723 protein-coding genes, 2 rRNA genes, 16 pseudogenes, 3 riboswitches and 4 other annotated features (2 of these 748 only partly in view) are annotated in these 764744 nt (G+C 33.5%); of the genes and pseudogenes, 583 read left to right on the top strand and 158 right to left on the bottom strand.

Annotated elements, in window-relative coordinates; all coding sequences use genetic code 11:
* From VQL36_RS06535 to VQL36_RS06575, 9 genes are all read left to right on the top strand, one after another.
* Window positions 1-11, top strand: partial view of a glycoside hydrolase family 6 protein gene (locus tag VQL36_RS06535; protein ID WP_349248529.1) — the end only. The gene continues 3988 nt to the left of window position 1, outside the view; the window shows 11 of its 3999 coding nt (coding positions 3989-3999); the start codon falls outside the window, past its left edge; its stop codon occupies window positions 9-11.
* 74 nt (window positions 12-85) lie between these two features.
* On the top strand, window positions 86-7816 hold the full coding sequence (locus VQL36_RS06540) for a glycoside hydrolase family 9 protein (RefSeq protein WP_349248530.1): 7731 nt from the start codon (window positions 86-88) through the stop codon (window positions 7814-7816).
* A 317-nt stretch (window positions 7817-8133) separates the two neighbouring features.
* A complete protein-coding gene (locus VQL36_RS06545; RefSeq protein WP_349248531.1) occupies window positions 8134-8958 on the top strand; it encodes an alpha/beta hydrolase in 825 nt (274 codons plus the stop codon).
* 94 nt (window positions 8959-9052) lie between these two features.
* The gene (locus VQL36_RS06550; RefSeq protein WP_349248532.1) at window positions 9053-9298 is read left to right on the top strand and encodes a DUF2164 domain-containing protein; all 246 of its coding nucleotides are present in this window, start codon (window positions 9053-9055) and stop codon (window positions 9296-9298) included.
* 69 nt (window positions 9299-9367) lie between these two features.
* Window positions 9368-9994, top strand: a complete 627-nt coding sequence (gene yqeK, locus VQL36_RS06555; protein ID WP_349248533.1) for a bis(5'-nucleosyl)-tetraphosphatase (symmetrical) YqeK — start codon at window positions 9368-9370, stop codon at window positions 9992-9994.
* Between the two features lie 269 nt (window positions 9995-10263).
* On the top strand, window positions 10264-10596 hold the full coding sequence (locus VQL36_RS06560; protein WP_349248534.1) for a helix-turn-helix transcriptional regulator: 333 nt from the start codon (window positions 10264-10266) through the stop codon (window positions 10594-10596).
* Between the two features lie 147 nt (window positions 10597-10743).
* Entirely contained in the window at window positions 10744-11382 is a 639-nt protein-coding gene (locus tag VQL36_RS06565; RefSeq protein ID WP_349248535.1) for a pyridoxamine 5'-phosphate oxidase family protein, read from the top strand.
* A gap of 88 nt (window positions 11383-11470) precedes the next feature.
* Entirely contained in the window at window positions 11471-12037 is a 567-nt protein-coding gene (locus VQL36_RS06570; RefSeq protein ID WP_349248536.1) for a GNAT family N-acetyltransferase, read from the top strand.
* 4 nt (window positions 12038-12041) lie between these two features.
* Window positions 12042-12797, top strand: a complete 756-nt coding sequence (locus VQL36_RS06575) for a class I SAM-dependent methyltransferase (protein ID WP_349248537.1) — start codon at window positions 12042-12044, stop codon at window positions 12795-12797.
* Between the two features lie 90 nt (window positions 12798-12887).
* On the opposite strand, the gene VQL36_RS06580 is transcribed toward VQL36_RS06575, so the two are convergent.
* Complete coding sequence (locus VQL36_RS06580) at window positions 12888-14768, bottom strand: bifunctional metallophosphatase/5'-nucleotidase (RefSeq protein WP_413789485.1); 1881 nt, start codon at window positions 14766-14768, stop codon at window positions 12888-12890.
* A gap of 423 nt (window positions 14769-15191) precedes the next feature.
* On the opposite strand from VQL36_RS06580, the gene VQL36_RS06585 reads away from it, so the two are divergent.
* The 3 genes from VQL36_RS06585 (at window position 15192) to VQL36_RS06595 (ending at window position 16939) form a co-directional block, all read left to right on the top strand.
* Window positions 15192-15632 (top strand): MarR family transcriptional regulator, encoded by a 441-nt coding sequence (locus VQL36_RS06585; RefSeq protein ID WP_349248539.1) that lies wholly within the window; start codon window positions 15192-15194, stop codon window positions 15630-15632.
* Window positions 15633-15804: 172 nt separating this feature from the next.
* On the top strand, window positions 15805-16245 hold the full coding sequence (locus VQL36_RS06590) for a DoxX family protein (RefSeq protein ID WP_349248540.1): 441 nt from the start codon (window positions 15805-15807) through the stop codon (window positions 16243-16245).
* A complete protein-coding gene (locus VQL36_RS06595) occupies window positions 16238-16939 on the top strand; it encodes a pirin family protein (RefSeq protein ID WP_349248541.1) in 702 nt (233 codons plus the stop codon). Before VQL36_RS06590 ends, VQL36_RS06595 begins: the two co-directional genes overlap by 8 nt.
* 76 nt (window positions 16940-17015) lie before the next feature.
* Here VQL36_RS06595 and VQL36_RS06600 read toward each other — a convergent pair whose 3' ends face one another.
* The 3 genes from VQL36_RS06600 to VQL36_RS06610 all read right to left on the bottom strand — a co-directional run bounded on the left by VQL36_RS06600 (window position 17016) and on the right by VQL36_RS06610 (window position 20428).
* Window positions 17016-18992, bottom strand: a complete 1977-nt coding sequence (locus tag VQL36_RS06600) for a dihydroorotate dehydrogenase (protein ID WP_349248542.1) — start codon at window positions 18990-18992, stop codon at window positions 17016-17018.
* Window positions 18993-19091: 99 nt separating this feature from the next.
* Entirely contained in the window at window positions 19092-20006 is a 915-nt protein-coding gene (locus VQL36_RS06605; protein ID WP_349248543.1) for a TIGR01777 family oxidoreductase, read from the bottom strand.
* A gap of 20 nt (window positions 20007-20026) precedes the next feature.
* Complete coding sequence (locus tag VQL36_RS06610; protein WP_349248544.1) at window positions 20027-20428, bottom strand: thiol-disulfide oxidoreductase DCC family protein; 402 nt, start codon at window positions 20426-20428, stop codon at window positions 20027-20029.
* Window positions 20429-20660: 232 nt separating this feature from the next.
* On the opposite strand from VQL36_RS06610, the gene VQL36_RS06615 reads away from it, so the two are divergent.
* Window positions 20661-21128 (top strand): GNAT family N-acetyltransferase, encoded by a 468-nt coding sequence (locus VQL36_RS06615; RefSeq protein WP_349248545.1) that lies wholly within the window; start codon window positions 20661-20663, stop codon window positions 21126-21128.
* A 225-nt stretch (window positions 21129-21353) separates the two neighbouring features.
* On the opposite strand, the gene VQL36_RS06620 is transcribed toward VQL36_RS06615, so the two are convergent.
* The 3 genes from VQL36_RS06620 to VQL36_RS06630 all read right to left on the bottom strand — a co-directional run bounded on the left by VQL36_RS06620 (window position 21354) and on the right by VQL36_RS06630 (window position 24671).
* Entirely contained in the window at window positions 21354-21974 is a 621-nt protein-coding gene (locus VQL36_RS06620) for a response regulator transcription factor (protein ID WP_349248546.1), read from the bottom strand.
* A 21-nt stretch (window positions 21975-21995) separates the two neighbouring features.
* On the bottom strand, window positions 21996-23351 hold the full coding sequence (locus tag VQL36_RS06625) for an ATP-binding protein (protein ID WP_349248547.1): 1356 nt from the start codon (window positions 23349-23351) through the stop codon (window positions 21996-21998).
* A gap of 93 nt (window positions 23352-23444) precedes the next feature.
* Window positions 23445-24671 carry an MFS transporter gene (locus VQL36_RS06630; RefSeq protein ID WP_349248548.1) on the bottom strand — a complete coding sequence of 409 codons (1227 nt, stop codon included), beginning with the start codon at window positions 24669-24671 and terminating at the stop codon, window positions 23445-23447.
* A gap of 453 nt (window positions 24672-25124) precedes the next feature.
* Here VQL36_RS06630 and VQL36_RS06635 point away from each other — a divergent pair, with 453 nt between their 5' ends.
* The 4 genes from VQL36_RS06635 to arsC all read left to right on the top strand — a co-directional run bounded on the left by VQL36_RS06635 (window position 25125) and on the right by arsC (window position 28543).
* Window positions 25125-25775, top strand: a complete 651-nt coding sequence (locus VQL36_RS06635; protein WP_349248549.1) for a hypothetical protein — start codon at window positions 25125-25127, stop codon at window positions 25773-25775.
* Window positions 25776-25871: 96 nt separating this feature from the next.
* Window positions 25872-26092 (top strand) — a binding site (T-box leader).
* 53 nt (window positions 26093-26145) lie between these two features.
* A complete protein-coding gene (locus VQL36_RS06640; RefSeq protein WP_349248550.1) occupies window positions 26146-26283 on the top strand; it encodes a hypothetical protein in 138 nt (45 codons plus the stop codon).
* 61 nt (window positions 26284-26344) lie between these two features.
* Window positions 26345-28054: an arginine--tRNA ligase gene (argS, locus tag VQL36_RS06645; RefSeq protein WP_349248551.1), complete on the top strand. Its 1710-nt coding sequence runs from the start codon at window positions 26345-26347 to the stop codon at window positions 28052-28054.
* A gap of 63 nt (window positions 28055-28117) precedes the next feature.
* On the top strand, window positions 28118-28543 hold the full coding sequence (gene arsC / locus VQL36_RS06650) for an arsenate reductase (thioredoxin) (RefSeq protein ID WP_349248552.1): 426 nt from the start codon (window positions 28118-28120) through the stop codon (window positions 28541-28543).
* A gap of 108 nt (window positions 28544-28651) precedes the next feature.
* Here the strand turns inward: arsC and map are convergent, their stop codons facing one another.
* The gene (map, locus tag VQL36_RS06655; RefSeq protein WP_349248553.1) at window positions 28652-29398 is read right to left on the bottom strand and encodes a type I methionyl aminopeptidase; all 747 of its coding nucleotides are present in this window, start codon (window positions 29396-29398) and stop codon (window positions 28652-28654) included.
* Window positions 29399-29597: 199 nt separating this feature from the next.
* Between map and VQL36_RS06660 the strand changes: the two genes are divergently transcribed.
* From VQL36_RS06660 to trxA, 3 genes are all read left to right on the top strand, one after another.
* Window positions 29598-29834 (top strand): glutaredoxin family protein, encoded by a 237-nt coding sequence (locus VQL36_RS06660; protein ID WP_349248554.1) that lies wholly within the window; start codon window positions 29598-29600, stop codon window positions 29832-29834.
* On the top strand, window positions 29827-30513 hold the full coding sequence (locus VQL36_RS06665) for a Crp/Fnr family transcriptional regulator (protein ID WP_349248555.1): 687 nt from the start codon (window positions 29827-29829) through the stop codon (window positions 30511-30513). Before VQL36_RS06660 ends, VQL36_RS06665 begins: the two co-directional genes overlap by 8 nt.
* Window positions 30514-30620: 107 nt before the next feature.
* Window positions 30621-30938 (top strand): thioredoxin, encoded by a 318-nt coding sequence (gene trxA, locus VQL36_RS06670; protein WP_349248556.1) that lies wholly within the window; start codon window positions 30621-30623, stop codon window positions 30936-30938.
* A 90-nt stretch (window positions 30939-31028) separates the two neighbouring features.
* On the opposite strand, the gene VQL36_RS06675 is transcribed toward trxA, so the two are convergent.
* On the bottom strand, window positions 31029-31721 hold the full coding sequence (locus tag VQL36_RS06675) for a winged helix-turn-helix domain-containing protein (RefSeq protein ID WP_349251139.1): 693 nt from the start codon (window positions 31719-31721) through the stop codon (window positions 31029-31031).
* Between the two features lie 65 nt (window positions 31722-31786).
* Between VQL36_RS06675 and VQL36_RS06680 the strand changes: the two genes are divergently transcribed.
* Together VQL36_RS06680 and VQL36_RS06685 are read left to right on the top strand one after the other, a co-directional pair.
* Window positions 31787-32260, top strand: a complete 474-nt coding sequence (locus tag VQL36_RS06680; protein ID WP_349248557.1) for a DinB family protein — start codon at window positions 31787-31789, stop codon at window positions 32258-32260.
* Between the two features lie 243 nt (window positions 32261-32503).
* Window positions 32504-32791, top strand: coding sequence for a hypothetical protein (locus tag VQL36_RS06685; protein ID WP_349248558.1), 288 nt, complete (start codon window positions 32504-32506; stop codon window positions 32789-32791).
* A gap of 122 nt (window positions 32792-32913) precedes the next feature.
* Here VQL36_RS06685 and VQL36_RS06690 read toward each other — a convergent pair whose 3' ends face one another.
* Complete coding sequence (locus tag VQL36_RS06690) at window positions 32914-33957, bottom strand: YheC/YheD family protein (protein WP_349248559.1); 1044 nt, start codon at window positions 33955-33957, stop codon at window positions 32914-32916.
* Window positions 33958-34235: 278 nt separating this feature from the next.
* Entirely contained in the window at window positions 34236-34580 is a 345-nt protein-coding gene (locus tag VQL36_RS06695) for a hypothetical protein (protein ID WP_349248560.1), read from the bottom strand.
* A gap of 90 nt (window positions 34581-34670) precedes the next feature.
* Between VQL36_RS06695 and VQL36_RS06700 the strand changes: the two genes are divergently transcribed.
* Window positions 34671-35585, top strand: coding sequence for a TIGR01777 family oxidoreductase (locus VQL36_RS06700; protein ID WP_349248561.1), 915 nt, complete (start codon window positions 34671-34673; stop codon window positions 35583-35585).
* 1 nt (window position 35586) lies between these two features.
* On the opposite strand, the gene VQL36_RS06705 is transcribed toward VQL36_RS06700, so the two are convergent.
* The 3 genes from VQL36_RS06705 to VQL36_RS06715 all read right to left on the bottom strand — a co-directional run bounded on the left by VQL36_RS06705 (window position 35587) and on the right by VQL36_RS06715 (window position 37296).
* On the bottom strand, window positions 35587-35994 hold the full coding sequence (locus VQL36_RS06705; RefSeq protein ID WP_349248562.1) for a type II toxin-antitoxin system death-on-curing family toxin: 408 nt from the start codon (window positions 35992-35994) through the stop codon (window positions 35587-35589).
* A 1-nt stretch (window position 35995) separates the two neighbouring features.
* Window positions 35996-36241, bottom strand: coding sequence for an AbrB family transcriptional regulator (locus tag VQL36_RS06710; RefSeq protein WP_349248563.1), 246 nt, complete (start codon window positions 36239-36241; stop codon window positions 35996-35998).
* A 104-nt stretch (window positions 36242-36345) separates the two neighbouring features.
* Entirely contained in the window at window positions 36346-37296 is a 951-nt protein-coding gene (locus VQL36_RS06715; RefSeq protein ID WP_349248564.1) for a YafY family protein, read from the bottom strand.
* Window positions 37297-37461: 165 nt separating this feature from the next.
* Here VQL36_RS06715 and VQL36_RS06720 point away from each other — a divergent pair, with 165 nt between their 5' ends.
* On the top strand, window positions 37462-37953 hold the full coding sequence (locus VQL36_RS06720; protein WP_349248565.1) for a GyrI-like domain-containing protein: 492 nt from the start codon (window positions 37462-37464) through the stop codon (window positions 37951-37953).
* Window positions 37954-38191: 238 nt separating this feature from the next.
* Here the strand turns inward: VQL36_RS06720 and VQL36_RS21140 are convergent, their stop codons facing one another.
* From VQL36_RS21140 to VQL36_RS06735, 4 genes and pseudogenes are all read right to left on the bottom strand, one after another.
* On the bottom strand, window positions 38192-38284 hold the full coding sequence (locus VQL36_RS21140) for a cyclic-phosphate processing receiver domain-containing protein (RefSeq protein WP_413789486.1): 93 nt from the start codon (window positions 38282-38284) through the stop codon (window positions 38192-38194).
* A gap of 224 nt (window positions 38285-38508) precedes the next feature.
* Entirely contained in the window at window positions 38509-39708 is a 1200-nt protein-coding gene (locus VQL36_RS06725) for an ABC transporter permease (protein WP_349248566.1), read from the bottom strand.
* Window positions 39709-39735: 27 nt separating this feature from the next.
* Window positions 39736-40452 carry an ABC transporter ATP-binding protein gene (locus VQL36_RS06730; protein WP_349248567.1) on the bottom strand — a complete coding sequence of 239 codons (717 nt, stop codon included), beginning with the start codon at window positions 40450-40452 and terminating at the stop codon, window positions 39736-39738.
* Between the two features lie 264 nt (window positions 40453-40716).
* Window positions 40717-40980: pseudogene (locus VQL36_RS06735) on the bottom strand (transposase); the annotation flags it as partial.
* A gap of 90 nt (window positions 40981-41070) precedes the next feature.
* Here VQL36_RS06735 and VQL36_RS06740 point away from each other — a divergent pair.
* The 9 genes from VQL36_RS06740 (at window position 41071) to VQL36_RS06780 (ending at window position 46338) form a co-directional block, all read left to right on the top strand.
* Entirely contained in the window at window positions 41071-41523 is a 453-nt protein-coding gene (locus tag VQL36_RS06740) for a hypothetical protein (RefSeq protein ID WP_349248568.1), read from the top strand.
* Between the two features lie 413 nt (window positions 41524-41936).
* Window positions 41937-42926, top strand: a complete 990-nt coding sequence (locus VQL36_RS06745) for a peptidylprolyl isomerase (RefSeq protein WP_349248569.1) — start codon at window positions 41937-41939, stop codon at window positions 42924-42926.
* Window positions 42927-43156: 230 nt separating this feature from the next.
* Complete coding sequence (locus VQL36_RS06750) at window positions 43157-43444, top strand: Dabb family protein (protein ID WP_349248570.1); 288 nt, start codon at window positions 43157-43159, stop codon at window positions 43442-43444.
* Window positions 43445-43480: 36 nt separating this feature from the next.
* Window positions 43481-43630, top strand: coding sequence for a hypothetical protein (locus tag VQL36_RS06755; RefSeq protein WP_349248571.1), 150 nt, complete (start codon window positions 43481-43483; stop codon window positions 43628-43630).
* An 18-nt stretch (window positions 43631-43648) separates the two neighbouring features.
* The gene (locus VQL36_RS06760) at window positions 43649-44080 is read left to right on the top strand and encodes a DUF86 domain-containing protein (protein ID WP_349248572.1); all 432 of its coding nucleotides are present in this window, start codon (window positions 43649-43651) and stop codon (window positions 44078-44080) included.
* Between the two features lie 97 nt (window positions 44081-44177).
* Window positions 44178-44807, top strand: a complete 630-nt coding sequence (locus tag VQL36_RS06765; protein WP_349248573.1) for a metalloregulator ArsR/SmtB family transcription factor — start codon at window positions 44178-44180, stop codon at window positions 44805-44807.
* A 166-nt stretch (window positions 44808-44973) separates the two neighbouring features.
* Complete coding sequence (locus tag VQL36_RS06770; RefSeq protein ID WP_349248574.1) at window positions 44974-45396, top strand: hypothetical protein; 423 nt, start codon at window positions 44974-44976, stop codon at window positions 45394-45396.
* Window positions 45397-45449: 53 nt separating this feature from the next.
* A complete protein-coding gene (locus VQL36_RS06775; RefSeq protein WP_349248575.1) occupies window positions 45450-45785 on the top strand; it encodes a hypothetical protein in 336 nt (111 codons plus the stop codon).
* Window positions 45786-45888: 103 nt separating this feature from the next.
* Window positions 45889-46338 (top strand): Hsp20/alpha crystallin family protein, encoded by a 450-nt coding sequence (locus VQL36_RS06780; RefSeq protein WP_349248576.1) that lies wholly within the window; start codon window positions 45889-45891, stop codon window positions 46336-46338.
* Window positions 46339-46469: 131 nt separating this feature from the next.
* Here VQL36_RS06780 and VQL36_RS06785 read toward each other — a convergent pair whose 3' ends face one another.
* The 3 genes from VQL36_RS06785 to VQL36_RS06795 form a co-directional block, all read right to left on the bottom strand.
* Window positions 46470-46580 (bottom strand): sporulation protein YjcZ, encoded by a 111-nt coding sequence (locus VQL36_RS06785; protein ID WP_349248577.1) that lies wholly within the window; start codon window positions 46578-46580, stop codon window positions 46470-46472.
* 376 nt (window positions 46581-46956) lie between these two features.
* Window positions 46957-47067, bottom strand: coding sequence for a sporulation protein YjcZ (locus VQL36_RS06790; RefSeq protein ID WP_349248578.1), 111 nt, complete (start codon window positions 47065-47067; stop codon window positions 46957-46959).
* Between the two features lie 167 nt (window positions 47068-47234).
* On the bottom strand, window positions 47235-47354 hold the full coding sequence (locus tag VQL36_RS06795; RefSeq protein WP_349248579.1) for a sporulation protein YjcZ: 120 nt from the start codon (window positions 47352-47354) through the stop codon (window positions 47235-47237).
* Window positions 47355-47530: 176 nt separating this feature from the next.
* On the opposite strand from VQL36_RS06795, the gene VQL36_RS06800 reads away from it, so the two are divergent.
* From VQL36_RS06800 to VQL36_RS06840, 9 genes are all read left to right on the top strand, one after another.
* A complete protein-coding gene (locus VQL36_RS06800; RefSeq protein WP_349248580.1) occupies window positions 47531-47947 on the top strand; it encodes a Fur family transcriptional regulator in 417 nt (138 codons plus the stop codon).
* Between the two features lie 21 nt (window positions 47948-47968).
* Window positions 47969-48193 carry a membrane protein insertion efficiency factor YidD gene (gene yidD / locus VQL36_RS06805; protein WP_349248581.1) on the top strand — a complete coding sequence of 75 codons (225 nt, stop codon included), beginning with the start codon at window positions 47969-47971 and terminating at the stop codon, window positions 48191-48193.
* 49 nt (window positions 48194-48242) lie between these two features.
* Window positions 48243-48491 (top strand) — a binding site (T-box leader).
* Window positions 48492-48805: 314 nt separating this feature from the next.
* A complete protein-coding gene (gene metG, locus VQL36_RS06810; protein ID WP_349248582.1) occupies window positions 48806-50782 on the top strand; it encodes a methionine--tRNA ligase in 1977 nt (658 codons plus the stop codon).
* A 182-nt stretch (window positions 50783-50964) separates the two neighbouring features.
* Entirely contained in the window at window positions 50965-52122 is a 1158-nt protein-coding gene (locus tag VQL36_RS06815; RefSeq protein WP_349248583.1) for an MFS transporter, read from the top strand.
* Between the two features lie 95 nt (window positions 52123-52217).
* Window positions 52218-53159, top strand: a complete 942-nt coding sequence (locus VQL36_RS06820; RefSeq protein ID WP_349248584.1) for a metal ABC transporter substrate-binding protein — start codon at window positions 52218-52220, stop codon at window positions 53157-53159.
* Between the two features lie 33 nt (window positions 53160-53192).
* Entirely contained in the window at window positions 53193-53903 is a 711-nt protein-coding gene (locus VQL36_RS06825) for a cytochrome c biogenesis CcdA family protein (RefSeq protein ID WP_349251140.1), read from the top strand.
* A 167-nt stretch (window positions 53904-54070) separates the two neighbouring features.
* Window positions 54071-54499, top strand: coding sequence for a transcriptional regulator MntR (gene mntR, locus VQL36_RS06830; RefSeq protein ID WP_160643605.1), 429 nt, complete (start codon window positions 54071-54073; stop codon window positions 54497-54499).
* Window positions 54500-54750: 251 nt separating this feature from the next.
* On the top strand, window positions 54751-54933 hold the full coding sequence (locus VQL36_RS06835) for a hypothetical protein (protein ID WP_349248585.1): 183 nt from the start codon (window positions 54751-54753) through the stop codon (window positions 54931-54933).
* Window positions 54934-55104: 171 nt separating this feature from the next.
* The gene (locus tag VQL36_RS06840; RefSeq protein WP_349248586.1) at window positions 55105-56046 is read left to right on the top strand and encodes a patatin-like phospholipase family protein; all 942 of its coding nucleotides are present in this window, start codon (window positions 55105-55107) and stop codon (window positions 56044-56046) included.
* 183 nt (window positions 56047-56229) lie between these two features.
* Here the strand turns inward: VQL36_RS06840 and VQL36_RS06845 are convergent, their stop codons facing one another.
* Both VQL36_RS06845 and VQL36_RS06850 read right to left on the bottom strand, forming a co-directional pair.
* Complete coding sequence (locus tag VQL36_RS06845; RefSeq protein WP_349248587.1) at window positions 56230-56523, bottom strand: hypothetical protein; 294 nt, start codon at window positions 56521-56523, stop codon at window positions 56230-56232.
* Window positions 56524-56550: 27 nt separating this feature from the next.
* A complete protein-coding gene (locus VQL36_RS06850) occupies window positions 56551-57537 on the bottom strand; it encodes a DUF1385 domain-containing protein (protein ID WP_349248588.1) in 987 nt (328 codons plus the stop codon).
* Window positions 57538-57761: 224 nt separating this feature from the next.
* Between VQL36_RS06850 and VQL36_RS06855 the strand changes: the two genes are divergently transcribed.
* The 5 genes from VQL36_RS06855 to VQL36_RS06875 all read left to right on the top strand — a co-directional run bounded on the left by VQL36_RS06855 (window position 57762) and on the right by VQL36_RS06875 (window position 61830).
* A complete protein-coding gene (locus VQL36_RS06855; RefSeq protein WP_349248589.1) occupies window positions 57762-58259 on the top strand; it encodes a YqhR family membrane protein in 498 nt (165 codons plus the stop codon).
* A gap of 144 nt (window positions 58260-58403) precedes the next feature.
* A complete protein-coding gene (gene aroQ, locus VQL36_RS06860; RefSeq protein WP_349248590.1) occupies window positions 58404-58847 on the top strand; it encodes a type II 3-dehydroquinate dehydratase in 444 nt (147 codons plus the stop codon).
* A 7-nt stretch (window positions 58848-58854) separates the two neighbouring features.
* Window positions 58855-59931 carry a Xaa-Pro peptidase family protein gene (locus VQL36_RS06865; RefSeq protein WP_349248591.1) on the top strand — a complete coding sequence of 359 codons (1077 nt, stop codon included), beginning with the start codon at window positions 58855-58857 and terminating at the stop codon, window positions 59929-59931.
* Between the two features lie 44 nt (window positions 59932-59975).
* Window positions 59976-60533, top strand: a complete 558-nt coding sequence (gene efp, locus VQL36_RS06870) for an elongation factor P (protein ID WP_349248592.1) — start codon at window positions 59976-59978, stop codon at window positions 60531-60533.
* 43 nt (window positions 60534-60576) lie between these two features.
* Window positions 60577-61830 (top strand): aspartate kinase, encoded by a 1254-nt coding sequence (locus VQL36_RS06875; protein ID WP_349248593.1) that lies wholly within the window; start codon window positions 60577-60579, stop codon window positions 61828-61830.
* Window positions 61831-61917: 87 nt separating this feature from the next.
* On the opposite strand, the gene VQL36_RS06880 is transcribed toward VQL36_RS06875, so the two are convergent.
* From VQL36_RS06880 to VQL36_RS06890, 3 genes are all read right to left on the bottom strand, one after another.
* Window positions 61918-62382 carry a DUF441 domain-containing protein gene (locus VQL36_RS06880; protein ID WP_349251141.1) on the bottom strand — a complete coding sequence of 155 codons (465 nt, stop codon included), beginning with the start codon at window positions 62380-62382 and terminating at the stop codon, window positions 61918-61920.
* A gap of 105 nt (window positions 62383-62487) precedes the next feature.
* Window positions 62488-63198, bottom strand: coding sequence for a 2-phosphosulfolactate phosphatase (gene comB, locus VQL36_RS06885; RefSeq protein WP_349248594.1), 711 nt, complete (start codon window positions 63196-63198; stop codon window positions 62488-62490).
* Between the two features lie 47 nt (window positions 63199-63245).
* On the bottom strand, window positions 63246-64046 hold the full coding sequence (locus VQL36_RS06890; RefSeq protein ID WP_349248595.1) for a phosphosulfolactate synthase: 801 nt from the start codon (window positions 64044-64046) through the stop codon (window positions 63246-63248).
* Between the two features lie 214 nt (window positions 64047-64260).
* Here VQL36_RS06890 and VQL36_RS06895 point away from each other — a divergent pair, with 214 nt between their 5' ends.
* The 10 genes from VQL36_RS06895 (at window position 64261) to VQL36_RS06940 (ending at window position 72258) form a co-directional block, all read left to right on the top strand.
* The gene (locus tag VQL36_RS06895; protein ID WP_349248596.1) at window positions 64261-64542 is read left to right on the top strand and encodes a YqhV family protein; all 282 of its coding nucleotides are present in this window, start codon (window positions 64261-64263) and stop codon (window positions 64540-64542) included.
* Window positions 64543-64615: 73 nt separating this feature from the next.
* Window positions 64616-65602 (top strand): stage III sporulation protein AA, encoded by a 987-nt coding sequence (gene spoIIIAA, locus VQL36_RS06900; protein WP_349248597.1) that lies wholly within the window; start codon window positions 64616-64618, stop codon window positions 65600-65602.
* Window position 65603: 1 nt separating this feature from the next.
* The gene (gene spoIIIAB / locus VQL36_RS06905) at window positions 65604-66122 is read left to right on the top strand and encodes a stage III sporulation protein SpoIIIAB (RefSeq protein WP_349248598.1); all 519 of its coding nucleotides are present in this window, start codon (window positions 65604-65606) and stop codon (window positions 66120-66122) included.
* A gap of 12 nt (window positions 66123-66134) precedes the next feature.
* Window positions 66135-66338, top strand: coding sequence for a stage III sporulation protein AC (gene spoIIIAC / locus VQL36_RS06910; protein ID WP_160643633.1), 204 nt, complete (start codon window positions 66135-66137; stop codon window positions 66336-66338).
* Between the two features lie 9 nt (window positions 66339-66347).
* Window positions 66348-66737: a stage III sporulation protein AD gene (spoIIIAD, locus tag VQL36_RS06915; protein WP_349248599.1), complete on the top strand. Its 390-nt coding sequence runs from the start codon at window positions 66348-66350 to the stop codon at window positions 66735-66737.
* 16 nt (window positions 66738-66753) lie between these two features.
* Window positions 66754-67929, top strand: a complete 1176-nt coding sequence (gene spoIIIAE, locus VQL36_RS06920; RefSeq protein ID WP_349248600.1) for a stage III sporulation protein AE — start codon at window positions 66754-66756, stop codon at window positions 67927-67929.
* A gap of 18 nt (window positions 67930-67947) precedes the next feature.
* On the top strand, window positions 67948-68643 hold the full coding sequence (gene spoIIIAF, locus VQL36_RS06925; protein ID WP_349248601.1) for a stage III sporulation protein AF: 696 nt from the start codon (window positions 67948-67950) through the stop codon (window positions 68641-68643).
* A 17-nt stretch (window positions 68644-68660) separates the two neighbouring features.
* Window positions 68661-69296 (top strand): stage III sporulation protein AG, encoded by a 636-nt coding sequence (spoIIIAG, locus tag VQL36_RS06930; protein ID WP_349248602.1) that lies wholly within the window; start codon window positions 68661-68663, stop codon window positions 69294-69296.
* Between the two features lie 238 nt (window positions 69297-69534).
* Window positions 69535-70173: a SpoIIIAH-like family protein gene (locus VQL36_RS06935; protein WP_349248603.1), complete on the top strand. Its 639-nt coding sequence runs from the start codon at window positions 69535-69537 to the stop codon at window positions 70171-70173.
* 192 nt (window positions 70174-70365) lie between these two features.
* Entirely contained in the window at window positions 70366-72258 is a 1893-nt protein-coding gene (locus tag VQL36_RS06940; RefSeq protein WP_349248604.1) for a M14 family zinc carboxypeptidase, read from the top strand.
* Between the two features lie 50 nt (window positions 72259-72308).
* Here the strand turns inward: VQL36_RS06940 and VQL36_RS06945 are convergent, their stop codons facing one another.
* Window positions 72309-73643 carry an NAD(P)-binding domain-containing protein gene (locus tag VQL36_RS06945; RefSeq protein ID WP_349248605.1) on the bottom strand — a complete coding sequence of 445 codons (1335 nt, stop codon included), beginning with the start codon at window positions 73641-73643 and terminating at the stop codon, window positions 72309-72311.
* A 341-nt stretch (window positions 73644-73984) separates the two neighbouring features.
* Here VQL36_RS06945 and VQL36_RS06950 point away from each other — a divergent pair, with 341 nt between their 5' ends.
* The 11 genes from VQL36_RS06950 to VQL36_RS07000 all read left to right on the top strand — a co-directional run bounded on the left by VQL36_RS06950 (window position 73985) and on the right by VQL36_RS07000 (window position 86607).
* A complete protein-coding gene (locus VQL36_RS06950) occupies window positions 73985-75358 on the top strand; it encodes an ABC transporter substrate-binding protein (protein WP_349248606.1) in 1374 nt (457 codons plus the stop codon).
* A 160-nt stretch (window positions 75359-75518) separates the two neighbouring features.
* The gene (locus VQL36_RS06955) at window positions 75519-76397 is read left to right on the top strand and encodes a sugar ABC transporter permease (protein ID WP_349248607.1); all 879 of its coding nucleotides are present in this window, start codon (window positions 75519-75521) and stop codon (window positions 76395-76397) included.
* Window positions 76397-77215, top strand: coding sequence for a carbohydrate ABC transporter permease (locus tag VQL36_RS06960; protein ID WP_349248608.1), 819 nt, complete (start codon window positions 76397-76399; stop codon window positions 77213-77215). Before VQL36_RS06955 ends, VQL36_RS06960 begins: the two co-directional genes overlap by 1 nt.
* A gap of 1 nt (window position 77216) precedes the next feature.
* Window positions 77217-79004: a sensor histidine kinase gene (locus tag VQL36_RS06965; RefSeq protein ID WP_349248609.1), complete on the top strand. Its 1788-nt coding sequence runs from the start codon at window positions 77217-77219 to the stop codon at window positions 79002-79004.
* The gene (locus tag VQL36_RS06970; protein ID WP_349248610.1) at window positions 79001-80596 is read left to right on the top strand and encodes a response regulator; all 1596 of its coding nucleotides are present in this window, start codon (window positions 79001-79003) and stop codon (window positions 80594-80596) included. Before VQL36_RS06965 ends, VQL36_RS06970 begins: the two co-directional genes overlap by 4 nt.
* 55 nt (window positions 80597-80651) lie before the next feature.
* On the top strand, window positions 80652-82217 hold the full coding sequence (locus VQL36_RS06975) for a glycoside hydrolase family 3 protein (RefSeq protein WP_349248611.1): 1566 nt from the start codon (window positions 80652-80654) through the stop codon (window positions 82215-82217).
* Between the two features lie 562 nt (window positions 82218-82779).
* On the top strand, window positions 82780-83607 hold the full coding sequence (locus VQL36_RS06980; protein WP_349248612.1) for an electron transfer flavoprotein subunit beta/FixA family protein: 828 nt from the start codon (window positions 82780-82782) through the stop codon (window positions 83605-83607).
* Window positions 83607-84638 carry an electron transfer flavoprotein subunit alpha/FixB family protein gene (locus tag VQL36_RS06985; RefSeq protein WP_349248613.1) on the top strand — a complete coding sequence of 344 codons (1032 nt, stop codon included), beginning with the start codon at window positions 83607-83609 and terminating at the stop codon, window positions 84636-84638. The genes VQL36_RS06980 and VQL36_RS06985 overlap by 1 nt, the downstream gene beginning before the upstream one ends.
* On the top strand, window positions 84631-85926 hold the full coding sequence (locus tag VQL36_RS06990) for an FAD-dependent oxidoreductase (RefSeq protein ID WP_349248614.1): 1296 nt from the start codon (window positions 84631-84633) through the stop codon (window positions 85924-85926). The genes VQL36_RS06985 and VQL36_RS06990 overlap by 8 nt, the downstream gene beginning before the upstream one ends.
* A 2-nt stretch (window positions 85927-85928) precedes the next feature.
* The gene (locus VQL36_RS06995) at window positions 85929-86225 is read left to right on the top strand and encodes a ferredoxin family protein (RefSeq protein ID WP_413789488.1); all 297 of its coding nucleotides are present in this window, start codon (window positions 85929-85931) and stop codon (window positions 86223-86225) included.
* A gap of 181 nt (window positions 86226-86406) precedes the next feature.
* Window positions 86407-86607, top strand: coding sequence for a hypothetical protein (locus tag VQL36_RS07000; RefSeq protein WP_349248615.1), 201 nt, complete (start codon window positions 86407-86409; stop codon window positions 86605-86607).
* Window positions 86608-86750: 143 nt separating this feature from the next.
* Here VQL36_RS07000 and VQL36_RS07005 read toward each other — a convergent pair whose 3' ends face one another.
* Together VQL36_RS07005 and VQL36_RS07010 are read right to left on the bottom strand one after the other, a co-directional pair.
* Complete coding sequence (locus tag VQL36_RS07005; RefSeq protein WP_349248616.1) at window positions 86751-86990, bottom strand: hypothetical protein; 240 nt, start codon at window positions 86988-86990, stop codon at window positions 86751-86753.
* Between the two features lie 254 nt (window positions 86991-87244).
* A complete protein-coding gene (locus VQL36_RS07010) occupies window positions 87245-88957 on the bottom strand; it encodes a M3 family oligoendopeptidase (protein WP_349248617.1) in 1713 nt (570 codons plus the stop codon).
* Window positions 88958-89126: 169 nt separating this feature from the next.
* On the opposite strand from VQL36_RS07010, the gene VQL36_RS07015 reads away from it, so the two are divergent.
* The gene (locus tag VQL36_RS07015) at window positions 89127-89993 is read left to right on the top strand and encodes a DNA/RNA non-specific endonuclease (RefSeq protein WP_349248618.1); all 867 of its coding nucleotides are present in this window, start codon (window positions 89127-89129) and stop codon (window positions 89991-89993) included.
* Window positions 89994-90041: 48 nt separating this feature from the next.
* Window positions 90042-90635 (top strand): GNAT family protein, encoded by a 594-nt coding sequence (locus VQL36_RS07020; RefSeq protein ID WP_349248619.1) that lies wholly within the window; start codon window positions 90042-90044, stop codon window positions 90633-90635.
* A gap of 687 nt (window positions 90636-91322) precedes the next feature.
* Here the strand turns inward: VQL36_RS07020 and VQL36_RS07025 are convergent.
* Window positions 91323-92462 (bottom strand): annotated as a pseudogene (locus VQL36_RS07025) (S8 family peptidase); the annotation flags it as partial.
* A 404-nt stretch (window positions 92463-92866) separates the two neighbouring features.
* Here VQL36_RS07025 and VQL36_RS07030 point away from each other — a divergent pair.
* The 15 genes from VQL36_RS07030 (at window position 92867) to VQL36_RS07100 (ending at window position 124491) form a co-directional block, all read left to right on the top strand.
* Window positions 92867-94045, top strand: a complete 1179-nt coding sequence (locus tag VQL36_RS07030; RefSeq protein WP_349248621.1) for an acetyl-CoA C-acetyltransferase — start codon at window positions 92867-92869, stop codon at window positions 94043-94045.
* A gap of 16 nt (window positions 94046-94061) precedes the next feature.
* Complete coding sequence (locus VQL36_RS07035) at window positions 94062-94913, top strand: 3-hydroxybutyryl-CoA dehydrogenase (protein WP_349248622.1); 852 nt, start codon at window positions 94062-94064, stop codon at window positions 94911-94913.
* 76 nt (window positions 94914-94989) lie between these two features.
* Window positions 94990-96123: an acyl-CoA dehydrogenase gene (locus VQL36_RS07040; protein ID WP_349248623.1), complete on the top strand. Its 1134-nt coding sequence runs from the start codon at window positions 94990-94992 to the stop codon at window positions 96121-96123.
* A gap of 38 nt (window positions 96124-96161) precedes the next feature.
* Window positions 96162-97301, top strand: coding sequence for an acyl-CoA dehydrogenase (locus tag VQL36_RS07045; RefSeq protein WP_349248624.1), 1140 nt, complete (start codon window positions 96162-96164; stop codon window positions 97299-97301).
* A 48-nt stretch (window positions 97302-97349) separates the two neighbouring features.
* Entirely contained in the window at window positions 97350-100628 is a 3279-nt protein-coding gene (gene icmF, locus VQL36_RS07050) for a fused isobutyryl-CoA mutase/GTPase IcmF (RefSeq protein WP_349248625.1), read from the top strand.
* 314 nt (window positions 100629-100942) lie between these two features.
* Entirely contained in the window at window positions 100943-105427 is a 4485-nt protein-coding gene (locus VQL36_RS07055; RefSeq protein ID WP_349248626.1) for an amino acid adenylation domain-containing protein, read from the top strand.
* A gap of 46 nt (window positions 105428-105473) precedes the next feature.
* Window positions 105474-106727: a macrolide family glycosyltransferase gene (locus VQL36_RS07060; protein WP_349248627.1), complete on the top strand. Its 1254-nt coding sequence runs from the start codon at window positions 105474-105476 to the stop codon at window positions 106725-106727.
* Window positions 106714-109800, top strand: coding sequence for a cyclic peptide export ABC transporter (locus tag VQL36_RS07065; RefSeq protein ID WP_349248628.1), 3087 nt, complete (start codon window positions 106714-106716; stop codon window positions 109798-109800). Before VQL36_RS07060 ends, VQL36_RS07065 begins: the two co-directional genes overlap by 14 nt.
* A 44-nt stretch (window positions 109801-109844) precedes the next feature.
* Window positions 109845-113612, top strand: coding sequence for an amino acid adenylation domain-containing protein (locus tag VQL36_RS07070; RefSeq protein WP_349248629.1), 3768 nt, complete (start codon window positions 109845-109847; stop codon window positions 113610-113612).
* Window positions 113609-114919: an ACP S-malonyltransferase gene (gene fabD / locus VQL36_RS07075; protein ID WP_349248630.1), complete on the top strand. Its 1311-nt coding sequence runs from the start codon at window positions 113609-113611 to the stop codon at window positions 114917-114919. The genes VQL36_RS07070 and fabD overlap by 4 nt, the downstream gene beginning before the upstream one ends.
* Entirely contained in the window at window positions 114900-118643 is a 3744-nt protein-coding gene (locus VQL36_RS07080) for a type I polyketide synthase (protein ID WP_349248631.1), read from the top strand. The genes fabD and VQL36_RS07080 overlap by 20 nt, the downstream gene beginning before the upstream one ends.
* On the top strand, window positions 118615-121953 hold the full coding sequence (locus VQL36_RS07085) for a beta-ketoacyl synthase N-terminal-like domain-containing protein (RefSeq protein ID WP_349248632.1): 3339 nt from the start codon (window positions 118615-118617) through the stop codon (window positions 121951-121953). Before VQL36_RS07080 ends, VQL36_RS07085 begins: the two co-directional genes overlap by 29 nt.
* A gap of 12 nt (window positions 121954-121965) precedes the next feature.
* Window positions 121966-122235 (top strand): acyl carrier protein, encoded by a 270-nt coding sequence (locus VQL36_RS07090; RefSeq protein WP_349248633.1) that lies wholly within the window; start codon window positions 121966-121968, stop codon window positions 122233-122235.
* A gap of 35 nt (window positions 122236-122270) precedes the next feature.
* A complete protein-coding gene (locus VQL36_RS07095; protein ID WP_349248634.1) occupies window positions 122271-123413 on the top strand; it encodes a radical SAM/SPASM domain-containing protein in 1143 nt (380 codons plus the stop codon).
* A 31-nt stretch (window positions 123414-123444) separates the two neighbouring features.
* Window positions 123445-124491: a hypothetical protein gene (locus VQL36_RS07100; protein ID WP_349248635.1), complete on the top strand. Its 1047-nt coding sequence runs from the start codon at window positions 123445-123447 to the stop codon at window positions 124489-124491.
* A gap of 145 nt (window positions 124492-124636) precedes the next feature.
* Here VQL36_RS07100 and VQL36_RS07105 read toward each other — a convergent pair whose 3' ends face one another.
* Both VQL36_RS07105 and VQL36_RS07110 read right to left on the bottom strand, forming a co-directional pair.
* Window positions 124637-125389, bottom strand: coding sequence for an NUDIX hydrolase (locus VQL36_RS07105; protein ID WP_349248636.1), 753 nt, complete (start codon window positions 125387-125389; stop codon window positions 124637-124639).
* A gap of 28 nt (window positions 125390-125417) precedes the next feature.
* Complete coding sequence (locus VQL36_RS07110) at window positions 125418-125582, bottom strand: hypothetical protein (protein ID WP_349248637.1); 165 nt, start codon at window positions 125580-125582, stop codon at window positions 125418-125420.
* Between the two features lie 565 nt (window positions 125583-126147).
* On the opposite strand from VQL36_RS07110, the gene VQL36_RS07115 reads away from it, so the two are divergent.
* Complete coding sequence (locus tag VQL36_RS07115; RefSeq protein WP_349248638.1) at window positions 126148-129693, top strand: collagenase; 3546 nt, start codon at window positions 126148-126150, stop codon at window positions 129691-129693.
* Window positions 129694-131155: 1462 nt separating this feature from the next.
* Window positions 131156-131251: pseudogene (locus VQL36_RS21145) on the top strand (IS3 family transposase); the annotation flags it as partial.
* Here VQL36_RS21145 and VQL36_RS07120 read toward each other — a convergent pair.
* The 4 genes from VQL36_RS07120 to VQL36_RS07135 form a co-directional block, all read right to left on the bottom strand.
* Window positions 131240-131899: a peptidoglycan recognition family protein gene (locus tag VQL36_RS07120; RefSeq protein WP_349248639.1), complete on the bottom strand. Its 660-nt coding sequence runs from the start codon at window positions 131897-131899 to the stop codon at window positions 131240-131242. The pseudogene VQL36_RS21145 and the gene VQL36_RS07120 sit on opposite strands and share 12 nt — an antisense overlap.
* 23 nt (window positions 131900-131922) lie before the next feature.
* Window positions 131923-132234 carry a hypothetical protein gene (locus VQL36_RS07125; RefSeq protein ID WP_349248640.1) on the bottom strand — a complete coding sequence of 104 codons (312 nt, stop codon included), beginning with the start codon at window positions 132232-132234 and terminating at the stop codon, window positions 131923-131925.
* 213 nt (window positions 132235-132447) lie between these two features.
* A complete protein-coding gene (locus VQL36_RS07130) occupies window positions 132448-132714 on the bottom strand; it encodes a hypothetical protein (RefSeq protein WP_349248641.1) in 267 nt (88 codons plus the stop codon).
* A gap of 306 nt (window positions 132715-133020) precedes the next feature.
* A complete protein-coding gene (locus tag VQL36_RS07135) occupies window positions 133021-133170 on the bottom strand; it encodes a hypothetical protein (RefSeq protein ID WP_349248642.1) in 150 nt (49 codons plus the stop codon).
* A gap of 1058 nt (window positions 133171-134228) precedes the next feature.
* On the opposite strand from VQL36_RS07135, the gene VQL36_RS07140 reads away from it, so the two are divergent.
* The 9 genes and pseudogenes from VQL36_RS07140 to VQL36_RS07180 all read left to right on the top strand — a co-directional run bounded on the left by VQL36_RS07140 (window position 134229) and on the right by VQL36_RS07180 (window position 142176).
* On the top strand, window positions 134229-135611 hold the full coding sequence (locus VQL36_RS07140; protein ID WP_349251142.1) for a Vps62-related protein: 1383 nt from the start codon (window positions 134229-134231) through the stop codon (window positions 135609-135611).
* A gap of 226 nt (window positions 135612-135837) precedes the next feature.
* Window positions 135838-136190: pseudogene (locus VQL36_RS07145) on the top strand (recombinase family protein); the annotation flags it as partial.
* Window positions 136191-136309: 119 nt separating this feature from the next.
* Entirely contained in the window at window positions 136310-136474 is a 165-nt protein-coding gene (locus VQL36_RS07150; protein ID WP_349248643.1) for a hypothetical protein, read from the top strand.
* A gap of 236 nt (window positions 136475-136710) precedes the next feature.
* Window positions 136711-137046 carry a hypothetical protein gene (locus VQL36_RS07155; protein WP_349248644.1) on the top strand — a complete coding sequence of 112 codons (336 nt, stop codon included), beginning with the start codon at window positions 136711-136713 and terminating at the stop codon, window positions 137044-137046.
* A gap of 60 nt (window positions 137047-137106) precedes the next feature.
* Window positions 137107-137477, top strand: a pseudogene (locus VQL36_RS21150) (Tn3 family transposase); the annotation flags it as partial.
* A 1079-nt stretch (window positions 137478-138556) separates the two neighbouring features.
* Window positions 138557-138733 (top strand): hypothetical protein, encoded by a 177-nt coding sequence (locus VQL36_RS07165; protein WP_349248646.1) that lies wholly within the window; start codon window positions 138557-138559, stop codon window positions 138731-138733.
* Window positions 138734-138818: 85 nt separating this feature from the next.
* Entirely contained in the window at window positions 138819-140762 is a 1944-nt protein-coding gene (locus VQL36_RS07170; RefSeq protein WP_349248647.1) for an HBL/NHE enterotoxin family protein, read from the top strand.
* A 264-nt stretch (window positions 140763-141026) separates the two neighbouring features.
* Window positions 141027-141551, top strand: coding sequence for a hypothetical protein (locus VQL36_RS07175; RefSeq protein WP_349248648.1), 525 nt, complete (start codon window positions 141027-141029; stop codon window positions 141549-141551).
* Between the two features lie 109 nt (window positions 141552-141660).
* The gene (locus VQL36_RS07180; RefSeq protein WP_349248649.1) at window positions 141661-142176 is read left to right on the top strand and encodes a hypothetical protein; all 516 of its coding nucleotides are present in this window, start codon (window positions 141661-141663) and stop codon (window positions 142174-142176) included.
* A 286-nt stretch (window positions 142177-142462) separates the two neighbouring features.
* On the opposite strand, the gene VQL36_RS07185 is transcribed toward VQL36_RS07180, so the two are convergent.
* The 3 genes and pseudogenes from VQL36_RS07185 to VQL36_RS07195 all read right to left on the bottom strand — a co-directional run bounded on the left by VQL36_RS07185 (window position 142463) and on the right by VQL36_RS07195 (window position 144952).
* Complete coding sequence (locus tag VQL36_RS07185; protein ID WP_349248650.1) at window positions 142463-144154, bottom strand: M4 family metallopeptidase; 1692 nt, start codon at window positions 144152-144154, stop codon at window positions 142463-142465.
* Between the two features lie 436 nt (window positions 144155-144590).
* Window positions 144591-144794: pseudogene (locus VQL36_RS07190) on the bottom strand (group II intron reverse transcriptase/maturase); the annotation flags it as partial.
* A 26-nt stretch (window positions 144795-144820) separates the two neighbouring features.
* Complete coding sequence (locus VQL36_RS07195; protein ID WP_349248651.1) at window positions 144821-144952, bottom strand: hypothetical protein; 132 nt, start codon at window positions 144950-144952, stop codon at window positions 144821-144823.
* 223 nt (window positions 144953-145175) lie between these two features.
* Here VQL36_RS07195 and VQL36_RS07200 point away from each other — a divergent pair, with 223 nt between their 5' ends.
* From VQL36_RS07200 to VQL36_RS07210, 3 genes and pseudogenes are all read left to right on the top strand, one after another.
* Window positions 145176-145652 carry a staygreen family protein gene (locus VQL36_RS07200; RefSeq protein ID WP_349248652.1) on the top strand — a complete coding sequence of 159 codons (477 nt, stop codon included), beginning with the start codon at window positions 145176-145178 and terminating at the stop codon, window positions 145650-145652.
* 213 nt (window positions 145653-145865) lie between these two features.
* Window positions 145866-146497, top strand: a pseudogene (locus VQL36_RS07205) (LysE family translocator).
* Between the two features lie 449 nt (window positions 146498-146946).
* On the top strand, window positions 146947-147408 hold the full coding sequence (locus VQL36_RS07210) for a GNAT family N-acetyltransferase (protein WP_349248653.1): 462 nt from the start codon (window positions 146947-146949) through the stop codon (window positions 147406-147408).
* Window positions 147409-147783: 375 nt separating this feature from the next.
* Here VQL36_RS07210 and VQL36_RS07215 read toward each other — a convergent pair whose 3' ends face one another.
* Together VQL36_RS07215 and VQL36_RS07220 are read right to left on the bottom strand one after the other, a co-directional pair.
* On the bottom strand, window positions 147784-148653 hold the full coding sequence (locus tag VQL36_RS07215) for an SDR family oxidoreductase (protein WP_349248654.1): 870 nt from the start codon (window positions 148651-148653) through the stop codon (window positions 147784-147786).
* Window positions 148654-148746: 93 nt separating this feature from the next.
* Window positions 148747-149196, bottom strand: coding sequence for a DinB family protein (locus VQL36_RS07220; RefSeq protein WP_349248655.1), 450 nt, complete (start codon window positions 149194-149196; stop codon window positions 148747-148749).
* Between the two features lie 429 nt (window positions 149197-149625).
* Between VQL36_RS07220 and VQL36_RS07225 the strand changes: the two genes are divergently transcribed.
* Window positions 149626-150783, top strand: coding sequence for an IS4 family transposase (locus VQL36_RS07225; protein WP_349248656.1), 1158 nt, complete (start codon window positions 149626-149628; stop codon window positions 150781-150783).
* Window positions 150784-151339: 556 nt separating this feature from the next.
* On the opposite strand, the gene VQL36_RS07230 is transcribed toward VQL36_RS07225, so the two are convergent.
* The gene (locus tag VQL36_RS07230) at window positions 151340-151924 is read right to left on the bottom strand and encodes an NAD(P)H-dependent oxidoreductase (protein ID WP_349248657.1); all 585 of its coding nucleotides are present in this window, start codon (window positions 151922-151924) and stop codon (window positions 151340-151342) included.
* 205 nt (window positions 151925-152129) lie between these two features.
* Between VQL36_RS07230 and VQL36_RS07235 the strand changes: the two genes are divergently transcribed.
* From VQL36_RS07235 to VQL36_RS07355, 25 genes are all read left to right on the top strand, one after another.
* Window positions 152130-152459, top strand: a complete 330-nt coding sequence (locus VQL36_RS07235) for a helix-turn-helix domain-containing protein (protein WP_349248658.1) — start codon at window positions 152130-152132, stop codon at window positions 152457-152459.
* A 105-nt stretch (window positions 152460-152564) separates the two neighbouring features.
* On the top strand, window positions 152565-153071 hold the full coding sequence (gene accB, locus VQL36_RS07240) for an acetyl-CoA carboxylase biotin carboxyl carrier protein (RefSeq protein WP_349248659.1): 507 nt from the start codon (window positions 152565-152567) through the stop codon (window positions 153069-153071).
* Window positions 153072-153122: 51 nt separating this feature from the next.
* Window positions 153123-154466 (top strand): acetyl-CoA carboxylase biotin carboxylase subunit, encoded by a 1344-nt coding sequence (gene accC, locus VQL36_RS07245; RefSeq protein WP_349248660.1) that lies wholly within the window; start codon window positions 153123-153125, stop codon window positions 154464-154466.
* A gap of 132 nt (window positions 154467-154598) precedes the next feature.
* Entirely contained in the window at window positions 154599-155015 is a 417-nt protein-coding gene (locus VQL36_RS07250) for an Asp23/Gls24 family envelope stress response protein (protein WP_349248661.1), read from the top strand.
* A 117-nt stretch (window positions 155016-155132) separates the two neighbouring features.
* On the top strand, window positions 155133-155666 hold the full coding sequence (gene amaP, locus VQL36_RS07255; protein ID WP_349248662.1) for an alkaline shock response membrane anchor protein AmaP: 534 nt from the start codon (window positions 155133-155135) through the stop codon (window positions 155664-155666).
* A 15-nt stretch (window positions 155667-155681) separates the two neighbouring features.
* Window positions 155682-155909, top strand: coding sequence for a DUF2273 domain-containing protein (locus VQL36_RS07260; protein WP_349248663.1), 228 nt, complete (start codon window positions 155682-155684; stop codon window positions 155907-155909).
* A gap of 151 nt (window positions 155910-156060) precedes the next feature.
* Window positions 156061-156516 (top strand): transcription antitermination factor NusB, encoded by a 456-nt coding sequence (gene nusB, locus VQL36_RS07265; protein WP_349248664.1) that lies wholly within the window; start codon window positions 156061-156063, stop codon window positions 156514-156516.
* Between the two features lie 42 nt (window positions 156517-156558).
* Window positions 156559-157407: a bifunctional methylenetetrahydrofolate dehydrogenase/methenyltetrahydrofolate cyclohydrolase FolD gene (gene folD, locus VQL36_RS07270; protein WP_349248665.1), complete on the top strand. Its 849-nt coding sequence runs from the start codon at window positions 156559-156561 to the stop codon at window positions 157405-157407.
* Between the two features lie 33 nt (window positions 157408-157440).
* The gene (gene xseA / locus VQL36_RS07275; RefSeq protein WP_349248666.1) at window positions 157441-158790 is read left to right on the top strand and encodes an exodeoxyribonuclease VII large subunit; all 1350 of its coding nucleotides are present in this window, start codon (window positions 157441-157443) and stop codon (window positions 158788-158790) included.
* Window positions 158790-159044, top strand: a complete 255-nt coding sequence (gene xseB, locus VQL36_RS07280) for an exodeoxyribonuclease VII small subunit (RefSeq protein WP_349248667.1) — start codon at window positions 158790-158792, stop codon at window positions 159042-159044. Before xseA ends, xseB begins: the two co-directional genes overlap by 1 nt.
* The gene (locus VQL36_RS07285; protein WP_349248668.1) at window positions 159041-159943 is read left to right on the top strand and encodes a polyprenyl synthetase family protein; all 903 of its coding nucleotides are present in this window, start codon (window positions 159041-159043) and stop codon (window positions 159941-159943) included. The genes xseB and VQL36_RS07285 overlap by 4 nt, the downstream gene beginning before the upstream one ends.
* A gap of 884 nt (window positions 159944-160827) precedes the next feature.
* Window positions 160828-161454 (top strand): hypothetical protein, encoded by a 627-nt coding sequence (locus tag VQL36_RS07290; RefSeq protein ID WP_349248669.1) that lies wholly within the window; start codon window positions 160828-160830, stop codon window positions 161452-161454.
* Window positions 161435-163333 carry a 1-deoxy-D-xylulose-5-phosphate synthase gene (gene dxs / locus VQL36_RS07295; RefSeq protein ID WP_349248670.1) on the top strand — a complete coding sequence of 633 codons (1899 nt, stop codon included), beginning with the start codon at window positions 161435-161437 and terminating at the stop codon, window positions 163331-163333. The genes VQL36_RS07290 and dxs overlap by 20 nt, the downstream gene beginning before the upstream one ends.
* 41 nt (window positions 163334-163374) lie before the next feature.
* Window positions 163375-164208, top strand: a complete 834-nt coding sequence (locus VQL36_RS07300; RefSeq protein ID WP_349248671.1) for a TlyA family RNA methyltransferase — start codon at window positions 163375-163377, stop codon at window positions 164206-164208.
* Between the two features lie 146 nt (window positions 164209-164354).
* The gene (locus tag VQL36_RS07305; RefSeq protein WP_349248672.1) at window positions 164355-164801 is read left to right on the top strand and encodes a hypothetical protein; all 447 of its coding nucleotides are present in this window, start codon (window positions 164355-164357) and stop codon (window positions 164799-164801) included.
* 51 nt (window positions 164802-164852) lie between these two features.
* Window positions 164853-165302, top strand: a complete 450-nt coding sequence (ahrC, locus tag VQL36_RS07310) for a transcriptional regulator AhrC/ArgR (protein ID WP_349248673.1) — start codon at window positions 164853-164855, stop codon at window positions 165300-165302.
* A gap of 229 nt (window positions 165303-165531) precedes the next feature.
* Window positions 165532-167241 carry a DNA repair protein RecN gene (recN, locus tag VQL36_RS07315; RefSeq protein WP_349248674.1) on the top strand — a complete coding sequence of 570 codons (1710 nt, stop codon included), beginning with the start codon at window positions 165532-165534 and terminating at the stop codon, window positions 167239-167241.
* A gap of 83 nt (window positions 167242-167324) precedes the next feature.
* Complete coding sequence (spoIVB, locus tag VQL36_RS07320; RefSeq protein ID WP_349248675.1) at window positions 167325-168647, top strand: SpoIVB peptidase; 1323 nt, start codon at window positions 167325-167327, stop codon at window positions 168645-168647.
* A 189-nt stretch (window positions 168648-168836) separates the two neighbouring features.
* Complete coding sequence (spo0A, locus tag VQL36_RS07325) at window positions 168837-169643, top strand: sporulation transcription factor Spo0A (RefSeq protein ID WP_349248676.1); 807 nt, start codon at window positions 168837-168839, stop codon at window positions 169641-169643.
* 220 nt (window positions 169644-169863) lie between these two features.
* Window positions 169864-170550, top strand: a complete 687-nt coding sequence (locus VQL36_RS07330; RefSeq protein WP_349248677.1) for a CsxC family protein — start codon at window positions 169864-169866, stop codon at window positions 170548-170550.
* Between the two features lie 188 nt (window positions 170551-170738).
* Window positions 170739-171116, top strand: coding sequence for a hypothetical protein (locus tag VQL36_RS07335; protein ID WP_349248678.1), 378 nt, complete (start codon window positions 170739-170741; stop codon window positions 171114-171116).
* 151 nt (window positions 171117-171267) lie between these two features.
* The gene (gene steA / locus VQL36_RS07340; RefSeq protein ID WP_349248679.1) at window positions 171268-172425 is read left to right on the top strand and encodes a putative cytokinetic ring protein SteA; all 1158 of its coding nucleotides are present in this window, start codon (window positions 171268-171270) and stop codon (window positions 172423-172425) included.
* A gap of 13 nt (window positions 172426-172438) precedes the next feature.
* Window positions 172439-173008: a copper transporter gene (locus tag VQL36_RS07345; protein WP_349248680.1), complete on the top strand. Its 570-nt coding sequence runs from the start codon at window positions 172439-172441 to the stop codon at window positions 173006-173008.
* Window positions 172968-173663, top strand: a complete 696-nt coding sequence (locus tag VQL36_RS07350) for a glycosyltransferase family 2 protein (RefSeq protein ID WP_349248681.1) — start codon at window positions 172968-172970, stop codon at window positions 173661-173663. The genes VQL36_RS07345 and VQL36_RS07350 overlap by 41 nt, the downstream gene beginning before the upstream one ends.
* A 26-nt stretch (window positions 173664-173689) precedes the next feature.
* The gene (locus VQL36_RS07355; RefSeq protein WP_349248682.1) at window positions 173690-174487 is read left to right on the top strand and encodes a hypothetical protein; all 798 of its coding nucleotides are present in this window, start codon (window positions 173690-173692) and stop codon (window positions 174485-174487) included.
* Between the two features lie 21 nt (window positions 174488-174508).
* Here VQL36_RS07355 and VQL36_RS07360 read toward each other — a convergent pair whose 3' ends face one another.
* Complete coding sequence (locus VQL36_RS07360; protein ID WP_349248683.1) at window positions 174509-174781, bottom strand: DUF2627 domain-containing protein; 273 nt, start codon at window positions 174779-174781, stop codon at window positions 174509-174511.
* A 198-nt stretch (window positions 174782-174979) separates the two neighbouring features.
* Between VQL36_RS07360 and lpdA the strand changes: the two genes are divergently transcribed.
* The 4 genes from lpdA (at window position 174980) to VQL36_RS07380 (ending at window position 179819) form a co-directional block, all read left to right on the top strand.
* Window positions 174980-176407 (top strand): dihydrolipoyl dehydrogenase, encoded by a 1428-nt coding sequence (gene lpdA / locus VQL36_RS07365; RefSeq protein WP_349248684.1) that lies wholly within the window; start codon window positions 174980-174982, stop codon window positions 176405-176407.
* Between the two features lie 86 nt (window positions 176408-176493).
* The gene (locus VQL36_RS07370; protein WP_349248685.1) at window positions 176494-177519 is read left to right on the top strand and encodes a thiamine pyrophosphate-dependent dehydrogenase E1 component subunit alpha; all 1026 of its coding nucleotides are present in this window, start codon (window positions 176494-176496) and stop codon (window positions 177517-177519) included.
* Window positions 177516-178499 (top strand): alpha-ketoacid dehydrogenase subunit beta, encoded by a 984-nt coding sequence (locus VQL36_RS07375; RefSeq protein WP_349248686.1) that lies wholly within the window; start codon window positions 177516-177518, stop codon window positions 178497-178499. The genes VQL36_RS07370 and VQL36_RS07375 overlap by 4 nt, the downstream gene beginning before the upstream one ends.
* Before the next feature lie 21 nt (window positions 178500-178520).
* Window positions 178521-179819, top strand: coding sequence for a dihydrolipoamide acetyltransferase family protein (locus VQL36_RS07380; protein ID WP_349248687.1), 1299 nt, complete (start codon window positions 178521-178523; stop codon window positions 179817-179819).
* Between the two features lie 100 nt (window positions 179820-179919).
* Here VQL36_RS07380 and prli42 read toward each other — a convergent pair whose 3' ends face one another.
* Window positions 179920-180021, bottom strand: a complete 102-nt coding sequence (prli42, locus tag VQL36_RS07385) for a stressosome-associated protein Prli42 (protein WP_349248688.1) — start codon at window positions 180019-180021, stop codon at window positions 179920-179922.
* A 111-nt stretch (window positions 180022-180132) separates the two neighbouring features.
* Here prli42 and VQL36_RS07390 point away from each other — a divergent pair, with 111 nt between their 5' ends.
* Both VQL36_RS07390 and VQL36_RS07395 read left to right on the top strand, forming a co-directional pair.
* The gene (locus VQL36_RS07390; protein ID WP_349248689.1) at window positions 180133-181263 is read left to right on the top strand and encodes a M20/M25/M40 family metallo-hydrolase; all 1131 of its coding nucleotides are present in this window, start codon (window positions 180133-180135) and stop codon (window positions 181261-181263) included.
* A 211-nt stretch (window positions 181264-181474) separates the two neighbouring features.
* Window positions 181475-181975 carry a DUF2569 domain-containing protein gene (locus VQL36_RS07395; protein ID WP_349248690.1) on the top strand — a complete coding sequence of 167 codons (501 nt, stop codon included), beginning with the start codon at window positions 181475-181477 and terminating at the stop codon, window positions 181973-181975.
* Between the two features lie 93 nt (window positions 181976-182068).
* On the opposite strand, the gene VQL36_RS07400 is transcribed toward VQL36_RS07395, so the two are convergent.
* Window positions 182069-182647, bottom strand: coding sequence for an XRE family transcriptional regulator (locus VQL36_RS07400; protein ID WP_349248691.1), 579 nt, complete (start codon window positions 182645-182647; stop codon window positions 182069-182071).
* 175 nt (window positions 182648-182822) lie between these two features.
* On the opposite strand from VQL36_RS07400, the gene VQL36_RS07405 reads away from it, so the two are divergent.
* Window positions 182823-183512 carry an AzlC family ABC transporter permease gene (locus tag VQL36_RS07405; RefSeq protein ID WP_349248692.1) on the top strand — a complete coding sequence of 230 codons (690 nt, stop codon included), beginning with the start codon at window positions 182823-182825 and terminating at the stop codon, window positions 183510-183512.
* Window positions 183505-183813, top strand: coding sequence for an AzlD domain-containing protein (locus tag VQL36_RS07410; RefSeq protein WP_349248693.1), 309 nt, complete (start codon window positions 183505-183507; stop codon window positions 183811-183813). Before VQL36_RS07405 ends, VQL36_RS07410 begins: the two co-directional genes overlap by 8 nt.
* Window positions 183814-183901: 88 nt before the next feature.
* On the opposite strand, the gene VQL36_RS07415 is transcribed toward VQL36_RS07410, so the two are convergent.
* Window positions 183902-185224: a hypothetical protein gene (locus tag VQL36_RS07415; RefSeq protein WP_349248694.1), complete on the bottom strand. Its 1323-nt coding sequence runs from the start codon at window positions 185222-185224 to the stop codon at window positions 183902-183904.
* A 255-nt stretch (window positions 185225-185479) separates the two neighbouring features.
* Here VQL36_RS07415 and VQL36_RS07420 point away from each other — a divergent pair, with 255 nt between their 5' ends.
* The gene (locus VQL36_RS07420) at window positions 185480-186643 is read left to right on the top strand and encodes a DUF3866 family protein (RefSeq protein ID WP_349248695.1); all 1164 of its coding nucleotides are present in this window, start codon (window positions 185480-185482) and stop codon (window positions 186641-186643) included.
* On the opposite strand, the gene mciZ is transcribed toward VQL36_RS07420, so the two are convergent.
* Window positions 186543-186770 carry a Z-ring formation inhibitor MciZ gene (gene mciZ, locus VQL36_RS07425; RefSeq protein ID WP_349248696.1) on the bottom strand — a complete coding sequence of 76 codons (228 nt, stop codon included), beginning with the start codon at window positions 186768-186770 and terminating at the stop codon, window positions 186543-186545. The two genes, VQL36_RS07420 and mciZ, sit on opposite strands and share 101 nt — an antisense overlap.
* A gap of 120 nt (window positions 186771-186890) precedes the next feature.
* On the opposite strand from mciZ, the gene VQL36_RS07430 reads away from it, so the two are divergent.
* The 6 genes from VQL36_RS07430 to VQL36_RS07455 all read left to right on the top strand — a co-directional run bounded on the left by VQL36_RS07430 (window position 186891) and on the right by VQL36_RS07455 (window position 192151).
* Complete coding sequence (locus VQL36_RS07430) at window positions 186891-187466, top strand: NUDIX hydrolase (RefSeq protein ID WP_349248697.1); 576 nt, start codon at window positions 186891-186893, stop codon at window positions 187464-187466.
* Between the two features lies 1 nt (window position 187467).
* The gene (locus VQL36_RS07435; protein WP_349248698.1) at window positions 187468-188631 is read left to right on the top strand and encodes an endonuclease Q family protein; all 1164 of its coding nucleotides are present in this window, start codon (window positions 187468-187470) and stop codon (window positions 188629-188631) included.
* 124 nt (window positions 188632-188755) lie between these two features.
* Window positions 188756-189379 carry a stage II sporulation protein M gene (gene spoIIM / locus VQL36_RS07440; protein ID WP_349248699.1) on the top strand — a complete coding sequence of 208 codons (624 nt, stop codon included), beginning with the start codon at window positions 188756-188758 and terminating at the stop codon, window positions 189377-189379.
* Window positions 189380-189491: 112 nt separating this feature from the next.
* Complete coding sequence (locus VQL36_RS07445) at window positions 189492-189935, top strand: Fur family transcriptional regulator (protein ID WP_160643780.1); 444 nt, start codon at window positions 189492-189494, stop codon at window positions 189933-189935.
* A 156-nt stretch (window positions 189936-190091) separates the two neighbouring features.
* Window positions 190092-191207 carry an alanine dehydrogenase gene (ald, locus tag VQL36_RS07450; RefSeq protein ID WP_349248700.1) on the top strand — a complete coding sequence of 372 codons (1116 nt, stop codon included), beginning with the start codon at window positions 190092-190094 and terminating at the stop codon, window positions 191205-191207.
* A gap of 167 nt (window positions 191208-191374) precedes the next feature.
* Window positions 191375-192151 carry a methyl-accepting chemotaxis protein gene (locus VQL36_RS07455; RefSeq protein ID WP_349248701.1) on the top strand — a complete coding sequence of 259 codons (777 nt, stop codon included), beginning with the start codon at window positions 191375-191377 and terminating at the stop codon, window positions 192149-192151.
* A 51-nt stretch (window positions 192152-192202) separates the two neighbouring features.
* On the opposite strand, the gene VQL36_RS07460 is transcribed toward VQL36_RS07455, so the two are convergent.
* Window positions 192203-192442: a hypothetical protein gene (locus VQL36_RS07460; protein WP_349248702.1), complete on the bottom strand. Its 240-nt coding sequence runs from the start codon at window positions 192440-192442 to the stop codon at window positions 192203-192205.
* 179 nt (window positions 192443-192621) lie between these two features.
* On the opposite strand from VQL36_RS07460, the pseudogene VQL36_RS07465 reads away from it, so the two are divergent.
* The 14 genes and pseudogenes from VQL36_RS07465 (at window position 192622) to VQL36_RS07530 (ending at window position 209190) form a co-directional block, all read left to right on the top strand.
* Window positions 192622-193616, top strand: a pseudogene (locus tag VQL36_RS07465) (LacI family DNA-binding transcriptional regulator).
* A 93-nt stretch (window positions 193617-193709) separates the two neighbouring features.
* Window positions 193710-194906: an enolase C-terminal domain-like protein gene (locus tag VQL36_RS07470; protein ID WP_349248703.1), complete on the top strand. Its 1197-nt coding sequence runs from the start codon at window positions 193710-193712 to the stop codon at window positions 194904-194906.
* Between the two features lie 391 nt (window positions 194907-195297).
* Window positions 195298-196002 carry a response regulator transcription factor gene (locus VQL36_RS07475; RefSeq protein WP_349248704.1) on the top strand — a complete coding sequence of 235 codons (705 nt, stop codon included), beginning with the start codon at window positions 195298-195300 and terminating at the stop codon, window positions 196000-196002.
* Window positions 195999-197033, top strand: a complete 1035-nt coding sequence (locus VQL36_RS07480) for a sensor histidine kinase (RefSeq protein ID WP_349248705.1) — start codon at window positions 195999-196001, stop codon at window positions 197031-197033. The genes VQL36_RS07475 and VQL36_RS07480 overlap by 4 nt, the downstream gene beginning before the upstream one ends.
* A 333-nt stretch (window positions 197034-197366) precedes the next feature.
* Window positions 197367-198107, top strand: coding sequence for a DM13 domain-containing protein (locus VQL36_RS07485; protein WP_349248706.1), 741 nt, complete (start codon window positions 197367-197369; stop codon window positions 198105-198107).
* 17 nt (window positions 198108-198124) lie between these two features.
* A complete protein-coding gene (locus VQL36_RS07490; RefSeq protein WP_349248707.1) occupies window positions 198125-199417 on the top strand; it encodes a molybdopterin-dependent oxidoreductase in 1293 nt (430 codons plus the stop codon).
* Between the two features lie 215 nt (window positions 199418-199632).
* Window positions 199633-200934: a DUF418 domain-containing protein gene (locus tag VQL36_RS07495; protein ID WP_349248708.1), complete on the top strand. Its 1302-nt coding sequence runs from the start codon at window positions 199633-199635 to the stop codon at window positions 200932-200934.
* A gap of 42 nt (window positions 200935-200976) precedes the next feature.
* Window positions 200977-202155: a phosphopentomutase gene (deoB, locus tag VQL36_RS07500; RefSeq protein WP_349248709.1), complete on the top strand. Its 1179-nt coding sequence runs from the start codon at window positions 200977-200979 to the stop codon at window positions 202153-202155.
* Window positions 202156-202191: 36 nt separating this feature from the next.
* Entirely contained in the window at window positions 202192-203028 is an 837-nt protein-coding gene (locus tag VQL36_RS07505; protein ID WP_349248710.1) for a purine-nucleoside phosphorylase, read from the top strand.
* Window positions 203029-203215: 187 nt separating this feature from the next.
* Window positions 203216-205231, top strand: coding sequence for a DUF5050 domain-containing protein (locus VQL36_RS07510; protein WP_349248711.1), 2016 nt, complete (start codon window positions 203216-203218; stop codon window positions 205229-205231).
* Window positions 205232-205249: 18 nt separating this feature from the next.
* On the top strand, window positions 205250-206551 hold the full coding sequence (locus VQL36_RS07515) for a pyrimidine-nucleoside phosphorylase (RefSeq protein ID WP_349248712.1): 1302 nt from the start codon (window positions 205250-205252) through the stop codon (window positions 206549-206551).
* A 297-nt stretch (window positions 206552-206848) separates the two neighbouring features.
* A complete protein-coding gene (locus tag VQL36_RS07520; protein ID WP_349248713.1) occupies window positions 206849-207754 on the top strand; it encodes an ABC transporter ATP-binding protein in 906 nt (301 codons plus the stop codon).
* Window positions 207751-208551 (top strand): ABC transporter permease subunit, encoded by an 801-nt coding sequence (locus VQL36_RS07525; RefSeq protein ID WP_349248714.1) that lies wholly within the window; start codon window positions 207751-207753, stop codon window positions 208549-208551. The genes VQL36_RS07520 and VQL36_RS07525 overlap by 4 nt, the downstream gene beginning before the upstream one ends.
* A gap of 60 nt (window positions 208552-208611) precedes the next feature.
* Window positions 208612-209190, top strand: a complete 579-nt coding sequence (locus VQL36_RS07530) for a TetR/AcrR family transcriptional regulator (protein WP_349248715.1) — start codon at window positions 208612-208614, stop codon at window positions 209188-209190.
* Between the two features lie 92 nt (window positions 209191-209282).
* Here the strand turns inward: VQL36_RS07530 and VQL36_RS07535 are convergent, their stop codons facing one another.
* The gene (locus tag VQL36_RS07535) at window positions 209283-209834 is read right to left on the bottom strand and encodes a pyridoxamine 5'-phosphate oxidase family protein (RefSeq protein ID WP_349248716.1); all 552 of its coding nucleotides are present in this window, start codon (window positions 209832-209834) and stop codon (window positions 209283-209285) included.
* 238 nt (window positions 209835-210072) lie between these two features.
* Here VQL36_RS07535 and VQL36_RS07540 point away from each other — a divergent pair, with 238 nt between their 5' ends.
* The 9 genes from VQL36_RS07540 to VQL36_RS07580 all read left to right on the top strand — a co-directional run bounded on the left by VQL36_RS07540 (window position 210073) and on the right by VQL36_RS07580 (window position 217556).
* Complete coding sequence (locus VQL36_RS07540) at window positions 210073-211311, top strand: D-alanyl-D-alanine carboxypeptidase family protein (protein ID WP_349248717.1); 1239 nt, start codon at window positions 210073-210075, stop codon at window positions 211309-211311.
* Between the two features lie 110 nt (window positions 211312-211421).
* A complete protein-coding gene (gene spoIIAA / locus VQL36_RS07545; RefSeq protein ID WP_349248718.1) occupies window positions 211422-211775 on the top strand; it encodes an anti-sigma F factor antagonist in 354 nt (117 codons plus the stop codon).
* Window positions 211772-212218: an anti-sigma F factor gene (spoIIAB, locus tag VQL36_RS07550; RefSeq protein WP_349248719.1), complete on the top strand. Its 447-nt coding sequence runs from the start codon at window positions 211772-211774 to the stop codon at window positions 212216-212218. Before spoIIAA ends, spoIIAB begins: the two co-directional genes overlap by 4 nt.
* A gap of 10 nt (window positions 212219-212228) precedes the next feature.
* Window positions 212229-212984, top strand: a complete 756-nt coding sequence (sigF, locus tag VQL36_RS07555; RefSeq protein WP_349248720.1) for an RNA polymerase sporulation sigma factor SigF — start codon at window positions 212229-212231, stop codon at window positions 212982-212984.
* A 70-nt stretch (window positions 212985-213054) separates the two neighbouring features.
* Window positions 213055-213693 carry a stage V sporulation protein AA gene (locus VQL36_RS07560; RefSeq protein WP_349248721.1) on the top strand — a complete coding sequence of 213 codons (639 nt, stop codon included), beginning with the start codon at window positions 213055-213057 and terminating at the stop codon, window positions 213691-213693.
* On the top strand, window positions 213677-214102 hold the full coding sequence (locus VQL36_RS07565) for a stage V sporulation protein AB (protein ID WP_413789564.1): 426 nt from the start codon (window positions 213677-213679) through the stop codon (window positions 214100-214102). The genes VQL36_RS07560 and VQL36_RS07565 overlap by 17 nt, the downstream gene beginning before the upstream one ends.
* 24 nt (window positions 214103-214126) lie before the next feature.
* Window positions 214127-215602 carry a spore germination protein gene (locus tag VQL36_RS07570; RefSeq protein WP_349248723.1) on the top strand — a complete coding sequence of 492 codons (1476 nt, stop codon included), beginning with the start codon at window positions 214127-214129 and terminating at the stop codon, window positions 215600-215602.
* Between the two features lie 151 nt (window positions 215603-215753).
* Window positions 215754-217088, top strand: a complete 1335-nt coding sequence (gene lysA / locus VQL36_RS07575) for a diaminopimelate decarboxylase (RefSeq protein WP_349248724.1) — start codon at window positions 215754-215756, stop codon at window positions 217086-217088.
* Between the two features lie 36 nt (window positions 217089-217124).
* On the top strand, window positions 217125-217556 hold the full coding sequence (locus VQL36_RS07580) for a peptidylprolyl isomerase (protein ID WP_349248725.1): 432 nt from the start codon (window positions 217125-217127) through the stop codon (window positions 217554-217556).
* Between the two features lie 90 nt (window positions 217557-217646).
* Here VQL36_RS07580 and VQL36_RS07585 read toward each other — a convergent pair whose 3' ends face one another.
* The 3 genes from VQL36_RS07585 to VQL36_RS07595 all read right to left on the bottom strand — a co-directional run bounded on the left by VQL36_RS07585 (window position 217647) and on the right by VQL36_RS07595 (window position 220333).
* On the bottom strand, window positions 217647-218285 hold the full coding sequence (locus VQL36_RS07585; protein ID WP_349248726.1) for a DUF975 family protein: 639 nt from the start codon (window positions 218283-218285) through the stop codon (window positions 217647-217649).
* Between the two features lie 104 nt (window positions 218286-218389).
* The gene (locus tag VQL36_RS07590) at window positions 218390-218950 is read right to left on the bottom strand and encodes a bifunctional transcriptional activator/DNA repair enzyme AdaA (protein WP_349248727.1); all 561 of its coding nucleotides are present in this window, start codon (window positions 218948-218950) and stop codon (window positions 218390-218392) included.
* A gap of 141 nt (window positions 218951-219091) precedes the next feature.
* The gene (locus VQL36_RS07595; protein ID WP_349248728.1) at window positions 219092-220333 is read right to left on the bottom strand and encodes an MFS transporter; all 1242 of its coding nucleotides are present in this window, start codon (window positions 220331-220333) and stop codon (window positions 219092-219094) included.
* Window positions 220334-220760: 427 nt separating this feature from the next.
* Here VQL36_RS07595 and VQL36_RS07600 point away from each other — a divergent pair, with 427 nt between their 5' ends.
* The 10 genes from VQL36_RS07600 (at window position 220761) to ytfJ (ending at window position 231107) form a co-directional block, all read left to right on the top strand.
* Window positions 220761-223097, top strand: a complete 2337-nt coding sequence (locus VQL36_RS07600) for an immune inhibitor A domain-containing protein (RefSeq protein ID WP_349248729.1) — start codon at window positions 220761-220763, stop codon at window positions 223095-223097.
* A gap of 167 nt (window positions 223098-223264) precedes the next feature.
* Entirely contained in the window at window positions 223265-224056 is a 792-nt protein-coding gene (locus tag VQL36_RS07605; RefSeq protein WP_349248730.1) for an SRPBCC domain-containing protein, read from the top strand.
* A 449-nt stretch (window positions 224057-224505) separates the two neighbouring features.
* Window positions 224506-224669, top strand: a riboswitch (FMN riboswitch).
* Between the two features lie 272 nt (window positions 224670-224941).
* The gene (ribD, locus tag VQL36_RS07610; protein ID WP_349248731.1) at window positions 224942-226048 is read left to right on the top strand and encodes a bifunctional diaminohydroxyphosphoribosylaminopyrimidine deaminase/5-amino-6-(5-phosphoribosylamino)uracil reductase RibD; all 1107 of its coding nucleotides are present in this window, start codon (window positions 224942-224944) and stop codon (window positions 226046-226048) included.
* A 4-nt stretch (window positions 226049-226052) separates the two neighbouring features.
* Complete coding sequence (ribE, locus tag VQL36_RS07615; RefSeq protein ID WP_349248732.1) at window positions 226053-226712, top strand: riboflavin synthase; 660 nt, start codon at window positions 226053-226055, stop codon at window positions 226710-226712.
* Window positions 226713-226797: 85 nt separating this feature from the next.
* Window positions 226798-228006 carry a bifunctional 3,4-dihydroxy-2-butanone-4-phosphate synthase/GTP cyclohydrolase II gene (locus VQL36_RS07620; protein WP_349248733.1) on the top strand — a complete coding sequence of 403 codons (1209 nt, stop codon included), beginning with the start codon at window positions 226798-226800 and terminating at the stop codon, window positions 228004-228006.
* A gap of 37 nt (window positions 228007-228043) precedes the next feature.
* Window positions 228044-228514, top strand: coding sequence for a 6,7-dimethyl-8-ribityllumazine synthase (gene ribE / locus VQL36_RS07625; protein ID WP_349248734.1), 471 nt, complete (start codon window positions 228044-228046; stop codon window positions 228512-228514).
* A gap of 8 nt (window positions 228515-228522) precedes the next feature.
* On the top strand, window positions 228523-229296 hold the full coding sequence (locus VQL36_RS07630) for a segregation/condensation protein A (protein ID WP_349248735.1): 774 nt from the start codon (window positions 228523-228525) through the stop codon (window positions 229294-229296).
* A complete protein-coding gene (gene scpB, locus VQL36_RS07635) occupies window positions 229265-229864 on the top strand; it encodes an SMC-Scp complex subunit ScpB (protein ID WP_349248736.1) in 600 nt (199 codons plus the stop codon). The genes VQL36_RS07630 and scpB overlap by 32 nt, the downstream gene beginning before the upstream one ends.
* A gap of 149 nt (window positions 229865-230013) precedes the next feature.
* Window positions 230014-230688, top strand: coding sequence for a DUF2953 domain-containing protein (locus tag VQL36_RS07640; RefSeq protein ID WP_349248737.1), 675 nt, complete (start codon window positions 230014-230016; stop codon window positions 230686-230688).
* Complete coding sequence (gene ytfJ, locus VQL36_RS07645; protein ID WP_349248738.1) at window positions 230661-231107, top strand: GerW family sporulation protein; 447 nt, start codon at window positions 230661-230663, stop codon at window positions 231105-231107. The genes VQL36_RS07640 and ytfJ overlap by 28 nt, the downstream gene beginning before the upstream one ends.
* A 140-nt stretch (window positions 231108-231247) precedes the next feature.
* Here the strand turns inward: ytfJ and VQL36_RS07650 are convergent, their stop codons facing one another.
* A complete protein-coding gene (locus tag VQL36_RS07650; RefSeq protein WP_349248739.1) occupies window positions 231248-233755 on the bottom strand; it encodes a hypothetical protein in 2508 nt (835 codons plus the stop codon).
* A gap of 119 nt (window positions 233756-233874) precedes the next feature.
* On the opposite strand from VQL36_RS07650, the gene VQL36_RS07655 reads away from it, so the two are divergent.
* The 11 genes from VQL36_RS07655 (at window position 233875) to VQL36_RS07705 (ending at window position 245038) form a co-directional block, all read left to right on the top strand.
* The gene (locus VQL36_RS07655; protein WP_349248740.1) at window positions 233875-235020 is read left to right on the top strand and encodes a D-alanyl-D-alanine carboxypeptidase family protein; all 1146 of its coding nucleotides are present in this window, start codon (window positions 233875-233877) and stop codon (window positions 235018-235020) included.
* Entirely contained in the window at window positions 235014-235601 is a 588-nt protein-coding gene (locus VQL36_RS07660; RefSeq protein ID WP_349248741.1) for a nucleoside recognition domain-containing protein, read from the top strand. Before VQL36_RS07655 ends, VQL36_RS07660 begins: the two co-directional genes overlap by 7 nt.
* A gap of 41 nt (window positions 235602-235642) precedes the next feature.
* Window positions 235643-236176 (top strand): spore maturation protein, encoded by a 534-nt coding sequence (locus VQL36_RS07665; RefSeq protein WP_349248742.1) that lies wholly within the window; start codon window positions 235643-235645, stop codon window positions 236174-236176.
* Window positions 236177-236303: 127 nt separating this feature from the next.
* Window positions 236304-236642 carry a hypothetical protein gene (locus VQL36_RS07670; RefSeq protein WP_349248743.1) on the top strand — a complete coding sequence of 113 codons (339 nt, stop codon included), beginning with the start codon at window positions 236304-236306 and terminating at the stop codon, window positions 236640-236642.
* Window positions 236643-236660: 18 nt separating this feature from the next.
* The gene (locus VQL36_RS07675) at window positions 236661-237407 is read left to right on the top strand and encodes a pseudouridine synthase (RefSeq protein WP_349248744.1); all 747 of its coding nucleotides are present in this window, start codon (window positions 236661-236663) and stop codon (window positions 237405-237407) included.
* Window positions 237408-237509: 102 nt separating this feature from the next.
* A complete protein-coding gene (locus tag VQL36_RS07680; protein WP_349248745.1) occupies window positions 237510-238037 on the top strand; it encodes a redoxin domain-containing protein in 528 nt (175 codons plus the stop codon).
* Between the two features lie 4 nt (window positions 238038-238041).
* On the top strand, window positions 238042-239715 hold the full coding sequence (locus VQL36_RS07685; RefSeq protein WP_349248746.1) for a cytochrome c biogenesis protein ResB: 1674 nt from the start codon (window positions 238042-238044) through the stop codon (window positions 239713-239715).
* On the top strand, window positions 239712-240974 hold the full coding sequence (gene ccsA / locus VQL36_RS07690; protein ID WP_349248747.1) for a cytochrome c biogenesis protein CcsA: 1263 nt from the start codon (window positions 239712-239714) through the stop codon (window positions 240972-240974). Before VQL36_RS07685 ends, ccsA begins: the two co-directional genes overlap by 4 nt.
* A gap of 145 nt (window positions 240975-241119) precedes the next feature.
* A complete protein-coding gene (locus VQL36_RS07695) occupies window positions 241120-241833 on the top strand; it encodes a response regulator transcription factor (protein ID WP_349248748.1) in 714 nt (237 codons plus the stop codon).
* A 1-nt stretch (window position 241834) separates the two neighbouring features.
* Window positions 241835-243262: an ATP-binding protein gene (locus VQL36_RS07700; RefSeq protein WP_349248749.1), complete on the top strand. Its 1428-nt coding sequence runs from the start codon at window positions 241835-241837 to the stop codon at window positions 243260-243262.
* Between the two features lie 165 nt (window positions 243263-243427).
* Window positions 243428-245038, top strand: coding sequence for a gamma-glutamyltransferase family protein (locus tag VQL36_RS07705; protein ID WP_349248750.1), 1611 nt, complete (start codon window positions 243428-243430; stop codon window positions 245036-245038).
* Window positions 245039-245121: 83 nt separating this feature from the next.
* Here VQL36_RS07705 and VQL36_RS07710 read toward each other — a convergent pair whose 3' ends face one another.
* Both VQL36_RS07710 and VQL36_RS07715 read right to left on the bottom strand, forming a co-directional pair.
* The gene (locus VQL36_RS07710; RefSeq protein WP_349248751.1) at window positions 245122-245715 is read right to left on the bottom strand and encodes a type II CAAX endopeptidase family protein; all 594 of its coding nucleotides are present in this window, start codon (window positions 245713-245715) and stop codon (window positions 245122-245124) included.
* A 48-nt stretch (window positions 245716-245763) separates the two neighbouring features.
* Complete coding sequence (locus VQL36_RS07715; protein WP_349248752.1) at window positions 245764-246084, bottom strand: rhodanese-like domain-containing protein; 321 nt, start codon at window positions 246082-246084, stop codon at window positions 245764-245766.
* Window positions 246085-246322: 238 nt separating this feature from the next.
* Window positions 246323-246553 (top strand) — a binding site (T-box leader).
* A gap of 145 nt (window positions 246554-246698) precedes the next feature.
* On the opposite strand from VQL36_RS07715, the gene serA reads away from it, so the two are divergent.
* The gene (gene serA, locus VQL36_RS07720) at window positions 246699-248285 is read left to right on the top strand and encodes a phosphoglycerate dehydrogenase (protein ID WP_349248753.1); all 1587 of its coding nucleotides are present in this window, start codon (window positions 246699-246701) and stop codon (window positions 248283-248285) included.
* 93 nt (window positions 248286-248378) lie between these two features.
* On the opposite strand, the gene VQL36_RS07725 is transcribed toward serA, so the two are convergent.
* Entirely contained in the window at window positions 248379-248720 is a 342-nt protein-coding gene (locus tag VQL36_RS07725; RefSeq protein ID WP_349248754.1) for a hypothetical protein, read from the bottom strand.
* 205 nt (window positions 248721-248925) lie between these two features.
* Window positions 248926-249795 carry a polysaccharide deacetylase family protein gene (locus VQL36_RS07730; protein ID WP_349248755.1) on the bottom strand — a complete coding sequence of 290 codons (870 nt, stop codon included), beginning with the start codon at window positions 249793-249795 and terminating at the stop codon, window positions 248926-248928.
* Window positions 249796-249968: 173 nt separating this feature from the next.
* On the opposite strand from VQL36_RS07730, the gene VQL36_RS07735 reads away from it, so the two are divergent.
* From VQL36_RS07735 to VQL36_RS08010, 56 genes are all read left to right on the top strand, one after another.
* Window positions 249969-250295, top strand: coding sequence for a hypothetical protein (locus VQL36_RS07735; protein WP_349248756.1), 327 nt, complete (start codon window positions 249969-249971; stop codon window positions 250293-250295).
* A gap of 372 nt (window positions 250296-250667) precedes the next feature.
* Window positions 250668-251267 carry a genetic competence negative regulator gene (locus VQL36_RS07740; RefSeq protein ID WP_349248757.1) on the top strand — a complete coding sequence of 200 codons (600 nt, stop codon included), beginning with the start codon at window positions 250668-250670 and terminating at the stop codon, window positions 251265-251267.
* A gap of 147 nt (window positions 251268-251414) precedes the next feature.
* Complete coding sequence (locus VQL36_RS07745) at window positions 251415-252659, top strand: Glu/Leu/Phe/Val dehydrogenase (RefSeq protein ID WP_349248758.1); 1245 nt, start codon at window positions 251415-251417, stop codon at window positions 252657-252659.
* Window positions 252659-253345, top strand: a complete 687-nt coding sequence (prsW, locus tag VQL36_RS07750) for a glutamic-type intramembrane protease PrsW (RefSeq protein ID WP_349248759.1) — start codon at window positions 252659-252661, stop codon at window positions 253343-253345. The genes VQL36_RS07745 and prsW overlap by 1 nt, the downstream gene beginning before the upstream one ends.
* Window positions 253346-253396: 51 nt before the next feature.
* Window positions 253397-253555, top strand: a complete 159-nt coding sequence (locus tag VQL36_RS07755) for a hypothetical protein (protein ID WP_349248760.1) — start codon at window positions 253397-253399, stop codon at window positions 253553-253555.
* A gap of 64 nt (window positions 253556-253619) precedes the next feature.
* Window positions 253620-254945, top strand: coding sequence for a germination protein YpeB (gene ypeB / locus VQL36_RS07760; RefSeq protein WP_349248761.1), 1326 nt, complete (start codon window positions 253620-253622; stop codon window positions 254943-254945).
* A 224-nt stretch (window positions 254946-255169) separates the two neighbouring features.
* Window positions 255170-255823: a flagellar brake protein gene (locus tag VQL36_RS07765; protein WP_349248762.1), complete on the top strand. Its 654-nt coding sequence runs from the start codon at window positions 255170-255172 to the stop codon at window positions 255821-255823.
* A 71-nt stretch (window positions 255824-255894) separates the two neighbouring features.
* Entirely contained in the window at window positions 255895-256131 is a 237-nt protein-coding gene (locus tag VQL36_RS07770; RefSeq protein WP_349248763.1) for a hypothetical protein, read from the top strand.
* A gap of 124 nt (window positions 256132-256255) precedes the next feature.
* Window positions 256256-256972: a (d)CMP kinase gene (gene cmk / locus VQL36_RS07775; RefSeq protein WP_349248764.1), complete on the top strand. Its 717-nt coding sequence runs from the start codon at window positions 256256-256258 to the stop codon at window positions 256970-256972.
* Window positions 256953-257534 carry a lysophospholipid acyltransferase family protein gene (locus VQL36_RS07780; protein WP_349248765.1) on the top strand — a complete coding sequence of 194 codons (582 nt, stop codon included), beginning with the start codon at window positions 256953-256955 and terminating at the stop codon, window positions 257532-257534. The genes cmk and VQL36_RS07780 overlap by 20 nt, the downstream gene beginning before the upstream one ends.
* 178 nt (window positions 257535-257712) lie before the next feature.
* Window positions 257713-258933 (top strand): 30S ribosomal protein S1, encoded by a 1221-nt coding sequence (gene rpsA / locus VQL36_RS07785; RefSeq protein ID WP_349248766.1) that lies wholly within the window; start codon window positions 257713-257715, stop codon window positions 258931-258933.
* A gap of 432 nt (window positions 258934-259365) precedes the next feature.
* Entirely contained in the window at window positions 259366-259644 is a 279-nt protein-coding gene (locus VQL36_RS07790; RefSeq protein WP_349248767.1) for a hypothetical protein, read from the top strand.
* A 97-nt stretch (window positions 259645-259741) separates the two neighbouring features.
* Entirely contained in the window at window positions 259742-261061 is a 1320-nt protein-coding gene (gene der / locus VQL36_RS07795; RefSeq protein ID WP_349248768.1) for a ribosome biogenesis GTPase Der, read from the top strand.
* Between the two features lie 15 nt (window positions 261062-261076).
* On the top strand, window positions 261077-261670 hold the full coding sequence (plsY, locus tag VQL36_RS07800) for a glycerol-3-phosphate 1-O-acyltransferase PlsY (protein WP_349248769.1): 594 nt from the start codon (window positions 261077-261079) through the stop codon (window positions 261668-261670).
* A gap of 153 nt (window positions 261671-261823) precedes the next feature.
* A complete protein-coding gene (locus VQL36_RS07805; protein ID WP_349248770.1) occupies window positions 261824-262867 on the top strand; it encodes an NAD(P)H-dependent glycerol-3-phosphate dehydrogenase in 1044 nt (347 codons plus the stop codon).
* Between the two features lie 60 nt (window positions 262868-262927).
* Window positions 262928-263224 carry a stage VI sporulation protein F gene (locus VQL36_RS07810; RefSeq protein WP_349248771.1) on the top strand — a complete coding sequence of 99 codons (297 nt, stop codon included), beginning with the start codon at window positions 262928-262930 and terminating at the stop codon, window positions 263222-263224.
* 115 nt (window positions 263225-263339) lie between these two features.
* The gene (locus VQL36_RS07815; protein ID WP_349248772.1) at window positions 263340-263519 is read left to right on the top strand and encodes a DUF2768 family protein; all 180 of its coding nucleotides are present in this window, start codon (window positions 263340-263342) and stop codon (window positions 263517-263519) included.
* Between the two features lie 17 nt (window positions 263520-263536).
* A complete protein-coding gene (locus VQL36_RS07820) occupies window positions 263537-263914 on the top strand; it encodes a 2Fe-2S iron-sulfur cluster-binding protein (RefSeq protein ID WP_349248773.1) in 378 nt (125 codons plus the stop codon).
* 42 nt (window positions 263915-263956) lie between these two features.
* Window positions 263957-264553, top strand: coding sequence for a nucleotidyltransferase domain-containing protein (locus VQL36_RS07825; RefSeq protein ID WP_349248774.1), 597 nt, complete (start codon window positions 263957-263959; stop codon window positions 264551-264553).
* A gap of 2 nt (window positions 264554-264555) precedes the next feature.
* Window positions 264556-264894 carry a 2Fe-2S iron-sulfur cluster-binding protein gene (locus VQL36_RS07830; protein WP_349248775.1) on the top strand — a complete coding sequence of 113 codons (339 nt, stop codon included), beginning with the start codon at window positions 264556-264558 and terminating at the stop codon, window positions 264892-264894.
* 51 nt (window positions 264895-264945) lie between these two features.
* Window positions 264946-265668 (top strand): hypothetical protein, encoded by a 723-nt coding sequence (locus VQL36_RS07835; RefSeq protein WP_349248776.1) that lies wholly within the window; start codon window positions 264946-264948, stop codon window positions 265666-265668.
* Window positions 265669-265878: 210 nt separating this feature from the next.
* Complete coding sequence (spoIVA, locus tag VQL36_RS07840; RefSeq protein ID WP_349248777.1) at window positions 265879-267357, top strand: stage IV sporulation protein A; 1479 nt, start codon at window positions 265879-265881, stop codon at window positions 267355-267357.
* A 272-nt stretch (window positions 267358-267629) separates the two neighbouring features.
* Window positions 267630-267902 (top strand): HU family DNA-binding protein, encoded by a 273-nt coding sequence (locus VQL36_RS07845; RefSeq protein WP_160647270.1) that lies wholly within the window; start codon window positions 267630-267632, stop codon window positions 267900-267902.
* Between the two features lie 189 nt (window positions 267903-268091).
* Window positions 268092-268310 (top strand): trp RNA-binding attenuation protein MtrB, encoded by a 219-nt coding sequence (mtrB, locus tag VQL36_RS07850; protein ID WP_349248778.1) that lies wholly within the window; start codon window positions 268092-268094, stop codon window positions 268308-268310.
* A gap of 86 nt (window positions 268311-268396) precedes the next feature.
* Window positions 268397-268927: a hypothetical protein gene (locus VQL36_RS07855; RefSeq protein ID WP_349248779.1), complete on the top strand. Its 531-nt coding sequence runs from the start codon at window positions 268397-268399 to the stop codon at window positions 268925-268927.
* 110 nt (window positions 268928-269037) lie between these two features.
* Complete coding sequence (locus tag VQL36_RS07860; protein ID WP_349248780.1) at window positions 269038-269901, top strand: heptaprenyl diphosphate synthase component 1; 864 nt, start codon at window positions 269038-269040, stop codon at window positions 269899-269901.
* Between the two features lie 18 nt (window positions 269902-269919).
* Window positions 269920-270636: a demethylmenaquinone methyltransferase gene (locus tag VQL36_RS07865; protein WP_349248781.1), complete on the top strand. Its 717-nt coding sequence runs from the start codon at window positions 269920-269922 to the stop codon at window positions 270634-270636.
* Window positions 270636-271505 (top strand): UbiA-like polyprenyltransferase, encoded by an 870-nt coding sequence (locus VQL36_RS07870; RefSeq protein ID WP_349248782.1) that lies wholly within the window; start codon window positions 270636-270638, stop codon window positions 271503-271505. The genes VQL36_RS07865 and VQL36_RS07870 overlap by 1 nt, the downstream gene beginning before the upstream one ends.
* The gene (locus tag VQL36_RS07875) at window positions 271505-272155 is read left to right on the top strand and encodes a flavin prenyltransferase UbiX (protein WP_349248783.1); all 651 of its coding nucleotides are present in this window, start codon (window positions 271505-271507) and stop codon (window positions 272153-272155) included. The genes VQL36_RS07870 and VQL36_RS07875 overlap by 1 nt, the downstream gene beginning before the upstream one ends.
* Entirely contained in the window at window positions 272115-272972 is an 858-nt protein-coding gene (locus VQL36_RS07880; protein ID WP_349248784.1) for a menaquinone biosynthesis protein, read from the top strand. Before VQL36_RS07875 ends, VQL36_RS07880 begins: the two co-directional genes overlap by 41 nt.
* A gap of 25 nt (window positions 272973-272997) precedes the next feature.
* Complete coding sequence (gene hepT / locus VQL36_RS07885) at window positions 272998-273972, top strand: heptaprenyl diphosphate synthase component II (RefSeq protein WP_349248785.1); 975 nt, start codon at window positions 272998-273000, stop codon at window positions 273970-273972.
* A 73-nt stretch (window positions 273973-274045) separates the two neighbouring features.
* The gene (ndk, locus tag VQL36_RS07890) at window positions 274046-274489 is read left to right on the top strand and encodes a nucleoside-diphosphate kinase (RefSeq protein WP_349248786.1); all 444 of its coding nucleotides are present in this window, start codon (window positions 274046-274048) and stop codon (window positions 274487-274489) included.
* Window positions 274490-274496: 7 nt separating this feature from the next.
* Window positions 274497-275282 (top strand): protein-glutamate O-methyltransferase CheR, encoded by a 786-nt coding sequence (locus VQL36_RS07895; protein ID WP_349248787.1) that lies wholly within the window; start codon window positions 274497-274499, stop codon window positions 275280-275282.
* Between the two features lie 247 nt (window positions 275283-275529).
* On the top strand, window positions 275530-275682 hold the full coding sequence (locus tag VQL36_RS07900) for a hypothetical protein (protein WP_349248788.1): 153 nt from the start codon (window positions 275530-275532) through the stop codon (window positions 275680-275682).
* A gap of 180 nt (window positions 275683-275862) precedes the next feature.
* A complete protein-coding gene (gene aroC, locus VQL36_RS07905; protein WP_349248789.1) occupies window positions 275863-277026 on the top strand; it encodes a chorismate synthase in 1164 nt (387 codons plus the stop codon).
* Between the two features lies 1 nt (window position 277027).
* The gene (gene aroB, locus VQL36_RS07910; protein WP_349248790.1) at window positions 277028-278122 is read left to right on the top strand and encodes a 3-dehydroquinate synthase; all 1095 of its coding nucleotides are present in this window, start codon (window positions 277028-277030) and stop codon (window positions 278120-278122) included.
* A 6-nt stretch (window positions 278123-278128) separates the two neighbouring features.
* On the top strand, window positions 278129-278497 hold the full coding sequence (aroH, locus tag VQL36_RS07915) for a chorismate mutase (protein WP_349248791.1): 369 nt from the start codon (window positions 278129-278131) through the stop codon (window positions 278495-278497).
* A gap of 340 nt (window positions 278498-278837) precedes the next feature.
* The gene (gene trpE / locus VQL36_RS07920) at window positions 278838-280367 is read left to right on the top strand and encodes an anthranilate synthase component I (RefSeq protein ID WP_349248792.1); all 1530 of its coding nucleotides are present in this window, start codon (window positions 278838-278840) and stop codon (window positions 280365-280367) included.
* Window positions 280368-280416: 49 nt separating this feature from the next.
* Window positions 280417-281454: an anthranilate phosphoribosyltransferase gene (trpD, locus tag VQL36_RS07925; RefSeq protein WP_349248793.1), complete on the top strand. Its 1038-nt coding sequence runs from the start codon at window positions 280417-280419 to the stop codon at window positions 281452-281454.
* Window positions 281444-282232, top strand: a complete 789-nt coding sequence (gene trpC / locus VQL36_RS07930) for an indole-3-glycerol phosphate synthase TrpC (protein WP_349248794.1) — start codon at window positions 281444-281446, stop codon at window positions 282230-282232. The genes trpD and trpC overlap by 11 nt, the downstream gene beginning before the upstream one ends.
* Window positions 282229-282936, top strand: coding sequence for a phosphoribosylanthranilate isomerase (locus tag VQL36_RS07935; protein WP_349248795.1), 708 nt, complete (start codon window positions 282229-282231; stop codon window positions 282934-282936). Before trpC ends, VQL36_RS07935 begins: the two co-directional genes overlap by 4 nt.
* Window positions 282929-284134 (top strand): tryptophan synthase subunit beta, encoded by a 1206-nt coding sequence (gene trpB / locus VQL36_RS07940; RefSeq protein ID WP_349248796.1) that lies wholly within the window; start codon window positions 282929-282931, stop codon window positions 284132-284134. Before VQL36_RS07935 ends, trpB begins: the two co-directional genes overlap by 8 nt.
* A complete protein-coding gene (gene trpA, locus VQL36_RS07945; RefSeq protein ID WP_349248797.1) occupies window positions 284121-284927 on the top strand; it encodes a tryptophan synthase subunit alpha in 807 nt (268 codons plus the stop codon). Before trpB ends, trpA begins: the two co-directional genes overlap by 14 nt.
* Window positions 284928-285047: 120 nt before the next feature.
* Window positions 285048-286139: a histidinol-phosphate transaminase gene (gene hisC / locus VQL36_RS07950; RefSeq protein WP_349248798.1), complete on the top strand. Its 1092-nt coding sequence runs from the start codon at window positions 285048-285050 to the stop codon at window positions 286137-286139.
* A 36-nt stretch (window positions 286140-286175) separates the two neighbouring features.
* The gene (locus tag VQL36_RS07955) at window positions 286176-287267 is read left to right on the top strand and encodes a prephenate dehydrogenase (RefSeq protein ID WP_349248799.1); all 1092 of its coding nucleotides are present in this window, start codon (window positions 286176-286178) and stop codon (window positions 287265-287267) included.
* Between the two features lie 597 nt (window positions 287268-287864).
* A complete protein-coding gene (locus VQL36_RS07960; RefSeq protein WP_349248800.1) occupies window positions 287865-288455 on the top strand; it encodes an RNA polymerase sigma factor in 591 nt (196 codons plus the stop codon).
* A 1-nt stretch (window position 288456) separates the two neighbouring features.
* Complete coding sequence (locus tag VQL36_RS07965; protein WP_349248801.1) at window positions 288457-289017, top strand: hypothetical protein; 561 nt, start codon at window positions 288457-288459, stop codon at window positions 289015-289017.
* 94 nt (window positions 289018-289111) lie between these two features.
* Complete coding sequence (locus tag VQL36_RS07970; protein ID WP_349248802.1) at window positions 289112-289690, top strand: histidine phosphatase family protein; 579 nt, start codon at window positions 289112-289114, stop codon at window positions 289688-289690.
* 282 nt (window positions 289691-289972) lie between these two features.
* Window positions 289973-291094 (top strand): hypothetical protein, encoded by a 1122-nt coding sequence (locus tag VQL36_RS07975; protein ID WP_349248803.1) that lies wholly within the window; start codon window positions 289973-289975, stop codon window positions 291092-291094.
* 121 nt (window positions 291095-291215) lie between these two features.
* Complete coding sequence (locus VQL36_RS07980) at window positions 291216-291407, top strand: IDEAL domain-containing protein (protein WP_160647296.1); 192 nt, start codon at window positions 291216-291218, stop codon at window positions 291405-291407.
* Between the two features lie 130 nt (window positions 291408-291537).
* A complete protein-coding gene (locus VQL36_RS07985) occupies window positions 291538-291975 on the top strand; it encodes a DUF2487 family protein (protein WP_349248804.1) in 438 nt (145 codons plus the stop codon).
* A gap of 252 nt (window positions 291976-292227) precedes the next feature.
* Entirely contained in the window at window positions 292228-292770 is a 543-nt protein-coding gene (locus VQL36_RS07990; protein WP_413789494.1) for a ubiquinol-cytochrome c reductase iron-sulfur subunit, read from the top strand.
* 16 nt (window positions 292771-292786) lie between these two features.
* Window positions 292787-293458, top strand: a complete 672-nt coding sequence (gene qcrB, locus VQL36_RS07995; protein WP_349248805.1) for a menaquinol-cytochrome c reductase cytochrome b subunit — start codon at window positions 292787-292789, stop codon at window positions 293456-293458.
* Window positions 293459-293521: 63 nt separating this feature from the next.
* Window positions 293522-294418, top strand: a complete 897-nt coding sequence (locus VQL36_RS08000) for a c-type cytochrome (RefSeq protein ID WP_349248806.1) — start codon at window positions 293522-293524, stop codon at window positions 294416-294418.
* A gap of 114 nt (window positions 294419-294532) precedes the next feature.
* Window positions 294533-295171 (top strand): DUF1405 domain-containing protein, encoded by a 639-nt coding sequence (locus VQL36_RS08005; RefSeq protein ID WP_349248807.1) that lies wholly within the window; start codon window positions 294533-294535, stop codon window positions 295169-295171.
* A 93-nt stretch (window positions 295172-295264) separates the two neighbouring features.
* Entirely contained in the window at window positions 295265-296122 is an 858-nt protein-coding gene (locus VQL36_RS08010) for a sporulation protein YpjB (protein WP_349248808.1), read from the top strand.
* A gap of 56 nt (window positions 296123-296178) precedes the next feature.
* Here the strand turns inward: VQL36_RS08010 and VQL36_RS08015 are convergent, their stop codons facing one another.
* On the bottom strand, window positions 296179-297051 hold the full coding sequence (locus tag VQL36_RS08015; RefSeq protein ID WP_349248809.1) for a YitT family protein: 873 nt from the start codon (window positions 297049-297051) through the stop codon (window positions 296179-296181).
* A 295-nt stretch (window positions 297052-297346) separates the two neighbouring features.
* Between VQL36_RS08015 and VQL36_RS08020 the strand changes: the two genes are divergently transcribed.
* From VQL36_RS08020 to VQL36_RS08160, 29 genes are all read left to right on the top strand, one after another.
* Window positions 297347-297673, top strand: a complete 327-nt coding sequence (locus VQL36_RS08020) for a nucleotide pyrophosphohydrolase (protein WP_349248810.1) — start codon at window positions 297347-297349, stop codon at window positions 297671-297673.
* A gap of 120 nt (window positions 297674-297793) precedes the next feature.
* Window positions 297794-298315, top strand: coding sequence for a tetratricopeptide repeat protein (locus tag VQL36_RS08025; RefSeq protein WP_349248811.1), 522 nt, complete (start codon window positions 297794-297796; stop codon window positions 298313-298315).
* A gap of 21 nt (window positions 298316-298336) precedes the next feature.
* Window positions 298337-299140 carry a 4-hydroxy-tetrahydrodipicolinate reductase gene (gene dapB / locus VQL36_RS08030; protein WP_349248812.1) on the top strand — a complete coding sequence of 268 codons (804 nt, stop codon included), beginning with the start codon at window positions 298337-298339 and terminating at the stop codon, window positions 299138-299140.
* 33 nt (window positions 299141-299173) lie between these two features.
* Window positions 299174-299593, top strand: a complete 420-nt coding sequence (mgsA, locus tag VQL36_RS08035; RefSeq protein ID WP_349248813.1) for a methylglyoxal synthase — start codon at window positions 299174-299176, stop codon at window positions 299591-299593.
* A complete protein-coding gene (bshB1, locus tag VQL36_RS08040) occupies window positions 299590-300288 on the top strand; it encodes a bacillithiol biosynthesis deacetylase BshB1 (protein ID WP_349248814.1) in 699 nt (232 codons plus the stop codon). Before mgsA ends, bshB1 begins: the two co-directional genes overlap by 4 nt.
* Window positions 300289-300377: 89 nt before the next feature.
* Window positions 300378-301529 carry an N-acetyl-alpha-D-glucosaminyl L-malate synthase BshA gene (bshA, locus tag VQL36_RS08045; protein ID WP_349248815.1) on the top strand — a complete coding sequence of 384 codons (1152 nt, stop codon included), beginning with the start codon at window positions 300378-300380 and terminating at the stop codon, window positions 301527-301529.
* A gap of 49 nt (window positions 301530-301578) precedes the next feature.
* A complete protein-coding gene (locus VQL36_RS08050) occupies window positions 301579-302865 on the top strand; it encodes a CCA tRNA nucleotidyltransferase (protein WP_349248816.1) in 1287 nt (428 codons plus the stop codon).
* Window positions 302852-303841, top strand: coding sequence for a biotin--[acetyl-CoA-carboxylase] ligase (locus VQL36_RS08055; RefSeq protein WP_349248817.1), 990 nt, complete (start codon window positions 302852-302854; stop codon window positions 303839-303841). Before VQL36_RS08050 ends, VQL36_RS08055 begins: the two co-directional genes overlap by 14 nt.
* A gap of 358 nt (window positions 303842-304199) precedes the next feature.
* Window positions 304200-305045, top strand: a complete 846-nt coding sequence (gene panB / locus VQL36_RS08060) for a 3-methyl-2-oxobutanoate hydroxymethyltransferase (RefSeq protein ID WP_349248818.1) — start codon at window positions 304200-304202, stop codon at window positions 305043-305045.
* Window positions 305046-305080: 35 nt separating this feature from the next.
* Window positions 305081-305992 carry a pantoate--beta-alanine ligase gene (panC, locus tag VQL36_RS08065; RefSeq protein WP_349248819.1) on the top strand — a complete coding sequence of 304 codons (912 nt, stop codon included), beginning with the start codon at window positions 305081-305083 and terminating at the stop codon, window positions 305990-305992.
* A complete protein-coding gene (gene panD / locus VQL36_RS08070) occupies window positions 305985-306368 on the top strand; it encodes an aspartate 1-decarboxylase (RefSeq protein ID WP_349248820.1) in 384 nt (127 codons plus the stop codon). Before panC ends, panD begins: the two co-directional genes overlap by 8 nt.
* Before the next feature lie 80 nt (window positions 306369-306448).
* On the top strand, window positions 306449-307102 hold the full coding sequence (locus VQL36_RS08075; RefSeq protein ID WP_349248821.1) for a hypothetical protein: 654 nt from the start codon (window positions 306449-306451) through the stop codon (window positions 307100-307102).
* A 318-nt stretch (window positions 307103-307420) separates the two neighbouring features.
* Complete coding sequence (gene dinG, locus VQL36_RS08080) at window positions 307421-310270, top strand: ATP-dependent DNA helicase DinG (protein WP_349248822.1); 2850 nt, start codon at window positions 307421-307423, stop codon at window positions 310268-310270.
* Window positions 310271-310296: 26 nt separating this feature from the next.
* Window positions 310297-310911, top strand: coding sequence for a redox-sensing transcriptional repressor Rex (locus VQL36_RS08085; protein WP_349248823.1), 615 nt, complete (start codon window positions 310297-310299; stop codon window positions 310909-310911).
* Window positions 310912-310969: 58 nt separating this feature from the next.
* Window positions 310970-311893 carry a type II CAAX endopeptidase family protein gene (locus VQL36_RS08090; RefSeq protein WP_349248824.1) on the top strand — a complete coding sequence of 308 codons (924 nt, stop codon included), beginning with the start codon at window positions 310970-310972 and terminating at the stop codon, window positions 311891-311893.
* A 90-nt stretch (window positions 311894-311983) separates the two neighbouring features.
* Window positions 311984-313276 (top strand): amidohydrolase, encoded by a 1293-nt coding sequence (locus tag VQL36_RS08095; protein ID WP_349248825.1) that lies wholly within the window; start codon window positions 311984-311986, stop codon window positions 313274-313276.
* Between the two features lie 78 nt (window positions 313277-313354).
* On the top strand, window positions 313355-313804 hold the full coding sequence (locus VQL36_RS08100) for a DUF5590 domain-containing protein (protein ID WP_349248826.1): 450 nt from the start codon (window positions 313355-313357) through the stop codon (window positions 313802-313804).
* Between the two features lie 128 nt (window positions 313805-313932).
* Window positions 313933-314457, top strand: a complete 525-nt coding sequence (locus tag VQL36_RS08105; protein ID WP_349248827.1) for a hypothetical protein — start codon at window positions 313933-313935, stop codon at window positions 314455-314457.
* A gap of 2 nt (window positions 314458-314459) precedes the next feature.
* Window positions 314460-315941, top strand: coding sequence for an AAA family ATPase (locus VQL36_RS08110; RefSeq protein WP_349251144.1), 1482 nt, complete (start codon window positions 314460-314462; stop codon window positions 315939-315941).
* Window positions 315942-316119: 178 nt separating this feature from the next.
* Window positions 316120-316419 (top strand): hypothetical protein, encoded by a 300-nt coding sequence (locus tag VQL36_RS08115; protein WP_349248828.1) that lies wholly within the window; start codon window positions 316120-316122, stop codon window positions 316417-316419.
* Window positions 316420-316612: 193 nt separating this feature from the next.
* Entirely contained in the window at window positions 316613-318871 is a 2259-nt protein-coding gene (locus tag VQL36_RS08120) for a YcdB/YcdC domain-containing protein (RefSeq protein WP_349248829.1), read from the top strand.
* A gap of 896 nt (window positions 318872-319767) precedes the next feature.
* The gene (locus VQL36_RS08125) at window positions 319768-320202 is read left to right on the top strand and encodes a hypothetical protein (protein ID WP_349248830.1); all 435 of its coding nucleotides are present in this window, start codon (window positions 319768-319770) and stop codon (window positions 320200-320202) included.
* Between the two features lie 205 nt (window positions 320203-320407).
* Window positions 320408-321526, top strand: a complete 1119-nt coding sequence (locus tag VQL36_RS08130) for a carbohydrate kinase (protein WP_349248831.1) — start codon at window positions 320408-320410, stop codon at window positions 321524-321526.
* Window positions 321516-322439 carry a pseudouridine-5'-phosphate glycosidase gene (locus VQL36_RS08135; RefSeq protein ID WP_349248832.1) on the top strand — a complete coding sequence of 308 codons (924 nt, stop codon included), beginning with the start codon at window positions 321516-321518 and terminating at the stop codon, window positions 322437-322439. Before VQL36_RS08130 ends, VQL36_RS08135 begins: the two co-directional genes overlap by 11 nt.
* A gap of 237 nt (window positions 322440-322676) precedes the next feature.
* Complete coding sequence (locus tag VQL36_RS08140) at window positions 322677-323546, top strand: 3-hydroxyacyl-CoA dehydrogenase family protein (RefSeq protein ID WP_349248833.1); 870 nt, start codon at window positions 322677-322679, stop codon at window positions 323544-323546.
* Window positions 323543-324739 (top strand): acetate kinase, encoded by a 1197-nt coding sequence (locus VQL36_RS08145; RefSeq protein WP_349248834.1) that lies wholly within the window; start codon window positions 323543-323545, stop codon window positions 324737-324739. The genes VQL36_RS08140 and VQL36_RS08145 overlap by 4 nt, the downstream gene beginning before the upstream one ends.
* 47 nt (window positions 324740-324786) lie before the next feature.
* On the top strand, window positions 324787-326082 hold the full coding sequence (gene asnS / locus VQL36_RS08150; protein ID WP_349248835.1) for an asparagine--tRNA ligase: 1296 nt from the start codon (window positions 324787-324789) through the stop codon (window positions 326080-326082).
* A gap of 72 nt (window positions 326083-326154) precedes the next feature.
* Window positions 326155-326835, top strand: coding sequence for a DnaD domain-containing protein (locus tag VQL36_RS08155; RefSeq protein ID WP_349248836.1), 681 nt, complete (start codon window positions 326155-326157; stop codon window positions 326833-326835).
* A gap of 152 nt (window positions 326836-326987) precedes the next feature.
* Entirely contained in the window at window positions 326988-327572 is a 585-nt protein-coding gene (locus VQL36_RS08160; RefSeq protein ID WP_349248837.1) for a hypothetical protein, read from the top strand.
* 94 nt (window positions 327573-327666) lie between these two features.
* Here the strand turns inward: VQL36_RS08160 and VQL36_RS08165 are convergent, their stop codons facing one another.
* Window positions 327667-328056 carry a hypothetical protein gene (locus VQL36_RS08165; RefSeq protein WP_349248838.1) on the bottom strand — a complete coding sequence of 130 codons (390 nt, stop codon included), beginning with the start codon at window positions 328054-328056 and terminating at the stop codon, window positions 327667-327669.
* A 211-nt stretch (window positions 328057-328267) separates the two neighbouring features.
* Entirely contained in the window at window positions 328268-328681 is a 414-nt protein-coding gene (locus VQL36_RS08170) for a hypothetical protein (protein WP_349248839.1), read from the bottom strand.
* Window positions 328682-329280: 599 nt separating this feature from the next.
* On the opposite strand from VQL36_RS08170, the gene VQL36_RS08175 reads away from it, so the two are divergent.
* The 17 genes from VQL36_RS08175 (at window position 329281) to VQL36_RS08255 (ending at window position 345046) form a co-directional block, all read left to right on the top strand.
* The gene (locus VQL36_RS08175; protein WP_349248840.1) at window positions 329281-330474 is read left to right on the top strand and encodes an IS110 family transposase; all 1194 of its coding nucleotides are present in this window, start codon (window positions 329281-329283) and stop codon (window positions 330472-330474) included.
* 1421 nt (window positions 330475-331895) lie between these two features.
* Window positions 331896-332276: a hypothetical protein gene (locus VQL36_RS08180; RefSeq protein ID WP_349248841.1), complete on the top strand. Its 381-nt coding sequence runs from the start codon at window positions 331896-331898 to the stop codon at window positions 332274-332276.
* A gap of 214 nt (window positions 332277-332490) precedes the next feature.
* Window positions 332491-332724: a hypothetical protein gene (locus VQL36_RS08185; protein WP_349248842.1), complete on the top strand. Its 234-nt coding sequence runs from the start codon at window positions 332491-332493 to the stop codon at window positions 332722-332724.
* Window positions 332725-332934: 210 nt separating this feature from the next.
* Window positions 332935-333285 carry a short-chain dehydrogenase gene (locus tag VQL36_RS08190; RefSeq protein WP_413789565.1) on the top strand — a complete coding sequence of 117 codons (351 nt, stop codon included), beginning with the start codon at window positions 332935-332937 and terminating at the stop codon, window positions 333283-333285.
* A 516-nt stretch (window positions 333286-333801) separates the two neighbouring features.
* Window positions 333802-334422 (top strand): IS607 family transposase, encoded by a 621-nt coding sequence (locus VQL36_RS08195; RefSeq protein ID WP_349248843.1) that lies wholly within the window; start codon window positions 333802-333804, stop codon window positions 334420-334422.
* On the top strand, window positions 334400-335530 hold the full coding sequence (locus VQL36_RS08200; RefSeq protein ID WP_349247502.1) for an RNA-guided endonuclease TnpB family protein: 1131 nt from the start codon (window positions 334400-334402) through the stop codon (window positions 335528-335530). Before VQL36_RS08195 ends, VQL36_RS08200 begins: the two co-directional genes overlap by 23 nt.
* 192 nt (window positions 335531-335722) lie before the next feature.
* The gene (locus VQL36_RS08205) at window positions 335723-336085 is read left to right on the top strand and encodes a VOC family protein (protein ID WP_349248844.1); all 363 of its coding nucleotides are present in this window, start codon (window positions 335723-335725) and stop codon (window positions 336083-336085) included.
* Between the two features lie 464 nt (window positions 336086-336549).
* Window positions 336550-336984 (top strand): NUDIX domain-containing protein, encoded by a 435-nt coding sequence (locus VQL36_RS08210; RefSeq protein ID WP_349248845.1) that lies wholly within the window; start codon window positions 336550-336552, stop codon window positions 336982-336984.
* 23 nt (window positions 336985-337007) lie between these two features.
* Window positions 337008-337931, top strand: a complete 924-nt coding sequence (locus VQL36_RS08215) for a 5'-nucleotidase (RefSeq protein ID WP_349248846.1) — start codon at window positions 337008-337010, stop codon at window positions 337929-337931.
* A 465-nt stretch (window positions 337932-338396) separates the two neighbouring features.
* Window positions 338397-339464: an undecaprenyldiphospho-muramoylpentapeptide beta-N-acetylglucosaminyltransferase gene (locus VQL36_RS08220; RefSeq protein WP_349248847.1), complete on the top strand. Its 1068-nt coding sequence runs from the start codon at window positions 338397-338399 to the stop codon at window positions 339462-339464.
* Window positions 339451-340254, top strand: a complete 804-nt coding sequence (locus VQL36_RS08225) for a DUF3891 family protein (protein WP_349248848.1) — start codon at window positions 339451-339453, stop codon at window positions 340252-340254. Before VQL36_RS08220 ends, VQL36_RS08225 begins: the two co-directional genes overlap by 14 nt.
* 28 nt (window positions 340255-340282) lie before the next feature.
* A complete protein-coding gene (locus tag VQL36_RS08230) occupies window positions 340283-340960 on the top strand; it encodes a hypothetical protein (RefSeq protein ID WP_349248849.1) in 678 nt (225 codons plus the stop codon).
* A complete protein-coding gene (locus VQL36_RS08235) occupies window positions 340953-341414 on the top strand; it encodes an NUDIX hydrolase (protein ID WP_349248850.1) in 462 nt (153 codons plus the stop codon). The genes VQL36_RS08230 and VQL36_RS08235 overlap by 8 nt, the downstream gene beginning before the upstream one ends.
* A gap of 55 nt (window positions 341415-341469) precedes the next feature.
* Window positions 341470-341814 carry a hypothetical protein gene (locus VQL36_RS08240; protein ID WP_349248851.1) on the top strand — a complete coding sequence of 115 codons (345 nt, stop codon included), beginning with the start codon at window positions 341470-341472 and terminating at the stop codon, window positions 341812-341814.
* 61 nt (window positions 341815-341875) lie between these two features.
* Complete coding sequence (locus VQL36_RS08245; RefSeq protein WP_349248852.1) at window positions 341876-342166, top strand: hypothetical protein; 291 nt, start codon at window positions 341876-341878, stop codon at window positions 342164-342166.
* A gap of 260 nt (window positions 342167-342426) precedes the next feature.
* The gene (locus VQL36_RS08250) at window positions 342427-343488 is read left to right on the top strand and encodes a DUF6687 family protein (protein WP_349248853.1); all 1062 of its coding nucleotides are present in this window, start codon (window positions 342427-342429) and stop codon (window positions 343486-343488) included.
* A 223-nt stretch (window positions 343489-343711) separates the two neighbouring features.
* Entirely contained in the window at window positions 343712-345046 is a 1335-nt protein-coding gene (locus tag VQL36_RS08255) for a glycoside hydrolase family 30 protein (protein ID WP_349248854.1), read from the top strand.
* A gap of 115 nt (window positions 345047-345161) precedes the next feature.
* Here the strand turns inward: VQL36_RS08255 and proC are convergent, their stop codons facing one another.
* From proC to proB, 3 genes are all read right to left on the bottom strand, one after another.
* Window positions 345162-346010, bottom strand: a complete 849-nt coding sequence (gene proC, locus VQL36_RS08260; protein WP_349248855.1) for a pyrroline-5-carboxylate reductase — start codon at window positions 346008-346010, stop codon at window positions 345162-345164.
* Window positions 346011-346025: 15 nt separating this feature from the next.
* Window positions 346026-347273, bottom strand: a complete 1248-nt coding sequence (locus tag VQL36_RS08265; protein ID WP_349248856.1) for a glutamate-5-semialdehyde dehydrogenase — start codon at window positions 347271-347273, stop codon at window positions 346026-346028.
* Window positions 347274-347340: 67 nt separating this feature from the next.
* Complete coding sequence (gene proB, locus VQL36_RS08270; protein ID WP_349248857.1) at window positions 347341-348450, bottom strand: glutamate 5-kinase; 1110 nt, start codon at window positions 348448-348450, stop codon at window positions 347341-347343.
* Between the two features lie 185 nt (window positions 348451-348635).
* Window positions 348636-348852, bottom strand: a binding site (T-box leader).
* A gap of 140 nt (window positions 348853-348992) precedes the next feature.
* On the opposite strand from proB, the gene VQL36_RS08275 reads away from it, so the two are divergent.
* From VQL36_RS08275 to VQL36_RS08285, 3 genes are all read left to right on the top strand, one after another.
* Window positions 348993-349619, top strand: a complete 627-nt coding sequence (locus VQL36_RS08275; protein ID WP_349248858.1) for a LysE family translocator — start codon at window positions 348993-348995, stop codon at window positions 349617-349619.
* 216 nt (window positions 349620-349835) lie between these two features.
* Window positions 349836-350666: a YitT family protein gene (locus tag VQL36_RS08280; RefSeq protein WP_413789567.1), complete on the top strand. Its 831-nt coding sequence runs from the start codon at window positions 349836-349838 to the stop codon at window positions 350664-350666.
* Between the two features lie 34 nt (window positions 350667-350700).
* The gene (locus tag VQL36_RS08285) at window positions 350701-351492 is read left to right on the top strand and encodes a carbon-nitrogen family hydrolase (protein WP_349248860.1); all 792 of its coding nucleotides are present in this window, start codon (window positions 350701-350703) and stop codon (window positions 351490-351492) included.
* On the opposite strand, the gene VQL36_RS08290 is transcribed toward VQL36_RS08285, so the two are convergent.
* Complete coding sequence (locus VQL36_RS08290; protein WP_349248861.1) at window positions 351489-352385, bottom strand: LysR family transcriptional regulator; 897 nt, start codon at window positions 352383-352385, stop codon at window positions 351489-351491. The genes VQL36_RS08285 and VQL36_RS08290 overlap by 4 nt on opposite strands.
* Window positions 352386-352622: 237 nt before the next feature.
* Here VQL36_RS08290 and leuC point away from each other — a divergent pair, with 237 nt between their 5' ends.
* The 7 genes from leuC to VQL36_RS08325 all read left to right on the top strand — a co-directional run bounded on the left by leuC (window position 352623) and on the right by VQL36_RS08325 (window position 363735).
* The gene (leuC, locus tag VQL36_RS08295) at window positions 352623-354032 is read left to right on the top strand and encodes a 3-isopropylmalate dehydratase large subunit (RefSeq protein WP_349248862.1); all 1410 of its coding nucleotides are present in this window, start codon (window positions 352623-352625) and stop codon (window positions 354030-354032) included.
* Between the two features lie 58 nt (window positions 354033-354090).
* Window positions 354091-354678 (top strand): 3-isopropylmalate dehydratase small subunit, encoded by a 588-nt coding sequence (gene leuD, locus VQL36_RS08300; protein ID WP_349248863.1) that lies wholly within the window; start codon window positions 354091-354093, stop codon window positions 354676-354678.
* A gap of 777 nt (window positions 354679-355455) precedes the next feature.
* On the top strand, window positions 355456-356613 hold the full coding sequence (locus tag VQL36_RS08305; protein WP_349248656.1) for an IS4 family transposase: 1158 nt from the start codon (window positions 355456-355458) through the stop codon (window positions 356611-356613).
* A gap of 660 nt (window positions 356614-357273) precedes the next feature.
* The gene (locus VQL36_RS08310) at window positions 357274-358794 is read left to right on the top strand and encodes an N-acetylmuramoyl-L-alanine amidase family protein (protein WP_349248864.1); all 1521 of its coding nucleotides are present in this window, start codon (window positions 357274-357276) and stop codon (window positions 358792-358794) included.
* 144 nt (window positions 358795-358938) lie between these two features.
* Entirely contained in the window at window positions 358939-359586 is a 648-nt protein-coding gene (gene nth, locus VQL36_RS08315; RefSeq protein WP_349248865.1) for an endonuclease III, read from the top strand.
* 37 nt (window positions 359587-359623) lie between these two features.
* The gene (locus VQL36_RS08320) at window positions 359624-359893 is read left to right on the top strand and encodes an NAD/NADP transhydrogenase alpha subunit (RefSeq protein WP_349248866.1); all 270 of its coding nucleotides are present in this window, start codon (window positions 359624-359626) and stop codon (window positions 359891-359893) included.
* A gap of 179 nt (window positions 359894-360072) precedes the next feature.
* Entirely contained in the window at window positions 360073-363735 is a 3663-nt protein-coding gene (locus tag VQL36_RS08325) for a dynamin family protein (RefSeq protein ID WP_349248867.1), read from the top strand.
* 118 nt (window positions 363736-363853) lie between these two features.
* On the opposite strand, the gene VQL36_RS08330 is transcribed toward VQL36_RS08325, so the two are convergent.
* Window positions 363854-364837 (bottom strand): right-handed parallel beta-helix repeat-containing protein, encoded by a 984-nt coding sequence (locus tag VQL36_RS08330; protein ID WP_349248868.1) that lies wholly within the window; start codon window positions 364835-364837, stop codon window positions 363854-363856.
* Between the two features lie 412 nt (window positions 364838-365249).
* Between VQL36_RS08330 and VQL36_RS08335 the strand changes: the two genes are divergently transcribed.
* The 5 genes from VQL36_RS08335 to gyrA all read left to right on the top strand — a co-directional run bounded on the left by VQL36_RS08335 (window position 365250) and on the right by gyrA (window position 372544).
* The gene (locus tag VQL36_RS08335) at window positions 365250-366029 is read left to right on the top strand and encodes a GDSL-type esterase/lipase family protein (protein WP_349248869.1); all 780 of its coding nucleotides are present in this window, start codon (window positions 365250-365252) and stop codon (window positions 366027-366029) included.
* Window positions 366030-366076: 47 nt separating this feature from the next.
* Window positions 366077-367033: an ABC transporter ATP-binding protein gene (locus VQL36_RS08340; RefSeq protein ID WP_349248870.1), complete on the top strand. Its 957-nt coding sequence runs from the start codon at window positions 366077-366079 to the stop codon at window positions 367031-367033.
* Entirely contained in the window at window positions 367026-368018 is a 993-nt protein-coding gene (locus VQL36_RS08345) for an ABC transporter permease (RefSeq protein WP_349248871.1), read from the top strand. The genes VQL36_RS08340 and VQL36_RS08345 overlap by 8 nt, the downstream gene beginning before the upstream one ends.
* A gap of 103 nt (window positions 368019-368121) precedes the next feature.
* Window positions 368122-370089 carry a DNA topoisomerase IV subunit B gene (gene parE / locus VQL36_RS08350; protein WP_349248872.1) on the top strand — a complete coding sequence of 656 codons (1968 nt, stop codon included), beginning with the start codon at window positions 368122-368124 and terminating at the stop codon, window positions 370087-370089.
* Between the two features lie 10 nt (window positions 370090-370099).
* Window positions 370100-372544, top strand: coding sequence for a DNA gyrase subunit A (gyrA, locus tag VQL36_RS08355; RefSeq protein WP_349248873.1), 2445 nt, complete (start codon window positions 370100-370102; stop codon window positions 372542-372544).
* Between the two features lie 131 nt (window positions 372545-372675).
* Here gyrA and VQL36_RS08360 read toward each other — a convergent pair whose 3' ends face one another.
* From VQL36_RS08360 to VQL36_RS08370, 3 genes are all read right to left on the bottom strand, one after another.
* A complete protein-coding gene (locus VQL36_RS08360; protein WP_349248874.1) occupies window positions 372676-373941 on the bottom strand; it encodes a CapA family protein in 1266 nt (421 codons plus the stop codon).
* A gap of 146 nt (window positions 373942-374087) precedes the next feature.
* Window positions 374088-374783, bottom strand: coding sequence for an RNA pseudouridine synthase (locus tag VQL36_RS08365; protein WP_349248875.1), 696 nt, complete (start codon window positions 374781-374783; stop codon window positions 374088-374090).
* A gap of 177 nt (window positions 374784-374960) precedes the next feature.
* On the bottom strand, window positions 374961-375371 hold the full coding sequence (locus VQL36_RS08370) for a hypothetical protein (protein WP_349248876.1): 411 nt from the start codon (window positions 375369-375371) through the stop codon (window positions 374961-374963).
* A gap of 564 nt (window positions 375372-375935) precedes the next feature.
* Here VQL36_RS08370 and glgB point away from each other — a divergent pair.
* Genes glgB through glgA form a run of 4 tightly spaced genes read left to right on the top strand, consistent with a single transcriptional unit; the run spans window position 375936 to window position 381605 of the window.
* A complete protein-coding gene (glgB, locus tag VQL36_RS08375; protein WP_349248877.1) occupies window positions 375936-377843 on the top strand; it encodes a 1,4-alpha-glucan branching protein GlgB in 1908 nt (635 codons plus the stop codon).
* A 39-nt stretch (window positions 377844-377882) separates the two neighbouring features.
* Window positions 377883-379010 carry a glucose-1-phosphate adenylyltransferase gene (locus VQL36_RS08380; RefSeq protein WP_349248878.1) on the top strand — a complete coding sequence of 376 codons (1128 nt, stop codon included), beginning with the start codon at window positions 377883-377885 and terminating at the stop codon, window positions 379008-379010.
* Between the two features lie 30 nt (window positions 379011-379040).
* Entirely contained in the window at window positions 379041-380150 is a 1110-nt protein-coding gene (glgD, locus tag VQL36_RS08385; protein ID WP_349248879.1) for a glucose-1-phosphate adenylyltransferase subunit GlgD, read from the top strand.
* A gap of 18 nt (window positions 380151-380168) precedes the next feature.
* Window positions 380169-381605: a glycogen synthase GlgA gene (gene glgA / locus VQL36_RS08390; RefSeq protein WP_349248880.1), complete on the top strand. Its 1437-nt coding sequence runs from the start codon at window positions 380169-380171 to the stop codon at window positions 381603-381605.
* Between the two features lie 59 nt (window positions 381606-381664).
* Here the strand turns inward: glgA and VQL36_RS08395 are convergent, their stop codons facing one another.
* Window positions 381665-382555, bottom strand: a complete 891-nt coding sequence (locus VQL36_RS08395; protein WP_349248881.1) for an ABC transporter substrate-binding protein — start codon at window positions 382553-382555, stop codon at window positions 381665-381667.
* Window positions 382556-383233: 678 nt separating this feature from the next.
* Between VQL36_RS08395 and VQL36_RS08400 the strand changes: the two genes are divergently transcribed.
* Both VQL36_RS08400 and VQL36_RS08405 read left to right on the top strand, forming a co-directional pair.
* Window positions 383234-385186 carry an HBL/NHE enterotoxin family protein gene (locus tag VQL36_RS08400; protein ID WP_349248882.1) on the top strand — a complete coding sequence of 651 codons (1953 nt, stop codon included), beginning with the start codon at window positions 383234-383236 and terminating at the stop codon, window positions 385184-385186.
* Between the two features lie 54 nt (window positions 385187-385240).
* Window positions 385241-385570, top strand: a complete 330-nt coding sequence (locus VQL36_RS08405) for a flavodoxin family protein (RefSeq protein ID WP_349251146.1) — start codon at window positions 385241-385243, stop codon at window positions 385568-385570.
* 88 nt (window positions 385571-385658) lie between these two features.
* Here the strand turns inward: VQL36_RS08405 and VQL36_RS08410 are convergent, their stop codons facing one another.
* A complete protein-coding gene (locus tag VQL36_RS08410) occupies window positions 385659-386642 on the bottom strand; it encodes an NAD(P)-dependent alcohol dehydrogenase (RefSeq protein WP_349248883.1) in 984 nt (327 codons plus the stop codon).
* Window positions 386643-386704: 62 nt separating this feature from the next.
* Window positions 386705-387154: a hypothetical protein gene (locus VQL36_RS08415; RefSeq protein WP_349248884.1), complete on the bottom strand. Its 450-nt coding sequence runs from the start codon at window positions 387152-387154 to the stop codon at window positions 386705-386707.
* Between the two features lie 318 nt (window positions 387155-387472).
* Between VQL36_RS08415 and VQL36_RS08420 the strand changes: the two genes are divergently transcribed.
* Together VQL36_RS08420 and VQL36_RS08425 are read left to right on the top strand one after the other, a co-directional pair.
* The gene (locus VQL36_RS08420; RefSeq protein WP_349248885.1) at window positions 387473-388372 is read left to right on the top strand and encodes a GNAT family N-acetyltransferase; all 900 of its coding nucleotides are present in this window, start codon (window positions 387473-387475) and stop codon (window positions 388370-388372) included.
* 102 nt (window positions 388373-388474) lie between these two features.
* On the top strand, window positions 388475-389350 hold the full coding sequence (locus tag VQL36_RS08425; protein ID WP_349248886.1) for a PhzF family phenazine biosynthesis protein: 876 nt from the start codon (window positions 388475-388477) through the stop codon (window positions 389348-389350).
* 331 nt (window positions 389351-389681) lie between these two features.
* On the opposite strand, the gene VQL36_RS08430 is transcribed toward VQL36_RS08425, so the two are convergent.
* Both VQL36_RS08430 and VQL36_RS08435 read right to left on the bottom strand, forming a co-directional pair.
* Window positions 389682-389789 (bottom strand): hypothetical protein, encoded by a 108-nt coding sequence (locus VQL36_RS08430; protein ID WP_349248887.1) that lies wholly within the window; start codon window positions 389787-389789, stop codon window positions 389682-389684.
* A gap of 5 nt (window positions 389790-389794) precedes the next feature.
* Window positions 389795-390172, bottom strand: a complete 378-nt coding sequence (locus VQL36_RS08435) for a MerR family transcriptional regulator (protein WP_349248888.1) — start codon at window positions 390170-390172, stop codon at window positions 389795-389797.
* A gap of 122 nt (window positions 390173-390294) precedes the next feature.
* Here VQL36_RS08435 and VQL36_RS08440 point away from each other — a divergent pair, with 122 nt between their 5' ends.
* The 4 genes from VQL36_RS08440 to VQL36_RS08455 all read left to right on the top strand — a co-directional run bounded on the left by VQL36_RS08440 (window position 390295) and on the right by VQL36_RS08455 (window position 394367).
* Window positions 390295-391284 (top strand): aminoglycoside phosphotransferase family protein, encoded by a 990-nt coding sequence (locus VQL36_RS08440; protein WP_349248889.1) that lies wholly within the window; start codon window positions 390295-390297, stop codon window positions 391282-391284.
* 117 nt (window positions 391285-391401) lie between these two features.
* Window positions 391402-392106, top strand: a complete 705-nt coding sequence (locus VQL36_RS08445; protein WP_349248890.1) for a hypothetical protein — start codon at window positions 391402-391404, stop codon at window positions 392104-392106.
* 151 nt (window positions 392107-392257) lie between these two features.
* On the top strand, window positions 392258-392941 hold the full coding sequence (locus VQL36_RS08450; protein ID WP_349248891.1) for a response regulator transcription factor: 684 nt from the start codon (window positions 392258-392260) through the stop codon (window positions 392939-392941).
* 223 nt (window positions 392942-393164) lie between these two features.
* Window positions 393165-394367 (top strand): HAMP domain-containing sensor histidine kinase, encoded by a 1203-nt coding sequence (locus tag VQL36_RS08455; RefSeq protein WP_349248892.1) that lies wholly within the window; start codon window positions 393165-393167, stop codon window positions 394365-394367.
* A gap of 74 nt (window positions 394368-394441) precedes the next feature.
* Here VQL36_RS08455 and msrA read toward each other — a convergent pair whose 3' ends face one another.
* Window positions 394442-394912, bottom strand: coding sequence for a peptide-methionine (S)-S-oxide reductase MsrA (gene msrA, locus VQL36_RS08460; protein ID WP_349248893.1), 471 nt, complete (start codon window positions 394910-394912; stop codon window positions 394442-394444).
* A gap of 193 nt (window positions 394913-395105) precedes the next feature.
* Window positions 395106-395423 (bottom strand): YbjQ family protein, encoded by a 318-nt coding sequence (locus VQL36_RS08465; protein WP_349248894.1) that lies wholly within the window; start codon window positions 395421-395423, stop codon window positions 395106-395108.
* A 182-nt stretch (window positions 395424-395605) separates the two neighbouring features.
* Between VQL36_RS08465 and VQL36_RS08470 the strand changes: the two genes are divergently transcribed.
* A complete protein-coding gene (locus VQL36_RS08470) occupies window positions 395606-396211 on the top strand; it encodes a hypothetical protein (RefSeq protein ID WP_349248895.1) in 606 nt (201 codons plus the stop codon).
* Window positions 396212-396312: 101 nt separating this feature from the next.
* Here VQL36_RS08470 and VQL36_RS08475 read toward each other — a convergent pair whose 3' ends face one another.
* Complete coding sequence (locus VQL36_RS08475) at window positions 396313-397602, bottom strand: MFS transporter (RefSeq protein ID WP_349248896.1); 1290 nt, start codon at window positions 397600-397602, stop codon at window positions 396313-396315.
* A 232-nt stretch (window positions 397603-397834) separates the two neighbouring features.
* On the opposite strand from VQL36_RS08475, the gene cls reads away from it, so the two are divergent.
* Window positions 397835-399292 carry a cardiolipin synthase gene (cls, locus tag VQL36_RS08480; RefSeq protein ID WP_349248897.1) on the top strand — a complete coding sequence of 486 codons (1458 nt, stop codon included), beginning with the start codon at window positions 397835-397837 and terminating at the stop codon, window positions 399290-399292.
* Window positions 399293-399569: 277 nt separating this feature from the next.
* On the top strand, window positions 399570-400091 hold the full coding sequence (locus VQL36_RS08485) for a hypothetical protein (RefSeq protein WP_349248898.1): 522 nt from the start codon (window positions 399570-399572) through the stop codon (window positions 400089-400091).
* 76 nt (window positions 400092-400167) lie between these two features.
* Here the strand turns inward: VQL36_RS08485 and VQL36_RS08490 are convergent, their stop codons facing one another.
* Window positions 400168-400662 carry a hypothetical protein gene (locus VQL36_RS08490; protein ID WP_349248899.1) on the bottom strand — a complete coding sequence of 165 codons (495 nt, stop codon included), beginning with the start codon at window positions 400660-400662 and terminating at the stop codon, window positions 400168-400170.
* 206 nt (window positions 400663-400868) lie between these two features.
* Between VQL36_RS08490 and VQL36_RS08495 the strand changes: the two genes are divergently transcribed.
* Together VQL36_RS08495 and VQL36_RS08500 are read left to right on the top strand one after the other, a co-directional pair.
* Window positions 400869-401408 carry a GNAT family N-acetyltransferase gene (locus VQL36_RS08495; protein WP_349248900.1) on the top strand — a complete coding sequence of 180 codons (540 nt, stop codon included), beginning with the start codon at window positions 400869-400871 and terminating at the stop codon, window positions 401406-401408.
* 239 nt (window positions 401409-401647) lie between these two features.
* Window positions 401648-402184 carry a DUF309 domain-containing protein gene (locus VQL36_RS08500; protein ID WP_349248901.1) on the top strand — a complete coding sequence of 179 codons (537 nt, stop codon included), beginning with the start codon at window positions 401648-401650 and terminating at the stop codon, window positions 402182-402184.
* 87 nt (window positions 402185-402271) lie between these two features.
* On the opposite strand, the gene VQL36_RS08505 is transcribed toward VQL36_RS08500, so the two are convergent.
* The gene (locus tag VQL36_RS08505) at window positions 402272-403060 is read right to left on the bottom strand and encodes a sporulation protein (protein WP_349248902.1); all 789 of its coding nucleotides are present in this window, start codon (window positions 403058-403060) and stop codon (window positions 402272-402274) included.
* A 297-nt stretch (window positions 403061-403357) separates the two neighbouring features.
* On the opposite strand from VQL36_RS08505, the gene VQL36_RS08510 reads away from it, so the two are divergent.
* Entirely contained in the window at window positions 403358-404290 is a 933-nt protein-coding gene (locus VQL36_RS08510) for a glycerophosphodiester phosphodiesterase (RefSeq protein ID WP_349248903.1), read from the top strand.
* 259 nt (window positions 404291-404549) lie between these two features.
* On the opposite strand, the gene VQL36_RS08515 is transcribed toward VQL36_RS08510, so the two are convergent.
* Window positions 404550-405116 (bottom strand): carbonic anhydrase, encoded by a 567-nt coding sequence (locus VQL36_RS08515; RefSeq protein WP_349248904.1) that lies wholly within the window; start codon window positions 405114-405116, stop codon window positions 404550-404552.
* Between the two features lie 296 nt (window positions 405117-405412).
* Between VQL36_RS08515 and VQL36_RS08520 the strand changes: the two genes are divergently transcribed.
* The 14 genes from VQL36_RS08520 (at window position 405413) to VQL36_RS08585 (ending at window position 424335) form a co-directional block, all read left to right on the top strand.
* Window positions 405413-406921 carry a carboxypeptidase M32 gene (locus tag VQL36_RS08520; protein WP_349248905.1) on the top strand — a complete coding sequence of 503 codons (1509 nt, stop codon included), beginning with the start codon at window positions 405413-405415 and terminating at the stop codon, window positions 406919-406921.
* Window positions 406922-407013: 92 nt separating this feature from the next.
* Window positions 407014-407967: an aromatic acid exporter family protein gene (locus tag VQL36_RS08525; protein WP_349248906.1), complete on the top strand. Its 954-nt coding sequence runs from the start codon at window positions 407014-407016 to the stop codon at window positions 407965-407967.
* A 54-nt stretch (window positions 407968-408021) separates the two neighbouring features.
* Window positions 408022-408588: an outer spore coat protein CotE gene (locus VQL36_RS08530; protein WP_160647765.1), complete on the top strand. Its 567-nt coding sequence runs from the start codon at window positions 408022-408024 to the stop codon at window positions 408586-408588.
* A gap of 117 nt (window positions 408589-408705) precedes the next feature.
* Complete coding sequence (locus VQL36_RS08535; RefSeq protein ID WP_349248907.1) at window positions 408706-410100, top strand: putative amidoligase domain-containing protein; 1395 nt, start codon at window positions 408706-408708, stop codon at window positions 410098-410100.
* 267 nt (window positions 410101-410367) lie between these two features.
* Window positions 410368-413037 (top strand): DNA mismatch repair protein MutS, encoded by a 2670-nt coding sequence (mutS, locus tag VQL36_RS08540; protein ID WP_349248908.1) that lies wholly within the window; start codon window positions 410368-410370, stop codon window positions 413035-413037.
* A gap of 62 nt (window positions 413038-413099) precedes the next feature.
* The gene (locus VQL36_RS08545; protein WP_349248909.1) at window positions 413100-414533 is read left to right on the top strand and encodes a S41 family peptidase; all 1434 of its coding nucleotides are present in this window, start codon (window positions 413100-413102) and stop codon (window positions 414531-414533) included.
* Between the two features lie 10 nt (window positions 414534-414543).
* Window positions 414544-416463, top strand: coding sequence for a DNA mismatch repair endonuclease MutL (mutL, locus tag VQL36_RS08550; RefSeq protein ID WP_349248910.1), 1920 nt, complete (start codon window positions 414544-414546; stop codon window positions 416461-416463).
* A gap of 3 nt (window positions 416464-416466) precedes the next feature.
* Window positions 416467-417246 carry a class I SAM-dependent methyltransferase gene (locus tag VQL36_RS08555; RefSeq protein WP_349248911.1) on the top strand — a complete coding sequence of 260 codons (780 nt, stop codon included), beginning with the start codon at window positions 416467-416469 and terminating at the stop codon, window positions 417244-417246.
* A 65-nt stretch (window positions 417247-417311) separates the two neighbouring features.
* Window positions 417312-418193, top strand: coding sequence for a tRNA (adenosine(37)-N6)-dimethylallyltransferase MiaA (gene miaA / locus VQL36_RS08560; RefSeq protein WP_413789568.1), 882 nt, complete (start codon window positions 417312-417314; stop codon window positions 418191-418193).
* Between the two features lie 79 nt (window positions 418194-418272).
* A complete protein-coding gene (gene hfq, locus VQL36_RS08565) occupies window positions 418273-418512 on the top strand; it encodes an RNA chaperone Hfq (protein ID WP_160647758.1) in 240 nt (79 codons plus the stop codon).
* Window positions 418513-419182: 670 nt separating this feature from the next.
* Window positions 419183-419282, top strand: a riboswitch (purine riboswitch).
* A gap of 68 nt (window positions 419283-419350) precedes the next feature.
* Window positions 419351-420784 (top strand): NAD(P)/FAD-dependent oxidoreductase, encoded by a 1434-nt coding sequence (locus tag VQL36_RS08570; protein WP_349248913.1) that lies wholly within the window; start codon window positions 419351-419353, stop codon window positions 420782-420784.
* 175 nt (window positions 420785-420959) lie between these two features.
* Entirely contained in the window at window positions 420960-423233 is a 2274-nt protein-coding gene (locus VQL36_RS08575) for a PBP1A family penicillin-binding protein (RefSeq protein WP_349248914.1), read from the top strand.
* A 190-nt stretch (window positions 423234-423423) separates the two neighbouring features.
* Entirely contained in the window at window positions 423424-423756 is a 333-nt protein-coding gene (locus tag VQL36_RS08580; protein ID WP_349251147.1) for an ASCH domain-containing protein, read from the top strand.
* A gap of 141 nt (window positions 423757-423897) precedes the next feature.
* A complete protein-coding gene (locus VQL36_RS08585) occupies window positions 423898-424335 on the top strand; it encodes a hypothetical protein (RefSeq protein WP_349248915.1) in 438 nt (145 codons plus the stop codon).
* A gap of 75 nt (window positions 424336-424410) precedes the next feature.
* On the opposite strand, the gene VQL36_RS08590 is transcribed toward VQL36_RS08585, so the two are convergent.
* A complete protein-coding gene (locus VQL36_RS08590; protein WP_349248916.1) occupies window positions 424411-426717 on the bottom strand; it encodes a beta-glucosidase family protein in 2307 nt (768 codons plus the stop codon).
* Between the two features lie 233 nt (window positions 426718-426950).
* Here VQL36_RS08590 and VQL36_RS08595 point away from each other — a divergent pair, with 233 nt between their 5' ends.
* From VQL36_RS08595 to VQL36_RS08620, 6 genes are all read left to right on the top strand, one after another.
* Window positions 426951-427598: a peptidylprolyl isomerase gene (locus tag VQL36_RS08595; protein WP_413789496.1), complete on the top strand. Its 648-nt coding sequence runs from the start codon at window positions 426951-426953 to the stop codon at window positions 427596-427598.
* Window positions 427570-428316, top strand: coding sequence for an alpha/beta hydrolase (locus VQL36_RS08600; RefSeq protein WP_349248917.1), 747 nt, complete (start codon window positions 427570-427572; stop codon window positions 428314-428316). Before VQL36_RS08595 ends, VQL36_RS08600 begins: the two co-directional genes overlap by 29 nt.
* A 2-nt stretch (window positions 428317-428318) precedes the next feature.
* A complete protein-coding gene (locus tag VQL36_RS08605) occupies window positions 428319-428966 on the top strand; it encodes a YdcF family protein (RefSeq protein WP_349251149.1) in 648 nt (215 codons plus the stop codon).
* A gap of 98 nt (window positions 428967-429064) precedes the next feature.
* Window positions 429065-429646 carry an HD domain-containing protein gene (locus tag VQL36_RS08610; RefSeq protein ID WP_349248918.1) on the top strand — a complete coding sequence of 194 codons (582 nt, stop codon included), beginning with the start codon at window positions 429065-429067 and terminating at the stop codon, window positions 429644-429646.
* 69 nt (window positions 429647-429715) lie between these two features.
* Window positions 429716-430336: a trimeric intracellular cation channel family protein gene (locus VQL36_RS08615; protein WP_349251150.1), complete on the top strand. Its 621-nt coding sequence runs from the start codon at window positions 429716-429718 to the stop codon at window positions 430334-430336.
* 125 nt (window positions 430337-430461) lie between these two features.
* The gene (locus VQL36_RS08620; protein WP_349248919.1) at window positions 430462-432624 is read left to right on the top strand and encodes a PAS domain S-box protein; all 2163 of its coding nucleotides are present in this window, start codon (window positions 430462-430464) and stop codon (window positions 432622-432624) included.
* 321 nt (window positions 432625-432945) lie between these two features.
* On the opposite strand, the gene VQL36_RS08625 is transcribed toward VQL36_RS08620, so the two are convergent.
* Entirely contained in the window at window positions 432946-433047 is a 102-nt protein-coding gene (locus VQL36_RS08625; RefSeq protein ID WP_349248920.1) for a sporulation protein YjcZ, read from the bottom strand.
* Between the two features lie 345 nt (window positions 433048-433392).
* Between VQL36_RS08625 and VQL36_RS08630 the strand changes: the two genes are divergently transcribed.
* From VQL36_RS08630 to VQL36_RS08710, 17 genes are all read left to right on the top strand, one after another.
* On the top strand, window positions 433393-434388 hold the full coding sequence (locus VQL36_RS08630; protein WP_349248921.1) for an AAA family ATPase: 996 nt from the start codon (window positions 433393-433395) through the stop codon (window positions 434386-434388).
* A 16-nt stretch (window positions 434389-434404) separates the two neighbouring features.
* A complete protein-coding gene (gene hflX / locus VQL36_RS08635; RefSeq protein ID WP_349248922.1) occupies window positions 434405-435691 on the top strand; it encodes a GTPase HflX in 1287 nt (428 codons plus the stop codon).
* Window positions 435691-436941 (top strand): aminotransferase class I/II-fold pyridoxal phosphate-dependent enzyme, encoded by a 1251-nt coding sequence (locus VQL36_RS08640; RefSeq protein WP_349248923.1) that lies wholly within the window; start codon window positions 435691-435693, stop codon window positions 436939-436941. Before hflX ends, VQL36_RS08640 begins: the two co-directional genes overlap by 1 nt.
* A gap of 185 nt (window positions 436942-437126) precedes the next feature.
* Entirely contained in the window at window positions 437127-437534 is a 408-nt protein-coding gene (locus tag VQL36_RS08645; RefSeq protein ID WP_160647744.1) for a MerR family transcriptional regulator, read from the top strand.
* A 29-nt stretch (window positions 437535-437563) separates the two neighbouring features.
* A complete protein-coding gene (gene glnA, locus VQL36_RS08650; RefSeq protein WP_349248924.1) occupies window positions 437564-438892 on the top strand; it encodes a type I glutamate--ammonia ligase in 1329 nt (442 codons plus the stop codon).
* 148 nt (window positions 438893-439040) lie between these two features.
* Entirely contained in the window at window positions 439041-439259 is a 219-nt protein-coding gene (locus VQL36_RS08655) for a hypothetical protein (RefSeq protein ID WP_349248925.1), read from the top strand.
* A 310-nt stretch (window positions 439260-439569) separates the two neighbouring features.
* Entirely contained in the window at window positions 439570-440025 is a 456-nt protein-coding gene (locus tag VQL36_RS08660; protein WP_349248926.1) for a hypothetical protein, read from the top strand.
* Between the two features lie 307 nt (window positions 440026-440332).
* A complete protein-coding gene (locus VQL36_RS08665; protein WP_349248927.1) occupies window positions 440333-440788 on the top strand; it encodes a hypothetical protein in 456 nt (151 codons plus the stop codon).
* 276 nt (window positions 440789-441064) lie between these two features.
* Window positions 441065-443749: a peptidase G2 autoproteolytic cleavage domain-containing protein gene (locus VQL36_RS08670; protein WP_349248928.1), complete on the top strand. Its 2685-nt coding sequence runs from the start codon at window positions 441065-441067 to the stop codon at window positions 443747-443749.
* A 25-nt stretch (window positions 443750-443774) separates the two neighbouring features.
* Entirely contained in the window at window positions 443775-444089 is a 315-nt protein-coding gene (locus VQL36_RS08675; RefSeq protein WP_349248929.1) for a hypothetical protein, read from the top strand.
* A 13-nt stretch (window positions 444090-444102) separates the two neighbouring features.
* Window positions 444103-444357 carry a spore germination protein gene (locus VQL36_RS08680; RefSeq protein ID WP_349248930.1) on the top strand — a complete coding sequence of 85 codons (255 nt, stop codon included), beginning with the start codon at window positions 444103-444105 and terminating at the stop codon, window positions 444355-444357.
* A gap of 123 nt (window positions 444358-444480) precedes the next feature.
* Window positions 444481-444636: a hypothetical protein gene (locus VQL36_RS08685; protein ID WP_349248931.1), complete on the top strand. Its 156-nt coding sequence runs from the start codon at window positions 444481-444483 to the stop codon at window positions 444634-444636.
* 324 nt (window positions 444637-444960) lie between these two features.
* Window positions 444961-445116 carry a hypothetical protein gene (locus VQL36_RS08690; protein WP_349248365.1) on the top strand — a complete coding sequence of 52 codons (156 nt, stop codon included), beginning with the start codon at window positions 444961-444963 and terminating at the stop codon, window positions 445114-445116.
* Window positions 445117-445237: 121 nt separating this feature from the next.
* Window positions 445238-445471, top strand: a complete 234-nt coding sequence (locus tag VQL36_RS08695; protein WP_349247824.1) for a BhlA/UviB family holin-like peptide — start codon at window positions 445238-445240, stop codon at window positions 445469-445471.
* A 79-nt stretch (window positions 445472-445550) separates the two neighbouring features.
* The gene (locus VQL36_RS08700) at window positions 445551-445880 is read left to right on the top strand and encodes an N-acetylmuramoyl-L-alanine amidase (protein ID WP_349248932.1); all 330 of its coding nucleotides are present in this window, start codon (window positions 445551-445553) and stop codon (window positions 445878-445880) included.
* A gap of 42 nt (window positions 445881-445922) precedes the next feature.
* Window positions 445923-446123: a hypothetical protein gene (locus VQL36_RS08705; RefSeq protein ID WP_349248933.1), complete on the top strand. Its 201-nt coding sequence runs from the start codon at window positions 445923-445925 to the stop codon at window positions 446121-446123.
* Between the two features lie 3 nt (window positions 446124-446126).
* The gene (locus tag VQL36_RS08710) at window positions 446127-446273 is read left to right on the top strand and encodes a hypothetical protein (RefSeq protein WP_349248934.1); all 147 of its coding nucleotides are present in this window, start codon (window positions 446127-446129) and stop codon (window positions 446271-446273) included.
* Window positions 446274-446463: 190 nt separating this feature from the next.
* On the opposite strand, the gene VQL36_RS08715 is transcribed toward VQL36_RS08710, so the two are convergent.
* From VQL36_RS08715 to VQL36_RS08725, 3 genes are all read right to left on the bottom strand, one after another.
* Window positions 446464-446634 carry a hypothetical protein gene (locus tag VQL36_RS08715; protein WP_349248935.1) on the bottom strand — a complete coding sequence of 57 codons (171 nt, stop codon included), beginning with the start codon at window positions 446632-446634 and terminating at the stop codon, window positions 446464-446466.
* 68 nt (window positions 446635-446702) lie between these two features.
* The gene (locus VQL36_RS08720) at window positions 446703-446828 is read right to left on the bottom strand and encodes a hypothetical protein (RefSeq protein WP_349248936.1); all 126 of its coding nucleotides are present in this window, start codon (window positions 446826-446828) and stop codon (window positions 446703-446705) included.
* A gap of 21 nt (window positions 446829-446849) precedes the next feature.
* Entirely contained in the window at window positions 446850-447029 is a 180-nt protein-coding gene (locus VQL36_RS08725; RefSeq protein ID WP_349248937.1) for a hypothetical protein, read from the bottom strand.
* Between the two features lie 354 nt (window positions 447030-447383).
* On the opposite strand from VQL36_RS08725, the gene VQL36_RS08730 reads away from it, so the two are divergent.
* The 12 genes from VQL36_RS08730 (at window position 447384) to VQL36_RS08780 (ending at window position 453352) form a co-directional block, all read left to right on the top strand.
* On the top strand, window positions 447384-447773 hold the full coding sequence (locus VQL36_RS08730; protein WP_349248938.1) for a YolD-like family protein: 390 nt from the start codon (window positions 447384-447386) through the stop codon (window positions 447771-447773).
* Window positions 447722-447853: a hypothetical protein gene (locus tag VQL36_RS08735; RefSeq protein WP_349248939.1), complete on the top strand. Its 132-nt coding sequence runs from the start codon at window positions 447722-447724 to the stop codon at window positions 447851-447853. Before VQL36_RS08730 ends, VQL36_RS08735 begins: the two co-directional genes overlap by 52 nt.
* Before the next feature lie 106 nt (window positions 447854-447959).
* Window positions 447960-448235 (top strand): hypothetical protein, encoded by a 276-nt coding sequence (locus VQL36_RS08740; protein WP_349248940.1) that lies wholly within the window; start codon window positions 447960-447962, stop codon window positions 448233-448235.
* Window positions 448236-448285: 50 nt separating this feature from the next.
* Entirely contained in the window at window positions 448286-448564 is a 279-nt protein-coding gene (locus VQL36_RS08745) for a hypothetical protein (protein WP_349248941.1), read from the top strand.
* A gap of 4 nt (window positions 448565-448568) precedes the next feature.
* The gene (locus VQL36_RS08750; RefSeq protein WP_349248942.1) at window positions 448569-448745 is read left to right on the top strand and encodes a hypothetical protein; all 177 of its coding nucleotides are present in this window, start codon (window positions 448569-448571) and stop codon (window positions 448743-448745) included.
* Window positions 448746-448953: 208 nt separating this feature from the next.
* On the top strand, window positions 448954-449430 hold the full coding sequence (locus VQL36_RS08755; protein ID WP_349248943.1) for a hypothetical protein: 477 nt from the start codon (window positions 448954-448956) through the stop codon (window positions 449428-449430).
* A 267-nt stretch (window positions 449431-449697) separates the two neighbouring features.
* Window positions 449698-449889, top strand: a complete 192-nt coding sequence (locus tag VQL36_RS21155) for a hypothetical protein (protein ID WP_413789570.1) — start codon at window positions 449698-449700, stop codon at window positions 449887-449889.
* Between the two features lie 137 nt (window positions 449890-450026).
* A complete protein-coding gene (locus tag VQL36_RS08760; RefSeq protein WP_349248944.1) occupies window positions 450027-450623 on the top strand; it encodes a peptidase G2 autoproteolytic cleavage domain-containing protein in 597 nt (198 codons plus the stop codon).
* A gap of 447 nt (window positions 450624-451070) precedes the next feature.
* Window positions 451071-451523 (top strand): hypothetical protein, encoded by a 453-nt coding sequence (locus VQL36_RS08765; RefSeq protein ID WP_349248945.1) that lies wholly within the window; start codon window positions 451071-451073, stop codon window positions 451521-451523.
* Window positions 451517-451831, top strand: coding sequence for a hypothetical protein (locus tag VQL36_RS08770; RefSeq protein ID WP_349248946.1), 315 nt, complete (start codon window positions 451517-451519; stop codon window positions 451829-451831). The genes VQL36_RS08765 and VQL36_RS08770 overlap by 7 nt, the downstream gene beginning before the upstream one ends.
* Window positions 451832-452030: 199 nt before the next feature.
* Window positions 452031-452831 carry a hypothetical protein gene (locus VQL36_RS08775; protein ID WP_349248947.1) on the top strand — a complete coding sequence of 267 codons (801 nt, stop codon included), beginning with the start codon at window positions 452031-452033 and terminating at the stop codon, window positions 452829-452831.
* A 311-nt stretch (window positions 452832-453142) separates the two neighbouring features.
* On the top strand, window positions 453143-453352 hold the full coding sequence (locus VQL36_RS08780; RefSeq protein ID WP_349251151.1) for an HNH endonuclease: 210 nt from the start codon (window positions 453143-453145) through the stop codon (window positions 453350-453352).
* A 256-nt stretch (window positions 453353-453608) separates the two neighbouring features.
* Here the strand turns inward: VQL36_RS08780 and VQL36_RS08785 are convergent, their stop codons facing one another.
* Entirely contained in the window at window positions 453609-454766 is a 1158-nt protein-coding gene (locus tag VQL36_RS08785; protein ID WP_349248656.1) for an IS4 family transposase, read from the bottom strand.
* Between the two features lie 321 nt (window positions 454767-455087).
* On the opposite strand from VQL36_RS08785, the gene VQL36_RS08790 reads away from it, so the two are divergent.
* The 3 genes from VQL36_RS08790 (at window position 455088) to VQL36_RS08805 (ending at window position 458550) form a co-directional block, all read left to right on the top strand.
* A complete protein-coding gene (locus tag VQL36_RS08790; protein WP_349248948.1) occupies window positions 455088-455756 on the top strand; it encodes a hypothetical protein in 669 nt (222 codons plus the stop codon).
* Window positions 455757-455903: 147 nt separating this feature from the next.
* Window positions 455904-456368, top strand: a complete 465-nt coding sequence (locus VQL36_RS08795; RefSeq protein WP_349248949.1) for a hypothetical protein — start codon at window positions 455904-455906, stop codon at window positions 456366-456368.
* A 229-nt stretch (window positions 456369-456597) separates the two neighbouring features.
* Window positions 456598-458550 (top strand): peptidase G2 autoproteolytic cleavage domain-containing protein, encoded by a 1953-nt coding sequence (locus VQL36_RS08805; protein WP_413789497.1) that lies wholly within the window; start codon window positions 456598-456600, stop codon window positions 458548-458550.
* A 223-nt stretch (window positions 458551-458773) separates the two neighbouring features.
* On the opposite strand, the pseudogene VQL36_RS08810 reads toward VQL36_RS08805, so the two are convergent.
* Window positions 458774-459044: pseudogene (locus tag VQL36_RS08810) on the bottom strand (IS110 family transposase); the annotation flags it as partial.
* Entirely contained in the window at window positions 459045-459245 is a 201-nt protein-coding gene (locus VQL36_RS08815; RefSeq protein WP_349251230.1) for a hypothetical protein, read from the bottom strand. It abuts the pseudogene before it with no gap.
* A 44-nt stretch (window positions 459246-459289) separates the two neighbouring features.
* Here VQL36_RS08815 and VQL36_RS08820 point away from each other — a divergent pair, with 44 nt between their 5' ends.
* Both VQL36_RS08820 and VQL36_RS08825 read left to right on the top strand, forming a co-directional pair.
* Entirely contained in the window at window positions 459290-459751 is a 462-nt protein-coding gene (locus VQL36_RS08820; RefSeq protein WP_349248950.1) for a hypothetical protein, read from the top strand.
* A gap of 995 nt (window positions 459752-460746) precedes the next feature.
* Complete coding sequence (locus tag VQL36_RS08825; RefSeq protein ID WP_349248951.1) at window positions 460747-462822, top strand: NosD domain-containing protein; 2076 nt, start codon at window positions 460747-460749, stop codon at window positions 462820-462822.
* 320 nt (window positions 462823-463142) lie between these two features.
* Here the strand turns inward: VQL36_RS08825 and VQL36_RS08830 are convergent, their stop codons facing one another.
* Both VQL36_RS08830 and VQL36_RS08835 read right to left on the bottom strand, forming a co-directional pair.
* Window positions 463143-463667 (bottom strand): hypothetical protein, encoded by a 525-nt coding sequence (locus tag VQL36_RS08830; protein ID WP_349248952.1) that lies wholly within the window; start codon window positions 463665-463667, stop codon window positions 463143-463145.
* Between the two features lie 336 nt (window positions 463668-464003).
* Complete coding sequence (locus VQL36_RS08835) at window positions 464004-464687, bottom strand: Yip1 family protein (protein ID WP_349248953.1); 684 nt, start codon at window positions 464685-464687, stop codon at window positions 464004-464006.
* A 1042-nt stretch (window positions 464688-465729) separates the two neighbouring features.
* Here VQL36_RS08835 and VQL36_RS08840 point away from each other — a divergent pair.
* The 9 genes from VQL36_RS08840 (at window position 465730) to VQL36_RS08880 (ending at window position 475086) form a co-directional block, all read left to right on the top strand.
* Window positions 465730-466023, top strand: a complete 294-nt coding sequence (locus tag VQL36_RS08840; protein ID WP_349248954.1) for a peptidase G2 autoproteolytic cleavage domain-containing protein — start codon at window positions 465730-465732, stop codon at window positions 466021-466023.
* Window positions 466016-466189, top strand: a complete 174-nt coding sequence (locus tag VQL36_RS08845) for a hypothetical protein (protein ID WP_349248955.1) — start codon at window positions 466016-466018, stop codon at window positions 466187-466189. The genes VQL36_RS08840 and VQL36_RS08845 overlap by 8 nt, the downstream gene beginning before the upstream one ends.
* Before the next feature lie 248 nt (window positions 466190-466437).
* Window positions 466438-466902, top strand: a complete 465-nt coding sequence (locus VQL36_RS08850) for a hypothetical protein (protein ID WP_349248956.1) — start codon at window positions 466438-466440, stop codon at window positions 466900-466902.
* A gap of 165 nt (window positions 466903-467067) precedes the next feature.
* Window positions 467068-469164: a right-handed parallel beta-helix repeat-containing protein gene (locus tag VQL36_RS08855; RefSeq protein ID WP_349248957.1), complete on the top strand. Its 2097-nt coding sequence runs from the start codon at window positions 467068-467070 to the stop codon at window positions 469162-469164.
* Window positions 469165-469324: 160 nt separating this feature from the next.
* A complete protein-coding gene (locus VQL36_RS08860) occupies window positions 469325-469456 on the top strand; it encodes a hypothetical protein (protein ID WP_349248958.1) in 132 nt (43 codons plus the stop codon).
* A gap of 48 nt (window positions 469457-469504) precedes the next feature.
* Window positions 469505-471577, top strand: a complete 2073-nt coding sequence (locus VQL36_RS08865; protein WP_349248959.1) for a right-handed parallel beta-helix repeat-containing protein — start codon at window positions 469505-469507, stop codon at window positions 471575-471577.
* A 130-nt stretch (window positions 471578-471707) separates the two neighbouring features.
* Complete coding sequence (locus tag VQL36_RS08870) at window positions 471708-472166, top strand: hypothetical protein (RefSeq protein ID WP_349248960.1); 459 nt, start codon at window positions 471708-471710, stop codon at window positions 472164-472166.
* Between the two features lie 473 nt (window positions 472167-472639).
* Entirely contained in the window at window positions 472640-472762 is a 123-nt protein-coding gene (locus VQL36_RS08875) for a hypothetical protein (protein ID WP_349248961.1), read from the top strand.
* Between the two features lie 275 nt (window positions 472763-473037).
* Window positions 473038-475086: a right-handed parallel beta-helix repeat-containing protein gene (locus VQL36_RS08880; protein WP_349248962.1), complete on the top strand. Its 2049-nt coding sequence runs from the start codon at window positions 473038-473040 to the stop codon at window positions 475084-475086.
* 587 nt (window positions 475087-475673) lie between these two features.
* On the opposite strand, the gene VQL36_RS08885 is transcribed toward VQL36_RS08880, so the two are convergent.
* Together VQL36_RS08885 and VQL36_RS08890 are read right to left on the bottom strand one after the other, a co-directional pair.
* The gene (locus VQL36_RS08885; protein WP_349248963.1) at window positions 475674-476072 is read right to left on the bottom strand and encodes a hypothetical protein; all 399 of its coding nucleotides are present in this window, start codon (window positions 476070-476072) and stop codon (window positions 475674-475676) included.
* Between the two features lie 222 nt (window positions 476073-476294).
* Entirely contained in the window at window positions 476295-476879 is a 585-nt protein-coding gene (locus VQL36_RS08890; protein WP_349248964.1) for a hypothetical protein, read from the bottom strand.
* 398 nt (window positions 476880-477277) lie between these two features.
* Between VQL36_RS08890 and VQL36_RS08895 the strand changes: the two genes are divergently transcribed.
* Window positions 477278-477718, top strand: a complete 441-nt coding sequence (locus VQL36_RS08895) for a hypothetical protein (RefSeq protein ID WP_349248965.1) — start codon at window positions 477278-477280, stop codon at window positions 477716-477718.
* A 289-nt stretch (window positions 477719-478007) separates the two neighbouring features.
* Here the strand turns inward: VQL36_RS08895 and VQL36_RS08900 are convergent, their stop codons facing one another.
* Entirely contained in the window at window positions 478008-478520 is a 513-nt protein-coding gene (locus VQL36_RS08900; protein ID WP_349248966.1) for a hypothetical protein, read from the bottom strand.
* A 298-nt stretch (window positions 478521-478818) separates the two neighbouring features.
* Entirely contained in the window at window positions 478819-479283 is a 465-nt protein-coding gene (locus VQL36_RS08905) for a hypothetical protein (protein WP_349248967.1), read from the bottom strand.
* A 257-nt stretch (window positions 479284-479540) separates the two neighbouring features.
* Between VQL36_RS08905 and VQL36_RS08910 the strand changes: the two genes are divergently transcribed.
* Window positions 479541-479867 carry a nucleoside triphosphate pyrophosphohydrolase gene (locus VQL36_RS08910; protein ID WP_349248968.1) on the top strand — a complete coding sequence of 109 codons (327 nt, stop codon included), beginning with the start codon at window positions 479541-479543 and terminating at the stop codon, window positions 479865-479867.
* Window positions 479868-480249: 382 nt separating this feature from the next.
* Here VQL36_RS08910 and VQL36_RS08915 read toward each other — a convergent pair whose 3' ends face one another.
* From VQL36_RS08915 to VQL36_RS08925, 3 genes are all read right to left on the bottom strand, one after another.
* Window positions 480250-480765, bottom strand: a complete 516-nt coding sequence (locus VQL36_RS08915; protein ID WP_349248969.1) for a hypothetical protein — start codon at window positions 480763-480765, stop codon at window positions 480250-480252.
* A 245-nt stretch (window positions 480766-481010) separates the two neighbouring features.
* On the bottom strand, window positions 481011-481508 hold the full coding sequence (locus VQL36_RS08920; RefSeq protein ID WP_349248970.1) for a hypothetical protein: 498 nt from the start codon (window positions 481506-481508) through the stop codon (window positions 481011-481013).
* Between the two features lie 389 nt (window positions 481509-481897).
* Entirely contained in the window at window positions 481898-482344 is a 447-nt protein-coding gene (locus tag VQL36_RS08925) for a hypothetical protein (protein ID WP_349248971.1), read from the bottom strand.
* A gap of 273 nt (window positions 482345-482617) precedes the next feature.
* Between VQL36_RS08925 and VQL36_RS08930 the strand changes: the two genes are divergently transcribed.
* The 4 genes from VQL36_RS08930 to VQL36_RS08945 all read left to right on the top strand — a co-directional run bounded on the left by VQL36_RS08930 (window position 482618) and on the right by VQL36_RS08945 (window position 485639).
* Window positions 482618-483379, top strand: coding sequence for an SDR family NAD(P)-dependent oxidoreductase (locus VQL36_RS08930; protein WP_349248972.1), 762 nt, complete (start codon window positions 482618-482620; stop codon window positions 483377-483379).
* A gap of 388 nt (window positions 483380-483767) precedes the next feature.
* Entirely contained in the window at window positions 483768-484064 is a 297-nt protein-coding gene (locus tag VQL36_RS08935; RefSeq protein ID WP_349248973.1) for a hypothetical protein, read from the top strand.
* A gap of 330 nt (window positions 484065-484394) precedes the next feature.
* Entirely contained in the window at window positions 484395-484859 is a 465-nt protein-coding gene (locus tag VQL36_RS08940; RefSeq protein WP_349248974.1) for a hypothetical protein, read from the top strand.
* A 315-nt stretch (window positions 484860-485174) separates the two neighbouring features.
* A complete protein-coding gene (locus tag VQL36_RS08945; RefSeq protein ID WP_349248975.1) occupies window positions 485175-485639 on the top strand; it encodes a hypothetical protein in 465 nt (154 codons plus the stop codon).
* Between the two features lie 195 nt (window positions 485640-485834).
* Here VQL36_RS08945 and VQL36_RS08950 read toward each other — a convergent pair whose 3' ends face one another.
* A complete protein-coding gene (locus VQL36_RS08950) occupies window positions 485835-486038 on the bottom strand; it encodes a hypothetical protein (protein WP_349248976.1) in 204 nt (67 codons plus the stop codon).
* Between the two features lie 552 nt (window positions 486039-486590).
* Here VQL36_RS08950 and VQL36_RS08955 point away from each other — a divergent pair.
* Window positions 486591-486878: a hypothetical protein gene (locus VQL36_RS08955; RefSeq protein WP_349248977.1), complete on the top strand. Its 288-nt coding sequence runs from the start codon at window positions 486591-486593 to the stop codon at window positions 486876-486878.
* A gap of 171 nt (window positions 486879-487049) precedes the next feature.
* Here VQL36_RS08955 and VQL36_RS08960 read toward each other — a convergent pair whose 3' ends face one another.
* Window positions 487050-487205: a hypothetical protein gene (locus VQL36_RS08960; RefSeq protein ID WP_349248978.1), complete on the bottom strand. Its 156-nt coding sequence runs from the start codon at window positions 487203-487205 to the stop codon at window positions 487050-487052.
* A 301-nt stretch (window positions 487206-487506) separates the two neighbouring features.
* On the bottom strand, window positions 487507-488130 hold the full coding sequence (gene lexA, locus VQL36_RS08965; RefSeq protein WP_349248979.1) for a transcriptional repressor LexA: 624 nt from the start codon (window positions 488128-488130) through the stop codon (window positions 487507-487509).
* A 167-nt stretch (window positions 488131-488297) separates the two neighbouring features.
* On the opposite strand from lexA, the gene VQL36_RS08970 reads away from it, so the two are divergent.
* The gene (locus VQL36_RS08970; RefSeq protein WP_349248980.1) at window positions 488298-488675 is read left to right on the top strand and encodes a LysM peptidoglycan-binding domain-containing protein; all 378 of its coding nucleotides are present in this window, start codon (window positions 488298-488300) and stop codon (window positions 488673-488675) included.
* 74 nt (window positions 488676-488749) lie between these two features.
* Window positions 488750-489961, top strand: coding sequence for a winged helix-turn-helix domain-containing protein (locus tag VQL36_RS08975; protein WP_349248981.1), 1212 nt, complete (start codon window positions 488750-488752; stop codon window positions 489959-489961).
* A 354-nt stretch (window positions 489962-490315) separates the two neighbouring features.
* Here the strand turns inward: VQL36_RS08975 and VQL36_RS08980 are convergent, their stop codons facing one another.
* Both VQL36_RS08980 and pyrH read right to left on the bottom strand, forming a co-directional pair.
* Window positions 490316-490852, bottom strand: a complete 537-nt coding sequence (locus tag VQL36_RS08980) for a GNAT family N-acetyltransferase (protein WP_349248982.1) — start codon at window positions 490850-490852, stop codon at window positions 490316-490318.
* Between the two features lie 308 nt (window positions 490853-491160).
* The gene (gene pyrH, locus VQL36_RS08985; RefSeq protein WP_349248983.1) at window positions 491161-491892 is read right to left on the bottom strand and encodes a UMP kinase; all 732 of its coding nucleotides are present in this window, start codon (window positions 491890-491892) and stop codon (window positions 491161-491163) included.
* 290 nt (window positions 491893-492182) lie between these two features.
* Between pyrH and VQL36_RS08990 the strand changes: the two genes are divergently transcribed.
* From VQL36_RS08990 to rnz, 7 genes are all read left to right on the top strand, one after another.
* Window positions 492183-492353 carry a DUF896 domain-containing protein gene (locus VQL36_RS08990; RefSeq protein WP_349248984.1) on the top strand — a complete coding sequence of 57 codons (171 nt, stop codon included), beginning with the start codon at window positions 492183-492185 and terminating at the stop codon, window positions 492351-492353.
* Window positions 492354-492540: 187 nt separating this feature from the next.
* Window positions 492541-493536 (top strand): aldo/keto reductase, encoded by a 996-nt coding sequence (locus tag VQL36_RS08995; RefSeq protein ID WP_349248985.1) that lies wholly within the window; start codon window positions 492541-492543, stop codon window positions 493534-493536.
* Between the two features lie 87 nt (window positions 493537-493623).
* Window positions 493624-494430 (top strand): HAD family hydrolase, encoded by an 807-nt coding sequence (locus VQL36_RS09000; RefSeq protein WP_349251153.1) that lies wholly within the window; start codon window positions 493624-493626, stop codon window positions 494428-494430.
* A 194-nt stretch (window positions 494431-494624) separates the two neighbouring features.
* Window positions 494625-496187, top strand: coding sequence for a ribosomal protection-like ABC-F family protein (gene abc-f, locus VQL36_RS09005; protein ID WP_349248986.1), 1563 nt, complete (start codon window positions 494625-494627; stop codon window positions 496185-496187).
* A 73-nt stretch (window positions 496188-496260) separates the two neighbouring features.
* Window positions 496261-497886 carry an ABC-F family ATP-binding cassette domain-containing protein gene (locus tag VQL36_RS09010; protein ID WP_349248987.1) on the top strand — a complete coding sequence of 542 codons (1626 nt, stop codon included), beginning with the start codon at window positions 496261-496263 and terminating at the stop codon, window positions 497884-497886.
* A gap of 691 nt (window positions 497887-498577) precedes the next feature.
* Complete coding sequence (gene metH / locus VQL36_RS09015) at window positions 498578-502018, top strand: methionine synthase (RefSeq protein ID WP_349248988.1); 3441 nt, start codon at window positions 498578-498580, stop codon at window positions 502016-502018.
* Window positions 502019-502119: 101 nt separating this feature from the next.
* A complete protein-coding gene (gene rnz / locus VQL36_RS09020; protein ID WP_349248989.1) occupies window positions 502120-503061 on the top strand; it encodes a ribonuclease Z in 942 nt (313 codons plus the stop codon).
* 140 nt (window positions 503062-503201) lie between these two features.
* Here rnz and tlp read toward each other — a convergent pair whose 3' ends face one another.
* Window positions 503202-503438, bottom strand: coding sequence for a small acid-soluble spore protein Tlp (gene tlp, locus VQL36_RS09025; RefSeq protein WP_349248990.1), 237 nt, complete (start codon window positions 503436-503438; stop codon window positions 503202-503204).
* Between the two features lie 255 nt (window positions 503439-503693).
* Here tlp and pilM (VQL36_RS09030) point away from each other — a divergent pair, with 255 nt between their 5' ends.
* From pilM (VQL36_RS09030) to pilO, 3 genes are read left to right on the top strand one after another with little or no spacing between them, the layout of a single operon-like run.
* On the top strand, window positions 503694-504719 hold the full coding sequence (pilM, locus tag VQL36_RS09030) for a type IV pilus biogenesis protein PilM (RefSeq protein ID WP_349248991.1): 1026 nt from the start codon (window positions 503694-503696) through the stop codon (window positions 504717-504719).
* Window positions 504719-505276, top strand: a complete 558-nt coding sequence (locus VQL36_RS09035) for a hypothetical protein (protein WP_349248992.1) — start codon at window positions 504719-504721, stop codon at window positions 505274-505276. Before pilM (VQL36_RS09030) ends, VQL36_RS09035 begins: the two co-directional genes overlap by 1 nt.
* A 59-nt stretch (window positions 505277-505335) precedes the next feature.
* Entirely contained in the window at window positions 505336-505908 is a 573-nt protein-coding gene (gene pilO, locus VQL36_RS09040; protein WP_349248993.1) for a type 4a pilus biogenesis protein PilO, read from the top strand.
* Window positions 505909-506007: 99 nt separating this feature from the next.
* Here pilO and VQL36_RS09045 read toward each other — a convergent pair whose 3' ends face one another.
* The 5 genes from VQL36_RS09045 to VQL36_RS09065 all read right to left on the bottom strand — a co-directional run bounded on the left by VQL36_RS09045 (window position 506008) and on the right by VQL36_RS09065 (window position 512043).
* A complete protein-coding gene (locus VQL36_RS09045) occupies window positions 506008-506832 on the bottom strand; it encodes an inositol monophosphatase family protein (RefSeq protein WP_349248994.1) in 825 nt (274 codons plus the stop codon).
* A complete protein-coding gene (locus VQL36_RS09050) occupies window positions 506829-507968 on the bottom strand; it encodes an ABC transporter ATP-binding protein (RefSeq protein WP_349248995.1) in 1140 nt (379 codons plus the stop codon). Before VQL36_RS09050 ends, VQL36_RS09045 begins: the two co-directional genes overlap by 4 nt.
* Window positions 507965-509677, bottom strand: coding sequence for an iron ABC transporter permease (locus tag VQL36_RS09055; RefSeq protein ID WP_349248996.1), 1713 nt, complete (start codon window positions 509675-509677; stop codon window positions 507965-507967). The genes VQL36_RS09050 and VQL36_RS09055 overlap by 4 nt, the downstream gene beginning before the upstream one ends.
* 138 nt (window positions 509678-509815) lie before the next feature.
* A complete protein-coding gene (locus tag VQL36_RS09060) occupies window positions 509816-510844 on the bottom strand; it encodes an ABC transporter substrate-binding protein (RefSeq protein ID WP_349248997.1) in 1029 nt (342 codons plus the stop codon).
* 179 nt (window positions 510845-511023) lie between these two features.
* Entirely contained in the window at window positions 511024-512043 is a 1020-nt protein-coding gene (locus VQL36_RS09065; RefSeq protein WP_349248998.1) for a LacI family DNA-binding transcriptional regulator, read from the bottom strand.
* A 380-nt stretch (window positions 512044-512423) separates the two neighbouring features.
* Between VQL36_RS09065 and VQL36_RS09070 the strand changes: the two genes are divergently transcribed.
* The 11 genes from VQL36_RS09070 (at window position 512424) to VQL36_RS09120 (ending at window position 527023) form a co-directional block, all read left to right on the top strand.
* On the top strand, window positions 512424-513404 hold the full coding sequence (locus tag VQL36_RS09070) for an endonuclease/exonuclease/phosphatase family protein (RefSeq protein ID WP_349248999.1): 981 nt from the start codon (window positions 512424-512426) through the stop codon (window positions 513402-513404).
* A gap of 137 nt (window positions 513405-513541) precedes the next feature.
* On the top strand, window positions 513542-514276 hold the full coding sequence (locus VQL36_RS09075; protein ID WP_349249000.1) for a hypothetical protein: 735 nt from the start codon (window positions 513542-513544) through the stop codon (window positions 514274-514276).
* A 227-nt stretch (window positions 514277-514503) separates the two neighbouring features.
* Window positions 514504-515526 (top strand): inositol 2-dehydrogenase, encoded by a 1023-nt coding sequence (gene iolG, locus VQL36_RS09080; protein ID WP_349249001.1) that lies wholly within the window; start codon window positions 514504-514506, stop codon window positions 515524-515526.
* A 43-nt stretch (window positions 515527-515569) separates the two neighbouring features.
* On the top strand, window positions 515570-517435 hold the full coding sequence (iolD, locus tag VQL36_RS09085) for a 3D-(3,5/4)-trihydroxycyclohexane-1,2-dione acylhydrolase (decyclizing) (RefSeq protein WP_349249002.1): 1866 nt from the start codon (window positions 515570-515572) through the stop codon (window positions 517433-517435).
* Between the two features lie 104 nt (window positions 517436-517539).
* Window positions 517540-518451, top strand: a complete 912-nt coding sequence (iolE, locus tag VQL36_RS09090; protein WP_349249003.1) for a myo-inosose-2 dehydratase — start codon at window positions 517540-517542, stop codon at window positions 518449-518451.
* A gap of 117 nt (window positions 518452-518568) precedes the next feature.
* Window positions 518569-519399, top strand: a complete 831-nt coding sequence (gene iolB, locus VQL36_RS09095; protein WP_349249004.1) for a 5-deoxy-glucuronate isomerase — start codon at window positions 518569-518571, stop codon at window positions 519397-519399.
* Between the two features lies 1 nt (window position 519400).
* Entirely contained in the window at window positions 519401-520393 is a 993-nt protein-coding gene (gene iolC / locus VQL36_RS09100; protein WP_349249005.1) for a 5-dehydro-2-deoxygluconokinase, read from the top strand.
* 135 nt (window positions 520394-520528) lie between these two features.
* Window positions 520529-521992, top strand: a complete 1464-nt coding sequence (locus tag VQL36_RS09105; protein ID WP_349249006.1) for a CoA-acylating methylmalonate-semialdehyde dehydrogenase — start codon at window positions 520529-520531, stop codon at window positions 521990-521992.
* Window positions 521993-522146: 154 nt separating this feature from the next.
* Complete coding sequence (locus VQL36_RS09110; RefSeq protein WP_349249007.1) at window positions 522147-523157, top strand: LacI family DNA-binding transcriptional regulator; 1011 nt, start codon at window positions 522147-522149, stop codon at window positions 523155-523157.
* Window positions 523158-523348: 191 nt separating this feature from the next.
* Window positions 523349-525649, top strand: a complete 2301-nt coding sequence (locus VQL36_RS09115) for a DEAD/DEAH box helicase (RefSeq protein ID WP_349249008.1) — start codon at window positions 523349-523351, stop codon at window positions 525647-525649.
* A gap of 69 nt (window positions 525650-525718) precedes the next feature.
* Window positions 525719-527023: a ribonuclease H-like domain-containing protein gene (locus VQL36_RS09120; RefSeq protein WP_349249009.1), complete on the top strand. Its 1305-nt coding sequence runs from the start codon at window positions 525719-525721 to the stop codon at window positions 527021-527023.
* Between the two features lie 84 nt (window positions 527024-527107).
* Here the strand turns inward: VQL36_RS09120 and VQL36_RS09125 are convergent, their stop codons facing one another.
* Together VQL36_RS09125 and VQL36_RS09130 are read right to left on the bottom strand one after the other, a co-directional pair.
* Entirely contained in the window at window positions 527108-527677 is a 570-nt protein-coding gene (locus VQL36_RS09125; RefSeq protein WP_349249010.1) for a thymidine kinase, read from the bottom strand.
* Between the two features lie 139 nt (window positions 527678-527816).
* On the bottom strand, window positions 527817-529886 hold the full coding sequence (locus VQL36_RS09130; RefSeq protein ID WP_349249011.1) for a right-handed parallel beta-helix repeat-containing protein: 2070 nt from the start codon (window positions 529884-529886) through the stop codon (window positions 527817-527819).
* A gap of 214 nt (window positions 529887-530100) precedes the next feature.
* Here VQL36_RS09130 and VQL36_RS09135 point away from each other — a divergent pair, with 214 nt between their 5' ends.
* The 23 genes from VQL36_RS09135 (at window position 530101) to VQL36_RS09245 (ending at window position 550460) form a co-directional block, all read left to right on the top strand.
* Window positions 530101-530457, top strand: coding sequence for a hypothetical protein (locus tag VQL36_RS09135; RefSeq protein ID WP_349249012.1), 357 nt, complete (start codon window positions 530101-530103; stop codon window positions 530455-530457).
* Between the two features lie 145 nt (window positions 530458-530602).
* On the top strand, window positions 530603-531439 hold the full coding sequence (locus tag VQL36_RS09140; RefSeq protein ID WP_349249013.1) for a deoxyribonuclease IV: 837 nt from the start codon (window positions 530603-530605) through the stop codon (window positions 531437-531439).
* Window positions 531440-531442: 3 nt separating this feature from the next.
* Window positions 531443-531769 carry a cyclic-phosphate processing receiver domain-containing protein gene (locus VQL36_RS09145; protein ID WP_349249014.1) on the top strand — a complete coding sequence of 109 codons (327 nt, stop codon included), beginning with the start codon at window positions 531443-531445 and terminating at the stop codon, window positions 531767-531769.
* A gap of 23 nt (window positions 531770-531792) precedes the next feature.
* Window positions 531793-532557, top strand: coding sequence for an ABC transporter ATP-binding protein (locus VQL36_RS09150; protein WP_349249015.1), 765 nt, complete (start codon window positions 531793-531795; stop codon window positions 532555-532557).
* Window positions 532558-532662: 105 nt separating this feature from the next.
* A complete protein-coding gene (locus VQL36_RS09155) occupies window positions 532663-533637 on the top strand; it encodes a YpdA family putative bacillithiol disulfide reductase (protein WP_349249016.1) in 975 nt (324 codons plus the stop codon).
* An 11-nt stretch (window positions 533638-533648) separates the two neighbouring features.
* Window positions 533649-533867: a DUF2905 domain-containing protein gene (locus VQL36_RS09160; RefSeq protein WP_349249017.1), complete on the top strand. Its 219-nt coding sequence runs from the start codon at window positions 533649-533651 to the stop codon at window positions 533865-533867.
* 89 nt (window positions 533868-533956) lie between these two features.
* Complete coding sequence (locus VQL36_RS09165) at window positions 533957-534718, top strand: TSUP family transporter (protein WP_349249018.1); 762 nt, start codon at window positions 533957-533959, stop codon at window positions 534716-534718.
* Between the two features lie 48 nt (window positions 534719-534766).
* Window positions 534767-535090 (top strand): nucleoside triphosphate pyrophosphohydrolase family protein, encoded by a 324-nt coding sequence (locus VQL36_RS09170; protein WP_349249019.1) that lies wholly within the window; start codon window positions 534767-534769, stop codon window positions 535088-535090.
* 86 nt (window positions 535091-535176) lie between these two features.
* The gene (locus VQL36_RS09175; RefSeq protein WP_349249020.1) at window positions 535177-535731 is read left to right on the top strand and encodes a hypothetical protein; all 555 of its coding nucleotides are present in this window, start codon (window positions 535177-535179) and stop codon (window positions 535729-535731) included.
* Between the two features lie 122 nt (window positions 535732-535853).
* On the top strand, window positions 535854-537494 hold the full coding sequence (locus VQL36_RS09180; protein WP_349249021.1) for a serine/threonine-protein kinase: 1641 nt from the start codon (window positions 535854-535856) through the stop codon (window positions 537492-537494).
* Window positions 537495-537739: 245 nt separating this feature from the next.
* Complete coding sequence (locus VQL36_RS09185) at window positions 537740-537880, top strand: hypothetical protein (RefSeq protein WP_349248363.1); 141 nt, start codon at window positions 537740-537742, stop codon at window positions 537878-537880.
* 194 nt (window positions 537881-538074) lie between these two features.
* The gene (gene ltrA / locus VQL36_RS09190; protein ID WP_349248364.1) at window positions 538075-539337 is read left to right on the top strand and encodes a group II intron reverse transcriptase/maturase; all 1263 of its coding nucleotides are present in this window, start codon (window positions 538075-538077) and stop codon (window positions 539335-539337) included.
* 177 nt (window positions 539338-539514) lie between these two features.
* Entirely contained in the window at window positions 539515-540633 is a 1119-nt protein-coding gene (locus VQL36_RS09195) for an AAA family ATPase (protein ID WP_349249022.1), read from the top strand.
* Window position 540634: 1 nt separating this feature from the next.
* Window positions 540635-541849, top strand: coding sequence for a CpaF family protein (locus tag VQL36_RS09200; protein WP_349249023.1), 1215 nt, complete (start codon window positions 540635-540637; stop codon window positions 541847-541849).
* An 18-nt stretch (window positions 541850-541867) separates the two neighbouring features.
* Window positions 541868-542608, top strand: coding sequence for a type II secretion system F family protein (locus tag VQL36_RS09205; protein ID WP_349249024.1), 741 nt, complete (start codon window positions 541868-541870; stop codon window positions 542606-542608).
* Window positions 542609-543415: a type II secretion system F family protein gene (locus VQL36_RS09210; RefSeq protein WP_349249025.1), complete on the top strand. Its 807-nt coding sequence runs from the start codon at window positions 542609-542611 to the stop codon at window positions 543413-543415.
* An 11-nt stretch (window positions 543416-543426) separates the two neighbouring features.
* Window positions 543427-543645: a Flp1 family type IVb pilin gene (locus tag VQL36_RS09215; RefSeq protein WP_349249026.1), complete on the top strand. Its 219-nt coding sequence runs from the start codon at window positions 543427-543429 to the stop codon at window positions 543643-543645.
* 241 nt (window positions 543646-543886) lie between these two features.
* A complete protein-coding gene (locus tag VQL36_RS09220; RefSeq protein ID WP_349249027.1) occupies window positions 543887-544648 on the top strand; it encodes a hypothetical protein in 762 nt (253 codons plus the stop codon).
* A 19-nt stretch (window positions 544649-544667) separates the two neighbouring features.
* Window positions 544668-546827: a hypothetical protein gene (locus tag VQL36_RS09225; protein WP_349249028.1), complete on the top strand. Its 2160-nt coding sequence runs from the start codon at window positions 544668-544670 to the stop codon at window positions 546825-546827.
* A gap of 33 nt (window positions 546828-546860) precedes the next feature.
* Window positions 546861-547391 (top strand): TadE family protein, encoded by a 531-nt coding sequence (locus VQL36_RS09230; protein WP_349249029.1) that lies wholly within the window; start codon window positions 546861-546863, stop codon window positions 547389-547391.
* 24 nt (window positions 547392-547415) lie between these two features.
* Window positions 547416-547901: a prepilin peptidase gene (locus VQL36_RS09235; protein ID WP_349249030.1), complete on the top strand. Its 486-nt coding sequence runs from the start codon at window positions 547416-547418 to the stop codon at window positions 547899-547901.
* 17 nt (window positions 547902-547918) lie between these two features.
* On the top strand, window positions 547919-549409 hold the full coding sequence (locus tag VQL36_RS09240) for a DUF6382 domain-containing protein (RefSeq protein ID WP_349249031.1): 1491 nt from the start codon (window positions 547919-547921) through the stop codon (window positions 549407-549409).
* 328 nt (window positions 549410-549737) lie between these two features.
* Window positions 549738-550460 carry an MBL fold metallo-hydrolase gene (locus tag VQL36_RS09245; RefSeq protein WP_349249032.1) on the top strand — a complete coding sequence of 241 codons (723 nt, stop codon included), beginning with the start codon at window positions 549738-549740 and terminating at the stop codon, window positions 550458-550460.
* A 263-nt stretch (window positions 550461-550723) separates the two neighbouring features.
* Here VQL36_RS09245 and VQL36_RS09250 read toward each other — a convergent pair whose 3' ends face one another.
* Together VQL36_RS09250 and VQL36_RS09255 are read right to left on the bottom strand one after the other, a co-directional pair.
* Window positions 550724-553147 (bottom strand): ABC transporter permease, encoded by a 2424-nt coding sequence (locus VQL36_RS09250; protein ID WP_349249033.1) that lies wholly within the window; start codon window positions 553145-553147, stop codon window positions 550724-550726.
* Window positions 553140-553853 (bottom strand): ABC transporter ATP-binding protein, encoded by a 714-nt coding sequence (locus tag VQL36_RS09255; protein ID WP_349249034.1) that lies wholly within the window; start codon window positions 553851-553853, stop codon window positions 553140-553142. Before VQL36_RS09255 ends, VQL36_RS09250 begins: the two co-directional genes overlap by 8 nt.
* 155 nt (window positions 553854-554008) lie before the next feature.
* On the opposite strand from VQL36_RS09255, the gene VQL36_RS09260 reads away from it, so the two are divergent.
* From VQL36_RS09260 to VQL36_RS09270, 3 genes are all read left to right on the top strand, one after another.
* Window positions 554009-554596 carry a TetR/AcrR family transcriptional regulator gene (locus tag VQL36_RS09260; protein WP_349249035.1) on the top strand — a complete coding sequence of 196 codons (588 nt, stop codon included), beginning with the start codon at window positions 554009-554011 and terminating at the stop codon, window positions 554594-554596.
* A 78-nt stretch (window positions 554597-554674) separates the two neighbouring features.
* Window positions 554675-555199 carry a DUF1572 family protein gene (locus VQL36_RS09265; RefSeq protein WP_349249036.1) on the top strand — a complete coding sequence of 175 codons (525 nt, stop codon included), beginning with the start codon at window positions 554675-554677 and terminating at the stop codon, window positions 555197-555199.
* Between the two features lie 53 nt (window positions 555200-555252).
* Window positions 555253-555936: a prolyl oligopeptidase family serine peptidase gene (locus tag VQL36_RS09270; protein WP_349249037.1), complete on the top strand. Its 684-nt coding sequence runs from the start codon at window positions 555253-555255 to the stop codon at window positions 555934-555936.
* A 10-nt stretch (window positions 555937-555946) separates the two neighbouring features.
* Here VQL36_RS09270 and VQL36_RS09275 read toward each other — a convergent pair whose 3' ends face one another.
* Window positions 555947-556483 (bottom strand): DUF6886 family protein, encoded by a 537-nt coding sequence (locus VQL36_RS09275; RefSeq protein ID WP_349251154.1) that lies wholly within the window; start codon window positions 556481-556483, stop codon window positions 555947-555949.
* Between the two features lie 434 nt (window positions 556484-556917).
* Between VQL36_RS09275 and VQL36_RS09280 the strand changes: the two genes are divergently transcribed.
* From VQL36_RS09280 to VQL36_RS09405, 26 genes are all read left to right on the top strand, one after another.
* Window positions 556918-558222, top strand: a complete 1305-nt coding sequence (locus tag VQL36_RS09280) for a hypothetical protein (RefSeq protein WP_349249038.1) — start codon at window positions 556918-556920, stop codon at window positions 558220-558222.
* Window positions 558219-558392 (top strand): hypothetical protein, encoded by a 174-nt coding sequence (locus tag VQL36_RS09285; protein ID WP_349249039.1) that lies wholly within the window; start codon window positions 558219-558221, stop codon window positions 558390-558392. The genes VQL36_RS09280 and VQL36_RS09285 overlap by 4 nt, the downstream gene beginning before the upstream one ends.
* A gap of 174 nt (window positions 558393-558566) precedes the next feature.
* Window positions 558567-559103: a class I SAM-dependent methyltransferase gene (locus tag VQL36_RS09290; protein WP_349249040.1), complete on the top strand. Its 537-nt coding sequence runs from the start codon at window positions 558567-558569 to the stop codon at window positions 559101-559103.
* Complete coding sequence (locus tag VQL36_RS09295; RefSeq protein WP_349249041.1) at window positions 559085-559261, top strand: hypothetical protein; 177 nt, start codon at window positions 559085-559087, stop codon at window positions 559259-559261. Before VQL36_RS09290 ends, VQL36_RS09295 begins: the two co-directional genes overlap by 19 nt.
* A gap of 58 nt (window positions 559262-559319) precedes the next feature.
* Window positions 559320-559898, top strand: a complete 579-nt coding sequence (locus VQL36_RS09300; protein ID WP_349249042.1) for a GNAT family N-acetyltransferase — start codon at window positions 559320-559322, stop codon at window positions 559896-559898.
* A 27-nt stretch (window positions 559899-559925) separates the two neighbouring features.
* On the top strand, window positions 559926-560693 hold the full coding sequence (locus VQL36_RS09305) for a nucleotidyltransferase domain-containing protein (protein ID WP_349249043.1): 768 nt from the start codon (window positions 559926-559928) through the stop codon (window positions 560691-560693).
* Between the two features lie 34 nt (window positions 560694-560727).
* Window positions 560728-561474 (top strand): SDR family oxidoreductase, encoded by a 747-nt coding sequence (locus VQL36_RS09310; protein WP_349249044.1) that lies wholly within the window; start codon window positions 560728-560730, stop codon window positions 561472-561474.
* A gap of 28 nt (window positions 561475-561502) precedes the next feature.
* The gene (locus tag VQL36_RS09315) at window positions 561503-562393 is read left to right on the top strand and encodes a PhzF family phenazine biosynthesis protein (protein ID WP_349249045.1); all 891 of its coding nucleotides are present in this window, start codon (window positions 561503-561505) and stop codon (window positions 562391-562393) included.
* 311 nt (window positions 562394-562704) lie between these two features.
* Window positions 562705-565515 carry a peptidase G2 autoproteolytic cleavage domain-containing protein gene (locus tag VQL36_RS09320; protein WP_349249046.1) on the top strand — a complete coding sequence of 937 codons (2811 nt, stop codon included), beginning with the start codon at window positions 562705-562707 and terminating at the stop codon, window positions 565513-565515.
* A gap of 204 nt (window positions 565516-565719) precedes the next feature.
* Window positions 565720-568536 carry a peptidase G2 autoproteolytic cleavage domain-containing protein gene (locus VQL36_RS09325; RefSeq protein WP_349249047.1) on the top strand — a complete coding sequence of 939 codons (2817 nt, stop codon included), beginning with the start codon at window positions 565720-565722 and terminating at the stop codon, window positions 568534-568536.
* A 33-nt stretch (window positions 568537-568569) separates the two neighbouring features.
* Window positions 568570-568884, top strand: coding sequence for a hypothetical protein (locus VQL36_RS09330; protein ID WP_349249048.1), 315 nt, complete (start codon window positions 568570-568572; stop codon window positions 568882-568884).
* A 552-nt stretch (window positions 568885-569436) separates the two neighbouring features.
* Complete coding sequence (locus VQL36_RS09335; RefSeq protein ID WP_349249049.1) at window positions 569437-571419, top strand: glycosyl hydrolase family 18 protein; 1983 nt, start codon at window positions 569437-569439, stop codon at window positions 571417-571419.
* Between the two features lie 221 nt (window positions 571420-571640).
* Window positions 571641-573203: a glycosyl hydrolase family 18 protein gene (locus VQL36_RS09340; protein ID WP_349249050.1), complete on the top strand. Its 1563-nt coding sequence runs from the start codon at window positions 571641-571643 to the stop codon at window positions 573201-573203.
* Window positions 573204-573423: 220 nt separating this feature from the next.
* On the top strand, window positions 573424-574077 hold the full coding sequence (locus VQL36_RS09345; RefSeq protein WP_349249051.1) for an MOSC domain-containing protein: 654 nt from the start codon (window positions 573424-573426) through the stop codon (window positions 574075-574077).
* Between the two features lie 234 nt (window positions 574078-574311).
* Window positions 574312-574710 (top strand): GntR family transcriptional regulator, encoded by a 399-nt coding sequence (locus VQL36_RS09350; RefSeq protein ID WP_349249052.1) that lies wholly within the window; start codon window positions 574312-574314, stop codon window positions 574708-574710.
* Window positions 574697-575578: an ABC transporter ATP-binding protein gene (locus VQL36_RS09355; RefSeq protein WP_349249053.1), complete on the top strand. Its 882-nt coding sequence runs from the start codon at window positions 574697-574699 to the stop codon at window positions 575576-575578. Before VQL36_RS09350 ends, VQL36_RS09355 begins: the two co-directional genes overlap by 14 nt.
* Window positions 575571-576677, top strand: a complete 1107-nt coding sequence (locus tag VQL36_RS09360; protein ID WP_349249054.1) for an ABC transporter permease subunit — start codon at window positions 575571-575573, stop codon at window positions 576675-576677. The genes VQL36_RS09355 and VQL36_RS09360 overlap by 8 nt, the downstream gene beginning before the upstream one ends.
* 36 nt (window positions 576678-576713) lie before the next feature.
* On the top strand, window positions 576714-577415 hold the full coding sequence (locus tag VQL36_RS09365; protein ID WP_349249055.1) for an ABC transporter ATP-binding protein: 702 nt from the start codon (window positions 576714-576716) through the stop codon (window positions 577413-577415).
* A complete protein-coding gene (locus VQL36_RS09370; RefSeq protein WP_349249056.1) occupies window positions 577399-578715 on the top strand; it encodes an ABC transporter permease in 1317 nt (438 codons plus the stop codon). The genes VQL36_RS09365 and VQL36_RS09370 overlap by 17 nt, the downstream gene beginning before the upstream one ends.
* A 610-nt stretch (window positions 578716-579325) precedes the next feature.
* Window positions 579326-580330, top strand: coding sequence for a 2-oxoacid:acceptor oxidoreductase family protein (locus tag VQL36_RS09375; RefSeq protein ID WP_349249057.1), 1005 nt, complete (start codon window positions 579326-579328; stop codon window positions 580328-580330).
* 27 nt (window positions 580331-580357) lie between these two features.
* Complete coding sequence (locus tag VQL36_RS09380; RefSeq protein ID WP_349249058.1) at window positions 580358-582664, top strand: thiamine pyrophosphate-dependent enzyme; 2307 nt, start codon at window positions 580358-580360, stop codon at window positions 582662-582664.
* A 146-nt stretch (window positions 582665-582810) separates the two neighbouring features.
* Window positions 582811-583110: a hypothetical protein gene (locus VQL36_RS09385; protein WP_349249059.1), complete on the top strand. Its 300-nt coding sequence runs from the start codon at window positions 582811-582813 to the stop codon at window positions 583108-583110.
* Window positions 583111-583465: 355 nt separating this feature from the next.
* On the top strand, window positions 583466-584488 hold the full coding sequence (locus tag VQL36_RS09390; RefSeq protein ID WP_349249060.1) for a BMP family ABC transporter substrate-binding protein: 1023 nt from the start codon (window positions 583466-583468) through the stop codon (window positions 584486-584488).
* A 28-nt stretch (window positions 584489-584516) separates the two neighbouring features.
* Window positions 584517-586055: an ABC transporter ATP-binding protein gene (locus VQL36_RS09395; protein WP_413789498.1), complete on the top strand. Its 1539-nt coding sequence runs from the start codon at window positions 584517-584519 to the stop codon at window positions 586053-586055.
* Window positions 586052-587122 carry an ABC transporter permease gene (locus VQL36_RS09400; protein ID WP_349249061.1) on the top strand — a complete coding sequence of 357 codons (1071 nt, stop codon included), beginning with the start codon at window positions 586052-586054 and terminating at the stop codon, window positions 587120-587122. The genes VQL36_RS09395 and VQL36_RS09400 overlap by 4 nt, the downstream gene beginning before the upstream one ends.
* Window position 587123: 1 nt before the next feature.
* Entirely contained in the window at window positions 587124-588086 is a 963-nt protein-coding gene (locus tag VQL36_RS09405; protein WP_349249062.1) for an ABC transporter permease, read from the top strand.
* Window positions 588087-588192: 106 nt separating this feature from the next.
* Here the strand turns inward: VQL36_RS09405 and VQL36_RS09410 are convergent, their stop codons facing one another.
* From VQL36_RS09410 to VQL36_RS09420, 3 genes are all read right to left on the bottom strand, one after another.
* On the bottom strand, window positions 588193-588330 hold the full coding sequence (locus VQL36_RS09410; protein WP_349249063.1) for a hypothetical protein: 138 nt from the start codon (window positions 588328-588330) through the stop codon (window positions 588193-588195).
* Window positions 588331-588366: 36 nt separating this feature from the next.
* On the bottom strand, window positions 588367-588876 hold the full coding sequence (locus VQL36_RS09415; protein ID WP_349249064.1) for a hypothetical protein: 510 nt from the start codon (window positions 588874-588876) through the stop codon (window positions 588367-588369).
* Window positions 588877-589088: 212 nt separating this feature from the next.
* Window positions 589089-590015, bottom strand: a complete 927-nt coding sequence (locus VQL36_RS09420) for a stalk domain-containing protein (protein WP_349249065.1) — start codon at window positions 590013-590015, stop codon at window positions 589089-589091.
* Between the two features lie 350 nt (window positions 590016-590365).
* On the opposite strand from VQL36_RS09420, the gene VQL36_RS09425 reads away from it, so the two are divergent.
* Both VQL36_RS09425 and VQL36_RS09430 read left to right on the top strand, forming a co-directional pair.
* Window positions 590366-591298 (top strand): alpha/beta fold hydrolase, encoded by a 933-nt coding sequence (locus tag VQL36_RS09425; protein ID WP_349249066.1) that lies wholly within the window; start codon window positions 590366-590368, stop codon window positions 591296-591298.
* A gap of 6 nt (window positions 591299-591304) precedes the next feature.
* On the top strand, window positions 591305-591682 hold the full coding sequence (locus tag VQL36_RS09430; protein ID WP_349249067.1) for a DUF1499 domain-containing protein: 378 nt from the start codon (window positions 591305-591307) through the stop codon (window positions 591680-591682).
* A 74-nt stretch (window positions 591683-591756) separates the two neighbouring features.
* Here VQL36_RS09430 and VQL36_RS09435 read toward each other — a convergent pair whose 3' ends face one another.
* Entirely contained in the window at window positions 591757-592641 is an 885-nt protein-coding gene (locus VQL36_RS09435; RefSeq protein ID WP_349249068.1) for an NAD(P)-dependent oxidoreductase, read from the bottom strand.
* Window positions 592642-593989: 1348 nt separating this feature from the next.
* Between VQL36_RS09435 and VQL36_RS09440 the strand changes: the two genes are divergently transcribed.
* The 13 genes and pseudogenes from VQL36_RS09440 (at window position 593990) to VQL36_RS09500 (ending at window position 601022) form a co-directional block, all read left to right on the top strand.
* The gene (locus VQL36_RS09440; RefSeq protein ID WP_349249069.1) at window positions 593990-594313 is read left to right on the top strand and encodes a DUF6881 domain-containing protein; all 324 of its coding nucleotides are present in this window, start codon (window positions 593990-593992) and stop codon (window positions 594311-594313) included.
* A gap of 12 nt (window positions 594314-594325) precedes the next feature.
* Window positions 594326-594541: pseudogene (locus VQL36_RS09445) on the top strand (barstar family protein); the annotation flags it as partial.
* 668 nt (window positions 594542-595209) lie between these two features.
* Complete coding sequence (locus VQL36_RS09450; protein WP_349249070.1) at window positions 595210-595833, top strand: YdbC family protein; 624 nt, start codon at window positions 595210-595212, stop codon at window positions 595831-595833.
* 166 nt (window positions 595834-595999) lie between these two features.
* Window positions 596000-596389 (top strand): hypothetical protein, encoded by a 390-nt coding sequence (locus VQL36_RS09455; protein WP_349249071.1) that lies wholly within the window; start codon window positions 596000-596002, stop codon window positions 596387-596389.
* A gap of 146 nt (window positions 596390-596535) precedes the next feature.
* Complete coding sequence (locus VQL36_RS09460) at window positions 596536-597075, top strand: hypothetical protein (RefSeq protein WP_349249072.1); 540 nt, start codon at window positions 596536-596538, stop codon at window positions 597073-597075.
* A gap of 30 nt (window positions 597076-597105) precedes the next feature.
* Window positions 597106-597723, top strand: coding sequence for a hypothetical protein (locus VQL36_RS09465; protein ID WP_349249073.1), 618 nt, complete (start codon window positions 597106-597108; stop codon window positions 597721-597723).
* Window positions 597724-597925: 202 nt separating this feature from the next.
* Window positions 597926-598246, top strand: coding sequence for a hypothetical protein (locus VQL36_RS09470; protein WP_349249074.1), 321 nt, complete (start codon window positions 597926-597928; stop codon window positions 598244-598246).
* Window positions 598247-598322: 76 nt separating this feature from the next.
* Window positions 598323-598862 carry a hypothetical protein gene (locus VQL36_RS09475; protein ID WP_349249075.1) on the top strand — a complete coding sequence of 180 codons (540 nt, stop codon included), beginning with the start codon at window positions 598323-598325 and terminating at the stop codon, window positions 598860-598862.
* Window positions 598863-598953: 91 nt separating this feature from the next.
* Window positions 598954-599535, top strand: coding sequence for a hypothetical protein (locus tag VQL36_RS09480; protein WP_349249076.1), 582 nt, complete (start codon window positions 598954-598956; stop codon window positions 599533-599535).
* Window positions 599536-599663: 128 nt separating this feature from the next.
* Entirely contained in the window at window positions 599664-599924 is a 261-nt protein-coding gene (locus VQL36_RS09485; protein ID WP_349249077.1) for a hypothetical protein, read from the top strand.
* A 27-nt stretch (window positions 599925-599951) separates the two neighbouring features.
* Entirely contained in the window at window positions 599952-600158 is a 207-nt protein-coding gene (locus VQL36_RS09490) for a hypothetical protein (protein ID WP_349249078.1), read from the top strand.
* An 18-nt stretch (window positions 600159-600176) separates the two neighbouring features.
* Window positions 600177-600533 (top strand): hypothetical protein, encoded by a 357-nt coding sequence (locus tag VQL36_RS09495; protein WP_349249079.1) that lies wholly within the window; start codon window positions 600177-600179, stop codon window positions 600531-600533.
* Between the two features lie 27 nt (window positions 600534-600560).
* Window positions 600561-601022, top strand: coding sequence for a DUF4362 domain-containing protein (locus VQL36_RS09500; protein WP_349249080.1), 462 nt, complete (start codon window positions 600561-600563; stop codon window positions 601020-601022).
* Window positions 601023-601131: 109 nt separating this feature from the next.
* On the opposite strand, the gene VQL36_RS09505 is transcribed toward VQL36_RS09500, so the two are convergent.
* The 4 genes from VQL36_RS09505 to fadR form a co-directional block, all read right to left on the bottom strand.
* On the bottom strand, window positions 601132-602691 hold the full coding sequence (locus tag VQL36_RS09505) for an FGGY-family carbohydrate kinase (protein ID WP_349249081.1): 1560 nt from the start codon (window positions 602689-602691) through the stop codon (window positions 601132-601134).
* Window positions 602692-602800: 109 nt separating this feature from the next.
* Window positions 602801-604381 carry a glycerol-3-phosphate dehydrogenase/oxidase gene (locus VQL36_RS09510; protein WP_349249082.1) on the bottom strand — a complete coding sequence of 527 codons (1581 nt, stop codon included), beginning with the start codon at window positions 604379-604381 and terminating at the stop codon, window positions 602801-602803.
* A 43-nt stretch (window positions 604382-604424) separates the two neighbouring features.
* Window positions 604425-606014, bottom strand: a complete 1590-nt coding sequence (locus tag VQL36_RS09515; RefSeq protein ID WP_349249083.1) for an FAD-binding oxidoreductase — start codon at window positions 606012-606014, stop codon at window positions 604425-604427.
* A gap of 88 nt (window positions 606015-606102) precedes the next feature.
* A complete protein-coding gene (fadR, locus tag VQL36_RS09520) occupies window positions 606103-606810 on the bottom strand; it encodes a fatty acid metabolism transcriptional regulator FadR (RefSeq protein WP_349249084.1) in 708 nt (235 codons plus the stop codon).
* 499 nt (window positions 606811-607309) lie between these two features.
* On the opposite strand from fadR, the gene VQL36_RS09525 reads away from it, so the two are divergent.
* The 4 genes from VQL36_RS09525 (at window position 607310) to VQL36_RS09540 (ending at window position 611508) form a co-directional block, all read left to right on the top strand.
* Window positions 607310-608254, top strand: a complete 945-nt coding sequence (locus VQL36_RS09525; RefSeq protein ID WP_349249085.1) for a MoxR family ATPase — start codon at window positions 607310-607312, stop codon at window positions 608252-608254.
* Window positions 608251-609465: a DUF58 domain-containing protein gene (locus VQL36_RS09530; protein ID WP_349249086.1), complete on the top strand. Its 1215-nt coding sequence runs from the start codon at window positions 608251-608253 to the stop codon at window positions 609463-609465. The genes VQL36_RS09525 and VQL36_RS09530 overlap by 4 nt, the downstream gene beginning before the upstream one ends.
* Window positions 609458-610654, top strand: coding sequence for a hypothetical protein (locus tag VQL36_RS09535; protein ID WP_349249087.1), 1197 nt, complete (start codon window positions 609458-609460; stop codon window positions 610652-610654). The genes VQL36_RS09530 and VQL36_RS09535 overlap by 8 nt, the downstream gene beginning before the upstream one ends.
* Before the next feature lie 101 nt (window positions 610655-610755).
* A complete protein-coding gene (locus VQL36_RS09540) occupies window positions 610756-611508 on the top strand; it encodes a metallophosphoesterase family protein (protein WP_349249088.1) in 753 nt (250 codons plus the stop codon).
* Window positions 611509-611595: 87 nt separating this feature from the next.
* Here VQL36_RS09540 and VQL36_RS09545 read toward each other — a convergent pair whose 3' ends face one another.
* The gene (locus tag VQL36_RS09545; protein ID WP_349249089.1) at window positions 611596-611850 is read right to left on the bottom strand and encodes a GIY-YIG nuclease family protein; all 255 of its coding nucleotides are present in this window, start codon (window positions 611848-611850) and stop codon (window positions 611596-611598) included.
* Between the two features lie 61 nt (window positions 611851-611911).
* Window positions 611912-612219: pseudogene (locus VQL36_RS09550) on the bottom strand (transposase); the annotation flags it as partial.
* 180 nt (window positions 612220-612399) lie between these two features.
* Here VQL36_RS09550 and VQL36_RS09555 point away from each other — a divergent pair.
* From VQL36_RS09555 to VQL36_RS09580, 6 genes are all read left to right on the top strand, one after another.
* On the top strand, window positions 612400-612690 hold the full coding sequence (locus VQL36_RS09555) for a hypothetical protein (protein WP_349249090.1): 291 nt from the start codon (window positions 612400-612402) through the stop codon (window positions 612688-612690).
* Window positions 612691-612816: 126 nt separating this feature from the next.
* The gene (gene fosB / locus VQL36_RS09560) at window positions 612817-613242 is read left to right on the top strand and encodes a metallothiol transferase FosB (protein WP_349249091.1); all 426 of its coding nucleotides are present in this window, start codon (window positions 612817-612819) and stop codon (window positions 613240-613242) included.
* A gap of 539 nt (window positions 613243-613781) precedes the next feature.
* Window positions 613782-614339, top strand: a complete 558-nt coding sequence (locus tag VQL36_RS09565) for a thioredoxin family protein (RefSeq protein ID WP_349249092.1) — start codon at window positions 613782-613784, stop codon at window positions 614337-614339.
* 3 nt (window positions 614340-614342) lie between these two features.
* Window positions 614343-614645 carry a thioredoxin family protein gene (locus VQL36_RS09570; protein ID WP_349249093.1) on the top strand — a complete coding sequence of 101 codons (303 nt, stop codon included), beginning with the start codon at window positions 614343-614345 and terminating at the stop codon, window positions 614643-614645.
* A 273-nt stretch (window positions 614646-614918) separates the two neighbouring features.
* On the top strand, window positions 614919-615455 hold the full coding sequence (locus VQL36_RS09575; RefSeq protein ID WP_349249094.1) for a hypothetical protein: 537 nt from the start codon (window positions 614919-614921) through the stop codon (window positions 615453-615455).
* A 30-nt stretch (window positions 615456-615485) separates the two neighbouring features.
* Window positions 615486-615965 (top strand): acyl-CoA thioesterase, encoded by a 480-nt coding sequence (locus VQL36_RS09580; RefSeq protein ID WP_349249095.1) that lies wholly within the window; start codon window positions 615486-615488, stop codon window positions 615963-615965.
* Between the two features lie 155 nt (window positions 615966-616120).
* Here the strand turns inward: VQL36_RS09580 and VQL36_RS09585 are convergent, their stop codons facing one another.
* The 3 genes and pseudogenes from VQL36_RS09585 to VQL36_RS09595 all read right to left on the bottom strand — a co-directional run bounded on the left by VQL36_RS09585 (window position 616121) and on the right by VQL36_RS09595 (window position 621653).
* On the bottom strand, window positions 616121-617467 hold the full coding sequence (locus tag VQL36_RS09585; protein ID WP_349249096.1) for an FAD-binding oxidoreductase: 1347 nt from the start codon (window positions 617465-617467) through the stop codon (window positions 616121-616123).
* Between the two features lie 828 nt (window positions 617468-618295).
* Window positions 618296-619435, bottom strand: a pseudogene (locus tag VQL36_RS09590) (S8 family peptidase); the annotation flags it as partial.
* Window positions 619436-619778: 343 nt separating this feature from the next.
* Window positions 619779-621653, bottom strand: a complete 1875-nt coding sequence (locus VQL36_RS09595) for a M14 family zinc carboxypeptidase (RefSeq protein ID WP_349249097.1) — start codon at window positions 621651-621653, stop codon at window positions 619779-619781.
* Between the two features lie 196 nt (window positions 621654-621849).
* Window positions 621850-622054, top strand: a riboswitch (cobalamin riboswitch).
* Window positions 622055-622297: 243 nt separating this feature from the next.
* Between VQL36_RS09595 and cobJ the strand changes: the two genes are divergently transcribed.
* The 20 genes from cobJ to VQL36_RS09695 all read left to right on the top strand — a co-directional run bounded on the left by cobJ (window position 622298) and on the right by VQL36_RS09695 (window position 645552).
* Entirely contained in the window at window positions 622298-623971 is a 1674-nt protein-coding gene (cobJ, locus tag VQL36_RS09600; RefSeq protein ID WP_349249098.1) for a precorrin-3B C(17)-methyltransferase, read from the top strand.
* Between the two features lie 34 nt (window positions 623972-624005).
* Window positions 624006-624866 carry a sirohydrochlorin chelatase gene (locus tag VQL36_RS09605; protein WP_349249099.1) on the top strand — a complete coding sequence of 287 codons (861 nt, stop codon included), beginning with the start codon at window positions 624006-624008 and terminating at the stop codon, window positions 624864-624866.
* Window positions 624867-624887: 21 nt separating this feature from the next.
* Window positions 624888-625664, top strand: coding sequence for a precorrin-6A reductase (gene cobK, locus VQL36_RS09610; protein WP_349249100.1), 777 nt, complete (start codon window positions 624888-624890; stop codon window positions 625662-625664).
* Window positions 625654-626304, top strand: a complete 651-nt coding sequence (locus VQL36_RS09615; protein ID WP_349249101.1) for a precorrin-8X methylmutase — start codon at window positions 625654-625656, stop codon at window positions 626302-626304. The genes cobK and VQL36_RS09615 overlap by 11 nt, the downstream gene beginning before the upstream one ends.
* Before the next feature lie 3 nt (window positions 626305-626307).
* A complete protein-coding gene (locus VQL36_RS09620) occupies window positions 626308-627423 on the top strand; it encodes a cobalt-precorrin-5B (C(1))-methyltransferase (RefSeq protein ID WP_349249102.1) in 1116 nt (371 codons plus the stop codon).
* Between the two features lie 47 nt (window positions 627424-627470).
* A complete protein-coding gene (cbiE, locus tag VQL36_RS09625; RefSeq protein WP_349249103.1) occupies window positions 627471-628688 on the top strand; it encodes a precorrin-6y C5,15-methyltransferase (decarboxylating) subunit CbiE in 1218 nt (405 codons plus the stop codon).
* Window positions 628681-629391: a precorrin-2 C(20)-methyltransferase gene (gene cobI, locus VQL36_RS09630; protein WP_349249104.1), complete on the top strand. Its 711-nt coding sequence runs from the start codon at window positions 628681-628683 to the stop codon at window positions 629389-629391. The genes cbiE and cobI overlap by 8 nt, the downstream gene beginning before the upstream one ends.
* Window positions 629391-630161 carry a precorrin-4 C(11)-methyltransferase gene (gene cobM, locus VQL36_RS09635; RefSeq protein WP_349249105.1) on the top strand — a complete coding sequence of 257 codons (771 nt, stop codon included), beginning with the start codon at window positions 629391-629393 and terminating at the stop codon, window positions 630159-630161. The genes cobI and cobM overlap by 1 nt, the downstream gene beginning before the upstream one ends.
* Before the next feature lie 173 nt (window positions 630162-630334).
* Window positions 630335-631474 carry a cobalt-precorrin 5A hydrolase gene (locus VQL36_RS09640; protein ID WP_349249106.1) on the top strand — a complete coding sequence of 380 codons (1140 nt, stop codon included), beginning with the start codon at window positions 630335-630337 and terminating at the stop codon, window positions 631472-631474.
* Between the two features lie 680 nt (window positions 631475-632154).
* Complete coding sequence (locus VQL36_RS09645; protein WP_349249107.1) at window positions 632155-632538, top strand: VOC family protein; 384 nt, start codon at window positions 632155-632157, stop codon at window positions 632536-632538.
* A gap of 238 nt (window positions 632539-632776) precedes the next feature.
* Window positions 632777-634165 carry a cobyrinate a,c-diamide synthase gene (locus VQL36_RS09650; RefSeq protein WP_349249108.1) on the top strand — a complete coding sequence of 463 codons (1389 nt, stop codon included), beginning with the start codon at window positions 632777-632779 and terminating at the stop codon, window positions 634163-634165.
* A 157-nt stretch (window positions 634166-634322) separates the two neighbouring features.
* Window positions 634323-634682, top strand: coding sequence for a class Ib ribonucleoside-diphosphate reductase assembly flavoprotein NrdI (nrdI, locus tag VQL36_RS09655; RefSeq protein WP_349249109.1), 360 nt, complete (start codon window positions 634323-634325; stop codon window positions 634680-634682).
* Window positions 634669-636747: a class 1b ribonucleoside-diphosphate reductase subunit alpha gene (gene nrdE, locus VQL36_RS09660; protein WP_349249110.1), complete on the top strand. Its 2079-nt coding sequence runs from the start codon at window positions 634669-634671 to the stop codon at window positions 636745-636747. Before nrdI ends, nrdE begins: the two co-directional genes overlap by 14 nt.
* Before the next feature lie 15 nt (window positions 636748-636762).
* Window positions 636763-637719: a class 1b ribonucleoside-diphosphate reductase subunit beta gene (nrdF, locus tag VQL36_RS09665; protein WP_349249111.1), complete on the top strand. Its 957-nt coding sequence runs from the start codon at window positions 636763-636765 to the stop codon at window positions 637717-637719.
* Window positions 637720-637883: 164 nt separating this feature from the next.
* Window positions 637884-638639, top strand: coding sequence for a DUF2071 domain-containing protein (locus tag VQL36_RS09670; protein WP_349249112.1), 756 nt, complete (start codon window positions 637884-637886; stop codon window positions 638637-638639).
* Window positions 638640-639521: 882 nt separating this feature from the next.
* Window positions 639522-640382: an aminoglycoside 6-adenylyltransferase gene (locus VQL36_RS09675; protein WP_349249113.1), complete on the top strand. Its 861-nt coding sequence runs from the start codon at window positions 639522-639524 to the stop codon at window positions 640380-640382.
* A 256-nt stretch (window positions 640383-640638) separates the two neighbouring features.
* Window positions 640639-641433: an aminoglycoside adenylyltransferase domain-containing protein gene (locus tag VQL36_RS09680; RefSeq protein ID WP_349249114.1), complete on the top strand. Its 795-nt coding sequence runs from the start codon at window positions 640639-640641 to the stop codon at window positions 641431-641433.
* Between the two features lie 26 nt (window positions 641434-641459).
* Window positions 641460-642017, top strand: a complete 558-nt coding sequence (locus VQL36_RS09685; protein WP_349249115.1) for a GNAT family protein — start codon at window positions 641460-641462, stop codon at window positions 642015-642017.
* A gap of 664 nt (window positions 642018-642681) precedes the next feature.
* On the top strand, window positions 642682-644031 hold the full coding sequence (gene gabT, locus VQL36_RS09690; protein WP_349249116.1) for a 4-aminobutyrate--2-oxoglutarate transaminase: 1350 nt from the start codon (window positions 642682-642684) through the stop codon (window positions 644029-644031).
* Window positions 644032-644070: 39 nt separating this feature from the next.
* Window positions 644071-645552: an aldehyde dehydrogenase family protein gene (locus VQL36_RS09695; protein ID WP_349249117.1), complete on the top strand. Its 1482-nt coding sequence runs from the start codon at window positions 644071-644073 to the stop codon at window positions 645550-645552.
* A gap of 117 nt (window positions 645553-645669) precedes the next feature.
* Here the strand turns inward: VQL36_RS09695 and VQL36_RS09700 are convergent, their stop codons facing one another.
* Window positions 645670-645840 carry a DUF4083 domain-containing protein gene (locus VQL36_RS09700; protein ID WP_349249118.1) on the bottom strand — a complete coding sequence of 57 codons (171 nt, stop codon included), beginning with the start codon at window positions 645838-645840 and terminating at the stop codon, window positions 645670-645672.
* 198 nt (window positions 645841-646038) lie between these two features.
* Here VQL36_RS09700 and VQL36_RS09705 point away from each other — a divergent pair, with 198 nt between their 5' ends.
* Window positions 646039-646545 carry a DUF402 domain-containing protein gene (locus VQL36_RS09705; RefSeq protein ID WP_349249119.1) on the top strand — a complete coding sequence of 169 codons (507 nt, stop codon included), beginning with the start codon at window positions 646039-646041 and terminating at the stop codon, window positions 646543-646545.
* 236 nt (window positions 646546-646781) lie between these two features.
* On the opposite strand, the gene VQL36_RS09710 is transcribed toward VQL36_RS09705, so the two are convergent.
* Complete coding sequence (locus tag VQL36_RS09710; protein ID WP_349249120.1) at window positions 646782-648371, bottom strand: S53 family peptidase; 1590 nt, start codon at window positions 648369-648371, stop codon at window positions 646782-646784.
* A 645-nt stretch (window positions 648372-649016) separates the two neighbouring features.
* Between VQL36_RS09710 and VQL36_RS09715 the strand changes: the two genes are divergently transcribed.
* Window positions 649017-649325 (top strand): DUF4362 domain-containing protein, encoded by a 309-nt coding sequence (locus VQL36_RS09715; RefSeq protein WP_349251156.1) that lies wholly within the window; start codon window positions 649017-649019, stop codon window positions 649323-649325.
* A 141-nt stretch (window positions 649326-649466) separates the two neighbouring features.
* On the opposite strand, the gene VQL36_RS09720 is transcribed toward VQL36_RS09715, so the two are convergent.
* Entirely contained in the window at window positions 649467-650438 is a 972-nt protein-coding gene (locus tag VQL36_RS09720; protein WP_349249121.1) for a serine hydrolase domain-containing protein, read from the bottom strand.
* A gap of 264 nt (window positions 650439-650702) precedes the next feature.
* Here VQL36_RS09720 and VQL36_RS09725 point away from each other — a divergent pair, with 264 nt between their 5' ends.
* The 3 genes from VQL36_RS09725 (at window position 650703) to VQL36_RS09735 (ending at window position 655392) form a co-directional block, all read left to right on the top strand.
* Window positions 650703-653372: an efflux RND transporter permease subunit gene (locus tag VQL36_RS09725; protein WP_349249122.1), complete on the top strand. Its 2670-nt coding sequence runs from the start codon at window positions 650703-650705 to the stop codon at window positions 653370-653372.
* A 301-nt stretch (window positions 653373-653673) separates the two neighbouring features.
* Window positions 653674-654375, top strand: a complete 702-nt coding sequence (locus VQL36_RS09730; protein WP_349249123.1) for a TetR/AcrR family transcriptional regulator — start codon at window positions 653674-653676, stop codon at window positions 654373-654375.
* A gap of 81 nt (window positions 654376-654456) precedes the next feature.
* Entirely contained in the window at window positions 654457-655392 is a 936-nt protein-coding gene (locus VQL36_RS09735) for a sugar phosphate isomerase/epimerase (RefSeq protein ID WP_349249124.1), read from the top strand.
* A gap of 230 nt (window positions 655393-655622) precedes the next feature.
* On the opposite strand, the gene VQL36_RS09740 is transcribed toward VQL36_RS09735, so the two are convergent.
* The 3 genes from VQL36_RS09740 to VQL36_RS09750 all read right to left on the bottom strand — a co-directional run bounded on the left by VQL36_RS09740 (window position 655623) and on the right by VQL36_RS09750 (window position 657674).
* Complete coding sequence (locus VQL36_RS09740) at window positions 655623-655871, bottom strand: hypothetical protein (RefSeq protein ID WP_349249125.1); 249 nt, start codon at window positions 655869-655871, stop codon at window positions 655623-655625.
* A 34-nt stretch (window positions 655872-655905) separates the two neighbouring features.
* Window positions 655906-656631: a metallophosphoesterase family protein gene (locus VQL36_RS09745; protein ID WP_349249126.1), complete on the bottom strand. Its 726-nt coding sequence runs from the start codon at window positions 656629-656631 to the stop codon at window positions 655906-655908.
* A gap of 227 nt (window positions 656632-656858) precedes the next feature.
* A complete protein-coding gene (locus tag VQL36_RS09750) occupies window positions 656859-657674 on the bottom strand; it encodes a class I SAM-dependent methyltransferase (protein ID WP_349249127.1) in 816 nt (271 codons plus the stop codon).
* Between the two features lie 371 nt (window positions 657675-658045).
* On the opposite strand from VQL36_RS09750, the gene VQL36_RS09755 reads away from it, so the two are divergent.
* From VQL36_RS09755 to VQL36_RS09780, 6 genes are all read left to right on the top strand, one after another.
* Window positions 658046-658936 carry a nitrilase-related carbon-nitrogen hydrolase gene (locus VQL36_RS09755; RefSeq protein WP_349249128.1) on the top strand — a complete coding sequence of 297 codons (891 nt, stop codon included), beginning with the start codon at window positions 658046-658048 and terminating at the stop codon, window positions 658934-658936.
* A 30-nt stretch (window positions 658937-658966) separates the two neighbouring features.
* Window positions 658967-660349, top strand: coding sequence for an NAD(P)-dependent oxidoreductase (locus tag VQL36_RS09760; RefSeq protein ID WP_349249129.1), 1383 nt, complete (start codon window positions 658967-658969; stop codon window positions 660347-660349).
* A 17-nt stretch (window positions 660350-660366) separates the two neighbouring features.
* Entirely contained in the window at window positions 660367-661632 is a 1266-nt protein-coding gene (gene preA, locus VQL36_RS09765) for an NAD-dependent dihydropyrimidine dehydrogenase subunit PreA (protein ID WP_349249130.1), read from the top strand.
* 85 nt (window positions 661633-661717) lie between these two features.
* Window positions 661718-663124, top strand: coding sequence for a dihydropyrimidinase (gene hydA, locus VQL36_RS09770; RefSeq protein ID WP_349249131.1), 1407 nt, complete (start codon window positions 661718-661720; stop codon window positions 663122-663124).
* Window positions 663125-663190: 66 nt separating this feature from the next.
* Entirely contained in the window at window positions 663191-664624 is a 1434-nt protein-coding gene (locus VQL36_RS09775; RefSeq protein WP_349249132.1) for an NCS1 family transporter, read from the top strand.
* Window positions 664625-664627: 3 nt separating this feature from the next.
* Entirely contained in the window at window positions 664628-664858 is a 231-nt protein-coding gene (locus VQL36_RS09780) for a hypothetical protein (RefSeq protein WP_349249133.1), read from the top strand.
* Between the two features lie 470 nt (window positions 664859-665328).
* Here VQL36_RS09780 and VQL36_RS09785 read toward each other — a convergent pair whose 3' ends face one another.
* The 7 genes from VQL36_RS09785 to VQL36_RS09815 all read right to left on the bottom strand — a co-directional run bounded on the left by VQL36_RS09785 (window position 665329) and on the right by VQL36_RS09815 (window position 673192).
* Window positions 665329-665784, bottom strand: coding sequence for a hypothetical protein (locus VQL36_RS09785; RefSeq protein WP_349249134.1), 456 nt, complete (start codon window positions 665782-665784; stop codon window positions 665329-665331).
* Window positions 665785-665995: 211 nt separating this feature from the next.
* A complete protein-coding gene (locus VQL36_RS09790; protein WP_349249135.1) occupies window positions 665996-668341 on the bottom strand; it encodes an immune inhibitor A domain-containing protein in 2346 nt (781 codons plus the stop codon).
* A 158-nt stretch (window positions 668342-668499) separates the two neighbouring features.
* The gene (locus VQL36_RS09795; RefSeq protein ID WP_349249136.1) at window positions 668500-669270 is read right to left on the bottom strand and encodes a ParB N-terminal domain-containing protein; all 771 of its coding nucleotides are present in this window, start codon (window positions 669268-669270) and stop codon (window positions 668500-668502) included.
* 27 nt (window positions 669271-669297) lie between these two features.
* Complete coding sequence (locus VQL36_RS09800; RefSeq protein WP_413789500.1) at window positions 669298-670230, bottom strand: DMT family transporter; 933 nt, start codon at window positions 670228-670230, stop codon at window positions 669298-669300.
* Between the two features lie 70 nt (window positions 670231-670300).
* Window positions 670301-671329 carry a 2,3-diaminopropionate biosynthesis protein SbnB gene (sbnB, locus tag VQL36_RS09805; RefSeq protein ID WP_349249137.1) on the bottom strand — a complete coding sequence of 343 codons (1029 nt, stop codon included), beginning with the start codon at window positions 671327-671329 and terminating at the stop codon, window positions 670301-670303.
* Between the two features lie 17 nt (window positions 671330-671346).
* Window positions 671347-672342 carry a 2,3-diaminopropionate biosynthesis protein SbnA gene (gene sbnA / locus VQL36_RS09810; protein WP_349249138.1) on the bottom strand — a complete coding sequence of 332 codons (996 nt, stop codon included), beginning with the start codon at window positions 672340-672342 and terminating at the stop codon, window positions 671347-671349.
* Window positions 672329-673192 carry a formyltransferase family protein gene (locus tag VQL36_RS09815; protein WP_349249139.1) on the bottom strand — a complete coding sequence of 288 codons (864 nt, stop codon included), beginning with the start codon at window positions 673190-673192 and terminating at the stop codon, window positions 672329-672331. Before VQL36_RS09815 ends, sbnA (VQL36_RS09810) begins: the two co-directional genes overlap by 14 nt.
* Window positions 673193-673781: 589 nt before the next feature.
* Between VQL36_RS09815 and VQL36_RS09820 the strand changes: the two genes are divergently transcribed.
* From VQL36_RS09820 to VQL36_RS09830, 3 genes are all read left to right on the top strand, one after another.
* Window positions 673782-675239 (top strand): phosphatidylinositol-specific phospholipase C domain-containing protein, encoded by a 1458-nt coding sequence (locus VQL36_RS09820; RefSeq protein ID WP_349249140.1) that lies wholly within the window; start codon window positions 673782-673784, stop codon window positions 675237-675239.
* An 81-nt stretch (window positions 675240-675320) separates the two neighbouring features.
* Window positions 675321-676301, top strand: coding sequence for an HAD family acid phosphatase (locus tag VQL36_RS09825; RefSeq protein ID WP_349249141.1), 981 nt, complete (start codon window positions 675321-675323; stop codon window positions 676299-676301).
* Between the two features lie 62 nt (window positions 676302-676363).
* Window positions 676364-677710, top strand: coding sequence for an aspartate aminotransferase family protein (locus tag VQL36_RS09830; protein ID WP_349249142.1), 1347 nt, complete (start codon window positions 676364-676366; stop codon window positions 677708-677710).
* A 225-nt stretch (window positions 677711-677935) separates the two neighbouring features.
* Here VQL36_RS09830 and VQL36_RS09835 read toward each other — a convergent pair whose 3' ends face one another.
* The 3 genes from VQL36_RS09835 to VQL36_RS09845 all read right to left on the bottom strand — a co-directional run bounded on the left by VQL36_RS09835 (window position 677936) and on the right by VQL36_RS09845 (window position 679934).
* Window positions 677936-678886, bottom strand: a complete 951-nt coding sequence (locus VQL36_RS09835; protein WP_349249143.1) for an AraC family transcriptional regulator — start codon at window positions 678884-678886, stop codon at window positions 677936-677938.
* Between the two features lie 179 nt (window positions 678887-679065).
* On the bottom strand, window positions 679066-679320 hold the full coding sequence (locus VQL36_RS09840; RefSeq protein WP_349249144.1) for a DUF2533 family protein: 255 nt from the start codon (window positions 679318-679320) through the stop codon (window positions 679066-679068).
* 236 nt (window positions 679321-679556) lie between these two features.
* Entirely contained in the window at window positions 679557-679934 is a 378-nt protein-coding gene (locus VQL36_RS09845) for a nuclear transport factor 2 family protein (protein WP_349249145.1), read from the bottom strand.
* A gap of 180 nt (window positions 679935-680114) precedes the next feature.
* Between VQL36_RS09845 and VQL36_RS09850 the strand changes: the two genes are divergently transcribed.
* Window positions 680115-681425 carry a hypothetical protein gene (locus VQL36_RS09850; protein WP_349249146.1) on the top strand — a complete coding sequence of 437 codons (1311 nt, stop codon included), beginning with the start codon at window positions 680115-680117 and terminating at the stop codon, window positions 681423-681425.
* A 100-nt stretch (window positions 681426-681525) separates the two neighbouring features.
* On the opposite strand, the gene VQL36_RS09855 is transcribed toward VQL36_RS09850, so the two are convergent.
* Together VQL36_RS09855 and VQL36_RS09860 are read right to left on the bottom strand one after the other, a co-directional pair.
* Entirely contained in the window at window positions 681526-681945 is a 420-nt protein-coding gene (locus VQL36_RS09855; protein ID WP_349249147.1) for a VOC family protein, read from the bottom strand.
* 24 nt (window positions 681946-681969) lie between these two features.
* Entirely contained in the window at window positions 681970-682914 is a 945-nt protein-coding gene (locus tag VQL36_RS09860) for a YafY family protein (protein WP_349249148.1), read from the bottom strand.
* 615 nt (window positions 682915-683529) lie between these two features.
* On the opposite strand from VQL36_RS09860, the gene VQL36_RS09865 reads away from it, so the two are divergent.
* The 4 genes from VQL36_RS09865 (at window position 683530) to VQL36_RS09880 (ending at window position 685959) form a co-directional block, all read left to right on the top strand.
* Window positions 683530-683739 carry a DUF3951 domain-containing protein gene (locus tag VQL36_RS09865; protein ID WP_349249149.1) on the top strand — a complete coding sequence of 70 codons (210 nt, stop codon included), beginning with the start codon at window positions 683530-683532 and terminating at the stop codon, window positions 683737-683739.
* 61 nt (window positions 683740-683800) lie between these two features.
* On the top strand, window positions 683801-684520 hold the full coding sequence (locus VQL36_RS09870; protein ID WP_349251158.1) for an AAA family ATPase: 720 nt from the start codon (window positions 683801-683803) through the stop codon (window positions 684518-684520).
* Window positions 684521-684592: 72 nt separating this feature from the next.
* Window positions 684593-684838, top strand: a complete 246-nt coding sequence (locus VQL36_RS09875; protein WP_349251159.1) for a transporter suffix domain-containing protein — start codon at window positions 684593-684595, stop codon at window positions 684836-684838.
* Between the two features lie 125 nt (window positions 684839-684963).
* Window positions 684964-685959, top strand: coding sequence for a GNAT family N-acetyltransferase (locus VQL36_RS09880; protein ID WP_349249150.1), 996 nt, complete (start codon window positions 684964-684966; stop codon window positions 685957-685959).
* A 72-nt stretch (window positions 685960-686031) separates the two neighbouring features.
* On the opposite strand, the gene VQL36_RS09885 is transcribed toward VQL36_RS09880, so the two are convergent.
* The 4 genes from VQL36_RS09885 to VQL36_RS09900 form a co-directional block, all read right to left on the bottom strand.
* Window positions 686032-687276 carry a PucR family transcriptional regulator gene (locus tag VQL36_RS09885; RefSeq protein ID WP_349249151.1) on the bottom strand — a complete coding sequence of 415 codons (1245 nt, stop codon included), beginning with the start codon at window positions 687274-687276 and terminating at the stop codon, window positions 686032-686034.
* Between the two features lie 84 nt (window positions 687277-687360).
* Window positions 687361-688875, bottom strand: a complete 1515-nt coding sequence (gene putP, locus VQL36_RS09890) for a sodium/proline symporter PutP (protein ID WP_413789501.1) — start codon at window positions 688873-688875, stop codon at window positions 687361-687363.
* 281 nt (window positions 688876-689156) lie between these two features.
* Window positions 689157-690701 carry an L-glutamate gamma-semialdehyde dehydrogenase gene (pruA, locus tag VQL36_RS09895; RefSeq protein WP_349249152.1) on the bottom strand — a complete coding sequence of 515 codons (1545 nt, stop codon included), beginning with the start codon at window positions 690699-690701 and terminating at the stop codon, window positions 689157-689159.
* Window positions 690702-690852: 151 nt separating this feature from the next.
* Entirely contained in the window at window positions 690853-691770 is a 918-nt protein-coding gene (locus tag VQL36_RS09900) for a proline dehydrogenase (RefSeq protein ID WP_349249153.1), read from the bottom strand.
* Window positions 691771-692152: 382 nt separating this feature from the next.
* On the opposite strand from VQL36_RS09900, the gene VQL36_RS21160 reads away from it, so the two are divergent.
* From VQL36_RS21160 to VQL36_RS09910, 3 genes are all read left to right on the top strand, one after another.
* On the top strand, window positions 692153-692236 hold the full coding sequence (locus VQL36_RS21160) for a putative holin-like toxin (protein WP_407925673.1): 84 nt from the start codon (window positions 692153-692155) through the stop codon (window positions 692234-692236).
* 450 nt (window positions 692237-692686) lie between these two features.
* The gene (locus tag VQL36_RS09905) at window positions 692687-693385 is read left to right on the top strand and encodes a LiaF transmembrane domain-containing protein (RefSeq protein WP_349249154.1); all 699 of its coding nucleotides are present in this window, start codon (window positions 692687-692689) and stop codon (window positions 693383-693385) included.
* 111 nt (window positions 693386-693496) lie between these two features.
* A complete protein-coding gene (locus VQL36_RS09910) occupies window positions 693497-694315 on the top strand; it encodes an AAC(3) family N-acetyltransferase (RefSeq protein ID WP_349249155.1) in 819 nt (272 codons plus the stop codon).
* Between the two features lie 220 nt (window positions 694316-694535).
* Here the strand turns inward: VQL36_RS09910 and VQL36_RS09915 are convergent, their stop codons facing one another.
* Both VQL36_RS09915 and VQL36_RS09920 read right to left on the bottom strand, forming a co-directional pair.
* Complete coding sequence (locus VQL36_RS09915; protein ID WP_349249156.1) at window positions 694536-696638, bottom strand: neutral/alkaline ceramidase; 2103 nt, start codon at window positions 696636-696638, stop codon at window positions 694536-694538.
* Window positions 696639-696954: 316 nt separating this feature from the next.
* Complete coding sequence (locus VQL36_RS09920; RefSeq protein WP_349249157.1) at window positions 696955-697842, bottom strand: YheC/YheD family protein; 888 nt, start codon at window positions 697840-697842, stop codon at window positions 696955-696957.
* A gap of 210 nt (window positions 697843-698052) precedes the next feature.
* Between VQL36_RS09920 and VQL36_RS09925 the strand changes: the two genes are divergently transcribed.
* From VQL36_RS09925 to VQL36_RS09935, 3 genes are read left to right on the top strand one after another with little or no spacing between them, the layout of a single operon-like run.
* Window positions 698053-699252, top strand: a complete 1200-nt coding sequence (locus VQL36_RS09925) for a CoF synthetase (protein WP_349249158.1) — start codon at window positions 698053-698055, stop codon at window positions 699250-699252.
* Between the two features lie 21 nt (window positions 699253-699273).
* Complete coding sequence (gene sbnA, locus VQL36_RS09930) at window positions 699274-700242, top strand: 2,3-diaminopropionate biosynthesis protein SbnA (protein WP_349249159.1); 969 nt, start codon at window positions 699274-699276, stop codon at window positions 700240-700242.
* A 12-nt stretch (window positions 700243-700254) separates the two neighbouring features.
* Complete coding sequence (locus VQL36_RS09935) at window positions 700255-701220, top strand: 2,3-diaminopropionate biosynthesis protein SbnB (protein ID WP_349249160.1); 966 nt, start codon at window positions 700255-700257, stop codon at window positions 701218-701220.
* 133 nt (window positions 701221-701353) lie between these two features.
* Here the strand turns inward: VQL36_RS09935 and VQL36_RS21165 are convergent, their stop codons facing one another.
* The 3 genes and pseudogenes from VQL36_RS21165 to VQL36_RS09945 form a co-directional block, all read right to left on the bottom strand.
* A complete protein-coding gene (locus VQL36_RS21165; protein ID WP_413789571.1) occupies window positions 701354-701980 on the bottom strand; it encodes a choice-of-anchor J domain-containing protein in 627 nt (208 codons plus the stop codon).
* Window positions 701960-703099, bottom strand: a pseudogene (locus VQL36_RS09940) (S8 family peptidase); the annotation flags it as partial. The pseudogene VQL36_RS09940 and the gene VQL36_RS21165, both read right to left, overlap by 21 nt.
* A gap of 270 nt (window positions 703100-703369) precedes the next feature.
* Window positions 703370-704209: an SDR family oxidoreductase gene (locus VQL36_RS09945; protein WP_349249162.1), complete on the bottom strand. Its 840-nt coding sequence runs from the start codon at window positions 704207-704209 to the stop codon at window positions 703370-703372.
* Between the two features lie 278 nt (window positions 704210-704487).
* On the opposite strand from VQL36_RS09945, the gene VQL36_RS09950 reads away from it, so the two are divergent.
* The gene (locus VQL36_RS09950) at window positions 704488-705990 is read left to right on the top strand and encodes a hypothetical protein (protein WP_349249163.1); all 1503 of its coding nucleotides are present in this window, start codon (window positions 704488-704490) and stop codon (window positions 705988-705990) included.
* Between the two features lie 43 nt (window positions 705991-706033).
* On the opposite strand, the gene VQL36_RS09955 is transcribed toward VQL36_RS09950, so the two are convergent.
* Entirely contained in the window at window positions 706034-706549 is a 516-nt protein-coding gene (locus VQL36_RS09955; protein ID WP_349249164.1) for a type II secretion system protein J, read from the bottom strand.
* A complete protein-coding gene (locus VQL36_RS09960) occupies window positions 706542-706973 on the bottom strand; it encodes a hypothetical protein (RefSeq protein WP_349249165.1) in 432 nt (143 codons plus the stop codon). The genes VQL36_RS09955 and VQL36_RS09960 overlap by 8 nt, the downstream gene beginning before the upstream one ends.
* A gap of 350 nt (window positions 706974-707323) precedes the next feature.
* Between VQL36_RS09960 and VQL36_RS09965 the strand changes: the two genes are divergently transcribed.
* The 27 genes from VQL36_RS09965 (at window position 707324) to ytxJ (ending at window position 731652) form a co-directional block, all read left to right on the top strand.
* Window positions 707324-708991, top strand: coding sequence for a GspE/PulE family protein (locus tag VQL36_RS09965; protein WP_349249166.1), 1668 nt, complete (start codon window positions 707324-707326; stop codon window positions 708989-708991).
* A gap of 43 nt (window positions 708992-709034) precedes the next feature.
* Window positions 709035-710096 carry a type IV pilus twitching motility protein PilT gene (locus VQL36_RS09970; protein ID WP_349251161.1) on the top strand — a complete coding sequence of 354 codons (1062 nt, stop codon included), beginning with the start codon at window positions 709035-709037 and terminating at the stop codon, window positions 710094-710096.
* Complete coding sequence (locus VQL36_RS09975) at window positions 710077-711285, top strand: type II secretion system F family protein (RefSeq protein ID WP_349249167.1); 1209 nt, start codon at window positions 710077-710079, stop codon at window positions 711283-711285. The genes VQL36_RS09970 and VQL36_RS09975 overlap by 20 nt, the downstream gene beginning before the upstream one ends.
* Window positions 711286-711316: 31 nt before the next feature.
* The gene (locus tag VQL36_RS09980) at window positions 711317-711736 is read left to right on the top strand and encodes a type II secretion system protein (protein WP_349249168.1); all 420 of its coding nucleotides are present in this window, start codon (window positions 711317-711319) and stop codon (window positions 711734-711736) included.
* Between the two features lie 27 nt (window positions 711737-711763).
* Window positions 711764-712525 carry a prepilin peptidase gene (locus VQL36_RS09985; protein WP_349249169.1) on the top strand — a complete coding sequence of 254 codons (762 nt, stop codon included), beginning with the start codon at window positions 711764-711766 and terminating at the stop codon, window positions 712523-712525.
* Window positions 712522-713427 (top strand): type IV pilus biogenesis protein PilM, encoded by a 906-nt coding sequence (pilM, locus tag VQL36_RS09990; protein WP_349249170.1) that lies wholly within the window; start codon window positions 712522-712524, stop codon window positions 713425-713427. The genes VQL36_RS09985 and pilM (VQL36_RS09990) overlap by 4 nt, the downstream gene beginning before the upstream one ends.
* On the top strand, window positions 713424-713957 hold the full coding sequence (locus tag VQL36_RS09995) for a hypothetical protein (RefSeq protein WP_349249171.1): 534 nt from the start codon (window positions 713424-713426) through the stop codon (window positions 713955-713957). The genes pilM (VQL36_RS09990) and VQL36_RS09995 overlap by 4 nt, the downstream gene beginning before the upstream one ends.
* Before the next feature lie 9 nt (window positions 713958-713966).
* Window positions 713967-714731: a hypothetical protein gene (locus tag VQL36_RS10000; protein ID WP_349249172.1), complete on the top strand. Its 765-nt coding sequence runs from the start codon at window positions 713967-713969 to the stop codon at window positions 714729-714731.
* A 265-nt stretch (window positions 714732-714996) separates the two neighbouring features.
* Window positions 714997-715791: a thymidylate synthase gene (thyA, locus tag VQL36_RS10005; RefSeq protein ID WP_349249173.1), complete on the top strand. Its 795-nt coding sequence runs from the start codon at window positions 714997-714999 to the stop codon at window positions 715789-715791.
* A gap of 75 nt (window positions 715792-715866) precedes the next feature.
* On the top strand, window positions 715867-716376 hold the full coding sequence (locus tag VQL36_RS10010; RefSeq protein ID WP_349249174.1) for a dihydrofolate reductase: 510 nt from the start codon (window positions 715867-715869) through the stop codon (window positions 716374-716376).
* Window positions 716377-716430: 54 nt separating this feature from the next.
* The gene (chrA, locus tag VQL36_RS10015; protein ID WP_349249175.1) at window positions 716431-717639 is read left to right on the top strand and encodes a chromate efflux transporter; all 1209 of its coding nucleotides are present in this window, start codon (window positions 716431-716433) and stop codon (window positions 717637-717639) included.
* 123 nt (window positions 717640-717762) lie between these two features.
* The gene (locus VQL36_RS10020; protein ID WP_349249176.1) at window positions 717763-718818 is read left to right on the top strand and encodes a glycoside hydrolase family 15 protein; all 1056 of its coding nucleotides are present in this window, start codon (window positions 717763-717765) and stop codon (window positions 718816-718818) included.
* A 146-nt stretch (window positions 718819-718964) separates the two neighbouring features.
* Complete coding sequence (locus VQL36_RS10025; RefSeq protein WP_349249177.1) at window positions 718965-719612, top strand: chromate transporter; 648 nt, start codon at window positions 718965-718967, stop codon at window positions 719610-719612.
* A 2-nt stretch (window positions 719613-719614) separates the two neighbouring features.
* A complete protein-coding gene (locus VQL36_RS10030) occupies window positions 719615-720148 on the top strand; it encodes a chromate transporter (RefSeq protein WP_349249178.1) in 534 nt (177 codons plus the stop codon).
* Between the two features lie 107 nt (window positions 720149-720255).
* Entirely contained in the window at window positions 720256-720834 is a 579-nt protein-coding gene (locus VQL36_RS10035; RefSeq protein WP_413789502.1) for a TetR/AcrR family transcriptional regulator, read from the top strand.
* 265 nt (window positions 720835-721099) lie between these two features.
* Window positions 721100-721618, top strand: a complete 519-nt coding sequence (locus VQL36_RS10040) for a GNAT family N-acetyltransferase (protein ID WP_349251162.1) — start codon at window positions 721100-721102, stop codon at window positions 721616-721618.
* A 133-nt stretch (window positions 721619-721751) separates the two neighbouring features.
* Window positions 721752-721943 carry a CDGSH iron-sulfur domain-containing protein gene (locus tag VQL36_RS10045; RefSeq protein WP_349249180.1) on the top strand — a complete coding sequence of 64 codons (192 nt, stop codon included), beginning with the start codon at window positions 721752-721754 and terminating at the stop codon, window positions 721941-721943.
* A 146-nt stretch (window positions 721944-722089) separates the two neighbouring features.
* The gene (locus VQL36_RS10050) at window positions 722090-723505 is read left to right on the top strand and encodes a YcdB/YcdC domain-containing protein (RefSeq protein WP_349249181.1); all 1416 of its coding nucleotides are present in this window, start codon (window positions 722090-722092) and stop codon (window positions 723503-723505) included.
* A 209-nt stretch (window positions 723506-723714) separates the two neighbouring features.
* Window positions 723715-724170 carry a MarR family transcriptional regulator gene (locus tag VQL36_RS10055; RefSeq protein ID WP_349249182.1) on the top strand — a complete coding sequence of 152 codons (456 nt, stop codon included), beginning with the start codon at window positions 723715-723717 and terminating at the stop codon, window positions 724168-724170.
* The gene (locus VQL36_RS10060) at window positions 724171-727281 is read left to right on the top strand and encodes an MMPL family transporter (protein ID WP_349249183.1); all 3111 of its coding nucleotides are present in this window, start codon (window positions 724171-724173) and stop codon (window positions 727279-727281) included. It abuts the gene before it with no gap.
* A 312-nt stretch (window positions 727282-727593) separates the two neighbouring features.
* Entirely contained in the window at window positions 727594-727800 is a 207-nt protein-coding gene (locus tag VQL36_RS10065; RefSeq protein ID WP_349249184.1) for a hypothetical protein, read from the top strand.
* 22 nt (window positions 727801-727822) lie between these two features.
* Window positions 727823-728029, top strand: coding sequence for a hypothetical protein (locus VQL36_RS10070; protein ID WP_349249185.1), 207 nt, complete (start codon window positions 727823-727825; stop codon window positions 728027-728029).
* 96 nt (window positions 728030-728125) lie between these two features.
* Complete coding sequence (locus VQL36_RS10075) at window positions 728126-728335, top strand: hypothetical protein (protein ID WP_349249186.1); 210 nt, start codon at window positions 728126-728128, stop codon at window positions 728333-728335.
* A 415-nt stretch (window positions 728336-728750) separates the two neighbouring features.
* Window positions 728751-729377, top strand: coding sequence for a ferritin-like domain-containing protein (locus VQL36_RS10080; RefSeq protein ID WP_349249187.1), 627 nt, complete (start codon window positions 728751-728753; stop codon window positions 729375-729377).
* An 86-nt stretch (window positions 729378-729463) separates the two neighbouring features.
* The gene (locus tag VQL36_RS10085) at window positions 729464-730441 is read left to right on the top strand and encodes an ATP-binding cassette domain-containing protein (protein WP_349249188.1); all 978 of its coding nucleotides are present in this window, start codon (window positions 729464-729466) and stop codon (window positions 730439-730441) included.
* Window positions 730438-731223 carry an ABC transporter permease gene (locus VQL36_RS10090; protein ID WP_349249189.1) on the top strand — a complete coding sequence of 262 codons (786 nt, stop codon included), beginning with the start codon at window positions 730438-730440 and terminating at the stop codon, window positions 731221-731223. The genes VQL36_RS10085 and VQL36_RS10090 overlap by 4 nt, the downstream gene beginning before the upstream one ends.
* Before the next feature lie 87 nt (window positions 731224-731310).
* Window positions 731311-731652: a bacillithiol system redox-active protein YtxJ gene (gene ytxJ / locus VQL36_RS10095; protein WP_349249190.1), complete on the top strand. Its 342-nt coding sequence runs from the start codon at window positions 731311-731313 to the stop codon at window positions 731650-731652.
* A gap of 68 nt (window positions 731653-731720) precedes the next feature.
* Here ytxJ and VQL36_RS10100 read toward each other — a convergent pair whose 3' ends face one another.
* Window positions 731721-732446, bottom strand: a complete 726-nt coding sequence (locus tag VQL36_RS10100) for an EcsC family protein (RefSeq protein ID WP_349249191.1) — start codon at window positions 732444-732446, stop codon at window positions 731721-731723.
* A 193-nt stretch (window positions 732447-732639) separates the two neighbouring features.
* Here VQL36_RS10100 and VQL36_RS10105 point away from each other — a divergent pair, with 193 nt between their 5' ends.
* The 5 genes from VQL36_RS10105 to VQL36_RS10125 all read left to right on the top strand — a co-directional run bounded on the left by VQL36_RS10105 (window position 732640) and on the right by VQL36_RS10125 (window position 744154).
* Window positions 732640-733677 carry a M42 family metallopeptidase gene (locus tag VQL36_RS10105; RefSeq protein ID WP_349249192.1) on the top strand — a complete coding sequence of 346 codons (1038 nt, stop codon included), beginning with the start codon at window positions 732640-732642 and terminating at the stop codon, window positions 733675-733677.
* Window positions 733678-733792: 115 nt separating this feature from the next.
* Window positions 733793-735364, top strand: a complete 1572-nt coding sequence (locus VQL36_RS10110; protein ID WP_349249193.1) for a copper amine oxidase N-terminal domain-containing protein — start codon at window positions 733793-733795, stop codon at window positions 735362-735364.
* A gap of 483 nt (window positions 735365-735847) precedes the next feature.
* Entirely contained in the window at window positions 735848-736474 is a 627-nt protein-coding gene (locus VQL36_RS10115; RefSeq protein ID WP_349249194.1) for a histidine phosphatase family protein, read from the top strand.
* 397 nt (window positions 736475-736871) lie between these two features.
* On the top strand, window positions 736872-743747 hold the full coding sequence (locus VQL36_RS10120; RefSeq protein WP_349249195.1) for a DNRLRE domain-containing protein: 6876 nt from the start codon (window positions 736872-736874) through the stop codon (window positions 743745-743747).
* Window positions 743748-743764: 17 nt separating this feature from the next.
* Entirely contained in the window at window positions 743765-744154 is a 390-nt protein-coding gene (locus tag VQL36_RS10125; RefSeq protein ID WP_349249196.1) for a hypothetical protein, read from the top strand.
* A gap of 376 nt (window positions 744155-744530) precedes the next feature.
* Here the strand turns inward: VQL36_RS10125 and VQL36_RS10130 are convergent.
* Window positions 744531-745537: pseudogene (locus VQL36_RS10130) on the bottom strand (IS1182 family transposase); the annotation flags it as partial.
* Window positions 745538-745762: 225 nt separating this feature from the next.
* Here VQL36_RS10130 and VQL36_RS10135 point away from each other — a divergent pair.
* Window positions 745763-746350, top strand: a pseudogene (locus tag VQL36_RS10135) (RHS repeat-associated core domain-containing protein); the annotation flags it as partial.
* On the opposite strand, the gene VQL36_RS10140 reads toward VQL36_RS10135, so the two are convergent.
* The gene (locus VQL36_RS10140; RefSeq protein WP_349249197.1) at window positions 746326-746475 is read right to left on the bottom strand and encodes a hypothetical protein; all 150 of its coding nucleotides are present in this window, start codon (window positions 746473-746475) and stop codon (window positions 746326-746328) included. The pseudogene VQL36_RS10135 and the gene VQL36_RS10140 sit on opposite strands and share 25 nt — an antisense overlap.
* A 54-nt stretch (window positions 746476-746529) precedes the next feature.
* On the opposite strand from VQL36_RS10140, the gene VQL36_RS10145 reads away from it, so the two are divergent.
* From VQL36_RS10145 to VQL36_RS10170, 7 genes and pseudogenes are all read left to right on the top strand, one after another.
* Window positions 746530-746919: a hypothetical protein gene (locus VQL36_RS10145; protein ID WP_349249198.1), complete on the top strand. Its 390-nt coding sequence runs from the start codon at window positions 746530-746532 to the stop codon at window positions 746917-746919.
* Between the two features lie 116 nt (window positions 746920-747035).
* Entirely contained in the window at window positions 747036-747140 is a 105-nt protein-coding gene (locus VQL36_RS21170) for an RHS repeat-associated core domain-containing protein (protein WP_413789572.1), read from the top strand.
* A gap of 34 nt (window positions 747141-747174) precedes the next feature.
* Window positions 747175-747648 (top strand): hypothetical protein, encoded by a 474-nt coding sequence (locus tag VQL36_RS10150; RefSeq protein WP_349249199.1) that lies wholly within the window; start codon window positions 747175-747177, stop codon window positions 747646-747648.
* A 28-nt stretch (window positions 747649-747676) separates the two neighbouring features.
* A pseudogene (locus tag VQL36_RS10155) lies at window positions 747677-747850 on the top strand (IS110 family transposase); the annotation flags it as partial.
* Window positions 747851-747908: 58 nt separating this feature from the next.
* Entirely contained in the window at window positions 747909-748211 is a 303-nt protein-coding gene (locus VQL36_RS10160) for a hypothetical protein (RefSeq protein WP_349249200.1), read from the top strand.
* A gap of 10 nt (window positions 748212-748221) precedes the next feature.
* Complete coding sequence (locus VQL36_RS10165; protein ID WP_349249201.1) at window positions 748222-748632, top strand: hypothetical protein; 411 nt, start codon at window positions 748222-748224, stop codon at window positions 748630-748632.
* 538 nt (window positions 748633-749170) lie between these two features.
* Window positions 749171-751054, top strand: a complete 1884-nt coding sequence (locus tag VQL36_RS10170) for a prenyltransferase/squalene oxidase repeat-containing protein (RefSeq protein ID WP_349249202.1) — start codon at window positions 749171-749173, stop codon at window positions 751052-751054.
* A gap of 61 nt (window positions 751055-751115) precedes the next feature.
* Here the strand turns inward: VQL36_RS10170 and VQL36_RS10175 are convergent, their stop codons facing one another.
* Window positions 751116-751853: an HAD family hydrolase gene (locus VQL36_RS10175; RefSeq protein ID WP_349249203.1), complete on the bottom strand. Its 738-nt coding sequence runs from the start codon at window positions 751851-751853 to the stop codon at window positions 751116-751118.
* Between the two features lie 405 nt (window positions 751854-752258).
* Between VQL36_RS10175 and VQL36_RS10180 the strand changes: the two genes are divergently transcribed.
* From VQL36_RS10180 to VQL36_RS10210, 7 genes are all read left to right on the top strand, one after another.
* Entirely contained in the window at window positions 752259-755150 is a 2892-nt protein-coding gene (locus tag VQL36_RS10180) for a peptidase inhibitor family I36 protein (RefSeq protein ID WP_349249204.1), read from the top strand.
* Window positions 755151-755397: 247 nt separating this feature from the next.
* A complete protein-coding gene (locus tag VQL36_RS10185) occupies window positions 755398-758298 on the top strand; it encodes a hypothetical protein (RefSeq protein WP_349249205.1) in 2901 nt (966 codons plus the stop codon).
* Between the two features lie 301 nt (window positions 758299-758599).
* Window positions 758600-759607: an ABC transporter substrate-binding protein gene (locus VQL36_RS10190; RefSeq protein WP_349249206.1), complete on the top strand. Its 1008-nt coding sequence runs from the start codon at window positions 758600-758602 to the stop codon at window positions 759605-759607.
* A gap of 16 nt (window positions 759608-759623) precedes the next feature.
* Window positions 759624-760424, top strand: coding sequence for an ABC transporter ATP-binding protein (locus VQL36_RS10195; protein WP_349249207.1), 801 nt, complete (start codon window positions 759624-759626; stop codon window positions 760422-760424).
* On the top strand, window positions 760408-761220 hold the full coding sequence (locus VQL36_RS10200; RefSeq protein WP_349249208.1) for an ABC transporter permease: 813 nt from the start codon (window positions 760408-760410) through the stop codon (window positions 761218-761220). Before VQL36_RS10195 ends, VQL36_RS10200 begins: the two co-directional genes overlap by 17 nt.
* A gap of 373 nt (window positions 761221-761593) precedes the next feature.
* Window positions 761594-763150 (top strand): 16S ribosomal RNA (locus tag VQL36_RS10205).
* 162 nt (window positions 763151-763312) lie between these two features.
* Window positions 763313-764744 (top strand): 23S ribosomal RNA (locus VQL36_RS10210) (it continues 1503 nt past the right edge of the window).
* The 16S and 23S rRNA genes sit together here, the layout of an rRNA operon.

Consider the following 764744-nt stretch of genomic DNA (forward strand, 5'->3'; position numbering starts at 1 on the left):
TTGAACCTTAAATTAGGATTTTAATTCAAGGGCACTCAGTATGATCTGAGTGCCTCTTATAAAGGAAAAATGGAGGTATAGAAAAATGATAAAGTTCACTCACTCAAAATTAAAACTTTACTTTCTCATCTTCATATTATTATTTACACCCATTTCAAATGTTTTGATTGTTGATGAAGCGGCTGCGGCTCCGTCTTCATTTAATTATGCGGAAGTATTACAAAAATCTATATTGTTTTATGAAGCACAGAGATCTGGAGATTTACCAGAAAACAATCGTGTTAACTGGCGTGGTGATTCAGGATTAGAGGATGGATCTGATGTTGGTTTGGATTTAACAGGTGGGTGGTATGATGCAGGAGATCATGTGAAATTCGGATTTCCAATGGCAGCTTCGACAACAATGTTAGCATGGTCTGTATATGAATATCGAGAGGCGTATGAACAGACAAATCAATTAGATGAAATATTAGATAATATCAAATGGGTAACGGATTATTTTATAAAAGCACACCCAGAGCCGAATGTGTTATATGGTCAGGTAGGGAATGGAGGTTTAGATCACGCTTATTGGGGACCTGCTGAAACGATGCAAATGGCACGACCAGCTTATAAGATTGATGCTTCCTGTCCTGGGTCAGATTTAGCGGGTGAAACAGCAGCGGCCATGGCAGCAGCATCAATCATTTTTAAACCGACAGATCCAGATTATGCAGCTACTTTATTAACGCATGCAGAACAATTATTTAACTTTGCAGATCAGTATAGAGGTGTATATTCAGACTGTATACAAGATGCACAAGGATATTATAATTCATGGAGTGGATACGCAGATGAGTTGACTTGGATGGGCATATGGATGTACTTAGCCACCAACGACGAATACTATTTAACTTATGCAGAGAACTCAACAGCAGATTGGGGAAAGGAAAATCATGGGAATAGCCCTTACTGGAGTTATAAATGGGGTCAAGCTTGGGATGACAAACATTATGGAGCGCAGCTTTTATTAGCAAAAATCACAGATAAACCTATTTATAAAGAATCAACAGAAAGAAATTTAGATTTTTGGACAACAGGGGTACCTGAAACAGGAGAACAAATTACGTATACGCCAGGAGGATTAGCTTGGCTTGATCAATGGGGTGCCCTTCGCTATTCGGCGAATAATGCCTTTTTGGCTTTTGTATATTCGGACTGGTTAATGAATACAGATGCAGTAAAAGCTCAAAAATATCAAGATTTTGCAGTCAGTCAAGTCACTTATATGTTAGGAGACAATCCAGATAATAGAAGTTACGTAATTGGATTTGGAAATAATCCTCCTATCAATGCACATCATCGTGGTGCACATAGCTCGTATGAAGGGAGTATACAACGTCCTGTCGATAATCGCCATATACTTGTAGGTGCATTAGTAGGAGGACCAGGTAACAATGATTTATATGAAGATAATCGAGAGAATTATGTGAATAATGAAGTAGCTACAGATTATAATGCTGGATTTACAGGTGCAATTGCAAAAATGTATTTGTTGTACGGTGGAACTCCTTTAGATAATTTCCCTCAGCCACAATTACCGACTGAAGATCAATTATTTGTGGAAGCAAGTTATAGATCCTACACACCAAATTCAATGCAGGTTATTTCACATATTAATAATAGATCTGGCTGGCCTTCAATAGTAGGTAACCAGCTTTCCTTTAAGTATTTTATAGATATTTCGGAGGTAGTTGATGCTGGTTATGATGTGAGTGATGTGACTGTTGAATTAGGCACAAATGGTGGTGCAGTGATTTCTCCGTTAATACAGTGGGAAGACAATGTATATTACGTAACCATTGATTTTACTGGAACAGAAATCTATCCTGGAGACATTAATCAATATAGAAAATCAGCCTACTTCAGCTTTGAAGTACCTGATGGAGTAGTGTGGGACCCGTCTAATGATTGGTCATATCAAAGTTTATCAAATGGTGCTGAAGAAAAAACTATTTATATTCCTGTTTATAATGCTGGTGTATTAGTTGGTGGTCAAGAACCTAGTGGAGGTGTAATACTCCCTCCAACTATACCTACAGGATTGACTGCTAACGCAGATGATGGTGTTATAGGTCTGAGTTGGAGTAGTGTAATCGGAGCAGATAGTTATAATCTCAAACGTTCAGCAACTTCAGGAGGTCCTTATACAACGATCGGAAACAATCTTACAAATACAAATTACTCAGATACAGGACTAACGAATGGATCAACGTATTATTATGTAGTCAGTGCAGTAAATGATACCGGGGAATCAGCAAATTCTAGTGAAGTTTCAGCTATTCCTAACCCACCGCCAGCACCAGGCAGCTTTACCTTAACGGCAGAAGCAGGAAATGGGAATGTGGACTTAAGCTGGACTATATCTTCTAATGCGATTAGTTATGATGTGAAACGGAGTGAAACTCAAAGCGGTCCATTCACTTCAATTGCATCAGCTTTAACAGCGAATACCTATAATGATACGAATGTTGTAAATGGCACAACGTACTATTATGTCATTACTGCAAATAACAGCTCTGGCAGTACCGATTCCAATACTGTTTCAGCAGCTCCACAGCTTCCACTTCCAGGTAGTTTCACTTTAAATACACAAGCCAGTAATGAAACGGTAAATCTTTCTTGGTCTGTTTCTTCATTCGCAGATAGTTATTCCGTTGGTCGATCTACATCAAGTAATGGTAGTTATACAACCATAGCCACTGGATTAACATCGACAGCCTATAGTGATACTGGCTTAACGAATGGTATAACGTATTATTATGTTGTGACTGCTGAGAATGGATCAGGAACAACAGATTCGAATACAGTCAGTGCAACCCCTCAACTTCCAAGTGATCTTAAACTCCAATACAAAGCAGCGGATACTAATGCTACAGATAATCAATTTAAGCCTCACTTTAATATGGTGAACACAGGCAATAGTTCCGTACCTCTAAGCGAGTTGACGATTCGTTATTATTACACTGCGGATGGCAGCCAATCCTTTGAATTCCATTGTGATTATGCTGTTGTAGGCTGTGGGAATGTAAGCGGAGCCCATGTACAAATGAGCAATCCAGCAGAAAATGCGGATCATTATTTAGAAATTAGTTTTTCAGCAGGAGCTGGAAACTTAGCTGCTGGAGGACAAAGCGGAGAAATTCAAGCGCGAAACAATAAATCAGACTGGAGCAATTTGAACGAATTGAATGATTATTCCTATAACGGGAACCTTACGGACTTTACAGAATGGAATCAAGTAACATTGTACCAAAATGGTGCGCTCATATCAGGGGTAGAACCTGGTGGATCAGGTGGTGGAAATCCGACCCCTCCAGCAGCACCAACGGGTTTGACAGCTAGTGCAGGAGCTGGTCAAGTTGATTTAAGCTGGAGTGGAGTCAGCGGAGCAGACAGCTATAACGTGAAACGCTCAACCAGTGCAGGTGGAACCTATACAACAGTAGCAACAGGAGTAACCTCTACTAATTATACAAATGCAGGACTAACAAACGGAACCACCTATTATTATGTGGTGAGTGCGCAAAATACAGCGGGTGAGAGTGCCGACTCAACAGAAGCAAGTGCGACACCGCAAAGTAGTGTCACCATTCCTGGAAGCCCAACCGGATTAACAGCTAGTGCAGGAGATGGTCAAGTTGATTTAAGCTGGAGTTCAGTCAGTGGAGCAGACAGCTATAACGTAAAACGTTCAACCAGTGCAGGTGGAACCTATACAACAGTAGCAACAGGAGTAACCTCTACTAATTATACAAATGCAGGACTAACAAACGGAACCACCTATTATTATGTGGTGAGTGCGCAAAATACAGCGGGTGAGAGTGCCGACTCAACAGAAGCAAGTGCCACACCGCAAAGTAGTGTCACCATTCCTGGGAGCCCAACCGGATTAACAGCTAGTGCAGGAAATGGTCAAGTTGATTTAAGCTGGAGTTCAGTCAGTGGAGCAGACAGCTATAACGTGAAACGTTCAACTAGTGCAGGTGGAACCTATACAACAGTAGCAACAGGAATAACCTCTACTAATTATACAAATGCAGGATTAACAAACGGAACCACCTATTATTATGTGGTGAGTGCGCAAAATACAGCGGGTGAGAGTGCAAACTCAACAGAAGCAAGTGCAACGCCGCAAAGTAGTGTCACCATTCCTGGAAGTCCAACAGGATTAACAGCTAGTGCAGGAGATGGTCAAGTTGATTTAAGCTGGAGTGGAGTGAGTGGAGCAGACAGTTATAACGTGAAACGTTCAACCAGTGCAGGTGGAACCTATACAACAGTAGCAACAGGAATAACCTCTATTAATTTTACAAATGCAGGATTAACAAACGGAACCACCTACTATTATGTGGTGAGTGCGCAAAATACAGCGGGTGAGAGTGCAAACTCAACAGAAGCAAGTGCCACACCATCAGGAGGGGGTACAGCTAGTGATCTAGTTGTGCAGTACAAAGCAGCGGATACTAATGCAACAGACAATCAGTTTAAACCACATTTTAATATTGTAAATAATGGAAATACAGATGTAGCATTAAATGAGTTAACAATCCGTTACTACTACACGATTGATGGTAACCAAACACAGCAGTTCCATTGTGATTATGCTGTTGTAGGCTGTGGGAATGTCAACGGAACCCATGTAGCTATGAGTCAGTCTACGGCAGATGCTGATCACTATATAGAGTTGAACTTTACTGCGGGGGCAGGTACGTTAGCTGCTGGAGGACAAAGCGGTGAAATTCAAACGAGAAACAATAAAACAAACTGGAGCAACTATAATGAAAACAATGATTACTCGTTTAATGCCAGCATGACTGCATTTACGGATTGGAATAAAGTAACGTTGCATCAGAACGGACAATTAGTGTGGGGAAGTGAGCCAACTGGTTCAGGTAATGGAGGAGAGCCGGATGTACCTGGCGCATTTAGTTTATCTACCCCTACCAATGGAGCGAACAATATTAGTTTGACACCAACTTTTAGCTGGGGTTCTTCAACTGATGTTAGCTTTTATACATTGGAAGTAGCTGATAATATAAGTTACAATAACCCAGTTATTAGTGTAAATAACTTAACTCAAAACAATTATGTATCAGAGGTTACGTTAGCAGAGAATACAACTTACTATTGGAGGGTTATTGCTCAAAACGATCAAGGTACGACAGAGGCGACAAATAATAATATATCTTTCACAACACGAGAGAATATTCTACCCTCAGGTTTTGTCAGCACAAGTGGAACAGAGTTTATGTTAGACGGAAAACCGTTCTACTATGCTGGTACTAACAATTATTATTTGATGTATAAATCTAATAAAATGATTGATGATGTATTAGAGGACGCTAATAATATGGGACTAAAAGTCATACGTACATGGGGATTTATGGATGGTAACGGTCAAGAAGGAATAGTAATGCAACCTGAACTAGGTGTGTACAATGAAGATGGTTTTGATCGTTTTGATTATGCTGTATATAAGGCAAAGGAGCTAAATATAAAATTGATCGTACCTCTTGTTAATTATTGGTCCGATTTCGGTGGTATGGAGCAGTATCAGCAGTGGTTAGGCTTATCTAATAAAACTGATTTTTATACAAATCCAGATGCTATCACGGCTTATAAAAACTATATATCTCACTTTTTGAATCGAGTTAACCCGTACACAGGAGTGAAGTATATAAATGAACCGACGATCATGGCCTGGGAGTTAGGCAATGAACCTCGAAATCCTGATGATAAATCAGGTGATACATTAGTAAATTGGGCAGATGAGATAAGTACTTTTATTAAATCGATTGATTCTAACCATTTGGTAGCAACAGGAGACGAAGGTTTTTATAATGATCCTAATTCTTCAGATTATACTAGAAGTGGTTACGAAGGTGTAGATTGGGAGCGATTAACTGCACTTCCTAACATTGATTATGGAACGGTACATATGTATCCGGATCACTGGGGAACGGCAGGAAATGCTGAAGAATGGGGAAACATTTGGATTTCAGACCATATTCAAGATGCACATGAAATTGGAAAACCCGTTATTTTTGAAGAATTTGGGTTAACTAATGAAGGTACTCGAGATACCATCTATGAATCTTGGCTGAACACTATCTATGCTGAGGGAGGTAATGGAAGTAACTTTTGGATATTAACAGGAATTCAAGACGATGATAGCTTGTATCCAAATTATGATGGCTTTCGAGTGGTATTCCCTAGTGATACTGCTACTTTATTTTCTAATCATGCAGCTTTAATGAACGAGAAATCAGAGCAAGAAGATCAGCCGGGAATAACAACTACTTTTGAGACCAACACGATTGAAGGCTGGGAGCCAAGAATGGGTGTTGAGACTCTAAATGTTACTTCTGATGATGCTAAGAATGGCACATATAGCTTACTCATTACTGATAGGCAAGATCCGTTTGGTGGTGCTAAATTAAATGTGCTTGAGAAAATGGATACAGGATCAAATTATAATGTGTCAGTGTGGGTGAAACTTGCACCAAATGAAAACACTTCAAATATTAGAGTTAGTTTGGAACGAAGTTATCAAGGTTCCACCAATTATTATACAATTGTAGGTAATACTACAGTAACAAACAATGGATGGGTGCTGCTTGAAGCAGAATATACTATGCAGAATGAGGCTGATTCATTATTTATATACGTTGAATCTGATAGCGGTTTAGCTTCCTTTTATATCGATGATTTTGAATTAAGTTATATCCCATCATTGCCGCCATTACCGATTGAACAGGATATTCCTTCATTACATGAGGTTCTGCAAGATGATTTCCTTATGGGAGCAGCGATTGAACCATATCAAACACAAGGTTTGCATAGTGAGTTGCTGCAAAAACATTTCAAAACGATTACAGCTGAAAATGTTATGAAACCAAATTCGATGCAACCTACAGAAGGGAATTTTAATTTTACAGAAGCAGATATCCTTATTGATTATGCTAAAGAAAATGAAATGTTAGTCAGAGGACATACATTAATTTGGCACAATCAAACAGCTGATTGGTTTTTCAAGGACGCAGAAGGCAACGATATGGAACCAACACCTGAGAATAAACAATTATTGTTAGAACGTTTAGAAACACATGTTCGTACAGTGGTTGAACACTTTAAGGGTGATGTATTTGCTTGGGATGTAGTGAATGAAGTTATTGATCCAGGTCAGCCAAATGGATTGCGCAACAGTAAATGGTATCAAATCACCGGAACAGATTATATTAAACGTGCTTTTGAGGTTGCTCATGAAACAGATCCTAACGCTAAATTGTATATTAACGACTACAGCACAACAAATCCAACCAAACGTCAGTACTTGTACGAACTCGTGACTGAATTGATCAATGAAGGAGTACCTATTGATGGTGTAGGACATCAACTTCACGTTAATATAGAGTATCCCTCACCTTCACTTATTGAAGATACGATTGTTTTGTTCTCAAGCTTGGGAATGGATAATCAAATTACTGAACTGGATATGAGCATATATAATAATAATACAGATCAGTATGAGGTAGTTCCTGAGGAAGTAATCATAAATCAGGGGTACCGATATAAAGAAATATTTGACGTATTTAAAAAACATAGTGACGATATTAGCAGTGTAACTACCTGGGGACTTGCAGATGATCATACGTGGTTAAGTACATTTCCAATCACACGTATTAATTTACCTCTTCTGTTTGATAAACAGTTGCAATCAAAACCTGCTTATTGGGGTATTGTTGATCCTTCTAAATTACCTGTTTTGGATTAGATTCAATTAATAAGTCTATCTACGTTTATATTGGTTCCTTTTTAGATAGAGTTGAAGGAAATCTATGGGAAAGTGTATGAATTAAATAAAATTATATTTAGCTTCTTGAGATTTACTTGTAATTCTTAAAAATTAGATTAATTATTGGCGCCCAACTCATGGGCGCTTTTTTTAAAATAAAAGAATAGCAAATGAGCTGATTTTTGGATTGGATAAAAAGTAGTAGAATAGGATTAAAGATTTATCATAAATCTTATTTCCTTTTTCGAGTGTCAGTAAAGTTTGAGAATAATAATTTAATATAAGGTGGTTTAATAATGAAGTGTCATTTAAACAATATATCAGTTCATTATGAAGTTTATGGAACAGGAAAACCAATCATTATGCTTCACGGATATTCATTAGACTCACAGGTCATGAAAGGGTGTATGGAACCTATTTTTAAGGATCATACCAATGAGTACCAAAGAATTTATTTAGATTTTCCTGGTATGGGTCGATCAGAAGCAAAGGACTGGATCAAAAATTCAGATCAGATGTTAGAGATTGTACTAGAGTTTATTGATGAAGTTATACCTAATCAAAACTTTCTAATAATTGGGGAGTCCTATGGAGGTTACATATCTAGAGGAGTATTGAAAAAGAGAACAACTATGATAGATGGAATGCTGCTCATCTGTCCAATGATTATCCCTGATAAAGACAGAAGGGATTTACCGGAACATAGAGTAATATATAAAAATGAGAAATTCTTAGAGAAATTTAAAATGGATAAAGATTTAGAAGAGTTCCAAACTTTAGCTGTAGTACAGGATACTTATTATTTTGAAAGATTTAAGAATGAGATTTTATCAGGAGCTTACCTGGCAAATGCACAGTTTATTGAAAGACTAAAAAATGAAGGATATGGATTTTCATTTGAAGTAGATCAATTGCCTGAGCCTTATGAAAAACCTGTCTTATTTTTATTAGGAAAGCAAGATTCTTTTACTGGATACCGAGATGCATTTGGATTAATGGAAAATTACACAAGAGGTAGTTTTGTCGTATTAGATCGTGCTGGTCACGGTTTACAAATCGAACAAAGTAAATTATTCAACTCATTGGTAGAAGAATGGCTCATTAGAGTAAATGAAGGTTAAAAATTTTAAAATAGTAAATTGGTGCGAAAGTATATTAATATGATATTAGACTACAATGAAATTGTACAGAATACTAAATCAAAGGGGTGGGCTTATGAAACCAACAAAGTTACCAAAGGAACAAAAGGATCAGATGATAGCAAACATTCAGCACTATTTTTCTATAGAACGGTCAGAGGAGATAGGGAATCTAGCTGCAGAAAATTTTCTTGATTTTATTATGAAAGAACTAGGACCCTACATATATAATCAAGCTATTAGTGATGCAAGAATGTTAATAAATGAAAAGATGGTGCATATAGAAGATGACCTATATTCCTTAGAAAAGCAACAGAGATAATCTTTTATTAGATTAAATCGAACTCGTATCTAATGTGAAATGTATGTATAGAACAACTAGGAGGAAGATATGAAATCCTATTTAGTAAATATAATGAAACCGTTCGACCTCACTGATAATTTAGAAAAAGATGTCATTCAACTTCTACAAATTCATGATAAACACATTATTGCTGATCACTCTATTAGAGTGGCTGCTGAAGCAAAAAAACTAGCACGCCAATTTAATGTGAACCCTGATGCAGCTGAGATAGCAGGATTATTACATGACATTAGTGGTATTTTTCCAAATCATAAACGAATAGAAGTGGCTAAACAATTAAGTATTGATATTTTACCAGAGGAAGAAAAGTTTCCGCTAATCATTCATCAGAAAATATCAAAGGTTATGGCAAGAGAAGTTTTTGGAATCGATGATCCAATTATTTTGGATGCTATTGGCTGTCATACTACGTTATGTGCTAACTCGACAACTTTGGATAAAGTACTATTTGTTGCTGATAAAATTGAATGGGATCAAACTGGAACACCACCGTATATCCAACATCTTTTAACCCAAATGGAGAAATCACTAGAACATGCTGCATTTTCATATATTACATATTTGTGGGATCAAAGAGATTCACTAAAGGTTGTTCACCCTTGGTTAGCCGATGCTTATTTTGAGTTGAAAGAAATTACTCAGAAATCATCGTGATCGTTTGTTTTCTTTTTTTTATGAAAAGGAGATCTTCTGTTTTTTGAAGTAACTCTAATTTCAATTATAATGGCAAGAACAAAAAATAATAATGCAAGTATAAACAAATAAAATAAGTATTCCATAATTACTCCTTATATTGAAAAAAATTCTATAAACACAGTGTAACTTGAAATTAATTCAAAATCAAGTGTTTATTTGAATTTTTTTCAACTTTATTTTGAAGTTTATACAATTCCTTTATACTTAAGTTCAGAGGTGATCTATCAATGACTTTCGGTGCTAGATTAAAAAAAGCACGTAAAAATAAACAATTGATTCAAAGTCAAGTTGCAGAACGATTAGGGATAGATTTTACGACAATCTCAAAGTATGAGAACGATAAATCTGAACCGGATAATGAAATATTGCAAAAAATAGCAGACCTATATGAGGTTTCCATTGATTGGCTTCTTACAGGAGAAACAAATACAAAAGGAAATTTGGATAATAAAATTTATTTTAACGGTGAATATGTAAAGTTAACAGATGATGAAGCACAACATTTAAAAGATACACTTGAGATGTACCGGTTGTGGAAAAAAAATAAAACAGAGAAATAACGTTTCTTCAAATGAAACTTCTTATGTTATAGTCCGTAATATTAACAATCTAGTAATTATTGAACATCTAAAAATAGGCAACTATTCATTAGGTGTTTTTTTCATCTATTTGGAGGAATAAACATATACGAAGAATGGAAGTGAACAATGGATCATTTAGAAATATTCAAAGAAGTTGTGACCTCAGAGGAAGAACTAAGGGAAATGCTAGGATACCCTAGTGAAAGAGCCATAAAAAAGGTGGTTTCTAAGCTAGATTCACATTGTCGTCAATATTTAAGATTATCTCCATTTGTTGTATTATCGACTTCAGATGCAAATGGAATATGTGATGTTTCACCACGTGGTGATGCCCCTGGTTTTATTCATATTATAGATGACAAACATATTGTTTTACCTGAACGGCAAGGGAACAAAAGAATGGATTCCATTAAAAATATCTTATCAAATCAACATGTTGGACTTATATTTTTAATACCTGGATTAAAGGAAACACTTAGAATCAATGGGAAGGCGTGTGTGATTAAAGATCAAGAGATGTTGAAACATATGGCAGTAAACGAACAGGTTCCTTTGTTAGGGATTGGTATACAAATAGAAGAATGTTTTGTGCATTGTGGTAAATCACTTATTAGGTCTCAGTTATGGGACCAGAAAACATGGACTGACAAAAAGAATCTGCCGTCTATACCACATATGATGGCTGATCACGTCAATGTCAGCAACATATCTCCTAAAGTTATAGAGGAATCTCTTCAAGAGAGTTATACAAAACGACTTTATTAAAGTATTTATTTATGATTATTATTGACATTAGAGTAGGGATTGTAGTACTATGATAAACCCCCAAATATAAAGGAGGTTTAGTTTAATAATGAATGATTATCAAATGAATTTTACTACTAATAGGTTAATCTTAAAAATAATAGATGAATCCTATGCCGAAAAGGTAGTAGAGTACCTAAATAAAAACAAAGAGTTTTTAACTCCTTGGAGCCCTCTAGTGAATGAAGAATTTTATACAGTTCAGTTTCAATCTCGAAAACTAAAAGAAGACCTTACAAACATAAAAGATAAATCTATGTTAAAAGTATGGATTTTTAAAAAAGAAGATGATACAGAGGAAATCATAGGCTCAATCTCATTAAATAATATTGTTCGGGGTGTTTTTCAATCGTGTCATATGGGTTATCAATTGAGTCAACAAGAGATAAATCAAGGTTACATAACAGAAGCCATTAACAAAGTGATCGAGTATGCTTTTAACGAATTACAATTACATCGGATTGAAGCTAACATTATGCCTCGAAATAAAGCATCATTAAGAGCAGTTGAGAAACTGGGATTTGAATCAGAAGGTTTAGCTAAGAAATATTTGAAGATTAATGGGAAATGGGAAGATCATATTCATATGGTAATATTAAACGAAGAGATGGAGTGATCAAGTGGATAATAAAAAAAGATTTTCAAACAGAGTTGAAAATTATGTGAAATACCGACCTAGTTATCCCAAAAAAACAATAGATTTTTTGTATAATGAACTGGGATTTAAGCAAAACTCAATTATAGCAGATGTTGGTTCTGGAACAGGGATTTTTTCGAATCTACTTTTAGATAGAGAATCTAATGTGTTATCTGTTGAACCTAATCAGGAAATGAGAGAGGCAGCAGAGAACTTGTTAGTAAGCTACGAAAACTATATTTCCATAAATGGATCAGCAGAAAATACTACATTACCAGATAAATCAGTTGATTTCATAGTATCTGCACAAGCTTTCCATTGGTTTGATTTGCAAAAAACGAAACAAGAATTTGAAAGAATATTAAAACCAAATGGAAAAGTCTTTTTAATATGGAACAATCGTTTAACTGAAGAAAGTGAATTTTCAGTAGCGTACGAACGCATTTTGAAAAAATATGCAAATGATTACAATGAAGTGAATCATCAAAATATAGGGCATCGTGAATTAAATTCTTTTTTCAATAACGAAGGGTATAAAACATTCACATGTCCAAATTATCAGGTATTTAATTTTGAACAATTAAAGGGCAGGCTCTTGTCGTCTTCTTATTCACCAGTCCCAGGAGAAGATAACTACGAAATTATTATGGTTCAATTACGAGATGTCTTTAATTTATACAATCAAAATGGACAAGTAACTTTTCATTATAATACGGAAGTTTATTATGGTGGTGTCTAAAATTCTTCAATTAAGAACACAAAAAAAGCGGATAAAGGATATATCGTAGTATACCCTTCATCCGCTGTTATATTCTTATCTCACAAGTGATTATTCAGTTTTGCTTGTATCTACAATACGTCCTTCAACTTGTGGATTGATGCTGTCTTGAGCCATAAAGTACTCTTCAACTACAGAGTATATCGTTAATCCTGTGTTGAAAGAATCATTATCTTCAAACATTGCGTATCCATCTCCACCAACTGCAACAAAATCATTTGTAGCAAGCTTGTACGTTTTTGTTACATCAATATCTTCTCCGGCTACTTTTACATTTATTACACGTTCGCCAGCAGGTTTACTTGAATCATAAGTGAATGACATACCACTGATTTGTGGGAATTGTCCTTTTTGATCTTCAACCGCACTTACACCATGTTCTAAAGCAGCAACAAGCTCTTCACCTGTAACATCTAATACAGCTAATGTGTTAGGGAAAGGGAGAAGTGTATTTAAATCTAATTTAGTAATTTCTCCAGCTGATAGCTGAGTACGAATTCCGCCAGCGTTCATAATTGCAACATCAGCTTCATAACCAGCAATGGATTGTGTTTTTTCAACTAAAATATCAGTAATTAAGTTTCCGATATTTGTTTCACCAGCTCTTATCAAAGCTCGATCTCCATCTAAATCTACTTCTGAATTCGTAATCACTACATTCATGATTTCTTTGATATCTTCAGTAACTTTTGTAACCATTTGCGCAATTTCTGGATCTGCTTCAACTGTTGCATCATATTCTTTTAAACCGCCGCTAAAAGCAACAAGTTCATCATTGTAATAGTATAAATCAGCTCTACCTAAAGATTTTCCATATTCCCAATCTTGAACGATATATGTGCCATTTACAAGCTCAGGAGTTTCAATAGGTGTATGTGAATGTCCACCAATAATTAAGTCTATGCCGTCTACTGCTTCAGCAATTTCTCTATCTACTTCTAGACCCACGTGAGAGACTGCAATGACATGATCCACTTTTTCTTTTAATTGTGGCACCATTTCTTTTGCAACTTCTACAGGTGATTTAAATGTTAGTCCTTCTACATTATCTGGATGAGTGACAACTGGTGTATCTTCAGTTACAAAACCTATAAATGCAAATTTCTTTTCACCAATATCAGCATAGTGGACAGGATCTAGTAATTCAGATCCATCCTCAGTAAATACATTTGAAGAAATAACAGGGTATTCTAATTGTCCCGCTAAGTTTAATAGTTGTTCAAAACCAAAATCAAATTCATGATTTCCTGCTGCCATTGTTTCATAATCTAATTGATTCAAAATTGGAAGAATAGATTCACCTTCTGTTTGGTTAACAAAGATTGTACCTTGGAATGTATCTCCAGCATCAATTAAGAAGAAGTTTTCGCTTTCCGCTCTCCACTCATTAATAATTGTTGCCATTTTTGCATAACCAAATTCTTTGTTATAATCGTCTTCCTCAATGTGACCATGGACGTCATTTGTGTGGCCAATAGTGATTTGTGTCGTTGCTGCTTCACCTAAAGCATCAAAAAACACTTCACGAGTCACTGTATTGCCTTCTTCTAATTCAAGCTCTAATCCAGCAGAATTTCCGATAGCAATAAGTTCAGAACTACTTAATTTTTTGTTAGGGTTTTTTACATCTGTAACAATTCCTTCATCTAATGCCCATTTTAAAGATGCTGATGCCCAATGTTTGATTTTAGGATCCGCTTCTAAATCAGTAACCTCTTGAATTCTTGCAAATAAAGTCACTGCTTCTGCAAGTGATACTTTTTTGTTTAGCCCTATGTTTCCATCTTTATAACCTTGAATGATTTGTTTATCCTTCATCCAGTCCATATGAGGGATAGGTTGTAATGGCTCTGCATTAACACTTCCCATCATTAATGATAAAGATAAAGCACCTGTTACGGCTAAAGTTCCTACTTTTTTAAACATTTCCATTCTCCTTTTTAGTAGATTTATTTTGTATTACAATGGAAATTTGGTTCAAAAAATAACCCCTAAAAAAATCTATAAAAATTATGATTTTTATATTTCCCATGAATATTATAACTCTAAATGGAGAGAATAAAAACATCTAAAATATTGGAAAAATACGTAATGTAGCAAGGTGTGTAAACGCAACCAATCTCCTCTAAAAACGGAAATTAAGGGTAAATTTGACCACCCAAAATGATAGAAAATCGTTTATAAATTAATTTTTAAAAGTTAATTGACAAAAGTAAGTTAGTGATGTATTCTATCTCTATAAGAAATTTGATTAAAATATTAATGAAATTAAAAGGAGGTTGTATTGTTTAATATTATAAAATTTTTTTGTATAATTATCTTTAATTCGAGATAATTGAAAGGTTTGATTTTAGAATGAAAAGTGATCTAAATTTATCTTTAAAACTATTTATTGTTTTATCACGTGCGACTAGAACAATAAGTGATTTAGCGCATCAGGATATACAAAGTTATGGATTAAATCCAACTGAGTTTGCTGTACTTGATCTTTTGTATCACAAAGGTGAACAGCCCCTGCAAAAAATTGGGGAGAAAATATTAATTGCGAGTGGAAGTATAACTTATGTCGTTGATAAATTAGAAGAAAAAGGATATTTAAGTAGAAATCCAAATCCAAAAGATAGAAGAATTATTTATGCAATCATAAGTGAAAAAGGAAAGAAACTCTTTGATGAAATTTTTCCAAAACATGAAAATAAAATTGATGAAATCGTCAATGGTTTATCAGATGAGGAAAAAAAAGAAGCCATTTTTTTGCTAAAAAAATTAGGCATTTATGCAAAACACATAGAGTGAACTCGTTTAAGCTTTGCTTAAACATGGAGAAATCAGATGGAGACTCTACTCCACCTGATTTGAAGATCCCACCTATAGAGGTGGGCGTCTGTAACATGGAAGAAAGTTATACTTCCTTTTTATTAAACAAATATCTCGAATTCGAGATAAATTTTGAAAGGAGAAACATTTTATGAGAGAAAATAGAATTGGGATTGGATTATTAATGATTCGTTTGGTAGTTGGTCTTTTATTCATTGGTCATGGTTCACAAAAATTATTTGGTTTGTTTGGTGGTTATGGTTTACAAGGTACTGGAGGATTTTTTGAATCTATCGGATTATCGCCAGGAACTTCAATGGCATTTATTGCTGGAGCAGGTGAACTAATCGGTGGAATTCTTCTAGTATTAGGTCTTGTAACTCCTATTGCTTCTGCAATGATTTCAGTTATTATGTTAGGTGCCATCGTTAAAGTACATGCTCCAGCAGGAATATGGGCAGATCAAGGTGGTATGGAATATCCATTAGTTCTTATTGCTACAGTAATAGGTATAGCATTCATCGGTTCTGGAAAGTATTCTCTTGACCATCACTTTTTTAAAAAAACGAAGAAGGTGATATCTAATGATTAAAGTTTATCCTAAGGAATCTAGATTCTCACGAGATCATGGTTGGTTACAATCAAACTTTAGTTTTTCGTTTGCAGATTTTTATGATCCAGAAAACTTGCAATTTGGTTCATTACGAGTATTTAATGATGATTTCGTACGTCCGTCTCAAGGTTTTGGCAAACACCCTCATGAAGAAATGGAAATCGTTTCGATTGTCTTGGATGGGGAGTTGAAGCATGAAGACAGTGAAGGAAATTCAGCAGTCACTACTTTTGGTGGCATTCAAAGAATGAGTGCGGGAACAGGGATTTACCACTCTGAATTCAATCCTTCTACTACTAAAGAAGTAAACTTCTTTCAGTTATGGTTTTTGCCAAATAAAAAAGGTGTAACACCGGAATATGAAAAAACAACGTATGAGCCTTCAAAAATGAAAAATAACTTACTTCCAGTAGTTTCTAACCAAGCTTCAGAACATGTGGCTTACATTAATCAAGATGTAACAATTTACATGTCTGACTTGGAAACAGGCAAGGAATTAACACATACACAGGAATCTGGGAGAAAAGTGTTCCTTTTTGTCATTGAAGGGGACGTAACATTAAATAAGGATATTCATTTATCCAAACGAGATTCAGCTCGTTTGACAGATGAGACATCAGTTCTGATTCAAGCAAAATCAGATGCAAGGTTTTTGTTAATAGATTTAGTATAATTGAATAAAAATGATAAGGACAGCAGATGTTTGCTGTCCTCTAGAATTCACTCATCCTTTTTTTGAATAAGCATTATTAATTGTTGTATTTTCTTCCGTTAAGCATTAAATAAGAATAAGTTAATATTAAGCCAAAGATATACATAAAAAATGCAACAAAAGCAGGTGCTAGATGAACTATATCTACATATCCAATCATAAAATGTGTCCCAATAGCTAATGTAAATCCAGGTATACCTGCTAATAAAAGCATCATCCATAACCACCTTGCCCCCTCTTTAAAACCCCACAAGGAAATCATCAACAATAATGTGCCTTCAGTTAATAAAGCCCCACCAAAACCAGCTCGATCATGTGCAATTAAAGGAATGATATTTTCATTTACTTGATTTAATAAAGTAGGGGGTAAACATAAATATTGTAAATCTTCTTTGACGAATACAGATGTTATACCAATTATTGAAATTGAGATACCAGCAATAATAAAAGCAATACTTAAAGAGATAAATAGAAGTTGCCCCCAAAGGCTTTTTCTCCATGCTTGTGAGTTAGTCAGGTTTGAGCAAGCATCAATTTTGTTTATTTTATTTTTATCTTTAAGACCTAGTATGAAAAAAGAGAGTAAAATAACCCACAATAGAGCATGAAGCTTATCAAAGTATCCATAGCCAACAAAAAGAAAAAAACACAAAAATCCAATTACACCAGCTATTACAACTGCTTTCCTAGCCCAATGAACACCATTTTTGATTAAATAAAAGCTCAAACCTCCATATAAAATACTTGATGAGATCATTGTACCTGATAAAGTAATACGATCATGCGCCATAAAAAAAATGAGCCTTTTACTAAAAAAAAGTGTTAGCTGCTCTTTAGACATCCCTAAAAATTTTTCATCATAGGATAAAATAACCTGAGTTAAACCAAGATAAAGTGCAATGATTCCACCAATAAAAATACCTAGTGAAAATAAGAAGAATCCGATCCAGCTTACATTTTTATATAGATATACTTCTTTTTCTTTTTTACGATGATGGATAGGTTGAAAATCATGATTTTGATTTAGTTTATTATATATAATGGCTTCGTTGATTCTTTTAGGTAATCCTGGACCTGAAAAAACCAATCCGCTTTGAATTTGTAAAAAATCTGCTCCGGCTTCCAGATACTCCAGAGCATCAGATGGTTCATATATCCCGCCTGAAGCAAAGATTTTAAAATTAGGAGAAGTGTTTGTACGCAGAAACTTTACAAGCTCTATGTTGCTGTCCTTAATCTCTTTACCAACTTTATATTTTCCATCACTTGAATATATAGCCTCGTCAATGATGAAACCTAAATTACCTATTTGAATAACATTGTTTATTAAAAGTTGTAAGATGTGTTTGCTTATTTGTGGATCGACAGAAAAAAGTATTGGAGTCTTAGTTTGATTTAATAATTGTTTAAACTTAAAGTTATCATTTAAGGATGTATAGCACTCGTTCCGTAAGTTCTTCCTTAGATCTATTACGAAATATGCTGCAAATGAGGATAATGAATTTACTAAGGTTGACAACTCGTTGATTGCTTCGTCTATTGAAGCATCTTTAGAATGTGAAATACGGAAACCTAAAGGTGTTTTTAATGGTTTAAGCTTGTTTAAGCGAGAAAGTGTTTTTGTTAGTCCTATATTTTCATATATACAAGGGTATTCAATGGTTTCTGCTTTTTGATCGCGAGTCATCCCATCATTTGCTGTTTCTGAAAGTAAAGTAATGGGTCCTATTTCTAAATAACCAAAGCCTAAGTTGGATAATGCTTCAGTTCCAATTAATCCTGGATCAATTGTTCCACTAAGACCAATTGGGGATGAAAAGAATGTACCGAACAGATCCTTTTTTAATGAGATGGAAGGGCTCATGTGACCCATGAACTCGATGATCTTGCCACCTATTCCAAAAGGCATTGTGGCTAATCTATTCATTGATTTCAAAGTAAAGTTTCTAGATATTTCAGGTGAAAGCTTGAATAAAAGGGGTTTGAAAATAGTTTGATATGACCAATCGGGCACAATATTTCATCCTTTCCCTTTCATTTCTAAATGATATTGAGTTAATTTTAAATGTTATAGTTTTGTTTGGTTAGTTGAGATAAGGTCTCTCAGGTTTTGTTATTCATAGATAATTTGTTGCAAAGCTTTTTCTAAATTATCATGTTTAAAAGAAAACCCTTTGTTCAAAAATCGTTTAGGCATACATCTACGACCAGTTAGTGCAAGTTCTGGAGCTGTTTTCATAATAAAAAATGAACCAAATTTAACAATTAGAGCTGGAACGGTCGGAGTCCATCCTTTCCCTAATACTTTTCTTAAGGTTTTCATAAATTCTTTATTTGTGACAGGATTAGGTCCAGTCACATTATATACTCCAGAGTATTGATTGCTTTCAATAGCATTTAAGAACATCTCATTTAGATCATCAAGGTGAATCCAGCTTATATATTGTTTACCTGAGCCTATCGTTCCACCTAGGTTTAATTTCGTTAAGTTAATGAGAGGTTCTAATGCACCTCCATCTTTTCCTAGAGCGAATCCAATACGAAAACAAGCTTGACGAGTTTTTTCATGATTCATTTCAAAAAAAGTCTCTTCCCATTTTTCACAAACCTCAACTGAAAATCCAGTACCATGAGTCCCATTCTCATCACATTCATTTACCGTATCTCCATAAATAGCTAAAGAAGCTGCTTGTATAAATACATCGGGAGGATTACTACATTTTTTAATACTTTTATGCAATACTTTTACAGAGTTAATTCTAGAAGATAATATACTCTCTTTATTTTTTTTAGTATAAATACAGTCCACACTTTTCCCTGTGAAATTGATAATTGCGTAACTTCCTTCAATCTCTTTTTGCCAATCCCCTAGAGTTTGACTATCCCAATGAATATATCTAATATGATCTTTAGTTGATGAAGGCTGTCTAGTTAAAATAACAACTTCATAACCTTTCATAACTAGATAGTCAGCTAATGAAGTTCCTAAAAAACCAGAGCCACCAGGTAGTATTATTTTACGACTCATTGATCTCACCCCTTATGCTACTATTCTAGAAATTTTTCTCTATGTTCCTTACTTGGAATCAAACACTGTTCACTCTTGCCAAACCATCGATATCTATTTTTTGCAATAATATCATACACAACATCTCTTATTGATTTTGGTATAAGGATGAAAGCAAAAAGGATAGGCCATAATTTTTTTAATAGTAAACATAAACGAAGCGCTGCAGTTGATTTAGTATAGGCTTTGTTTCCTTGAATAAGGACAATTGTGCTTATTTCTTTTGTGTTTAAGTTATACTGCTTAAGAAACTTTTGACCAGCATTGGATTGCAATGAAGCGAATTTTATGTTCCCTCTTAAATCTCTTGGAAGAATAAATTGAACAACACCGTTACATAAATTGCAAACACCATCAAAAAGTAAAATAGATGTTTTATTCATTGTAATTAGCTCCTTACTGTTCTAAGTATAACTTGAACGTATTGATTTTGATTAGTTCTAAATTTTATAGTACTTTGCTAAAGTAAAAAACTAATGGAATAGATATTCAGAAAAATATGGTAAAATATTGTTAGTTGGATATCGCAGACCCTTACTCAAAATATCATAACAAAGAAGCTTATACCAACTCATTCCATCAAATGGGTAACTTTTTAAAAAGGGGAAATTAAAAATGACTATTGAATTAATAGCTATGTCTGCAGTTCATTATGAAAAATTTATCTCACATAGTATAGATCATTTTGCTAATGAAAAAGTTAAAGCGGGTACATGGTCTCAGGAGGAGGCACTGAATAAATCAAAAGAGACTTTTGAGCGTTTATTACCTCAAGGGTTAAATACAAATCTACACCATTTACTTTCTATCGTAAATGAAGAGAAAACGATAGGGTGGCTATGGTATTTTTTTGATGATTCAAAGTTACAAAAAGAAGCTTTTATATACGAATTTTACTTAGATGAAGAACATAGAGGGAAGGGCTACGGAAAAGACTCTCTCATAGCATTGGAAAAGATGTCAAAAGAAAAAGGAATTGAAAAGATATCTCTCCATGTTTTTGCTCACAACGAACGTGCGATTAACCTATATAAAAAAATGAATTATGAACCTACGGATATTAGCATGTCTAAAAAAATTTAGTAACATTATTATTTCGTAAATTTTTCTTCTTTATAAACGATTACTGTTTAAAACGATTACATTAAAAGCTGACAACTATTAAGAAAAAGGGAGAGGAATCGTTACAATTTAAGGGGAGAATTTTACATACCCAATTACTATTCAAGTTGATGGAAAAATACGGTATCAAGTTTCTTAATTCTAATATTCAGAACTATAAGCTTTTGGATGACTTTGGTTGCGAGTCTATAGTCCCTTTCTTTTCACTTTTTTAACGGCTTCCTTGCTGCTTTTTACACCTAGCTTTTTTAAAATTTTATTGACTTGGTTCTTTAATGTACTTTCTGATTTATATAATTTTTTTCCGATTTCCGTTTGTGTCATGCCTTTTTCGATATGCTCGAATACTTCTTTTTCGGCAGGTGTTAGTTTTTGAAGCTGTTCTTCTCTTTTTAAACGATGGAATTCTTCTTTGAAAACATCCATCGGATGTGAATGAGAAAAGGCAAGGCGTATGACATGTGGGAGTTGTTCAAAATTGGGTTTAGCTACATAATTAATTGCTCCTGCTGTAAATGCTTTTTTTATAATTTCCTCATCATTTAAAGAGGTGAGCATGATGATTTTAGCTTCGGGATTTGACTCAGAGATCTCAACAGCTGTATAAATTCCATCTAGTTGATTTTCAGTTAAGTTAATATCTAATAAAACAACATCAAATTTTGTATTAGATACGAGTTCTAAAGCTTCTTCGTGAGTTGTGGTTTTACCAATCACTTGAAAATCATTTTCTTGATTTAAAAACTCGCTAATCATATGCAGCCAATCTAAATCGTCTTCAACTAACAATATTTTAATTTTATTCATAGACAAACTCCATTCTCATTCTCAAACTATCATATAATTTGGAAACAACAACTTAACTTCAGTTCCCTTATTTTCTTCACTATACAGTTCAATTGAACCACCACATTGCTGCATGACATTATAACAGTAGGATAAACCTAACCCATAATTCTGCGTTTTATTTTTTGTCGTGAAGAACGGATCTAATACATATTTTAAATTTTCGCTAGAAATACCTTTTCCGTTATCCTTTATGGATACAACGATGTGTTTTCGAGTTTTGTAGGTGTCCACAGATAATGATCCTCCTATAGGCATGGATTCTATGGCATTTTTCAAGATATTGTTAAATACTTCTTGGATATGTATCCGATCACAAAATAGATTACTGCTTTCAATGAATACTAAATTGACTTCGATCTCTTTTTCATCTAAATCTGACTTTAAGTTCTCTAAGCACTCTACGATTAATTCTTCAAGATTATTTGTTGTTTCTATAAATTTTATGTCCTTCATCTGATCTTGGATGCGGTCAACCATTTCCTGCATATGATTTGATGCTTTATTAATAATTTTAAAATAAGTATCTACATCTTGATTGGTTTCTTCTAATGATTTTTTTAAGTTTTTTGTAGTTAAAGTAATTTTTCCAATTTCATTTTTTAAAGTATGATTTAAGATAGCTGTACCGGAACTTACTGATTTTATCATTGTATTTAAGTGATCTTTTTCAATGTTCACTTTCATACCTAACACCCCATAACGGAAGCTGAAAAAAAGAGCAGTGACTAATGAAAATATTATAAAAACACTAACGTAAGGGAAAAAATTGAAATTAGGATTATACACTCTCATGATGTTTATAAAGAAAAGAATAGACAATATTGTAGGTACTATGATGATAAAAGTGATAAGTTTATTTTTCCTCTTTAATAGATGTTTTTCAGTTATAAATGTGTACGCTAATAAAAAACATGAGAAGAGATAATAAGGTGCAACCCAGTAAAGTAAAATTAAATGATTTAATTTCAACATAGGGAAGTATGAAGCCGTAAAAAACATGAATGCAATAGGAAGTAAAAGAACAACTTTTAAAAAAGAACGCCATTTTTTATTAAAAACTTCAGAGTAAACAATTGCAAAAACAAGTACTCCATAAGGTGTTAAAGTTTGATTGGTAAAATCTAATATAGATTGAAGTTTAGTTAAGAAATCATATAGATTTAAAAAATTATCTTTTGAGAGTGAGGGCAAGACCAAGGATCTTATCGTGTCTGCTAGGCCGCCTAAGCTGGCAAATAACAAAAAGACTGATGCCCAACGATTGGACTCATTTTTGGGATTGATGATGACTAAAAATATAGCAATGATAAATAATATAATAAAATAAAAAAACATTTAAATCACCTTTGGTTCATAAGTAATATTCTTTGAATATCATAACATGATTTAGGTAAAAAAAAGAAAAGATCGGGTATACCCGATCCAAATTTACAATGAATAATCTAAATTTCGTTTTGTTTTTTTCATGAGCATATTTACATATAAAAATAAAGGAAATCCAATAGCACTAATTAAAGCTAAGATACCAAACACAATTTCTGGTGCCCCATAACCAAATGCACCTAATAATACTCCACCTATAAAAGGTCCTACAGAGCCACCAAGCGAGGTGAATCCCATCGCTCCAAAATAAGTTCCCTTCATTGAAGGATCAGCAATCTGATCAACAAACAGGTCATACATCGTAAACATCATGACTTCACCTATAGTAAAGATGATCATTGATAATCCGATCAAAAAGATAGACTCAAATAATCCTACTCCGAATAATCCGATAGAAGTTGTAAGAGTACCTAACATGATTGATATAATTGGCGAGAACTTTTTACCTATACGAGTCACAGGATATTGGACAACGAGTACCGTAATCGCATTTAAAATTATGAGAGAAGTATATAAGGCAACTCCATTTTCAAAGTAAGTAACATTTTCAAAAAATTGTGGCATTGTGGAACCAAATTGAGAATAACCTATAACTCCAAATATAAAGGCAATAACTGCTACTAGAAAAACTAAGTCTTGTCGCAATGCGCTCAAAGCTTTCATCATTGTTACTTTTTCTTTTACTTCTATTTTTTTATTTGAATCTCTATGTTTTGGTAAAATATATAATAGGGAAATTGCATACAACAAATATACGATTGCAGTGATTACAAAGGTTATGGTAGATTTAGAGCTTCCTATTAAGAATCCCACTAGTGGTCCGAACGCTGCACCAACGTTAATTGCAGCATATCTTAAATTAAATACAAGTAGTTTATTTTTCTGTTTTGTAACATCAGACAATAATGCCCTTGAGGATGGTTCGAAAAAGGAACTGCATAATCCGTTAAGTGCGTTTAATATAAAAAACATAAATACATGAGTGGCTAAAGCAAAACCTAAAAAAACAAAGGCCCATACAAAAATTGAGATGAGCATTACATTTTCTCGTCCGTATCGATCCGATAAATTTCCGCCTATGAAACTACCAAATATTCTTACAAGTGCGCTTACTCCTAAGATAACCCCTATCATTTCAGGGCTAATTCCATGAACCTTAGATAAATAAATAGCCAGAAAAGGCATGGTCATAAAGGTAGCTGCACGAGTAAAAAGAGTTCCAAATATAATACTTTTACTTACTGGGTTAATCGATCTAAATCTTTCTATCATGTAGTCGCCTTCTTCCGTGTTTTAGATATTGAGAAATTATACATGAATCCGATCATTTAATCAAACAAATGTTCTTATAAATTAGTTAGTTAGGTTCTTAGTTATATTTTTTTACAACATTTGTTTCATTTAATGAAACTTAGTTTCATTAAATGGGTTTTTTATATTATACTGAATGTTAACAAATAAAACCACACTTTTTTAATGTAGTTTTTATTTTTTGATAATTTCTCTATTACAATGCTTATATTAAAATTTTATCTAATGTATGCAGTTATAACATCGGCTTTAATAAGAGTTGAAGATGGGGAATGGATTAAATATACTAGGTTTTAAACTGCAATCTTCTGTTTGAGCTTTATCCCGTTATATTATTTGTAAAATAAAACCGCAACATTTTTTAACCTTTTTTGTATAAGGTTTACTTATAATTTTTATATGGAGGATTAATAGATGAACTTTAAATTATTGCAATCTATCATATTAATATGTCTAATTCTTATTGTATTCTCAATGTTTCCATCACAAAATTATGGTTGTTCTGTAGTTTCAAAAAGTATTGAATACTTCTATAACAATGAGGATATAGAAGGAATCATTTATGGTGACGCGATAAGTGTAAAGAATGGTAGACAAGCTAATATACAAGTGATTTCATACATAAGTCCGCAAAGATTAGCTGAAGAAATATCATTACCTAAAACAAATAGAACGCCTATGCCTAGAAATACTAGTTGTGAAGGTGTTGATTTATCAGACAAGTTTGATGAAGGTAAAAAATATATCGTGTTTTTATCGTCTGTATCTCCTAATATTGAATTATTAGCTCCAGATGGGTATACTGCTTTTGAAGTTAGTGATGGTTACCTTTTAGATTCAATACGTGATATTCCACTAGAACCAATTGACTTGGTCTTAAGTTCTTTTTCTGAACAATTAAATCTTCCACTAAGAGATTTTGAAAAAGATATTAACAGCGTAACACTTTTCATTGTCTTTTTGGGTTTAATTTTATTAGGATATATGGGTTTTAAGTGGATTTCAAAAACAAGAAGGAGAGGCAATCACAAATTTCCAAAATCAAACTTTCTCAATTTTAAATAATTATTTGGCTTTGTGCATCTTCGATGTTTAAAAAGTTAATCCCCTCTTTACATTCAAAACCGTTTCATTTAAAATGTTCATAATATAATTTTAACATCATAATCAGTGATTGGGAGAGTACTCATGTTTGAGAGTCAAAGCGAGCCGAGCTGGGTGGAAGTCGGTACGGAGAACATGAAGAAGCGGACCCATGAGATGATCTTTTGAACATAAAAGTAGGAAGATCCGGTAACTCCGATATCGTTTTGAGCGGCATTAACTATAAACAATGCACATTGAGTGGTACCACGGGAAAATACATAACTCTCGTCTCTATAATTGAGGCGGGAGTTTTTCAATTCATGGATGAATTGATGTCGACGTTGGCCACATGGACGTGGTTGGTGTTAGTCGAGGAACCTTAATTGGACGAACTGCCAAAACAGGATGTTTTGGTGCATCGTTGTCCACAAGGAAGTGGACGATTTTAGATGTAAACATTAATACGTTCACCACAAGGATGTGGTGAGAACTTAGCCAGCGAATCTATGGAAAATGAATTGTAATATCAAAATCAAGGAGTGAGAAAGATGCTAAAACAGACCATTGCTAACATATTAAAGGATGTTATACTACTAAGCTCAGAAGAAATTGAACAATTGCTTGAAGTTCCACCAAATGCAGAACTAGGAGATATTGCTTTCCCTTGTTTTATACTAGCTAAAAAGTACAAAAAAAATCCATCAATTATAGCTGCAGAATTGGTAGAACAATTAAAAAATGATCTAAAACTTGATAATATCAACATACAAGCTCATGGATCTTACATCAACTTTTTCTTTGAAACCAAAGTTTGGTCAGAAAAATTATTAAATTCTATTTTACAAGAAGATTTTACAAAGTTGGATATTGGCAACAATGAACGTATTATCATTGACATGTCTTCACCTAACATTGCCAAACCTTTTGGTATTGGACACCTTCGTTCCACCATGATTGGAAATGCTTTGTATCACATATATAAAGTTGCGGGGTATGATGCTGTTAGAGTGAATCATTTAGGGGACTGGGGAACCCAATTCGGTAAACAAATCACCGCATATAAACGTTGGGGAGATCCTCAAAAAATGAAAGAAAATGCGATGCATGAATGCCTTCAGTTATACGTGAAATTCCATGAGGAAGCAGAGCAGGACCCTGAACTTGAAAAAGAAGCACGTTTATGGTTTAAGAAGCTGGAAAATGGTGATGAGGAAGCAACAAAACTTTGGAATTATTTTATTGAATTAAGTCTTAAAGAGTTTAAAATGATGTATGAAAAACTAGGTGTAGACTTTGACCATTATTTAGGAGAAAGTTTTTATAACGATAAAATGGAACCTGTTGTAATAGAGCTTAAAGAAAAAGGTCTACTTGAAGAAAGTGAAGGGGCCATGGTTGTTCGTTTAGAGGAATTAGATATGCCTCCATGTTTAATATTAAAATCAGATGGTACAACGATATATCCTACAAGAGATTTGGCTACAGCCATTTATCGCCATGAACAAATGAAAGGAAGTAAAATCTTATATGTAGTTGGAGCAGAGCAGCAATTACATTTTAAGCAAGTTTTTGCAGTGCTTGATAAAATGGGTAAAGGTTGGTCCAGTGATTGTGAGCATATTCCTTTTGGTTTAATGAAATTTGAAGGCAAAAAGATGTCTACACGTCGCGGTAAGGTTATCTTTTTAGAAAAAGTGTTAGAAGAAGCAGTTACAAAAGCCAAAGAGATTATTAATCAAAAAAATCCTAATTTGTTTAACAAGGATGAAGTTGCTGAGGCCATAGGAATTGGATCAGTTATATTTAATGATTTGAAAAATAATCGCGTACAGGAAGTGGACTTTTCACTTGAAGATGCTTTAAACTTTGAAGGGGAGACAGGACCTTATGTTCAATATACTTATGCTCGTACTCAAAGTTTACTTGAAAAAGGGGATTGGGATGAGACTTGGAAAAGTACCCATTCATCCATAGTTAATGGGGATTATTTAAAAGATCAATCTTCATGGAATTTGACAAAAGAGCTTATGAATTTCCCAAATATAATTAAACTGACATTAAATAAAAATGAACCTTCTGTTGTTGCTCGTTACGCTCTAGAAGTTGCCAAAAAATTTAATCGCTATTATAATCAAGTGCGTATAAATGTGGAAGATACAGAAGAAAAGAAGTCTAAATTAGTGCTTACGTTTGCCACAGGGAAAATCTTAAAACAAGCCTTACAATGTTTAGGTCTTCAATCACCGTCAAAAATATAGATAATGAAGAAATCGATGAAATTAACTCGAACAATACAGCAAAAAACTAAAAGGAGTAGAACAATGGCTGAAAAAAAGTTAGTATATTTTTTATGTACAGGCAATTCATGTAGATCTCAGATGGCAGATGGGTTTTTAAAAGCACTTGGAAGTGAAAAGTATCAGGTGAAAAGTGCTGGTTTGGAAGCACACGGTTTAAATCCACGTGCTGTCCAAGTAATGAAAGATGCAGGCGTTGACATTAGCAGCAATAGTTCTGATGTCATTGATCCTGAAATATTAAATAGAGCAGATTATGTCATCACATTGTGTGGACATGCTGATGAACATTGCCCTGTCATTTCAAATAAAAATGTGATCAAATGGCACTGGGGATTTGATGATCCAGCTAAAGCAACCGGAACAGAAGAAGAAATAATGGATCAATTTAAAGAAGTAAGAGATGCGATTAAAAATAGAATTGCATCATTTGTGGAAACAGGCAATTAAAAAATAAGGAAAATGAGGTATATAAAATAGAGGAAAAGATGTGAATCCTGATCCATATTAGGTACGTCCTCCTCTATTTTTTTATGTTTTAGAATGTAGTGAAAATCTTTATAATTCTGTTAAAATGAAAGGTCCATTTTTTGTTATTGCTAAGGTATGTTCATATTGTGTGGATAAGGAGCCGTCTGTTGTTCGGGCCGTCCATCCATCATCATCTAATTTACAATATGGCGCTCCTATATTTAACATTGGTTCAATGGTTATAACCATACCTTCCTCTAAATAGGCCCCCTGGTCTGCTGGACCATAGTGTGGAATAAATGGATCTTCATGCATCTTTTTACCGATTCCATGCCCCGCAAACTCTTTCACTACACTATAGTTTTTTGATTCTGAGAATGTTTGAATAGCATGAGATATGTCTCCAACACGATTTCCAACTTGAGCTTGTTCAATACCTACATTAAGTGCCTCTAATGTTGTATCTAACAATTTTTGTGCATCTTCTGAAATTTTTCCTACTGAATAACTCCACGCTGAATCAGCTAACCAACCATTTAAATTCACAACAAAATCAATCGTTACAATATCTCCTTCTTGAAGAGGTATTTCATTAGGGAATCCATGACAGATGACGTCATTTACTGAACCACAAGTAGCATATGGATAACCTTGAAAACCTTTTTGTTCTGGTGTAGCTCCGTGATCATGCAAATATTTTTCAACAAAAGCATCTATTTCTAAAGTTGAGATACCAGGTTTAATTAATTTACTAACTTGTTGATGGCACTCCGCTAATAAGATACCTGACTCTCTCATCAACAATATTTCATTTTTGTTCTTTAATCGAATCATCTTCAAAACTCCTTATTAAATTTTGATTTTTGAGACATGAAGTTTGATTATATTATGAAAGGTATCAATGAGATGTTCCTTTATTGTGAAATACTTAACTTATTTAAATGGTTATCTATTTTATATTTAAATTAGAACTTATTTTTGAGATGAATATAAAGTATGGTATGTTTAATAAATATAAAGGGTGGTATTAAAGATGAACATACAGCTATATATCAGCGATCATTGTATTGCCTGTGAAGAAGTGATCGATTATTTTAATGAAAAGAAAATAAAATATGAATTGATTAACGTAACACACGATCAAGAGCGATTTGATGAAGTACTCCGATTAGGAGGGATTGCCACGCCATTAATCGTATGGAATGGAGAGGTTATATACACGTTTGATCCTAATAAGTTTGAAACGATTTTGGAGGGAAAAGATGGATAAATTATCGTATTTATCTCAAATAAGTGTTTTTGATGAACTACCGAAGGAAGACTTGATGGAGCTTGATAAAATGGCTCCGATGTCAACCATTAAAAAAAATACAATTATACAAACACCTGAGAAATATCGTGAAGGTATGTATTTTCTTAAGGAAGGCAAATTAAGACTTTATAAAATTAATTCAGAAGGAAAGCAGTTTACTTTAGGTATTTTAGGTAAAGGAAATGTATTTGGAGAAATTGATTCTTTTTCATTTGGTACAAAGGATGTTTTTATTGAAACAATAGAGGATTCATTATTATGTTCTTTAAGTAAAACTCATTTCGAACAATTTATTGAGAAATATCCAAAAGTAGCTTTAAGACTTTTAAAAGCTTTAAGTGATCGTTTAAGAGAACGAGATGCAATGCTGGAAAAACTCGCTTTTGGAGATATTCGTACACGTATTTTACATTTATTGCTTAAACTTTCAGAGCAGTTTGGCATTAAAGAGGGAGATTATTATAAAATTGATTTGCCACTAACTCATCAAGAGTTAGCAAACATGATTGGGGCCACGAGAGAATCCGTTAGTGTGTTGTTAAAGGATTTAGTGAAAGAAGAAATCATACGTACAGGTAGAAAATCTATTCATCTTAAAATGGAATTAGCACAAGAACATTTAGAATTAAGCGGGTAGTTCATCAATGTGAAATATCTTACAGAATTTAAATGAAATACTCAATATAATATGAATATAAATAAAAGTTATATAAATACAAAATACACTTTAAAGGAGTGGGAGAGATGGGAGCAGTCGTTTTAAATAAAGAAAACTTTGATCAAACCATATCACATGGAGTTACTTTAGTTGATTTTTGGGCTCCTTGGTGTGGTCCTTGTAAAATCCAATTACCTATAGTAGATGAATTAGCTGAAGAGTTAAAAGGGAAAGTAACTGTTGGTAAAGTGAATGTGGATGAAAATTCTGAATTAGCTGCAATATATGCAGTACAAAGCATCCCTACATTGTTAATATTTCAAAATGGTGAGGTCGTTGATAAAATGATCGGGCTACAAAGTAAGGATGTTTTAACTGAAAAACTAACTCAATCCATTAGTTAATAATGAAGATGTAAAAATGAAGAGATTGTTTTATAAGTAGTTGTATGAACTTATAAAATAAACTCTTCTTTTTTTTACAAACTATTTTTATTATATACTGTAGTCTAATCCTAAACTGTCCTTTAACATGTTAGTCCCTTCTTCAGTAAGTTGGACAGATCTATTAGTTGTTGATTTGACTATCCATTTTTGTTCCATGAAATGAGTAGCAATGGCTGCTCCTAACCATCCTGATATATGATATCGTCTCTCGCTCCAATCTAAACAAGGCTTTGCAAAAACTCTACGACTTTTACCCACATTATGAATCATAATTCCTAGGTCTTCAAACCATTCTTCTCCTTTTTTTGTAACTTCATATAGATCATTTTTTAAGATGATTAAATCTTGTTTTAATAATGCTTCAGTGATGTTCACTCCTAATTCACCAGCTAAATGATCATAACAAGTTCGAGCTAAGCGAACTTGCTTCATTTGGTCAGATTGCTTTAACGAACGAATTTGAACCGGGGGCGCTATAGTACCTAACTTTTCAATGATTTCTGCAACTTGTTCATTAGCTAATTTATAATAGCGGTGTCTTCCAAATTGTTCTACTTTAAGTAAATTTCCTTCCACTAATTTTGATAGATGTGAACTTACTGTAGGGTGTGATACCTTTGCTTTATAAGCTAATTCACCTGCTGGAAGTGCTTGTCCCCCCATTAATGATTCTAAAATGATAGCCCGAGTCGGTTCAGAAATTAGTTTAGCAATATATGAGATATTCGGATATGCATTCATATTTCGATGATACCCTAAATGATAATTGGTTACAATCATGTTTATAAACGTAAAGGAGGAATTAGATGAATTCTATTGATTTAGTGATCATGAATTTAAAAGAAACAAGGAGACGTTCTATCAAATTATGGAATGCTCTTCCAGATGAATGGATTGATTGGAAACCAGATCACAAAGCCATGTCATTTGGTGAAATGATTCGCCATGTTTGGGGAGGCAGTTATGGTTATCATATGATTTTAAAAAATAATGGATCTTTAAAAGAAGAACTGTGCAGACCTTATGATCAGGAACCAATTGTTTCAGTCCAAAAAGAGATTGAGTTGTCAAAACCATATTTTGATGACTTTATACAGTATGTAATGTCACTATCAACAGAAGAATTATCAACTAGAGTAATTGATAGAAGTGATGTTAATTATAAGCGCTATTTGGGGGATATGCTTTTACGGATAGCTTATCATGATTCTGTTCATACGGGTCAATTTCTACAATACTTAAGAATGATAGGGTTAGAAAGGCCATTGATATGGGACTGAGTTTAATAAAATATATTTAACTTATGCAAGCGTGTTTAAAAGTCGATCTGTTGTTTGAAATGGAATCGACTTTTTCTGAGTATTTATTATGTAAATAATTACAAAATAGTAAGTGTAATGTATAATAAAAAAATAAACTACCAATTTATGTTGTAAAAGTATCTTTTAGGAACTCCCCTCTTGTATATAATGAGAATTTAAGTATTGAAAATCTATCTTGATTAGGAAAAGGTGAGTAATATTATGGATAAAGCTAGAAGAACGCTTCAAAGTTTTTTTTATGAAAGAGAGTGGGAAAATTGTGAGTTCAAAGTCTTATATAATGATAAACCCCATTATATTAATATGGACTCTTTAATAGATTTAATAGTTGACCATACGCATCCAGAAATGCAACAGAAGGTATATGAAACAATGATTGATATTGAAAAAAAGGATGGAAATATGAATGCTTTTTTGAAACATTTATATAAAATTTATTTAATTTCACACTATCATGGGAAATCAAATCAATATTATATCGTTTTCTAAAAATTTTATGAAAGGTAAGGAAATGAATTGAAAGAAGTCGTCACCTCCAAACTAAATGAAGGTAGGTGACTTCTAGGTGAAATCCTTGTTATTAAAAAAAAAATAAAGAAATGTGCTATTTTTTAATGATCATAAATCATTAAATTTTTTTTAGAATATTTCTTCTTTAAGCGTTTAAACTCTTTACCAATAGGCTTTAACTTTTTAGGTTTATAATTAGAATTATGCTGTACCTTAATGTTTGTTGTACTTTTACTCTGGCTAATACTCCATTTTCTCCGTTTGTCTATTGTCTTCCTTTTTTTCTCTTTTTGGTTTAAAGAATAATTTTTACCGAGAGCTTTTCTATACTCCAACATTTTTTCAAAGATGGTTTTATCTTTTAAACGAGTAAATGGGATTATATCAGGTTTCGTATTTACTTCCAAGATCCAAGGATAAAGCTTTTGATCTAGTGCAATATCTATCCCGTTTTCTTTAATGTTTGGAAAAGCTTTATTCATTTGTTTTGCTGTTTCCACTCCGACTTTTTTTAGTGTGTTTATTAAGGCTTCTTTTTCATTTTTATTTGTACAAAAATGATCTAACAGTTCATCAATATCACAAACCCTCCCCCCACTACTTATATTAGTTACTATTTTTTTAGGATGAGATAATCTAACAAGAATTCCAGTTACCTCCCATTCAGATTGATAATTTTGTTGTACCATGACCCTTATGTCTGCATAACAGTCATTATATTTGATCATATCGATTCCTTTTTGTACGATATGCAACCGTTTTGAACTTTTAATATGTTCGTCTAGATCTTTATATAATGTTGTATATTCATAGTAAGATTTTATATTTAGATCGTTCTGTATTTCATAGATTGTTTTTTCATTTTGAATTCTTTTTTGAATTTTCATTACACCTTTTCCGGAAGAGCCTCTACTTGGTTTAACATATACTACAATATGTTTTTCCAGCATTTCATTTAAACTCTCATAACTTACTTTATTTGTTTCGGGAATATATTTTTTTAAGTCTAGTTTATTTATCAAAACTAATGTTTTTTTCCATTTGCTTGAAACGTATTTTTTATTATTTTGTTTTAAATCCATTGTTGGAATTACATCTCCTTTATTTTGCTGAGAAATTATTTTGAAATTTAAAAAATAATCCATAAAGTGGTTTTTTTGAAACTAAGAATAATTTATTGTACGTTGCAGCACGCATGATTGCATGTTTCATGGCCTATTTTAAATGATTAATTTTTACAAAAATTAAATAAACTGAATATTCATAAAAAATTATTTCAGTATGTTTAATTGTGCAATCAATTGAGGGCTTATCTTTTAGTGAGGGATTAAATCCCCTAAAGTCAAATTAAAGACTTAAAAGAGAAAACAAAAAAACACCAATAAAATCTGGTGTTTTATTTTGAGAAGTTAATATGTTTTAATTAAATTAACAATAATACAATTACTAGTAACAGGAATAGAGATAATACGAGGATGCCTCCTCCTCCAAAAAAGAAGCGGTTATTTTGCTGTGGATAATATTGTTGTTGTGGATAGTAGTGTTGTTGCGGATAGTGATGATGATTTGTGTTGGAGATTTGTAAATATAAATTATCTTGATCAACATTCACGATCGTTCCCTCAAATATTTGTCCATGTATAGTTTGAATTCTGACGGGTTTATTCATATGCTGCACCGCAATGTTATATGCTTTTTTTTTATAATTTTGCATAAATTCGACCTCTTGTCTAGAGGCTTGTAAAACGGTTTGCTCTTGTCGGTACATACTAAATCCTCCTCACCTCAATATACTTATATGTATTTGCCTAAGTGTGGTGATATGATGAAAATTTTTTAGATGAAAGGATGTATACATATGAAAATTGCCATAACTGGTGGTACTGGATTTATAGGAAAATATTTAACACATTATTTTTTATCGCAAAATCATAAAGTTTATATATTAACACGTAAACCTGATGCTTATGATTCAGATGATAACAACCTTAAATATATTGGCTGGTCAGTTGACTCTATAAGTTCATTAAGAGATAAACTGGAGGGGATGGATGTATTTATCAATTTAGCCGGTGAATCTATTAATAATGGTCGATGGACAGAGCAACAAAAGGAGAGAATTATTAACACTCGATTACAAGTTACAGATACGCTCTTGAAATTATTTAAAGACTTAAATGATACACCAAAATTATTTATCAACGCATCAGCTGTCGGGTACTATGGTACATCATTAAATAAAACCTATACAGAAAAAGATATTTCTACAAGTGATGATTTTTTAGCTAAAACAGTTCAAGAATGGGAAAAACATGCTTCAATAGCAAAGAATTTAGGAATTCGTACTGTTTACGCTCGTTTCGGTATTGTATTAGACAAACAAGAGGGTGCCTTACCTAAGATGGTTTTACCGTATAAATTTTTTGTTGGAGGGAAGGTAGGTACAGGTAAACAATGGTTATCGTGGATTCATATTAAAGATGTTGTAAATTTAATGAATTTTATTATGCATAATGAAGAAATTGAGGGTGCGGTGAATTTTACTACTCCTTTCCCAATACAAATGGATGGATTTGGAAAAACAATTGGAGAAGTACTTGGTCGTCCACATTATCTTCCTGCTCCTAGTTTTGCATTAAAAATGATTTTAGGTGAGATGAGCACATTAGTTTTAGACGGTCAGAAGGTGCTACCTAATAAAGCTCAACAATTGGGATTTAAGTTTGAATTTCCTACTTTAAGAGAAACCTTAACAGATATTTACCGTACATAAATTATGAATCTAAACGATGTTTTGAATGACTTTTAATAATTGAAGCAATTTTGTTTAGATTGTATTTATGATTCACCATATTTACTGTTAGATCGGCAGCTTTTTTTGGATTCATTAAAAAATCATAACCATTATAATCTAAAAATAACACCAAACATGCGAAGGCAGTTCTTTTATTTGCATTTTGAAATGCATGATTTTTTGCTAAGCTTTCAAATAATGCAGCTGCTTTATCAAATATAGAAGGATAGGCATCTTTTCCAAAAAGAGTATGTTGAGGTCTGAATATGGCTGATTCCAGTAGGGTATGATCTTTAATACCAACTTGTTCTTGTGGACTATATTGATTGATCAGCAGTTCATTTACTGCAATAACTTCTGGAATGGTTAGGAATTCAATATTACTCATTTTAGCGGTCCTTTAATTCTTTAAATGTTTCATCATATTGATCTACTATTTTCTGCATGGATTTTAGAAACTTTGGATTAAATCCCTTTGGTAAATCGACTTTATTTGTTTTTTTAATCGTAATTGTTTCCTCTTTTTCATCTACTACTACAGATACGTTATCACCTAAATCAGCATTAATTTTTTTCAAAGCGTCTGTCATTGTAACACCAAGACTATTTCCTATTTTTGTTACTTTACGATCCATTTCTTTTCTTCCTTTCAAATCACATTTTGTTATAATTGTTATAACAATTATAATTTATTTGGATAACAATGTAAATGAAGATAACTTTGGGAAGAGGTATTGATTTACATATACATCTTCCTCAAATCTTCTAGTTTTTCTTTGATAATGTCCACCATTTCTTGAGGTTGAAGAACATGAGCATTTTTACCCATACTAAAAAAATAATCTGCAAAGTACTCAATGTCATTTTTATCTATGTCCATGATTAATTCTCCGCTTCCATCATCAAACTTTTGAAGTTGTTTATCTAAATAAGTGTCCATTTGGCATCTTCGAAATCCTTCTTTAGTTAACCTAACTTTCAAATGAACTAGTGAAGTTGAATCTTTCCTTTTATCATGATGGTACCATTTAATAACATCAAAATTACTTAAGTCTACTCTATTTTGCTCCTCAGATTCTTCTAATGTTAGTATACGATCAGCTCTAAACAGACGAACCTCTAATCTTTTAAAGCAGTATGCAGGACAATACCAAAAACCATTTTGTGAATAAATCCCAATGGGCTGGATTCTACGACTACTAGTTTCATTTAAAGAATCATATGTAACCGTAATTACTTTTTGTTGAGTAGCTGCTTCTAATAATGACTGCAAATAAGGAGTTGATTGCTGTCTTGTAGGTGTCCAGAATACCATCCTATTTTTCATACTATCAATTCGTGCTTTTATATCTTTTGCTAGATGATGATAAAACTTATTTAACGCAGAAATTGAATCAGACTCAAACGGTAAATCCTTATAAAATTGTAATGATTGATAGGCAAAAAACATCGCAATCGCTTCTTTTTCAGTAAAAGTGATCGGAGGAAGCATCCTTTCCTTAAGTATTGTATATCCTCCTGCAGCTCCCACTTCTGAATACAATGGAACACCGAGTTCCTGTAAATCCAACAAATCTCTTTGAATGGTTCTTAAAGAAACATTAAATTCCTCAGCTAACTGTTTTGCTGTAAATTGACGTTTGTCATTAATATACATAATCAGTTCAACTAATCGTTTAGATTTATTCATTGTAATCTCCTATCTCCTTAATCTTTACGTATATATAAAAAAAACATTCAAAATTTGAATCAATTTTCATTATAAACAATTTTTCATAAAACTACGACATGATTTGTCATAATTCAATGGTATCTTTAGTTTGTAAGATAAAACAACGATTTAGGAGGAGTTATAATGAAAAATCAAACCCCAACGCTAGAACCTACTTTTGTTAAGAAGGATGAGTTTAAAATTGCAGGTTTACAGTGTCTTACTTTAATGGAACAGGACGAATATCAAAAAGATATAGGTCAATTGTGGGAAGAGTTTATGGGAACTTTGCCAAACATAAAAAATAAAACAAATGAAAGTAAGACTTATGGTTTATGCTTTGATTTTAAAGAAACAAATGAATATTCATACGTCAGTGGAGTTGAGATTGATGATCCAAATATTTCTTTGCCAGACAAAGTTGTTGTAAAAACAATTCCTGCAAGCCGATACGCTGTTTTTACTTATAAAGGTGATATGAGCGGGGTGGGTGCAGCTTTTAAGTACATATATGAAACATGGTTGCCTCAATCTGGTGAAGTACCTGAAGAATTTTCATTTGAGTTTTACGATGAAAGATTTTTAGGACCATCCAATAAAAATTCTGAAATGGATATCTATATTCCTCTTAAGTAATCAAGTATAGTGGGGGCTAAATTAACTTAGTTCCCACTTGAACAAGATCGAGAAGATTGTGACATGATCTCATTTTTTGCTATAGCTTCATTATAAATAATGGTAGCTCTTTTCCATCAGGAGATATTTTTAAAGGATATCCTATTGGTGATATTTCAAAGATTTCATAAAACATCTATATAATGAAATTATTTGTCGTTATAAAAAATAAAAGTTATTATATTAATATGCGTAACATTCAGGAGAAGGCTTCATCAACATTTCTTGCCACTACGAACCCTTCTGAACAATCTCTTAAATCGTCCACATAAAGGTTAATTTGTTTTTTCATATTTCACACCTCAACACTTATTAAACTCAAATTTAATTTTACTATATGTTCTCATCCGATAAAATTGCACATTTATGTAGTGAATTAACCCTTTTGATAATGAGTTGTTCAAAAATTCCCCATTCTAAAGATAAAGGCTCCTCTTAGTGAAAAACGCAATTTTGTGGAAGATGAGCTTTTCAATCACTATCATTTTTTTACTAAGAAATAACGAGAATATAGGGCTATGAGCTTGATAAATATAAAACATATGATATAAAATAACAAATGAAAAAACTCCCTAATATTACAGGTATACTCCACCATGAGAATAAAATCAATCCAAATACTGAGCTCATAAATAAATACCATGGAGTAATTAAAATAAAAATGGTTTTCCTTATTACTTCATAAAAAGGGAGATTATCATTCCAGCTTAGAAATTCGATAAAAGAGTTATTTTTCGTATACAAAGTCGCGTTTTTTATCCATACTGCCATAATAATAATTATAGCAATCCAAATAAACCATTTCATGACATAAGGAGCAATCCATAGCACATTAATACTTAAAAAAGTGTATTGTAAAAGATTTGAAATCATCCGAGAATCACGCACAAAAGCCTTGATATTAGATTCCACTAATACATTTACAATAGTTCTTTTCTTGAATAATTGTCGAGACTGCCTAAAGAGAATAGGTTTATTCCTTGGCAGCCACTTAAACCACCTTTTTTTAACATGATCTTTTAAAACCATGGATATAAACTTCATCTTTGCTTCTTGTTCTAAATAGACCTCATCTAAAAAAATTCCTTCTTTATGTAATCTTTTTATCATGAATAAAAGGATAATCATGAATAAAAGAGGGATGAAAATCCATATGTAGTTCATACATTTTAACACTATTAAAATGTAACCTATTCCACCCAATATAAATAACAAGCTTGAAACGATGAATTGTCTCCATTTTTTAAAACGGAAAAATAGCAGATCTTTAGAAATGATAATGAAGAGTTTCGTAAGTACACTGAAAAGAAATAAACTAATGAGTTGATTTACAGTGAAATCATAATGATATATGAACAATGGGCTTAAAAAAACATATACAAATAGAATAATTATGAAATGGAATATAATAGAGTACACAATTCCCCATGTCCTAATCGTATTTATCCACTTATGATATTGAATTAAAAATAAATGATCTCCGTCTTCTAAAAAAGTTCGAAGTCTCCCAGATGCTAAAAACAAAAAATAAATGATGGCAAGAAATAATAAAAGGGGGATGTTCTCTAACCAAAAAGGAATCTTTAACCACCAGGAAACATGTTGATACCCTATAAAAATCAATAGTGGTAAAACAAAATAAAGCGCTACAATCCAATCCACTACCAATTTAAATACATTCCATTGAAATTCAATTTCAGAAATTAATCTCTTCACAAATAATTTATTAGGTGATATCATTGTTCAATCATCCTCAATCTTTGTGTTTTTCAAAAATAATTCAAATAAACTTGCATCAACTGACATGTCACTTTGGTGTCTTAATTCCTGTAAATTTCCTTTTGCAACAATACTTCCTTGATTCAGACAAATAAAACGATCACATATTTTTTCAGCGGTATCTAATACATGTGTGGACATTAATATTCCAGCACCTCTATTTCTCTCATTTTCCAAATACTCTAAAAAAGTTTGAGTTGCGATTGGATCTAACCCAATGAAAGGTTCGTCTACAATATATACATCAGGAGAATGTAATAATCCGATAATCAGCATCATTTTTTGCTGCATTCCCTTAGAAAAGCTTGATGGGTAATGATGAATCACTTCCCTCATCTGAAATTGTTTAATTAGATGCTCTGTTTTTTTAGCAAACTCTTTTTGCGGTATGTCATAAGCAGCAGCAGCCAATTCTAAATGCTCCCATAAAGTCCAGTTTTCATAATATATTGGGTGTTCAGGGATATAACTGTAATTTTTATTAGGTCCTACAAATTGAATCTGTCCTTCATAATCTTTTATTAAACCAAGGATGCATTTTATCGTTGTACTTTTGCCTGCCCCATTCGGCCCAATTAAACCTACCAATTCCCCTTCCTTTATAGAAAATAAAATCTCTTCGATTACATTAGGTTTGTCAATATAATTTGCTTGATTGATTGAAACATTTAGTAATTCCAAACTAATCCCTCATTCCTAAATAGAAAAATTTGTTTCTATATTAACCTTTACGTAAGTTGAATATAACATGTTTCAAATTAATAGCTACTCACTTGAATAAAAGAAAATTCTAATCTTCAACAATACCAGCTAATAGGATGTCAAGAATAAACTTTAATAAAATAATTTAAGATGTTTTAAGATAAAAATAAACATACCAAAATACTCCTCCGTTAATATAACAGGAAGAAATTTCTTCAAATTAATTATTATGGTATAAATCACAAATGTCTCTTTTCGTTTTAATAAAATAAAAATCCAGTGAATAAGCTTGTTAGCACAAGCAATGATTGCAACTTTATGCGACCTTCAGAATTCATTAAGTCTAGGATTACGAGTGTTTATAAGTCCACATTGTACAGTTGTATATAGGACTTGCCTGAGCCTGCTAGAGCCTCTTTTCGTAATACGATTAATACTCGCTTTAAATTTGCCTGATTCATGTACACTAGGATCAATTCCTGCAAAAGCAACGAGTTTTTTAGGATTTTTTTAATCTAGGTCATATTATGCCTATACAAATTTATTCTTTTTTGAATAATATAAATTATTCAAAAAAGAAAGTAGGTGTAAAATAACATGGACTTTAAAAAAATAGATATATCAGAATTTCAATTCGATATTCCTACGAATTCTTCTACACCTGAAGGAGAAATTTCAAGAAATTCTAATAATCCTACTTTGGTTGCACAAATTACTTTTGATTGTCTAACATCAGGGGATCTCATATGGTTGAATAGCATTTTTCACGTAAATAGTGACAATTTAAATAGTATTCAAATATCTCACAGAATATTAAAAAATAGTATGCCGATTTATTCGGCAACGACAGAAGTTGATCACGAAGGTAATGATGATTTTGGACAAATATTTTCACAACAATATGTCGATGTCGTTACCACTCAAGAAAAAAATATAATTTATCAGGTCGTTGCTAATGTATCCCTTACTCCTAGTCCTGAAAGCGTTGGACTATTTGGTCCTATTACCTTTACTGGAACTCGATTAGTCAAAGGTAAAAAGGTTTTTTAAATTTATAACATATTGGTTAGAAGGAGTGAATATGTCCCTCTTTGAGGTGGTGGAGGGAGAGAAATCTGGTACGACATAGTCTATTCCCCTTTTTCGAGGGGGATGGAAAAACATCCTTTAAAGAGGAAGAACTAAAACGATATTAAGAAGTGGTTTGGGTTTCGATATGATGATTATTAATCCATAATTAACTAAAAATCCATGCTGTCAACTGGATCTAGTGCAGCAGTTAATATAGCATTCACATATTGTATGTCCCGAGAGATCATATTGTTTACAACAAGTACAAAAATGGTCGTTAGTACATTTGAGTATCATTTTATTTATTTTATTTTAATGTGATTTTTGTCTTTATCTGATATAGTTACTTGTGTAAGAAAATATGTGGTTATAAAACAGGGGGAAATCAATAAATGAATGAAACTCAAAATAAAAGTTCAAAATTATGGATCATCATGTCGCTTTTTATAGCGGGATTAATAGCTTTATCCATTGTAACTGTATTGAATACAAGTACAACAACTGCTAATGAAGAGCAAAACTCTGGAGATGAGAAAAATGAGCAAAAGGTATCCAAATCGGATTTTGTAGCAACTGTAAATGGTGAAAAAATTGGTAAGGACAAGCTTTTTGATTTAATGGTTCAACAATTAGGAAAAGAAACAACCGGTGCTTTAGTTCAACAACTCATTGATCAAACTTTAGTTTCACAAGAGTTAGAAAAAGAAGGATTAATTGTAACAGACGAAGAATTAGCAAATGGTATAGCTAAAGAAATTGAAAATTTTAAAGCTTCATTTGGTTCTGAAGAAGAAGTTGAAACTTATTTACTTCAATATGGAATGTCAATGGAAGATTACGAAAAAATTGTCGCAGATATTGTTCCATTCCAACTTGAGATTGAAAAATTATTTGAATCAAAAATTGATGTAACTGATGAGGAAATTGCAACTTATTATGAAGAAAATTTATCTTTCTATACAGAAGAAGAGCAAGTGAAAGCATCTCATATATTAGTGGAAACGAAAGAAAAAGCAGAATCAATCATGCAACAAATTAATGACGGTGCAGATTTTGCAGAATTAGCAAAGGAACACTCAATCGATCCAGGAAGTGGTGCTAATGGAGGGGATTTAGGTTTCTTTGGTCGAGATATGATGGTGCCTGAATTTGAGAAAGCCGCTTTTAATTTATCTGTTGGTGAACTTAGTGAAATTGTACAAAGTGAGTTTGGATTCCATATTATTAAAGTTACCGATAAAAAAGAAGCAGAAACTCCTACTCTTGAGGAAAAACAAGAGGAAATCAAAGAAGAGTTAATAAATGTAGAAACTAGTGAACAATACCAATTATGGATTGAAGAAGTTAAAGAAGGTTCAGAAATTGAAGTTTTATTTAACTAAGTTGAGATACACATAGATTAATAGCTCCATTCACTTTTGAGAAGAAGATGAATGGAGCTATTATTTTTGTTATAATGTAATGAATTCTCGCTTTGAGGGACTTCTATATTTGAAGGAAATTGAAATTAACTTTTATAGAAGGATTTGATGACATTTCCAAGAAGCTCCGATAGGAGCTTTTGTCTTATAATAATGAATACCATCATATCAAATAATAAGGAGCTTTATTTATGATAAAACATATCGTATTTTTCAAACTAAAAGACGGAAGTCAACAAAATATTGCTAAAACGAAAGATGTACTTCTAAGTATGAAAGGGAAAATACCAGTAGTACGCCACCTAGAGGTTGGTATGGATGTTCTTCGTTCGGAGCGTTCCTATGATTTATCCTTAATTGTAGAAGTAGAATCATTAGAGGATCTTGATCAATATCAAGTACATCCGGTTCATAAGGAGATCATTACGTACATAACGAAAGTTAAAGAATCTGTTGTTGTTGTAGATTATGAATTCTAACATCTTATCCGAACATAATGACATTTACCCAAAAAAGTGAAGCTAGCAAATTATGAAAAAGGAATGATGAAGTTGGAATTAAAAGATGTTATGGAAGCACTAACTATTTTGTTAGTCATAGTATTTACCTTTATATTTATCATTGGATGGGCAAAAGTTAAAAGTAAAAAACGAAATAAAAAATAATGAAGGAGGATAGATTCTATGTATTATGTCAATCAAAATCAAATTAATAAAAGACTTGAATTTCTCAATTGGCTTGTAGAAACTATACCCGAATCTTTAGAAAATAAACCCGAATCTGATAAAGCTATTCTATTCTTAGCACAAGAAAGAATTTTACACTTGGCATTAGAATCGGTGACTGACATTGGAAGTTATATAATTGATGGGTTTTTGATGAGAGACGCAAGCAGTTATGAGGATATTATTGAGATATTACATGGAGAAAAAGTGTTTCCATCTCATTTATTAGAGACGTTATTAGGTTTAGTGAAAATGAGGAAAAAATTAGTTCAGGAGTACTTTCATTTAGATCGAAATGAGATTTATCCTTTATTACATGAACTGCCAACAACTCTTTCAGAATTTTCAAACAGTATTTCAAATTATTTAAAACATGAACTTAATACTTAATAAAAACACCTTTTCAAACTTTTGATACATAGTTGTTTATTAATTTACTTATTCTATTAAATACGTTAAAATGAGGGTAAGTAAAGGGTGATGTAGAATGAACCAAGAAGCTTCCACTCGGAAAATGATACTTAATATGCTAAAACTTAAAAGTTCTTTAAGTGTCAGTGAAATGGCTAAGCAACTAAACATTACAGAAATGGCTGTCCGAAGACATTTAAATACGTTAGATCGTGATGAACTGGTTACTTCAGATTTAATTAGAAAATCAATGGGCAGACCTACACACGTTTATTCTCTAACCAAAAAAGCGGATGATTTATTCCCTAAAAACTATCATAAATTTACTTTAGACATTTTAGATGAGCTAGTAAGTGAATTTGGAAATGATGCAGTGGAGAAGCTTTTTGAAGGAAGAGAAAATAAACTCTTTTTAAAATATGATAATAGAATGCACGGGAAAGATCTAAAAAAGAAAGTTGAAGAATTAGTTGGAATTCAAAAAGAAACAGGTTATATGGCAGAGTATGATGTTGATGATGAAGGAAATTATATTTTAATGGAGTATAATTGCCCGATAGCCCAAGTGGCTGATCAATATCAACAAGCTTGCGACTGTGAGCTATCGTTATTTAAAAAATTGTTAGAAACAGATGTAGAGCGTACCGAATGTATTGCAACCGGAGGAAATAAATGTACTTATGTTGTTCAAAATAATGAAAATTGAAGCATATATTTCATTGAGGATAAAAAGTTATGGTTTAACTGAGTGAAGTGTTCAAATGTGAATACTTCACTTTTTTTGTGTCAAATCGGAGAGAACATTCTTATAATGTAGAGTATGAACTGGGCAATCGTCTAAATATAAATAAGCACTAATTGAGGTGAAGTCAATGATCATCAAAATTTGTTTGATTGTTATTGCATTGGCATTAAGTATATTGGTTATGCTTATAACTATTGCTTTTTTCAATGCTAAACGCTTTATAAAAAAAATAAATCTTGCAATTTCGAATATGAATAATCAGTTTGAACAAACGAGGTCTGAAGCACTTGACCTGATTCAAAACACTAAAAGAATTACATCAGAAATAAAAACAAATATCAATTCCTCAAAATCATTGGTTGATAATACGAATCAACTATTAAATTCCTTTAACCATATTGCATTATCATTACGGCAAATATCCGATACTTTTACAAGTAATATAGAAAATAAAGTGACCAGCACTAAAGTGAATCAACATGAAAAAACATCAGATGTAATAAATTGGGCCTCCGCTACTTTAGACATATGGAAAAAATGGAAAACATAAATTCTATTTGAAAAATGTATTTTACCATTGTAATTTTTAAGGAGAGGGTATAAATGTCAGATAAAAACATTAATAGCAAGGATTTTTTATTAGGTATAGTTATAGGAGGTGTTCTAGGAGCTGTTGCCTTTAAATTCTTGGGAGGACCGGGTAAAGAAACAAGCAATAATAATCATTCTTCAAGTACAACATCTAGTAGTGAGTCACCTTTAGAGGGAGTTGCTAACAATGTGTCTGTAAAAGCAAGAGCAGTATCAAGTACATTTAATGATGCAAGTACCGTATTCCCTATTAGTGATCAGTCACAAACACAATCAAATACAGACTCAAAAGATTTTATGGAGAAAATTGAAATATCAGATAGTTCACAAACTGATGATAAAAAATAAAGAAATGCATTAAAAGAATAAATATAGAAATAGACATGTGCCTACACCTTAAAGCCCTGAGATTCGTATTGTATAAGTAAAAGGTAAAAAAGGAGGGTGTAACATGTCCTGGTTTTCACGTGATTATATGAAGGATCTAGATCATTTTAAACAATCTTTTCAAAAAGCATTAAAAGTAAGTGAAGACATGGTTGGGAAAATTAATCAATTATTTTTGGATGGACCTAAAACAGAAGTGTTTGACAAAGGAAATAAAGTCATCATCATTTTAGAAGTGCCAGGTATTCAAAAACAAAAGAAAATTGATTTTTCAGTTCGATCGACAGGGAGAAGTATGTATTTGAAAGGTTTTTTAAATCAGCAAGTTAAAGCAAGCAATTATGGTCGGTTTTATAGCGAGAGAAGAAATGAAGATTTCACAAGATATATTCCATTACCTTCTCCTGTTAGAAGAAGACCTGCATCCATTATATATAAAGATGGGTTATTAAAAATGGTTTTTGAAAAAAAGAGAGATGCTTCTGAAAATAAGTGGTATGACTTCCACATCTAAAGATTATTAACAATGTAATCTCTGTTTATCTAAAAAACTAAAAAAAATGAAGTCCCGCATAATACGGGACTAATAAAATTATTTGCAGTCTTCAAAAAGCTCCGTAGGAGCTTTTGTTTTTATTAATTTATTTAAACGTATACTCCAGCTATTAAAATAATTACTAATAGGATAAAAAGTACTAATACTATCGCAGCACCAGACGCAACCCCATATCCTTTTCTACCACCATAAGCGCTCATATCTTTCCCTCCTTTTTATTAGGATAATATAATGTATTCAAAAATAATGTACTTTGGCATAGTTATCTATCCCTATTGTAAAAAAATAGACATTTATCCCGATTTAAGAGCTTGCAATGAATAAAATACTCAAATAAAACTTCTCAAAAAATAGCCTGCTCTTAGTAGTGATACTAGACTATAAAAGTAGGCACAGCTAATTATAAAAATATAAATGAATAATGAGTTTATCTAAAAATGATACTATCACACTGATAATTTAACTTCTTCAAATATATGTTTGTCATATTATGAAGTAATGAGAAAACGAATTTAGTATTATTAGTGGGGAAAGAATAACTTCCCCACTAAAGGAGTATTTAATAGTTAGATGTCGTTATACTGCGAAAGCTGCTGCTAAAATGATAACTAAAAGAATGAATAAAACTAATACTATACCAGCAGATCTGGCAATTCCGGATCCGTATCCACCACCGCATGCACTCATTTATTTCACCTCCTTTTAAACAGAATATACAAGAAAGAAATTATCTTCTGTATTTCACAAAGTGAGTTAAATCAAGTACATCAAATTAGGAGATATTTTAAAAATATTACTTAGATGAGTCTGGCAATATTCTAGATGAATTTACCTTACTGTAATTTACATCTGAATTAGACGAAGATACCTGCTGCTAAAATGATAACTAAGAGAATAAATAGAACTAACACTACAGTTGCGGTTCTTGCTAACCCACTTCCGTATCCGTAGCCACCACACCCATATGCGCTCATTTGCCACACCTCCTCCTTTAAAGGATAATATACAATATGATTTAATCACCTGTCCTGTATAGACGAATACCCTAATTACAAAAAATGGACGTTTGTCACTAGATCAAGATTGAATCCAAGCCTTTATTTTTGTATGATGTTCTTATAGGGGCTTTCAGAAATTATGGAGGATCATGATGTTAACTATAGATCAAGTATTAAAAATGTTGTCTGAACAAGGGTTTAGAATTACAGAACAACGCAAATCATTAATTGAACTTTTTGTTGAAAATGGTAGTTATTTAACAGCAAAAGATGTTTATAAATACATGTCTAATCAATATTCAGGACTAAGTTTTGATACAGTTTATCGTAATTTACGACTTATGAAAGAAGTTGGTGTGATTGAACAGTTTGTATTTGAAGATGGGATTAAATTTAAAATACGTTGCGCTGAGGAATCTCACCATCATCACTTAATATGTTTAGAGTGTGAGAAAACTTATTCTATACATTATTGCCCAGTTCAATATGTACCGGAGTTGCCAGATCAATTTCAAATCGTTAATCATAAATTTGAATTGTATGGATTTTGTAAAGATTGTCAAAATTAAATAATGAAGGGGAGGAAGACGATGACAATGTTGAAAAAGCTATGGATGGCACCTATTCATTTTTATAGGAAATTTATTTCACCAATAAAACCTCCAACGTGTCGTTTTTATCCTTCATGCTCACAATATGCATTAGAAGCAGTTGAAAAACATGGAGTAGTAAAGGGAACAACACTTAGTGTAAAGAGAATTAGTAAATGCCATCCCTTTCACCCTGGTGGTGTTGATCATGTGCCCGAAAAATAATAAACTTGACATATATATGATTCATTATGTATATTTTAATAAATTAAAATCATATCCAATGAATGGATAAGTACGACTTATGCACTATGACAGAGAGCCGGAGCTGCTGAAAACCGGTATAGATGCAATGTTGGAAAATGGTCCAGGAGGGTTTGTCGTCGAGTAGTTTTATTCGTGAAACAATAAGGCGATAACGGATTCCTACGTTAAAAGGTAGTCATTGACTTACTGAGCCTTTTGCTTGCAAAAGTAAAGGGGAAGTTGGGTGGTAACACGTGAGAGAGCTCTCGTCCCAAAAGGATAAGGGTTTTTTTGTTGTTATCGAACGTGCACTGTGGAACGCTGGAAGCTCGTTATTAAATTTAATAATGGTCATGGTATTTTAAGTATAATTCTATTCGTCCTATGTTGCAAATAGCGGGAAATAACGGTCTTATTTTATAATTTTCAAGAGAAATGGATAAATAACGGGTTAAAGTGGCCTTAACTTGATCTCAGATCTCAATTGTTATGAGATTTACACTTACAATTTTTTTAATTAGTATTTTTAAAGGTATATTAATCTAAACTTTTTAGATTGTTCAGTTTTTAATATCTGAGGAGGAAATCAAAATGAGTGAACAAAAAAAGAGTTTCTATATTACAACACCAATCTATTATCCAAGTGCTAAGTTACATATAGGACATGCATATACCACCGTAGCAGGAGACGCAATGGCTCGTTATAAACGTTTGCGTGGATATGATGTCATGTATTTAACTGGTACGGATGAACACGGTCAAAAAATAGAAAAAAATGCGAAGGAAAAAGGCGTTACACCCATTCAATTTACGGATGAAATAGTTTCTGGGATTAAAGAACTTTGGAAAAAACTTGATATATCTAATGATGATTTTATTCGAACAACTGAAGAACGACATAAAACAATAGTTCAGAAAATTTTTGCTAAGTTTGTGGAACAAGATGATATTTATCTGGATCAATATGAGGGTTGGTATTGTACTCCTTGTGAATCCTTCTATCTAGAACGTCAATTAGTAGATGGAAAATGTCCAGACTGTGGTCGAGAAGTAGAAAAGATTAAGGAAGAAAGTTATTTTTTCAGAATGAGTAAATATGCAGATAAACTTCTAAAGTTTTATGAGGATAATCCAGATTTTATTCAGCCTGAATCTAGAAAAAACGAAATGATCAATAACTTTATAAAACCTGGTCTTGAAGACTTAGCTGTTTCACGAACGACCTTTGACTGGGGGATTAAAGTACCGAATAATCCTAAACATGTAATTTATGTTTGGATTGACGCTCTGAGCAATTATATCACAGCGTTGGGATATGACTCTGAAAATCCTGAAAAATTTGAAAAGTTTTGGCCAGCAGATGTACATCTTGTAGGGAAGGAAATTGTTCGTTTTCATACGATCTATTGGCCAATTATGTTGATGGCTTTGGATTTACCGTTACCGAAAAAGGTATTTGCACACGGTTGGTTATTGATGAAAGATGGAAAAATGTCAAAATCTAAAGGAAATGTAGTTGATCCAGTAACATTGGTTGATCGTTATGGCTTAGATGCGTTACGTTATTACTTATTGAGAGAGGTGCCATTTGGATCAGATGGAACTTTTACACCTGAGAATTTTGTCGATCGTATTAATTTTGATTTGGCAAATGATTTGGGTAATTTATTAAATCGTACCATTGTCATGATTGATAAGTATTTTGTTGGAGTAATCCCAGCTTATCAAGGTCATGTAACGGAATTTGATGAGCAATTGGAAAACACTGTGAAAGAATCAGTCGAAGAAGTTGAGCAAGCAATGGAAAAAATGGAATTTTCGGTTGCTTTAGCGGCGATTTGGAAAATGATCAGTTTTACAAATAAATATATTGATTTAACCCAGCCTTGGTTGATTGCGAAGAATGAGGAGAAAAGAGAAGAGCTTGCTTCTGTGATGGTACATCTAGCAGAATCATTAAGAATTGCTGCCATTTTACTTCAACCATTTATGACACAATCTCCAAAATTAATTTTAAAACAGCTAGGGATTCAAAGTGAAGAATTAACAAGATGGGAAAGTATTTATACATTTGGACAAATACCTAAGGGAACTATCGTTCAAAAAAACCATCCTATCTTTCCAAGACTAGAAGTTGAGAAGGAAGTAGAATACATTGCAAGTTCAATGAGCAGTGGAACTGCAACGACTCAACCAGTTATAGAAAATAAAAAAGATGAAAAGAAAGAAAAAAGTGGAGAGGTAAATGAAATTTCTATAGATGATTTTGCAAAAGTAGAGCTTAGAGTCGCCCAAGTTATAGCTTGTGAACCTGTTAAAAAGGCAGATAAATTATTAAAACTTCAATTAGATTTGGGTTATGAACAGCGTCAGGTCGTTTCTGGAATAGCAAAACATTACACATGTGATGAACTAGTAGGGAAAAAAGTGATCTGTGTAACCAATTTAAAACCAGTTAAACTTAGAGGGGAACTTTCACAAGGGATGATACTAGCTGCTTCAGAAGGCGATCAATTAACTTTAGCTACAGTGGCTGAAGGTATGCCAAATGGAGCTTTAGTTAAGTAGGTAATTTGTAATTTAAATATCAAAATGAAATTAAAACTTATGTGTGCACCCAAGCTGCTTTAAAAGGTTTGGGTGTTTTTTTAAAATAATCTAAACTAGCTAGGAAAATATAACTTCTAAATTCCAATCTCATTCGTGTTATAATGATATGAATTTCATAAAAAGGGTTAAGAAGGGTGATTATGAGCACTTCTAAAGATATTAATAAATTAAAATCATTTACTTTTTTATTTTATATGGGAATGGGAATTATTGTTCCTTTCCTTCCTTTATATTTTGAAGAAGTGGGATATTCAAAGATTCAAATTGGAACACTATTGGGTGTTGGTCCTGTGGCAGGAATCGTGTCCAATATTCTATGGGGAGTCATTAGTGATCGATTCCAAACGGTTAAGAAGGTACTCGCAATTCTTATATTTGGACAAATTGTGATGTTATTTTGGTTATGGCAGGTTGATCAATTCTCGATTACTGTAATTGTTATTTTATTTTTCTTTTTCTTTCAAAACCCAGTAATCTCTTTAACCGATAGCCTTATACTCGCTACCACACAAGGTACTAAATCGAGTAGTTATGCAGGAGTTAGAGTATGGGGTTCTTTAGGCTTTTCTTTTTCAGCACTGGTTATGGGGTGGATATTATCTAGATCTGGTATGGATAAAACGATATTTTTATTAATCATTACTACATGTGTTGCGTTTGTTCTTGCCTTTGGATTAAAGGATCGTAAAGGATCTGTCAAAAAAATGGAATTTTCGGGAATTTATAAAATGCTTCAGTCAAAAGAGCTGTTATGGTTCTTATTATTAGTTTTTGTTATTTCTGTGTCACATCGTACAAACGATCATTTTATATCTCTTTACTTAATAGAGTTGGGAACGGATGAAAAGTGGATCGGCTGGTCACCAACGGTTGCAGCTTTAAGTGAAATTCCTGTATTTTTAATATTAAGCAAATATGGACATCGATATAAAGAGCTGCCATTGCTTGCTATAGCAGGACTATCTTATGCATTAAGGTATGTTTTAACTGCTTATTTAGACAATTCTTATATGATTATTGCTGTTCAAGCGCTGCATAGTCTTTCTTTTGGTATATTCTTAATTACTGCTTTGCGTTATTTATCTGGCTTAATACCAGAGGAATATCGTTCAACTGGCTTAGCTGTTTTCACTGTGATTTGGGCAGGAATAGCAGGGATGAGCAGTGGTATGCTGGGAGGATGGATTTATAATCAATATGGTGGGGAAACACTTTATTATTTAGCTGCTTTGTTAGGTTTTATTTCAAGTATCGGATTTTTAGGTACTCATTGGTACAGATTAAGAATAAGAACTTAATAAAGAAAAAGGTTGACATATAAAAAGTCATCCATGTATAATTCTGAATGTAAATAGTAATTATTACGATTAAAATCCTAATGGGAGGGATTTTTTTGTTTAAGAAATTCAATATATTATTTAGTACCTTTCTTGTTCTGTCTATTTTATTAATAGGCTGCACTTCAAGTAGTTCAGAAACTGAAGATAAAATTGACATTGTAACTACTTTCTACCCTTTATATGACTTTGCCAAAAAAATAGGTGGAGAATATGTAAATGTTCAAAATTTAGTCCCAACTGGTGTTGAACCACATGATTGGACACCAAAAACAAGAGATATGATAAAAATCACTGAAGCGGACATGTTTATTTATAATGGATTAGGATTTGAGAATTGGATCGAAAACTTTTTTTCTTCCTTTGAAGCCAATTTGAGCATAGAATTAGTGGAGGCAAGTTTAGGAGCCCATCTACTTGATGATGAAAATGACCTCGAAGAAGAAGTTCGTGAAGGTGACGAACATGATCATGGTCTTAATGACCCACATATTTGGTTAAGCCCAGTTCAAGCAAAAACGCTTGCTGAAAATATTAAACAAGGGTTAATAAACATAGATCCTAAACATAAAGATGAATATGAGGAAAGGTTTTTAGAACTTTCAGCAAGATTGGATGAACTTCACGTGAAATATAAAGATGTGTTGGAGAATGTATCAAAAAAAGAATTTGTAGTTTCTCATCAAGCTTTTGGATATTTAGCATATGAATATGGTTTAACTCAAAAATCCATTATGGGTTTATCATCTGATGCGGAACCTACGATTCAGGATTACAAAAATATTTCAGTATATATAAAAGAAAATAATATTCAGTATATTTTATTTGAAGAATTAGCTTCACCTAAATTAACAGATACTTTAGCTAAAGAATTAAATATTAAAACACTTGTTCTGAATCCATTAGAAGGATTAACAAAGGAACAGGCATCAAATGGTGAAGATTATTTTACAATTATGGAAAGTAATTTGACAAGCTTGAAGAAAGCTCTACAATAAAAGGAGATTCAAATCTTTTCTTAGAAGGAGAACATTATGGAGCTTAACATCTGGGTAGCATTTTGGGCGGGATTAGCTTCATTTATATCCCCCTGCTGTCTTCCATTATACCCATCATATATTTCTTATATTACTGGAATATCGGTTAGTAATTTAAAATCTAAACATAATAAAGAAATACGATTTAAAACGATGATTCATACTTTATTCTTTATATTAGGTTTTTCTGCGGTTTATTATACATTAGGATTATCAGCAGGTATACTTGCTGAAATCTTTAGTGGATATGATGAGCTTCTTAGTCAGATCGCTGGTTTACTGATTATCGTTATGGGATTATTTTTGCTTGGGATTTTTAAACCACAGTTATTAATGAAAGAAATTAAATTTAAATGGGCATCTAAACCAGCAGGTTACTTAGGCACTTTTTTAATTGGTATAGGTTTTGCTGCAGGATGGTCTCCTTGTGTAGGTCCGATCTTAGGTTCAATTGTTGCATTAGCTGCTACTGAGCCTGGAATATGGTTTGAATTGATTACTGCATATACACTTGGATTTGCGATCCCATTTTTCATTATGGCATTTTTTATAGGTTCTACAAAATGGATCTTAAAACACACAAATACTATCATGAAAATTGGTGGAGCTATGATGATTATGATAGGTATTTTACTTTTTACGGGTCAAATGACTAGAATTACAATTTGGTTAAATAGTATTACTCCAAGCTGGTTACAATTTTAGATAAACACCAAAAAGTGAACTGTACTACTTCAAGGATCTCTCATTAAGAAATACTCACTTTTTGTTCATGTCTATTCAAGTTTAATTGCATAAAGGTGATCAAACTTGCTTGTAGCTGACAAAGCGTGTATGATACTAAAGAGGAAAACAGTGAGGGGGGAATCGGTTTGGCCACACCCAGTATGGAGGATTATCTCGAACGAATTTACATATTAATAGATGAAAAGGGTTATGCAAGAGTATCGGATATTGCAGAGGGGCTAGAGGTTCATCCATCATCAGTTACTAAAATGATACAGAAATTAGATAAAGATCAATATCTTATATATGAGAAATATAGAGGATTAATTTTGACCTCAAAAGGCAAAAAAATTGGAAAGCGATTGGTGGCTCGTCATCATCTACTTGAAAAATTTCTAAGTACGATAGGGGTTCAAGAAGAAAATATATACGATGATGTTGAAGGAATCGAACATCATTTAAGTTGGGATTCAATCACATGTATTGAAGCACTGCTAGAATATTTTGACCGTAACCCTCAGCAAGTTGAAAAATTAAATAAGATTCGTGAAGAACTGAATACGGAAGAGGATTAAATATAAAAGCTATCTCAACACTTAAAATCAAAGTGGAATGAGTTAGCTTTTTTTAGTACATTCCCTCTTGGGTATACCTATACTATTTAAAGTAATAGTAGGATCTAATAGGAGAGAGTTTTCTCTGTTTTTTATCTTTACAGTAACAGGAAGGTTTGTGATGAGATGAATATTCATATGTGTTCACTAGTTTTAAAATGATAAGTAGGGTAAGCACCAAAAAACCGCTTATAGATATGAAGGTGAATAAGATGATAAATATAATCTCTGACATTAAGAAACCACCGAATGTTATCAAAATGAATGAAGTTATGAATATAAAGGGAATTCCCAATAATAATAGTCCTAATGTAATAGCTACTCCTGTATATGAACTAGTCATTGAATCACCTTCTTCCTTTTATAAGCTGTTATATCATATGCTTATTTTATAGTGGTTGTACTAGACTAGTACCTAGTAAAAAGAAAATAGGCATAGTAGAAAAGACTTGAGTCAGTTTTGTACTATTTGTAATAAGTCCTTTTTTAAAGATCACGTTCTTAACAAACCCTTCATTGCATACAACATAGATATGATATTCCTTTCTTTAAGGAGTTGTATAAGAATGAAGGTAAATGCTGTTTTTGAGGGCGGTGGTGTGAAAGCTATTGGTTTAGCTGGAGCAGTGAAATCTGTTGAAGATCATAATATAACTTTTAATCAAGTTGCAGGAACTTCTTCAGGCGCTATTGTGGCATCATTAATCGCAGCAGGTTATACATCAAAGGAATTAAAGGAATTGGTGATGTCTACTCCTTTTGCTTCTGTAGTCAAAAAAACTTGGGTGCACCATATTTTATATATCGGTCCTGCAATTCGTGTGTTTTTTAAAAAAGGACTATACTCTGGAGATCCCTTAGAGGATTGGATTGATCAGAAACTAAAAATCAAAGGGGTAAGTACCTTTGGAGATCTAAAACCAAATCAATTACGTATTATTGCTTCAGATATTACAAGAGGCAGAATATTAGTGTTACCAGATGATATTAAGCAGTATGGTTTAGATCCGAGTCGCTTAAGTATTTCAAAAGCTATTCGAATGAGTACTGCGATTCCTTTTTATTTTGATCCAATTAAACTGAAAAAACTTCGTGATAAGCAAACATTTTACATTGTAGATGGTGGAGTATTAAGTAATTATCCATTGTGGTTATTTGATAAAGAAGCTAGAGAGAGGGGGATTCAAATCAAAATACCGACTTTAGGCTTTAGGTTGGTAGGAAAGCATAGTAATGTCCCTAGAAAAATAATAGGACCCCTCAGTATGTTTCAAGCTTTATTTTCAACTATGATGGATGCTCATGACGAAAAATTTATAGAAGATCATAAAAAGTTTAATACAATTAAAATACCTACATTAGGTGTGAGAACAACAGATTTTAAAATATCACAAAAAGCTCGTAATCGTTTATTTGAATCTGGTTATCAAGCAGCTGAGAGATACTTAGATAGATGGTCTTATTCAGAATATCTCAAACACTATGAACAATATTTTGAGTATTTATAACCTATAAAGGATGCTCCTGGTGAAAGGTTTCATTATAATATTGCTGGATTTATAGTACTAGGGTGATAGAAGATAAATTATTATAGGATATTTGTTTGAAAAAGAAAGAAAACACTTAGGAATGATTTCTAAGTGTTTTCTAGTTAAATGAACTAACTTCTCTTCATTTTATTGAGGATAAGCTCAGTGATAAGGATACGTTTCTTCCTCGTCTTTTTTTTCATCTTTGTTTTTATTTCCATCAATAACTTTAAATCTGTGTTTTCTTCTTTTCTTTTGTTTCTTTTGAAACTTAACCACTTTTTCATACTTACGGTTACGATATTTTTTTGGAGGGAATTTATATAGATAAAATACGAGTCCAAATACTAGGAGTGGAATAACAAAACTCCCTGGGTTAGTAAATGCTGAACTAACAATCCCGATAGCAATGAGACCCAAAATCACATAAAAGATCATTCTTTGACGCGAATTCATAAAAAACGCCCCCGCTTCTATAACAAATTACACAATCATTCTATTTTCAATATTACCATTTTTTTGATCTAGTTCTAACATGTGTTTAAATGATGCTATGGAGACTTCTACTTGATCATCTGTTGGTTGCTTTGTTGTTAACTTTTGAAGCATAAGTCCTGGATAACCAAGGTAACGTAATACCGGAACTTCACGTAATGAGTTTGTAAAACGTAAAACCTCATAGGAAACACCAATTACAAGAGGTAATAAAACAAGGCGTTGAATGACACGTCCCCATAATTCATTATATGGCCAGTATGAGTCATAAGGTACAAATAAGGCAAAAATGGAATAAATGATGACCCCTAAAATAACAGTAAATACCATAAAACTACTTCCACAACGATAGTGCAAAGTACTATACTTTTGAACATTTTTTACTGTTAATTCCTCATTGTTTTCATAAGCACTAATGACTTTATGCTCTGCGCCATGATATTGAAACAACCTTTTAATGATTGGTGTAAAGGAAATAACATATATATAACCCAGCAGGAGCATCATTTTAATAATTCCCTCTATAAAAGTGTGTAAAACTTCATTTTCAGGAGCAATCCTTCCAAATAAACCAGCCTCAATAAAAACAGGTAGCAATGTAAAAACAAATTTTCCAAAAAGAAAGGATAATACACCAACGACAGCAACACCAAGAATCATGGTTAAAGAGTTAGAAAGTCCTTTTTTCTTTTCTTTCTCTACTTCTTCTCCTTCTTCTTCGGCAAATACTTCAGCTGAAAAATTAAGATGAAGTGCCCCCTTGGCACTTGCTTCTACGATGCCTACCATTCCTCGCAATAACGGAATTTTTTTTAAAGTTTGTAGCCATTTTTTCTCTTGTTTAGGTACTGAGAAAAAGTCAATTTCCTTATTGCTTTGTCTACGAACAGCTGTTACATTTACGGTTTTTCCAGCAAACATTACGCCTTCTATAACCGCTTGTCCTCCATATATCCCACGATTTTCTTGTGACAAAGAAGTCACCCTTCCTTTTTTAAAATAAAAAATAAGAGGTTGTTCAAAAAATCCTCTTATGAAAAAACTGAAATTTTTGAACAAGCTTTAATAATATAGGTAATAACCCTATTGTAGCGAATTATGAAATTTATTTCTACCATTCTTCTGTTAAAAATCTAAATAATGATAATTAATGATGGGAATAATTGTACCGAGGACTTAATAATGAAAGGAATCGTAGCATGAGTGCACAGAAAAAAAACAAGAAACGAACAAACCGTTTTTTATTTGCTTTAAACTTAGGTTTTTTTGCTGGATTGATATGGGGAGCAATACATAAAGGTTTCTATTATTTATCCTTCACTAAAATCACTTCTTCATTCTTAGCTGAACCATTTTTCAAACATGATTTTCTCAATACATGGTCTGGGTTTTTTATAGGGTGGTTGTTTTTTATTTTGTTTTCTATTTTTAGTTCATTTATATATACTTTTTTATTCAGTAAAGTGAAAGGTGCATGGTTAGGCCTAGTTTACGGACTGTTTTGGTGGGCAAATATATATTTGTGGATTGGTCCATTAACAGGAATGATGGAGTGGATTAATAAATTGGACTTGAATTCAATCATAACAGGGGTGTGCTTCTTTTTATTGTGGGGCATTTTTATCGGGTATACCATTGCAATCGAATTTACAAATGAACAGAATAGAGAAGCGTTTAATCATATCAAAGAAAAGTAATGGGATTGATTTTAGGATAATGTTCTAAAAAAAGTTCTCATAACCTAGAAATGTATGTTAAAATGAGGCGGATGAACTTGATTTTTTAATAAAAAGTTAAAGTTGATATACTCGAATTCATTTGTAAAGAAGGTGAATGTGAGTTTGAAAAAAATATTAATATTAAATGGACCAAATATCAATATGCTTGGTATTCGAGAGCCTGGAGTTTATGGGTCACAATCGTTAGCTAATATTGAGGAAAATTTGAATGCTTTAGCAGAAGTTTTACTAGTGGAGTTGGTTTTTTTTCAGTCTAATCATGAAGGTGAAATTATAGATCAAATACATAAGGCCTTTGGAAACATGAATGGAATATTGATTAACCCAGCAGCCTTTACCCATTATAGCTATGCAATTAGGGATGCAATTAGTGCAGTAAATATTCCTACCGTTGAAGTACATTTATCCAACATACATCAAAGGGAGTCCTTCAGACATCAATCAGTAATCGCTCCTGTAGTTATTGGTCAAATTTCAGGTTTTGGAGCTTATAGCTATGAATTAGGCTTAAGGGCTTTGCACAATAAATTAATTGAGAAAAGGTGAGTTTGAAATGGAAAAACTAAGAACCCAGAGGCTTAGAGAAAAATTAAGTGAGTTAGCACTAGACGGTATTTTGATTACAAACGAATATAATAGGAGATATATGACTGGTTTCACAGGGTCCGCTGGTTATGTTTTAATTACAGCAGAACAAGCAATATTATTTTCAGATTTTAGATATAAAACTCAGGCCCCCGTACAAGCAAAACATTTTGAATTTGTAGAGTTAGAGAGTCCCGTACCATTAAATACAATAAAATCAAAATTAGATGAATTTGGAATTCAGAAATTAGGCTTTGAACAAAATGATGTGAACTTTGGATTTTATACAAAATTATCTCAAGCATTTGGAGATACTAAATTAGTTCCCACCGACTCCGTTGTGGAGATGTTAAGAGCAGAAAAGGACGACTCTGAATTAAAAATAATGCAGAAAGCAGCAGACATTGCAGATAATGCATTCTCACATATTATTAACTTTATTAAACCTGGATTATCTGAGAAAGATATCGCACTTGAGCTTGAAATTTTTATGAGAAAACAAGGTGCTCAGTCCTCATCCTTTGAAATAATAGTAGCTTCAGGAGAAAGGTCAGCCCTTCCTCATGGGATAGCTAGTGATCGAATTGTACAAAATAATGAATTTGTAAAACTAGACTTTGGAGCAATATATAATGGATATTGTTCAGACATTACAAGAACTTTATTTGTAGGAACCCCAACAGATAAACATAAGGAGATTTATAATATTGTATTGGAAGCACAGATGAACGCATTAAACAATCTGAAAGCTGGAGTGACGGGTAAACAAGGAGATGCTTTTGCTCGTGATGTTATTGCTAAGCACGGATATGCAGATCATTTTGGTCATGGTTTAGGTCATGCTTTAGGATTAGAGGTTCATGAATCACCTAGACTAAGTCCAATGGCTAATGATGTCATTAAACAGAATATGGTACTTACAGTAGAGCCAGGAATTTATATACCAGATTTTGGCGGAGTGCGAATTGAAGATGATGTTGTGATCACAGAGACAGGTATTCATAACTTAACACATGCTACTAAAGAATTTATTATTTTAAAGTAACATTCATAATTAAACATTAGTAATTTTCAGGAGGGAAATATTGTATGGTATCAGTAAATGATTTTAAGACAGGATTAACTATTGAAGTAGATGGAGATATATTCTCCGTATTAGAATTCCAGCATGTTAAACCAGGTAAAGGAGCAGCGTTTGTTCGTTCAAAATTAAGAAATTTACGCAACGGGAACATTGCTGAGAAAACATTCCGTGGTGGGGAAAATGTGAATCGTGCTCATGTTGAAACTAAAGAAATGCAATATTTATACGCAAGCGGTGATGAGTATACATTTATGGATTTAGAAACCTATGATCAATTTACCTTGAATGAAGATCAATTAGAATGGGAATTAAATTTTCTTTTGGAAAATGCAAATGTGAAAATCATAAGTTATCAAGGGGAAATTTTAGGGATTAATTTACCTAATACAGTAGATCTTAAAGTTGTTGAAACTGAACCTGGTATTAAAGGGAATACAGCAACAGGAGCAACGAAAAATGCTAAGCTTGAAACAGGGTTAAATGTACAGGTGCCATTGTTTATCAATGAAGATGATACTTTAGTTATTAATACAACAGATGGTAAATACGTCTCTCGTGCCTAATCATAACCTTAGTTAAGACAACCATGGGAAAGGAGTGCCAGATTTGTCTTTAGTTGTAATGAAGTTTGGTGGAAGTTCTGTAGGAAGCGCTGAACGTATTAAAAAGGTTGCAGAACGGATTATAGAGAAAAAACGAGAAGGCCATCAGTGTGTTGTTGTAGTATCTGCAATGGGTGACACTACAGATGAACTAGTAGATTTATGCAACCAATTGACCGATCATCCACCTGCACGTGAGATGGATATGTTATTATCCACAGGTGAGCAGGTCTCTATGTCATTGCTGTCTATGTCCATTCAGCATATGGGTTATAGAGCAATTTCATTAACGGGATGGCAAAGTGGAATGACTACAGATTGTAATCATGGAAATGCCAAAATAGTCAATATTAAACCAAACAGAATCTATAAAGCGCTAGAGGAAGAAAAGATTGTTATTATAGCTGGATTCCAAGGGTTATCTGAAGAAGGTGAAATTTCAACACTTGGAAGAGGTGGTTCAGATACAACTGCTGTCGCTTTAGCGGCTGCAATAAATGCAGACCTTTGTGAGATTTATACAGACGTAGATGGAGTTTATTCTACTGATCCTCGTATTGTAAGGGTTGCTCAAAAACTTGATGAAATTTCTTATGAAGAAATGCTAGAATTGGCGCAACTCGGAGCAGCAGTTCTTCATCCAAGAGCTGTTGAATATGCTAAAAATTATAATGTTCCTTTAGTTGTACGTTCAAGTTTTAGTCATAGAGAAGGAACATTGGTTATGGAGGGTAACGCAGTGGAAAAAAGTATGGTCGTTCGTGGTATTGCATATGACAAGAATGTTGCTAGAATCAGTGTTTTGGAAGTTGAGGATATTCCGGGGATATTAGCAACTGTATTTGGTGCATTAGCAGATGCGGGAATCGACGTCGATATTATTGTACAGAGTGGAGTTCGAAATGGTGCTGCTGATTTTTCATTCAGTATTGCCAATACAGATGTGGAAAAAGCTATGGTTGTAATGGAAGAATTGAGATCTACAGTTACGTTTAGAGAAGTAACTTATGAAACTGACCTTGTGAAAGTATCCATTGTTGGAGCTGGGATGGTGAGTAATCCAGGTGTAGCTGCAAAAATGTTCAGAGTGATTTCTCAACAAGAAGTGAGCATAAAATTAGTTAGTACTTCTGAGATAAAAACCTCTTGTGTAATTGATCGGGATAAATTAACAGAAGTGATTTTAGCATTGCATACAGCATACGGCTTAGATGCAAATCAACAAGCATTTGTGGGCGGACCTAAAGAGCGAAGATAGATATAACACCCCAAAAAGTGAAGTGAAGCTATGTAGCGTAATCCTATTACTTTTCGGGGACCCCGGCATCCAATTATTTAAAAGAATTTAGTTGAAGATGTCAAATAAATAGTTAGTCATTTTAATCAACAAAGCGGTAATACCAGCAGCCATTAATGGCCCTACGGGTATTCCTTTTAAAAATATAATTCCAAAAATAGAACCGATAACTAGACCTACAATTATTTGTGGGTCTAATTTCAATAGTTCCAAACCCCTGCCATTCATATGAGTGGCGATAGCCCCCCCTACTAGAGCAATGATTCCAGGCCAAGAGGTAAATATGGATAAAATCTCTTTATATGTAATTTTATTGTTCGCAAAGGGAACTAAGACAGCCATTGTTAAAAATAACAAACCAAATTCCAAACCTCTTCGTTCAATGGCTGGAAGATATCTCTCTAAACTAATCAATTTAATAATTAATAACAAACAAGCAGCGATCGTGATAATATGAGATCTACCTACTAAACCAATCAAAATGAGTATCACTAAAAGAACATCACCGTTCATAGCCATATTTACCCCTATTCACAAAGACAAGTTCCTGGACGAACTAAACGTTGACGTCCAATACGCACTATTAATGTATGAACAGCTTGTTTCTTTTAGAACAAATCACATAGACACCATAATGTTGTCACGTAAAATTGGAACAATTGAATATTCATTTTGCTTTGTGCAAAAAATGACATCTTCTGTGAATCCCATCTTACTTAATTTCTTTCCATTACTACAATGTAATATAGTATGCTGCAACTCATTTTCAGCTTGTAAAAAGCTTAAATACATAGCCTTACTGAAGTCGTTAAGATGTATCCCTTCCTCTTGAAGTTTTTTGAGTTCATGGATGATGAGACCAGCACATAGTCCATCCTCTAATGAATATTGATCTTGTGTTCCTGCACATAACATAACGATATCTCTTTTTAAATGAAAGGCTTCTTTAGCACAATTAGATGCATTTAATATCGTTCCTGCAATGACATGAGCTGCTTTATGTGATTTTTGAATCGCACGAGTTCCGTTCGAAGTAGTCATAATTATTCGTTTTCCTTGTAGATCATGATTTAAAAACTCTAAGGGTGAATTCCCTAAATCAAATCCAGATATCTTTTTGCAATACCGTTCACCACTAAGTAAATCATTTTTTGTCTCATAACTTTTAGCATCTTTTACCGTTTCTACAGGTATGACGCCATCACTCCCGCATTCAAGTGCTGTAACAATAGAGCTAGTAGCTCTTAGAACATCAATCACAATTACTGTTTTATTAATAAAGCTATCTGATCTTGCTTCGTTTACATTTGGCACAACCTCAATTTGCATGATTTATCACCTCCAAAATGGTCTTGAAAGTAGAATTTAAACGATCTCTATTTATGTGCTAGATGGAAAGTGTCTGATCGTAAACCTCTACGGATAGACTCAAGAGCAAAAACTTCCTCAGGTGAAATATTTCCTAAGTTGGCTTTTGGGCCTAAGTTATTAATGAAAAAGATCTGCTGAGATTTTAAAGGAGCTTCCCACATGATCTTCTCTGGATAAGAGACACTGTTTATAATTTGCAGGAAATCATCCTTATTACATTTTCCATACTCGTCAAAAACCCCCACTTCAACACCGGATTCTCTTCCCTCTATCGTGACTAAACTCGCTCCTTTATCTAGATCTTGATGGACCGTATGAATAAGTTTATTTAAATTAAGTTTCATTCCTTTCTTTTTTTTCCCATATTCCGTAAATACATTTAAACCTTCTTCAAGTCCGAATTTTATTAAATCATCTCTATACTGTCGACTTAATTCTATGGTTCCATCAGAAACTTCAATTCCATTAAATCCTAGATCCTTTATCATTTTAAAATATGAGTTAACACAATTTTGGCTAATGGCAACTTCTAAAAATGTTCCCCCAGGTGTGATGGTAATATTATGTTTTTTTGCTAGTCCAATTTTATTTTCTAAAACTTGTTTGGGGTACAAAGGAGAGGTTCCAAATCCAAGTTTAATAATATCTATATATTCAGAAGTAGTATTTAAAAAATCTTCAAAAGCATACAGACCCATTCCTTTATCAATCACCATGGTGATCCCAGTAATCCTAGGTTTATGTGTTCTTTCCCCAATGGGATCCATTAGTTTTTGCTCCCAATTAATATCAGAGACGATACGCATGTCAATTCTCCTCACCGTATATAAATGTATGTGCTCTGTGAGCAATATATGCAAAAATCTATAGTGATGTGCCCATTTGAATTTTCAATTTTTGAGAGATTCACTTTAGTGATCTAAAAATAAAATATAAGCATATAAATATAGTACAAGCTTACTGATAATTTTATTTGTAGTGACTGGCTCTTATTCGTTCCACTTTGATAAGGGTTGGATGATGGGGGGAAAGCAAGCCTTGAATAAGTTTGTATTGAGTATGGTTATATTACGGTTATTATCTGGAAGCATAGAGATTATTGCAGCATTTATTATGTTCCGATTAAACCAAATAGAAAAAGCTTTGATAGTTAATACAGGTCTTGCATTAGTGGGACCTATAATTTTGATTACAACAACCTCTATTGGACTTCTTGGCATTGCTGATAAGTTATCGGTTAGTAAGTTATGCTGGATCTTCATCGGTGTGAGCTGTATTTTTATTGGCATTGTTAAAAAGTAAAGATATCTGTCATATTTAGCGTGTCCTAGCATACATATGTTGTAAAGTTATGGACAACTTGGAGGGCGAAGCCATGTTACAATCCATTATTCATATGCTGCCTGACACCTTGCGAAATATCATCAAACAATTACCAAGTTCAATTTCTCAAAATATAGAAGAGATTCGCATTAGAGAGAATCGACCATTAGAGATAGGTTATTCCGGTACTTATAGCTTTATTTCGAAACAAGGAAGAATGCTGAATACACCAAAGGAGGCCTATTTGCCCACACATCAGGATATTATTAGACTTTTAAATATTGTAACGAATCATTCCATGTATACAATCGAAGAAGAGTTAAAAAGAGGGTTCATCACTGTAAAAGGTGGCCATCGGATAGGGTTATCTGGACGTACGGTTTTGGAACATGGTTCTGTGAAACAAATTCGTGATGTCAGCAGTTTTAATATCCGTATTGCTAGAGAAGTGATAGGAGTAGGCAGGCAAGTACTCCCTTTCATTATGGATATTCCAAGGAAAACAGTTCACCATACTTTAATCATATCACCTCCTCAATTAGGGAAAACAACTCTTTTAAGGGATTTATCCCGAATGATTAGTTATGGGAGTTGGGAAAATCAATCCTCTTGGATGGGGTTAAAAGTAGGCATTGTAGATGAACGTTCAGAAATTGCAGCCTGTTACAAAGGAGTTCCTTATTTTGATGTGGGTCCAAGAACGGATGTTTTAGATAGCTGTCCTAAAGCAGAGGGTATGATGATGTTAATTAGATCAATGTCGCCAGAAGTTCTCATTGTTGATGAGATTGGAAGAGAGGAAGATGTGAAAGCCGTTCATGAGGCAGTTCACGCCGGAATTCGAGTCATAACAACATCACATGCATTAAACTTCGAAGATATAAAAAACAGACCTGTTTTAAAACATCTTTGTGCGCAAGGTATATTTTCAAGATATGTAGTGTTAAGTAGGAGACGCGGAATAGGAACAGTAGAAGCTATCTTAGATCATCATGGGAATCAGCTCAACCAAAAAACGATAGAAAAAGTGAGAGGTTAGTATGTTAAATCTCATTGGTGCAATGTTTATTATCATTTCAGGTACGATGATTGGTTTTTATCAAGCAAATCAATATATAAATCGTCCTAGACAAATTCGTCATATGATTCATGCATTACAACGATTAGAAACTGAAATTCATTATGGTTATACTCCGCTGCCAGATGCATTAGAAAAAATTTCAAAAGTCATTCCAGATCCTTTAGGATTTATAATCTATGAAATTAAGAAACAATTAACTGACAATATAGGCACAACGGTAATGAACGCTTGGCAGGAAAAATTTCAAAATTACTGGAAAAAAACATCTTTTAAAAATGCAGAGAAAGAAATGATTTTGCAAGTAGGTTCAACACTTGGTATTTCAGATCGGGAGGATCAAATTAAACATTTACGTCTAGCAATCAGTCAACTTCAAAGTGAAGAAGAAATGGCGAAGGAAGAGCAAAATAGATATGCAAAAATGTGGCGCAGCTTAGGGATGTTAATTGGAGTATTAGTCGTCATTATCATGCTTTAGGATGTGAAATAGATGAATGTGGATATTAATATGATCTTTCAAATTGCAGGTATCGGAATCATTATTTCTATGATTCACACAGTTCTAAAACAGATGGGTAAAGAAGATATAGCTCATTGGACGACATTGATTGGTTTTATAATCGTTTTGTTCATGGTCATTAGACTGCTAGATGATTTATTTCAAGAAATTAAAACGATTTTTCTTTTTCAGTAGGTGAATGCTTTGGAAATCATACAAATTGTAGGACTTGGGATTATAGCAACCATTCTCACGCTTGTCATCAAAGAGCAAAAACCACTGTTTGCTTTTCTATTAACGGTATTTACAGGTGTTATAATTTTTCTTTTTTTAATAGGAAAGATCTCTTCTATCATTCAATTACTGGAAAAGTTAGCTGATCAATCAAGTATAGATATGGTATTTTTAAAAACTATTTTAAAGATTATTGGGATAGCTTATATAGCAGAATTTGGATCACAAATTGTGAGAGATGCTGGTCATGAATCTATTGCTTCAAAGATTGAACTGTCAGGAAAAATTCTCATTTTATACATGGCAATTCCCATTATTACAGTCATTATCGAAACGGTTATAAAGCTATTACCTACTTGATTTGGGAGATGAAAAAATGACTCGCAATATCGGTATCGGATTCAGCCTTTTAGTTATAAGTTTCATTTTAATAGGAGGAGATTTCATATATGCTGATTCTCCAACAGATATCATTCTTAAAGAAACAACTGAAAACTTAAATACAGATCAAGTAGAACAGTATTGGAAAAACCTGCTCAAAGAGTATGGGGGATATTTTCCGGGAAATAATCCGAGTTTAATGGATATGATTCTATCAGGCGGGAAAGATTTTAGTCTCTCACAAGTATTTATGGGGTTGCTTAAGTATCTTTTACATGAAATTTTATATAATGGAAAGCTGTTAGTTACAATTGTAATCTTAGCGGTTTTTAGCATGATTCTAGAAACATTGCAAAGCGCTTTTGAAAGAAATTCAGTGAGTAAAGTAGCTTATGCAGTATCATATATTGTCCTTATTATTATTGTCATCAATAGTTTTAGTGTGGCTATCGGTTATGCAAAAACGGCAATAGAGAATATGATTCACTTTATGATCGCCATGATACCACTATTATTAACATTGTTAGTTTCGATGGGCAGCTTTGCGACAGCTTCAATTATGCATCCATTGATCATTTTTATGATTCATACAACAGGAACATTGATTTATACCGTCGTATTTCCTTTATTGTTTTTTTCTGCAGTACTGCACATTGTGAGCTCGATATCAGATAAATATAGCGTGAGTCAATTAGCAGATTTACTACGAAATATCAGTATAGGAATTTTTGGTGCATTAGTGACTGTCTTTTTAGGTGTAATTTCCGTGCAAGGAGCTACCAGTGCAGTAAGTGATGGTGTGACTATTCGTACAGCCAAATATGTAACAAGTAATTTTGTGCCTGTTATTGGAAGAATGTTTTCAGATGCGTCAGATACTGTTATTGGAGCTTCGTTACTCGTGAAAAATGCAATTGGTTTAGTTGGGGTTGTCATTCTCATCTTTTTATGTGTGTTTCCAGCCATTAAGATTTTAACATTGGCTTTAATATATAACTTATCTGCAGCGATCATGCAGCCTTTAGGAGACAGTCCTATTGTTAAATGTCTTTTCACCATCGGTAAAAGTATGATTTATGTATTTGCTGCTCTTGCAGCTGTAGGTCTGATGTTCTTCTTAGCGATTACGATCATTATCACTGCTGGAAATGTTTCAGTCATGATGAGATAACGAAGGAAGGGAAGCACATTGCTGCAATGGTTAAGCAGTTGGTTAAGAGAAATTATACTCGTTATACTTCTTGCAAGTTTTGTAGATTTGATTTTACCCAGCAATAAAATGCAGCGATATGTAAAAGTGGTGATTAGTCTATTCATTCTTATGACGATTCTTTCTCCTATCGTTTCATTATTGAAGGTGGAGTGGGATTTTGATCAATTGAACAACCAGTTTCAACTAGATGAAGTAAGTACAAACAATTATGGATCAATGTCAGAAATTTTACAAGATGGAGAGAAATTAAAAGATCAAAATGAACAGGAAACCGCAAAGTTAATTCAAACAAAAATGGAAGATATGATCCACAGGCAATTAGAAGAGCAAATGTCGGTAGCTGTTCAAAGTGTATCTGTTAAGGTTTTGTTTGAAGATAGTAATGAACCGAAGGTGGGTGAGATGGTTATCGTTTTACAATCTCAAATGAAACCTGATCAGACAATGGAAGTAGCAGAAGTACAACCTATTGAACAAGTAGAACCTGTAGTGATTGATATTCATTTAGAAGCAGATGATGCAACTGAAGTTGATGTAGTTGAAGAGCAAAGGGAAATAACTGAAGAAATGAAACAAACTGAAAATGAAATTACAACCTTTTTAATTAGTAAATGGGACATTTCTTCAGATCAAATAAATGTAGAATATGAGCCAACAATGGATGAGATTTAAAGGAGGTGGAGTTAACTTTGGGAAGACTGCTTGGAATCATCGAAAAATGGGTAGGAGGTGAAAAAGGGGGGGAGAAACGAATACAAACCTTTAGATGGCTGCTCATCATTGGTTTAATAGGTGTAATTTTAATGATAATGAACTCATTTATTAACGTAGATAGTATAGATGATTCTCAAAGTGATCGTGCCTCTCCTGAGAGTGCTAGTTTACCCGTTATAGGAGAAGAAAAATTTAAATTACCATTTGATGAGTATGAAGAACAATATGAAATGCGATTAAAAGAAATTCTAGAAAAAATCGTTGGTGTTGGAAATGTCGATGTGATGGTCACTATTGAATCAACAGAGGAAAACATCGTGTTTGAAAATAAAAAAGATTCACAGCAGGTGACAAATGAAAAAGATACAAATGGTGCTACAAGGCATATTACAGATGTATCTAGAAGTGGTGAAATTGTTCTCTTTGAGGTTGAAGGTAATAAAACACCAATCTATGTAAAGAAAATCAAGCCACAAATTCGAGGTGTGATTATAGTAGCAAATGGAGCTGAGAATTTAACGGTGAAGGAAATGATATATGATTCGGTTCGAAAAGGGTTAGAGGTACCGGGTCATCGTATTCAAATTAATCCTAGGAAACAATCAGGGTAAAAAACACCCCAAAAAGTGAAGAAGTGTTATGTAGCGTAATCCTATTACTTTTCGGGGACCCCATAACAACAAAGAATTAAATAAGCCCACAAAAGTGATGAACATCTTTGTAGTATAGTCCTATTACTTTTGCGGGAGCCCAAAAACATAACCCCAAAAAGTGAAAGCGATAAATACAGGGGTTTTATATAGAGGAGATATGAATTTAATTTTAAATTAAAAATTAGGAGGTCGAACAATGAGATCAAGAAGACAAACAATATGGCTAGTTTCTATGTTAAGTATAATGGTGTTGTTATCAGGTTATTATTTATTTTCAGAAGATGCTAATGAAATGGATACGTTAAATGAGTCCGTGATTAATGATATTAATGAAGGTGAAACTGAAATCGGGATGGATTCAACAAATATGACAGAAAACGTTGACGTTGATTCACTTGAATGGTTAGAGGAAGTAGCTTTAGAAGTTGAAGAGGAAACCGATGTGAAAACAGATGAAGAGGTACTGCAACAAATTCAGGTAGAAGGAATAGGAGAAGATTACTATACTGCTGCTAAAATGCAAAGGTTAGATGATATGGGAAAAGAAATGGAAACCTTATTAGCGGTAGTAGCAAACTCTGAAAATAGTGAAGCCTATACAAAAGCTTATGATGATATCCAAGCCATGGAGGACAAAGGGACAAAAGTTGAGTTTATAGAAGAACAATTAATGCAAACTTATCCCGAAGCAATGGTTACTGAGAAGGACGATCAATGGAAAGTAGAGATACAGACAAATAAACTAGAAAAAAGTGAAGCCGTATCTATTATAGATTTAGTAGTAAGTGAATTAGAGGTAAAACCTGGCCAAGTAACAGTTACAGTTAGACCATAGCGATAGTGGAAAGGTAACCCTACTTACCAAACTAGTGTTTGGTAAGTAGGGGTTTTTTATTTTATGTAAAATCTTAGACGAATTTCCTAAAAATCTAGCTTCTCTTCCATATATTTTAAAAATCACTTTTTATAATGAATATGATGTTATGATGAAAATGATAGTTGAGAATTTAATAGAAGGAGGATTACAATGAAGTCAATTAAAGGTTATCGTTTATGTTTTTCAGTGATTTTAATGTTTTGTTTAGTTGCAACACCGCTTATTACACCAGTATCTTCAATTGTTGATGCAAGTTCAGAGGTGCAAAAGAAGGAAACAGAAGGTCCACTGATGTTCAGAATTGACAATGTATCTACAAAAGAACAACGAACTGAAATTGCTAGAACTGGTGTTGTCATTGAAGAAATTGGTGAAAATTATGTCATTGTTATCGCACATCCTACAGAAGTTAAAAATTTAAAGAAATTAAATTTCTCAGTAACTGAACAAATGACTAATGATCAATTGCAAGCTTTGGATTTCCCTAATTCAGATAGTGGCTATCACAATTATCAAGAAATGGTAGATGAGATTGATCAAGCTGCAATAGATCATCCAAATATTCTTGAGAAATTTAGTATTGGTCAATCATATGAAGGCAGGGAGATATGGGCTGTTAAAATTAGTGATAATCCATCTGCAGATGAAGATGAAGCAGAAGTTTTATACACTGGTCTTCATCATGCTCGTGAACACTTAACCGTTGAAATGACATTGTATTTAATGAATTTGTTCACGGACGAGTACGGTACGAACTCACAAGTTACTAACTTAGTAGATAATAGAGAGATTTTCCTTGTATTTAACTTAAATCCAGATGGTGGAGAATATGATATAAGAAATGGAAGTTATGATTTCTGGCGCAAAAATCGCCAAGTTAATAGCGGTTCTAGTTATGTAGGTACAGATTTGAATCGAAATTATGGATACAGATGGGGATGTTGTGGAGGATCAAGCGGTAGTACTAGTAGTGACACATACCGTGGAGCTAGTCCATTTTCTGCCCCAGAAACAAATGCACTAAGAAACTTTGTTGATAGTAGAGTGATTGATGGTAAAATGCAAATTACAACAGCAGTAAGTTTCCATACGTATGGAGAATTAATTTTATATCCATATGGTTACACATATACGAATGTACCGAGCGATATGACACAGGACGATCATAATGTTATGGTAACGTTAGCCAATCAGATGGCGAGTATGAACGGTTATACTCCTCAACAATCAAGTGATTTATATATAACCGATGGTGATATGACAGATTGGACATATGGGGAGCATAAAATCATGTCATTTACGTATGAAATGTATCCTACATCTTCCAACCCAGGATTTTATCCACCAGATGAAATTATTCAAAGAGAAACTGAACGAAACCGTGGTGCTATATTATACTTAACTGATAAAGCAGATTGTCCATATGATGTTATTGGTAAAGCTGCACAATATTGTGGAGGAGGTGGTGGAGAGACAGAAATCGTATTTGAAGATGATTTTGAAACGGATAAAGGTTGGACTTCAAATCCAGATGGAACTGATACAGCGACAACAGGTATGTGGGAAAGAGCAAATCCTGAAACAACTAGTTATAGCGGAACGAAACAGCAAGGAACAACACCAAGTGGAAGTTATGATCTTGTAACAGGAGGAAGTGCAGGGAGTTCTGTAGGTGCGAATGATATTGATGGTGGTAATACTACTATACTTTCACCTGAAATCACATTACCTTCAGACGGAAATTTATCCTTGTCGTTCTCTTATTATTTAAGCCACTATTCAAATGCCAGCACTGCAGATTATTTCAGATTGAGTGTAATACAAGGTGGTTCTGTGCAGACAATATATGAAGACCTAGGGGCAGGGGTTGACCAAGATGCAAATTGGTCTTTCCAAACCGTTGATTTGTCTTCCTATGCAGGTCAAACAATTAAACTCCGATTTGAAGCAGCAGATGCAAGTGGTGGTAGCCTTGTTGAAGCGGCAGTAGACGATGTAAAAATAGAAAAAGAAGTAGTTACCTCAAATTTAAATATAGATTAGTATTATAAATAAAAGCTGCTTGCCTTTTCTAAGGTAAGCAGCTTTTTTGTTTATCCACAACATCCTACAGCAGATTTTTCCGGAGAAAGGTCTGCTACACAACATTCATTTGAAGATTCTTTATTAACTGACTTTGAGATACTGCATACACCTGTCTCAGGTAGTTCTAATTGAACTTGTTTAGCGCTTTCCAAATCACCTGTTATATAAGCGACAACAGATCGAGCTTGCTCATATCCAGTTGCTAATAAGAAAGTAGGTGCCCTACCATAACTTTTAGATCCAATGATATAGAAGTTATCCTCTGGTTGTCTTAACTCTTTTTCACCATGTGGTCTAACTGTTCCACAACTATGAATATTAGGATCAATCAATTCAGCTAAATCAGGTACAGACTCTGTGGATGGATCACTTGCATACCTTATTTCCCTAAGCATATTAAAGTTTGGTCTTGCACCTGTATTTGAAATAATTTCATCAATCTCTCTAATGCTATAATTTTGATCATCTTTTACACCCAGAATACTCATTTTATGATTTGCTTCTTTTTGGACGGAGTGTATGAACATTGGCGTATGAACTAAGATTTTTCCATTTTGTATAAGCTTTTGAATTCTTGTTCCTAGTTCACCTCGTGCTGGCAGTTCATCATTTTCCTTTCCTCCATAAGCCTCACTAACCTTTTTTTTCCTTAAAGCCCAAACAAGTTTTGTATTTTCATTTTGCTCTTGAAGTTTAGCAAGCTCTAGAAGAGCATTAATTGCTGAATGACCCCCACCTACAACTAATGTTGTTTTCCCTTCGTATCGCTTTCGATCCTTATTCAACACATCAGGGATGCCATAATAAATTTGGTTTTCTACATTTTTTTCTCCATTTGCATGAATGCCTCCAGAACCGATAGGATTTGGATTTTGCCATGTTCCAGTGGCATCAATAACTGCTTTTGCTTCATACATTTTATATTCACTGCCTTCTTGAACATGAATCATAAATGGAATTTTCTCACGATCGTTTGATTTCAATTTATCTAATCCTTTTCTACCAATAGATATCACCTTACTGTTTAAATGAATATGTGGTTTGAACTCAGGTAGTTTAGATAATGGTTTTAAATATTGTGATACAATTTCACCACCTAAAGGTAACTCATTTTCTGATGGAAGAGGGATTTCGTGTTTTAATAATAACTCCTTTGCTGCTTTGTCTATGTTGTATTTCCAAGGTGAAAATAAACGAACGTGATGATAGTCTAAAAAGTTGGTACCTACTTGATTCCCTAATTCAAACAAAATGAACGATTCTTTTTTTTGTACTAAATGTGCTGCGGCTGCTAAACCAACAGGACCTCCACCAATAATTGCAACAGGCAAATTGTTATTCATAATCATAACCTCCATTAATCTTCTTCAAAAACTATTTAATTTTAATTAATCAAAAAAAATTGATTTAAAAGTCAACATTTTTCATCAGCAACGCAACAAGCATCAGCAATTAATTATAATTTAACTAAAGTAAAATTAATTAATCAAAATAATTTGATATAAGTCATATTACAATTGAATCCTATTTTTGTCAATATTAAATCAAAAAAAATTGATTTAATATTAGAGAATTTTATCCCCTTATTCTTTTTATTTAGACCTCCCTTTAACCTAATGTTTATCCCTATAATGAATACAAGAATTAAATTGTGACTATAGAATCTCTTAAGGAGGGTCAAGCTATGAAAAAAATATTATTAATATTTATAATGGTTACGTTTGTAAGCTCTATTGTTTTAGCTGGCTGTGGTAGTGAAACTAACACTGAGGAGACAACCGATGGAATGGAAGAAAAAGTGAATGAAGAACCTGCCAAGATAGAAGAAGATGACCAAGAAACAGTTACACTTACTTTACGTCATACACAAATAGGTGAAGGGAAACAGAGCCGTTTGGTGCTTTTGGAGGATGCAGTATCGGATGCAGAAAGTAAATTGGAATATGTCACTTTTGAATTAGAAGCTGTTGATCATGAAGTCAATCGTTTTGATAAGTTACCAGCTGAGATGGCAGCAGGTAATCAACCAGATATTTTTGATTTATTTGGGGGAGCGGATACGATTAGATACGCTAAAGCAGATCGATTACTTTCTTTAAATAGTATTTTAGACGAACTGGGATTAACAGATCAATTTATTGAACTGGACGAATTTACAGTTGACGGAGAGGTTTATGGTCTCCCAATTGGAGGTTTTACGGAAGGATATTTTTATAGCAAACCCATTTTTGAAGAACTGGGTGTGGAACCCCCGTCCACATGGGCTGAATTAGAAGACATTGCTCTAAAATCAAAAGAAGCCGGTTATGTACCATTTGCAATGGCTGCACAAGGTGCATGGGTACCTATGATGACGATGAACACGCTAGTTGGTCACTCTGCTGGACCTGATTCCATTCAAGGTTTAATTGAAGGAACACACAAATGGACAGATCCTGAAATGGTATCCGCTTTTGAATATTTACAAGATTTCGTAGAAAAAGATTACTTTAAACGAGGTTCATTAGGTTTAGACTATGGAGAGCAGCGTAATCAGTTAATTGCTGGTGAAGCTGTTATGATGTTTGATGGTAGCTGGACCAGCTCTGTTTTTACAGATCCGGAACAAGCAGGTGATATGCTTGGAGATATTGGTTACTTTGGAATGCCAGGTGTACCAAATGGTGTAGGGGATCAAACTGCAGTAAACGCTGGTTTTTCAAATGGATACGGTTTTTCATCAACCATTGCGGATGATGAAAAAAAATTAGAAGCAGTAAAACAATTTATTAAAAGTATGTACAATGAAGAAATGCAAAAACGAGGTCTTATTGAAGATAATGTACTTCCATCTATGAAAGTTGCAGATTTATCAGGTGTAGATCCACTAATGTCAGAAATTATTGAAGTGATGAATTCCGCCGGAGGAGCTTTTCCAGCCATTGATGGGGTTATTCAAGCAGAAGTGAATACAATCTTGGGAGAAGGAATACAACGAATTCTTGGAAATGATGTGGACCCATTGGAAATGCTAGAAGAAGTGCAGCAAGTTCAAGATAAAGCGAATCAAGATGGTTAGTAGGCAGTGAAAGAAATGTTTGAACATTTTGAAATCTAAACAGGAACTTTAAAAATGAAAAGCCACCTTCATAAATTTCTTAGAAGGTGGCTTTCATAAAATTTTGTGATCAAAATGGTCAGTCCTATTACGGGTTAATATAGAATTGGAGTGGACTCTGATGAACAAAACATTAAGAAACCCCCTAGTTTACATTTTATTATTATTACCTACGGTATTGTTATATTGTTTGTTTATGGGGATGCCTGTCATTCAAGCCTTTTATTATGGTTTTACGGATTGGGATGGGTTAAATCCACCCACTTTTAATGGTATAGAAAATTTTCAGGAAGCATTCAGTGATTCAGATTTCTGGTTGTCAGTTTTAAATAATGTATACTTTATTTTATTTTCAATGGTTATACAGCTTCCTATTATTATATTTCTAGCGTTATTAATTAGCCAAATAAAAAGATTTAAAGCTTTTTATAAAACCGCGGTTTTCATTCCATCTATTTTGTCTACAGCTGTCATAGGCATTTTATGGGGGTTTATTTATGAACCGGATTCAGGTTTGTTAAATCAATTTTTAGGACTTTTTGGAGTGGAAAAAATATATTGGTTATCTGATAAAAGTACCGCTATGATCTCTATTTTAATTACGAATGCATGGCAATGGACGGGTTTTTATATCGTTTTAATTTTAGCAGCAATATTAGGAATACCAAAAGATTTGTTGGAACAAGCAGAGATTGATGGGGCAACAAATTGGAATAAATCTACTAGAATTATTATTCCTTTAATTCGTCCCATTATTATAGTAGTGATGTTATTGTCAATAGCAGGAGCTATGAAAGCGTTAGATATTGTCTGGGTTATGACAGAAGGTGGACCCTTTGGAACAACGGATGTGATGGCAACTTATATGATTAAAGAAGCGTTTCGTGAATATCAGTATGGTTATGGAAATGCAATCTCTATACTTATTTTTATATTTACTCTCGTTATCACAGGTTTATTTCAGTGGATCACAAAAAATAAAGAGAGGATTGAATATTAATGAAAAAAATCTTCTCTCATATTATATTAATGTCGTATATACTAGTAATAATCATTCCTTTTGTTTTTGTTCTTTTTTCCTCTTTCAAAGAAAATAATATTGAAATTGTAACAAACCCTTGGGGGCTGCCCTCTTCCTTTCATTTTGACAACTATGTAATGGCTTGGAAAAATGCCAAAATCGGTACTTACTTTTTTAATAGTTTATATATTTCTGTCGTTGCATCTGTTGCCACTTTAGGATTTGGAGCTGCAACATCTTATGCACTAACTAGAATGAAGTTTCTCAATCTTAGCAAATTTTTTTATTCGTTTATTTTATTAGGACTTGTGATTCCTACAGGTTCTTTATTAGTACCTCTTTATAAGTTAATAACGGACTTACATTTATATAATACACATTTAGCTTTAATCTTCCCGTATGCGACTTTTGCTTTACCTGTTTCTATTTATATCATCTGTGCTTTTATGCGTGCGATTCCAAGTGAATTAGAAGAAGCAGCTATGATAGATGGGTTAGGTGCATTTGGATTATTTATAAAAATTATATTACCTATCTCTATCCCTCCACTTGTCACAGTATTTATTCTTAATTTTCTTGGAAATTGGAATGAGTTCGTCATGGCAAACTTCTATTTATCAAGTGAAAATCTAAGAACATTACCAGTTGGCATGGTAGGGTTCAGAGATGCTTTTAATACAAATTATGCTCAGTTATCTGCGGGAATTATGTACAGTGTAGTACCTGTACTTATCATATATAGCATCTTACAGGAAAAGATCATTGAAGGGGTAACTGCTGGCAGTGTGAAAGGATAGGATGAATTTGAAATTAAGCCATAAAATATTAATCGCTTTTTTTGGATTCATCATTATCCCATTATTTTTAGTTGGTTTAACGGGTTACTATTTTGCATTGCAATTTATTGAGGAGAAATATAGTGAACAAACGAAATTGACTCTTAATGCAGTTTCGCAAAACATTCGTTATATCATTCAGGACATTAATAATTTTTCGGATTCTTGGATTGTAAGTCAAGATATTCAGTCGTTATTTAAAACGCCTTTATTAAGTGAATTAAATCAAATCAAAGCAGAAAAAACGATATTGCAAAGTTTATTGACCCATCCGAATGTACAAATGGCAACATTATATAACTTTGAGGAAAAAATAGTTTCTTCAGCTAAAAATGAAAATTTACATACAGTACCTTATGAAAAATTAGCTAATTCTGAAGTGTATGAGAAAATGTTTGGATACACAGGTAGACCGATTTGGATAACACCACATGAGATTGAGTCATTTTCAATTCGAAATAATCTATACACTCATGTACGTGTAGTGAAGGATTTTTATTCACTTGAAAATCTGGGTGTCATCATGATGCAAGTTGAACTTAGAGAATTAACAAACATTTTTAATTCTTATGAACAAAATGGACAAATTTCTGGACAACACTTTTTGATTGTGAATGATCAAGGAACGATTTTTTTCGACCAGAAAAATTTATATGAAGGTCGTAATATTTTCGATTTATTACCTACAGATTTTTCTTTTAAGAAAAAATTTATAAGCGATAAAAGTGATTTTGATGGTGTGGAGAGCATCGTTTCCAGTTATCAGCTTGGGTTAGTTGATATGGTTGGTAGTAATTGGCACTTAGTATCCGTGACTTCTTGGGCGCTTTTAACACAAGAAACAAATTCAGTATTAAAATGGATAGCATTCGTCACTTTTTTTTGTATTATTAGTGCTCTATTATACAATTTGTTTTTTGTCAGGGGTATTGTTCAATCTATCATTAGAATTATAAAAGCCATGCGTCAAGTTGAGAAAGGATACTTACAAGTAAAGGTTGCTGAGAAGGGGAATGATGAACGGACGGTTTTAGCTAGGGGATTTAATCATTTAACTCAAAGAATTAGATTCTTGATTGAAGAAGTCAAACAGGAGCAGTACAGAAAAAACAAAGCTGAATTGATGTTAATGCAAGCACAGATCAAGCCTCATTTTTTATTTAATACATTAGAATCCATTAATGCGTTAGCCATTCAAAATGAAGGTGAAAAAGTAAGTCAGATGGTACAGCGGTTAGGAAATATTTTACGAATTAGTTTTCAAGAAAAGGAAGAAATTCAAATCAAACAAGAAATTGAACATGTTAGAAGTTATTTGGAAATACAAAAATTTCGCTTTATTGATCATTTTGATTATGAATTTGATATATCTGAAGAGATTTTAGATTCCAGAATTTTAAAACTAACATTGCAACCTTTTGTAGAAAATAGTATACAACATGGTTTTGAACGAGCAGAACAAAAAGGGGAAATCCGTTTAATAGGGAAAATAGAGAATGAGAAATACATCGCAATTTATATTGAGGATAATGGGAAAGGCATTCCAAATGAAACTTTAGAAAAGTTCCAATATGAAAAAGATGTAAAGTTAAATCAACATTCTAATGTAACACATGGTTTAGGTATTAAAAATGTTGCTGAACGTGTTCGTATTCATTATGGAATTCCTTATGGGATTTTCATTTGCTCTCATGAGCGTGGGACAACGATCAAATGTGTTATACCTCTGGATAAGGATGTGATGACATGAAATTTAAATCGTTGATCGTAGATGATGAAATTCATATTGTAAAAAACTTACAAAAGGTGCTTCCTTGGCAAGAGATGGGATTCATCAGTGTGGAAACAGCAGTAAATGGTCAAGAGGCTATAGACATTATGACTAGTGATGGTGGAATCGACCTTATATTATGTGATATCAAAATGCCTGTGATGGATGGACTTACTTTTATTAAAAAACTTAGAGAAGTAAATAAAGAATGTGAAATATTATTATTAACGGGGTTTCAAGAGTTTCAATATGCGCAAAAGGCAATTGAATATCGAGTAAGTGAATATATTTTGAAACCGATTGATTATTTAAAACTAGAAGATACTATACATCGTTTGACTAAACATATTAAACATCGTAAACAGTCAATCGTGACTCAACAAAAGTTTGATAGTATATCAGACTTAGCTTACGAGAAAGTATTTTACGATATGGTTATGAACTATTCTTCATCTCAAATGTATACGTTAGGATTAAATGAAGATACCAACCTTATACAATCTAAACATTATCAATTTTGTTTAATACATATCGAGGATTATTTTAAAAAATCAATGGATTGGAGTAAGAAAGAAAAAACATTATGGAACTTCGCGGTTAGAAATGTATTACATGAAACGTTGGTTGAATTTATTGACCGCCCCATCGTATTACAAACACGTGATGGAGAATGGAGTGTCATATACGAATGTGATTTAAAAACTTATCAGGAAATTGACACGAATCATTACATGAAACACCTAGAAGAAATGGTTCAAAAATACTTGAAATTTAAAATTAATACAGTAGTTTGGGATAAAGCGGTTACTATGTCCTTACTTTCAGATACCTATCAAAAATTACAATCCGTTTTAGTGTTTAGATCAAATAAATTATATGTAAAACAGGAGAGTCAATCAGATTCTACTTCTCAATTTTCCATGTGGTATGTTGCAAAAGAATTAATTACAGGACTGAAACAATCAGATTCGCATAAAGTAGAGTTGGGTTTAGAACATTTAATAGAAGAAATTAATAACATAACGCAACATTCATATCAAACAGCTCAACAGGTATTACATTTTATGATTTTACATTTAATAAGAGAAATGAAAGAGCTGGACATTATTCGCTCTGAAGATGAACAAAAATATTGGAAGATGCTTAAACATAGCATTTCAATTAATGATCTGTTACAAGCGATAAACGAACTAGTTTACTTTTGTTTAGATAAAATTTGCAATAAAAAAAGTAGTGATGTATTAATGATCTCAGCGGGTGATTATATTCAACATCATATTTCATCTGATTTAAGTATTGATGAATTATCCAATTATTTAAAAATCAGTCCGAGTTATTTTAGTTTATTATTTAAACAGCATTTTCAAATGACTTTCATAGAGTATGTGACCAAACAAAGATTAGATTTAGCAAAGTCATTGTTAATTATGACAGATCATAGTATTACCAAGATCGGTAAAATGATCGGATATGCTGAACGAAGATATTTTACAAAAGTATTTCAAAAAAATGAAGGTTTATCACCTTCAGAATACAGATTGAAATTTCGAGATGAAGGAGTGAATTTTTAAAAACATGAAGTAAATCTAGAATGGAGGTATTTATATCGATATTCAAAATTTGAGTTTGGAGCAAAAAATAGGTCAAATGTTTATGTGTGGTTTTGATGGATTACAGCCATCTAAGGAAATTGAATGTTTAATTAGCAAATATCATTTAGGTGGGATTATATATTTTCGCAGGAATGTTTCTTCCATTGACCAAGTTCACCGATTATCGGTTTCATTACAACAAATGGCTGAAAAAAATGGTGATTTTCCATTATTCATTAGTTTAGATCAAGAAGGCGGAATGGTAAATCGTATAGATCAAGGTGTTACCCTCTTCCCAGGAAATATGGCATTGGGAGCTACAGGTGATCCAAATTTAGCATATCAAGTTGCAAGGATTTCAGGAAGCGAATTAAGCTCATTAGGAATTAACATGAATTTAGCTCCATGTTTAGATGTGAATAATAATCCAGCTAATCCTGTCATTGGTGTCCGGTCTTTCGGTGATTATGCAAAGTTTGTTGGTGATATGGGGAGCGCTATGGTAGAAGGTTATCAATCAGCTAATGTTTCCTCTGTTGTTAAACATTTTCCTGGTCATGGAGACACACAAGTAGATTCACATCTATCTTTACCTGAAATTACATATGATTTAAATAGATTGAAAGAAATTGAATTGGTTCCTTTTAAACAAGCAATTGAACATGGGGTTGATGCTGTTATGACGGCTCATATTTTGTTTCCTTCATTGGAGTCAGACCGTAAACCTTCAACGCTTTCCAATAAAATCATCACAGGTTTATTAAGGGAGCATTTGAAATTTGATGGTGTAGTTGTTACGGATTGTTTAGAAATGAATGCCATTTCAGAAGAGTTTGGCACTGCAGAAGGTGCCGTATTAGCTGTTGAAGCTGGTGCAGATATTGTTCTAGTTAGTCACTTATTTGAAAGACAGGTTATGGCGTATAATGCAGTGTTAAAATCGGTTCTAGAGGGCAGAATCTCTGAGCATCGAATAAATGAATCGGTAGAAAGAATTATAAAATTAAAAGAGAAACGGGATATTGCAAAGTACGATATTCATTTTGAACCGTCGAAAATAGGGTTAGATTCACATCAAAAAATAGTACAAGAGATAACTCAAAAGTGTGTTACTCTTGTAAAAGATAATACTCATCAACTACCTTTGGATATTAATAAAAAAACGCTGGTGATATGGCCAGAAGATAGACTTACAAGTCCTGTAGATGATGTAGGAAAACAGGAGACTAGTTTAGGAAAAATACTAAAATCAAGAATAACGGGATTATCAGAGGAAAAAATCCACACTGATCTTAACCATGAGGAGATTCATCAGATATTAAATATGAGTTCAACATTTGAACAAATTGTAGTAGCAACATATGATGTTAAGTCTTTCCCTAAACAAATAGAATTGGTTAAAATGTTGGCAGAGCGTTGTGAAAAGGAGAAATCTAAACTAATCACAGTTGCAATCAGAACACCTTATGATATACAAGCTTTTCCTGAGGTGAAGACATTTTTAGCATGTTATGAAAATCGACCGATGATGATTGAGGCATTAGCTAATGTTTTAGTAGGGACAGAAAAAGCAGTGGGGAAAGTTCCAGTTAAACTTTAAATTATTATAGTATTGATATTGATAATTATCCTGTATCGTATTCTTTATGCAAAAAGTGTATCTCAGTAACCTGAAATACACTTTTTTTGTAATTTATTATACTGTAGAGGGTAAGCCATATAGGTGATATCCCCAATTGTTTTGAAAAATCTAAATTTTTAATCAAAATATGCAAATGTTGTGATATAATAATATGTGAAAAAAAGAACTTTCACAATCAACGTAATTTAATCCCACCTATGATAAACAGAAAATATATATAGTTATTACTTTAAGGAAAATTAACTATACTCATAATGATTTCCACATAAATTTTATAAATAATCTACAATAATAGGAATTTCAATCTAACAACTACTTAAAAATTCAACCTAACTCATTATATATAACTTAATTAATCATGTATGAATTAATCTGTACTTTGTGTAAGCACTTACATTTTTAATAACCAACTCTAGCGATAACCAGTAAAGGTGGAGGCCATAGTAGGTTTAACTATGTGAATACAATCACAAATTGTGATTGATATATATTTCATTTTACAAGGGGGAAGATGTTAGACATGCACATCGTGGTTTGCGTAAAACAAGTACCTGACACTAGAATCATTAAAGTAAATCCAAAAACGAATACGTTAGACAGAAGAGGAATACCAGCTATTCTTAATCCTTTTGATTCACATGCCGTTGAAGCAGGTGTTCGATTGAAAGAAAAAGTAGGCGGAACCGTATCTGTATTATCTATGGGACCTCCGAATGCTGTAAAGATGATTAGGAAATGTGTAGAAATTGGTGCAGATGAAGGGTATCTGATCTCGGATCGTTTTTTCGCTGGAGCAGATACATTGGCAACAAGTTATGCACTATATAAAGCTTTTGAAAAAATGCTAGAAGAAAAACCAGTAGATATCATTATATGTGGAAAACAAACTATTGATGGGGATACAGGTCAAGTTGGACCTGGGATTGCTAGAAGATTGGATATCCCTCCGATAACGAATGTGATTGAAATTAAAGAAGTAGATGAGAAAGCAAGAAAAGTAGTAGTTAAAAGAAAATTAGAAGATGGATATGAAATAATTGAATCCAGTTTACCTTGTTTATTAACAGTGGAAAAAGATATAAATCCAGTATCTTATTCACCACTGCCAAATATGATAAAAGCAGCTCGTTATGAACCGACGATATGGAAAGTCGATGATTTAAACGATGTAGATAAAAAACAGCTAGGTTTAAAAGGATCACCAACAATCGTAGCAAAAATGTTTGCCCCTCCAAAACTTGAAGGCGGGAAAAAAATAGAAGGAAACGCTGTAGAGCAATCGAAGCAAATTGTATCCTTATTACTTGAAAAACCTGAGCTTTTCGAGAAAAAGAGGGGGAGAGCCTGATGGAAAATAACAGAGGTGTATGGGTATATATGGAACAAAAGGAAGGGCGAATTGTAAACGTATCTTTAGAATTATTAGGGGCAGGTCGAAAGCTTGCAGATAAACTGAATGTTCCCTTGTCTGGTGTTCTTTTAGGAGATAAAGTTAAACATTTATGTCCAACCATATTTGAATATGGAGCAGATGAAGTGTATGTAATGGATGATCCTATTCTTAAGAACTACCGTACTGAATCTTTTATGAAGGGTGTTAACCACTTTGCTGAAAAATACCAGCCTGAAATTTTTCTATTTGGTGCTACGCCAAACGGTAAAGATTTAGCAAGTGCCGTTGCAACCGATTTAAGTACAGGATTAACAGCAGATACTACCATGTTGGATGTAGAAGTGGAAACGAGATTACTAGAAGCAAGTCGCCCTGCTTTTGGGGGGAATATTATGGCTACGATTTTATGTAAAAAACATAGACCTCAAATGGCGACTGTTAGACCGAAAGTAATGAAAGCATTGCAGCCTGAAATGGGAAGCAAAGGAAAAATCATTGAAGAATCATTGGATGTTAAAGAAGAAAACTTACGCACGAAAGTATTGGAAATTGTAAAAGATACAAAGAAAAAATTAAAACTAGATGAAGCAGATATTATCGTGGCAGGTGGTAAAGGACTTGGAGATGAGAAAGGTTTTACGTTAATTCATGAGCTAGCAGAAGTTTTAGGAGGAAGTGTGGGTGCAAGTCGTGATGTAGTTGAAGCTGGATGGATCGGTCATGATCATCAAATAGGTCAGACTGGCATTACTGTAACACCTAAAATCTATTTTGCCATTGGGATCTCTGGAGCCGTACAACATGTTGTTGGGATGAAAAATTCCGAACTCATTATAGCCATTAATAAGGATGCAGGTGCACCAATTTTTGATGCTTCCACTTATTCCGTTGTTGGAGATGCACTAGAAATTTTACCTATTTTAATAGAAGAATTCAAAATTTCCTTAAAACAAGAGGTAGAGGAAGGGGAAGTAAAACATGCCTGAAAAATTTGATGTAATCGTTGTAGGAGCTGGACCATCGGGTACTTCCTGTGCTTATAAATGCGCTCAAGCAGGGTTAAAGGTATTACAAATTGAACGTGGAGAATATCCTGGATCAAAAAATGTAATGGGGGGCGTGCTTTATCGTAAACAAATGGAAGCCGTCATTCCTGAGTTTTGGAAAGATGCACCTGTAGAAAGAGCTATTGTGGAACAAAGAGCTTGGTTATTAGATAAAGATTCAATGGTAACAACTAGTGTGAAGAATAATAGTTGGGAAGAAGAACCATGTAACAACTATACGATATTACGAGCTAAATTTGATCAGTGGTTTGCGAATAAAGCCGTTGAAGCGGGTTCTTTGCTTATTAATGAAACCGTAGTGCTTGAATGTATCGTGGAAGAAGGAAAGGTAGTGGGGGTAAGGACAGATCGTCCTGATGGAGATGTTTATGCGGATGTGGTTGTACTTGCAGATGGTGTAAATTCACTTCTTGCTAAAAAGTTAGGATATCACAACGAATTAAAACCAGAAGAAGTAGCGCTTACCGTCATGGAAGTATTGAATCTTCCAAAAGAAGTCATTAATGATCGCTTTAATGTAACAGATAATCAGGGGGTTACAATAGAATTATTCGGAGATGCTACAAAAGGAAATTTAGGAACCGCCTTTATATATACGAATAAAGAAAGTTTGAACCTTGGAGTAGGAACAACACTTTCAAGCATGATTAAAGCTAAAATGAAACCTTATGAATTAATAGAGTATGTGAAAAATCATCCTATGGTCAGTCCGCTCATTAAAGGAGCTGAGTCAGCGGAATATTTAGCTCACTTAATTCCTGAGGGTGGTTATTATTCCATTCCGAAATTGTATGGCAATGGCGTATTATTAGTCGGGGATGCTGCACAAATGGTAAATGGTATTCATCGAGAAGGTTCAAACATGGCAATGGCTTCAGGAACGCTTGCTGCTGAAACAATTATTGCAGCTAAAGAAAAAGGGGATTTTTCAGAAGAAACGTTATCTAGTTATAAAACAGCTATACTTGATAGCTTTATAGGTAAGGATTTGAAGAAATATAAGGATGCAAATCATACCTTTGAAGAACAACCACAGTATTTTAAAGATTATATTCCAATGATCAATCGTGCTGCCAGCAGCTTTTTAACTGTTGACGGCACTTCCAAAAGAGACAAACAGAAGGAAGCTTTAAAAACATTTACCAAAGAAAAAGGCACGTTTACAGTTGTTAAAGACTTATATCGTGCATGGAAGGTGATGAAATAAATATGGAAGAGAATAAAAACGCTCAAACGATTGAAGAAAAACAATATTTAATTCGATTCAAGGCAGACACAGAATCTCATTTACACGTCTTGAGTCACGATGTTTGTATAGAAAAATGTCCGGATAAACTTTGTACAATATTTTGTCCAGCAGAAGTGTACAAATGGGAAGATATTCGGATGCATGTTGGTTATGAAGGCTGTCATGAGTGTGGAAGCTGCCGAATAGGTTGTCCACATGAAAATATTAAATGGGAATATCCTAAAGGCGGGCATGGTATTATCTTTAGGTTAGGATAATAGAGAGAGATTAGTCATTCTTGAATTTAGGAATAAGAAAAAATATTAAGTTGAGGCACTGCTTTTATGGTGGTGTCTCTTTATATTGATTTTTTATTTTAAACTCATCTAAAATTTATTATTAAAACTTCATATGTTATTATAGTTGTATTAATATTTGGATTTGAAAGGACATCAATCTATGGATAAAATGTTGGACAAGTTATCAATAAAAGGTTTAATTGAACAAAGTATAAATACTGATGCAAAAATCATTGCATTAACAAAATTATTAGCTGACCAAGGTGTGATAAGTTTAGAAGAATTTAACGAAGAACATCAAAAAGTTATGAAAAAATTTGATAGTTTAATGGAAGAATGGAGTAAATCTGAACACGAATAGAAGAAATTAAACCAATTTAAAGATAATTTCGGTAAAACCGTCTCATCTTTTTTTATAGAAAGAGCCAATATTTGAAATGGGATTGATAGATTATAAATTCATCACAATCCCATAGTGCATTCGGTTTATTTAAAAAAAACATACTAATGCAAAATTTTTTTGATTAGACAAAACAACAAAAAAAAGCTTGCAATTAGAAAGAGAATGATACTAGGTATGACTGCGAATACGATAGTGAGTTGTATGAGTTCATCTTGTAGACTTGGATTTCTTGCAACTCCTAAGACAAGACCATTAGTGGCGATTCCTAAACCAATCGCAATTCCAGCCAATGCAATGAAAGCACCTAAACATAAACCACAAATTCTTTTGCATTTGTCCATCTTTTCACCTCCCTCATGATGTAGGAGATTCAAAAAACAATTGCTATAGGTATTAATCACATCATGTGAATTTCTTTTAATTTATGCACTGGAGATATAGATGGTTTGTATGAAAGCCCTTTTTTTAAAAAAAAGGGCTTTCGGATATTTGATAGGTACAAGTTTACTGATAAACTATTCCACAATTTATCCTATGATTTTTATTGTAAAGAGGCCACCTCTATAGGTGGTTTCACCCACTAGTGATGCGTATATTAAAGTTTTTTATCATCCACTTGATCTAACCAAGCTTCAATTTCATTAATTACAGACTGAACACAACCGTCTTTAAATGGTGAAATTAAATTAGCTTCTTTCACAAGTTCTATGAAAGACTTACTACCCCCTAAGTTACATAAGTGTAAATAATCTTTCCATGCTTCAGAAGGGTTTTCTTGTGCTCTTTTCCAAAATTGTAAGGCGCAAATTTGTGCTAAAGTATAATCAATGTAGTAAAAAGGAAAATTGAATATATGAGCTTGTTTTTGCCAAAAACCACCGTTTTCTAAATAATGATTATCATCATATTTACGGTGAGGCAAATAGACTTTTTCAATTTCTCTCCACTTAGCTTTTCTTTGCTGTGGACTAGCTTCTGGATTATCGTATACAAAATGCTGGAACTCATCGACAGCTACACCGTAAGGTATGAACAGAATGGCTCCACTTAAATGAGCAAATTTGTACTTTTCTGTGTTTTCTTCAAAAAATAATTCCATCCAAGGCCAGGTTAAAAACTCCATACTCATCGAATGAATTTCACAGGCTTCAGCAGTAGGCCATTTATATTCAGGTAGATTTATAGAACGACTCCTATAAACTTGAAAGGCATGACCGGCTTCATGTGTTAATACATCAATATCATCTGACGTGCCATTAAAGTTAGAAAATATAAATGGAGATTTATACTCATTAATATACGTACAATATCCGCCACCAGCTTTTCCTTTTTTGCTTACTAAGTCCATTAATTCATTGTTGGACATGAATTGAAAAAATTCATTTGTTTCAGGAGATAGTTTTTTATACATCGTTTTGCCATGATTTATAATCCATTCTGCATCTCCTTTAGGTGCGGCATTCCCAGATTTAAAGTTGAAATTCTCATCATAGTTATAAAGAGTAGATATTTCGATACGTTCTTGTTGCCTCTGGCGAAGTTTAGTTGCTAAAGGTACTATAATCTCCCTAACTTGTTTTCTGAAATTAGAGACCATTCTAGCATCATAATCTGTTCTCGACATTCTGTTATAACCTAACTGAGTAAATGAATCATAACCCAAAGTTTTTGCAATTTTGGTACGAACTTTCACTAACTGATCATAAATGTTATCGAACTGCTCTTCATGTTCTACAAAAAAGCCAGTTCTTGCATTCTCGGCTTTTTTACGTAGTTTACGGTCTGGGGACTGGGTATACGCATTTAACTGTTGTAAGTTAAGTTCATCTCCTTCAAAATTAATTTTTGCTGATGCAATTAACTTTACGTATTCACTTGATAATTTATTTTCTTTTTGTAAATCCTCTATAATGTCAGGTGAAAAGGTTTTTAAAGTGAGTTCTGCTAATTCAAAGAGTTGTTTCCCCCATTTTTCTTCTAAATGATCACGGTATTTAGAATGAACAAGCGCATTGTAGAATTTATTAGTAATGTTCTCCATAATCGGTTTTTTTTCATCCATGTATTCTTGTTCTTTTTTATAAAATTCATCGTTAGTATTCACAGTATGTCTTATGTAAACTAGTTGACTCATAGAATCAAATGAATTACGAATCTCATTAATCTTATTCATGGATTGAGTTTGTTGTTCTGCATTATTAGAAGAATTAAATTCTTCTAATAAAATATTAAATTGTTGTTCAATGCTTTTTATGTCTGGCCTAACGTATTCCATTTGATTAAATTTCTTAATGTCTTTCATTTCCATACCAACCACCTATTCTAATTATATTTAAACCTAATATATATATATTCGATATCAGAATACAATTCCTCCTCCATTATAAAATCTTTCAATACTAAATAACAACATTTCCCATATAATATGTCATAATATTGAAAAGCACGTTATACTAAATTTTAAGGAGGGACAACGTATGTTAAAAAAAGGATTCGATCCCAACTTCTTAGGAAATGATTACATTATCCCGATTCCAAGGTTAATTGATCAAACCAAATTAGATGCATTAAACTGTGGTGAGCTTTTTCATTATACTCATTTTTCTTTAGTGATGAATAAAAGGCGCAGATTTTTAATTTATGGTGCTAATAATATAGACAAAAATACGATGAAAAATGTTAGTCGCAAGGATGATTGGCATTTTTGTAATCGGATGGGTGTAGAGAATCAGATTGGAAACGAATTCTATAGAAATAATCCTTGGGATCGAGGGCATATGGTTCGAAGGAGAGACGTTTGTTGGGGAAGTTTAGAAGAAGCAAAACAAGCGAATTTTGATTCTTTTTGCTGGGGGAATATCGTTTTACAGCACGGTGAAATTAATCAAGGGATTTGGAATCAAATTGAAAATTGGATTTTAGAGCTTGATGATAATTACTTGAAAAAACTATCCATTTTTACAGGTCCTATTTTTACAGATCATGATAGGGAATATTGTGGGGAAGATCGAAAGTTAGGCTGTGGTATTCAAATACCGGCTGGGTTTTGGAAGGCCATGTTTTATATTAATAAAAAAAAGGAATTACGTTCTTTAGCTTTTGTAGTTAAACAAGATGATTTTTGGTTCAATGAATATGGTAAGCTGTTTAAAACCATTGAAAATTATCAAGTATCATTAAATATGGTCAGCCAAATTTCGGGTGTAGAGTTTGAAGATGTATTATATGATACGAATCCATTGTTTTTTTGGTCAAACCAGTTTACTTTTGGTAAAAATATTGAAACGCCTGAGCTTTATAAAATTCGTGGTAAACAGGACTTAATTATTGAACGTGAGAATTAATAAGTCACCATATTAACCAAGTATTTCCAGTTAATTTCGGAGGGGTATATGATAACAAATATAATAAACATCGTAGGTCAAAAAGTGATTTTAAGAGACTTAACAGAAAAAGATGTAGAGATGATATACTATTGGAATTATGAAGCTGATGATAGAGAGCATTTAAAGTGGAACGGTCCTTATTACAATAGACCTGAAAAGACTCTTGATCAGTTTTTGGAAGATCATAAGGATGATTTTATAAAAGTTGGCACAGCTCAACCGAGGAATATATTAGTCATTGAAGTTGATGGTAAGTTAATTGGTACAGTAAGCTGGTATTGGGAGGATGAATGTACGAATTGGCTTAATAATGGAATTGTTATTTATGATTCTAAATATTGGTCTGGTGGATATGGAACAGAATCTTTTTCCTTATGGACGGATTATATTTTCAAAAAAATGGATGTTGTAAGGATAGGCATTTCTACTTGGTCAGGAAATGAAAGAATGATTCGCCTAGCTAGTAAGATAGGTATGGTAGAGGAAGGAAGAATTAGAAAAGCTAGAATTGTAAATGGGGAGTATTATGATTCTGTTAAGATGGGGATTTTAAGAGAGGAATGGATGGAGTTGATCAAACAACATCCTAAGCCCAGTTAGAGGCTTAGGATGTTTTCGGATGGCTTTTATAATCAAATATGATTAGGGGTTAAATAAGATAGTTTTTAAAAAAAACTGTCTCTAATCTATCGCTTGTTCTAATGACGTGGACGCTGTATTTTGTACGATTTTGACATCATCTACTCCAGCCTCTACCAAGCTAGGGCTGCCAGCATCTGCCGCTTCGATTTGAAGATGAACATTCTCTCCAGCATAAGCTGAAAGATCAAGAGATTGATTGGACCAAGCTGCATCTTGATCACTGGATGTTCCTAATTCTTCAAATAAAGTTACAACGCTTCCATCTGGACGAACGAGTTTCAAACGGAAGAAATCATCACTATTAGCATTAGAATAATGACTTAAGTAATAAGTGAAAGATAATGTAAGTGATCCATCAGTTGGTAATGAAATAGCAGGTGATTTAATAGTAGTGACTCCACTATCAATATCATTGGCACCTACAGAACTACCTGCACTTCCTCCAGTTACAAGATCATAACTTCCACTTGGTGTTGTTCCTTGTTGTTTTGTTCCGCTATAGCTTGTAGTTTCAGGATTTGCTCTTTCCCACATACCTGTTGTAGCAGTATCGCTTCCGTTAGGGTTTGCAGTCCAACCTTTATTCGTTTCGAAATCATCTTCAAATACTACAGTTGGATCGGGACCAGGGACATCCCCCCCACTTACTGCAGCAAATGCATTCACTCTTCCATGCTCCCAATAACTTCCTGTTCCAGTAATTGCGTCTGCAGTACTTTCGATTCTATCGCGGATTTCAACATTTGTTAAACCTTGTGATGCAAGTAGACCTGCTAAACCAGCAGTATGTGGAGCAGCCATCGATGTTCCGCTGATTGTATTATATCCACCATTATTCCACGTAGAAATAATATCTTGACCAGGTGCAGCCACATCTACCCAAGATCCATAAGTAGAAAACCATGCTTTATTGTCGTTGGAATCTGTAGCAGCCACTGCCAATGAATTTGTATAGTAGGCTGGGTAATGTGGACTAGTCGATCCTGCATTACCAGCAGCAGCTACGACAACAACGCCTTGATTCCACGCATAGTTAACAGCACTTTCTACTGCTGAAGAAGGAGCAGTGCTTCCAAGACTTAAGTTAATTACATCTGCTCCATTATTTGCAGCATAAGTAATTCCATCAGCAACACCTTGATTTGTACCTGAACCAGCATTGTTCAGTACGCGTACAGGCATGATACTAACATTTGGAGCTACACCAGCAACCCCTATACTATTGTTCGTAATTGCTCCGACTGTTCCAGCTACATGTGTGCCGTGTCCATTCCCATCAGAAGGATCGTTATCATTATCGATGAAGTCATAACCTGAGGTTACTTTCCCTTGCAAATCTTCATGATTTGCTTGAACTCCTGTGTCAATAACAGCAACGACAACAGATGAGCTACCTTGTGTGATGTCCCAAGCTTGCTCGGCATTCATTTTTTGAGGACCATATTGGTTACTTGAATAAAGTGGATCGTTTGGAGTAAATAGAGCGTAGTATTCAATAATAGGTTCTGCATATTCTACATCGGCTCTGTTTTTATATTGTTTTAAGGCTTTCTCTACAGATTTTCCTTTGACTTTGATAACTTCAAAACCAATTTGTTCATTTTTCTTAATGACCTCTGCTTTTTCTTCTTGATGGATTTGTTTTATCATTTCTTTGGAAGTTTTATCTTTGAATTTTACTATGATTGTACTGTCTTGTGAAGTAGACTCTGCTGAACTAGTAATTGAAAAAGATAGAATTAGTGCAATTGCCATAAAAACAGAAAATAATTGTTTTAATTTCATTGCTTACCCTCCGATTATTTTTTTGTTACAAAAGCCATCACCTAATTTCATTTAACTATCAAATTATCCCCTAAGTCATACTTTACAGAATATTCTTAATTTTGTAAATATATAACATAAAAGTTTATATTATGAATCTTTATAAAATTGAAACATTTTCTTTGTTTATTATGAATATCAATTATAGTTTAATTTAAAATTATGCATGTTAATAGAGCATTTAACTAACACATAACCATTTTAACACGTTAAACTGGTAATAAAAATAAAAAATGAAACATATTTCTATTTTTATTTTTTTCCGATATAATAGAATTGTAGAAATTAATTTAATATATCTGTAATGGAAGCGCATACAGGATAAATATAACCTTTGTATCCAATGGAATTAAGGAGGAATTTTTGTGGGGAAAACAGTGATTTTAAGTGCAGTTCGTACACCTTTTGGAAAATTTGGAGGGGGTTTAAACTCATTAAAAGCCGTCGAGTTAGGTGGTATAGCTGTAAAGGAAGCGCTAGTTCGTGCTGGTGTCAATCCTGAAAATGTAGATGAAGTTATTTTGGGCTCTGTATTACAGGGGGGACAAGGGCAAATCCCTTCAAGACAAGCTGCTAGATTAGCTGATATACCTTGGGATGTCAAAACGGAAACGATAAATAAAGTTTGCGCATCAGGTTTAAGAAGTATTACGTTAGGAGATCAAATCATTCGTTCAGGTGATGAGGAAGTGATTGTAGCAGGAGGAATGGAATCTATGAGTAATGCCCCTTACTTTATGGATAAAGCACGTTGGGGTTTAAGAATGGGTGATAACAGTGTGAAAGATATGATGATTCATGATGGTTTAACTTGCAGTTTTTTTGGTGTGCATATGGGTACCTATGGAAATGGAGTTGCAGAAGAATACAGAATAACTCGTGAAGAACAGGATGAATGGGCTTTTGGAAGTCATCAAAAAGCACTTGAGGCTATTGAATCAGGGAAGTTAGCAGAAGAGATTGTATCTGTTGAAGTCCCTGGTAAAAAAGGTCAGTTTCAGATTGTAGAACAAGATGAAGCCCCTAGAAAAGACACTAGCTTAGAAAAACTTACATCATTAAAACCTGTATTTGGAAAATATGGAACGATCACAGCTGGAAATGCACCTGGAGTGAATGATGGTGCAGCAGCTCTCGTATTAATGGATGAAGAACGTGCACAACGTGAAGGTAAACAGCCTATTGCTACTATTTTAGGTCATGCAGAAATCGCTGTAGAAGCAAAAGATTTTCCTAAAACACCTGGTCTTGTTATTAATAAATTATTACAAAAAACAGGAAAAACAACAGACGATATTGATTTGTTTGAAATAAATGAAGCCTTTGCAGCAGTTGCTTTGGCGAGTAAACAAATTGCTTCTTTGGACGTAAATAAAATTAATGTAAATGGAGGAGCCGTTGCACTTGGACATCCAATAGGAGCTAGTGGAGCTAGGATAGTCACTACGCTAATTCATGAGTTAAGAAGACGAGGTGGAGGATTAGGTGTTGCAGCAATTTGTAGTGGCGGGGGACAAGGAGATGCCTTATTGATAGAAGTGTAAACGGAGGGAAGTTCAAATGAAGATACAAAAAATAATGGTGATTGGTGCAGGACAAATGGGTGCTGGAATAGCACAAGTTTGTGCAATGTCAGGGTTTGATGTTGTCTTAAATGATATCGATCAAAAAAGTATAAATCGAGGAATAAATACCATCCAAAAAAATTTATCACGCCAAGTAGAAAAAGAGCGTATAAGCAATGAACAGAAACAATCGGTTTTAGAGCGAATTACTTCTACTTTACTTCTTAATGAGGTAAGTGATGTAGATCTGGTAATTGAAGCAGCAGTTGAGAATATGGAGGTAAAGTCAAACCTTTTTGCTAAATTAGATTCCATCACATCAGAACATACCATTTTAGCAACAAATACTTCTTCACTTCCTATTACTGAAATTGCTGCAGCAACTAAACGACCTGAAAAAGTGATCGGCATGCATTTTATGAATCCTGTACCCGTGATGAAGTTAGTTGAAATCATTCGAGGGTTAGCAACGAGTGATGAGGTTTATGAAATAATTGAGGATTTAACAGAAAAACTGAACAAAGTCCCCGTAGAAGTAAATGATTTTCCAGGTTTTGTTTCTAATCGAATTTTAATGCCAATGATTAATGAAGCCATATATACAGTTTACGAGGGAGTTGCAACACCTGAAGCGGTTGATGAAGTCATGAAGTTAGGCATGAATCATCCTATGGGTCCATTGACACTCGCAGATTTTATAGGTTTGGATACTTGTTTGTATATTATGGAAATCTTGCATGATGGTTTTGGTGACGATAAATATCGTGCGTGCCCGTTGTTAAGAAAATATGTTAAAGCAGGTTGGTTAGGAAGAAAATCAGGTAGAGGATTTTATATTTATGAATAAAAAACAATCGTTGTTTTAGAGATATTTTTAAAATTCAACTTATATCTTAGAAAGTGAATATTAGGGGGAATGAATATTGAACCTTAGATTTACATCTGAACAAGAAATGTTGAAAAAGATGGTTAGAGCTTTTGCAGAGGATGAAATCACTCCTTTTATTGATCGTTTAGAAAATGGGGAATTTCCTAGAGAAATCATTAATAAAATGTCTAAACTTGGACTGTTAGGAATTACAATTCCTGAAAAATTTGGTGGAGCAGCAATGGATTTTACTTCATACATTATTGCTATTCATGAAATATCTAAGGTTAGCGCGGCTCTAGGTGTTATTTTATCTGTTCATACTTCCGTTGGGACAAATCCAATTCTCTATTATGGAACAAAGGAGCAGGTGTCAAAGTATATACCTAGATTAGCTTCAGGATCACATCTGGGAGCCTTTTGTTTGACAGAATCAAGTTCGGGATCAGATGCAGCCAGTCTCAAAACAAAAGCAATAAAACAAGGGGATTATTATGTTTTGAATGGTTCAAAGATGTTTGTAACTAATGGCGGAGAAGCGGACACCTATATATGTTTTGCTAGAACAGATCAAAGTCAAACAGGGAGTCGTGGCATTTCTGCATTCATAGTTGAAAAGAATACTGAGGGGTTAGTGTTCGGTAAAGATGAGAAGAAAATGGGTTTACATGGTTCGAGGACGGTTCAATTAATATTTGATAATATGAAGATACCCTCTTCAAATTTATTAGGTGAAGAAGGACAGGGTTTTAAAATTGCCTTAGCTAACTTAGAAGTTGGACGAATTGGAATTGCTGCACAGGCGTTAGGTATTGCAGAAGCAGCATGTGAGCATGCAATCAAGTATGCCAAAGAGCGTCAACAATTTGGAAAACCGATTGCTGAGCAACAAGGGATAGCATTTAAACTAGCAGATATGGTAACTCTTGTGGAAACTGCAAGATTACTAGTTTATCGTGCAGCTTTTTTAAAGACGAGTGGTTTACCGTGTAGAAAAGAAGCTTCAATGGCAAAATTATATGCATCTAAAGCTGCAATGGAAGTTACAACGGAAGCAATACAAGTATTTGGTGGTTATGGTTATACAAAGGAATATCCAGTTGAACGCTTTTTTAGAGACGCAAAAGTGACTCAGTTGTATGAAGGTACTAGTGAAATTCAAAAAATTGTAATTAGTAAAGAACTTTAAATAGATTTTGTTCAAAAATTGCTGAAAGGTAGATGGTTATGAATTTTAAACTAACAGAAGAACATACCATGATTCAAGACATGATTCGTGATTTTGCTAAAAATGAAGTGGCACACACAGCGGCTGAACGTGATGAAGAGGAACGTTTTGATCGTGAGATTTTTGATAAAATGGCTGAATTAGGACTAACAGGAATTCCTTGGCCAGAACAATATGGAGGGATAGGCAGTGATTATTTAGCATACTGCATAGTTGTTGAAGAGCTTTCACGCGTTTGCGCTTCAACTGGAGTTACGTTATCTGCCCATACATCATTGGCTGGATGGCCTATTTATACGTTTGGAACAGAAGAACAAAAGCAGAAATATTTAAAACCAATGGCATTAGGTAATTCAATTGGTGCATATGGTTTAACAGAGTCTGGTTCTGGTTCAGATGCAGGAGGTATGAAAACTACTGCAGTACGAGATGGGGATGACTATATACTGAATGGATCAAAGATTTTTATAACAAATGGGGGCGTAGCTGATTATTATGTTGTTTTTGCTCTTACAGATCCTTCAAGCAAACATAATGGAACAAGTGCATTCATTGTCGAGAAAGACTTTAAAGGATTTTTGGTAGGTAAAAAGGAAAGTAAACTCGGTATTCGTTCTTCACCTACGACAGAAATCATCTTTGAAGATTGTCGTGTTCCGATGGAAAATAGGTTAGGAAAAGAAGGCGAAGGCTTTAAAATTGCTATGAAGACATTAGATGGAGGACGTAACGGCATAGCAGCACAAGCGGTAGGTATTGCTCAAGGTGCACTTGACGCTGCAATCGCTTATGCGAAAGAAAGACATCAATTTGGTAAGCCGATCATTCATCAGCAAGGAATTAGCTTTAAGTTAGCAGAGATGGCTACTAGTATTGAAGCAGCAAGATTATTAACTTATCAAGCAGCTTGGTTGGAATCAGAAGGTTTGCCTTACGGAAAAGAGTCAGCCATGTCTAAATTGTTTGCAGGAGATACTGCAATGAAAGTGACAACAGAGGCTGTACAAGTTTTTGGTGGATATGGGTATACAAAGGATTATCCTGTAGAACGTTATATGAGAGACGCTAAAATTACCCAGATATATGAAGGGACGCAAGAAATTCAAAAGCTAGTTATTGGAAGAATGTTAACAAAGTAACATTAATGCAGATATAGTAAAATATAGGATGCAATCCTTAAAAACATAATGAGATTACTGAAGGGGGTATTTCTTTTGAGTAGCGAAGAAATATATCGTCCACAAAACCACATTCGATTCGTTACTGCATCCAGTCTTTTTGACGGACATGATGCATCGATTAACATAATGAGGAGAATTTTACAGGCTAGTGGTGCAGAGGTTATTCATTTAGGTCATAACAGATCGGTAGAGGAAGTGGTGAATGCAGCGATTCAAGAAGATGTTCAGGGTATTGCAATCTCCTCTTACCAAGGTGGTCACGTAGAATATTTTAAGTATATGTATGATTTATTAAATGAAAAAGGTGCATCACATATTCGAATTTATGGTGGTGGGGGTGGTGTGATTATCCCTCGTGAAATCCAAGAATTACATGAATACGGAATATCGGGTATTTTTACACCAGAAGATGGCAGAACCTTAGGGTTGCAGGGCATGATTAATAAAATGTTAGAGGAATGTGACTTTTTAACTATTAATCACAATATTTCAGAAGAAATAACTAAATTAAGAAATGGAGAACCTGTTTCCATAGCTAGAATGATCACTGCTGCTGAAATAAGTGTGAATGATGATTATGAACCAGCAACCCAAGTAATGAACAAAGTCAAACAAATGACTCGAAAAGTCCCTGTAATCGGTATAACTGGGACAGGTGGAGCTGGAAAAAGCTCACTTACAGATGAGCTGATTCGTAGATTTATAAATGAAATTCCCAATAAAAAAGTGGCTATTTTATCTGTTGATCCAACGAAACAAAAAACGGGTGGCGCATTATTAGGAGATCGAATTCGGATGAATGCGATATTTTCATCACGTATATATATGAGGAGTTTGGCAACTAGAGGATCAAGATCTGAATTATCTTTAGCGATTCATGATGCATTGGCTGTAGTGAAAGCAGCGGATTTTGATGTTATCGTTGTTGAAACGAGTGGAATTGGACAGGGAGATGCGGAAATCTCTGAAATTTGTGATGTAAGTTTATACGTTATGACAAGTGAGTTCGGAGCACCCTCTCAGCTTGAAAAAATTGATATGTTGGATTTTGCAGATTTAATTGTCATTAATAAGTTTGAGAGAAAAGGTTCAGAGGATGCTAAAAATCAAGTACAAAAGCAATTTCAACGCAGTCATACGTTATTTGAACAAGAACTAGATGAAATGCCTGTATATGGAACGATTGCAAGTCAATTTAATGATGCAGGAACAAATTCCTTGTTTGTAGCTCTAATTGAAAAATTAAATGAAAAATTGGGGTTGAATTGGACGACATCGTTAACTAAAGAGAAGGAAATCAAAAAACAAAATATCATTATTCCTAATAAACAAAGACATTATTTAAGAGACATTTCCGACACCGTCAGGAGATATCATGGACACGCAGAAGAGCAGGAAAACATTGCTCGATCTTTATATCAAATTGAAGGTACGATCAATATATTGAAGGAAAAAGACGAAGAAGTGTCACCTGCTTTGCAAGTTTATTTAGAGGACTATCACCAAAAATTGTCTGCATCATCTAGACGTATATTAGAACAATGGGAGGATCAAAAGCAAAAATATAGCTCTCAACAATTTATATCTAAAGTACGTGACAAAGAAATTGTCACTGATTTAACGACAACAAGTTTATCAGGATTACAAATTCCCAAAGTCTCTTTACCAAAGTTCAAAGACTATGGGGAAATTATTCGTTGGGTTTATAAAGAAAATGTGCCAGGTTCATTCCCTTATACTGCGGGAGTTTTTCCTTTTAAACGTGAAGGTGAAGATCCGAAACGTCAGTTTGCAGGTGAAGGAACACCTGAACGAACGAATCGTCGTTTTCATTATTTATCAAAGGATGATACGGCAAAAAGACTGAGTACTGCTTTTGATTCCGTTACTTTATATGGTGAAGATCCAGATATTCGACCTGATATTTACGGAAAAGTTGGAGAAAGTGGAGTCAGTATTTGTACACTAGATGATATGAATAAGTTGTATGATGGATTTGATTTATGCGCTCCAACGACTTCTGTATCGATGACAATTAACGGACCGGCCCCTATTATTTTAGCAATGTTTTTAAACACTGCAATTCAACAGCAAATACAGAAAGTACAAGGGGAATTGGGACGTCCTTTATCAGAAGATGAACAAATGGATGTGAAAAACAATACTTTACAATCCGTAAGAGGAACTGTGCAGGCAGATATTCTAAAAGAAGATCAAGGACAAAACACTTGTATTTTTTCAACAGAGTTTGCCCTGCGTTTAATGGGAGATATTCAGGCGTATTTTATTGAAAAGAACGTTCGTAATTATTATTCTGTATCCATTTCTGGTTACCATATTGCTGAAGCAGGTGCCAATCCAATTTCACAGCTGGCATTTACATTGTCAAATGGGTTTACCTATGTTGAATACTACTTAAGTCGGGGTATGAATATTGATGACTTTGCTCCGAATCTTTCTTTCTTTTTCAGTAATGGTCTAGATCCAGAATATACTGTAATAGGTAGGGTGGCTCGTCGTATTTGGGCAACTGTGATGCGTGATAAATATGGGGCAAATGAGCGAAGTCAAAAACTGAAATATCATGTACAAACATCAGGCAGATCTTTACATGCTCAAGAAATTGATTTTAATGATATTCGAACAACACTTCAGGCTTTAATGGCATTGCAAGACAATTGTAATTCTTTACACACCAATGCTTATGATGAAGCTATAACAACACCTACAGAAGAATCTGTTAGACGAGCAATGGCCATTCAAATGATCATAACGAAAGAACATGGACTAACAAAGAATGAAAATCCAATGCAAGGATCATTTATTATTGAAGAACTTACTGATCTTGTTGAGGAAGCTGTACTACAAGAATTTGAGCGTATCAATGATCGTGGTGGAGTATTAGGTGCAATGGAAACTCAATATCAACGCGGAAAAATACAAGAAGAATCCATGTATTATGAAATGAAAAAACACTCGGGTGAATTCCCGATCATAGGTGTGAACACATACATCAATCCGAATCCACCTTCAGATGAAGAAGTAAATAATATGGAGCTAGCGAGGGCGACTAAGGAAGAAAAAGAAACTCAAATTAGAAATTTGCATGACTTTCAGGAGCGAAATAAAGAACATTCGAATATTGCTTTAAATCGTTTAAAATCAAAAGCTATCAATGGAGAAAATATTTTTGAAGAACTAATGGAAACAGTAAAGGTAGCAAGTTTAGGACAAATTACAAAAGCTTTGTATGAAGTCGGGGGGCAGTATCGCAGAAATATGTAGATAGTGATTCAATGTTTATATTTTTATAAATTATAGAAAAATATTTTAGCTATTTGAGTGTAATAAACTTCTAATTATAAATTAGAAGTTTTATTTTTTCTAGACATATAAAGTTTAATTTTACAATTTATTACTATGAAAGCGCTAACGAAAAATATTGTTATTTTTATAAAATTTTTAGAAGGAAATTGTTAGAAAGTATAGAATACTTGGTATTTATATTTATTTATTTTTTTGAATGAATATTATCTTTGTTTGTATTAAAAAAAAGTTTTTTACTCTCATACAATTAGAAAGGAGGTGGGGATATCTGAATGTGTGATCAGATGAAAATAAAGTTATATCCATTAACACATCCTCAGAAAAGAGTATGGTATATTGAACAAATTTACCCCAACACCTCTATGTATAATATTGGTGGACCTGTAAAAATAAATGGTTTAATTGATTTTCAATTATTGGAAAGAGCAATTCAAACTCTAATTCGTGCACATGATGGATTAAGGATTAAATTATTCGAAGCTGATGGGGAAATTAGTCAGTATGTCAGTGAATATGAAGAAGAAGCTTTAAAATTTAAGGATTTTTCTACTTTTGAATATCCAGATCTTCATTTTAAACAGTGGGTGGAAGATGAGGCTGGAAAACCATTTATTTTAAATGAAAAATTATTTGAGTTTAGTTTATTTAGAATCTCAGATTCAGAAAATGGGTATCTTATAAAACTTCATCATATTATAGCAGACGGTTGGTCCATAAACATCATCACTGAACAGATTAGAGAAATTTATATGAAGTTACTTCATGGAGAATCCATTACAGGTGAACTTTCAATTTCATACTTGGAGTATATTAATCAAGAACAAACTTATTTTAAATCAGATCGCTTTATTAAAAATAAAAACTTTTGGAATAATTTATACAAAACTCTACCAGAAGGGTTTATAAACAAAAATTCAGATTTTACTAAAGGAACAAGAAAAACATTTCAAATAACACCTCAACTTTCCTCAAAGATTAAAAACTTTGCAAAAAATAATAATGTATCGTTAAATACATTTTTTATATTCTCATACCTTTTATATCAAAATAAAATCACACACCAAAGAGACCTCATTATAGGTACGCCTGTTCTAAACAGATCAGGTCAAAAGGAAAAAAGTATTTTAGGCATGTTTACGAGCACAATGCCTTTTAGATTTCAAATCGATGAAAAGGCTTCTATATTAGATACATTAAAATCTATGAATCGTGAATTGATGAGATGTTATTTCCATCAAAAATATCCCTATGATGTATTAATGAGAGATCTGCAGCTACAAAAAAGAGGATATCATCAATTATTTGATACAAGTGTAAATTATTATAATACGAAATTAGAAACTCAATTCAATGATTCCCAAGTAGAAAATATAGAATTTTATAGTGGACATCAAGTGTATTCTTTACAACTAGTTATTAAAGACTGGTTAGATTCTGGAAATTTAATGGTCGAATTTGATTATAAAACAAGTGAATACGATGAAGAAAAGATTGTAGGAATGTATCATCGATTGAATATTCTAATAAATAAAATTTTAGTAGATTGCAATGCAAAAATTGAAGAGATAAATCTTTTATCAAATAAAGAGAAAAGAGAGCTCATTACTGAATTTAATGCAACAGAGTCTCATTACCCAGAACATAAATCAATCATTCAATTATTTGAAGAGCAGGTTTCAAAAACTCCCGATAAAATAGCTATTCGATTTAATGAAAAAGAATATTCTTATCAGCGGTTAAATGAGAAAGTAAACCAACTCGCTAGGTTATTATTAAACAAAGGTTTACAAAAAGAATCCATTGTAGGATTACTAACATATCATTCTATTGAAAGTGTAATTAGTATGTTAGCGGTGTTGAAAGCTGGTGGAACTTACATGCCTATAGATCCTGATTATCCTGAAGACCGAATCACTTATATGCTTTTAGATTCAGATTGTAAAATGTTACTAGTTAATTTTGAGTATTGTAGACCATTTAATGGGGAGGTTATTAACCTTTGTAACGACGATATCTTTAAAGGAGATACTTCAAACCTTGATATTGAATACTTTTTGTTTCAATTAGCTTATGTCATTTACACATCAGGTTCTACAGGTAAGCCAAAAGGAGTGATGATTGAACAACAAGGGTTAGTGAATTATATATGGTGGGCAAAACAAATGTACGTAAAAGATGAATATGAAGTCTTCCCTCTTTATTCATCGTTAGCATTTGATTTAACGGTAACATCTATTTTTACACCACTAATCAGTGGAGGGAAGATTGTTGTATATCGAAATGATGAAGATGAGTATGTATTATACAAAATTCGTAGTGAAAATCAAGCTACTGTAGTGAAACTTACTCCTTCACATTTATCTTTATTAAAAGATATGGACAATACAAAGAGTTCAATTCAAAGGTTTATAGTTGGAGGAGAGGATCTGAGTGTAAATCTGTCAAGAAAGGTTTTTGAAAGCTTTGGTGGAAAAGTTGAAATCTTTAATGAATATGGACCAACTGAAACTGTTGTAGGGTGTATGATTCATAAATATAACATTGAAAAAGATGCCAAGCATTCTGTTCCCATTGGAAAACCTGCTCATAATGTAAACATTTATATTCTTGATCCAAACTTGAATCCTGTACCTGCAAATGAAATTGGGGAAATGTACATTTCTGGAGATGGAGTCGCAAGGGGATACTTAAATCGTGAAGATTTAACAAAGGAAAAGTTTATATGTAATCCATTTCATTCAGGGAAAAGGATGTATAAAACAGGTGATTTAGCAAGGTTTAATCTTGAGGGTCAAATCGAATATTTAGGGCGTTCAGATCATCAAGTAAAAATAAATGGTTATCGAATAGAACTAGGTGAGATTGAAAAACAACTTTTAAATGTTTCCTCCATTAAAGAAGCAGTCGTCATAGATGGTGAACATGAAAATGAGAGTAAGTTTCTTTGTGCCTATTTCGTAAGTACCCAGGAAGAGATGGTTTCAAATCATCTAAAAAATAAGTTGATAGGTCAATTACCTGATTATATGATTCCTACTTATTTTATTCAGTTGGATGGAATTCCTTTAACTGCAAATGGAAAAGTGAACAGAAGTTTGCTTCCAAAACCTGAATTAATACATCGTGAAGATACGAACTTTGTCTCTTACCGAAATGAAGCAGAACAGCAACTAGTTATCAGCATGGGTGAAGTTTTAAAGGGAGATAAAATCAGTATGAATGATAACTTCTATCACCATGGAGGAGACTCCATTAAAGCAATTCAAATTGTTTCAAAACTAAGGAGTCAGCAATACTCTATAAAAGTAAAGGACATTCTTTCCAATCCCATCTTAGACCAAATGGTCAAGTACATGAAAAAGAAGACTGAAAATCAAGTAGATGAAGTAACGGTGGAGGGAAAGATCAAACATACACCTATTGTGTCTTGGTTTTTATCACATAACTTTAATCAATTCAACCATTACAATCAATCAGTATTATTGGATTTGAAAAAAAAGATGAGTGCTGACAAGCTTGAACAAATCATAGATGAATTACTTGTACATCATGATTCCTTAAGAATAAATATTAATCCTAAAAACCAATTATTTTATAAGAAAAAGGCTGAATTGATTTTAACTAAAATAGAGCAGTTTGATTTATCGAACTATTCATATGATGTACAGCAAGTGAAAATGGCTCAAATAGGAGAACAGATTAAATCTCGATTTAGTCTTGAGCAAGATGTTTTATTGAAGGCTGCGTTATTCGATTTGGGAGAGCAGGGTCATAGAATGTTGTTAACTGCTCATCATCTAGTTATAGATGGCGTTTCATGGAGAATCATTTTAGAAGATATCGAAACGTTGTTGGCCAATATAGGTTTAAATAACAAACTATCTCTTCCTTCTAAAACATATTCCTTACAATCTTGGGCAGAAATGTTATGGGAAGTAAAGAATAAATTTCTAGAGGAAAAACAATACTGGATATCTATCCTTAAGGATGAACATGTAGTACCTGTTGATTTTCATTTAGGAGAGTTTAATTATGGGAGTTCAGTTACATTATCTTATGATCTGGATGAGGATCACACTAGTCAATTGTTAACGATTGCAAATGATACGTATCGTACGGAAGTGATGGATTTATTGATGATAGCTCTATCCAAAGCAATATGTGACACTTTTAACCTAAACGAAACTGTGATTGAACTAGAAGGTCATGGGAGAGACATTGATAAATTGGATATCTCTAGAACTGTAGGCTGGTTTACAAGTCTGTATCCATTTAAGTTATGCAAAATCCAATCAAATCTAAGTGATCACATTAAAACAATGAAAGAACAGATTCGTAATATTCCGAATAAAGGTTTAGGGTTTGGCATACTGAAATATTTGTCACAAGAAATCATCGATCAACAAGAGCACAATCGTATTCGGTTTAATTATTTGGGTGATTTTGAGCAGTTTTTACATAACGATTTCTTTTCATTATCTTCAGAAGATTCAGGAGCTGACTATAGTTCAAATAACAACTTAACTGCTTTAATAGATATCAATGGATTCGTTTTCAATAGAAAATTAAATATGAGATTTCAGTATTCCAAAAATCAATTTAAAGATGAGACCATACAAACATTTATGAATTTGTATTTGAATCATTTGAAAGATGTCATAAACCACTGTATAAAATCTGGAAGCCCACAGTATACTCCTTCTGATTTTGAAACTATCGAATTATCACAAGATGAACTAGACGATCTACTAACATGAAACATAAATCATTTACAAAAACGATATGCACATAGGAGGTGATTTTATGTCAACGGTGATTTACTTTGGTGTTGATTTAGCAGGACATGTGAACCCAACACTCGGGTTAATGAAAAAACTTGTGGATAGAAGAGAGGAGGTTTTTTATTATTGTACAGATGAGTATCGTGAAAAAATTGAAGAAACAGGAGCAAAGTTTAAAAGTTATCGAGATTTAGCTCATTTTGGTACTTATGATGGGGGAGGGATTGAAACATTCCTTGTTTTTGCTGATTTTATTCTAAGTAAAAGTAAAATCATTTTAGATCACTTATTAGATGAAATTGAACAACTTCAACCTGATTATATCATTCATGATGCATTTTGTTATTGGGGAAAAGAAGTCTCTAAGATATTAAATATTCCTGGTATTTCAGTTTTTGATAGCTTTGCATTTATAGATGAAATGGCAGATATAGACCCATCGTTTTTTATGGAGAACATACTTAGAGCTGGGGAGGATCCTCTGTATAAAAAATATAAGGGTAATACAAATATGTATAAGAAGCTAATTGAAAAAGTTTCTAAAAGCATAGCTAAAAAACATAACTTACAAGATACGAATGTAATCAATGATATTTTTTTAAGCAAACAAGGTTTAAATATTTTATTCACTTCCAAACAACTGCAAATTTATTCCGAAGCTTTTGATGATAGTTATTTATTTACAGGTTATTCGATTTATCATCGAAATGGAGAAGAGGACTTTCCTTCTGAAAAATTAGCGGATAAACCTCTTGTTTATATTTCGTTAGGTACGATATTCAATGATCGATTAGATATTTATAGAAATTTTATCAACGCTTTTGGTGATGCAGATTTACAGGTAGTGATGTCCATTGGTCAGAAAGTAAATATAGAAGATGTAGGATATATTCCTGAAAATTTCATCGTAAAAAATGTTGTACCTCAGCTTAAAGTTTTACAACAGGCAGATGTTTTTATTACACATGGCGGAGCAAATAGTGTACATGAAAGTATAAATTTCCTTGTGCCGATGGTTTTATTGCCACAAAACTTTGATCAGTTTATGGGAGCAATGGCAGTGGAAAGAGTTGGAGCAGGTATATATATCAGAAATCAAGAGGAAGGTATTTCTAACATAAAGATGGTCGTAAATAAAGTTCTAACAGAACCTAGTTATAAGGAAAATTGTAGAAAGATTAAGGATTCGTTTAAGAAGGCAGGGGGATTAGATAAGGCAGTTGAAGAAATATTTAAATTTGTAGGAAATAAGAGGGGGATTTATGAGAACACTTAAAATTTTTATCATATTAGTATCTCTTATGATGCTTCTTATTCAAAGCAGTGTTATCGCGTTTACGAACTTTTCAGATGAATTGAGAAGTGAAATAGAAGAGTACATTGGTGAAAGTATGGAACAATCTGATATTCCAGGACTATCAGTAGTGATTGTAAAAGAGGATGAAACGGTATATCAACAAGGTTTTGGTTATGCGGATGTGGAGAATCATATACCTGTTAATGAAAGTACATTGTTTGAACTTGGTTCTACAAGTAAAGCTTTTACTGGACTTGCTATATTACAGTTGGAAGAACAAGGGTTGATTAACTTAGAGGACTTTGTTACAGAGTACATCCCTTGGTTAAGTTTTGATTACGAAGGTCAGGACGAGGATATTACTTTAAAGCAGTTTTTATATCATACGAGCGGTATTCCATTTCAATCGATTAAAGAAATACCTATAAATGATAGCGAAGATGCATTAGAAACGACAGTAAGAACATTGATAGGAGAGACTTTAGCATTTAAACCTGGGGAACAATTTTTATATGCAACGATAAATTATGACGTGTTAGGTTTGGTTATAAAAGAGGTTACAGGCGTATCCTATGAAAATTATATGAAAAAAGAGCTTTTAGAGCCTTTACATTTAAACGACACTTATTTATTTAGAGCGGAAGAGGGTTCTCAATTGGCGGTAGGCTATAAACCAAGTTTATTACGTACTGTAGCGTATGACGCTCCGATGTATAGAGGAAATACACCTGCAGGATATTTGATTTCAAATGCAAATGATATGGCACAATGGTTGAAAATACAACTTGGCACAGCTTCAAATACAGATGGCTTTAAAGAAGTTGTAGAAACATCACATAAACCAGACCGTACCGTATCCCCAAATCTAGATGGTTCATCTTATGCAGCAGGGTGGGCTGTATTTCAAAATGGATCTGGAGAGATTTCTCACGGGGGAAATAATCCAAATTATGCTTCCTTTATTACTTTTCGACCTATAGATGGAATTGGAGTTGCAGTACTAGGTAATCTAAATTCTAGTGATATTCAGTTTATTGGTGAAGGAATTATGAACTTGATCAATGGCAAAGAATTAGAAAGTATGGGAACAGATTTTTATAAAAGTATGGACAACATCTCATCTGCAGTTATTTTTATTACGATCCCAATGATGCTGCTTGTTGTATGGTTTTTAGGCATAGCTATAAAACAGATTTTAATAAAAAAAAGGAAGTTTGAAGGAAATATTGCGAGGCTTTTTACTAGTTTAGTGTTCTTTAGTATTTTTATAGCAGGTTTCTCTTATTGTTTATATCAAATTCCTAACGTTTTATATTGGGGATTAAATTGGGATTTTGTAAACGTGTGGGCACCAAATAGTTTTACCATGGCAGTATTGTGTATATTTACATCTGGAATATTATTTAGTTTATACTACATGCTTACTTTATTTTTTCCAAAACATGATGATAAAGGAATGCTTGTATTAATTATGTTAAGTATCGTAAGTGGTTTTGGAAATGCACTTATCATTTTTATGGTCAATGAAGCTTTAAATCGAGGTGAAGGTTTTCAAAGCGGATTATTTACATATTTCGCTTTTGGAATTTTACTTTATGTTTTTGGTCAAAAATTAGTTCGTACAAAATTGATTAACATTGCAAATCATATGGTCTATCAAAAAAGGACGGAGTTAATAGATAAACTTCTTGGCACCTCCTTTCAAAACATAGATGCTATGGAGCAAGGTAAAATTGAAGCCTCGTTAAATAACGATACAGAAACGATCAGTGATTTTTCTAATATTGTCATTACAGGTGCAACGAGTTTGGTGACTTTAATTTGTTGTTTTGTTTATATGGGTATTATTAGCTTTTACGGTTTGTTAGCTTCGATATTATTTATTTTTATCGCAGCTGCTCTTCACTTTTTCTTTGGGAGACAAGCGAATAAATTGTGGGAACAAACTAGAGATATTCAAAATGTGTTTTTTAAATTTATCCGTAACCTAAATGATGGATTTAAAGAGCTGAGATTGAATCGTGAGAAACGAACAGATTTCAAACTGGATATGCAGAAAAGTAATCAAATGTATAAGGAAAAGCGGATTCAAGGAGACGTTAAGTTTGCAAACGTAAATGTGGTTGGTGAATTGCTCTTCACCTTTGTAATCGGTGGGGTAGCTTTTATGTTTCCAATTCTTTTTACAGATTTGAAAGTGGACTCTTTAAGAAGTTACGTGTTTGTTCTTTTATATATGACGGGACCAGTCCATGGCATTTTAGGGACGATACCTAATATATTTAGAGTTCGAATTAGCTGGAATCGAATTAATGAAATATCGAAGGAGTTAGATGCTGTTCATTTGAAACAAAATCAGTCCATCTTTGATCTCCATGAAATCGATGATAAAGTAGTTGAACTTCAACTTCGAGAGGTTGAATATTCTTATAAAACGAATGAAGGCGAGACATTTAAGGTAGGTCCGATTAACACTTCATTCAGATCAGGAGAGGTTACTTATATTACAGGTGGGAATGGCAGTGGGAAATCTACACTTGCAAAATTAGCCACAGGATTATACGAGGTGGAACGTGGCGAAATCACAATTAATGGTATTCAGGTGGATTCAGAAAAGCTAGGTGAAAAATATTCTGCAATTTTCAGTGATTTCCATTTGTTTGAAAAACTGTACGGCATTCAATATGAAATGAAAAACAAAGAAATCAATGAATACTTAGATCTGATGTTGTTAAAGGAAAAGGTTCATATTGAAAATGGGGTATTGAATACGGTCAAATTATCCACTGGACAAAGAAAAAGATTAGCTTTAATGATCAGTTACCTAGAGGATCGACCGATTTACCTTTTTGATGAATGGGCGGCAGATCAAGATCCAGAATTTAGAGAGTTATTTTACTACTCATTGTTACCTGAATTGAAAAAAAGAGGGAAATGTGTCATTGCGATTACACATGATGACAGATATTTTGATACTGCGGATAAAGTGATAAAAATGGAAATGGGGAAAATCGTTCAGTCAGCACAGCTTCATATTAGTGAGTCAGGGTAATAAAAAGAAGCACAGCAATTTAGATAGAATGGAGGGTAATAAAGGTGACAGAAAATAAAAAAATAGATAAAGAAAATATTGAAAATATTTTAGCGTTATCTCCTACACAGGAAGGGATGTTGTTTCATTATTTAAAAAACAAAGAGAAAAATGTGTATTTTCAACAGTTAAGCTTACAGTTATCAGGAGAAATTTGTGTAAAAAGCATTCAAAAATCATGGCAACATGTATTAGAGACAAACGAAATGTTGCGAACGATTTTTAGATGGAAGAAACTAAAACACCCAGTACAAATTGTACTGAAAAATAGAGAGATTCCATTAAAAGTAGTTGATTATTCAAATCATTCAGAAAAGGAACAAGATGAATTAGTTTCAAATTTAAAAGAGCAGGATAATCAAGAGGGTGTAGATATTGAAACATCACCATTCAGAGTGATTGTTTGTTTGTTAGCTGAAAATCGATGTGAGATGATCATTACTTGGCATCATATTCTGTTTGACGGATGGAGTAACAGTATTCTACTAAATGAATTTATGAATGTTTACAAAAAATTTTATGCTGATCATCGGCCTCTACAGCAGAACAAAACGAAATTTAAAGATTTCATCTCATGGCATAAAAATCAGGATAAACACAAGCAAAAGTTATTTTGGGAAAGTAACTTCATTCATTTTGAGCAATCTACATCTTTACCCTACGATGAGCATGTTCAGGTGAGCAGTTTAAAAGATATTGTAGTCACTTCTCTGAATACTCTTGAAACTGACAAAATCATTAATTTTACAAAACAAAACGACATCACACTTTCGTCTCTTTTTTATACCGCATGGGGGATTTTACTGCAAAAATATAATCAAGCAAATGATGTGGTTTTTGGGACAACGGTGTCAGGAAGAAGCAATTTTACAAAATCGGTTGAAGACGAAATGGTAGGTTTGTTTATTCATACTATACCTTTAAGAGTACATTCAAAATACAACGATGCAGTAATAGATGTGATTCATGATGTAGATCGATCCTTGCAATTGAGAAGTGAATATGAAAACACGCCTTTAATTGATATTGAGAAATATGTTGGATTCAATACTGAAAATCCTCTATTTCATTCTATTGTTGTACTGGAAAATTACCCACTTGATGTAAGTAAACAGATGGACAGTTTGTTAAAGATTGATGGTTATGACATGGTAGAAACGACTAATTTTGAGCTGACATTAGGTATTAAAACGTTTGACAAATTATTCGAGATAGAATTTTCTTATGATACTAGTAAATTTTCAAAGCAAATGATTCAAAGAATGGGTGGGCATTTTACTAACATATTAAAACAAATCATTCATCATCCTGAATTAAAAATCAGTGAGTTGGAACTTGTTACGGAAGTTGAAAAAGAGCAGATTTTTAATTCTTTTAACCCTTTAATAGCTAAAAATGAGACGATGAATTTGGTCCATTTAATGTTTGAAAAACAAGTAGAGCAATCACCAAAACAAATTGCGGTGGTTTTTGATGGAGAACAGTATACCTATAAAGAGATCAATGAAAAAGCAAATCAATTGGCTAAATATTTAAGGGGAAAAGGGATTAAATCGAACGATCGAGTTGCTATAACAATTGAAAGATCGGCTTATTTAATCATTTCTGTATTAGGAATATTAAAAGCTGGTGCAACCTATATTCCAATTGATGAAAACTATTCTAGTGAGAGAATTTCTTATATTTTAAAGGATAGTCAAGCAGAGGTGTGGATTACACAATCTAGCATTGAGGGAAAAATAATTTTTGATGGTTTGGTTGTTCATATTTATGATGAAGATATTTATAAGGGTGAAGTTTCCAATTTACAAAACACCTATTATTTTGGAAATATTGCTTATATTATATACACTTCTGGTTCAACCGGAAATCCAAAAGGAGTAAAGGTGACACATGCAAATTTATCAAATTATGTGGATGCTTTTCAGCGTGAATTTAAACTCGCTAGAAATGACGTGATTCTTCAGCAGTCCTCATTTTCATTTGATCAGTTTGCTGAGGAAGTTTACCCTATCTTATTAAATGGTGGCAGCATAGTGATGGCTGATAGATTTCAGGTTATGGATATAAGAACACTTTTACGATTAATTCATGATCACCACATTAGTATCATTTCTTGCTCACCGCTGTTATTAAATGAGTTAAATAAGCAACAAGGTTTGGAAAAAGTACATACATTTATTAGTGGTGGCGATATTCTGAAATATGAGTTCTTTTCTAATTTGGTAATGCATTCTATAGTATACAATACTTATGGACCTACAGAAGCTACGGTATGTGCAACATATTACCAATGTGAGAAGGGTAGTATGAAAAATGTACCGATTGGTCGTCCTATTCATAATTACAACGTTTATATTTTAGATGAGTTGAATCATTTAATGCCGGTAGGTGTTTATGGTGAAATTTGTATTTCAGGGTATGGCGTTGGTGCAGGTTATGTAAATCATGAACAGCTATCTAATGGAAAATTTGTAATGAATCCATTTCAATCTCATTTGCGAATGTACAAAACTGGAGATATGGGAAAATGGCTACCAGATGGAAATATTCAATATCTTGGAAGGAACGACGAGCAAGTCAAAGTTAGAGGTTTTAGAATTGAACTAGGTGAAATTGAATTTCACCTTCGTTCACATCACGCAGTGGAGGAAGCGTTCATTCTTGCTGTGGATGATGTCGGTGGGCGGAAACAAATCGTTGCATATGTCAAATTAATTGAGGAAGTGGATTCAATTGAATTTAGAGATTTTTTAAGTGACAAGCTACCTCACTATATGACTCCTGCTTCTTTTTATAAAATCGATAAAATTCCCAAAACGAGCAACGGCAAATTAGATAAAAAACGATTAATTCAATGTAAAGATCGTATAAACGAAGAAATTATGGATGATGAAAGTTTCGTTAGTGAATCCGAACAGAAGATTAAACAGGTGTGGAAGGAAGTATTAGAAGTTGAGAAGGTTGGCATTCATGATCCATTTTTTGATGTAGGTGGGAATTCGATTTTGCTCATGCAAGTACACTCCCAACTTGAAAAACGTTTTAACTGGGGAACAAACATTGTAGATTTATTTAATCATCCAACGATTGCAAAACTAGCAAAACTTATTGATCAAAAACACCAAGAAGTAGATGTAGTAGGTATATTAAACTATCAAAAACTTCCTAGTCAATATTTCCATATAAATATGCAAGCAAGTGGGATGAATAAGGTTCGTTATTATATAGAATCTGACTTTGTTAAATCAATGCGTTTGATAGCGAGTAACCATCAAGTAAATCTATTAGATGTTTTATTAGCCATGTATCTTTACTTGTTTACAGAAGTTTCTGGGGAAAAAGCAGCTCAAGTTCAGTATTTAAAAGAATGTGGGGAGAAAATAATCCCACTTAATATAGAATTAAACAAACTAGGGGGTTTTGAGCAGTTATTTCAAGTTGTGAACAAGTTAAGACAAGTTGATAACTACCAAGAAACCTACACTTTGAACTCCATCCGTCATTTAACACTAAATAAGGAGAAGAATTTCATCTTGCCTTTTATACACGTTAAAACAGATATATCCATAGATTCGAAGTTTTTAGAATTTTTTGATATTTCGTGTTGTGTGGAAGAAGATGAGAGAACAGACAGGCTGACTATTACCTTTAAATATAATGATAGAAAGCTCAAAAAAAATAAGATGAGTTTTTTGATAAAAGCTTATATGAACCTTATAAATCAGCTTGTCAAAAATACGGTTTCATCTAGAAAGGAGCATTCGATTTGAAAAATTTAGCTCTGATATTTCCTGGACAAGGTTCACAATACGTAGGTATGGGTAAAGAATTAGTGAAACATTATTATATTGCCAGAAGTGTTTTTGAGGAAGCAAATGATGTATTAAATATGGATGTAAAAAAGCTTTGCATTGAGGGCGATATGCAAGAGTTAACAAAAACAGAAAATACGCAACCTGCATTGCTGGCTTTAAGTGTAGCTGCATATCGTGTGTTTGAGGACGAAGTTGGATTACAGCCTGCTTATGCTGCAGGTCATAGTTTAGGAGAGTTTTCAGCATTAACCTGTGCGGGCGTGATTTCATTTACTGATGCGATCCAGCTTGTTAGAAAAAGAGGTTTGTTCATGAAAGAAGCCGCAGCAGAAGGTCATGGATTAATGTGTGCTGTAATAGGAATGAGTAAAGAAGAAATAGAAGATGTATGCAATCAAGTTTCTACAACAGAGCATTTTGCAGTTATTTCTAACTATAATGCACCAGAGCAAATTGTGATTTCTGGCCATCGTAAACAAGTACAAAAAGCAGCTGATCTGTTGAAGCAAAAGGGCGCACAATTATCTGTTTTAAAAGTCAGTGCACCATTCCACAGCCCATTAATGAGATCAGCCGCAATTAAATTAGAAATGGAATTAAAAAAATACCATTATGGTACGTTTAAATGGCCTATCCTATCGAATGTGACAGCACAGCCTTATTCTAATCCGAAAGATGTCATTGGAAATCTTACGACTCAAATGTTTTCACCTGTGAAATGGGATGAGTCAGTATTGTATCTCTCTCAACAAGGTATAGATACAGCCATAGAAGTTGGACCTAAAAAAATATTAACAAATTTGATGCGTTACAATGACAGTCCGTTCATAAGTTATCCTTTTGAAAAATTACTAGATATTCAAAAAGTGAAGCAAGAGTTAGAAACAGATATAGAGAAGGAGAAAAGCAGTAAAAAAGTAAAAAATGTTGTGACGAAATGTCTAGCAGTTGCTGTTTGTACACGTAATCGGAATTGGGATCAAACATTATATGAAGAGGGAGTCATTAAACCGTATAAAAAAATCCAACAAATACAGGACGAGCTTGATGAAACGGGAGAATTACCTAATTTGAAACAGATGAAAGAAGCTTTATTTTTGTTAAAACAGATCTTTGATACAAAAGAGACACCGATGGAAGAGCAAGTAGAGCGTTATCATGAAATTTTACAAGATTCAGGAACCGAATTGTTATTAAATGAATTTGTTCAAACTTCAATCATTCATTTTGGAGGTGAGAACGTTGGATTTCAGCTCAATTAAGTTAGATGAAATGTCCTATGATGATGAGTTTCATATTCAATCAGAGGAGGTGGCTGAACAAGATATTGCTATTATTGGAATATCCTTAAAATTGCCTCAGGCAGATACTAAAGAAGCCTTCTTGTGCAATCTTAGAAATAGCGTTGATTCTGTGAGAGAAATTCCTGTTGCAAGAAAAAAAGATACAGATTTGTATTTCAAACATCGTAATCAGGATGATTCTATTCAATATAGTGAAGCAGCCTATTTGGATGAAATTGATCAATTTGATTATTCTTTTTTTAAACTATCACCAAAAGAAGCTAGCTTAATGGATCCCAATCAGAGAATTTTTTTGCAAACCGCATGGAGTGCCTTAGAAGATGCTGGTTATACAGAGGAACAATTGAACGGAAGTCGCACGGGGGTTTATTTAGGATATGGTTCTGATTCAGATTATAAAAGTATGATCCAACAAATAGAGCCAGATGCAGTTTCATTATCTATGCCTGGAAATGTAAGACCGATCATTGCGAGTAGACTCTCCTATATTTTGAATTTAAAAGGTTCGAGCTTAACTGTAGATACGACGTGCTCCTCATCCTTAGCTGCCGTTCATCTAGCTTGTCAAGCAATTAGAAATGGCGAATGTGATATGGCGGTTACAGGAGGTATTCAATTGCATTTGGTACCTGTGAGAGATTTTGAGGTCGGTGTAGAATCTTCAACATCGAGAACCAGAGCTTTTGATGACAGTTCGGATGGTACAGGAACTGGAGAAGGGGCAGTGGTGATGGTTTTAAAATCTTTGCGTCAAGCTTTGGATGATCGAGACCACATTTATGCCGTAATTAAATCCAGTGCAATGAATCAGGATGGTAGTTCAATAGGGATTACGGCACCTAATGCGGAGGCACAAACTGATGTGATCGTGGAAGCATGGGAAAGAGGGGGAATTGATCCAGAATCTATTTCTTATATTGAAGCACATGGAACTGGAACTAAACTAGGAGACCCTATTGAAATTGAAGGCATTCAAAGCGCTTTTAGAAAATATACAGACAAAAAACAATTTTGTGCCATAAGTTCAATAAAGAACAACATAGGGCATTTGGATAGTACGGCAGGAATCGCAGGTTTATTAAAAGCTGCTTTATCTTTAAAAATGAAAGAATTATTTCCTACACTGCATTTTAATCGACCTAACCGACAAATCTCCTTTGAATCATCCCCTGTTTATATTCTTGATCAATGGAGTAAATGGGAAGTAGATAACAATAAGGTACGAAGATGTGGAGTAAGCTCTTTTGGAATTAGTGGAACAAATTGTCATGTAGTACTTGAGGAGGCTCCCGCAATGGAGTCTGAGATACAGAGCGATTCAGGTGATAAACCACAAATTATTGTGCTCTCGGCAAAAACAAGATCTTCATTAAATCATCTAATATCAAAGTATATACAATATTTAAAAAACAATCATCAAATTCATATCAGAGATTTAAGCTATACGTTGTGTACTGCTAGAAATCACTATAGTCAACGAATTGCATTGATTGTACGAGATATAGAGGATTTAATAGAGCAGTTGTCAGCATTAGATTTAGGTCTGTCAAAGGTACAATCCACTAAAATGGAGGAATTTAGTTTAAGGGAAATTGCAAAAAAGTATATAGATGGTGAGGATATCCCATGGAGTAAGTTATTTCAATATGAAAAAAGAAATAAAATAAGTCTGCCCACATCCCTGTTTGACTTAAAGAGATGTTGGTTTAACTTCCCTGATGAAGAGGATGAATTTCATAATGAAAATTATTATTACCACACGATTTGGGAGAAAGCACCACTTGTTATTGAAAAAGAGGTAAGGTCAACAAACCGAACTTATTTAATTTTAAAAAATAAAATCGGGCTTGGAAATCAAATTTCTGAAAAACTGAAAAATAAAGGACATCAAGTCATTGAAGTGGACATAGGTAAACAAAAAGCAACATCTGAAGCAGATTATGTTAAGTTACTGCAACAATTGAAGACTGTGAATATCACACATATCCTCCATATGGTTTCGATTTCAGAAGAAAAGAGAAATTTAAACTTGTGCCAATTAGAAGCAAAGTTAAACGATGGGGTTTATAGTTTGTTTTATTTAACAAAAGCACTGGTGAAAAATCAGATGTTTAATCCGATTGAGATCATAACGATATCCAACTTTGCGAATGATGTTAACGAGGAACAACAGGTTGTGAAACCTGAGAACACTGCTCTATTTGGATTAGGCAAGGTCATCGGTTGGGAATATAAAAATGTAAAAGTAAGATGTATTGATATCGATCAACATACACAGGTCCAATCACTTGTAAATGAGTTGCACACACATTCAAATGAATACAAAGTAGCTTACCGCAATCAGGATAGATATGTTGAACGATTGGATGTTTTAAAATTATCAAAAGAAGTTGAAAAGCCAATCGCATTGAAAACAACAGGCGTATATCTCATTTCAGGAGGTCTAGGTGGAATTGGCCTCAACATAGCAAAACATTTAGCTTTAAAAGGGAATGTAAATATTGCGATGCTTCAACGTTCGAAACTGCCTGAACGTGATTTATGGAAAGGTATATTAAAAGAAAATACTAATAAAAAATTATGTGCCAAATTGAGGGGGATACAAGAAATAGAAAGTACAGGTTCCAAAGTGATCTGTTTTGATGTAGATGTATCCGATGAACAATCGTTAAAAAATGTATTAGGAAATCTAAAACAACAATTTGGCAATATTCATGGCGTTATGCATGCTGCTGGAATCGGAGAAGGGAACTTATTAGGCAAATTAACGAAACAACAATTTAGAAGGGTGATAGAATCTAAAGTTCATGGGACGGTTTTATTAGATCAATTATTATCCGAAGAACAGTTAGACTTTTTTATCCTTTTTTCCTCTGCTATTACTTTAGTAGGCGGTGTAGGTTCGGGTCCTTATAATGTTGCAAATACATTTTTAGATGGTTATGCATCTTATAGAAATCGTAACAAAGGCAATACAATGGTAATCAACTGGCCTGCGTGGCAAAATACAGGACTTGCTGAGGGGGAAGATATTGAAGAGGGTAAGGAATTATTTAAAGTGTTGACAGTAACTCAAGGACTTAGCATTTTTGACCGTCTTTTAAATCAAAACATAAAGCAAACATACATCGGAGCTTTAAATATAAGCAGTCAGTTATTTAAACTTGAGGATGTTCTTCCTTTTAAATATACAGCAGAATTACGAGATAAACTAAACATGGATGAGAGAATGAACACTTTTGAAATTAAGAGTACTTCCCACCAATCACTTAAATTAAAAGGGAAAGAAGAAAACCATTACACGGAAATAGAAAAAAAGATCGCTGGAATTTGGGTGCAAATATTAGGATATGAAGAACTTGATGTAAACGATAACTTTTTTGAAATTGGTGGGGACTCCATATTGATTACAAAAGTTCATACATTGTTAGAGCAATCGTTTCCAATGCAAGTTACGATAGCAGATTTGTTTTCTTATCCTACCATTGCAAAGTTATCCGAGTTTATGATGAGCCTCACTGGACAATCAGATGAGGTTTCAGTTGATGAACTTCATTTAGATAAAGAAATATTATCGTTGTTTTCTAAAGTAGAAGCAGGAAAATTAACAATAGAGGATGCTGTATCCAAATTTCGTGCTATGGAGGTTTACGATGGAAAATTTATCTCAAATGATATTTGAAAAAGTCTCTAAGGGAAGGATGGACAAAGAAACCGCTTTGGAACTGCTGAAGTCTATCAAGTTAGAGGGGATGAATGAAAAGGTAAACGATGATATAGCCATTATTGGATGTTCGGTTCACATGCCGAAAGCAAAAAATCTAGAACAATATTGGGATTTGATCGCACATAAAAAAGAATCTATTACAAAATTTCCGAATGAGAGGCAGAAGGATTGTTTAGATTTCATTAAAGAATTTACTAGTTTAAGAGAAAAGGACATTCAGTTTAGCCATGGCGGGTACTTGGATGATGTGGATCAGTTCGATTATTCCTTCTTTAACTTGTCACCCAAAGAAGCAGCTTTAATGGACCCTAATCAAAGGTTGTTTCTAGAGAGTGCATGGCAATGTATTGATGATGCAGGTTATGGAGGTAAAAGAATCACTGGAAGTAGAACAGGTGTATACCTTGGATACGCTGATTGGCCTGTATATGGACAATATATATCTAAAAAGCAGCCTTCAAATGTAAGCATTGCTAGTGCTGGAAATACTCCATCTTTAATTGCTAGTCGCATTGCTTATATGTTGGATTTAAAAGGACCTGCATTTCTAGTAGATACAGCATGTTCCTCTTCATTAGTAGCTGTTCACTTAGCTTGTATGGCATTGAAAAACAATGAGTGTGATATGGCGATCACTGGTGGAGTGAAGGTATGTCTCATGCCTGTAGATGGAGTTTATGAAATTGGTATCGAATCTTCCAGTCATTATACAAGTACTTTTGATGATCGATCAGATGGTACGGTATGGGGTGAGGGCACAGTTTCCTTGTTGTTGAAACCGTTGCAAAAGTCTCTGAAGGATTTAGATCATATTTACGCTGTCATCAAGGGAAGCTCTTCTAATCAAGATGGTTCGTCTGTAGGGATTACGGCTCCGAATGCTGCTGCACAGGAGCAAGTACTTTTGGAAGCTTGGAGGGATGCTGGAATTAACCCTGAAACAATCGGTTACATTGAAGCTCATGGTACAGGAACGAAATTAGGTGATCCTATTGAAATTGATGGAATTCAGAGAGCTTTTAGACAATACACGAACAAAAAGCAATTTTGTGCAATTGGCTCAGTGAAAACGAATATTGGGCATTTGGACAGTGCTTCAGGGATAGCGGGATTAGTGAAAGGAATTGCGGCATTAAAATACAAACAATTACCCCCTACGATTAACTTTGCAAAACCAAACCGGAATATTGCTTTTGAAAACTCTCCCGTTTATGTGAATGATAGATTAGTTCAATGGGAAACAGAAGAATTTCCAAGAAGATGTGGAGTAAGTTCTTTTGGTTTTAGTGGTACAAATTGCCATGTAGTATTGGAAGAGGCTCCCTTAAAAACTGAACAAAATATGGAGAAAACACAGTTTATTGAAATGGATGAAATTCATCTGCTTGTTTTATCCGCAAAAAGTCAGTTTGCTTTAAAGGAATTAATTTATAAATATCGAGATGTGATAGCCCTTAGTGAATGCGAAAACGACATTAAAAATATTTGTTATACCTCAAATACAGGTAGAGCACATTATCAATATAGATTAGCAATGATAGCTGGCAACAAACAGGACTTGCTTCAAAAGCTAGATTTCTCATCTAGTATTGAATTACAAGAAATCCAAAATAAAGAGATTTATTATGGAAATTTCCGTATCATTGCTAAACAAAAGCTACAGACTGGACAAGATCATACTTCTATATCGAAAAAAAGGAATCTTGATGAGCAGGTTGTAGAGTTGTTAACTCATGGTTTTCAAAAAGATGACAAAGAATCACTTCGGAACTTATGTCTTTTGTTTGTGAAGGGAGCGGACATTGATTGGTCAATTTTATACAAAACTCAACAGAGAAGGAAAGTACCCGTACCAGCCTATCCTTTTCAAAAAACAAGGTGTTGGATAAGTACTAATATACTTGAAGATGCCAGTGATGATAAACGAGGTACTTTGGATTTTCAAGATCACTCAGACGATCATATAGAGATAGAAGAGATTAGTATAGAAGATATTGTTTTAACAGGATTGCAAGATAAAACTTATAACTCGTTACATAGAAAAATAGCTCATGTATGGGCGAACATTTTGGGAATGAAAGAAATAAATATCAATGATGATTTTTTTGAAATTGGTGGAAATTCCATATTGTCAATCAAAATGGAGGTAGATTTAGAAAAAAAATACGATCTTCAGCTAACTTCGGATGAAATATATGAATATAGAAGTATTAAGGAATTTGCTATTTATCTTAATGGTCCTGAAATCACAATAGAACCAATGGAACCTTTTAATGATTTATATTATAGAAGTTGTTTTTATAATTCTTTATTTCCAATTATAAACCATTTTGGTGGAGATATTATGTATTTTTTATTAAACGATATGATTCTTTATAAGTATGAACAAGAAGAAACCGAAAATTTTAGTATTCAATACGCTGAAGCAAAGCCATTAAATCAAATTTTTGATCAGGTAGGGTTGCTTGTGAATCATAGATTCGATAATAGCAATATTGTAGAAGAGCTGAAGCAGTGTATTTCTGATGGAAAACCGGTAGTTATATGGTTAGATGCATTTTATGAATCAATAAGAAAAGATACTTATCAAAAGCAGCACTTAGATCACACGATACTTGTCTACGGCTTTAACGAAAAAGAACAACAGTTTCATATCATTGAACATGATCGCAGAGAAAATTTAACCTATCAAAAATGTAAAATTCCATTTTCTGATATAGAAAAAGGTTGTAAAGCATTTTCAGAACATTTTGTAAATGAGGATGGAACTACACCTACTCATTATATATTTGAAAAGAAATCGAATTATGACTTCAGTCAACATATTGGTAGCAAAGAGCTTTATCAAAACATATTTTTAGATAGTTTATTAACTCATAAACACAAAATCTATGAAAGTTTAGAAGTCATCAATCTCTTTATGCACAGTTTTAAACAAAAAACTTCTTCAGAGGCTGAGTTAAAGAGAAATTTGGATGAACTAATAGAGTTTTTAAATGAAATTCTCATTGCAAAACAAGTTGAAAAATATAGATTTACAAAGTTGTTTCATGAAGGGAGTGAGGTTGCAAATCGGTTGGAGCAAGTAATTAAAAAGTGGGATTTTATTCGTAAAGGAGTTGTAAGGTTTATGTATTTACCTGTATACAAATCGGAAAATTTTACTTTGTGTTACCAGAAGCTCACTGAACTAGCAACGGATGAAAAGCAATTATTTGAGTTATTACATGTTGAATTAGAACAAACCATTATACAGGACAAATGAGGGGGAAAATCGATGTCAATTGATGTAAAAGAAAAAGTATTAAACATGTTGAAGGAAAATCTTGAAGTAAGTGACGAGGTAGATATAGATCAATTAGGTCTTGATGATGATTTATCTGTATTAGGAGTTAACTCTATGACATTTATAAAACTGGTTATTGCAGCGGAAATGGAATTTGGTATGACTTGGGATGATGAAGAATTGGATTTTCGTAATTTTTCAACGATTAACAATATTATTAACTATATTTCAAATTCACCTGAGAATCATACTTCAGGATAATAAGTTCTTATGAAGTGAAAGAAGGGGATGGAATTATGTTAACAAAAGCTGGGGATTTAGGTAATGAAAAACTTCTAGAACATGTACAGAATTTAACTCCAAAATTGAAACAAATTACGATTTTTGCTTCGGATTTATGTAATTATAGATGTTCATTTTGTCATATATGGGGGGAAACAGGCTGGGCGTTAAAAGAACCACAAAGGGTAATCAAAGAACAATTAGATATTGATGTGATTAAAAAATTTATGGATCAGGTGTTGGAAGTAAATCCTAAAATAGGTGTTATCATTACGGGTGGTGAACCTATGTTGTATAAAAATTTTACAGAATTAGTAGAGTATTTAAGAAGTAAAAAGGTTACGATTTACGTACTTACAAACGGCTCATTGATCAAGAACAAAATCGATTTAATTATAAATAATGTGGTTGCGTTGAATATCTCTATTGATGGACCCGAGGAATATCATGATTCGATTAGAGGCAAGGGGAGTTTTCAGCAAATATGTGAAAATATTGAGCTGCTCATTAAAGAGAAAAAGAAAAGAAGAAGAATGTTTCCTTTTATAAATATTAATATGACGCTTTCTAAATACAACTATCAAAGCGCAAAACCATTCCTATCAGCGCTAAGGGATCGATTTAGCAATGAAAAAATCATTCTTCATGATACGATGAATCCTTGGATAAAATCAAGAGACCTATCCGTAAATTTTTGGCCTCTATTATTTACGACACGTGAGAAAGGTAAGCAGTATGCGATAGAAATGAAGGAATTGTTAGATTGCGACGTTTCCCCTGCTTGGGAAGGATTTGTCGAAGACCCTATCGGTATTGATACGAAACGTTTAAAAAATGACCTGGAAGATATTTGGGAGAGTGAAGGAGTAGACAGTTCAAATTTTGTAGATGTAGAAGAGTATTTTAATAATATAAAGAATGTTTTTGGTAGATCTAAATGTCTAGCTCCATGGCATGAGCTTATCATTCGCAGAACAGGAGATGTATATCCTTGTGTTGATTTTCCAGACTATAAACTTGGAAATATTCACGAATCATCCTTTGAAGAGATCTGGACTGGGGACAAGGTTGCGAAATTTAGAGAGGTATTAAAAACACGTAATTTAAATGTATGTAATCGATGTACCCGTTTATTTGCAGATAAAGAGTCGTTTTAATTACCTTAATTGAGAGGAATGAAAACTAATCATGAAAAAAAGTTTGAAAGTCAATTATCCAATGATCACCTCTTATCCCAGACATGCGTTTAACTTAGCCATTATTAGTACGATAGAAAATTCTATTCCGTGGGTATTTTCTAATTACGTACAATTAAGATGTCATACTCAATCATTGCATGAAAAATATATTTATGCAGATTGGTTTGAATTTGATGCTTATAACCCGACGTTAGATGATAACCCATTAGTTTATTATCAGATTATTTATAGGGAACTCATTTTAAAGTATACCAACAATATTGTTGAATTTACGATAGATTGGATCAATGATGGATATTATTTTTTTACGCATCTAAATGAATTTTATGTTCCAAATACGAGAGCTTATCAATTTAGAGATTTTCCTCATAGCAATTTGATTTTTGGTTTTGACAAAGTAGAAGAGTCATTTGAAATTGCATATTTTGATAAGGATGGCAAACTGGCTTTTGGTAAAATCGGTTTTGAAGATTATGCTAACTCTTTTAACACGCTCGTGGTATCACAGGATTATTTAAAATACAATTATTTAGTTAAACCTAGAGATTCATTTGATTACAAGTATGACGCAAAAACCAATCTACAAACATTTAAAGATTATTTGCAAGGAAATAGAGCGATGGATTTACATTATGATCGATATCGTATGTTTGGAACGAATGTTGATCAGTTTGATTTTGGGATAGATGTATATAAAAATTTAGAAATTTATACAATTTATTTGGAAGAAGCGGATATAGTGTATGATATTCGTCCATTTCACATCTTATGGGAGCATAAATCCTGTTTGAAAAAACACTTGCAATATATAAATGAATTGAACTTGTTAGGTAACTATCCTGTATTGGATAACATGCTTAAAGAGGTTGAGGATCAAACGAAGAAATTAAGAAATCTCTTTTTGAAAGTTGCCTACTTGCATATGAATACAGAAAAAACAGATTTAAATGCAATCAAAAAGGTAAGGGAAAGGTTGATAAAATTGAAAAATGAAGAAATAAAATTTTTTGAAAGTTTAATAGAACAGTTATCATAAAGTGAGCAATACCTGAGAAGAAGGGATGAATCACTAGATCGAGTATATATGCTACCAATCCAAAAAGTCGAATTCCTGTAATCTAAGGAACCGACTTTTTATTCTTTGTTTCTATGTATTATTTCGTTAGTTTAATGTAAAAAAACTATTTAATCTTCAATTCTTCTTTCAAGACAGGACTTAGAAAATCTAATTTTGGGTTATTATCATATTTGAAAAAATCTGAAACTGAGTCACTATCTGCTGATAATAATACAATGGATGAAAATTCTGGATCTATCCCTTTTTCGTGTAGAGCTATTTCAAATTGCTCATACCGATTTTGAAATTCTAATGAATCCATGTTTAATTGAATGAAATAAACGAGAGCTATATTTCCCCAATGTACGAGATATCGTGGTTCTACTTTTGCCACTAGATTTTGTTCTTTTAAATCGATTCCAATTTCTTCTTTAGCTTCACGAATAAGACTACCTAACATATCTACAGTATCTCCATGTATGTCGTTATTGTCTATCCCTCCTGCTATAAATTGTATACGGGTTGGATTAGTCGTCTGGTTATTCATCTTTCCTAATATATAATAGTTATCCTTTGTTAATATAAGTCCGTTAGCAACTATAACAGGGCAACTGAATTTTTCTTGTATGTTGTGACGCTTAGTATATAGAAAATGAGCAAAATCAGTTTTATGCAACGTAACGAGTAATTCATTTTCTGTTTCTTTGATTTTTTTTATTGAAAATATGTCGCCCCTATGGAACGTTTCTCCACTTTTAATGAGAGAGTCCCAATATAAATTAATAGATTGTTGTAGAGATTGTGGTAAGTCCATATGTTTTTCAGAAACCGTTATTTTAACATTTATCGGGATTTTTTTGACTGTAACCTTATTCAAAATCCGAACCTCGTTTCTATAATAAATCTTAAACCTTAAGCTGTAAATTCATCTTTTGATTTAATAATTCTTTAACATTTTGTATAGTATTTTTTATAAATTCATCAACTTCAATGGACGTGAGATAGATAAACTCGTGGTCATCGGAAATCATATTATTGTGAAGTTTAATCCATTCTTCATCCGTTATCAAATGAATGTAATATAATCACATGATTTTTCAGATGATTTTATTTTGCACCTAGTCACAGCTTAGCTGCTACTAAATCAACTTAAGGATATCAGAAAAAATTTTTCAAACATCCCATAATAATTATAAAATAATTTTTTGTGTGATATTGCAATAATTTTTTTATATAAAATTTCCAAGAGTGGGTTTCAAGGACTATAAGGTGTGGAACCAGCAACTAAACGACAAGACGTAATTTGTTCAAAATATGTAAAAAGAACCGATTTTCTCATTAATTCGGTTCTTTTTACATATTTTACACAGTTCCATTCTATTCTAGAATATACATAAATAGTTTTATTATATTATTTATTAATAAATAACTATAATTATAGACTATACTAAAAAATGCTAATGGGAAAATAACAAAAAAGGAGCTAAAACAATTATGAAGACAGAAATGACATTAGTACAATTAGATGGATTATCTAAAGTTGACAAGGCTGTCATATCAAGAATCGAAAGGAGGTGGTGCATTTCTATTATTTCTTGTAGTAAATTTTGAAAAAATAAAAAGTGGAGGTATTCTATGAAAATATTTAAGAACAAATTAATAGGCAAAATGTTTCTTTTATTACTTTCTATCAGCATTATTTTTCCCTCAAATTATAATGTTTTAGCAAAACATTCCAAAGAACAGAGTATGAGTCAAGAATTACGAGCCCCAGCCTCTCCAATTCAAACTTTTCAATATGAAAAAAGTATTCATGTAAAAAATAGTTCTAACATTGAACGATATCGTCCCGCGATACCTACAAGAGCTGATGGACAACGGGCAATAGATACACTATCTGTAAGTATTGCTTCAAATCATGAATACACATTTGATGATCTTAATCGCTTATCTTATGCAAATTTAGTAGATGTTTTAGTAACGATAAATACCGATGAAATAACAGATTTTTGGACTTATAGTCAAGATGTAGTTGAATTTTATCGAGATAGACAACGTCTTATATATCTCAGTGATGAAATTGAACAGAGAGGTTCTCAATATACCTCTAATGATGATAGAGGGCTCGCAACTCTTATTGAAGTGTTAAATAAAGGCTTTTTATATCAATGGGACTTTAATGATCCTGATATGGATTATTTGAAAGATTTATCATTCAGAGCAGAGATTACTCCAGCAGTTCTGTCTGTGATGAACAATTCTGATTTTGCACTTGGGACGGATACGCAGGAGGCAGTCGTGGCACAGATAGGGTACTTAATCAGTAATTCTACAACAGATATAGATATGTTTGATGAAGCCTATTCTGTCATTAGATACTTTAATAATGGAGTAGATAATTATATTACTGATCCATCTAAAACGAATGCCATATATGCTCTGTTAAGTGGTTTGAATTATAATTTGTATTATAATTACCGTTTTGGACCTTATGACACTCCTAACCAAGCTCCATGGTATGGACAAATTGATACTTTTTTTAATGAAGTAGCTTATATTTTAAATTTTAATCAGTTTGCAGACACGGATCATGAATGGTTGATTGATAATGCTGTTTATGTAATTACTGAAGAGGGAAGGTTCCACAGTAATGCTAACTTCGCTTTAAACACATTAAATGATGCGTTAAATGTATATCCTTATTATGGTGGAGTTTATTTAGCGCTTGCAGCATCAGTTGATGATTTAGGAGGTAATATTAACTACCCATCGATCGTAGCGGATTATGAAGATCACTATTATGGAAATCATTACACATTTGATGATGGAGAATTCATAATTAAAGCAGGAGATAGAGTATCTGAAGAAGATATTCAAAGAATTTATTGGGCATCAAAAGAAGTTAAAGCACAATTCCATCGATTATATGGAGTAAATGAACCAGTTGAAACTGGCAATCCAGATGATGTATTAACGGCCATTATTTATAATGATAGTGATGAATATGGAATGAATCGATATTTGAATGGTTTAGATACTAATAATGGCGGTATCTATATTGAAAGCTGGGGTACGTTCTATACATGGGATAGAGAAGTACCTACAGATAGTATTTATGGGTTAGAAGAACTATTTAGACATGAATATTTTCATTTTCTTCAAAGCAGATTTTTAGTGCCGGGCATGTGGGGTGATACAGATTTATATAACAATGATCGATTAGTATGGGTTGAAGAAGGTGGAGGAGAGTTTTTTGCTGGTTCAACTAGAACAGGAATTGATACTAGATCAACAAAAATAGGAAACATACATTCAAATCCATCTGACTGGTATACTTTGGATCAAGTATTACACGGAACCTATGGATTATGGGATATTTACGATTATTCCTACGCATTTTATGATTTTATTTACAATCATCATATGGATATCTTTGATAATGTAAAACAATATATAAGTAATGAAGATGCTGATGGGTTTGATCATTATATGGATGATTTAGCAAGAAACACTAATTTAGAAGATGAATATCACAATCATATTCAAAATTTGATCAATGATGGAGGGCGAGTTGTATTAGTAGAGGATGATTATTTAGTTAATCATTCTAATAGATCTCTACCAACCATAAGTTCCGATATTACAAATGAGATTAGTTTACGTAATGTAATAGAAAACACCTATAATTCTGATCTTTTTGACACCTATACTATTGAAGGTAGATATGTTGGGGGTAGGTCGAACGGTGAAGTAAATGATAGGGAAGCAATGAACAATATTGTAAATCAGGTATTAGGAAACTTAGATAACCGATGGAGCGGCTATAGAACGGTCACTGCTTATTTTGTGAATCATAGAGTGAATTCAAATGGTGATTATGAATATGATGTCGTATTCCATGGATTACTTCCGGATCAGGGGACTGGTACAGGGTCAGACCCTGTAGCAGATATTAGTGGTCCTAGCAGCGCTTTAGTAAATGAAACCGTTAGTTTCTCAAGTGATGGTTCATATGATCCAGATGGTACTATCGACTTTTATGATTGGAATTTTGATGATGGTTCGACAAGCACGAGAGCAAATCCAACTCATACCTTTACAGCACCAGGTATTTACTCTGTTAGGTTAACAGTTACCGATAATGAAGGAAGAACAGATACGACAGTAACTACAATTCGTATAACAGAAGAAGATACAGGAGGAGGTGAACCTGGAATCATATTGCAAACAAATGGGACATTAACTAGTCAAAACTCAGGTGATAATCACTATTTTACAGCTGTTGGAACCGGAGAAACTTCAATTACCTTAACAGTACCTAGTGCTAATGATGCCATTACTTGGGTGCTATATGAAGCGATTACTGGAGATAGAGTAGATTGGGCGATACAAAACGGTAATGTTCATGAAAGGACGATGAACCTTGTGTCGGGCACTGAATACGAGATCTTGGTGTATACTTGGGAAACTGCAACGATTGATTATGATCTTCTTGTCATTGGGGACGGTAGCCCCACTGATCCGACAGATCCAGGAACTGGTACGGGTGAGGGGAGCGGAACTGGATTTGATCCTGTAGCAGACATTAGTGCTCCTAGCACCGCAATAGTAAACGAAACGATTAATTTCTCAAGTGACGGTTCATATGATGCAGATGGTACTATCGACTTTTATGATTGGAATTTTGATGATGGAACGACGAGTACAAGAGCAAATCCGACTCATACCTATACAACACCAGGTAATTACTCTGTGAGATTAACCGTTACGGATGATCAAGGCAGAACAGATACGACGGTAATTACAATTCGTATAACAGAAGATGATAAAGGAGAAGGTCAATCTAGTATCATTCTTGAAACTAGTGGTACATTAACTAGTCAAAACTCAGGTGATAATCATTATTTTACAGCTTTTGGAACCGGAGAAACTACAATCACATTAACAGTACCTAGTGCTAATGACGCTATTACCTGGGTGTTATATGAAGCGGCTACAGGAGTTAGAGTGGGTTGGGCGAGACAAAACGGCAATGTCCATGAATGGACGATGAACCTTGTACAAGGCACTGAATATGAGATCTTGATGTATACTTGGGAAACAGCAACGGTTGATTATGATCTTCTTGCCATTGAGGACGGTACCCCTACAGATTCGACAGATCCAGGAATTGGTGGGTAGGCAATCAGAAGTCAACTTAGTTGAAAGTAAGATAGATGGTTCCCTTGGCTATGCTAGTGGTGATCAATACAGATTGGCTATACTTTAATGCTAATAGATCAGGTAATGTAACTGTTGATGTCACTAAATACATGGCTGGAAATGCGATTATTCGATAGATTTAACAAAATAATTATTGGAAATATACAGGGAGGCAGATTGGTGTCTCCCTATTTAGAATTAGCACTTAGTAAACCAAAGTCAATAGTAACATCGTCTTGTGGGTATGGCAACCAAAAGTGAAATTGATTGCAATAGGTGGTGGGGTAAAAATATGGTATATTATTCCTTAATGATATACCATATTTTTAAACTTGCCTTAGGATACTCGACTATACAAATTCATCTAACTAAACATAAATATATATTATCTCAATAGTTTAGGGGGTAAATTGTTATGAGTTGTTATGGTAGACGTTCTGATAGTGGAGCTGTGAGTGTCTTAGTACTATTCATACTCTTAGTTATCATTTTAGCAGCTGCAACTTTTGTATAATAAAAAAATAATTAAATTACCTATCGATTAGCTCATATATTTCTTCTCTACGGAAAGAGGCTGGGACAAAACTAGTCTAAATTAATGGAGAAAAGGTTCTAATCATTGGTTTTTAATGATCAGAACCTTTTCTTATAAAAATCCCTTTGGAAATATTACGTCCGCACTAGCTTCTATGGTTTGGTTTAATTCTTCTATTTTTTCTTCCATCTTTTCCGCAACATCTGAAAGTTCTTCTGTAGACTTATGGTTTTGTTCTTGTTTCCATCTCCTGTTGATTTAGCAATATTAACATCTTTTTCGACTTGTATCCAATCTATAGAATCTCATTGAATAGTAGGTGTTCTTGTGTCTTTTAGCCACTCGGTTTTATCCGTCGTTGAGTTACTAGAATTCATAGGTTTACTGTCCTTTCTTGTCAAGAAAAACCGTGGATAAGTCTGCACCCTTTCAGGTTGGGGCAAAGTTTGAACCCCTATCTGGTTTCATTACAAAATCAGCTTTCGCTTTTTATCCTTTTCTTCTGCCCTCTATGTCGTTTCGTCCCCTTACGGTTGGATACCTCGTCAATGAGGAACATATAGGGTTTACCAAGTTCCACGTAATATATAATTGTGAATGCCTTAGGAGCCACCTTTAAACCGGAAGTGCTTTATTCCATTCGCATTGGTTTATCAAGTTGCCTTTGCTTGACTCCTTACCTTTTGGTCAAAGCGTTTCAGCCTATTTCGCTTTCTCCAGCGTAACGATTCCTTCAGTGATTCACTTTACGTTCTCCATAGCATTCTAACTCTAGCAGTTGTCCCAGTCTTAGGCTACTCGAACTTCCACATTGTCTTATGAGCTTTCTAACCCGGACGTTGCCATTTACGCTAGTCACAATAGAGTTACCCCGAATGGATGGGGCAGTCTTTCGATGGAAAAGTTAAGGGTATCTATGGTTACCGTCGTATGTTGTTGAACATGAATCGGAAATTTGGACAGAAATTCAATCATAAGCGGATTTATCGATTAATGAAAATTGCTGTGTTGCACGATCTGCATACTATAAATGGATGAATCACACTTCTTCTGCCCATGAAATACAAAATATTCCTCCTTAGATAAACAATCATAATATTCCTTAACTACATCTTGTAATAACTGGTCATAAGATTTACCCATTTTTGATAGTGCGTTTTGTGGATCTGTTTTACGTTGTGGATCAAGGATATGATGACCTATGATTGCTTTTGCAGGATCTAATCCAAACTTAAAACAGATATAAGCAATTACCCATATATACCTTTTATAAGCTTCTTCATTATTAATACTGCCTCTCTTATGAGAAAAACAAAGCTCAACACCTGCTGCTATATCATTCGCATCATCACCAAATATCTGATTATCTAAAGGTTTTTGATATAGAACATGCCATGCCTTTTCTGGTGTATCTGTAAGCAAAGGAATACACTCAAAAATTCCTGTGTCATCAACAAAAATATGAGCGGATGCACTCATATCATTGTTTGAGTTTTCGTAATAGGTAATGTTTTGTAGAACTGTTGATCCATCATTCCCTGTGTCGTGAGCAACAATGAAACCTACTATTGGCATCTTGATTCCTGATCGTCTTTTTGTGCCTTTAGTGAGGTGTTTTTTAGTTATTGGATATTTCTGTTTGAAGGTCAAAGTGCTTCACTTCCTTTCTAAATTCACTGAAATAAATAGAAGATCACCGCACCAATCGTGGCAGTGATCACATATTTAAAAAGCTCCATCCAGCCTTGACGTTCTTTAAGATTGTTTGCTGTGGTGTTTGATAAAGCATTGAATAATTTTGTTTCTAAACTATCTAACTTCTGCAGGATCTGATTTACATAAGCTTTTGTTCCTTCTTGATGTGCGTATAATTGCCTTATATCTTCCTCAAGTCTTTCATCATTAATTTCCAATTTATCAAGACGACGTTTCATTTCTACTTGTTCAGTATCCAAACGATTGACTTGTCTCATAATTTCTTCCAATCTCCCCACCCCCTAAAAAGGTATAAATAAGCAACTATACAAAAAGGACCGCAAAGGGTCCCTGTGTTAAAAAATATTGAATGATATTTAATTCCAATCTCCCCCACCCTCCTTAACATTAAAGAACCCTGCTTTAAATAGGCAGGGCTTCTAAAATTTAATAATAAATAAACACTTTAGTACTGTATATAATTGTTGAATCCTTGAACCTAATCACAACAACTCATTAATTAAATTTAACTGTTGAATTCTTTCAATTAGCCCTTCTGGGGTTTCCAATTCTGATACTCCCCTAAGTGCCTCAATCTCTGCTATCAATTCTGCTTGCAATGCAAGCAACTCTTCTCTACTTAATGAGCTTAATGAACCCCCTGAGCCATATCTTAAACGTCCTCTAGAACTCATTAAAATGATAACAAGAAGAATAAAGAGTACTAGAACAATGGCAGCTAAACTATTAAATCCTTTTTTAGATGTCATAGAATCATCCCTCCTATCTATATATGATGTACTATATACTATGAAAGGATAATCTATTTTGATTGGACGTGTATCCTAGGATAAGTTCTCATTTTTCATAGATTAAAACCCCACTATAAATAGTGAGGTTTTCCGTTGAGGGATTTTATGAGTGCACAATAGTTCTACCTTATATTCTATGTTTAAACCCTTCATTTTGGTATAGACAAGTGACTTGATTGTTTGAAAATGTGCTATTATTTCAAACATATAACTCACTGAGGGACTTGTCCAGCGTTCTCTTTTCTTGTGTTACTTAACTCTCTTCTAGATTATACCTTGTGCTCTACCCTTCAACATGTTTATATCTATTAAATCGTATGATGAACTTCTCCCAGAACTAATTAAAATAATAACTAAAAGAATGAATAGTACTAAAACAATTCCTGCTCCAGTAGCAGAACTATGTCCACTCATGTTAATCCCTCCTCTCTAAATGATGTAATATATACTATGAAAGGAAAATCTATTTTGATTGGACGTGTATCCTAGGGTAAGTACACATTTTTCATAGATTAAAACCCCACTACAAAATAGTGAGGTTTTCCGTTGAGGGATTTTATGAGTGCACATTAGTAGGCTGCTAATATATTCTATGTTCTGTAGCTTCATTTGGTATAGACAGGTAACATATTTGTTTGAAAATGTGCTATAATACCATTTCAAACATATAAGTTTCTCTCCACCCTCCTTAATATTAAAGAACCCTGCCTGGAAATCCATCTTCAAAAATACCGTTATATTTTCTAACTGATGAAATTAAGATTATTACAAGTAATATAAATAACACTAATACAATAACTGCTCCCATAATAATCCCTCCCTTACAATTCTAAATCCATAGGAATGATCAGACAGTTGAGCGATTTCTTTTTCCACGTCAACTACCTCCTAATCATAGTTTAAAAAAGGGCTGTAAATGATTCTTGATCTTTCACCATCGTTTACAATAATTACAAACTAGTTTCTTATTAATTTGTAGTTCTTTTAACGTTCTTTATTCGTACAATGGCAAGTATAGCAGAATTAGAAAGTCGCTACTTTAATATTTAAAAATTTTGAACTTCTTTACAATCTCTTAATTTTCAAAAAAAACCTCTTTTAACTGATGAAAAGATAACCTTCCCAGCATTATTATCAAAATATCCTTCAACTAATTAATTGAAATGGAATACTTAGTTCTTGTAAAAAAGTTACTTTTACAAATACATGAAGTGGATTTCCCCAATCAGAATTTTTAAATCTATAACTACATTTTGCATACCTATTACTCTCTCTTTTTAAAATAATAGTATCTTTATGTTTAAGTTCTTGAGATTACTTACATATTTATTGAAATTATTACAATATAAACTAATATATTACAATTTAATGATATAATGAAAGTGTTAAAAATCTAATTTATCAACGTAACAGATGATTAATTAGGTAATCATTATTTTTATTATTCAAAAGGAGTAGATGTAATGAAGAAAATGTTGCTTTTTATCTTAAGTGGACTACTTGTACTAGGATTTGGACTTCCCAACGATGTAGGCGCAATCGAACAAAGTACAAAAACGTTTTCGGTCGAAGAAAAACTTGCACTAATTACGAAATATGCACCTCGTATCTGGTTTCATAATGATGAAGAATTTTTCCCCTCTTCAGTAGAGTGGTCAGCGCAATATATGGAGCGCTATAAACCATCTGGAAGTAATGAGTATTCTTTGAAAACAATCGAAGAACTGAATGATGCTGAGGATGTGCTCGACTTCTTTAGTGGAAATCTTGATTCTGCCCGTATTTATGCTGGATGGCGTGAAGCAGGACCCAATACGATCGATATCAAATACTATATCTGGTATCCGTACAACCGCGGGAAACTACCCTCTAATATTGATTGGCTCATCGGCCCCCTGCTCCCAGAATACGGTCATCATGTTGGTGACTGGGAAGGCATGCAAATTCGACTCATAAATGGAGAACCTAAGCAAGTACAATTAAATTATCATTCATCAAACAAAAAGTACAGCTGGAATGATTTTAAAACTGTAGACGATACACACATCGTAACTTATTCGGCCAAGGGCTCGCATGGAACTTGGAAAGATCCAGGCACTCATGTGTATCATGACCTATTTATTGATGAATTAGTGGATGAGACAAGCCAAGGTACCGCATGGGATACATGGAATGCTGTAGAAGCCTATGATTTTGACTTACAAGAAGGATTGTCAAATACATCGTGGCCGGCGTGGTTAAGCTCTGACAATACGTGGACTGAACCCGGAAAAGATCCTTCTGATCCTCTAGCCGGTGGTGTTCACCTTTGGGGAAATTTAGAACTAGATTGTAATATTTTTGAGTTGTGCGTCTTAAATAGTGGACCCTCTGGACCTAATGAAAATAGCGATTGGACGAATGCATTTGGTGAACCAGCAACTTCCTTATTGAATGTTGCCTTCCTATCTGCACATGGTAAATATTTAGTAGCAGAAAACGATGGTAACGACAAAGTTAATGCAAATCGTGGAAACGTATATTTATGGGAGAAGTTCAATATTAAAGTTGTCGATAGCCCAGATGGAAGTAGTTGTATTCTTAACGGTGACATAGTAAATATTGAAACAGGAGCAGGCTATTATCTCCGGGCAACAGACAATGGTGACCTTGATGCCAGAGCGTCTCAACCTAACTCATGGGAAAAATTCACGCTTATCAACCATACCAATAGTACGGGATGTTTAGTTGGCGGCGATCAAATTTCTTTAAAAAGTGTACATGGTAAGTATGTCGTAGGAGAAGACGATGGTGAAGCGCATGCGAATAGATCCAGTCTCGGCTCATGGGAGAAATTTATCGTCGAACTACATTAATTTTCTAGATATAAATCCTCTCACTTCATCAAAGTGAGGGGAGTTTTACCTGTTAAATCAAAAATATTTGTTTGTTAAACTATATGACCCAAATCATAAATAAAGGCACATTAAAGAAATGCGCCATTTCACTCATTTTTTTATTTTACACTCTTTTATATACTAACATATTCCTTTTTGGTGCAATTATAGTATAAGATTATTAAAATCTAGGAGAGAAAATAAAATTATTTTTGGATATTCGAGAGTCAGCACGTATGAACAGAATTTAGAAGTTCGGTGTAGAAAAAATATACCAGCAGAAAATGACGGGATCTAGGAAAGATTCGTCCAGAGCTACAGGAACTTTTAAAAGTATTACGACAAGGTGATCGGGTTGTGGTTTTTAAGTTGGATCGAATTTCTCGGTCAACAAAACATCTAATTGAATTAAGTGAGCAATTTGGCGAACTTGGTGTGGATTTTGTATCCATACAAGATAGCATTGACACTTCAACAGCTATGGGGAAATTCTTTTTCCACACAATGGCTAGTATTGCAGAATTAGAGAGGGATATTATTAGTGAAGCCTGTCGAAATGTTTGATCAGTAGCCTTGGAGTTCAAAAACCCTTACAAATCATCGGAATGAAATTCGGAAACTGTATGACTTTAATGAAGGGACACTCCAAGACGAGAAAGAGATAACGGAATGGTTATATGGAAGAAATGGAATCATGGATGGATATGGAAAACGAAGAAACAGGAGAAGAGAATGAAGAAAAAGGGAAAATCACTTTTCGAAAGATTACACTTGGTCCAGGAAGAGTGAGTAAAGATACTTGTATTTGGAAATTAATAAGTGGAAAACACTACATAGGTTAGAACTTCCGAATCATCTATTCAGCTCCATCCCACCCAATGTGTTAAGAAAGTATAGATTGAGAGCTGTATCTGAAGAAAAAAGAGAGTTGCGTCGACACCAACCTGCCATACGTTACTGGCAGCTCTTTTTTCATGCAGAATAAAGGAGATCACTGATAGTTTAATTGAAATCTTAATCACGCTCATCCACAAGATTGATGGCTACGCAGAGAAAAAGGTCAAAGAAAGAACTGATTATGGAAGTAAAAAAAGTGCACGGCAAAAATGACATTCTGATATTTTTATTAAAAGCTGCATTAGAAAATCCTGATGGGATCGTTAAAGATATATTATTTTTATTAGTAGATAAAAACACGTTAGAAAGCATTATTAAGGAATTGAAGTATAAGAATTCTGTTTATCAAGAAAAAGTCTATTGGAAAATACGAACTTCATATAGTAGTTCCTATCGATCAGTAGTAACAGAATTACTAAAAACATTAGATTTTCGTTCTAAATCGTTATCGAAACCCAGACGAACACTTGCCATCCGATTTTTCGAAGCATCGAGAGGAACATTATGCTTTTCTTAAGCTTCCTTTAAATGTAGATGAAAAGATTGCGGAGCTACAGAACGAAATGCATGAAAAGTTAACGATGCTAGACCATGGACTTTGTCGATTTCTGGGATCTTAAGTCGCCAACAATATGATGAAATGGTCAAGTATGCCACCGCCTTAAGATTAAGAGTTGCAGATACGGATTCGATCTTAAAGCAATTCGCTAGAAATACCTCCATCCTACCTATAAAGCATTGCAGGAACTAGGGAGAGCTGTGAAAACGTCTTTTTTATGTGAGTATCTCCACTTTGAAGAAATACGTCAAGAAGTTCAATCGGCATTAAACGTAGTGGAAAACTGGAATTCTGCTGTTGATTTTGTTTTTTATGGAAAAGGAGGGGAAATCCAAAAAAATCAGCCTGAAGAACAAGAGATTGCAATTCTTAGCCTTCACCTGCTACAAAATGAGTAAATGACAAAAAGCAAATCCTACTTTACTTTGGTCATGTGTATCAACAAAGTTCTTATCAATTTCTGAAATAGAAAAGGGGTGAATTCACTGATTTTAACATTTAGACTTATCAAAACGTTCCTAATTTTATAAATATTTAGAACTATTTTTTTGGTAATAATAGAAACTTTTATCTATATTATGTTAATATAATATAATCACATATATATAACAATATATGGTAAAAAAGCAAAAAATAAAACGAACTGTGTAAATTGAAGACGTACTTATTAATCTCAAATCTCAATATTTAGTAAATACTTGCAGTTATGATAAACAACTAAGTTGGGGGAGAACAGAGGGTTTAGATATTCTTTAACGAGAATATTTGTAATAGTATCCGTGTTGTGTTAATAGATTTCATTGAGTAATTTTTCAACTATGAAAACAGAGGTATAACCTCAATAGGAATATAATTGTCATTATAAATTAATGTAATGTATATTACATACTTTAAGGTTTAATATTATTATAATAAAATTAACATAAATAACCAGTTACATAGTTACAACAAACTAAAGACCAACAATTAAACTATTGCAGTATAAATTTTCTATATTTTCAAAAATATATTGAATCAATATACAAATTATAGTAATATTAGTTATAACTAACTAATATTCATGCATTAATATTAAAAAAAGTACAAATTATGGTACTATCCTAACTATCTAATTCTCATCTGTTAGCGGTGGATCTCAAATTAGTTAGTTATAACAAAATAAGTAATTAAAGGGGGTGAGAAATGAAAAGCTTTTTACGGTTTAGGTTTACTGACTTTCTGCTTGGTTTTCGATTTGGTCAGTTGAATGCTTAAACATAGAAAAGAGTCATTTTATCATCGCTTTCTTTGTTTAGTAAAAACCTAAATATTTTGAAACCCTCAATTATTTTTTTACCATAATAATTTAACGATTTAAATGAACACAGTGAAATTACTTTACTTTTAAGCCTGATATTGAACCATTATTCCAAGACATATCTAAGAAATCATTTAGTTTTTCATCATAAAAATTACAGATCGAGAAGCGATGAAACCATTTGAAGATATGAGAGAGGGTATAAAAGAACAACTCATGATTTCTAAAATAAAACCAGAAGATTTTGTTACAGTCTTAAAAGAAAAAATTGATGATGCAAATGTAAAAATTAAAGATGATGATCTTGAAGATACTTTTTCAGATTTAGAAAACGTATTTAACCAATAAAAATGAGTTAAACATTTGTAATGGCTTAAGATTAGGGAAGGTTGATTTATTACACAAAACATTAATTTGAAGAAAGGTGAAACAAATGAACAAATTTACAAAAAAGGGATTATCCATTGTATTTGCAATTCTGTTCAGTTTTGGATTATTCAGTTCAAATATTTCGGTATATGCAATCAATAATGAGATATCTTCATCATCTGAGGGCATTACAACCACGGATCCTGTGCTAGATTATATAGAGTATATAACTCATATAGGTCTTCCAAGTTGGATACAACACATCTCTGGTATTGTCCCACATTTGGATACAGCAGCAAGTCACGCTAGGTCCTGGAAAAATGAAATTTACCCAGATGCTCTTAATATCATTAACAATACGATTGAATATGATGATGATTTGCATTTAGCTTACGATCGATTAGTCGATTATTCTGAAAGGATGGATGATCCTGGAGTTAGAGCTTCATTTATTTCAGAATTAAGTAACCTACAAGATAGCTTTAGTTCAAGAAATGTGTCTATAGAAGATGAATATCGTATCATTAATAATTTTAAGGTACATTTACGTGATGTGGACCAACCAAATTTCCAAAATGATTATTATACAGCTGTTCAAAAAAACATAGAGGAAGCCTTGGAAGAATTAGGGCAAATCCTAAATCTTTTAGATAGTGCCGTTACTTTTTTAGATCAAGGTTTTAGTGGATTAGAAAATCAATGGTTCTCATTATCTTTAAAGTTTGACAGATTGCTAGAGATTGTTGTAGAAGATGTAGATGTTGATTCTCCTTTGTTGATTGCAAATTTAAACGATATAAAGAGTACTTGGGATAATACATTTGAATTAGCACTAACCATTCAAGAGAAAATGGATCATTCATTTAAAAGACAGGTTCTTGGTTGCTCTATTCCTTGGGGATCACCAACCCCTGCTGGGGAGGAGATTTATTATACCTTATATGATGGAAACCCTGCAGCTGGAGGAAAAGAATTGGGTAAGTTTGAAGGGACGGACTCCACAATCACTCTATCTTCAGCATTGTATGATATTTTAGAAGTAAACAACCCTGACCAAACTTTATATGCGTCTAAGGAAGTGAATGTGAATGGTGAATTATTAAAATCAGATGCTTACCGACTACCTAGTATTTGGACATTGTCTGAAGCCGCTTTCCTATTTTCAGAAACAGACTTTCAGGGAGACTGTATTGTGCAGTTTAATTATTGGGGCAAGTCTGATTTACAAGAATCTGATTTTGACAACAAGTTGTCATCCATGTTAGTACGTGGAAATGTATATGTTAGACTATGGCAAGATGCAAATTACAGAGGATTTGGACAAGCCTTTTTCACTGAAGACAGTTTTACTCAGGTTCGTAATTTTGGGGGAAAAGTTGTTGGAGCAAACGTGGTCTCTTCCATTTTAATAGAACCACAGAAAGAAGGCATCTATTTCTTTAATGAAGAAGATTTTAGTGGTAGTTTAACTTTTATGAGCACTAATCTTGGGGTAACCCATAATAATAGTAGATGGAATTTTATGAATAACAACCAATTATCATCAGTGAAAGTGATTGGTCCTTATGCATTAGTTGTATATGATCTTAATAACTTTACAGGTGGAGGGGCTATCATTAAAGAGAATTTTGGAGGTCCTAATTTATCATCTGAAAATATGAATAATAGAACGGAATCATTTAGTATATTTAAAGGTGAAGGTGTGTGGTTCTTCGAGGAGAGTTATGCAGCGGGAAATTGGCAAGTATATCCACAAGTAGCTGGAACTTCATCGGATTGTCGTTATATGAATGATTGTGCTGCACAAGATTTATATGGAAACGGAGTAAAAGGAGCTCCTATGCTTGGAGATACTTTATCTTCCGTACTCGTTATTGGGGGTTATAGTGTTACTCTGTATGAACACCCAGATTATAAAGGTAATTTTGAAAATGTTGAACATTTAAGCATTTGGTTACTTCAGGTAGGGGATAATAAAACTTCATCATTTAAAATATATAGAAAATAGGTTGTTACTAGTTTCAATGAGTTTTTCGTAAAATTATTAATTAAAGGGGGTGGGAAAAATGTAACCGTTTAATTAGAATGTCTGATTTTATGTATTTTATCTTAACAGTAAGGAGTGATAGTTGAAAGATTTGAAAAAAATTATGGTTTAGGTTTACGAGTTCTGCTTGGTTTTCGATTCGGTCAGTAAACGTTGCATACTTATTCATGTTTATTTTTTAAAAGATTCTATATTATAAACTTTTGAGGAAGAGGGAGAAGTGTTATGAAATTAAAAAAAATGGGTATTGCTATTCTCGCATTATTAACGATTTTATCTTTCCAAACTAATAGTCTGAATGTTCATGCAGCAGAAGTTACTGCACCAGCATATAACGAATTATCTCAACAAATTCAAAATCTTATGGATTATGACGATAATTTTAAATTTATGATAAATATTTTATTTACCTCTGTGGATTCTGGGAATCAAGAGTTATTTAATGAAGCAGCTGAAATTTTAAAGAAGGACCTTCTGAATCTTGAGACAAATGTATATAATTCTCAGAAAAGAGTGGTGGAATTGAGGAATAAACTATCAAATTCAGCTCAAGATTTAGATGAATTCCAATTCATTATAAATGAGTCATATCTTATTCAAGATCGAATAAGAGCTGCTTTAGCTGCAGTTGAGGATGCTACTTCCTCTGATTTCTCATTCTGGGTCCCCTTCATGTTAGAGGCTGCTAATGAAGAATGGAAAAAAGGGATTGACTATTTTTCAGCATTAAAAAGTGATTTAAATTTATGATTTAAAAATAAAACAGCTAGACATTGAAACCATACTTTGTTTTTCGAAGTCATGTTTATTTTTAAAAAGATTCTATATTATAAACTTTTGAGGAAGAGGGAGAAGTATTATGAAATTAAAAAAAATGGGTATCGCTATTCTCGCATTATTAACGATTCTATCTTTCCAAACTAATAGTCTGAATGTTTATGCAGCAGAAGTTGCTGCACCAGCATATAACGAATTATCTCAACAAATTCAAAATGTTATTGAGTATGACGATAATTTTAAATTTATGATAAATATTTTATTTTCCTCTGTGGATTCTGGGAATCAAGAGTTATTTAATGAAGCAGCTGAAATTTTAAAAAAGGACCTTCTGAATCTTGAGACAAATGTATATAATTCTCAGAAAAGAATGGTGGAATTGAGGAATCAACTATCAAATTCAGCTCAAGATTTTGATGAATTCCAAATCATTATAATTGAGTCAAATATTATTCAAGAGCGAATAATATCTGTTTTAGCTGCAGTTGAGGAGGCTGATTTCTCGTTCTTTGGTAGAGTCATGTTAGATTTTGCTAATGGAGAATGGCAAAAACTCATTGACTATACTTCAACATTAAAAAGTGACTTTAATTTATGATTTAATATAAAAGAAGCTAAACATTAAAACCACACTTTGTCTTTCGGAGTGTGGTTTATTTCTTATTCATAAAGGAATGAGGATAGATTTTACAGAGTATGTATCTTTTTGCCAATTTCTCGAAAAGGGGGAATAAGGAATTTCCCTCCCGTCTAATTCTACGGAAAAAAATTCCTTATAATTACTTTATTTCTGATAATGTTATTAGGTCAATTCTCGAATCATTGTATCCTTATCACAGATTCTTGTCGTTTATGAACTGGAGAAATTTATTTTATGATTGATCTTAATCAATAATACCTACGGATGCATAACCATTTGCAATTGCGTTATATTCAGTACTATTGGTCCCATACAAATCTGCAGCCGACTGTAATAAAGCATTACGCGCATCAATAAATTGTGATTGAGAAGTTAAATATTGTGTAAGTGCACGATAATAAATTTTTCCTGATTTTTCTAGACCAATCTCTGTTGCAATATTGTAGAATGCTTTATTTGGTATACCGCTGTTTATGTGTACTCCTCCCCAATCCCCTTCTCTTGTATTCGGAAGATGTACAAAATCATCCATATGAGCGGGCTGTTTTCCATCACGAGCAGGATTATCCATATATCTCATTGCATCTCCATCAATATCTGGAGTATATATCTCTTCTCCTAATAACCAATCTGGTGACCCTTTATAATTTGCTTCTATTAAGATTCCAAAAACATCTGAGAAGGATTCATTTAAAGCACCGGGTTGAAATTCATAGACTAGATTTGCTGAATAATCCGTGACGGCATGTGTGACCTCGTGGGCTACTACATCTAGAGATTCAGAAAAAGGAGTATATTCTGTACCATTACTAGTTATACCTCCATCTCCATAAATCCATTGTGTACCCACCCATGCAGCATTAATATATGATCCACCTTCTGGAGCTCCAACATGGACACTTGATATAAAATCGCTTCCTCTATTATCATAACTATTTCGATTATGTTCATTTAAAAAATAATCATAAGCAACACCTGCATAATGATGAGCATCTACAGCTGCTCTTTGACGTTCGGAATCAAAGTTATTGTCCCTGTCAGAAACCAGAGATCCCCTTTGATATCTATCCCCAGCATCATATGTTTCAATAACCCCGTCTCTTGTTGTATCCTGTAAAAAGTATTTTCTCTTCTTATAATAAGTGTTAATATCTCTAACTTCGCCTGAAAGTCCTGTACCCGTTCCAACCTCGGCCGCATCTTGAATTCGATTATAGGACCTTAGTACTTCACCTTTTTTTGCATCAATAAAGAAGAATTCACGACCAATGTACGGTTCTAAAAATTGAAGCTCAACAATATATACAGGCATCCATATCCCTTCATGTTGATATATAAAGAGATCAGTGGCTGGTTCCGTTGTATATGTATCCTCTGTTGGCGTAAAACTTAGTTCATTTTCAGCTACCTCTATAGCCTTTGAAGATGATAATTTAATCGTTTTACTCCATTTTTTATTGACTAATTTAGGTTCTACTTGGCCATTGATGGAGGTGATAACACCATGATCATCTGTGTGTACACTTATTTCTGCTCCATAAACAGGGATCCCATCCACTGTGAACTGAGTTTTATAATGTGTCATACCAAGCTCATCAGATTCACTGGAAACAATTTCAAAATCTCCGTCAACTATATTGAATAAATCTTTGTTCTCTTCTAGAAAACTTGAGATATTCATATTTTCATCTGAGAGTTTACCAGAAATATAACGAGGAATACCTTTCTTTTCGTCCCATGACACATCAAATTTGACCTTTTCCTTCAATGATTTTTCTTTCATTTTATCTAACTTCTTCTGTTGTTTTTCATTAGCATCATTTAAATCTGTTTCTGAAATGAGGGAATTTGCAGAAACATCAGCAATCGAAGTTAATAACACCCCAAAAGTCAACATTGTAGCTAATAGAATCGATACGATTTTCATTTTTTTCATTCTTGTTTCTCCTTTTTAAGCTGTAATGTATTAAAGTAATGGTGTCAAAGAATCTAGCATTTCCTCCTTTTTAGTTTTATGATTGAATAATGACATCTACAAAATTTTATAATATATTTCTTTCCTTTGAATAAATAATTACACCACTACATAATTATAGAATAAATTTGTTATGTAAGGTTGTCAATTACTAATTTTCTTAAGTGAAGAATTGATGTTATTAAGTTTGTTTAGTAGGGGAGGAGTTGTTAAAATTAAGCAGTCGATAGAGTTAAAAAATATAAGTTTGATACAGGATATACAAAAGATAAAATTAGATGTATTTTTCCTGAAGTTTTTGATACATGACAAGCAATTTTAGAAAGTATACCCTAAAATAAATCAATGGAACTTACTCATATTTCTTATTTTAAAATTCAAATCTGTAGTATTGTGTTTTCATGCTCTCCCATTGATTGGCTACCAACCAATTTAGATCATTGAGTACCACATTTGATAATAATGGAGATAAAATTCCAACTTGAGGAGTCCCTTTAGTGGGTATTCGTTCCCCTTGTATTGGTGCTTTGAGCATTTTACATATAATTGCTAATATCCGTTCATCTTTAATTCCAATATTACATAGTTGGCTCAACGATTTTTCTTTCATTTTATCTACTTCTTCTGTTATTTTTCATTATCTTTTAAACCTGTTTCTGAAATGAGGGAATTTGAAGAAACATCAGCAATCCAAGCTAATAGCACCCCAAAAGTCAAAACAGTAGCTAATAGAACTGCTCCAATTTTTATTTTCTTCATTCTCATTTTCTCCTTTCACTTTTCCAGAATTAAAGGCAAATGTTTTATGAATACAAGATATCATCCTTGCATTACAAAACCGAAATTCATCTCCTAACTACGCTAGTGCTTAGAGGATGGAGAATTCTTTCGGAATACGTTAAATGGTCACTTAAAAAACATCACCCATGTAATGCGATATGAATAAAATAACCCTAATTACTCCATAGAAAGGATGGCATATATGAGCACTTTTGATCCAAATAAGCTAAGAGTTACTTTTTTTAAAGGTGTCACTGAAACGATGCCGATTTTTCCTCGATTTTATACATTAACACATTCAGATCTTACAGGAGAACTTTTTTTAGATATTGGTCGAACTTATCAAGTAGACAAAATTAATATTAACATGCGTGATGAAGTGCTAGGGCATTGGTATATATCAAATGAATGTATAGCTTTTCATGCCTACGTATATGTATCGAATGGTGAATTCGATAAAGAAGTGTCGAAAGTAAGGTATGAGATTTTCAAAAGAGAACTTCCACTGGCATTGAAAGCTATACGTTATGGTGATCGTCATTTATTTGATATATATCCACAATTAGATGAGAAAACAATATGCATTTATTTCCAATCCGTTTATCCTCAATTTCATGGTGTTGAAAGTTGGGGTGAATTTAAAGATTATAAAACTATCTTTTATTATACTAGTTCGTAGAGGTTTAAGTTATCTTTAATCATGGACCTTCCACAATCTGTTGATGAAGTACTCTTAAATTCTAGTGGTATAACAGTAGTTGTAAACGGATTATTAGCGTTATTCTAAAATTAGCACTTTCTTTATAACTATTATTTAGATTGACTACTATAATCCCCTAATATATGATTAAACAGATATTTTGAACTATTGATATTTAAAAGGGGGAATTTTATGGTTAGCTTCACGAATTTGTTAGCTTTTGCATTGGTTTCACTTGGTATTGTATGTTCTCCAGGACCTAACATGATTTATCTTATTTCTCGTTCTATACTCAAGGACGTATTGCAGGAATCATCTCTCTTTTAGGTGTTATGCTTGGATTTTTGATTTATTTACTTGCAACATTGGTTGGACTTGCATCATTATTTAATGCAGTTCCCTTTATTTATGAGTTAGTCAAATGGGCAGGTGTCGCTTACTTACTATGGCTTGCTTGGAATTCATTTCATTCAAAAACTTCAATCCTAACTCCGCAAACTCTCACTATAGAACCTCGAAGAAAATTGTTTCTAATGGGATTTATGACTAATCTACTAAATCCTAAAATTGCAATTTTATATGTATCTTTACTTCCTCAATTTCAAGATCCAGCACAAGGTTCATTATTTCTCCAAGGTGTTACTCTTGGTCTCACCCAACTTATAGTTAGCTTTATAGTTAATCTATTCATTGTTCTAACTGCTAGTAAAATAGCTACATGGCTTTCTACACGTCCGACATGGGAAAAGATTCAACGTTGGTTCATGGGTAGTGTGTTGACTGGTTTAGCTGGACACCTAGCTTTTGAAAAGGTTGGAAAGTAAAAAGTTGTTATTCTACAATCTGATACGCTTCTCACAGACCACATCATTATCAGTTGAGAATTGAATTGGTTATCCTTACAGAAATAAAGCTATCTAAGTCTATAAAACTAGGATAGCTTTTTAATTTAACTGTCTTAATATTATTATTCATAAGAAAGATTAGAAAAATTATATGCTAATCTTTCCTAACTGTATGTTCAAAAAAATGATTAATTTCATTAATAAGTTCCTCTTGATTATAAAAGAATTAATAACTTAGGATTGCTACTTATTCGCTCTGATTCTTATAGTGAATTTTAATGGTGAAAATGAAATGATATAAAGTGTGCTATTTTCATTTAAGGGTCAATATAGTGGAATTTCTCCTTGTGAAAGCTAAGAAGATTTGAAATAATTGTAATTAAACTAAATGGTAGTTTAATTGAAAAACTTCTAAGAGGTGAAAATAGTTGATTATTAGACTTGCTGAAGCAAAAGATATTGAACAATTAATAAAAATGAGATGGGATAGTACCATTGAAGTTGATGAAAGTAAAAAAAATGAATCTTATGATGATTTTGAAAAGGAATGTCAAATCTTTTTAGAGAATGCACTTAATAGTAGTCAATGGTATATATGGGTTGCAGTGGAAAAGGATACAATCTTATCACACATTTACATAGAATTAATACAAAAAGTACCACGCCCTGGTAGAACAACCAATCCTTTTGCATATATGACGAACGTTTATACTGTTCCCGAATATAGAAATATAGGTGTCGGAAGTAAAGTATTAGATTCAATAAACAAATGGATTAAAAAAAACAACTATGAATTTGTTATTGTATGGCCTAGTGATGAAGCTATCAACTATTACAAGAAAAATGGTTATGTTCATTGTTCGGAACCTATGGAGTATTTCCCTTCTTGATATTATAGAAACCATACTTCAGAAAGATGAAGTGTGTGATATTAAATGGGTGACAAAAAAAGAATTTCAAGAAATATATAATTCTAATAACTTAGTACCAACTCTTCACTATTATAAAATATTTTTTCAATAGATTAGACCCAAGATTACTAACCAAAAAATAAAAAGGAGAGCAGTAATGAAACTTCACTATTATAATGATCCAAATGAGTACTTTAACATAGTTGCACCCTATCTTGAGAAAGACTGTATGAGAAGACTCTATTATATTTAAAACGCTACAAAATATTCAAATTGAGCTTGTTCCAGATGCTGGACATCTATTGAGCTTAGAAAAAACCGAATATGTAAATGAAGAGATGATTAAGTTTTTTGTTAACCATTGAGGATAACTCCACCATTATTATGCAGTACTTGTCCAGAAACATAAGCAGAATCGTTGCAAGCGAGGAAAACAAAACTTGGAGCAAGCTCTTTAGGTTGTCCTGGTCGCTTCATTGGGGTATCTCCACCAAATGTACTGACTTGATCCGCTGTGAATGTTGAAGGGATAAGAGGAGTCCAGATAGGACCAGGAGCTACTGCATTAACGCGAATCCCTTTATCTGCTAATTGTAAAGATAAGGATCGTGTAAACGAAACGACAGCTCCTTTAGTGGAGGAGTAATCTAAAAGTTCTTTATGTCCTTGATATGCTACAATGGAAGCTGTATTAATGATACTGCTACCTTGTTTCATATGAGGAAGAGCAGCTTTAGTTAAATAAAAAATAGAAAATATATTTGTCTGGAATGTTCTTTCCCATTGTTCGGTAGTAATTTGATCTATTGATTTTTGCGGATGCTGCTCTGCTGCATTATTTACTAAAATATTCAACTCGCCAAAAGAGTCAATGCATTTCTGTACAACTTCTTTGCAAAAAATTTCATCCGTGATATCCCCAGCTAATAGTAAACATTGCTGATTTTCATTTTCAATGTGTTTCTTTGTTTCCTCTGCGTCTTCGTGTTCATTTAAATAAATGATGACGATGTTTGCTCCTTCTTTCGCAAAAGCTATTGCTGCGGCTCTACCAATCCCACTATCTCCTCCTGTTATAATAGCAACCTTCCCTTGCAATTTTGCTGCTGGTTTATATTGATCATCTATAAATTGGGGTAAGGGATTCATTTCTGATTCAATGCCTGGTTGATGGTTTTGATGCTGAGAAGGTAATGTTTTTGTCTTGTTTTCATTATTGCTCATAATAGAAACTCCTTTCAGTGTACACGTATAATCAGCTGTATTTTACCCGGAATTTCTAATTTATAACAATGTATTTTTGTTGAATTAACTTTTTTAAAAATGATTGATTTGTTGCATATGATGTGCATCATGTTTCAAAGTTCCTTTAAAATAACTAATCAAATTTAGCTCTTTATCATTGATCTTAAAAGTTGAACTTAACTCTTCTTCGCTTTTCTCTTCAAGTATAGAGACTATACTTTCTCGACAGTCTATCAAACTGTCTATAATTTCATTAAAAGAAACTTCAGAACGTGTATACTCAGAAGCTTTGTTATTCATTTCATTTACGTTTACATCACTTTTCAAACTAGCATTTGGAACCATGATTGGTATTCGCTCCTGTAATATATAACGATCCCAGAACATCAAATGGCTTATGATCTCTGCTATTGACCACTTATTCTCAGCAATGGGTTGATAGATTGTTTCTTGTTCAAGTTTCTTTAAGCTTCGTGCCCAAACATTTAATTGCAATAACTCATTTAATAGATCTTTTTTCATTTCATCCTCCATAATGTGGAAATTTAGATTCTCTTTATATTATACTAAAAGGTACTTAAACAAAAGAGTAGGGAGAGATGTCAATGACTAAAGTACTAGTTATGGGAGGCACTGAGTTTGTAGTGAAATCCTTTAGTAAAGGGTTTGATTTCAAAAGGATACATAATTGATTTGATAACTAGTAGTAGTAGAAAGGTAGATTACAAGTAATAGATAGAGGTAAATTGTGCACTAGCGTTGCATCAAAGATAACATAGAAAATAAAATGAGTATAATTTACTAAAAATGGAATTTATGATGTGATTTTCATGGAATTATCATAAAAAAACTCCTATTGTAAAGATAAGGACGCGTTACCCATAATCTAAACAAAAGGAGCCAACCATGGGTAACATACACAATTTCCATACCATTTGTCAATGTTTTTCTTTGATTTCGAAGGAAAATTTCCTTTTTCCTATTGCAGACTATCGTACGCATAAGTTAACTACGATAAAAAGTATCAAGTTATTTCTAGCCTCTCAAATTGCGAATTGGGAAAATTATAAACAAATTTCAAGAGAATTACGTACCAGTGAAGCTCTTCAGCAAAGTCTAGATCTACCAAGTATTAGTCCGTCTCAACTCTCACGTCGAATAAGAGAACTACCTACAGAAATGTTAGAAGCGTTATTCTTTGAAATGATCGGTAAAGTAAAGTCTAAAACTTCTATCGCTTGTAGCAGAGTCGGCCCACTTCGGATTCTTGATTCTACTAGCTTGAAGCTTCCTGCTACTTTAGCTAATTGGGCGAAGATTAATCATAAATCGACCCAAGTCAAGATTCATATGCGTGTGCTTTCTCTTCCAAATGGAAGAGTCATTCCAGAAAAAGCGATCCCTTCAACAGGAAATGTGAATGATTGTGAAACCATGGATATCCTAGTGGAAGATCACGACACCATATACGTTATGGATCGTGGTTATGTAAAATACGCACAGTTCGATCAGTGGATCGAAGACAATGTTCGCTTCGTGATGCGTATTAATGAAAAGCATGGGGTTTTAAGGGTTGAGGAAGAACTGCCTGTTCCACCGGACACCCACATTATTCGGGACGCGATCATCCAATTAGGAAGTGCGTATACACAAACGGAAAAAAGCATAAGACTTGTAGAGTTTATGGATGAAAAAGAACGTAAATATAGAATAGCTACCTCTTGTTTTGACTTAAGTGCAACAGAGATTGCAGATATTTATCGTCAACGATGGCTTATTGAATTATTCTTTAAATGGTTGAAGCAACACCTACGTCTTGTAAAACTATACAGCTATGAACCTCAAGGAATTTGGAATCAAATTTTTATTGTACTCATCGCCTATGCAATTGCCATGTATATTGAGCTAGGAAGCAGAACTAAACTAAGTACCTGGGATGTACTACAATGTCTACGAACTTGTTGGGATAAAAAGTGGTCCGTTATGTTGAGTGAACTTCATCTGAAACCTACTCGAAACTCAAAGGGGAGACAGAAAGTGCCTCGATCGGTGAAACCACCTCCGAGATTAAATACATCGGTAGGTATCATCAAGCCAAAGAAAAGATAAATTAGGGAAAGAAATAACATCCAAAAAATGGATTAACGCGTCATTTTCTGACCTCTTCACTTTTTTTCCTAATTTCTCAAAAAGAAAATTGTAAAATTTTTCTAAATTACTTATTTTACAAACTATGTTGCTTTTTTTGCAACGCTAATGTAAATTGTGGCCTTATATGAAGAAAAGATAGCTCCTTTTAGTGAATAGAGGGAATTCATGGTCTTATTTCGTTAAACTCACTCGAAAATACAATGAAATAGCCATTTTTGACCAAAATAAGACCACCAATTACCGTTAATTTCAAAAATGTACTGAAAAGAAAAGAATAAGACCATTAAATACCTCTAATTAAATATTAAGTACCTTAGCCCCCCTCAGTATTCATAGTTCACCTTATTACATATATTTTTCTTTTCTTCATCCCTATTGAAAGTCAGACTAGTAGAGTACACTGATAAATCATAGTTGGTTCATGGATGCGATAGTGCAGGAATTACAAATTTTCCTACATTCCATATCTTCTTTTTATTGAAGGGGGTTTTATGAAATGGTTGGTAAGGGTAAATTAGAATTTTTCGTTGATCAATTTTTCAACTTCAGCAAGCATTCCTTTTCTAGTTGCATCATCCACGGTTGGAACTGCACCGAAAAATTGGTGATGAATCGACTCTATACCAACAAAGTCTAAAATACCTGAATCAGATGTTTGTTTTAAGGAGCTAGACATGCCAACTTGATCATAAAATTCTGTAGGAGCACCAGTTGTGTTGATAATAAGTCCTTTTTTACCTTCTAAGTGTTTTACATATCCACCTTGCTCATCTACTGAATAAGCAAATCCATAAGCAAAAACCCGATCGATGTACCCTTTTAAAATTGCCGGCAAACCAGTCCACCAAATTGGATAAATGAAAGTAATCACATCTGCATTTTTTATATGTTCTTGTTCAGCTTGAATATCACTCGGCATATTTCCTGATTGGAATGTTTCAAAGTCACTTCCACTTAAAACAGGTTCGAATCCTAAAGCATAAAGATCTCTGACTACTACTTCATGTCCTTTATCTTTCAATGAATTTACTACTGTCTCCTTTATAGCATGGTTAAAACTTTGTGGATTTGGATGTGCATAAACAATTAAATGTTTCATGATTAAATCTTCGCTCCTTTAATTTTAAATTTAATGTATCCAGTAAAGTAACATATAATTAAAAATGTTAATATACTTAATTACTTATAGCAAGTATGTACTTTTATGTTATATACTATCCTTAAAGTAAGTAAAAGAGGTTCACAATTGGTAAAACTGAATACTCCAGTTCGTTAATATTAATGAGGTTATACGAGGTGAAACAATGGGGAATTTTAAAATCAATGATAAAATTTTTAGTTGTCCCGTGGACTTAACTCTAAATACAATTATGGGAAAATGGAAGGCGGTTATACTAAGTCATCTAATAGATGGGAAGAAAAGATATGGAGAGCTTCAAAAGTTACTTCCCGATGTCACAGACAGAGTATTAACAAAACAATTAAGGGAATTAGAAAGGGATGGAATTATAACACGTAAAGTGTATCCAGTTGTGCCTCCAAAGGTAGAATACAGTTTAACTGAAAGAGGAAAAACAATTAATCCCATATTGGATGCCATGTCAGAGTGGGGATCGAAATTCAAAGTGGATTAAATTAGATCAGAAAATGAATTCATTGATGTTCTAATTATTGGTTTGTGCTATAATACTATCATTGTTATACTTGTACATCCTTTTTAAGAATTAAGGAGTGAAAAAATGTTCAAATTAAGTGAAATTAAAGAATTAGTTAGACTAGTAGATAAATCTACACTGCAAGAACTTGAAATTGAAAATGAAGGTGCGCGATTATCAATTCGTAAACCGGCAACAAACACAGAAATAATCCCACAAATCGTACAGCAAACTCCTGTAGTATCTCAGCCAGTTATACAGGAAGTCCCTCAAACTCTACAAAAATCAAAAGTTGAAGAACAGTCTGTTGAAGTAAATAAATCAAATCTAACCGAGTCACAAGACGATAATTTACATAAAATCACATCGCCAATGGTAGGTACATTTTACATTGCTCCTTCCCCAGGTGCAGATCCTTTTGTGAAAAAAGGTGATAAAGTCGCTAACGATACCGTAGTATGTATAGTTGAGGCAATGAAGCTTATGAACGAGATCGAAGCTGAAATAAAAGGTGAAATCGTAGAAGTTTTAGTAGAAGATGGTCACTTGGTTGAATTTGGTCAGCCGTTATTTTTAGTAAAACCAGAATAATGACATTGACATTATTTATTTCTATGAAGACATCGCTTGGGAGGATATAGTATGAGGTTTCAAAAAATTTTAATCGCTAACCGTGGTGAAATAGCCGTTCGGATTATTCGAGCATGCCATGAAATGGGGATTCAAACAGTAGCTGTTTATTCTGAAGCAGACAAGGATTCTCTCCATGTTCGATTAGCGGATGAAGCATATTGTATAGGTCCAACCTTATCTAAGGACAGTTATTTAAATTTAACCAATATTATGAGTATTGCAACTTTAACCGGATCGGATGCTATACATCCCGGTTATGGATTCTTAGCAGAAAATGCTGATTTCGCTGAAATATGTGAGTCTTGTAACATTGCATTTATCGGCCCGTCACCTGAAGCAATAACAAAGATGGGGGATAAAGCAGTAGCTAAAGATACGATGAAAAGCGCAAATGTTCCAGTTATTCCTGGTACGGATGGGCTCATTGAAGATATTGATGAAGCTGTAATGATCAGTAAAGATATTGGATATCCTGTTCTTATTAAAGCAACTGCAGGTGGTGGAGGTAAGGGTATCCGAATTGCGGAAAATGAAGAGATGCTAATTCACCAAATCACAGCAGCTCAACAAGAAGCTGAGAAAGCCTTTGGGAATGCAGGTGTATATTTAGAGAAATTTTTAACAGGAATGAAACATGTGGAGATTCAAGTCATTGCGGATAAACATGGGAATGCAGTTCATCTTGGCGAAAGAGATTGCTCTATACAACGGAGGAGACAAAAATTATTAGAAGAAGCACCTTGTCCCGTTTTGACACCTCAGATCCGTAAAGAAATGGGGGAAGCTGCTGTACGTGCTGCAAAAGCAGTTCAGTATTCAGGAGCGGGCACACTTGAGTTTTTACTTGGACCAGACGGGAAATTCTATTTCATGGAAATGAATACAAGAATCCAAGTCGAGCACCCAGTTACCGAGATGGTTACAAACATTGATTTGATCAAGGAAATGATTTCTATAGCAGAGGGGAAACATTTATCATTTGCCCAAGAAGATGTAGAAATTGAAGGATGGTCTATTGAATGTCGAATTAATGCTGAAAACCCTGATAAAAACTTTATGCCTTCTGCAGGTCAAATTAAGTTCTATTTACCTCCTGGTGGATTGGGAGTGAGAGTAGATAGTGCCGCATATCCAGGGTATACCATATCACCACACTATGATTCAATGATTGCAAAGTTGATTGTGTGGGGAAAAACCAGGGAAGAAGCAATTAATAGGATGAAAAGAGCATTATCGGAATTTACGATAGATGGTATTCATACTACAATTCCCTTCCATTTAAAATTACTTTCCAATGAAAAGTTTATTCAAGGGGATTTTGATATTAAGTTTTTAGAGGAAAACGAAGTATAATTTATTACTTCAACTCCTGTTTGTCATATAATTTGTAAGGTGTTATATTATAGTAGTAAGTGTAAAGTATTAGGAGAAAAAATTAAATTAATTTGAAAAATTTACGCGTTAATCTAAGAGGAGGTAATGTTGATGAATACAGTCGCTCTTGATTATGAGAAGACTGAAATGGGTCATATTCAAATTGCACCTGAGGTCGTTGAAGTCATTGCCGGTTTGGCAACGGTTGAGATTGAAGGTGTAGCGGGAATGAGCGGAGGTTTTGCAGGTGGGATAGCAGAGCTTCTTGGAAGAAAAAATCTATCTAAGGGTGTAAAGGTAGAGGTAGGTGAAAAAGAAGCAGCGGTTGATGTATCTATTATTGTTGAATATGGATTTAGAATACCGGATGTTTCTCAAGAAATTCAGCAAAACGTAAAAAATGCAATTGAATCAATGACTGGACTTCAAGTTGTAGAAGTAAATGTACATATTCATGATGTGCATATTACTCAGGAAGAAAAAGTTAAAAATGAAATTGAAGAAATTAAACCACAACGCGTAAAATAATTTCGATGATCATAAATGACAATAAGACCCCCTCACATTAGCAGGGGGTTTCATTTTAAAATAAACTACATATGTAGAAGAAATTTCAGTTGCATTGAGAAAGGAGTTTGATCTATCTTGAAAATCTTTGATCGATTGTTATTATTTCTATACAGTATTTTTGTTACTGTAGTTTCTTTATTTGTTGTTATTCAGATGCTTCAAACAGGTGATATTAATCTACCTTATCTAAATGATGTGCAAGAAATAATATTCTATGTCATTGTTGCTGTTGTTGTGCTCATTAGCATTCGTTTTATATATATTACTTTACGTTCCAATTCTGCTACAAAACCCAGCATAGATCAACGAAACGATTATGGTGATATAAAAATTTCAATGGAGACGATAGAGCAGGTTGCATTAAAAGCTGCTGCTAGAGTAAAAGGAACTAAAGATACAAAAGCAAAAATCACGGCAAGCCAATCAGGAATTGAAGTGAAAATAAAAACTTATGTTGATGGTGAAACTGCTATTCCAAAGCTAACTGAAGAAATCCAACAAAATGTGAATGATTACATTGAAGATGTAACAGGAATCCCTGTTTCTAATGTTTCTGTTTTAGTAGTTAATATCTTTCAATCTAATACTTTCAAAAGTAGAGTAGAGTAAAGGGGGGAGCTCCCGATGTGGAAAGATTTATGGGAACGGCACCCAGGAAAATTGATAGGGGTAATGATTGGAATTTTTTTTGGTATTATATATTTAATTGTAGGTTTTTGGGATACATTTATGTTTGCACTTATTGTTCTTATTGGTTTTTATATCGGTAGAAAAGTGGATTCAAAAGAAAGTATGGAAATTTATACAAAAGTAAAGTTACGATTGTTAAGATTTTTAGATCGTTATCGATAAATGCAGCCCTTAGATTTAAATCCCTATAAGAAATTATGGGGCTTTTTGTTTGTTGTTTGTACAAAAAACGTATACTATAGTATAGAGATCAGAAATACATACATCAGAAATACATACATCAATAGATTGAGCTATCAAATGGAGGAATAAAATGAAACGAAGACAGGCACGGGAAATCATTATACAATGTTTGTACCAAATGGAACTTAATGAAGTGACGTCAACTTCAGCAATAGATTCCGTTATCACAGGACAGGACGATGCGGAAAATGATAATATCAATAAAATAAAACCTGAAGACTTACAATTCATTCAAGAGTTAATAGATGGTACATTTCATAACAAAACAAACATTGATTTCCTCATTAATGACTATTTAAAAGGGTGGAAAATAGAACGGCTTTCAAGAGTAGACATCCAAATACTTCGATTAGCTATTTATGAGATGTTTTATTTAAAAGATACGCCACCTAAAGTGATTGTAAATGAAGCGATTGAGCTATCAAAATATTTTGGAACTGAAGAATCGGGTAAATTTATAAATGGTGTATTAGGTAAAATGATCAAAGAATTTAACGTTATAAAAGCAAAAATACACTCATTTTAAAAGAAAACTAAACTATAAAAAGATATAAGAGGGAGAAGAACGATGACTGCAAAATTGATTAATGGGACAGATTTATCGAAAATCATTCGTGAAGAACTGAAAAGTGAAGTTGAACTGCTGAAATCAAAAAATATACAGCCTGGTTTGGCAGTTGTTTTAGTTGGGGACGACCCTGCTTCTGAAGTTTATGTGGGTCGAAAAGCTAAAGCTTGTGATCAACTAGGAATTTATTCTGAAGTACATAAACTGCCTGAAACAACTACTGAGAAAGAATTAGTACTACTTATTCGCAAGTTAAATGTACATACAGATATTCATGGTATATTAGTTCAGCTGCCACTACCAAAACATATCTCAGAAAAAGCAGTCATTGATGCCATTGCTGTGGAAAAAGATGTTGATGGTTTTCATCCAATCAACGTAGGGAATTTATTAATTGGTGATGACAGTTTATTACCTTGTACTCCTGCAGGAGTAATAGAAATGATAAAAAGAGAAGGAATTGAAATTGCCGGTAAGCATGCTGTTGTGATAGGCAGGAGTAATATTGTAGGAAAACCTGTTTCTATGTTACTTCTTAGGGAAAATGCAACAGTGAGTATATGTCATTCAAAAACAAAGGATATAGCATCAATAGCCAAACAAGCAGATATTTTGGTTGTAGCAACGGGAATACCCAAAATGATTGGGTCAGATTGTATTAAAGAAGGTGCTGTCGTAATTGATGTTGGTATCAATCGAATGGACAATGGAAAACTTTGTGGAGATGTTGATTTTGATAAAGTGAAGGAAGTAGCAGGGTTTATTACACCTGTTCCAGGTGGTGTAGGACCAATGACGATTACCATGTTAATTAAAAATACACTGGAAGCAGCATCTAAATCAACATAAAGAAAAGTACTAATATAAGAAGATGGTGTCACTATGAAAGATAATCAGTTGATATATTCAGTAAATGAATTAACCAAATTTATTAAAAATAAATTGGAGTTTGAACCCTCATTACAAAACATTTGGATACGTGGTGAGATTTCAAATTTTATACATCATTCAAGTGGTCATATGTACTTCACTTTAAAGGATAAGTACAGTAGAGTAAAGTGCGTTATGTTTGCTTCTCATAATCAGAGAATTCCTTTTATTCCACGTAACGGAACGAAAGTGTTAGCAAGGGGTAATATATCTTTGTATGAGAGAGACGGACAATATCAATTGTATGTTAATCAAATGCAACCTGATGGAATAGGAAGCCTATATCTAGCTTTTGAGCAACTAAAACAAAAGCTAGAAAAAGAAGGTTTATTTTTAAGTGATATGAAAAAAACACTTCCTCGTTACGCAAAAACAGTAGGTGTAGTAACATCATCTACTGGCGCAGCAGTAAGAGATATCGTGACTACAATTCAACGTAGAAATCGTATGGTATCTATCCTTTTATATCCTGTTTCCGTCCAAGGTAAAAATGCGGTTCCTTCTATTAAAAAAGGGATCGAAGTATTAAATAAACACGAAGAAGTGGAAGTCATTATTGTAGGTCGAGGCGGTGGCTCCCTCGAAGAGCTATGGGCATTTAATGAAGAAGTTGTTGCAAGAAGTATTTTTGAATCAAAAATACCTATCATTTCAGCTGTAGGTCATGAAACAGATTATACGATAGCTGATTTTGTTGCAGATGTTCGTGCTGCTACGCCAACAGCTGCTGCAGAGTTAGCAGTTTCTCATCAATTAGAAATTAAAAATCATTTAGAGCATTTAAAACAAAGGTTAAACAAAGCGGTGTTTTACCACCTACAAAAAAAGGCAGAGAAGTTAGAACAATTGAAACGTTCTTCCTATTTACGATCCCCCCAAAAGCAACTAGTACAACCGACCGAACATTTAGATCGTTTGAAGGATCAACTGATTTTTAATATGTTGAATCGTATGCGATACACTAGGGAGAAGTTATATAAAGTTGAAGCAGGGCTTTCCACATTGAATTTAAAAAATAAGCTTGATTATTCTAATCAAAGATTGAAAAATATTCAACATCGATTGAATCATATTATTATGGTTTATATAAAAAATCAAAAGCTAAAACTTTCATCTAATGTACGCCAATTAGATGCATTAAGTCCATTAAAGGTTATGGATAGGGGGTATAGCTTAGTATACAACGAAGATGAAAAAATTGTTAAATCTGTTGAACAAATTCAAATAGATCAAAAGATTCAAGTGAAATTAAAAGATGGAAAATTAGATTGTCAGGTTAAAAAGGTAGAGGAGGAGACATAATGGAAGATAAGAGTAAGAAACTAAATTTTGAGGAGGCAATGGAAAACCTTGAAAACGTTGTAAGCGCATTAGAGAGGGAAGATGTGCCGTTAGAAAAAGCGATTGAATTATTTCAAGAGGGAGTAAAGCTTTCCAGTTATTGTAGTCAAAAATTAGAACAGGTTGAGCAAAAAATTGAAATGTTAATTAGTGAGGACGGACAAAAAAAAGACTTTCATCCTTTGAATGATGATAATCAAGGTGATATGGATTGAAATTAAATACAATTACAGAATTCATTAATTATTATGGACAAGAAGTTGAAAAAGAATTAAAGCATATTTTCCCAAAAGATTGGTATATTCCAAAACGTTTAGAAGAGGCGATGAGTTATTCCTTGTTTGCTGGGGGAAAAAGATTGCGCCCTATTTTAACAATTGCTGCTTTAGAAGCATTAAATGGGTCCATACGTTCAATTTTACCAGCTGCTGCAGCTATTGAGATGATTCATACTTATTCACTTATCCATGATGATTTGCCTGCAATGGATGATGATGATTATAGACGTGGGAAATTAACTAATCATAAAGTTTATGGTGAGGCTATGGCAGTATTAGCGGGAGACGCATTGTTAACTCATGCTTTTTACGTTATATCCAACTCACTACGGATGAAAGAAGTGCCAGCTGAAAAAATTCTAAATCTTGTTGAAGAATTATCAGCATATGCCGGACCAAGAGGTATGGTAGGTGGTCAAGTAGATGATATTGATGGAGAACAGGGAATTACAAATATCCATCAATTGGAGAAAATACATATTCATAAAACAGGCGATTTAATAGTGTATTCATTACGTGCAGGAGGTCATATTGCTGGAGCCAATGATGAACAGCTTAAAGCTTTAGCAAGTTTTGGATATAAAATCGGACTAGCATTTCAGATTCAAGATGATATTTTAGATATTATAGGGGACGAGCAAAAACTAGGCAAGCCTGTTTTAAGTGATGAGAACGCTAATAAGGTAACTTATCCTTATCTTATCGGATTAGAAGCATGTGTTGAAAAAGTTAAAGAATTAACTGAAGAAGCTAAACATGATATTGCAGAAGCAAATTTTCCAAATCCGAATCGTTTACTTGAAATAGCAGATTTTCTAATGCAGAGGGAACACTAATAATATGAGTGTTTTCCTATTTATGAACGGTATGAAAATGTAATTAATCATTGAAATGGTAAATTTGGAATGACATTTCATTGAGCTTTACTTTTTTCATATGCTATAATATATATTGTTAATAACTGAGTGGTGCAGTATTCTAGTCAGCCAAGCTTTTCTGAAGGCGGGCCTAAAAATTCGCCAAAGGGCACATCAATGAAGTTTCTGGTGTTGGCTTCAGAAGCCCAGTCTGGGGTTGATGCTGGAAGTTAAGGTTGTTGGGCGATCCACAATGGCATGTGGGCGTTGACCCGGCTTCCGCGGAGGCCCAAGTTCGTGGTTAGGCGACACCGTGCGAATAGCTACGGCTTGGGGTATGAACCTGTACTTGCGAGTCTAACTTGTTCTTATAGTCTTATATTGATTATAAAATATAGAGTGACTTGTATGCAGCGTAGCCTGCCTTGAGTGAACTAGTGGAATTATAGATGGTAGGCAGTTATTTTTTCAGGCCAAAAAAATAACTGCTGGATGCTATATGAAATCTACTTTGCAAAAGAGGCTAAGAAATGAATTATGGTTGTTGAGGAAAACTCCTAGACTGTTCAGTTTACAAGAGACTTCTTGAGGATTATAGTGTGGACTAAGTGGTAATCTAGTCAGGTGTTCGGTGACGACATCAATGTAAGCATAAAGGGAAACCGCCTTTTACGGCAACGAAAAGGTGTCTTGCATGGGAAAACCAACTGGACCTAAGCCGCAGCGTTTACTCATGAAGTTACCACTCTTTTTATGAATTGATAAATTATTATAAGAAAATAAAAATTAAAGAAGAATTCGATTACATCTTCGAAAGGTCACCAAATAGGTGATTTTCTTTCTTTAGGGAGTTATAATTATTAATGAAAAAATTTTCATATAGAAGTTCAATAAGATGGAGTATAGGAATTTCCATTATAACATTTATATTTGCTTGTATTTTTTCGATTGTAGCCACTACGGTATTAGAAGGAGTTACATGGGGATTAGGAATGTTAACTGTTTTTGTTATTATTCTGATTGGTATATTTTTTGATATGATTGGATTAGCCTCAGCTGCTGCAATAGAAACACCATTTCATGCCATGGCATCGGAAAAAGTAAAAGGGGCCAAACAGGGAATTCGAATTGTAAGAAATGCAGATCGATTTTCAAGTTTTTGTAACGATGTGATAGGTGATATGTCAGGAGTTATCAGTGGAGTAGCAAGTGGTTTAGTTATTTTAAAACTTATTGGCAGCGCAGATACGAATCCACTTTTACATACGATTGTAACCGTAGTTTTCGCTGGTGTCGTTTCGGCTTTAACAGTCGGAGGAAAAGCAATGGGAAAATCAATTGCGATTCATTTTTCAACGCAACTTATTCTTTATGTAGGAAAAATTTTTTATTTCCTAGAGCATCAGTTTGGCATTATTATTTTTAATGGGAAAAAGAATAAGTCGAATCACGGAAAGAGAGGAAAAAAACGTGCAACTCGATCAAATTAATCATCCCAATGATATAAAAAATTTCTCTATAGAAGAGTTAGAAGAATTAGCACAGCAAATCAGAGAGTTTTTAATTCAAAAACTTTCTGTTACAGGAGGGCATCTTGCACCAAACTTAGGTGTAGTGGAATTAACGTTAGTATTACACTATTTGTTTGAAAGTCCTAAGGATAAACTTATCTTTGATGTAGGCCATCAATCCTATGTGCATAAAATATTAACTGGCAGGAAAGATGAGTTTGATACACTTAGGCAATATAAAGGTCTATGTGGATATATTAAACGTTCTGAAAGTGAACATGATGTTTGGGAGGCAGGACATAGCAGTACTTCATTATCTGCAGCGATGGGCATGACCTTAGCGCGTGATTTAAAGGGAGAAAAGAACAATGTCATTGCTTTGATTGGTGATGGTGCAATGACAGGAGGAATGGCTCTCGAAGCTTTAAATCACATTGGACATGAAAAGAAAAAGATGATTGTTGTTTTAAATGATAACGAGATGTCGATAGCACCTAATGTTGGAGCGATTCATAACTATTTAAGCAAAATTAGAGCAGATAAGCATTATTTAAAAGCGAAAGAAGAAGCCCAGCAATTACTTAAAAAAATTCCAAAAGTAGGCGGTACATTAGCTAAGTCTGTAGAGCGTCTAAAGGACAGCATGAAATATTTAATTGTTTCAGGTGTTTTATTTGAGGAATTGGGCTTTAATTATATCGGACCTATTGATGGACATAATATAGAACTGCTGTTACAAGCTTTTAAACAAGCAGATAAAATTGATGGTCCAGTCCTTGTACATGTTGTGACTGTAAAGGGAAAGGGTTACTCACCTGCTGAAATTGATTCCCATAAATGGCATGGTGTAGGGCCGTATAAATTAGAATCTGATCAGGATGAAAAACAAAAAAAAGCAAAAACAATTCCTAGCTATTCAAATGTATTCTCAAATGCTCTAATCGATTTAGCTAAACAAAATGAAAGAATTGTTGGTGTAACTGCCGCAATGCCTAGCGGAACTGCTCTTAATAAATTTGCGCATCATTTTCCTGATCGTATGATTGATGTGGGTATTGCAGAACAACATGCAACTACTATGTGTGCTGGGTTAGCTGATTTAGGGATGAAACCTGTATTTGCAGTATACTCCACGTTCTTACAAAGAGCGTATGATCAGCTTGTTCATGATGTATGCAGACAAAATTTAAACGTCGTTTTTGCAATTGACCGTGCTGGTTTAGTTGGTGATGACGGGGAAACTCATCAGGGAGCTTATGATCTAGCTTATCTAAATCATATTCCTAATATTGTAATTATGGTGCCGAAGGATGAGAATGAACTCCAGCATATGGTAAAAACTGCAGTAGATTATAATGAAGGGCCTATTGCTTTTCGTTATCCACGTGGAGCAGGAATTGGCGTTGAAATGGATAGAGAGAAAAAAGCGTTACCTATTGGTTCTTGGGAAGTAGTTAGAGATGGAAATCAAGTTTCTGTTTTAGCTGTAGGACCTATGGTAAAACTGGCAGAAGAAGCAGCTGATGAATTAGCAAAAGAAAATATCCAATTAGAGGTCATCAATGCCAGATTTGTGAAACCTTTAGATCATTCTATGCTACAATGCTTGGCTAATGAGAGAAAAGCATTGATCACACTAGAGGAAGGTTCAATTAAGGGTGGACTTGGAAGTGCTATTTTAGAATTTTATGCTGAAGAAGAGATTTACCATATGAGGATTAAACAAATGGGTTATCCAGATTATTTTGTTGAACACGGCAGTGTTAAATTTCAGCGTAAAGAAATTGGATTAACAGTTGATAAAATTATTGAAAATGTAAAGCATCTTTGTAATCAAAAAAGTGAAGTAAACACATAGGTTTAACTACTTATAATCTCTTTAAAGGATCTTGGTGTAAAATGCAAGCAGATAAAGAACGAATTGATATATTATTAACTGAATTAGGGCATTTCGATAGCAGAGAGAAGGCTAAGGCTGCTATAATGGCGGGTCTTGTTTTCGTTAATGAAGAACGGATTGAAAAAGCGGGTACTAAAATACCAAGAAATACTACCCAAATTCGAATAAAAGGAAATTTGCACCCTTACGTTAGCAGAGGGGGGTTGAAGCTTGAAAAAGCAATTTATGCTTTCGATCTCCAATTGAATGGAAGTGTTGTTTTAGATATTGGAGCATCGACAGGTGGTTTTACTGATTGTGCATTGCAAAATGGGGCATCTTATGTATATGCAATTGATGTAGGATATAATCAACTCGATTGGTCACTACGTAAATCTCCTCAGGTAAAAGTAATGGAACGTACTAATTTTCGTTATGTCAAAAAAGAGGACTTACAAGGTCCAATACCTACTTTTGCTTCGATTGATGTTAGTTTTATTTCTTTAAGGTTGATTTTACCAACATTAAAGGAAATATTAGATGAAAAGGGAACAATTGTAGCGCTAGTCAAACCCCAGTTTGAAGCAGGACGTGATAAGGTTGGGAAATCTGGAGTTATTAAAGATCCTCAAATTCATAGAGAAGTATTACACACTGTTTTAAAAATGGCTCAAGAATTAGATCTATATTTACAAGGTTTAACCTATTCTCCCATTAAAGGTGGAGAAGGAAACATAGAATTTTTAGCATGTTGGAATACTTCAAATGAATCAAATAGGAGTACTGTTCAATCTCATCACTTTTCAAAATTAATTGATGAAGTTCTTAATCAAGCTAAAGAATTATCCAGTTAAAGATCACTATAGGTGGTTTTTGACTTACAAATTGTGTAAATGCTTACATTCAAGGTGATGCCATCTAGTTCATCTCAGGATGAAATATGTTTATTTTGGCAGGAAATTGATGTCTTATCTCGAATATTAATGTTCGAGGTGATATGATGCCGCATGAAAAGGATTTATTGGTATTATTACTCATTGTTATTAGTGTTTTAGTTTGGTTCTTCTTTCTGGTTAGGAAATGGTTCAAAACAGCAATGAGATCCAATATTCCACTTCATGAGGCTAGTGAACCAAAAGGAAAGGCGATATCAATTCTAGAAAGGTATGGCTACGATGTTATTGCTGGTAAATTAGTTGTACCTATTCAAATTAATATGGATGGGGCAGATTTTTCAAGCCGATTTTATATTGATTATATCGCTACAAAAGATAATAAAGATTATATTGTGTTACTTGCTAAGCATCGTCAAGAAATAAATTGGAAAGCAGGGAGCTCGATTAGAGATCATTTTTTTAATTATGCGATTTTGTATGATAAAATTGAAGGTATTATCTACGTAGACTTATCAAACAATACCATTAAAAAAATTATTTTTCAGTGGTAACAAAATAAGAAAAAAATTAACATATATTTACTTAATTTTTAGGAGGAAGTTATGAAAGGACAAAGGTTGATAAAGATTAGAGAGTTAATAACAAACCATGATATTGAAACACAGGAGGAATTAGTATCCTCATTAAAAGAAGCAGGGTTCAACGTAACTCAAGCGACTGTATCAAGAGATATTAAGGAGCTTCATCTAATTAAAGTCCCTTTAAACGATGGTAGGTATAAATATGCAATTCCTGTAGAGAAAAAATTTAATCCGATTCATAAATTAAAAAGATCATTAGTTGATAATTTTCTTCATATTGATGCTGCAGATAATTTACTAGTGATGAAATGTCTGCCTGGAACTGCGAATGCTATAGGCTCTTTATTAGACAATTTAGAATGGAACGAAATACTTGGCTGTATTTGTGGTGATGATACGATCCTAATTATTTGTAGAACAAAAGAGCAAAGTATAGAGGTAAAGAAAAAGCTTATAGCTATGTTATCCTAAATTTTGAAAACTTAATATTTACAACTTACTAATTTCTCATCCGTTCTTTTAAAGGGAACATATGTATGGTACAATGTATTCAAACAAACGTTCGTATCGTAAAACAGGACAAGATGGGAGGTTAAACTTGTCAAAACTGATTTTAATATTAAACTGAAAATGTATTATACAAAATCATCTTAAGTTTGTTGATATATTAAATAATCTCGTTTTGACTAAGTAGATAAATATGCTAATTGAATGCTCTATTCGTAACTTGGCTGTAATTGAAGAAGCAAACATCCAATTTCTAAATGGATTTCATGTTTTCACAGGTGAAACAGGCGCTGGAAAGTCAATGATTATTGACGCATTAAGTTTGATTATTGGTGGCAGAGGATCATCTGAATTTGTTAGACATGGTTCTCAAAAAACAGAGATTGAATGCTTATTTCAACTGGAGAAAGATCATCCAGTAATAAATGTACTCATTAAATTTGGTATTGAAATTGATGAAACTGAAAACTTAATCATTCGTAGAGAAATTACAGCTCAAGGAAAAAGCTCATCAAGGGTAAACGGTATTTTAGTCAATTTATCTATGCTTCGTGAAATAGGGGAATGTTTAATTAATATCCATGGACAACATGAACACCAATCACTTTTAAATGTTGATCAACATTTATTGTGGTTGGATTTATTTGGTGATGAAAAAATTAAGAATTTAAAAACTAAATATCAATCTATTTATAAGAGATATACAATGATTCAAACTGAGCTGAGGCAACTACAAGAATCAGACAAGCAACTGTTGCAAATGAAAGATCTATATTCTTTTCAAATAGACGAAATTGAAAAAGCACAGTTAAAAATTGGAGAAGATGAATTTTTAATAGAAGAAAAGCACAAGCTAGCTAATGCAGAAAAAATGTATGATGGAATTAATAAGGCTTATCAACTCCTATATGGAACAGAACAAACACTAGATTCTATAGGAAAAGCTGTTTCAAATATTGAGCAAATATCTCACTATGATCAAAAAGTGTTACAACCTTTATTAGAACAAATACAATCTGCATATTATCAAATAGAAGATTCATCATTTGGTTTGAGGGAATATCGGGAGAGTATAGAATTTAATCCTTCTCGTCTTGATGAAATTGAACAAAGACTTGCATTGATATCATCCTTAAAAAGGAAGTATGGGGAAAGTTTAGAAGAAATTTTGAATTACGTAGAAAAAATAAAATCTGAACTTGAGCAAATGGAAAATAAAGATGATAAAATTCAGGAGCTCGAAAAAGAAAAAGAAATTATTTTACACGAGTTGAGGAAATCAGCTAAACAATTATCTGACAAAAGAAGAAAAATCTCCGATCAATTATCAAAAAAAATTGAATTGGAGTTACGTGACTTACAGATGGAAAAAACTAGGTTTGATGTACATATTTCTAATGATTTAAATCATTTTACTAAAGAAGGATGGGATCGTATTGAATTTATGATTTCACCAAATCCAGGAGAACCATTAAGACCATTACATAAAATAGCTTCTGGTGGAGAAATGTCACGTATTATGCTTGCTTTAAAAACCATTTTTTCAAAAATGGATAGAATTCCAGTATTAATATTTGATGAAGTAGATACAGGTGTAAGTGGACGGGCTGCTCAAGCAATAGCCGAAAAAATGTCGATGTTGTCAACGAAGTGTCAAGTCTTTTCCATTACTCATTTACCTCAAGTTGCCTGTATGGCGGATGTACATTATCTAATTCGTAAATTCATTGAAAATGATAGAACCTTTACCCATGTAAGTCATTTACATGAAGGAAAACGAATCAATGAAATGGCACGAATGCTTGGTGGTGTTGAAGTGACAAAAACAACGGAACATCATGCCAAAGAAATGCTTGTCATGGCCGATAAGAAAAAGGAACAGAGGAATCATTTACAATTATAAAAGAACTACGCTGAGGATAACTTATAGGTACGCAATTGGCGATCCTACTCGTCAAGCGAAGGAGGATAAGGGAGCGTGATTTTTTGTTCGTAAAAAGATTGATTGGACTTCTGCTCGTTTTCTTCATTTGTATCTTTGGTTTATCTTCTCCATTTCAAAGTTATGCATCATTTCCAACTGAGTTAAGGTTATTTTCAGGTCAAGGAAAAAAGTTGGATTTTACGATGCCTGTTCATGCTCAGCTCACTGTTAAAGATCCGAGTGTTTTAAAAGTTAATGGGCAGTCCAAACCATCTTTTCAGTTGGATTTAAATGAACCCATTTCCATACAGTCAAATGAGATTGGGCACACTGAAATGCAGTTGAAATTATTTGGAAAGATTCCTTTTAAAAAAGTTAGTGTAAACATAATGCCTGATTTAAAAGTTATTCCAGGTGGTCAAACAATCGGGGTAAAATTAAAATCTGATGGTGTTTTAGTTGTAGGACATCACCTTGTATCAGCATCTGAGGATAATAAAATTTCGCCAGGAGAAAAAGCAAAGGTAAAATTAGGGGATTTAATAACTGAAATCAATCAACAAAAAATTACTAAAGTTAGTAAAGTATCTGATTTTGTAAATGATGCTGGAAAAAAAGGACAAGCAATAAACTTAACCTTGCTAAGAAATGGAAAAGAGCTTAATGTAAAGTTAAAACCGGTATTTGATATAGAAGATAATAAATATCGATTAGGACTATACATTAGAGATTCGGCTGCAGGAGTAGGTACACTTACATTTTATTCTTCAGACTTAAAAAAATATGGAGCATTAGGACATACGATTACAGATATGGATACAAATACTCCAATCAAAGTCGGTGAGGGTGAAATAGTTCACTCAAAAGTTACGTCGATTTCTAAAAGTAAAAACGGTATACCAGGTGAAAAAAGAGCCATATTATCAAATCAAGGTAAAGTATTAGGAGATATTACTAAAAACACACCATTTGGTATCTTTGGGAATATGGGCGAGTTGCCTGATCACGGTAAGATTAAAAAAGCATTGCCTGTAGCATTTGCTGAAGAAATAAAAAAAGGACCTGCTCAAATTTTAACTGTTGTAGATGGTCAAAAAGTTGAAGCATTTAATATTGAAATTAAACATATTGCTGAACAAAATGCACCAGCTACAAAAGGAATGATCATTAAAGTTACCGATCCACGTTTAATTGAAAAAACAGGGGGGATTGTACAAGGGATGAGTGGCAGTCCAATTATTCAAGATGGGAAAATTGTAGGTGCTGTAACCCACGTTTTTGTAAATGATCCAACCTCTGGGTATGGTTGTTTTATTGAGTGGATGTTAAAAGATGCAGACATTATGGAAAATATAAATAAAAATAAAGAGGACTCTGCTGCTTAATAAATTTATAAGATGGAAACCCAAAATTTTAAAATTCTTTTTAAAGCGCCCATAAAGGGCGCATATTTGTTTGAAAAGCTAAGTTGGGAATTAATTAAATCTCAGAAAAATTTTTTTCGACAGGAGGAAATTAATTTGACATGTCGAAATGTATAGTTATGGCAAATATTTTTTTGAGGAGGATCTTTCGTGCAACAAAAAATTCAAGTTTTATTAGCAGATGACAACAGAGAATTTACAAATTTACTTTCAGAATATATATCTGAACAGGAAGATATGGAAGTGATGGGGGTTGCGTTTCATGGTGAAGAAGTTATCGACTTAATTGAACAAGGAAAAACACCAGATGTTCTTATCGTTGATATCATAATGCCTCATTTAGACGGTTTAGGGGTATTGGAGAAACTTCGAGAATTAAATATATCACCTCAACCAAAAATCATAATGCTGACCGCTTTTGGGCAAGAGAATATTACACAAAAAGCAGTACAACTTGGTGCCTCTTACTACATATTAAAGCCATTTGACTTTGATGTTTTATCAAATCGAATTCGACAATTAGTCAATCATTCATCTGTTGTTTCATCACGAAGTTCACAACCGCCTTCTTCAAAACAAAATATTGTTCCTATAGCAAAAACGAAAAATCTGGATGCCAATATTACTTCAATTATTCATGAAATTGGTGTACCAGCTCACATTAAAGGGTATCAATATTTACGTGAAGCAATCACAATGGTTTATAAAAATATAGAAATATTAGGTTCAATAACTAAAACATTATACCCGGCTATAGCTGAAAAATATAAAACAACACCAAGCCGTGTAGAACGTGCTATAAGACACGCAATTGAAGTAGCATGGACAAGAGGCAACATCGACTCCATAAGCCTCCTATTCGGTTACACAGTGAATATCAGCAAGTCTAAACCTACGAATAGTGAGTTTATCGCTATGGTAGCGGATAAGTTGAGGATTGAACATAAAGTTTCTTGAAATGAATAATCAATAAATATATTATAACCGCTATTAATTAGATTAAAAAATCTAATTAATAGCGGTTTCTTTATGGTATTTTATTAAAAATTTTTACAGAATTATTATAAGCCCATTTTTTTAATTTATTTTTAATTCCGTGGCAAACAACCAATCAATTTTTTATGTTCAGAATACAATATCTAAATACTATTATTTAATTATGAAAGGAGAAAAAGATATGGGTGTAAAAGTAACCCCAATATTATGTGATTGTACTTCTCAAACTCAATCTTTATGCCCTGATAAAATAAAGGTGGATGTCGTTGTAGGAGAATTAAGTCTGCAGATCGATTTAGAAGCGGATATAGAGCTTGATACACCTGCAATTGATATAAAGGATATTGATAAGAAAGTTTTTCTTGAACAGTGTGAATTTATCTCAGTAAATAATAGTTCGTCAAATTGCGATTGTGGCATAGTGAATGGAAAAGTCTTTCTAGGTGGATTTGTAAGAAAAAATATTAGGTATTCTGCTGCAGACTGTGCAAATGATGATGGAGTTTGTGGTGAGATTAGGCATTGTACGGTAAATGTTCCCTTTAATTGTGTAGTTCCAGTTGAGGATTCAAATGTTAGTAGTTCTCATGTAGAAAAAGGCACCATGGATTTTCATGGTCGTAAGTTAAAAGAGTTTAATCAAAGCATTTCTGAGCCTTATAATGAACCTGTTAAATGTTGTATAGATCAAGTTACATTTAAAGAAAAGGATTTGTTCAGAAATCAGGTACCATTATCCTATGGTCCTAAAACAGAAAAATCATTTTGTGTCATTAGGGAAAAAATGGTTATCCTGGTGGATTTAACTTTAATTCAAAAACGAAAAGTAGAATCATGTTTAATTATTTCTTCAAGCTCAAAATGTTAGTATAAATACGAAAATATTGAAATTTAAAATAAATCGTCTGTTTAATCACAAAAAATAAGATGATTTATTTTTTTTGTTCAAAAAAAATTCATATTTATTTCACACTGTTGACATAAAGGGGATTTGTTTAAGATAATACTGTATGTAAAATAATAATATAGATTATAAATTTTAGGGGGCATTCAGAAATGCACAAATGGATCATGGTTTCACTATTTGTCATAGCAAGTGTGTTAGGAATTGTTGTTACATTCGATGCTATTGGACAACATGAAGCTGAAGAAGAAGTTGAAGAAGAAAATGCTTTAGTATTTAAAGCAGTGAACTGGAATTTTGATCAAGAGGAATATATCGTTGAAAAAGGTCAAACATTGAAGTTGTCTATGAAAAACTTACCAGGAGAAGGAAAACATTATGTTAAAATTGAGGAGTTAGGGATAGAATTACTACCTGGGGAAGAGCCTGTTGAGGTTACTTTTGATGAAGCTCAAACTTATACTGTAATTTGTAGCTTCCCATGTGGTGAAGGACATGAAACTATGGCTTCAACAATTATAGTACAATAAGAATTTACAGCAATAACTTTTTAAACCGTGATACATGTATTACGGTTTTTTTGTGCTCTCTTTTCTTTTAAGAATAAAAACTGTGTGAATAATTTCGAATCCATTATTAAATAATAAAACTTGGAAAAGGTTAATTGAGGAGTGTTTTAATGTGAAATTATGGAATCAACTAAACAAGAAGGATTTCCAGGACTTCTTCCCTTTACAAGGAACTGTACAAGTGGATAAAATTACCAAACACTTACTCATGACCATTAAACCAAAACAAATCGCAGTCATTAAACATCAAAATATTGATGAAATTGCAGCAAGAGATATAGTTCGAAGTAAAGTGAAAGTAGTCATTAACGCAGACGAAACAATGACAGGAAGTTATCCAACAAAAGGACCTCTTATTTTGTTAAATGCCGGTATTCCCATATTAGAAATTGCAAAAGATTTTTTTAAGTTGTTTTCAAATGGTCAAATGGTTAAAATTCATTCATCCCATATTTATGTTGGGAAAAATCAAATTCCTTTTGTAATGTTTACTGAAGACAAGTATAAACACTTAATTAAAATCAGTTATAAAAAATTACCTGTTAATTTAAATAGTTTTATTGACAACACATTACAATATGCTCAAAAAGAGAAGGATTTTGTAGTTCAATCGTTAGAAATTCCAAAGTTGAAAACAATATTAACTAATAAGCCTGTAGTCATTGTAGTAAGAGGAAAGGACTATAGAAATGATCTTCTTGCAATTAAAGATTTTGTAGAGGATATCAATCCGGTATTAATTGGAGTTGACGGTGGTGCTGATGCTTTGTTGGAGCATGGTTATCACCCTCATCTTGTCATTGGTGATATGGATAGCATTTCAAATCATGCTCTTTTAGCTGGGTCTGAACTCATCGTTCATGCTTATCCTAATGGGGACGCTCCTGGCCTTAAAAGGATTCAATCTCTAGGATTAGAAGCAAAAAAGATCTCAGCAGCTGGAACTAGTGAAGATATAGCCATGTTGTTAGCTTATGAGAAAAAGGCTGAGATGATTATTACATTGGGTGCACATTCACACATGATTGATTTTTTAGAAAAAGGTAGAAAAGGAATGGCCAGTACTTTGCTTGTCAGAATGAAAATTGGTGACAAATTAATTGATGCAAAGGGTGTAAGCAAATTATATCAACGAAAAGTAAAGTTCCGAAGTATGTGGCCCCTTCCATTAGCAGCACTTTTCCCTATATTAATTATGGCCTATGTTCATCCTGGATTCAGGGACATTGTTCATATGCTCTGGGTTTATATTAAACTTTCTGTTTTCTAGGTGGTGTATTGTATTGGTTTCTAGTCGATATTATATTATTACGATCATTTCCATATTCCTTGCACTAGGAATTGGAATATTGATTGGCAGTACATTAGGTCAACAATGGATTCATCATACTGAGGAAAGCATAGCTGAGAGATTTATGGAGAAGTATGAATCGCAGTTATCAATCAATCAAGAACTCCGAAAACAAGTTGGTTCGTTACAACTATTGAATCAAAAAACGATACCCATTTTTCAACATAAAAAAATGATGTGGATAAGTTCTGAAGATGTGAATAAAGACATGCTGGCTTTTGCAATTCAATCTGTGGGTGGGGAATGGCTTGAGGCACCTATGAGGGAAACACCAGATCTTATTATGGTATCAGAAGGACAGTTTGAATTAATGACAAATCAAATGAAAGACTGGAAAACATTAAATGAACAATCAAACCCAATCATCATTCAAGTTAGTTCAAATGTATTACCTTTTGATGAACCTCAAGAAATTGTTAATTTTGTAATGTATATTAAAAAAATAATGGAGGAAGAAACACATGCAACCCTCGGTGTCTATAATTATCCCAGCTTGGAATGAAGGGAATAATATAATTGAAACATTACATTCATTGCATGATTTAAGAAATTTAGAAGGTAAAGAAAAATGGAACGAAATCATCGTTGTTGATGATGGAAGTGAAGATGATACATATGGTAAGGCTAAAAAATGGGCAGATCTAGTCATAAGGCATTCTGAAAATATGGGAAAGGGGACTTCATTAGAGACGGGTTGGAAAAAAGCCAAAAATGAGATTATTGTGTTTCTAGATGCTGATTTAGGGCAAACAGCATATTTGACTTCTAAGTTAGTAGCTCCTATCATTGAGTCAGAAATGGATATGATAATTGCACGTTTTCCAAAATCAAATAAAAAAGCTGGGTTTGGATTTGTTAAAAAGCTAGCTGTAAATGGTATATATTGGTTAAGTGGTTATGAAACTACAGCACCTTTGTCAGGTCAAAGAGCGATGAGAAAGAGTGTATTGGAGTCGATATCTTTGTCAGATGGTTTTGGGATAGAAGTAGGTTTAACGATAGATGCAGTCAAGAAAGGTTTTCAATTATGTGAAGTTGATATTGCTTATAAACATCGAGAAACTGGAAGAGATTGGGCAGGTTTTAAACATAGAGGTAAACAATTTATTTCTGTCTCAAGGACTTTGTATCATAAATGGCGTGATCCAGTATGTTAACACAAGTGATGTTTTTTTTTATCATAATGATTTGTGTCGCAGTTCTTCTTTTGCAGATTGTCATTAAATTTTTAGTGCACCATCAAATCGTTGCAAAAAATTATCTTGGACAGGACATTCCAATCGGTTTAGGTATGTATTTGTGGTTATATCTCATCGCTTATTACTCTTCTCTTCAATGGATCATTCCTTCAAACAAATTAATGCAAACTTTAATTCCTGAATACATTGTCATATTAACAATCTTATTTATTGTCGGATGGTTGGACGATCAAATAGGTGATTCAGAAGTAAAGGGTTTTAAAGGGCATTTAATGAAACTTGTGAGGGAACGAAAGTTAACTACGGGTTTACTTAAAGCTCTATCCACAGGGGGGTTAACTGTCTGGGTTTTAATTCTTTTAGAACACCATCCACTATTAGAAGTGATTCAGTTTTTCATTCTCAATTTAATGACAAACGGAGTTAATTTGTTGGATTTAAGACCGGGAAGAGCGATGAAGTTCTTTTTGTTAATATCAGGTGGGTTATTTTTGTTTAGCAGCCTATTTAAATTCTTTCTTTATTTGTTCCCTGTAGTTCTTGCTGTCTTATTATTATTGCCAAAGGATATTCAGGGAAAAGTTATGCTTGGTGATTCAGGATCTAATTTATTAGGATTTGCGTTAGGTTTTTGTTTTATTATTATGACACCATGGTGGATACAAATTTTCGTTTTTATTTTATTAGTTTATATGCATTGGATATCAGAAAAAAGCTCCATTACTCAATGGATTCAAACAAAACCCTTTATTCATTGGATTGATAAGTGGGGGAGAGTATAACTTTGCCCCAAAAAGTGTCCATTAGTCTTTTTTTTGTTTGAATCTAGGTGCTACATAGTTTCGCTTTTGATCTCTGAAAAAAATCCATCCACCTATAAAACCAACCCCAATTAAAAAACTAACAATTCCAATTATTAATCTTCCCCATTGGATTTGATTCTCAATTTCTGTATTTCCGACTGTCACGATGTAATCATATATTGAATTTTTTATTTCTAAAAAACCATATGTGGCTAGAAGCCCTGGAATCACTAATAATAAAATAGCTATAAAACGAGATACCTTTAATTTCATTTTTGTGCCTCTTTCTAATTGACATCATATCAGTAAATAGTTATTTTGTTTCGAAACAAATCATATCATATATTAAGTAACATTGCATGTAAATCTGGTATAGATATAAAGTGCTAAAATTTTTAACTATATTTCTTATGTTGAAAAAGTTACAATAGAGTCGATTGAATTTTTAAAAACATAGGAGGTATATTGATTGTGAGCACATTAGATTATGATGTTGTTGTACTTGGCGGTGGTACAGGTGGGTATGTAGCTGCTATTAAGGCTGCGCAATTAGGCAAAACCGTTGCTATAGTAGAACGCGAAAAATTAGGAGGAACATGTTTGCATAAAGGGTGTATTCCAAGCAAATCATTTCTCCGCAGTGCTGAAGTATATGCAACTATGAATAACAGTGAAGAATACGGAATTAGTGCATCTTCAATTCAGCTGCATTTTGAAAAAGTCCAAAACAGAAAAAACAAAATAGTAAATCAACTACATAAAGGTATAGAGTTTCTAATGAAAAAAAATAAAATAGATGTATTTTATGGAAATGGACGTGTGATTGGACCTTCCATTTTCTCACCTAGAAGTGGTGCGATTGCTATTGAATCAGATATTGAAGAAAACAATAAGACACTTGTACCAAAAAATTTAATTATTGCAACAGGCTCACGTCCTCGACTTTTACCAAATCTAAAGGTAGATGGAGATTTAATTCTAACAAGTGATGAAGCCTTAGATATGGATGAGTTACCTAAATCGATCATTATTGTTGGCGGTGGTGTGATTGGTGTTGAGTGGGCTTCTCTACTTCATGATTTTGGAGTAGAAGTAACGATTGTTGAAACTGAAAAAAACATCATTCCAACGGAGGATGAACAGATTTCCAAAGAATTAGAGCGTATATTTAAAAAGAGAAAAATAAAAATTTTAAAAAATGCAATGTTGCTTACAGATAGTGTTGAAACTGAAAATGGAATGGTTAAAATGAAAGTGAAACAAAAGGACTCCGAAATAGATTTAATGGCTGAAAAAATGCTTTTATCTGTTGGGAGACAAGCAAATGTAGAAAATTTGGGGCTTGAAAATACAGATATTAAAGTAGAAAAAGGGTTTATTAAAGTCAATAAATACTTACAAACAAATGAGTCTCATATTTATGCAATTGGTGATGTAATTGGAGGATTGCAGCTTGCGCACGTGGCGAGTCACGAAGGGATTTTAGCTGTTGAACATGCAGCAGGACATGAGGTTCATCCAATGTTGTTCCAAAATATTCCACGCTGTGTATATACTCGTCCTGAAGTTGCCAGCGTAGGTTGGACAGAACAACAAGCTAAAGAGAAAGGGTTTGATGTGAAAACAGCATCGATCTCATTTAAAGCAATTGGAAAAGCATTAGTTTATGGCAGTAATGATGGTTTCGTAAAAGTCATCGCAGATAGAGAAACCAATGATATTTTAGGAGTGCATATGATTGGCCCTCACGTAACAGATTATATATCTGAAGCAGGGTTAGCGTTAGTATTAGATGCTACGCCTTGGGAAGTAGGACAAACTATACACGCTCATCCTACTTTGTCTGAAGCTTTGGGAGAAGCTATGCTTGGAGTGGATGGAAATGCAATTGGCATCTAAATATAAAACTGATATAATGATACTAGAGTTAAGTATTAAGACCTGATATTAAGTTCTCATTATAATTTAAGGAGGAGGTTTTCTCCATGATGAATTCAGTAGGTCAATTAAACAAACATGAAAAGCTTGGCTTAACAGATCAACATTTTATAGAAATGTATTCCTTAATGGTATTAGCAAGGAAATATGATGAGCGAGCTTTGTTATTGCAGAGAGCAGGGAAAATTAATTTTCATGTCTCAGGTATAGGTCACGAAACGACTCAAGTTGCAGCAGCCTTTGCACTAGAAAAACAAAAGGATTATTTTCTTCCTTATTATCGTGACTATGGGTTTGTGTTAGCTGCTGGAATGACACTGAAAGAGCTGTTTCTGTCTCTATTTGCTAAAGCAGAAGATCCGAATAGTGGCGGTAGACAGATGCCAGGTCATTTTGGTCATAAAAAGCATCATATTGTTACAGGTTCAAGTCCTGTAACAACACAAGTTCCACATGCTGTAGGATTTGCGCTTGCAGCAAAAATGAAAAAAGAGGACTTTGTTTCATATGTTTCTTTTGGTGAAGGTTCCAGTAATCAGGGAGATTTCCATGAGGGTTGTAATTTTGCAGGTGTTAATAAGTTGCCTGTCATTTTTATGTGTGAAAATAATCAGTATGCAATTTCTATTCCGTTTGAAAAACAAGTGGCGTGTGAAAGTATAGCTGATCGAGCTCTTGGATATGGTTTTCCAGGAATAAAAGTTGACGGCAATGATCCCCTCGAAGTGTATAAAGTTGTAAAAGAAGCTCGAGAAAGAGCGATTAAAGGTGAGGGACCAACGCTTATCGAAGCAGTTACTTATCGATTGTCTCCACACTCTACTTCAGATAATGATATGATCTATCGTACAAAGGAAGAAGTAGAGGCACATAGACAAGCAGATGGATTACCAAAATTTAAACAATATCTAATAGATTGCGGTTTATGGAGCGAAGAACAAGATCAGCAGTTGTTGGAAAAAATAAAAGAAGAAATGAAAGAAGCGACAAAGTATGCTGAACAGGCTCCTTATCCAAACCCTGAAGAAGCACTAACGCATGTATATGCAGACGAAGGAGGCGGAACGAAGTGACTGAAATAAGTTACCTTGATGCCATACGAACAGCGATGTCAGAGGAAATGCGCAGAGATGACAACGTATTTGTCCTTGGTGAGGATGTTGGGGTTAAAGGTGGAGTTTTCACGGCAACAAAAGGTCTTATAGAAGAGTTTGGAGAAAACAGGGCATTGGATACTCCCTTAGCTGAGTCAGCTATTGCGGGCGTTGCTATTGGTGCTGCAATGTATGGTATGCGTCCAATTGCAGAAATGCAATATTCCGATTTTATGCTTCCAGCAACGAACCAAATTATAAGTGAAGCGGCTAAGATTCGTTACCGATCAAATAATGATTGGGATTGTCCAGTAGTAATTAGAGCTCCAATTGGTGGAGGTATTTTTGGAGCTTTATATCATTCTCAATGTCCCGAATCCATTTTTTTTGGAACACCTGGGTTGAAAATTGTTGTTCCATCGACTCCATATGATGCAAAGGGTTTGTTGAAATCAGCAATACGTGATCCTGATCCAGTTATTTATTTTGAACATAAAAAATGCTATCAATCCATCATTTCTCAAGTACCTGATGATGATTTTGTAGTTCCGATTGGAAAAGCAGATGTAAAAAGGGAAGGTACGGATGTCACAGTTATAACTTATGGTTTAACCGTACATTTCGCACTAGAGGCAGCTGAGCAATTAGAGCAAGAAGGAATTAGTGCACACATTTTAGATTTGAGGACTCTCCAACCTTTAGATGTTGAAGCTATTTTAGAAGCAACTGCAAAAACAGGGAAAGTCCTTATCATTCATGAGGACAATAAAACTGGTGGTGTTGGTGCAGAAGTATCAGCTATTATTTCTGAAAAATTATTATTTGAACTTGATGCTCCTATAAAGAGGTTATGTGGTTATGATGTTCCAGCTATGCCTTTCAGCCCAACTTTAGAGAAGTATTATATGTTAAGCACAGAAAAAGTAAAAGACGCCATAAAAGAATTAGCATTATTTTAAAAGAAATGAGGTAGTATTCCTATGATTCAAGAAATCACAATGCCACAGCTTGCAGAGAGCGTGGTTTCTGCAACAATCGTAAAATGGTTAAAAAGCCCTGGTGATTTTATTGAAGAATTTGAACCTTTATGTGAAATAATGACAGAAAAAGTGACAGCTGAATTACCTAGTACTGTCGAAGGTGTTTTACAAGAGATTTTCATAGAAGAAGGCGCAACTGTTGACGTAGGTACAGTCATTTGTAATATTAAAATCAAACAAGATGAAAGCGTATCTAATGTTCAAGAAGTCTCCTCACAGATTCAACAAGTAGAAAGAGATGCAATAAATAATGTTGCTTCTGATCCTGATCAAAGCATGAGAAATCGATATTCACCTGCGGTTCAAAGAATCGCAGCGGAAAACCATGTGGATCTAAACCTAGTTCATGGAACAGGGGTAGGGGGAAGGATTACTAGAAAAGATGTATTACATTATATCGAAAATAAACCTGAGGAACCAATGGTATCCATCTCTTCTCAAGCTGCAGTTATACCTGAAATTAAAAAAGTAGAAGCTGTTGGAAAAACTGGACTTTCAGCTCCTCCAAAACCTTTGGTTGAGGATAATCAAAAAGAAGCAGAAAATGAGTATTTTATCGATGTAACTCCCGTTAGAAGTGCTATTGCTTCAAATATGAGAAAAAGTGTAACTGAAATCCCTCATGCTTGGACGATGGTTGAGGTGGATGTTACAAATTTAGTAAATTTAAGAAATAAAGTGAAACAGGAATTCTTTCAAAAAGAAGGAGTTAACTTAACTTACTTAGCTTTTATTATTAAAGCGGTTGTGAATGCAATAAAAGATTATCCTATTTTAAATTCTTCTTGGGCAGAGAACAAAATTATTGTTAAAAAAGACATTAATATTTCATTGGCTGTTGGTACAGAGGATTCAGTTTATGTTCCAGTCATTAAACACGCTGATCATAAAACGATTGCTGGAATAGCTAAAGATATTGATTCATTAACGAAAAAAACAAGAGCAGGGAAGTTAACATTAGATGATATGCAAGGTGGCACTTTTACTTTAAATAATACAGGAGCTTTTGGTTCCATTTTATCGAATCCGATTATTAGTTATCCGCAGGCAGCAAACTTATCGTTTGAATCGATTGTAAAGAAACCAGTAGTTATCGATGATATGATTGCTGTTCGTTCAATGGTTAACATGTGCTTATCTCTTGATCATCGAATTCTTGATGGTGTCATTTGTGGCAGGTTCTTACAAAGAGTGAAAGAAAATATTGAATCTTTTGGACTTGAGACTAAACTATATTGAAATTAAGAATATAAAAGGGTATCTCAACTTAAAGAATAAGCGGATACCCTTTTTTGTACGACATTTTATAAAATATAATTTAATCAATTTTTACCAATTGTTAAATGCCTAATATAGAAACACCAGTTACAACTACAGACAATAACATAGACGCTATCATTACATAAATAATTATTTTAAACCATAATTTATTTTTGCCCATACATTTACATCTCCTTTTGGTCATACTAAAATAGTACTATACTGGCTATCACAAATGAGCCAAGCTATATAATTATATTGTAACTTATAATACATATCGGAGGGAAGAGTTTTGATACAAGAAAAACGTTTAGTGGATGAGTTTATAGAGTTAGTACAGGTAGATAGCGAAACAACATTTGAAAAGGAAATATCCATTGTCTTAAAAGAAAAGTTCACTCAATTGGGACTTTCCGTGTTTGAAGATGATGCAGAGGAAAAAACTGAACATGGGGCTGGGAACTTAATTGCAACCTTAGAGGCAACTAAAGGAAAGGAAAGTGTGTCTCCAATTTATTTTACATGTCATATGGACACTGTAGCTCCAGGCAAAGGAATTAAACCTCAGATTGATGATGATGGTTATATTCGTTCTGATGGTACAACGATTTTAGGTAGCGACGATAAAACGGGTATCGCAGTGATGTTTGAAGTAATTCGTGTTCTTAAAGAGGAAAATATACCACATGGTAAAATACAATTTGTAATTACTGTCGGTGAAGAAGCAGGACTTGTAGGAGCATGTGTATTTGATCCAAAACATTTGGATGCAAGTTTTGGTTATGCTTTAGATTCCGATGGCAAAGTCGGTGAAATATGTGTAGCTGCACCATTCCAAACTCATGTAGACGTTGTGATCAAAGGGAAAACTGCTCATGCTGGGGTTAGCCCTGAAAAAGGAATCAGTGCAATACAAGTTGCAAGTAAAGCCATTTCAAGAATGAAATTAGGTAGAATTGATCCTGAAACATCAGCAAATATTGGAAGCTTTGATGGTCGAGGACCTCGTAATGTAGTAAGCGATAAGGTTGTCATTGTTGCTGAAGCAAGAAGTCTTGTGAAGGAAAAAATGGTCAACCAAGTGAATGAAATGAGAGAAGCTTTTTATTCTACTGCAGAGGAATTTGGTGCAGAGGTTGAATTTGAAACAGAAGAACTCCCAGGATTTTTCTTTGATGAAACAGCACCATTAGTTAAATTAGCTATGAAATCAGCAGAGAAAATTGGACGTGAATCAAAAACAACTCATTCAGGTGGAGCAAGTGACGCAAACATCTTTAATGGAATGGATGTACCAACAGTTAATTTATCTGTAGGTTATGAGAATATTCATACAACTGCTGAACAAATGCCAATTGAAGAATTAGTGAAAAGTGCTGAGCTAGTACTACAAATTGTGAAAGATGTTACTGATGGAGAGTAACAACTTATAAGTTGTTATCGTGAGATTTAATAAAGAGAAAAATTATTTCCCCCGTATGCATTGTTAGTACACAAGCTTATGCCTTGAAAGTTAAACAATATGTACAGGGGGTATTTTAATGCACTAGTTTATGTGGAATCCCTTAGTGGATTGTATTATTACAAGTGTTTATATTGAAAACGATTTTATACATCTAGAAGGAGTGCGTTCTTTGGATACAAAAACTATAGAAAATACGAATGAAAAACTTCCATTAGGAATTTCTGGATTAGGAGGCTGGTTAATATTAGTACAGATTGGATTGTATGGAACAATCTTAATGTTAATTGCTCAGATCTTTTTATATATAATACCATCATTCAAACCTGAGACATGGAGTTTAATTACTTCTCCAGAATCAGTATATTACCACTCTTTATTGGGCCCTTTAATTGTTTTTGAAGCTGTTGCAAATTCATTAATGTTAATATTTTGTATATTTATACTATTCAATTTTTATAAAAAGAAATCTAAGTTGCCTCTGTTAATGATCTTCTTTTATAGTAGCAGTTTACTTATTTTAACAATTGATATGATTGCGATATATCAAATTACTCAATTTGAAGATGATGAGAGTCAAATAAGAGATTTTGTTAGAATGCTAATTACTTGCTTGATATGGATACCATATTTTATTAAATCTAAAAGAGTGAAAAATACTTTTGTGAGATAATTAAATTCTTAACATTACAAAAAAGTAGGGCAAGGTTGAAACCCTTGTTGCTACTTTTATTGTTTATAAACCATCAATTGTTCAATTTTTGTATTACGTTATGTTTTGGTAACTGATTGTAAAATGAAGTTCGGCTAACTCTGAGCTTGGATTTATATATTTATGTGCATTATCTGCTTTAAAACAGATCGAATCATGTTTCTGTAAAACATAGGTGTTTCCCCTTACTTCAATGGTTAATTCACCAGACATAACTGTCACATATTCAACAACACCTGCAGGATGTGCTTCAGACTCATATTCACTATAGGGTTGTAAATATCCTCTAAACAATTCAAAAGACTGAGAATTATTATTAAACATATGTTCAACTATAAATACTTTGTCAGAACTATTGAATTGAAAACCTTCCTTTTTACGAGAAATTAGAACATCCGATTCAACTGAAAACAAACTAGTTAGGGGGACAGATAAGCCACTTGCTATTTTCCATAACACTGACAATGTAGGATTTGCTTCGCCCCTTTCTATTTTACCTAATGTTAATTTGCTAACCCCTATATGATTGGCCAATCCCTCTATGCTAAGTCCTTTCATAGATCTTAAATTTCTTAACTTTGTACCAACTCGTTTTCCAACCTGTTCTTCATCCCAAAAATTATCAGAATTCATGCTTACCCCCATATTACTTTTGCATTTAAATCCATTATATATTTTTATTGTTTAAAATAAATTTTAATAAATTTTAATATACAATTCAACTAAAAAGTGTTGTCATATATTAAATACATATAATATAATTACCTATAAGTATATTATAATATACATTTGGAGGATGGGATATTAGATGAATAGTCATTTATTTAAAAAAGGAGCTATAGCTGCCTTACCTTTAGTTATAGGTTATTTACCTGTTGGTATTGCCTTTGGTATTATCGCACAAGAAACAGGTATATCATTATTTCATTCTGTACTCATGTCGAGTGTTGTTTATGGGGGAGCAAGTCAGTTTATGATGTTGAATATGTTTGCCACAGGATCAGGTTTTTTTGAAATTATACTTGCTACATTTATCATTAACTTTCGATTTTTTGTCATGAGTTTATCTCTGAATCAGTTATTTAATAAGGTCCCTAAACGGTGGAAAACTTTTTTAGCCTTAGGTCTCACTGATGAAACATTTGCTGTTGCCTCTATAAATAATAGACCTAATGTTTATTTTTTGGTTGGATTATTTCTGACTTCCTATGTATCTTGGATCGTAGGCACATTATTAGGAGCATTGCTTTCAACAATTATACCTTCTAGCATTAGTGAAAGTATGTCTATAGCACTTTATGCATTATTTATTGGTTTGCTCATACCCGCTGTGAGAACGGCATGGAAATATGGTTTAGTGGCTGTTATTAGCATGTTGATAAATGGGATTTTTAGTGGATGGTTATTAATCAGCAGTGGCTGGTCTATGTTGTTAGCCACTTTATTAGGCAGTTTGGTTGGGGTTTTCATTTTTAAAGGGGAGAAGCAACATGATTGACTCTGTTTTATTAATTATTCTAGGGATGTCTCTTGCAACAATGTTTCCACGTTATTTACCTGTATGGATTGTTGAGCGTTTCATAATGCCTAATTGGATAAAGTTATGGTTAAGTTATATTCCTTACGCTGCATTAGGAGCACTTATTTTTCCTGGAATTTTAACGATTGAAGAAGGTGAGCCTTGGATTGGTTTAATAGGAGGGATTATAGCTACTTGTCTTGTTTTACTAAGATTAAATATATTATTTGTGATATCAGGTTCGGTTCTTGTTGTGTTCTTATTAAAATTATACATGTAGTTGATCATTTTATTAGAAGTAAAACATCAACAATATCTAAAGCAACAGAAAAAAGGAGGGGAAAACCCTCCTTTAGTATTTTTTAAAATTAATCTCTGTCTTTTCCCTTATCCTTGTTTTTATCTTTTCCATGTCTTTTATCGTTACTTTCTTTATCTTCATTAATTTCACTTTTGATTTCATCTTTTGTTTTACCTTCATAATCAATCCCATTTTGCACTGCTTTTTTGATCCAGCCTTCACTTAGTTGACTATTTTCAGATTTCAACTCATCAATTGCTTCAAAAATTTCTTCTTTAGATAGGCCTTCTATATCAATACCTAAATTCATAGCTTTTTTCTGCCATCCATATAAGTGGTTATCTTTTTCATTAACTGGTTCTTGTTCTTCAACTTCTTGTTCAATTTTTTCTTCAAAATACTGTTTAATTTCTTCTCGAATTTCTGTGTTTGATTTGCCTTCAGTGTCAATTCCTAAAAATTCAGCAAAGTTAATTAATCTTTCTTCAGAAAATTCGAAATCATAATCATCTTCTACTTCTTTGATTGCTTCTCGAACTTCTTCTAAAGTCATACCTTCAATGTCAATACCAAGCAGCTCTGCAATGGTTTGTAGTTGATCAGAAATTTCTGTCATATGATTCATTCTAATGGCTTCAAGAAGCTCCTCTTTAGATTGACCCTCAGTATCGATGCCAAGATTCTCTGCAATGACTTTTAATTCTTCTAACGTTAATTGCAGTTGTGATTGTTTATAATATTTAATTTTTTCTCTAATTTCTTCAATAGATAAATCAATAAATTCTAAATCTAATTCTATTGCCAATTCAGTAAATAATGAATCTTGAGCCTCTTTGATGGATTTGCGAATCTCTTCAGCTGTTTGATTCTCGATTTCTATTCCAAATCGTTCTGCAATGGCTTCTAACTCCTCCAAAGATAAATCGTCATCTTTGATGGCTTCTCTAATTTCCTCATGAATTTCCTCCATTGTTTTATCCTCAATATCAATGTCAAGTTTTCCTGCGATGTTCTCTAACTCCTCCATAGATGATTGGTTATGTCTTTCTTTTATAACCTTTCTGATATCTTCTCGCAATTGTTGGTTAGATTTATCGTCCGTATCAATACCCATTCCTTCAGCAATAACAATTAATTCTTCAATTGATAAGTTTTCGAACTTCTCTTTAGCGGCCTTTTGAATTTCTTCACGTAATTCTTCTTTGGATTTATCCTCTATATCTATGCCAAAACGTTCTGCTATTTCTTCTAAATGATCCTTTTCTATCATTTGATAGATATTTGTTCGTTCTGTATTTGACTCATGTGCATTAGCAATTCCTATGACTCCTGCGCTTCCACCTCCAATTAATAATGCTGATAAAGCAACTGAACTTATCACTTTTTTCATAAATGTTCACTACTCCTAGGTTGTATGTATTTTTTGGTATATATTTATTATAAAAAATGAATATAAATGATAGGTTAAGTTAACCTTAAAATAACATTAAAAAATTTTGATGTTCTTTTTTTACTAGAAAACTAGATTAAGAACTACAAAATTTTAGCTCACACGACGTTAAAAGCACATAAATCGTACTTTAAATGTTTTTATTAGCATAATATCAATTGAGAGAGTGAGATTTGAGGAAGGGTGTAAATAGGGATGATAAATTGGAGAATTGGTATCGTAACAAAAATTGATAAAGCTAAAGATAACGTACAGTTCATCCAAGTGAAAGAAGAAAATGGTGAAATAATAAAAGCAATTCATTATACAGATGTTCACCCTTCAGTACAGATCGGATATGAAGTATTATTAAATACAACTGCTGTTGATTTACAATTAGGTTCAGGTGGATTTCATTTTGTTTATATGATTTTAAACAATAAAAAATATTTAAATAAGGGAGAAAGTAACAATAGATTTAAAAATAGTAGTAAAAGCATTCCTAAGAAAATAGGTCACATAATGAAGTTGAGATATACTCCTCAACAAAGAGCAGTACTCACATGTGAGGAGGCAGATAGTCCAACTCATTCGTTATTTTTGGAAGAAAGAAATTTAGAAGGTACACCCGTACTTATTGGTGAACTACATAGCATGCTACCCATATTATGCACTTGGCTGCAATATAAACAAAATCAAGACAGAATTTCTAATGAATTAAAAATTGGATATGTAATGAGTGATGGAGGAGCTTTGCCTATTTCGTTCAGTGAACATGTAGCTCAATTAAAAAACATAAATTGGATTGAAGGAACAATTACGTATGGACATTCGTATGGTGGAGATATTGAGGCAGTTAATAAATTTACTGCTTTAATTGCAGCGAAACATATTTTACAAGCCGATATCATTATTGTTCTAATGGGTCCAGGTATTGTTGGCACAGGTACAAAATTAGGGCATACTGGGATTGAGGCTGGGGAAATTGCAAATGCTGTATCTATTCTTGGAGGTATTCCTATTATGACCACACGTATTAGTTTTCATAGGGAACGTGATAGGCATAAAGGAATAAGCCATCATGTTCTAACAACTCTATCTAACATCACATTACAAAGCTCAAGAGTACCGATACCTTTAAATTTGCCGAAGGAATATATAGATCATATTCAAAAGCAACTAACTGATTATCATCTTTATAAGAAGCATATTATCACATTGAATACAGAATTATTTATTGATGAAGTAGAAAAAAGTATGGAGTTATACCCTTATCCAATTAAGTCGATGGGAATGGAATTACACGAAGATCCATATTTTTTTCTTGGGGTTTGTTGTGCTGCCCAAGATGCTTTGGATGTTGTGAAGTGGGAGCGATAGAATTTAAATAATCAACTAGTGTAATATGTTTATATTTAGATTGTTTTATTAAAGAATTAAGGTGAGAACGAATTTCCCATGCCTTTCCTACGAAAGTAATTTGATTTTGTAAAATATAAGATTTCATTGTTCAACATTCCCTTCACATGTTAAGATATTTTAAAAAAATAATTACGTAAGTTGTAGTATTTCAAATATTATATGACCATAATGGACAAGTTATGTATAAATATGGGGGGATTTTGTGATGAGCCACAAACCATCTAATGGAGAATTTAATCAAAGATTTGAAGAAATAACTGTGGAGACTGAACAGATTTTCAAAGGGAAAATTATTTCGTTACAAGTCGACAAAGTGAAACTTCCAAATGGGAAAATGTCAGCTCGGGAAATTGTTAAACATCCAGGTGCTGTAGCGGTGTTAGCAATATATGAAGATAAAATGATTGTTGTAGAGCAGTATCGTAAACCTTTAGAAAAAAATCAGATTGAAATTCCTGCCGGTAAATTAGATCCTGGTGAAGAACCAAAGGAAGCGGCACTTAGAGAACTGAAAGAAGAAACAGGATTTGATTGTGGTTCCATAAAACATATCAACTCTTTTTATACCTCACCAGGATTTGCGGACGAGAAAATCTTTCTGTTTTTAGCCGAGGAGTTAACAAGAGGAGAAATGAAACTTGATGAAGATGAGTTCTTGTCATGTGATAGTATTACTTTAGAGCAAGCACTAGAATATATAAAGGAAGAGAAAATAAGCGATGCCAAAACGATCACAGCTATTTATGCTTGGCAAATCTATAAATTAACAGGGAAAATTTAGAATGCAGACATATTATGCAGATTTACATATACATATTGGACGAACGAACAAGGGCAAGGCGGTTAAGATAACAGCAAGTAAGGATTTAACCTTCTATAACATAATGGAAGAAGCTTCCACGCGAAAAGGAATGGACATTATCGGCATCATTGATTGTCAGTCTCCAGCTGTTCAAGAAGATATTCTTTATTATTTAAATGAAGGTTCGATGAAAGAAGTGGATGGTGGAGGTATTCAATTTAGAAATACAACGATGATGCTAGGAAGTGAAATAGAGATTTGTGACGAGGGGTTTGGACCGGCTCACGTATTAGCCTATTTACCAAATTTACAAAACATGATGGATTTTACTAGATGGATGAGCAAACATATGAAAAATGTAAATTTAAGTACTCAAAGGCTTTATGTGCCAGCAAAAATACTACAAGAAGAAGTGATTGGAAGAGATGGTTTATTCATTCCAGCGCATATTTTTACACCTCATAAGAGTGCATATGGTAGCTGTTCCTCTAAACTTTCACATGTATTCAATTTAGATTTTATCTCTGCAGTCGAATTAGGATTAAGTGCAGACTCAGAAATGGCTGGTTTAATTTCAGAGTTAAATGATATTCCTTTTTTAACAAATTCAGATGCCCATTCGTTAGGGAAAATAGCTAGAGAATATAATCAGTTAAGACTAAAGCGTCCAACTTTTTCTGAATTTAAAAAAGCACTGCTTCGTAAGGATGGCCGTGAAGTATCAGCAAATTTCGGATTGAATCCAAAGTTAGGCAAATATAATCGAACTTATTGTTCTAATTGTTCCTCTATTATTGAAGAAAACAAATCTGTCCTTCAAAGATGCACTTATTGTGGAAGTGAGAAAATAGTACGGGGAGTATTTGATCGTATTACTCAAATAGCTGACCAGGAAAGTTCAAGGAACAATAAACCTCCATATTTTTATCAAGTTCCCTTGGAGTTTATTCCTGGACTGGGACCAAGAAAATTAAATCTACTGCTATCCCGTTTTGGCACTGAAATGAATGTACTCCATCTTGCCACTAGAGAGCAAATTAGTGAAGTAGTTGGAGAAAAATTATCAGATTTAATTATGTTAGCAAAAGAAGGGAGAAGTCTGATAATGACAGGAGGAGGAGGAACCTATGGGAAGATAACATAATTCTTAAGTTCAAAAATCCCATTTTGAAACCTCAAATTGTTCGAATCTACCTCTATTAATTTGTCATAGTTTAATTCTTAGATTCATAGAATGTAACAATAGGACAATAGGAGGAAAGAATTGTATGAATATGCAGTATTACTTGAAAGAGCATCTCTCTCTCTATATCTTTGTTTCGGTATTATTTTTAATGGGTATTATTTTTGGAGCGTTGATGGTAAATGCATTATCATTTGAGCAAACAGAGGACATGTCAAGTTATCTTGGAAGTTTTTTTAAAATGATAAATCAGGAAACGGATTTAAGCAGTAAACAGCTCTTACAGGAAACCTTTGGCTTACACTTGAAATGGATGCTTTTAATTTGGGTACTAGGTTTATCAGTAATTGGGTTACCATTTATTCTAATTCTTGATTTTTTAAAAGGTGTTCTGATCGGTTTTACGACTGGGTATATTGTTGGTGAACTTTCATGGGATGGGTTTCTATTTGCACTTGTATCTATTGCGCCTCAAAATTTGATTATTGTCCCAGTCATTATTATCGCTAGTGTATCGGGAATTTCCTTTTCTATTTATTTAATTAAAAACCGTTTCCTGCAAAAAAGAGGGAATATGTCAAAACCCTTTATGACGTATTCATTTTTAATATTATCTTTAATAGGTATTCTTTTCGTCATATCCTTATATGAAACGTATTTAACTCCTTCAATTATGAAATGGATCACCCCGATGTTATTGTCTGTTTGACTTTACTCATGACCTCCCACTATAATGATACTAGGATGATAGGATTGGCAATTTTGTTATGTTTATATAGAGTTCTTCTTACAGATGATTGAGTATTTTAGGGGGAAGGAATATGGAGGCGCGGATTGAAAAAATCAAACAGCAGTTACAAGCTCAAGGTTATAAATTAACACCTCAACGTGAAGCAACTGTTCGCGTTTTATTAGAAAATGAAGAGGATCATTTAAGCGCTGAAGATGTATACATGCTCGTGAAGGATAAGGCCCCCGAAATTGGTCTTGCTACTGTTTATCGCACTTTGGAACTTCTGAATGAATTACATGTAGTTGAGAAAATGAATTTTGGTGATGGTGTTGCAAGGTATGATCTAAGAAATAATGATAAAAATCACCACCATCATCATCTCATATGTGTTCAATGTGGAGCAGTAGATGAAATTATGGAAGATTGGTTAGGTCCTTTAGAGGAGAGACTTGCTAAAGAGTATAACTTTAAAGTTATTGATCATCGCCTTGATTTTCAAGGTATATGTCATCGCTGTAATGAAAAACAATAAAAACATATTATATACAACTCGCTCTCATACTCGTAGAAATCAGTGATGGGGGTATTTTTGTTTTTTTTTGGAAATCCTATCTCATAGTTAATATTTTATTTTAAAATGGATACAAAATATATCATAGTTAGTATAACTTAAGGAGCGTGTTTTGAAGTGATCATCGGAGTGCCAAAAGAGGTAAAAGTAAATGAAAATCGTGTGTCTTTAACACCTGCAGGTGCAGGAATGCTGACGCAATCAGGTCATCAAGTCTTCTTGGAAAAAGGAGCAGGAGAAAATAGCGGTTTCTTAGATGAAGATTATATTCAAGAAGGGGTTAATATTTTACCTACTGCTCATGACGTATGGTCTAAGGCAGAAATGATTATTAAAGTAAAAGAACCTCTTCCCTCAGAATATGAATTATTTCAAGAAAATCAAGTTGTATTTACATATTTGCACCTTGCAGCTGCTGGTGATTTAACAGATCATTTATTACAAAAAAACGTAACTTCAATCGCTTATGAAACCATTCAATTACCAACGGGTGAATTACCTTTATTAACTCCAATGAGTGAAGTCGCAGGGAGAATGTCTGTTCAAGTTGGGGCGCAGTTTTTAGAAAATTACTATGGCGGACGAGGTGTTCTTTTAGGTGGTGTACCAGGAGTTCCACCAGGTGATGTGTGTATTATTGGAGGAGGTGTTGTTGGTACAAATGCAGCCAAAATGGCATTAGGTATGGGGGCAAGTGTAGTTATAGTCGAAAAAAGTGCGCAACGAATGAGACAATTAGATGATTTATTTAATGGAAGAGTCCGTACATTAATGTCCAATCCATACAATATTTTAAGTGCTGTTCAAAAAGCAGATTTATTAATCGGCGCTGTATTAATACCAGGAGCACGTGCCCCTAAATTAGTAACAGAAGATATGGTAAAACAAATGAAAAATGGTGCAGTTGTAGTTGATGTTGCAGTGGATCAGGGTGGCACGATTGAGACGATCGACCGAGTAACTTCTCATAGTGAACCGACTTATGAAAAATATGGGGTTATTCATTATGCTGTTGCTAATATGCCTGGTGCCGTACCAAGAACATCAACATTAGCTTTAACCAATGTGACAATGCCATATGTTATGGAACTAGCTAATAAAGGATTTGATCAAGCAATTAAAGAAAACCAAGCATTAAAATTAGGTGTGAATACTTATAAAGGAAAATTAACTTATAAAGCTGTTGCAGATGCTGTTGATCACCCTTTCAATCCATTAGATGAAATCCTATAAAATTTATTTTAATTTAAATACAATTATTTCAATATACATCCCACTTCCGAGTTGAAGTGGGTGTTTTATATATTTTTTTTTAGGTGGGTAAAATAGTAGATTTTATGTAGAATTATGTATAACATTATATTATAGATTTTCTAACTAAGCAGAAAGGGGATTTAGGAATGAACGGAGATCTTAAAAGAAATTTAGATGATATCGAAAGTGCTAAGGAAACGATGAGGGAACAAAAGAGTCTTGTTCAAGGTTTGGTGGATCATTCTAATGACGTTGCTGTCCATGCTTCCGATGTAATGGAAAAGGTAGGGAACATTAAATTATTATCTTCCCATACTGTTAATTTATCACAAGAAGGAGAGAAGCAAATTGAACAAACGGTAGCTCAAATGGAGCAAATAAATCAGAGAACAGAAGATATTGCAAAAAAGATGAATACTTTAACAGAGCTTTCTACAGATATATTACAAGTGGTTGATGTATTACAGCAGATTGCATCTCAGACAAAGTTATTATCACTAAATGCTGCAATAGAAGCTGCACGAGCAGGAGATCATGGAAGAGGTTTTGGTGTAGTTGCTTCTGAAGTGCGAAAACTAGCAGAAAGTAGTGAGAAATCTTCAAAAGAAGTTGAAAGTATAATCAGTCAGATTACAAAAGAAATTAATGATCTAGTAAAAGAAACAAATAATAGTGAGAAAGATACTGAGAAGGGCAAAACAGATGTTGAAAATGCAAAACAAAAATTCCTAATGATTCAATCCGCAGTTGACACATTAAGCAAAGATAACGAGGAAGTGTTTCTGAAAGCTACAGCGATGAACGAAATTAGTGTAACTATTAGTGAATTAAGCAAACCTATCGCTGACAATCGAGAACGGATATCTCAAGGTGTTGACGCAGCTGTGAATATCGCTGAAATATGTGAAGTGAAAACTACATAATCTTCTGTTTTGGGGAATATAAATTTTTTGTGTAGATTTACACAAAATTTCTTACGTTCTCTCTGTTTTAATCTCTGTTTTAATACATAGTTTAACCATTAAAAAAGAACCAACATTTTCTTTTTGAATGTGTTGGTTCTTGTGTTTATTACGATATAAGTAATCTTTTTTTGTTTTTGTTTTTCTTGTATGCATGTCGATTAATGCAAAGGGGCTTCGGTTTTCAGCTGGATTCCTTCTTCCTTCTCGTTCCAATCTTTCTCTGAACTTTTTAGCTTTTGATTTAGCCAAATCAATCACTCCTTCTATTTAATTACAAAATTCATTATATCACAATTAAAGGACTATATTTATGGGAAGAGAGCAGTAATAAGATAATAAAAGTATTGAAATCTAATTTATCATTATTTATAATAGTTTGTATCAATTAATGTAATCGATTACATAGGAGTTAAGAAAATATGACAAAGATGTCCGATGTAGCAAAACTTGCTGAAGTATCTACAGCTACAGTTTCCAGAGTATTGCAAAAACCAGAAACAGTAAAAGAAGAAACGAAACAAAAAGTATTAGAAGTAATCAGAAAACTAGACTATCAACCGAATGTGCTAGCAAGAAATTTTAGAAGGCTGGAAACAAAAACAATTCTAGTTGTCATGCCAAGTATTTTAAACAATGTATTTTCACAAATTATTGTTGGTATTGACTACGAAGCAACAAAAAGTGGCTATCAGGTGATACTAGGAAATACGATGCAAGATGAACAAAGGGCACACGGTTTGATTAACCATCTAAAACAAAAACAGGTAGATGGTATGATTTTATTAACAGCAAGACTAGATATGAATGAACTGATAAAATTGCAAAAGAGTATTCAGTAGTGTTAGTTTCTGATTATTTAGACAATTTGAACGTTGTACCAACCGTTGCTATTGATAATATGAAGGAAAGTTACCGTATCACTGAACACCTAATTAAATTAGGTCATACAAAAATAGCTCATATATCAGGTCTGCTTGATATGTCCATCAGTAGAGATCGATTAAGTGGTTATCAAAAAGCTTTAATGGATCATAACCTTCCAATCGAATTTGATTATTCAACAAAGGGTGATTTTTCATTCCAGTCAGGTTATGACAATATGTTAAGCTTATTGAATTTAAAATATCCTCCAACGGCAGTTGTAACCGCTAGTGATCTGATGGCAATGGGAGCTGTTAAAGCAGCAAAGAAAAAAGGCTTGAGAGTTCCTAACGATATAGCAGTTGTTGGTTTTGATGATATAGAGTTTTCAAAACTATTTGAACCAGCATTAACAACGATAGCACAACCTTTTTTTGAAATGGGTAAAAAAGCAATGAATCTCTTACAACAACAAATTGCAGGGGAACAAATCAAAAACGACATGTTTTTATTAAAAAGTGAATTAAAAATAAGGGAATCATGTGGTTTTAACTCAAATTAGTCAATATTAGAAAATATATATATTTTCAATTTATATGAAATCGATTTCAAATAATTAACATAATTTAGAGAAAAAAGTGAGGAGTAATAATAAATGATCACAATCAGAGATGTAAAAACAATACTAACTGCACCAGAGAAAATTAACCTTGTCGTAGTAAAAATTGAAACTTCTGAGCCAGAATTATATGGTTTAGGGTGTGCTACATTTACGCAAAGATATTTGACGGTTCAAAATGCGATAGAAGAATATTTAAAACCTTTCTTAATTGGAAAAGACGTTCAACGTATAGAGGACATTTGGCAGACATCGATGGTAAGTGGATATTGGAGAAACGGACCAGTTCTAAATAATGCAATATCTGGGGTAGATATGGCGCTTTGGGACATCAAAGGGAAACTTGCAAATATGCCATTGTATCAATTATTAGGTGGTAAATGTCGAGAAGCTGCCCCTGTATATATACATGCTGATGGAAGAACAAAAGAAGAAGTAAGAGAAAATGTTCGTTCATACAAGGAAGAAGGATATCATTATATTCGATGTCAGATGGGTCTGTATGGTGGAAAAGAACAGAAAATGATTAAACCAGATAATGCACTCGATGGAGCTTATTATGACCCTAAGGTTTACATGAGGGATGTAATTAGCTTATTTGATTATTTAAGATCTAAACTCGGTTCAGAGATTGAGCTATTGCATGATGTTCATGAACGTTTAGCTCCCATAGATGCGGTTAGATTTGCAAAACAGCTAGAACCATACAATCTATTTTTTTTAGAAGATGCTTTACCACCTGAACAAATAGAATGGTTTAAAACGATTCGTCAGCATAGTACAACACCAATTGCTATGGGTGAGTTATTTAATAATCCAAATGAGTATATTCCATTAATTAAAGATCAATTAATTGATTTTATTCGTATTCATGTGAGTCAAATAGGTGGAATTACACCAGCTAAAAAATTAATATCATTATGTGAGTCGTTTGGGGTAAGAACGGCCTGGCATGGACCTGGCGATCTATCCCCAGTTGGACATGCTGCAAATGTACATCTTGATATCAGTAGTATAAATTTTGGAATACAAGAGATGAATAAATTTAATGATGCCATCCAAGAAGTATTCCAAGGTACTCCAGAAGTAAAAAATGGTTATGTATATCCGAATGAAAAGCCGGGTATTGGTGTTGAAATAAATGAAGAACTAGCAGAAAAATATCCATGTACAAATCAGCTGCCAACTTGGACTTTAGCAAGGTTACCAGATGGGACTTCTGCTCGTCCTTAATAATTTGTATAGAACTAAATAGTGAAGAGAAGGTAGAGATACTATAAATAAATTATATCTCTACTTTTTTATACTATAAAATAAGAAAATATATTTGAACTATGAGACCCTTAGTTATTTTTCTATAATAATCATAAATAAGTTATAATAAGCAAAATAGCTATAAATTTTTTATGAAGCTGATTGTTAGAAAATAGTAAACCTGAGTAATAATAATGGGTATTAAAGACATTATTAAAATTGCTATTTTTACTTTACCATATGGTTTGATTTTACTTATTTTTTATAGAGCCTTTTAAAACGTGAATTTATGTAACATATTTATAGGATGCGTAGCCAAATAGTTAGATACTGTGGATTTTGTCCATATTTAAATGATAGGAGTATTGTTATGGAAAATACAATTTTAGTAGCTGATGATGAAACAAACATAACCGATGTTTGTTCTAGATATTTAGAGAGAGAAGGTTACCATGTCATTACAGTTAATGATGGTGAAGCGGCTCTTGAAATGTGGAAAAAAGAATCACTTGATTTAATTATCCTTGATTTAATGATGCCAGGAAAAACTGGGTGGCAAGTTTGTGAGGAAATTAGAAATCAGGACGACATCCCTATTATTATGTTAACTGCAAGGGCTGAGGAAATGGATCGAGTAATGGGACTTACAATGGGTGCGGATGATTATTTAACCAAACCATTCAGTCCGAGGGAATTAGTGTTGAGAGTAAAAGGAATTTTACGCAGACAGCAGCGTGCAGTTGTTCAACCTTCCTCAAAACCTGATATCATTAAATTTTCAGGATTAGAAATTGATGTGAAAAGAAGAAGTGTAACGGTGAACGGGAAGCCAATAGAATTAACATATAAAGAGTTTGAAGTTTTATTATTATTATCGAGTCATCCTAATCAAGTTTTCTCAAGGGATCAATTGCTAAATAAAGTATGGAATAGTGATTATGAAGGAGATATGAATACAGTTACTGTGCATGTACGGAGATTAAGGGAAAAGATAGAGCCTGAAGCTTCAAAACCAAAGTATATAAAAACAGTATGGGGTATTGGATATAAAATTGAAGGAAGTAACGAATCATGAAATTGAGAACTTATTTATTTTTGGCGAATATCATTAGCATGGGTTTTATCCTTTTTTCTTTATTTTATGTTTATGATCATATGAAATTATCTCGTGAAGATTTTGTGCTTTTAAGCTCAGTCACTTTAGGGGCTAGTCTGCTCTCTTTTATCATTCATTTTATTGTTGTGCATCCTGTACAAAAGTCACTTCGTCTGATTACAGAACAAGCAAAAAGAATTTCCGAAGGTGATTTTCAAGGAGAAGTTCCAGATATTGGCCCCAAGGAATTTAAAGAATTATCTTTACAATTTAATGAAATGAATAAAAAATTAGACGAAAGTTTTCAAAAAATAAAACAAACTGAATCCTCTAGAAGGGAATTAGTTGCTAATGTTTCTCATGATTTAAGGACACCGCTTGCTTCCATTCAATCCTTTGTAGAAGCACTTCAGGATGATGTTATTCAAGATAAAAACAAAATGAAAGAATATTTAAATACAATTCAATTAGAATCTAAAAGATTGGGGAATTTAATTGATGATTTATTTCATCTATCAAGGTTAGATGCTGGTGCAGATAAGTTTAAACCTGAATCTAGCTTTATTGATCCTATCATTATTGAAACACTGCAAGGTTTTGCGATTCAATTTGAAGAAAAGGAATTAGAGATCTCAGTAAGCATGCCTGATGATTTACCTCGCTTATCCTTGATGCCTCATAAAATCATTCGTGTTTTACAAAATTTAATTGGAAACGCAATAAGACATTCACCAAATGGAAGTACTATTGAGCTTTCTGTTCAAAATTTAGATGAAAAAAAAGTGTTAGTTTCAATCAAAGATCAGGGAGAAGGTCTACTAGCTGATGAAAAAGAAAAAATATTTGAACGGTTTTATCGTACAGATAAATCAAGAAATAGATACAGTGGAGGTTCTGGACTTGGTTTAGCAATCGCTAAAGGAATCATTGATCTACACGGTGGAGAAATAGGTGTTGAAAGTGAAGATGGAGTGGGAAGTCGTTTTTGGTTTACATTACTTAAAAATTAAACCCATTCATAATGATGATTCCAAATGGTAAATATTCCTCAGCTTAAAAAAAGAAGATGACAATTGTTTGCTCATTTTTAATCAAATAATAAGACCTTTAACATGAGGTCTTATTTTTCTATGAAAAACTTCCACCACTGCAATAATAGCTTTTTTTGTTTTAGTATTATCTCTGATAATATGCTGAATACCTCGTTTTCTAAGTACGTTAAAAACACTACTTTTTATCTTTTTTAATGTAATACTTTCTTAATATTTAATTTATTTTTAATTAAGATGTATCATCTATACTTCAACTTATAGTTAGAACAAATTTGAGAGGATGAAGAAAAAATGAAATTAACAGCGCAGAAAAAAATAATAATTGGTGTGGTCATTGTAGCAGTATTAGGTGTAGGGTGGTGGTTAGCCTCTCCACTATTTATTGACAAACAGGTAAATGAACCTCTTCCATTATCAAGTGGAGCGACAACAGATGAAATAAAAGATAAAGAAATGATGGACGACGAAATGAAGGATGACATGAAAGACAAAGAAATGATGGACGACGAAATGAAGGATGACATGAAAGACAAAGAAATGATGGACGACGAAATGAAGGATGACATGAAAGACAAAGAAATGATGGACGACGAAATGAAGGATGACATGAAAGACAAAGAAATGATGGATGACGAAATGAAGGATGACATGAAAGACAAAGAAATGATGGACGACGAGATGAAGGATGATATGAAAGAAGAAATGGTCGATCTTAGTTTTTCTGGCAGTTTTGTAGATGCTGATAGTAGCCATTCAGCTTCAGGAGATGTATTTACAGTTAATACAGATGACGGTGTATATTTACGTTTTGAAAATTTTGAAGCAACAAACGGTCCTGATTTATATGTTTATCTAGCTAAATCTGGTGAGGAAACTTCAGATGGAATTAGATTAGAGAAACTAAAAGGAAATGTTGGAGATCAAAACTACTTACTTCCAGAAGGAGTTGATTTAAGCGAGTATGATAAAGTAGTTATATGGTGTAAAGCATTTGATGTAGATTTTGGTTATGCTAAATTATCCAAATCATAATATTGGATGTGATTTCATTGAAAAACAAATTTAATTGGTTTAAAATTCCATATGGAAAAAAACTAAGAAATCTTCATAAATGGAATGCTTGGGTTATATTGATTTTAGCCATCACCGGAGGGGTATTATATATCCCCTCCATCCGTGGTGATTTGGGCTTGGTCCGAACGATTCTGAAAGAATTTCACATTTATATTGGGTTTATATCCATTTTATTATTGGTGATGTATATTCCTAATTTATTTAAACATATGAAACAACTAAGAAAAAAAACAAATCAAAAATTTAATTTAGGTGTTGTTTTATTCCTTATTATAGGGTGGAGTTTATCAGGATTAGTATTGTGGCAATATAGAAACTTGCCACCTGCTTGGACAAATACAGCATTGTTTTATCATGATTTATTAACTTGGATCGGTATCCCTTATGTGATTTATCATTCCATCACAAGATTAAGGTGGTTAAATAAGAAACGAATAGCTTCCAAGAAAGAAGACCAAACTGCTCCTTCCAACCAAGAAATGAACGATGAAACTGAAGATAATAACGATATTCAAAAACGAATTGTAATGTGGATAGAAAAATCTCCTATTTCTCGTCGCAGTTTCATGAGAGTATCCGTAGGTACATTGTTAATACTAGGAATTGGTCCATTCTTTTATAAATGGATGAAAAAAACGCTGGATACAGGTGGCTCGGATTTAACAGAATTCACTGCAGGAGATGGCAATCGAATGTTGCCAGCACCAACACCACTTCCTGATTCTCAAAAGGTAATTGGAGGGGGAAGTCAAGGAAATTACAGAGTTTATACAGTCACAGAAATTCCATCTTTCTCATCAGACTCATGGTCATTTACGATTACAGGATTAGTTGGTAAAGAATTGACTTGGAATTGGGAACAATTTTTAAAAATACCGAGGAAGGTCCAAATTAGTGATTTTCACTGTATAACCGGATGGTCTGTATACAGTAATACTTGGGAGGGCATCCCACTATCTCAGTTATTAGATTTGGCGGGTATAGATTCGAAAGCAAAATACGTCAAGTTATATTCAGGAGATGGTGTATATACCGATGCTTTATCTTTAGAACAGGCTAAATTAGATGATGTCATGGTAGCTGTGTTATTAGATGGAAAACCAATTCCACAGAAGTTAGGAGGTCCAGTAAGGTTAGTAGTTCCACAAATGTATGCGTACAAATCAGTGAAATGGCTGCAAGCTATAGAATTAATTGAAGAGGAATATATGGGATACTGGGAAGTACGTGGGTACGAAAATGATGCATGGGTAAAGGGGAGAGCTTGATTTAATCAAGCTCTTTCCTCATTAAATTCAGATGTTGTAGACTGCCAACTAATTCATTCAATTGTAAAATTATGCTATAACTAGTTCACTTATGTAATGTAATATCATTTCTCCTCAATATTACCCTAAAAAACAATGATTTCTCCAGAGTAAAAAGTGGAGAAATTTTGTACTTTATAAGTAAATTGATTACGTTTTGGGGAGGTAGTGATATAATGAAAGATCAAAATGAAAAAACACATCTATTTCAAAAAGTCGGATTGGAAGGAGACGAAGTTCATATTTTACAGAAAAAAAAACCAACACAACCACAGGAAAGAATGGTGATTTTGGATATACTAAGAGGTTTTGCAATTTTAGGAATCCTAATATCTAATATGCCATATTTTCAGTCACCTCAGATATATAATGATTTATTAGTGGATAAGATTTGGATTCACGCTTGGGATCCATATATAGATAAGTTGTATGTGGCATTCATCAAAGGAAAGTTTTATACAATGTTTTCCTTTTTATTTGGTCTGGGTTTTATTTTATTTATACAACGAGCAGAGAGGTCAATAAATAAACCTCGAATTTTATTTGCACGCAGAATGTTGGTTTTATTAGGGATTGGTATTATTCATGCGATTTTTATATGGTGGGGAGATATTCTTGTTATCTATGCTCTAATTGGATTTATCTTATTGTTTTTTTATAAATCTTCTCCAAAAGTGCTTTTAACATGGGCAATTGGTTTAGTCACTGTTTATAATGTTTTAAATTACTTGTTAGTAAGTCTTATCGTTCCAAAGGAGAACGCAGTTGATACAGGAAGTATCACACATGCATCAAACGGAATATTGGAAAATATGAGGTCTTCATTAAATCATTATGGAGAAGGGACTTTAACTGAAATTATATTACAAAATATCAATGACTGGTTATATATTTTTCCTTCTAGTATCATCTCTGCATTGTTTCTGATTTTACCTATGTTTTTATTAGGAGCTTATTTTGGAAAGCGGAGTATTTTTGTTAGGTTGAATGAACATCTTTCCCTTTTTAAAAAAATATGGATTTGGAGTCTGATATTTGGATTTACATTACAGATGGTGAAATTGTGGGCATCTAATTATTTAACTACAAATCCAGAATCAATATACAGTTTTTGGTATTTTGTAGGGGTTACAATTGGAGATCCTCTAGTTTGTTTCTTTTACCTTACATCTATTGTATTATTATTTCAGAAACAGGTTTTTAAAAATCTATTTACACATATCAGTAGAGTTGGTCGAATGGCATTAAGTCATTATCTATTTCAATCTGTTATTTGTTCCTTTATTTTCTATAATATTGGATTAGGTCTATATGGTGACATAGGATTTGGTTTGGGACTATTAATAGCTTTAATCATTTATAGCCTACAGCTTTGGTTTAGCTTCATTTGGTTCAAAAAATATCAATACGGCCCACTAGAGTGGATATGGAGAATGTTAACTTATGGTAGTAAAATCAGAATAAATAGGGGAAAATAGGTTTTTAAATGGACTTTCATACTTACATTAGGAGGAAATCAGATGAGTTACAAACGTATAGCGTTAATCGTATTAGATAGTGTAGGCATTGGAGAAATGCCAGATGCAGAACAATTTGGCGATAAAGGTGCACACACTCTGCAACATATAGCTGAACAAGTACCCTCTTTTTCTATTCCGAATATGGAGAAGTTTGGCATAGGGAACATAGCTCAAATGAAAGGAATTAAAGCAGTATCAAATCCATTGGCACACTACGGGAAAATGGAGGAAGCATCTGTTGGAAAAGATACCATGACAGGTCATTGGGAAATTATGGGTCTGAAAGTAACCATCCCTTTTAAAACGTATCCAGAAGGTTTTCCAGAGGAATTATTAAAACAATTTGAAGAAAAAACAGGAAGAAAAGTCATTGGTAATAAACCAGCTTCTGGTACTGAAATATTGGATGAATTAGGCGAGCAACAAATGAAGGAAGGAGCTTGGATTGTTTATACTTCTGCAGACAGTGTATTTCAAATTGCTGCTCATGAGGATGTAGTTCCATTAGAGGAACTATACAAAGCTTGTGAGATTGCAAGAGAGTTGACTTTACAAGAAGAATTTGTGGTTGGAAGAGTTATTGCCCGTCCGTACATAGGCGAACCAGGTAATTTTAAACGTACTGCCAATCGTCACGACTATGCACTTAAACCACCTGCACGTACAGTAATGAATGAGTTAAAAGATGCTAATAAAGACAGTATAGCGATTGGGAAAATAAATGATATTTTTTCTGGTGAAGGTGTGACCGAATCTTATCCTACAAAAAGCAATCTAGATGGCATACAACGTACAATTGAAGTATTAAAAAAGGATTTTAATGGTATGGTATTTACAAATTTAGTTGATTTTGACTCACTTTATGGACATAGACGAGATCCTGCTGGTTATGCCAAAGCGCTGGAGGAATTTGATACGTATTTACCACAAATCATGGACGAAATTGGAGAGGAAGATTTGTTGATTATAACAGCAGATCATGGAAACGATCCTGTTCATCATGGTACTGATCATACTAGAGAATACGTACCATTATTAATGTGGAATCCTACATTTTCAGCAGGTAAATCTCTAGGTATACGCTCAACATTTTCGGATATAGGTGCTTCAGTAGCAGAAAATTTTAATGTTAAAAAACCAGAAAACGGAAGATCGTTTTTAAATGATTTGAAAGATTAAAAATAAAATCTATTATGAATTATGAGGTGTATAGCTATGAGTAATGAAATAAGAAATTTTAGTAGTGAATATATTAAAGAATCAGCAAACTTTATTAAAGGAAAACTAAAACAAGCACCGGAAGTTGGACTTATTCTAGGTTCTGGATTAGGCGTGCTTGCAGATCAAATTGAATCTGCTACGGAGATTCCTTATGAAGAAATTCCTCATTTTCCTGTGTCAACAGTTGAAGGTCATGACGGGAAGTTAGTTATAGGTTTATTGGAAGGTAAAAACGTTCTTATGATGAAAGGCCGCTTTCACTTATATGAAGGGTATACTGATGAAGTAGTAACATTTCCAATTAGAGTCATGAAAGAGTTAGGGATAAAGACACTTGTTGTGACGAATGCTGCGGGGGGAGTTAATACTTCATTTGAACCAGGTAATCTTATGTTAATTGAAGACCATATTAACTTTACAGGCAAAAATCCGCTGATTGGACCAAATGATAATGAATTAGGAGCAAGATTCCCTGACATGTCTGAAGCTTATAGTAAAAGGTTAAGAGCTATTGGAGAGTCAGTTGCAAGTGATTTACAAATTAATATACAACAAGGTGTTTATATCGGCTTACTTGGCCCATCCTATGAAACTCCAGCTGAAATTCGTATGCTCCGTATATTAGGTGCTGACGCAGTTGGAATGTCCACAGTTCCAGAAGTGATAGCTGCTAGACATGCAGGAATTGAGGTGCTTGGTATTTCCTGTATTAGTAATATGGCTGCAGGAATTTTAGATCAACCATTATCTCATGATGAAGTAATGGAAACAACTGAAAAAGTAAAAGAACAGTTTTTAGGGTTAGTTAAAGGTATCCTTCCTAAATTGTAAAAGAAATAAAGTTAAGAAGAAGATAAATTCCCTCAAAATGACCAAAAATAAAATTTAAATGCAACTTTTTACATGGAAAAATCGTACAATTATAATAAGAGAAATAGATATCTCATAAAAGGTGTATTTTCTAAAAATATAAAGATGCAATTTATAATTGTAAAACCTGGTTATGGAGAGGGAGACAATGGGAAATAATGAAGTTGAAGAAAACAAGGGCAATGGAAAAAAGATTAAATATAAAAAGATAATTTATGTTCTAATTTTAGTTTTAATGATAAGTTTAATTGGCTGGTGGTTATATCCTGCACAAGAAACAAAATCACCTCAAACTCAACCAGGAGTTGTAGGAGGTTCAATGGGAACCCTTCCCCTACCTTTTCCTTTTCCAACAGATGAGCCACTTCCAAACAACCACCCAATACAATCAGAAGAAAATTTGGATGTATTTGAATCAAGTAACATCATCTATGATGGAAGTGCTACTTATTTCCGGAATGAATTAGATGATTGGAAACTATACGTTTTACAAAATGGAGAGCAAGAACCAAAAAAAGTAATTGATGAAGCAGTTTATTTTATGACTAAAGTAGAACAGAAAATACTTTATACACAATCAAACGAGCTTGGTATCTACATGATAGATACAGATGGATCGAATAAAGAAAAATTAACAGGTGATTCCACCCATCAGTTTATCGTACAAGGTTCATGGGTTTATTATGTCAATGCTTCAGATCAGAATAGACTAACCAAAGTTAGGTTAGATGGAACTGATAAAGTAGTATTATCTGAAGATGAAATACACAGCTTTTTGATTCAAGAAAATTGGATCTATTATGTAAACCGTTCATATGAATTAAATTTATATAAGATGAAAACAGACGGTTCCTCTAAGTTGTTAGTTTCAAGGGATTCTGTCACTAATCTTAAAATGTTAGATGATTGGATTTATTATTTGTTTGAAAACAATATTTATAAAATAAATACGGATGGATTGGAGCTTGATATAGTTTCTAATGAATACATTCAGTTTTTCCAAATCTCCCAAGACTGGATTTATTATCGTACAGAAGGAGTCGGAGGGAATTTATGGAGAATGAAACTTGATGGTACGAATAAGGAGCAAATATCTATATCAGGATATGATCTTGATTTTATAGAAATTTGGGACGATTGGGTATTTTACTATAGCGCTTTCCTAAATAAAGAACTGTTTATTTTAGATGAAGAAACTAAAAAAATATCAGAAATGGACTTAAGTAACTTGTTTTTACAAAACAATAGGTTATTTTATTTAGATAATAATGATTTTAATAAATTATATCAAATGGATTTAAACGGTGAAAATATAAAGAAAATAGTTGATTCAACCGTTACAGAATATGAAGTTTTCCAAAATAAGATATACTACAGAAATGCACTGGATGAAAACAAGCTGTATGAGAAGGAATTATTGGGTGAAAATAATGTAAGAGTAATTGATCAGAGGTTATTGCAATATGAGATCTACAATGATCAGCTGTATTTTATTGAAGACAGTGAACAACAGCGATTGTTCCAATATGGTTTGGAAACTAAACAATTGACTAAACTTACAGATGAACAGATTTATCAATTTTATATCTTAGATGAAAGAATTTTTTATTCTTCCCAAGAGGGTTCAAACATAGTAGATTTGGATGGAACTAATTTGCTTAAATTAACAAGTGACTTGGAGAATCCTAAGATTTTAGGCGATTGGATTTATTATGTTGGATATGATGAACATGAAAATTTATATCGTATAAAACTAGATGGAAGTGAGCAGACCAAGCTCACTACTGTAAACACAAATAATTACATGATTTTAAACGACTGGATTTATTATATTGAAGATTGGAAGCTGCATAAAATAAAACTGGATGGCTCCGAAAAAGTAAAAATAAGTGATCAAAATGTTAATTTATTATTATCAATTGAAAACGATTGGATATATGCCTCATCTTCTTTAAGTGCGAGTCCTATTAGTGTTTATACAACGGTATTTAAAGTGAAAACTAATGGAAAATCATATGAAGAGCTTATCAATGGATATATTCAAGATTTAGAAATTACAGATGAAGGTGTTTTATTATTTACAGAAAATCAAGAAAGTTATCGAACTTTTAAAGTTAAAATAGACGGTTCTAATGAAAGTGTTTTATTTACACCAACACCATAACAAAGGAGATATACTAACATGAGAATGGTTGATTTAATTTCTAAAAAAAGGGAAGGTTTATCATTATCTAGAGATGAAATTCAATACATAATAAAAGGGTATACGGATGGAACCATCCCTGATTATCAAATGTCAGCTTGGGCAATGGCCGTATTTTTTCAAGGATTAGATGCGAAAGAAACCTCGGAATTAACAATGGAAATGGCATGCTCTGGAGATCAAGTTGATTTGTCAGGAATAAAAGGCATTAAAGTAGATAAACATTCAACTGGTGGTGTAGGGGATAAAACAAGCTTAATTGTTGTTCCATTAGTAGCTTCAGTAGGTGTTCCTGTTGCAAAAATGTCAGGCAGAGGACTTGGTCATACAGGAGGTACGGTTGATAAATTAGAGTCTATTGAAGGATTTAAGATCGAGTTGACTAAAGAGCAGTTCTTTCAAAATGTAAATGAGTTTAAAATGGCACTTGTTGGACAAAGTGGAAACTTAACGCCAGCAGATAAAAAGTTATATGGTTTGAGAGATGTTACAGGAACAGTGAACTCGATGCCTCTGATAGCAAGCTCCATCATGAGTAAAAAAATTGCCTCTGGTGCAGATGCAATTGTATTAGATGTAAAGGTTGGAGCAGGTGCATTCATGAAATCTTTAGAGGATGCAAAGGAATTAGCAAAGACGATGGTTTCTATCGGTAATCATTTAAACAGAAAAACGGTAGCGGTAATCACAGATATGAATCAACCTTTAGGTTTTGAAATCGGAAATGCAAATGAAGTGAGAGAAGCGATTGAGGTTCTAAGCGGAAAAGGAGAAGAGAGGTTAACAAAAGTGTGTTTGACACTTGCATCTCATATGGCGGTAGCGGGACAAGTATATCCTGATTTTAATACAGCTTATAAGCAGTTGGAAGAAGTATTAAATACAGGACAAGCTGTTGAAACTTTTGCAAAATTTGTTGAAGCACAGGGTGGAGATCCAGAACTAGTAACCCAACCAGAAAAACTACCTCAGGCCAAGTATCATATTAATGTAATTGCGGAACAATCAGGCTATATTCAAGACATCAATGCAGAATCTATAGGTTATGCGGCTATGTACCTTGGTGCAGGCAGAAAAACAAAAGAAGATCAAATTGATTATTCTGTTGGCATTACTTTAAAGAAAAAAGTAGCAGATGAGGTTTCAGTTGGTGAAGTGATTGCAGTGATACATAGCAATAATAAAGAAGTTCAGGATAGTTTAGATCTAATACAGCAGTCAGTGAAAATATCAACAGAAAGTGTGGATGAACTACCTATCATTTATGAGATAATTGAATAACAAGAGATAAAAAATGGGAAGAGAAGGTTGCAGGCTCAATTAGAGAAATGCACCTTCTTTTTTCTTTTAATTTATAATTATATCAAATAAAAATAAGTGATAGTAAAAGTGTTCAGCGGTTCATATTTTAAAGACCAAAATAGTTTTGTCCAATTTAAAGTTAAATACTAATAAAAAATGTACTTTAATTTAAAAAAAGTATAATTTTATTAGAAATAAAGATAATATTTATGTTATAATATACTTATATTTAAATAAAGTATATTATTTGAATATGAATTTAAGGAGGAGAGATTGATGAGTGCAATTTCCACCAAGAATTTAACGAAGTATTATGGGAAACACAAAGGAGTTTCTAAAATTAACCTCGATGTAAAGGAAGGGGAGATTTTTGGTTTTATTGGACCGAATGGAGCTGGAAAGTCTACTACCATTCGGATGTTAATGCAATTGATAAAACCAACATCTGGTGAAATTAATGTATTAAATGAACCACTTACAACTGAACAGCATACTTTGCGGAATAAGATAGGGTATTTACCTTCAGAAATTAATTATTATAAAGATATGACAGGTAAACAAGTATTAGAATTTGCTGCGAGAGCAAACGACATTCAATTAAAAGATACTGCCACCAAACAATATGCTGAACTCTTAAATTTTGATATGTCTAAAAAAGTGAAATCCTATTCTATGGGTAACCGAAAAAAATTAGGGATTTTACAAACCTTATTGCACGATCCTAAACTGTTGATTTTGGACGAACCGACATCAGGTTTAGATCCTTTAATGCAGCATTCCTTTTTTGATTTATTGAAAGAACTAAATGGATCAGGAATGACAATATTTTTCTCTACTCACATCTTGTCTGAAGTAGAAAAAGTATGTGATAGAGTGGCGATTATTCGAAATGGTGAAATTATTCGCACTTCAAAAGTGAGTGAAATCCAAGAATCAAAAAAACGCACCATTGAGGTACAATTTATGGAATCAGGAAACTTGATTGAAAAATATGGTTTGCAGCAGATTGACTCTTCTGTGAATTTTAACAATGGTATGCATAATCTGACGGTGCAAAAAGAAATTCATAATGTTCTGAAACATATTTCTCAATATCCTATAAAAGATATTTCAATTCACAAGCCTACTTTAGAAGAGTTGTTTATGGAATATTACGAGAAAGAAGAAGGTGAAAAGGAATGAAAACGAACCTAATTCGCAACGAATTATTTCTAAATCGGCGCAGTTTCTTTATTAGTGGAGCTGTTATTTTATTATTTAGTGCAATGTTTGCAGGTATGGCTGATGTGTACCTTAGTAATGAACTTATGGTGGATATGTTAAAAACAATGCCACAAGGTTTGTTAGATGCTTTTGGTATGGACGCTGAGTTAATGACAACATTTGAAGGATGGATGGCAGGAGAGCCATTTATGTTTACCGTTTTATTATTAGGTGCCTTTTCGGGAATATGGGCTGCTTCCAGTATATCTAAAGAAAAAGATCAACAAACAGGTGAATTTTTATTTACTTTGCCATATAGCCGCACAAGTATTTTTTTGCATAAAGTGTTGGCTCAATTTATTCAAATTACAATCATTTCCATCGTAAATTTACTCATAGTATTATTATTTGGTGCTTTATTTAGTGATATTGATTCTGTAAAAACGATTATGCTGTTAATGCTTGGTGCCTATTTCATTAGTTTAGCTTTTGCTGGCGTAGGGTATGCTATTACTTCAATTTTATCTTCTGAACGTGCTGCCATTTCATTAGGGGTAGGGATCGTACTTGTATCCTTTTTATTAAATATGCTTTCTTCGTTAAATGAGGAGTTGAATTGGATGGCAGATTTAAGCCTATTTTCAGTGTTTGAAACGAAACAAATTGTGCTGGAATCTAGTTTGACAATGCCAGGTATATTGATTACATTAGGCATATATTTTGTAGGAATTATATTAGGTAATATACTATTTGTACGAAGAGATATTACGATGTAGCAACGAGAGAAAGTTCAAAAAAGTCCCCTTTGAACACATAGTAATAGGAGGAAACCTTCATTGAGTCGTAAAAAAGAACAAATTCTTAAAACAGCAAAAGAGCTTTTTATGTTGCAAGGATTACAAGAAACTAGTTTGGAACAAATTGCTGAGAAAGTTCCTGCTTCTAAAATGACGATTTATAAACATTTTCAAAATAAAGAAGGTTTAATCGAGCAAGTGTTGAACGAACTTGTTGATGAAATCATTCAGGATTTTTACTCGATGCTTGATCATGCTAAAGATAATCCGTTAGAAGGTTTGATGGAACTGCAGAAATATGAAGGTACAGACAAAATATCTCAAGTATTCATTATGGATCTAGTCAAGTATTACCCACAACAATCTCAAAGATTACTAGCTTATCAAAGAGAAGAAATTATTCCTAAGTTTGAGCATTTTCTTTTTGAGGCGCAGAAAAAAGGTCAGATTCGTAAAGATATTTCACCTCATGTCCTTACATTATTTATTATGAGTATAAAACAGTTTTTTGCAAATCCTGAAAATTTAGTTGGAATCACGGATATTAACGCAATTAGAGATCAATTTATGACTTTATTATATTATGGGATTATCTCTCCTGATCATAAAAAGGAATAATGTAATTGAAGTGAACCTTAGAAGAAGTAAAATCTAAAATCTTCTTCTGAGGTTCATATTCAAATCTTTTTCCGCCTAAGATATAGGATCTTTTATTTATTTAATGGAAACTTCTCATCCAATTTGGCCCCATGTTTATCTATATATTCATCTAATAATCCTTGTGAGGTTTTGTTTTCAGTCCATTTTTTTAAAATATTTCTATCCTCGACATAATTCATGATTGGAACACCGAATCCACAACTTGTTTGTACCGCCTCAATCTTAATCCTGAAAACCTGTCTTGCTGATTTTGGATCAATATTTGGAAAATTGTCCTGTAATAAATTAGCGTATGTTTCTGTATGTTTTTCAAATACTTCACCATAGCCATAAACGCGTAATATCAATGGTTTTTGATCAAAACTATTCCACATGAGTGTAATTTTTTTATTGTCTTTTAAATGGTTTGCAGTTTCGTTTCCACTACCTGCATAATCCAAGTAAATGATAGATTGGTTGTTTTCAATTATTAAACAGTCATAGCCCTTTGGAGATAAATTAATTCTCCCATCGTCTGAAGGTGCTGTTGCTGTGAAAAACATATGTTGCTTTTGAATAAATTTAATTAAATCCTCATTAAGTTCTGTAAAAAATTTTCCCATAATTTCTCCTCCCTCGATTAAAATCTAAGATTAAATATAAATTTATTTTTATTATGGCTAATTATTCCGCAACTTTCAATAAACCTTTACAACATATCAAAATATAATTTACTGCTACTAGAGTGGTGAGATGAAATGATTCTAATATTGGAATTAAATATTTATTATAATATGGAATAATTTACATGAGATTAGTAAACACTGTATACAAGTAATTCATGCTAGGAGGAGACATGTAATGTACAGAAAACACTTAATCTATTTTTTAAGCACAGTTTTATTTATAAGTCTGATATTTCCAGCTCAATTGATTGCAAATGAACCTGAGGAACAACAGATAGATTTAGCTCCAAATTCTCATTCTGCCATTTTGATAGACGCTGATACAGGTACTATCATTTTTGAAAAAAATGCTCATGATCGTTTACCTCCCGCTAGTATCACAAAAGTAATGACCATGTTACTTATTATGGAAGCGCTTGATAGCGGAAAAATACAGAAAGATGAAATGGTTAGAACTAGTGAGTTAGCAGCATCTATGGGAGGCTCTCAAATCTTTTTAGAAGCTGGAGAAGAGATGAGTGTTGAGGATATGCTAAAAGGCATTGCGATGGCTTCGGGTAATGATGCATCTGTAGCGATGGCTGAAAAAATAGCAGGATCAGAAGAAATGTTTGTTCAAATGATGAATGATCGCGCAAAAGAACTTGGTTTAGAGAACACACATTTCCAGAATAGTAATGGTTTACCTTCGTCAGACCATTATTCAAGTGCTCATGACATTGCGATGATGTCTAAAGAGTTATTAAAGCATGAAAAGATCACACAATTTACTAGTAAATATCAGGATTATTTGCGTAAGGATACAGATGATCCTTTCTGGCTAGTCAACACGAATAAATTAGTCAGATTTTATCAGGGAGCAGATGGTCTGAAAACTGGTTATACCAGTGAAGCTAAGTATTGCCTTGCAGCAACTGCTAAAAGAAATGATATGCGTGTGATTGCTGTTGTATTAGGAGAACCTACGACAAAATCTAGAAACTATGAAGTGTCTAAGTTATTTGATTATGCTTTTTCTCAATATACCACTTATCCTATTTTTAAACCAGGTGAAATGATCGGTACGATCCCTATTGAAAAAGGGGATGTTCAAAATATTGAGATCGTGGCAAAGCAACAATATAGTGTGTTAATGAAAAAAGGGGAGTCCAAAGAAAATATTAAGTATGAAATTGAATTAGAATCAGAAATTAAAGCACCAGTTTCATTAGGACAAACCGTTGGAAAATTAAAGATCTATCAAAATGAAGAAAAAATTAAAGAAATTGATCTTGATTCTCCTAAAGAAGTTAGTGAAGCAAGTTATTGGCAAATTTTGAAAAGAACGATAGAAAAAGTACTATTTGTTCAAAAAAAAGATGAACAAGAAACAGAAAACGAGTCAGATCAATTAGAAGAAAATTCACAAGAATAAAGAAGAAATTGTCAAATAAACAAAGTTCTCTTCTAGTTTTGTCGATGAGCAGGAATTAGTAGAATGAATCTAGAAATGCTTCATTATCAGTTTATAAGGAGTGAAGAACTATGAGTCTGCACGTGCAGATATCTAATCAAGGTGAAGCATTGATCGTAAGACTTCAGGGTGAACTTGATCATCACACATCTGAACTGCTGCGAACAAAAATGGAAAGTGCAATAGAGCAGGAAAACAGTAATCATATCGTTTTAGTACTTAAGGATCTGTCTTTTATGGATAGCTCTGGTTTAGGAGTTATATTAGGACGATATAAACAAATTACAAATAAAGGTGGAAGGATGGTTGTTTGCAACGTCAACTCTTCAATCTATCGACTGTTTGAAATGTCAGGTTTGTTTAAAATATTAACCATTGAAGAAGATGAAGAACAAGCTCTTTCTAGTTTGGGGGTCGTATCATGAAAGTAAATAATTATATGGCTCTTCAATTTATGAGTAAATCAGAAAATGAAGCTTTTGCAAGAATTACAGTGGCTGCGTTTGTTTCTCAATTAGATCCACAAGTCAACGAACTAACAGACATTAAAACAGTGGTTTCTGAAGCAGTTACGAATTCAATTATCCATGGCTATGAAAATAAACCAGATGGTATGATTTCGATTACTGCAAAAATAGAGGAGGATACGGTTTATATTACTGTAGAGGATGAAGGGTTAGGCATCGAGAACTTAGACGAGGCAATGCAGCCTCTATTTACATCAAAACCTGAGTTAGAGAGGTCAGGTATGGGTTTTACGATTATGGAAAATTTTATGGATGAAGTTGAGATTAATTCAATTTTAGGAAAAGGAACTAAGGTGACAATGATGAAGCGGATTGAATCAAAAAAAGCTTTATACAATTAGGGGTATGAATATGGATGTGGATTTGAATAACAAGACACATAAATATCTAAAGGATAATGAAGTCAAAAGATTAATTGCTTTAAGTCAAACTGGTGACATGGTAGCAAGAGATACTTTAGTGAATAGTAATATTCGTTTAGTATGGTCAGTAGTTCAACGGTTTTTAAATCGGGGATATGAGCCTGATGATTTGTTTCAAATCGGATGTATAGGATTGTTAAAATCAGTTGATAAATTCGACTTATCTTATGATGTCAAATTTTCTACCTATGCTGTTCCGATGATTATAGGAGAAATACAACGTTTTCTCAGGGATGATGGAACCTTAAAAGTGAGTCGCTCCTTAAAAGAAATGGCAAATAAGGTGAGGAAAATTAAGGATGAGCTTACTAAAAAATTAAATCGAATACCCACCATATCAGAAATAGCGAAAGAACTAGAAGTAACCCCAGAGGACGTGGTGTTTGCACTTGAAGCCAATAAACCTCCTTCATCTATCCATGAAACCGTTTTTGAAAATGATGGGGATCCGATTACACTCATGGATCAAATATCTGATGATTCTCAAGATAAATGGTTTGAAAACATTGCTTTAAATGAAGCCATTCAATCATTAAGTGAAAGAGAACAACTCATCGTATACTTGAGGTATTATAAAGATCAAACTCAATCAGAGGTTGCACTCCGATTGGGAATATCACAAGTACAAGTGTCCAGATTAGAGAAGAAAATATTACGAACGATTAAAGCTCAGATAGCATTATGACTATCTGAGCTTTTTTACGTACATACTATGAGAAAGGTTTAGGTTGAGGTATATGTTAGGGGTGGTGATGATGAATAACAATCAGCAAATATTATATTTGAGGTTAAGGAAATTTATTAGATTAACAAAAGGAAAACCAATCTATTTAGGACAAATTGCTCAAGTCATCATTGACCCTGAGTGGGAGATGATATTAAAGAAGCTATTGATTATTCAACCAGAAGATAAAAAGAATTTAGTCATTGATTTAATGATGATTATAAAAAAAGTGAAGGAAGTTCTTCCTGATGTAACCATAGAATATTTTGGAGAACCACATGTATTTGTTGAATTTGAGGAAAATAAACCTTCACCTAATATTATATTCATCGCTTTAGTATGGTTGTTATTATTTGTGGGATCTGGTTTAGCCATTATGAACTTTCATGCAGACGTAAGTATGGAGGAAGTTCATCAAAAAATTTTTACATATGTGACAGGGGAAGAAACTGAGTCCCCCTTACTTCTGCAAATCCCATATTCACTAGGATTAGGAATCGGGATGATCTTATTTTTTAATCGATTATTTAAAAAGAAGTTTAGTGAGGAGCCCTCACCCCTTGAGTTAGAAATGTTCATGTACAAAGAAAATTTAAATCAGTTTCAAATTACAAAACAATTTCAAAAGAATGATAAAAGAAATGGTTCAGATGATGGAACTATTTCATAATGTATTACTTATCTTTATAGGGGTTTCAGGAGGTTTAGCAGTAGGAAGTGGCTTGGTTGCTTTTCTGACAGTTTTGGATGTCGTACCTCGTTTGACGCAGCTTACTAAATCTAATAAGTTTCTGTACTTATATGAATCCGCTGTTGTGATTGGGGCGGTGTTTTGGACATTTACTGATTTTTATAAATGGAATTTTCACCTTTTTCCGTTAAGCACCATAATATTTGGCTTATTCGCTGGTGTTTTTGTTGGAATGATAGCAGCTGGGTTAACGGAAGTATTAAATGTTTTACCAATATTAGCGCAAAGAATGAATATGTCAAAGTACATTATTGTTCTATTGATGGCTATGGTCTTAGGAAAAATCATTGGATCACTTTTTCAATGGATAGTATATCGAACATTGTAAATGCAATATGAAAGGAAGTAAATGATGGCAGAATCAAATAAACAAAAGATACCCATTCCAAAGGATATAAAAAAAGTTAAAGAAGCTTTGAATGAACATATTGGATTAGATAGCAGCTTTGATGTTTTGTTTAGGGAAATGGAATTTGGAACAAAAAAGACTGGATTATTGTATATTAATGGCTTTGCCAAGGATGATGTGTTAACAGAGATTTTAAAAAGATTGAGTTATTTAAAACGTGAGGAGTTAGTTCCTAAAGTATTATCAAGTTTTTTGGAAAAGTACATTTCTCATATTCAAGTTGAGGTTGAAGATGATATAACTAAAGTTGTGAATAGCGTTTTAGCTGGAATGTGTGCTTTTTTTGTTGATGGAGAAACACGGGCTATTGTAATTGATGCAAAGGTTTTTCCTATAAGAGGTATTGACGAACCTTCTTTAGAAAAAGTAGCACGTGGCTCTAGAGATGGATTTGTTGAAACAATGTTAATTAACGTTACTTTAGTTCGAAGAAGATTACGTGACCCTAAACTAAAGTATGAAGTCATGAATGTTGGTAAAAGAACAAAAACAGATGTATGTATTGGATACCTTGATGATGTTGCGGATAAAAAATTAGTGGAATCTGTAAGAGATAAAATTAAAGAAATTAAAGTTGATGGTATTCCAGTAGCAAATAAGCAGCTAGAAGAAATTATTTTTGGGAACTCATGGAACCCATTTCCTATGGTTAGATACTCAGAACGCCCTGATGTTATAGCTGCTCATTTATTAGACGGACATGTTATTTTATTTGTTGATACTTCACCAAGTGCAATGATTTTACCCGCTACCCTTTTTCATCATGTACAGCATGCAGAAGAGTATACAGAGGCACCAGTTGTGGGGACATATTTAAGGTGGGTAAGATTTATCGCGATTTTTGCCTCCATTTTTATACTTCCCATCTGGTTCTTATTTGTTATTGAACCAAGTCTTAAACCGGATGCTTTAGAGTTTTTGGGACCTAAAAAAACAGGTGAACTCCCAATTATCTTACAATTTCTATTTGCAGAGATTGGTGCTGACATTATGAGGATGGCTTCAATTCATACTCCAACTGCTTTGGGCACTTCACTCGGGTTAATCTCTGCTATCATATTAGGAGAATTTGCAGTTCAGACAGGTCTTTTTGTTTATGAAGTCATATTATATTTAGCTTTAGCTATGATGGGAATGTATGCTACACCAAGTTATGAATTGAGACTTGCGAATCGAATGACAAGACTGATTTTATTAATCCTCATAGCATTTTTTAAAGTACCTGGGTTAATTGTTGGCACAACGATGATTATTTTACTATTAGTGTTCACAAGATCCTTTAATGCACCCTATTTATGGCCGTTTATTCCATTTGATGCAAAAGCATTTTTCACAATTGTATTGAGAAAACCTATTACTCATGATAATAAACGCCCAAGCATTACAAATCCGCAAGATGATTCTAAACAACCAACTTAAATCATTTTGATTATGATAATATATACCAGTTCAATTTTGAACTGGTATATTCTTGCTAAGATTACAGCAATGCCGTATTGTTTTCTACTCCTTGATATGATAATTTATTAATAATATAAAGATTTTATTTCAGAAGAGGGGAAATTGAACAATGTATTTACATGGTACAAGTAGAGTGAATAATAATGGACATTTAGAAATAGGTGGATGTGATACAACAAATTTAGTTAAACAATTTGCAACTCCTTTATATGTAGTTGATGAAGAATTGGTTCGACAAAGATGTCGTGAATATATGAATGCCTTTCGTGAGTCTGGATTAACATTTCAGGTTGCTTATGCAAGTAAAGCATTTTGTGTGAAAGCAATTTGTCGTGTGATGGATGAAGAAGGCTTATCATTAGATGTTGTATCTGATGGTGAATTATATACTGCACTTGAAGCAGGTTTCCCTCCTGAAAGAATTCATTTCCACGGAAATAATAAAACACCTTTTGAAATTGAAATGGCGCTGGATGCTAATATCGGTTGTTTCGTGGTTGATAATTTTGTGGAATTACATTTATTAAATGAGTTAGCGGGACAAAAAGGAAAGAAAGTAAAAGCTTTATTCCGAGTAACACCTGGTGTTGAAGCTCATACACATGAATTCATTTCAACAGGTCAGACTGATTCAAAATTTGGCTTTGATATAGGTAATGGTTCAGCTATGAAAGTGATGGAGGATGCTTCTCAACTAAATAACATAATTATATTAGGAGTACATTCTCATATTGGATCTCAAATCTTTGAAGTTGAAGGTTTTAAATTAGCTGTTGAACGAGTTGCAGATTTTGCTGTAGAAGTACGTAATCAATTAAATATAGAATATGATGTGATTAATTTAGGTGGAGGGTTTGGGATTCGATATTCAAATGAAGATACACCATTGCCAGTACCAGATTATGTAGAAGCAATCACAGATGCAATTAAAGATAATTTCACAAAAAATGAATATCCAATGCCAGAAATTTGGGTAGAACCAGGTAGAAGTATTGTAGGAGAGGCAGGTTCTACATTATATACTGTAGGTACCCAAAAAGATATTCCTGGAGTAAGAAAATATGTAGCTGTAGATGGTGGAATGACTGATAACATTCGTCCTGCACTTTATAATTCTCCCTATGAAGCGATGTTAGCAAACCGTGCAAATGATAAAAATGAAGAAGTTGTATCTATTGCTGGTAAAGCATGTGAAAGTGGAGATATGCTAATCTGGGATTTGGAATTACCTAAAGTAAATTCTGGTGATATTCTTGCAGTTTCGTGTACAGGAGCATATAATTATGCAATGGCAAGTAATTACAATCGAATTCGTAGACCTGCAGTGGTTTTTGTTAAAGATGGGGAAGCGGACTTAATTGTAAAAAGAGAAAGCCATGAAGATATTGTTGGTAATGATGTGATTCCTGAGCGTTTAAGAAAACATGAGGCAATCAAGTCATAAATGAATGATTGATTTATAAAAATAGGAGTGATAATAATGGACAAACAAGCAAAAATTAAAATGGAAGATGGTGCTGAGATCCTTATTGATTTATTTGAAAAGGATGCACCGAATACGGTAGCTAACTTTGAAAAACTATCAAATGAAGGATTCTATAACGGCCTTACATTTCATCGTGTAATTCCTGGTTTTGTTGCACAAGGAGGTTGTCCTAACGGAACAGGTACAGGAGGTCCAGGATACCAAATTGATTGCGAAATCAATCCGAATAAACATGAACGTGGATCTTTAGCTATGGCTCATGCTGGACGTAATACAGGAGGAAGCCAGTTTTATATTTGTTACCAACCACAACCTCATTTAGACGGACAACATACTGTTTTTGGAAAAGTAACAAAAGGTATGGAATTCGTAGATACGATAAAGCAAGGTGACAAAATGGAAGAAGTAACGATTTCTGAAAAGTAAAATACTTAAAGTGAATTAACAAAAAGCCCTGCTAGATAATATCTTTCAGCAGGGCTTAACTAGTTTAATAATACTTAGTATTTTATACCGTTAACTATTCTGACCGCTTATATCATCATAAAACGATGCCAATGACGTATTCATATAAGGGATTAGAAATATGAATCCAATTCCGAATGAGAATGCACTTAAAAGGAACCAACCTATGAAACTAAGGCCTAATAAAAAATACTTCCACTTATATCCCTTCATGAGTCTTTTACTTTCTTTTATAGCTTCAAATACATCTAACTCAGGTTTGTCTTTAAGAATATAAAAAACTTGTGAGTAAGCAATAGATTTAATAATTCCAGGAATGATTAATAATAACGTCCATAACAATACGAAGATTCCAACTAAAAAACTCAGTCCAATTGTTTTCAGCGCAAGTGTTGAATCAGAATAAACGACAAATACGTCTTTTAGTTTATTTGGTTGTTTTCTGCTTAGCTCTATAAAAAACCAGGTTGTTCCTACTGTAAGAGGGATAATTACGATCTGTATGATAAAACTTAATATGCTACTTAAAATTGAAGTATTCTCACCAACCCACCCGAAAAGTGATATTTCTAATAAAAAAGGAAGCAAGTAATAAAAGCCGCCATACACGACTAAAGTAACTAAAACTGCTAATCCCCAGTTTCCTTTTAAAGATTCTAATGCATGTTGTTTGATTTCTTTTATTGTCATTCTTTGTTTAACTCCTTTGTTTTCAATTATGATAATAATAAATAAGCTAAAGTTTATTATAACAATGCTTTAAGTTGTAGAACAATAGTAAATATTTAAATAATTTAATGAGCCTTATTTAGTAGTTCTAGCTTTCGAAATTGCGAAGGTGTATACCCTGTAAATTTTTTAAAGACAGTTGAAAAATAAGCTGTACTATTGAAACCGTGGTTAAGAGCTATCTCAGTAATCGATAGACTTGTATGGATAAGAGCTTCTTTAGTTTTCATTACACGGAATTCTTGTAAAAATTCAAGTGGGGGCCTTCCTGTTTGTTTTTTAAACGTTCGAACTAAATGATAAGGATCTACAGCTATAGCTGAAGCAATTTGATTTAACTGTACTTCCTCCTGGTAGGCTTTTTTCATATATGAAATTGCTTTATTTGAGATATCCTCTGATGATTCAACCCATGTTCTATCTGTTGGGCAGCACCTTTTACATGGGCGAAAACCATTCTGTAAAGCCTCTGCAGAAGTAGTATATATATTCACATTTTTTTGATTTGGTATTTTAGATTTACAAGATGGCCGACAAAAAATTTGTGTGCTTTTTACTGCATAAAAAAACAAACCGTCATATGATTTATCATTATTGACAATTGCATCCCAAGTTGATTGTTTCATTAGAATTTACCTCCCTTTAAAGTAAGTATATCCTAATCACTCTGCTTCTTGAAGAATCTAAAATATAAAGTCAAGATTTTAAAAACCAAAAGGAAATTATGTAAAATAGATTAGGATGATTTCAACCTCGGAATTTTTACACTAAGCATTTAAAGAGTTTTGAATCTGTTCTTTTTCAAGTGTTACCCCTTTTTTTCGTAATACAAGGTGAACAAAACCAAATACGGCAGAAGAGGTTAAGAGAATTCCTGATAAAATATATACTAATTTAACTCCGATTAGATCAGTTAAAATACCAATACCCATTATAGAGAAAATAAAAATGAATTGAACTAAAGAGGATTTTGCAGCAAGTATTTTTATTAATGTTTTTTCATCTGCACTATTTTGATACATCGTTACCTGTGCTAAATCTCTAACCTGAAAAGAAGGTCCCATAAAAACAACTAATGTAAGTGCCAAATAAGCATTTGTTGTTAGACCATAAATTAAAGTTAAGATACCAAATATGAATGAACCCGATAACATAAACATGCTCAAGCGCCCTTTCATTACACTTGATAGGCGATACACTAATATTCCTCCTATTAATGTTCCGAAATAATAACCGCCATTGATATATCCCCACCATGTTTCTCCTTTACCTAGTGCTTCCTGTACATAAGTTAAAGTGACAGCACCTATCCATATTGAACCTACCCATGATTCCATGATATCCATTAAAATTAATACTCTTGTTCCTTTGTGCTTAAATAAATACTTCCAACCAGAAGAAAGTCTTTTGAACAATGTTTCTTGTACTTGTACGACTGTAACGTGTTCTCTTTCCTTTACCATGAATAAACTGATCATGGATAATGAGGTGAGAAAAAAAGTGAATAACAAGGTAGATTCCTTTCCTAATAATGACAACATGAGCCCTCCTAATGTCCAACCTGCAAATAAAAAGGTTTGATCAATCGTTGCAATGAAGCTATTTGCTTTTACTCTGGCTGACTCTTGGACAATGGAACGGACGATAGAACTTTTTAAAGGAGAAAAAAATCCATTTAAAAAAGACATACAAGCTAATAACACGAAAAATAAAAAGTAAATGCTAATAGAAAGCTTTTGAGAAAACAAACTATATAAACCTACTAATATAAAAATTTGGGTAATCTGTGAAACCTTCAAAATTGTTGTTGATTTGTATTTATCAGAAATTGCAGGTAAGTAAATGCTGCTAAACATATGAGTAGTTACACTTGTTAAAGTTACTGCTGCAGATAATGCTGTTGATCCTGTTTCATTATACAAATACATTACAACGGTCATTGTGTACAATGCAAAAGCAAGGTTTGTTGCTGTTTGACTTACCACTAAGGCATAAAAAGAACGATTCATAACATTAGCCTACTTTCTAAATAAAAATGTATAATATGTGTTGTAATGAACTTTACTCTAATTCTTTTGTCAATACATTAGACCAATTCTCTAGATAATCCTACAACTTTAGTTGTAGTAAAAAATATGAAACTATGAAATAAAAAATAATAGAGAAAATCATAAAACTATCTTAAATAATTTAGCATATTAATGAATTAATAATTTAAAACATTAATGTGTTATAAGTTATTAATTCATGAATATGTTAATATGTTAATATTAATACAAGGAGGTGATGACTTTGTTAATGCTTACATGCTTATTTCACCCAACATAAAGAGCAGATTGATTAGAATGTTTTCATAATTAGACAATTATGGGTAATTAAGTATGTTATTTTATTGCTATTTACTATTAATTCACTTAAATTATTGGAGGTTTATTCATGTTAAAAAAGAAGTTATTCCCTCTTTGTATGTCAATGGCATTAGGTTTTAGTATTTTTGCAGGATCTGTTTCTCCTGGAGTAAACGCAACAGACGTACAATCTACTTCTAGCACTTTTGATTTTTCAATTGCAAATGATGAGAAATTAATAGAAATGCTAAAAGATAATGGTACCATTGCACAGGATGCAAGCCTTGAAGAAGCTTATAAAGGTTTATCGACATATTTAAGTAAGCGTTCTCAATCTGGTAAAGGCGAAGAGGGTGAGTTAGCTGAATTTGAGAAAAAACGTAATGATGCTTTGATGAATAAAGCTTCAAACAATGGATTGTTAAATGGAAAAGGAAATAAATTGGGACAAAAAGATGGTGTGGATCCAATTGAACTTGAACCTTGGAATGGTGAACAAAGAAAAGACAATGTTCTTATCCTTCTTATAGATTTTCCAGACTTCCCACACAATAACATTCAACCAGATGAAACAGATATGTATTATGAAGATTATAGTGTAGAACATTTTACAAATATGGCATTTGGTGACAATGGGTACGTAGGACCAAATGGAGAAACGCTAATCTCTATGAAACAATTATACGAACAGCAATCAGGTGGAAGTTATACAATAGATGGTCAGGTTGCAGGTTGGTATACTGCTGAACATGAAGCAGCTTATTATGGTGGTAATAATGAAAGTGATAATGATCAAAACCCTAGAGATTTGGTAAGAGAAGCACTATTAGCAGTAAGTCAAGATCCAACTATAGATTTAAAAGAGTATGACCAAGAAGATCGTTATGATTTAGATGGTGATGGCGATTATCGTGAGCCGGATGGTTTAGTTGATCATCTTATGATTGTTCATGCTAGTGTAGGTGAAGAAGCAGGTGGGGGTAGTTTAGGAGAGGATGCAATTTGGTCACATCGTTCTAATCTACGTGGTGTATTCACAATGCCTGGTACAGAAGCAGATGCATCTTACTGGGGTGGATTAATGGCAGCTTATGATTATACAATTCAACCTGAGACAGGAGCGACAGGTGTATTTGCACATGAGTATGCACATGATTTAGGATTGCCAGATGAATATGATATATTCTATACAGGTCAAGGTGAGCCAGTTTCATATTGGTCTATCATGTCAAGCGGAAGCTGGGCAGGTCTTGTTCCAGGAACTGAACCTACTGGTTTTAGTGCTTGGGCTAAGGAGTTTTTACAAGCTACAATGGGTGGTAATTGGTTAACAGGTACAACTGTTCATGTCGATGATATCGATGAGAACGGAATTGAAGTCCTACTTGATCAGGCTAGTTCAAAAGGAATAAATGATGATGCTGTACGCATTGACTTGCCTAATAAAGTAAAACAATTTAATGAGCCATTTAGTGGGGAGTTCGAGTTTTTCAGTGGAAAAGGTGATGAAATAGACAACTCTATGTCTACATCATTAGATTTAACTGCTGCTACAAGTGCTTTACTAACTTTTAAAACTTGGTATCAAATTGAATTGGATTGGGATTATGCTTCAATTCAAGTAAGAGAAGAAGGTACAAATGAATGGGTATCTATTCCAGGTAATTTAACAACAGATTATGATCCTAATGAACAAAATCCTGGTTTTGGAATTACGGGTCATTCAGATGGTTGGGTTGATGGAGTATTTGATTTATCTGATTTTGCAGGGAAATCAATTGACTTGCGTTTCAACTATTGGACAGATGTTGCTTACATTGATCCTGGATTCTATGTAGACGATATTTCTATAGAAGTTGATGGAGAAGTTGTATTGTTTGATGATGCAGAAGCAGATAGTTCATTTGAATTTGATGGTTTTGACTTAAATGATGGAACGATAGAGTTTAAACATTACTATTTACTTGAATGGAGAAACTATGATGGTGTAGATGAAGGCTTATCTCATATTCGTCGTGGTGAAAGTGTAATGGCATTTGAGCCAGGTTTATTAATTTGGTATGCAGATGAATCTTTTGATGCGAATCTAGTTGGAAATCATCCAGGTGATGGTTTCTTAGGAGTAGTTGATGCTGATCAGAATGTAGTTAAAACTGGTGATAATTCACCAGCTGTTACAAGATACCAAGTTCATGATGCTACATTTGGTCTTCAGAAAGATGAAAAAATGTTTTTAGAATTATCATCTGGTATAATTAAGGATAACCATACTACGATTCAGCCAATGTTTGACGATAGTCAATCATATATGAGCTCTCAAATCCCAGATGCAGGACGTAATGTTCCTGAGTATGGTTTGAAAGTACGTGTAATTGGGGAAAGTGATGATTTAAGTGCTGCTAAAATTATCATTACTCGTGACTAATATTTTCAAATAATATCTATTTGAATGAACCTATTAACCTCTTGGGGTAATTACCTCAAGAGGTTTTCCCATGTCTTGCAAAATTAAAACAAACATGTTACTATAAAGCCACTTAATATGTGTGACCTAAAAGTAACATAATGAAATAAGGAGGATGTATACCAGTTATGGACGATCAAGATTTAACTCTAATGTTCAAAGCACTTGGTCATCCTATTCGAAGGGATATTCTTGATTTACTGAAAAGTAAACCAAAAACAACAAGTGAATTAACAGTGCATTTCAAAAATGTAAGCAGATATGCGGTAATGAAACATCTAAATATACTTGAACAAGCTAATCTTTTATTAGTTAGAAGAGAAGGACGAACAAGAGTAAACTATATTAACATAGTTCCATTACATCAAATGTTAGATCGTTGGTCCACTCGTTACCAATCAAATTTTGCAAGTGCAATTGTCTCTTTAAAAACAAAAATTGAAGGGAGTAACAATGATATGAGTTTAGTACATGATAGTTTTCAAATTGAACAAGAAATCATGATTGATGCTAGCCGAGAAAAAGTGTATGAGGCAATAACAAAGGGGATAAATGACTGGTGGTCATACCGTCTTTGTGGAGAAGGGTCAACACTGACATTTGAACCCAAGGTTGATGGTAAATTCTTAGAAGTTAATGAGAATGGGAAAGCTGCGCTATGGGGTACTGTAATTAAGATTAATCCACCTGAAGAAATTCGTTTGAGTGGATTATTAGGAATGGAAGGTGCAGTGAACAGTGCATATTCTTTTAAATTAGAAGAGAAGGGTACATCTACTGTATTAAAACTTTCACATCATGCAGTTGGATTAATGAACCCAGATTGGCAGCAGTCTCACAATGAAGGCTGGAAAGAACTTCTAGGAGAGTTTCTTAAAAACTATGTTGAGAAAAACGAACTGCCTAAATCAAAAAAATAATAAAAAAAGTCACATTGAATTATAATAGAGAAACGGTCGAAAAGTTATAAAAAGAGGTGATATATGAAGCAAGATCCTCATAATATCACCTAGCATAAAAGGAAAAAAATGATTAGATCTATTTTAACATGATTAATAGACGAAATCTACATATTTATACTTAAATAATTATTTTTATTCAATCATAATGAAATAAAAAAATCGAAATGATAACAATTATTAAAAATTTAAGTATTATAATTACTATAAAAGGACCCTGAGAAGATCATGGTATTGATAAATATACTTTTTGTTATCAGACAAAAAAAAGAAATTTATCACAATTATTCGAATATTATTGGTATACTAATAATGAAGGTGATAATCAGGAGCTCTATTTTAATCGTCTTGCATTTTATTTCATTAAGTGTTACTATTTTTACAGTAAGTGAGTTTTTTAAACTAAATAACATTTCCTTCGGGGTCGGGTGAAATTCCCAACCGGCGGTGATACTATTTACGGAAACCGTAAATAGTTCAGTCCGTGACCCGTGTTATTGAATTATTTCATATAACCGGTGGATCTGGTGCAACTCCAGAGCCGACAGTAAAGTCTGGATGGGAGAAGGAAAGCGTCAAAGGCTATTTTAGGTTTAATTTTATAAGCTCATATGTTTGAGTTCTATAAATATGCCTAAGAAACGATGTGAAAAACTTGTATTTAAGATGGTTTTTTAATGTGTCTTTATGTACTTTTTTTCACAAAGTTGATAAGTTTATTTGTGTTTCAAAGATTCACATATAAATTTATTAGTCATTACAGCTTTCATAAATACCATTTTAGCCCCTTTTTCAAGAAAAGGGGCTTTTCGTTTTTAGAATTAGTAAATGGGTGGGTGGTCTTATTTGAATCAATTAAATGATGAAACTTATATGCGACTAGCCTTACAAATGGCTGAAACGACAAAGGGACAAACTGAAATAAACCCTGTAGTAGGTTGCGTCATTGTAAAGGAAGGCAGAGTGATCGGTATGGGTGCTCATTTAAAAATGGGTACAGCTCATGCTGAGGTTCAGGCTTTAAAGATGGCTGGGAAAGATGCTGAGGATAGTACAGTATATGTAACACTTGAACCATGCAGTCACTATGGTAAAACACCGCCATGTGCTGAACGGTTAATACAAGAAAAGGTAAAACGTGTTGTTGTAGCATGTACAGATCCTAATCCAAATGTGGCGGGGCGTGGAATTCAAAAATTAAGGAACGCAGGTATCGAGGTGGATGTCGGGTTATTAGAACAGGAAGCGCTTCAATTAAATGAAATATTTAATAAATACATTATAGATAAGATGCCATTTGTTACTTTAAAAACAGCATCAACATTAGATGGTAAAATAGCTTCAAAAACAGGAGATAGTAAGTGGATTACGAATGAAAGTTCTCGTGAGTTCGTCCATACGTTACGACACCAACATCAAGCCATTATGGTAGGTGTAGAGACATTGATAGCAGACGATCCTTCCCTTACGACAAGACTATCTGTTGATGGAATACAACCGATTCGTGTTATTGTGGATTCTAATTTAAGAACTCCCCTTGATGCAAAAGTGATCCTTGACCAAAACCATAAAACAATATTGTTATCAACTGAAAATGCTTCCTTGGATAAAATCAAACAATTTGAGGAGCTAGGTGTGGAAATCATTATGTGCGGCTCAAATGCACAAGTAAACCTGAACCTAGCAATGCAACATCTGGCTGAACAAGGAATTGGGTCTATTTTATTAGAAGGCGGAGGCCGTTTAAATGGAGCAATGTTAGAGGCTGAATTAATAGATAAAATCATATTGTTTTACGCTCCAAAAATTATCGGTGGTAACGAAGCACCAACAAATTTTATTTTACCTGGTTTTAATAAAATGAGTGAAGCAATTGTATTAGAAAACATACGGATTCAAACCTTTGAAAATGATATATGTGTTACAGGGTATCCTAAATATGGAGGTGATTAGCTAAATGTTTACTGGAATTATAGAAGAAATTGGAATAATTAAAAATATTTCAAAGCAATCACAAAGCATGATTATTTCAATTAATAGCAAAAAAATGCTTGAAGATATCCACCTTGGGGACAGTATTTCAGTAAATGGAGTTTGTTTGACAGTAACTCAATTTAACTCTTCTTCATTTACGATGGACGTAATGCCTGAAACTTTTAGAAAAACGAGTTTATCTCAATTATCCGCTGGTTCCAAAGTGAATCTAGAAAGAGCAATGTCAGCCAATGGACGATTTGGCGGCCATATTGTTCAAGGACATGTAGATAGTACAGGCATTATAAAAAATAGGGAAGATGAAGAGAATTCAGTTGTTTTTACGATAGAACCCGATCAACAGGAAATTTTTAAGTATATAATCCCACAAGGTTCTATTACATTAGATGGTATTAGCCTTACGTTAGTGAAAGTTACTAATTCAACTTTTAGTGTATCAATAATCCCTCATACTCTAGAACAGACGATTTTACAGCAAAAATTCATAGGAGATAAGTTGAATATAGAAGCAGATATCTTAGGAAAATATATCCATAATTTGTTAAATGGAAATAAACAACAAAATAATCAAGACAGCAATAATATTTCAAAACAGATGCTGATAGAAAATGGATTTATATAACTATTACCCAAAAAAGTGAAGATCACCAACAGATGTCTATGATTTAACTTAGTATTGAATTTGAAATTGAAGAGGAGGATTAAAAATGGGAGATCAGATCAAATTAGATAAAATTGAAGAAGCGATATATGACTTAATGTTAGGTAAAGTAGTGATTGTAGTGGATGATGAAGATCGTGAGAATGAGGGAGATTTTATCGCTCTAGCTGATAAAGCAACACCAGAGGTCATTAATTTTATGATTACAGAAGGAAGAGGTTTAGTCTGTGTACCTGTTACACAAGAAAGAGCGCAGAAGTTAGATTTACAGCCAATGGTGGAGCAGAACACAGATTTTCACGGCACTGCTTTTACAGTCTCTGTGGATCACACAGATACAACTACTGGAATCTCTGCACATGAAAGGTCAAGAACGATTAAAGCTATGATTGACCCTAAGTCTAAACCACAAGATTTCCGCAGACCAGGTCATATTTTTCCATTGGTTGCTAAAAATGGAGGAGTATTAAGAAGAGCAGGTCATACTGAAGCTTCTATTGATTTAGCACGATTATGCGGAGCATCACCAGCTGCTGTTATTTGTGAGGTGATTAAAGAAGATGGCACTATGGCTAGGTTACCAGATTTGAAAAAGATTGCAGAGAAATTTGACCTAAAATTAATTACAATTAAAGATCTTATTAGATATCGGAATGCTAAGGAACAGCTCGTAAATCGTGAGGTAGAAGTGAAAATGCCAACTGATTTTGGTATGTTTAAAGCGGTAGCTTATTCAAATCTTGTAGATCAAAAAGAACATGTCGCATTAGTTAAAGGAAATATTGATAGTGATCAACCGGTTATGGTTCGTGTCCATTCCGAGTGTTTAACTGGTGATGTATTTCATTCACATCGTTGTGATTGTGGATCACAGCTTGCAGCAGCACTGAAACAAATTCATGATGAAGGTTCGGGCATTCTTTTATATATGAGACAGGAAGGTCGCGGCATTGGATTAATAAATAAATTAAAAGCTTATGAACTACAAGAACAAGGGTTGGATACAGTGGATGCTAATCTGAAACTAGGTTTTGCTCCTGATTTGAGAGATTATGGAATAGGGGCACAGATTTTAAAGGATCTCGGGGTTAGAAAAATTCGTTTATTAACAAACAATCCAAGAAAAATCACAGGATTAGAAGGATATGGGATGGAAGTTGTCGAACGTATACCTTTACAAATAGAAGAAAATGAGGATAACACTAATTATTTGCATACGAAACAAAGTAAATTAGGACATTTATTAAAATTTTAAATGAAATAAAATAAATATATAACTAGGAGATGGGATCATGGCACATATATATGAAGGACATTTAGTATCTGAAGGTTTAAAATATGGGATAGTAGTAGGGCGTTTCAATGAATTCATTACCTCTAAATTATTATCTGGAGCTCTTGATGCTCTTAAGAGACATGGAGTAAAAGAAGAGGAAATTGAAGTTGCATGGGTTCCGGGTGCATTTGAAATTCCCCTAATTGCTCAAAAGATGGCACAAACGAACAAATATGATGCAGTCATAACTTTAGGTACAGTTATTCGCGGGTCTACTCCACATTTTGATTATGTTTGTAGTGAAGTATCAAAAAGTGTTTCTTCAATTAACTTAAAAACAGGTGTACCTACGATTTTTGGTGTACTTACAACTGATTCAATAGAGCAAGCTGTAGAGAGAGCAGGAACAAAAGCAGGGAATAAAGGTTGGGAAGCTGCTGCAACAGCCATAGAAATGGCTAACTTAAGTAAACAATTTGAAGGGTAAGATAAACCTTGTCAGTACAATATAAATTAGAAAAATTTGAGGGTCCGCTTGACTTATTACTTCATTTAATTGATAAATCAGAAATTGATATTTACGATATTCCAGTGAAGGAAATCACTGAACAATATATGGACTATCTAAAACAGATGGAAAAATTTGAACTTGAAATTACCAGTGAGTTTCTTGTAATGGCAGCGACACTTTTATCAATAAAAAGTAAAATGCTGCTTCCAAAACCACCACCGATTGATTTGGAATTAGATGAGAATGTTGAAGATCCACGTGAAGAATTAGTAAGGAAATTAATTGAATATAGAAAGTATAAAACGATTGCTGATCATTTAAGAGATCAGGAATTGGAACGGAGTTTAATATTTTCTAAAGAACCTGATGATTTAAGCCATTTTATTTCAGATACAGTTGAAAACCCTGTTGAAGGTTTGCATCTTGCTGACTTGATCATCGCTTTTAGTAAAGTGATTAAAAAAGTGGAAAAACGACAATCTGTTGCAACCATTCGCAGAGATGAAATCTCAGTTAAGGATCGGATTCTTGAAATGATGGGTTATTTTAAGAAAAGTGAGAGTAAAGTTCTTTTTTCCACTTTATTTGAGAGTGAGTCGAGCAGAGAATTTATTATAGTTACATTTTTAGGTTTGTTAGAATTAATGAAAATGAAAAAAATAATAAGTTATCAGAACCATTCATTTGATGACATAGTGATTGAATACATTGATAAGGAGGAAGTGCATGAACTCAACACAGATGAAATCGATTATTGAAGGATTGTTATTTGTATCTGGGGATGAAGGCATTGATGTTAAACAAATTGCAAAAGTAATTGAACAAGATGAAAAAGTGATAATCGATGTGTTGAAGAACATGAGGTCAGATTATGAAAAGAAAAAAAGGGGGATTCAAATCTTAGAACTTGCGGGTTCATATCAGTTTACTACTCGACCTGAACATGCTCCTTATTTTCAACGGTTGGCACACTCTCCTTCAAGAGCTACTTTATCTCAGGCAGCTCTCGAGACTCTAGCTATTATTGCATACAGACAGCCAATCACTAGAGTTGAAATAGAAGATATTCGTGGTGTGAAATCTGATCGAGCCATTCATACACTGGTTGTTAAAGGATTAACACATGGAGTAGGTAGGGCGGAATCATTAGGGAGACCTATATTATACGGTACTACAAAACAGTTTTTAGACTATTTTGGTATTAATAGTTTGAAAGACTTACCTGACCAAGACACATTTGAAAATCATGATAACTTAGAAGAAGAAACGAACAAGTTACTTGAAAAAATGGGAATGCAGCAAATGACAATGAACGATTTAGAATAAATATACTTAGTTAAACTCTAAACGAATAAATGGTTTGGAGTTTTTTTTATGTTTCTATTACTAGGTATTTTTGTGTATGATTTTCATTTGGAAAGAAATACTAAACGTATTAGAAAAAGGAAGAACTATTTTGGGAGGTAAACCTCATTATGTTGTGGTTATGGGGATTCTTATTCATATTGCTTATTTTGTTTTTTTGGGCTTTATATAGCTTCATAAAAGTAAAAATTTCTATAAAACGAATTCATAAAGATGACCGCTTTTCTGTTGACCTATACTTATTTAAACGTTTATTTCATTATCAATATGAAATATCACTTGTTGAGTTTAGAAATGTTTTTGAAGGTGTAGAGTTAAAAACCAAAAGCTCAAAAAAAGAAGATAAATTAGAGTCAGAAGAGGACTCACTTATTACCCCAAAAAATATATGGGATTATTTAAATGATGCAAAAGAATTAGTTACACATTTTGTTGGGTTCTCCAAATTTATTTCTCAATCAATGTCTTATATTCATTGTACTCATTTAAAATGGAAAACAAGTGTAGGTATTGGAGAAGCACCAGAAACTGCAATGTTAACTGGCTTAATTTGGGGTGTGAATAGTAATATCATTGGTTACTTTATAAATAAAATTAAGATGAATGCCACACCGAAGTTAGAAGTTCATCCTTTATATAATAAAGTAGATATTTATATTGAAGCGGAGTGTATACTTAAAATTCGTATAGCACATGCTATCTATATTGCAATACATTTTATGATTCGTTTGCTAAAGGCAAAAGGAGGGTTCAAAACATGGAAGAGCATCCTATCCAAGGGTTAATGATAACAGCAATGGAAAATATAAAGGAAATGGTTGATGTAAATACCATTATAGGTGATCCAGTTGAAACACCAAGTGGAAGTATCATATTACCTGTTTCAAGAGTAGGGTTTGGATTTGCAGCTGGGGGAAGTGAATTTGTTATACGAGGCGATGCAAATTCTGATGAATCTGAATCAAACGCAAAAATGCCATTTGGCGGTGGATCCGGAGGTGGAGTTTCTATTGTTCCAATTGCTTTTTTAGTTGTTGACAAAGCAGGGGTACAACTTGTTTCGTTAGATAATCAAACTCACTTACTTGAAAGAATAATTGATTCTACTCCTCAAGTTATGGATAAAATTCAATCATTGTTTAAAAAAGATGAAAAAAAAGATGAGATCAACGATCATTCACATGAAAAAGGACCGATGATGTAAAGGAATAGAAAAAATGAGAAGAAGGGAATTATATCACTTTCTTCATTAATCAAGTATTTGAAAAAGAACCTTCAAAATCACATTAAATTTTGAATTTGAAGGTTCTTGGCTTATTAACTAATTGTTTTTATTATTATAATCTATTTTAAATCCTCAAGTAACATACTTTTCCATGATTTATCATCTTGATGATAAAATATTAATTTTGGTTTTGATTCATTTATAATTCGATCTGTATAATATTCAGGATCAATTTTGACTCGTTTAAAATTAGCCTTATCTAAATCGTATATAATCAGCTCATTTTCACTTGAGCTAGAATGAACTGAAAAGTATAACTTGTTGTTATCATATAGCAAATTCCCTAAATTATTATAATTTTGATGGAATATCGTTATTACTTTATTCGTTTCTAAGTTGATTTGTAAGACTTTATAACCTTGTAATAAATAAATGATCCCTTCTTTTTCATCAAAGTGATAAGAACTTTCTCCATATACTGGTATATAATTTTTATTATCTCTCGGAAAGGAAATCGTTTTATTCCAATCCCCGTTTTTATCAAACAATACTGCACGGTTATCAAATAATATAATAACCTGATTATTGTAAGGAAGTATCCTTGTTTTTGCGTGGGTAGCATATTTTTGACCAACATAAATTTTTTTGAATTGCTGGGTTCCTGGTTTGTGCTGAAATAAATCGTAGTCAAGTATCCAAATCATATTATTTTCAACATCATGATAGTAATGATCAAGTTCTATGTTTCTTTCCTTAAGTTTACCTTCTTCGATGGTTTGAAATTTTTTTGAATTTTTACTTAAAAAGTTTAAATTTTCATCTAAAAGTGTATAACCATCAATACTTTCAATTTGCAAAGATCCATCATTATTTACATTTATTTTTTTTGGTAAATTCAACTGATATTGTGAAACGATATTAAAATTTTCATTTAACTTTATTACTCGATTTCCAAACGTATCAGCTATAATCCAATAATCGCCGATTTTTGTAAAATCTTTTGAAGTGGATACATGAACAGCTGCTTCAAAAAGAACAATGAAAGAATTTGAAATTGGTAGTTCAACTATTTCTTCAAGCTGCTCTCCTTGTAGTCTATATAGCTTTTTTGAACCAATTACATACCACTGATTTGATATATTTTTTCTGATGATTTCCCTCGATAAGTCACCGCAACCTGAAAAACATTCCAACTGTTCTGCTTTATTTAATGCTTCAGGAATCTGACTATCTTGTTCTACTTCAAAAATCTGTTTAGGAAGATTCACTACGATTTCTTCTGTTTTGAGTTTTTTAATTTCAGATTCCATTTCCATTTGTATGTTTAAATCTTCAATCCATAACGAGTGATTTTTATTTATTTGTTCATCCATTGGTGAATTAAATTTTATAAGATCATTTAAGGATAAGTACTTTATTTCCCCTTCGACTTCAAATTCTAAATATGATTTATTCTGTTTAGTGAATTTAGCATCTTGAATCAAATACGAATTGGTTTCATCTATAAAAGTATCATCCCAATTATATTTATATCGGATGATCTGCAACTCATTATCAACTATTTTGTAAAAACCAAAGATATTATAGTGGGGTCTAATTAATTTCCAGTCATTACTATTCCAGAGAAGTGAATTAGGACGTAATCTGGCTCTATATTCTGTAGGCAAAATATATAACTCTTCTCCATTAGGATCAATAAATTGTCCAAATGGATAGACTTTATTATCTACATCAAAAATCATTTTAAAATCGTTTATTTTAAAATCAACATATCTTTCTATATACGGTTTGCTGTTCATCTTTTTATAATAAACGATGGTTCCTCTCTCATCTTCAAATGTAAATAAGTCAGTATTATTTTCTGGGAAATGATACTTATTTATCTTTTTAAAATCAATTGGAAACTCTTGAGCTTGTGGTTTCCTGTTTTCATATTGTTCCATCATATCATTATAGTGTTCTTCCCATATATAGTTAAACTGTTTACTGACGTATTCAAATTTATAAGAACCTGGTTGATAAATGATTTCTCTAAAACTATTATTTCCATCAACTGCCATGAAAAAGAGATTAGGCTCATCTATATAAGTCATTGTAAGCACTTGATCCGCTAAATAATTTAATTCAGATATATTATATACTTTGGGAATTGTGGTTTCCTCGTCTTCACTTAAGAGTGATATTCCATACCATGCAGGTTTTGGATCCCCATTACTGTATTGTTCTTTCTGTTCCCCTCCCATTAAAACGGTTTGATTATGTATCCAAAAACGCATCTGATCACTCACTTTATTAAAAGAAAGCAAACTCTCCACTTTTATTTCTTCATTTGTTTCAAAAACAAACTTCAGTTCACCGTTCTGAACAAAAAGAACACCATTTTTTGTTTGTTTATTTTTGTATATGATATATGGTTCTTTTGAATGAGTTGTAAAAGTTTTCTTTGCACTCTTCCATTGGTTAATTTCATTCCAGCTTAAAAGGAGATCGTTTTTGTTTGATTCCACTTGATTTTCTTGATTAGGGTTATTATTTTTTTGATTCATATCTCCCCAAAACCAAATGCTAATTGCACCTAATAATACAAAGACGAACATAGTTATGAATATGGACACCTTATTATTCAACTTTATCACTCCTCTCAATAAACTTATATTACCATAAATTTGAAAACATAACCGAGTAGAACGAGCATATACATGTACAAATAATAGTACAACCATCGGATAGAGAAATGGAGGCAGTTATGAAAGGGATAAAAGTATTTTTCAGATTGATATTAATACTTACATTGACGTTTACAACCTTTTCAATAAGTAAAGCTGAATCTGGAGTCCCAACCTCTGCTGAATCGTTTGCATTAATTGATGTAGAATCTGGGAGAATTATAGAGAGCAAACAAGGGGACGAACAAATGCTTATTGCAAGCATTACTAAAATTATGACAGCAATCGTGGCGATTGAAGATGGGGACCTGTCAAGTGAGGTAACTGTAGGTAAAAACGCCTACAGAAAGGAAGGTTCATCCATTTATTTGCATTTAGGTGAAAAAATGAATTTACAAGACATGGTTTACGGTTTGATGCTTAGGTCTGGAAATGATGCTGCAACAGCTATTGCAGAGCATGTTGGTGGATCAATTGAAGGGTTTTCTTTTTTAATGAACCTAAAAGCAGAAGAAATTGGGATGGAGAATTCTAACTTTGTGAATCCACATGGATTAAATGAAGATGGACATTACTCTTCAGCAAATGATATTGCCAAATTATCGGCTTATGCATTAAAAAATCCGATATTTCAGGAAATAGTAAGAACCAAGGTTAAAAAAGTACCTAATCCATATGAGGAATGGGAATATACTTGGTACAACAAAAATAAGATGCTAGCACTTTATGAAGGGGCAGATGGAGTTAAAACGGGTTATACAAAAAATGCAGGTCGCTGTTTGGTTTCGTCAGCGACAAGAAATGGGCAGCAATTAGTTGTTGTTACTTTAAATGCCCCTCAAGATTGGGCAGATCATAGTCGGTTGCTCGATTTTGGATTTGAAGCTTATCCACATCATTACATTATACAAGAAGGGGAGTCAGTACAAGGACAGCCCTATATAGCAAGTAAATCTTTTAAGTATCCGCTATCTGAGGAAGAACGTTCTAAAGTAAATCAAAAATTGAAACTCATCAGTCCAGAATCTGTAGATTACAGACTTGGTGAAAGAGGCAAATTGCAATTTATGCTAAATGACACATGGATTGGTTCAATACCTGTAAATGATGTCAGTGATACATTAAGTGGAAATTCACAATTGTACTCCAGAAAATATATGGAATTTCATATACGCTCCTATATGATGACTTTAAAAAATTTAGTGAAGGATTTATTCACATGGTAAATTTAATCTGGTTATTTTTTATCTTAATAGGTTTTATTGTTGCTGCATCCCAAGGAAATATTGCTGTTTTTTCTGAAGCGGTATTTGATGGGGCAAAAACCGGTGTGACGATCTGTTTCAGTTTAATTAGTGTATTGGTTCTTTGGCTTGGTTTAATGAGAATTGCTGAGGATGCAGGATTATTAAAGAAACTTTCTATTTTGCTTCGTCCTATTGTTCGATTTTTATTTCCTACCATTCCAAAGGATCATCCTTCAATTGGATACATTATGTCAAATATGAGTGCCAATATGCTTGGATTAAATAATGCTGCTACACCTATGGGCATTAAAGCAATGGAAGAATTGCAAAAGTTAAATGTAAATAAAGAAACTGCTAGTCCAGCTATGTGTACTTTATTAGCATTAAATACATCCAGCATAACGATCATACCAACCACTATTATTGCAATTCGTATGGCAAATCAATCAATGGACCCATTTGAAATCGTAGGGACAACATTGATGGCTACAGCGATTTCTACAACAGCCGCGATTGTGGTAGATAAATGGTACCAAAGAAAAGCTTTACGGAACGAATGAGGAAATACAATGGAGTTTATCTACAAGTAGAAGGTGATTGAATGTACGGAATCATAACTGCTATATCTCTTTGGGCTATTCCGGTGATTATAGTTTTTATCTCATTATATGCTTTCTTTAAAAAGGTCCCTGTTTACGAATCCTTTATAGACGGGGCGAAAGATGGTTTTGATACGGCGATAAAAATCATTCCTCATCTTGTTGGAATGATGGTTGCCATTAGTGTTTTTAGAGCATCTGGAGCGATGGATTTTTTGTTGGGATTTCTCCATCCAGTTTTAAATTTTATAGGTGTTCCAAGTGAGGTATTTCCCTTAGCCATTTTAAGGCCCATTACTGGCGCTGGTTCACTTGCATTTACAACTGATCTTATTCAGGAGTATGGACCAGATTCAATGATTGGTAGGATTGCTTCTACTGTACAAGGCTCTACAGATACTACTCTTTATGTGCTAACAGTATACTTTGGGGCAGTAGGGATTCGTAAGAGTAGATATGCTCTAAAAGTAGGTTTAATATCAGATATGGTAGGCTTTGCTGCAGCTATAATCATTTGTATGTTAGTGTTTGGATAGGGATAGACTTAAATTGTAGTTTACTACTTGTTAAAGCTTTCTCCAATTAGGAGGAAGCTTTTTTTTCTCACCTACAATCTGTAAACCTCATATAATGTAATTCACATGATTTGATTTGAGGTGAGTTATGGATTATCTAGGTATCGTTATACACCATTCGATCTGTCCATCCATCAATGGTAAAGGATATGATTATTACATCACTAAGGATTTAAGCATTATTCCTGCAACAGATGCATTCGATACAGAATTTATTCATATTTGTGTTGAAGGTAATTTTACAGAAGTGAAGGAACTGCCTATTGTTATGAAAGAACAGCTTTTTATTATTAAAAAACTCATTTTGAGGTTATCAGCTTTACATGGTTTTTCTACCCATGATGTATATGGGCATACACTAGAGTGTCCAGGAGGAGACTTTCCATGGTATGACCTTGTGATTTCTTCCGATAATGTATATCATTAACCCTTGAGGTGATATATCATGGAAAGACTGCAAAAGGTACTTGCAAATGCGGGAATTGCTTCCAGAAGAAAATCAGAAGAAATTATATTAGCTGGAAGAGTGGAAGTAAATGAGAAGATAATAAATACTTTAGGGGTAAAAGTTAACCCTGAAGAAGACATAATTAAGGTAGACGGAAAACCCATTAGAAGTGAAAGCAAAATTTATGTGTTATTTCATAAACCTAAAGGAGTGATTAGCAGTGTAAAGGATCCAGAGGGCAGGCAAGTTGTAACAGATTACTTGAAAAAAGTGAAACAACGTGTATATCCAGTCGGCCGTTTGGATTATGATACTGAGGGTTTATTATTACTTACGAATGATGGAGAGTTCTCCAACTTAATGACACATCCCAAACATCATATTGAAAAGACATATTTTGTTACAGTGAAGGGTATTCCGCATGGTTCTAAGTTGGATCGTCTGAAAGAAGGCATTGTATTGGATGATGGTAAGACGGCTCCAGCTGAAGTGGAATACCATGATGTGAATCCAGATAAAAATGAATCAATTATCTCTATTACAATTCACGAAGGGAAAAACAGACAAGTTCGTAGAATGTTTGAAGCTCTTTCAGTCCAAGTGAAAAGATTGAAAAGAGTTCAATTCGGTTTTTTAAATCTTCAAGGTGTTTCTAGAGGGAAGTTTAGATATCTTCAAACAAGTGAAGTAAAAGAATTAAAAGATCTTGCGTTGAAGTCACATAAAATTCAAAATAAAGTCTAAAAATTGAAAAATGTTTCGATATAATGGAATAGTATCATTATTACTGTAAAATAAAGTGATGCAGTTTAATATTTTTTGAAGTAAGAAAGCAAGGTGTTCTGATTGAAAAACAATAAAAAATGGATACAGTATATCATATTAATTCTATTTGTAGTTATTGCTGGTGTAACACTTTTTAGTGGTGTTCTTTCAACAGATGAAGTTCCTGAAGTGGGTAAGTTAGCTCCAGACTTTTCTTTGAAAGGTCTGAATGGACAAGTCTATCAACTTTCAGACTTTAAAGGTAAACCAGTAGTTGTGAATTTCTGGGGTAGCTTTTGTGAACCTTGTGTAAGGGAAATGCCAGCAATTGAGGACATTTATAACAAATATCAAACTGAGGACTTAATGGTTCTTGGTATTAATTTGGCTGAACCAGAAGTTACAGTCCAAAGTTTTGTAAATCAAGTTGGTGTTACTTTTCCAATCCTTTTAGATAAGAATATTGTTTCTGATCAATATGATGTCAAATATTATCCAACTACTTTTTTCGTGGATGTTAATGGAATTATAATGGAAAAGAAGATTGGTGAAATGAGCGAATCCTATTTAATTCAGACTGTGAACAAGTTAACAGCAGAAAAGGAGTAAAACAATGATTCAAAATACAAAGTGTGAATGCGGGCATCAAAATCCAGTGAATACAGTACTTTGTGAATCTTGTGGAAAACCTTTAATAGATGATCAAAGTGTAGAGCCATTGGAAATGCGTTATGATGGTGCTGTTCGCAGATCTCAACGTGATAACAAAACAATCATTGACCGTGTTTGGAGCTTTTTTTCTTCTGTTAAAGTAGCGATATATTTAATATTTTTCACACTTTGTGGTGCTTCGTTAGGAACGATATACCCGCAAGAAAGTACCTTTATTAACATAGACCCCTCTACATACTACCCAGAGACGTATGGAACGATGGGCTCAATTTATTATATGTTAGGTCTTTCACATACTTATGATTCTTGGTGGTTTAAACTTCTTTTAATTATGATTGGTACATCGCTAGTTATATGTAGTTTAGACCGAGTATTACCTTTATACAGAGCTTTGAACAAACAAAAAATTAGAAAACATGATCAATTTATAAGAAGGCAGAAAGTGGTCTATACTGGGGATATTAAGGGAATAGAAAATGATCAAGATGCTGAGCGGTGGGTAACTGATTTTTCAGCCGTTTTAAAGAAGAAGTTCTATCGTGTAACAACAGACGGAAGTTCATTATTAGCAGAAAAAAATAGATTTAGTCGTTGGGGACCTTATATTAATCATATCGGGCTCATTATATTTTTGATAGCGGTATTATTACGTTTAATCGTATCACCATGGTATATGGAAGAATATATTTCTGTTTTGGATGGAGATATTGAACATATTCCTGGAACTAACTATTATGTTGAAAATGAAGGGTTCACTGTTGAATATTATGCTGAGGATGAATTATCTGAAAAGACAGTTGAAAAAGGAAAAATCATTCCAAAACTGTTTGCAACTGAAGCTGTGTTATATGAATGTGTAGAAAACTGTAATGATCCTATAGAAGACCCTGTATTGGAGGAAGTGAAAAAACACTCGATTCAAGTGAACGAACCGTTAGAATACGAAGGGTTATTAATTTATCAAATGGGTTATGAAGAGACCCCTCAATTAAACTCAGTTAATGCTACTTTGAAAAATAGAGAAACTAATGAGGAATATGGTCAGTTTGTTTTAGAAATGGACAATCCCAAATCAGCATATGATGTGGGTGATTATCAATTAGAACTTATTGGTTATTACCCAGACTTTACATTTATTAACGGTGAAGCAGGTACAAAATCTTCTAAACCTAATGCACCTGCATTTATTTTTTCAATTCATGGACCCGGATTGTCTGAAGAAGGGGAGATCAATATGTATTTTCCTATTCCACAACATAAAGCCACCTATCAAGAAGATCAAATTAATATTGCAGCTGGTAGCACATTAGTAATTGATGTTGGATCTATGAAAGATGTAGACTTTTCGTCATATACTAGTTTTTTAAGTGCCAGAAAAGATACGATATTACCGATGGTTTGGGTCGGTCTTTCCATCTCAATGATCGGGTTGATTCTAGGATTTTATTGGAATCATCGCAGAATTTGGCTTAAATTTGATAAAAATCAATTACTGTTAGGTGCTCATTCTAATAAAAATTGGTTTGGATTAAGAAAAGAAGTTGCTCAAGCATTGCACAAATCTGGTATAGAAGTAGAACCTAAATCACTAGAAAACGAGGTGAAAAACAGTTGAGTTTAGAACAAATAAGTAATACTAGTTTAATTTTAGCATTTATTTTATATATAGTTTCTGCCTTCTTCTTTGTAATCTCAATTACAGGGAAAAAGTGGAGTAATCGCGAGCCTATAGAACATACAAAACGTTGGAGTAAAATGGCATTTATCATTACAGTAATAGGGTTTGCTTCTCAAATCGTATACTTTATTACAAGATGGATTTATTCTGATCATATTCCAACATCAAATATGTTTGAATTTATGTCATTTTTGTCTATGATGATCATCGCAGGGTTTATTATTATTTATCTCATGTATCGTTCACCTGCTTTAGGCGTTTTCTCATTACCAGTAGGATTTATAATTTTAGCATATGCAATGGTGTTCCCTTGGGAAGCAGAGCCTTTAATTCCTGCTTTGCAAAGTTACTGGCTTAAAATTCACGTTACTACTGCAGCCCTTGGCGAGGCTTTTTTTGCAGTAGGATTTGCTACAGGGTTAATGTATCTAATTAGAACAGTGAACTTTTCAGGCACTTCAAAGAAAGAACGCAGATCCATAAGAGGTGTAGAATTTACCATATTTGTTATACTTGTAGTAATAGGTTTTATTGGATCAGTTTTTCTTTTTAACGGCATGGATTATCATGCGGAATTTTCAAAGGAAGTTATTGTATCTGCTGAAGATTCAGAGTTAGATCAAGTCATTAAAGAAGATGTGGAATATACATTACCTCCAATTGTAAAACCTTACAACAGTGAAATAGTGTCAATGGATTCTTACTTTGGAATTCAAAAACCGTTATTTGAAGCACCATTTTGGATGAAAGGCGTAAATGCGGGTCGTAAATTAAATACCGTAGTTTGGGCATTGATTATAGGGACTTTGCTTTATTGTGTTTTGAGGTTGATCTTACGAAAACCAATTGGTGCAAGTATACAACCAATATTAAGTGATTTAGATCCAGATGATTTAGATGAAATTAGTTATCGTTCCATTGCCCTCGGCTTCCCTATCTTTACTTTAGGTGCTCTAATATTTGCTATGATTTGGGCGCACATTGCTTGGGAAAGGTTTTGGGGTTGGGACCCAAAAGAAGTATGGGCATTAATTGTATGGTTATTTTATAGTGTATATTTACATTTGCGTTTATCTAGTGGCTGGCAGGGTTCAAAATCATCTTGGTTATCCGTCATTGGATTTTTAATTGTAATGTTTACGTTGGTGGGCGTTAATTTAGTTATAGCTGGATTACACTCTTATGCAGGAGTATAATATAAATATACCTATAAAAGTGAAGCGAAGCTTCAAACAACATAAGTGATTCAAGGAAGTACAAACAGCTTAGAATCTACCAGTCATGTATGAATCATTAATATATATTTTCAAAGGTTATTCTAAGATAGGAGTTGAAAATACGATGTCAGAAAAAAGTATAATTTTAGTTGTAGATGATGAGGAAAGAATACGTAGACTTCTTCGTATGTATCTTGAAAAAGAAGGATGTGTAGTAGATGAAGCTGAGGATGGAGAGACAGCTTTAGAAATGGCTCTTGAAAAGGATTATGATTTAATTCTCTTAGATTTGATGCTTCCAGGAATGGATGGAACTGAGGTTTGTGAGAAACTCAGGATTCAAAAAGCAACTCCAGTTATCATGTTAACAGCAAAAGGGGAAGAGGCAAATCGAGTGCAAGGATTTGAGGTAGGCACAGATGATTATGTAGTAAAACCATTTAGTCCGAGAGAAGTTATCTACAGAGTAAAAGCAATCTTACGACGTTCATCCGCTACTGCATATCTAACAAGTGAAGATAGTTCTAGTAATAACATTGTTTTTCCAAATTTAATCATTGAACATGATGCACATCGTGTCACTGCTAACGGACAAATTATTAGTTTAACCCCTAAAGAATATGAATTGTTACATTACTTAGCTACATCTCCAGATAAGGTGTATTCTCGAGAAGAATTATTAAAAGATGTTTGGAACTATGAGTTTTTTGGTGATCTAAGAACCGTTGATACTCATGTTAAGAGGCTTAGAGAAAAGTTAAATAAGGTTTCACCTGAAGCAGCTTCTATGATTCATACTGTTTGGGGAGTGGGGTATAAGTTAGAGGTGCCAAAATAAAGTGAATATATGGAAGAGTGTAGTTGGTAAGCTGTGGATTACGATTATCCTTCTAGTTGCTTTTGTAATCACATTTTTAGGATTGTTTTTATTAGTATATATCGATGTGAATTTTGATAAAAATTCACAGGAAATTAGTTGGTTATTTGTTTATACAGGCATTATTGGTTTTTTGTTAACTACATTTTTTGCATTTTTTTTATTTACAAAAATTACACAGCCTTTATTACAATTAAAAAAAGCAGCAGATTCCATTACCGTTGGGGAATATAAAACTCGTGTTGAGATTCGTTCCTCTGATGAAATTGGACAGCTGGCTAATAGATTTAATCATATGGCTGAAAAGCTTGAACAAACCATCAGAGACCTAAATCATGAGAAAGAGCAATTAGGAAGCATTTTACGCAGTATGACGGATGTGGTTATCACTTTTGATGCTCAAGGTACTATTTTACTTGCAAACCCTCAAGGTGAGAAGCTGATCCAACAGTGGTCTGCTCTTTCTTGGGAACAGGCTCCAGAAAAAATTACTTTAAAGCATACTCCAGAACCTCTTCAACCTTTATTTCAAACCGTAGTATCAAACAATGAAGAGCTGACTTCTAAGTTATATGTACTAAATGATGTATGGTCAGTGGTTATTACTCCACTTTATGCTCAAGATATGGTTCGTGGTGCAGTTGCTGTTTTACGTAACGTTACTGAAGAGGATCGCTTAGAAAAATTACGTAAAGATTTTGTTGCGAATGTATCTCATGAATTAAGAACTCCGCTTTCTATGTTGCAGGGGTATAGTGAAGCACTTTTGGATGATATTGCAGGATCTATAGATGAAAAGAAGGAACTTGCACAGATTATTTTAGACGAATCGTTACGTATGAGCAGATTAGTCAAAGACTTATTAGACTTGGCGAAAATGGAAACAGGAAACATCGAATTGAATTGTGATCGGGTGAACATTACAACATTACTTGAACGAGTCATTCGTAAATTTTCAGCATTAGCCAATGAACATCATGGTGTAACAATTAAACAGAATATAGCTAAGGGAGATTTATGGATAGAATGTGGTGATGAAGACCGTTTAGAGCAAGTTTTAACTAATTTATTAGATAATGGCTTGCGACACACACCTAAAGGAGCATCTATATTTATTCGTGCGCATTATACAGCGAATCAAGATGGAATACGAGTTGAAATAGAAGATCAAGGAGAGGGAATCCCCACTGAGGATTTACCGTATATATTTGAAAGGTTTTATAAAGCAGACAAAGCAAGGACACGTAATTCTACAGGTGGAACTGGGTTAGGATTATCCATTGTTAAGAATATTGTTCAATCCCATGAAGGTACGATAGAAGCTAAGAGTATAGTTGGGAAAGGCACAACTTTTTCATTTATAATACCATGTCATAGATCAAGTGAGTAACATTAGGCATTCATTTATTAAATATAACTAGGAGCTTTACTTTTAAAACTTAACTTAAAGGTAAAGCTTTTTTTATAACTTAAGAATTTAAATATTCTTAAAATTATAAATTTTATAAAATATCTTCTGTTATACAATTATATTTTTAGAAGGGTTGTTTTAGCGATGGGAATAGATTATTTACACCACCCTTATCCATCACAGAGAATGACAGTTTTTGCAAAGAGAGGGATGGTTGCAACATCACAACCAATTGCTGCACAGGTTGGTCTAGATATATTAAAAAAGGGAGGAAACGCAATTGATGCAGCGATTGCTACTGCAGCTTGTTTAACTGTTGTTGAACCAACATCAAATGGTATTGGTGGAGACGCTTTTGCTTTAGTCTGGAACAAGGGGGAATTACATGGACTTAACGCAAGTGGTCCTGCACCAAAGAAGATATCAATCGATGCTGTAAAAGAGAAGGGCTATAAAACAATACCTAATTACGGGTGGTTACCTGTAACAGTTCCTGGAGCACCTAGTGCATGGTCAAAGTTGTCAAAGCAATTTGGTAAACTATCACTAAAAGAAGTGTTAGAACCAGCCATTCATTATGCAGAGAATGGATATCCAATATCACCTGTTTTGGGTAAATATTGGGGATTAGCATATAAAAGATATAAAAAAGCCCTCATTGGTTCTGAATTTAAACATTGGTTTGATACCTTTGCACCAAATGGAAGGGCACCAAAAATAGGCGAAATGTGGGGTTCTATAGAGCATGCAAAAACACTTAAATCCATTGCAGAAACAAACGGTGAAAGTTTTTATCGGGGTGAATTGGCACAAAAAATAATATCATTTTCAAGGTTACATGGAGGTTATCTTTCTGAAGAGGATTTAGCTGAATATCAACCAGAATGGGTAAAACCAATTTTATTAAATTACCGTGGATATGATGTTTGGGAGATGCCTCCAAATGGTCAAGGCATTGTTACCCTAATGGCTTTGAATACTTTAAAAGATTTTTCATTTACAGAAAAGGAGAATGTAGAAACCTATCATAAACAAATTGAAGCTATGAAATTAGCATTTTCTGACGGAAAAAAATACATAACAGATTCTAACCATATGACATATACAGTAAAACAATTGTTATCAGAAGAACATGGGGATAAACATGCTAAACTAATCAGTAATCATGCAATAATACCTGAATTGGGACCCTATGGTAGGAGTGGGACTGTGTATCTAGCAACAGCAGATGATCAAGGAAATATGGTTTCTTTCATTCAAAGTAACTATAGTGGATTTGGTTCTGGGTTGGTAGTTCCTGGTACTGGGATAGCACTACAAAATCGTGGTACTGATTTTTCACTGGATCCAAGTCATGAAAACAGTTTACAACCAGGAAAAAAAACTTACCATACGATTATTCCAGGGTTTATTACAAAAGGAAATGAAGCGATAGGACCTTTTGGTGTTATGGGTGGATATATGCAACCTCAGGGGCATTTGCAGGTTGTGATGAATATGATTGACTTTCATTTGAATCCACAATCAGCTCTTGATGCACCTAGATGGAGGTGGGTGGAAGGAAAAAGAATTAAAGTTGAACATAATTTTCCGCATCATATCGCAAAACAATTAGCTTCTAAAGGACACGAGATAGAGGTAGATCTTGATCAAGGAGGATTTGGCCGTGGTCAAATAATTTGCAGGGATTTACATAGCGGAGTTCTTTCAGGTGGCACAGAATCACGTACAGATGGTGCGATTTCAGTTTATTAGTTCTTCTATGCTGTATTGTGAAATAAAAAAAGAGGGTGATGGTTTTCTAGTAGATGTAAGTATACTAAAAAACCAATTCCCCTCTATTCTTTTCTATACTTTATGATTGTTCCCATAACAAAATCGATTAGAAAGTGAGCAATAATAGGTACCCAAAGCGTTTCGGTTTGGATATAAATCCAACCTAATCCGTAGCTAATACTAAAAACAAGACCTGTCATTAACCAATGCTGTAAATACCGAATGTGAATGGCAGCAAACAATATGCTTGTCCAGTATGGTCCAAATATATGTTGGATTGCTCCTCTAAATAAAAGCTCTTCACAAATAGCTACAATCATTGATATTAAGAATATGTGCCATAATGGGCGATTTTTAAATATCCGTTCATTAATGCCACCGTCATCTGAAATCTCTTCAGGAACCCACCTAGATATAAGCAAATCAAAAACAAGAACTGCAATAGCAAATCCGATTCCCCAACTTAAAGCTTGAGCATAGGATTCAGGAAGTTGTAAGATTTCTACAACACTTCTTCCTTGGAAAAAAATAATGATGAGACCGATAAAAAGTGTAAGTAACTGAGTGAAATATAAATTATATAACAATAACTTATCACTCATTTTATTAATGTTAACTTTTTTAAACTGCAGTTTTATTTTTAATTTTTTTTTCATCCCATCCCGCCTTTTAGTATAGGTTTCTCATTTAATCTTCATTCATTACTAATCATATTGAAATCCTTGTAACAGCGAAACAGCAGAAATTCCCCCATTGACATTTTTAACTTTATCAAATCCGTTGTGAATTAAATATTGGCAAACATGTTGACTTCTTATTCCATGAGCACATAGAATATACAATGTTTTATCCTTAGGAAGTTCAGATAAATGTTCAGAGATTGTATTCATGGGATAGAGCAAGCTATTTTCAAGGTGATAATAGTCCCATTCAACCTTTTCTCTAACATCAATGATTATACCATCTAGAGATTTATTTTTTAAATGCTGATTAAAATTGTCAGCTGAAATTTCATATGATTTCATATTTATTCACTTCCCTAACTATATTAATGGCTTTAAATCTAGTTTTAAAAAGATTTACATTATGAAGATTACCACAATTCAATATTTATTCAAGAAAAAACATTGCAATTTCATTAGAAGTTGCTATAAAATAAAAGATAGTAAAGATGATTTTAAAAAGATATTTGCTTTATCCTAATGAAATGTTGAAATTGACATGTTATCTTTCAAATGATACATTATGAATTAATTTCATATCATATATGCAATGAAGGAATTAAGCATAGCTAAATCTTCAGAGAGCCGTTGGCTGGTGCAAAACGGTGATGAAACTATGTGGAGCACTCCTGAGTTATTATACTGAAACTTGTAAAAGTAGGTATAATCGGTATAAACGCCGTTAACCATAAGGTCAATGACCATTAAGATTACTTATGTAAATAAGTAATGAAATAGGGTGGTACCACGAAAATAAACTCTCGTCCCTATCATACATGAAGTATGAGGATTGAAGGGTTTTTTTGTATTTGCAATGACTTTAATTCTGTATAACTTTACTGTGTAATTAAAAATCAATTAATTACACGTTTAGATAAATATAAAAAAAGTAGTATAACTAAGGAGGAGTACCATACATGTTTAAAGTATTAGTATCAGATCCAATTAGTGATCTAGGAATTCAGAAGCTTTTTGATGCAAGTGATGTGACAGTAATTAAAGAAACAGGATTAAGTGAGGATGAACTTATTCAAATTATTTCAGATTTTGATGCATTATTAGTACGTAGTCAAACTAAGGTTACAAGAAGAATTATGGAAGCTGCTTCAAAACTAAAGGTGATTGGTCGAGCAGGTGTTGGTGTAGATAATATTGATTTGGAAGCTGCTACACAAAGAGGGATTATCGTAATTAATGCCCCTGATGGTAATACAATATCTACTTGTGAACATACCTTTGCTATGATGATGGCAGTAGCTCGTAATATTCCTCAAGGTTATAAAAAAACAATTTCAGGGGAATGGGATCGCAAGTCATTCGTAGGAGTAGAGCTTAACAACAAAGTTTTAGGTATTATTGGGATGGGGAGAATTGGAACAGAGGTAGCAGAACGAGCAAAAGCCTTTAATATGAAGATTATTGGATTTGATCCATTCTTAACAGAAGATCGTGCAGAGAAACTTGGTATTGAAAAAGGAAGTGTGAATGATATTGCACAAAAAGCGGACTTTATTACTGTGCATACTCCATTGACGAAAGAAACACGTCATATGATCGCAAGACCACAGTTTGAATTAATGAAAAAAGGAGTTAGAATTATCAACTGTGCTCGAGGTGGAATTATAGATGAAAATGCATTAGTAGAGGCAATTGATCAAGGCATTGTTTCTAGTGCGGCGTTTGACGTATTTGAATCAGAGCCACCTCGGAAGGATCATCCATTTCTAAATCATGACAAGATTATTGTTACTCCTCATTTAGGAGCATCTACACAAGAAGCACAAGAAAATGTAGCAGTTGACGTTTCAGATGAAGTGTTAAATATCCTTAGAGATAAACCATTTAAAAATGCAGTAAATATGCCGCATGTTCCATCAAGTGTACTTAGTAAGCTTCAACCATATTTTGAATTAGGTGAAAGATTAGGCAGCTTCTTAATTCAACTCACTGAAGAATCTATTGAGGAAATTCATATTAATTTCTCAGGTGAACTGGCAGATGTAGATACGGCTCCTTTATCACGTGTCATTATAAAAGGTGTGTTGGCACATTATCTAGATTCTGAAGTAAACGTAGTAAATTCAATGCATCTTGCAGAAGCAAAAGGAGTTAGAATTGTACGTCAAAGATCTTCAAGTACTAAAGGATTCACTAATCTCATCACATTAACTTTAAAAACGCACAATGGAGAAAAAACAATTGCTGGAACATTATTAAATGGATATGGAGCTAGAATTGTTCAGATCGACCAATACCCTGTGGATATATCTCCTGAAGGTATCTTCATTTACATTTCTCATCAAGATAAGCCTGGTGCGATTGGAAAAATCGGTACTTTATTAGGGAGTAATGAAGTTAACATTGCAACGATGCAGGTTGGAAGAAAAATAATTGGCGGTGATGCTGTGATGATCCTTACAGTAGATAAACAGCCATCAAAAATTGTGAAGAAACTATTAACTGATACTTCTGAAATTGTTTCAGCAAAAGAAATCATCCTGTAGGTACCCACAAAACAGAGCAAAACATCACCCCAAACTGAAGTAACAAAAAAAGCTCTATTCTTTAAAGAATATGAGCTTTTTTGTCTGGAGTGATTATTGCATATTGTTTTGTTGATTTTGATTCGTTTGTTGCATATTGTTCTGTTGAGCTTGATTCGTTTGTTGCATATTGTTTTGTTGAGCTTGTTGAACTTGCTGTTGAGCTTGTTGCAGCTGCTGTTGAGCTTGTTGAATTTGTTGTTGCTGTTGAGCATTCGCAGCTGTGTTCTGCTGAGCTTGTTGCAACTGTTGTTGAGCTTGTTGAACTTGTTGCTGAGCTTGCTGAATTTGTTGTGGTGTAGCATTCATTTGGGATGCTTGTTGTGCAGCTTGTTGAGCTTGCATAGCAGCTTGTTGGGCTCGCTGTGCGGCTTGTTGTTGGTTTTGTTGTGCCATAATTGTAACTTGTCCTCCCGATGTATTGTATTCATGAACTGACTTGAGCTCATCAATAATTAAATTTAGCCAAATTAAACTAAATTATTCATAATGTTTCACGATTAACAATATTTCTATATAAAAATCTACATATATTGATAAACATCCACATAATTGGAAAGAGTTGAGGTCAACAAAACCGTTATTATGTTGTCAGATTAAGTCATTCAGGTACATAATTTACATCAATTGCTCTTGGGTCAACGAATCCATATCCTTCTGCTTCAATTTTAGTTAATAATTCATCCAAACCTTCTACTGTCCAAGGCAATTCATGCATGAGAATATTACTACCCGCTCTTAATTGCTCCATAACTCTTTGAATAACACCTTCGGGATACTGATATTTTTTAACCCAATCTTCTGATCCATTTGACCAAGTCATATATAACATATTTTCATCTTTTACTTTTGTCGTTAAGTGAATATTGCCAGCGCCTTGACCGTGTGGTGGGCGAAAAAATACGGGTCTTTCCCCTGTTAATTCTTCAACGATATCTTGAACATCTCCAACTTGTTGATTTATTGTTTCACTTGTTTCACTTTTTAAACTTATATGATCCCAAGAATGATTACCGATAATTTGACCTCTGTTATGTATGAGCTGCAATAATTCGGGGTTTTGCTCTATTCTGAATCCATTTACGAAAAATATAGCTTTAGCTTCGTGTTTGTCCAAAATGTCTAACATCTTAGTTAACATCTCTTCTTCTTTCGGTCCATCATCAAAAGTTAAAAGAACTACGTTTTTATTAATTTCTTCCCTTTTAGGTTTAATATCATAAATACCATTCATGTAGTAGTCTAATTCAATTGGTAATTCTTTAATAGCAACTTCTTCAATGGCTTCGCTTCCTTCTTCTGAACCTATTTCATCAGGTTGATTTCCATTTGAATCTTTTACATTTTCGTCTTCGATTTGAATGATATCTGAGGGTGGTTCTTCATTTGAATTTACGGTAGGTTTTTGTCCACACGCAGTAAACGTCAAACTTAAGGAGATAAGGGAGATGAGTGCAAGTTTTAATTTCATTTTTTAGTATCCTCCTGTTGTATTAGTTCATTTTATCTTATTTTACCATGTGGATTATTAAATGTAATTGTTTTTTTGCTATCCATAAATTACTTTTTATTTTTTGAATGTTTAAGCCATAAAATGAAAAAAATAAATTTGAAAAGCAAGTCATGAAAAGGAGGATAAATAAATTGAGAGGATTTTTAATGGGTGGACTTTTCGGAGCTGCATTAGCACTTTACTTAAATAAAAGCAACAATAGAGAAATGTTAATGGCAAATATGGATAAAATGGCAAAGTCTTTGGGTGATATGTTTGATACAGCTACAGATAAAATGAAGGAAATGACATTTAATAATTTGACTAAAAACATGGCAGGTAATGAAGGGAAAAACTTCAAAAATTTTGAGAATGAGCAAGGAATAGAACAAATACAGGAAATTATTAATGAAGATCCAAAAGTAAAAGCAGAATCAGAAAAAATTTTAAATGAAAGTGAAAGCTCAATAACACAGTAAAATATCTCCCTCATCAATTAAACTTTCAACCCCAAAAAGTAAAAACAATACTTTTTGGGGTTTCCTTTTTAAGAAAAATTTTCAGCCTTCTTTTACTGGGAAACTCTAATAAAGTTTTGTTATAATTATTTATGTAAAAAATCATCTTCATTTATAAAAATAGAAAATGATTTTTTTTGTTTTTTAGGTCATTTATATTAGTGCAATATATTGGTTTTAATGTTAACATAAGTAGTAAGATTATGATTAAAAAAATTGTAATTTGGTCAAGCTTTATTTCACAGTTATATACGTTCTAACATATTTTATAACATCATAATTTCATAATGATAATATGTGGAATTTAACTTAGATAGAAGGGAGCTCCTAATCATGAAGATGGAACGATTAAGTACTGACAAAATTCGTATATTTTTAACTTTTGAAGACCTAACTGAACGTGGTATTCAAAAAGAAGATATGTGGAGGGAGATCCCCAAAGTCCGCGAGCTTTTTAATGATATGATGGAGCAAGCCTATTCTGAATTGGGATTCGAAGCATCTGGACCATTAGCCGTGGAGGTAATCACTCACCCTGCACAAGGAATGGTAGTCATAGTTACTAAAGGTATATTAGAGCAAGAAAATGATTTTCCTGAGTATGATGAGGAAGAATTATTATATGAAATGGAAGTTACTTTGGAAGAATCTCATCTGATTTCGTATACATTCCAAGACTTTGAGCATGTTATAACCGTATCCAAATTATTAAAGAAATTTTTATCTGAAGAGGAAGGTATATTATTTTCTTATGAAGATCAATGGATTTTACAAATAGATTCAGAGAAATTTGATGACGATTTGTTTCACACACTTATCGCTCTATTGTCAGAGTATGGTGAGGCCACCTCGCTTACTCAGTCTATTTTGGAAGAATATGGTAAAGTTATTATATCTGAAAATGCAATAAATGTTATTGATGAGCACTTTTAAAAATACTTCTATAACATATGATTGAGAGCATCTGCAAAACTAATTTTGGTTTTTGTATGGTGCTTTTTCATGGAGTAGAATATTTCTCTTTTTCTAAATTGGCTAGGAGCCGCGATAATATAAAACCAGTAAAAGAAGGTGGATTGTTTGAATAAAACAGATAACATACTATACTCTACACAAACAGTTATTAAGGAAGCATTGACAAATTTAGGTTTTGGGGAAGATATGTTTGATTTATTAAAGGAGCCTCTAAGATTATTTAAAGTCCGAATCCCAGTAATGATGGATGATGGTAAAGTACATGTGTTTACTGGTTTTAGAGCGCAGCATAATGATGCTGTTGGCCCAACAAAAGGTGGAGTTAGATTTCATCCAGATGTAACTGAGGATGAAGTAAAAGCACTATCTATTTGGATGACTTTAAAATGTGGTATAACAGACATTCCGTACGGCGGAGGAAAAGGTGGGATTATTTGCGATCCTCGTAAAATGTCGTTCAAAGAATTGGAAAGATTAAGCAGGGGTTATGTCCGTGCGATTAGTCAGGTTGTTGGTCCTTCAAAAGATATTCCCGCACCTGATGTGATGACAAATTCACAAATCATGGCATGGATGCTTGATGAATACAGTAGAATTAGAGAATTTGATTCACCAGGATTCATTACTGGTAAACCTCTTGTGCTTGGTGGCTCTCATGGTCGTGAAACTGCTACAGCCAAGGGTGTATCCATTATGATCAAAGAAGCATTGAAGAAAAAAAATATTGCAATTCAAGATGCGAGAGTTATTATACAAGGATTTGGAAATGCTGGGAGTTATCTTGCCAAGTTTATGCATGAAGCTGGAGCCAAAGTTGTAGGGATTTCTGATGTTCTTGGGGGTTTATATGACCCTAATGGGCTTGATATTGATTTTTTAATTGATAGAAGAGATTCATTTGGAACAGTAACAAACTTATTTAAAAAAACGATCTCAAATCAAGAGCTGCTTGAAATGGACTGTGATATTCTTGTACCTGCTGCAATTGAAAATCAAATTACAATCCATAACGCAGAGAAGATAAAAGCAAGTATACTGGTAGAAGCAGCAAATGGACCTACCACATTAGAAGCAACTCAAATATTGACAGATAAAGGAGTCTTGCTAATTCCAGATGTTCTCGCAAGTGCAGGGGGTGTCATTGTATCTTACTTTGAATGGGTTCAAAATAACCAAGGATATTATTGGAGTGAAAAAGAAGTTCATGAGAAATTAGAGGATATTATGGTAAGAGCTTTAGACAAAATATATCAAACACATACATCAAGAGGTGTTAACATGCGCCTAGCAGCTTATATGATGGGAGTACGCAAGGTGGCTGAAGCCGTAAAATACAGAGGCTGGATTTAATGCAAATCTTAACTATATTATGTATTGCAATAGCTCCAAGTTTAGCGCTGCTGACTTATTTTTATTTAAAAGAGAGTCACTCTTCAGAACCAATACGTATGGTTATGAAATTATTTTTATTTGGTATACTTCTCGTATTTCCTACTATGGTTATTCAGCGTGGTTTAGTTTTAGGCTTCGGAGAAAATGATTTTTTATTTTCATTTATAATTTCAGGTGGAATTGAAGAGTTTTTGAAACTGTTTCTTTTATATTATACAATATTCAATCATCATGTTTTTGATTCACCCTATGATGGGATCGTTTATGGTGTATCCATCTCATTAGGATTTGCAACTTTGGAAAATATAATCTATGCATTTTCTTATTCAGCTTCTTTTACTACATTGTTGCTAAGAGGGTTGCTGCCAATTTCAGGACATGCAATATTTGGTGTAATTATGGGATTTTATATAAGTAAGGCTAAGTTCCTTTCACAAAAGAAATATTTATGTTTAGCCTTGGCTCTTCCTGTATTATGGCATGGATCATTTGATTATATTATGCTTGCTTTTCAAACGAATTTATTGATGATTTTAATTGTCTTTATGGTTTTTTTATGGATTAAAGGGTTAAGAAAAGTTAAGCAGGCAAATCATTATTCAACATCGTTTAATATGACTGCGGAGAAAAAGTTTGAAGTGTAAGCAATTTGGTAATGATAATGCTTATAATCATTTGCAGGAGGATTTTCATCTATGAAATACAGAGTGAAAGTTACAATCCGATGTCAATCTTGCGGTGAAAGATATATTCTTAAAGGCAGAAGAGCTGAAGGAAAAGTGGACACAGGTTTCAAAAAATGTTTATGTAATAACGATTCAAATTTTGAAGTTCAATATGAAAATGAATTATAGTGAATAAAGCCCCTTTCATTAACAGAAACTATGTTACAAATTGTTAATGAAAGGGGTTTATATGATGTATAGACGTTTAAGCGCAGTTGCGTTTCCGATCCTTATCATTGCTTTAGTAGGTACTGCATTGTGGGGGTATCAAGAACATCAAGAAAAAAACTCAATATTGATAAAGTCTGAAAATCAATATCAACGTGCTTTTCATAATTTATCATTTGAACTAGATCAACTACATACCGAATTAGGGAATACTTTGGCTGTAAATTCATCATCTCGTAATTTCCATAGAAAATGCTTGGTTAATGTCTGGAGAATAACGAGTGAAGCTCAAAGTGATATTAATCAATTACCGTTAACATTACTGCCTTTTGATAAAACGGAGGAATTGCTGGCTAATTTAGCTAGTTTCTCATATTCAGCTGCAATAAGAGATTTATCTGACGATCCCTTGTCAGAAAAAGAAATGGAAAATTTGAAATCATTGTACGAGAGAACAGGTGAGATTTCAAATGAATTAAGATCCATCCAATCTAATGTATTGAGGGATAATCTTCGTTGGATGGACGTAGAGGTCGCTATTGCTTCTGAACAAGAGCCATTGGATAATGGCATCATAGATGGGTTTAAAACAGTGGATAAAAAAGTCACAGAATATTCTGAGATTGATTGGGGACCTTCTAATACTCAAATGTTTCATAATAGAGACTATAATCAATTAGGAGGAAGTTCCATTTCTCCTGAAGAAGCTAAAGAAATTGCTGGAAATATATTAAATATGAAACAAACAGAACAAATGAAGGTTTACGAAAACGGAAAAGGGACTGAATACCATACTTATAATATCCAGATTAATAATTCTAATGAGAACTCTATAGAGATGGATATAACAGCTAAAGGTGGCCACGTCGTATGGTTTATGAACTCCCGCCCTGTGAATGGAAAGAAGCTTGATGTTAATCAAGCAAAAGAAAAGGCATTAGAAGCGCTTGAACAAATGGGTTTTAAAAAAATGAAGGCGGTTAGTTTTGATCAATATGAAAATGTTGTAAGTTTCGCTTTTGTAACGAAAATGGATGATATTATTATTTACCCTCAGAAAATTTCAGTTAAAGTAGCATTGGATAATGGTGAAGTGGTGGGAATGCAAACTACAGACTATATTTTTGCAAATCATGAACGGAGTATAGAACCTCCTAAGCTAACTATTGAAGAAGCGAAAAAAACACTAAATCAAAACTTTAAGGTGGAAAGTACCGACAAAGCTTTAATCTTAAATGATATGAATGAGGAAATTTTATGTTATGAATTTTTAGGAGAAATCAACAGCCAGCTTTATAGAATTTATATTAATGCAAGTACAGGAATGGAAGAGAAAATCGAACAAGTGTAAAGTACCCACAAAAGTGAAGAGAAGCTACGAAGTTAAATCCTATTACTTTTGCGGGGCCCAGAACAAAAAACCAAATACACATCACATACAATATAGTCCCACTAAAACTAATATGGAAATCAAAGATTTCCCATAGATTTTAGTGGGATTTATTTTTTTCTACAAATTCTGAGTTCTTCTGATATAATTTGATATATCATTTAGATTTTTTTGAGGTGATACACTTGAAATTAAAAATTGGTCAAAAACTTTTTTTAGAAATTGGTGAGCCTACTGAGGAACAGGATAAAAAAGAAGCACCTTTTTATAAAACAAGAATTTCTGATATTCAGAATGATTATATCTCTATAGAAACTCCAATAGATGAAAATGGAGAAGATATTTATTTATATGATGGAGATGAAATATTTGTACGCTTTAATTCTGAGGATGATGTGAAATATGCTTTTTCTTCATTTGTAATCGGAACAAAAAAAGAAATAATTGAGCAGATTATGCTTAAAAAACCATCTCCAAATGAAATCATACATATTGATGATCGTAATTATTTAAGAGTTCCTGCAGAGTTGGAGATCGCAGTACAACTTTCTAATCATGTGCGTTTTCTTGCTAAAACAATTGATATTAGTGGGGGTGGTTTAGCATTTATATGTGAAGAAAAAATTCAGATTCAAAACTCGATTAACTGTTGGTTGCTTATAAAACATAAAAATGAATTAATTCAACACATCCCCTTTGAAGGGGTGATTATAAGGACAATGAAAATAGATTCTGAGAAGACAAAAGTTATGGTTTATTACCAAAATATTGATGAAGAAGACAGGAGAGCGATTATACGTTATTGTTTTGATCGACAATTTGAACTACGGAAAAAATAAATTGACTTCAAATGAATGAAGAAATTTTTTTGAGGTAAAATATGGTTATCATTATACAATAGGTGTGAATCATGTCAATTCAAAAAGACCATCCAAAATTTGAAGAACTTTATATTGTTTTTTCTAACATCATTGAAAAGTTTTTATTAAAAATATTTTTGTTTTTATTTGTGATACTCATTTTTTTGCAATTTTTTTCTCAATTTGATTATGTTCGTTCGATTTTAATAAAAGTTGAAAAATTAGAGGGTATTCCCTACCAAATTAACGATAGGTATCATGATGAAAACAACAAAAATAGTAATTGATTTTTGCAAAAATCTTAAATCTGTGTTACAATTTTTTTCATAGCAGGCATTGCCTGCTTTTTTGCTGAAATTAGAAGGGGATTATACTTTTACATAAATTTTCGACATAAAGGAGGTGACTCCATTGTTCCAACAGCGCCATAAAATTAATGTCGCTATTGATGGTCCTGCGGGGGCTGGAAAAAGTACTATTGCACGCTTAGTGTCCAAAGAATTAGGGTATGTATATATTGATACAGGTGCAATGTATAGAGCTGTAACCTTAAAGGCGATGGAAAATCAAATTCCTCCAAATGATGAACTGAAAATTGTTGAATTAACCAAACAGTTGGATATTGAATTGATTCCTAGAGAAAGCGGTCAAATGGTGATTGTAAATGGAATTGATGTAACGGAATCAATTCGAACTAATGAAATAAACCAACAGGTCTCTAAGTTTGCTGGGATCAGCAAATTAAGAGAAATACTTGTGGAAAAGCAAAAACAACTGGCTTCATCAAAAGGTGTGGTTATGGACGGGAGAGATATAGCTACTCATGTGCTTCCAGATGCAGAAGTGAAGATTTTTTTAACAGCTAGCGTTGAGGAAAGGGCTTTAAGGAGATATAATGAGATGCTTGAGAAATCACCAGAGTTAACAATCACTTTGGAACAGCTTAAAAATGATATTTCCGTACGAGATCAAATGGATTTAGAAAGAACAGCTTCACCATTAAAAATGGCTGAGGATGCGATTAAAGTTGATAGTACAAACATGACTATTTTAGAGGTTGTGCAAACCATTAAAGAATTATGCATTAAAAAAATGGGTGGGGATAATCATGTTATACAAAACGATTAGAATGATATTAAGATTGTTGTATATTCTAATATATCGATTAAAAGTAGAAGGTAAATATAATATCCCTCAACAAGGTGGAGTCATGCTTTGTTCTAACCATGTAAATTTATTAGATCCTACCATTGTAGGAATCCCACTAAATAGAGAAGTACATTTTATGGCAAAAGAAGAGTTGTTTAAAATTCCTGTGTTAGGGAAATTAATTGCTAAATTAGGAGCTTTTCCAGTAAAACGGGGTGGGGTCAGTAGAGATTCCATAAGAAACGCAATTAAAATTTTAAACGAAGGAAAAGTTTTTGGGATTTTTCCTGAAGGTACTAGAAGGAAATCATTAGGTGTGGGAAAAAAAGGAGCAGCCAGTTTTGCACTTCGTTCCAATGCAATAGTTATACCTGTTGCAATAATTGGAAATTACACCCCATTTCGAAAAATGAAAGTGATTTACGGAAAACCAGTTGATTTAAGTGAGTTTAAGGAAGATTCCTCAACTGATCGCCTAGAGAAAGCGACTGATAAAATCATGTCAAATATTGAAAATTTATTAAAAAGTAATTCAAACTAAAATAAACTAATTCATTTTTTGAATAAATGTAAAGTTGAATATGGAACAATATCTACAAATGAATTATATTTATGTAGAGTTATGATTTGAATCTGTATTATACAGATATTAATTAATAAAATATACAGTGAAGAATCTGATTATTAATGATCAGATAAGCACTAGGAGGTTAATTTAAATGACAGAAGAAACAAATGTAGTTCAAGAGCAAGAAGCTTCAGAGACAGTAACACAAGAGGAAATGTCGAATGTAAATGTTATTCAACAAGGGGACATTGTTAAAGGTAAAGTCGTTAAGGTTGAAGATAATCAAGTCATAGTAGATATTGGTTATAAATATGATGGTATTGTTCCACTTCGTGAACTATCCTCCGTTCATTTAGAAAATGCAGCTGAAGGAGCAGAAGTGGATCAAGAAATTGAATGTAAAGTTATAAGTATAAATGATGAAAATGAAAAATTAATTTTGTCTAAAAAAGCAATTGCTAGTGAAAAAGCATGGGGTGAACTTCAATCTTTATTTGAAAGCCAACAAGTTTTTGAAGCAAATGTAGCTGATGTTGTAAAGGGTGGATTAGTTGTTGATTTAGGTGTTCGTGCTTTTGTACCTGCATCTATGGTAGAAAGACATTTTGTTGAAGATTTTTCAGATTACAAAGGGCGCACTTTAAGAGTGAAGGTAAAAGAATTAGACCAAGAAAATAATAAAGTGATTCTTTCTCAACGTGATGTTTTAGATGAAGAATTTGATGCTAAGAAAAAAGAAGTGCTTTCTCAAATAGAGGTTGGACAAGAAATTGAAGGAACTGTTCAGCGTCTTACTCCATTCGGAGCTTTCATTGATCTTGGTGGTGTTGATGGATTAGTACACATTTCAGAATTATCATGGTCACATGTTGAACAACCATCTGATGTTGTCAATGAAGGTGATAAAGTGAAAGTAAAGGTATTGAAAATTGATGCTGAGAAAGAAAAAATAAGCTTAAGTTTAAAGGCAGTTCAACCTGGTCCTTGGGAGAGTGTTGAAGAGAAATTTAATACAGGAGATGTCGTTAAAGGTGAAGTGAAGCGTATTGCTGCATTTGGAGCTTTTGTAGAGATTTTACCAAGTGTAGAAGGGTTGGTTCATATCTCACAAATTTCTCATAATCATATAGGAACACCGCATGAAGTTCTGAAAGAAGGACAAGAAGTTGATGTGAAAATTTTAGAAATCAATCCAAAAGAAAAAAGAATTTCTTTAAGTATTAAGGAAACAATCGATGCACCTGAAGCTCCAGAAAAGCCAGAAAAAAGCAACAGAGATGGAGAAAAGAACTTAGGAGAGTATGTGGAGAATAAGGGATTGAATTTAACTTTAGGTGAACGTTTTGGAGATAAATTAAGTAAATTGAAATAATCTTAAATTCATTCTTATATCAATCGGCGGTCTCAGAGCGAGTTCGCCGATTTTTTCCTTTCATTGAGTAAAAAACAACAATTTTTCAAAATATAAGAGTGGAAAGTGGTGAAAAATATGAACCCTGGTTACTTATCATTTTTGCTCTTATGTATAATATGTATTTTGTTGTTTTTTGGTTGGAAAAATCAAATTATTGAAGAGGTTTCAAGAAGATCAATTTTATTATTTTTACTATTATGGACGTTCTTTTTATTTATAAATATACCACTTTCAGGTGGCTATGTTATAAATTCAAGTTATATATTCATGGTAATAACCTCATTTTATGTAGCATATAGGTTTCAAATAGTTACTGTTAATTTCTTTTTGTTTCTCTTTTTTTTTAGTACCATATATGTATTGCTTCAATTACTGTATTTTATAGATCCTATGTTTATTATTTATCACATCAAATTGGATATAGCTGTATTATTGGCTTTATTAAGTGCTGGTTTAATTAAAAATTCATTAGAACAATTTACAGTAATAACACTTGGAATGATCTTTGGGGATTTTATTTTAACCTTGTTTATATTTCACAGACTCCCCTTAGAATTAGGAGATTTTGAATTATATGATATGTGGTTATTAACTTTTATCATTTGCCGAGTGTTTTCTGAAGCAGCTAATAGAGGGTATCAAAGAATGAAGCAATATTTTGTGAAATGAGAAATTGGTTGTTACTGTATCCGAGGTATTTTATGGTTTTTAAAAATTAAATTTGATATGATAATATTCATGAGTAATTAGATTAGGAGTGGACGTTTTGGCTAAACCAATTGTAGCGATTGTAGGCAGACCAAATGTTGGTAAGTCAACTATATTTAACCGCATTGTGGGTGAAAGAGTTGCCATTGTTGAAGATAAACCAGGAATTACAAGAGATCGAATTTTTGCTAATGGTGAATGGTTGGATAAACAATTCAGTATTATAGATACTGGAGGAATTGAAATCAGTGAAGATGAAATCACACAATCCATCAAAGCTCAAGCAGAGCTGGCTATCGAAGAGGCAGATGTAATTATATTTATGGTTGATGTGAAATCAGGGATCACGCCTTCTGACACAGAGGTTGCGAACATGTTATTTCGCTCAAAAAAACCTGTTGTTTTAGCAGTCAATAAGGTTGATAATTTAGAACGTGAAAATGAAATTTATGAATTTTATTCACTTGGCTTTGGAGATCCCTTTCCTATTTCAGGTTCACACGGATTAGGAATAGGAGATTTATTAGATAAAGTGGTTGATTCCTTTCCAGATCAAGATGAGAACGACTATGATGAGGATGTTATTAAAGTTTCTTTAATTGGTAGACCTAATGTTGGTAAATCCTCCATGGTGAATGCAATTCTAGGAGAAAAGAGAGTCATTGTAAGCAACCAAGCTGGAACAACACGTGACGCCATAGATACTCCATTTGAAAAGGATGGACAAAAATATGTGTTTATTGACACGGCAGGGATGCGTAAAAGAGGAAAAGTTTACGAAACAACAGAAAAATATAGTGTAATGAGAGCAATGAGAGCAATTGAACGTTCTGATGTTGTATTAATTGTTATTAATGCAGAGGAAGGAATTATTGAACAGGACAAACATATTGCTGGTTATGCAGATGAAGCTGGGAAAGCTGCTATTTTTCTAGTGAATAAATGGGATGCTGTTGAAAAATCAGACAAGACTCTGCAGGAATTCACTACTAAAATTCGTGAACAGTTCCAATTTATGAGTTATGCTCCGATTCTTTTTGTGTCAGCGAAGACTCAGCAAAGGTTACACAAATTAATGCCTATGGTTGATTTTGTGGCTGATCAGCATGCATTAAGGATTCCTACGCATGCTTTAAACGATGTAATTTCTGATGCTGTGGCGATGAATCAACCTCCTATAGATAAAGGGAAGAGATTAAGAATTAATTATGCTACACAGGTTTCTATTAAACCGCCAAAATTTGTTTTATTTGTGAATGATCCTGCGTTAATGCATTTTTCTTATAAAAGATATATTGAAAACAGAATTCGTGCTTCATTTAATTTCGAAGGTACTCCAATCCAAATATTTCTACGAAGGAAATCTCAAGATGAATAAGTAGGGGGTGAATGAGTGTATTACATATTACCCATATTAATAAGCTATTTATTGGGTTCAGTTTCTTTTAGCACCTTGACTGCAAAATGGATTAAAGGAATCGATATACGTAAACATGGTAGTGGAAATGCAGGGGCGACAAATACGTTGAGAGTTCTAGGACTTTGGCCTGCCATTGGTGTACTTGTTTTAGATATATGCAAAGGTATTTTTGCAGTATTGATTGGAAGTTGGTTTGCACCTGACCAAATAATAATTCCAACTTTATGTGGGTTGTTAGTTATAATAGGTCATAATTGGCCTGTGTTTTTTAGTTTTAAAGGTGGGAAAGGAATTGCTACAACAATAGGAGTTGCCATTACCTTAGCACCTATACCAACTATATATGCTGGTCTTATAGCAATAGTGTTCTTACTACTAACTCGTTATGTTTCACTTGGTTCATTACTTTTTACATTATTTTTGCCATTATCAATTTTTATTTTTAGTCAATCAAATGAAGTTTTTTATTTAAGTATTTTTATTTGGATTTTTGCATGGTATCGACATAGGTCAAACATAGTTAGACTGTTACAAGGTCAAGAAGGAAAAGTGGGTCAAAAAGGGTGATTTATACCCACAAAAGTGAATGAATCAAACATGATTAATCCTATTTAATTAAGCTTCATAAATGTCTGCTAACCCATGTAAAAGAGGTGTACGCAGACATTAAAGCATCAGATTGGAAATAGGAGTTTCTTTCAAGAAGGGTGGGGGGGAACAATGTCAAAAAAAGTAACAGTATTCGTAGCTGGAAGTTGGGGAACAGCACTAGCCTCAGTTTTAGCTGATAATGGACTTGAGGTTATGATTTGGTCTCGAAATGAAAAACAAGTGGAGGAAATTAATACTCAACACACGAATAGCAAGTACCTTCCTAAAATTTCTCTTTCTAATCGAATCAAAGCAACTACATTAATAGAGGAAGCTATGAATGGAACGACTGCTGTTATCATAGTAGCACCGTCTTCAGGCATGAGGGAGGTGGCTTCTAAGATCAAACCTTACATTCATGAAGACCATCTCATAGTTCACGCTACAAAAGGGTTTGAAGCAAAATCTTTAAAACGAATGTCACAGGTTATCTCTGAAGAGTTTACAAATGTAGATGAGAAAAATATAGCAGTACTTTCAGGTCCAAGTCATGCAGAAGAAGTGATTAATAAATCTCCTACAACAGTTGTTATTTCAGCCGTTAATTTGAACGCTGCAGAAAAGGTTCAAGATTTATTTATTAACTCTTATTTTAGAGTATATACGAATCCAGACATTATTGGTGTTGAAATAGGAGCAGCCCTAAAAAACATTATTGCTTTAGGTGGTGGATTGTCTGACGGTTTATCGTTTGGTGATAATGCAAAAGCCGCTTTAATTACTCGTGGTTTAGCTGAAATAGCGAGATTAGGAGTTGCTATGGGAGCAAATCCACTAACTTTTATTGGTTTAGCTGGTATTGGTGATTTAGTTGTAACCTGTACAAGTCAACATAGCAGAAATTGGCGTGCAGGATATCTACTTGCTCAAGGAAATACACTAGATGAAACGTTGGAAAAAATGGGTATGGTAGTTGAAGGTATTAAAACTACGCAGGCTGCTTATGAGTTATCTAAAATATATGATATCACAATGCCAATTACCTCCGAATTGTATGAAGTATTATTTAATAAAAAAGAGCCCAAATTTGCAGTTGAAGATTTAATGGGACGTGTTAAAACCCATGAAATGGAGGATATTGCAATACCATCGTCAAAAAAATGGGTGGAATAGCCTACACGAATTTCCCTTCTTATTCATAAGATGCATTAGCACAGAATAAGGAGGGTTAGTATGAGTAAAAGTAATAAAGGTAATGATCTTTCTAAAGATGTTTTAGATGTTGTTAAGAAAAAAACGGGTAAAAAAGTATCTAGAAAAGATATTGAAAAAATAGCTAGTGGAGTCAAACCTTCAACCTTACAAAGTGAAAAAGAATTGCGTGAATTAATTCTAAACGTTTCAAAAATGGTAAAAGTACCAGTCGCTGAATCCACAGTAAATGAAATTATAAAAGCTGTAAAAGGTAGTGGGTTTAATACAGGTCAATTAGAAAATATGATGCAAGGTATGATGAAAAAAAAGAAATAATTTTGTGCAAAGCATAAGGTTTCTAAAATTGACCTTATGCTTTTTTATCATATTATGTGTTATAGTAGATGATGAAAAATAACGATAAAGTGATTAGGATTAGGAGTTAGATATAATGGATTCAATGGATAAAATGTGGTTATCATTCTATGCAATAGGTTTTATGATTTTGGCCTCTGTTTTAATTACATTTGCACGAGCAAAAACAAAAGGAATTATTCGATTTATAATTTCATTCATTGCTGTTATTATTTTGATTTTTTCTTTCTTCATAGGATTGATTTCGATTATATAATTAAGGAGGACAAGTAGATGAAGATTAGAAGATTGTTCTCAAAAAAAGTCGATTTCAGTCCAAATTCAGACCAAAAAAATATAGATGAACATAAAGAACAAGTTGTTGAGTTAAAAGGTAAATTTAAGGAGAAAAAGGTGAAAACTGAGCTAAATATATCTTTGCTAGATCTCGCTTTAAAAAATAATATTGACTGGCAATTTGCTTGTACGAATGGAAACTGCGCTAGATGTCGATGTTATATTCAAGAAGGGGCAGAATTGTTAAGTAATGTGAATTCAGCAGAGAAATCTAGATTGGATATTCAGGAGCTTAAAGATGGCTATCGATTAGGATGCCAAGCTGTGATTGTAAAAGATGGAGCTCTTAAAGCAATGAACAAAACTTATTTTTAAAGTGTAGGAACTATTGAAAATGAATGGAAAGGTGTGGCATCGTTGGTTTTATCAAAATCATTAAGTGAATGTATCACTTATATATATAATAAATTAGAAAGCTCAGAGGTTGACTGGTATGTAGGAGGCAGTTGTGGTCTTCTTTTACAAGAAATTTCTTTAGAGGCAGATCCTCGAGATTTAGATATTCAAATTGAAACAAAGTTCTCACCGATCATTCATTCTATCTTACAACCCTATGCTTTAGATAAACCGCATTTTAGTGAAACAGAAATTTTCAAATCACTACTTAGTCATTATGAGATTGGCGGAATAGAAGTGGAACTAGTAGCGGAATTTAGTGTTCATTCATTAACATCTGATTATAAAGTTGATATGAGCTTTTTAAAAAAATATAGTACTGTTGTGAATTTAAATGGTTTTCAAATAAAGGTGATGCCTTTAGCACATGAGTTTATTTTTAATGTATTACGTAATAGACCAGATCGATATTTAGTTGCAGCTGAAAAAATGGTCTCCAATAAAATGAGATATTTTCCAGCTTTGTATGAAATATTAAAAAGAAATCAATTTGATGAATTACATATGCAAAAAATGAGCGATTTATTATCTGAATCTTTATGTGAAAGGGAATTGTAAACATGGCAGAAGTCACTTTTTTACCTCGAAATAAAATGATAAAAGTGAAAGCAGGTACTTCTCTATTAGAAACCAGTAAACGTGCAAGAGTAGTTATTCCTGCACGATGTGGTGGCAATGCATCATGTTTGATGTGCAAAGTCATAGTGGAAGATCCTACAACTATTTTGCCTTTGACACAAAATGAAAAGGAAAAATTGAGTGAAGATCAAGTTTCTGGAAATATAAGATTAGCTTGTCAAGCAAAAGTCTTTAATAAAAAAGTAGTTGTAAAGATACCTGAGAGCCCTTTGAATAAAGTTATTCAGGCACAGTTACAGAACAAAAATAAAATGATTTAAAAAAATAAATTAAAAATCACATGGAATACTGGAAGGATGAAGGAATAATAGATGAAAAAAATAAGCTACAGTTTTATGAGTTTGCTCCTAATCTTGTTTACTTCAGGATGTTTATATCCAGATGATATGAGAGGAGACAAAAGTGCAGGTGCAGTCAGAGAATCGATTACATTAGTTCAAACCGCTGTTGATGCATACCAACAAGCTTCTGGAGGATTAATTCCTATTAAAAATAGTGAGATGGACACCCCCGTTTATGAAAAATATATCATTGACTTTAATAAGCTGGGAGCATATATCGGTCAAATACCAGCGGTTGCTTTTGAAAATGGAGGTAATTATTATTTTGTACTTGTTAATGTAGAAGAACATCCTACTGTTAAATTAATGGATATTGTCTCCTTCCAAAAGATAAATGCACTTGAAAGAGAAATTTTACTATATATTAGTGATAATAATGGAGCTTTGCCTAAAGGTGATGAGTTGTATGAAAACTGGTTTAGCATTGATTTTAGTTTATTAGACCAAAAAAGATTACAAATCAAAAGTCCTTATTCAGAATTATATTTAAGTCCAATCGTACATACTTCAGGTATTGTAAAGATTGATTATGGTATAGAAATAAACAGGATAATAGAAAATTACGGAGAAGGCAATATAAATAAGAATCAAGATTTGCGTGAATTATTAATTGAAACTTCAAACTATGTACCTGTGAAATCAAATCCTTATGATTGGGTAAATGAGGAGCATGTTATTCGCAATACATTTTAAAAAGCACTCATTAGTATGAGTGTTTTTTTGTAATAACGCATATTTTTTCATAGAAATCATATATTTTTCAGTGAATATTGTTTAAAAGTAATTTTATTTAGTAAAGAAATAGGCGGGGTTGTTTAAAATTCAGTCATATTCATTTTTTTGTTACATATATTGTTACTAGTCCAATTGAATGTACGATACCTTGTATAGGAGGGGATCTTTTTGGAAAAAGTGGATATTTTTAAGGACATCGCAGAAAGGACAGGTGGGGATATTTACTTAGGGGTTGTTGGTGCGGTTCGAACTGGTAAATCTACTTTTATTAAACGATTTATGGAGACCATCGTATTACCGAACATCTCTAATGAGGCTGACAGAGTTAGAGCAAAGGATGAGCTGCCTCAAAGTGCTTCTGGTAGAACGATCATGACAACAGAACCTAAGTTTGTTCCAAATAATGCAGTAAAGATTACTGTAGATGAAGGTTTAGATGTTAATGTGCGTATGGTAGATTGTGTTGGTTATGCTGTTGTAGGCGCACATGGGTATGAGGATGAAAATGGACCTAGAATGATTAATACACCATGGTTTGAAGATCCGATACCATTTCAAGAGGCAGCAGAAATAGGTACAAGAAAAGTTATACAAGAGCATTCTACATTAGGTGTAGTTATTACAACGGATGGGTCTATCACAGATATTGATAGAGAATCTTATGTTCAAGCTGAGGAACGTGTTATTAATGAGTTGAAGGAAGTAGGTAAACCATTTATCTTAATTGTAAATTCAACTCGACCAGATCATCCTGATACAAATCAACTTTGTGAAGATTTGTCCCAAAGATATGACATTCCTGTGATGCCAATGAGTGTAGACACTATGGGTGAACGAGAGATGACTTCTGTATTAAGAGAAGTACTGTACGAGTTCCCTGTTCATGAAGTGAATGTGAATCTGCCAAGCTGGGTGATGGTTTTGGATGAAAATCACTGGCTGAGAACAAATTTCGAAGAAAGTGTTAGGGAGACTGTAAAGGATATTAGTAGATTGCGAGATGTGGATCGAGTAGTTGGGAATTTTGAAGGGTTTGACTTTATTGATAGAGCGTCTTTAGCAGGAATGAATATGGGGCAAGGTATAGCTGAAATTGATTTATACGCTCCAGATGAATTGTATGATCAAATTCTTATGGAGGTAGTTGGGGTAGAAATCAGAGGGAAAGATCATTTGCTTCAACTAATGCAGGAATTTAGCCATGCTAAAAGAGAGTATGATCATTATGCTGAAGGCATTGAGATGGTGAAAGCAACTGGATATGGTATAGCTGCTCCACCTATAGAGGATATGACTTTAGAAGAACCAGAACTTATCCGACAAGGATCAAGATTTGGAGTCCGTTTAAAAGCGGTGGCTCCATCCATACACATGATACGTGTGGATGTAGAGTCAGAGTTTGCACCAATTATAGGCACAGAAAAGCAAAGTGAAGAACTGGTAAGGTATTTAATGCAGGATTATGAAGATGATCCAGTTAGAATATGGGATTCCGATATTTTTGGCAGATCATTACAATCAATTGTCCAGGAAGGAATCCAAGTAAAACTAGCGATGATGCCAGAGAATGCAAGACATAAACTACAAGAAACGTTAGGAAGAATTACGAATGAAGGATCTGGTGGATTAATAGCTATCATATTATAGATGCCAGTACGAAAACCAGTGCAAGATAAAGTGAATAAACCGATTTTCCGAAATATTAAGGTTAAATCGGTTTTTTGCTCTTTTCTTTTTTAAAAGGAAAATGTATAATATATTAGGATTTGGAAGAATATTAAACCCAATTTGTATTATTCCTTGTGTTTATCAGATTAAAAAGTAGTAAAATATACATTTTTCAATGACTATATGTATATTTTTATTTAAAAAGGTTAACACAAATGATAATATAATATTTTTGGGAGGAGGTGAAGAACTTGAATAAATCTGAATTAGTTACTAAGGTTGCTGAAACAGCAGAGCTTCAAAAAAAGGATGCATCCAAAGCTGTTGATGCTGTTTTCCAAGCCATTTCAGAAGCGTTACAAAGCGGAGATAAAGTACAATTAGTTGGATTCGGTAATTTTGAAGTTCGTGAACGTTCTGCAAGAAAGGGCCGTAATCCTCAAACAGGGGAAGAAATTGATATTGCAGCTAGTAAAGTGCCGGCCTTTAAACCAGGTAAAGCTTTAAAAGAAGGTATAAATTAATAAATACATATTTTTATAGCTATTTATTAAAGACCGTTGTATCTGTTCTATTTGATACAGCGGTTTTAATTTCTCTATAATCACTTTTATAATGTTATTTTATGAGAATTAGCAATGATAGAGGTTTTTAGAAAATATGATATAATTCTGAGGTACGGTGTAATTGATCGAAAGAAATGGAGGCGTATCATGCAGAGAATAAATGATGAATACGTTATAATTAAAGCAAATGAAGATGGTGTGAACGTAATCGGATTAACAAGAGGACAGGATACGAGATTTAATCATACTGAAAAACTAGGCAAAGGAGAAGTGATGATTGCTCAATTTACAGAGCATACTTCTGCTGTAAAAGTTAGAGGTAAGGCAACAATTCAAACGAAACATGGAATTATTGAAAGTGAATAAAAATATTTTATGAGCAGGCAGTCATAGCCTGCCATTTTTGTTTGTACAATGGGATATAGGGAAGGAAAAATTAGGAGGAGAATGATGTGAAGTGGAATCGGATATTCCTTATCTCAATAATGATGTTGATCATCCCATTCATATTGTCAAAATTTTTTCAATTGGAATTTAAAGAGACTGGACCGAAAATTAGTGATAAAAAAGAATTAATTAAGGAAGTCGTTCAATTAAAAGAAAATAATATTGTTGATTTCATGAGTAATCTGCCTATTCAAAATAATCTTAGTAAGGTGGGTTGGGATCATTCAACACTATCTATTGACTTGATTATCTCGGGGCAAATCAAGGATTCAAATCTAGTTTACAGAGATTTATATACGATCATTCGATCGGGTTTTGAAGATACTTCAAATGTAAAATTAATCTTGATCAGAGTGTTTGACTATAATCAATTAAGTGGAGGTCATCAAAAGCTTTTGATGACGATTGACGCAAGTGCAGGTCGTTGGTCAAAAGATATGGATCAGATAGAGAATAGTTACGAAGAGTTGTTAACTTCATTTTTCAAATTGAAAACTACGGATTACTGGGATCAATGGATAAATGACATCTCTTAAATCAGTTGAATAACTAAAATCAAAAATGTATTTTGATAAAGTGCGTGTGTTAGATGGATATGATATAATAATTTAGATTTTAATATTGTAATGATTTCGGAGGCAATTAAATGGATGGCTATGTAGTTCCTGAACTAGCAAAAAAAAGTACACAGTATGATATGATTCAAAAACATACGGACCTTCCTTCTTTTCCGTATTCTCGCTCAAGGTTGCTCTATATTTTTCTAAATAAGCATTCCACCTCAACTTCTGATAAAATTTCTGAGTTGTATACATTGGTGACTTCATTAATACAAATGGGGATGGATACACATGATCTGGTTGATGTCGGAGAAGAACAGGTCGAGATGAAGAAGATGCGAACAAGACAACTTAGAGTTTTAGCTGGGGACTATTTTAGCAGTAAATTTTATCACTTATTATCTCAAGCCGGACAGATAGATACCATCCATTCTTTATCTCAAGCTATTAGTGAGGTAAATCGATTAAAAATAAATTTATATATGAAAATGGAAAAATTTAAATTAAGTGCTGAAGATTATTTTCAACACTGCATTGATATAAAATCACAGTTATATCTTATTTTTGCTAATTATATGGACGAAATGCTGCAAAAACAATGGCCTGACATTTTAGTTTCAATAACAAAATGCGAACTTATTACTGAGGAAATTGATAAAATGAATCAGAACCAGATTAAGGATTTAAAGGGAAGCTGGGCTTATTGGTATATTTTAAAACAAGCTACTTCTGAAGAGAAGGAAATGTTAAAAAAAGATAGTTGTGATACGTCTTTGATACAATCCGTTTTATTGAAATATAACATCAAAGTTAAACTCCATCAGATGTTAGAGAATCAATGGAAAGATGTGAGTGAAAAAGTCAATAATATAAAAAATGAGAACATTAAAAAAGAACTAGAAAAAATAGGAAAACCCTTCATGTCATATTTATCTGCTTCTAAAGTTTAACGAAAAAAGGTGATTGAGTTGGAAGGAAATGCAAAAAAAGAATTTGTGCACTCTGTATTTGAAAATATTGCACCTAAGTATGATGTAATGAATGATATTATAAGTTTTAGACGTCATAAAGCATGGCGCAAATTTACGATGAAAAAAATGAATATGCAACCTGGTGAGACAGCGATTGACTTATGTTGCGGCACATGTGACTGGACAATTAGCATGGCAGAGGAAAGTAAAACAGGGAAGGTTGTTGGTCTTGATTTTAGTTTAAACATGTTAGAAATAGGAAAGAAAAAAGTAAAATCTTCTGGGTTGGACGATCAAATTGACTTAGTGCACGGAGATGCAATGGAGTTACCATTTGAAGATAATTCTTTTGATTACGCGACAATTGGTCTTGCGCTTCGAAATGTTCCTGACCTTAGGCAGGTTCTAAAAGAAATGAGAAGAGTAGTGAAACCAGGTGGACAAGTTTACTGTTTGGAATTATCAAAACCTACTTGGCAACCGTTTAAATCCATATATTATTTTTATTTTAACAGAATTCTTCCTTTAATTGGAAAAATAGTAGTTAAAAAATATGAGCAATACAAATGGCTACCAGAATCGTTAGTCACATTTCCTGATCATAAGGAACTTGCGGGTATATTTAAGGAAATTGGTTTAAATGAGGTTGAAGCATATCCATTAACCGGGGGGATTGCTGCACTTCATATTGGCAAAAAGGGGAATTCAGATTGATGTTAAAGAAAACTAAAATATTTCTAGAAATGATTAAGTTTGAACACACGATATTTGCATTGCCTTTTGCTTTTATGGGAGCTGTTCTAGGGTCCTATACGATGAATGGTCATTTACCTTCTTGGGCACAAATTGGGTGGATTATTTTAGCCATGATTGGTGCTAGAAGTGCTGCAATGGGCTTGAATCGATTGATAGACAAAGTGATAGACGGTAAAAACCCGAGAACAGCAGCAAGAGCCATTCCAGCAGGTTTGCTCTCATCTAAAGAAGTGATACTATTTATTGTTGTGTCTTTTGCTTTATTGTTTTTTGCTTCTGCAAAATTGGATCCAATAGCTGTTAAATTGTTGCCTATTGCTGTGTTTTTCTTAGTTTTTTATTCATATACAAAACGATTCACTTGGGCATGTCACCTTATTCTTGGCTTTACTATTGCTCTAGCTCCTTTAGGTGGATGGGTTGCCATTACGGGTGAGATTAATACAACTGCAATCATTTTATTTGTTTCTGTTGCTTTATGGACAGCTGGTTTTGATATCATATATGCTTGTCAAGATATAGAATTTGATCGTAAAGAAGGGTTATATTCCATTCCAAGTTCATTTGGAATAGCAAATGCATTAAAAATTGCCAAGTTCCTTCATTTCATAACAGCTATTGGATTAGTCAGCATTATGTTTTTAGCTAATTTAAGTTGGTGGTATTTAGTTGGAACTTTAATAGCTGCCTTATTGTTGATTTACGAACATCAACTTGTTAAACCAAATGATTTGTCTAAATTAAATGCAGCATTTTTTACGATGAATGGTGTACTTAGTGTCGTTGTTTTCGTTTTTACGTTAATTGATTTGGTGGTGTATCAGTAATGAGCCAATTGATCGAAACAGATAAAGAATGGATTGTAGGAATTACCGGAGCCAGTGGGGCTATATATGGTGTGCGATTATGCGAGACTTTACTTAAGTTAGGATACCATGTGAAAATCTTAATTACGGATGCAGGGTGGCGTGTTCTTAAAGAAGAATTAAACTGGGACGTATCCCAGAGACAAGAAACTTTAAACAAATATTTTTCAATATATCCAGGGGAATATACTTATTTTCCAATTCAGGATATAGGCGCTAGTATTGCAAGCGGTTCTTATCAAACAGAAGGCATGATTATTATACCTTGTTCTATGGGGACTTTAGCTGGGATATCACACGGAATGTCGGATAATTTGATGGAACGTGCAGCTGATGTTATGTTAAAAGAAGGACGAAAGTTAATCGTCGTACCTAGAGAAACTCCACTTCATATGATTCATTTGGAAAACATGCTCAGGTTGTCAAAAACAGGTGCAACAATCATACCTGCAATGCCTGCTTTTTATTATAAACCTAAAACGCTTGATGATATCGTTTCATTTTTGGTGGGTAAAGTTTTAGATATGATGGGAATAAAACATAATATGTTTACTAGATGGGGAGATTTAGATGAGTCGAAAAATGGATTTGATTCGAATAGGGGAAATTAATTACACGAATATATGGCCTATATTATATCATTTTCCTAAAAAGAAATTTGAAAATCAAATACAATTTGTAACAGAAGTGCCAACGAAACTCAATAAAGCTCTATCGGAAGGGAAATTAGACATGGCACCTATCTCTTCTTTTGCCTATGCCGAAACTTTTAGAAAATATGTGTTATTTCCTGATTTATCTGTAAGCTCTTTTGGTAAAGTGAATTCAATTTTGTTATTTCATAAAAAACCACTAGAGCAAATTGTTCATGGAAAAATTGCACTCCCAACAACTTCAGCAACGTCCGTTAATTTGTTGAAAATTATTATTCATAAATTTTATAAAGGGGAGCCCCAATATTTTCACTCTACTCCACATTTAGATCAAATGATGAAGGAAGCTGACGCTGCATTACTGATTGGGGACGATGCTATTCAAGCTAAATGGGCAAATTCACATTATAATGTTACAGATTTAGGTGAGCTTTGGACGAGTTTGACGAATAGTTGGATGACATTTGCAGTTTGGGCTGTTCGTAGAGAAATCGCTGATTTTAACCCTACAATGATGCAAAATATATTTAGTTCACTAAAGCAAAGTAAAGAGCTTGGTATAAGTGATCAAACAGAGATGATCAAAGAAGCACAAGCTAGAATTGGGGGATCAAAGTTATTTTGGATAAAATATTTTTCTGAATTAAGCCATGACTTTGGACAATTACAAAAAAATGGGTTAAAGTTATATTATCAGTATGCTAGAGAGATGAATCTAATACCAGAGCAAGTCCCCATTCAAATGTGGACCGAGCAGGAGTTATCGAAATTATAAAAATCTTGATGTTATAGGAGATACAATGAAGCTAATAGACATCTACGCACGTTATAAAAAAGATATTCAGTATATAGAGAGTGAACTAGAAAGAAATATACAATCCAATCATGACGTATTAAATGAAACCTCACTTCATTTGTTAAAGGCAGGGGGAAAGAGAATTCGTCCTGTATTTGTATTGCTTTCAGGAAAGTTTGGAAACTATCATCTAGAAAATTTGAAAAATGTTGCAGCTGCATTAGAACTCATTCATATGGCAACCCTAGTTCATGATGACGTGATCGATAATGCAATAACTCGTAGAGGCGAACAAACCGTTATGGCAAAATGGGATAACAAAATTGCGATGTATACTGGAGATTATATATTTGCAAAAGCTTTAACTGTAGTCACTCAACTGGAAAATCCAAAAATACATCAAATCTTATCCAAATCGATCGTTCAGATGTGTATTGGAGAGATGGAACAAATACGTGATTTCTTTAATACAGAGCAATCTGTTCGTCATTATTTACTTCGTATTCGTAGAAAAACTGCGTTGTTAATTGCAATCAGTTGTCAGTTAGGAGCTTTAGCTGCTGAAGCGCCTAAAAGTACAGTGAGAACTCTTTATTCATTTGGTTACAATGTTGGTATGGCCTTTCAAATCACGGATGATGTTTTGGATTTATGTGGAACTGAAAACCAGATAGGAAAACCTCCAGGTAGTGATATTAAACAGGGAAATATAACACTCCCTATGATATATGCCCTACAGGAAAAGGATTTAAACTCACCTCTGTTATCACTAATTCAAAAAATAAAAAGATCAGAAGACCAGTCAGATGTGAATGAGTTCATCCAATTAGTTCGTAGTAGTAAAGGTATTGACAAAGCAGAGTCATTGGCAAATCGTTATATACATAAAGCCATTAATCAATTAGACCAATTACCTGATATAAAAACAAAGAAGGATTTGCATGATATTGCAAACTTTGTTTTGAGTCGTAAATACTAACTTATGACAAGGTAAAATTACCTTGTTGTAATTTTGCATTTACTTAAATTATCACATTTGTGGAGGGTTAAACATGGAAAAAACATATTTAATGATTAAACCAGATGGAGTTCAAAGAAATGTTATGGGTGAAATTATTACTCGATTTGAACAAAAAGGTTTTCAACTATTAGCAGGTAAATTCACTGTTTTAACTAAGGAACAAGCAGAAAAACACTATGAAGAACATAAAGATAAACCTTTTTTTGGTGAATTAATTGACTTCATCACTTCTGGACCTGTTTTTGCAATGGTTTGGGAAGGGGACAATATCATTGATATTTCTAGAATGATGATTGGAAAAACGAATCCTGCTGATGCTCAACCAGGTACAATCCGTGGTGATTTTGCTGCGCACATGAGTTTAAATATTATTCATGGATCTGATAGTAATGAAAGTGCTGCAAGAGAAATAGTTAACATTTTTAATGAATCTGAATTAGTTTCCTACGAAAAATCATTAATGGCTTGGATCTAAACCTCCTATGTTAGATTTAGATTCTGATTATCGCTCATTTATTAGGAAACTAAAACAACATATTAATGTTGATCTATCTCAATATAAAGAAACTCAAATGAAGCGAAGACTCACTATGTTAAAAAATAAAAGAGGATATGAAAATTTTCAGGAATATTTAAAAGACATATTAATACATCCTGAATTAAAGGATGAGTTTTTAGATCGAATGACCATAAATGTATCCGAATTTTGGAGAAATCCAAATCGTTGGAGTTTATTGGAGAAAAAATACATTCCTGAATTATTAACTCAAAAAGAACAGCTTGTTTGTTGGAGTGCAGGCTGTTCTACAGGAGAAGAGGCTTATACGCTTTCTATGATTTTAGCTGAACAGACTCAGTCTTCTAGATATAAAATTATTGCTTCTGATTTAGATGCAGGGGTGCTGAAAAAAGCAAAGGAAGGCAAGTATGACGAACGCTCTTTACGTGAGTTGCCTGACAAATACTTTAAATACATTAAAAAAGAACAGTCTTTATATAAAATATCTAGTCAATTACAAGAAAATATATTTTTTGAAAAAAAGAATCTATTATCCGATCCTTTTGAAAAACGATTTGATTTGATTATTTGCCGAAATGTTCTGATTTATTTTACCAATGAGGCAAAACATTTATTGTATCAGAAATTTTCTGATGCTCTAAAACCAGGTGGTATTTTATTTGTAGGAAGTACGGAGCAAATTTTTTCGCCAAAAGATTACCAATTAGAAACAGAGGATATGTTCTTTTATAGGAAGATAACAAAATGAATGACCTTATTCGCTCCACATAGATTAAGGTACCTAGACTAATACCGTTCACATTCTTGTGTCCACAATCGACATCAGAACATCCGCTTTCGAAAAGTCATATGTTTCATGAATTAATGTCTAACGATATTCAGTTTCTTTTGGTTGCCTTCTCCCCAACTAAGTGAATTACTCTTTACGAATAAAAGATTCCAAGTTTACCCATACTATTCCTAATGGGAGTACACTATACTTGGAGGGTTCTCTTATGGATAAAAGAAAGGTGATAGAAGCTTATCAACGAGGGTTTCTAACCACAAAGGAATGTGCTCAAATCTTAGGAATAGATTCAGTAAAGATTATGAAAGTTGTTCATGATTCAAACTGGTCGGATCAGCAAAAAACACAAAAAGTGAGATAAAGATATAGTGTGAGGATGGAATACTTTCCTATCCTATAAAAACACGTTAAGCAAAATAGCTAGCGTGTTTTTTTGCTTTCTTGTCAACTGTACTCAACTATACTATAATTATCAACATGAATTCTAGGAATGGAAGACGGACACTAGTCATGTGGAAAAGAATGAAGGGGGATTTAATGAGTGAGATATTTAACAGCTGGTGAAACACATGGACCTCAGTTAACTGCAATTATTGAAGGTATGCCAAGTAATTTGAAAATTAATTTTGAAGAAATAAATAGAGAGTTGCAGCGACGTCAAAAGGGGTATGGACGCGGTAGAAGAATGCAGATTGAGAAGGATGCAGCAAACATAGTAGGTGGAGTAAGACATGGAAAATCTACAGGAGCTCCAATTGCACTAGTTGTAGAAAATAAAGACTGGACACATTGGACTACTGTGATGAATATAGAACCTATTGAAGGATCAGACGAAGAAAAAAGACGCGTGCACAGACCTCGTCCAGGACATGCAGATCTTAACGGAGGTTTAAAATATAATCATAAAGATTTAAGAAATGTACTTGAACGTTCCAGCGCTAGGGAAACGGCAGCAAGAGTAGCAGTAGGTGCAGTTGCAAAACAATTTCTTGCTGAATTCGGAATCAAAGTTGCTGGTCAAGTCATTCGTATAGGAGAAGTAGAAGCACAGGTTGAAAATCTTCCAATTGATGAATTAATCCGTGTCACAGAAGAATCTCCAGTAAGAGTAGTAGATAAAGAAGCTGAAGCAAAAATGATAGCCCATATTGATCAAGTGAAAAAAGAAGGAGATTCCATTGGCGGTATTGTGGAGTGCATCGTAGAAGGTGTTCCGATAGGTCTTGGCAGTCATGTTCAGTGGGACCGGAAATTAGATGGAAGAATTGCTCAAGCAGTAGTATCCATCAATGCTTTTAAAGGCTGTGAGATTGGGATAGGATTTGAAGCAGGCTCAATTCGAGGCTCAGAAGTGCATGATGAAATTTTATATACCCCAGATAAAGGGTATCATCGTAAAACGAATCGTTTAGGTGGATTTGAAGGCGGCATGACAAATGGCGAACCTATTGTTGTTAGGGGAGTAATGAAACCCATTCCCACATTATACAAACCTTTAGCAAGTGTAGATATCGATACAAAAGAACCATTTACTGCTCAAGTTGAACGTTCTGACAGCTGTGCTGTGCCAGCTGCTAGTGTTGTGATGGAACATGTTGTCGCATGGGAACTAGCATGTGCATTAATGGAAAAATTCGGTGGAGACTCCATAGAAGAGATTCGTAAAAATATAAATAATTATTTAGAGCAGCTGGAGCGTTACTAATATGAAACAATTAGTTGTTGATTTAGGCGATCGTTCTTACCCAATATATATCGGTAATGGCATTTTAGATCGAATTAGTACTTATTTCGGGAAGCATCAGATTAACCCTCGCTCTCCACTTATGATTATTACAGATGACAATATTGCTCCTCTACATTTAAAGAAAGTAAAGGAGCCATTGCAGGAGAGTGGTTATAAAGTTTGCGAATATATCGTTCCATCTGGTGAAACTTCTAAATCTTTATCTATGTTAGAAAAAATTGTTGGGGTTGCTTTAGATGAAGGCTTAGATCGAAAATCTTCTATAATTGCTTTAGGTGGTGGAGTGGTCGGAGATTTAGCTGGATTTGTAGCTGCTAGTTTTATGAGAGGTATTCCTTTTGTACAAATTCCAACAACAATTCTTGCTCATGATAGCAGTGTTGGGGGAAAGGTTGCAGTAAACCACCCGATGGCAAAAAATATTATTGGAGCTTTCCATCAACCTCAAATGGTTCTATATGATACTTCAACTTTAAGAACACTACCTGTAAGAGAAATAAAAGCAGGTTTATCAGAAGTAATAAAACATGGTCTCATCTGGGATGCAAAATTTGCTGAATGGAATTACACGAATGCAGAAAAATTGTTAACATTAGATGCTGAATCACTAGAGTATGCATTATATAATGGATGTAAAATAAAAGCTCAAGTTGTATCTGAAGATGAACGTGAAAATGGATTAAGAGCGATACTTAACTTCGGACATACGATCGGACATGCTTTAGAAGCGGTATCGAACTACAACGAACTTTTACACGGTGAAGCGATATCGATTGGCATGGTTGGTGCGGCAAAGTTATCTGTTCATCTTGGATATCCAGAGCAAATTTACATTGAAACAAAATCTGTATTGAAAAAATATGGTTTACCTACTCAAATTCCAAACCATTTAAATGTGGACGAGATTATGGAAGCTATGTTACATGATAAAAAATTTAGTGAAGGACAAGTTGTATTTACAATATTAAAAGATATTGGAGAAGCGCATATTCAAAGAGGAATATCCATAGATTTGATTAGAGAGATAGTTGAGCACTTAAGATTGGAGGGATAATATATTATGTATGTTAGGGGAATAAGAGGAGCAATTACCGTAGAGAAAAACGAGGAGTCTGAAATATTAAATGCTACTTCTGAATTATTAAAAACGATTGTTATGGAAAACGATGTGAATCCTGAAGACATTTGCAGTGTTTTTGTAACGGTAACACATGATATTACTGCAACATTTCCTGCTAGAACGATACGTCAAATGAGTGGATGGGACCTTGTACCTTTAATGTGCTCGTTGGAAATTGATGTACCAGGAAGTTTACCAAGATGCATTCGCTTAATGGTCCAGATCAACACAACAAAACAACAAAATGAAATGAAACATGTTTATTTGAATGAAGCAACAAAACTTCGTCCTGATTTAAAACCAAATTGACTTATTTGTTTTTCATAGTGTATATTAAATTTAGAATAGTAGAGTTTAGTTAGATGAGTATAGATGGATTTGTAGTCCAAAGTAGAGTAAAGATGAGATTTTTAAATTTAATTCCCCATCATCCATAATTACAGAAGTTTTGAAAACAAGTTTATCATTTTGTTTTCACGTTTTTATTTGTTATAACTTTTTGTAATTATAACGTTGAAGTATATTTATTTGGGGTACATTAAAACGGACTATTATTTCATAATTCATAAAAAACACCTCTGCTATGTTAAAGCAGAGGTGTTTTGTTATTTTTAAGAATTTATATTACATCACAAGGAGTTGATCATGAATGTATTATCCTGAAATCACTAAAGTGAAGGATTTAGCAAGAGAACATAATTTAATACCCATTGTACATGACATACTTGCTGATATTGAAACACCAATTCGAGTTTTCAACCATTTTCATGAAGAGAGGAATGCTTTCATGTTAGAGAGTGTTGAGGGTGGGGTGAATTGGGCTAGATATTCCTTCATAGGTAAAAATCCATTTTTAATTATCCAAGGTAAAAATGGAAACATAACAATTAACAAACATGGTAAAAAACAAAATGTGAAAGATCAGCCTATTGAGGCTTTGAAACAACTGCTTCGTTCATATTCTAGTCCGGCATTATCCGATTTACCAAGATTCACAGGAGGAGCAGTTGGTTTTTTTGGATATGATTTATTACAATATTACGAAAATCTCCCAGCCCATGACATAGATGATTTACAAATGAATGATATACAATTTATGTTTTGTGATGAAGTAATTGTTTTTGACCATTTTAAACAACAGGTAAAAATTATTGCTAATGTACATGTGCCAAATCGAGCTACAGATATGGAAATTGAAAAAGCGTATAGTGAAACTTGCAAACGTATTGATGAGACTATTTTAAGATTACAAAAACCGTTAGCTGTCCCACCGATGGCACAAAATCAGAAATCTGATGTTGATTTAAAACATATACATTCAAATGTAACGAAAGATCAATTCATGAAAAATGTAGAATCAGCAAAGGAATACATCCGAGCAGGGGATATTTTTCAAGTCGTGTTATCCCAAAGGTTTGAAATTGAAACAGAAATTTCGCCATTACATGTATATCGAGTTCTTAGAACGATGAATCCTTCACCATATATGTATTATTTAAAGATGGAGGATGAGGTCATTGTAGGAACTTCTCCTGAATCTCTAGTGAGGGTTGAGGGAGGACGTGTTCAAACGAAACCGATTGCTGGTACGAGACCAAGGGGAGAAACAGAAGAATTAGATTTACAGCACGAAAAGGATCTTCTTTCTGATCCTAAAGAATTAGCTGAACACCTTATGTTAGTAGACTTAGGACGAAATGACATCGGACGAGTGGCAGAGTTTAGTACTGTAAAATGTGATACGTTTATGGAAATAGAAAGATATTCACATGTAATGCATATTGTTTCCAATGTATCTGGAAAACTTAGAGAAGACAAAGATTTTTTTGATGCCTTTATTTCCTGCTTGCCAGCAGGCACAGTATCAGGCGCACCTAAATTAAGAGCGATGGAAATTATAGCTGAATTTGAAAATGAAGCTAGAGGAGCTTATGCAGGGGCAATTGGCTATTTAGGGTTTTCAGGAAATTTAGACACCTGTATTACTATTCGAACGATTATTTTTAAAAATGGAAAAGCTTATGTGCAAGCTGGTGCGGGCATTGTGTGGGATTCAGTTCCTGAAAAGGAATATGAGGAAACAGTCAATAAGGCAATGGCACTGCTCAAAGCAATTCGATTGGCCGAAGTGTGGTTTAACAAAGATCAGTTTAGTTTAGTGAATCAGGATTATTATTAATGAAATCTCAAATATGTAATTGTTCATATCTAGGGGGGAGAAACAGTATATGGAAACAAATGTGATCAAAGATGTATTGATAAAATTGTTAGATGGAAAACAATTATCTAAAGTTGAAGCTCGTCATGTGATGGAAGAGATGATGGAAGGTCGTGCAACTGGAGTGCAAATTGGGAGCCTTTTAACTGCGTTAAGAATAAAAGGAGAAACGATTGAAGAAGTTACTGGATTTGCTGAAACGATGCGGAGCAAATCCCACAGAGTTCAGACACAGAATCATCCATTATTAGATACATGTGGAACAGGTGGTGATGGTGCAAATACGTTTAATATTTCCACAGCATCCGCAATTGTCGCAGCAGCTGGTGGCATACGAGTTGCTAAACATGGCAATCGAGCCATGTCTAGCAAAAGTGGAAGTGCTGATGTGCTTGAAGCATTAGGAGTAAATATTAATCTAGATCATAATCAAGCCCAGCTATGTATTGATCATGTGGGTATATGTTTTATGTTTGCACAAAAATATCATGAATCTATGAAAAATGTCGCAGCACCAAGAAGAGAACTCGGATTTCGTACCGTATTTAATATGTTGGGACCATTAACAAATCCCGCAAACGCAGATAGACAGCTGATGGGGGTCTTTGATCGAAATAAAACGGAGCTTATTGCTTCTGTGTTAAATGAATTGGGATTAGAAAGAGCACTTGTTGTTTCTAGTTATGACGGATTGGATGAAATTAGCATCTCAGCTCCAACCCAGGTTAGTGAATTAAAAGATGGAATCATTAACACGTATGATATTACCCCTTTTGATTTAGGACTTAAGAGTTACCCCATAGAAGAGATAGCAGGTGGAGATGCCTTAGAAAATGCAAAAATTATACGTTCCATTTTTAAAGGTGAAAAAGGAGCTCGTAGAAATATTGTATTAGCAAATGCAGGTGCTTGTTTTTATGTGTTTAATCACTGTTCATCTCTGCAGGAAGGTGTTAAAATTGCTGCCAATATGATTGATAGTGGAAAAGCTTATGCAAAATTAGATGAATTAGTAGACTTTACAAAGGAGATTAGCCATGATTCTTGATCAAATCGTAGCAACTAAAAAAGAAGAAGTTGAAAGTTTAAAAAATGTATTTTCCATAAGTAATTATAAAAGCATCATTTCAACCTTACCTCCTTGTAAAGGATTTAAAAAAGCCCTAACACAAACTAAAAATAGATCCATGGGTTTAATTGCAGAAGTGAAGAAAGCATCTCCGTCTAAAGGGTTAATTCGTGAGGATTTTAACCCAGTGGAAATCGCAAAGAGTTATGAAAAAGCCGGGGCAGACTGTCTCTCTGTATTAACAGATAAGGAATATTTTCAAGGTTCTATAAAATACTTGAAAAATGTTCGGGAAGTGGTGGATCTCCCGCTTTTACGGAAGGAATTTATTATTGATCCTTTACAAATCTATGAGGCTAGAATTGTTGGAGCAGATGCTATTCTCTTAATTGCATCAATATTAACACTAGAGCAGATGCGTGAACTTAGTAAATTATCAACTGACTTAGGAATGGATACATTGATAGAAGTTCATGATTTAGAAGAATTAGAGCAAGTTCTATCATTGGATGTTTCTTTAATTGGAATCAATAACCGTAATTTAAAAACCTTTGAAACAGACATTCAAACTACTGAAAATTTAATAACACATATTCCGAAAGAGATTACAGTAGTTAGTGAAAGTGGGATTTCAAATGCATCACAAATAAATCACCTAATAACTAAAAGTGTTGGAGCTGTACTCGTAGGTGAGCATTTTATGAGACAGGATAATGTAGAACTGGCAGTAAATCAGCTTATGGGTGATAGATCATGAACAATGTAATGGTAAAAATCTGTGGGATTTTAGGTGTGCCAACGATTGAATCAATGTTGAATCTTCCTATTGATTATATAGGTTTTGTATTTGCAAAAAGTAAGAGGCAAGTAACACCAGAGCAAGCAGCGGATATGATTCAAGTTTTAAAAAAACATCAGATTAAGGTACCAGAAACCGCAGGGGTTTTTGTTAATCCAAGTGAACAAAAACTTGAAGAAACAATAAGAAATGCACCATTAGATATCATACAATTACATGGTCAAGAATCCCCTGAGTTATGTAAATGGGTGAAGCAATCACTTAAAATAAAAGTATTTAAAGTTTTTTCCAACTTGCATCAGATTTTGTTGACTGATAATTCAATCATTTCTAACGAACAAGTTGATGAAGAATGTTCAAAATGTTTAAACCCATATGTGAATCATATCGATGCGTTAATGTTGGATACTTATGATCCAGTAGTTGGTGGTGGAACTGGAGAAACTTTTAATTGGGATTTGATTCCGATTGTTCAACGTTGGACGAAAAAAAATAATATTCCTTTGATCGTAGCAGGAGGACTAGATGTAGACAATGTAAGTTCATTAATTTCAACTTATGAACCTGATGGAGTAGATGTATCAAGTGGAGTTGAAACGAATCGAATAAAAGATATTAAAAAAATAAAAACCTTTGTTGAAAGGGTGAAAATAAATGTTTAATGTACCAGACACACAAGGAAGATTTGGAAAATTCGGAGGAAAATACGTTCCAGAAACATTAATGAACGCACTAATTGAGTTAGAAGAGGCATACAAACATTATGCAAAGGATAAAGATTTTCAGAATGAAATCCAATATTTATTAAAGCAATATTCTGGTCGTCCCACATCTTTATATTATGCTGAGCGATTAAGTGAAGATCTAGGTGGTGCAAAGATTTATTTAAAACGAGAGGATTTAAATCATACAGGGGCACATAAAATCAATAACACAATTGGACAAGGTGTACTAGCAAAGAGAATGGGTAAAAAGAAAGTCATAGCTGAAACTGGAGCAGGCCAGCATGGGGTAGCTTCGGCAACAGTAGCTGCTTTACTAGGTTTGGAATGTAAAGTTTTCATGGGTGAAGAAGATACGAAAAGACAACAGCTAAACGTATTTCGTATGAATTTATTAGGTGCGGAAGTGATACCTGTAACTTCAGGAACACGAACGCTAAAGGATGCTGGAAATGAGACTTTACGATATTGGGTTAGCAATGTTCATGATACATTTTATATTCTGGGTTCTGTAGTAGGACCACATCCATATCCAATGATGGTACGTGATTTTCAAAAAATTATTGGTGAAGAAGTTAGAAAACAGATTATCGATGCAGAAGGAAAACTACCTGATACAGTGATTGCTTGTGTAGGTGGTGGCAGTAATGCAATTGGTATATTTTATCCATTTGTCAATGACTTTAGTGTGAAATTAGTTGGTGTTGAAGCTTCGGGTAAAGGTGTTCATACTGATCAACATGCAGCAACAATGACAAAAGGAACACATGGTGTGTTCCAAGGGTCTATGAGTTATTTATTACAAGATGAGTTTGGACAAGTCCAACCAGCCCATTCTATTTCAGCAGGTTTAGATTACCCAGGTGTTGGTCCTGAGCATGCCTATTTAAAAGATACAAAAAGAGCAGAATATGTTCCCATTACGGATGAAGAAGCATTAAACGCATTAAAACTGTTAAGCAGAACAGAAGGAATCATTCCAGCCTTGGAAAGCGCTCATGCGATTGCTCAAACGATGAAAGTCGCTCCAAAGATGGATAAGGATCAAGTGATAGTTGTTAATTTATCTGGACGTGGAGATAAAGATGTTGAGTCTATTATGCATTATTTAGAGGGGGACTATCATGAATCTGATTGATCAAAAATTTAAAGAACTTAAAATGCAGGACAAAACCGCTTTAATTCCATTTTTAACGATGGGAGATCCTGATATAGAAACCTCTATTCAAATTATTAAACAATTAGAAGCGGCTGGAGCTGATATTGTTGAATTAGGTGTTCCTTATTCAGATCCGTTAGCCGATGGTCCAGTGATTCAAAGAGCTTCACAAAGAGCACTGAAACATAGTATAAATATCCAGAGCTGTTTGGAAATTGCAAAAAAAGCTAGACAACAGAACGTATCTTTACCATTTATACTTTTTACGTACTATAATCCTGTTTTGCAATTTGGACTTGAATCTTTTTTTGAGAAATTACAGCAACATCAGATTAGCGGAGTTATTATTCCTGATCTTCCGAACGAAGAAGATGAGGAAGTGAGATCTCTATCTGAGCAATACCAAATTCATCTCATTCCACTTGTGGCACCAACTTCAAACGATAGAATTGCTAGAATCTCAAAAAAAGCAGCAGGGTTTGTTTACTGTGTGTCTTCATTAGGTGTAACGGGAGTCCGGTCATCCTTTTATGATGGCATCGATGATTTTATATCTCTTGTAAAACAATCAACTGATTTACCAGTAGCGGTAGGTTTCGGGATATCTACAAATGAGCAGTTTGCTAAATTTTCAAAAATCTGTGATGGTGTTGTAGTAGGAAGTGCAATCGTTCGTAATATTGAGGAACAACTGCCGTTATTGCAATCTGCAGAAACGAAAGAAAAAGGACTATTGCAAATTCGTAAATTTGTGGCACAATTAAAAGAATAGTCTTGTTTTTAAGAGATACTGCCCATTTCTTAACACCAGTTCACTAATGAACTGGGAAATAACATCTTTGATATGCTTCTTTTTTATGGGTAAATTTATTGATTGTAGAGGTGAAGCGGTATGAATCCAAAGTCCAATATTGTTCATTTACCAGTTTATAAGCCTGGAAAATCTACCGACGAAGTAAAAGCAGAATTTGGTTTAGAAAAAATAATTAAACTTGCTTCTAATGAAAATCCGTATGGTTTTTCTAACAACGTAAAAGAAGCTATAATGGCAGAATTTGAGAACATAAATATATACCCTGATGGGGCTAGCACAAAGCTAACTGAAAAGTTGAGCGAGTTTTACAATGTATCGTCGAATCAATTGATTGTTGGAGCAGGTTCTGATGAGGTCATATTAATGATTGCACGTGCCTTTCTTGTAAAAGGAGACGAAACCATTATGGCGACTCCAACATTTCCACAATACAAACATAATGCTGAAATTGAAGGGGCTATTAGTATTGAAGTTCCTTTAAAAGATGGGACACATGATTTAAATGAAATGTTAGCAAGAATTACAAAGAATACAAAAATCATTTGGATTTGCTGTCCTAACAATCCAACAGGGACCATAAATCATCATGAAGAATTGAAAAACTTCTTGGCTAAAGTTCCAAGAGATGTGCTTGTCGTATTTGATGAAGCATACGCAGAATACAATGAGCAGAATGAATTTCCTGATAGCATGTCGCTATTAAAACAATTTAACAACTTTGTTGTTTTAAGGACTTTTTCAAAAATATATGGATTAGCTTCACTAAGAATTGGTTATGGAATTGGACATCCAGATGTAATTCATACGATCAACCAAGTACGAGAACCATTTAATACTACAAGTTTTGCTCAAGCTGCTGCATTAGCGGCAATAGAAGATCAGGAATTTATTAGAGATTGTCGTGAGAAGAATAAAATGGGCTTAGCTTATTTAACAGATCAGTTTAAGAACATGGGATTATCTTACTTTCCTGCATACGGAAATTTTGTAATGGTTGATGTAAAAAAACAGGCGGATCAAGTTTTTCAAGGTTTGCTTCAAAAAGGAATTATCATACGTGGTGGTCATCAGCTTGGCTTTCCTACCTCTTTACGTGTTACGATAGGATCACAAGAACAAAATGAAGAGTTTATAGAAGCATTAAAATCAGTATTGCAAGAAGTGAATTAATTCTAATCACATCATCATAGAAAAAGAGTGAATATAATGACTAAGATTACAATTTTCGGGGTAGGTTTAATCGGAGGGTCACTTGCTTTATGTTTTAAGGGTAAACCGAACATAAAAGTAGTAGGTCATTCAAACAATCCTAAATCCGTGCAAAAATATTTAGAAAAAGAAGTCGTTGATGAGGCGACTACATCAATTGAAGAAGCAGCACTGGAATCAGATTTTATCTTTCTTTGTGTGCCAGTAGGTTTGTTAGAGGATTATTTGATAAAATTAAGCAAACTTCCTTTAAAAAACAACTGCATCATCACAGATGTAGGCAGTACTAAAGAGTCCATTACATCTTGTGCTAGATCAATTTCGCTGCCAAATGGTTATTTTATCGGCGGGCATCCGATGGCAGGTTCAGAGCGATCAGGAGTTGACGCTGCGTCCTCATATTTGTTTGAGAATGCATTTTATGTGCTTACACCTGATCCTGAAATCCCTGATCATATTTATCAAAAACTAGAGGATTTATTAACCTATACAAAATCACAAATTATTAAAGTAGATGCTTCCACACACGATGATATTGTTGGGGCAATCAGTCACTTGCCGCATATTATTGCAGTTTCTTTGGTTAATCAAATTTCAAAGTACAATGAACAGAATGATTTGTATGAACGATTGGCTGCTGGAGGATTTAAAGACCTTACGCGTATTGCTTCAGGTGATCCTGTAATTTGGAGAGATATTTTATTAAATAATAAAAATATCTTATTACACCTCTTGAATGATTGGCAAAAGGAGATTTCAAAATTTGCTGATTTATTAAAAATGGATGATGGGCAAGGTGTTGAAGATCAATTTAAATTTGCAAGTGATTTTCGCAGTAAACTTCCTGAACGTAGAAAAGGAGTTATCACATCACTTTTTGACGTCTATGTTGACATACCCGATCATCCTGGATTGATTGGACATATTACATCTGAATTAGGTAATCGTAAAATTAGCCTGAAAAATATTGAAATAATCGAAAGTCGCGGAGAAGTACCAGGTATTTTGAGACTATCATTTAGAGATGAAGATGATTTGGAAAATGCAGTGCAAACATTGAAAGAATTATCTTACTCAGTACATTTTTAAATATTAAATAATATAGGCTCGTTACTATTTTATTAAAGTAACGAGCCTATTTATTAGCGTATTTTTTGGTTTAGAGGGATTGGAAAATAAGATGTTGACAAAATGAAAACGTATACATTATACTATTAATACAGTATGGTTTCTCTCCACTCCTATCCAAATATGAGCACATGGAATATGTGCAGCCACCTTCATTTAGAAGGTGTTTTTTTTTGCCTCCATTTTTGCGTGTTTCATTAAAGTGTTCTTAGAGGATTGTAACTTTTATTTTAGAAAGTCATGTTATAATATAAAAATAAAGAGTTAATTGTATATAGTAAATCGCTTGAAATTTTATCTAATATGGTTTACAATTAAATCTTTGACAAAGTTACCTTATGAACAAAAGCTCCCATCGGAGCTTCTCGTGGAAGTAGTCGAATGAATTACTAGATTCTAAATACATATTTAATGTGAATGAATTCATTTTATATGAATACACTTTTTTAAGAATGTATGAAAGATTTTTTTAATAAAACAACGCAACTTTTTATCCCTAGTGCAGTAAAAATATAATATAACACTGGGGAGGAGTTTTGACTAGGGGGTATGTGTATAGTGACTGATTCCCAGTTGATCAGAGATATAAAAGATGGAGATACACAACTATACTCAATACTAATTAAGCGTTATGAGCGTAAAATTTATTCATTTATTTACAATATGTTGAAGAGCTCGGGTTTGGAGAGCTCATCTGAAGATTTATGTCAGGATACGTTTTATAAAGCATATCGCAGTTTGAGTACATTTAGGGAAGTAGAGGCTTCTTTTTCTACTTGGTTGTATACTATTGCTAGAAATACTGTTTTAAGTGAACTACGTAAACATAAAAGCACCAAGGTATCTATTGATGATGAAAGTGGATATATCCCATTAGCAGCTTTTGATACGATGCCTGAGCAATCCATTCTTAGGAATGAAAAAGTTTCCTTGGTAAGAGAAGCAATAAATAATTTGCCAGAGAAACAGAGATCTGCACTTATACTAAGAGAATATAATCAACTAGACTATCAGGAAATTGCAAACATATTAGGTCAAACAATTAGTTCAGTAAAATCGTTGTTGTTTAGAGCTAGGGTTAGTGTGAAAAATCAATTGGAACCATACTTTCATGAACCTAAATATGAGGAGTATGAGGGGATGAAATAAAATGAATTGTAAAGAGGCTCAAGAATCATTTGCATTGTACTGGGATTTGCCTGAAGAGAACTTCAAACGAATAAAAATAGACCAGCATCTTAAGAGTTGCACTTCGTGTGCCAAAGAGTTTGAAATTTGGGAAAAGAGCCATGATTTTATACATATGACTTCTTCATTAGAAGATGATGAGCACCCGTTTGAAATTAGTAAAAATATATCTGGTTCAGTCATGGATCGAATTTATATGGAGGAATCTTGGAAGGTACCAATTCAAGATCGAATATATTCCTTATCTTTTAAATTTAAAAGGAATATTACTCTTTTAATTTCATTCTGCTTTGCCATTTTTGTGACGAGTTTATTCTTGTCTATCTTGAATAACTTTCAAGCAAACAATGTAGAGCCAGCTGAACCAAAGTCTGGAATTGTAACTGTTGCAAGTATTAACAATCCTTTGCCAGTAGAATTTATTTCTGATCCAAGTTTTCCAGATTACTTAATTGTACTTTCATTACTTGGAGTTATTGGTACCATTTTAATATTAAATTGGTTCACAAGAATTAGAGCCTAGCATAATTTAATCCGACGAGTCTCCACTATTTAATGAGGTAGGAGACTTTTTGTGTTTGCAATATATTTTTTTATGTGTGAAAGGGGAATGAATGATGACAACTATTGGATTAATAAGACATGGTGTAACAGATTGGAATCAACAACGTATCATTCAAGGACATATGGATATTTCTTTAAATGATGAAGGAAAAGAACAAGCAGCTGCACTTGGAGAACGTTTGGTTGAGCACCAATGGGATATTATTTTGTGTAGTGATTTAATAAGGGCAAAAGAGACGGCATCCATTATAGCAAAGAGACTTAATCTAGAAATATCATCCTACGATGAAAGGTTAAGAGAGAGATACTTAGGAGCATTAGAAGGGTTATCCTATGAAGATAGAATTAAAAAGTATGGGGAAGATTGGCATGCAATCCATCATAATCCAGAATTGAAAATTGAAAAAGATGAGCATCTAAAAAATAGAGGTTTGCAGGTGATAAAGGATGTTCAGAAATTATATGGCAATAGGAGGGTTCTAATTGTAAGTCATGGTGGTTTAATAAATCAACTCTTAAGAGAACTGCTTGATGATTTTGATTCTAAAATCCATAATACTTCAATTACCATTTTAGAAAACAAGAAGGATCAATGGAAGTCTATTGTGTTGAATTGTACAAAACATCTCTAATTTACCCACAAAAGTGAAGAACTTACTTCGAAGATTAAACCTATTACTTTTGCGGGGCCCAGAACAAAGAACCGCACCCCAAAAAGTGAAGAACTTCTTTGTCAGTCCCCAGTTCTTGGATGAACTGGTGGCAGCGTTCACCCAGCTCATAGATGTGCTGGTGTCAGAATTGTCACAATTTAAATCTCTCCCCAAACCATATTTTTTCCAATATTATGAATATTTTTTATTTTAAATCCCATAATGGTACTAGAAATATGTGCAGTTTCTGGAGGTACCTTTATGAATTTAGCAGATATGTTAAGCTTTGCGGATATTCAACAATTAGATCGTATTGCGAGATATTATGAATGTGAATGCAGCAGTCACTCAAAAAATGAATTGATTCAGTCCATTTTAACTAGAATAAATCGAAAAGATGTATTTGAAGATAATTTAAAAAAGCTTAGTGTTGAAGATTTGCGCTTTATCAATATGGTTATTTTTGAAAAAAGAGAAGCATTTAGTCTTGAGGAATTATTGGCTAGAGTGAAAAATACTAGGTTTACAGAGGATGGTAATGAAGAAGTAAATCCAAGAGATACAATTACTATGTTTAAAAAAAGAGGTTGGATTTTTAACGGTGTTTCCCATAAAACAAAATACTTGTTCCAATTTCCCGAGGATCTTAAAAAGCGTTTTGTCGATTTGATAACTTATGAGTTCCAACAAAAGATAGAAAATGTACAAGAACCTGATTTATACAGAGATGAATTTAATCTTATCATTCAAGATATATATTTATTTTTAAAAGAGTTATACCATATGCAGGAAGTTCATTTAACCGCCTCAGGAGCGATGTATAAAAGATCTCTCTTTCAATTCTTAAATCAACTTTCAATACAAGAAAATCCGATTCAAAAAGGAGAATGGAGATTTGGTTATGGAAGAATGTTTAAAGATTACCCAAATCGATTTTCACTCATTTACGATTACTGTTATTTCAATGATTTAATAGAAGAAGAAAATGAGGTTTTAACATGTTCAGAAAAAGGAAAAATGATCGTGGAAGAGGGAAAGAAAGAAAAATTAGAAAGTGTGTATCGATTCTGGATTAGATTATATAAAGGACCTATTCATAACATTCAATCCATTGTACATTGGACGAGTATTTTAGCGAAAAATTGGGTAACCGTCTCATCTTTGAAAGAAGTTTTAAGTGATTTAATAAAACCATATTATTATGACAATGTAAATTCCATCTTAGACGAAAGAGTTTTTAAAATGATGATGCATTTAGGCTTATTAAAAGTAGGTGAACACGAAACTAAAGGTGTAGTTGTTCAAATGACAAAGATAGGTTCGCTCATCATAAAGGGTATACATATTAATGATGAAGATACAATTATTATTGATCAAAAATGAAATTTGGACATCAATTATATAAAATGGGTGGTCAAATCCCAAACCTTATATCAAGTAAGTGAATATAATTAATTATGAGTACTATAAAGTTTCTTTTTCAAATGATGGAGGGTGTAATATTATGGGAAACATGAGTATTATTTATGAGGCTTTGTTAGATCTCCATGCAGAAGTGGTCATTAAAGAATCTATAAGAAAATTCCGTGAAGTAAACTTATATAAAGAAATAGACGATGCGTTACAAAACGGAGACGAAGATTTATTTATTAAATTGACAAACGAACTAAAAACAATAAACGAATCATCTGCATAAATGTAAGATAAATGAAACACATTCATTTATCTTTTTTTTGTACCCTCCCCCACTTAGTATGGACAATTCTAATAAAAGGAAATAAAATAATAGATGAGCTCTAATTACATTACTTAATGGGAGAATACATATGAAGTTTAGCGAAATTGAAAAAAATATATGGGAAGAACATCAAGAATATTTAGATACCTGTTTACTCCCATTTACTGGATTGACTGGTCTAGAAAATCCGATGGAGGTTACCAAGTCACTTGAAGGCTTGAGAGATATGTTAGAATACGTTGAGATTCCATTTAAAGGAAGGGTTGTAACATATCCAGCTGTACATTTCTCTCATGAAGAACAATATTTAGAATCTTATTTAAAAAAGATTTGTTTTAACCTTAAAAAGCAAGGGTTTCAGTACATTATTTTAATAAGCAATTGTCCAGAAATACATAATTTTAATCTACAGGATTTCTGTTTGTTATTAACTCCAAGTGAAAGTGAGGTAGAGAATGTAAATTTAAAGGAAGAGATTTCTAATAAAGTGCAAGCCTTATGGAATAATAACAATGATTTGCAATAATTGGTCATAAAACAAGAGTCATTGGGAAAAACTACACCAAGAGATTTAACAAATTTGATAAAAAATGTATTTTTAAACTTGTGACAATTTCCTTACATTTTTCAAAAGGGAGGTTTAATGCGAATTATACATACAGATCATTCTTGACGACCCCTTAGTCGTAAGCTATTATTATTATGTTCTAGTATGTTGAGAATTTTATCAACAAAATGTTAACGTGAGTGAGATATGTTGTAAAGGGGGTAAAGAGACGTGCAAGATCATAAAAAAGAGACAAAATCACATGGGAAACCAGTCAAAAGACGTGAAATGTCTCGTCGACAATTCCTTTCCTATACCCTCGGGGGCACAGGTGGATTCATGATGAGTTTACCTTTGATAGCTAATTTGAGATTTGCAGTAGATCCGCTATTGCAACCAAAAGCTGAATCAGATTGGGTTAAGGTTATTGAAGTAGAAAAAGTTACCGATACTCCAACGTCGGTCAATTTTGAAAAAAATGTTGTTGATGGTTGGTATGAGTCAGATAAGGGTTTTGGAGCATGGATTACTAAAGATACGAATGGTGATGTATTTGCTTTATCACCGATTTGTAAACATTTAGGTTGTACCGTTGAATGGGAAAAAAATGTGAATTATCCAAATGAATATTTTTGCCCATGTCATGCAGCCCGTTATACGAGAGACGGTAAGAACTTAGCCGTTGCACCTGCACCTTTAGATGAGTATGATGTGAAAATTGAAAATGGTTTTGTTTATTTAAGTCAAATCAAACCGAATACGAGGGTAGAATAAAGGAGGCGTAAATCAGATGTTAAAAAGTATATATAATTGGATTGATGAACGTCTTGATATCACGCCAATGTGGAGAGATGTTGCAGATCATGAGGTTCCTGAGCATGTGAACCCAGCTCATCACTTTTCTGCATTCGTATACTGCTTTGGTGGACTGACGTTTTTCATTACTGTAATTCAGATTTTATCAGGAATGTTTTTAACGATGTATTATGTAGACGATATCGTAAATGCATATAAAAGTGTAGATTATTTACAGCATAAGGTTGCATTTGGTGTTATCGTGCGTGGCATGCATCATTGGGGTGCAAGTTTAGTTATTGTAATGATGTTTTTACATACGTTACGTGTATTTTTCACAGGTTCCTATAAAGCGCCTAGAGAAATGAATTGGCTTGTAGGGATGTCAATTTTCTTTGTGATGTTAGGACTAGGTTTCACAGGATATTTATTACCTTGGGACAATAAAGCCTATTTTGCAACACAGGTAGGAATTCAAATTGCTGCTTCAGTTCCTATCCTTGGACAATATATTGAAACTTTCTTACAAGGTGGGGAAATCGTTGGAGCTCAAACTTTAACAAGGTTCTTCGCATTACACGTGTTCTTCTTACCAGGCGCTTTATTAGCATTACTTGGTGGACATTTCTTCATGATACGTAAACAAGGAATATCTGGTCCTCTTTAAGAAGATCTTATCATTAAGGGGATTTTACAAACATATTAAAATTCATGAAAGGAGGAGCAATACGTGGCTCATGATCATAATTCGAAAGAAAAAGTAGTTTATGTTGGGGATTCAAGAGTAAAGAAGTATAAGAAAAATAATGTTCCTCTTGATTATTCCGCTTACCCTGGAAATTCAGAGGCATTTGTACCCAATTTTTTATTAAAAGAATGGATGGTTGGTTCCGTTTTTTTAGTGGGTTTTATGATTCTTACTATGTCTCACCCTTCTCCGCTCGGTTATCCAGCGGATCCGACTAAAACAGATTTTGTTCCTATTCCAGACTGGTACTTTTTATTTTTGTATCAGTTGCTAAAATATCCATATACATCAGATGCATTTGTTGTTTTAGGTACACTTGTATTACCAGGTCTATTGTTTGGTGGATTAATGTTTGCTCCATTTTTAGATACTGGAAAGGAAAGACGTTGGTATAAACGTCCAATTGCAAGTTCTTTAATGTTTTTAAGTTTGTTTGCTGTTGTATTTTTAACAATGGTTTCATGGCAAGGTTATCAGCATGAATTGGAAGAATTGAATATTATCCCAGAGCATCTTGTTAGAGCAGAATTGTTAGAATCTGGTGAAGAAGTGCCAGGTGGTAAGGAAGAAGAACCTGTTGCTATCGTTAATAAGGAAAGTGAAGGATATGATCTTTATCAGAAATCTTCATGTATCTCTTGTCATGCAGCTGATTTAAATGGAACTGTTGGTCCGTCGCTTAGAGGTATCGGTGATAAATATTCAAAAGAAGAAATTAATGATATTATTTATAATGGTTTTGGAAACCGAATGGGTGAGCAAGTATCAATGAATCCAGAATTTACGGATGCTGATTTTGATACTCTTGCTGGTTGGTTAGCAGAACAAAAGGCACCAGCTGGTGAAGAAGCTCCAGAGGAAGTTGCAGAAACTCACTAAAGCAAGAGTTACTTAACTTAGAATTAAATATATTCGATATAATGACTGGAAACCTGATCGAAGTTCGATCAGGTTTTTTTAAAAATACTCAGTAAATGGAGGTTTACGTTGACATTGTCTTTTTCATTTTTTTGGAGCAGATCATTTTTGTTAAATCGTCATTTGTTGTGGTTATTGTTCTTCACTAATTTTTTAGGAACCATTTATGGCTATTACTGGTATAAAAATCAACTTATATATACGATGAATGAGTATTCTAACTGGTTTTTATTTGTAGTTCCAGATAGCCCAACAGCAAGTTTGTTTTTTACTATATCCATTTTATATTTATTGGTTGATGAATATACAAATTCTAAAAAACGTGGGCTCCTTCGTGGGATTATTGAAGTTTTTGGTGTAATTACTTCAGTGAAATATGGAATTTGGGCTGTTGTTATGATATTTGCAGCTGCATCACAAGGGGATGTCATGGTTTGGCAAGACTGGATGCTAACGGTCTCCCATCTAGGTATGGCATTAGAAGCTCTCTTGTTTATGCGTTTTTTTGCTTTTAAACTAATACATATAGTTCCGGTAGGTATTTGGGCTTTATTTAATGATGTTGTTGATTATAAATATGACGTCTTTCCATGGCTTCCTACTGAGTTGAGAGATGATTTATTAGTAATTCAAATTTTTACTATTCTTCTAAGCATTCTGAGTATTTTTGCAGCTTATATAGGGTTTAAGCATAGGGTTAATGATCGGAAATAACTATAACAGCTTTATATTTTTGGTCTAAAAGAGGACATCCCTCCATATATTATATCAACCGTGATGTTGAACGTAATAGGGGGATGTTTTTTTATGTATTTTTTTAATCGAAAATCTATTTTCATTGTGTACATGCTTATCATGGTCTTTAGCATTATATTAATAAGTGGTTGTGCAATGAAAGAACCTAATCATTCAGCGCAAAAAGTACTGAGTTTAGATGAGGAAAATTTAAAGCAATTGGAAACCATGAATATGTTAGCTAGTGAGATGGTTCAAAAAACAACGGAAAAGAATTATGTTGAAGCCAGAGATATTCTGTTGAAATTAAGTAAACAGTTAACAGAGGTAAACTATGATGGTTTAACTTCAATTGAAGGATTACAAGCGCTCTCTGATACATTTGTTATTGCAAAACGGAATTTTAATTCGGTAAACCTCTCTGAAGAAGACACGCTTATTTCTTCGGCTAAAGTACATCTAGTAATAGATGCTTTGAGCCATCAGAAAGAGCCAATGTGGTTACAATATTACAGTGTTTTGAATTCAGATTTAAACGAATTACAAACTGCAGCTTCTTTAGGAAATAAAGAAAAAATGAATCAGCTTTTAAAAACGTATAAGCAACATTATGCCTTCATTCGCCCTGCTATGATCATCAATAGAGATCCTGAAAATATAGATCAACTAGATTCATACCTGACATTTTTACAAAATTACATATCAGATAACGATAAGAAGGAAAATGTAAATGCAGTAATTGAGGAATTAAAACGATTTTTAAAAGAAGTTTTTTATCAAGACCAATCTTCAACAGTGTCCCCATTAGCTGATCAAAATCTATTTTCATGGGTAATATCGATAGGTACAATTATCGTTTCCGTATTATTTTACGTTGGTTGGAGAAAGTATAATTATGAAAAAACAAATATCTTTTCAGTAAAAAAATGAAAATCAGCCCTTTTTACTATAAAGGGCTGATTTTATATTAAGTCCATACTTTAACTTTATACCTCTCCCTCTTTAAAACCTTCTCCTAACACATCATGAACGTCACCAATAATGATAAAAGCTTTTGGATCAACGGATTTTATCATAATTGTCATTCTTCTAATTTCACGTCTGCTCACAACACAATAAACAGCTTCTCTATGTTTTTTTGAATAGGCTCCTTTTGTCATAAATAAAGTTAACCCACGATCGAATTCATTTGAAATCATTGCTGTTATTTCCTCTGATTTTTCAGACATGATTGTAAATGCTTTAGCAGAATATGCACCTTCTTGAATAAAATCTATAATTCTTGCAGCGATAAACACAACAACAAGTGTGTATAAAATCTTTTCTTTTTCGATGTAAAATATAGAGATGCCGATAATAACGAAATCAATAGCTAATAAAACTTTACCTATACTCCATCCCTTTAACTTGTGCCCTGCTCTGGCTACAATATCTGCCCCTCCTGTTGTGCCTCCGTATCGAAATACAAGACCGAGCCCAACACCACTAGCTACTCCAGCATAGAGAGTAGTTAAGAAATAATCATTGTTTTGAAATGGTTCTATCCAATGATTGTTAATGCTGAATTCCATGAGCCATAAAAATACAGAAAGAGAAACCGTTCCAAATATCGTTAAAATCATGGACTGTTTTCCAAACAATCTCCATCCCACATAAAATAATGGGATATTTATAATTAAGGTCATGTATGAAGGCGGGAGATCAAAAGCATAATTTAAAAGTAAGGCAAGCCCTGTCACTCCACCTTCCATTAACTCGTTTGGGATAACTAAAATATTAAGTCCAAATGCGTAAATTGCTGTACCTGCCATAATGAAGAATAATTGTTTAATCGAATAGTTCATTTTGCTCCAATTCATAGTGGTAAAACTCCTTATTTTTGATGATGTTATTATTTTAACCCATAATGTATGCCATGCAAAGTGAACTCGTTTAAGCAAAGCTTAAACATCGAGAAGTCAGACGGGGACTCTACTCTACCTGATTTGAAGATATCGCACATAGAGGTGGGCTTCTGTACGCAAAATATTTTTGGATCAAATGTTATCACAATATGAGTTTTTTTTCATAACATTGTTTTTAATCATAGTTTGAGATAACATAGTAGAAAGACAATATCAAGGATGGGTGCTTGGTAGAAGGGATATGGTATATATGTCTGACAAAACCTTAAGTCAACTTCAACAAGAAGTGGATGATTACATATCACAGTTTAAAGAAGGATATTTCAGTCCATTATCCATGCTTGCTAGAATATCTGAAGAAGTTGGCGAATTAGCTAGAGAAGTCAATCATACATTTGGTGAAAAACCAAAAAAACCTTCAGAAGAAGATAATTCGATTGAAATGGAATTGGCTGATATTTTATTTATAATCATTTGTTTTGCTAACTCTCAAGGGATTAATTTAACAGATGCTTTTAACCAAGTTATGAATAAATTTCAAACTCGAGATAAGGACAGATGGACCAAAATTAAGTAAAAATGGACTAATCGTAACACCGAATGAATGTAACATTCATATGCTGTACCATCACTTTCATATATAGGATGTTTAAATGTATGTCTAAACTTTCTAAATATAGAGAGGAGGTAGGAGCAGATGAATGGAGAGCAAAAAATAAAAAAAGCCTATGAATCCATATTAAATAGTGATTTTGAACAAGCCATTATATGGTTTGAAGAAGCTATTGAACAAGAGCCTAACAATGCTATATATCATTATAAGTTATCTATTACTTTTGCAAGAAGTAATAAATTAATTAAAGCTTTAGAACACGCAGAAAAAGCTTCTTTATTAGACTGCGACAATGATGAATTTTTGTTTCATTATGAACACTTAAAAGCGAAGGAACTTATTAAACATGCAGAAGCTTACTTTGATCAAGAAGAAGATCAACTGCACCTGGCAGTCATATTATTAAAGGAAGCAACGGTTTTGGATCCATTATCTGTTGAAGCTTGGTTATTAATGGGTATAGCTTATGCTCAACTAGAAGAATATAGTCAAGCTATTCAAACATTAAAAGAAGTTTTGAATCTAGATCCAAATCATGAAATTGCAAAAGAGCTTTTAAAGCAATATAAAATGATGTTTAAAATTTATTTACAATCGTATAAATGAAAGGGATAAGGTGAGTCAATAATGAATGAAGAAACAATTAAAGTAGCTGTATCTGGAGCTTCCGGTAGAATGGGTAAAGAAGTTGTTAAGATGGTTTTAACTTCACCTGAGTTGGAGTTAGTTGCAGCCATTGATTCAAAAGGTGGAGAAGACGCAGGTGCTTTAGTTGGTTTAGACCCTTGTGGGGTGAAGATTCAAGATGATTTGGAATTAGCTTTAGTTGAATCCAGTGCACAAGTTATCGTAGATTTTACAACCCCTCATGCAGTTATGAAAAATACAAAAATGGCGATTAAACATAAAGTAAGACCTGTGGTGGGAACAACTGGGTTAACACCTCAGGATATCGAAGAATTGGACGAGTTATGTAAAAAAGAAGATATTGGTGGTATCATCGCTCCCAACTTTGCTATAGGTGCGATATTAATGATGAAATTTGCTGCACAAGCCGCTAAATATATGCCTCACTTAGAAATTATTGAATACCATGGTGATCAAAAGTTAGATGCACCTTCTGGAACTTCAGTTAAAACAGCGGAATTGATCTCTGAAAGCCGCAAGGAGTTCCGTCAGGGAAATCCAGATGAGAAAGAAACAATTGATGGATCACGCGGGGGACAATACAATGGATTTAGAATACATAGTGTTAGACTTCCAGGCGTATTTGCACAACAAGAAGTTATATTTGGAGGGCATGGGCAGTCTTTAAAAATTCGCCATGATTCTTATGATCGAGAAGGGTACATGCCAGGCGTTAATTTAGCTATACAAAAAGTGATTGATCTTAATGGAATTGTATATGGGTTTGAACATTTTGTAGACTAATAGAGGTTTTCAGAGGGGAGTTAAAAAGTACAAATGAAAATCGCTTTTATTGCACACGATAGAAAAAAAGAAGAAATTGTTAATTTTGCAATTGCTTACGAAAAAACTTTCTTACTTCATGAGCTTTATTCAACAGGTACAACAGGTAAAAAAATCATGGAAAATACTGATTTGAAAATTCATCGTTTCATGTCAGGTCCTTTAGGCGGGGATCAACAAATTGGTGCCATGGTGGCTAGAAATGAGATGGATTTAATTATATTTTTACGTGACCCGTTAATGGCACAGCCCCATGAACCTGACATTATTGCATTATTAAGATTATGTGATGTTCAGGGTATTCCTCTTGCTACAAATGTTGCTACTGCAGAAATATTAGTGAAAGCACTTGAACGTGGTGATTTTGCATGGAGAGAATTAGTTCATAAATATAAGCCAGGTGATTCAGAATGAATCAATCATTAGACATACTTATATTTGGAGCCCATCCAGATGATGCTGAAATCGGCATGGGTGGAACGATTTATAAACATATATTACAAGGTTATCGAATAGGTATATGTGACTTGACATTTGCAGAAATGTCTTCTAATGGTGATGTAAAAACAAGACAACAGGAAGCCATGGCAGCAAATGAGGTACTAAAGTTAACTGCTCGAACCAATTTAGGCTTGCCTGATCGAGGTTTGCAGTTGAATAAGGAGCAAATTGATAAAATTACAATTGAAATCCGGAAATATAAACCAAAAGTTGTTTTTGCACCTTATTGGATTGATCGGCACCCAGACCATATTATGTGCAGTAAAATGGTTGACGAAGCTATATTCAATGCAAAACTTAGGAATTATTTACCTGAATATGAAGCTTGGAAAGTGGAGAGAAACTATTATTATTTTATTAACGATATTCAAGAAGCTGACTTATTGGTAGATATCTCTTCTTTTTATGAGCAAAAAAAGAAAGCATTACAAGCATATCGTTCACAATTTCAGAAAATTGGTTCTGCCAACAATATAGTTGATACACCATTAAATCAAGGTTATTTGGAAAACGTAGAGGCAAGAGATCGATTATTAGGTCAAAAAAGCAATGTATCATATGCTGAAGGTTTTATTACGAAATCTCCTTATCTAGTTGAATTGTTCTAAGCGTCTTATTGAGAACTTCCACATCCAAAATGAAAACGTATAGATACACATCATGTTTATGTGGGTCATTTTAAAGGAGGAGAGGAACAATGACTAAAAAATTAAAAATAGGTATTACTTGTTATCCATCATTAGGTGGTTCAGGTATCATAGCTACTGAACTTGGAAAACTTCTGGCTGAAAAAGGTCATGAGGTACATTTTATTACGCATGGAATGCCTTTTCGTTTAGGTAAATATCATAAAAATGTTTTTTACCATGAAGTTCAGGTTACAAATTATCATGTTTTTAAATATCCTCCTTATGATTTATCACTTGCTAATAAATTAGCACAAATTGTGAAAATGAAAAATCTTGACATACTACACGTTCACTATGCATTTCCCCATGCTGTTTGTGCATATTTAGCAAAGCAAATTGTAGGAAATCAACTGAAAATAGTGACAACTTTGCATGGAACCGATATTACGATTCTGGCGCAGGATGAATCTTTAAAGGATTTGATCCGGTTGGGGATCAATGAAAGTGATGCAGTTACAGCGGTATCTAAAGATCTTATTCAAGAAACGCAAAGTTTATTTTCAATAGAAAAACCAATAGATCTAACGTACAATTTTGTAGACAAAAGAGAGTATTATCCTCGTGAGGTTTCGGAAAGTAGAAAAGATTTTGCACAACCAAATGAAAAAATACTAATTCACATATCAAATTTTCGACCTGTTAAACGAATTTTGGATGTTTTAGACATATTTTATAAGGTAAATCAAAAGATACCTTCTAAGTTATTATTTGTAGGAGAAGGGCCTGAGCTATCAAAAGTACAATGCAAAGCTGAAAAATTAGGCATTGAAGATCGCATTATTTTTTTAGGAAAACAGGATGATGTAGCACAGGTATTATCTTTAGCAGATGTGATGTTACTTCCATCTGAAAAAGAAAGTTTTGGCTTGGTAGCATTGGAAGCAATGGCTTGTGGTGTACCAACGATTGGTTCTAATGCTGGTGGAATCCCTGAGGTTGTTACTCAAGGAGAGACGGGGTATTTAGCCAATATTGGAGATACAAATCAAATGGCAGAAGATGCAATTAAGATATTATGTGATCCTGATTTATATGATCAGTTTGTAAATAATGGATTGGAGCGATCTAGGTATTATTTTTGTAATAACGTGATAACAGAAACATACGAAAAGATTTATTACCGTGTTTTAAATTTAGAGCCTGTTGGAACACATTCATAATTTGGATGATGCTTAGAAAAAGTTGATCAAAGTAAAAGTGGTGTAAGTGATGAATGATCTGATATTAATGGAACATGAAGCTTCTGAAGTGATTCGAGAATTAAAAAAACATGGTTATGAAGCCTATTATGTTGGTGGATATGTCAGAGATAAATTCTTAAAAAGAACTATCAAAGATATAGATATCACAACTTCTGCGTATCCATCCATCGTGATGGATCTTTTTTCTCATACAATACCTACAGGATTACAACATGGTACTGTTACAGTTGTTATGGAACAATTTCACTTTGAAGTGACAACCTATCGTACAGAAAATGAATATGTGGATCATCGTCGACCTAAAGAGGTTCAATTTGTTAATAAATTGATAGATGATTTAGAACGTCGAGATTTTACAATGAACGCAATGGCGATTGATATTCATGGGAAAATCATAGATCCTTTTGGTGGAAAAAAAGATTTGAACTCAAAAATACTAAGATGTGTGGGAGATCCTTTGCTTCGTTTCTCTGAGGATGCCCTAAGGATGATGAGAGCCATTCGTTTTGCTGCTGAATATGATCTTCAGGTTGAACAAAACACATGGAATGCAATTTTATTGCATAGAGAGGCAATTAAACATATTGCGATGGAAAGAATATATGCTGAGTTGGATAGAGTAATGGAAGGATCAAACACTAAAAAAGGGATTCAGCTTTTGATTGATAGTGAATTGATGAATAATACAAAAGAAAACTTGCACATTCAAAAATCGAATTGGTCAGCCTTTTCAGGTCATAATGTTTTAAATTCATTTCAGTCTATTCATGAAGGGACTATAAAATGGATTTTGTTACTCTTGATGTTAAAGATAGAAACAAACCAAATAAAACCGTTATTAAAAAAACTCAAATTTCCAAATCAAAAGATAATGAAAATTTATGCTGTGAAACAGGTAATAAATTGGTTAAATGAACAAACTTATTCTGAAAAATCATGGAAAGAAGCTGTCATTATTTACGGTATGGATGCGTTGAAGGATTTGCGCACCTTACTAAATGCTCTTGATCATAGTTATTTATCATGGTTGTTATTGAAAATGAATGAAGAAGAGTTAGAAATCATACAACAAAAAGGAATGGATTGGATTGAGGAAATTCCGATTAAACATTTACGAGAACTTGAGATTTCTGGAAATGATATAGTGAATTTAAAACAAAAATCTGGTCCGTGGATTCGTATCGTCTTAAATCAACTACTCACTGAGGTTGCTTTAAACGAACTTGAAAATAAACAAAAGGATTTAATAAATAGAGCTGCACAAATTGTAAGAGGAATGAATGAATATGAATGAACAAATCATCCGGATCTTTTTAGATCATCCGAATCAATATATCTCAGGTGAAAAACTAAGCGAAGAATTAAATTGTAGCCGAACCGCAATTTGGAAACATATACAAGCTTTAAAGAAAAAGGGTTATATATTTGAATCAACACCTCGCTTAGGTTATAGAATTTTAAAAACACCTCCTGACCCCTTAAATGTAAATAGGCTTAGTTCAGAGTTAAATACTCAATGTATGGGATTGAATATTAAATACGTGCAAGAAGTTGGATCCACTCAAACGATGGCAGCTGAAATGGTGAAAATGGGTGCAAAGGAAGGTACGGTTATTATTGCAGAACAACAAACTGACGGACGAGGCAGATTAGGACGAAAATGGTTTTCTCCACCTGGTACAGGCATTTGGATGAGCATGATTTTAAAGCCACAAATCCCGCTCCAATTTATTCATCAATTAACACTCCTAATTTCAGTTGCAGTTTGTCGTGTTATTAAAAGGTTTTTAGAGTTAGATGCAGAGGTTGGAATCAAATGGCCTAATGATATTTACATAAACGGTAAAAAAGTATGTGGAATTTTACTTGAATCTAGTGCAGAAGATGAACGAGTAAAGCATGTCATAGCTGGGATTGGAATTAGTGTAAACTTACAACAGAATGACATTCCTGAAGAATTAAAAGAAAAGATGACGTCTTTAAGTATTGAGGCAGGTATTGAATGTGATAGAGAACAGCTTCTTATATCTTTATTTAAAGAAATGGAAGAGCTATATTTGTTATATTTAAGTGAAGGTTTTGCACCAATTCGTATCCTATGGGAGGCTTTATCGATTTGTTTGCATTGTCCCATCCAAGTTCATACACATCAAGGTATTGTGAAAGGGAAAGCCTATGGAATGGATGAGATGGGAGCGTTAATGATTATAGATGAAGAAGGAAATGAACATAAAATATACTCTGGCGATGTCAGTTTAAGTTTGGTATAATAGATTTACAATGAGGCGATATCTGTTGAGAATTGCACTCCTTAGTATACTTACAATAAAATAACTTTTGCAGTGTTGGATTCTGCTCTGAGCCAAATCTGGACCGAGACAGAAGGATCATCGCATAAACAAATAGATTATACTTATACTTTTTAAATAAAGTATTTGTACTATTATATATGCCTATGAAAACCTTTTAGTCTTTGACTAAGAGGTTTTTATTTACTTAAAGCAAAAGAATTGTTTATTGTTTTATCGGGGTCCCCGGATAATAATATGATTTAACAACTATGAATTTTGCTTCTTATTTTTTGGGGTAAGAGTATCTCATTGTAATAATTTAAATGAGGTGTTAAGTGTGGAATATCGGAAAATATTAAGCACAACTGCAATGAAAAAGATGAAAAATGAAAAGGAACCAATCGCTATGGTAACTGCTTATGACTATCCTTCTGCTAAACTTGCAGAAGAAGCAGAAGCGGATATCATTTTTGTTGGAGATTCATTAGGCATGGTGGTTTTAGGGTATGACTCCACAATTCCTGTTACTATGGCTGATATGATCCATCACACGAAAGCGGTTGCACGTGCTGCCAAAAACAGCTTTGTTTTAACGGATATGCCCTTTTTAAGTTATCATGGAAGTATTGAACATACATTAAAAAATGCTGCAAGGATTATGCAAGAGGGGTTTGCAAAAGCTGTAAAAATGGAAGGTGGAATTGAAATAAGTGATTCCATGTCTTCTTGTGTGAAAGCGGGAATACCGGTCATGGGACACATAGGTTTAACACCACAAGCTGTAAATCAATTAGGTGGTTATAAAGTTCAAGGAAGACAACCTGAACAAGCAAAGAAATTAATTGAAGACGCCAAGGCTTTAGAACAAGCTGGTGCTTTTGCAATTGTCTTAGAAATGGTTCCAGAAGAACTCGCTTCATATATTACAGAAACGATTTCCATCCCCACAATTGGCATTGGAGCAGGGAGAGGTTGTGACGGTCAAGTTTTAGTCTTTCATGATTTATTACAATACGCTTCACCAGTACAGCCTAAATTTGTAAAGGCATATGCAAATGTTGGTTCTGAAATAAAAAATGGAATTAGGAAATTTGTTCAAGAAACGAAAAACCATACATTCCCAAGTGAAAATCATGTTTTTCATATGGATTCTGATGTGTTAAAGGATATCCTAGATATATAATTAATACAGCTGACTGAAAGCAGGTGGTTAGTATAATGGAAGTATTGAGTACAATTTTGCAATTAAAACAATTTATATATCATAAAAAAGAACAAAAACAAACCATTGGTTTTGTTCCAACAATGGGATATCTTCATAAAGGTCACGAGAGTTTAATGCAAAAGGCAAAATTAGAATGTGACATTGTTATTTTAAGTATTTTTGTAAATCCTTTGCAATTTGGACCAAATGAGGATTATGAAGTTTATCCAAGAGACATAGATAGAGATTTACAAATTGCCAAAGAGATGAATGTTGATGTAGTTTTTTCACCATCAGTTGAAGAAATGTATCCATCTGAAGTGTATACAAAAGTTTCAGTTTCAAATCTAACTTCACGTTTATGTGGTGCTTCAAGACCTGGGCATTTTGATGGAGTATCTACTGTTGTAATGAAACTGTTTAATATTGTTGAACCTGATAAAGCATTTTTTGGACAAAAAGATGCACAGCAGGTTGCGGTTATTAAACAGATGGTATCTGACTTAAATATGAATGTCGAAATTGTAGCTTGTCCAATCATTCGTGAAGAAGATGGCTTAGCTCTTAGTTCAAGAAACGTTTATTTAAATAATAATGAAAGAGAACAAGCCATAAAATTATTTGAAGCATTAGAACATTCTGAACGTTGGATTGATGAGAACGTAACCATTGAGGAGCTGAAAAGACAATTATATGATCATATTGCATCTGCTCCTTTGGCAAAAATTGAATATATAGAAATATTGTCTTATCCTGATTTGCAATCATTAGAGGGAAATGTCACTCAACTTTTAGTAAACAAAGAAATTATTATTGCATTAGCAGTCAAGTTTGGAAAAACAAGACTTATTGACAATCGAATTTATACGGGTAATACAATTAATGTTAAAAGAGAACCTGATTTAGGAGGAATTGTATATGTATAGAACAATGATGAAATCTAAATTGCATCGAGCAACAGTTACGGAAGCAAATTTAAACTATGTGGGCAGTATTACGATTGCTGAAGATTTAATGGAGGCAGTCGATTTGTTGCCAAATGAAAAGGTGCAGGTTGTGAATAATAATAATGGCGCTCGATTAGAGACATATGTCATAAAAGGAGAGCGTGGTTCAGGGGTTATTTGCTTAAATGGAGCGGCGGCAAGATTAGTTCAACCGAGAGATACAGTCATCGTGATTGCTTATGCAATGATGACTGAAGAAGAGGCTAGAACTTTCCAACCTAAAGTTGCAATAATGGGGCAGGATAATAAGATCGAGGAGCTCATGGCTGAAGAAATTCATGCTACTATCGTATAGACGATGTGTTCACAAATAAGAACAAATCACTTCTATAGAGTTGAAGATAATGTTCCTCGACTAAAATCCAACACGTCCATGTGTTGAACGTCGACACCAGCTTATCCATAAGCTGGCAGATCACTGAAGGTAGGGATGTACCCATGTTCAGGGAATTGTTTGATTCAATGAATCAAGTTTTAGACGAAATCATGATTGAATACTCAACAGCAACAGATGATAAAAAAAGGGAATTAAATGAACAGGTTAAGGCTTTAAAAGAAATTAGCAATACATTTATTGAAGAATGGTTACAATTTGAAGAGAAAATGGATAATTTTAATGAGGTACATTTAGATCTTCCAAAACCTTCCTTATCCATAACACCTAAAAAAGAAAGTTCATTTATACAAGAGATTAACAGCGATTATTTTCAAAAAGGACTCGGTTATTTTAAGCTTTTGATGTATCATCAGGCCGTAGAATATTTTAATAAGACAGTTATTGAAAATCCAGAATTTTTATTAACTAGAGTTTTTTTAGCATTATCTTATTTAGAAATTGGAGAAAAAAATGAAGCATACAATCATTTTCAATTTTTAACCTCTGTTTCTGAAAATGATAAAATCAATGCCATTTCATACAATGCAATGGGATGTATTCAAATGTTTCGTAAAAATGTGGAAAAAGCAGAAGAATATTTTAATATGGCTAAAAAAATTGATCCTGCTCTAAGTTTTTATTCCCTTTCTTAGATGTTTTCTGATATCCTTTAAAGGAGTGCTTGGTTTTAGAAAGGTAGTTCAAAAAGTCCCCTTTTGATCACGAAGTATCTCGAGGAGGTCTTCTCGACGTCGAATCTGACATTCACCTTTGAAGTCCGGTGCTCATGTAGAAAACGAAAACACCCTACACTTGCTATACCCCAAAAAGTGAAGATCGGCTTTTGAAGAGTAATCCTAATACTTTTCGGGGACCCCGAGGAATACTGGCTTCTACAGGTTCATGTCACCTTCTCGGTGCTGAAAACTGAACTTTTTGAACAGGTTTTAGAAGGGAAGGAAACATAAAAGATGAAATTTGCAGTCTTAGATTTTGAAACAACAGGAAATCAATCAGAAGATCGTATTATTCAAGTTGGACTTGTTATTATAGAAAATAAAATGATTACTGATACTTATACATCGTTTGTAAATCCTGAAAGAGAAATACCTGCATTTATAACTGAATTAACAGGAATTTCTAATGATATGGTGGAAAGTGCCCCTTTAATTAAAGAAGTAGTAGCACAATTTCAACCTATGTTGAACGATAGCATATTGGTTGCTCACCATTGCGCTTTTGATTACGGATTATTACAAAAAGCTTTGAATGAAGCAGGATATCCAGCTTTTAATGGGAAAGTTATAGATACCATAGATTTACTTCGCTTATTGTATCCAGATATGACAAGCTTGCAATTGTCTATGGTATCTGATTCATTGGGAATTAATCATGAGAGGCCTCATCAAGCAGATAGTGATGCATACGCTACAGCAAATATTTTATTACAAAGCATTGAGCGTTTTTCTAATTTGCCTTTGTTAACTGTGCAAAGAATTGCTCAAATTTTTGAACCAGTAACTGATGATTTGGCTTGGTTTATTCATGAATTAAAAATACAGGTGGAACTTGAAACAAGTTTAGATACAAACACTCATAAATACTTTAGGCAATTTGCTTTAAACGTGAATGATTGGGCCGATGATTCTTCTGATTCAAATTTGAACCAGTCTGAACCCTCTAATTTAAACCCATCCTTTGAACATTTCATAGATGAAATAAAGCATTCATTAAATGAGCAGTTTGAATCCTATAAAGAACGTCCTGCTCAAGAACAAATGATACATGAGATATATGAATCATTTGAAAATGACCAACATTTAATGATTGAAGCAAGTACAGGAACAGGAAAATCTTTAGGTTATTTAATTCCTTCACTTTATTATGGTTTGCTTAATCATGAAACCATTTTAGTAAGTACAAATACTATTAATTTACAAGCCCAATTAATGGATCGTGATATTCCATTATTGCATAAGATTTTTCCTGCTCCATTTCGTGCAGCTGTATTAAAGGGTAGGAATCATTATCTTTGTTTAAGAAAATTTGAAACCAAAATTAATTTAAAGGATATTGCAGATACACGTGAAGATCGTATTACGGCTGCGCAAATGATAGTATGGTTAAGTGAAACAAATCACGGAGACGATGAGGAGGTATCATTTGGAAGTAAAGGAAAAGAATTTTGGATGGATGTAGCAAGTGATGCTGATTCTTGCTTGAATCGAGCATGTCCGTGGTTCAAAAAATGTTTTTATCATCGAGCTAAATACCAAGCAAACCAAGCGGATGTAGTCATTACGAATCATTCTATGATCATGACAGATGTTATTGCAGAAAATCGTTTATTGCCTTCTTATAGTCATCTTGTCATTGATGAGGCTCATCACTTTGAACAGGTCGCTAGTCATCATTTAGGTCGTAACCTTACTTATTTTTCATTGATTAGAATATTTACTTGGCTTTTTAAAGATAGTAAAAATGGTTTATTGCCTCAGCTTCGTTTTCAAATTGAGCATATGGAAGAAATAGATAGTCATTTATTTATAGGAAAAATAGATAAAACCTATGAAAAACTAATTCAGATTAAAGAAGAATGGGACATCTTATCTGGTTTGTTTTATGATATCATCATGAATAAACGAAATTCCTCTTCTATGGAAGCTGGTCAAATCGTTCTTCGTATAAAAGTAGATCAACAGCCTGAAACTTGGGGTTCCATTGAAACTACTGAACAAAACATTTACCTGGAAATAAATGAAGTTTTGAAAACATGCAATGAACTGCTAACTATTTTAAAAGAATATCAAGATGAATATGATTTTCAAAGTTTAGCAACGGATCTTTCAGGTATAATGAAAGAGTTATTCCAGTTTAGGGATGATCTTAGATTATTTGTACAGATGAATGACCATAATGAAGTTTATTGGATAGAAGCTAATGCTCACTTTAAACAAAAATCTATCCAATTAAAACGTGTACCTATAGATGTGAGTGAAATATTAAAACAAAACTTTTTTGAAGTAAAAAATAGTATAATAATGACATCAGCGACAATGTCTGTTAATGAATCTTTTCAATATTCATTGGAACAGATCGGCTTAGAAGATGATTTGAAAAATGAAAGATTACGTGCTGTTCAGCTCCCTACCGCTTTTAATTATCGAGAGCAATCTTTGGTGTGTATACCAAGAGACTTTCCAACTATTCGAGGAGCTGAGGGGGATGAACATTTTATACAAAGCTTAACAAATTCTTTAATTGAAGTAGCTATACAAACGCAAGGCAGAATGCTTATACTATTCACATCTTACCGAATGCTTAAACAGGTATATGAGAAATTGAAAGAGGTTTTAAAACCGCAAGGATTTCAAATTATAGGGCAAGGTGTAGATTCAGGAAACAGAAGTAAATTAACTCGCATGTTCCAGAATAGTGATAAAAGTATATTACTAGGTGCAAGCAGTTTTTGGGAAGGTGTAGATATTCCAGGTAATGCACTTAGCTGCTTGGCCATTGTTAGATTACCATTTCAGCCTCCTAATGATCCTATAGTTGAGGCGAAATGCGATTATTTGAAGGAAAAGAAGCAAAATCCATTTATGAAGTATTCTGTTCCTCAAGCTGTAATAAGGTTTAAACAGGGATTTGGAAGACTCATTCGCACTGAAAAAGATAAAGGTGTCGTCATCATCTATGATACCCGAGTCATTCATACACAATATGGTAAACATTTTCTTTATTCACTTCCAAAACCTAAAATCGAACATATGAAGTCAGAGCAAATGGTACCGCGAATCCAAGAATGGTTCTTGGATTGATGAAGTAGGGAAAGAGGTTGTATGAAATGAAAAAAATTTCTGAAGCAGTTGTGAGAAGGCTCCCAATTTATTTAAGGTTTTTAAATGAATTACATGTAAGAAATATTCAAACTGTGTCATCCAGAGATTTTGGAGAGAAGTTAGGTATGAATCCTGCTCAAATCCGTAAGGATCTTAATTACTTTGGAGAATTTGGAAAAAAAGGAATTGGTTATGATGTACTTTATCTTATTGAAAAAATTCAACAAATATTGAAGTTAGATCAAACAAATCATGTTGCACTAGTTGGTGCAGGTAATTTAGGCCATGCCCTATGTAATTATAATATTTATTTAAAAAGCAATATGAAAATTACGGCTGTATTTGATGATTCCCCTGAAAAAGTAGGGAGCAAAATAAACAATTTAAACGTTCAACCGATGAATGAACTTACAGAAACCGTACAATCTCAAAAGATCAGAATAGGCATCATTACTGTTCCAGCCAGTGAAGCACAAAATGTAGCAGATGCTTTTGTGAAAGCTGGAGTTGAGGCTATTTTAAACTTTGCACCCAAAATTATAAAGGTTCCTACAGAAATTAAAGTACATCATGCTGACTTTACAACTGAACTTCATAGTTTAGCGTATTATTTAGATTAGAGTTGATGATAACTTTGAAAAATAAGATTCAATCCAATCTGAGGTGATGAAGTAATTTATGTCTGAAAGAACGAATAATACATTATTAAAAGTAATTGGAAAGGTTTTATTAAGTTTATTATTGGCATTATTCATAACATTTATATTATCAATCATATCCACACTTCTATATGTTTTAATATCAAACGATCCTGTTGCTCTTGAGACTATTGCGGGTTCTGTTAATTTGAACGATCCAGTGATTGTTTTAGTATTGTACATACCACAAGCTCTGGGTTTTATATCCGCGGTTATTTTAATGTATATTATATTTGAAAAAAAGCAAAAATGGTCCTTAGGATGGAAGCAAAGTGATTGGGGAAAGCAGGCGTTTATCGGTTCAATTATTGGAATGATATTAATGACGATTTCATTTTTAATCATATGGATATTAGGTGGAATAACCATTGATAACATAAACATTAATTCAGACTTATGGACTCAGTTAACTTTAGCCTTTCTAATATTTATCATAACTGCTGTAAATGAAGAATTGTTTTGCAGAGGTTATTTGCATGGGTTGTTTAAATTTCATTATGGAATATGGCCAGCAATATTAGTTTCAAGTTTCATTTTTGCAGGACTACATATGTTTAATTCAGCCGTATTGGATTCTCCAATTCCTTTGATCAATATATTTCTAGCTGGGGTATTACTTGCTGTTAGTAGAGAAGTTAGTGGAGGGCTTTGGATGCCCATTGGGATACATTTGACATGGAATTATTTTCAGGGAAATATTTATGGCTTTGAAGTTTCAGGAAATGAAGTGAATTCATTAATTGAAAACCATACTCAAGGTAAAGAATTTATAAATGGTGGATTATTTGGTGCTGAAGGCAGTATTGTGGCCACCTTTGTTCTTCTTGTTGCCATTTTTTCTTTTATTAAAATGAATCAAAAGCAACATTCAAATTTGACTTTATCGTTACGTAAACGTTTATAATGATAAGCATAAGATGTTCAAACAAAGTGGAAATGAAAAAAATTAAAAAAAAAACCAAATGAATAATTGAATTGAAAAGAGGAATCAAGCATGAAATTACTCATTAAAAACGGCACATTTATTACAATGAATGGACATGAAACGATAAAAGATGGTTATATGGTTGTTGAAAACGAACATATTCAGTATATAGGGAAAGAAAAACCAGAAGGTCAAAACGACTATGACCAGATGATAGACGGATCTAATCGTATCTATATGCCTGGATTAGTAAATACCCACAATCATGCAGCCATGTCATTACTTCGTGGGTATGCAGATGACATGGCGCTTCAGGTGTGGTTAGAGGATAATATGTGGCCTATGGAAGCAAAATTTAAAAGTGAAGAGGTAAGATCGGGAACACTTTTATCGATATTAGAAATGATCAAAGGTGGGACCACATGTTTCGTAGATATGTATGATCATATGGATGTTGTAGCTCAAGCTGTAGAATCCTCAGGTATAAGAGCTTGTTTAACGAGAGGTATGATCGGTTTTGGTGGAAAGGAAGTACAAGATGCTAAGCTAAAGGAAGCAAAATCATTTGCAAAGAATTGGCATGGAAAAGCAAATGGAAGAATTACAACGATGATGAGTCCTCATGCACCTTACACTTGCACTCCAGACTTTATAGATAAAATTGTTCAGGCCGCTTCAGAACTTCAACTGCCGATTCATACTCATATGTCGGAAACTCGCCATGAAGTTATGGAAAATGAAAAGCAGTATGGTCTAAGACCTGTAGCACATTTGCAAAAATTGGGTGTTTTTGATCAACCTTGTCTTGTGGCTCATGCAGTACATTTAACAGATGAAGAAATTGATATATTGAAGGAACATTCCGTGCACGTTTCACATAATCCAGGGAGTAATTTGAAATTGGCTAGCGGAATTGCCAGGTTGCCTGAACTAATGAAAGAAGGCATACTTGTTTCTTTAGGTACAGATAGTGCGGCAAGTAATAATAATTTAGATATGTTTGAGGAAGTAAGGTTAGCTGCATTAATCCATAAAGGGAACACTTATGACCCAACAGCAATCCCTGCAGTAGATGCGTTACGTTTAGGTACAATTGATGGTGCAAGATCGATATGGTTAAACGATGTTGGGTTGTTAAAAGCAGGTATGAAAGCAGATTTTATCGCTCTTAATAGCAACCAAGCTCATTTATTGCCTAAATCAAACCTTATATCACATGTCGTATATTCAGCAGCTGCAAGTGATGTTGAAGATGTATGGGTGAATGGAAATCAGCTTGTTAAAAACAAAGAACTTCTTACTTTAGATGAGGAAAGAATTAAATATGAATTTAATGCTTGTTTTGAAAGGTTGACAACATAACTTATGGTTCGAGAATATGAACGGAACTTAAAAAAACAAAAGATCATCAAATATAGTGTGCTCATTTTTTTACTTCTTATGATTATATTTTTATTTTTACGGTGGTATTATTTAACGATTCAAAGTCCACACCGTATGGAACTGAAAGAAGCATTAAAAAAAGCATATGCTGAGACAAATCTTATTGAAGTTAAGGATACGGATACTTTTATTGGAGATGAAGTTTACACGATTATATATGGTATCAATGAAGAAGATGAGGATATTATCATTTGGTTAAGCGAAAATAATATCCATACTGAACTGGTTACGGATGGCATTTCAAAGAAAAAAGTAAAAGAGCTTATAATAAACAATAAACCAGATATTGAACTGCTGCGTGTCACTCCAGCAAAATGGACAGATGAATGGGCTTGGGAAGTATTTTATAAACGTAACGAAGAAAAAGGAACAAGGCATTATTATGATTTTTATCGATTTGAAGATGGGGAATGGTTAGAAACGTATACAATGAGTGTAATGAGATAAAGGACGTTCGAGATCAATCGGACGTCCTTTTATCTATTTTCCACAGATTACATTCGAAGTAATGCATATAAATGTGATATACTTATTGTACATACTAAAGTGATATACTTACAGAGGAGGCGTATAATATGAAATTTCGTCCTATACCCATTTTAGTTAGTTTAGTGATCTCTTTTTCTGTTTTATTTGGCGGATGGTCTTTATACAATAGTTACGCCTTAACAAATCCTATGACAGATATTGTTTCAAATATAGATGGTGTGAATGATGTAAATGCAACTTTTGATCCAGATCAGGTAACCATTGAATTATCAATAGATCCAAACATTAGTTTGAGAGATGTCATTCAACAAATTGAAGTAGACGGTGAGTCTGTTATTAATAACCGTGAAGTGAAATATCATATACAGGATGATTCTAATGACAAGATCGATCAATGGTGGTCATCTTCTTTATTTGATGTTGCTCAAGCAATGGAAAATCAACAATATGGAGATATTCCTCTAGAACTTGAACAGCGTAAACAAGAACTAGAAGGTTTAGAAGTGAAAACGGAGATGGACGATCATCATGTTTATGTACAATTAAAATTTGATGAACATTATAAAGTCATCATTTTGCCACGAACGCCTGCGGAATTGGAGGTTTGGTAATGATGAATAAATATGGAAAAGAAATCGCATTGGGCTTTCTTCTCGCCCTCATTTTCTTTTTATTGTATATTGGTATAAATGTGACACCTATAGTTGTAATATTAGCTTTAGGTTTTGCAGTGTTCTATTTTACTAAAGTAAAAGGAACTGTTGGTATCCAAGGGGATAGGAAACGTACTGGTGCTAAAATTTCACATTTAACTTTTGAAGATATAGGTGGACAAGACAGTGCGAAAAATGAATTGAAAGAAGCACTAGATTTTTTAATTCACAAAGATGAAATAGAAAAGTTAGGGATTCGTCCTTTGAAAGGGATTTTGTTAACAGGACCTCCTGGAACTGGTAAAACTTTACTAGCCAAAGCAGCTGCTCACTATACAAATTCAATATTTGTTTCAGCATCTGGAAGTGAATTTGTTGAGAAATATGTGGGAGTAGGGGCTAGTCGTATACGTGAAATGTTTAAAGAAGCAAAAATGAAAGCGAGCAAGGAAAAAAAGGAAAGTGCTGTTATATTTATTGATGAAATTGATGTCATTGGAGGTAAACGTGATGGTGGACAACATCGCGAATATGATCAAACTTTAAATCAGTTGTTAACTGAAATGGATGGAATTCATACAGCGGATACACCTCGTATTCTTATGATGGCAGCAACCAACCGCAAGGAAATGCTGGATAGTGCTTTACTTCGCCCAGGACGTTTTGATCGTCAGATTCAAGTTGATCTTCCTGATAAAAAAGGCAGATTCCATATTCTTAATATTCATGCAAAGAATAAACCTATTCATAAAGAGGTAGATTTAAACAAAGTTGCAGCTGAATCCTATGGGTTTTCTGGTGCACAGTTAGAGAGCGTGATGAATGAAGCTGCTATCTATGCCATGAGAAATAAAGAAGAAGATATTCATCATAAACATCTTTCATTAGCAATAGATAAGGTGATGATGGGTGAAAAAACGGATAAAGAATCTACAAAAGAAGAAAGAGAAAGAGTTGCTCTACACGAATTAGGACATGCTATTATGGCTGAATTAGTTCGACCTGGCTCAGTTTCACAAGTATCGTTAACTCCTAGAGGCCAAGCATTAGGGTTTGTGCGTCATAATCCTCAAAAAGATCAGTATTTGTATACGAAGACCTATTTAGAACAACAAATTCAAATTGCTTTAGGTGGATCGGTAGCTGAACAAATGTTTTATGGAGGTAGAAGTACAGGATCAAGAAACGATTTTGAACAAGCTTTAAACCTAACCGAAAATATGATTTATTCAGGTTTAACGGAACTAGGTATTGTGAACAAAGATATGGTTACAAAAGAGGATTTATTAAAAACAAGTACAGGCATTTTAGATGACTTAACTAAAAAAACACGTGAGGATTTAGACCATTATAAACCTGTATTTGAACAGTCTTTACAAATATTAATTGATGAAGAAGTTTTAAATGGCGACGAGTTTAGAGAATTAATGCAAAATAATTAGATCCATAGTCTTAAACTACACACTTATATGAACTCAAATAGGACCATCCTCATGATTATTATTACTCATTTAGGATGGTTTTATTGTTGTTCTTGAATTTTTGAAACAAATTTACTATTTACGAGCCTCATTAAATTTTGTAAGATTTATACATATAGTGATGTATGAGGTGATGAAGATGGAGACACCACAAGAATTAATAGATGAATTTATTGACGCATCAGTTAGATACGGAGAAGCATTGGAAGATGGAGATTTTAATCAAACGATCATAGAGAGAGCAACTATTTATAAAATTCGGGAATTTGTTAATGGTACCGAATACATGGCTGAATTTAAAAAGCTTTTAGATCACTCAAATGATTATGTTAGATATAAAACTGCATTTTGTATAATGCCATTTGAGCCTGATAAAGCTAGGGAGATTATAAAAGAACTATCACAAAAAAGCGGTTTTTGGGATGTAGGTCGAAAGTAACAAAAAACCATTATTTAGGTGAACTGCACCTTAATAATGGTTTTTTTGGTGCATGCATTTTTAATAAATCTGAAAAAAGCTTCATATCATTAGATAATATTTATATCATTAGTAGAGAGAAAGGTTTCATAAATTTGATTTATTAATAAAATAAGTGCCTTATATTGAAAATTTGAAAAGGAGTGAAATAAGATTGCAAAAGAAAAAGAAATTAGTAGTTTTGTTTTTATCATCGATATTATTAGTGAGTAATTTTATGTCAAATGTTAACGCGGAGACTATGACTAAAACAACGATCATTGAAACGATCGCACCAACAATACAAGCCAATAATATGACTTCAATTACAAATATCTCAAGCAATAATCAAGATGCTAGAGAGGAACTTGTGAGTAAATTAAGAGAATTATTTCCAAACAAATTTGATTTCATTCATGATGAAGATTTTGAGTTGGAAACTTTATTTGATGAAGGAGGGTATAGGATATCGTTTTATAAAAGGTTTAGTGAAGATAAAAGTATATATGGAAATTTTCAATTTGATGAATCCGAGCAACTAATAAGTTATTATTATGATGCTGAAGATTCGGGATTAAATCAAGGTGCTCTTTTTCCACCGAAGGTAGAACGTGAAGAAGCAAAAGAGATTGCTAGAGAATTTTTAAATTCTATTCAATTAATGAATGTTGAATTAAAAAATGATCCTTATCAATTTAGGAGAACGTCACCTTTAACTGAACCAATAGAATATCATTTTTCAATTATAGTTAAAAAAAATGGAGTTCAAATTCAAGATCAACAGGGAAGTATTACTGTACAAAGTAATGGTGAAATTACAAGGTACTATAATAGAAACAGTACAGGTAGTGATAGTGATACATTTGAAGATATAAATAACATTTTATCTTTAGAAACGATAAAAGAGCAAGTTAAAAACATGATCAATCTTGAATTGGTTTATTTAATAGATTGGGATTATCGAAATGATGAAATCCAAACACATTTAGCCTATAGTTTAAATCCTAATTTTGATAAAATATATGCTCAAGATGGTTCCTACATATTGAATGGTGAGTTAACAAATGACCTTAAGCTAAATCGAAATTACAAATTCATCAGTGACTCCTCTTCACAAAATACTAACTTTTCGAAAGAAGAAGCTGAAAAATTGGCTATAGAATTGTTAGCACCTGCAGACGAGGCTGTTGATCTTGTAATTAAAAGTGTGAACGAAGGGGAACGTTCAGGTCTCTCAACTTATGAAGTGAATTATATGTATAATTTTGGAAACTCGGGCACAGGGTCTAGTGTGAGTTTTGATAAAGAAACTGGGGATGTATTAAGTTTTCATAAAATTGATTATAGAAATCAAAGTTCCTCTACTGAACAAAATGTTGTGATCACTGTTGATGAAGCTTCGGGTAAAGCTATAGAATATTTAAAAAAATATGCACCTGCTAAAACTCATGAATTAGTTTATTATGAAGATGGAATTAATTTGAATCAAACGTATTTGAGGTATGGAGAGGGAACAGAATATGTTTTTCATTTTCCACAATATAAAGAGGGTATTAGAGTTGAAGGAAATGGAGCAGATGTTTCTGTAAGTAAAAAAGATGGAACTTTAATGAGAATAAATGTAAATGATTATCAGCCTATTCAGTGGCCAAATCCAGGGGATGCAATATCTCAAGAAAAAGTGATATCTGACTTTATAAATAATCTGACATTAGAATTAATTTATGATGTGAGTCCTGATTATAAATTGGGAGGAGAAAAAAAATACCTTCCTTATTATAGTATCAGTTTTGCTCCAGAGGTTTATAGTTTTTATGATGCTATTCAAGGAAAATGGCTTCCTAGAAGTTACGCATCGGATCAATTATCGACAGATGTTGAAGTTGAGTACTCGTGGGCAAAAAAAGAAATCGATCATCTGATAATGAAGGGAATTATTTCTGTTGATGAAAATGAAACGGTTGATCCTGGTAAATCAATAACTGTTGGCGATGGATTAAATATACTCATAAAGTCAATTAATGATCCTTATGACATTGAAGGTGCTGAGAGGGTTCCACCAACATTCTCGAATATTAATTCAGAGCATGGTGATTTTCATATAATAGAAAGAGCAGTATTTCAAGAAATTATTAATGTGGAAGCAGGTACCTTTGTTACAGATGAAACTTTGACTCGAGAAAAATTAGCCTATTGGTATGTACGTGTGTTAGGTTTGCAAAAAATGGCTGAGCAAAAAGATCTATATCTTATCGATTTTGCAGATAGGGGACAAATTACAAATGAGTATCAAGGGCATGTTGCAATAGCAAACGCTTTAGGTTTGTTAACAGAAAATCAAAATCGTCAATTCCGACCACAGGAATCAGTATCAATGGCAGAGGTTTCTGTTTCGGTGATTCGTTTAGCGAATATGATGGGTGATTTTGAGTGATGTAAAAAATTAAATATTAGATTATGTTGACGGTGACTATACTGATAAAGAACTTGTTCAATCTGTTTTAAATGAGAACGGTGATGATGTACGTATATATGCTGCATTTCATGAAATTGCACAATTATTTGTTGAAGACCAGCTACTCGAAAATACTGGTGAAGTCTGGATTAATTTAGGATAAAGAGGGATTATTAATTATGAGAGACATTAGAATTGATTGGGTTAGAATAATTTTACTTAGTATTTATAATTTTATATTATTTAGCATGTTTTTTCATATTGTTATAGATAGTATAGCTTTTCAAGTAATATGGAATGAAGGTAATATTCCTGATTTAAATACTTATCTAAAGATATCTTTTAATATCAAAATACTTGCTTATTTTATTTCAGCTATTGTTACTATATTATTTTATATTGTATGGTTTAAAAGAAAAAAAATGAAGTGGTATAAACTCATACATTGGATAGTGTTAGTAATTGTAGTATTGGATTTTATTTTTTATTTGATTTAAATGTTATGATCTTTGGAATGATAAATGCAAGTGTTTTTATAACGAAAGAAAGGGAATTACCTCAAGGCTACAAGGTTATGAAACTTGATGATTTTATGATGGTAATAGTATAGTCCGTCATAAAGATTTTGACAAAGGTAAAAATCCACTTGTACCCATTCATTATGATTATAATGAGATAAGTAAAGAAGGTTTGATACTTAGTTTTGATAGATGGAGATTTTGATTTTAGTGATTCGAATACCCGAGATATCGTATTCGAAACTACTTTATATAATAATCCCTACTGTACACTCTGTAGATGACTTAATTAAATTCCTCAAAAAATGGGAAAGCTATTAAACAAACATTTATAAATCATCTACAGGAGTGTGAAATATGAATAAAATGAAACTGAGTTTTTATGTTTTGAATATGGTTTTAATCTTGATTTTAATTAGTTGTACAAACAACAACAATAATAACAACATTAAAGAAGAACTAACTTTAGATGATGTGACTACCACCCTTACTGAAGAGGGAATTGATCTTAAAGAAGCGGAGCGAAATCCCAGAAGTATCTTTCAATTAGAATTAAATGGTGTTACTCCGAATGCCTATGCAATTGGGGACAATGAATTATCCATTTATATTTTTGAAAATGAGGCAGAACGCAATAAAGGAATGGATGAGTTTAAAGAGAAGTTAGGTTCAGCAGAGATTGATGTAGATAAATATACGCATGAAATCAATAATGTCACTATTTTTTATTTGTATCAGGGTGAAGACATAGATGAGAAGATGGAAAATGCAATAAACAAATTATCTAGTTAAAAAGTTTTTATTTAAAAGCCTACTCTCTGTTGATGAATAAGGAGTAGGCTTTTAAAATTAAATGTAAAGTTTTAACGTTCATGATGAAGAAACCCTCCCAAATTTTCCCTTACATTGCTATTTGTTAAACAAAAGTTTATAATATAAACAAAAGTATATTAAGCGTTATTTAACATTAAATTTTATTGCTGAGGGTGGTGAAATCATGAATGAAAAAGAGCAGCGCATCCTTTATCTAATTCAAGAAAACCCCTTTATCACTCAAAACGAGCTGGCAGAAAAGTTGGAATTATCAAGACCTGCTATAGCAAACTATATTTCCACTCTTACCAAAAAAGGAAAACTTGTTGGACGAGCATACATTTTACCTAAGGAAAAACATATTACTTGTATAGGTGGGGCAAATGTAGATCGAAAAGCTCAGGTAATAGGTTCAGCTCAATATGGAACATCAAATCCAGTCACTTCTTTTAAATCAACTGGGGGAGTTGCACGAAACATTGCAGAAAACCTAGGTAGATTAGAGAATTCTGTTTCTCTTTTAACACTTGTAGGAGATGATTCTGAAGGTGATTGGTTATTAGAAAGAAGCAAACCTTATATCGATATGAGTTTAATTTATAAAATTCCGAACAGTAATACAGGAGCTTACACAGCAGTTATTAATTCTGATGGGGAGATGGTCATAGCTTTATCTGAAATGTCTATTATCGATCAGATGGAAGTATCTCATGTGCAAAAAAGGTGGGGGCGTATTGCTGGTTCCGATTTAATATTAATAGATACAAATTTACCTTCTGATGTCATTGAATACATCATAAAACAAAGTTACAGCAAAAACATTCCAGTTTGTATTGCTTCTGTTTCATCTCCTAAGATCAATAAAATTCCTAAGGATTGTACAGGAGTGATTTGGTTGATTTTAAATCGAGATGAAGCCGAAACTTTAACAGGCATTTCTTTAACTGAGGAAAACAACTATAAAAAAGCTGCAGATTTAATGATCGCAAAAGGAATAGAAAATATAGTGATTACACTTGGAGAACAAGGCATATTTTTTGCTACTGACAAAGGAAAGTCAGAATATATTCAACCTCCACATATCCAAGTTCAAGATGTAACAGGAGCTGGGGATTCACTAATAGCTGGAATAGTTTATGCCACACTTCAAGGTGAGGACATACAAACGGCTTGCAAATATGGGATGTCCTGTTCAGCAATTACTTTACAAACCAATGAAACAGTACATTCTGGCTTGAACAAAAATATGCTGCATGAAGGTTATACAACTTATTTTAAAGGGGAAGATCAACATGAATCTTAAGTCATTCATAGAATATTCACACGAGGTATTAGAAGCCAAAAATAATAAAAAACCGGTGGTTGCTTTAGAATCCACGATTATCTCTCATGGAATGCCTTATCCACAAAATGTAGAAACAGCGAAGGCAGTGGAACAGATTATTCGTGACAATGGTGCTGTTCCTGCTACTATTGCTATCATCAATGGAAAAATAAAAATAGGACTAACTGAAGATGAAATTGAATTTTTAGCAAAAAGTGATGAAATTGAGAAAGCGAGTCGAAGAGATTTACCCTATTTATTAATGAAAAAGAAGAATGGTGCTACAACCGTGGCCGCAACGATGATTTGTGCTAATTTAGCAAACGTTGAAGTATTTGTAACAGGAGGAATTGGGGGTGTGCATCGTGAAGCGGAAACAACGATGGATATTTCAGCAGATTTACAAGAACTTGCTAAAACGAATGTAGCAGTCGTATGTGCTGGTGCAAAATCTATTTTGGATATCGGTTTAACCTTAGAATATTTAGAAACGCATGGTGTACCTGTACTTGGATATGAAACAAAAACGTTACCTGCTTTTTATTCACGTTCAAGTGCATTTGAGGTTGATTATCAAGTGGATTCAACAACTGAAGTTGCTGAGATGATTGATACCAAATGGAGATTAGGTTTAGATGGTGGGATTGTCATCACAAACCCAGTTCCTAAGGAGGATGAACTTTCACCCGAATTTATGAATCAAATTATTGATCAAGCATTATCAGAAGCTAAGGAAAATAACATCTCTGGTAAAGAAACAACACCATTTTTATTAGATAAGGTAAAAGAATTAACAAAAGGTCAAAGCTTAGTTACCAATATAGCACTTGTGAAGAACAATGCTAATATCGGCGCACAAATTGCAGTTCAGCTTCATGCTTTAAAGAAGTAAAATAAATAAACAAATAGTGAATATTCTATTTTAAAATTAGATGAAGACGGTGAACAACTATGTTGAACATCGTCTTTTTAGTATAATTAAATTATAAGTTAATCAGTACCTGTGAACATTTTGTGTAATTGATGAAAATGAATGTTACATTTGTTATGATCTTTTAGGGAAAATTAATCTAAATATGCTTGTTCAAAAAGTTCTTTTCATAAATTTATAGATAAAAAGGTGATTTTCATGTTTAAAAAAATAGGAGTTGTTGGGGCAGGGACAATGGGTCAAGGCATTGCAGAAATGCTTTCCAAAAAAGGGCTCGAAGTCTACCTTGTAGAAAGAACAGAAGAAAAGTTAGAACAATCATGGAATAGTATTGAAATCAGCTTAGATAAACAATTGGAGAAGTGGGCAATCACGGAAGCAGAGAAAAAATTAACCCTATCTAAAATAGAGAAAATTACAAATGTACATAAGCTATCTGAATGTGAAATGATCATAGAAACGATTACTGAAAATTTACGTGATAAGAAAAAAGTATTTGAAATGTTAGATGAAATTTGTTCTCCAGATGTTATTTTAGCTAGTAATACTTCAACATTAAGTTTAACGGAGCTGGCAAGTAAAACAAAGCATCCTGAAAGAGTAATTGGACTGCATTTTTTACACCCTGTTGCTGAAATAGATTTAGTGGAAATTATAAGAGGATTAAGAACATCTGAAGAAACCTTTCTAAATACACTGAACTTTGTGCAAGATACGATAGAGAAAAAAGGGATTATGGTTTACGAATCCCCTGGATTTGTTACCTCCCGTTTGATTTGTTTATTAATTAATGAGGCACTTCATACATTAGAGGAAGGTGTGGCGTCTGCAGAGGATATTGATACAGCAATGAGACTTGGGTATGATTTCCGTTATGGTCCGCTTGAAATGTGTGATCGATTTGGATTGGATGCTGTTTTGGCAGCGTTGGATCGTTTATTCCGTGAATTTGGAGATTTGAAATATCGTCCATCTTATTTATTGAAGAAGATGGTAAGAGCTGGTAATCTTGGAGTGAAAACAGGAGAGGGATTTTTTAGATATGATGTGGATGGTGATCGGATATGAAAATATTAGTGATCAATGCGGGTAGTTCATCTTTAAAATACCAACTATATAACATGGAAAATGAATCAGTACTCGCAAAGGGAAGAGTGGAAAGAATCGGTTTTGAATCCTCAATATTGTCTCATGAACCTGCGGGTAAACCTGAAGTAACAGAAGTGAGTGAGATTCTAGATCACACAACAGCTATAAAAAAAGTAGTTCAAATGTTAGTTCATCAAGAACATGGTATAATAAAATCTGTTGATGAAATTGAAGCGGTTGGCCATCGCGTAGTGCATGGCGGGGAGAGTTTTTCTACCTCTGTCATCGTAACACAGGAAGTTAAACAGGAAATTAAAAAATTGTTTGATTTAGCTCCACTACATAATCCTGCTCATATGATGGGAATTCAAGCAGTTGAGATAACAATGCCAAACATTCCTCAAGCAGTTGTGTTTGATACCGCATTTCATCAGACCATGCCAGCTTCATCTTATCTTTATCCAATACCTAAGGCATTATATAAGAAGTACAAAATAAGACGCTATGGATTTCATGGAACATCTCATGATTATGTAAGTCAAAGAGCTGCTGAATTTTTAGGTAAAAATCTGGAAGATCTTAAAATTGTCACCTGTCATATAGGAAATGGAGTAAGTTGTACAGCTATAAAAGATGGTAAATCTTTTGACACTAGTATGGGGATGACTCCATTAGAAGGATTAATGATGGGGACACGAAGTGGTGATTTAGATCCTGCTGTTGTACCTTATATTATGGGGAAAGTAGATTTAAGAATATCAGAAGTGAATTCCATGTTAAATAAACATAGTGGGCTCATGGCTATTTCAGGACACAGCAGTGACATGAGAGAAATTGAAGAGGATATGAATGAAGGCGATGCTAATGCTAAGCTTGCTTTCGATATGTATGAATATCGGTTGCGAAAATATATTGGCTCCTATGCTGCTGCAATGGACGGTATGAATGTGCTTGTATTTACGGCAGGGGTTGGTGAAAACTCAGTTACTTTAAGAAAAAGAATTTGTGAACAATTGACCTTTTTTGGAATTGAAATAGATGATAATATGAATGAGACTAGGTCTTCTGAAGAACGTAGAATTTCATCCAATAATTCAAAAGTAGAAGTGTTAGTAATTCCTACGAATGAAGAATTAGTTATTGCTAGAGATACTTATAAACTTATAAAGTAATTAAGGGAGTAAAGATTCAATTAAATTCGATGTAAAAGGGTGATGGTATGAGTAATAAATGTTTAGTTCGTGAAGTAGGACAATATGTTGGACAAGAAGTAACAATCGGATGTTGGGTTCACAATAAAAGATCAAGTGGAAAAATTCAATTTTTACAATTAAGAGATGGTACTGGTTTTATCCAAGGTGTCATGGTTAAACAAGAAGTAGAAGAAGAGATATGGTTAGCAGCTAAAGAGTTAACTCAAGAGAGTTCTTTATATGCGACAGGAATTGTAAGAGAAGAAGAAAGAAGTCCTTCAGGATTTGAGCTGACTTTAACTGGTGTAAAAGTCATTCATCTAACAAAAGATTATCCGATTACTCCGAAGGAACACGGTGTAGACTTTTTAATGGATCATCGTCATTTATGGATGCGTGCTCCTAGACAACGTGCAATTTTAGTGATCAGAAATGAAATTATAAGATCAGTACATCAGTTTTTTAATGAAAAAGGGTTCACAATGGTGGATGCACCGATTCTTACGCCTTCATCATGTGAAGGAACGACAGAATTATTCCATACAAAATATTTTGAAGAGGATGCTTTTCTTTCACAGAGTGGACAACTCTATATGGAAGCAGCTGCAATGGCATTAGGGCGTGTATATTCCTTCGGACCAACATTCAGAGCGGAAAAATCAAAAACTCGTAGACATTTAATCGAATTTTGGATGATTGAACCTGAGATGGCATTTGTAGAACATGAAGAAAGTTTACAAATTCAGCAACAATTTATTTCCCATATTGTACAATCGGTATTGAAAAATTGTCAAAAAGAACTTAAGTTTTTAAAGAGAGATTTAAGTAAACTTGAACAAGTTACAGGGGATTTTCCTCGTATAACATACGATGAAGCAATTCAATTTTTACAGGATAAAGATTTTGATATTAAATGGGGAGAGGATTTTGGAGCTCCACACGAAACAGCGATAGCCGAACATTATGATAAACCTGTGTTTATTACGCATTATCCAACAGAATTAAAATCATTCTACATGAAACCTGATCCAGAACGTCCAGAAGTCGTTTTATGTGCGGATCTTATTGCCCCTGAAGGATATGGTGAAATTATTGGAGGAAGTCAAAGGATTGATGATGTACAATTAATGGAACAGCGATTTGCAGAGCATAAATTGTCCGAGGAAGCATATCAATGGTACATGGATTTAAGAACGTATGGTTCAGTTCCTCATTCTGGTTTTGGTCTAGGCTTAGAAAGAACGGTGGCTTGGATTTGTGGATTAGAGCATGTTCGTGAAACGATTCCATTCCCACGTCTGCTATATCGTATGTATCCATAAGATAATGTTCAAAAAGTATGGAATAACCTCCTTTTTGAACCAAAAACAGGATCAAAGAGGAGGCATTATTGAATGAATAACAACTTTGACATCTCACAAATTTCAAAAGGAATTCAATTGGGTATAAAAGAGGGGACTGTATCCGTTCCTAACCTACTATTAAAATATTATAAAAAGTTAAACCTTTCTGAAGTGGAAGTGATGATGATCATACATATCCTTTCTTTTAAGGAAAAAGATCACAAAGATTTCCCAACATTAGAGGAAATTCAATTCAGAATGAGTGTCCCTCCTGATCAAGTGATTTATTTTATGCAAAAAATGATGAAGGACGGAATTTTAAACATAGATGAACAGATTGATCCTGTTACGGGCATGCAGTCAGAGCGATATAATTTAGAAGCTTTAAATGAGAAATTAATTGAATGTTATATGGATGATATTTTGATGTCTGATTCAATTGAACTAGATCATAATGAGATTGAATTACAAAATGAATCAAATCTATTTTCTGTTTTTGAAAAAGAGTTTGCTAGACCTTTATCACCCATGGAGCTTGAAACGATATCTGGTTGGATAGATCAAGATCAATATAAAGAGGAACTTATTTTGGCGGCTTTAAAAGAAGCAGTTTTTGCAGGAAAAGTTCATTTTCGATATATTGATCGGATTTTATTAGATTGGAATCGAAATCGAGTTTTTACTGCTCAACAAGCGAAGGATTATTCGCAGAAGTTTAGAGGTGCAAGATAAATTTTAATTTTTTAAACCGTAGAAAGCTATTAATAGTTAAGATGACTATTGATAGCTTTTTTTGATTTTAAAGTGAAAAATAATTGCACACTTGCCTAGTTAGAGCATATACTGCCATTGTTAAAACATATCAAGGAGGAAGTGTCTTGATCATGAGAAACAATGGGACAAATCGTGATGTATCTCCTACAACAAGTAAAATTTATGTAGGGCAAACTATTAGGACCTACATTCCTGGTTATGGGAATGTTCGCGCATACGTAAGGAGTTTAAATCAATTAAATGGAATGGCAGAGTTGGATATACAAACTGTTTATGGTAGTTGGCAGCCAATTCAAGTTCATTATTCTAATTTGATTGAACCAGCTCAGCCTCCAGTACGGATAAATCTTTATGAAGTATTAAATTGTATGAACAATTGGGTTAAAATTAACCTAGTCGACGGTACTGTTATTACTGCCTTTCTTAAATCCATTAATATGAATCGAGTAGAGGGTTTTGTCTCTCACAATGCTTATAAATCAATAACATGTCAAGGAAAGGTTATAACGAACGAAGAAGAAGCAAAGCCTTGCATCAATCGGTGGGTTACAGTGATGCTACACAATGGTATTTCACTATCCTTTTATTTAACAAGATATGACCGAAACTATGTTGGTGGATATTTAAGGGTATCTGAGCTGCTTCCATTATTAAATCAGGTAGAGTCTATTGATTGTTTAAGGAAGTGGAGATAGACTGATGCATAAACTTTAGGCTCAATAGATTGAAAAGCTTCTTCACGGGGTTTAAAGTGTACCCTTTGTGACAGAAGCTTTTAATATATGAATATTAACATCCATTATCGTTGAGTAATGGTTCATCTATTTTCATTAACTGACTCTGAACTATAGTAAGGCCAGGCACTGTGAATCCATCGGCATCTGCTGCAAAAGTATTTACAATGACATTCTTACTACCTGGATGCTTAATTCGGATTTCATAGTGTACAGTATTTAAAGTATCATCAAATTCTTTTGTTTCATTTGGACCTAATACTACTACTTCATCGAAATTAACTACAGGTGGGGATGGGACCCAATCTATGACTTGAAATCTAACCATTTCTAATTTTTTTGAGCTGAAGTTTACTAGTTCTATGTGTGCATTCACTGTTTGTTCTGTTATATTTAATACTCCTGTTGATAAAACCTTCTCTTTTGTTTTTACAGGTCTATTCATTGAAACACCTCCTATCATCTTAGATATCATATTGTATGCTTGATAGGTTACTAATGTATAGACAAGTAACTCATGGTATAAAAAAAACTACTCCTATCTATTAATAAATCACTTTGAAAAAAACTACTATTGAACCTCTCGTTGAGGAAGTTTAATGCTTTACCTTGACTAGCCTCATATCAGAGAAGTAAAAAGGCGTGACAGTTGAGGTCTAAGGAGTAAAATTCAATTTTGTTAAAAATGCATCTGTATCACCTTCAAATGTAAAAAAGAGAGGCCTATTTTCCTTATCAAAAACCATTAAATAGGGAGCTTCTCGTCTAGAAATTATAATGATGACTTCATCTACAAGCTCATTTATCCATTGGTTTTTTACCAAGACACTAGGATCTAAAGGGATTTTCACTAAATACCCTTCACTTGGAATGGGGTCAATCCTAACATATAATCCAGTAATACCTTTAAGAAATTTCTCTGCATCCTGTTGTAAGTCTGAATTGAGTTGCACATTTTTAATGACTTCCTCCTTACTTATGTCAAAAATTTCAATTTGTTTAGTGGTTTGTGCAATAACAGTTTCGAAAATTAAACTAATAAATATTATCAGTATTATTTTTTTTATCATCTGAATCCACCTCATTGATATTATTCCCTAAAATTGAAGGTGGTATTTCAGTTGGTAGATTAATTTACTCCTATCATTAATCCAATTTTCAGATCCCTCTATTACTTTCCTTCCATAATCAAGAATCCATTTGATGATATGTATGCCGAGGGTAATTCTATACACTGATGATAATGAGAGTCTCTAAAATAACTCTCCTTTTGTTGTTTTAAAAGAAAGATTGATCATTTAAAAGAAAGTTTGATCTTTTAAAAGAAAGATCGATCAATTGTAAGAAAGACAGATCAAAACTCATGAATTAGAAAATGATTCATGAGTTTTTTAAATTCTTTTATTCAACAATTGGGCCAGATCGTATTATGAGGTTAGCCAGTTATTTCTGGTTGACCTCATTTTTTTATAGGTCGTATTCTTTAGGTAGCCGGGGTAGAACGTTTGGGCCAGTGGGACTTGATCCCGTCCACAAAACTGTTCACCCTCTACTTGTAGAAACATGTGTGAGGCTGGTTGGGACGTAGATCTCGTATAACAAGCGAAGAAATGACACTACAAGGGAAATAGGGGTACCGGCAATGAGATAGTGAGAGGGAGTGTTATACATGGATCCAGTCATAGGTCTGGATATTGCAAAAGGAGAAAGTCAAGTTCAAGCCTTTTTACAAAAGAAAAGTTCATACAAAAAGAGCTTCAAATTTGAACATCATTTAGATGGTTTAGATGTATTTTACAAGTTTTATAAAGAGGTAGAAGCAGAGGCTGAAAAGGCTCCAGTTGTCATATTTGAGTCTACAGGTCATTATCATGAACCTGTCGTGCAATTCCTTGAAAGGGAAAGAATCGTCTACATTATGGTGAATCCTATTATTTCTCATGGAGCTAAAAAATCGAGCATGAGGAAGGTCAAGACCGATGCCATCGATGCTTCTCATTTATGTGAGTTGTACTATAAAGAGGATTTGGAACCCTATCATAAGAAGAGTGTTCAGGTTTTAAATCTACGTAACTTAACTAGACAGCACGATGCGATAACTAGCTCTTATGTGCAGATGAAGCTACAATTTCTAGCTATTTTAGATCAGGTATTTCCAGAGTACAAGAAAGTGTTTGGCGATACGTATTCTAAGGTTTCTTTAAAGACATTATATTTATTTCCTACTGCAGAAAAAGTATTAAATAAAGATATTAATGACTTAGCTGAAAAAATGAAAGAGTTTTGCCAGAAGAGGTCTTATAAATGGGCATTGAAAAAGGCTGAGGAGTTAAAGGAGGTTGCTTCAAAGGATCCTTTTCAAAAGAATCTTTACGACAGCAACTTAGTCAGTCTAAAAATGTACATTGAAATTTTACTAGAATACCAAGAACATTTATCAAAGTTAAAAGACGAGATAGATACCTTAGCAAATGAAATAGAAGATTATCATATCCTTCATTCTATCCCCGGAATAGGAGATAAGATTGCAGCAACAATCATCTCCGAAATTGGGGGAATAGAGCGTTTTTCGCACCCGAAGAAACTAGTAGCCTTTGCAGGTATAGATCCAAGGGTCCATGAATCAGGCAAATTTAAAGCAACCTATAACCGAATAACCAAAAGAGGTTCAAGTAGACTTCGGCAAATATTATATACTGCTGTATTATGTGGTTTAAGAAAATCTCGAAATAGTAAACTTAAAGAGTTTTATCAGAAAAAGCGAGAAGAAGGTAAACCACACAAAGTTGCCATGATTGCTTGTGCAAATAAGCTCATTCAATGGATTTTCTACATTTTAAAACGTAAAGAGGCTTTTAGATAAACAGATACAACTATATATTTACTCCAAGACCATGATCTTCCAATAGTAATAGGAAGGTCTATTTGGTATGTTAAAAATTATTATATCACGGAAATTTATTTATTTTTAAATTAATTCTTGACCTTCTAGTAGCTGGTATTGTGAAATAGTTCCTTGTGGAAGTTAAGAAAATTTGAAATAATTATTAATTTAAAGGGTAGGATAGTTGAATAAGATTTCGGCATGTGGGGTGTTTTTCAAAAAAATGATGAATACATAAAAGAACTTCAAGAATACATAGTTGAGAATGGTATTAGATCAATTTGACAAACGGGTTTAAAATACTCCACATGTATGCGAATGGAAAGAAAAACCATCATACTTTGAAAATCATAAGATGGTATTTGTAAGATGTTATATTTCTTTTATTTATATGAAAAGAATGTGATATTATGGGAATATCTAATATGATTGATAAATTAACATAACTAGCCATTATAATTCAAGTGGTACTATTAATGATGTCTAATTCTAAATCAAAAATGAAATTAAGATTAGAGGCAATCTGACTTTTTCTGAACGGCTCAAATAAGTAGTCATTGTCTTACAGATAGGGTTATATTATAGCCTCAAAACAGTCAATTACATCTCTTCAGCAATATGGTGCATTATTGAATGAAAACTTTGAGGAATTTGAATTTTTTAAACGATTAGCGCTATAGTTTAATTTTAATTGTGAAGGTTAAAAAAGGGGGAAAAAATGAAAGTCTCAACTATATTGTATCTTATATTCGTTTTGATAATATTCGGAATTTACTATTATTATATTGAATCAATTGTTAAAGATGAAAAGTTATTATCATTGTTGATAGTCTTTATAATAGGGATTTTACTTAGTTACTCCTCAAAAAAAATCGACGAATCACATATCAAATTTTTATCTAAAAAAGTTGATCCTCAGCTTAGTGTATGGATATTGATCGGGTTGTTCGCTTTAATTTTAATTCCTATAATGTTTGGGCTATTTTAATAAATAAGAACAATGAAATTGGGAGTCACTAATCTTATCTTCAACAAAACTGGCTGATCTAATATTACGAACTGGCGCTATTCTCTAATAGAGAAGCGTCTTTTTTTATGGATGGGCCAGATTGTGGAACAAACTCTTCTGAAAATAACATCTGGTAACATTTACTTATAGTGAACATCCCTAGTATTATAATAAACTAGTTTAATAAGATAATATATGCCCAACTTATTATTATAACTTGTAGATTTTAGGAAAAGGTTTATGTTTTTTTAAATTTAATTAGCATGAATAAAAGAAGGGGGACATCCCTTTTTTATTATAGCTGAGGAGTTATTATATGAAGAAATTTAATATAAATATTATTTTTTTAATCATAGTACTTTTTTCCTCATTTTCATTTAATGTATATCAAATGAACGAGTTAAAAAAGGAAGGTAGAGAACAAAATCATATAGATCAAGAATTTTTATCAAGTTTAAGAATACTTAAACGTTCTCTAGAAAATGATTCAAGTTTATCATCACATGTTATCAGACATGCAACTAAAGCTGAAAGTCTTTCTAAATTTACCAGTTATTATGACGAGACTTATGTTGTGCAAGTTTATTCTATAGTATTATTAGATTATTTACTTCAGATGACTTATTTAAATAAAGATATAGATGACATAAGTAAAAAACAGGAATTAATCCAAGTATTAGATGAACTTTCAAAAGATCCTTTAGATGAACAGATGATGAGTGAATTACAATATCTGTTGATTGAATTAAAAAAAGATTATGACTTTAATTAACTGTTGAAGTGTAGTTTTTGCGTACCACTTATTTGATTTAGAGAGAGATACTGAATGAGCTACCAATACTGTTAATGCGACTATTGAAAGAATAATGAAAAATTGTAAATCTAATGATTATGATATATACCTTGAAAAATTATCTAAGTATTTCAGATTGCAAAAGTAACTTTAAAGAGATAGTAGAAGAAGGATTTAAGTTACAACTCAGTACATGAGGAAAGGATTAAATAAGATGAAACAAGTGTTAGAAAAAATAATTTATTTTGGTTTAACTGTTGGTATTTTTATTGTTTTATGGAGAATAATGGGTGAATTATGGGATGCTTTTGTGCCGTGGAATTATAAAACCGACCTATTAGGAATTTTTGTGGTAACACCAATAATAATAGTAGTTTCATTTATTTTATCGAGCTTGTGTTTTAAAGTTATAAGGGATTCTAAATGATATCAGTTTTTCGAATTAACGAGGAATATGATTATCTCGAAATTAAATCTTTAACAATATGGCGCTATTCTCTAATTGAGAAGCGTCTTTCTTTATAAATGTTGAATAACAGTGATAAGGAAATATGCTATATTGAGATAGTATAAATATGAAGCAACTAGGCTTGCTATTTTTTAAGAACAAACTATTTCATAATGTGAAAGGTTGATAATTATTCCGTGTGTCCATGAGTTTGGCATTATCGATGATTTTAATATTGGAAAAGATTATGGCTACTATGTCCCAAAAGAATATAATTGTATTTCAGTGGGTGATGATCTCATTAATGATCTTTCAAAGCACTTAAAAATAATGAAGAGTTACTTCCATTCATATTCAAGACCAGAATATGGCCTTGCATATTGGGGAGTTACTATTATTCCTCCTGAATCTCTTTCGCTGCTTTATGATGTGGTTGTATCTTCGCCAAACTTCAAAAAGTCTGACGAACTAACAAAATTGGCAGCAAAAATTATTCAATCAAAAGAAGAAAAAAAATATATGATACACTTTGGGATTTAAGAAATTGGTTTATTCAAGTAATGAAGAGTGTTAGTTAAACAATATTATGTTACTCCACAAACTGGCGCGATTATGGAATAACATGAGTAGAAAATGATCAATCTTTTTTATAAAAACCAAGTAGCTATTATTCATTTTAGAATCCATTTTGATCAATCTTTCTTTCAAAATGGATTCTTTTATTTACCATAGAATGTGCGTATGTATGAGGTTTTTAATCAAACTTTATTTTAAACCAACACCTTTATTATAGAATGTTCCGATTATAGGGAAAATTTGAATAAAATAGTAGACTTATATTTTGCAATTTGTTACAATAATGATTGGATTCTAGATAAATATTAAACTAACTTTCAAGTAGCCCGAAATCTTTTTTTGGCTGCTTTTTTATTATGTAATACTTCATTTTTGTTTCCTAAGAGAGGGGTAATAACAGTTAAATAACAATTATGAAAGTCTATAAAACTCTTTATCTTTTTTATACTATAGTTGGTATAGGATAAGGAGTTGATAGATTTGAAATACTACTCAATAGGCCAATTTGCAAAGTTAATTGGAAAAACAAAGGATACATTGCGAAATTGGGATAAACAAGGAAAATTTAAGCCTGATCACGTGTCAGTTAGTGGTTATCGATATTATTCTCAAGAACAACTTAATCACTTCTTAGGTATTAAAGGAGAAAAGCAATTAAACAAAAAAGTCATAGGTTATTGTAGAGTGTCCTCCCATAAGCAAAAAGATGATCTTGAAAGACAGATAGAAAACGTAAGAACCTATATGTTAGCAAAAGGTTATCAATTTGAAATCATTTCTGATATTGGCAGTGGGATTAACTACAATAAAAAGGGATTAAATCAACTCATAGATAAGATTACGAATTCAGAAGTAGAGAAAGTAGTCATCCTTTATAAAGATCGTTTAATTCGATTTGGTTTTGAATTAATAGAAAATCTATGTGACAAATATGGAACAACAATTGAAATTATAGATCACACGGAAAAAACCGAAGAACAAGAATTAGTTGAGGATTTAATTCAAATTGTGTTTAGTTGCAGACTTCAAGGTAAAAGAGCCAACAAAGCTAAGAAAATGATTAAGGAGTTAGTTGAAGATGATCCTAGCCAAGAAAATTAGAATCAAGCCGAATGAAGAGCAAGAGCAGAAGCTTTGGCAATCCGTTGGTACAGCAAGATTCATCTACAACTGGACATTGGCAAGACAAGAAGAAAACTACAACAACGGTGGGAAGTTTATCTTAGATGGTACGTTGAGGAAAGAACTAACCCAATTAAAGAAAACTGAGTTGCAATGGCTAAATGAAGTGTCAAATAACGTGGCTAAACAAGCTGTTAAAGATGCTTGTAATGCTTATAAACGTTTCTTTAAAGGTCTGGCTGACAAACCAAAGTTTAAGAGCAGACGTAAAAGTAAACCATCGTTTTACAATGACACGGAAAAGTTGAAAGTAAAGCCAATGAAAGTGTTGATCGAAAAGGTAGGATGGGTTAACACAACTGAACAAATTCCGATGGAAGTGAAATACATGAACCCTAGAGTAAGTTTTGACGGAAAGTACTGGTATTTATCCGTTGGAGTGGAAGAAGAACAATCGAAAATTGAATTAACAGATGAAGTTATCGGTGTTGATGTAGGTATTAAAGATTTAGCTGTATGTAGTAATGGAATGACGTTTAAAAATATAAACAAAACAAAAAGAATCAAAAAGATGGAAAAGAAGTTGCGTAGGTTGCAACGCACCCTATCAAAAAAATATGAAATGAATAAGGAGGGAAACCGTTTCGTCAAAACATGCAACATTATAAAACTCGAAAAGAAAATAAAGTTAGTACACCGTAAATTAGCAAATATAAGAAACAATTATTTGCATCAAACAACGAATGAGATCGTGAAAACCAAGCCATCTAAAGTTGTTATGGAAGATTTGAATATTAAAGGCATGATGAAAAACAAACATTTATCCAAAGCGATTGCAAAACAATGTTTACATGAGTTTAAAAAACAAATGGAGTACAAATGTAAGTTTTATGGAATTGAATTAATACTCGCTGATAAATGGTATCCATCTTCTAAGACATGTAGTTGTTGTGGAGAAGTAAAAAAAGACCTTAAACTATCAGATCGTACATACCAATGTAATTCATGTGGTTTGGTGATAGATCGAGACTATAATGCAAGTCTGAATCTATCAAACTATCAACAAATCAGCGTAATATCACTTTAAAAGATATCGTTGATGTGTACCATTCGTTGTATGGGAATTTACGCCCTTGGATGTGTTATATCAAACGAGAGTAGCCATGGCAAAATCGGACACGATGAACAGGGAAATAAACATGACTTTATAGAGTTTTATAAGGTTTTGGCAACGGTATGATAATAAACGAAGATTTGATTTTTAAAGGAGGGGGATTTAATGAAATTAGTAAAAAGAATTGACACTGTATTTGTGCCAGTGACAGACTTAAAGAAATCAGAAGAATGGTATATAAGTATCTTCCCATTTGAAGTTGTTTATCGGAGTGGGGATGGAAATTATATTGGTTTTAGATTCGATGATCCAGGTGAAATGAAGACGGCATTAACTATCTATAAAGTAGATGGCATTCCTCCATCAAATCATATGGCGTTTAACTTTTATACAGAGGATGTAGACGTTTTACATAACAAATTAAAGGAATCGGGTGTAGAAGTATCTGAAATTCATTCTGCTGACGGTATGAGGTTTTTCGATTTTGAAGATCCAAATGGAAATCTATTAGGGGCAGTTACTTTTTAAAACTCATGAAAAAGTATAATTGTAATAAATATCTATTCAAGACTAACTATCTAAGCTTATTAGATGGTTTTTCTTCTTGAAAAACTAGAATTCAGGAATGATTAATTTCTATTTAGTAATTATCTAGGTTCATAAATTTAAAAAAAGAAAAAACCCACAGTATTTTCAGCTGTAGGATGAAAAAATAATATATTAAAAAGGGGTTAAGTTCATTATAGTTAACGTTTGTTAAAAAGAGATCAAAGGAATGTTAAGATTATATTACAAAGCTTTCTTAACTAATAACTAATTGAATTGTTTAATTGATTTTCCATGTTTTCAAGTATTAAAATACAGGGAGGAGTAAAATAGTAATTTGAATTTCTTAGGAAAAATATGAGAATAGAAGATAGAAATGATAAAATATATATGATTTATATATTGAATTAGAGATAAAAATTTATTGAATAGTCAGGAGAATACAGATGAGACCTATAAAAAACATTACAAAAGCAGCAATCACAGTAAATGATAAAATCTTACTTACAAAAAATAAAGATGAAAATGGAGACTATTTTTTATTACCTTGTGAGCCTCAAAAAAGTGGTGAACAATTAAGAGTTACTTTAAAGAGAGGATTTACTAATAAATCAGGTTATGAGATCGATGTCCATGAGATGTTATATGTAAAAGAATATATGGCCGAATATTATGATAATCCAGAATGGGAAAAAAATACTCATCAAGTTGATTATTATTTTAAATGTAATTTCAGCAAAGATGAAATTACAAATGCTGCAGATGAAAATAAAATAGGACTAGATAAGAATAAATATGAATGGGTAGATATTGAAGACTTATCCGATGTACGTGTATATCCTGAAGATTTGGCCGATATATTAAAAAACGGACACTCTTAAAAATTATAAAAAGCGGGGGGCTTATGTCTTATAAAATTGAGAATAAATTTGTTGTTGCCGTAGCTTCAAGTGCACTATTTGATTTGTCAGAGTCTGATCAGATATTTCTAAAAAGAGGGGAAGAAGAATATAGGAAATACCAAAGAGAGAATGAGAGCAAAACACTTCAAACAGGTGTGGCTTATCCACTTATTAGAAGGCTTTTAGATTTGAACGGAAATAAATTGGATGATCAACCTGTTGAAGTAGTGCTCCTCTCTCGAAATGATCCTGATACTGGTCTAAGAGTTTTTAAATCTATTGAACACTATGAACTTCCTATTTCAAGGGCAGCCTTTGTAAAAGGGAGTAATCCATTTTTGTATATGGATGCTTTTAATGCTTCGTTATTTTTATCTGCAAATCCTGAAGATGTTCTTCAAGCAGTTCAAAGAGGACTTCCAGCAGGACAAGTATTTCCTACAGAATTTATTGATAACGATGAAGAAGAAGAATTAAGAATCGCCTTTGATTTTGATGGAATTTTAGCAGATGATTCAGCTGAAGCTGTATATCAGGAAGGTGCCATTGAATTATTTCATAAACATGAAAAACAAAAAAAAGAAGAACCACTACCCCCTGGCCCATTGATGAAATTTTTAAAAGGAGTTTCTACATTACAAAAGATAGAATTAGTTAAGACTAAATCTATTGAGAACTATATATCTAGAATTAGAATTGGGATTGTTACAGCTAGAAATGCACCGGCACATGAACGAGTCATCTCAACACTAAGAAATTGGGGGATTCAGGTTGATGAAGCCTTTTTTCTAGGTGGGATCAACAAGGAACGTGTACTAAAAGTGTTTAAACCTCATATTTTTTTCGATGATCAATTAGGTCACATTGAAGGGGTTGCTAAGATCACCCCATCTGTACATGTGCCTTTTGGTGTGGCAAATAAATAAATTCCACTTTTCATGGATCGAATTTATATTATCGCTATATTTCTTTCCTAACTTTCATACTTTTTTTATTATTGTGGAGATATTAAACTTCATTGTTTTCCTCTGTTTGATTCAGTTTTTTGTAAATCATTTTTAACGTAGTATTTATATTGTTCAGGCTCATTAATATAATGCCAAGCATAATAAATGTTACTATTTCCCCTGTAAAAAAGGAGACAATTCCTACCACGATCATGTACAAAGCATAAAGTATATTGGTCATATATTTATTTGTCCTCTCTGTTTTTCTTTTATTATATCTGATTCATTACATCAATTTTTATTCCTAATAATAAAATAAATATGTACTAAAGTAAAACATAGTTGGTAATTTTGTTATAATGAACCATGATATATAAATAAAAGTTCAACTTAAATAACTGTCTCTACATAAGTTTTTTAAGATATTGAAAGCAGGTGCACATCATGAATAAAAAAATCATATTTACAGGTGGAGGAAGCGCAGGGCATGTGACAGTAAATTTGGCCCTAATTCCTCATTTTATACAAGAGGGCTGGGAAGTGGAGTACATAGGTTCCAAAAACGGAATTGAACAAGAACTCATTTCTAAATTGCCAGAAGTACGATACCACAGTATCAAAACAGGAAAACTTAGAAGGTATTTTGACTGGAACAACGTGAAAGATCCATTTAGAGTTGTTCAGGGAATCTTTCAAGCTTACCGTATCATGCAGAAATCAAAACCAAACGTTGTATTTTCAAAAGGGGGATTTGTTTCAGTGCCAGTTATTTTAGGAGCTAAATTCAATAATATTCCTGTTATAACACATGAGTCTGATCTTACCCCTGGTTTAGCAAATCGAATTTCTATGCCGTTTGTTAAAAAAGTTTGCACCACTTTTCCAGAAACAGAAAAACATCTATCTACTAAAAAAGCTGAGTATGTAGGGGCTATCATTAGAGATGAGTTAAGACATGGTAACGCAACTAAAGGTTATACCTATTGTAACTTCATTCGAGAGAAACCCGTTTTATTAATTATGGGCGGCAGTATGGGCTCTCAAAAAATAAATAAATCAGTTAGAGAAAGCTTAGATGAATTGTTATCTGATTTTCAAATCGTACATATTTGTGGTAAAGGAGGAGTAGATTCCGCAATTAAAAAAAAGGGTTATAAACAATTTGAATATATAAATGAAGAATTACCAGATATGATGCACATGGCAGATATAGTCATATCAAGAGCAGGCTCTAATGCTATTTTTGAATTTCTTTCTTTAAAGAAGCCGATGTTGTTAATTCCATTATCAAAGGAAGCTAGTAGAGGGGATCAAATCTTAAATGCTGAATCGTTTAAAAAAGCGGGATATTGTGAAGTCTTACAAGAAGAGGAATTATCCGAGAAATCTTTAACCAAAGCTATAAATCATTTATACAAAAATAGAGAGAATTATACTAGCAAAATGGAAACATATCAAGGAAAAGGGGCTTTTTCCAAAGTGATTCAACTCATTAAGGATGGGGCAAAGTAAAGTAGGAGCAAATGAGATGATAATATATGAACAAAAAGACAAGTTTATCATGATAGAACAACATGAACATGCAAACGTATCTGGTGAAATGGCTATACATTGGGATATGAAATACTTCCAGAACAAAAATAGATGGGCTGATGTATTATTAGCGGTTTATGAACATGATCGAGGATGGATTGAATTAGATGCTGTCCCTTTTTGGAATGATCGCAAACAAGTTCCTTATTCTTTTATGGACTTTCCACTACCTCCCAAATTGAGAGCCTATCAACATGGTATTGATACGGTGGAAGAAAAAAATAGCTATGCTGGATTGTTGTGCAGTCTTCAATACACACATTTAATTAGTGAAGTAAGCGATGATCCACAAGCTGTACCCTTTCTTGCATATGAAAAAAATCGGCAAAACAACATGATAAAACAATGGATAAAAAATGAAGATCAAAAAACAGATCTATATTTCCATTTAAGCTTTTTACAGTTTTTCGATGAATTATCTTTGTATATATGTTTGAATGAACCTGGAACAAAAAAAGAAAATGAACATGTGTGGTTCCGTGATGGATTTACTAAATCTAAGCACTTTCCATTTATGAATGAAAAATCGATTATTGCACATTGGATAGATGAACACCATGTAAAATTGTCCAGATTTCCATTTGTTAATGATTTTGAAATTAATTTGAAAATTAAAAAAGTAATGAAGCAACATATCAGCCAAGAAGGAATAGCCAAAGCGTATGAAAATACCTCTTATGATACTAGGACAGTAATTTTTATAAAATAGGAATGTAACCCTAAAGGAGAATGAAAAAATGAAAAAACGAATGATACTAATTCTATTGAGCTGTTTTACTATATTGATATTAATAGGTTGCAATGAAGATGTGCCAGTTATGGAGAACGTTGAGGACAGTAAAATGGAAAGAGCTTCGACTTTAACGCTTAGTCCCTCCGAATTTATTAAGGGAGATTCTGAAGTATTAGAAGCACATTTTGATGATTGGCAAACCGGAAAGGTCAACCTTCAATATACTGGTGATGAAAAATTGTTTGCTATTTCATATGACATATATGAACAAGGGAATATAACAAAGTCATCTCCTTTGATCTCAACCTTCAACAAAGGTAAATTTGATGGTAAGCTGTTAATTTCATTAATAGATGAAGATACAAGTGCAGACTTAAAAAAATATAATTTAGGATTGCAAATTATAGATGAGAGTTCAAAAAGTACTGTAAATAGTGACATTCCAGAATTTCAAATTCTTGATGGCGCAGCACACATGATATGGAAGTTAAATAAGGAAATCATTCTACAAGAAAAAGAAGAAGCTATCGTTTGGGGATATCTAGCTAATGAAAATAGTCTTATAAGTCCTAATATTTTGACAGAAGAAAATTTAAAAAAAGATTATGATTTTGCTTTTGTTATAAAAGTAACTCTCATTGATGAAGAGGATTATGATATGGAAGGAAAACAAGATGGATAAACTTGAAAAGATTTTTGGAGAGAAAAAAACAGATCAAACTTATATAAAGAGACCTAGCGTATATGGGATCATTTTTAATGATACAAAAGATCAAATTATGACTGTTCAATCTTTAAAAACAGGCAATTATTTTTTACCAGGTGGAGGTATGGAGGATAAGGAAACGAAAGAACAATGTTTGCACAGAGAAGCGTTAGAGGAGTTAGGTTGTAAGATCGAAATTGGCAAATACATTGGTTCAGCAGGGAACTACATTTATTCACCGACCTATGATACTTATTATTTTATGATAGGATATTTCTATTTTGCTAGAATCATTGAAAAAGTGAAAGAGTCTACAGAACCAGATGAAATTTATGGATGGATGGATACTTCAAAAGCGATGAATGATTTGATACATGCACATCATAAATGGGCATTGGAAAAAGCGTTACAACCACCTCATTATATGTGAGTTTTCAGATAGGATGGAGGATACAAAGTGGCAACGGTAGTTTTACATAAAGTTAGTGGAAAAAGATACAGGTACGGGATATGGGGCTTATAAAGCTACTAGACCAGGTTTCATTGGTGGTGATTTATTTCCAAATGAAGAACAAGATGAGATCCCTGTTGCATCTGTATGTGATGAATTCGGAACTATTCAGTGGCTTTATACGAATGAACTCCAAGTAGTTGAAGTGGATGGAAAAAGGATTGAAGATTTTAAAGAGAAGCTTTCAGTTTCTAATGATCGGGTACAGGAAAAACATAAATCTGAAGAAGTTCAAATTTGTCCCGCTTGTGACTTTAAAGTTGATTATAATCGAGTTGAATGTCCATCATGTGGTTTAACATTAGTAATTGAAGAATGAAAGTATAGAACAAGTACAACTACAAAATCATTCAATAGATGGACATATTAAAACGAATTAAATGAACAAATTATTAACGATAAAAAAAGGAGAAATAGATATGGCGGCTATAGTATTACATAAACCCAGTAATAAAAAATATATTTTGTTGGGCACAGGTTTTGGTGCATATAAATCCTCCAGGTCTAGCTTTTTAGGAGGAGATTTGTTTCCTAGTGAAGAAGAAGGTGAGTATCCTGTTGCCTCTGTAAGTGATGAATTTGGTCAAGTGAAATGGGTATATACTGAAGACTTACAGGTACTTAAAATAGATGGTAAATCACTAGATGAATATAAGGATGAATTGATTTAATTATGAATATAGGTATATATACAGAGCTTTTTCAGTTTTATAAGGAGAGCATCTAATACAATGAACAATTCTATAAAGGTTTTTAAAATAAATTAATGGGCGGAAGATCAGAAGCTAATCGATTGGGATGAAAAGATGAGAAGTACGTGGGATTTATTCCATTTTGAATATTTAAATAGATAATAGGGAGGAAGATTTAATGGAAGATTTACGATATCCAATAGGGGATCTAAAAACAAGATTAGATTGGGGTGAAGAATATGATACCTAATTTTTATATTATTGGTAGCGAAACAAAAAGACCGCCAAGTAAAAAAACGATTTTTACAGATGGGGCTCCTGATGATACTTTTCGTGAGGGTGTAGATATTGAGTTAAGTCATTGGATTCCTAATCAAACACCTGAGCTATACAAAGCAGATACATCAACAGAAATATGCATGAATTTTGTTGCAACAGAATCTTCCAAAGAATGGGATTTAGCGATTAACAACCATTTAGATGTGGATGGTATTTTATCTGTGTTTACTTTAGTACACAGTGAATTTGCTTTAGAGCATCGTCACACAATAATTGGTGCAGCTGAGATTGGAGATTTCTGGGGATATTCTGAGCGACCTAGTCAAATATTGTTTCAAGGTCTCACAAAGCTGATGTTTGATTTAAAAGGGAAAGAAGATATAAGAGAGATTTATGCAGTATGTTTTGAAAAAGTTTTTGAATTAATTAATGAAGAACCTTCAGATGTTGTGGTATTAGATGGATTAAATGCCTTACAAAAGTCTCTCAATAGAGTGAAATCAGGTGAAATTCAAAGGCACATTGTTTCTGATCATTTTGTAAATTATCAAATTCCTAAGGAGTTAGCTGAATTAGATATAGAAAAAGCCATCAAAATTCCTCGCTTTAATGACTTGTTACAAGATAATATGTGGTTAATCCCTTCTGTACGAAATCATTATGATCGTGAGAAGGTTCAACTAGTTTCCGTAGAAACACCTGAAGGCTGGTTTTACGATTTATGGTATCCAGGTTATATGTGGGCAGATACTCCAGATTCATGGCGTGCACCTGGGTTTGAATTTAGTGGCAGTACAAATGCCTATTACTACGGTCATGAGCCATTAAATAATGCAATAGTGGAACTAAATGATTTAGAGAAAGCAAAAGGACAATGGATCTTAGCTAAACAATTAAGTCCATTTCAAAGTATTAAGGGTCGTGACTTTCCTGTAATTTTATCTTTCCTACATGAAGATAAACCAGCAGTAAGTTCAATTTCTCCTAAAGATGTAACTTCAAAGTTAAGTAAAGCATTTTAATAATATTGCGGTGATACTCCTTAACAATTTTATTGAGCTGATCACCGCAGATGCGTAATCACCTTCACCGATTGAAGATCTATGTAATCTGTAATTTATATCGAATAAGTGTTTAGTAGTAGTTTGTACTTGTTCATATTCATAACAGCATGTATAATATCAAACAAGAGATAGAAATCGATTTCAATAATTGTCTATTATAAAAAATAAGAAGGTGTAATTAATGGAAGCAAGAGTAATAAGAACTGCAAAAAATACAGGAGATCGTTTAGAAGAGAAACAGCCATTACAATTAAAAGAAGACTTTAATAATCATATTCCTGTGATTGCGATCAATCCCGACGTAACTTACCAAGAACATATGGGATTTGGTGGAGCATTTACAGAAGCAGCTGCTTATACACTTAGTGAAATGTCAGATGAAAAACGTGCAGAAGTGATTAAAAAATATTTTGACCCTACAGATGGACTAGGTTATACACTGGGAAGAGTTCATATTCATTCCTGTGATTTTGCATTAGGCAACTATACTTATATAGAAGAAGGAGATACTCAACTTTCTACTTTTGATATGTCCCATGAAGATAAATGGGTAGTGCCAATGGTTCATGACGCTGTGAAGGCAGCGGGTCAAGAACTAACCATCTTAGCTTCTCCTTGGTCACCGCCAGCGTTTATGAAGACAAATAAAGAGATGAATTATGGTGGGTATTTATTACCTGAATTTCGCCAAGCCTGGGCAAACTATTATGTGAAGTTTATAGAAGGTATGAAGGAGAGAGGAATAGATATTTGGGGTGTAAGTGTACAAAATGAACCTGCAGCAATTCAAACATGGGATTCATGTATATATTCATCCGAGGATGAGCGTGATTTTGTTAGAGATTATCTTGGTCCAACTTTTGAGCAGGCTGGAATGGGAGATAAGGCAATTATTATTTGGGATCATAACCGTGATGTAATTGTTGAGAGAGCTTCTACAGTTCTTCTTGATGAGGAAGCAGCAAAATACGTATGGGGAACAGGGAATCACTGGTATGTAAGTGAAGAATTTGAGAACTTATCTGTTATACATGATTTATTTCCAGACAAGCACATTTTATTTACTGAAGGCTGTCAAGAAGGAGGACCTAAACCAGGGGAGTGGTTTACCGGAGAGAGATATGGTAGAAATATTATCGGGGACTTTAATAACTGGTCAAGAGGATGGTTGGATTGGAACTTAGTATTAAATGAAGAAGGTGGACCGAATCACGTAGGTAACTTATGTGATGCTCCTATTCTTGCAGATCGTAAAAAAGATGAGTTAATTATGAATAGCTCGTATTATTACATTGGTCATTTTTCAAAATTTATTGTTCCAGGAGCAAAAAGAATTCAACATTCTATGAACTTACCTGAAAATGTATATGCAACTGCATTTAAAAATCCAGATGGAAGCATAGCAGTTGTAGTACAAAATGAGCGTGACCATTTACAAGAGTTTTCTTTAGTTTGTAATAAAAAAGGTGCTGAGGTTGTAGTTCCTGAGCATTCAATAACGACGTTTATTTTTTAAACTATTCACTTTATATAAAAGACACATGGATTTTTAAAAAATCGAAAAAAGAATGAAGCTGTTTTTAAAATGTACCCTTTGTAAAGGACATTTTATTTCTATGCTTCATTCTTTTTTACCTTGGAGTTATTTTAACCATTTCTCCCATTTCTTTGCATTTTTTTGCCGCAGCTTTAACGGCTTTTTGAATAGCGTCATGAATTTGGTATGAATCTAAAGCTTCTATTGCTTTTTCAGTAGTTCCGCCAGGTGATGTCACTTTTCTTCGTAATTCTCCTGGATGTTCACTTGTTTTTTGTACCATATGAGCAGCACCAAGTATGGTCTGTTTTGTTAACTCCATAGCTTGGTCCTCTGATAACCCTCCTGCAACTCCTGCTTGAACCATGGCTTCCATCATGTAATAGAAATAAGCAGGTCCACTCCCAGACAATCCAGTTACTATTTCTAATTTATTTTCAGGAACAACACATGTCATGCCGATTGCATTTAACACTTCTAAAGCGAGATTTTGTTGCTGTTCATTAACATTGGATGAAAAGCTAATACCAGTAGCACTTAAACCGATAGAACTTGATGTATTTGGCATTGTCCTTACAATCGGATTATTGGATTTTAATAGATCATGGATTGTCTCTATAGTTAATCCTGCTACCACAGAAATAATGATTTGTTCTTCATTTATGAGTGGACTTAATTCATGGAATGCTTTTTCAGCATCCTTTGGTTTCATGGCTAACACGAGTATATCTGATTGTTGAATCAACTTGTTCTTACTGTTTAAATCATTGCTAATTTGAACGTTATACAATGTACTTAATTGATTGAGTCTTTCTTGATTTTGTTGGTTCGTAACAGATATATGTTGAACTGGGAAAAGCTCTTTTTGAATTAGCCTTTTAAATATTGCCTCAGCTATGGAGCCTGCACCTATAAAACATATTTTTTTTGATAAAATAATCATGATGAATCAACCTTTCTACTCTTTAATTTGCCCTGTGCCATGAATGACGTATTTTGTAGAAGTTAAGGCTGGTAATCCCATAGGACCACGTGCATGCAGTTTTTGTGTACTGATGCCAATTTCTGCTCCAAATCCAAACTCAAACCCGTCTGTAAAACGAGTGGAAGCATTATGATATACGGAGGTTGCATCTACTTCTTGAAGAAATTGGTTTGCATTTTTTTGATTTTCTGTCACGATACATTCTGAATGTTTTGTCCCATAAGTATGAATGTGATCAAGTGCTTCCTTTATGTTGCTTACGATCTTAACATTTAAAGTATAATCATTATATTCAGTGGCATAATCTTCATCTGAAGCATTTTCAATCCAGGGTACCATATTTCTCGCAATGTTATTTCCTTTGATCTGAACATTTGATTCACGATATTTTTCAGCTAAGGAATGAAAATGCTCTTTAGCAAAGTTTTCATGTATAAGTAATGTTTCCATCGCATTACACACAGATGGACGTTGTACCTTTGCATTGAAAGCAATACTTTTAGCCATTTCAGGCTGAGCATATTTATCTATATAGGTGTGGCAAATTCCTGCACCTGTTTCAATGACAGGGACCGTTGCATTCCTTACGACGTTCTGAATGAGCGATGCACCACCTCTAGGGATCACTACATCTAATAAGCAGTTTAATTTTAACATTTCATTTACAGCGGAACGATTAGGGTCATTAATCAATTGAATGGCTTCTATGGGAATATCTGTTGAACTTAAAGCTTCACGTAAAACCTCAACGATCATTTGATTGGAATTTAAAGCAGAGGAACCTCCACGAAGTACGATCGCATTTCCCGTTTTGAGACTCAAGCCTACTGCATCAACAGTAACATTCGGACGTGCTTCATAAATCATACCAATTACACCAATTGGTACCCTTATCTTACGAATTAATAAGCCGTTTGGTCTTTTGATTTCTTCTAATAGCTCCCCAATTGGATCATTCAAATTTACAATTTGACGTAAACCTTCAGACATGCTTTCTATTCTTTGTGTATTAATTGCTAAACGATCCTGTAATGATTTGCTTAATCCATTTTCCTTCCCTAGTTCTAGATCCTGTTTATTTGCAGAAATGATTTTACTTTGCTGATTAACTAGAGCATCTGCCATTACATTTAAAGCATAGTTTTTTTGCGTTGTTGTTAAGGAAACTAAGCTCTTGGATACTTCTTTAGCTAACGTTGCTTTTAGTTTTACTTCACCCATACTCGATACCCTCCTTTTAAAAATTTCGACAAAGATGATAGTTCCTTTTAGGTTTGAATGTTTTGGGTTAGATAAGTAGTTGTAGAGTAACCCATTCATCACGATGGATGACTTCTATGCGTTGTACATCAATTCTTTTTTTCACTTCGACTGTGGATAATCCAACTACGGCTTGCAACTGCCATGATGCATAATTTACTACTCCACGGCCGATAACTTTATTGGACTGATTTGTTACCTCGATAACGTCTCCAGGGTGAAATTCGCCCAAAACTTTTATAACACCAGCTGGCAATAAGCTTTTTCCACCTGTTAAAAGTGCATTCTCCGCTCCGTGATCAATTTCAATTTTCCCGTTAGTCAATGAATGAAATCCAAGCCATTGCTTTTTCATCGGGAGGTTGTGAAGCAGAGTGTCAAAGTAGGTACCCTTTCCTTTTTGTTCAACAGCCAACTTCATATCTAACGGCTTTGTAGCCTTTCCTATAAAAACAGGGACTCCACCGCGCATGGCGATTCTAGCAGCTTCTATTTTTGAACGCATACCTCCAGTTCCTACAGATGATCCAGCTCCTCCAGCAATGCGGAACATATTCTCATCTATTTCATCAACTCGGTGTATTTTTTTAGCGTTTTCGTTTTTGCGAGGGTCTGAAGTATAAAGTCCGTCTGTATCTGTAAAGATCATAAGCTGCTGTGCTTTTACTAAGTTAGCTACGAGAGCAGATAAAGAATCATTATCACCAAATTTTATTTCTTCAACAGAAACTGTATCATTTTCATTGATAATAGGAATCGTGTCAAAACGCATTAATTCTTCAAATGTATTTAAAGCGTTTTGCATTTGTTTACGATTTGTAAAATTGTTACGAGTTAATAAAATCTGTGCTACTTTACATTGATGTTTAGCAAATGCTTCGATATAAGCTTGCATTAATATGGCTTGACCTACAGCTGCAGCAGCTTGTTTTTCTTGTAGCATTTTAGGACGTTTTTCATAGCCTATAATTTTAAATCCAGCGGCAACACTGCCTGAGGTTACAAATAACACTTGGAAACCAGATTTTTTAAGATATACAATTTCCTTTGTAAAATAGTCTATTTTTGCGTGATCTAATTCACCTTCAGGTGTTGTAAGTGAACTGCTCCCAATTTTTACAACGATTCTTTGATGCATAATAATCACACTTTCTGTATTTTTATTCCCTCCATATAATAAAAGGTCCGTTCGGAGCCTCTTGATGAGATAGACCGAATACTATTTGAGCAAGACTTGCTGACTGTCAATATTTCTTTAAAACATCGTTGTGGTCATAGGCAGTTCTTTTTATTTTTAATAAAACAAAAAAAAGACTTCATCCAGTAAAGGACGAAAGTCTTTGCTTCCGCGGTACCACCTTCGTTGATAAATGATCAATATTTATCCGACTCTATCCCTAGATAACAGTAGGGGACTGTTCAACTCTTCGTTGACCATTCAGGGGCAGGTTCGGTAAGCCTTCAAGGTAAATTTTCGCAGCCAAGAAATTTACTCTCTGAACAGAAGTGACTAACCTACTATTCCCATCACTATGTTTTTGCTTTTTATAAGAATATCATGGGGGATCATGTTTGTAAATCCTAAATAAGCATAAAATTTAATGCTTAACCCATTTTTTTAATGTATAATTATTTTTGGTTTGTAAGATATGATAAAAAAAGCTAAGAGGAGAATACAACATGTTTATTGAACTTTTTATCATTGCGTTATTTGCTGGGATCACTCCTGGCCCAGATTTATTTATTGTTATTAAAAATAGTCTCAGTTATGGTGTTCGAATTGGTTTTGCAACAGCTCTAGGAATTGCAATCTCAAATGTAATCCATATTAGTTTAACTATTATTGGTATTTCCGTTTTGATCGAGCAATATCCAAGTCTTAATGCAGTTATTAAAATTATAGGTGCTCTATATATTTTATGGATTGGAATAAACGCGATTCGTTCTTCACCTCCTAAAGAGGAAGATGGAAGTGATCTTGTAAAACAAAAAGAAAATAAACCATTTTTTACAGCATTTCGTGAAGGGTTTTTAATTAGTGTATTTAACGTAAAGCCACTTTTATTTTTCATCAGCATTTTTTCTCAATTTATTGGTCCAGAAACGGGAGTATATGTCCGATGGTTATATGGACTTGAAATGGTAGTTACTGTAGGTTTATTATTTAGTACAATAGCAATCATTTCTTCTTCCATTATATTTAGGAAATATTACAATAAATATGCATATTGGATTGATCGTGTATTCGGAGTAGTTTTAATTTTATTTGCTATTGCGATTGGTTTTTCAGTCTTTTTTGGGAAATGAGAAGAAATGAATGAGATGGCTTATCAAAAGTTGGATAAAATAACTCGAGACTAAATTTTTAAGCTTATCATATCCTTTGTTCTTTGGAACATATTTATATGATAATAGGATTATTGAGAATCTACACACTACATTAAAAGAGGAGAATTTCAAGTGGAGGTTTTAAAAAACGTGAAAAAAAATCAGCGTCAGCACAATAAAATTTCATTACGTGAAATCCTGACACGTATCTTTTTCATTATTTTAGGAGCCACATTAGTAGCTATAGCTTTAGAAATGTTTTTAGTTCCGAATACGATCATTGATGGTGGTATTGTAGGGATATCGATTATTTCGTCTTACTTAAGTAAAATCCCCTTAGGAGTATTTTTGTTTTTCTTAAACCTTCCTTTTCTGTTTATTGGGTATAAACAGATTGGTAAAACATTTGCTATCTCAACACTGCTTGGTGTTTTTGTAATGTCTTTAGGCACCTTCCTTTTACATTCTGCAGAAATGGCAACAGATGAACCTTTATTGGCAGCTGTGTTTGGAGGGACCATTCTTGGGTTTGGTGTTGGACTTGTTTTAAGATATGGAGGATCATTGGATGGAACAGAAATTGTAGCCATCTTAGTAAATAAAAAGACGCCTTTCTCTGTTGGTGAAGTTGTCATGTTTTTGAACTTGTTCATTCTTGGAAGTGCAGGTTTTGTTTTTGGATGGGAGCGTGCGATGTACTCACTCATAGCCTATTTTATAGCTTTTAAAATGATTGATGTGACAATCAACGGTTTTGATGAATCAAAATCAGTGTGGATCATAAGTGAAAACCATAAAGAAGTAGGGGATGCGATTTTATTTCGTTTAGGTCGTGGTGTCACATATTTGAGTGGAGAAGGTGGTTTTTCTGGTGATGATAAACAAATCATTTTTTGTATTATCACTCGATTGGAAGAAGCAAAACTAAAATCTATAGTAGATGAATTAGATCCTGGGGCTTTCCTAGCTATTGGAAACATTCATGATGTAAAAGGTGGACGATTTAAGAAGAGAGACATCCATTAATGTGATGTGAATTTTTAGGTTAGAGGAGATAACTATGAAGTTAAATTGGAATATTTCATGTTTGCAATTTGATGTCAAACAAGGATTAGTAGAAGAGAATTTAGATAAGGTAAAAGAGATGATAGGGGAAGCAACCTCAGCTCCCCATAAACCAGATGTGATTTTACTTCCAGAAATGTGGAATACAAGTTTTATAAAAAATGTTTCAAGTCTTGCAGATGTTTATGGAGAAAAAACGAAGCAGTTCATATCAGAAATGAGCAAGAAACATGATGTACATATCGTGGCAGGATCAATTTCAGAGAAAAAGAATGATAAAGTTCATAATATTAGTTACGTGTGTAATCCAGATGGAGAATTTATTGCAGAATATTCAAAGATTCATTTGTTTCAATTGATGTATGAGGATCGTTATTATGTAGGGGGAAATGGTATAGGGGTATTTGAAATGTTTGGTGTAAAAGCTGGAATCGTTATTTGTTATGATATTCGTTTTCCTGAACTTGTTCGTAAGTTAGCTCTAGAAGGTGTGAAGGTTTTATTTGTTCCAGCACAATGGCCAGATGTAAGATTACAACATTGGAGAACTTTACTTATGGCTAGAGCGATTGAAAATCAAATGTATGTTGTATCGTGTAATCGCATTGGGAGCAGTGAAAGAGAGAATTTCCCAGGACATTCGATGATCATAAGTCCCTGGGGGGAAGTGATCACCGAAGCTGAGGATAAGGAAACAATTTTACAAACAAAGATAGATCTCGAACTAGTACAAACTGTCCGAAATACGATCCCAGTATTTGAAGATCGTAGACCCTCGCTTTATTAATTCATGACTTTCATCATAGTGTCTATAAAGGCTTCTGCTGCTTTGGATAAGTATCTACCTTTTTGATGGGCGATGACAAGTGTTCGTTTTGGATTATGTTTTAATTGTAAATGAATCGGGGTAAAATGGCTCCATTTCGTTTGCGTAACCATATAGGGAACCAAGGCAATGCCCATCCCTGCGGCAACTAAAGATTGAACCGTTTCAATGTTGCTGCTTTCAAAAGCAATATTCGGTGTAAAACCTGCTTGTTCACACAAATCAATCGTAATATGCCTAAACCCCTGTCCCTTTTTTAAAGTGATAAAAGGTTCATCCTTCAAATCTATAATATTAATTTCTTTTTTTTGGTGATGGAGTTTAGTGTTTAAATGATGCTTGGGTGGGACCGTGAGAATAATTTCTTCTTCCATCACAGGATAATAAGTTAAAGAAGATTCTTGCATAGGCAAAGATAATAAGCTGATGTCTGTTTGTCCTTGTGACGTTAAAATTTCTAAGTTAATTGAGCTTTCTTCAATTAACACAATTTCAATACCTGGATAGTTCTGTTGAAATATAGGGAGGACTCTTGGTAATATATGTGAGCCTGTAATTGGTAAACTGCCTATGATTAGTTTCCCTTTTTTTATGTGCGAAAAGTCTTCCATTTCGTTTTTCATTTGTTCAATTAAATCCATGACCTTGTGTGCTTTTTCCACAAAAACTGCACCTGCATGTGTCAACTCAACAGCATTTGTATTTCTATCAAATAATTTTACATTCAGTTCTTTTTCCAATTTTGCAATTTGTTGACTAAGAGATGGTTGTGCCACATGTAACTTTTCTGCAGCTCTTGAAAAGTTTTTTTCTAATGCAATTTGAATTGAATATTGCAATTGTCTTAGTTCCATTATTTTTCCCTGCCCTTCATAGATATTTTTATAGGATTAATGCACAGAGTTTAACTTCACACCTGTGGGTATATCTGGTTACGGGGTCCCTGAAAAGTAACAGGAATAAGCTTAAACGGCTAACCTCACTTTTTAGCTTATTAGTTTTACCTATAGCTGTTATAACTATTATATCTTGGAACAATAAATAAAGAAATGCTAAACTATGGCTAAGAATTTAAAAGAGGTGAAATATCGATGTCTACTAATAAAACAATTATTGAAAAAATTTGGGATCGCCACGTCATTCTTCAGGAAGAGGGGAAACCGAGTATTATATATATTGATCTTCACTTAGTGCATGAGGTAACATCTCCTCAGGCATTTGAGGGGTTGCGTTTAGCAGGGCGTAAGGTGCGTAGACCTGATTTAACTTTCGCTACTATGGATCATAATGTTCCTACAAAAGATCGCTTTAATATTACAGATCCAATTTCTAAGCAGCAAATAGATACTTTAGCTAAAAACTGTGAAGAATTCGGAGTTAAATTATATGATTTGAATAGTTTAGATCAAGGTGTAGTTCATGTTATGGGTCCAGAACTCGGGTTAACACATCCTGGTAAAACGATTGTTTGTGGAGATAGTCATACATCAACACATGGTGCGTTTGGTGCACTTGCGTTTGGAATAGGTACGAGCGAAGTTGAACATGTACTTGCAACACAGTGCTTACAACAAACAAAACCTAAAACTTTAGAAGTTCGTATTAACGGTAAATTAAAACCTGGAATCACAGCTAAAGACCTTATTTTAGGTGTTATCGCTAAGTATGGAACAGATTTTGCTACGGGTTATGTAATTGAATATACAGGTGAAGTCATTCGGGGTCTTTCTATGGAAGAAAGAATGACCGTATGTAACATGTCTATTGAAGCTGGAGCTAGAGCTGGTTTGATTACACCAGACGAAACGACTTTTGAATACTTAAAAGGAAGAGAGCATGTTCCTCAAGGCGAGGATTTTGATCGTGCTGTTGAAGATTGGAAAAGCTTAGCAACGGATGAAGGTGCTGTTTATGATCACGTAGTAGAGTTTGATGCTGAATCTTTAGTACCGCAAGTCACTTGGGGAACAAGTCCTGGTATGGGAACTGATGTAACTGCTGTAGTCCCAAATCCAGCAGATTTTGAAACAGAAAATGAACGAAAAGCTGCTGAGAAAGCAATTGAATACATGGGGCTAACGCCTGGAACGAAAATGAATGAACTTCAAATTGATCGTGTATTTATCGGTTCATGTACAAATGGCAGAATCGAAGATTTAAGAAGTGCTGCCAAAATTATTAAAGGTTATAAAGTAGCTTCTAACGTTAATGCTATGATCGTTCCAGGGTCAGGTAGAGTAAAAATTCAAGCAGAAGAAGAGGGTTTAGACAAAATATTTGAAGAAGCTGGATTTGAATGGAGAGAAGCTGGATGTAGTATGTGTTTGGCTATGAACCCTGATTTTCTAAATCCAGGAGAACGTTGTGCATCTACTTCCAACCGTAACTTTGAAGGGCGTCAAGGACGAGGAGGAAGAACACACCTTGTATCTCCCGCAATGGCAGCTGCTGCAGCCATTAAAGGCTATTTTGTAGATGTGAGAGATTGGCAGTTTCAATAATCATGAATTCAATATTGTATCGATAGACTAATTGATAGATTTGAGAGGAGAATGATGAATGGAAGCTTTTAAACAACATTCTGGCATTGTAGCACCTGTGGATCGTGTAAATGTAGATACGGATGCAATTATCCCTAAGCAATTTTTAAAACGAATTGAACGTACTGGGTTTGGACAGTTTTTATTTTATGAGTGGAGATTTTTAGAAAATGGAGTTGACAAAAACCCTGATTTTGAAATGAATAAAGCTCGTTATAGCGGATCATCAGTTTTAATTTCTCGAGTAAACTTTGGCTGCGGTTCTTCACGTGAACATGCGCCTTGGGCAATCTTGGATTATGGATTTAAAGTCGTTATTGCTCCTTCATTTGCAGACATTTTTTATAACAACTGTTTTAAAAATGGAATATTACCTATTAAACTAACTGAAGAACAGGTTGAAGATTTGTTCCAACGCACTGCCTCAAACGATGGTTATAAACTTCACATTGATCTCGAAAATAAAGTGATAACAGATGATATTGGATTAAAAATTGACTTTAATTTAGATGAACATCGCCGTCAGTATTTATTGCAAGGATTGGATGATATCGGTCTAACGCTGCAGCACGAAGATAAAATTGCAGCTTATGAGCAAAGAGCTTAAATAGAGAACCTCCAGCCACTAATAAAGTAGTGGATTTGGAGGTTCTCTTTTACAGATTGTTTTATCCTATGATTTTTAGCATTAAGACGCCCATTTCTATAGGTGGTTTCTCCCTAATCAGGTGGAGTAGCTAGATTCTCCATCTGATTTCGCAATGTTTAAGCTTTGCTTAAACGAGTTCACCTTGATCTGACAGAAGACTCCTACTACAATCACAACGTGTTAGGTGGATAAAGATCTCTCAATAGGTTGTGATCCCCACTCCTCTTTGAACCATGCAGTTGTATACGATGGTCATTCTTTTGAACTGCTTCGTATTCAGCTTCCCAACGGTCTGCATTTTCACTATTTCTATATGATACGCCGTTACTTTGGATTCTTAACCATTGTCCTATCTATAACTACAAATAGGTTTCATATAATTCATGTATGCAAATTTTACAGTTTATTTTTCCTCCGATAGATCATATTGTTATTTGGTTCACGAAAATTTAATATTTAATTTATGAAAATAGAGGGAATTTATGGTCTTATCTCCATTCATAGAATGTTTTTTTTAAAATAGCGGTATTTGATGCACTAGCGTTGCATCAAAGATAACATAGAAAATAAAATGAGTATAATTTACTAAAAATGGAATTTATGATGTGATTTTCATGGAATTATCATAAAAAAACTCCTATTGTAAAGATAAGGACGCGTTACCCATAATCTAAACAAAAGGAGCCAACCATGGGTAACATACACAATTTCCATACCATTTGTCAATGTTTTTCTTTGATTTCGAAGGAAAATTTCCTTTTTCCTATTGCAGACTATCGTACGCATAAGTTAACTACGATAAAAAGTATCAAGTTATTTCTAGCCTCTCAAATTGCGAATTGGGAAAATTATAAACAAATTTCAAGAGAATTACGTACCAGTGAAGCTCTTCAGCAAAGTCTAGATCTACCAAGTATTAGTCCGTCTCAACTCTCACGTCGAATAAGAGAACTACCTACAGAAATGTTAGAAGCGTTATTCTTTGAAATGATCGGTAAAGTAAAGTCTAAAACTTCTATCGCTTGTAGCAGAGTCGGCCCACTTCGGATTCTTGATTCTACTAGCTTGAAGCTTCCTGCTACTTTAGCTAATTGGGCGAAGATTAATCATAAATCGACCCAAGTCAAGATTCATATGCGTGTGCTTTCTCTTCCAAATGGAAGAGTCATTCCAGAAAAAGCGATCCCTTCAACAGGAAATGTGAATGATTGTGAAACCATGGATATCCTAGTGGAAGATCACGACACCATATACGTTATGGATCGTGGTTATGTAAAATACGCACAGTTCGATCAGTGGATCGAAGACAATGTTCGCTTCGTGATGCGTATTAATGAAAAGCATGGGGTTTTAAGGGTTGAGGAAGAACTGCCTGTTCCACCGGACACCCACATTATTCGGGACGCGATCATCCAATTAGGAAGTGCGTATACACAAACGGAAAAAAGCATAAGACTTGTAGAGTTTATGGATGAAAAAGAACGTAAATATAGAATAGCTACCTCTTGTTTTGACTTAAGTGCAACAGAGATTGCAGATATTTATCGTCAACGATGGCTTATTGAATTATTCTTTAAATGGTTGAAGCAACACCTACGTCTTGTAAAACTATACAGCTATGAACCTCAAGGAATTTGGAATCAAATTTTTATTGTACTCATCGCCTATGCAATTGCCATGTATATTGAGCTAGGAAGCAGAACTAAACTAAGTACCTGGGATGTACTACAATGTCTACGAACTTGTTGGGATAAAAAGTGGTCCGTTATGTTGAGTGAACTTCATCTGAAACCTACTCGAAACTCAAAGGGGAGACAGAAAGTGCCTCGATCGGTGAAACCACCTCCGAGATTAAATACATCGGTAGGTATCATCAAGCCAAAGAAAAGATAAATTAGGGAAAGAAATAACATCCAAAAAATGGATTAACGCGTCATTTTCTGACCTCTTCACTTTTTTCCTAATTTCTCAAAAAGAAAATTGTAAAATTTTTCTAAATTACTTATTTTACAAACTATGTTGCTTTTTTTGCAACGCTAATGTATTTGATGGACTTATTTAGCCAATTTTTCTAAAAAATTAGGCATTTTAATGAAAATTCAATGGAATAAGACCGTTTTTTACCGCTATTTTGTTTGATTGGGGTATTTTAGCAGCAATAAGACCATTATTTCCCTCTATATTTTAGTGAACTCGTTTAAGCTTTGCTTAAACATCGAGAAATCAGGTGGAGACTCTACTCCACCTGATTTGAAGATCCCACCTATAGAGGTGGGCGTCTGTACGCAAAATATATTTTAATAACAAATTTTTACGATAGACCTTCAAAGTTAAGTTATTACAAGTGGGTCAAGATCCTTCTATAATTAGTAGTCTTATAAGCCTATTTTCCGCAACTTTTTTTGTAATCACACGTCTAGTAAATAAAGAAAATATCAATTAAAATCTAATATTGTCATTCTTTTATTATATTTGCTAGAATATAGTGGTAAATCACATTTACTAGATTTCATTTTAATCTATTTTACATAAACTATATTACAGAGGTGACTTATGAAACGTATATCAATCCTATTATCTTTTCTACTATTATTAAGTGTATTTCCAGCTGTAGTTATTGCAGGTGAATCATCAATCTCTTTATTTGTAAACGGTGAGAAATTAAAATTAAATGTGCCCCCACAAAAAATCAATGGCGATCTTTATATCCCTTTCGAATTTTTTATAAAAGAACTGGATGCTGAAGTTGAATGGAAGTCTAACAATCAAGCAAATATACAAAATAAATTAATCAACTTAGATATTTATATGGATCGTAGTAAGATGTATTTAAATGGGTCCGCAATTGATATCAAAAATAAACCTATGATCATAGATGGAGCTGTTTTTCTACCTTTACATGTAATTAGTGAAAACTTTGGCTTAAAGTACATTTGGGACGCTTTAACCCAATCGATTTATATTTATAAAAATGTGAATGGTATACAAGTTTCAAGCACAAAAAAATCGAACCCGCAATTACAACCAATAAAAGATAATACAGTTACAAATTCACAATCAGATTCTCAATCGAATACAAACCCAGAACCTGAACCACAGCCAGCTACACCTGTAATTAGTGATAATATTGTAATTCCTACGAATAATGGGGAACCTACTATATACCAAATTGAAGTCTTGGACGATGAAATTGTTTTTCACGGGAATACAACGCTAGAATTTTCAAGCTTTTACTTACCAAACCCTGAGCGTATTGTGGTAGATTTTGAGAAAAGTTCTTTTAATTCATCATTTATAGATCAAGAAAGTGGAGTAGCTAGCGGAATAATTGAAGTGACTCATTCTGATATAAAATCCATTCGATATGCTATGTTTGAAGATCAATATCCTAGAATCGTCATTGATTTACATGAAAATATAGAGTATAGTATGATAGGAATTCCAGAAGATAATCAAGTAAAGGTATTATTAGGTGTGGCGAACACTGCTGCCGAAACAGGTAATGATCAATCAAACGACGAGATTATTGTAGATAATCCTTTCATTATAGTGATCGATCCTGGTCATGGAGGAGATGATCCTGGTGCAACGGGTAGTATTTCTTCAAGGGAAGAGAAATATTTCACACTCGAATTTGCACAGAAACTATATGATTTGCTTGATGCAGAGCCATGGTTTCAACCCTATATGACTCGATCGGATGATGTCAAAATTGAGTTGGATGATCGTGCTGAATTTGCAAATGAGTTAGGAGCAGATGCTTTTTTATCCATTCACGGGAATATTCATGAAAGATTGAATATTAGCGGTACAGAAACTTATTATTGGACTGATCGAGGATTAGATTTAGCTGAAACGATTCATAGCTATGTTGTTGAATCAGCGGGATTACCAGATAGAAGTATCAGAGAGGTAGAATATAGAGTGTTAAAGAACACGAATATGCCTGCTGTATTGTTGGAGATCGGTTATTTATCAAGTGAACATGATGAAGGTTTAATGTTATCAGATGAATTTCAATATCGTGTAGCTGAATCTATCGTGGAGTCATTAAAGGAATACTATTTGAATTAATAATGCTTAGCCAAGTGAACTCGTTTAAGCAAAGCTTAAACATCGTGAAATCAGATGGAGTTTCTACTCCACCTAGGGAGAAACCACCTATAGAGGTGGCGTCTTAACGCTGAAAATCATAGGGTCGGCTAATTTGGAGGAATCATGAACAAAAAAGAAATCAGGCGAGTGTTAGATACAATGGAGGATATGTTTCCAGACGCACATTGTGAGTTGAATCACGAGAATCCATTTGAGTTAACGATTGCTGTATTACTTTCAGCCCAGTGCACAGATGAGATGGTGAATAAAGTGACCGTTCATCTATTTAAAAAGTATAAAACACCTCAGGATTATTTGAATGTCCCTCTATCAGAACTAGAATCTGATATTAAAAAAATTGGATTATTTCGTAATAAAGCGAAAAATATACGCAAATTATGTGAAATGATTATTGAAAAATATAATGGTGAAGTACCTAAGTCACATAGTGAATTAGTAGAACTTCCTGGAGTTGGAAGGAAAACAGCAAATGTAGTGGTATCCAATGCATTTGGAGTGCCGGCAATTGCTGTAGATACACATGTGGAGCGAGTCTCTAAGCGATTAGCATTAGCCAATTGGAAAGATTCCGTTCTTGAAGTTGAAAAAAAGCTAATGAAGAAAATTCCTGAAGAAGAATGGACTCAAACACACCATAGGCTTATTTTTTTTGGAAGGTATCATTGTAAAGCTCAAAATCCATCATGTGATGTCTGCCCTTTACTTGATTTATGTAGAGAAGGAAAAAAAAGAATGAAAAAGAAAATCTAAGGAATGATAAGTAAAAAACTGTAAAGGTAGTGAAACCATGAAATGTATTACTGTGTACACAAAAAGCTTTGAAGAATTTTCAGATATTTTTGAAGAAATATTAAAAACTCCATTAGCTGAAGATGAAGAAAAAATGATTGAAGGGATTACTGTTAGTGATTCTGGTGAAGTTCCAGAACAATACATTGATCGTATGAGAGAAAAACCAGAAGTGGTTGTTATGAGAGTAAAAGAAGAGGATATAACTATATTTCAGCATGGAGAAGTATTTGAAATTTTAATACCAGAAAAGGAATCTGTGGTATAATATAAATATTATTTTTGAACAGAATACGATGATGATTCTGTTTATGTTTAATAAAAACTCGCCTGTATGGCGAGTTTTTATTAAACATGAGATTTTTCTAGTCATTACTTAAGCTGCAAATCACTGTAGAGATTGAACATTGATTAAAGGTTTGTAAGATTCTTAAAGGAGAAAGTGCTTTGAAAACAGTAGGGGAAACCATTGATAAATATATTGAAAATATACATAAGTTAAGAAGTCATATGAAACAGTCTGTTGAACAGGAGACAACGAATAAATTACTGCAATTAGCAGAAAAGTTGGAAGAAAAAGATTTATATATCACTTTTTGCGGTCATTTTTCCGCAGGAAAATCAAGTTTAATTAACAAGTTAAGTGGATATGAACTATTGCCTTCCAGCCCCATTCCAACGAGTGCAAATTTAGTGGCTATATCAAATGGTGAGCCTAAGGCAATCATTAACTATAGAAATGAACAAGAAAAGCGGAAGAGCTTGCAAAATATAAAATTAGAACAATTACAAGAATTTAGTAAAAATGGTTTAGAGATTGAATCTGTTGAAATTCAATATCCGATTCCCATGCTTAAAGAGCATGTTCATTTTTTGGATACACCTGGTATTGACTCTACTGATAAGGCCCATTTATTATCAACAGAATCGGCATTACACTTAGCAGACATTGTATTTTATGTAATGGACTATAATCATGTCCAGTCTGAAATCAACTTTGCTTTTGCTAAACGACTACAAGAACAAGGGAAGAAATTTATTTTTATTGTAAATCAAATAGATAAACATCTGCATCATGAATTACCATTTTCTGATTTTAAACAAAGTGTGAATCAAGCTTTTTCTAATTGGGACATTCATCCTGAAGCAATATTTTTTATCTCTGTAAAACATGACGATCTTTCATTAAATGAATTCAAACAACTTAAGTGGTATTTGACAAGATTAACGGAGATTCGAGACGAATTGATTATTTATAATGTGGAAAAATCAATTGAGTTCCTTTTGAGCGAACATATGAAGGAGTATAAGGAACAGAATCAATTAAAAAAGCAACAGTTCTCAAAAGAAGAGTATAAAGATAGTGATATTCTTTTGGAGAAATTGTCCGTCCTTACTAACCAAAGAAAAGACATTGAAGAAGCTTCAAACACATATTTGGATCAATTAAAACGTGAGCTTAGTGATATTTTAAAAAATGCAAACATCATTCCAGCTGGAACAAGAGATTTAGCCCATGATTTTTTACAAAGTCAACAACCTGGTTTCAAACTAGGTCTATTTGCTACGAGAGGGAAAATCCAAGCAGAACAGGAAAAGAGGTTACGACACTTCTTTGAAGATTTTTCTGAAAAGGTACAAGCTCATGTAACTTGGCATGTGAAGGATTTATTACGGAAACATCTAAATATGAATGTATCAAATGAACAAACAAAATCAGAAGTCTTAAATGAAATCGAACAAATAGATATAAAAATATCACCTGATTGGTTAGTGAATCAGGTGAATACCGGTGCAGCATTTTCAAATGAATATACATTAAATTATTCAAAGCATATTTCCGAGGAAATGAAGGCAATGTATCGTAAAAAAGCAATGGAAGTTGCAGGAACTTTAGCTGAATTAGCAAAGGAAACACATCAAGAGAAGTTAAATGAAGTACAGCATGAAATGAATCACATTCAAAATGAATTAGTGAATTTTAAAAAAATGCAGGAGCTTAACACTCATGAAGTGGAATATGGACAGCAATTATTTACTCTATTTCATTCTAAAATACAAGATATTAGTTTACCTAATTTAAAAGACTATACTCCTACTTTCTCTTCAACTGCTGATAAAAAGTTCGATACTGTTGAGGGAAAACAGGTGAATGAATCAAATGAAAAGATATTATTTAATTCTAAAACTGAGAGAAATCTAAACTCTAATTTTTCAAAACAGGAAAATATAGAAGAACTAAATAATACAGTGCATAAAATAAATACGGCATATGAAGTGATCAAGGATCTCCCTGCAATGAAATCATTAAGTAGATCATTACTAGAAAAGTCATATCGTTTAAACAATCGTAAATTTACAATTTCTTTATTTGGAGCTTTTAGTGCTGGTAAATCTTCCTTTGCAAATGCTTTGTTAGGAGAAAGATTGCTTCCTGTTTCTCCTAATCCTACAACAGCTACTGTGATTAAAATTATGCCACCGAATGATCATTGGTCACATGGATTTGCTAAAGTGAAATTGAAATCACAAGAAGTTTTCAAAGAAGAAGTTCAGTATGCGATGGATCTTTTAGGTTTTAAAAAAATGACATTAGATCAATCATTTCAAGAAATCTTAAAATTAAAAGCGAGTTCAATCCATCGTAAGGTAAAGCCCCATTATGGTTTTTTAAAAGCAGCTGCACATGGATGGAATGAAATGCAATCAAACTTAGGCAAGGAAATGAAAGTAGATTTGGGAGCTTTTCAAAGCTACGCAGCTGATGAAAATAAATCATGTTATGTTGAACATATTGAATTATATTACTCATGTCCATTTACAGATTCAGGTATGATCCTAGTAGATACTCCAGGAGCTGATTCTATAAATGCTCGTCATACAAGTGTAGCATTTGACTATATTAAAAATGCTGATGCGATTCTTTTCGTAACATACTATAATCATGCATTTTCTGGGGCAGATCGTGAGTTTTTGCTTCAATTAGGGAGAGTAAAAGATCAATTTGAACTGGATAAAATGTTCTTTATTCTAAATGCAGCTGACTTGGCTTCCTCTGATCAAGAACTAAGGGATGTAACAGAACATGTAACTCAAAATTTAATTCAACATGAAATTCGAAATCCAAGGATTTACCCATTATCTAGTATGAAAGCTATAGAAGGTAAGCAATCAGGTGATGAAAAAGTAGTGGTTGATTCAGGGATCGAAACGTTTGAATTAGATTTTATTAAGTTCACAAATGAAGAATTAACCAAAATTATCGTCCATTCAGCGAAAAATGAAATGAAAAGGGCGAAAAACATATTAGAACAATGGAAAAATAATGCCTTAGAAGAGGGAGAGATTAAGAAGAAAAAGGTTAAAATATTAGAAAAATCTAATGTTGAATTGAACGATTGGCTTTATCATTTTGAACTTTCTGAACCAGAAATAAAGTTACTCACAAAAGAAATAAAAGAGCTTTTATATTATGTTAAACAACGAGTGATGTATCGTTTTGGGGAATTGTATAATGTATCCTTTCATCCAACCGATTTTCAATTAACTCGAAAAGTAGATGTAAAACAAGCATTAGCCTCTGCTTGGAATGAGTTAATTCATTTAATGTCTATGAATTGCTCACAGGAAGTTCTAGCTACCACGCTTAGAATCGAAAAAGTAATGAATTATCAAATTAAAGAATTGAATAAACAAATTCTTCAACAAATAGCTTTAAAGCTGCCTCAGTATGAAACAGAAGTCTTTTCTTTTCAGAATTTTGGGACCCCTACTATTAAGGAGTCGTTGGATCATGCAGAGATTGATATGAGTTGGTTGGTAAAGCAATTTAAAAATCCGCAGGCATTCTTTGAAGGGAAAGGAAAAGACAAACTTAAGTTAGAATTGGAAAAGGTAATCAATCCAGTCGTTGAATCATATATTCGAGAACATGAAGATTTATTAATTCAACATGTATTAGAAGATATGAAAAAATGGATCAAACAATTGGTGGAAAAACAGAAGGCTGATGTTCAAGAACATATAGAAGGTTTGACCTCTGCATTAGAGATGAAGCTAAATGTTGCGGAAATTGAAATGAAGATTGAAAAACTTAGAAAAACTGTCTAAGGGATGAAAGATTCACCACCTCTATAGGTGGTATCTTCAAATCAGGTGGAGTAAAGTCTCCATCTGATATCTTGATGTTTAAGTTTTGCTTAACGAGTTCACTTGTGTTCTATAAAAATTAATCGATTGTATTTCTTTTTCCTTTATTATTTATATTTATTTTGTTCTGATGATATTGATTAGAACGTATGACATTTTCGTCATTTATGATATTAATGCCAGAACTATCATTCTGCTTAACTGTATTTTTATCAACTAAATTCTTATTCCCCTCAAGGCTAAGTCCATGATTATTGTTGTTGGTTAATAAATTTTGAAGAATACGGCTTTTAGTTTCTTTTTCTTTTGAAGAAAAGACCTCGATTCCATTTTTTTTATTATACTTGCTTTCATTTCCTAACAATAATGAATTTGAGTCAACTTCAAATCCATCATCTTCATTTTGAATTGATTTATTCCAAAATAAGTAATTGAGATTTTTTTCAGAATCAAATCCATCCTCCCCATTATTGGAAGATGTATTATATATAAACGTATTACATTCATTATCTGATAAAAAGCCATCAAAACGGTTGCTGGTTGATATATTGTTAAATGCCAGATTATGTTTTCCTTGAATATTTACACCACAATCTTTGTTGTGACTCGATGTACTCTTCATGATAAAATTGTGATTTCCAAGGACAAGAATCCCATCTCTTTCATTTTCAATGGATTCACATTGTAACACTACATTATGATATGCACCATTTTCTATACACAAACCATCAGATTGATTTGCTGTAATTTTAATGTGACTTAGAATATTCTCATTTTGCTGAATAAAGACACCAAATCGACTGAATTTTTGAATCGTGATGTTTTCTATCGTAATGAAATTCGAAGCTTGAATATTAAATCCATCTATGTTTGAACCAAGATTTGTTCCATCTATGATGGTTTTTCCTATCCCAGAACCAATGATCCGAATTCTATTTTTGCCCACTCCAATATTCACTGCTTCGTTAAATAATCCAGCTGCAATATAGATGGTATCACCTTCTCTAGCTGCATTGATAGCGTCTGAAATTGAAGGCTCATCCTCAGGTACATTAATAATCATAGTGGATCCTCCTCTTATTTTTCTCTTTCAGTTTCATCCAAAGTGCAACTACCCTTCTGTCTTTCTCTTTCAGTTTCATCCAATCAGCGAGTTTTCTTTATACTTTAACAAATATAATAGTTTTTTAATGAATAAAGTATAAGTGCAACTACCCTTCTGTTTTTCTCTTTCAGTTTCATCCAATCAGCGAGTTTTCTTTATTATATTCAGAACGATCAAAAAGGTCTTTTTCTAAATAAAAATGGGTGTTTGAGGAGAAGGGAGAAAAAAGGTGATGAATTTGCTTTGATCTTTTCCTAAAAAAATAATACATACGTTTCTTGTGGTGGATTGTTTGCAAATGATATAAAGAATTAGTAAGATAAATAACATACTTACTTACGTTTTTACATTGATTTAAGGAGGAAGAACTTTGAAATCGTCACGTTTATTATGGTCTGTTATTTTATTAGTAGCTTTATTAACTACATCAATTTTTATTTATGGATTTGTGAATGCAATTCAAACGGTCGTGTATCCAGAAGGATCAAATTTGACAACTCCTGAAGAAGAAATTATAGAAGATATTTCTCCAGCCGATGATGAAATTGTAATTTTATCCTTAGGTGACTCACTAACAGAGGGTACAGGGGATAGAAGTGAGAATGGATATGTAGGAGTAGTAAGAAACCTTTTAGAAAAAAATGAGGAAAAACCAGTATTTCTTCATACTTTTGCAGTTGATGGTTATACAACATCACAATTGTTTGATTTTATTTCTACACAAAATGGTACACGGACGTCTATTATGCAAGCAAACTTAATCTTAATGACGATTGGTGGGAATGATATGTTTTCACCTGGTGAAGAAATAATTATAGAAAATGCTCGTGAGTTTATGCCTAATGCACTTGAAAACTTAGATAAGATATTTGCAGAACTTCAAACTTTGAATTCAGAGGCAGATATTATTTATGTAGGGTTATATAATCCTTTTACAGAGATTGATAAGGATGGGGAAATCTCTTTATTTGTTCAAGAATGGAACAATGAAGTATTTAAATTGACAACGAAATATAAACAAGTTTTATTTATTCCTACTTTTGATTTGTTTTATAAAAATACCAAAAACTATTTATCTTCAGACATTTATCATCCAAATGAAGAAGGTTATAAAAGGATCGGAGAAAGAATTGTGAATGCCTTGAAATAATGTATAATATACTTATTTTTATCTTTTATCTATGATAGGAGGTTCGAATGATGGGAAAAAAACAAACACCTGTATTATCTGTTAAACATTTAAAGAAAAAAATCAGTAAAAAATGGATTATTAAAGACATTTCTTTTGATATTTATGAAGGTCAAATTTTTGGATTTTTAGGACCCAATGGTTCAGGAAAAACGACAACAATTAGAATGTTAGTAGATTTAATTCGTCCTACTGAAGGTTCAATCTATGTGTGCGGAAAAAATGTACAAACTGAACATGATGAAGCTTTAAAAAATATTGGCTGTATTGTAGAGAATCCAGAACTATATTCATATTTAACAGGTTGGGAAAATCTAGAGCATTTTGCGGCTATGTTGCCGAATATATCACATCAAAGAATTCAAGAGGTAGTTGAAATAGTAGGTATGGATCAGCGCATTCATGACAAAGTGAAAACATATTCACTTGGCATGAGGCAAAGATTAGGTATAGCTCAAGCTTTATTAGGGAAACCAAGACTTCTTATATTAGATGAGCCTACAAATGGACTAGATCCTCAAGGAATAAAAGAATTAAGAATTTTTATTAGAAATTTGGCAAAAGAAGGTCTGAGCTTATTTATATCTAGCCATTTATTAAGTGAAATTCAACTGATGTGTGATCGAGTAGCGATTATTAGAAGGGGCGAAGTGATTGCAGTCGGGGATGTAGATGAACTTCTTGAGCAATCGAGCAGTACGGTGTTATGGGGAATGTCTCCTGTTGAACAAGGAAAAAAGGTGTTGCAATCATTTCAATCCGTTGAACTAACGCAAATTAACGATATGGAAATAGATTCATCTCTCGATTCGTATACAGTTGCTGCGCTAATGAATCCAGAGGAAATTTCTAAAGTAAACGAACAGATGGTCAGATCAGGTGTACAAGTAACAAGCATTGAAATCAAAAAACCATCATTAGAAGAATTATTTTTAACATTAACGGAGGGTGAGAAAATTGATTAACATTTACCCTTTAGTTCGTAACGAAGTACTGAAAATATGGAAGAAGAAAAGGTTCTTCGTCATCGTAGTCATTTTAGCAGTACTCATTCCAATTTTTACTTATGCACAACTGCGTGTTGCTTTAAATGTTCAGAAACAAATGGGAACAGAAGATTGGCGAATTGTTGTTCAACAACAAATTCAAGATTATGAGAATCGTGTCAGCAGCCCTAGGTTGCAAGAAGAGTGGAAACGTTGGTATATAGTTGAGATTCAAAGATTACAGCTTCATTTAGATCAAAATATAGATCCAAGATCTCCGAATGGAGTCACATTTACGAATCAGTTTGTGGCAAATTCAGTAGGTTTATTTTTACCACTTCTGGTGCTTGTCATTGTTGCGGATTTAGTCGCTGGAGAGCATTCTTCAGGTACGATAAAGTTGTTATTAACAAGACCTATAAAAAGGTGGAAGGTGTTATTAAGTAAATACATAGCCTTAACCATGTATGTCTCGATTACCGTGCTATTATTAGCCGTCATGAGTTATCTCATCTCAGGTCTTGTATTTGGTTTCGGTGGTTGGATGCAGCCAGTATTAACTGGATTTGAAGTGATTGGATCAGAATTGAATTTAAATAATATTAACATTATCCCGCAATGGCAATTCCTTATAATGGAATTAGGGTTAGCATGGTTTTCATCTTTAGTAGTAGCTTGTCTAGCTATGATGGTTTCCGTACTAGTTAGAAGTATAGCAGCTGGAATGGGAATTATGCTAGCTACATTGATAGCAGGTACCATTTTAACCAATATGGTTTCTTCTTGGGAAAGTGCAAAATATTTTTTCATGGTGAATTTACAAACAGTTTCGTACTTATCTGGTGCTGTACCACCAATTCAAGGCCTAACGCTTTCATTTTCTCTTATTAACTTAAGTGTATGGACGTTAATCTCCATTGTAATCTCATTTGTAGTATTTACGAAACGAGATATATTAAATTAAAGTTTTAGTTATATACTTGTTTTTTCACGATTCAACAAAATATTTAAATTCATGGTATAATGCTAAATATCGTTTGAAGTAATTGGCAAGGGGGCGACAAAGATTGGAACAAATCGATTTATTTTCGGAGCCAAAAGAAAAACAATCTGAATATGGCGCGGATGATATCCAAGTATTAGAAGGGTTAGTTGCCGTCCGTAAAAGACCTGGGATGTATATAGGAAATACAGGCAATTCAGGATTACATCACTTAGTTTGGGAGATAGTGGATAACGCGGTAGATGAACATCTAGCAAAATTTTGTGATCAAATAGATATTACTATACATAAGGACGAATCCATTACAGTTTTTGACCATGGGCGAGGTATACCAACAGACATGCACAAAACAGGGATTCCAACACCACAAGTCGTATTTACAATTTTACATGCAGGTGGAAAGTTTGGAGGCGCAGGATATAAAAAATCTGGAGGTCTTCATGGTGTAGGCGCATCCGTTACAAATGCATTATCAGAATGGTTGGAAGTTGAAATATATCGAGATGGAAAAATACATAAACAACGTTATGAATACTGGATAGATAAAGAAGGTAAGGAACACGTTGGAGAGCCTGTCACACAATTAGAAGTGATTGGTAATACACGTAGAACGGGTACAAAGGTTACCTTTAAGCCAGATCACAAAGTATTTAAAAACGGAACTCATATCCAATATGATACATTAGCTGAACGTTTACAGGAAATTGCCTTTCTAAATTCAGGATTAAAAATAAATTTAAAGGATGAACGTACAACTGAAGAAGTTACGTTTGATTATAGTGGTGGAGCGAAGCAATTTGTTGAATATTTAAATGAAAATAAATCTGTCTTACATGATGTCATTCATTTTCATGGTGATAAAGATGATATCGAAGTTGAGATAGCCATTCAATACAATGACGGTTTTACTGAAACGATTGCATCTTATGTAAATTCAATTCCTACACGTGGTGGAGGAACACATGAAACAGGTTTTAAAACAGCATATACAAGAATTATGAATGAGTATGCTCGAAAATCTGGTTTGTTAAAAGAAAAAGATAAAAACTTAGAAGGCTCAGATTTACGAGAAGGTCTAATGGTTGTAATCAACATTAAAATGGGGGACGTAGAATTCGTAGGGCAGACGAAGGATCAACTAGGAAGTAGTTCTGCTAGAAGTGCTACTGATGCTGTTGTAGCAGATAATATGGCTGTTTTTCTTGAAGAGAATCCTAAAGTTTCACAATTGCTGATTAAAAAATCTGTTCAAGCAGCTAAGGCTAGAGCTGCTGCTAGAAAAGCTAGGGAAGAGGTTCGATCTGGAAAAAAAGGAAAAAGTCAAAGCTCTAACCTGGGTGGAAAGTTAACACCTGCACAATCTAAAGATTACTCACGTAACGAAATCTTTATCGTTGAGGGAGATTCTGCAGGAGGATCTGCAAAACAAGGTAGAGATTCAAAACATCAAGCCATTCTGCCTTTAAAGGGGAAACCAATGAACCCTGAAAAAGCAAAACTTGCAGATATATTGAAAAATGAAGAATATCGGGCTATTATCGCTGCTATTGGAGCAGGAGTTGGACCTGACTTTGAAATAGAAGAAAGCAACTATAGCAAAATTATTATCATGACAGATGCCGATACAGATGGAGCACATATTCAAGTATTGCTTCTTACGTTTTTTTATCGTTATATGAAACCTCTTGTAGATGCTGGGAAAGTATATATTGCACAACCGCCTTTATTTAAAGTGACCAAAAAAGGAAGAAAGACATCTATGAAATATGCTTGGTCTGAGGAACAGCTGCAAGTCATATTAAAAGAATATGGAAAAAATGTTGAGTTGCAAAGATACAAAGGTTTAGGTGAAATGAATCCGGATCAACTATGGGAAACAACGATGGACCCTGCTTTAAGAACCTTATTACAAGTACAAATTGAAGACGCTGCTATGGCAGAAAAAAGAGTATCCACCTTGATGGGGGATAAAGTAGATCCAAGGAAAAGATGGATTATTGAAAATGTAGACTTTACGAAGTTTGATGAATAGAGGGGATAACATGAGCCAAGTTGAACAGTTTTTACCTGCTTTTCTTGAAGAAGTGGTAGGAGACAGATTCGGTAGATATTCAAAATATATCATTCAAGATCGCGCCATCCCAGACGTTCGGGATGGGTTAAAACCGGTGCAAAGACGCATTCTTTATGCGATGTATGAAGCAGGTAATCATTCGGACAAGCCATATCGCAAATCAGCAAAAACTGTTGGGGATGTAATGGGGAATTATCATCCTCACGGTGATTCTTCTATTTATGATGGAATGGTGCGTATGGCGCAATCGTGGAAGATGGGTCATGTTTTAATTGATGGACACGGCAATTGGGGTTCTATGGATGATGATCCACCAGCAGCTATGCGTTATACAGAAGCTCGTTTATCTTCTATTGCAATTGAACTGTTACGAGATATTGAAAAGGACACTGTATTATTCAAAGATAATTTTGATAATACGATGAAAGAACCTGTCGTATTACCTTCTCGTTTTCCCAACTTGTTAGTAAACGGGGTTAGTGGTATTTCTTCTGGTTTTGCAACTGAAATACCTCCTCATAATTTAGGTGAAGTCATTGAAGCTTGTATCGACTTAATTGATAACCCTCAATTAACATTAGAAGATTTAATGAAAAAGATAAAAGGTCCAGACTTCCCTACAGGTGGCATCATCATGGGGGAAAAGGGTCTTAAAGATGCATATACAAATGGTAAAGGGAAGATATTCCTGAGAGCCAGAACAAACATTGAAGACTTAAAGGGTGGTAAACAGCAAATTGTGATTACCGAAATCCCTTATCAAGTTGTAAAATCTCGTCTAGTTACTGCAATGGAAAATATCCGATTAGAGAAAAAAGTAGAGGGTATTGCTGAAGTTCGTGATGAAAGTGGACGAGACGGACTGAGAATTGTAGTTGAACTTAAGAAAGAGGCGAATGCAGAAGGAATTTTAGCTTACTTGCTTAAGAAAACAGATTTACAAATTAACTATAACTTTAATATGGTTGCCATTGTAAATAAAGCGCCGAAACAGTTAGGTTTAAAAGCGATCCTTGAGGCTTATATAGAACATCAAAAAGAGGTTGTGACTTATCGATCTCAATATGATTTGAAAAAAGCACAGGATAAAGCTCATGTCCTTGAAGGACTTGTTAAAGCATTAAATATCCTAGATGATGTCATTGAAACCATAAAAGCGTCCAAAAACCGTCAGGATGCACAGCAGAATTTAGTTGCGAAATTTGATTTCACTGAAAGACAAGCAGATGCTATTTTAACATTGCAGTTATATCGTTTAACAAACTTAGAAATCACTTCTTTAGAAAAAGATTTAGTAGATGTTAATAAAATCATTGCTAAACTAACTGCTATATTACAAAGTCCAAAGAAATTAATGAACGTCATTAAAAAAGAATTAACAGAAATCTCTAAGAAGTACGCCATTGAACGAAGATCAGACATACAAGAGGAAGTTGAAAAGTTAGAAGTGAACTTAGAGGTTATGGTTACTCCTGAGGACGTGCTTGTTACCGTTTCAAAGGAGGGATACATTAAACGCAGCAGTTTATTATCCTTTACACGTTCTGGTGGTGAACTTGAAAGTACAGGTTTAAAAGAAGGCGATATGGTTCGTTTTATTAGAGAAGTAAATACTATAGAGAACTTACTTATCTTCACAAAGAGTGGACAGTACTACATGTTACCTGTCCATCAAATCCCAGAATACAAATGGAAGGACAATGGTACTGCGATTGTAAATGTGATCCCTATAGATAAAGAGGATCAAATCGTGAATGTCATCCCTGTTAAAGATTTTGAAGAAGAGGGTAAATCCATTGTATTCGTAACGAAATATGGACAAGTGAAACGGAGTTTATTGAAAGATTATGCAACGAAACGCTCTATTGGAATAGTAGCGTGTAAACTGAATAACCAAGATCAAATTATTGATGTACAATTAAGTGATGAATTGGGCGATTTATTATTAGTTACTAAACTTGGCATGAGCATTCGCTTTAGAGAAAATGAAGTGAAATCGATGGGAAGAGTATCAGCAGGTGTAAAAGGAATCCAGTTAAAAGAGCTTGACGAGGTCATTGCAGCTGCTTGGATTAAAGATAATGATTCAGGTGAAATATTTGTTATATCTGAACGTGGATATGGCAAAAGCACATTAGTTTCGGATTATATGTTGCAAGGACGCGGAGGTAAAGGGGTTATCAGCTTCGAATTCAAAACTGGTAAACGAGTTAGATCCAATGGATATCAATTAATGTATGCCTGTCTGATTAAGGAGCCAGAAAATTTGAATGTCATACTTAGCAACGGTGAAAAATATCAATTTACAACGCAGTCAGCACCTATACAAGAACGTAAATCAACTGGTAAGCAGCTAATACCTGTGACTAAAGAAGAACATGTTACGGATGTAGTGAAATTGTCCAAGTTGTAAGAAAAATAAAATTAAAAATGGAATACACTTCCAGTAGAAAGAAGAACATCAGAAAGTCGGATAAAGGAAAAATCACGTCCGGTTTGATGAGGAGGGGCTGGGAAGCCAGTCCATTACTCTAGGAAGAAATATTAGTTGGCAATCCCTCCAGTGAACACTGTATTGAGTGAATTAAGGTGATGGGTCATCTCCTCGAAATACCCTTCTAACAAAGGGTATGTGTTTGCAGGTAGGATCTCATCATCTTTTGTTGTAACTATTTTTTCAATTGGCAATATTCTAAAATTTCTTTTGTTGTTTGATACATATTTATGTACCCAAGTTGGAATCGTTTCAATAAGAGCCAATTCTATTTTATTTTCTGGAAAATGTTTTCGGATCTGTACTTTGAAGATCACTCCAACATCTGTGTATTTAGCTGTTCCTTGGTCAGGTCCTTGATTGGAGATGAAGTTTCCCATTGAATAAATAACCACTCCTTTTTTCTTATCTCCATCATAACCTTCAAGTTCTAAAATTTCATAAGGTTGAACTACATGAGGATGACTACCTAATATAATATCTGCCCCTGCTTTAATTAAATGTTCAGCGATTTTCTTTTGAGTTTCATTTGGTGTTCTTTTATATTCTGTTCCAAAATGTACTGAAACTGTAACAACATCTGCCCCTGAGTCTTTTAGTTTTTGAATATCATTAGACATTTTTTCAGGATCAATTAGGTTAACTAAATAATCTTTCCCCTCTGGAATAGGAATTCCGTTTGTTCCGTATGTATAAGCTAAAAACCCCATATTAATTTCATTTTTTGAAATCATTAATAAACTTTGTCCATCCTCTTTTGAAGCTGCAGTTCCTGTGTAATAAATATCTCGTTCATCTAAAAAATGCAATGTTTTGATAATACCATTTTCACGTCGATCCAAAGAATGGTTGTTTGCAGTGGTAAGTACATTAAATCCAGCATTTTTAAGTGCATCTGCTAATTGCTCAGGGGCATTAAATTGAGGGTATCCAGAATAACCCATTTCTTTACCCGCAAGTGGAGTTTCAAGATTACCAACAATCCACTCCCCTTCAAGAAATAAATCTTTTACTTCTGTGAAATAAGAATCGAACGAATATTGGCCAGTTTCGTTATTATATCCATGAGAGATTTGTGGGTAATGCATCATAATGTCTCCAACTGCAAAAAGTTCCGCTGATGTAGAGTAAGCCAAGGGTTGTTGATTTAATCGTACGTAATTTCTTTTAGCGACTGCTTTTTTAATGTCATTAAATTGTTCATTTTCACCTAATGTAAGTTCATCAATAAATTCCTCTTGTTGTATGTCATCAGCAGTGAAAGTATTGCTGCAACCAGATAAGATAATTAATGTGATAAGTATTATTTTTTTCATAGTTACCTTCTCTTTTTTTAAAATAGAATATCCTTTTATCTTATTTTGGCTTCAAAATGATTAAAAATACAACGAGTGTGGAATTTAAAGGATATATCATTGCTGATATTTTACATAAAGATTAAATATCTGGCAATAGTTAAAAATTACGATTTAATTTCCTCCCATATATTCCAAGGATATACGGATGGAGGAGTGGAAAAAAATTCAATATCTTTTTTTAAAGTTGGATGTGAAAAGCTGATTCTATTTGACCATAATGCAATCTGTTGATTCTTTTTATTGATTTTCTCTCCATACTTTTGATCTCCATATAAAGGACATCCTATTTCAGAAAATTGAACTCTAATTTGATGTGAGCGTCCAGTATGTAAACGAATTTGTACTAAGCTTAATCCATTGTTAGATCCTTTTACTTCATATTCAAGTATGGCTTCTTTACTATTCTTCTCACTTTTTGCAACGCTGAATACTTTATTTATAGACGAATCTTTTTTTAAATAGTGAATTAATTTCCCCTTTTGTTTACTTGGTGCTCCATGAATAACTGCTATATATTCTTTTTGCAACTGATGTGTGCGAATAGCATTAGATAATCGTGAAGCAGCTTTAGAAGTTTTTGCAAAAACCATTACTCCTCCAACGGGGCGATCAAGCCTGTGAACTAACCCTAAATATACATTTCCCGGTTTATTATATCGTTTTTTTACGTCTTGTTTTAATAAATTTAATAAATCTGGATCTCCTGAAATGTCTTTCTGTGTTGGGATATTTATAGGTTTTTCTACAATAAGAATATGATTATCCTCGAAAATAATCGGTATAGGATTAATTTTATCCATACAAACCTCCAATTTCAATAGTTTTAGCTTGTCCAATTTTACAAACAATTCCTGCCTTAGGCAAGTTTTATATAGAATATAAATTAAAATATAAAGGGGTGCGTATAAGTTTAATTATAACGCACCGGGGAAATTAGAGTATAACAGTAAAAAATGATTTGATTTAATAAAAGTTACTTATATAAAAAAGCCTCCGGGAGCTCCACTGCCACCAGGAGTTCCACTGCCAGTAGGAGCACCACCGCCACCAGGAGTCCCGCTACCACTTAATAAGCCACCTAAACCACCGCCGCCGGATCCGCCGCCACCGAGCATACCACCTAACAATCCACCGAGACCGCCACCACCGCCGGACCCGCCGCCACCGAGCATACCGCCTAATAAACCTGGTAACATTCCACCGAGACCGCCTCCACCGCCGGATCCACCGCCTCCACCGCCGAGCATACCGCCTAATAAACCTGGTAGCATTCCTCCGAGGCCACCGCCACCGGATCCACCACCAGATCCGCCGCCACCGAGCATGCCTCCAAGAAGACCTCCTAAGCCTCCACCGCCAAGTTTACCCATACCTAACATACCTTTCAATAATAAAGGTAATAAAAATTTGGTCTGTGCTTTATTTCCGCTTCTTGGACTGATGTATATAGTTCCACCTTTGACTTTAACTAGTTTTCCAACATATAACGTTCCATCTTTTTTGATGGCATAAATATCTTTGCCAATAAGCTTATTAACTTCTCTTTTAGATATAGTTGGTTTTTTGGAATGTTTTTTGTTTTTCTTGCTTTTCTTTGTTTTTTTATATTTTTTTGTCATTTAATAGTTCACTCCCTCCGTACAATATTTATCCGGTATTGATTGTCCGTAAGATTTTATTGTCTACATCTTAATGCGTTCTCCATTTATTGTATGTTGCACGTTTTAAGGTGGTATGGACATTCGTTTAGATTAACTAAATTGTACATTTGTCTATATAGATAATGAACTTCTAACATGCGTGAATAAGACTTCATTTGGAAGGAGGCTCAGTTCATATTTTTGTAGAAAAATTTTCTCATATTACGATTATTAAGTTCATACATATAAAAAGAAGTTTTGGGAGCATGGTTATATTATTACAATTGGTTAGTTTTAAAAGGAGTTGAATTTATGATAGGTTTGCTTCCAACAATTGATTACTTAGATCTATTTAAAGAGGGGAATTTGATTCATGCCTATAAAGTCTTTGGAGCACATTTAGAATGTGAAGGTGAAGAAATTGGGGTTCGTTTTACCGTTTGGGCACCTCACGCAAAAGATGTTAGAGTCGTTGGGGATTTTAATGACTGGAGCGGTAAGAATCACAGGATGCAAAAGATAGAAAACACTGGAGTTTGGAGTTTGTTTATTCCTCAGTTATTTGACGGCACATTATACAAATATGAGATACACACGAATAAAGATGAAGTATTACTTAAATCTGATCCATATGCCTTTTATTCTGAAAAAAGACCTCAAACAGCATCCATTGTAAAAACATTAGACGACTATGAATGGCATGATGATAAATGGATAAATGAAAAACGTCATAAAAATGTACTGAATAATCCACTCAATATATATGAGGTACACTTAGGTACTTGGAAAAGGGAGAATAATGAGACTTTATCTTACTTTGAAATAGCAAATAAACTTATTGAATATGTTGTGAGTATGGGTTATACCCACATTGAACTTTTACCCATTATGGAACACCCCTTTGATCGATCGTGGGGTTATCAAGTTACAGGATATTACTCTATAACTAGCCGTTATGGTACGCCAGAACAATTTATGTATTTTGTAGACCGTTGCCATCAAAATGGAATTGGGGTTATTTTAGATTGGGTTCCTGGTCATTTTTGTAAGGATGATCATGGATTGAGAGAGTTTGATGGCACACCCTTATATGAATATAAAGATGTAATGAAAGCTGAAAAACCTTCATGGGGCACATTGAGTTTTGATTATAACAAACCAGAGGTTGTATCTTTTCTCATTTCCAATGCGCTGTTTTGGATGGATGTATATCATATAGATGGATTCAGAGTAGACGCTGTGGCCAGTATGATTAGTTTGAATTTTGACAATCCTCAGGGGGCGCATATAAAGAACAAACAAGGTGGTACCGAGAATATAGAAGCCATTTCTTTTATTAAAAATCTGAATGAAACTGTATTTCGTCATTATCCTAATGCATTAATGATGGCAGAAGATTCTTCAGATTGGCCTTTGGTTAGTGCTCCAACCTATGTCGGAGGATTAGGGTTTAATTTTAAATGGAACATGGGTTGGATGAACGATATGTTGCGTTATATGGCAACAGATCCTATTTATAGACCTTATGAACATAGGTTAATTACCTTCTCATTACTTTATACGTATTCCGAGAATTATATTTTACCCTTTTCACATGATGAAGTCGTTCATGGAAAAAAATCCATGTTAAATAAAATGCCAGGTAATTATTGGGAGAAATTTGCTAATTTAAGATTACTTTATTGTTATCAAATGGCTCATCCTGGAAAAAAGCTTACTTTCATGGGCAGTGAAATTGCACAATTTGATGAATGGAAAGACTTGGAACAAATAGATTGGATGTTATTAGATTTTGATATGCATCAGATGTTTCAGCAATTTGTAAAAAGTTTAAATTCTTTCTATAAACAAGAGTCCGCATTATGGGAGTCAGATTTTCATCATTCCGGTTTCATGTGGATGGATGCGGATAATGAAAAAGAAAGCATTATTTCATTTATTAGAAAAGGGAGGTGTGAGGAGGAAGTCATCCTTGTCGTTTGTAACTTTACACCATTAGTGCACGAAAGTTATGCCGTTGGAGTTAATATGCCTGGAATTTATGAAGAAGTATTTAATAGTGATGATGTGAAATTTGGAGGAACAGGGCAGAAGAATGGAAGGGTTAAAGCGGATTTGAAAGCTTGTCATTTTCAAAACTTTAGTATTCAATTAACGGTTCCTCCACTTGCAACTATCATGTTTAAAAGAATACCTGCTACATCTAAAGAAATAAAATAGTTTTATTATTTTTTATTGTTACGAATAGGGAGAGATAAAATGAGATCAAAAGAATGTATAGCCATGCTGCTAGCAGGTGGGAAGGGGAATAGATTAGGTGCGTTAACCTACAAATTAGCAAAACCTGCAGTGTTTTTTGGAGGGAAATATAGAATTATTGATTTTACACTCAGTAATTGTACAAATTCTGGGATTGATACAGTAGGTGTCCTAACCCAATATCAGCCTTTGGCACTAAATTCATATATTGGAGTGGGAAAACCTTGGGATCTTGAACGTGAAGATGGGGGTGTGACTATTCTCCCTCCTTATGTAAAACAAAATGGAGGGGATTGGTATAGTGGAACAGCGGATTCAATTTATCAAAACATCGATTTTATTGAACAGTATAACCCTAAATACGTACTAGTTATTTCTGGTGATCATATATATAAAATGAACTATGAATTGATGTTAAACTATCATATACAAAAAAATGCAGAAGCAACAATTGCGACCATTCGCGTGGATTGGAAAGAGGCGAATCGTTTCGGTATTATCCATACGAATGATGAAGAAAGAATCATTTCGTTTTCTGAAAAGCCTAAGAATCCTAATAGCAATCTTGCATCCATGGGCATTTATATTTTTAATTGGGATACTTTAAAAGAAAATTTAATTTCTGATGCAAGTAATAGCAATTCAACTCATGATTTTGGAAAAGACATTATACCAGGGATGTTGGGCAACGAATATGCTTTGTACGCTTATTCTTTTGAAAATTATTGGAAAGATGTAGGTACTGTTGATAGTTTATGGGAAGCACATATGGATTTATTAAAAGAAGACTCACTGCTGAATTTAAATGATAAAGAATGGAAGGTTTACTCAAGAAATTTAAATCAACCTTCACAGTTTATTTCTTCAAAAGCCAAAGTGAGAAATAGTTTAGTGAATGAGGGGTGTACTGTATTTGGAGAAGTTGAAAATTCAATCCTTTCGTATGGGGTCAATGTAGAAGAAGGTAGTGAAATTAGGGATTCTGTGATTATGCCAAATGTAAAGATTGGGAAGAATGTGACAATTCACCGATCTATTGTAGGTGAAGGTGCGGTTATCCATGATCACAGTGTTGTAGGGGATCAGAAGGAAATCACTTTAATCAAACATCGTGAGATCGTTACTTAACTCTAATTCATATGAAAGGGTGAAGCTTCTATGAAAAATGTGATGGGCATCATTAATCTGGTCAATGAGATAGACCAACTTGAAGAGTTAACCTACAACAGATGTATTGCTTCAACTCCTTTTGGGGGCAGATATCGATTCATTGATTTTATCCTATCTAGTTTTGTGAATTCAGGTATTCATAAAGTATGCATGTTTACTCAGAAGAAATATCGTTCCTTGATAGATCATATAGGTTCAGGCAGGGAATGGAATTTGGATCGTAGACAGCATGGGTTGACGGTATTACCTCCACTTTTTGAAGAATCGAAAGAAGAAAACAAAGGCGATTTACATTATTTTTATGATCATAGAGATTATTTTTTTCGAAGTAAAGTAGATTTTGTGATCCTAGCAAAATCTCACATGGTTTGTAATATAGACTTTGATCCCATACTAAAGTTTCATAAAGATCATAATGCACAAATAACACTATTATATAAAGACAACAAAGATGAACAATTTTCTCTAGCTCGTCCTATTAAAGTGAGTTCGGATCAAATCTTAACTTCAATTGAGGTAAATCAAACAAACGTAACAAGTGATCAAATTAGTATGGAAATGTTTCTAATGAAAAAGGATCTCTTTCTAGATTTAGTAGAAACCTCAATCGCTAGTGGTTGGACTAATTTTATTGAAGATGCAGTGATCAAAAATCTAGATTTATTGAATGTATATGGATACAAATTTGCAGGTCATTTGGGCATTATGAATACAGTTCAAAGCTATTACAAAAACAGTATGGATTTATTGGAGATGTCTCTATTTCATTCAATATTTCATCAATCTCATTCTATTTATACAAAAACAAAAGATGAAGCTCCTGCTGCTTATAAATCTGACGCCCTAGTCTCAAATTCTTTAGTAACAAATGGATGTATGATAGAAGGTACAGTTGAAAATAGTATTTTATTTAGAAGTGTTGAGGTCGGAAAGGGAGCTCGGCTCAAAAACTGTATTATCATGCCTAACACTGTAATTCAACAAAACGTGAATTTAGAAAATGTGATTTTAGATAAACATGTGATTATAAATATGGATAAGAAAATTATAGGTGATCCAAGTACTCCATGTATAGCAGAGAAGTTAAAAATAATTTGAGAGGAGGTAAAGTATATCATGAATATACTATTTGTTGCTTCAGAATCAGACCCCTTTGTGAAGTCAGGAGGACTGGGTGAAGTGATTGGCTCTTTGCCAAAACAAATCAAAAAGAAAGGTGCAGATATCCGGGTGATTCTGCCCAAATACGAAGATATTCCAGAAAAATTTAAGAATAAAATGACTACAATAACTGATTTTACTATCCAACTTGATTGGAGAAGTCAGTATTGTGGTGTTCAAGAGCTTCAAGAAAACGGTATTCATTATTATTTTATAGATAATGAGTTTTATTTTAAGAGACCAGGCTTGTATGGTTATGGAGATGATGGTGAACGGTTTGTTTATTTTAATAAGGCTGTTTTAGAAGCTATTCCTCACCTAGATTTCATTCCAGATATTATTCATTGTCATGATTGGCAAGCTGGATTGATTCCGATTTGTTTAAAAGCGCAATACGCCGATAAACTATTGTATAAAAATATAAAAACTGTATTCACAATTCATAATTTAAAATATCAAGGGATTTTTCCAAAAGAATTGTTGAAGAGTTTAACGGATCTTGAAGATCGTTATTTCACTAAAGATTCACTTGAATTTTTTGATCAAGGTAATTGTATGAAAGGTGCGATTATATATTCAGATATTATAACAACAGTTAGTCATACCTACGCAGAAGAGATTCAAACTCAAGATAATGGAGAACAATTGGAAGGTGTCATTGAAAAAAGGAAAAAAGATTTATACGGAATTTTAAATGGAATAGATGTAAAAAGCTATAATCCTGTTACTGATCCAAATGTAAGAGTAAAATATCAAAATTCATTATTTAATAAAAGACTGAACAAAGAACGTTTCCAAAAGAAAATAGGCTTGCCTGTGAATAAAGAAATTCCTATGATTGGAATGGTTTCACGATTAGTTGAGCAAAAGGGGTTTGACTTAGTAGCACATGTGCTCGATGAAATATTGGAAATGGATATACAGTTAGTCATATTGGGAATTGGTGAGAAAAAATATGAACTGTTTTTTGAGGATGCTGCGAAGCGAAATCCGGATAAGATGGTGACTGTAATAAAATTTGACGATGCATTAGCCAGGAAAATTTACAGTTCTTCAGACATGTTCCTTATGCCATCTTTATTTGAGCCGTGTGGAATAGGTCAATTATTATCTTACCAGTATCGGGCTGTTCCTATTATAAGAGAAACAGGGGGGTTGAAAGATACGGTCAAACCTTATAATCAGTACGCGGATGAAGGAACTGGATTTACATTTGTGAATTATAATGCTCACGATATGTTATTTACAATTAAAAAGGCAGTTGAATGTTACCATAATAAAGAGGTTTGGCATAGTATTATCAACAATATTAAGAAAGTCAATGTAAGTTGGGAAAAACCCGCAAGAGAATATATTTCCTTATATAAACAATTGGTATTTGTACTAAATTAATATAAATATAAGGGTTCGTGGTCTTATTTTAAATGCTCAATAAGACCACTTTAACCCTTTTATAAAAATAAAGGTTCGGTTTTATTAGTTGGAAATAAATCAGGATGAAACAATGAAGCTAAGAGCTCAATACCATCAACTACCCCGATACTTGGTTGTGTAAAGAAGTTTGCATCTAAGAGAAAAACTTGATTATTTTTGACTGCTTTAAGTTCCTTCCAACCTTCTAAAGCTTTTAATTGTTTTACTTCTTGTCTAGCTTTTTTATGACTATACCCACATGGTGAAATCACAATTATTTCCGGATCATAGCTTTTTAACTCCTTAAAATGTATGGCGTTAGAATTTCCTTCTGGTGATGCTAACGAATCTATGCCTCCAGCTAGTTGTACAAGCTCTGGTATCCAGTGTCCTGAATTGTATATGGGACTGATCCATTCCATGAAAAATACAGAAGGTTTTTGTTTATTGTATTGCTTCATTTTACTTTTAATGTGTTTAATTCGTTTCTCGTAACCATTGACCAATTCGATTCCTCTTTCCTCAGCACCTAGTTCTTTAGCAACGGTAATTATGTTTTCAAATATTTCCTTCAAATTTTTAGGAATAAGAGGAACGATTTTAGGTTGTTTTTTTAATTGATAAACGGCTTTTTCAACATAGGATGTTCCAACCTGACATACATCACAAACATGTTGGGTAAATATAATATCTGGTTCAATCTTTTCAAGTAATTCTTGTTCAATAAAATAAAGAGATTTATTTTCTTTTACATGTTGTGACACAATCGCATTAATTTCTGAAGAGGTCAAATGTTTTCCTTCTAATACAGATCTCACCACTTTAGGTTTATCTGATGGGCATTCAAAAGTTACTCCACTCAGAAATGAATCGAGACCTAATTCGTTAATCATTTCAGTTGCTGCAGGTAAACATGAGATTGCTTTCATGGTTCTGTACTCCTCTAAATGTGATTTATTTTATCCTATCATAATAATGTCTGTTATTGGTGAAATCACGTATTTTGCTAATATTTTTTGTAATATATTAATTAAATAATACTAAAAAATTAATTAATATAATCTATTATACATACTATTTTTGAAGCAATATTAATTTGATAGGAAAGGTAGATTTTATAAAATATAAGTATAATTTGTTTAAAATTTCATTGAATCATCATATAAATCATGTTACTATTTTAGTTATAATTAGGTAATATCCATATATTTCTTATTAGTTAGTTATAACAAAATCATTTACTAAAGGAGGTGGTGATTTGAAACCGTTTACTTAGAATGATAGATTTTTATGTATTTTATTTTAATAGTAAAGGAGTGATAATAGAAAGGAAGGTTTAGGTTTACTGATTTTCTGGTTTCAATTCGTACAAATATTAGTTAGTTATAACAAAATTATTAACTAAAGGGGGTGGAAAAAGTCTAAGTTAGATTGATAGATTTTTCTTACTTTGAAAAGCTTTTAAGGTTTAGGTTCACTGACTTTCTGCTTGGTTTTCGATTCGGTCAGTTGAGTGATTAAACATAGAAAAGAGTCAAATTGTTATCACATACTTTTTTAGACTATAACAATAAGCAAAATGTAACCAAAGGAGAAGGTTATTATTTATGAATAAATTTATAAAAAAGGGATTATCCATTGTATTCGTAATCATGTTCAGTCTTGGATTATTTAGTTCAAATGTTACAGTATATGCAATCAATAATGGAATATCTTCATCAGCTGAGGAAATTACAATCACAGATCCAGTTTTAGATTATGTAGAGTATATAACTCATGTAGGTCTTCCGAGTTGGATAACACACATCCCAAATATTATCATACATTTAGATACAGCAGGAAATCGTGCTAAGTTCTGGAAAAATGAAATTCATCCAGATGCTCTTCGTATCATTAACAATACGATTGATTATAATGAAGATTTTAATTCAGCCTACGATTTATTAATCGATTATTCTGAAAGAATGGATGAGCCTGGAGTGAGAACTTCATTTATTTCAGAACTAAATAAACTACAAAATAGCTTTAGTTCAAGAAGTACGTCTGTAGCAGATGAACATCGTATTATTAATAATTTTAAGAAACAATTACGTGATGTAGACCAAGTTAATTTTCAAAATGACTATAAAATAGCTTATGAAAAAAACATAAAAGAAGCTATGGAAGAATTAGGGGAAATCGTAAATCTTATAAATGGTGCCATTACTTTTTTAGATCAAGGTTTTAGTGGGTTAGAAAATCAATGGTTCTCATTATCTTTAAAGTTTGACAGATTAATAGAGATTGTTGTAGAAGATGTAGATGTTGATTCTCCTTTTTTGATTGGATATTTAAACGATATAAAGAGTACCTGGGATGATACATTCGAATTAGCTCTAACCATTCAAGATAAAATGGACCATTCATTTAAAAGGAAGGTTATAGGTTGCTCCATACCTTGGAAATCACAAAATCTTCCTCCTGGGGAGAAAACTTATTATACAATATATGATGGAAAACCTGCAGCTGGAGGAAGAGAACTGGGTAAGTTTGAAGGGACGCATTCTGCCATCACTCTATCTTCAGCATTGTATGATATTTTAGAAGTAAAAAACCCTGATCAAACTTTATATACGGTTAAGGAAGTGAATGTGAATGGTGAGTTGCTAAAATCAGATGCTTACTCAATACCAAGTATTTGGACTTTGTCTGAAGCAGCTTTCCTATTTTCAGAGAAAGATTTCCAGGGAGACTGTATTGTGCAGTTTAATTATTGGGGCAGTTCTGATTTAAACGAAGCTGATTTTGACAATAAGTTGTCATCCATGCTGGTACGTGGAAATGTATATGTTAGACTATGGCAAGACGCAAATTACAGAGGATTTGGACAGGCCTTTTTCACAGAAGACAGTTTTACTCAGATTCGCAATTTTGGAGGAAAAGTTGTTGGAGCGAATGCGGTATCTTCCATCTTAATAGAACAACAGAAAGAAGGAGTCTATTTCTTTAAAGAAGAAGATTTTAGTGGGACTGGTCTTTCAACTTTTATAAGCACTAATCCTGGGATAACACATTATAATAGTAAATGGAACTGGATGAATAACAACTCATTATCATCAGTGAAAGTAGTTGGTCCTTATGCATTAATCGTATATGATCTTGATAACTTTACAGGTGGAGGGGCTATTATTAAAGAGAATTATGGAGGTCCTAATTTATCATCTGATCATATGAATAATAGAACTGAATCATTTAGTATATTTAAAGGTGAAGGTGTGTGGTTCTTCGAGGAAAGCTATGCAGCGGGAAATTGGCAAGTATATCCACAAGTAGCTGGAACTTCATCGGATTGTCGTTATATGAATGATTGTGCTGCACAAGATTTATATGGAAACGGAGTAAAAGGAGCTCCTATGCTTGGAGATACTTTATCTTCCGTACTCGTTATTGGGGATTATAGTGTTACTCTGTATGAACACCCAGATTATAAAGGTAATTTTGAAAATGTTGAACATTTTAGCATATGGTTAACCAAAGTAGGGGATAATAAAACTTCATCGTTTAAAATATATAAAAAATAGGTTGTTACTAGTAGCATTATTATCAGCATCACAAGTCCATTATTTAGTCATAATATATACATCTTCACAACTCCTCTATATTGGTATGGCATGTCTGGACCGATGAAAATCTTCTTTGATAGATGCTCCCAGTATTTACGAGATGAAAGGTTTAATTTTAAAGAAGAAATGTCAAAAAAGAAAGCCTATGTCATTGTCACTGGTGGTGCAAATCCTCAAATAGAAGCCCTGCCTCTCATTCAACAATTTAAATACATTTTTAATTTTGTGAATATGGAGTTTGTTGATTATATGATTGGAAGAGGAAATGAACCAGGTGATGTGAAAGAGGACGAAGCTGCAATTTCTAAAGCTTTATTATGGAATAAGCAATTAAAAGCCTAACACACAATCATCATTTCAAATAATGATCCTATTATAGTTACACAACTATAAAAAGAAAACATCTAATCTGGATGTTTTCTTTTTGAGATTAGGTTTTATTATTATGTTCCAAAGTTATAGCTACATTACCCCTTTTGTGACCTGTTTCGACATATCTGTGTGCCTCAGCAATTTGTTCTAAAGAGTAACGTCTATCAATGACTGATGTTATTTTCTCCGCCTCAATTAGCTCTTTGAGGAACAGCAGATCTTTCGTTTTTTCGCTTGATGGTCTCAAACCTGTGAACGCAATTTTTGCTTTTTTGTTGCCGATCTTTGAAGTCCATAACATTTGAAGGTTAATAGCTATGGAAGGGACGGTTGTAAGATAGATTCCTTGTTGTTTTAGTGAGTTTTTACAACGTGCAAATGAACTTTTCCCTACTGTGTCAAAAATAATATCATAGGTTTGACCGGTTTTGGTAAAATCCTCTTTCGTGTAATCAATAACCTGATCAGCCCCTAAAGATTTTACTAATTCTAAATTAGAGGTACTGCACACTCCGGTGACTTCCGCTCCGAAGTACTTGGCAAGCTGCACAGCAGAAGTACCTATTGATCCAGAAGCACCATTGATAAGGATCTTTTGACCACTTTGGATGTTTGCTGAATCTCTAAGAAATGGCAATGCTGTTAATGCCCCATCACAGACAGCAGCAGCTTCCCCATAGGTCATATTTTCAGGCTTCACTGACAGCGCACCATTTTCAGGAACACATGTATACTCAGCATAAGCACCAGACATGGTAGCTGCATATACTTGATCACCTTTATTGAATAATTTTACATCTTTACCTACGGATTCAATTTCACCGGCTAACAATCCCCCTGGTATAGTCGCTTTGGGTTTTGTGAGTCCAGTAAAAATTCTTGCAGCAAATGGATCACCCTTTCTAAAAGCACAATCTACTGGTGATACTGTGATTTCATATACCTTTACTAGTACTTCATTGTCCTTGGGAATAGGTTTTTCAATCTCTTTTAATTCAAGAACATCTGGTGAACCATATTTCTGATATACGATTGCTTTCATATGTTGCCTCCTGTATTCCAAATTTTTTAAATAAAAATGATAGTTCTCTTAACTTTTATCTTCTAAAGAGAAAGAGAATACCCTCTCCGATATAGATAAATCTTTGAAATATCTGCTAAAATCGATGCTGCGAATCCAAAGGAAAAAAGTATGGGGAACATCATTAAAGGCGCAACATCAAAGACCAACGCCCCCATGGAGAGCCCAAAACCAGTTATAAATACATAGTGAGCAATCACTGTTGCTTTTAATTCAATTATTTTGTCTCGTTCATCAATAAACGAAGGTTCTCTTTCTTTAGCTGCGATGATATTTAATACAGTATTTCTGATGATACTGTTTACAATTCCAACAATAATTAAGAATATAAAAACGGCTCCATAAAAACTGAAGACATTTGTCTCATTTAAGCTTCCATCTTGGTACTTTTGAAATACATAAATACTACAGCCAGTAAAAATCAGTACGGTGGTAACTAAAGATACGATAGTGCTTTTTTCTTGATAGGACATTTCACCCCTCCTTTAGTCTGTTTATTTTTACTTTTTGTAAATTATTATATACAAATAGTAATATAAAACATTCTTTATGTCAAATATTTTTTACATATAATATTATAATGATTTCCAATATACATAAAATCGCTCAAAGCACTTGTCAAGAAAGCAATGATATACGATGCAAGACCTCCATAGTGAGGATATTGAAAGTTTACAATCCATACCGATAAAAAGGGAAATGAAGTTGCATGCGAGTTAATATCATCTTAATGATCTTGTTGAGAAAATGAAAAAAATATATATTAAAACTAGTGGGAGGAGGAAATGAAGATGATTTCGATAAAACGTTTATCAGATTGTTCTTTTCAAGATGCGGTAACTGCTTGGAATAAAGGATTTAAGGGGTATTACATAGATGCTCAAGTGACAATGGATTCTTTTTTAAACCGATTTGTATCAGAAGGGTTATCGACCGACTTATCGATTTTAGCATTTAAAAATGATGAACCTATAGGACTTGTATTAAATGGTATTCGAGATATTGGTAGAATGAGAGTTGCTTGGAATGGTGGGACTTGTGTAGCACCTGAATTGAGGGGTGCAGGGATAGGTAAATTAATGATGACTGAAACATTCTCCATGTATAGAGAAAACGGGGTAGGTATCGCTACATTAGAAGCTATTAAGGACAATGAAAAGGCAATCAAGTTGTATCAGAAACTAGGTTATGACATAAAAGATCAACTTTTGATATTTGGGAGTAGTGAGTCTTCTCAGCTTAAGCCATTCAACGGCGATTTTTCAGAATATGAAATTGTAAAGGTAAACCCTAGTGAAGTTCAGCATATTCCATTTTATAATAATAGGTTGCCATGGCAAACACAGTGGCAAAGTGTAAAATCAGGGGAAGGATTGCTCGTTATAGATAAATTAGGAAAAAGTATTGGGTACTCATTGTATAAACAGAATTATGATAACAACGGTTCTCATATTTCCACAATACTCTATCAATGTGAAGTTTTACAAGATCGAAATGACAAGCAGGACATTGTTGCTTATTTATTGTCTCATTGTTTCTCTCCGTTAGATCAAAAATGTAAGCGAATGATCATGAATTTATCTCATACAAATCAAGTTGTCATCTCTTTACTGAATGAAAGTGGATTTGAAAAGACTATAGAGCAAGTATATATGGAAAAACTTTTTAAAAGACCCGGATTCTCCCCATAATCACCGTATTGTCCATTTTAAAAAATAACATGAAAATGGGGAATTACAGATTCATATTGTTAATGTTATGCTTATTTAATTAGTATATAGAGGTGAATGAAGATGACAACACAAGTGTATATTTTAAGTGCTTTTACTCATAACTCAAATGGAGGTAATGAAGCAGGAGTAGTTCTAGATACTGATCAACTTGAAGAGCGTGAGATGGAATTGATTGCTAGGAAATTAGGGTTCTCAGAAACAGCATTTATTTTTTCTTCGACTTCTACAGATTTTAAAATTAGATATTTTACTCCAAAAGAGGAAGTAGATATTTGTGGTCACGCAACGGTCGCTGCTTTTTCATTAATGAAACAAAAAGGGTTAATTGATGCTGGAAATTTTAAGATAAAAACGAAAGCAGGCATTTTAAATGTAGAAGTGTATCCAGATGGAAAAGTGTTTTTAGAACAAAATAAACCTTCTTTTTTAAATGTATTATCAGCCCAAGAGATTACAAATTCACTTTGTATAAAGAAAGAAGACCTCATTCCACATCTTCCTATTCAAATTGTTTCTACAGGTCTAAAAGATATTATAGTTCCTGTAAATAATCTTCAAGTTTTACAAGAAATGAAACCTAATATGGACGAGATAACTAATATAAGTGAAAAGTATGGTGTAACTGGATTTCATGTTTTTACATTAGAGACAATTCATATTTTGTCAACGGCGCATAGTAGAAATTTTGCACCTTTATACAATATTCCAGAAGAAAGTGCAACAGGTACTTCAAATGCTGCATTAGTTTGTTATTTAACTAAATATAACAGATTGATGGGAAGGCAAGATAAACAAACATTTTCTATGGAACAAGGTTATACGATGCAAAAACCATCAGAAATCATAATACATATTTCTAATCTACAGGGTGAGATCAGCTCAGTGAAAATAGGAGGCTATGGCTCTGACTTTAAAATGGAATTATTGGAATTATAGGCGTAGTCTCCTATTAAAGCAACCTTGAGAAATAAAGGATTGTGACTACGCATCAATAACTTTAATTTCATTGTATATCCTGTTTAATCACAAGTAAAACTAATGTTTTTAATTCATTAAATGAGAAAAACTAATGCATTCTCTTCATGAAGTGATTGCTACTTGATGAAAAAGGTCTTTTAATTTTGTCTGGAAAATTAAGAATTCTAAAATTAAATAGTAGAAAAGTTAATGCAATCTTCTTTTCGTTATTGTATAATGAGAACATACGTTTTGTTTAGTGATTACATAAAAACCATCCTAAGGAAGTATTAAGATGGTTTACAATTCGTTATATCGATGAGTGTTTATCAATGAGAGTTGTGTATACACTTTTTGGCCTTAATCCAACTAATTTTTCCACTGGTTCACCATCTTTAAATAGGACAACAGTAGGCATAGACATCACTCCAAATTCAGCAGAAATAGACGGGGAATCACTAAATTAAATGATCGTATTCGTTCTTCTAAATTTGATTTAATATTTGTTAATATTTTGATTTGATTATCTATTTCTTCAAGTTTTTCTTTGTAAATTGGAAGTACTTCTTTACAAAATGTCTCTTTATTTTTCAAAACACAATGTAAAAAATTTGAGATTTGTTCTGTGGATAAACCGAGACTTAAATAGAACTGAATCGTTTTGACTTCGTCAACAGTAAACGTGTGATATTCTCGATAACCATTATCTAATCTAGTGGGTGTAATGAGCCCTTTTTGTTCATAATAACGTAATGATCGAATACTTACCCCAGTTAATTTAGATAATTCACCAATCTTCATTTTGTCAAATCAACTCCCCTTACCGTTGTAAAAATATTATAAACTATAACATTAATGTAAGGGTCAATATATATTTATAAATATTATTTTACCAATATTTAATCTTTTAGGAGCTGATAGAATTGAAAGAGAATTGGGAACGTTCATATGAACTTATTTCATTAAATGAAAATGAAGTAACAGAAATGATTAAACCATTTTTAAATGGAAAAGTAATAAAAGAAGTAGAAACATTAAGTGGCGGATTAAACAATTCAAATCTAAAAATCACAACCAATTTGAATGAAACTTATGTATTACGTTTGTATGCTCGTGTCGATCTAAAAGCAAAAGTGGAAAAAAAGATTTATGAACGTTTAGCAGATGAACTTCCTGTTCCAAAAGTATTATATGCAGATTTTTCATGTGAGAAATATCAAACTCCATTTATGATCATCAATTGGATTCAAGGCATTCAATTAAAGGAATTAATGGTTAACTATGGAAGTGCAAATTCAATTGAGAAAATTGGAAGAGAAATAGGGAAATACTTAGCGAAGTTGCATAGTTACCAGTTTGAAAAAGGTGGTTTTTTTGATGAAAATTTAAATATAAGTGAGATGTTTGAAATCAATTCAGAGTCCTTTTTGAAATTTATTAATGAAAGTACCATTGAAGGTAATGCAAAAAAGTGGTTGGGTGATAAATTTACTAATGATATTTGGAACTTTGCAAATGAATTTTCATATTTAATGGATAATATTGGACATCAAACTTCATTAATTCATTCTGATTTTAATCCTTTAAATATACTGGTAGATATGAATCAAGAAGTATCAAATATATCAGCCATATTAGATTGGGAATATTCTTTTAGTGGCACGCCTTTAGTAGATGTAGGGAATATGTTGCGATATGAAAATACCTCTAGTTTGTTTTCGAATTCTTTTATATTAGCATATAAAGAGAGTGGAGGTGTATTACCTGACGATTGGTTAAGAAAGGCTAAACTATTAGAACTCATTGGATTAAGCGATTTGTTAAATAAAAAAGAGTGCAATCCCAATAGAATTAAAGATATAAAACGTTTAATTCAATCAACGATGAATCAGTGGAATAGCTATACATATTAATCTCTTGAGTTTAGGAATTAACCGTTCCTTGCTCTTTTTTTGCCCGACATTTTACTGACACAATTGATGTTTAATATATAGGAGTAAGATACATAAATATAAAGGAGGAAAAAAGGAATGAATAAGAAAGTATTATCGGCAGCACTCGCAGGTTCTTTATTATTAAGTGCTGTTGGAACAGGAAGTGTTTTTGCATCAGAAAAAAATGATCACAAAAAACCTCGTTTTATGGATCGTGAACAATTTGAACAAACATGGTCGCAATTATCAGATGAAGAAAAGGAACAAAGGTTACTACAAAAAGCAGCAAATTTAAATTTGGACATTGAAGATTTAGAACTAAGTGAAGTCATTGAGCTGCTTCGGGAAACAAGAGAAACTAGAATCATAGAAAAAGCAGAAATTTATGGGATAGATACAGCTGACAAAAGCATTGATGAAATAAAAGCTGAACTGTTGGAAGCTGTTCAAGATTCACATGAAACGCTAACTATGGAAAAGGCAGAGGAATTAGGAATTGAAACGGATGGTAAATCAATAGAAGAGATCAGAGAGGAAATTAAAGAGATTATCCAAAGCAATATTGAAGCAAAAATTTATGAAATTGCAGCTAACATGAATATTGATACTGAAGGCAAAACATTAGATGAAATTAGAGCAGAAATAGGAGAAATACGCACCCAAAAAGTACTGGATAAAGCAGCAAAATTAGGGATTGACACAAGTGGTTATGATTTAGAGGATCATGATAGTATTAAACTAATAAAAGAAGAAATTAAAGAGATATATAAGGACAAATATGGAGATATGGTAAACAGATAAATTAAATTGTATGTTAAGTGATAGAAGGGGGAGGACATTTCCAAGCCCTTCTATTACTTTATTTGCTTTGTTACCATTTATTTTCTGTAACTTTCTTTTTAATCTTCATATTGTTACGATAATAAATAATGAATAATTAATGAGGTATATAATGAAAACGATTCTAGTTGTAGAAGATGAAATTGCTATTTCTCGTGTACTGACGGTTTATATTCGTAAAGCAAATTATCAAGTTGAACTTGCATACGATGCAATGGAAGCAATAGAACAATTTGAAAAAGTCAAACCTGATTTAGTTTTATTAGATGTGATGCTCCCAAATGGAAGCGGATGGGATATTTTAAGAAAAATTAGAACAAATAGTACTTGTCCTGTTATCATGTTAACTGCATTAGGTCAAATTGAAAATCGATTATCAGGCTTAGATCAGGGTGCAGATGATTATATCGTAAAACCTTTTGATCCTGATGAAGTGATTGCAAGAATCAAAGCTGTGCTTAGAAGACCTAATAAAATAATGGAATCGGGAGAGGAATTTCGTTTTGGAAGTTTAGTTGTTGATTTAGAAGCTCATTCCGTAACATTACATAATGATTATATTGAAATGAATCCAAGAGACTTATCTTTACTTATTTTTTTTGTACAGCATCCAAACCAGACCTTTTCAAGGGAACAATTACTTGATCTAGTATGGGGAATGGATTATGATGGCAGTGATAGAGCTGTGGATCTTTCTATAAAACGAATACGAAAGTCTCTTATAGATTGGCCTGCAACTGAAGGAGAAATTAAAACATTAAGAGGAGTGGGGTATCAATTTAGTGTCAAAGAATAGTGAGAGAAAACTAATCCCTTTATTGAAATATTGGACCATCCGCTATTTCCTTATTTTGGTTTTAATTCTTGTTATGGTCGCGTTCTTTTTAGGCTATTGGATTAAGTATTCTACGATACAAAATGAATTGAAACTCAAGGAGAGAGATGCTATAAATATTTCAAGTAGCCTTTCAGTAAATGAAGAGTTGATTTTGAATAATCCAAGGACTCTCTCCCATTTTATGGAGAAGCTCAAACGTTCAAACTCAATAAATAATGTAGGTTTTCTTCAAATTTATCACTCATCTGGGAAGTTATTATATCAAACAGGAAGTATGATCAAAGGGCTAAAAGGTTCTAGAGTACGTGTAATGAACTTCAAGGAAGTAGAGAAACAAACGACTGAAAAAATACAGTTAAAACTTTTTACAGGGGACTTATATCATATTGTGACCCCCATCATTAGCGGAGAACAAATTACTGGTTATGTAAGTATGATTATTCCTGAAAATAGCCTTTTAGGAGATAAATCAAATTTTCAATTTAGTGTTCTTATTATCAGTTTTATTAGTTTAAGTGTGACTGGCTGGATTATTATTTATTGGTTATTAAAAAAACTAACAAATCCAATTCGTTTGATTGCAGATGCTGCAGTACAAATTCGAGAAGGAAACTATGAAATTCAGTTAAACAAAAACTTTAAAGAAAAAGAATTAAATGAACTTAATCAGTCCTTTGAAGATATGGCAGCTCGTTTAAAGAACCTTGAAACATTAAGAACAGAATTACTAGCGGGAGTAACGCACGAAATTAAAACACCTGTGACCTCTATTTCAGGTTTAGTTCAAGCTGTTAAAGATAAGGTAGTTACCAAGGAAGAGGAAGAAGAATTTCTTCATCTAGCCCTGCAAGAATCCAATCGACTTCAATTAATGGTAGAGGACTTATTAGATTTTAATTCTTATGCGGCGGGTGTCATTCACTTAGATATTCAAAAAGTGAATTTGAGTTCAGTTGTTCAAGCTGTTGCAAAGCAGTGGAAAGTGATGGATGAAAAGGTTTCAATGACTTTATCTTTACCTGAACAAGATATTTTTGCTGTGGGCGATCCATTAAGAATCAAACAGGTACTTTTTAACTTATTGAAAAACAGTCAGGCTGCCATGAAGGAAGAAAAGAAGGTTGTTTTAAAAGTTTATCCATACGATATCCAATTTGTTGCCATAGATGTTACAGACTCAGGATCAGGCATTCCAATTGAAGAACAAGCTAATATTTTTGAAAGATTTTTTAGAGGTTCTGAGAAAAAAGATACGGTTCGGGGTTTGGGGTTAGGTTTATCTTTAAGTAAAATATTAGCGAACGCACAACAAGGGGACCTGATTTTAAAAGAATCTTCAAAAAAAGGTACGACGTTAACATTGCTGCTGCCAAAAACAGCTTAAGGGTCTGATTAGATTTCATTAAAATTCTAGTCAGACCTTTAAGGGCCCTATTTTCTAAAGGTATAACAAACTTTTTAAAATTGACAACTGTCCAAGCCTTTTTTCTCTAAGTACTTTTGATGATATTCCTCTGCTTTATAAAAAGTGGAGGCAGGTGTAATCTCTGTTACAATTTCTTTTTTGTATTTTCCACTGTTCTGCTTTTCTTGTTTGGATTGATCTGCAGTTTCTTTCTGCTCTTCTGAATGATAAAAAATTGCCGAACGATACTGTGTGCCAATGTCAGGTCCTTGTCTGTTCAATGTAGTTGGATTGTGATTTTCCCAAAATACTTCTAATAAAGCTTCATAGGATACAATGTTTGGATCAAATTCCAATTGTACAACCTCAGCGTGTCCAGTATCCCCTGTGCATACTTCCTGATAGGTAGGGTTTCCTTTTGTTCCCCCTAAATATCCTACTTCAGTTTTTGATACACCTTTTATTTTTTGAAAAGTTGCTTCTACTCCCCAGAAACAACCTGCACCAAATGTTGCTTTTTCCAATCTTATCACCTCATAACTTAGTTTCATCTACAATAAACAAAGGTTCACTTTATAATAAAATAATGGAAGTTCATTTGGATGTCAATTGATTTATAATGCTATTTAGTACAAATATAGCCTGTTATCTTTATCGTTTAAGAATGATAACAGGCTATAATATAAACTATTTTATAAATAATTCATCAATATTATATTATTCTTTTATTTTTACTGCAGTTCCAGAAGCCACAACCATCATCATTCCATCACGTAATGTTTCAAAATCAAGGTCGACTCCAATGACAGCATTTGCCCCTAGTCTGCTTGCTTTTTGTTTCATCTCCTCCAGAGCAATTTCACGCCCCTCTGAAAGTTTATTTTCATATGTTCCACTACGACCACCGACAATATCGGTAATCCCAGCTAGGAAGTCACGTACAATATTTGCCCCCATGATCGTTTCACCTACGACAATACCTAAATAGGATTCAACTTCTTTATTCTGCAGTGTATTTGTTGTTGTAACAATCATTTAAATTCCTCCTCTTGGGTTATATAATTTTAATACGTAAATAAGGCGTTATCGGTTTCATCTGAAAAATTGGATATTTTATGCTATATTTAGCAACATTTTAAGGACTAGAGAGTCTATTAATATATAGTAGTATTTAGACAAAAAATATATTACAGAATTAATGGGGGTAGGAGAAATTAATGAAACAATCGTTATTTATTATGTTATTTGCAATGGTTCTAAGTAGTTTGTTTTTATATGGTTGTAGTAGTAAGGAAGAGGTTGTTGTAGAGAATGAATCAAATGCACAAAATAGTGAAGTTGCTCAAGAATCTGAAGAAAAAGAGTTGAATCAAGAGGAAGGCTTAAATGAAGAAATTGAGGAGATTTCTATAGAATTAGAAGAAAATATAGAGGAACCTACAGAAGAGTCATTTAGTTCTATTTATGATAAAGAAATCAGAATGATCCAAGATAATTTGCAAATTGGATTATCTAAACAGGATATTTCTAAATTATTAGGAGATCAATACGCAGAGTCTGTCTCACCTTTGGATGATATAGTGATGTGGAAATATGATTTGCTTACATCTCCAAATTATATTTTTGATTCTGAATCTCATTCAGACGCTATCGATTTTGAGGGATTTATTAGCGGGGATATAGGTGCTCAGTTATTTGTAGAGTGGGGTGCTGACGAGTTAACAAATCACTTTGTAATGTACTATGTTTGTGGTGAAGAAGGGGAAATTTGTGAATACCGTGCATGGGATGATGGAACTACAAATGAAACAAAGATAAATTGATTTGAGATAAAAAAATGAAACCTCCTTTGTAAACTATCTTATTGTAATAGTTATAGGAGGTTTTTTTGTACAGGAAAAATTTTTTAGTAAGGATTAGGGTATTACATCACACTTGGCTCCTGTATGTTTTGTTCAGATGTTGTAATCGTTGTTTTCTTCTTTTCAAATCTTGGCAAAACAATAGCGTAGAAGATTCCAACCATAACTGTACAACCCCCAACGAGCCAAAATAATCCCCTAAGATTCATTATTGTTGGGAAGGTAGCAGCTATAACACCAAGAGTTATGGTTTGAGCTAACATCATTAAAGGGTCAAGCCATCCTTGAACACGACCCATCATTTTTGGATCAACAATTTTTGGAAGCCAGCCTCCAATGGCTACATTAATAAATGGTAGACTCAAGCCAACAACAAATGATAGAGAGAAAAATATGAGAATTGAATCCGTATATGATGATAAAATAATAAATGAACCACATACGAGCAGACCCCAAATGATAAGTTTATATAGTTTTACTTTTTGAGCAATCATGGAAGCGGTAATACTACCAATCAATACAGCAATACCGAATACAATTCCTAAAATAACGGACATTTGCTCATATGTATCAGGTGCTAATTTATATTTAAGAATAAATATGGGGATAACAGCAAATCCTCCATTCACTACTCCAAAAACAATAAATCCAATAATCAAAGAAAACAGTAATCTATGTTTAAAAATATATTGCATGCCATCTTTAAAATCTTTAAAAACAGTTGCAAACTGAAGATCCCTTAGCTTATTTTTTCCATTTGGCAAACGAACACTTTCAGGTATTTTACAAGCATGTAAAAGAAGAGCACTGATTACAAAAGAAATAGTATCAACAATAATGGCACCCTCAATACCTACAGTCCAATATGTAATTGCCCCTAAAGCACTGCCAAATAACATAAACAAGCTGTGTACCATTTGATTTAATCCTGCCGCAGTGGTATATTCATTTTCTTTCAAAATACCTTGGACAATGGCTTGTTCAGCAGGAAAGAAAAATTTCTGAACTGCACTTCTTAAAAAGATGATGAAAAAAATGAGTGGAATCCAACCAATCCAAACAGATACAAGAAAACAAATAGATAATACAGCTCGAATCCAGTCCGTATATACCGCGATTTTTTGTCGATCCATTCGATCTGCTAAAACACCAATAATCCAAAACACAAACAAAGTGGGTAAAGAATACATCATTTCATTAAATGTGGCATATGAAGGTTGGTTGGAAAAGCGATCTAATAAGTAAAACATAAAAGCAGTTAATCCAATTACTGTACCCATTTGTGAAGTTAAATTGGCTAGAAACAATTTAGTATAGTTACCATTTTTAAAAATAGAAAATACTTTTGACATTTTTCATCTCCTTTGTATTTTTCGATATATACTTACTATAAATATTATATCGTATAAAAAGGATATTTGTAATAATAAACCAATTTACAACTAGAAAGAATTTCAAACCTTAAAAGTTATTGGTGAATTTTGATGAAATCACCTTTACAATTCTTCTTCTTTTCTACATAATTGGTAATACTAAAACTAGAAATGATCGTATGTACAAGGTTACATTTAAGGGAGTATGAAGATGGAACTTAATAATATCAGCACAATTATTGTATCATTGATTACTATCATAAATATAATGCTTGCTGGACTTGTTATTTTTATTGAAAGAAGGAATATTGCTTCAACTTGGGCTTGGTTAATGATATTTTTGTTTATCCCCATTTTAGGTTTTTTATGTTATTTGTTTTTTGGTCGACAAGTAAAGAAAAAGAATTTTTACCACTTATCTTCCGAAGAAGAAAGTTATCTTAAATCAGCAGTAGATGAACAAGTACAAAAGTTAAAATATAGCAATGAATTTAATAAAAATGATTTAATGAACAAACAAAATAAATTGCTTTTAATGAATTTAAAGTCAGCGACTGCACTAATCTCAACAGACAATGAAATTGAAATTTTTAATGATGGTCAAGATAAATTTGCTGCATTGTTTAAAGATATAAAAGCTGCTAAAGAAGAAATCAATATTCAATATTACATCATCCAACCAGACTCCCTAGGATTGAAACTTCGAGATGAGCTTATTAAAAAGGCTAAGGAAGGTATAAAAGTTCGTGTTTTGTACGATGAAATTGGTTCAAGGAAAATCAAATCTTCCTTTTTTAAAGAACTTGTTTCGAATGGGGGAGAGGTTGAAGTGTTTTTTCCTTCTTTTTTAAAATTAATTAATTTTCGAATTAACAATAGGAATCACCGTAAGCTGTGTATTATTGATGGTAAAGCAGCCTATATTGGTGGCTTTAATATCGGAGACGAGTACCTAGGAAAGAATAAAAAGTTTGGCTATTGGAGAGACACTCATTTAAAAATGAAAGGTGAAGCTGTAGATCATATTCAAGGAAGATTTATTTTAGATTGGTATCAAGCAAAGAGACAGTATAATCATCATATTGAACAGTTTATGTTCCAAAGAAAGAAACATACAGGAAATAGTCCAGTTCAAATTGTGGATAGTGGACCTCACTCTGAAACCGAACATCTTAAATATATGTATATTAAGTTAATCATGTCAGCAAAAAAAAGCATATATATTCAGACCCCATATTTTATTCCAGATGCAAGTTTTATGGATGCATGTAAAATGGCATTATTAACAGGAGTTGATCTTCGTATCATGATTCCTAGTAAACCAGATCATCCATTTGTATATTGGGCTACATTGTTACATGTTGGAGAATTATTAAAGTATGGAGCTAAAATATTACTATACGAAAATGGATTTCTTCATGCTAAAACAATTGTAGTCGATCATGAAGTTTCTTCTGTGGGAACTACAAATATTGACATGCGCAGCTTCAAATTAAATTTTGAAGTGAATGCGATTATTTATGATGAAAAAGTGGCTGAAAAATTAAATGGAATGTTCATACAAGATTCAATACATAGTTCAGAACTAACAATTGAAAAATACAATCAAAGATCATTAATAATTAAATTTAAAGAAGGAATTTCCCGTCTGCTTTCTCCTATTTTATAGATAAATTATGAGGCGTTAAATATATATCGTTCCTTCAAAAAAATCCTATCCCTACATGGTATAGGATTTTTTTGACACATATTTTTTTTTGCTTTTGAAACTTTTTGCACTTATATATCGTTTTTATTATGAGAAACAGACATCATCTATACTGAGTTCAGCGATTTTAGTTGGCTGTGACTTTGAATAATAATAATTTTGATAGAGAAATTTTAGACAATCTTGAATCTTTTATCTAACTAGAGAATATATATTAAATTAAAAGAAATAGAAATGGGTGAATGTTGTGCGTGCTAGATCAGGAGCGATGGTATTTTTCTTAATTTCAGTATTAATGATCTCAGGATATACAGAATTAGATCGTATTGAACAGATGGAATTGACTTCACATGAATATACTGCATTTAAATGTGAATTGACCGTTGATTCTAACCTTTTAGAACAGTCTAAATCGGGTCAATTACCAGGAATAGATATTTCAATTGGTATGTCTAAACAAGAAATATTAAATTTGTTTGGTATGCCTGATCTTATCGGAGAAATGCATACTATATACTATAAATATGATGGATGTATATTTTATTTTGGGTCTGGAGATCAAATTGGTGTGATGGATATAAAAATGAATATGTCTCCAATCCAGTTAAAAGAAATAATAGGAGAGCCTGATTTTGAAGGTATCAGTCCAATTGATTCTTATTACAGTCTTATTTATTCATTAGAAAATGGTTACATGTTTTACATTGACTATAAAACAAAGGATAGTCATGAGGGAATGCTTCGTTATAAAATAAATTAGTTTATCCTTTAAAACCATAAGTGGATGGTACTTATGGTTTTTTGTTTGTGATTTATAAACCAAAGGGTTTAATATTTTATCTCATATTTAAATCAACCTCCGGAGGAGCAATTATATTTATTCTACAACTAGATATAGCAATTGTTTCAAAGTTTTTGAACGTATCATCTGAAAGAATGACTATTCCCTCTCCGACTTGAGTAACTGTCCCATCTGACTCAAGTTCATTACAATATACAAGCACTATCATCTTACCAATCATAGATTTAGCTAAGTTTGTTGCTGGTTCTTCAATACAAGAACATACTCCTTTGCTTTTTCTAATGTCCTTTACTTTAAAATCAAATGCTTCGTCAAGCCCAACAGCACAAACATCACGAACCATAATGAAGATAATGATACCACTATTTTCAATATCAAATGAAACAACGAAATTTTTGACATCAATTATAGTTCCTTCTAGTTCGTCCTCTTCTAATAATATTGTAACATTCATACCTATTAACTGCTCCAATATGCACTGCATCGGACAGACACAGCAGTCACAGATGGTTTCATCAAAATGTCCCATATTAATCACTTCCTTATTATTTTTTAATTTTACAATATATCCTATGCATTGAAGCTAATGAAGGATTAGATATATGTCTAAGGTTTATAAAAATCCTCAGTTGCCTATGTCAACATGTAATATGATGTAATATCATAAAGTAAGAAATCATAGATGAATTCATCATTCTAAGCGTTGAAAAAATACAAGGAAGGAAGAAAGCCTATATGATTGAGACTAACAGACTGATTTTGAGGGAATTTAACGAAAAAGATTTAGATAAATTATATATACTAATGCGTAATAATGGTTTCATTTATAATTTTCCAGACAAGTCATATTTACTAAGATATATTCAAAATTTAAAAAAGAAAGGAAATCATTTTAGACCCGATGATACGAGGTTTGTTCTTGGTATTTTCCTCAAAGATAAACCAAAACTTGTTGGATGGAGTGCTGTTTTACCAAGTAGAAGATTGACATCGGAACAAAGAGAAAGAAAAGTTGTCATTGCTAATGACCATAGAAAGAAAGGTTATGCCACTGAATCTGGCAAAGCAATTTTAGAATATATGTTTAATAAGACAAATCATGATGAGATTATAATTAGAGTTTCTCGCTCGAGTTTTTATTATAAGCCAATAGCTAAAAGTATTATTAAGAAAGGATATGAACCCATAACATCAAAAAATTCAAACAAAAGAAGTAAATATGCGTACTTTATGCTGACAAAAGAAAACTTTATGAACAATAGAGAAAAATTCTAGAACATTGTCAAAAAAACAAGTCGGGTGTTTTTGTGCCTCTTTTTCCCCTTGTTGCCCATGATTAAGGATAAAAAGGCTGTGGATGGAAGAGCCGCTTCACTTATTGGAAAAATGATAATTGTGTGTTTAGTTGAGCTTGGTTGTGGACTCTTCTTTTTCATGTAAATTTGATAAAATAGAAATATATATTTTATATTTTACATCTTTAGCCCAAAATTAGAAAAGAGGGATCTTCTTCAATGACACAACGAACACAATATCCTGACGAATATATTGACTATTTAATATACTTTCATGCTGAACGTGACTATTTTGAATGTCATGAGATATTAGAAGAATATTGGAAGGAAAAAGAAAGGCCTGAATTAGATAAGGCATGGGTTGGCTTGATTCAAGTCGCTGTTTCTTTGTATCATCAACGTAGAAATAATATCAGCGGTGCAGTTAAAATGATGAGGAGTGCAATTAGTAATTTAAACAAAAACGATTTGCACATTTTAGGCATTAATGCTGAGAATTTTATGAACCAGTTGGAGGAAAGGTTAGAGGAATTATCATCAACAGAGTTAACCCGTTATTCAGATTTAAATATTCCATTGAAGGATGACCAATTAATAGAAAGATGCAAACAAATTTGTAAAGCAAAGAATTTATCTTGGCTAAACTCCAGTGATCTTTTGAATAAGGAACTTATTCATAAACATACTTTAAGAGATCGTACAGAAGTGATCAAAACGAGAGAAAAGGCTAAAATGCAAAAACTTAAAGATGATTAAGTAATCTCAAAGCAAGCAAAAATTTTCAGAATCGTAAAAAAGCATCTCAAACTAATTTTTGATAACAGTTTGAGATGTTTTGCTAAGTTAACTATGTTGATCAATAAGTTCGTATAAACTATTTTGTAAATTAGGGATATCTTCTTCAGTATAAGTGAATCGAATAACACTTTCGTCTTTTTCTAACATTTCAGATAATAAACCTTTAAAACCTTTAGCTTTTCTATCAATTTCTAAAATAGCTGTTACTTGATTTTCTTCAACAAATAATACAACTTCGAGTTCATCTAATCTTCCATGAAATGGACCTGATTTTGTTTTGAACTCAAACTCTTGTATGAATGGAAGTCTATTTCTTAAAGTTTTAGTAGCTTCACATTCAACATCATACATTCTAAGCCCTATATCTTCAAGGGATTTAAATAAGCCATCTATTAAATGATTAGGTGTGACTCTTATATAGTCTCTATCACTTGGATCAATCGCGTTGTCAATATCTAGTCCAGTTTGTATCCACACCTTAGTTTTTCCTAGTGTTAATGGGGTGTCATATGGCAGTTGAATCTGAATAGGAAATTGTTTCTTTTCATTTTTGCCTATTGTAAAAACTTCACTGATTTTAACTTTACTTAATACTACTTGTTTTGTCATTTCCATTTCTTTTTCTTCATCACCCAATTCAAACTCTTTTACTTCAGTATATGTTGAAACAATGGATAGATAGATTTCTTCAATTTTTTGCTCTACCTTTCCACCCTCAATATGAACAACACCTTCAATCATCTCGCCTGGAACAAATTCATCATTGTTTAATATAGTGTCTACTTTTGCTCCTCCAATACCAATACTAGATAACATTTTCTTCATAAATGACATATGTATTTTGACCTCCTAATAAAAATTACCAGTATATTATCTCACTTATTCACAATCGATTCAAAAAAATAAAGTTAATTTATAAATAAAAAGTATACATTTGTTAAAAAATTGTAACAATTGCGTATAATATGGTCATACCATCCTTCATATACGTTCTTAGCTTCACATTAAAGATAGTTCTTAATTAAAAAGATTAGAGAATGGCTTAATAGAATTTAAATGCAAACGCTTTCCTGCCAATCAAAAAAATCTATCTTCATATTTAAATACATGATAGAATGAAATAGATTTTATATGAAAATAGGTGATGCAATGAATTCTCAGATTGAAATAACAAAAAGTAAAAAACGTGTGCGAAGAATGAAGTGGTTTTTTTCCATATTAAGTGTGATTGGCTTTTTATTTATTATTTTTCAATTTTTGCCTGTCAAAAAACAAGAAAAAAATATGTTTGTAAGTAAAGGAAGCCCTTTTGTCATAGCTCATCGAGGAGGAGCTGGAATCACGCCTGAGAATACATTGACGGCATTTAAAAACGCTAAGAAAATAGGTGTAGATGCATTAGAGTTTGATGTTCATTTAACGAAAGATGGTGAAATTGTAGTTATACATGATGAAACTTTAGACCGAACAACGAACGGAACTGGAAACGTTGCAGACTATAGATTAGATGAATTAAAACAACTAGATGCAGGTTATCATTTTGTTGATGAGCAAGGGAATTATTCTTATAGAGGAAAAGGAGTAACGATTCCAACATTAGCAGAAGTATTTGAAAATTTCTCAGAGCTTCCAATGATTATCGAGATTAAACCTGAGAATAAAGAGCTCACCGGTAAAGTATACGAAATGATAAAGGAATATGATTTAGCGGATAAAGTAATTATTAATTCTTTCTATGAAAACGTATTAGTTTGGTTTCATGAAATTGCAGGTGATGAGATTGCAATCGGAGCGGGACCAGAAACGGTTAAAAAATATGTAATTTCTAATCTATTTTATTTGGATCGATTAATATCACTTGATGTTCATGCCTTTCAATTACCATTAGAGCAGTCTGGAATTGATTTAGCATCAAAACGAATTATTCAAACGTTACAAAAACGTAATATAGCTGTTCAATATTGGACGATAAATGACGTGGAAGAGATGGAGGAATTAATAGATTTAGGTGTGGATGGTATTATAACTAATTATCCTGATCGATTAATTTCACTTTTAAAATAATAGACTAAATTTTTTTTTCAAGGAGTAGAGTATGGACATAACACCTTTTAATAACAGAGAGCTCATTGAAAAAAGTGAGAAAGTATATTTTGTTTAAAATTTGCTGAGGATTACGGAAATGAAGAAGTAATCGATGTATTACAAATGTATGGAGCAAGTTGAAATCTTAAGTGATTCTTTATTCCAATAAGACTTCTTTTTATAGGAGAAGTCTTATTGGGGATGAAAAATAAAATAGTTAAAGTCAAAGAGGATTTATTCACTTGTCTTTAAGCCCATCCACTACAACTTCTAGTTGTCCTGTTTCTGGGTGGATGATTAAACCATGTACAGGAACTTCGGGAGGAAGAAGTGGGTGATTTTTTACAATAGAGACACTATTTTTTACACTATCTGTTACACTGTCAAAACCTTTTAGAAAACTGGATAATTGGATGCCGGAATGTTCTAAAGATTGTAATGTTTCCTCAGATATCCCGCGATCTGTAATCTCTTCCAGCATACTTTCTGAATTTAGCCCAGTCATGCCACAGTCATGATGTCCTATCACATACACCTCTTCGGCTTTTAATTTATAAATGGCAACTAAAATACTGCGCATCACATTTTCAAAGGGGTGTGTTATAATTGCCCCTGCATTTCTAATGATTTTAGCATCTCCATTTTTAAGATTCATAGCTTTAGTCAACAATTCTACTAAACGAGTGTCCATACATGATAAAATCACCATTTTTTTATTTGGATATTTTGAAGTTTTATATTGTTCATACTCCTTATTTTCTACAAATTGTTGATTAAAATTTAATATTTCTGTTAGATTACTCATTTTCTCTTTTCTCCTGTCCTAGTATTTTTTATGTATAATATTTACTTGTTCCTTCACTATTTTTTGTAAAGGCTCATAGAAGCCAACCACAACCTTCGGCATCATATGCTAATTTAATATATTGTTGATCTGTATTCACTCTATTCATGATTTCATTTATAGCGATTTCTGTTACTGTAATGTGCATTAATATTCACGTCCCTCATTCTATTTTATCATATTTTTTAACCGCGAATATACCTTTTGAATTTAATGAAAGTTATTTGTATACTTAATTTGAAAAGGAGAGTGATTGAATGAGTCTTCAAACATTAACAACATTTAAAGAGTTGGTCAAAAAAATAAATGAATATAACGAAGCACTTTCTGTTCTTTATTGGGATTTAAGAACAGGTGCACCTAAAAAAGGAGTAGAGGGACGTTCTGAAGTAATAGGTATGTTATCTACAGAACAATTTAATCTTTCAACGTCAGAACAAATGGGGGATTGTTTATCCCAGTTATCTGAAACCTCTGTGTTTGCTGGTTTAAATCAAACAGAGCAAAGAAAGGTGACAGAATATAAAAAGGATTATGATAGAAATAAAAAAATTCCAGTTGAGTTATACAAGGAAAATGTCATATTAACCTCAAAATCTGAATCGGTGTGGGAAGAGGCAAAAGAAAAATCTGATTTTTCAATATTCCAGCCTTATTTAGAAAAAGTTGTTGAATTAAAAAAGAAGTTTATTGATTACTGGGGTGTGAAAGGTTCACCTTATGATACTTTGTTAGATATTTATGAACCTAACATTACAACAAGCCAATTAGACCAAGTCTTTGGAATGTTAAGAGAAAGATTAGTTCCATTAGTAACACAAATTGTTGAGTCAACTAACAAACCAGATACTTCTTTCCTTCATCAAACTCTCAGTGAGGAGAAGCAAAAAGAGTTTAGTATATTTGTATTAAAGGAAATGGGATATGATTTTGGAGCGGGTCGATTGGATAAAGCTGTTCATCCATTTATGATTAATTTAAATTTAAAGGATGTCAGAATTACTACAAATTATTATCCGAATGATATTACGTTCTCCCTGTTTTCTAGCTTACACGAAGGCGGACATGCTTTATATGAACAAAATATTTCAGCAGAGCTAATCGGCACAGGGTTATGTACTGGTGCTTCAATGGGGATTCATGAATCTCAATCAAGATTTTGGGAAAACATGATTGGAAGAAGTTTACCATTCTGGAAAAGATATTATAAAAATCTACGTGAGGTTTTTCCAAACGAATTTTCCTCAGTTTCAGTAGAAGATTTTTATAGAGGTACCAATGAATCAAAACCATCTTTAATTCGTATTGAAGCTGATGAATTGACTTATAATTTACATGTAATGATTCGTTATGAGTTGGAAAAAGCGCTCTTTAATGAAGGTTTAAAAGTGGCAGACTTACCTCAAGCTTGGAATGAGAAATACACAGAATACTTAGGAGTCACTCCATCTCATGATGGAGAAGGAGTTTTGCAAGACGTGCATTGGTCAGGTGGGGATTTTGGATATTTTCCTTCATATTCTCTCGGAAATATATATGCAGCACAATTTATGAACACAATACAAAAGCAATTACCTGAGTTTGATGCATACATTGAAAATGGGGATTTATTGCCAATTAAACAATGGTTATCTGAGCAAATTTATCAATATGGAAAGCTGCTGACACCTGCTGAAATCATAAAACAAGTAACAAATGAAGAGATCAATCCAGAATACTTAATTGAATATTTAGAAACGAAATTTAAAGATATATACGAAATTTAATAAAGACAAGATGTATGTTAAATATAGTTCAGCAGGGAAGTTTCCTTGCTGATCTTTTCTTTAAGAAAAGAAATCACATGAGGTGAAAGATCATGGGAATTCGAATCATAAAAACAGCCGTTGCTGCTGTCATTGCTGTTTATCTTGCAACATACTTCAATTTGAATTTTCCTCTCTCTGCAGGTTTATTGGCTATACTAGGTGTTGATGTTACGAAGAGAAGGAGTTTACTGAATGTTTTGCAACGTATTCTTGCTTCCATTTTAGGTTTATTATTAGCTTCATTTCTTTTTGATATCGTTGGTTTTTACATATGGATGATAGGGGTTTATATTTTACTTTCTTATCCGTTTTTGGCAAAAATGAAATTGAAGGATGGGATTGTAACAAGCTCTGTAATTGTTTTTCACGTATTTAGTGAACAATCAATTCATTATGAGGTGATTATAAATGAAATATGGCTGTTAATCATTGGATTAGGCTCAGCTACACTCATAAATTTTTTGTATATGCCGAAAGTAGAAAAGGATTTAAGATCCATTCGTGTACAAGTTGATGGTTTACTCTCTGAAATTTTTAAACAAATGTCAGCTCACTTAACAGATAGTTCTGCGATTTGGCATGGAAAAGAATTGATTGAAGTGGAGAAAAAAATTAATGAGGGTTTGGACTTAGCGACAAGGTTCAGTGAAAATAATTTGTTTCGTCAAGAGAACGGTTGGTTAAGTTATTTTCAAATGCGAGACAGACAAATGGAATCTGTACATAAAATGGTGAACTTAGTAGCACAAGTTTATGAATCTATCCCTCAGGGGAAAATGACTGCTGCAGTTTTTGATGAATTGATCAACGAAGTGAAGGAAGAATATTATAGTGGAAGGATTTTAGATGATCTAAACCATATTGCAACCCTTTTTAAAGAAATGGATCTTCCAAAAACAAGGAAAGAATTTGAGGTTAGATCTGCTATTTTACAACTATGTTTAGAATTGAAAGACTATTTAAACATCGCAAAAAAAGAAAAGAAAAAGTTTTTGTCACTATAGACCAATGTCCTGCATACAATTTTAAAGAATGATTGTATGGAGGAGGTTTATAGGATGTCACTCACAGATAAAGACTTATCGTATAGAGAAATAATTACGAAAGCTGTTTGTGGTAAAGGTCGGAAATTTTCACAAGTAACACATACCATTACTCCACCTCATAAACCAACAAGTGTTTTGGGGGTATGGCTTATTAACCATCAGTATGAAGCGGTGAAATCTGATGATGGCATTGAAGTAGTTGGTACTTATGATATTAACTTTTGGTATTCTTACGACAACAACTCTCAGACGGAAGTAGCTAAGGAAACATTATCGTATGTTGAAGCGGTCCCTTTATCTTATCTAGACCCGAATCATAGAAAAACTACTGCAGAAGTATTTGCTGAGACTACACAAGAACCAAGTTGTGTTGAAGCTAATATCGTAACTTCTGGCAATGCTGTTCGGATCAAAGTTGAGCGTGAATTTAAGGTGGAAATGGTTGCGGAAACAAAAGTTTGTGTATTAGTGAATGAAAATGGTATCGATGATCTAGATGGCGAAAAAGAATTCGATTTTGATTATGACGGCGGAGATTTTGAAGATTTAGATCCAGATCTCTTAGATGATGATATTTAAGTTTAATATTTTTCTTATCATATGTTTCTACAGAGGTTTTGGAGAGGGCGTGAGCCCTTTTTTTCTCTTTAAAAATTTAATAATTTTTATGATGGGCGAAAAAACAGGTGATAAAACATGAATCAATTGTTTTTGTTACATGGCAATGATCCAGCATTAAAAGATTTAATGGCTAATCCCTTAATTCGTCACGGTACCCATCTACCTAAATCCTTATCAAAAGATACTGTGATTATTCAATGGGGTAATGAAACGCGGGTTTCAGATGAGTATAAAGTATTAAATTCCGCCCATTTTATTGAGAAAGTTGCGGATAAAGAACATATGTTAAAAAGCCTCGATCATCAAGGTATTCATGTTCAAACTCCGTTTAGCCAAAATGTTCATTTGCAAGTCTTCTTAGTACCTGTATTTCATTTGAAGGTCTTGGCTCTGTATAGATGTACACTTCATACAGAAAATGTACTTTATCCACAAAATGAAGTGAGTTTTGATTTAAGGAATAGACAACATAGATTAATAGGTCGGTATGCAATCAGGGTGATTTATGCATTAGGTCTGGATTATGGTGTAGTTAAGCTTGGGTTGATTTCTGCAAGGAAGTGTACAGTATTAGATGTAATTCCCACACCAATATTAGACCACAACATGAGAGAGCTATTTTTTAAAGCAATACGCTCATATCATGGGGAACTCATTGAGGAAAGAAAAAGAACAAAAGAAGCGTTGATTGGTTTAGATGTTGAATTTCTATTACGTAATGACAAGGGGAAAATCACCTTTGCTTCTAATTATTTTAACCGAAAAGGAAAAGTGGGTTGCGATTCGGTGTTGAATGGCAACAAGTGGATTTTCCCTATCGCAGAACTTAGACCTAACCCAAGCAAAATACCTAAACAATTAACAATCAATATTTTTAAGCTTATGCATTTTGCACAAGAACAAATAAATGACCCTTCTATTGAATGGTTAGCTGGAGGAATGCCCGTAAAGGGACTGCCTTTAGGTGGGCATATTCATATGAGTCAAATATGGTTGAACTCTTTTTTGTTAAGAGTATTAGATAATTATTTAACTCTGCCAATTATGCTGATTGAAGATAGAACTTCTCTGTTAAGGCGACCTAAATATGGTTTTCTAGGTGACTTTCGCACACAAATACATGGTGGATTTGAGTATCGAAGTTTACCTAGCTGGATTGTTTCACCTAATATTACAAAAGGAGTATTAACGTTGGTTCGTTTAATAGCCGATCATTATTGGGATTTAAAAAGTAGACCATTAAATGATGAAACGATTCAAGCGCATTTTTATAATGGCAACAAAGAAGCACTCTATCCCTATGTGAAAAAGCTTTGGAGTGATCTTGAAGGACTTGATTCATATGCTATTTACAGTAAAGATTTACAAGCATTTAAGAAACAATTATTTGATAAGAGATCTTGGAATGAACAGTTAGATATTAGAACAAGTTGGAGGATTTCTCCCTTTGATACCCTACCTAAAAAGTAGGTTTTTTCTTTTTGAGTTTTCATCACTATAAATGAAGTATTAAATCATGCTATAATAGAGGTTGTTCAAAAAGTCCAATTTTGATCACGATGTAGGCCGATGATGCTATTTCGACATCGAATATTGCACTCACATTTGAAGTCCGGTGCTCATGTAACCAGTCTCTACACTCCGCTCCGGCTCCAGCATGTTCGCACAATCTTCTTGGTGCTGAAAACTGAACTTTTAGAACACTAAATATACAAAAAAAATAGATTGGGGTTCGGTATGGCTAAATATACTCCGATGATAGAACAGTATCTTGAAATTAAAGAGAAGGCGAAGGATGCTTTTTTATTTTTTCGTTTGGGTGATTTTTATGAAATGTTTTTTGAGGATGCAAAACTTGCTGCACAAGAATTGGAAATCACATTAACAGGTCGAGAAGGTGGAGCAGAAGAGAAAATACCGATGTGTGGTGTTCCTTTTCATTCTGCAGAACAATACATCTATAAACTCATTCAAAAAGGTTACAAGGTTGCAATTTGTGAACAAGTACAAAACCCAGCTGAAGCAAAAGGGGTTGTGAAGAGAGAAATTGTAAGAGTGATTACCCCAGGAACTGTCATGGAAGGAAAAATGATAGGGGAAGATAACAATAATTTTATAGTGTGTGTTTCTCACTTTAATGATACATATAACTTAGCGGCATGTGATTTAACAACGGGTGAATTATATGAAACTTCTGGACAAACTTCCTTAGATTTTATCATAGATGAAATAGGTACCTATTCTCCAGTAGAAATTGTATCAGAAGCTTCAACATACTCATATATACATGAAAGAATGAGTCAAAATTCAAGTACAATCTTAATGACGGAATGGAATGCTAAAGATGAACAGTCAGTTAAAGAGCAATTTACAACAAAACTATGGGAGTCATTAAGCTTATCTTCTCAGCATTGTGTAGCTTTACTAATGTCTTATTTAAAAGAAACACAGAAGAGAGCATTATCACACATTACGAACATTCACTCTTATGAACGCAATCAATATATGACGCTTGATCCATTTACTAGAAGAAACCTAGAACTTGTTGAAACAGTTAGGGATCAGTCTAAAAAAGGTTCACTGTTATGGTTATTGGATAAAACAGCAACCTCTATGGGAGCGCGTTTATTGAAGAGATGGGTAGACAAACCTTTAATGAATCTAAATTCCATCAATGAAAGATTAGAAGTGGTAGATACATTAGTTCAGCAATATATTATAAGAGAAGATTTGAGGGAAAAGCTAAAAAATGTGTATGATCTAGAACGATTAGTTGGACGTATCTCTTACGGTAATGCAAATGCAAGAGATCTTGTAGCATTAAAGAAATCTCTAGAACAAGTTCCAGCATTGATTGAGATTTGTAATGATTCTGGGTCAGATAACCTTTCAAGTATTGTTCATTCGTTGGATCAGTGTACTGATTTAAAGGATCGTATCGACGAGGCAATCATAGATGAACCTCCAATTTCTGTGAAAGAAGGAGCGATGATTAAGGAAGGATATCATGATTATCTGGACCAGCTTCGTGAAGCCAGTGTCAATGGAAAACAATGGCTAGCAGAGCTTGAACAAAGAGAAAGAGAAGTTACAGGTATTAAAAAGCTGAAAATAGGTTACAACAAAGTATTCGGATATTTCATAGAAATCACGAAAGCAAATATTAATCTTATTCCAGAGGGAAGATATGAAAGGAAACAAACACTAACGAATGCAGAGAGATTTATTACACCTGAATTAAAAGAAAAAGAAGCATTGATACTAGAAGCAGAAGAAAAAATGGTTGGAATTGAGTATGAGTTATTTAATGATTTACGAAATGAACTTAAATTTCAATTACCAAGATTGCAAATGCTTGCAGGTATCATTTCTACACTGGACGTCTTTCAATCACTGGCTAAAGTTAGTGCAGAAAACGAGTATTGTAAACCTGTGATGACAAACTCTTATGACTTGAACATTAAAGACGGAAGACATCCAGTAGTTGAATCAATATCCAAAGATCAGAGTTTTATAGCTAATGATTCATTGTTTGAATCAGGGGATCAGAACATTTTGCTTATTACTGGACCTAATATGGCTGGTAAAAGTACTTATATGAGGCAGGTTTCTCTTATTTGCATCATGGCTCAAATCGGTTGTTTTGTTCCTGCGTCTGAAGCTACGATTCCAATCATAGATCGGATATTCACCAGAATTGGAGCAGCTGACGATTTAGTAAGTGGTCAAAGTACGTTTATGGTAGAAATGAAAGATATTCAAGTGATGACTGAAAAGGCTACTGCCAAAAGTCTTGTCATCATTGATGAATTAGGGAGGGGGACCTCAACAAGTGAAGGCATGTCCATTGCCCAAGCTGTTATAGAATTTCTTCATAATGAGATAGGATGTAAAACATTAGTTTCTACTCATTTTCATGAACTGGCACATTTAGAAAAGCATTTACCATTCTTAAAAAATTACAGTATGTCAGTAAAGGAGAGTGGAGATGAAGTTACATTCTTACGCAAATTGATAAAAGGTGCAGCAAGCACAAGTTATGGGATTTATTGTGCTCAAATAGCAGGTATTCCTAATTCCATTATTGAAAGGTCTTATCTTTTGTTAAACACTTTTGAATCTCGTGACGTGAATAACGATTCAAATGGTCTGATTGACAATGTAGTGCGTGAGACTGCCGTTACTGAGCAACCTGTAGTGGAATCACCTTTGATGCAAAACAAAGTTGATACCATTCAAATGAGCTTATTTGAAGAATTAGAGGGTAATAATACAGAAGTAAATGACAAACAGAAAAAGGAAAATAAAGATAACGTGATTGAAAAGGAACTTCGGTCGTTAGATTTATTAAATATTACACCGTTACAAGCTATTCAATTCTTGTCAGATTTAAAATCTAAACTTTAATTCAATATGTGTTAAGAGCAGATCACTAATCGTTAAAAATTATGGGAAAAGGTGATAATACAATGAAATTATTTAAAAAGCTACGAACGTTTACAACTTTAGTTATTATGATTGCTTTACTGTTACCAACAGCTGTTTTTGCAGAGGAAAATGAATTTAGTTTCGAGCAGATGGCTGAAATATTTGAAAAACTTAGTGATTATCATGTAAGTGGAGTTAGTGAAAGTGAATTATCAGAAGCCGCAATAGAAGCTATGCTGTTAACATTAAAAGACCCTTATACTGAATATTTTACAGAAGAAGAATGGGATGCTTATGAAAGTAGTTTACAGCAGAACTATGTTGGAATTGGCGTTCAACTAAATGAGGATGAATTAGGCATTTTTATTGAGGTTGTATTTCCCGGCTCTCCAGCCGAAGCAGCAGGACTAAAGTCAGGAGACTATTTTGCAGAAGTAAATGGAGAATCCATGATTGGCATTGAGATGAGTGAATTGATAAGCAAGGTAAAAGGACCTGAAGATACTACTGTTAACATTACGGTCAAAAGAGATCAGGAGATGATTGGATTTGAACTTACTCGTAAACAAATTCAATTACCTGTTATTACATCAGAATCCTTTGATGGCGGTGTTGGATATATACAATTGACAAGTTTTACTGACAAAGCAGGTGAATTATTTGCACAAGAACTTGAAGCTCTCCAGGAAAAAGAAAGTTTGAATGGTTTAGTTGTTGACCTTCGAAATAACCCAGGAGGCTATTTACATGCAGCTTTAAAAATAGCAGAGCAATTCATAGAAGACGGGGTATTGATGTATACAAGTGATCAGAATGGAGACAAAGAGGTGATTAAGATTGAAGATGGTGAATCTCTTTCTATCCCAGTAGTTGTTTTAGTTAATGGAAACAGTGCAAGTGCCTCTGAAGTATTGTCTGGGGCTTTACAAGATTATGAAATTGCAACGATTTTAGGAGAGCAAACATTTGGAAAAGGAAGTGTGCAGAATCTTCTGCCTTTATCAGACGGTGGTGTATTAAAAGTAACAACATATGAGTATTTAACACCAAATCAAAATAAAGTGAATCAGGTTGGAATTACACCTGATATTGAAATAGAGAATGGTGCTGCACAACTTATAAGGGGATTATATGAAGCCGGAGAAGAACAAATAGAAGTAATCATAGAAGATGATAGCTGGGAACTTAACGGAGTAGAATTTAAGACAATTATTGATGTCATTGAAGAAGATGAGAACAAGTATGTTTCTTCAAGAATTTTATCTGCTATCATTCAAGGTGAAATCAACTGGAACCCAGAACTAAAAGCAGTTGAAATCACTACAGAAGAAACATCAGCTACTTTTCCAGTAGTTAGTGAAGGGTTAATGAATGTTAACGGAACAACTTATATTGATTTAAGTGATTTTGAGAAGCAATTCCCCAATTTTAATTGGAGAGTTAATGAAGATATTATTACATTAGATGTAGATTAAGGAGTATTTTATGGGGAAAATTCACATTTTAGAGGAGCAAATAGCGAATCAAATTGCAGCAGGTGAAGTAGTGGAAAGACCTTCTTCAGTAGTAAAAGAATTAGTAGAAAATTCTATTGACGCTCGTAGTACGAAAATTGATGTTTCTATTGAAGAAGGTGGTCTTCAAAGTATCAGGGTGACGGATAACGGTTCTGGTATTGAGAAAGAGGATTGTGAATTAGCGTTTTTACCTCATGCAACTAGTAAAATATCATCCAGTAAAGACTTGTTTCAAATTCGCAGTCTTGGATTTAGAGGAGAGGCGCTTCCTAGTATTGCGGCTGTTTCTAAAATGTCATGTATCACCTCAACTCAAAATACTGGATTGGGTTATCAGATTGTCAATGAAGGCGGAGTATTAAGAACAATTGGGGAAACAAGAGCTTCTAAAGGTACGGACATTACAGTAAAGGAATTATTTTATAATACACCTGCTAGATTGAAATATGTAAAAACTATTCAAACTGAATTAAATCATATTTCTGATTATATTTATCGATTAGCATTAGCGTACCCTAAGATTCGATTTACTTTAACTCATAATGCGAAAATACTATTGCAAACACTAGGTAATGGAGATTTGTTGCAAGTGATTGCTGCTATTTATGGAAGAACGATTGCAAAAGCGATGGTTCATGTGGAAGCTAGCGATATGGATTATTCTTTATCTGGATTCATAGCAAAGCCTGAGATGACTCGTTCAAATCGTTCATCTATTTCTTTCATCGTAAATGGCAGATATATTCGTAATCCTTTTCTGAATAAAGCCATTTTAAATGCGTATCATACGCTGTTACCCATTCATAGGTATCCGATTTGTGTTCTTCATATTCAGATGAATCCAACATTATTGGATGTGAATGTACATCCAGCAAAACTGGAGGTTAGATTTAGCAAGGAAAAAGAGTTAATGATGTTTTTGGAGCAAGAGCTTAGAAAAGTACTTCAACAGCAAGTATTAATTCCAGCAGCGAAGGAGCCAAAAAAGGATAAAACAGTAGTCATTCAGGAAAAACTAGATATATATTCAAATCATAAAACTAAGGATAACTATAAAACTCAGAATAATTACTCTACAATCAATGAAAAAATAAATACAAGTGACCGGCTTTTAACAGATACTAACCGCAATAAACAAAGTTCAATGGATTATAATGATCAACATCAACATCATAAACCGAAAAATAAAATAAATAATGACAAAGGTTATACTAGAGCAAATAACAATACTTCAAGAGAAGTAGTGAATCAGCTTATGTCTTCTCATGATCAATCTAAAGAGAAACATACAAGTGGATTACCTGATTTTCCAAAGTTGTATCCAATTGGCCAAATGCATGGTACATATATTATTGCACAAAATGAAACAGGACTATATCTTATAGATCAGCATGCAGCGCATGAACGAATTAATTATGAATATTATTACCAAAAATTTGGTAATCCGGAACCCGTTAGTCAAGAATTATTGCTGCCTATCACATTAGAATTCACTCCTTCTGAAGTGGAGTTGTTAAAGGACCGTATACATTATTTTGAACAGGTTGGGGTGCGACTGGAGTTCTTTGGAGGTAAAGCTTTTCGAGTAAGCTCATATCCTTATTGGTTTCCAGAGGGTGAAGAAAAAGAAATTATTACTGAGATGGCTGAGTGGATTATGTCAGAGAAAAAAGCCATTGATATTGCAAAATTAAGAGAAAAATCCTCTATTCTGTGTTCCTGTAAAACTTCCATAAAAGCAAATCAATATTTAAGTTCGAGTGAAATCGAAGCATTGTTAGATAAATTAATTGATTGTCGAAATCCTTATACATGTCCTCATGGAAGACCGATAGTGATTAGTTTCTCTACGTATGAGTTAGAAAAAATGTTTAAAAGAGTGATGTGAGTAATGATTATATCTACATCTTATGATGCTTCCATAAATATCATTGAAAAATCTAGATTCTTGGCTAAAGAATTGAATGCAACATGGATACCGAGAAAGAAAAATACGATAACAAAAATTAAAAAAATGTACGACAATCAACCATTGTTGGTTGTTTCTCAAATTGAACTGAAATATTATGGAGAAAATAATACAGATTCACCTTTATTTTTTCATCCTAGCAGTTCATATTTTCGTATAAAACGATTGATGAAGGGTGAACATGATCCTTTAATTAAATATTCTGGGGCAAAATCAGGAGACATTGTATTAGATTGTACTGCTGGGTTAGCATCCGACTCAATTGTTTTCTCTTATGTTACAGGTTCAACAGGAAAAGTAACTTCATTAGAAAGCGAAAAAATTCTCTATACTTTGATTAGAGAGGGGCTGCAAAGTTATGAATCAGAACTTGTAACAGTTAATGATGCAATGAGACGTATTAAAGTTAAACATACAGATCATGAAAGTGAATTGATTCATATGGAGGATAATAGCGTAGATATTATATATTTTGATCCAATGTTCAGAATTCCGATTCAAGAAGCAAGCTCTTTCAAACCAATGAGAGGTATTGTGAATTCATCACAAATCAGTTTAAAATCGATGGAGGAAGCTAGAAGAGTTGCAAGAAAAACTATCATAATCAAGGAAAAAAAACGTAGTCCAGAGTTTGAAAGACTTGGATTTAATACAATATATACTACATATTCACAAATAGCTTACGGAGTGATTGAAATTTGAATGGAGCTACTACAAAACCAAAACTTTTAGTATTAATTGGTCCAACTGCTGTTGGTAAAACAAAAATGAGTTTAGACATTAGCAAGCAATTTGACTGTGAAATCATTTCTGGGGATTCCATGCAGGTTTATCGAGGTTTGGATATCGGTACTGCTAAAGCATCCGTAGAAGAAAGAACCATGGTGCCTCATCATCTTATTGATATTCATGAACCTGATGACCCTTTTTCAGTATCAGATTTTCAAGACAACGCCAAAAAAGCGATACTTGATATTACAGCACGTGGACATTTACCATTTATCGTTGGAGGGACGGGATTATATATTGAGTCCCTTTGTTATAATTTTTCGTTTAGTACTGCTGGGTCTGATGAGACATTTAGAGCAGAACAAAAGAAGTTTGCTGATGAACATGGTGAGAAGGCTTTATATGAGAAATTAAAAGAAATCGATCCTAAAGGTGCAGAAAATATTCATTTCAAGAATGTAAGGAGAGTGATTAGAGCACTGGAAGTTTACCACCTTACAGGTAAACCGTTTTCAGAAAACACGAGAAATGAACTCAAAGATTCACCTTATCAACTCTGTATTATAGGACTGACGATGGATAGATCTATCCTATATCAACGAATAGAGCAGAGGATAGATCAAATGATAGAACTTGGTTTGATTGATGAAGTAAAGAACTGCTTAGCTCTTGGAATGACGAAGGATATGGTTTCTATGCAGGGGTTAGGATATAAAGAAATCATCTCATACTTAGAGGGAGACATTAGTCTGGATCGAGCAATATATTTATTGAAAAGAAATACGAGAAGATTTGCCAAAAGACAGTTATCTTGGTTTAGGCATATGGATGCTATTAATTGGATTGATATAACTAATTCTGAAAATTATGATGCTCATTTGACACAAATTCATGATATAATAGAGGAAAGATTACAGTAAATTCTGAATATACTTTTTAAATACTCCAACATATTTAATTATGTATGAAGAAATGAATTTAATAGGGAGGGTTCCATTAATGAATAAATCCATTAACATTCAAGATACTTTTTTGAATCAACTTCGTAAAGAAAGTATCTCTGTAACAGTGTATCTAACAAATGGTTTTCAACTTAGAGGACTCATTAAAGCTTTCGATAATTTTACGATTGTTATTGAAAGTGAAGGGCGTCAACAAATGGTTTATAAACATGCGATTTCCACTTTTACACCTCAAAAAAACGTATCTTTGATGTCAGATAATCAAAGTGAAGTTTAAATTATTTTAGCTGGAAAACGTTTTACATAACCATGCTCTGAAACAACCCAAAAAATATTGGGTTGTTTTTTTCACGTATAGGGCATTTTTCTTAGAATTGGCAATTGTACAATTATAGGTGAAGGATATTATCGATAAAATTAAATATCCTTGACCAATATACTTTATCGTTGGTGAAGACTTCAGACATATTATAGATATGGTTGATTTAGATTGTAAAATTAAAAATAAAGGGAATTAGTGGTCTTAATTTAGTAATTTTCTTAGAAATTAATAATTAACGGTATTAGGTGGTCTTATTCAATCATTATTTGTAACATTTTCATCATTTTCGTTAAAAATCCACAATTTAAGACCACAAATTACCGCTATTTAATTATGGAGTTGCAAAAAACATAGTTTAAGACCATAAATTCCTTTATTTTAAAATGGGATGATTGGGTGCCAAGTTGACCATATAATTATAGTCGTAATCGTGGGAGTTTATGATCTGATCACTAAACTTTGATATGAATTAAGCTTGTGTTGACGCATACTGTTTTCCCATTTGTCATCTAGATCATTTTACTTTATCTAGATGTATTTTATTTTATCAATTTAGATAAACACGAACATTTTTATTGACAGGACAAAAAATATTCATTTATTATTAGATATATAAATAATAAAATGAATTTTTCAATAAAATGTTCGTATATCCTTGTGGATATGGCGCAAGGGTTTCTACAAGGAACCATGAATTCCTGACTACGAATGGATACTTTTTAGTGTACCTGTATCTGTTCTTGTAGTCAGGATTTTTTTATGAGTATCTATTAGGGTGTAGGAGGAAAAAAGAATGGAAAAATATGATCTTATAATAATTGGAGCAGGTCCTGCTGGAATATTTGCCAGTTATGAAATGACGATAAAAAAGCCTAGTGCAAAAATTTTGTTAATAGATAAAGGGCATGATATTTATCGCAGAAGATGTCCAATTTTAGAAGGGAAAATTGAGTTTTGTCCTCCCCCAGCAGGAAAAAAAGATTATGCAGGTTGTCTTCCAGCTTGTTCTATAACAGCAGGTTTTGGAGGTGCTGGTGCGTATAGTGATGGAAAATTTAACATAACAACTGAGTTTGGTGGATGGATGACAGACTATCTCCCTCCGTCAAAAGTCCTAGGGTTGATTCAGTATGTAGATAGTATTAATCTACGACATGGGGCGACTGAACACATTACCGATCCTACAACAGAGGCTGTAAGAAATATTGAACAAAGAGGGTATGCTGCTGGTTTGAAGCTGCTCAGAGCTCAAGTAAGGCATCTAGGAACGGAGCAAAACCTTGAAATCCTGAAATCAATTTATGAGTATTTAAAAATGAGAATTAATATGATGTTTAAAACTGAAGTAGAAGATATAATCACTGAAAAAGTGAATGGAGATCATGTTGTAAAAGGAGTATATCTTAATGGAGGGCTGCAATTCCAAAGTGACACGGTTATGATTGCGCCTGGACGAGATGGTTCTAAATGGCTGTCTGGAATATTTAAAAGCAGAAGGTTGAAAATGGTTAACAATCAAGTAGATGTGGGTGTGAGGGTTGAAACTTCAGATGTTGTTATGAGAGAAATTAATGAACATTTATACGAGGGGAAATTTATTTTTAATACGAGTGTAGGTACACGTGTTAGAACTTTTTGCAGTAACCCTTCAGGGCATGTTGTAGTCGAAAACCATAGTGGAGTAATGGCTGCAAATGGGCATTCATATAAAGATCCTAAACTTGGTTCATCCAATACGAATTTTGCTTTATTAGTATCACACAAATTTACTGAACCGTTTGATAAACCGAACGAATATGCAAGAGAAATATGCCAGCGTGCAAATGATCTGTCTAATGGAGGGGTCATTGTTCAAAAGTTTGGGGATATTAAGAAAGGTCGGCGTTCTACGGATCAAAGAATTAAAGAAGGGTTTCTTGAACCCACTCTGAAGGAAGCTGTTCCAGGTGACCTTGGGTTGGTATTGCCATACAATACGATGGTTAGTTTGATTGAAATGGTAGAAGCTTTGAATGAAGTAACACCAGGAATTGCATCAGAGCATACTCTCTTCTATGGTGTTGAAGCTAAATTTTATTCAGCAAGACCTAAGTTATCCGAAAACTTTGAAACGGAAATAAAAGGGCTATACTGCGGTGGAGATGGTGCAGGTATTACACGGGGGCTTGCTCAATCTGGTGCAGCAGGTGTGTGGATAGCAAGAGATATAGTCAATAACAAAATGTAACGAAGTGGGTCCGTCTTGGCATCCGATGTGTTGAATGTCAATGTTATTCTCATTTGTTCACTTTTGTGGGTGTATGATGATTGTGTTAAAATAAGAGTTATACTTTAAATACTTTTTATATTTAATTGGTTTTTGTGTTTATTTTGAGCTTTTTAACAACAGGGAGTAGATCAACATGGAAAATAAGTCATCCTCAAACGAAACTGTGAACCAGGAAGAAGAAAGTACTAGACAAAAAGAAAATAAAAGAAATATGAAGAAGTTCTTTAAATGGCTCACAATATCTATCATGGTATTTATTGCACTTTTATTTGTGGGTTATTTGCTGATTATTTTTAACGGTGAAAGATTATTAAAAGAGAATTTAAAAAAGATGGATATGTTAGAAGCCTCTATTATTTATGATCAAAATGGAAAGGAAATTAGAAAACTTTTTAAGGAAAATAGAGAAATTGTCAGTTCAACTGATATTCCAGAATTAATGATTGATGCTTTTATAGCGACTGAAGATAAGCGTTTTAATGAACATGGAGGTGTAGATCCCTGGGCAATTGGAAGGGCACTTTATAAAGATTTAGTGTCAGGGGAAATTGTTGAGGGAGGCAGTACAATTACTCAGCAGCTTGCAAAAAACATGTTTCTCTCATCAGAAAAAACGATATTTAGAAAAGTACAAGAAGCCTCTATTGCAATTGCGCTTGAAGATCAATTTACAAAAGAAGACATCTTAGTAATGTATTTAAATCAAATCTACTTTGGACAAGGGAATATTTACGGAGTAAAGACAGCTTCTAAGTCATATTTTGGTAAGGATAATTTACATGATTTAGAATTGTGGGAAGTTGCCACATTAGCGGGTATACCCAAAGCACCTTCCTATTATAATCCAATTGATGATCCTGAAAAATCCAAAGAACGAAGAGGGATTGTATTACAGCTTATGTATGATCAGAATATCATTGCCAAATCAGAGATGACTGAAGCGAAGAAAGTGGATTATCAACCGATTGAAGGAAAAAAGCAAAATAATGTGTCCTTCATAGATTATGTCATAATAGAAGCTGCTAATAAAGCCGGGATTTCTGAAGATGAACTTCGTGAGGGCGGTTATAGAGTACACACTACATTAGATAAAAACGTACAAGAAGTTTTAGAACATACGTTTGCTGAGGACCAATGGTTTCCTGAAGGTGGCCCTGAACAACAGGTACAAGCTAGTATGGTGATTATGGATCATCAGAACGGTGAGATCAAAGGTATGATAGGGGGAAGAGATACGGTACAAAAAGGATTGAATCGAGTGATCATTCCTCGTCAGCCAGGATCGTCTTTTAAACCTATTGCTGTTTATGCACCTGCATTAGAAACAGGATCATGGCAGCCGTATTCTTATTTAACGGACGAGCCAATAAAGTTTGGAGATTACGCTCCAAAAAATTATTATAACAGGTATCTAGGTCGAGTCTCAATGGTTAAAGCGATAGAGGATTCTATCAATATACCTGCCGTTTGGTTATTAAATGAAATAGGAATTCAAACTGGGATTGATTTTATTAATAATGTAGGGATCGAGCTTAATGATAATGATCGTAATTTATCCATTGCCTTAGGTGGACTTACTACAGGAGTGACACCACTAGATATGGCAGAAGCATACAGTAGTTTTGCAAATAATGGGACATGGATTGAAGCAACCACTATCCGTAAAGTGATCAATGATTTAGGTGAAACCATTTATTTATCCGAGCCTGAAACTAAAGAAGTAATGTCTAAACAAACTGCCTACTACATGACAAAAATGATGGAACAAGTCGTTCAGAAAGGAACGGGAACAAAAGCACAATTGGATCGATCAGTAGCGGGTAAAACTGGCTCCACTCAAATAGGGTTAGCAGAAGTAACTGATCCAAATGCAACGCGTGATCTATGGTTTGTAGGTTATACTCCAGAATGGACAGCGGCTGTATGGATGGGCTTTGACAAAACGGATGCACAGCATTATTTAAAAGTGACTAGCAGTTATCCTGCCCAGCTTTTTTCACAAGTTATGTCTCAATCGCTTGTAAATGTACCTCCAAGCTCGTTTATCAGACCTGAAGGGGTAAATGAACTAGTTGAACCACCTTCAGCTGTGAATGACTTAGTTGCTTTATATGATGAAATGAATGAAGTAGTTGAATTAACATGGTCACCTGTCAAAGGAAATGAAAACTTATATCTTGTATACAAAAAAGAAAAGAAGGATAAAAATTATGAACTTGTATTTACAACTCCAGATCCATATATAATTGATATTGACATTCAAGAGAAAAAAGAATATGAGTATTATGTTATTACTTATAATAGTGCATATGAATTGTTCAGTAGGAAATCAAATACGGTAATGGTTGAAATCCCTAAAGATAGAGATGGATTTTTCTTTGATGATTTACCTTCTTTATTTGACTAATCAGAAAGACTAGATATTTGTATTGGAGAAAAGTTTAGTGAAGTTAATGAAAGTTTAGTGACATTTAAGAGTGATTTTACTTTTTAAAGTAAAAAAAGGGTAGAAATAATTGTGTTTGGTTCAGAAATTTGGATATAATGATGAAGGAAAAGAAGTAGATATTATGAAAAATCTAGGAGGCACAGGAAATATGACAACGAATCTTCCACCAAAAACTTGTACAATTGAAAGAATGGTTACAGATAAGGACGATGTAAAAAGAGTATTAAATGGCGAAAAAACAGCTACTAGAAGAAACGGTAGATATGCAGATATTGGAGAAATCATGGAGCTAGAAGGAAATAGATATGAAGTTTATAACGTATATCAGCAATCATTAGGGGATATGCGAGATGAACACGCTCAAACTGAAGGTTATTCGGATATGAAATCTTATAAGGATAAAATCATGTCACTTCATCCTGGAATGCCTTGGTTGCCTCAAATGCAAGTATGGGTACACGAATTTCGTAAAGTAGACTAAATTATATTTATGAATTCTTGATTACCTAACTAGAAGCAGTGTTCTCATTATGAAAACACTGCTTTTGTATGTATTGCATTCAAATTGGGTTTTGTATCATATCATTCATTAATGTAATCAAATTAGGAGGAAGGTCTACATATGTATACAATTTATGTTATTATTTTATATTTACATATATTTAGCGTAATCCTATCTATTGGTCCTATCTTTATTTTATTCCCTTTGTTAAATAAGCTGAAACATCAAGTAGATATTGAAAAAACAGTCTTAGAATTAATACGTATTATTGTGAGATTATCTAAACATGCTGGTCACGTATTGGTAACAACCGGAATTTTATTAATTTGGTTAGGTGGATGGAACTGGTTAGATTCATGGATTGTTATGACAGTGCTCGTGTTGATGTGTTCTATTTTTTTTATGGCGCGTGCCTTTTCACCTACCATTAGAAAAATAGAAAAAAAGGAAGGAAATCGTATTAATCTAATTCAAAAACTTAAACGATCAATCATTTATTACATCTCTATTTTATTAATTGCAATGTGGTTTATGGTGCAGAAACCCGTTTTGTGGTGAGATGTTGAGTTGATAAGAGGAGAGCAAAGTAGTCGTTTTCTTTAGAAAAACTACTTTGCTCCACAGGATTTTTATTCACTCAATATTATCCATTATCGTAACGGGTCTAGCTAATTTTTTAATATTTAAAGTATATATTCCTTCTTCAACTACTTTCTCAGATTCTCCTAAGATATCTCCAGGAACGATAGCTAACTGTGATACTGGAAGTTCAAACTCTACCGTGGTCGTTTCATTCGGTTCAAGATGTACTTTTGAAAATGCTGCTAATTTTCTAACAGGAGTAAGGACAGAACTTAATTGCTGATCAACATACAATTCAACGGTTTCTGATCCTGCTAGCTCGCCACGATTTGTTACATCAACAGAAACTTTTATAATACTATCCATAGTGCCTTCTTCATCTACCTTAAAGTTGCTGTAGTTAAACTTGGAATAACTTAAACCATATCCAAACTCATACAGAGGCAAATATGCCTTTTCATTCAATGTACTTTTTGGATAATGGTTGTAAAACATAGGTAATTGTCCAATTTCATTTGGCCAGCTAAAAGCAAGTTTACCGCTTGGATTTTCTTTTCCAAATAATACATCTGCTAAAGCATTGCCGCCTTCTGTACCAGGTAGGTATGCCATAATAAACGCATCCATATCCCCGACAAGATCGGTCACGATTAGAGGTCTCCCTGCAACTAATACACCGACAATAGAAGTTTCAGTTTGTGCAAGCTTTTGAATCAGTTCTGCTTGGTCACTAGGGACTGCTGCATTCGTAGTGTCCCCATCAAATTCTGCATAAGGATCTTCACCAAAAACAACTATGGTGACATCTGCTTGTTTTGCTGCTTCAACTGCTTTGGCTGTATCTTTTTCGAAAAGTACATTTGTTTCTGGTGAGGCAGAGTTTTGAATCCCTTCAAGGAAGCTGACTGCAGGGGGAACCCCTTCTCCTGTTAATCCTTGCCAACCTATCGTCCATCCTCCCATTTGATTTGCGATATTGTCAGCGCTAGGACCTGTGACAAGAATCGTTTTTACCTCTTTTGATAATGGTAGGACACCGTCATTTTCTAACAAGGTTAAACTTTCAACCGAAGCTTGTCTTGCTAGTTCTCTATCTTGGTTTAAAGTGAGAGCTTCCGTTGTATCAGGATCTATATAGGGTTTTTCAAACAATCCTAATTCAAATTTTAAAATAAGTATTCTTGATACTGCATCATCAATCCGTTCCATTGGAATGAGTTCTTCATTTACTGCTTCTATTAGGTTTTTTGTATAGTCTTCAATCCCAACAGGCAGCATGGACATATCTACACCTGCATTGATACTTCGTGCTATAGAGTCCTTATAATTGTCAGTAATTTGATATTGACTATGCAAACGAATGATATCCTCCCAGTCGGTTACAATCACGCCCTCAAAACCCATTTCTCCTCTTAATACATCTGTTAATAAATATTGAGATGCATGAACCGGAACTCCATTGATAGACCCGCTATTAACCATGACTGTTTTAGCTCCATCAGCAATCGCTTTTTCAAAAGGGGGATAGAATATTTCTCTAAGTGTACGCATAGGGATTTCTGCAGATGAACGATCCTGACCATTTAAAGGTTGTGAATAGCCTAAAAAATGTTTAGCGGTAGCTGCAACTTTTCCAGTTAAACTTATATCTTCTCCCTGATGTCCTATAATAGAAGCTGATACCATTTCCGAAACAAGATAAGGATCTTCACCAAATGTTTCATAGAAACGACCCCAGCGCAAATCACGACCTACATCTGCAACTGGAGCAAAGTTCCAATGTATGCCAGTTGATCGAACGCTTTTCGCTGTACTAGCACCTAACTTTTTAACTAGCTCTGTGTTTCGTGAGGCGGCCAGCCCTAGGTTATGTGGAAAAATCGTTGCTCCAACGACATTGTTATGGCCATGCACTGCATCAACACCGTAAATAACAGGAATGCCAAGTCGTGAATTTTCAATTGCACTTTTTTGAATTTCATTTGTCATCTCAGCCCAGAACTTGGGCTCATTTGAAACAGGAGTCGTTCCTCCTCCACTTAGTATAGAACCTACATGGTAGTCTTTAAAGGTCTTAACTAACCATTCATCATTTAATGGACCTGCGTCCCATTCTGAGTTTCCTTGAAGTTGTGTAACATTGACCTGTGTCATTTGTCCTGCTTTTTCTTCTAATGTCATGCGAGATAATAAATCTTGCACTCGTACATCAATGGGCTGAGTAGCATCCTTATATATAAGCTCTCCTCCTTCTAGTAGTTGACTCCCATCTTCTCTATCATTATTAAAGAAAAATATAGCAGCAATAATAATCAAGATTAGGGATAAAATACCTATAAAAATTGATTTTGAATTCATGGTTCTCACTCTTTTCCGCCTCTCTTTGATACACATATAGTTATTGAAATTGATTTCAATAACTATATTATGGATTAACTGTATTGCATATTCAAGGCATAGGTGTTTTTTAGATGATAACATTTCGAATAGCTTGTTCTTCAATCTTCAAGCTTTGGTCTTTGTTTTCTTGAATAAGCCCTTGGCAAATGATACAATTTTTTTATTAAAAATGGATGGAGATGGACGTAAAAATGAAAATGAAGCCATGTATACAATTATTCACTTTAGTTATGATTTTAGTAGTTATGTTAACTGGGTGTGCATCAGATCAAACTGGAAATGAAAACGATAAAGAAAATAAAAGCTGGAGCCAACCTCCTGAAATGCAAATCGATCCTTCAAAGAATTATGCTGCAGTTATCCATACTTCTAAAGGAGAATTTACGGTTCAATTGTTTGCGGACACAGCACCAGTCACAGTGAATAGTTTTGTCTTTTTAGCAAATGAAAACTTTTATGAAGGGATTACGTTCCACAGAATAATTGAAACTTTTATGATTCAGACAGGAGATCCAACAGGTACAGGTAGAGGAGGTCCTGGTTATCAATTTGAAGATGAATTAGAGACACCTCATTTATATGAACCTGGCATAGTTGCCATGGCAAATAGCGGACCAAATACGAATGGTAGTCAATTTTTTATTTGCACTGGAGAGGACAGTCGAAATCTAAATTTAGCTCCAAATTACACTATTTTTGGAAAAGTAACAGAAGGGATGGATACAGTTATAAATATAGCTCAAACACCTGTAACTATGAATCCAAACGGAGGAGATTCCACCCCTAGTTTACCTGAGGAAGAAGTAACGATTGAGTCTATTGAAATCATCGAATCCTAAACAAAACTGGATTATTTTCAATGAAGATGAAAGGAAGAAATTTCTCGTGGAAAATCTAAATCATCATAGAGCATGTTTACTCATTCATGGATTTTCGGGTGGTTCATTTGAAGTGGATCCATTAGCTGCATATTTGAGAGAACAAGGGTGGATTTGTCATGTACCCACTTTACCAGGGCATGGAGAACATTTAAAGGATTTAAAGAATATAAAGTATCATCAATGGATGGAAGCAGTGAAAAAAGAAGCAGTAAAAATGTCTGAATTATATTCTCGATTTGATTTAGTTGGATTTTCAATGGGTGGTGTACTCGCTGCTTATATAAGCAATCACTTTCCAGTAAAGAAGTTAGTGCTTTTAAATGCCGCAGTGATTTATGTTAGTCCAGGCCGATTTATGAAATTGACTTATAAACAAATGAGAAATAAAGATTGGAGTCGGTTTAAAAAAATAAATGGCGTTCCTCTGTCTGCTACTTGGCAATTTATACAGCTAGCCCATCGTTTAAGAGTTGAATTTAGTAAGGTGCATACTCCAACTTTGATTGTGCAGGGACAACAAGATCATATTGTACATCCATATAGTGCTAGCTATTTAAAACGGATCATACCAGCAGAAGAAAAATCAGTCGTATATTTCCCGTTGTCCACTCATGTCATATGTTTAGGTAAAGAAGCGGAAGAAGTTTTTGAGACAGTAGGAGGGTTTTTGAAGTGAGAATGAGCAGCAGTATTCAATTAAATACTAAACGAAAAATGAATAACAGATCTAAGCTATTTAAAGTAGGCAGTGTATTTTTACTTATGTTTATTTTATGGGCAGGTTATGTTCAGTGGAAAATCCAATCTGTGGAGCAAATGCAGTTGCCAACATCCTCAGATGTAGGTATTGTGATGGGTATGGCATTAGGTGAGAATAATGAAGCTACTCTAGGGTTAAAGGAAAGATTAGATCATGCATTTGATTTATATGAAAAAGGGTATTTTGAAAATATTATTGTATCAGGTGGTTTAGATGCAAATGGTGCCACAATTACCGAGGCGGAAGGCATGAAACAGTATTTAGTATCAAAAGGCATACCTGAAGAAAAAATTATGGAGGAAAGAGAAGCTACTAGTTCATATGAGAATATATTGTATAGCCGAAATATTATGAAGGAACACGGTTTCGAATCCACAGTTGTTATTACGCATGCATATCATGGGGCAAGAACTTTAGATGTTGCTCAATTTTTAAATTTAACGGAACCTGTGGTGTCTACTACACAATCAGAAGTCATGTTCATGCCTTATCACAAAAGCAGAGAGACATTAGCTTATACAAAATGGCTGATGGATAAAATGTTATTCAAAGTGGGTGTGAAATGAATTAAGGATTAAATGAAGGGGAAAACCCTCCATTCCTTAGTTTTATAATCTTGATCTATAATTAATGAAAGGACGAGGTGATTTATATTACAGAAAGATTGAAACAACAAATGGAATTTATTATAGAAATCGATAAACTAAAGACCATTTTAAGACAAACAAATGTCATAGGAGAGACTAGGCGGGAAAATGATGCAGAACATTCCTGGCATTTAGCGATGATGTGTCTGGTTTTTTATGAATACGCAAATGAAAATAGTGTGAATATGTTAAGAGTTTTAAAGATGCTGTTAATTCATGACATTGTGGAAATTGATGCAGGCGATACGTTTGCTTATGATGATAAAGGACATGAAGACAAAAGGGAACGAGAAGAACTAGCTGCGAAACGATTATTTCATTTATTGCCTAAGGACCAAGCTCTAGAATTTATACAACTCTGGGAGGAGTATGAGGAGAGAAAAACACCTGAATCTCGTTTTGCACTTACTTTGGACAGGCTTCAGCCCATGCTTCTGAATTATCATAATCAAGGTGCTGCTTGGCAAAATCATAAAGTGACAGGAGACAAAGTATACAATAGAAATAAAATCATGGCAGAGGGTTCAGAAACTTTGTGGGGATATGCGGAGCAGTTAATACGTGACGCTGTAGATAAAGGTTATTTATTGACTGAATAAAATTGAACTAAATATAAAATAAAAAATCTATTCAAGTAAAAAAAGGATGATTATTCATTGTCTGAAATTATGTTAACTTGGGACATATTTACCATCATCGGAGTTGTTGCCTTTGCAGTCAGCGGATCCATTGCTGCTATGGAAGAAAGATATGATATTTTAGGTGTGATCATTCTAGGGCTTGTAACTGCTTTTGGTGGTGGGGCGACTAGAAATTTATTATTGGGTATCCCGATATCAAACCTATGGGAACAAGGAAACTTATTCGTAATCGCCATTATTTCCATGCTTATTGTCTTTTTACTTCCAAACCTTTGGTTTCATTTTATTAAACAATGGATGTTTTTTGATGCTGTTGGATTAGCGGCTTTTTCGATTCAAGGGGCTCTATTTGCTGTTGATATGAATCTTCCGATTAGTGCTGTCATTGTGGCTGCGTTGCTTACCGGAAGTGGGGGTGGTATCATTAGAGATTTATTAGCAGGTAGGAAACCTTTTATTTTTCGGGATGAAATCTATGGATTATGGGCGATGTTAGTCGGTTTAGTCATAGGTTTAGGCTTGGTTGATTCTCCTATTGGGTTCTATATTGTATTTGTACTTGTTATATTGTTAAGAATGTTATCTGTTTATTATGGTCTTAAATTACCCAAAAAACCAATATATAGAAAAGGACTAAAAAAAGTATAAGTTTAAACAGTATGAACAAAACAAAAATTAGACTCGAAATAGAAATTATTTACTTTTATTTTATTCTATTTGAAATATAATAGTAATAACCTTGTCTAAAAATTCTGAAAACTAGGAGAATTTGTATGTTAGATAAAAAAGCATATCTTTCAAAACAAGAAGATGTTGTCCAAAAATTCTTAACTAGATCAGACCTCAGTATTTATAAACAACTTTTTGAAACTTCTGCACATGGTTTGGCTATCGTTTCACCATCTGGCTCATGTATAAAAGTGAATCACAAATTTTGCTTAATACTAGGCTATCCAGAACAGAACTTTCTTGATACTATTGAATCTAGTTTTCATATTAATGATTTACAATTAAATAAACAAGAACTTGAGCCACTGATATACGGGAAGGTAGAAACCTTTAAAATTGAAAAGAAATTAAAATCATTATTATGGATATCTATAGATGCTTCTATATTTCTTTATGAAGATGTACCATTCATATTTCTTACAATAGAAAATATAACTTCTCGTAAAGTGAATGAACTAAAAATAAAAGAGGAATTACAATTTTTCAAATCCTTCCAAATGTATAACAACCTTCCTATTATTTCATGTGATTTGGATGGTCGTATTGTATTCACAAATACAGCTGCTGGAATAAAATTAGGTTACCTGAAGGAAGAATTATTAAACCAACCTCTTGCAAGCTTTACGATACAACAAGATATCAATGACTATATAAAAAAACAAAAAGTTGTTTTAGATGGTGAAATTTATACTCATGTTAAGGATTTAGATATCATCTGTAAAAATGGTAAAACCCTTTCAATTGAAATGAAGTTTTTACCTATATATGTAGATGATCGATTGGCTGGATCACATGTTATATTTTGGGAAGCAAGCGAATACAGAAATGCTTTGAATTTGATTCATCACCATAATGGTTTATTGTTTAAATGTAAAAAAATAGATGGAAAGTTTGTATACACCACATTTGCAGGCTCTATTATGAAAAAAAAGAAGCTTGAGCTTAAAAATTTAGTGGGTAAAACGATTAATGACTTTTTTACAGGCAACGAATTTGTAAGAATAGAAAAGTATTATAGACAAGCATGGGAGGAAGGAAAAGTAGTTTCCTTCGAAGGCATTTATTTAAAAAATACATATTTTTTAGTTACTTTAAAGCCAGTGTTTGAGAACGGTAAAACCATTGAAGTAGTTGGTACTTTTACTGAAATAACAAATTTAGATCACTCTCGAATTAGATATCAGTCACTTTTAAATAATTCAATCGTAGGTATCTTTTTGTATCAAGATGGGGCGTTTAGCTTTGTAAATGCTAGATTATGTGAAATGTACGGATATTCACAGAATGAACTTTTAGAACAAGATATTTTAAATCTATTTTTGACAGAAGAAAGAAATGTGATTCATAGTAATTTACAGAAATTAATGAACGGTTTTGTAAGTAAATTTGAAACAAAATGTAATGGATTGCATAAAAACAACACGATCATCAGTTTGAAGCTGCAGTTTTCATTAATCGAGTTTCAAGATAAACCCATGATTATTGGAATTATAAATGATGTAACAGAAACAAAATTGCAGAAAACAACTAAACAATCCATCGTAGGTCAACTGGCAGCTGGTTTTGCTCACGAAATAAGAAATCCATTAACAACACTAAAGGGTTTTGTTAGAATTATGGAACTAAATATGGAAAGTAAAAACTGCCCCGACACTATAAAGCACATTAATATTATGAAATCTGAGTTAGACAATATTCATGTGATAACAAATAAGTTTTTATCTTTAGCCACACCACAAGTTGTTGACTTAGAACAACATAATCTTCATATTATTGTGAAGGAAGTAATTTCTTCTATGGAAGAGGATGCAGGGAAGCATAATATTCAAATTCACTTAAAAATAGAAACTAAATTAATGTACACCAGGTGTGATGTAAAACTATTAAAGAAATCCTTTAGGCATATTATTGGAAATTCAATAAATGCGATGCCAAAAGGTGGAGAGATATTAGTGAAAATCAAATCGATTTGCAACAAACTGATCGTTTGTGTACAGGATCAAGGGATTGGGATTTCAAGTGAGAGATTAGAAAAACTAGGGGAACCTTTTTATACTACAAAAGAAAAAGGCACGGGATTAGGTTTAATGATGTGTTATAAAATTTTAGAAGCACATCATGGAAAGATTCATATTAGCAGCAGGGTAAACGAAGGAACTACCGTTGAAATTTATTTACCAGATATAGAAGGGGTTTATTTAAATTAAAGTAAAACCTCACTAAATTAATTAATAGTGAGGTTATTTCCAGTTGAGATAGATAAATGAGCGCATAGTGGTTGATAATTACCTCCAATTACTAAGAGGTGATATATATTATGTTCAAATCCTTCATTTTGTATAGACAAGTATCCTATGATAAGTACACATTTTTTCAGAAACCAAGACTTTATTATGATTTAAGATCGTCTCAATGGAGATAAGATTCTCCATTGAAACTATTTGTTTGATTATTCAAAGACCAATTGTTTAAATGTTCCTCCGATATCTCGGAATTTTGGTTAACTGTTAACTGAATGTTAGATAAATTTAAACATAGAACGCAGCTGCTAAGATGATAACTAAAAGAATGAATAGTACTAAAACAATTACAGCTCCACCACTACCTGAACGTCCACTATAACAACTCATTTAGTTTTCCTCCTTTTTCTATGACGTAGTATATATTATGTTAAGTTAATTTAACGTGATTGGACTGGTGTACCGATGCAAATGCACATTTTTCCACATTTTTTAGTTAATTACACTACTTTACTCGTGTGTTTTGATTATGCGTTTATTTCTAATAAAATCACTTTTAAATATTTTTGAGTGATAAACATAACGGAAATCATCTAATGGTGATTTTCTTTTTATTTTCAGCATAAAACTATGAAATACGAACCTTTTTTTAAAATTGCACAATATAAAATTTAAACACTTTTATCTAGGCATATGCGTATACTGTATGACGCTTACTTCTGAGGTGATGATTTGATGGATGGAAATGTTTTGAGTAATGAACGAACAATTGTAACAAAGAACACGCGTCAAATTAATGTTGTTTTTAAACATGTTGAACGTCAACATACAGTGTCTTCTGAAAAATCAAAAGTTCAATTAAACGGGAAAGCGATCCCATTAGAAAAAAACGAAAAATTATCAGAAATCATTTCAGAACTTGAACAAATGATCGGTTTAGAAAAAATCAAAGATCTCGTGTATGAAATTTATGCTTTATTACAAGTGACAAAAATGCGTGAAGAAGCGGGTTTACAAAGTAATAAACATGTATACCATATGATTTTTAAAGGAAATCCTGGAACAGGTAAAACGACAGTAGCTAGAATCATTGCTAAAATGTTCCACGCACTAGATGTTTGTAGTAAAGGTCAGTTAGTGGAGGTTGAGCGTGCAGATCTTGTTGGAGAATACATTGGACATACGGCTAATAAAACAAGAAATTTGATTAAAAAATCTGTGGGTGGTATTTTATTTGTAGATGAAGCTTATAGTCTTGCTCGAGGTGGAGAAAAAGATTTTGGTAAGGAAGCGATTGATACTTTAGTAAAAGCAATGGAGGATCTGAAACATGATTTCATACTCATTTTAGCAGGTTACTCAAGCGAGATGGAGGATTTCTTGAAAATAAACCCTGGGTTAAATTCGAGATTTCCAATTCAAGTTGAGTTTCCAGACTATTCGATTGACCAGCTAGTGAAAATTTCTGAACTGATGATGAAAGAAAGAGAATACACTTTTTTACCTCAGACCTTAATGAAATTGAGAAATCACTTATCTTATGAAAAGCGTTATAACTCACATCAATTTAGCAATGCAAGACATGTTAGAAACCAAATTGAAAAAGCGATAAGACATCAAGCAGTTCGGGTTCTAAATGAAGTCAAATCACCTTCGAAACAAGACTTAATGAATATGCAACCAGAAGATTTTAAGTTTGATACTTACTCAAATCTAGAAAAAAATGTATAGGAGGACCACCTTTTTAATGCCAACCCATCACGTAAACGATAAAAAAATAGAAAAAGTGCTGCTAGTCAGCCTCATTTTACAAGATACAAAACAATTAAAGTTAGAAGAATATTCTTTAAATGAATTAATATTACTTGCAGAAACAGCCGGGTTACAGGTTATAGACACGATAAAACAACATCGAAAATCTATTGACTCAAAATGGTTTATTGGTAAAGGGAAAGCTGAAGAAATTAAGGAAAAAATTATTGAGCTTGAAGCGGATACGGTAATATTCAACCAAGAACTTTCAGGAGCACAAGTTAGAAACTTAGAATTTTTTCTAGACGCCAAAATCATTGATCGTACACAATTGATTTTAGATATATTTGCTGGAAGAGCAAATACAAGGGAAGGTTACTTGCAAGTGGAACTAGCTCAGTTAAGTTATTTATTACCTAGACTATCTGGGCATGGTAAAAATTTATCACGTTTAGGCGGGGGGATTGGGACACGAGGTCCAGGCGAAACAAAATTGGAAATGGATCGTCGACATATTCGAGATCGAATTACAGAGTTAAAAAAGAAACTTCAAGAGGTCACTCGACATCGAAACTTACATAGAGTCAGGAGGAAAAAAACAAATCTCTATCAAGTGGCTTTAGTAGGTTATACAAATGCTGGAAAATCAACTTTACTAAAGGAATTGACAGGTGGCTCTAATATATATATTGAGAATCAATTGTTTGCTACCCTAGATCCAACAGTAAGAACTTTAAAATTGCCAAGTGGCAAAAATGTTGGATTGACGGATACAGTCGGATTTATTCAAGATTTGCCTCACGATTTAGTCGCAGCTTTTAGTGCTACACTTGAAGAAGTTCGTGAGGCGGATCTTATATTGCACGTTGTGGATAGTACTTCAGAACTGATTGAAGAGCAAATGGATGTTGTTGACGAAGTATTAGTTGATTTAGGTGTACAAGGTAAAGAAACTATCGTGGTATACAATAAAAAGGATATATGTGAACCTTCGCAAAAGAAGTTGATATTTGCAAATAATAGCGATCATTTGTTTATTTCTGCTTTTGATGAGCAAGATTTAGAGCAGTTGAAATTATCAATTCAAAACAAACTATTAGATCAGATAAGAACTTATTCTATTCCCGCAAAAGAAGGGAAATTGATTGCTCTAATAAAAAAAGTAAGTGACGTAATTGAAGATAAGTTAGATAAAGATACCTTGATTTTGACAGTTCGTATCCATTCCCACGATGCGAAACTCATAGAAAAAGAGATCAAAGAAATAGGAGAAAACGTGTAATGTTTAAGTCAGAAGATATACAACAAATGATTGAAGAAGTAGAAAATCAAATTGAGCACAAATTAAAGGAAGTAGATATTAGAATTGATACTAATCAATGGAAAGTTTTAGATGTTTTTCAAAAATACCAAGTGAGTGATTTTCATTTTAATGATTCAACAGGTTATGGATACAATGATAGGGGACGAGAAGTTTTGGATCAGGTTTATGCAGATGTATTTGGTGCAGAATCAGCCATTGTTAGACCCCACTTTGTATCAGGTACACATACGATCAATACTGCTTTATTTGGTTTATTAAGACCTGGGGATCACCTTTTGTTTATTACAGGAAAACCATATGATACTTTACATAATGTGATAGGTAAACCAGACGATGGATTAGGTTCGTTACAGGATTATGGCATAAATTACAATGCAGTAGACCTTCTTTCTGATGGAAGTGTGAATTGGGAGGAGATCATTAAAACTATCAACAGTCAAACGAAGGTTATAGGTATTCAACGTTCTAGGGGGTATGAATGGAGATCTGCATTTTCTATAAAAGAGATCGAAAAAATGATATCAAAAATTAAAACAATAAACCCAGAACTGATTGTTTTTGTAGATAATTGTTATGGTGAATTTACAGAAACTTTTGAACCTACCCATGTTGGTGCTGATTTGATAGCGGGCTCATTAATTAAAAATCCTGGGGGTGGAATCGCTTCCTCAGGTGGATATATAGCTGGTAAGAAAAAATATGTTGAATTAGCGTCCTATCGACTAACAGCTCCAGGTATTGGGGGAGAGGTAGGTGCAATGTTAGGTACAACACGAACAATATACCAAGGTTTATTTCTTGCACCTCATTTTGTAGGACAGGCTTTAAAAGGGAGTATCTTCGCAGCATCTATGTTTGAAAAAATTGGATTTGTAACGCACCCAAATTGGAAAGATACTAGGTCTGATTTAATCCAGGCAATTCAATTTGAAAACAGAGAACAATTAATTTCATTTGTTCAAAGCATTCAAAAAGCTTCACCTGTAGATGCACACGTAGTTCCTGTACCTTGGGAAATGCCAGGTTATGACCATCCGGTTATTATGGGTGCCGGGACTTTTATACAAGGAGGTAGCTTAGAACTATCTGCCGATGGACCTATTCGTCCACCTTTCATTGCGTATATGCAAGGAGGACTAACTTATTCACATTGTAAGTTTGCTGTCATTAATGCTGTGAAAGATATGTTAGTTTCAGTGAAACCATGAATTAGAGTTTAAAATATAGTAGTATTTTCAATATTTCGAAGTTTCAAAATTAGTTTTTATTTTTGAAATAGGTTATTTTGAGCAAAATGTAATCTTTATTGTAACAAAACATAACATTAACTTGACGTGGTTGGAAATCAGAGTTACAATTTATGTAGATACTTTAAGTGGGAGGGGCTGATCTTATGAGTGATGAAATACGTAGAAATATGGCTTTGTTTCCTATCGGAATTGTGATGAAATTAACTGATTTAACAGCAAGGCAAATTCGTTATTATGAGCAACATGAATTGATTGTTCCAGCAAGAACGGCGGGTAACCAACGTTTGTTCTCACTTAATGATGTTGAGCGACTTCTTGAAATAAAATCATTAATTGAAAAGGGAGTTAATATTGCTGGAATTAAACAAGTGCTTTTACCAATAGAAAAAAATTCGGATGATGCAACAGTCATCAATGAACAAACAGAAGTGGCTAGAAAAGAATTGACAGATTCTGACCTTCACAAGTACTTAAAGAGACAATTAAGAACAAAACGTCCTGGTCAAGTTTCTTTGATTCAAGGTGAATTGTCTCGTTTTTATAATAAATAATTAATATTTATAACAAGAGGAGAGATCATATGTCATTTACAAGAGAAGAGATTATACGAAGTGCAAAAGAGGAGAATGTAAGATTTATTAGACTTCAATTTACGGATTTACTAGGAACGATTAAAAATGTTGAAATTCCAGTTAGTCAGTTAGAAAAAGCGCTAGATAATAAAATGATGTTCGATGGTTCATCTATTGAAGGTTACGTTCGTATTGAAGAATCTGACATGTACCTATATCCTGATCTTGAAACATGGTTGATTTATCCATGGTATGAAGAAGATAAAATTGCACGTTTAATTTGTGATATTTATATGCCTGACGGTACTCCTTTTGCTGGTGATCCAAGAGCAATTTTAAAACAAAATTTAAAGAAGGCTGAAGAACTAGGATTTACTTCTATGAAGGTCGGTCCTGAACCAGAATTTTTCCTATTTAAAACGGATGAAAAGGGAAGCCCTACTTTAGAGGTGAACGATCAAGGCGGATATTTTGATTTAGCTCCAACAGATCTTGGTGAAAACTGTCGTCGTGAAATTGTTCTAACACTAGAAAAAATGGGATTTGAAATTGAAGCCTCACATCACGAGGTAGCTCCAGGGCAGCATGAGATTGATTTTAAATATGCAAATGCTGTTAAAGCAGCGGATCAGATCCAAACTTTTAAATTAGTAGTAAAAACGATCGCTAGAAAACATAACCTGCATGCAACGTTTATGCCTAAACCATTGTTTGGTGTAAACGGATCCGGGATGCACTGTCATCAATCCTTGTTTAAAGGGAAAGAAAATTCATTTTATAATGAAAATGATATGTTAGGTTTGAGTGAAACAGCTCGTCAATATATGGCAGGTATTTTAAAACATGCTCGTGCCTTTACAGTTTTAACAAATCCAACAGTAAACTCTTACAAACGTCTTGTACCTGGATATGAAGCTCCAGTATACGTTGCTTGGTCAGCAAGTAATAGAAGCCCTATGATTCGAGTACCTGCTTCAAGAGGATTAAGCACTCGTATCGAAGTTCGCAGTCCGGACCCTTCAGCTAATCCTTATCTAGCATTAGCAGTAATGTTAAGAGCTGGGCTTGACGGAATTGAAAACAAACTTACACTTCCTGAGCCAACAGACCGTAATATTTATGTAATGTCAGAGGAAGAGCGTATTGAAAGTGGAATTCCAGTACTACCTTATTCCTTGTCAGAAGCACTAGAGAGCCTTCTCAATAATGAAATCATTTGTGAAGCTCTAGGAGATCATGCATTAGAACATTTTATCGAGTTAAAAGAAATAGAGTGGGATATGTATAGAACACAAGTTCATGAATGGGAAAGAGATCAATATATGACTTCTTATTAAGAGGTGAAACCCTTGGTGCCATTGGTATCGAGGGTTTTTTGGTTTTAGGGGTGAAAATTATATTGGATTATCTTTTTATAATTGCCCCCCAAATGCCCCCCGAATTATTTTAAAATATGTTGTGTGAAATTCTCGAATTTATCCTTCTTTGAAATATGGGAATTCACATCTGCTGTTATCTGGATACTTCCGTGTTTATTTCCTAACCTGTATATTACAAGATATGATTGAGGAGTGGGAAGAAGCGAAACGTATCCCTGCAGGAAAAAATGATTTTATAACAAAACGTTTTAATATATTTGTAAAATCATATGAACAGTCATTTTTAGATTACCAGGTCATTAAAAGAAATATAAGATTGCTATAAGCTTCACGCCATTCTCTGTAAGTTCAAATACATTTGAACGGAGATTGACAGAAGGGTTAGTTTCAGTCACAAACACATTAAAGCTTCGGGGAGTATTAGAAAGAGAGTGGAAATATTGACGATAAATTGACGGTAATTAGACGGTCAACTGACGGTTAAACCGTAGTATTATTATATTATAGATATAAAGGAAGGGCGCACATAAGCGCTCTTTTTTTACATTCCAGCCCATAGATTAGAGTCCAAGCAACTATATTAGATTGTTCATAAGATAAGAAGAGGATAATTTAATGAGTTAGGAGGTATGTTTATGGGATTAAAGAAAGGACCTTTTGTTGTAGCTGATACGGTTTCAGTAGATGATCCGTATGGAGGGGAAGGAACAATTGTACTTCCAGTCCAAATAGCTACACCTGTTGCAACTATTAATTTTTGTGTGAAAAATCCACAGAAAACGCAAATATCATTGGATTCAATGGTTCAAATTGCAGTACTAGCGATTTCCACAGGTGTTGCAAGAGACTTTGCAGTGACATATGAAATTATTCGTAATAATGAAACCACAATTGCTTTGATCAATGATGAAATGGATTATTTAGCAGTAAACGAAGGAAGACATACAAACTTTCCAAATTTTCCTGTTTTAGATAACAACCCAAGTGCTGGAATCAATACGTATGAGCTTGTATGTACAAGGACAGCAGGTTCAAAATTAACTATCTTTGCTGGATCTCGAAGTATAAAAGCGACTGTCTTTACAGTATAGATACCTGTTTGAAAATAAAATTTTATGATTAAATGGTTAAACAGAAAGGGCGTAGAAATACGTTTTTTTTGTCGGGAAAATATCATCCATTGTGCTAGGGAGGGAAGCAGGATGATAAAAAGAAAGTCCCTACTAAGATTACTCCTAATAAGGACTAGTACAGACAGCTTGCTTTTATATTATTCCAATTATCAATTAAAATATAACAGTTGGTTTTTTACATTCCAGCCCATAGATAAGAGTCCAAGCGAAAGCATTAGATTGTTCATAAGATAGAGGATAATTTAATTAGTTGGGAGGGTATATCATGAGTTTGAAACAAGAGCCTTTTGTTGTGGCTCAAAGTGTTTCGGTAGAAGGAGATCCTTATAATACTAATACCGAAGGAGTCATTTTACTTCCTGATGATTCTATACCTAAAGTTGTTCTTTCGGTAGATGTATGCATTAAACAACCAGATAGAACTCAGGTATGCATTGATACTATGGCTCAAATTGCTGTAATAGGAATTACTTTTATTGGTAATAGTTTTGATATAAAATACGAAATTCATCGTAATGGGGGAAACATAGCAACTATCATTGATAAAATGGATTTTGCTTCTAATCCTGGGGATAGGCATACAAACTTTTCTAATTTTCCTGTTTTAGATGAAAATCCACATGCTGGGATCAATACGTATGAACTTGTATGTACAGCTTTAACGGGATTTAATAATTTAATTGGATCTAGAGGTTTAAAAGCAACAGTAATAACATTATAGAACTACAGTTTAAAAATAAAATTTTATGATTAAACGGCTAATCAGAAAGGGCGTAGAAATACGTTCTTTTTTTGTTGGGAAAATATCATCCATTGTGCTAGGGGAGGGAAGCAGGATGATAAAAAGGAACAGGAATTGTAATAATAAAATACTTCACATTTTCTAATAAAAATTAATTTTCATAGGTAGGTGCCCACTCGTTTAGGCTAATGACTACATATTTTGTGATAGGGACATTTAATATGTTTTTTTAACAAAATATAGGATGTGAGATACATGGATAGAAAAAATTGTAACCGTGAAGCAACGGGAGATTGCGCCACAGCGTTTGGCCGAAATACGATAGCTAGTGGTGACAACTCTCTTGCTGGAGGTAGAAGTACACGATCCAGTGGGGAGAATTCTCATTCCGAGGGAAGAGACACCATGTCAAGTGGAGATGCCTCTCACTCTGAGGGTAGAAATACAATGGCGAGTGGTGATGCTTCCCACACAGAAGGAAGAAATACCACAGCTGGGGGAGATGCTTCTCATTCGGAAGGAAAAGACACCGTAGCCCAAGGGGAATACTCCCATGCAGAAGGAGAAGGAACTCAGGCAACAGGAACAGCCTCCCATGCTGAAGGAACAAGCTCAAAAGCGAAGGGGCTTCAATCCCATGCTGAAGGAGATTGTACAACGGCGGCTGGAGAATCCTCTCACGCAGAGGGAACTAAAACGAATGCAGAAGGGGAAGCTTCTCATTCGGAAGGAAGAAATACCACCTCAAGTGGAGATTATGCACATGCTCAAAATAGAGATACCGTAGCCCAAGGGGATAATTCAACCGCCGAAGGATTAGGTTCTCTTGCCAGAGGATTAAATAGTCACGCAGAAGGTTATATCACACAAGCTGATGGAGAAAATGCACATGCGGAAGGTAGAAACACAAAAGCAACCGGAGATCACTCTCATGCGGAAGGATTCGACACATTGGCCCAAGGAGATCGATCCCACGCTGAAGGAGAAGGGACGATGGCAACGGGTATCGGTTCTCATGCTGAGGGAACCAATGCTGTTGCTTCTGGATTTCAATCCCATGCTGAAGGAAATTTTACGTTGGCGAGAGGCTTTGCCTCTCATGCGGAAGGAAGTGCTGCGGAAGCCCTTGTTGATCGTTCTCATGCGGAAGGGCGTTTTACGACAGCAAATGGGGATCCTTCTCATGCCGAAGGGGAATTCACCCAAGCCATAGGAATAGCATCTCATGCCGAAGGAGAAGGAACGACAGCCCAAGGAGATGCCTCTCATGCGGAAGGGCTAGATACTGAAGCGAGTGGAGATAACGCTCATTCCGAAGGAGAAGGAACGATAGCAGAAGGAGATGCGTCCCATGCCGAAGGATTCGACACTGAAGCCATAGGATTAGCGTCTCATGCTGAAGGTTGTGAGACGGTAGCTTTAGAAGATTGTTCTCACGCTGAAGGAAGCAATACAAGAGCCGAAGGGTTTGCCTCTCATGCGGAAGGGTCAAATACAGGAGCCATTGGTGAAGCTTCTCATGTCGAAGGAGGTTTTTCAAGTGCTAATGCTGAATTTTCTCATGCCGAAGGAGCGGGTGCAACAGCACAAGGATTCTCCTCTCATGCAGAAGGATTTCAAACACTAGCGGATGGTTTCGACTCCCATGCCGAAGGAACTTTAACGACAGCCGAAGGAACTAGTTCTCATGCGGAAGAGAGGCGTTCAATCAGTAGCGGTATTATGTCTCACGCCGAAGGAAATGAAACAAGAGCCATAGGAGAAGCCTCCCATGCTGAAGGAAGAATTACAATTTCAGAAGGAAATCTCTCCCATACTGAGGGATTCTTTACATTTACCCGTGGTGCACAGTCTCATGCCGAGGGTTCCCTTTCAGTAACTTTGGGTATGAATAGTCATGCCGAAGGTAATGCTACAGAAGCCTTTGGAGATCACTCTCATGCTGAAGGAGATGGAACAAGAGCATTTGGTATTGCCTCTCATGCAGAAGGATTTCTTTCAGATGCCATTGGTGTTGCTTCTCATGTTGAAGGAGAAGGAACGACAGCAGAAGGAGAGGCGTCCCATGCGGAAGGATTAGACACTGAAGCCATAGGATTAGCGTCTCATGCTGAAGGTTGTGAGACGGTAGCTTTAGAAGATTGTTCTCACGCCGAAGGAAGCAATACAAGAGCGGAGGGCTTTGCCTCCCACGCCGAAGGTTGTAACACAATTGCCTCAGGTGAATGCTCTCATGCCGAAGGAAACGGTACAGATACGAATAATAGAGTGAATGCGCATATTATGGGACGTTCAGGTCAAGCGGTTGAAGATAACTCCTGGCATTTAGTGAATGATACCTTAATGGCTCTTATAAACGGTAATACAGGGGATGCATGCTTTGCAGGTGAAATTACTACAGGCAGAGGATGCGATTTCGCTGAATTGTTTGAAACGTTAAATGGCAAACCCATTGATGTTGGATATTTTGTCACAATGGAAGGGAAGAAAATAAGAAAAGCAACAGATGGAGATAATTATATTTTAGGTGTAACCAGTGCTGTCCCTGGGTTCTTAGCGGGTAGTTCGGGTTATGAATGGAATAAGCGATATATGACGGATGAGTGGGGTCGTGTGTTATATGAAGAAGTCACCATTCCAGCAGAAAAAGATGAGAGCGGTAAAACCATCTCACCTGAAAGAATCGAAAAAAGACAAAAGCTAAATCCAGAATATGATCCAGACAAACAGTATGTTCGAAGATCAGAAAGACCAGAATGGGAAGCTGTTGGATTAGTTGGACAATTATTAGTAAGAGATGATGGAACAAGTGAAGTAAATGGATACTGTAAACCTAACGATGAAGGTATTGCTACAAGAGCCCAAAGTGGATATCGAGTGATAGAACGAACAGGTAAAAATCAAATTTTAATAATTGTAGCAAGTCCTATGAATTTTTAAACGAATATATAAGGAGAGGTGCGTAATGGAAAGCAGAGAAAAATTAAGGGAAGAGTTGTTAGAAAGAGCTAAGAATAAAACCCGAGATCATAAAACAATGGAAGATAGAAGAGAACGGTTAAGAGAAGAGTTATCAGAAGTTATGGTTAGGGAAAAAAACAGAAAGAATGAAATCATTGAAGAATTAAAAAGTTCTATGGATAAATATGAAGAAAGAATGAAAGATTCAAAAGTGAGTAAAGAACGTATAGAGAAGAGACGTAAGCGAATAGATGAGCTCATTCAAAGAGTGGAAGATAGAAGTGAACAATCACTAAAAAGATTACAAGATAGGATTTAAAAGAGGTGAAAGGATGCCATCAATTTTAGGCGTTGCCAAAATCATTAATGTTTCGGGTGGAAGTAAAGTACGTGCAGGAGATTCAGTTCAGATCACACCTGTAGAATACACAAAAGCATATGCTGGTAGTGGTTCTTTTAATAGAGGAGATTTACCAAGAACGAATAATTTTGTGAGTACAACAAATACAATTGATGCTGATGTTAAAGATGACACTCAGGATAATTTCGGAATCGAGGATAATGTGTTCCCTTTTTTATTTGTTTAAAATGGCGTATTGTTATTAGAGTAGCTGAATAATGGCAAAAAAGAAAAAATAAATCTTTATGTTAAATTCATTTAAGGCACTCATAGTAGTGCTTTTTATTATGTCTAAAACGGAGTTGATAACATGAAAATACAAACCGTATCAATAGATCAACTAAAATCAAATACTTGGAACCCTAATGAAATGGAGGATGACATCTATAAATCACTTGTAACAAGTATTCAAAAACATGGAGAGAACGTTGAGGATGATGAATTCGATGTGCAGCATGCTTATTAAAGCTAATAAGAAGTTGTTTGATGATAATTAAATAAAAGGGGTGAGGTGGTGTGAAACTTACAGAAAAACAAAAAAAAATTCCTCATCTTGTTCCACTTCAATCATACAATCAAGTCACTTGTCTATACCAAATGAATTGTATGAACATAGAATATATTGCAGCCTACTATTATGCACTCATAGAATTCCTCAACGGAAACCTCACTATTTAATGTAGTGGGGTTTTAATCTATGAAAAATGTGCGCTTGTATCAGAGCATTAACCCAAGCAGTTTAGATTATCCTTTCATAATATATTACATCTTAGTGAAAGGAGGGATTAACATGAGTGATTATGGAAGACGTTCTGGTAGTGGAGCTGCAATTGTATTAGTACTATTCATTCTTTTAGTTATTATTTTAGTTGCTGCAAGTGGACGTTCGAGATACGGATGTACAGAGGTACAAGCAGAGTTATTCCATTTCGGTGGTCCACGTTAATGGTTTTCTTGGAGGGAATTTTCCAGAAGAATTTTTTTCTTCTAAAGAGATAAGTTATATAGTAAATTCAAAACCCTACGCATTTACAGTAGGGTTTTTATTGTTAAGGAGGGTGGAGAGATTGGAATTAAATATCATTCAATATTTTTTAACACAGGGACCCTTTGCGGTCCTTTTTGTATGGTTGCTTATCTATGTAATGAGAAATAGCAAAGAAAGAGAGGATAAACTAATTGAGTCACATAAGGAAAGGGAAGGTCAGTTGATTAGTACATTAGAAAAGTTTAGTGAAAAGTACGACATGATTATTGATGAATTACGTGAATTGAAAGAGAAGATGTCAGGAAGGAAGTGAAAATATGACCTTCAAAATGAAATATCCCATCACGAAAAAATACCTTACTAAAGGCACAAAAAGATGATCAGGAATCAAGATGCCAGAAGTAGGTTTTATTGTTGTTCACGACACAGGGAACGATGGTTCTACAGCTTTACAAAACATTACCTATTACGAGAATTCAAACAATGTCATGTACGCTTCAGCTCATATTTTTGTAGACGATACAGGTATTTATGAGTGTATTCCTTTACTAACAGATACACCTGAAAAGGCATGGCATGTTCTATATCAAAAACCTTTAGATAATCAGATATTTGGTGATGATGCGAATGTCATCATATCCTTGATCCACAGCGTAAAACAGATCCACAAAACGCACTTTCTAAAATGGGTAAATCTTATGAACAATTATTACAGGATGTAGTGAAAGAATACTAATGATTGTTTAACTAAGGGGGATATAATCATGAAGTTAAAAAAATGGCAGATAGAAATGGCTCATCAATCTATTGAGAATCTTAATGAAAAAGAATTGCTACATGATGTTGATGAATGGAAAAAGAAAGTAAAGAGTAAGCCTGACGAGGTTTTACAAGATATGCCTTGGTTATTTTTTGTTATGTTAGATCGATTAAGTGAAAATAAAAAATTGGAAGGTGGAATATAAAATATGGATTTTCAAGTTTATGATATTGCAATCGTACCTATCATTGTTGCTTTAGTTCAGTTAGCAAAACAATTAGGGTTAGGGGCTAAATTATTACCAGTTTTTTCTCTAGCATTAGGGGTAGCAACTGGTATTTTTTATGTGGCTTAGGTGATCCTAAACAAGCCATTTTAGTTGGTATTGTAATGGGGTTAGCTACTAGCGGATTATGGAGTGGGGCAAAGAATATAGTACAGAAATGAATAGATCCCCACTGGCTCATAGTGTAGTTGGTGGGGAGTGTCTTTTTTTAATTGTTCGAAACCTGAAAGACTACATAAATAGCATCGTCTAATATCTCTCATCCACAAGGATTATCTCTAGTTAACGCTGGGCTAAATCCGGTAAAAGTAGTTCCTCTAAAAACAACAGATGTACTATACCCTGAACCCCATGAAGCTATTAATATAATAACCAAAAGAATGAATAGTACTAGAACAATTCCTGCTGCAGAACCATTGTGTCCACTCATGTTTATCCCTCCTTTCTATAATATGGAGATTACTTATATATTTAAACCAGGTTGAGTGAATGGACTCATCAATCGTGAATCATTAAATAGGTTTTGTTGGAATGATAACGGTTGTCCAAGTATCCATGAACGACATGAACCATATCTCGAACGTCCACTGCTGCTCCTGTAGCAGAACCACTGTGTTCACTCATTATATATCCAGGCTTACATTATCAAAAAAAATCCAGGCTTACATCACCCAAAAAAACATCTTGCGCATCCGGTTCCTCAAAAGTTATAGTTACTCCTTTTGAATAAGTAGGTCTTCTTGAAGCAATTAAAATAATAACTAAAAGTATAAATAACACTAATACTATAGCAGCGCCTGTAGCAGAACCACTATAACTACCCATAAAAATCACCTCCAATCAATTTGATGTACTATATACTATGTTAAATAATCTAATATGATTGGACTGGTATCCTAGTGCAAGTACACATTTTTCATAGTTTAAAACCCCACTAATAAATAGTGAGGTTTACATCATATTGAAAGTGGTCTTCTGTTTTTTTGAAATAGTTCTAGTGCTCTTTATACACTTAATCCATCATATGTTTTTATTAGTGTTTTGATTGGGCATTTGTTTTGGAAATATTAAATTGTGCTCTTGCGTATGCTCCTGTGACTCTTATATAATGAGAACAAATGTTCTATAAGAGGTGAAACAAATGAAAGAAAATAAACTAACACCTGGATCTAATATGATGTGGGAAGCAAGCCGTATATACTACCAGAACACAAAGAATGTATAAATGATTATCAACAAGTGCTAAATAGAAAGTCGAAACCAGAACTTGCAGAGGAAGAAGTTAATGTTATATCAGAGCAGTTATCAGATTCCATGTTAAGTAAATCAGAAATTACAGTTGAGTTGTTCAGAGCTTTTGGTCAGAATGCGTTTAAAACTGGAACAGTAACTAAATTTGATACCCAATTAAAACAAATTAAACTAGAGTTTGAGAGTGAATATGAATGGATTAAGTTTGATGATATCGTGGGGGTTTCGTATTGCTTACCGATCTTGAACGAAAGGTATTACGAATTTTGTATAACTTTTCTCATTCAAAACGTAGAATGCCAACCATTCCTGAACTAGAAATCAAAACAGGTAAAGATGAGAAAACAGTCCGTTCAGTATTAAACGGACTTGTTAGAGATGGGTATATAGAAATGTAAGATGGTAACACTCAAAATATAAAGGTTAAATATATACTAGGGATTATGATTCACCTTTTAAATTTTAATACACTTATGCTAAAATCTTCTTTTGGGGAGGATAATTATGAAATTTAAAATTATACTAGTAATGCTGTTTTTATTAATAGTAGTTGAATGCAATAATGGTAAAATTGAATCACAAGTAAAATCAAATAAATTTATTTATGAAGACATGTGTATCAAGAGAATACATAATTCTAAAGAAGTTTGTTTTGGAATGGATAGAATAGATGCTGAGAAAATATTGGGTGTTGTACAAGATGAAGGGACTTTAGCAGTTGAATATGATCATGAAGTACTTATAGGTTACAAAGATGAAAAAGTAGCTCTATTCATTTAGGTATTGGTTCTGAGGGTGTATATCAAACAGCTCGTGGTGCTGAAATAGGAATGTCTAAAGAAGATATTAAAATGCTATACGGTAATAAAGATGTGGAATTAACTGAAACTGAAATACTTCTTATTTATTTATATAATTTTGAAAGAGATTTGTTTTACCAATCAATGGGTGAATATTTTACAATAATTAAAACAATAATTAACGAGGATAAGGAACCTGAACGATTGAAAAATATAATTCAATTTTCAATAGGAGTGGGTTTAGATGGATTATCTGATTCTCTATACATGAAAGATTCCAGAGACTATGAAAATGTGTACAAGGAGTAATTTAATGACTAAAATCCAAAGATTAAGTTTACCCAAAGAACTAGAAACTTTCAGAGAACAAATACAAAATAGAGTGAAACCATACATACAGATTTCCACTAAAAAACGATCTACTACAATTCATCAAAATAGAACACAAGTTCATGAATGGGAAAGAGATCAATATATGACTTTTTATTAAGAGGTGAAACCCTTGGTGCCATTGGTATCGAGGTTTTTTTGGGGGTAAAGTTATTGTTTAAGTAACTCAATAATATATTAGCATAAGGGGAGCCTCGAAAGGGGCTCTTTTTTACATTCAAGCCCATAGATAAGAGTCCAAGCAACTTGATTAGATTGTTCATAAGATATTAGGGATGGATAATTTAATGAGTTGGGAGGTAAATCTAATGGGGTTAAAAAAAGAATCCTTTGCCGTAGCTGATACTGTTTCAGTATTGAATCCATATAATTTTGGAGATCCAGATGTAATTCGAATTCCTTTTGATGGCACACCTGTAAATGTACTTACAGTCGATGTGTGTGTTAAACAACCACAGGGTACACAGGTATCAATTGATTCGATGGCTCAAATCGTTGTAGTGGGTCAAACAGAACCAGGTGAAGGTGTAACTTTTGAAGTGAGATATGAGATCTTACGCAATGGTAATATCATTGCGACGATTAACGATGAAATGGATTATTTGCCACCATCAGCACCAGAAAGATATACGAACTTCCCAAACTTTCCTGTAGTAGACAATAGTCCAATTGTTGGAATCAATACGTATGATCTTAGATGTACATTACTGTCACAAACAGGAGTAAGTTTAAACGATTTGGGTGCTGCATCTCGAAGCTTAAAAGCAACAGTATTTGAATGCTAGATACTAGTTTAAAAATAAAATTTTATTGTCAAACGGTTAACAGGAAGGGCGAATAAAAATCAAATTTTATAGGCAGATGCCTTTTTAAATAAGGTGTAGGTCATCACCGTAGCGCAAGGGGATAATTCTACCGGGGAGGGATTAGGTTCTCTTGCTAGAGGGTTAAACAGTCATGCGGAAGGATATATTACTCAGGCAGATGGGGAAAATGCCCATTCTGAAGGTAGAAACACTAAGGCTACAGGGAATAACTCCCATGCGGAAGGAATAAACACACTTGCCCAAGGAGATAATTCCCATGCGGAAGGAGAAGGAGCAATTGCAACAGGTATCGGAGCTTATGCAGAGGGAAGAGATACAGAAGCTTCTGGTGTACAGTCTCATGCCGAAGGAGCGGAAACGATAGCATCAGGTATCTTTGCTCATGCAGAGGGATTTCAATCAGAAGCTTCTGCTTAACAGACGTCTCATGCGGAAGGTACACTTACAGAAGCTTCGGGAGATGGCTCTCATGCCGAAGGAAACGGAACAGATACAAATAATAGGGTGAATGCGCATATTATGGGACGATCAGGTCAAGCGGTTGAAGATAACTCTTGGCATTTAGTCTTAATGGCTCTGATGAATGGGAATACGGAGATGCATGTTTTGCAGGAAAAATTACTTCTGGTAGAGGATGCGATTTCGCTGAATTATTTTTAACGTTGGATGGTAAACCTATTGATAATGGATATTTTGTTACAACTGAAGGGAAGAAAATAAGAAAAGCTACGGATAAGGATAATTATATTTTAGGTGTAACCAGTGCTGTTCCTGGTTTTTTAACTGGCAGTTCAGGCTATGAATGGAATAAGCGATATATGACAGATGAGTGGGGACAGGTGTTATATGAGGAGGTTACTATCCCAGCGGAAAAAGATGAGAATGGTAACATCATTTTACCTGAGCAAATCGAAAAAAGACAAAAATTAAATCCAGAATATGATCCAGACAAACAATATATTCCAAGAGCAGAAAGAGCAGGATGGGAAGCTGTTGGATTAGTCGGTCAACTATTAGTGAGAGATGATGGAACAAGTGAAGTGAATGGGTTTTGCAAACCGAACGCTGAAGGTATTGCTACAAGAGCTCATAGTGGTTATCGAGTTTTAGAACGAACAGGTGAAAACCAAATTTTAATTATTGTAAAATAACATTAAAGGAGAGGAGTATAATGGAAAGCGGAGAAAAATTAAGGGAAGATTTGTTAGAAAGAGCTAAGGATAAAATTCCGAGATCATAAAACAATGGAAGATAGAAGAGAACGAATAGATGAGCTCATTCAAAGGGTTGAAGATCGAAGTGTACAATCACTAAAAAGATTACAGGATAGAATTTAAAAGTAGTCTAGTTTGAAAATAAATTTTTATGATTAAACGGTTAGCAGAAAGGGCGTAGAAATGCGTTCTTTTTTTGTTGGGAAAATATCATCCATTGTGCTAGGGAAGGAAATAGCTTGCTTTAATATTATCTCAAATACCTATTAAAATATAACAGTTTGCTTTTTACATTCCAGTCCATAGATAAGAGTCCAAGCAACTTCATTAGATTGTTCATAAGATAAGGTGAACGGATAATTTATAAAGTTGGGAGGTAAGTTTATGGGATTGAAAAAAGGTTCTTTTGTTGTTGCTGATACGGTTTCAGTAGATGATCCATATGATATTAGTGATCCAAATGTAATTGAACTTACTGCGCTAGATCCATCTGCAGATGTACTTACCATTGATGTGTGCGTAAAATCAAAAAATACAAAGGTGTGTATTGATTCAATGGCTCAAATAGCTATTCTAGATATTTCATCTAACTTTGTCACTTTTGAAATAACATATGAGATTCTACGTAATGACACTGTTATTGCAACGATCAATGATGAAATGGATTATGAATCTGTTGTTCAAGGAAGACATACAAACTTTCCAAACTTTCCTATAGTTGATGATACACCTGATCTTGGAGTTAATAGGTATGTGCTTAGATGTACAGATGAACTGTGCCTATCTAGGGTGACTGTCGGCTCTCGAAGCCTAAAAGCAACAGTATTTGAATGTTAGATAGAACGCAGGTATCACTAGATTCAATGGCTCAAATAGCTGTAGATGCGGCTACTTCATCACCTTTTGGAGTTTTATATAATATCCTGCGTAATGGTGATCTCATTGCAACAATTAATGATGAAATGGATTATGTAGTCGCAAACGAAGGGAGACATACAAACTTTCCAAACTTCCCTATATTAGATAATAATCCAAGTGCTGGAATCAATACGTATGATCTGGTTTGTATATTATCACTTTCAGGAGGAGCCAATGTTACTTATGTTGCATCCCGAAGCCTAAAAGCCACTGTATTTGAATGCTAGATGCTAGTTTGAAAATAAAATTTTATGATTAAACGGTTAACAGAAAGAGCGTAGAAATACGTTCTTTTTTTGTTGGGAAACTATCATTCATTGTGCTAGGGGAGGGAAGCAGGGTGATAAAAAAAGTTATAGTAGTTTTTTTGTTACAAAATATTCAGTTAATTTCCATATATTTATGAATGATTTTAGAATATTTTGTGTGATATATTATCCCGGTTCACAAAATAAAATATATATTGGGAAATCTGCAATAAAGGAGTTTGCTAATCCTGATGCTAATTTAGAAGATATTCTTTTAGCGTTCACAGCATTCGTACTAGGGCCTGGTGCTCCTAAGTATAAAAGTAAAAATATAACGTGGACTAATTATAAGTTTAAGCATGTTGCTCAAAAAAATTTATCATGGAGTGTTATTAGAAAATCTACAAAAAATGGACCCGCAAAATATATTAAAGGAATAGACTATGAGTCATTAGAGAGAGATGTTTGGGATGAAGGGATTAAAGTAACGAATGGGAAAACTTGGAAAGTTATGGAGTTCGATTATGTAGTTGGTGCTAAGTATGGTAAGCACACTAAATATGTAAGAGTAGAATGGACTGAGGGAACAATTCATGGTCATCCAATCACTAAGGACGAGTTTAGGAAATATACAAAACAAAATAAAAGGAGAGGCTTTATGTTTGAAGATATTAATTTTAAAAATGGAAAAATTGTTTATAATGATTTCCAAATTGATCCATTATTATCATTTGAAAAACAAGCAGATAATTTAAAAGAAGATATGTTTCAAGTTGAATTTTTAAATAATTATACTATTGATATAGGATGGTACCCTTGTACTACAGATATTAATGGTAATTTTATTATTTATATTATTAAAGAATATAATTGGGAAGAACCTTTGCTTAAAGCAAGTTGTAGAACTATTGAGGAATTAAAACAACATTTAATTAAATGTGTAAATATTGTAGAATCTCAATTAGATACTTATGAATAATTCATAATATACAATTTTCGTTAAGGACTACAAGTAATGAATGATCAGTTCATTTCTCGTGGTTCTTTTAATTTTCTCAAATTTTAGCTTCCATTAAAAAATCTATTAAACAAGAGTAGATGAAGAAAAGAATAGTTTAATTTATTTTTTGGTTCAATCTCAAAGTCTTTTCCAACAAATACCTTTGTTAGAAAGGGTGATAAGATAATGTCATGAACAAAGCAGATAAGAAGAAATTTTATGATAGTCAAACCTGAAAAGATTGTAGAAAGCTTGTATTAATAAGAGACAACTATCTATGTCAGATATGTATAAAACAAAACAAGATAACTCTAGCAGATATATTACACCATTTAGAACACTTAGAAGATAATCCAGATAAAGCGTTACACATGGATAATCTATTAAGTGTTTGTTCGTCGTGCCATAATAAAGGACACCCAGAGAAAGGGAAGAAGGACCAGAGAAAGAAGAAAGCTAGACGAATCAAAGTAATAGAAGTAAAGGCGAATGTGAAGTGATATAAGGAAGTAAGATAATGAATGCAAAATGTGTAAATTGTGATGATGAATAAGGATAAAAAACACTCTGATAATTGGACTTATTGCTTAAAGAAGAGTATCTGGAACATTAGCGTTGCAAAAAAAGCAACATAGTTTGTAAAATAAGTAATTTAGAAAAATTTTACAATTTTCTTTTTGAGAAATTAGGAAAAAAGTGAAGAGGTCAGAAAATGACGCGTTAATCCATTTTTTGGATGTTATTTCTTTCCCTAATTTATCTTTTCTTTGGCTTGATGATACCTACCGATGTATTTAATCTCGGAGGTGGTTTCACCGATCGAGGCACTTTCTGTCTCCCCTTTGAGTTTCGAGTAGGTTTCAGATGAAGTTCACTCAACATAACGGACCACTTTTTATCCCAACAAGTTCGTAGACATTGTAGTACATCCCAGGTACTTAGTTTAGTTCTGCTTCCTAGCTCAATATACATGGCAATTGCATAGGCGATGAGTACAATAAAAATTTGATTCCAAATTCCTTGAGGTTCATAGCTGTATAGTTTTACAAGACGTAGGTGTTGCTTCAACCATTTAAAGAATAATTCAATAAGCCATCGTTGACGATAAATATCTGCAATCTCTGTTGCACTTAAGTCAAAACAAGAGGTAGCTATTCTATATTTACGTTCTTTTTCATCCATAAACTCTACAAGTCTTATGCTTTTTTCCGTTTGTGTATACGCACTTCCTAATTGGATGATCGCGTCCCGAATAATGTGGGTGTCCGGTGGAACAGGCAGTTCTTCCTCAACCCTTAAAACCCCATGCTTTTCATTAATACGCATCACGAAGCGAACATTGTCTTCGATCCACTGATCGAACTGTGCGTATTTTACATAACCACGATCCATAACGTATATGGTGTCGTGATCTTCCACTAGGATATCCATGGTTTCACAATCATTCACATTTCCTGTTGAAGGGATCGCTTTTTCTGGAATGACTCTTCCATTTGGAAGAGAAAGCACACGCATATGAATCTTGACTTGGGTCGATTTATGATTAATCTTCGCCCAATTAGCTAAAGTAGCAGGAAGCTTCAAGCTAGTAGAATCAAGAATCCGAAGTGGGCCGACTCTGCTACAAGCGATAGAAGTTTTAGACTTTACTTTACCGATCATTTCAAAGAATAACGCTTCTAACATTTCTGTAGGTAGTTCTCTTATTCGACGTGAGAGTTGAGACGGACTAATACTTGGTAGATCTAGACTTTGCTGAAGAGCTTCACTGGTACGTAATTCTCTTGAAATTTGTTTATAATTTTCCCAATTCGCAATTTGAGAGGCTAGAAATAACTTGATACTTTTTATCGTAGTTAACTTATGCGTACGATAGTCTGCAATAGGAAAAAGGAAATTTTCCTTCGAAATCAAAGAAAAACATTGACAAATGGTATGGAAATTGTGTATGTTACCCATGGTTGGCTCCTTTTGTTTAGATTATGGGTAACGCGTCCTTATCTTTACAATAGGAGTTTTTTTATGATAATTCCATGAAAATCACATCATAAATTCCATTTTTAGTAAATTATACTCATTTTATTTTCTATGTTATCTTTGATGCAACGCTAGTGTATCTGGAAGCGTTATTTGAGATTTTCTCTTTCTAAGTTAATATTATCCATAGACCACATACAAAGAAAATATTAAAGTAGAATGACATGCTACAACAAAGAAATGGGAGGATTTAAAGATATGGAAAAGAAAGTTTTGGGATGGATTTTTATACCATACATTATGGTGTTTTTATACTGGAAAAAAATATCTATTGTTCCTAAAGTTCTTGGGACTTTTTGGGCTGTTTATCTAATTTTTTTTGTAGTTACTAATTTAAATAGCTATATGGAAACAGTACATACTTCTACTATTCATTTAACTGATAGTCAAAAAAAATGGATTAATACTGATCTTAATGAAAACACGATTAAAGAAGAATTAGAAATGGTTACAAGTGAAAAAGAGATTTATATAGATGAAGTTGAAGTAAAGTTTATTGAGGTTCAAAAAGATTCCATTAATATTCATGTGAATTACATAGCTTTTGATGAAACGGATTTTATTGAAACTATAGCACATACAATGGCTCTGTATAGTGAGGTTTTATTTCTACATCCGAAAACGGAAGAAGTCACTTTATCTGGTTATACCTTATTAATGAATGAAGAAGGGAATCTAGCAGAAGAAAAAGTTGTAAATATAACATGGCTAGAAAAAACTTCAGATAAACTAAATTATGAAAACTTTTCTGAAAAGGTAGAGTTTAATTATACATCAGTTTTTAACTTAGCAGATTCTTATATAATTCATCCTGCTATATTTTCAAACCTAAAAGGAAAGCCAGGTAACTTTATGTTTAGTAGATAGCCCCCTACTCTTAAACTCAGAAGTATAAGAAGGGCGCACATAAGCGCTCTTTTTCCATTCCAGCCCATAGATAAGAGTCCAAGCAACTTGATTAAATTGTTCATAAGATAGAATGAATAGAAATTTATAAAGTTGGGAGGGAAGTTTATGGGATTAAAGAAAGGACCTTTTGTTGTGGCTCAAACTTTCTCAGTATTAGACCCGTATGATCCTGCGGATGAAAATATAATTGTACTTCTTAGTGATGGTGATTTTGAGATTGTAGCTACTGTCGATGTATGTGTTACACAGCCAAAGAAAACACAGATCTGTATTGATTCAATGGCTCAAATTGCTGTAATATCAGAGGATTCAACTTTTGAATTGACATATGAACTTTTGCGTAATGGTATTGTCATTGCAACGATCAATGATGAAATGGATTATGAGCCACCATTAGGTACCGATGGGAGACATACAAACTTTCCAAACTTTCCATTAGTGGATAATAAATCGAGTGCTGGAATCAATAAATATGAACTCAGAGTTACACGGGTTTCAACATCGGGAGCAGAAGATCTTGTTGTTTTTGTAGGCTCCAGAAGCCTGAAAGCAACAGTATTTGAATGCTAGATGCCAGTTTGAAAATAAAATATTATGATTAAACGGTTAACAGAAAGGGCGTAGAAATACGTTCTTTTTTTGTTGGGAAACTATCATCCATTGTGCTAGAACTACTTCATATTTTCAAATAAAAATTAATTTTTATAGGCAGATGCCCACTCGTTTAGGCTAATGACTACATATTTTGTAATAAGGACATTTAATATGTTTTTCTAACAAAATATAGGATGTGAGATACATGGATAGAAAAAATTGTAACCGTGAAGCAACGGGAGATTGTGCTACAGCATTTGGAAGAAGTACAGTAGCTAGTGGAGACAACTCTCTTGCTGAAGGAAGAAGCACAGTATCAGATGGGGATAATTCTCATGCGGAAGGAAAAAAAACAATGGCAGATGGGGATGCCTCTCATTCAGAAGGAAGAAACACCGTAGCACTGGGAGATTATTCTCATGCCGAAGGGGAAGTTACTCAAGCAATTGGAATAGCTTCTCATGCGGAAGGAACAAGCTCAAAAGCGAAGGGGGTTCAATCTCATGCCGAAGGAAATTGTACAACGGCATCAGGAATCTCTTCTCACTCAGAGGGAACAAATACTACAGCCTCTGGTGAAGCTTCCCACTCGGAAGGGAGAAATACCACAGCCAGTGGAGATTATTCTCATGCTCAAAATCGAGATGCCGTAGCCCAAGGGGACAATTCAACTGCCGAGGGATTAGGTTCTCTTGCCAGAGGATTAAACAGTCACGCAGAAGGATATATTACACAGGCAGATGGAGAAAATGCTCATGCGGAAGGTCGGAATACGAAAGCGACAGGAGATAATACCCATGCCGAAGGAAGAGATACACTTGCACAAGGTGATAACTCTCATGCGGAAGGAGAAGGGACGATGGCAATGGGTATCGGCGCTCATGCAGAGGGAACAAATACAGTTGCTTCTGGTGAACAGTCTCATGCCGAAGGAAGAGATACAGAAGCCAGTGGAGATCTTAGTCATGCCGAAGGAAGTCAGACGACAGCCGCAGAGTTCATATCTCATGTTGAAGGGGCACAAAATTCAGCATTGGATCTCGTTGATCACGCAGAAGGTGTTAGGAATATAGCGATAGGAATGCTTTCTCATGCTGAAGGAAGTAGAACGAGAGTCGAAGGAGGTGCGTCTCATGCTGAAGGTAGTATAACATTAGCCGAAGGAGATAGAAGTCATGCCGAAGGTTTATTAACTGTAGCTAGGGGAGACAATTCCCATGCCGAAGGAGCTGGGACATTAGCCGTAGGCGAATCTTGTCATGTTGAAGGTTTCCTTAATGAATCTGTAGGGAATTCTTCCCATGCCGAAGGCAATTTTACGACAGCCGAAGGATTTGCATCTCATGCGGAAGGCTGTGATACTTTAGCTTTTGGTGAATGCTCTCATGCCGAAGGAAGCAATACGACAGCCGAAGGATTTGCGTCTCATGCTGAAGGTTGTGATACGATTGCTTCAGGTGAATGCTCCCATGCCGAAGGAAATGGTACAGATACAAATAACAAAATAAATGCACATATTATGGGTCGTTCAGGTCGAGCTGTTGAAGATAATTCTTGGCATTTAGTGAATGATACTTTAATGGCTTTGATTAACGGGAATACAGGAGATGCATGTTTTGCAGGAAAAATTACTTCAGGTAGAGGATGTGATTTCGCTGAGTTGTTTGAAACATTGGATGGTAAGCCCATCGATAACGGATATTTTATAACAACAGAAGGTGATAAAATAAGGAAAGCTACAGATAAAGATAGTTATATCTTAGGTGTAACCAGTGCGGCTCCGGCTGTCTTAGCAGGATCGGGTTATGAATGGAATAAGCGATATATGACAGATGAGTGGGGTCAGGTGTTATATGAAGAGATCACCATTCCAGCGGATAAAGATGAGAAGGGTAACATCATTTCACCTGAGAGAGTCGAAAAAAGACAAAAGCTAAATCCAGAATATGATCCAGATAAAAAATATATTCCAAGAGCAGAAAGACCAGAATGGAAGGCTGTAGGATTAGTCGGACAATTATTAGTGAGAGACGACGGTACATGTGAAGTGAATGGGTTTTGCACATCTAATGCTGACGGAATTGCTACAAGAGCTCATAGTGGCTATCGAGTATTAAAACGAACAGATGAAGACCAAATTTTAATTATTGTAAAATAACATCAAAGACCTGCGGTAATATGTCAATTGAAAAATAAAAGAATATGAAGTTGTTTAAGATCAATTTACTTAAAAAAGACATCATGAAACTAGACCAGAAATTAAATGTAATTTACTGGAAGGTGGTAAAAGGTAGCGATATACGCCCCTTTTTGGCGTAAAGAGTTGGTGACTACGTAGTAGCATCCACCAATTGCACAATTTTTCTTGCGGTTAGAACGAGCTTAAAACTAAGGTATTGGAGAAAATGTTGCTTCTCTTTGGTCATCGTTTTGATGAGTTGATATCGAGATCTTGTCAGTTGCTGAAGAGCAACGTATTTGGCTTTCTTTTACCACTGACATTTGATTTCGTCCAAAGCGTAAGTAATCAGCGATGACGAAGGCGTCCATCTCATTTGTCTTGTTCATATCAGAATAGCTTTTCTTAAAATCATGATGTAGAAACATAGAAGGGTGAAAGCTATAGACAGATGTTGATTCTAACCCAATCTTTCACGTATCCGCATTCACACAATCAAAGGGAAGTTGGATAGCGTAATATAATACTGTAAATACATTTGCTTTAAGACTTTGGGATGCAGCAAACACAACACCCATTAACTTACCCCTTAACCAAGGAGCTATTGCAGTTCCTTGGTTATTTGTGTGAATGTCTAAAGGCAACAGTCCAAGCAACTTGATTAGATTGTTCATAAGATAGTACGAACGGATAATTTAAGAAGTTGGGAGGTAATTTAATGGAACTAGAAAAAGGACCATTTGTTGTTGCTCAAAGTGTTTCAGTAGATGATCCATACGATGATACTGATCCAAATGTAATTATTCTTCCCATTGATGGTTCACCTGTAGATGTTCTTACCGTCGATGTATGCGTCAAACAACCACAGAAAACACAGGTATCACTTGATTCAATGGGTCAAATTGCTGCTTTTATAGCATCTGCAGGAGCGAATTCCTTTGAAGTGAAATATGAAATCCTACGAAATAACAATTCTATTGCAATCATTAATGATGAAATGGATTATCAGGGAGCGAACGAGAGAAGACATACAAACTTCCCAAACTTTCCTGTAGTAGATAATAATCCAAATGCTGGTATCAATACGTATGTCCTCCAATGTACACAGGTTTCAGCATCAGGACCATCGTTAATAGCTGTTGGCTCACGAAGCCTTAAAGCAACTGTATTTACACTATAGAACTACAGTTTAAAATAAAATTTTATTCTTAAACGGCAAACAGAAGAGGCTGGGACATAAGTTGAAAACTAACTGATTTTTGCATAATACGCATAAATAAAATCGCATGAAATCAAGGATTATTAAATTGATTTCATGCGATTTATTCATTTTAATTGGGTTTTGTCCCAGCCTCTTTTTATTGGGAAAATATTATCCATTGAGCTAGGAGAGGGAAGCAGGAAGATAAAAAAGATATTAGTTTAGTATACCTATTTATTTCAAATATCCGCATTCACACAATCAAAGGGAAGTTGGATAGCGTAATATAATACTGAAATACATTTGCTTTAGATAGTTTGAAAATAAAATTTTATGATTAAACAGTAAACAGAAAGGGCGTAGAAATACGTTCTTTTTTATTGGGAAACTATCATCCATTGTGCTAGGGGAGGGAAGCAGGATGATAAAAAGAAAGTCCCTAATAAGAATACTCTTAATAAGGACCAGTACAGACAGCTTGCTTTTATATTATTCCAATTATCAATTAAAATATAACAGTTGGTTTTTTTACATTCATTAATATATAATTCATGCTCCTCAAGAACTTTTGATGTCTTTGGTGAAGGAGGACGTATCATGAATGTGAGAGGGATCTACAACCAACTACTAGACAACATCAAAGTCAGACATGGTAAGTGATATAACACTTAGATCATAGGAGTGTGTGCAGATAAAAATAAGCGAGAGAAGATCATTAATGATCTTGGAGCAGAAACTATATTCCTTGATGTTAGCCAAGAGGAATGCTTACAACGTTTGTAAGAAGGCAGTACAGGCAGTATGAATGGCAAGGGGTACATTGAGTTTGATCAATATGTTTAATGAGCTGGGCTTAACTGAATCACCCAATATGTCAATTTTAAAAATTCCTATACATTCGTCCATACGTCATCCTTTCATCCTGAATATAATGCATTTAACAATAATCTTAAACTAGAAAGGATGAACAAGTTATGACTGTACGCAAAGTTCCTACTTTTGAGTTTCCAACAATTAATGATGCACTAGCAGATTCAAAGCCTTACGATACCATTAGAGTTGGAGAAGGGAATTTCCCTGAAGCGCTTACCATTAACATAGAAGGCCTACGTCTTATTGGAGCAGGTAAAGGAAAAACGATCATTGACGGGGAAGGCGCAGGAACATCTGGCATTATTATTGATACAAACTTAGTCACCATTGAAGACTTAACGATTCAGAATTTCAGTAACGGTTCTGGTATTGAAATAGATAGGGAGTTGAATATTGTTCATAAAGTTCAGGTCTTAAATAATGGAAGGCATGGAATTGAAATAAATGAGGATTCTAATATAGTGATTCAATGTGAAAGCAACAAAAATATAGAAAATGGTATCCATATAGATAACAATTTTAATTATATTTTACATTGCAAAATGATTGGAAATCGATCTCATGGGATTTTTATAGATGACATAGTGAATAATACTTTAATACACTGTTGTTTGACTCAACAAAACATACAAGATGGAGTTCATAATGAGGGGGATGCAACTTACATTGTTTTCTGTGTTGCTATGAGAAATGGTGGACACGGTTTTAGAGATGGTAGTTCTTCATTTAATAATTTTTATGGGTTTAATAAATCAATCAGAAACAAAGGAAACGGTTTTTTAATAGACGTAGAAGCATCAGTATTTGATAATGTTAGTAAAAATAATGAGTTAAATGGGATATTAGTAATGGATGATGGTGCAAGGATTATAAAAAACGTAATTACAAACAATAAAGAAAATGGAATCCGAGTTGAAGACATTGAAAATGTGATTGATCGAAACATAATAAAGAACAATGGACTAGCTGGAATTCGTATTGCAGGAGATCAAACTGCTGCTCGTTCCAATTGTATAAGAGGTAATAACCCAGACATTATGGTAGAAGATTCAATCACTGATTGTACCTTTGCAGACAACGATTGTGAAACGAGTATGCCTTTAGGTTTATGTGAAAGAAATGACGCCATCGATGTACAGGAAGGAGAATCCATTCAAGAAGCTATAGATGAGGCACCGGATGGCTTTCAAATCAATATTGGGGTTGGAGTATTTAATGAGCTAGTTCTTGTTAATAAACGACGGCTCAGAATTGTAGGAGCAGACATGTGTAAAACCATCATTGATGGTACAAATATAGAAGGAGACGGCATTTTTCTAAACAATTTTCTCAATTCAATAGAAAATTTAACCGTTCAAAACTTTGGATCCAATGGCGTTGTTATCGATGATGAATCAAATTCAATAGATAGAGTTTTATCTAAAAATAATAAGGAAGATGGATTTTTGATCTCTAGTGGTGGAGTTTCCATTATTCTTTTAAATGAATGTAAGGCAATAATGAATATGAAAAATGGATTTAATGGATCTAATAGTAATTTTAATTACTTCCTTCGATGTAATGCAAATAAAAATTATCGTGATGGTTTTTTTGTAGAAGGTGGAAATTTACTGTTATTTAACGAAGCTAAAGAGAATAGTATGAATGGCTTTGTGTTAGACGAAGTTAATTTATGTATCGGAAACTGTGCTTTGAGAAATAAAGGAAACGGTTATTTTACCATAGATGAAGCTAATTTTTTATTTCGTAATAAAGTGATTGGAAATTTCTTAAACGGTATTATCAGCGACTCTTTTGAAGCTATATTTTGGGGTAATATATGTAACCAAAATGATGGGGACGGAATTGAAATAAATAACGAAAACAATGTAGTCGTTCGGAATATTTGTCAGTTAAACAAAGCGAATGGAATTCAAATAAATGAAGACACTGATCTTGATAGCATTATAGATCATAATTGTGTAGAAAACAATCAAGAAGCTGGAATCATCATTGAAGAAACAGATGCTGATTTCTTTGGCATCCGTTCTAACTGTTTATCAGGCAATAACCCAGACATTCAAAATAATTCACTAGAAGTCGATAATATTGCAATCGATGAAAATAAATGTAACTCTAGTATCCCAGACGGGCTTTGTGAAGAATCTTGTGGAACGAAAAAGTTTTTTAAGAGGTAACAAGGAATTTTTTTAACACTATTCATAGTAAGTTTGGAAGCAGTTTAGATTTTCCTTTCATAGTATATATTACATCATATATAGATAGATATTATGGGAAAGGGAGCTTTTTAAGTCTTTAGACAAACTTATATAGTAAATTCAAAACCCTGCAAATTTAACAGTTGGGTTATTTATTGTTAAGGAGAGTGGATAGATTGGAATTAAATATCAATTGGTATTGTTTATATAGCTCCTAGTGGTCCAAAACAAGCTATTCTTGTCGGTATTGTAATGGGATTAGCTGTTGATCCCACTGACTTTTAGGTAGTTGGTGGGGACTAAATTTTAAATCGCTGAGATCTTGAAACCCTTGAAGGATTGTTTATTTGTTGTTGATTCGCCGGTAAGATTCTTGTTATTGCACATGTGGAAAAGACGTCTATATCACCTGCACTTGAAATAAACCTACAAACGACAATGCCTTCCCCAACTTCTAATATTGTTTCTGTAAAGTTAAAGCCCTCACTTAGAAACGAAATGTTCACTAATTGCCCTTTCATAGAATTTACTAGGTTTGTCATTGGATCTTCACAACATGCACATTCCCCTTTGCTTTTTTTAATTGGTTGTTTAATATCTAATGGATTTCCCACGTTAGATATTGAAACAAATGTAATATTACAAATTGGAAGCTGACCAATATTTGTATATGCAATGAAATCTTTAACTTTGTTAATTGTAACAGAGTCAAAAGTAGATATAGGAGTTAAAATAACTAGACCTGGAATACCTACCAATTGTTCCAAAACACACTGCATCGGACATACGCAACAATCACACTTGCTCTCATCAAAAACACCCATTGAAACACTTCCTTTTAGTTTTTTATCAGTGTATTCATGTAAGTATTGCTTTGACTGGACGTGTGTACTGTTTTCCAAAATTGTACTATAGCATATTAAGTTTGATGATATTGTGGGGGTGTCCTGATGCTTACCGACCTTGAACGAAAGGTATTACTGTTGAAAATCCGGCTTTGATAGCACATTTCTTTTATCAAGTATATGAAGAATAAACAAGGAAATTATTATAAGATATTTATTTAACCAATAGAAAGGGAGATTTATGTAAAAAACAGCCCGTTGTATATGAAAAAAGGCTGTATAGTAAGTTAATTAATAAGCAATTTAGCAATTTAACTATAAAAAATAAAATGGAATAGATATTACTAAAACACCTATTATTGTTGTACCTAATGACCTCCAAAATGAAAATTGATGAGCTTCAGCCAAACATTTTATAGTTATGAAAATAGCCCATATGCCTATAATATAATCAAGTGAATTAAGGATAATAAATAATCTTTCAAGTAATAAACTACTCTCAATTCTAGGTTTATATTCAGTATAATTCTCAATTCCAAATAATAATAAGGAAGGTATTGCAACAAATATTAATAAATATACTTGTGGAATAAGAGAATAGGCGTAGGCATTACGGACTTCTTGAGTGGTACCTTTACCTCCTAACAAACTTCCAAACCATCGTAATAATATAGGATATATATAATATGCACCTACTGCTAAAATGAGTGAACCTATTATAGAAGTAAATAAAATAGAGGATAGATTCACAGAACTATTTATCTGGTCTATGGAATTAAGTATCAAATATGAAGTTCCAATATCTAAGTCGAAAGATTTAAAAGTACCTAAAAAAATCAATAAAAATAAAAATATTCTACTTGGCTTATTGTTTAAAACGTATCTCATTGTTTGTCTAGGTTTTAACCAAATCGAAAACCAAGGATTTATTACTATATCTTTTTTAAAATCATTTATATTTATATTTTTTTCATGAGTCTCATTGTTTTGTGCTTCCAATCATTGTTCCTCCCTTGATGGTTTTCTTTCGACTTATCCAAAGTGTTCACACTTAGTTATAGATACTAAAATATAAAAAATTTCAGGTTAAAAAGATCATTTACTTGCCATAGACCATCTTTTGATTTTCATTGTATAAATAAACTCATTTTGATAAATGAATGATGCTGATTCTGAATTCATATTTTGAATGATATACACCCTTGTTTGCGTTCCAATAATACAAACACTCGATTATTAATGAGTTTGGGTTCTTCCAACAATTCAATGGTTTCCTCATTCACAAAACTGCTGAAAATATATAATTGATGTTATTAATATTACTAATAAAAAGACGCTTTTTTTATTCTCTTACTCCTCCACTATGATATGTATTTATATAAAAAATTAATAATATAAGTAAAATAACACAAAAATTTTAATTTTAGTATGTGTAAATATTGGATGATTATAATAAAGTTAGTGGTTCGGTCTCATCCCAAATGAGACCATTATCCACTATAGGTAAAGTCTATCAATGTCAAATAAAAGAAAATATGAAGAACACAAATTCCCAATGTCTGCAAGTAAAGGTGATTTTGTGAGCTTAGAGTTACAAGGGTTTCAACAAGTGCTATAGATGATGTTTTGTCGCATCTAGAAGCCTAAAAGCCACGGTATTTGAATGCTAGATACCAGTTTGAAAATAAAATTTTATGATTAAAAGGTTAACAGAAAAAGAGCGTGGAGGTACGTTCTTTTTTTGATGGAAACTATCATCCATTGTGCTTTCATATTTTCTAATAAAAATCAATTTTGATAGGCAGGTGCCTTTTTAAATAGGTGTAGGTAATCACCCAATCGTATAGGTTATTGACTTCATATTTTGTATTGGGGTCATTTATCCATAATATCCTAACAAAATATAAGGACGTGATATACATGGATAGACCATGCGGAAGGAAACGGTACAGATACAAATAATAGAGTGAATGCACATATTATGGGACGATCAGGTTAAGCGGTTGAAGATAACTCGTGGCATTTAGTGAATGATACCTTAATGGCTCTTATAAATGGAAATACGGGAGATGCTTGTTTTGCAGGCAAAATTACTTCGGGTAGAGGGTGTGATTTTGCTGAATTGTTTGAAACGTTGGACGGTAAACCTATCGATGTCGGATACTTTGTTACAACAAAAGGGAAGAAAATAAGAAAAGCTACCGATAGAGATAATTATATCTTGGGTGTAACCAGTGCTGTTCCGACTGTCTTACAAAAGCTAAATCCTGAATATGACCCAGATAAACAGTATATTCCAAGATCAGAAAGACCAGAATGGGAGGTTGTTGGATAAACTGGTCAATTATTTAGTGAGAGACGACGGAACCAGTGAAGTAGATGGATTTTGTAAACCGAACGCTGAAGGAATTGCTACAAAAGCTCAAAGTGGGTATAGAGTTTTAGAACGAACAGGAGAAAATCAAATTTTAATTATTGTAGCAAGTCCTATGCAACTTTAAATGTAATTACACCTATACCTATTTATTTCAAATATACGCATTTACACAAACAAAGGGAAGTTGGATAGCGTAATATATACTGTGAAATACCTTCACAAATATTAACCCATTAAATTGCCTCTGACCAATGAGCTGTTACAGTTCCTTGGTTATTTGTATTTGTGTGAATATCTAGGGATACCAGTCCAAGCAATCTCTTTAGAGGTACATAAGATAAGATGAACGAAAAAAAGTTAGGAGGTAAGTTAATGGGATTGGATAAAGGACCTTTTGTAGTAGCTCATACGTTTTCTGTATTAGAACCGTATGATTCTGGGGCTGAAAATATAATTGTACTTCCTAATGATGGTGATTTTGAGATTGTAGCTACCGTTGAGGTGTGTGTTAAACAGCCACAGAAGACACAAGTGTCACTGGATTCAATGGCTCAAATTGCTGTAGACAATAATTTCATTACTTCTGTAACTTTCGAAGTAACTTATGAGCTCTTTCGTAACGGAGTAGTCATTGCAACGATCAATGATGAAATGGATTACCAACCCAATACTGGTGGAAGACATACAAATTTTCCAAACTTTCCTGTAATAGATAATAATCCAAGTGGTGGAATCAATACGTATGATCTTAAAATTACAAGGGTTTCTACAAATTTCCCTCAAATTAATATCTTCGTCGCATCTAGAAGTTTGAAAGCAACTGTATTTACAGTATAGATACCCAGTTTAAAAATAAAATTTTATTGATAAACGGTTAAAAGAATAGCACTGCTATAGTGCTTTTTTTTATCCCATTTTATATTCTCTATGCATTCGTCCAAACCATTTCAACATCTTTGAATAAAATAAAACATAAGTTCAATGTAAAATGGAGGGGTATGCATGGCTGTATTTAACTTAACTCCTGCCGATAACATTCAAGATGTCATAGATAACGTAAATCCAGGGGATACAATAAACTTAGGCGAAGGGACATATAACCAGTCCATAATTATCAGTATGGGTAAAGACTGTATTCGAATTGTAGGAGCCGGCATTGGAAAAACGATTTTGGATGGAACTGAATTAGGTATAATGAACGGCATAGAGATAGATTCATTTATGGTAACAATTGAAAAACTGACGGTTCAAAACTTTGGAGATCCAGGGATTTTTATTCAAAAAAGTGAAAACATCATAAATCAAGTCAAATCACAAAGCAATCAGAATAATGGAATGGTAATTGCTTCAGATGCTGAAAGAAATTTAATTATTGAATCTGAAGCTAATTTTAATGCAAATCCAGAAGTAGATGTAGATGGTATTCAAGTGAATGGAGATCATAATTATATAGTGAAATGTAAATTCAATGGAAATTCAGGAGATGGATTGGACTTGAACAGTTCCAACAATTTTGTGTTCTTAAATTGTGCAAAAGAAAATGGGGTCAGCGGATTCAATGCAGTTGATGGTAATGTTGTAAATTGTAACTTATTTATTTGTAATCAGGCGATTAAAAATGGAACTGATGGATTTATCATTAATAATACTAGTTTACTATTATGGAATAAAACTTTATGTAACAGTGATGATGGGATAGAAGCAGTTCTTGATAATAATTTGTTATGGGGGAATGAAGTAAAGGAGAATAATGAGGATGGCATTGATGTTAATAGTACTAATAGTAGAATTATCAGAAATAAAGTAGTAAAAAATGGGATTAAGCAAAACGATAGAGGCATTGAAATTAATGGAAATGCAAATATAGTCGATAATAACTGTGTTGAGAACAATGAGCAAGCAGGAATAATTGCAGATCTATTTTTTGATGGTAATGTGATCCGTTCTAATCGTTTAAGAAGAAATAATCCAGATATAGTGAATGAAGGTATTAATACCTTATTCGACGACAACAAATGTATAACAAGTGATCCAGCGGGCTTATGTCAGATAAACAATGAAGTGATAGTAAATGAAGGTGAGAGTATTCAAGCTGCCATTAATGCAGTGACAACAACTGAAGGATTTACGATTCGAGTAGGTGCAGGGACATTTCCTGAAATCATTAATATTGGTCTAGGGAAAGATCGCATCCGCATCATCGGTGCTGGACAAGGAAAAACCACCATAGATGGAGTAGGTCTAGGTGGAATAGGAATTAATATTGACGGGTCTTCTTTTGTGACAATAGAAAACCTAACCGTTCAAAAATGTGATAGTTTTGGCATACGGATAAATACAAGTGACAATATCCTTCATTGTGTGAAAACTTTGAATAATAAAGATGATGGAATCCGTATTGAAGAAATGAAGGAGCGTAATATAGTTATGTATTGTGAGTCAAGTGGAAATGTTGGAGAATTATCTGACGGTATAGAAGTAAATGGAAATCATAATTATGTAGTTTGTAGCCAGTTTAATTCAAATAAATGTAATGGATTACTACTTTTTAGTGGTGAGTTTAATTTGGTACTAAATAGTATTTTTCATGAAAATGAAGGGGATGGATTGCTGTCTTTTGGTAATAACAATTATTTTATTTGTAATATTGCAAGGAAGAATATTGGGGATGGTTTTGATTTTGAAAGTAATGAACTAGATGATGATAATCATATTGTCCTCTTTAATAAAGCCTGTGAGAATGCGGATGATGGACTTTGTGTATGTAATAATACCTTAGTGTGGGGAAATACTTGTATTACTAGTGGTGAGGATGGGATTCAAATAAACAATGATAACAATAGAGTAATTCGCAATACTATAAAGAATAGTGTTGAATCCGGTTTAAGAAATAGTTTGCTTTTTAACATTATCGACAATAATATTATTGTAAATAATAACGGAGGAATTTTGTTGCAGACAGGAAGTGATGATAACAAAGTTCGCTCCAATTGTTTAACAGGTAATTCACTAGATATTATTGACCAAGGTATAAACAATATTATTGATGAAAACAAATGTCAAACGAGTATTCCTGATGGGCTTTGTGAAGATTGTTAAATATGCTGAAAGCCATTGTTAATTCAATGGTTTATTTAAGTTTAACTTGTATTTGAAGAATCCCCCTATCAATTTTTAAGAGTACAAACCTAAAAGACAGTACTGTGCACTCAATTTACATACAGATCTAAAATTTTGAAATTGACTGGAGTTTTTTTAATTGATACGAAAAGTAAAATTACAAGAAGTTGAAGACAATGTTACTTTGTTCGATGAAGAAAGACCTCAGCGTCTAAAATTTGAATTTTATAAATTTCTATACATTCGTCCATACGTTATTCTTTCATCGTGAATATAATGCATTTAATAAAAAGTCTAAATCAGAAAGGACAAAACGAAAATGACTGTACGGAAAGTTCCAACTGCTGAATTTCCAACGATTAATGATGCATTAGTAGTATCTGCTCCATACGATACTATTAGAGTAGGTGAAGGAAATTTCTCTGAAGCGCTTACTATTAATATAGATGGTCTTCGCATTATTGGAGCAGGTAAAGGAAAAACAATCATTGATGGGCAGACCTTAGGGGCTAGTGATGGCATTACAATAAATAATCAATTAGTTACCATTGAAAATTTAACAGTGCAGAATTTTAAAGGCACAGGTATTTTTGTGAATTTTCAAAATAATATTGTCCATAAGGTACAAGTCATAAATAATGAAATAGGAATTGAACTAAACAATGGAAGTAGAAATATGGTATTTGAGTGCGATATAAATGGAAATGTTGGAGATGGAATAATTTCAAGAAGAGGTAATACTTTTATTATGCATTGTAAATTAATAAATAATAAATCTAACGGACTATTAGTAGAAAGCAATGTTAGTAAGAATTTAATTTTTTGTTGTGTAGCCGAACAAAACACTAAAAATGGATTTTTCGTGGGAGGAAGACTATGTTATGTCTTTTCCAATGCTGCTATAAAAAATGGGGACAACGGTTTTAGTGATTCCATTACATCGTTTGAAAATATATATGCATTTAACAAATCATTGGATAATATGATGAATGGATTTTTAATAGATAGTGAAGTAACATTATTTGATAATGTTAGTAAAAACAATGTTTTAAATGGTATATCAGCAATGAATGGCGTAACAAGAATTATAAAAAATCATGTAAGCAATAATAAAAAAGCTGGAATTCAGGTGGGAAGCAATGAGAATGTCATTGATCGAAACTTCGTAAAAAATAACAAGGAGGCTGGCGTTCATATAGCTGGTGATGAAACTGCTGTCCGTTCGAACTGTATAAGAGGAAATAATCCAGATATCTTGTTGGAAGAATCAATAATGGACAGTACATTTGCAGAAAATGATTGTGAAACAAGTATCCCGCAAGGATTATGCGAAGAAAATGATATCATAAATGTCCAAAAAGGAAAATCTATTCAACAAGCTGTAAATGGTGCAGAAGATGGTTTTCAAATAAACGTGAATGAAGGCATTTTTCATGAGCAAGTGAACATTCCTATTAGTAAACAACGTCTTAGAATTGTTGGATCAGGTAGATGTAAAACAATCCTTGATGGCACAAATATAGAAGGGGATGGGATTACAATTAGCAGCCGCCTCAATTCTTTAGAGAATCTCACGGTACAAAATTTTGGGGTCAATGGAGTAAATATAGAGGAGGATTTTAATACATTAGAAAAAATTCAATCAAAAAATAATATTGAAGATGGATTTATGATCACTGAAGATGTAAGTTTTTTCAATCATTGTGAAGCAATTATGAATGGAAGAAATGGGTTTAATGGCGAAGATACTAATTACTTTATTAAATGTAAAGCAAACAAAAATCAAAGTCATGGTTTCATAGTTGTAGATTGCAATATATTTTTATTTAACGAGGCAAAAAATAACATCTTGAATGGCTTTTCATTCAATGATGAACATATTTGCATCGAAAATTGTGCTATAGATAATAGAGCCAACGGATTCCTCTCTCGATTTGATGATAATTTATGGTTTTTGAATAAAGCAATTGGAAATTCATTAAATGGTATTGAAGTAAATGAAATTGATCATATCATTTGGGGTAATGTATGTAATAAAAATCAAAGTAACGGTGTTGAGTTGACTGGCTTTAATAATCGTGTTCTAAAGAATATATGTCAAATGAATAAAGACAATGGAATAAAAGTAATTGAAATACTTCAACCAGAAGTTAACACGATTATAGATCAAAATTGTATAGAAAACAATGGAGAAGCTGGCATTATTATAGAAGATTCAACAATTGATTTTTTTGGTATCCGTTCGAACTGTTTATCTGGTAACAACCCAGATATCCAGAATAATTCTTTAGAAGATAATAATATGTCAATTGATGAAAATAAATGTAACACAAGTATTCCAGATGGGCTTTGTGAAGGCATTTGTGAATTGAAGAAGTTTTATAAGAGATAATTGTGCTTTTCTATGAGCTCTTTTTTTACATTCCAGCCCATAGATAAGAGTCCAAGCAACTTCATTATATGGTTCATATGATAGTATGAAATGTTATTTTAATTTAATTTAAGAGTTAGGAGGATATTATATGGGATTAAAGAAAGAATCTATTGTCATAGCTCAGACTTTCTCGGTATTAGATCCATATGATCCTGAGGCTGAAAATATAATTGTACTTCTTAATAATGGTGATTTTGCGATTGTGGCTACTGTCGATGTATGTGTTAAGGATCCACAGAAAACACAGGTATGCATTGATTCAATGGTACAAATTGCTGTAAATAATGATGATGGACCTCCTTCTGTAACTTTTGAAGTAACATATGAACTCCTACGCAATGGCACTATCATTGCAACGATCAATGATGAAATGGATTATGAGGCTGGCGATAGACATACAAACTTTCCAAACTTCCCTTTAGTAGATAATAATCCAAGTACTGGAATCAATACGTATGAACTAAGAATTACAAGAGTTTCAACAAATGCACAAGGAGATATTTTTGTTGCTTCAAGAAGTCTTAAAGCAACAGTATTTACAGAATAAATACTCGTTTAAAAATAAAATTTTATTATTAAACGGTTAACAGAAGGGCACTGATAAGGTGTTCTTTTTTTTGTTGGGAAAATATCATCCATTATGCTCATAAAAATAGTTTTAATTATGTTTGTTTTTTCAAGTAAATCTTTGTACCTACTATTCTACTATTATTTATATGTTTTATCATACAATACTCAAAAAAATATAAATATAATATACATATATGTATATTTATATTTGTAATACAAAGAATTTGCAGGATAAATTAGTATAAACTCATTATTTTTATTAAATACGAGGATATATAGTATTTTTATTTATGGAATTAATAATCTATAGTGTATTAAGAGAGAAAAAAATAACTTTAGAAGGATTTTTAATAAAAAAACTTGTGAGAGTCTTTTTGATGCTTCATATGAAATCTACTATTGTTGAGATAGTTTGATGGAAAAAACATAAAGAAGGAGGAGGTGATTTTGATGAAAAAAATTATGCTTTTGGTGGTTGCTATCACTATAATCACATTTTCACAAAGTAACGTTATTTTAGCTGATGGTCCTGGATGTCCACTCAATAATGATGTGTGCTTTGAACAGAAATGATTAGATGAGTTCGTGAGTGAAGGTCTATTGTTTATTCAAGTAGTTTTATGATTAAACGGTAAACAAGAATGGCGCTGATACTGATATAGTGCCTTTTTTTGTTGGGAAATAACTATTCGATTGAAGAACAGATGATACTGATGAGGTACTATGAATAACAACCCATTTTACATGATTAAATTTTCCTTTATGCATCCGTCCAATCCAATTTATGATTTCGCGAATATACTCTATAAACGAACGATTTCAAAAAAAAATGGTGAGGAGTGAACAACATGGTCATTAACGTTCCAGCAGATGAGCCGACGATTAATGATGCTTTGTTAGTAGCAAGTGCTGGTGATACCATAAGAGTTGCTGCGATTACCTGCAATGAATCGATCACGATAGGAGCAGGATTGGATTGCATACGAATAATAGGGTCAGGGATTGGGAAAACGATTGTGGATGGCGTTGGATTAGGTGTAAACACAATTGGATTTGATATTCAGGGATCAGGATTTATAGCGATTGAAAATCTATCGGTTCGTAATTTTGATAGTTTTGGTATTCAAATTAGTACTACGGAAAATATTATTCATAAAGTTGAGGTATTAAATAATGGAGATGATGGCATTCAGATAGGTGCTGAACGGAATTTAGTTATGTCATCAAAAATCAAATCAAATTCAGGCAGAGGTATAAATGATTTATCAAATAATTACCTTGTGTCAAATGATATCTTAAATAATGAAATTGATGGAATTATTTTCGCTGAGGAAAGCAGCTTAGCTTTAAAAAATGTAATTAAAGGGAACAAGAACGCAGGAATAAGCTCACGTGCTCCAAATAATTTAATCATTAATAATACTGTTTTAAAAAATGAAGATGAAGGAATTCAATCATCATTTGGGGATTTTATATTCGCAAATAAAGTAATTAAAAACTTAGGAATTGGTATTGATTTGCGTGGAGGTTCAAACATTTTAGTTTGGGCAAATGATGTGAAATGTAATGATCAAAATGGCATGTTTTCTAGAGTGGATCGACAGAAAATGATTAGAAATAATATCATGAATAACGGTAATATAGGGATTGAAATCCGAACAACTACCGATAATAACTTAATAGATAATAACTGTATTGAAAATAATACAAATCAAGGAATACTAATTAATCCAAATTCTATTGATAACGTCATCCGATCTAATAAATTAGCAGGTAATACACCAGATATAGATAATGAAGGGATGAATACGTTATTTGACAACAACAAATGTAGAACGAGTGATCCAGCGGGTTTATGTCAAATAAATAATGAAGTGATAGTAAATGAAGGTGAGAGTATTCAAACTGCCATTAATGCTGTGACAACAACTGAAGGTTTTACGATTCGAGTAGGTGCAGGAACATTTCCTGAAATCCTCAATATTGGTCTAGGGAAAGATCGCATCCGCATCATCGGTGCTGGACAAGGAAAAACGATCATAGATGGAGTAGGTCTAGGTGGAATAGGAATTAATATTGATGAGTCTTCTTTTGTGACCATAGAAAATTTAACCGTTAAAAATTGTGATAGCTCTGGAATACGAATTAATACTAGTGATAATATACTACATTGTGTAACTGTGTTTGGAAATTTAAACGATGGTATGTTCATAACGGAATTCAGCGAACGAAATATGATCATGAATTGCGATTCGAGTGGAAATAATGGTTTGGGAATTTCAGTAGACGGCGATCACAACTATATCATTTGTAGTCAGTGTAATAGAAATAGCTTAGAGGGTATAAGATTTAATCAGGGTGAGTTTAACCTGGCATTTCATAATTTTTGTGATGGAAATCTTGAAGGAATAGAGCCGGCTGGCGAAAATAATTTTATTATTAGTAATTGTGTATTGAATAATCAGGATGGTATTGAAGCAGATGGTGATTTCAATTTAGTTCTTTGGAACAAAGCATGTAATAATAACCGTGATGGAATTGATGTAGAAGATAAAAATAACTTAGTTTGGGGTAATGTTTGCAGTAATAATGAACGTGATGGAATCTTAGTTCAAGAGGATAACAATAGAATCATAAACAATATCGTAAATAACAATAAGGGTGAAGGGATCATAATTGAAGATCCTTCCGGTGATTTCAATGTCATTGACAATAATAAAATCGTCAATAATGATTTAACAGGAATTTTGTTAGAAAATAACACCAATAATAACAAAGTTCGTTCCAATTGTTTAATAGGAAATACACCAGATATTAATGACCAAGGTACAGATAACATTATTGATGAAAACAAATGTCAAACGAGCATTCCTGATGGGCTTTGTGAAGATTGTTAAATATGAATGCTATTAGCCGTTATTAATTCAATGGTTTATTTTAGTTTCCTTGTGTTGAGGTCCCTCCATACATTTAATCAAAGGATAACAAGGACCAATTCAAAATGTTGGTTCTTTTTTATTGTAACAATCTTGGTAAAATAGCACATTTTTAAACAAGTAAGTCACTTGTCTATACAAATCATAGCGTTTGAACATAGAATATATTACCTCCTAGACATAGGAGGGTGTGCGCTCATATATATCTCTCTACGGTGTAAACCTCACTATTAGTTATAGTGGGGTTTTAAACTATAAGTCAATATAGCTATTCAAAATCCTGCTTTTTTAAAATGTCCTTTACAAAGGGTACACTTTATTTAAAGAGGTGTGGGAAATTAAATATCATTCAATATTTTTTTAAAACCCCACTATATAAATAGTGAGGTTCTCTACAGTAGAATTTAATTATACTGTTATTTCGGGTGGATATGGCGGTTCATTCCTTGAATCGTTGCCATACCCTTTATTTAAGTGATGTTTTTCTATAGTTTGTAGTGTTTTAGGAATTAATCCATTAGGTAATTATCCTAATTTATAGTAAGTGATTATGACTTAATAATTATTAACTGACTTTCAAGGAAAGTATAGCCTGGTGCTGGTTTAGGAGGACCCATGTCGCTTTCAATAGCAAAAGTATTCACAATACAATTTTTACTAGCGTTTGTTTTGTCAATTTGCATCTCATAATGTGGTATGTTCATTACATTAAAAGTAAAAGTACGAAGTTGTCCTCCAGGAATGTTAAAGTTTTCTGTTGTTAATACCTGATTGCCCGCTGGTGTCCATTGTATAAGTTCAACTATTATATTACATACTTTTGAATCACGATTTATCATTGCAAGATGAGCATAGTTAGCACCTATATCACTATTTGGACTTAATGCACCAGTAGAAAGTATTTTTCTTTTGCAATCTTTCGAAATGGTAAGTGGGTTTGGAGTCATTTGCATACACCTCCTTTTCTTTCCCCTTTACCTTTATATGCAAAACTAAGTCCTCCTGTTTGTACTTCTATCTATTAAAAGCAAAAATTCCACGTATGTCTCTCTATCAATGTGTTATTTAACGTATTCCGAAAGAATGCTCCAAGATTATATATTCTAGGGATTATGATTCACCTTTTTGACTTATTTTTCCCGTAATTAGAACAGACTATATTTTTTTTATTATTTATAGTTTTCGTTTTTCTTCTTATTCTTAGCCGCTTCTCTTATTTCTTTTATAAAATTGTTCTTATCTTTGTCTTTAAATTCCTTAAGAAATTTTTGGGATGTATTAGAGTTGACTTTTTCATTTTTAACATACCATAGACCATCATCAAAATTATAAGACCAGTATTGTCCGTCTGTAGTTCTTGTTAATATTAATATTACTTCATCATTTTTTCGGACATGTTTTGAATTAGTGGTTTCATTAGAATTACCATGTTGTAAAAACGTGATTGTTTTGTTTGGCTCATTACCATAAATTACTTCGTCAACTTTTATTGTAGCAGGTGTGACATCCATTTTTGAGGAAAATTTAGTGTTTATACCGGTATCTTTCTGGAAAGTTGCTACTTCCTGTATTACTTTTCCCTTTACAATAAGATCAACATTCCAGAATTCTTCCGATAAATTGTTTGTCATTGGGGCAATAGATGTATTATCTTCAACATTAAAGTTGTTATATGAATTATAAACAAAGCCTGTAGATACCCCTAAAACAATAGCAAGAGATAAAGAAAATATCCAAATAATTGATTTTCTCAAATTAATCCCTCTCCTTATCTATATTTGTAGTTAACTTCACCTTCATCATAAGTAACGTCATAGCCGCCTTCCAAATTCTGTGTCATAATAGATCTTTATTTAGTGGAACAATCAATGGAAATGGTTTAATCTTATTTGGAGAGAGCTTTTTAAGGGCGCATGTGTCTATAGACTAGTTGAACTAGGTTATGTAAGTGTTAATGGTGGTAAGGCTAATGAAGCAGAAGGAGATATCCCTCTTTTATTTACAGTTGAAACTGATACTTTAGCTTTAGATCATACTATTTCACACCTCAATCGTCAATAATTATAATTTCAGTACAGAAGTTAAACATATATGTCTAACTTCTGTACTAGTTTAATCTATGTTTTTATAAGATTAAAGGAGTGTATAATATATGAAGAAAATATCAAAGTTGCTTATAGTTATTAATGTCATTCTATTAGTGGTTAATTTTGGTACCTTTTTGAATAAATATAATCTTAATAAAGATATAGAAAAGATGCAAAATCGATATTATTCAAAATTTATTGATGCATCAAAAGAATTAAATGAGTTTTTAAAAAGTAATGAAGTAAAAATTGTCAATTCTAATAATGAGTATATATATCGTTTATTAAGAGTTGAAGAAACTTATAAAGCTTATCAACTATTTACATTTCTTAATAATTATAATGAAACTGAGCAGTTTAAAGATATTAGTTATTTATTTAATGATTTATGGAATGTAATCGCTATTGGAGATATAAGTGAGAGATCTTCGGATGAAATAAAAAAAATGTCTGATAATATTTCTGAATTAATTAATCAATTTTCTCTATATATTGACTACAAATAAACATTAAACAATTATATTGAAGAAACATTTAAAAATTTGAATAATATGGGAAAAATTAACGATCAGAAAATGATGCTACTGAATTAGCGAGAAAATTAGATGCAAGACTAAGGTTTGCTAAACATAAAATGACAGAGAAGGTCTTTTTTTATGTATTGACTTGGGTTAGAATACATTTTCAAACAAGTATGTCACCTCGGACAGTCACATTAAAATTTGTTGAAGATACTCATAAAAAAAGCTTCTTCCATTGTAGAGAAGCTTTCTTTGTTTTTTGAACAATAAAACTTTAAATTAATTCTTGAATTCTTGTGATTTTACAAGTGGAAATGGCAAGATTAGGAATCGGATCACCCTCACTATCTATAACATTATCTAATATAACAATTCCTTCTCCAATTGATAAAATATTTCCTGTAAGTGGAATCTGAAATTCATCCCCATTTGTTTGCGTTATGAATTCAACTTCAACTTCAGTACCAATACCAAGTGAAACTAATTGATTTGTAGCTGGATCCTCACAACAGTTGCATTCTCCTTTTACATCTTTACGCACTGGTTTTAAATCAGTATTACTGTCTATTGCACTACTTCCAACTGCTGTAACATTACATACTGCAAAGAATGCCGGAATTTCACCATCTAGAGTCTCCGCAATGAAATTTTCGACAGATGTGATTAGATTTAATTCTTGACTAACTGGTGTAGATATGATTATAGGACCTCGATCTACTAATTGTTTCATCACACACTGCATTGGACAAATGCAGCAATCACATATGGTTTCATCGAAATGTCCCATAAGACTCACCTCCTTTTTACATTTGATGAGTTATTGTATGAATCGAATGAATGGATTGATTGGTTATATGTCTGAGTATATAAAAAATCCGCATTTGTCTGTGTCATTTTGTTGTCTGCTGTAATAAGATACAAGTAAACAATCACAAATGGATTTGTCGAAATGACTATTGGTTCACTTAAACGAAATAAACGCTCCTTTCACTTTTTGCGGTAGGAGTTTTTTGTTTAATATCCTCATTTTCGGGATCAAGGTAAGCTATACTCGTTGGAATCGTGATAGGATGAGGAGAGTTTTTTTATAGTGGGAAGATTCTAGTCACAAAACAACTAGATATAACACCCACCTGTTGATTTCCTGTTTCTTCTCCAATTATGACTCCTTCCCCTACATCAGCGATTTTAAATGGATCAAATCCAAAACCAATTATTTCTATATTCATAACCTCGCCTTTCAAAGAATTTGCCAAATTTGTAGTCGGGTCCTCACAACATGAACAGTCCCCAGTACTTTTTTTAATAGGTTTTAAATTTAAGGAAATAGAAGGTACAGGTAAACAAATGAAATTAATTTTACTTATTGGGATAACCCCTTGATCAGTAAATACTATAAAATCTCTGACTTCTATAATAGATGGGTTTGATACACTACCAGTAACAGTGAAGATATCATCAATTGATTGATTCATATCCATTAATTCTTTTAAAACACACTGCATCGGGCAGACACAGCAGTCACAAATACTCTCATCAAAAACGCCCATAAAATCACGTCCTTATAAGTTTCTAATATTGTATGAGTTCAAATGATGTTTTGATTGGACGTGTGTACTGTACTATAAAAATGTGCTCTTGCGTATCCTCCTGTTCCTCGTATATCAGAACAAATATTCTGATTATACACTACCTCAGAAATGAAAAAAACCTGTTCAAAATACGAACATATGTGTGATAAGATGTAGATATCAGACACTAGTCTAATTAAGATCTAGTCATTGAAATCATCAAAGGAGACTTTAGAATGCCAGTATATAATAAGTTAGTTCGAGATCATATACCAAATATAATTAGCAACAATGAGAAGCAATTTCAAATAAGGGTATTGAATAAAAATGAATATTTTACAGAATTACGTTTGAAATTGAAAGAAGAATTAGATGAATATCTTAATACAAATACAAATGAACATGCAATAGAAGAATTAGCTGATATGTTAGAGGTTATATATACCTTAGCAAATGAGCATGGTGTTCCATTAGATGTGCTTGAGAACACAAGAAAAGAGAAAGTAAGAAAACGAGGAGGATTTAAAGAAAAAATATTTTTAATAGATGTACAAGATGACTAATTTTTTTGTAGAAGAAGAACTTACAGCACTCCTTTAAATACAGATGGATCACCACAACGTCAATAGGCGTATTTTTTATGTTTTAGGAGATCGTAAAATTTCTCTACGGATAACCTTATTATTTTAGCAGCTGCAATCTTTGTTTTAAGCTCAATTCCAAACAACTGAAGATTTGACTATCTACTTCTTATACGGAAACCTCACTATTTAATGTAGTGAGGTTTTAAACTATGTGTGCTTGCTCTAGGATACTCGTCCAAGCAAAAATAAGCTATTCTAGTGGATATTGTCATGGGATTAGCTGTATAAACCCCACTGGCTTAGATAGGCTGCAGCTGGTGGGGAATAAGATGGGGAAAGTTTACCTTTCAGTTGAGTGGTATTATGTCATTGGAGGTCCTATAGCGTCCAATAAACATGTAGAAGTTATGGTAAAAGGTGTTGGTGGTACGCCGCCTCCCATTATAATATCTTTCAATAAAACAATTCCTTCACCAACATCTACTACACATGCTGATAAAATACCCCCGCCTCCAGCAGAAGGTATAGATATTTGCTGTCCAATCTTAGATTGTAATAAATTCGTCATTGGATCTTCACAACATGCGCATTCTCCAACGACGTCCTTTCGAACGGGTTTTAATTTAAAATCCTCTGGGAGAGTTAGAAAACCGACAGCGATGATTTGACATATTGCGATCTCTATTTGCTCACTCGTCGTTGCAATGAAATCCTTAATTTCTGTTAGAGTAAAAGTTCCACCAGGCACAGTGGGGAGTACAGTACCCAATGTTGTGATGATAGCATTGATCTCTATTCCTGCATTTTCCAACTGTTCTAAAGCACATTGCATCGGACAAACGCAACAGTTACAGACTGACCTGTCGAAATGTCCCATAAGACTCACCTCCTTTTTTTATTTGATGAGTTATTGTATGAACCGAATGAATGTAACGATTGGTTATATGTCTGAGTATATAAAAAATCCGCATTTGTCAGTGTCATTTTGTTATCTGCTGTAATAAAATGAAAGTACAACAATCACAAATGGATTTGTCGAAGTGCCTATTGGTTCACCTAGACGAAAAATAAAAAGCTCCTTTCACTAAATTAGCGGAAGGAGCTTTTTGTTTGCTAGTATTACTATGTGGATGATATTTCAATTCTTGTAATTTGACAAGTTGATATAGCAATTGGATTACCAACATTTTGTCCACAGGCCGGATTTAAAATAACGATACCTTCTCCAACTTTAAGAATAGTTCCTTCAAGAGGGATTTGAAACACGTTTCCAGGTACTTGTGTTATAAATTCAATTGCAACATTTTGATTAACTAGTTTATTTAATTCATTAGTAGCTGGATTCTCACAACAGCTGCACGCTCCTTTTTTATCTTGTCGAACTGGTTTTAAAGTAGTACTAGTGCCTAATGTAGCACTTGAAACTGCTGTGACATTACATATTGAATAAATTCCAGCATCGGTGTCTGCTATGAAATTCTCAACAGAATTGATCGTAACATTAGCTTCTTGACTCACAGGAGTAGAAATTAGAACATCAGTTTGACCTACTAATTGTTTAATTACACATTGCATTGGACATACACAGCAATCACAGATCGTTCTGTCAAATTGTCCCATGATTTTACCTCCATTTTTATTATTTTAGTTGATGTATTGTATGAGTTAAAATGATGTTTTGACTGGACGTATGAAAGTAATAACAAAAATTGTGCTATTGCGTATATCCTCCTAACACCTCATCCCAAATATAGTAAGGACAAACATAAAAGTGATGAAATGAATCAACATGAAAATAAACTAATATCTGGATCATTCATGAGAAAGTGATGTTGACATTACAACCTATTAGGAGAAGGGATTAATATAGAAGCGGACACAGTGGTTCTGCTACAGGTGCTGCTAATATATTAGTCATCATACTCTTAGCTTCAAGAATAAGATATACTGCGACGGATACACCAGTAGGAAGATTCGACTAAGAAGAAGTAGCTGGTGGGGAAATAGCTTTAAGCAGGGGAGATTCTTATTATTGAACATGTGGATATATAGAACAAATTATTTAAATTTACAATTCCTTCACCTACATCAAAAACAGGTCCAGTTAGAGTAAAACCCAATGGTGTAAGTGGTGTAACTGCAATACTTTTCCCTTTAAGGGTATTTAACAAATTAGTTGTTGGGTCTTCACAACAAGCACATTCTCCATTATTTTTACGAATTGGTTTCAATTTAAGTTGTATAGTAGGTACTAGGCGTATAAATGTAATTTGACATATTGGAATTCTTCCTTCTGATGTAAATGCTATAAAGTCTGTAACCTCATCTATTGTAACGTTAGTTAAGATATTGGTAAAAGTACCTAAAGAAGATAATGTCTCCCCTACTACCTGTTCCAAAACACATTGCATCGGGCAGACACAGCAGTCACATCTTGACTTATCAAATACACCCATAAAATCACGTCCTTTGTTTATAATTTTAATAATATATGCATGTTAAAGTTGATATGATTGGACGTGTACCTATTAACAAAATTTGTGCTCTTGCATATCCTTTTTGAGGTGTTTATCTAAACCTATATTTATGTGCCTTAAAGGAATAGATTGTAATTAATAATCTGCTATGAAAAAACACTGTACAAATAAGTCTAAAGGAAGGGGGGGGATGGTAATAATTTAACTATACCTATTATTACTTTAAAACAATTGAAATTTGGAGGAGTTTATATGAAGTATACAGTAATAACCGGCGCTAGCTCAGGTATTGGCTATGAATCTGCACTAGCTTTTGCATCTAGAGAGAAAAACTTAATTATTGTAGCTCGCAGACAAGAAAAGTTAGAGGAATTAAAATCTGACATCAAGAAAATGAACCCAAATCTAGATGTAATCATTCGAGCTACTGACTTATCCATAAAAGAGAATGTTTACAAGTTGTATGAAAGTCTTAAAGAATTCAAAATTGAAACATGGATCAATAATGCAGGGTTTGGTGATTATGATTTAGTTGCTGATCAAAATTTAGAAAAAATAGAAAAAATGTTGCAATTGAATGTTGAGGCATTAACATTACTATCTTCTCTTTTTGTACGCGACTATTCACATGTAGATGGTTCACAATTAATTAATGTTTCATCTGTTGGAGGTTATACTGTCGTTTCAAATGCGATAACTTATAGTGCTACTAAATTTTATGTAAGTACATTTACAGAAGGGCTTGCACATGAATTAAATGAACAAAATGCAAAAATGAAGGCAAAAGTATTGGCTCCAGCTGCTACTGAAACTGAGTTTGCAAAACGTGCTAGAGATATTGAAGAATTTGAGTACAAAACTGCTATGCCTAAATATCATACAGCAAAAGAAATGGCAGGATTTATGCTTGATCTTTATGATAGTGATAAGGTTGTAGGAATTGTGAATGGATTAACTTTTGATTTTGAATTAAAAGACCCTATGTTTAATTATTATTCCGCTAATAATCGATAACCGCACAATTAACAGGAGTTAAAATAATTAGTTCCCACCTCTAGCATATCCAACAAAAGCAAAAAATGTAGAAATTAGAGAGCGACTTAATGAAGAGTCGCTTCTTTCTTTAAAAATCCTTTTTGATGATGAAGAAATGACTTCTTGTTCATTTTGATTTAAGTGATTTGAATCTCTTACAATCTACTACCATTTAGATGCTCTATCATACTATACTCAAATATAATATACATATATGTATATAAATGTATAAAATACATTAATTATGGAAGATAAATGGAATAAATCCATTTATATTGATAAATATGAGGATGAATAGTTTTTTTATTTATAGAGTTCATAGTGTATTATCTATTATGAATTACATAAAAATATGGAGGTTATTTTTATGAAAAAAACATTAGTTACATTACTTACAATGGCGCTTATGATGTCTGTATTTGTTACATCGGTATATGCAGCAATAGATAGACCGTTTAATACTTCCACAATTAAAGTTTACGAAAATTTAAGAGATGCGCCTTATGAGATTGGTTATTGTGAAGAAGATTGGTATGGTGATGTGTGGTGCGGAACCATTCAAAGGAAAAGTTGGGATTTGAGAGATGGACAATATTATGTAACATATTCGGGATTATTAAATGAACATTATATATGTATACATGGGGGACCATGGGTGAAATAAATAGGAGTTGTTGTGATCTATACAACTTTTAATTTTCCTGTCTTAATAAAATTTAATTATTAAAGATTAACAGAGAGGGCGCACATATGCGTCTTTTTTGTTGGGAAGTTGAAGCTAAATTTAAAGTGTTATTTCTTCTATGCTATTTATTTTACAAATGGAGAAAATGATTATTGATTCGAATAAAAGGAAATGTCAAAAAAATCTCGAGTCAAGGAGCAGTTAATGTTTCTTGTATTTTTGTACTTATGTCTAGGGATATTAATCCAAGCAAATGCATGAGATGTTACATAAAATAGGCTGAGGGAAAATAAACAGGGAGGGATTCTGATGGGGTTAAATAATGATCCCTTTGTCGTTGTTCAGGAGTTTGAATTAGATCCATATGGTTTTATCCATCCAGAGGTGATACGACTTCCTGATGATGGTACCTCTTTAGTTGTTCTTACCGTCGATGTATGTGTTAAACAACCACAGAAAACACAAATATTATTGGATTCTATGATTCAAATTGCTGTAGATGATTTTGGGTTCAATACGCTTTCAACTTTTGAAGTAACATATGATCTCCTACGCAATGGAGATGTGATTGCAACGATCAATGACGAAATCGATTATGCAGAACCGGATGATCTTTTAAAAAATACAAATCTCCCAAGATTTCCTATAGTGGATAATAACCCAAGTTTTGGAACCAACACGTATGAGCTAGCTTGTACAAATGTGATTGGTGGAGCAAGTATTGCTATCTTTGTAGGCTCTAGAAGTCTAAAAGCTTCTGTATTTACATTATAGATTACAGTTGAAAAATAAAATTTTATTTAAACTTTAACAAGAAGGGTGCTAATATGGCGCTTTTTTTGTTGTTGCCATACTATTTATCTTATTGGTAATCATTGCACTTTTGAACTCGCTGGAGTACTCTAAATAAGAATCGAAATAATGACTTAACATACTGATTTTCTTTTTTTATTAGTCTTAAGTATGGATCTAAATATGAAAATAAACCAGAAAACCATTATTCTTTTAAAATAGAAAAGCGAAGTTAAGCAAAATTATATAAGTAAAGAAGCAAGGAATTAGTTGATTCAACTAGGAGATGATTTTAATATGAATATTGTTTCAGTAGATTCTAGTAATAAGCATATATATCTTAATTTATGTCAAAGTTATGAAGGTGAATTCTCTGCTCTTACTGAAAAGTTACCTGATTCTGATGGAGTGTTTAAACTGGATACAACTTTAGGAGATAATATAGAAGGATTTTTACTTTATGAAAAAGAGATCCCAATTGGCTTAGCCGCAGTTAGAAAATCAATAGAAGATTTTTTTGAAGTGTGCGAATTTTATGTGATTCCTTCTTGTCGAAAAAAAGACCTTGGAAGAAAGTTTGCACATCATTTATTTTCTATTTTTAAGGGTAAATGGCAAGTTAAACAAATAGAGGGTGCAGAATATGCAACTACATTTTGGAGGAAGGTAATTGGAGAATTTTCTTCTTGGGAATTTGATGAAGATGTTTATGTAGATTCTTACTGGGGAAAAGTAACTAGACAACGATTTACTTCTCTTTAATTCTTTAACAAAATTTACATTTTTTCATTCTAGGGAATTTCTTTTCCTGAGCTTGATGGAGATGTTGTTCTACCCCTATATTGAAATATTCAGAGATGTTTTGCACCTGGTATTAAATTAGATTTTATGCTCCCCTAAAGGTAGACAGGTTTAAAAAAAATTCTGTTTTTCTTGAAGGGGAGTATTTTAAGGTTACTAGTTATCTACTTCTCCTCTTAGATGGATAGGACCGTGAACAGTATACAATACTGCATCTCCTTCAACATGCCAGTTTGTATTGAAGGGATGTGCCATTATAGTATTTTTGGGAACACATATAAACTTGTCTCCTGTTACAATCTTTACATCATCTCCTAAAGCTTGTATATAAGCGATTCTATCAATCTTACGTTCACTCATATTTTTCCTCCTTATTATAATTTTTTAATTACATATAAACTAATGGATGATGAAAATAAGCGTGTGATTTAGTAAATAATAATATTGTCCTTTGTGAATAAAGTACGTCATAATGTATGCGATTGTTGAAGTATTACTTACATCATCATTTATTACTTATTTCATCATATAAAATCATATAACATGTTGACACAGACAAATGCGGATTTTATAATCATTGAGTGTTGATAATGGTTATAATACCTACATCAACACCCACCAGCTGCTACAAAACAAACTGCTTCCAACAGATGCAGCAAGTTAAGACTCCCACAGCTTTGGCAGTCTATATATTCTATGTTCCATAACAAGTCATTAAATTAGTTTTGTAGTGGGACTAAAAAAAGTAAATATACATATTTGTATATTTACACTTAGAAATACGAGTATAACTATCTTTTAATGTGATTATTGGGGTTAAATTGGTTATATTGAAAAATTATGAAATTTAAAAAATATATTACTATGATAACAAGTAAATTAATATTACATTTTTTTAGGAGGATTTATGGCATGTTAAAAAAGTTAGTAATGGCAGAAGGAGTTTCTTATAGTCCCAGTTTAAACCAACGTGCGTATTACGATGTTCCTCTTATTGATTCAATTAATAGAGTTTATATTACATCTAAACCATTTGTTCGTTTACAATTATGGGACGGCAGTGAAAAAGTTCAAGAAATACTTACTACTGGAGAAAAATATTTTGATTTTAATTATAGGCGAAGATTTGATGGAGATTTTTTTATAAGAATTCAAAATTTAGCTTCGTGGCAAGTTGTGGATATAACAATTATTTATTGAATATTTTAACGTATACTCAGAGTACAAAAAAGTAGGAATGAGATAAGTTGTTCTGCACCGACTCCAGTGTTTTTTTGTAATGAAAAGAAGAAAACCTCAGCATTTGCCAAGGTTTTCTCCTGATGGGATATGATGGTCTTATTAATAGGTTAAATTCGGTGACTGCTAAAATTAACGATATTTCTTATAATTGCTATTAAATAAATCTGTTTCTTTTGGAGATAATGATTTCTTACTTTCTAACTTTTCAAATTCTTCGTATAAACGATGTCTAGTTTTCTCTTTAATGTTAGAAAATTTATAATCCCCATACCCAAATAAATCCATTGTCTCACTCCTACATGTTTTATTATTTTTCTATTTGATAATTAAACCATAGCGCAAAAATATTTTTTTTCTGTAAATAAAATGTAAAATTTTTGCACTTTAATAATGTATGAAGCAAAATTAAATTTGATTATACTTTTTTACCAATATTAGTTAAAATGTGTGAACGCCTTTATTAAATTTTGATTTAAAAATGATGATCTATTCAAAGCGATAAAAAAACTTCCTCCGTTATTGGAAGAAGTTTCATTATTTTTGTGCGTTCTGAAAAATTTTAGATTACAAGTAGGTCAGTTTCTTATTAACTAATGTCTCTAAACAACCCCACTACTTTACCTAATATACTGACTTCATTGAGTATAATCGGCTTCATGGTTGAATTTTCAGGCTGTAGTCTAAAGTGATTTGATTCTTTAAAAAATCTCTTGACAGTTGCTTCATTATCTTCAGTCATGGCTACTACAATTTCACCATTATTTGCGGATTGCTGTTGTCTTACGATGACGTAATCTCCATCGTGAATTCCAGCCTCAATCATGCTTTCTCCAACAATCTGAAGCATGAAAACATTGTAGTCCCCAACATAATGATTTGGAAGTGGAAAGTACTCCTCTATATTTTCTGTAGCAAGAATTGGAAGACCAGCTGTAACTTTTCCTATTAAAGGTACTTGTGCTATGGATGAGGTAGCGATAGTAGGAGTAGGACTTTCCTCATCTAATATTTCGATTGCACGTGGTTTTGTAGGGTCTCTACGAATAAACCCCTTTTTTTCTAATCTTTCCAGATGGCCATGTACTGTGGAACTTGATGCTAAACCTACTGCTTCTCCTATTTCACGAACGGATGGAGGGTAGCCTTTTTTTTGCACCTCTTCTTTAATAAATTCCAATATGGATTGTTGCCTGGTAGATAACTTGTTCAATCTAATTCCCTCCCCATTTATTTCACCTTACTAAACGATCTATGTATTATGCTGGTATTATAACACAGAACGTTATTTCGCACAAACATAAGTTCGAAAAAAGTATTGACACAAACAAATGTTCGTGATAATCTTTGTTTAGAACAAATGTTTGGGAGGTAGTTAATGTGCATTTAATTTATACGAGTAATGCCATAGATACAAAAAAAGCAGTGCAGTTAAGAGCTCAAAATAAATCAATTATATTAAGAAAAAAAGTATTTTTTATTTTAATAACAACTGTTATTGTAACAATTGGTTTGATGTTTGGAGCCATCTTGAATGTTTTTGCATCCGAGAATACGGAAACGGTTCAACAGCAAGAAGAACAATTCATACAAATTTATGTAAAACCTGGAGATACACTATGGAGTATTGCTAAGTGTTATGTACCTAGAGAGATGGACATCCGATATTTTATTTCTAAAATTAAAAATAAAAATCATCTAGAAAATAGTAATATTATTATAGGACAAGCTTTATTGATTCCTACTGGAGAATTATAGATGGCGTACTTGACATGAAGTATTGTGTCAATAATAGCTAGTATAGTAGATTATGATCTAAAAAGGAGTTCACTGTGGACAAAATATCATTATCAAAAGCAAAAGCACGCCATTTTCTGATTTCATATCAAGGGTTGAGACCTTCAAATCAATTTCTGGGCAAACAAGGAATCATCGATTTAATTCAACGAGTCGGTTGCATACAATTTGATCCACTGAATGTGGTGGGTTTTAACCAAGAATTAGTGTTGCAATCAAGAATTCGTAATTATAGTACTAGTATGCTTCATGAGTTGTTATACAAGGAAAGGGTATTATTAGATGGATGGGATAAAAACATGTCCATTTATCTTACGGAGGACTGGCCTTATTTTTCAAGATTCAGAGCTAAGAAGAGAGAACAATTAAAGAGGATAAATGAAGTGCAAGCAATTAGTCAGGATGTGTTAAGCCTAGTTAAAGAAAAGGGACCATTATCTTCGAAAGATTTATCATATAATCAAATTGTTGATTGGTCGTGGGCACCTACTCGATTATCAAGAGCTGCCTTAGAAAGTTTATATTTTGCAGGAGATTTAATTATTTATGATAAGGATAGAACACGTAAAATATACGATGTTACAGATCGAAATCTGCCGAAAAAACTGTTAATAAAGAAAGACCCGAATAAAACGTTTGAGCAATATGTAGACTGGTATGTACTAAGACGTATAGGAGCGATTGGTCTGTTGTGGGATAGATCAGGGGATGCATGGTTAGGGATTAGAGAAATTAAGAGCTCTGATCGTAAAAAGTCCATACAACGATTAATTGAAGCTGGGAAATTAATTGAAGTAACAATACAGGGAATATCCAATAAATTTTACATGAAAAAATCAGACGAAAGCTTTTTAACAAAACATGATGGTCAAAATCATGCTTCAATTATCGCGCCACTAGATAATCTGATATGGGATCGAAAGTTAATTAAGGAACTTTTTGATTTCGAATATATTTGGGAAGTCTATAAACCTATAGAGGAACGAAGATATGGTTATTATGTTCTGCCAATTTTACATAATGATCGCTTTATAGCAAGGTTTGAACCAGTTAAAGATAAAAAGAATAAAGTTTTAATGATTAAAAATTGGTGGTGGGAATCTGGGTTTAAGGTTTCAGAACAATTAAAGTCTGATTTAAAGACGTGTTTTGAGAGATTTATACGTTATTTGGGTGTAGAACAAATACTTGCAGATTCTAATTTAATTGAAGAAAAAAATTTAGGATGGTTAGTTGATGAAAAATAATTATACTTATAGAATATTCAAGTGTCTATGATGATTAAAAGATTATTTTTTACACCGCCCACACTTAGGGACGCTGTATAGGTGTAGGTTATTCTTAAATTTGATCAAAAATATGTCAAATAGCGTTGGTTTTACGTATTTAAAAGAATCTGTTTTTAAAAAGATTAAAACAGATTCATAATATATTATTCCAGAACAATTTTTATAAAGTTTGATCATTTTTTGCCTGTATGTTCAGCAATTGCGCCATATCGTAATATTAGTTCAGCCAGATTTTTCTGCTTGACATTTTGCTGAATACCAAATTACTTTAGTTTTAGTTTGGAAAAAGTGCTCTAAAGAATTCTGGTGAATTTAGTTTGGGTTGACTCTTAAATACTTCTCCATGCGGATATCATTCCACATTTTACCTTGCCAATAGGTGAAATTATTAACATGCCCAATTTCCTTGTAATCCAGTTTCTGATACAGTTTCAGTGCCTGTTCATTAAATTCAAATACTCCTAATTCAATACGTTTAAGACCTTTTTTCATAATTTGATCCTCTAAATATTTTATCGCCACATATCCAATTCCTTTACCACGGCCTTCGGGCTCACCAATCGTAATCCCTATCCAGGCAGTTCCTGGCTCTTTTTTGTACAGATGTCTCGGATCGACCATGTAGTTCATTTCGCCGATTAACTGATCATCCAGATATATTAGGTAGATCTGTTCATGTTCTAATCGTTGAAATAAGTTTTCTTTAGTAATTGTTTGCTGATATTCTAATTCTGACTTGATTTGGTTAGGACGAGTCAACGGGATTAAAGTAGGATCGTTTGCCCAGCGATTAAACACATCTACAAGGTTTTTATTAGGTTCAGTTAATTTGATGAAATGAGTATTCATGTTAGCATTCCTCCAATACTTAAAGTAGAAATCTGATTTTTTATTAAATTTTATAGTTTTAGGGTATTGTTGTCTGTATACTCAGAACTTCTTTTTCTTCTTCTTTAAAAGCCATTTTAACACTCTCACTTTCGATTAAACAACATTAACTTATTAACAATTTTCAACTATGCTGCAACATCTTATATTTGAGTATATTAAACGATACACCTTATTAGAAACAATTGAATTGATCAAGTCCAACATCTGGGTGAATGAATCCCTAGAAATTGGATTTTTATGATGAATTCACATATGTTCATTATATATTAAAATTTAGTAACGTCTTCATTGATTGAAGTTCCTATATGCTGTCCTTCACATATTTTTTTCATTGCTTCATGTTTATCAAAATTAAATACATGAACTGGGAGCTTATGATCTCTTGCTAATAATAAAGCAGATTGATCCATAACTTTTATATTATTTGTAATTATATCGTTGTAGTTTAAGTTTCTGTACATTCGTGCCTCTTTGTTAAGATTCGGGTCGCAAGTAAAAACCCCATCTACGCCTTGCTTAGCAACTAATATGGCATCACAATTCGTTTCAACTGCACGTTGCACACTTGGATAATCAGTAGTGACAAAAGGTTGTCCATTTCCTCCTCCAAAAATAACTATATACCCTTTTTTGAGATGTTGAATCGCTTTTAAACGAATAAAAGGCTCTGCTACAGCTGTAATTGGAATAGAGGTCATAACACGGACTTCTTTTTTAGTTTTGCTCTTTAATACACCTCTTAACATTAAACTATTGATTATTGTTCCTAGCGTACCAATATTGTCTGCTTCTACTTTATCTATTCCCCATGCAGAAGCCAAATTTCCTCTGAATATGTTCCCACCACCAACAACGATACATACTTCAATTCCATTTTCTGAAATAGCTAGTATTTCATTAACTATATGTTCTAAACGATCTGGTCCAAAATTATTTCCATTCTGATCTGCAAGTGCTCCACCGCTTAATTTTACTAATACTCGTTTATACAAATTCATCACTCCTTCAATAATATAAAAAAAGAACTAAAGATCGTTAACAATCTTTAGTTCTTTTTTTATAAGATGGAGAAGAAAAAGCGATAATTATTGTTTTATTCTTAAATAAAAATAACCTCATATTCAGCCCCACCTATCATCTGCATTCAAAATATTCTGTTTGTTAGTTTATATAAATAGTAAGGAATGGTCAAGCTTTTTTTCTGTTATAATCATTGATCAATAAAGTTACTTGACAATTTTTTTTTGAAATGTCAAAGTAATGGGGTAGATAAGGAGGATTAAACGTTATGAACAACGATCAAATCAACAGAATTAATGAGTTAGCTAGAAAGAAGAAAACAGTTGGCTTGAATGCACAAGAGGTTGAAGAACAGAAAAAGTTACGTCAGGAATATTTAAAATCCTTTAGGAAAAACTTTAGAGCACAATTAGATAATATAGAAATTGTTGATGAATAAACTAAAAAAAATATTCAATTTCTATACTATATAACTTACAACAGAGTAACTCATTCTCTGTAACATAAATTTTTTATATGTTAGAACAAGATCGACTGTAGATCTTGTTCTTTTCATATCACCAGGTTTGCGATAAAATAGTTAAAAAAATGAATAAATATTCATTGTTATACAGAGGAGGACAAGTATGGAACATCGTATACTCGGGAAAAGTGGTTTAGCTGTTTCCAAATTATGTTTAGGTACAATGACTTTCGGGAATACAACGAGTGAAAAAGATTCGATTGATATGATACACCGTTTTTTAGATAGAGGGGGGAATTTTTTAGATACTGCAGATGTATATGTACAAGGAAAATCTGAAGAAATTGTTGGTAAAGCCATTAAAGATCGACGTTCTGAAGTGGTGTTGGCAACTAAAGTAAGATTCCAGACAGGCAAAGATTTGAATAGTGCAGGATTATCTCGAAAACACGTTATGGATGGTGTTGAAGCTAGTTTAAAACGATTAAATACAGATTATATCGATCTATACCAAGTACATGTATGGGATGAGTTCACACCTGTAGAAGAAACGTTAAGGGCTTTAGATGACATAGTAAGTTCTGGTAAAGTAAGGTACATAGGATGTTCCAATTTTTTAGCGTGGCAATTAATGAAATCCTTATGTTATAGTGATTTTAATAAATTTGTTAGATATATATCCATTCAGCCTCAATATAGTCTTGTAAGCAGAGAAATGGATCGAGAAGTTTTACCTTTGTGTATTGAAGAAAATGTTGGTGTAATGCCTTGGGCTGCAATTGGAAGTGGTTTTTTATCAGGAAAATATTCTAAAGGTGTACAACCTACTGAGGGAAGACTTCATAAAGCAATGGGCGAATCTTCTTGGGAAAATCGAAATACTGAAAAAAATTGGGAGATACTCAATACTGTAATGGAAATTGGTGAGCAGAGGGGAGTAACTCCTTCACAAGTAGCTTTAAATTGGCTGCTTGATAAAAAGGGCATCACTTCACCCATTTTGGGTGCAAATACATTAGATCAATTTGAAGAAAATATGGGAACGTTAGAGTGGAATTTAACCACAGAGGAATGGAATAAACTTGATGAGGTCAGTGCTCTTCCTGATGAATATCCAAACCGATTTATAAACAAGTTTAAACGAACACTTAACGTTTAAAACATTTAAATATATAGCTAGCTTGAATAATAAAAGCAATTTTTAATTCATTATAAATTAAATATTTTACTGGAAATGAGTGAGAACATGAGTATTAAAGCCATTATTTTTGATCTAGATGATACCTTGCTTTGGGATGAACGTTGTGTAAAAGAAGCTTTTGAGGTTACTTGTCAATCAGTGGAACAACATTACCGTATAGACCCTGTGAAATTAGAGGAGGCTGTTCGTCAAGAAGCTAGGGCCTTGTATGAAACGTTTGAAACGTTTGAATTCAGTAAGAATATTGGTATCAATCCTTTTGAAGCTTTATGGGGAAATTTTAACGATGAAAATGAACATTTCAGTCTATTAAAAAAAATAGCACCTGAGTATCGTAAAGAAGCTTGGACAAGAGGATTAAAAGTGATGGGAATTGATGACCTTCAATTAGGTCAAACACTAAGTGAATTATTCCCAAGTGAAAGAAGATCAAGATCTTATGTATATGATGAGACATATCCTACAATAGATAAATTAAAGGAAAAATATAAGCTGATGTTATTAACGAACGGATCTCCAGATATTCAAAATGAAAAATTAGCTGCTATGCCAAAATTAATGCCATATATGGATCAAGTGATGATATCTGGTAGTTTTGGTCAAGGAAAACCATCACCTGCTATATTTGAACATGCAATGAAGCTTTTGGGAATTGAACCACATGAAGGGATCATGGTAGGAGATAACCTTAACACTGACATTAAAGGTGCTCTTAGCGTAGGGATGAGATGTGTATGGATTAATCGTAATAACATAAAATCTTCAGGTGAAATTAAACCTGACTTTGAAATTAAAGAATTAAATGAATTGCATGGCATTATCCAATCCATTAATACTAAAGTATCCTCTTAAACAATTAATGATGTTTATATCAATTAAACAAACCTCGCCATACACCTGACTCTGTTAGTTGTATGGCGTATTTCTTTATTTAATTCACTTATCCATCATCGATATATGTTATAATAAATTGTTTGCTTAGGATATTATTGATACGTATACATTTAATATAGATGTAATTTTATTAAGTTAGGAGTTAGAATATCGTGAGTCTTTTAACTGTAGAAGATTTAAGTCATACGTTTGGAGATCGGGTTTTATTTAAAAATGTGTCATTTAGATTACTGCCAGGTGAACATGTTGGGCTTGTAGGAGCAAATGGAGTCGGAAAATCTACATTGATGAACATATTAACAGGACAAGTTTTAAAAGATACAGGTAAAGTAGAGTGGACACCTAAGGTGAATTATGGATACTTAGATCAGCATACAAAATTAACACCTGGGAAAACAATGAGAGAAGTGCTTAAAGATGCTTTTTTACCTTTATTGGAAGAAGAAAGAAAGTTGAATGAAATCACAGGGGAGATGGCTGAGGCTTCACCAGAAAGATTGGAGCAGCTATTAGAAGAAATGGGTGAGATTCAGGATCGTTTAGAAAACAGTGGATTTTATTTATTGGATAATAAAGTTGAAGAAATGGCAAATGGTTTAGGATTAGCCGCCATTGGATTGGATCGTGATGTTTCTGAATTAAGTGGTGGACAGAGGACAAAAGTCTTGTTGGCAAAGTTACTGTTAGAGCAACCCACTGTACTATTATTAGATGAACCTACAAACTATTTGGATACAGAACACATAGATTGGTTAACGAATTATTTACGTGAATATCCATCAGCATTTATGCTCATTTCTCATGATACGGAGTTTATGAATAAAGTAGTGGGCGTGATCTATCATTTGGAATTTACAAAACTAACAAGATATACTGCTAATTATGAAAAGTTTTTACAAATGGCTGATTTAAATAAAAACCAACATATTGATGCTTATGAAAAACAGCAGGAATTCATTAAAAAACAAGAGGATTTTATTCAACGAAATAAAGCAAGGTACTCTACATCTGGAAGAGCAAAAAGTAGACAAAAACAATTGAATCGACTTGAAAGAATAGATCGTCCTGAAGTTGCAATGAAGCCCACTTTTGTGTTTAAAGAAGGACGGGCAAGTGGGAAAATTGTTTTTGAAGCTGAAGGAATGCAAATTGGGTATGATAGACCATTACTACCTGAAATGAACATGCTGATAGAACGTAAGGATAAGATTGCCATTGTTGGCTGTAACGGTGTAGGAAAATCCACTCTTTTAAAAACAATGTTAGGACTTATTAAACCTTATGGCGGGAAAACTCATCAAGGAGATTTTCTTATCCCTGCTTATTTTGAACAAGAAGCAAAAGCAGGTCATCTAACTCCTATTGATGATGTTTGGAATGAGTTTCCTAATATGAACCAGAATGAAGTACGGGGTGTATTGGCTCGTTGCGGTTTGAAGAATGAGCATATTTCCAGACCGTTAAATAAATTAAGTGGTGGAGAACAAGCTAAAGTACGTTTATGTAAATTATTAATGAGAGAAAGCAATTGGATTGCTTTTGATGAGCCAACGAACCATCTGGATGTCGTTGCTAAGGAAGAATTGAAACGTGCTTTAAAGGAATATCAAGGAACGATCGTGCTTGTTTGTCATGAACCTGAATTTTATGAAGATTGGGTTACGAAGGTTTGGAATGTGGAGGAATGGGCGCAAAATTCTTCTCTTAAAATATAATTCATCTTATATATGTAGTTACAAAATTTAATGAGTCTTTTCATATGAAAATTTAGAAGGTAGGGTAATAACAATGATTTCAGCAAATAATATATCTCTTCGATATGGTAAACGAGCTTTATTTGAAGATGTGAACATAAAGTTTACTCCAGGAAATTGTTATGGTTTGATTGGTGCTAATGGAGCTGGAAAGTCTACTTTTTTAAAGATTTTATCAGGGGAACTTGAAGCTAATAAAGGTACAATCAATATTACTCCAGGAGAAAGACTTGCTGTTTTAAAACAGAACCATTATGAATATGACGAGTATGAAGTGTTAAAAACCGTTATTATGGGTCATAGTAAACTTTATAATATCATGGTGGAGAAAGATGCTATTTATGCGAAGCCTGATTTTTCAGATGAAGATGGCATGCGTGCAGCAGAACTTGAAGGAGAGTTTGCAGAATTGGATGGTTGGCAAGCTGAAGCCGATGCAGGTGAATTATTGATAGGGCTAGGTATTTCTAAAGATCTTCATGATCTAAAAATGTCAGAACTAAGCGGAAACGATAAAGTCCGTGTCTTACTAGCGCAAGCTTTGTTTGGTAATCCCAACATTTTATTATTGGATGAGCCAACTAACCATTTAAATTTAGAGTCCATTCAATGGCTAGAAAATTTTTTAGCGAAGTTTGATGGTACAGTTATTGTTGTTTCCCATGATCGCCACTTTTTAAATCAAGTGTGTACACACATCGCAGATATTGATTTTGGGAAAATAGAGTTATATGTTGGTAATTATGATTTTTGGTATGAATCAAGCCAATTAGCTTTAAAACTAATGCAGGAGAAAAATAAAAAGACAGAAGAAAAACGAAAAGAACTAGAAGCATTTATTGCTCGATTTAGTGCCAACGCTTCAAAATCTAAACAAGCAACATCCCGTAGCAAGCAATTAGAAAAATTAAAACTAGAAGATATTAAACCATCGAATCGAAAATATCCATTCATCAACTTTAAATCTGAAAGAGAAGCTGGCAAACAGTTATTATTTATCGAAGACCTAACAGTTTCTCAGGAAAGTGATTTGATATTAAATAAAATGAACCTTGTTGTAAATAAAGGGGATAAAATCGCTTTTGTAGGACCCAATGGAATACCAAAAACAACATTATTTAAAACATTAATGGGTGAAATTGAACCAACTGACGGTTCTTATACTTGGGGAGTTACTACTTCTCAAGCCTATTTTCCAAAAGATAACTCGGAATATTTTGATGTAGATTTAAATTTAGTGGATTGGCTACGCCAATATTCCAAGGATCAAGATGAATCATTTATTCGCGGGTTTTTAGGAAGAATGTTATTCTCTGGTGAAGAAGCATTGAAAAAATGCAATGTTCTTTCTGGGGGAGAGAAGGTACGTTGCATGTTATCTAAGATGATGCTTAGTGCAGCAAATGTTTTAATATTAGATGAACCTACCAATCATCTTGACTTAGAATCCATTACAGCCCTGAATAATGGTCTTGTTCAATTTGATGGTACTATGTTGTTTGTATCACATGACCATCAATTTATTCAAACTATAGCAAATCGTATTGTAGAAATTACACCTAATGGGTTAATAGATAAACAAATGAGTTATGATGAGTATTTGGAAAGCTCTGAAGTTCAAGGTTTACGTGAAAAGATGTACAGCGTAACAACAGGTTAATCTGTACTTTATAACAAACTCTTTAAGGTAAGGTGTTTAGAAGAAAGTATGACTTCTAAACACCTTTTTTAAAGGATAGGAGCCGTATAAAATTTGTTATACATACTTTCTTCTCAAAAAAACAACTGCTAATGAGTATTCGGCTACATCTTCGAGAGACTCCGATAGCAGTTTTTGTTATAGGGAATAGCGGTATTTCATGGTCTTATTCTATGCTTTTTGGAACTCCATAACAAAATAACGGTAATTTGTGGTCTTAAATTATGGATTTTTAATGAAATGATATAAAATGTTATGAAAAATGATCGAATAAGACCACCAGATACCGTTAATTATTTATTTTGAGTAAAATTATAAAAATAAGACCAAAAAACTCCCTTATTTTAGTGTAGATCTACTTTTATTAAGCTAACCAGCAAGTAATCAGAAAAATCGAAGATTGCATTGAGAAAGTTTTACTTCTTAAAACTCCCTTTACTCCTCTAAAGTTTTTTTCTTTAATCAACTACAATCCACATTTAAATATGATATAATTCGTCTATAATAATTGATTTAATTTAAGAAATCGTATATGGATTTTTATCCTCTTTTACAATTCCGACAATTTTGATAGACTATGTAAAAATGACAATGGATGATATTTGATGATTTATACATCAAACGCACATATATTGAAGCGGAGTGGAGCAAAATGAGCAAAATATCAATACAAGAACAATTAAAAAGGAAAATACTTATATTAGATGGTGCCATGGGTACAATGATTCAACAAGCAGATTTAAAACCAGAAGATTTTGGGGGAGAAGATTTGGACGGTTGTAATGAGATGCTTGTATTAACTCGTCCTGAACTGATCTCTAAGATCCATGGGAAATACTTGGAAGCCGGATCAGATATTATTGAAACGAATACTTTTGGTTCAACTAGTGTTGTTTTAGCAGAGTATGATCTTCAAGACCGAGCTAGAGAATTGAGTCTAGAAGCAGCAAAACTTGCAGTTGAAGCAGTTAATAAATACTCAACTGATGAATGGCCAAGGTATGCAGCTGGAGCGATGGGTCCTACTACAAAAACATTATCAGTTACTGGTGGGGTCACGTTTGACGAGTTAGAAAAGAGTTACCATGAACAAGCATTAGCACTTATAGAAGGCGGAGTAGATGTTTTATTACTTGAAACATCCCAGGATACTTTAAATGTGAAAGCGGCTAGTATCGGGATTCAGCGTGCATTTGAAAAACTAGATAAAAAAATTCCTGTCATGATATCAGGAACAATTGAACCGATGGGAACAACATTAGCAGGTCAAAATATAGAATCATTTTATATATCCTTGGAGCATCTTGAACCTGTATCCATTGGATTAAATTGCGCTACAGGCCCTGAATTTATGAGAGATCACATTCGAAGTCTTTCGGAGATCGCAGATACAGCGATTAGTTGTTATCCTAATGCAGGATTACCGGATGAAGATGGCCATTATCACGAATCACCTGAATCTTTGGCAAAAAAAATGGCGGGTTTCGCTGAAAAAGGTTGGTTAAATATTGCTGGGGGATGTTGTGGAACTACACCAGAACACATTCGAGCTTTATCAGAAACGATGAAGTCATTTACACCTCGCCCTCAAACAGGTGAGCATTTAGCTGCGGTGTCCGGTATTGAAACTGTTTATATTGATACAGATAATAGGCCATATATGGTTGGAGAAAGAACGAACGTACTGGGCTCTAGAAAATTTAAAAGATTAATAGCAGAAGGCAAATTTGAGGAAGCTTCTGAAATTGCCAGAGCGCAGGTTAAAGGTGGAGCACATGTTTTAGATATTTGTTTGCAAGATCCTGACCGAGACGAAGTTAATGACATGGAAAAGTTTCTACAATACGTTGTGAAAAAAGTGAAAGTTCCATTAGTTATTGATACAACAAGTGCAGATGTTATTGAACTCTCTTTGAAGTACTCTCAAGGAAAAGCTATCATCAATTCTATTAACCTCGAAGATGGGGAAGAAAAGTTTGAAAATATTGTCCCGCTAATACATCGATATGGTGCAGCAGTAGTTGTAGGAACAATTGATGAAAACGGACAGGCGATTACTAGGGAAGGGAAGCTGGAGGTTGCAAAAAGATCATATGATTTATTGGTGAATAAGTATGGACTTAACCCTGAGGATATTATATTTGACCCTTTGGTCTTTCCAGTAGGTACAGGGGATGAACAATATATAGGTTCTGCAAAAGAAACGGTTGAAGGAATTCGACTTATAAAAGAAGCGATGCCTAAATGCCATACAATTTTAGGGTTAAGCAACGTATCTTTTGGCTTGCCTCCTGCGGGGCGAGAGGTACTTAATGCGGTGTATTTATATCATTGTACGAAAGCTGGATTAGATTATGCAATTGTGAATACTGAAAAATTAGAACGATTTGCTTCTATACCTGAAGATGAACGACGTTTGGCTGAAGCTTTAATCTTTGAAACAAATGATGATACTTTAGCTGAGTTTGTTGCATTTTATCGTGAAAAGAAAGTAGAGAAAAAAGAAAAAATATCTAACTTAACCTTAGAAGAACGTTTAGCTTCCTATATTATTGAGGGAACTAAAGAAGGATTATTTGTTGATTTAGATGAAGCTTTGGAAAAGTATCAGCCTTTAGAAATCATCAATGGACCACTAATGGATGGTATGGCAGAGGTGGGACGTTTATTTAACAATAATGAGTTGATTGTAGCGGAAGTTTTGCAAAGTGCAGAAGCAATGAAGGCATCTGTAGGTTACTTAGAACCTCATATGGAAACAACGGAATCCTCTGTAAAGGCGAAAATTATATTAGCCACTGTAAAAGGTGATGTTCATGATATAGGTAAAAATCTAGTTGAAATTATTTTGTCCAATAATGGATATAAAATAGTGAACTTAGGAATAAAGGTTCCACCAGAACAATTGATTGAAGCTTATAAAAAAGAAAAACCTGATGCAATTGGTCTTTCTGGCTTGTTAGTTAAATCAGCACAGCAGATGGTAGTTACTGCACAAGATTTAAAAAATGCAGGAATTGATGTGCCAATCCTTGTAGGTGGAGCGGCACTGAGTCGTAAATTTACGAAAAATAGAATTGGAGCAGAATATGATGGTTTAGTTTTATATGCCAAAGATGCCATGAATGGATTAGATTTAGCAAATCAAATCAGTAATCCAGAACAACGTGAGCTCTTAATCCAAAAAATGCGTGAGTTGAAAGATTCAGATGTCATGGATTCAAGAAAAAATAAAGATATGCCTAAACTAACCAGAGCTGTTCACTCTAATATTTCACAGGATGTTCCTGTATTTACACCTCCTGACACTGAAAGACATGTCTTGAGAAACTATCCACTTGATCATTTAATTCCATATGTGAATATGCAGATGTTATTAGGACACCATTTAGGTCTACGTGGAAAAGTAGATCAATTGATTGAAGCTCATGATTCTAAAGCTTTAGAGTTAAAAGAAGTTGTAGATCAAATTTATAAAGAAGCAATTTATGAAAATAAGATTGAAACACATGGGATGTATCAATTTTTCCCTGCCCAATCTAAAGGAAATGATATTCTGATATACGATCCGAATGATCATACAAAAGTATTGAAAACTTTTTCATTTCCACGCCAGCAGGTAGAACCTTATTTATGTTTAGCTGATTTTCTAAAGTCAGTAGATAGTGGTTATATGGATTACGTGGGTTTTTTAGTAGTAACAGCAGGAAAAGGAATTCGAGAATTAGCAGAGAAGTTGAAAAATCAAGGTGACTATCTTCGTTCACATGCCATCCAAGCCGTTGCATTAGAAACTGCTGAAGCATTTGCAGAACGTATACATCATATGATGAGAGATGTATGGGGATTCCCAGATGCACCTGATATGACGATGAAAAAGAGGCACGGTGCTAGATATCAAGGGATACGGGTATCATTTGGATATCCAGCATGTCCAGACCTTGAAGATCAAATACCTTTATTTGAATTAATGAATCCAGAGGAAATAGGGGTGGAATTAACGGATGGTTGTATGATGGAACCAGAAGCTTCTGTATCTGCGATGGTTTTTGCACATCCTGAAGCAAAATATTTTAGCGTAGATAAAGGGTGAATATACATCAGGATAAAAACTCCTAGGTTGAGCAACAATAGATTAGACTTTGAATATGAGTTGAATTTGATTTTGAAAGAGTGTATGGGGGGAAATTAATATTGGAACTGGAATTTTTAGGAACAGTTGCTGGAATGCCTGTTCGTGAACGAAATGTTACCTCCATTTGTTTAAAATTGTTACAAGAGAGAGGGACTGTATGGCTATTTGACTGTGGTGAAGGAACACAACATCAAATTCTTAAATCCTCTATAAAACTAAGTAAATTAGAAAAGATATTTATTACCCATTTACATGGTGATCATATTTATGGTTTACCTGGTATACTAACAAGTCGTGCTTATTCTGGTGGTAAATCTCCTCTAACACTATATGGACCAAAAGGTATTAAAGATGTGGTGAATACGACCTTAATGATGAGCCAAGCCCATTTAGAGTATGATTTACATATAGAGGAGATCCCTGAAAATTTAAACGAAGGTATTTTATTTGAAGATCAACAATTCTTAGTAGAAATAGCCAAGCTAGAGCATCGTATTAATAGCTATGGATATCGAATTACAGAAAAGGATCAGCCTGGTCCCTTACTATCAAAAAAATTGAAAGAGAGTGGGGTTCCACCTGGTCCCTTATTTTCTAAAATTAAAAAAGGAAAAGACATTATTTTAGAAAATGGGGAGAAGTTAATTGCTGCAAATTACGTTGGTCCAGCTTTAAAAGGAAGAATTGTTGTGATCATGGGAGATACAAGAATTTGTGAAAACTCACCTAAACTGTCTATAGATGCTGATGTTTTAGTACATGAATCTACCTTTACAGAAGAATTACATGATCTTGCATATAAGTATTATCATACTACTTCTTTACAAGCTGCTAAGTTAGCTGAGGAATGTAACGTAAACGAGTTGATATTAACACATTTTAGTTCAAGGTATCAAGGTGAAAGTTTAGATCAATTGTTACAAGAAGCAAGGGAAATACATGAAAATACACACATAGCCCATGATTTTTGGGTATTTCCTATAAAGCGAAAAAATAAATAATTAATTTTATCAGTAAAAAATGAAAGGAAAACGCATCATAACTTTAATCATACTGCTTATTTAAATGTGAACATTATGGGTAAGGTAGTTTGATAAATGAAACAAGAGTCCAAATTTAATGGACTCTTATTTCATTTATCTTATGAATTTCTTTGCTGTTCTGCATGAGCTTCATCTTTTATTTCTTCACGAAGCCCCTGAATGCTCTGTTTTCTACGTTCATTTTTTGATTCTATGGCTTGTTGTTCGTTGTTACCAATCTCATCACCGAATTCTTCTAAATAATCTTCAGATTCTCTAAGGTTTCCAATCGTGTTCTGCACTGCTTCCTGTAACTTTTCTACGTTATCATCTCTATTGTCAGGTTTAGCTTTCATAAATGCCTCCTTGGTTAAAACTTTAATAACATTAATAAGATGTCTTGATCATGAAAATTTTATACAAGGTAGCATGAAAAACAAGCCAACAATATTAATTACGGCCATCTAGATTACAAAACTATAAGTAATTTACAGTATAAGACTTTATGTAATGAAATCAATATAGTTCATCTCAATTTGCATAGATTGTACTTAGAGTGAATATAATTGTGGTGGGGATGTATGTTAAAAAAAGGAGTTAATTAAAGTGAAATGACAAATATAGTAGAATATTTGAAACGAAAACTTGTTTCACTTCAATGTTTTATTGGTGTAGAAATGACAGATGAGTATATTAAATTAGTAGAAATAAAAATGGATAAAAACAATTCTTTTATAATTCATCAATATAAAATGGAGCCAATTCAGACTAATTTGATTAAAGATGGATTCATACTTAACACAAATGAAGTGATTAACAAATTAAATGACATGTTAAAACAACTTACTTTATATACAAATCAGGTTCATTTTATGCTGCCAAGTCATTTGGTTCATCTACACTTTTTAACAGTTCCTCATCATGAGAAAGAAAAGATTCTCAAATGGATACAAACCGAACTTGAGAATGAGAGAATCGAATTACCTTTTAAAAACCCTCATTTTGATATGATTAAATTATCTACTGACACCACTGGTAAAACAAACATAATGCTACTCACTGCCCCACAGGATGAAATAGAGACTTATGTTAACGTGTTTAATGCTGTAAATTTAAAACCAATAAGTTTAGAAATTAAAGCTTTTTCACTTTTTCGCCTCATACATGCGCTAGAACTCATTGACATCATGTGTTCTTTTATCGTCATTGAAATAAATAAGTTTTCTGCAGAAATAAGTGTTTTTCAGAGTGGGATATTACAAACTATTCGTTCAATTCCCGTGATGCGATCTCCTGAAAAATATAGAAGTGTAAAAACAGCGGCACAAAAGGCAGTATCATTTAAAATTGTAAAAAAAAACGAGGGTGATTTATCCAGTTATTTAACTTTAGAGGTAAAAAAATTTATCAACTATTATCATTATTATGATAACAATAAAAATAAAGAGGATTTCCAGTGTTTGATCTTATTAGGTGATATATCAGAATTGCATCAAATTGGGTATGAATTTAATAGAGCTTTTCCATTTGAAGTTAGAATTTTGAATGCTGATGAACGTATCTCTAATGATAAAAATAACAACTTGTTGCCATTTTTCGCAGTTCCTCTAGGACTAGCTTTAAGGGGGAGGCATTAATGCAGACGATTAATTTATTACCAGGAAAAAGTAAAAAGAATAAATCATTTGTTTTACTTATCATTTTATTGATCTTGACCTTTTTAATAAGTCTGCCCATCTTAATTTTTATTGGTGTAAATTATCATAATAATGTAAAAGCTCTATCAAATAATGTTTTTAAATTGGAATCAAATATTGAGACTAGGATGAGTTTGAATGAAGAAGAAATAAACCAACTTTCAAGTCAAGTTGCTTTGGATGCTGAGACTTTGAACACTCAAAGTCAATATAGCTTTGAGTTATTTCATATATTATATGAAATTATAAAAGGTAATCCATCAATAACAAAGGTAAATTTAATAAAAGAGGTTGAGAATAATCATATACTTACTTTACATTATATGAACCAGACTCTGAATCAAATATTAAATGAATTAACCTTCTTACAAAAATATGAGATTATTGAGCATTTGTCGATAAGACAAGTACAAATAGAAGATCAGAGTGGACTGATCTCATTTGAAAAGAGTGAGGGTAGTAAAACTGTAATTGAAGTTATGATACAACGCGATTAAACTAATTCTTTAATGGTCAGTTTAATTGAGAAGAAATAAAAAAGAAGAGAGGACGTAAGATGAATATAACATGGTGGTTTAAACAAAATCGAATCATGATGATCATCTTACTTAGCGGATTGATGATCCATCTATTGTTAATTTCAGTATGGATTATCCCAAATATGATACGAGTAAATAGCTTGGAAAGGGAATTGAACGTGTTAAACGAAGAATTACTAAGATTAGAAGGAGATCCTCCAAGTTCATCTTCAGATCAAAACTTAACTAATTCATCTGATGAGGCTAACATTCAAGTTCTAGATCATGAAGAAAGTTTAAGATTTACCATTGATTTGAATTTCATTGCAGAAAATAACAACATCCAAATACAATCTCTTGATTATAGCCATTCTCAATTACTATATAAGGATCAATATTATGGGCAAACGGTAACGTTATTCATTAACGGAACATTATCAGCCATTTCACAATTTATAAACGAATTAGAACGTTTAGAGCGGGTTATCCATTTGTTGGAATGGGAATTTGTTCAAGAAAAAACTGAAAAAAATGATCAAAATCAAGATGAAAGTTTATATAGTGAAGATAACGTTCAACTTCATTTAAAACTACGCATATATCATGTTTAAAAATATGCACACAGATCATTCAAGTAGATTTTAAAAAAAAGCAGTGAAAAAAGAATGGATGCACATTGATCCATTCTTTTTAATTTGTTTCCAACATCGTTAAAAACCAGTTGCATTTGCATGTTTTAGGTGTGTCAAAAGTTCTTCTTCTATTTTACCGTTTGAACATATCAAATTACGAGTAGATAATTGATAAGGATTTCCTAATGTATCCACTACATTCCCACTAGCTTCTTTTACTATTAATACTCCGGCTGCAACATCCCATACATTGATACCGACTTCCCAGTAAGCATTTAATTTCCCAGCGGCAACATAAGCACAATGTAAGGCAGCAGAACCAAAAACTCGAATGTTACGAGCTACAATCCCAAGCTCTGTTATTCCATTGAGTACATATTTACGTGCACTTTCAATATCTGTTGGAAAACCAGTAGAGATAACACTTTCGTTTAATTTTTCTGCTGGATGAACCTGAATTTGATTTCCATTTAAGTATGCGCCTTCTCCTTTTTCTGCCCAAAACATTTCATCAAGAGAAGGGTTATATATCACACCTACTTGAATTTCTCCGTAAGAAACAAGTGCAATAGAAACAGTGTAACTATGTAATCCGTTCACATAATTAGTTGTTCCATCTATTGGATCAACAATCCATGCGAACGGAATGTCAGCTATACGATCAAACCAATCATCTAAACTATCTGTACCTTCAGCGACTCCTTCCTCACCTATGATATGATGATCGGGAAAGTGATGTTTAATTTGGTTTTTTATTAAATCTTCAGATGCACGATCCATTTCAGTTACTAGATCAAAAACATTCTTTTTCTGTTCAACATGGTACTCACTTGTAACTCTCTTTTCTAATAAAGCTCCAGCTTCTTTTGCGATTTGTTTTGCGACTTCTAAATGAGTGTTCAAGCAAGCCCCTCCTTAATATGTTCTTTTCTAGTGGGTAACAGGCTTACACACTCTTCTTTTAAGTGAAGTTTTACTTGCTCTCCTTCATGTTTAATCCCATGTTTAAAGTGTTCAAAATCCATCATCGTTATTGTATCATCGCCAATTGCGATTTCATATTCAACATGATTTCCTAAATAAATAGTTCTCGTAACTTCACCGATAAACTTACCTGCCTCTGAAAACTCCCAAAATTCGGGTCTTGTTACACACTCTACAGCACCATTTTCAGTGAGATTCACTTTGTCATTTATTTGAATCAAAACGGTTTTTCCAAATATATTTATCATAGCCATATCGTTTTTTAATTCCTTAACAACACCATGTAAGAAGTTTGCTTTTCCCATAAAACCAGCAACAAAATGATTATTAGGTTTAGTATAGATGTTAATCGGACTATCTGCTTGTTGAATTTTTCCATGATTCATAATGACAACCTTGTCTGATATCGCCATGGCTTCCGTTTGATCATGTGTAACATAAAGACTTGTTATGCCTAATCTTTGTTGAATTTTCCGTAATTCATCCCGCATATATTCTCTTAATTTTGCATCAAGGTTAGATAAAGGTTCATCAAATAATAACACTTTTGGTTCCGTGACAATTGCTCTTGCTAATGCTACACGTTGTTGTTGTCCACCTGATAATTGTGAAGGTAATCGATCTTTAAATTCCTCTAAATGCATTAAGGAAATGACTTTATAGGTTCTATCAATGACATCTCCTTTTGGTACTTTATTTATTCTTAAACCATAAGCTATGTTTTCAAAGACTGAAAGATGTGGAAAGAGGGCATAACTTTGGAATACCATTGCTACATTCCGCTTGTTTGGCGGTACATTTGTGACATTTTCATCGCCTATATGAATGGAACCTGAAGTAGGTAGTTCAAAACCAGCGAGCATTCTTAATGTAGTGGTTTTACCACATCCGGAAGGACCTAGCAAAGTAACTAGTTCACCAGCTTTAATATCCAATTCAATATCATCAACAGCATAAAAATTGTCTCCACCGTTGATTGATGGGAAAACTTTTAATAGATTTGTTAGCTTAACATCCACTGAATGTGTTTTTATTGGTGTGTTTATGTTCGTCATCTATAGTTCCTCCTTTTGGATGATGCTAAATAATTTACAAAGAATTCTAATAAACCAATAACAATAAGTATAATGACAATTAGGATAATACAATATGCTGCTGCAGCCCCTAGACTAGCATCTTCTACTTGAGACAAGATCGTAACAGTTAAAAGATTCCAATTCACTGAAATTAAGAAGATTACTGCACTAATAGAAGTCATGGAACGTACGAAAGAATATACTAATCCAGAGAATAACGCTGATTTCATTAATGGCAGTGATATTTTCCTAAAAGTTGTAAAGGAACTAGCCCCAAGGTTAGTTGATGCTTCTTCTATAGAGGGATCCACTTGCCTAAGGCTATTAGTTCCTGCTTCTATACCAACCGTTATGTTTCTAAATGTAAAGGCTATAATGAGGATCATCGCTGTACCAGTTAATAGTAATGGCTTTTGATTGAACGCAAGGATGTATCCAATACCGATAACCGTACCAGGCACTGCAAAAGCAAGCATAGATGAAGCTTCCATTATTTTTTTACCTATAAATTGTTTTCTAATAATTAAAAAGGCAATAATCATACCTAATAATGCTGTAATCGGTGTAGACAACGCAGATAATAACAGTGAGTTTTTAACTGAATCAAACCCTAGTGTAAATGTGTATCTAAAATTATCAAATGTGAGAGTATTATCTACGCCCCAAACTTTTACAAATGCCCCCCACAAAACAGTTCCATAAATGAGCATAACTGCGCCCGTAATCAATCCACAGAATATGAATAAAGGTAGGACAATGTGTTTTTCATTTATTTTCATTCTATCTTGAGATGGTTTTCCTGTAACGGTGACATATGATTTTTTGCTTATCCAATATTTTTGTATGAAGTAAGCAGTAAGTGATGGCAATAATAAAGCAACTGCGTAAAATGAACCAGCTCTTAGATCATACATGCCTGTAATTTGTAAGTAAGCTTGCACGGCTAATGTTTGATATTCCCCAGCTATGACCATAGGATTACCGAAGTCTTCAATTGCTTTAATAAAAACTAAAAGTAATGAACTCAGAATACCTGGTACAGCTAATGGTAAAGTAATGGTACTAAAGACCTTCCACCTGGAAGCCCCAAGGTTTAATGCTGCATCTTCAACGGAGCTGTCGATAGATTCCAAAACTCCTTTTAAGTTTAAGTAAGCAATAGGGAAAAAACCTAATGTTTGTATAAATACTAAACTTCTTAAACCGTATACATTGCTATCGTCAAAACCAAATAGACCATTAGAGATAATTCCATTTCGTCCAAATAATAAAATGACGGATAAGGCAATGACAAACGGTGGAGAGATGATTGGCAACAGAGCAACAAGGTTGAAGAATTTTTTACCTTTCATTTCAGTCCGTGTTACCGCATATGCAAAAATAAATCCAATGATCGTTCCAAAGATGGCTGACATGATACCTAGCTGGATACTATTCCATAACGTTTTTAGAAAAAAACTGCTTGAAAAGGTTTCTACTATTAAAGAAAAGTCTAAAACCCCTTCATCATTTATCACAGTAATTTTGAACACTTGATAGATTGGATAAACTGAAAATACAAATAAAGATAAAAATATAATGATAATTAAAGCAAGCAAGTAAGGTTCTTTTACAAGCATTTTCATTCGTTTGAGTTGTCCATTGACTTTTGATTCTATTTTATTTGTTGATGGTGTTGTATTTGCCAAGCTTCTCTACTCCTTTGTAGGGTAAAACATGATCCCGTATTTACATTCCGAAAGGTTCCTTTCTATGAGACTTTAAGTAAGTCGGGTAAAATGAAAGAGGCAGCATGAAGCCGCCTCGTCTCCATAAATAATAATAAATTATTCCACTACAGCGTCTTTACCAACAACATAAGACTCAAATTTATCAAGTAACTCATCTCTGTTTTCTCCAGCCCATACAGCATCATAATTAATAACACTTAAATCAGAAAGTTTCACTGCACCTTCAGGCACTTTTGCCTCTGGATTTACAGGTAATCGGAAAGATCCTGATTCTGCGTATAAATCCTGTGCTTGTTTACTAATTGCCCAATCAATGAATTTTTGGGCATTTTCAGTTTGGTCACTCGGAGCACCTTTAATTAATGCAACAGCGCCAACTTCATAACCAGTACCGTCACTTGGGAAAGATAACGTGATAGGGTAACCTTCATGTTTAGGTTTTAAAATGTCATGAGCAAAGGAAAGGCCTACACCTGTTTCACCAAATCCAGCTTGTTTTGCTGGAGCAGATCCAGATTTGGTATATTGCCTAATGTTTTCATCAAGCTGTAAGAAGTAATCCAAAGCCTCTTGTTCACCTTTCAATTGTACAAGTGTGGCATAAACAGAGTATGCCGTTCCAGAGGACGCAGGATGAGCCATTGTAACATTCCCTTGGTATTCTGGTTTTAATAAATCTGCCCAGCTTTGAGGAGGTTCAATTCCTTCTTTTTCTAACCATTCGGTATTACTTGCAAAACCTAACGCTCCAACATATATCGGTGTCCATACTTTTTTAGCATCTCTGAATTGTTCTGAGATTTCAGACACTCCCTCAGGTTGGTAAGCTTCTAACAAATCATCATTTGCTGCTGCAACAAATGTATCTGATGGACCTCCAAACCAAACACTTGCTTGTGGATTTGATTTTTCAGCTTTAATTCGAGCTAATGTCTCCCCTGCAGATAAACGTACAAACTTAACTTCAATACCCGTTTCTTCTTCAAACTGTTCAATATACATAACAACTTCTTGTTCTGGAAATGCTGTATAAATTGCTACAGTATTAGAATCTGAACTACAACCTGCTGCTACTATGCTTATTAACAACAATACAGATAAAATAACGAATAAAGATTTTTTCATGAAATAGACCCCTCCAAATTAGTGTTTAAAATCATAGACTTCTAAAAAACATTGAACTATATGGCTGGTTTGTCACCTCCTCAGCGTAATATCTTTTGATTATTAAACTCTCTAAACCAAAGTGAGATGTGAGAGAGTTATGAAAGTAGGGTATGCGCTTAACCTAATAATGTAACAAATTACCGAAAAGTGATTTTCTTACAAGTATTTCTATTAACCAGAACAGAATTTAATAAAATAGACTCTGGTATTTCATCTGTATCAGAATGATTCATCATTTTCAATAATGTTTCTGCAGCATGTCGTCCCATTTGATTACGTGGTTGAGACATGGTTGACAATTGAATCCAATACAAACTTGATATTTCTAAATCATCAAATCCCATAATTGATATAGCTTCTGGAACATTCATGTTGTGTTGAGCTAGTGACTCTAGAGCACCTATTGCCAATAAATCGTTGTAAGCAAATAACGCGGTCATTTCTGGTATTTGTGAGAATAATTGATCCATTGCAATTCGACCAGACTGTATCGTTCTTCCACCTGTAAGTTGTATGTAATCAGAGATGTACGAGATATTGTGTTTTTCTAATGTATCTTTGTAACCTTGAAATCGATCAATCGCAATTTGTGTTTCTAAAGGGATTCCAATATAACCTATCTGTTTGTGACCTAGTGAAATTAAATGTTCAACGGCTTGACATGCACCATTGTAATGATTTACGTCAACAAAAGGTACCTTTAATCCTTTGGCAGGTCTTCTTCTTAAAAAAACAACAGGGATGTTTATATTAGATAACATGTCAACAAGTTCTTCGTCGACATGATCAGGAGTAATGATCAACCCGTCCATTTTTCGTTCCAATGCACTTTCAATGAAACGTTTTTCTTTGTCGCTATCTCGCAAGGTATTTCCAATAATGACTTGATATCCTTGTTCTGATAATAACTCTTGAGCACCAACAGAAATCGTTGAGAAGAAAGGATCTGTAATATCTGGAATCATTAATCCTACTGTGTAGGTACGTTGATGAATCAAACTTCTTGCTATACTATTCGGACGATAATTTAGTTTTTTAACGGTTTCTAAAACTTTCATTTTTGTTTCTTTTTTTATATCAGAATGATCATTCAAAGCGCGTGAGACAGTAGAAACAGAGATACCTAGTTGCTTTGCAATGTCTTTGATAGTAACCAATGTTTAATTCACCTCCGAGAAGAGAAATTTATTCTGTAGGTTTCGTTCCGGTAACGTTTCCGAAAATACAAATCATATGACAACGCTTTCAATTCAGTCTGGAAGCTCTAATAAAATATATTCTCATGATTAACTTGATATTTATGGAAGCGTTCTCGGTAACGTTTCCGATATCTATTATAGGTAATATTAACGTATTAAAAAAATTCAGTCAATACTTTTTGTAACATTTTGATCACATTTATATTTAAAAATGAAGCTTATCATTTATGATTTTTTTTTCATGATCTTATCGATTTTTAGTAAATACATCCAAGCAATCCATATCCAAATTACATATTATATCTTAATACTTAAATATTAGTAGAGGAGATGGTAATATGAATAACAAAAAAAATAATGAGGAAAAATTTACTATAATGACTTGGAATATATATTTTGGAGCTAATTTAGAACCTCTTATCGGTACAACACCAGAAGAAGTTCCACAAGTAACAACAGAAATTTTTAATCAATTTGAGCAAACTAATTTTCGAGAAAGGGCCAAGTCCATCTCACAACAAATTAAAAATATAAAACCTCATTTAATAGGGCTTCAAGAAGTAGCACTATGGACAGTTAGAAGTCTGACAACGAAGAGTGAAACAAATTTTTTAACTATTCTTTTAGAAGAATTAAAAAGGATAGGTTTGGAATACGGTGTAGTGGCATTGAATCATAACTTTAGTAGTGAATTACCCAGCAGTACGGGGGATTTGATTGGCATTTTAGATAGAGATGTTATTCTTGCAAAAAGGAATGCAGGTTTTTGTTTTTGTAATATACAAGAGGAGAACTTTTCTAAAAATTTAGTGGTTCCTGTAGGAGGTGTTTTGTTTACTGTTCTTCGGGGTTGGTCTTCTGTAGATATTTGTTTTCAAGGACAAAAATTCAGGTTATTGAATACACACTTAGAGGGGAATTCAGTAGATGTACAAATGGAGCAAGCAAAGGAGTTATTAAATGGTCCCGCTAATACTACACTTCCGATATTATTCATTGGTGATTTTAATTCAAATGCAGAGGGAGTTATAAAACCAACTTACGATTTACTGATTAACTTTGGGTTTACAGATGTTTGGAATATTTCAGGCATAGGATTTGGATTTACAGCGTTCCAGGCTAGAGATTTATTAAATCCTATTCCTACTTTGACTGAGAGGATTGATTTAATATTATTCAAAGGTAATTTTAATGTAAAGCTTTCTAATACTGTGGGTGATAAACAAGAAGATCGGACACTATCAGGACTTTGGCCTTCTGATCATGCGGGAGTTTTAAGTGAAAGTATTCAAATCATCATACATGGTGAGGTTGTATAAATTGGTTTTTAGATGGTAGAGTTTAGAATAAAGAGAATCAATCACATTTGTGAAAAGTTCTTGTTTTAAATATAATTTAACTTAGACATAAATAGTATTTGTGTAATTGAAATGTTATGAGGTGGGGTGGTCTTTAAATGAAAGGATTTAAAAAAAGTCATTATATTCTTATAATGATTATAGTTGCTGTCACTAGTATTTTGCTAATATCTAGCATTTTTTTTACAAGGGAAGAAAAAGTCCCAAATGAGTTGCCATCAAATCGTAATGAAATAGAATTGAGTGGTTCCGTTAAATCTGATGAGTTAAAATTGGCTATACAACTGAAAAATGATATTTTAAAACAACTAAATGGCAAAGGCTATAATGCAAGTTTTAGAAATGATGAGTATGAAGTGAATATTGCTGATGAATATATAAATAAGTGGATTGAAAGGATAGCGATTAATAAAGTAATGTCAGGAAAAACAGAGAATATAAAACCAGAGGAAATTCTTGAAGATGCAATTTCGAATGCTTTACGGTATGAAGTAACTTTAATCATGGCTAATCTCAATAACGTTGATATGAGTGAAGGATTATATTCATATATTGAAGGTACTAAAGAAGAAATGATGAGCATTGATACTGCTAAGAAAATAACAGATGAACTTGTAGATGGATTAGGTTTAGAAGGTGTTGATGAATTGTTTTTTGAATATGATGTGGATCATTATACACGAAATTATATTTGGTTACATCTAAGACCAAAGTATGAAGAGGAGAATCCTCAAAAAAATAATGAGACTGGGGGAGATTATAATAATCGAATGATAGACTTATATCATGAGGATATCAATACAATGATAAAGTCATTTTCAAAGACAGAATAATATAATTAAGCTTTATGATAATGAACCATAATATGCTCATTTAACTTTCCCCACAAAAACCTCACTATTAATTAATTTAGTAGTGAGGTTTTACAATGTCTAAAATAATATTAAATTGCGAACCAAACTGGTTAATATTTTTTAAATCTCCCCTTGATATATGATCATAAAAAATATAAAATAAAATATGAGAAAGCGCTTAACTTATTGTTAGATTACTAGATTGGATGGTGAAAGGCATAGTGAAACAGACTTTAAAGATAGGTATTATCGGTGCTGGTAGAATAGGAAAGTTGCATGCAGAGAATTTAGTTTTATTAGAAAAGGTTGAATTGAAAGCGATTTCTGATATTTACGTTGATAACGTGATAGATTGGGCGAATAAATTAGGAATCAATAAAACGACAAAAGATTATAAGGAAATAATAGAAGATCCAGAAATTGATGCAGTATACATATGCTCACCTACCAATACACATGCACAAATGATTAAAGAGGCAGCTGAAGCGAAGAAACATATTTTCTGTGAAAAACCGATTAGCTTTTCAGCAGAAGAAACATTTGAAGCACTAAAAGTTGTTGAGCAACATGGTGTGAAACTGCAGGTTGGTTTCAATCGACGTTTTGATCATAACTTTAAAAAGGTGCACGATACTGTTATAAATGGTTTGATTGGAGATCCGCATATCGTAAAAATCACTTCACGTGATCCTGAACCACCTCCTGCTGAATATATTAAAGCTTCTGGCGGTTTGTTTATGGATATGGCCATTCACGATTTTGATATGGCACGTTATGTGACTGGTAGTGAAGTAGAAGAGGTTTATGTTCAAGGTGCTAGTTTAGTAGATCCAGTGTTTAAGCAATATGGAGATGTGGATACGGCTATCATTACTCTGAAATTTGAAAACGGTGCCATTGGTGTGATTGATAACAGCCGAAAGGCAGTATATGGATATGATCAAAGAGTAGAGGTGTTTGGTTCTAAAGGTTCTGTAGCGATTCAAAATGATCATCCAACAACCGTTGAAATTAGTACGGTTCAGGGTGTGTTTAAAGATAAACCTAAATATTTCTTTTTAGAAAGATATAAGGATGCATATGTTGTAGAGTCAAAAGAATTTATACAGTCCTTACTTCAAGATTCACCACTAGTATGCACTGGCAATGATGGATATCAGGCGGAATTAATTGCAAAGGCAGCAAAGGAATCTTTGCAGCAAGGAAAGCCAGTAAAAATTGAACATTAAAAATGAAATCATAAAACCATAATTTTTCATTAAGGAGGTCTTTATGGAAACTATTCGTTTAACAATGTCACAGGCACTACTGAAGTTTCTAGATCAGCAATACGTTGAATTAGATGGCAAAGAAATAAAATTTTTTAAAGGTGTTATGGGCATATTTGGACATGGAAATGTGACAGGGATTGGGGAAGCGTTAGAACAAGATAAAGGAAGTTTAACCTATATTCAAGGAAAAAATGAACAGGGTATGGCACATGCTGCAATGGCATATGCAAAACAAAAAAATAGACTGGAAACCTTTGCTTGTACATCCTCTATAGGTCCTGGTGCCTTAAATATGGTCACTGCAGCAGGTACTGCTACTGTAAACCGCATTCCTGTGCTTTTTCTTCCAGGTGATATATTTGCATGTAGACAACCTGATCCTGTTTTACAACAAATTGAAGACCCTACAGATTATAATGTCACAGCGAACGATGCATTTAAACCAGTGAGTAAATATTGGGATCGTATTTCTAGACCAGAACAATTAATGACAGCAGCATTGAATGCGATGCGAGTGTTAACTGATCCTGTGGATACTGGAGCAGTTACGTTATGTCTTCCTCAAGATGTTCAGAGTGAAGCTTATGACTATCCTCTAGCATTTTTTGAAAAACGAGTTTTTTATATGGATAGAAAGCCTTTAACTCAAAGTGGGTTGCAGAGAGCTGCCCAACTTATCAAATCTAAAAAGAAACCTTTGATCATTGCAGGTGGTGGAGTGCATTATTCCTTAGCAACCGATACGTTGCAAGAGTTTGCTGAAACATTTCAAATTCCTGTAACAGACACACAAGCAGGTAAAAGTGCAATGTCTTGGGACCATCCTCTTAACATGGGGTCTGTTGGTGTGACAGGGTCATTGGCGGCAAATCTATTAGCAAAAGAGACAGATTTAGTAATCGCCGTGGGTACTAGATTAGCGGATTTCCCTACATCATCAAAACAAGCTTTTCAAAATCCACAAGTAGACATCATTAGCATTAATGTAAGTCCATTTGACGCTCTAAAAATGAACGGATTAAGCATCGTGGCAGATGCGAAAGAGACGTTAACATCATTAACACAAGTGTTAAGTCAAGAAGGGTATCAAACTGAATATGATCAAAGTCATTTATCGAGCTTGAAAAAAGAATGGGATACAGAGGTAGACCGATTATATGCATTAGAAAGTGATCGAGGTTTAACACAAACAAGAGTATTGGGTGAAATAAATGAATTTATTGATGAAAAAGATGTGATTGTAGGTGCAGCTGGAAGTTTACCAGGAGATTTACATCGTGTATGGCGAACAACTCAGCCTAAAACCTATCATTTGGAATATGGTTTCTCTTGTATGGGATACGAAGTTTCAGGTGCACTTGGTGTGAAAATGGCAGAGCCAAGTCGAGAGGTATATGCCATGTGTGGAGACGGAAGTTTCCTAATGTTACATTCAGAGCTTCTGACAAGTATACAAGAAGGTCAAAAAATCAATGTCATATTATTGGATAATCATGGCTTCCAATGTATTCATAACTTGCAAAGAGGGCATGGAAGTGATGGATTCGGAAATGAATTTCGTTATCGTTCTAAAGAAACAAATCGATTAACAGCTGATTATGTTCCGATAGATTTTGCAGCTTATGCCGGTGCGTTAGGTGTAAAAACATATAAGGTTCATACTTTAGAAGAATTAAAAGATGCTCTTGTACAATCGAAACGAGATACCATATCAACTTTAATAGATATTAAAGTTCTTTCTGGCACAAATACTGATGGATACGAATCATGGTGGCGGGTAGGTGTAGCAGAAGTTTCTGAAAGTGAAAAAGTACAACAAGCCCATAAACAGATGGAGCAAAACATCAAGTTAACTAAGCAATATTAATGAAAAGATAAGAGTAAACCACTTTAATATAACTAGTGAACTCGTTTAATAAAATTGAATGAGTTAAACTGATGACAAAAAGAGGTAAGAGGAGGAGATCATGAATGAGCATCTACCCTTTTAATCTAGGGATTTCGCCAATAAACTGGTCCAATGAAGATGTGAAAGAACTAGGAGAACACTATACATGTGAAACGATTCTAAATGAAATGAAATCACTAGGATTTGTAGGTACAGAAATGCATAGTAAATTTCCTAGTGAAGTTAGAGAGTTAAAAACAGTCTTATCCCGCAAAGGGATGCAGCTTGTTACCCAGTGGAAGGGTGTATTGTTTGCCGACAAGTCAAAACATGAGAGTGAATTGAAGGCATACAAAGATCATGTGCTTTTTTTAAAAGAGATGGGCTGTAGAGTCGTTGTGACATGTGAGCTTGGTGGTTCTACAATTGGTGATCCAAGAAGAGATGCAAATGTGACTGAAGTGAAACCACTGACGAGTGAAGAGTGGAGCAACATGGTGGAAGGATTGGAAAAGGCAGGTCAAATTTGTAAGGATAACGGTATGACATTAGTTTATCACCATCATATGGGAACAAATGTTGAAAAAACAGAAGAAATTGATAGATTAATGGAAGCGACAAATCCAGAATTAGTTTCCTTAACCTTTGATAGTGGACATGCTTATTATGGTGGTGCAGATCCATATGAGGTATTAGTTAAACATTATGATCGAGTTAAACATATTCATTTTAAAGATATTAGAAGAGAGGTTTTGGACGAAGTAAGAGAGGAGAAAATTAGCTTTAAAAACTCTATAGCAAAAAATGTGTTTACTGTTCCAGGTGACGGTGTAATAGACTTCGAACCTATTTTCTCTCTTTTATTAAATCGTAATTATAATGGTTGGGCAATATTAGAAGCGGAGCAGGATCCAGCTGTAAAAAACCCAGTGTTTTATGCACAAAAGTCAAAGGAATATATAAAGGATTTATTTGTTGAATTAAACAAATTATGATGTATTGAATCATTCTATTTTTGAGAAAATAGGGGGAAATAACGGAAATCAGGACTGTAAACGAGAATGAAATGCTTATCTAAAATGTAATTTAAAAAATCAGAAAGGAACGATCAAATGTCAGAATTCATAGTACCAACTAAACAACCAGATGATAAAGGACAAGTGATTTCTATTACTCCTGAGTCAGCTGGATGGCAATATGTAGGGTTTGAAGTCTTCTCCTTAAATGAAGGGCAATCACTTAAAAAAGTAACCGGAGATAAAGAGACTTGTATCGTTTTGCTTAGTGGTAGAGCTTCTGTAAATTCAAAGTTAGAGAAATGGGAAAATATCGGAAAGCGAATGGATATATTTGAAAAAATACCACCGTATTCTGTTTACATTCCATCAGGTGATTTTTATGAGGTGTTAGCACTAACTGATCTTCAACTAGCTGTTTGTTCTGCCCCTGGAAAAGGATCATTTCCAGCTCGATTAATTTCTCCTGAGGACGTTGGTGTGGAGCTAAGAGGATCTGGTAACATGGAACGCAGTATACATAATATATTACCAGAACAAGCTGAAGCAGATAGCTTATTAGTTGTAGAAGTATTTACTCCAGAAGGTCATTGGTCTAGTTACCCGCCTCACAAACATGATCAAAATAATCTGCCAGAGGAGTCCTATTTAGAAGAGACCTATTATCATAAAGTGAATCCTGAACATGGTTTTGCCATTCAACGTGTTTATACAGATGATCTCTCGTTAGATGAAACATTAACAGTGAAAAATGGGGATGCAGTGCTTGTACCTAAAGGATATCATCCAGTATCTGCTCCACCTGGTTATGAAGTGTATTATCTAAATGTGATGGCAGGACCTGTTCGAACTTGGGCATTTAAAAATGATCCAAACCATGAATGGCTAATGAGTAGAATGAGAGCATATGGAAGTCAGGTGAAATGATATGAATCTATTAAACTTTGATCAAAATAAAAAACTAGACTTTATAGGTGTAGGTAGATTATGTGTCGACTTAAATGCGAATGAAATTCATAGACCGATGGAAGAAACAATGACATTTACGAAATATGTAGGCGGTTCTCCAGCGAATATAACGATCGGTTTATCTAGATTAAATATGAAATCCGGTTTTATCGGGAGAATTGCAGATGACCAAATGGGTCGATTTATAAAGCAATATTTAAACAATAACAACATTGATACATCCAATGTGATCACAGATAAATCTGGAACTGTCACAGGATTAGCTTTTACAGAAATCAAAAGCCCAACGGATTGCAGCATTCTTATGTACCGTGATAATGTAGCCGATTTGAAGTTAGAACCAAACGATGTATCAGAGGAGTATATTAAACAATCCAAAGCTATTTTAATCTCGGGTACTGCGCTTGCAAAAAGCCCTTCTAGAGAAGCAGTTTTCCTAGCGTTACAATATGCTAGAAAACATGGTGTTGTCGTATTTTTTGATGTTGATTATAGACCTTATACTTGGGAATCAGAACAAGAAACAGCGATATATTACAATTTAGCAGCAGAAAAATGTGATGTCATCATAGGAACTCGTGAGGAATTTGATATGATGGAAAAAATGGAAAACTATGAAAAAAGTGATGATTGGGTGACTGCAAAAAAATGGTTTGATTACAATGCCAAAATTGTAGTCATTAAACATGGAGCAGATGGTTCTATTGCTTATGCTAAAGACGGAAAATCATATACAGGATCTGTATTCCCGGCAAAAATAGTGAAAACGTTTGGAGCAGGGGACTCATATGCTGCGGGCTTCATTTACGGATTGATGAATGGTTGGGAAGTGAATAAAGCTATGGAGTTTGGCAGTGCAGCGGCATCCATTGTTATATCTAGCCATAGTTGTTCAGATGCAATGCCGACTTATGAGCAGATTAGTAGTGTCATAGACAATCATAGTAAGTAACTTATAAAGTGAAGTGCAATGAAGAAGATATAAATTCATAAAATGCAAGCTAGATTTATAGAATAATTCCATAAGGTGCTTTTAGCTATACAAGTACAAAAAAATAGATTTATAAAAAATGGAGGGGACAAAGTCATGACGAATAAAACACAAATCGAAACATTAAAGAACTTCATTGGCGGACAATGGGTAGATTCCGCAGCAACGGATACATTATCAGTACCAAATCCAGCAACAGAAGAACAAATCGCAGAAGTACCAATTTCTACAAAAGAAGATGTAGCTAAAGCTGTGGCAGTGGCAAAAGAAGCTTTTAAAACATGGAGCAAAACAGCTGTACCTAGAAGAGCACGTATATTGTTTAAATACCAGCAATTATTAGTAGATCATTGGGATGAGCTTGCTAAGTTAATTACGCAAGAGAACGGTAAAAGCTATAAAGAGGCATACGGAGAAGTTCAGCGGGGAATAGAATGTGTAGAATTTGCAGCAGGTGCTCCTTCTTTAATGATGGGTAAACAATTACCTGATATTGCAACAAATTTAGAATCAGGAATGTATCGTTATCCAGTTGGTGTTATAGGTGGAATTACACCATTTAACTTTCCTATGATGGTTCCTTGCTGGATGTTCCCGTTAGCGATTGCATGTGGAAATACATTTGTATTAAAACCTTCTGAAAGAACTCCTATACTAGCAAATCGCTTAGCAGAACTTTTCACAGAAGCTGGTTTGCCTGATGGCGTATTTAATATCGTTCATGGTGCACATGATGTAGTAAATGGTTTATTAGAACACCCCGATGTACCTGCCATTTCATTTGTTGGTTCACAACCTGTTGCTGAATATATTTATAAAACTGGGGCAGCGAATGGAAAACGTGTTCAAGCATTAGCAGGTGCTAAAAACCATAGTATTGTTATGCCCGATGCTAAGTTAGATGAAGCTGTTGAACAAATCGTTACTGCAGCTTACGGATCAGCAGGTGAAAGGTGTATGGCCTGTTCTGTTGTAGTAGCAGTGGATGATGTGGCAGACGCATTAATTGAAAAAATAAAAGAAAAAGCAGATGGAATTAAGATGGGGAACGGATTAGATGAAGATGTCTTTTTAGGTCCTGTCATTCGAGCAGAACATAAAGAGAGGACAGCAAATTACATCGAAATTGGAATTAATGAAGGTGCTGAATTAATACGTGATGGACGTAATGATGAATTTGTTAACGAAAAAGGATATTATATTGGACCGACAATCTTTGACAATGTCACATCTGAGATGAAAATTTGGAAAGATGAAATTTTTGCTCCGGTATTATCCATCGTTAGAGTGAAAAATTTAGAGGAAGCAGTGGAGATTTCCAATAAATCTGATTTTGGTAATGGTGCGTGTTTATTTACTCAGGATGGAAGCAATGTGAGATATTTTAGAGAGAATATTGAGTCTGGGATGTTAGGAATCAACTTAGGAGTCCCTGCTCCTATGGCATTCTTCCCATTTTCAGGTTGGAAAAACTCCTTCTATGGTGATTTACATGCAAATGGTACAGATGGTGTAGAATTTTACACAAGAAGAAAAATGATGACAGCTCGTTGGACTTGATGAAATACGGAAGAACCGCCTGAGGCGGTTCTTATTCTTCATGTTATATAAGGAAATCGTAGTTATGTTCTAACATGTAAGTTTTTTTTCTGTAATTAGAGTATAATGATTGGAAAAGGGGAACGAAAAAAGCTAGAAGGAGTTTTTTTATATCATGAAACCTACGATTTACGACATTGCACGTGAAGCTGGTGTATCGATTGCAACGGTATCAAAAGTGATCAACAATACAGGTAGAATCGGAGATAAAACCAAGCAGAAGGTCATGAAGGTGATGAAGGATCTTGATTACCAGCCAAGTATAGTTGCTTCGGCATTAACGGGAAAGAAAACTCATACAATTGGTCTCCTCATTCCAGATATTGCAAACCCATTTTTTGCTGAAATTGCTCGAAGTGTTGAAGATATGGGGAATGAATTAGGTTTTAGTGTGATGATGTGCAGCACGGATAATAATATAGACAAAGAATCCAAGTATATATCATTATTAGAGCAAAAAAGAGTGGATGGAATTATATTAGCTACAGGAACTCATAATATGACTATTTTGCAAAATCTATTAAAGAAAAAAGTACCGATTGCATTAATTGCTAGGGACATGCCCTCACTTCCTGTAGATACTGTATTAGTAGATGATTATATGGGAGGATACGAAGCTACTTCACACTTAATTAAATTGGGTCATCAAAAAATTTCTATTATTGCAGAAGATTTAACAGTGATGAGTAGTAAAGAGCGTATTCGAGGGTACTGCCAAGCTTTAGAGGATCACGGATTAATGTATGATGAACGTTATTTACACGTAAGTGATTTCACTATTAAGGGAGGGAAACAAGTCGCAACGAAAATTCTATCTGAAAACAATCCGGCTACTGCAATTTTCGCTTGTAATGATTTACTTGCAATGGGAGCTATTCAAGCAGCTCGTGAAAAAGGGGTTCAAATACCAAAAGACCTGTCCATTGTTGGATTCGATAATACAATTTTAGCTTCATTATGTGATCCTCCTCTGACTACGATCGCACAACCTATACAAGATATGGGTAAACAAGTTGTAGACTTGTTAGTAAAAGAGATTAAAGAGGAAAAAACTACAAAACAACGTGTTGTATTAATGCCGAATTTGGAAATTAGAAAGACTACAGGAGAGAGAAGAAGGAATTAGTTAAAGAATAGAATTTATGCAAAAATGAAATGAAGCAGCAGAGTTACAGAAAAGAAAATAATGTATCTCTGTTTTTTTGTTATGTTCTCTAATGGTCATTCTTGATCCTAGAACATATATTCTGTAAAATGGGGTGTATAAGAATTGTAATGGAAATTGAGCATAGATACGGTTAATAAGGAGTTTAAATAATGAATAGATTAACGGGTAAATTTAATTCCCTTCATGAGCTGATCACAGAAATTAGAAACATGCCCCAGTTCAAATCGCAAATTACGCATTGGCATACGATACCAGCTAAAGAAGCACGTTTTGCAAAATTCCCTGAACAAATCCATGAAAACTTGAAACAGGTTTTTTTGGACAGAGGCATTTCAAATTTATATACACACCAAGCAGAGTCCTTTCAAGAAATAAACAAGGGAAATCATGTGGTAACAGTAACTCCTACGGCATCAGGGAAAACGCTTTGTTATAACTTGCCTGTATTGCAACGCTTGTTGGAGGATGACAGTGCTAGAGCTTTGTATATGTTTCCTACAAAAGCATTGGCACAGGATCAGGTGGCAGAAGTAAATGAAATTGTCAATTTATTAGAAATGAATATAAAGGCCTACACCTATGATGGAGACACAGCACCAACGGCAAGACAAGCGATACGTAATGCAGGTCATATAGTAGTGACAAATCCAGATATGTTACATTCAGCCATTCTCCCTCATCATACAAAATGGGTAAAATTGTTTGAGAATCTGCAATTTATTGTTATCGATGAGTTACATACATATCGAGGAGTATTTGGTAGTCATGTTGCCAACGTATTACGCAGATTAAAACGAATTTGTAATTTTTATGGCTCAAATCCTCAATTTATTTGTACTTCAGCAACCATTGCGAATCCGAAGGAACATGCAGAACGATTACTAGAACAAAAAGTATCTTTAATTGATAAAAATGGGGCACCGGCTGGCGAAAAACATGTTGTTTTTTATAATCCTCCTGTTGTGAATCAACAATTAGGCATACGAAGAAGCAGTGTGTTAGAATCTCAAAAACTAGCAAGTTTATTATTGAAAAATGGTATTCAAACCATTGTGTTTGCTAGAAGTAGAGTACGTGTTGAAATTTTATTAACTTACTTACAGGAACAAACCAAAAATGAATTTGGTACAAAATCAATCCGTGGTTATCGTGGAGGATATTTACCAAAACAAAGAAGAGAAATTGAGCGGGGATTAAGAAATGGGGAAATTCGAGGTGTCGTTTCTACAAATGCACTGGAATTAGGGATCGATATAGGTCAGTTGCAAGCGTGTGTGCTGAACGGATATCCAGGTAGCATTGCGAGTACATGGCAGCAATCAGGCAGAGCTGGTAGAAGACAGGAAAGCTCACTTACTTTTATGGTTGCAAGCAGCAATCCATTAGACCAATATATTATTCAAAATCCTCAATTCTTCTTTGAAGCAACACCTGAGGAAGCAAGAATAGAAGCAGATAATTTATTAATTTTAATTGATCATATCAAATGTGCTGCTTATGAATTGCCGTTTGAAAAAGGAGAAACATTTGGAGGGGAGACATTATTAGAAGTACTAGAATTTTTAACTGAAGAAAAGGTACTGCATCAAGTCCGAGATCGTTGGTATTGGATGGAGCAATCGTTTCCAGCCCATAATATTTCTTTACGTTCTGCTGCTCAAGAAAACTTTATTATTATAGATATGACAGAAGGCAGCAGGGTCATTGGTGAAGTGGACCGTTTCAGCGCTCCCACTTTAATTCACGAAGAAGCGATTTATATCCATGAAGGTATACAGTTCCAGGTAGAAAAGTTGGATTTTGAGGAGAAAAAAGCATTTGTAAGGAAAGTGGATGTTGACTATTTTACAGATGCAAATTTAGCAGTCCAATTGAAAGTGCTTCAAGTAGATAAACAGAGTGAAACCAAAACACATGATCTCCAATATGGGGAAGTAACTGTTAACGCTAAAGCAACATTGTTTAAAAAAATCAAATATAAAACACATGAAAACATTGGGTCTGGTCCAATACATTTACCAGAAGAAGAGTTGCACACCAGTTCGTATTGGTTTTCATTTGCTGAAAATATTTTAGAAACTCGAAGTAAAAACGAGCTGCAGTTTGCTTTACTAGGACTTTCAAACGTATTAGTTCATATTGCACCATTATATTTAATGTGTGATCCGATGGATATTCTAGTGGTGCCACAAGTCAAAGCCATTCATACTAAATTGCCAACGATCTTCTTCTATGATCGTTACCCTGGGGGAGTAGGGTTAAGTGAACGATTATATGAAGTGCATCATGCACTGTTAAGACAAGCAAAAGATTTAATTCAAAGTTGTACTTGTTTAAGCGGATGTCCTGCTTGCGTAGGGCCAATCGAAGAGGTTGGATTAACTGGGAAAGAGTTAGCACTTGAACTTTTGAGCGTTTTGATTGAGGAAAAGGGTGCTAAATTACAATAACAGCTAAGTATTTTAATCTAATAGTGAAGCATGTTCCAATGAAATGAAATGAATTGTGGGGGGATAAGATTGAGCCAACTAAAAAACAGATTAAATAGATTGAAACAAACTCAAACTTCAGCTAGTGCTAATGATATAGAGCCCTCTTCTCATTTAAATGGAGTAGAAGAATGGAACAGGATAGGAGCAGTTACTGATACGAATGAATACGGTTCTTTTGTGAAAAGGGATATAAAGATTCCATTGCATAAAAAGGTTGGTTTCTATCCATTATCTAAATTGGTAAATTGTGCTCATGTTTTATCTCACATGCAAGCATTAGAATCAAATGTTATACACGATAAAATGTTATTTTTTGATACAGAAACAACGGGTTTAGGGATTGGTGCTGGGAACGTGCCGTTTATGCTTGGGATTGGTTATTATACAGATGATGTATTCATAGTAGAGCAATTATTTATTCGTAATCCAAGTGAAGAATTAGCGATGTTAGCTTATATAAATGAAAAGTTCCAACACTTTACTCATCTAGTCTCTTATAATGGTAAAACGTTTGACCTACCTTTACTCAAAAATAGATTCATAATTCATCGACTGGCTTTTGAAGGGGAACATTTGGAACATATAGATTTATTATATCCATCTAGAAGTTTGTGGAGAAATACTCTAACCACTTGTAAGTTAAGTCATGTGGAGCGTCAAAGATTAGGAATTCATCGTATAGATGATGTGCCAGGTTCAATGGCACCTACGTTATATTTTAAATACTTAACAGAAAAAGATCCTAACATTGTGGCGGATGTGTTTTGTCATAATGAAGTAGATATTGTGACCTTAGCTGCTCTGAGTATTTATTTTACAGCTTTATTTGAGAATACAGATTTATATAATAGTTTAGAATTGGATGAGTTATATCGCTTGTGTCTTTGGTTCAACAAAATGGAATTAACAGAACAGTTCCAGCATGTTTATGAATTGCTCGCTTCTAGAGCCAAAGAGGAAGATCCAAATTATTTTATCCCCCTAGCTATGATCTTTAAGAAACAAAAGAAAGTTGAAACATCTGTTTTTTTATGGAAAAAATTTATTGAACTGCAAGGACACCAACGAATAATAACTACTGAACCGTATATAGAGTTGGCGAAATATTATGAACATCGTATAAAGGATTTAAATCAGGCGATTTATTATACTAAAGAAGCGGAGCAAAGAGTGTATAATCGAGTTTCTCTATCAAAAAGGGATCAAAAATATACTGAAGCGTTGCAGGAAATTCAAAAACGGAAAACTCGATTGGAAAAGAAAATAATGACGAAAAAGAAACAAGCCGTTAAAGATAGTTCACAATTAAGACAAGTTGAGATGAATGTGTAACAACAAATTGATATACACATGTTTACATGAAGAAACACTCCTGCAATTAGAATGGAGTGTTTTAAAGTATTAATAAGTATTACATTATTCCGTTTTTTTACCCTCATAACATTTTCGACAGACAGAATGATATGATTCATTACCGCCAATTTGGATCTGCTCACCAGCATAAACAGGTTTGCCATCTTCGAACCGCAGTACCATCGTTGCTTTTCGGCTGCAAAAGGAACAGATCGTTTTAATTTCTTCAATTTTATCAGCATATAAGAGCATGTATTGACTACCTTCAAATAATTCATTACGGAAATCGTTTTTGAGTCCATATCCGATAACAGGAATATGAAAGTTATCGACTATTTTAGCCAATTGTAATACTTGGTCTTTTTTCAGAAATTGGACTTCATCTACTAATATACATGCAATGTTAGATTTTTCTTTTACAATATCTATCAAGTTTGTATCATTATAAATAGGAATGGCTTTTCTTTTAAATCCAATTCTTGAAGAAATGTAACCGACTTCATCTCGGTCATCTATACCAGAAGTGAAGATTAATACTTCTTTACCATGTTCCTCGTAATTGTGTGCTACTTTTAATATATCAATTGATTTTCCGCTATTCATAGAACCATATCTGAAAAAAAGCTGCGCCATTTGATTTCTCCTCTCAAGTTCATCTTACAATATCATATACCATAAGTGAGGGATCAGGGAACCCATTTACGTTAATACGATATAATGGAAAAATAAAAACACTTCTCTAATGTAAAAGAAGTGTTCATTGTAAGGTTTATCATTTAAAGAACCTCTTAGATTTGCAAGACTTTTCACATAGTCCTTCTGGAATACTAGAATTACATTTGTTTTCATCAATTGTGAAATTGTCACTTTCTGATGAGTTATTTTGGATATCTGGATTATTTCCAAGTAAACAGTTAGATCGGATTCCAAAGAAATCTATTGTGGAATCTTTTATAATAATTCCAGCTTCTCTATTGTTTTCTATACAGTTATGATCTACGATCGTTTGAATTTCATTATCAAATGATTCATTCACTTGTATTCCATTGCTTTTATTGATTTGACATATATTTTTTATAACACGATTACCAAGACCAGTTAATTCAATTCCGTTACTTTGATTTTTATTACAGACATTGCCCCAAATGATGTGAGTAATCTCGGTTGCATTAATGCCATTTAATGAATTTCCAATTGCTTTATTCAAAAACCATAAATTATCATCAGATCGAGAGAGGAATCCGTTGGCTCTATTATCTATAGCACAATTTTCGATGCAAATATGTTCATCATTGAATGAAAAACCATTCAAGATGTTATTTTTTGCCTCGTTAAATAAAAATATATTGCAATCTACAACTATAAAACCATGAACTTGATTTTTGTTTGCTTTACATTTAATAAAGTAATTAGTATCTTCACCATTAAACCCATTTCTCCCATTCATAATTGCTTCACACTGATTGAAAAAGCTTACATCTTCAGTGATCATAAATCCATCTTCAATATTATTTTTTGATTGAATTTTTTCTAATGTATTAAAATCCTCCTCTATATTTACTCCATTGACCCCAAAATTTTGTACCGTGAGATTCTCTAAAGAATTGAGGCGGCTGCTAATTGTAATCCCATCCCCTTCTATATTTGTGCCATCAAGGATTGTTTTACATCTACCTGATCCTACAATTCTAAGACGTTGTTTATTAATAGGAATGTTCACTTGCTCATGAAAAATGCCTTCATTCACGTTTATTTGAAAACCATCTTCTGCACCATTTACAGCTTGTTGAATAGATTCTCCTTTTTGGACATTTATGATATCATTTTCTTCACATAATCCTTGCGGGATACTTGTTTCACAATCATTTTCTGCAAATGTACTGTCCATTATTGATTCTTCCAACAAGATATCTGGATTATTTCCTCTTATACAGTTCGAACGGACAGCAGTTTCATCACCAGCTATATGAACGCCAGCCTCCTTGTTATTTTTTACGAAGTTTCGATCAATGACATTCTCATTGCTTCCCACCTGAATTCCAGCTTTTTTATTATTGCTTACATGATTTTTTATAATTCTTGTTACGCCATTCATTGCTAATATGCCATTTAGCACATTGTTTTTGCTGATATTGTAAAATAATGTTACTTCACTATTTATTAAAAAACCATTTTCTTTATTTTCAATTGACTTGTTAAACACATAAACATTTTCAAATGAATTAGTGGAATCACTAAAACCGTTTTTCCCATTTTTTATAGCAGTGTTGGAGAAAATATAACATTGTCCTCTTCCAAGAAGAAATCCATTTTTAGTGTTTTGTTTGGCTACACAACAAAATATTAAATTCTTACTAACATTGCTTTCTACTAATACTCCGTTAGATTTATTATTTATTAATTTACAATGCATAATAAAAGTATTACCTCTTCTTGAAATGATTCCATCTCCAACATTTCCATTTATATCGCATTCAAAAACCAAATTTCTTCTCCCGTCGTTTAGTTCAATTCCTATTTCATTGTTTATGACTTGTACCTTATGGATAATATTTTCTTGATAATTCACAAAAATACCTGTGCCTTTGAAGTTTTGCACTGTTAAATTTTCAATGGTAACTAATTGATTATTTATAGTTATGCCATTACTAACACCTAAGGTCTGCCCATCAATGATTGTTTTTCCTTTACCTGCTCCAATAATGCGAAGACCATCTATATTAATGGTAAGCGCTTCAGAGAAATCTCCTTCACCTACTCTAATAGTATCGTATGGAGCAGACACTGCTAATGCATCATTAATCGTTGGAAATTCATTAGTTGGGACTTTTCGTACGGTCATTTCGTATTATCCTTTCTAATTTTTAGTTATTGTTACATCATATGAAACCTTAAGGTAAAAGTCCTAGACAGGTGACCCTTTTTATAAAGATAGGCAATGTGGATTAGGCAATCGTTTGATTTTAATTTATATATGAGAAATAGGGCAAATGCACCAGACAAGAAGCACATATTATGCATAACTTAAAGGAAATCAATATAGGTAGGTGAGCAGAATGGATAATCTTTTTTTGAAAAATCAAATTAATCAGGCTAGACAAATGTTAAATCAACAAATGTCACGTATACAAGGAAGTAATGGGGGACAAAGTGGACAATTAAAGTTACAAAATGATCATTTTAAAAGTTTATATGAAGTAATGAATCAACAATTAAATCAAGTGAAACAGTTTCAAGGAAATGAGCAAATCAACGGTTTAATCAATCAAAATCGTGATTTGTTAGAAAAACACATGAAAAAAATGGATGAGATGTTTTCAAATATGGACTTAGAAGGGGAAAATAACTCTTTAAATGCGTTGAACAAAAAAATGAATAACTTACTGGACTCATTTCTAGAAAAAAAGAAGTAATCGTAATATATACAAGAGTTTTTTGATTAACTTGTCATAGAATAGACAACAATGTGTATAGACAGCGCTTGATTTTACTCAATTTCACGATAAAATAAAGTGAACCTTTCTTTCATTATGGAGGAGAGTGAAGGGTGATTAATAAATGTATGTTGGATGCCATGTCAGTATTAGACACGGGTTTCTAAATGCGGCTAAGACTGCAACACAACTTGGAGCAACTGCCTTCCAGTATTTCCCGAAAAACCCACGAAGCTTAAAAATAAAAAAGTTAAATGAACTAGATGCTCAAGCTTGCGATAAATGGTGTAAAGAAAAAAAACTGGTATCGATTGCACATACACCATATCCAACAAATCTAGCTGTGGATGAGAACTTAAGAAATCCGATGGTGGCATCAATTTTAAATGATTTAGAGATCGCAAATGCTTGTGGATCATTGGGGTTAGTTGTCCATTTTGGTAAATATAGTGAAAAAAACACGTTACAAGGATATAAAAATATATTACAATGTTTAAATGAAGTACTTTCTCAATGGGATGGTAAAACATTAATTTTATTAGAAAATCAAGCAGGTATGGGTACCAAAATGGGAATGACTTTTGAGGAATTGTTACAGATTCGCAATCTAGCGCACTTTTCTGAAAAAATTGGTTTTTGTTTTGACACCTGTCATGCTTACGCAAGTGGATTATGGAATGAAACGAATTGGAATGAATTTTGCCGTCATGGTGAAGAACTTGGTTTTTTTTCACATGTGAAGGCAGTACATTTAAATGACTCCAAATATCCCAGTGGTTCTTACCGTGACCGCCATGAGAATATTGGTTATGGTACTATAGGAGAAGAAAGATTCAAATTGTTTTTAAAGTCAGATTGGTTGAAAGCGATTCCGATTATATTAGAAACACCAACTTCTGAACATTTTTCATATCAACAAGAGTTGGAAATTATAAATAGATTAATTCATAAAGGGAGTTAGAAGATGATTAATGTTTATCTAGATGATTTACGACCCTGCCCTAAGGGGTTTGTATTAGCTAAAAATATTGAAGAGTGTATTGTTTTATTACAAGAAAGTGATGTGAATATATTATCCCTAGATTTTGACTTAGGTTGGAATGAACCTACGGGATACGATTTAACAAAAATGATGGTGGAAAAGAAATGCTTCGCAAAGGAAATATTTCTGCATACCTCTGATTCAAATGGTAGAATGGAAATGTATCAGTTGTTATATCAGCACAAACCAGATGATGTAGTATTGCATAATGGCCCGATGCCATATGAATTATTAGAGCAATATATGTAGAATTTGTTGAAACAGGTGAGCGGATGATTAGACTAGACCATGTTTATTTTAGAAGAGATTCTCGAGAGATATTATCAGATATTAATATCGAAATGAATAAAGGTGAACATTGGGTTATTCTTGGCAAAAATGGCTCAGGGAAAACAACAATTCTAGAGATGTTAAACGGTTATCTTTTTCCTAGTCAAGGTACTATTGAAGTGCTTGGAAATCAATTTGGGAAATGTGATGTAAGGGAAGTTCGTAAAAGTATTGGTTATATCAGTCAGTCCTTGTTAGAAAAATTGAACTTTAGTGATCCAGTTTGGGAAGTTGTTGCAACAGGTTTATATGGATTCCTTAGATTTTATCAAGAGATTCCAGATGAGGTTAAAAACCAATCGAATGAAATACTGGCTCAATTGAACTTATCTTATTTAAAAGATCAACCTTTAGGTTTATTGTCACAGGGTGAACGGAAAAAAGTTTTGCTAGCAAGGGCATTAATAAGCGAACCTGAAATTATTATAATGGATGAGCCTTGTGCTGGTTTGGATTTATATGAAAGAGAAAAATTATTAATGGAATTTGATAGATTTAATACAAATGGTATAAGTTTAATTTATGTAACGCATCATGTAGAAGAAATAGTCCCCTTATTTTCAAATGTAATGTTATTGAATAATGGAGAAATCATTGCATCAGGAAAGAAAAAAGAAATATTAACGAGTGAGAGGATACATCATACATTCCAAATTCCTGTTCAGATTGAATGGATTAATGATCGACCTTGGATACAAGTATTATAGCGTGACAAGGGTTGGATAATGAAACATATTTAACATATAACAGTGCGTGAACTCTCGGTATAGGAGGTTCAATCGGACTGTTAATCTAGTTTGGAGGCGTATTTTATGGAACAAGTCATCATTATTGGTGCAGGTCCTTGTGGTTTGTCTGCAGCATGTGAGTTGCAGAAATATAATATACATCCCTTAATTATAGATAAAGGCTGCATAGTGAATTCCATTTATCATTTTCCTACTTTTATGCATTTTTTTAGTACACCGGAATTAATAGAAATAGGAGATATCCCTTTTACAACGATTCAAGACAAACCAAGTCGGCACGAAGGATTGAATTACTATCGTTTGATCGCAGAAAGGAAAAACTTAAGGATTCAAACTTACGAAAAAGTGACATCAGTCATAAATCATGAAGAGTATTTCAGAGTATCAACCGAGAATCGTATTGGTAAAGTCCATCAGTATGAAACGAAAAATGTAATTATTGCAACAGGTTATTATGACAATCCAAATCTATTAAATATACCTGGTGAGAATTTATCGAAAGTAAGCCATTATTTCAAAGAAGCCCATCCTTATCAGGGAAGGAAAGTCGCTGTCATCGGTTTGAAAAATTCAGCCGTTGATGCTGCAATGGAGCTTCAAAGATGTGGTGCGGAAGTAACTGTTATTCATAGACAAGATTATATATCAGACAGTGTTAAAAAGTGGGTACGCCCTTTGTTTGAAAGCTTAATCGAAAAAGGGAAAATAGACATGCTTTGGAATTCAGAAGTGAAAGAGATCAAAGAGCAGTCTATCGTAATTGATCAGGATGGTATTAAACATGAGTTTGAGAATGATTTTGTCTTTGCAATGACAGGGTATCACCCAGATCATTCATTTATAGAGTCGATGGGTGTGAAATTTAATAAAGAAACGGGAGCACCGAGATTTAGTGAAGAAACGATGGAAACCAATGTCAAAGGTTTATATGTGGCAGGCGTTTTAGCTGCAGGTAATGATGCAAATGCCATTTTTATAGAAAATGGACGATTCCATGGAAAGATCATTGCCAAAGATATAAATGAGCGAAGAAATTGAGGGGGTAAAAAATGAACCCAGTAGCAAAGATTCTGATATTAGTTGGTGTAGTTCTTATCTTGTTCGGATTTGTATGGCAAGTTGGTGGACGATTTCTGCAATTAGGTAAACTTCCAGGTGATATCTTTATAGAGAAAGAAAATTTTAAATTTTACTTTCCTATTACTACTTGTATATTAATCAGTGTGGTGGTTTCTATCATTTTTTATATCGTGCGTTTGTTTAAATAATATTTTGCGTTAGAGTTAGTATCGGAGCTCCACTCTGTAAGCTCTGAAAGGTCATGAAATTAAAGTACGCTATGGGAGAGAATCATGCAATGCATTTTAGTCTAGAAGTCATTATCATATTATTTTTTGTGGCTATCCTCGCAGGTTGGGTCGATACCATTGCTGGTGGAGGAGGATTGCTTACTATACCGGCGATGTTGTTGGCTGGTTTACCCCCTGCAACGGCAGTAGCAACCAATAAACTCCAAGGCAGCAGCGGTACATTCATTGCTACTATGTTTTTTATAAAAAAGGGAGCTGTAGATCTTAAAGAGATAAGGTTATCAATATTAATGACTTTTTTGGGAGCTGTCATTGGCGGTTGGATAATGTTGCAGATACGTGCAGAATATCTCGAATTGATACTGCCTTTTTTGCTTATTTTTATTGGATTGTATTTTTTGTTTTCACCAAATATTGAAAATAAAGATCGAAAAATGAAGATGAGATTATCGCTTTTCTCCTTTTCTGTCGCTCCTTTTCTTGGTTTATACGATGGTTTTTTTGGTCCGGGTACGGGTAGTCTAATGGCATTATCGTTTATTGCGTTATGTGGATATAGTGCTTCAAAAGCAACTGCTCATGCTAAAGTTTTGAATTTTACAAGTAATATTTCCGCTTTGTTATACTTTGTATTCTTCGGACAAATTGTTTGGGCTATTGGAATCATTATGATGCTTGGTCAAATTATAGGTTCATATATTGGAGCGAAGATGGTATTAGAAAAAGGAGCTTCATTAATAAAGCCAGTCGTGATTACTGTTTGTTTTTTCATGGCTATTCAAGTTTTTTGGAAAAATTTTGGACTTTAAAGATAAATTAAATATAAAAAAACGAAAAAAGTGAGAGGAGAAAGTGTTATGGATTTTAATGAATATCAAATGAAAGCTATGCGAACTGCAACAGGATCTGACTCGGAAGAACTGTTATTGAATACCGCTTTGGGGTTATGTGGTGAAAGTGGAGAGGTTGCAGATCAACTGAAAAAGCATATATTTCAGGGTCATGAACTTAATAGAAAAAAGTTGGAAATGGAATTGGGTGATGTTTTGTGGTATTTAGCTGCAGGTGCAGAAGCTTTAGGGATTTCATTGGAACAAATTGCAAAAGGGAATATAGCAAAATTAGAAAAAAGGTATCCTAACGGGTTTGAGTGTGAGAAGAGTATCAATCGAACCATATAAAAGTTTGATGTTTTTTTGGTAAGAATAGGATATAATTGACCTATGGTAGATCGATAAAATATCAGATAAGGATGTGATGTTCTACTATGTTTGATTATATATATAAAAACAAATTCGTCTTTTTTACTTTAGGCACTATTCTGCTTTTTACAACTAGCTGTGGAATAGATGAAGCTACAATTGAAAATTCAAACTCAGAGATCGAGATTAGTTCAGGTGGTATAAATATTAATGAAAATTCTAATTCTGATGAACTTACAGAGCTAAAATATGTTCAAGAAGCTTTGTTAGTACAGATTGAATCGGAGGAAGAGTTAATAGATCGATTTGAAGAAGCTTTAATTTTGAGAAGTGGTGCTTTAGCTAGAGTATATTTAGATGAAGCTTTAAAAGAAGAAATCACCATTTTACGATTAGGCGGTATAGGGGTGTCTAATCGACAGATGGCAGAACTAACAGTTTTAACAAAGCGGAAAATTGGTGAATTTGAAACAAGCTTCGACATCAAATATACGTTGAAATCAGGAGCATCTGATATTATAAAAATCACTGTTTCAAAAGAAAGTTTCTCAGGTTATAAAGCGTATATCATTACAGATATAGATGGGGAGATTCCTTCTTTTACTTCAGAGTTAACTTGAGAACAAATATTAAAAAAATGGAACATACGTCCTATGGTAAATATATAACTTATATATTACTATTTTCTTATATTGGTATGAATAGAGAAGTAGTTATTATTTTCAGTAGTAGGTGTTCCAAAATGAACGAAAATCATTTAAACCCAAAGGATTGCTTAGGCGGTCGATATCGAATCTTATCCATTATCGGACAAGGCGGTATGGGCGCTGTATATTTAGCAGAGGATTTAAAACTAAGAGGTAAACGTTGGGCAATAAAGGAATCCAAAGGAAATGGCCATGTTCAGAATTTTAGAAAAGAAGCGGAAACTCTTATCCAATTAAACCATCCATACTTACCTAATATAGTTGATTATTTTCCTCCAAATGAAAACGGGATTAGTTACTTAGTAATGGATTATATTCATGGACAGAACCTAGCACAGAAATTTAAAAATATGAGAAATCAGCTTCCATTTGAAAAAGTGATAAAATATGCTATTCAAATATGTGAACTTCTTCATTATTTACACTCCAATTCAAAAAATCCAATTATTTATAGAGATTTAAAACCTTCTAACGTGATGATAGACCAACAAGATAATGTTAGATTGATAGATTTTGGTATTTCACGTAGTTTTAAGCAGCATAAACAGCAAGATACCGTTCATTTAGGCACAGTTGGATTTGCTGCACCTGAGCAGTTTGAAGATAAACAATCGGATCACCGTACAGATTTATTTAATTTAGGTGCAATGCTGTATTATTTTTTTACAGGTGGTCATTATTATACTAGTCGGAAATCGCTTCAACATACGAATATTCCCCTTCCAATGATCCAAGTGATTCAGAAATTACTACAATTTAATCCTGAAGATCGATATCAAGATACTTTACAAGTAAAGAGAGATTTAGAAAAATTACAGAACGATAAACAAAGGTTGGATTTTCCTAACAAAACTAGTTTGGAACTAAGCCTTCAATTCGAACCTAAAGTGATAGTAGTAGGAAATATGTATCAAGGTGCAGGCTCAACATTTACTTCTATAGCTCTAGCAAGAATGTTTCATCATTACAAAATAAAGAATGCTCTTGTTGAATACCCTACCAACATACCTGAATTGTATAGTTTATTAAATGGGGAGAAGAACAAACCCAAACAGTATGAGTTTTTATTTGATAAGTATCATGAAGATCATTGGAGCTCAAATAAATTAGAATGGAATTCAGGATATACGACATGGTATCCGTTGCCATTATCAAATGATGCTCTACTCGAGAAAAACGAATCAAAAACTGAAATTGAACCTTTACTTTTTAATATTAGAAAACCAATTATGATAGTGGATATTTCAAATGGATGGTCACATCCAAGCGTTCAACAGTTGTGTAATAGTGCTGATGAAATCTGTTGTGTTGTTGATTCCATCCCTACAAAGTTTAGTGCTGGATTATCGCAAAATAATTTAAAAACAGCAATACGATTGAAACAATCTGGGAAAAACGTTCATTTTATAGTAAATCGAGATATAAATGCAAGAGTCAAAAAACTTTGGAATAACACATTACCTTGGAATCCTAGTTGTTATATAGCAAATTTCCCATTTGAGAATGTTCATGAACATATCTGGAAAGGGAAGATGTTTCAAATCGAAAAGAATATTAAAGACAAATTAATAGAGGGGTTGTATCCATTCATTAGTCAGATTGTTCCTAAAAGTATGTTAGAGCAGCAAGCCAACAGTACGGGCAGTTTAAAAAAATGGTTTCAAATACAACATTAAAATTTAATGTGTATTTTATTAAGTGCGCCCAGCATGGGTGCAGTCTATAGGGTGAAAGTCCCGAGCTGTGAAGGCAGAAGTAGCAGTTAGCTCAACGCAAGGGTGTCCGTAGTGATGCGGAATCTGAAGGAAGCGAGCGGCAAACTTCCGGTCTGAGGAACACGAACTTCATATAAGGCTAGGTATCATTGGGTGAGTTTGCTTAACAAAACAAAGCCCTTTCTGCCAAAGATGGTACAGAGTAAATGGAGCAGATAGATGGAAGGAAAGACTGCATTCTTACCTGGGGAGATCTGTATGAAATGCGAAGTAAACTTCGTAACCCTGCTTGTGAAAGCAGGCTGAACATACAGAAGTCAGCAGACGCCATAGTACGTGAGCTGTGACGACAGTAAACGGAAGGGCTGAACATGAAATAGGAATTGAACGACTGGAATTTCAAGAGTAAGTGATGAAAGCAGACAATCCAGTACGGACTTATCTGAGGAAAGTAATGGTGAATCCATGAGGGTACTCAGAAGGGCTGAATTTACTCATGGCATGAACAGGAGAACAATTCACGTAAGGAGCGTATCTAAGAATGATGGAGTCATTATTGTCACAGGAAAATTTAATTACAGCACTCAAGCGAGTGGAAGCGAACAAAGGAAGCCATGGAGTAGACGGCATGTCTGTCAAAGAGATACGGACACATATTCTACAAAACTGGCATATTCTTCGTGAGCAGTTGGAAAAGGGGGCTTATGAACCGAGTCCAGTCCGTCGGGTCGAAATCCCGAAACCGAACGGTGGAACTCGCTTTCTTGGTATCCCCACTGTGATAGATCGATTCATTCAACAAGCAATAACGCAAGTATTAACCCCAATATTTGATCCTATGTTTTCTGAACAAAGCTATGGTTTTCGTCCAAAGAGACGAGGACATGATGCAGTGAGGAAAGCAAGACGATTCATGCAAGAAGGATACCGTATTGTAGTGGATATTGATTTAGAGAAATTCTTTGATCGAGTGCATCATGATCGTCTCATGGCAAAGTTAGCAGAACGAATCCCAGATAAAACCTTATTAAAACTTATACGAAAATACCTCCAATCTGGCGTGATGGTAAATGGACTCGTTAAACCTACGACAGAAGGAGCGCCGCAAGGTGGACCATTAAGTCCAATATTATCAAATATCGTATTAGATGAACTAGATAAGGAACTAGAAAAGCGAAACCTGAGATTCGTACGCTATGCGGACGACTGCAACATCTATGTTAAAACGTGGAAGTCAGGATTACGAGTGAAGCGTTCAGTAACAGAATTCATCGAAAACAAGCTAAAGTTGAAGGTAAACCAAGAGAAAAGCGCGATAGACCGACCATGGAAACGAAAGTTTCTAGGTTTCACCTTTAGTTGGGACAAGAAGAATCCAAAAGTGAGGATATCCAAAGTATCCATGCAACGAGTGAAAGCAAAGATACGAGAGATTACATCAAGGAGAAGTCCCGTAGCTATGGAGATGCGAATTAAGAAACTCAATCAATATCTAACAGGATGGTGTGGCTATTACGCATTAATAGATACACCTACGATCTTTCGAGAATTGGATGAATGGATACGAAGAAGATTAAGGATGTGTCTTTGGAAACAATGGAAGAAACCGAAAACGAAAGTAAGGAAACTTACAGGTTTAGGTATCCCTAGAGAGAAGGCATATGAATGGGGTAACTCGAGAAAGAAATACTGGAGAATTGCCTGTAGTCCAATTCTTCATAGAACCATGAATAATAAATTCTGGTCAAATCAAGGTTTGCGAAGTTTAATGGATAGATACAAATACTTACGGAATATGACATGAACCGCCGCATACCGATCGGTACGTGTGGTGGTGTGAGAGGTCGGGGGCTAGCCGCCCCCTCCTACTCGATTAGAAAAAAAGATTGCGGAAGCACCGCAGATTATCGACATCAGTCGGGATCTGTGGTTTTTTATTGCCTCGCTATTGGGGAAGTTATTCTTATGAAAGGGGAATTGGATGGATAAAATCTTACTTATTGTTGCAACTAATGATAGAGAATATATAGAAGGTTTTTCAAGTTACATAAGAACCTCAAAAATAGGAAAAGAGTTTTCCATTACTTTTTTTACAGATAAACTACTGCTAATTGAGCATTTGCAAAACAATGTTGCAGCTAATGTATTACTAATTGACGAGATTTGGATGCCAGTTGAAGTAACTGCATCCATAAACATTCAAATACTTTGTCAATCCGATAAGAGTTTGGAAAATTTCAATCAAAAATCTCATCCTAAATATCAATCTATAAATGATTTACTAATGGCTGTAAAAAAGTGTTACTTAGAAATGCATAACTTAGTTCCTGAAAATAAGAATAGTCAGGCTCATAAAACGAAGGTGATCTCTGTATTTTCACCATCTGGTGGAAGTGGTAAATCCGTTGTTACTATTAACTTAGTAAAACAATTAACGATGATGAATGAAGAAGTTTTTTACTTAAACCTTGAGACAATATATCCGTTTCAATTTTATATTCAAAACAATGACTATAAAAACCAATTTTCAAAACTGCTTTATTATATAAAAACAAATCCAGAATTTTTGCAGAATCAGTTGGATGATTATTTCAGTTACCACCCAGTTTTGCATTGTGATTATATTAATCCGCCTTCACAAATGAACGACAGCATAGATCTTCAATTGGATGATATTAAAACATTCATTCAATTGATAAAGGAAACGAAAAAATATAATGCCATTATTATAGATTGTTCAAGTTCATTGCATGAAAGAATGATAGGAAGTTTGCAACAAAGTGATTACATAATGAATATTCTTTTAGATGATAACCAATGTATTTTGAAAATGAACCAACTATTAAAGAAATCTAACAATTTGTATGGAGTAAGTTTGAGTGAAGTTTTGTCTTCTAAAAGCAAATATATTTTGAACAAATATACAAATGAATGTAAAAATAATTTTGACGATCATGGTTTATATATCCACACATATTTGCCATACATTCCACAATGGAAATCTGTAAAACATATTGATCAGCTATTAACTCAAAATGTGTTCAATGAGAAGGTGATTCAAACATACAAACAACTGGCTAGCTGTCTTGGAGGGAAATGAGATGGTTGATTTAAAATTATTAAAAAAAATAAAAAAGCAGGTTATTGATCAACTTCATGTTGCTGATGATATTTCTGATGAGCAATTAAAACAAATGATTGAAGAAATTATGTTTCAATTTTCAGAACAATATTATTTATCCTCAAGGCAAAAGTATGACTATGTTATGCGTTTATTTCATTCATTTAGAGGATTAGATATTTTGCAACCAATTGTAGATGATCCTTCTATTACAGAAATTATGATTAACAACTATGAAGAAATTTTTATTGAGAAGAATGGTAAAGTAACTCCCTATGAAGGAAAATTTGAAAGCCAAGAAAAGCTTGAGAATGTTATTCAGACCATAGTTTCAAAGGTGGATCGAGCAGTGAATGAGTCCTCTCCCATAGTTGATGCAAGGCTTGAGGATGGATCTAGGGTGAATGTAGTATTGCCACCTATTGCATTAAAAGGTCCTACAATGACCATAAGAAAATTTCCTGAAAAACCTCTATCTATTAAACGTCTTATTTCTAATGATTCTATATCTCAAGAAGCAGCTGACTTTTTGCAACAATTGGTCATTTCAAAATACAACATTTTTATTGGAGGTGGTACTGGATCAGGGAAAACTACTTTTTTAAATGTTCTTAGCGATTTTATTCCAAGTGATGAAAGAATTATTACCATTGAGGATTCTGCAGAATTACAAATTAGAAACATTCCTAATTTAGTTAGTATGGAAACAAGGACAGTGAATACAGAGGGGAAAGGAGAGGTATCCATTCGTGATTTAATCCGCTCCTCTTTAAGAATGAGACCGAATCGTATTATTGTTGGAGAGGTTCGTGGTGAAGAAGCATTGGATATGCTTCAGGCTATGAATACTGGACATGATGGTTCTTTATCAACAGGGCATGCAAATTCTTCAAAGGATATGTTAAGTAGATTAGAAACAATGGTTTTAAGTGGGGCAAATTTGCCAATAGAAGTCGTTAGGAAACAAATTAGTTCAGCAATTGATATTATGATTCATTTATCTCGAATGAGAGATAGCTCAAGAAAAGTGCTTGAAATTTGTGAGGTGAAAAGTGTAATAAATGGAGAAATTCAATTAAACCAATTATATCATTTTGTAGAAGAGGGTGAAAAAGATGGAATGATAACTGGAGGGTTACACCCAACAGGAAGTACTTTGAAAAATCGGAATAAGTTAAAAATGGCAGGATATTAGTTTAGTGGTGGTGTGGTTATGGTTGATTATACTCATTTTTCTTTGTCAAAAAAACAATATATTTTGACGGTGTTCATTGCTGGATGCGTATTTTTTCTAATTACTTATGTGTTTTTTATGAATTTTACCATTAGTATTCTTCTTTCAACATGTGCATTATTTATTCCTAAATATAGAGCAAAGCATTTAAACATAAAGAGAAGAGAAGATTTGATTTTACAGTTTAAACAAGCTCTAGCTAGTTTGTCATCTTCTTTATCAGCAGGGAGATCAATTGAAAAGGCTCTTGTTTATACTTTAGAAGATTTAAGAGCAATATATCCCAATGAAAATACGTATATAATTCAAGAATTTAAAATGATGAATATGCAAATTAGAAACGGCGTTACAGTTGAGAGTGTATTTCAAAACTTTAGTAACCGAACGAAAATCGAAGATATCGCCAACTTTGTAGAAGTGTTTAAAATCTGCAAAAGAACAGGTGGAAATTTAGTGGAAGTGATTCGTACAACAACAAATATGATCAGCGATAAAATTGAGATTGGGCAAGAGATTCAAGTCCTCATCTCAAATAAAAAGTTTGAGACAAGGGTATTAAATGTTATTCCTTTTATATTCATTGTGATTTTGCGCTATAGCTCACCAGAATATATGGCTCCATTATATCAAGGAAAAGGGTTTATCATCATGTTCATAGCTCTAATTCTATTGATTCTCAGTTTTGTAATCAGCCAGAAATTAATGAGGATACAGGTGTAAATGATGAAGAATTATTTTACTTATGTAAGAGAGTTTGGTGAGCCATTTCAACTAAATATACTAAATCCTATCTCATTATATTTAATAGACCGGTTAAAGCTAATGGATCATTTCTCTAATAAAATGGAGTCATTACATGTGAAACTCCAGTTTTTATATGGATCTGAAAAAGTGATTCCTTATAAAAAAATGTATGTGGCCCAAATCATCTCTACATCATTATGTATTATATTCTTTTTTATTGGAGTAGTAATTTTCATAGGAATGAGTACAGAGTTAATGGTGATAGGATTAATCCTTCTCATTGTATTACCGTTTTTGTTGTACAGAGAGTTGAATGAAAGAGTTAAAAGGAAGAAAAGAGAAATTTTAATGGAGCTGCCCATTTTATTAAATAAAATTGCCTTGTTAGTAAATGCAGGTGAACAGATACAAAGAGCACTGATCACATCTGTGGAAAGTGAGAAAAGGAACCAGACACATCCTCTTTATGATGAATTTCAAAAGGTATGTATACAATTGAAAAACAATGCTTCGTTTCAGCAAGCGCTAGAAGAATTAAGTTACAGAGTTGGAATTCATGAAGTTTCTATTTTTACAAATACAATCTTAATGAATTATCGGAGGGGGGGAGATCAGTTAAGTTTGTCTTTAAGAACGTTGTCTCATCAATTATGGGCTTCACGTAAAACAATGGCTAGAACCTTAGGTGAGGAAGCTTCTAGTAAAATGATATTTCCAATGATCCTTGTTTTTGTGGTCGTTATTTTAGTAGTTGCAGCTCCTGCAATATTAATGATGAAGTGAGGGAAAGTAAAATGGAAAAAAATGTACTTGTTCAATTAAAAAAACTGTGGAAAGACGAAAAAGGGCTTGGAACTTTAGAAATATTACTAATTATTGGTGTATTAGTTGCCATAGCTATCGTTTTTCGAAAATGGATTATTTCATGGGTAAATACTTTGTTTGATGAAACACAAAATGAAATGAAAACAAATTTGGATGGTATAAAAGAGCCTACAACATCAGGTAATTAAAAAAATGAAAATCATTAGGAAGTGCCTTTCTATTTTAAAAGAACAGAAAGGGAGCTTCACTATAGAATCCTCCTTGATATTGCCGATTATCTTTATCGTTACATTAACTACTCTTTTCTCAACATTATTTTTTTATCAGAAAGTAATATTATATTCCTCTTCCTCATTAACAGCAGAAAGAACTTCTTTTAATTGGGATAACAGCTTCAAAGATCCCATTACTGGAAGGGTCTCATCTGAAATGAAGGACGATCTTTATTGGAGAGCGTTTCAAGATTCGTTATCACATATTTTTTTATTTGGAGCAGAAGATGGAGAAGTCATTTTAGAACTCCCTGTAGAAAACATTATGAATGATTTTGATGAAGTTTTAAAGAAAATGCACAATGCTGCTCTCTTATTGCCTGACTCTTTTATAGGTAAAATGGCTTATTCTAACCATTTAGTATCACGTAAAGTGTCAGTTGAGTTACACCGATTCATTCAAATTCCAGAAGTAATGAAAATGAATAATCACGTTTATTCATATGTCGAATCCTCTATAACCGAACCTGTAGAATTTATTCGAAATATTGATTTACTACGGACGTATATACAAGAGTTAAAGGAACGAAAGATAGATCAGAACAAAGTCCAGGATGCTTTTAATCAGTTTTTTGATTTTGAGAGTCCTAATTCCTTTGCAAATCATGGTACTGCAGCAATTTATTTAGAAAAACTGGTAAAGGGAAGTAAGAATAAATTTGATACAAGTTATGGAATAAGAAAAATAGATGCACTGGATAGTAATGGTATTGCACATCAAGCTTATTTAACATTTAACGAGAAGCAACTTCGTTCTCAAATGGTAAAGGATGTTGAGTTATTAAATAATGGAGAAGAAGTAAAAGGTGTTATTTGGCATTTTTTTAGAAAGCATAAACAAACTGTCAAGGTAGGTCCTTCTAAAGCTTTTATTTCAGAGTTAGAAAGTAAAGGGATTGTAGTAGTCATCCATGATTAGTTTTAATGGAGGGTGAGAATTGAGAGATTTGTTAAGATCAAATTCAGGATCTGTTTCGATCTTTTTTATGATCATATTTATTGGCATTTTTCTATTTAATACTGTTTTGATTGATTTTGCTAGAATCAGAATAGCCGATTTACAAGCAGAAAAAATTATGAGATCTTCCATACGATCTGTGTTGTCCAGTTATGATAATCAATTACAATCTTATGGTTTATATGCCCTTACAAGTGAAAAGGATGCATTGAAAATCTTTCAGGAAGTTTATAAGAAGAATTTGTCTTTTTCTAATGTAGGAGATACTACACATCTAAGTACTTTAGTTTTAAATCAGGATTCAATTAAAATTTCAGGAATTGATTCCTTAGCCAACGAAGGCATATTTCAGCAACAAATCCTAGAGGAGATGAAATATAGAGCACCTATTGAATTTATGTTAAGCGTATTAGAGCCATTTCAGAAAGAAGGGTTATCTGATGATTTAAAGGGAACTTCAACATTTTTAAAACAAGCAGAAGATATCGAAAAATTAATTGTTAATAGAGAGGAACACTTGGATTCTGTGTGGACACAAATACAGCAAATTATAGGGACCTCAGGTGTGATTAGAAAATACTATCATTATTATGATCAGCAGTTTAATAAGATCAATGATTTAGCAGGTGAAATTGGACTCAAACAAGTTGATGAAATTAGACAGGAAATAAAAAATTTACAACAAGGTGTAGACTACAATCAACAGAAGATGGATGATCTCAATGAAAAAAAAGAAAAAAGCGAGACTGAGGCAGAAAAAGCTATTTTGCAAACAAAAATTAATAATTTAGAAAAATCAATAAATGAAATAAAGGATCGAATTTCCGATCTAGAGACTTTAGTTAAAAAGATAAAACAATATGTAGAAACGATTTTAATTACTGAACTGCAATTAGATAAGGACTACATACAGCTACTAGACGCACAAACATGGATAAATTCAAATATACAAAAAGCACAAAAAGTAAATGATGAATTAGTTGATAAATTAGAAAATGAAAAAATAATGGGAGCAGAGTACATAAGTACTTATGATCAAACTTATTTTAGAAAGTTAGAGAGTGAAATAGGAGTTATCATCAGTTTGTTTAGTGGAATGAAATCACAATTTGATTCAACAAAGTTGCTTACTGGATCAGATTATATAATTCGGCATCAAAAATTGTTAGATGCCAATGAAAGAATGCTGAATTACGGATCAGAATTTTATAACACACAATCAATTATTGAAAATAAACGGATGGATAATAACGATAAAATGAAAGATCGACAAGATGAGCAACGTCAAAAAACAGAAAGCGAATTAAAACAAGTTACAAAGTTATTACATTCATGTAATGGTACAGAACAGCCAGCATATGGAAAATTAGAAGGTTTTAAGGAAAAATATGATCAATTTAATCAAAATAATGCAATCGAAACTTTAAATTCCTCTATTGATTTAAAAAATGGTGCTGAAGATGTTGGTAAGCAAGCAATGTCTATAGTAAATAAAATATCAGCTGCACTATTAAGTGTAAGAGATGAAGTATATATGAATGAATTTGCTCTTACAAAATTTAATTACAGAACATTAGAAGATTCAAATGAATTATCAGCTCCTCAGCATCACACATTATTCAATCAAGAGGTTGAATATATCCTTTATGGTTTTAATCATTGTGAATTGAATCAAAGCTCGGCTTTTTCTGAAGTTTTTTTACTTCGCTTAGCGATTAGGACAATGGAAGCTTTAAGTGATCCTGAACAATCTATCCTTAAGGTAGGTTCACCCTTGTTGTCATTTTTATGGGCACTAGCTGAAGGAGCATCTGCAGCTTATAACGATATGGAGAAACTTATTTCAGGTGAAGAAGTGAATTTATCTAAAAAGTTATCTAGAAGTATACGTCTTGATTATAAAGATTATTTAAGAGTTTTTCTTTTTTTACATAGCAATAATTCCAACATGCTCAGTCGATTGTTATCGTTAATAGAATTAAACACTGAACAAGATTTGACTCTAAAACACGTCAGTGTTGAAGCCTCTGTTGAAACTTCGATACGATTGTGGTTTATTCCAAGAACGATGGAAATGTTTAATCGAGATGTACAAGGTGATGAAGTAATCATGAACAAAACTATATTTCTTTCTTATTAGAAGTAAATAATCATGTTCACATTGGAAGTGAGAATGGATATGTTGAAGCAAAATCGGGGAAGTCTGGTGTTAGAAGCAAGTATTGTATTACCCATATTTATATCTGTTTTTTTAGCCCTTATTTCATTTTTACAAATTGCTTTGGCAGAAATGGCTCTTCATCAAGCAGTGAATGAAGCAACGAAAATGACTGCGACCCATGTATACCCTGTCTATATATTAAACAATAATCAATCAATTCAAACCTTTCAAAATGATATGACTAACATGATCCCTGAGGAAATGAACTTATTAGTAGAATTACAAAAAGACAATATAAACAATATCACAAATGAAATTTTAAACGTCATTTTTTTACCTTATTTGTTGTTATTTATCGATGAGGATATTTTACAAAAGGATCAAATACAAGTGATTAAAGTGATTTTACCAAATCTTCAAAATAAACAAAATGCCTATTTCTCCATAGAGGCTAGTTATTCTATGAAGTTATTACTTCCATTTATTGAACGTGAGGTTATGATTCAGAAAAAATCACTTGAACGAGTATGGATTGGAGGTTGATCTCAAATTCAATATTACATTTTAATGATTTTTATTTTGTTAGCATTTTATACAGATTTAACTAGACATAAAATACCCAACGTGATTACCATGACAGCGCTACTTTCTGCATGGCTGTATCATATTATAAATAGTGGATTTTATGGATTATGGTTTTCTTTTATGGGTTTATTCGTTGTAATGCTTCCTATGGTTTTATTATATTCAATTAGGGCAGTAGCTGCAGGTGATGTAAAGCTATTTGGAGCTATAGGAGCATGGGTTGGCTTAAAATTATCGTTATATATCCTTGTGTATTCTATATTATTTTCAGTTTTGATAGGGATGTGTATCTTACTATTCAAAAAAGAGAACTGGAGTCGAATCAAAACTATTTATTTAACCCTTTTTCATGTTTTTATATATCGAGACATTAAGTTGCTTCATTTGTTTGCAACAAAAAAAAATTTGCGATTTCCATTTATGATTGCGGTATTACCAGGTGTTGTTGCTGCTTACTGTCATTTTTGAAAGGAGTGATATAGAAAATGATCAATGAAATCAGTGATACTTCTGTTGGGAAAATAGTGGATTTCCATTTTGATTATATTCAACAAGATGGATTTTATATTGTATTGTCAAAACCTAATTTTAGAAGGGATATGTTATCGAATTTACAACTCAAAATGATAGAGGGTAATTTGCCTCAACAATTATTGCCAATGCAAATAGATGAACGAAATTTAAATGTACGACTTTTATTTGATTACACAAATAAAAGAATGCTGACTCAACAACTAAAAGTCGAACAAATTACTATAAAAGAATTTTATAAAATTGTATTGCAAATTGTGAATATCATTCATAAACATAAAGCTATGTTATTGAATGAATTAAATTATATCATTCATCCTGATTTTATTTTTATAGGTAGGGATGTTACAGATATTTACTTAACTTATGTACCATTAAAACAATTAAATGAAAGGGAACCTGTTATTGTACAAATAAAACAGCTAGTTTTAACATTAACTGAATATGTTCAAGATATGAAAGGGAATGAATTGCAACAAATACTCACATTATTAAGTGAAGGGAATGTTTCTTTAAAAACGATAAAAGATGAAGTTTTACAATGGTTAGAAGATGGATTTGAAGAACATAATGATAATGAAATAAATGATTTGAATAATTTGAATGACATGAAAGAAACAGACAGACCTGAATTAGAAGACAGCATGCATACTTTAAATGGCGTATATAATGATAATATCATAAGGTCAACACCAGTAGCGCTCTTAGATTTTATCCATGGAAAAAATCGTACGATTATAATAACGATCTCAGTTTTGATCGTTGCCATGACATGGAGGTTTTATTTAGCATACGAATCATCAATTTTTTACATTATTGCTCTTGGAATATCCATTTTTATGATTGTTTTAAATCTTTTCATATTTTGGATTGGAAAAAAGTATAATCGAAATAATAAAGAATATGAATCTGAGGAAAGAGTAGCCGATCAATCTAATTCAGTAAAAGAAGATGTGAACTTAGTGGAGATTTTTGAACAAACACAAGATGAGACATACTTTCAACAATTACCCAATCACACGACGATATTAACTCCTTCAGATCAAACTGTCTTATTAGGATCTGGGAGTCTACTTGAATTCAATAAAGTAAAAGAACCTGAAGTATATTTAAATATTTCAGAGTTAGGTAATTCTGAAGTTGAGAGAGTAGATGTGGAAATTGAACATTTTTTAATAGGAAGAGATCCAACAATAGTAAATTATGAAATTAATAAAGTGGGAGTTTCAAGAGCTCATTTAGAAATTATAAAAGTTGATGAAGGACAATATGAAATAAAGGATCTTGGTTCTAAAAATGGAAGTTTTTTAAATGATGAAAAGCTAACTCCTTATAAAACATATTCGTTAAAACATGATGACCGCATTCATATCATTTCAGTAGATATGAAATTCATAGTTATCAAACATGATTATAATTTGAATAATATAGAAAAGAGGGAATAATACAATTGAATAAAATTAGATATAATTGAATAATTATAAATATAAATATCAAGAGAGTTCTTAGGCTTTTTTCAATATTTAAATATGAAATATGAAATAATTTAAACTTTTTACTTGTAAGCGTTACAAAAAGGCTTAATATATGTTACTCTAGATCTAAGATTTATTATAAAAATATAATAAATATACAATAAACATACAAAAGAAGTTCTTTATATATTAAATATAATAATCTTCTTTAAATATATGAGCTGATATTAATAAAACAACTTGGCATATAGGAAAGTATAATTTATGTATATTTACTTTATGTGAGAGGAGAATTATAGTGAATTCTGTAGAATTAATGAAATCGATGTCAAATTTTCTGATTATTATTTCTAGCATTTTTCTTACGGGATGTACTATCACTAGTAATTCTAACTTAGAACACACTACACTTGAATACTTAGGTCACTCCAGTATAAAAATTGTTACAGATCAAGGAAAGGTCATTTATATTGATCCATGGGCTGGTGATAACTATGATGAGCCAGCAGATATTGTGTTAATCACTCATTTTCATTATGATCATGCTGACATTGAAAAAGTTGAAACTAAAAAAAGCACTGTATATATTACACCATACTTTGATTTCAAGAAGAAAAGCATTCATAGTGAATTGCCTGGTTATTCTATTAAGATTGAGGGAATAAAAATTAATGCTGTTGCAGCCTATAATGAATTTCATAAAAAAGAAGAATCCTTTGGTTATATTTTGGAATTAGGAGATGTCTTGTTATATCATGCTGGAGATACATCTTACATAGAGGAAATGAAGTTATTATCAAATAAAAATTTAACCTATGCTTTATTACCAGTTGATGGGATATATAATATGGATCCAGAAGAAGCAGCTGAGGTAGCAAAAATGATTAATGCGGAAAAAGTAATTCCTATTAGCACAGGTGAAGACGGATTTTATAATGTAGAGAATATTAGAAAGTTTAACGTTGAGAATAAAGAAGTATTGAAACCTGGGGACGTTATTGAATTGATCAATAATGACTAACTAAAGTACCCCCCTTGTTTTATGTAAACAAAGGCGGTACTTTTTATATTTAAAAATGTACAAAATGTTACATAATGAAATCCGTCCTACAATTTATTTGTATTTTGAATGTGTTACGATAAATTTTTAGGACTATCCATGCAGGTCTAATATAACTTGCTTAAAATCAATCTCATGAGCAGCTATACCTAACCCAGTAAGGATTGCTGCAATAATAATAAGTGTAATCATTCCTTTTCTTTTCATTCATGAATCATTCCCTTCTATACGTAATCAAGTGTATTTCGAATAGTTAATTGTGAAGCTTTCCATGCAGGATAGAAACTTGCTGCTGTGGATCCCAGCAAGATAAAAATTAACCAAATGAAAATAGCCATGGGTGATAAAATGAGCGGCAGTGGAACATTAAAAGTCATGTTTCCGATCAGCTTTCCAATACTGGCAGACAAGGGTAATGAAATGGGAAGAGCAATGATCCAACTTATGATACCAATGAAAATACCTTCACTGACTACATTGCGTAAAATTGTTCCAGTCCTTCCACCAATCGTACGAATAATCCCAAATTCTCTGGTACGCTCAATTATGTTGGTACTCATTGATGAAATAAGACCGAGTCCACCAACGACTGCCATGATCATAGACATCATAATTAAGGCAAAAATAAGAAGGGAAATATGACCAGTTAATGCTTCGGCTAGCATAATCTCTGATATGATAGATTCTACATTGATGTTTTCTTTTGCTAGCACCTTTTCAAGCTCATTTTTCATGGCAGCTATAGATTCTGGATCTTTTAAAGCTACACGCAATTTGTTTGATTGCTCTAATTGACCTGTAACTTCACCATATCCTTCTGAAGATATATAAACAGTATTTTTAGCTAAGTCTTCTCTCACAATGCCAACCACTTCAAATTGCACTGAATTTCCACGAATCAATAGTGGAAGGGAATCCCCTACGTGTAAATCTGGGAATAATGTTTTGGCATTATGGTTTAGTACAATAGCATTGTTGTTTTCTATTTCATCGAGCCAACTCCCTTTAATTAATGGCAAATCTATCATAGAACTATTTATTGGTACAGAGCGAAGCGAGAAGCTTCCATGTCCACCGTCTGGATACGTTTGCACGATATTTAAACCATCTGATCGAACCCGGGCAGCTTCTTCTATATTCCAAACTTCTACTTTTTCTACGCCAGGGATGTCTTCAAGGATTTGCTTCATTCGTTGTCTCGGTTCAGCATCATTTAATTTGATTTCCAAATCATAATGACGTTGTGAAGCGGCATCAGATATAATCTTTTCCCAACCTGCTTTAACATTTAAACCTGTTAGGAACATGCTACCTGCAACTGATAATAAGCAGATGGTGAGGATAAGACGCCCTTTTTTACGAAATGTATTTCGTAAAGATAGGATCAGAGTTCTATCTAATCCTTTTATTTTTCCGAGAAATGTCTCAAGTCGACTAGTACTGAGTGATTTCCTACTTACTCCGTATTCGCTGAGGGTTTCTCGAACAGTAATTCGAGTTACTCTTAAGATAGGGATGAGTGCTGTTAAAACAGGTATTAGAATACCTGTTAACAGCAGAACAATGTAATTCCACAAAGGAAGGACATCACTGTAAATCGTAAAATTCAAGATCACTGCAATCATCTCAGCAAAAAGTCGTCCAAATGTGATGCCTGCAGGCAAACCAATCAGAACAGCTATGATGCTCAAAACAACGACCATTAACAAATAAATACCAGCAATTTGTTTAGTACTTGCACCGATTGCTTTCATAACACCAATTTGATGAATCTGTCCAGCAAGCATCCCGTTAATCATTGTGGCAATTAGAATAGCACTTAGAATCAATGCCATTAAACTGAACAAAAGTAACATAATTACAATGGATGTGAGTTGGGATTGATGTGGATGTTGACCAGGGGGCGGGATTCGAATTTCTTCAATAGCAATCCCCTGTTGTTGCATCCATTCTGCTAGTTTTCCAACATTTTGTTCAATTTTTGCTATATTCATTGTTTGATCTTGGAATAGTACTTTTAGAATGTGGAAAGACTCAGTCTCACCAAGTTGTTGCAGGGTGGATTCAGAAATATAACCAAACGCTCTTTGATCCTGTTCTGCTGGGGGCAAACTTGGATCATGTACGGTACCTGAGATGGATATTTGCTTCTTCTCTCCTGTAGAAGTTTTAATATAAAGAGTATCCCCAATATTTGCCTCTAAAAATATAAGTGCAGATCTCTCCAGTAAAATTGAACCATCTGGAGGAGGGGAAACACCAGACTCTGGTTCGAATGTTCCGATGTTCATGTTTTCAAAATCATCAATGCCAAATAACATAATCTCTTGCCATTCATTTGGTTGCATTTCAATTCTGGCATTTACCCAGGCTGTGGCTTCTACACCTTCTATCCCAGGTTGTTTTCTAACTTTTTCAAGGAGATTTTTATCACTATTTTTTAAATCAACACTTTCCAATTCAATATAGGCGGAAGCGGGATTAGTGCTCATATAATTGAGATTAAGTTCGCGTGTGAGAATAGAATAGGAACTTAACATACTTGCAATTCCAAAAATACCGACTGCAATGGCGGTTACCATCATGATCCATCTGCCTTTTGCATTACGTAGATCTGCTATTACTTTTTTCCATCTTGGGCTAAACACGGTGTACCTTCTCCCCATTTGTTTCAGATACGATTTCACCGTCAGACAGTAATATCGATCTTGTGAAAAAATGGTTTAAATCTCTTTCGTGTGTAACCATCACGATTGTTTTTCCTTCGCTAATGAGACCTGTAAAGAGATCCATTACGATGTTTGTGGTTGCAGAATCAAGATTACCAGTCGGTTCATCAGCAACTAGTATGGGAGGGTCATTAGCTAACGCTCTAGCAATAGCTGCACGTTGTTGTTGACCGCCAGATAAATCAGAAGGTAAATTGTTGGCCTTTTCCGCAATGCCCATTTTGCTTAGCAGATTAATGGCTCGCTTGCGTCTTTCCTTTCTTGGATACGTTTTGCAAAAATCCATGGGCAGCATTATATTTTCTGCAACAGTAAGTGTGGGAAGTAATTGATAGAATTGAAAGATGACTCCGATATTTCTCCCACGCCAAACCGCCATTTGTTCTTGATTGAGAGAATGAATGCTTTTTGAAGCAACATAAACTTCTCCAGAGGAAGGGGTGTCGATTCCGGTAATCATATTGATTAGCGTAGATTTTCCACTCCCAGATTGACCGACAAATGCTACGAATTCACCCTTGTTTACTTCTAGATCAATTTCTTTTAAAGCAGTAAAGGTTTCTGATGATGAAGTATATATTTTACTTACTTTTTTAAGAGAAATGAGATGATTAAGTTTTGCCATTGTGAACCTCCTTAAATTAATGATAATAAATATTGAACAATGTGTTCATTATCGACTATAATGTACATAAAGAGATTAAACAATAATCAATATAGCTTGTATTGTTCAAAAAGAAACAGATTCATAAAAATTATTCATTAAAAGAGGGATTTTTCTTGAAGGAACAAAAAAAAGACAGAAGAGTTCAAAGAACGAGAAATTTATTACACGAGGCACTTCAGGAACTTATGATAGAAAAAGGTTACGAAGCGATTACTGTCCAAGATTTAATAGATCGGGCAAATATCGGTCGATCAACTTTTTATTCTCATTTTGTGGATAAGGAAGAGCTGCTTGTTGAGAATGTAAATATATTAAGAGAGTTAATAAAAGAGCAGATGGTTAAAATTGAAACTATAAAAACGAAAGCATTTAGATTCGAGTTTAGTTTAAGTTTTCTGCAGCATGCACAAGATAGTAAACGTTTGTGGAAGGCAACTGTTGCACCAAGCGGATTGTTTGTTCTTCATCATATTAAACGAGTAATTTCTGACTTGATACGTGAAGAAATAACCATATCGAACTCTTTTAACTCGTTAAAAATTCCTCAAGACATAGCGGTAGAGTTTGTAGTGAACACCTTGATGAGCCTTATTCATTGGTGGATGGATGGGGAAAAACATACACAAGTATCTGCTATTGAAGTAGATGAGATGTTTCATCAGTTAGTCTTAACAGGAATTGGGTCCGAGATTTTAAACTAGTACTCATTAAGTTAAAACAACTTGCATAAAAGATATAGGGACATAGAAATTAGTAGATTAATCAAGGAGGATGTAAATTTGAACAATATAGGAAATCATTATTTAGAAACCGTCGTACATAACTTTGAAGAATTGAAATCATTAGGTGAAAAATCGATTGCACAAGTAAATGAAAGTCAAATCAATTTTGCTGAAAATGAAGATTCAAACAGTGTGGCAATAATTGTAAAACACTTACATGGGAATATGAAATCAAGATGGGAGAACTTTTTACTTGTTGATGGAGAATCTGTTGCAAGAGATCGAGATAGTGAATTTGAAGGGATTATTAATACTAAAGAAGAGTTGTTATCTATCTGGAATGAAGGTTGGGAATTTGTATTTAAAGCTATTCGGGGTTTAAATGAAGATGATCTAAATAAAACCACTACGATTAGAAATGAACCTCTAAGTGTATTACAAGCAATCCAAAGACAGCTCTCACATTATTCCTACCATGTTGGCCAAATTGTCTACTTATCAAAACAACTTTCAAGTTCATGGGTCTCCTTAAGTGTTCCAAAAGGAAAATCAAAAGAATTTAATAAACGTATGATGAACTAGAATACTTAAATCAACTTAAAATTAAAATACATTTTTTCCTGGGGGGGGTAGTTGTGCAACAATTAAAATGTAATTATACTACAACGATATCTCAAGAATCCTCATTAAATTATTTATTAACCTTGCCTAAAAGATATCTTGAAACAGATGAAAAGAGACCATTGATTCTTTTTCTTCACGGAGTTGGTGAAAGAGGAGATGATCTCGAACTCATTAAAAAACATGGCATCCCCAAAATAGTTGGGGAAAAAGATGATTTTCCTTTTATTACAATTTCTCCACAATGTCCCGTAGAGTCGGTCTGGGATAGAGAACTAGAAATGTTATTTTTTTTAATTCAAGATGTAGCGCAAAACTATAAAGTGGACATTTCACGTATTTATTTGACGGGTATTAGTATGGGGGGATATGGGACATGGTGCTTAGCTGAAAAATACCCATCGTTGTTTGCGGCATTAATTCCAATCTGTGGTGTATCTTTGCCTTTAGTAAGATTTCGCAGTGGAATAAATCAGTTAAACAACACACCAATTTGGGTGTTTCACGGCGCTGAAGATGAATCGGTCCCCATCCATCATTCAGAAGAAATGGTCAAAGCTTTACATCAAGCTGGCGGAAAAGTTAAGTTTACAATTTATCCTCATTTGGGTCATGACTCATGGACGAGAACATATGAGAATGAAGAAATTTATGAATGGATGCTGACCCATAAAAATGAGAATATTAAATTGCTTTAAAGGTTAAAACTTATAATTGTGCAGCATTCCTCATTCGTATCATTGAAAAATGTAAAGTAGAAGAAAGCAGGTAGTTTTTTAAAGGCATTAGTGAAGGAGTTAATCTTAGTTCTACATTAGCTTTGACTAGATGTTCAATTAAATCTCCTAAGGGCTCAACTTGTTTTGGAATAATGGTTCTAGTAGATATATAATATCCAGCTCCCTCATCAAAACAGTTAAATGATTCATTTGAAAAATGATATACATATAATTTTGTTTCTCTAATTGTCTGCAGCCATCCAGATTCAATTGCTATTACTTTTTCTGCGGTTGTAGACTTTTGGAACTCTTGTAAATCTACTGTTTTAGAATCAGATTTTGGCCAAAACCCTATTCGAGGGCATTCTCGCGGAAAATAATATAGAGGTGCATTTTTTTTGTCTATAGACCATACTACTGATGGAAGCTCTGGAAATGCATTGCTTTTTCGTGGTTCAAATTTGTTGATGTTTGGATTTTCACTAAAATGAAATAAGATAATGTTAACCCTCCTCCGAATAGAGATAAATGTTTCTTCATAATTTTCTTCTTATCGCTATTGGAGTATTATAACAAATTACAATCTTTTGGCAACTGATGTACAAATGCTTAAGGATAAATTTCAAAGAAAGTAAAAATATCAGATTATTATTAAGTCCCTTTTTTAAGGGGCTTTTTTTAAAACATAGTAAATAATGGTGAATTCGCTATCCCTTAACTTGATGGCGAGGTGTCTCTACCAAAGGTTGGTAAATATTAATAGCGAGTTGCAATTATCTATATTGAAAAAACTATTAAATTAATCATTGTTTACATTACATTCCAGCCCATAGATAAGAATCCAAGCAAATTCATTAGATACTTCATAAGATAGAATGAACGAGAATAAATGAAAAGTTGATTATACAAGTATAATTTCATGTTTTTCTTATTTAAGAAGTTTGAAAGGAGGTTTATTATATGTCTTTTCATAATAAAGTAGAGGTGAAACAATTTGAGGTTGATATCCCAGAAAATAGCCGTAATACAGGAAAAGTAATTTCCATGACTCCTAATATACCTACTAAAGTTGCAGAAATTACTTTTGACTGTTTAAAGCCAGGGGATTGCGTCTGGTTGAACAGCATATTCCATGTAGATAAAAGTGGTAGTGGTGTTGTTAGGGTTAATCACAGCATATTAAAAAAAAATGATGAGATTTATAGTGCAGCTACAGAGGTTGACGATTTTCAAGATGATTTAGGACAAATATTTTCTCAACAAACTGTGGATGTGATTACGACATTAGAAAAAGATGTAACCTACACGGTAGTTTGTTTTGCAGATCAGCAAGATGCTTTTTTACAAGGACCGATCACCTTTACAGGCACTCGTTTTGTCGAAGGAAAGAAGAGTTTTAAACGTATTTCCAATGGATTGTTAAAAAATGTATTAGAATTCCAATTTAGTCGTCCTCCCATAAACTCGAATACAGATGAAGGACCAATTTCCATGACTCCTAATATACCTACTAAAGTTGCAGAAATTACTTTTAATTGTTTAAAGCCAGGGGATTGCGTCTGGTTAAACAGCATATTTCACGTAAATAATGATACTGGTTTAACTGTTACGGTGAATCACAGAATCTTAAAAAATAATAATCCTATTTATACTGCGAGTACAAACATTGAAGATGGGGGTGAAGATAATCAAGGACAAATATTTCCGCAACAGTTTGTGGATGTCATTACCACGCTAGAAAAAGATGTGACGTACACAGTCGTTTGTGATACAGATATGCCAATGGTAAATTTAAGTGGTCCTATTATTTTAACGGGTACTCGACTTGTAGAAGATCGGACACAATTCGAGTTTAACCCTCGCCCTCCTGTAAATTCAAATACATTTAAAACACCAATTTCCACGGACGATCTGATTCCTACTGAAGTCGCAACAATTACTTTTGACTGTTTAAAACCAGGGGATCGTATCTGGTTAAATAGCATATTCCACGTAGATAATAATACTACTACTAGTTCTGTTGTTACGGTGAATCACAGAATATTAAAAAATAATGATCCCAATCCTATTTATAATGCATCTACAGAAATAGATTTTCCGACAAGAGATGGTCAAGGACAAATATTTTCGCAACAGTTTGTGGATGTGATTACGACATTAGAAAAAGATGTAACCTACACAGTTGTTTGTGATACAGATACATTACTGGTTAATTTAAGTGGTCCTATAATCTTTACGGGTACTCGACTTGTAAAAGATAAATGATTTTAAATGTTCCAACTGAGGAAGAATTAAAACGTTATTATAATGTTGTTTGGGAAACAAAAAACTTCCAAGAAGAAAGCAGAAAACCATTAGAGATATACTCTAAACTTTCAATCAGCGAAGCACAAGAGCAATATAATGAAGTCATTAATAAGTTTCCACTAAAATGATTTTACTTTGCACCTGGTGACAGCTTCGCTGGTACTACCCGGAATACAAAATTTTTGAAAGATATAATAAGAAATTACCTCATTAAATTTTTGTTGACAACATTTACTAAACAGAGTAAAATCTCTTATTACATTATGCCAAGAGTAATTTTTAATAATATAGGAGGAGTGGAAATGTTCTATCAAACTAGTGAGTTTTATGATCTTATTTATAGCTTTAAAAACTATAGAGATGAAGCTGAAAAAATTAAAAAATATATTGATGAAATCCAACCTCACACAAAAACAATTTTAGATGTGGCTTGCGGAACAGGTGAACACGCATCATTTTTAAAAAAAAGCTACAAAATCGATGGAATAGACTTAAATGAAGAATTTATTGAAATTGCAAAAACTAAAAATCCACAAGGAAACTACTATACAAGAGACATGACCCAATTTGATTTAAAACAAACTTATGATATCGTAATGTGTTTATTTAGTTCAATTGGTTATGTACAAACCATTGATAAACTTAAACATACAATAGAACAATTGAAAAAGCATCTTAAGGATGATGGTTTACTAATAATAGAACCTTGGTTTACTCCAGAAGTTTGGACCCCTGGTAGAGTTAATATTTTAACAACAGAAAAAGAAGGAATAAAAATAAATAGGATGACTCATACAGAAAAGATGGGAACTTGTCTATTATGGATTTTCATTATTTGATAGGAAGCAGTGAAGGTATAGAACATGTTACTGAAAGACATGAAATGGGGTTGTTTTCGATTCAAGATATGAAAGAAGCTTTTAAAAGTGCAGGACTTCAAGTGCAACATGATTCAAAGGGAATTAGCGGAAGAGGCATGTACATAGGATCCAAATAAATATACTTCTGGATCCCTTTATTGCAATTAAGTAATAAATGATGATGGGGTGGACAAAATGAATGATATATTAAAAATAGAAGATGTTTTTACAAACATACCCTCTATAGAGACTGATAGAATGCTATTAAGAAAAATGAGGCTTGAAGATGCAATGGATATGTTTGAATATGCTTCTGACCCTGAGATGACAAAATATACTTCTTGGGATACTCATAAAACGATTGAAGATTCAAAACAATTTATACAAATGACATTGCAGAAATATGAAAACAAAGAAATGAGTACGTGGGGAATTGAACATAAACAAAACCAAAAATTAATTGGAGGTTGTGGATTTGTTTATTGGAACCCTAATCATCGACGAACGGAGATAGGATATTCTCTATCAAGAGCTTACTGGAACCAAGGACTAATTACAGAAGCTTCGCAAGCCTTGATTAATTTTGCTTTTAAAAAAATGAAGGTCAACAGAGTTGAAGCGAGATGTAATGTTGAAAATGTAGGCTCTGAAAGGGTCATGCAGAAGATAGGGATGACTTATGAAGGGATTTTAAGAGAACAAATATATATTAAAGAGAATTATGAAGATGTAAAGATGTACTCGCTTTTAAAAAAGGAATATGAAAAGCTATAGGAGAAAGCTCTAAAGGAGTAGGTCACTGTGAGAAATAAAATTAAACAGGAACTTGTTAACATCGAAAAAGAACATCAAGTAAAAATTTTATATGCTTGTGAATCAGGAAGCAGAGCTTGGGGATTTCCTTCACAGGACAGTGATTACGATGTAAGGTTTATTTATATCCATACTAGAGATTGGTATTTGTCCATTAAAGAAAAAAGAGATGTCATTGAATTACCCATTGATGATTTGTTAGATATAAATGGATGGGACTTACAAAAAGCATTAAAATTATTTAAGAAATCAAACCCTCCATTATTGGAATGGTTACAATCGGATATAGTGTATTCAGAACCCTTTGCAACAGCTCAAAAAATTAGAAATCTAAGTCCTGTATCATTTTCCCCAAAATCATGTTTACATCATTATTTAAATATGGCAAAAGGCAACTTTAGAGACTTTTTACAAGAAAACGAAGTAAAAATAAAAAAGTACTTTTATGTTCTAAGACCATTATTAGCTTGTAAATGGATGGAGTTAAAACAAACTCCTCCTCCATTGGATTTTGAATTATTAGTGTCATCTCTTGTTCCTAAGGGACAACTTCAAGAACAGATTTTCAACTTGTTAAATCGAAAAAAAGCAGGTGAGGAACTAGATAGGGAACCTAGAATCAATGAAATTCACCTGTTTATAGAAGAAACAATACAATATTATGAACAATATACTCAAAATGTTCCTAAAGTTGTATGGAATAACGATGATATATTAGATAAAATATTTTTAGAGACTTTACAAGAAGTTTGGTAAAATTAGAATATATTACATACATAAGGTGATGAGCATGAACGAATTAGCAAACAAAACGATGATCGTAACAGGAGCTGCTGGGGGAATAGGGGAAGCAATCACAATTAAATGTTTAGAGCAAGGCGCAACCGTAATTGCTTGTGACCTTAATAATAAACAATTAAAAAAACTTGAAAAGTTGAAGTATAGATTTTACGATAATCCACTTTTTGTTTTTCCTGTAGATGTTTCGGATCATAAAGATGTAAAACAATTTTTTTCAATCATTAATATGAAATTCTCTAAAATTGATGGTTTAGTAAACAATGCTGGAATTTATTTGGGTAGAGATTTACTAGATTATACTCCAGAGCTAGTGGATAAGGTCATTAACGTAAATATAAAGGGTTCTACGTACTTTTCACAACTTTTTGGGGAATTATTGTTACAGCGTAAAGACAAAGGTTCTATAGTGAATATCTCATCTGTATCTGGGCAAGAAGGTAGTACGGATGCGGTGTATGGATTAACGAAAGCTGCACTTATTGGGTTAACTAAAAGTTGTGCACTTAATTTTTCCCCTAATATTCGTGTCAATGCCGTAACGCCTGGATTAGTAGAAACAAGTATGTTAGAGGATATTCCGGAATGGCGGATGAATGAATACAGAGAAAAGGAACTATTAAATGAGAGATTACAACCTGAAGATGTAGCCAATACGGTTGCTTTTCTTTTATCGGATTCTGCTCGTAATTTTACTGGTTCTGTATTTGATATTAATAACGGTTGTTATATGAGGTAAATGAAAAACGAACAAGGGGATAGACACCATGAATGAAATTAAGGTTTTACATATAGATGCTTTTAGTGAAATTGCAAACAAAGGAAATCCTGCTGGTATCGTATTAAATGCAGACCATTTAAATGAACATCAAATGCAAAGAATTGCAAAATTAGTTGGATTTAATGAAACAGCATTTATTCTTAAGTCTGATAACTCAGATGTACGTATAAGATATTTTACTCCTGGACATGAAATAGATTTATGTGGTCACGCAACGATAGCAAGCATTTATGCACTTCGAACCAATAAACAAATAACTCAAGATTCCATTACAATTGAAACGAATGTAGGTCATTTACCTATTCGTATTTATGAAGAAGGAAAACAATTAAGTATATTCATGCAACAAAAACCAGCTCAGTTTTTACCTTTTAAATCTCCAATAAACAAGTTAGCCGAATCTATAGGGTTAACCAAACATGAAATAGACTTGCAATATCCTATTGTATATGGCAATACAGGGGTTTGGACTCTATTGATACCTATTAAAAAACTGGAATCTTTTCATAAAATGAAACCTAATAATCAATTGTTTCCAAAAGTTTTAAAAGAGATGCCAAAGTCATCTGTACATCCTTTTTGTTTAGAAACATACGACGAATTAGCAGATATGCATGGTAGGCATTTTTCCTCATCATACTCAGGAACAACTGAGGATGCAGTGACAGGTACAGCATCTGGGGTAATGGGTGCGTATTTTGCAAAATATATTAATAATGAACGAGATATGAACTCATTATCAATTTTAGTTGAACAAGGTCAAGAAATGGATAGGGATGGTAGAGTATCAGTCCAAGTAATGCAAACTTCTGTGGGTTATGAAGTTGGGATTTATGGTACTGCTGTTTATGTAAGAGATTTTAAAGTTTCAATATAAAAATGGAGTACTTTACTTCAAGTGAATCATCGCCATGTTATATTAACAATGTAAAATTCATTCAGACATTTCTGGTTTCAACAGTGGTGGAAGTGGGTACCTATTTCCTGAACAACGTGCACAAGTTTGGATTTGCACTTAAATGACCGTCCGATAGTTTTCCGGACGGTTTTTCTTATTGGGAAATACTCAACATTGAATAAAAATTAATTTTCATAGACAGATGCCCACTCGTTTAGGCTAATGACTTCATATTATGTGGTAGGGTCAGTTAACCATGATTTTCTAACAAAATATAAGGATGTGAATAAATGGATAGTAAAGAATGTAATCGAGAAGTAACGGGAAATTGCGCCACAGCGTTGGGTAGAAACACGATAGCAAGTGGTGACAGCTCCCTTTCTGAAGGTAGAAGTACACGATCAAGTGGGGAGAATTCTCATTCCGAGGGAAGAGATACAATGTCAAGCGGAAACGCTTCACACTCCGAAGGGAGAAGCACAATGGCGAGTGGTGATGCATCTCATACAGAAGGCAGAAATACCACAGCTAGTGGAGATACTTCCCATGCCGAAGGAAAAGATACTGTAGCGCAAGGTGAACATTCCCATGCGGAAGGAGAAGGAACACAGGCGACTGGAACAGCCTCCCATGCGGAAGGAGCAAGCTCAAAAGCGAAGGGGCTTCAATCTCACGCTCAAGGAGATTGTACAACGGCAGCTGGAAGCTACTCACACGCAGAGGGAACTAAAACGAATGCTGTAGGTGAAGCTTCCCATTCGGAAGGCAGAAATACCACAGCTAGTGGAGATTTTGCGCATGCTCAAAACAGAGATACCGTAGCACAAGGGGATAATTCAACTGCGGAGGGATCAGGTACTCTTGCTAGAGGATTAAATAGCCACTCGGAAGGGTATATCACACAGGCTGATGGGGAAAACGCTCATGCGGAAGGTAGAAATACAAAAGCGACAGGAAATAATTCTCATGCGGAAGGAATAAACACACTTGCTCAAGGAGATAATTCCCACGCCGAAGGAGAGGGAACTTCAGCAACAGGGATCGGTGCTCATGCAGAGGGAACAAATACAGAAGCTTCTGGTGTACAGTCTCATGCCGAAGGTGAGCGTTCTATAGCTTCTGGAGATTTTTCTCATGCGGAAGGATCGGCAACTTCAGCATCAGGTAACTCTGCTCATGCAGAGGGAACAAATACAGAAGCTATTGGGGATAGAGCCCATGCGGAAGGGAATTTTACGACAGCCGAAGGTATATCTTCTCATGCCGAAGGTAGTGCAACTTTAGCTGTTGGAACAAATTCTCATGCGGAAGGATTCGTAACGAATGCTCTTAATATTCATTCCCATGCGGAAGGAAACAGAACACAGGCCGAGGGGATAAGTTCTCATGCCGAAGGTCGTTCAACTATAGCTTCTGGACCAGATTCTCATTCAGAAGGATCTCTTACAACAGCCCAAGGATCCGCCTCTCATGCCGAAGGGAATGAAACGACAGCACGAGGATCTGGATCTCATTCAGAAGGATTTCTTACTGAAGCCAACGGAAATGCTTCCCATGCGGAAGGAGATGGAACGACAGCTGAAGGAGATGCGTCCCATGCAGAAGGATTTCTTACTGAATCCAACGGAAATGCTTCCCATGCGGAAGGAGATGGAACGACAGCTGAAGGAGATGCGTCCCATGCAGAAGGATCAGACACTGAAGCCATAGGATTCGCCTCTCATGCCGAAGGGGTTGAAACAATGGCTAATGGAGAAGCTTCCCATAGTGAAGGAAGACTCACAAGAACTATAGACTCATCCGCTCATGCTGAAGGGGAGAATTCTCTAGCCTCTGGTCCGAGTTCTCACGCCGAAGGAGAACTTACAACTTCTTTAGGAGTAGCATCCCATGCCGAAGGAAGACGTAGCTTGTCGTCTGCTGATTTTTCCCATGCGGAAGGAGAAGATACAGAAGCATCGGGAGAAGCTTCTCACTCTGAGGGAAGCCGAACAGTAGCATCGGGGGATTTCTCTCATGCGGAAGGACGACTCACAGAATCGATTGGAAGATCCTCTCATGCGGAAGGAGAGGAAACAATATCCAGAGGAATAGCGTCCCATGCGGAAGGAAATCGTACGGCAGCCCAAGGATCCGCCTCTCATGCAGAAGGTTTTTTTAGTGAAGCCAGCGGAGATAGTTCCCATGCGGAAGGTTTTATTACTTTAGCTTTTGGGGATTTTTCTCATACCGAAGGAGAATTAACGCTAACTGAAGGAAGAGCCGCCCATGCCGAAGGCTGTAATACGGTAGCTTTAGAAGAATGTTCTCACGCTGAAGGAGATGAAACTAGAGCGGAAGGTTTTGCGTCCCATGCTGAAGGTTGTAATACGATTGCTTCAGGCGAATGCTCTCATGCGGAAGGAAACGGTACAGATACAAATAATAAAATGAATGCGCATATTATGGGACGATCAGGTCAAGCGGTTGAAGATAACTCCTGGCATTTAGTGAATGATACCTTAATGGCTTTGATTAATGGAAATACGGGAGATGCCTGTTTTGCAGGGAAAATCACATCTGGTAGAGGATGTGATTTCGCTGAGTTGTTTGAAACGTTGGATGGCGAACCTATTGATAACGGATACTTTGTCACAACTGAAGGGGATAAAATAAGAAGAGCTACAGATGGGGATAAATATATCTTAGGTGTAACAAGTGCTGTTCCCGGATTTTTGGCGGGTAGTTCCGGTTATGAATGGAATAAGCGATATATGACGGATAAGTGGGGTCAGGTGTTATATGAAGAGGTCACCATTCCATCGGAAAAAGATGCGAACGATAAACTCATTTCACCTGAGCGGATCGAAAAGAGACCAAAGCTAAATCCAGAATACGATCCTGATAAACAGTATATCTCAAGATCAGAAAGACCAGAATGGGTTGCCGTTGGGTTAGTCGGACAATTATTAGTGAGAGATGATGGAACAAGTGAAGTGAATGGATATTGCAAACCAAACGCAAATGGCATTGCTACAAGAGCCGATAATGGCTACAGAGTGTTAAAACGAACAGATGAAGACCAAATTTTAATTATTGTAGCAAATCCTATGCAATTTTAAACGAATACAAAAGACCTGCGGTAATATGTCAACTGAAAAATAAAAGAATATGAAGTTGTCAAAGATCAATTTGCTTAAAAAAGAAATTAAGAATTCCTTTTTCAACGTAAAAGAAAAGAAAGCATAGGATTTTATGTTTTCTAGTAGGTTATGGATTTAAATTTATTCCTACTCTATATTAAAAAACCATAAGGATGTGAATAAATGAATGGAAAAAATTGTAACCGGGAAGCAACGGGAGATTGCGCCACAGCGTTAGGTAGAAACACGATAGCAAGCGGTGACAACTCTTGTGCTGAAGGTAGAAGTACACGATCAAGTGGGGAGAATTCTCATTCCGAGGGAAGAGATACAATGTCAAGCGGAGACGCTTCACACTCCGAAGGGAGAAGCACAATGGCGAGTGGTGATGCATCTCATACAGAAGGCAGAAATACCACAGCTAGCGGAGATACTTCCCATGCCGAAGGAAAAGATACTGAAGCGCAAGGTGAGCATTCCCATGCGGAAGGAGAAGGAACACAGGCGATTGGAACAGCCTCCCATGCAGAAGGAGCAAGCTCAAAAGCGAAGGGGCTTCAATCTCACGCCGAAGGAGATTGTACAACGGCGGCTGGAGAATTCTCTCACGCAGAGGGAACAAAAACGAATGCAGAAGGGGAAGCTTCTCACTCGGAAGGAAGAAATACCACCTCAAGTGGAGATTATGCCCATGCTCAAAATCGAGATACTGTAGCACAAGGGGATAATTCAACCGCTGAGGGTTTAGGTTCTCTTGCCAGAGGATTAAACAGCCATTCGGAAGGATATATTACACAGGCAGATGGAGAAAATGCGCACTCAGAAGGCAGAAACACGAAATCGACAGGAGATAATGCACATTCGGAAGGAAGAGACACACTTGCCCAAGGAGATAATTCTCATGCTGAGGGTGAAGGATGTATGGTATTTGGTATCGGGGCTCATTGTGAGGGAACAGATACAGCTGCTTTTGGTGATCAGTCTCATGCTGAAGGATTTAGAACCAGAGCTTTGGGTTTTTTTTCTCATGCGGAGGGAACAGGAGCGATAGGCGCCATAGGAGCCGATGGAGTCGCCTCTCATGCTGAAGGAGTTACATCTCAAGCTAATGGGGAAAGCTCCCATGCGGAAGGAATTCGTACGATAGCCCAAGGATCCGCCTCTCATGCAGAAGGTTTTTTTACTGAAGCCAACGGAGATAATTCCCATGCGGAAGGAAATGAAACGACAGCCCAAGGATCCGCCTCTCATGCAGAAGGATCTTTTACTGAAGCTAACGGAGATAATTCCCATGCGGAAGGAGATGGAACGACAGCTGAAGGAGAAGGTTCTCATGCCGAAGGGTTAAACACTGAAGCCACAGGATTAGCTTCTCATGCTGAAGGCTGTAATACGGTAGCTTTAGAAGATTGTTCTCACGCAGAGGGTAGAGATACAAATGCAATTGGTATGAACTCTCACTCCGAAGGAAGTGGAACGATAGCCCAGAGAGAAGCTTCCCATAGTGAAGGAAGACTCACAAGAGCTACAGGCGCATTCTCTCATGCAGAAGGAGATGGAACGACAGCTGAAGGAGATGCGTCCCATAGTGAAGGAAGACTCACAAGAGCTCCAGGCGCATTCGCTCATGCTGAAGGGGTTGAAACAATGGCTAATGGAGAAGCTTCCCATAGTGAAGGAAGGCTCACAAGAGCTACAGGCGCATCCGCTCATGCTGAAGGGGAGAATACTTTAGCCTCTGGTCCGGGTTCTCACGCCGAAGGAGATTCTACAACTTCTTTAGGAGTGGCATCCCATGCCGAAGGAAGACGTAGCTTGTCGTCTGCTGATTCTTCACATGCGGAAGGAGAAGATACAGAAGCATCGGGAGAAGCTTCTCACTCTGAGGGAAGACTAACAGAAGCATCGGGGGATTTCTCTCATGCAGAAGGGTTTTTGTCCACAGAATCGATTGGAAGATTCTCTCATGCGGAAGGAGAGGGAAACATAGCTCAGGGAGATCAATCCCATGCCGAAGGAAATCGTACGACAGCCCAAGGAGATCAATCCCATGCCGAAGGATTCGACACTGAAGCCAACGGAAATAATTCCCATTCGGAAGGAGATGGAACGACAGCCCAGGGAGATGCGTCCCATGCCGAAGGGTTAGACACTGAAGCCATAGGATTATCTTCTCATGCTGAAGGCTGTAATACGGTAGCTTTAGAAGATTGTTCTCACGCTGAAGGAGATGGAACTAGAGCGGAAGGTTTTGCGTCCCATGCTGAAGGTTGTAATACGATTGCTTCAGGCGAATGCTCTCATGCGGAAGGAAACGGTACAGATACAAATAATAAAATGAATGCGCATATTATGGGACGATCAGGTCAAGCGGTTGAAGATAACTCCTGGCATTTAGTGAATGATACCTTAATGGCTTTGATTAATGGAAATACGGGAGATGCCTGTTTTGCAGGGAAAATCACATCTGGTAGAGGATGTGATTTCGCTGAGTTGTTTGAAACGTTGGATGGCGAACCTATTGATAACGGATACTTTGTCACAACTGAAGGGGATAAAATAAGAAGAGCTACAGATGAGGATAAATATATCTTAGGTATAACAAGTGCTGTTCCCGGCTTTTTGGCGGGTAGTTCCGATTATGAATGGAATAAGCGATATATGACGGATAAGTGGGGTCAGGTGTTATATGAAGAGGTCACCATTCCATCGGGAAAAGATGAGAACGGTAAACCCATCTCACCTGAGCGGATCGAAAAGAGACCAAAGCTAAATCCAGAATACGATCCTGATAAACAGTATATCCCAAGATCAGAAAGACCAGAATGGGTTGCCGTTGGGTTAGTCGGACAATTATTAGTGAGAGATGATGGAACAAGTGAAGTGAATGGATATTGCAAACCAAACGCAAATGGCATTGCTACAAGAGCCGATAATGGCTACAGAGTGTTAAAACGAACAGATGAAGACCAAATTTTAATTATTATAGGAAGTCTATGAATTTTTAAACGAATACAAAAGGAGAGGTGCGTAATGGATAGTAGAGAAAAATTAAGGGAAGAGTTATTAGAAAGAGCTGAGGATAAAACTAGAGATCATAAAACAATGGGAGATAGAAGAGAGCTGTTAAGAGAAGAGTTATCAGAAGTCATAGCTAGGCAAAAGGACAGAAAAAATGAAATCATTGAAGAATTAAAAGGTTCTATGGATAAATATGAAGAAAGAATGAAAGATACGAATGTGAGTAAGGAACGTATAGAAAAGAGACGTAAGCGAATTGATGAGCTCATTCAAAGGGTGGAAGATAGAAGTGAACAATCATTAAAAAGATTACAAGATAGGATTTAGTAGTCTAGTTTGAAAATAAAATTTTATGTTTAAACTGTAATAGGAAGGGCGCTAATATAGCGCTCCTTTTTGTATTGATGTATAGGGATATCAAAGTGATGAATAGGTTCCCACTGGAAAGTGAAACGGCTTAATTTTCAGCACACGATGTGCTGATCCAGTGTTTGTTACAGGATGTGACAGGTGTTAACAGGGTAAACCAGAAATGTGCCTTGTAAAATTCATTCAGACATTTCTGGATTCAACAGTGGTGGAAGTGAGTACCTATTTCCTGAACAACGCGCACATGTTTGGGTTTGCACATTAAAGAACCGACCGATGGTTTTCCGGACGGTTTTTCTTAATTATGCAAGAATTGGTATAATTTACTGGTAGTCTATTAAAAAAATAGGTGATATGATCATTAGGATTTTAGCAATACATATATTATATGAAATGCTTTTATATCAATGAAAAATGATATAGCTTCAGCAGAAATAATCTATATGTATTTTTATTCGTAGGTATCTATGTAAATGAATATTAAAAGAATATATTAGTAGAGGGGAAACCATGAAGAAAATCTTATTGTTAATACTTACATCAGCCATGGTATTTTTGTTATTTACTTCATTAAGTATAGTCAGTGCATTAAGTATTGAAGAAAAGTTTGATTCATTAAAGGAAAAAAGCATATTTAGTGGGTATGATGATGGATTACCTCATTTAGAGGATCAAATGACTCGTGAACAAGCAGCAAAAATTATTACCCTTATTTTTAATTTAAACATTTCTGAGCCTTCAAGTGAACAGACTTTTTCTGATGTTCCTATAGATCGGTGGTCACATCAATACATTGAAACTGCTGTAAATAACGGAATAGTTAATGGTATGGGAAACAATGAATTTGCTCCAACTGATCATGTCTCATACGAGCAGTTTGCAAAAATGATAGTTATTGGATATAGTCATGTGACAAATGAAGAAATTCCTGAAGAAAAACTATCAGATGATAACAATGTGAGTGATTGGGCTAAAAAGTACATCTCATCTGCATTAAATTGGGGATTGATCGAAGAAACTGAAAATTATAGAAGTTATGCTAATCGTGCATTTTTAGTAGAGGCAACTTATATAATAGAAAGAAAATTATCGGATAACGTTATAGTAGAACCAGTAGTTTCCTCATCTGAAGGAAATTATAGTGGTTCTACTACTAGCGATAGAACAGAAACGAACAACAATGATGGATCAGAATCAAATACAGATGATGGATCAGAATCAAATACAGATGATGGATCAGAATCAAATACAGATGATGGATCAGAATCAAATACAGGTGATGGATCAGAATCAAATACAGGTGATGGATCAGAATCAAATACAGATGATGGATCAGAATCAAATACAGATGATGGATCAGAATCAAATACAGGTGATGGATCAGAATCAAATACAGATGATGGATCAGAATCAAATACAGGTGATGGATCAGAATCAAATACAGGTGATGGATCAGAATCAAATACAGGTGATGGATCAGAATCAAATACAGGTGATGGATCAGAATCAAATACAGGTGATGAATCAGAATCAATGGTTTTAGCTTATTATACTCAATATGGTTCTCAAGACAAGTCGTCACTGAAAGCATTGAAAACGTATCACAATTATATGAATGCTATATCTATTGCAACATTTGGTATTAGCAATTTAGGAGAAATAGAAGGAAATTATCCTACAGATGCTTTAGATTTTGCTAAGGATAATAAAATTAATACGTATGCAACGATTGGAAATCATGATTCAAGTGGATTTAGTTCTCAATTAGCTAGTGAAGTATTGAATGATAGTAATAAGAGAACAAGAGCGGTAAATAATATAGAAGCTTTGGTAAAAAATTATAACTTTTCAGGTGTTAACCTAGATTTTGAAAATATGTATTATTACGATAGAGCAATTTATACTCAATTTGTAGATGAACTTGCAAAAAGATTACAACCTCAGGGATACGAAGTTATCGTCTCAGTTACAGCAAAAACATATGACGATCTAGATGCGGCTTGGAGTGGAGCTTTTGATTACGCTGCACTTGGTGAAATTGTAGATTATGTACAACTAATGTCCTATGATCAACATGGAACCTGGGGCGAACCTGGTCCAGTTTCAGGTTATGATTGGCTGCAAAATGTTTTTAATTATGCAGACTCACAGATCCCATCAGAAAAAATAATAATTGGAATCCCTGGCTATGCGATTGATTGGGATTTATCTGGCACTTCTAATAATATAGCAATAAGTCAAAAGGAAGTAACTAGAAGATTTTCTGAAGGGGGCATTACTGTAAACAGAGATTCAAATTCAAGAACACCATATTATGAATATACAGATAATGCAGGGAATCAACATGTCGTTTGGTACGATGATGATATAAGTATTAGTGAAAAAGTAGGTTTAGTTAATGATTATAATTTTGCTGGAGTTTCCGTATGGGAAATTGACTATGGTAACGAAAACTTTTGGAAAGCCATTGAAAAAGGTTTAGAAAATAATTAAATGATAGAATAAAAATTTAACTAAAAAATAGCCGAAAGGCTATTTTTTTGTAACTAAGTTACACACTATTCGTGGAAACATTTGCTGGTAGATACATAAATAAATAGTTGTTATTATATTAACTGTATTTGCGAGATTTTAGATTTTAATAGAGTAATATGTATTTCATATGACATTCATCTTTTAGCATTAAAATAAATATATATGGAGGAGATTTTACCATGAAGAAGATCTTATCTACGTTACTTGCATCAGCCATGGTATTTTCATTGATGATTACATTCAGTACGGTTGAAGCAAAAACTACAGAACAAAAGTTTAATGAATTGAAAGATGAAAGAATATTTAGTGGTTATGATGATGGGTTACCCCATTTAGAAGATAAAATGAATCGAGAACAAGCAGCAAAAATTATCGCACTTTTATTCGATTTAGATTTATCAAATGTTACCAACAGTCCTACTTTTTCTGATGTTCCAAAGAGTAGATGGTCTTACAAATATATAGAAGCTGCAGCTGAATTTGGAATTATTAATGGAATGGGTAATGGTGAGTTTGCACCTAAAGAAACTGTTACTTATGAGCAGTTTGCTAAAATGTTAACCGTCGGATATGAGGAATTAACTAATGAAAAAATTGCAAAAAATCGATCTGTTGAAGGTAATGTGAGTACTTGGGCAGTAAATTACGTTGCAGCTGCATTAGATTGGAAGTTCATAGAAAGTCATGTGGATTATACTATTTCTGCCAATCGTAAATTTTTAGTAGAATCAGCCTATTCTGTATACGGTATAGCAAAAGAACAAGGTTTATTATCTACAGTAGAAGATAAAAAAATACTTGCTTTTTACACCAAATATAGTGAGCAAGACATGTCATCTTATAATTCATTAATGTTATATGAAGATTCTATAAATTCAATTGCTACCACTACATTTTCACTAACTGAATCTGGGGAAATCGATGGTTTATTTGCAAGTGAAGGTGTGGACTTTGCAAATGGAAATAACATCTCAACATATGCAGCAATAAACAATGGACATGGTTTTGATCCAGATTTAGCAAGTCTTATATTAAACGATCCAAAATTAAGTGAGAAAACCATTAATAATATTGAAAAACTATTGAAAGAATATCATTATGATGGAGTTAATTTGGACATTGAGAATATGTACCCCAAGGATAGAGAAGCTTATACTCAGTTTGTGCAAAAACTAGCTGATCAATTACAACCTAAGGGATATCAAGTTATCGTTTCAGTTTCGGCAAAATCATCTGATAATCCAAATGCAGCTTGGAGTGGAGCGTTTGATTACGCTGCATTAGGAGAAATTGTAGATTATATACAATTAATGTCTTATGATCAAAATGGTCCTTGGGGTCCTGCAGGTCCTGTTTCAGGATTAAATTGGGTAGAAGACGCAGTGAAATATGCAGTATCTGAAATAGAGTCTGATAAAATATTATTAGGAATTCCTTCCTATGGTTATGATTGGAATTTAAATGATGCTTCAAAAAATAAAACGATATTGTGGAGTGAACTTTCCAATATCATGAATAATAATGAAAGTACTCAAATGTATAGAGACGAAGCTGCGAATTCACCTTATTTAACATATACAGATGCTAATGGACAGGAACATATTGCTTATTATGAAGACAGCGAAAGTATTATTGATAAAGTCCAATTGATTGATCAATATGGTTTAGCAGGAGTATCCGTTTGGGAAATTGGTTTGACAAATGATGGTTTATGGACAGCTATTGAAAAAGGATTGCAATAATAATTTATCTTTTGTTAGGCAAAGATATGCAAGAAGGTCTAAATGAACCTTCTTGCATATTTTTTTTAAAATGACCAAATAAAAAAATGAGCTCTTCAAACACTTTCATTGATCATTAATTACGTATTATGAGGTATTTATGCATTGTATAGCATTCCCTTCCTTGTTAAGATATATTTATTATCTGGTCTTTTAATACATAAGGAAGTGGTGAGAGCTCATGAATTATGAGGTGAAGTCAATTAATATTGGGAAGTGCAAACAAATTGAAGAAGGTTTGAATTCCGCAATCAATAAATTCCCAATAACAGAAAAGGTTTATGTATCTTCAACAATTATTATTGGAGATGAACAAGCTGATTTGAAACACCATGGTGGAGAAGATCAGGTCTTGTGTGTATATTCTTATGATCACTACGAACATTGGGAGCAGGAATTGAATCATAAAGTAGATATTCCCTCTTTTGGTGAAAATCTTACTGTAAAGGATATCTCTGAGGACGATGTATGTATTGGTGATATTTTTGAACTTGGGGAAACCAAACTACAAGTTAGCTTGCCTAGGCAACCTTGTAGAGTTTTAGCAAAAAAATTTAATAATGACCAATTTGCAAAAATGGTTAGTGACAGCGGTTATACAGGTTTTTATTTTCGGGTGTTAAATGAAGGTTATATAAAACCAGGGCAGACTTTAAATCTAATCAAACGACATCCCAAACAACTTTCTATATCAGATGTAAATAAACTGCACTATACAGATCAAAAAAATGTAGATTTATTGAAAAGAGCTATAGAGGTGGTAGAATTAAAAACCTCCTTACGTGAACAGTTTCAAAAAAGATTAAATGAAATTATAAAAAGCAATAATGGTTGAAGGGTAAACACACATAAATTTTTCTTCATAACTAAAAAACCGAATAACTAGATATGTGGAAGGTTCTCTCATGAGAGTCTTTCTTTTTTATGTTTGAATATATAAATTCGATAAAATTTTAATTTTTGAAACTATTATTTATCATAAATTGTTGACTTCATTAATGAAATTCAGTATTGTATTAAGTGTACTATATGATATAGTACACTTAATACAGATGAGAGAGGAGATCATATGTTAGTACATATCGATCAAAAAAGTTCAACTCCCATTTATGAACAGATTATTAAACAGATTAAAGAACTTAAAGTGAAAGGTATTCTTCAAGTGAATGAGAAACTGCCTTCTGTTAGAGAATTATCTTCTATTCTGTTAGTCAATCCTAATACAGTAAGTAAGGCTTATCAGGAATTGGAACGGCAAGAGGTGATAATCACACTTCGAGGGAAAGGAACTTTCATTTCCAATCAACCTGTTTCTAATTTAGATTCTAAAAAAATGGAAGAGTTAAAAAATACGATAAAACAAGTTTTAATTGAAGCAAAGTATTATGGGATATCAAAAGATCAAATAACAGAATGGCTTGATGAATTGGATAAGGAGTTAGGGGGAGAAACAGATGTTAAGAGTTAATAAATTAAGTAAAACAATTCAAGATAAAAACATTCTAGACAATATATCCTTTGAAATTGAACCTGGAAAAATCATAGGTTTAATAGGTAGAAATGGTGTTGGAAAAACAACATTATTAAGAACAATTGTAGGGATATTAACTCCTAATAATGGAGATACATGTTTTGAAGGTCAAAGTGTATATACAAATCCAAACGTGAAACAACATATGGTGTTTGTTCCTGATTCTCCTGAAGCTTTGAAAAATTATTCAATTCCTGAAATTGTGAAACTTTATGAATTGATATATCCCAATTTTGATCGAAATTATTTTTATAGTTTATTACAAAAATTCTCATTAAATCAGGGGAAGAAGATAGGGAAGTACTCTAAAGGGATGAAGGCTTTATTTTCTCTTGTGCTTGCTTTTTCAACAAAGGCAAAACTGATCATTCTTGACGAGCCAACAGATGGTTTAGATGTCATTATAAAAAAGCAAATTATACGATATATCTTAGAAGAAGTGTCTGAAGGGAATACATCGATTTTGATTTCATCCCATCGATTAGATGAGTTAGAACAAATTACAGATACAATCATGATAATGAAAGAGGGAAGGATCGAGTCCCATAACGAACTAATGGATATGAAAGGCAAATATAAAAAAATTCAGGTTGTTTTTAAAGAAAATTTACCTGAGTCAATTGAAGTTTTAGATGAGGTAAAGCAGATTAATCAAATAGGACGTGTATATACTTTGTTACTCTCAGAAAAAAATGATGAAATTTCTCAAATGATAAAAAAAGAACAACCGTTGCTCTTCGAAGAAATCCCAATCACGTTAGAAGATATTTTTGTAGCTAAGCTAGGAGGTGAGGAACATGTTTAATAAAGCATTGTGGTATAAAAATTATAAACAAGCAAAGTTCATCTTATGGTCTATGTGGGTTGTATTATTTTTAGGGATGCCCGTTCAAGTAATTACGCGATTGCAAAATCTAGCAGAATATCAAAAAAACGAGCTTTCAATCAATCCAAATTTCAAAATCTCTACAGACTACTTTTATAATAGTGTTCTTAATTTCATTTCCATCTATATTGTGTTATTAATCTTAATTTTTATATTAGCAAGCCTTTTAATCGGGTCTGAAAGAGGAAATAAAACAAATGATTTTACATTTTCACTTCCTTTTTCACGTAAACAAATATTTTTATCAAAGTGGATGATAGGAACTGCATTTATTTCTTCAGCGTTTATATTAAATTTTATATTCACTCAAGTTATTATTTATTTTTCTGAATATCAAAACATGTTAAATTTTGAATGGTCGATTATATATTTTATTTATCCTTTTACTGCTTTTATGGCACTTTATGTTTTTGCCTTATTTTTTGGCACGATTACAGGGGGGTTCATATATCAAGCTGCGTTAACTTTTATTTTTTTCATATTTCCTTTAGGTATTTATTTCTTATTGGAAATTTTTTCTCAAACGGTATTAAATAAGGAGTTATACAACTTCCATAACAAATTTGATTTGTGGTTTTTAGGTAATTATTTAGATATAAGCTCTTATAGTTCTAAAAATTTATTTTTTAAAAAAGTACATCTTAATTATTTTATTGAAGATGGTTTTTATTCGCTTCAATCATACGATTATGACTATCAATTTAGTTTTTACTTTTTGTTTATTCCTGTTTTGTACACATTAATTCTATTGCCATTAAGTGCATTGTTGTATGAAAGAAACAAAGTAGAGTGTAATGGAAAATTTTTATTGTTTTCACAATTAAATAAGTTCTTTATGTTTGGCATCGTTATTTGTTTTGCGTTATTAGGTGGATTAATTGGAACAGCATTTGTACCATTTCACTTAAAAAATTTAAATAGTCTGTTTTATCTATTTGGATTAATTGGGTCGGGGACTCTATCTTATTATTTTACTAAGAAATTATACAATATGAATTTGAAAATCAGCAGCAGATAAAAAAACTCATATGTCAAAAGAGTGGAGGGGATTTTCATGATTCAGATGAAACAAATCAATCATCAATTTAAAATAGGAAAAAAGAAAAGAAAAACAATGGTGCCGGTTTTAGAAAATGTGAATTTTAATATTAAACAACGAGAAATCGTAACCATTGTTGGTAAAAGTGGCTCAGGAAAATCTACTTTATTAAATTTATTATGCGGATATATTCGACCTACCGATGGTGAAATCTTCATTAAAGGTCAAAACGTAACGAAATTGAGTGAAGGAGATTGGGCTGATTTTCGGATTCGAAATTTAGGGTTTATTTTTCAAAATTTTCAACTAATTCCAAGTATGACTGCTTATCAAAATATTGAACTCCCTTTGGTTTTAAAAGGGGCTAGTGAAGTTGCAAGGAAACAGCAAACACTGGATATGTTAGAGATGGTCGGCTTATCAGATTATGCAGACTATTATCCTAATGAATTATCAGGTGGGCAGCAACAACGTGTCAGTATTGCAAGAGCATTAATCGTAAAACCACCTATTATTTTAGCAGACGAACCGACAGGTAGTTTAGATAGCGAAAATGAACAGGAATTATTAAATTTCATTCAAAAGCTTAACAGTGATTTAAACATTACATTTTTAATTATTACACATGACGATCAGGTTGCAGCTATTGGACATCGCACGTTTCTCATCAAAGATGGAAAACTACAGGAGGAAAAATCTCATGAAGTTCATAGATAAGATTCGTTTTGTGAGACAAAATATGAAGAAGAATCGAATGCGTGTTTTTATGACTGTTTTGGCTACCTCAATTGGCTGTACATTTTTAATTATGTTAGCATCTGTAGGGTTTGGTTTGCAAAAAAGTATTATTGCAGATCTTACAGAAGGTAGGATGTTAAATGAGATAAGAGTACAGGGAATAGAAACGTCAGAAAACGAATATATTACGGACCTGACGGATGAGGATATTAAATATTTAGAATCAATAGAAAATGTAAAAGCTGTAACAAGAATGCAGTTTTTAGATTACTCACAACAATCGGTTGTAAGTTTAAACGAGTATCAAATCCAATCACAAATTACTGTTTCTTATTTTCCAGCAGAGGTTGAAGCGGGGTTGGAATTAAGTGAAGGTAGATTACCTTTAGCTGATAATGAAGTCATTGTAGGTTATCATTTTAAAGAGAGCTTTGAAGGGGAAATAGTAGGGCAAACGTTGTATTTGCCAATAAAAAAGTTTGATAAGAATGGGAATGAAAAAATCAAAACATTTGAGTTAAAGATAGTAGGTATTAAAGGAAAACCAGCTAACGAGTTGGCAATGGATACTAGAGTCACCATCTCTGATGCTTTATTTGAGCAAATTGAGGAATTTACACAGACAAAAAGAGGCGTAGTTATATTTCCTGATGTAAATTATGAAGAATTTGGAGAGGGTTATTTAACAGAAATACAATTAGATGGTGAAAAACAGTACGTAAATGTAGCTATCATTACTCACAACATTGAACAAGTGAAAGCAGTCACTGAAGAAATTAGAGAAAAAGGATATATTAACTCTTCAGTTTTGAATCATATAGAAGAAGTAAACTCAATCTTTTTAATCATGAAAATGGGTTTGATTTTGGTAGGTACGATTGCTTTGATTATTGCTTCCATAGGAATTTTTAATACCATGACCATGGCAGTCACTGAGCGATCATCAGACATTGGAATTATGAAAGCTATTGGAGCCCATCCTTCTACAATAAGACAAATCTTTTTGATTGAAAGTAGTTATATAGGGATTTTAGGTGCATTGCTAGGTACTGTTAGTGCCTTTATTTTAAGTAAGGTAGTTAATTTTGGATTACCATTTCTTATTGAAGCGATGTCTGAAGAAACCTCACCAGAAGGGTTAATGTTTTCATACATTCCAATATCCTTAGTTGTGATTTCAGCTTCAATTAGTATTCTAGTTGCCGTTTTTTCTGGATGGAGACCTGCTAAAAAGGCGACATCAGTTGATGTATTAAAAGCGATGCGGAGGGATTTATAACTTTCCTTATAACAATTGAGATAGTTAGAGCCACTAACGAAGAATATAAATATATAAATATTAAAAGCACCCTCAGGGGTGCTTTTAATATTTATACAATTATTAATCTGAAACTGTATATTTATTCATATATTCAATAAATGTGACATTTATCACATTTTATTTAATGGTAAGGTTTTACAAAGTTGAATTAGAAAAATATTTTTTTTAATGATTAAATAATTATTTAATTTGTTTGGAAGAGAGTTTACATCTATTTAATGTATAGACTTAATTGTGAACTTTATCTAACTTAAAGATTAAATTTTAAGTTAATCATAATTAAAAATTGTATCTATATCACAATGTAAATGCTTTCATTGTAAGGTTTGTTTTAGAGATGACAACTTTTATTGCAACTGTTATACTACACATTATAATCTGTTATATATCAAGATATATGGCGATGATATAGTATAAAGACTATTTTTACATATATAAAACTTAATTGTTGCCATAATTTCGACGTACTGTTATTATAAAATTAATAAATGTATATTTAATTATTATGGTCGATAACTAATCATTGAAAATGATGAACATGATGACATGGGAGAAAGGGGATAAATGGATGAATTCACTTCCAAAAGTTAACGAATTAGGTTTTTTTGAGATTCGTTTGGAGTCCATAGGGGGATTAGGTGCTAACCTAGCTGGAAAAATGCTTGCAGAAGCAGGAGTTGTTGGCGCAGGTTTTAATGGGGTTAGCTTCTCATCATATGGATCTGAGAAAAAAGGGTCGCCTGTAAAAGCACATATCCGCTTTTGCGATATAAATGCGAACATTCGCGATACCACACCTGTTGAGAGACCTCATGTAGTTGGGGTATTCCACGAAGCATTGGCAAAAACAATCAATGTAATTAGTGGAATTTATGAAGATAGTATCGTATTGGTAAATTCAAATAAGTCACCTGATCAATTAAAGGAGAATTTTAACATGTCAGGTGGGACAATTGCTGTGATTGATGCGACGGGGATAGCACTAGAACAGAAAAATCGTGTAAATATGGCTATGCTTGGCGGATTATTCAGACTATGTGAGTTTCTTGATCCACAAATCATGCGCGATGTCATTGAGAAGTCATTAGGTAAAAAGTATCCACAGGCTGTTGCACCAGCTATTCGTACTTTTGATCGTGGATATAATGAGGTTCAATTCAAAACTTATGAATTATCTAAAGGTGAAAAAATGCCTGCTTTTACAAGAAGTGATGAGCCTATACTTGGTTATGAAACTCAACCAATGGGCGGTGTAATTACAAATCCAGGGAACAGCATTTTAAAAGATTTAAGTATTTCCAGAGCAGGAATGCTTCCTCATTTTGATGAGAATACATGTATACATTGTGCTTCTTGTGATAATGTATGTCCAGATTTTTGTTTCGTTTGGGATGAGCAACAAGATAAAAAAGGTAGACCTCAAATGTTTCTTCAAGGAATAGATTATCAATATTGTAAAGGTTGTTTAAAATGTGTAACTGCATGTCCGACAGAAGCACTATCTTCTCACCGTGAAGAAGAGGGGTATGCTGAAGAGCATAGAGTTCCACATGTTTACAATCTAGCAAAATAAAATTGAATAGTGAAGAGGTGAAATTAGATGGCGATTGAAATGAATAATGAAAAAACAACGGATAAAGTAGAACAACGTGTTGTTTATGAATCAGGCAATGAAATGGCAGCTTATGCAGCACATCAGATTAACTATCATATCATGGGATACTTCCCTATTTCTCCTTCAACGGAGGTTGCACAATTTTTAGATTTAATGAAAACAAGCGGACAGCATGATATTGTATTAATTCCTGCAGATGGTGAACACGGTTCAGCGGGTGTTTGTTACGGAGCCTCTTCTGCTGGAGGACGTGTATTTAATGCAACGAGTGCAAATGGGTATTTATATATGTTAGAACAGATGCCAGTACAATCTGGAACTCGTTTTCCAATGGTTCTAAATTTGGTCTGTCGTTCCGTTTCAGGTCCACTTGATATTCATGGTGATCATTCTGATCTTTATTATGCATTAAATACAGGATGGCCGATATTGATGTGTCGTGACCCACAAGCCGTATATGATATGAATATTATTGCTCTTAAGCTTGCTGAAGATCCAGAGGTCCGTTTACCTGTTATGGTTGCACAAGATGGATACTTTACTTCCCACCAAAAGCGTCGTGTTATGACGATGAAGGATCGTTCAGACGTACTTAAGTTTGTGGGGGAGAAGCCTCCTGAGGGATATCCAGATACTTTAGATCGTAACAATCCTATTACGGTTGGGCCTTATATGAATGAACCTGACTATATTAATAACTGTTATCAACAATCTGAAGCGATGTACAGAGCAGAGGATGTTTATGAACGTATTCAAAAGGAATATGCAGAATTAACAGGCCGTGAATACCCTGTCTTAGATTTATATCGTATGGAAGATGCTGAAGTAGCAGTATTTTTGATGAATTCATCTTCAGAAATTGTAAAGGATGTAGTGGATCAGCTGCGTGAAAAAGGGATAAAGGCCGGTTCTATTGCTCCTAATATTATTCGTCCATTTCCTCAAAAACAAATTGTTGAAGCATTAAAAAGTGTAAAGGCAATTACCGTAGGGGATCGTGCTGATTCTTATGGTGCTCACGGTGGAAACATGGTAAATGAAATTAAAGCCGCTTTATTCACCTACGGAAACACAACTACCAAAGTAATCAGTCGTATTTATGGATTAGGCGGAAAAGATTTTTATGCTGAAGATGGGCACGAATTCTTCCAGCTTGCGATTGATGCTGTAGAAAAAGATAAGGTAGAAGTACCTTTTGATTATCATGGTCATACGCCTGGGGATCCAGATAAAGCACCTAAACGTGTACTCGAACCTATGAAATATGAGGATCTAAATACAGGTCTAATTAAGGTAACGGAGGATGAAGAAGCTGGTAACTTAAAGGTTCGAATTCCGCCATTACGTCAATTAACAAAAAAACCAAAAAGAATTGCTTCTGGTCATGGAGCATGTCCTGGCTGTGGTATATTCTCTGGTTTAGAATTATTCTTTAAAGGAATTGAAGGGGACATCGTTGCATTATTCCATACGGGTTGTGCGATGGTTGTAACGACTGGGTATCCTTACTCAGCCCATAAAGCAACATATATTCATAATCTATTCCAAAATGGAGCTGCAACGTTATCAGGTGTTGTAGAAATGTTCTGGGAGCGTAAACGTAGAGGAGAACTTGATCATTTAGGCTTGCAAGATGATTTCACCTTTGTAATGATCACTGGTGACGGCGGTATGGACATTGGTATGGGACCAGCTATTGGTGCCGCATTACGTAATCATAAGATGATTATTTTAGAGTATGATAATGAAGGTTATATGAACACTGGAGCTCAATTATCTTATTCTACTCCTTTAGGGCATAGAACATCTACTTCAAACGTAGGTAAACATCAAGGAGGTAAATTATTCCACCATAAAGATACTGCTCAAATTATGGCAGCAACAAATATTCCCTATGTGTTTACTGGATCAGAAGCTTATCCTCAAGACTTGGTAAAGAAAGCTGCTAAAGCACAATGGTACGCCCAAAATGAGGGATTAGTTTATGGTAAAATACTAATTACTTGTCCATTAAACTGGTTATCTGAGGAAAAAGAAGGGGCAACGATTATAGATGCAGCAGTAGGTTCATGTTTCTTCCCTCTGTATGAGATTGAGAGAGGTATCACATCAATTACGTTTGATCCTGAAGCTAAGAACAAACGGATTCCATTGTCTGACTGGTTAAAAACAATGGGTAAAACAAAACATATGACAAAACCAGAATACGAAACAGCATATAAATCCTTTGAAGATGAAGTTGAGCGTCGTTGGCAAAAACTTAAAGCCAAACATGAAAACCCTTATTTATAAAGTAATTCATCGTTTCAAAACTGTGACTAATATCACAGAGTAGTTTTGGAAGTAATAATAAGGTTTCAGTAATAAAATTCTTCAGGGCACAATCATAATAAAAGATTGTGCTCTTTCACTTTCATATCTGTTAGGAGGAATGGGATATGCCTTTTGTATTGAAACATAAGGAGAGTTCTCAAATTTTCACGTGCACTTTAATTAATATTTATCAGCTTCCTTATTACGGTACAAAATTTTGGGATAAGCTCAAAGATGCAGAAGAAGAAGCTCCTGCATTTCTGAAAGAACATCAAGTAAGTGATCCAGAATTATGGACATATCTTGAAGTAAGTGAGCAGAAATTGAAAATTTTTAATGTGAGATTAAATAACGACAGTGCTAAATCATTATTTATTGATGAAAAATTACATTTACCATTAGTAAAAAATAAAAAGGACGAATAGGTTCTGAAACAGTATAAAAAATTAATAATTGCGAACGCTACAATAGAAGTTTGCGTTAATTCGAAAATTACTTAAATTTAACAAAATTGATCTTGAACTACCTAATTTATTAGACTATTTATACTATGAAAGGTGATGATTGTATAAAAAGTTTATTATTGGGAATTATTTAACGAAATACTACTGTAATTAACTAAAATTAACTTGGAGATTACAATAAACTATGCTATATATATTCATAGAAACCTTATGTTGTACTGAACCTTGGTATAAAATAACAAAAAGGGTTTCTATTCTGACATGCTGAATAAATACATATTACTTGTCAGGCAAAAAAAGAAGGGGGATTTAAAAAATGAAAAAGAATTTTATGTTGAAGTCACTAATTTTGATATTAGTGTTTTCAATGGCTTTAATTGGGTGTACTCAAGAGTCAGAAACAGGTGAGAAACCAACTGAAGAACCAACAGATGAGCCACTGGAGAATGAAGTGAAAGTTGGTATGGTTACAGACGTTGGTGGAGTAAATGATAATTCATTTAACGAAAGTGCTTGGGAAGGTTTGGAACGCTTAGAAGAAGCTGGAGCTCAGGTTAACTACATAGAAAGCCAAGGCGAAGGAGATTTTGAGCCAAACTTAAATGATTTCGTTAACGACGGATGGGATTTAACTTGGGGTATTGGGTTTTTAATGGGTGATGCGGTTAAAACTATTGCTGAACAAAATCCTGAATCTAATTTTGGTATCATTGATGCAGTGGTTGATGCTCCAAATGTAGTATCTACTGTATTTAAAGAACATGAAGGTTCTTTCTTAGTAGGTGTTGTTGCTGCAATGACAACAGAAACAAACAAAATTGGTTTCGTTGGTGGAATGGACATTCCAGTAATTAAAAAGTTTGAAACTGGTTTCGTTGAAGGTGTAAAAGCTGTAAATCCTGATCTTGAAGTTGTAATTGAATATACTGGTTCATTTACAGATGCTGGTTTAGGAAAAGCATCAGCTGCTACAATGTATGACAATGGCGTTGACGTTATCTTCCATGCTGCGGGCGGTGTAGGTGACGGAGTATTTGGTGAAGCTAGTGAACGTTCTGGTGTTTGGGTAATTGGAGTAGATAAAGACCAATCCATTACTTTTGGAAATGAAGTTACATTAACTTCTATGATGAAATATGTTGATGAAGCTGTATATCAAGTATCTAGAGATTTCGCTGAAGGTAACTTCGAAGGTGGAATCAGAGAGCTTGGTTTAGCTGAAAATGGTGTTGGTTTACCAGCTGAAAATCCAAATCTTTCTGAAGAAATCATGAAAGCAGTAAATGATTATAAAGAGAAAATTATTAATGGTGAGATTGTAGTCCCTTCTGGAATTTAATAAAAAATATTTAATTTAGGTGATGAAGGTGAATAAAGAAAACATAGCAGTAGAAATGAGAGGGATTACCAAAAGATTTCCTGGTATCGTAGCAAATGATTCCATTAGCTTTAAAGTGAAGCATGGTGAAATACATGCTCTACTAGGAGAAAATGGTGCGGGAAAATCCACTTTGATGAATGTTTTATTTGGCCTTTATCAGCCAGAAGAGGGAGATATATTAATCAACGGCAACAAGGTTGAAATTACAAACCCTAATATGGCAAATGAATTGGGTATAGGAATGGTTCACCAGCATTTTATGCTGGTTGAACCTTTTACAGTTGCACAAAATATTATTTTAGGCATTGAACCCAAAAGTGGTCTTATCATTAATCAAAGTAAAGCAATTAAAAAAATAAATGAAATATCAGAACAATATGGTTTAGATGTTGATCCTCATGCAACGATCAAAGATATTTCAGTAGGGATGCAGCAAAGAGTTGAGATTTTAAAAACTTTATATCGTGGAGCAGATATTCTAATCTTTGATGAACCATCCGCAGTTTTAACACCTCAAGAAATTGAGGAATTAATGAATATTTTCAGAAATCTAGTTAAAGAAGGCAAAACGATTATTTTAATCACTCATAAACTGAAAGAAATCATGGAAGTTGCCGACAATGTGACGATTATAAGACGTGGGAAAGTGATCGATAGTGTTTCCGTTGAAAGTACAAACCCAGATGAACTTGCTGCAAAAATGGTTGGACGTAAGGTAAGTTTTTCAGTAGACAAGAAACCGGCTCAGATTAAAGATAAAATTCTCTCCGTAGAGAAAATCAATGCTAAAAATAACAGAGGTTTGCCAGCATTAAATGAACTCTCTTTGCAAGTTCATGCAGGTGAAATACTAGGGATTGCAGGTGTTGATGGTAATGGTCAAAGTGAGCTGATAGAAGTTCTAACTGGGTTAAGAAAAGTAACTTCTGGAGAAATTACGTTACATGGTTCCAGTCTGCAGACGCTTAATCCCAGACAAATATCGGAGGCAAAAGTCGGACATATTCCAGAGGATCGTCATAAAAGAGGCCTAGTTCTTGATTTTTCTGTGAGCGAAAATATGGTTTTAAAAAATTATTATCATCCTCGTTTTAATAAAAATGGATTCTTGAAATTTGAGGAAATCGATCAGTATTCAATTGATTTAATTGAACAATTTGATGTTCGTACTCCTAGTCATAATACCCCAGCAAGGGCATTATCAGGAGGGAACCAACAAAAAGCAATTATTGCAAGAGAAGTAGATAGTGATCCAGATTTATTAATTGCAGGTCAACCAACTAGAGGGTTGGATGTAGGTGCAATTGAGTTTATCCATAAAAAGCTCATCGAACAACGCGATAAAGGAAAAGCTGTTTTGTTAATCTCATTGGAATTGGATGAGTTATTAAATGTATCTGATCGTATTGCAGTTATTTATGAAGGAAATATCGTTGGCATCGTAGATCCAAAAGAAACAAATGAACAAGAACTAGGATTGATGATGTCAGGAGGAAAAATAAACCAAAGAGGTAAAGAACAATGAAAACATTATCACGTTGGTTATTAAGAGAATCAATTATAATACCTCTTATTTCAGTGTTTGCTGGGCTTATAATTGGAGCAATCATTATGATGTTTGGTGGTTATAACCCATTTGAGGCATATCAAGCACTTTTTAATAAAGCATTTGGTAGTGTTTATGGTGTTGGTGAAACGATTCGAACAATTACTCCACTTATATTTACTGGACTAGCTGTTGCTTTTGCATTTAGGACAGGTTTATTCAACATTGGTGCAGAGGGACAGTTCATTATGGGTTCACTAGCTGCCGCTTACGTAGGTATCATGCTTGACCTTCCAGCTATCATTCATATGCCACTAGCTGTTATTGTTGGAGGTATCGTTGGTGGATTATGGGGTGGAATAGCAGGCTTTCTTAAGGCATCTCGTGGAGTACATGAAGTTATCACTACCATTATGCTAAACTGGATTGCTTTATATTTGTCAAACTATTTAATCCGTACGCATTTGTTAGAAAAAGGTCAACAAAAATCAGAAACGCTAGCTCAAAGCTCATGGTTGTCCTTTTCATTTTTAACAGACATATTCAATAATGCTCGTGTACATTTTGGTTTTTTAATTGCCATTCTTTGTGCGATAGTATTTTATGTGATTTTACAGAAAATGAAACAAGGATATGAGCTTCGTTCCGTTGGACTCAATCCACATGCTGCCGAATATGCAGGGATAAACGTAAAAAGCAATATAATAAAGGCAATGGTTATTAGCGGGATGTTCGCAGGACTGGGCGGTGCTGTAGAAGTACTTGGTGTGACTCATAATGTGATCATATTGCCTGCCTTCCAGGGATATGGATTTGATGGTATCGCTGTTGCATTGTTAGGTGGAAACGCAGCATTTGGTTCAGTCGTCGGTGCATTTTTATTAGGGACTTTAACTTTTGGAGCAACAGGGATGAAACTTGGTGCAGGTGTCCCATTTGAAATAATCAATATTGTCATTGCCCTTGTTATTTACTTTGTAGCGTCAAGGTTAATTTTTAAAAGGCTAATGAATGCATTGAATGTGAATAAACAGGAGGAACAATAACATGGATTGGCTAAAAATATTTGTTGATCTGACGCACAATACCATTGTTTTTTCTACGGCTTTAGTATTTGCAGCCATAGGAGGCATGTTCTCTGAACGTTCCGGAGTTGTTAACATTGCGTTAGAAGGGCTTATGATCATAGGAGCTTTTACAGGTGCAGTGGTGACCTTTTTTGTGGATCAATCTTTAGGAGGCAGTGCTATTTCACCATGGATCGGGTTTATTTGTGCGATTGTGGCTGGTATCATCTTTTCATTACCACATGCGGTTGCATCTATTAGATACCATGCAGATCAAGTTGTTAGTGGAATTGCTTTGAACTTTTTAGCAATTGGAGTTGCTATTTACTTTACTAAAGTATTATTTGATGGTTCTGCACAAACTAAAACTATAAAATCTTCTTTTGATAAATGGGAAATACCATTTCTTAGTGAACATTCAACCGTAGGTGCTCTATTTAAAGCTTATCCTACAAGTGTGATTATGTTAATTGTGGTTGTCGTTTCTTATGTAGTACTATTTAAAACTCCATTTGGGTTAAGATTAAGAGCTGTTGGAGAACACCCAAGAGCTGCAGATACGATGGGGATTAATGTGTTTAGAACACGTTATATTGCAGTAATGATCAGTGGTGCTTTAGCAGCAATGGGTGGAGCAACTATTGTATTAACGACTACAAATAACTTTACACATAGTACGATTTCTGGACAAGGATTTATTGCTTTAGCCGCTCTTATTTTTGGTAAGTGGCATCCAACGAAAACGATGTTTGCTGCATTATTTTTTGGAATGGCAACAGCATTAAGATCAGTGCTACAACAGTTTGGAATTACGGAGTATATTCCTGTTGATTTTATATTCATTCTTCCATATGTGCTTACGATTTTAGTCTTAGCAGGGTTAATTGGTCGTGCAGATGCACCTTCAGCCCTAGGTAAACCTTATGAGCTTGGAAGTCGATAATTTTCAACAATCCAATCATTACTTTCTATTTTAATTTTATTTTCAAATAAAAAAGGCGAAGTTATTCCCATATGCTTGAATGTGGGAATTCTCGCCTTTTTTCACACTAACTAGCAAATGCATACTGTAATGAAATGATAAAATCAAGATATGAAAACCATTTTTTCTTATTTCTTTTTATTAGGTATGCTATAGCTGCTGTTCCAAGCAATGCTAGATATAAAGTCCAAAGTATATCTATCATGTCTTTATAACCTCTTGTTGTTTTATTTTAGAATGACTATTTCCTCCCCTGAAATATAACAAGGTTCTCAACTCTTTGCAAACGAATATACTCATTATTTTTTAAATCTAACCGAAAGAAACCATAAAGATAGGCTGCCTCTATAAAAGAAAGTCCAGGATAACATACTACAGCTTCATTTGTGTATGGATTATCCATTATCACTTGCCATTCTCCAGTTCGATTGTTAATTGGAATCTGTTTCAATACTTCATTTTTATATTGCACAATTTGTTCTAGCTGAGGCCAAATATTCGCCCAAGAAGGACTAAATTGTTTTGGATTTGGAAATATAGTTTTAGCTTTATTAAGCAATTTTGTAGCTTCAGATATATTTGTATCATCATAGGATTTAAGCTGATCTTTCATCCAGTACAAAAAATGACTAAAGCCGGAATACCCTTTTTCTTTCATTTGTGCTCTGACAAAATCATATTCAGGTTTAGATTTTGCTGTTTCAAAAAGTTCAATTAAATTTTTTTCCGCTATTTTCACATTCTCACCCATGTTCATAAGTATTTTATTTAAAATGATATATGAAATGCATAAAAAAGCAAGTGTTTTCAATTATTAGGTTTAAAAAATACTCATTGTTGATTTTTTGTACAGTACGCATAAATAAAACCGCATGAATCAATGTTTATAAATTTGATTTCATACGGTTTATTCATTTTAATTGGGTTTTGTCTAAGCCTCTTGATGATACGCATTAACAAAGTTTATGAAGAGAAAGGAGTCAAAAATTGTTGAGTCCAATAATGTCTATAGTTGCTATTAGAACCATAATAATACCCTACACCGATTTGAGTATAATTGCTTGATAATATATTTGCTCTATGTCCGGAACTGTTCATCCACCCATTCACTACCTTTTCAGGAGTGTTTTGACCAGCAGCAATATTTTCTGCAGCTGCACGATAATTCAAGCCAAAGGATTTCATCATATCAAATGGTGATCCATAGGTCGGAGAAATATGATCAAAGTATTGATTAATAAGCATATCTTTAGATTTAATATTTGCTACATTGCTAATATTCGCATTTAATGTTAAAGGAGTTAGTTTATTATTTACTCTTTGCTCATTTGTTAAGAAAAATACTTCAAATTCAAATTCATCTGGAATATATGTATCACTTTGGATATATTCATATTGTTGGAAGCTGGATTCTTTAGAGGTTAAGGTATCACCTTTATCCATTATGACTGTTGAACGCTTCTCATCCCATGAAACTTCATATCCGAATGCTTCTCCTGCTGCTCTTAAAGGTATCAAAGTTCGGCTGCCTATTAATTTAGCCGTTGTATCTATTTTAGAAATTTTACTCTTTGACCCAGAGTTTTGATCCATTTGATGAACAAATTTAGAATCAATTTTCATAATCACTACTTTTTGTTCATTTCCTCTATGTAATGTTGAAGTAATGGTTGCCGAATTGTTATCCCAATCTACTTTTGCTCCTATTTTTTCAAAAACACCTCGAAGTGGAATTAATACTCTATTCCCATCAATAATAGGTTCTGAATCTGGGAAATTCACTTTTTCTCCATCTACAATGACTGAGATATTTGTGACTGCAAGTGAAGACGAAGGCATGATTAATGATGACAATAGTATTATGAGTACAAACTTAAACTTTTTAATCATCTTGTAAACTCCTATTCATGTTTTATTATAGGAACATACATAATATTTGATTAGACAATGTATCTTTGTTCATCTGAAAATGATATTATCAAAATATACCAAAATGATATAGGTTTCGGTGATATCTCACTAAATTGTTATGTAATTGAATATGATAAGTGTATAAATCAATCTTTATGTATGTTAACTATATAACTAGTATAACATTCGTAATAGTAAAATGAAGTTGCAATTAACTTGTAAAATATAGAATCAATATACATATTATTGATTACATTTCAGGATTTTGAAAAAAAGTAATAAGTACTATATTTTATTAAAAAGGATCAATATGGAAGGAGTTCAAAGAAATGAAAACAGAGGTTTTGTCACTTCAATCAAATGATTCATTTTTTCATGTGAAGTGTTGGATACCAGAAACAGAACCAAAAGCGGTAGTTCAAATTTCACATGGGATGGCCGAACACATTGAAAGGTATGATCGTTTTGCTAATACACTGGTTAATGAAGGCTATGCTGTTTTAGGGAATGATCATCGAGGTCATGGAAAAACAGCAGTTAATAAAGAAGACCTGGGATTTTTTGCTGAAAAAGATGGCTGGAAGTTAGTAGTAGAAGATATGCATACTTTAAATTTGATGATTAAAGATAAATATCCAGACTTACCTGTTTTTATATTTGGTCATAGTATGGGTTCTTTTTTAACTAGAAGATACATCCAACTTTATGGTAAAGGATTAGATGGTGTAATTTTATCTGGAAGTGGGGGAGATGGAGGATTATTAGGTAAACTAGGAGTACATATTGTTAAATATGAGGTGAAAAGAAAGGGAACACGCGGAAGAAGCCCAAGAATGAATAAACTGATATTTGGCAGATTTAATAAAAGCTTTCATCCAAATCGGACAGAATTTGATTGGATTTCAAGAGATGAAAATGAAGTTGATAAATACGTTGAAGACCCTTTCACAGGGGGTGTGTGTACAGCAAGTTTTTATTATGATATGTTATTCGGAGTGCAGGAGCTGCATCGAATGGAGAATATTCAACAAACTCCTAAGAATTTGCCAATATATTTTATAAGTGGTGATAAAGATCCATTAGGTAATTTTGGAAAGGACATAAAAAAAGTGGTCAGTTTATATCAAAATTCAGGAGTAAAAGATATTTCTTATAAAATATATAAGGATGCCAGACATGAATTATTGAGTGAATTGAATTTTGATGAAGTGACTCATGATATTATATTTTGGTTTCAGGAAAGATTAAATAAAGAGAGGTAATATATAATGCCTAAAGTTAAACTTGGAGTTAAAGATGGGAAATTAGCCGAATGTCCAAATTCCCCCAATTGTGTATCGACTCAGACAATGGACGAATCGAAAAAGTTGGAGCCTGTTCCTTTTACGATTTCTAATAAGAAGGCAATGGATAAAATAATAAAAGTTGTTGAAAAAATGCCAAGAACGAAAGTTGTGATTCAGGATAATAATTACTTACATGTAACCTTCACAACAAAATTATTTCGTTTTGTAGACGATGTTGAGTTCTACCTTGACGAACAAGAAAAGGTGATTCATTTCCGTTCAGCTTCACGAATGGGTTATTCTGATATGGGTGTGAATCGAAAACGTATGATTGAAATTACAAAAAAATTTCTTGTTTAAAATGAGAATTCAACAAAGATGACAATATAAAAGCCCCCATAAATAAAGATAAGCAGGGGCTCCTATTGATTAAGTTATTTTTTTTCCCATAGTTTATATAATGCTTGTGTTCCACGATCTTCTTCACCTAAACTAGCAAGCTCATCGTATAATTGTTTTGCTAATTTGAGTCCAGGCATTTCCATTCCCATAGCTGATGCTTCTTGTAATGCAATTCCCATATCTTTAATAAAATGTTTTACAAAAAAACCAGGTTCAAAATCCTCTTTGATGATCCTTGGAGCTAAATTGCTTAAAGACCAACTTCCTGCTGCCCCAGTGGAAATACTCTGCAGTACCTTTTCTGGATCAAGTCCAGATGTTCGCGCATATGCAATGGCTTCACAAATCCCGATCATATTGGTGGCTATAGCGATTTGGTTACACATTTTTGTATGTTGTCCTGCTCCTGCTTCTCCTTGTAGAATGATGTTTGCTCCCATTTTTTCAAGTATCGGTTTACAAACCTCAAAGGCTTTTGCTTCTCCTCCTACCATAATCGTTAAACGAGCATCTCTTGCTCCAATATCACCGCCTGAAACAGGTGCATCTAAAGAAAACAGGCCCTTTTCCTTAGCATGTTGAGCTATTTTTTTGGCTAATGTAGGTGTAGATGTAGTCATGTCGATTAGATAAGTACCTTTATTAGCATTAGAAATAATTCCGTTAGGACCTAAATAAATAGATTCTACATCTTGGGGATATCCAATCATTGTAATAATCACATCGGCTTGTCTAGTTAATTCTATCACTGAGTTTTTCCAAGTTGCACCTTGACTTATGAGATCAGCAGCTTTATCTTTCGTTCTAGTATAAATATGTAAGTTATAGCCTGCTTTCAACAGATGACCTGCCATGCTTTTTCCCATAACACCTATGCCAATAAACCCGATCGTTAGAGTGTTTTTTACATTGTTCATAACTTCTCCTTTTTCTACAAATAAGTTTTAAATTTTATTAATTTGTATTAGTATATTCTTTAACTATATTTTTGACAAGATTGTTCCTATTACAAAATCATAAAAGAGTTTGCCGAACCGATGATTTTCATTTGTTCGTTAGTTTGGTTATCTAATCTTGTAGATGTAACCCATAAAAAAAATTATACTCAAGGATCCAACAAACTCTATACACCATCATATGTAAAGAACGTCCTCTTTGTATAAGACTTTCGCCTATAAAAAGCTTATAAAATGTAAAATGGTGATATGACCTACTCATATATGATCATTAGATGTCATTACAAGAATGTCAGCCTATCGCAAATGAGTTTTTACAATTGTTGGTTTGAATAGAATAAAAGTGGAATATATGTTGTTTTTCACGATGGAATAATTACTACACACAGGCTAATATTAGGGGGGAAATGTATAAAAATATAAAGAATAGATATAAGAATGCATTAGAAAAAATTTATTAAGTCTTTTTGATAAAAGAACCTATATAGATGGTCATTATGATGTAAGTAAAGTTAACTAGTGTTTTCCTACAACATGACAGGGAAAGCATCTTTTTATTTAGTTCGAAAAAGGAATTGTATAGAACAATTGATTAGAAACATTGGTCGTAAATATATCGAAGATCGTGACGAAACTTAGAAGCGAATGAAATTGATTGCAAGAGTAATTGAACTGTCTTCACATTTGAATAATAATCAACTAGCAATGGTCATATATAACCACCATTGTATTATTTTTAGGAGGTATAAAATGAAAATCTCAGATAAAAGTATTATTTTATTGAAATAAGATAATTAACACATTTTATCAAAAAATAGTAAAATTGATTTAGATGAGTCAGGTAGTTGATCTTTGTGTAATTCAAAGATACAGATTTAAGTGTTTTTACAATTATAAATGATGTGTGTTAATGAGAGAGTTTTATAACTCAAAAAAGAAGAAAATTCGGGGTTGGAAAAGACATAAGAGAAAGATAGAAATGATAACATAAAAGAACTTCAAGAATATATAATTGAGCATGGTATAGATCAATTTGAATTTAAAAATTTTAATGGAGAAGATTTATTTTTAATTGGTAGTCCAAATATAGCCTATTATCATAAGGTTGAAATAAACTTCATGTCATTAGATTTTATTAATTGTCCTATAAGATATTGGTCATATAATTGTCTGAAGTAACGATATAATATAAATTAATTATGGGGAGAAGGAGAATGAACTATAATATAGACGTATTGTTGGAAAATAATGAAGAGTTTTTATCATTTTTACAAAAAGAAATTAGAGAATTTAATAAAGGATATAAAAAATGAAGTATTTATATGTGGAATGGATGCATAAATTTCTTGATGAACCTATAGTTCTTATTTCAGAACTTGATGAAAATCGATTTGAACAAAGGAAAATTGAAATATATAAAGATGGTAAAGCTGGATATGCAATAAATAAAACTGAGATTCATGATACAAGGCTTTCTGTCGATTCTATACCAGAAATTCATAATATAGCTTTAAATAAGAAATTTAAACCCAAATACATTAGTAAGAACGATTTTACGCGAATTTGGAATGCTAAAGAAAATTATAAGGTAGTTGAAATTGATGTTTCTAACATTATGATTGAAAAGAAATAACATAAAACACTTAAAGAAAAACTTGATTTTCCTGATTTCTACGGCGAAAACTGGGACGCTTTCTGGGATGCAATTACTGGTCTTATTAAAATGCCTAATATGCTGATATTTTACGGTTGGAACCTATTTGAGAAGAATCTACCTCCCGAATCAAAAATATTAAAGGATTACCTTAATGATTATAATCAAGAGTTAGAAGGCTTTCCTTGCAACGTCTTATTTCATTAATATGTTATGTGTTCTTTAATAATGAAAGCTTTATGGTACACTTCTAGAAGAAGTGTGCTTTTTACATTTTAAGGTCATATTGTGGAATAACGACATGTTATATACTATGGTATATTTCCTATAAGAGAAGAGTGATTAATCCATTTTTTGGAGTGTTCAGTTTATTGAAATTTTAAATAATTATTGTTAAGCTAAAGGGCAAAATTATAGAGTGATGTTAACAGTCATTGAATTGTTAATGTTAATAAAAGTATTCTGTTAAAGAGATAGTTGAAGAAGGATTTTATTTTTTATTCAAGTTACAACTCAGTATCTTACATGAGGAAAGGATTATATAAGATGAAACAAGTGTTAGAAAAAATAATTTATTTTGGCTTAACCGTAGGTATTTTTATTGTTTTATGGAGAATAATGGGTGAATTATGGGAGACTTTTGTGCCGTTGAATTATAAAACTAACTTAATAGGAATGTTTTTTGTAACACCAATAATAATAGTACTTTCATTTATTTTATCGAGCTTGTGTTTTAAAGTTATAAGAGATTCTAAATGATATCAGTTTAATTTAGGTTTTTTGAATTAACGAGACTAGGTTTATCTCGAAATTAAAATCTTTTTCATGAAGAATTAATGAATAATAGCATAACTAGGTCTGTAGAGGGTGATATAATGTTAATTAAATGGATTGTATGTGATGTACCTAAAAATAAAAAAGTAGACTTTTCTAATGCTCAAGAGAAATGGGGCTCACTGGCTAATATAGACGGGTTTTTAGGTCAAATTGGTGGCTGGGACTTAAATACATCTTCAAGAGCAGGGATTATATCTTTTTGGAGAGATCAATTATCTTATCATAAATTCATGGATCAAGAGCATGATAAGATTTTTAAAGAAGGAAAACAAAAAGATACCTATGAACGTATTTTAATAGAGATATATGATAAGAAATTTAATATTAATAATTACCAAATTACGAAGTTTTTAAAAGAAGCTAAAATTATTCGGGTTGCAAATTGTGTTGTTAAAGAAGATAAACAAGAACACTTTGAAAAAATGCAAAAAGATATATGGAATGAAGAAATGTCTAAATATCAGGAAATGCTAGCAGGTGTTTTTTGTATAAACGACCAACATAAATACTTAATTGTTTCATTATGGGGGAGTGTAGAAGCACATCAATTGTATGTTGAACGAACCCTGCCCTTATTAGTTGAAAATTCTAAATTAGAAGATGACTTAATTAAAATTAATGGAACAGTATTAAATTTAGATGACAATTGGAGTGTTATTTGAAAAATTTTTCAAAATCAATAGTAGGAAAGATTGATATTAACGATGTGTATAATACCAATGAAGAAAATCAAAATATCAGAAAATAGATAGTTTGATTCACTAGATAAAGGTGTGATTTTATCGTATAGATAGTATGTATCAATAGTTGGTAAAGGGGTGTGCAAGTATGAAAAATAAGAGTATTTGGGTTTTGATATTAATAATACTTTTAACGGCATGTGCAGAAGAAGAACGGTCTATTGGGATTGTAGATCAAACTATGTCTTTATCATATGAAAATGAAGATATCCAAAAGTTATCATTTTCTTTCATCGTTAACTCATCACAAAAAATTAAAACTGTAAAATTAGATATTGTAAATGAAATTAAGAATCGATTAATGGAAACTAATATAGAGATCTTAAAGATGGATGAATATCATTACAATTTAAAAGGGTTCTTACTTATCAATACAGAAGATATGTCAAAAGAGGATATTGTTTCTTTTGATACATTTATTAATAATATCATTTTAGAAAATATGGACGGAAGCTCTGAGGAACTAACTGTTAAATAACGATTAGATAAAAGAGTGATTTTATCGCAACACATGTTGTACAATGGTTTTATTAAAACATTTGTTTGATTTATATGCAAATCCTTATACTGATGATATGGATTATTAATTATTTTGAAGAATAGTTGACAAAAGGAGGCAGAATCATGGGAGTGGACTTTCAAGCTATATTTACACATTCATATAAATTAAGTGAGATAATAAAGTTACCTGCCATTTTGAATGAAAATAAAACCCTTCAACAAATAAATGATAATACTACAGATAAATGGCGTTGGGTGGATACAGATTTAGAGTTGGTATTTAATAGGGAATTATTTATTGATTTAGTTGGTCCCAATGATCTGGATATTACATTTGGTAAAAATCTTTGTGTTTTATATCCTGGATATAGATGGAAGCAATTTATTACAAATGAGCATATTCAATTTAAGTTAAGAAGAATATGTTATGAACTCTCTCATTTATTTGAAACTCCTTTGTATGTACCAGAAATTTATGAATGTGATGGCTTCGTAATGGATGGCAAAACAATGGTAGATGTAAAAAGTTATATGTATAGACGACTGGGTCCACCTAGTCCATCTATTGATGTAATTATTGAGAAGGAGAATGAATTTGAAGAGTTTCATGGATATGAACATGGTTATTTGATTGATGATTTTAGAGATTTTAAAAAGGGTTAATCTAGAAAACATAATAGGGAGAACCATGATATGAGTGAATTTACAGCAGGAAGTTTAGCATTAAAGAAAAGCATGCAAAAAGTGGAGCAACATTCAACTGTTACTTCTGTTCAAGAGATAAATGATAACTGGATTGTGTTTATCACTAATGATACAAGTGTGAGTGATATTGTACCTGAAAGTGTATTTGAAATTTCAAAAGAATTTCCAATTCTCTATTTTTTTAATTTCGAGGATCATTGTTGGGGATATTATATTATCTTACAAGGAAAAATAGTTGCCAATATCTCTTTTTCGTATGAAGAAGAAAATACTGCAGTAGTAAGGTTAGCTGAGGAAAGGCATCCTGATGAAGATATAATGGAGCTTCTTTACATCGAACCAAACGCAAAAGAGCTTTATAATAAGTTACTATTCGAAGTAAAAGATAATCCTGAATATCTTAGAAAAATAGAAGAGCAATTAGAAAATAAGAACGTTGAGTTCTTTAAATTATTTAATATACCTGATGAAGTTATTACAAAATTAGAATATATTTTATCCGCAGAGTATTGGAATAACTTAAAAAACAAGCATGACCTAGTTGAAGAGTTTAAACAGTTACTTGAAATTAATGAGATGAGATGGATTCGTTCAGACCGAGTGTAGATAGAATTTAAATTTAAAAATGAATTAGATCAATAAAAATATTGAATTATCGAGACTTATTTAAACTAAAATATCTAGATAAGAAAAACTCTAATTTTACTTTGAGTATACCATCTTTCATTGACAGTGTCATTTCCATATGTTACCTTAAAAAAGTATTACGTTTAACTGTTACAGTTCAATTTAAAAGGAGATGTTTTTAATGTCAGATGAGATTTTTAATCCACCAAGTAAACCAACAGTTGAGGACACACATAAAAGAGCAACTTTTCTAATTCGAAATGACCTCATAGAGAGGTTAAACGAAATTGTAAAGGGTGAAAAGAAAGGTACAAAACATAGGCTTGTTAATAAAGGTATTGAAAAAATACTTGATGAGTACAGTGAAAAACAACTATCAAAAGATGAAGAAAGCGAATTAATATTTAGAGAAACTATTAAAAAGTACAATATAGATTTAAGTAAAGAAGATGAAAGAGAAAAGCTAGATACTTTGATTAAACTGTCCTTTAACATTAGATAAAACAAGAATTTTATCAAATGAGTTCTTATAATAAAATAATAATTTACATAATCATGAAAAGAGGTTGTTTTAAAATATGCAGAAAAAACCTTCAAAGTTGTTATTTATAATGATTGCAGTATTAGTTGTAGTATTGCTGTCATCTTGTCGAACAAGTACCGATACGGAAGAACCAGAAATCAAAATTTTATCTGATTCAAATGAAGAATTAGATAAAATTTATTACGGAAATTTAAATAATGAAGAACAGGAAGAGATAGAAGAGAGACTAAAGGATTTTATGATAGGTAAAAGATTTATTGATTTACCATTAATTGATCATGGCGACCAATTTCTAATCGAAGCTTTAAATTTTGAATCAGATGAATTTGAAATTTTTGAATATGTAATGGATGAGAGAGGTAATATTATCTCAGATTACGATATAAAGCCAGTGAATATAAGCACTAAAAGAGAAGGAAGGATTGGTATATATTCATTTGAAGAAAGACATGATTATGAAAAGTATCAAAAATATGCAGTAGAAGGAAAGTTGATACATAGCTTATTGATTAGATGTGAAATTGATAATGCTTCTTTTGCATTTTCTACACTTGTATTAAGTGTTATTGAATAACTTGTACAACAAAGCGACTTAAAACTGGGAACTACCAGTCTTAAAACGGTAATTTTAACTGATGAAAAATAAAGTGAAGGGATAGGCAACTATGAACACTAAAAGACGACTTAAGAAGAGATATTTTATTATATTTATTACATTTATATTATTCATATTAGTTATCCCTATTTTTATAGGTGGGTACTCAATTTCTGAATCGTTAGTAGTAAGATATTCCTTTCCAAAAATTGATGATGGAGAAATTGTTTATGAAAAGAAATTTGAAGATGATAAGGTTATTGTCTGGAAAACGGATAATGAAAGTATTATTAAACTGATAGAAAGAGAATGGGGTGTTTTTTATCGTTCGAATTATTTTGGTGTAATCCATACTTTGACACCAGATAAAAAAATGAGATTAACAAGGTCAGTCAGAGGATATAATCATAAAAGTACTCTTATTGGAGCTGAGATTTTAGATAAAGAAATAGTTAAAGTCATTGTAAGTATTCATGATAGACATAAAAATATATCATCTTTAAGTGAAGCAAAAGAGAAATCAAATGTTTATATAGAAATGGATGTAAAGAATGGATACGCAGCACATTATAGTTATTTAAATAGTACTAATGTTGGAAGCTTTACTTTCCTTGGATTAAATTCAGGAGGGGAAGTAATATCAATTAACTAAATTTGAAATATGCAATAAAATTCGGATTTTATAGTAGAGCAATATGAATTTTTAAAAAGTGTTATTTAAAAATACTTAATTAAAGAAAGGATAAAATGGAGATTATAGGTTTTTTAATAGTTATTTCATTGCTTACATTTTTTTATTTTAAATATCCGAAAGTAACTGTAAAAAGCAGAGTATTGATTAAAGAACTGGATTATTTTAAATCGATGAATGGGGAGAAGATGAATGTAACTAAGATCATTTTTCTTTTGGATGATTCAAATAAAAAAGTTACATTACGGGTATTAAGTCAAAAGAAGTTTGAGGAAATTAATCAAGGTGATATAGGAATTCTAACTTATAGAGGTTTGTTTTTAATTGATTTTAAAAAACATTGTAACTAAAGAATAGATACATATGGAGGAAACATAATGGAGTATTTACAATATTTATTTTATTATATTGACAGATTAAGTAATATTTTTATTTCTTTTTTTCAAGAAGGGATATGGGTTATTGGATTTATGTTTTTACTGAATAAGACATTTGAAAGTAAAAGATTAATTAATATATCAAAAGTGGTTACTATAATCGTTTTAATTTTCTTGTTCCTAGATTTAATTATTATGCGTCTTTAGGCAGAAAAGGTGGAAATTATGAAAAAATATTTAATTTTAAGTATATCTATCGTATTTCTAGGTATTTCTATTATAATTGGAACTTCTAGAATTGCAGATGCACTTTTAAATGATGGTAAAGAAGATGTAGATGTAGTGACAGCAGCAAATTTAATTGTAGATGCATTAACAAAAGAAACAGAGAGCGCCCAACTATTAAGTGAATCTGAATTAGTAGAGTATTTAGGTATTCAAGAACATCAAATAGATAGCTTGGTGCCTAAGGATGGGAGAGGCATTGAACTACCATATTTAAGAATTGGGGATCAATATTACTTTCCAGTTTCAGCTATAGATAAATGGTTGCTTGAAACTGAAGGAAGAGCATTTTTATAAAATTGGGATTTTATAGGAGGAAAACAAATGAAGAAATTAAAATTCCTTATAATAATACTGATAATAATAGTAATATCTGGTTGTAGCGAATATAATCCATCACATGATGATATTAAAGTAGATGATGATATTAGCGAATATAACCCATCAGATGATGATATTGTTGATATACATGGTGAAATAACCAATATTGATATATTTATGCGATTTATTGAAAATTTTAATCAAGGAATTAAGGATGAAATTAAAATTGTAAGCTATACTGTAGAAGGAGACGCAATCCTACGAGATCTTGAGTATGATGGGGAAAATATTATTACAACAATTGATACTACAAGAGATCGTTATGGCAAAAGACATGTAAGTACTTTTATATGTAAAACAATCATAGTAGAAGAAACAGAAGAGATGAATCATTACAAGCATTACCTATTAAATGGTTGTAATCAGGAAAATATTGATACTTCTATCTTACTTATTCAGAAGTAATTGGTTCCAATAAAATATTACTTTTATCGTAAGAAGAGAAGGAAACAGAGACTTATCTCTGAATCCATCTAAAGATTGAATAAATTCTTCTTAGAGTAAAGGTTAATTTTTAATGTTCAGGATATCCAGTTATTTTTTGAATAGATTCATATAAAGGTGTTAATTTTCTATACATTTTTTGATAAACTTGGCTATAAAGATCATCGTATATTTCCACGTTTTTCTGAATAGGTTCAAAAACCTGCGCTTTTTTTGTCATTTCTTTGACTGCTGTATCAATATTTGGATGAAGTCCTGCCCCTACTGCAGCTAAGATGGCCGCCCCTAAACCAGAGGCTTCACTAACTGCTGGTCTGATTGCTGGTAAATGAAATACGTCTGCTGTAATTTGCATCATTTTATCACTGTTTGAACCTCCGCCACATACGATCAATTCTGTCATGGGAATTTTTGTGCGCTTTTCAATTCTCTGTTTCCCTTCACGTAAAGAGTAGGCTAAGCCTTCAAGAAGAGCTCTATAAAAGTGCCCTTTAGTATGGACTCCACCAAAACCAATGACAGCACCTTTTGCATCAGGACGTGGATATCTTATGCCAGGTGACCAGAATGGTTGGAGTACCAACCCTAATGATCCTGGTGGAATATTAGAGACTAGATCATCTAGTATTTCTTCTGCAGGTACTCCTAAATTACTTGCTAGTTGTAACTCCTCGTTAGCAAATTGTTCTTTGAACCATGAAACCATCCAAAACCCACGGAAAGTTTGTACTTCTAGGTTATATTCTCCTGGTGATGCACTTGGATAAGGGGGTATGAGTTTTATAGGTTCAAGGTATTTTTTTGAGTTAACATTGATTGTTGCCGTAGTACCATAACCTATACTTCCTTGGTTTGGATGCAGACACCCTGTGCCAAGTACTTCACAGGCTTTATCAGTAGCTCCAGCGATAACAGGCAATCCTTCAGGTATTCCTGTTTGTTTAGCTGCTTCTTTCGTAATCACACCTAACTGCTCACCTGGTTGAACTAGATTAGGTAACATCTGTTCCTTGACAGGTATAGCCTTCCATTTCCAGTGTGATTTCTTAGACCATGTAAGTTTTTTATAATCAAATGGAAGATATCCAACTTGACTCCCGATAGAATCAACAATATCATCAGTTAATTTATAATTAATGTATCCAGAAAGCATCAAGTAGTGGGAAGTTTTATCCCAAATCTCTGGTTGGAATTCCTTGATCCAATTTGCTTCCGCTTCTGCTTGAAGATAATGTAATGTTTTATTGAGGCCTGCTAGATGAAATAGGAGCTGCCAAGCTCCTCCAACCTTAGGCAATTTCGTAGATCTACGTTGATCTAACCAGAGTATAGCTGATCTTAAAGGATTTTTTTCGGCATCAAGATTTACCATTGATCCTCTTTGAGTTGTGAGACTTACAGAAACAATGGAATCTTTGTTTACTTTACCTTGACTAAACAGTTTTTCTGAAGACTCAGCAACACACTTCCAATAATACTCTGGATGCTGTTCAGCCCAACCTGATTCAGGAGAATAATACGCAGGACTATAAATCACTCTGGCAAAATCTATAAGACGACCATTTCCATCAAACACAAGCGTTCGAACACTTTGAGTTCCAATATCTATCGTTAAAACGGTTTCATCCATGGATTGGATCTTCCCCCTTTTTTATTTCCTAATCCTCCTCTGTGATGAAGAGGGATAACCCCTAGATTGTAACATATACTCTATTCATTTATGCGAGCATAATTTTAGGTTATTTTAGTATTAAATCAGGACTGTAGTTATTTTTCCATATTTTATAGTAACGAGTTACTTCATCATTCCAACGTTCCTCATCCCAGTTTAAAACAGGTAGAATCTCTTCTTCTAAGCGATTTATTATTTCTCTTCCTCCAGAAGGTAATAACATACCAATTCGTACTCTTCGCAGTAATAGATCATCTAAATGAGAGATTGATTCATGTCTTGCTGCCCATCGAAGCTCTGACCATAATATATTCGTACTAGGTACAAATTCACAACCATTTTCTTCAATTTCTTCTATAAAACTATCCCATTCATTTCCGTAACGTCCGTACAACCGACGTGTCATGGATTCTCCTAAGTGGGACTGGAGTATTGTATGACCTGTCATATTTTGTTGTGCATCTTGAATTTTATTATGATGTTCATTTACATGGGTTATTTGTGGTTTAATTTTATCTAAGACTTCACGAGCTAATAAATCGAAGGTAGTTAGTTTCCCACCTGTTACTGTTAACAAACCGTGCTCTTCCCATATACAATGATCTCTTGATTCCTTAGAAGGATCTTTTTTACCTGTATGAATGACGGGTCTTACCCCTGCAAATGTTGATAAAACATCCTCAGCTTTAAGTTGGAATGAAGGAAACATTTCATTTAGGGCTTCTAGTAAGTATTTTCCTTCTTCAAAACTTATACTCGGTTCTACATTTAGAGATTCTTTATGATCAATATCTGTTGTTCCAACTAAGGTGACACCTTCCCATGGAAGTGCATAAATATAACGTCCATCTTCTGGATGCGTGAAGCTGATGGCCTGCGCTAGTGGTAAACGCCAATTAGGAATAATTAAGTGACTTCCACGTAAGGGGCGCATTTTTGGTATTTCACCAACCTGAGCTCGGAGTTGATCTACCCAGACACCAGTTGCATTCACAACTATTTTCCCAAATACTTCTTTTGTTTTATTTGATACTATATCTTTCACTGTGACTCCACGCACATGGCCATGTTGATCCCGACATAATTCTTCAACTGAGCAATAGTTTATTGCAGTGCCCCCTAGTAACTCTCCATCTTTTAACACTCTTAATACTAGTCTTGCGTCATCTGTTCTTGCATCATAATATTGTAACCCTGTGCTTAGACCTGATTTTCTAATTCCTGGTGCCATTTTGCTTATGTTCTCAGAATCGTAACTACGATGGTTTTTTCGATGTGCCATCATGTCATAAAGGGTTAAACCTGCTTTTAACAAAATAGGGTCAAACCGATTTTCCTCATAAAACGGCATTAAAATGCCAAGAGGTTCTACCAGACCATCACATTCACTGAGTAACTTTTCTCTTTCATGTACAGAATGCCAGGTTGTTTTCAATTGACCTTGTTTTAAATAACGTAAACCACCATGTACTAGTTTACCAGAACGACTGGATGTTCCCCATGCAAAATCTTTTTTTTCTAACAATAAACAGCGTAGCCCTTGACTAGCTGCTTTTCTCAAAATCCCAGCTCCTGTAATTCCTCCACCGATAATGATGACATCCCAAGGTTCACTTAATCGATCCCAGACTTCTTCGCGGTTATTCATATTTAACACTCCTTAAATTAAGTGTTCGTAAAGTTTTGTTTTATTATAATAGCTTGTCGTTATTCATCCTTTGTTCAGGATCAAGAGTATGACAAAGAGAACGGATCATTTCCATGCCTAGTTTCGTTTTTTCATTTTCAAGGTAAGGTTGATGATCAACTCCAACACCGTGTTGATGACTTATCGTTCCACCATGTTTAACTATCGCTTCACTTGCAGCTTTTTTTAATTTTTCCCAACGACGTTTCGTTTCCTCAGGATTATCACCTATACGGAAAAGATAGGTCGTATAAATGCTAGAGCCATGTGGGTAAATATGAGAGAGATGAGTATATGCAAATACACTTTCATTCATATCTTGTAAACCTTCTCTTAATGCACTTTCAATAGATTGAACTGTTTCTGGCACTCGATTCCATGTTGTTGCTGTTTCTAAAGTATCTACGGCATAACCTTCCTGCCATAAACTATTGCGTAAATATGGAGAACGAAAGCGGTTTTTTACCCATTGTTGCCCTGGTTTGGTACCTACAAGAACCCCTTTGTATTTTTTAATAATACTTTGTGCTTGGTTCAGTGCGGATTTCACACTTTTTTTAGTTCCAGTAACACCATAAACAAGCATACATTTTTGCTCATTTACTCCGTTCATTTTCAACCATTTATCTAACAAAGCGAGCACTTTGCTTTCTCCTGCCATAGTTAAGGTAGAAATCGTTTCTTCAGGTAAGCTTAAACGCATCATTGAAAGAGGAATGCCGTTTTGGGCAATTTGTCTAATGGCTGCCATTCCTTGCTCAGGAGTCGGGAAAAATGCTGAATAAAATTGTTCCTTTTGTGGTAATGGAGATATTTTAACGGTTGCTTTAGTAACAATACCTAATCTGCCTTCAGAGCCTAACACAAATTCTCGTAAATTTGGTCCAGCGGCTGATGCAGGCAAATTAGATATTTCTAACCTACCTACTGGTGTTTCCATTTCTCCACCAACAAATAATTGTTCAATTCTCCCATATTTTAGTGATTGTTGTCCTGCTGAACGTGTAACAATCCATCCACCAAGAGTGGAATATTCAAATGACTGAGGGAAGTGTCCTAAAGTAAAACCTTTTGCTTGTAATGCTGCCTCTAGATCAGGTCCTTTAATACCTGCTTGAAATTGAGCAAGGCATCCGTCTTCATCTAAATCTAGTAATTTATTCATTCTGCTTACATCTACTGTGATAGTAGGTTTGTCTCCTTCAAGTGCTGCTAAATGACCTACAACACTTGTACCTCCACCATAAGGCACAATATGTGCATCTATTTTTTTTGCAAATTGAAGCAATTCTCGAACTTCTTGTTCATTTAAGGGAAACGCTACTCCATCAGGATAGGTTGGTATTGTGCCACTTCGAATGGCATTCCAATCACCAAAACTTTGACCAACAGCATGACGAAGTCTTTCCAGTGGATCCGTGTTTATAAGATGATGCTCAGGTAAACGAGATGCAGGTACATTGTTAATTGCTTTTTCTAATGATATATCTTTTGGTTTATTACTAGGACCTAATTCATTTTCTAAAAATTTTTTTGCAGATTCAGGCAATTCAACATTTACAGATTCATCGCCCCAGCCATTCCATCTTCTCAATTTAATTCCCCCTTGGATAATAATAAATAAATGATTAAAGCAATCGCTTACAAAATCAATTTTGTAATACATCAAGATCATTTGTTATCTATGTTTGATCAGTAGAGTTGATAGCATTTTTCCATAACGTAATACTTTTTAACATATCTTCTTTTGTAATTTGTTCAGCTTGATTTGCATCCTTTGACATTGCTGCCGTTAATAATCGAGCATAAAACATGTGGGTAGCTTCTCGGTTTTGCTGATGAGAAAAATATAGTAACCCCATGTGTTCATAAATTTGAGAAAAGCTGTTAATTAACAGTACATAAATTGGATTTTCAGATAAAACAGCTAATTGTTTTTGCAGTTCCCAATCATATGATGTGAAACTGGCAGGGTCATCTTCTAGTTCATCACTTTTAGCCAAAATGGCAATGACTTTAGCAGGGTTTTTTAATACAGCCTCACGAACAAATGCTGGTGCTAAAGAAGCGCGAACTTCAAGAAGGTGAACTACAAAGTTTTCAGTTGGATGTTCCGTATTCGTTATAATATTTTCAAGTGTGTTTAAATTGCCTTCCTGCCAGAAGTGATTCACGAGAGTGGGTTGCCCTTTACGAATGGTTAGCCACTTATCTCTTGCTAACCTTTGTAGGGATTCTCTTAAAGTAGTTCGTGCAATGCCTAACTTGGATGATAATTCTCTTTCTGGTGGAAGTGTACTTCCAGGTGGAAATTGATCTTCTAAAATCGCCTTGATTAAAAGTTGATCTATGGTTTGAGTAGGTTTAACATAGGTTTGATTTTTTTCCAAATGAAAAGCCCCCAGTATTTTTAAAATATTCTGAAATTTATTTTAAGGCTTATGGTCAGTCCTCTTTGAAGTTGTGGTCATACCACAAATATATAACATTGACCTCTGTATGTAAAGGGGTAATCTAAAGAATGTAAGATCCCTATTTAATTAGATAACATTGTAAAAATCACAACCATATGTAGTATAATGTAGTTTTATATAACATCTAGTTAATTAAAAATGATGGATGGTAAGTATTTGAGGCAATCTATTTTCGATTAAAAGCAGATTGAAACCAGCAGCCAATTAAATCGTATTAAATTTATAAAATGCCAGACAGATTAAAAATGGATGAATTGAGTGCTTTAATTACAATGAATAAAAAATAAATCATTTTAAATTATTGATTATAAAGCAAGCGTGTATTTAATTGGTACAGCAAGACTTGAAACTTCAATCATTAGAATTAAACGGTAAACAATTGTAGAATATACACAAATATGAAGGAGCTATAATTATGTCAAGTTTTCTAAATGATTTTCAAAACTCAGTAGGAAAAGTAATAATTGGTAAAGATCGAGTGGTTGAGCTATTGTTAATCTCATTATTAAGTAAAGGTCACGTATTACTAGAAGATGTCCCCGGGACAGGGAAAACAAAACTAGCTAAAACATTTGCAACTCTAATAAATGGTTCATTCCAACGCATTCAATTTACGCCAGATGTGCTTCCAAGTGATGTGACAGGAATACAATTTTTTAACCCAAAAAATCAGGAATTTCAATTAAGATTAGGTCCTGTTCATACTAACATTTTGTTAGCTGATGAAATAAATAGGGCTACTCCAAGAACACAATCTAGCTTACTGGAAGCAATGGAGGAGAGGCAAGTTACGATTGATGGACAAACTTTTAAACTTCCTGAACCATATATAGTGTTTGCAACTCAAAACCCGTCAGAATCACATGGAACTTTTCCATTACCAGATGCTCAGCTTGATCGATTTTTAATGGTGATTCCAGTAGGTTACCCTACATTTGATCAGGAAAAAGAAATGATGAGCAGGTATCGTATGGAAGACCCTCTCTCAGAAATTGAGTCTGTGATAGACATTGAGAAAATTACTAGTTTACAAGATGAAATTAAGAGTGTAAATATAACAGAAGATATTGAGACATATATGCTTGCGATTATTTATGCTACTCGTGAATCAGAATTAATTGAAACTGGAGTTAGTCCTCGAGGAACGTTAGCATTTATGCGAGCAATTCAAGCGAAGGCATTTTTGAACGGAAGAAATTATTGCTTGCCTGAAGATGTGATAGAGTTAGCGCCATACATACTAAGTCATCGCCTTATATTATCTACTGAAGGTATGTTAAAGAGCTCGAAAAGACAGATTATACAAGATATTGTGCATTCTATTGAAGTTCCTGTTGAATCAGGTGCTACTTTATCATGATGTGGAGATCAGAGGTTCATATTCCAGATACATTTAAATATTCAATTTATATTTTACCTATTTTATTTGTTATAGAATATTTGTTATTTTCATCGTTTATTTTAATATTATCTATTCTATTATTAATTTGTATATACACTTTCATTTACCACTATCTTCATAAAGTACAGAACCATGTTCATCTTTTAAATAAGAAAAAAACGATTAAATTATTTCCAAATGAAACGGCTACCATTCCAGTCAGCATTAAACATAGAGGGACTATCCCTTTTGTACAAGGGGACATCACATTTCAATCTAGTAATTCAATTGGTTGTATTAATATAACAAAACATCTAGAAGGTGAAATGAAAACAACCTATAAGTTTTCAATTTCAAATCAATATAACTCAATTAAATCTTACCCGATTGAAATTGTTGCGCAAAAACGTGGTGTTGCAAAATTGAAAAATGTGGAAGTGAAAGCGTTTGATCCATTTTATATTGGTTTTGCTTTACTTTTTTATCAATCTAATTATCGAACAGAAGTACTTGTATATCCAGAACCAAAGCCTGTAGTTAACGATCATTTTCTTGAGAAAGTGAAGAGTGGAGATCATATAACTCAACATTCGTTATTTGAGGATAGCTCTCTCATTCGTGGTGCTAGAGAGTATGTGCCAAGTGATCCATTTTCTCGTATTCATTGGGGTTTATCTGCAAAAAATAACACATTAATGACAAAAGAATTTGATCATACGAATTATGTTAAATGGACACTCATTTTAAATGTACTGATAGACCATCCGTCGTCGGTTAATAGCTTTTCATTAAACATGGAAAATGACATCAGTTATACTACTTATATGTGTCAGTATGCACATAAGCATGGTATTCCTTTTGAAATATATGCAAATGTTGTGGTGAACAATACGCAATCGTCATTTCACTTAGAATCAGGCAAAGGGGAAAAACATCTATTAAGGGCAATGGAGATGTTTGCTAGAATATCCATTGAAAACATTACTATCAAATCAAACCATTTTTATACTTCTTTGAAAAAAAGATTAGATGGAGATGCGATTATTATTTATTTTGGTGAACAAGGAATAACGACCACAGAGTTTTTGCACTCTCAGTTTAATTCTGGGACTACGATTTTTACAGTTGAAGAACAAGAAAAAGAAGCTTATATAAAACCTTTCGAAGCAAGGAGGGGTACATTTGTTTAATTTCATTAAAAATCAACGCCTTCCTTGGTTAAACTATGTATACGAGGCGATTCTTGTATATTATTTTTTCATTATATTTTCCATGTATGAAGATCAAATGCCTTTGTTTATCCCTTTTTTCATTACATATGTCATTGGAACATTACCTATGGCATGGATGATTTATAAGAAAAATGGGGCAGTTACTTACATCCATCTATTGATTGCAGCTCCATTTATATATATGGTGTCAATGTTATTTGATTTTTCTATATTTATTTCAACTTTAATTGTAATTGTTTCAATCTGGAGGTTTTCAATTCATATAAAAGAGGGAAGAGTAGAAAACTTTGAAAAACAGATTCTAATTTCCATCCCAATCGTATCTCTTTGTTTGTTTTTGAATGCTGATTTTACAAAAGATTTTATATTTTATTTGTTTTTTATACAAATTATATGTTTTCCATTGATCAGAAGGGAAAATATAAAATTTAAAGAAGGAAAGAATAAAGATAATTATTTATGGACTTTTTTATCTCTTGTCATCTTCTGTTTATTTATTGTCATTGGTGTTTTATTGATTGCTCCACTTTTATTAGAAGGATTCATTTATATTTCTTCTTTTATTATTGTTCATGTGTTTGGAAAAATGATGGAATGGCTCATATCTATAGTATCTCAAAATAAAAGTGTGGATGAATTTTTTTCCAATGAAAATGGAGATGAAAACAACGAACTAAATCCTATGTTTTCTCAGGAAGTTGTGAATTCCTATCCTATACTTGAAGTCCTCGGTTATATAGTAACAATTATTCTTATTGGTTTCATTTTATCGTATTTGTATAAACGATTAAAAAAAGTTTCGATTTCTCCAAAATTAAGAAATTATATACTACCACTTGAATTTTATGAGGAAGAAGGGAGAGAAAACTTAGAAGACATCAGAAAAAAGTACTCTTCTCATAACAATAATATGATTCGAAAGAGGGTGGATCGACTTGAGCATGATTTAGCTAAATATGGAAAAGGGAGAAAGCCACATGAGACCTTAGAAAATTGGCTTTCACGAATTAAAATTAATGAAAATCAGTTAAAAGAAATCACAGAGATTTATAAGAAGGCAAGATATGGAGTTAAAAATATCAATAAACAAGAAAAAAGTAGGTTTATAAACTCCATAAAAAATGTTAAAAGTAGTTTTAAGAAGTAATGCAACTAGAAGGTAAAATCGACCATGATGCTTATAATTGATTTATAAAGATGGGTAGAGTTAAAATAAAAATCAGTCTTTGTTAGAAGGAGTAGATACATATGATAAATCAAGTTAAAATAGCAATTATTGCAGATATTCATGGAAATTCATGGGCTTTAGAGGCTGTATTGGAAGATATAAAAAAGAGAGGAATTACGAATATTGTAAACTTGGGTGACAGTTTAACCGGTCCATTAGATCCTCGTGGAACTGCGGAAATACTTCAATTGCATAAAATCATATCTATTAAAGGTAATCAGGATAGACTCATTTTAAAACCTACTAAAGAGTTCTTAGAATCTAATACTTATACATATGTAAAAGAACAGTTATCCTCAGACGACTTGTTATGGTTAGATCAACAGTCGGAAACATTATCATTGAATGAAGAAGATATCTATCTATGTCACGGAACACCAACCTCAGATGAAGCCCATTTACTTGAAGAAGTTACACAACATGGTGTTTTTCTTAGACACTCTGAAGAAATTGAGAAGGATGTAAAAGATATAAAGCAATCCGTTATTTGTTGTGCGCATAGTCATGTACCAAGAACGGTTTATTTACCAACCGGACAAATAGTTTTAAATCCAGGGAGTGTAGGAATGCCAGCATACATAGATGATTTGCCGTATCCTCATCATATGGAGTCTGGGAATCCCCATGCAAATTATGTAGTTTTAACTAAAAACGAAGGGCAATGGACGGTTGAACAAATTGCAGTACCCTATAACTGGAATGAAGCGGCAGCAAGAGCTATAGAAAATGGCAGGGATGATTGGGCTAAGTGGATTAAGCTTGGTCGTGTATGACTTATATTTCTTAGAATGTATTGATAAAATAATGATTCATAAATAGAGGGTTGTAAATTATCCATGATTTAAGACCATGAAATCCCTCTATTTTTTTACACAAGTTTCGTTAATCAGCCTAAGTTTTTCTACTCTAGTTAATTTTTTTATTGCATATTCTTTTTTTAATGCATCTGATTTAGTCTCACATTCTTCAAAATATACAATTTCTACAGGTAACCTTGCTCTAGTATATTTTGAAGCTTTTCCTTGATTATGAACTTCAACTCTCTTATTCAAATCATTAGTATATCCAGTATATAAGGTATTGTCTGAACATTTTAATATATAAACATAAAACATAAGAACCACTCCGCTTAATTTTCTAGTTAATTCATAAACTCGAAATCAACAAATGACTTTCCTTTGCTTCATAATAATAGGTGCTTCTTGAGATGTTTAGGACTTTACACATTGCTGCTTGCTTTAACATATCATTTTCCATTCGAAGTTGTTTGATTTCTTTTCTAAGTTCTCTTAGCTCTTGTTCCTCAGGGGTTAAATTGTCTTTTTCTTTAAACGATCCCGATGTATCACTCTGCATTTATCGAGTGCTGATGGCGTTAATTTATACTCTCTAATTATATCTTTACGTGGCTTACCACTTTTATAAAGCTGCACCATTTGTTGCTTGAATTCCGGACTAAATGTTCTTCGTTTTCTTTTTGTCATAGTAGATTCTCCTCAATAATATTAGTTGTATTCTACTTGACCTTAATTTTTCTGTCCAGTTAAGTGTAGTCCATCTATGTGTTTTAATTGGATGAATAGATAGGAAGGGAATGATATAATCAGGGTAAAGAAACACCTAAGTGAACTTAAAAATTTAGCCATCATAAAGGAGAAAATGGAATGAATATTAAAGGCACAGTAAATATATCTATTGAGGACTTTGACAACTTAAGGAAAAAAGCAAAGGAACTCGATGAACTTAATAAGAGATTAAAATCTTGTTCAACTGTAGAAAAAACATTTATAAAATCAGGAGAAAATGAAGGGAAAGTAACACAACTCATTACAATTGATACACAGAAATTAACTAAAATTGGAGTAGAACACTCTCTTTATAATAATGAAGATTGGGATGATCTTTATGACGAATATGAAGTGAAGTTAATTAATGTTGAACAAGCAAAAAAATAGTATTAAGTTTGAAACATATAACAATGATTTATTTAGGGATATATTAGATAATGCTACAACAAAGGATAATAGGAGTTAAAGTTACAAGTAAATATAAATAAAACAATATTAAAAGGACGAGTTTTAATGAAATTATCAGGAATTAATCATTTATTGTTTTCTGTTTCCAATTTAGATCAATCTATCGATTTTTATAAAAGTGTATTTGGTGCAAAGTTATTAGTTAAGGGAAAAAAACTTGCATATTTTGACCTGAATGGATTATGGTTAGCTATTAATGAAGAATCAGATATTCCAAGAAATGAAATTCATCAGTCCTATACACATATCGCTTTTTCAATAAAAGAAGAAGATTATGAAGAGATTTTAAATAGATTAAAACAACTAAATGTGCATATACTTCCTGGTCGTGAAAGAGATGAAAGAGATAAACGCTCTATCTATTTTATAGATCCTGACGGACATAAATTTGAGTTTCATACTGGAACCCTAAATGATAGGTTGGATTACTATAAAAAAGATAAATATCATATGATTTTTTACGATGAATGATGATACCTTAAAAACTATATGCAAAACCCCAACAAGCGACTGTTGGGGTTTTGAGGGAACTTTCATATTGGTTTATGTTTAAAATGTTGTAACACAATAAATTTGTTGGGGCTTTAAAGATTAAGTATGAAATAAAAATACCAATATAATTACCCTAGTAATTCTAAAATAGAAATAACGAAATTAAAAAAGTTAATAAAAAATTCAATCCAATTAAAATCCATTTGCTTCACCTCCTTTGAAGAGAAGGTTGTTTTGCCCCTAAAAAAAACTAATTTATTGTGCCTGCACATTATTATACAATATTTACTAAAAATTATAAATATTTAAAATAAAATTAAAAAAATATAATTAATTGAAATAGTTGTTTGAAATAACCATCCAATTTACTTCCCAAGAAGCACCCACTTCAAATATCAAAGGTGTTTAGTGGTGTGTGGTTACTGTTTGCCCCTATGTATTTACTTGATCAATTGTGTTTGTTATGTTTATGATTAGATTATAAGTTTTTCATAATAAAGCTGAAAGGGATTGATAAGATGGCTAGAACACCTTCAAATATGATTCCACTAAATTCAATAGCACCAACCTTTAATTTGCTAGAACCGTTAACTGGTGTACAACGTACGTTGGAAGAATTAAAATCGGATACTGCTACAGTTATTATGTTTATTTGTAATCATTGCCCGTTTGTAATACATGTCCAGCAAGAGTTAGTGAAAATAGCAAATGATTACATACCGAGGGGGATTTCTTTTATTGCAATCAGTTCAAATGATGTAGAGAATTATCCAGATGATTCACCAGAAAAAATGAAAGAAGATGCGGAGCGACTTCAATATCCATTCCCTTATCTATATGATGAGTCACAGGAAGTAGCCAAAGCTTATGAAGCTGCTTGTACACCTGACTTTTACATTTATGATGGGAATATGACTTGTGTTTATAGAGGTCAACTAGATGATTCTCGTCCTGGTAATGGCAAACCAGTCACAGGAGCAGATATTCGAAAAGCGTTAGATCAATTGTTAATTGGAGAATCAGTGAATGACAACCAAAAACCTAGTATTGGTTGTAATATTAAATGGAAAGAGTAATCAATGGAAGAAATCTCAGAAGAACATTTTATAAAAGCGCTGAACGAACAGATAGAATTTGCACTTTTTATATATACGCCAATGTGCGGAACATGTAAACTAGCTGAACAAATGCTGAATATTACTATTCAAATGGACATAAACAAAACAATTTACAAAAGCAATATAAACTATTTACCACAATTAACAAAAACGTATCAAATTTCAAGTGTCCCATGTTTACTTTTGTTTAAAAATAGAATTTTGCTTAAAAAAGAGTATTCCTTGAATTCAGTGGATCACTTGTATCAGTTATTAAAACCATGAAAGCACATAAAAAGCTGTCGGCAGATGATAGTCAATCATGTCCGGCAGTTTTTTTATGTTTTCCAACAGAGTATCTATACGATGTATAATGAAATGATTAAAATTGCTCAACAATTGGTGCTTTTATAGTTTTTATGATAAATTTAAATTAGTACTAATTCTACTTTAAGGAAGATGGAAACACTTCTTTAAGGTTCTTTTGTATTTAATTTTCTTACAAAAAAGATGTATATAATGGGTATTTGAAGATGACGATAGTAAGGAGGATTAAAATTGTTTGATCCAACGATTTTTGACAATATTAAAGTAGTATTGGAAGGGATTGTATATGACTTAGATCTTGAAGAAATCATTCAAATTACAGACCGTAAAGATCAAGTTGATTTAGCCTCCATGTCTAGAACTTATTCCATACAATTTTCAAAAAAACAAAATAAAAAAATAAATGCTCAATGTAGTTTATCAACAAGTGTAGAGGATTTAAGTATGGAAATATTAGAACATGATGTGCAGCAGCCTGGATGTAAACTAGAGGTTAATTTTGTTATAGATTTTGTTGGTCAATCCATTGATGAAGTAAGTAATCAAGCCCAAATAATAGAAAAGACATTACAAAAAATATGGGATAACAGACCCCATATCACTCAAAAGTTTAGCTTTGAATCTAATCAGGAATCAGTGGTTTTGATTCAAAATGAGATTAAATTGGATTTCAAAAGAAAAATTAATGAAAATCAATTGACAGATTTAGAGGCTTTAATGGATCAGGTGATTTTATCTTTAGATACATTAAATAATAAAGTGAATTAGTATACATAAAAAATATTGGAGGATTGTTTAGTGGATGCGAAACCCGTTCATTTATCTCGAACTTATATGACAGAACTTATTTTTCCACAGGATACTAATTATCATGGTACTGTTTTTGGGGGATTAGTTATGGCGTATATCGATAAAGTTGCTTCTATAGCAAGTATGAGGCATTGTAGAAAAACCATTGTAACAGCATCAAGTGACAGTTTAGATTTTTTAGCTCCTGGGAAGTTAAGTGAAGCTTTAGTTTTAGAGGCATTCGTAACTTGGACACATCGAAGTTCAATGGAGGTATATGTTAAGGTTCAATCGGAGGATTTATTAACAGGTGAATTTAAAAAAACAGCTACTGCTTTTTTAACTTTTGTAGCCGTTGATGAAAATGGAAATGCTGTTCCTGTACCAGAAGTTATTCCTGAAACAGATGAAGAGAAGAGATTATTTGAAACTGCTCCAGAGCGTTATGAAATGAGAAAGCAAAGAATGAAAAAAGAGAAAATTCATTGAATATTCAAGAAGCTCCGATTGGAGCTTTTTTTCATTTTTAGTAGAGAATACAAAATAACTAATAAGGTAAGAAATTCGAGAGGGCTCTAAAAATAGACCGCTTTTTTTATTTAAAAGATTCGGCCTATTTTCTGTATAGATGGCTATTCTATTTTTCATTTATATCTGAGTTTAGCAGGAGGTATACTCTGTGCAAAATTGAAAACATTATCAGGGTCGAATTTTGCTTTCACTTGCTGAAGTCTAGAAAAGTTATTACCATAGTATTCTTGACCAAAATTTTTAAGACCTAAATCAGGTACGTTGACATATGAGCCGACTACATAAGGAGTTAGTTCTGTGCGAGTATTTTGAACCAATCTGATATTTTTTTGGGCTTCAGAGTCTTTAGTCCATTTGGCATTCCATTCCATGTAAAACTTTGTATTTCTCCAAAAGAAAGCAGTTTCATCCGAAGGTATCTGGTTCATAGCGCCCCCTGAGTTAAGGAAAAAGAAATTAGAAGTTCCTGTTGCTTTTTCTAGAAAGCTTCGGATTGTCTTCAGTGCCTCATCAGGTAAGATTAGCTCAGCCCAAGTAGATGACCATGTAGAGTTTTCATCAGAAAATAATGGCTGACTCGGTATCCAAAATTCTATAGCTTCTGGTAGAGTGACCTCTTCAACAAACACCTTAGTGGGAGTACCAACACCTGTTAAAGGTGCCAATAGTTTTTCCAGCTCGGATTGTGAACCGAGGAAAATCCCACGGGATTGTAACATGCCATCAGATTGAGAAAAGACTTCTAATGTTGATCCTAATCTTATATCAACAGAAGGGGACCATCTTTGCCATACATTTATTACTTCTTCTAGTTGTTCCCAAGGCCATGTAATTTCAAATATTCCAACTTGAAAAGGTGCTGAACGTACTTTAAATGTATAGGAAGTTATAATGCCAAAATTTCCTCCTCCACCTCCTCTGATAGCCCATAGGAGGTCGGGATTGTTGTTATCGCTGACAGAGATTTCATTTCCATCTGCATCAACTATAGTTGCAGCTAAAATGTTATCAGTGATTAACCCAGTTGTACGCTGAACAGCTGTAATTCCTCCACCTGTACTAATACCTCCTATGCCAACGTTGGGGCTATCTCCAAAAGGAGCTAAAACACCTTTCTGAGCAAGAAATTTTACTAGAGGTCCTACACGTATTCCAGCTTCAACAACTGCAGTTCCATTTTTTTCATCTAACTCAATATTCCTCATTTCACTGACATCTATGACTATTCCTCCATTTACTTGTGAGAAATCTTTTGCTAATGAATGCCCTCCACTACGCATTCGAATGGATACATTATTTTCACGTGCCCACCTAACAGCATTTGATACATCTTCTTTCTGCTGTGCAAATACAAAAACTATAGGAAATGCATTGGTGAATGGGTTCCAGTTCATCCGTGCTTGTTGATATGCTGGATCATTTGGATAAATTACCTTTCCGGTTAATTTTGTTTTTTTCATTAAAGCGCTCCTTTCATTTTTGCTTAGTTCAATATTTATAATTACACATTAAATTTAGTTATATCTATTATGAACATATAATCATGATAGTTCAGGATATTATATGAGAGCATGTTAGTATAAGTGCAAAAAAACCCTAATCTCAAAGCATTCTGAGTTTAGGGTTACTTATGATGACTTTTATATCCAAAGATTAAGGGGTTTTAGCATATACAATGATCCAATTCTTTTTAATCTACTTTACTATCCTCCATTTTCAATTTTAACATCATCTACTCCAGCCTCTACCAAGCTAGGGCTGCCAGCATCTGCTGCTTCGAATTGAAGGTGAACATTCTCTCCAGCATAAGCTGAGAGATCAAGAGATTGATTGGACCATGCTGCATCCTGATCGCTGGAAGTTCCTAATTCTTCAAATAAATTTACAATACTCCCATTTGAGCGAACGAGATTTAATCGGAAGAAATCATCATTAGACGCATTTTCGTCATGGCTGAAGTAATAAGAGAAAGTTAATGTAAGTGAGCCATCAGCCGGTAATGAAATTGCTGATGATTGAATAGAAGTAACTCCATTATCAACATCGTTACTATCTGCAGAAGACCCTTGACTACTCGCTCCTGTAACAAGATCAAATTTTCCACTGGTTGTTCTTCCTAGCTGTTTCGCTCCATTAGAACGTGTGGATTTAGGATTCGCTCGTTCCCAATTTCCTGAAGTCGCTGTATCACTTCCGTTTGGATCTGCAGTCCATCCTTTATTCGTTTCGAAATCATCTTCAAATACTACAGTTGGATCTGGACCGGGACCAGGGACATCCCCCCCACTTACTGCAGCAAATGCATTGACTCTTCCATGCTCCCAGTCGCTACCTGTACCAGAAATAGGATCTGCTGTACTTTCAATTCTATCGCGGATTTGAACATTTGTTAAACCTTGTGATGCAAGTAGGCCTGCTAAACCAGCTGTATGTGGTGCAGCCATTGATGTTCCGCTGATCGTATTATATCCTCCATTATTCCACGTGGAAATAATATTTACACCAGGGGCTGCCACATCTACCCAAGATCCATAAGTAGAAAACCATGCTTTATTGTCGTTGGCATCTGTAGCAGCCACTGCCAATGAATTTGTATAGAAGGCTGGGTAATGTGGACTAGTAGTCCCTGCATTACCAGCAGCGCATACGACAACAACGCCAGCATTCCATGCATAGTTAACAGCGTTTTCTACTGCTGCAGAATGAGCAGTGCTTCCAAGACTTAAGTTAATTACATCTGCACCATTATCAGCAGCATAAGTAATTCCATCAGCAACACCTAGATTTGTTCCTGAACCAGCATTGTTCAGCACGCGTACAGGCATGATACTAACATTTGGAGCTACACCAGCAACTCCTATACTATTGTTCGTAATTGCTCCGACTGTTCCAGCTACATGTGTACCGTGTCCATTCCCATCAGAAGGATCGTTATCATTATCGATGAAGTCATAACCTGAGGTTACTTTCCCTTGTAAATCTTCATGATTTGCTTGAACCCCTGTGTCAATAACAGCAACGACTACAGATGAGCTACCTTGTGTGATGTCCCAAGCTGCCTCTGCTTCCATGATTTGAGGACCATATTGGTCGCTATGATAAAGTGGATCGTTTGGAGTAAATAGAGCGTAGTATTCCATAATAGGTTCTGCATATTCTACATCGGCTCTGTTTTTATATTGCTCTAAGGCTTTCTCTACAGATTTTCCTTTGACTTTGATAACTTCAAAACCAATTTGATCATTTTTCTTAATGACCTCTGCTTTTTCTTCTTGATGGATTAGTTTTATCATCTCTTTGGAAGTTTTATCTTTGAATTTTACTATGATTGTACTTTCCTCTGAAGTAGTCTCAGCTGAACTAGTAATTGAAAAAGAAAAAATTAGTGCTATTGCCATAAAAACAGAAAAAAACCTTTTTAAATTCATTACTTACCCTCCGTTATTGTTTTTTTTGATATAAAAGCCATCTGGAAAAGGATGCCTATTACCTTTAACCAACCCCTATTTGACACTTTTACAAAATATTAATAAAAAAGTTATATTATTACACAATTTTATAAATAAAAATTCAGTATGTAATCTAACCAAAGGTTGAAAAGCAACAGACTAATCTATGTTAGGATCATATTATAGTAGAAATAGGTTTTGATTTAATGACTTCACGAAAAATTCACTCTCCATCAAAAAAAGGGATCAGGTAGTCGAAAACCTAATCCCAAAATCTAAGTTTAAGGTGAAATGCTTTCTTTAATCTTCTTCATCTATCGGGTTATCGCACATTTTCGATTTTAACATCATCTACTCCAGCCTCTACCAAGCTAGGACCGGCAGCATCTGCGGCTTCAAATTGGACATAAATTGATTCTCCCTGATAAGAAGAGAGATCGAGAGATTGACTCAACCATACTGCATCCCGATCGCTGGAAGTACCTAATTCCTCAAATAAAGTGACAACGCTACCATTTGAGTGAACGAGATTTACACGGAAGAAATCATCATTAGAGGCATTAGAGTCATGACTGAAATAATAAGAGAAAGATAATGTAGTTGCACCATCAGCTGGTAATGAAATAACTGATGATCGAATAGAAGTGACTCCATTATCAATATCGTTACTATCTGCAGAAGACCCACGACTACTTGCTCCTGTAACAAGATCAAATTTTCCACTGGTTGTTGTTCCTAGCTGTTTAGCTCCACTAGAACGTGTGGACTTTGGATTAGCACGTTCCCAATTTCCTGTTGTCGCAGTATCGCTACCATTCGGGTCTGAGATCCAACCTTTATCCGTTTCGAAATCATCTTCAAATACGATCTCAGTGTTTCCTCCACCATCTCCACAATATTGTGCAGCTTTACCAATAACATCATATGGACAATCCGCTTTATCAGTTAAGTATAATATAGCATCACGATTTCTTTCAGTTTCTCTTTGAATAATTTCATCTGGTGGATAAAATCCTGGATTGGAAGATGTAGGATACATTTCATACGTAAATGACATGATTTTATGTTCCCCATATGTCCAATCTGTCATATCACCATCGGTTATATATAAATCACTTGATTGTTGAGGCGTGTAACCATTCATATTCGCCATCTGATTAGCTAACGTTACCATCACATCATGATCATCCTGTGTCATATCACTCGGTACATTCGTATATGTGTAACCATATGGATATAATATTAATTCTCCATACGTATGGAAACTTACTGCTGTTGTAATTTGCATTTTTCCATCAATCATTCTACTTTCAACAAAGTTTCTTAATGCATTTGTTTCTGGGGCAGAAAATGGACTAGTTCCACGGTATGTATCACTACTAGTACTACCGCTTGATCCTCCACAACATCCCCATCTGTATCCATAATTTCGATTCAAATCTGTACCTACATAACTAGAACCGCTATTAACTTGGCGATTTTTGCGCCAGAAATCATAACTTCCATTTCTTATATCATATTCTCCACCATCTGGATTTAAGTTAAATACAAGGAAAATCTCTCTATTATCTACTAAGTTAGTAACTTGTGAGTTCGTACCGTACTCGTCCGTGAACAAATTCATTAAATACAATGTCATTTCAACGGTTAAGTGTTCACGAGCATGATGAAGACCAGTGTATAAAACTTCTGCTTCATCTTCATCTGCAGATGGATTATCACTAATTTTAACAGCCCATATCTCCCTGCCTTCATATGATTGACCAATACTAAATTTCTCAAGAATATTTGGGTGATCTATTGCAGCTTGATTAATCTCATCTACCATTTCTTGATAATTGTGATAGTCACTATCTGAAATAGGGAAATCCAAAGCTTGCAATTGATCATTAGTCATTTGTTCAGTTACTGAGAAATTTAATTTCTTTAAATCTTTAACTTCTGTAGGATGTGCGATAACAATGACATAATTTTCACCAATTTCTTCAATGACAACACCAGTTCTAGCAATTTCAGTTCGTTGTTCTTTTGTAGATACATTGTCAATTCTGAACATCAGTGGACCTTCTGTTTCCTTCTTTTGCACCTCTGGATTTGCATTAACGATAGTTAAACCTGATGTCATGAGTGGTGTTGCAACTAAGCACACCATTAACATTACTGAAAAACATAAACGATAAACTTTAAATGACTTCATTTTAATCCTCCTTCTAGTGAATTCTCAACATCATATTCTTCATATATTATATTTATGAATATTTTGGAAGAATATCTATTTAAATCCAATAGAGTGAAGCTACTCTCTACAATTAGAATTTATAAATAGATTTAATATCATTTAATCATAGACAGGTTAGTAACATTTCTTTATAATGAATTTGATGTTTAAACAATTGAATAATATTGAAATGGGTGGAACGTTGATTCGTTCCTTAATAGGGAAGAACGGTGCAAATCCGTCACGGTCCCGCCACTGTAAATTGGAGAGTAGATCCTTAAGCCACTGTGAATAATGGGAAGGTTTAAGCAACTGTATCAAACATTCAGAAATACGATGATCCATAAGTCAGGAGACCTGCCTTTTTCTATAAACACTTACTAGTATGAACCTACGAGGATAGGGAGGTGTATGATGAGATTGGTATGTTCTTATGCCATTCCAAATATATTTTAGCACTTTCTACGACCTGATGTAGAAGTGCTTTTTTGCTTTCAAAAATGTTAGATTTTCGCAATTAGTGGTAGTTTATATATTTTTGAATATGATTTTAAAGTATAACTCATGGAGGTTAAGAGTGAAGTATAGTAAATTAGGGCTTTTTAATAAAGGGGAAATGGGAGATGAAGGGTAAATTATTAGTTATCGGATTTGGTCCAGGCAGTTTTGAACATATTACAAAAAGAGCACGTGAAGCGATAGAAGAAAGTGATGTCATTATTGGATACAACACGTATGTTGATTTAATTCGTGATCTGCTTACCCATCAAGAAATCGTTAGAACAGGTATGACAGAAGAAGTAAGTCGAGCACAGGAAGCGGTAAAACAAGCGGAGAATGGTAAGAAAGTAGCAGTTATTTCTAGCGGTGATGCAGGCGTATATGGGATGGCTGGACTTGTATATGAAGTTTTAATAGAAAAAGGCTGGCATGAATCAGAGGGAGTAGAAGTTGAGGTCATCCCTGGTATCTCTGCAATTAACTCATGCGCCTCTCTATTAGGTGCTCCAATTATGCACGATGCTTGTACGATTAGTTTAAGTGACCATTTAACACCATGGGAACTAATTGAAAAGCGTATAGATGCAGCCGGATCAGCGGACTTTGTTATCGCGCTATATAATCCTAGAAGTGGAAGAAGAACGAGACAAATTATTGAAGCACAAAACATATTGTTGAAATATCGATCTCCGGATACCCCAGTTGGATTAGTAAAGAGTGCATATCGTGAACGTGAATTTGTACAGATAACGACTTTAGAAAAAATGTTAGAGTTTGATATCGGCATGTTAACAACCGTTATTATCGGAAATTCTACTACATTTTTATATGATGGGAAAATGATTACACCGAGAGGTTACCAAAGAAAATACACTTTAGATCGTGATGAACAACAGCTTAAACCACATGAGCGATTAAAAAAAGAAAATGAACCTTGGTCTTTAATTGAAGCAGAAAACGAATCTAGTTTAACTGAAATGAAGCAGAATACAGAAGATCAGGCTCATCATCTTACAGAAGACCGTCAGACGACTCCTCTAACTATAGCGACTGAGGCTTTAAGGACTTTGCAGCAAAAACAAGGAATTGAAACAATCCCAACTACAAACAAAGAAGATGTAATAGTAGAGAACGCTGTATTTAAACAAGAGTCGATTTTAGAACTGGCCATAAGTCCAGGTATAGCTAATAAAAAAATGACTGCACAGCAAATGAAGTTAATTGCAGATATTGCTGGAGATAAAGGGGATATAGAATATACACCTCACCATCAACTTATTTTACGAGTCCCAACGAGTAATCCAAATGAAGTTACCCAACAGTTGCAAAATGAAGGATTATTGCTAGCTCCCGTAGGAGATGTAGCTCAAGTAAAAGCTTGTGACTTCTGTGACGAAGAAAAGGATGAGTCCATACCATATGTAAAAGAAATACATAAACGGATTGATGGTTTAAAAACACCTAAGGAATTAAAAATTGGCTTTAACGGATGTGCGATGACTTGTTATGGTGCGGTGAAAGAAGATATTGGCATAGTGTTCCGTAAAGGTAAATTTGATTTGTTTTTAGGAGCAAAAACGGTAGGAAGAACCGCTCATGCTGCACAACCTGTGGCAGAAGGTATTGAAAAAGAAAAAATTGTAGATTTAGTTGAACGAATTGTGAAAGGTTATGCCAATGATGGTTTTCCAAATGAGCGATTCCACAAATATTTTAAACGTGTGAGAGAAATCGAAGGTTTTACTTATCGTGATGTTCCTGTATTAGTAACAGAACAAGTCATTTGCGGAGAGTAATATTAAAAGAAAGAAATCATGGGAGGAATTAATAATGGAAGCTGTATTATTTGTTGGTCATGGAAGTAGAGATAAAGAAGGCAATGACGAGGTCAGAGCTTTTATAAAAAATATGCTGCCACGTATTCAAACTCCGATAGTTGAAACTTGCTTTTTAGAATTTGAAAAACCAAATATCAATCAAGGAATAAGCCAGTGTATAGAAAAAGGAGCTACAAAAGTTGTTGTAATTCCAATTATCTTATTGGGTGCAGGGCACTCGAAAATTCACATTCCAGCAGCGATTGATGAAGCGAAAGAACATTATCCAAAAGTTCAATTCGTATATGGTAGACCCATCGGTGTGCATGATCTTGTCATTGATATATTACATGAACGTTTTCAAGAGGTTGTTGAATTGAATAAAAAAGAAATTTCAGAAGAAACAGCGGTTTTAATTGTAGGTAGAGGAAGCAGTGAACCAGATGCAAACAGTGATGTTTATAAAATCTCTCGTTTGTTTTGGGAAAAAATGAAAGTGAAATGGGTTGAAACAGCATTTATTGGAGTTACGTTCCCAACCATGGATGAGGGTATTGAGCGTTGTATAAAACTAGGTGCGAAAAATGTGATTATTCTTCCATATTTCTTGTTTACAGGTATTTTAATTAAAAGAATGGAAGATATGGTCAAAACTTATCAACATCAATATGAAAATCTTCAGTTTCAACTAGGTGAATATTTTGGATTTCATTCGAATTTAAAAGAAGTTCTCATAGAGAGAGTCAACGAAGCGTTACAGGATGAAGTAAAGATGAATTGTGATAACTGCTCTTACCGTTTAGATGCAATGAAACATATTGATCATCACCATCATCATGATCATGATCACGAACATCACCACCACCATGCTTAAAAGAAGGGAGACATTACTAAAATGATCTTAGTTCTAGCAGGGACAAGTGATGCAAGAGCATTAGCTTTGCAAATCAAAGAGATGAATATCCCCTTATTAACAACTGTTGTTACAGAAAATGCCGCTTTATCAATGCGAGAAGTGGATCTACCTGTTTCGGTTGGAAGGTTACCAGTTGAAGCGATGATAGAATTAGTTAAAGAAAAAAAGATACAAATGATTGTAGATGCAAGTCATCCTTATGCGGAAGAGGCTTCAAAAAACGCAATAAACTGTGCAGAACAAAGTAAAATTACTTATGTTCGTTTTGAAAGAGAAGGTTTAGAATTTAAACAACATTCATTATTACATAAAGTTGAAACATATGAACATGCAGCAGAATTAGCATCTCAGAAGCAAGGAGTCATCATGCTGACTACAGGAAGTAAAACGTTAAAAACCTTTACAGATAAACTAATTGACCTGCCAAATATCACACTAGTAGCTCGGATGTTACCTCGTAAAGACAATATGGAAAAGTGCGAAGAGTTAGGTATACAACAAAAAAATATCATCGCTATGCAAGGTCCATTTTCTACACAATTAAACAAAGCACTTTATGATTTTTACAAGGTCAATGTCATGATTACGAAAGAAAGTGGAAAGGTTGGAGCGGTTGACGAAAAGGTAGAAACAGCATTAGAAATGGGGATTGAAACGATTATGATCTCAAGGCCGAAAATTCAGTACGGAACTAAATTTTCTGATTTTGCAAACATATTGAACTATATAAAGGAGGAATTAAAGAATGGATTTTAAAACGGAATTTAAACCATTAACAGTACAACCACAAGAAATAGAAGGAAAAAGCTTTGAAATGATTACAGAAGAATTAGGAGAGCACTCTTTTACAGAAGAACAATATCCAGTTGTGCAGCGTGTTATTCATGCTTCTGCCGATTTTGAATTAGGTAGAAGTGTGTTGTTTCATCCAGATGCGGTGCAATCAGGAATAAAAGCCATTCAAAGTGGGAGAATCGTAGTTGCAGATGTTCAAATGGTTCAGGTTGGCATTAGCAAACCAAGGCTTGAAAAGTTCGGATCTGAAGTTAAAGTATACATATCAGATGAAGATGTGATGGAGGAAGCGAAGCGATTAAATACAACAAGAGCCATTATATCGATGCGCAAAGCGATTAAGGAAGCAGAAGGTGGAATTTTTGCGATCGGAAATGCGCCTACAGCCTTACTAGAATTAATTCGTTTAGTGAAAAATGGGGAAGCGAAACCAGGTCTTGTGATCGGGATGCCGGTTGGATTTGTTTCTGCTGCTGAATCGAAAGAAGAATTGGCCAAATTAGACATTCCTTTCATTACAAATATCGGAAGAAAAGGTGGAAGTGCTGTGACGGTAGCTGCTTTAAATGCAATATCATTGATGGCTATTCGTCAGGTGTAATATATGAAGAAAAAAGAAACGAAGAAAGATCCAAAAGATATGCGTCATGGATATACAACAGGTGCTTGTGCAACAGCTGCGACAAAGGCAGCGTTAACCGCATTGATTTTTCAGGAAACACAAAAGGAAGCGACCATTACTTTACCTATTGGTAAACAAGTTTCCTTTGATATATCTACTTGTGAATTTAATGAGGATACAGCTACTGCTGGAACGATAAAGGATGGCGGGGACGATCCTGATGCAACGCATGGCGCTATGATACTTTCTACCGTTTCTTGGAATAAGGATTCAGGTATTGAATTGGATGGAGGGATCGGTGTTGGTAGAGTAACCAAACCAGGTTTACCAGTTGAGGTAGGTAAAGCAGCAATTAATCCTGTACCTTATAAAATGATCATGGAAGTGACCCAGACTATATTGCATCAATTTGAAATACATAAAGGTGTTCGTGTAGAAATATCGGTTCCTGAAGGTGAAGAAATCGCCAAAAAGACGTTAAATGCAAGATTAGGAATTCTAGGCGGAATTTCAATTTTGGGGACAAGAGGTACAGTTGTACCGTTTTCAACCTCTGCTTTTAAAGCGAGTATTGCACATGCTATCAATGTTGCAGTGACCGCAGGGTGTGACCACCTTATTTTAGCAACAGGTGGGAGAAGTGAGAAATTTGGAATGGAGTTATACCCTGATTTACCTGAGGAAGCCTTTATTGAAATGGGAGATTTCATCGGATTCACCTTAAAAACCTGTAAAAATAAAAAGGTAAAAAAAGTAACGCTGGTCGGTATGATGGGTAAATTCTCAAAAGTAGCAAACGGTGTGATGATGGTTCATTCCAAAAGTGCTGCAATTGATTTTAACTTTCTTGCCAAAGTAGCTGCTGAATGTGATGTGGATGAAATTACTTTAGAAAATATAAAAACAGCAAATACAGCCTCACAAGTAGGTGACATGATGCTTGAGCAAGACAACAAACTATTCTTTGATACATTGTGTGAGTATTGTTGTTTATCCAGTTTAAAAGAAGTAAATGGCGACATGGAGGTTGAAACGGTCATTAGTACTTTAAAAGGCATTTTACTAGGAAGGAAAACCATACGTTCTCAATCTCAATAATGTGAAAAGTCAACTTAGTTTAAAGACGAAAAAAAGGATGCGAGTATATGAGTATAATCAAAATTATTGGTATAGGTGATGACGGAAAAGAAAGTTTGTTGCCTATATATCAGAAATGGATTTATGAAAGTGAGTTGCTGGTAGGTGGAGAAAGGCAATTATCTTTTTTTGAAGATTATACAAAAGAGAAGTTAGTCATTAAAAGTGGATTAAGCAATTTAGTAGAAACTCTTAAATCAATCAATAAAAAAGTCGTTGTACTTGCTTCCGGTGACCCTTTGTTTTATGGGATTGGTGGTTATCTATCTAAAAAAATGGAGGTTGAAATTTATCCCAACTTGAGCTCTGTTCAGCTTGCTTATGCAAAAGTAGGGGATAGCTGGCATAATGCTGATTGTATAAGCATTCATGGTAGAAGTATGAAAGGACTTGCTCAACGTATCAATGGAAAAGATAATGTGATTTTGTTAACAGATGATATAAACAATCCTCAAGCGATTGCTAAATATTTATTGAACTTTGGAATGACAGAATACCGAGCTTTTGTAGCAGAAAATTTAGGGAGTAAAGAAGAAAAAACAGGATGGTATGAGTTAGAGGAAATGAAAGATTCCACATATTCAAATTTAAACGTCGTTATTTTATTTCGACAAAAGAGAGCACCTTTTTGGACAATGGGGATTCCTGATCATGAATTCTCACAAAGAAAGCCAGATAAAGGATTAATTACGAAAAAGGAAGTACGGGTTTTAAGTTTAATGAATATGGCATTAAAACCAACAAGTATTGTTTGGGACATTGGGACATGTACTGGTTCAGTTGGCATTGAAGCGGGACGAATAGCAAAAGGTGGCGAAGTATATGCCATTGAAAAAAATGAAAAGGATTTAGAAAATTGTTTGGAAAATATGAAAAAATTCAGAGTAGATATGACTGTCAAACATAACAAAGCTCCAGAAGGGTTAGAGGATTTTCCTAATCCAGATGCGGTATTTATTGGAGGCAGTGGCGGTGAGTTAAAGAAACTATTAAATATATGCTGCAACCGTTTAAAACAAGACGGAAGAATCGTTTTAAATGCCGCTACAATCGAAACATTGTATGAAGCTAGTCAAGCTTTTAAAGAAGAAGGGTTTAAGGCTGATATTACGATGGCTCAGATTTCAAGAAGTAAACCTATCTTACATATGAATCGGTTTGATGCACTGAATCCTATATATATCATCACGGCGTATAGAGAAGAGGAGGATATAGAAATTGAGTAATTTAGGCACATTATATGGTATTGGTATGGGTCCTGGAGATCCTGAGTTGATTACAGTAAAAGCATTTCGCATACTGAAGGAATCTCCTGTTATTGCTTACCCAAAAAAGAGATCAGGAAGTAAAAGCTACGCTTTAGCGATTACTGAGCAATATATTAATCCACTGGAAAAAGAAATGTTAGGGCTAATTTTTCCTATGACTAAGGACAAATCAACATTAGAAAAGCAATGGAACAAAACAGTAGAAACGGTAAGTGAACAATTAAATCAAGGGAAAGACGTAGCTTTTGTAACTGAAGGCGATCCTATGCTTTATAGTACGTTTATCCATATGCAACGTTTGGTTGAGAAGCTTCACCGTGATATTCAAATCAAGGTTGTACCTGGTATTTCTTCTGTGAATGGAACTGCGGCTAGAATGGGATTGCCACTAGCAGATGGAGACGAGCAAGTAGCGATAGTACCGGCTACAAATGATGTTGAGAACATGCGAAAAGCATTAATTGAACATGATTGTGTTGTATTTATTAAAGTAGCAAAAGTTTTAGATATGATGATCGGTATTTTAAGAGAATTGGAATTAATAGATAAAGCGGCAGTTGTAACAAAAGTGACTTCTGAAGAAGAAAGAGTATGGACAAATGTTGAGGAACTTGAAGGAGCAGAATTGGAATATTTAACGTTAATGGTGGTGAGAAAATAGTGAAAATATATATTGTTGGAGCGGGTCCTGGAGACCCAGATTTGATTACCGTGAAAGGGTTGAAGTTATTACAGCAAGCAGATGTTGTGTTATATACAGATTCCTTAGTAAGTGAAGAATTAACTTCAAAAGCAAACTCTGAAGCAGAAGTGATCAAAAGCTCTGGGATGGCTTTAGATGAAATGGTAGATTTGATGGTGGATAAGGTAAAACAGGGAAAAATGCTCGTACGTTTACACACAGGTGATCCAGCTATGTTTGGAGCAACAATGGAACAAATGGCATTGCTCAAAAAAGAAGGCATTGAGTGCGAAATTATTCCAGGTGTAAGTTCTGTGTTTGCATCCGCAGCTGCCGTGGGTGCTGAGCTAACGATCCCTGAATTAACCCAGACGTTGATATTAACAAGAGCAGAGGGTAGAACGCCTGTACCTGAACTAGAACAACTAAAGAATCTCGCTTCACACCATAGTACAATTGCTTTATTCCTGAGTGCGACTTTAACCAAAAAGGTAACAAAGGAATTTATTGAAGCAGGATGGAGTGAACAAACTCCTGTTGCTGTCGTTCAACGAGCAACTTGGCCTGATCAAAAGATTGTAAGAACAACAATTGAAAATTTAGATAAGGATATGCGGGAACATGGGATTCGTGCACATGCTATGATTTTAGCTGGATGGGCGTTGGATCCAAATATTCATGAAAAAGAATATCGTTCGAAGTTATATGATAAAGAATTTACACATGGATATAGAAAAGGTGTGAAGTAATAATACTATTATATTTCCCTAATCAGGTGGAGTAGAGTCTCCAGCTGATTTCACGATGTTTAAGCTTTGCTTGAACGAGTTCACTCTGTTGGAATTATATCCTCTAGCTCATCATTGTGATTTTTGTGGTTTTTTAACAATTGAATAATTTTATGAAGAAAGAAGGTGTTGAAATGTCTTTTATCTCATTAAAAGAAGAAGAATTTCCTGTTATTGAGCAGAGTGCCGATTACGCTATCGTCGCCATCACTAAACATGGAGTAGCTCTCGCTAGATCTTTACATAAAAATTTTTCTAATTCAGATTTATACTATATGAATAAGTTTGAAGTTGGAGATGAATCCAGTAAAGGGATTCAAATGTTCCAAGGTTCCGTTAGAATGTTATTTCCAGCTCTTTTCCCTGTGTATAAAGGTATCATTATTATTATTTCCCTCGGGGCTGTTGTACGAATGATCGCCCCACTATTAAAGGATAAAAAAACAGATCCGGGCATTGTTGTCATTGATGACAAAGGTGAGCATGTCATTAGTGTACTTTCAGGACATTTAGGTGGAGCAAATGAACTAACTAAGGAAGTTGCTGCATTAATTGATGCAAAGCCTATAATTACAACTGCCTCCGATGTGCAAGGTACAATTCCTGTTGATTTATTTGGCCAACGTTTTGGATGGCAATGGGAATCAGCAGATAAATTAACGCCAGTAAGTGCTTCAGTAGTTAATGAAGAAAAGATAGCGGTTGTACAAGAATCGGGTGAACGAAACTGGTGGATGTATGATACGCCACTCCCAAATAACATTCATCTTTTTTCTACTATAAAAGAAGCATTAGCGCAGCAACCTCAAGCAGCCTTGGTTGTCACTCATCGATTACTCAATGATGAGGAAGAGGTTATATTGGATAATGGTGTGATGTATCGACCTAAAGTGATCGTATTGGGAATGGGTTGTAATCGAGGTACATCCTCTGATGAAATTGAACAAGTAATCAAAGAAACTTTAGAAGAACTAAACTTTTCTATAAAAAGTGTTAAAGCCATATGTACGATTGATTTGAAAAAAGATGAAATAGGTTTATTGGAAGTGGTTGATAAATACAATTGGGATTTTCAAATTTATACTCCTTCAGAGTTAAATGAGATTGAAATAGATCAGCCATCAGATACCGTTTATAAGTACACGGGGGCTTTTGGGGTAAGTGAACCTGCAGCAATACGGTATAGTGGCGTTGACAAATTAACTCTAATAAAGAAGAAGTCTGGTAACGTAACGATTTCCGTAGCAGTGATGAAATTTGATGATAGATTTTGATGAATAGATCATGATGTGAGATATTTTTATAAATCAAAATTTGATGAAAACAATTTCATGTTTGAACATTTAAATTGTTAAGTAAAAAAAGCTACCATTCAGTCCTACAGAAAATTGGATAAGATATAATGAAAGCAAATTTTTAATCAGCACAATAAAATTTTATAATGGATAAATGTAAAGAATTTAAATGGATAAATTGTAACAAATTTAGATGGATAAAAATTTAAACGTCATTATTTCAAATTTGATAGAATTAGCGGTAATTTATGGTCTTATATCACTTTTTTTGCGCAATTTTTATAAATAACGGTATATGATGGTCTTAATTCGCCCAATTATAAAGGTTTAACCTTAAATTTCATGAAAATATGGTGAATAAGACCACGAATTCCCTCTAATTTATGATGAAGAGGCGAATGAAATAGAATAAGACCACGAATTTCCCTTAATTTATGATGATGGAATGAATTTTCTGAAATAAGACCAAGCAGTATTATTCTCAATTAAACCCCACTGAAAGAATGCTTCACTTTATAAACAGTGAACTCGTTTAAGCAAAGCTTAAACATCGAGAAATCAGATGGGGATTCTACTCCACATGATTAAAAGACCCCACCTATAGAGGTGGGCGTCTTATGCTAAAAATTATAGGATAAATTAAAAACGGAGGGATAAATATGCTTCACCATGTAGAAATCTATGTTTCTAATTTAAAGGAAACTATATCTTTTTGGGATTGGTTTCTGAAAGAATTAGGGTATGAAGTTTTTCAAAAATGGGATGCTGGCATAAGTTTAAAATATCAAGAGACGTATATTGTTTTTGTTCAAACTGAACAGAGGTTCTTAGATGTTCCATACCATCGCTGTCGAACTGGTTTAAATCACCTCGCTTTTCATGCAAAATCAAAGGAACATGTGGATGAAATCACTTTGAAATTGAAGGAAAAAGGAATTCAGATCCTATATACAGACAAACATCCTTATGCAGGTGGAGAAGACTATTATGCGGTTTTTTTTGAAGATCCTGATCGCATCAAGGTAGAATTGGTTGCACCATAAATTGAATCTCAATCGATAATTAAAAATAATTCATAAATTAAAAACGAATAAGGCAATCAATTTAAATGAATGAAAACGATCAGTTGAAGTAAGATTGGGAATTTTGATTTCAGTAACGAATACAGCATGTTCAATTGATAATAGGAAATGTAGATGATTCAGATGAGATAGAAGAAATCTTTTTTTGAATACAATAATCTTTTTAAAAGATGCTCTAATAAGCGTAAAGGGTGAGGTAATGAACAAACAACGACGTATTGTGATCGCAGGAACAGGGAGTGGTGTCGGTAAAACAACCACTACCATTGGTTTGATGGCTGCTCTCAAACGTAGAGGATTAACTGTACAAGGTTTTAAATGTGGTCCTGATTATATTGATCCAACGTATCATACAGCAGTAACAGGCAGAGTCTCTCGTAATTTAGATAGCTGGATGACTTCTGCAAATACAGTTAAAGAAATTTATGAGCGTGGCAGCAAAGGTGCGGATATCTCTATTATTGAAGGTGTAATGGGTTTTTATGATGGCAAAAATCCTAAAACAAATACGGGAAGTACGGCAGAAATAAGTTTATTAACAGAAAGTCCTGTCATTTTGGTAGTGAATTGTCAAAGCATGGCACGCAGTGCTGCAGCTATTGTAAAAGGTTTTCAGATTTTGGAAGAAAAGGTGAACATCGTAGGTGTCATTGCCAATAAAGTAGGAAGCGAAGGTCACTATAAGCTTGTGAAAATTGCAATAGAGCAAGAATGCGGTATACCTGTCATCGGATATTTGAAAAGGGAAAAGCACATTCATATACCAGAGAGACATTTAGGGCTGATTCCTTCAATTGAAAGAGGAGAATTGGATTCATTTTTTGAATCATTAGCAGATTTAATAGAAAATACGATAGATTTGAATCAATTGTTACAGTTATCCGAAGCCCCGGTCTTAGAAGTTATTCCAGAATTATTTAAAGAAAAAGGGAAGAGACCATTAGAAAAAAACATTTCAATCGCAGTAGCTAAGGATGCGGCATTTCATTTCTACTATCCTGAAAATTTAGAGTTGCTGGAAGCTTACGGAGCTGATATAGTATATTTCTCACCTTTAGCTGGAGAAACAGTTCCAGAAGGAGTAAAGGGTTTATATATCGGTGGGGGTTTTCCAGAGGAATTTGCAGAACAACTTTCTGAAAATTTAGATGTGAAAGAATCGATCAAACATACCATTGAAGCTGGTATACCAACTTTGGCTGAATGCGGTGGATTTATGTACTTAACGGATGGGATTGAAACGACAGATGGATGTGAGCTTCCTATGGTTGGTCTTATCCCGGGCAAAGTTAAAATGCAAAAGAAACTAGCAGCTTTAGGTTATAGAGAAATCAAAGGAAATACAGACAACTTTTTATTAAAGGATCAGATTGAAGCCAAAGGGCATGAATTCCACTATTCTACTTTTGAAGCAAACAAAACATTTGAGTATGCCTATGAAACCAAAGGGATGAGGGGATCAAAACAAGAGGGCTACTTAAACCACAATCTTGTAGCTGGTTATACTCATTTTCATTTTGCTTCGAATCCTACGTTAGTGAAGCACTGGATAGAAAAGTGTTTGGTAGATTTAAGAAAAAATAAGTAAATGATAGATTTGTTGAGTAAACATTAGAAAAAAGCAATTAAGCTAACCATAATCTCTTAATATAAGTTATTTTAAAACTATGAAATTCAATATATAGTGGGTTATAATCATATTCACCACTAGATATTGTGGTTATTACAATATTGAAGGAGATTATATGAAAATAGTTTATGCTTCGAAAACAGGTAATGTGAAACGTTTCATAGAGAAGTTAAATGTTGACTCCATTCATTTGCATACAAAGCTAAAGATGCATGAGGAATTTATTTTAATTACATATACAACTGGTTTTGGTCAAGTGCCTGAAGAGGTTGAACAGTTTTTACAATTTAATCATCATCACATGGTAGGAGTAGTAGCAAGTGGGAATAGAAACTGGGGAAACAACTTTGGTAGAAGTGCAGATATTATCTCTGCTCAATATGGTGTCCCTGTTTTACATAAGTTTGAATTATCAGGTACGACAAAGGATTTAAAGGTATTTAAGGAAAGGGTGTTACTCGTTGAAGCATATTGAGCTTAATAATGAAGTAATGAAACAACAAGATGATTTCTTTCAATTAGAGAAGGATCAAGAGGCTGTTAGAGCGTTTATGGAGGAAGTAAATGAAAATACCGTTCAATTTAATTCCTTAAAAGAAAAGATAGATTATTTAGTAGAGAATGATTTTTATTATGATGTGTATAAAGACTATTCCATTGTGCAAATTGAAGAAATCTATCAGTGTGCACACTCGTATGATTTTCAATTTCAATCTTATATGGCTGCATCCAAGTTTTACAAAGATTATGCAATGAAAACAAATGATAAGAAAAAATATTTAGAACATTACGAAGATCGAGTAACGATTGTAGGTTTATATTTAGGTCAAGGGAACTATAACAAAGCTAGAAAGTTAGTAGAGGCAATGATGGAACAAAGATATCAGCCTGCTACGCCAACATTTCTAAATGCTGGTAAAAGCCGTAGGGGTGAGATGGTTTCCTGTTTTCTATTAGACATAGATGATAGTTTGAATTCTATTAATTTTAATTTAAATACTTCCATGCAATTATCTAAAATTGGGGGAGGAGTTGCATTAAATTTATCTAAACTACGCTCACGCGGAGAATCTATCAAAGAAGTGGCTGGGGCAGCTAAAGGTGTATTACCTGTCATGAAATTACTAGAAGACTCTTTTGCTTATGCCGATCAAATGGGTCAACGTAGAGGTTCTGGTGCAGTTTACTTAAATATATTTCACTGGGATGTTATTGAGTTCCTAGATACAAAAAAAATAAATGCAGACGAAAAAAGCAGGATTCAATCTCTTTCCATTGGACTAATTATACCGAACAAATTTTTTGAACTTGCAGAGAAAAACGAGCCCTTCTGTATGTTTGCTCCTTATTCTGTTCGAAAAGAATACGGTGTTCATCTCGATGATATAAACATCGACAAAATGTATGATGAATTGTTGGCCAATCCCAATGTAAAAAGAAAAGAAATGAATGCAAGAGATATGTTGATCAAGATATCTTCTACTCAGTTAGAATCAGGATATCCTTACATTATGTTTAAATCGAATGCTAACAACCAGCATGCCTTGAAGGACATTGGTGAAATCAAAATGTCAAACTTATGTAGTGAGATATTCCAATTGCAGGAGACATCCATCATAAGAGATTATTCAGAGCCTGATGAAATCAATCGAGATATCAATTGTAATTTAGGTTCGATTAACATTGTGAATGTGATGAAAACAAAAAAAGTAAGAGATTCAGTACACATGGGAATTGACGCCCTCACAACAGTGTCAGATTTAACGAATATTAACAACGCCCCAACTGTAAAAAAAGCGAATGATGAATTACATTCTATCGGTTTAGGTGCAATGAACTTACATGGTTTTTTAACAAAAAACAAAATTGCCTATGAGAGTGAAGAGGCGAAGGATTTTGCAAATACATTTTTTATGATGGTTAACTTCTATTCTCTTGAAAAGAGCATGCTGATTGCACAGGAGCGTGGACAAGCATTTAAAGATTTTAGCAAATCAGAATATGCAAAAGGTACTTATTTTACAAAATACATAAAGAATAATTGTGCTCCGAAAACAGAAAAGGTAAGGAATTTATTTGAAGGAATTGAAATTCCTACGAATGAGGATTGGAAAAACCTACAACAACAAGTTCAACAGCATGGATTATATAATGCATATCGTTTAGCGATTGCGCCTACCCAATCTATCAGTTACATTCAAAATTCTACCTCTAGTGTAATGCCAGTTGTAGATCGAATTGAAACGAGAACGTATGGAAATTCAACTACGTATTATCCAATGCCATTTTTGTCTAGAGAAAATATGTTTTATTATAAATCTGCGTTTAATATGAATCAGTTTAAATTAATTGATTTAATTGCAGAAATACAACAGCATGTGGATCAAGGAATAAGTACAATATTGTATGTAGATAGCAATATTTCAACTAGAGAGTTAGCAAGGTATTACATTTATGCAAATAAAAAAGGATTGAAATCACTTTATTATACGAGAAATAAAAGATTAGATATTGAAGAATGTACATCTTGTGCGGTGTAATGAAGGAGTGGAATGATGAAAGCTGTAAATTGGAATCAACCAGATGATGAGTTTACAAAAATGTTTTGGGATCAAAATTTGTTGCAATTTTGGATAGATACAGAAATTCCTTTATCTGAAGACAAAATGAGCTGGATGGAATTAACTGATACAGAGAAGGAAGTTTATAAGAAAGTATTAGGTGGACTCACTTTGTTGGATACTGAGCAAGGTGGAATAGGTATGCCAATGATTAGTCAAAATCTTGATGGTTTGCAGCAGAAAAGTGTGCTGGGATTTATGGGAGCTATGGAACATATTCATGCAAAAAGCTATAGCAGTATTTTTTCAACTTTATGTACGACTGAAGAGATCAATGAAATATTTGGATGGGTAGAAGAGAACGAGTATCTTCAAAAGAAAGCAAAAATCATCTCTGCTAATTATCAAAATATTAATACGAAATTAGATCAATATTTAGCGATGGTTTCTAGTGTTTTTTTAGAATCTTTTTTATTCTACAGCGGTTTTTATTATCCTTTGTTTTTGGCAGGACAAGGAAAACTAGTACACAGTGGTGAAATCATTAATTTGATTATAAGAGATGAATCTATTCATGGTGTTTATATTGGATTGTTAGCGCAAGAAATTTACAAAGAGTTAAATGATGAAGAAAAGCTAGAAGCGGATCTAAAAGTAAAGCTACTATTACAAGAACTATATTTAAATGAAGAAAACTATGCAAATGAATTATACAGACCATTGGGAATACAGGAAGATGTGAAACAATTTAGTAGATATAATGCAAATAAAGCATTAATGAATTTAGGTTTAGAACCATGTTTTCCTGATGAAGAAATTAATGCGATTGTTTTAAACGGTTTAAATACAAATACTAAAAACCATGATTTCTTTTCAACAAAAGGGAACGGTTATATTAAGACATTAAATGTTGAGAAATTGACGGATGATGATTTTGTGTTTGAAATGTAGTTAATATAAAAGAAGGTATGAAACCGTATGGTGTTAGCAGCATCTGCGGTTTTTTTATGGTTCTAATAAAATCATTCTACAATAGAATGTTTATTTATGGAAATACTTAAAAATACTGTTACTGAAGTTCTTGTTGATGAATTTGACATTTTGGGTGATGTAAAATGAGTAATGAAATTTTAAAAATAACACAACATCGAGAGTTTCCTGTACCTTCAACACCATGGATTATGAAACAAACCTGGAACGACTTGTTGTTTGCTCACTGGCCTGTTCGTGTCAACGAGATAAGAGATCATATTCCTTCTAGTTTAACTGTTGATGAGTTCGATGGGTTTGCTTGGATTGGCATTGTCCCTTTCCATATGAGTAATATAAGAATGAGGTTGCTACCACCAGTTCCTTTTACATCTTTTTTTCCAGAAATCAACGTGAGGACATATGTGAAGTATAAAGGGAAGTCAGGTGTGTATTTCTTTAGTTTAGATGCGATGAATCATTTGGCTGTTTTCATGGCTAGGAAGTTTTTTTCTTTAAAATATTATTATTCACATATAGAGCATAACTGTAAGTCTGGTATCCACTATTATGAAAGTAAGAGGATGAAGAAGGATAAAGTAATGGCTGGTTTTACTGGAAGCTATAAACCTAAATCAAAGCCCTATAGAACAATTAAAAGCTCCTTGGATTATTGGTTAACCGAAAGATACTGTTTATTTTGTAATGATAAGAGTTATTTGTACAGAGGAGATATTCATCATTTTCCATGGGAACTTCAACATGCAGAAGCTAAGATTGTGGAGAATTCAATGACCTCGCCACTAGGAATAAATTTATCTTCTGACAAACCTATATTACATTTTTCTAAAAAAATGGATGCTTTACTTTGGTTATTAACTAAGGTGGGTGATATTCGTTGATAAGGGTTAGAACAGCCGACTTTCATGGATGCTTTGATTTAATATATGATGTATAATATTTTTAAGATATAACCGTAGGAGTCGACACTGTATGGTTTTTTTATACAAGAATTTGGATTCCTATAGAATCTTTATGTTCTGACTAATTTTTATAAAATTGAAAAGACCGTAGCAGGTCTTTTTTTTGTGCTTTGAAAGGAGGTGATCAACATGATAGATAATATTGTGAATGCTCAAAATAGAATGTACGTTTTCCTAATGGATAGTTTGAACAACCTTGATGGAGGTTATTAAGATTATGATGTTTTCTGAATTGTATACGCTTTTATGTTTACATTTATATGAACATTTTGTTAAAAAATCAAACAGTGATGAATAGTATATTTTGATAAAATGAAAGGTGTGTTTAGGGTGATAGATAAATATGTTTCTCAATTAATTGGATTGGTCATTTTTCATTATTTTTAGTAAAGTGCTGAGGTTTAATAGATTAAAAAAGGATGGGAATTGAATCTTCCCTTCCTGAATCTTTATTCTGTCAAAATTGATCAAATAAATGAGAGAAGATTTAGTCAATATGATTTTATTTTGAGTAACAATAACTTCATAATGAACTGATTCTTCATCAGTTTCCTAAGTATATACAATAAGTCTGTATTGCTTACTTGAGATAATATCATCTATATGTTGACTATTATTTGGAGAATCTAACCAAGCCACCATACTATCTTCTTGTTCAAAAAGAATCCAATTAATGGGTTCATTTTTATGAGGAGTTCAATGCAATGGATTGATGTGTTTGTTTTTGAATGTTATCATATGGAACAATATATTTGTACTTTAAGGAATCTCTAAAATTTCAAAACTATGAGGTGCTGACAAATGAGAAATGAAGATGTAGTAATGAGTCAAATTATAACGTATGCTGAGAATAATGATATGGTTAGAGCAGTTATCTTAAATGGATCACGTGCTAATCCAAATACAACAAATGATATATTTAGTGATTATGATGTTGTGTTTCTAGTAAAAGATCCTAAATATTTCGTTGATCATCAAGAGTGGATTCAACAATTTGGTGAGACGATCATTATGCAACAAAATGATATCGATGAAGATAATGGTGTAGAATCTTATATATTTTTAATGATTTTTGAAGACGGAGTAAGAATAGACTTGTTGTTTCGTTCAATAGAGAAAATAGATAAGTGTATGGAAGATAGTCTTAAAGTTAAGCTTTTGGATAAGGACAACATATTACCTGAATTCGAACCCGCAAATGAGGAGAAATATTTTACACAAAAACCAACGAAACAAAAGTTTGATAAAGCTTGTAATAACTTCTGGTGGTGTTCAACTTATGTGGCTAAGAGTATTTGGAGAGATGAATTATCCTATGCAAAATATATATATGATGTCGTCATGAAAGATCATATGCTTGATTTGATTTCTTGGTACATAGGCAGCAAAAATGATTGGAAAGTAAATACGGGTTCACTTGGTAAATATTATAAAAAATACTTACCTATAGAGTTGTGGCACTCTTTTGAAAAAACATATTCTGGATCAAGTTATGAAGAAATTTGGGAATCGCTTTTTGAAGCAGGAAAATTATTTAGAAAACTAGGGTTACCTACTGCAGAGCATCTTGGTTATGAATATCCGTTTGAAGATGATGAAAAAGTAACTGAATATCTAAAAAAAGTAAAAAATCTTCCCAAAGACGCAAAGAAAATTGTTTAATTTCCTTCACCTCACATATGAATTTAAACGGGTTTTATGATTAGATTTTAACTTTAAGTATCAAGCCTTTTATATTCAAGTTTGATCCTAAAATATTTTGTGTACAGAAGCCCATCTCTATAGGTGGGATCTTCAAATCAGGTGGAGTAGAGTCTCCATCTGATTCCTCGATGTTTAAGCAAAGCTTAAACGAGTTCGCTATGTTTATAGCCTTAAATTAGTGGTTAATAATTTAATTGTAAAATGAGGTGTGATCATGGATCCTTTTAAAATATTAAATAAGATAATAGATAAATATAAAAATATATTAGATGAAAATCTTGTAGGAATATATTTACATGGTTCTTTAGCGATGGGTTGTTACAATCCTTCAAGTGATATAGATTTTTTAGTTGTAGTAAATAAACCTATCCAGCTAAATGTAAAAAAAGAATTGATTAATGTCATATTACATTTAGAAGATGTACCTCCAAAGGGAATTGAAATGAGCATTATTTTAGAAAAATATGCCCAGAAAATAGTTTATCCTACACCATTTGAACTTCATTATTCTAATTTTCATAGAGACAGATATTTATCTGATCATAATTATGTATGCGGTGATTCTGAAGATCCAGATCTAGCAGCTCAGTTAAATATAGTTGTCCATAGAGGGGTTTGTTTATATGGGAAAGAAATAGACGAGGTATTTAATGAAGTACCGAGAGAAGTCTATATTAACTCTATACATTACGATGTTCGTAATGCAAAGAGTCAAATCCTAGAAGATCCTGTTTATATTATTTTAAATTTATGTAGGGTTTTAAATTATTTGAAAGAAAATGTGATTTGTTCAAAACTTGAAGGAGGAGAGTGGGGCAAAGAAAATTTGCCACAAAAATATAGAATATTAGTAGAAGATGCAGTGAAGGTATATATGGATGACTTATCGGAATTTTACTGTAGTCATCAAATATTAATTGAATTCGCTGAATATATGTTAAATGAAATCCAAGAAATGATAGAAAGAAAAAAGATTCATTACTTATCGCAGAACCAAATGGAGTCTTGAGTAATAGATTAGGAGGACATTATATTATGCTAGAAAGTAAAAATATTATACTTAGAACAATTAAAGAGGAAGATCTTCAGCAGATATATAAACTTACCAATGATTTATCCGAGCGAGGGGAGTACTTACCTCTTCATTTACGATCTGAGCAAGATTTCCAAAAAAAGTTTAAAGAAACAGGCTATTGGGATGAAGAGTATGGTAGAATGCTGATTACTGATAAATCTGACAGTATATTAGGAGATATTATATATTTTAAAAATGATAAATATATGCAAGGATATGAAATTGGGTATCAAATATATAAAAAAGAAAATATGGGAAAAGGTATAATTTCTGAAGCACTCCGTATTTTTTCTGCTTATTTATTTGATATAAAACCAATTCAACGTCTGGAAATAATTGTTAATATCAATAACGTTGGGAGTCGCAAAGTAGCTGAAAAGTGTGGATATAAGTTTGAAGGAGTAAAAAGAAAAGCCGTGTTTCTAAGAGGAACATACCAGGATGTAGATCTGTTATCACTTCTTAGGGAAGAGTGTCCATCTCTATCTGAAGTTTTGAGGTATGAGAACAATGAGTAATAATTGTACATATGTAAATTGGGATGGACATAAAGTAAGGTGAAATATTAACACACAAATAAGAGAAGATATAATTACAAAAGAGCAATAAATTTTAGGATGCCATCCAAAAGCATTAAAATTATATGATTAAGATCATAAATGCTAGAATGGTATTTTTAGCAGGTTAATAATGCATTTATATAATGTAATGAAGCTACAATGCGTTAAAGTAATATATTGTAAATTGATCCAATGATATGGAAAATAATGATTGACCATTAGCTTGTCTTAAATTACAATATAAGTAATTAAAGGTAAGGATGTATACTTGTTTGTCGTTCATTTTGTACTTTCTAATCGTAGGTGTAGTTATGAAAGGGCTTACAAAATTATCGGTAAGATCAAGGTTCTTTTTTAAATTATAGTCATTTGTTATGAAAGAAAATGTACTCTATACATGTTCTTTTTTTCTGTAAAAAACGTATTTATTAAATATACATGATCCATAAAGCAAAAAGATTAGATTTACAAATTGAATATGAAAATACTAGAGTTTAGTGGAATTGTTTGTAACCTCTTGCCTTTAAGGAATAGTGGTTTATTTGGGGGTGTATCTTACGTATTACTGGAAGAAAGGCTTTAACAAATAGTACTAAGCAAAAAATATATGAGGTGATTTATTTTGACATATGCTAACATAAAAACTGCTTTACCAGGACCAAAATCAAAAGTAATTATGGATAAAATGGAAAGATTTGTAGCTGAAGCAAAAGTGAAAAAAAGCCTAGTCCCCTCTATTATTAAAGAAGCCAATGGTGCTGTTATTAGAGACATAGATGATAATACTTTTATAGACTTGGCTGGTGGTGTAGGTTCGCTAAATGTGGGTCACAGTAACCCATTAGTTGTTGATCAGGTTTTAGAGACTAGTAAAAAATATACACATACTGACTTTACAGTTATCCCTTATGAACCTTATATAGACTTAGCTGAAAAACTATGTATGAGAGCGCCAGGGACATTTCATAAAAAAGCATGTTTTTTAAATTCTGGTGCAGAAGCAGTTGAAAGCGCAGTAAAAATTGCTAGAAAATATACGGGAAAGAAAGCAATCATTTGTTTTGAAGGTGCTTTTCATGGTAGGACCTATATGGCTCTTACCCTAACTAGTAAAGTGAGACCATATAAAGCTGAGATGGGTCCGTTTGCTTCAGATGTTTATCGAATTCCTTATCCTTATACTTATCGTTGGCCGGGTCATCCAAGTGAAGAAGAAGTATGTGATATTGCCATAGAGCAATTAAAAAATGTATTTGAATATAGGGTTGCTGCAGAAGAAACAGCCGCTGTAATAATTGAACCCATTCAAGGTGAAGCTGGATTTATCGTACCTCCTAAAAGTTATTTAAATCGAGTACAGCAATTATGTAAAGATTTAGGCATTCTTTTTATCGTTGATGAAGTACAAACTGGTTTTGGAAGAACTGGGAAGTTTTTTGCATCTGAACACTTTGGACTAGAGCCTGACTTAATTACAGTAGGTAAGTCAATTGCAGCAGGTTTACCTCTCTCAGGTGTAATAGGAAAGGCAGAAATTATGGATTCAGCTGGTGATGGTGCAATTGGAGGAACGTTTGTAGGAAATCCTGTCGCTTGTTCTGCAGGACTTGGTGTGGTAGAATCATACGATGAGTTGGATTTAGGAAATAGGGCAAACAAAATTGGTGAAAAAATAAGAGCTGCGTTTGAAGCTCTTTCAGAGAGATCTTCATTAGTGGGTGAGATCAGAGGAGTTGGAGCCATGGTCGCAATCGAGCTAGTGAATGATCAATCAACTAGAGAACCTGCAACCGAACAAACCACTAGAATCATTCATGAATGTGTTCAAAGAGGTGTGATATTATTTAAAGCTGGAATATATGGAAATGTTTTAAGGTTTTTATGCCCTTTAGTTATTACCAATGAACAACTAGATGAGGCACTAACGATTATTACTGAAGTTATTGAATCAGTGGAAACTATTCAATCGTAAGAGAAATTTTATTAAAAGCTAAAAAGGGTGGTTATGATAATGAAAAATATAATAAAAGCAAGTAATTTTATTGATGGAAAATGGGATGAATTTAGTAACAATACGATCACAAATGTTAATCCTGCAACGTTGGAGCCTGTCTCAACTATTAACATTTCAACTGAAGAAGATGTGAATAGAGCTGTTGAATCTTCTAAAAGAGCTTTCAAAGAATGGTCAAGTTTCCCAGCCCCTAAAAGAGGAGACATTTTATATAAAATTGCCGAGGAGCTAAAGAAAAGAAAACAAGAACTTAGTGAATTGATGACTTTAGAAATGGGAAAAGTGATCACGGAATCTGAGGGTGAGATACAAGAAGCGATTGACATGGCTTATTATATGGGAGGAGAAGGAAGAAGGTTAAGTGGAGAAGTTGTACCTTCAGAGCTTCCTAATAAAATGGCAATGGCGATTAGAGAGCCATTAGGAGTTATTGGTGCAATTTCAGCGTTTAATTTTCCTGTTGCGGTACCTTCTTGGAAAATATTCCCATCCCTAATTGTGGGAAATACTGTCGTTTGGAAACCTTCTCCAAATACTTCAGGAATTGCAGCAGAATTTGTAAAATGCATGGTAGATGCTGGGTTACCTAAAGGGGTTATTAATTTAGTTGTTGGTGGAGAAGACAAAGTTGGAGAGACATTGGTTTCTCATCCTGATGTATCTTTAATTTCTTTTACAGGATCAACACATGTTGGACAAAAGGTTTATCAAGCATGTGCTGCAAACCATAAACAAGTTTCCCTAGAATTAGGAGGGAAAAATGCGATTATTGTTTTGGAAGATGCTGATTTACCTTTAGCTGCTCGTGCAATTGCTTGGGGTGCTTTTGGAACTACAGGACAAAGATGTACTTCTACTAGTCGTGTTATTGTTCAAAAATCTGTTTTAGAAGAATTGACTCCATTACTATTGGAGGAAGTAGCGCAATTAAAAATCGGAAACGGGATAGATCATGATGTGAACGTTGGTCCATTAATAAATAAAGAAGCATTATTGAGAGTTGAGCAATATGTAGAGTTAGCTAAAAAGGATGGCGTTCCAATTCATTATGGTGGAAATAAGATTGGTGACGAAGGGTACTATTTTGAACCTACTGTCATTGGACCGGTATCACCTTCAAGTGCATTTGCAACTGAAGAAATTTTTGGTCCTATTTTATCGATCATAACTGTAGAAACATTTGATGAGGCTATTGAAGTGAACAATTCCGTTGATTTTGGTTTATCCTCAGCTATCTTTACTAAAGATTTGAATAAAGCTATGAAAGCTGTTCGCAAAGTGGATACAGGAATTGTATATATTAACCATAGTACTTCCGGTGCTGAGATCCAAATGCCATTTGGTGGTACTAAACACACTGGGAATGGTAAACGTGAAGCGGGTCAAGCAGCGTTAGATACGTTCAGTGAGTGGAAAACAATTTATATCGATTATAGTGGGGATTTGCAAAGAGCTCAAATCGATGTTGATTTTGCATAATAAAGTAACAAGTTTATTTAAACAGAATTAGGAAATATCTAAACTTATTTTAAAAAAGCCACTAATGTATGAATAGATTTGAATTCTACTCATGATCATATTTAGTGGTTTTTTAGTTTATTTATTTTTATTTGTATTATTTAGTACTTCATTTAATTTGTTTTCGATTGTATCCAACTGCTGTTTTTTTCTTTTTGATGAGCGAATGAAATATACAATCAAGATTGGAACCATAAATAAAATAAGGAATGAGATTAGTTGATATATAATAGAACCGTCGATTGACAATGATTTCACCTCACTTTAACCTAAATACTATTATATTCATTTTAAATGTAAAAGCAAAGGTATAAAGAAATAAGTAGGTTACAGAAAATTCTTCCTTAACATCGCTCAAGTTAAGTTTAACGGTATAATATTATTCATGTGAGTTTGGATGAGTTAAATGGATGATAAATCGAAAGTTTATGTTTGGAGGTTAAACTCGTGATCACAATACAAGCCCAGAAATACGATGGTATGCCACACTATACATGGCAGGCTAAATTGTTGGATTTAAACGATGAATATTTAATTGTACTTTCATATCCAGAAACTGAAATAAAGCATTTTTCTAAAAATGAAGTGTTTACTGTTAACAATTGGTGGATTGAACTTTATCCATTTAAAAAATGGTTTACCATTTCTATGGAAGTGAAAAATAGAAAACCAAGAGATATCTATTGTAACATTGCCAAACCATCTAGTTATAAAAACGGACTGCTCACATTTATTGACTTAGATATAGATTTTGCAAAAAGAGATGGGAAGTGGAAGGTGCTTGATGAAGATGAATTTGAAACCCATCAAAAGAAATATAATTACCCAGTAGAAGTAGTGAACAAAGTATGGGAGACATTGGACAATTTGCAGTTTAACTTAAAAAATAATTATTTTCCGTTTGATGGTACTTTAGAAACATATATTAGTCAAATACCAGAATATAAAATGTAATTATATTAGATCTTTGGGGTATTTCTATTAACTAGTTATGAGATATCCAATAAAATTCAGATTTTATAGTGTGAATTTTGTTTTATTTTGCGCAAGTATCAAATAAAGGATCATACTATTAGTCATAACTTTTCTAATAGGTATGATCCTTTTATGTTTTTTCAATAAAAAACGCGATTTTTTTGAATAACTCTCAAGAAAACAAATGGTCAATTATTGTACTTGAAGCTGACGTTTCATTCACATCTCCTCTGAAGAGCTTCCAGTAGCTTGGTGCCATCGGGACTTCCTAATCCTGTACATGGATCCCAACCTTCTTTGGCAACATATGGTCCTCCTTCAATAATGACATTATTGTTTCCGATTGTAATATCATTAAAAGCAAGGTCCTCAGGACATAATTGATAAAAAATGGGATTTACAAATCCTAATCGACGACCTAATGCTTGATTCAAGTTGGCGATTAAACCTGCCCACAAAGGGGCTGATGCACTAGTTCCTCCTCCGATTATGAATTGATCATCTACAATAATTAAATAACCTGTAGAAGGATCCGCATTTGCAGCCACATCAGGAACACCTCGCCCCTGATTTCTGTCGGGATTGGCTGACCGGGGAACCCCTGCATTAAATTGATAGGCTGGTAACATAAATACGTCACTAACGCCTCCACCTGTTGCGGCAGGTATTCCTCTATTTATGTTATTCCATACAACTTCCTTACAACTTTTTTGACATCTCTGCACTCTGAGAGAGGTTCCCCCAACACCCAGAGCAAAAGGACTGGATGCTGGGAAATCAACATTAAAGACTTGCCCGGTGCTTCCATCAAGTACACCTTGAGAACCAATATCGCCTGATGAAGCACAAGCCGTAATACCTAATGAACCAGCCTCCTGCAGTCTTTGGTTAAATGCTCTTATGAAACCAGGTGGCTCAAGCAGTTCAACAGTGGCAATACTCATTGAAAGTACAGACGGGTTATTAATGTTATCATTAATAACCGTAGTTAGCGCATTTAAAAAACCTCTTGGTGTATTAGGTGCAAAGTACACAATAATTTTTGCTCCAGGAGAGGCAGCACCAGCTGTATCAATATCTAAAGTAACTTCCATATCAGCCTCTGGACAAACACCAGGGTTATTTTGAGCGCCATCTACACTGACAACTGTAATTTCGGGTACAGGAAGATTAACAATGTTAAAATAATCTATAATATCCTGCTCTAAAAACCCCCCTGCAAGTTCAATGATAGCAATGGTCTGTTGATTAAATAAAATATTGGGGAAATTATAGATTTCAGCTACTTCAGGAGCAGTGAAAACCGTGATCCCTTTGTTATCTTTGCTACACTTCTGGGTTCCTTTCAGAGTATGGGAATCGGGTCTTACAATGGCACTGTTATCTAAATCAAGAACGGTTTCAATGAGGTGATGAAGTGGTTCGGGGATGTGTAATTCCCCCTTATAACCCCGGTATTTTTCATTAGGAGGGTTATATGCCATCAGCTTAATTTTGAAGACTTCATTAAAATGTTTGACCTTCCCAGATAATTCCATTGTCCCTGCCAAAGCGTCTCTGTTTTCTACTTTAAGATCATAACGTTCAGCAAACTTCTCTACCTCTTCAAAATGTTCAGGAGGAGTCCTGCATAGTGTAAAAAATTGTTCATGACTCATATGGTTCTCAACAAGGGAGTCTGAACACTCTATTTCGTTCATTCTCTTTGTTATAGCTTCCTTTAAAGGCAGTGGGCGCTGCATGACGATCATGACTGAAATCCTCTCTTCTAGATCTAGAGGATGACTTAGCTCTGTATAACTCATTAGCATCACTTCCTAATTTATATTAGCCCCAAAAAGTCAAGTCTTATAAATTTAATTTTTTTGTGACAGGTTTTTGCATCGTTATCTTTTGATTTTAGAGCCTTGTGCTCCTGATAATTTAGGGAATATTTTGAGGTTAAATCATTGTATGAGTTCTTGATTGAATGTATGTATCGTATCACTGGGCGGTTATGGAATTTTCAGGTGTGGTATAATAAGGTTGTTATATCACAAAGGAATGTAATTCATGATTTTCGGATATGCACGAATCAAAACAACTGTGCAAAATTTAGTCGTACAACGTTATAACGTTATATTGATGGAGGATAGATAGACTGGAATGAAAATCATATATTTAGTTAGTCTTACTATGTATTTGGTTATTTTAATGATTTATTTTTATTTCCTTGAACCAATTTTTGAAGGAAATAAGGTGTTATCGCTTTTAGTACTTGGTATATTTTCGGCTTTACATGGTTATCTTTCAAAAATACTCGAATCACACTTCAACTTCCTATCAAAAAAAATGGATGGTCAAATGGCTGTATTTATAATATTTGGATTGATTTTATTTCTTTTAATCTTTACCTAAAAAGTACATTCAAAGTTAGTGTATTATTTTGTTCCAAATATAGACTTGGTGAAATAACTAATATTGATATATTTATGCGATTTATTGAAAATCTTGGCCAAGGAATTAAGGATGAAATTAAAATAGTAAGATATACTGAAGAAGGAGATCCAATCTTGCGAGACATTGAGTTCGATGGGGAAAATATTATTACAACAATTGATACTACAAGAGACCGTTTTGGCAAAGGACAGGTAAGTACTTTTATATGTAAAACAATCAAAGTAGAAGAAATAGAAGAGCTGAATCAGTATAAGCATTACCTATTAAATGATTGTAATCAAGAGTATATTGATACTTCTATCTTGGTTATTCAGAAGTAATTGGAAAGTACATGTCTTAGAAGATTAGATTAGGCTATTAATTATTTTATTGAAGGTCATCATATTCGAATAAAATATTTACTTTTATGTTTAAACAATGCTGAAAAACTATAGCAAATCTAAACCTGTTGTATTCAGCTATCATTCACTAAAAACAATGCTAGATAATTCTTCTGCAACAGCATTCAAATTATGACTGATATTATTAATAACAATAATTGTTACCTTATCTTCAATATATCGAAGAACAAGAGATGTATATCCAATAGTACCGCCAGAAAATAGGACGTATTTTTTATTTAGATTGTCTCCAGTCGTACAACCATAGCCAAATGGTTCAAAATAGGATTGGTACATTTTATCAATTGAGATTCTTTTAAGTAACGTATCGGTATATAATGCTTTATCAAGTAAAGCTAAATCATGAACATTTGAAAACATTTCTCCGGCTGCATACAAATTAGAAGAATAAATTGTTGGTATTCTTTTTAAGTCAGAATCAACCCATTCATAACCCTCAGCTAAGTTGTTTCCTTTAGTTAGATTATCTGGAAATCCTGTTAGTTTCAAATTTAGAGGTTTCAAAATATGATCGTTAATATATTCTTCATAGGATTGTCCTGAAATTTTTTCTATAATTAGACCTAATAAAATATAGTTTGAATTTGAATATTCACTTTGTAGACCTGGATTAAAATTTAGTGGTTTATTTTTGAAAATATCAAAAGTCTGCTCAACGCTCATTTTTTCTGTAAAACAATCTAAAAAATGTTCCGTATCAAAAAAGTTAGGAACTCCAGAGCCATGAGCTAGTAGATGGTGAATGGAGATTTTATTACTTTCTTCATATTCAGGAAAAAAGCGTTCACAGGTTTCGTGTAAATCTAGTAAATCTTTTTCATAAAGCTGCATAATAGCAATCGCAGTAAAAGTTTTTGTGATGGACCCTACATAGAACTGAGTATTACTCTGATTCGGTATGTTGTCTTCGAAGTTAGCCATGCCAACTCCCCCACTTTCGATAACTTCCCCATCCTTTGAAATTAAGAATGCTCCATTGAATTGTTGCTTTTCAGATAAATTAGTAATATATTTTTTTATTTTATTTATCAAAATTATCGCTCCTGTAAGATTGAGGTTTTCACAAAAACATAGATTAGCTCTAAATTTAATATAGTTAAACAATGGTAGAGTGTCAACACTTTAATGACCATAAGCTTTGAAAAAAAGTTGACAATGGAAAAATTTATAAATAAAATATGAGTATACTCATTATTGAGCATGCTCATATTTTATTTATACTTTTTTAATATCATGAGTAATTAAAAAACAACAAAAGAGAGAATGATATTGGAATTAGAAAGAGGAGGAATTAAAATGATGAAGCGATTATTTACATTTATATTCCGTGCAACTACAACAAAACCAAAAACAGTATTAGCTGTTTCACTTTTGGTAACTATTTTATTGGGATTTGCGACCGTAGGTTTAAAAATGGAGGTTAGCTGGGTTGGATTAACACCAAAGGATCATCCATCTGTGAAGCAATATGACAAAATTATGGAGCATTTTCCATCGATGAACAATATCATCGTGATTGTAGAAGCGGAGAATCCCGCTAAACTTGATCAAGCAGTTGAAACTGCTAAGGGGAGGCTGCTCTTATTAGATGAATATGTGCAAAGTGTTTCTGCTCAGGTGGATGAGGATTTTCTCATTAAAAATGGTCTTATGTTATTAGATGAAAATGTGATTGAAATGACAGGAATGGCCTTAAGTGATCCTAATCTAGATCGTTATTTATCTTTTATGAATAGGAACTTAACAGTGGTTTCTAATCAGATAAAAGAGGGTAACGTCATGACAAACCAAGAAGAACAGGAGATCGCATCTTCTTTGATAGGTATGGACTGGTTTTTCCACTCTGTATTAGTAGAAGAGAATGAACAACTTGACAGGGGTGTGAGTAGACTTGTATTCGGGGACCCTTATACCAGGTCAATAGACGGTACCCAAATAGTGATGATGGTTCAGCCTACATTTGATATCACTGATTTTGAAAAAGTAGCTCCTGGAGTGAATACAATTGAAGCGGAACTTGTTCAAATAGAAAAAGAAATTTCTGGGATTAGCTATGGATTGACTGGAATGCATGTTGTTGGTAAAGATGAATTAGAAAGTACAGAATCTGATTCTATTCTAACAACGGTAATCGCTATGATAGGTATATTCATTGTATTGTATGTGGCATTTCGTATGATTTCTGTCCCTATTTTGGCTTTTATCCCTCTTCTTATTGGGGTGATATGGGATTTTGGAATCGTTTCTCTAGTCATTGGAAGATTAAATATAATTACAGTTTTTACTTTCGTAATTCTAATTGGACTTGGCATTGACTTCTCTCTACATCTACTAAGTGGATTTACGGAAAAACGGAGTAAAGGAGCTGGGAAGAAAGAGTCCTTAGAGTATACACTTCTAAAGGTGGGACCAAGTATATTGATAGGTGCTTTATCTACAGCCTTTGCATTTTTTGTCATGATGACCAGCTCGTTGGATATGTTAAAAGAGTTAGGTTTTGTAATGGGGTCTGGAATATTGACTACTGTTCTTGCTGTATTTTTCATCTTACCTTCAATTCTTATCTTAGGTAAACAAAAAAATCTATCCAAAGTAAAGGGCGAATATAAATCTCTTGGAAAAACAGCATCTTTTAGCCATCGCTATCGTTATGTAGTGTTATGTGTTGTAATCGTTTTTATAGGAATAATTGGTTTTAAATCCACAGACAATGAATTTGATCTAAACATGCTTAATTTGGAACCAAAAGGATTAGAATCTGTTGAATTAATGGAGAAAATGAGTGAGGATTTCGGAATGAGTTCTGAAGGACTTCTAGTTGAACAGGGAAGTCTAGAAGATATTTATAAGTTGTCCCAACAATTAAAAAATGAAGAATCTGTTTCAGACACAATGAGTATTGCTGATATATTACCTGATGTTGAAGTTCAAGAGCAGCGGATGCAAACGATTGAAAAAATAGAAAATGTACTTTCGAAACAAATGCCTTATCGATCAGTTACAAAAGAAGAATTTTTACAAGGATTAGAAGATATAGAGGATACAATCCAAACATTGTATGAGCATGCAGAGACAGATCGTTTAAAGCACGCAAGTAAACTGTTTTTCGAAGACGGTGGTCAGCCATCGAATTTAAATCTGTTTATAGATCGAATAAATAATATGTCTACACAACAGTTCGAATGGATGCAATTAGAATTTTATACACTACTTCAAAGTAAAAGTAAGCAAATGTTAGATCCTAAAATACTTGGTCTTGATGATTTACCAAATGATTTGAAATCACAATTAGTTAGTAAAGATGGAAAACACTTTTTACTGACTGCTTACCCTAACTTTGACATTTGGGAAGAGTTAAAAAATAAAAAAGGCGAAAACTTCATTTATATGTTACAAGAATTAGATTCTGGATTTACAGGCACACCGATTTTTATGAAGACATTGTATGATTCCGTTAAGGATGAAATTGTGAGAACGGGGATACTAGTTTTACTTGTTTTATTTACGATTTTGTTACTTCACTTCAGATCCTTTAAATATGCATTGTTGGCGTTTTTACCCTTAATCTTGGCACTTGTATTAACTTCAGGTATGATGGGGTGGCTAGGATTAAAATGGAATATCCTTAATGTTTTGGCTTTACCTCTTATTATTGGTATTGGTGTTGATGATGGAGTGCATTTGCTGCACCGTTATAAATCTACAAATCAATCTATAATTGAAGTTTTTTCTAGTGTGGGGAGAGCGATATTGATCACCACTTTGACAACAATGTTTGCGTTTGGATCTTTAATGCTTGCAAGCTATAGGGGCTTATCTTCTTTAGGAACTGCGTTATTTATCGGAGTTGGGTTTGCGTTTTTACTATCTATCATTGTCCTACCTATTTTCTTAAAAGATAGGGAGATGGTTTATTTGAAATTAGATAACGATGGTGAAAACAATTCTAAAACGCACAATGGTTAATATAACAATGTTAATCTTTTATAATTAATACATTAAAGTATAAAAGAGAAATATCTACAAATGCTTCTCCAATGGAGAGGTTTTTGTATGTTTCTAACATAAACTCAATTGATTAGTATGTGATTCGAAAACTTCTTTCGAACAATCTGAGTTAATTGTACTAGTAACTATAGAGATATTATTATTTTGGTGTAAGACAAATCGCAAGAAAAAATTTGCTAAATCAGTTATTATATAAAGAAGATGTAACATTAGGTAGCCTCAATACCATGTTCGTGGAAACTGGATAAAAAAGCTGACAATGGAAAAGTTTAATATAAATAACCAGAGTATACTCATTAATGAGTGCCTCATAATTGAGAAAGGAGTTTTTACTATATCTGGGATTCGAGAAAATAAGAAACAACGAACTAGAGAAAAAATCATTCAAGTATCCAAAGAGTTATTTTTAACAGAAGGTTATGATGGGACAACAACAAAGAAGATTGCTCAAAAAGCTGAAATTGGAGAAGGTACCATTTTCAATTATTTTGATTCCAAGCTGGAAATTTTATATGCGTCCATGATGGATGAATTTAATCTAATTGAGAGTGGAGAGAAGGATATTGTTGTAAATCTGAATCTAACCGTCGAAGAATCGATATTAGCATTTATTGATCAATATTCTGATGGTTTCCATTTATTTGATAAATCTTTTATGCGAGAAATTATCGTGGGTTCACTCAATCAATATAAAACAAATCCCGGTTTTCTAAACATGATTGTTAAAAATGATTATCAAGCGATTGCTCAAATAGAGAATCTGTTGCTCCAATACAAGCAAGCGGGGGTATTACCAGCGGATTATGATACTAAAGAAGGTGCAGAAACTGCAACAAGTGCAATTGTATTTGAGTATTTAAGTTTCTTTTATAATGACGATAAAACGTTTGATCAATGTTATGAAGGACTGAAAAAGAAACTACACATTCTTTTTCATTGGTCGGTAAAGAGTAAGAATTAAAGTATTTGTGATGAAAGAGTTGCTTTAGTTTTGTGAGTTAGAAAAGGAGTTTATTTATGAGAGCTAAAAAATATTAAATACTTGTTAGCTTTAGTTATTGTAAGGGTTTGGTTAGGAGAAACTATGAACAACTTTATGATAGGACAATATGGAAGTTTTGATTATTACAAATTTAATAGAGATTTTAAGGATGTATTTTTTGGAATAGAAGCTTGTTTATTTGCACAAGAAAAAGACACATTAAACTTAATAAAAGAATCACAAGAAAAAGGGTTTCAAATTGGGATTCATTTTCCATTTCGATCAGAAAATGTAAAAGTAAGAGATGCTCTTTTTTTAGATCAAAATAAAAAAACAAGAGAAGATGCCTACAATTGGATAGAAAATGAATTAGAGTATTTGACTTCGGTAAATCCTGCCTATGTTTTATTTCATTATCCTAAACCTGTCATTTTAGATGATAGAGTAGATTGGAGTAAGTGGCGTTTTACAAACCCAAGTGAGTTCGTTTATGAAAGTAATTATTCTTTTGAAGAGTTAAAAGAATATAGTGAATATTTATTTGAGTGGTTATCACAGAAGAGTGAGCAGTTTAATTTCACTCCTGTGTTGGAGTTCGACGGGATAAATCAATATGTGTATCATAATGATTTTTTAGTAGATTTATTAGAAAAATATAAAAATATTAAACTATGTTTGGATACGGGTAGATTACATTTACAGGATAAATTAGATCCAAATTTTGATGCTACATCTACTATCAAAAAATATGCTAAATATGCAAAATTGATTCATTTATGGAATGTACAAGTAAACGAACAGGTTGAACACTCACATTTTCCAGTATTGCCTGAACTAAAGCCTGAAGATGGTTGGGCACCCATAGAAGTTTATTTACGTATTATTAAACAAGAAAATAAAAATGTAAAAATTCTCTTTGAACATAGATCAGATTTAATTAGTGAAGAGGATCTAGAAAGATGTTATTCATGGGTAGATGATATTCTAAATCATTGATGAAAAGACTTTCTATTGGTCAGTAGCTATTAGTGCTTGGATCATAACTTTCCTTGTATGTTTATTTTTTAAGTGTATGTTGGAAATTATAAGTTATCTCGATAGGTTGTATTTCAATTCCATACAGAATAATTAGCAGTAGCAAAATAACTTGCATATGTTATATAAATAAATAGTAAAAATAAAATTTTGTTAAATCAATGTCATAAAATGGAAATATATGTCTCACATCACTCCAAACGCATGACAGAGATTTCAGGAGAACAATTTACTCTAATCGGAAGTTTTACAGTGCCTAAACCTCGATTTATATAAAAAAATGATTGGGGAGTTATTTTTTTCATTCCTACATGAAAATGCTTATATGCTCCAAACGTTTTATGGAAAAAACGAATTTGACCTCCATGAGTATGTCCAGTAAGTAAGAGGTTGTATCGAAGTTTATTTTCATAACTTAATAGAACGAACCAAATCAGCATTTTTTCCACCTAAATCATATTTTTCGCATGTTATTTAGAAATTTAACGTTTGTTTCAACACGGAATACGTCTTATAGCCGTCATCATTTATCTCCAAACAATTCAGTTGTGAACCATAACAACAGCTACCATCAATCCCGATCTTACCATCCCCAAACCAGATTTCATCACATTCATGGATGTCTGCTAATGGAGTATGTCCAAAAACGACTGTTTTATCTAGTTTTAATGGACTCTTAATAAACTCATCTCTTATCCATATGAAAGTTTCCATCGGATGATCTTTCCAGTTATGATTCTCACTTTCAGGACTTATCCCTGCATGCACAAAAATATGAGATTCTGTTTCATAATGAAGAGGTAAAGAGGATAGAAATTTTATATGTTCAGAATAATTTTCTAGTATAAATTGCTTTGCCTCTTCATGTGTGTGACCTAATTCGAACCATTCTAAACCACAATAACTGTATACAGTATATTCGCCTCCATTGCGGAAATAATGTGCGAATTTTTTTGGATCATCTAACAATAACCAATCTAAAAACATTTGATCATGATTTCCTTTAAGACAAATCACACTGTTTTCTTTATTTAGCTGCATAACCATTTCAATTACTTCTTTTGAATGTTCCCCTCGATCGCAATAATCACCTAATAGAATTAATTTATCCTTTTGAGGCTCAAATTTCGCAAGAGTTAGTAGTTTATTGAATTCATCATAACATCCATGGATGTCACTTATGGCTAGTATTCTTTTCATTTCATCACCTAATGTCTAGAATAATATATGTAATCCTTTTTGTAAATTGAGTACAATATCTTCCATCCAAGATGTCAGTGCGGATGAAGCGATTGTAGTTCAATTGAGGGATGAGAAATACAAAAAAGCAATTTGAAGAGGGGAGTATCATTTAAAAAAAGGAGATTTTTTCAGATAAAAATCTCCAAGCTTTTATGAAAAAATTAATATGTCCATACTTATTATCTTTACGTTTTTTCTGCAACTAAAGTAAAAGTTTTGGGAATTCCTTTGTCAAAAACCTCACTAGATAGGTTTGGTTCTTCGTCTAAGCTTTGAATGACTAATCCTGCTTTGGCAATTGCAGTAACAATTTCTCCAAGATTCCAATTACGATGTAATACTTTCCTAGGTTCTTTTTCTTGATCTAGAAATTTGATAAAGGATACTTCTTTTTCCTCTATTGAAGTATTAAAGTAATCTCCCGTAACTTTATGTTTACGGATTTTGGATGTAGAACCTCTAGAAGTGATTAGTTTCGTTGTAACTGGATGAAAATCTCTAATGATAAATCGTCCTTGATTCCCTAGTAGCTTGTAGGCGATAGCAAAAAAAGGATTTAAATCAATAAAATAATGTAAGATCCCCATTTCTGCAAAAACGATGTCATAATCAGCAGTTAGATGCTCTTGAGATAAGGAAAGGACATCACTCAAAATATATTCTAGTTTTACTTCTGCTTCGTGTGCTAATTCCTTAGCATAACGTTGATTCCCTTCAGAAAAATCAACTACCGTCACATCTGCCCCTAATAATGCTAACGCTATTGCTTTACTTCCATTGGAGCCCATCAGATTCATGATCTTTTTCCCTTTTACATCACCAAATTTATCGTAAAGAACGGAGAGGTTCTTTGATGGAGCTTTTCTGATCTTCTTAACTGCTTCTCTAGGTTCTCCAAATCGCTGTACCCAAGCGTTGTAAGTTTCCTTATTCCAAATTTCTTCATTCAATTTCATTGAAATTTTTTGTTCATTTTTTTGTTTGTTCTTAAAACTTTGCATTGTTTTCAACCTCATTCATAGATGTTTATCTAAATAATTATCATTTGTTATTAACTTGTATTGCTACTCAACAATTATTTTATACTCGAATCCAGCAAAAAGATGTAACCGTGTTATTTTACACTCTGAGTAAAGATTAGTCTAGAACATATGACAGTTAGTATTATGAACAATCTATGTTATTAAAATAAAATATCCATAAGTTTGAACTACTAACAATTTTTTCATTCATCTACTGTAGTGATACAAGAAAAATAGAGGAAAACTTATTTTATAACCGCTTTCTTTATAATTTAAAAGTTCTATTTTTAATATAAAACATAAACTAATAGTAATAAGCTAGTCCAAGCAAGAATAAGGAGGGTTTTTAAATGAGTGATAAGGTTCAGATCGGTTTAATTCAATCTAAACATGAAATTCATGGAAATGAAAAGATTGAATTACATAAGGAAAAGTCAATCGAAAAACATCTCAAATTAGTCAGAGAAGCCAAAGAAAAAGGAGCACAAATCATTTGCTTACAAGAAATTTTTTATGGGCCCTATTTCTGTGCTGAGCAAAACTCGAAATGGTATGATTCTGCTGAAGAAATTCCAAATGGTCCAACTACTAGATTATTTCAAGAGTTAGCCCAAGAATTAGAAGTTGTCATTGTGTTACCTATTTATGAAAGAGAAGGTATTGCAACTTATTACAACACTGCAGCAGTCATTGATGCAGATGGATCTTATTTAGGTAAATATCGTAAGCAGCATATTCCTCATGTTGGTGTTGGAAATGAAGGTTGCGGTTTCTGGGAGAAATTTTATTTTAAACCAGGGAATTTAGGTTATCCGGTATTTGACACGGCTTTTGCAAAAATTGGGGTTTACATTTGTTATGATCGACATTTTCCAGAAGGTGCTAGATTGTTAGGGTTAAATGGAGCTGAAATTATATTTAATCCATCAGCAACAGTTGCTGGATTGTCAGAATATCTTTGGAAACTTGAGCAGCCAGCACATGCTGTTGCAAACGGATATTATGTTGGAGCGATAAATCGTGTTGGATATGAAGCTCCTTGGAATATGGGGGAATTTTATGGTCAATCTTATTTAGCCAATCCTAGGGGAGAATTTGTGGCAATTGGGACGCGAGATTCTGATGAGATCATTATAGGTGAAATGGATAAAAAGATGATTCGAGAAGTTAGAGATACGTGGCAGTTTTATAGAGATCGTAGACCTGAAACTTATGGAGAAATGGCATCTTTATTACCTTAAATTAAATAAAATGCAGAGGAGGTTTCGTTATTGGGTTATTCAAAATCTACGAATATATCTCTTGATGATTTAGATCAAAACTTTCAAGAAGTGCAATTAGGATTAACGAATCGAGAAGCTTTGGAAGAAGCAAATCGATGTCTATACTGTTATGATGCCCCTTGTATTACAGCCTGTCCTACAAGTATTGATATTCCTAAGTTTATTAAAAAAATTGCAAGTGAGAATCTGCGAGGATCTGCAAAAACAATTATGGATGCAAATCCAATTGGAGCTAGTTGTGCTAGAGTTTGTCCAACATCAGAGCTTTGTGAGGGAGCCTGTGTATTAAATCATTCAACAAAGCCAATTATGATTGGATTATTGCAGCGATTTGCAACCGATTGGGCTATGAAAAACGAACAAATATTGTTTGAGACAGACAAACATAAGGATAAAAAAATAGCAATAGTAGGGGCTGGTCCAGCAGGACTTTCAGCAGCACGAGAATTGGCACGAATGGGTTATAGAGTGACGATGTTTGAAGCGGAAGAGCATGCGGGAGGTCTGAATAAGTATGGTATTGTTTCTTTTCGACTACCACAGCGTATTTCCGACTGGGAAGTTGAACAAGTGAAAAAATTAGGTGTTGAAATTAGAACAAACACTAGAGTTGGCAAAGATATTCAAGTGAATGAATTATTAGAAAGCTTTGATCGAATTTTATTATCTATTGGAATGTCACATGTTCCTGAACTGGGAATTGAAGGAGAAGGCTTAAACGGAGTCTATGATGCAATTGAGTTGGTCAAAGGTACTAAATCAGGTTCAGTTCCTAAAACGATGATAGGTAAAAAAGTAGTTGTGATTGGTGCAGGGAATACGGCTATTGATGGAGCGACTTGTTCTGTTCGGCTTGGTGCAGAAAACGTAAAAATTTTATATAGAAGAACTATGGATGAAATGACGGCCTATGATTTTGAATATGAATTTGCTAAACAAGATGGGGTTGAATTCAGATGGTTAACAGCACCACAAAGGATTATTGGAGATGAGAATGGCAACGTCAGAGGCATTGAGTGTATAAAAATGGAACTAGGTGAACCAGAACATGATGGTAGAAGAAAACCAAAACCAATCCAAGATTCAACATTCATTTTAGAAGTAGATGCAGTCATTAAGGCCATTGGTCAATTAAGGTATACAGAATTAATAGATGATTTTGGGCTTGGTCATCATGATGGTGTTGTAAAAATAAATACAGATTCATTTCTTACTTCTAATCCTAAAGTATTTGCGTGTGGTGATGTTATTTTTGCAAAAGGTCAAGGCGAAGCGATGGTAGTGACAGCTGCTCAACAGGGTAAAGAAGTAGCATATGCCATTCATCAACAATTTACTAGAGAAACAGTAGAAGTAGAATCAAACAAATGAAGAGGAGGTTATGAAACGTGGCTGATTTAAAAATGAATTTAGCAGGTATTAAGTCACCGAATCCTTTTTGGTTGGCATCTGCTCCTCCTACAAACTCTGGTTATCAAGTACAGAGAGCATTTGAAGCAGGTTGGGGTGGTGCGGTGTGGAAAACGTTGGGTGATCCAATTCTTAATGTCTCTTCTAGGTTTGCGGCGGTTCATTTTAATAGTCAAAGAGTGGCAGGATTCAATAACATTGAACTAATCACAGATAGACCGTTAGAAGAAAATTTGAAAGAGATTTATGAAACAAAGAAACTTTATCCAGATCATGCTATTGTTGTGTCCATTATGGTGGAACCAAAACAGGAAAAGTGGCATGAAATTGTGAAACGAGTTGAAGACATAGGTGTGGACGGATTGGAGCTGAATTTTGGCTGTCCTCATGGTATGGCGGAACGTGGAATGGGATCGGCATCTGGTCAAGTTCCCGAGCTCCTGGAAAAACAAACATACTGGGTAAAGGAAGTTGCACAGACACCCGTGATTGTAAAACTAACACCAAACATTACAGATATTAAAGCAATTGCAGAGGCTGCTGCCCAAGGTGGGGCTGATGCAATAAGCTTAATCAATACTATTAACAGTCTAATTGGTGTTGATTTAGATACATGGAATACGATCCCACATGTAGGTGGAAAAGGTGCTCATGGAGGCTACTGTGGACCTGCAGTAAAACCTATTGCCTTAAATATGGTTGCTGAATGTGCTAGAGATGAAAGGGTAGGTATTCCGATTTCTGGTATAGGAGGAATTTCCAATTGGAAAGATGCGACTGAATTTATGTTAATGGGAGCCACTGGAGTACAAGTATGCACAGCAGTTATGCATCACGGTTTTAGCATTGTTGAAGACATGATTGATGGACTCTCAAACTATTTAGATCGTAAGGGAATTACTTCTGTAACTGATATCATAGGAAAATCAGTTCCTAATTACTCGGATTGGGGTAATCTTGATCTAAATTATAAAGTTGTAGCTAGAATTAACAAGGATGTATGTATCAATTGTAATAAATGCTATATTGCTTGTGAAGATACATCTCATCAATGTATTGAAATGTTAGAGAGTTCTGGAGGGGACAAATATTTGGAAGTGCGTGAAGAGGATTGTGTAGGTTGTAACCTTTGTTCGATAGTATGCCCTGAGGAAGGTGCAATCAGTATGGTAGAGCTTGAAAATGAACATAAATCGATGACTTGGAATGAACGTCAAGCAGTGATCGGGACATTAGGAAAGTAAATATTATGATTGCAACATTGATATTAGCAGATTTCAACAGAATTTTCTTTATATTAAATATGAAAATAAGTGAGGAGGAACATCAATGAAAAAAGTAATAAAAAATGGAACGATTGTTACAGCCACAGATACTTATCAAGCAGATATTTTAATAGAGAACGGGAAAATATGTATGATAGGTAGCCAAATTGAAGTAGACGGGGCAGAGGAAATAGATGCTACAGGCAACTATGTATTTCCTGGAGGGATAGATCCTCATACACATTTAGAAATGCCATTTGGAGGAACAGTTAGTCGAGATGATTTTGAGACAGGAACGATTGCCGCAGCTTTCGGTGGTACTACTACGGTGATAGATTTTTGTTTGACGAATAAAGGTGAACCCATCGCAAATGCAATCCAAACATGGCATGATAAATCAAAAGATAAAGCAGTGATTGACTATAGTTTCCATTTAATGATTGGTGAGATCAATGAAAATGTTTTAAATGAGTTACCTACAGTGATAGAAGAGGAAGGAATTACTTCTTTTAAAGTATTTATGGCCTATAAGAATGTTCTGCAAGCGGATGATGAGACTTTGTTTCGCACTTTGGTTACTGCAAAAGAATTAGGTGCTCTTGTCATGGTTCATGCAGAAAACGGGGATGTCATTGATTATTTAACGAAGAAGGCACTTGCAGAAGGTCATACAGATCCAGTTTATCATGCATTAACTCGACCTCCAGAAGTTGAGGGTGAAGCGACAGGTAGAGCTGCTCAATTAACTGGTTTGGCAAACTCTCAGTTATATGTCGTTCACGTTTCTTGCGCAGAAGCAGTAGAGAAGATTACAGAAGCTCGCAATAAGGGGATTGATGTTTGGGGTGAAACGTGTCCTCAATATTTGGCATTGGATATCTCGGATCTAGAAAAACCGGATTTTGAAGGAGCAAAATATGTTTGGTCGCCTCCTTTAAGAGAGAAACATCATCAAGAAGCATTATGGAGTGCTTTGAAAAATGGTCAACTGCAAACGTTAGGGTCAGATCAGTGTTCTTTTGATTTTAAAGGTCAAAAGGATCTAGGAAAAGGGAATTTTACAAAGATTCCAAACGGAGGACCCACGATTGAAGATAGAGTAAGTATTTTATTTTCAGAAGGTGTGAATAAAGACAGAATCACATTGAATCAGTTCGTTGATATTATGTCTACTAGAAATGCAAAGTTATTTGGTTTATTCCCACTAAAAGGAACAATAGCTGTAGGTTCAGATGCAGATATAGTTATTTTTGACCCTCATGTAGAACGGGTTATCTCAGCAGAAACGCATCATATGGCTGTGGATTATAATGCTTTTGAGGGGATGGAGATTACCGGAGAACCTATAACTGTTATGTCGAGGGGAGAGTTTGTCATTAAAAACAAACAATTTGTCGGTAAACTTGGTTCAGGAAAATACTTGAAACGTGCAAAGTATGGTGAATTAAAAAATGTGGTTACTGAAAGCTGAACTTTTTGAACATGTATTACACTTAATAGTGGTGTTTGCTCACGATTAGAAAGGGAGTGTTGGTGAATGGAAAATAAAGAAAGTCACTTAAAGTCTAAAGATCTACTTCCCATTCCTCATCATAAAAAAACAATAGGAAGTGCTGGATTTGCTTTCATTTGGGTAGGCATGGCAGTAGTTTTAGCCGCTTTTGCTATTGGAGGTACGGGTGTCCAGAGTTTATCACTTGGATGGGTTGTACTTGCAACTGCCATTGGAACAGTAGCGATTGGAGCATTTATGACCATTATAGGCGATATCGGAATTGAACATGGACTATCTTTCCCAGTATATATGAGAGCTCCTTTTGGAACAGTTGGTACGCACATTCCATCACTTATACGTGGATTTGCTGCTTCTTGTTGGTTTGGGATTAATACTTATTTTGGTTCTACAGCAATGAACGGCATATTATTCGTATTATTTGGGTTTGATAATTGGTTTGTATGTTTTCTCATATTTGGAACGGTTCAGGTCATTAACACCTCACTTGGTATAAAAGCTGTTGAGAGATTTGCTGACTTAGCAGCTCCTATCATCATTATTATTTCTGCATGGATGTACTCTACATTATCTGATAAAGCACTAGCAGAAGGAAGAGAGGTATGGGTATGGATTGAAAATCCTGTGACTGGTGGTGCAGCTTTTACGGCATTTATTGTTGTTATTATGAGTAATATGGGATTCTGGGCGACTTTAGCTGCTGATATGCCATCTATTTCACGTTTTATTAAAGCACCAAAAAATGAACGGAATTGGTTCAAACGTAACAAATCCTCATTAGTTGGAAATATCTTTGCACTCACTGCAACCCAAACCTTTATGATCATCATCGGTGGGGTTTCCTATATTGCTGTAAAAAATTATGATCCAGTTGTCGCACTTCAAGAAGCTGCAAGTGGTATTATATTAGGCGTCCTTTTACTTATGATCGTGCTTGCACAATGGTCAACCAATGTTTCAGCAAACTTAATACCTGCCGCAACCATTTTTTCTAATATGGGGGGGCCAAAGATTCCTTTTTGGGCTGGGGTAGTTGCAGCAGGAATTATCGGTTCTATCGTTCAACCTTGGTATTTATTCCAAATCATAATTCCAGCATTACTGATTGTAGGAGGTATCTTATCTGCTATCGTAGGCATCTTATTTGTAGATTATTATGTTCTTCGGAAAAGAAGAGTGAATGTACATGAATTATATAAAGATGATGGGCAATTTAAATATTTGAACGGTTTTAATTTGGCTGGTTTCATTTCTTGGATTATCGGGGGAGGAATGGCGTACTTATTATCTACCTATTCCTTTGTCGTAGGTTTTATAGTAGGTGGGGCTTGTTATTACTTCCTAGCAAAATATTGGTGGTTTGATAAATACAAACAAAGTGAAATTGAGGACCCTAGTGATGCGAAGTATTTAGGCATTACAGTTGGAAGGGATTGGAAAATTAAGGGGGATGTATAACTGATGTCTTCTTATAAACAGTATCAAGTTGAAAAAGAAAAAATAGACACGTTACTTCAAAGAGGATACAAAATAAAAAATGTTCGTGAGAATTTGAGTGGTTCATTTGTTGAGTTTGAATTAGAAGATAGCTGTGAAATCAACAAGTTCCAAAATAAAAAAACATTGCTTGTTACAAATGCAGATGCAAGGAAGTATTTTTCAACGTTAATTATTCAGGAGAAGAAAGATTAAATGCAGTAAAAAAACATAAATAAAAGAAATAGAATCATAAGTCAAATTGAAGTATTTAAATTCCATAAAAAGGATAGATAAAAAGCTGTTATTAAAGCTAGCTTATATCTGTCCTATTTCTATTGAAAAATAAAATATAAGAATATAATTCTAATACAAATTAGAACTAGACATTTAGGTGTCATATTAATGAGATATAATATTAAAAGGTGGTGATGATTATGCAATCGGACAGATTATTTCAAATTAAAGAATGTCAATGAAACATCGAGAAATATATCTCTCTGATTTTAGAAAAACGAAAGCAGAAAATTTGAAAACAGTTTTGAGATTTAAAGTACAATAAGAAGATACTGAGAAGATTTATACACAAAAATCTTTACACTTTCAGTCTCCATCTGACGATGTTTAAGCTTTGCTTAAACGAGTTCACTCTCTGCTTAAAGTTTTTCCATCTCGGTAAGAGATTATCATTGAAAAAGTACATTCGTTATTTTACAAGTAGATATAATAAAAGTTCCCTCTGGAATCGTCATTATAACAATTCCTTCACCAACATTATCAACTGTACCAAAACCTGTAGATCCTAAAGGACTGTTATATTCAATATCAACGACTTGCCCTACTTTGAAAAGTGCTGTAATTGGATCTTCACAGCAGGCACATTCACCAACATTCTTCACTTTAGGTTTTAGATTTAAATCAGCTGGATTACCACTAGTTAATACAAGACCACTAATATTACATATTGCATAATTTCCTTCATCCGTAAATGCAATAAAATCTTCTACATTATTTAATAAAACATTATTTTGAGTACTCACAGGCGTATCCACTCTACTTATTTGTTGTCCTGTCAATTGTTCCAAAACACACTGCATTGGACATACGCAACAGTCACAAATCGATTTAATAAAATTTCCCATCTTAAACAACTCCTTATTAATTTATAGGATGGGATATTGTATGGGTTAAGACGATGATTTGACTGGACGTGTGGACTATATTGCAAAATTTGTGCTTTTGCCGTTATCCTGTAAGCTTTATATAACGAGATAATTATTCTGTTTAAGGTGATTTGTTAAAAAACAAGAAAAATCCTCTTACACAAAAAGTGGAAGAGGATTTTTTCGTTTATTAGCGATAAATTAATATTTTACCAACTGTACCATCAGGACTTTCACCAATTACACGTATTTTTAATCCATAAGTAGGGATGTTACGCCCTGCGTCTACAAGTCCAGGATTTAGATATGATTGGCTATCATCAAATAATGGAAATTGTTGTGTAAAATTATCTTGTAAAGTAATTCCTAGAAGATCTTCATAATCTAGGAATAGTTTTTCTGATTTATTTAAACTAAATGCTGCATCATGTATTTGATAGCGAGTAGATGCAACGGATTGATCACTCCATTTAACAGTATGCTGGTTTGCATCTACAACACCTAAAAAGCCTTCTCCAGGATGCAAGCCTGTCCAGTTATTATCCTGTGTACTGTCTACATACCAGATAACAAGACCTGGATCAAATGCCATTAAGCTGTTTCCACGACGAATATGTGCTAAGCCTTCATCTACACCTTCATGATTTCTCCACTCAAGTAAATAATAATGATCTGCATAAAGTATCCCTTCATGTTTTGTAAATCCATCTAAAGTTAATAACGGGTTACCTTCAACATCGTCAAATAGTCTCGACACACCATCGACTGTAATTTCTATGTCGTCTATGAAAATACCTGTTTCAATAGCCGCAACATCTGTCCAATAGTTGAATCTAACATCAATGTTTTGGCCTACAAAAGTTGATAAATCGAAGGAAGCGTCAATCCATCCCTCACTATGACCTGTAATTCCGTGGCCAGGGTTCTGATCATAAGGATCATAATCAGTTGTGATATTACCAGGTATTGCAACCCAATGATCTGAGCCTTCTATACTCACTTGAACAGAGGCATAATCCCAATTTTCCTCAATTTCATACCATGTTTTAAACTGTAAGGTTGAATTAGTTGCGTTTACTAAGTCAAGTGAAAGAGACATAGAGTGATCTAACTCATCACCTTTTCCACTATAATATTCATATTCTCCACTATAAGGCTTATTAATAAATACCTCTTTCGCTGGTAGCTCAATACGTATAGCATCGTTATTTGTTCCTTTTGAATTCGCTTGATCTAACAATCCTTCCAAACCATTACTATCTATGTCCTCAATATGAACAGTCGATCCAGTTAACCAATTTCCACCCATAGAAGCATGTAAAAATTCTTTCGCCCATGGACTAAAACCTGTTGGCTCAGTACCCGGAATTTGTCCAGCCCAGCTTCCACTTGACATGACGGACCAATAGCTGACTGGTTCACCTTCACCAGTGTATTGAGTGTCGTACTCATCTGGAAGTCCTAAATCGTGTCCGTATTCATGAGCAAAAACACCTGCTGCTCCATCGGCTGGCTCAATTGTGTAGTCGTATGCGGCTAGCTGTCCATTCCAATAAGGAACATCTGAAACTGTACCAGGAAGAGTGGTTACATTACCTAAATTCCAGCGATGTGACCAAATCGCATCTTCTCCTAATGCTCCACCACCAGCTTCTTCACCTACACTAGAGTGAACTACCATTAAGTGGTCAATCAACCCATCTGGCTCACGATAATTTCCGTCGCTATCTAAATCATATCGATCCTCTTGGTCAAATGCAGATAAGTCTACAGTAGGATCCATAGCTACAGCCATAAGTGCTTCCTTCACTAATTTCCGTGCATCTGCACTAGCTCTACCATAGTACGCAGCAGGATTAGCAGCCATATACCAGCCAGCTACTTCACCATCAATTGTATAGCTTCCACCTGATTGTTGTTCATAAAATTGCTTAACTGAAAGCAGAGTTTCTCCATTTGGTCCAATGTATCCATTATCTCCAAAAATCATCTCATCATAATGCTCTTTTGTATAGTCCTCATAATACATATCTGTGTTTTCAGGTACAATAGAGTTATGAGGGAAATCAGGATACTCTATTAATAAAACAAGGATATTATCTTTACGTTGATTTCCGCTGTAATCTTCAAGTTCAAGAGCTTCTAAACCCTCAGCTTGTCCAAGTTTGTTTCCATTACCATTATATAATCCATTATTATTAAGCTTGTCCTTCAAAGTAGTATTCCTTTTAACTTCATGGTCGTGCAATTCACCTTTTTCATTTGTAAAGCTTGACGATTTCTTTTGCAAATAAGATTTTAAAGCTGACTGGGCTTCTTGAACAGATGCATTGGGTGATATAGAGCCATTATTCTTTAGCATTTCTACTAACCTATCATCATTTGCAACAGCCAAATCAAATGGAGCTCCTTGTGAATGAGTTAATGATGAATTCTTAGCTTCTGTCTTATTTGGGGTGCTGAAAGGGGTGCTGAAAATACTAGCACCAAGTGATAGAGCAATAGCGATAGAAATAATTTTGTTCTTTTTCAACATAATTCCTCCTTAAATGTGATTTTCTTACAATATAAATATAACAAAAAATAAATGGTTCATACAGGAAATTTTTCATTTTAATAGATGAAAAGGTTATTTTTAAGTTAATATACCAATAACCCCCACCTATATAGGTGAGGGTTATATTCTATTAATGATTAATGCTCTACTAAGTAAACCTCTTCTTTATAATGCCTAAGTGAGTCTTTCCAAGCATTTATTGATTCAAACCATTTATTATGATCATAGTTTATACTTTTAAGCAGAGTTAAAGGTACTTTCAAATTCAATATTCTTCCTTGGATTATGAATCTTGTTACGCCTGACGGTAATGTTAAACCTTTTAAAACAACTTTTTTAATTAAACACATATTAACAGTTGGGTATTGTAAAAATACTTCGTTATGATTTGGCGTAATATGTTGATCATTGTGAATTCTCTTTACGTTATAATCTTTATTATAAGCATTCACTAGATCGTTCCATGAAGAAATTAGTTTGAAGTCATTACCTGGACTTTCATGAATACATATTTCTTCATTAGTGTTGTTTGGATAATTTATTTTGCCTAAAATAGTTTTGTTTTTACTATTTTTAGTGAAAATTAGTTCACTATTTTCCTTAATTTGATCTAACCATTCATCTTTTTGAAGCAAATGATTCCAACTTTGCAGTGATATTTCACTTTCACTTACGATTTGAGCAGGAATCCAATTACAGCCTAATTCCTTCAAAGTAAGTACTCTGTGCAATCCATCTAATAATAGATACTTTTTCTCATCTAATTCCATGACTGAGATTGGATTGCGTAGAAATCCATCTTCTAAAATTCGTTGTTTTGTAGAAGACAGTCGTGCACCTTCATGTTTTTCATGAAAAAGTATATCAGTTGGATGAATGAGTTTTAAAGAGGATTCTATTTTTGACATCAAAAGAACTCCTTTTTATTAATTTAACTAGATACTGAAGCTTTGAGTTTGATTATTATTTTCCTTTTTCAGTGAAATGAGCACGATCATTAGTAGAATTGATAATGCCCCTATAATTTGAAAGGTTTCGAATGCAATATTAAGCCAGACAACGGAAGATATAACGGCAGCAATAGGTTCTGAACAACCTAATAGACTTGTCTCTGTTGGTGAAATATATTTTAGACTTTCTAAATACATATAAAATGCAATAAGTGTTCCAAATATAACTACAAATGCAATGTAGACTGTTGTGAGACTGATCCAACTCGTTACATTTGTATCCCATATGGGATGGACGAAGAAGTTCATGCAGATTCCTCCGATAATCATTCCCCAGCCTACAACGATGGTTGATCCAAGTTCTTTAATTAATGAACCAGAGTATAGAGTATAAAAAGCAAGAGTTACTCCAGATAAAATCCCCCATACAATTGCTGGTGTTGAAACCGTAAGTTCTTCAATATTACCGTTGGTTAATAATAAAAATGTACCGATTAAAGCAAGGGATACACCAATCCAGTCTAACCACCTTGGAAGCACTTTTTTATAAAAAACAAAAAATAGGATGATAAAAACTGGAGCTAAGTATTGTAATAATGTTGCTACTGCGGCATTTCCTTCGTTTATAGAAGCAAAATAAGTAAATTGAACACCTAACATACCAAATAAACCAAATAGAATTAATTTAAAGACTAGTTTTGAATCTTTCCAAACTGACCAAACATTACGTCTATTGCTGCCTAGGCTTGCAATTAGTATGAGTAAAATTCCTGAAATAAGTAATCTAGTAGTGACTAACCAAGGCATAGATATATTATCATTTTGAAAGAGGTGTTGAGCTACTGTACCTGATAATCCCCATAGAGATGCTCCACATGTTACCATGATAAGTCCTTTTATTCTGTTTCCATTTGTCAAAATACTACCTCCTATACCAAGAACGTCGGATCTTCTCTTTATTCACTTAAGGTAATAATCTATGTTGTGTTTAATATAAACTCAGTTTTCTACCTATTTCCAATTTTAGGGCTCTATCATAAATAGTATAGGCACAATACACATCTTCAATTGCCATTCCCATTGGATTTAATATGATAATTTCTTCATCATTTTCTCTGCCTGAAACTTTTCCTGCTACGATTTCTCCTAATTCTGCATGCAGCATTTCCCTTGAGAATTTTCCTTCTAGGACAAGTTGATTAATCACTTTTTTCTCTCTATTTGCTTGATCCCAGTCATCAACAATCACTTTATTTGCTTTGAGAAAAACATCTTTTTCAAAATCCATGATGGATACGTTGCATATGAATGTACCTGGTGATATCCATTCAAATGGAATATAGGGTTTATCTGAAACCGTACATGTTAATATGACTTCTCCTGCCCGAATGGTATCTTCTAAGTCACTAAGCACATTAACTTTGATTTTGCTGTTATATTTCATCAATTTATCTTTTAGGGCATTTGCATTTTCTTGATTAACATCATACAAATTAATGACCTGTATGTGTGAGAACTGTTCAATAAAAGATTTCAAATGGAAATCAGCTATAATTCCACAACCGATACAACTTATTTGGTTAAATTCAGGTTTTGCTAAATGTATTGCACCTATAACAGATACTGCTGCCGTTCTCATTCCACTTATTAAGCTTCCTTCCATTACTGCAATTGGATAATTGGTATCTGGATCATTAAGGATGATAACAGCACTTGCTCTTTCCAGTCCTCTTTTAATTGGATTATCATTTTTGCTTCCTACCCATTTAATGCCTGAAATTTGTACTTCTTCACCTGATAGATGTCCGGGCATAGCAATAATTCTATCTGCTATATGTCCTTTTTCCTGATTGGCTCTTAAATAAGGTTTAAGTGGTTGCACTATTTTATTGTTAGCATGTAAAATCAAAGCTTGTCGAATGGAGTTAACATACATCTCGGAGCTATCTCCACCTGCTTCAATAATATTGCTTTTGTTTAAATATAAAATTTCTGGATTTAAAACATTAGTTAACATTTAGCTCTCCCCCTAATTTAGGTATAAAATACTATTCCATCATTTTTTCTATCAACTTGAATATCAATTTTTCTATCATCTAACCATTCATTTGAAAATAAAGTGTTGTAATATCTATCCCCACGATCAGGCAAGACAGCTAAAATATTACTTTCTTCAGAAATTTCTTTAGCTAACTCTAATGCAGCATATACAGTAGCTCCTGATGAACCTCCTACTACTAATCCTTCTTTTACAGCCAAATCTCTGGTTGTTCGAAAAGCCTCTGCATCCCCAACATGTGTAATTTTATCATAGAGAGAAAGATCCAGATTGCCTGGAACAATGGCATTTCCCATACCAATAATATGTCGAACCTTAGGAGGGGTGCCGAAAATGACAGATCCTTTTGCATCTACAGCAAGTGTTTTTATAGTGGGAATTAATTTCTTGAGTCCTCTTGATAATCCAGTAACAAGTCCTGCTGTTCCAACAGAACAAATAATCCAGTCTAATTTCCCTTTAAAATCTTGAAATACTTCTCTTGCTAAAGTTTCGGAATATGCTCCAGGATTATAAGGGGTGTTATATTGGTTTGGCCAAAATCCACTTTGAACGGAGCTTGCTAACTGTTGTGCCATTTTAATACGAGCCTTTAAATAATTACCACTTTCATCTGGTTGTTCAACCATAATCGTTTCAGCACCTAATGCCTTTATTAAACTTAGGTTTACGTCACTGATTTTAGGATCAATTACACAGATCATATTGTATCCTTTTTGTTTAGCGACTAAAGACAAACCTATTGCTAAATTTCCTGAAGAAGATTCTACGATAGTACCTCCTTCTTTTAACTTACCTTCCTTTTCCGCCATCTCTATTATATTTTTAGCTACGCGATCTTTAGAACTACCACCAGGATTATATCCTTCCAATTTCACAAAAATATTTTTATTTATGTAAGATGGTAGAATTTTATTTAATTTTACTATAGGCGTATTTCCGATCAAATCTAATACATTATTGTAAATCATTGCAGACCTCCAAACTATTCTTCATATCAAGATAGTTTCTTTTTGCTTGTTCATATTTTTTAATAGAATAGTCCTTTCGGATAAAAACAGGACCTAAATAATCTTTACTTGTACTGACACCCATTTGTTTTTTACCAGGGTACAAAAGGGCTTTGCTTGCCTGTTCTATTAATAAGTCAAAAGCCAATCTGTAACACATTGCTTTTAGTTGAGGTAAGGAATCATATGATAAAGAATTTTCAATTCTCACTGCATTAATAATTGGACCAGTATCTATACCGTTATCAATGTAGTGTACAGTGGCACCGACTGATGATTTAAATTTTTCTAAATCTCCCAAATAAGCCATATTTTCTATCGCATTCATTCCTCGAGCCACAGGCAATACAGCAGAATGAGCATTTATTATTAATCCATCAGTTAATTCAATCCACCAAGGATGAAGAATTGTATCCAAAAAAATAAAAATTCTTATTTCATCATAAATTTTACTAAGGTTTATTAACCAATCTTTTATTTGAATATCATTAATATCTAAACCTACATTTTTTACAAATTTATTTCGTGAATTGTAATTAGGAATTCCATAAAGTTGTATCATTTCCATTTCAGATTCACTAATTTCCCCATAAGCATTAATTAGTTGTTCTTTAGCAGCATCAGATAAATGCTTCATTCCTAAATATGAATCATGAAAAATTTGTTGTTGTTCGTTTCTTTCTCCTCTAATAATTACCCCCTCATAACCGGGTTTATCTTGAAATGTTTGTATCCATTCATTAATCAAGTATGAAGGGTGAAAGCTAGATTCTGTCATTAAAATGAATGCTCTATTCATCTCTATATTCATACAACTCCTCTCCAAAAATGGTTTTAATTTTACAATAATTTAAAATAATTACCAAAACTAACATCATATTAACTTATAAGTCCAAATATTTCAATAGATTTCCAATTAATTAATTACATGTAATATTACTAAAAAATGGGATTATTTTTCATAAATATAAAATTTTATGATAAATTATTTATTTTTAAGATTAATCTCTTTCAATTATTTTGATATATTTGAGTTTTGTTGCGTTAAACAATTTGAAATTTGCAATTAAATACAGTATCTATTGAAATAAATTGTAAAAATATTATAATATAGTTAAATTTTTATAGTTTAAGGAGGTTTTAGATATGAAAGTGTAGAAAATTATATAATATAGAATGGAAAATGGGGTGGTATCTAACTAAAAATATAGAAATCATGCAACTGGAAAATGATAGCGAAAGTTCCTTCACAAAAACTCAATTCATTTTTAACGAAAACAATGTAAGCGCTTAACCTATTGAAAAACTATGAGGTGCAAGTTTATTAGCATGATTACTTCTGAGTTTGATTTATGATTAACGTGGTTTTATAAACTACACTATTTAGGAGGAAATTTTAAATGAAAATGATCAAGAAATCAATGAATTTCATCATTATTTTTACACTATTACTCCCTTTAGTTTTGACAAACAGTAGTTTTGTAATGTCTGCTAGTAACGAGAATTGGATGGAACAAGTTAATTCTAACAATCCTGATTTTGGTAATCGCACATTAAGAGAAGTCATATTACCAGGTACTCATGATGCAGGCACATCTACAATGGATGATGCAAATGACCCTAGAGACCCTGGGCCAGATTATTGGAATCTTAAAGATTTATTTCAAAATGCAGCTGCACATGCAGGAAAATCAATTGTTGCAGATTGGTCACAGACTCAAGGTTTAACGATTGAACAACAGTTAAATGAAGGGATTCGATATTTTGATTTGCGTGTTGCACCCAATGTTTGGCAGCCAGTTTTTGACAGCTATCAAATTCAAGAAACTAATTTACGTACTCTTCACGGTTTATATGGGGAGTCAGTGAGTGAAATTATCGCTGATACAAAAAGGTTTTTGGATGAAAATGAAAAGGAAATAGTAATTCTAGATTTTCAACATTTTTATGAAATGACGCAAACTAGCTACAATCATCTCAATCAATTACTTCAAAATACTTTTGGAGACTTATTAATTCCTTCTTCATATGGAGTGAATGTTACACTTAATCAGCTTTGGAGTGAAAATAAGAGAGTCATCGTTTTATATGGTAGTGATAATCAGCGTTATACTAATTCAATAGATATAAGAAGCATTTATGCTAATGACTTTAGTAGTTGGCTTTGGGATCGTAGATCAAATGTTCAATCTGATTGGGCTAATACTACTGATGTAAATGTATTGAAACAAAGGCTTGATCAGAGCATAGCATCAGCAAACTCTAATAAGCTCTTTGTACTGCAAGGGGTACTAACACCTAGTGATGATTTAATTATCGATGCTGTGTTAGGAGGTTTAGATCCGTTTTCAGCGATAGGTGTACATTCATTACACGAATTAGCAAGATCCGCTAATAATGAAGTTCCAAGATGGGTACTGAATGATTGGGCGAATGAACCATTAAATATTATTATGTTAGATTGGATTCATGAAACTGATATCGTTAATATCATTAGAAGTATGAACGAAGGAAGTGAGTATCAAGGACCTGTAGAACAACATACTCTTATTGCTTCAGTAACATCAAATGGAGGACCTCAACCAGGTCAGAAACACCGTTCAAGTCATAACTTTTCTACCGTAAACATTCCCTCGGGTACTGAAAAGTTATATTGGGAAGTTGTTAATAACTCCAATGCAGATGCAATTAGATTTAGAGTGAAAGAGGATGTTTCCATATGGACTGATCCAATAATATTTAATTCATTAAGCAGTGGTTCATACACTGGTATCATAAGGAATGACAAATTATATATTGCAGATCCATCAAACACCGGTGGAAACTCATTCACGGTTAAAGTTTATGCTGTTAAATAATTTTTATAATTATTTACCCGTACAGTATCATTTATACCATCTGAGGAAATAAAGTGAAATATATTAAAAGGAAATGATGAAATGAAAAAATATTTATTTTTATTGATCCTGACAGTTATACTCATTCTCCCAACGTATAATTTAGCTGATGCCTCAGAGAATTCAAGCGAGTTGTATTATGATCTGTCAGTAGATTCATTTGACCTACAACCGGAGGGTTTTAACGGTTTTTTTAATAAATACTTTATATCCACTCATACTCCACATCATAATGGGTATGACAGAATCTATAATTCTACTGATTCTCAGATTATTGAAGGAAAATTTCAATATGGGGATATTAGGAAAGACCTTGAAGGTGAATGGGTTTCAATATACTTGTGGTCGTTTTCAGATGAAGAACCTACATGGACACAGATTGGTAGAGAAAAAACAGACTCAGATGGTCGAATATCATATACTATTTCAGAAGATCTGAGACTTGGAAATGGATTACACCTAATTAAATTGCATGTTGAAGGTGATGCAACTTTTGCAAATATGTTTATAAACGTAATTGATCAAGGTGAAAAGTTTGTTGTTTTTGATATTGATGGTACATTAACAACTGATGATTTTGAATCTGTAAAAGAATATGCTGATGAATTTTTTTCAGAGACATATCGTGCAGAAATGTATACGAGTGCTAATGAAGTAGTAGATTATTATGTTGAACAAGGATACAGTATAATCTATTTGACAGCAAGACCATATTGGTTATCTGAAGTTTCACAAAGATGGCTAATAGACAATAGTTTTCCACATGGGACTCTACATACCTATCCGGGGGCATCTTTTACTGAAGATGCAGCAGGATATAAAGAAAACTATTTATCAGATGTATTAAATAGTGGAGGTATGATAGATTTTGCTTATGGAAACGCTCTAACGGATATAGAAGCATATTTTAGCGTTGGTTTAAACAGGGATCGGATATTTATAATCGGAGAGAATGCAGGCATTGAGGGTACTACACCCGTTAATAATTATCCAGATCATCTAATGACTCTTATAGAGAATTAAAACATCATTGTAGTAAATCCCCCATACTTATAATAGACTAACTATATAAGGGGGGATTTACTTTGTTTCAGAATCAGTCTGATATGTTTAAAAAAGATGAGCAGTATGTCTGGCATTCTATGAAACCTTATAATCCTGAAGCCACATTGGTGGTCAAAAAAGCAAAAGGATCTTGGATTACGGATAAAAGAGGAAAAACATATTTAGATGCAATGGCAGGTCTCTATTGTGTAAATGTAGGATATGGTAGACATGAATTAGCCGAAGCTGCTTATGAACAACTAAACAATCTAGCATATTATCCGCTTACACAAAGTCACGAACCTGCGATAAAACTAGCTCAAAAGCTTAATGAAATGTTAGATGATGAATATGTTGTATTTTTCTCCAATAGTGGTTCAGAAGCAAACGAAACTGCTTTTAAAATCGCTAGACAATATCATCAACAAAAAGGAGAACATTCTCGTTACAAATTTATTTCAAGATATCGGGCGTACCATGGGAATACAGCAGGTTCACTTGCTGCTACAGGCCAAGCTCAGCGAAAGTACAAATATGAACCATTAGCGCCAGGATTTATCCATGTTGCACCACCTGATACTTATCGTATGAATGACAAAGCTATAAATCCAAGAGAATTAGAATCAGTTAAAGCTATAGACCAAGCTATGACATGGGAATTAAGTGAAACAATAGCTGGAGTGATCATGGAACCGATCATTACTGGTGGTGGAGTGCTAATGCCTCCTGAAAATTACATGAAAGGTGTTAAAGAGGTATGTGAAAAACATGGTGCACTATTCATTGTTGATGAAGTTATATGTGGATTTGGTAGAACAGGAGAGGCATTTGGATTTATGAATTATGGTGTGAAGCCAGATATCATTACAATGGCAAAGGGGATAACAAGTGCTTATTTACCGTTATCAGCAACTGCAGTAAAAAGAGAAATATACGAATCTTTTAAAGGTTCAGAAGAATACGATTATTTTCGTCATGTAAATACGTTTGGTGGAAACCCAACTGCTTGTGCACTTGCCCTTAAAAATCTTGAAATTATGGAGAAAGAAAAGCTATTTGATCGATCAAAGGAAGTTGGCAATCATTTATTAAATGATCTTCAAACCATATTGCAGGACCATCCTTATGTAGGGGATGTTCGAGGAAAAGGGCTATTAATAGGATTGGAACTAGTGTCAGACAAAGTGACAAAGGAACCTTTAGAATCTAGGCTGGTTAATCAAGTCATCAGTATTTGTAAGGAAAACGGTTTAATAATAGGGAAAAATGGTGCAACTGTTGCTGGATATAATAATGTTATTATTTTGTCTCCACCTCTTACGATTGAAATAGAAGATGTAAAATTTCTTAATAGAACTTTAGTGGATGCTTTACAAAAAATAAAATAGACATTGAGTTTAAAAATAGTTTCAAATTTTATTAAGGAGCCTGTTCTTTGGAGTTATTGTTTTGATTATTTTAACTATATCAAAGGCAAGGCTCCTTTTTATCTATTAAGATCTTAGTTAGATTTTCATTTTAAATTAGTAATAACTAATGGGCACTTCATTTTACCAAAGACAAAGGTGCAATTAGGCTATCTACTTTTTGTTAAATATCCTAGGATTAAGTTGTTATAGCGGTTTAACTGGTAGATAAATATCTATAAAATGCTTCTTTTCGGGATGTGTGTTAGGATCATTTAAATACATTTCAAAACTTGCTCCATCATCAGGCTGATATCCACTATTAGGCAACCACTCACCGTATAAATACTTCCACGCATCCCCATGTTGCTCACCATTATCAATGGCAAAATGTCCAATTGCATATTTCCCTGCTGGGATAGCCATTTTGCCTAATTCACCATCTACTATCGTATCTTTTGGAACGGCCATACATACGCTTGTTCTCAGTTTATCCTCATTTGTAATTTCATGGTTGTCATGATAGATAGTTAATAGTTTTATTCCTTTATCATTCACAATCCCTTTTGCTGAAGCCCAAGTTAATAATCTACCAAGCATACTCTGAAATACTTTTCCAAATTCTGAATAAGGACCTACATGACGCAGATAAATCACAGTCAGTTCTTCAACATCAACAATATCCACCTTACATTCCAATTTCATTTTTTTTTGCCTCCAATCATTTGTTTTATCAATTTCATTGTATCTTGGAGGCGCATTATTGACTTTTCTAATCTTGCTATTCATTTGGCTTTTCTTGCTATAAGTTAATCTATATTCTGTTGCACTCATGCCGTAATATTTTTTAAAAGATCGGGCAAACATGGCTGAATTCGCAAAACATAAATCTAAAGCAATTTCAGTAATTGTTTTATGAGGGGCATGAAGCAAAAAACTTGCTGCTTTTTCTAGTTTCTGTCTATTGATGTAGTTATAAAGTGTTTCGTTCATGATGCTTCCAAATATCCTATGGAAATGATATTTGGAAAACCCTGAAATTGCTGAGAGCTCTTCCAATGTAAAGACATTATTTATATTTCTTTCAATATAGTCTTGAACTAAATTAATTCGTGAAACATATTCTTGATGTAATAAAGGACTTTTTGTGCTATCCATAAATAAAACCTCCATTACTGTAATTGTTCTTGTTATCATTTTATCATTAACCAATATGGGATTGCTTTTCTTATCTTGCTAAATCAGACGAAAAATTGGTTATAGAAAGAGAAAAACTAAAAACAAATGACCTTGGGTGTACTAAACACCTAACAAGATCATTTGATAGATTTTGATTACTATTTTCTGTTCACAAACTCTCTTACCATTTCATCACTCACAAAAACTCGAGTAGGTGATATTCCTTGTTTAGCATGATCGTTGATTTTATCAGTCCAATGATTGATTTTATCTGTAGAAAAAGGTTTGCCTTCTTTGCATAATTGAAGGGCCTCATCTATGGCCTTTTCTCGTAGTGAATCAAGCTCTTGGAATTGTACCAGATGTTTATGCAATTTATTTGTATGTTCAGTTAAGGCTTCTCTCGTATCCATATTATCTGTCCTCTCTATGTTATGTCATTGTATTTCCTCTAAATATTTCCCGGGCGAGCGCGGGAATCGATGAGAATCGTGATGAGTTTACAAAATATTTCTCTATAGCTCATTTTGATATGAATGATATTGACGAATAAACAAATTATGATGATGCATTCTTAACATATAATACAATGAGGTAGGAAATTTTAAAAGGAAATATTCATCTAAACAATCAAAATTTCATGGCAGAATTACCTTTCCAGTTCAATATATTCTCTGAGTAATTTCCACTTTGCATCTTCTTTTTCCCATATCAACATACATTGTGCTCTATACGGTATATCATTAATGATATTAGTTTCTCTCCCCAGAACAATGATCTGTTTCCCATCTTGTCGTTCAGTGATGGCAGTAGGTTCAAAGCTTTTATTTGCATTTCCATACTGTTCCAAAACATTTTTAATGTCATAATCATATTTATATTGCATAGGAACATCAATATCTGAGTGTGCCCAATGCCCAATAAAATTTTTAGACATAAAAGCTCGTATCTCTTCTTCACTTTTGCTTACAAACGCATCATTCCATGCACGAAAATAATCATTTAGAATTATTTTAATATTATCCATTATAATCTCCTTATTGAATTTTTAAGAATATATTTCTATATTATCAAGGGGAAAACCTTCCTATTTAATGTTACATCTCTTTCATTTGTAATTAAAACTTCGTTAAAAATATTAATGCATTTATGTAGAAATTAAGCAATAATGGTTATAAATAAATATAATAAATGAGGTGAAGTTAAAATGGAACTGAATAAGGCTGCATCAGATCGTTTACTGTTTTTGTTCTTATCTACTTCTCTTCTAAAATATAAAAAGACAACAGGTGGACATGAAAAATCTAAATTAATAAAGGAAGGTATTTTGTTGAGTAAAGAAGATGTTTTGATTCTTGCAAATCATCATATTCATCATTACTTAAAAGAAGATATTCAAACAAAAGGTAAACAGGTAAAAGCTTCATCTCATTTCATTCATCTATATGATTTTGAAAACAACCTTTTAGCTTATATGGTTCCTTTAATGTCACAGGGAGAGATTGGTTACATTATTATTGGAGCGATTGAAGATGGTTTTGATGCTTATGAGATTTTTATCAAAAAAAATATAGTTAAAGATATCAAATTAATTATGAAACACCTAAGTTGCTCTTCAAATTTGACAGCTCAGTTGGTATATTTACCACCAACAGGATATGTAATTCAATTAAATGATGAGAACGGAATTCCTCAACAATATTTTCACATTTCATATAATGTAGAGCAATATGATGAAATAACGGAAGATATCAATAATTATCTTATAGAACTTGAACATTTATATAAACATATTAGAAAAGATGAGAATAAGAAAAGAATCAAAAATATTTTAAATAGAGAAAGTATAGAAGTTTCTTTAAATCCAATTGATGAGGTTATGTTATCAACTGAAAGAAGTTCATCAACTTTTGTACCAGTCTACAATAACAAAACATATAGTTACGGTGGAAATCAAGTATGGTGGAAAGATGGAGGGAAGTCTATAAAAAGTATACTTGGTTGTGGACCTGTTGCTGCTGCAAACATTACAAATTATTTAGCAAAAATAACAAACCCAATGAAATATGGGAAACTTTATTCCGGTGAAACGTCAAATTATCATGATTTCATGAAACATATGGACATTCTTTATGATTACATTGCTCCAAAAGCATATGGAGCAGTGAGTGTTTCAGAATTCGTGGCAAATTTGGAGGAATATGCTATAGGTCAAGGAGTTTCATTGGATGCTGTCTGGAAAGATACTTCTTTTACAATTGAAAGTATTGCGGAGTATATAAAAGAAGGGCTTAATATGAACTCACCAGTTGCTACTCTAAATCTATCTATACCAAAAATAACAGGTTATCCATATCAGTGGCATTGGATGACGATCACAAAGTATTGGAACAAAAATGACGATAGATGGATTGTTGTTTCTACATGGGGTCAAAGGAGAAGCATTAATTTTTATAAACATTTAGATGCAATAACTTCTTTCTTATCAGTTGGCGGGGGTTTTATTTACTTTAAGTAATTATGATATTTATGAGGTTAGGGGCAAATGCCCCTAACTACCTTAATCACTGGAAAAATTCTAAAAGTATATAGATTTAGTTAACTAAATGTTACAGAAGCTATTCAGCTTTTTTTGCAAATCCTAAAATATTCCCGTTACAATCTTTGATATGAAACTCTTGCATTCCATACCACGTCGTATATAAATCTCTTACAATCTCAACTTTTTTATGGATTTCTTGATAAAAATCTGTTAATCCTTCTACCTCTAAATAAAAACAAGCTGATATACCTTTTGGTATGTCTTTACAAGCAGGTATATCTTCTGCAATACTATCTGGTGTCTGGAACATGATTTCCAAATCATCTTTACTCATAAGGGCATAAACATAGTTTTTATCCTGATCCATTTCTTTAGTTATAATATGGTTATCATCTACAACCATTTCAAGTTTGAATCCTAATATGTCACGGTAATATGATATGGAAGTTTCCAAATCCTTACTAATAAAGTTTGTCGTAAATTTTTTTAATTTCATCATTAAACCTCTCCTTTTAAAGCATTATTTATTTTTATATCGGGAACACATTTCACTTGCAAGTTTATAGATTTCTTCTCTCATTGATTCTGGTTCTATCACCTCAGCGTTTAAACCAAGGGAGAAGAAGAATTGCACTGAATAATTCCACTCTGTAACAGGACACATATAATCAACTTCCCATTCATCTTCAGTAATATTTTTTACTAAATGTCCGATATGAGTGTCTTGCTCTGTCATTAATGCACCTTGATAAGTTAACTTCACGATAACATGTATCGATTCCTTTAGTTTTGTATCTTTTACATTTTTATTAGGTAGATTAGGTAGTTTTAGATCCTTAGATTGAAGCACTTCAATTTGGTCTATTCGATCTACTCTAAAGGATCGTTTTTCTTGATGATTATTAGAATAGGCTTCGCAGTACCAAAATCCATGAGCTGTATAAATTCTTAGAGGAAAGATTTGCAACCATCGATTATGTTTTTTTGAACGATATAGAATGTTGAGCCATTTAGCGTTTGTAGTGTATTCCAATAAAGGCATTAGAAAGGGGGTTTTATAGTTTCTATTTGGAATTTCTACTTCTACATGATTAAGTATTGGATCTATTTGTTGTAATGTCTCCTCAGGTAATATAGCTTTAATTTTATCAATTACTGTCCACCTTTCTTGGTTAAATGGTGTGTCAGGTATTCTCGTCATGGCTTGAAGTGCAAAGAGAATCGTTAATGCTTCTCTGGAATCAAATTGTAAAGGGGATAATTGATACCCCTCCATCAGACGAAAACCACCATTTGGACCAGTTATTGAATATAATGGAATTCCCATCTCAGAAAGTGACTGCATATCTCGTAAAATGGTTCTTTTTGATACCTCAAACTTATCAGCTAATGACTGAGCCGTTTCAGGTCGATGCTGTAATGCGATGAGAATAGCCATGATTCTATCGGTCCTTTTCAAGATCATGGTCACCTCCTTATCCTACAAATATCATAACATGGTATTAGTGACACCTTGTTTGTCACTAATTATAAATTAGTTTTTATATTTTTTTCTATTAAAATTTGTGGGCAGGAAAAGACGAGAATTCAATGAATTATTAAAACTTTATATAAATGTAGCAAGTTTAATATTAGAAGAACTTAGATGTTATAATGAAACATATTAAAGTATAGAAATATCATCAGATCGTGCACAATATTTAGTAGCTTTAGCTTCTTTCCAACAAATTCCTTCTATTGGAGTTAAATTAGCAAAGGATATTATAGATAATCTTGGTATTTATACATTGATGAACTAAAAAAATATGATGGTGCGCAATTACTTGATGAACTTGAAAGAAATATAAATTATTGGGTTGACCCATGTGACAGGAAATGGTTTGATTTTACTGAAGAACGAAATAAATTTAGAATGCAACATGGCTATCCAGAAACAAGACCCAAAGTAGGGTGGCAGGAAAGGGGAAAAGTAAAAATCAAAAGAATTGAAGATTGTGCTGAATAAGGAGATTTTAGTAACAACCAAGGAAGAAAAGAATTAAAAAGTAAATAGTAATTTAAATAAAAAGGAATTGATGTTATGAGTTTTAGCTTTTACTTCTTTTTATTTGTATCTGGATTCATTACATTATTAATTGGATATATTGTTGTAAGGACATTTCTAAAAAAAGAAATTCCTGATAATCCATATACTCCATTTGACTATATAACTGGTCAGTCAGATGTTGAATTTCGTGATGAAAAAGAAGAAATTGAACAGGATAATGATGAAGACGGAGATAAAAACTAGAATAAAATTCTGGTAGGGTGCATGATTGAAAATACTAATTTTAATAGAAAAGGGCATGCAAATGTACTTACGTGAAATTATAAAACTAAAAGAAAAAATAAAAAATCACAATCAATATCCATTTAACATACCAGCGATTAAAACGTTAGATACTATATCTTTAACCAAAAATGTAACTTTTTTTGTAGGAGAAAACGGTTCAGGAAAGTCGACACTACTTGAGGCAATTGCTTATCAGTGTGAATTTAATACTGCGGGTGGTAGCAGAAATAATACTTATGAAGTAGACTCTTCAGAGGCAAGGCTAGGGGATTATGTTCGGCTTTCATGGATGCCTAAAATGAATAGAGGATTTTTCCTGCGAGCAGAATCATTTTATCACTTTGCTTCTCATATTGATGAACTGGCTGAAGAAGACCCTGGTATTTATAGTTATTACGGTGGGAAGTCCCTTCATGAACAATCGCATGGAGAGTCTTTTTTGTCTTTGTTTAAAAGTCGGTTTGGACAATCTGGTATATATCTATTAGATGAACCAGAAGCTGCTCTTTCACCAGCAAGACAATTAGCATTTTTAAGTATTATTCATGAATTACAGAAACATGCTCAATTAATTATCGCTACACATTCTCCAATATTAATGGGATATCCAAACGCAGATATTTTTAATTTTGATGATACACCAATCAAACAAATCAAGTATGAAGATACGAATCATTATCAAATTTCCAGGAGATTTTTGGAAAATAGAAAGGTGTACCTAAGAGAATTAATGGATTAAGTAACCGAAATGAACTCTGTAGAAAAAACTAGTATTTACATAAATAATGAAAATAGGAGGATATTACTTTTGATGAAAAAGTTAGGATTCATTTTAATCATTTTTTCTTTTATCTTCTATGGGTTGATATTAATCGTCCCTTTTTTAAATGTGAGCACAGGATATAAAACAGCTGTTACAGGGATTTTAATTATTGTTGGTGAAATTTCGTTTTGGGTTGGTGGATTGATACTAGGTAGAGAAGTTGTAAAGAAGTATAGAAACTTTTTTAACATAAAAAAATGGTTTAAAAAAAATGAAAGAGAAGGATCAGACTAAAAGAATGTAAAGTTCCTTTAAAAACAATTTCTACATAGACTAATTGTTCAATCATCATACATAATGAATTGTAGAACTAATGAAATATGTGAACATATTTGTGGTTTAAAAAAGGAGAATTTTGTATGGAGTTTTTACAATTTAAAGATGAATTCTTATTAGATGCAGCAAAGTTATTAGCAATCCGACACAAACGTGAAAGAGAGAAATTTCTCGCACTTCCATTACAATTTGAACATGAAGATCACGCACTAAAGGCAATTCAAGCAGTTTGGGAAAAAGAAAATTCTGAAGGGATAGCTATTTTTAATAACAAACAAATGATAGGTTATCTGATTGGAACGGTTAACTCCAGTGATTTACGTGGTCGTCATATTTGGATTGATTATGCAGGTTTAGCGATTGCTGAAAATGAGGATGAGGAGTTATATAGAGACCTTTATACTAAAATTGCTGAGCAATGGTTACAATACGGCTGCTTTGACCACTATGTACTTGTTCCAGCTGGAAATCGTTCAATATTGGATGCTTGGTTAAAATTAGGGTTTGCATTTGAGCAGGTTCATGCTTTATGTGATATCACAAATCATGCTATGGAAATAGAGAATCAACTCCAAATTGAAATTCGTTTAGCTAAAGGATCAGATCAAAGTATAATTACTGATATTGGAGATTTAATTATATCCCATCAAGCCGGAGCACCTGTGTGGGCTGCAGCTTTACCAGAAGACTTAACAGAAATACGAAAAGGGTATGGCGGTATAGTAGAAGACCCAAATGCTAAATTATGGATAGCATTTAAGGCGAATCAATTAATTGCTTTCCAAGGATATTGGGAAACTACAACAAGTAACTCTGATATGATGACACCTGATCGATGTATTGAATTAAGTATAGCTGGAACAAAGAAAGGAGAGAGAGGAAGTGGGATCGGTAAATTATTAACACAAAAAGGGTTTAGAGATGCAAAGGAAAATGGTTATCAGTATTGTATGTCAGACTGGAGAATGACTAACTTACAATCATCTAGATTTTGGCCTAAGCGAGGGTTTTATCCTATAGCATACCGATTAACAAGAAAAATTGATCATCGAATCATGTGGGCAAATGGAAAAAATTAATTTTATAAATTAAAAACCTATTTAGGAATATTTTCCCCAAACAGGTTTCTGAAGCTACTTATTTAAATTATTTTATATTTTAGGTTTATTTTTCTTTAACAGCAATAAGTCTATATATAGCTGACATTTGATATAAAAATTATCAAAGTCTATGGATGTTAGTTCCATGATTTGTTTTAATCTGTAATTCATCGTATTAGGGTGAATGAATAGTTCTTCAGCTGTCCGTTTTAATTTACAGTTGTTTTTTAAATAAATTTCCAATGTTCGAATAAGGTTAGTATTATTTTTGTTGTCGTAATTTTGTAATGTTAAGATCATTTCATTTTCATAACGCTCTTGCATATTTCGCTCTTGAATTGTTGAGATATATCGGTATATTCCTAAATCTTTATTTTCAATAGGCACTTCATAATCATTGCGATCTACAAATTCTGTTGATTGTATGACTTCTAGTGCTTCAACATAACTTTTTCTTAACTTTCCTAACTTATCGTATTCATTTCCCATGCCTATCAACAGTTTCTTATGCTGTTCTTCATTTAATAAATCACGTATATTACGAATTAACATTCTCGCTTTATCATATGTGAAATATTCTTTGTTAGATTCACTTCCTATAATGACAATCGTTTGATTATTTTCATTTAAAACGATTGCATCAGGCTTAGCATTTTGAAACTCCTTATTTAATACAGGTTTCATTAGATTTAATTCATCATTATTATGAGCTGAAAATACAACAACAGTAAATCTTACAGGTAAGGTTATATTTGATGAATTTGCTTGAATTAATATTTGCTGCTCGTTCTCATCTTGGTTTAACAACTCAAACATCATTTGTTCTTTTGTGTTTTGACTAGAGCTTTTATCTTTTAAACGTTTGAATAATAGAGTCCCAACATGATTTGAAACTTCTTTTAAAAAGTGTAACTCTTCTTCGTTTAAAACGACATCGGCTTCTTGTACCCAAATATAACCAAGAATCTGTCCTTTATGTTTAGCACTGACAACGATTCGTTGATATAGTCCAAGCTCTTCAATTTTGTTAATTCGAATTGGGTCGGGGAATTTTTCCAGTTGCCGAAAGATACCGTCCTTTTTTAAGCGATCTATGATAAACAAGGGGCATTTTTTTGATAAAATGGTTTTCTGCTGTGATGTATCAAAGCGATAAGCAAATTTAGAACTATAAGAAATCAATTCAAAACTTTTATTTTCTATAATGAGCGGTTTTTTTAAAACAGAACTGATATATTCTGTTAATAGATCAAGATCATTAATCTTAAATGCTTCGCTCAATTGATTCGGCTCCATAACTCCGCTCCTCTAATAAAAAATGTTTTGCTTCTATGTTTATCATCTTGAAAAGTATCACAATTGTCAAGATATTGTTTCAAATTAAGAGTTTGATTTTAACATGCTTTCCATCTTTTCGAAATTAGTTACGATGCTGCTTTCAGGATTTTTTCCTATTAAACTAATGATCACTATCGTAATGAAGCCCAATATAAACCCAGGCACGATTTCATATAAATCAAATGGTATCATTGCTTCCTTGATTACAACACCAGCTTCATTTAATTCAGGTGTAGAAAGGAGCTTCCAGATAACAACTGTAGCAGCACCAACAATCATTCCACCTAAAGCCCCATTCCGAGTCATTCTTTTCCAAAATAATGAGAGAATTATAATAGGACCAAATGCTGCTCCAAAACCTGCCCAAGCATAACTAACTAAATCAAGAACAGAACTTTCAGGGTTAAAGGCGAGGAAAATGGCTATCAGTGCTATAACGAGTACGGAGATTCTTCCTACCCAAATTAATTCTTTAGAGGATGCAGAGGGACGAATTAATACTTTGTAAAAGTCTTCGGCAATGGCACTGGATGATACAAGCAACTGTGAATCAATTGTACTCATAATAGCTGATAAAATAGCAGCAAGCAAAAATCCTGAAACAACAGGGTGGAATAATACATTTGCTGCTTCTATAAAAACAGTCTCGGCATCTGTTAATGGAGTACCAGCAAAATAAGCAATTCCTACAAAACCAGTGAAGATCGCGCCAAATAATGAAATGACCATCCAAGTCATACCTATAAATCTTGCTTTAGGTATTTCTCTTTGATGTTTTATAGCCATAAATCTTGTCAAAATATGAGGTTGTCCAAAATATCCTAATCCCCATGCCATTAATGAAATAATTCCTAAGAAACCAGCACCACTAAAAACATCCAATCTGCTCGGATCGATTTCACCAATACGATGAGCCGTTTCATTCCAGCCTCCCATATTTCCAATCATGACAATAGGTACGACAACTAGAGCTAGAAACATTAATATACCTTGGAAAAAATCAGTCCAGCTTACTGCTAGAAACCCACCTAACAGCGTGTAAGAAATGATGACTAGAGCACCAACCCAGAGGGCAATCTGATATTCTAATCCAAATGTATTCTCAAAAAGAAGGGCTCCTCCTACTAAACCAGATGATGTATAAAAAGTAAAAAATAATAAAACAACAAATGCGGAGATCACGCGAAGGAGTTTAGAAGAATCTTGAAATCGGTTTTCGAAAAAATCTGGGATAGTAATCGAATCGTTTGCGATTTCTGTATATACACGAAGTCTTTTAGCAACAAATTGCCAATTTAAATAGGCTCCAAGAGCTAGCCCAACACATATCCAGGTCGCCTGCATACCAGCTGCATACGCATAACCCGGTAATCCTAACAATAACCAACCACTCATATCAGAGGCACCCGCACTTAAAGCAGCAACTGAACCACCTAAACGTCTACCGCCCAAGACATAATCAGATAAGTTATTCGTTTTTTTATAGGCAACCCAACCTATGATAAGCATACCAATTAAATAAATAATAAATGTAGTTAAAGTCGCTCCACTAATCATATTAATTTCTCCTTTCTTTCAAATAAGAGATTAAACTAATTATCACCAATAACGGCATAGGCAGCAGTAACCAAAACCAAGTTGCGGTCGTTAGTCCATAATCCATTTAACTCACCTCCGATGACAATAGGATTTTGAGAAACGCTCTCATTTAATTGTATGAATGTTATTCTTACCCTTATGATAGATGAAAAAAAGAACAAAAACTACCTTGAGAGAGTAATTCATATTCTTCAAGGTAGTTGTATTTAAAATTTTATATCTTCACTTTTTGGGGTGAATTAGAGTGTTTCGCTGATTGTTTTAGGCAGCATATGTTGGATTAGGTAGTCAGGACCGCCTGCTTTGGAATCTGTACCTGACATGTTGAATCCGCCAAACGGTTGATATCCAACGATAGCACCTGTACAGGTACGATTAAAGTATAGGTTACCAACATAGAAGTTTTCTTTTGCATATTCGATATGCTCACGATCATTAGAAATTAGTGCACCTGTTAGACCATATTCTGTATTGTTTGCAATTTCAATGGCTTCTTCAAAGTCTTTTGCTTTTGCAAATGCAACAACAGGTCCGAATATTTCTTCTTGCATGATTCGTGCTTTAGGATCTACATCAGCAATAATAGTTGGTTCGATGAAGAATCCTTTTGAATCATCTCCATTTCCACCTAAAACTAAACGACCTTCTTCTTTACCAACTTGAATATAAGACATAATTTTATCAAAGGAAGCTTGATCAATGACAGGTCCCATATAAGTATTATAATCTGTTGGATCTCCAACAATTTTATCTTTTGCTATTTCAATGACTCTATTTAACACTTCATCATAAACATCTTGGTGGATAACTGCTCGAGAACCTGCAGAACATTTTTGTCCTGAGAATCCAAATGCTGATCTGAAAATGGATTCAGCTGCGACTTCTAAGTCGGCATTTTTATCAACAACAACAGTATCTTTCCCACCCATTTCAATAATTGTTCTCTTTAACCAAATCTGACCAGGGTTTACTTTTGAAGCACGTTCAAAAATTCGAGTACCGACTTCGCGGGAACCAGTAAAAGTAATTAAACTTGTTTTAGGATGATCTACTAAGAAGTCTCCAACTTCAGCACCACTTCCTGGGCAAAAATTAACTACCCCTTTAGGGAGACCTGCTTCTTCAAGTACTTCAACAAATTTATAAGCAACAACAGGTGTGGTACTTGCAGGTTTTAGTACAACTGTATTTCCAGTAACGATAGGAGCTACTGTAGTTCCAGCCATAATAGCAAATGGGAAGTTCCATGGTGAAATAACTACTGTTACTCCCATTGGAGTATAAATATATTTATTGTACTCACCATCGCGACTAGATACAGGAGTTCCATCTTTTAATCTAATCATTTCTCTAGCATAATATTCTAAGAAATCAATTGCTTCGGCTGTATCAGCATCAGCTTCATTCCAAGGTTTACCGGATTCTTTGATTAATAATGCAGAAAATTCAGCTTTTCTTCTGCGGATAATTGCAGCTGCACGGAATAAGATATCAGCGCGAGCTTCTGGATTCCACTTTTTCCAAGTTTTAAAGGCAGTTTCTGCTGCATTGATCGCTTCTCCAGCAAGTTCCTGATTTGCTTTTGAAACCGTACCAATTACTTCATTTTTATTAGCTGGATTGTAGGAAACAATTTTACTTTCTGTTTTAATTCGTTCACCATTTATGATAAGTTCATAATCGTTACCGAATTCTTCCTCAACTTGTTGTAAAGCTGCTTTCATTTCTTGTTGGTTACTTTCCTTTGAAAAATCTAAAAATGGTTCGTGTTTATAAGGTCTCATATTATTTTTCTCCTTTAATAAATACTAATTAATGTTTTTAATGAATCAATGTTTCCCATAAAATGTTAATAGGAATATTTTGTTCTTGAATCCTAGAAAATATTCTAACAAATTGGAGTACTTATATAGACATTTTAATTTTCTAATAAAATTAGCTTTTAAATAGTCCTTTTGCTACAAAGGCAACATTGGCAGGTCTTTCAGCAAGTCTTCTCATAAAATAACCATACCAATCGTTTCCATAAGGGACATAAACTCTCATTTTATAACCTTGTTTAACTAGCTCTCGTTGTGTTTGTGCTCTCATGCCATATAACATTTGAAATTCAAACAAATCACGACTAATATTATTTTCTTCAGCAAATTGCTTCGTAAAGTTAATGATTTGATCATCATGAGTTGCTACCGCAGTATAATTACCATTGTTTAGATGGTCCTTTATCATTTGTTTGAGGTTTTCGTCAACATCTTTCTTTTCTTGATGTGCTACATCAGCAGATTCCTTATATGCGCCCTTTACCAGACGTAAATTAGGTAAAAGTGTTTTCAAATCATCGATATCTTCTCTAGATCGATACAAATAAGATTGAATGACGGTACCTACATTATCAAATTCTGCTTTTAACCCTTTAAATATATCTAGCGTTGCTTGGCATCTTGTTTCATCTTCCATATCAATCGTTACAAAAATGCCATATTTTTGAGCTTCATTTAAAATAGACCGCATATTTTCAAATACCAAGTTATAATCAATATCCAGCCCTAGGGATGTAAGTTTTACGGATGTTTGTGAATCAAGGTTTTCTTTTGCAATGGTTTGAATTGTATGGATCTCTTGAGCTGTACGTTCATGTGTTTCATCAATGGAATTTACAAATTCACCAAGATGATCTACCGTTGTGCACAAACCCATTTCATTTAATTTTTTTATGACTGGCACTGTACGATCAAAGTCTATTCCTCCAACCACTTTTGAAGCACCGAATTTTAAACCGTAACGTTTTGCCATTTTGTTTAAAGATTTATTTTTAGATAAGTATAAGAAAAAGTTTCTAGATAACGCTTCCACAGTATACCTCCTATTCCTAATAGTTGGACAATCGCACAGTCAGTTGATATTTTAGTCTGTTGGATTGAAGTTAATATATTTATTATATGTGTAGTGGAATTTATTGAACAATGTGTGGTGCAAACAATATTATTGAACATTTATTGTGGTTCAGACACAAATTATAAAATGTAACATTCAGCAGCTTAAATCACAACCTGCAACACAAGGAGCGTTAATATCCGTAATTCCTAATCAAGACAAAACAAAAAATAAAGTGTAATACACTAAATTTAATGAATAGAACAAGCGTTTGATTCGACAAAATGTGGTATAATATGTAAGCAATGGGATATAGCACTCACTGGTGATTGGCCCATCTCCTGAGAAAGGAGGTGACGCCATGGAAATTAATGATGCATTAATATTGATGATCATGTTCAGTATGCTTATTCTAACTTTACTTTCATACCTCAAAAAAAAATAATCCCCCAATAACCCAGTTATGTTGGGGGACTATTCATCTTTATACCGATCACCCTGAGAGGCAATCATTGTAAGACCGTAGATGCTGGCACATCTGCGGTCTTTATCAGTTTATTCATTTGTTCATAATCTGATACTCTTTTATTTAGATTATACTTGTTTTAATATCATTATGAAATGATTATATTTAGCTACGATCGTTTTTTGTTTCAGAAAACAGTGAGTGTGATGAAAAACTATGTATACATTGGTTTTCATTTCGAATAAAATAGAGATAAATGGCAAATGAAGGGGGAGTATTATGCCATCAGGAATCGGGTACGGAGATAGTGGAAGTGGTGACTCAGGCGGTGTAGATAGCGGTGGAGGAGGGGATTAATTTTCTCCTTCTGTAATAAATTTATTTCATATTCATATGTTAGATGAAACTAAAGTAAAGGGTGGGAAATAAATGAAAAGTAAATACATATTTGGAATCATCGTGATTGCCATAGGCGTATTTCTTTTACTAAATAGTACGGAAATTATAGATTTGAATTTAGGTTATTTATTTCGAAACTTTTGGCCTTTAATATTAGTTTTTTTAGGTATAGTAAGCATGTTCAATCATTCAAATTCAAAATCTGGTGGTCTTATTCTTTTAACCATAGGTGTATTATTGCAACTACGCATTTTAGATGTTTTTAATATTTTTGAGTATGCTTCCTATTGGCCTGTACTTCTTATCATTGTAGGCGTATGGATTATGTTCTCAAACAGGACTAATCCAAATAAAGAATATAATTTTAAAAAGGGTAAATTAAATCTGGATACGAAAGATAAGATTAAAACGATTGGAGCCTTTTCTGGCTCAGATTTGAAAAATGTTTCACAAGACTTTAAAGGTGGTAGTATCGTTGTAGCGTTTGGTGAAGTAAACTTGGATTTAAGAGAAGCAAACATTTCACAGGATGAAATTACGATTGATATTGTCGTTGCGTTTGGTGAAGTTGATATCATTATCCCTGAGGGATGGAATGTGGAAATTAAAGGAGTTCCAGTTTTTGGTGATTGGAGAAATAGAACTAACAACAGATCTAGTAATCCAGAATCTCCTACATTAGTCGTTGATTGTGTCATTGTTTTTGGTGAAGTTGTTATCAAAAATTAAAAATCACATTATGATGAAAATGAATGGTTTATTTAGAACATTACTCGTAATTAATGAAGTTGTAAAAAAATATTATTATTATTTATGAAACAAATGTGGAGGTTTAATTTTTTGAGTGAAGCAAATGTTATAAAAAAATCAGATAAAATAAATTCAATACACACCTTAAAAGCAGATTTTAAAAAATTAGGACTAAAAGAAGGCATGACCCTAATCGTCCACTCATCATTAAGCTCATTAGGATGGGTGAGTGGAGGGTCAGCTGCAGTGGTACAAGTTTTGATGGATGTTCTTACAGAAGAAGGGACATTGATTATGCCAACACATTCATCAAACCTTTCAGAACCTTCTTATTGGGAAAACCCTCCTGTTCCTGAAAACTGGTGGCAAGTAATTAGAGATACAATGCCAGCATTTGATCCTCAAATTACACCTACATGGTATATGGGGAAAATAGTTGAAACATTTCGTACGTTCCCAAACGTTAAAAGGAGTTACCATCCTTTATTTTCATTTGCAGCATGGGGAAAACATGCTGAACAAGTGACGAAAGGACATTCATTAGAAGATGGGTTAGGTGAGAAATCACCTCTTTCAAAAATATATGATTTGGATAGTTTTGTTTTATTACTTGGAGTAGATTATGAAAATAATACTTCATTTCATTTATCAGAAAATAGAGTACCCATATATACCAAAGAGACTCAAGGTGCTCCAATTATAGAAAAAGGTAAAAGAGTATGGAAAACATTTAGTCACATAAATATGAATTCTGATTGTTTTAATGAAATAGGTCAAGATTTTGAGAAAGATCATAGTGTATTTATAGGTTACATTGGCATGACCAAAGCGAAATTATTTAAGCAAAAAGAATGTGTAGATTTTGGTGAGAAGTGGTTAAGAGAAAAAACCTCACATAAAGAATCTTAGTGTATTTGTTAAACACTGGGTTTTAACCTTATAATCTAATATTATAAAAAGAGGCTGGGACAAAACCCAATTAAAATGAATAAATCGCATGAAATCAATTTAATAATCCTTGATTTCATGCGATTTTATTTATGCGTATTATGCAAAAATCAGTTAGTTTTCAACTTATGTCCCAGCCTCTTTTTACTGTTCCATTAAATATTATTGTTTTGAAACAATTTTACTCTATGGTAAACTCTGAGGATATTCCAGTATACTCATATACTTTACCCGTTATCGTTTGATAAGCTCCATAATGAACAATGCGATACGTACCGTCATCTGCATTAGTCGGGATGTCCCATTCAATTGTAGATGATGAAGTACCAAACAATGTAGATTCACGGTTCCATAGGAACTTTGTTTCCCAATCCCCATCATCAGCAATTACTTCCCATTCACCATTTATTAGCTGCTGTACCTCTAGATAGGTAGATTCAGTTCTAAAGTTATTGTTAGGGTGACCAGACCAAAAACTAACTTTGACATTATCTCCAGCGTTGTAACTGTTGTTTACATCATTTTTGATATCACCGAAGTGTCTAAAAGCTGGAGGAGCATCAAATATGATCCCTGGTTTGAGATAAACCTGTTCATCTGTTAAATCTTTTGGAATAGGTCCTGCTTCAATATTTTCATCTTTAATGATGGCTTTTGAAAGTTTATCAAATTCTTGTAAATATCCAGCCAATGTCCATTTTCCAAATAGTGTAGATGCCCCCTCATATTGTTGTTTTTCATATTCTTCAGGTGTTGTTACATAACTAGAGTAAGAGTTAGATAAACCTGCAATTACAATGTAGTTGTTGTTAAATTGTTTTGCCATGTTTTCTTGAACAAGACTTACTAATCTTCTACCAGACATGGTTGTAATTTCAGAAGGTACAGCTAGAATAGACAGCTGACCTATTTGAACCATCTGTAAAGGAATAATTTGAGGTGTCCAAGGGTCTGGTTTTACTTGGGAAGGGGCTAATAAAACTGGCTTAGGGTAATGTTGTTCCCATAATTCAGGGTATAAGGAACCACTCATCTCACCGACTTGTGGAACTAAGACCAAAAGGTCACGTGCATAAGTGATGATATTATCGTACCCATCTATTGTATACTCAGGTTGAGTCATTCCTTCTTCAAACATGCCTATATCAGGTCTGCCATCCTCAGTTCCTGCTGCAAAAGAATAACCTAATGCAGAAGGGTACGTTCTTTTAGCTTCTCCATCTGTATATGTTCCATCTATTTCTAAATTTGAAAAGTCTTTAAATTCATGTTTGGTGACAATAGGTCCAGATATTCTAATGTGTGCAGTATTACTTAAGGATTTTGCAGCTTCAAACTGGATTTCTCCTGATTTTTTAGTGCTTTCAAAGTCGTTATCCCCGTAACCTACTCCGTCTCCAAAAATGTTTGGTGTTACATCACCTAAATTAGCTTGAGCAAATGCAGCTACGAATGTTTTATTATCACCATAGTTAGCTTGCATTTCTTTTTCATATAAGTAGGAGGCGTAACCTTTGTTTTCACCTGAAATATAATGATTATCTTGTCCCATGGAAACTCCGTGAACTGCAAACCAATTGATGATGCCTAGAAGTTCTCCTTGTACATTTCTAAAGTTTAAAAGTGTCATAGTTTTATCAACATTATCATCATATTGATTTCGTTCTTCTATAGGATTGTTGTTATAGGCTGCCTCAGAACGATTAGAACTTGTTCCATCCACAAGTCCTTCATTGATTTCAATATAACCAGGTTCTAAATTTTGATGGGCTCTAACAATGGATTCATAAATTCCATTGACGATGACGTTATAATTCTCTTCATGGAAACCAAAAGTACTTGCATTGTACAATCCTTCGTGAGCGTACCCTCCTGGGCCACTGTGGTTATGTGTGGCACTTAACAATACATTATTATAGCCATACAAATCTCCATATCCATTATCTTTTAATTTTTGAATAACACCTTGTGTGACAGAGTGGAAAATTTGACCAAGATCTGCACTTACAAAAACTACACTGTTGTCCGTTTCTTTTTCCTTCATAATAAATGCCCTTGATTTTAAACGGAAATGGATACCTTTTGTAGTCATGGATGGATTTGCATATCCCATCATCACCACTTCTGCTGGGGGACCCGTAATGTCATAAATACCTGCACCTACGTAATAATCAAAATCACTTTCCGCGTAAACGCTTACATTATTGCTCGTAGGTAAGTAAGATAACAGAACAAAAAGCGCAAGAAAAACGATAAAACCTTGCTTTAAATACTTTAATGTCATCATTTTATCCTCCTTAAAAATTTTTAAGAATAAGAAAAAATTATGTAAAGTATAAAATGTATGGACAAAAAATAATTATTATTTCAATTTCTATTAAACAAAAATTGAAATAATTTCATGTCCTATTAATATATACCATAATTTTATACTATTTGGCTAATTTAGTATAGTAGTATAACTAAAAATGTTCAAAAAAAGTTCAAGAAATTTTTGATAGAGGAGATAGGAGGTGGTGAACAAGCATTTTAAGCGATTTGACTGCCTTGAAGGGGGGAGTAACCTCCTTCAAGACTTTTTGGGAAATGAAACCACCCTTTTAGGGAAATGTTTTTCTGTAGCGCATATATTTTCGAGGGAAAGGTTTTGCTTCTTGTTGTCTTTTTTTAGGATTAATTATTCTGTTCCCCTTTAAATCAAACTTTGGTCTTAAATTATAATGTCTTCCATAAGCCATCCCATATCGAACTATTTTATCGATAATGCTTTTGTCTTCTAGCCGAGTAAACGGAATGACACTCGGTTTTGTATTCACTTCTAGAATCCATGGATGCAGGTTTTGATCAAGCGCGATATCCAATCCACTTTCTTTCATATTGGGAAATGTTTTATTCATTTGTTTTGCTGTTTCAAGACCAATCCACTTCAGTTTTTCTATTAAATTATTATCATATTGACATAAATGGTTCATTAGCGTTTCAATATTGCAGATAATCCCCCCCCTGCTGATGTTAGTAACAACCTTTTTAGGATGAGACAATCTTGCTATGATGCCTGTGACTTCCCATTCTGAATTTGTATTTTGTTGAACCATTACTCTAATATCTGCAGAACGGTCTTTATATTTCACCATATCGATTCCTCTTTGCACGATATGAAGTCGTTTAGTTTTTTGAAATTGATGGTTTAAGTCATTATATAACACATTATATGAACTGTAATGGTTGACATCTAAATCTTGCTGCAATTCGTAAATTCCTTCCTCAGTTTCGTTCATTTTTTTTATTCTCATCACACCTTTACCTAATGAACCTCGACTCGGCTTTACATATACAACGTGGTGTTTATTTAACATTTCATCTACACTTTCAAAGTTCGCCTTTCTAGTTTCAGGGATATAGGTTTTTAAGTCCGGATTTTTTATCAGAGCTAATGTTTTGATCCACTTACTGGAAACGTATTTTCTCTTACTTTCTTTTTTATTCATCTATTGATTGACAACTCCTTGGATTTTATTTTTTGTTTAGCCAAAGTGAAAGTGTTTATATTTTAATGTACGTTCAAGAGGACATCATTGCTTGTTTCATTGCCTATTTCTTACAATTTTATTTAAGAAAAGAACCTTCTATATTCCACATCATATAATTTTAGTAGTTCGACAGAAATTGATATCTGAATCAGAGTATAGGAGGCAGCGATGGACTTGCTTGAAAAATTAAAAGAAAAGTTAAAAGAGGTTAAAATCATTTATCCGTGGTATGAACAGTTTTATATAAATCAGCACATTAAGGATTTCAATGATCTTCCTTACATGACTACAGATATATTGGAAAAACATTATTATCATCAGGAATATGATGATTCTATCCATATGTATCAAACCTCAGGAACTAGCTCTAATATTAGAAAAAAAATCGCTTATTCCGAAGCGGATGAACAGCGGTATGTATCGTTTAAAATGGAGGTTTATAAACAATTTCTAAATAATAGTGCCTGTAAAAAGGCATTTTCGGATGTAGGTACAGGTCATGCTGCTAGTACTGCCGATGTAATTTTTAAAAAATTACAAATGGAAAGTAAGTCTATTTCCTTTGAGCGCCCCATAGAGGAGCATATCCAACAGCTCAAAACCTTTAAACCTGACGTTTTATATACGATGCCCTCTATATTAGATCATTTAATTTATGCAACTGAAAACCCGGCAGAATTTGGAATCAAGAAGATCATTTTAGTTGGTGAAATCGCAACAGAGGAGTGGCAGCAAAAAATAGCTAACATTTTTCAAATACAAAGAGAAGATATGATGGACACATTAGGTTCCATTGAAATTGGCACCATTGCGTATTATTCACATGACATTAGGAGATATGTATTTTTAGATCATTTGTATGCAGAGGGAATTCAATCAGATGAAATTGGTTTAGACATGGAGAAGTTGGAAAATAAGGAGTCCATTCTTGTATTAACTTCCTTTGTTCGTTCTATGTTTCCTGCTATTCGATTTGTTACCTATGATGTTGTTAGAGATTTAAGAACTATGGTCATCGATGGCGTTGAAAAACAAACGTTCCAAAACATTGTAAAAAGAGTTGGTCCTGAATTTAAACATGGAGAAAAAATTAGTATTTATGACATTGAGGAGATTGTATATCAACATTTGAAAGAAGCAAGTGTGCGAGTCAAGCTACAAAATAATGCACTTACAATTTATATTCACAGCAAGCTACTGAATCGTTCAATCCTTACAACCATTAAAAAGGATATTCAAGAAAAGATCCCTGAAATAGGGCGTATGATCAACAATAAAATATTGGATGAAATACAGGTATTAGCGGTGTCAAATGAGGAGTTAAACACAGGAAAAGTCAAAAACAAAAAAATTTACTATGAAAAATAAAACTAGGTGGTGCTCATTAAAGTGAACATAGATGAAGGAATATTAACAGCCATTGGCCACACACCTCTGGTTCAATTAAATAAAATATTTGAAAATCAATCTATGAAACTATTTGCAAAACTAGAATTTTTAAACCCAGGTGGGAGCTCCAAGGATCGACCTGCTTTGTTTATGATACGAGAAGGCATTAAATCAGGAAAAATTCAAAAGGATACAACCATTATAGAATCTAGCTCAGGCAACTTAGGGATAAGTCTTGCTAAAATTTGTAATTATCTAGGTTTGAAATTCATATGTGTAGTAGATCCAAAAACAACGGAACTAAATTTAAATATTTTAAAGGCTTTTAATGCAACCGTTGAATTAGTCAAAAACCCAGAGCCGAGTACAGGAGAGTTTTTACCAGCTAGAATTCATAAAGTTAATGAGTTGCGAAAAAAGTTAAAAAATCATTTTTGGCCAAATCAGTATGCAAACCCCAATAATTCAAAATCACACTATGTTATGACGATGAATGAAATTTTTGAGGATTTAAAACATGTCGACTATATATTTTGTGCGGTTAGTTCTTGTGGGACGATTCGTGGTTGTGTAGATTTTATAAGAGATCACCAGTTAAAAACAAAAGTTGTAGCTGTAGATTCAATTGGTAGTGTTATTTTTAAGGAAAGTACGGGTCAAAGGTTAATTCCAGGATTAGGTGCAGGTTTGGTTCCGGCATTGTGCCCGAAGGAATCCATCCATCATATAGTTCATGTATCTGATTTAGATTGTATAACGGGTTGTCGTCATTTAATTCAAAAGGAATCCATATTAGCGGGTGGATCTTCTGGAGCTGTAATTGCAGCTGTAAACAAGTTAAAGCCAATCATTCCTAAGGATTCAACATGTGTTGTGGTTTTTCCAGATCGTGGTGACCGATATTTAGAAACGATCTACTCAGATGAATGGGTAAAAAAGCAATATGATGAAGTGAACTATTTTTGGTAGAGAGGTGATGAAATGATCGTTTTAAATGAAAAAGATATTAACTTGTTAGGAATACATTGGGAGACATTAATTAAAAATATAGAAAAAACAGTACAGTGCATTCATTCAAATGATTTTTCACAACCAATCAAACCTTATTTGAGATATAAAAATTTAAAAAATAGGATTATTGCTATGCCAGCTTTCGTCGGTGGGGAAATCCAAATGGCAGGAATTAAATGGATTGCCAGTTTTCCAGAAAATATTACAAAAGATATCCCAAGAGCACACAGTGTGGTCATTTTAAATGAAGTGGATACGGGCATACCCATTGCCATGATTCACACTCCGTTAATTAGTATTCTCCGCACAGCTTCAGTCAGCGGTTTAATGTTACAGCAGGTTTTAAAAATACGTAAATCTAAAAAAATGAATGTAGGATTGATTGGATGGGGGCCCATTGGGTATTATCATTATAAAATGTGTACAGCCGTTTTTGGTGATTTAATAAAAAATATTTATTTATATGATATAAAAGGTATAAACGAAAGCAAGTTAGATGGAAAAGATGTTAATAAAGTGAAAATTGTAGATACGTGGGAAGAGGCGTATTTACATTCTGATGTGTTTATCACTTGCACAGTTTCTGATCACAGATATATCAATCTTAAACCGAAGCAGGGAGCAGTGTTATTGAATGTTTCACTACGAGATTATCAGGTGAATGTCATGGAACAAATTGAAACTATTGTTGTAGATGATTGGGAAGAGGTATGTAGAGAAAATACAGATATAGAAAATATGCATCTTGAAAAAGGATTAGAGAAGAAAGATACAATGTCTCTAGTTGAGGTCGTATGTGATCAAGCTCTAACTAAAATAGATCATCATAAAACAATTATGTTTAACCCGATGGGCATGGGTGTTTTTGATATTAGTACAGCGGCTTATTATGTCAATTTAGCAAAAAATAAGGGTATTGGAGTAGTATTAGATTAAGTGAGGTTTTTCGTGTATGCATTAGATGATTCATAAAAAAAGTCCTAAGCCCAATCTGGGCTTAGGGTGTTTATGGATGACTTTTATAATCAATAATTTGAGTTAAACTAGTTAGTTTATTTAAAAACCGTCTTTAATCTATCGTTTGTTCTATCAAAGTGGATGTTGTACTTTGTGCAATTTTGACATCATCTACTCCAGCCTCTACAAGGCTAGGGCTGCCATTATCTGCCGCTTCAATTTGAAGATAAACATTCTCTCCAGCATAAGCTGATAGATCAAGAGATTGATTGGACCATGCTGCATCCTGATCACTGGAAGTTCCTAATTCCTCAAATAAAGTGACAACACTTCCATTTGAGCGAACGAGATTCATACGAAAGAAATCATCACTATTCGCATTAGAATAATGACTTAAGTAATAGGAGAAAGATAGTGTAAGTGAGCCATTAGCTGGTAATGAAATAGCTGGTGATTGAATAGATGTCACTCCACTATCAATATCATTGACACCTGCAGAACTTCCTGCACTTCCTTCTGTTACAAGATCATAACTTCCACTTGGTGTTGTTCCAAGTTGTTTAGTTCCACTATAATTTGTAGATTCAGGAATAGCACGCTCCCACAAACCTGTTGTAGCAGTATCACTTCCGTTAGGATCTGAAGTCCATCCTTTATTCGTTTCGAAATCATCTTCAAATACTACGGTTGGGTCGGGATCAGGGATGTCCCCCCCATTTAATGCAAGAAATGCATTCACTCTTCCATGTTTCCAATAAGTGCCTGTACCTGATATAGGTTCTGCTGTACTCTCGATTATATTGCGAATCTCAACATTTGTTTTTCCTTGGGTTGCAAGTAGAGCTGCTAAACCTGCTACATGTGGTGTAGCCATCGATGTTCCATTAGATGAAACGTAACCTCCACCTAGTCGAGTAGAAATAATACCTACACCAGGTCCAGCCACATCAACCCATGTACCATAATTGGAACTGGACCATTTATTATCGTTGGAATCAGTAGCAGCAACGGCCATTGAATTTTGATAGGCGGCTGGGTAATTTTGTACATTCACTCCATCATTACCAGCAGCAGAAATAATAACTGCACCTTTTTCCCAAGCATAGTTAACAGCATCTTCAACTGCTGCAGAAAAAGCAGTACTTCCTAGACTTAAATTAATCACATCTGCTCCATTATCAGCAGCAAAAGTAATCCCATCTGCAACTCCAGCATTCGTTCCTCTACCAAATTCATTTAATACGCGAATAGCCATGATCTTAACATTTGGAGCTACACCAGCAACGCCTACTCCATTATTTGTAAGTGCTCCGACTGTTCCAGCTACATGAGTGCCATGTCCTTGTTCGTCAGAAGCATCACTGTCGTTATCTATGAAGTCATATCCTGGAATTACTTGTCCTTGTAAGTCTTCATGGTTTGCTTGAACTCCAGTGTCAAGTACAGCAACGACAACTGATGAACTACCTTGTGTAATTTCCCAAGCCTGCTCAAGATCCATAATTTGAGGACCATATTGGTCTGTTGAATAAAGTGGATCGTTTGGAGTGAATAGAGCGTGATATTCAACAATAGGTTCAACATATTCAACATCTGCTCTGTTTTTATATTGTTTTAAGGCTTTTTCTACCGATTTCCCTTTCACTTTTACAACTTCAAAACCAATTTGTTTATTTTTCTTTAAGACTTCTGCTTTTTCTTCTTGATGTATTTGTTGCATCATGCTTTTGGAAGTTTTATCTTTGAATTTTACGATGATTGTACTTTCTTCCAAAGTAGTCTCGGCTGAACTAGTAATTGAAAAAGATAGAATTAGTGCAATTGCCATAAACACAGAAAAAAATCGTTTTAAATTCATTACTCACCCTCCATTTAGTGTTTTTGCTATAAAAGTCATCCACTACAAATTAAATATTACCTTATATTAACAGTAATGTGAATAATTAATATTCAAAAAGTCCATATGAACTACAAAATTAAATCGTTATACACTGATGCTTTAGTAGATTGAACCAATAAAACATGTAAGTAAAACAATAATGGACTAATAGACTTAGATATTTATGAAATGAGGGTGTGCAAATCTTGTACTAGATTTTCAATTGCTAGCGTTATGTAGTATATTTCATTATTTGTATAACAACTTTAAAACTATTTTTTCCCAGATGTGCCAAGGAAGTATTCTTTTTACGAGATGATTTAGTTTAACTCCTTTACCTACAGCATAACGCAGTTTTGGATTAGGTGTCTTAGCTGCAAATGCGATAAGTTTAGCAACGTCTTTTGGATTTCCTAAGTTTTTTTCTTCATTTTTTAATCTTGTTTGGATTTTTTTCATAAATTCGTTGTAGATTGAATTGTTTTTTAATGATTCAACCTCTGATATACTACTGCTCCAAATATTCGTATCATAAGATCCAGGCTCTATTAAAATAACATCAATGCCAAAAGGTTTTAATTCTAATCGAAGTGATTCACTAAACCCTTCTAAGGCATGTTTTGATGCTGCGTATGCAGATAGAGAAGGAAATCCTATTAAACCCGAAATACTGCTCATATTAATAATCCGTCCAGATTTTTGCCTTCTCATTATAGGAATGACAGCTTGGGAAACGGCTATAACTCCTAAAACATTCGTATCAAATTGTTTTCTATATTTTTCAACGGTTACGTCTTCAGTAAAACCACCTTGAGCGAAACCTGCATTGTTCACTAGAACTTGAATGTTATTGTAGCCATTTAATTTATGCTTAAAATTATTTAAATCCTCAGAGGAGGTTACATCTAATTTTATAATATCCACGTTTTGGATTGAATTTAGTTTGATTAATTCGTTCTCTAATAATTTAACCTTCTCTATGTTACGCATCGTTGCGATGACATGATAATCTGATTGTGCTAATTCTAATACAGTCATTAATCCAAAACCACTGGAGGCTCCAGTTACTATTGCTTGTTTTGCTTTCAAAACTTCCACCTCTTCTTCAATAGAAATACAAAAAAACTCCCTAATGATAAGGATATCACAAGGGAGCCGAGCTAAGCTATACAACAGATTGTTTTGTCCTAACTTGTTATAAAACACTTAATATATTGTTAAATGGCAGATTGTACGGTAGAATTTGACTTATAGTCCACCTCTATAGATGGCTTCTCCTTAATCAGGTGGAGTAGAGTCTCCATCTGATTTTACGAAGTTTAAGCTTTGCTTAAACGAGATCACTAAATTGAAATGGAGAGACAATGATGAGTTTCTTTAAAAATGAGAAGGGTGCAGTTATTATTTATATTTTAATTATTTCTGCTTTTTTAATGCTCATTACTCCTATCTTATTTGATATGATGATTTCAACCATGAAAATGGATGGTAGAAATGAGGACTTAAAACTCATTACTTTGTCAACAGTTAGTGGAATGGAGACGTTTCTTGAATACGTTGAAGATGTAAAAGATGATTTAGTTAGTATAGAAGATTTATATGAATTTGATGAAAGTAGTGGTCAAGAAGATCTTAGATATCCTGGGTATACAGATCATCAAGGAATTGATATCTTACTTCCTAATGGAAAAAAAGCAAAATATATAATGGATATTGAAAAAAAATCTGAGTCAAATGATTCTAACGAAATATATTACGAGGTTATCGTTTCAACAAGTATAGGAAGTGGAGCAGCAAAACAAGACAAAACCATTACATATAAAATGAATGATAGTGGGGGAGGTTCCGGAGGTGGGGATGGGGAGCCAAATATTCCAGAAGACGTTAATGATGATGTTGAAGAAAATGTGAATATAGGATTGAAATACATTCTTGGAGAGAATAGCAACGCAAAGTTCCTCAAACAAACGGAGTTCTGGTTTGATGTTGAAGATGAGAATTATCGATTTGTTGAATATCATTATATTACTGATGATCACGACAATCGCACAGTGGAATCTCCAATTAATACGAATAATTCGGTTTATTGTTATATAAATACAAGTATTGAATGTAATGATGTAAATGTTGATCATACCATTACTACAAACGCAGGTAACTTAGCGATCATTCAATATAAGATCGTTACACAAACTATAGAACAATTTCATGACGGTAAACAGCTGGAGTCGCCCTGGATCACACCTTTTGGCGTCTCGTTTAATAGTAGTAGTGAAATGTATGTTTGGTTTACACCAGATGAATTTACTATCGCAGGTGACCCTAACTTTGAATATGTCAAATTTAAATATAGTATATCAGGTGATAATAATGAAATTACTTTAGAATACAATAAAGATACAGGTAAATATGATACTACTATAACGTTAAATAACACAATTAATAGATTAGATTATCAATTTGAATTTGAAATTGATAAAACCTACAATACTCAATCCATAGATGTACCTGTTCATGGTATTGAACTCAGTGAAGATAAAAAGGAAGCTATTATATGGTATATTCCTGACGATAAAATAAATAAGTATAAAAAAGTTCAAGTTGAGACTATTTTACCTAGGCAAACACCACCATTAGAAATGCAGTATGAAGAAGATACGGAAAGATTTGAAGCTACCTATTCTCTACCACCAATAAGTGAAAACGGTACTACTGTAAAACAATCAATATCGTTAATTCAATACTATATCTTAATAGATAAAAATAAAAATAATAATAATGAGAATAAAATTGAACGAAGTTATTGGAATACATTTTGGGATCCTGATATCGTAAATCGAGAAGCAATCTATTTCGAAAGAATGAACTGATATAAATAAAAAGCCATTTGAGGCTTTTTTGTTTATCTATATTTTAAAAATCAAATATTTTTATAGATGCATTTTTTTTAATATGGTCAAATTCAATTGAAAAATGAACTAAATTCTGTCCTGACATAGACACTTGGAAATCCTCTACGTTATCTGCTAAGAGCATTTTCGTTTCATAAGCACTTTCTGCTAAATCATATGATCTAAATTCATCATCACTAATATTTAACTCGTAAAGAGCTAATGATTCATCCTCAAACTTAATCGATTTATAGGGAGAATTACCTGATCCCCCAGCTGTTTGTATCCTTACTTCTTCTGTATATAGATTATTGTTTAAAGTAAATACATCAATGGAGTCTGTGACATATTTAGAAATGATAGTCATCGTTAATTCAGCATTTGCATCATTTGAATATTTTTCAACAGAATTTTCCCAGAATAAATGAGTAGAAGAAAATAACATAAAGCCTAATGTGGCAATAACAGAGATCAGAACAACTGCGGCTAGCAATTCTACTAATGTAAAACCTTCTTCTCTTTTAACCCATTTAATCATATCTCACCTCCCAAGAAACATAAACAGTTGCAATCTGGGTATCATTATCGTAAAGAAAAGTATACATCGTAACTTCCGTTAAATCGTTTTCGCCTAAATCCAATTCATATTGCTCATTCTTATCCCTAAAATCAATCGAATCAGTAACAATTTCATAAGAAAAGACAGTTTCATTTATCTCTTCTTCGCCGTTCCTAGGATAGCTAGAGTCATATCTTAATTCATTTAAAACTTTTTCTGCCACTTGTAGTGCGTCTGTTTTATGGTCTTGTTTGAGATCTACTTTGAGGTAGGTTTGAGACAAGGTTGTAAAGGAAATGAAAACTATGGAAATAATTGCAATACATCCAATGACTTCCACCATGCTTAGGCCATTTTGACTAGTTATTATCTTTTTCCACTTTATTAAATTCATTAGTCTCATCCCATTTCATCCTATGATTTTTAGAGTTAAGACACCCACCTCTATAGGGCTTTTTCCTAATCAAGTGGAGTAGATGAATATATAGAACATTTTATTACTATCTTAATAAAAAAAATGATAGGAATCCATTAAAAAATTTAACAAATTGATAAATTTAAAAGTTTTTAACAGTAAATGTAAACTTTCAGGCTACAAATATGCTATTTTGTGATATACTGATTCAAATAGGACTTTATTCCCTGTTTTTCACAATGTTTAGTTGAAAATACCTATAAACATAGTAATTTATTCCCTTCTAGTTTTTTATTTACTTAATAATTTTATTTTGTAATGGGGGGCTGGAACATTTAATGGCACTTACCAAAAAGAGGCTTGGAGACTTGCTGGTAGATTCAGGTTTGATCACGGATGAACAACTTAAGCAATCTCTAACTGAACAAAAAGATTCTAACCTTAAACTTGGTGATTTATTAATACATAAAGGAATTATAACAGAGCTACAATTGATTCAAGCATTGGAATTTCAACTAGGCATTCCTCATATTACTCTAGCTACATATGAGATAGACATGAATTTAATAAATCTCATATCTGAACAAATTGCAAAAAAATACCAAGTTATTCCTATTCGAAAAAATGGTAATAAACTTTTATTAGCTATGGTTGATCCCCTAGATTTTTTCGCAATCGAAGATTTACGTTTGTTAACAGGGTTTATGATTGAACCTGCATTAATTACAAAGGATGAATTACAAAGTGCTATAGCAAGTTTATACGGCTTACATGAATCTATGAATCAAGTCATCAAAGATGTGAAAAATGATTTCGAAGAAATTAATGAAAGCGAAATCACAGATAAAGATTCACCTGTTGTTCGATTAGTGAATGAAATGATAGAACAAGCTGTACAACTTCGTGTTAGTGATATACATGTTGATTCTATGGAAAATCGCATTTTGATTCGTTATCGTATTGACGGTGTTTTACGTACGGAGAGAGTTTTACCTAAAAACGTACAAGCTATTATGATAGCAAGATTAAAAATAATGGCGAATTTAAATATTGCTGAACGTAGACATCCCCAAGATGGGCGAATCATGGTAAATATAGCATTTAAAAAGGTAGATATTAGAGTGGCTACATTACCTACAATACATGGTGAAAAAATAGTGCTTCGAATCTTGAATTTTAGCCATAGTGTTAAAGAAATTAATAATTTGTATTTGAATGAAAGCAATCTTCAAATTTTTAGAGAGATGTTAGATCGACCTCATGGTATGATTCTGGTCACAGGTCCAACTGGAAGTGGAAAAACGACAACGTTGTACTCTGCACTACAGCATTTAAATCATGAAGAATCTAACATTATTACAATTGAAGATCCAGTTGAATACCAATTAGAAGGAATAAACCAAGTTCAGGTGAATTCACAAACTGGCTTATCTTTTAGTAAAGGTTTACGTTCTATTCTAAGACAAGATCCAAATATTGTGATGGTTGGTGAGATTAGAGATATTGAAACGATTGATATTGCTATTCGAGCCTCTCTTACAGGTCATTTGGTTTTTTCAACGATACATACAAATAGCGCAATTAGTACAATTGCTAGATTAAGAGAAATGGGTGTTGAGCCTTATTTAATATCATCTTCTCTTATAGGTATCGTTTCACAGCGTTTGGTCAGACAAATCTGTCAGCAATGCAAGGTTTCATATGTTCCAAGTGAACAGGAAAATATTTTTTTATCAGAACATGGTGTATTTGTGAAAGTTCTATATAAAGGAAAAGGTTGTGGTGTATGTAATCGTACAGGTTATCGAGGCAGAATTGGGATTCACGAAATATTGTGGATTGATCATCAAATGAGAACATTAATATTAGAAAATGCAAACAGTGAAGAATTTAGACAATGTGCGACGAAAAATGGCTTTATTTCTATTTTTGAAGATGGTTTGCAAAAAGTGAATCAAGGTTTAACAACTTTGCAAGAAGTGATAAAGGAAATATCTATAGATTAAACAATTTTAATAACAAGAAAGGAGAGATTGAATGTGTGAGGAAATAAAAAAAGAATTTGAAGTTCTATTAAAGAAAGCTTTTGAAGCAGGTGCATCTGATTTGCATTTTACGGTAAGGTCACCACCGATAATACGTATAAATGGGGTGCTAAAACCACTCGACACAGCTGTTCTTAAGCCATCACAAACAGAGGATTATGCAAAATCCATCTTAACAGAAGCATTATACGAATCTTTTGAACAGAATGGTGAAGTTGATTTCTCAATTAGTGTACCTAGTATTTCTCGCTTTCGGGTAAATGTTTATCGACAAAGGAATTTAGTTAGTATTGCTGCAAGAATTGTTCCTACGAATATTCCTACACTTGTAGAATTGAAGTTACCTCTTGTCTTATCCGAACTATCAAAAAAAAACCATGGTCTAGTATTAGTTACCGGTCCAACTGGGAGTGGGAAATCATCGACTTTAGCAGCTATGATTGATTATATCAATCAAAACGAACGTAAACATATCATTACATTAGAGGATCCGATAGAATATCTCCACTCACATGGGAAAAGTATGATTGACCAGCGAGAAATTGGCTCAGATACCAAGAACTTTACTTCAGGACTGCGAGCAGCATTAAGGCAAGATCCTGATGTTCTGTTAGTAGGGGAAATGAGAGATTCTGAAACGATCAGTACAGCTATAACAGCTGCAGAAACTGGGCATCTTGTTTTAGCAACACTACATACCATTGATGCAATGCAAACTATTGATCGAATTGTTGATTCTTTCCCTAGCTCACAACAAGCTCAAATTCGAATTCAACTTTCTCTAGTTTTAGAAGGTGTTGTCTCACAAAGGTTATTATCTAATAAATCAGGTCAAGGCAGAGTTTGTGCAACAGAAGTATTAATTAATACACATGCTGTTGCTAATCTTATTCGAAATGAAAAAGTGCATCAGTTGAAAAGCATTATGCAAACCAACAGCATGATAGGTATGCATACGATGGAAATGAGTTTGAAAGAACTACTTAGGAAAAATTTAATTGATGAAAAAACCGCTAAAACATACCTCTCGGAGGGAATTGGTTCGGATGCCTCAATACGAATATAGATGTAAAGATCTACAAGGAATAAGGCATAAGGGAGTTTTAAATTCTTTAGACAAAACTACTGCTATTTCTGAATTGAAAAAACAAAAGTGGATTGTGTATTCCTTAAAGGAATACAACCCTACTTTATGGTCAAAGGAAATCTATATTGGAAACCCAGTGAAAAATGAACATTTTATTATTTTTTGTAGACAACTATCTGCATTAACTCGAGCTGGAGTATCTATAGTGGAATCCGTAAGGGTTTTGGCTGAACAGACCGAAAGTAAACCGTTAAAGAAAGCATTAACATCTGTTTCAGCTTCAATGTTAAAAGGAAACTCTTTTTCTCATTCAGTATCTGAATTTAAACACATCTTTCCATCAATCTTTATTAATATGGTTCGAGTAGGGGAAGAAGCGGGGATCATGGAGGATACGTTAGATCGATTAGCAATCTATTTTGAAAAGGCGTATTATACGAAAGAAAAAGTGAAATCCGCCACGGTATATCCCATGTTCGTCGGTGTAATCTCAGTAATAATCATTATTTGCTTAATGAATTTTGTAGTGCCAAAGTTTGTCAATATATTTGAAGAATTAGGTACAGATTTGCCGCTCATTACTGAAATTATCATCTCAACAAGTAATAGCATGCAGACACAATGGTATTTTTGGATTTTAGGAGTCATTCTTCTATTAATGGTGTTTCTTTGGTTTAAGAGATCTCAATTTGGAAGCTACATTTTGGATGTTGTCAAATTAAAAATGCCTGTGTTTGGTAGACTGAATCAGAAGAAAGTGATAGCACAAATGTCCAGAACTTTATCCTCACTTTATGCTAGTTCAGTACCTGTTTTGCAATCTTTAACTATCGTGGAGAAGGTTATAGATAACAAAGTGATAGGGAGAGTATTGCATGAATCTAGGGAGTCATTGAGGAAAGGGTTATCTTTGTCAGATCCGTTAAAAAAATCATGGGTATTCCCTTCATTAGTCACCCAGATGATTACAATAGGTGAAGAAACAGGGACATTGGATGAAATGTTGGGAAAAGTTGCTGATTTTTATGAAAAGGATGTTGAGAATCTAGTAGACCGTTTAAAATCTTTACTAGAACCGTTGTTAATTTTGATGTTAACAGGGCTGGTAGGTACTATTATAGCCGCTATACTTATACCTATGTTATCCATATATTCTAACTTAGGATAATGAATATATTAATAATAAGGAGTGTTTAAAAGTGAAAAAGATTCAAAATATGTTAAATAAAGAACAAGGATTAACTTTAGTAGAGTTGTTAGCAGTTATTGTTGTTTTAGGAATTATTGCTGCGATTGCAGTGCCATCCATTAATGGAATTATTAATGATACCGAAGTTCAGGCAAGAGAAGCAATAGCTCTTCAGTTATATGAGGCTGCCCGAATAACTGATACGATTAACGATCCAGAAGGTAACGACGATGATGTTACATTAGAAGAATTAATTGATCTAGAATATTTTGCAAATGGTGATTTAGTAGATCCTGTTACTGCTTTGACAATAGGAGATACAACAACAGTAGATTTCTCTACTAATATAATAACGGTAAATGATGATTCTGATAATGAATTATTTAATTATGATTATAGTTCAGGGACTTTAACTTCAGTTAATCCTTAACCTTCATAAAATTTGAGGAGAAGTAATATGACAGCGTTTATCTACATCTATCTATTTATTCTAGGACTAGTCTTCGGATCGTTTTTTAACCTAGTAGGATTGCGAGTTCCTAATAAACAATCCATTATTTATTCATCATCCCACTGCCCCCATTGTCAGCATCGACTGGGGGTTTGGGATTTAATCCCTATATTTAGTTTCTTGTTTAATAAGGGGGAATGCAGGTATTGTGGTGTGAAAGTTTCTTTTATTTATATGTTTGGTGAACTTATAACTGGAATATTATTTGTATGGATATATTCAATCACTGGTTTTACTGGGGAATTTATAATTGGTTTATTACTCGTAAGTTTGTCTGTTATCATTACCGTTTCTGATTTAAAATACATGATCATTCCGAATAAGGTACTAATATTTTTCCTTCCTTTTACGATCTTAGCTAGATTTCTTTTTCTATCGCAATCGATCTGGTATTATGTTATTGGATTTTTTGTGGGTGGTGGGATATTGATGTTATTAGCAATCATCAGTCGAGGTGGCATGGGAATGGGAGATGTAAAATTATTTGCAATTTATGGATTGATCATTGGATTTGAGCAAATTTTCCTTGCTTTATTTATAGCAAGTGTAATTGGTAGTTTGGTAGGAATAACTTTGATTTTATTAAAAAAAATCCAAAAGAATCAGCCTATTTCTTTTGGACCTTATTTGGCATTAGGTACGCTCATTACTTATGGATATGGAGATGAAATAATACAATGGTACCATTCTTTCCTTTTAAATCTATGAACATTGGATTGACAATCACATCTAAGGGAATTGGATATGTCCAGCTAAAAGCAAAAAAAATCATTAAAACGGGTTTCTTGTCTATTGAAGATGGATTGGTTTTTGACAATGAAATTGTGAATTTCGATTTATTACTTGTAAAAATAAAACCTTGGATAAAACAAGAAAAATTAGCTGGAAAGTTGATTCATATTTGTATACCTACTTCTAAAACATATATCAGAAGTTTCGAGATGTTACCTGCTAAAGGGAAGATGTTAAAAAAAATGATTCAGTTGGAAATTGAAACCTCTATTCAACTACCATTTGAAAATCCAATCTATGATTATGTTATTTTAGATCAGAAAAAAGAAGATCAAAATCAAGTGTTGGTTGTTGCTTCATCATTAACCCTTGTGGAGTCGTATGTCACATTATTTCAGAAAGCAGGCTTAAAGGTGAGGAATGTTGATTTATCTTCTTTGTCTTTATATCGTGTGGTTAACCATATAAAAAAAGAGATTCCACAGAATGTAATGATTGTTTATTTAACAAATGAGAAAGTGGAGATTTTATTATTTCATCTTGGGGCACCTGAGTTTTCGAGAGAAATTTCGATACAAGACTTATTTAAAAATATAGATGAAGATACAGATCATGAATGGAAGTGGGGAGAAATTCAATCGGAGATTTATCGAATGGTTCAGTTTTTTGAAAACCATATTTATGAGGGAGTCGAACAAATTTCAGATATTTTTTTGATTGGAGCTTACCCTTATAAAGATCAGTTGATTTCGTACTTAAATGGATTTTTTGATCAAGTATCTTTCCAGTATATTGAATTGTCGGAAAATTTGCCAAAGGATGAATTTGATTTTACACTTCCATATGGCTTAGCTTTAAAAGGGATGGTCAGCAAATGATCAATATTAATCTATTACCTAAAAAAGATAGAGAAAGAAATTTGATTCCACTACTTATCCTCTTTTTTATTATCTCTTGGTTTTTATTAATTTCTTTGTTAGTTTATCAAAATTTAATAGTACAGCAAAAAATAGTACAAGAAGAAATAAATGTTGAAAAAATATTATCTGAACAAAAAGAGTTAAATCATGTTTTAAACGAATTAAATGCAATTAAATTAGCTGAACAAGAGATCGATAAAAAGGATATATTAGACGTGTTGTATTATTTTCGTGTGTTTGCTCCTAATATATTGCTTAACATTAATAGTTCTTTACCTTCGGATGGAAATGTAAGAAGTGTTTATTTTAGTTTTCCATCTGAGCTTTCTATTATAAGTGAATTGGAAAGTTTGTCCAATGCAGCAGACTACTTGGTTAATCTAAGAAAACTTCCGTTTGTAAATCAAGCTGATTTACAAGTTATTAGTAAAGAAGAAAATAAATACTATTCTATACATTATGTCATTGATTTAAAAAAAGAGGAGTGACGGTATCCGATGAAAAAACTGTACAAACATAAAACAAAGTGGATTATCGGGATCACCATATTTTATGTCATCCTTGCAGCTTATTATTTTTTATATTTTCAAAAAGACATGGAGTTGCTTGAACTAAAAGTTGAAGAGAAAACAAGTGTGCAAAGAGCTTTAGAACATACTGCGATGGTCGTAGAGAGTTCCAAAGAAGAATTATCTAGTAAATCTCTAGAAAATTATATCAATCCAGAAGATCAATTACCAAATCTGGATCGAGTAGATGAAATGATAAAAACATTAGAAGCACTTGAGGCTTCTACAGGTGTAAGCATTTCCACTATTGGGTTTAATGATGGTAAATTTGAAATAAATGATTCGTCAGATGAAGATATAAATTACTTGGATCTATTATTAAATCAAGATGACAAACAAAAACAAGATAAACAACTAGAATTACAAGATGTCATTCCTAATTTGCGTGAAATTGACATTTCCTTGCAATTATCAGGGACATATTTTGAATTTATTGATTTTTTAACTAATATACATAATGATCAAAGGTTTTATATGGTCCAATACATTGATTTTCAGTTGAACAAAGACTCTACAAATACTGACCAGAATGACTCACAGTTAGAAAGTGCTAATATTAATGAACTATTGACACAATTGGATTTAGAAAATCTTGATTTAGTTCAAGGTGAAAACTTTGAATCGTTAATGGATGCAAATCAAGGAGAAATAAACTATACTGTAAATTTATCTGCTTATTACTTACCAAATTGAATAAAAACTTTAAAGTAGTCATATATTTTATCTTGCTGTTTCTTCGTAAATATAAACCTCTTTTTACCCTTTCTACTGCCATAAGCTTCAGTTATCCAAATTTAGTATTTCTCTATCAAATAAAACTGTATTGGCTCTTTTCATAGGATTCATTATTAATATACAATATAAAACATACTTGCTTACTTCTTCATCTACATATTGATTTTTTCGGTAATATCATTGAAAATAAATAAGGTGAAATAAATTTCGGAGGGTACATATTATGCGTCAATATTTAAACTTGCTAGAAGATATTTTTGAAAATGGAATACAAAAAGAGGATCGAACAGGTACAGGCACTATCTCAGTATTTGGGAGACAATTACGTTTTGATTTGCAAGCTGGTTTTCCTCTATTAACAACAAAGAAATGCCATACACGTTCAATTATCCATGAATTATTGTGGTTTTTAAAAGGAGATACGAATATTCAATATTTAAAAGATAATGGTGTATCGATTTGGGACGAATGGGCAGATGAGAACGGAGATTTAGGTCCTGTTTATGGTTCTCAGTGGAGAAAGTGGGAGACGAAAGATGGCAAGTTTGTAGATCAGATTGAACAAGTAGTGAATCAAATTAAAGAAACTCCAGATTCTAGACGATTGATTGTCAATGCATGGAATGTAGGTGAAATAAACAATATGAAACTGCCACCATGTCACTATGCTTTTCAATTCTATGTAGCAGACGGTAAATTGTCATGTATGTGGCAGCAACGTTCGGTAGATACATTTTTAGGCTTGCCTTTTAACATTACTAGTTATGCACTCTTAACTTATATGGTTGCACAACAATGCGATTTGGAAGTTGGAGAATTAATATTTACGGGTGGAGATGTTCATTTATATTCCAATCATTTGGAACAAGCGAAACTGCAATTGACTCGTGAACCTAGAGAATTGCCACAGTTAATCATAAAACGTAAGCCAGCATCTATATTTGAATATAAGTTTGAGGACTTTGAAATTACGAACTATGATCCGCATCCACATATTAAAGGAGAAGTAGCTATTTAGAATCCAATTTACTAAATCTATTTGGAGAAAATCCAGAATAATTAAAAAGAAGATAAAGGTGGTTAATAGAAAAATATGAAATCAGAACCTTTTAAGTATAAAAATCTTTCTATTATATTTGCTATGGATCAAAATCGATTAATCGGCAAGGACAATCAGCTTCCATGGAGATTGCCAGCTGACCTAGCTTTCTTCAAAAAAACGACTTTACAACATCCTGTGTTAATGGGTAGAAAAACATATGAATCAATTGGCAGACCACTCCCAAATCGCAAAAATATTATATTAACTCAAAATAAAAACTATGAAGCAGAGGGATGTATCGTTGTAAATACGATAGAAGATGCATTAAACGAGTGTAATGATGAAGAGAATTTTGTCATTGGAGGTTCTGAAATTTATAAGCTGCTTCTACCCTATGTCAATAAGTTATACGTTACACATATTGAACATGTTTTTAATGGAGATTCATACTTTCCTGAAATTGATGAAAAGATTTGGGAACAAACAAATAAAGTTAAGGGGATTAAGGATGAAAAAAATCCTTACGATTATTATTTTATTACATACAAAAGGAAACAATAAAGATATTACTTTATAAAATACTATACTATATATATCAGATTATGGAGGAAATGGATGTCAACTTCAACAGAAGAAATCAAAAGAGGATCAATATTTGAGGTGTTTTGGACAGCTTTTAAATTAGGGCTGACTTCTTTTGGAGGTCCTATAGCACATTTAGGTTATTTTCGTGAAACTTATGTGAAACGCTTAAAATGGTTAGATGAAAAAACATATGTAGATTTGGTTGCATTGTGTCAATTTCTACCTGGACCAGCAAGTAGTCAAGTTGGGATCGGAGTTGGATTATTACGTGCGGGGGTTCTAGGTTCGATTGCAGCGTGGATAGGATTTACGATGCCTTCTGTTATAGCGTTAATTATTTTTGCTTATGCAGTGGGCGGGTTTGATTTAGCAAATCAAGGTTGGCTGCATGGATTGAAATTGGTAGCAGTTGCAATCGTAGCTCAAGCAGTGTGGGGGATGATGAAATCTCATGCTGCGGATCGAATGAAAGGTTCCATTGCTATCATAGCAGCTATTATTTCACTTGTTTTTTCTTATGTGTATACCCAAGTATTAGTAATTATTTTAGCAGGGGTAATTGGTTGGTTTTTTCTTTCCAAGACTGAACAAAGTTCATCAACTAACATTCAAATCCCTGTAAAAAAACTAACGGCTATCATTTCACTTGTTATTTTTGTAGGGTTGCTTATTGTGTTACCTATTTTAACAGTCATTTACCCAAGTTTTTTATTATCGTTATTTGATAGCTTTTATCGTGTAGGTTCTTTAGTATTTGGGGGTGGACATGTTGTCTTACCTTTGTTGCAAAGTGAAGTTGTCAATCCTGGCTGGGTTACAAATGATCAATTTATAGCTGGGTATGGAGCAACGCAAGCAGTTCCTGGTCCGTTGTTTACATTTTCAGCTTACTTAGGTGCAGTGATGGATACGAATATGAACGCGATTATCATTGCACTCATTGCTGTGCTCGCAATTTTTCTACCTTCTTTTTTACTTGTGATTGGTGTTATACCTTTCTGGAATGTCATCCGTCAAAAACAACACTTTCAGTCTACAATATTGGGTATCAATGCAGCTGTTGTAGGTATTTTATTAGCAGCTTTGTATGATCCTGTGTGGACTAGCTCAGTGAATAATGTTTATGATTTTGTATTAGTGATCATTACCTTTAGTTTATTAATGTTGTGGAAACTTCCGCCTTGGGTGGTAGTTATCGTGTCTGCAATTGGTGGAAGTATCATTGGCTGGTTCACTTAAGTTTTAACTGTATGCTCTTGGGTAAATGCACCCGAGACATATGACTCGAAATATGGGATTTTGGTCCCCTTCTCAAGAGGGATGCATAGTATGTATTACCTTTTGAAAGAGGAGGAATCCGTGATGTTGCAGGAAAGTTACCAGGTGTTAGACAAACTTCGTAAGCCTCACGGTTTATATATTGCGAGTCCATCAAATTTTTATAAATATGTTTGGATTCGTGACAATGTGTATATCTCACTCCCTTTTGTAAATAAAGATAATGAGTGGTATGAGAAAACGTATTATCGCATGTTGGATTTATTCAGGGAATACGAATGGAAATTAGATATTTTATTAGAAAATAAACCAAAATGGGTTTGGGAATACATTCACGCTCGTTACAGTGCTGATGAGGTTAAAGAAATACATGATGAAGCATGGGGACACGTTCAGCATGACATGATTGGAGCCTTTTTGTTTGGAATTGGATTAGGTATTCAACATGACAAGGGAATGATTCGCGATCAAAAGGATTTGGATATATTACAAAAATTGGTCTATTATTTGGAAAATGTAGAATATTGGCATGATCCAGATAACGGGATGTGGGAGGAATGGAGAGAAATTCACGCTTCCTCATTAGGTGCATGTTTAGCAGGATTAAATTCCATTGATGAATTTGTGGATGTCCCATCTAAATTAATAGGAAATGGTTTTAAGTCTTTATTTGAGCTTTACCCTCGTGAAAGTCCTGATAAATCAGTTGATCTAGCCCAATTAAGTCTTGTGTATCCATACCGAATCATAAATGGTTTGAAGGGAGAGTTCATCGTATCTAGGGTGGAAGAGTCGCTTCTTCGTGAAAATGGTGTAATACGATATGCAGGAGATAGTTACTATAGTACACTTGAACAAAAACATGGCCGTGAGAAGCCAAGAGAGTTTTACAAAGGTTCTGAAGCCGAATGGTGTTTTGGTTTACCTTGGTTGGCATTATGTCACCTTGAACTAGGTCATATTGAAAAAGCGAGTGAATATGTACAAAAAACAGAAGAGATCATGATTAAACCGGGTGTGCTTCCAGAGTTATATTATTCAGGTACACGGACCCCTAATCCGAATACTCCATTGGGATGGGGCTGCTCCATGTACATTTTAGCAAAAGAAGCATTAGTTAAAAAAACTGTTCATGTATAACATGAACGGTTTTTTCATACATAGTATTTGTTAATTCAGCTCAGATAGCAGCTTTTGTTTTCATTCTCATTTTTTATTGAGTTCTTCACATTTATGTTAGATTAAATGTATAATGAAAATCAACGATACTCTAAGGGGACAGGCATATGCAAGAAAAACAACATCAAAAAGGTGCCAGACTTGTCTTTGACATTTTATTTTCTTTTCTCAAAATTAGCCCGATCACCTTTGGTGGTGGTTACGCTATGATTCCAGCAATTGAGAGAGAAATAGTAAGTAACAGAAAATGGTTGAATGAATCAGAAATGAGCGATGTTTTATCTATATCTGGCTCCGCTCCTGGTGGCATAGGGATTAATGCAGCAACGTATATCGGTTATCGATTATATGGCATCAGAGGATCAGTAGCTGCGGTAGTGGGGATGACTCTCCCAACGTTTTTGATTATTTTTGTATTAGGATTGTTTTTTTCTTATTTTAATGACAATGAAAAAGTAAATGCAGCATTTAAGGGTATTCAAATAGCAATTATAGCCCTGGTGTCCTATGCAGCTTATAAAATGGCAAAAACATCTATTTACGATAAAAGCACATTTTTTACATTAATGATTACTTTGTTTTTGCTCATCTATTTAAAAGTTCCTCCAATGATCGTAATTATTGCAGGTGGTTTTGCTGGTATATTGATTATGAAAGTAAAAACCCAGTTAGGATATATTAAAAATGTAACAGTTGATCAAAAAGCCAAAGAACAATACAAATATACAGATTATTACATGGGAGACGGAATATAACGATGTGGGATTTATTTTGGACGTTTATGAAAATAGGATTTGTTTCTTTTGGCGGAGGATATGCTATGATTCCTGTCATAGAACATGAAGTTTCTATTCACGAATGGATGAATGAGGCCCAATTTGTAAAAGCCATTGCAATAGCTGGTATGTCTCCAGGTCCAATTGCAATTAATACAGCAACTTATATTGGTTATAGTGTATTAGATATTTGGGGAGCAATAGTTGCAACCTTAGGTATGTTAATTCCATCCTTAATGATAATGATTTTGATCTCATCCATGTTGTACAAAGTGTTTCATCATGAGATAGTGAAGTCGGTATTTTATGGACTTAGACCGGTGATTACTGCTTTAATAATATTTGCAGCATTGATAATGGCAGCGAATATAACCATCTTTTCAAGTTTTTCATGGGATTTAGTTGTTAATTTGTTTATATTTGTGATGGCACTTTACTTATTAATACGCCATAAAAAACATCCATTGTTAATCATCGTGTTATCAGGACTAGTTGGCATGGCTTTTTTCGGTTGAAATAAATGCTTGCTTTTCATTAAAAATCGTAGTAAAGTTATTTCATGTAAAATTGACCGAAATCAAAAAATAGTCATTTTATTATTTATTTTTCCCTTAGGCGGTGAATGAAAGTGAGTATAGAAAAAAAGAAGCAGATTTTAGATGCAGCAAGCAAATCATTTTCAGTATTTGGTTATAAAGCGACAACTATGGATCAGATTGCTAAGATTGCAGGTGTAGCCAAAGGAACTATTTACACTTTATTTACTAATAAAGAGGAATTATTTAATGAAATTCTAACACAATTAATTGATGAAATGAGCATCGTTGCACAAAAATCGATAAGGACAGATGTTTCGTTTTTTGAAAACCTTCATACTGTTTTGTACAATATGTTAGATTTTCGCAGATCACATGAACTTACAATAAAATTATCTTTTGAAATTAGAGAAATGGGCACACCTGCTGCTAAGGAAGCTATGAAAAAGATGGAAAACGTTATGTTAGCTTTCATTAAAAAACAAGTAGAACGAGCTGTCGAAAATGGTGAAATGAAGGAATGTGATCCTGAAATTACTGCATTTGTGATTTTAAAATTATATGTTACATTTATCTCTGATTGGGAAAAGAGGCATGAGCCTTTGACAAATAAAGAAATTTCTAAGTTATTTCAATTATATTTAGTTGAAGGTTTGCAAAAATAAAAATAGAGAATAATTAAACCGTATTGATAACCATTCATAGATAAAGTTTATTAAAAATAATTTTTTTACATCAAAATGACTAAATGAATGAATTGGTCAAAAGGTGTTTGTTTAATAAATTTGGGTTGTCTCAAAAAGATGAATTTCTTTTGAGACAACTTTTTTTTATCAAATTTAGAGTTTTGTTCTCCTTACCGTAAATTCATATTTTAGAGTATAATTGTGCTTAGAGTTGCTATGGTTTGGTTATTTTATTATGGGAGTGATGATATTGGTAATTTCAAATGAAATAGAAATTGAGAAAATTGAAAAAATCAATGGTGAAATGGATGATTTGTCAGAACTTTTAGTTGACGTTGTGAACCATGGTGCATCGATTGGATTTTTATCCCCATTAAAAAAATCAGAGTCAATGAAGTATTGGCAAGAAGTATTAAAGCCTAATATCATTTTATTAGTAGCGAAGTTTGGTGGAAAAGTAATAGGTACTGTTCAAGTAGATTGTTGTACAAAAGAAAATGGAAACCATAGAGCTGAAATATGTAAACTAATGGTTCATTCCAAATTTAGAAAAAATGGTGTGGGAAGGAAGCTTATGGAAATGGCTGAAGAGGTTTCTAAAGAAGAACAAATTTCTTTAATCGTATTGGATACACGTGAAGGAGATCCTTCTAATCAATTATATAAATCGCTGGGATTCTTAGAATCTGGACGAATTCCTAACTATGCAAGAACTGCTGGAGGTGAATTACATACAACTGTCATTTATTATAAGCATCTTTAGCGTTCAACAAAAAGTGAGAAACAAAAAACTTAATTATAAAAAGTTAGTAGACGTAAGTAAGTAAGTTTTATATAATGATCTCAACATCAAGATAATGATTTAAAATTTATTCAAGTGAAAGGAGGAGTAAAGAATGTCAGATGTTAAGGTAAAGGTTCTAGACAATGGTCCTTTATTGGTAGAGGGTACAATTGAAGTTGTTGATGCAGAAGGAAATACATTTGAGAAAAAAGGAGCACTATGCAGATGCGGTTTAACAGGGAATGCACCTTTTTGTAACGGATCTCACGCTGGGAAATTTGAAAATGCGCCTAGAGCTAAATAACAACGATAAACAAAATTGCACTTGAATAACATAATTTTGATTTCTTGTACATATGCTAGGGATGAGCTTTATCTCTAGCATTTTTTATGGTTTTCTATTTGAAATTAGAAATAGTATCTAAATATTCAATAGAAAGGAAAATAAATATGAATAAAGAAGAATTGAAAATTAAAGCTGTTCAAGTTGCAGAGATTACTAACAATTATGAGCTTGAGGTTGAAGATTATAGTGAGAAGAAAGGGAAAGGCAGGGCATTTTTTTCTTGGAGAAATAATAAAGTATATGATTGTATTAGTATAGAGTTAGATGATAAGGGCTCTTTAATTTCTATCTCAAGAGAAATGATTAATAGACTAGATCATAGAGTTAAAATGGAAGAAGAACAATTAAAGGAAATTGCATTAGGATTTGTCAAAGATCATTATTCAGAAGTTATTCATTTGTTTGAATTGAATGAAATTATAAAGGAAAGTGATGATTTAATAAGATTTATATATATTCAAAAAGAATTACATATTGCTCTCCCATATTCAGGATTTTATGTTGATGTAACTCATAAAGGCGACATCGTTAAATTTCATTACTATGGAATTGCCGAAAATATTATTAAACCAAGTGAGACTATAAATAAAAAAAATGCAAAAGAAATTTATTTAAATAATTTGAAAATGAATTTATTAATTTCAAATCTTAACAGTGACAAATATGAAGAAGGAGATCATCTCCCGCACCTAGTTTATGAACCTCAATTTAAAATATTTAGATTACCTGCGGATCCTAGAATATCTGTGGTGAATCAGGAATATGATGAAAACTTGAACGGATCAAATCTGGATCGTGTGAGTTTACCTATTCCAATCGAAAGAGAAATGTGTATTGAAGATTTGATAGGACTAGATTCCAGTGCTTTTAAAAAAATAAGAGAAGTAGATTTAGGTTCAACTCTAGGAACTGTATGGAGAATGGAAGAGGATACTCCTGTTGTTTCAGGTCGTGACATATCAAGTTTTTTTCAAAAACGAAATGAAAATACGATTAAAATTATAAAAGATAAACAAACAGGGAAAATAAAAAATATCTTTTCTTTTATGAACAAAAAGGGTTCCTTAAAATTAAATAAAGAAAACTGTTATGAAATTGCGCTACAATTTCTGTTTAAGTTATATCCTCAAGCAAATGAGTACTTTGATTTTTTACCAACAAAAAATGAAACTAGTAAACATGGTTTTATGTTTCATTTTAGAATGACTCACGATGGGATACCTATACGTTACGGAAATGTTGAAGTATCTGTCAATCTTTCTACAGGTACTGTTGATCATTACATGGGACCTGAGCTTGATCCGGAACAATTAATCTCAATAAATAAGGTACCAACGATTACAAGATTACAAGCAAAAGAAATCGTAAAGTCAGAATTTGATGTTGAATTACAATGGGAAAGAGAAATTGAAGATGGTGAACATTATTATCGATTAGTATATAAGCCCGTTTTTCCATCTCTTTCAGGAGAATTAGCATTTATTGAATCTCAAAGTGGTGAATGCATATTAAAAAGATAGAAGAACAACTCTATATAATGCATTAAAAAAGGCATGGCTTCGTTATTTATAACGAAGTCATGTTTATTTTGCACAACTGGAAAATAATAAATTGTCATATTTTGTACATAATAAATAATTGACAGTTTAATAATATTTCAGGTAGTATAATTCATGTATTATATAGTTCACTATATGAACTAAATAATGACAAATAAAGGGATGGTGAGATGGATAGAAAAAAGTTAAATTCTTTGATCGAACGATATGAGGAAGTATATGTAGTCGCATCAAGGAAAATAAACTTAATGATGGAAGATCAGTTAGAGATAGAACTAACGAAGGATCAGTTTACTACCCTTCGATTTTTAAAATTCTTTGGACCTTGCCCTTCCTCGGAACTGGCGGAATTGTGTGATGTAAATCGAAGTGCAATTACAGCAATGGTAGATCGTTTAGTTTCAAAAGGGTTTGCAATAAGGATTCCAAGTGATAAGGATCGCAGGGTCATTTTAATCAAAATTACTGAACAAGGGAAAATTGTACTAGAAAAAGGACAAGAAAAAGTTCATCAATTTATAAGATCATTTCTTCATCATTTTGAGGAAAAAGAAATTGAAGAGTTTATTACAATGTACGAAAAAATTGCAAGAGTGCTTACAGACCAAATTGAAAGGGAAGTGTAGATGAATACAATTATAAAAGGACGATGGTTTATTTTCTTATTATGGATTGCAGTTATTATTTTATTATTATTTTCTTCTCCTAATATGGGAGAGTTAGTACGTGAAAAAGGTCAAATAGCTGTGCCAGAAGGATATTTATCATCAATAGCAGACGATATCTTAGATAATGATAAAAATGATAATAGCATTTCCACTGCTTTGGTATTTCATAATCCTGATGGTTTGACAGATGATGATATAAAACAAATTGAAGAAGCAATTTGGAATTTAAATGATAATAAATCTTCACTAGGGATTACAGAACTTATATCACATATAATTACTCCAGAAATGTCTGATGAGTTAATTTCTGAAGATAATAAAACGATTATTGCGTCTTTGTCTGTTGAACAAAACGACAGAGAGATTTCTGAGGTTAGAGACGCATTAATATCAGCAATTGCACCGATTTCGGTAAATCATTATTTTACAGGTGCAGAATTTATAAATGAAGATGTAGTAATCAGCTCTCAGGAAGGTTTAAGAAAAACGGAAATTATTACAGTCGTATTTATATTACTCATTCTATTTGTAGTCTTTAGATCAGTGGTTGCTCCGATTATCCCACTTGTAACAGTAGGTATTACTTTTATAGTCAGTCAATCTATTGTTGGATTTTTAGTCGACTGGTTTGATTTTCCATTTTCTAATTTTACGCAAATCTTTTTAGTTGCAATATTATTTGGAATTGGAACGGATTATTGTATATTATTGCTCAGTCGTTTTAAGGAAGAACTTTCAAAATATGATGATATTAAAAGTGCAATCATTCATACTTATAAAACTGCAGGTAAAACGGTTATATTCAGTGCATTGGCAGTATTAATTGGATTTTCTGCTATTGGATTCTCTACTTTTAGTTTGTATCAATCTGCTTCAGCCGTTGCCATAGGTATTGCTATTTTAATGTTGGCCTTAATAACGATTGTTCCATTTTTTATGGCTGTTTTAGGAAAGAAATTATTCTGGCCAGTCAGAGGAAAGATTGAACATAAACAAAGCAAATTGTGGGAGTCTATTGGAAAGTTTTCTTTAGCGCGCCCTTTAGTAGCTTTAGGTCTTGTCTTCATAATTGTTGTTCCATTGTACATTTCTTATGATGGAGATCTCTCTTTTAATTCATTAGATGAAATTGGGGACTCATATGATTCTGTAAAAGGGTTTGAAATTATAGCGGATAGTTTTGGACCTGGAGAATCAATGCCTACAAAAATTGTTATTGAGCACGATGAAGAACTAGATAAGGTGAAATATTTAAATATAATTGAGGAAATAAGTAGAGAGGTCTCTAAGCTAGACAGCGTTGATAAAGTGAGAAGTGCTACAAGACCTTTAGGAGAAGAAATTGAAGATTTTTATGTTGCTTCACAGGTTGAAGCGCTTGAAGAAGGTTTGCAAGAGGGAAATAAAGGAATTATCGAGATAAGAGACGGACTTTTAGAAGCAAGTCAGGGACTTCTTGAGTCAAAACCTGAACTTGAGCAAGCTTCATCAGGTATTGATGAACTGGTATCTGGTACTTTGGATTTAAAAACAGGTGTCTCAGAACTAAAGGGTGGACTGTCGAAGATTGAAAAAGGGTTGAGAGAGGGCTCAATTGGATCGTCTGAATTAAAAGCTGGACTTGATGAGGCTAATAAAAATTTAAATACATTAATTGTTGCTAGCGAAGAATTATTAGCGGGTTATGCTTCTGTAGGTTCAGGTTTAGGACAAATTCATGAATCCTATGTTCAGATTGAAACAAATATAAATGAAATACAATCTGTTTTATCTGGATTAGATACACCTTTCAGCAACCTTGCAGAAAAATATCCACAATTGGCTAATGATACTGATTTCTTAACCATTCAAGGGACAGTATCACAAGTACAACAAGGTATTATTGAGCTGACACAAGGGCTGAATGTTTTAAATTCGGAGTTGCTTGCAGTTAACAATGGAATAATGGAAGCAAATAGTGGATTAAAAGAGATAAATACAGGTCAGCAAGCACTTCACAGTGGATTATTACAAATCAGCGAAGGAATCAAGGGTCTACAAATTGGTTTTGATGCAGCTGCAAATGGACAACAACAAGTTATACGGGAAATTCCAGGGATGGAGAAAGGTCTTTCTCAAATAGCGAGTGGTCAAGGTGAAGTAAAAGGTGGATATGATGAGCTTATAGGTCAGTTAGGTTCACTTGAAGAAGGAATGTCAGCCAGTGCTGATGGCTTAACTCAAGTATCAGAAGGGTTGGAATTGGCTCAAGATTATTTAGGTCAACTTTCCTCAGAATCAAATAAAGAAAACGCTGGTTTTTATCTACCTCCAGAAGTCATCGAAGAACCTGAATTCCAACAAGTCTTTGATACGTATTTAAAAAATGATCGAACAACTGCTATTTTGGATGTTATATTAATTGACAATCCTTATTCTAAAGATGCTATGAATGCAATTGAAGATATTGAAAGCATCGTGATTGAGTCTGTTAAAGGTACTGCTTTGGAAAATGATCGATTTGGAATAACAGGTGTAACATCAGTCAATGCGGACTTAAAAGGAATTTCCGATGAAGATTATAATAGAACGATGATCATTATGTTGATTGGTATTTCAATTATTCTAATTATATTACTACGTTCAATTGTAATGCCTATATATTTAGTGATTTCATTAATTCTTTGTTATTTTACTTCAATGGCATTAACTGAATTTATCTTTATGAATGTATTAGGTTATTCTGGAGTAAACTGGGCCATTCCATTTTTTGGTTTTGTGATGTTAATGGCACTTGGTGTTGATTACAGTATCTTCCTTATGGATCGTTTCAACGAATACCGTGATAAACCAGCTACTGAAGCAATATTGTTAGCTATGAAAAATATGGGTACCGTAATTATATCTGCAGCAATTATTCTTATCGGAACATTTGCAGCTATGTATCCATCAGGTGTATTATCACTTGTGCAAATTGCAACAGTAGTTGTAACTGGATTAGCGTTATATTCTGTCATATTCTTACCATTTTTCGTACCAGTTATGGTTAAACTATTTGGAAAAGCAAATTGGTGGCCATTTCAGAAATAAAGTGAACTCGTTTAAGTTTTGCTTAAACATCGAGAAATCAGATGGAGACTCTACTCCACCTGATTTGAAGATCCCACCTATAGAGGTGGGTGTCTGTACGCAAAATAATTTTGGATCAAATTGTCTAAAACTTAATATCTATAAAAACACCTGTTAATAGCTAATAGCAGGTGTTTTTTTTTTGTTATTAAAATTAAAATTGAGTCTACTACTTCATATGATAAAAATATTGAATACTTGTTAAGATGGAGAATATATTTAAAATGATGATTAACGTTATCTCTGTTCAAAAGATAAAAAAGGAGGAAGAAAATGTATAGTAAAATTGATAGAGTTGCTTTTATACATGCTTTGGGGGATGATGTAAGGATTGTAACAGGAGACAAATTTATATCTGTTGCCAAAAATACTGTGATGGCCCATCCTTTCAATACAAACTTTCATGTTGAAGGTGACGCAGTATTGCATACTTATCATGGTGCTATTCATCTTAGAGGAAGTGAAGATCAGATTAATTAAAGTTATAGAAAGGAGATAAAATATGAGTAGAAATAAGACTGATAGATGTGCTTATATACAAGCTTTAGGGGATGATGTAAGGATTGTTACTGAGGATAAGGTTATAGAGGTTCCCCAAAATACTGTCATGTCGCATCCTTTCAGCACAAATTTTCATGTTGAAGGTGACGCGGTATTGCATACTTTTTTTGGTTCTATTCATCTCAGAGGAGTGGAAGATCAAAAGTAATACAAGGTTGCCCATTTCTTTATTAACGGCAGAGCACCTAGAGACATATTTATTGACCACTGGTTTAAATATCAAGTTAAAAAAAGGAGGACAAATATGAGTAGATATAGGACTGATAGATGTGTCTCTATACAAGCATTAGGGGATGATGTAAGAATTGTAACAGGAGATAAAATGATAGAAGTTCCTAAAAATACAGTAATGGCCCATCCTTTCAGTACAAACTTTCATGTTGAAGGTGACGCAATTTTGCATACTAGTCATGGTTCTATTCATATCAGAGGAGATGTAGATCAGAAAGATTAAAATATTGTCACAATTGTATTAATCTTAGAGCATAGCCTAAACCTCATTTAACCTTTAATGTATAGGGGCACCAGACAATGAATCTGTTTGGTGTCTTTATTTTATAACTAAGAATTTATAAAATTTCAAATTCTAAGTTTCAACAAAAACTACCTCTAAAGAAAACTCGATGATTGGCAAGTCTAGACGAAGGCAGAATCGTTAGTTGCCCTTATACTATCTACATTTTAATTATTTAATTTATGATAGTGTAAAGAAGAATTCGGCTACCACCTCGAGAGACTCCGATAGGAGTTTTCGTTCTAATTTTATATTTTAAGTTTAAATTTTTTTTGCAATTACATCTACATATAACATCACAAATTCTTCTCATGAGAATAGGATACATATTAATTATATGAAAGGGGAATTTATGATGAACCAAAATGTAAATCGCAAGTTCCAAAAAAGTTATAGAGAAGTTTCGAATACACCTTCATATACACAGGGTGTTATTTATAATAATCAATACATCAATCCGTATCAGTTTACAATGGCCCATCCTTTAGAAAATTCACAACCTAATCTTCATCCCTCAAACAGTCAATTTGTTCGTAATACTCAACAAATGATAGAAGAACCGATACAAATTCCTGAGCAAGGATTATGCAAGCAATTATTTACAGCAATTTATAAAGCTATTGTAGGTGAAGCGACTGCGATAGATTTTTATACTAGGTTAGTTAAATTGGCCCCAGATCAAAAACATAAAGCTGACATACTTCATGCTTTAGAGGATGAAAAAAAACATTTAAAAAACTTTACAGCCTTATATACAAAATTAACAGGTCAAATCCCAATATACACTGTAGAACCAGTGCAATTTGAATCTTACAAGGAAGGCTTAGAAATGGCTTATAGGAATGAATTAGAAGCATATGAAGATTATCGAGATGTTTATCTCATGACACAGGATTTGAAAGTAAGAGATGTTTTTTTACTTGGGTATACGGATGAAATAGAACATGCAATTAGGTTTGGATTTTTAAAGCAATCGCTTTAAAAAAATATAGTATGAATTCAGATGGAAATACTCTAAAATGATAATAAAGTATACCTATAAATGGGAAATCATAAGGAGGTTATTATTTGTCTGATCATGCTATCGTTGTTCAAAATTTGGTGAAGACCTTTAAAGGAGATGTGAAAGCAATTCAAGACATATCCTTTGAGGTTAGGGAAGGGGAGTTCTTTGCATTTTTAGGACCTAATGGTGCAGGGAAATCAACAACGATACAAGTGCTTACAACCTTACTTAATCCAACTTCTGGCAGTGCAGTTGTATCAGGATTCGATGTAGAGAAAGACCCATTCTCCATTCGAAGAAAAATCGGTGTTGCCTTACAAGAAACAGGAATAGATCCTTCCCTTACTGGAAGGGAATTATTACACTTGCAAGCAAGATTGTTTGGCTTTTCAAAGTCAGATGCAATAAAACGTGCTCAAGAATTATTAGAATTAATAAACTTATCAGATGATGCAGATCGTAAAGTTGGAAAATATTCAGGAGGTATGCGTAGACGATTAGATTTGTCACTGTGTCTTGTTCATCGACCTGAAATCCTTTTTTTAGATGAGCCAACAACGGGTTTAGATCCATATAATAGAAATGCGATTTGGGACGAAATACGAACTTTGAATCGAGAGTTTGGAACCACTATTTTTTTAACAACACAGTATTTAGAAGAAGCTGATCAATTAGCTGATAGAATCTCTATCATTAACAAGGGTGAAATCGTTGCCTCAGGAACTTCACAACAATTGAAAAAAACGGTAGGTATGGATGTAATTGAATTAACTTTTCATCAAATAGAAGATGCAGTAAAAGCAAAAGATGTACTAACTCCATGGATGAAAGATTTTAGACTGACTAATGAAGAACTAACTGTTTATGTAGATAACGGTGCAGATTTTCTACCTGAAATGGTTCGAAAATTAGACGGAGAAGGCATTCCCCCTGTAAGTTTGAATTTAGCACCGCCGACTCTCGATGATGTATTTTTACAGGTGACAGGGGATCATCTAGAAGAGAAGGGAAACAGACAGGAAGGGGTGATGTCTAAATGAATCCAACCTCTAATTTTATTGTTGATACATATTTAATGACCAAACGAAGTACAATTGCTATTTTCCGAAATCCGTTTATATTCATACCTAATATCATCATTAGTTTATTTTTTTTAGTCGTGTACCAAGCGGGTCTAAGTGGAATTTCGAATATTCCTGCCTTTGATGGAGCTAGTTATCTAGCTTTTATTTTACCTGTATCCATAGTAAGTGGAGCTATAGGCGGGTCTGGAGGAGCAGGACAATCATTAGTACGTGATTTAGAAAATGGATATTTTTCAAGGCTATTACTAACTCCAACCTCAAGAATAGCCATCGTATTAGGTCCAATAATAGCTGGGATGATTCAATTATTTATTCAAACGGTATTAATTTTATTAGTAGGTTTATTGATGGGATTAGAAATAGCTGCTGGGTTTGGGGGAGCGATCGTTGTTATATTATTAGCTGCTGGGTTTGGATTAGCGTTTGCAGGATATTCTGTGGCTTTTGCTTTGAAAACGAAGGATGCTCAGGCTTCGCAAGCAGGAACTTTTGTTTTTTTTCCACTAATTTTTTTAAGTACAACATTTGTTCCTTATGAACTCATTGAAGCAGATTGGTTAAAGTTTGTTTCTAAAATAAATCCAACTACATACATTTTTGATGGAATGCGCTCTGTATTAATTGATGGGTGGGAAGCTGAGCCGTTGCTGTATGCAGCGTTAGTGATTGTATTGATTTGTTCCATTACGATAACATTTGCATCTCTTAGTGCGAAAAAAGCAGTAAGTCGTGATTAGAAAACAAAAATGAGGTTGTGGTATGATAAGGTTTGGTGAATTAATAAAGAATAACGATATAAAGATAATAAAAGATGAGGTGTTATCATGAAAGATTGGAAGGAAATTACTACGTTAGAGGAATGGAAAAGTTATTTTGATGGTTCAAGAGAAAATCCTTTTGTAATTTTAAAACATAGTACGACGTGCCCTGTAAGCTCAAACGGTTTGAGTGAGTTTGAAAAATACTTAAAAACTAACCCAAATGGAGAAGTGGAATATTTAATGGTGAAGGTCATCGAATCAAGACCTGTATCTAATCAGATTGCTGAAGATCTAAATGTGAAGCATGAATCTCCACAGGTGATTTATGTGAAAAATCGAGAACCTTACTGGAATGCATCCCATTGGTCCATAACAGAAGAACACATGAAAGCAGTGTTGGATTAAGTAATTAATATACATGAATGATAAACCCACAAAATGGTTCTTGTTGAGGAATTTTGTGGGTTTGTACATTAGATTTCACTTTTTAATGTTCGCATTCGATAACAATTCATCGCAGTATCTCCAAGCTCCTGTATAAGTCCAAAATTAGCCCATGCTCCTACAACTGCACCTATACCAGGAAGCATTTGCAGCATTTTTCTAAAGTCCAAAGAATCGCGATATTCTTGTTGGAATTTCTCCCAATCAATGCTATCAGGGTCATTGAATGTTTTTGCTGTTGAGTCCCAATTATGGATGCTGCTTAATGTTTTTAATCGGTGATCATAGCCAGAAAAAGCTAATTGAAAAATGTTAAGGATGTATAATCTTTCATGAAAATATTTCGTATTATACCCATAAATATGAGCTAATTCAAATAGTAGCTTCATTTTGATCGATAGAAGCGCTGGAAAATCTACCAATCCTAAAAAAATACCTCCAGCTCCTGTTCCTGCACCTTCAATCGCTCCTATTTTTTTATATTTTTTAATCCATTCCTCTGCTTTTTGATCCTTTATTTCTAAAGGTAATTCAGTAGCTATCACTTTCCCTTTAGGAGTAATGTCAACACCATAAATAATGGATTGTATCATACCTTTTATTGCTGCAGTAATTGTATCATGTGCTTTTTGGGGGATTTTTTGATTTATTTTTTTTGATAAACCTCTAGAACTTCTTTCTAAAATTCCAGGTTTTTTTTGTAATTGAAGGATCCATTGCTGCAGCTTTAAATTTATTTGTTCTTCATATGTCATGTAATCAACTACCTTTCTTTATAAAATATAACTCAACAAAAATCTACGTATTTTATTAACTTATTGTAACACTATTTATTAAAATCTTAGAAGCATAAATATGGTTCCTATTACCATCTTGACAGTTTGTATCTTTTCCTTCATATTTCAATATAGAACACAAAAAAATAAAATAATTAAAAGTGGTGAAGTGATGTTTAGGTCAAAAATAGATCAAAAATATGTTGAAGAAATACTATTGAAGTTACTATCAACTCCTAGTCCTAGTGGATTTTGTCATGATATTATGAAGAAAGTAGAGGAAGAAGTTTTAAAACTTGGATTCTCTTTTGAAAAAACGAATAAAGGAAATGGTTTAATTACGATTCAAGGTGCGACAGATCAGTGTCTTGGTTTATCTGCTCATGTAGATACTTTGGGTGCCATGGTACGTTCTATTACTGGAGAAGGAACTTTAAAACTTACACTTATCGGTGGATATATGTTGAATGCAATTGAAGGTGAGTATTGTAAAATCCATACACGAGATGGACGTGTATATGATGGAACGATTCTAACGACCCATCCATCCGTTCATGTATACAAAGATGCAAGAGATATGAAACGTGAAGATAAGAATATGGAAGTTCGTATTGATGAGATCGTACATTCTAAATCAGATGTAGAAGAATTAGGAATTTGTGTTGGGGATTTTATCTCTTTTGATGCTAGACCAAAATTATTTGAAAATGGATTTATTAAATCAAGACATTTGGATGATAAAGCAAGTGTAGCGGCTTTATTCGGATTTATGGAATTGATGAAAAGAGAGAATATTCAACCAGAAAAAACAATTAAAATCTTCATTACCACATACGAGGAAGTAGGACATGGAGCAGCCTTCATCCCTCAAGATATTGAAGAATTCATTGCGATTGACATGGGGGCTATTGGAGACGATTTATCTTGCTCAGAATTAGATGTTTCCATTTGCGCTAAAGATTCGTCAGGCCCATATGACTATGATATGACTAGCAAATTAATCGAATTAGCTAAAGAAGAGGAAATTGATTATGTTGTAGACATCTATCCACAATATGGTTCTGATGCTTCCGCAGCATTAAACGGAGGAAATGACATACGAGCTGCTTTAATTGGTCCTGGTGTACATGCATCACATAGTATGGAACGTACTCATATGAACGCTATTATCAATACAGGTGCATTAATTTCTGCCTATGTTTTAAAATAATTCATACAATTTACATAATTTCACTTTGAATGATGAAACTTTTTTCATAGAATTACGTTTAATAATTATGAATTGAAGTAATTTATTTGAAAAAAAGAAAAAGGGAGGGGATTTTGTGAAAAGAAATAAAGTCTTTTCATTTGCCGGGGTATTTGTTCTGCTATTGGGAATCATACTTACTGGTTGTCAATCTGTTGGAGGAGTAGACATAAACAAAGCACTTATATCACAGTTAGATGTATCTACATATGAAGGTTCTGGGGAATATTCTTTCGAATTTATTGTTGATGAAAGTGTAGAACTATCAGAAGATGAGGAAAAAGTTTTAGAATATGTAAATAATGTGAAATTAGTAATCGATAATATTAAATCTGAAGATGCATTTAAACAATCTATGAAAGGATCTTTACAGTTACCTGTATTGGAAGACATTCCTTTTGAATTAGTTTTGAATCAGCATTATAGTGAACTTAATTACACATTTTTAATTGATGGTATTGAAAAACCAATTCATTTGGGATTAGATTCAATAGAAGAAATTTCTAATGAATCATTTGATTCGTTATCTGATCTTGAAGATTTTCAACAAACGAGCATAGACTTGCAAAAACTTATTGCTGATTTTATTCTTAGCAACTCACCGAACCCATCAACTGTTACGGTTGATAGTGTAGAAGAGGAAATCAATGGGGAAGATGTTGATTTAAAGAAAGTTCATATTAAAATCGATGGCAGTGAATTGCTACCTTTATTGGTAGAAACGATTCAAAACATGTTTGAAGATGAAGAGAAACTAAAGCAATTAATTACAGAATTGTATGATTTATATATGCCAATTATGGAATCTGTAATGACAGAAGAAGATCTATTGGATCCTAGCATGCAATTGATGTTAAATAAAGATCTAGCTATTGAGTACCTCTATACAACATTAATAACTGAAGTTAAACCTTTTGTAGAAGAATTAGATTCGATGTTAGAGGAATTTAATAACGATCCAATTTTAAACGCTATTTTCAGCGAAGAAAATTATTTAACATTGGATTTATACGTGGATAAAGATTTAAACATTCGCAAAGAAGCAATGGAATTAGTCATTCAACCTGAAATGGAAGAGTTTTCTGCAATTAAAGGATTTAAATTTTATGGTGAAAATGAAATGTGGAATATAGATGGAGATGTAGAAATAGACGAAATTGATACTACGAATGCAATAAACATTATGGATATAGAAAATGCTTCTTCTCCTGCGTTTTTGTTTAAAGAAATGGATAAAACATCTTCTTTATATCAATTGTTAAGTTTAATGGAACTGAATCAAATGGAAGTTTTATTGTATCCTCAGGATGATAAAGAGCTAGCGCATCTTTATGATGAGCCATTTGTAGAAAATGGAGTAACTTATGCACCATTACGTTATGTTTCTAATGAATTGGATGCTAGTGTGAAATGGGATGGAGATACTAAACAGATTAACATTGTTGACAACATAACGGGTAAAGAACTTGTTTTTGCAATTGACAACAATGAAGTGTTGGTAGATGGTGAAGCTGTTCAACTGGAAACAAACGTAATTATTATTGATGGAAAATCCTTTGTACCGCTTAGATTTATTGTAGAGAATTTAGATAGTGAAATTTATTATGACAATGATATAAAACGTATTACGATAACAAAAGAATATTAAAAAAAACAAAATAGAAAACGGGTATTGGTGATTTACACCAATACCTTTTTTTGTTTGCTTAAATCTCAATATTCAACTTAATAACTTCCTTAAATTGAATGGACATGGAGTGAATACATTGGAACTTAGAAAAAGCGATATCTGAGTTGAGAATTAATTTATGATGTCGGAGCAATTGTATTTTATTTAAAAGCAATTTGTTGGCAAATACCAGACTTTTCTGTGCAAAAGTATATAAAACAGTTAGAAAACGTGCATGAGAAAATCAAAGAGAAAGGTTTTATAGAAGCAAGGTCACATCGGTTTTTGATTGTAGCTCAGAAAGAATAGTTAAAATGAAAAAGTTGTCCTGTTATAGGGCAACTTTTTTAGCGTTGGTTGATCTTAATTCATTAGCAAATGGTATTCATAAACTACCTACTGAATTGTGATAAGATAGATTAATATAAATCATAGAGAGAAATGAATTAGGAGGGAATCATTTTGACAACAACCAAACTATATATCACCAGACACGGTCAAACAGAATGGAATTTAGAAAAAAGAATGCAGGGTCATAAAGATTCTCCATTAACTTCGTTAGGGATTCAACAAGCAGAATGGTTAGGAGAGTCATTGAATGATACAACGATTGATATTATTTATGCTAGTTCAAGTGGAAGAACAAGAAAAACAGCCGAGCTTGTTAGGAATCAAAGAGACATAGAGATTATTCAAGCAGATGTATTAAGAGAAATAAATATGGGAGAGTGGGAAGGTCAGGTAATTAGTGAACTTGAACAAAAATATCCAGAACAACACCATGCATTTTGGAAAACACCCCATTTATATGAACCAATAGGAGGAGAAAGTTTTCAAGATTTGCATAATCGGGTAATCCCGTTTGTAAAGGATATTTTATCAAAACATGAAGGGAAAACGATATTAATTGTAACTCATGGCCTTACATTAAAAACTATTATGTCTTACTTTGAAAAAAAAGAGTTGATTGATTTTTGGGATTCTCCACATATTTATCAAACTAGTCTTAGTATGGTAGAAATAGATGAACAGAATGAAGCTTTCATTCGTTTATATGGGGATACTTCTCATTATAAGGAATTGGCTTGATATAAAAATCTGTTATTTTATAAATAGTATATAGATTTTAGGTTAATAATTTTCATGAATAACCAAGTGTTTAACATTAGCACTTGGTTTTATTTATTTTGAAGACATCAAAAATCTATAGAATCAGAGTGATATTTTTTCTCTTATAAAATAATAGAGAATTTAATTTTTAAAAAGCGCTAAGTTAATATGTAAAATATCCCTTCAAAGCCAATTATATTTACTTGATTTAAATTCCACCTCATTTTATATTTAACGTTATCTTAGTGTTTTCTTAATGTTATTTTAATGTTTAATTAATATTGTAGAAGGAGAGTGGACAGATAGGGGGGGGGTTATTACATAAGAATTACTAGGAAAATATCTAAGAATATCATCTGGGAGGAATTTTTTATTCATGTTAAACAAAAGAAGTTTTCGATTTATTAATGTAATGTTAAGTTTTTTACTCATTTTTTCGTTATTGGTACCTACTGCAAATGCTGCACAGACCAATGGAGATAGACCATTACCAGTAGCAGAAAAAAAAGATAAATTAAAATTTCCTGACAAATTACCAAAAGGATCAGTTGTAGAGATACCTGAATGGCGAACAGCAAATACTAAACATTTTATTAAGGATGATGGTACGTTTGTTGCAGAAGTAAGTCAAGAAAGTATTTTTTATCAAGATAAGGAAACTAAGAAGTGGAAAGAAATTGATAATAATTTAGTACATAATTCTGAAAAGGATAAACCCAAAAAAGATAAACCGGAAAAGGGTAAACCAAAAAAAGAACTAGATTTTAAAAACAAAGCGAATAGATTTGAAGTTCAATTCACTGAATTTATTGGATCAACTTTGTTAGAAGAAGTAACAGATGTTCCAGCAACTGAAGAACCAGTAGAAGTAACTGAGCCAGTGGAGGAGCCAACAACTGAAGAACCAGTAGAGGTAACTGAGCCAGTGGAGGAGCCAACAACTGAAGAAGCAGTAGAAGTCACTGAGCCAGTGGAGGAACCAGCAACTGAAGAAGCAGTAGAAGTAACTGAGCCAGTGGAGGAGCCAGCAACTGAAGAACCAGTAGAGGTAACTGAGCCAGTAGAAGAGCCGACAACTGAAACAGTAGAAGTAACTGAGCCAGTAGAAGAGCCAACAACTGAAACAGTAGAAGTAACTGAGCCAGTAGAAGAGCCAACAACTGAAGAACCAGTAGAAGTCACTGAGCCAGTAGAAGAGCCAGCAACTGAAGAATCAGTAGAAGTAACTGAACCATCAGAGGTTCCAGTGGTTGAAGAACCAGTAGAAGTCACTGAGCCAGTAACAAATGTATATGATGAGCCGATCACTCAATTAGAAATAAAAAATGCTAGGATTGAAATGTATCCAGTTAATGCAAAGTCTAGTGTCGGTGAATTTTTAGATAATAAGATTTCATATCAACAAATTTACAAAAATACAGATTTCCTATATTATGTTGAATCTGACAAGTTAAAAGAAGAAATTATTTTACATTCTAGTGATGCTCCTACCTCTTATTCATTTGAGTTATTATTAGATAATCTTAACTATACAACATTGGAAGATGGTTCAATAGAATTTCAATATGCAGATACATCTGAATTTGCATTTATCATACCTAAACCATTTATGTTTGATGCTAAGAAAAACAAAGATTACTCTGATGCCGTAACTCAGGAAATTCGTGAAGAAGATGGCAGAGTCTTCCTTGATATTGAGGCTGATTCGAGTTGGATTCAAGACAATAAGAGAAAGTTTCCTATCGTTATAGATCCAACAATTGATGTCTCCTATAAACCATTTGATGATACGTATGTAAATAGTGCAACACCAACAACAAACTATAAATATTACGATCATGTATATGCAGGGTCATTTGAAGAAGGAACAGCGGAAGCTTACATTCGTTTTGCGCTACCTTCATTACCTGACGGAGCAAAAGTCATTCAAGCAGAAGGTTCATTATATAATTATTTGCCAAAAACAACCTCAACAACAGTTGATGTATATTCCATTAGTGAGTGGTGGCATGAAGGTGGTGTAGATTGGAACAATCGACCTCAAAAAGGTTCAGTAGTTCAATCTTTTGATGTTTCTTCCTCAGGTTGGTCAAATTTTGATTTAACTAGCTTCTTAAAAGATTGGTATGAAGGATATGAAGCAAATAATGGTATTGCATTGGTTACGAATCCGGATTCTGCAGAAGCAGTAGGTTTTACTTCAAGTAATCATAGTGATGCACCTTATCATCCAAATATGACCATTGAATATATTATAGATCCAGTAGGTATGAATCATTATTGGACCTATACGGGTGATGGTGTCATGCCGTATAAAGGAAATTTATCTTTATCTGCTATAGATTTAGCAACATCAGGACTTGGTTTTGATGTAGGTGTAGGCAGAACTTATAATAGTCGTGAAGACTCAAGAGTACCTACTTCATTATTTGGCTCCAATTGGCATTCTGTATTAGATATGAGAGTGTGGGATTTATACGGTTCTGTAACGGTGCAGGATGGAACTGGGGTACGTAAGGTATATGAAAGAACGGATGTGACTGAATATTCACCACCTGCAGGTACAACCGCTTCATTAAGTGTAGATCCAATTACAGATGATTTTTTACTAACTACTACGGATCAAACCACTTATTATTTTAGTAGATTTACAGGAGATCTTCTCCAAATAGAAGATGCAAATGGGAATGTAACAACCTTTACAGAAGACAAAAATGCAAATGAATTACGTATCACCGATGCCTCAGGTAGAGTAACAACTGTTCATTTTAAAGTAGGAGATGGCAAAGTTGATTATGTCATTGATCCTAAAGGCAGAAGGGCTCAATATGCATACAATAGTTCACATTTATTAGAATCTGTTACGGTTACAGATGGTTCTGAAACTATTACTAGTTCTTACACGTATAAATCAGGAACTTCTTTATTAGCATCAGTAACAGATGCTGAAGGCAATGTAACAAGTTATAATTATGATGAGTATGATCGCATCATAGATGTAACCAGAACACTAAATGGAGCATCCATTACAAACACATACACTTACGATACAAGTGTTTCTCCTCGTTTAGTAACAGTGGAAGGTATGAATGGAGAAAGAACTGTATATCATTCGAATGATAATGGTCATGTTGTACAGGAGGATGTTAAATTAAATGATACAGAAACAGCTACAACAGTTTATAAGTGGGATGCAAAAAACTTTTTGTATGAAATTATAAGACCAAATGATCAAACGACCAAAATTACTTATGGTAATAACGGTTTACCATTAAACATAACTACACCTGATGGGAATACGATTAATCAAAACTATGATATCGATAACAATGTAATTTCCACAAAGGATCCGTTAAATAATGTTGAAGGTATTAGTTACGATAACAATAATAATCCAACGGATATTACTGATCCAACAGGAAAAACTGTGATGATGGATTATGAGAATAATGGAAATATGGTTAGCGTCTCGGAAGCAATGAGCTTAGCCAATAACTTGGTATATAATAGTGGGCTTGAATACGGCAGTACGCCACTAGGTTGGGATACGACAAGAAGCTTACAAAGTGGTGAAGCTTTCGAAGTTAGTACGGATCAACAAGATGATGGCTATCAATCGCTTCATATGAAATCCAACAGTACTAGTGGCTTATATGGAAAAATGCAGTATTCAATGGATGTTACGCCAGAAATGACCTACAGCTTAAGTGCCAGCATGAAATTAGGAGGCAATACATCAACAGAGATGTTAGTTACATGGTATCGAAGTGATGGTACTAAGATTTCTGATGTGTCTAACCTATCAATTAGTAAATCAGGTTCATGGGGAACAGATTGGCAACGTAAATCTACTGGAATCGTTGCCCCTAATGATGCATTTAAAGCAACAGTTCAAGTAGGTATTCAAGGAACAGGGGAAGCTTGGTTTGACAATTTAATGTTTGAAACAGGTTCAGGGCGTTCAGGCAATATTTTAGTAACAAACCAAAGTTTCGATAACGACATCGATCAAACTTCTTTAGCTGATGAATGGTATCCTAGCGTAGACACTGAAGGAATTAATATTGATTATTCTGAAAAAATTCATGGGGTTGCTTCTGAAAAAATATCAGGCACTCCAAACGATTACAAATATGTTAAACAAACGTTATATTTATCTGGACCAAAAGGAACGAAATTTAATTTATCTGGATATAGTAAACCTGAGAATGTTCCATCTACTGGTGGATTTTGGGGATTACAACTAGAGTTTAAATATACAGATGGAACTTACAATTGGTTAGGGGTTACATTTGATAGAAATAAGCTAGATTGGCAGGAAATTTCAAGGGTCATCGAAGCTGAAAAAGATTTTGAATATGTTGCTGTCATACCAACATTTAATCATATGCCAGTGGATGCTAAAGCTTGGTTTGATGATGTGAAGTTCACAGTAGTAGATGTACCTTCATCAACGATATCTAAATATAATTATGTAGATAATTCATCATTTGAATATGATTATGACAATAGTGGCTGGCCTGATGGTTGGTATCGTTCATCTGGAAACGGCAATTTAACAGGACAATGGGTAGATCTAAATACTTCAAACGGAAATGTGTATACAGGAAGTCACTCATTAAAAATGGTTAATCCTACAAGTTGGGAAAGTGCAACTAGAACAGGTGAATTAGTACCATTTGATTCAAGCAAAAATTATACTGCAGTGGGTTACATTAAAACTGTAGATGTAAGTTCTTCTGCCGTTTTACTTGTACATGCCTATGATCAATCTGGAACTTGGATAGGACAAGTTGCATCAAATGAAATAACAGACTCAACAGATTGGAAAAGAGTTTCCTTAACTGTAGATTCTTCTAACTTACCTAGAGGTACTGAGAAACTTGCTGTAGGAGTGCAAATGCGAGCAGGTAGTGGAGTAGCTTATTTTGATAATATTAGATTGCAAGAGGGCGAGTTTAGAACACAAATTCAATATGATAATTCAGGTAATTATTTAAACAAAGTGACTTCTCCTAATGGAAATCAAGTAAGCATGACTCCAGAATCAACAACGGGTAATATTTTGGACATTACAGATGCATTAGGAAACAGAACTTCTTTTGAATATAATATGAGAAATCAGGTTGAGTTAGAGAAGTTCCCATATCAAGGAGCGATTAATAATAGTGTCGTTGAAAAAACAACTTCTTATCGATATGATAACAATGGGAATATATCATCCATAACAGATCCAAATTTTAACACATGGTTGTCTTTCCAATATAATGAGTTAAATCAGCTTGCAAGAATGGACGAGGATGTCACCATAAATGGAATAACACATCGTAATACATCTTTATATAATTTTGATAATTCAGGGCGATTAGAGAGAATTACTCTTCCAGGTGATCAATCCACTCAAATGGGATACGATCATGCAGGAAGATTAACGGATATGTCATTTAACAATGCTAATGGAAATCCGTCTAAACAATTTAGCTATGAGTATGATGTTAATCATAATTTAGTTGGTTTTGGTACAGATTCATCTCAATTTTCAGCTGAATTTGATGTTATGAATCGTTTAACAAAATTAATAGAGCCAAATGGAACAAACTATATTACGAACACCTATAATGATTTAGGACAACGGACAAATGTAGCAGTCACTTATGGAGCTACAACCTGGAACAATAAATACACTTATGATAGTTCCGGCCAATTAAAACAATTCCATGATGTTTCAACAAATCGGAATTCTTGGTATTTATTTAATGAAGGAAATCAATTAGTAAAAATGTATCATAGTAATGATACAGGCATGTATTTCGTTCATAATAACGAAGGTCAAGTGACTGAAGTGAGAAATGAACATGCTGGTGAAGTACTTGATAAATTCCGTTATGATTTCGATGCAAATGGTAACATCGTTAAGATATGGGATGACATGAATGCTTCTTGGGTAGAGTACACTTATGATTCCATGGGTCAGTTGTTATTAGAGAAATATTCTGATAATACAACGATTGAGTATCAATATGATGAATTAGGAAATCGTACTTTAGTTATTGAAAATGGAGTAACGAAACAATACAGTTATAATGCTGAGAAGAATCGTTTATTATCTGTAGGTAACAAAGCATATCAATACGATGCTAACGGAAATATCATTGATGATGGAACCTATACGTATGTATGGGGTGATGATCAAATGCTACAAGAAGTAAAACAAGGTGCGACTACCATAGCGCAATACAGTTACGATGCTTTAGGTAGAAGAGATACAGCAACAACGAATGGAGTTACTAAAGAATTCCATTATGATGGAGATCGTATTTCATATGTAAACCAAAGTGATGGAAAAGTGTACCGATTCACTTATGGTGGAGGAGATGCACCCATCTTTATGAGTTATCAAAATGAACAGTATTGGTATCATTATGATAAACATGGAAATGTTATTCGTATGACTGATGAGAATGGAAACTCAGTAGCACAATATGAATATGATGCTTTTGGAAATGTAACATCATTAATCGATAACGAAGTAGCTAATCTTAATCCATTCCGATATACTGGATATTATTACGAGTCTGATATTGATAAGTATTATTTAAAAGCACGTTATTATGATCCTGAAATTGGCCGTTTTCTTTCCAAAGACCCAGTATTATCATTGAATGCTTATACTTATGCTGCGAATAATCCAGTGATGTATGCAGATTATTCCGGAATGGTTCCAGTTGATATTGACGATGATGGTAACATTATAAAAGATTTTGATTCAATGTATCCTAGTAGGACTACAAACACAGGAGATACAAGTAATTCTATAACTCATGACTTAGCGAAAAACGTAGGATGGAACATAATGTATGGAGCTAGTGATGCTTTATACGGTAAGCATGTATCCGAGTCCCTAATGAAACCTAGCACATTTCAGTATCGACTTAATAAATATGGTCCCATAAAGGATGGTACAAGGGCTCCTTCAACAGCAAATAAGATTGTGGCGGGTGCTTCTAAGCTGGCAGGTCCAGCAATAGCTTTAGTTACTGCAATTGATATCATCAAAGATACTCAGAATTATGAAGGCAAAGAACTGGTGGGTGCTATTACTTTAACTATTACTGGAGCATTAGTTGGAGTTGGAGCTACTTTTGTAGCTGCAGCAGTCGCTCCTGCAGCAGTAGCCGTGGTTACTGGTGCAGTAGTGGGAACGGCTGCTGGCTGGGCTGCTGGCTGGTTTAAACGTAGATTATTTGGTTGACGAGGAGGGATGTATCTATGAGTTTTTTATTCAATAGTATGCCTCTTCCGCTCTATTTATTGATTGCATGGGGTGGCGCTATAGGTCTATCAACTTATTTTTTGAAAAATACTCATAAATATAATAAAATTATGTTGTTAGGTATATTATTATTGTCGTCTAGTTCATTTTTTGTGGGTATTTTAAGAATCATATCATCATTGGAATTATTTCAAAAATATAAAGAAAAGATTGAGATTCTTGCCATACTTGGTTTTTTAGGTATTCCATTTTTTATGATTGGAAGTTATATTCAAGTGAAGGATGACCCAGAAAAAAGGAAAATAGTAATTTTTGGCTTAGGATTGCTTATACTTGCTTGTATTACTTTTACAATATCGGTTGCAATTGCATTTTTGGGGAAATAGAAGAGTTTGATACGCTCAGTTTAAGGTATTATAAGATAATGAGTGAGATAGTAATAGTAACTAATTAAATTTAACTACTTAGAGATCGACTAATAGAGTCGGTCTCTTTTTTGTTTGCGAGGCATGTTGCCGAGCCGATGGCTTGAAAGAAAGCCTATCACCTAGCTAATTGGGAAGAAAGCTGTAAGCAAGGGCGTCTTTGGTGACAAAGGGGTCTGAAGGAAGCTGATGGCGGTTATTGGAACGGGACGCAAGTGAACCAGTGATGGTAGATGTGGTGGATAATCTTCCGAAAAGTAGGGACGTCCAAATAATTAGCTTAGCCACATGTGTTGGGATGGTCATTTTAATAACAGGCGGAGCAACTTAACCTCGGTGTACTGTACTTTAATACATGCTTGCTAGGGCAGACATATACATTTTTTTCAGGATCAAATTTAAATCTCCACTTTTTAATCAATCCTTTTACAGGAGTGTAGGACCGATGTCCAATGACTGCAAAGATCTTTTTATCATTTAATTTCTTGCATATCGGTGTGGTTAAATACCCAGCGTCTAAGGCGACTGCCTCTAGGGTTTCTTTAAAATTGAATTTCTCCATTTGATGTTCTAAGCGTTCCATGTAAGGCACGGAATCATGGACATTCCCAGCTGTAAGATGTACATCTGTAATGACATTGTATTTATGATCTACCGTTCGATGATCAAGATAAAAGAACCCTTCTGGCTTTCCGTCCCTTACCATATATCCACTCTCTTTATCTGTGGTGCTCACTTTTGTTTTCTTAGTTTCTATCACTTCCTTCCGTGGTTTCAAAGCTTTTTTCCATGGGATTCTCGATCTTTCTGTACCGCTTTCTCTAATTCATTCAGATAACTTTTCGTACTTTTCGTGACTTCTTGTTTGGTATATTTTCGCTTATTTGCATTTGCTTTTAAATGAGTAGAATCTGTAATGAGTACACGTCCTGCAACCATACGATGCTCTATGGCTTGAAACACAATACGATCAAATATTTCTTGAAACATCTGACTTCCCTTAAGGCGTTGTCTTTGTAAACTAATGGTACTATGATCAGGAACACGATCGGTTAACCCGAGCCCTAAATACCATCGATATGCAATGTTCATTTGAACTTCACGCTCCAATTGACGTTCAGAGCGTATACCATATAAATAACCAATGAACATCATTTTGAAAAGAACAATAGGATCAACGGAAGGACGACCGTTATTTTCACAATAGTAGGGTTTGACTAAGTCAATAATAAAAGAAAAATCAATATGCTTATCTATTTTGCGTAAAAGATTATTTTGAGGAACAAGCTCTTCAATACAAACAAATTCATATGTATTTTGTGAGTGAGATTCAGAACGAAGCATGAGATCACCGCCTAATGTTATTTACTATATTATAACATATTACAGCGGTAAATTCTTAAAGTAATTGAATGAAAATACACCTGTTGAGGTTTCTCAACAGGCTGCAGAAAAGAGATCGACTATTAGAGTCGGTCTCTTTTCTTTCTTATTGGTTAACTTGAAAGTATGGATATTACTTGAAATGATAATGGAACGACAGTTTCACAATATGAATATGATGCTTTTGGAAATGTAACATCATTAATCGATAATGAAATAGCTAATCTAAACCCATTCCGATATACTGGATATTATTACGAGTCTGATATCGATAAATATTATTTAAAAGCACGTTATTATGATCCTGAAATTGGACGTTTTCTTTCTAAGGACCCAGTGTTATCTTTAAATGCTTACACTTATGCTGCGAATAATCCAGTGATGTATGCAGATTATTCAGGAATGGTTCCTGTTGATATTGACGATGATGGTAACATTATAAAAGATTTTGATTCAATGTATCCTAGTAGAACTACGAATAGTAGTACAACTACAAAAAGCACTTCTTTTACTACTAATTTAGCAATAAACGGTATAAATGGAACTGCAGATGCTTTATTCGGTAATTATTTAGCTCAGGAGCTATTGAAAAATAAGCCGATTCCTTATCAATTGCATAAGTATAGTCCCATAAGGGATGGTGTGAGGTATCCCTCGACAGCGAAAAAGATTGTGGCGGGGGCTACTAAGGTGTCAGGTCCAGTATTATTAGGTCTTACGGGATATCAAATCTACAATGATTTTCAGGATTACGAAGGCAATGATCGGTGGTAGGCTGCAGGTATAACCACTTTAGGAACAGGAATTGTAGTTGGGGGGGCTGCTGTCGCTGTAGGTTTTGGCGCTCCTGTAATTGCTGTTGTTGGTGGTGGTATAGCATTAGGGACAGGTGTAAGCATAGGTGTTGATTGGGTTAAACGTAAATTATTTGATTGATGAGGAGTGATGTGTCAATGAGTTTATTATTTAATAGTATGCCCCTACCGCTATACTTATTTATTGCATGGGGTAGTGCTATAGGATTAGCAACTTATTATTTGAAAAATACTCATAAATATTATAAAACTATATTGTTAAGTATGTTATTAATTTCGTCTTCCGCATTTTTTGCGGGTATTTTCAAAATCACATCAGATTTGGAATTATTTCCAAACTATATAGATATAATTGAAATTCTTGCCTTACCTGGTTTATTGGGCGTACCATTATTTATGATTGGTGGTTATATGCAAGTGAAGGATGACCCATACAGAAGGAAAATAGTAATCTATAGCTCAGGATTGGTAGCTTTTTGTATCATTGGTATTATAACAATTACTGTTTTAGTGTTATTGGGAAAATAGAAGCGTTTGATGTGACCAACTTAAAGGATTATAAGATAATGAGCGAGATAGAATGATTGACTAATTAAATTTAACTATTTAGAGATCGACTAGTAGAGTCGGTCTCTTTTTCTGAAATTGGACGTTTTCTTTCTAAGGACCCAGTATTATCTTTGAATGCTTACAGTTATACTGCGAATAATCCAGTGATGTATGCAGATCATACAGGGATGGTTCATTGACGATGATGGTAATTTATAAAAGATTTTTGATTCAATGTATAATCGTTCAAACGAGTGGCATCAAGATGTTGATTGGATTGGATCTGGTATTAATGGTGGAGTAGCTGGTATAGGAGGATATACTCAAAACTATGAACAATATAGATCTTACTATGAACCAAGACCCGATCCCTATTATCTAAATGACTCTGAATCCTATAAGAAGTACGAAGTAAGATACAAGCCATATTTAGCGGTTGGTCCAAAAGTTGGAGTATTCGGATACGCTTATACTGGTGTAACCAGCGGTGTGGATATTGTTAGAGATAAGGAGTTAATGGATGGCCAAAAATGGATAAAAGGTGGAATTAAGGTAGTTGGCGTTGGACTGACTGCAGCAGGCACTACTTTATCTACAATTGTAGGTGCAGGGATCGGAGGATCAATCAGCTTTGGTGCTGGCGCTGCTCCTGGAGGAGCTATAGGTGGGACAATTGGAGGAGTAGTTTCAGCTGGGATTGTTTCATGAGGTGAAAATAAGATTTTTGGTTGGTTAGGAAAACCGTATGCATGGATTTGGGCAGCTAGTGAAATGGATAGAGCATCAGAGAAAGGAAAACAACAAGCAGCATGTCATTTTAAGGGTAGAACCTACAGGTCATTTCTGGTTTAGCCTAGCGTATTTCCTTAAAGCGAAAGGATACGATTTTGTTGTTGTAAATCCGATGCATTACTGGGAAGGGTAATGTTGAAACCCTAGGAAATTATTATGAGCCTAAATATCCTTGGTTGAAATATCCAGCAGCCGTCTTTTCATATGGTTTAACTGCAACTGATGTAACATTGACTATGTTAGATAAGGATCTTCCATTATACAAAAGACCTGTAAAATCTGCTATTATCTTAGGTGGATCCTATGTTAGTTATAAAGCTGGTCAACTTGGAGGAAGAGCTGGAATTGCTTTATGTGGTAGAAATCCTCTACGTGCGCTTCAATGTGGTACTGCAGGTGCTGCAGGTGCTGGCGCAGGAGCCACATTCCTAGTTTCAAAGTTTCAAAATAAACTATATGATTGGTTTAACTTAAATTAGGAGGAATAATATGAAGACTGAATTTTATATGAAATCAACAGTAATGTATTTTTTTTTAGGATTATTGATCCCTGGAATAATATTTATGATATTCGGTACTTCGTCTTGGTGGATAAATACAATATTAATAATTAGTGGTATTGGTATAATTATAATGGTTGGTGCATTGTTTATTAAATTGCATAAAATAGAAATAGAAGAAGATTATTTTATATATTATGACAATAGATTTAAAGAACCGACAGACAAATGGAAGTGGAGTGATATTACAGAAATTAAATTAAACAAAAAAGTAATTTTAATTGTAAATAACAATGATCAAAAAAATAGTCTAAGATTAGACTTTTTATTCTGGGACAAAGTTTTAATAGACGAGATAGAACGACGTGCTATAAATGCATCAAAAACGTATAACGACTAGTGTTTACTTCTCTGAGGGGTTCATATTTCTTGAACCTAATTTAAAAGAAATTTTAGAAACAAGAAGACTAATGCAGCGTACCCCAAACTTATACAAAAGAGAGCCTCCACAAGATGATATTTATATTCATTTAACGGTTATTTATGATAGCCGTCTTTTATTGTACATATGATATCTACTCTTGATTATTTTCTTTTCCTTGATATGATTTATTTCCCTTTATTCCGTAATCGAAAAGCAGCATGTTTCATTTATAGAAATAAGGACAACACCTTGGTATCCTAACTCCTTTAAACTTTCCCAACCCGTGCCCCTCGTAATGTCAGAACTAATCTTAGAACTTTTTTAGGATAAGCAACCCATAAAAAAGCATCTTTTTTAATGAAGGAATGATTTTAGGTATATATTTTTTAATTCCTCTAATTGTTAGCTAAACGTTATAAACCAGATTTATTATAATGAACTTAGTGAAAAAATGAATAGCTTTTTAAGTGGATTAATACATATTATTAACCCACTTAAAAAGGAATGATCAACTTTGATTACAGAAAGTAAAATCATTCAAGAAATAAAAAAACGTACAGAAAATTTAAAGGAAAATCAATCTCCAAATGGCGCATGGCATTACTGTTTTCAAGATGGTGTGATGTTTGATGCATTTATGATTATGACCATGCGAGCAATCCAGCATCAAGACGAAAAGTTTATACGTTCAGTCACTGAATATATAGTAGATAAACAAGAGAGTAACGGAGCATGGAAGCATTATAAAGATGAAGCTCCAGGAAATATCACTGCTTCTGTTTCAGCTTACAATGCTTTGCTTTTTTCAGGTTACTTTAAGAAAACCGATCCAAATATGAAAAAAGCAGAAAAGCAAATCCTCGCTATGGGTGGATTAAGGAAAGCTCATTTTTTGGTTAAAGCATTACTAGCAGTTAATGGGCAATATCCTTGGCCAAAACCTTTTCCAATCCCAATCACTTTCATGTTACTACCAACAAAATTCCCATTGAATTTTTTTGATTTAAGTAGTTATGCAAGAGTATATTTAGCACCAAGCATGATTGTAGGCAATTTAAATTATTCAATAAAATCCGAACATACCCCAGATATATCTCATTTAATGGCACCTTCTACTTCTGCTGATGTTCAAAGGTCTCAAACTGAATACAAAGACGTCATCTCTTTAAGAAATTACATTGAAGATGAAGTTAAAAGACAATATAAACTTTCATGTTTACTTCAAAGTAAAGCTTATAAAAAAACAAAAAAGTTTATGTTACAAAGATTAGAGTCAGATGGTACCTTATACAATTATACAAGTGCAACTTGTTTAATGATATATAGCTTCTTAGCACTTGGTTATAATCGGTCACATCCATTGATAAATAATGCAATAAATTCAATGAAAGCTTACACGTGTGATTTTAATGGTAAAAAACATGTGGAAAATTCACCTTCTCAAATTTGGGATACTGCGCTTATATCCTATAGTTTGCAAGAAGCAGGTGTTCCTTTTGAAGAATCTAGTATAAAAAACTCAATTAATTACTTAGAGGGTCAACAACAACGCATAAAGAGTGATTGGGCGATTCATAATCCAGATGGAAAACCTGGAGGCTGGGGTTTTACAGAGGGCAATACGAAAAATCCAGACATTGATGATACAACTGCTGTATTAAGAGCAATGTATGAAACATCAAAACATGATAAAAAAATTCTTCAAGCATGGAATCGTGGTTTAAATTGGATTCTATCTATGCAAAATGATGATGGTGGGTGGCCTGCATTTGAGAAAAATGTAGATAAAAAAATATTTACTATATTGCCTGTTGATCATGTCGAAGATGGGGCACTGGATGCCTCCAGTGCAGATTTAACTGGAAGGACATTAGAGTTACTTGGAAATTATGCAAATTTAAAAAAAGATCACCCTCAAGTAAAAGCGGCTATAAATTGGTTAAAAAGAAATCAACAATCTGATGGTTCATGGTATGGGAAATGGGGTATTTGTTACATTTATGGTACTTGGTCGGCCATCACAGGATTATTAGCAGTTGGAGTCGAAGTTAAAGATCCAATCATACAAAAGGCAAAACGTTGGTTGTATTCAATCCAAAATAATGATGGGGGATGGGGGGAATCGTGTTCAAGTAACATTTTGAAAAAGTATGTGAGACTTAGTTTTAGCATAACAACTCAGTCAGCTTGGGTTATGGACGCCTTAATTGCTATAGAGGATGAGCCTACAAAAGAAATGAAACGAGGGCTCCAATTTATAGTAGAAAACAAAAAAAATCTGGATTATCCAACTGGTGCAGGATTTCCAGACTTATCGTACATTTATTATCATAGTTACAATCATATATTCCCATTATTAACATTAAGTCATTACTCTAAAAAGTATATAGAGATATAAAATTGATGATTAAAAAGGGAATTTGATTTTTATTTGACTTACCTTATAGTTATTATTAAATCTATTTTCTCTCAATTCCTTGAACTATGGAATCAGGAACTTCCTGTAAGCTTTTTAATGTATAGAATATATTTTTGGGCTTGATATTTAATTCAACAATGTTATATTTCCATTCAGTTTCACAAGGGATATGGATTGTATTGAGTCCAATTTGTAAACTAGGTTTAACATCTGTTCTTAAGGAATTGCCTATCATCCAAGTTTCATCAACTTTTAATTGCTCTTTAAATACAATATTCTTTAGAGCTTGTAATGTTTTATGTTTTGTTATATAAATACGTTCTCCAAAAAAGTCCTCTAATCCTAAGTGTTTTATTTTCTTATATTGGATAGAGTTTTCCCCACCTGTATATAAATGAAGATGATGCCCATCTCCTTGTAATCTATCCAACGTTTCATACATATTTGGATAAGCTTCTACATCTTGACTATATACGGTTTCCCCTAATTCTTTCAGTAATGTTACTTTAGTTTTGTCTATTTTTTTAACAATGAGTTTACAGAAAAATTTATAAGTTCTTACTAGAGACAGAGGGAAATGTTCAGCTGAGAAACCATACTTTTCAACTAAATGAATGTCTATTTCTAGTTGTTTTTCTTTTATTTGTTGTTTTGTGATTCCATCCTCACCAAACCAATCGTTCATCAATTCTATAAACGTGTCCAAGACTTTTTTATAATATTTATTACAATGAATTAATGTATCATCAAGATCAAATAAAATGGACTGATTCCTCATCTTTTTCCTCCTAACCTCCATTTGGTTTAAAAACTATCATAACATATTCTCAATGTTAATGTATATTTATTTTCAAATTATTTGAGTTTTATTAAATTAGTATTAATTATGATATAGGATATTTATAATTTGTTGTCAATGTCGTACTAAATATTTTTTAGAATTTTCATAAAATAATGAAAATTAGATTGAATAATTATACAATTTATCGTAATATGTTAGTTATAACAAACTACAGTAAATGATATGTTTATTTTCCTTAAGTGTAGTCTATTAATTCAATGATAGGAAATCAGATTCTCTAATGATTGCATGATTGTTGTTTTTAGTATTATGTAAGGGCTTTCATGGAAGGGGGGTCAGTTTAATCAAATTAAATATAGACAATAAAGGGGAGGAAGATGAATGATAGAGTCCAAAAGAATTACTTTATTTAGTTTTATAATTTGTCTTTTATTCATCATTTTAATTTCAATGAGTGTATTCTCTACTACAGAGGTAAGTGCACAAGAACGAGAAGGATATAAAATGATCGATCGAGGGACCTATAAGGTATATGTCCCTAAAGAAACAGTAGACACACAATCTAGTTTGGAACCTTCTAATTTAAAATCTTTTAATTTAAGTAATAATGTTGAAAGTGGAACTAGTACGGTAACGAATAGTGAGAGTGAAGTTGGTTACTTAGAACCTGAACTTAACATTCCAGCTTTAGGTGATCGGGATCCAGTCCCAAAAACCACCTACGATAATAGAACCTCTTTTCGTGATATAGAGCCTGAGAGGTATATACCCGTTAATTTAAATATAAATTCAAAATATTACAAAAATGATCTGTTGCTAAGTGAGTTAAATGCTGCATTAGATGACAAAGACCCTTTTGTGGATACGTTTTTAGGAATATATAATCCTGATACAGGAGAAGTAAGTAATTACTTTCCAATAAAGCCAACTTCGAATAAGTTGACTCTTCTTTTAAATAAACATTCATACTTTGCCGAAAACCTTACGTTAGATGTGGAAGAATGGTGGGAAGTAGACCCGAAGTATGCTAATAGTGGATATTCAAGAACGGGAGAGACACACATTAAGGGGATCAAAAGAGATGTTGGTGTTACACAATCCATGGAAACTTCAGTGGCAATGACACATGGAACTGGAGTAGATTTATCTTTTTCAGAGGGTGGGAAATTAGGAACACCCATTGGAGAAATGAATTGGGAAGTAGGTGTTACATTTAACTATAATTTTGCTCACACAAGCAGCCGTGCGTTTTCAAGAACAATGTACAGTTCCTATCATGATGAATTCACAGTGGATTTTGGCGGTCTTTACCCTAAGTCTTCATACAAGTGGGCTGTATATGATTTAATGACAAGAACAAAAATAAATTATTCAAGTGGAGACCATTTTGATGAACTAGATGATACTTTAAAAAACGATATAGATAATTTAGGGCTTACACTGGATATGAGTTCTTATATGGTGACCATTAGGAATTTACATTACGCGACGATGGCAGTCCCTATTTATGAACAAGATTCAGCTATACAAGAGCCTACTGATTTAACAGCAACGCAAGATTTTCAAAACATAACCATCACACTGAATTGGGACGCAGTACCTGCAGACAAAATAGATACGTCTGAGACTGTACAAAATGATGACACGGTTGCGGGTTACTATATTTATAAAAATGGGAACCTCGCTGCAACGATTCATAATCCATCAAGAACAAGTTGGGTTGACCAAAATGTAGAGGTTGGACTAACCAATACGTATTATCTCAAATCGTTTAGTAATTATAAAGAAAATACTCATTTATATTATTATAAAAAAATTTCACTTCCTAGTAATGTGGTAACTGAAAAAGTGGAACTAAATGCAGCACAATTTAAAAATATGGTCATTGGCTGTTCCATTCCATTTACTTTGACAGACAATCAGATTTCTGCCGGAGAAAGAACATATTACATCCTATATATTGGGAATCCAGCTGTAGGTGGAATAGAAGTGGGTAAATTTGAAGGAAAGGAGAATGGTGTAAACATCACTCCTGAGCTATATGACTTGTTAAAAGAAAACACCAATAAAGAATTTTATATCGTAAAAGAAGTTCTATATAATGGCGAAACTATTCGCTCCTCACCTGTAAAAATGCCTGGTAAATACTTTACAGTGACAGAAACTGCATTTCTGTTTTCAAAAGCTGGATTCAATGGGGATTGTGTTACAGTAGGTAAAACCGTACGTGGAGAAGCAACAAATTTAAATAGTTCAAGTTATAACTTTGATAATAAGTTGTCCTCTATGTTAGTGCAAGGAAATCTAGTCGTTCATCTAAACGATGACTTAAAACTTAATGGGTTTAGTCAAAGCTTTTTTACAGATGAGGATGGATTTGCTTATGTTCGTGACTTTAAGGATAAGATTATAGGAGCGAATACTGTATCTTCCCTTATCATTAGAGATAAGGTTGATGCCGTCTATTTCTTTTCAGGACCAGATTTTACTGGAACTATGAAATATGGTCGTAACAATACAGAATGGTGGGCTCATCAAGCCTCAACTGGTATTTTTAAAGACAATGATATATCTTCAGTGAAAGTTGTTGGTCCATATGCAGTTGTTCTCTTTGACAATAATAACTATTCAGGAGGAAATTTTTTAATAAAAGAGGACTATGGGGATCCCAATTTAGCTAGTATGGATAATAGAACTTCATCATATATTGTATACCATGGTGAGGGTGTATGGTTATTTGATTACCAAACGTATAGAGGAAATTATAAACGTTTCCTACCGGTTGATGCTAATACTCCTTATAATTGTCGTCATAGTTCTAATGAATGTGGATTTCCTGGTGATACTTTATCCTCTGTATTAGTGATTGGAGACTACGGCGTCACATTATATGAACACCCGGATTATAGAGGAAGAGTACAAGCAGTGAAAACCTTTGATCAATATTCGGGAAGTACTGGAGATGTAGGAGATAATCTAATGTCATCATTTAGAGTATTTCCAAAAGGTGTTTATTTAGGGCAAGATTTTAATTTTAAACCTGGACCTTCAGTTCTAGTAAAAGACCCAGGAAATTATAGTTTTGTAGAAAAGATAGGACTTCAAGATAATTCACTAAGTTCAATCTTTATTGTTGGTGATTATAAAGTAACCCTATACGCAGATCCTGTTTTTAAAGGAAATAGTTTAGAGATGTATGGCTGGCTTGGAGATTTTAGGAGTCATCCGATTGGGAATGATACAGTCAGTTCTTTAAAAATTGAAGAATATTAAATAGAAGAAATAAATAAGAGGAGCAGTTTCAAATAGTGAAATGTTACATTCATTTATGAGAACTGCTCCTCTTTTTTTAGAAATAACCTCCTTAGTTCAGTCTATGAAATCAAACATACAAAAAGGAGTATACCAAAATAAAAGTGTAGTTGTTATAAAAAAATGTAAGGGTTTTCATAGATAGGGGGGATTAATTAGTTTAATATTATTTAATCTATTTTACAGAAGGATAGGGGAGGGAATGTGAATGATAGAGTTCAAAAAGAATTATTTAACTGGTTTTATGATTCGTATCATGTTTTTTATCATTTTAATTTCAATGAGTGTATTCTCTACTACAATGGTAAATGCAGAAGAACGAGAAGGATATATTATGTTTGATAGAGTCACTCATCAGGTATATTATCCTGAGGAAACAGTAGAAAACGAATCTAATTTAAAATCATCTATAGATCCAAAGTCTACAATTTCAAAATCTACCAATTTAAGCAATGTAGAAGGTGGGAGCAGTTCAGAGCCTTACCTAGAACCTGAATTAAACATTCCAGCTGTTAAAGCCACTGAGCCATTGCCACTTAAAACTTATGAAAATAGAACTTCTTTTCAAGGCATAGAGCCTGTAAACTATATACCCGTTAAATTCAAAGTCGATCGTGATTATTTCCCTAATAATGATATGATGCTAAAGGTTTTAAATGATGCATTAAATGATCAGGATCCAAATGTCATTACGTTTATTGGTGTTTATGATCCAGTAACAGAATCTGTAACTAATTACTTCCCTTTGAATGCACCTGATGAGATCATTCTTTTGTTAAATAAAGATTCATACTTTGCTGAAGGTCTTACCTTAGATGTTGAAGAATGGTGGGAAACAGAGGCAGGTAATTATGGGAATTCAGGTGGATCTCCGGTAACGAAAACGATTAATAGAACTTTTGGTATACAAGATTCAAAGCAAGATTCAACGATGATCACCCATGGAACTGGAGTAGACTTAAGTCTTGGATTTAAAATTGAAAAAAATGCTATGGTAATAAAAAAGACTTTTGAATTTGGTACTACAGTTAATTATAACTATTCTAATTCAAGTACAACTGCATTTACTAGAACATACCACTCGTCTAGAACCGATTCATTCCAAGTACAATTTGGAACCAAATATCCAGGTACTGCTTATAAATGGGCAGTGTACGATCTAGTGACACGAACGAAAGTGAATTATTCAAATGCACCTCATTTCAGTGAATTAGATGATGCTTTTAAAAATATCAATAATTACGGACTTACACCTGATATTAGCTATACACCTGATGTTGAGAGCTATCATCTTTCTGATATGAAGAATGCAGTATACTCCGTTGTAGAAGTACCAATTTATGATCAGGATAATGATCTATCAAAGCCGAATCATTTAACGGCTACTCAAGATTTCCAAAACTTAACGATCACACTGAACTGGGAGGCAGTATCGGAAGATAAAATAGCGCAAGAGAGTGATTTCAATAATGGAAAGGTAGCAGGTTACTTTGTTTATAAAAATGATCATCTTGCTGCAACTATTTTTGACCCAACGAGAACAAGTTGGACTGACCTTAATGTCGAGCCTAGAAAAGAGAATACGTATTATCTCCGATCGTTTAGTAATAACCAATATGTGAGTACTAAACAATTCTACAGACAGATTTCACCTAACACGAATGTAGTGACCGAAACGGTAGAATTAGATGCTGCAGAATTTAGTCGGTTGGTCGTTGGTTGCTCCATTCCATTTACTTTGACAGATAATCAAGAGCCTGCAGGGGAAGGCACGTATTATATTTTATATATTGGAAACCCAGCTACAGGTGGAGAAGAAGTGGGTAGATTTGTAGGAAAAGAGAATGCTATAAACCTCTCACCAGAGTTATATGACCTCTTAAAAGAAAACACAGATGAAGAATTTTATGTTGTGAAAGAAGTCCTATATAATGAGGGTACCATCCGTTCCTCAGCTGTGAGAATGCCTGGTCAACATTTTACAGTGACCGAAACTGCATTTTTGTTTTCAGAAGCAGGTTTTAATGGCGATTGTGTTACGGTAAGTAAGACGAGTGACTGGAGAAATAATACTAATTTAAATACCTCAATCAATTTTGATAACAGGTTGTCATCGATGTTAGTGCAAGGAAATGTATTGGTGTACCTATTTGGAGACTTAGACGGTCTAGGAAATAAGCAAACATTTTTCACGGATGAGAATGGTTATGCTTATGTTCGCGACTTTAACGATGAACTTATAGGCTCGAATATCGTATCTTCTATAAGGGTAATGGAAAAGAAAGCAGGAGTCTATCTGTTTACAGGCCCAGATTATTATGGTCGAAGTAGCCATTTTGCTACGTCGGATAAAATAGATATAAGATATAATGATCCTGGTATGTGGCAAAACAGTGACGAAGTATCATCTGTAAAAGTAATTGGACCTTATGCATATGTTGGATATGAGCATGGCAATTATTCAGGAAAACTGGCTATAATTAAAGAGGGTTATGACGGAAGAAATTTAGGTAGTATGGGTATGGATAATCGAGTGTCATCAATGTCAGTAATACATGGTGAAGGTGTATGGTTCTTTGATGGTATTAATTTTGGAGGGAATCATAAACGTCTCAAACCAAACTCTATTTATAATTGTAGTTGGTCAGCGGATTGTGGAATTCCTAACGATACTTTATCTTCTGTATTAGTGATTGGAGACTATGGAGTTGGAATGTTTCTTCACAGAAATTATAGTGGATTTATGTATCCAACAAGACATCATATAAGTGATATGGAAAATTCTAGTGGATTAGGAGATAATAATATGTCATCATTTAGAATATTTCCAAAAGGAGTCTATTTAGGAGATAAGAATCATTTATTTGTGGGTGGAGTCGAAAGGCATGTAACCACTCCAGGAGAATATAGATTCATAGAGCAATTAGGTTTTCCAGATAATAAACTAAGTGCAATGTTTGTTATCGGTGATTATAGAGTAACCCTATACAGAGATCCTATTTTTAGAGGGGGGAGTACAGTAGCTACTGACGGTTGGTATGATGGGCATCTTGGTAATCAAGCCGTAGGGGAAAATGATGCCAGTTCCATTATAATTGAAGAATATTAAAATATAGTAAATGAATAAAAGGAGTAGTCCTATTAGTGAAATGTTTAATTATCACTAAAGGGACTGCTCCTCTTTATTTATTTCTGACCCCTATTATAAGTAAACCTACAATTTTTTATGATTTCTTTTCATGAGAATAACGTTTTTCTAGGCGAAAGCATATTATATTCTTATCCTGCATTTCACATTTCAGTATAATCGATTGTGGGCTGTAGGTGCTTAAATAATCAGTTAATAATGAGAAGACATAGAGCTTTCATGGAAAGAAGATTTATTTTTTACTTAAAAGGAAGGTGATTATATGGGAAGAAAGATGTTTATATTATTGTTGATTTCAGCTTTATCTTTTGGAACCATTCTAAGTGCATGTGGGAATAATGAGGATGATCCAACTAAACTTCGTGTAGGAGAAGTAACAAGATCCATATTTTATGCTCCCCAATATGTAGCATTATCTCAAGGATTTTTTGAAGATGAAGGCTTAGAAGTAGAGCTAATTACTACATGGGGTGGAGACAAGACAATGACTACACTGCTTGCAAATGGAATTGATATTGCTTTAGTTGGTTCAGAAACCTCAATATATGTTTATCAGCAAGGCTCAGATGATCCTGTCATTAATTTTGCTCAGTTAACTCAAACTGACGGAAGTTTTTTAGTGTCGAGAGATCCTCTTAGTTCATTTAGTTGGAATCTTTTAAAAGGAAGTACATTTTTAGGGCAGAGAAAAGGCGGGATGCCTCAAATGGCTGGAGAGTTTGCTCTGAAGAAACATGGTATTGACCCTCACAATGATATGGAGTTAATTCAAAATATTGAGTTTGCTAATATTGCTTCAGCATTTGCCTCTGGAACAGGTGATTTTGTGCAATTATTTGAACCAACAGCGACTGTTTTTGAACAAGAAGGAACGGGATATGTCATTGCTTCATTTGGTATTGAAAGCGGCCATTTACCTTACACCGTTTATATGAGTAAGGAAAGTTTTATTAAAAACAACAAAGATGCTGTTCAAAAATACACGAATGCAATTCACAAGGCACAAAAGTGGGTAGAAACTAACAGTGTAAAACAAATTAAGGATGCAATCTCTCCATTTTTCGAGGATATTGATGAGGAGATTATTGAATTAGTTATTGATCGTTATAGAGCTCAAGGATCATATGCAACAGATCCTATAGTAGATGAAAATGAATGGAATAATTTGTTAGATGTTATGGTAGAGGCTGGGGAACTTGAAGAAAGAGCATCACATCAAATTTTAGTTGATAATTCTTTTGCTGAAAAAGCAATTAAAAGTCTAGAGTAATAGAGGGATGAGATGAATGAATCACGCTGTAAAATTAATCGGTGTCTCACATGTGTATGTTTCTGAACAACAGGCACTTCTAGCAGTTGAAAATATTGATCTTTCTATTGAACCAGGAGAGTTTGTAAGTTTTGTGGGTCCTAGTGGCTGTGGCAAAACAACGATTTTATCCATTTTAGCAGGTTTAATTAAACCTTCTCAGGGCAGCGTGTCAATTTTTAATCAAGAAATATCAGGTCCCTCAAATAGAATGGGTTATATGCTTCAACATGATTATTTGTTTCCTTGGAGGACGATATTAAACAATGCTCTAATTGGCTTAGAAATAATGAAACAATTAAATGCTGAGACAAAATCTCATACGATGTATTTGTTAAATGAAATGGGGTTATCAGAAACATTTCATTTGTATCCTGATCAGTTATCTGGTGGAATGAGACAAAGAGTCGCACTAGTAAGGACATTAGCAACTCAACCAGATATCTTATTGCTAGACGAACCATTCTCAGCTCTCGATTATCAAACTAAATTAAAATTAGAAGATTTAGTTTTTGAAACCTTAAAAACTCACAATAAAACTGCGATATTAGTGACCCATGATATTTCTGAAGCTGTAGCGATGAGCGATAGAGTTGTAATTTTAAATCGGAACCCTGGAAGAATTCATAAAATAATTAAAATACCAGATGCAATTAGAAGTATGCTACCTTTTCAAACTAGAGAAGAAGAAGACTTTAGAAGGCTGTTCAATGAGATTTGGCATGAGTTAGAAAATATAGGAGATAAGGGTGATCGCTTTGATGCAGAGAAATTCTGATCCAAGTTCACTTGTAAATAAGATTCAACATAATTTTGCCATAAAACAAAAAAAAGAAAAGCGGATGATTTTTGTTGTACAACTGTTAATTTTGTTATCCTTTCTTAGTTTATGGGAAGTTGCAGGACGTTTTAAATGGGTGGATGTATTGCTATTTAGTTATCCAAGCAAAATTTTAAAACTATTATATATGAAGCTAATTGATGGTTCTTTGTTACCTCATATAAGTACAACATTAATTGAAACAGTGATTGGATTTTTGTTAGGAACTATATGTGGTACTTTACTTGCTGTTATCATTTGGAGTTCTAAAATTCTTGAAAAAGTTCTAGATCCTTTTTTAGTTGTATTAAATAGTATGCCTAAAATAGCGTTAGGTCCACTTTTTATTGTAGGTTTAGGACCAGGGTATTTATCAATTATTGCAATGACGCTTGCAATCACAGTTATCATTACAACCTTAGTTATATTAAATAGCTTTAAGGAAATTGATTCAAATTATATAAAAGTAGTACGGATCTTTGGTGCTAGTAAAAGTGAAACATTTAGGAAGGTTATTTTACCTGCTTCTTTTCCGACCATAGTATCAACATTAAAGGTTAATGTAGGATTAGCATGGATAGGGTCCATCGTTGGCGAATTCTTAGTATCTCAACAAGGACTAGGTTATTTGATTATATATGGATTTCAAGTTTTTAATTTCACATTAGTAATGGGCAGTTTATTTATTATTGCCTTTTTTGCAACGATAATGTATCAAGGTGTAGCTTATCTAGAGATGAGACTAAATAAATAAAAAATCTGAGAACAAAGTATATTATTACTACAGGAAAAAAAGATTTAAAAAAATGCTTGCAATTAATCGATAGCATGTGATATATTATTCAAGTCGCCGCTGAAATGGACGACATGGAATAATAAAAAAGTGCTTGACAATAAATAAGGATTTGTTGTATGATGAATAAGTCGCTCTCAAACAAAGAACGACAACAACAAATATTCTTTGCACCTTGAAAACTGAATAACGAGTGAACTTACGGAGACTTGAAATTTTTCAGGAATCCAAACAAATAGCTCAAAAGTTTTAAACTTTTGGGAACCCGGATATAACATGTAACAAAGAATGAGCCAAGCGCTCTAACATAGTTGTGATCGAGAGATTGCAACCTTTAATGGAGAGTTTGATCCTGGCTCAGGACGAACGCTGGCGGCGTGCCTAATACATGCAAGTCGAACGAAGAGATTAAAAAGCTTGCTTTTTAATGTTCTTAGTGGCGGACGGGTGAGTAACACGTAGGTAACCTGCCTATAAGCCTGGGATAACTAGTGGAAACATTAGCTAATACCGGATAAGGTCGTTTCATCGCATGATGAGATGAAGAAAGAGGGTGTAAGCTCTCGCTTAGAGATGGACCTGCGGCGCATTAGCTAGTTGGTGAGGTAAGGGCTCACCAAGGCGACGATGCGTAGCCGACCTGAGAGGGTGATCGGCCACACTGGGACTGAGACACGGCCCAGACTCCTACGGGAGGCAGCAGTAGGGAATCTTCCGCAATGGACGAAAGTCTGACGGAGCAACGCCGCGTGAGTGAAGAAGGTTTTCGGATCGTAAAGCTCTGTTGCCAGGGAAGAGAAGGCAGATGTTAACTGCATTTGCTTAGACGGTACCTGAGAAGAAAGCCCCGGCTAACTACGTGCCAGCAGCCGCGGTAATACGTAGGGGGCAAGCGTTGTCCGGAATTATTGGGCGTAAAGGGCGCGCAGGCGGCCCATTAAGTCTGGTGTTTAAACTCGGAGCTCAACTCCGAGTCGCACTGGAAACTGGTGAGCTTGAGTGCAGAAGAGGAGAGTGGAATTCCACGTGTAGCGGTGAAATGCGTAGAGATGTGGAGGAACACCAGTGGCGAAGGCGACTCTCTGGTCTGTAACTGACGCTGAGGCGCGAAAGCGTGGGGAGCGAACAGGATTAGATACCCTGGTAGTCCACGCCGTAAACGATGAATGCTAGGTGTTAGGGGTTTCGATACCCTTGGTGCCGAAGTTAACACATTAAGCATTCCGCCTGGGGAGTACGGTCGCAAGACTGAAACTCAAAGGAATTGACGGGGACCCGCACAAGCAGTGGAGTATGTGGTTTAATTCGAAGCAACGCGAAGAACCTTACCAGGTCTTGACATCCCTTTGATCGCTGTAGAGATATAGCTTTCCTTCGGGACAAAGGAGACAGGTGGTGCATGGTTGTCGTCAGCTCGTGTCGTGAGATGTTGGGTTAAGTCCCGCAACGAGCGCAACCCTTAATCTTAGTTGCCAGCAAGTGAAGTTGGGCACTCTAAGGTGACTGCCGGTGACAAACCGGAGGAAGGTGGGGATGACGTCAAATCATCATGCCCCTTATGACCTGGGCTACACACGTACTACAATGGTCGGTACAAAGGGCAGCGAAGCCGCGAGGTGGAGCCAATCCCAACAAAGCCGATCTCAGTTCGGATTGCAGGCTGCAACTCGCCTGCATGAAGTCGGAATTGCTAGTAATCGCGGATCAGCATGCCGCGGTGAATACGTTCCCGGGTCTTGTACACACCGCCCGTCACACCACGAGAGTTTACAACACCCGAAGTCGGTGAGGTAACCCCTTGGGGAGCCAGCCGCCGAAGGTGGGGTAGATGATTGGGGTGAAGTCGTAACAAGGTAGCCGTATCGGAAGGTGCGGCTGGATCACCTCCTTTCTATGGAGAATACAGTTCACTCGTTTTCAGTTTTGAGAGTGCAAGCTCTCAAAGTAAGAATTGTTCCTTGAAAACTAGATAGCGAAAGCAAAGAAACATGATTAGCAATGGAATTCTCAAATAAAAGCTTTAAAATGAGTGATCATTTAAAGCGAACTTAATGGTTAAGCTATTAAGAGCACACGGAGGATGCCTAGGCGCTAGGAGCCGAAGAAGGACGTGGCGAACAACGAAATGCCTCGGGGAGTCGTAAGCAGACCTCGATCCGGGGATGTCCGAATGGGGGAACCCACGTACTGTAATAGGTACGTACCCTAGACTGAATACATAGGTCTAGCGGAGGCAGACCAGGGGAACTGAAACATCTAAGTACCCTGAGGAAGAGAAAACAAAAGTGATTCCGTCAGTAGCGGCGAGCGAACGCGGATTAGCCCAAACCAACAGGCTTGCCTGTTGGGGTTGTGGGACACTCCACATGGAGTTACAAAGGAATGATTTAGGTGAAGCGTCTGGAAAGGCGAACCAAAGAGGGTAAAAGTCCTGTAACTAAAAAATCATTCTCTCCGGAGTGGATCCCGAGTAGTGCGGGGCACGTGAAACCCCGTATGAATCTGGCAGGACCATCTGCCAAGGCTAAATACTCCCTAGCGACCGATAGTGAAGCAGTACCGTGAGGGAAAGGTGAAAAGGACCCCGGGAGGGGAGTGAAATAGAACCTGAAACCGTGTGCTTACAAGAAGTCAGAGCCCGTTTAATGGGTGATGGCGTGCCTTTTGTAGAATGAACCGGCGAGTTACGTTAGCATGCAAGGTTAAAGTGAAGAGCTGGAGCCGCAGCGAAAGCGAGTCTGAATAGGGCGGTATGAGTATGTTGACGTAGACCCGAAACCGTGTGATCTACCCCTGTCCAGGGTGAAGGTGAGGTAACACTCACTGGAGGCCCGAACCCACTTATGTTGAAAAATGAGGGGATGAGGTGGGGGTAGCGGAGAAATTCCAATCGAACTCGGAAATAGCTGGTTCTCCCCGAAATAGCTTTAGGGCTAGCCTTGGGGGTGAGTCGTGGAGGTAGAGCACTGATTGGGTGCGGGGCCCGTCAAGGGTTACCAAGCTCAGTCAAACTCCGAATGCCATAGACTTTAAACCCCAGGAGTCAGACGGTGAGTGCTAAGATCCATCGTCAAAAGGGAAACAGCCCAGACCATCAGCTAAGGTCCCCAAGTGTGTGTTAAGTGGGAAAGGATGTGGAGTTGCACAGACAACCAGGATGTTGGCTTAGAAGCAGCCACCATTGAAAGAGTGCGTAATAGCTCACTGGTCGAGTGACTCTGCGCCGAAAATGTAACGGGGCTAAACACACCACCGAAGCTATGGCTTGATACAATGGTATCAGGGGTAGGGGAGCGTTGTGTATGGATTGAAGGTATACCGTAAGGAGTGCTGGACTGTACACAAGTGAGAATGCCGGTATAAGTAACGAAAAGACAAGTGAGAATCTTGTCCGCCGAAAGCCCAAGGTTTCCTGAGGAAGGCTCGTCCGCTCAGGGTAAGTCGGGACCTAAGGTGAGGCCGAAAGGCGTAATCGAAGGACAACA

It is taken from the genome of Chengkuizengella sp. SCS-71B (genome assembly GCF_040100845.1).
In the GTDB taxonomy this organism is placed as follows: Bacteria; Bacillota; Bacilli; order Paenibacillales; family KCTC-33759; genus Chengkuizengella.

Coding starts and splice junctions, on each gene's coding strand:
- VQL36_RS06540 (WP_349248530.1), top strand. CDS start 86: ATGATAAAGTTCACTCACTCAAAATTAAAACTTTACTTTCTCATCTTC.
- VQL36_RS06545 (WP_349248531.1), top strand. CDS start 8,134: ATGAAGTGTCATTTAAACAATATATCAGTTCATTATGAAGTTTATGGA.
- VQL36_RS06550 (WP_349248532.1), top strand. CDS start 9,053: ATGAAACCAACAAAGTTACCAAAGGAACAAAAGGATCAGATGATAGCA.
- yqeK (WP_349248533.1), top strand. CDS start 9,368: ATGAAATCCTATTTAGTAAATATAATGAAACCGTTCGACCTCACTGAT.
- VQL36_RS06560 (WP_349248534.1), top strand. CDS start 10,264: ATGACTTTCGGTGCTAGATTAAAAAAAGCACGTAAAAATAAACAATTG.
- VQL36_RS06565 (WP_349248535.1), top strand. CDS start 10,744: ATGGATCATTTAGAAATATTCAAAGAAGTTGTGACCTCAGAGGAAGAA.
- VQL36_RS06570 (WP_349248536.1), top strand. CDS start 11,471: ATGAATGATTATCAAATGAATTTTACTACTAATAGGTTAATCTTAAAA.
- VQL36_RS06580 (WP_413789485.1), bottom strand. CDS start 14,768: ATGGAAATGTTTAAAAAAGTAGGAACTTTAGCCGTAACAGGTGCTTTA.
- VQL36_RS06585 (WP_349248539.1), top strand. CDS start 15,192: ATGAAAAGTGATCTAAATTTATCTTTAAAACTATTTATTGTTTTATCA.
- VQL36_RS06590 (WP_349248540.1), top strand. CDS start 15,805: ATGAGAGAAAATAGAATTGGGATTGGATTATTAATGATTCGTTTGGTA.
- VQL36_RS06595 (WP_349248541.1), top strand. CDS start 16,238: ATGATTAAAGTTTATCCTAAGGAATCTAGATTCTCACGAGATCATGGT.
- VQL36_RS06605 (WP_349248543.1), bottom strand. CDS start 20,006: ATGAGTCGTAAAATAATACTACCTGGTGGCTCTGGTTTTTTAGGAACT.
- VQL36_RS06610 (WP_349248544.1), bottom strand. CDS start 20,428: ATGAATAAAACATCTATTTTACTTTTTGATGGTGTTTGCAATTTATGT.
- VQL36_RS06615 (WP_349248545.1), top strand. CDS start 20,661: ATGACTATTGAATTAATAGCTATGTCTGCAGTTCATTATGAAAAATTT.
- VQL36_RS06620 (WP_349248546.1), bottom strand. CDS start 21,974: ATGAATAAAATTAAAATATTGTTAGTTGAAGACGATTTAGATTGGCTG.
- VQL36_RS06625 (WP_349248547.1), bottom strand. CDS start 23,351: ATGTTTTTTTATTTTATTATATTATTTATCATTGCTATATTTTTAGTC.
- VQL36_RS06630 (WP_349248548.1), bottom strand. CDS start 24,671: ATGATAGAAAGATTTAGATCGATTAACCCAGTAAGTAAAAGTATTATA.
- VQL36_RS06635 (WP_349248549.1), top strand. CDS start 25,125: ATGAACTTTAAATTATTGCAATCTATCATATTAATATGTCTAATTCTT.
- VQL36_RS06640 (WP_349248550.1), top strand. CDS start 26,146: ATGGACGTGGTTGGTGTTAGTCGAGGAACCTTAATTGGACGAACTGCC.
- argS (WP_349248551.1), top strand. CDS start 26,345: ATGCTAAAACAGACCATTGCTAACATATTAAAGGATGTTATACTACTA.
- arsC (WP_349248552.1), top strand. CDS start 28,118: ATGGCTGAAAAAAAGTTAGTATATTTTTTATGTACAGGCAATTCATGT.
- map (WP_349248553.1), bottom strand. CDS start 29,398: ATGATTCGATTAAAGAACAAAAATGAAATATTGTTGATGAGAGAGTCA.
- VQL36_RS06660 (WP_349248554.1), top strand. CDS start 29,598: ATGAACATACAGCTATATATCAGCGATCATTGTATTGCCTGTGAAGAA.
- VQL36_RS06665 (WP_349248555.1), top strand. CDS start 29,827: ATGGATAAATTATCGTATTTATCTCAAATAAGTGTTTTTGATGAACTA.
- trxA (WP_349248556.1), top strand. CDS start 30,621: ATGGGAGCAGTCGTTTTAAATAAAGAAAACTTTGATCAAACCATATCA.
- VQL36_RS06675 (WP_349251139.1), bottom strand. CDS start 31,721: ATGAATGCATATCCGAATATCTCATATATTGCTAAACTAATTTCTGAA.
- VQL36_RS06680 (WP_349248557.1), top strand. CDS start 31,787: ATGAATTCTATTGATTTAGTGATCATGAATTTAAAAGAAACAAGGAGA.
- VQL36_RS06685 (WP_349248558.1), top strand. CDS start 32,504: ATGGATAAAGCTAGAAGAACGCTTCAAAGTTTTTTTTATGAAAGAGAG.
- VQL36_RS06690 (WP_349248559.1), bottom strand. CDS start 33,957: ATGGATTATTTTTTAAATTTCAAAATAATTTCTCAGCAAAATAAAGGA.
- VQL36_RS06695 (WP_349248560.1), bottom strand. CDS start 34,580: ATGTACCGACAAGAGCAAACCGTTTTACAAGCCTCTAGACAAGAGGTC.
- VQL36_RS06700 (WP_349248561.1), top strand. CDS start 34,671: ATGAAAATTGCCATAACTGGTGGTACTGGATTTATAGGAAAATATTTA.
- VQL36_RS06705 (WP_349248562.1), bottom strand. CDS start 35,994: ATGAGTAATATTGAATTCCTAACCATTCCAGAAGTTATTGCAGTAAAT.
- VQL36_RS06710 (WP_349248563.1), bottom strand. CDS start 36,241: ATGGATCGTAAAGTAACAAAAATAGGAAATAGTCTTGGTGTTACAATG.
- VQL36_RS06715 (WP_349248564.1), bottom strand. CDS start 37,296: ATGAATAAATCTAAACGATTAGTTGAACTGATTATGTATATTAATGAC.
- VQL36_RS06720 (WP_349248565.1), top strand. CDS start 37,462: ATGAAAAATCAAACCCCAACGCTAGAACCTACTTTTGTTAAGAAGGAT.
- VQL36_RS21140 (WP_413789486.1), bottom strand. CDS start 38,284: ATGAAAAAACAAATTAACCTTTATGTGGACGATTTAAGAGATTGTTCA.
- VQL36_RS06740 (WP_349248568.1), top strand. CDS start 41,071: ATGGACTTTAAAAAAATAGATATATCAGAATTTCAATTCGATATTCCT.
- VQL36_RS06745 (WP_349248569.1), top strand. CDS start 41,937: ATGAATGAAACTCAAAATAAAAGTTCAAAATTATGGATCATCATGTCG.
- VQL36_RS06750 (WP_349248570.1), top strand. CDS start 43,157: ATGATAAAACATATCGTATTTTTCAAACTAAAAGACGGAAGTCAACAA.
- VQL36_RS06760 (WP_349248572.1), top strand. CDS start 43,649: ATGTATTATGTCAATCAAAATCAAATTAATAAAAGACTTGAATTTCTC.
- VQL36_RS06765 (WP_349248573.1), top strand. CDS start 44,178: ATGAACCAAGAAGCTTCCACTCGGAAAATGATACTTAATATGCTAAAA.
- VQL36_RS06770 (WP_349248574.1), top strand. CDS start 44,974: ATGATCATCAAAATTTGTTTGATTGTTATTGCATTGGCATTAAGTATA.
- VQL36_RS06775 (WP_349248575.1), top strand. CDS start 45,450: ATGTCAGATAAAAACATTAATAGCAAGGATTTTTTATTAGGTATAGTT.
- VQL36_RS06780 (WP_349248576.1), top strand. CDS start 45,889: ATGTCCTGGTTTTCACGTGATTATATGAAGGATCTAGATCATTTTAAA.
- VQL36_RS06785 (WP_349248577.1), bottom strand. CDS start 46,580: ATGAGCGCTTATGGTGGTAGAAAAGGATATGGGGTTGCGTCTGGTGCT.
- VQL36_RS06790 (WP_349248578.1), bottom strand. CDS start 47,067: ATGAGTGCATGCGGTGGTGGATACGGATCCGGAATTGCCAGATCTGCT.
- VQL36_RS06795 (WP_349248579.1), bottom strand. CDS start 47,354: ATGAGCGCATATGGGTGTGGTGGCTACGGATACGGAAGTGGGTTAGCA.
- VQL36_RS06800 (WP_349248580.1), top strand. CDS start 47,531: ATGTTAACTATAGATCAAGTATTAAAAATGTTGTCTGAACAAGGGTTT.
- yidD (WP_349248581.1), top strand. CDS start 47,969: ATGACAATGTTGAAAAAGCTATGGATGGCACCTATTCATTTTTATAGG.
- metG (WP_349248582.1), top strand. CDS start 48,806: ATGAGTGAACAAAAAAAGAGTTTCTATATTACAACACCAATCTATTAT.
- VQL36_RS06815 (WP_349248583.1), top strand. CDS start 50,965: ATGAGCACTTCTAAAGATATTAATAAATTAAAATCATTTACTTTTTTA.
- VQL36_RS06835 (WP_349248585.1), top strand. CDS start 54,751: ATGATAAATATAATCTCTGACATTAAGAAACCACCGAATGTTATCAAA.
- VQL36_RS06840 (WP_349248586.1), top strand. CDS start 55,105: ATGAAGGTAAATGCTGTTTTTGAGGGCGGTGGTGTGAAAGCTATTGGT.
- VQL36_RS06845 (WP_349248587.1), bottom strand. CDS start 56,523: ATGAATTCGCGTCAAAGAATGATCTTTTATGTGATTTTGGGTCTCATT.
- VQL36_RS06855 (WP_349248589.1), top strand. CDS start 57,762: ATGAGTGCACAGAAAAAAAACAAGAAACGAACAAACCGTTTTTTATTT.
- VQL36_RS06865 (WP_349248591.1), top strand. CDS start 58,855: ATGGAAAAACTAAGAACCCAGAGGCTTAGAGAAAAATTAAGTGAGTTA.
- efp (WP_349248592.1), top strand. CDS start 59,976: ATGGTATCAGTAAATGATTTTAAGACAGGATTAACTATTGAAGTAGAT.
- VQL36_RS06880 (WP_349251141.1), bottom strand. CDS start 62,382: ATGAACGGTGATGTTCTTTTAGTGATACTCATTTTGATTGGTTTAGTA.
- comB (WP_349248594.1), bottom strand. CDS start 63,198: ATGCAAATTGAGGTTGTGCCAAATGTAAACGAAGCAAGATCAGATAGC.
- VQL36_RS06890 (WP_349248595.1), bottom strand. CDS start 64,046: ATGCGTATCGTCTCTGATATTAATTGGGAGCAAAAACTAATGGATCCC.
- VQL36_RS06895 (WP_349248596.1), top strand. CDS start 64,261: ATGGGGGGAAAGCAAGCCTTGAATAAGTTTGTATTGAGTATGGTTATA.
- spoIIIAA (WP_349248597.1), top strand. CDS start 64,616: ATGTTACAATCCATTATTCATATGCTGCCTGACACCTTGCGAAATATC.
- spoIIIAB (WP_349248598.1), top strand. CDS start 65,604: ATGTTAAATCTCATTGGTGCAATGTTTATTATCATTTCAGGTACGATG.
- spoIIIAC (WP_160643633.1), top strand. CDS start 66,135: ATGAATGTGGATATTAATATGATCTTTCAAATTGCAGGTATCGGAATC.
- spoIIIAE (WP_349248600.1), top strand. CDS start 66,754: ATGACTCGCAATATCGGTATCGGATTCAGCCTTTTAGTTATAAGTTTC.
- VQL36_RS06935 (WP_349248603.1), top strand. CDS start 69,535: ATGAGATCAAGAAGACAAACAATATGGCTAGTTTCTATGTTAAGTATA.
- VQL36_RS06940 (WP_349248604.1), top strand. CDS start 70,366: ATGAAGTCAATTAAAGGTTATCGTTTATGTTTTTCAGTGATTTTAATG.
- VQL36_RS06945 (WP_349248605.1), bottom strand. CDS start 73,643: ATGAATAACAATTTGCCTGTTGCAATTATTGGTGGAGGTCCTGTTGGT.
- VQL36_RS06950 (WP_349248606.1), top strand. CDS start 73,985: ATGAAAAAAATATTATTAATATTTATAATGGTTACGTTTGTAAGCTCT.
- VQL36_RS06955 (WP_349248607.1), top strand. CDS start 75,519: ATGAACAAAACATTAAGAAACCCCCTAGTTTACATTTTATTATTATTA.
- VQL36_RS06960 (WP_349248608.1), top strand. CDS start 76,397: ATGAAAAAAATCTTCTCTCATATTATATTAATGTCGTATATACTAGTA.
- VQL36_RS06965 (WP_349248609.1), top strand. CDS start 77,217: ATGAATTTGAAATTAAGCCATAAAATATTAATCGCTTTTTTTGGATTC.
- VQL36_RS06970 (WP_349248610.1), top strand. CDS start 79,001: ATGAAATTTAAATCGTTGATCGTAGATGATGAAATTCATATTGTAAAA.
- VQL36_RS06980 (WP_349248612.1), top strand. CDS start 82,780: ATGCACATCGTGGTTTGCGTAAAACAAGTACCTGACACTAGAATCATT.
- VQL36_RS06985 (WP_349248613.1), top strand. CDS start 83,607: ATGGAAAATAACAGAGGTGTATGGGTATATATGGAACAAAAGGAAGGG.
- VQL36_RS06990 (WP_349248614.1), top strand. CDS start 84,631: ATGCCTGAAAAATTTGATGTAATCGTTGTAGGAGCTGGACCATCGGGT.
- VQL36_RS06995 (WP_413789488.1), top strand. CDS start 85,929: ATGGAAGAGAATAAAAACGCTCAAACGATTGAAGAAAAACAATATTTA.
- VQL36_RS07000 (WP_349248615.1), top strand. CDS start 86,407: ATGGATAAAATGTTGGACAAGTTATCAATAAAAGGTTTAATTGAACAA.
- VQL36_RS07005 (WP_349248616.1), bottom strand. CDS start 86,990: ATGGACAAATGCAAAAGAATTTGTGGTTTATGTTTAGGTGCTTTCATT.
- VQL36_RS07010 (WP_349248617.1), bottom strand. CDS start 88,957: ATGGAAATGAAAGACATTAAGAAATTTAATCAAATGGAATACGTTAGG.
- VQL36_RS07015 (WP_349248618.1), top strand. CDS start 89,127: ATGTTAAAAAAAGGATTCGATCCCAACTTCTTAGGAAATGATTACATT.
- VQL36_RS07020 (WP_349248619.1), top strand. CDS start 90,042: ATGATAACAAATATAATAAACATCGTAGGTCAAAAAGTGATTTTAAGA.
- VQL36_RS07035 (WP_349248622.1), top strand. CDS start 94,062: ATGAAGATACAAAAAATAATGGTGATTGGTGCAGGACAAATGGGTGCT.
- VQL36_RS07045 (WP_349248624.1), top strand. CDS start 96,162: ATGAATTTTAAACTAACAGAAGAACATACCATGATTCAAGACATGATT.
- icmF (WP_349248625.1), top strand. CDS start 97,350: ATGAGATTACTGAAGGGGGTATTTCTTTTGAGTAGCGAAGAAATATAT.
- VQL36_RS07055 (WP_349248626.1), top strand. CDS start 100,943: ATGTGTGATCAGATGAAAATAAAGTTATATCCATTAACACATCCTCAG.
- VQL36_RS07060 (WP_349248627.1), top strand. CDS start 105,474: ATGTCAACGGTGATTTACTTTGGTGTTGATTTAGCAGGACATGTGAAC.
- VQL36_RS07065 (WP_349248628.1), top strand. CDS start 106,714: ATGAGAACACTTAAAATTTTTATCATATTAGTATCTCTTATGATGCTT.
- VQL36_RS07085 (WP_349248632.1), top strand. CDS start 118,615: ATGGAAAATTTATCTCAAATGATATTTGAAAAAGTCTCTAAGGGAAGG.
- VQL36_RS07090 (WP_349248633.1), top strand. CDS start 121,966: ATGTCAATTGATGTAAAAGAAAAAGTATTAAACATGTTGAAGGAAAAT.
- VQL36_RS07095 (WP_349248634.1), top strand. CDS start 122,271: ATGTTAACAAAAGCTGGGGATTTAGGTAATGAAAAACTTCTAGAACAT.
- VQL36_RS07100 (WP_349248635.1), top strand. CDS start 123,445: ATGAAAAAAAGTTTGAAAGTCAATTATCCAATGATCACCTCTTATCCC.
- VQL36_RS07115 (WP_349248638.1), top strand. CDS start 126,148: ATGAAAATATTTAAGAACAAATTAATAGGCAAAATGTTTCTTTTATTA.
- VQL36_RS07130 (WP_349248641.1), bottom strand. CDS start 132,714: ATGACATCTAAAAAAGGATTTAATAGTTTAGCTGCCATTGTTCTAGTA.
- VQL36_RS07135 (WP_349248642.1), bottom strand. CDS start 133,170: ATGAGTGGACATAGTTCTGCTACTGGAGCAGGAATTGTTTTAGTACTA.
- VQL36_RS07140 (WP_349251142.1), top strand. CDS start 134,229: ATGTTGCTTTTTATCTTAAGTGGACTACTTGTACTAGGATTTGGACTT.
- VQL36_RS07150 (WP_349248643.1), top strand. CDS start 136,310: ATGGAAGAAATGGAATCATGGATGGATATGGAAAACGAAGAAACAGGA.
- VQL36_RS07155 (WP_349248644.1), top strand. CDS start 136,711: ATGGAAGTAAAAAAAGTGCACGGCAAAAATGACATTCTGATATTTTTA.
- VQL36_RS07165 (WP_349248646.1), top strand. CDS start 138,557: ATGAAACCATTTGAAGATATGAGAGAGGGTATAAAAGAACAACTCATG.
- VQL36_RS07170 (WP_349248647.1), top strand. CDS start 138,819: ATGAACAAATTTACAAAAAAGGGATTATCCATTGTATTTGCAATTCTG.
- VQL36_RS07175 (WP_349248648.1), top strand. CDS start 141,027: ATGAAATTAAAAAAAATGGGTATTGCTATTCTCGCATTATTAACGATT.
- VQL36_RS07180 (WP_349248649.1), top strand. CDS start 141,661: ATGAAATTAAAAAAAATGGGTATCGCTATTCTCGCATTATTAACGATT.
- VQL36_RS07185 (WP_349248650.1), bottom strand. CDS start 144,154: ATGAAAAAAATGAAAATCGTATCGATTCTATTAGCTACAATGTTGACT.
- VQL36_RS07195 (WP_349248651.1), bottom strand. CDS start 144,952: ATGAAGAAAATAAAAATTGGAGCAGTTCTATTAGCTACTGTTTTGACT.
- VQL36_RS07200 (WP_349248652.1), top strand. CDS start 145,176: ATGAGCACTTTTGATCCAAATAAGCTAAGAGTTACTTTTTTTAAAGGT.
- VQL36_RS07215 (WP_349248654.1), bottom strand. CDS start 148,653: ATGAGCAATAATGAAAACAAGACAAAAACATTACCTTCTCAGCATCAA.
- VQL36_RS07220 (WP_349248655.1), bottom strand. CDS start 149,196: ATGAAAAAAGATCTATTAAATGAGTTATTGCAATTAAATGTTTGGGCA.
- VQL36_RS07230 (WP_349248657.1), bottom strand. CDS start 151,924: ATGAAACATTTAATTGTTTATGCACATCCAAATCCACAAAGTTTTAAC.
- VQL36_RS07235 (WP_349248658.1), top strand. CDS start 152,130: ATGGGGAATTTTAAAATCAATGATAAAATTTTTAGTTGTCCCGTGGAC.
- accB (WP_349248659.1), top strand. CDS start 152,565: ATGTTCAAATTAAGTGAAATTAAAGAATTAGTTAGACTAGTAGATAAA.
- accC (WP_349248660.1), top strand. CDS start 153,123: ATGAGGTTTCAAAAAATTTTAATCGCTAACCGTGGTGAAATAGCCGTT.
- VQL36_RS07250 (WP_349248661.1), top strand. CDS start 154,599: ATGAATACAGTCGCTCTTGATTATGAGAAGACTGAAATGGGTCATATT.
- VQL36_RS07260 (WP_349248663.1), top strand. CDS start 155,682: ATGTGGAAAGATTTATGGGAACGGCACCCAGGAAAATTGATAGGGGTA.
- nusB (WP_349248664.1), top strand. CDS start 156,061: ATGAAACGAAGACAGGCACGGGAAATCATTATACAATGTTTGTACCAA.
- folD (WP_349248665.1), top strand. CDS start 156,559: ATGACTGCAAAATTGATTAATGGGACAGATTTATCGAAAATCATTCGT.
- xseA (WP_349248666.1), top strand. CDS start 157,441: ATGAAAGATAATCAGTTGATATATTCAGTAAATGAATTAACCAAATTT.
- xseB (WP_349248667.1), top strand. CDS start 158,790: ATGGAAGATAAGAGTAAGAAACTAAATTTTGAGGAGGCAATGGAAAAC.
- VQL36_RS07290 (WP_349248669.1), top strand. CDS start 160,828: ATGAAAAAATTTTCATATAGAAGTTCAATAAGATGGAGTATAGGAATT.
- VQL36_RS07300 (WP_349248671.1), top strand. CDS start 163,375: ATGCAAGCAGATAAAGAACGAATTGATATATTATTAACTGAATTAGGG.
- VQL36_RS07305 (WP_349248672.1), top strand. CDS start 164,355: ATGCCGCATGAAAAGGATTTATTGGTATTATTACTCATTGTTATTAGT.
- ahrC (WP_349248673.1), top strand. CDS start 164,853: ATGAAAGGACAAAGGTTGATAAAGATTAGAGAGTTAATAACAAACCAT.
- recN (WP_349248674.1), top strand. CDS start 165,532: ATGCTAATTGAATGCTCTATTCGTAACTTGGCTGTAATTGAAGAAGCA.
- VQL36_RS07330 (WP_349248677.1), top strand. CDS start 169,864: ATGGGTGTAAAAGTAACCCCAATATTATGTGATTGTACTTCTCAAACT.
- VQL36_RS07335 (WP_349248678.1), top strand. CDS start 170,739: ATGCACAAATGGATCATGGTTTCACTATTTGTCATAGCAAGTGTGTTA.
- VQL36_RS07350 (WP_349248681.1), top strand. CDS start 172,968: ATGCAACCCTCGGTGTCTATAATTATCCCAGCTTGGAATGAAGGGAAT.
- VQL36_RS07355 (WP_349248682.1), top strand. CDS start 173,690: ATGATTTGTGTCGCAGTTCTTCTTTTGCAGATTGTCATTAAATTTTTA.
- VQL36_RS07360 (WP_349248683.1), bottom strand. CDS start 174,781: ATGAAATTAAAGGTATCTCGTTTTATAGCTATTTTATTATTAGTGATT.
- VQL36_RS07370 (WP_349248685.1), top strand. CDS start 176,494: ATGATGAATTCAGTAGGTCAATTAAACAAACATGAAAAGCTTGGCTTA.
- VQL36_RS07380 (WP_349248687.1), top strand. CDS start 178,521: ATGATTCAAGAAATCACAATGCCACAGCTTGCAGAGAGCGTGGTTTCT.
- prli42 (WP_349248688.1), bottom strand. CDS start 180,021: ATGGGCAAAAATAAATTATGGTTTAAAATAATTATTTATGTAATGATA.
- VQL36_RS07400 (WP_349248691.1), bottom strand. CDS start 182,647: ATGAATTCTGATAATTTTTGGGATGAAGAACAGGTTGGAAAACGAGTT.
- VQL36_RS07405 (WP_349248692.1), top strand. CDS start 182,823: ATGAATAGTCATTTATTTAAAAAAGGAGCTATAGCTGCCTTACCTTTA.
- VQL36_RS07410 (WP_349248693.1), top strand. CDS start 183,505: ATGATTGACTCTGTTTTATTAATTATTCTAGGGATGTCTCTTGCAACA.
- VQL36_RS07415 (WP_349248694.1), bottom strand. CDS start 185,224: ATGAAAAAAGTGATAAGTTCAGTTGCTTTATCAGCATTATTAATTGGA.
- VQL36_RS07420 (WP_349248695.1), top strand. CDS start 185,480: ATGATAAATTGGAGAATTGGTATCGTAACAAAAATTGATAAAGCTAAA.
- mciZ (WP_349248696.1), bottom strand. CDS start 186,770: ATGAAATCTTATATTTTACAAAATCAAATTACTTTCGTAGGAAAGGCA.
- VQL36_RS07430 (WP_349248697.1), top strand. CDS start 186,891: ATGAGCCACAAACCATCTAATGGAGAATTTAATCAAAGATTTGAAGAA.
- VQL36_RS07435 (WP_349248698.1), top strand. CDS start 187,468: ATGCAGACATATTATGCAGATTTACATATACATATTGGACGAACGAAC.
- spoIIM (WP_349248699.1), top strand. CDS start 188,756: ATGAATATGCAGTATTACTTGAAAGAGCATCTCTCTCTCTATATCTTT.
- VQL36_RS07445 (WP_160643780.1), top strand. CDS start 189,492: ATGGAGGCGCGGATTGAAAAAATCAAACAGCAGTTACAAGCTCAAGGT.
- VQL36_RS07455 (WP_349248701.1), top strand. CDS start 191,375: ATGAACGGAGATCTTAAAAGAAATTTAGATGATATCGAAAGTGCTAAG.
- VQL36_RS07470 (WP_349248703.1), top strand. CDS start 193,710: ATGATCACAATCAGAGATGTAAAAACAATACTAACTGCACCAGAGAAA.
- VQL36_RS07475 (WP_349248704.1), top strand. CDS start 195,298: ATGGAAAATACAATTTTAGTAGCTGATGATGAAACAAACATAACCGAT.
- VQL36_RS07480 (WP_349248705.1), top strand. CDS start 195,999: ATGAAATTGAGAACTTATTTATTTTTGGCGAATATCATTAGCATGGGT.
- VQL36_RS07485 (WP_349248706.1), top strand. CDS start 197,367: ATGAAATTAACAGCGCAGAAAAAAATAATAATTGGTGTGGTCATTGTA.
- VQL36_RS07495 (WP_349248708.1), top strand. CDS start 199,633: ATGAAAGATCAAAATGAAAAAACACATCTATTTCAAAAAGTCGGATTG.
- deoB (WP_349248709.1), top strand. CDS start 200,977: ATGAGTTACAAACGTATAGCGTTAATCGTATTAGATAGTGTAGGCATT.
- VQL36_RS07505 (WP_349248710.1), top strand. CDS start 202,192: ATGAGTAATGAAATAAGAAATTTTAGTAGTGAATATATTAAAGAATCA.
- VQL36_RS07510 (WP_349248711.1), top strand. CDS start 203,216: ATGGGAAATAATGAAGTTGAAGAAAACAAGGGCAATGGAAAAAAGATT.
- VQL36_RS07515 (WP_349248712.1), top strand. CDS start 205,250: ATGAGAATGGTTGATTTAATTTCTAAAAAAAGGGAAGGTTTATCATTA.
- VQL36_RS07520 (WP_349248713.1), top strand. CDS start 206,849: ATGAGTGCAATTTCCACCAAGAATTTAACGAAGTATTATGGGAAACAC.
- VQL36_RS07525 (WP_349248714.1), top strand. CDS start 207,751: ATGAAAACGAACCTAATTCGCAACGAATTATTTCTAAATCGGCGCAGT.
- VQL36_RS07535 (WP_349248716.1), bottom strand. CDS start 209,834: ATGGGAAAATTTTTTACAGAACTTAATGAGGATTTAATTAAATTTATT.
- VQL36_RS07540 (WP_349248717.1), top strand. CDS start 210,073: ATGTACAGAAAACACTTAATCTATTTTTTAAGCACAGTTTTATTTATA.
- spoIIAA (WP_349248718.1), top strand. CDS start 211,422: ATGAGTCTGCACGTGCAGATATCTAATCAAGGTGAAGCATTGATCGTA.
- spoIIAB (WP_349248719.1), top strand. CDS start 211,772: ATGAAAGTAAATAATTATATGGCTCTTCAATTTATGAGTAAATCAGAA.
- sigF (WP_349248720.1), top strand. CDS start 212,229: ATGGATGTGGATTTGAATAACAAGACACATAAATATCTAAAGGATAAT.
- VQL36_RS07560 (WP_349248721.1), top strand. CDS start 213,055: ATGAATAACAATCAGCAAATATTATATTTGAGGTTAAGGAAATTTATT.
- VQL36_RS07565 (WP_413789564.1), top strand. CDS start 213,677: ATGGAACTATTTCATAATGTATTACTTATCTTTATAGGGGTTTCAGGA.
- VQL36_RS07570 (WP_349248723.1), top strand. CDS start 214,127: ATGGCAGAATCAAATAAACAAAAGATACCCATTCCAAAGGATATAAAA.
- lysA (WP_349248724.1), top strand. CDS start 215,754: ATGTATTTACATGGTACAAGTAGAGTGAATAATAATGGACATTTAGAA.
- VQL36_RS07580 (WP_349248725.1), top strand. CDS start 217,125: ATGGACAAACAAGCAAAAATTAAAATGGAAGATGGTGCTGAGATCCTT.
- VQL36_RS07585 (WP_349248726.1), bottom strand. CDS start 218,285: ATGACAATAAAAGAAATCAAACAACATGCATTAGAATCTTTAAAAGGA.
- VQL36_RS07590 (WP_349248727.1), bottom strand. CDS start 218,950: ATGAAACAATCAACTTGGGATGCAATTGTCAATAATGATAAATCATAT.
- VQL36_RS07595 (WP_349248728.1), bottom strand. CDS start 220,333: ATGAATCGTTCTTTTTATGCCTTAGTGGTAAGTCAAACAGCAACAAAC.
- VQL36_RS07600 (WP_349248729.1), top strand. CDS start 220,761: ATGTTAAAAAAGAAGTTATTCCCTCTTTGTATGTCAATGGCATTAGGT.
- VQL36_RS07605 (WP_349248730.1), top strand. CDS start 223,265: ATGGACGATCAAGATTTAACTCTAATGTTCAAAGCACTTGGTCATCCT.
- ribE (WP_349248732.1), top strand. CDS start 226,053: ATGTTTACTGGAATTATAGAAGAAATTGGAATAATTAAAAATATTTCA.
- VQL36_RS07620 (WP_349248733.1), top strand. CDS start 226,798: ATGGGAGATCAGATCAAATTAGATAAAATTGAAGAAGCGATATATGAC.
- ribE (WP_349248734.1), top strand. CDS start 228,044: ATGGCACATATATATGAAGGACATTTAGTATCTGAAGGTTTAAAATAT.
- scpB (WP_349248736.1), top strand. CDS start 229,265: ATGAACTCAACACAGATGAAATCGATTATTGAAGGATTGTTATTTGTA.
- VQL36_RS07640 (WP_349248737.1), top strand. CDS start 230,014: ATGTTGTGGTTATGGGGATTCTTATTCATATTGCTTATTTTGTTTTTT.
- ytfJ (WP_349248738.1), top strand. CDS start 230,661: ATGGAAGAGCATCCTATCCAAGGGTTAATGATAACAGCAATGGAAAAT.
- VQL36_RS07655 (WP_349248740.1), top strand. CDS start 233,875: ATGAAAGGGATAAAAGTATTTTTCAGATTGATATTAATACTTACATTG.
- VQL36_RS07660 (WP_349248741.1), top strand. CDS start 235,014: ATGGTAAATTTAATCTGGTTATTTTTTATCTTAATAGGTTTTATTGTT.
- VQL36_RS07665 (WP_349248742.1), top strand. CDS start 235,643: ATGTACGGAATCATAACTGCTATATCTCTTTGGGCTATTCCGGTGATT.
- VQL36_RS07670 (WP_349248743.1), top strand. CDS start 236,304: ATGGATTATCTAGGTATCGTTATACACCATTCGATCTGTCCATCCATC.
- VQL36_RS07675 (WP_349248744.1), top strand. CDS start 236,661: ATGGAAAGACTGCAAAAGGTACTTGCAAATGCGGGAATTGCTTCCAGA.
- VQL36_RS07685 (WP_349248746.1), top strand. CDS start 238,042: ATGATTCAAAATACAAAGTGTGAATGCGGGCATCAAAATCCAGTGAAT.
- VQL36_RS07695 (WP_349248748.1), top strand. CDS start 241,120: ATGTCAGAAAAAAGTATAATTTTAGTTGTAGATGATGAGGAAAGAATA.
- VQL36_RS07705 (WP_349248750.1), top strand. CDS start 243,428: ATGGGAATAGATTATTTACACCACCCTTATCCATCACAGAGAATGACA.
- VQL36_RS07710 (WP_349248751.1), bottom strand. CDS start 245,715: ATGAAAAAAAAATTAAAAATAAAACTGCAGTTTAAAAAAGTTAACATT.
- VQL36_RS07715 (WP_349248752.1), bottom strand. CDS start 246,084: ATGAAATCATATGAAATTTCAGCTGACAATTTTAATCAGCATTTAAAA.
- serA (WP_349248753.1), top strand. CDS start 246,699: ATGTTTAAAGTATTAGTATCAGATCCAATTAGTGATCTAGGAATTCAG.
- VQL36_RS07725 (WP_349248754.1), bottom strand. CDS start 248,720: ATGGCACAACAAAACCAACAACAAGCCGCACAGCGAGCCCAACAAGCT.
- VQL36_RS07730 (WP_349248755.1), bottom strand. CDS start 249,795: ATGAAATTAAAACTTGCACTCATCTCCCTTATCTCCTTAAGTTTGACG.
- VQL36_RS07740 (WP_349248757.1), top strand. CDS start 250,668: ATGAAGATGGAACGATTAAGTACTGACAAAATTCGTATATTTTTAACT.
- prsW (WP_349248759.1), top strand. CDS start 252,659: ATGCAAATCTTAACTATATTATGTATTGCAATAGCTCCAAGTTTAGCG.
- VQL36_RS07755 (WP_349248760.1), top strand. CDS start 253,397: ATGAAATACAGAGTGAAAGTTACAATCCGATGTCAATCTTGCGGTGAA.
- ypeB (WP_349248761.1), top strand. CDS start 253,620: ATGTATAGACGTTTAAGCGCAGTTGCGTTTCCGATCCTTATCATTGCT.
- VQL36_RS07770 (WP_349248763.1), top strand. CDS start 255,895: ATGTCAATTCAAAAAGACCATCCAAAATTTGAAGAACTTTATATTGTT.
- VQL36_RS07780 (WP_349248765.1), top strand. CDS start 256,953: ATGTTATACAAAACGATTAGAATGATATTAAGATTGTTGTATATTCTA.
- rpsA (WP_349248766.1), top strand. CDS start 257,713: ATGACAGAAGAAACAAATGTAGTTCAAGAGCAAGAAGCTTCAGAGACA.
- VQL36_RS07790 (WP_349248767.1), top strand. CDS start 259,366: ATGTTTATTATTTATCACATCAAATTGGATATAGCTGTATTATTGGCT.
- VQL36_RS07805 (WP_349248770.1), top strand. CDS start 261,824: ATGTCAAAAAAAGTAACAGTATTCGTAGCTGGAAGTTGGGGAACAGCA.
- VQL36_RS07810 (WP_349248771.1), top strand. CDS start 262,928: ATGAGTAAAAGTAATAAAGGTAATGATCTTTCTAAAGATGTTTTAGAT.
- VQL36_RS07815 (WP_349248772.1), top strand. CDS start 263,340: ATGGATTCAATGGATAAAATGTGGTTATCATTCTATGCAATAGGTTTT.
- VQL36_RS07820 (WP_349248773.1), top strand. CDS start 263,537: ATGAAGATTAGAAGATTGTTCTCAAAAAAAGTCGATTTCAGTCCAAAT.
- VQL36_RS07830 (WP_349248775.1), top strand. CDS start 264,556: ATGGCAGAAGTCACTTTTTTACCTCGAAATAAAATGATAAAAGTGAAA.
- VQL36_RS07835 (WP_349248776.1), top strand. CDS start 264,946: ATGAAAAAAATAAGCTACAGTTTTATGAGTTTGCTCCTAATCTTGTTT.
- mtrB (WP_349248778.1), top strand. CDS start 268,092: ATGCAGAGAATAAATGATGAATACGTTATAATTAAAGCAAATGAAGAT.
- VQL36_RS07860 (WP_349248780.1), top strand. CDS start 269,038: ATGGATGGCTATGTAGTTCCTGAACTAGCAAAAAAAAGTACACAGTAT.
- VQL36_RS07870 (WP_349248782.1), top strand. CDS start 270,636: ATGTTAAAGAAAACTAAAATATTTCTAGAAATGATTAAGTTTGAACAC.
- VQL36_RS07875 (WP_349248783.1), top strand. CDS start 271,505: ATGAGCCAATTGATCGAAACAGATAAAGAATGGATTGTAGGAATTACC.
- VQL36_RS07880 (WP_349248784.1), top strand. CDS start 272,115: ATGAGTCGAAAAATGGATTTGATTCGAATAGGGGAAATTAATTACACG.
- hepT (WP_349248785.1), top strand. CDS start 272,998: ATGAAGCTAATAGACATCTACGCACGTTATAAAAAAGATATTCAGTAT.
- ndk (WP_349248786.1), top strand. CDS start 274,046: ATGGAAAAAACATATTTAATGATTAAACCAGATGGAGTTCAAAGAAAT.
- VQL36_RS07895 (WP_349248787.1), top strand. CDS start 274,497: ATGTTAGATTTAGATTCTGATTATCGCTCATTTATTAGGAAACTAAAA.
- VQL36_RS07900 (WP_349248788.1), top strand. CDS start 275,530: ATGGATAAAAGAAAGGTGATAGAAGCTTATCAACGAGGGTTTCTAACC.
- aroB (WP_349248790.1), top strand. CDS start 277,028: ATGAAACAATTAGTTGTTGATTTAGGCGATCGTTCTTACCCAATATAT.
- aroH (WP_349248791.1), top strand. CDS start 278,129: ATGTATGTTAGGGGAATAAGAGGAGCAATTACCGTAGAGAAAAACGAG.
- trpE (WP_349248792.1), top strand. CDS start 278,838: ATGTATTATCCTGAAATCACTAAAGTGAAGGATTTAGCAAGAGAACAT.
- trpD (WP_349248793.1), top strand. CDS start 280,417: ATGGAAACAAATGTGATCAAAGATGTATTGATAAAATTGTTAGATGGA.
- trpC (WP_349248794.1), top strand. CDS start 281,444: ATGATTCTTGATCAAATCGTAGCAACTAAAAAAGAAGAAGTTGAAAGT.
- VQL36_RS07935 (WP_349248795.1), top strand. CDS start 282,229: ATGAACAATGTAATGGTAAAAATCTGTGGGATTTTAGGTGTGCCAACG.
- trpB (WP_349248796.1), top strand. CDS start 282,929: ATGTTTAATGTACCAGACACACAAGGAAGATTTGGAAAATTCGGAGGA.
- trpA (WP_349248797.1), top strand. CDS start 284,121: ATGAATCTGATTGATCAAAAATTTAAAGAACTTAAAATGCAGGACAAA.
- hisC (WP_349248798.1), top strand. CDS start 285,048: ATGAATCCAAAGTCCAATATTGTTCATTTACCAGTTTATAAGCCTGGA.
- VQL36_RS07955 (WP_349248799.1), top strand. CDS start 286,176: ATGACTAAGATTACAATTTTCGGGGTAGGTTTAATCGGAGGGTCACTT.
- VQL36_RS07965 (WP_349248801.1), top strand. CDS start 288,457: ATGAATTGTAAAGAGGCTCAAGAATCATTTGCATTGTACTGGGATTTG.
- VQL36_RS07970 (WP_349248802.1), top strand. CDS start 289,112: ATGACAACTATTGGATTAATAAGACATGGTGTAACAGATTGGAATCAA.
- VQL36_RS07975 (WP_349248803.1), top strand. CDS start 289,973: ATGAATTTAGCAGATATGTTAAGCTTTGCGGATATTCAACAATTAGAT.
- VQL36_RS07980 (WP_160647296.1), top strand. CDS start 291,216: ATGGGAAACATGAGTATTATTTATGAGGCTTTGTTAGATCTCCATGCA.
- VQL36_RS07985 (WP_349248804.1), top strand. CDS start 291,538: ATGAAGTTTAGCGAAATTGAAAAAAATATATGGGAAGAACATCAAGAA.
- qcrB (WP_349248805.1), top strand. CDS start 292,787: ATGTTAAAAAGTATATATAATTGGATTGATGAACGTCTTGATATCACG.
- VQL36_RS08010 (WP_349248808.1), top strand. CDS start 295,265: ATGTATTTTTTTAATCGAAAATCTATTTTCATTGTGTACATGCTTATC.
- VQL36_RS08015 (WP_349248809.1), bottom strand. CDS start 297,051: ATGAATTGGAGCAAAATGAACTATTCGATTAAACAATTATTCTTCATT.
- VQL36_RS08020 (WP_349248810.1), top strand. CDS start 297,347: ATGTCTGACAAAACCTTAAGTCAACTTCAACAAGAAGTGGATGATTAC.
- VQL36_RS08025 (WP_349248811.1), top strand. CDS start 297,794: ATGAATGGAGAGCAAAAAATAAAAAAAGCCTATGAATCCATATTAAAT.
- dapB (WP_349248812.1), top strand. CDS start 298,337: ATGAATGAAGAAACAATTAAAGTAGCTGTATCTGGAGCTTCCGGTAGA.
- mgsA (WP_349248813.1), top strand. CDS start 299,174: ATGAAAATCGCTTTTATTGCACACGATAGAAAAAAAGAAGAAATTGTT.
- bshB1 (WP_349248814.1), top strand. CDS start 299,590: ATGAATCAATCATTAGACATACTTATATTTGGAGCCCATCCAGATGAT.
- bshA (WP_349248815.1), top strand. CDS start 300,378: ATGACTAAAAAATTAAAAATAGGTATTACTTGTTATCCATCATTAGGT.
- VQL36_RS08050 (WP_349248816.1), top strand. CDS start 301,579: ATGAATGATCTGATATTAATGGAACATGAAGCTTCTGAAGTGATTCGA.
- VQL36_RS08055 (WP_349248817.1), top strand. CDS start 302,852: ATGAATATGAATGAACAAATCATCCGGATCTTTTTAGATCATCCGAAT.
- panC (WP_349248819.1), top strand. CDS start 305,081: ATGGAAGTATTGAGTACAATTTTGCAATTAAAACAATTTATATATCAT.
- panD (WP_349248820.1), top strand. CDS start 305,985: ATGTATAGAACAATGATGAAATCTAAATTGCATCGAGCAACAGTTACG.
- dinG (WP_349248822.1), top strand. CDS start 307,421: ATGAAATTTGCAGTCTTAGATTTTGAAACAACAGGAAATCAATCAGAA.
- VQL36_RS08085 (WP_349248823.1), top strand. CDS start 310,297: ATGAAAAAAATTTCTGAAGCAGTTGTGAGAAGGCTCCCAATTTATTTA.
- VQL36_RS08090 (WP_349248824.1), top strand. CDS start 310,970: ATGTCTGAAAGAACGAATAATACATTATTAAAAGTAATTGGAAAGGTT.
- VQL36_RS08095 (WP_349248825.1), top strand. CDS start 311,984: ATGAAATTACTCATTAAAAACGGCACATTTATTACAATGAATGGACAT.
- VQL36_RS08100 (WP_349248826.1), top strand. CDS start 313,355: ATGATTATATTTTTATTTTTACGGTGGTATTATTTAACGATTCAAAGT.
- VQL36_RS08105 (WP_349248827.1), top strand. CDS start 313,933: ATGAAATTTCGTCCTATACCCATTTTAGTTAGTTTAGTGATCTCTTTT.
- VQL36_RS08110 (WP_349251144.1), top strand. CDS start 314,460: ATGAATAAATATGGAAAAGAAATCGCATTGGGCTTTCTTCTCGCCCTC.
- VQL36_RS08115 (WP_349248828.1), top strand. CDS start 316,120: ATGGAGACACCACAAGAATTAATAGATGAATTTATTGACGCATCAGTT.
- VQL36_RS08125 (WP_349248830.1), top strand. CDS start 319,768: ATGAATAAAATGAAACTGAGTTTTTATGTTTTGAATATGGTTTTAATC.
- VQL36_RS08130 (WP_349248831.1), top strand. CDS start 320,408: ATGAATGAAAAAGAGCAGCGCATCCTTTATCTAATTCAAGAAAACCCC.
- VQL36_RS08135 (WP_349248832.1), top strand. CDS start 321,516: ATGAATCTTAAGTCATTCATAGAATATTCACACGAGGTATTAGAAGCC.
- VQL36_RS08140 (WP_349248833.1), top strand. CDS start 322,677: ATGTTTAAAAAAATAGGAGTTGTTGGGGCAGGGACAATGGGTCAAGGC.
- VQL36_RS08145 (WP_349248834.1), top strand. CDS start 323,543: ATGAAAATATTAGTGATCAATGCGGGTAGTTCATCTTTAAAATACCAA.
- asnS (WP_349248835.1), top strand. CDS start 324,787: ATGAGTAATAAATGTTTAGTTCGTGAAGTAGGACAATATGTTGGACAA.
- VQL36_RS08155 (WP_349248836.1), top strand. CDS start 326,155: ATGAATAACAACTTTGACATCTCACAAATTTCAAAAGGAATTCAATTG.
- VQL36_RS08160 (WP_349248837.1), top strand. CDS start 326,988: ATGAGAAACAATGGGACAAATCGTGATGTATCTCCTACAACAAGTAAA.
- VQL36_RS08165 (WP_349248838.1), bottom strand. CDS start 328,056: ATGAATAGACCTGTAAAAACAAAAGAGAAGGTTTTATCAACAGGAGTA.
- VQL36_RS08170 (WP_349248839.1), bottom strand. CDS start 328,681: ATGATAAAAAAAATAATACTGATAATATTTATTAGTTTAATTTTCGAA.
- VQL36_RS08175 (WP_349248840.1), top strand. CDS start 329,281: ATGGATCCAGTCATAGGTCTGGATATTGCAAAAGGAGAAAGTCAAGTT.
- VQL36_RS08180 (WP_349248841.1), top strand. CDS start 331,896: ATGAACGAGTTAAAAAAGGAAGGTAGAGAACAAAATCATATAGATCAA.
- VQL36_RS08185 (WP_349248842.1), top strand. CDS start 332,491: ATGAGGAAAGGATTAAATAAGATGAAACAAGTGTTAGAAAAAATAATT.
- VQL36_RS08200 (WP_349247502.1), top strand. CDS start 334,400: ATGATCCTAGCCAAGAAAATTAGAATCAAGCCGAATGAAGAGCAAGAG.
- VQL36_RS08205 (WP_349248844.1), top strand. CDS start 335,723: ATGAAATTAGTAAAAAGAATTGACACTGTATTTGTGCCAGTGACAGAC.
- VQL36_RS08210 (WP_349248845.1), top strand. CDS start 336,550: ATGAGACCTATAAAAAACATTACAAAAGCAGCAATCACAGTAAATGAT.
- VQL36_RS08215 (WP_349248846.1), top strand. CDS start 337,008: ATGTCTTATAAAATTGAGAATAAATTTGTTGTTGCCGTAGCTTCAAGT.
- VQL36_RS08220 (WP_349248847.1), top strand. CDS start 338,397: ATGAATAAAAAAATCATATTTACAGGTGGAGGAAGCGCAGGGCATGTG.
- VQL36_RS08225 (WP_349248848.1), top strand. CDS start 339,451: ATGGGGCAAAGTAAAGTAGGAGCAAATGAGATGATAATATATGAACAA.
- VQL36_RS08230 (WP_349248849.1), top strand. CDS start 340,283: ATGAAAAAACGAATGATACTAATTCTATTGAGCTGTTTTACTATATTG.
- VQL36_RS08235 (WP_349248850.1), top strand. CDS start 340,953: ATGGATAAACTTGAAAAGATTTTTGGAGAGAAAAAAACAGATCAAACT.
- VQL36_RS08245 (WP_349248852.1), top strand. CDS start 341,876: ATGAACAAATTATTAACGATAAAAAAAGGAGAAATAGATATGGCGGCT.
- VQL36_RS08250 (WP_349248853.1), top strand. CDS start 342,427: ATGATACCTAATTTTTATATTATTGGTAGCGAAACAAAAAGACCGCCA.
- VQL36_RS08255 (WP_349248854.1), top strand. CDS start 343,712: ATGGAAGCAAGAGTAATAAGAACTGCAAAAAATACAGGAGATCGTTTA.
- proC (WP_349248855.1), bottom strand. CDS start 346,010: ATGATTATTTTATCAAAAAAAATATGTTTTATAGGTGCAGGCTCCATA.
- VQL36_RS08265 (WP_349248856.1), bottom strand. CDS start 347,273: ATGGGTGAAGTAAAACTAAAAGCAACGTTAGCTAAAGAAGTATCCAAG.
- proB (WP_349248857.1), bottom strand. CDS start 348,450: ATGCATCAAAGAATCGTTGTAAAAATTGGGAGCAGTTCACTTACAACA.
- VQL36_RS08275 (WP_349248858.1), top strand. CDS start 348,993: ATGTTTATTGAACTTTTTATCATTGCGTTATTTGCTGGGATCACTCCT.
- VQL36_RS08285 (WP_349248860.1), top strand. CDS start 350,701: ATGAAGTTAAATTGGAATATTTCATGTTTGCAATTTGATGTCAAACAA.
- VQL36_RS08290 (WP_349248861.1), bottom strand. CDS start 352,385: ATGGAACTAAGACAATTGCAATATTCAATTCAAATTGCATTAGAAAAA.
- leuC (WP_349248862.1), top strand. CDS start 352,623: ATGTCTACTAATAAAACAATTATTGAAAAAATTTGGGATCGCCACGTC.
- leuD (WP_349248863.1), top strand. CDS start 354,091: ATGGAAGCTTTTAAACAACATTCTGGCATTGTAGCACCTGTGGATCGT.
- VQL36_RS08310 (WP_349248864.1), top strand. CDS start 357,274: ATGAAACGTATATCAATCCTATTATCTTTTCTACTATTATTAAGTGTA.
- nth (WP_349248865.1), top strand. CDS start 358,939: ATGAACAAAAAAGAAATCAGGCGAGTGTTAGATACAATGGAGGATATG.
- VQL36_RS08320 (WP_349248866.1), top strand. CDS start 359,624: ATGAAATGTATTACTGTGTACACAAAAAGCTTTGAAGAATTTTCAGAT.
- VQL36_RS08330 (WP_349248868.1), bottom strand. CDS start 364,837: ATGATTATTAATGTACCTGAGGATGAGCCTTCAATTTCAGACGCTATC.
- VQL36_RS08340 (WP_349248870.1), top strand. CDS start 366,077: ATGATGGGAAAAAAACAAACACCTGTATTATCTGTTAAACATTTAAAG.
- gyrA (WP_349248873.1), top strand. CDS start 370,100: ATGAGCCAAGTTGAACAGTTTTTACCTGCTTTTCTTGAAGAAGTGGTA.
- VQL36_RS08360 (WP_349248874.1), bottom strand. CDS start 373,941: ATGAAAAAAATAATACTTATCACATTAATTATCTTATCTGGTTGCAGC.
- VQL36_RS08365 (WP_349248875.1), bottom strand. CDS start 374,783: ATGGATAAAATTAATCCTATACCGATTATTTTCGAGGATAATCATATT.
- glgB (WP_349248877.1), top strand. CDS start 375,936: ATGATAGGTTTGCTTCCAACAATTGATTACTTAGATCTATTTAAAGAG.
- VQL36_RS08380 (WP_349248878.1), top strand. CDS start 377,883: ATGAGATCAAAAGAATGTATAGCCATGCTGCTAGCAGGTGGGAAGGGG.
- glgD (WP_349248879.1), top strand. CDS start 379,041: ATGAAAAATGTGATGGGCATCATTAATCTGGTCAATGAGATAGACCAA.
- glgA (WP_349248880.1), top strand. CDS start 380,169: ATGAATATACTATTTGTTGCTTCAGAATCAGACCCCTTTGTGAAGTCA.
- VQL36_RS08395 (WP_349248881.1), bottom strand. CDS start 382,555: ATGAAAGCAATCTCATGTTTACCTGCAGCAACTGAAATGATTAACGAA.
- VQL36_RS08400 (WP_349248882.1), top strand. CDS start 383,234: ATGAATAAATTTATAAAAAAGGGATTATCCATTGTATTCGTAATCATG.
- VQL36_RS08410 (WP_349248883.1), bottom strand. CDS start 386,642: ATGAAAGCAATCGTATATCAGAAATATGGTTCACCAGATGTTCTTGAA.
- VQL36_RS08415 (WP_349248884.1), bottom strand. CDS start 387,154: ATGTCCTATCAAGAAAAAAGCACTATCGTATCTTTAGTTACCACCGTA.
- VQL36_RS08420 (WP_349248885.1), top strand. CDS start 387,473: ATGATTTCGATAAAACGTTTATCAGATTGTTCTTTTCAAGATGCGGTA.
- VQL36_RS08425 (WP_349248886.1), top strand. CDS start 388,475: ATGACAACACAAGTGTATATTTTAAGTGCTTTTACTCATAACTCAAAT.
- VQL36_RS08430 (WP_349248887.1), bottom strand. CDS start 389,789: ATGCCTACTGTTGTCCTATTTAAAGATGGTGAACCAGTGGAAAAATTA.
- VQL36_RS08435 (WP_349248888.1), bottom strand. CDS start 390,172: ATGAAGATTGGTGAATTATCTAAATTAACTGGGGTAAGTATTCGATCA.
- VQL36_RS08445 (WP_349248890.1), top strand. CDS start 391,402: ATGAATAAGAAAGTATTATCGGCAGCACTCGCAGGTTCTTTATTATTA.
- VQL36_RS08450 (WP_349248891.1), top strand. CDS start 392,258: ATGAAAACGATTCTAGTTGTAGAAGATGAAATTGCTATTTCTCGTGTA.
- VQL36_RS08455 (WP_349248892.1), top strand. CDS start 393,165: ATGGAGAAGCTCAAACGTTCAAACTCAATAAATAATGTAGGTTTTCTT.
- VQL36_RS08465 (WP_349248894.1), bottom strand. CDS start 395,423: ATGATTGTTACAACAACAAATACACTGCAGAATAAAGAAGTTGAATCC.
- VQL36_RS08470 (WP_349248895.1), top strand. CDS start 395,606: ATGAAACAATCGTTATTTATTATGTTATTTGCAATGGTTCTAAGTAGT.
- VQL36_RS08475 (WP_349248896.1), bottom strand. CDS start 397,602: ATGTCAAAAGTATTTTCTATTTTTAAAAATGGTAACTATACTAAATTG.
- cls (WP_349248897.1), top strand. CDS start 397,835: ATGGAACTTAATAATATCAGCACAATTATTGTATCATTGATTACTATC.
- VQL36_RS08490 (WP_349248899.1), bottom strand. CDS start 400,662: ATGGGACATTTTGATGAAACCATCTGTGACTGCTGTGTCTGTCCGATG.
- VQL36_RS08495 (WP_349248900.1), top strand. CDS start 400,869: ATGATTGAGACTAACAGACTGATTTTGAGGGAATTTAACGAAAAAGAT.
- VQL36_RS08500 (WP_349248901.1), top strand. CDS start 401,648: ATGACACAACGAACACAATATCCTGACGAATATATTGACTATTTAATA.
- VQL36_RS08505 (WP_349248902.1), bottom strand. CDS start 403,060: ATGTCATTTATGAAGAAAATGTTATCTAGTATTGGTATTGGAGGAGCA.
- VQL36_RS08510 (WP_349248903.1), top strand. CDS start 403,358: ATGAAAATAGGTGATGCAATGAATTCTCAGATTGAAATAACAAAAAGT.
- VQL36_RS08515 (WP_349248904.1), bottom strand. CDS start 405,116: ATGAGTAATCTAACAGAAATATTAAATTTTAATCAACAATTTGTAGAA.
- VQL36_RS08520 (WP_349248905.1), top strand. CDS start 405,413: ATGAGTCTTCAAACATTAACAACATTTAAAGAGTTGGTCAAAAAAATA.
- VQL36_RS08525 (WP_349248906.1), top strand. CDS start 407,014: ATGGGAATTCGAATCATAAAAACAGCCGTTGCTGCTGTCATTGCTGTT.
- VQL36_RS08530 (WP_160647765.1), top strand. CDS start 408,022: ATGTCACTCACAGATAAAGACTTATCGTATAGAGAAATAATTACGAAA.
- VQL36_RS08535 (WP_349248907.1), top strand. CDS start 408,706: ATGAATCAATTGTTTTTGTTACATGGCAATGATCCAGCATTAAAAGAT.
- mutS (WP_349248908.1), top strand. CDS start 410,368: ATGGCTAAATATACTCCGATGATAGAACAGTATCTTGAAATTAAAGAG.
- VQL36_RS08545 (WP_349248909.1), top strand. CDS start 413,100: ATGAAATTATTTAAAAAGCTACGAACGTTTACAACTTTAGTTATTATG.
- mutL (WP_349248910.1), top strand. CDS start 414,544: ATGGGGAAAATTCACATTTTAGAGGAGCAAATAGCGAATCAAATTGCA.
- VQL36_RS08555 (WP_349248911.1), top strand. CDS start 416,467: ATGATTATATCTACATCTTATGATGCTTCCATAAATATCATTGAAAAA.
- miaA (WP_413789568.1), top strand. CDS start 417,312: ATGAGTTTAGACATTAGCAAGCAATTTGACTGTGAAATCATTTCTGGG.
- hfq (WP_160647758.1), top strand. CDS start 418,273: ATGAATAAATCCATTAACATTCAAGATACTTTTTTGAATCAACTTCGT.
- VQL36_RS08570 (WP_349248913.1), top strand. CDS start 419,351: ATGGAAAAATATGATCTTATAATAATTGGAGCAGGTCCTGCTGGAATA.
- VQL36_RS08575 (WP_349248914.1), top strand. CDS start 420,960: ATGGAAAATAAGTCATCCTCAAACGAAACTGTGAACCAGGAAGAAGAA.
- VQL36_RS08580 (WP_349251147.1), top strand. CDS start 423,424: ATGACAACGAATCTTCCACCAAAAACTTGTACAATTGAAAGAATGGTT.
- VQL36_RS08585 (WP_349248915.1), top strand. CDS start 423,898: ATGTATACAATTTATGTTATTATTTTATATTTACATATATTTAGCGTA.
- VQL36_RS08590 (WP_349248916.1), bottom strand. CDS start 426,717: ATGAATTCAAAATCAATTTTTATAGGTATTTTATCCCTAATCTTGATT.
- VQL36_RS08595 (WP_413789496.1), top strand. CDS start 426,951: ATGAAAATGAAGCCATGTATACAATTATTCACTTTAGTTATGATTTTA.
- VQL36_RS08605 (WP_349251149.1), top strand. CDS start 428,319: ATGAGCAGCAGTATTCAATTAAATACTAAACGAAAAATGAATAACAGA.
- VQL36_RS08615 (WP_349251150.1), top strand. CDS start 429,716: ATGTTAACTTGGGACATATTTACCATCATCGGAGTTGTTGCCTTTGCA.
- VQL36_RS08620 (WP_349248919.1), top strand. CDS start 430,462: ATGTTAGATAAAAAAGCATATCTTTCAAAACAAGAAGATGTTGTCCAA.
- VQL36_RS08625 (WP_349248920.1), bottom strand. CDS start 433,047: ATGAGTTGTTATAGTGGACGTTCAGGTAGTGGTGGAGCTGTAATTGTT.
- VQL36_RS08630 (WP_349248921.1), top strand. CDS start 433,393: ATGGATGGAAATGTTTTGAGTAATGAACGAACAATTGTAACAAAGAAC.
- hflX (WP_349248922.1), top strand. CDS start 434,405: ATGCCAACCCATCACGTAAACGATAAAAAAATAGAAAAAGTGCTGCTA.
- VQL36_RS08640 (WP_349248923.1), top strand. CDS start 435,691: ATGTTTAAGTCAGAAGATATACAACAAATGATTGAAGAAGTAGAAAAT.
- VQL36_RS08645 (WP_160647744.1), top strand. CDS start 437,127: ATGAGTGATGAAATACGTAGAAATATGGCTTTGTTTCCTATCGGAATT.
- glnA (WP_349248924.1), top strand. CDS start 437,564: ATGTCATTTACAAGAGAAGAGATTATACGAAGTGCAAAAGAGGAGAAT.
- VQL36_RS08660 (WP_349248926.1), top strand. CDS start 439,570: ATGGGATTAAAGAAAGGACCTTTTGTTGTAGCTGATACGGTTTCAGTA.
- VQL36_RS08665 (WP_349248927.1), top strand. CDS start 440,333: ATGAGTTTGAAACAAGAGCCTTTTGTTGTGGCTCAAAGTGTTTCGGTA.
- VQL36_RS08670 (WP_349248928.1), top strand. CDS start 441,065: ATGGATAGAAAAAATTGTAACCGTGAAGCAACGGGAGATTGCGCCACA.
- VQL36_RS08675 (WP_349248929.1), top strand. CDS start 443,775: ATGGAAAGCAGAGAAAAATTAAGGGAAGAGTTGTTAGAAAGAGCTAAG.
- VQL36_RS08680 (WP_349248930.1), top strand. CDS start 444,103: ATGCCATCAATTTTAGGCGTTGCCAAAATCATTAATGTTTCGGGTGGA.
- VQL36_RS08685 (WP_349248931.1), top strand. CDS start 444,481: ATGAAAATACAAACCGTATCAATAGATCAACTAAAATCAAATACTTGG.
- VQL36_RS08690 (WP_349248365.1), top strand. CDS start 444,961: ATGAGTGATTATGGAAGACGTTCTGGTAGTGGAGCTGCAATTGTATTA.
- VQL36_RS08700 (WP_349248932.1), top strand. CDS start 445,551: ATGCCAGAAGTAGGTTTTATTGTTGTTCACGACACAGGGAACGATGGT.
- VQL36_RS08705 (WP_349248933.1), top strand. CDS start 445,923: ATGAAGTTAAAAAAATGGCAGATAGAAATGGCTCATCAATCTATTGAG.
- VQL36_RS08710 (WP_349248934.1), top strand. CDS start 446,127: ATGGATTTTCAAGTTTATGATATTGCAATCGTACCTATCATTGTTGCT.
- VQL36_RS08715 (WP_349248935.1), bottom strand. CDS start 446,634: ATGAGTGGACACAATGGTTCTGCAGCAGGAATTGTTCTAGTACTATTC.
- VQL36_RS08720 (WP_349248936.1), bottom strand. CDS start 446,828: ATGAGTGAACACAGTGGTTCTGCTACAGGAGCAGCAGTGGACGTTCGA.
- VQL36_RS08725 (WP_349248937.1), bottom strand. CDS start 447,029: ATGGGTAGTTATAGTGGTTCTGCTACAGGCGCTGCTATAGTATTAGTG.
- VQL36_RS08740 (WP_349248940.1), top strand. CDS start 447,960: ATGAAATTTAAAATTATACTAGTAATGCTGTTTTTATTAATAGTAGTT.
- VQL36_RS08745 (WP_349248941.1), top strand. CDS start 448,286: ATGTCTAAAGAAGATATTAAAATGCTATACGGTAATAAAGATGTGGAA.
- VQL36_RS08750 (WP_349248942.1), top strand. CDS start 448,569: ATGACTAAAATCCAAAGATTAAGTTTACCCAAAGAACTAGAAACTTTC.
- VQL36_RS08755 (WP_349248943.1), top strand. CDS start 448,954: ATGGGGTTAAAAAAAGAATCCTTTGCCGTAGCTGATACTGTTTCAGTA.
- VQL36_RS08765 (WP_349248945.1), top strand. CDS start 451,071: ATGGGATTGAAAAAAGGTTCTTTTGTTGTTGCTGATACGGTTTCAGTA.
- VQL36_RS08770 (WP_349248946.1), top strand. CDS start 451,517: ATGTTAGATAGAACGCAGGTATCACTAGATTCAATGGCTCAAATAGCT.
- VQL36_RS08790 (WP_349248948.1), top strand. CDS start 455,088: ATGGAAAAGAAAGTTTTGGGATGGATTTTTATACCATACATTATGGTG.
- VQL36_RS08795 (WP_349248949.1), top strand. CDS start 455,904: ATGGGATTAAAGAAAGGACCTTTTGTTGTGGCTCAAACTTTCTCAGTA.
- VQL36_RS08805 (WP_413789497.1), top strand. CDS start 456,598: ATGGATAGAAAAAATTGTAACCGTGAAGCAACGGGAGATTGTGCTACA.
- VQL36_RS08815 (WP_349251230.1), bottom strand. CDS start 459,245: ATGAACAATCTAATCAAGTTGCTTGGACTGTTGCCTTTAGACATTCAC.
- VQL36_RS08820 (WP_349248950.1), top strand. CDS start 459,290: ATGGAACTAGAAAAAGGACCATTTGTTGTTGCTCAAAGTGTTTCAGTA.
- VQL36_RS08825 (WP_349248951.1), top strand. CDS start 460,747: ATGACTGTACGCAAAGTTCCTACTTTTGAGTTTCCAACAATTAATGAT.
- VQL36_RS08830 (WP_349248952.1), bottom strand. CDS start 463,667: ATGGGTGTTTTTGATGAGAGCAAGTGTGATTGTTGCGTATGTCCGATG.
- VQL36_RS08840 (WP_349248954.1), top strand. CDS start 465,730: ATGGCTCTTATAAATGGAAATACGGGAGATGCTTGTTTTGCAGGCAAA.
- VQL36_RS08850 (WP_349248956.1), top strand. CDS start 466,438: ATGGGATTGGATAAAGGACCTTTTGTAGTAGCTCATACGTTTTCTGTA.
- VQL36_RS08855 (WP_349248957.1), top strand. CDS start 467,068: ATGGCTGTATTTAACTTAACTCCTGCCGATAACATTCAAGATGTCATA.
- VQL36_RS08865 (WP_349248959.1), top strand. CDS start 469,505: ATGACTGTACGGAAAGTTCCAACTGCTGAATTTCCAACGATTAATGAT.
- VQL36_RS08870 (WP_349248960.1), top strand. CDS start 471,708: ATGGGATTAAAGAAAGAATCTATTGTCATAGCTCAGACTTTCTCGGTA.
- VQL36_RS08875 (WP_349248961.1), top strand. CDS start 472,640: ATGAAAAAAATTATGCTTTTGGTGGTTGCTATCACTATAATCACATTT.
- VQL36_RS08880 (WP_349248962.1), top strand. CDS start 473,038: ATGGTCATTAACGTTCCAGCAGATGAGCCGACGATTAATGATGCTTTG.
- VQL36_RS08885 (WP_349248963.1), bottom strand. CDS start 476,072: ATGACTCCAAACCCACTTACCATTTCGAAAGATTGCAAAAGAAAAATA.
- VQL36_RS08895 (WP_349248965.1), top strand. CDS start 477,278: ATGAAGAAAATATCAAAGTTGCTTATAGTTATTAATGTCATTCTATTA.
- VQL36_RS08900 (WP_349248966.1), bottom strand. CDS start 478,520: ATGGGACATTTCGATGAAACCATATGTGATTGCTGCATTTGTCCAATG.
- VQL36_RS08905 (WP_349248967.1), bottom strand. CDS start 479,283: ATGGGCGTTTTTGATGAGAGTATTTGTGACTGCTGTGTCTGCCCGATG.
- VQL36_RS08910 (WP_349248968.1), top strand. CDS start 479,541: ATGCCAGTATATAATAAGTTAGTTCGAGATCATATACCAAATATAATT.
- VQL36_RS08915 (WP_349248969.1), bottom strand. CDS start 480,765: ATGGGACATTTCGACAGGTCAGTCTGTAACTGTTGCGTTTGTCCGATG.
- VQL36_RS08920 (WP_349248970.1), bottom strand. CDS start 481,508: ATGGGACAATTTGACAGAACGATCTGTGATTGCTGTGTATGTCCAATG.
- VQL36_RS08925 (WP_349248971.1), bottom strand. CDS start 482,344: ATGGGTGTATTTGATAAGTCAAGATGTGACTGCTGTGTCTGCCCGATG.
- VQL36_RS08930 (WP_349248972.1), top strand. CDS start 482,618: ATGAAGTATACAGTAATAACCGGCGCTAGCTCAGGTATTGGCTATGAA.
- VQL36_RS08935 (WP_349248973.1), top strand. CDS start 483,768: ATGAAAAAAACATTAGTTACATTACTTACAATGGCGCTTATGATGTCT.
- VQL36_RS08940 (WP_349248974.1), top strand. CDS start 484,395: ATGGGGTTAAATAATGATCCCTTTGTCGTTGTTCAGGAGTTTGAATTA.
- VQL36_RS08945 (WP_349248975.1), top strand. CDS start 485,175: ATGAATATTGTTTCAGTAGATTCTAGTAATAAGCATATATATCTTAAT.
- VQL36_RS08950 (WP_349248976.1), bottom strand. CDS start 486,038: ATGAGTGAACGTAAGATTGATAGAATCGCTTATATACAAGCTTTAGGA.
- VQL36_RS08955 (WP_349248977.1), top strand. CDS start 486,591: ATGTTAAAAAAGTTAGTAATGGCAGAAGGAGTTTCTTATAGTCCCAGT.
- VQL36_RS08960 (WP_349248978.1), bottom strand. CDS start 487,205: ATGGATTTATTTGGGTATGGGGATTATAAATTTTCTAACATTAAAGAG.
- VQL36_RS08980 (WP_349248982.1), bottom strand. CDS start 490,852: ATGAATACTCATTTCATCAAATTAACTGAACCTAATAAAAACCTTGTA.
- pyrH (WP_349248983.1), bottom strand. CDS start 491,892: ATGAATTTGTATAAACGAGTATTAGTAAAATTAAGCGGTGGAGCACTT.
- VQL36_RS08990 (WP_349248984.1), top strand. CDS start 492,183: ATGAACAACGATCAAATCAACAGAATTAATGAGTTAGCTAGAAAGAAG.
- VQL36_RS08995 (WP_349248985.1), top strand. CDS start 492,541: ATGGAACATCGTATACTCGGGAAAAGTGGTTTAGCTGTTTCCAAATTA.
- VQL36_RS09000 (WP_349251153.1), top strand. CDS start 493,624: ATGAGTATTAAAGCCATTATTTTTGATCTAGATGATACCTTGCTTTGG.
- VQL36_RS09010 (WP_349248987.1), top strand. CDS start 496,261: ATGATTTCAGCAAATAATATATCTCTTCGATATGGTAAACGAGCTTTA.
- metH (WP_349248988.1), top strand. CDS start 498,578: ATGAGCAAAATATCAATACAAGAACAATTAAAAAGGAAAATACTTATA.
- tlp (WP_349248990.1), bottom strand. CDS start 503,438: ATGAAAGCTAAACCTGACAATAGAGATGATAACGTAGAAAAGTTACAG.
- pilM (WP_349248991.1), top strand. CDS start 503,694: ATGACAAATATAGTAGAATATTTGAAACGAAAACTTGTTTCACTTCAA.
- VQL36_RS09035 (WP_349248992.1), top strand. CDS start 504,719: ATGCAGACGATTAATTTATTACCAGGAAAAAGTAAAAAGAATAAATCA.
- pilO (WP_349248993.1), top strand. CDS start 505,336: ATGAATATAACATGGTGGTTTAAACAAAATCGAATCATGATGATCATC.
- VQL36_RS09050 (WP_349248995.1), bottom strand. CDS start 507,968: ATGACGAACATAAACACACCAATAAAAACACATTCAGTGGATGTTAAG.
- VQL36_RS09060 (WP_349248997.1), bottom strand. CDS start 510,844: ATGAAAAAATCTTTATTCGTTATTTTATCTGTATTGTTGTTAATAAGC.
- VQL36_RS09070 (WP_349248999.1), top strand. CDS start 512,424: ATGAATAACAAAAAAAATAATGAGGAAAAATTTACTATAATGACTTGG.
- VQL36_RS09075 (WP_349249000.1), top strand. CDS start 513,542: ATGAAAGGATTTAAAAAAAGTCATTATATTCTTATAATGATTATAGTT.
- iolG (WP_349249001.1), top strand. CDS start 514,504: ATGGTGAAAGGCATAGTGAAACAGACTTTAAAGATAGGTATTATCGGT.
- iolD (WP_349249002.1), top strand. CDS start 515,570: ATGGAAACTATTCGTTTAACAATGTCACAGGCACTACTGAAGTTTCTA.
- iolE (WP_349249003.1), top strand. CDS start 517,540: ATGAGCATCTACCCTTTTAATCTAGGGATTTCGCCAATAAACTGGTCC.
- iolB (WP_349249004.1), top strand. CDS start 518,569: ATGTCAGAATTCATAGTACCAACTAAACAACCAGATGATAAAGGACAA.
- iolC (WP_349249005.1), top strand. CDS start 519,401: ATGAATCTATTAAACTTTGATCAAAATAAAAAACTAGACTTTATAGGT.
- VQL36_RS09105 (WP_349249006.1), top strand. CDS start 520,529: ATGACGAATAAAACACAAATCGAAACATTAAAGAACTTCATTGGCGGA.
- VQL36_RS09110 (WP_349249007.1), top strand. CDS start 522,147: ATGAAACCTACGATTTACGACATTGCACGTGAAGCTGGTGTATCGATT.
- VQL36_RS09115 (WP_349249008.1), top strand. CDS start 523,349: ATGAATAGATTAACGGGTAAATTTAATTCCCTTCATGAGCTGATCACA.
- VQL36_RS09125 (WP_349249010.1), bottom strand. CDS start 527,677: ATGGCGCAGCTTTTTTTCAGATATGGTTCTATGAATAGCGGAAAATCA.
- VQL36_RS09130 (WP_349249011.1), bottom strand. CDS start 529,886: ATGACCGTACGAAAAGTCCCAACTAATGAATTTCCAACGATTAATGAT.
- VQL36_RS09135 (WP_349249012.1), top strand. CDS start 530,101: ATGGATAATCTTTTTTTGAAAAATCAAATTAATCAGGCTAGACAAATG.
- VQL36_RS09140 (WP_349249013.1), top strand. CDS start 530,603: ATGTATGTTGGATGCCATGTCAGTATTAGACACGGGTTTCTAAATGCG.
- VQL36_RS09145 (WP_349249014.1), top strand. CDS start 531,443: ATGATTAATGTTTATCTAGATGATTTACGACCCTGCCCTAAGGGGTTT.
- VQL36_RS09150 (WP_349249015.1), top strand. CDS start 531,793: ATGATTAGACTAGACCATGTTTATTTTAGAAGAGATTCTCGAGAGATA.
- VQL36_RS09155 (WP_349249016.1), top strand. CDS start 532,663: ATGGAACAAGTCATCATTATTGGTGCAGGTCCTTGTGGTTTGTCTGCA.
- VQL36_RS09160 (WP_349249017.1), top strand. CDS start 533,649: ATGAACCCAGTAGCAAAGATTCTGATATTAGTTGGTGTAGTTCTTATC.
- VQL36_RS09165 (WP_349249018.1), top strand. CDS start 533,957: ATGCATTTTAGTCTAGAAGTCATTATCATATTATTTTTTGTGGCTATC.
- VQL36_RS09170 (WP_349249019.1), top strand. CDS start 534,767: ATGGATTTTAATGAATATCAAATGAAAGCTATGCGAACTGCAACAGGA.
- VQL36_RS09175 (WP_349249020.1), top strand. CDS start 535,177: ATGTTTGATTATATATATAAAAACAAATTCGTCTTTTTTACTTTAGGC.
- VQL36_RS09180 (WP_349249021.1), top strand. CDS start 535,854: ATGAACGAAAATCATTTAAACCCAAAGGATTGCTTAGGCGGTCGATAT.
- VQL36_RS09185 (WP_349248363.1), top strand. CDS start 537,740: ATGGAGCAGATAGATGGAAGGAAAGACTGCATTCTTACCTGGGGAGAT.
- ltrA (WP_349248364.1), top strand. CDS start 538,075: ATGATGGAGTCATTATTGTCACAGGAAAATTTAATTACAGCACTCAAG.
- VQL36_RS09195 (WP_349249022.1), top strand. CDS start 539,515: ATGGATAAAATCTTACTTATTGTTGCAACTAATGATAGAGAATATATA.
- VQL36_RS09200 (WP_349249023.1), top strand. CDS start 540,635: ATGGTTGATTTAAAATTATTAAAAAAAATAAAAAAGCAGGTTATTGAT.
- VQL36_RS09205 (WP_349249024.1), top strand. CDS start 541,868: ATGGTTGATTATACTCATTTTTCTTTGTCAAAAAAACAATATATTTTG.
- VQL36_RS09210 (WP_349249025.1), top strand. CDS start 542,609: ATGATGAAGAATTATTTTACTTATGTAAGAGAGTTTGGTGAGCCATTT.
- VQL36_RS09215 (WP_349249026.1), top strand. CDS start 543,427: ATGGAAAAAAATGTACTTGTTCAATTAAAAAAACTGTGGAAAGACGAA.
- VQL36_RS09220 (WP_349249027.1), top strand. CDS start 543,887: ATGAAGGACGATCTTTATTGGAGAGCGTTTCAAGATTCGTTATCACAT.
- VQL36_RS09230 (WP_349249029.1), top strand. CDS start 546,861: ATGGATATGTTGAAGCAAAATCGGGGAAGTCTGGTGTTAGAAGCAAGT.
- VQL36_RS09235 (WP_349249030.1), top strand. CDS start 547,416: ATGATTTTTATTTTGTTAGCATTTTATACAGATTTAACTAGACATAAA.
- VQL36_RS09240 (WP_349249031.1), top strand. CDS start 547,919: ATGATCAATGAAATCAGTGATACTTCTGTTGGGAAAATAGTGGATTTC.
- VQL36_RS09255 (WP_349249034.1), bottom strand. CDS start 553,853: ATGGCAAAACTTAATCATCTCATTTCTCTTAAAAAAGTAAGTAAAATA.
- VQL36_RS09280 (WP_349249038.1), top strand. CDS start 556,918: ATGTCTTTTCATAATAAAGTAGAGGTGAAACAATTTGAGGTTGATATC.
- VQL36_RS09285 (WP_349249039.1), top strand. CDS start 558,219: ATGATTTTAAATGTTCCAACTGAGGAAGAATTAAAACGTTATTATAAT.
- VQL36_RS09290 (WP_349249040.1), top strand. CDS start 558,567: ATGTTCTATCAAACTAGTGAGTTTTATGATCTTATTTATAGCTTTAAA.
- VQL36_RS09295 (WP_349249041.1), top strand. CDS start 559,085: ATGGATTTTCATTATTTGATAGGAAGCAGTGAAGGTATAGAACATGTT.
- VQL36_RS09300 (WP_349249042.1), top strand. CDS start 559,320: ATGAATGATATATTAAAAATAGAAGATGTTTTTACAAACATACCCTCT.
- VQL36_RS09310 (WP_349249044.1), top strand. CDS start 560,728: ATGAACGAATTAGCAAACAAAACGATGATCGTAACAGGAGCTGCTGGG.
- VQL36_RS09315 (WP_349249045.1), top strand. CDS start 561,503: ATGAATGAAATTAAGGTTTTACATATAGATGCTTTTAGTGAAATTGCA.
- VQL36_RS09320 (WP_349249046.1), top strand. CDS start 562,705: ATGGATAGTAAAGAATGTAATCGAGAAGTAACGGGAAATTGCGCCACA.
- VQL36_RS09325 (WP_349249047.1), top strand. CDS start 565,720: ATGAATGGAAAAAATTGTAACCGGGAAGCAACGGGAGATTGCGCCACA.
- VQL36_RS09330 (WP_349249048.1), top strand. CDS start 568,570: ATGGATAGTAGAGAAAAATTAAGGGAAGAGTTATTAGAAAGAGCTGAG.
- VQL36_RS09335 (WP_349249049.1), top strand. CDS start 569,437: ATGAAGAAAATCTTATTGTTAATACTTACATCAGCCATGGTATTTTTG.
- VQL36_RS09340 (WP_349249050.1), top strand. CDS start 571,641: ATGAAGAAGATCTTATCTACGTTACTTGCATCAGCCATGGTATTTTCA.
- VQL36_RS09345 (WP_349249051.1), top strand. CDS start 573,424: ATGAATTATGAGGTGAAGTCAATTAATATTGGGAAGTGCAAACAAATT.
- VQL36_RS09350 (WP_349249052.1), top strand. CDS start 574,312: ATGTTAGTACATATCGATCAAAAAAGTTCAACTCCCATTTATGAACAG.
- VQL36_RS09355 (WP_349249053.1), top strand. CDS start 574,697: ATGTTAAGAGTTAATAAATTAAGTAAAACAATTCAAGATAAAAACATT.
- VQL36_RS09360 (WP_349249054.1), top strand. CDS start 575,571: ATGTTTAATAAAGCATTGTGGTATAAAAATTATAAACAAGCAAAGTTC.
- VQL36_RS09365 (WP_349249055.1), top strand. CDS start 576,714: ATGATTCAGATGAAACAAATCAATCATCAATTTAAAATAGGAAAAAAG.
- VQL36_RS09370 (WP_349249056.1), top strand. CDS start 577,399: ATGAAGTTCATAGATAAGATTCGTTTTGTGAGACAAAATATGAAGAAG.
- VQL36_RS09375 (WP_349249057.1), top strand. CDS start 579,326: ATGAATTCACTTCCAAAAGTTAACGAATTAGGTTTTTTTGAGATTCGT.
- VQL36_RS09380 (WP_349249058.1), top strand. CDS start 580,358: ATGGCGATTGAAATGAATAATGAAAAAACAACGGATAAAGTAGAACAA.
- VQL36_RS09385 (WP_349249059.1), top strand. CDS start 582,811: ATGCCTTTTGTATTGAAACATAAGGAGAGTTCTCAAATTTTCACGTGC.
- VQL36_RS09390 (WP_349249060.1), top strand. CDS start 583,466: ATGAAAAAGAATTTTATGTTGAAGTCACTAATTTTGATATTAGTGTTT.
- VQL36_RS09400 (WP_349249061.1), top strand. CDS start 586,052: ATGAAAACATTATCACGTTGGTTATTAAGAGAATCAATTATAATACCT.
- VQL36_RS09405 (WP_349249062.1), top strand. CDS start 587,124: ATGGATTGGCTAAAAATATTTGTTGATCTGACGCACAATACCATTGTT.
- VQL36_RS09410 (WP_349249063.1), bottom strand. CDS start 588,330: ATGATAGATATACTTTGGACTTTATATCTAGCATTGCTTGGAACAGCA.
- VQL36_RS09415 (WP_349249064.1), bottom strand. CDS start 588,876: ATGGGTGAGAATGTGAAAATAGCGGAAAAAAATTTAATTGAACTTTTT.
- VQL36_RS09420 (WP_349249065.1), bottom strand. CDS start 590,015: ATGATTAAAAAGTTTAAGTTTGTACTCATAATACTATTGTCATCATTA.
- VQL36_RS09425 (WP_349249066.1), top strand. CDS start 590,366: ATGAAAACAGAGGTTTTGTCACTTCAATCAAATGATTCATTTTTTCAT.
- VQL36_RS09430 (WP_349249067.1), top strand. CDS start 591,305: ATGCCTAAAGTTAAACTTGGAGTTAAAGATGGGAAATTAGCCGAATGT.
- VQL36_RS09435 (WP_349249068.1), bottom strand. CDS start 592,641: ATGAACAATGTAAAAAACACTCTAACGATCGGGTTTATTGGCATAGGT.
- VQL36_RS09440 (WP_349249069.1), top strand. CDS start 593,990: ATGAAGTATTTATATGTGGAATGGATGCATAAATTTCTTGATGAACCT.
- VQL36_RS09450 (WP_349249070.1), top strand. CDS start 595,210: ATGTTAATTAAATGGATTGTATGTGATGTACCTAAAAATAAAAAAGTA.
- VQL36_RS09455 (WP_349249071.1), top strand. CDS start 596,000: ATGAAAAATAAGAGTATTTGGGTTTTGATATTAATAATACTTTTAACG.
- VQL36_RS09460 (WP_349249072.1), top strand. CDS start 596,536: ATGGGAGTGGACTTTCAAGCTATATTTACACATTCATATAAATTAAGT.
- VQL36_RS09465 (WP_349249073.1), top strand. CDS start 597,106: ATGAGTGAATTTACAGCAGGAAGTTTAGCATTAAAGAAAAGCATGCAA.
- VQL36_RS09470 (WP_349249074.1), top strand. CDS start 597,926: ATGTCAGATGAGATTTTTAATCCACCAAGTAAACCAACAGTTGAGGAC.
- VQL36_RS09475 (WP_349249075.1), top strand. CDS start 598,323: ATGCAGAAAAAACCTTCAAAGTTGTTATTTATAATGATTGCAGTATTA.
- VQL36_RS09480 (WP_349249076.1), top strand. CDS start 598,954: ATGAACACTAAAAGACGACTTAAGAAGAGATATTTTATTATATTTATT.
- VQL36_RS09490 (WP_349249078.1), top strand. CDS start 599,952: ATGGAGTATTTACAATATTTATTTTATTATATTGACAGATTAAGTAAT.
- VQL36_RS09495 (WP_349249079.1), top strand. CDS start 600,177: ATGAAAAAATATTTAATTTTAAGTATATCTATCGTATTTCTAGGTATT.
- VQL36_RS09500 (WP_349249080.1), top strand. CDS start 600,561: ATGAAGAAATTAAAATTCCTTATAATAATACTGATAATAATAGTAATA.
- VQL36_RS09505 (WP_349249081.1), bottom strand. CDS start 602,691: ATGGATGAAACCGTTTTAACGATAGATATTGGAACTCAAAGTGTTCGA.
- VQL36_RS09510 (WP_349249082.1), bottom strand. CDS start 604,381: ATGAATAACCGCGAAGAAGTCTGGGATCGATTAAGTGAACCTTGGGAT.
- VQL36_RS09525 (WP_349249085.1), top strand. CDS start 607,310: ATGTCAAGTTTTCTAAATGATTTTCAAAACTCAGTAGGAAAAGTAATA.
- VQL36_RS09530 (WP_349249086.1), top strand. CDS start 608,251: ATGATGTGGAGATCAGAGGTTCATATTCCAGATACATTTAAATATTCA.
- VQL36_RS09540 (WP_349249088.1), top strand. CDS start 610,756: ATGATAAATCAAGTTAAAATAGCAATTATTGCAGATATTCATGGAAAT.
- VQL36_RS09545 (WP_349249089.1), bottom strand. CDS start 611,850: ATGTTTTATGTTTATATATTAAAATGTTCAGACAATACCTTATATACT.
- VQL36_RS09555 (WP_349249090.1), top strand. CDS start 612,400: ATGAATATTAAAGGCACAGTAAATATATCTATTGAGGACTTTGACAAC.
- fosB (WP_349249091.1), top strand. CDS start 612,817: ATGAAATTATCAGGAATTAATCATTTATTGTTTTCTGTTTCCAATTTA.
- VQL36_RS09565 (WP_349249092.1), top strand. CDS start 613,782: ATGGCTAGAACACCTTCAAATATGATTCCACTAAATTCAATAGCACCA.
- VQL36_RS09570 (WP_349249093.1), top strand. CDS start 614,343: ATGGAAGAAATCTCAGAAGAACATTTTATAAAAGCGCTGAACGAACAG.
- VQL36_RS09585 (WP_349249096.1), bottom strand. CDS start 617,467: ATGAAAAAAACAAAATTAACCGGAAAGGTAATTTATCCAAATGATCCA.
- VQL36_RS09595 (WP_349249097.1), bottom strand. CDS start 621,653: ATGAAGTCATTTAAAGTTTATCGTTTATGTTTTTCAGTAATGTTAATG.
- cobJ (WP_349249098.1), top strand. CDS start 622,298: ATGAAGGGTAAATTATTAGTTATCGGATTTGGTCCAGGCAGTTTTGAA.
- VQL36_RS09605 (WP_349249099.1), top strand. CDS start 624,006: ATGGAAGCTGTATTATTTGTTGGTCATGGAAGTAGAGATAAAGAAGGC.
- cobK (WP_349249100.1), top strand. CDS start 624,888: ATGATCTTAGTTCTAGCAGGGACAAGTGATGCAAGAGCATTAGCTTTG.
- VQL36_RS09615 (WP_349249101.1), top strand. CDS start 625,654: ATGGATTTTAAAACGGAATTTAAACCATTAACAGTACAACCACAAGAA.
- VQL36_RS09620 (WP_349249102.1), top strand. CDS start 626,308: ATGAAGAAAAAAGAAACGAAGAAAGATCCAAAAGATATGCGTCATGGA.
- cbiE (WP_349249103.1), top strand. CDS start 627,471: ATGAGTATAATCAAAATTATTGGTATAGGTGATGACGGAAAAGAAAGT.
- VQL36_RS09640 (WP_349249106.1), top strand. CDS start 630,335: ATGTCTTTTATCTCATTAAAAGAAGAAGAATTTCCTGTTATTGAGCAG.
- VQL36_RS09645 (WP_349249107.1), top strand. CDS start 632,155: ATGCTTCACCATGTAGAAATCTATGTTTCTAATTTAAAGGAAACTATA.
- VQL36_RS09650 (WP_349249108.1), top strand. CDS start 632,777: ATGAACAAACAACGACGTATTGTGATCGCAGGAACAGGGAGTGGTGTC.
- nrdI (WP_349249109.1), top strand. CDS start 634,323: ATGAAAATAGTTTATGCTTCGAAAACAGGTAATGTGAAACGTTTCATA.
- nrdF (WP_349249111.1), top strand. CDS start 636,763: ATGAAAGCTGTAAATTGGAATCAACCAGATGATGAGTTTACAAAAATG.
- VQL36_RS09670 (WP_349249112.1), top strand. CDS start 637,884: ATGAGTAATGAAATTTTAAAAATAACACAACATCGAGAGTTTCCTGTA.
- VQL36_RS09675 (WP_349249113.1), top strand. CDS start 639,522: ATGAGAAATGAAGATGTAGTAATGAGTCAAATTATAACGTATGCTGAG.
- VQL36_RS09680 (WP_349249114.1), top strand. CDS start 640,639: ATGGATCCTTTTAAAATATTAAATAAGATAATAGATAAATATAAAAAT.
- VQL36_RS09685 (WP_349249115.1), top strand. CDS start 641,460: ATGCTAGAAAGTAAAAATATTATACTTAGAACAATTAAAGAGGAAGAT.
- VQL36_RS09695 (WP_349249117.1), top strand. CDS start 644,071: ATGAAAAATATAATAAAAGCAAGTAATTTTATTGATGGAAAATGGGAT.
- VQL36_RS09710 (WP_349249120.1), bottom strand. CDS start 648,371: ATGAGTTATACAGAGCTAAGTCATCCTCTAGATCTAGAAGAGAGGATT.
- VQL36_RS09725 (WP_349249122.1), top strand. CDS start 650,703: ATGATGAAGCGATTATTTACATTTATATTCCGTGCAACTACAACAAAA.
- VQL36_RS09730 (WP_349249123.1), top strand. CDS start 653,674: ATGGAAAAGTTTAATATAAATAACCAGAGTATACTCATTAATGAGTGC.
- VQL36_RS09740 (WP_349249125.1), bottom strand. CDS start 655,871: ATGCTGATTTGGTTCGTTCTATTAAGTTATGAAAATAAACTTCGATAC.
- VQL36_RS09745 (WP_349249126.1), bottom strand. CDS start 656,631: ATGAAAAGAATACTAGCCATAAGTGACATCCATGGATGTTATGATGAA.
- VQL36_RS09750 (WP_349249127.1), bottom strand. CDS start 657,674: ATGCAAAGTTTTAAGAACAAACAAAAAAATGAACAAAAAATTTCAATG.
- VQL36_RS09755 (WP_349249128.1), top strand. CDS start 658,046: ATGAGTGATAAGGTTCAGATCGGTTTAATTCAATCTAAACATGAAATT.
- hydA (WP_349249131.1), top strand. CDS start 661,718: ATGAAAAAAGTAATAAAAAATGGAACGATTGTTACAGCCACAGATACT.
- VQL36_RS09775 (WP_349249132.1), top strand. CDS start 663,191: ATGGAAAATAAAGAAAGTCACTTAAAGTCTAAAGATCTACTTCCCATT.
- VQL36_RS09780 (WP_349249133.1), top strand. CDS start 664,628: ATGTCTTCTTATAAACAGTATCAAGTTGAAAAAGAAAAAATAGACACG.
- VQL36_RS09785 (WP_349249134.1), bottom strand. CDS start 665,784: ATGGGAAATTTTATTAAATCGATTTGTGACTGTTGCGTATGTCCAATG.
- VQL36_RS09790 (WP_349249135.1), bottom strand. CDS start 668,341: ATGTTGAAAAAGAACAAAATTATTTCTATCGCTATTGCTCTATCACTT.
- VQL36_RS09795 (WP_349249136.1), bottom strand. CDS start 669,270: ATGTCAAAAATAGAATCCTCTTTAAAACTCATTCATCCAACTGATATA.
- sbnB (WP_349249137.1), bottom strand. CDS start 671,329: ATGTTAACTAATGTTTTAAATCCAGAAATTTTATATTTAAACAAAAGC.
- sbnA (WP_349249138.1), bottom strand. CDS start 672,342: ATGATTTACAATAATGTATTAGATTTGATCGGAAATACGCCTATAGTA.
- VQL36_RS09815 (WP_349249139.1), bottom strand. CDS start 673,192: ATGAATATAGAGATGAATAGAGCATTCATTTTAATGACAGAATCTAGC.
- VQL36_RS09820 (WP_349249140.1), top strand. CDS start 673,782: ATGAAAATGATCAAGAAATCAATGAATTTCATCATTATTTTTACACTA.
- VQL36_RS09825 (WP_349249141.1), top strand. CDS start 675,321: ATGAAAAAATATTTATTTTTATTGATCCTGACAGTTATACTCATTCTC.
- VQL36_RS09835 (WP_349249143.1), bottom strand. CDS start 678,886: ATGGATAGCACAAAAAGTCCTTTATTACATCAAGAATATGTTTCACGA.
- VQL36_RS09840 (WP_349249144.1), bottom strand. CDS start 679,320: ATGGATACGAGAGAAGCCTTAACTGAACATACAAATAAATTGCATAAA.
- VQL36_RS09845 (WP_349249145.1), bottom strand. CDS start 679,934: ATGGATAATATTAAAATAATTCTAAATGATTATTTTCGTGCATGGAAT.
- VQL36_RS09850 (WP_349249146.1), top strand. CDS start 680,115: ATGGAACTGAATAAGGCTGCATCAGATCGTTTACTGTTTTTGTTCTTA.
- VQL36_RS09855 (WP_349249147.1), bottom strand. CDS start 681,945: ATGAAATTAAAAAAATTTACGACAAACTTTATTAGTAAGGATTTGGAA.
- VQL36_RS09860 (WP_349249148.1), bottom strand. CDS start 682,914: ATGATCTTGAAAAGGACCGATAGAATCATGGCTATTCTCATCGCATTA.
- VQL36_RS09865 (WP_349249149.1), top strand. CDS start 683,530: ATGAGTTTTAGCTTTTACTTCTTTTTATTTGTATCTGGATTCATTACA.
- VQL36_RS09870 (WP_349251158.1), top strand. CDS start 683,801: ATGTACTTACGTGAAATTATAAAACTAAAAGAAAAAATAAAAAATCAC.
- VQL36_RS09875 (WP_349251159.1), top strand. CDS start 684,593: ATGAAAAAGTTAGGATTCATTTTAATCATTTTTTCTTTTATCTTCTAT.
- VQL36_RS09880 (WP_349249150.1), top strand. CDS start 684,964: ATGGAGTTTTTACAATTTAAAGATGAATTCTTATTAGATGCAGCAAAG.
- VQL36_RS09885 (WP_349249151.1), bottom strand. CDS start 687,276: ATGGAGCCGAATCAATTGAGCGAAGCATTTAAGATTAATGATCTTGAT.
- putP (WP_413789501.1), bottom strand. CDS start 688,875: ATGATTAGTGGAGCGACTTTAACTACATTTATTATTTATTTAATTGGT.
- pruA (WP_349249152.1), bottom strand. CDS start 690,701: ATGAGACCTTATAAACACGAACCATTTTTAGATTTTTCAAAGGAAAGT.
- VQL36_RS21160 (WP_407925673.1), top strand. CDS start 692,153: ATGGAAATTAATGATGCATTAATATTGATGATCATGTTCAGTATGCTT.
- VQL36_RS09905 (WP_349249154.1), top strand. CDS start 692,687: ATGAAAAGTAAATACATATTTGGAATCATCGTGATTGCCATAGGCGTA.
- VQL36_RS09915 (WP_349249156.1), bottom strand. CDS start 696,638: ATGACATTAAAGTATTTAAAGCAAGGTTTTATCGTTTTTCTTGCGCTT.
- VQL36_RS09920 (WP_349249157.1), bottom strand. CDS start 697,842: ATGAATAAAAAAGAAAGTAAGAGAAAATACGTTTCCAGTAAGTGGATC.
- VQL36_RS09925 (WP_349249158.1), top strand. CDS start 698,053: ATGGACTTGCTTGAAAAATTAAAAGAAAAGTTAAAAGAGGTTAAAATC.
- VQL36_RS09935 (WP_349249160.1), top strand. CDS start 700,255: ATGATCGTTTTAAATGAAAAAGATATTAACTTGTTAGGAATACATTGG.
- VQL36_RS09950 (WP_349249163.1), top strand. CDS start 704,488: ATGAGTTTCTTTAAAAATGAGAAGGGTGCAGTTATTATTTATATTTTA.
- VQL36_RS09955 (WP_349249164.1), bottom strand. CDS start 706,549: ATGATTAAATGGGTTAAAAGAGAAGAAGGTTTTACATTAGTAGAATTG.
- VQL36_RS09960 (WP_349249165.1), bottom strand. CDS start 706,973: ATGAGACTAATGAATTTAATAAAGTGGAAAAAGATAATAACTAGTCAA.
- VQL36_RS09965 (WP_349249166.1), top strand. CDS start 707,324: ATGGCACTTACCAAAAAGAGGCTTGGAGACTTGCTGGTAGATTCAGGT.
- VQL36_RS09975 (WP_349249167.1), top strand. CDS start 710,077: ATGCCTCAATACGAATATAGATGTAAAGATCTACAAGGAATAAGGCAT.
- VQL36_RS09985 (WP_349249169.1), top strand. CDS start 711,764: ATGACAGCGTTTATCTACATCTATCTATTTATTCTAGGACTAGTCTTC.
- pilM (WP_349249170.1), top strand. CDS start 712,522: ATGAACATTGGATTGACAATCACATCTAAGGGAATTGGATATGTCCAG.
- VQL36_RS09995 (WP_349249171.1), top strand. CDS start 713,424: ATGATCAATATTAATCTATTACCTAAAAAAGATAGAGAAAGAAATTTG.
- VQL36_RS10000 (WP_349249172.1), top strand. CDS start 713,967: ATGAAAAAACTGTACAAACATAAAACAAAGTGGATTATCGGGATCACC.
- thyA (WP_349249173.1), top strand. CDS start 714,997: ATGCGTCAATATTTAAACTTGCTAGAAGATATTTTTGAAAATGGAATA.
- VQL36_RS10010 (WP_349249174.1), top strand. CDS start 715,867: ATGAAATCAGAACCTTTTAAGTATAAAAATCTTTCTATTATATTTGCT.
- chrA (WP_349249175.1), top strand. CDS start 716,431: ATGTCAACTTCAACAGAAGAAATCAAAAGAGGATCAATATTTGAGGTG.
- VQL36_RS10020 (WP_349249176.1), top strand. CDS start 717,763: ATGTTGCAGGAAAGTTACCAGGTGTTAGACAAACTTCGTAAGCCTCAC.
- VQL36_RS10025 (WP_349249177.1), top strand. CDS start 718,965: ATGCAAGAAAAACAACATCAAAAAGGTGCCAGACTTGTCTTTGACATT.
- VQL36_RS10030 (WP_349249178.1), top strand. CDS start 719,615: ATGTGGGATTTATTTTGGACGTTTATGAAAATAGGATTTGTTTCTTTT.
- VQL36_RS10035 (WP_413789502.1), top strand. CDS start 720,256: ATGAAAGTGAGTATAGAAAAAAAGAAGCAGATTTTAGATGCAGCAAGC.
- VQL36_RS10040 (WP_349251162.1), top strand. CDS start 721,100: ATGATATTGGTAATTTCAAATGAAATAGAAATTGAGAAAATTGAAAAA.
- VQL36_RS10045 (WP_349249180.1), top strand. CDS start 721,752: ATGTCAGATGTTAAGGTAAAGGTTCTAGACAATGGTCCTTTATTGGTA.
- VQL36_RS10050 (WP_349249181.1), top strand. CDS start 722,090: ATGAATAAAGAAGAATTGAAAATTAAAGCTGTTCAAGTTGCAGAGATT.
- VQL36_RS10055 (WP_349249182.1), top strand. CDS start 723,715: ATGGATAGAAAAAAGTTAAATTCTTTGATCGAACGATATGAGGAAGTA.
- VQL36_RS10060 (WP_349249183.1), top strand. CDS start 724,171: ATGAATACAATTATAAAAGGACGATGGTTTATTTTCTTATTATGGATT.
- VQL36_RS10065 (WP_349249184.1), top strand. CDS start 727,594: ATGTATAGTAAAATTGATAGAGTTGCTTTTATACATGCTTTGGGGGAT.
- VQL36_RS10070 (WP_349249185.1), top strand. CDS start 727,823: ATGAGTAGAAATAAGACTGATAGATGTGCTTATATACAAGCTTTAGGG.
- VQL36_RS10075 (WP_349249186.1), top strand. CDS start 728,126: ATGAGTAGATATAGGACTGATAGATGTGTCTCTATACAAGCATTAGGG.
- VQL36_RS10080 (WP_349249187.1), top strand. CDS start 728,751: ATGAACCAAAATGTAAATCGCAAGTTCCAAAAAAGTTATAGAGAAGTT.
- VQL36_RS10090 (WP_349249189.1), top strand. CDS start 730,438: ATGAATCCAACCTCTAATTTTATTGTTGATACATATTTAATGACCAAA.
- ytxJ (WP_349249190.1), top strand. CDS start 731,311: ATGAAAGATTGGAAGGAAATTACTACGTTAGAGGAATGGAAAAGTTAT.
- VQL36_RS10100 (WP_349249191.1), bottom strand. CDS start 732,446: ATGACATATGAAGAACAAATAAATTTAAAGCTGCAGCAATGGATCCTT.
- VQL36_RS10105 (WP_349249192.1), top strand. CDS start 732,640: ATGTTTAGGTCAAAAATAGATCAAAAATATGTTGAAGAAATACTATTG.
- VQL36_RS10120 (WP_349249195.1), top strand. CDS start 736,872: ATGTTAAACAAAAGAAGTTTTCGATTTATTAATGTAATGTTAAGTTTT.
- VQL36_RS10125 (WP_349249196.1), top strand. CDS start 743,765: ATGAGTTTTTTATTCAATAGTATGCCTCTTCCGCTCTATTTATTGATT.
- VQL36_RS10140 (WP_349249197.1), bottom strand. CDS start 746,475: ATGCTTACACCTGTCCCTAATGCTATACCACCACCAACAACAGCAATT.
- VQL36_RS10145 (WP_349249198.1), top strand. CDS start 746,530: ATGAGTTTATTATTTAATAGTATGCCCCTACCGCTATACTTATTTATT.
- VQL36_RS10150 (WP_349249199.1), top strand. CDS start 747,175: ATGTATAATCGTTCAAACGAGTGGCATCAAGATGTTGATTGGATTGGA.
- VQL36_RS10165 (WP_349249201.1), top strand. CDS start 748,222: ATGAAGACTGAATTTTATATGAAATCAACAGTAATGTATTTTTTTTTA.
- VQL36_RS10175 (WP_349249203.1), bottom strand. CDS start 751,853: ATGAGGAATCAGTCCATTTTATTTGATCTTGATGATACATTAATTCAT.
- VQL36_RS10180 (WP_349249204.1), top strand. CDS start 752,259: ATGATAGAGTCCAAAAGAATTACTTTATTTAGTTTTATAATTTGTCTT.
- VQL36_RS10185 (WP_349249205.1), top strand. CDS start 755,398: ATGATAGAGTTCAAAAAGAATTATTTAACTGGTTTTATGATTCGTATC.
- VQL36_RS10190 (WP_349249206.1), top strand. CDS start 758,600: ATGGGAAGAAAGATGTTTATATTATTGTTGATTTCAGCTTTATCTTTT.
- VQL36_RS10195 (WP_349249207.1), top strand. CDS start 759,624: ATGAATCACGCTGTAAAATTAATCGGTGTCTCACATGTGTATGTTTCT.
- VQL36_RS10200 (WP_349249208.1), top strand. CDS start 760,408: ATGCAGAGAAATTCTGATCCAAGTTCACTTGTAAATAAGATTCAACAT.